The sequence below is a fragment of the Streptomyces sp. NBC_01463 genome, assembly GCA_036227345.1.
Classification (GTDB): Bacteria; Actinomycetota; Actinomycetes; order Streptomycetales; family Streptomycetaceae; genus Streptomyces.
In genome coordinates this window covers 5409714-6332459 of sequence record CP109468.1, presented here as the reverse complement: position 1 = coordinate 6332459, position 922746 = coordinate 5409714, and the positions used below count along the sequence as shown (strand labels likewise).

Here is a 922746-nt window from a genome sequence, read left to right as displayed (position 1 = left end):
CTGGACGCGGTAGGTGTCGCCCCCGCCGCGCTCCAGCAGGAAAGCGATCCGCTCCAGGGCCCGGACCGGGTCCATCGGCACCTCCTGGCGGGACGGGACGGGCTGCCCGTCCAGCTTGGCCCAGCCACGCCCGGCCCGCACACCGGCCGCCCCCGCCGCCCCTCACCCGAACGACGACCGCGCCAGCCAGAAGTCCAGCAGTTCCGCGTCGCCCAGCACCTCGACCCGGTCGCTGTCAGGGGCGAGGCGGCGGTTGAAGACCAGCATCAGGTCGGTGAGCGGGCCCCGCAGCGCCACCGTCGCCTTGCCGTGCGCGTGGCGCCAGGTGAAGCCGTCCTCGCCGAACTCGATGAGCCACTCGGCGTCCGGGACGTCGGTGGCGTGAAGGTGGATGGAGCGGCCGCCCCCGCGCAGCTCCAGCGCCTCCGGATCGCCCTCCGCCTGGGCGCCGGCGACGATGTCGAGCCATTCGTCGATCGTGTCCGCGGCCAGCTCGGGCGCCATCGTGTACGGCACCTTCGCGGTCAGGGCCGCGTCCGCCAGGTGGACGACCGTCTCCAGCGCCATGCGCCGCGCCCAGAAGCCCGCGCTCCGGTCCCGCTCGTACCAGGACCAGGCACTCACAGCCGGGCCCGCCTGCCGCAGCACCTCGGCGGTCCCGGCCGCCCCCTCCGCCAGCCAGGCGTCGAGCACTGTGGGGTCGTCGCCGTCGGGTGTGAAGTCCGGTACCTGCTCCTCACCGAGTTCCTCGGTGGCCCGGGTGCGGACGATCTCGCCGGCCCAGCGCTGGGCGCCGCCGAGGTGGACGGCCAGTTCGCGCAGCGTCCAGTCCGGGCAGGTCGGGACGTTCGCTTCGAGGTCGGCGCCGCTGATCGCGGCCCTCAACGTCTCGGTCAGCAGGACGATTTCGTCGCAGTAGCGCTCATGCGCGAGAGGGGGCATCCCCGCACCCTAGTGCGGGCACGGCCTGCCCCACATGCGGTTATCCGCCCAGCTGGGAGGTCGACGGCACCTTGTCCTTCACCTCGGCGCCCGCGCTCTTGCCGGCGTCCTTGATGCTGTTGATGACGCTCTCGAACGCGCCGACGTCGCCCGCACCCGCCTCACCCTTGCGGAGCTTGGTGGCCATGCTCTTGAGGGATTCGATGCCCGCGGTCAGCGGGGCGACGGCCTTCGACAGCAGCGGATCGCCCTTGGCGTTGACCGTGGCGGCCTTGAGCCGGTTGTAGGCGAAGCCGCCCGCGAGGCCCGCCTTGACGAGCGCGAAGGTCCGCCCGTCCGCGCCCTTCTTGAACTTCCCGGCACGGTACGGCTTGATGATCCACTGGTACGAGGCGCCCGCCGCGAGCCCCGCGTTGGCGACGAAACGCGTCTTGGCGAACTTCTGCGCCTCCGCCGACGACGTCCCGGTGGGCGACGCGGAGCTGCTCGTACCGCTGTTGTCGTCGTCGCCCCCGCACGCGGTGGTGCTCACCAGCACGGAGCAGGACAGCAACAGCGCCACGAGGAGTCGGCGGAGCGGTACGGAACGGGGCACGGCGGGCCTCCCTGACCGGGGACATCACGGCGGGTGCCGGGGGCCGGCACTCCTCCGCAAGGCTGGCTCCGCCGGGACCGCCCCGCCACCCGGGTCCGCCGTCCGGGTTTCGTACGGCGGAAAACGGCAATCCGCAGTCCATGTCTTACAGACGAGGCAACGGAAGCAGTACCGCCGCACGTGTCATAGCCGTGGTGGCCGACATCATGGCTTTCATCATCATCCTGTGGATTTTGATGTACTTGCTCGACGCCAACCGGGGCAACGACCTCGTCGAGTTCGTGCGGCAAACCGCACGCTGGCTCGCGGGCTGGTCGTATGACCTGTTCACGTTCGACAAGGCGTGGGCCAACGTGGTCGCCGGTTACGGACTCGCAGCCGTCGTGTACCTGTTCATCGGGCACGCGGTCGCAGGCCGCATCCGACGCTGAGGCCGACGGGACCCGCCGGGGCTTCCCGGCGGCACCCGCTCAGCCGCAGCAGTCGGGCTCAAGTCCCTTCGGCAGCCTCTCCCCGCTGAAGACCGCGGTGGTCGCCTCGTCCCCCCCGAGGGCGGCCACCGCGAGCAGGAGTGAACCGGCGGTCCACGCCGTGTGCTCCTCTGGCCAGAACGCCCGGTTGCCCTCGAAGACGTAGCCCGTCCAGTACATGCCGCCATCGGCCCGCAGGTGCTGGACGGACTGCAGGATCTCCAGGGCCCGGTCGGACTCGCCCATCACCCACAGCGCGAGGGCGAGTTCGCAGCTCTCGCCGCCCGTCACCCACGGGTTGGGCAGCACACAGCGCACTCCGAGGCCCGGGACGACGAAACGCTCCCAGCCCTCGTCGATCCGCTGCGTGGCCGGCGCTCCCGTGAGCGCGCCGCCGAGCACCGGGTAGTACCAGTCCATCGAGTAGTGGCTCTTGTCGAGGAAGCGCTCCGGGTGGCTGCGGATCGCGTGACCCAGCGCCCCCGTCGCCAGCTCCCAGTCGGGCTGCGGCTCCTCGCGGGACTCGGCGAGGGCCAGCGCGCAGCGCAGCGCCTGGTGGATGGAGGAGGAGCCGGTCAGCAGCGCGTCCGTCACCGGGGTGCCGTCGGCCTCCCGCTTCCAGCCGATCTGGCCGCCGGGCTGCTGGAGCTTCAGGACGAACTCGACGGCGGCGAACACCGTCGGCCACATCCGGTCGACGAACGCGTCGTCACCGGTGGCGAGGTAGTGGTGCCAGACGCCGACGGCCACGTAGGCGCAGAAGTTGGTCTCCAGGCCGCGGTCGGTCGGCTGCTTCGGGTCGCCGTCGTGGTAGGCCGCGTACCAGGAACCGTCCTCGTTCTGGTTGCGGGCGAGCCACTCGTAGGCGCGTTCGGCGGCGGCGTGCTCACCGGCCGCGTCCAGCGCCATGGCCGCCTCGGTGTGGTCCCAGGGGTCGAGGTGGTGGCCGCGGAACCACGGGATCGCACCGTCGTCGCACTGCACGGCGAGCACCGCGGCGACGGTCTCGGCGGCCTCCCCCGCGGTGAGGACTCCGGGCAGGACGAGGTGTTCGGTCCGCTCGGGAAGTGTCACGCCCCGGCCTCGGCCGTCACGGTGGAGGGCAGGTGCGGCTTGGTCGCGTACGCCACGAAGCTCTTGCCGACGACCGGGTTGAGCAGCTGCTCGGCGACCCGGGTCGCCATGGGCTTCTTCATGATGTCCCAGACGAGCAGCTTGTGGTACGCCCGCACCGGCAGGGCCTTGTCGTTGTCGACGCCGAAGGCGCACTTGAGCCACCAGTAGGGGGCGTGCAGCGCGTGCGCGTGGTGGGTGCCGTACGGCTTGAGGCCGGCGCCGCGCATCTTGCCCAGCAGTTCGTCGGCCTTGTAGATGCGGATGTGGCCGCCCTCGACCTCGTGGTACGCGTCGGAGAGCGTCCAGCAGACCTTCTCGGGGCCGTACCGCGGCACGGTGACCGCGATCCGGCCGCCGGGCTTCAGGACCCGGACCATCTCGGCGAGCACGCCCTTGTCGTCGGGGATGTGCTCCATGACCTCGGAGATGATCACGACGTCGAAGGACTCGTCGGGGAACGGCAGGTTGAGCGCGTCGCCCTCCATCGCGGTGGCGGTGGCGCCCTCGGGGGCCTCCCCCTCCTCCTTCATCGCGGCGAACCACTTCGCGACCTCGCGGATCTCCTCGCCGTTCTGGTCGAGAGCCACCACCTGGGCACCGCGCCGGTAGCACTCGAAGGCGTGGCGTCCGGCGCCGCAGCCCAGGTCGAGCACTCGGTCGCCTGCGGCGAGCGGGAAGCGGGTGAAGTCCACGGTCAGCACGAATGCCTGCTTTCGCGGTCGAGGGGTCGGAGGGTGAAGGTGCGGGTGGGACGCGGTGTCACCGTCGGCCGCCGGGGCCGGTGGCGGCGCGGGCGGCGATCGCCTCCCGGTAGAGGGCGGCGGTGCCGATCGCGGCCTGCTTCCAGGTGAACCGGGCGAGGACCCGTTCGCGTCCGGCGGCCCCGAGCCGCGCGCGCAGCTCCGGATCGCCGAGGAGCCGGCCGAGCGCGTCGGCCAGGGCGCCCGCGTCGGCGGGCGGCACGGCCAGACAGGTCTCGCCGTCCGGCCCCGCGACCTCCGGGATCGCGCCGCCGGTGGTGGCGACGAGCGGGGTGCCGGTGGCCATCGCCTCGGCGGCGGGCAGGGAGAAGCCCTCGTAGAGGGAGGGGACGCAGGCGATCTGGGCGCCGCGGACGAGGTCGACGAGTTCGGCGTCGCTGATGCCCTTGACGAACTCGACGGCGTCCCCGAGCCCGTGCCGTTCGATGGCCTGGGCGACGGGTCCGTCCTCGGCGCGGCGGCCGACGACCACGAGGTGGGCCGCGGGGTTGTCGGTGCGGAGCTTGGCGAGCGCCTCGACGAGGTGGACGAGGCCCTTGAGCGGGACGTCGGCGCTGGAGGTGGTGACGATCCGGCCGGGCACCTCTGCGACGGCGGGGTCGGGCGACCACAGGTCGGTGTCGGCGCCGATGTGCACGACGTGGACGCGGCGGGGGTCCACCCCGAGGTGGTCGACGATCTCCTGCTTGGAGGAGCCGGAGACGGTGAGCACGGACGACAGCCTGCGGGCGACGCGCTTCTGCATGCGGGTGAAGGCGTACCAGCGGCGGACGGAGGCCCGGCGGCGGCGGTTCGGGGCCGCGTCCAGGTCGAGCTTCCGGTCGACGGTGATGGGGTGGTGGATCGTGGTGACGAGGGGGGCGCCGAGGTCGGCGAGGAGCCCGTAGCCGAGCGTCTGGTTGTCGTGGATGACGTCGAACTCGCCGCTGCGGGCGGCGAGATGGCGCCGGGCCCGCAGGCTGAAGGTGAGCGGTTCGGGAAAGCCGCCGGTCCACATGGTGGCGACCTCGGTGGCGTCGATCCAGTCCCGGAACTCGCCGCGCTTCGGGGTGCGGAACGGGTCGGGCTGCCGGTAGAGGTCCAGGCTGGGCAGCTCGGTGAGCGGGACACCCTCGTCGAGCACGGGGTAGGGCTGGGCGCCGATCACCTCGACGCTGTGGCCGAGCCGGGCGAGCTCGCGGGCGAGGTGGCGTACGTAGACGCCCTGGCCGCCGCAGAAGGGGTTGCCCTTGTAGGTGAGGAGGGCGATGCGCAGGGGCCGGTCACCGGCGGCGTCGGCGCCTGTGTCCGACGTGGCGGCGCCCGCACGGGGGCCCGACTCTATGGCCTCAGCGGTCACACTCGGCCCCCTTCTCGCTGCGTGTTCGCCGGAGCGTAACCGCTCACGCTAATCTAGAACAAGTTTCAGACTGGATCGTTCAACCAGCTATGAATCTACCGGCAGGTAGCAACGGTTCCACGGCCGGATCAGGTGATTCGCGCCACGGCACACACCCTGGCATGCTGTGCGCCGCCGGACCCGGCCGCGCGCCCTCGCGGACGCGGACAGAAGCCTCGGGATGGGACACATGACAGCGGAAGCCAGACCGGCATCGCCGCCCCTGACGGAACGCCAGGAGGCACGCCGCCGCCGCATCCTGCACGCCAGCGCCCAGCTCGCCAGCAGGGGCGGCTTCGAGGCCGTGCAGATGCGCGAGGTGGCGGAGGCCGCAGGGGTGGCTCTGGGCACCCTTTACCGCTACTTCCCGTCCAAGGTCCACCTCCTGGTAGCCACCATGCAGGACCAGCTCCAGCACATGCACGGGACGCTCCGCAAGCGCCCCCCGGCCGGTGAGAACGCGGCGGACCGGGTGGCCGACACCCTGATGCGGGCCTTCCGCGCGATGCAGCGCGAACCGCATCTGGCGGACGCCATGGTGCGCGCGCTGACCTTCGCGGACCGCAGCGTGAGCCCCGAGGTGGACACCGTCTCGCGGCTCACCACGGCGATCATCCTGGACGCGATGGGGCTCGACCGTCCGACGCCCGAGCAGCTCTCGGCCGTTCGGGTCATCGAGCACACCTGGCACTCGGCCCTGATCACCTGGCTGTCGGGCCGGGCCTCGATCGCGCAGGTGAAGATAGACATCGAGACGGTGTGCCGGCTGATCGACCTGACCGCGGAGAAGCCCGCCGGCTGAGTCCCCCGGGCTCCTGCCCATGTACGGCACCCACATGGGCCCCGGGTCAGGTGGGGTGCCCTGCACCATATCGACGACGGCACGGTGTTCATACGGTTCGGCGACATCACAGGAACACGCCGAGGAGCCGGTCACCATGCGTCGCAGAGCCAGCAGATCCAGCAGATCCCGCACCCACGTCCGCACCCTCGCCGTCCTGGCCGCAGCCGGTCTGCTGCTGACCGGCTGCACCGCCGCCGGGAAGGCCGGCGAGTCCGACGAGGGCGGGTCCGGGAAGACCGGTGGGACCGCCGCCGTGAAGGTGGGCCTGGTCTACTCCCGCACCGGGCTGCTCGCGGACTACGGCAAGCAGTACCGCGACGGCTTCATGGCGGGCCTGGACTACGCGACGAAGGGCACCGGCAAGGTCGCCGGCCACCGCATCGAGGTCACCGAGCAGGACGACGCGGGCGACCCCGGCAAGGCGGTCTCCGCGGCGAAGAACCTGATCGGCAAGGGGTACAAGGTGCTGGCCGGCACCACCGACTCCGGCGTCGCGCTCCAGATGGCGCCCCTGGCCGCGCAGAACAAGGTGCTGTACGTCAGCGGCCCGGCGGCCACCGACGCGGTGACCGGCATCAACGGCTACACCTTCCGCTCGGGCCGGCAGTCCTACCAGGACATCCTCACGGCGGGCACGATGCTCGGCGACGCCGAGGGCAAGAAGGTCACGGTCCTCGCCCAGGACTCCACGTTCGGCCAGGCCAACGTCGCCGCGGTGAAGGCGGTGCTCGGCGCGAAGGGCGCGAAGGTCGGTTCCGTGCTGGCACCGCCGAGCGCGACGGACCTGACGCCGTTCGCCCGGCAGGTCAAGGCGGGCGGGCCGGACCTGGTCTTCGTCGCCTGGGCCGGTTCCACCGCCCCCGCGCTGTGGACCGCACTGGACCAGCAGGGTGTGCTGGGCGCGGCCAAGGTCGTCACCGGCCTCGCCGGAACCGCCTCGTACCCGGTCTTCGGGGCGGCCGGGTCCAAGGTGTCGTTCCTGGCGCACTACTTCCCGGGCGCGGGCGGCGGCAACGCCGTGGAGAAGGCGATGCTCGACTCGGTCACGAAGGCGGGCGGCACGCCCGACCTGTTCACCCCGGACGGCTTCACCGCGGCCCAGATGATCGTGCACGCCGTGGCCGAGGGCAGCGCCACCGACCCGGCCGCGATGGTGAAGGCCCTGGAGGGCTGGACCTTCGACGGCGTCAAGGGCAAGGCGCAGGTGCGGGCCGAGGACCATGCGCTGGTGCAGCCGATGTTCGTGGCCCGGCTGACCGGCAAGGGGGCCGCCCTGAAGCCGGAGCTGCTGGACACCGAGCCGATGGACACCGTGGCACCGCCCGTGAAGCCCTCGGCGGGCTGAACCGTGACCGCACCCCACACCCCCGGGCAGCAGAACGGTGGCCCGGCGGACCTGGCGACCCCGGTGCTCCGGCTGGACGGGCTCGGCTGGAGCGTCGGCGGCGCGACCATCGTCCAGGACATCACCCTGAGCGTCCGCGAGGGCGAGTTCCTCGCCTTCATCGGCCCCAACGGGGCAGGCAAGACGTCCCTGTTCAACCTGATCAGCGGGCTGACGCTGCCCACCGCGGGCACCGTCGCGCTGGACGGCACCGATATGACGCACCGGCCCGCGCACGTCCGGGCCCGGCGTGGCATCGGCCGCACGTTCCAGACGTCCAGCCTCTGGCCCGCGATGACCGTGGCCGACCACGTCCGGCTGGCCGCGCAGGCCGTCCGGGGCGGCTCGTACCGCATCTGGCGGCGCGCCGACCCGTACACCGCCGAGGTGGCCGGCGTCCTGGAGCGCACCGGTCTCGGCCACCGGGCCGGGGCCACGGCCGCCGAACTGTCCCACGGCGAGAAACGGAAGCTGGAGCTGGCCGTGCTGCTGGTGGGCGAGCCGCGGCTGATGCTGCTCGACGAGCCGATGGCCGGGGTGAGCGCCGAGGAGGTCCCGGCGCTGACCGGACTGATCCGCACCCTGCACCGGGAGGAGGGGCGCACGGTCCTCATGGTCGAGCACCACATGGACGTCCTGCTGGGCCTCGCGGACCGGCTCGCCGTGATGCACCACGGCCGGCTGCTCGCCCTGGACACCCCCGCGGCCGTGACCGCCGACCCGACCGTGCAGCAGGCCTACCTCGGGGAGGGGCTGTGACGACGGAACAACCCCTGCTCGCCGTGCGGGACCTGCGGGTCCTGATCGGCGGCCGGCACATCCTGCACGGCGTCGACCTGGACGTCGCCGGCCACGGCGTGACCGCGCTGCTCGGCCGCAACGGCGCCGGGAAGACCACGACCGTGCGCGGCATCCTCGGCCTCGTCCCGCGCAGCGGCAGTGTCCGCCTGGACGGCGAGGAGACCGCGGCCCTGCCGACGCACGCGCTGGTCCGGCGCGGGATCGGCTACGCCCCCGAGGACCGCGGCATCTTCGCCGGGCTGACCGTCGCGGAGAACCTGCGGCTGGCCGAGCGGCGCGGCGCGGGCGAGCCCGCGTACGCGCTGGTGCACGAGCTCTTCCCCGAACTGAAGCAGCGCGCACGGCAGTTGGCCGGGACGCTGTCCGGCGGTCAGCAGCAGATGGTCGCCATCGGCCGCACCCTGCTCAACACCAACCGGCTGATCATCGCGGACGAACCCACCAAGGGCCTGGCGCCGAAGGTGGTCACCGAGGTGGCGCAGGTGCTGGAGCGGGCCGCCGAGGCGGTGCCGGTGCTGCTCGTGGAACAGAACCTCGCCGTCGTCCGCCGGCTGGCCGGGCACTGCGTGGTGCTGGCCGACGGCCGGACCGCCCACCGGGGCCCGGCGGACGGGCTCCTGGGCGACGCGGAGGCGGCCCGCCGGCTGCTCGGTGTGGGCCACGGCCCGCTGAACCCCCAGACCGCGGAGGCGGATTCCTGATGTCCACCCTCGTCCTGCTCACCATGACCGGACTCGGTCTGGGAGCCCTCTACTTCCTCATCGCGTCCGGACTCTCGCTGATCTTCGGCCTGATGGACGTCCTCAACTTCGCGCACGGGGCGCTGCTGTCCATCGGCGCGTACGGCACCTGGTGGGCCGCGTCCGGCCATCTGCCCGGCGCGGGTCCCGGCGGCGCCGGCTTCGTCCTCGCGGTCCTGTTCGGTACGGCGGTGGGCACCGCGGCCGCCGTGCTCCTGGAACTCGCGGTCGTCCGCCCGCTCTACACCCGGCCGCGCGAGCAGGTGCTCGCCACCGTCGGGGTCGGGCTCGCCGTGCCGGCGCTGCTGTCGGGCATCTGGGGCTCGGACGCCCGGACGTTCCCCGGGCCCGATGCACTGTCCGGCACCTTCGGGCTGCTGGGCGCGCAGGTCCCGGTCAACCGCCTCGTGCTGGTCGCGGCGGCCGTCGTGGTGCTGGTGGCGCTGCGGCTGTTCCTGGGCCGGACCCGGCACGGTCTCGTCGTACGGGCCGGTGTCGAGGACCGGGCGATGGTCACCGCGCTCGGCATCGACGTCCGCAGGGCGTTCACCCTCGTCTTCGCGATCGGCGGCTGCGCGGCCGCGCTCGGCGGGGCACTCGGCGGGCTGTACTTCGGCTCGGTCGACCCGCGCCAGGGCACCTCGCTGCTCATCTTCGCGTTCGTCGTCGTGGTCACCGGCGGCATGGGTTCGGTGACCGGCGCCGCCGTGGCGTCCGTCGTCATCGGACTGGTCCAGCAGTTCGCCAACTACTACACCGCGGCGGGCCTCGGCGATCTGGCGGTCGTCGTCCTGCTCGCCGCGCTGCTGCTGATCCGCCCGCGCGGACTGACGGGGAGGCTCGCGTGAGCACCGCCACCGAGACACACGACCGCACCGAGGGCTCTCCGGCCCCGGTGCTGCCGGTCAAGTCGCCCCGGCTGCTGCGCTGGTGGCCGGCGGCCGTCCTGCTCGTCCTGGCCGTCGCACCGTTCAGCGCCGTACCCGTGCCCGGCCTGCTGGACGGTCCGCTCGGCAGCGCGGGCAGCCTGCAACTCCTCGCCACCTGCCTGCTGTTCGGCGCCCTGGCCACGGGCTACGACCTGCTGCTCGGGCGCACCGGACTGCTCTCGTTCGGCCACGCCCTGTACTTCGCGGCCGGCAGCTACGCCACCAACATGTTCCTGCTGGAGGCGGGCCTTCCCTTCGTCCTGGCCTCGACCCTCGGTCTCCTCTTCGGGATCGCGCTGGCCCTCGTCCTGGGGTCGGTGAGCCTGCGCGTCACCGGGATCGGCTTCTCCATGGTGACCCTGGCCTTCGCCCAGGCGGGCTCGATCCTGGTGTCCCGCAACCCCGGCGGGGTCACCGGTGGCGAGGAGGGCCGGGCGGCCCCGGCCGATCTCCTTCCCTCCTGGCTCGTCGGCATCGACAACACGGCGAACCTCTACTGGATCGCGCTGGCCTACCTCGTGCTCACCCTGGCCGTCGTCCACCGGTCGGTCCGCTCCCCCACCGGCCGCGTCTGGGAGGGCATCAAGGAGAACGAGCGCCGGGTGGAGGTGCTGGGCCTGAAGCCGTACGGATTCAAGCTGACGGCCTTCGTCGTCGCGGGTGCGCTCGCCGCGCTCGGCGGCATCGTCCACCTGCTCCTGACCGGCGGTTCCACCCCCCAGACGACCACGTCCGACTTCACGCTCTCGCTGCTGGTGATGGTGGTGCTGGGCGGCTCGGGCACCCGCTGGGGGCCGATGGCGGGCGGCATCCTCTACACCTGGGCGGACCACCGGCTCGGCGATCTGGCCGGTTCGGGCGCGGTCGCGGACCTGCCCGCGGTGCTCCGGGTCCCGCTCTCCCAGCCGCTGTTCCTGCTGGGCGTGCTGTTCGTGGCCGTGGTACATCTGCTGCCGGGCGGCCTGGCCCGGTTGCCGTCCAGGCTGAGGTCCGTCCCGTACCGGAAGGAGACCGGAGACCAGTGATTCCGTACGAGGAGATCGAAGTCCCGGTGAGCGGGGGAACGTTGGCCGCTCTGCGCTGGCCCGCCGCCGATCCGGAGGCGCCGGTGGTGGTGGCGCTGCACGGCATCACGGCCAACGGGCTGTCCTGGGGCGCGGTGGCCCGGCAGCTGGCCGGCCGGGTCACGCTGATCGCCCCCGATCTGCGGGGCAGGGCCGGGAGTTCAGCGCTTCCGGGCCCGTACGGCATCGCCGCGCACGCGGACGACGTCGCCGCCCTGACCGAGGCCCTGGGCCTCGGCCGGGTGGTGCTGGCGGGCCACTCGATGGGCGCGTTCGTGGCGGCGCTGGCCGCGGTGCGCCACCCGGACCGGTTCGGCCCGCTGCTGCTCGTCGACGGCGGCGTCGGCTTCCCCGCGCCCACGCATCTGACGCCCGACGAGCTGCTGACGGCGGTGATCGGTCCGGCGATGGACCGGCTGTCGATGACGTTCGCGGACCGGGCCGCCTACCGCTCCTTCTGGCAGGCACACCCGGCGTTCGCCGGTGACGCCTGGTCGGACGAGGTGGACGCGTACATCCAGCGCGATCTGGCGGGCGAGGAGCCCGCCCTGCGCTCGTCGTGCCGGATCGAGGCGATCCGTACGGACGGTGTCGGCCTGTTCGACGAGGAGGTGCTCACGGCCGTACGCAGGCTGGCCGCTGAGGCGACTCTGCTGTGGGCGGCGCGCGGTCTGATGGACGAGGAGCAGGGGCTGTACGACGAGAGCCGGCTCGCGGCGGCGGACCTGGACGGGACGCGGGTGGAGCCGGTGGCGGTGAAGGACGTGAACCACTACACGGTGCTCACGGGCGAGCGGGGCGGCCGGGAGGTCGCCGACCGGCTGGTCGCGTACGCGTACGCCTGAGGCGTGGGCCTGGCCCGGCAGTCCGTCTGCCGGGCCCGGCCCACCGCACGTGTCAACCGGTGGTGCAGCCGCTGTCCGCGATCACGAAGTAGCCCGCGGGTGACTCCTTCAGGGTGTGGGTGACGAAGACGTTGTACAGGCCCATGTTCTGGTTCGAGCCGTTGGCGTAGACGTATCCGCCGGTGGTGTGGGCCCTGCCCGCCGTGACCTGGGCGTAGTTGGTGGCGGTGAAGCACTTCGCCGGGGTGCTGCCGCCGGTGGTGGTCGCCGTCACCTGGGCCGAGGCGGTACCCGCCTTGCCCGATCCGTCGACGGCCGCCACGGTGTAGCGGTATGCGGTACCGGCGGTGAGGCCGGTGTCCGTGTGGGTGGTGGCGGTGGGCGACGCGATCTTCGTGCCGTTGCGGTAGACCGCGTACGAGGCGGCGCCCTCGACCGCGTTCCAGGACAGCGCGGCGGTGGTGTCCGTGGTGCCGGTGACCCGTACGCCCGCGGGCGCGGGGAGCTGGTCGCCGCCCCCGCCCGGGGTGCCGCCGTCCAGGCCCCAGAAGACGCCCGTGTAGTACGTCGAGCAGATGGCGTTCAGGAAGTAGGCGGCCGTCGTCCCGCACTGCTGGTCGCCCGAGCCGGGGCTGACGGGAAGGCCGTGGCCCATGCCGGCGACGGAGTACGTCTCCACGGCCGGCTTGCCGGAGGCGTCGTTGTAGACGCTGCGGGTGGTGCTGCCGGGGAGGGTGTCGGTGGACGACGGGGTCTGGCCGATGCCCCAGACGTCCGTCCACTGGTCGCGCAGCGCCGTGGCGTTGGCCGGGTAGACCGTGTAGTCCGACGTGCCCTGCCAGATCGCCACCCGGGGCCAGGGGCCGGAGTAGCCGGGGTAGGCGGCGCGGACCTTGTCGCCCCACTGGGCGGGTGTCAGCTTCTGCGGCCCCGTCTGGCAGCCCGAGGCTGCGGCCTGGCTGGTCGCGCACTGGGCGGGCAGCCCGGAGGCGACGGACCCGCCCGCGAACACGTCCGGGTAGGCGGCCAGCAGGTCCGCGGTCATGCCGCCGCCCGCCGACAGCCCGGTGACGTACACCCGGCGGCCGTCGGAGCCGTACTGCTGCTTGGCGTACTCGACCATCTGCACGATGGACGCGGCCTCGCCCTTGCCGCGGGTGTCCTCGGCCGGGTCGAACCAGCCGAAGCAGGAGAGGGAGTTGTTCGCGGACGTGGTCTGCGGGAAGACCACGGAGAAGCCCCACTTGTCGGCGAACTGCGGCCAGCCGGAGTTGGTGTAGTACGCGGAGGCCGTCTGCGTGCAGCCGTGCAGGGCGACGACCAGGGGCGCGTTCGCGGGGAGCGCGGCGGGGGTGTAGGCGTACATCTGCAGGTTGCCGGGGTTGGAGCCGAAGCCGGTGACCTGCTGGAGGCCGCCGGCAGCGGCGGCCGGCTGTGCGGCGGCCGTGGCGCCCAGCGTCGCCGCGAGCAGGCCGAGGGCGGCCGCGGACGCGACGCGGCGGAAGAGACGTCTCAGGATCGGTGGGCGCACGGGTGCCTCCCTGGTCGGTACGTGCGGGGTACGGGTTGCTGCCGGAACCTATGAGCGGCGCCCGCGCACGCCCATGTGGCAGGCGGACACCGGCGGGTGCCAGGTGTGTGCGGCCGGTCCCTTGTGCCGTCCCCGGGCCCCTCGGCGGGGCGGCCCCGCGCCGGGCGGCACCATGTACGCCGCCACCATGCGGGGGCGGGAGGGTGTGTGCACCGACGCCGTGTGACACGGGCCGCCGCGTACCTACGGTGACGGCCATGGAGACTTCCCGCAGACCGGATCACGAGCCCGCCGCCCCCTCCCCCGGCGGCGGAACCCCGCAGCCCCCCGCAGAACCGGTCCTGGCCGGGCGCACCGCGCTGGTGACCGGTGCGGCGAGCGGGATCGGGCGGGCCTGCGCGCAGGCGCTGGCCGCGGCGGGCGCCCATGTGCACGTCGTGGACCGGTCGGGCGAGGCCGCGAAGAGCCTGGCGGAGGAGATCGGCGGGACGGCCTGGGTGGTGGACCTGTCGGACCCCTCGGTCGTCGACACGCTGCCGGCCGATGTGGACGTCGTGGTCAACAACGCGGGGATCCAGCACGTCGCCCCGGTCCACGAGTTCCCGCCGGACCGGTTCGCGCTGATCCAGCGCGTGATGGTGGAGACCCCGTTCCGCGTCTTGCGCCGGACCCTGCCGGGCATGTACGAACGCGGCTGGGGGCGCGTGGTCAACATCTCGTCGGTGCACGGGCTGCGCGCGAGTCCCTACAAGTCGGCCTATGTGACGGCCAAGCACGCACTGGAGGGGCTGAGCAAGGTGGTCGCGCTCGAAGCGGCGGAGCACGGGGTGACGAGCAACTGCGTCAGCCCCGGATACGTACGCACGCCCCTGGTCGAGAACCAGATCGCCGACCAGGCACGGACGCACGGCATCTCGGAGGCGGACGTGGTGGGGCGGGTGATGCTGGAGCGCAGCGCGATCAAGCGGCTGATCGAGCCGGCGGACGTGGCCGAGGCGGTCCTGTGGCTGTGCGGGCCGCGCACCGGGCACATCACCGGCACCTCGCTCTCCATGGACGGCGGCTGGACCGCGAACTGACCTGCCTCGCCCCCCCTTTCTACGAACGCTGGATGCCATGCCTGAACCGCTCCCCTCCGCCGCACCCCACCTCCGGCGCCTGTTCGACCTGCTGGCCGACGACGCGCCCGCCGAGGCGCTGGGGGCGGTCTCCTCGCAGGCGCGGGGGGACGGTGTGCCCGCCGACGAGCTCGCCGAGGTGGAACGGGCCACGGCCACGGCGCTGCGGATCAGGGGCGCCCTGCGCCAGCACCGGCGCCGGGAGCTCCAGCTGACCGCGCTCTTCGACACGGCGGGCGATCTGGCGGCCTCCCGCGACCTGGACGACGTGCTGAAGGCGATCGTGCGCCGGGCCAGGATGCTGCTGGGCACGGACACCGCCTACCTCACGCTCCCGGACGAGGAGGCGGGCGACACCTACATGCGGGTGACGGACGGGTCGGTGTCGGTGCTCTTCCAGCGGCTGCGCCTGGAACTGGGCGAGGGGCTCGGCGGGCTGGTGGCGCAGACGGCGAGCCCGTACGCGACCCCGGACTACCGCACCGACGACCGCTTCCGCCACACCCGCAACATCAATGCCGGGGTGCTGGACGAGGGCCTCGTCGCCATCCTGGGCGTTCCCCTGCTGCTCGGCTCCAGCCGGGGCGGTACGGGGAAGGTGATCGGCGTCCTGTTCGCGGCCGACCGGGCGCCCCGGGTCTTCAGCCCCGACGAGGTGGCGCTGCTGTGCTCGCTGGCCGCGCACGCCGCGATCGCGATCGACACCGCGCGCGCACTCGCCGACACCACATCGGCCCTCGCCGAACTGGCGGAGGCGAACGCGGAGCTGGCCGAGGCCAACGCCTCCGTACGGGCGCACTCGGCGGCCATGCAGCGGGCCGAGGAGTCGCACGACCGGCTCACCGACCTGGTGCTGCGCGGCCGGGACGTCACGGACGTGGCGGCGGCCGTGGCCGGGCTCCTCGGCTCCCCCCTGACCATCCACGACCCGGGCGGCCGCCCGCTGGCCGCCGTGCGTCCGGACGGTACGGGCTTCGCCGCGGACAGCATGGACGCCGGGTGGCTGGCGGAGGCGGCCGAGGAGTCCCGGACGGGGGCGCGTGCCGTGCACCGCGACGGGCGGGTGGTCTGCGCGGTGCTGGCCGGGCAGGAGCTGCTGGCCGGCCTGGTGCTGCACCGGGGCCGGCCGCTGGACGACTCCGACCGCCGGCTGTTCGAGAGATCGGCGGTGGTCACCGGGCTCCTCCTGCTCCTGCGGCGCACGGTGGCCGAGACGGAGAACCGGATACGCGGCGAGCTGATCGCGGACCTGCTGACGGACTCCGGGCGCGACCCGGCGGGCCTGGCCGAACGGGGCCGCCGCCTGGGCATCGACCTGGACCGCCCGCATCTGCTGCTGGTGGCGGAGACCGCGGCCCGGGAGCGGCTGGCGCCGGCCGCGATGCGCTATCTGTTCGGCGGCGACATCCACGGGGTGAGCGCCGAACACGCGGGTGCGGTGGTCCTGTTGGTCGAGGCGGAAGGGCCGGCGACCGCGGGCCCCGCGGCCCGATCGGCGGCGGCCCAGCTCGGCCAGCTGGCCCAGTCCCCCGTCACCGTGGCCGCCGCCGGACCGGCCCGCGGCCCCCGGGAACTGGCCGAGGCCTACGGGGAGGCGGCGCGCTGTCTGCGGGCGATGCGGGTGCTGGGGCGGACCGGCGAGGGCGCGTGCGTGGAGGAGCTCGGTTTCCTGGGCGTGGTGCTGGGCAACGCGCAGGACGTCGACGGGTTCGTGTCGGCGGCCCTGGGACCGCTGCTGGAGTACGACGCACAGCGCGGCACCCACCTGGTGCGGACGCTCAGCGCGTACTTCGGCGCGGGCGGCAGCCTGATCCGGGCCAAGGACGAGCTGCACGTCCACGTGAACACGGTGGTGCAGCGGCTCGACCGGATCCAGGTGCTGCTGGGCCGGGACTGGAACGAGCCGGACCGGGCGCTGGAACTGCAACTTGCCCTGAGACTGCACCTTTTGTCGGGCACCCGGCCCGCCGGCACCCGCTGAGGGCCGCCCGCGTGGCGGGTGTCCTACACTCCGGTCCATGAAGATCGCGACTGCCTCCGTCACCGGGGACCTGGCACCGGCCGGCGTGCTGAGGGCCTCGGTCAACCTCGGGAACCCGGTCCTGGCCCAGGGCACGCCCGCCGATCCGGCCGGGGTCACGGTCGACCTCGCGCGGGAGATCGGCGCGCGGCTGGGCGTGCCGGTGGAGCTCCTCTGCTTCGACGCGGCCCGCAAGTCGTACGAGGCGATGGCCACCGGCCGGGCCGACATCTGCTTCCTGGCGATCGACCCGGCCCGGGAGGCCGAGGTCGCCTTCACCGCCCCCTACGTACTGATCGAGGGCGTCTACGCCGTACCGTCGGGCTCGGACTTCGCCTCCGCGGCCGACCTCGACCGGGAGGGCGTCCGGATCGGGGTGAAGCAGGGCTCCGCGTACGACCTGTTCCTGACCCGCACCCTCCGGCACGCGACGGTGGTGCGTGGTGCGGAGGGCGTCGACGTGTTCCGCGAGCAGGGCCTGGAGGCCGCGGCCGGCATCCGGCAGCCGATGACGGAGTTCGTCGCGGCCGATCCGGACGGGGTGCGGCTGATCGAGGACAGGTTCATGGAGATCCGGCAGGCGGTGGGGACGACCCGCAGTCGGAAGCCCGAGACGGTGGACTTCCTGCGGGACGTGGTCGAGGAGCTGAAGGCCACGGGTTTCGTGGCCGAGGCGCTGCGCCGCTCGCACCGGTCCGATTCCCTGGTGGCCCCGCCCGCCTGAGGGGGGCGAGGAGGTGCCGGGTCGTCGATCACCCCTTCGCCCCCGTCCCCTCAGTCCTCCGGCGGGAACACCACTTCCCCCGAGTCGGCCAGCGCGATCGTGATGGCCTCGACCGGGCAGCCCTCGGCGGCTGCGAGGACCTTTTCGTTGGCGTCGGTCTCCGGGTCGACGGGGTGCGACTGCCGGGCGGTGTCCAGCCGGAAGCCGTCCGGCGCGTGATTCACGCACATCCCCGACCCGATGCAGACACCGCGGTCCACCTCAACGCTCCACCGGTCGCCCATCAGGCCTCTCCCCCGTACCCGGCGGGCAGGTGGATCATCTTGTGCTCGAAGTACTCCCCGTACCCCTCGGGCCCGAACTCCCTTCCCACACCGGAGTTCTTGTAGCCGCCGAACGGCCCGAGCATGTCGAGGCTGAAGGTGTTCACGCTGTACGTGCCCGTCCTGACCCGGCGGGCGATGTCGATGCCGCGCTCGGTGTCGGCGGTCCAGACGCTGCCGCTGAGCCCGTACTCGGAGTCGTTGGCGATCTTCACGGCCTCGTCCTCGTCGCCGTACGGCAGCAGACAGATGACCGGCCCGAAGATCTCCTCGCGGGCGACGCGCATGGAGTTGTCGACGTCACCGAAGAGCGTCGGCTCGACGTACCAGCCGCGCTCCTGGGACGCCGGGCGCCCACCCCCGGTCAGGACCTTCGCGCCCTCCTCCTGCCCGATCCGGATGTAGTCGAGGGAGCGCTGCTGCTGGCGCTGCGCGACGAGCGGGCCGAGTTCGGTGGCGGGGTCGAGCGGGTCTCCGACCTTCAGCGCACCGGCGGCGGCGGCGAAGGCCTCGGCGGTCTCCTCGTAGCGGGACCGCGGCACCAGGATGCGGGTCTGGGCCACGCAGGCCTGCCCGTTGATCATCCAGGCGAAGGGCACGATGCCGGCGACGGCGGTGTCCAGATCGGCGTCGGGAAGGATCACGGCGGCGGACTTCCCGCCGAGTTCCAGGGTCACGCGGGTGAGGTTGCGCGAGGCGACCTCCATGACGCGCCGCCCGGCGGCGACGGACCCGGTGAACGAGACCTTGTCGACGCCCGGGTGCCCGACGAGGTACTCGCTGACCTCGCGGTCGGCGGGCAGGATCGACAGCACGCCCTCGGGCAGCCCGGCCTCGGCGACGATCTCGGCCAGGATGTAGGCGTCGAGCGGCGATTCGGGCGACACCTTGAGGACGGCCGAGCATCCGGCGAGCAGCGCGGGCGCGAGCTTGGCGGCGGCCGTGAACTGGGGGACGTTCCACGGCACGACGGCCGCGACGACCCCGACCGGCTCCCGCCGTACGAGCAGCGGCCCGAGCGCCCCGTCGCGGCGCTCCTCGTACGGGAAGGTGCGGGCGACGGTGATGGCCGCGTCCCACACCATCATCGCGGCGAGGGCCTGCACCATGACGCTGGAGGTGTACGGGGTGCCGTTCTCCGAGCTGATGACCCGGGCTATCTCCTCGTACCGCACGGCGAACGCGTCCTTGATCCGCGTGACGACGGCGATCCGCTCGTCCAGCGGCATCCGCGGCCAGGGCCCGTGGTCGAACGCCTGCCGGGCGGCGGCGACGGCCCGGTCCACGTCCCCCTCGGCGGCATGCGGCACCCGGCCGATGACCTGCTCGGTGTGCGGGGAGATGACCTCGATGACATCCCGCCCGAGCGGATCGACCAACTCCCCGCCGATGAACAGTTTTCCGTGTTCGACAAGCTCGCTCATGGCTGCTGCCTCCCGCGACGCGGCACGTGACCCGACCGACTCGATGACCGACTCGACGACGGGCTCCGCAATTGCCTGGCTTCAGATCTGACTCCGTGTCAGAACTGATACCAGTTCCAGTTCCAGGAGTCCACGGCTGGGACAGCAACCGCGGCACGACCCGGGCCGCAGACTGGCACCCATGACCGCGTCCCTGCACCACATCGTCATCGACACCCACGACCTGCCGGCCCTGGCCCGTTTCTGGGCCGCGGTACTGAAGTGGCGCATCCTGTCCGAGCGGGAGCGCGAGGTGGTGATCGGGCCGGACATCGGCTCCCCGGTCGGCATCTGCTTCATGCCGGCTCCCGAGACGAAGACCGTGAAGAACCGCCTGCACCTCGACCTGACGACGGCCCCGGGCGAGGGAGAGGCGGAGATCGAGCGCATCCTCGCGCTCGGAGCGCGCCGCGCGGAACTCGGTCAGACCGGAGACGAGTCATGGACCGTGCTCGCGGACCCGGAGGGGAACGAGTTCTGCGTCGTGCGGCCGAAGGCCACGCTGATCGGATGACGGGCCCGTGCGGCCGAGACGGATAGTCGACCGGGGCTACCACTGGAACAAGTTCTCGTTACAGTGGACGCGGCGCGTCGTGGCCGTATCCCGCACGCCGCCCAGGCCGCTCGGAGATGGGGAGCCCATGACGCAGGTGATCAACCACGGTGGCGGCGTCCACAGCATCAAGGTCCCCATCCCGGACAACCCGCTGGGCCACACCCTGGTCCATCTGCTCGACACGGACCGGGGCCCGGTCCTGATCGACACCGGCTGGGACGACCCGGAGGCCTGGGACACGCTCACCGCCGGGCTCACCGGCGTGGGCGTGGACGTCACCGACATCCACGGCGTGGTCATCACCCACCACCACCCCGACCACCACGGCCTCTCCGGCCAGGTCCGTGAGGCGTCCGGGGCCTGGATCGCGATGCACGCGGCCGACACCGCGATCGTCCGCCGCACCCGCGCGTCGGAGCCGGGCACCTGGCTGGCCTACCTCGCGGCGAAGCTGGCGACGGTCGGCGCCCCCGATGACCACATCGCCCCGCTGCTGGCCGCCCGCGAGAAGGGCGGCCGGATGCGCACCCTGCCCGGTCTGCGGGCGGCGATCCCGGACCGCGAGATCGTGCCGGGCGAACTCCTCGACCTGGCGGGCCGCACCCTGCGCGCGATCTGGACCCCGGGCCACACCCCCGGCCACGTCTGCCTGCACCTGGAGGAGGACCACCCGGCCAACCTCCCGGGCCGCGGCCGCCTCTTCTCCGGCGACCACCTGCTCCCCGGCATCAGCCCGCACGTCGGCCTCTACGAGGACCCGGACGACGCCACGGCCGCCACGGACCCGCTGGGCGACTACCTCGACTCCCTGGAACGCATCGGCCGCCTGGGCGTGGCCGAGGTCCTCCCGGCCCACCAGTACGCGTTCGCGGACGCGGCGGGCCGCGTGCGGGAACTCCTGGACCACCACGAGGAACGCCTGACGGGCCTCCTCGCCCTCCTCGCCGAACCGCTCACACCGTGGCAGCTGGCCGAACGGATGGAGTGGAACCGCCCCTGGGAGCAAATCCCCTACGGCTCCCGGAACATCGCCGTCTCGGAGGCCGAGTCGCACCTGCGCCGCCTGGTGAAGCTGGGGCGCGCGGAGGCGGTGACGGGGAGCGAGCCGGTGACGTACGTGGCGGTGTGAGACCGGGATCGACGAGCGGTCACCCGACGGCGTCGGCACCCTCCCGCGGCCCCGCCGGGGCGGTTTCGGGCGCCCGCCCGCCCGGCAGCACGGCGGGGCGGTCTTCCGGCTCACCGGCAAGGCTGTCGGCCGCCGCGCGCCGACGCGCCGCGTAGGCGGTCGCGACGAGGGTGAGGGCGACCGTCCCGGCGAGCGCGGGCCAGTACACGTAACGGTAGTTGGACTCGGGGGCCGTGGGCAGGTAGGCGAGGACGTACAGCAGTGAGCTCGCGCCGAGGAGCCGGAGTTCCCGGGTGTAGGGGCCGGGCCAGCGGCGTCGCAGCACCAGCACCAGCGAGACGGCCAGCCAGAACCAGCCCTGGAACAGCATCGGCAGGTCGCGGGCGAACCCGGTCACGTAGTTCTGCAGGGCGGACCGCAGCGTGTCGTTCAGCGGCTCCTTCCGCACGTCCGGGTGCAGCCGGGCGCCGGCGTTGACATGGGTGCCGTTCCAGAACCGCTGGTTGCTCTGGAAGAGCAGCTTGCTGAAGACCCGGCCCCGGTACTCGACGTACCCCTTCCAGTGCCGCGGCATCTGCTGCGTCCACATCCGGACGATGACGTCGGCGCGCCGGTCCAGGTACGTCACGTCGAACGGCCCGTCCTGCGGGAAGCACTGGAGGTACGCGTCGGAGGCGATCTGCCGCTTCTGGCAGTCGACGGCGGTGGCGACCAGACGGTCGCGCAAGTCGTCGCTCGCACCGGCATGTTCGGCGGCGGTGCGCACCTGGGCCGGGGTGAGCACGTGGACGAGGTCGTCCACCGGGATCACCGCGTACACCCGGGTGGTGAGCGGGGCGGTGGCCGCGGACACCCCGGCACCGGCCGCCAGCACGACCGCGACGAAGACACCGGTGGCGGCCAGCCAGCGGCGCCGGCCCGGGACGGGCCATGCGGCGAGGACCAGCAGGGCGAAGACGGGGATCGCGGCGGGGATGCCGTTCTTCCGCACGAGGGCGGCGTACACGAGGAGCAGCACACCCAGCACCAGCAGGGCCCAGCGGCTCCTGACCCGCTCCGGCGGCAGGTCGCGCACGGTGAGTGCGATCGCGAAGACGGCGAGGAGCGCGTACGCCAGGTGCACGTCCTTCCACACCACGCCGGTCAGGTTCATGATGTGCGGCGCGAAGCCGACGGCCAGCACGGCGAGGGAGAGCCCCCGGCTGCCGGTCTTCCGCCACGTCAGCCGGGCGAGGACCCAGAGCGTCCCCCACAACAGGGCGGCCTGCGCGGCGGCCATGGAGGAGAAGTCCCCCGTGATCCCGATGAGGATCCGCCAGGCGAGCGCCATCACGGGCGGATGCCAGTCGTTCACCGGTTCGTCGCCGAGCGCCTGCCACAGCTGGGTGTTGCTGTCCGCGCTGAGGTATCCGGGGTGGAAGACGGTGGCCACGGCGTATCCGCAGACCGCCGCGATGCCCCCCAGACACCACGGCCACAGCGTGCCCGTCCTCCAGCCTCTGCGCAGTGCGGTGGTCCACCGGTCGACGGTTCCGGACATGAGGGCGGGGTCCTCCCAGCCGATGATGACGGGGCGCGGTGCCGCTCAACTGCGAGCAGGGAGCAAACAGTTCACGGACAGCATGAACCGGAATCTATGCGTAACGGACGACGGAGGACAAACCGGAACTACTATTCACCCGAACGGAGAGCGGCGCGGGCCGGCGCCGCACATCACCGGGCGGGAGCCCCGCAGGTCCCTTCCGGCCCGCGGCAGGGCACAATCCGGAGCTGTGACGATCACCGTGCGCGAACTCAACCGGGCGACCCTCAGCCGCCAACTGCTCCTGGCGCGTGAGCCGCTGACCGTCGCCGACGGGGTGCGGCGGGTGGTCGCGCTCCAGGCGCAGCACCCGGCGTCCCCGTACGTCGCCCTGTGGAACCGGCTCACGGACTTCGCCCCGGCCGAGCTCGACGCCGCCTTCACCGACCGCACGGTGGTGAAGGCCACGCTGATGCGGATCACACTGCACGCCGTGCACGCCGAGGACTACCCGGCCTTCCGCGCGGCGATGCGGCCGACGCTGTACGCCTCGCGCCTGGGCGCCCGCTTCGCCGCGGCGGGGCTGACTCCGGCGGACGCCGAGGAACTGGTGCCGGAGCTGCTGGCGTTCGCCCGCCGGCCGCGGACCTCCGCGGAGATGCAGGCGTGGGCCGAGGAGCGGCTGGGCGCCGAGAAGAAGGACGGCGGGTGGTGGGGGCTGAAGGGGTACGCGCCGCTGCACCACGCCCCGACGGGCGCGCCCTGGTCCTTCGGCCACCGCCCGTCCTTCGTCGCGGCGGGCGACAGCGGACCGGAGCCCACTGGCCGCGCGGTGGACACCCAGGCCCTGCGGACCTTGATCCTGCGGTATCTGGCGGGGTTCGGGCCCGCGTCGATCGCGGACGTGGCGCAGTTCGCCATGGTGCAGCGCGCACCGGTCCGCACGGCGTTCCTCGCCATGGGCGACTCCGTCGAACAGCTCCAGGGCCCGGACGGCGAGGCCCTGTTCGACCTCCCCGGCGCATCCCGCCCGCCCGCCGGCACACCCTCCCCGCCCCGCCTGATGGCCATGTGGGACAGCGTGCTGCTGGCGTACGCGGACCGCAGCCGGGTGATACCCCCGGAGTACCGCCCCCTGGTCATCCGGCGCAACGGCGACGTCCTGCCCACCCTGCTGGTGGACGGCCGCGTCGCCGGCGTCTGGCGCCCCACGGCGGACGGCATAGAGGCCACGGCGTTCCACCCGCTCTCCCCGGCGGCCTGGGACGGGCTCGCGGCGGAGGCCGAGTCACTGACGGCCTTCCTCGGCGATCGCGAGGCGGAGGTCTACGGCCGCTACCACCACTGGTGGAGCAAGCTCCCGGAGGGCGAGGTGCGGGTGCTGTAGGGGGGCGGCTTCCGTCTCCGCGGTCAGGACTTCTTCGGCCACACGTACAGCGTGCCGCTCACCGACGCCTCGTTCGACGAGTCGTCGATGTTCTCGATCAACGCCATGGAGACCGCGCCCTGGTCCGTCACGGAGCACAGCGCCGCGCCCTCGACGAAGCCGCGCCCCTCGCGGTCGTAGCTGTCGAGCAGGGCCAGGGGTCCGAAGCCGGTCCTCGACGCCGCCTCGCAGGACTCGAAGGACTTCGGGAGTCCGTCCCGCAGGAGGCCCACGCGGGTGTTGGGCAGTGCGCGCAGCCGGTAGTTGTTGCGGTCGTTGCAGGAGTCGGGCCAGTAGAGGAGTTCTGCCCCGCCGGGGTCCTTGGCCACGCCGATCAGGTCGCCCTTGACGAGGGCTTCCACCCGGCTCATGCCGTCGTCGAGGTCCACCAGCTGCTGTTCGTCCTGGTTGCAGGGGGCGGGGGCCAGGCCCCACATCGTCTTGACCGCGTCCCCGTACCCGGCCGGTGCCGTGAGGTCGGTGTCCGCGGGGGCCGTGTCGCCCGGGCTCGGGGATGCCGAAGGCTTCGGGGTCGCGGTGGGTGATTCGGTCTCCGCCGAGGCGTGGTCCGGGCTGGACGGGGCCGAGGGCTCGGACCGCGGGCTGCTGGAGGCGGGGGCCGGGGACGCTGCGGGGGCGGGGTCGGGGTTGTTGCTGAAGATCACCGTCGCCACGATGCCGATCATGGGGATCGCGATACCGCCGACCCACCACGCCCACCTGGGCGGATCCGTGCGCGGTGGCGCCGGTGGCACGGGGGGATGGGGCGGCGGGGTGCCCGGCGGGCGGGAAGGGGGCGGGGGGAATCCCCCGGTACCTGTCGTCATGCCCGTCCGCCGCCCCTCAACCCGCCTGATTCATAAGCCGGTTGCAGTTTAACGATCACTGTTCGAAAGGGCCATGGACTATTCCGGGCGTTCCGGGCGGGCAGCCTCCGTCGCCGCGCCGCCCCCGCCTCCGGCGCCCGGGCCGGGGGCCTCAGCGGCCTCCCGGTAGAGTGGGCAGGTCGTCATCATGCCCGTTCAGGGGGAAGCCGGTGCGAATCCGGCGCTGGCTCGCAGCCGTGACCGCGTCCACGCGGAAGTCGGAATGCCCTGTCCGAGTTGTGACCGGCTCGTGCCGTCGGGAACCCCCGGCGGCCGGCACCGTCGAGGTATGCGGAGCCGGAGCTGGGTGCCTGTGTGTGCCTGTGCCCGGTTCCCCCAGGAGAGGCCCCGCCCGCCATGACCGTACGCCGCAGCGCAGCCGCGCTCGCCGCCACCGCCACCGTGCTCTGTGCGGCCGCAGCCCCGGCCGCAGTCGCCGCGCCGTCCCCCTCCCCCTCGCCGTCCGTGGCCCTGCCCTCGGGGCTGTACGGCACGAAGGACCCGACGTACGACGGGGTCTGGCGGCAGTCGCTGGCCTTCGCCTCGCAGCGCGCCGTGGGCGTCACGCCCGCCGCCAAGGCCGTCGACTGGCTGATCGGGCAGCAGTGCGACAGCGGGGCGTTCCCCGCGTACCGTCCGGACCCGTCCGTGGCCTGCGACGACAAGACCATGATCGACACCAATGCGACCGCGGCCGCCGTACAGGCGCTGCACGAGGTCCGCGGGCACGAGGACCTCGTGCACAACGGGGTGTCCTGGCTGAAGTCCGTACAGAACAAGGACGGCGGCTGGGGTTACACCGCCGGCGGCCCGAGCGACGCGAACTCCACCTCGATCGTGATCGGCGCCCTCGCCCGGGCCGGGGAGAAGCTCGGCGATGTGACGACGGACGGCGGCAAGACGCCGTACGACGCCCTGCTCACCTTCGCCATCCCCTGCGGCGGCAAGGACGGCGGCGCGTTCGCCTACCAGCCCGACAAGGCAGGCAAGCTCGTCGCCAACGGTGACGCCACCGCGGCCGCGGTCCTCGGCTCGCTCGGCAAGGGGCTCGTCGTCGGGAACAACGCCGCCGTCAAGGACCCCACCTGCACCAAGGGCGCCGTGGCCAAGCCCGAGCAGGCCGCCCAGAACGGTGCCTACTACCTCGCCGGCGCCCTCGCCGAGTCCGGTCACCTCGACTCCCCGCCGATGCCCGGCGCCGAGGACAGCGCCCCGCAGCCCGACTTCGGCAACACCGCCGACGCGGTCGTCGCGCTGTCCGCCTCCGGCCACAAGGACAAGGCCGCCGCCTCCGTGAAGTGGCTGGAGAAGAACTCCGCTGCCTGGGCGAAGGAGAACGGCCCCGCCGCGTACGCGCAGCTCGTCATGGCCGCCCACGCCACCGGCACCGACGTCCACGACTTCGGCGGCGCCGACCTCGTCGCCCAGCTGAACGCGACCGGGCCCGAGCCCGCCGCGGTCAAGAAGCCGACGGCGTCCGAGACCAAGGAGGAGGAGAAGAAGGACAGCGGCGACGGGGACGGGATCGGCGGTGTCTGGTGGTTCGTCGGGATCGGCCTCGCCGTCGGCGCCGGCGCCGGGTTCCTGATCAGCGGCCGCCGCAAGAACCAGCAGCTGTGAGCGCCACCCGGCAGCCCCCGCGGCGCGCCGGACGTGCCGCCGCGCCGCTGGTGGTCCTGCTCCTGGGCGCCTTCCTGGCCGTGCTCGGTGCGGGCACGGCCCAGGCAGCGGGCTACCGCTACTGGTCGTTCTGGGAGGGCTCCGGCACCGGGTGGGCCTACGCCACCCAGGGGCCGTCGCTGGTGCGTCCGGACGACGGTTCGGTGCAGGGCTTCCGGTTCTCCGTGAGCGCGGACTCGCAGGACGCCTCCAAGCCGCGCCGCGCCCCCGACTTCGCGAAGATCTGCGCGGACACCCCGGCCAAGGACGGCACCAAGCGGGTCGCGCTCGTCATCGACCCCGGTACGGCCGCCGACGCCCCGGACGGGGAGACTCCGCCCGCGCCGCGGAGCGTGTGCGCGCAGGTTCCCGAGGACGCGAGCAGCGCGGACGCCCTCGCCTCGGTGGCCAAGCCGCTGCGCTACGGCAGTGACGCGCTGCTCTGCGCGATCTCCGGCTACCCGGCCTCAGGCTGCGGTGAGCAGGTGTCCGGGGACGGGGCCAGTACCGGGGGCAGTAGCAAGAAGGCCTCTGCTCCCGCCGGCGACAGCGGGTCCGACGGCGGCGGCGGGCCGTCCGCCGGGGTTCTCGTCGGGATCGGCGCCGTCCTGCTCCTCGGCATCGCCGCAGTCGCGCAGGCCCGCCGCCGCCGCGGATGACCGGGCGGACGGCGGCCGGCGGCACGGGCGCCGCGGCCGGCCCGTTCCGGGCCTGGCGCGCGCCCGTCGCCACCCGGAGCAACGCGCTGCCCGCCGGGGCCTGGTGGCTGTGGGCCCTCGGGCTCGCCACCGCCGCGTCCCGGACCACCAACCCGCTGCTGCTCGGCCTGCTGGTCGGCGTGGCCGGGTACGTCGTGGCCGCGCGGCGCACCGACGCTCCGTGGGCCCGTTCGTACGGGGCGTTCATCAAGATCGGGCTGTTCGTCATCGGGGTGCGGCTGCTCTTCTCCGTCTTCCTCGGGTCCCCGATCCCGGGGACGCATGTCGTGTTCACGCTGCCCGAGGTGCCGCTGCCCGAGTGGGCGAAGGGCGTGCGGATCGGCGGCCGGGTGACCGCCGAGCAACTGCTGTTCGCGCTGTACGACGGGGCGAAGCTGGCCGCGCTGCTGATCTGTGTCGGCGCCGCGAACTCGCTGGCCAATCCGGCCCGGCTGTTGAAGTCGCTGCCCGGTGCGCTGTACGAGGCCGGGGTGGCCGTCGTCGTCGCGATGACGTTCGCGCCGAACATGGTCGCCGACGTGGTGCGGCTGCGGACCGCCCGGCGGCTGCGCGGCCGGCCGACCGGCGGGGTGCGGGCCGTGCTCCAGATCGGGCTGCCGGTGCTGGAGGGCGCGCTGGAGCGGTCGGTCGCGGTGGCGGCGTCGATGGACGCGCGCGGTTACGGGCGTACCGCCCACGTGCCGGCCGCCGTCCGGCACACCACGAACGTCCTCACGCTCGGCGGGCTGCTGGGGGTCTGCGCCGGTACGTACGGGCTGCTCGCCGCGCAGGGTGCGGTGTACGGGCTGCCGCTGCTGGCCGTCGGGCTCGTCGCCGCGATGGCCGGGCTGCGGCTCGGCGGGGCGCGGTCTGTGCGGACCCGCTACCGGCCCGACCGGTGGGGCGCGAGGGCCTGGCTGGTCGCGGGGTCCGGTGCGGCGGTCGCGGTGGCGATGATCTGGGCGGGCAGCGCGGATCCGGCGGCGCTGCACCCCGGTGTCGTACCGCTGACCGCGCCCGTGCTGCCGCTGTGGCCCGCCGCCGCGGTGCTGACCGGACTGCTGCCGGCGGTCGTCGCGCCCGTCCCGCCGTCCCCCACAGGCTCGCCCGCCGCGCCTTCCCCCACAGGCTTCGAGGAGCAGGTGTGATCCGGTTCGACGATGTTTCGGTGCAGTACGAGGGGGTCGGGCACCCGACCCTGTCGGGGGTCGATCTGACCGTTCCGGAGGGTGAGCTGGTGCTCCTCGTCGGGCCTTCGGGGGTCGGCAAGTCGACTCTGCTGGGTGCCGTGTCGGGGCTCGTACCGCACTTCACCGGTGGCCGGCTGACCGGGCGGGTCACCGTCGACGGGCGCGACACCCGCACCCACAAGCCCCGTGAGCTGGCCGATCTGGTCGGCACGGTGGGCCAGGACCCGCTCTCCCACTTCGTGACCGACACGGTCGAGGACGAGCTGGCGTACGGCATGGAGTCGCTGGGCCTCGCCCCGGACGTGATGCGGCGGCGGGTCGAGGAGACCCTCGATCTCCTGGGCCTCGCCACGCTGCGCGACCGGCCGATCGCCACGCTCTCCGGAGGCCAGCAGCAGCGGGTCGCGATCGGTTCCGTCCTGACCCCGCATCCCCGGGTCCTCGTGCTGGACGAGCCGACGTCCGCGCTGGACCCGGCGGCGGCCGAGGAGGTTCTCGCGGTCCTCCAGCGGCTCGTCCACGACCTGGGGACGACGGTCCTGATGGCGGAGCACCGGCTGGAGCGGGTGGTGCAGTACGCGGACCAGGTCGTCCTGCTGCCGTCCCGGGGCGCCGCCCCGGTGATGGGGGCGCCCGCCGATGTGATGGCGCTCTCGCCGGTGCATCCACCGGTGGTGGCGCTGGGGCGGACGGCCGGCTGGGATCCGCTGCCGTTGTCGGTCCGCGACGCCCGGCGCCGGGCCGAGGGGATGCGGGAGCGGCTGGCGGGCGTGACGCCCGGACCGGTCGGCGGCAGCGGCGAAGCCCGGCGGCTTCCCCCGCAGGTGCCCGCTCCGCACCCCGCGCCGCGGCGGTCCGCCCTGGCCCGGCTGTTCGCCCGCGCCCCGCAGCAGGAGGCCCCCGGGCCGGACGCCGACGCCACCAACCGCGTGGAGCGTCTCGCGGTGCGGCGCGGCCGTGTCGAGGCGCTGCGCCGGGTGACCCTGACCGTCGCCCCGGGCGAGACCGTCGCCCTGATGGGGCGCAACGGCGCGGGCAAGTCCACCCTGCTCGGCGCCCTCGTCGGCATGGTCGAGCCCACCTCCGGCACCGTCCTCGTCGGCGGCCGCACCCCGCACCGCACGCCGCCGCACGAGATGGTGCGCCGCGTCGGGCTCGTACCGCAGGAGCCGCGCGATCTACTGTACGCGGACACCGTCGCCGCCGAGTGCGCGGCGGCCGACGCCGACGCGGGCGCCGCGCCGGGCAGCTGCCGGGCCCTGGTCTCGGAGCTGCTGCCGGGTGTGGCGGACGCCACGCACCCCCGGGATCTGTCCGAGGGCCAGCGGCTCGCGCTGGCGCTCGCGCTCGTGCTGACCGCCCGGCCCCCGCTGCTGCTCCTGGACGAGCCGACCCGCGGTCTGGACTACGCGGCGAAGGCCCGGCTCGTCGCGGTGCTGCGCACGCTGGCGGCCGAGGGCCATGCGATCGTGCTGGCCACCCATGACGTGGAGCTGGCCGCCGAGCTGGCCCACCGGGTGGTGATCCTCGCCGACGGAGAGGTGGTGGCGGACGGTCCGACGCCGGAGGTCGTGGTGTCGTCCCCCGCGTTCGCCCCGCAGATCGCCAAGATCCTCGCCCCGCAGGAGTGGCTCACCGTGTCCCAGGTCCGGGCGGCGCTGGACGGTGACGCATGACCGGCACGAAGGTCCGGGGCGCGCGGCCGGTGCGGCTCGGGCCGCGGGCCGTCGCCGCGCTGGTGCTGATCAGCGCGATCGGGGTGGCCGCCTTCGGCTGGCCGCTGCTGGCCGGCCCGGACTCCGGGCTCGCGCATTCGCAGGACGCGCCGTGGCTGTTCGCCGCGCTGCTGCCGCTGCTGGTCGGGGTGGTGGTCGCGATGATCGCGGACGCCGGGCTCGACGCGAAGGCGGTGGCGATGCTGGGGGTGCTGGCCGCGGTCGGTGCCGCGCTGCGGCCGCTGGGGGCGGGCACGGCGGGGCTTGAGCCGATGTTCTTCCTGATGGTGCTGAGCGGGCGGGTGCTGGGGCCGGGCTTCGGCTTCGTGCTCGGCTCGGTGACGATGTTCGCCTCCGCGCTGCTGACCGGCGGAGTGGGTCCGTGGATGCCGTTCCAGATGCTGTCCATGGGCTGGTTCGCCATGGGCGCCGGGATGCTGCCGGGGCCGGACCGGCTGCGCGGGCGCGCCGAGCTGCTGATGCTCGCCGCGTACGGAGCGGTGGCGTCGTTCGCGTACGGGACGGTCATGAATCTGTACGGGTGGACGATCGTGCCGGGGCTCGGCTCGGGCATCTCCTTCCATCCCGGTGACGCGCTGGCCGACAACCTGGTGCGGTTCCTGGCGTACTGCACGGCCACCTCGCTGGGCTGGGACCTGGGGCGTGCCGTGCTCACCGTCGTCCTGACACTCACCGTCGGAACCGCGCTGCTGAAGGCGCTGCGCCGGGCCACCCGCCGCGCGGCCTTCGAGGCCCAGGTCACATTCGGGGTCCCGGAGGAGTGAGGGCACCCACAGGACCTTGGTCCTGTACGAAGCGGGTTAGGAGGCGCGAGGAGCGTCCACTGGACCCCGTTGCGCACCCTCCGACCTGCTATGACGCGGTTTGGGGCGGTTCGGGACCTTCGGCCCGGGGTGCGAGGCGGGGTCGTACCGGGGGTCGTTGCGGTCGTTGAACGGCGCGGCTAACCATGGAGATGTCGCCGAGCACCGCAGCGTCCACCGGAACGGACAGCGGTCAACGCGCAACGGTCCACGCAGGATTCGGACCGGAGCACGCGACTCCCCCGTACCCGACGTTAGGTTCCCTGTGTCGTTCGCCCGTAACATCCTCGCCCGTCGCAAGTCCGCCGTCGCCGGTGCAGCAGTGCTGCTGGGTGCCTCCGGTGTGGCTCTGGGCGTCTCCCCGGCCATGGCGGCCACCACCGCCGCGCCGACGTCCGCTGCCGCGAGTGCGCAGGACACGGCGAAGTCGATGATCGGTGACGACGCGCAGTTCCAGTGCTTCAGCAACATCGTCAGCCACGAGAGCGGCTGGAACCCGAGCGCGACCAACGCCTCCTCCGGCGCCTACGGCCTGGTCCAGGCCCTGCCCGGTTCGAAGATGGCGTCCGCCGGCTCCGACTGGCAGACCAACCCCAGCACCCAGATCAAGTGGGGCATGGACTACATGAACTCCCGCTACGGCAGCCCGTGCGGCGCCTGGTCGTTCTGGCAGGCCAACAACTGGTACTGAGTCCACCCGGACCGCAGCCAGTAGCACCGAGGCCCCCCGACCGCTTCCGCGGCCGGGGGTCCTCGGCGTTTCCCGTCATCCGCGCGCGGCCAGCGCGTCGAACCAGCGCACGATCTGCGGACCGGACTTCAGGTAGGTGCCGTTGTGGTCGGCGGCGCCCTGGTCGGTCACCGGCACCTTCGTGCCGTGCGCCGCCAGATCGGCGGCGCAGGCGCGGGCGTTGGCGATCGGGACGTCGGTGTCGCCCGACGCGGAGTAGAGGCGCACCGGCACGCCCGGCCGCCACGCGCAGTTGCCGTCCTGTGCGCGGACCGCTGCCAGCAGCGCCCCGCTCGGGTGCTGGACCTTCTCGTAGTACGCGTCGGTGAGCAGGTCCTTCAGCGTGCCGGGCAGGGCCGTGAAGATCTCCTCCTCGGTGTGGTGGGTGCCGAAGAGCTCCTCGGCGATGTCCGCGTACGGTGCGCGGAACACCTCGGCGGGGTCCTCGTACAGCGGGTGGATCCGGTTCTGTGCGGTGAGGAAGTACGTCATGTAGAAGAGGCCGCTGGTGTCGTTGACCCTGCCGTCGAAGAGTGCGGGGATCTCGGCGTGCTCGATGTCGTACGGGCCGGAGACGGGGGCCAGGGCCTTCAGGGTGAAGCGCCGGTCGGCCCCGTTCCGCAGCGCCTTGCCCAGGGCCATCGCGACCTGGCCGCCCTGCGAGAAGCCGCTCGCGTACACGTCGCCGGTCAGCGGGCGGTCCAGGCGCTGCGCGGCGGTGCGGGAGGCGCGGAGCATGTCGAGCGAGGCGCTGACGGACGAGGCGGTGTCCATGTACGGGTGGTGTCCGGGGCCCTCGCCCAGGCCCAGGTAGTCCGGGGCGGCGACCGCCCGCCCGGCCGAGGCGTGCAGATACGGGGCGTAGCGGCCGAAGTCCTCGCCGACGGAGGGCGCGTAGTCGCGGTGGACCATCGTGCCGTGGGTGTCGGAGACCAGGTCCAGCCGGTGGGCGCCGCCGTCGGGGAGCACGAACAGGCCGGTGGCGGTGGTGGGCGCGCCCTGCGGGGTGAGGGTGCGGTAGGTGAGCCGGTAGGCCCGCACGCCGTGCCGGACGGTGGCCGTGTCCATGCCCGCCGAGGCGAGGAAGTCCTTCACGCCGGCCCGGCCGACGGTGGCGACGGGCGTGATCGACAGGAGGGCTCCGCGGGCGGTGTGCCGCGCGTCGGTGGTGGTCGCGGACGGCCGCGGTGCGGAGTCCCGGCGGCCGTCCGCCGCGGCGGGCACGGTTCCCAGTGCGGCGAGGACCACCACCGTGGCGGCGGCCAGGAGTCGTCGTGCGCGGTGGGCCGGGGCGGAGTTGCTCGCGTTGTTTCCCATGACCAGGACGCTATGCAGCCGCGTACGGGGCCACCATCGGCGTGAGCCCCGGCCGGGGGTGTACCTGGGAGCACCTTCGGACCTGGGGCCCGCCACCTCGCCGTTGTCCGCTCCGTGCGCCATCCGGCGGCCTGTCCGAAAGATGTTGGGGGCCCGTTGTCGTGCCTGCGTCCCCCCATTAACGTGCGCACCGCAGAATCCAGTTCACATCTGACGCACCATCCGCGGCCCTGACCAAGGAGTGCTCGTGACGCAGCTGTCGAGACGTACGCTACTGACCTCCGCCGGAGCGGTCGGTGTGACCGCCGCCCTCGGGACGCAGATCCCGGCCGTCGCCGGTCCGGCACGTGAGGCGGGGGGCACCGCGGCCGCGCACGCGGCGCTGGAACGGCTGCTGGGCGCGCAGGCCGGGCAGTTCCGGCTCACCCTCCTCGATCCGGCGGACGGCGGCGAGCGTTTCCGGATCGGCGGCCGACGGGGCCGCGTCGAGGTCGCCGGGACCAGTCCGGCGGTGCTCCTGACCGGGGTGCACTGGTATCTGAAGTACGTGTGCGACGCGGTGATCTCGTGGGCGGGGAGCCAGCTCGACCTGCCGGCCGTGCTGCCCGCGCCCGCCCGGCCGCTGGAGCGGCGGGCGACGGTCCCGCACCGGTTCACCTTCAACGACACGTATGACGGGTACACAGCCCCGTACGCCGACTGGTCGCGCTGGGAGCGCACCATCGACGTGCTGGCCCTGCACGGCTGCAACGAGGTGTTCCTGACCGTCGGTCAGGAGGCGGTGTACCACCGGGTGATGCAGGAGTTCGGCTACAGCGACGCGGAGACCAGGGCCTGGATCCCGGCACCGACCCATCAGCCGTGGTGGCTGCTGCAGAACATGAGCGGGTACGGGGGGCCGCTCGGCCCGGAGCTCATCGCCCGGCGGGCCGCCCTGGGCCGCCGGGCCGCCGACCGGATGCGCGAGCTCGGCATGGCCCCGGTCCTGCCCGGCTACTTCGGCACGGTCCCGGGCGGCTTCGCCGACCGCAATCCCGGCGCCGCCGTCGTCCCGCAGGGCCAGTGGTCCGGATTCCGGCGCCCCGACTGGCTGGACCCGCGCACCGACACGTTCGCCCGGGTCGCCGAGTCCTTCTACCGGCATCAGCGCGTGCTGTTCGACGACGTGCCCTCGTACAAGATGGACATCCTGCACGAGGGCGGCAGCGCGGGCGGGGTGGACATCCCCGAGGCGGCGCGCGGCATCGAGCGCGCGCTGCAGACCGCCCGGCCCGGTGCCACCTGGGTGATCATGGGCTGGACCGGCAATCCGCGCCGGGAGCTGCTGGACGCGCTCGACAAGACCCATGTGCTGATCGTGGACGGCCGCTCCGAGCTGGACGAGGCCACGGACCGCGAGAAGGAGTGGGGGAACACTCCGTACGCGTTCGGCGCGATCCCGAACTTCGGCGGCCGGACCACGCTCGGCGCGATGGCCCCGGCCTGGACGCAGAAGTTCCCGGCCTGGCGCGACAAGGCGGGCAGCACCCTGTCGGGCACCGCCTATCTGCCGGAGTCCACCGACCGCGACCCGGCCGCCTTCGAGCTGTTCACCGAACTGGCCTGGCGCGAGGAGCCCGTCGACCGGGCCGCCTGGTTCACCCGGTACGCGCGGTTCCGCTACGGCGGCCGGGACGGGCACGCCGCCGAGGCCTTCGCCGCGCTGCGCGACACCGCCTACGACGTGCAGAGCAGCGACGGCCGTCCGCACGACTCGCTGTTCGCCGCCCGCCCCGACCTCGCCGCGGTCAACGCCACGTACTGGGGCACCACCCAGCTGTCGTTCGACTCGGCCGGTTTCGACCGTGCGTTCGCCGGGCTGCTGCGGATGAAGGAGTCGCTGCGCCGCTCGGAGGCGTACCGCTTCGACCTGACCGACTTCGCCCGCCAGGCGCTCGCCAACCGTTCCCGGCAGCTGCTCCCGCAACTGCACGCCGCCTATACGCGGGGGGACCGGGCCGCGTTCGCCGTCCTGTCCGGGCTGTGGCTGAAACTGATGCGGCTGAGCGACGAGATGACGGGCGGACACCGGGCGTTCATGCTCGGGCCGTGGCTGGACGAGGCGCGGCGCTCCGCCTCGTCGCCCGCCGAGGCGGCCCAGCTGGAACACAGTGCCCGTGCGCTGATCACCACCTGGGCCGACCGTCCGGCGGCCGACGGCGGTCTGCTGGCGAACTACGCCAACCGCGACTGGCAGGGCCTGATCGCCGACTTCCATCTGCCGCAGTGGCAGACCTACCTGGACGAGATGGCGGACGCGCTCGCCCACGACCGGGCGCCCGAGGTCTTCGACTGGTACGCCGTCGAGGAGCCGTGGACGCACGAGCGCAAGACCTACCCGCTGCGGGAGCTGAGCGCGCGCGCCGCGCACCGCACCGCCCGCCGGGTGTACGACACGCTCGCCGCCGCCCCCTACCAGGGCACGGTCACCGTCGCGGCCGACCGGGCCGCCGTCCCGCCGGGCGGCTCGGCCGTCGTCGAGGCCGGGTTCCGCAACGTCAACGGCCTGCGCGCGACCGGTCCGGTCCGCTTCCTCCTCGGGCTGCCCGGCCTGGAGTCCGTGGCGCAGGGGCCCGTCGAGCTGCCCGGGGTGGAGGCGGGCGGCAGCGCCCGGGCGAGCTGGCGGATCACCGCCCCGCAGGCCGCGCCGAAGGAGCCGCTGGAGCCGCATCCGTTCGAGCTGCGGACGCGGTACGGGCCGCGCGGGGAGCGGCCGGTCACGGCGGTGGTGCGGGGGCAGGTGTACGTGGCCGGGCCGCTGGAGGCGGACTGGCTGGTCCACAACGCGAACGACGCGTCGTTCGGCCGGCTGGCCGACCGCTTCGCCATCGACGGGGCGGGACGCGATCTGTGGGGGGCCACGGCCGAGTTCGGCGCGGTCTACCGGGCGGCGGCGTTCGGGGAGGGCGGATCGGTGACCGTGCGGGTGGACTCCCAGGAGAACACCGGGAACTGGGCGCGGGCCGGGCTCGTCGTCCGCAACGCGATGCCGGCGAGCGGGTCCCGGGGCTTCCTGAACCTGGCACTGACCCCGGCCAACGGGGTGGTGCTCTCGTACGACGCCAACGGTGACGGCACCCTGGAGAAGCGGGACTCGCTGCCCGGCGTGCAGGGGCCGGTGCTGCTGCGGCTGACCCGGTCCGGCGCCTCGTACACGGGCTCCTGCTCGACGGACGGCGGAGCCTCCTGGCGGGCGATGGCCGCGGTGACGGTGCCGGGTGCGGCGGCCGTCCAGGACGTCGGGTTCTTCATGACGGCGGCGAACGGCGGTTCCGGCCGGCGCGGCCGGGCGGACTTCAGCGGCTGGTCGCTGACGGGCTGAGGCGTGCGTGGCCGGGATGCGCCCCGGCCACGCGTCCGTCCGCCGGCCGGGGGCCTACAGGCGCTGGATGATCGTGCCGGTCGCCAGCGCACCGCCCGCGCACATGGTGATCAGGGCGAACTCCTTGTCCCTGCGCTCCAGTTCGTGCAGCGCGGTGGTGATCAGCCGGGCGCCGGTCGCGCCGACCGGGTGCCCGAGCGCGATCGCACCGCCGTTGACGTTCACCTTCTCCAGGTCCTGGTCGAAGACCTGCGTCCAGCTGAGCACCACGGACGCGAAGGCCTCGTTGATCTCCACGATGTCGATGTCCCTGAGCGACATCCCGGCCTTGCCGAGCACCGCGCGGGTCGCGTCGACGGGGCCGTCGAGGTGGAAGTGCGGGTCGGAGCCGACCAGCGCCTGGGCGACGATCCGGGCCCGCGGCTTGAGCTTGAGCGCGCGGGCCATCCGCTTGGACGCCCACATGATCGCGCAGGCGCCGTCGGATATCTGCGAGGAGTTGCCCGCGGTGTGGACGGCGGTGGGCATCACGGGTTTGAGCCGGGCGAGTCCCTCCATCGTGGTGTCGCGCAGCCCCTCGTCGCGGTCGACCAGCCGCCACATGCCCTGGCCGGCGGCCTGCTCCTCCTCGGTGGTGGGCACCTGGACCGCGTACGTCTCCCGTTTGAAGCGCTCCTCGGCCCAGGCGACGGCCGCCCGCTCCTGCGAGATGAGGCCGAGCGAGTCGACGTTCTCCCGGGTGAGGCCGCGTTTGCGGGCGATGCGCTCGGCGGCCTCGAACTGGTTGGGCAGGTCGACGTTCCACTCGTCGGGCCACGGCTTGCCCGGGCCGTGCTTGGAGCCGCTGCCCAGCGGTACCCGCGACATCGCCTCGACCCCGCAGCTGATGCCGACGTCGATCACCCCGGCCGCGACCATGTTGGCGACCATGTGGGAGGCCTGCTGCGAGGAGCCGCACTGACAGTCCACGGTCGTCGCGGCCGTCTCGTACGGGAGCCCCACGGTGAGCCAGGCGTTGCGTGCCGGGTTCATGGACTGTTCGCCGGCGTGGGTGACGGTGCCGCCGACGATCTGTTCGACGCAGTCGGCGTGGATGCCGGTCCGGCCGAGAAGTTCACGGTAGGTCTCACCCAGCAGATAGGCGGGGTGCAGATTGGCGAGCGCGCCTCCGCGCTTGCCGATGGGGGTGCGTACGGCTTCGACGATGACGGGTTCCGCGGCCATGAGCTCGTCCTCTCCTCGCACTTCCGCAGAGGCGTCCCGGCGCCCACGGAAGGAACTAGTACGCGTTCTAGTTCTTCTTGCAGTCTTATGAGGCTTACCCCCGGTACGCAAGGGTCTTGCACGCACCTTGCGCGGCCTTCACGGCCAGCACCCGCTTCGAACCTGGCCGGTTCACCGATGCTTCACGCAACAGATCCGGCCATGCCCCTTGTCAGTTGTAGAACTCGTTACTACCTTTCGGGCAACTTCTGATGGGTCGTCAGACATTGCTCGGACGGCTCTCGGACCGACCTGGAGTTCTTGACCTGGAGCTGCCGATGCCCTGCCCCCATCTGCCCGAAGGGTTCGACTTCACCGATCCCGACCTGCTCCAAGCCCGGGTCCCGCACCCGGAGTTCGCCATGATGCGGGAGACCGCGCCGGTCTGGTGGTGCACCCAGCCCACCGGCATCTCCGGCTTCGACGACTCGGGCTACTGGGTCGTCACGCGCCACGCGGACGTCAAGTACGTCTCGACCCACCCCGAACTCTTCTCGTCGAACACCAACACCGCGGTGATCCGCTTCAACGAGACCATCAGCCGGGACCAGATCGACGTCCAGAAGCTGATCATGCTGAACATGGACCCGCCCGAGCACACCCGGGTCCGCCAGATCGTCCAGCGCGGCTTCACCCCCCGGGCCGTCAGGTCCCTGGAGGAGGCGCTGCGCAGCCGGGCGCGGTCGATCGTCGAGACGGCGCTTGCCGCGGCCGACGAGGACGGCTCCTTCGACTTCGTCAACAACATCGCCGTGGAGCTGCCGCTCCAGGCCATCGCCGAGCTGATCGGCGTGCCGCAGGAGGACCGGGCCCGGATCTTCGACTGGTCGAACAAGATGGCCGCGTACGACGATCCGGAGTACGCGATCACCGAGGAGATCGGCGCCGAGGCGGCGATGGAGATCGTCTCCTACTCGATGAACCTCGCGGCGGCCCGCAAGGAGTGCCCGGCCAAGGACATCGTCTCCCAGCTGGTCGCGGCCGAGGGCGAGGGCAACCTCTCCTCCGACGAGTTCGGCTTCTTCGTGATCCTGCTCGCCGTGGCCGGCAACGAGACGACGCGCAACGCCATCAGCCACGGCATGCACGCCTTCCTCACCCACCCCGAGCAGTGGGAGCTCTACAAGCGCGAGCGGCCGGAGACGACCGCCGAGGAGATCGTCCGCTGGGCGACGCCCGTGGTCTCCTTCCAGCGGACCGCCACCCAGGACCTGGAACTGGGCGGGCAGCAGATCAAGAAGGGCGACCGGGTCGGGCTGTTCTACTCCTCGGCCAATAACGACCCCGAGGTGTTCGAGAACCCGGAGCGGTTCGACATCTCCCGCGACCCGAACCCGCACCTCGGCTTCGGCGGCGGCGGTCCGCACTTCTGCCTGGGCAAGTCCCTGGCCGTGATGGAGATCAACCTGATCTTCAACGCGATCGCGGACGTGCTGCCGGACCTGCGGCTGACCGGTGACCCGCGCCGGCTGCGGTCGGCCTGGCTCAACGGCATCAAACAGCTCCAGGTGAGCGCGACCGCCTGAGCCCCGGCCTCGTACCCCTGCCCGCCCCGCGTTCAGGGGTACGAGGATCATGGCGGGCATGCCCGCCCTGCTCTCCGGTTTCACCCCCATCTGGATCCTGACCGGCATCGGTTACGCGGTCGGCCGCAGTGGACTCCTCGGAGCGCAGGCGGAGTCCGTGCTCGGCCGGTTCGTCTTCCATGTCGCCATGCCCGCAGCCCTGTTCACCATGGTGTCCGGGTCGCGGCCGGGCTCGTTCGCCCATCCGTCGATGGTGGCGTTCGCGGCGGGGACGGCGCTGGTGTCCGGGCTGGGATACGCGGTGGGCCGGCGCTTCTTCGGCCGCAAGCGCGCCGACGGGGCGATCAGCAGCATGGCGTCCGGCTACGTCAACTCGGCCAATCTGGGCATCCCGGTGGCGGTGCAGGTGCTCGGGGACGCCTCGTTCGTCGCGCAGGTCATCCTGTTCCAGGTCCTGCTGGTGTCGCCGGTGATCCTGACGCTGCTCGACACCGGCACCCGGGCGAGCGGCGGACCCGGCGGCGGCCGTACCGGCGGCGGGCTGCGGCGGATGCTCACCATGCCGGTCCGCAACCCCGTCATCATGGCCTCGCTGCTCGGGGTGGCCGTCTCCGTGACCGGGCTGCGGCTGCCGGCCGCGGTGACCCATTCCTGCGACGTGCTCGGCGCCGCCGCGGTGCCCACGGCACTGATCACGCTGGGGCTGTCCCTGCACGGCGGCCCGGCCGGCGGGACCGGGCGGCTCGCGGGCCGGGCGGAGGTCGGTGTCGCGGTCCTGCTCAAGACCCTGGTGCAGCCGCTGGTGGCCTTCGCCGTCGCCGGACCGCTCCTGCACCTGCCCGACCACCAGGTGCTGGCCGTGGTCCTCTGCTCCGCGCTGCCGACCGCGCAGAACGCCTACATCTACGCCCGCGAGTACGGCCTGGACACCGGCCTCGCCCGGAACGCCGTGGTGGCCTCCACGGTCGTGTCGATGGTCACGCTGTCCTGCGCCACCTGGGCCCTGGGCCCGTCCCGCTGACCCGTTCGAGTGGCGGACCCCGTCCGGCGGGCGGATGCTGGGAACGCGACGATCCACATGCCGAAGGGGTGCCGGGCGCTTTTGCTGCCCGGCACCCCTTCGGCGGTCGTCGGTCGGCCCGGTCCCGCGTCGTCAGGCCCTCTCGGTGACACGGCCGGCAGGACTCGGTGACGTCGTCCCACCGCCGCCCGGCGGTTCCAGGCCGCCGTCCGCCCGGCCACCCTCGCTGGACCCCACCACGGGCTCCTCCAGCCGGCGCGGGCCCGACAGGGCGTAGGTGAGGCCGAAGCCGAGGGCGACCACCGTCGCGCCGCCCACCGCGTCCAGCACCCAGTGGTTGCCCGTCGCGACGATCGTGGAGAGCGTGAACAGCGGGTGCAGCAGCCCCAGCGCCTTCATCCAGATCCTCGGCGCGAGCATCACGATCACCACACCGCACCACAGGGACCAGCCGAAGTGCAGCGAGGGCATCGCCGCGTACTGGTTGGTCACCCCGGTCAGCGTGCCGTAGTCGGGCTTCGCGAAGTCCTGGACCCCGTGGACGGTGTCGATGAAGCCGAGGCCCGGCATGAGCCGCGGCGGGGCCAGCGGGTAGAGCCAGAAGCCGACCAGGGCCAGCACCGTGGCGAAGCCGATGGAGCTGCGGACCCAGCGGTAGTCCGCGGGGCGGCGCACGTACAGGACACCGAGGATGGCCAGCGGGACGATGAAGTGGAACGTCGAGTAGTAGTAGTCGAAGAAGTCCCGCAGCCAGCCGACCTTGACGACCGAGTGGTTGACCCAGTGCTCGATGTCGATGTGCAGCCACTGCTCGATCGAGTGGATCTGCCGGCCGTGGTGCTCCGCGGTGGCGCGGCCCGCCGTCGCGGCCAGCCGGACATGCTGGTACGCGGAGTAGACGACCCTGATCAGCAGGAGTTCCAGCAGCAGGTTGGGCCGGCTGAGGACGCGCCGCCAGAACGGCAGCAGCGGCACCCTGCTCCAGCGGGTGGCGACCGGGGCCGCGTAGTCGGTGGGGACGGGGTGCTGCCAGTACGGCGAGGTGCGGGGCAGGAACGGGGCGGCGCATGCGGCCCCGAGCGCGGCGATCAGCAGCACGTTGTCGCGGACCGGGAACACCGCCTCGATGTTCGGCAGCAGCATCTTGCCGGGCAGCGTGATGACGAGGATGACGACGGCCGGCCACACCAGCCGGTCGGAGGCCCGCTTGCCGACCCGGCCGACCACGGCGAGGAGCACCCACAGCAGCTGGTGCTGCCAGGCGGTCGGTGACACGGCGACGGAGACGCAGCCGGTCACGGCCACGGCGAGGAGCAGCTGCCCGTCCTGGGCGTACCGGGCGGCCCGGCGCAGGCCGAGGAAGCAGACGGCCGCGGCCAGCACCAGGAAGAGGACGATCTCCAGCGGGCCCTCCAGGCCGAGCCGGAGCAGCGCACCGTGCAGGGACTGGTTGGCGAGGCTGTCCGCGTGGTCGCCGAGGCCGGCGCCCGCGACGTGGTGCACCCAGTACGTCCACGAGTCGTGCGGCATCGCGGCCCAGGCCAGCGCGGTGCAGCCGGCGAACGCGACCCCGCCGGTGACCGCGGCGCGGCGTCTCCCGGTCAGCCAGAGCAGGGCGGCGAAGAGCAGCACGGTCGGCTGGAGCGCGGCGGCGATTCCGATGAGCACGCCGGAGGCCCGTTCGCCGCGGACCACGAAGCAGCCGACGAGGACCAGCAGGACCGGCAGGATGCTGGTCTGGCCCAGGTACAGGGCGTTGCGCACCGGCAGCGAGACCATCAGCAGGCTGATGGTGACGGGGGCGGCGAGCAGGGCGGTGCGGCGGCTGACGGGGGCGGGCAGGGCGCGGGCCGCGATGATGCCGAGCGCGGCGACGAGCAGCAGCGAGCCGAAGGTCCAGGCGACGCCGAGGCTCTGTTCGGCCGTACGGGTCAGTGGCTTCAGGACCAGTCCGGCGAAGGGCGTGCCGGTGAACCGGTCGGTGTCGTACAGCGAACCCGTCACATGAAGCACACCGTTCTCACCGATCCAGGTCTCCAGGTCGGTGAGCCGCTCGCCGGGCGGCTGCCTCAGCACCACCGCCATCTGCCGTACGGCCAGTGCGGCCACGACCAGCCAGAGCACGGCACGGGCAGCACCGGTCCTCGCTCCCGTCGCCGCATTTCCGCGCACACTGTGCTCCGCGTTCGCCACGTTGCGCCGATCCTCCCCACGTTCGTTGCCGGATCTCCATCCGGTCATGCTGTGAAACCTTCGCATTGCGCTATGAGGTAGACCCAATCAACCCCCTCTTCGCCTGACTGTCATCCGGCATTTGTCGGAAAGAATGCCCGGCCATGCTGTGTGGCGGGCCCGACTGCCGGAACCGGTGGGGCCGTGCTCACGTCTGAGCCCCTGATCGGTGACCACGGGGAGGAACGCGGGACATGCGGTGTGCGGGGCGTGGACAAGAGGTGCGGCACGGGCCGCGCGCGTGGGCGGTTCGGGCGCTTTCCCTGGTCATGGTGGTGTTCTCGCTCCAGCTCGGCTCGTTGATCGCACCGGCGTACGCCTGCGGCTGCGGGGCGATGGTGGTGGACCGGGACGCCCGGGTGTCGGTCGACCGGGAGACGTCCGTCGTCGGCTGGGACGGCACCACCGAGCAGATCGTGATGCAGCTCACCGTGCGCGGGGACGCCCCCGATGCCGCGTGGATCATGCCGGTGCCGCACCGCGCGACGGTCGGGCTGGGCGACGCCTCGGTCTTCTCCGAGCTCCGCGACCTCACCGCTCCGGTGAGCCGGACGCGCCCCTACTTCTGGCCGCGCGCGGAGGACTGGCCGTTCGGCGGCGGCAGCTCCGGGGACGGCGCCGCCGCCCCTTCGGCCGCCGCACCGGTCGAGGTGGTGGGCCGGGAGCGGCTCGGTCCCTTCGACGTGGCCCGGCTGGCCGCCACCGACCCCGCGGCACTGGAGGGCTGGCTGAAGGAGAACGGCTTCGAGCTCCCGGACCGGCTCGCGACGGCCCTGCGCCCGTACGTCGAGCAGAAGTGGGAGTACGTGGCCGTGCGCCTGGCGCCCCGCGAGTCGGGCAGCCGGCTGGCCGGCACGCTCGACCCGCTGCGGCTGCGGTTCGCCAGCGACCGGCTCGTCTATCCGATGCGTCTGTCCCGGCTCGCCACGACACCGCAGTCGCTGGGGCTGTACGTGCTCGCGGCCCACCGCATGGAGCCGCGCGGCACGATCGGCGGGCAGCGGCCCGAGGTGACGTACGCGGGCCGGCTGGACGGCGGCGCGTACGACGCGCTGGACGCGCTGACGGGCGGGAAGCCGGTGTTCGTCACGGCGATCGGCCAGTCGTTCCCGCGGCCGGAGCTGATCGACGGCGACCACGAGCTGCGGGCGGCCGCCGCCGACACCCCGTACCGGACCACGTACTACCGGGACGAACTGCTGACCGTGGGCGGCGTCCCGGCCTGGGTGCTGTCGCTGCTCGGTGCGGTGGCGGTGGCGCTCGCGGCCCTGCTGCTGGTGCTGCGGGCCCGGCGGCGGCGCCCGGTGACACCCCCGCCGCCGGTCTTCGCGCCACCGCCCCTGCGGTGAGGACGGGCGCGCACCTGCTCGTACGTACGCACGCAGGGTGACGCACGGGACCGTCGTACGCACGACACCCCCACGCCCCGCACCCGAATTCGTTTCTCCATACAGGCATGCGCGGGAAACAATGACCCGATGACGTGGACCGTGACTCCCGAGCACTTCGACTCCCCCGACGCCGCCCTGCTGCGAAGGGACTACTACGACGAGGTCGCCAGCCGCTACTGGGGGCGGCCCGCGACGGCGGAGGAGATCGACGAGGGGCTCACCGACGACGGTGCCGAACAGCTCGTCCCGCCGACCGGCGGATTCGTCGTCGGCCGGATCGGGGGCCGCGCGGCGGCCTGCGCCGGTCTGCTGGTGAAGGACGCGGACACCGCGGAGCTGACCCGGGTCTACGTACGCCCCGAGGCGCGCGGCACGGGCGGCGGCGGGCTGCTGCTCGGAGCCGTCGAGAGCCTGGCGCTGGAGCTCGGCGTACGGCAGATCCGGCTCGACACCCGCAGCGACCTGATCGAGGCGCGCGGACTGTACGCCAAGCACGGCTACGAGGAGGTCCCGGCCTTCCACCGCCGCATGTACGCGGACCACTGGTTCGCGAAGCAGCTCGACCGGCCGTAGCCGTACCCGGCGGATCCGTCAGGCGGGCGGCTGGTGCGGGCGGCCCGCCGAGTGGTCCCGCTTCGGCTCGGGGCTGTGCGGGCGTTCCTTGCTGGACCCGCTCGTCTCCGCGGTCAGTTCGGACACCAGGGCGACCAGGTCGGTCGGCCGGTCCGGCCCCCACCAGTCGCCCAGCAGCTCGGCGAGCGAGTCCTCACGGGCCTGGGCGAGCTTCACGACGGCCTCGGCGCCGGGCTCGGTGAGCACCATCTGCACGCCCACCCGGCGGGCCAGACCACGCTCCTCCAGCTGCCTGGCCGCGTCGCTGATCACCCGCAGCGGCACGGGGGCGACGTCGGCGAGCCGGGCGGGTTCGACGGTGCCGTGCCGCTTGATGCGCAGCAGCATCCAGCTGGCGGCGGGCAGCAGGTCGAAGCCGGCCCGTTCGGTGATCTTCACGTAGACCTCGCGGCGGCCCTCCCGGGTGGCGAGGACCGACAGGGCGCGTGCGCATTCGTCGTACGAGGAGCGCTCGACCGGGTTCGAGGCCAGCGTCTCGGTGACCTCGGGGGCGGTCACCGACCCGCGCAGCTTGTCCTCCTTGAGCAGCCAGGCGAAGACGAAGGCGATCAGGACGACGGGGGCCGCGTACAGGAACACGTCCGTGATCGACGTCGAGTACGCGTGGAGCACGGGTGTCCGCAGATCGGGCGGCAGCTGGCCGATGGCGCGCGGGTCGGCGGCCAGTCCGTCGGCGCTGACGCCGGGCGGCAGCGACTGGCCGGCGAGCGCCGAGCCGAGCTTGTCGGTGAGCCGGTTGGTGAAGACGGTGCCGAAGATCGCGACACCGAACGAGGCGCCGATGGACCGGAAGAAGGTCGCCCCCGACGTGGCGACGCCGAGGTCCTGGTACGTCACGGCGTTCTGCACCACCAGGACCAGGACCTGCATCACCAGGCCGAGTCCCGCGCCGAAGACGAAGAAGTAGATGCTCATCTCCCAGGTGGGGCTGGTCTCCGTCAGCCGGTGCAGGAGGAGCAGGCCGACCGCGGTGAGGCCGGTGCCGACGACCGGGAAGACCTTCCAGCGGCCCGTACGGCTGACGATCTGGCCCGACAGCGTCGAGGTGATGAGCAGGCCGAACACCATGGGGAGCATGTGCACGCCGGACATCGTCGGCGTGATGTCGTGCACCACCTGGAGGAACGTCGGCAGATAGGTCATCGCGCCGAACATCGCGAAGCCGACCACGAAGCTGATCACCGCGACCAGGCTGAACGTCCTGATCCGGAACAGCTTCAGCGGGAGCACGGGCTCGGCCGCGCGCCGCTCCACGTACACGAAGGCGATCAGCAGCACCACGCTGAGCACGGCGAGACCGATGATCTGGGCCGATGCCCAGGGCCAGGTCGTGCCGCCGAGCGAGGCGACGAGGACCAGACAGGTGGCGACCGAGGCGATGAGGAAGGTGCCGAGGTAGTCGATGGTGTGCTTCGTGCGGCGGACCGGGATGTGCAGCACTGCGGCGATCACACCGAGGGCGACGACGCCGATGGGGAGGTTGATGTAGAAGACCCAGCGCCAGCTGAGGTGCTGGGTGAAGAAGCCGCCGAGGAGCGGTCCGAGGACGCTCGTCGCGCCGAACACCGCTCCGAACAGCCCCTGGTACTTGCCGCGTTCGCGCGGGGCGACGATGTCGCCCACGATCGCCATCGACAGCACCATCAGCCCGCCGCCGCCGAGCCCCTGAAGGGCGCGGAAGCCGATCAGCTGCGGCATGTTCTGGGCGATGCCGCAGAGGGCGGAGCCGATCAGGAAGATGACGATGGCGATCTGGAAGAGCCGCTTGCGCCCGTACTGGTCGCCGAGCTTGCCCCAGAGCGGGGTCGCCGCGGTCGATGCCAGCAGATAGGCCGTGACCACCCAGGACAGGTGCTCCAGACCGCCGAGGTCGCTGACGATGGTCGGCAGTGCGGTGGAGACGATGGTCTGGTCGAGTGCGGCGAGGAGCATGCCGAGAAGCAGTGCGCCGATCGCCACCAGGACCGACCGGGTGGAGCGTTCGCCGCCGGGGGCCGGGGCCGGAGGGCTCAACTGCTGGGCCATGAAACATCTCCTCGGATCCGATACACCCCCATCCTGTCCGTTCCGTCCCGTTATGGCCTGCGGAAGGGCTCCATGATTGGGCTTCCTGGCGGCGGGCTGCATAATCGCAGGCAGTTCAAGGGGAGGGGACCCACAATGACCGGACATATATGCCCGGAGTGCGGTACGGACAACAGACCGGGCACCGGCCGGGGCTGCGCCTGCGCGGGACGCGCGGAACGCGGCGGCGCCGGACCGCAGGACAGCGCCCCCGGGCAGCAGGGCGCAGGGGGGCAGCATCACCTCGGCGACCGGGAGCGGGCAGCCGAGCAGCAGCGCATCACCGAGCGGCACCACGCCGAGCGGTCGGCGGAGATGGCGGCGGCGGAGGACTTCGATCCGCTGCGCATCCGGCCGTACGTGACGCTGGGCGGCGAGGACGCGGGGGCGGCGGCCGACGCCGGTCCGCACCAGGAGCACGCACCGGGGGACGCCGCCACGACGATGCCGCTGTTCCTGGATCCGGCGGGACCTGGTCCGGGCCCCGGCCCGCTGCCGGACGCACTGGCCCCGGAGGGCACGGCCGCCCTCCCGGCCGCCTCGCTCATCGCCTCGGGCCCGGACCCCGTGCAGCCGCGCCGCCGCAAGCCCTTCGCGGCCCTGATCGCGGGAGCGGCCGTCGTCGCGGTGGTCGGCACCGCGGCCTTCGTCGGCGGACTGTTCCACGGGGACGAGGGCAAGGAGGCCGACCTGGACCAGGCGCTGCCGTCCAGGGTGAACAGCCTTCCCGAGGAGAGCGCCGAACCGTCGGCCTCCGACACGGCGTCCGCCTCCGCGTCACCATCACGGTCTGCGGCCGGCCCGCCGTCCGCCTCCGCCTCCGCCTCCGCGTCACCCTCTCCGTCCGCGTCCGTGACGGCGTCCCGTTCCGCCCCACCGTCCCCGTCAGCGTCGGCGGTCACCTCGTCCCCGTCGGCCACGGCGGGGAGCAGCGCCCCGGCGGCGGTGGCGCCGTCCGCCCAGCCACCGGGCGGCCCGACGCTGCGGCGGGGTGATCGCGGCACGGAGGTGGCCGAACTGCAGATCCGGCTCCAGATGGTCGGGGCGTTCAACGACAGCATCGACGGCGACTACACGGACCGGGTCGAGAGGGCCGTGCACGACATCCAGACGTGGTGGGGCATCGACGGCGATCCGGACGGGGTCTACGGACCCCACACCCGGAGCACGCTGGAGCAGTACACACCCGGGGCGGGACGCCACTGACCCGCACCGGAGACCCGGCCCGGGCAGGGATTCGCTTTCCCGGGCCGGTTTTTGTATCGTGGAGGAACAAAGTGGCCTCCGCGCGCACACCCTGACCGGCGAGCGGGGGCCGCTTGTTCTCTTTCCCGCGTCTCTTCCCGCGCCTTGTTCGCCTTCCCGCGCCGCACATCTCCCCGCGGCGTTCGCTTCCCCCGTTCTGGAGCCCGCCCATGCCGGCCACCGCCCTCACCGCCCACGCACTCCTCCTCGACATGGACGGCACCCTGGTGAACTCCGACGCCGTCGTGGAGCGCTGCTGGCGGCGCTGGGCACTGCGCAACGGCCTGGACCCGGAGGCGGCGCTGAAGGTGGTCCACGGCCGCCAGGGGTACGCCACCATGGCGGTGCTCCTCCCGGACCGCCCGATTGAGCTGAACCACGCGGACAACCGGGTGATGCTCGCCGAGGAGACCGCCGACACCGACGGCGTCGTCCCGGTCGGCGGCGCCCCGGCCTTCATGGACGCGATCGCCTCCCTCCCGCACGCCCTGGTCACCTCGGCCGACCTGGCGCTGGCCCGGGCCCGGATGACCGCGGCCGGGCTGCGGATGCCGGAACTCCGCGTCACCGCCGAGAGCGTCGGCGCCAGCAAGCCGGACCCCGAGGGCTTCCTCAAGGGCGCGGCCGGACTGGGCTTCGAGCCGGCGGACTGCATCGTCTTCGAGGACTCCGAGGCGGGCATCGCGGCGGGCCGGGCGGCGGGCATGCGTGTCGTGGGCGTGGGCCCGCGCGCGGCGGCACTCTCCCCCGACGCACACGTCGACGACCTGTCGCAGATCCGGGTGGAAGCGGCGTCGGACGGCTCGATCGTGCTGCACTTCGACGCGCGGGCGTAACCGCGCAGGGCGGCGGGGCGGTCACCGCGGGGCGTCGTCTCCGAGGGTCGCCTCCGGGAGCCACACCCGTGGGCGTCACCTCCGGTCGTCACCCCCGGTCCTCACCTCCGGTCGTCAGCGCGCCGGGTCCGCCTCCCCCGTCGAGTCCCCCCTCGAATCCCCCGCCCGATCCCCCTCCGAGGGCTCCGCCGACTCGCGGTGCAGCCTCCCCCGCGCCACCAGTTCCAGTACGGTCGCGACGGCCGCCGCCTGCACGGCCATCAGGGCGACCAGCACGAACAGCTGTACGGCGCCCGCCTGTACCGGTGAGGCGCCGCCCAGCAGCATGCCCACGAAGGCCCCGGGCAGCGTGACGAGCCCCACCGTGCGCGTCTGATCGAGCCCCGGGAGCAGCGCGTCCGACGCCGCGGGCCTGGCGATCTCCAGCCGCGCGTCGCGGTCCAGGAAGCCGAGCGCCATCGCCGCCTCCACCTCGCCCCGCCGCGTCGACAGTTCGTCCAGCGCCCGCCGGCCGCCGAGCACCGTCGCGGTCAGCGCGCCCCCGATGAGGATGCCCGCGACCGGGATCAGCGCGATGCCCCGCACCGGCACCAGGCCGGTGAGCAGCAGCACGACGACGACCGGCGCGACGCCCGCCCCGATCGGCACGGCCGCCCACCACCAGGTGCGGTTTCCCGTGACCCGGCGGCCCGCCGTCCACACGGCCACGGCGTACATGAGCGCGATGAACGCGAACATCGGCGCGAGGGCGTGGACCACCCAGCCGATGAGCGAGGAGACCACGGCGAGCTGGACCGCGGCCCGCAGCCCGGCCACGACGATCTCGCGCGACCGGCCGAGCGAGGCGAACGAGGCGACGGCGGCGGCCGCCGCGAGCAGCAGCGCCAGGACGACGCCGAGTGTGATGTTGACCGGAAGCAGCACGCGGCCACCTTAAGACCGGTCGCACCCGCTCCCGCGTCGCGAACCGGAACCGCGGTGCCGGCCCGGGCCCGGCCGGCACCGGCCCCACCGCGCGCCCACCCCTCGTACCTGCCGCACCCTCAGTTCCGTACGCCCGCGCACTCAGTTGCGCACGCCCCCGCACTCCGAGCCTCTTTGTCAGACCCCTTGATGTGACGTGCCCATGTCGCCACCCTGTTACCTGGCGCCCACCCCACGGAAACCCGGCGCCGCCACGATGGCCGGGCCGTTCCGGACAGCCCGTCCGACATCCCCCCACATCAAGGGAGTTCGCATGTCAGGTGTCTACGCGCGTCGCATAGCCGTCCTCACCGCATCCGCCGCCCTCGCCGCAACCACCGGCCTGCTCACCGCCCCCAGCGCGCAGGCGGCCATGCCCACCCCGGTCGCCGCGTCCACCGCCCGTACCTACCTCGGCGAGCTCACGGTGCAGGCCGAGGGCTCGTCCACCGGATACAGCCGGGACAAGTTCCCGCACTGGATCACTCAGTCGGGTGCCTGCAACACCCGCGAGGTGGTCCTGAAGCGCGACGGCACGAACGTCTCGCAGGACTCCAGCTGCGCCGCCGTCAGCGGCAGTTGGTACTCGGAGTACGACGGCGCCACCTGGACCGCCGCAGCCGATCTGGACATCGACCACATGGTCCCGCTCGCCGAGGCCTGGCGCTCGGGAGCGTCGAGCTGGACCACCGCCCAACGACAGGCGTACGCCAACGACCTGACGCGCCCCCAGCTCATCGCCGTCACCGACAACGTCAACCAGTCCAAGGGCGACAAGGACCCCGCCTCCTGGCTCCCCTCGCTCGCCGCCTACAAGTGCACGTACGCCCGCGCCTGGGTGCACGTGAAGCACTACTACGACCTGACCGTCGACTCGGCCGAGAAGAGCGCCCTGCAGTCCGTCCTCAACGGCTGCTGACCCCCGCGACCGCGGGTCGGCCGGCCGGCTGACCGGCACACGGCGGCCGGGACGTGCCTCCTACGGCCCGGCCGCCTCCCGTCCCACCCGCTGGTACGGAGTCCCGCGTTCCGAGGGCGCTTTCCGGTCGATCGCCTCACCACCGGAATCACCCGCGGGCGCCGGGTTCCGCCGCCCGGCCGGGGACAACCCATCCAGAAACAGGAGAATCACGCGTCACACAGCTCTCCGGCCACACCGATCGGCGTGGCCGGAGACCTCAGGTAGTCCTTGTTGAGCCCGACTCCCCGTGCGATAAATCAGCCGTCTCATTGGGGGGGCTCCGGCCCGGAGACATCAGGGGTGCACGACGTACCGGCCGCAGGCACACGCCCTGCGGCCGGTACGCCTTCGCGCCTTCGACATCAACGGCTGAAGGAGTACGAAGGAATGACGCGTACAACGATCGTCGCTGCCGCACTGCTCACCCTCGCCGTCGCCGTGCCCACCGCCTCCGCGGTGGCGGCGGTGGACGCCTACGGCGGCGGTGCGCACGGGTGGTCCCCGGCTCAGAACGACAGGGGACGGGTCGCCGTCAAGGACAACAGCAGCGACGGGGACCCGGTGAAGGCCGAGTACTACCGGATCAGCAACGTGGGGGCGAAGAAGACGCTGTGGAACCACAGCGGCCCGGGCACCACCTCGTACTCGGCCGACGGGGGAGAGATCACCCAGTTCAAGGTCTGTGACGAGAACTACGGCGCACCGGACGACTGCTCGGGCTGGAAGTTCCCGTAGTCGCCGCACCTCAAGGCACCACTGCCGCACCAGGCCCACCGGGGCTGGTGCGGCACCCTCGTTTCCCAAGACAAGAGGCAAGTTCTGTGGACCGGAATGACCTGTCAGGGCTCCATGTCAGCGATCTGCGCTACCAGGTCGGCGGGCGGACCCTCCTCGACGGCGTGGAGCTGTCCGTGGCCCCGGGCGAGTCCGTCGCCGTGACCGGCCCCAGCGGGTCCGGCAAGTCGACCCTCCTGATGTGCATCCTCGGCCTGGTCAAACCGCAGACGGGCACCGTCAACGCGGCGGGACAGGACATCACCGGGCTCGGCTCCGCACGCCTCGCCCGGGCCCGCCGGGAGACGCTGAGCATGGTGTTCCAGTTCGGCGAACTCCTTCCCGAGCTCAGCCCGGTGGAGAACGTCGCCCTGCCCGTCCTGCTCGACGGGGGACGTCACAAGGAGGCGTATCTGCGGGCGGAGGAACTCCTCGCCGAGCTCGGCGTCCCCACCGGCTCCACCCCTACCGGCGCACTCTCCGGCGGCGAGCGCCAGCGGACCGCTGTCGCCCGTGCACTGATCACCGAGCCCGCCGTCCTGCTCGCCGACGAGCCCACCGGCGCACTCGATCCGGAAGCCAGGGAGTCGGTCGCCGCGCATCTGTTCACGGCCGCCCGCGACCGGGGCTGCGCCCTGCTGGTGGTCACCCATGACCTCTCGGTGGCCGACCGCGCCGACCGGCGCCACGAACTGCGCGGCGGACTGCTGGCCGAAGCGCGGGCCTTCTGATGTCGAACCGCATACGCACCGCGTCCACGCTGTTCAGGATCGGCATAGCCGCGGGCCGGGCCACGCCGGGCGACCGACTGCGCTGGTGGGGGCTGTTCGGTGCCGCGGCCGCCGTCGCCTTCGTCGTCCTCGCGACCGTGGCCACGGTCGCGACCTTCGACGGCCGGGAAGCCCGGGCGGAGGCCCGGGGACCGGTGGTCGCCTTCGGTGAGAACGCCGAGCCCCGCCTGCTCTACCGGCAGGGGGGCGACTCCGTGGGCGGCAGGCCCGTCTCCCTCGTCTTCGTCCGGCCGCTCAGCGCCGATGCGCCGGTACCCGCCGGTGTGACCCGCTGGCCGGAGCCGGGCGAGGTGCTGCTCTCTCCCGAACTCCTCCGCACCGGGGCCGGGGAGGGAATTCTGACCCGCTACGGACGGTTCGCCGGCACCATCGGCGCGGACGGCCTGGTCACTCCGTCGGAGCGGATCGCCTATGTCCGGGTAGGGGACGAGGCACCCAAGAGCGACCGAAGGTGGCTCCCTCTGGCCGCCTTCGGCAGAAACGGCGGAGCGACGGGAGAGATGGTCGACCAGCCGGCCGTCACCTCTCCCCTCCTGGCGCTGTGGGCCCTGGCCGGACTGCCCGCCCTCGCCCTTGCCGTCGTCGCCGCACGGGTCGGCTCCCGCACCCGCGACCGGCGCAGCGGTCTGCTCCAGGCGCTGGGCGGCACAGGGCGGCACCGCATGATCGTCAACATCGGGGAGGCGGCTGTCCCGGCCGTGCTGGGCACGCTCGTCGCGCTCGCCCCGTACGCCGTCGCATCCGTGCACAGCACGCGCCTGGCGCCCACCGGATACATCCTCGACCACCGCGATGTACAGGGCGCCTGGCCCATGGCCGCCGCTTCGGCCGCGGTGTCCCTGCTGGTCGTGCTCGCGCTCGTGGTGGGCACGCACCGGGTCCGCCGGGACGGCACGTCCACCCGTCCCGCCTCCTTCGGCGACCGGGTCCCCGCATGGCGTCCGGCGCTGTGCGGTGTGGGCGTCGCGCTGGTCCTGACGAGCCAGTATCTGCCCCGCAAGGCGCAGCTCCTCGTGTTCACCTCCGGAACCGTGGTGATGTGGGCCTTCCTGTCCTCCGTCGTGGCCCTGCTCACCCGTCGCCTGGGGTCCTGGGTCGCCGCGAGCGGGAGGCGGAAGGGCCATCCGGGCCGTCTGGTGGGCGGGCGCTGGACGCATGCGCACCCCGGCGTGATCGTCCGCCTCGCGCTGGCGATGGTGATCGGGATCGGCATCGTCGCCCAGATGCAGGTGTGGACCAGCAGGCTGGGAGTTCAGTCGCAGGCCGCCGTCGCGACGCATCAGCGGATCAAGGACACCGTGGTCGAGGTGACGCCGAGCAGGATGACCGCGGCTCAGACCGACCGCTTTCGTTCCTCCCTGCCGGCGGGCTCGGTGCTGCTGAGCCACGCCTTCCACGATCCCGGACCGCCGAAGGAACCGTGGATCACCGTCGGCGGAACCTGCCGCGACCTGCGCGCGTTGCGCGTGTCGTGTCACGGCGCCAAGGCGACGGCGGGTGGTAACGCCCAGGTGGCGGAGATGCGCCGCTGGTACGGCGATTTCGTCTTCGTACCGGCTTCCCGGATCGGCGTGAAGGCGGACGGCACCGAGTCCCTCATCGTCGTGACCCCCGTCGCCGGGCAGCTCGCCGCGGTGAAGCAGGCCGCCTTCACCCTCCCCAACCCCGCCGTCCAGGTGGAGGCGTTGGGGAGTGGGTGGCAGGGGTCCTCGCGGTCCCGGCTGCCGAACTGGATCCAGCTGTTCGGCATCACGGGCATCCTCTTCGTCCTCGTCGCCGGAGCGGTGAGCGCGGCGGCGGAGTTCGTCCGGATCCGCCACGCTCTCGCACCGCTGGCCGTCCTGACCGGCAGACGCGGCGTGTTCCGGTCCGTGGCCTCTTGGCACCTCACCGTGCCGCTGCTCGTCGCGACGGTGGTCACCGGGGTGGTGACCGCCTGGCACTCGGTGTTCTTCATCGCCCTGGTGAAGGAGGGCTCGGTGTCCTGGACCGTCCTGGCAGCCGGTGTCTCGGCGTGTGCCGCGGTCTCGTTGGCCGTCGGACTGCTCGGCGCACGGGCGTCCGCACGCGAGGCGGAGCGGTGGAAGCCGGCCGCTGACTGACGAAACACCTGCCCGGAACCGCCCCGCACCTCCCCGTCGTTCCGTACGGTACGAACCCGCTGTCCGCATCCGCGGTCGGCGCCCCCCACGGAATCGTCCGGACCGTCCCGTACGGAACGACGCGAGGAGCTTCACATGGCCGGCCTGCGACTGGGACCACTGCTGCGGTACGTCGACTGGGAGACCGCCACCACCGCGACCGTCTGGGTCGAGGCGGACCGGCCGTGCACGGCCGAAGTCCGCTGCGCGGACGGGGCGTCGGGCTCGTCCCGCACCTTCGCGGTCTCCGGGCACCACTACGCCCTGGTCGTCGTGACCGGACTGACGCCCGGCTCCACCACGCCGTACGAGGTCCTGCTCGACGACCGCACGGTGTGGCCGCCGGAGGACTACCGGTTCCCCGCGAGCACGATCACCACCCCGCCCATAACCGGCGCCCCCGACGGGGGCGAGGAGGGCGACGGGGCGGCCGGGCCGGGGACGGTCAGGGTCGCGTTCGGCTCCTGCCGCTGGGCCGCCCCGCCCGCCGACGGCCATCTGCCCGGCCGGGGCGATCCCGTCGGGCCGGACGCCCTGGACACCCTCGCCGCCCGGCTCGCCGCCGACCCCGATGCCGTACGCCCCGATGTCCTGCTGCTCCTGGGCGATCAGGTGTACGCGGACGAGACCTCGCAGGCGACCCGGCGCAGGCTGGCCGCCCGGCGCGACCTGGACGAGCCGCCGGGGGCCGAGGTGGCGGACTACGACGAATACACCTGTCTGTACGACGAGTCGTGGCGCGACCCCGAGGTGCGGTGGCTGCTCTCGACGGTCCCCAGCTGCATGATCTTCGACGACCACGATGTCATCGACGACTGGAACACCAGCGCCGCCTGGCTCGCCTCCATCCGCGCCACCGCCTGGTGGAACGAGCGCATCGTCAGCGGGCTGATGTCGTACTGGGTCTACCAGCACCTGGGCAACCTCTCCCCCGCCGAACTCGCCGCTGACCCGCTGTACGCGGAGGTGCACGCGACCCCGGACGCCACCGAAGCGGTCCGCGGCTTCGCCGCCGCGGCGGCCGCCGACGCCACGCGCACGAGCTGGAGCTACCGACGTGTTTTCGGCCGAGTACGGCTGCTCATGGTGGACAGCCGCGCCGCCCGGGTGCTCGGCGAGCAGGAGCGGGCGATGCTCCACCCGCGGGAGGCGGCCTGGCTGCGCGAGGAGGCGCTGGCAGCCCCCGGTTCCCGCGACCACCTCCTGATCGGCACCTCGCTGCCGTGGCTGCTGCCGCCCCTGGTCCATGACGCGGAGCAGTGGAGCGCCGCGCTGTGCCGGGGCGAGCGGGGCGGTCCCGACGGCCGCTGGGCGCGCGTCGGCGAGTACCTGCGGCAGCGCTCCGACCTGGAGCATTGGGCGGCCTTCCCGGACTCGTTCGGACAGCTGACAGAGCTGATCCGGGAGGTGGCCGACGGTCGGGACGCCCCGGCGACGGTATGCGTGCTGTCGGGCGATGTGCACCATGCGTACGTCGCGGAGCCCGACCGGCCCGCCCCGGCGCCCGGCACCGCACCGGCGACCCGCGTCCTGCAGCTGACCTGCTCTCCCGTGCACAACTCCATTCCCGCGCCCCTCAGGGCCGGGTTCCGGTTCGGCTGGAGCCGGGCCGGACGGCTGCTCGGCCGGCTGCTGGCGCGGCACGGGCGCACCGGTACGCCGTCGGTGCGATGGAGCAAGACGGACGGGCCGTGGTTCGGCAATCAGCTGATGACGCTCACCCTGAATGGCCGGAAAGCTGCGCTGTCATTGGTTCAGGCCAAGTCAAGCAGGACAGGGGCCCTGCTGGAGACGGTATTCGATCGCACACTGACCGACGAAGCCCCGTCGACTTTCAGCCAGTCGACAAAACGTTGAACTTGCAAGTATTGGTGAGGTCTACCTAATCTGTGGCGCTCAGTCGGTTCACGTCCCCACCAGACCGAAGGAGCTCTCCCCCCATGTACACACGCCTGAACCGGGCTCAGCCCTATGCCCTCGCGCTCTTCCGCATCGTCGTCGGCCTGCTCTTCGCCTGCCACGGTGCCGCCTCGCTCTTCGGCGTCCTCGGCGGCGCCATGGGCGGCGGATCGATACCCGCCGGCACCTGGCCCGGCTGGTACGCGGCGGTCATCCAGCTCGTCGGCGGCGGACTCGTGGTGCTGGGCCTCGGGACCCGTATCGCCGCGCTCGTCTCGTCCGGTTCCATGGCGTACGCGTACTTCAAGGTCCACCAGCCCGGGGCGCTCTTCCCGCTGGAGAACGGCGGCGAGCCCTCGGCCGTCTACTCCTGGGTCTTCCTGCTGCTCGTCTTCACGGGCCCCGGCGCCCTGGCCCTGGACCGGCTGTTCACGTCCCGCGCCGCCGCGACGCGGGACGACCAGGACCGGGCAGCCGAGGCGAAGTCCCCCGTCGCCGTCTGACACCCGCCGCGTTCACCGTCTCTCCCGTGCCCGTGTACACCGGGACACCGCTCCCCGGCGTACACGGGCACACGGGCACACGGGCACACAAGTGCAGCGAAAACGTGAGGGGCGGGTGTGGCTCACGTGAGATGCCCAACATCACGCATATATAGGGATCTCCCGGTGAACGGCAGGCGTACGCTGTACAGCTGGCCCTGCCGCTCCTGCCGCTCCCCTGCGACGTCGCGGCGTTGTTACGGATCGGGGAGTAGAAGGTGCTCGAGAGTGTGGGTGCGCTGACCAGCAGCCCATGGATCTACGCCGTGGTCGCCCTCTCCGTGCTGCTGGACGTCTTCCTTCCCGTGCTGCCGAGCGGCGTCCTCGTGATCACGGCCGCCACGGCCGCCGCCGCGGGCACCACCACGGTGGCCACCGGCGCCGCGGGCGCGGCCCGCCAGGTGACCGAGGTGCCCTCGCTGCTGGCCCTGATCCTCTGCGCGGCCACCGCCTCGGTGCTCGGTGACCTCGTCGCGTACAAGCTGGCATGGCGCGGTGGCGAGCGGCTGGACCGGGCCATCGCCCGTTCGCGGCGTCTCACCTCGGCGCAGGAACGTCTCGGCGCCGCCCTGAGCCGCGGCGGCGGTGTCCTCGTCGTCATCGCACGCTTCGCCCCGGCCGGCCGGTCGGTCGTCTCGCTGGGCGCGGGCGCCTCGCACCGCGCCGTGAAGGAGTTCCTGCCGTGGTCCGCCGTGGCCGGCGTGGCATGGGCCGGCTACAGCGTGGGCCTCGGCTACTTCGGCGCCCAGTGGCTCGGCGCGAGCTGGCTGGGCACGGCCATCTCGGTGCTGGCCCTGTTCGTCGCGGGGGCGTTCGCGGCACTCCTGATGAAGCGTCCCGCCGCGGCGGCCGCAGCGGCCGCGGCCGCACCGGTCTCGGTGCCTACGGCGTCCTGACACCACCCCGCACTTCCAGACCGTCCAGCAGCGCGGCCGTCGCCGCTGCGATCTCGTCGACGGCCCGGTCGAAGACCTCCTTGTTGTGCGCGGCCGGGGCGCGGAAGCCGGACACCTTGCGGACGAACTGCAGGGCGGCGGCGCGGATGTCCTCCTCGGTGGCCTCTTCGGGGAGGACGGGCGGGCGAAGGGTCTTGATACTGCGGCACATGTCTCCAGTGTGGACCGCGCCACTGACAACGTCCCGGGCTGCGGGCGCGCCACGGCCGAGCGGCCACGGCGCACCCCGGTACCCGGCCGGCCCGGTCCGTCAGCCGGCCAGCCCGCTGATCGCGTCCCCGATGTACTTGGCTCCGAGGACGACCAGCACCGTCGTCATGATCGCGGCGTTGTGCCGCCCCATCCACGCCTTCCACTCCCCCAGCACCTTCGCGGACCGCTCCCCGCCGAAGAGGTAGACGGCCAGGGGCAGCGCGGTGCAGAGCGAGGCGACGACCACCATCAGGACTCCGGCGACGGCCTTCCCGCCCCCGCTCGCCGTGCTCGACGCGATGGAGACGGCGCCGCCGACCGCAAGAACCAGGTTCTTCGGGTTGGCGACGGCCAGCGCCGCGGCCAGCCCCGCCGACTTGCCGGGCGTGAAGCCGTCGATCGCCCGCATCCACGCGGGCTGCTCGGCGTCCTGCCCCTCCTTCGGCCGCCCCTTCCACTGCTTGGCCGCCATCAGTACGAACAGCGCGCCCAGCCCCAGCTTCAGCCACAGCGTCCAGGTCGCGGGCCCGTCGTCCCCTGCGGAGGCGTCGGCCCCCGAGCCGGCGAGTACGACGACCGTGACCAGGACGGCGAGCGAAACCGTCCAGCCCAGCGCGAAGGCGATGCCGTTGGACCGGCCGCTCGGGGTGGCGAGCATGAGAATGATCGCGATCAGCGGCAGCGGGCTGATCGCGATGCCGACGGCGGACGCCAGCATCTGCCCGATCGCGTCACCCATGGCTGCCGCCGTCGATCCGCCGGACGGCGGGGATCTCGTACCGCCCGTCGAGGACGGCCGACTGCGGCATGTACAGCCTGAGCATGGGCCGGAACCCGCCCTCGGGCGCCGGCAGCCAGTTCGCCGCGGCGGCCGGGTCGGCGGGCCGCTCCCGGCTGATGCGGAGGGTCAGCGACCCGTCGTCACCGCGCACGATCCCGGGCGTACGGTCCCCGATCGAGTACCGCCCCGCCGGGTTGGCGACCAGGAAGTAGTCCGGGGTGTCGTACATCGTCACGGACCAGAACGCGTCGACCGGCGGCGGTTCCTCGAAGCGGAGCTCGTAGCGGTGCGCACCGCTGAGCGGCTCGCCCTCGGCGTCGTGGAAGGTCTGCGCGTACACCGCCTCGTAGCCGTGGTTCCCCCACAGCCCGACCCGGGCGGCGACGGCCCTGGCCAGGTAGGAGGCCTCCCGGTCCGCGATGCGCCACTGCGGCGAGTCGATGGTCCCCACACCGAAGTGGTCGAGGTTGTAGTCGAAGAGATGCGGATCGACCGTCCACCCCCCGGCGGCACCGTCCCCGGCCCCGCTCGCCGCTTCCACCCGCTCCTTGCCGAGCGCCAGCCCCTCGGTCAGGGCGCGTACGAGAGCGGCACCGGCCGGGACGTAGGGCGAAGGGCCCTCCTCCAGGAGTCCCAGCGGCTGGAACCGGTCCTGGTACGCCCGGTCGGCGGCGGACGGCGGGAAGTCGGCCATCCACACCCTGAGCTGCTCGAAGAAGCGGAGCCCCGTGGGCACACCGGCGTCGGGGGCGGGCAGACCGGTGCGGTGCTCGCCCGGTTCGAGGTGGGTGACGGTGAGCTGCTCCTGAAGCGGACGGACCCGCCGCGCCAGGTCCTCCGGGCCGTCGCAGGCGTTGCGGCCGACGACGGTGACGACCGAGGTGGGGGCGTCGATCACCCCGCGCACGTCGTCGGGCGCGGTGCCGGCCCAGCCGGGCGGTACGACGAGCCAGTCGCCCGCCTCGGTGCCGGTGGCCCGGCGGCCGACGTAGGCGAAGTTGTTGGTCCAGGCGTCGACGAACTGGAGGACGTAGTAGGCCCCGTCGGTGTCCGGGACGTGCAGCCGGACCGGGCCGCCGGAGAGGTCGAGCTGCGCGATCGAGTACACGGTGTCGTTGTTGACGGACACGAAGTGCGTGTCGGCGTCGGCGAGCCGTTCGGAGTGGGCGAACTGGTTGAAGGGCGCGGCCGCCAGGCTGCCGAACCCCTTGTGCAGGGACGTCTGGACCATCGACAGGTCGAAGACGAGCGGATAGCCGTAGACGTAGGCCTCGGCGGCCAGCTCGACGAGCTCGTTCGTGCGCTCCTCAGGCATGGAGAACCTCCCCTTCGGTGGTCGTGCACGGTGCGTTCAGAGGCCGTGCACGGCGAGCGTCGGCATGGGCCAGCCGCCGTCGAGGACGGCCGGTCCGGGCCCGTAGACACGGATCATGACGGTGAAGGGCCCGTCGGGCGCGGGCAGCCAGTTGGCCGCCCGCTTCGGGTCCTCCGGCCGGTCCCTCTGCACGTACAGGGTCAGACCGCCGTCCTCGTCGTACAGCAGGCCCGGGGTGCGGTCGCCGATCGAGTAGCGGTCGGCCGGGTTGTCGACGAGGAGCCGCTCGGGCAGCCGGTACATGGTGGCGGACCAGAAGAAGCGGGCGGGCGGGAGCTGTCCGGCGGGGAAGTGCACGGTGTAGTCGTGGGCGGAGGCGTCGGGCGGCCGGTTGCCGCGGTCGTCCTCCAGCCACCCGGCGTACCAGGCCTCGGCCGACGGCAGACCGTAGAGACCCTTGTCGGCGCCGACCGCACGGGTGAGGTAGTCGTCGCCGTGCTCGGCGCGCGTACCGAACATGCCGACGGAGACGGCGGTCGTGCTCCTGGCCTCCTCCAGGCGCGCGCGTCCGTCGGCGATCCCGAGCCGGACCGCCTCCTGGACCTCCGGCGTCAGCGCGGCGGGTTCGAACTCGCCGCTGCCGTCGACACCGAGGGCCGCGAGCCGCTCGCGCAGGTCCCGTTCCCCGTCGAGCACGGGGAAGAACTGGAGCAGGAAGTCGAGCAGGGTGAAGAACTCGGCACTGTCCAGATCCTCCTCGCGCCACACCGGCCAGACGGGCTCGCCGACGGGGTGCGGGGCGGCCGTGTCGAGGAACTCCGACAGCGGCCGCAGCCGGTACCGCTCCTGGATGTCCCGCAGCGCCGGCACGTCCTCGGGTCCCGCCAGATACGTACGCCCGAGGATTCCGACGAGGAAGGTGTCCGCGCGCAGCACACCGCTGATCCCGTCGGGCACCTGTCCCCGCCACCCGGGTCCGGCGATCAGGTGGTCCCCGGCGTCCGTCCCGGTCGTGCGGGTGCCGACGTACCCCACGTACGAGGTGTCGAGGTCGTGGAACGGCAGGACGTAGTACCGGTCGACGGCCGGCACGGACACCACCCACGGCTCGTCCCGCAGATCGAGCCACGCCCAGGAGTAGGGCGTGTCGTTGTTGGGCGTCACCACATCGGTGTTGGCCGGGGTGAACGGCTGCGGGTAGTGCCGGAACCGTCCGAAGCCACCGGCCGAACGGGGGTCGTCCGGGTCTATGGCCTGCGGGTACATCGTGCGGTAGTTCTGCAGCAGCGGATACCCCCAGATCCAGGCCTCCGCCGCTGTGGAACGCGCCGGCCCGGCGGTGGGAGCCACCGCCGGGCCGGCGCCGTCGCCGCCGCTCATCCGATGACGGACTTCGAGCGGTCCGTGCACAGGGCCCAGATCACGAAGGTGTCGATCGCGAGGGAGACGACCGCCCAGACCGGCTGGTAGGGCAGCCACATGAAGTTGGCGATCATGTTGAGCGCCGCCAGTCCCACACCGGCGCCGCGCGCCCAGACGGAGCCCTTGAGGATGCCCCAGCCGACGACGGCGATGATGACGCCGAGGATGAGGTGGATCCATCCCCAGGTCGTCACGTTGAACTCGAAGACATAGTTGTTGATGCGTGCGTAGACGTCGTCGGACGCGATGCCGGCGATGCCCTTGATCGCCCCCAGCACCCCGTCGACCATCAGCAGCACACCGGCGAACATGACTCCGCCGGCCGCCCAGGGGTCGACGCCCCCGGGAGGGGAGGAAGGTGTGGAAGAGCTGCCCGGCGTGGGCGCGGTCTGTGCCATGAGTACTCCTTGGCCGGTGGGACTGCACGTCAGACCGACCCTCATCGGCACCTTCGGGCGCGGCTACTTGGACGCGGCCGTACGGGTGACGGCGGCGGGGCACGACGGGTGCGACGCCTCGGGCTCCCGCACCGGCGGTCCCCCGCACGCCGGGCCCCGGCTACTCCAGTCCGCGCCTGCCCGGAGTCCAGAAGGGCTTCGTCAGCACCGACCGACGGTCCCAGCCGCGCTCGCGCACCAGCACGCCGCGCACCATCTGCACCGTCCGTGCCTCGCCCGCCACATAGGCGACGGCGCCGGGGGTCCGGGCCGGGTCCGGGAGCTCAAGTCCGCGGACGGCGTCCGCCAGTTCCAGGGACCCGGCGGCCGATGCGTCACCGCGCACCTGCCAGTGCAGCCGCTCCGCGTGGGCGAGCGGCAGCCGGCCGGCCGCGGTGGCCGTCTGTACGACGCCGTGGACGCCGGAGGCGTCCGGAAGGGCGGCCAGAACGGCGCCGAGGGCGACCGACGCGGTCTCCTCACCGATGACGACGTGGTGCGGGGCGCCGGGGCGCAGGACGAAGCCGCCCTCCGGCTTCCCGAAGCGGACGTCGTCCCCCACCCGCACCGACCGGCCCCAGGCCGCCCCGGGGCCCGAGCCTCCGTGGTCGTACACGCACAGGTCCAGGCTGCCCTCGGGGTCGTGGCTCCAGACCGAGTACGTACGGCGGGTGGTGAGCCCGTCCACGTGGACCCTGATCTGCTGGCCGGGCAGCACGGTGAGGCCGGCGAGTTCCGGACCCGCGAGGCGGAGCCTGCGCATCCGGTCGGCGACGGGTTCGGCCTCGGTGACCGTGCCGCGGAGGGTGAACAGGCCGAGGATGCGCTCACGCACCCCGGGACTGCGGGTGGTTCCGGAACTGCCTGGGCCGGTGCTGTTCATACCGTCTCCCGTTCGCCCTCGCGCGGATCCGCGGCCGGGGCTCCGTCGGCCGACAGGGTAGGGGCACTGCGTGGACGTCCGGAAGTGCCGAGCACGACGAAGACGGTGACGACGAGGAGCACGGCCGCGACGACACGCAGTCCTTCGGCCATCGCCGGGACGAAATCAGCGGCGTGGGCGGCCGCCGGACGGTTCGGTCCCGCCCCGGAAGCCAGCACGGTTCCGACGACGGCGACACCGAGCGCCGCCCCGATCTCGCGGGCCGCGGTGTTCAGCCCGGAGCCGAGTCCGCTCCGGTGGGCGGGCAGTTCGGAGACGACGGCGACGGTCAGGGCGGGCGCGCACAGACCCGTACCGGCGGAGATGACGAGCAGATGCACCGCGTACACGGCGTACGGCGTCCCCGCGTCCGCGGTGGAGACCAGCAGCAGCCCCACTCCGATGAGGGCGAGCCCGCCGCCCGCCACCGGCCGGATTCCGTACCGGTCCAGCCAGCGGGCCCCGAGCCTCGGCACGAGCGCCATGCCCACGGTGAGGGGGACGATCGCCACCCCGGCGAGGCCCACGGAGAAGCCCTTCACGTACTGCAGGTACTGGGAGTTGACGTAGAACAGGGCGAAGAGCCCGAAGAACCCGGCGGCGGTGCCCAGCACCCCGGCCCGCAGGCCCGGCGACGCGAAGACCCTCGGGTCGAGGAGCGGATGCGCCGCCCGCAGCCCGTGGACCACGAACACGGCCAGCAGTACGGCTCCGAGGCCGAAGGCGATCAGCACGTGCACCGAACCCCAGCCGCGCGACGGGCCCTCGATGATCCCGTACACCAGGGCGGTCAGGGACCCGGTCAGCAGCAGTGACCCGACCGGGTCCGGTGCGGCGCCGGTCTGCGCGGGGGTGCGGGGCGCGATACGGGCGACGGCCAGGGCGAGCAGCGCGGCGAGCGGCACCATCGCCCAGAACAGGGCGCGCCAGGACAGGAACTGTCCGACGAGTCCTCCGCCGACATTGCCGGCCAGACCGCCGAGCCCGACGGCGAGTGTCCAGGTGGCGAGCGCCTGCGCCCTGCGGCCGGGAGTGGCGAGGGTGACCAGGATGGACATGGTCGCGGGCATGATCAGCGCCGCCCCGGCGCCGCACACTCCGCGTCCCGCGATGAGCGCGGCGGGAGCGGTGGCGAGCGCGCTGGTGGCCGAGCCCGCGGCGAAGAGCCCCAGGCCGGCGAGGAGGACGCCCTTGCGGCCGAAGCGGTCGCCGAGGGCGCCGGCCGGGATCAGCAGTCCGGCGAAGACGATGACGTAGGCGTCGACCGCCCACAGCAGCTCGCTGGAGCTGGGACGCAGGGCGGAGGAGGCGAGTTGGGGGATGAGCAGGTTGATGGCGGCGACCATGCTCTGCGCGACGAGCACACAGGCGCAGAGCACGTACAGCGCGGAACGGGAGAGGCCCGGGGCCTTCGGGGCATACGGAGACAACGCTCCTCCTGGAGCCGTGGATGCGGGGTGTGCTCTCCACCGTAGAGTTGGCCCGACTTGCTTTCCAATGCATCTTTGGCAAGGGAACTATGCGTGTGACGCAATCCAGCCTTGACCTCAACCTTCTGGTCGCCCTGGACGTGCTGCTGGAGGAATCCAGCGTCTCGGGGGCCGCCGCCCGGCTGCATCTGTCCGAGCCGGCCATGAGCCGCACCCTGGGCCGCATCCGCAAGGCGCTGGGCGATCCGGTGCTCGTGCGGGCGGGCCGCACCATGGTCCCCACCGCGCACGCCCGGGCCATCCACGGCGAGGTGCGTGCCGTCGTGGAGCGGGCGCGCGGCGTCTTCCTCTCGGGCGGCAAGGTGGATCTGCGCGCCCTCTCGCGGACCTTCACCGTGGTGGGCCAGGACACCCTGGCCGCGACAGCCGGTGCGGCACTGTTCGCCAGGATCGCCGAGGAGGCGCCGGGCGTACGGCTGCGCTTCCTGATGGAGAGCCACGTGGACGCCCCGTTCCTGCGCGAGGGCGCGGCGGACCTGGAGGTCGGGGTCATCGACACCCGCTCCCCGGAAGTCCACCGCGAGCACCTCTTCGAGGACCACATGGTGGGCGTGGTGCGCCCGGGTCACCCGCTCCTGAGCGGGGAGCTCACGCCCGCCCGCTTCGCGGCCGCGGAACACCTGACCGTCTCGCGCCGCGGCCGCACGGAGGGCCCCGTCGACACCGCCCTCGCCGAACTCGGCCTGCGCAGAAAGGTGGTGGGGAGCGTCGGCACCTTCCCGTCCTCGCTGTTCATCCTGCTGGGGAGCGATCTGGTCGGACTGGCCAACACGCGCACCCGCACCCTGACGGACACCTTCGGCCTGCGGACGTTCGAGATCCCGCTCCCGCTCCCGCCCCTCCCCTTCGGCCTGGCCTGGCACCCGCGCGACGACGCGGACCCGGCGCATGTCTGGCTGCGGGGATGCTTCCGGGAAGTGATGACAAGGGCATAGGCGACCTTGACCGGGGCTCCGGGGACAGGGGGCGGAGTGCCGGGGAGGGGTCCTACCGCTTGAGCGCCCGGTACCGCTTCGTCAGGGCGACAATGGCGTCGCGGTTCGCGTCGCCGTTCAGCTCGCGCAGGAGATCATCGGGGCAGAGCTCGTAGTGGTCCCCCCACCATCGACGCCCACGGTTGTCCCAGATCCGGTAGCCGCCCGGGACGCCCCTGGCGACGTAACGCCTCTTGCTCACGCTGCACCTCTGCTCTCACGGCCCGGCGCACCAGCGCCCCGGGAATCGAGGGTACGGAGGGGCGGCGAGGACAGGGATAACCGCTACCTTCCCACGCGATCAAGGACTACCGTCCAGCACGCACAACCACAACCGCAACCACTTCCAGCCTCCCTCACCGTCGCATGATTTAGCAGGAGTTGGGATGCCCGGTCGCCATAGCACGCGCTGACGTCGCAGGTCGTGATCGACCCGTCATCGCGTGCTGCCTCCACGTCGCGGCACAGCGAGCCTTTCTCGCCCGATCCGGCGCACTTCCTCGTGCACCGGCCGGTGAGCGTTGTCCGCCGCAGCTCAAGAGGCCTCCATGCACCCGGTATGCCACACCCGAACATCGACCGCCTTCAAGCCGGAAGTCCCCCTCCGACGGGCCCACCGATGAAGGCGGCCGGGAGCAACGGCCGTCGGGCGGCCGGGAGCAACGGCCGTCGGGCGGCCGGGACGCCGCCGGCCCTGTGGCGGGACGCCGACTTCCGCAGGCTGTGGGTGGGCCAGGCCGCCTCCCAGTTCGGAGCGCAGGCCACGCAGGTGATCCTGCCGCTCGTCGCCGTGGTGTCCCTCGACGCGGGTGCGGGGCAGCTCGGCTTCCTGCGCGCGGTGGAGCAGGCGCCGATCCTGCTGCTCTCGCTGTTCGCGGGCGCGTGGGTGGACAGGCGCCGCACCCGTACGGTGATGGTGGCGGCGGACCTCGGCCGCGCACTGGCACTGGCGGCGATCCCCGTCACGTACGTACTGGGCCTCCTCGGCATGCCCGCGCTGCTGGTGGCCGCCCTGCTCGTCGGCGTCCTGAGCGTGTACTTCGACGTGGCGTACCAGGCGTCGCTCGTACGGCTGGTGGACCGTGACCGGCTGATGCAGGGCAACAGCGCGCTGGAGGGCAGCAGATCAGCGGCCCAGATCGGCGGCCCTGCGCTCGGCGGCATGCTGATGTCGCTGTTCTCCGGCCCGGTCGCGGTCGTCACCGGCGCGTTCTTCTTCGCGCTGTCGTCGGCTTCGATCCACCGCATCCGCGGCCACGAACGGGTACCCGAACCTGCTGCGGGCCCGGCGCGCACGGGGCCACAGATCCTCGAAGGCCTCCGCTTCGTGGCCGGCAATCCCGCGCTGAGGGCGGTGGGGGTGGCGTCGGCGCTCTTCCAGTTCTGGTTCGCCGCACTGATGACCGTGTATCTGCTCTACCTCCCGCGCGGGCTGCACCTGTCGCCCACGGCCATCGGCCTGGCGCTCGCGGCGATGGGTCCGGGCGCGGTCGTGGGATCGCTGCTGGCGGCGAGGCTGCCGGGGAGGTTGGGATACGGCAAGGTGCTGGTGTCATCGGCGGTCGTCGCGGACGGCGTGATGCTCGGCGTACCGGCCCTGCACAGCTCCTCCTTCATCACGCTCCCCGCGCTTCTCGTCATCAACTTCCTCTTCGGGACCTTCGGCCAGCTGGTCAACGTCACGGTGATGGCGGTACGGCAGGGGCTCACACCCGTACGGATACAGGGCCGGGTCGTGGCGACGATCAACTTCGCGGGCATGGGCCTGACGCCGATCGGCTCTGTGCTGGGCGGCTACCTGGCGGGCAGTTGGGGCCTGCGCACGAGCCTGCTGGCGACCGCGGTGGCACTCTCCCTGTCTCCCCTCTTCATGGCCTTCTCCCCCTTGGCAAGACTGGGGAGGCGCCTCCCGCTCCCGTACGGAACACCCCTCCAGGCTCCGCGCCGGTTCACACCCGCTGGATCCGGTACACGTCGCGCACGCACAGGTTGGCCACCGTGGCGGCGAGGATGATCGCAGCGCACACCAGCAGAATGTGCCGGCTGGTCCAGTACGCGGAGGCCCCGGCCACCAGCAGGTAGGCGAAGGGGATGGCGACACGCTCCCCCACCGCGTTGAAGGCACCGAGCCGCCCCAACTCCGCGTCCGGCAACTGCTGTTGCATGGCGGTGGACCAGGCCACGATGGCCACGTCCAGCCCGATCCCGGCAACGACGGCGGCCCCCAGCACCCAGGACAGCGAGAGTCCCGCCCCGAGAGCGGCCAGCGGCAGCATGATCGCCGAACTGGCCACCACGCAGACCAGCATCAGCCGCCGCGGCTTCCAGAGGAGGCAGACGAAGGTACCGGCCAGGAGCCCGGCGGCGAAGGCCCCCTGCACAAGCCCCCAGGAGCGGGCACCGGAGTAGCCGCGGTCGGCGACGAGCGGCCCGAGCAGTTGATATCCGGCCAGCCAGGCCGCCACGACCGCGGTCCCGGCGGCGGTGTAGCTCCAGAGCCAGTTCCGCGAACGGAATCCGGCCCATCCGGTACGGAGGTCGTCCAGGGCGCCACCGCCGGAGGGCACGGAGCCGGCGAGCCGGAGCCCGAGCAGCAGCAGTGCCGCGACGACGAAGGTCACCGCGTCCCACCCGAGCGCCCAGGCGGGCCCGGTGAACGAGACGACGAACCCGCCGACGACCGGCCCGACGACCTTGACCGCGTTCCCGGGCACCCGCACCAGGGCGTTGGCCTGCTGGAGCTGCTCCCGCGACACGAGCCGGGTCGCGATGCCCTGGGCCGCCGGCGCGATGAAGGCGGCCGCCACCCCGGATACGCAGGCACAGACGCTGATGGCGAAGGTGGACGCGGCCCCGGTGGCAACGAGGAGGGCGAGGGCCGCTTGAGCGGTCCCGGCGCCGAGGTTGCCCATGAACAGAAGGCGACTGCGGGACATCCGGTCGGCCAGCACACCGCCCATGAGGAGAAAGACCAGGGCCGGCACGGTGTTGGCGGTGAGCACGATCCCGAGCGACCAGGCTCCTCCCCCCTGCCCGATGACGGCGAACGCGAGCGCGACGGGCGCCATGGCCGACCCGGTCGCGGAAACCAGGTGAGCCAGCAGGAACCGCCGGAAGGCCGGAACACGCAACGGGGAGCCGGTCACGGAAGCGGGGACGGGCCGCGTGCGCTCGCTCTGGCCTGCGCTCACCGGCTGCCCTCACGGCTCGGAGCCGGACAGCAAGGAGCCGTCGTCCAGGTGCGGCGCTGCCGCTGGTCACGCCTTCGCCGCTGATCCATGCCGGAGAGGCTAGGGGCCCTGCCGGTACCGGGGGACGAGATTTCGCCTCGCGGGGAGACCGGGCACGAGCGGCCACAGACCGCCGTCTCGCGCCGAGCGTGGTCGTGCCGCGACCGCCCCGGACGACTGCTCCGGTCGACTGCTCCGGAGTCGCCAGGGAAAACTCGGGCGCGGACGAATTCCTGCGGAGCTAGGGTGCGGCAATGATGAACGAGGGACAGCGCTTGGGCGCGGAGGCCGCGCGTCGCCTGGCGGATACGGGCCTCTACGCATTCGAGCCGGGACTCAGCGATGCGGAGTTCGCGCGGATCGAGCGAGAGCACGGCTTCGAGTTCGCGGACGACCACCGTGCGTTCCTGGCTGCGGGCCTTCCCGTGAACGTGCCACCGGAAGAGGGCCAGACCTGGTCCAAGCCCTGGCCCGAGTGGCGCGACGCAGAACCGGACGAACTGCGCAGTCAGCTGGACTGGCCGGTCAAGGGCGTCCTCCTCAGCATCGAGCACAGCGCCTTCTGGTACGAGCCGTGGGGTGAGCGCCCGACGGATGACGCGGCCGCCCTCGCCACAGCACGGTGCCGGCTGGAGAACGTACCGATTCTGGTGCCGGTGTACGCCCACCGCTACCTTCCCGCGGGACGGGGAAGCTTCGGGCACCCCGTGCTCTCGATGTGGCAGACCGACATCATTTACTACGGGCAGGACCTGGTCGACTACATGCACCGGGAGTTCGACGACGCATGGGGCGACGTCGACGCGAGTGGGGACCCGCAGGCGAGCGTCGGGTTCTGGCAGGACCTGATCTGAACCCGAAGGGCCTTGCGATGCCGCGGAACTGGAGCGGCGGGCACACTACTCGCCGCAGCAGCTGCCGTGCCCATCGATGCCTGACGGTCACGTCAAGGACCGGAGCTGAGTAGCCGTACTCAGGCGCGACGCCTGCCACGCAAGGAGGCCGGACCACATGTGACCGACCGGATCCGGCAGACCGGAGTGTGGTGGACATGTGGCTCGCCAAGCCGTCGACCGGCCAGCAGGTCGGCCTCAGCGTGGCTCTACTGTTGATCGACCTGGTAGTGGTCGCCTATCTGGTGTTCCGCTATGGGATGACGGGATGGGCCGACGCCTATGACAGCAACAATCCGCCCGGCGCCCCAAGCGAAGCGATACGAGGGGCGTGGCTGTTGCTCGGCGGCGCGGCCGTCACAGGGGGCGGGCTGATTCTCCTGCGATGGCAGATCTCCGGCATCGTGCAACTGCTCGTACTGGGGACCGGAGCGGGGCTGCTGGCGGCCTTGGCAACCGTCAAATAGCCCACGCCCGCAGGCGGAACGACGGGGCACAGCGCCCGGCGCCCGGCGCCCGGCGCCTACGGCCATGGCTCTCTCAGGCGCGCCGCCTAAGGGTCTCGGCTGCATGCCCCACGTCATCTGAGGCCCGCCTGCGCCGGACTCGACCTCGCTAGGCCCACCTCAGATCGCCCTGCACCAGGTCGTGGTCCGAGTAGGGAGTGAGATGCACACGTTGCCTGATCGGGGCGAAGCCGCGCAGAAAGATGTAGTCGAACTTGCTGCGCCAGTCGGTGGTCGGCTTGCACGCACCGGCCGCCGAGGGACCGCACTCGGAGTCGGCGTCCGAGGCCAGGCCCCACATCCCGGTGAGTTCGGGTGTGTCCGGCACCGCGTTGAAGTCACCGAGAACGATCGTGCGGTCGTGCCGGGCAACGGCCTTCGCCAGTACGGCGGTCTGCTTCACGCGGACTGATTCCTGTCTCCGCTGGGCCAGGTGCGTGTTGAAGACCCGGACGGGCCGGCCGTCCACGAGGGTGGTGACGGCCATGTACCCACGGTCCTCGGAGCCGCCGTCGGGGTACTCCACGTTCACATGGTCGGTCATCGGAGCGGCCGAAAGAATCGCCTGGCCAAAGCCCCCAGGACGCCACGGCACTCCCCCGCAACGGCCCCAGTTCCGGAGAACCGACCCGTACTCGACGTGGTAGACGAGCCCGTACTGATACCGCAGATGCTCCCGGATCCTCTCGACATCACCCACACACGCCTCCTGCAGGCCGATGACCTGAGGCGCGTACGTGGCGATCTCCGCCGCCCGGCCGGCGTTCTGGCCGCTCCCCTTGCAGGGGTTGCAGATGTTCCAGGTCATGACCCGGTTCGGCACGACCTCCGTGGGGGCGCCGGCCGGCAGCGGCTTGGTGACGTAGGCGCCGTTCGACGCACTGGGGCCGACAAGCAGCACACAGGCCACGATCAGCGCACCCGCGAGCCATCGCGCGCCGGTTCCGGTCACGTTCGCCTCCTAAAGGTCTCCGCGCACGAGGTTATGTGACGGGCTGTATGCGGCACATGAAGTGCCTGGATCTCGCAACGCAACAGAAGCCATCGCATCCAAAGCGGCTTGTATTCCGTTCGGTGGCCGGGAAATCCGTTGGACCTGTTGGCGGGGGTGCGTCGTAGGGTGCGGGGCGCAGTGGAGCGGTCGGCGGAGAGGGAGCGGTGGATGGCGGGACTGGACGAGATCTGGCGGCGCGCGGAAGTGACGCGCAGGCTCGACGTGTTGTAGGGCTTCGTCGCGATGTGCGTGGCGGGAAACGACGACGCGCGACTCCGCCTCACCCAGGTGGCCACCGACGCGGACGAGGCCCTCTCGACCTCGCCCCCGGACCTGGTGGCCGCCTCGGGGTACCTGGACGAACTCGTCCGGTGGGCTGAAACGGAGTGGGCGGATCACCCCTACCGCCCCGTGGAACCCAGGCCTGACGAGGCCGACCGGCAGACACGTGACTACGCCAAGGATCTCCGGCACGCCGCACTCCCGGTCCACGTGCGGGACGAGATGGGCCGTATCGAACTCGCCCTGGAGGTAAGGTTCCTGGCCTTGTGCCGCCAACCGGAGTTGGACTGCCGGATCCGCCAGGACATCTTCTACGTCGCCGGGCGAGCTGCGATGGCCCTGGACCTCGGGTACTTGGAAGCGGCGGAGCGGGAGATCAGGCGCATGGAACAGGTGGGTTCCGAGAGAAGCGGCAACCCCGCGCATCAGCTCAGTCCCGCCCGCACTGGCAGTCACCCGGGTGCCAACCGACACAACTGAACGCGTCGTCGGGACAGCACGCCTCGTGGTCCCCAGCGATCCCGCCGACGCACTCTTCACGCACCGCACGATGAGCAGCGGCAGAGGACGGAGGAGGACACCCCACAACGAACTGCGACTCCTCCCATGGCCGGGCCCCGAGGCAAGTCCTGCTGCCCGAACACCGACGACAACAGCGGCCACCTGTGGCATTTGGCAGACAACATCGAAGCGGCACTACTCGACGTGACAGCCGACCTCCAGCAACGCGCGGCCGAGGTAGTCGGAGACTCGAACTGCGACTCCTGGCAAGACATCTGGCCGCAGCCGTGCACAACGACCACGCATCACGGCAGACGAGGCGGCGCCGAGCACGCTCCCCTGCGCATCTACCGCTTCCTGCGGATCTTGCTCTTCTTCGCCTTGGCTTCCTTCTCCTTGCGTTGCGCAACATCGTAGGCAGACCAGGAGCCCTGGTGCTTCGCGCAACGAGAGGTGCCGACCACTGCGAGGTTCCGGCACGCTGTGCCGGCTTTGGTGCGAGCGCCACACCTGGACTGAGATGCCATTCCATACCCCCTACGAAGAGGCCAGGTAATTCCAGACCCAGGCAAGGCTTCCGTCCCGGACTTGAACGGGGTAGGCGTATACGAGAGGCATGGGAGCACATTCAGGGCGGTACCGAAGCAGACTTGGTAGGAGCTTCAGCCGGGGGCGGTTCAGGTTGAGCGTGGGGACTCGGTCCGGGTAGCCCTGCCGTGGCGGAAGGCCGACACCCACTTCAAGAGTTGACCGACGGAGTGCCACTGCACGGTGCGGAAAAGGGTGCGGTTGTGCAGCGGGCCGCCGGGGACCGCGGTCGTGCCCCGCGGTTGACCTCAGGCAGGCCGAGGCACGATGTTCACCGCGCGGTAGTCGTACCCGTCCTGCTTGAAGCCGGGAGCTTCCCAAGTGAGTGCCACTTGCTGTCCGGGCGACAGTGTGCGGAAGCCGGTCGTCTGGATGTCGGAGTAGTGGCCAAAGCAACCGCCGGGGGTCTCGGAGGAGTCGAGCACGCCCCACCCTTCCTCGTCGTCCCACTCACGGACAGTCGCAGTCACCATGTGCAGCACCCTACGGTGTTCGTATGCGTTGGCGCGCTTGGTACCTCGCTTGGAGATCAACGCGCGTTCGGCCTGATGTGCGGTCCTGACCTGCAACAAGGAGAGTCGCGAGGGCAAGACCCTTCTCCATGGCCGTGGTTCACCGCGGATCGTTCGGAAGCACCAGAGCTTCTGCCCCCGCAATAGGCCCTTGGCCCGGCTTCTACCAGCAACTGAGGACGCTTCCGTGCATCCGGGATCAAGCCCCTACGAGCAGCGCCCTCCGGCCACACCACCTCGACCGGCAGCCCAGCCGCGCGGGCATCCTGCACGGTGTCGGCGGTGCCGCCGCCCTTTCCGGATGGGGGACTGCCGTCCCATACGGCGACGAGGACATCGGCGCGCGTCAGGAGTTCCCTGTTGGCTGCCTCGTAAGCGTCACGGTTGGCGGTCTCATTCGGCAGGGTGAGCACCTCAATGTCATCCGCGGCTCCTCACATCAGCTTGCCAGCAGGTCGCGGATACTATCCCGCGCCTCACGCACGGACCGCGGCACTATGGCCAACGGTGTACGGATACAACTGCCCAAGCTGTACGAGGTGAACCGGGCCGGGATCACTCGGGTGTTACGGCCGCAGGCCCCTGCCGTGCCCTCCACGACGGTCGATCAGTCGGCCGCGTTCCCGGATTGTCAGTGCGTGAAGTGCCGGCCCGAGGGCAAGGCTGACTCGTCGTACCGCGTGCTCCTGACCACATCACGCTCTGCCCGGCTTGTCTGGCCGGGGCACCGTATGTGACGAAGGGCGCCCTGGGCCGTGCGTGGCGTCGGGGGCGCGCATGATGTGCGACCGCTGCGACAAGCCGATGTGCCCCGAGGATTCGGTTCCGTACACCATCCCTGGGGCCACGGGTCCGGGGATCACGATCCGAGTTCACCGGATCGTCTGCGACGTCCCCAGAGCCCGGCCACGCTCGTACCCCGAGCGCTGAGGCGCCGTCCGTACCCGAGATCGGCGGCGGCCGGGATGCGGGGTGCCCGTCACTCGCACGAGATCGGCACGCCGTATGAAGAGTGTGGTTGGAGTGTTGCGACAGCCGCTAGAGCTCTGCGATGCACGGGCCACCGTTCCAGCTCCTCTATCGAATGACGAGGGCCACTCACCTTCGTGGGGATGTGGCTTCCATGTGGACTCGATCATGGAATCGGCTCCCCGGTCCGTGTGGATCGGGGGGCCGATTCAGGCTCTCACCTGACGTTTCCTACTGTGGGCGCGGACGGTTTCGAACCGCCGACATCTGCTTTGTAAGCCTGGCAGCAGTCCTTCAATCGTTTGAGCTGGTCAAGAGGCACACGACGGCACTGCGCCCGACGCGTGTGCCTGAGCCCTGACGCACTCCGATTGGCCGGGGCTGACCGCTCGTTCTGGCACGGATCTGGCACGCAGGCCTCCGCTGGCCCATGCAAGGATCGCAAGCATGCTCACCATCGACGTCAGTTCTGTGACCGACGAGCGCGGACTCCATACAGCACTCGCGCAGGCACTGCACTTCCCTGGCTTCTACGGCATGACTGGGCCGCATTCTGGGATGCGATCACCGGCCTGGTCGAGATCCCAGACCACCTGCGCTTCGTAGGCTGGGAACACCTGAGCAACCGTGTTCCGGGCGGGGCCACCATGCTGCGACAGGCAATAGACCGCTATCAGCAGCAGTACCGGCCGCAGTTCCTCGCCGAGTACACGTAGAGCACTGTAAGCCCCTCGATTCGAACCATCGGCGTGACGGTCACTGAGGTCTGTCGGCCTGTCCACGCGGGGGCTGGGGACCAGCAACGGTTGCTGATAGTCGCTGTGGTTGCGGTACTTCTCTGCTGTACTGCTGGCCGTGGGGATGGACCAATACGGGATGGTGGAACCGTGAGTGCAGGCAGCCGCGGAGTGCTTGGAGTCGTGGGCACAGCAGCCGATGGAGTCGAGCAGCTACGCACCGGACTGGTGGAACCAGCCATCGCCCTCGGCTGGCAGGTAGCCGTGACCCTGACGCCTAATGCCGGCCGATGGCTGCGGGCGAGCGGCGAGTTGGAACGCCTAGAGGGACTCACTGGCCTGCCGGTGCGGGATGCGCCTCGCTTGCCGACTGAGCCCCGCCCACACCCTGCGGCCGACGCCTACGTCGTGGCGCCGGCAAGCGCCAACTACGTCGCCAAGCTCGCAACGGGCGTCGCCGACAACCAAGCGCTGACGCAAGTGAGTGAGGCACTCGGCACCATCGGCGTTCCGGTCGTGGTGTTCCCGCGGATCAACGCGGCACATGCGCGGCACCCTGCATGGGAGGGACACATCGAGACGCTCCGAAAAGCTAGCGCGCTGTTGGTTTACGGGGATGATGTCTGGCGACTAAACGAACCAGGCGCGGTAGATCGAGGACTTCCATGGGCGGAGATCTTGGAGCTCGCCCTTCGGGCACAGGGAAACTAAGGGCTGTCGTTAGTCGCTCTACGCGCCCGAGTGGGGTGCCCACCGAAATGAACATCTCCCTGACCGAGGTTCACGACAATCACCTAAATTGAACCAGAATGGAGTAATTAGCGATGTCTTCCTTCTTGACCGGATTCGAGGGCCTGTGGCGACGACCCGCGACGGACTACGAGAACGGAGTTAAGTCGTATCTTGTAGTCATAGACACAAACGTACTGCTCGAGCTCTACCGATTCACCTCCGACGCGCGAGACGAATTGCTACAAGTCCTCGGCCGCCTTGAAGACCGCTTGTGGATCCCCCATCAGGTTGCCTCAGAGTATTACGCAAATAGAGTCGACGTCGTAAAGGATCACGTAGCCCAGTACGCTTCGGTGCGCAAGACGCTTGACGAATTCCAAAATAAGACCCTGCAAGAGTTAAGCACCTTTGCAAATAGATGTTCAATGCCGAAAGCGGAAAAGGAAAAGCTAACAGCACCAATTGAGTCAGCATTCGAAAAGGCAATCGCGCGAATAAGAGAGCATGAAAACGCCTTCGACCTCAGTAGGGAAAAGGTCGCTTCGAATGACCCCGTCCTGGCGGACCTCGCAAGGCTCTTGGACGGGAAAACCGGCACCCCATTCCCGGCCGAAGACGCCAAATCACTAATCGAACAGTATAAAACCCGCGCAGAATCAGAAATACCTCCTGGATACAAGGACGCAGGAAAGCAGGAAAACGCGCATGGTGACTTTTTCGTATGGGAGCAAATCATACGTGAAGTAAAGGAGCGGAAAATCCCCGTCCTTCTAGTGACGAATGACGCAAAGGAAGATTGGGTCAGGAAGGAGGCAGGCCTGATCATCGGCGCACGCCCGGAGCTAGTGGCAGAGATGAGACAGCGTGCCGGGGTCGACTTTCTCATAACCCAACTGGCCGGGTTTCTGAACATAGCAAAGAAGCAACTCGGAGCGTCCGTCTCAGATTCGACTGTCGCCCAAGCGGAAAACGTTCAGCCCGTGCACAGCAACGCCGATCTATTGCCACTTGAATTCCGAACTGACACTCACGAGGAGATATCCATCGCATTGACGGAACATTTGCAACGCTCAAAATTCCACAGTAGAAATATAATGGAATCAGTTAACGCGTCTGGGAATCACGAAAGACTTGAGGATCTAGGCAAAGCTGAGCACAAAGTGAAGCGAGCCGAACACCTGCTTCACGCATGGGAAACAGCGCCACTGGAAACTTTGAGCAAAACTAGATTGACACTCCGAATCAACGAGCGAGAATGGGACAGCATTCGCGCCGCCTATCACGCCTGGAAGCGATCATCAAGAAAATCCAAAAATTGGATAAGACATAGTCGAACGCTGGACACCTCGAACGAAATTGCCGCGCTAAAGAATCGGATAATTAGCCTCAAAGAAGACTATATCGATGCCATGTTGGCCGAGTCCGAGCTGGCACGTGAACTCGATGACAATGCCATGCACGGCGAGGCTTCTGACATCCCCGATGGAAGACGGCTCCTAATCAAGTCCAGGCGAGACAGGGACATTCTAGGAGCAGAAATTTCCCGACTAAATGAGAGGCTGCAAATATTAAGTCCTCAGATTGATGAATCAGAAGCCCATCTGAATCAGAGAAGACGAATCACAGAGAATCCGTGGCATGACGCCTCCGAGTGAGTAAGACGACTGGGCTCGAAAGCTAATTTCGCTGCAGACTCGCCGCGCGTTGAGGTCGGCGGAGCGGCTTTGGCCGGTGTCCTGCCCGGTTTGGGGTCGAGCATGATCAGGGGGCCGTACGCTGGCCGGCAACTCGGGCAGGCTGTGATCCTGCCCGGAATTTGAACGAGTGGCCCCCTGGTCTTGCTCGACGCGGGACACGAACCGGGGAGGTGGCTTAAAGCCGTGGAGCCGACCGCCCCAGCCACAACGGGGTTCCCCACCCCCGTGCCGGCCATTTCTCTCGGTTGGTGTCGCGCTCGGTGCGCCGCCGCCCCGGCTGGGGGCAGCCGGGGCGGAGACAGAGGCAGCCCCCGGCCGGGGGCTGCGGCGCGCGCCGCGCTTGCGCGGCGCCTTGAACCCGTAAGGAAAGTTTCTACTCATGCACGACTATGGCCCTGCCCCGTCGGTCGAGGGCGGGGCAGGCTGCTTCTCCGCGCCCCAGGGTCAGGCCTCGGGCTCCGCCCCGTGGGCTACTGCGATCTGGTCGATGCGTGCGGCCAAATCGAAGTCGGCGTCGGTCAGTTTGTAGCCCGCGTCGTGGGTGGTGATGCCGAACCGGATCCGGTCCCACCGCAGGTCGATGTCTGCGTGGTGCCCGATGAGCCGCTCGACATCGGCCACGTGCACGATCATGGCGACGCCGCCGTGATATCGGATGCCGAAGGACCGCGTGATCTCATCCCCCACCCGCGACCAGCCACGGAGCTCCAAGAGCCGCCCCTCGATCGCACTGTCCGTCAGCGGTACCGGTCCCTTGGACACACTCAGTTCCCCTCGGTCACAGGCCCCAGAATCTCTGCGAGATCCCGGCCGACCGGGGCATCCTGCCACGGCCGCATCGCACGCTCCAGAATGACCAACTCCCGGCGCATCCTGGCCGAGCGGGTCTCCGACGCGATCGGCACCACCATGCGCGCGAGCTCCACCGCCTGATCCGGCTCCCGCGCTGCTGCGGCCGCCGTCGCCTGCCTGGCCATGTACACCCCGCGGTCGCGACGGGCCGTCTCCGGTACGCCGGAGAGCACCTGTGTCCACAGCACGCCTGCCTCCACACCGAGCCCGAGACGGCCGTAGCAGGTAGCGCGCTGCACTTCGAGATATCCGGGTGTCCGCCGGCAAGCGTTACCCCACGGCAGGTCATCGTCCACCCGACGGAGCAGCCGGTCGGCCTGGTCGATGAGCAGGTCGACGAGGCCCCGTTCACCGATGAGGCTGGCACCGTGGGCATGCTGCTGCATGGCCATGATCCGCACCTTCGGAACGAGTCGATCGACATCATCAAGCGCGGCTTCGCACAGGTCGACGACCGCGTGCCCGTCACCAAGGTAGGTCCGGACCTGCGCCTGGTTCACCAGGGAGTAGCCGATGAGGTGGGGATCCCGGGACCGCATGGCGATCTCCTGTGTAATGCCCCGCCAGAACGCGGCCCCGTCCATGTCGCCGGCGTCCTGGTAGAGCCAGCCGACGAGCGCAGCGTAGGCAGCTCCGACCCGGAGAAGACCCTGGCGGGTCTCGCCCTTCGCGCAGCGCACCAGCTTGTCGATGAGTTGGTACTGCGCTGACACCGTACCGATCAGGTCGTGCGGGCCAAGAAACATGTCCGCCCGGTAATGCCCTTCCAACTGCTGCTGAAAGTAGTCGATCAGGGCAGGGTCGACATGTTGGGGCTGGACCGGTCCGGCAACGAGCGCTGGGGCGGTGACGGAGACGAACGCCTGTCGGCCCGCAGGTCCCTCTTCTTCATGGTGCTCGGGCCGGATCCAGCCCGGTGGTGTGGTGAATCCCAAGTCTTCCGGCCACCGGCCGAGCGCATCATGCAGGACGATCGCGGTCTCCTCCGCCGGCCACCCCGGGCGATCACCCTCCCAACGGCGCCACGTCCGTGCGGACACAGTGAACTGACGTTCGTCAAGGAGCTGTTGGCCATGCGCGGTGAGGGCGATGGCCGCGGTTTCGATGGTCCGCCACCCAGCTCGAAGTCTCGTGGCCCTCAGCGCGTCGTTGCGGCTCATGTGCCCAGTCTGAGGTGTCATCGTCCGCGCTCCTGGCCATGGCCGCAATGTGGCCACGCATGGCCACACAACGGCCTATCACCTACTCGATGTGCCCACACATCATCAGGGTGTGACCGCAGGTGCGCTCGGCGAACTGTCCGGATGCCCCTCAAATAGCGACGACCGGGGGCCAATTGATGATGACGATCAAGGTGTACGAGGTGAACAGAAGCGGCATGGTCCGCGTCTTGCGCCCGGAAGCCCCCGTGGCGCCGCCACGACGGTGGATCCATCGGCCGCGTTCCCGGACTGCCAGTGCCCGAAGTGCAGCGCCGAGGATCAGGCCGACACTGCGTACCGCGTTCTCCTGAGCCACACCACGTTCTGCCCCGCCTGCCTGGCCGGGGCGCCCTGCGTGACAAAGGATGCCCTGGGCCGGACGTGGCGTCGGGGGCGGTCATGAGGTGCGACCGCTGCGACGGGCCGATGCGACCTGAGGAATCCCGCCCTTACGACATTCCGGGGGCGACTGGACCAGGGATCACGATCCGCGTCCACAAAGTTGTGTGCGACATCCCGCCAACGCGACCCCGGTCGTACCCGAGTCGATGAGCCCTCTCCCCCGCGGCGTCGCCGATCCACCACCGCCGGCGAGCTATTCAGGGGCCGCCCTGGATCGCCCGATGTCCCTGCTCGATGGGCGGACGTGGACCAGTTCGTGTCGGCGTGGCCGGGGACCCAGTGCTGAGCAAACAGCGGGATCGTCGAACGATGTGGCATTTATGTGGCATCGATCATGAAAAAGGCCTCCCAGTCCGTGTGGACCAGGAGGCCAATCCAGGCTCTCACCTGCGGTTTCCTACGGTGGGCGCGGACGGTTTCGAACCGCCGACATCTGCTTTGTAAGAGCAGCGCTCTACCCCTGAGCTACGCACCCGTGGATGAGGGAACAGGTTACATGGCCCGCGGCGCCCGTAGACAATCGGTTGACCGGGCGTCCCGCACGCCCCGATGGCCGCGAGGTCGTCCCGGGCGTTCCCGAGTCCCCGCCCACCGCTTAGGGGGGATATCCCCACCCGAAGACGGTAGCCGACCGGATCGTCCCGGCGGCGGGGGCTGCATAGCGTGGAGGCACATCGGCAGCGCCAGCCAGGGGGACTCGATCTTCATGACCATCCGCACCCACACCCGTACTCGCACCCGTACCCGCGTTCTCGTCGCCGCCGGCGGCACCGTACTGCTCGTCGCCGGGCTCAGTGGGTGCGGCAGCACCGATGTGGAGGATGCTCCCGCCGAGCACAAGTCGTTCGCGTACAGCGGGAAGGCGCTCACCATCGATGCGGAGAACTCCACCGTGGAGGTGGTGCCCGCCGATGTCGAGCAGATCGAGGTGACGCGCAAGGTCGACGGGTGGGTCGTGCTCGGGAGCGGGCCGGATCCCGTCTGGAAGCTCGTGGGTGACACGTTGACTCTTCGGGTGAAGTGCGAGGCGATGATCAGTGACTGCGGGGCGCAGCACCAGGTGAAGGTGCCGCGTGGGCTCCCGTTGACCGTGGACGCGGACAACGGGAGGGTCACCGCATCCGGTTTCGGTACGCCGCTGAAGCTCTTCTCCGACAACGGCGGGGTCGTCGTGCGGGATGTCAGTGGGCCTCTGGAGCTGAAGAGCGACAACGGGGCCGTGCGCGGCGAGCGGCTCTCGGGGGCGTCCGTGATCGCACATTCGGACAACGGCTCCGTGAAGCTCGACTTCAGCCGCGTACCGGATCTGGTGGACACCGTCAGTGACAACGGGAGCGTCACCATCGACCTCCCGGCCGGCAGTACCCGGTACTCCGTGGCCGCTTCGGCCGACAACGGGAGCATCTCCGTGAAGGTGCCCCGTGGTGACGACGGGCGGCACGCGGTGAAGGCGCACAGTGACAACGGCGAAGTCACGGTGCGAAGCGCGAACTAACAGGCCCGTGTGTTCGTCCTTACCTGGTGGGAGAATGTACCGGGCAGGGCGAATCAGCACGGGAGAGGGATGTGACGGCGACACACGCGAAGCCGCAGGCGAGAGCGGGTGCGAGTTCCGCCGTCAATGATGTCCCCGTCAGTGATCTTCACGCTGGTGAGCTGCGCGTCGGTGGTGGGGCCGGGAGTGGTGTCAGTAGTGATGGCGGTCTCGTTGTTCGTCGTGCCGCTGCCAGGCGTGTTCCTTCCCGTCACGGAGGGCGCGCCCTCCGTGACGGCCTGGTTCTGATCCTGTTGCCCTTGCCCCTCTTCGCCGCCGTCCTCCCCGCCGCCTTCGCCGGTGGCGGTACGCGGCGCTGGTTCGGCGGGCGTGGCGAAGGGCAGCGGGCCGAGGCGCAGGCCGCGAAGGATGCCGCTGCCGAGGCCTTCTACGAGCTCGACACCGCCCAGCGTGATCTTCAGATCTCCATCGAGACCATCACCGCCGTGGACAGTTCGCCCGCCGCGCGCAAGGCCGTCGACGACTTCGCCGCCCTCGGGCGGCGCATCGACGAAGCCAGCCACGCCTACATCACCGCCGTCGACGCGCACGATCTCGACCGGGATGATCTCGAACCTTCGGTCGCCTCCCGGGCCCGGTCCGAGCTGTCCTCCGCCAAGGACGAGCTCGTCCGGGTCAAGGGTGAGCTCGACCGGTTCGCCGCCGGGCTCGGGCCGCTGCTCGGGACCGCCGAGACTCAGCTCGCGCGGCTCGCCCCCGCCGTGGAGCGGGCGCGTCAGGCGCTCCTCGCCGCGAGCAATGCTCTCGATGCGGTGCGGGCGTCCGGGCTGCGGGCGGATGATCTCGCCGCGCGGCTGGCCGCCCTCGCCCCCGAGCTGACCAAACTCAACCAGGGCGCCGGCCGGCACGGCGTACCCGAGACGCTGCAGCGCGCCGATCAGGTGCTGCGGGACGCCGAGGCCGTACGGGCCGAAGCCGCGCAGCTGCCCGAGCGGGCCACCGAGATCGACAAGCGGCTCGTGACGTTGCGGACGCGCGCCCAGGCCCTGACGACCCGGTCGGCCTCCGTCGAGCCGGTGCTCAGCGAGTTGCGGCGGCGGTTCTCGGCGGCCTGCTGGCAGGACCTCCAGCCGGTCCCCGAGCAGGCGGCCGTCAATGTGCGTCAGGCCGAGGAGAAGCTCAAGGAGGCTTCGAAGGCGCGCGACGAGCAACGCTGGGCGGATGCCACGTCGCGGCTGAGTACGGTACGTGCCCTGCTCAACGCCACGGACGAGGCGGTGTCCGCGGCCGGTGACCGGCTGCAACGGCTCGACGCCGTCGCCAAGGATCCGCAGCAGGAGATCCAGCGGACCCGGTTCGCGATCCGTGACGCCCAGCGGCTCGCCATGGCCGGGCGCCACACCCCCGAACCGCGCCACGCCCGGCCGCTCGACGACGCGGTGGCCCGGCTCGACCAGGCCGTCACCGCCCTCGAAGGGCGCCACCCCGACTACTGGCACTTCCTGACCGTGACGGAAGGCGTCCGGCAGACCGCATCCCGCGTCGTCTCCGACATCCGTGAGGAGCGCGGAGCCGGGACCGGGAGCGGCGGCAACTAGTACGGGGCCTGGGAGGGCCTGGGCTGCGTCTTCCGGGGTCGTGGGTGCTCTGACGTGCGGCGGTCGCGTCCGCGGGCGATCCTGGTAGTACTCGAAGGAGGCCCCCATGGCCACCCATGTACTGCGTCCCGCGCGGCAGCCTGCCGCCCATCGCAAAGCCACCCGGCTCGATGAGCAGCTGCCGGTCGACCACCGGCTCAGCCGGGTCTACCGGATCGGCGCCGGGCTGATGGGCCTGGTGCTGCTCGCCTTCGGCATCCTCGGGCTGATCGACAAGATCGGATTCTTCGACACCGGCGGCGACACCGTCGCCGGCCTGAGCACCAACGGCGCGCTCAGCGTGCTGTCGATCTGTGTCGGGCTGCTGCTGTTCATCGGGATGGTGATCGGCGGCAACGCCGCCTCGACGCTCAACATGGTTCTGGGCGTCGTCTTCATTCTCAGCGGCTTCGTCAATCTCGCCCTCCTGGACACCGGGCTCAACTTCCTCGCCTTCGAGATCCAGAACGTGCTGTTCAGCTTCGTGGTCGGGCTGTTGCTGATGATGTTCGGGATGTACGGACGCGTCAGTGGCGGGCTCCCCCACGACAATCCGTACTGGCGGGCCCGCCATCCCGAGGAGGCCGCCCGCGAGCAGCGGCTCGCCCGGCGTCGCGCGATCGAGGAGATGCCCGTCGTCCGGCCCGAAGGTTCGTAGAGCCTGCGGGCTTCGTTGAGCCCACAGCGGTGTGACCTGGGTGGGGTGGCGCGGGCGGGGACCTTCCGTCGGCCGTTCCGGCCGATAGCCTGGGGGCATGCCTCGTTACGAGTACCGCTGCCGCTCCTGCGGAGACACCTTCGAGCTCAGCCGTCCCATGGCCGAGTCCTCTTCCCCCGCCTCCTGCCCCGCCGGGCACGAGGACACCGTGAAGCTCCTCTCCGCCGTCGCCGTGGGCGGTTCGGCCGGTTCGGCCGCCGCGCCCTCGGCCGGTGGTGGCGGCGGTGGCGGGTGCTGCGGTGGCGGCTGCTGCGGCTGATCCCCCGCCGTACAGTCTGGAGCCCGGGCCCTTTCCGCCTTACCGGTCAGGAGCCCAGCCCCTTCGCCCGTACCGTCAGGGCCCCGGTCCTTCGCCGGTACCTTCCGGGCCCCGGCTCCCCCGCTACCTCTTGCGGGACAGGGTCAGGCCGTCCGACACCGTGAGCAGCACGCTGTCCATCCGCGGGTCGGCGGACACGTGGTCGTTGAACTCCTTGATGGCCGCCGCCCCGCCGGTCGCCCGCGGGTCCGTCACGCCGCCGTGGAAGAGCACGTTGTCCGTGGTGATGAGGCCGCCCTGGCGCATCCGGGGCACCAGTTCCTCCCAGTACGGGATGTAGTTGCCCTTGTCCGCGTCCAGGTAGGCGAAGTCGATGTGCGGCTCGGTGGGCATCGCGCGCAGGGTGTCGAGGGCCGGGGCGATCCGGAGTTCGATCCGGTCGGCGACGCCCGCCTTCGCCCAGGCCTCGCGGCCGTAGGCCGTCCATTCCTCCGAGACGTCGCAGGCGATCAGGCGTCCGTCGGCCGGCAGCGCCTGGGCCATCGCCAGGGCGGAGAAGCCGGTGAAGGTACCGACCTCCACGATGTGCCGCGCCCCCGTCAGCCGTACGAGGAAGGCGAGCAGCGGGCCCTGTTCCTCCGCCGACTGCATGCCCGCGTGATCGGGGAGCCGGGCGTACGTCGTCTCGACGAGTTCGCGCTGCACGGCGTCCAGCGGGGGGTTGTGCGCCAGCATGTACGCGTACAGCTCGTCCGTGATCTTGGTTTCGTTGCCCTTGGTCATCGCACCACTCCCCTGTTCGGCCACGCGCTCCCCCGACGGGCGGGAACGCGGTGACTGTAGTCGCCGTGCCGGACCGGTTCGAGCGATTTCAGCGGCGCGTCGTCAGGGAGTCGGGGACGGGGACGCCCGCGCCGGCCACCGCGTCCGTGCGCGCCGTCCGCAGGAAGCGTCGCAGGATCTCCTCGCCCGCCGCCACACCGCTCTCGGCGGTCACCTCCACGTGCGCGGCGTTCCAGCCGGCGTCGGCGAGTTCGCCGTGGCCGGGGCGCCAGCCCCGGTCGGCGGCGAGCAGCAGGTCGGCGTCGAGGAGGGAGTCGCCTGCGGCCAGGGTGAGCGTGGCGCCGGTGCGGCGGGCGACCTCGCGCATGGCCGCGCTCTTGGTGAGCGGGCGCGGCACGACGTAGATCTTGCGGCCCTGGAGCGACACGGTCCAGCCGCGCGGATCCGCCCATGCGGCGAGTTCCTTCGTCCAGTCCGGCGGGAGCTGGGTCCGGTCCACGACGAGGTAGGCGAAGAGGTCCTCGGCGACCCGTTCCTTGAGCAGCCAGGCGGGGTCCGCCGCGGCGACGAGGTGGGCGCGGACCTCGGCGAGCGAGGCGCACTCCTCGGCCAGCCGGCCGGCCACGGTCCGCTGCCAGTCCCGGTCGGACTCGCCGTCCACCAGGATGTGCCCGCCGTTGGCGCAGATCGCGAACTCGGCCGCACGGCCCGGGAGATGGATGCGGTGGTACTGCTCACGGGTGCGGGTGGTGGTCGGAACGAAGACCGTGGACGGGGCGTCCGTCAGTTCGGCGAGCAGCGCTGCGGCCGTCTCCGTCACGTACGAGAGCGGCTTTCCCTCGTACACCTCGACGCAGAGCAGCCGGGGTGCCTCGGCGTCCGGCATCGGGAGCTGGAGGGCCGCCGCCGAGTAGATGAGGGTGCGGTCGAGGTCGCTGGCGACCAGCGTCACGGGGGACGCCGGCCGGGGGGAGGGTGCGGACGCCGGATGGGTGGTCACTTGGACTCCACCGCCCTGCCGTCAGCGCCCGTCGCCCCGCGCGTGTACTTCGGGTGGATCAACCCGACGCAGGTGTACGGGAGTTCGTCGACCTCCTCGACCGGTACGCCGCGCTGCACGGCGAGCAGCCTGATGTGTTCCAGGTCCGCTCCCGCGCCCCGCTTGGCGAGGATCTTCCACGGGACGCGCCGCAGCAGGACCCGGGTCGTCTCGCCGACACCCGGCTTGACCAGATTCACGTCGTGGATGCCGTACTCCTCGCTGATGCGCTCCACCGCGGCCCAGCCCTCCCAGGTCGGGGCGCGGTCGGCCGTCAGCAGTTCCTTCACCTCGGCGTCCACGGCGTCGGCGACCTCGTCGAACCGGTCGGTGACGGTGTCGAGGAAGTGGCCGGAGACGTCCGATCCGGCCAGCTCGCGGTAGAACTTCGCACCGTGGAAGTCGTCCTGTCCGACCAGGTCGGAGCGCAGCACCGTACGGGAGATCAGTCCGGAGACCGTGGAGTTGAGGCAGGCGGACGGGATCAGGAAGTCCTCGCGGGTGCCGTACGTGCGGACGCAGCCGCCCGGGTCGGCCAGCACCGCGATCTCCGGGTTGAAGCCCTCCGTGCCGTCGGACTCCTCGAACTCGGCGATGGCCGCCGCCAGTTCGCGGGTGATGGCACCCTTGCCCGTCCAGCCGTCGACGAAGACGACATCGGCCGGGTTGTGGTGGGCGGCCAGCCAGCGCAGGGCGTTGGCGTCGATCCCGCGGCCCCGCACGATCGAGACGGCGTAGTGCGGCAGGTCGGCACCGCGCCGGAGCCGGGCCCAGCGGCGCATCAGTACGCCGACGGGGGTGCCGGCCCGGGCCAGCGAGACCAGGACGGGGCGCGGGCCGCGCTCGGCGAGGACCGTCTCGGTGACCGTGCCGACGGCGCGGGCGATGCGGGCCGCCGACAGGTCCAGGGCCGCCTTGAACAGGTCCTGGTACTGCTCGGACGGCTGGTACTCCACCGGCAGCGATTCGGCGTAGTGCGCGCCACCGCTCTGTATCGCCTCCTCGCGCTCCTCGGTGGGCGCCTCCAGCTCGGTGTCCGAGAGGTCCTGGAGCAGCCAGCCGACCTCGTCCGGCGCGTAGGAGGAGAAGGCGGGGCCGCGGAGGGGCTCGGGCAGCATGGCGGAGTCTTCCTGCCGTTCGGGGGCGTGGGCCGGGGTCGGTACCGAGGTGGAGGACTCGGCGGGTACGGCGGTCGCGGCCCCGGACGGTACGTACGAGGGGACCACCGCCAGCAGGACCGTGCCGGTGTGTGCGGCCAGCTGGTGCAGCAGGCCGCCGGGGGCGTGCAGGGCGGGGGTGTCCGCGGTGGAGTCGACGACGAGGACGACGGCGTCGAAGCCGGCGCCCGCGACGTTGTACGCGTACCGGTCGCCGGGGCCGTCGGCCGGGTCGTCGTGGGCCGGGAAGACCAGACGGGTGCGTATCGCGTAACCCGGGTCGTCCACGGCGAGGACCGGGGAGCGGGTCGTGGTGGAGTAACGGACCTCGTAGCGCGCGTCCGAGCCGGTACGGGCGTCAGCGCCGGTACGGGCATCCGCGCCGGTGCCCGTACGCGCCTCCAGGGCGGTGCCCAGGCGCAGGGGCGCGTACATCAGCTCCTCGAAGCCGAGGACCAGGATCCGGCGGGGCTGCCCTGCACCTGTCTCCTCGTCCGGTGCCTGCCCGGACGGCATCCGCTCGGCCGGCATCCGCTCGTCCAGCGCCTGCGCGATGCGGTCCGCCATGGCCGGGAGGGCGGGTTCCAGGACCGCGCGGTGTGCCGGGGTGAAGCCGTGCCGGCCGCCGTCGGGTACTCCTGCGGGCCACTGAAGGTCCACGCGCGCACAGGGGCGGAGGGTGCCGGGCAGCTTCCCGTCGCCGGGCGTCGGCGCGGGGGGCCGCAGCGCCTCCTGCTCCGCGACCAGGGCCTGCCCCTTCTCCAGGATGCCCTCCGGGAGGCCCACCGTGCCCGTGTTCCTCGCCACCAGGTCGATGCGGGCACCGATCTCCGCGGCGAACTCCGCGAGCCGCCCACGGTCGGCCGGTGAGCGCATGTCGACCAGCGCCACGATGACGTACCGGCTGCGGGGGCAGCGCTCGTGCAGGTCGCGGATGGTGTTGAGGACGGTGTTGCCGGTGGAGAACTCGTCGTCCACGAGGACGAGCGTCGCACCGGAGGAGCCCTCCTCGCCGTTCCCCAGCAGGTCCGGGTCCTCCGGCAGCAGCAGGTGCGAGGTGGCGTGCGAGTGCGCCTCCTCGAAGCCGCCCGCCCGTGCCACGCCCTCGACGGGGCGTCGCGTCGAGTGGAGGTAGGGCGCATCGCCCAGCCCGTCGGCGACCGCGTGGCCGAGGCCGGTGGCCGTCTCGGCGTAGCCCAGCACGACCGCCTCGCGCGCCCCGGCATCGCCGAGCAGGTCGCGCACCCGGCGGCCGAGCTCGAAACCGGCGCCGTACACGACCGACGGGCGCTGCGGCACGTGCTTGCCGAGCACGTTGGAAACGAGCAGATGTGCCCGCTTGGGGTTGCGCCGCAGGGCGAGGCCCAACAGCTCACGGAGCTCCCCGTCGCCCACCAGCTCGACGCCCAGCCGCTCCGCGACCCAGCTACCCGACCACACCACGTTCGTCGTCTCTTTCCGTCGGCCTGCCACGCGCCCGCCTACCGGGACCCGTCGTCCATCAAGCATCACGCGCCCGCTCACCGGACCCGCGCATCAAGCATCACGCGCCCCGCGCACCCGCACCTGCGGGCCCGTCCGGGGCCCGGGGGAACCCGCGCACCTGCTCCGCTCACTCCGCGAGGCTCGCCGCCAGCAGGTCCACGAAGCCGACGTCCTCCTTCGCCACGCCGAAGACCTCGGCCCGCCGCAGTGTGCGCTCGGCCCAGGCGCGGTGCGGCTTCACCTCGTTCATCTTGTTCGTGTACGAGGAGCGCAGCACCCCGCCGCCGCCCCGCTCCGGCCGCAGGATGTCCTGCGCGTCGCTGAACTCCTCATGGCTGACCACCGACAGCGCGTGCACGGGGGCCACGTGCGAGGGGTGGATACAGGTCTTGCCGAGCAGGCCGTTGGCCCGGTCGAGCTCGATCTCCCGCAGCAGCCCGTCCAGGTCGTGCTCGATCAGCGCGGTGCGCAGTTCCTCCGCCCGGCCCTCCAGGAAGGGACTGCGGCGCAGCTGTGGCTTGAACATGCGCTCCTGGAGTCTGAAGTACTCCCAGACGGGGCCGGTGATCGTGAAGCCCGTCCCGTCCGCCCGGCCCAGCACGTTGACCACGTCGGCGATGACGTCGCCGACGATCCGGACGTCGTACGCCGTCATGTCGGGTGCCCGGCGCAGTCCGTACGCCGAGCAGAAGTCGGTGACGCCGAGCCGCAGCGCGAGCACCCGGTCACGGTAGGTGTCGACGGTGCGGGCGATCTTGTGGAGGACTTCCCGCCTGGTCTCCAGGTGCAGCAGTTCGGGGGATTCCAGCACGGGCATGGCGAAGAGCCGCAGCCCGTCGACGCCCTCGGCCTCGGCCTTGGTGAGGGCCTCCATGAACGGCACACCACGCTCGTGCGTGAACTTGGGAAGTACGAAACCGGACAACAATCGGGCGGACTCGCCGAGCCGGCGCACCAGGTCGGTGATCTGGTGCGGTTCACGGACCCGGATGAACAGCAGCGGCAGCGCCCCGTCGCGCCCGGCCAGATCGGCGAACTGCCTGACCAGGTTCTCCTCGGCGTCGGCCACCTCGGAGTCGTCGATCGAATCCTCCAGGCACAGCACCATGGAGACGACACCGCGGGCGGCCTGCTTGATGACGTCGTCGGCGAGAGCGGGCCGCGTGGCGGGGCTGTAGAGCGTGGCGCCCAGGGCGGCCGCGAGGACGGGGGCCGGGGAGCCGGCGTCGAAGTCACACGGTTCCCGGAAGAACAGATCGCCCCTCGCAGCAGGCGCAATATGCCCGAAATGACGCATGTGATTCCCCCCGTACTCCCTGACCGACCGGACAACGTGTGGCCGGTAATAGTACGTACGGACGGGTGTCGGCAGTTCCCTGTCCGCATGAATTCCGGGTAACTCGTCCATTTCGCGATGGTTCCGAAGGGCGCGGAGGCGCCCGTTCCGACATTTCGGCGAGACACGGCTTGCGACCCCCGCGTTGTCCGCAGGGGCTGCCAGCAGGCAGGATGACCGGCATGACGCACGCGATGGTGAAAGGCTCGAACGTCCCCCTCGACGCCATGGCCGTACGGGCCGTGCTGCGCTGGACCCCGGGCTCCGGGGTGCCGGACGTCGACGCCTCGGCCCTGCTGCTCGGAGCCGGCGGCCGCGTGCGCTCCGACGAGGACTTCGTCTTCTACAACCAGCCCCGCCACCCCTCCGGCCTGGTACGACGGCTGCCGAAGCGCAGCCTGGCCGAGGGGCTGACGGACACCATCGAGGCCGACCTGAACGCACTCGACCCCTCGGTCGACCAGGTCGTCATCGCCGCGTCGTCCGACGGGGCCGCCTTCGAGCAGGTGCGCGACCTCCGCATCCTGCTCTACGACGCCGCCGCGTCGGGCGGCGAGCCGCTCGCCGTGTTCGACGTGCGGCCGGAGACGGGCGAGGAGACCGCCATCATCTGCGGCGAGCTCTACCGGCGCGGCGATGGCTGGAAATTCCGGGCCGTGGGGCAGGGCTATCCGACCGGTCTCGTCGGTCTCGCGACGGCCTTCGGGATTTCGGTGGACGAGACCGCGGCCGACCCCGGTCCGACCCCGCCGCCCGCCCCCGCCTTCCCGCCCGCACCGGCGCCCGGCCCGGACTCGCAGGCCACGGTCCAGCACCAGCAGCCCGCGTACGGCTACCCGCAGCCCGCCGCGGCTCCTGCCCAGCCCGCGCCGCAGCCCGCGTACGGCTACCCCCAGCCGTCCTCCGCACAGCCCGCCTACGGCTATCCGCAGCCCGCGGCGGCGGCCGCCCACGCGCCCGACCCGAACTTCGTCCTGCCACCGCAGGGGCCGCAGTTCATACGGCCCTGACCCGGCCCCGTCCGTACGCCTCCGGACCGGATCCGGGCCGGAGGGCGACAGGCGCGGCTACGCCCTGGTCTTGTAGCCGCGCCCCCACTGCATGCCGTAGCCGTACAGCCGGTCCAGCTCCGACTGGAAGCCGTACACGAACTTCACCTCGCGCCGCACGATCAGCTCGTCCTTGATGTTCTCCACCGTGAACACCGCGCAGGAGCGGGCCTGCGGGGCCCGTTCGTCCAGCTCGATCTCGATGCGCGGACCGTTGCCCGGGTAGAGCGTCACCTTGGCGTGGGTGCGGTCGAAGGCCGGGGTCTGGTCGTAGATGTAGACGAAGAACAGCATCCGCTTGATCTGCTCGCGCTGGTCGAGGTTGACGTAGACGGTCTCCCCGGACGGCGCCCCGAAGCGGTCGTCACCGCTGAGCCGGATGAACGGCGGGCCGTTCAGATCGCCGATCAGGTTGCCGAGCGGCTGCACCACGCCCTTCGTCCCGTCCGCCAGCTCGTACATGCAGCCGAGGTCCAGGTCGACGTTGACCACGCCCTGCGTGTGCGCCTGGACCACGTCGGGCTTGAAGAGCTTGAGCGGCCGCAGCAGCCGGCCGCTCTGCCGTGACCGGCCCTCGATGTCGGACGAACGCATCTGCCAGGAGAGGTTGACCCGCAGATTGCCGGTCAGTGCCCCTTGTTTGGTCAGCGAGACCGTGGCGTGCCTCCTGGAGAGCACGATGGAGCTCGTCGCCGAGTTGCCCGACTCGAACTGCGCTTCCCGCCCCGGCCACAGGCTGTTCCAGAACGCCATGCCAACCCCCACACCTCTCGGCCCCGCACCCGTCGCATGCGGCACACGCGACGCACGCACCACTGCGGGGCGGCTCCGGGCCGGTCATGGTGTTCCCCACAACCGTTGCCGCACGAGCCGCCCCGCAGAGAGCGTTCCTCAATCCCTACCGGGTCACACCCCGGCGGAGACTTCCGTACTGCCTTCACCGCCGTCGGCCTCGATGGCCTTGTTGCGCCGGACCGAGGACCAGAAGGACCAGGCGATCAGGACGACACCGACGAGACCGGTGATGAGCTCGTGGATCTCGTACTGGATCGTGACGAGCAGGATGATCGACAGGGCGCCGATCGCGTAGTGCGCGCCGTGCTCCAGGTAGACGTAGTCGTCCAGGGTGCCCTGGCGGACCAGGTAGACCGTGAGCGAACGGACGTACATGGCACCGATACCGAGGCCCAGCGCCATCAGCACGATCTCGTTGGTGACAGCGAAGGCGCCGATGACACCGTCGAACGAGAAGGACGCGTCGAGCACTTCCAGGTAGAGGAACATGAAGAACGCGGCCTTGCCGGAGAGGGCGACCGCGGAGATCTTCTTGCCGGTCCGCCTGGCCTCCTCCTCCGCCTCGTGCTCGCGTTCCTCCTCTTCCTCGAGCTTGTTCTCGAAGAAGCCGGAGAGACCGCCGACGATGAGGTACGTGATCAGACCGGCGATGCCGGCGAGCATGACCGTCTCGGCCTTGTCCGCGTGTCCGCCGCCGTGCTGGTGCGCCTGGGTCGCGAAGGTCATGGCCGAGATCAGGAGGACGATCAGGGCGATGCAGACCGACAGCATGTCGACCTTGCCGAGCTTGGCGAGCGGGCGCTCGATCCAGCGCAGCCACTGGATGTCACGGTCCTCGAAGATGAAGTCGAGGAAGATCATGAGCAGGAACATGCCACCGAAGGCGGCGATCGCCGGGTGGGCGTCGGTGACCAGTTCCTTGTAGCGGTCCGGGTCGTTGAAGGAAAGATCGATCGCCTCGATCGGTCCCAGTTTGGCGGTGATGGCCACGATCACGACGGGGAATACCAGCCGCATACCGAAGACCGCGATGAGCACGCCGACCGTGAGGAAGATCTTCTGCCAGAAGGCACTCATCTTCTTCAGGATTCCGGCGTTGATCACCGCGTTGTCGAAGGACAGCGAGATCTCCAGGACGGAAAGGATCGCCACCACTCCGAAGGCTTCCCACCCCCCGTAGAACCACGCTGCGACCAGACCGATCGCGGTAATCGCGAACGACCAGCCGAAGGTTTTCAGAACCACTGGCTACCCCATCATGTATGTAACGGGTCTCCCCCGAAGAGCACGGGGCTCCCCCGCGCCGTGCGCGGCTTTACGAAACGTTGACCCCGAAGTCTAGAGCGATGCCCCGCAGCCCCGACGCGTACCCCTGCCCGACTGCACGGAACTTCCACTCGCCGTTGTAGCGGTAGAGCTCGCCGAAGATCATCGCTGTCTCCGTCGAGGCGTCCTCGCTGAGGTCGTAACGCGCGAGTTCCTGGCCGTCGGCCTGGTTGACCACGCGGATGAACGCATTGCTGACCTGGCCGAATGTCTGACCGCGATTGTCGGCCTCGTGGATCGAGACCGGAAAGACGATCTTGTCGCAGTGGGCCGGCACCTGGTCGAGATGCACGATGACCGACTCGTCGTCGCCCTCGCCCTCACCCGTGAGGTTGTCACCGGTGTGCTCCACGGAGCCGTCGGGACTCGTGAGGTTGTTGTAGAACACGAACCATTCGTCGCCGAGCACCCGGCCCGACTGGCACAGCAGTGCGCTGGCGTCGAGGTCGAAGTCCGCCCCCGTCGTGGATCGTGCGTCCCAGCCGAGCCCGATCAGCACCTGGGTGAGATTGGGTGCGGCCTTGGAGAGGGAGACATTGCCTCCCTTGGCGAGCGTGACGCCCATGGTGTGTCCTCCCCGAGTCGATGAACCGTGTGTGGAACCGGCGGATCCGCCGGCCGATGCCGAGACCGGTGAATCCGTCGGCTGAGCGCGTCCGGCGCCGCACGGGGTGCGGCGCCGGACGGGACGTGCTGGTGCCGTCCGGGGCCGCGCGCACGCGGCCCCGGACGGGTCCTGCTAGACGTTGACGCCGAAGTCCTGCGCGATGCCGCGCAGACCCGAGGCGTAGCCCTGGCCGATGGCGCGGAACTTCCACTCCGCACCGTTGCGGTAGAGCTCGCCGAAGACCATCGCGGTCTCCGTCGAGGCGTCCTCGCTCAGGTCGTAGCGCGCGAGCTCGGTGTTGTCCGCCTGGTTGACCACGCGGATGTACGCGTTGCGCACCTGGCCGAAGCTCTGCTGACGGGACTCGGCCTCGTAGATCGAGACCGGGAAGACGATCTTGTCGACGTCGGCCGGGACACCGGCCAGGTTGACCTTGATGACCTCGTCGTCGCCCTCGCCCTCACCGGTGAGGTTGTCACCGGTGTGCTCGACCGAGCCGTCGGGGCTCTTGAGGTTGTTGAAGAAGACGAAGTTGCCGTCGTTGCCGACCTTGCCCTCGGCGTTCGTGAGCAGGGCGCTGGCGTCGAGGTCGAAGTCTCCGCCGGTGGTGGTACGAGCGTCCCAGCCCAGACCCACGATGACCGCGGTCAGGTTGGGCGCGGCCTTGGTCAGCGAGACGTTGCCGCCCTTGCTGAGGCTGACTCCCACGAGTCCTCCCATTGGTTTCTTTGGGGGCCGGCCGGTGCCGGCGCCTCCACGTCGTGTTGGCATCGGATCAACGAGTGGATCCTAGTGACCGGTTCCCGGCCAAAACAGGCTTTCGGCGGGGGGTCGCCCGGAGATCCACCGGATCTCGGATCAGAGCGCGCCGAGCGCCTTGACGTAGTCGTTGAGGTCGCGCGCGTCGGGCAGGCCGTTGACGACCGTCCAGCGCACCACGCCCTCCTTGTCGATGATGAAGGTGCCGCGCACCGCGCAGCCCTTGTCCTCGTCGAAGACGCCGTACGCGCGCGAGGTCGCGCCGTGCGGCCAGAAGTCCGAGACGAGCGGGTACTCGAGGCCCTCCTGCTCGGCGAAGACGCGCAGGGTGTGGATGGAGTCGTTGGAGACGGCGATCAGCTGCGTGTCGTCGTTCTCGAACGCGGGCAGTTCATCGCGGAGCGCGCAGAGCTCGCCCGTGCAGACCCCGGTGAAGGCGAACGGGTAGAACAGCAGCACCACGTTCTTCTCACCACGGAAGTCGGAGAGCTTCACGGTCCGGCCGTGGTTGTCCTTGAGCTCGAAATCCGGGGCCTGGGTGCCGACCTCGATCGCCATGAAACGCGTCCCTTCGCTACGTCGCCCGGGCTGGGCCGTCCGGGTGACTCCCACCCTACGCAGAGCCGTGCGGGGGCCGTACGGCACCCGTGGAAGCTTCCTGCGGACGGGGGAGGAAGGGGATGGGGAGGGGGACGGCGGGGAATGTACGAAGGCCCCGGACGGCGTGTCGCCGTCGGGGGCCTTCAGGGGCGAGTGCGGTTCAGCGCTTGGCCTTGGCCGCCTTCGGCGTGACCAGACGGCTGCCCGTCCAGTCCTTGCCCGCACTGATGCTCTTGGTCTGGGCGAGACCGGCTGTCTGGGCAGCCTCGTTGATGTCGCTCGGCTCGACGTATCCGTCACGGCCGGTCTTCGGCGTCATCAGCCAGACCGTACCGCCGTCCTCGAGCAGACCAATGGCATCCACCAGCGCGTCCGTAAGGTCGCCGTCCTCGTCGCGGAACCAGAGCAGGACGACGTCTGCGACGTCGTCGTACTCCTCATCGACGAGATCCTGGCCGGTAGTGGCCTCAATGCCCTCACGGAGCTCCAGCTCGACGTCGTCGTCGTAGCCGATCTCCTGGACCACCTGTCCGGGCTCGAACCCCAGGCGTGCTGCCGGGTTGGTCCGCTCCTCCGCGTGGTCCGCGGTCGCGCTCACGGGTTGCCTCCTGATCATGTTTCGGAAAATGCTTCAGCCACGCGCGTGCGCGGGGCGTTGGCCGTAGTCCACACGGGAGCGGCGGATCGCGCAAGTACCCAGCGTACGAGACCGCCTAAACGGTGACGTTTCCTGCCACGTCGCCGCCTTGTCGGCGGGTCCCCTGCGGGAGCCGGCGCTGCCGTCCACACCCTTTACGTCCTTGAACAGCTTATGCGGTATCGGTCCGGCAAACGGAGTCGAACAGCATTCGGGAACGTTTGGACCCCTTGGGCGTATGGTTGCGGTTTCGCCCGACCCATCCTGCCCGATGCCTCCCGACCGGCCGGAATCCCGCTCCGGCGCGGCCCGTGCGCCCCTCGGGGCACGGTGTCGCGAAAGCCGGTGGTTACCTCTCGGTAGAGATGACGTTTACGTCCTCGCGGTACACGATGGGATGGCGTACGCGCAGATGTCCCGGGGGCGTGACTCCCGTTACCAGGCCCCGTAGAGCAGCACCGAACAGCGAAGGAACAGCGTGGCTTCCGGATCCGATCGCAACCCGATCATCATTGGCGGCCTTCCGAGTCAGGTCCCGGATTTCGATCCCGAAGAGACCCAGGAATGGCTCGACTCCCTCGACGCCGCCGTCGACGAGCGAGGCCGTGAGCGGGCCCGCTACCTCATGCTCCGGCTCATCGAGCGCGCGCGCGAGAAGCGTGTCGCCGTGCCGGAGATGCGCAGCACGGACTACGTGAACACGATCGCCACGAAGGACGAGCCGTTCTTCCCCGGCGACGAGGAGATCGAGCGCAAGGTCCTCAACGCGACCCGCTGGAACGCGGCGGTGATGGTGTCGCGGGCGCAGCGTCCGGGGATCGGCGTGGGCGGTCACATCGCCACGTTCGCCTCGTCCGCCTCGCTGTACGACGTGGGTTTCAACCACTTCTTCCGCGGCAAGGACGACGGGCGCGGCGGCGACCAGATCTTCTTCCAGGGGCACGCCTCCCCCGGGATCTACGCCCGCGCCTTCCTGCTGGACCGGCTGAGCGAGGCGCAGCTCGACGCGTTCCGCCAGGAGAAGTCGAAGGCGCCGAACGGGCTGTCCAGCTACCCGCACCCGCGGCTGATGCCGGACTTCTGGGAGTTCCCGACCGTGTCGATGGGCCTGGGCCCGCTCGGCGCGATCTACCAGGCGCGGATGAACCGCTACATGGAGGCGCGCGGCATCGCCGACACCTCCGATTCGCACGTCTGGGCGTATCTCGGCGACGGCGAGATGGACGAGCCGGAGTCGCTGGGCCAGCTGTCCATCGCCGCCCGTGAGGGCCTGGACAACCTGACCTTCGTCGTCAACTGCAACCTGCAGCGCCTCGACGGCCCGGTGCGCGGCAACGGCAAGGTCATCCAGGAGCTGGAGTCGCAGTTCCGCGGCGCCGGGTGGAACGTCATCAAGCTGGTCTGGGACCGCTCCTGGGACCCGCTGCTGGCGCAGGACCGCACGGGCATCCTGGTCAACAAGCTGAACACCACGCCGGACGGCCAGTTCCAGACGTACGCCACCGAGACGGGTGCGTACATCCGTGATCACTTCTTCGGTGACGACCCGCGGCTGCGGGACATGGTCAAGGACATGACCGACCAGCAGATCCTGCACCTGGGGCGCGGCGGTCACGACCACAAGAAGGTCTACGCGGCGTACGCGGCGGCCAAGGCCCACAAGGGCCAGCCGACGGTGATCCTGGCGCAGACGGTCAAGGGCTGGACGCTGGGGCCGAACTTCGAGGGCCGCAACGCGACCCACCAGATGAAGAAGCTCACCGCCGAGGACCTGAAGCGTTTCCGGGACCGGCTGCACATCCCGATCGCGGACGCGCAGCTGGAGGACGGCAACCCGCCGTACTACCACCCGGGCCGCGACTCGGAGGAGATCCAGTACATGCACGACCGCCGCAAGGGTCTGGGCGGTTACGTCCCGACCCGGGTGGTGCGGGCGAAGCCGCTGGTCCTGCCCGAGGACAAGACGTACGCGACCGCGAAGAAGGGTTCGGGTCAGCAGTCGATCGCCACCACCATGGCGTTCGTCCGCATCCTGAAGGACCTCATGCGGGACAAGGAGATCGGCAAGCGTTTCGTGCTGATCGCACCCGACGAGTACCGCACCTTCGGCATGGACGCGTTCTTCCCGAGCGCGAAGATCTACAACCCGTTGGGTCAGCAGTACGAGTCGGTGGACCGCGATCTGCTGCTCGCGTACAAGGAGTCGCCGACCGGGCAGATGCTGCACGACGGCATCTCCGAGGCGGGCTGTACGGCCTCGCTGATCGCCGCGGGTTCGGCGTACGCCACGCACGGCGAGCCGCTGATCCCGGTGTACGTCTTCTACTCGATGTTCGGTTTCCAGCGCACGGGTGACCAGTTCTGGCAGATGGCCGACCAGCTCGCGCGCGGTTTCGTGCTGGGTGCGACCGCCGGCCGTACGACGCTGACGGGCGAGGGTCTGCAGCACGCGGACGGCCACTCGCAGCTGCTCGCCTCGACCAACCCGGGCTGTGTCGCGTACGACCCGGCGTTCGGGTACGAGATCGCGCACATCGTCAAGGACGGTCTGCGCCGGATGTACGGCGGGACGCCCGAGGAGAACGAGGACGTCTTCTACTACCTCACCGTGTACAACGAGCCGATCCAGCACCCGGCCGAGCCCGCGGACGTGGACGTGGAGGGCATCCTGGCGGGCGTCCACCGCTACAGCAAGGGTGAGAAGGGCGAGATCCCGGCCCAGATCATGGCGTCCGGTGTGGCGGTCCCCTGGGCGATCGAGGCGCAGCGGATCCTCGCCGACGAGTGGAACGTGAAGGCGGACGTCTGGTCGGCGACCTCCTGGAACGAGCTGCGGCGCGAGGCCGTGGACGTGGAGCGGTACAACCTGCTGCACCCGGAGGAGGAGCAGCGCGTCCCGTACGTGACGCGCAAGCTGTCCGGTGCGCAGGGTCCGTTCGTGGCGGTCTCGGACTGGATGCGGTCCGTGCCGGACCAGATCGCGCGCTGGGTGCCCGGTGCGTACCAGTCGCTGGGCGCGGACGGCTTCGGCTTCGCGGACACGCGTGGCGCGGCCCGGCGGTTCTTCCACATCGACGCGCAGTCGATCGTCCTGGCGGTGCTCACGGAGCTCGCCAAGGAGGGGAAGATCGACCGTTCGGCGCTGAAGACGGCGGTCGACCGGTACGACCTGCTGGACGTGACGGCGGCCGATCCGGGCGCGGCGGGCGGCGACGCGTAGCCACGGACGATCGAACGGCCGCGGGGCGGGCGGGAGCCGGACGGCTCCCGCCCGCCCCGCGGCCTTTTCCGTGCGGTCAGTTCTCCCAGATCTTGAAGGCCCGTACCTGGTACGGGGTGCGCGGGGCCCAGGTGCCGTCCCCCGGGTAGGTGTCGAACTCGCCGGTCTCGTCGCACTCCGCCGACTGGTAGGTGGTGACGGGCCGGCCCGTGCGGTTGGCCAGGGCCTGGACGGTGGCACCCGCCTTCAGCGGTACGCAGCTCTCGATGTCGACGGTGGAGAGTTCGTGGACCTGCCGGGCGCCGGTGAAGTCGGGTTTCGCCCAGAGACAGAGCTGGCCGCTCCCGCAGTCCCCGAGCCGGCCGGACACGGCCTGGACCGGAGCCTGCGGGATGAGTGCGGTGGCGGCCAGGGCGGCCGCGACAACGGTCGTACGCATAGGAATCAGCCCCCGTGTCGATGTGGATCTTCCGCGTTCACCCTGAGCCGCCCGGCGGCGGTACGGGAAGGGGTCCGGGGGCGGGACCACCCTGATAGGCGACAGCCCCGCCGGAACGTTCCGGCGGGGCTGTTGTACGCACTGTGTTGACGCCTGACGGCGCCGTCGGGGACCGGTCAGATGTGACCGGCGCCCACGCCCGCCTCGGCGTTCTCCCCGCGCTTGGTCAGGGTGGCGACCAGCGCGGCGATGACGGCGACGATGCCCGCGACCATGAACGCGGTGCTCATGCCCGAGACGAAGGTGTGGTGGGCGACGCCCGCGATCTTCCCGGCGATCTCCGGCGGGGTGTCCTTGGCGACGGGCGGCATACCGACCTTGACGGCGGAGGACGCCTGCTCCAGCTGGGCCGGGGAGAGCGGCGGAAGCTGGGCTTCCTTCCAGTTGCCGGCGAGGTCGGCGTCGACCCTGGCCGCCATGACCGCGCCCAGCACCGCCGTACCGAGGCTGCCGCCGACCTGCATGGCGGCCTGCTGGAGACCGCCGGCGACACCGGAGAGCTCCATCGGGGCGTTGCCGACGATGACCTCGGTGGCGCCGACCATGACCGGGGCGAGGCCGAGGCCGAGCAGACCGAACCAGATCGACATGGTCACGGTGCCGGTGCCGATGGTCAGCTGGGACATGCCGAAGCACGCGATCGCGGTGCACACCATGCCGCCGACGAGCGGGACCCGCGGGCCGAACTTGGTGATCAGGAAGCCGGCGAGCGGCGAGGCGACGATCATCATGCCGGTCAGCGGCAGCAGGTGCAGTCCGCTGTCGACGGGGCTGAGACCGTGCACGTTCTGCAGGTAGAAGGTGACGAAGAACAGGCCGCCCATGAAGGCGAACGCCATCAGCACCATCAGGACCGTGCCGGCGGAGAGCGGCACGGAGCGGAACATCGCCAGCGGGATCAGCGGTTCCCTGACGCGCTGCTGGACCAGGGCGAAGCCGATGAACAGGACGACGGCACCGACCAGGAAGCCGACGGTCCTGACGTCGCCCCAGCCCCACTCCGAGCCCTTGATGAGCGCCCAGATCAGGCAGAACATCGCCGTCGAGAGCAGCACGATGCCGGCGATGTCGAAGGAGCGCGGCGCGTTCGCGGCGCGGTGGTCCTTGAGGATCAGCGCACCCAGCACGAGGGCGATCACGCCGACCGGCACGTTGATGAAGAAGACGGACTGCCAGCTGACGTGCTCCACGAGCACGCCGCCCAGGATCGGGCCGCCCGCGGTCGAGGCGCCGATCACCATGCCCCAGATGCCGATCGCCATGTTCAGCTTCTCGGCCGGGAAGGTGGCCCGCAGCAGGCCGAGCGCGGCCGGCATCAGCAGGGCACCGAAGAGGCCCTGCAGCACCCGGAAGGTGATCACCAGGACGACGCTGTTGGAGAGGCCGATGGCCCCGGATGCCGCGGCGAAGCCCACGACGCCTATGAGGAAGGTCTGGCGGTGGCCGAACCGGTCACCGAGCTTGCCCGCGGTGATCAGGGAGACCGCGAGCGCGAGCATGTAGCCATTGGTGATCCACTGGACGTCGGCGAGCGAGGCGCCGAGGTCCTGCTGGATCGCGGGGTTGGCGATCGCGACGATCGTGCCGTCGAGCGCGACCATCATCACGCCGATGGCCACGGAGAAGAGCGTCAGCCAGGGGTGGCCGCGCAACCCCTTCGCGGGTGCGGGGGCGAGGGGTTCCTGGGGTTCCCGCGAAGCCTTCTCGAGGGTGGGCTGACTAGTCATACGCGGGAGATTAGTGTCAGCCGCTGACAGTTGACAAACCAATTCACAAGTCGGTAACTGTCACGTAGCTCACAGGTAAGGTGAGCCGGACAAAGCAGGGGAAAGAGGATCACTTCAGTGACCGAAGGGCAGCGAGCCGCAGGCCATCGGGCCGGGCTGCGCGAACGGAAGAAGCAACGCACCCGGGACGCCCTGCTCAACGCCGCCCTCGGCCTCTTCACCACCCAGGGGTACGAGGAGACCACCGTCGACGAGATCGCCGACGCCGTCGAGGTCTCCCAGCGCACCTTCTTCCGCTACTTCGCGGGCAAGGAGTCGGTCGTCTTCGCCGTGCAGGACATGGTGGAGTCGCGCTTCCTTCTCGAACTGCGTCAACGTCCCGCCGCGGAAGCCCCTTTCGAGGCCATGCGCCGCGCGGTGCTGTGCGCCTGGAACAGTATCGGCGAGGCCATCGAGGCCATCATCCCGGTCGAACTCCACATGCGGACCTATCAGATGATCGAATCGACGCCCTCGCTGCTCGCCGCGCACATGCGCCGCGGCGTCGCCCTGGAGGAACAGATCGCCGGGCTGATCGCCGACCGCGAGGGCCTGGACCTCGCGCGGGACCCGCGGCCGAGGGTCGCCGTCGCCGCGTTCTCCGGAGTGATGCGGGTGACCGGGCAGCTGTGGGGGCGGGGCTGCGACGGCAGCATGGACTCGCTGCGGGCGCTGACCGAGCAGTATCTGGACCAGCTCGGTCCGGCCCTCGCCGGTGACTGGCACGCACACCCGCCCGAGGCGGCCCCCCTCGTCCGAGGCGTGTGCCGCACGCCTCAGGCGCACACATGACCGACGTCACAACAGGCGTGCGACAGCGCCCTGCTGCGGCACTCACGCTGCGCCGAGCGCGGCGGAGCGTGGCGCAAGGCGGTACACAGCGTGAGGGAAACGGCATTCCATTCCCCGCCGGCGGGTGATGTGTGTCACCCCCTTAACAGCGCCTTACGCGCGTCTCCTAATGTGGGCCGAAGTGACTTCCTTCGACTCCTCCCCCACGCTCACCGCCTGGCGCGCTCTTCTCGCCATCGCGGTCGTGTTCGTGATGCTGGCGACCACCGGGTGGACCGCCGTGCGTCACCAACGCTCCGACGAGCCACGCACCGTCGCACTCGCCTCCTGGGCCAAGGGATCGATAGCGGGCCAGGCGCTCCCCGCGCCCGACGCGCCGCCCTACAAGCTGGCGCACTTCTTCGCCGCGCTCACGGACACCCAGCGCACCGGGCTGGCCCGCAAGTACCCGCTGGTGGTGGGGAATCTGAACGGCGCCCCGGTCACCCTGCGCTACCGGGCGAACCGGCTGGCGCTGCAACAGGCCCGCACCGCCGAGCAGACGCGGGTGCACGACCCGCGGCTCTCCCCGGACGGCCGGGCCGAGGCGGTCCGCCGGGTGGACCGCTTCCGCTCGATGCTCGCCGACGACCGGCACTTCCTCGCGTTCGACCCGTCCGGGCGGGGCCACGCCGCCGAGGTGTTCGGCGACCTCGACCGCGCGGAACGGGTCTCGGTGATCGTCCCGGGCGTCGACACCAACCTGCTCACGCTGGAGCGCACGGGGAGAAAGACCAACGCCGCCCCCGTCGGCATGGCCAAGTCGCTGTACGCGGCCGAGCACTCCGCACACCCCGGTGTGCGGACCGCGGTGATCGCCTGGGCCGACTACACCGCACCCGCGGGCATCGGCATGGACGCGGCCCTGGGCAATCTCGCCGAGCGCGGGGCGGTCCGCCTCGACGCGCTCGTCGGGGCGCTCCCGGGGACCGCGCCCGTCTCGTTGTTCTGCCACAGCTACGGCTCCGTCCTGTGCGGCGTGGCCGCGGACCGACTGCCTCCACGAGTGACGGACATCGCGGTCGCGGGCAGCCCCGGCATGCGTGCCGACAACGCCGGCGAGCTGCACACCCGGGCCAATGTGTGGGCGATGCGGGACCGCGACGACTGGATCGCGGACGTGCCGAACCTGGAGGTCGGAGGGCTGGGCCACGGGGCCGACCCGGTCGATCCGGACTTCGGCGCGCGGATCGCGTCGGCGGGTGACGCGGTCGGTCACAGCGGCTATTTCGAGCCGGGTACCGAGAGCCTCGGCAACTTCGCCGCGATCGGTACGGGCGCCTATGCCGCGGTGACGTGTGCACGGGCCGACAGCGGCTGCCACGAACAGATTTCCGGCGGCGAGACGGTCTGACGCGCGTAGAGAACCGTGCCGGACCGCGAATTGCCGGGTACTCCGAGGGGGGACGAGCGGGCAAGTGCCGCATACGATGAGGCACATGGGTGATGTGCTGGCCGGAATTCATGCCACCTGGGAGTTCGACACCGACTCCGTGCTCATCCGCTTCGAACGGGGTATCCGTACGCCGAGGCTCCTCCAGAGCCTGCGTGAGCGCCGCGTCCCGCACGCCGCGCTGTCGTCGGTGACGCTCACCCCGGGCAAGCGGGGCACGGTGGTGCTGCGTGCGGTCCCGAGACCGGGTGCCGACCCCCTGCTGGAGGCGGCGGCCGGGCAGCTGAAGGACGGCTGCGACCCGTACCGCCTGGTGCTCCCGGGCGAACGGGAGACGCTCGCCGAGTACTACGCGGACGAGCTGCGCGCCCGGCTGGGCCCCGAGGCGGGCGAGCCCGCCGACCGGTTCATGGTCGCGGCCCCCGAGGCACCGATGCACTTCAAGGCCTACGACGGCAGAGCCAGCTTCGACGGGGACCGGATCTCCTTCAGGTGGTTCTGGACGGGTGCCTCGTCCGAGAAGTGGAAGGCCGGCGACCAGACGTTTCCGGTCACGGAGCTGAGCGGCGTCGAGTGGCGTTCCCCCGAGGCCCTCGAGGGGTATCTGCGGCTGGTGCCGCGCGGGCTGGAGGGCGCGGGTCCGGTCACCGGTGCGGGCACCGGCCCGGCCGCCGGCCCGGGGTCGGGTCTGCTGACGAGCACCGCGCCGAGCGTGCCGCCGGCGGCGGCCCGTCCGGCCCGGGCCGATCAGGACCCGGCCGCGGTGATCTTCGGCCTCGGCTACGGCCCGGTGCACGAGTCGCTGCCCTTCGCCGCTGCCGTACTGGAATCCGTGCGCCGGAAGCAGACCACGCCCGTAGCGGCCGCGGCCGCCCTGGTGGGCGCGGGACGCCGGGACCCGGCGGACATCGCCGAGCGGATCCGCCACCTCGGGGAGCTGCACCAGGCGGGTCTGGTGACGGACGACGAGTTCCGCGCGAAGAAGGCACAGCTGCTCGCCGAGCTGTAGCGGCGGCGGTCCGGGGCCCCCGGCCCGCGGCCGCCCCTCGGCACCGGCGGGTGCCGCCCCCGCCTCTTCCGTACCGGCGGGGTGATACCCCCGTACGAGACGCGCGGCGGCAGACCGGGACCCCGGTATGACGCCGCCGGACGGCTTCGCTGCCTACCCTGATCAGGCCATGCCCTCATCCTCCCCGCACCCGCCCTCATCGCCGCCGACCGCTCCCCCGCACCCGCCGGCGGACGGTCTGCTGAGCGCCACCCTGCGCAATCTGCGCGAGATCGGCCATGCGCTGTCCCACCCGTCGCACCCTCCGACACCGTTCCTGGCCACCGCCCCCAAGCGGTGGCAGCGGATGCTGCCCTATGTCGTCGTCGTGGGCCTCGCCGCGGTCTTCATCCCGGTCACGATCACCGTCCTGACCGGCCAGTACGGCCTGAGCGGTGGCATCGCGGGAGGGCTCGCCGTCGCGCAGGCCGCCCCGTTCCTGATGCTGGCGCACCGCCCGCTGCAGGCCTGGTGGATCGTCTTCCCGGCCCAGATCCTGGGCGCGATCGTGCTGTTCGGGCAGGAGGGCGGGCAGAGCAACGCCTGGCCGTGGACACCGCCCGGCCTCGTCGGCTACCTCTTCCTGCTCCTGGCGCTGGCGCTGCGCGAGCGGCGGCAGGCGCTGATCGGCGTCTGGCTGGCGACCGGCATCGCGGGGCTCGTCCTGTTCCTGGTCTCCTCCCACCGCGGCACCGACAACTCGCTCCTGCTGGTCATCCTCGGCGCCGTGGTGCTGGTGATCGGCGCGACGGTACGGGAACGGGGCGACGCCCAGCGCCGCCTCGCCGAGCAGGAGACCATCAGCGAGGCCGAGCGGGCGCGGCGCACGCTGCTGGAGGAACGCACCAGGATCGCCCGCGAACTCCACGACGTGGTCGCCCACCACATGTCGGTGATCACGGTCCAGGCGGACTCCGCCCCGTACAGGCTGGAGGGGCTGTCGGAAGAGGCGCGCGAGGAGTTCGGCGCGATCGCCGCGAGCGCGCGCGAGTCCCTCGGTGAGATGCGGCGGCTGCTGGTGGTCCTGCGCAGTGAGGGCACGGAGGGCGAGCGGGCGCCCCAGCCGGGCCTCGACCGGCTCCAGCAGCTGGTGGAGGCGACGGTGCGGTCCGGGCAGCCGGTCGAACTGTCGCTGCCCGCCGGGCTGACGGGTGTGCCGCAGACGGTGGACCTGTCCGCGTACCGGATCGTGCAGGAGGCGCTGGCGAACGTGGTCCGGCACGCTTCCGGCGCCCCGGCCCGGGTGTCGGTGAGCTCGGACGGCGCCCATCTGACGGTGCTCGTCGTCAACGGGCCGCCGGAGCGCGCGGGTTCGTCCCTCGCTCCGCACACTCCGCTGGAGACGACGGGGACCGGACACGGCCTGGTCGGCATGCGCGAACGCGTACGGTTGACCGGCGGCACGCTGGACACCGGCCCGCTGCCGGACGGCGGCTTCCGGGTGGCCGCACGCCTGCCCCTGCCCCCGCCCTCACCCCCTCCCGCCTCCCCTGCCTCTTCCGCCCCTGCTGCTTCTTCCGCCCCGCCCCTGCATCCGGAGGACCCGTGACCATCCGCGTGATCATCGTCGACGACCAGGCCATGGTGCGGGCGGGATTCGCGGCGCTGCTGTCGGCACAGACCGACATCGACGTGGTCGGTGAGGCGCCCGACGGGCGCCAGGGCGTCGACGTCAGCCGCCACACCCACCCGGACGTGGTCCTGATGGACGTGCGGATGCCCGAGATGGACGGCCTCGCGGCGGCCCGCGAGCTCCTGAACCCGCCGGCCGGTGTGGTGCACGTGCCGAAGGTGCTGATGCTGACCACGTTCGACGTGGACGACTACGTGTACGAGGCGCTGCGCGCCGGGGCGTCCGGCTTCCTGCTGAAGGACGCCCCTCCGGCGGACCTGATCTCGGCGGTCCGGGTGGTGGCGTCCGGCGACGCGCTGCTGGCGCCGTCCGTGACGCGGCGTCTGATCGCGGACTTCGCCCGGCAGCGGCCGTCCGGAGCCGCGCGCGGCGGAGCGGCCCTGCGGCTGAACGGACTGACGCCGCGCGAGACCGAGGTGCTGGAGCTGATCGCCCGCGGGCTGTCGAACCAGGAGATCGCGGGGCATCTGGTGCTGGCGGAGCAGACGGTGAAGACCCACATCGGTCGTGTGCTGGCCAAGCTGGACCTGCGCGACCGCGCGCAGGCGGTGATCTTCGCGTACGAGGCGGGACTTGTGGTACCGGGCACGCCCGGCCCGTCCGGCGGCTGAGGACAGAGCGGCTGCCGCCGCCGGACGCCCCCGCGCACCCCGCACCCCGTACACCCCCTACCCGGGTATCACCCCGCAGTTGGCCCCCCGGTGTGACGCTCCCTCACCCGTCGTCTTCCTACCTTCCTCTCCGACGCGCCGAACGGCGTGCGGAAGCCGGTTCAGCCGGAGAGGGAGGGTCCGATGCGCCGCTATGCGAGGACTTTGGTCGCGGTCGCCCTGGCGACGACCGTCGTGGCCGGGACGGCCGGCTGGGCATCGGGGAACGCCCAACACGCCCTGACGGGCCCGCCGCCCGGCACCGCGGCTTGGCGTTCGGATCACGTACTGGGGCGGGAGCTGCCCGATCCGGCACGGGACACTCCCGCACAAGTGGCACTGTTCTTCCGGGGGTTGAGCGAGAAGGACCGCCGGACGCTGGCCGTCCGGCATCCGCTCGTCGTCGGAAACCTGGACGGCGCACCCCTCGAACTGCGCTACCGGGCCAACGCCCTTGCCCTGAAGGCCGATCCCGACCCCCGGTACGCGAGCCTCGCCGCCGATCCGCAGCGGCAGATCCTGGCGTTCGACCCGCGCGGTCGCGGCCAAGTGGCGGAGGTCTTCGGTGATCTGAGCACCGCGCACCGGGTGTCGGTCGTCGTGCCCGGCTCGGACATCGACGCCGGGACCTTCGACCGCACGAACGACGTGTACGGCACCCCGGCCGGCATGGCCAAGTCGCTGTACGCGCAGACCGGCCGGGACAGCGCGGTGATCGCCTGGGCCGGGTACACCACCCCCGTCGGCGTCGGGGTGGACGCCGCGACCGGCTCGCTCGCCGAGGCCGGCGCGGACCGGCTGACCCGGTTCACGGACGGGCTGGCGGCCGACGGGGTGCCCGCGCCCGTGGTGTTCTGCCACAGCTACGGCTCCGTCGTCTGCGGCCTCGCCGCGTCCCGGCTGCGCGCCACCGACCTGGTCGTGCTCGGCTCGCCCGGGATGCGCGCGGACGACGTCGGCAATCTGCACACCGATGCGCGGGTGTGGGCCGCCAAGGACCCCGACGACTGGATCGACGACGTGCCGAACGTCGAGTTCGCCGGACTGGGCCACGGCAAGGACCCGGCCTCGGCCGCGTTCGGCGCCCGCCGGGTGCCCGCCGAGGACGCCCACGGGCACACGGGCTACTTCGCCCCGGGCACCGAATCGCTCCGGGCCTTCGCCGCGATCGCGGACGGCACGTTCGCCGTGGACGGCCCGTACGCCGTGGCCTCGTACGCGGAAGGGGGCCCGCGATGAGCCTGCGAGCCCTGGCCTCCCGTATCGATGCCCGTACCCCCGCCCACCGCGACCGTGCCGTCGACGGTCTGCGCGCCCTCGCCCTGCTCGCCGTGCCCACCGGGCACTGGCTGCTCGGCGGATTCCGGCTCGACGGCGGCGGCGCGCTGCACAACGCCAGTCCGCTCTCGGCCTTCGGCGGGCTCGCCCCGTTCAGCTGGGTGCTCCAGATGCTGGGCGTCTTCTTCCTGGTCGGCGGATACGCCTCGGTGCTCTCGTACCGCCGGCGGAGGTCCACCACGGCGGTCTGGCTGCGGGGCCGGATCGCCCGGCTCGGCCGGCCGGTGCTCGGGGTGACCGCCGTGTGGGCGGTGCTGATCCCGGTGCTGTCCGCGCTGGGCGTGCCGGGCGACACGCTGCGGACCGGTTCGACGCTGGTGATCCAGCCGCTCTGGTTCGTCGGCGTGTACGCGGTGGTCACCGCGCTGACGCCGTTCTGCATCAGGGCGGCGCGCAGACTCGGCGGCTGGGCGGCCGCCCCGCTGCTCGGCGCGGTCGCCGTCGTCGACCTGCTGCGCTACGGGCCGCTCGCCGACAGCATGCCGTCCTGGCTGAGCCTGCTGAACATCCTGCCGGGCTGGCTCTTCGCGTACCAGCTCGGCGTCTCCTGGGGCGAGGGCCGGATCGGGAAGCGGGGTGCCCGGTTCCTGCTCGTCGGCGGAGGCGTCCTGTTCGCGGCGCTGCTGCTGGTCCTCCACTACCCGGCGTCGATGGTCGGGGTGCCGGGCGAGGCGCGCACCAATTCGCATCCGCCGTCGCTGCTGGTCCTGGCGCTGGCCGCCGCGCAGAGCGGCGCGGCGATCCTGGTGCGCGACCGGCTCGGCGCCCTGCTGCGCAGGCCGCTGGTGTGGGCGCCGGTCGTCGTGGTCAACCTGTCGGCGATGACGATCCTGTGCTGGCACCAGACGGCGATGCTGGCGGCGGCGGTGCCCGCGTCGTTCGCCGGTGCGGTGCCCGGGCTGACCACGGGTCCCGACACGCTCGGCTGGATCCTGGCGCGGGTCGCCTGGATGCCGGTGTTCGCGGGGCTGCTGGTGCTGATCGCGCGGTACGCGCGGAGGTTCGAGGCGCCGTGGCAGGCGGGGACCCGCGCCGCGAACGCCCGCCGCGTGCTGGCGGGGGTGTTCGCGGCGGGGTTCGCGGTCTTCGCGCTGGGGCTGGCGTGAGGCGGAGCCCCGGGGGCCGCTACTCGCGCGCGGCGGACGTCGAGCTCATGTCCGGGTAGCGGTCCCCCGCCACCTGGCCGGCGATCGGCTCCAGCAGAGCCAGTTCCTCGGCGGTCAGCGTGAGCCGGGTCGCGCCGACGTTCTCCAGCAGCCGGCTGCTCTTGCGGGTGCCGGGGATCGGGACGACGGTCAGCCCGTGCACCTGGGCGCGCTGCTGGACCCACGCGAGGGCCACCTGGGCGGCCGTCGCCCCGTGCGCGGCGGCGATCTTGTGGACGGGTTCGAGCAGCGCGGCGTTGACCTTGGCGTTGTCGCCGGTGAAGCGCGGCTGGTACTTCCGGAAGTCGTTCCCGGTCAGCTCCTTGCCCGCGTCGGCGAACGCACCGGTCAGGAAGCCCCGGCCGAGCGGCGAGTACGGCACGAAGGTCACGCCGAGCTCGACGGCGGCGGGCACGGCGCTGCGCTCCACGTCCCGGCTGAAGAGCGACCACTCGGACTGGAGGGCGGCGATCGGGTGCACGGCGTGCGCCTCGCGCAGCTCCGCACCGGTGACCTCGCTGAGCCCGAGCTGCTTGACCTTGCCCTGCGCCACCAGCTCCGCCATGGCGCCGACGGACTCCGCCAGCGGGACGGACGGGTCGCGGCGGTGCATGTAGTAGAGGTCGATGACGTCGGTGTTCAGCCGGCGCAGGCTGTTCTCGACGGCCTGCCGGATGTACGCGGGGTCGTTGCGCACGCCCCGGTAGTGCGGGTCGTCGTCGCGCCGCTCGATGGCGAACTTGGTGGCCAGGGTGATCTCGTCGCGGTGCGCGCCGACGAAGGGCGCGATGAACGTCTCGTTGGCGCCGCTGCCGTAGATGTCGGCGGTGTCGAAGAGCGTGACGCCCGCGGCGAGCGCCGTCTCCAGGGTCTCCCGGGCCGCGGACTCGTCGGTGTCCCCGTAGAACTCGCTCATGCCCATGCAGCCGAGTCCCTGGACGCCGACCTGCGGGCCGTTGCTGCCGAGCTCCACGGTGGCGATCTTGTGGTCAGTCATCAGGCACTGGGCCTTTCCGGCGCCCGCCGGGCGCCTGCGTAGAACTCGATCTTGTAGTCGAGGACGGCGAGGGTGTCCTGGAGCTCCGCGATCCGCGTCCTCACATCGCGGCGGGTCGCCTCCAGCAGCTCCTGCCGTTCCTCGAAGGTGTGGTCGCCCTCGCGCAGCAGTTCCGCGTAACGGACCATGTCGGCGACCGGCATGCCGGTCAGCCGCAGCTTGCCGACGAAGGCGAGCCAGTCCAGGTCACGATTGGTGAAGCGGCGCTGGCCGGTGTGCGACCGGTCGACGTGCGGCATCAGCCCGATCCGCTCGTACCAGCGCAGCGTGTGGGCGGTCAGCCCGGTGTGGGCGGCCACCTCGCTGATGGTGTAGCGGTCCTGGCCCTCGGGGCGCGGGTGGGCCCGGGGGCCCGCTGCGCAGGCGTCCGCGTCCGTTCCTGCCGAAGTGGTCTCCATCACCGTCATGCCTCCACGCTAGAACCTTGGAGTGCACTCGAAGCAAGTGGGCCCCTTGCGGGGCCGGGTCCTCGGTTGTCGCTTGCCCCTCGTTCGGGGCCGGGGTCTCTGTCCTCAAGCGCCGGACGGGCTTGGTGGGGGCGCCGAGCCCCGCGGGGCACCCGCACAAAGCCGGCCCGTCCGGCGTTTGAGGACGGAACCCCGGAGCCATAGGCTCCAGCACATGCAGAGCCTGGCGATGATCGATAACTGGCCCGTCCCCACCGCGGCGGCGGCCGTCGTACGAGCGGACGGAACCGTCCTCGGCAGGCACGGCCCCGCCGCGCACCGCTTCCCGCTCGCCTCCGTCACCAAGCCGCTCGCCGCCTACGCGGCACTGGTGGCGTACGAGGAGGGCGCGGTCGAGCTGGACGAGCCGGCGGGCCCCGAGGGTTCCACGGTCCGCCACCTCCTCGCCCACACCAGCGGCCTCGCGTTCGACGAGCACCGGGTGACGGCCCCGCCCGGCACCCGCCGGCTGTACTCGAACGCGGGCTTCGAGGTCCTGGGCGACCACATCGCGAAGGCGACGGAGATCCCGTTCCCGGAGTACGTGCGCCAGGCGGTCCTGGGGCCGCTGGGCATGACGGCCACCGCGCTGGACGGCTCACCCGCCCGCGACGGCGTCTCGACGGTCGACGACCTGCTGCGCTTCGCCGCGGAGGTGCAGGCCCCCCGGCTCCTGGACCCGCGCACGGTCCTGGAGGCCCAGACCGTCGTCCACCCCGGCCTGAAGGGCGTACTGCCGGGCTACGGCCACCAGAACCCCAACGACTGGGGCCTCGGCTTCGAGATCCGCGACCACAAGTCGCCGCACTGGACGGGCGCTTCGTCGTCCCCCGCGACGTTCGGCCACTTCGGCCAGTCCGGCACGTTCCTGTGGATCGACCCGACGGCGGGCGCGGCATGCGTCGCCCTCACCGACCGCGCCTTCGGCCCGTGGGCGGCCGAGGTATGGCCGCCGTTCACGGACGCGGTGCTGGCGGAGCTGCAGGCTTAGCGGGGCGGCGGCGGCCGCCCCGGGCCCCGTTCGTCGGCGTCAGGCCGTGGCCACCCGCCCCGCGTACCGCTGGGTCCATCCCGCCCCGGTGTCGGCGGTGAGCACCACGTCGTAGTAGCCGTGTTCGGTCGGCCAGTGCACGACCGTGGAGGCGCCGCCGGGGACGGTGTACTTCCGGGTGCCGCCGGCGTAGTCGTTGGCCTTGAGGGTGTAACGGACAGGACGGCGGCCGTCGTTGTGCAGGCGCAGCCTGACCGTGGCGTGCCTGTCCTTCAGCAGTTCCGCGGCCACGCGCGGAATGCCGATGTGCTTCGTGCTCACGCTCGCGGGAGTCACCTGGCCGGCGAAGGAGCGCAGGAAGCCGTCGGGGCCGTAGACCGAGAAGGCGTACTTGCCGTCGGTCTCGTCCGTGTTCCAGGTGTACGAGCGAGGGGTCGCCGTGCTCACCGTGTACGGGGTGTTGGCGAAGGCGAGGTACTGGTCGGGGAAGACCTGGAGGCTCACCGCCTTGTCCGCCGGGCCGCCGGTCAGCGTCATGGACGCGGTCACCGTGCCGGCGGAGCGGTCCTCTGTGAGCGTGGCGTGCGGGTGGAAGGAGAGGCCGCGCGGCTCCAGGCGGTCGCGCGGCGGCTTCGGCGGGGTGCCGGTGACCGGGTCGGCGATGACGACCCGGCCCGGGCGCGGGTGTGCGAAGTCGATCGCGCTGGTCAGGTCGCCGGCGATGGAGCGGCGCCACTCGGTGATGTTCGGGCAGGTGAACGGCTTGCCCAGGTGCGTGGCCCAGGTCTCCAGGAACTTGATCGTCGAGGTGTGGTCGAACACCTCCGATGCGACGTAGCCGCCCCGGGTCCACGGTGAGACCAGCAGCATCGGGACCCGGGGGCCGAAGCCGTACGGGGTGGTGCCGGAGAACTCGCCGGGGGTGCCCGCCTCGGGGCGCGGGGGCAGGACGTGGTCGAACTTTCCGTCGTTCTCGTCGTAGGTGATGATCACCAGGGTGTGGTTCCAGATGTCCTCGTTGCTCTGGAGCGTCTTGAGGACCTTGTTCATGTAGCGCTCGCCGTGCACCGTGTCGAAGCCCGGGTGCTCGCTCCACGCGGCGGGCATCACCACCCAGGAGACCTCGGGGAGCGGGTGCTCGGCGCCCGGCTCGCAGGCCGCGATCAGGTCGCGGAGCACCGCGTCGAGGTTCGCCTCGGAGTCGTCGTTGGGCGTGGTGGCGCCCTCGTAGACGAAGGAGTTGGCCTTCCAGATCCTGCCGGTGCCCGGCGCGAGGTCGGCCTCGTCCGCCGTGCGGGGGTCGAAGGCCTTGAAACTGTTGGTGACGTTGCAGCCGTACTCGCCGACGTAACCGTTCTGGAGGCTGCCGGCGACGCCGTTGCCGCTGTTGTCGGAGTAGACCCGCCAGTCGATGCCGGCCTGCTGGAGCTGCTCGGGGACCGTGGTCCAGCTGCGGGAGTAGTTGTTCTGGCCGGCGTTGGTGACCTCGCCGCCGCCCGAACCGGTCATCAGGTAGTAGCGGTTCGGGATGGTCGGCCCGTGCAGTGAGCAGAAGTTCATGTCGCAGACGGTGTACTGGGAGGCGAGCGAGTACATCCACGGCATGTAGTCGGGCGTGTAGTACCACATGCAGTGGTCGCCCTTGTCCTTCACCCAGGTGTCCCAACGCCCCTCGTTGGCACCGTAGAAGTTGTGCTTGTCGCTCCAGGTGGCCGTCGAAACGGCGGGCGTCACGATGGCGCCGGTGGCGTCGCGCTGCTGGAAGACGTCGGTGCCGTCCTGGAATCTCAGGACCTGCTTGTCGTGGTGTCCGCGCGCACCGGGCAGCTGACCGAGGTAGTGGTCGAAGGAACGGTTCTCCTGCATCAGGATCACCACGTGCTTCAGGTCCGATATGTCACCCTTGAAGCCCTTGGGCAGGTGGTATTCGGCCGCACTCGCCTGCGCCCCGCCGACCGCTTCGGCGACCGGGCCGGCCGCCAGGGCGCCGAGGGAGACGGCGGCGGTCTGGAGCATCCGGCGCCGGGTGATGCGGAACTCGCTGGTGTTCTCGCCCGCGACGCCGTTCTCGGTGTCGGGGGACGAGGGCTCGGTCGTGTGGAGAGTCATCAGGGGCACCTCTGGGGGGAGAGAGATTCGGGGGAGGAACGTCGGCGCGTGCCTGCGAAAACTAGGCCGCCGGGGCGAACGGCGGGCGAAGCGTGGACGTATTCCTGAGACACCGGCAGATGTTCTTTCGCCGTTCGGCTGCCGGGTGGGGGGCTCGCCGAGGCCAAGATGCCAACAGGGCGGGCCGGGACGGTAGTCCAAGGTCACGAATGGCCGATACTCTCCCCGGCCATGACCGACATCGTCCGCGCCACCGCCTCCGACGTCCCGGCGCTCGCCGCCGTACTCGCCAGCGCCTACGCCGAGGACCCCGTCTGGTCCTGGCTGATGCCGCACGACCGGGACCGGCGACTGCGGCTCCTGTTCACGGCGCACCTCGCCCAGCAGGTGCCCGCGGGGCGGGTGTGGACCGACCCGGACCGCACGGTCGCGGCGGTGTGGGCGGAGCCCGGTCAGTGGAAGCTGCCGGTGAGCTACCTGCTGCGCAACGCCGGCACCCTGCTACGCGCGGGCCGGACCCAACTGCCCCGGACCGGCAAGCGGTTGCTCGCGCTGGAGCATCGTCATCCGGCCACGCCCGCGCACTGGTACGTGGAGTACATCGGCACCCACGCCGACGCACGCGGCACGGGGCGTGGTTCGCGGGTGCTGAGCCGGCTGCTGGAGCAGGCGGACGCGGACGGGCGGCGGCCGGTGTTCCTGGAGTCCAGCAACCGCCGCAATCTGACGTTCTACGAGCGGCACGGATTCGTCGTGCACGAGGAGATGACCTTCCGGGCCGGGCCGCCGATGTGGTCGATGTGGCGCCGGGACAGCGATCGGTAGGGCGGGCGGCTCAGTCCGGCAGTTCCCACATCAGCACCTCGGCGGGCCCGGCCGCGACCAGTTCGAGGCCCTCCTCCGCGGTGATCCGCGCCGCGTCCCCCGCCGCCAGTTCCTCGCCGCCGAGCGCGACCCCGCCCCGCACCACGTGCACGTACACCTTCGGCGCGTCCGGCACCGCCGTGCGCTCCCCCTCGGCCAGCCGGCGCACATGGAGCATCGATCCGGCGTCCGGCAGGGCGTACGGGGTGGAGTCGGCGATGCCGGGGACGGTCGTGTACGAGGGGTCGCCGCCCGGCTCCAGGGGTGCCAGCCACATCTGGAGGAACGTCAACGGGCTCTCCCCGTCGTTGCGTTCGACGTGGCGGACGCCGGAGGCCGCACTGAGGTGCTGGACGTCGCCGGGGCGTACGACCGTGGCGTGACCGGCCGAGTCGCGGTGGGTCAGCTCGCCCTCCACCACCCAGGTCACGATCTCCGTGTGGCTGTGCGGGTGCTCCTCGAAGCCCGTGCCGGGGGCGAGGCGCTCCTCGTTGCAGGCCAGGATCGGGCCGAAGCGGAGGTTGTCGGGGTCGTAGAAGGAACCGAAGGAGAAGGAGTGCCGGGACTCGATGCCGGCCGCCCCGTCCCCGCCCCTGAAACGGTCGCCCGAGCGGCGTACGGAAATCACCCGCCCACGGTAGCCCGCCCCGGGTCCTCGTGTTCGGGCCGTCCGGATACCCGGCGGTACGACCCGCGGACCGCCCCGCCCCTTCGGGCACCCGTCCGGATAGGGCAGTCTTGTCCCCGTGCCCCGACCCGATCCTGAGCAGCCCGCTGCGAACGACGCCCATCTCCATGCCGCGACCCTGAAGCGTCTGGAGCAGTCCTCCGGCCGGCTGGCCGCGAACGCGATCGCCCGCATGGACGAGTCGCTGCCCTGGTACCGGGCGATGCCACCGGAGAACCGGTCCTGGATCGGCCTGGTGGCCCAGGCCGGCATCGCCGCGTTCACCGAGTGGTTCCGGCACCCGGAGACCCCGCAGGCGATCTCGACGGATGTGTTCGGTACGGCCCCGCGCGAGCTGACCCGGGCGATCACGCTGCGGCAGACCGTCGAGATGGTGCGGACGACGATCGAGGTCATGGAGGCCGCGATCGACGAGGTCGCAGCCCCCGGTGACGAGTCGGTGCTGCGCGAGGCGCTGCTGGTCTACGCGCGGGAGATCGCCTTCGCGACCGCGCAGGTGTACGCCCAGGCCGCCGAGGCCCGCGGGGCCTGGGACGCCCGGCTCGAATCGCTCGTGGTCAACGCGGTGCTGTCCGGCGAGGCCGACGAGGGCGCGGTGTCCCGGGCCGCCGCGCTCGGCTGGAACTCGCCCGAGCACGTGTGCGTGCTCCTCGGTACGGCCCCCGACGGGGACAGCGAACTGACCGTGGAGGCGATCCGCCGGGCCGCCCGGCACGCCAAGCTCCAGGTCCTGACCGGGGTGCTCGGCAACCGCCTGGTCGTCATCGCGGGCGGCAGCGACAACCCGCTCCAGGTCGCGAAGGCCCTGATCGGCCCGTACGCGGCGGGTCCGGTCGTCGCCGGGCCCGTGGTGCCCGACCTGCTGGCGGCCACCCGGTCCGCGCAGGCGGCCGCCGCCGGGCTCAAGGCGTGCGGTGCCTGGCAGGACGCCCCGCGCCCGGTTCTCGCGGACGATCTGCTGCCGGAACGCGCGATGGCGGGCGACCCGGCGGCACGGGATCAGTTGGTGGAGGAGATCTACAGACCGCTCGAAGAAGCGGGCTCGGCTCTCCTGGAGACCCTGAGCGTCTATCTGGAACAGGCGAGCAGCCTCGAAGGCGCGGCCCGGATGCTGTTCGTCCACCCCAATACCGTGCGCTACCGGCTCCGACGTGTGACTGACGTCACCGGCTGGTCGCCTTCCGACGTCCGCTCGGCGTTCACTCTGCGGATCGCCCTGATCCTGGGGCGTCTGGCCGACAGGGATCTGCAGTCCTAGACTTTTGTCGGACATCAACAATTCCCCCTACGGTTCTTCGTCCCTGTCCCCACGGGCGTTCCGGACCGTTCACAAGAGAGAGTGTGAGGGTGCTCGTACTCGTCGCTCCCGGCCAAGGCGCTCAGACGCCCGGCTTCCTGACTCCCTGGCTCGACCTCCCCGGTGCCACCGACCGCATCGCGGCCTGGTCCGACGCCATCGGGCTCGACCTTGCCCACTACGGCACCAAGGCCGACGCGGAGGAGATCCGTGACACCGCGGTGGCTCAGCCGCTGCTGGTCGCCGCCGGTCTGCTCTCCGCCGCCGCACTGAACGCGTCGCCGGGTGTCGTCGCAGGTCACAGCGTGGGTGAAATCACCGCGGCCGCTCTCGCCGGAGTCATCGGCGACGAGGCGGCGCTGCGTTTCGTGCGGACCCGCGGGCTCGGCATGGCCGAGGCCGCCGCGGTCACCGAGACCGGCATGGCGGCGCTGCTCGGCGGTGACCCCGAGGTCACCGTCGCGCACCTGGAGAAGCTCGGCCTGACCCCCGCGAACGTCAACGGCGCCGGCCAGATCGTCGCCGCCGGGACGGCCGGACAGATCGCCGCGCTCACCGAGGACAAGCCCGAGGGCGTGCGCCGGGTGGTCCCGCTCAAGGTCGCCGGCGCGTTCCACACGCACCACATGGCTCCCGCGGTCGAGCGGCTCCGCGAGGCCGCCACCGCCCTGGAGGTCTCCGACCCGGCCGTGACATATGTCTCCAACGCCGACGGGAAGACGGTAGCCACCGGCGCGGAGGTCATCTCCCGGCTGGTCGGCCAGGTCGCCAACCCGGTCCGCTGGGACCTGTGCATGGAGACGTTCAAGGAGCTCGGCGTGACGGCGATCGTCGAGGCCTGCCCCGGCGGCACGCTCACCGGTCTCGCCAAGCGCGCCCTGCCCGGCGTGGAGACGCTCGCGCTCAAGACCCCCGACGACCTCGACGCGGCCCGCGCGCTCATCGCTGAGCACGCGGGCGCCTAAGGAGCCCGAGAGCATGTCGAAGATCAAGCCCAGCCAGGGCGCCCCGTACGCACGGATCATGGGTGTCGGCGGCTACCGTCCGACCCGTGTCGTGCCCAACGAGGTGATCCTCGAGACGATCGACTCGTCCGACGAGTGGATCCGCTCCCGGTCCGGCATCGCCACCCGCCACTGGGCCTCCGAGCAGGAGACCGTGGCCGCGATGTCCGTCGAGGCGTCCGGCAAGGCCATCGCCGACGCCGGGATCACGCCGGAGCAGATCGGCGCGGTGGTCGTCTCCACCGTGTCGCACTTCAAGCAGACCCCGGCCATCGCCACCGAGATCGCGCACAGGATCGGTGCCGGCAAGCCCGCCGCCTTCGACATCTCGGCCGGCTGCGCGGGCTTCGGCTACGGTCTGACGCTCGCCAAGGGCATGATCGTCGAGGGCTCGGCGGAGTACGTGCTCGTCATCGGCGTGGAGCGGCTGAGCGACCTCACCGACCTGAGCGACCGCGCGACGGCGTTCCTGTTCGGTGACGGCGCCGGTGCCGTCGTCGTCGGCCCGTCCCAGGTGCCGGCCATAGGCCCGACGGTCTGGGGCTCCGAGGGCGACAAGTCCGACACGATCAAGCAGACCGTGGCGTGGGACACCTTCCACGCCGACCGTCCGGAGAAGTTCCCGGCCATCACGCAGGAGGGCCAGGCGGTCTTCCGCTGGGCCGTCTTCGAGATGGCGAAGGTCGCCCAGCAGGCGCTGGACGTGGCCGGGATCGCCCCGGAAGACCTGGACGTCTTCATCCCGCACCAGGCCAACATGCGGATCATCGACTCGATGGTGAAGACCCTGAAGCTGCCGGAGCACGTCACGGTCGCCCGTGACGTGGAGACCACCGGCAACACCTCCGCCGCCTCGATTCCGCTCGCAATGGAGCGGCTTCTGGCGACCGGTCAGGCGAAGAGCGGCGACACCGCGCTCGTCATCGGCTTCGGGGCGGGTCTCGTCTACGCCGCGACGGTCGTTACCCTCCCCTAGGCACACCGGGTCTTTTCGCCCGGACACCCGAACCCAGCAGATATACACCGAAGGAGCGCCAACATGGCCGCCACGCAGAAGGAGATCCTCGACGGTCTCGCCGAGATCGTCAACGAGATCGCCGGTATCCCGGCGGAGGACGTCCAGCTGGACAAGTCCTTCACCGACGACCTGGACGTCGACTCGCTGTCCATGGTCGAGGTCGTCGTCGCCGCCGAGGAGCGCTTCGACGTCAAGATCCCCGACGAGGACGTCAAGAACCTCAAGACGGTCGGCGACGCCACCGACTACATCCTCAAGCACCAGGGCTGATCCCAGCCCGGCTGTGTCGCCACCCGGCGGTGGCGCCGCTGATTCACGACCCTCTACACGTGGAGAAGATTTTCCAGTGAGCTCGACCAATCGCACCGTGGTCGTCACCGGTATCGGCGCAACCACTCCGCTGGGTGGCGATTCCGCATCGACCTGGGAAGGTCTGATGGCCGGCCGGTCCGGCGTCAAGCCCCTTGAGGGCGAACGTTTCGCCGAACTGCCCGTACGGATCGCGGCCCTCGCGGCCGTCGACCCGTCCGAGGTCCTGCCCCGTCCGCTCGCCCGCAAGCTGGACCGCTCGGCGCAGTTCGCGCTGATCGCGGCCCGGGAGGCGTGGGCGGACGCGGGCTTCACCGGCAAGGCCGGTGAGGACGAGAACGTCCGGCCCGAGCGGCTGGGATCGGTCATCGCCTCCGGCATCGGCGGCGTGATCACCCTGCTCGACCAGTACGACGTGCTGAAGGAGAAGGGCGTACGCCGCGTCTCCCCGCACACCGTGCCCATGCTCATGCCGAACGGCCCGGCCGCCAACGTGGGCATCGAGGTGAACGCCCAGGCGGGCGTCCACACCCCGGTCTCCGCCTGTGCGTCTGGTGCCGAGGCCATCGGCTACGCCGTCGAGATGATCCGCACCGGCCGCGCCGATGTGGTCCTCGCCGGTGGCACCGAGGCGGCGATCCACCCGCTGCCGATCGCCGCGTTCGCCAACATGATGGCGATGTCCAAGAGCAACGACGAGCCCGAGAAGGCCTCGCGTCCGTACGACACGGGCCGTGACGGCTTCGTCCTCGGCGAGGGTGCCGGAGTCGTCGTGCTGGAGTCCGCGGAGCACGCCGCCGCGCGTGGTGCCCGGGTCTACTGCGAGGTGCTGGGCCAGGGGCTGTCCGCGGACGCCCACCACATCGCCCAGCCCGAGCCGACCGGGCGCGGTATCGCCGCGGCGATGCAGAACCTGCTGGACCAGACGGACCTCAAGCCGTCCGAGGTCGTGCACCTGAACGCGCACGCGACGTCCACGCCGCAGGGTGACCTCGCGGAGCTGAAGGCCCTGAGCAAGGTCCTGGGCGACGACCTGAACCATGTCGCGATCTCGGCGACGAAGTCGATGACGGGTCATCTGCTCGGTGGCGCGGGCGGTATCGAGACCGTGGCGACGGTGCTCGCGCTGCACCACCGGATGGCTCCGCCGACCATCAACATCGAGCACCTCGACGAGGCGGTCGAGGCGGACATCGTGCGCGATGCGCCGCGTCCGCTGCCGGAGGGGCCGATCGCGGCGATCAACAACTCGTTCGGGTTCGGCGGGCACAACGTGGTCCTGGCGTTCCGCACGGTGTGATCTTCGCGCCTGTACGCATGAAGCCCGCTTCCCCTGTCCTGGGGAGGCGGGCTTCATCCGTGGCACGGTGCGTTCCGGGGCAGAGCCCCAAAATCAAGCCCCGCCGGCGCTTGAGGCGCGGGGTCCGGGGCGGGGCCTCGGTGCTCGGGCCGGCGCGGGCGGGCGTGCCCGGAAGGTCACACCACCTGGTGGAGCCACCGCACAGGCGCACCCTCGCCCGCGTGGCGGAAGGACTCCAGTTCGTCGTCCCAGGGCTTGCCCAGGAGTTTCGCGACCTCCGCCTCCAGGTCGCTCTCCCCCCGCAGCGACCGCGCCAGCGCGGCCCGCAGACGGTCCTCGGGGACCAGGATGTCGCCGTGCATGCCGGTGACGGCGTGGAAGATGCCGAGCCCGGGCGTGGAGCTGTAGCGCTCGCCCTCCGCGGTCGGCGACGGCTCCGCCGTCACCTCGAAGCGCAGCAGGTCCCAGCCGCGCAGCGCGGAGGCGAGCTGCGAGGCCGTGCCGGGGCCGGCCTGCCAGGAGAATTCGGACCGCCAGGTGCCGGGCGCGGCCGGCTGTCTGATCCAGTCGAGCTGGACCCGCACGCCGAGAACACCCGCCACCGCCCATTCGACGTGTGGGCAGAGCGCGCGCGGTGCGGAGTGAACGTACAGAACTCCACGTGTCGTCACCGGGACCTCCAGTGTGGGACGAGGTTCGCCTTCCCCAGCGGCCTCGCGCCCGTACCACCTCTTACCGGCCGGTCCCCGAGGCTGTCATCAGTAAACAGCATCGGGAGTTAATATCCGGAAAAGGGACAGTATGTGACGTGATGTGATGTTCGGAAACCACCCGAGTGGAGCCGGGTGGCCGAAAGAGCCACTGGTTCGACGGGGAAAAGCTACCGTGCGGCGGCGTCCGAGGTGTGACGTACCGTCGGTCCTGGGCCCATGATTCGCTCAGCATTCACCCGGCAGGGCGCGCGGGCCCGCCGACCGGTGCCGCACGGGTGTGCCGGCGGCATGGGACAGGAGGGGACGAGGACATGCCGGATCGCTCCGTACGGCACCGCTCGCGCACCGCACTGGCCGCGCTGGCCGCGGTGTCATGTCTGGGCACGGCCGTGCTGACGGGCTGTGACTCCGGGTCCGACGGGACGACGAAGGGCGCGGCGGCCGGAGAGGGCCGGCGGCCCGCGGCGGCGGTGCCGGTCTGGGACCGCAGTCCGCGGTCCGTCGCCGCGGTCGGGGACTCCATCACCCGTGGCTTCGACGCCTGTTCGGTGCTGGCCGACTGTCCCGAGGCCTCCTGGTCGACCGGTACGGACAGCGCGGTGCGCAGTCTCGCGGTGCGGCTGCTCGGCGCCTCGGGCGCGGCGGCCCGCAGCTGGAACCACGCCGAGACGGGGGCCAGGATCGCCCAGTTGCCGGAGCAGATGGCGCTGGCCGCGAAGGAGGACCCGGAGCTGGTGACGGTGATGATCGGCGCCAATGACGCGTGCCGGGACTCGGTGCGGGTGATGACGCCGGTGGCGGACTTCCGTGCGTCGTTCGAGGCGTCGATGCGTCAGCTGCGGAGCGCGGCGCCGAAGGCCCAGGTGTACGTGTCGAGCGTGCCGGACCTGAAGCGGCTCTGGTCGACGGGCCGGGGCAGTCAGCTGGGCAAGCAGATCTGGAAGCTGGGCATCTGCAAGTCGATGCTGGGCGACGCGGACGACATGAGCGCGTCGGCGGTGGCCCGGCGCGCGGCGGTGCAGGAGCGCGTCGTCGCGTACAACGAGGTGCTGCGCGAGGTGTGCGCGAAGGACCGGCGCTGCCGTTACGACGGCGGGGCGGTGTTCGACTACCGCTTCACCGGCAAGCAGCTCAGCCAGTGGGACTGGTTCCACCCGGGGCGGAACGGGCAGGCCAGGCTGGCCGAGATCGCCTACCGCAACGTCACGGCGGCACGGCCTCCCGCGTAGAGTTTCCGATCATGGAGACGGGTTCGGGCACGGTCACGCGTACGGAGCACTTCGGCACGCTCGGGGACGGTGCCGAGGTGCACCGCTGGACGCTGGAGCGCGGCGGTACGCGGGTGCGCGTCCTGACGTACGGCGGCGTCGTGCAGTCGGTCGAGGTGCCGGACCGGGACGGTGCGCGGGCCGGGGTGGCGCTCGGGCTGCCGGATCTCGCCTCGTACCTCCAGTACACCGGCCCGTACTTCGGCGCGCTGGTCGGGCGGTTCGCGAACCGGATCGGCGGCGCGGCGTTCACCCTCGACGGGCGGACGCACCACGTCACGCGCAACGAGGGCCGCAACCATGTGCACGGCGGGGCCCGCGGCTTCGACAAGCGTGTGTGGGAGGCCCGCGGGATCGCGGACGGCGTGGAGCTGTCCCTGGTCGCCGCGGACGGCGAGGAGGGCTTCCCGGGGCGGCTTGAGCTGTCGGTGGCGTACACCCTGGACGAGGACGGGGCGCTGCGGATCGCGTACCGGGCGACGACGGACGCGCCGACCGTGCTGAACCTGACGAACCACACGTACTGGAACCTGGCGGGCGCCGAGTCCGGCAGTGCGCTGGGTCAGCGGCTGCGGATCGCGGCCGGGCGGATCACCCCGGCGGACGCGGAGTCGCTGCCGACGGGTGAGTTCCTGCCGGTGGACGGGACCCGGTTCGACTTCCGGGAGCCGCGGCCGGTCTCCAAGGAGTACGACCACAACTTCGTGCTCGACGAGGGCGTGGCGGGTCCGGTGGCCGAGCTGTACGACGAGGTGTCGGGGCGCGTCCTGACCGTCTCGACGACGGAGCCGGGCATGCAGCTGTACACGGCGGACCACTTCGACGGGCGGCCCTTCGGTCCGTGCGCCGGGATCGCGCTGGAGACCCAGCACTTCCCGGACTCGCCGAACCGGCCGGAGTTCCCGAGCACGGTGCTGCGGCCGGGCCAGGAGTACGTGTCGACGACGGTGTACGGCTTCTCGGCGCGCTGAGGACCGGCGCCGGCAAGGCCGTTCTGACCTGCGAGAACGCCGGTATTACAAGATCGTTAAGCGGCACCTGGGAGTGATTCCGGGCGGTCTACGCGCGTTCGCGAAATGCGCCCCTTTCCGCGCCCCTCAGGGTGGCCGCATGACTTCCAAGCCCACCGGACCGACGTCCGGCCTGCCCTCACGCCGCACCATGATCGCGGGCGCCGCCGCCGGCGTCGCGGCCCTCGCCACCACCGCCGCCCGTGCGGACGCGGCCGCGTCCGGCTCTCCCGCCGCGCCCGCCCCTCTCGCGGCCCCCGGTTCCGACTGGGAGGCCTGCCTGACCGTCGCCCGCGCCGTTCTCGTACGCGACGAGCAGGACGAGTCGCTGGTGCCGCACTACCGCGACGTCCTGCTCACCAAGGGCCTGCCGCGCAGCGGCAAGGACCCGAAGAAGGTGCTGATCGTCGGCGCGGGTCCGGCCGGGCTGACCGCCGCCCATCTGCTGCGCGAGGCCGGGCACACCGTCACCGTGATCGAGGCGAACGGCAACCGGGTCGGCGGCCGGATCAAGACCTTCCGCACCGGCGGCCACGAGAACGCGAAGTCGCCCTTCACCGACCCGAAGCAGTACGCCGAGGCCGGCGCGATGCGCATCCCGGACAGCCACCCGCTCGTCACCGGGCTCATGGACAGCTTCGAGCTGAAGCGCCGCCGCTTCCATCTCGTCGACGTCGACGGCACGGGACAGCCCGTCAACCACACCTGGATCCACGTCAACGGCATCCGGGTCCGCAAGGCGGACTACGCGAAGAAGCCGCAGGCGGTCAACCGCTCCTTCGGGGTCCCCGCGGCGTTCGAGGACAAGACCGCATCGGCCATCGTGCGCGAGGCGTTCGCCCCCGTGCGCAAGGAGTTCGAGGGCAAGGAGGGCTCGGAGCTCGTCAAGGGCTGGGCCCGGGTCATCCAGAACTACGGCCACTGGTCGATGTTCCGCTTCCTCACCGAGGAGGCCGGGCTCGACGAGCGCACCATCGACCTCATCGGCACCGTCGAGAACCTCACATCGCGGCTCCCCCTCGCCTTCGTGCACAGCTTCATCGGCGCCTCCCTGATCAGCCCGGACACCGCGTTCTACGAGCTGCCCGACGGCACGGCGACGCTGGCCGACGCCATGTACGCACGCGTCGAGGACCTGGTGCACCTGGACCGCCGGGCCGCCAGGATCAGCCACGGCGATGACGGGGTCCGGGTCGAGACGGTGTCGGAGGGCCGGGACGGCACGGTGGTGCGGGAGACGTTCACCGGCGACCGGGCGATCATCACCGTGCCGTTCTCAGGTCTGCGGCACGTCCCGGTCACGCCGCCGCTCTCGTACGGCAAGCGGCGCGCGATCACCGAGGTCCACTACGACACGGCCACGAAGGTGCTGCTCGAATTCAGCCGCCGCTGGTGGGAGTTCGAGGAGAAGGACTGGAAGGAGGAGCTGGAGAGGGTCCGGCCCGGTCTGTACGACGAGTACCGGCTCGGCAGGGCGCCGGCCGACGGTTCGCTGCTGGGTGCCCACCCCTCCGTACCGTCCGGGCACATTCCGCCCAACCAGCGCGTGCACTACGCGGCGTACCGCGCGACCGCCCGCAACCAGCCCGAGGCGGCCCACGTCATCGGCGGCGGATCGGTCACCGACAACGCCAACCGCTTCATGTACCAGCCCTCGCACCCGGTCGACGGGAGCAGGGGCGGGGTGCTCCTGGCGTCGTACAGCTGGGCCGACGACGCCCTGAAGTGGGACTCGCTGGACGACGACGAGCGCTATCCGCACGCGCTGGGCGGGGTCCAGGACGTGTACGGACAGCGCATCGAGGTCTTCTACACGGGGGCGGGCGCCACCCAGTCGTGGATGCGTGACCCGTACGCGTACGGCGAGGCGGCCGTCCTGCTCCCCGGGCAGCACACCGAACTGCTCGCCGATGTGCGGTCGGTGGAGGGGCCGCTGCACTTCGCGGGCTGTCACACGTCCGTCAAGCCCGCCTGGATCGAGGGGGCGCTGGAGTCGGCGGTCCGCACGGCGCTGGAGGTGCACACGAGCTGACCGACGGCAGGAGCTCTAGTCCTCGCCCGGGCCGTCGCCGGGGCCGCCCGCGCCGTCCCCCACCAGGTCGCGCGCCAGCAGGGTCGCCCCCGCGACGGCACCCGGCATCAGGAAGACGGCGACGAACGGGATCAGGAAGGCGAGCCCCAGGGGTACGCCGAAGCCGAGGACCAGCAGCCGGCGGCCGCGCAGCAGGGCGAGCCGCTCCTTCAGCGCCATGCCGCGGCGCTGGAGGGCGACGGCGGTGAGTTCCTCGGCGAGGAAGTACCCCGTGACGCAGAAGCCGAGGACCGGGACGACGGTCTGTCCGGCGACCGGGACGAATCCGAGGGCGAAGAGCAGGATCGCGTACAGCGCGACGCGCACCAGGATGCGCACGCTGTCGCGGGCGGAGATCCACAGCTCCCGCCACAGCGGCAGCCCGGACTCGGGGACCTCCCCGCCCTCGGCCCGGTCCACCTCCTCCGACAGCGACTCGTAGAAGGGCTGTCCGACGAGCAGGGTCACGGCGGTGAAGGTGATGACGGCCAGGAAGAGGCCGAGCGCGAAGACCAGCACGGTGAGGGTGGTGCGCAGCAGGCCGAGCCAGGGCGAGGACCAGTCGTCGGCGAACGGTGTCGCCCAGTCCGCCAGGTCGTCGGCCCCGTAGCCGAGGCCGACGAGGGCGCCCGCGTACAGGAAGAGGGTGATCAGGCCGGGCAGCAGCCCTATGCCGAACCACTTGCCGTGCCGGGCGACCCAGCGCTGCCCCTTGATCAGATAGCCGAGGCCCGCCCCGAGATCACGCATGGCGTCAGCCTAACGGGACCGGGGGGCGGGCCCCTTCGCGGGAGGGGGCTGTGGTCAGGAGAGGCGGATCATGTTCCAGGACATCGGCTCCAGCACGGCCCGCAGCACTCCCCCGTCGAGTGCCGTGCCCTCGGCCGGGTGGGGAGTGACGCGGCCGGGTTCGGTGAGGGTGTTGCGGGCGTCCGGGTCGGCGTCGGCGAGGACCTGGTGCTCGGCGATCCCCGTCAGGCCGAGCCCGTGCAGGGCGACTTCGAGCGGGAGGGCCGCGGACTGGCTGCGGTTGACCGCGAAGACGGTGACCGCGCCGGTCTCCGGGTCGCGGACGGCAGTGGCGTGCAGCAGGTCCGTCTCACCGTACTTCGCGGTCGTGTACGTGGGCGAGTCCACCCGGACGTCCAGGACCTGGCCGCGGCCGTGCCGGGCGGCCTGGGCGAACGGGAAGAACGTGGTCTGGCGCCAGGCGGGTCCGCCGGGTTCGGTCATGATCGGGGCGATCACGTTGACCAGTTGTGCCAGGCAGGCCACCGTCACCCGGTCGGCGTGGCGGAGCAGGGCGATGAGCAGGGTGCCGAAGACGACGGCGTCGGTGACCGAGTAGCTGTCCTCCAGCAGGCGCGGCGCCTCGGGCCAGTCGAGGGGGTTCGCCTCGGCCTCCTGCTGACTGCGGGCCATGTACCAGACGTTCCACTCGTCGAAGGAGAGGTTGATCCTCTTCGTGGACTTCAGCCGGGCCCCGACGTGGTCGCAGGTGGCGACGACGTCCTCGATGAAGGACTCCATGTCCACGGCGGACGCCAGGAACGAGTCGCGGTCGCCGCCGAGTTCCTCGTAGTAGGCGTGCAGCGAGACGTAGTCGACGAGGTCGTAGGTCTCGGCGAGGACCGTGGCCTCCCACGCGGCGAAGGTGGGCATGGAGCGGCCGGAGGAGCCGCAGGCGACGAGTTCGACGGACGGGTCGATCTGCCGCATGGCGCGGGCCGTCTCGGCGGCGGTCCTGCCGTACTCCTCGGCGGTCTTGTGGCCGGTCTGCCAGGGGCCGTCCATCTCGTTGCCCAGGCACCACAGCCTGATGCCGAAGGGGTCCTTGTCGCCGTGCGCGATGCGGCGCTCGGAGAGTTCGGTGCCGGCCGGGTGGTTGGCGTACTCCTGGAGCTCGATGGCCTCCTGGACGCCGCGGGTGCCGAGGTTGACGGCGAGCATCGGCTCGGCCTGCGGGCCGATCTTCCTGAGGAAGGCGATGTACTCGGAGAGGCCGAAGCGGTTCGTCTCGGTGGAGCGCCAGGCGAGGTCGAGGCGGCGCGGCCGTTCGTCGGCGGGGCCGACGCTGTCCTCCCAGCGGTAGCCGGAGACGAAGTTGCCGCCGGGGTAGCGGATGGCGGTGACGCCGAGTTCGCGGATGAGTTCCAGGACGTCGGTCCGCAGGCCCGCCTCGTCGGCCGAGGGGTGGCCCGGCTCGTATATGCCGTCGTAGACGCAGCGGCCGAGGTGCTCGACGAACGAGCCGAAGAGGCGGGGGTCGACGTCGCCGACGGTGAACGCCGGGTCGAGGGTGAATCGGGCGGTGCGGGTCATGACGTCCTTCGGGGTCGGGTTGCGGATCTCGGTGCGCGTCACTGGCCGGCCAGCCCGGTGTGGGCGACGCCGCTGACGATCTGGCGCTGGAAGAAGACGAAGACGACGATGAGCGGCAGTCCGGCCATCAGCCCGCCGGCCATGAGCTGGGCCCACTGGATGCCGTAGGAGTTCATGACGGTCGCGATGCCGTTCGGCATGGTCATCAGGTCGGGGTTGTTGGTCACCATGTACGGCCAGAGGAAGTTGTTCCACGACGCGATGAAGGTGAAGATGCCGACCGCGGAGAGGGAGGGCCTGGAGAGCGGCACGATGATGGTGAAGAAGACCCGCCAGCGGCCGGCGCCGTCGATGAACGCCGCCTCCTCCAGCTCTTTCGGGATGCCCTGGAAGAACTTGTAGAGGATGTAGACCATCGCGGCGGGCGCGCACTGCGGCAGGATCATGCCCCAGTAGGTGTCGACCATGCCCATCTGCTGGACCGTGGTGAACAGCGGGACGCCGAGGACTGCGGGCGAGACCATCAGGCCCGCCATCACCGTGCCCATGAGGAACGCCTTGCCCCTGAACTCGGTGCGGGCGAAGCCGTATCCGGCGAGCGCGCTGACGAGCAGCACGACGACGGTGACGCAGATGGAGACGACGAGCGAGTTCACGAACCAGTCGGTGATGTTGCCGGTGGCGAAGAGCGCCTTCCACGCCTGGCCCGTCCAGTCCTCCGGCAGCCAGTGCGCCGGCACCTCGACGGCCTCGGTCTCCGACTTGAGCGAGGTGAACAGCGCCCAGGCGAGCGGCGCCAGGAACACGGCCGAGACGGCGACGCCGATGAGGGTGAGCACGACCTGGCTCGGTGACCAGGGCTTGCGGGTACGGGACTTGACGGGCGCCTGCGCGGTGTCGGCGGTCATCGGGCGTCCTCCTCACGGTTGCGCAGCAGCCACATCCGGGCGAGGGCGACGGCCGCGATGATGACGAAGAAGATGATGGAGATCGCGGAGGCGTAGCCCACGCGGTAGCTGGTGAAGCCCTCTTCGAGCGTGTACTGCACGAAGGTGCGGGTCGACCCCTCGGGCCCGGGGCCGAAGTCCTGCATCACGACGGCCTGGTCGAAGACCTGGAGCGAGGCGAGGATCTGCAGCGCGATCACGAGGCCGGTGATGTTGCGCAGCATGGGCAGGGTGATGTGGACCATGCGGTGCCAGACGTTCGCGCCGTCCAGTTCGGCGGCCTCGTAGAGGTGTGCGGGGATGTTCTGGAGCGCGGCGAGGTAGAGCAGGAAGCTGAAGCCGACCGTCCACCACAGGGTGGTGATGACGACGGCGAGCATCGCGTACGACGTGCCGGTCAGCCACGGCGTATCGAGGCCGAAGAGGTAGTTGACCATGCCCGTACCGGGGTTGAACAGCCACTGCCACAGGTTGCCCGCGACGGTCGACGGCAGCAGGAACGGGATGAAGAAGCACAGCCGCCACAGCCATTTTCCGCGCTCGATGTGGTGGGCGAGCAGCGCGAGGAGGAGGGCGAGGACCGTGATGCACGGCACGACGAGCAGCGTGAAGTAGGCGCTGTGGCCGAGCGCGTCCCACATCAGCTGGTCGTGCAGGGCCTCGCGGTAGTTGTCGAGGCCGACGAAGCCCGCGCCGTCGCCGGAGATGTTGGCGTCCGTGAGGCTCAGGTAGACGCCGCGCAGCAGCGGCCAGATCACGAAGAGCGCGAACAGGACGAGGAACGGGGCGACGAACCATCCGCCGTGCTGGAAGCCCTGCCTGCGGCGGGCCGTGGGGCTGTCGGCGGCGGTCCTCGCGCGGGTGGGTGCGAGGACGGCCTGGGGTGTGGTCGTCGTCATGCGGCCGCTCCTGCCTGCGCCGCGGTCCTGCCGTCCATGGGGTTCTTCATCGCGAGGAGCTCGGCGAGGGTGCTCCTCATGCGGCGGGCGGCGGCCTCGGGCCTGGCGGAGCCGAGCATGGAGGATGCGGCGATCGGTCCGACGCGCTGGGCGAGGATGCCGGTGGAGCCCGCGAACCACACCTTGGGCTCGGTGGCCTGGTGGTCCATCGCGGAGACGTACTCGTTCTGCGGTTCGAGCTTCTTGTACGCGGCCGTGGACAGCGTCGGCGTGTAGGCGGGGATGTGCCCGCCCGCGGCCCACTGCTGTGCGTGCCTGACGACGTAGGCGGCGAGTTCGTGGGCGGCCTCGTTGGCGTCGCCGCCGCGGCCTGACTGGTGCGGCAGGACGAAGGAGTGCGATTCGGCGTGGGTGGCCCGCTTGCCGAAGACGGGCGGCAGTGGCGTGGCGCCGTACTCGGTCTTCGCTCCGTCGAACACCGGCACCGACCAGTTGCCCTCCCAGCAGAACGGGGAGCCGTTGAGGAACTGTTCGGCGCCCGCGGCCCCGGCGAAGCCCGGGTCGGAGTACCCGTCGGTGATGTGCCGGCGCATGAACTCCAGGACCTGGGTGGCCTTGTCCGTGTCGAAGGTGACGTCGGAGTCGGCGGCGTCGAACCAGGTGCCGCCGAGCTGGGTGTAGAAGGCGACGAAGAACCACCACTGGAAGTTCTGGTCGTTGGCCCACAGACCGATGGTCTGCAGTCCCTTCTTCGTGGCCTTCTTCGCCTCCTTGAGCACGTCGAACCACTCCTCGGTGGACGTGACGGGCACGATCCGCCCGTCGTCGCCGAGCAGGCCGGCCTTCCTCAGCACGTCCTTGCGGTAGAAGCAGAGCTGGACGTGGATGTCGAGCGGGAGGGCGTAGAGCTTGCCGTCGACGACGGCGCGCTTCCACAGCGCGGGGTTGAAGTCGGCTTCCCTCACGCCGTACTTGGCGAGCAGGCCGACGTCCCAGGGGTCGAGCAGGCGGCCCGGTGAGAACCCGGTGACGCGGCCCAGGTGCATGACGCCGAGGTCCGGTGCGCGGTTGCCCGCCGCCGCCATGGCGAGCTTGGTGTAGAAGGGGCTGCCCCACTGGAGCGTCGAGTCCTTCACCTCGGTGCCGGGGTGCTCCCTGCGGAAGGCGTCGAGCATCGCGATCATGTTGTAGCCGTCGCCGCCGCTGAAGAGGTTCCAGTAGCGGACCCGGGTGGCCGCGTCCGACGCGAGGGCGTCCGCACCGCTTCCCAGCGCCGCGAAGCCGAAGCTGCCGGCGACGGCCGCACCGCCGAGGCCGGTGATCAGTTGCCTGCGATTCAGGCCAGGTCGTCCCATGCCCCGCCCTCACTGTTCGATATACCGGATGACGCCCGTAACTTCGAACGGACCGTAAAATCGAAGCGCTTGCGCGTCAATGGGTCGCGCAAGAATTCCGGACAATGTCCGGGGTGTCGAACAGGAGGGGCGGGCCGGGACCGGGAACGGCCGAGGGCCGCACCTGGTGGGGTGCGGCCCTCGGCTGTGTACGAGTGGTGCGAACGGTCAGACGACCGAGAGCGCCACCTTGATGTTGCCGCGCGTGGCGTTCGAGTACGGGCAGACCTGGTGGGCCTTCTCGATGAGCGCCTGCGCGGTCGCCGCGTCCACGTTCGGGATGGTCGCGGTGATCGCGACCTCCAGACCGAAGCCACCGGCCTCCGTCTTGCCGATGGAGACCGCGGCGGTCACCGTGGAGCCGGTGATGTCGGCCTTCTCCTGGCGCGCCACGACGCCGAGCGCGCCCTGGAAGCAGGCACTGTAACCGGCGGCGAAGAGCTGCTCCGGGTTGGTGCCGGCGCCGCTGCCGCCCATCTCCTTCGGCGGGTTGACGACCACGTCGAGCTTGCCGTCGTCCGAGGAGACCCTGCCGTCACGGCCGTTCTCGGCGGTGGCGACGGCGGTGTACGCGACGGTGATGTCCTGAATGGTCATGCTGGGGGATTCCTCCTGCTGATGCGCCGCGACTCGCGCCCACGATCGCGACGGCCTGGGACGAGCCTAACGGGTGCCCGGACGGGCGGTTCAGCCGAGGGAGACGATCATCTTCCCGGTGTTCTCGCCGCGGAGCAGACCGAGGAAGGCCTCGAAGCCGTTCTCGATGCCCTCGACGACGGTCTCGCGGTACTTCAGCTCGCCGGAGGCCAGCCAGCCGGCCACCTCCTGGACGAACTGCCCCTGGAGGTCGGCGTGGTCGCCGACGAGCATGCCCTGGAGGCGCAGCCGCTTGCCGATGACGAGGGCGAGGTTGCGCGGGCCGGGGGTGGGCTCGGTCGCGTTGTACTGGGCGATCATGCCGCAGATGGTCGCGCGGCCGTGCACGTTGAACGAGGAGATCGCGGCTTCGAGGTGCTCGCCGCCGACGTTGTCGAAGTAGACGTCGATGCCGTCGGGGGCGGCCTCGCGCAGCTGCTGAGCGACGGGGCCGTTCTTGTAGTTGAAGGCGGCGTCGAAGCCGTACTCCTCGACCAGGAGCTTGACCTTCTCGTCGGAGCCGGCGGAGCCGATGACCCGCGCGGCGCCCTTGATCTTCGCCATCTGGCCGACCTGGCTGCCGACCGCACCGGCGGCGCCGGAGACGAAGACCACGTCGCCCTCCTTGAAGGAGGCCACGTCGAACAGGCCGGCGTAGGCGGTGAGACCGGTCATGCCGAGCACGCCGAGGTAGGCGGAGAGCGGGGCGAGGGAGGCGTCGACCTTCACCGCGTGCTTGGCGGGGACGTCGGCGTACTCTCGCCAGCCCAGACCGTGCAGCACGTGGTCGCCGACCGCGAAGCCCTCGGCGTTCGACGCGACGATCTCGCCGACCGCGCCACCCTCCATGGGGTGGTCCAGCTTGAACGGCGGGGTGTACGACTTCACGTCGTTCATCCGGCCGCGCATGTACGGGTCGACCGAGAAGTGCAGGTTGCGGACGAGGACCCGGCCCTCGGCGGGAGCGGTGACCGGCGCCTCACGCAGTGCGAAATCCTCGGCCTTCGGCCAGCCGTGCGGACGGGCTACGAGGTGCCATTCACGGCTGGACGTGGGAAGAGTTGCAGACATGGGCTCGGGTTCTCCTCGATGACTGGGGGATGCGGAGGGGTGGAGTCACGGAAGCGGTTCGGCCGGAGCGGAAAAGCTTCATGAGGTGAAACAACCATGCGCCTGGATATTTCACCTTGTCAAGTAACCGGCTATCCTCGATGTCATGGCCACCCCGCGCACGGACCCGCTGACCCTCGAAGTCGTCGAGCTGATCGGCTCGGTCGTGGCGCGGTACTACGAGGAGTACGAGCAGGCCGCGTCCGCCCACAGCCTCACCGGCGCCCAGGCCCGCGTCCTCGGACTGCTCTCCCTGGATCCGCTGCCGATGCGCCGGATAGCCCAGAAGCTGAAGTGCGAGCCGTCGAACGTCACGGGGATCGTCGACCGTCTCGAGGCGCGCGGACTGGTGGAGCGGCGGCCCGATCCGGCCGACCGGCGGGTGAAGCTGGCCGCGCCCACGGAGGAGGGCGCCCGGACGGCCCGGAAGCTGCGCGACTCGCTCGGCTTCGCCCGCGAACCCCTGGCGGGTCTCTCGGACCAGGAGCGCGCGGTCCTGCGGGACCTGCTGCGCCGGATGCTGGGGATGGAACCGGCCGACCTCTCCTGAGCGGCGTTCCTCAGGGGCTCAGCAGAACCACGGGAACCAGCAGTCGTCGTCCGTGGGGGTCGGTGACGGGGTGGGGGTCGGCGTGGGCACGGGCTGCGTCGGGGTCGCGGACGGTGACGGTCCGCCGCCGGTGCCGCCCGGCTCCGTGGGACCACCGGTGGTGACCGACGGGGCCGCCGACGGCGGTACGGAGACCGGGGCCGGGGCCGCCGGTGCCGAGGTGACCCCGCCGGGGCGCGCCTCGGCCGTGGCCCGGTCCGGCCGGGCGGCGGCCGAGGAGTGTGCGTCGGTCGCGGGGACGACGGACGGGCTGCCCGTCGGGCTCCTGACCGGACGCGGCGGCTCGGCCGTGTCGCTCACCTCGGGATCAGGCGCCGGAGCGGTGGTGGCGGACGTCGATTCGCGTACGTAGTCCGAGGCCCCGTCGCCGCCGTCCGGCTCGGTCGCCAGCTCGGCCAGGCTCAGCGCACCGGCGGCCAGGACCACCCCCAGCAGCGCCAGCAGCGCCGTACGGCCCCGCCTGCTGCGGCCACGCCGGCCACGGCGCGGCCGCTCCTCAGGGGCAGGGCCGCCGCGGCGCGCGGCGCGTCCGCCGTGCGCGCCGCCCCGCGTCCGGGCAGCCTCGCGCTCCCGGCGGCGCCGGCCCCCGGACGGAGACGGCGCGGCCCGCTCGTCCCGGGCGTCCGGCTCGTGGCCGAAGGGCGCGGGGGCGGCGTAGCGGCTCAGCGCCTGCGCGGGGGTTCCGCATCCGGCGCAGGCCAGGGCGCCGTTGAGATGCCGCTGACAGGGCTGGCAGTAATCCATGGCGCCCGCAGATTAGATGCCCGGTGGACACCAGAGAAAGCCGCTCAGGTGAGGATCCTGTGTGGAACCGTTGGTTCCATGACCGCTCCCGCCCCGTTCGGCCCCCGTGAGTTCCAGCTCGTCCTGCTGCGCCGGATGGCCGACCACCAGCCAGGCCTCGTCGAGGACGCCCGGCACGAACTGAGCGCCACGCTCGCCGAGATGCGTGAGGCCAACCGCCGCTGGCAGGCGATGACGCGGGCCCCGCGCGGGCGGGGAGCGCTGCGCCGCTACCGTTCGGTGCTCGGCGAACCCGAGATCTCGCTGCGCCGCACGGTGGGTGATCTGGAGTGCGACGCGCTGTTCTGGCCTGTGCCGCTCTGGCCGGACCTGCGGTTCGAGGTGATGGTGGCGCCGGGCGGGGCGGTGTGGAACGAGTGGCTGGTGCGGGCGCCGGGCGCGCCGGCCCCCGAGCTCGGCCCGGCCGGGGAGCTGCGCCCCTGGTCGTGCACCGTGAACGAGGTGGCGCGGGCCTTCGCCCCGGCCCGTCCGATGGAGGGCAGCGCACCGACCCGCTGGGCCCTCTCGATCACGGACACGGCCACCGGCGTCCCGTACGTCGCCGAGTTCACCTGGGGGCTGTTCCAGCGGCTGCTTCCCGGCCCGCCGGCCCGCTGAGGCACGGACCGACGCCCCGTCAGCTGCGTACCTCCTCCGGCGTATCCCAGCGCGCACGAAGCCCCCGAACGGCGCAGGATGCGAAGAGAACCGGCTGCCCGTCGGTCCCCCCATCAGCGCTCTCGGGAGAACCTGCCGTGACCGTCAGCCTTGAGCAGTTGCGCCGTTGCCATGTCGCCGTCGACCTCGGGGCCGCCCGCACCCGGGTGTACGTCAAGGGGCTCGGGCTCGTCGTCGACGAGCCGAGTGTCGCCGCCGTCAACACCCGTACGGGCTCGCTCATCGCCGTCGGCGCGCTCGCCGAACAGATGACGGGCCGCACCCCCGACTACATCCGGGTGGCCCGCCCGGTCTCCGGCGGAACCGTCGTCGACATCGAGATGGCCCAGCGCATGCTGCGTCATCTGCTCGGCGAGAAGCTCCGCCGCCAGCTGCGCCGCAAGCCGCGGCTGCGGGCCGCCGCCTGCATCCCGCACGAGAGCGATCCGCTGGCCCAGCGCGCCGCCGTGGAGACGCTGGTCGGGCTCGGGGCGCGGCGGGTCGAGCTCGTCGACACCCTGATCGCGGCGGCCGTCGGCTGCGGACTGCCGGTCGAGCAGCCGACCGCCACCATGATCATGGTGTGCGGGGCGGCGACCACACAGATCGCGGTCCTCTCGCTCGGCTCGATCGTGACGGCGGTGCGCATCCCGATCGGCGGCGACGCGATCGACCACGCCGTCATCCAGCACCTGCGCCAGTTCCACGAGCTGATGCTGCCGAGCCAGTCCGTGCGCCCCCTGCAGCTGGCGCTCAGCGGCAACGGGCTGACGCCGTACGGCCCCTCGGTGACCGAGATCCACGGCCGGGACGTGGCGACCGGACTGGCCCGCTCCGTCCAGGTCGACACGGCGGCGGTGCGGCAGGCGATCCACCGCCCGCTGACCGCGGTCCTCGACGGTCTCGGCAAGATCCTGCGGGCTTGCCCGCCCGATCTGGTGGCCGACCTCGCCGACTGCGGGATCATGATGGTCGGCGGCAGCGCGCTGCTGCCCGGCCTCGACCAGATGCTGCGCGACGCCACGGGCATGCCGGTGCACATCGCCGAGCGGCCCGACGTCTGCTCCGTCCTGGGGCTCGGCGCCATGCTGGACGGCAAGATCAGCCCGATGGTCCTCGACCCGCTCGCCGGCTGAGTCCGGCGGATGACGGACGAACCGCCCGACGAGGCACCCAGCCACGGTGTCCCCAGGTCACCACGGCTGCCGATGCTGCTGGAAGCGGTCCTCCGGGTCGGTACCGATCTCGAACTGCGGGCGACCCTCCAGCAGATCATCGACACCGCCACCGCGCTCACCGACGCCCGCTACGGGGCGCTCGGGGTCCTGGACCCCGCGAGCGGCAGGATCGGTGAGCTGTTCGTCACCGGGCTGAGCGAGAGCGAGCGGGCGGCCGTCGGCGGCCTCCCCGACGGGCACACGGGCCTGCTCGGCGCGCTGGTCGAGGAGGGGCAGCCGCTGCGCTGCGACGACCTGACCACCGATCCGCACTCCGTCGGCGTGCCCCCCGGCCATCCCCCGATGCGCTCGTTCCTCGGCTCCCCGATCCGGGTCCACCGCAAGGTGTTCGGGAACATCTACCTCACCGAGAAGCCCGGCGGGCACTTCACCGACACCGACATGACGCTGCTGCGGGTCCTCGCCGCTCAGGCAGGCATCGCGATCGGCAACGCCCGGCTGTACGAGGGCGCCCGGCAGCGGGAGCGCTGGATCGAGGGCGCGGCCGCGGTCACCAACACCCTGCTGACCGGCGAGAACGCGTCCGACGCCCTGATGACCGTGGCCGAGCGGGCCAGGATCCTCAGCGACGCCCTGGCCGGGGTGATCCTCCAGCCGAACGAGGCGGGCGGCATGGAGATCGTCGTCGCCTCGACCCTGGAGGACCCGGCCGGTCTGGTGGGCACGGCGATCGCCCCCGGCTCCCCCGTCCTGGTCCAGCTGCTGGGCGGCGAGGCGGTGTTCATCGACGACTCGGCGACCGATCCTCGGATGACCACGCCGGTCCGGACCCGCTTCGGGCCCAGCATGATGCTGCCGCTGCAGAGCGGCGGGCGGCTCATCGGCACGCTCGCCCTGCCCCGGCGGCGCGGCGCCCGCCCCTACACGGACGTGGACCGGCTGCTGGCCGCCCAGTTCGCCTCGCAGGCCGCGCTGGCCCTGGTGCTGGCGGACTCCCAGCACGACCGCGAGCAGCTCGCGGTGTACGAGGACCGGGACCGGATCGCCCGCGATCTGCACGATCTCGTCGTCCAGCGGCTGTTCGCCACCGAGATGATGCTGGAGTCGACGCGCCGCCGGGCCGGCGCAGCGGAGACGGACGAACTGCTCGGCAGGGCCGTGGACGAGCTGGACTCCACGATCCAGGAGGTGCGGACCGCCATCTTCGCCCTCCAGCAGCCGCCCGCCGAGGCTCCCACCACCTTCCGGGGCCGGGTACTGCGGGAGACCAGCGGTGCGGCGGCCGTGCTGGGTTTCCAGCCCTCCGTGCACTTCGCCGGGGCGGTGGACGCGCTGGTGCGCGATCCGGTGGACGGTCAGCTGCTCGCCGCGCTGCGCGGAGCGCTGGCGGCCGCACACCGCCGGCTCGGGGTGTCGGCGATCGAGGTGGAGGTGGACGCGACGGCCGTCCTGCCGGACGGCCGGGCCGGGGTGCGGCTGGCGGTTGCGGACGACGGGCGCGAACCGGACGGTTCGCGCGCGCCGACAGTCATTTGGCAGGCGCCGCTCTGAGCGCGATCCTGGTGCTGGAGTGGGCGACACCGGCCTCGCGCTTCAGCCGGCGCAGCAGCCCGTCCAGCGCCGCGGTGTCGGCGGCGGTGGCCCGTACGAGATAGTCGTGCCCGCCCGTCACATGCACCACCTCGGTGATGCCGGGCAGGGTCAGCACCGCCCGCTCGAACACCTCGTTGGTGGTGTCCGTCCGCAGGGTCACGTCGATGAAGACGACGAGTCCGGTCCGGGTGTCGGCGGCGGGGTCGATGATCACGGTGAAGCCGCGGATGACGCCGTCCCGGCGCAGCCTGCGCACCCGGTCGGCCGCCGCGTTGGCGCTGAGCCCGACCCGGACGCCCAGGTCGCGGTACGAGATCCGCGCGTCCTCCTGGAGGACTCCGAGGATTTCCCTGTCGAGACGGTCCATACCGCGATTGTCGCAGCTTTCGGCCGATCGCGACTGCGCAGACGTCGGCAGCCCGTCCCGCCCGGCCGTTACCGCGCCCCCGGATGGCGCAACCCGACGGGCCCGTGGCCCGCTCCCCCCCTTGACTGACTGTGTGGACAACGCCGTCAAGCAGTCACCCGCTCCGGCCGCCGCGAAGCCCTCCGGCGCCGCCTACCGCAACCTCGTGATGGCCACGATCGGCTTCGCGCTGACCTTCTGGGCCTGGAACCTGATCGCCCCCATGTCGGCCGACTACAAGGACCGGCTCGGGCTCAGCTCGTTCCAGCAGTCCCTGCTGGTAGCGGTGCCGGTGCTGGTCGGTTCGCTGGGCCGGATCCCGGCGGGCGCGCTCACCGACAAGTACGGTGCGCGGCTGATGTTCCCGCTGACCTCGGCGCTCACCATCGTCCCGGTGCTGCTGCTGATCCCGGCGCGGGACTCCTACGGCGCGATGCTCGCCGTGGGCTTCCTGCTGGGCCTGGGCGGCACGACGTTCGCGATCGGCATCCCGCTGGTCAACTCGTGGTTCCCGCCGTCCGACCGGGGCCTGGCCCTCGGCGTGTTCGGCATGGGCATGGGCGGGGTGGCCCTGTCCGGGTACTTCACCCCCCGGATCGCCAAGCACGGCGACAACCTGCCGTTCCTCGTGGTCGCCGGGGCGCTCGTGGTGTTCGCAGCGCTGGCGGCGGTGCTGATCACCGACCGGCCCGGCCGGCAGGTGCCGACCGACACGCTGGCCCACCGGCTGGGTGCGGCGGGGCGGCTGCGCGTCACCTGGGAGCTGTCGGCGCTGTACGCGATCGGCTTCGGCGGCATCGTCGCGTTCGGCGTCTACCTGCCGACGTATCTGAAGACCTGGTACGACCTCTCGCCGACCGACGCCGGCACGAAGGCCGCCGGGTTCGCCCTGGTCACGGTCATCTTCCGGCCGATCGGCGGCTGGCTCTCGGACCGGATCCACCCGGCGCTGGTCTCCTCCGTGGCGCTCGGGGTGGCCGCCCTGATGGCGATCGTCCAGGCCTTCGACCCGAAGCTGGTCCCCGGCGGCACGATCGCGCTGCTCGTGATGGCGGCCGGTCTCGGCACCGCGAGCGGCAGCGTCTTCGCCCTGGTCTCGCAGGTGACACCGCAGGCGAAGGTGGGCAGCGTCACCGGCATCGTCGGCGCGATGGGCGGGCTCGGCGGCTTCGTCCCGCCGCTGGTGATGGGCGCGATCTACAGCTCGAAGGGCTCCTACTCGATCGGCTTCATGCTGCTGTCCGACCTGGCCCTGGCGGGCTGTGTGTACGCGTACGGGCGGATGCGGACCATCCAGCGGGACGCCTGAGACGCCCCCTCACGACGGAGAACGGCAGCGGCCCCGCCGGGACGCTGCCGTTCGTCGTGTGCCGGGTCAGTGCGGGGCGGGAGCCGCCGCGCGCTGCTGCTCGAACCGCTCGGCCCAGTAGGCCGTCCGGTCGAGATAGGCCGTCTCGGCGGCCGCCCCGGTCTTGCCGTAGGCCCCTTCGTAGGTCTGGTAGCCGTGTCCTGCGGGCGGGGTGCTCGACGCGGGTTCGATCGGGCTGCCCTCGTGCCATTCGTTGAAGGAGGTGACGGAGACCCAGGAGGGTGATCCGCCGATGGCCGGGTCGAGCGCGTTGCTCCACTCCAGGTCGTAGGAGGCGCCGTCGTCGCGGCCCAGGGTGGGGGTGGTGTTGCCGGGCACGGCACGGTCGTCGATGTAGCCGGGAGCCACCGAGGGCGCCCAGACCAGACCGTTGGCCTTCGCGTACGCCCCTGCCTGCTGCCAGCCGGGTGCGGTGGCGCCGGCGATGCCGTCGTAGGTGTAGATCCCGCCGAAGTGCGCGACCTTGGTGGTGTCGGTGGTCTGCGCGAGGACGATGGCGCTGTCCCGTACGGCGTCCAGGGCCGACCAGTCCTGGATCCTCAGGCTCTCGAAGATGTAGAACGCGGGGCGGTCGCCGTGCTCCGCGTCCCGGTAGTACGCGGGGTGGCTGCCGAACTTCCCTTCGAGGTAGGCGATGTCGTCGACCACGGAGGCCGCGGTCCGGCCGCTGTACGGCTCGATGTGCCAGGCCACCTTGATCCCGTGCCGGGCCGCGGCGTCCAGCACCTGGCCGGCCAGGGAGTCCTCGTAACCGCCCTGTCCCCACCAGCTGTAGACGAGGACGCCCGCACCCGACTGCTCGATCCACTTCATGTGCTGCTCGACGGCCCCGGCGGTGTCACCGGAGTCGTACGGGCCGAGCTTCGGGTAGAGGTCGGCGCCGATGTCGTCGGGCGGGGTGTGGCCGCCCTGTTCCCAGTGGCGCCAGCTGCCGTTCGTCTCCGGGGTGCCGTACCAGGGGTAGTAGAAGAGGTGGACGTTCGACGAGCCCGCCGCCGCGGCCGGTGTCTCCTTGGCCAGGGTGAAGCTGTCGATGTCGAAGAGCGACCCCGCTCCCCCGGTGAAGCTCAGGAACAGCGGGCCCGAACCAGACGCGGTGAGGGCGCCGGTCACCTCCGTGAAGGTCTCCCAGCCGCCGGTCGGGGCGACGGCCACCGATCCGAGTACCGGCCCGGTGGCCGATCCGGAGCGGACCTGGACGGTGCCGCCCGCCCCGGCCGAGGAGACCCTGGCGGTGAAGGAGGTCGCCCCGGCCGTGTCGACGGAGGCGTAGCCCGCCCAGTCGCCGTTGTCGATGTACCCGAGGGTGGCCCCGCCGCCGGCCCCGGCGTGCGCGGCGCTCTGCACACCGGATGAGGAGGTGTACGACTCCGCCTCGACGGCTCCGTCACCCGGTTCCGTGGTTCCGGAGCCGCAGTCGGCCTGCACCGCGCCGGCCGCGTACTGGATTCCGCCGAGCAGCAGCCGGCGGAAGTCCGGATCGCCGTACGACTCGATGGTGTGGCCGAGGCCGGTGTAGAAGGACCGGCCCTGCTGCTGCGGGTGGCACCAGGTGATCGGGTGGTCGCCGCCCATCTCCCCGCCGGTGTAGCTGCTTTCGTCCAGGGTCTGGAGCACATGGACGTCGGCGCGCGGGTTGGTGCGGTAGTTGTACAGCTCGTCGGTCCGGATCCACTCGTCGTCGAGGTGCGAGGTCGCCGGGTGGGCGTGGTCCTCGGTGAGGACCTTCGCCTGCTGGATCGCCGGATGGCTCTTGAACCAGGCGCCGACGAGGTGTTCGTAGGACGGCCAGTCGTACTCCGTGTCGGCGGCCGCGTGGACGCCGACGAATCCGCCGCCCCCGTCGACGTACGCCGACAGCGCGTCCTGCTGCGCGGAGTCCAGGACGTCACCGGTGGTGCTGAGGAAGACCACCGCCTCGTATCCGGCGAGGTTCTGCGGGGTGAAGGCGCTCGCGTCCTCGGTGGCCGTGACGGTGAAGCCGTCCGCCGTGCCGAGTTCCTGGATGGCGGTGATGCCGGCCGGGATGGAGTCGTGCCGGAATCCGGCGGTCTTGGAGAAGACCAGCACGTCGTACGGGTCGGCGGCCGCGGCCCCCGCGGGGGCGGGGGCCAGGAAGGCCGCGCCGAGGGCCAGGGCGGCGGCGCACGCGACATGCCGTGCGCGCCGGGCCAGTTGGCGTCTCATCCGTGGATCACCCTTCCGTCTCGAAGGTGAAGGCGTCGACGTCGAACAGATTCCCCTGGCCCGTGGGGCCCTTGAAGACGAGGAAGAGTTCGGTGGAGCCCGCGGGGGCGTTGCTCACATCGGCCGACACGTCCGTGAAGGTCTCCCAGCCGCCGGTGGGGGCGACGGTCAGGGTGGAGAGCAGCGTGCCCGTGGCGGAGCCGGCGCGGACCTCGATGGTGCCGCCGGGTCCCGCGGACGAGACCCTGGCCGAGACGCTGGTGGCGTTGCCCACGGCGTACGGCTCGAAGGAGATCCAGTCCCCGTTGTCGGTGAAGCCGACGGTGGCGCCGCCCTCGGCCGCGCCGTGCTGGGCGGGCTCGATGCCGGACTGGGCCGCGAAGTGCTCGGCCTGGCGGTGGCGCGGCTGCAGGATGCTGTCGCTGTGGCTGGTCAGTCCGCCTGCGTCGGTGTACTCGGCGTCGAAGACCCCGTAGATGTTGGCCGCGCTGTCGTGCTCACCGTCGACGGGGACGTCGATGGTGCCGGAGCAGCCGTTCTTCGAGGTGATCTGGTGGCGGTGGCTGTCGTGGCCGAGCAGATAGGTGACCTTCACCTTCGAGCAGTCGACCGTGCCGTCCTCCGGGTCGGTGACGGTGACGGTGAAGGGCACGGAGTCGCCGAAGGAGAAGAGCGAGCCGTCGACCGGGGTCGTCAGGGTGACGGTGGGTGCGGTGTTGCCCGCCGTCACGACGAGGCTGGCGGTGCCCGTGAGCCCGTCGGGGTCGGTGACCGTCAGGGTCGGGTGGAAGGTCCCGGCGGTGGTGTAGGTGTGCTGCGGGTTCGCCTCGGTGGAGGTGGCGCCGTCACCGAAGTCCCAGGCGTAGCTCAGCGCCCCGCCCTCGGGGTCCTCGCTGCCGGCCGCCGAGAAGGCGACGGCGAGCGGGGTGGGTCCGGAGGTGCGGTCCGCCGCGGCCTTGGCGACGGGTGAGCGGTTGCTGCCCGCCAGGTACTCGACGCGGTAGAGCGCCTGGTTGCCGGATCCGGTGCCGTAGTCCAGGACGTACAGGGCCCCGTCCGGGCCGAACGCGGAGTCCATGACCTGGGTCCCGGTCCAGGGGAAGGTGTCGATCGTCCCGGGTGAGCCGTCGGCCTTCACCTCGATCGGCTTGATCCACTTGCGGCCGTACTCGGCGGCGAAGAAACGCTTGTCGAGTGATTCGGGGAACTTCACGGCCGAGTCGAGGCCGGCGTCGTAGTGGTAGACGGGCCCGGCCATCGGGGACTCGGAGCCGCCGCCGAACTCGGGCGGGGTGCCCGCGTCACCCGCGTACCTGATCCAGGCGGGCTTCACCGCGGGCAGCTCGGGCCGGCCGGTGTTGCGGAAGGAGTTGTTGGCCGGGCCGCCCGCGCAGTCGTACTTCGCGCCGGACGGGCCGCTGGGGAAGGTGTACTCGTTGTACGTCTCCGAGGCGGTGTTGGTGCCCGTGCAGTACGGCCAGCCGAAGTTGCCGGGGCCGGTGACACGGTCGAACTCCACCTGGCCGCTGGGGCCGCGGTTGGCGTCGGTGGTGCCGGCGTCGGGTCCGTAGTCGCCGATGTAGACGGTGCCGGTCGGCTTGTCGACGGACATCCGGAACGGGTTGCGGAAGCCCATGGCGTAGATCTCGGGCCGGGTCGCGGCGGTGCCGGGGGCGAAGAGGTTGCCGGCCGGGATCGTGTAGCCGCCGTCGGCGGTGGGCTTGATCCGCAGCAGCTTGCCGCGCAGGTCGTTGGTGTTGCCCGAGGAGCGCTGGGCGTCGAACTGCGGGTTGCGGTCGGTGCGTTCGTCGATCGGCGCGTAGCCGCCCGACTCGAACGGGTTGGTGTCGTCGCCGGTGGTCAGATAGAGGTTGCCGGCCGCGTCGAAGTCGATGTCGCCGCCGACGTGGCAGCACTGGCCGCGGTCGTTGGCGACTTCGAGGAGGACCTTCTCGCTCGCGGTGTCCAGGGTGCCGTCGGTCTTCAGCGTGAACCTGGAGAGGTTGAGGTGTCCCTTCCAGGCGTCGAAGTCGGCGGCGGATCCGGTGACGGGGGCGTCGCCGCCCGGGGTGTTCAGGGCGGGCGAGTAATAGAGGTAGAGGTAGCGGTTGTTCGCGAAGTCCGGGTCGGCCGCGACGCCCTGGAGCCCTTCCTCGTCGTGCGTGTAGACATTGAGCTTGGCGGCGGTCTTCGTCGCTCCCGCGGCGTCGGTGAGCCGGACCGTGCCGTCGCGGGCGGTGTGGACGACCGAGCGGTCCGGGAGGACGGCGAGGGACATGGCCTCGCCCAGTTCGGCCGCGCCGAGGGCCAGTTGGACCTGCTGGTAGTCGGCGGCGGGTATGTCGGCACGGGCGTGGACCGCGGTGGGGGCGGCGGGTGCGGCGGCCGCGGTGCCGGCGGCGAGGCCACCGGTGGCCACCAGGGTGAGCGCGGTGACGACTCTGGACCAGAGTGGGGGAGACAGGGGCATGAACGCTTTCCTTCCTGACGGTGCGTGGGGTTGTCAGGCAAGGCGCTGTCGCGCTTTGCGACGTGCGGGTGCGGCCGGACGAGCATGGGAATGACCAGGTTTTTTTCTTCCTGATCACCTGGGAATGCTCAGCCGGAGTGAACTTTTTGCATGCTGGCAACGCAAAATTAATTTGTCAAGGTCCCAACCAAATCCCCGGCGGGTGCCCCGTACAGCCACCCGCGCCGCGGCTCGCACCGGACTCCGGGGCCGGAAGCGCTTCACCGAATTAGGCTGCGCGACGTGATGCCACTCTTGCCCGCACTCCAGGAATCGGCCGCTCCGACGGCCTCCCGCGAAGCCGTACGTTTCGGCGAACTGACACTGACCTACGCACAGTTGGGAGCGGCGGCGGATGCGCTCGCGGCCCGCATCGGCGACGCCGGGCGGGTCGCGGTCTGGGCGACCCCGGCCGCGGAGACCGTGGTCGCGGTGGTCGCCGCGCTGCGCGCGGGGGTGCCAGCCGTGCCGCTCAACCCGAAGACGGGCGAACGGGAACTGGCGCACATCGTCGCCGACAGCGCGCCCTCGGCCGTGCTGGCCGCGGCCGGTGACGTACTGCCGCCGGCGCTGGCCGGGCTGCGGCGGCTGGACGTGTCCGTGACGGCCCCGGCCACCACGGACGCCCGCTCCTTCCCCGAACCCTCCCCCGAATCCCCCGCCCTGGTCGTATACACCTCCGGCACCACCGGCCCGCCCAAGGGAGCCGTCCTGCCGCGGCGGGCGATCGCGTCCTCCCTGGACGCGCTGGAGGACGCCTGGCAGTGGACGGGCGACGACGTACTCGTCCACGCCCTGCCGCTGTTCCATGTGCACGGCCTGATCCTCGGCGTCCTCGGCCCGCTCCGGCGGGGCGGTTCGGTGCGCCATCTCGGCCGGTTCTCCGCCGAGGGCGTGGCCCGGGAGCTGGGCTCCGGCGGCACGATGCTGTTCGGTGTCCCGACGATGTACCACCGGCTGGCGGAAGCGCTTGCGGAACCGTCGGGGTCCGAGGGCCTCGCCAAGGCGCTCGCGGGGGCCCGGCTGCTCGTCTCCGGCTCGGCCGCGCTCCCGGTCCACGACCACGAACGGATCGCGGCCGCGACCGGCCGCCGGGTCATCGAGCGGTACGGCATGACGGAGACCCTGATGAACACGGGCGTACGGGCCGACGGCGAACCGCGCCCCGGCACGGTCGGCGCCCCGCTCCTGGGCGTCGAACTCCGCCTGGTCGAGGAGGACGGCGGCCCGCTCGCCGATCCCGCGTCCATCGGCGAGATCCAGGTGCGCGGCCCGAACCTGTTCACCGGCTATCTGAACCGCCCCGACGCCACCGCCGCGGCACTCACCGCCGACGGCTGGTTCCGTACGGGCGACATGGCCACCCTCGACCCCGACGGCTACGTACGGATCGTCGGCCGCAAGGCCACCGACCTGATCAAGAGCGGCGGCTACAAGATCGGCGCCGGTGAGATCGAGAACGCGCTCCTGGACCACCCGGGCGTCCGGGAGGCCGCCGTCACCGGTGAGCCCGACCCGGACCTGGGCGAGCGCGTCGTCGCCTGGGTGGTGCCGGCCGACCCCGCCGCCCCGCCCTCGGCCGCCGAACTGGCCGGCCACGTCGCGGCCCAGCTCTCCCCGCACAAGCGCCCGCGCACGGTCCGCTACCTGGACGCGCTGCCGCGCAACGACCTGGGCAAGATCATGAAGCGGTCCCTCCATGACTGACGCCCGCTCGATGTTCCGGCGCGCCGGTTCCGGTTCGGCGCGCAGGTGGGGCGAGGGATGGCTAGCGTGGCAGAGGGGCCCGTTCCCGCGTGAGGAGATGAGCGGTCATGGCCGCAGAACCACAGGGCACACCGTGCTGGGCCGACGCGACGTTCGGCGACCTGGAAGGCGCGAAGCGCTTCTACGGCGAGCTGCTGGGCTGGACGTACGGCGAGTCGCTGCCCGAGTACGGCAACTACACGCAGGCGTACGTGGACGGCAAGGCGGTCGCCGCCCTGTCCCCGCCCATGCCCGGCCAGGACGCACCCCCCGCCTGGTGTCTGTTTCTCGCCTCGCCGGACGCGGCGGCCACCGCCGCCAAGGTCCGCGAGAACGGCGGCACGGTCCTGGTGGAGCCGATGCGGGTCGGTGAGTTCGGCACGATGGTGCTGGCGAGCGACCCCGGCGGGGCAGCCTTCGGGGTGTGGCAGGCGGGCAGCCACGAGGGCTTCGAGGCGCGGGAGGTGCCCGGCGCCTACAGCTGGGCCGAGATCTACACCAGGGAGCCGGAGAAGGCGGACGCCTTCTTCCCCTCCGTCTTCGGGTACGGGGTGAAGCGGGTTGAGGCCGACGCGATCGACTTCACGCTCTACGACCTGGGCGCGGACCCCGTGCTCGGCCGGATGAGGATGACGGAGGACTTCCCGGCGGAGGTGCCGCCGCATCTGAACGTGTACTTCACGGTCGCGGACTGCGACGCGGCGGTGGAGAAGGCGCAGGCTCTCGGGGCGCAGCTCCGGTTCGGGCCGCTGACCATCCCGTTCGGCAGGTTCGCCGCGCTGACCGACCCGCAGGGCGCGCCGTTCTCGCTGATCGACGGCACGACGACCGGGGGCGAGATGCCCACGCTCACGGACGCCTCCTGACCGGTCGCCCCGCTCCGGCGCATCAGACCTCCGGTTCCCGCGTGCCGTAGCGCGCGGCCCCGGGCCGCCGTGCCGCGAACAGGGCCGCCGAGGCCTCGCACCCGCATCCGCTGCCGGTCACCGCGCGGCCCGGTTGGCCGTTCGGCGGGGGTTCGGGTGATCTCTGACCCGTAACCCTGCGCTCTGGTAAGCCAGTTGGTACGGTGCTTCTCTCCGGCGACGAGTATGGGGACCTCTCGCGGGGTGCGGCACGTTTGGGGGGCTCGATGACGACGACGCGGCCGAAGCTGCTCCTGGTGCATGGCATCGGGGGCCCGCGAGACGTGGAGGAAGAACGGCACACGTGGACGCGGGCCCTGGCCGAAGGTGCGCGAGCAGCGGGCCATGCCGATGCGATATCGGCCCTGACCATGGGCTGGTCGGTGGAAACCGACTTCGTTCACTACGCCGATCTCTTCACACGCGGCGGCGCCCAGGGTCCGAGCACCACGGAGCTCGACGACGATGTGGCCGAGCTGACCCTCGCCGTGGCCGTTGACGTGATCGACGCTCTGCTGGCCATGCCGGAGCACGCGGGCGACGCGCTGTTGCTGCGGTTGCGGGTACAGGCGGCGCCTGCTCCCGTGAACGAGGACGGCACGCCCAAGAACCCCGAGGGAACGGGCGCTCTCGTGCGCAGGGCGAGCGCTGTCTGCGCCAAACTCGCCCGGGTCCCCGGTGTTCAGCTCGCGGTGCAGCGGGTCAGTTCCGCCCAGTGCCTCGGAATGCTTTCGCAGCCTGGACGGTATCTGCGGCGCAAGGAGCACGCGGAGCTCCCGCAGGGGCGTGGCGCCTCACTGGACGAGCGGGTCCGGGCTCGCGTTCTCGACAAGCTCGACCCGGAGCGGCCCGCCATCGTCATCGGCCACTCGCTGGGATCCGTGATCGCCTGGGAGTCGCTGGCCGCGTACAGCGGCCCCGTGGCCCTGTTCGTCACCCTCGGCTCTCCCCTCGCCATGAACGCGTTGATATGGCAGCGCCTGCGTCCGCAGCCGCCGGCCGTTCCCGAAACGGTCGAGCGTTGGGTGGATGTCTGGGACGGGGACGACCCAGTGGCGCCCCGGCGCCGGTCCGCCGAGGTGGTGGCCCCCAACGCGGCGGGCGTGCGGCCCGAGCCGGTGCCCGTGGACTCACGCTTGTTGTGGACTCACTCGGCCCTTACCTACCTGCGGCGTCGCGAGGTCGCCGGACCGGTCATGGAGGCCGTCCTCCGGCTCTCCACGACGTCATGAGCGCGGTGGCGGACACCTCCCTGTCCCAGGCCCGCCACGTGCTGGTCGTCGCGACCCAGTGTCCGCAGGCCGACCAGGACCTGCCCGACCTGGCGGATGTCGCGGACCAACTGCACAGGACGCTGACCGACCCGTCATTAGGCGCGTGCCAGGACGGTGGGGTGGCCGATGCCGAATCGCTGCGGTCCGGCCGTGCGAAACGGGAGACCGTGGACACCGCCGTCCGCGAGGCCATCGTGCTGGCCGGGCAGGCACGCGCTGTTCTCGTCCTGGCCTTCCTCGGCCATGGGCAGTCCCCCAAGGGCTCGCCCCACCTGTACTACATGGCCCATGACAGCGACCTGGAGGACGCGGGCACATCGGTCGACGTGCACAGCCTGATCACGGCGGCCGTCAACCGCCGGGGCGTCGCCGGAGTCGTTGTGCTGCTCGACACCTGCCAGTCAGGGGCCGCCCTGCCATCTGCCGGAGACCTGGTCGGCGGGTTCCGGGACGGCCAGACCCGGTTCTCGGTGCTGGCCGCGGCTCCGGCCCAGGAGCCCGCGTACGACCTGGACTTCAGCCGGCAGCTGATGCGCCACATCCGCACGGGCTTCGACGAGGCGGGGGAGTTCGTGCCGATGCGGTACTACCGCGAAGCCCTCACCGCCGACCTCCCTGACCAGGATGCACTCGCCTTCGAGTACGACGGGCTGCCGAAGGTGGAGAAAGGGCTCTGGCTGTCGGTGAACACCCGTCGCAAACGCGTACGAGCCGCCCATGGCCTCGGGACGATCGGGGCAGCCGATCTCGGCCTCGCGCTGCACGCGTGGCCAGAAGGTGGTGGGGATGCCGCTGCGCGCTGCCAAGAGACCGGGGAACTGGTCGCCCTGCGCGACCGGGCCGCCGACAGCCCGGACTTCGCGGCCCTGCGTGTGTACGAGGTGGTTGACAACCTGCTCCTCGTACGGGAAGCCGAACTGTTCCTCGTCAAGTGGGCCGGACACGTACTGACGAGTTTCAGCGTGCGACGGGCCATGGCCGAACTGAACACCCTCACCAACGACTCCCGCGAGCCGATGAGAGCCGCACCCGGGCTGACCGGCAGCGAACTGCTGCGCCACTGGCTCGAACACGCGGCGCTGCGCACGACGGACAGGGACGGCCACCGCACACCGGCGGACGCGGTGGCCCGGTGTCTGGTGGCCGTCGCCCACGCCTGCGGTCTGGATCCCGCCGGCGACGAGCTCCGGGAGTGGGCCGACGTGAAGGGGCTCACCCTGGAGGTCAACGACGCGCGGGAGTGGGCACGTCAGCTCCGCTTGCAGGGCAGAGCCGGCCTGGTGGTGAGCCTGCACGCGGCCCGCTACGACTGGCCGGAATCACTGACCGTCTGGTTGCGCCAGGGCACCGAGTGCACGCATGCCGAGACCTTCGCCTGCGCACCCACGCAGGCGGGCGTCGAACAGACCCTGACGAGCGTGCTGGACTGGGCCGAGGAACGCCTTCCTCCCGACGTCCGGCTGGACCATATCGACATGGTGGTGCGGGCGGAGCTGCTGCCGACCTGGCGGCCCGAAGAGGCGGAGGTCGGCCTCTTCCTGCTGGGCGTGGACCGTTCGGTCGTCCTGCGCTGGGCCGACCGCCTCTTCGTACCGCGCTACCTGCGCAGGATGAACGAGATGGCTCGGCGGCGCCTCGAAGCCTGGCAGCACCAAGTCCTGACGACCGGTGAGGCACCGGTCGACTGGGTGAACGCCTCCAGCACCCCGGAGGTGGAGGAAGTACGCAAGGCGTTCAAGACGGGCTCCTTCCAGCGGGCAGCGGGCATCGGCCGGCGTTCGAGCGTGTTCGCCGAACTCATCCAGGTGCTGCTCCCCTACACTCCAGTGCTGCTGTGGCCCGACGAGGAGACGGGTGTCGTCAGCCGGCCTCCCGCCGTGCTGGCGAGGCTGTGGGAGCGGCTGCCCGCCGACTTCATCCGTGCGCAGCGACTGCGCTGGGCCGTGTCGGCGAACGGGGTGGCAGCCGGTCCGCCGAGCGACGAAGGCGTGGACCTGGCGGAACTGGCCCTGCTGCGGGCGGCGTGGCACGACCTGCCCTGGCTCGACTTCTGCGATTCCTTCCAGGAGAAGCCCACCCTGTCCAACGGAGGTACGTGATGGCCTGGGACACGTTCTACCGCGGTACGGGCGAACCGCACGACACGACGCTGCCCGATGCCCCTCCGTGGCGGGTGTTCCCGCGCAGCTCCGCACCTCGGACGTTCAAACCCCCCAAGGGGCTGACCGACGCCGTCAACGCTGCGGTCTTCCTCCACCGGCCCCTGTTGATCACCGGCGCGGCGGGAAGCGGTAAGTCGACCGTCATCGAGCAGGTCGCGGACGAGCTGCGGCTGGGTCCCGTACTGCGTTGGCACATCACCTCGCGAAGCACCCTGCCCGACGCCCTGTACCGCTACGACGCGCTGGGCCACATCCAGTCGCTGCGGCTGGCTCAGTCCGGTGCCCCGGTCAAGGCCGTGGACGACATCGCGGCCTTCCTCCAGCTGGGCCCGTTGGGCACGGCCCTGCTTCCGGACACCACCCGGCCCCGCGCCCTGCTCATCGACGAGATCGACAAGAGCGACCTGGACCTGCCCAGCGACCTCCTCGATGTGCTGGAGCGGGGGGTGTACGAGATTCCCGAGCTGGTGCGGCACAGCAGATCCCGGGTATCGGTACGCCGCTGGAGGGGCGACGGCGAGGACACGACGACGGAACTGCCGCCGTACGAGGTCCAGGAGGGGCGGGTGCAATGCCAACGGTTCCCGTTCATCGTGATGACGAGCAACGGCGAGCGGGAATTCCCGGCACCCTTCTTGCGGCGGTGCATCCGTTACGACATGCCTCGCCTCTCGGTGGAACTGCTGCGCGAGGCGGTGGAGGCGCACGTCGAGCAGTCCCTGCCCCCGCACGCGGCCGAACTCGTACAAGAGTTCGTCGAGAGAGTGGCCCGGGGCGAGACGCTGGCGGTCGACCAGCTCCTGAACGCGGTGAAGCTCGTCATCGACGACCACGGGCCGACAGGCGAGCAGCGTGACCGGCTGATCGGCTACCTGCTGCGGAACCTCTCCGGTGCGTGATCTCGCGGAGGTGCTCGATGCCCTCCTCGGGGTGCTGCCGCCGGATGACCATGACGCGACGCTCTTGGCCGACGCGTTATGGATCGCGGCCGCCTCCTTTGATCCGTCACCGCCGAGGGACGCTCCCCTCGGCACGTCACGGCACGGGCCCGCCGAGGCCGGGCGGCCGTCCGCCAGGAAGACGCCTGCCGCCGACAGCCGCCCCGCACCGCGTGACGCGCCGGAAGGACCGGACGACGGGCCGGACGAAGCGCCGGACGACTTGAGACACGGCCCGTACGGTCTCTACGAGCACCTCCCCGAGCCGTTGGAGGGCAACGACCTGGCCGAGGTCAGCGTCGCATCCGTCCGCGCCCTCCCCCGAGCCGTGGAACTGGGGCGCGCCCTGCGCCCGTTCATGCGCCGCTTCCCCCGCGGACGTCGTACCGGTCTGGATCTGGCGGCCACCATCGACATGTACACCCGGGAGGGAGAACTCCTGCCGGTCGTGGGGCCGTTGCCGGAGCCGTGGTTCGATGTGCTCCTCGTCATCGACACCCACCCGTCCATGCAGGTGTGGCACGACGCGATCCAGGAGTTCGCCACACTCCTGTCGAACAGTGGCGCCTTCAGGCAGGTGCGGCAGTGTTTCCTGTCGACGGAGCCTCACCCCGACATGACCGATGGACGCGGCCGCGTGGTCAACTCGCGCACCGTGGCCGTACCCGACCAGCGCAGGCTGGTGCTCGTCCTCTCCGACTGCGCGGCACCGGCCTGGTACGGCAACGAGATGTGGCAGCTCCTGCGCACCTGGGCCGCCCAAGGTTCGGTCTCCATCGTCAACCCCCTGCCATCGAGGCTGTGGCACCGGACGGCGCTCGACCTGCCCGCGGTGCGTGTACACGGTGGCCGCCCCGGGGCGAGCAACACCTTGCTGTCGGTCACCGTGCCGCCCCATCTGCGTGCCGTGCTCGGCGACGAGTCGACACACGTAGCGATTCCCACGCTCACTCTGACCACCCATTCACTCAACCGCTGGGCACGGGGGCTGGCCAGAGGTGCCCCGGAAGGGTACGAGGCGGTCCTCGTCCTGCCCTTCGGGGCACCCGAGGACCCCTTCGCGTCAACCGACTTCGTGTCGGCCGACGGGGAGACGGACCCCCGGAACCAGGACCACGCGGGGGTGGGCGAGGCGTTCATCCGCACCGCCTCACCGCCCGCCGTGAAGCTGGCCGCGCTGTGCAGCGCGATCCGGCGGTTGAGCCTGTCGCTGATCCAGCTGATCAGGCAGGAGGTGGTCCCCGAGGCCACCAGTTCCGACGTCGCCGAGCTGCTGATGAGTGATGTCCTGGACATCAGCGGCTCACGCGACGACCCGCACGTCATCACCTTCAGGGAGCAAGCACGTGCCGCGCTGTCCGGGGCCGCCGGCAGACATGACACCTGGCTGCTCCTCGACGCACTGAGCCGCTATGTCGCGAGGCAGGTGCGGCTGCCCGGCAACGGCCTCAACGCCATCGCGGCTCTCGACACGGACGAGATGACCGAGGACCTGCGCCCCTTCGCGTACGCCTCCGAAGAACTCGTGAACGCGCTGCGTATCGGCTCGTCCTCCCGCCGGTCCCACCGGATCGGCAGCGGGAGGCGCGGCCCCCGAGGTTCTGAAGGGACCTTGTCCTTCCTGCCCGACCCGTTGCACAGTGCCGCCCTCCTCATCGGCGCCATCCCGGCGGACTCCGAGAGCACCGACAGGGACGAAGTGGAAGCGGTTCTGGGGCAGATCGCGTCGCTGATGACGTCCCCGGAGGGATGGAACCTGCCGAGCGAGCGTTGTGTGCGGTTGGTCGGTGCGCAGGAGTCCCAGGTGCGACGATCCCTGAACTCGATGGCCGCAATGGCTGACGAGGCCCTGCTGGTCTGGTTCGTCGGGCGACAGGAGCGGCCCGGTGTCTGGCTGCTGGGCACCGGAAGCGAGCAGATCCATCCGCTGGAGCTGCTGTCCGGCCTCGACGTGGCCCACCTGCTGGTGGTCGCGGACACATGCCCCGCACGGCCCCCGGGTGAACCGGGTGAACCGGGCGGACTGGTTGAGAACAGGGCGCTGGTCACCGCCCAGTGGTTCACGTACGACCGTGCATCCGAAGAGAGTCCCGCTGCCTCGACCACAAATCTCTTGCGTGCAATCGAGGCAGGGGTGGCGAACGCCCCACCGCTGCTCACACTGCTGCACCTCGTCCAGGAAACCGACAGGTCGATGGCTCAGCGGAGTTCCTGGCGCTCCAGTACGTGGGAGTCCTCCGGCAGCACAGCGCCTGCCCTCGTACGCAATCGCGCGGTGACGACTCCGCCCAGGAAAACAGCCTCGGACGCATCGGTGCTCCGGCTGGTCCGCAAGGTCCTCGATGAGCTGCAACTGGCGAAGGCGTCCGAAGCGGCGGCGGCCGAGCGGGTGCTGGATGCCTTGATCAGGCTGCTCGCGGCCCGGGTCGCAAGCCCCCGCCCGGACCGAAGCCTCCCGCAGGGTGCCGATGAAGGCACATTCCGTGCGGAGCTTGAGGACTTTCTGGGCACGCGCGGACTGGACGTCCTGGCCGGCACCCACTTCTCGCTCCTGTGCCGGTTTCCGTCGGCCGACGTCGGCGGGGTGGTACCCATGGAGGTCCTCAACTTCGACGACGCCTCGCGATGGGTGAGGCCGTATCCCGACGCTTCGGCGGAGCGGTTGCGGCTCCCGTCCTTCGCCGTTCTCCTCGTGCTGGAGGGCAGTCGGGACGCCCGTCGCCAGACGCTGACCGAACGCGTGAAGGTCACGAGATCCGCAGGAGGCGGATTGGTGACGCTGCATTTCCCCACGGCGCCCCCCGCTCCCGTACGGCCCGGCACTCGCACAGAGCTGTCCCACCGGGAGATTCGGGCAGACGTTATCGACTTCTGCGCCTCCGCTGCCCGGCTCGAAACGACCGAGTCCCGGGAGGTCTTCCTCCATCTGTTGTCGGTCAGCCCGGACGCACTGCCGCGGGGCCTTTCGGACACGCAACTGCTGACCCTGCGCCCCAGCCTGGCCAAGCTGCACCTGACGTCGCAGGGCGACGTGCGGGAGCTGAGCGTGCCTACGACCGCCGAGCTGGCCGGGCTGCTGCCGACCCGGTCCCTCGGGCGGGACGTCACCGTCCTGTCGGGCACCGAGGTGGACAGCTACGCGTTCGTGAAGGTGGAGCTGCCCTTGGTGCTCGTCTTCGCCGTGCGGCCGTCGCCGACGTCCACCGTGGAGCTCCTGCGGATCGAGGCCACGGCCCGATAGCTTCCCCGGGGAGTGTGCCGGGGCGCCGAGCGTGCCGCCCACCTGCTGGAGTCCGTACCGGCGGACCCGTCTGTTCAGGCCTCCGGCGTCCGGGCGTCGTAGCGCGCGAACCCGGGCCACCGCAGCGCCAGCAGCGCCACCGCGACCACACACGCGATCCCGCCGCCGGTCACGGCGAGCCCAGGCGAGGCCAGGTCGGCGACGGACCCGGCGAGGAAGTCACCGAGCCGCGGTCCGCCCGCGACCACCACGATGAACACCCCTTGCAGCCGGCCCCGCATCGCGTCGGGGACGGCGGCCTGGAGCATCGTGTTGCGGAAGACCATGGACGTCGTGTCGGCGGCGCCCGCGAGCGCCAGGAAGACCAGCCCGAGCCAGAGCTGCCGGGTCAGCCCGAAGACGGCGACGGCGGTGCCCCAGCCGGCGACGGCGAACAGCACCGTGAGGCCCTGCCGCCTGATCCGCCCCAGCCAGCCGGAGAACACCCCGCCCAGCAGGGCCCCCAGCGCCGGGGCGGCGACCAGCAGTCCGGTGGTCTTCGCGTCACCCCCGTACCAGAGCCCGGCGACGACGGGGAACAGTGCGCGCGGCTGGGCGAGCACCATGGCGCACATGTCGGTGAAGAAGGTCATCCGCAGATTGGGCCGGGTCCCGAGGAACCGCAGCCCGTCCGCGACGGAGGCCCGTTTCCCGTCCCCGCTCTTCCCCTCGCCCCGCTCCGGCAGCATCGAGGGCAGCCGCCACATCGCGTACAGCGAGGCCGTGAAGGTGACCGCGTCGACGCCGTACGCGGCGCGGTACCCCCACCATCCGACGATGAGCCCGCCGAGCATCGGCCCGACGAGCATGCCCGTGGTGCTGGTCATCGAGCTCAGCGCGTTCGCCGCGGGCAGCTGCTCGGCGGGCAGCAGCCGGGCGATCATCGAGCTGCGGGCGGGTGAGTTGAGCGCGAAGCAGACGGCCTGGAGGGCGACCACCCCGTACAGCAGCCCGACCCGCTCCACCCCGGCCACGGTGATCGCCACCAGCCCCACCGAGAGGGCGAACGACCCGAGGGCGCTGGCGAGCCCCAGCTTGCGCCGGTCGACGGTGTCGGCGATGGCCCCGCCGTACAGCCCGAAGACGATGAGCGGCACGAGCGAGCAGAATCCGATGAGCCCGACGGAGAACGCGGAGCCGGTGAGGTCGTACACCTGGAGCGACACGGCGAGCGACGTCATGCCCTGGCCGACCCAGGAGACCGTGTTCCCGAACCAGAGCCGCCGGTAGTGGGGGGAGGTCCGCAGCGGGGTAAGGTCGGCGAATATTCGGGTGCGGGATACATCGGGTTCGGTCGTTTCGGTCACGGAAGATGGTAGCGACCGGGGCCGGGCGGAAAGCCGGCCGGTCTCCCGGGTCCGGGATCGGACCGCAGCGGGGCGCGACCGGCCCCGGAAACGCCAAAGTCGCAGGGAAGATCGTTTCTTCACCTGCGACTCGCAGTGGGGCGGGTGGGACTCGAACCCAAACCGGTGACGCGCCTCACCTGCGACTTTACCAAAGCGCCCTGCTTGTACCCTCATTTCGATGCGGTTGCGTCCTACTCGATCCGGCCCGATCGGGGGTGTTGCAGCGTTCACGGCACCACCTTCCAGTGATCCGCAGAGTTCACGGCACCGACAACTCCCCGCTCCAGCCTCGTCGAAGCGGCACTCATTCGGGCCACCGCCGCCACGCACACGATCTCGCCGTCCGTCACGGCGAGGCCCGGGGATGCCAGGTCGGCGACGGATCCGGCAAGGAAGTCCCCCAGCCGCGGGCCGCCCGCGACCACCACGACGAAGACGCCCTGGAGCCGGCCCCGCGTCTCGTCGGGTACGGCGGCCTGGAGCATGGTGTTGCGGAAGACCGTGGACGTGGTGTCGGCGGCGCCCGCGAGGGCGAGGATGACCAGCCCGAGCCAGAGCTGACGGGTCAGCCCGAACACAGCGATGGCCGTGCCCCGGCCCGCCACCGCGGACAGCACCGCGCGTCCGCGCCGGATCCGCCCGAGCCAGCCGGAGAAGACCCCGCCCAGGAGCGCCCCCAGCGCCGGGGCGGCGACCAGCAGGCCGGTGGTCTTCGCATCGCCCCGTACCAGAGCCCGGCGACGACGGGGAACAGGGCGCGGGGATGGGCGAGCACCATGGCACACAGGTCGGTGAAGAACGTCATCCGCAGATTGGGCCGGGTGCCCAGGAAGCGCAGTCCGTCCAGGACGGAGGCGCGCCCGGCGTTCCCCGGCCCTCCCTCGCCCCGGTCCGGCAGCATCGCGGGCAGCCGCCACATCGCGTAGAACGAGGCCGTGAAGGTGACCGCGTCGATGCCGTACGCGACCCGGTAGCCCCACCAGCCGACGGCCGGCCCGAGCAGCATGCCGTGGTGCTGGTCATGAAGGACAGCGCGTTGGCCGCCGGCAGCTGCTCGGGCGGCGGCAGCCGCGCGAGCAGCGAGCTGCTGGCCGGTGAGTTCAGCGCGAAGCAGACCGCTTCGAGCGCCACGCCGCGTACAGCAGCCCCAGCCGCTCCACCCCCGCCACGGTGACGGCGAACAGCCCCACCGATGGCAGAAACGATCCGACCGCGCTGTACAGCCCCAGCTTGCACCGGTCCACGGTGTCCGCGATCGCCCCGCTGTACAGCCCGAACGCCACCAGCGGCACCAGGGAGCAGAACCCGACCAGTCCACCGAGAACGCCGCCCCCGTCAGGTCGTACACCTGGAGCGACACCGTGGCCAGGTCATCCCCTGGCCCACCCACGACACCGTGTTCCCGAACCAGAGCCGCCGGTAGTCCGGCGAGCTGCGCAGGGGCGTCAGGTCGGCAAATATCCGCCGCCGGGGCGGGGCTCGTCCGCCGCTTCCGCGGGTTCGATGAGGGATTCGGTCACAGGGGAGGGTAACGGCCTGCGGCGACCCGGGCCCGGCCGGCCCGCCTCCCGCGCGGGTCAGCCCGTCGCGAGGGCGGCCGACGCGGCGATGAGTGCGTGCCGTCCCGGGCCGGGCCTCCCGGTCCGGACCTGGGCCACGAAACGGCCCAGGTCGCCGCGGACGGTGGCCGAGTCGATGCGCCTGATCACGGGCAGCGCGGCCTCAGCGATCAGACAGGCTTCGTCGATCCGGCCCGCACCGGCGAGGGCGGTCGCCCGCCGCACCGCGAAACGCGCCTGCGAGTTGCTGTCCGCCGGGGCGTCCGGCCGCCGCTCGGCAGCGAAGAGGTCGGCGGCGGGCCCGAAGCGGCGGAGGCTGAGCATGCACGACGCCTCGATGAGCAGGGGGTTGGCGTTCTCCAGGCGCGGCCCCCAGTGCGGGGCCCGTTCGCCGGCGGCCTCGGCGGCGTGGTCCCGGAACCGCTCCAGCGCCTCCCGGCACGCCGCCGCGTCGCCGAGGTGCGCGTACGCCTGGGCCGCGCGGCGGTCGGCGTGCGCGCGGATCTCCGGGGTGGCCGCCGGATGCCCGGCCGCCTGCGCGGCGAAGGAGACGGCCGCCGCGGCGTCACCCCGGTGCTGGGCGATGCACGCCTTGCGGACGAGGGCATAGGCGGCCACCGTTTCGTCACCGCCCCGAGCGCCCCAGCGAACGGCGCGCGCCGTCCAGTTCAGCGCCTCGGCGGGATTCCCCGACTCCTGCGCCATCCATCCCGTGTATTCGGCGAACCGTGAGGCCAGCAGCCATATGTCGGCGCTCCGCTCGCCCACGGCATGAGGGCCGGCCTCCGTCAGGGTCCGGGTGATCGACTTCATCGACGCGATGACGAACCTTGGTCCGCCGGATCTGCCGACGTCCTTCAATTCCCGCAGGATCTGCTCGTATCCGTCGACCAGCGGAGCGGCGTCGACGACTTCGTCGGCGCGGATGTCACGGCCGCGTGCGCGGGCCCGTTCGACGAGTTCCCCGCCGGCGCCGAAGGCCGCGTCGCACGCGGTGGCGACGGCGGGCGTCGGATTGCGCGATCCGCTCTCCAGATTGCAGATCTGGCCTTCGGACACATGGACCCGCCGGGCGGTCTCGCGCACGCTCCAGCCCCGGTGCGCCCGCAGCGCGGCCAGGACGACGCCGAAGTCGCCCGGGGGCAGCGGCAGGTCCGCCGTGCTCCCCGTCGCGCTGTCGGCCCTGTCCATACCCGTCAGGTTACGGATCCTTGCGGCCGCTATTCAATCCCCCGTGAAAAGTCACCGTGCGCGTGAACTGCCCCTAGGGTGAACACCATTCCTGACAACCGGTCCTGCCGGGAAAGGGGGCCATTGTGCCGTGCGTCTTCCTCAGCTTTCGTAAACCGGACTCCCGTTGGATGCGCGACCGCGTCGACCGTGCGCTGTCCGACCGTTTGGGCGCCGATAGGATCTTCAAGTCGGGCCGGTCGATCGCACCGGGGTCGGATTTCGCCGACGTGCTCCGGAAACAGGCCGCCTCGTGCGAACTCATGTGCGTATTGATCGGGCCGAATTGGCTCGGTCTGCGGGATGAATCAGGCGTCCGGCTCCTGGACCGGGAACACGACTGGGTCCGGGTGGAAATCGCCACGGCCCTGCGGGCGGGAAACCGCGTCGTCCCGGTCCTCCTGGGCGAAGCGACCCTGCTGCCCGACGCCTCGGCGCTGCCGGCCGAGATCGCGGACCTGGCGCGCCTGCAGTTCGTCCGCGTGCCGGAGACCCATCTGCCGGAGGGCCTGGCGCACTTGGCCGACGAGGTGGCCGAACTGCTGGCCGCCGAGGATCCGGCGGACGGCCCCGGGGACGACGGGCCGGGCGCGGGACCGGAGCCGTCCACGACGATGACGGCCCATGTGTCCGGCGGCGGCAGCGCCTACATGGCAGCCCGTGACCAGACGATCAGGCTGGCGTGAGGGGCGGACGATGGATGGTTTCGGAGAAGAAGGTGCCCGCCGCGTCGGCCCGTACACGCTGCTCAGACAGGAGCGCGTGACCGACGGGAGCGAGATCTTCACGGCCCGCGCGGACGAGGGGCCGCTGGTCACCGTCACGCTCGTGAAGGCCGGACCGGCGGCGGACCCGGGGTTCCGGGTACGCTTCCGGGCTGCGGTCACCACGGCACGGACGCTGTCCGGCGCCTTCCTCGTCCCGCTGGTGGACGCGGACGTGGACGCGCCGCTTCCGTGGGTGGCGGCCCGGTTCACCGCCGGACTGCCGCTGCGGCGGGCCGTGGACCGGCACGGACCGCTCTCTGAACCGGCGCTGCGGATGCTCGCCGACGGCCTCGGCCGGGCGCTGGCCGTCCTCCACGAGGCCGGGGCGGTCCACGGCGGGGTGAGCCCGGACTCCGTGCTGCTGACGATGGACGGGCCCCGCGTCCAGGCCCTGGGGACGGCTGCCTTCGCCGGCGGCCCGGCGGCCACACCGGCGGACGACATGTCCGCCCTCGGATCGGCCGTGCTCTTCGCGGCCTCCGGCGGCACCTCGGACACCCGCGCGCTTCCCCTGTCGCTGCGCGAAGTGATCGGCGGCTGCCTCGACCCGGTACCCCAGGACCGCCCCACCGCGCGGCAGTTCGTTACCTATCTGAGCGACCAGAACCTGCCGGTGCTCACCCGCGGATGGCTGCCGCCCGAGGTGACCGCCGACATGGCCGCCGCGAGCGCCGGGGCAGGTGGCCGAACCGCCCCGTCGGCACCACCGGCCGACGCGGGGGTCAGCCGGCGGAAGCTGCTCATGGCGCTGGCCGGAAGCACCGTCGTACTCGGCGGGACCGCTGCGGCCTTCGCGTTCTCCGGCGACTCCTCACCCACGTCCGACGGCCGGGCCGGCGGGCCCTCGCCCACCGCGCGGCCGGGCTCCGCGGCGGGGCGGCGTTCCTCGCCGGGCGCCTCCGCCTCGCCGTCCCCGTCCGGCGGGCCGAAGCGCGTCGTACTGGCCGGATCCGACGCCGTCACGCTCTGGTCCCGGTCCGGGAAGACGGCGCCGACCTGCGTCGAGGGCTCCGGCAAGGTGGTCATGCTGAGCACCGCCTCGGGCACGTCCTTCCTGGACGGCGCGACCGGGAAGTCCGTGTACCGCTCCCTGAAACCGACGGTTCCCTTCCGGGAGAGCAGCTTCCAGCACCTGACGGCGTACGCGGACGGCATGTTCTACCTGATCTGCGATACCCCGGACGTATCGAGCGTGCTGGCCTCGTTCGACTCCTCCACCGGGCGGGCGGCGTGGGCGGTCGCGCTCACCGCCTCCGACCCCGGCGGCCCCGCGCTCATCTCCCCGTACCGGGGCAACTACGTGGCGGTCGCGGGAAAGACGGTCTACGTGTGCGGGCAGGTGCGGGAGTACAAAGGGAAGTGGTCGGCCGACGACCCGGTCATCGGCTTCATCCGCGCCTTCGACGCCACGAACGGCAAGAAGCTGTGGCAGGTGAAGGGCACGGACATCAACAACGTGCTGGTGCCGCCCACCGGTTCGCATCTGCTGGCCGCCTCGGCGATTCCGGCCAAGCGCTCCGGCCGTATCCAGATGTTCGACACGGGACGGAAGGGCGGCCGCGGCTGGAAGGTGCCCGTCTCCTACAACTCGCCGTACTTCAACCTGGGCTGGCCGCTGACGTGTTACGGGGAGGGGCTGTTCCTGTTCGCCGGCGGTGAGGGCAACACGCTGTTCGCCGTCGACGCGGCCACGGGACGGGAGAAGTGGCATCAGCGCTTCGACGCGAAGAACGGGGACCAGGTCAAACTCGGCACACCGTTCACCAGCCCGGACGGCACGGTGGTCTATGTACCGGTCGGCAGGGACCTGGCCGCCCTGACCGTGGCCGACGGCACGTCCCGGTGGATCGCCGTGCTGGAGGACGCTGACGAGGACGGGGGCGCCACCCTGTTCAACGCCTCCCTCGCGATGGGCGGCAGACACGCGCAGTGCTCGGCCGACACGGTCTTCGTCACCGACAGCGGCCAGACGCTGTGGGCCATCGACGCAGCCACCGGCGCGGCCCGGTGGAAGTACCGGGACCCGGGACAGCCGGACACGGGGTTCCTGTGGACGGTCGGCGGCGACCACGTCTACATCGCCTCCAATCTGACGATGACCGCGATCTCAGCTCACGGGCGATAGGAACGGACGGCCCACGGCCGGTACGCGAAAGGACAATCATGGAGACGAGTGTGGAACTCGCCGGTCTGGCCTCGGCGGCCGCCGCGCGCCTGATCGATCTGCTGGCCACGGACGGCTGGGGCGCGGTCAGGTCCTCGGTCCTGGCGCTGTGGCGCTCGGCCCACCCGGAGCGCGTCGAGGACGAACTCGACGAAACACGCGACGAGTTGATGCGAGCCCGGCAGTCCGGCGGGGCCGAGGACCTCCAAGCCCTGCTGGTCGCCGAATGGCAGGCCCGCCTCATCCGGCTCATGGCCGCGCGGCCGGATGCCGTCGGTGAACTCCGCGCCCTGTTCGGCGGGGAGCCGCACCCCCGCCGGACGCCGGACAAGCGGATCGAGGGCCCGATGACGCTGGAGACGCATGTCTCCGGCGGCGACGCCTATGTCGCGGGCCGGGACATGACCATCACCAGGGACGGACAGGCGTGACCGACACCACCACCGCGGCTCCCCCACCCCCCGACGAGCCGCCCCGCTGGCCGCCGAAGGACATGACCGCGTACGTGAGCGGCGGCGACTCCTACATGGCCGGCCGGGACCTGCACATACGCCACGTCGACCAGGGCCGCACCACCGTGCCCGGCCCCGACGCCGACCGGGTCGAGTGCCCGTATCCGGGACTGGCCCCCTTCGACGCGGCGTACCGGCAGTGGTTCCACGGCCGGGAGCGCATGGTGCACCTGGTGTGCGAACGGCTGGACGCGCGGATGCGCGAGGGCGGCCCGCTGGTGCTGATCGGCCCCTCGGGGGCGGGGAAGTCATCCCTGCTCGCGGCCGGGCTGCTGCCGGCCCTGGACGTCGGGCGGCTGCCGGTGGCCGGGTCGAGCACCTGGCCCCGGCTGGTGCTGACCCCGACGGGGTCCCCCGCCCTGGCCATGGCGGCGGCCGCCGGGGTCGGTGCCGACGACGCCGACGCCACCGCGTCGGCCTGGCGGGCCGATTCCGGACGGTGCCTGGCCGAGGTGCGCGAACTCACCGGCGCCGGGGCGGCGGCGACCGCCCCGGGGTCGGGATCCACCGGTCTGATCGTCGTGGTCGATCAGTTCGAAGAGCTGTTCACGGCCTGCGGCGACGAGAGCGAACGGCAGTGGTTCGTCGAGGTGCTCGACCGGCTGGCCCGGCCCGGCGGCGGTGCGGCCGTGGTGCTGGGGGTGCGCGCGGACTTCTACGCCGCGTGCACGGCGCACCCGCCGCTGCGGGAGGCTCTGGGGGCCGGGCCGGTCCTGCTGGAGCCGATGTCGGAGACCGAACTCAAGAACGCGATCCGCCGGCCCGCCGCCAGTGTGGGGCTCGACGTCGACGACGGCCTGGTCGAGGTGCTGCTGACGGAGCTGGGCGCGGTCGGGGGACCCGTCGGCACCACCACGGGCCGGCTGCCGCTGCTCGCCCACGCGCTGCGCGCCACCTGGCAGCAGCGCCACGGCCACACGCTCACCGTGGACGGGTACCGCGTCACCGGGGGCATCAAAGGCGCCGTCGCCACCACGGCGGACCGGCTCTATGACACGCTGCCGCCGCGCTGCCACGAAGCGGCGCGGTGGGTATTCCTGCGGCTCGTCATCGTGGGACGCGACGCGGACGACACGCGGCGCCGCGTCCGGTACGACGATCTGCTGCGGTACGCGCCCGACCGGGAGGCGGCCGTCGACGTCGTGAAGCTCTTCACGGGCGGCAGGCTGCTGACCCTGGACCGGGACACGGTGGTGATGACGCACGAGGTGCTGATTCGCGCCTGGCCCCGGCTGCGCGACTGGATCAACCACGACCGCGACGGCAATCTGGTCCGGCAGGACCTGGAGGAGGCGGCCTCGCTCTGGGAGGAGGCCGGACAGGAGCCGGCCACGCTCTACCGGGGCAATCGGCTGGAGACCGCCCTCGCGTGGGCCGGGACGCGGACGTCGGAACTGAGCCGCTCGGCCCGGGCGTTTCTGGCGGCCGCCCACCGTCACCAGCGGCGCGGGCAGCGCCTGCGGCGCGGCGCGGTCGCCACCATCACCGTCCTGGCCGTCGCCGCCTCGCTGACTGCCGTGTTCGCGTTCCGGCAGGAGTCCAACGCCCGGGAGGCCGCCGCCCGCGCGCTGGAGGCCCGCGACCGTGCCGTCAACGCCGCCGTCACCTCCGCGTCGGTGCAGCTGGCGCCGACCGATCCCTCCCTGTCTGCCCAGCTCGCGCTGACCTCCTACCGCATGGACCCGACCAAGGAGGCGGCGTCCCGGCTGATCACGACCGAGAACACACCGCTGAGCAAACGGCTGCCCGGGCCGGGCGGCGCGGTGCGCACCGTGGCCTACAGCCCGGACGGGCACATGCTCGCGGCCGGGAACCTCCGCCAGAACCTCGTTTGGCTGTGGGACGTCTCGGACCCCGGCCGTCCCGTGCGGCTGGGCCGGCCCGTGCCCGTCGACCGCTATGTCACGTCGATCCAGTCGCTCGCGTTCAGCCCGGACGGCCGGGTCCTCGCCGTCGGCGGCCGCACCAGCCAGAACGGCGACGAGGGCACCGGCGGATTCGTCGACCTGTGGAGCCTGACCAGCCCCAGCCACCCCGTCCGGCTGGGCCGGCCCAGGAGTCCGGGCATCGAGGGCCTGGACGCGTACGGCCCCGTCAAGTCCCTGGCGTTCAGCCCCGACGGACGCACCCTCGCCGTCGGATGGCACTCCGGATGGGCCAGCCTCTGGAACGTCACCCGCCCAGACGACATCAGGCCCGCGAAGAAGCCCCTGAACCTCGCGTGCCCCCACGTCTACTCCAACCGCGTCGCGTTCAGCCCCGACGGAAAGACGCTGGCCGCCACGTGCGACGACGACGCCGGGACGGTCCGGCTGTGGGACACCACCGACCCGGACCACCCCGACCGGGGCCGTTCCGTGAAGGCCGGGGACAACGTCGGTCCGCTGGCGTTCAGCCCGGACGGCCGGACCCTGGGCGTCGGCTCCACCGACGGCACGGTCCGGCTGTGGAACCTCGCCGCCCCCTTCCGGCCCGCCCCGCTGGGCAAACCGCTGACGGGTCACGCCCAGTCCGTCATGTCGCTGGCGTTCAGCCCCGACGGCCACACCCTGGCGTCCGGCAGCGCCGACCACACCATCCGCCTGTGGAACGTCACCCACCCCCGTGCCATCGGCCCGCTGGGCCGGCCCCTGACCGGTCCCGGCGACGCGGTGGCCGCTCTGGCGTTCAGCCCCGACAGCAGCACGCTCGCCGCAGGCAACGACGACGGCAACGTGGACCTGTGGAGCCTGCCGCCGACCCGGGTCGTCGGCGCGGGTGGCAACGTCGCGTCCGTGGCGTTCAGCCCCGACGGACGCACCCTGGCCGCGGGGAACCAGAACAAGACCGTCTCCCTGTGGAACACCGCCGACCCCGATCACCCCGCCCCGCGCGGAAAGCCGCTGACCGGGCCCGGCACCCCAGTCGACTCCGTGGCGTTCAGCCCGGACGGCCGCACCCTGGCCGCGGGCGACAGCGACGGCACGGTCACCCTGTGGAACACCGCCGACCCCGACCGACCCGTCCCCCTCGCCGAGCCCCTCAAGGAAGCGCGCGGCCTCATCTTCTCCCTGGCCTTCAGCCCCGACGGCCACACCCTGGCCGCGGCCGGTGACAATCAGTCGGGCACCATCGCCCTGTGGGACGTCAGCGACCCCGCCCACCCCAGCTCCCTGCCGGGCATCTCCACCTCGAAGACGTCCTCGGTCATGTCCCTGGCGTACAGCCCCGACGGCATGGTCCTGGCGGCCGGTGGCGATGCCAGCAACGGCACCGTCGGGCTGTGGAGCACGCAGGACCCGGGGATCCGCATGGGCCAGCCGATCACCCAGCCCGTCTCCACCAGCGTCTGGGTGGCCTTCAGCCCCGAGGGCCGCACCCTCGCCACCGGGAACAGCCGGGGCACCGTCACCCTCTGGAACGCCTCCAACCCCAACCGCCTCACCCGCAGGGGCACCCCCCTCACCGTGCCCGGCGGCAGCCTGTGGTCGGTGGCGTTCAGCCCCGACGGACGCACCCTCGCGGCAGCCGGCCACACCGACAGCGGCACCATCCACCGGTGGGACGTGACCGACCCGGATCACCCCGTCCCCATCGGCCTTCCACTGACCGTGGAGACCGGGTACGTCGCCGTCCTCGCCTTCTCCCCGGACAGCCGCACCCTGGCCGCCACCACCGACGACGGCGTGGCCACGCTCTGGAACCTGAACGTGGAGTCCGCCGTCCGCCGCATCTGCGAGGCGAGCTCCAGCTCCCTGACCCGGGACCAGTGGCGCCGCTACGTAACCGAGCTGCCGTACACCCCGCCCTGCGCGGCCGCCCCGTAGCCCGTTCCTCAACCTCGGTCAGGTCAGGTCAGGTCAGGCTCGGGTCGTGCGGTGGCCGAGCTCGATGAGAGCCTGCGCAACAACGAGGCCGGAGCGGTTGCAGCCCGCGTTGCGGCCGGCTGCCGGAGGCGGTGAGGCTCTCATTCAACTTCAGGTCGCATCGGATGAGTTGCACCTCACAACAACCCGGCCGCTGTCATGATGCAGGCACAGGACAGCCGCGGATGCCGGAGGCATCAAAGGAGTTCGCGCCTGAACAGCCTGAGGCGACGCGGATCTCGATGCCGAAGTGCGGCGACGAGAGCGTTGCCTCCGTCTACGAGAGTCCCGAGAAGGGCACGCGCGTCCGTATACAGGCCAGGGTGGGAGCGGTCTACATCCACCTGATCTACGGCCCTGTGCGCGACAAGCCCGAGCGACTGGAGTACCTCCAGGTGTCGAAGAACCTGATGGGCCGGTTCTGCGGCCGGGCCCTGGAATCCCAGACACGCGGAACGTGGACGAGGACGGCCTCCACGAGACGCTCTGCCGAGCTGAAGCCCCAGGTCAGAACGATTCTGCCTGAGGATGCTGGGTGGGGCGGGTGGGACTCGAACCCAAACGAGTGACGCCTCTCACCTGCGACGATGCCGAGATGGCGGACATAGCCACCCGTTTCCATCCGGCTGCGTCCCGCTCGATCCGACTGGAACGGGTACCGGTGCAGCGAACGCTGCACCGGTACCCGGTAGCTTCTCCGCATCCTCGGACTCCGGGGAGACTCTGCCGACCAGCGTCCCGAACGCTCACACACGCTGCCAACGATCTACCGGAACGAGCCCCAGAGCCATCCTCTGCGCAGTGACGCAGCGTAGTGCCACTCCGCCACGGTGGCACCCACGCGTCGATGATCGGCGACGCTCACACGGACGAGCCACGAGCGCCCCACCCCACACCAACCGCCGGGTAGTCCAACGCGGCGAAGATCTCGGCATCTCTGCGCGCGGTGCCGCGAGGGACGCCGCGTCCACCACCCCGTCGCCGCTGTCCCAAGAGAGGACCGTAGTCGGTTGGGTTGGGCCGGCGCACGAGGCGTCATCGGCCGGACGCGGTCCGGACCGCTCACGCCACTTACGGTTCGGCTGTGACCGCGGAGAACGTCACCGGCGACTCCCAGGTGTTGGCCTTGATGTAGCCCGACTCGACGAGCTGCCACATGCCGCGGAGCACGTCCTCCTGCTCCACGGCAAAGCCCTGCCCTTCCAGCCAACTAGCGATGCGCGCCGTGGCCTTGTCTCGTGTCTTCTTGCCCTGGAGGTAAGAGAGGGCCGCCGCTTGCCACGCCGACGGGGCGCCGGCCGTGGGGGTGGCGGCAGGGCAGGACGGGGCTGCGATCGTTTCGGCGAGGTGCAGCAGCGCCGCGATGGTGCCGCGGGTATCACTGCTTCGCGTGTTCTCGTAAATCTCGATTGCCTCGGAGCGGAAGTCGGGCATGGACCCCCACGGGTGTCGGTGTCCGACCCCGCAGTCTGGGGCCGTTAGGCGCCACCCTAAGCGGTGGGCGGTCACTCGCCTGCCAATGCAGGGATTGATCCTGATCTCCGCGTCCGACGGCTGCAGCGGCGGCGAGGCAGCTCCGCCCCTTGTGCCATGCCTGGTCGAGGAGCGGCCCGGCGCCTGGGTGAGCCGGGTGTCCTTGCCTACGGAGTCGGCGGCGACCTGTTCCAGCGTGACGCCGTGCTCACGATTACGCGCGACCCGCACGACGTCCTCGCGAAACTCCTTGTGATACGACTTGGGCACTGCAACATCCTTCCAGGCCGCCTCTCAGCAAGCCAGGTCAGGTGTCACCTATCCGTGCAGCATTCCCCGATTATGCAGCAGTCCCGAGATCAAGCTACTAAAGTTGCTGCCGATCTTATCCAGCGACGCGTGCGACAGCATCGTGGCTATGGATGCTTTCAAGGTTGCGGATCCGCACCGAGTGGCGAAGGCCTCGATCCCGGCACGCAAGACTGACGTCGCGGGCCATGTCCTCGACGAATACAGGGTGGTCGTACGCCTGCATGGTGAGGACACGCTCGTCTCCGCGCTTTACCAAAGGCACTACAGGCGCCGAAGCGGAGGATGTCAACAACCTCACGGCGCTCTGGACCGTTAGGGGGTACGGGGTGTCTCCCTGGCCAGTCACGTTGAGCGTAATCCGGCTGCGCTGATTGTGCGCCCCGTAGTCGGAGATCGCCTTCGAACATGGACAGAGGCTGGTGACCTCACTGGTCACTGCTGTTGCTACTGTCACGTCACCGTTGTCCCAGTGCCCTTCGATACGGACGTCGTGAACCTGTTTCGACTCACGGCCGCTGGCCGGCGCCACAACGGTCGTGCTGATAGGCATGGCCACCGTCACAGTAACCGCGGGCGCATCCAACAGTTCTGCCCCCATCTTGAGGACCTGCGGCAACTGCCGGGGGTCAAATCTCTGGAGGTGGTCGTGCGCGAGAGCGACCATGCGGCTCATGTGCGTGCCACGGCGGTCGTGTTGGAGCCGCACGGTGATCGCGATATCCGCAATGCCGTCCTGCCGGAGGCAGCCATCCTCGAAGTACACGGGATACCGAAGGCCACTGATGCCGACCTCGTTGATCTCGATGCCCCGAGAGTCAGTCTCGCTCTGAATGTCGTGCATGCTCACTCGCCCCGATAGGTGCAACCAGATGTGCACGTCTCGCGGACGGTGAGGGCCGAGAGCACGGGCAGGGTCGGCTGCAGGCGTTCCCAGATCCAGCGGGCGAGAACCTCGCTAGTCGGGTTCTCTAGGCCCTCGATCTCATTGAGGTAGTAGTGGTCCAGTTGAGCTTCGAGCGGCTTGAAGGCTCGCTTAACGTCGCCAAAGTCCATGACCCAACCAGCCTCGGGGTCGACGGGGGCTTCTACGTGAACGATGACCTTGTAAGAGTGGCCATGCAGGCGCGCACACTTGTGGCCCTCTGGAACCTTGGGCAGGCGGTGCGCCGCTTCGAACGTGAACTCGCGAAAGATTTCCATTACTGAATTCCCAGATACTTGTGCGTCTGGAGAGAGAGGATCCAGCGCGGGTTCTTCATGCAGTAGTCGACAGTGGCCCGGGTGTTAGCTTCAACGTCGGGTCCGTCCATGGGCTGGAGACGGAAGAATTGGAAGTCGAGGTTTTCGAACTGTCCTGGGTCTCCGCCCAACTGCGGATAGACAAGCTTCAACTCGTCGCCGCTTGTGACGACCATGTCAGACCCGATCTTCGGGCTGACACAGAGCCAGTCAATGCCCGGCGGCGGTACGCGGGTGCCGTTCGTCTCCACCGCAACCTCGAAACCCCTGGCGTGCAGAGCTTTGATGGCTGCCTCGTCAAGCTGCAGAAGCGGCTCACCCCCGGTGCACACCACAAAGCGGTGTTCCACGGAGGTTGAAGGCCACGCCTCCTCGACTGCTTGGGCGAGGTCATCAGGGGACGCGAATCGGCCGCCACCTTCGCCGTCGGTTCCAACGAAATCGGTATCGCAGAACTGGCAAATCGCCCGATGCCGATCCTTCTCAAGGCCTGTCCAGAGATTGCACCGCGAGAAACGGCAGAAGACAGCGGGTCGGCCCGCATGGCTCCCTTCGCCTTGCAAGGTGTAGAAGATCTCCTTGACCAGATAGGTCATTCTCAGACGCCCTGGTACTGCACGGGGTCAGTGGTACCAGCCTCAGCGAACCCCTTTAGGCGGAGCAGGCAGGTCTCGCAACGGCCACACGCCCGACCTTGCTCGTCCGGGTCATAGCAGCTGGACGTCTGGGAGTAGTCGACACCCAGGCGCAGGCCCTCTCGAACGATGTCGGCCTTGGACATCGCAATGAGGGGGGAATGGAGCTTGAGCTCCTGAGTTCCCTCAAGGCCAGCCCTGGTCGCAAGGTTCGCCATTTTTGCGTAGGCGTCCATGTACTCAGGACGGCAGTCGGGGTAGCCGCTGTAGTCGACGGCGGTCACGCCGGTGAAGATGTCGCTCGCGCCAACGGTCTCCGCGTAGGCCAGAGCGAACGATAGGAAGATCGTGTTACGCGCCGGCACGTAGGTGATGGGCACACTGCTGTCTGCGTCACTGTTGCTGGCATCGTACAGCGAGTCGTGCTTCGGGACGTCGATATCAGCAGTAAGGGCGGAGCCACCGAAAACTCGCAGGTCGATGTCTGCAATGACGTGGCGGGCTACGCCCTGAGTCTCTGCCACGCGCTTGGCGGCTTCCAGTTCCACACTGTGCCGCTGGCCGTACCGGAAGCTGAGCGCGTACGGCGTGTAGCCCTGGTCCTTGGCGATGGCCAGAACTGTCGTCGAGTCCAGGCCTCCGCTCAGTAGAACGATCGCGGGACGTCCCATGCCTTGCTCCCTAGTTAGCTATGCGTGTACTCGTGCACCCTAGCGCCAAAACTGACGGGTAGAGTAACCGGAACAAGCTACTAGTTAAGGTCATCGGGAGTGGGACTGCGTGAGGCAACTATCGTTGGTGGTCACTTGCACGGACCGCAAGGCAGCTGTACCGGAGGCCACGCTCCATGCAAGATCGCTACCGGCCGGCAGCGTGAAGGCCCGCTCCGCAGCGTGGAGGGAGCGCGTCGAGACGGCATCGAACACGAAGCCCCTAAGCGAGCTCTACCGGGGCGACCACTGGACACAGGCCCGCCGACTAACTGCCGCGGCCGCAAAGGTCAGATTCGAAGCGGAACTCTGGGTGGCGTCGGCCGGCCTCGGCCTCCAGCCAGTATCGGCGTCGGCACCTGCCTACGCGGCGACCTTCAGTACCCGACACGCAGACTCAGTCACCGCTTCTACGGCTGACAGTGCCCAGTGGTGGGGGCACCTTCAAGAAGGAACTGGCCGCAAGACCCTAGAGGAACTCGGCCGACAGGGCCCGGTCCTCATGGTCCTGTCCGAAGTGTACGCAAATGCCATGAGGGCCGAGATCCACGCGCTGGCCAGCGTCGGGGGTGAAGTCCTGCTAGTGGGAGGCGTCGAGAAGATCCCCGGCATCCAGAGAGTCGCCTCCAACGCGGGCCTGCGACGCACACTCGGCGGCACTCTGACGAGCCTGAACGTTCGTATGGCCGCCTCATGGCTTGAACACTGTGAGGACGGCAGGCTGACCTCGACTGCTACCAGTGACTCATGGCAGCGGTGGGCTTCAGACGTAGCTGAGCCTGAGCGGTACAACCGGACGCCCATATCCGACGAGGACGTCATGGCATTCATCAAGCGTGAGACCGCGTCGCATCCTGGCATCTCGCGGTCACGACTCCTGCGTGCTCTACGTGACGGAAACCAGGCATGCGAGCAGAGCAGGTTCGCCAACTTGTACATCCGAGCCATGGGGGAACGGTGACAGACAACGTCATCAAGCGCAGAGCCCTGCGCATTGAGCAGAACCCGAATATTCCCCTGTATCTGTTTGCCCTAGAAGCACAAGAAGTCGATCTCGTAGCTGATGTTGCACGGATTTCCCGGGATGAGGCTGGCAAACTCTTCGGCTATCAACGTCCCGAAAAGAAACAGCACGTTAAGCAAATTCTGGAGTACCTCGACGGTGAAGATGTGCTGTTCCCAAATGGGCTCATCCTCGCCCTGCCCACCACGGTGCGGTTTAAAGGTAGTCGCGGCCCCAACCCGGGCGACGGACTGGCAACCATCGGAACCCTTGAGATCCCGCTACCGGAGTCGCGGGACGCGCCTCGTCCGGCTCTGATCGTTGATGGTCAACAGCGAAGCCGCGCGCTTGCGCTTACTCGGCGAACTACCCTTCCGATCACAGTGGCAGGATTTGTGGCCGAAGATCTCAACATCCAGCGCGATCAGTTCCTGCGCGTCAACACAGTGTCTCCACTTCCGAGCAATTTGGTATCCGAACTCCTCCCGGAAGTGAACACCCAGCTTCCGACCAGGCTGTCCGCCCGAAAGCTGCCCGCGATCCTCGTTAACGCACTAAACCAGGACAACGACTCACCTTTCAAGGGACTTGTTAAGCAGGCGTCGACGACCCCCGATAAGAAGTCAGACACCGTCGTCAAAGACAACAGTCTCATCACTGCGATTACGGAATCGTTGTCACCATCTGGTGTCCTTTTCTCGTACAAAAACCTAGCCAACGGGACCACCGACACAGCGAGCATTCGGAAAATTCTAGTTGTCTACTGGACGGCAGTGAAGAACACCTTCCCTGAAGCTTGGGGACTGCCTCCCGCCAAGAGCCGCCTTATGCATGGTGTCGGAATCAGATCGCTGGGCCGCCTCATGGATCGGGTAATGGAGCGAGTCTTGTTTGATGCCGATATCGACTCGCCGGATATTAGCGACAGAGTCATGGCTGAACTGGCGCTCATTAAGCCGCACTGCCATTGGACCAAGGGGCGCTGGCCGGAAATCAACACGCCTTGGAACGAGTTGCAGAACACTCCCCGGCATATCAGTATCCTGTCAAACTACCTGATTCGCGTCTATCGCGATTCGAGGATGGGTGCTTCGTGAAGTTCTACTTCCCAGATAGCCAAGATCAGATCTACCCCAGGTACGACTTCATCAATGATGAGTACCCAGACGAGCGAGTCCGCCAGAGGGATGACCTGTACGCCCATCAGGCAGTAAAGCCCGCGCCCTACGATGGGATACTGGTCAGCAAGGCCATCGTAGACGGATCGGTCAAGGGAGCCGGGAAGTACAGCGCCCCTCAGCGGGACCGTCTCTACCGCGACGGCGTGAAGACCTTTTTCGGGCTACCTGACTCGATGCAAAGTCTCGGCGACTGCGGAGCCTTCAACTACATCAACGAAGAGTACCCTCCGTACAGGATTGAGGACGTCCTCCATTACTACACGGAGTGCCGATTCAACTCAGGAATCAGTATCGACCATGTCATCTTCGGTTATCGACCCGATGCCCCTGACAAGGACGTTGACCCGGCGTGGGTAAAGCGTCGTGAGATTTCGCTCGACTTGGCAGAAAAGTTCATCAAAGCTACCGAAAGTCACAATCGCCTGGTCACGGGCAGGAAGCAGCATCTGGAACCGGTTGGCGCGGCGCAGGGGTGGAGCCCGGCCAGTTATGCGGACAGCGTCGTCCAACTTCAGAAAATGGGCTACAAGCGAATCGCCCTGGGTGGCATGGTTCCGCTGAAGACGCCGGAAATACTGGCTTGCTTGGAAGCGATCTCTGAGGTTCGCGAGAGTGGGGTCGGGTTCCACCTACTCGGAATCACCCGTATCGCCAGCATGGAACGATTCGCCAAATATCATGTCACCAGCTTCGACAGTACGTCAGCATTCCGACAAGCTTTCATGGACGAGCGAAATAATTACCACACCGCCGACCGCTCATACCTAGCGATCAGAGTTCCCCAGGTAGACGGGAACCCTACCCTAAAGAAGTTGATCTTGGCGGGCATGGTGTCGCAGTCGGCAGCCATTAAGGCCGAACGGGAATGTCTCAAATTGCTACGCCAGTATGAAGCCGACGAGAACTTTGAAGTGCAGGAGGTCATCGATGCCTTGTACGCCTATCAATCTCTCATCGGTGACGCCAAGAAGCTGAAGAAGGTTGATGACTACAGGGACACTCTTGTCGACCGCCCTTGGAATCACTGCCGATGCGAACTCTGCAAGAAGCACAAGATCGACATGGTCATCTTCCGTGGAACAGAGCGAAACAAACGTCGCGGGTTCCATAACATGACGGTACTCGAAGCCAAGATGCGCAAGCTTCCACTCACATAATCGCCTATACCGCGCATAGCACTCAAAGTAACTTAAACAGGAGATGATGTGGCCGACCGCTACGTACTGAAGGTTCCCGCCCTCAAGGTGCTCCAAGGCGACAAGGAGATCTACTGCTTCGCTGTAGACGGAAAGAAGTTGGAAGACTTTGCCGCCGTCTCGCGCATCCGCCGCGACAGCCAGAAGAAGCTGCAGGGGTACCAGCGGCCTGAGGTCCAAAGCCACATCCGCTCGATCCGTCGCTACCTTGAGTCCGAGGGGGCGATGCTCCCCAATGCCGTGGTTCTCGGTTTCGATGATCGCGTCACGTTCGAACCCGCGGTGCGCGGCGGCAGTGTGAGCTACTCCATCCCCGGCGAGCTGATCATCCCGGTCGACGAATCACTGGCTGATGAAGAGAAGCCGGCCTGGCTCGTGGACGGTCAGCAGCGCAGCGCCGCCATCAGGGACGCTGACCTTGCAGAGTTCCCCGTCGCAGCAGTGGGCTTCATTGCGTCTCAGGAAGAGCAGCGGTCGCAGTTCATCTTGGTCAACTCGACCAAGCCACTGCCCAAGGGGCTCGTGTATGAACTCCTGCCGGAGACCACCGCCAAGTTGCCGCGCTCGTACGCGCGCCGTCAACTCGCTGCGAAGATCATGGTCCTTCTGAATATGGGGGACGGTCCTTTCTGCGGAAGGATCAGCAGCCCCACATCGCCCACCGGCAACATCAAGGACAACAGCATCCTGAGGATGCTGGAGCACAGCATCTACGAGGGCTCCTTGTACCAGTACCGGAACGCTGAGGATGGTACCGGGGACGAGGAAGCGATGCTGGCGCACCTTCTGTCCTTCTGGACGGCAGTGGAGAACCTCTTCGAGGATGCGTGGAACAAGCCTCCCAAGGAGTCGAGATTGACCCATGGTGTGGGCATCCAGGCCATGGGCTATGTCATGGACCGACTCACCACAGACGTCCCGTTCGACAAGGTCAACTGGGACAAGATCCGCATCACCCTGCGCCGACTCGAGAAGCACGTGGCCTGGACTTCCGGCACGTGGAAGTTCTCGGACGGTCAGGAACGCAGTTGGAATGGGCTCCAGAACACGGCCAACGATGTGCGGCTCCTCAGCACCCACCTGCAGGCCCTAGTCAGCAAGTAGTCGAAGCTCTGCGGCCTCAACTGGTGGTCTCCCCCAGTGGATCGGGGGAGACCACCTGTGCGTCAGACGCTCTCGGCGATCGTGCGCCGTAGACCTCGCTCCGCTGCGCGCAGGAGAGACGCCGAGCCGCTGCCATTCGCGTACTCGATCGGCACGTCATTGCCAGTGTGCTGAGTGATGAAGCCGGTGGCGGCGTGCTTGGCGCAACGCGTCGCTAGAACGACCACGTCCGCTCTGCGCGCCTTCTCTCTCAGTTGCGGCGTGCCAACGTGGTCATAGGCAGTCGAGACCTTCACAGCAGGAGCGATCTTCTGCAACTCTTCCCGGCACCTGGTGAGCACCGCCTCGTCCAAGGAGTACAGGAGCAGCGTCGAAGCCGACATCGACGCCAGGGGGTCATCCTGCACACCCTCCTCTGCGGGAACGGCCCAATCGAGACCGTCCAGGCCAAGTTCATGAGTGAGCCGCTGTGCGAAGGCCAGATCAGCTTCCGCAAGGCGGTGCCGGTGAATGGACAACGGTGCGAGGAGATCGACACACAATTTCTCACGGGCATCCACGTCAGGGCACGCAGCAAGAAATAGGCGGTCAACGAAGTCCAAGGCGACCGAGGCCCGTTCGGGAGCAATCCACCGACTGCACTCCGAGCTAACGTCCTTGAGGATCTCTCCGTAGGTGTCGGCGGCGGGTGAGGCCCGAAGAGCGATGTCCATCAGAGCTTGCAGCACAGCCAGATCACCCGGGCTGTAGCGGCCGAAGGCTACGGCATTACGAATGAAGGCATGCGCGCTCTTCGGCGCCGGCTCGTCGTAGCCCACGGCATCAAGGAACGAACCGACAGCACGCCACAGTTCACCCGCCTCGCCATCGCTCAACCCGTCCAAGAACTCCGCCAGAACGTCATCGTTCTGCGCCGGGGTGGGCCACAGCGCCCACACTTCGTCTTCGACAGCCTGTTTGCCAGTTGGGCTTCCATCAGCAAGCGCAGAGAAAAACTCTGGCCAAGACTCGACGGGCACGCTTGCATCAGCGCCGGGGGATGCCTCCGAGGATGCTTCAGCCACCGCATCAGGCACCGGCTTAGCCGCCAGACGCTCAGCCTCGCTCAGAGCGAGGGCAGCGATCTGGGGCGCCTGATCCAGTTCCTCAATGGCCGCCAATGCCCGACGGGCAACTGTCACATCATCGAGAATCACGGCCGCAAGCAAGACGACGGTCATCGCCTGAGGACCATACGATCGGGGGTCGCCGACAAGCAGTTCAGGGACCACCCTGCCGTGGGCGATGAGACCCTCTTTAGCCGCGTCGAGGTCTCGCCTAGCGAGAGGTTCCTCGAGGGCCACCGTGTAAACAGCGTTGAGAATGGCGCCCTTCACCGCAGCAGGTGGATCCTGGTGCACGATGTCCGGCAGGTTCGGAAAAGCGAGAACCTTGTTGCTCACTCCGAGGCGATCCAGGCGCTTGAGCCTCAGGTGCGCCAGGTTCGTGGCGGTGAGTCCACCAGCCGCCGCCAACTGCTCCAGTAGATCTTGGGAAGCTGCTTCACCGCCCGCCGCGAGAGCAGCATCGAACTCCGCGATGAGCCGGCCGATGGGTTTGACTGCACGCCACAGGCGGGGCGGGCGTCTTATATAGGTCTTCTGCATCAGGAGCAGTGCGTCGGTGAGGCTCTGTCGGTAACGCGAGGGCTGCGCGGTTGTCAGCCTGAAGGTCACGCGCTCGCCGGCGAAGTCCAAGATGGCGCGTTCTACTGGGTCATCCGGGTTGAGCCGGGCCGGGCGCAGGCCGCCACGCTCCATGTCGCAGTAAATATACGTCGGCCCTGCGAAGGCTTCGATCAACTCAGCTGTCTTCGTCACGTCAGCCCGGTCGCGTGCGATGGCGTACATCGCGAATTGTTGGCTGTCGGCGTCCCACCGCGGCAGGACGATAGGCGCACCACCGCCGCTGAGCAGAACCTTGACGAAGGGCTCGGTGCGCTCCTTGTGAGCATAGTCCGGGCGCATGTCGGGCCATGCGTCGTTGCCTGCTCCAAAGAATGCTCTGAGGAAGGTCTGGATACGTTCCGGCGTCCAGTGTTTAGACTGAGTCATGCGGCATCTCCCCAGCGCTCGGCCAGGTCCAGGCGTGCCTGGGCAGCGGCGTCAATACCTGCCGTGTAGGTCACTCTCTCGTCGTTCTTCGACATGCCGCGAATGGTGAAGTTCATCGAGCCGCTGAGCATCCAGTCGTGGCCGCACAAGGTCTTCTCGTGGATGTTCAGCTCCCGCACCGAGTGGATACGCTCCGGTTCTGCCGCCTTCTTGAGGCGGCGCAGGAAGTCATCGTTATGCGCGTCGGGGCGTGTAACGACGTGGATCATCGCGCCACCGTGGGCGATGCGGGCGATGGCATCGGATAGGCGACAGTTCTGGGGTGGAACATCGCCAAACAGCGCATCGTACGCACCGTGGCTGTTGTCGATGATCTGGACATCGGTGATCCACGGTGACACCAGCCACACGTGATCGCTAGGCGCAATGAACTCCGCGATCAGCGCCGAAGTCAGCATGGTGTCTACGCGCACCGTGGTGTGTAGCCCGGTACGAATTGTGCGTTCCTGGGAACTCACTGGGTCGCCTCCCGCAGTTCGACACGGACCCGGAGTTCGTTCTGCTGACGGAGGACTCCGCAAACCTCTCCGTAGACGCGCAGAACGTCCCGGTCAATGTGGGTGACAGGAATCTGCTTCAAGGCTTGCGCCATTGACTCCTCCTTGCCCGCGGGACAAATGAGATCGACGGCGGAGGTCGCTGAGAGGTGCTTGCAGTACGACTCAACCCAGGCAGCCTGCGTCACATCGACTTCGGGCAGCCGGTCGTCGTGAGCGGCCTGAAACAGAAGTCGTTCCAGTACAGGTGCTTCGGCGTACGGCTGGTAATGCTTCAGGTCCTGGGTACGAGCCTGGTGACCCCGAGGCCACAGGAGGCTGAAGACCTGGTCGGCGCTGAGCGAACGGATTCCAGGCAGTTCAAGTTGCTTCGATCCCACGGCGTACGCCACGACGCGTGCATCGACTTCAATTCCCAGACGCTTTTCGAGCGCAGTCCAGGCTCTTACGAGAGCGAGAGCCGCGGCGTCGATGTCGGGCCCGGAGCCCGGGCGTAGCAAGCGTGTGGACAACGCCGCGACTGCCGCATGCCGAGGTGGGCCGTCCAATCGAGCCCATGCCTCCCGTAGATCACCGAGTGCGCCTTGGGCTTGCTGTGCCGGCGCGTTAGCGCGAAGCGTCGCCATGGCACGTGCAGCGGCACCCCCCGGTTCCTCAGTGACGTGCTCGAGGAAACGCGTCAAAGTTGCATCCACATACTCGAATTCACTGGGTGCGAGGCTGCTCGTCACAAGTCCCCAGAACTTTCGGGGATCCGCCGAGTAGTAATCGATCAGCTGCTCGATCACGCCCAGGCCTCCGACGGAGGTCTCGCTGAGCCAGATGGTCGTAAGTCCATCCGGTTCGTCGGCGAGTAGCACGTCGATGATGAGGTCGCCGTCTTGCGCGTTCGGGCATGCGCGCTGGGCGGCAGTACGGATCCCGGCGGCCATGGTGTCTCGGTAGGCACGCTGCGCCAAGTCAGCCGTGTCTGCGGACACGTCCTCGATAACGAGGAGCCGGGCTGCTCGATTGAGGACCTCGATGACGGTGCCCTGGGTGACCAGTGCTGTCAGTTCAGAAACGAGGCGGTCGTTGTCCAGGTGCTCCTCGGACAAGTCGGCATCCCGATAGAGCACCTGGAAGATCCTTGCCAGATCTCTGCTCCATCCCCCATTCGAGAGAAGCGTGCGGATCTCCGCGTTCGTGCGCTCCGCAGTCAGACCGGCCAACGCGAATGCCGTCAGGTAGATCTGAGCGAGTCGCTCGCGCTGGAAGAAGTTTGAGATATCAGCCAGTGCCGGATCTTCTTGGACTGCGTGTGCGAACGCAAGAGCACGCCATTGTGGCGAGGCCAGGTACCGGTTGACCGCCGGGTCCTCAACGTTCAAGGGACGCACCTTGAAACAGGCGGCGTCGACACCGAGGCGGAATCCGAGGGCAGCGGGCTTTCCGCGGAGTTCATAGCGGACGAACTGGTTCTCGCTTTCCTGGCGTTCACGGCGGACCGTGCATTCGGCGCCGATCGTCATGCGCCGCACCTCGACGGGGTTGCCAGCCGCGTGTGTCGCGAAGCTGACGGCGTCGATCCGCCTCTGCCATGGGGACGGTTTCGGCACCATCCCTTCATCGAATTGGACATCGTCAGGGGCAACAACCTGTGTGCCCCACACCGGGACGCCCTGCGACTGGTCAATGATGTCGCCGTCTGGCTCGACCAGCCCTATCCGCTTAGGCCTGACGACCTCGAATTCGGCCCCGCCGTGCTCGTGAGGCCGCCAAGGGCCTTCGGGCATCCCATCCCTGACGAACTGCGTGAGATTGAGGACGTCGCTGCCTTCGGCAGGCAGAGGGAGCCACGTGCGATGGTCGTCGTTCAAGTACCCGAAGCGTCGGCTAACTCGGCCGGGTACCGCCTCCGTGAGGGCTCTCCCGATCGGCATCGGTTCGACGACTCCGTCTCCGTCGTCAAAGGGGAGCTCCAGATCAACTTCTGGAAGATTCAAGGGCTCAAACAGAGTTCGAGTGATGTACTCGGGGAGCATAGCGTCGTTCACGGCGCCGGCGTCAGTCACCAGCGGTTTCCAACCGGAGTTGAGCCGTCGTAGTGCGGTGGGCGCCACGGCTAGGAGCAGAGACCGCGGCTGTTCCCACAACACGGCCTGCACTTCGTCGGCGGGGAGTTGCAGGGCCCTGGTGAGGTGCTTTGCGAACTGGTCCTGGACACGGTCGTCGTTCAGCAACTCATCCAGCACCTGTATGAGTGCCTTGTGCTCGCGTTCAAAGCGGGGGTCCACAGCTCCCGACTTCGGCGCTTTCAGGAGCTTGCGCGGGTCTGCATAGCGGAAGCCCTTGCTGCGCAGGCGACGCCCTGCCCAGTCGAGAAGGGCCTGGGCCCCTTGAATCTTGAGGACATAGCGATTCCGTAGAGGCAGTTTGATCGCCTCAACCTCTGGCGCGAAGAGCGTCTCGTAGCCCTGGTAAGCAAGACGATCACGACCGTAGTCAGAGAGAGCCACGACGGTCATCGGCCGCGTACCCCGGGCACGACCAGCACGCCCGCGACGCTGGATGAAGGAGGCAGCATTGCGAGGTGCCTTGTGCTGAAGCACGAAGCCAACACGGGGGTCGTTGAACCCCACCTCCAGGGAGGCGGTGGCGATAGTCAGCCTGGCGTTGTGGTTAACGCCAGCGTCCTGCGAAGAAGTGCGACCAATGACCAAGTGGTGCATGCGCAGATCACGAGCGAGTTCGTTGCCGATCTTCTCGACGAGATCCCACGACTGGCCGTCGTAGTACCGGGCCTCGGGCTCAGGCCGTGCGCGTGAGCGCAGTCCGGCAAGCACGTCGCCGTTTCGGCTCCTGACACCGCGGTGGTTTTGGTCGCCTTCCGCGTCACGTAGGTACTTGTAGAAGCGGTTGGTGACGTCCAGGTCGTCGGTGAACAGGAATCCGGTGGATCCGTACAGAAAGGTCTCGTCACTTGGATCGAGCACTCGGCCGAAGAGCATCGCTGTCTGGATAGATGTCGACAGCAGGCTGGCCCCTGCCACGGGATCACCGCGCAGGGCGAGCGCGTACTCGCGGCCCTCCTCAACCATGCTGTCCTCGGACGGAGCGATGGGGTCGATGTCGCTGTCGCGTAGACCGACGAGTTGTGCGAAGAACTCCTTGGCGTCGCGAAGCGTGGCACTCAGGCCAACGAACGTGACCGGCTTGCGGGCTGCTTCGCGCCACCTTCGTAGTAGGTAGGCGACTTGGGCGCCATGCACGCCGGAATAGGTATGGACCTCGTCGAGGAGCATCAACGAAGGGACCTGCCCGCCGCGCCAACCCAGAAGGCCGTCGAGGTTGCCGTCCGCACTGCAGTTGTTCAGCATCTCGGTCGTCGTGAACAACAGATCGGGTGGGCTGCTCCGCAGGGAACTACGCGTAAGGGCAAGGCGCCCTTCGGGTACCTCATACCGGCAGCGCCAGCAGACGAGGCGCTCGATGTCGGCCGCGCGGTCCGCATCGGACCACACCAACTCTCCGTTTGCACACTTGTCGTTGGGGCAAGAAAGGAAAGGGCAGATGAATCCGTCTTGGAACCGCTTCCAACGCCCCGAACCCCTGCCTTCAGTCAGCCGCCAATCGGTGGACTTGGTTGGGGTGCCTCCATAGAGCGCGCCGATGCGTAGAAAGCGCCTACCCTGTTGCGCGAGTGCCTGTTCAACCTTGCTGGCCTCCGTGAGGGCGTCCTTGAGTTGGTCGCGCAACAACTCAGTACGCGGGTACAGGGCCAGAGTGTGGACTTTACCCGGAGCGTGTGCCGCCATTGCCGCGAACGCGGGCAGGTAGAACGAGAGTGTCTTGCCACTACCCGTGCCGGCCCCGACAATGATTCCACTGGACTTGTCCTGGTGGGCGAGCGATTCAAAGACAGTTTGGGTCGCTTCCAACTGGAAGGGTGCCAGACTCCTTCCACCCAGGTAGGCCTTTGCGACGCGGTCTTGGAGGTTTCCCCAGCTAGGCGAAGTACCCAACTGTTCGAGCGCCGATGAGGCAGAGATGTCACGCTTGGGGTAGCGCCGATGCCGCGTGTGAAGCCGGTAGTCGGCAACAAGGCGCTTTCCTTGACGCCACCATCCATTCGGTGCCTCGTCTGCCCAGTCGCCCCGAGGCCGGAAGAGTTGGCGAAGCCCGGCTGTGAGGCGGAGTGACTCGGCGAATCGCGTGCGATAGCGCGCTGGCCCGTCATTCGGCCAGGGCACCCTCCAGATCAGGGCGAGGCCGCGCATCTCCTGGAGTACGTCATGAGGTGAGACGTTCTCCGGGGCTTTCGGATGGTCGCTGAGAACAGACTCGATACATTCGACCACGTCGTCTTCAGAGAGGGCACCCTCCGTCACGCCCCACGAAAGCAACGGCAGTTCGAGGTCTTCCAAGCGGTTGAGCAGTTCATTGGCGAAATCCTGGTCCATGCTGCGCTGGTTCACGAGCCCTTCCTCCTCAGGCTGATGTGGGCATCCATCCCGTATTCTCGGATGAGCGCGATCTCTTCGTCGGTGACGTCGCGTAGCGTGAGACCGGACTGCTCGCGCAGTCGATCCAGCAGAACGGCTAGTGCCTGCGGCGGGTCTTGAGCGTCCTGAAGTAGTTCAGCCAAACCAGCATGAGTGACAGCAAAGTTAGTGATGGAGTCCTGGGACGCTTTGCCCTTTGCCAGGCGCTCAAGCTCGGCATGGCGGGCGGATGCCCGCTTCTCGGCTCCTGGATCGAGAAGCATCGAGATCCGCGCTACGGGCAACTCCTCGAGTAGCTGTGCCGTCCACACGGACCAAGCGGCTTGATTTGCTTCCCCAAGACGATCAGCAACCACCTGTGCCTTCTTCTTCGCCGTGTTGAACACCTGATTGGAGGGCAGGCCGCTAGGCCCCAAGCTGCGCTCAAAGCCCGCTCTCCCGTCATCGATGCTGGACAGGTCGATGTCGAGGCCCGCGCCACGGGCCTGCAGAGCTTGGGCGACAGCCAACTGGGAGCGCAGTTGATTGAGCTGGGACCGGAGCTCCATCAACCGAGTTGAAACCCGGGTGGCCTGACGCTGGGACTCTTCGCCATCCGCGATGCGGGAGGCGTGATCTTCTAGCAGCTTTGCCTTCTCGTACACGGACATCTGGGTCACTGGCCAACAACCCCTTCGGCTACCAGAGAGCGCCATTCGGCAACGAGCTCCTGTACGCCATCGGCTGCGCTCTTGGCTGCCGAAGAACTTGCCCGCATCTCAGCACCCTTCAGGGCTTCGTCGAGCCACTCATCAGCCACATACAGCAGGTTCCGAACGACCGCGATGGAGGATCCGCGGTCCTGGGCGGCTGTGCGGATGCGTGCAGTGAGAAGGGTCGTCTCTGGACGGTCGTCGTCGTGGCAACGCTCCAGCTCATCCTCCAGCGCGGAGATCGTGGACCACTCCACGGCGCTTGCCTGCTCAAGGAGCAAATCAAGATCGCGTGCTCGCTGAGTAGACAGCGACAAGCTGACCTCCCTGGCCCGATCAACGGCAGACTTGATGCTGGCGAGGGTGTTCTTCCCCGGGGTGCTGCGCGGTTGCCGCAGTCGGATGTCGCGGAGTAGATCGTTGAGCATCGTGATCTGTCCGGCGATCAGGGCGGGCCATGACACGAACGGTTTGACTGCAGGCTTGATCCATTCCGGGACGGTGCTCACTGGTGTTTCCCATGACCAGTTGGTGGCTGCCTGCTCCAGCAGAGGGACCGCCCGGGCAGCATCGATCATGCCCACTGCTCCTCTGCTGCCCTGCGAGATGCCGACCCCGGTACGGATGCGCTTAACCAGGGCGCTGCGCGCAGCAAGGTGCTGGTTGAGTGCGACGGTCCACCGCTCAGGCCTCGGCATAGTGCCGGCGCCCTTCCAGCTCTCGCCGTCGTCGACCGCAGCTGCCAGCAACTCCTCGATGGTCATGCCAGGCCAGGCGCGGCCTGCAAGAACCGCTCCCAGAAGGGATGAGCGCAGACCGAGCACGAGGTCGTCGTCTGTGACCTCCAAGTTGCGCTGAACTCTGGTTGCCATCGCACGGGTGTGCTCTTCGGCGACGGTAGCCAGCCTCCGGACGTCCTCCCCACGGACCTGATCCAGCCCGTACTGCGCGCGGATCAAGCTTTGGAAGAATCTACTGTTCGTCGCGCTCCGCTTGAACTGAATGGGGGCGCTGTCTGCACCGCTGATGCCTGCGACCGCGGAGCCTTCGATGCTGACGACGGTGGCATTGTTCGGCCAGCCCTTGTCCTTCACACTGGCTTGCGCCTGCATGAGCGGTGTATTCCACCGGTACCGCTGGCCCACCGCGGTGGCAACGACTGTGCGGATCGTCCGAGCGTAATCCTGTTGGAGATCCTCGCCGCGGGTCACCCACTCCTCGATGTTCTGAAGGCTCCGCTGCACCGACGGGGGAAAGGTCTTGTCTTCCGTCTTGGCGGTGCTCGACGAGGTGCTGGATCGCCGGGAGGGCTCTGCAGCACGTCGCGGCTGCTCAGGGAGGACCGGAGACTCGGCCGTCATGGGGCTGAGGGCGAACGCCTCCAGCACCGTGGGGTCGATTTCGATGCCCTGAGCGGCTGCATCTTCCCAGAACTCAAGTACCCGCTTGCGCCGGTCGGCGGCAACAGGATCGCTGCGCTCGACGAGTTGCTGCACGGCTGTGCTGAGCGGCTGATCGATCTCAGCAGTGGGGAATCCCTCGGAGAAGGAAGCGTCCGGGAATTCTCCCTTCCGCAGCGAACTAGCGTGCTGAATAAGGACTGGCCGTACCACGCTTCCCAGAACGGTTCGAGGAACGAACGCCCACGGCTCGGCCTTCGAAGCAGTCGAGTGGACCGCGCGGGTAAGGGCCGACCTGTTGAAGGGGTACAGCCCGTAGCCGTCAGCGGATGCCCCGAACGCATCGTGGCAACGAGCCTGTAGCGGGCACTCGTCGCATGCGTTCGTCGGCTCTGCATCGCCTGCTTGCTCCAGTCGATCCTTGCCGACACGCACGGCGTTGAGGTAGCGGCCCACGAATGCGGCGATCGCCTCTTCGCCAGTGTCTTCCTGGCTGAACGGCACGTCTAGGTCGTAGGCGTAGCCAAGATTCGCGCGTACGCGTGTGAGGGCTGTCTCCGGCAGGTCACGGAAGTAGCCAGTAGTTACCGCCATGAGAGTGCGGATGGGGGCCAGGCGGGTGGAGCCTTCGCGGTGGGCCGCTTCGACGATGGCGTCGAGCAGGTCCTTTTGAACGCCCTGGATGAGGGCAAAGTCCTCGATGAGAAGAATGATCTCTTTGCCCTGCCGGTGGTACTCCTCCCGCACAAGGGTCATAGCTTCTAGCAGGCGCCCCATGCCCAGGTTGAAGCTCCGGTTGATCGCAGTCTCCAAGTGCTCGTTCAGAAGGTCGATCGCGATCTCCTGAAGTTCGGCCTTGGAACTGAGGACCTGAACCCACTTCTTGGCTAGGGCTGATGCCTTACTGACGCCGGTGATGTCCAGAGGGAGGTCATGAACGGTGAACTTCGGAGGGCGATCCCCTTCTCCCTTGGTACGGTCCCGCAGGAGGTAGGTGGCTAGTTGTGGAACAAACTTCTCCGGCCTGAGCATGAATTCACTGACGTGCGGATCGTCAAGGAGTGCTCCGAGTCCCTGAGGGCCGAAGAGCTGCCGAGCCGGCCCTGAAACCCCGCGCCCTGTCTCGGCTACAAGGGTCTCGTTGAGTGAATGGATGAGGCGCCGAGCGAGCACTGATGCGTCGATGTCAGCGGTGAACTTGTCGATCTCCGCCTTCAACTGCTTCAGTTCATCGCTGTCAGCCTTGGCGATCAGGCTTTGAACTACTGCCTTCAGGCTCGTCCTGTGCTTCTCAAGGTAGATGACCTCACGAGACTCAGACTGATCGTCGACCAGATCAAGATGCTCGCGCACCCACCGGACGAGGTGCGACTTTCCAGAACCAGACTCACCCACGATGGGCATGAGCAGCGCGCCGGTGCTGGACTCATGATTCAGGAAGTCATGAAGGACCGCCCGCTCATCGACCGGCTGCCCCTCGAGCACAAGTTGGCGGCCGTCGAGCCGCGCTCGTTGGATCCTCAGGGGAGCGTGCGTGGCCCGGAAGACGGCAGGAGAAGGAGAGATGGCTTCGACGCCAATGGTGTTAGCAGCAGTCGCGGGGTCCCAGCAGACCTGTCCACGGAAGTCAGGCACTTGGGACCTCCTGCATCGTGATGTCGCTTACGTAGCGCGGGCTCGAAGGCTGCTCTGGGTCGGCTACCTGGAGTACTAGAGGGGCATCGGAATCGAGCTCTAGACGCAGCCACTTCTCGTCGCTACCACGCAGCAGTGCAAAGGAGAGGGCAGCGCCCGCCACACGGTCGCCGGGGTTGTCGAGTTGAAGAGTCCGCGAGTATTCGCCGCCCGGCAGCACTGGCAAGTGCTCACGGATGCTTCGGACGGCTGCTACGGCGTTAATCTGCTGGCCAGGCGCCCACAGGCTCTGAACGACATACCTGACGGCGGCGGTGCAGTCCGGAGTCAACGGACTACTGCCTTCCCCGGAGAGGAGGGGGCGGGCAGCGAGCCCCAACGCGGGCGCCCAGTCTCCAAACGGTCGCCAACGCTCAGCGTTAACGATGGCAGGGCCGGCCTCCGGCTTCAAAGCGTTCTGCCTGAGCTTCTGCGCTTGCTCCCAAGCCACCGGAGCCTCCATAGGATCCAGGGTGAGAAACCAGGCCAGGGCCCGAGTGAGGTCGCGGGATTCCTTCTGCTCCTCGTTGTCTCCCAAACCGCTGTTGCGGTCAGGCGCGAGCACTGCGGTGCGCAGAGCAGCGGAGAAGGCATCCCAGTCGCGGCCGTCGAGAAGTGCGGCGGGTCCGACAAGCTTCAGCTCACTGGTGGAGTCGTGAACGTGAAGCAACCCGAGTTCCCGAAGGGTCTTGATGGCCTTGTTGAACATCTCCGACGCATCATCCTTCTCTGGGGAAGCTAGCGTCGGCGGACTCAACAGGGCGCGTGCGCTGTTGAGCGATACAGGCTTCTTCGAGTGGGCGAGTAGACGGACGACTGCCCACATGGGGTCAGGGCGCGAAGCGTCCACATTGATCAGGGCCATCAGAACGACTCCAACGCATTCCGGACGGGGAAGTTTTGAGGATGAAGAGCGGTGAACGGCAGGTCGGGCCGCTCTGGATGCGGCATGCCCCGTGGGTGGATCAGGTACGTCACGTCTGGTGAACCAAGTCGTGACCTGAGCACGCTGTCCACGGATGACGGATCATCGTCCAGAACCCACACGATGGGGCCGTCATAAAAGCGCAGCAGGTCCGCGTCGGTGTCGCAGATGATCGGGCGAGGCGCTACATCCTCCTGCAGGGTCTCGGCTAGGCGGGAGGCGATCCCTGGCCCACCGATCACGTTCATACCGCGAAGGGCCAACATCTCCAGAAGCCGGGGCACATTAACCTGACGCTCAGCGTCCGTCCCCCACCACAAGCTGAGGCAGGAAGCGGTGCCGCGCAAGGTTCCGAGGGGGTCGCGATTGGCCCTCGGAGGGGCAGGAACTAGCGGATGAGGGTCTCCCGCCAGCCTGTAAAAGCCGTTGTCTGTAGGAAGACCTGTCGATCTGCAACTGGGGCAGCCTCGGCAGTTGATACCCGACAGCAGCGGGGCTGCGCCTCGTTGCACCCGGTAGTAGGTGCTGAGTACCTCGCCGGTGCACCTCTCGCCGCGCAGCAAGGTTCGGAGATCAGTAAGTGCGTTCCTCTGAGCAGTGATCGAGCGCCGGCGCTCAGTTTCGAAGCGAGCCTGGAAGTGTCCTTCGTCGTTGGTCTGCGTGTCCGCGATGGAGACGTCGACATGTGTGGAAGCCAACTCGTAGAACCGGTTGAGGCGATCCTGGAAGACGGCACGCGGTTCGCCTTCGTTCCGCTGGGGTGGTTCAGGGACATGGAGCTCGATGAGCCCTGCGCGCAGCATGAGGTTCAGGGTGCGAATGTTCCAGTCCCGGTTGGCCTCGGAGATGTCATGGACGTTGTCCGGGATCGAGTCGAGGTTGATGAGATAGTGCCGCGGACGCGCATACGTCTTATCCCGGACGTCCCACATCCACCGCCATCTTGACCAGGCGGTGTCGGCCCTAATGATCGCCTGCCGGTTGATGCCCTCGGCGACGGGCAGGTCTCGGGGGGCCGATGCCAGGTAGGCCACGGACGGGCATCCGTCCCGGCCGGTCCGTCCTACCTCTTGGTAGTAGCGGTCGACGGTTTCCGGCAGGCATGCGTGCACCACGCTGCGGACGTCGGGGAGGTCGACACCCAGGCCGAAGGCTGAGGTTCCTACGACGATGTCGTATTGGATGGGGATAGGGCCTACGGCAGAGCGGCCGCCCCATCCTTCTACGGCTTGTCGACGCTCGTCGGGGCTTGAATAGCCGGCGACATCGGCGACTCGCTTGTAGCCAGCTGTGCGTAGGCGGTCTGCCCATGCCCGGGCGTCTTTCCGCTCTGTCACGTACAGAGCCAGTGGCTTCGGCAGACGGTCGACTGCACGAAGGACTGCCTCCGTGCGTTCCTCTTCTTCCGTGAAGTCGTCTATGTAGTAGCTAGGCTCGTGGCGCAGTTGGGCGCCCCAAACGATCTCAGCGGGCTTGGACCCTGCGAAGAGTTTCTCGAGCGTGGTCACTTGCTGTTCGGTCAGTGTCGCGCTCATACAGACGGTGACGGGTTCACGCCCTTTAGGGGCGGTGCTCAACCAGGTACGACGGTGGACGGACATGGTTTGGAACTCAGGTCGGAAGCCCTCGCCCCACTGCTCGACAAGATGCGCTTCGTCGACGACGAAGTACTGCAGGTGGCCGGCCTCGGCAGCGTCTTCGAGGGCGGACTTGAGGCCGGACACGAGCGATTCAGGATTCGTAAAGATCAGCCGCTGGCTGCCAGACCGGATGTCCTCTCGCAACTGCTGCTTGAGGTTCTCGTCTAGGTTGCCGATGTAGGCGTATCGGCCAGTAGGGCTTTGCCGGCCGCGGGCGCTCAGCAACTCTTGGGCGCGGCGTTCCATGTCCAAGGCGAGCACAACCGTTGGCACGACGACCAGGGTCACGCCGCTGCGCTTGCTTGAGAGGAGCGCGGGAGCCTGCACGAGTGCAGTCTTTCCGTGGCCGGTCGGAAGGCAGGCGATCACCGTGCTGCCCGGTTCTGCGAGTGCTACGGCACGTGCTGCTTGGCGCTGGCCGATCGACTTGTACTCGGCGTAGTCCTCGCCGAGAGCCTGGATCCAGAAGGGGTCGGCTGGGCCGGGCTCCAATGCCAGATGCTGATGGAGGCTCTCTCCGTGGTGAATCTGCTGGAAGTCGTGCTCAGCTGCCTCGGTGGCCTTCTGGTCTGATATGTCGGGGTGCCATGGCCGGGCTGTGACCAGGACGCGACGACCAGCCGGGAGGGCGTGGCAGTGGAGTTGTTCCCACTGCAGCCGTGTGGGCAGCGGTGCGCCGAGCGGGACTTCGAGGCCAGAGTTGTTTCCGTGGGCTTGGGCTTCAAGAAGGATTTGTCGTGTCAGGGCTGCCACGTCACGCCATGAAGACCGGCGTTCCATCAGCCCTTCGAGGGTGTCCTTGAGCCGTCGCAGAGTTCCGCGGTATTCCGTGTCCTCGGACGTCGGGGGAACCAACGGCCAGGTGTCAAAGAGTTCTTGAGCCCCGGTCCAACTGTCACTCATGACGCTGGGCTCCGTTTCCCCTGCGGACAACGCACGTAGCGGACATGAGCCGGACGTTCGGCTGCGTGAGTCCGTCGATGAGCAGACTGGCGGTGTTCACGTCGGCCAGTTGGCTCTCGGTATCGCGCAAGAGTCGTCCGGCAGCCCTGCGTGCCTCTGCCTGGGCCCGGGTCACAGCAAGTCGCCGGCGAGCCCGTTCCTGAGCTTCGGTACAGAGCGCCGCCAGGTCGGTGACGCGGAAGAGTTCGTTGCGTGCGACCTTCTCGGCGGTTTCAGCAGAGTGCTGGAACTCCGACCAGCCGCCGAAGATGCCGACAAGCTCACGAACCCGCTGGTTGTTGAAGTTTCGGCACTTCCGGTTGTCGTAAGGGCTGTTCAGCCACTCGAGCGCCGTGGCGAGCGTCAACGCCTCGGTGCTCCCTGCCCGCACCCACACTCTGCGAGTGAACGGTGGAAGAAGAAGGTCAGCCTGTCGCTGCAACGCACGGCTCACCTCTTCCGGGTTGGTCATCGTCTCTGCCGCTGCCGAAATGTCGGCCTCAACAAGGAAGTCGAAGCCGAAGTAGGGTTCTGGATCACCCGTGTGGCTGGGGTCAATGCGCTGGAAGGCAGTTGCCTGGCCACGTTCGTCGATCGCGCTCAGCGAGGAGAGCATGTCGATGAAGGGGTTGCCGATGCGAAACACCCGGGTGCCTGGGGAGCGCAGAGACTTTGACCGGTTGAACGTCCCCCGCGTCACGGCCGGAGTCAGCGCGGCAGTCTGTGCCAGGTACAGGCGCGGTGGCACATGCGGCCGGGACTCCACGAGGTCGAAGACGGTTTCGCCGACGATGTGATCGGAGCGTCGGATGTTAATGCCGCCAGATCCTTCGCTCGTGTACTGGAAGGCAGCGCGTTGGATGTCTTTCCAGTTCACTTCCAGGTCTCTGAGGGCCTTGGCTGTGTTGTCCCGGCCTTCGGCGTCAAGGTAGATGGCCTCGAGCATGTCCATCTTCTCGATCTGCTGGCGCGCTTCGAGGAGCTGATCCTTTACTCGCTGCTGCGCGGATGTGAGCCCTGCAGGACCGTCCCGCAGTGCGTCGGTCCAGATTGCGTCGAGGCCTTCCGCGATGGCGTCCTGCAGTGTCGACGCCGACTTCGAAAAGATGTTGTAACCGTCGAGCAGCAGGTCCAGCCACGCTGTGCCGAGGGCTTCGTGCTCGGCGCTTGCGCTGAGCACGTACTGGCTGGCGGCATCGGACTGGCTGACGGATTCGGTGTTGCGATAGCGGTCTACGCGTCCGATTCGTTGCTCGAGCTGGTTTGGGTTCCACGGCAGACGCACATGGACGACGGCATCTGCGACCTGAAGGTTCAGTCCGTCTTCGGCGGTGTCGTCGACGACGAGGACCGACGTGCCCGCCGCTGTGCGCCATTTTGTGACCGCTTCCTCGGAAGCTGCTGCGCCGATCTGGCGGGTGTGCTCCTCAACCTGCGCGGTTCGCGACAAACCCCCTAGGCGCGCTGCGAGTTGGTGCGCCAGTGCTCCCGGGCCGCAGAAGACGACGATCCGCCCACCGCGATTCAGGGTCGGGATGAGGGCGCTGATCGTCGCCCTCACCCGCTGGTTTCCTTGTGTCTCGTTGAGTTGCCTCTCAAGTTCGAGGAGTGCTTGCCCCTCTGCAGGGATGAGAGTGGGGGCGGCGAGCAGGGCTTGTTCTTGAGCACTGAGACCGGCTCGTTGTGCCGCTTGAGCGTCTCCGTTTACGCGCCAGCGCAAAGTGTCGGCGAAGTCATCGAAGGGCCCGCCGGCGCGGGAGGCAAGGACGCTGAGGATGCGTCCGTAGGCGCTGGTCTCGCCTTCGAGGCCGGTATCGAGCAAGTGATTTGAGACGCCGGTGCGCCACTCCGTAAGGGCAGTTTCGACGGCGTCGAAGGTAGGGGGCAGGGTGAGAACTTGCGGACGTTCCCGGCCGCGGACGGCGTAGGGCTCGCTCTCTTCGTCTTCGTCGTCTGGAAGCACCACTTGGTCGCGCCGGTGCCGGATCACCCGGCGATGGAGGCGGTACGTCTCACTGATGTGCCCTCGCAACTCCTCTACACACAGGGAAAGGTCGGCGGGTTGCACTCCGTCACGGAGGTCATCGTCCTCGGTGAGGCACTCGGCAACCCGACCCGCAAGATTCTCGAATCCGGGGTCATCGGGGAGGAGTCGCCGGATGTCGTCAAGCGTTGACCGCAGCAGGAAGGTGAAGGTGGCGTCCAGGGCATAGACGCTGTCCGCCAACTCGGCGCGTAGGGCGTAGCGGTGCTCGAAGCCTTCGCGATCGTCCCAGCTGTAGAGGTTAGGGTCGAGCAGGTGGAGCAGTCCGAGATGAGTCGTGTAGTGAGAGGTCACAGGGGTCGCGGACAGCAGTAGAAGCTTTGGGGCAGCGTGCGCCAAGGCAGCCAGTTCACGGTAGAGCGTGGGCATCTCGTCGCTGTCCTGGGCCAGCGCATGTGCTTCGTCCACGACGACTAGGGCACTGTCGTGGTATTCGGGCCACTTCTCCGGTGTCTCGTGAGACGTGATCACGATCCGCGCTGAAGGGAAGTCGTCGATGAAGAACTTGTTGCGGAGTTCCTTGTCCCACTGGCGGCGAAGCGGTTCGGGGGCGACGACAGTGACTCGCGCCCGCGGGTCATCGAGAAGGGTCTGGCGGATGACGAAGCCAGCCTCGATGGTCTTCCCCAGTCCGACCTCATCGGCGATGAGGTATCGCTGTACCGGATCGGAGAGCACCGTCATGGCTGCCCGGACCTGATGCGGAAAAATCTCGGCAGCTGAGGACAGCAGCGCCCCCATGTTCGCGCAGGCGGCTCGTTGGGCTACGAGATCTTGCAGGAAGGGCAGCCGAGCGTCGCGAAAGTAGCCCGACTCGTTGCCGCCGCTCGTAAGGACTTGGAGGGGGTTGCGGACGGGGCGGTCCCAGCGCACCCGGAGGTCGCGCTCGCTCGCCCGCTCGTTCCACTTCTTGTTGGGAACTTGGATGAAGTATTCCGGGAGGTGTTCTCCCGTCACCCGTCCCGCCAGCCAGTCTCCGGTGCTCGGTTCTCGCCAGTAGACCCTTGTCTCGGGTTCGAGCCGGGCACGCCAGCAGCTCTTGGCCGGCACATGCTGGGAGTGGACGATCTCCTCGGCTACTGATTCGAAGAAGTCGATGCGCAGCATGTCGCCGTCTATGGCCCCTACTCGGCCAACCCCCGGAGCCGCTGTGAACTCGACGAGGTGCCCTATCGCGAAGCCTGAAGACATCCTTCTTCTCGCCCCCACCTGCTCGTATACCAACGTCGACGAGCTTAGAGGGAACCGCTGACAACAAGGTCAACGAACTAAAAGCGGGATTCGCACACCCATTCGAAATGGGCGCAGAAAGTGGATCCCTGGAGCTACCGCTCGCGTGACGTACAGGGTCAATGTAAGGCAAACGCGGCACTCTTGATGTTGCCTGCACTCGTAGGCGGCGATCGAAGACGGCCGAAAGAACACCTGCCATAGATCTGGGCGGGCCAGGTGCGGGAGGCCGTCAGATTCCGACAGCCGCTCTGGCCGGTCGCCGCAGCGAGAGAGCGGAAGCCGGGTGAACTGCAATGTTTCATCAGTCTTGCCACCGTCCGCCTGCTAACGGAGGCTGAGCCGGCGGCCTACGCGGTCTGTGTGCGACCTCGGCGTGGGAGCGATTCTTGGCCAGAGTTCTGCGGGCTGGCCTCACCCCTGTTGTCAGTGGCATGGGCTGTACTGTCTGGGCGCCTGCCCCGCCGTCCGCTCACGGAGGGGATTGGGCGCAACTCGTGCTTCACCAGACAGAGAGAAGATCGTGAACGTCCCCCCTCCTGCCGGTATCGCCACGCTGATCGCCTACGTGGCCACCATTCCCGCGGCCAACCTTGCTGTTACACACTTCGGAGCCGTCCCAGTGGGTTTCGGCTACGCGGCCCCAGCCGGGGTCTACATGGTCGGACTAGCCCTCGTCCTCCGTGACCTTGCACGAGAGGCGGCCGGCCGTAGGGCGGTCCTCGCAGCGATAGCCATGGGCACCGTCCTGTCGTACTTCCTTGCTGACCCCGCGCTCGCGATGGCGTCGGCTGCGGCCTTCGTGGTCGCCGAAAGCATGGACTTCGCCGTCTATGAGCCTCTGCGGGAACGTGGCCTGCTGATCGCGATGCTCGCCTCGAACGCGGTCGGTTTGCTCTCGGACAGCTTGCTGTTCCTCAAGCTTGCCTTCGGCTCCTTCGAATACCTGCCGGGACAGATCCTTGGCAAGGCGTGGATGACCCTCGCAGCGGTAGCAGTCCTGACCCTTCTACATCGCCGAAAGCGCGCTGCGGCCGTCCTTCCTGAGGCTACGCGTCACTGACCCTGGCCAGGTCTCGAGGCGGTTCTTCCTACACCTCGGGATGGAGTATCCCGCTTCTTGCTGTACATGGGGCGCCTCCCTCGTGCATGGGTAGAAGGGACGGTGGCATGGGACGTTCCCCTCATACCCGAGGCGCGCAGCCACGGCTTCGGCCTCGACGTGGACGGGAACGCTGATGTCGTTTCTACTGCCGGCGCGAAGTTGAGCACGAACGATGCGGCGGTCCAGAGATTCGCCAGATGATCGGAGCTAGAAACAACTTGTTTGGCAGCAAAGCGATGTGACGCCCCGGCACCTGTCTGAGTCACTTGCTCTTGCCCATCCATCTCCGATAGCGTCATCGCAGCAACGAGGGCCCCACCATGCCAATGGTGGGGCCCTTTTGCGTCCTCCCGGATCCGGGAGGACTCGAGTGTCGCGCACCGCCGTCTTCAGGTTCCTAGGCCGGGGAGACGGTGGTTGCGCTTTGAAGAAGGGACATCTCGTGACTGCCTACCATGGCACACCGTCTAGCGGGGAGTCATCCCCCAGGAATCCGGCTACCAACGGTCTGATTTCGGACGTTCCGACCGGCACGGCCTCGGTCGTGCCACGCGAAGGCGTGCACATTCAGATCGGCGGACGCACCGTCTTGGCGGTGTACGTCTCGCCGGTGATCGCGGCGGGCGCATCCCTCCTGCTCGGGCTAGCGGGCTGGGGCTACTGGCCTTGGTAGCGGGATCCTGAGTCAGGATCGGATGCGGAGTAACAACCCTGGCGGCTGTGGAATGACGGCTGGACGCTATTGGCTGGTGCGGGGTGCCGTTGGCCAGTAGGCCGCGGAAGAATCACTCAACTGCCCGACTCGGCTGGCCATAACAAGGTTGTGCAGTCAGCCGCTCAGCGGCTGGCTGCACAACAGCAGTAACTCCTCATCCAAGGAGCGGGGCAAAGACCGTACGCCACCCCGGTGCGCGGGCCGTCGCGGCAACCTGTGCGTCGCGGTCGCCGTAGCACCATCGCTCCCAGAGCCGGCCTCGGGCGAATGAGGAAGCCATTCCGATGCGCGCCCGGGTGAGAACGACGGCCGGCGACTCAGGCAGCATCTCCAGGACGGTGTCCATGGCGAAGAAGAGGCTCGTCTCCTTGACCAGGCCTGGGTTGCCCGCGCAGGTCGCTGAGCGCGCACAGAAGATGGTGTCAGCCCAAGCCACTGAGCCCGGTTCCCTGAAGACTCGGCGGCACGCGGTTGCCAGGCGACAGCGAATGTTCGCGGCCGAGTTGCTGACGGAAAGGCTCGTTGTGCTGTGGCATCGTCCGATGCGCACAGCCACGGCGACTCCATGATCTACGCAGACTCACGCCCCCTGCCATCCCGCAAGCCACTTGACGCTACGCAGCGACCTGACCTGCCTGAGAAGGTGTTGCTGTTCCGGCCTTGAGGGGTGGGTGTCGAACGGGAGTCTCGTTCGGGTGACCGTGGCTGGCTGCGGGCATGAAGGCAGGGCCTCTTGGTAGCTCGGGGTTGCGAAGCCAACCGAGATCCAGGAGACCCCGTTGCCGCAGTTGTACGTGCTAGCACCGGTGGAGTTCAACTCGGCTGCTCTGTCGTGTGATTGTGTCGCTCACCGGTTCGGGAATGCCGCCGACCATCCGGAACGTGTTCGGAGATATCCCTCGGACATGACGGAAGCGGAGTGGGCCGTGGTCCGGCCGCTCCTGCCGGTGCCGGGCTGGTTGCGGGGCCGGGGCGGGCAGCCGGGGGCGTACTGCCACCGGGCGATACTGGACGCGATCCGCTATCTCGTGGACAACGGGATCAAGTGGCGGGCGATGCCGGCCGACTTCCCGCCGTGGGACCGGGTCTATGCGTTCTTCCGCCGCTGGCGCGACCACGCGCTGGTCAGGGAATTCCATGACCGGCTGCGCGGCCGGGTCCGCCAGAAGGCGGGCCGGGACGTGGAGCCGACGGCCGGTGTGATCGACTCGCAGTCCGTCAAGGCGGACGCCGTCGTCGGCGCCGACAGCCGCGGCTTCGACGGCGGCAAGCTGATCAACGGCCGCAAGCGGCACGTCGTGGTCGACACCCTCGGCCTGCTGCTGGGCGTCATGGTCACGAGCGCGGCCATCGGTGACCGCGCCGCCGCGAAGGAACTACTCGCCCAGGTGGCCGGCGCCCACCACCGGCTGGAACTCGTCTGGGCCGACGGCGGCTACACCGGCAGCCTCGTCGAGCACTGCCTGGCCGCCCTCGCGCTGGTGCTGGCGATCGTCAAGCGGAGCGACGACATGCGCGGATTCGTGGTGCTGCCGAAGCGGTGGATCGTCGAGCGTCTCTTCGCGCACCTGATGCGAAGCCGCCGCCTGGCACGCGACTTCGAACGATCCACCACCAGCTCCGAGGCGATGATCTACTGGTCGATGACCATGATCATGACCCGGCGTCTGGCCCGCTCACGCCCCGCGCGAGCGTGAACCGACCCGCCGCTGGCTCGGCCAGCCAGCCCCGCGCGACCAGGCGTTTCGCCTTCGACCGCAGCCCCTCCACCTTGGCCGGCACCACGTCCATGCCGAACGCGACGGTCATCTCCTGACAGGTCAGCGGCCCTTGACCGAGGCGGGTCCGATCCGCGAGCACGGCCAGGATGCGCTGATAGTCCGCCGACAGTGCCGTCCGAGCCAACCCCTCGCGCCAGACCGGAACCTGCGACTTCGCCTTCGCCACCACGGGCGGTGACGCCCGCACCTCGGTTTCTGTCACGGCGCCGTCTGGCCCATCAGTGACCACCGCGTCGGCTGAGTCACCGCCTGGCGCGGACAACACCACAACCACCCGCTCGCGGGCGATTGTCCACTCCAGCCACTCCTGCTCGGCCGCCGCGAGCTCGGCCTGAATGCGGTCGGCTTCCTCGCGCAGCCCGTCCACACGACGGCGGGCGGCAAGCTCGTGCTGTTCCAGCAGTCCGACAACCGACGGCATTCACGACCTCCACGGGAGCGACGAAACGACCCTCCATCGCTCCCACACGAACACCACTCCTATCCCTGACCAGCGGAAACGCAGCCGTCATGCACGGAAAGACAACAGCTTCTGAGACCACCAAGGTGACAGCCAAGGTCCTCAGCGCCGCTCAGGCCGCCAATGTCGACGCCACCCACATCACCATCATCGGCCAACTCGAAGGACTCCCCGAGACGGCCGACATCGAGGACCTGTTCTCTACAAAGGACTACCTCTGGCTCCACAACAGGGCTACCGAGGTCACCATCAACGAGACAGATCTGATCACCCCCAACAAGCCTCTGCCAATCCTCAAGCGCATCGGGATCGCCCGGGAGCAGCAGAACAAGCCCCGGGACTTCGACCATGTCGGCCCCGCACACCAGCTCACCCGCGACAAGGACGTCTTCTTCGACCAGGTCGATGACGAGACCCTCGATCGCTTCGAGACGGTCTTCAAACAACTCACGGCCTGAAGTCCCCACCCCGCGAGCCCCCGGCGGGCTGCCGCAGGCCCACCGGGGCCCTTGCCTGCACCGGCTCTTGCCTGCTGCCAGTCAGCTGGGCATGCCACCGCCCGGCTTCCATTCACACCCTGTTTTTGGTGTGGTGTGTCGCCTCGGCCTGTAGGGCACGGTCCGGTAGCGTTGATGCCTGACAGGCCAGGGACGGCCTGGAGGCGAGCGGTCCGCCCGGGCGGAGACGCAGGAGCTTCAAGGGTGGGATGCCCGGTCCTTCAAGACGCCATCCGGTATCCGTGCAGGCTCTCTTCGCCACGGCTGCCGCCCGGGGGCAGCCGGAGCAGGAACACTGTGCCGCACACGAACGACAAACGGACCCGGAAGCAGATCGGGCACCTTCTCTATCTGCCCGAGACGGGACCGCTCCAGATGGCCGGCAACCGCCCTGCCCTGGATCCCACGGACCGCGGGCAACTCGCCTTCCAGGCACTCCTCTTCGAGTGCCTGATGAGCAGCCGCGAGTATCCGCATCCCCTTGAACAGCCACGGAAGAGCGCGATGGCCAGCATCAGCGGCTACCTGAACTGCATCTGCCACCGGCCCGGCCATCTAGAAATCCACACCAACACCGCCTGCCGCATCGCAAGCCGCCTTCTGCCCTTCCGCCACGAGGACCACGGGCTGTGCGGCATTCCTGGCCTACGACTGATCGACTTCACCTGCCGACGTGTACGCCTCATCCACCTGCCCACAAGGGCACGCCTCGATCTCGTCGACTCCCACCGATGGCAAGGGAAGGACGTTGCGCAGATGGTCTTTCGACAGGAGACCAGCTGGCACGAGGACAACGGCCGCTCGCCCCTGTGGCGCCAGCCTCATCTCACCGACGAGGAAACGGCACACCACGACTGCTGGACGTACACCTCCAGTACGCCGTTGCGCAGCGCCCTTCTGATGCGTTCCATGCCGCTGTCGTACCGCTTCGACCTCACCCCCGCCTGGATCACAGGCAACGCCACCCGGCCAGACCGACTTACCTGGGATTCCCACCCCGACACCGACCACAGCCAAGTGGCCGACCTGCTGACGAGATCCGAGGCCCGTATCCCAGGAGCCCGCTATCACCCCAAGACGCCCTACTCCGGGACACTTGAACTGGGCACCGCCAGCGCGCACCTGATCAGCACCGCATAGGCGCCCATTTCGCGGCACCCCGGGCGTACTCCTCAGGTTCGAGGAACACCTCGTCATCCTCGGTGTCGTTCCCCTTGGGCAACCGGGTGTGCACGCATGGATTCGAGTCGCGCAGTGCCGGGTCAGCGTCCGCCGCCGACTGAAGAATGCTGTACAGCAGTCCGTGCAGGTTCGCGATCGTCTTCGCCGCATACGGACGGCGCGTGGTGTCCGCGGCGTGCAGCGGACCGGGCTTGCCGCCCTGAAGGTCGAGGATCCACTGGCTGATGTGGTTACGAGTGAGCCGGGGCCCCCGCTCCGAGACTGACAGCTCCCCGAACCACGGAATCATGTGGTTATCAATGAACCTGGTGTAGTTCGTCCGCGTGTGGTCGGATATGTCGGTCAGCAGACCTACGTAGGCGTGTGCGTACACCGAGAACATCTCAGCATCGGGCACCGAGGACTCGTCAGGCTCGACGAAACCCTCACCCTTGACCCACCCTGGCGGCCATTGCTGTCCGTGACCGTTGACGAGGTCGCGGAAACGTTTCGCCACCTCTTCGTCGTCGAAGGTTTCACGCTGGGTCTGCCCCGTTCGGGAGCCACCGGTCCGCCACATCACGGTGCAGGAGGGGTCGCCGCTGAGGCGTTCGTTGGTCCTGACGTAAGCCATACGAAGGAGCCTACGGCGCGTCGGTGCAGCGTTCGTGCAGCGAATGCGGTGGCCCGATAGCGTTGTAACGGCGTTTCCGCAGGTCACAACGATTCTGCGCTGGTGGGGCGGGTGGGACTCGAACCCACGGCCGACGGATTATGAGTCCGCTGCTCTAACCGGCTGAGCTACCGCCCCTTTTCGGCGTGGCGCGTACACGTGTGCGCGCCGTCTGCCGCAGCATAGCCGGTCATACGATCTCCCGCTCCGACTGCCCGGCCACTGATGACCATGAAGACCGTGCTGCTCGCTGCTCGGTTCCGGGGCACGCGAAGTTGACGCGAAAGTGTCACGCGGGCCCCACCGGCCACCGCTGCGGCGGACGCCCGCGCACCGGCCCCGGGCACACGAAAAAGGACCCCTGAGGGTCCTCTTCCGTTCCGCTCCCCCGACTGGACTCGAACCAGTAACCCTCCGGTTAACAGCCGAATGCTCTGCCAATTGAGCTACAGGGGATCGCGCTCCCCCGACTGGACTCGAACCAGTAACCTGCCGGTTAACAGCCGGCTGCTCTGCCAATTGAGCTACAGGGGATTGCTGCGTTGCCTCGAACGTACCTGCCTGGCTGCTGCCGGGCGGCGCGCGTTCGCTGCGACACATACATTAGCGCAAGCAGGGGGGTGCTTTGCCAATCGGTATCGCCCGGGGTGATCTCGGGCGTCCGCGGGTAGGCGGGCAGCACACGTCGCACGGAGCGAAGGAAGGGTGGCAGCCATGCGGTACCGGCTCACGTTCATCGCCGGAGTGGCCCTCGGTTACGTGCTCGGCACGCGTGCCGGGCGCGAGCGTTACGAGCAGCTGAAGAAGTCCGCACGCCAGTTCGCCCAGAACCCGGCCGTGCGGAACACCTGCGAGACGGCGGCCCAGAGCGGCCGTCAGTTCGCCGGCAAGGCGGCCCACGCGGTGGGCGAGAAGGTCGGCGACAAGGTGCCGGCGTCGGTGGCGGACCGGGTGCGGTCGCTGCGCGGGCGCGGGGCCAACGGCGAGGACGACTGGGGTACGACCAACACCTGAGTCCTGCTCGCCCACGTCTGCCGCACCACCGGTAAGGGAAACCGCCGGCGGTGCGGCAGAATCCTTGTATGGGCATAGTCGCCGGCTTGGACAGTTCTTCCGCCTTCACGCACATCGTGGTCTGCGATGCGGACTCGGGTGCCGTACTGCGCCAGGGATACGCCGCACATCCCGTGGACGCGAAGGCCACCGAGGTCGACCCGCAGGCGTGGCTGCTCTCACTCGGTGAGGCCGCCACCGGCGGGCTCCTCGAAGGGGTGCAGGCGATCGGTGTGTCGGCGCAGCAGCACGGGCTCGTGCCGCTGGACCGCCAGGGCAATCTCGTGCGCCCGGCGCTGCTCGGCAACGACCGGCGGGCGCAGGTCGCCGCGGCCGATCTGATCGACGGGCTCGGCGGGCGGCAGGCCTGGGCCGAGGCGGTCGGCGCGGTGCCGCAGTCCGCGCAGCCGGTGTCGAAGCTGCGCTGGCTGGCCCGGACCGAGCCGGACATGGCGGAGCGGGTCGCCGCGGTGCTGCAGCCCCACGACTGGCTGGTGTGGCAGCTGCTGGGCCGGCCCGCCCGGCGGACCACCGACCGGGGGGCCGCCTCCGGGACGGGCTACTGGTCGGCGGGCAGCGAGTCGTACCGGCCGGAGCTGGTGGAGCTCGCGCTCGGGCACCAGGCGGCGCTGCCGGAGGTGCTCGGCCCGTCCGACGCGGCCGGGACGACGCCCGAGGGGCTGCTGATCTCGGCCGGTACCGGCGAGACGATGGCGGCGGCGTTCGGGCTCGGGGTCGGGGTCGGCGACGCGGTCGTGTCGCTGGGGGCCTCGGGTTCGGTGATGGCGGTCCACCACGAGGCGCTGGCCGATCCGACCGGGATGATCACGTCCTTCGCCGATGCCACCGGAATGCATCTGCCGGTGGTCCACACGTCGAACGCGGTACGCGCCCTGCGCGGCACCGCCGAGATGCTGGGGGTGGACGGGCTGGAGGAGCTGTCGGCGCTGGCGCTGAAGTCGACGCCGGGTTCCTCGGGGCTGGTGCTCCTGCCGTATCTGGAGGGTGAGCGCACCCCGCATCTGCCGCACACCGCCGGGACGCTGAGCGGGCTGCGGCGCGAGTCGATGAAGCCGGAGCACCTGGCGCGGGCCGCCTTCGAGGGGATGCTCTGCTCGCTGGCCGACGCGCTGGACGTGCTGCGCGGGCGGGGGGTCGAGGTGCGGCGGGTGTTCCTGCTGGGCGCGGCCGCCGAGCTGCCTGCCGTACAGGGTCTCGCGCCCGCACTGCTGGGCACCCAGGTGGTCGTGCCGCAGCCCGCCCAGTACGCGGCGATCGGCGCGGCCCGGCAGGCGGCCTGGGCGCTGGGCGTCTCGCAGGGCTCGCTCGACGCGCGCACTCCCCCGGCCTGGCAGGGCGCCTCGGCGCAGGTGCTGGAGCCGGGCGAGGAGCTGCCGGTCGGCAAGGCGGTGCGCCAGCAGTACGTGGCGACGCGGGACCAGATCCACCCGGGGGCGTTCGACACCGCGCGCTGAGGCGTGCGGCGTCGCGCGGGGGCCGCGTTCGGACGGAAATTATGGACCCGGTCTGTTTTTTGACCTGGACTTGAATAAAAACGTTCGCGGTCCCGGTCGGCGGTGCCCGAAAATGGGTCGACTCCCGACCTCGCCGACTCCGAGAGACACGCGTGCTCATAAAACTCCTGCGGGCCTATCTCGGCCCGTACAAGAAGCCGATCGCGCTGCTGGTCGTCTTCCAGCTGCTGCAGACCTGCGCCACGCTCTATCTGCCCACCCTGAACGCCGACATCATTGACAACGGTGTCGTCCAGGGGGACACCAGCTACATCCTCCAGTACGGCGGCGTGATGATCGTCGTCAGCATCGCCCAGGTGGTCTGCAACATCGGGGCCGTCTACATCGGCGCCCGCACCGCGTCCGCGCTCGGCCGTGACGTCCGCGCGTCGGTCTTCGACCGGGTGCAGTCGTTCTCCTCGCGCGAGGTCGGCCGGTTCGGCGCTCCCTCGCTGATCACCCGTACGACCAATGACGTCCAGCAGGTCCAGATGCTGGCCCTGATGACGTTCACCCTGATGGTGTCGGCGCCGATCATGTGCGTCGGCGGCATCATCATGGCGCTCGGCCAGGACGTCCCGCTCTCCGCGGTGCTGCTCGCGGTGGTGCCGGTCCTCGGCATCGCGGTGAGTCTCATCGTGCGCAGGATGCGCCCGCTGTTCCGGACCATGCAGGAGCGGCTCGACACGGTGAACCGGGTGCTGCGCGAGCAGATCACCGGCAACCGGGTCATCCGCGCCTTCGTCCGCGACGGCTACGAGGAGGAGCGCTTCCGGGGCGCCAACACCGAACTGACGGACGTGGCGCTGTCCACGGGCCGGCTGATGGCACTGATGTTCCCGACCGTGATGACGGTCGTGAACGTGTCGTCGATCGCCGTCGTCTGGTTCGGCGCGCACCGCATCGAGAGCGGCGGGATGGAGATCGGCGCGCTGACGGCGTTCCTCTCCTATCTGATGCAGATCGTCATGTCGGTGATGATGGCCACCTTCATGTTCATGATGGTGCCGCGCGCCGAGGTCTGCGCGGAGCGCATCCAGGAGGTCCTGGAGACCGACTCCAGCGTGGTGCCGCCGGTGAAGCCGGTGCGGGAGCTGACCACCCACGGCCATCTGGAGGTGCGCGGCGCGGACTTCCGCTACCCCGGCGCCGAGGAGCCGGTGCTGCGCTCGGTGGACCTGGTGGCCCGGGCCGGCGAGACGACCGCGATCATCGGGTCGACGGGCAGCGGGAAGTCGACGCTGCTCGGTCTCGTACCCCGGCTGTTCGATGTGACGGACGGCCAGGTGCTGGTCGACGGGACGGACGTACGCACGCTGGATCCGGTGCTGCTGGCGAAGACCGTGAGTCTGGTCCCGCAGAAGCCGTACCTCTTCTCCGGGACGGTCGCGACGAACCTGCGGTACGGGAACCCGGACGCGACCGACGAGGAGCTGTGGCACGCGCTGGACATCGCGCAGGCCAAGGAGTTCGTCGAGGGTCTGGAGCACGGGCTCGACGCACCCATCGCGCAGGGTGGCACCAATGTCTCCGGCGGGCAGCGGCAGCGGCTCTCGATCGCCCGGACGCTGGTGCAGCGCCCGGAGATCTATCTGTTCGACGACTCCTTCTCGGCGCTGGACTACGCCACGGACGCGGCGCTGCGCGCGGCGCTGCTGCGGGAGACGTCCGGCGCGACGGTGGTGATCGTCGCCCAGCGGGTGTCCACCATCCGCGACGCCGACCGGATCCTGGTGCTGGACGAGGGCCGCGTCGTCGGCTCCGGCAGCCACCACGAGCTGATGGACGGCAATGAAACATACCGGGAGATCGTGCTCTCCCAGCTGACGGAAGCGGAGGCCGCGTAATGGCCGGGCCTGGCGGACGCATGATGGCGGGCGGGGCGCCGACCGAGCGGTCCATGGACTTCAAGGGCTCCTCGAAGCGGCTGCTGAAGCGCTTCGCGGCGGAGAAGGCCACGCTGTACGTGATGCTGGCGGCCGTCTCGCTGAGCGTGGCGCTCTCGGTGGTCGGCCCGAAGATCCTCGGCAAGGCGACCGACCTGGTGTTCGCAGGCGTCGTCGGACGGCAGATGCCGGTGGGGACGAGCAAGGAGCAGGCCATCGCGGGCCTGCACAAGTCCAACAGCGGCCTGGCCGACATGCTCTCCAAGGTGGACTTCACCCCGGGGCAGGGCATGGACTTCGACGCGATCGGCCGGGTGCTGCTGATGGCACTGGCCGTCTACGTCGGTGCCGGGCTCCTGATGCTGGTGTCGACGCGGCTGTCGATCCGGGTGATCAACCGCGTCGTCTTCCAGATGCGCGAGGACATCCAGACGAAACTGTCGCGGCTGCCCCTGTCGTACTTCGACCGGGCCAAGCGCGGCGAGGTGCTGAGCCGGGCGACCAACGACATAGACAACATCTCGCAGACGATGCAGCAGACGATGGGCCAGCTCATCAACTCGCTGCTCACCATCGTCGGCGTGCTGGTGATGATGTTCTGGATCTCGCCGCTGCTGGCGCTGGTCGCTCTGGTCACCGTGCCGCTCTCGGTGGTCGTGGCCACGAAGGTCGGCAAGCGCTCGCAGCCGCAGTTCGTCCAGCAGTGGAAGGTGACGGGCAAGCTCAACGCCCACATCGAGGAGATGTACACCGGGCACACCCTGGTGAAGGTCTTCGGCCGGCAGGAGGAGTCCGCGCGGGACTTCGCCGAGCAGAACGACGCGCTGTACGAGGCCGGGTTCAAGGCGCAGTTCAACAGCGGGATCATGCAGCCGCTGATGATGTTCGTGTCGAACCTGAACTATGTGCTGATCGCCGTCGTCGGCGGGCTGCGGGTCGCCTCCGGCGCCCTGTCGATCGGTGATGTGCAGGCCTTCATCCAGTACTCCCGGCAGTTCTCCATGCCGCTGACCCAGGTCGCCTCGATGGCGAACCTGGTGCAGTCCGGGGTGGCGTCCGCCGAGCGGATCTTCGAGCTGCTGGACGCCGAGGAGCAGGACGCCGACCCCTCGAAGGCCGAGGCCGAGTACCCCGGCGAGCTGCGCGGCAGCGTCTCGCTGGAGCACGTGTCGTTCCGCTACGCCCCGGAGAAGCCGCTCATCGAGGACCTGTCGCTGAGTGTCGAACCGGGCCACACGGTCGCGATCGTCGGCCCGACCGGCGCGGGCAAGACGACGCTGGTCAACCTGCTGATGCGCTTCTACGAGGTCACCGGGGGCCGGATCGCGCTCGACGGGACCGACATCGCGAAGATGTCGCGCGACGACCTGCGCTCGGGGATCGGCATGGTCCTCCAGGACACCTGGCTGTTCGGCGGGACCATCGCGGAGAACATCGCGTACGGCGCGTCGGGCGACGTCACCCGCGAGCAGATCGAGGAGGCGGCGCGGGCGGCCCACGCCGACCGCTTCATCCGCACCCTGCCCGACGGCTACGACACCCGGATCGACGACGAGGGCTCCGGCGTCAGCGCGGGCGAGAAGCAGCTGATCACCATCGCGCGGGCATTCCTGTCCGACCCGGTGATACTCGTGCTCGACGAGGCGACCAGCTCGGTCGACACCCGGACCGAGGTGCTGATCCAGAAGGCGATGGCGCGCCTCGCGCACGGCCGGACGAGCTTCGTCATCGCGCACCGGCTCTCCACCATCCGGGACGCCGACGTCATCCTGGTGATGGAGAACGGGTCGATCGTCGAGCAGGGCACGCACGACGAGCTGCTGAAGGCCCACGGCGCGTACGCCCGGCTGTACGCGGCCCAGTTCGCGCAGGCCGTCGCCGAGGTCGACTAGCCCCACCTCATCCGCGGCTGCCCGGACCCGCGCGCGTGCGCGTCAGTCCAGGTAGCCGCGGAGCTGGTCGGCGAAGGCGTGGTCCCGGAGCTTGCCGAGGGTCTTGGACTCGATCTGGCGGATGCGCTCACGGGTCACCCCGAAGATCCGCCCTATCTCCTCCAGCGTGCGCGGCCGCCCGTCGACCAGCCCGTACCGCAGCTGGACCACCTTGCGCTCGCGCTCGTTGAGCGTGGAGAGCACCGCCTCCAGGTGTTCGCGCAGCAGCAGGAAGGCCGCCGACTCGACCGGGGACGCGGCGTCCCCGTCCTCGATCAGGTCGCCCAGCGAGACGTCGTCCTCCTCGCCCACCGGGGCGTGCAGGGACACCGGTTCCTGGGCCAGGCGCAGCACCTCGCCGACCCGCTCCGGTGTCAGGTCGAGCTGGGCGGCGACCTCCTCGGGCGTCGGCTCGTAGCCGCGCTCCTGGAGCATCCGGCGCTGGACCCGGACGACGCGGTTGATCAGTTCGACGACGTGGACCGGGACCCGGATGGTCCGCGCCTGGTCGGCGAGGGCACGGGACATGGCCTGCCGGATCCACCACGTCGCGTACGTCGAGAACTTGTAGCCGCGGGCGTAGTCGAACTTCTCGACCGCCCGGATCAGTCCGAGGTTTCCCTCCTGGACCAGGTCCAGCATCGTCAGTCCGCGCCCGACGTAACGCTTGGCCACGGAGACGACGAGGCGCAGGTTGGCCTCGATGAGGCGGCGTTTGGCCATCCGCCCCATGACGACGAGGCGGTCCAGGTCGACGGCGAGGCGGGTGTCCGGGTCCGGGGTGCGGGCCAGGCGCTCCTCCGCGAACAGGCCGGCCTCGACCCGGCGGGCGAGCTCCACCTCGTCGGCTGCGGTGAGCAGCGGAATGCGGCCGATCTCGCGCAGGTACTGGCGGAACAGGTCGGACGACGGTCCGCCGGTCTCCGGACGGCTGCGCGGCTCCGGGGGTTCGGGGAGCTCCTGTTCCTCCATGACGGCCTCGGGCGGGTCCGGTGGCGCTTCGGCTGGTTCCTGCCGGGCGGGCAGGGGTGTCACCGGGTCCGCCGCGGCCTCCGGATGACGCACGGCCCGGGATTGCGCGGGGATTGCCGAGACACGCTCGGTTTCGGTCACGGTCCGGGTCTGCACGGGGGCGACCTCCAGGTGATCGCTGCCGGAGAGCGGGGATGGAGGACCACCGTTCGGTGGACGGGCCGCGCTCCGATGACTCAGGCACCGCCACCCAGTGTGGGGTACGACACACAGCCGCCACGAGGGGCGTGCGGGGACTTTCTGAGTTCGTTCCGTGACCGGGCGGTTACCGGAGCGGAGGACGCCGCGGCGGCGTCAGAGCGCGTCGGCGCCGTTGTTGCGCAGGGACTGGGCGTACTGCTGGAGGACCCAGACCTCGTTCTGCGCGGCGGCCAGGTGGTCCGGGGCGACATTGCTGCCGAGCCGGGCCAGGCTGCCCTGGACCTCGTTGATCCGGCGGTCCACGGCGCGCAGGCGGACGTGGACGAGCTGCTCGCCCGCGTACGCCTCGTCGATGGACTTGCCCCGGAAGACCTCGACCGCGAGCTCCGTGACCAGCTTGCGCACGGTGTCGTTGGGGGTCGCGTCGAGCACCTGGACGAGGTACTCGCGGGTCTCGGGGACGCCCAGCTCCGCGCCGCCCGCCTCCGCGATGCACTGGCGGACCGCGGCGTACGGCGGAGCGGTGAACTCGTCGACCCCGTAGGCGTCGAAGGCCGGGGAGACCAGGGCGGGCTTCTGCAGGGCGAGCTTCAGGAGCTCGCGCTCGGTGCGGTGGGCGGGGCTGCGGAGGTTGAGCGCGGGGCCCGAGGGGGCAACGGGCGCCTGGACCTCCTGGGGCCGGGAGCCGCCGCGGGCGCCCGGTGCGGGTCCCCTCTCGCCCCGGCCGCGGGCCCACTGGGCGAGCTGGTTGACCCGGTGCACGACGTACTCCTGGTCCAGGATGCCGACGAAGCCGGCGAGCTGGACGGCGACCTCCCGCTGCACGCTGCCCGTCTTGATCTTGGCCACGACCGGGGCGGCCTCGTCGAGCGCGGCGGCGCGGCCGGCCGGGGTCTCCAGGTCGTAGCGCGCGACGATCTGGCGGAGCGCGAACTCGAAGAGCGGGGTGCGGGGTTCGACCAGGTCGCAGACGGCCTGGTCGCCCTTGGCGAGACGCAGATCGCACGGGTCCATGTTGTCCGGGGCGATCGCGATGTAGGTCTCGGCGGCGAACTTCTGGTCGTCCTCGAAGGCGCGCAGGGCGGCCTTCTGGCCGGCCGCGTCACCGTCGAAGGTGAAGATCACCCGGGCGCTGCCGTTGTCCATCAGGAGGCGGCGCAGGATCTTGATGTGGTCGCCGCCGAACGCCGTGCCGCAGGTGGCGATGGCGGTGGTGATCCCGGCGAGATGGCAGGCCATCACGTCCGTGTAGCCCTCGACGACGACGGCCCGGCTGGACTTCGCGATGTCCTTCTTGGCCAGGTCGATGCCGTACAGCACCTGGGACTTCTTGTAGATCGCGGTCTCGGGGGTGTTGAGGTACTTCGGACCGTTGTCGTCGTCGCGCAGCTTGCGGGCGCCGAAGCCGACGATGTCGCCCGAGGTGTCGCTGATCGGCCACATCAGCCGGCCGCGGAAGCGGTCGATGGGGCCGCGCCTGCCGTCCTGGGAGAGGCCGGAGCCGATCAGCTCCTTGTCGCTGAAGCCCTTGCCGCGCAGATAGCGGGTCAGGTGGTCCCAGCCGGCCGGGCTGTAGCCCACCCCGAAGTGGGCGGCCGCCGCCTGGTCGAAGCCGCGCTCGGCGAGGAACTTACGGCCGATCTCGGCCTCGGGGCCGTCGAGCTGTTCGACGTAGAACTGGGCGGCCGCCTTGTGCGCCTCGACCAGCCTGATCCGCTCACCGCGCTGGTGGGACGGGTTGTACCCGCCCTCCTCGTACCGCAGGGTGATGCCGGCCTTGGCGGCGAGCCGCTCCACGACCTCGGCGAACGTCAGGTGATCGATCTTCTGCACGAAGGCGATCGTGTCGCCGCCCTCCTGGCAGCCGAAGCAGTGGAAGAGGCCCTTGCTCGGGCTGACCTGGAAGGAGGGGGACTTCTCGTCGTGGAAGGGGCAGAGGCCCTTGAGGTTTCCGCCGCCCGCGTTGCGCAGCTGGAGGTACTCGGAAACGACGGCGTCGATCGGGACCGCGTCCCGGACCGCCTTCACGTCGTCGTCATTGATCCTGCCTGCCACGCGTGAAGTCTACGGGTGAGCTACGACAACCGACGCCGGGTGCGGGGTGCGGGGTGCGGGGTGCTGTGGTGCGGGGTTCCATCCTCAATCGCCGGACGGGCTTGTTGGTGCGGGTTCCCCGCGACCCGGGGGCGCCTGCCCGGTGGGTGGGGGTCCGGTGCCCCTCCGGGGCGTCTCCTCAGACGACGAACGTTTCCAGTCCCACGCAGCGGGAGCCCGGAATCCGTTCGTCGTCCTGCGGGGACTCCCCTGCACGGCCCCGGACCCGGCCGTCCCGCGTCTGCGGCAGTCGTTTCGCCGGTGTTCAGACGCACGTGAGAGTGGGTGGGGGCGTGCAGGGGCGTCCCCGCAGAAAAATGGCGTAATACCCGGCCCCCGCTACGTCTCCGGTTGCCACGCCAGTTTTTGAGGAGACGCCCCGGAGGGCCCCCACCCCCACCCACCGGACATTCGCGCCCCGCGGGGGACCCGCACAAAAGCCCGTCCGGCGTTTGAGGACGGAACCCCCAGCCACGGACCGGCACCGTTCAGATCAGGGACTCCAGGGGGACGGACGGGTCGGCGAGGGCGTCCGGGTCTACCGGCTGGGCGGCCCGGATCAGTTCCTGCACGGTTTCCGTGACGTCCCACACGTTCACGTTCATCCCGGCGAGCACCTTGCGGTCCTTCAGCCAGAACGCGATGAACTCGCGCTTGCCCGCGTCGCCGCGGATCACGACCTGGTCGTAGCTGCCGGGCGGCGCCCAGCCCGAGTACTCGAGGCCGAGGTCGTACTGGTCGGAGAAGAAGTACGGCACCCGGTCGTAGGAGACCTCCTGGCCGAGCATGGCGCGGGCCGCCGCCGGTCCGCTGTTCAGCGCGTTGGCCCAGTGCTCCACCCGCAGCCGGGTGCCGAGCAGCGGGTGGGCCACGTTGGCCACGTCACCGGCGGCGAAGACGTGCGGGTCGCTGGTGCGCAGCGAGGCGTCCACGGCGATGCCGCCGCCCTGGGCGCGCGGGACGGTCTCCAGCCCGGCGGCCTCGGCGAGGGCGGCCCGCGGGGCGGCGCCGATCGCGGCGAGGACGTCGTGGGCGGGGTGCTCCTCGCCGTCGTCGGTGCGGACCGCGAGGACCATGCCGTCCTGGCCGACGATCTCGGTGAGCCGGCCGCCGAAGTGGAAGCGGACGCCGTGGTCGCTGTGCAGGTCGGTGAAGATCTGTCCGAGCTCGGGGCCGATGACGCGGAGCAGCGGGGTGGCCTCCGGTTCGACGACGGTGACCTCGGCGCCGTAGCCGCGGGCCGCCGCCGCGACCTCCAGGCCGATCCAGCCGGCCCCGGCGATCACCAGGTGGCCGTTGTCGCGGCCGAGCGCGGCGAGGACGTTGCGCAGCCGGTCGGCGTGGGCCAGGCGGCGCAGATGGTGGACGCCCGCCAGGCCGGTGCCGGGGATGTCGAGGCGGCGCGGTTCGGCGCCGGTCGCCAGCAGCAGCTTGTCGTAGTGGATGACCGTGCCGTCGCCGAGCTCCACGGAGCGGGCCTCACGGTTCAGTGCGGTGACGGGCTGGCCGAGGTGGAGTTCGACGTCGGCCCCCGCGTACCAGGCGGTCTCGTGGACGAAGACGCTGTCGCGGTCCTCCTTCCCGGCCAGGTATCCCTTGGACAGCGGTGGACGTTCGTACGGGTGGTCGCGTTCGTCGCCGATCAGGATGACCCGGCCGCTGAACCCCTCCGACCGGAGCGTCTCCGCTGCCTTCGCTCCGGCCAGTCCTCCGCCGACAATGACGAACGTCCGATGTGCGTCGACCACTTGATGCCTCCTCGGTGCTTGCTGCACGGCGCCAACTGCGAGCGTCCCGCACGCAGCGTGATGGCGAAAGGGGGTGTGACCCGATCAGGTCACGCCCCGTGATCATGGGCCGGTGTGCCGGCCGGGGCCCGCACACCTGGAGCAGGGGTGCCCTCAGCCGCGCGGAGCGGTGAGCGAGAGGTGCAGGGTACGGGCCGAGGCGTCGGTCAGGGCGGCGATCTGGTCGACCAGGACCCGCTTGCGGGCCCGGTCGTCGGGGGCCGCCTCGTAGAGCGCGCGCAGCTGGGGCTCCAGTCCCTCCGGTGCCCGGGCGGTCAGGGCGGCGGCCAGTTCGGCGATGATGATGCGCTGGTCGGCGCGGATCGCCTCCTGTTCGGCGCGCTGCATGACGTACCGGTCGGCGACCGCCTTGAGGACCGCGCATTCGTGGCGGGCCTCGCGGGGGACGACGAGCTCGGCCGCGTATCTGCCCAGGCGCCCGGTGCCGTGAGCCTGCCGGGTCGCGCTCTCGGCGGCGAGGCAGAAGCGGCCGATCAGCTGGCTGGTCGCGTCCTTGAGCCGGGCCTGGGCGACGGCCGATCCGTCGTAGCCGTGCGGCCACCAGTCCTGGCCGATCAGGCGGTCCAGGGCGTCGGACAGTTCCTGCGGATCGGTGTCCGCCGGGACGTACCGTCCGATGGCGACGGCCCAGATCTCCTGGCGCTCCGGTTCGGCGTCGAGGCAGTTGGGGTCGATGTGGCCGGCGTGCAGCCCGTCCTCGAAGTCGTGCACCGAGTACGCCACGTCGTCGGACCAGTCCATCACCTGGGCCTCGAAGCACTTGCGGTCCTGCGGGGCGCCCTTGCGGAACCAGTGGAAGACCGGCAGGTCGTCCTCGTACACCCCGAACTTCGGTGAGCCGGGGTCGGTGGGGTGGGCGCCCCGGGGCCAGGGGTACTTCGTGGCGGCGTCGAGCGCGGCGCGGGTGAGGTTGAGTCCGACGCTGGCCGGCTCACCGGTGCGGGTGTCGGGGACGAAGCGCTTGGGTTCGAGCCGGGTCAGCAGCCGCAGCGACTGGGCGTTGCCCTCGAATCCGCCGCAGTCGGAGGCGAAGTCGTTGAGCGCCTGTTCGCCGTTGTGCCCGAAGGGCGGGTGGCCCATGTCGTGGGAGAGGCAGGCCGTCTCGACCAGGTCGGGGTCGCAGCCGAGCGCGGCGCCGAGTTCCCGGCCGACCTGGGCGCACTCCAGCGAGTGCGTGAGCCGGGTCCGCGGGCTGGCGTCCCAGGCGTGACTGCGGGTGCCGGGGGTGACGACCTGGGTCTTCCCGGCGAGTCTGCGCAGCGCGGCGGAGTGCAGCACCCGGGCGCGGTCGCGCTGGAAGGCGGTGCGTCCCGGCCGTTTGTCCGGTTCGGTGTCCCAGCGCTCGGCGTCGGCGGCACCGTAGGGAGCCGTGCCGGGGTCCTGCGTGCCGTACGTACTGTCCGTGCCGTCGAAGCCGTCGATGCCGTCCATGGGGTCGACAGTAATCGGCCGCGCCGACAGGAAGGCTCAGGCAGAGGCCAGGAATCGTGTGTTCATCAGGCTTTCGTGTGCGGCCGCCCGTGCCTGGTCGTAGCGGTGCAGGAGCAGTCGTGCCATCGCCGGGTGGGCGCCGAGCGGGGCGGCGGCGATCCAGGGGGCGGCCCCTGCCGCGGCGGACGCGAAGCGTCCGGGGGCGGTGAAGTACGAGGCGACGGCGACCCGTCGGCGGCCTCGGGCGGCCAGGGCGCGCAGGGCGGCCGGGACGGTCGGTGTCGCCGCGGAGGCGTACGCGGGCACGACGGGCACCCCGCCGAGCCGCTCGCTGAGCAGCTGCGCCGTGCGGCGCGTGCCGGCGGCCGATTCGGGGTCCCGCGATCCGGCGGCGGCCAGCACCACGGCGCTGTCGCGGCTCCCGTCGTCCGAGGGGCGCCAGCCCGCCTCGGCGAGCCGGCCGTGTAGCGCCTCGACCAGCAGCGGGTGCGGTCCGAGGGGGCCCGCGGTGCGGGTGCGCAGGGCGGGTGCGCCGGCGACGGCCTCCGGGATGTCCTGCTTCACGTGGTAGCCGCGGCCGAGCAGCAGCGGCACGAGGACCGCCTCGCCGCTGCCCAGGGTGTGCAGGGTCTGCGGGAGGAGGGGTTCGTTGAGCTCGATGTGGCCGAGCCGGACGTCGAGCCCCGGCCGCAGCTCCCGTACCCGGTCCAGGAGTTCCGTCACCGTGTGCAGCGCCCGCGGGTCCCGGCTGCCGTGCGCGACGGCGACGAGGGCGGGGGCGGCGGGGGTCAGCGGGCTCACGTTGCGGTGCGGGGGCTGCTGCCGGGTGCGGTGCATGGGCCGTCGGGTTCCGTTCAGGGAGACGAGGCTGAGCTGGGTGCCGAGCTGTGCGGTGATGCGGGTCAACATTTGCGCCGTGCTGTCGAGAGGCGGGGACTCCTGGGGGTTTTCCGGTGCCGACTCCGTCATGGACCGATGGTGCCGGGTGCAGGTTGCCGCCTCGTTGCGCGCCGGTCACGGGCGTTTTCCGCCGCCTCACCGGCGGCTCCTGGCCGCTGTCAGGTCGCGGGTTCGGGCCGTACCCGCGAGGCGAAGAGCCGCTCGATGACGTCGGCGACCCCGTCCTCCTCGTTGGTGGCGGTGTGCACCGGCACGGCGGCGAGCACGGCCGGGTGGGCGTTGGCCATGGCGTAGCCGGTTCCGGCCCAGGCGAGGACGGTGAGGTCGTTGGGCATGTCGCCGAAGGCGATGACCTCGCCGGCTTCGATGCCCCGCCCGGCGCAGAGCGCTGCCAGGGTGCCGGCCTTGGTGACGCCCGGCGCGCTGATCTCCAGCAGGCCGCGCCCGCCCGAGTGGGTGAGCTGCACCTCGTCGCCCGCGCCCTGCCGGACGGCGGCCAGCAGGGTGTCGGCGTCGAGCCGGTCCGACCAGGCGAGCAGCTTGGTGACGGGGGCCTCGGTCAGCCACAGGTCGGCGAGGGAGGGGACGGGGAGTTCGGCGCCGACGTCCTCGGACATGCGCAGCCGGTAGGCGGGTTCGTACAGCACCTGGTTGCCGGTCTCCAGGGCGAAGCCGATCCCGGGGATCACGGCGGCGATTGCGGTGGCGACCCGCTGGGCGGTGGTGAGGGGCAGGACGCGGGAGGAGACGACGGTGCGGGTCGCGATGTCGTAGACGAGGGCGCCGTTGCTGCACACCGCGGTGCCCAGCAGGCCGGTGGCCTCGGCGAGCCGGTCGACGAAGCGGGGCGGCCTCGCGGTGACGATGACGATCTCCGCGCCGGCGTCCTCCGCCGTGCGCAGGGCTCTCAGGGTGCGCGGCGAGAGGGTGCCGTCGTTACGGAGCAGGGTGCCGTCCAGATCGGACGCGATCAGCCGGGGAAGCAACATCGGCCGATGCTACCGACAGCCCTGGCGGAGAACCGTTTCGGCCGTCTGCTCGTCAAGCGAGGGGGACGGTACGACACGACAAAAGGGATGGGGGCTCCGATGCGGCTGAGGCCACGGAGCGGAGGGGCGGTGCTGGCGCGGCTGCGGAAGGCCGCCCGGTTGCGGCCGCGGCTGCCGCGGACCCGGCGGGGGCGGCGGCGGGCCGTGCAGGGCGTGATGGCCGCCTGTGTGCTGGCGCTGGCTCCGGCCACCTGGATGCACACGGTCGCGGACGCCCGGGTCAGGACCGCGGCGGACGTGCCCGCGCAGCAGGTCGCGGTGGTGTTCGGGGCGGGGCTGTGGGACGGGAAGCCGTCCCCGTACCTCGCGAACCGGCTGCGGACCGCGGCCGGGCTCTACCGGGACGGGAAGGTGAAGGTCGTGCTGGTGACCGGTGACAACAGCCGGAAGGAGTACGACGAGCCGGACGCGATGCGCACCTTCCTCGTCGCGCACGGCGTGCCGGACACCAGGATCGTCAGCGACTTCGCCGGCTTCGACACCTGGGACTCGTGCGTGCGGGCCAGGAAGATCTTCGGGGTGGACCGGGCGGTGCTGGTGAGCCAGGGCTTCCACATCCGGCGCGCGATCGCGCTGTGCCGGGCGGCGGGCATCGACGCGTACGGCGTCGGGGTCGACGCCGTACACGATGTGACCTGGTACTACGGCGGCACCCGGGAGGTGTTCGCGGCGGGGAAGGCGGCCCTGGACGCCCTGTTCACCCCGGACCCGCACTTCCTGGGGCCGCGGGAGACGGGCGTGACGCGGGCCCTCGCCGAGGCCGCCCGGTGACCGTGCGGCCGCACCTCACCGCCGGGTGCCGGGCGGGCTGAGGTGCGCGTACCGGCGGTGTAACCGGGAGCGGGCGTCCGTGTAACACCCGGCTCGCAGGCTGGGGGCATGACCAGCACCCCGGCCGCCGCCACCGCGACCCACTGCCCGTACTGCGCGCTGCAGTGCGGCATGAACCTGCGCCCGGCCGCCGGTGACGCGGTCGTCGAGGTGGAGGAGCGCACCTCCTTCCCGGTGAACCGGGGCGCGCTCTGCGGCAAGGGCCGGTCGGCGCCCGCCGTGCTCTCCTCGGCCGTACGGCTGACCGGGCCGCTGGTACGCGATGCGGTGAGCGGGCGGCTGGAGCCGGCCGGGTGGGACGAGGCGCTGGCCCGGATCGCCGACGGGATGCGGGGGACGCGCGCACGGCACGGGGCCGACGCGGTCGGGGTGTTCGGCGGCGGCGGGCTGACCAACGAGAAGGCGTACGCACTCGGGAAGTTCGCCCGGGTGGTGCTCGGCACCTCGCAGATCGACTACAACGGACGGTTCTGCATGTCGTCGGCGGCCGCCGCGCACCAGCGGGCCTTCGGGCTCGACCGCGGGCTGCCGTTCCCGCTGGAGGACATCCCGCGCACCGGGTGCGTGATCCTGGTGGGTTCCAACCTCGCGGAGACGATGCCGCCCGCGCTGCGCTATCTGACCGAGCTGCGCGAGAACGGCGGCCGGCTGATCGTCATCGACCCGCGCCGCACCCGGACCGCCGAGCAGGCGGACCTCCATCTGGCGCCCAGGCCCGGCACCGATCTGGCGCTGGCGCTCGGCATGCTGCACCTGGTGGTGGCGCAGGGGCGGGTGGACGAGGAGTTCGTCCGGGAGCGCACCAGCGGCTGGGACGAGGCGCGGGCCGGGGTGATGGCCCACTGGCCGGAGCTGGTGGAGCGGCTGACGGGGGTTCCGGTGCCGCAGCTGCGGACGGCCGTGGAGCTGTTCTGTGACGCGCCGAGCGGCATGGTGCTGACCGCGCGCGGACCCGAGCAGCAGGCGAAGGGCACGGACACGGTCGGCGCCTGGATCAACTTCGCGCTGGCCACCGGGCGCGCGGGCCGTCCGCTGTCCGGCTACGGCTGTCTGACCGGGCAGGGCAACGGCCAGGGCGGCCGCGAGCACGGCCAGAAGGCCGATCAGCTGCCCGGCTACCGCAAGCTCACCGATCCGGCGGCGCGCCGCCATGTCGCCGGGGTGTGGGGAGTCGACCCCGACTCGCTGCCGGGGCCGGGGCGCAGCGCCTACGAGCTGCTGGACGCACTGGGCACCGATGTGCGGGCGCTGCTGGTGATGGGGTCGAACCCGGTGGTGTCGGCGCCGCACGCGGGGCATGTGGAGGAGCGGCTGCGGTCGCTGGACTTCCTCGCGGTCGCCGATGTGGTGCTGTCGGAGACGGCCGCCCTGGCCGATGTGGTGCTGCCGGTGACGCAGTGGGCCGAGGAGACCGGGACGACCACCAGTCTGGAGGGCAGGGTGCTGCTGCGCCGGCGCGCGGTCGAGGCGCCCGACGGCGTGCGCAGTGATCTGGAGGTGCTGAACGGGCTGGCCGCCCTCCTCGGCCACGGGAAGGGTTTCCCGGCCGCCCCGGAGGAGGTCTTCGACGAGCTGCGGCGGGCCTCGGCGGGCGGCCCCGCGGACTACGCGGGCATCACGTACGAGCGGATCGCGGCCGAGGACGGGGTGTTCTGGCCGTGCCCGGACACCGCGCACGCCGGTACGCCGCGGCTGTTCCTCGACCGGTTCGCGACGGACGACGGGCGGGCCCGGTTCGTTCCCGTGACGCACCGGCCGGCCGCGGAGGAGACGGACGCGGAGTACCCGGTGGTGCTGACCACGGGCCGGGTCGTCGCCCAGTACCAGTCGGGGGCGCAGACCCGCCGGGTGGCGGAGCTGAACGCCGCGGCCCCGGGCCCCTTCGTGGAGCTCCATCCGCGGCTCGCGGAGCGGATCGGGGTGGCCGAGGGCGATCCGGTCGCGGTCACCTCACGCCGGGGCCGGGCGGTGGCGCCCGCGCGGATCACCGGGACGATCCGGCAGGACACCGTGTTCATGCCGTTCCACTGGGCGGGTGAGGGCAGGGCCAACACCCTGACCAATCCGGCGCTCGACCCGGTGTCGCGGATGCCGGAGTTCAAGGTGTGCGCGGTGCGGCTGGAGGCTCTGGCCACCGCCCCCGTCACCGCCCCCGTCACCGCTCAGAGCGAGGTGACCGGGGCCGTCTCCGCCGAGACCCAGCCGAGGTAGCGGGCGCTGCCCCGGACCACCGGCAGGGCGATGATCTCCGGGGTGTCGTAGTCGTGCGTCTCCTGGAGGTAGGCCTCCAGCTCCTCGTACCGCTCGGCCGTCGTCTTGAGGAAGAGCTGCCACTCCTCGGTGGTCTCGATGGCGTTCTGCCACCGGTAGACCGAGGTGACGGGTGCGGAGATCTGCACGCAGGCGGCGAGCCTCGCCTCCACCGCGCCCTGCGCCAGCAGCTGGGCCTTCTCCTCGCTGTCCGTCGTGGTCAGCACGGTCAGCCATGCGGGCGGTGTCACCGTCGGTCTCCTCGCGGTCGTCGGGGCTCTGCCCCGATTGTCGGGCAGAGCGTCCCGATGCGCAGTCAGCCGCCGTACGGATGGACCGCCTTCGCGTCCCGCAGTGCCCGGCCCCACCAGACCAGCTGGTCGAGGAGCGTCTTCGCCGCGGCGTCGGGGCCCGCCGGGTCCTTGTGCCGGCCCTCGTCGTCGAAGAGGGCGCCGGCGTTGTGGAAGGAGACGGTGTCGCGGATCGAGACGGTGTGCAGTTCGGCGAAGACCTGCCGCAGGTGCTCGACCGCGCGCAGCCCTCCGGAGACCCCGCCGTAGGAGACGAAGGCGACGGGCTTGGCCTGCCATTCGGCGCGGTGCCAGTCGATGAGGTTCTTGAGCGGGGCCGGGTAGGAGTGGTTGTACTCCGGGGTGATGACGACGAAGGCGTCGGCGTCCGCCAGCCGTCCCGAGACCTCCGCCAGCAGGGCCTGGTCCTCGGGGCCGGGCCGGTAGGAGAGCGCGGTCGGGAGTTCGAGCGCGGCGACGTCGACCAGGTCGGTCGCGATGTCGGGACGCTCGTCGGTGCGGGAGCGGAACCAGTCGGCGACGACGGGCGCGAACCGGCCCTCGCGGTTGCTGGCGAGGATGACCGCGACCTTCAGCGGGGCGGTCGCGGACAGAGCGGTGGCCGTGGTTGCGGCAGTGGTGAGGTCCATGGCAAGAGGCTCGTACATCAACCGCGCTTGAGGTCAAGCGGCCCGCCTCGCGCGCGGGTCGGCATACGGTGGACGGCATGACGAATCCAGCAGCGGCGGCGTTCCCGTACGCCGAGTTCGACGGGCGTCCGGCCACCGAGGACGATCTGCGGACGGCCGCCCTCTTCCCCTACGGCCATTTCACGGCGATGCAGATCAGGGACGGCCGGGTGCGCGGCCTGGACCTGCATCTGGAGCGGCTCGGCTCCGCGAACCGGGAGCTCTTCGAACTCCCCCTGGACGGCGGCCCGGTGCGTGAGCTCGTCCGGCACGCGCTGCGGGGCGCGGGGGTGGCGGACGCCTCGGTGCGGGTGGTCGGGACGAGGCCGCCGGGCGCCACCGGGACGACCGTGATGGTCACGGTGCGCGAGCCGGCCCGGATGACGTCCGAGCCGCGGAGTCTGATGTCCGTCCCGTACGCGCGCACCGCGCCGCACCTCAAGCGCCCCGGGGACTTCGGGCAGATGTACTACGGGGATCTCGCCCGCCGGGCGGGTTTCGACGATGCGCTGCTGACCCTGCCGGACGGTGCGGTGACCGAGGGCTCCATCACCAACATCGGTTTCTGGGACGGCACTTCGGTGATCTGGCCGCAGGCCCCCGCACTGCTGGGCATCACCATGGCGCTGCTGGAGCGGGAGCTGCCGGGCACGGGCGTGCGCTCGCTGCGCCGGCCGGTGACGAAGGACGGACTGGCGGCCTACCGCTCGGCGTTCGTCACCAACTCGCAGGGCATGGCACCGGTCGCCCGGATCGACGACACGGTGTTCACGGTCGACGAGGAGCTGATGAAGCGGCTCGGCGCCGCGTACGAGGCCGCCCCCTGGGACACCGTCTGACCGCCCGGACACCCGGCGGGCCGCCGCGGGGGTGGACCATGGACCCATGCAGAACTCCAGCGAAGGGCCGCGCTCGCGCATGCAGATCCACATCGAGGGGGCACAACTGCCCGGGCTCGCCTGCGCTCCCGGCGGCGACTTCGCGGGCCGCGAGAACATCCACGTGGGCGTGCAGCGCAAGGACCGGCCCGGCGAACTTCTCGATCTGCGCCCCGGCGACTCCGTCACCGTCCGCTGGACCCTGGAGTGCACCGCCGTCGCGGGGGCGGACGGCGTCGAGGTGAGCGGGCCGTACGTACAGAACCGGCTCGGCGGGAGATTCGTGTACCTGTCGTGGGGCACGGTCGACGCGGACGGGCTGTTCTCCATGTTCCGGCGGGCCAAGCTGATGTTCGCCGACATCGAGGAAGCCGTTCTGGAGCGGGCCGTGCACTCGGGGCACCTCACCGCCCGGCTGCCGCTCTCGGACGACAGGGGCCTGCCGCTCTGCGGCCGGGTCAGGCCGCCCGTCATCAGCTGGTCCGCCGCTCCGGCCTGAGGGGACGCCCTCCGGCACAGGACGAACCGCCTTCACCGGACCCAGGGGGGGCGGGTCCGGTGAAGGCGGTGGCCGGGGGCGGCTGTGCGCACCGTCCCGTGGGGGGTGTGCTTCATGTGCCCGGCGATGCGCGGGTCATGCGTGTGACGTGCACCACTTTTCCCGCGGCGGTCGTCACCCGATCGGCACCGGACACCGAAGGACGGCCCCCCTCCCCCGTCACCGCCGCCGTGACCTGCGCACATGCGGTGTGGCAAGGAGGCGGCGCCGGTCCGATCGGGTGAAAGCTGACTTGGTGTCAGCAGGCATGGGTGGCGGGGCGGCCGTTAGCTCGGAACCAGGACACACCAGCCCGGCGCCATCCCCGCTCGGAGGAACCCCCATGCGCAGTCCTGCTCGCCTCGTGACCGGCACCGCCGCCGCGGCCCTCGCCGCTGCCGCGTTCGGCCTCAGTGCCGCCGCCCCGTCCGCGTACGGGGACGAAGCGGCGCCACTGGAGATCACTCCCGCGAGCGCCGCCCCGGGCGCGACGGTCACCGTGAACACCACCGCCTGCGGCGGCGACACCGGCGCCACCGGTGACGCGAGCGCCCTGGACGCCTCCGAGTTCGCGCTGGCCCCGGCCACGCTCAAGGAGGTCCTGGCCGGTTCGTTCAAGGTGCCGGGCAATGTCGAGCCGGGCCCGTACAGCATCGACGTGGCCTGCGAGAACGGCAAGCAGGCCACCGGTGAGATCGAGGTGAGGGCCGCGGGCACCACGGGCGCGGACAGCGCTCCCGGGTCCTCGGACGAGGACTCCCCGGCCGGTGCCGGTCTGCCGTCGGACCTGTACGACACCGAGGAGTACGACTCCACCGGGCTCGACGAGGCCGAGGCGTCCGGTGCGGCTCTCGTGCCGGACGCGCCCTCCCTCGCGGACGACTCCGCCCGCAGCAAGCCGCCGCGCCCCTCGGAGCGGCCGAGCGCGCCCGGGCGCACCAGCCCGCCCGACGGCTACGAGACCCCCTCCGGCCACCGCACCTCGGCCGCACCCACGGGGCACGTGAAGACCGGTGTCGGCGGCAGCGTCGGACCGGACACCACCCAGATCGCGGCGGGAGCCGGCGTTCTCGCCGCGACCGCCGTCGGCGGAGCCTGGCTCCTGCGTCGCCGGGCGAGCGGCACGCAGGACGACAGCTGACGGAGACTTCCATCTCTCCGTACCGCCTGGTTTCCGTCCCGGTGGCCCCGCGCCACCGGGACGGGACCGTTCTCGTCCGGGGCCGGTCCGTCCGGCCCCCGTCACCCGGAGGACGACCGTGTCCCAGAAGGCCAAGGGCTGGCTGCTCGTCGTCGCGGCGCTGGCCGGTCTCTGGCTGGTCCGGAACGGCGCCGACACCCGGCTGACCCCGCCGGCCCCGTCCTCCGCCGACGCCTTCGCCGCCGGGCCCGGACTGCTGTCCGGCTCCCCGGTCGCCGAGCCGCTGCGGCCATCGGCGCCCGTGCACATCAGGATTCCCAGCATCCGGGTGGACGCCCCGATGATGCGGCTGGGGCTCGGGGCGGACGGCAGCCTCGACGTACCGCCGGCCGGGAACACCGACATCGTCGGCTGGTACAAGGACGGCACCCCGCCCGGCGCCAGGGGCACGGCGATCGTGGCCGGTCATGTGGACAACGCCCAGGGCCCGTCGGTCTTCTACGACCTGGGGTCCATGAAGAAGGGCAGCACGGTCGAGGTCCTGCGACAGGACGGCCGCACCGCCGTCTTCTCGCTCGACGCGATCGAGGTCTACGACAGCGAGGACTTCCCCGACCAGCGGGTGTACGGGGCCTCGGAGCACGCCTCGCTGCGGCTGATCACCTGCGGCGGCGGATTCTCCGAGTCGACGGGGTACGAGGGCAACGTGGTGGCGTACGCCCACCTCACCGGCGTGCGCTGAGGGACCCTGCGACGCTCAGGCGTGCCACTGGTCGAAGGCGAGCTTCGCGACCAGGGAGAAGACGACCACCAGCAGCACCCCGCGGACGAACTCGCTGCCCTTGCGCAGCGCCATCCTCGCCCCGAACAGGCCGCCCGCCAGGTTGAACACCGCCATCAGCGCGGCCAGCTGCCACAGCACGTTGCCCTGGTAGGCGAACATCGCCAGGGCGCCGCCGTTGGTGCAGACGTTGACGATCTTGGCGGTGGCGGAGGCCGTCACCAGGTCGAGGTGGAGCACCGCGGTGAGCGCCAGCACGAGGAAGGTGCCGGTGCCCGGTCCGAACAGTCCGTCGTACAGGCCGATGCCGCCGCCCACCAGGACGATCGCGGTGACGGTACGGGCCCGGGTGACCCCGGGCGCCGTGCCGTCCGCGGCGGACCGGCCGAACTGGGGCCGCAGCATCACGAACGCGGCGACGGCCACCAGCACCACCATGATCACCGGGCGCAGCACCTCGCTGCTGATCCCGGCGGCGAAGAACGCGCCGGTCATCGATCCGGCCAGGGCGGCGAGCCCGATCCGTATCGCCGTGCCGACCTTCACCGGGGCCTTGCGCGCATAGGTGACGGCGGCGCCCGAGGTGCCGACGATGGCGACCGCCTTGTTGGTGCCGAGGATCTGGGCGGCCGGGAGGTGCGGCAGGCCGAGCAGCAGCGCGGGCAGCAGGAGGAGGCCGCCACCTCCGACCACGGCGTCGATCCAGCCGGCCGCGGCCGCGGCGAGGCACAGTACGACCAGGGTGGTCAGAGTGATGTCAGGCATGATCCCGACCCTAAGGAAACGGCTCGTGTCGCGTCCAACCGCTGCCGGATTCGTGAGCCAACCCTGAGCTTGCCGCCGTCGTCCCGCCCTCACAGGCGCCTTGCGCGGGCGCTGAGCGCAAGGTTCCTCCCGGGAAACAGAGGGGATCCGGACGGGTAACACCCTCCGGTCACGCTTCCTGTCATGAGGACACGGACGGAGAACACGGCGCGGGTGGTGGTGATCGGTGCCGGGATGGCGGGCGCACGGCTCGCCGCCCGGGTGCCCGATGTCACCGTCATCGGCGAGGAGTCGCACGCCCCCTACAACCGGGTGCTGCTGGCCGAGGTGCTGGCCGGGCGGTATCCGGCGGACGTCATCGCGCTTCCCCCGGCCGAGGTCAGGCGCGGGGTGCGGGTGGTGCGGATCGACCGGGCCGACCGGCTGGTGCACTGCGACGACGGAAGCGTCGTGCACTACGGCCGGCTGGTGCTCGCGACCGGTTCCAACCCGGTGCTCCCGCCGCTGCGCGGGCTCGGGAACACCATGCCGGACGGGGTGCACGCCTTTCGCACCCTGGACGACTGCCTGGCGCTGCGCGCCTCGGTGCGTCCGGGGGTGAGCGCGGTCGTCATCGGCGGCGGTCTCCTCGGTGTCTCGGCGGCCCGGGCACTGGCCGAGTGCGGCGCCCAGGTGGTGCTGGCCCAGCAGGGCGAGCACCTCATGGAACGGCAGCTGGACGCCGAGTCGGCCGGACTGCTGCGACGGCACCTGGAGTCCCTCGGCGTCGAGGTGCACACCGAGTGCCGGGTGCGCGGGCTGCGCTGCGCGGACGGCGCGGTGCGGGCCGTGGAGCTCGCCGACGGCTACGAGCTGGCGGCCGAGATCACCGTGCTGGCCTGCGGGGTGCGTCCCCGGACGGGCCTCGCGCAGGCGGCCGGTCTGGAGGTCCGCAAGGGCGTCGTCGTCGACGACGAGCTGCGCACCTCCGATCCGTACATCCACGCCGTCGGGGACTGCGCCGAGCACCGCTCCACCGTGTACGGGCTCGCGGGCCCGGCGCTGGAGCAGGCCGATGTGCTGGCCGAAGTGCTGGCCGGGCGACCCGCCCGCTACGACGGCACCCGGGCCCTGACCCGGCTGACGCTGAACGGGCCGGCCGACCCCGGCACCGGATCGCTCGACCTCGCCGCCTTCGGCGACTCCCGGCCGCTGCCCGGCGACGACGTGATCCGGCTGGCGGACGCCACCCGGGGCGCGTACCGCACGGTCGTCGTCCGCGGCGACCGGCTGGCGGGCGGTGTGCTGCTCGGCGATCTCGCCGCGGTCGGCACCCTGGCCCGCACCTGGCAGGACGACGAACCGCTCCCCGCCGAAACGTCCCTGCTCCACCTGCTCACCAACGACGGAGGCTTCTGAGATGCCGGTGTCCACGTTCCCGACCGCCCACACCTCCACCGCGGCGGCCGTGCCGACCATCGTGGTCGTCGGACACGGAATGGTCGGCCAGCGTTTCCTGGAGGCCCTCGCCGACCGCGGGCTGACGGCCACCGCGGGCACCGCCCGGGTCGTCGTCCTGTGCGAGGAGCCCCGCGCCGCCTACGACCGGGTGCAGCTGACCTCGTACTTCTCGGGGAAGACCCCCGAGGACCTGTCGCTCGTCGAGCAGGGCTTCATGGAGCGGCACGGCTTCGAGCTGCGGGTCGGCGACCCGGCCGATTCGCTGGACCGCGAGGCGCGCACGGTCACCGCGCGCTCCGGTGAGACCTTCCGTTACGACACGCTGGTGCTGGCCACCGGCTCGTACCCGTTCGTCCCGCCCGTCCCGGGCAAGGACACCGAGGGCTGCTTCGTCTACCGCACCATCGAGGACCTGCTCGCGATCGAGGAGTACGCGAAGACGGCGACGACCGGCGCGGTCGTCGGCGGCGGACTGCTCGGCCTGGAGGCGGCGGGCGCGCTCAAGGGGCTCGGACTGGACACGCACGTGGTCGAGTTCGCACCCCGGCTGATGCCCGTCCAGGTCGACGACGGCGGCGGCGCGGCGCTGCTGCGCACCATCGAGAACATGGGCCTGACCGTCCACACGGGCGTCGGCACCCAGGAGGTCACCGCGGGCGAGGACGGCTCGGTGAACGGGATGTCGCTCTCCGACGGCTCCTCGCTCGCCACGGACCTGGTGGTCTTCTCGGCCGGCGTCAGGCCCCGCGACCAGCTGGCCCGGGACTGCGGTCTGGCCGTCGGCCAGCGCGGCGGCATCATCGTCGACGACGAGTGCCGCACCTCCGACCCGGCGGTCTTCGCGATCGGCGAGTGCGCGCTCGCCTCCGACGGCCGGGTGTACGGGCTGGTGGCGCCCGGCTACGAGATGGCGCAGACGGCCGCCGAGGTGATCGCGGGCAACGAGGCGGCGTTCACCGGCGCCGACCTGTCGACGAAGCTGAAGCTCCTCGGCGTGGACGTGGCGTCCTTCGGTGACGCGCACGGCACCTCCGAGGGCTGCCTCGACGTCGTGTACGCGGACTCCCGCTCCGGCGTCTACAAGAAGCTGGTGATCGGCCGGGACGGCACACTGCTCGGCGGGGTGCTCGTCGGGGACGCCGACCAATACGGCACGCTGCGCCCGATGACGGGCACGGTCCTGCCGGTCGCCCCCGAGCAGCTGGTACTGCCGGCCGGCGCGGGCGGCCCGGTCACCCTCGGCCCGTCCTCGCTGCCCGACGAGGCGGTCATCTGCTCCTGCCACAACGTCACCAAGGGCGCGATCTGCGAGCACACCACGCTGCCCGAGGTGAAGAAGTGCACCAAGGCGGGTACCGGCTGCGGCAGTTGCGTCAAGGTCATCGGGCAGCTGCTCCCGCAGAGCCAGGACAAGGGCCTGTGCGGCTGCTTCCCGTACACCCGCAGCGAGCTGTACGAGATCGTCCGCACCCTGGAGATCACCTCCTACGCCGAGCTGCTCGACTCGCACGGCCGTGAGGCGGCGCGCGGGGGCGACGGCTGCGAGGTCTGCAAGCCGACGGTCGGCTCCGTCATCGCCTCGCTGGCGCCGACGGTCGGCGCGAGCGGCTACGTCCTGGACGGCGAGCAGGCGGCCCTCCAGGACACCAACGACCACTTCCTCGCCAACCTCCAGCGCAACGGCTCCTACTCGATCGTGCCGCGCATCCCCGGCGGCGAGATCACCCCGGAGAAGCTGATCGTGATCGGTGAGGTGGCCCGGGACTTCGGCCTCTACACCAAGATCACCGGTGGTCAGCGGATCGACCTGTTCGGTGCCCGCGTCGACCAGCTGCCGCTGATCTGGACCCGGCTGGTCGACGCGGGCTTCGAGTCGGGGCACGCGTACGGGAAGTCGCTGCGGACGGTCAAGTCCTGTGTGGGGCAGACCTGGTGCCGCTACGGCGTGCAGGACTCGGTGAAGATGGCGATCGACCTGGAGCTGCGCTACCGGGGCCTGCGCTCCCCGCACAAGCTGAAGTCGGCGGTCTCGGGCTGCGCCCGGGAGTGCGCGGAGGCCCGCGGCAAGGACTTCGGGATCATCGCCACCGCCCAGGGCTGGAACCTGTACGTGGGCGGCAACGGCGGTGCCACCCCGCGCCACGCGGACCTGCTCGCCCAGGACCTCTCGGACGCCGAACTGGTGCGGCTCATCGACCGGTTCCTGATGTTCTACATCCGCACGGCGGACCGGCTGGAGCGCACCTCGACCTGGCTGGACCGCATCGAGGGCGGCCTGGAGCACGTCCGGGACGTCGTCGTCCACGACTCGCTGGGGCTCTGCGACGAGCTGGAGCGGCTGATGGCCGACCACGTGCGCGGCTACCGCGACGAGTGGGCCGAGACCATCAACGACCCGGAGCGGCTGCGCCGCTTCGTGACCTTCGTCAACGCACCCGACGCCCCCGACCCGTCCGTGAAGTTCGTCCCGGAACGCGACCAGGTCAAGCCCGACCTGGACATCCTCGCCGGACCGGTGCTCGCCATCCGCACTCTCGAAGGGACCGCATCCTGATGACGACCCAGACGCTGAACGGGACGATGGAGACCGCGCAGGACACCCGGGTCATCCGGCTCGCCGCCGGGGACGACTGGCTCACGGTCTGCGACCGCTCCCTGCTGACGCCGGGGCGAGGCGTCGCCGCACTCCTCCCGGACGGCCGGCAGGTCGCGCTGTTCGTGGACCGGGCGGGGCGTGCGTACGCGATCGACAACCGCGACCCGTTCACCGGTGCGTACGTCCTGTCGCGCGGACTGGTCGGCTCGCAGGGCGGGCAGCCGTTCGTCGCCTCGCCCCTGCTGAAGCAGCGCTTCGACCTCGCGACGGGCGCCTGCCTCGACGACGACGAGGTCTCCGTGCCGGTCTTCGAGGTCCGCGCGGACTGACCCCGGGCCGTTCACCGACCGTTGACGCTCCGTCAACTGCGCGCCTCTACTGTCCTGACGTTCGACCCGCCGGGCCGACCGGACCGGCGGGCCCTCACGTCACCCGTGGAGTGATCGTGGAACGTCGGACCTTCTTGCGCACAGCGGTGATCGGCGGCTCGGCGGCCGCGTTCGGCGGCACCCTGTGGCGGGGTGCCGCCTTCGCCGGCCCGGCCCAGCCGGCCGCCGGCCCGTACGGCGCACTGCAGGCCGCCAACGGCAATGGCATCCTGCTGCCGAGCGGCTTCACCAGCAGAATCGTCGCCCGCTCGGGACAGACCGTCCCCGGCACCTCGTACGCCTGGCACAGCGCGCCCGACGGCGGCGCCACGTTCGCCGACGGCAGCGGCTGGATCTACGTCTCCAACGCCGAGGTCTCCTCGGGCAGTGGCGGCGGGGCGAGCGCGGTGCGCTTCGACTCCTCCGGAACCGTCACCTCCGCCTACCGGATCCTGTCCGGCACCGACAACAACTGCGCGGGCGGCCGCACCCCGTGGAACACCTGGCTGTCGTGCGAGGAGGTCAGCCGCGGCTACGTCCACGAGACGGACCCCTGGGGCGTGAACGCGGCCGTGCGGCGCCCCGCGCTGGGCCGCTTCAAGCACGAGGCGGCGGCCGCCGACCCCGACCACGGATACGTCTACCTCACCGAGGACGAGACGGACGGCCGCTTCTACCGCTTCCGCCCCACCACCTGGGGCAGCCTGTCCTCCGGCACCCTTCAGGTCCTGGTCGCCGGCACCGGCACCTCGGGCCCGGTGACCTGGACGACGGTCCCCGACCCGGACGGCTCCCCCACCCTGACCCGCTACCAGGTCTCCGGCGCCAAGGTGTTCAACGGCGGTGAGGGCTGCTTCTACGCGGCGGGCACCTGCTGGTTCACCACGAAGGGCGACAACCGGGTGTGGGCGTACGACGCGAACGCGTCCAGCATCTCGCTCGCCTACGACGACTCGCTCGTCACGGGCGGCTCGGCCCCGCTGACCGGCGTGGACAACGTCACCCGGTCCGTCTCGGGCGATCTGTACGTCGCCGAGGACGGCGGGAACATGGAGATCTGCCTGATCACCCCGGACGACACCGTCGCCCCGTTCCTGCGGATCAGCGGCCAGTCCGGCTCGGAGATCACCGGCCCGGCCTTCTCGCCGGACGGCACCCGGCTCTACTTCTCCTCGCAGCGCGGGACGAGCGGAAGCTCATCCGGCGGTATCACCTACGAGGTCACGGGACCGTTCCGCGGCTGAACCCCCGGCTGTGCGGCGCCTCACGCGGCGCCGCACGGCCGGCTCGTGGTTCATCAGCCCTGACCGCCGGCCTCGACCGCCGCCGGGTCCATCCAGATGACCTCCCAGATGTGGTGGTCGGGGTCCTGGAAGGACCGGCCGTACATGAAGCCGAGGTCCTGGGTGTCGTTGGCGGGCGATCCGCCGGAGGCGAGCGCGGCGTCCACCAGCTCGTCCACCTTCTCGCGGCTGTCGGCGCTCAGCGCCAGGATCACCTCGGTGGACTTCGAGGCGTCGGCGATCTCCTTCTTGGTGAAGTCCTTGAAGCGCGGCTCCTCCAGGAGCATCGCGAAGATCGTGTCGCTGATGACCAGACACGCGGTGCGCTCGTCGCTGAACTGCGGGTTGAAGGAGTAACCGAGCTTGCCGAAGAAGCCCTTGGTCGTCTCGATGTCCTTGACCGGCAGGTTGACGAAGATCATCTGAGGCATGGCCGTCTCTCGCTCTCTCGGTGGTGTCCCGTGTGCGTTTCCCGAACGCGTTACGACAGGTAGACGCCGGGGCCACCGGGAACTCATCGGCGCCGGACGAAAAATCCTTCCCGCGCCGCGTCCGGCGGAAAACCTCCCGGGCGGCCGCACCTCCGGGGGTCAGGACATGGCGAGCTTCGGCGCACCGCCCCTCAGCAGCGAACCGCCCAGCGGGGTGAGGGTGTGCAGCACCGAGCTGCCGTGGCGCAGGGTGTGCACGAGACCCGCCTCGCGCAGCACGCAGGCGTGCTGGCTCGCCGAGGCGAGGGAGACCCCGGCGCGGCGGGCGAGCTCGCTGGTCGTGCAGCCGTCGCCGATGACGCGCAGGACCGTCGAGCGGGTGTTCCCGAGCAGCCGGCCGAGCCAGGGGCCGGGTTCGGCGAATACCGGGGCGGCGGCGTGGGTGACCGGGTAGACGAGCACCGGCGGCAGCAGCGGGTCGCGGTAGACGACCGGGGCGCCGCGGCAGAAGAAGGACGGCTGGAGGAGCAGGCCGCGTCCGTCCAGGTGGAGTTCGCGGTCGACCGGGTAGTCCGCCTCCAGCACCGGCGCCCGCCAGCGGATCACGGGCGGCAGCGAGGCGAGCAGTTCCTCGGCGCCGCCGTCCAGTAGCGCGCGGCCGCGGACCGCCCGGTCGGCCTCGACGCTGGCCTGGACGTGCGGCCAGTACGGCTCGACGGCGGCCCGGTGGTAGGCGCGCAGGACCCCGATGAGGCGGCCCAGGGGCTCGGCGCGCCCCTCCCCCAGGGCGTCCAGCGTCACCGCCCGGGCCGTCGCGGTCCGGCCGCCGGCGGATCCCTGGGCGCCGAGCACCGCCAGCTCGGCCCGCAGCCGCTCGGGCGGGGTGTCGCGCAGGGCCTCCATTCCGGTGGCGAAGTCCATCGGTTCGGCGCCCAGCTGATAAGGCGTCAGGAAGTCCGGGAAATAGCCGCGCGGTGGAACCACGGCGGACAACAGGCGTACTTCACCATTCAACCGCGGCCTGGTTTCGGAGCGCCATTTCCCGAACACCGTGGAAGCCCGCCGGTCTCTCAGCCGGTGAAAACTGAGAATGGTCTCCCATAATGCGTCCGGCCCGGTGGCCATCCGCACCTTGGAAAGGTCCCATCCGGAGACATGGATACGCAGCACCGAACCCCCACCCCTTGCACCTGCAATTACCCCCGCGCAAGAGTATGCGAAGGGTAACTACACGTCACCACGGGGTTTCGGCCAGAGGTGAAACGTCTCGCCTCGACCTGCCGTCACCCGAAAGGCTGTACGACGTCGGGTGCGATTCCGAAGCCACCGGAAGAGCGAGTGAAGGCCGTGGGGGGTTTTGCTCGTTCGGCGGCGGTTGGCGACGGTGCGGCTCCGCACTCGACGGGGGTAAGCCGGGTGCGGCCCATGGATGGGGATCCATGGGCCGCACCCCGGTCCGTTCCGGCTCATCTCTTTGCGCATTAAACGAAGCAATGCATAACCGCCACCGAAGAAAGCGCTCACATTCCGGCACCCGGGCGGTGCGCCACACGCGCCCGCCCCGGACCCGCGCAGGACGCACCCCGGACGTGGCGAGGCGGCGGCACCCCCGCACAGGGTGCCGCCGCCTCAGGGAATTCCGCGGCTGCCGCCGGACCGATGAGGGTCGCCCGGTCCCGCGGCCGCCGGCGGAATCAGTGGTTCAGCCGGTTCAGCGGCTGTCGCTGCCCCGCGACTCCGCGGCCGCGCGGCCGGCCTCCAGGCGGGCCACCGGAATGCGGAACGGTGAGCAGGAGACGTAGTCCAGGCCCACCTCGTGGAAGAAGTGCACCGACTCCGGGTCGCCGCCGTGCTCGCCGCAGACGCCGAGCTTCAGGTCGGGGCGGGTGGCCTTGCCGGCCGCGACCGCGCTGCGGACCAGCGAGCCCACGCCGTCCCGGTCGATCGTCTCGAACGGCGACACCCCGAAGATGCCCTTCTCCAGGTACGCGGTGAAGAACGAGGCCTCCACGTCGTCGCGGGAGAATCCCCACACCGTCTGGGTCAGGTCGTTGGTGCCGAAGGAGAAGAACTCCGCCGCCTCGGCGATCTGACCGGCGGTCAGCGCGGCCCGCGGCAGCTCGATCATCGTGCCGATCTTCAGCTTGAGGTCGGTGCCCGTGGCGGCCTGGACCTCGGCGATGACGCGGTCGGCCTCCTCCCGGACGATCTCCAGCTCCTGGACCGTACCGACGAGCGGGATCATGATCTCCGCGCGCGGGTCGCCCTTGGCGTTCTTGCGCTCGGCGGCGGCCTCGGCGATCGCCCGCACCTGCATGGCGAACAGGCCGGGGATGACCAGCCCGAGGCGGACCCCGCGCAGACCGAGCATCGGGTTCTGCTCGTGCAGCTTGTGCACGGCCTGCAGCAGCCGCAGGTCGTTCTCGTTGGCGTCCTTGCGGGACTCGGCGAGTGCGACGCGGACCGAGAGCTCGGTGATGTCGGGCAGGAACTCGTGCAGCGGCGGGTCCAGCAGCCGTACGGTGACGGGCAGTCCGTCCATCGCCTCGAAGAGCTCGATGAAGTCGGCCTTCTGGAGCGGCAGCAGCTGCTCCAGGGCCGTCTCGCGCTCCTGGTCGGTGTCGGCCAGGATCAGCTTCTCGACCATCTCGCGGCGCTCGCCGAGGAACATGTGCTCGGTGCGGCACAGCCCGATGCCCTGGGCGCCGAAGCGGCGGGCCCGCAGCGCGTCCTCGGCGTTGTCCGCGTTGGCCCGCACCCGCAGCCTGCGCACCCGGTCCGCGTACGCCATGATCCGGTGCACGGCGGCGACCAGTTCGTCGGCGTCGTCGGCGCCCGCGTGCATCCGGCCCTCGAAGTACTCGACGACCGGCGACGGTACGACGGGTACCTCACCGAGGTACACCTTGCCGGTCGAGCCGTCGATGGAGACGACGTCGCCCTCCTCGATGACCCGGCCGCCCACCGTCATCCGGCGGCGCTTGGTGTCGACCTCCAGGTCCTCGGCGCCGCAGACACAGGTCTTGCCCATGCCGCGGGCGACGACGGCCGCGTGCGAGGTCTTGCCGCCGCGCGAGGTCAGGATGCCCTCGGCCGCGATCATGCCGTCGAGGTCGTCCGGGTTGGTCTCGCGGCGGATGAGGATGACCTTCTCGCCGGAGCGGGACCACTTGACCGCGGTGTACGAGTCGAAGACGGCCTTGCCGACCGCGGCGCCCGGCGACGCGGCGATGCCGCGGCCCAGCCGCTCGGTCTTCGCGTCGTCGTCGAAGCGCGGGAACATCAGCTGCGCCAGCTGCGCGCCGTTGACGCGCTGGAGCGCCTCGGCCTCGCCGATGAGCCCCTGGTCGACGAGCTGGGTGGCGATCCGGAACGCGGCACCGGCGGTGCGCTTGCCGACCCGGGTCTGGAGCATCCACAACTGGCCGCGCTCGATGGTGAACTCGATGTCGCAGAGGTCCTTGTAGTGAGTCTCCAGCGTCTCCATGATCTGCATCAGCTGGTCGTACGACTTCTTGTCGATGGACTCCAGCTCGGCGAGCGGCACGGTGTTGCGGATGCCCGCGACGACGTCCTCGCCCTGCGCGTTCTGCAGGTAGTCGCCGTAGACGCCCTGATGGCCGCTGGCGGGGTCACGGGTGAACGCGACGCCCGTACCGGAGTCCGGGCCGAGGTTGCCGAAGACCATGGAACAGATGTTGACCGCGGTGCCGAGGTCGCCGGGGATGCGCTCCTGGCGGCGGTACAGCTTGGCCCGGTCGGTGTTCCACGAGTCGAAGACGGCCTTTATGGCCAGGTCCATCTGCTCGCGCGGCTCCTGCGGGAAGTCGCGTCCGGCGTCCCGGGTGACGATCTTCTTGAACTGCCTGACCAGCTTCTTCAGGTCGGCCGCGTCGAGATCCACGTCGACGGTGACGCCCTTGGCCTGCTTCGCGGCCTCCAGCGCCTCCTCGAAGAGGTCTCCGTCGACCCCGAGGACGGTCTTGCCGAACATCTGGATGAGCCGGCGGTAGGAGTCCCAGGCGAACCGCTCGTCGCCGGACTGGGCGACGAGACCGACGACCGAGGCGTCGGAGAGACCGATGTTGAGGACCGTGTCCATCATGCCGGGCATCGAGAACTTGGCGCCGGAGCGGACGGAGACCAGCAGCGGGTCGTCGGCCTGGCCGAGCTTCTTGCCCATCCGCGCCTCAAGGGCGTCGAGGTGCGCACTCACCTCGTCGCGCAGGGCGGCCGGCTCGTCGCCACTGTCGAGGTAGACCTTGCACGCCTCGGTGGTGATGGTGAAACCCGGAGGGACGGGAAGCCCGAGGTTGGTCATCTCGGCGAGGTTGGCACCCTTCCCGCCGAGAAGGTCCTTCAGTTCCTTGTTGCCCTCGGTGAAGTCGTAGACGAACTTCTGAAGGTCTTCGTTTTCCGACACGAGTCTCGACTCCTCGACGACGCGGTGGCTGCCCTGACGGCGAGGAACATACCCAGATCGAAGGTGTCTCGGTACGTCCACTTGCCCGTCATGCGGCCTCAACCACCCGTCCGCCAGCAGATCGAAAGTGACCCATGGGCGAGCCGGTCAAGGGTTCGCGTTCAGGACTTGAACGCGTCACTACGGAACGCTCGACGACGCTGCGGTTTTCGTGACGTTCCGTAGTGAATACGTCGATCGATCAAAGTGGAGCCACCTGGCACCCAGTGCCATCATTTGAGAAGTGCATCCGCACACTTTGCGCTCATACGAGCGGCACCCCTCTCAAGGTGGCGAGAATCACGCCGGAACGGCCGCTCAGATGTCACCATCCGGACGCCCTATTGGTGGCTCCTGGTGGCCTCACGCTCACACAGGGGTAACTAGACGTGACACGCGGGCGCGCCGAGCATCACTTCTCGGCCCGATCGGCCGATTCTCGCGGGATATTGCGCTCAGATGAGCATCGAGGGAGAGAGGGCACCCGGTGCCCTCTCGGGGAGGCCGCTCAGCCGCCCGAAGTGTCCAGTTCCGCGTCCGCGCCGACGCCCGCGCAGTCGTACGGGTCCTTGAGCCAGCCGTCCGGGAGCACCACCCGGTTGTTGCCCGAGGTGCGGCCGCGCGGACCGTCGGCGCCGTCCGGCCACGGCTGGTCCAGCTCCAGCTCCTGGAGCTGCGAGCCGAGCTCCTCCAGCGACGAGGTGACCGCCAGCTTCTTGCGCATCTCGGAACCGACCGCGAAGCCCTTCAGGTACCAGGCCACGTGCTTGCGGAAGTCGATCACGCCGCGGGACTCGTCACCGATCCACTCCCCCAGCAGCGTCGCGTGCCGCAGCATGACGTCCGCGACCGTGCGCAGGGAGGGCGCCTGCCGGGTCTCCGTGCCCTCGAACGCGCTCACCAGGTCGCCGAAGAGCCAGGGGCGGCCCAGGCAGCCGCGGCCCACGACCACGCCGTCGCAGCCGGTCTCGCGCATCATCCGCAGGGCGTCGTCGGCGCACCAGATGTCGCCGTTGCCGAGGACGGGGATCTCCGGGACGTGTTCCTTGAGCCGGGCGATGGCGTCCCAGTCGGCGGTCCCGCCGTAGTGCTGCGCCGTCGTCCTGCCGTGCAGGGCGACGGCCGTGACGCCCTCCTCGACGGCGATCCGGCCGGCGTCGAGGAAGGTGAGGTGGTCGTCGTCGATGCCCTTGCGCATCTTGATGGTGACCGGCAGGTCACCGGCCTGCGAGACGGCCTGCTTGAGGATCGCGCGCAGCAGCGGCCGCTTGTACGGGAGCGCCGAGCCGCCGCCCTTGCGGGTGACCTTGGGGACCGGGCAGCCGAAGTTCAGGTCGATGTGGTCGGCGAGGTTCTCGTCGACGATCATGCGGACGGCCTTGCCGACCGTGACCGGGTCCACGCCGTACAGCTGGATCGAGCGCGGGGTCTCGCTCGCGTCGAAGTGGATGAGCTGCATGGTCTTCTCGTTGCGCTCGACCAGGGCCCGCGTGGTGATCATCTCGCTGACGAACAGCCCCTTGCCGCCCGAGAACTCCCGGCACAGGGTGCGGAAGGGTGCGTTGGTGATGCCTGCCATGGGGGCCAGGACCACCGGCGGCTGCACGGTGTGCGGGCCGATACGGAGCAGCGGGGGCGCGGGGGCGAGCGTGGTCATTCCCCCATTGTCGCGTACGCGGGGAACTGCTCGGCCGGCCGGCCGCGGGCGGCCGCGGGACCGGGCGGCGGCTCGCCGGGGCGACGGATACATGCCCCGGCCGCCGGGCCCCGCCCGTAGCGTGAGGGGGCCCGTACCGAGATCACGAACGAGGGAGACGAACATCATGAACTCCAGTCGGTCCTTAGGCCGGACGCCCGCGACACCTCCTGCCGCCGGGTCCTCCTCCGCGCCCCCCAGCCGCCGGGCCCTGCTCTCGCTGGGCGGGGCGGGCGCCGCCGGCGCGCTGCTCGTCGCCGCCGCGGGCCCCTCCCGGGCCGCCGCGCGCCCGGCCGGCTCCGGGAGCGTCACGGCCAGGCTGCGTGAGCTGGAGCGGGCGCACGGCGCCCGGGTCGGCGCCTTCGCCTACAACGTGGCCACCGGGGTCGCCGTCCGGCACCGGGCCGACGAGCGCTTCCCCATGCTCTCCACCTTCAAGACGCTCGCCGCCGCGGCGGTGCTGCGGGATCTGGACCGGAACGGCGAGGTGCTCGGCCGGCTCGTGCGCTACACGAAGGCGGACTGCGTCTCCGACTCCGTGGTCACCGACACCCCGGAATGCATCGCGAGCGGGCTGACCATCGACCAGCTCTGCGAAGCGGCGATCTGCGACAGCGACAACACGGCGGCCAATCTGCTGCTGCGCGAGCTCGGCGGCCCGCACGCCGTCACCCGCTTCAGCCGCTCCATCGGCGACCCGGTGACCCGGCTCGACCGCTGGGAGCCCGTGCTCAATTCGGCCGAACCCTGGCGGCGTACGGACACCACCACCCCGGCCGCCCTCGCGCGCTCCTACGCCCGCCTCGTGCTCGGGAACGCGCTGGAGAGCCACGACCGCGAGCGGCTGACCGGCTGGCTGCTCAACTGCCGGACCAGCGGGACCCGTTTCCGGCTCGGGCTGCCGCCGGAGTGGACGATCGCGGACAAGACCGGCGGCGGCTCGTACGCCAGCTGCAACGACGCGGGCATCGCCTGGACGCCGGACGGGGCACCGGTGGTGCTGGTCGTGCTGACGACCAAGCCGGACGGGGACGCGGACGCGACCGGCGACCATCCGCTGGTGGCCGGGGTCGCGAAGGTACTGGCAGCGGAAGTCGTTAGTTAGCCGTACTATCCATGTATGCCCGAGCTCAGCCACCGACGACGGATGCTCGTACTCGCGATCTGCTGCATCAGCCTCCTGATCGTCAGTCTCGACAACACCGTCCTCAATGTCGCCCTGCCCGCCATGCGTCAGGACCTGGACGCGAGTGTCGCGGGGATGCAGTGGACGATCGACGCGTACACGCTCGTCCTCGCCTCCCTCCTGATGCTCGCGGGGTCCACCGCCGACCGGATCGGGCGGCGCAAGGTCTTCATGGCCGGTCTCGTCCTGTTCACCCTGGGCTCGGCGCTCTGCTCGCTGGCGCCCAGCCTGGAGGCGCTCATCGCGTTCCGGATGGTGCAGGCCGTCGGTGGCTCGATGCTCAACCCGGTGGCGATGTCGATCATCACCAACACCTTCACCGACCCCCGTGAGCGCGCCCGTGCGATCGGCGTGTGGGGCGGCGTCGTCGGCGTCTCGATGGCCGCGGGTCCCGTGGTCGGCGGCGCCCTGGTCGACTCGGTCGGCTGGCGGTCGATCTTCTGGATCAACCTGCCGGTCGGCCTCGCCGCCCTGCTGCTGACCTGGCGGTACGTCCCCGAGTCCCGCGCCCCGAAGGCCCGCCGCCCGGACCCGGTGGGCCAGCTGCTGGTGATCGCGCTGCTGGGCTCGCTGACGTACGCGATCATCGAGGCGCCGCAGAAGGGCTGGACCTCGGCGGAGATCCTGCTCCTCGCCGCGCTCGCGGCGGCCTCGCTCATCGGCCTGCTGATGTACGAACCCCGGCGCACCGATCCACTGATCGACCTGCGGTTCTTCCGCAGCGTCCCGTTCAGCGGGGCCACCGTGATAGCGGTGAGCGCCTTCGCCGCCCTGGGCGGCTTCCTCTTCGTCAACACCCTCTACCTGCAGGACGTACGAGGTCTGAGCGCGCTCGACGCGGGCCTCTACACGCTGCCGATGGCGGTCGTGGTCTGCGTACTGGCGCCCCTGTCGGGCCGGGTCGTCGCCGGCCGCGGGCCGCGCATCCCGCTGCTCGTCGCCGGTGTCGCGATGGCGGTGAGCGGGCTGATGTTCGCGGCGTTCGACGCGGAGACCGGCAACGTGTCGATGTTCACCGCGTATGTGCTGTTCGGCCTGGGCTTCGGCGCGGTGAACGCGCCGATCACCAACACCGCCGTCTCCGGGATGCCGCGCTCCCAGGCGGGTGTGGCCGCCGCGGTCGCCTCGACCAGCCGCCAGATCGGGCAGACGCTGGGCGTCGCGGTGATCGGGGCGGTCCTCGCGGCGGGAGTGGCCGGCGCGGGCTCCTCGTACGGCGGCGGACCGGCCTCCGACTTCGTGTCGGCGAGCAGGCCCGCCTGGTGGATCATCACCGGCTGCGGGGTGTGCGTCCTGCTGGTCGGCGCGCTGAGCAGCGGACGCTGGGCCAGGGAGACCGCCCGCCGGACCGCGGAACGGCTGGAGGGGTCCGAGGAGGCCTCCTCGCCGTCCGCTGCCGGGGCGTCCGCGGGTCAGTCCTCGTCGGCGAGCACCAGGGCCTGAAGGCGCTCCAGGCGCTCGCGGGTCTCCTCGTCGCGCGGTGCGTAGGTGACAAGCCGCGGTCCCGCCGCAGGCCCCAGCCAGAGGTCGGTGGTCTCCAGGCGCAGCAGTCCGACGTGGGCGTTGCGGAAGACCTTGGACCGGGCGCCCGTCCCCACGACCTCGTGCCGCGCCCAGACCTCCCGGAACTCCGGGGACGCCGTCTCCAGCCGCTTGAGCAGCGCCTTCCAGGCGGGCTCGGCGAGGTGTTCGGCCATTGAGGCCCGGAACTTGGCGGTGAGGAGCCGGGTCACCTCGGCGACGTCCATGACCGAGGAGCGCCATTCCTCGTTCGTGTAGCAGAGCAGCATGATGTTGCGGTCCTCGGGAGCCACCGCGTCCATGTCGCAGAGCAGCCGGCCGTAGGTGCGGTTGTGGGCGAGGACGTCGTAGCGGCTGTTCTGCACGCAGGCCGGGATCGGCTCAAGCTGCGTCAGCATGGTGCGCAGGGCCGGGGTGATGCTCGGGCACTCCGTGCCGGGCGCCGGGTCGATGGCGGCCGCCAGGGAGAACAGGTGGGTGCGCTCGCTGCGGTCCAGGAGGAGGGCGCGGGCGAGCGCGTCGAGCACCTGGGGCGAGACCTGGATGTCACGGGCCTGTTCGAGCCAGGTGTACCAGGTGACGCCGACGGCGGAGAGCTGGGCGACCTCCTCGCGGCGCAGCCCCGGGGTCCGCCTGCGACGGCCGCGCACCAGCCCCACCTGCTCGGGGGTGATCCGCTCCCGGCGGCTGCGCAGGAAGTCCGCGAGCTCGTGACGCCGGACCTCGGTCCCGGAGGCGTCCGGGGCATCCGTCCCGCCGGCCCCCTCGGTCCGTGGGATCCGCGGCGTTTCGATGCTGCTCCGCGCTGCCGTCACCATCGTCGTCATGCCTCCAGGGTGCGGGACCGTCCGATGCCATGCCAGGTGCTACTTGTACCAGGATAAGGACACTCTGGTACCAGGCTGCGGGAAGAGCGATCGTCGATGTCGTGAGTGAATCCTCTGTACGCCCGAAGACATCCGCCGCCACCGCCCCGGTGGTGCGGCACGACCACCCGGCGCCGGTGCTCGGCGCGCTGGGTCTGTTCACCGTGCTGCTGGGCGCCGCCCTTCCGCTGATCGACTTCTTCATCGTCAACGTCGCCCTGCCCACCATCGACCACGACCTCGCGGCGGGCCCCGCCCTGCTGGAACTGGTCGTCGCGGGCTACGGCCTCTCCTACGCCGTCCTGCTCGTCCTCGGCGGCCGGCTCGGCGACATGGCCGGCCGGCGCCGGCTCTTCCTGCTGGGCATCGCCGCGTTCGGGCTCACCTCCCTGGCCTGCGGACTGGCGCCCGACGCCTGGACGCTGGTCGGGGCACGCGTGGCCCAGGGCGCGTCGGCGGCCCTGATGCTGCCGCAGGTGCTCGCCACCATCCAGGCCGCCACCTCGGGACACCGACGGGCCAGGGCGATGAGCCTGTACGGGGCCACGGCCGGTCTCTCCATGGTCGCGGGCCAGATCCTGGGCGGGGTCCTGGTCGCCGCCGCACCGCTGTCGTCGGTGTTCGGCGAGAGCGCGGGCTGGCGCTCGGTGTTCCTGGTCAACGTCCCGGTGGCGGCCGTCGGACTGGTCCTGGCGGCCCGTGCGGTGCCGGAGACCCGTTCGGAGCGGCCGGCGCCCGTCGACGTACCGGGCACGCTGCTGCTCGCCGCGTCGCTCGTGACCCTGCTGGCCCCGCTCACCGAGGGGCGGGCGGCGGGCTGGCCGCTGTGGACGTGGGTGTCGCTGGCGCTGTTCCCGTTCGCCGCGGCCGCGTTCTACCGGGTGGAGCGGCGGGCGGACCGGCGCGGACTGATCCCGCTGATCCCGCCGAGCCTGCTGCGGCTGGACTCGCTGCGGCGCGGGCTGGCGCTGGTGGTGCCGTTCTCGATCGGCTTCGGCGGCTTCATGTTCGTCATCGCGGTGGCGCTCCAGCAGGGGCTGAAGCTGGGCCCGGCGGCGTCGGGCCTGTCGATGGCCCCGATGGCGGTGGCCTTCTTCGCGGCCTCGCTGGCCGGTCCGCGGCTGGTGCGGCGCTTCGGCAGCCGGGTGGTGACGGCGGGCGGCCTGATCCAGGCGGCCGGCATCGTCGTGCTCGCCCTCACGGTGTGGCACGGCTGGTCGGGCCTGGGGCTGCCGGGCCTGATCCCGGGGATGGCGATCGCCGGCCTGGGTCAGGGGCTGCAGCTGCCCGTCCTGTTCCGCATCGTCCTGTCCGACGTACCGCCGGAGCGCGCCGGGGTGGGCGGCGGGGTCATGACGACGACCCAGCAGGCGGCGCTGGCCCTGGGCGTGGCGACGCTCGGCTCGCTGTTCCTGGCCCTGGCACCGGGCTCGGGCATGCGGGACGCGCTGATCGTGACGCTGCTGGTGCAGCTGGCGGCGGTGGCGCTGACGACCCTGCTGAGCCTGCGGCTGCCGCGCACGGTGGGGTGAGGCGCGCGGCGTCGGGGCGTCGGGGCGTCGGGGCGTCAGCCATCGGGCTTCGGAACGGGCGTGGGCCCGGAACACCTGGGGTGTTCCGGGCCCACGGTCGTGCGGGTCGCGCGGGGTGCTGCGGGTGGTGCGAGGCGTTGCTCAGCTCTGCGCCGGGGCGTCCTGCTCCGGGGCAGCCGTGGCGTCCGCGGCATCTGCGGCGTCCGACGCCTCGGTGCCGGTGGCACGCTCGCGCATCTTGCGCAGCAGCTCCTGCTTCTGCTCGGCGGCCGACTTGCGGTCGGTGTCGCGTCCGGCGGGGGCACCCTGCTGTTCGGCGCGGGTCAGCTTCCTGCGCTGTCCGCCGACGCCGAGAAGGTTGTTACGGCTCTTGGCCACGTGGTTCTCCCATTCGTGGTGAAAGTGAGGTCTGGACAGACCTGGGATCGATCCGATGGGCGACGGGTGGTGGGACCCGCCGCGCTCTCACTCGTAGATCTGGAAGAACGAAGACATGCGGCAAACCGTACCCCGCCCCGAGCGGCCCGAGCACCGGGTTTTCGGACCGGCGGGGTCACCCTGCCGGGGGAACATGGACTGACAGATATTGAGATCTGTCATCTCACATGTCATGGTCGATGTACGACGCGGAGCAGCAGCTCGCTCCACCGCTCCTCGTCCGATGACGCGTTGTTCCGTGTTTCGTGCTCCCTGCCACCTTCCGAACCCGTCCGCCTGCCAGTCCCCTCCGCCTTCCGATCCCGTCCGCCTTCCCGATCCCTTCCACCCGCCCTTTCCGGCCTGTCCGCCGTGTCCACCCACCGGGAGTTCCCCATGACCGCCCTCCACACCCGCACCCTCGGCTCCACCGGCCCGCAGGTCTCCGCGCTCGGCCTCGGCTGCATGGGCATGTCCGCGCTGTACGGCGAGAGCGACCGCTCCGAGTCGATCGCCACCATCCACGCCGCGCTCGACGCGGGCATCACCCTGCTGGACACCGGCGACTTCTACGGCATGGGCCACAACGAGCTGCTGATCAACGAGGCCCTGCGCACCGCGCCCGCCGCCGCCCGCGAACAGGCGCTGACCAGCGTGAAGTTCGGCGCGCTGCGGACCGTCGAAGGCGGCTTCACCGGCTACGACGGCCGCCCGGCGGCGGTGAAGAACTTCGCGGCCTACTCGCTCCAGCGGCTGGGCCTCGACCACATCGACATCTACCGGATCGCCCGGATCGACCCCGACGTCCCGATCGAGGAGACCGTCGGCGCCATCGCGGAACTGGTCGAGGCGGGACACGTCCGCCACATCGGCCTCTCCGAGGTCGGCGCGGAGACGATCCGCCGGGCGGCCGCCGTCGCACCGGTCTCCGACCTCCAGATCGAGTACTCGCTGATCTCCCGGTCCATCGAGGCGGAGATCCTGCCCGCCTGCCGCGAGCTCGGTATCGGCGTCACGGCCTACGGGGTGCTCTCGCGGGGTCTGATCAGCGGCCACTTCTCCCGCGACCGCCAACTGGCACCGGGCGACTTCCGGTCCATGAGCCCGCGCTTCCAGGAGGAGAACCTCCAGCACAACCTCGACCTCGTCGAGGCGCTGCGCAAGATCTCCGAGCAGAAGGGAGCCACGGTCGCGCAGACCGCCATCGCCTGGGTCCTCGCCCGGGGCACGGACATCGTGCCGCTGGTCGGCGCCCGCCGCCGCGACCGGCTCACCGAGGCCCTCGGCGCACTGGACGTCCGGCTGGACACGGCCGATCTCGCGGCGATCGAGGAGGCCGTCCCGGCCGGCGCGGCCGCGGGCAACCGCTACCCGGACAGCCAGATGGCCCACCTGGACAGCGAGCGCTGAGCTCCGGGTACGGTCGGCGGGGCGCGGGCCCGCCCGCCTGCCGCCCGGACCCCTCTCCGGGACCCCCTCGATCTCCGAGGGTCCCCGGGGATCCCCGGGCCAGACCCGCCCCGCTCTGCCCCGGACCGGGCCCGCCCCGGCCCGTTCCCGCCCGACGCTCTCGAGAGGCAGCCCACCCGCCATGACGCCGCCGCCGACCGACCCGCTGACCCCCGAGCGCATCCTCGAAGCCACCGAGGACGTGCTGCGTCGCTACGGGCCCGCGAAGGCGACCGTGGTCGATGTGGCCAGGGCGCTCGGCGTCAGCCACGGCAGCGTCTACCGCCACTTCCGCACCAAGGCCGCCCTGCGCGAGGCCGTGACCGGCCGCTGGCTGACCCGCACGGAGCAGGAGCTCACCGAGATCCTGCACGCCTCCGCCCAGACCTCGCCGGCGAAGCTCCGGCAGTGGCTGGAGACGCTGTTCGAGGCCAAGCGGCACAAGGCGGGAGGCGATCCCGAGCTGTTCGCCACGTACGAGGTGCTGGTGGGCGAGAGCTCCATCGTCGAGGCCCACATCCGCGAACTGGTGGGCCAGTTGCGGGAGATCATCGAAGAAGGCGTCCAGGAAGGAGAGTTCGCCGTGGACGACCCCGCGGCGGCCGCCCAGGCGGTCTTCGACGCGACGGCACGCTTCCACGACCCGGCGTACGCCGCGGAGTGGCGGAAGCCCGCCATCGTCGCCGAGTTCACCGCCGTCTCGGACCTGTTGCTGCGCGGCCTGCGGGCCTGAGGTCCGGGCGCACCCCCCAGGGGCGGGACTTACGTCGCCGTCGGGTCGACCGTCGCCTGGTGGGCGTCGGCGAGATGTTCCTCGGCCTTGAGCCAGGGAAGGAACTGCACCGCCTTGCGCCAGTCGCAGGTCGCGCAGCTCAACTGCCTCTGGACTCCCGACTTCTTGACGTGAACGACGTGTTCACGGCCGTGCTGGTCCCATCTGCTGACCTTGCTCGTGGTGATGGACGGCATCCGAGCCTCCTCAGGGCGAGTGTGCCCAGTGTGCACGAGGCCCCCGGTTCCGTAAGGAGAACCGGGGGCCTCGTGTGCAGCGGATGCGGCGCGCCGGCGGGTACCGGCGGCGCCGGCTCAGCGGCTGGGACGGGTCAGCAGCCGAGCAGGCGGGCGCCGAGGTACGCCTGGATCTGGTCCAGCGAGACGCGCTCCTGCTTCATGGTGTCGCGCTCGCGCACGGTCACCGCGTTGTCGTCGAGGGTGTCGAAGTCGACGGTGACGCAGAACGGCGTACCGATCTCGTCCTGGCGACGGTAGCGGCGGCCGATGGCGCCCGCGTCGTCGAACTCGATGTTCCAGTTCTGCCGCAGGTCGGCCGCGAGGCCCTTGGCCTTCGGCGAGAGCTGCGGGTTGCGGGACAGCGGCAGGACCGCGACCTTGACCGGCGCCAGGCGCGGGTCGAGGCGCATCACGGTGCGCTTCTCCATGACGCCCTTGGCGTTGGGCGCCTCGTCCTCGATGTAGGCGTCCAGCAGGAAGGCCAGCATGGAGCGGCCGACACCGGCCGCCGGCTCGATGACGTAGGGGGTCCAGCGCTCGCCGGCCTCCTGGTCGTAGAACTGGAGGTCGGTGCCCGAGGCCTTGGAGTGCGCCTTCAGGTCGTAGTCCGTGCGGTTGGCGACGCCCTCCAGCTCGCCCCACTCGCTGCCGCCGAAGCGGAAGCGGTACTCGATGTCAGCGGTGCGCTTGGAGTAGTGGGAGAGCTTCTCCGCGGGGTGCTCGAACCACCGCATGTTCTCCTCGCGCAGGCCGAGACCGGTGTACCAGTTCCAGCGCTGCTCCATCCAGTACTCCTGCCACTGCTCGTCCTCGCCCGGCTTGACGAAGAACTCCATCTCCATCTGCTCGAACTCGCGCGTGCGGAAGATGAAGTTGCCCGGAGTGATCTCGTTCCGGAAGGACTTGCCCATCTGGGCGATGCCGAACGGCGGCTTCTTGCGCGAAGCGGTCTGCACCTGGGCGAAGTTGGTGAAGATGCCCTGAGCGGTCTCGGGGCGCAGGTAGGCGACCGAACCGGAGTCCTGGGTCGGGCCGAGGTGCGTGGAGAGCAGGCCGGAGAACTGCTTGGGCTCGGTGAAGGTGCCCTTGTTGCCGCAGTTGGGGCAGTTGAGGTCGGCGAGGCCGTTGACCGGCGGCTTGCCGTGCTTCTCCTCGTACGCCTCCTCCAGGTGGTCCGCGCGGTAGCGCTTGTGACAGGAGGTGCACTCGGTCAGCGGGTCGGAGAACGTGGCGACGTGACCGGAGGCCACCCACACCTCGGGGGCCAGGATGACCGACGAGTCGAGTCCGACCACGTCCTCGCGCGAAGTGACCATGTAGCGCCACCACTGACGCTTGAGGTTCTCCTTGAGCTCAACGCCCAGCGGTCCGTAGTCCCAGGCGGCCTTCTGACCACCGTAGATCTCGCTACAGGGGAAAACGAAGCCACGGCGCTTGCTCAGGCTGACGATGGAGTCGATCTTGTCGGCGGCCACGGTGCTCTCTTCATTACGACGACGGAACTGGACAGGGGGCGGCGCGCGCGCCTCGATGGGGGGTGGTGGTCGGGAGACGGGCGGGCGAAGTCCTCAGATTACCGGCGGGCACGCCCCTTCGATCAAATCGGTATCGGAGTAGTCCGCCGGTCCGCGTGTGCGAGGTCATCTCATCGGCCTTGTTGACAATCGTTTCCACTTTTGTTGAAAATGACTGTCATGAACGTACGCCGCCTCATACCCACCGCAGCCGTCGCCGGAGCCGTCGCCCTCGGCCTCACCACCCTGTCCGCCTGCTCCACGTCCGACGCGGCCGACCGGAAGAACGGTGACAAGCTGAACGTGGTGGCGTCGTTCTACCCCATGCAGTTCCTGGCCGAGCAGATAGGCGGGAGCCACGTCTCCGTCTCCACGCTGACCAAGCCGGGTGTGGAGCCCCACGACCTGGAGCTGAGCCCGCGCGAGGTCGGCGGCCTGAGCGACGCGGACTACATCCTCTACCTCAAGGGCCTCCAGCCCGCCGTCGACGACGCGATCAAGCTCTCCGAGTCCAAGCACTCCGTCGACGCCGCGGAGCTCACCACGCTGGAGGACCACGGCGCCGAGGTCGGCGGCGAGGAGCACGCACACGAGCACGAGGGCGAGGAGCCCGGCGCCGACCCGCACATCTGGCTCGACCCGGTGAAGTACGCCCAGGTCGCCAAGGGGGTCGGGAAGTCGCTGGAGAAGACCGACCCGGACCACGCCGCGGACTACCGCAAGAACACCGCCGCCCTGGTCACCAGGCTCGACGCGCTCGACACCGCGTACGAGAAGGGGCTGAAGACCACCGCGACCAGGACGTTCATCACCACCCACTCCGCCTTCGGGTACCTCGCCGAGCGCTACGGCCTCACCCAGGAGGGCATCGCCGGCATCGACCCCGAGGCCGAGCCCAGCCCGGCCCGCATCAGCGCCCTGCACGCGATCGCCCAGGAGAAGAAGGTCACCACCGTCTTCTTCGAGACGCTCGCCAGCGACAAGACGGCGAAGACGGTCGCCCGGGACACCGGACTGAGGACGGACGTCCTGGACCCGCTGGAGGGAATCACCGGCAAGTCCAAGGGCGCTGACTACATCGAGGTCATGGAGTCCAACCTCGCCGCCCTCCAGAAGGCGCTCGGCGCGAAGTGAGCACCCCCGGCGCCTCCACGGACCCCGCAGACCCGCCAGACCCCGCAGACCCCGCAGACCCGAACCGCACGGCAGCACCGGAGGCGCTCATGCCCGAGCCCCAGAGCACCACACCGAGCACCACGCCCGAACCCGTGATCGTCGTGCGCGACGCCACGGCCACCCTCGGCGCACGCCCCGTACTGCGCGGTGTCGACCTGACCGTGCGCCGCGGTGAGGTCGTCGCCCTGCTCGGTGCCAACGGTTCCGGCAAGTCGACCGCCGTCCGCTCGGTCATCGGCCAGGTCCCGCTCACCGGCGGCACCGTCGAGCTCTTCGGCACCCCCCTGCGCCGCTTCCGCGACTGGGCCCGGGTCGGTTACGTACCGCAGCGCACCACCGCGGCCGGCGGAGTGCCCGCCACGATCCGTGAGGTCGTCTCCTCCGGGCGGCTGTCCCGCACCCGGCTCGGCCTGCCCCGCAAGGCCGACCGGGCCGCCGTGGACCGCGCCATCGCGCTCGTCGGCCTCGCCGACCGCGCCAGGGACTCGGTGGACGCCCTCTCCGGCGGTCAGCACCAGCGCGTGCTGATCGCCCGCGCGCTCGCCGCCGAACCCGAACTGCTGATCATGGACGAGCCGATGGCCGGGGTCGACCTGGCCAGCCAGGAGATCCTCGCCGAGACCCTGCGCGAACAGGTCGCGGCCGGCACCACCGTGCTCCTCGTCCTGCACGAGCTCGGCCCGCTGGAGCCCCTGATCGACCGGGCGATCGTGCTGCGCGACGGCTGCGTCATGCACGACGGACCGCCTCCGAAGGCACTCGGACAGCACGCGCTGCCCGGCCACGACCACGTACACCCCCACGCGGCCTCCGAGCCCGTCCGGACGGGACTGCTGAGCTGACCATGGAATTCCTCACCCCTCCCTTCATGCAGCGGGCCCTGATCGCCGCCGTCCTGGTCGGCGTCATCGCCCCCGCCGTCGGCATCTACCTGGTGCAGCGCCGGCAGGCCCTGATGGGCGACGGCATCGGCCACATCGCGATGACCGGCGTCGGCCTCGGCTTCCTGCTCTCCACCAGCCCCGTCTGGATGGCCACCGCCGTCGCCGTCGTGGGCGCGGTCACCATGGAGCTGATCCGCTGGTACGGCCGCACCCGCGGTGACATCGCGCTGGCGATGCTCTTCTACGGCGGCATGGCGGGCGGTGTCCTGCTGATCAACCTCTCCGACACCGGCTCCAACGCCAACCTCACCTCGTACCTCTTCGGCTCGCTGTCCACGGTCTCCTCCGAGGACATCACCGCGATCGCGCTGCTGGCGGCGTTCGTGCTGCTGGTGACGGTGGGGCTGCGCAGGCAGCTGTTCGCCGTCAGCCAGGACGAGGAGTTCGCCCGGGTCACCGGGCTGCCGGTGCGCGTGCTCAACCTGCTGATCGCGGTCACCGCCGCGGTGACCGTCACCGTCGCGATGCGGGTCGTCGGGCTGCTGCTGGTCAGCGCCCTGATGGTGGTCCCGGTCGCCGCCGCGCAGCAGATCACCCGCTCGTTCAAGGTCACGTTCGTGCTCTCGGTCGTCACCGGGGTCGCGGTGACGCTGGCCGGCACCATCACGTCGTACTACCAGGACGTCCCGCCCGGCGCGACGATCGTGCTGCTCGCCATCGGGGTGTTCATCGCCCTGACGCTGCTCGCCGCCCCGCTGGCCAGGAGCCGTGCCCGCAGGCGCGAGACGACGGACGACCGGTGCACCCTTGAGGTACCGGCCACCCGCCCGGCGGCGGACGACGTCCGCGTCTGACCGGGCGAGCGGTGCGGACTGGCACAATGGCCCGACATACGTACGGGCGACACGAGGAGGCTGCTGTGGCGACGGCGCCGATCAGTGGAACGAACGCGGCCCCGGTCCGCGGCCGGTCGACCCGCCAGCGGGCGGCCGTGGCCGCGGCGCTCGACGAGGTGGACGAGTTCCGCAGCGCCCAGGAGCTGCACGACGTGCTCAAGCACCGCGGTGACTCGGTCGGGCTGACCACGGTCTACCGCACCCTGCAGTCCCTCGCGGACGCGGGCGAGGTCGATGTGCTGCGCACCACCGAGGGCGAGTCCGTCTACCGGCGGTGTTCGACCGGTGACCACCACCACCATCTGGTGTGCCGGATGTGCGGCAAGGCCGTCGAGGTCGAGGGCCCGGCGGTGGAGACGTGGGCGGAGACCATCGCGGCGCAGCACGGTTTCGTGAACGTGGCGCACACGGTGGAGGTCTTCGGTACGTGCGCGGAGTGCGCGAGCCCGCAGGAGTGAACCGGCCGGGCCGGCGGGGGTCCGCCCCCGCCGGCCCGGCCGCTGCTCAGTTTCCGGCGGCCGCCGCTTCCTCGGCCCCGCCGAACCGCCGGTCGCGCTGGGCGAACTCCAGACAGGCGCGCCACAGGTCGCGGCGGTCGAAGTCCGGCCACAGCACGTCCTGGAAGACCATCTCGGCGTACGCGCTCTGCCAGATCAGGTAGTTCGAGGTGCGCTGTTCGCCGCTGGGGCGCACGAAGAGGTCGACGTCCGGCATGTCCGGGTAGTAGATGTACTTCGCGAACGTCTTCTCGTTGACCTTCGACGGGTCGAGCCTGCCGGCCGCGACGTCCTGGGCGATCCGCTGCGCCGCGTCCGCGATCTCGGCCCGGCCGCCGTAGTTGACGCAGAAGTACAGCGTCATCTTGTCGTTGTCCTTGGTCTGCTCCTGGGCGACCTGGAGCTCCTGGACGACGGACTTCCACAGCTTCGGCATGCGGCCGACCCAGCGGATCCGGATGCCGAGTTCGTCCATCTCGTCGCGGCGGCGGCGGATGACGTCGCGGTTGAAGTTCATGAGGAACTTCACCTCGTCCGGGGACCGCTTCCAGTTCTCGGTGGAGAACGCGTACAGCGAGAGGTTCTTGACGCCCATCTCGATGCAGCCCTTGAGCACGTCCATGACGACGGCCTCGCCGACCTTGTGGCCCTCGGTGCGCGGCAGGCCGCGCTCCTTGGCCCAGCGGCCGTTGCCGTCCATCACCACGGCGACGTGCTTGGGCACCAGCTCACCGGGGATCTTCGGAGGCACCGCACCGGACGGGTGCGGCTCCGGGGTCTTGTGGTCGCGCCGGTTACGGCCGCCGAGGATTCCGCGTACTGCCATGAGCTCTTCAGTCTCCCTGTGTCACTTTTCCACGTACCGCAGCGAACGCAGGCCGCGCTCCAGATGCCAGTGCAGATAGGCGGACACCAGCCCGCTGCCCTCCCTGACATGACGCGCCTCGCACGCGTCCGCCGTCTCCCAGTCGCCGCTGAGCAGGGCGCTCAGCAGGGTGACGGCCTCAGCCGAGGGTACGACGCTGCCGGGTACCCGGCAGTCGCCGCATATGACGCCGCCCGCCGCGACGGAGAAGAACCGGTTCGGACCGGGCATTCCGCACCGGGCGCAGTCGTCGAAGCTGGGGGCGTAGCCGTTGACGGCGAGGGAGCGCAGCAGGAAGGCGTCCAGGATGAGGTGTGGTTCGTGCTCCCCGCGGGCCAGTGTGCGCAGGCCGCCCACCAGCAGCAGGTACTGCTGGACGGCGGGCTCGCCCTCGTGGTCGGTGAAGCGTTCGGCGGTCTCCAGCATCGCGGTGCCCGCGGTGTAGCGCCCGTAGTCGGTGACGATGCCGCCGCCGTACGGGGCGATCGTCTCGCTCTGGGTGCAGAGTGGAAGTCCGCGCCCGACCAGTTCGCTGCCGCGGGCGAAGAACTGCACGTCCACGTGGGAGAACGGCTCCAGCCGGGCCCCGAACTTCGACTTCGTGCGCCGCACGCCGCGCGCGACGGCCCGTACCCGGCCGTGGCCGCGGGTCAGGATCGTGATGATCCGGTCGGCCTCGCCCAGCTTCTGCGTGCGGAGCACCACGCCGTCGTCCCGGAACAAGCTCATGGCTCCATTGTCCGGTACGCGGGCGGCCTGGCGGGCCCGCCCCCGCAACCCGGTCCGGTCAGTTCCGGTCCGCGCCGCCTCCCGCGGGCACGACGAGACCGGATTCGTAGGCGACGATCACCAGCTGGGCCCGGTCGCGGGCGCCCAGTTTGCCCATGATCCGGCTGACGTGGGTCTTGGCGGTGAGCGGGCTGAGGCCGAGGGTCTCGGCGATCTCGGTGTTGTTGAGGCCGCGTGCGACGAGGGCGAGGACCTGGCGTTCGCGGTCGGAGAGCATCCCGGGTCCGCCGGGGCCGGTGCCGGTCGGGGGCTGCGGGGCGCTGAGGACCCGGGCGATCAGCCGGGCGGTCGGGCCGGGCGAGAGCAGGGCATCGCCCGCGGCCACCGTCCTGATCGCGGCGAGCAGATCGGCGGGCCTGGTGTCCTTGACCAGGAAGCCGGAGGCGCCGGCGCGCAGGGCGTCGACGATGTGGTCGTCGGTGTCGTACGTGGTCAGGACGAGGACCTTCACGCCGGCCAGGTCCTCGTCGGCGGCGATGCGGCGGGTCGCCTCGATGCCGTCGAGCTCGGGCATCCGGATGTCCATCACGACGAGGTCGGCGCGGGCGGTGCGGGCGAGCGCGACGGCTTCGAGGCCGGTGGCGGCCTCGCCGACGACCTCCATGTCCGGCGCGGAGCCGACGAGCATCGCGAACGCCGCCCGGACGAGGGTCTGGTCGTCGGCGAGCAGGACGCGGATCATGAGGCGGTCTCCGATACCTGTCGCGGTGCTGGGTTCCGCACTTCTCCCTGCGCCTGGAACGGCAGCAGCGCCGAGACCTCGAAGCCGCCGCCGGGGCGGGGCCCGGCGGCCAGGCTGCCGCCCGTGCTGCGGGCCCTCTCCCGCATCCCGACGATGCCGAAGCCGGGCGCGGAGCCGTCGTCCACCGGGCCGGTGCCGTCGTCGGTGACGGTGACCCGCAGCGCGGCCTGGCCGGCGGGGGCGACGGCGACGGTGATGCGGACGCCGGGGCCCGCGTGCCGTACCGCGTTCGTCAGGGACTCCTGCACGATGCGGTAGGCGGCCGCTCCGGTCGCCGGGGCCAGGCGGCCCTCCGGTACGTCCACCCGGAGGTCGACCCCGGCGCCGGCCGCCTCGGCGGCCCGTACGAGGCCGGGCAGCGCGGCCAGCCCGGGCAGCGGGCCGTCCGGGTCGGTCCCGCTGCCGCCGTGCCCGGTGTCGCGCAGCACCTGGAGGGTGGTGCGGAGCTCGGCCCTGGCCTCCCGGCAGGTGTCGGCGATGTCGTCCAGCGAGGCGGCGATCGCCGTGCGGTCGAGCCGTTCCGGGTCGACGGTCAGGATGTGCGAGGCGACCGAGGTCTGCACGCCGATGAGGGTGATGCTGTGGGCCAGCAGGTCGTGCAGGTCGCGGGCGATCCGCAGCCGCTCCTCGGCGACCCGGCGCCGGGCCTCTTCGTCGCGGGTGCGTTCGGCCCGTTCTGCGCGCTCCAGCATCGAGGCGACGTACTGGCGGTAGATGCGCACGTCGACCCCGCAGAACAGGATGGCGACGATCCATCCGGAGATGCGCAGCAGTTCGAGCCCCTGGTGGGCGTCGATGCTGAGCACCACCGTCACCATCACGGACGTCACGCCGATGCCGGTGAGCAGGGTGCGCAGCGGGCGGCCGGTCACGGCCACGGTGTAGAGGGCGATCCAGGTCTGCGGCATCGGAGCCGTGTGGGCGTTGTCGAGGCCGTGGTAGAGCATCAGCATCGGGATCATGGCGAGCAGGGCGAGGACGGGGTTGCGTCGTCGCCACACGAGCGGTGCGGCGCTGGCCATGAGCAGGAGCCAGCCGAGCGCGTCGGGCGCGGCCGCGCCGTCGGCGAGCAGGGCGAGGACGGCGGAGAGCGCACCGGCGCCCACGGCTACGAGGGCGTCGGTGCGCGTCTTGTGCGGCGCGTGCATGGGGTCGCGGTTGACGACGGCCAGGATGCGCTCGCGGCGGCCTGCGGTGGTGGACACGCCGCCATCCTCCGGTACGGGCCGGACCATTGTCAGGGCGCCCCGACGAGTTCCTGCTCGCGCGGGGCGGGTGCGGCGGGGGGACGGCTGAGCGCGCCGGGCCACCACATCTTCCGTTGCAGGGCCACGCTCGCCGAGGTCACCAGGTAGGTGCGGACGAGGAAGGTGTCGAGCAGGACGCCGACGGCGATGACGAAGCCCATCTCGACGAGGGAGGTCAGCGGCATGTTCGTCAGGACGGCGAAGGTGGCGGCGAGCACCAGTCCGGCCGAGGCGATCACGCCGCCGGTGGTGCGCAGGGCGGTGAGCGCGGCCGCGGTGGGTTCGGCGCCGCGCCGGGCCTCCTCCCGGACCCGGTGCATCAGGAAGATGCCGTAGTCGACGCCGAGGGCCACCAGGAAGACGAAGGTGAGCAGCGGCAGTCCGGGGTCGGTGCCCTTGAGTCCGAGGACCGGTTCGAAGAGCAGTCCGCCGATGCCGAGCGCGGCGCCCCAGACGGCGACGACGGCGGCGACGAGCAGCAGCGGGGCGACGAGGCTGCGCAGCAGGACGATCAGGATCAGCAGGACGGAGAGCAGGACGAGCGGGACGACGATTCCGAGGTCCCGGGAGCTGGCGGTCTCCAGGTCCATCTGCTGGGCGCCGGGCCCGCCGACGTGGCTGCCGTCCAGTCCGTCGCGCAGGGCGTGGATGGTGTCCCGCTCCCCCGCGGACTCGGGCGGGTCCTCGGCGACGACGGACAGTTCGGTCCAGCCGCCGCCGCTGCGGCCTCGTTCGGCGGAGGCGACGCCCTCGGTCGTACGGGCCTTCGCCAGTGCGGCGCCGGCCCGGTCGGTCGGGGCCAGCACGGTGACCGGCTGGGCGGAGCGGCCCGGATAGGCGTCGGCGAGGGTGCTCATGGCGACGACGGATTCCGGTCTGCTGGTGAAGGAGTCCTCCTGCTTGAGGTCGCCCGGCAGGTTGAACGCCCCGAGCGACAGCGCGCCCAGCAGCACCCCGCCGGTCACCAGGACCGCGACGGGCCGGCGCCCGGCCGAGCCGCCCATGGCGGCGAACAGGGAGCGGCGCTTCCTCGGCTCGGAGCCGTACACCGGCACGAGCGGCCAGAACACCCTGCGGCCCAGCAGCACCAGCACCGCGGGAAGCAGCGTCAGCATGGCCAGGAGCGCGCACAGCACCCCGACGGCGGCGATGGGCCCCATTCCCCGGCTGCTGGTGAGATCGGCGGCCAGCAGGCACAGGAGGCCCGCCGCGACGGTGGCGGAGGAGGCGACGACGGCGGGTCCGCAGCCGCGCAGCGCCGCCGCCATGGCCTCGTGCGGCCTGGCGACGCGGGTGAGTTCCTCGCGGTAGCGGGAGACGAGCAGCAGGGCGTAGTCGGTGCCCGCGCCGAAGACGAGGATGGTCATCACCGCGGAGCTCTGGCCGGTGACGGTGACGTCGAAGCCCCGGTTGAGGCCGTAGACGACCGCCATTGACAGGGCGTCGGCGACACCCGCGACGACGAGTGGCACCAGCCACAGCAGCGGGCTGCGGTAGATGAGGATCAGCAGGATCGCGACGACGGCGACGGTCGTGTAGAGGAGCGGTCCGCCGAGGGAGCCGTAAACCTTCTGCGCGTCGGCGTTCAGCGCTCCGGGTCCGCCGACGTCGGCGCTCAGTCCGCCGTCGCCCCTCACGGTCTCGCGCACCTGGTCGACGAACGCGGTCCGCGCCTCGTCATCCTGGCCGGGCTCGGTCGTGGAGACCGGGTACATCAGGGTCGTGCCGTCCTTGGAGGGCACGGCCCGCGGCGGTGCGGTGAGGGTGTGGGCGCCGGCGACCCCGGCGGTCTGCCGGGCCGCCACGGTCCGGTCGGCGGCGGTCAGCCCGCCGTCGCGGTGGTAGACGAGCACGAGGTCGGTCGACTCGCCGCCGGGCAGTGTGTCCTGGATCCTCGCCACCTGGGTGGAGTCGGCACTCGCCGGCAGGTAATCGACGGCCCGGTTGACCTGTACGTCCCCGAGCCTGCCGGCCAGCGGTCCGGCGATCGCGATCACGGCGACCCAGAGCGCGACGATCGCCCAGGGCAGCATGCGCCACCTGTTCCGCGGTCGCGTCCGCTCGTCCTTGTCCTGTGCTGCGGCCCTCATGGGAGGCCCCCCTCTTCCGTCCGGGTGTCCGGTCCTGTCCAGACTCCCGTCGGGCCGGGGACGATTCGTCGGACCGGGGGCCGACTTCCCGGCTACTGCCGGGGAGGGCACGACGGCCCGGCTACTCCCGCGGGAGTAGCCGGGCCGTCGTGGAGAGGGCTCAGGAGGGCGTACGCGCCGCCGCGGCGAGCAGCCGGGCGGTGTCCTCGGCGCGGAGCCGCAGCGCCCCGCCGACCGTGGTCAGCACCTCGCGCTCGGCCGGGCTGTACGGGCCGTCGGCGAGGGCGATCCGGGCGCCCTGGAGCAGAATCGATTCGCGCCCGGCGGGGGCGAGGTGCGGGGCGAGGGGCTCCAGCGCCTCGTGGAGCTCGATGGCGAGGGCCGCGCCGCAGGCCTCGGCCGCGGGGTCGAAGGCGGAGCCGTGACCGATGTCGGCGGAGAGGACCTCGACGACGGTGGCGAGCTGCTCCTGCGTGCAGTCGTCCAGACCGGCGCCGCGCACCGTCTCGACCGCGGCCTCCAGAACCGCTCGGGAGGTGCTGCCGCCGGCCGCGAGGACGCCGAGGGCCACGGTGTGGACGGCGTCCCTGAGCATCGCGGAGAACCGGGTGGTGGTGGGGTGGTCGAGCGCCTCGGTGTCGAAGTGGGCGCGGCAGGCCGCGCATTCGACGACCGGTCCCACGGTGCCGCGCCGCAGCAGCGGCACGCCGAGGACGGCGAAGCGGCGGCGTCCGGTGAGGCGGCGGTAATTGCGGTCGCCTCCGCAGCCGGGGCAGAAGAACTCACCGTCGCCGACGGTGTCCCACAGCGTGCGGGTGCCGCAGATACGCAGCTTTGTGGCGCTTCGTCCCAGGGCTGACCGCACGTCGCACACCTCCGTAACGCTCCGGCAACATTGCCGTGTTGGACGTGATGTTAACCACATCCGTGAAGCGGCGTCAGCATCTCGCTCGTCACAACCGTGCGGAGATGGCCGAACCCCGCCCCCCGGGTGCGGGTGGACGGGGTTCACGGACCGTACGACTTCATGCCCTTTCGGGCGCCGGGTCAGCGGGTGGCGCGGTTGACGGCCGAGACGACCGCCTTCAGGGAGGCCCGCGTGGTGTTGGCGTCGATGCCGATGCCCCACAGGACCTTTCCGTCGATGGCGCACTCGATGTACGAGGCGGCCTGCGCGCTCGCGCCCTCGCTCATGGTGTGCTCGGTGTAGTCCAGCAGCCGGGCGTCGATGCCGATGGCCTGCAGCGCTTCGAAGAACGCGGAGATCGGACCGTTGCCGGTGCCGGTGAGCACGGTGTCCGCGCCGTCCACGGTCGCCTCGACGGTGATCGTGTCCTGGCCGTCGGAGCCGGTGGTGGTCTGGCCGGAGCGGATCTGTACGCGGCCCCACTGAGCCGCCGCGTCCTCGGGGTTGGGCAGGTACTCGTCCTGGAACGTGGTCCAGATCTGCGTCGGCGTGACCTCGCCGCCCTCGGCGTCGGTCTTGGCCTGAATGATCCGGGAGAACTCGATCTGCATCCGGCGCGGCAGGTCCAGCTTGTGGTCGTTCTTCAGGACGTACGCGATTCCGCCCTTGCCGGACTGCGAGTTGACCCGGATGACGGCCTCGTAGGAGCGGCCGACGTCCTTCGGGTCGATCGGCAGGTACGGCACCGCCCACTCGAGATCATCGACGGTGACCCCCTTGCCCCGGGCGGCCGCATCGGCCTCCATGGCGTCGAAGCCCTTCTTGATGGCGTCCTGGTGGGAGCCGGAGAAGGCGGTGTAGACCAGGTCGCCCGCGTAGGGGTGGCGCGGGTGGACCTCCATCTGGTTGCAGTACTCGCTGGTGCGGCGGATCTCGTCGATCTGCGAGAAGTCGATCTGCGGGTCGACGCCCTGCGAGAACAGGTTCATGCCCAGCGTCACCAGGTCGACGTTGCCGGTGCGCTCGCCCTGGCCGAACAGGCAGCCCTCGATCCGGTCCGCACCGGCCATCAGGGCCAGTTCGGCGGCGGCGACGGCGGTGCCGCGGTCGTTGTGCGGGTGGACGGACAGGCAGACGTGCTCGCGGCGCGACAGGTTGCGCGACATCCACTCGAACCGGTCCGCGTGCGTGGACGGCGTCGAACGCTCCACGGTGGCGGGCAGGTTGAGGATGATCTCGCGGCCCTCCTCGGGCTGCCAGACGTCACAGACCGCCTCGCAGACCTCCAGGGCGAAGTCCAGCTCGGTGTCGGTGAAGATCTCCGGGCTGTACTGGTAGCCGAAGATCGTCTCCTCGCCCAGGATCTTCTCCGCGTACTCCATGACCAGCCGGGTGCCGTCGACCGCGATCTGCTTGACCTGCTCCTTGGAGCCGCGGAAGACCACGCGGCGGAAGGTGGGGGCGGTCGCGTTGTACAGGTGCACGGTGGCGCGGCGGGCGCCGACCAGCGACTCGACGGTCCGCTCGATCAGCTCCTCGCGGGCCTGCGTCAGGACGGAGATCGTCACGTCCTCGGGGATCGCGCCCTCTTCGATGATGGAGCGGACGAACGCGAAGTCGGTCTCGCCGGAGGACGGGAAGCCGACCTCGATCTCCTTGTAGCCCATGCGCACCAGCAGGTCGAACATCTCGCGCTTGCGGGCCGGCGACATCGGGTCGATCAGGGCCTGGTTGCCGTCGCGCAGGTCGGTGGAGAGCCAGCGGGGCGCCTTGGTGATCCGCTTCTCGGGCCAGGTGCGGTCGGGGATCTCGACGGCCTCGTAGCGGCCGTACTTGTGGACCGGCATCCCGGACGGCTTCTGCAGTCCCGTGGCGTTGGTGATCGGCGTGGGACGGCCCACCGCGTTCTCGGCGGGGGTCTGCGCGGGGTTCACTGCGGTCATGGCGTAGGGCTCCTCGGGGTCCTTCATGGGGACGGCCGACGTGTTCGCTGCAACACCAGACTCCGCGGGGAGGGGGTCGGCCTACGACTACAGGCCCTCGCCGCGGCAGCTAAGAAGAAGCAGCCCGAAACGCATGATGCGTCGAGACTATCCGAGGGGCGCCCGGGACGTCGGTGCCGTATCAGTATGCGGGATCGGGTGCCGGTAACGGGTGAACAGTGATGGATCACTCTATTTCGTCAATCTAGGTAGCAACCAGTGACTTTGCGATCACACGCTGCCACAGTCGTGTGTATGCAGCCTCGATCTCAGCACGGGTTCCACCCCGTCTTCTGCACCATCGTGCCGCCCCACGTCCTCGACAAGCTGTCGCAGTCCGACGATCCCGTCCTGGCGGGCCCCGCCCGCCGCACCCTGGAGGCCGACGCCGCCCGGCGCACCCGGCGCCAGGTGACCACCGCCGTCCGGCCCCGCATCGACCCGGCGCCCGCGGGCGACCGGTCCGGCAAACCCGACCGCACGCTCTACGACTGCCGCCACGGCACGGATCTCCCCGGGACGAAGGTCCGCTCCGAGGGCGAGGAGCCCACCTCCGACGCCAGCGTCAACCGCGCGTACGCGGGCCTCGGCGCCACCTTCGAACTGCTGCTCAGCGCCTACGGCCGCCGTTCGATCGACGGCGAGGGTCTGCCGCTGATCGGCTCCGTGCACTACGACGAGAAGTACAACAACGCCTTCTTCGACGGCGAGCAGATGGTCTTCGGCGACGGGGACGGGGAGATCTTCCTGGACTTCACCGTCGCCATCGACGTGATCGCGCACGAGCTGGCGCACGGACTGACCCAGTACACCGCCAACCTGAACTACTACGGCCAGTCCGGCGCGCTCAACGAGTCGGTCTCGGACGTGTTCGGCTCCCTGGTGAAGCAGTACTCGCTGGGCCAGACCGCCGCCCAGGCCGACTGGCTGATCGGCGCGGGCCTGCTCGCGCCCCGCGTCCAGGGGGTGGCGCTGCGCTCGATGAAGGCACCCGGCACGGCGTACGACGACGACGTGCTCGGCAAGGACCCGCAGCCGGACTCCATGGACGACTACATCCACACGGGCGAGGACAACGGCGGGGTGCACCTCAACTCCGGCATCCCCAACCGCGCGTTCTACCTGCTGGCGACCGCGCTCGGCGGCAGTTCCTGGGAGCGGGCCGGGCAGCTCTGGTTCGATGTGCTCACAGGTGGTGAACTGGCGGTGGACGCGGACTTCGCGTCCTTCGCCCGGCTGACCGTGGCGGCGGCCCGCAGCCGCTTCGGCGAGGGCGACGAGGTGGAAGCGGTCCTCAAGGCCTGGTCGGAGGTGGGCGTACCGACCGCGTAACCGGAACCGGGCAGGCCCGTCCGTCGAGGAAGGACACCACATGCGGATCCAGGTGAGCAGGACCGGCGGCTTCGCCGGCATCGCACGCCACCGCGAGATCGACACCTCCGGACGGGCCGACGCCCACGAGTGGGAGGCCCTGGCCGAGTCGGCGCTCACCGGCGGCCGGGACGGCACGCCCGCGGGCGTGCCGGACGGCTTCAGCTACCGCATCACGGTCGGCGACGTGACCGTGCACTGCGCGGACCCGCGGCTGACCGACGCCCAGCGCGCCCTGGTCTCACGCGTCCTGAAGGAGGGCGCGTGAGACGGGCGGCGTACGTCTGAGCCCCACGGCCGCCCTCGCACCCTTCGGCCCCAGGGGCCTCAGCGGCTTCGCACGGCTGCGCCGGCCTCCGGCCGCCGGTCCGTGACCCCGCTCAGAACCCCAGCTTCCGCAGCTGCTTCGGGACCGATCCCCACGGCCGCCCTCACACCCTTCGGCCCCAGGGGCCTCAGCGGCTTCGCACGGCTGCGCCGGCCTCCGGCCGCCGGTCCGTGCCCCCGCTCAGAACCCCAGCTTCCGCAGCTGCTTCGGATCGCGCTGCCAGTCCTTGGCGACCTTCACGTGCAGGTCGAGGAAGACCGGTGTGCCCAGCAGCGCCTCGATGTGCTTGCGCGACTTCGTGCCGACTTCCTTCAGCCGCTTGCCCTTCGGGCCGATGATGATGCCCTTCTGGCTGGGCCGCTCGATGTAGACGTTGGCGTGGATGTCCAGCAGCGGCTTGTCCGCCGGGCGGTCCTCGCGCGGCAGCATCTCCTCGACGACGACCGCGATGGAGTGCGGCAGCTCGTCCCGTACGCCTTCGAGCGCGGCCTCGCGGATCAGCTCCGCGACCATGACCATCTCGGGCTCGTCGGTGAGGTCGCCCTCCGGGTAGAGGGGCGGGCTCTCGGGGAGCAGCGGGGCGATCAGGTCGGCGAGCAGGCCGACCTGGTTGTCCTCGACGGCCGAGACGGGGATGATCTCCGCCCACTCGAAGCCGAGCTCCTCGCCGAGGCGGGATACGGCCAGCAGCTGTTCGGCGAGCTGCTTGGACTCGACCAGGTCGGACTTGGTGATGATCGCGATCTTGGGCGTCTTCTTGATGCCCGCGAGTTCCTTGACGATGTACTTGTCGCCGGGGCCGAGCTTCTGGTCGGCGGGCAGGCAGAAGCCGATGACGTCGACCTCGGCCCAGGTGGTGCGCACGACGTCGTTGAGACGCTCGCCCAGCAGGGTGCGCGGCTTGTGGAGGCCGGGGGTGTCGACCAGGATCAGCTGCGCGTCCGGACGGTGCACGATGCCGCGCACGGTGTGCCGGGTCGTCTGGGGCCGGTTGGACGTGATCGCCACCTTCTGGCCGACCAGAGCGTTCGTAAGGGTGGACTTGCCCGCGTTGGGACGGCCCACGAAGCAGGCGAAACCGGCCCGGTGAGGGGCGGTGTTCTCAGCCTGCTGCGCAGCGGCTTCAGGGTTAGGTCGAGCGCTCATGGCGCCCATTGTCCCCGATCCCGGCGGTCGCGGGGCACCATGGCCGCCGCCGTGGCCATGGTGCCCCTCGTCTCAGGCCGTGGAACGGCGGTTGCGGCGGGCCCGTATCCAGAGCGCCGCACCACCGGCGAGGACCACCAGTAGCGCTCCGGCGACCAGCCACGGCAGGGCGAAGTAGGAGACGGCGGCGGACTCGCGGCTGTCGCGGGCGCTCGCGGTCAGCTTGATCTCACCCCACTCGACCTGCGGCGCGCCCTTCCACTCCTCGGTGAGCCGGACCTGCTGGCGGGGCAGCAGCTCGGACGGGATGCGCTTGAGGTCCCGGGCCAGCAGGGTGCGGCCGAAGAGGCCCTCGGCCTTGAGGGCGACCTTGGGGCTGAGGGTGACGTTGCCGCGGTTGTGCAGCGTGTACGAGATGACGGCGCGGGACTTCCCGGTACCCGGGACGAGCGGCTGGGTGTGCTCGACCTTGACGTCTTCGACGGAGATCGCGGGCATCGTCGGGCCGTTCACCCGCAGATAGATCCGGGCGCCGACCGCCTTGCGGATGCCGACGGCGACGGCTCCCGCGTCGGCGGGGTCGATGCGCTCGTCGAGGGCGACGAGGGCGCCTGGGTGGTCGCCCGGTTCGGCGTCCTCCGGGACCTCGATCGTGACGGACACAGTCACCGAGCCGTGCGGTTTGACGGTGACCCGGTCCCGGTCGGTCCTGGCCCAGGCGCCGACGGAGCGCTGCTTCTCGTCCAGCGCCCGGACCGCGAAACCGCCGTCGCGTGCCGTGTTGTACGCGTCGGCGGCGTACAGCCGGAAGGTCAGCGGCGTACCGGTCTTGTTGGTGACGGTCACCTTGTCGGTGAGGGTGGCGCCGGGGTCGGCGGAGAGGTAGAAGTACGGCCGCGCGCCGGAGCCGGCGGTGGCGGGGAAGACCGACCAGCTGCCGTTGTCGGCGGCGCCGGCCGTGGGCGCGCCGAGCAGGAGCAGGGCGGTGGACAGCAGGGACGACAGGAGAACGGACAGCTTGCGCACGGTGCGGGCCCCCAGGTGCACGCTCGGGCGGGGTGGGCCGGCCGGGTGCGCGCCCGGCCCACCGGTTGATCAGTGACTGCCGCCCACGCTCACGTCAGGGTGAGGGTGAGCACTCCGGCGTACGCGCCGGGGGCGGTGTACGCCGGCACGTCCAGCGACAGCTGGGCGTCGACGGTGAACTCACCGCCGGTGAACGCGCCGTCCGGGGTGGACGCCAGGGTCGCGCCGGCACTGCCGACGGTTCCCTCCGATCCGGCCGCGCAGGTGCTCGGGCTGCCGGACTTCGTCGCGCAGGCCGGGCTCCAGCCGAGTGCGGAGGCGCCGATCACCGCCCCGCCCGGGCCCTTGAAGTCGGTGACCTTGCCGGTCAGGGACCAGCCCGCGGGTCCGCCGCGGAAGTCCTGGACCGTCACGGTCTGCAGGGCGCCGGTGGAGGCACCGCCCTGCCCGAAGTCGACCGCCGACAGGGCGACCGAGTCCCCGGCCTGGGCCATGGAGAGGGTGCCCGCCCTGACGGACGAGGTCAGCCGCTGGCTGCCGTCCGGGATCTCGCCGCCGCCACCGGTGACGGTGTAGGCCTGGGGGCCCGCACCCTTGGCGGCGTCCCAGCCGGCGCCCTCGTAGGCGACGACGCCGGTGGTCGCGGGGTCGTTGACGGTGAGCTGTCCGGTGAAGGCTCCCGAACCGTCCGCCGTGACCGTCGCGGTGTCGCCGGTCTGGGCGTCCCCGGCCCGGCCGGCGAGTGTGACGGACGCGCCCGCGGTGAACTTCGACCCGGTCACGGTGACCTGGTCACCGGCCGCGCCGGAGGCGGTGCCGAGCTGGATGGCCCGTTCGTTGACCTGGCCGCCGCCGTCCGTGGCGATGATCGTCTGGGAGACGGGAGCGGGCGGATCGGTGACCGTGCAGGGCGTGTCCAGCTCCATGATGTAGCTGGTGTGGATGTTGTAGTCGCCGGGCGAGAGGGTGATCTCACCGGGCGCGGTGACGGTGAAGGTGCCGGTCATGGAGAACGACGGGAACGCGCCCTTGCCGGGCACCGGACCGTTCTTCTTCGGGCCCGCGACCGTCACGGCGGCGGTCTGCGCACCGCCGACGGTGACCTTGCCGGTCGGCGTCATGATGTCGGCGGGCAGGGCCAGGTCGACCGGGTTGCTCGCGGCCGGTTCGACGACGGTGTACGTCACCGTGACCGTGTCGCCGACCTTCGGGGCGGCGTTGTCGACGGTGATCTCGGCCGAGGTCGTCCCGTCGATGGGCGGGATGCCGGCGATGGCGGGCGGGATGCAGTGGGTCGGGAAGTCCACCGCGACCGAGGCCGTCGCGCTGGCCTGGGCGGGCCCGGCGAGCAGTCCTCCCCCGGTGACGACGAGCGCGCCGACGCCGAGCACGGCGGCCCAGCGGCGGCCGCGGTCCGGGCGGCTTCGGCGAGGGAATCCTCGGGTGCCGGATCTTCGGCTGTCGGATCTTCGGATGGCTGGACGCATGGAGCCCCCTCCTGCGGGATCCGGCACGGCGGCTCTTCCGCGCCGGCTGGGGGCCATTGATGACTGGGGCCGAAAAGAAGTCAATGGAAGCGAAATGCGCCGACTGATGGACCATCAGATGCTGTCAAGATCCATGATTCCCGCACATCCTGTGCGAACGCCCCGCACCGGTGGGGCGCGGGGCGTTCGTACACAGGGTGAGGGTGCCGCGGAGGTCAGCCCGCCGTCACCCGGAGCCGCAGCACGCCGTCGGGACCGGCGAGCAGCACGGGTGTGTCCGCCCCGCCCAGGTCCCGTACCGCGGCCCGGTCCTCGTCGGAGGGGGTCTGCGCGTCGGAGACGACCGCGGCCGCCTCCAGCGAGGTGGCGCCGCTGGCCACGGCCATGGCCACGGCCGTCTGCAACGCGCTGAGCCGCAGCGACTCGAGCGCCACGGTCCCCGCCACATACGTACGTCCGGTCTCGTCCCGTACGGCCGCGCCCTCCGGCACACCGTTGCGGGCGCGGGCGCTGCGCGCCAGCGTGACGATCTTGCGGTCCTCGGCGCCGAGGTCGGTGCTATCGCTCATGTGCCGAGCATACGAAGCGCGGCCGCGGCCGGGGCACCCGGGCGCCCCGGGCCCTCACGCCCCCACCTGCCGCATCGCACCGCGCCGGCCCTCCGGCGAGGCCAGCCAGCGCAGTTTCTCCTCCGTGCCGGTGTCCGGCCAGGGGTTGTGCAGCACGACCGCCAGATCGGGGCGGGCCGGGATGCGCAGCTGGGTGGCCTCCACGACCAGCGTGCCCACGTCCGGGTGCGAGAGCTCCTTGCGCATCTGCCCGCCCGGCGCGACGTCCCGCCGCGCCCACAGCTCGGCGAACTCGGGGCTGCGCGCGGCCGCCTCGGCCACGATCGCCCGGAACCCCTCGTCGTCGGGGCACTCCGCGCACGCGGCCCGGAACTGGGCGACGACCCGGGCGGCGGTGTCCCACCACTCCGCGTCCCCGCCCCGGTGCACGGGATCGGTGAAGAAGGCGATCACACAGTTCTGCGGCCGGTCCGGGCTCATCCCCATCACCATCGACGCCGCGTCGTTGTACAGGATGACGTTCCAGTACGCGTCCATGATGTGGGCCGGGTAGGGCATCCAGCCGTCGAGAAGCCGCTGAAGCCCCGCGCACATGTCCGTGTGCGCCGGATCGACCTCGGGGGCCGGCGGGTTGAGACCGGCGAGCACGTACAGATGACGGCGTTCGGTGCCGCTGAGCCGCAGCACCCGGGCCACGGAGTCCAGCACCTGCGGCGACACGGTGATGTCCCGGCCCTGCTCAAGCCACTGGTACCAGGAGACGCCCACACCCGCGAGGACGGCGACCTCCTCGCGGCGCAGCCCCGGCGTACGCCGTCGCGCCCCGCCGTCCGGCAGACCCGCGTCGGCCGGGCTGACCCGCGCCCGCCTGCTCCTCAGGAACTCCCGCAGTTCGCCCAGGCGGTGCGCCTTGCCGGCGTCCGCCGCGATCCGGGCCGGTGTGCCCACGTACTCCCCCTGGTGTCCGGGCCGGCGCCTGCCTGGTGGTGCGGCCAACAGGATAAGTACCCGCTCCCCATGGATATTCCGGCGGCCGCAGGCTCATGCCCATGGCGATCGACTCACCCACCCCAGCAGCTGTCACCGCTCCCGTCCCCGCACCCCCCGCCCCGGACCGGCTCTCCGGCCGGGCCCGGCTCGTCCTCCTCGTGCTGTGCGCCGCCCAGTTCATGGTGTCGCTCGACTTCTCCGTACTGAACGTGGCGCTGCCCGTCCTCGGCGACGACCTCGGCCTGAGCCGTTCGGGACTCCAGTGGGCGATCACCGCCTTCGCGCTGCCCTCCGGCGGATTCCTGCTGCTCTTCGGCCGGATCGCCGACCTCTACGGCCGCCGCAGGCTGTTCCTCACCGGCCTCGCCGTCTTCGGCGCCGCCTCCCTGCTGGCCACGCTCGCCTGGAACCCGGCCGCCTTCCTCACCGGACGCGCCCTCCAGGGGCTCGGCGCCGCGGCGATCGTCCCGACCGGTATGTCCCTGCTCACCACCACGTTCCCGGAGGGCCCGCTGCGGGACCGGGCGCTCGGCATCAGCGGCACCCTGCTCTCCCTCGGCTTCACCGTCGGCATGGTGGCGGGCGGCACCCTCACCGACACCCTGGGCTGGCGCTCCACGATGGGGCTGCTGACGCTGGCCGCCGTCGTCGTCCTCGCCACGGCCCCCGCGCTGCTCACCGAGTCCCGCACGCCCGACCGGCCGCGGCTCGACGTGCCGGGCGCCGTCACGGTCACCGGCGGCCTCCTGGCGCTGATCTACGCCCTGTCCACGGCGGCCGAGCACGGCTTCGGCCGGGTGGACGTGCAGGCCGCGCTGGCCGCCGGAGTCGTCCTGCTCGTCGCGTTCGTGGTCGTCGAGTCCCGCGCGTCGGCGCCGCTGGTCTCGCTCCCGATGCTGCGGCGGCGCACGGTGGCCTTCGGCAATCTGGGCGGGCTACTGACCTTCTCGATGATGAGCACCATCGTCTTCGTGCTGACCCTGTACCTGCAGGAGGTCCTGGACCTGTCGGCCTTCGGGACCGGCCTGGTCTTCGGGGTGCAGGGCGCCGCCTCGGTGGTCGCGGGCGTGTACGCCCCGAGGGTGATCGGCCGCATCGGCGCCCGGCGCACCCTGTCCCTCTCATTGCTGGGCCAGGGCCTGTTCATCGCGGGCCTGCTGGGCCTCGGCGCGGACTCGGGCGTCTGGCTGGCGACCGTCGCGGTCTCGCTGGCCAGCATGTGCCACCTGGGCGCGATCATCGCGTACGGCCTGGCGGTCACCTCGGGCGTGCCGAACGAGGAGCAGGGCCTGGCGACGGGCCTGGTCACCACGACCCAGCAGGTGGGACTGACGATCGGCATCCCGCTGCTCGGCGTGGTCGCGACGACCCAGACCTCACTGCTGGACGGTGTACGCACGGTGGTGGCGGTGGCAGCGGCCCTGCTGATCGCGGCAGCGGGAGTGGTGGCAGCGGGACTACGGCGCAACTGAACCCCCCAACCGGAAAATCAAGCCCCTCCGGCGATTGAGGAGCGGGGGCCCGGGGGCGGAGCCCCCGAACCCACCCGCCTACGCCCGGTCCAACCGCAACCGCTCCGCACGGGGCAACCCCGCCACCACCAGGTCGTAACTGTCCTCGATCAGCTCGCGCAGCCGCGCATCCGGCACCCCCGACACCGTCACCGTGTTCCAGTGCCGCTTGTTCATGTGCCACCCCGGCACCACCGCCTCGTACTCCTCCCGGAGCCGTACCGCCGCGTCGGGGTCGCACTTGAGGTTCACCGTCAGCGGCTGCCCGTCCAGCGCGGTCAGCGCGAACACCTTGCCGAGCACCTTGAAGACGGATGTCTCGGGCCCGAACGGGAACTCCTCGGCGCTCGCGTTGAACTCCAGGCAGAACGCCTTCAGCTCCTCGGGAGTCATCCCGCCGCCTCCTCCTCCGGAGCCACCGGCTCCGCCAGCACCGTGACGATCTTGTTCCGGCGGCCCGCCGGGGACTCCGCGGTCAGCCGCAGCCGTCGCCCGTCGGGCAGGCCGACCTCCGACGAGGCACCGGCGATCGGGACCCGGCCCAGCGCCTTCGCGAGCAGCCCGCCGACCGTCTCCACGTCCTCGTCGTCGTACTCGTCGAGCCCGAACAGCTCGCCGAGGTCGCCGATGTCCAGCCGGGCGGTCACCCGGAAGCAGCCGTCCTCCAGCTCCTGGACCGGCGGCAGTTCGCGGTCGTACTCGTCGGTGATCTCGCCGACGATCTCCTCCAGGATGTCCTCGATGGTGACGATGCCCGCGGTGCCCCCGTACTCGTCGATGACGACGGCCACGTGGCTGCGGTCCTGCTGCATCTCGCGCAGCAGGTCGCCGGCGTTCTTCGTGTCGGGCACGAAGGCCGCCGGGCGCATCGCCGTGGAGACCAGGTCGGCCTCCGACTCCCGGTTGATGTGCGTCTTGCGGACCAGGTCCTTGAGGTAGACGATCCCGACGATGTCGTCCTCGTTCTCCCCAGTGACGGGGATCCGCGAGAAGCCGGAGCGCAGGGCCAGGGTCAGCGCCTGCCGGATCGTCTTGTAGCGCTCGATGCAGACCAGGTCCGTGCGCGGCACCATCACCTCGCGCACGAGCGTGTCGCCGAGTTCGAAGACGGAGTGCACCATGCGGCGCTCCTCGTCCTCGATCAGCGACTCCTGCTCCGCGAGGTCGACCATCGCCCGCAGCTCGGCCTCGCTGGCGAACGGGCCCTTGCGGAACCCCTTGCCCGGCGTCAGCGCGTTGCCGATGAGGATCAGCAGCTGCGGGATCGGGCCCATGATCCGGGCCAGCGGCAGCAGCACGTACGACGCCGCGGTGGCCGTGTTCAGGGGATGCTGGCGGCCGATGGTGCGCGGCGAGACGCCGATGGCGACGTAGGAGACGAGGACCATCACGCCCATGGCGACGGCCAGCGCCTCCCAGGTCTCCGGGAACTCCTTCAGGCAGGCGTACGTGACGAGCACCCCGGCGGCCATCTCGCAGGCGACCCGCACCAGCAGGGCGACGTTGAGATAGCGCGTCGGGTCGGCCGCGACCTGTTCCAGCTTGTCGCTGCCGCGCCGCCCCGAGCGGACCGCCTCGGCGGCGCGGAAGCTCGACGTACGCGCGATGCCGGCCTCGGCGCAGGCCGCCAGCCAGCCGACGACGACCAGCAGGACGACGCCGAGGACGAGCGGCAGGCTCACGAGACGGTGGGTGCGGGGGACGGACCGGTGAGCCCGTGCTCGCCGCGCCAGCCGTCCACGATGGCCGCCTGGAGGCCGAACATCTCGGCCTTCTCGTCGGGCTCCTCGTGGTCGTAGCCGAGCAGGTGCAGCACCCCGTGGACGGTGAGGAGCTGGAGCTCCTCGTCCATGGAGTGCTGCGTCTCGGCGTCCTCGCCCTGCTTCTTGGCGACCTCCGGGCAGAGCACGATGTCACCGAGGAGCCCCTGCGGGGGCTCCTCGTCGTCCTTGGACGGCGGACGCAGTTCGTCCATCGGGAAGGACATGACATCCGTCGGACCCGTCAGGTCCATCCACTGGATGTGGAGCTGCTCCATGGCCTCGGTGTCCACCACGATCACGGAGAGTTCGGAGAGCGGGTGGATCCTCATCCGCGCGAGCGCGTAGCGGGCGATGTCGAGGATCGCCTGCTCGTCGACCTCGGTTCCGGACTCGTTGTTGACGTCGATCGACATGGTGCGCTGCTACTGCTTCCCGTTGTGACGGCCTCGGCCCTTGCCGGCCGGGCCGTCGTGGTCGCCCTGGTTGTCGTACTTCTCGTACGCGTCGACGATACGGCCGACCAGCTTGTGCCGGACGACATCCTGGGAGGTGAGCCGGGAGAAGTGCACGTCGTCGAGGCCCTCCAGGATGTCCTGGACCTGACGCAGACCGCTCTTGGTGCCGTTCGGCAGGTCGACCTGGGTGACGTCACCCGTGACGACGATCTTCGAGTCGAAGCCGAGCCTGGTCAGGAACATCTTCATCTGCTCGGCGCTGGTGTTCTGCGCCTCGTCGAGAATGATGAAGGCGTCATTCAGGGTCCGGCCCCTCATGTAGGCCAGCGGCGCCACCTCGATCGTGCCCGCCGCCATCAGCCGCGGGATCGAGTCCGGGTCGAGCATGTCGTGCAGGGCGTCGTAGAGCGGGCGCAGATACGGGTCGATCTTGTCGAAGAGCGTGCCGGGCAGGAAGCCGAGCCGCTCACCGGCCTCGACCGCCGGGCGGGTCAGGATGATCCGGCTGACCTGCTTGGACTGCAGGGCCTGGACCGCCTTGGCCATGGCGAGGTAGGTCTTGCCGGTACCGGCGGGGCCGATGCCGAAGACGATCGTGTGCTTGTCGATCGCGTCGACGTACCGCTTCTGGTTGAGCGTCTTGGGGCGGATCGTGCGGCCGCGGCTGGAGAGGATGTTCTGCGTGAGCACCTCGGCCGGGGTCTCGGAGCCGTCCGCCTTGCCGCTCTCGCTGGCCTTGAGCATCGCGATCGACCGTTCCACGGCGTCCTCCGTCATCGGCTGCCCGGTGCGGAGCACCAGCACCATCTCGTCGAACAGGCGCTGGATCAGGGCGATCTCCGCCGCATTGCCCGTTGCGCTGATGTCATTGCCCCGGACGTGGATGTCGGCCGCCGGGAACGCCGTTTCGATCACGCGCAGCAGCGAGTCGCCCGCTCCCAGGAGCATCACCATGGGGTGTGCGGCCGGGATGCTGATGTGGGCACGCGCCTGCGGCTGTGTGGGTGTCTGAGTCATGGGCCGGCCCTCGGGCCTGCGCATACCTCCCGTTGCACGGTTCTCGCTGCTCGAAAACCTCAGGTGTACCCAGCCTACGACTTGGTACGGACAACACCAGGGGTTTTACCTGCCGGGAGCAGCCGACCGGTTCAAGGTCGAAAGCCGATCGTGGGGACGGCGCGGCGCAGCGGCCAGGGGCGGGTGGCGGCGGGGAGCAGGTCCTGGAGGAAGGCGTAGCGCTGGAGTGCGGCCGGGTCCTGGTCGGTGACGGTGCGGATGCGCTGCCACCAGGCGGCGATCTCCGCCCAGCCGGGGGCCGAGAGCGAGCCGCCGAACTCCTGGACGGAGAGGGCGGCGGTGAGGCCGGCGAAGGCGAGGCGGTCGGCGAGCGGCCAGTTGGCGAGGGTGCCGGTGACGAAGCCTGCGACGAAGACGTCGCCGGCGCCGGTCGGGTCCAGGGCCTCGACCTCGATCGCGGGGACCTCCGCGGTGGTCCCGGTGGCCGCGTCGACCGCGTACGCGCCCTCGGCACCGAGGGTGACGACGGCGAGCGGGACCCGTTCGGCCAGCGCGTGCGCGGCGGCGCGGGGGCAGTCGGTGCGGGTGTAGCGCATGGCTTCCTCGGCGTTGGGGAGGAAGGCCCGGCAGTGCTCCAGGTCGGTGAGTCCGTCCAGGTCCCAGCGGCCGGTCTCGTCCCAGCCGACGTCGGCGAAGACCACGGCCCCGCGGCGGGCCGCCGCGGCGACCCAGGGTTCGCTGCGGCCGGGGGCGAGCGAGGCGACGGCGGCCCGGGCGCGGGGCGGGCAGCGGGGGAAGGCGGCGGGGGCTCCCGGGAGTGCGGTGGCGGGCGGGGGCGGGGCCTCGTGGCCGTGCGAGACCATCGTCCGCTCGCCCTCGTACGCCATGGAGACGGTCACCGGGGAGTGCCAGCCGCGGACGGTGTGCGACATGGACAGGTCGATGCCCTCGCCCTGTTCCAGGGCGTCCCAGCAGTACTCGCCGTAGTGGTCGTCGCCGAACGCCGCGGCGAGCGAGGTGTGGAGGCCCAGGCGGGCGAGGGCGGTGGCCATGTTGGCGACTCCGCCGGGGCTCGATCCCATGCCGCGCGCCCAGGACTCGGTGCCGCGCACGGGGGCGCTGTCGAGGCCGGTGAAGATGATGTCGAGGAAGACCGTGCCGGTGAGGAAGACGTCGCAGTCCGGGTCCTGCGGTGCGCGCAGCCCGCCCAGTGGGTCGATGCCTGGAATGTCAGCGCTCACCTTGCACTCCCCGGTCGTGGCGGTTCCGGCCAGTCTGCCTGATGAGTACCGGTGGGCGCCGGGTCCGCGCCGGGGCCGGGTCCGCGTCCCGGAGGGTCGTCGAACGCCGAGGTGACCTGCATAAACATGCGCTGTTACCCGCATAGAAACACGGCAAACGCATAAGTGACTCAGATCACACCGGGGCAGCTTTCGGCCGACCCGGCGCACTTGATACAAATTGGCCCGCGACCACCGTTGGGGATCTAACCGACGTGTGTGCCGACTCCCCGCATTTTTCGTATTTCTCGCTTTTCCGCATCACCCCCCTCTCTTCTCCGCCTCTTCTGGCATGTCTTCAGGAACGCCCATGTCCTCGCGCCCTCGCGCCGCGTGGCCTCTGGTTGCCGTGTTCACCGCCGGTTACCTCGCCGCCTATCTCCTCCCCACCATCGTGGGACGGCTCTCCGTCTATCTGGGCCTCAGCACGGCACAGGCCGGTCTGGTCGGCAGCGCGCTGCTGCTGAGTTCGGCCTCCGCCGGCTTCTGCCTGGCGGGCCGCGTCGAGACGTTCGGGCCGCGGAGACCTGCGCGGATCGGACTGGTGCTGGCCGTACTGGGGTACGGCTGCGCGGCGCTGGCGGGTTCCGTGCCGCTGGTCGTGCTGGGCGCCGTGGTCGGCGGCTTCGGTTCCGGCACCGCGACCGCGGTGGCCGCTGCGTGCATCGCCGCCCAGCGTGACCCGCACCGGACGTCGTCCCTGGGGCTGCTGAGCGTGTCCGCTACCGCGGGCGCCCTGTATCTGACGATCCCGCACCTGGGCGGCGGCCACCGGCTGCCGTTCGCCTCGATCGCCCTGGTCGCGGTGTGCGTGTGGCCGGCCACCTCGCGGCTCGGCGGTTCGGTGCCGGCCGGTCCGGCCGTCCCCGCTCCGGGACGGCTGCCGCACCGGCGCTCGGGCCTGGTGCTGGCGGGCGGCATGCTCGTCTGGTCGATGGCGCAGAACGCGCTGTGGGGCGTCAGCAGCCGCATCGGCGTGGACCAGGTCGGGCTCTCCGAGGTCACCATCGGCGCCGTGTTCGCCGCCGCGCTCGGCGCCGGTCTGCTCGGTGTCATGGGCGCCGGGGTGCTGGGTGCCCGGCTCGGGCGCGCGGTGCCGATCGGCATGGGCACCGTGGTGATCGCCGCGAGCATCGTGCTCAGCTCGTCGGCCGGGAGCGTCGGCTCGTTCGCGACCGGCGAGATCCTGTGGAACACCGTCTACCCGGTGGTCCTGTCGTATCTGATCGGTCTGGCCGCCTCCCTGGACGTGCGGGGCCGCTGGGCGGTCCTGGCGGGCTCGGCGTCCTCGGTCGGTGTGGCCTGCGGTCCGGTGCTCGGCAGTGTGCTGTCCGAGGAGGCCGGCTTCCCGGCGATGGGGCTGATCCTGGGCGCGGTGACCCTGCTGGTCGCGGTCCCGGTGACGGCCGTCGCCCTGCACACGGGCGGCCGTCCGCTGGTGCCGGGCTCGGTGCGCCGCAGGGGCGGTGCTCCGGCGGCCCTGCTCGCGGTCACCACGGGTGCGGTGCCGGGCGCCGTGCCGAAGCTGGGCGCGCCCGAGCAGGCCGTCACGGAGATCAGCCTGCCCGCGCTGCGCCGCCGGCGCCCGGTCAGGAGTGCGTTCCGGACGGCCGGCCCGTCGGGTGGCGGTCAGTCGAACGCGTACGCCTCGACCTCGGACAGGTAGCGCGCCCTGCGCTCCTCGTCGTGGTCGAGGAAGGCCGCCTCGAAGGAGTTGCGGGCCAGGGTGCGCAACTGCTCGCGCTCCAGGCCGAGCGCCTCGTGGACGGCGTGGAAGGTGTCGCCGACGTACCCGCCGAAGTAGGCGGGGTCGTCGGAGTTGACGGTGCAGAGCAGCCCGGCGTCCATCATGGCCCGCAGCGGGTGCTCCTCCAGGGTGTCGATGGCGCGCAGCCGGACGTTGGACAGCGGGCACAGGGTGAGCGGCACCCGGTCGGCGGCCAGCCGCTTCACGAGTTCCGGGTCCTCCATGCAGCGCAGTCCGTGGTCGATGCGCTCGACTCCGAGGACGTCGAGCGCCTCGGTGATGTACGCGGGCGGTCCCTCCTCGCCGGCATGGGCGACCTTGCGCAGCCCGAGCTCACCGGCCGCGGCGTACACCTCGCGGAACTTGGCGGGCGGGTGGCCGACCTCGGCGGAGTCCAGGCCGACGGCGCTGATCCGGTGCAGGTACGGCTTCGCGGCCTCCAGCGTCTCCAGTGCCGATTCGGCGGACTGGTCGCGCAGGAAGCACATGATCAGCTGGGTGGAGATGCCGTGCTTCTCCTCGCTGCGCTCCAGCGCCCGGCCGAGTCCCTCGACGACGGTGCCGATGGGGACGCCCCGGGCGGTGTGCGCCTGCGGGTCGAAGAAGATCTCCGCGTGGCGCACGCCCTGGGCCGCGGCGCGGGTCAGGTAGGCGTCGGCGAGTGCGGCGAAGTCGTCCTCGGTCCGCAGCACCGCCATCAGCGCGTAGTACAGGTCGAGGAAGGTCTGCAGGTCCTCGAAGAGGTAGGCGGTGCGCAGTTCCTCGGTGTCCGCGTAGGGCAGCGTCACGCCGTTGCGTGCGGCGAGCTCGAAGGCCAGCTCGGGTTCGAGGGTTCCTTCGATGTGGAGGTGGAGTTCTGCTTTGGGGAGGTGCACGGGTTCTTCTCGCTAACGCAGGTGGTGCGGTGATCTGTTACGGGTGGTGGCGGGTCGGTACCGGGACGCGGATCAGGTCCTGGGCGACGGTCAGTTCGCCCTCGAACCCGGCCGCCCGGGCCTGGGCTCCGAAGAGCTCCGGGTCCGGGTAGCGCTGCGAGAAGTGCGTGAGTACGAGATGCCGTACTCCCGCCTCCCGCGCGACCCGGGCCGCCTGCCCGGCGGTCAGGTGGCCGTGGTCGGTGGCCAGCCGTTCGTCCTCGTCGAGGAAGGTCGACTCGATGACCAGCATGTCGCAGCCCTCGGCGAGTGCGTACACGCCGTCGCACAGCCTGGTGTCCATGATGAACGCGAACCGCTGTCCGCGCCTGCGCTCGGAGACGTCGTCGAGGGTGACTCCGCCGAGGACGCCGTCGCGCCGGATCCGGCCGACGTCCGGTCCCGCGATGCCGTGCTCGGCGAGTCTCGCGGGCAGCATGCGCCGCCCGTCGGGCTCGACGAGCCGGTAGCCGTACGACTCGACGGGGTGCGAGAGCTTGTGGGCGTCCAGCGTGTACGCCTCCGTGGTGGCCAGCGGCCCGTCGACGGCGACCGGGGCCTCGGTCAGCTCGACGGACTCGCGGTAGGCGGTGGCGTACCGCAGCCGTTCGAAGAAGTGCTGTCCGCTCGCCGGGTAGTGCGCGGTGACGGGGTGCGGGACCTGGTCGAGGTTGATCCGCTGGATCACCCCGGCCAGGCCCAGCGAGTGGTCGCCGTGGAAGTGCGTGACGCAGATCCGGTCGATGTCGTGGGCGGCGACGCCGGCCCGCAGCATCTGGCGCTGGGTCCCCTCGCCGGGATCGAAGAGGATGCCCTCGCCGTCCCAGCGCAGCAGGTAGCCGTTGTGGTTGCGGTGCCGGGTCGGGACCTGGCTGGCGGTGCCGAGGACGACGAGTTCACGTGCGGACACGGTGTGCGGCGTTCCGTCCTAGCCGGGGGGCCACTGGAGGCCGCGGCCGCCCAGGACGTGGGCGTGCGCGTGGAAGACGGTCTGCCCGGCTCCGGCGCCGGTGTTGAACACGACGCGGTAACCGGTCCCGTCGATCTTCTCGTCGGCGGCGACGTGCCCGGCCTCGCGCAGGACGTCGGCGAGGACCTGCGGCTCGGCGGTGGCGAGCGAGGCGGCGTCCGGGTGATGGACGCGGGGGATGACGAGGACGTGGGTGGGGGCCTGGGGGTTGATGTCGCGGAAGGCGACCGTGGTGTCGGTCTCCCGGACGATGGTGGCCGGGATCTCACCGGAGACGATCTTGCAGAACAGGCAGTCGGACTGCGGTTCTCCTGCCATGGGGTGCGCTCCTCTGTCTCGGTGATCCGTTACGGGGCAGCCTAGCGGGCGGGGCCGGGACGCTGGGCCCGGACGCTTTCGGGGCACTGCCCCCGCGCCTCGATCGCCGGCGGGGCTGGATCCCTCAAGCCCCGCCGGCCCCCCTCAACTCACTCCGGCAGCTCCGGCGGCGCCTTCGCCGGCGTCCGCGTCAGCGACTCCAGCGCGAGCCGGATCGCCTCGTCCAGCTGCGGGTCCCGCCCCGCCGCATGGTCCTGCGGCGTCATGACGACCTCGACGTCGGGATCGACACCGTGGTTCTCGACGCCCCATCCGTACCCCTCCAGCCAGAAGGCGTACTTGGGCTGCGTGACCAGCGTGCCGTCGACGAGCCGGTACCGGCTGTCGATGCCCACCACACCGCCCCAGGTGCGCACGCCGACCACGGGTCCGATGTTCAGCGCCTTGATCGCCGCGTTCACGATGTCGCCGTCCGAGCCGGAGAACTCGTTGGCGACGGCCACGACGGGCCCGCGCGGCGCGTCGCCCGGATAGCTGAAGGGCCGCATGCCGCGGGGCAGGTCCCAGCCGACGATGCGGCGGGCCAGCTTCTCCACCACCAGCTGCGAGGTGTGGCCGCCGCGGTTCTCCCGTACGTCCACCACCAGACCCTGACGGGCGACCTCGGTGCGCAGGTCGCGGTGGATCTGCGCCCAGCCCGAGCCGACCATGTCCGGGACGTGGAGGTAGCCGAGGCGACCGCCCGACTTCTCGTGCACGTACGCGCGCCGGCCGGCGACCCAGTCGTGGTAGCGCAGCGCCTCCTCGTCGGCGACCGGTACGACGACGACGTGGCGCGGGTCTCCCCCGTCGACCGGCGAGACGGTCAGCTCGACGGGCTTGCCGGCCGAGCCGGTGAGCAGGGGCGCGGGGCCGGTGAGGGAGTCGACGGGGTGGCCGTCGACCGCCACGATCGCGTCACCGGGCCGGACGGCGACACCGGGCGCGGCGAGCGGCGCCCTGGCGGCGGGGTCGGAGGTCTCGGACGGCAGGATGCGGTCGATGCGCCAGCTCCCGTCGTCCGCGCGGGAGAGGTCGGCGCCGAGCAGTCCCTGCCGGGCCGAGTCGTCGCGCCAGCCGCCGGACGGGGTCACATAGGCGTGCGAGGTGCCGAGTTCTCCCTGCACCTCCCAGAGCAGGTCGATGAGGTCGTCGTGGGTGGCGACCCGCTCCAGGACGGGGCGGTAGCGGTCCAGGACGCCGTTCCAGTCGATGCCGCTCATGCCGGGGTGCCAGAAGTTGTCCCGCATGATGCGGCCGGCCTCGTCGTACATCTGACGCCATTCGGCGGCCGGGTCGAGGGTGCGGCGGACGCGGGAGAGGTCGACGGTGATGTTGCTGTCGTCGTGGTCGTCGTCGGGGCCGCCGGACACCCGGCTGTCGGACGGGACGACGCGCAGGTTCCCGTGGCTGTGCAGGACGAGGCGCTTGCCGTCGCCGCTGACGGCGAACCGGCTGATGTCGGAGGCGAGTTCCTCGCAGCGCAGCTTCTCCAGGTCGTACCGCTCCAGGACGGTCTCGGGGTGGCGCGCGGCGGGAGTGGCCGCGCTCGTGCCGAGGACACCGGTGACCGGGTGGCGCAGCCACAGCAGCCCGTCCTTGGCGGCGCGCAGCGAGGAGTAGCTGGCGGCCTCGACGGGCAGCGGCACGATCCGGTCGGCGAGCCCGTCCAGGTCGATGCGGGTGACGGGCAGAGCCGTGGGGTTGTCCTCGCCGTCGCCGCCCTTCTCCTTCTCGGTCGGGCGGCCGTGGAGCTGCGGCCCGAACGGGGAAGGGGTGGCCGCGGCGAGCGTCAGCAGGTGCGGCCGGCAGGCGCCGATGAAGGCCAGGTCGAAGACGTGGGAGTCGTAGACCGGGTCGAACGCCCGCTCCGAGAGGAACGCCAGGTGCTTTCCGTCGGCGGTGAAGGCGGGTGCGAAGTCCCGGAACCGCAGCGGGGTCGCCTCGGAGACCGACAGGTCGGCGAGGTGGGCGAGCTTGAGCTGGCTGAGCGGTTCGGGGCCGGGGTGCGACCAGGCGAGCCAGGCGGAGTCGGGCGAGAAGACGAGGCCGGAGGCGTCGCCGTTCTCGCTGCGGTCCACCTCGTGGACCTCGCCGCTCTCCCGTTCGACGACGAGGACGCGTCCGTCGTGGGCGGCGACGGCGAACCGGCTGCCGTCGGGTGCGGGGACCAGGTCCAGGACCCGGCCGATCCGGCCTGAGGCGAGGCGGCGCGGTACGGCGCCGGGCCCGGTGCCGGTGGCGGGGGCGCATTCCAGCGCGTCGTCGCCCTCGGCGTCGGTGACCCAGACGACGTGCTGGTCGCCGTCGGCCTGGAAGGTGTGGGGCAGCCTGGCCCGTACGCCGGGTTCGACGGCGAGTGCGCGGGCCGGGCCCTCGCGGTGGGTGACCCAGTGGACGGCGCCGCGGGAGCCGACGGCGCTGCCGCGGCCGGTGCGGTCGGGGGACGCGGTGTGCAGGTGGCTGCCGGCGTGCACGGGGTGCGGCTGGAGGTCGGCGCGCTGGCCGCCGAGCCTGATGTCGAGGCGGCGGGGTGCGTCGCTCTCCAGGCTGTCCAGGAGCCACAGTTCACCGGCGGAGGCGTAGGCGACGCGGGTGCCGTCGGTGGTGGCGTGCCGGGCGTAGAAGCCCTCGATGCCGGTGTGCCGGCGCAGGTCCGTGCCGTCGGGGAGGGAGGAGTAGAGCGCGCCGACGCCTTCGTGGTCGGAGAGGAAGGCGATGCGCTCGCCCACCCAGAGCGGGCACTCGATGTTGCCGTCCAGCTCCTCGTGGACGCGGACGAACTCCGCCGGGTCCCCCTCGGCCGCGATCCAGAGCTTGCCGGCCGTGCCGCCCCGGTAGCGCTTCCAGGTGGCGGCCTCGCGCCCCATGGTGGCCGAGAGCAGCAGGACCCGTCCGCCGGGTCCGTACGCGAGGGAGCCGACCGGCCCGTACGGGAGGGTCCGTGCGGGGCCGCCGTCGACCGGGACGGCCCGGGCCCAGCTGCGGCGCAGCGAGACCTGGCCCTGGGTGCTGGTGACCAGCACGTCGCCCTCGGGGGTCCAGCCGCGCACCGCGGTGCGCGCGTCGCCCCAGTGCGTCAGCCGCCGGGAGGGGCCGCCGTCGACGGGGGCGAGGTGCACCTCGGGGGCCCCGTCCCGGGTGGACGTCCAGGCGACGAGGGTGCCGTCGGGCGATATCCGCGGCTGGGTGACGGGGCGGTTGTCGGCGCTGACACGCCAGGCTCGGCCGCCGTCGAGCGGCGCGAGCCAGACATCGTCCTCGGCGGTGAAGGCGATCGAGTCGCCCTGGACATGGGGATACCGGAGGTAGGAAGGCTGTGTCACATCGATCACCCTAGGCCGCCGCCGTGCCTGGTGGAACGGGGTTGGCCGGAGTCCGACCGTCCGGCCGGGTCACTTGCCCTGGGGGTATTCGGTGACCGTGACGGTCACGGTGACGGCCGGCCGGGCCCCTCCCCCGCCGCCGCTGCCGCCGCCGTCGTCCGGGGCGGGGGTCGAGGGCGGTGCGTCGCAGTTGCCGAGCAGGGTGGCCCGGAAGACGGTCCGGCCGCCCGCCTTCGCGGTCAGGTCGCCGCGCACGCACCGGCCGTCAACTGCCTGCCGCACCTGGCCGTTGATCGTGATGTCCTGGCCGCTCTTCGTCTTGCCGTCGCAGTCGACGTCGGCGATGCGGCGGGTGGAGGCGGTGGGCGAAGCGGCCCGGGCGGAGGATTTCGCCGCGCCTTCCTCGCCGGTGCGCGCCGTGCACGTCAGCCAGCGCACGTCGACGCCTTCGTGCTCCAGGGCGCGGGTGCCGGTGCGGTCGGTGGTCACGGCGATGGACGCGGTGTTCAGCCCGTCGACGGGCTCGCAGGCGGCGAGGCCCACGACGGCGGTGGCCGCGAGGCAGAGCGCGGCCGGAAAGCGGCGGGCCGTTCGACGGCCCCATGCCCTTGATGTCCCCATACGGGCAGCTTCCCACCGCTCCTGACGGAACGGTAGACCGCTTGCGGCCACAACCGCCCCGGGTGAACGGGGTTACGACCAGCGGCCCGTGCGCCCCAGCAGCAGCGCGGTCGCCGCCGTGCCGGCGGTGGAGGTGCGCAGGACCGTCGGCCCGAGCCGGCAGGTGCGCGCCCCCGCAGCCGCGAAGACGGCCAACTCATCCGGTGAGACGCCGCCTTCGGGGCCGACGACCAGCAGGATCTCGCCCTTGTCGGGCAGGGGGACGGTGGCCAGCGGCTCGCTGTCGTGGTCGCGGTCCTCGTGCAGGACGGCCGCGAAGTCGGCTGTGGCCAGAAGTGCGGCAACCTGCTTCGTCGTGAGCGCGTCCGCCACCTCCGGGAAGCGCACCCGGCGGGACTGCTTGCCGGCCTCACGGGCCGTACTGCGCCATTTCGTCAGGGACTTGAGGCCGCGGTCGCCCTTCCACTGGGTGATGCAGCGGGCCGCCTGCCACGGCACGATCGCGTCGACGCCGGTCTCCGTCATCGTCTCGACGGCGAGCTCGCCCCGGTCGCCCTTGGGCAGCGCCTGGACGACGGTGATGCGGATGCCGGGCCGGGGCTCCTCGTGGACGGACTCCAGACCGGTGACCACCAGCCGGTCCTTGCCCTCGGCGGCGCTCACGACGCCCTCCGCCCAGTGCCCCTGGCCGTCCGTCAGGACGACGTCCTCACCGGCGCGCAGGCGTTTCACGGAGACGGCGTGCCGCCCCTCGGGCCCTTCCAGGACGAAGTCCGGCCCCTGCGGCATCCGGTCGACGACGAAGACGGGTGCCGTCACTGTGTACTCCTCGTGCTCACTGCCGTCCGTGCGGCGTCCAGTTCCTCGGCGAGCAGTCTGACCAGCCGGCCGGCGGGCAGCTCGCGCGCCATCCGGTGTCCCTGCCCCGCCCACAGTGCCATGCCCTGCGCGTCCCCGGCCTTGGCCGCCGCCTTGCGCAGCGCGGACGTCAGATGGTGCACCTGGGGGTAGGCGGCGGGGGCGTACGGCCCGTGCTCGCGTACGAAGCGGTTGACCAGGCCGCGGGCCGGGCGTCCGGAGAACGCCCGGGTCAGGGTGGTGCGGACGAACAGCGGGTTGGTCAGGGCCTGTTTGTGCAGCAGATGGGCGCCCGACTCGGGGCAGGCCAGGAAGGCGGTGCCGAGCTGGGCGGCGTCGGCGCCCGCCGCGAGCACCGCGGCGATCTGGGAGCCGCGCATCAGCCCGCCGGCGGCGATGACCGGTATCTGCACGGTCTCGCGCACCTGGGCCACCAGGCAGAGCAGCCCGGTGCCGGAGCCGTCGGTCTGCGGGTCGTCGCGGAACGTGGCCTGGTGGCCGCCCGCCTCGACGCCCTGGGCGCAGACGGCGTCGGCGCCCGCCCACTGGGCGGCCTGCGCCTCCTCGGGCGAGGTGACCGTGACGACGGTGTACGTGCCCACCGCGGCGAACGCGTCGAGGGTGTCGCGGGAGGGGCAGCCGAAGGTGAAGGAGACCACCGGGACGGGGTCCTCCAGCAGGATGGCGAGCTTGGCCTCGTAGCCGTCGTCGCCGCCGGTGTCGGTGTCGCCGAGCGGGGTCTCGTACCAGGAGGTCTCGCCCGCGAGCTGGTGCCGGTACACGTCGACCGCGGCCGGGTCGGCGAGGTTCGGCTGCGGCATGAAGAGATTGACGCCGAAGGGCTGACCGGTGAGCCCGCGCACCTGTTTGACCTCGTTGTACATGCCGTCCGTCGTCTTGTACCCGGCGGCCAGGAAGCCGAGTCCGCCGGCCTCGGCGACGGCCGCGACGAGCTGCGGACAGGAGGTTCCGCCCGCCATCGGGGCCTGCACGATCGGATACCGGCAGAGATCGGTCAACGCGGATGACATGACCGCATCGTGTCATGTCTCCCGTGTCCGGTGATGCGCACCCCACTGACACGTTTTGTCCGCAATGCGGTACGGGCCCGGAATCCGGGCCCGTACGACATCGGCGTGCGGCTCTAGCGGCCGTTGAACGCGTCCTTCAGGCGCGAGAACAGCCCCTGCTGCCCGGGCTGGAACTGGCCGGTGGGCCGCTCCTCGCCGCGCAGTTTCGACAGCTCGCGCAGCAGGCGCTCCTGCTCGGGGTCCATCTTCGTCGGGGTCATCACCTCGACGTGCACGATCAGGTCGCCGCGCCCGCCGCCGCGCAGGTGCGTGATGCCGCGCCCGTGCAGCGGGACGGACTGGCCGGACTGGGTGCCCGGCCGGATGTCGACCTCCTCCAGTCCGTCGAGCGTCTCCAGCGGCACCTTGGTGCCGAGGGCCGCCGCCGTCATGGGGATGGTGACCGTGCAGTGCAGATCGTCACCGCGCCGCTGGAACACGGCGTGCGGCAGCTCGTGGATCTCGACGTAGAGATCACCGGCCGGGCCGCCGCCGGGGCCGACCTCGCCCTCGCCCGCGAGCTGGATGCGGGTGCCGTTGTCGACACCCGCAGGGATCTTCACGGTGAGCGTGCGCCTCGACCGGATGCGGCCGTCGCCGGCGCACTCCGGGCAGGGGGTCGGCACGACCGTGCCGAAGCCCTGGCACTGCGGGCAGGGCCGCGAGGTCATGACCTGGCCGAGGAACGACCGGGTGACCTGGGAGACCTCGCCGCGGCCGCGGCACATGTCACACGTCTGGGCGGAGGTGCCGGGCGCGGCGCCCTCGCCGTTGCAGGTCGTACAGACGACGGCCGTGTCGACCTGGATGTCCTTGGTCGTGCCGAAGGCCGCCTCGGAGAGGTCGATCTCCAGCCGGATCATGGCGTCCTGGCCGCGCCGGGTGCGCGAACGGGGTCCGCGCTGCGACGCCGTGCCGAAGAACGCGTCCATGATGTCGGAGAAGTTGCCGAAGCCGCCCTGTCCGAATCCGCCCGCGCCACCTCCGCCGGAGGCGGACAGCGGGTCGCCGCCGAGGTCGTAGACCTGCTTCTTCTGGGCGTCCGACAACACCTCGTAAGCGGCGTTGATCTCCTTGAACCGCTCCTGGGTCTTCGGATCGGGGTTCACATCCGGGTGCAGCTCGCGGGCGAGCCTCCGGAAAGCCTTCTTGATCTCGTCCTGCGAAGCGTCGCGGCGCACGCCGAGTACGGCGTAGTAGTCCGTGGCCACTTACGACTCCGCCAGGATCTGTCCGACGTAACGTGCCACTGCGCGTACCGCTCCCATCGTTCCGGGGTAGTCCATGCGGGTCGGTCCGACCACGCCGAGTTTGGCGACTGCCTCGTCGCCCGAACCGTAGCCGACCGCGACGACGGACGTGGAGTTGAGCCCCTCGTGGGCGTTCTCGTGCCCGATACGTACGGTCATGCCCGAGTCCTTGGCCTCGCCGAGCAGCTTCAGCAGCACGACCTGCTCCTCCAGTGCCTCCAGCACCGGCCGGATCATCACCGGGAAGTCGTGTCCGAAGCGGGTGAGGTTGGAGGTGCCGCCGATCATCAGCCGCTCCTCCGTCTCCTCGACGAGGGTTTCGAGCAGGATCGAGAGCACGGTGGACACGGTTCCCCGGTCCTCGCTCTCGAAGGATTCCGGCAGGTCCTGCACCAGTTGCGGGACGTCGGCGAACCGGCGTCCCACCACCCGGCTGTTGAGCCGGGCCCGCAGATCGGCGACGGAGGTCTCGCCGAAGGGTGCGGGGCAGTCGACCAGCCGCTGTTCGACCCGGCCGGTGTCCGTGATCAGTACGAGCATCAGCCGGGCGGGGGCCAGGGACAGCAGTTCCACGTGCCGCACCGTCGAGCGGGTCAGCGAGGGGTACTGCACGACGGCGACCTGCCGGGTCAGCTGCGCGAGCAGCCGTACGGTCCGTCCCACGACGTCGTCGAGGTCGACCGCGCCGTCGAGGAAATTCTGAATGGCACGGCGCTCCGGCGACGACAGGGGCTTGACGCCCGCGAGCCTGTCGACGAAGAGCCGGTAACCCTTGTCCGTCGGGATGCGTCCCGCGCTGGTGTGCGGCTGGGCGATGAAGCCCTCGTCCTCCAGCACCGCCATGTCGTTGCGGACGGTGGCCGGGGAGACCCCCAGCTTGTGCCGCTCGGTGAGCGCCTTGGAGCCGACGGGCTCCTCGGTGCCGACATAGTCCTGGACGATGGCGCGCAGCACTTCGAGTCTGCGTTCGCTGAGCATCGCGCACACCTCCAGCTGTGTACCTCGGTGGTTCTCGGGCCGTTCCCGGGACCGTCCCTGGCACTCTGTGCGTACGAGTGCCAGCAATCCCCCGGTCAGTGTACGGCGACGGGGTAGCCCCCTAGCAAGGGCGACCGGCCACGCTACCGCGAGACTGCGCAGGTCGTTGCCGATAGCGTCGTCGTATGGACGCCTCTTGGGAAGAGTTCGGCTGGGAGCGACTCGGACACGGAGTGGGCCGGCGACGCCTTCCGGTGTGGGATGCAACGGTCGCACTGGTGGCCGGGACGGACGGAGTGCTGCTCTGCGACACCGGGTCGTCACTGCGTGAAGCGGTGGAGGTGCGCGGACAGGCGCAGGCACTGCTGGGCCGGAGGGTGACGCATATCGCACTCAGCCACCCCCACTTCGATCACGTACTGGGCACGGCGGCCTTCGCCGGGACACAGGTGTACGGCGCGGGGGGCACGGCGGATCTGCTGCGGCGCTCGGCGGACGAACTCCACACCGACGCGGTGCGGCAGGGCCTGCCCGAACAGGACGCGGCGGAGTCCGCCGACGTACTCGTGGCGCCCCGCCACGAGGTGATCGCCGAGTGGACGCTCGATCTGGGCGGCGGGCGCGAGGTGCTCCTGGTGAACGCGGGTCCGGCGCACAGCGGCCACGACCTGGCGGTGCTGGTCCCCGGCGGCGCCGGCTCGCCCGCGATCGTGTTCTGCGGCGACCTGGTCGAGGAGTCCGGCGAACCGCAGGCGGGCCCGGACGCGTTCCCGGCCCGCTGGCCCGCGGCACTGGACCGGCTGCTGGAGCTGGGCGGCGAGGACGCGCTGTACGTGCCGGGGCACGGGGCGGTGGTGGACGCCGCGTTCGTACGGGCCCAGCGCGAACGGCTGGCCGCGCGGTTCGGCGTGTCGTGAGCCGCTCCCGCCTTATCGTCATCCGATGCGCAGCTACCAGCCGGACCTGACCCCGCCGTGGAAGAAGTCCGCCCCCGCCCCCGAGGTGTCCGCCGAGCCCGATCTGGTCGTGGAGGACGTCGCCACCGGCTTCTGCGGTGCGGTGATCCGGTGCGAGAAGACCGCCGAGGGCCCGACGGTGACCCTGGAGGACCGCTTCGGCAAGCACCGGGTCTTCCCGATGGCACCGCGCGGCTTCCTGCTGGAGGGCCGGGTCGTCACGCTGGTACGCCCGTCGGCGGGCGGCCCCGCACGCCCCGCCCGCACGGCCTCCGGCTCGGTGGCCGTGCCCGGGGCGCGGGCCCGGGTGGCGCGGGCCGGCCGGATCTACGTGGAGGGCCGGCACGACGCCGAACTGGTGGAGCGGGTGTGGGGCGACGACCTGCGGATCGAGGGTGTTGTCGTGGAGTACCTGGAGGGCATCGACGACCTGCCCGCGATCGTGCGCGAGTTCTCACCGGGCCCGGACGCACGGCTGGGTGTGCTGGTCGACCATCTCGTCCCCGGCTCCAAGGAGTCCCGGATCGCCGCACAGATCTCGGACGGCAACGTGCTGGTGGTCGGCCACCCGTACATCGACGTATGGGAGGCGGTGAAGCCGTCGTCGGTGGGAATCCCCGGCTGGCCGGTGGTGCCGCGCGGCCAGGACTGGAAGACGGGCGTGTGCCGCTCGCTGGGCTGGCCGGAGAACACGGGGGCGGCCTGGCAGCGCATCCTGTCCACGGTCCGCTCCTACCGGGACCTGGAGCCGGAACTGCTGGGCCGGGTGGAAGAACTGATCGACTTCGTAACAGCCCCACCCATGACGGGCCCGGGCGCGTAGCCTCCCGCCCCAACTGTGCGACGGACCCGGGCGCGGGGCCTTCCTGCCTCACCTACGACGGCCCCGGGCGCGGGGCCTTCCTGCCCCACCCACGACGGGCCCTGGCGCGTAGCCTTCCCGCACGAGGCGGACCCTGGCGCGGGGCCTTCCCTGTCCCACCCACGACGGACCCCGGCGCGGGGCCTTCCCACCCCACCTGGCACCTACGCCCCACCAAGCCCCTCCGCCCTTCCAGCCCCTTCCAGCCCCGCCGGCGTTTGAGGCGCGGGGTCCGGGGCGGAGCCCCGGTTACGGGAAGGGGCGGGGAGGGGAACAGCCCCGCCGCAGGCGCACCAGCCCCGAGGGGGGGCACCCAGCAGGCGCACCAGCCCCGAGAGGGCACCCCTCAGGCGCACCCTCCCCGGGGGGCACCCCCAGGGACGCCCCGCACCCCCTCAGTCCACCAGGTCCCGCACCACCGCATCCGCCAACAACCGCCCCCGCAACGTCAGCACCGCCCGCCCCTCCCCGTACGGCCCCGGCTCGAGCAGACCGTCCGACACGGCCCGCCCCGCCGCCGCCAGCCCCGCAGGGGCGAGCAGCGACAGCGGGCAGCCGTCGACGAGCCGCAGCTCCAGCAGGATGCGCTCGACCCGCCGGTCCTCCGCGGAGAGGATCTCGCGCCCCGCACCCGGCGAGCGCCGCTCGGCGAGCGCCTGCGCGTACGCCCCGGGGTGCTTCACGTTCCACCAGCGCACGCCACCGACATGGCTGTGCGCGCCGGGCCCGGCGCCCCACCAGTCCGCCCCGCGCCAGTACAGCTCGTTGTGCAGGCAGCGGCCCTCGGGGGTCCGGGCCCAGTTCGACACCTCGTACCAGGAGAAGCCGGCCGCGGCCATCGCCTCGTCCGCGATCAGATAGCGGTCGGCGTGCGCGTCGTCGTCCGTCATCGGGATCTCGCCGCGCTTGATCCGGCGGGCCAGCTGGGTGCCCTCCTCGACGATCAGGGCGTACGCCGACACATGGTCGGGGCCGGCACCGATCGCCGCGTCGAGGGAGGCGCGCCAGTCGTCGTCGGACTCCCCCGGCGTGCCGTAGATCAGGTCGAGGTTGACGTGCTCGAAGCCGGCCGCCCTCGCCTCGGCGACGCACGCCTCGGGCCGGCCGGGGGTGTGGGTGCGGTCGAGGATCTTCAGGACGTGCTGCCGGGCGCTCTGCATCCCGAAGGAGATCCGGTTGAAGCCGCCCTCGCGCAGCTCCGCGAGATAGGCGGGTCCGACGGACTCCGGGTTCGCCTCGGTGGTGATCTCGGCGTCGTCCGCGAACCCGAACTCCTCGCGGATCGCGGCCAGCATCCGGACCAGATCGGCGGCGGCCAGCAGCGTCGGCGTACCGCCGCCGACGAAGACCGTGCGGACCTGCCGGGGGTCGTCGCCGAGGACCTTGCGGGCCTGGCGGACCTCGCCGATGAGGTGGGAGGCGTAGTTGTCGCGGGAGGCCAGCGCACCGCCGGAGCCGCGCAGCTCGGTCGCGGTGTAGGTGTTGAAGTCGCAGTAGCCGCAGCGGGTCGCGCAGTACGGCACGTGCAGATAGAAGCCGAGCGGGCGGTCGGCGGCGCCTTCCAGGGCATGGCGGGGCAGCGCCCCGTCGTCGGGCACGGGCTCACCATCGGGCAGTACGGAAGGCATACCGTCCATTGTCGCGCGCCGCCCGGCACCCGGACGCCACGCCCGGGACGGGCGCTACTGGGCCTGGAGGACCAGCAGCGCCAGGTCGTCGTCCGGCGGGCGCTCGGCGAAGGCGTGCACGGCGTGCTTGATGCGGTCCGCGATGCCTTCGGCGGTCAGCCCGGCGCAGCCGGAGAGCGCCTGTGCCAGCCCGTCCCCGTCGTCGAACATCAGCGGCCCCGAGCGCCGCTCGGTCACCCCGTCGGTGACGCACAGCAGGCTGTCGCCGGGCGCCAGGTCGAAGCTCTGGGTCTCGTAGACGGCGTCGTCCATGATGCCGAGCAGCAGCTGTGGTTCGGCGGCCGGGCGGACCGTGCCGTCGGGGCGCAGCAGCAGTGGCAGCGGGTGCCCCGCGCTGGCCAGGGTGCAGCGCGCGCCGCCGTCGGGCAGCGGCACGAGCTCCCCGTAGAGCAGGGAGAGGAACCGGGACTGCCCGCTGTCCGCCGAGTGCTGGCCGCCCGCGGCGGCGACCATGAGGGCGGCCGCCTCCGCGGCCTCCATCGCGTCGTCGAGGAGCAGCCGGTTCAGCCGGACCAGGACCTCGCCGGCCTGGAAGCCCTCGCGGGCCAGCAGCCGCAGCCAGGGGCGGGCGAGTCCGGTGACGACGGCCGCCTCGGGGCCGCTGCCCTGGACGTCGCCGAGGACGAAGCACCAGCGGTCGCCGGGGCACGGGAAGATGTCGTAGAAGTCACCCCCGACCACACCGTCGTCGCTGGGTTCGTAGACCAGGGAACTGGCGACGCCCGGTATGTCGGCGACCTTGCTGGGGAGCAGTCCGCGCTGGAGGATGCGGCTGATGGTGGCCTGCCGGGTGTAGGCGCGGGCGGCGCCGACGGCGAGTCCGACCCGGCGTACGAAGTCCTCGATGAGCGCCGTGACCTCGTCGGGGACGCGGGCGATGCCTTCGCGGCCCAGGAGTACGGCTCCGAGGGTGCGGCCGCCCGAGGTGATCCGGTAGGCGAGCGCGACGCCTTCTGCCGCTTCCTCGCCCGGCTTCTCGCCGTCCTCCGCGCTGCCGGGCCACGGTATCGAGACAGGTCCGGTCCCGACCCGCTCGGGGAGCCGGAGCGGGTCGCCCTCCAGCAGGGTGCGCAGGGTCTGGATGCGGCTCTCGTCGATGTGCCAGACCTTGGCGAGCCGGGGGACGGCCGCGCGGCCGGGGGTCTCGGGCTCCAGCCAGATGGCGCACCAGTCGGCGAGCCGGGGCACGAGTAACTGTCCGGCGAGCGCGGCGACGATGTCCTCGTCGAGCTGGCCGGCCAGCAGGTCCGAGGCCTCGGCGAGGAACGACAGCGCGCCGCGTCCGGCCCAGTCCGCGTCGTCGCGCAGGGCCCGCCGTGCGGTGGGGGCGAGCAGTTCGGCGGCGCGCAGTCCGCGCTGGAACCCGGGCTCCGGGCGGGCGTCGGGGAAGGGGTTCCAGTCGTCGACGGGGAGCCGGGCCCAGACGGTCTTGAGGCCGGTGCGGTAGGTGATGCCCCAGCGTTCGGAGAGGGTGGCGACGAGTTCCAGGCCGCGGCCGAACTCCGCGGGCTCCCCGGGGCCTTCCGCGCCCGCGAAGCCGCCCTCGGAGCCGTCGCTGCGCACGGCGCGGGCCGGGTGGTGGTCGGAGACCTCCAGGACGAGCGCGGAGACCTCGTCCTCGGTCGCCTCCTCCAGGCGGAAGAGCAGTTCGACGTTGGTCCCGGCGTGCACGACGGCGTTGGTGACGAGTTCGCTGACGACGACCGACGCGTCGTCGGACAGCCGGTCGCTGAAGCCGACGGCCGCGGGCAGCCCGAGCCCGCTCCACTCGGCGAGCGCCGCCGCGACGAACCGCCTGGCCGCCGAGGGCGCCAGCAGGTTCCCGGGCAGGCTCGTCCGGGCGACGGGCTGTCCGCCCGAGGACGAGCCGTTGGTTCCTGGACGCTGCACGATGTCCCGCTGCAAGGGAATGGACCCCACAGGGCGGCTCCTGACCTGTTCTCGCTCTGCCTGTTCTCCGTTAAGCCCCGCTGACGACACGGACAGAGTGACAGATCGGCCCTTCGCATACGCGTCGAGTTACCGAAGTGAGTAGGAGAACACGGCCCCGGACGTGCACCAGGCCCCCGCGCGGCGGGCGCGGGGGCCTGGTGATCGTCCGTTCCGGGCCGCCGACGGCCCGGTGTCCGGAACCGGCCGCCACTCGGGCGGCCGGCCGGAGCGGGCGGGCGGACGCGGGCCGCGCCCCGCCGGAGGGGCGTATGCCGGGCTACGCCTCGCGGGAGCCCGCGTACATGTCGTCGATGAGGTCCTTGTACTCACGCTCGACGACCGGCCGCTTCAGCTTGAGGCTGGGTGTGACCTCGCCGTGCTCGATGTCGAGGTCGCGCGGGAGCAGCCGGAACTTCTTGATGGTCTGCCAGCGCTGCAGACCCTCGTTGAGCCGCTTCACGTATCCGTCGATGAGCTCGACGGTCTTCGGGGCGGCCACGACGTCCGCGTAGGACTTGCCCTCCAGTCCGTTCTCGGCGGCCCAGCCTAGGATCGTGGGCTCGTCGAGGGCGATCAGCGCGGTGCAGAAGTTACGGTCCGCGCCGTGCACCAGGATGTTGGAGACGAACGGGCAGACCGCCTTGAACTGGCCCTCGACCTCGGCCGGCGCGATGTACTTGCCGCCGGACGTCTTGATCAGGTCCTTCTTGCGGTCGGTGATCCGCAGGTAGCCGTCCACGGAGAGTTCGCCGATGTCGCCGGTGTGGAACCAGCCGTCGGCCTCCAGGACCTCGGCGGTCTTGTCCGGCAGCCCCTGGTAGCCCTGCATCAGGCCGGGACCGCGCAGCAGGATCTCGCCGTCGTCGGCGATCCGGACCTCGGTGCCGGGGAGCGGCTTGCCGACGGTGCCGGTGCGGTAGGCCTCGCCCGGGTTGACGAAGGAGGCGGCGCTCGACTCGGTGAGGCCGTAGCCCTCCAGGATGTGGATCCCGGCGCCGGCGAAGAAGAAGCCGATCTCCGGGGCGAGCGCGGCGGAGCCGGAGACGCAGGCGCGGAGCCGGCCGCCGAAGGCCTCGCGGATCTTGGCGAAGACGAGGGCGTCGGCGACCTTGTGCTTGGCGCCGAGCGCGAAGGGCACGGATGCGGTGCCGGTGCGCCGGAAGTTGTCCTGGGAGACCTTCGCGTACTCGCGGGCGACGCCGGCCGCCCAGAGGAAGATCTTGTACTTGGCTCCGCCACCGGCGCGGGCCTTGGCGGCGACGCCGTTGTAGACCTTCTCGAAGATGCGGGGGACGGCGGCCATATAGGTCGGCTGGACGATCGGCAGGTTCTCGATGATCTTGTCGACCCGGCCGTCGACGGCGGTGACGTGGCCGACCTCGATCTGCCCGGAGGTGAGGACCTTGCCGAAGACGTGCGCGAGCGGCAGCCAGAGGTACTGGACGTCGTCCTTGGTGATCAGCCCGGTCGAGACGGTGGCCTTGGCCATGTACGACCAGTTGTCGTGCGGCAGCCGGACGCCCTTGGGGCGGCCTGTGGTACCCGAGGTGTAGATGAGGGTCGCGAGCTGTTCGGGGGTGATCGCGTCGACCCGGTCGGTGACCGCGGCCGGGTTCTTGGCCAGGTGCTCGTTGCCCAGGGCCTCCAGGTCGGCCAGTGTGAGCACCCAGCCCTCGGGGTCACCCTCGGCCGGTCCGGCGCCCTCGGCGTCGATGACGACGACATGGGCGAGGTTCGGCAGCTCGGCACGGCGCTCGCGGGCCTTGGCCAGCTGGGTGGCGTCCTCGGCGATCAGTACCCGGCTGTCGGAGTCGGAGAGGATGAACGCCGACTCCTCGGCGTTGGTCGAGGGGTAGATCGTGGTGGTCGCGGCGCCCGCGCACATGACGCCGAGGTCGACGAGGATCCATTCGACCCGGGTGCTCGCGGCGAGCGCGACGCGCTCCTCCGGCTGCACGCCCAGCGCGATCAGCCCGGCCGCCACGGCGTGGACCCGCTCGGCGGCCTGCGCCCAGCTGAGGGACTTCCACTCGTCGGGGCCCTGGCCGGCGGCTGCGGGGACGGGGTAGCGGTAGGCCTCCCCGTCCGGGGTGGCCGCCACCCGGTCGATGAAGAGGGTCGCCACGGAGGGCGGACGGTTCTCGATCATGGTCTGTGTGTCGCTCACGACATCCTCCGGGCCTGCGGCAGTGCTTCACGACGGGCTGCTGGTTGGGGTGTGCTCTCCGCTTACGTCTGCGTGCTTGACGATGCTTGTTTAACTGGCGAGTAACTACGAAGCCGTGATCAGAGTAAAGCGCCCGCACGCCCCGCGTAAGAGGCAACGGGACCCCGCTTCATAACGAACAGGCCCCCGCGGCGCAGCGTTCTGCGATGCGGGGACCCGTTCGTCTACCGGCCGGTAGGTGTGAGGGACGCGACTGCGTGCCGCCGCTCGCCCCACACCTCCGTACTACTTCTTGGCCTTGGTCTCCCCGGCGGACTCGTCGGTCGACAGGACGGAGATGAACGCGTCCTGCGGCACCTCCACGTTGCCGACCATCTTCATCCGCTTCTTGCCTTCCTTCTGCTTCTCCAGCAGCTTCCGCTTACGGGAGATGTCACCGCCGTAGCACTTGGCGAGGACGTCCTTGCGGATGGCACGGACGGTCTCACGGGCGATGACCCGCGAGCCGATGGCCGCCTGGATCGGCACCTCGAAGTTCTGCCGCGGGATGAGCTTCTGCAGCTTGGCGACGAGCCGGACGCCGTACGCGTACGCCTTGTCCTTGTGCGTGACCGCGGAGAAGGCGTCGACCTTGTCGCCGTGCAGCAGGATGTCGACCTTGACGAGCTGGGCGGACTGCTCGCCGGTGGGCTCGTAGTCGAGCGAGGCGTAACCCCGGGTCTTGGACTTCAGCTGGTCGAAGAAGTCGAAGACGATCTCGGCGAGCGGCAGGGTGTAGCGGATCTCGACCCGGTCCTCGGAGAGATAGTCCATGCCGAGCAGGGTGCCGCGGCGCTGCTGGCAGAGCTCCATGATCGCGCCGATGAACTCGCTGGGCGCCAGGACCGTGGCCCGGACGACCGGCTCGTGCACCTTGTCGATCTTGCCCTCGGGGAATTCACTCGGGTTGGTGACGGTGTGCTCGGTGCCGTCCTCCATCTCGACGCGGTAGACCACGTTGGGGGCGGTGGCGATGAGGTCGAGACCGAACTCGCGCTCCAGCCGCTCGCGGACCACGTCCAGGTGGAGCAGGCCGAGGAAGCCGACACGGAAGCCGAAGCCGAGCGCGGCCGAGGTCTCCGGCTCGTACACCAGGGCGGCGTCGTTGAGCTGGAGCTTGTCCAGGGCCTCGCGCAGGTCCGGGTAGTCCGATCCGTCCAGCGGGTACAGACCCGAGAACACCATCGGCTTGGGGTCCTTGTAACCGCCCAGCGCCTCGGTCGCCCCGTTGCTCAGGGAGGTGATCGTGTCACCGACCTTGGACTGCCGGACGTCCTTCACGCCGGTGATGATGTAGCCGACCTCGCCGACGCCGATGCCGTCGGACGGGGTCATCTCCGGGGAGGAGACACCGATCTCCAGCAGCTCGTGGGTGGCGCCGGTCGACATCATCCGGATGCGCTCGCGCTTGTTCAGCTGGCCGTCGACGACACGGACGTACGTGACGACACCGCGGTACGCGTCGTAGACGGAGTCGAAGATCATCGCGCGGGCCGGGGCATCCGCCTTGCCGACGGGCGCCGGGACGTCCCGGACCACCCGGTCGAGCAGCGCGTCCACGCCGACACCGGTCTTCGCGGAGACCTTGAGGACGTCCTCCGGCTGGCAGCCGATGAGGTTGGCCAGCTCCTCGGAGAACTTCTCCGGCTGGGCGGCCGGCAGGTCGATCTTGTTGAGCACCGGGACGATGGTGAGGTCGTTCTCCATCGCCAGGTAGAGGTTGGCGAGCGTCTGGGCCTCGATGCCCTGCGCCGCGTCGACCAGCAGGACCGTGCCCTCACAGGCGGCGAGCGAACGGGAGACCTCGTAGGTGAAGTCGACGTGTCCCGGGGTGTCGATCATGTTGAGGACGTGGGTGCTGCCCTGGCCCTCACCGGTGGTCGGCGCCCAGGGCAGCCGGACCGCCTGGGACTTGATGGTGATGCCACGCTCGCGCTCGATGTCCATCCGGTCGAGGTACTGAGCGCGCATCTGCCGCTGGTCGACCACACCGGTCAGCTGGAGCATCCGGTCGGCAAGGGTCGACTTGCCGTGGTCGATGTGCGCGATGATGCAGAAATTGCGGATCAGCGCCGGGTCGGTACGGCTCGGCTCGGGCACGTGGAGAGGAGTCGCGGGCACGCAGGGTCCTGATTCTTGAGACGCCGAACGCCGTGTCTCGGGTCGATGTCGGGTCGGTCGGATCTGTACGCGGATCTGTACGTAGCCCCCATCGTCCCACGCCTGCGGGGCGAAGACCGGTTTGGGCCGGTCGGAGCGCGGCTGGTACCGTGGACAGCTGTGCCCCGTGACCCTCGGGCCGCAGGACACACATCGAAGATCCAACGAACCTGAAAAGGCTCTTTCGTGGCGAACATCAAGTCCCAGATCAAGCGGAACAAGACGAACGAGAAGGCGCGCCTGCGTAACAAGGCCGTCAAGTCCTCGCTCAAGACCGCGATCCGCAAGGCCCGCGAGGCCGTCGTTGCGGGCGACGTCGAGAAGGCCACTGTGGCCGTTCGCGACGCCTCCCGTGCGCTCGACAAGGCTGTCTCGAAGGGTGTCATCCACAAGAACGCCGCCGCCAACAAGAAGTCGGCGCTGGCCACCAAGGTTGCCACCCTCCAGGGCTGAGCATTCTGATGTGATCGCCGGAACGGACCCAGCGGGCCCTCTCTCCCGCTCCTGACCGGCACCCGCGCCGCACACCGAACCTGCGTTCGCCACGCGGGTGCGGCGCACCGAGCGCACAACGAAGGCCCCCGTCGCTCCCTCCCCAGGGAGCGACGGGGGCCTTCGTCACATCCGGATTCAAGCCCGTCCGACGGCTGAGGACACCGCGAGGACACCGACACCGCGGCCGGCCCGGCGAACCGGCATCCGCTGCCGCTACCGCTACCGCCCCGTCCGTGCGGCCCGCGCCACCGCGACCACGGCCTTCTCCAGCGCGTACTCCGGATCGCCCCCGCCGCCCTTGACACCCGCATCCGCGTCCGCGACCGCCCGGAGCGCCACCGCGACCCCGTCCGGCGTCCACCCCCGCATCTGCTGACGCACCCGGTCGATCTTCCAGGGCGGCATGCCCAGCTCCCGGGCGAGGTCCGCCGGACGCCCACCGCGCGCCGACGAGAGCTTCCCGATCGCCCGGACGCCCTGGGCCAGCGCGCTGGTGATCAGCACGGGGGCCACTCCGGTCGACAGCGACCAGCGCAGGGCCTCCAGCGCCTCCGCCGCCCGCCCCTCGACCGCCCGGTCGGCGACCGTGAAGCTCGACGCCTCGGCCCGCCCCGTGTAGTAGCGCCCGACGACGGCCTCGTCGATCGTGCCCTCGACATCCGCGACGAGCTGCGAGACCGCGCTCGCCAGCTCCCGCAGATCGCTGCCGATGGAGTCGACCAGCGCCTGGCACGCCTCGGGGGTCGCGGACCGGCCCAGCGTCCGGAACTCGCCCCGCACGAAGGAGAGCCGCTCGGCGGGCTTGGTGGTCTTCGGGCAGGCGACCTCCCGCGCCCCGGCCTTGCGTGCCGCGTCGAGCAGCCCCTTGCCCTTGGCGCCGCCCGCGTGCAGCAGCATGAGGGTGATCTCCTCGACCGGGTCGTCGAGGTACTTCTTGACGTCCTTGATCGTGTCGGCGGAGAGGTCCTGCGCGTTGCGCACGATCACCACCTTGCGCTCAGCGAAGAGCGAGGGGCTCGTCAGCTCGGCGAGGGTGCCCGGCTGAAGCTGGTCGGAACTGAGGTCCCGGACGTCCGTGTCGGCGTCGGAGGCGCGGGCCGCCGCCACCACTTGCTGCACGGCACGGTCCAGGAGCAGGTCCTCCTGCCCCACGGCGAGCGTGAGGGGGGCGAGCGGGTCGTCGGTGGAATTCCTTCTGGTGGCCATCGCCGTCCAGCATCCCACGGGCCACTGACAGCCCGGCTGCGGCCGCCGCCGGGGCACGGCCGCCCATGCCCGAGAATGGGCGGGTGAGCGACGTGAGACATGTACTGGTGCTGCCCGACCGCGATGCCGCCGAGGAGGCCGCCGGAGAACTGGCCGACCGGTTCGGGGTCACCGAGGAGCCACAGCTCGTGCGCGACGCGCTGGCCGGCGAGGACGACGCCGAGGACGCCCAGTGGCTGGTGGTCGTGGAGGATCCGGACGGGCGCCTGGACTCCGCGGCGCTCGACGGATTCGCCGCGGAGTACGAGGGGTGGCTGGAGGCGCCGTAAAGGCCGCCGGAACTCCGGCCCGGGGCCGGGGCCGGGGCCGAAGCCGGATCCCGAACCGCGGCCGGATCCGAGGCCGAAGCCGGAGCCGAGGCCGAAGCCGGAGCCAAGACCGGAGCAGAGGCCGAAGCCGTCAGCTCTTCGGGACGATCTGGATGTCCATGTCGATGGAGATGCTGGAACCGACCGCCGCGATGCCACGGGCGAGCATCGTCTGCCAGGTGAGGGTGAAGTCCTCGCGGTGCAGCTCCGTGGTGGCGCGGCACGCGGCGCGGGTCTCGCCCTCCAGGCCGTTGCCGAGGCCGAGGTACTGGGTGTCCAGCATGACCGTACGGCTCACCCCGTGCAGGGTGAGCGCGCCGCTCACACCCCAGCGGGTGCCGCCCCGGTGGACGAATCGGTCGCTGTAGAACTCCAGTGTCGGATAGCGGCCGACGTCGAGGAAGTCGCCCGAACGCAGGTGGTCGTCGCGCATCTGGACGTTCGTGTCGATCGAGGCGGCGTCGACGATCACGTGCATGGCCGAGTTCTCCATGCGGTCGGCGATCCGGACCGCGCCCGCGAAGGTGTTGAACCGGCCGTGGATGCGGGCCATCCCGATGTGACGGGCCGTGAACCCGATCTGGGAGTGCATCGGCTCGATCTCCCACTCGCCCGGGTCGGGCAGCTGCGGGGGCGCGGAGACCTGGAGCATCACATCGCCCAGGCCCGCGTGACCGCCCTCGGTCACCGCGGCCGAACCGTGGAACGGGGTGAAGCCCTCCGCCGTGACGGCCACTCGGTACTCCCCCGCCGGGACGGTGGCGAGGACATGGCCGTACGGGTCCGTCTCGCCGCCGACGATCTTGCGCCCCGCAGCATCCGTGACCACGAACTCGGCTTGCTGGACAGCCTCGTTGACCGGGTCGAGCACCCGGCAGCTGAGGACACCCGCGGAGTCCGGTACGGCAAGACCGGCGAGGGCGCTGCCGCGTACCGCACCCGTCGCTCCTTTGTTTCCGAGCCAACGGCCGAACATCTTCACGCACTCCCGGGGGCGGTTTCACCTCGGGCCGGAGGGCTGGACGTCGTTGTCGGAGCAGCGGCCCGCCGACGAGCATGCATTCGATCACCCTTGTGGCGTTCGAGGCAAACAGCGCGGCTCGCAAGGGCTTGGGTGGAGGTGTTACCGAAGGTCCGAATTGATCGTTCCGTTTGTGTGTGTCACCCATTCGGTACGGAAGTACCGGCCCCCCGGTCGGGCGGAAGCCGGTCGAGACGCATCCCGAAGTGCTCGCGGTAGGCGGCGAAGACCTCTTCGTCGCTGTGCAGTTCGGTCTCGTGGCGGTCCTCGCCCACCGTCGTGAGGAGCCTGCGGCCCTTGAGCGTGATCCGCCCGGTGGCGGTGAAGCGTGAGCAGACCGGCCCCCGGGTGAAGCCGGAGTCGGGAGAGGTCCGGTGGTACCAGGAACCGGCCCGGAAGTCGGCGAGCGCCCGGGGCCGCAGGTCCAGACGGAACTGGGGCGTGCCGTCCCGCAGCACCTCCAGATCCCCGTACTCCCCGGCGCCCCCGGCTCCTTCGGGGCCGCCCGCGTCCACGATGTGCTCCGCAGGGGCCGGTGCGATCCGGAAGGTGCCGCGCGGGTCCTCCTGGTCCGTACGGTCGCCGAGCGGCAAGGGGTGCTGGGCGTGGTCGCCGAAGCCGACGTCGGCCAGCCACGGCCCGCTGCCGTCGTCCGTCTCCACCCGCAGCGCCATGTGGTCGTACGGGATGCCGAGCCGCCCCCCCGTCGCCGTGGACCCGCGCCTGGAGCAGCGTGACCCGGAACCCGAGCGACCGCAGCAGCGCGGCGAAGGCGCCGTTGAGTTCGTAGCAGAACCCGCCGCGGCGGTCCGCCACGACCTTGTCGAGGAGCGCCTCCTCCTCCAGCACGATGTCCTCGCCGAGGTGGATGGAGAGGTTCTCGAAGGGCACGGAGGTGAGGTGGCGCAGTTGCAGTTCGCGCAGCGCCGCTGCATCGGCGCGGGCGGGCCGGGCGGCGCCGATGCGCTCCAGGTAGGAGTCGGTGGTCTGCTGCGATCTGGGGTCCATGCCGTCAGTCTGTCCCGGCACGCGACGCTCTGCCATGAGCCGGTGGTCGTAGGACCGTCGGGACGCGTGCGGCGCCGTGCGCCGATGGTCCTAGGTCCGGCGGCTGAGGTGCGATGCCCCGCCCGTTCACTAGCGTGGCGGGCATGACGAATCCGGAGCCGGCGCGCAGCCGCGAACAGCGCAAGCAGGACGTGCTCGATCACCTGGAGAAGGACGAGGACGCCTGGGTGTCGACCTCCTCCGCCGACGGGGCACCGACCCTCGTTCCCCTCTCGTTCGTCTGGGACCGGGAGACCCTGCTGATGGCCACCCGGCGCACCAACCCGACGGCGGTCAACGTGACACCGGCCGGGCAGGCCAGGATCGCGCTGGGCCACACCCGCGATGTGGTCCTCATCGAGGCGACGGCGGAGGTCGTCGAGGGCGCGGACCTTCCCGTCGAGTCGGGCGACGCCTTCGCCGCCAAGCTCAACTGGGACCTGCGGGGCCGTTCCGCCTGGGTGTACCTGCGGTTCACGCCGTACGCGGTCAGGGCCTGGCGGGAGGAGAACGAGCTCGCCGGCCGTGAACTGATGGCCGAGGGCCGGTGGCTGGACTGATCGCTCCGTCATGACCGGCCCACCGCCCGCAGTCCCCGCCCGGCGCCGGTCACCGCGATCGCTCCGTCCCTGTCGGTGCGGAGCACCACCGCTCCCCCGGACCTGAGCGCCTCGACCGTCCGGGCGGCAGGGTGCCCGTACGGGTTGCCCCGGCCCACGCTCACCAGGGCCAGCCGCGGATGCGCGCTGCGCAGCAGGGCGGCGTCCTGGTGGGCGGAGCCGTGGTGGGCGACCTTGAGCACATCGACCGGCGGCAGTGCCGGGTGGCTGCGCAACAGCCCCTGCTGGGCCGGGGGTTCGAGGTCGCCGAGGAGCAGCAGGGTGAGCCCGCCGGCCCGTACGAACAGGGTGACGCTCGCGTCGTTCGGCTCGTCCGGCACGGGGCCGACGGCCGGGCCCGCAGCCGTGGTGGTCCCGTCGCCCGGTGGCCACAGCGTCTGCCAGTCGAGCGGTCCGATCCGGCGCCGCTCGCCGGGGGCGGACCGCACCATGGGGACGCCGGCCGCGGCTGCCGTTCTCCTGACGAACGCGGCCTGTTCCGGGGGTTCGTCCAGGCTCGTCGTCTGGATCGCACCCACCGCCCTGCCCCGCAGCACACCGGCCAGGCCCCGCACGTGGTCGGCGTGGAAGTGGGTGAGCAGCAGCAACGGGACACGGGTGATGCCCAGGTCGCGCAGGCACCGGTCGGCGAGCCGGGGGTCGGGTCCGGCGTCGACGACGACTCCCGAACCGGGCCCGGCCGCCAGCACCAGGGCATCCCCCTGACCGACGTCGCACATCGCGAACGCCCAGCCGGGCGGCGGCCATCCGGTGATCACCCTGGTCAGCGGCACCGGGCGGAGCACCGCGAGCACGAGCAGCAGCGCGGCCGCCGCGCAGATCCAGGGCCGGCGCCCGACCCGCCGTACGAACAGCACCAGCAGCACCGTCAGCGCGGCCAGCAGCAGCGCCCCCGGCCTGCCGTCGGGCCAGTCGGTCTCCGCCCCGGGGAGCCCCGCTCCGGTCCGGGCCACGGACGCGATCCAGCCGGCCGGCCACCCCGCCACCCGGGCGAGCAGTTCGGCCACCGGCATGGCCACCGGCGCCGTGGCCAGCGCGGCGAACCCGAGCACCGTGGCGGGCGCCACCGCGAACTCGGCCAGCAGGTTGCACGGGATCGCCACCAGGCTCACCCGGGAGGCGAGCAGCACCACGACGGGCGCGCACACCGCCTGCGCGGCCGCCGCGGCAGCCAGCGCCTCCGCGAGCCGTGGCGGCACCCGCCGGCGTTGCAGGGCTTCGCTCCATCGCGGAGCCAGCGTCAGAAGCGCCCCGGTGGCCAGAACCGACAGGACGAAGCCGTAACTGCGGGCCAGCCACGGGTCGTAGAGCACCAGCAGCAGCGCGGCGGCGGCCAGTGCGGGGATCAGCGACCTGCGCCGTCCGGTGCCGATGGCCAGCAAGGTGATCAGACCGCAGGCCGCCGCCCGCAGCACGCTCGGTTCGGGCCGGCAGACGAGCACGAAGGTGAGGGTGAGTCCGCCGCCGAGCAGAGCCGTAGCCCGCAGCGGGATCCCCAGCCGGGGTGCCAGTCCCCGGCGTTCGACGCGCAGCGCGCTGCCGGGCGGTCCGATGAGCAGGGCGAGCAGAATCGCCAGGTTCGCTCCCGAAACGGCCATCAGGTGGGTGAGGTCGGTCGCCCGGAACGCCTCGTGCAGTTCCGGCGTGACGCGCGTGGTGTCACCGACGACCAGTCCCGGCAGCAGCGCCCGCGCATCGGCGCCGAGGCCCTTGGTCGCGGCGCGCAGCCCGGCCCGCAAGCCGCCCGCCGTGCGCTGCAGACGGGTGGGTGGGCCGATGACACGCGGCGGCCCCTTTCCTCCGGGCCGCAGCACCGCGCTCGCACGTTCCCCCGCGTGCAGCGGCGGGGCGAGCCGGCCGTCGACGCGCAGCCGGGTGGACGGCAGCAACCGCTGCCACTGCGCGATCGCGTCGCCGGGTGTGACGACGACCAGTACCGGCGTGCGCAGGCGTACGGCCGTGCCGTCCCGCCCGGCCAGCCGGACGATCTCGGCGTCCAGGAGCAGGGACACCGGGGTGCTGTGGTCACCGCGTACCCGGGGTGTCGTGCGACGGGCGTCGGAGGTCAGGATGATCTCCGCCTCGATGCGCGCGAACTGCCCGGCGAGCCCGGGCACCGGCCCCTGCCGCGCACCGGCCTTGTACAGACCGGACGACGCCGCCCCCGCCGCCCCGCAGAGCAGCACCGCCGCGACAGCCGTGGTGCGCAGTCGCCACCCACCGCCGGCACCTCCCTCCGCGCGACCGTCACCACCGGCACGTGCCGCGCGTACGGCCCGGAGCGGCGCGAAGCCCGGCACGGCCACCAGGACCATGGCTGCCCCGAGGCAGAGCACCACCCCCACGGCCACCCAGCGTCCGGGCGCTCCCAGGGCGGAAGCGGCACCCACCCATGCCGCCAGCGCGGGCGGGACCAGCCGCAGATCGAGCGGGCCCTCCTGACGCGGATCGGAGAGTCCGAGCCGCCGCCCCGACGCCGCGTGGACGTCCTGGGAACTCACGGTCGCACCAGGGGCTGGAGATCCGCGAACCGGCGGTCGCCGATGCCGTTGACCTCGCGGAGTTCGTCGACGGACCGGAAACCCCCGTGCTGGGTCCGGTAGTCGATGATGTGCTGCGCCAGGACCGGGCCGACGCCCGGCAGGGTGTCGAACTGTTCCGGCGTCCCGCTGTTGAGGCTCACCGGTCCGGCGGGGGCACCGCTCGCCGCAGCCGGACCGCCGGTGCCTGCGCCCGTACCGCCCGCGGCAGCCGGGCCGGGCGGGGCACCCACGATGATCTGCTCTCCGTCCACGAGCACCCGGGCCCGGTTGAGGCCGTCGAGGTCCACGCCGGGGCGGGCCCCGCCCGCCACGCGCAGCGCGTCCGCGACCCGGGACCCGGACGGCAGCCGGTGGATCCCGGGCCTTCGCACCTTCCCGCCCACGTCCACCACGATCTGCGCGCCCGGAACGCCTGAACCGGCCGGACCGGCCGGACCCCCCGGACCGGCGGCAGGCGCCGCCCCTGGAGACGGTTCGGGCGTGACGGGCCCGCCCGCGTCCGCGTCCGCCCCCGAAGCCGCGGCCTCACCGACACGCTCCGGAGCCCGAACGGATGCGGGGCGGTCGGACCAGAAGTGCATCGCGGCGAACACCGCAGCCGCGACGAGCACGACGGTGAGGGCGGCCAGCGTCTTCGGCTCCAGCCCGCACCTGAGCTGGAGCCACACCGGCAGCCGCTCCCGCAGCGCGGGAACGGCCCGCTCCCAACGACCCGCAGAAGCCGAACCCGTGGTCGAACCCTGAACCTCTGCCGGCCCCGGCCCCGGCCCCAGCCCCGGCCCCGCCACAGCCACAGGCGGAGAAGAGGACGCGACCGCCGTGGCGATGGAGGCCTCCGCCCCCAACCCCAGCACCGGCCGTGCGACCCGCCCCCCGTATCCGCCCGCCATGAGCGCATCCGCGCGACTGCGCGAGGCCGCGGCCGCGGCAGCGGTGGCGTTGCGGCCTCGCGACTGCCGCCTACCAGGTCCTGCGGCCGAACCACCCGGACCTCCCGGACCGCCCCGGACACGTCCGTCCGAGGCCGGAACACGGCCGGGCCCGCTGCCGGCTCCACCGGCCGTACGCACGGCGGCACGAGTCGCTGCACGGGTTGTCGCGCGAGCGGTTGCACGAGTGGTTGCACGATGTGATCGGGAAGCCATGCCTCACGACGCTAGGCACTTCCGTCGGATCCCGCCGAGCACACCCAATTCCGGTGGAAAAACAGCTGGTTGTGAACAACTCCGGCACTCCGGAGAGTGACGCCACAAGTAAGGCCACCCAGCCACGCCGGAAGATCAGCCAAGCAAGATCAGCTGGGCAGGATCAGCGCGGAGAGATCACAGCTCCCAGCAGCCCCGGACCGGTATGGGCGCCGATCACCGCGCCCACCTCGCTGACATGCAGGTCGACGAGGCCGGGAACGCGCTCCGCCAGCCGCTCGGCCAGTCGCTCGGCCCGCTCCGCGGCCGCGAGGTGATGCACCGCGATGTCCACCCGCCCGCTGCCGGACCGCTCGGCGACGATCTCCTCCAGCCGGGCGATGGCCTTCGAGGCGGTCCGCACCTTCTCCAGCAGTTCGATCCGGCCGCCGTCGAGCTGGAGGATCGGCTTCACGGCAAGGGCCGAACCGAGGAGGGCCTGCGCCGCGCCGATCCGCCCGCCTCGGCGCAGATAGTCCAGGGTGTCGACGTAGAAGTAGGCCGAGGTGCCTGCCGCGCGCTTCTCGGCGGCGGTCACGGCGTCGTCCGCGCTGCCGCCCGCCTCCGCCGCCTCCGCCGCCGCCAGGGCGCAGAACCCGAGCGCCATGGCGACCATCCCGGTGTCCACCACCCGCACCGGCACCGGGGCATCCTTCGCGGCGAGGAGAGCCGCGTCGTACGTACCGGAGAACTCGGCCGACAGGTGCAACGAGACGATGGCACTCGCTCCCGCGTCGGCCGCCGCACGGTAGGCGGCGGAGAAGACCTCGGGGCTGGGCCTCGACGTCGTCACGGAGCGGCGCTTCTGCAGGGCCAGCGCGAGCGAGCGGGCGGAGATCTCGGTGCCCTCCTCCAGCGCCTGGTCGCCGAGGACGACGGTCAGCGGCACTGCGGTGATGCCATGCCGTTCCATCGCCTGGGGCGGCAGGTAGGCCGTGGAATCGGTGACGATCGCGACATGGCGGGACATGAGCGGGAGATTACCTGCCGGGGCGGGGACCCGGCAGTCCGACCCCGACCGAATGATCAGTACCGGTCGCTTCGCGCCGCATCCTGCCACGTCCGTTCAAAGCCTCGCGACACGTCCGTTCAAAAGCCTCGTGCCCCATCCACGCGCAACCTCGTGCCACGTCCACGCGAAGCCCTCTGCCCCATCCACGCGCAGCCTCGCGCCCCATATCCGCCCAGAGCCTCGCCGTCCGACCCTCAGTTGGTGGTCTCCGGCCGCGCCGTCTTCTGCCACGGATACCCGGCCCCGGTCCGCCGAAGCGGGTCCGCGCCCGCAATGGCCTGGGCGGTCCCCCCGTCGGCTCCCGGGTCCTTCACGGGCGGCTCCTGACGGCGGTCCGCGGGGCGTGCCGTCCCCGGCTCGGGGTCCTCCGTCGTCCAGTGCCGCAGCGCACCGGCCTCCACGTCGATCTGTACGTTCAGCGCCGCCAGGTCGTCGTCGGCGAACTGCCGCGCCCGGTCGCGCGCCGCCCACCGCAGCGACTCCGCGGCCCGGGTGATCCGGTCGGTGCGCTCCTTCAGCCCGGGCAGCAAGGACGCCACCGTCGCCCGGTCGGGCTCGCGCTCCAGCCGCTTCAGGTCCTCGTCCAGTTCACGGCCATGCACTCCGAGGCGCTCGAACAGTCCCAGCGACTCCGACAGCGAGGCGTCCTCGACCACACCCGTCTGCAGCGCCTCCTGCGTGGCGCGCATCGAGGTGCGCAGCGAGAGGCGGAGCTGGGCCAGCTCGCTGCCGACGCCCAGCTGTCCGTAGCTCTTGGCGCGCAGCGTGGTGTCCTCCACCGTGCGGCGGGCCTGCGTCAGCGTGCGGTCCACGCCGCGCTTCGCCGCCCCGATGACCTTGACGGTCGCGTAGACGCCGAGGGCCATGAAGGCGACGACGAGCAGCCCCAGAATCAGGATCACGGCTTCCATGAGCGCCCCTCGGATGGTGTGACGGCTTCCGGCACGGTTTCACCCGCTCCTCCACCGTAAACGGAACGGGCAGGCGGAGGGTTCCATTGGAACCCCCAACCTGCCCGTAGGGGAAAGCCCTCACACCGTCACGACGACGGGTGCCGCGGCCGCCGGCTAGGCCGGAACGATGTTCACCAGCTTCGGCGCCCGGACGATCACCTTGCGGATGCCCGCCCCGTCCAGGGCCGCGACGACCGCCGGGTCGGCCAGGGCCAGGGTCTCCAGCTCGGCGTCCGTGATCGACGGGGAGATCTCCAGGCGCGCCCGGACCTTGCCCTTGATCTGGACGACGCAGGTCACGGTCTCGTCCACGACGTACGCCGGGTCGGCGACCGGGAAGTCCTGGTGCACGACCGACTCGGTGTGGCCCAGCCGGCGCCACAGCTCCTCGGCGATGTGCGGCGCCAGCGGCGCCACCAGCAGCACCAGGGCCTCTGCGACGGAACGCGACAGCGGGCCGCCCGCCTTCGTCAGGTGGTTGTTCAGCTCGGTGACCTTGGCGATGGCCGTGTTGAAGCGCATCCCGGCCATGTCCCCGCCGACACCGTCGATCGCCTTGTGCAGCGCGCGCAGCGTGTCCTCGCCGGGCTCGGCGTCGACGACGGTGACCTCGCCGCTCTCCTCGTCGACGACGTTGCGCCACAGCCGCTGCAGCAGCCGGTACTGGCCGACGACCGCGCGGGTGTCCCAGGGGCGCGACACGTCCAGGGGACCCATGGCCATCTCGTACAGGCGCAGGGTGTCCGCGCCGTACTCGCCGCAGATCTCGTCGGGCGTCACGGCGTTCTTCAGGGACTTGCCCATCTTGCCCAGGACGCGGGAGACCTTCTCACCCTCGTAGTAGTAGGCCCCGTCACGCTCCTCGACCTCGGCCGCCGGGACCGCGATGCCGCGGCTGTCCCGGTAGACGAACGCCTGGATCATGCCCTGGTTGTACAGCTTGTGGAAGGGCTCGGCGGACGAGACGTGGCCCAGGTCGTGCAGCACCTTGGACCAGAAGCGGGCGTACAGCAGGTGCAGTACGGCGTGCTCGGCACCGCCCACGTACAGGTCGACACCACCGGTCGGCTGCCCCTCGCGCGGGCCCATCCAGTACTGCTCGATCGCCGGGTCGACCAGCTTGTCGCTGTTGTTCGGGTCCAGGTAGCGCAGCTCGTACCAGCAGGAACCGGCCCAGTTGGGCATGGTGTTGGTCTCGCGGCGGTACTTCTTCGGGCCGGCGCCGTCGCCCAGGTCCAGCGTGACGTCGACCCAGTCGGCGTTGCGCGACAGCGGGGTCTCGGGCTGGGTGTCGGCGTCGTCCGGGTCGAAGGTGCGCGGCGAGTAGTCGTCGACCTCCGGCAGCTCCAGGGGCAGCATCGACTCGGGCAGCGGGTGGGCGATGCCGTCCTCGTCGTACACGATCGGGAAGGGCTCGCCCCAGTAGCGCTGGCGGCTGAACAGCCAGTCGCGCAGCCGGAAGTTGACGGTGCCCTCACCGACGCCGTGCTCCTTCAGCCACTCGGTGATCCGGATCTTGGCGTCGACGACGCCCAGGCCGTCCAGGGAGATCTCGTCGTTGGCGGAGTTGACCAGCTTGGCGTCGTACGAGCCGAAGGCGTCCTCCCACGTCGAGGCGTCCGTGCCGCGGTCGTCCGACGGCTCGACGACGCAGCGGATCGGCAGCTCGAAGGCGCGCGCGAAGGCGAAGTCCCGGGGGTCGTGCGCCGGCACGGCCATGATCGCGCCGGTGCCGTAGCCCATCAGGACGTAGTCGGCGATGAAGACGGGGACCCGCTCGCCGCTGACCGGGTTGGTCGCGTACGCGCCGGTGAAGACGCCGGTCTTGTCCTTGGCCTCGGCCTGCCGCTCCACGTCGGACTTGGCGGCGGCCTGCTTGCGGTAGGCGGTGACGGCCTCGGCCGGGGTGGCGTGGCCGCCGGTCCAGACCGGGTGGGTGCCGTCGGGCCAGGCGGCCGGAATGATCCGCTCGACCAGCTCGTGCTCCGGCGCCAGCACCATGTAGGTGGCGCCGAACAGGGTGTCCTGGCGGGTGGTGAACACGGTGATGTCGCCGGCGCCGTCGACCGGGAAGTCGACGCGCGCGCCCTCGGAGCGGCCGATCCAGTTGCGCTGCTGCAGCTTGATGGCCTCGGGCCAGTCCAGCCCGTCCAGGTCGTTCAGCAGCCGGTCCGCGTAGGCGGTGATGCGCATGTTCCACTGGCGCAGCTTGGACTTGAAGACGGGGAAGTTGCCGCGCTCGGAGCGGCCGTCGGCCGTGACCTCCTCGTTGGCCAGCACCGTGCCCAGACCGGGCGACCAGTTGACGGGCGCGTCGGAGGCGTAGGCCAGCCGGTGATCGCTCAGGATGTCGGCGCGCTCGGCGGCGCTCAGGGCGCTCCAGTCACGGCCGTCCGGGGTCGGGCGCTCGCCGGACTCGAACTGGGCGACCAGTTCGGCGATCGGCCGGGCGCGGTCCGCGTCGGTGTCGTACCAGGAGTTGAAGATCTGCAGGAAGATCCACTGGGTCCACTTGTAGTACTCCGACTCGATCGTGGCGAACGAGCGGCGCTTGTCGTGGCCCAGGCCCAGCCGGCGCAGCTGCGCCGTCATGTTCTCGATGTTGGCCTCGGTCGAGATCCGCGGGTGCGTGCCGGTCTGTACGGCGTACTGCTCCGCGGGCAGGCCGAAGGCGTCGAAGCCCAGGGTGTGCAGGACGTTGTGGCCGGTCATCCGCTGGTGACGGGCGAAGACGTCGGTGGCGATGTAGCCCAGCGGGTGGCCGACGTGCAGGCCCGCGCCCGAGGGGTACGGGAACATGTCCATGATGAACTTCTTGGGCTTGGCGGCCTGCTCCGGATCGCCCGCCAGGTCACCGGTCGGGTTCGGCGCCTCGTAGGTGCCGTCGGCGTCCCAGAAGTCCTGCCAGCGTGCCTCGATGTCGGCGGCCATCGCTGCCGTATAGCGGTGCGGCGCAGCAACGTCGGCTGCGGAATTCGTCTCGCTCATGATCCTCAAAGCTCCATCGATCGTCATCTGCCGGCGCCCACGTCTACGGACACGCGTCTGGGGAAACGAAAAATCCCCTCGCACAGGAGGGGACGCCGCGCCGATGCCGACCAGGCGTTCTCACCGGTCGGGACTGATCAGCGCGGCTCGCTAAGCAGAAGGCGTACGGCACGCATGGCGTCAGGGTACCGCACAGGCCCGGCCCCCTTCCGGGCACCGCCGGTCCGTGGACAGGACGCGATGCGAAACGTGCGGCAGAACGTCCGGGAAGCGGCGGTTACTCCGCGTAACGCCCTCTATCGGGGCAACCACTCAAACCCCGTACCGGCCGGTACGGCCCGACTTAGCATGCGGCAACGGGACCGCTTTGCCGAGCCATTCGGAGTCGCCCCCATGAACCCTCATCGCAGGATCCGCTCATCGGCCGCCCCTCTGCGGGGGCCGGGCCGACCGGTACAGGGCGGGCTGACCGTCGCCGTGCTGGTTCTCCTCCCGCTGCTCGCCGTGGCGGGCAGCGACGGTCTGCGCGCCACGTTCGACTTCACCGCCGGTGTTCTCTCGCTGGTCTCGCTCACCGCCGCGGTGGGCTGGGGCCTGCTCGCCACCGACCGGATGTTCCTCTCCTCCCGGCAGCGGCTGATCGGCCAGGCCGTCCACCGCACCGCCGCGGCCGCCTCGCTGGGCTTCCTGCTGCTCCATGTCACGGTGAAGGTCTCGCTGGGGCATGTGGAGCTGCTCGGCGCCCTCATACCCTTCGGGCTCGGCGTCGGCGGTACGGCCGGGCTGATCGGCTTCGGTGCGCTGGCCGGGCTGCTGATGGTGGTGGCCGCCGCGACCGGCGCCCTGCGCAGCGCCTTCGCCACCCCCAGCAGGGTCGCCGGACGCTGGCGGGCCCTGCACGCGCTGTCCTACCCGGCCTGGTGCGCGGCCCTGGTGCACGGCCTGTACGCGGGCCGGCCGCCCGCGGTCTGGGTCGTCGTCATGTACGGCCTGTCCCTGGCCGCGGTGGCGGCCGCACTGGGTCTGCGGATGCTGCCGCCGCCGGTGAAGCGGCGGATCGCCGCGACGGTCACCGCACTGATCAGGCCGGAGGCACTGCCCGAACCCGAGCCGGTGATCCGCGAGGCCCCGCTGCCCGGCGCTGACACCGCGGCCCTGCCGGGGGCGTACGGCACGGGCGACGCCGGCCGGGGCGGCCTCGGCCACCAGGTGCGCGGCACCCCGCTGCCCTCCTCCTTCGAACGCCCCCGGACCACCCTCGCGCCGCCGGCGCCGCCGCTCCACGAGGCCCCGCCCCGCAGCGCGGACCGCCTCTCCATGGGCCCGCTCCCGAGCCCTCCCGGCGGCCGTACGGACCCGGGTCCCGGCATCGCCGCCGGCTACCGCGCGGTCTCCCTGGCCACCGGCCCCACCGCCCCGCAGCAGCCGTCCGCGCGCTGGCCGGCGCCGTCCCCCGCCCCGCCCGCGCAGGCACTGCGCCCGCCGCCCGCGCCCGCGGAGCCGGCGCGCGCTCCGTACGAACCCGCGCAGCCGCGGCGTGCGAAGAACGATCCGTTCGCGCCCCGCGATCCCTTCGAGCCCGGTCCGGTCTTCACCCCCGTGCAGCCCGTCGGCTCCCCCTATGTCCCCGTCCAGGAGTCCCCGTACGGCGCCGGGGCGGCAACCTCTCCACTGCCGGCCGTCGACGACACCGCGCCGCTTCCGGGGCCGTTCTATCCGCCCCCGGCCGGAGAACCCTGGACCGCACCCGCAGGAGACCGACCGTGAACATCCCCCTCCCCGACGTCCCCGAAGTCCGCGTCGTCGGCCTCCCTCAGCTGACCAGCGGCTTCGACCTGGTGGAGCGGCTCGACCTCGGCATGCACCTGAAGGTGCACGGCCCGCTGGAACCGATGACCGGCGAACGCCTGGCGGAACTCGCCGAGTCCATTTCGCTGAACGGCCGCGGCGGTGCCGGGTTCCCCTTCGGCAGGAAGCTGCGGGCCGTCGCCAAGTCGTCGATCAAGCGAGGGGTGCGGCCGGTCGTCGTGATCAACGGCAGCGAGGGCGAGCCCGCCTGCCGCAAGGACACCGTGCTGCTCAACCGCGCACCGCACCTCATCCTGGACGGCGCGCTGCTGGCCGCCGAGGCGCTCGGCGCCCGGACGCTGATCGTGGCGGTCACCCGCAACTCCACGGAGATCTCGGTGCGCTCGGCGCTCGCCGAGCGGGGGCTTTCCGACCGGCGCGGCCAGGCCCTGCGCGCCCGGGTGGTGCGGACACCGGAGCGGATGGTGTCCGGTGAGGCCTCGGCCGTCATCCGGGCGGCCTCCGGTGGCCCCGCCCTGCCGCCGGGCCGCCGCGAGCGGGCCGCCGAGTCGGGGGTCGGCGGCGCCCCCACCCTGCTGTCGAACGCGGAGACGTACGCACAGCTCGCCGTCGCCGCCCGCATCGGCGCCCGCCGCTACGGGAACACCGGCCTGCCCGACGAGCCCGGCACGGTGCTCCTCACGCTCTCCGGCGCGGTCGCGCGTCCGATGGTCATCGAGGTGCCCACCGGAGTGCCGCTGCGGTACGTGCTCCAGCTGGCCGGCGCCCCGCCGCTGCCGCAGGGCGTGCTGACGGGCGGCTACCACGGCAACTGGATCACCGCGAACGCCACGCACGACGCCGTCGTCTCCCGGGAGTCGCTGGCCGCGGCGGGCGGGGCGCTGGGCGCCGGGGCGATCCTGCCGATCGGACCGGAGACCTGCCCGCTGGGCGAGTCCCTGCGGGTGGCGAACTGGCTGGCCGCCGAGACCGCGGGCCAGTGCGGCCCGTGCAAGCTCGGACTGCCGGCCGCCGCGGGCGGCCTCTCCGACGTGCTGAACGGCGGCGGGCCCGCCGCCCTTGAGGCGCTGCGCGAGGTGACCCTCGCGGTCAAGGGACGGGGCGCCTGCAAACACCCGGACGGTTCGGCGCGCTTCCTGGGCTCCACGCTCTCCGCCTTCACGGACGACCTGGCCGCGCACGTCCTGGACGGCGGCTGCGGCCGCCCGACGCTCGGCGTCCTCCCGCTGCCCGCACCCGGCTACCAGGATCTGGAGGAGTCCATTCCGAGCGGCGAGAAGCTCGCCGTGGACTGGACGCTCTGCCGGGGCCACGGACTCTGCGCGGACATCGTCCCGGAGCTGATCAGGCTGGGCCCCGACGGATACCCGGCGCTCGCGGACGCCGCCGTCCCGATGCATCTGCGGGGGCGCGCCCAGCGTGCCGTACGCCGGTGCCCCGCCCTGGCGCTCCGGATCGAGCAGCAGGCCCCCGAACGGCCCGCGCTGCCGCCTGCCGCCGGACGGAAGGCCCTGGGCAGCGGCCGGAGTTGACCGCACGACAAAGAGCAGCGGACCATCCGGTTCGGATGGTCCGCTGCTCGATCTTCACTGTGGAGCTAAGGAGAATTGAACTCCTGACCTCCTGCATGCCATGCAGGCGCTCTACCAACTGAGCTATAGCCCCGCGTCGCGCCGCCCGGTCTCCCGTGGCGACATCGAGAACATTACCGGTCTCCCCGGCCGTCCACCAAATCGTTTCCGATCGGTCCGCCCGCGGCCCCTCCACGGGTCCCGGTCACGGGTCACCGGTCAGGCGGTGGCGAAGGAGTAGAAGCGCTTCAGCGTGCAGTGCTCCTCCAGCAGCCGGCCGTAGATCGGCTCCCCCTCCAGCTCCCGGTAGGTCTCGATGGGGTCTCCCTTTATGACCAGCGCCCGTGCACATTCCTCGCACCAGTACTGAAAATCCACGTTGACCGGGTCCATGTCCCTGACGATCGGCGTACCGCTGCCGCACCAGTCGCACTTCCGCCTGTGTGCACCCATGGATCAGCTCCGGCTGCGGCCGCGGGCCGTACACGAGTGGCGGGTTCCGGCGTCGCCGCCGGGCGTGCGGACCGCCGGGGGCGAGCTGCCGGCGCCGTCGCGGGCCCGGCGGACGAAGGGCAGGTCCGGGACCTCGTGGCGGCTCGCAGGCATCGCACACTCCATCCCGTTCGGTCCGTCTCCCCTTCCGGCGGTCCGATTCTGCCATGACCCCGCAAGGGGGTCAGCCCACCGGAGATCCCACCCTCCGCCGACGCCTCACCAGACCCGCGAGCGCACCCATGACGGCGGCCGCCGACAGGGCGAGCGCACACACCCACAACGCCTCACCCGAACCCTGCGCCCCAGGCGTATCAAGGCGGTTGAGGTAGAGCGTGCCGAACGCCGCGACGCCGATCAGCTGGCCGAGCTGGGTGACGGTCACCAGCACACCGCTGGCGTCGGCGGCGTCCTGCGGCCGTACGTTCGCCAGCGCCCCCGTCAGGGTGGGGCTGAAGCCCAGCGCCAGCCCGCAGCCCGTGGCGACGAACGCCGCGTAGAGCCCCGCCCCGCCGTCACCGCCGCTCCGCATGGCCAGGCCGACGCCCGCCGATCCGGCCGCCAGGAGGAGGAAGCCGAACGGGACCAGGACCCCCTGGAGCCGGGCCGGCCAGCGTCGCCAGGTCAGCCCCACCGCTCCGAAGACCAGGGCGGTCGGGACGAACATCAGTCCGGCGTGCAGCGGCGAGTACCCCAGACCGCCCTGGACGTGCAGCGCCATGGTGAACAGGAAGCCCGCGTTCACCGCCATCACCAGCAGGATGCGCAGAGCCGCCCGGGCGATGCCGGGGAGGCGGAGCACGCCGAGCGCGATCAGGGGTGCGCCGCCGCGCGCGGCCAGCCGTGTCTCGTACGCCGCGAACCCGGCGAGGAGCAGCACGGAGGCGAGCAGACAGATCCAGGTCCAGGCCGGCCAGCCCAGCTCCTGCCCGAGCACCAGCGGGACGGTCAGCAGGGTGACGCCCGTGGCGAGCATCAGCAGGCCGGCCACGTCGAGGCCCCGGGCGCGCGCTTCCCGCCGGGCCGCCCCGGTCCGCGGTTCGCGCGGCAGCACCCGGAAGCCGAGCACCAGCAGAACCAGCCCGATCGGCACGTTGACGAGGAACGCCGGCCGCCAGCCCGCCCCGAACAGGTCGGCGCTGACGAGCACCCCGCCGACCACCTGCCCGGCCGCCGCCCCGACGGCCAGCACGGCGCTGTAGGCACCGAGTGCCCGCATCCGCGCCGCACCGGTGAAGTTCTGCTGGATCAGGCTGAGCACCTGCGGGATCATCACCGCCGCGCCCACCCCCTGGACCACCCGGAAGGTGATCAACTGCCCGGTACCCGCCGCCAGTCCGCAGGCGAACGAGGCGGCGGTGAAGACGGCGAGCCCCGCCAGATAGGCGCGCCCGTGCCCGAACACGCCGCCGAGCCGGGCGCCGGTGATCAGCAACACCGCGTACGCGATGGTGTAGCCGGCCACGATGAGCTGCAACTGGGCGCCCGAGGCGCCCAGTTCGGCACGGATCGTCGGGGCGGCGACATTGACGATGAAGAGGTCGAGCAGCGCCATGAACTGGGCGGCCAGCACGAGCGCGAGGAGCCGTCCGGGACGGCTGTCGGTGGTGAGGTCTTTACTGGAGGAGGAACGGGGAGTTGTCTCGGAAGTCGTGGCCATGTCCTCAAGGCTGTTCGCAGCCGCATACGGGTAACGAGAGCCCGTTGATGCTGGTACTGGCAGCACCTGGCAACACCGCGGAGTAGCGCCGACGATGGGGGTGTGACGACGGTGACGACACAGCAGCGGAGATCTCAGGAACGACAGGAACAGCAGGAGCAACAGGAGCAACAGGAGCGGCAGGAGCAGCAGGAAGCGCAGGGGCGGTCCGCGCGGAAGGCACCGCAGGCACCACAAACGCTTCAGGCGCCTCAGGCACCGCAGGCACCGCAGCCGTCTCAGGCACCTCAGGCGCCCCGGACGCCGCAGGCGCGCGGCGGTTCTCAGCACGGCCGGCGGCCGGAGCTCGCCGCGTTTCTGCGCAGTCGGCGGGCACGGGTGACGCCCGCCGATGTGGGCATGGCGCCCGGCTTCCGGCGGCGCACGCCCGGACTCCGCCGCGAGGAGGTCGCCCAGCTCTCCGGGGTGGGCGTCACCTGGTACACGTGGCTGGAGCAGGGCCGCCCGATCAACGCCTCCCCGCAGGTCCTGGACGCGGTGGCCCGGACGCTCCGGCTGGACCCGCCGGAGCGCGAGCACCTCTACCACCTGGCCGAGGTGGCGTACATCCCGGGCAGACAGTCCGACACGGCCGAGGTCGGCGAGGAGGTCCAGGGCATCCTCGACGCGCTCGACCCGCGCCCGGCGGTCGTCTACAACGCGCGCTACGACCTGCTGGCGGCCAACCCCGCCTACCTCGACCTCTTCGGTGTGCCCGCGATGGCGGCGACCGGGGTGCGGAACGTGCTGTGGGCGCTGTTCACGGTGTCCGACGAGGACTGCCCGGTCGTCCACCGCTCCCAGGAGCTGCCCGTCATGGTGGCGACGCTGCGCAGCGGCTACGGCCGGCATGCGGGCGAGCCCGCCTGGGAGAGGTACATCGAGGAACTGTCGGCGGCCAGCCCCTATTTCGCCCGGCTGTGGCGCAGCGGGGACGTCACGCCGCCGGGGCCGCGGGTGAAGACGTTCCGGCACTGGGCGGCGTCATCCGAGATCCGGATGACCTCGGTCTCGCTGTCCGTCAACGGGCTGCCGGAGTGCCGGATCGTGGTGTACACGTCTGCCGACGAGGAGAGCGAGCAGCAGCTGACCGCGTTGCGCACCCGCCGGAGGGGACCCGGTGCCGCCCCGGGAACAAGCAAGGATCCCGCCCCCAGCTCGGGGACGGGATCCTGATTGTGGAGCTAAGGAGAATTGAACTCCTGACCTCCTGCATGCCATGCAGGCGCTCTACCAACTGAGCTATAGCCCCGCTGTCCGCTGTGTTTCCCTGCGTTTCCGCGCTGCGAACAAGAAGAACTTTAGCCTGTGACCAGCCGGAAAGTGAAATCCGGCCGACGCCGCCCGAGGACGCCCCGCGGGCGCCGCACCGGCACCCGGTCAGGCGTCGTCGCCGAGCACCGGTTCGGGCAGGGTGCCGGCGTTGTGCTCCAGCAGCCGCCAGCCGCGGGCGCCCTCGCCCAGCACCGACCAGCAGCAGTTGGTGAGCCCGCCGAGCCCTTCCCAGTGGTGCGCTTCCAGGCCCAGCAGCCGTCCGATGGTGGTCCGGATGGTGCCGCCGTGGCTGACGACGACGAGCGTGCCGTCGTCGGGCAGCTTGTCGGCGTGCGCGAGCACGACCGGGGCGGCCCGGTCGGCGACCTCGGTCTCCAGCTCGCCGCCGCCGCGCCGCACGGGCTCGCCGCGCTTCCACGCCGCGTACTGCTCGCCGTACAGCCCCACGATCTCCTCGTGGGTGAGCCCCTGCCAGGCCCCGGCATAGGTCTCGCGCAGTCCCGGGTCGTGCGCGATGCCGAGTCCGGTGATCGCGGCGAGCTCGGCAGCCGTGGCCGCCGCCCGCCGCAGATCGGATGCGACGATCGCGTCCGGCTTCAGGGAGGCGAGCAGCCGGGCGGCCCGGCGGGCCTGCCCGACGCCTTCCTCGGTGAGGTCGATGTCCGTGGAGCCCTGGAACCGGCGCTCCAGGTTCCACGCCGTCTGGCCGTGTCGCCAGAGGACGATCCTGCGGCCCCTGCCGCTTCCGCTGCCGTTCAGCTCTGCTCACCTTCCGTGCCGCCGGTGAGCTGTGCGTGCTCCTCGGCCTTGCCGCGGGTCTTCACGGCGTCCTCGGGAAGGGCGATCTCGGGGCAGTCCTTCCACAGGCGCTCGAGCGCGTAGAAGACGCGCTCCTCGCTGTGCTGGACGTGGATGACGATGTCGACGTAGTCGAGGAGGATCCAGCGCGCGTCGCGGTCGCCCTCACGGCGGACCGGCTTGGCGCCGAGCTCCTTCTGGAGCTTCTCCTCGATCTCGTCGACGATCGACTTGACCTGGCGGTCGTTGGGCGCCGAGGCCAGCAGGAAGGCGTCCGTGATCGACAGCACGTCGCTGACGTCGTACGCGATGATGTCGTGCGCGAGCCGGTCTGCGGCCGCCTGAGCGGCGGCGTTGATGAGCTCGATGGAGCGGTCCGTGGCGGTCACATGCAGGCTTTCGTCGGCGGTCAGATCAACCTCTAGGGTCTCACGGACCGCCGACAGCCCACGCAGTCATACGGCACGGACCGTCCTGGAGCCGCCGGACGTGGCCGGAAGGCGGCCCCGGAACCCTCCCGGAGCCGCCTCCGAGCCGTGTCCGGCCCGTGCCTGAGCTGCCTGTGCGCCGCCCCCGGACGGGACGGACCGCCCTACTCGGTCTTGTAGTCCTGGCCGATCACGACGGACACGTCCGCGTTCCCGGCCGGCGTGCCCTTCTTCACCGCGCTCGTCGGCAGGCCCAGGGTCTTCGCGACCTCGGTCGCCTTCTGCCGGTCCGCCGTGTCCTTGTAGAGGACCTGGGAGGAGGCCACCACGTCGGACTTCCCGCTGTTGACGAAGGTGTAGCCGCCGTTGACCAGCTGGACCCGGGCGGACTCGGTGCCGCTGTCCTTGCCCGTGCCGTTCTTGACGCCCACCCGAACCGCCGCGTCCGCCGCCGGAGCCTTGACGGTGCCGCCGAGGATGTCCTTGACGACGCTTTCCGTGGCCGCGTCGGTGAGGGTGCCGTCGTCCTGGACCGGCAGCAGCGCCGTCTTGTAGTCGCCGATCTTGGCGTGCTCGGCGAGCTTGGCCAGGGAGGCGCCGAGGTCCTTCTCGGGCAGCGACGGGTCGAGGATCTGGGCCAGCGTCTGGATGGTGACCGTGGCGGCCTTCGGGTCGTCCGAGATCTTCCGCAGCACTCCGCGCATGACCTGTCCGAACCGCATGAGCTGCTTGGCCTCGGCCTCACCGGGACCGCGGTAGGTGGCGTAGGCGACGGCCATCGGGCCGCTCAGCGTCTGCGCGGCACCCTTCTTCACCAGGGGCGCGGCACCCTTCTTGCTGTCGGGGACCGCGGTGTCGGTGTCGACCTCGATGTTGCCGACGAGGTCGACGAGGTTCTCCAGGTACGGGGTGTCGAGCCGCCAGGTGCCGCTGATCTCGGTGCCGAGCAGGGTGTCGATGGACTCACGGGTCCCGGAGGTTCCGTCGTCGTCGACCGACTTGCCGAGCGTGGTGGTGGAACCGTCCTCGTCGGAGACGGCCAGCGAGTTCGGGAGGAGGACCGTGGTGCCCTGCTTGGTGGTGACGTTGTCCACGAGCAGCGCCGTGGACGTGCCGCCGCCCTTGGTGTTGTGGAGGTGCACCACGATGACGTCCCGGCGCTGCGGGCCGGTCGCCGCGGTGTTCTCCTTCTCCGACGCGGAGAAGCCCGGGAGCTTGTCCGCGGACCACAGATAGCCGACGCCGCCGACCACGACGAGGGCGGCCACGACGATCAGCGCGACCATCCGGTTGTGACCGCGGCGGCGCGCCTCCTCACGGCGCTCGCTGCGGCTCTCGGTGAACTTCAGCCAGTCGATGACGTCTTCGGAGTCCTCGTCGGGCTCCTCGATGAAGGAGAACTGCTCGGTCCGGTAGTCGCGGTCACCGCGACGCGGTCCGGGGACGCCCGCCTCCGGCTCGGCGTCGGGCCGGGGACCGGGTTCCTGCGTCGGCGCGGGGGCCGCGGCGGCGGGCGGCGGGGCCTGCTGCGGGATGCTCCACTGCTGCGTGGTGTCGACCGCGGCGGGCTGCTGGCCGGTGTCGTACCCGTAGCCGTCGTAGCCGTATCCCTGCTGCGGCGCCTGGTGCTGCTGATGCTGTGGGGGCTGTTGCTGCTGGGGGGCGTACGGGTCGTACTGCTGCGGCGGCGCGACAGGCTGCTGATGCTGCTGTGGCTGCTGCTGTGCGTACGGGTCGTAGCCGTACCCCTGGCCTCCCTGCGGCGCCTGCTGCTGCGGGGGCTGCTGAGGCTGCTGGGCCTGGTGCGGCGGCTGGGTCTGCTGCGCGTACGGGTCGTACTGCTGCTGCCCGGGCTGCTGGTACACCGGCTGCCCGTACTCGTCGTAGCCGACGATCTGCGGCTGCTGGTAGTACGGGTCGTACGGATTCTGTCGGTCGTTCACCGGTGCCCCTCTCCGTGGCTCATTCGCCGCGGTACAGCTGGCGCTTGTCGATGTAGCGGACGACACCGTCCGGCACCAGGTACCAGACCGGGTCTCCCTGGGCGACCCGCACACGGCAGTCCGTGGAGGAGATCGCCAGTGCGGGGACCTCCACGAGGGAGACGCCGCCCTCCGGCAGCCCGTCGTCCGTGAGCACGTGCCCCGGCCGCGTCACACCGATGAAGTGGGACAACGAGAAGAGTTCGTCGGCATCCCGCCAGGTGAGGATCTGGGAGAGCGCGTCGGCGCCCGTGATGAAGAAGAGGTCCGCGTTGTCGTGGAGCGCGCGCAGGTCCCGCAGGGTGTCGATCGTGTACGTGGGGCCCTTGCGGTCGATGTCGCTCCGGCTGACCGAGAACTGCGGGTTGGACGCCGTCGCGATGACCGTCATCAGATAACGGTCCTCCGCCGGGGAGACCTGCTTGTGGCTCTTCTGCCACGGCTGCCCGGTCGGAACGAAGATCACCTCGTCGAGGTGGAACTGGGCGGCCACTTCACTGGCCGCCACCAGGTGTCCATGATGAATCGGGTCAAACGTCCCGCCCATCACGCCGAGTCGGCGTTTTCCGCGGCCGGTAGGCACTTCCTGCTCTCCCATGCGTGCAGAGCCTACTGGCACAGCTGTACGCCTCGGCCTCAGCGGTCGCGGTTGAAGCGCGTGGTGATCCACAGAAGGAGGAGAAGCGCGACAAACGCACCGCCACCGGTGAGGTAGGGGCTGAGACTTTCGTGGTTGCCGCCGTGCTCGCCCTCGGCGGCGACGGTGACCAGCTGGTGTGCGGTGCTCGTGAGGCTCATCTTCGGCAGGACCTATCGATCGGGAGTCGGAGGGAAGACGTCGCGGACATCGTATGCGGGTGCCCCGGGCACGCTCACGCCGACTCAGTCGTTGTTGTCGTCGTTGCGGTATCCGCGGAGCAGGAACCAGGCCAGCAGAGCGGCTCCGACGAGCGAGACGATCAGCACGATGCGGATCGTGTTGCCCGGCCCCTGGTCCTCGGATGCGGCGGCGATCAGAGCAACGGTGTGCGGCATGTCGGGCGTCTCCTCAGTTATCCACAGCCCCCCGCACACCGTAGCCCCAGCACCTACGCTGGGATTTGTCAGGGGGCGAGCGACGTCTCGTACGAACAGGGGGCCCATCCATGACCGACGGCAGCCACGAGAGCCATGAGCACGTGCCGAGCAGGCAGCGCAGGCGTTTCCCGGGAATCTCGTCCCGGGCGTACGAACACCCGGCGGACCGCTCGGCGCTGGTGGCGCTGCGCAAGCTGAGCGGTTTCGACACGGTCTTCAAGGCCCTGAGCGGACTGCTGCCGGAGCGCAGTCTGCGACTGCTCTTCCTGTCGGACTCCGTCCGGGTGAGTGATGCCCAGTTCGCCCACCTCAACGACATGCTGCGGGACGCCTGTTACATCCTGGACCTGGAGAAGGTCCCGCCGATGTACGTCAACCAGGACCCGCAGCCCAACGCGATGTGCATCGGTCTCGACGAGCCGATCATCGTGGTGACGACGGGCCTGGTGGAGCTGCTCGACGAGGAGGAGATGCGGGCGGTCGTCGGTCACGAGGTGGGGCACGCCCTCTCCGGTCACGCCGTGTACCGCACGATCCTGCTCTTCCTCACCAATCTCGCCCTCAAGGTGGCCTGGATCCCGCTCGGCAATGTCGCGATCATGGCGATCGTCACGGCGCTGCGCGAGTGGTTCCGCAAGTCGGAGCTGTCGGCGGACCGGGCCGGACTGCTGGTCGGCCAGGATCTGCAGGCCTCCATGCGCGGACTGATGAAGATCGCCGGAGGCAACCACCTCCACGAGATGAACGTGGACGCGTTCCTCGCCCAGGCCGACGAGTACGAGAAGGCCGGCGACCTGCGCGATTCCGTCCTCAAGATCCTCAACGTGCTCCCCCGTTCGCACCCGTTCACCACGGTGCGCGCGGCCGAGCTGAAGAAGTGGTCCGAGACCCGCGACTACCAGCGGATCATGGACGGCCACTACCCGCGGCGCGACGAGGACAAGGACACCTCGGTGACGGACGCCTTCAAGGAGTCCGCCTCGCACTACGCCGATTCGGTGCGCAGCAGCAAGGACCCGCTGATGAAGCTGGTCGGCGACATAGCGGGCGGCGCGGGCGATCTGGGCGGCAAGCTCCGCGACAAGTTCACCGGAGCGGGCGGCAGCGGCGGGAAGGGCACCGGGACGGCCCAGGACGGTCCTACGGACGGCTCGCAGCAGTCCCCGGGTCCTGAGGACCCTGAGGGACCGGCTGCGCCCGGGACGGCAGGGAGCTGACCTTCAGCGTTCCGCACAGCGCCGCGGTGGGCCGGCCCGTCGCGTACGGGTCGGTGCCCGCCGGGCCGCGCGAGACGGCCCGGTGGCCCGCGAGCAGTGGACGCAGGGCGCCGGTGGTGTCGGCCGAGCAGGACTGCGGACCGGCCTGGACGTAGCTGGTCCGCACCTCCAGCCGGTGCAGCCGCAGGTCGTCCCGGTCGAACCGGAAGCGCATCTCCCGCCGGACGGTGAACAGCGAGGCTCCGCCCGCCTGCTGGGGACCGGAGACGGCCGGGCGGAGCACATAGGTGAAGGTGTGGTCCGAGAGCACCTCCAGGGCGTCGGGCCCCTCCTCGGAGTACGTCAGGGCGCCCCGGACCCGGATCTCCGGGTCGGGGGTGACCTCGGCCGGGTCGAAGCGCACCAGCCAGCCGGTCGCCGCGTGCAGTCCGTCGTCGTACGGCTCGTTCATGCTCCGCTCGAACTGGTCCATCTGGTCCGGGTCGAGCAGTGACTCCACCGGGCGCAGCGCGTTCCCGCCGAGGACGTCGAGGTCGAGCGAGGAGGCCACCAGGTAGTCCTTGGCGGTGGCCAGGGCGGCGTACACCTGGCTGTCGGAGAAGTTGTCCGTCCGCCGGGTCACCGGGAGGCTGATGCCCGCGGCGCCCTTCGGGTACGGGGCGGCGGGGCTGCTCGCGAAGAGTGCGGCCGTGGTGCCCGCGGGCACGGCTCCGCGCGGCGCCAGCGGGACGACGGTCATCCGCAGCGGCTCGGCCCGCCTGGCGGCAGGGCTCTGATAGGGGTGCCGGAAGCCCATGAAGACGGCGGTGCCGAAGGCCAGGGCGATCAGCACGGCGAGGACGAGGGCGGCCCGTGAGCCGTTGCGGACGGTGCGGCCGGGCAGGCTGCGGACGGCACGGGCGTGCTCCCCCATGCGCTCCTGGGCGGAGAACTCCTGCAGCCGGGCGGCCCGGACGAAGGACTCGTCGAAGACGAGGGACCGGTACTCGTCCTCGCTGCCGCTCGCGCTGTTCTCCGACGGGCCTTCGGGTGGATCTCCGCGATCTGCCATGACTTCTCCCGACTGAGAAGCCCCCTCTACGAGCGGGTGAGGGGTCATATCTTCAGAGTAGGTCGATTACGACCCGTGTAAACGCGGTCACGGGCGGGAACTGGCGCGGAGTTCCCCGGCCGGGCGGATGCGCACCGGGGAAACGGCGGTGCCCGAAGCGGAGAGGGCGGGCGGACACACCGGTACGGCGGGGTCGGCCGTTGGAGGGAGCGCGGCGGGTGCGGCGGTGAGTGCGGCCATGATCGCGAGGCGCCCCGAAGCACTCCGGAACTCCGAAGACGCGGAACCTCCGAAGACCCCGAAGTCCCGCGGAACCCTCGGCGAGCGTCAGGGGGTGCGGGGCACCGCGGAAACCAGCGGGCGGGAGTAGCCCTCCGCGGCGGACGGGGCCGCGGTGGGGCCCGGTGCGCTGTCCACGCCGCTCGTGGCCGGGGGCGGGACCTGGTCCTGCCGGTCGCCCGAGCTGTTGCGGAAGACGGCGCTGAAGGCCAGCGCGACCATGCCGACCCCCATCAGCACGGCGAGCAGCCAGGCCACCGGCCGGTGCCAGCGGGCGGCACCCCGGTAGGGGCGCAGGGAGCCGCCGTGGCGCCCGTAGGGACCGCTGCCGTAGGTGTCGTCGTCATCCGCGTCGAGCGGGTCGCCGTAGCCGCCCGCGCGTCCGTAGCCGTCGTCGTAGGGGTCGTCGTCCAGCGGGCCGCCGGCCCGGGCCCGGAAGGCGTCGGCCTCGGCGCGCGCCTCGGCGGCCGCCAACAACCGCTCGACGGCGGTGGGTTCATGGAACTCGGCGGCCCGTACGAAGTCCTCGTCGAACACCACGGAGGCGAAGTCCTCGTCCGCGCCCCCGCGGTCGTCGTCGGGCTCCCAGCCGTTCGGGAACGGCCTGCCCCCCACGTCGTCCGGCACGGCTTCAGCCTAGACCCGCCGGATGGTTTTGGGCAGGGAGACGGAACATTCGCCGCATCCCGAGGTCACCTCACATGGCCGTCGCCGGTCACGATGTACTTCGTGGACGTCAGCTCCGGAAGCCCCATGGGGCCCCTGGCGTGCAGCTTCTGCGTGGAGATGCCGATCTCCGCGCCGAAGCCGAACTGGCTGCCGTCCGTGAAGCGCGTCGAGGCGTTCACAGCGACCGTCGTCGAGTCCACCAACTGGGTGAAACGGCGTGCCGCGGCCTGCGAGGTGGTCACGATCGCCTCGGTGTGGCCGGACGACCAGAGCCGGATGTGCGCCACGGCGGCGTCCAGCGAGTCCACGACGGCGGCGGCGATGTCGTACGAGAGGTACTCGGTCTCCCAGTCGTCCGGCGTCGCCGCCACCAGGGTGGCCTTGGACCCCTCGGCGTACTCCAGGACCCGCTCGTCGCCGTGCACGGTGACGCCCGCGTCGGCGAGGGCGTCCAGGGCCCGCGGCAGGAACGCGTCGGCGATGTCCTGGTGGACCAGGAGGGTCTCCGCGGAGTTGCAGACACTCGGGCGCTGCGCCTTGGAGTTGACCAGGATGGCGACCGCCATGTCGAGGTCGGTCTTCGCGTCCACGTACACATGGCAGTTGCCGGTGCCCGTCTCGATCACGGGGACGGTGGACCCCTCGACGACGGTGCGGATCAGCGAGGCGCCGCCGCGCGGGATGAGCACGTCGACCAGGCCGCGGGCGCGCATGAGCTCGCGTACGGAGTCACGGTTGTCGCCGGGCACCAGCTGCACCGCGTCGGCCGGCAGGCCGGAGCCGCCGACCGCGTCGCGCAGGACCCGGACCAGCGCGGCGTTCGACGAGCGGGCGGAGGACGAGCCGCGCAGCAGCACCGCGTTGCCCGACTTCAGGCAGAGCGCCGCCGCGTCCACCGTCACATTGGGCCGGGCCTCGTAGATGATCCCGACCACGCCGAGCGGCACCCGGACCTGGCGCAGGTCAATGCCGTTGGGCAGCGTCGAGCCGCGCACCACCTCGCCGACGGGGTCGGGCAGTGCCGCCACGTCCCGTACGTCGGCGGCGATGGCCCGGATCCGCTCCGGGGTGAGGGTCAGCCGGTCGACGACCGACTCGCTCGTCCCGGCCTCGCGGGCCCGCGCCACGTCCTCTGCGTTGGCCGCGAGGATGTCGTTCGTCCGCACTTCGAGCGCGTCCGCGATCGCCAGCAGCGCGTCGTCCTTCGCCGCGCGCGGAAGTGGCGCGATGTCGGCGGCGGCGGAGCGGGCCCGGTAGGCGGCCTGGGCGACCGGGGACATGTTGTCGTACGGCGAAAGCGTGGTCATGCCCGCAGAGTAGTGCGCACACTGCGGGCATCCGTCACGTATCCCGTGATGCGAGACAGCCGTCCGGGGACGGCTGCCGGGTGCCGGTTCAGTACGGGTGCACCCCGACGGGGGCCGCCGGGGGCGGCCCGTATCCCTCGGCGACGCGCTGGTGGTACGTCTCGCGGTCGATGACCTCCAGGCCGACGATCTCCCAGGGCGGCAGCCCCGCGCTGGAGCGGTGTTCGCCCCACAGCCGCAGGGCCACGGCCGCCGCGTCGTGCAGGTCGCGGGCCTCTTCCCAGTAGCGGATCTCCGCGTGGTCGTTGGCGTAGCGGCTGGTCAGCAGGAAGGGGTGGTCGTGCGCGAGCTGTTCCAGACCGCGTCTGACCTCCTTCAGCGGGATCTCGGCACCGGAGACACAGAGAGTGATGTGCCACAGCTTCGACTGGGTGCGGTCCTGGCCCGCCGTCGTCGGCTCCGGACCGGTGGTCCGCTCGTCCCTCCGGTCCGCGGGCCTGCTTCCGTCGAAGCCTGGCCCTGCTCCGACGCTGGTCAGGGCGCGACCACCCGTTCCTCGGGGCGGCGCCCCCGGGCGCGCTCGTCTCACCGGCGGCCTCCTGTGAATGTGTTGCTGTGCTGTACCCCGCTGTGTCCCTGCTACAAAGTGGACCAGTCCGCGGCCCGGCATGGGGCGGTTTTCGTGAAGGTCTCTGCCCGAAGGCTGGACTTTCAGCCGTTTCAGGGGGTGTGTCAGGTGCCGAGGACGACGAGATCGTCCCTGTGTACGACCTCGCGCTCGTAGGCGGGACCGAGTTCGCGGGCGAGGTCGCGGGTGGAGCGGCCGAGGAGCTGCGGGATCTCCTTGGCGTCGAAGTTGACGAGCCCGCGGGCGACCGGCCGGCCCCGCAGATCGCGCAGTTCCACCGGGTCGCCGGCGGTGAACTCGCCCTCGACCGAGGCGATCCCGGCCGGCAGCAGCGAACTGTGCCGTTCCACGACGGCCTGCACGGCCCCGTCGTCCAAGGTGAGCGAGCCCTGCGGGGTGGAGGCGTGGGCGAGCCACAGCAGCCGGTCCGCCGAGCGGCGGCCGGTGCGGTGGAAGTAGGTGCCCGTGTCGCGGCCCGCCAGCGCGTCGGCCGCGTGGCTGGCCGAGGTCAGGACGACCGGGACACCGGCGGCGGTGGCGATCCGGGCGGCCTCGACCTTGGTGACCATCCCGCCGGTCCCGACGCCCGCCTTGCCGGCGCTGCCGATGCTGACCCCGGCCAGGTCGGCGGGGCCGGTGACCTCGGTGATGCGGGTGGTGCCGGGGATGCTCGGATCGCCGTCGTACAGGCCGTCCACGTCCGAGAGGAGGATCAGCAGGTCGGCGCGGACCAGGTGGGCGACGAGCGCGGCGAGCCGGTCGTTGTCGCCGAAGCGGATCTCGTCGGTGGCAACGGTGTCGTTCTCGTTGACGATGGGCAGCGCGCCCATGTCCAGGAGCTGGTCCAGGGTGCGGTAGGCGTTGCGGTAGTGGGCGCGGCGGCTGGTGTCGTTGCTGGTGAGCAGGACCTGGCCGACGCGGACGCCGTAGCGGGCGAACGAGGCGGTGTAGCGGGCGACGAGCAGCCCCTGGCCGACGCTGGCGGCGGCCTGCTGCCTGGCCAGGTCCTTGGGCCTGCGGTGCAGTCCGAGCGGGGCGAGTCCGGCCGCGATGGCGCCGCTGGAAACGAGGACGACCTCGCGGTCGCCGCCGCTGCGGACCTTGGCGAGGACGTCGACGAGTGCGTCGACCCGGTCGGCGTCGAGGCCTCCCGCGGCGGTGGTGAGGGAGGAGGAACCGACCTTGACCACGATCCTGCGGGCCTCCGTGACGCCCTGCCTTGCCCCTGACACGCGCATCCCCCGTGGTTCGCCTCGCTGGACTCCGCAATCTACGCGAGCGCGGAATCCGGCGCCTTCGCGTTCCGCACCGTGGACCCGGTTTCGTCCGCATCCGTCCCGTTCCGTATCCGTTCCGTACCGCGGCTCGTTGCAGGAGACGTCGGCTCCACTGCCGGAGAACCCGGCGAATCCCAGGAACAGGACGTGATCGCATGCGCCAGCTCTCCATCCCCGGGGCCTGGGTGCACGAGCCCGAGGTCATCCCCGACAGCCGCGGCAGCTTCCACGAGTGGTTCAGGGCCGCCGACCTCGGCGAGGCCGCGGGGCACGCGCTGGGGCTCGCGCAGGCCAACTTCTCCGTCTCGCGCCGGGGCACGCTGCGCGGCATCCACTTCGCCGACGTGCCGCCGGGGCAGGCGAAGTACGTGAAGTGCGTGCGCGGCGCGGTGCTCGACGTGATCGTGGACGTCCGGGCCGGCTCACCCGCCTACGGGCGGTGGGAGGGTGTCCGGCTCGACGACACCGATCACCGTGCGGTGTACCTCGCCGAGGGGCTCGGCCACGCCTTCATGGCGCTGATGGACGACGCGAGCGTCGTCTATCTGTGCTCCGAGGGCTACGCGCCGGGTCGCGAGCACGGCATCGATCCGCTCGACCCGGAGCTGGGCATCGCCTGGCCGGCGGACATCGTGCCGCTGCTGTCGGGGAAGGACGCCGGGGCGCCCTCGCTGGCCGAGGCGGAGAACCAGGGGCTGCTTCCCTCGTACGGGGAGTGCGAGGCGTACTACGCGCGGCTGCGGACGGCCGCCCCGCCCCTGGCCGGGGTGCGGGCCGGCGGGCCCGCGCTCAGTCCGGCCGGCCGCTGACCAGGGCGGTCTCCGAGGGGCGTTCCGCGGCGAGCAGCGCCGGGAACGCCTCCTCCAGTGCCGTGCGCCAGTCCCGGACGGGTTCGATCCCGGCCGCCGCGAACCGCTCATGCGCGAGCACGCTGTACGCGGGCCGGGGGGCCGGGCGGGGGTAGGCGCCGCTGGTGGTGGGCCGGACGCGGGCCGGGTCGGCGCCCAGCAGCCGGAAGACCTCCCGGGCGAGGCCGTACCAGGTCGTCTCGCCGCCGCTGGTGCCGTGGTAGACGCCCGCCGGGGCGGTGCCCGCCAGTGCGGCCCGTCCGAGCCGGACCAGCCGGTCGGCCAGATCGACGGTCCAGGTGGGCTGCCCGCGCTGGTCGTCCACCACGTCGAGGGTGTCCTTGACGCCCTCCAGCCTGATCATCGTACGGACGAAGCTGGCGCCGCCCGCACCGTAGAGCCAGGCGGTGCGCACGACGTAGCCGGTGTCGGGCAGGGTCTCCAGCACGGCGCGTTCGCCGGCCAGTTTGGTGCGGCCGTAGGCGGTGCGCGGGGCGGTGGGGGCGTCCTCGGCGTACGGCCGGATGCCGTCCCCGGCGAAGACGTAGTCGGTGGAGACGTGGATCAGGACGGCGCCGTGCTCGCGGCAGGCCTCGGCGAGGACCGCGGGTCCGGTGCCGTTGACCCGCAGGGCGGCGTCCTCCCGGCTCTCGGCGTCGTCGACGGCGGTCCAGGCCGCGCAGTTGACGACAACCGCGGGCCGGTGGGCGGCGAACGCCTCGCGGACGCGGGCCGGGTCGGCGATGTCCAGGGCAGTGCGGTCCGCGGCGACGGCGATGACGTCCTCGTGGGCGAGGGCGGCCAGCAGGTCCTGTCCGAGCATTCCGCCGGCCCCGGTGACCAGCCAGACGGGGTTCACAGGGCGGCCCTCTCCTTGAGCGGCTCCCACCAGGAGCGGTTCTCCCGGTACCACCGCACGGTCTCGGCGAGTCCGGTGCGGAAGTCCTTGCGGGGTTCGTAGCCGAGCTCCTCGCGGATCCGGGTGCAGTCGACGGAGTAGCGCCGGTCGTGGCCCTTGCGGTCCTCGACGTGGGTGACGTCCGTGTCCCAGTCCGCGCCGCAGGCCTCCAGCAGCAGTCCGGTGAGCTCCTTGTTGGAGAGCTCGGTGCCGCCGCCGATGTTGTAGACCTGGCCGGCGCGGCCCTTGGTGCGGACGAGCTCGATGCCCTGGACGTGGTCGTCGATGTGCAGCCAGTCGCGGACATGGGCGCCGTCCCCGTACAGCGGGACCGGCCGGCCGTCGAGCAGGTTGGTGACGAAGAGCGGGATGACCTTCTCCGGGAAGTGGTGGTGCCCGTAGTTGTTGGAGCAGCGGGTCACCCGCACGTCGAGTCCGTGGGTGCGGTGGTACGAGAGGGCGATCAGGTCGCTGGAGGCCTTGGACGCGGAGTACGGGGAGTTGGGCGCGAGCGGCTCGCTCTCGGTCCAGGACCCCTCGTCGATGGATCCGTAGACCTCGTCGGTGGAGACGTGCACGAAGGTGGTGACACCGGCCCGGTGCGCGGCGTCGACGAGGGTGTGGGTGCCGACGACGTTGGTACGGACGAACTCGGCGCCGCCGTCGATGGAACGGTCCACATGCGATTCGGCGGCGAAGTGCACCACCTGGTCGTGCCCGGCCATGAGGCTGCCGACCAGTTCCGCGTCGCAGATGTCGCCCTGGACGAACGAGAAGCCGGGGTGGCCGCGGACCTCGTCGAGGTTGGCCGGGTTGCCCGCGTAGGTGAGCCGGTCGAGCACGGTGACGGCGAGGTCGCCGGGGCCGTCCGGGCCCAGCAGTGTGCGGACGTAGTGCGAGCCGATGAAGCCGGCGCCGCCGGTCACCAGGAGACGGTTCGTCATGAGGAGATCTGCACCTTGCTGTGGTCACCGAGGACGAGTCGGTGGGCGGACGGGCTCCGGGGCGCGGGCGTCACCTCGACGTCGCGGCCGATGAGGGAGGCCTCGACGCGGCGGACGCCGTCGATCGAGGCACCGCGCAGCACGATCGAGTACTCGATCTCACTGTCCTCGATCCGGCAGTCCTGGGCGACCGAGGTGAACGGCCCGACGTAGGCGTCGCCGATCACCGAACGGGCGCCGATGATGGCGGGGCCCACGATCCGGCTGCGGGTGACGCGGGCGCCGGGCTCGATCAGCACCCGGCCGATGATCTCGCTCTCGTCGTCGACGTGGGCGCCGCGGGTGCAGGGTTCGACGGTCTCCAGCACGGTCCGGTTGACCTCCAGCATGTCGGTGACGTTGCCGGTGTCCTTCCAGTACCCGCGGATCGTGGTGGAGCGGACGTCGCGCTCCTGGTCGATCAGCCACTGGATGGCGTGGGTGATCTCCAGCTCGCCGCGCCAGGACGGCCGGATGGAGCGGACGGCCTCGTGGATGGCCCGGGTGAAGAGGTAGACGCCGACGAGCGCCAGATCGCTCTTGGGCTCCTTGGGCTTCTCCTCCAGGGCCACCACCCTGCCGTCCCCGTCGAGTTCGGCGACGCCGAAGGCGGTCGGGTCGGGCACCTGGGTCAGCAGGATCTGCGCGTCGGGGCGGTCCGCGCAGAACCCCTCGACCAGGTCGGCGATCCCGCCGACGACGAAGTTGTCGCCGAGGTACATGACGAAGTCGTCGTCGCCGAGGAACCGCTGGGCGATCAGGACCGCGTGGGCGAGGCCGAGCGGCTCGGACTGCGGGATGTAGGTGACGTCGATGCCGAACCGGGAGCCGTCGCCGACCGCCGCACGGATCTCCTCCTGGGTGTCGCCCACGATGATGCCCACCTCGGTGATACCGGCTTCCGCGATGGCTTCCAGCCCGTAGAACAGCACCGGTTTGTTCGCCACCGGGACCAGTTGCTTGGCCGAGGTATGCGTAATGGGACGAAGCCGGGTGCCTGCCCCGCCGGAAAGTACGAGAGCCTTCACAGTTTCTGCCCCACGATGAGTCGGCGGTCCTGTCGCGGCTGCGACCTACCGGGGACCTTACTGAGATTCGGTGTCCCGTCCATGGTGAAACAGCCCCGCCGACCGGTTGCCGACTCGTCCGGAGGAAAAGCGGCCGTTCCCCGTAACCGATCGGGATTCGTTATCCCGCGGGGAATTCGCTATCGAGTTCGACATCAGATGATCGACATCGGGTCCGGTACGGATTTCGGGCCGCGATCGGCCGCCGTGCGACCGGCCGCTCACTTCCGGTGACCCGCCTTCCGTGCCGCAGCGGGTGAATTCACCGGCACGGGCGCGGATCCCCGATTCTCACGCCCGGCTTTCACTCCCCCGGCCGCGCCTGCCGCTCCCGGGCCCGCCGGCGAGCGCGGGGCCCTGCCGCCGGCGACGGCCGGCCGGTGCCCGTACGACGCCGTGGACACCGGAATGGCCGATGCGGGTCTGCGGCGCGGCCGCGCCCCGCGTTCCGCGCGGGTGCGGAACGCGGGGCGCATGCGGGTCCAGGAGCCCCTGGGCGTGGGATCCGGCGCCGGGAAAGCGCCGGACGCGTCCTACGGGTGGCGCAGGCGCCAGCCCTGCCAGGCGGACTCGATCATCTCGTCGATCCCGTACCGGGCCGACCAGTCCAGCTCCGCGCGGATCCGGTCCGCGCCGGCGACGACGCGGGCCGGGTCGCCCGGGCGGCGGGCGGTGACCTCGGGGGCGATGTCCCCGTGGTCCGTCGTCTTGAGGATCCGGTCGACCATCTCGCGCACCGAGCTGCCCTCGCCGCGGCCGATGTTCAGCGTGAGGTCGGTGCCGGGCTCGGCCGCCTCCAGGCGGCGGGCGGCGGCGAGGTGGGCGGAGGCGATGTCCTCCACATGGATGTAGTCGCGCACGCAGGTGCCGTCGGGGGTCGCGTAGTCGTCGCCGAAGATCCGCGGGCCCTCACCGGCCTCCAGGCGCTCGAAGACCATCGGGATGAGGTTGAACACCCCGGCGTCGGCCAGCTCGGGCGAGGCCGCACCGGCGACGTTGAAGTAGCGGAGCGAGGCGCAGCGCAGTCCGTGGGCCCGGGCGGCGGCGTGGATCAGCCATTCGCCGACGAGCTTGGTCTCCCCGTACGGGCTCATCGGCGCGCAGGGGGTGTCCTCGGTGACGAGGTCCACATCGGGCATGCCGTAGACGGCGGCCGACGAGGAGAACACCAGCCGGTCGATGCCCGCCCCCACCATGCTCTCCAGCAGCACCTCCAGACCGGTCACGTTCTCCCGGTAGTAGTAGAGGGGGCGCTCCACGGACTCGCCGACCTGCTTCTTGCCTGCGACATGCACCACACCTGTCACGGTGTGGTCACGGATCGCCGCGTCCAGGGCCTCCCGGTCCAGCACGCTCCCGGTGACCAGGGGCACCCCTTCGGGCACGTTCCCGGCGTTCCCCGTGGACAGGTCGTCGTACACGACGACCTGCAGACCGCCCGCGAGCATCGCCCGCACGACGTGCGCACCTATGTATCCGGCCCCGCCCGTAACCATCCAGGTCATTCTGTGCGTCTCTCCCTCTGCGCGTGGTCCTGCCGAGTGGCCCACTCTACGTGTGCGGAAAATCGAATCAGACAAAGAGGTATCAACAGTATTATCGTGCGACATGCAGGCTTGTGCGGGTGACGTCCGGGGAACATCACGGGTGAAGCCGGACAGCCCCGGATGAAGCCGGGGCAAACACAAGGCCGCAGCAGGCGGATGTCAATCAATTACGCTGTTCAGGTGCTCAGGCCCTCCCCCATGATTCCGCGGTGCGAATCGGTGCCTGCGCACGGACCCTGCAGACAGCTCTCTGGACTGGTGAAGGATGCCTCGACTGACACTCATCGTGCCTGCGTACAACGTGCAGGGGTATGTTCGGGAGTGCCTCGACTCCGTGCTTCAGCAGGACTTCACCGACTTCGAGGTCGTCGCCGTGGACGACTGCTCGCCGGACGCCTCCGGCGCCATCCTCGACGAGTACGCGGGGCGCGACGCCCGGGTCCGGGTGCTCCACCTCAGCGAGAACGTGGGCCTGGGCCACGCCCGTAACGCCGGAATCGAGCAGGCGACCGGTGACTACCTGCTCTTCCTCGACAGCGACGACACACTGACGCCCGGCTCGCTGAGCGCCATCGCGGGACGCCTCGACGCGACGGACGACCCCGACGTCCTGATCTACGACTACACGCGCAGCTACTGGGACGGACGGCTGCTGCCCAACCAGCGCGCCGACCTCCTCGCCCGCAGTGAGCCCGCGGTCTTCCCCCTGTCGGAGCGGCCGGAGCTGCTCGATCTGCTGCAGATCGTCTGGAACAAGGCCTACCGCCGCGATTTCGTCGAGGCGCACGGATTCCAGTTCCCGACCGGGTACTACGAGGACGCCCCCTGGACGTACTCCACCCTGATCACGGCGGAGAGCATCGCGGTGCTCGACCGCGTCTGCGTGCTCTACCGGCAGCGCCGCGAGGGCGGGAACATCCTTCGCACGGTCAGCCGCAAGCATTTCGATGTATTCGACCAGTACGACCGCGTATTCGCTTATGTGGACGAACACCCGGAACTCGATTCCTGGCGTCCCGCGCTTTTCCGTAAAATGATCGACCACTATCTCACCGTCATGGAGAAGCCGGGCCGTCTCCCGAAGGCGGCACGGTCCGAATTCTTCCATCGCGCGGCCGCGGAATACACCCGCCGGCTGCCCGAAGGATTCGAGCGTCCGGGCGGTGGGCGCGGTTATAAGTACGCACTGCTCAGCCGGGACTCCTATACGGGACTGACCGGGGTCACCCGCGCCAGCCGGGTGCGCAACCGGACGCGGGCGCGCAACATCGAGCGCATCGGCCGGGCCAAGCGCGCCGCGATGCGGATGATCTACCAGTCCCAGCTGCGGCTGCCGCTGGACGAGAACCTCGCGGTCTTCTCCGCCTACTGGAGCCGGGGCTACTCCTGCAACCCCGCGGCCATCGACGCCGAGCTGGCCCGGCTGGCCCCGCACATCCGCCGGGTCTGGGCGGTGCGCGCCGAGCACGTGAGCCGGGTGCCCAAGGGCGTCGAGGTGGTCGTCGTCGGGTCCCGCGAGTACTGGACGGCGCTGGCCCGCGGCACGTACTTCATCAACAACGTGAACTTCGCCGACGCGCTGGTCAAGCGCGAGGGCCAGATCCATCTGCAGACCCATCACGGCACCCCGCTGAAGACGATGGGCCTCGACCAGGCCAACTACCCGGCCTCCACGAACATGGACATGGAGGACCTGCTGCGGCGCTGCGACCGCTGGGACTACAGCATCTCCTCCAACCGCTTCTCGACCTCGGTGTGGGAGCGGGTCTATCCCTGCACCTACACCTCGCTGGAGACCGGGTATCCGCGCAACGACGTGCTGATCAACTCCGGTGCCCGCGAGGTCGCGCAGGCCCGCCGTGAGCTCGGCGCGGCGGACGGCTCCAAGGTCTTCCTCTACATGCCGACCCACCGTGAGTACCAGAAGGAATTCACCCCGCGGATCGACCTGGCGAAGCTGGCCGAGGAGCTGGGCCCGGAAGTCACCCTGCTGGTGCGCGGCCACTACTTCTACAAGCCCACGGGCCGGCTCGCCGAGCTCCAGGCCAGCGGCCGGGTCATCGACGTCTCCGCGCACCAGAACGTGGAGCAGCTCTACCTGGCGGCCGACGCGCTCATCACCGACTACTCCTCGGCGATGTTCGACTACGCCAACCTCGACCGGCCGATCGTGATCTACGCCGACGACTGGGACACGTACAAGGTCGTCCGGGGAAGCTACTTCGACCTGATGGCCGAGCCCCCCGGCGCCGTCGCCACCACCCAGGCGCAGCTCACCGAGATCCTCCGGTCCGGCGAGTGGCAGAGCGAGAAGTCCGCCACCTTCCGCAGCGCGTTCCGTGAGCGCTTCTGCGACTTCGACGACGGCCATGCCGCCGAGCGCGTCGTCCGCGCCGTCTTCCTGAACGAAGAGAACGTCCTTCCCGTCGTCCCGCTTGCCGCACGCAAGCCGGCACCGTCCCCTGCCCAGGCGCTCGAACTGGTCGAGCGGGTCTGACCCGAAAGGAATGCCGAAAAACATGACCCCCCGGCTCAGTGTCATCGTGCCCATGTACAACGTCGAGGCGTATCTCGAAGCCTGTCTCGACTCGGTGGAGGCGCAGACCTTCACCGATCTGGAAGTCGTCATGGTCGACGACGGTTCGACCGACGGATCGGCCGCGATAGCCGCCGCCTACGCCGAGCGCGACCCGCGCTTCCGGCTGGTGACGAAGGTGAACGGCGGCCTGGGCTCGGCCCGTAACGCGGGCCTGGCGAACATGGCGCCGGAGAGCGAGTACTTCGCCTTCCTCGACAGCGACGACGTCATCCCGCCGGACGGCTACCGCATGATGGTCGAGAGCCTCGACGAGACCGGGTCCGACTTCGCCACCGGCAACGTGTTCCACGTCAAGGGCGAGCGGTCCTGGCAGGTCCCGCTCATGAAGATGCTGGCCGGTGAGGCCCGCAAGCGGACCCACATCGCCGAGTACCCCAAGCTCGTCGCGGACCGCATCTCCTGCAACAAGGTCTGGCGCCGCACCTTCTGGGAGAAGAACGGCTTCACCTTCCCCGAGGGCGTGCTCTACGAGGACAGTGCCGTGGTGCTGCGCGCCCACTACCTGGCCGACGCCATCGACCTGATCGGCGAGCCCGTCTACTACTGGCGGCTGCGCGAGGGCGAGTCCGCCCCGTCGATCACCCAGCGCCGCACCGACCCGCAGGGTGTCCGCGACCGGGTCGCCGCCTGCGAGACGGTCACGCAGTTCCTCGCCGACCGCCCCGGCTCCAAGTGGGCCCAGTTCAAGCGGGAGTACGACGCCCGGGTGCTCCGGGACGACCTCCGCATCTTCCTGAACGTCGTGCCGGACGGGGACGAGGAGTACCGCGAGGCCTTCCTCATCGCGGCCAACCGCTACCTCGACCAGGTCGAACCGCAGGTCCTGGACGAGCTGCCCGCCGTGCTGCGCGTGCAGTACGCGCTGGTGCGCCGCGGCGCGATCTCCGAGCTGATCGACCTCCTCGCCGACCAGCGGCGCCGTGAGCCGGTCGAGGTCAGCGGCTTCCTGCGCAAGTACGCCGGGTTCAAGGCCCTGGACCGCAGCGGAGTCACGCTCTCCCGCAAGACCCTGCGCATCGACAAGGACCTGGAGCTCAGGACCCCGCTGGTCGGTGTGGAGTGGCAGAAGGGCAAGCTGCTGCTGACGGGCGACGCCTGGATAGACAAGATCGACATCCCGAACCGGCGCAGCACCGCCAAGTTCATCCAGATCAAGAAGGGCGGCTCGCGCCGCCGTCTGATCTTCCCGGCGAAGAACATCTTCCGCCCTGGCCGGACCTCCGACACCTGGCAGAAGCGCTACAACTACGACTGGTCCGGCTGGGAGTTCTCCTTCGACCCCGCCAAGCTCCGGCACAACGGGCAGTGGGAGGAGGGCATCTGGCACATCGGCGTGATCGTCATGAGCTCCGGTCTGCTGCGCCGCCGCGGTATCCAGTCCAACGGCGGCAGCGCCGCCAACTTCCCGCCCTACCAGTGGCTCGACAAGAACTACCGGATGCTCCCGAGCGTCGAGGGCGCCGCGCTCAAGCTGCGCATCGAGCGGGTCAACGCGCTGGTGACCGGCCGCGAGCTGGAGGGCGACCGGATCGTGATCCGGGGCGAGATCCGTACGCCGCTGGCGAGCGACGAGACCGTCACGCTGCAGGTCTCCAACCAGTCCAGCGGTGAGATCCGGCGCTACCCGGTCACGGTCGACGCCGAGCAGGGCGGCACCAGCGCGTTCCGCGTCGAGGTCCCGCTCGCCGATGTCGCCCTGGTCACCGCCGAGACGACCGACGGCCACGCCCAGCCCCGGGTCCGCAACTGGAGCACGGCGCTGCTGATCTCCGGTTCCGACGAGGAGGCGGCACCGCGCCGGCTGAGCACCGTCGTCCAGGAGGGTCTGGAGGACGCGCGCTTCCAGCTGCCCGCGAGCATGGGCCGGCAGGCGGGCCGTCATGAGCTGGCGGCCATCGCCGGCCACAACGGCTACCTCAAGTTCCGCGGCCAGACCGAGCGTGCCGTGATGACGCAGGTGGGCGAGCGCGACGGCAAGCTCGTCCTGTCCGGCCACGCCCCGCAGCACCTGGTCGGTTCCGAGCTGCTGCTGAAGGCCAAGGACCGGTTCGACGAGCGCACCGTCCCGATCAGCTGGACCGCCGACGGCTCGTACGAGACGGCCTTCGACCCCTCGACGCTGGGCGGTGGCTCCCAGGGCACCATCCCGCTCAAGGCCGGCCGGTGGAACTTCTTCCTCCGTCAGCCCGACGGCGCGGACGTCGAGTTCGTCATCGACCGCCTCGCATCGGAGCAGTTCCCGCTGCACGTCACGCTGAAGGGCCGCCGGTACTGGCTGGAGGCTCGCTGGCACGACTTCCCGCAGCTGAACTGCCGCTCGGAGCTGGCCGATGTGGAGCGCGGCCCGTTCCGCCAGGCCCAGCTGCGCCGCGAGGTGTACGACGCCAAGTGCCTGGAGCCGCTGCGCGACCAGGTGTTCTACCTGAGCTACAACGGCAAGCAGTACTCGGACAGCCCGCGTGCCATGCACGAGGAGCTGGTGCGCCGGGGCGCCGACCTCAAGCACCTGTGGGCGGTCCGCGACGGCCAGGTGGAGCTGCCTCCGACGGCCGAGAAGGTCCGGATGTGGGGCACGGAGTGGTTCGACGCGCTGGCCTCCAGCAAGTACATCGTGACCAACGCGCACCTTCCGGAGTGGGTCGTCCGGCGTCCCGGCCAGGTCATCGTCCAGACCTGGCACGGCACGATGCTGAAGAAGATCGGCCATGACATCGACACGCTCCACTTCGACAAGGAGTACCAGAAGCGTCTGGAGCTCGAAGCGAAGAACTGGAGCATGCTCGTCTCCTCCAACCGCTTCAGCACACCGATCCTGAAGCGGGCCTTCTCCTACGACGGGGAGATCCTGGAGGCCGGCTACCCGCGCAACGACTACCTGTACTCCGACGAGCGGGTCAAGCTCGCCGAGGAGATCAAGAAGCGCATCGGGCTGCCCGAGGGCAAGAAGGTCGTGCTCTACGCCCCGACCTGGCGCGACGACCAGTCGCACCGGGCCGGTCAGTACTCCTTCGACCTCCGGCTCGACCTGGAGGACGCCCGCCGCCGCCTCGGCGACGACCACGTCCTGCTGATCCGGCGCCACTCCAACGTCGTCGACCAGGTGCCCGGCGCCGGCAACGGCTTCGTCTGGGACGTCTCCGAGTACCCGGACATCGCCGACCTGTACCTGGCGTCCGACATCATGATCACCGACTACTCGTCCGTGATGTTCGACTACGCGCACCTCAAGCGGCCGATGCTCTTCTTCACGTACGACCTGGAGCACTACCGCGACACGCTGCGCGGGTTCTACTTCGACTTCGAGAAGGACTCGCCCGGCCCGCTGGTCCGCACCTCGTCGGAGCTGATCGACTCGATCCGCAACATCGACACGGTCTGGCCCGAGTACACCGAGCGCTTCGACCGCTTCCACCACCTGTTCTGCGACCTGGACGACGGCCGCGCCTCGCAGCGCGTCGTGGACCGCATGATCGAACAGGCGACGGAGCTCACCGAGGAGAAGTAGCCGTACGGCACGCGAAAGGGGGCGGGCCCGGAGATCTGATCTCCGGGCCCGCCCCCTTCGGCATGTGTTCGGTCCCGCTCTACGGCTCCACGTCCACCGTCTTGAAGGCGAGCTGCGACAGCGCCGTGTAGTACGGCCGGATCTCGATCTTCGTGACCGGGCGCGGCGCCGGCTTGCCGCCGTTCAGCGTGCGGGTCACCCGGCGGCCGACCTTCGCCAGCAGGGTCCTACTGGGCTCGGGCAGGATCCGGATCACCGGCCGGGGGAAGGTGAACACCCCTATGGGCGCGAGGACATCGGTGGCGAGCTTGCCGACCTGGACGCGGTCGGCGCCGGCCGCGGGGCGCAGCCACACGTCCCAGATCTGCTCGGGCCCCTCGTGCTCACGCACCAGCGCGGCGCAGTCGACCCGGGCGCTGACCCGCTGCCCTTCGAGGGCCGAGACGGGGAACGACAGCACCCGGTCCTTGTCCTTGCGGTGCACGGCCTCCAGCGCCGCGCCGGGGCCGAGCGTCACGCCCCAGCCGGCGGCGTCCAGCTCGATGGCCTCGGTGTCGACCGCGACCGCGTCGATCTCCACATGGGCGTCGCGCACCACGCTGCGGATCCGCAGGCGGTCCATCTCGCCCCGGTGCGGGAGCAGCAGCTCCAGGGCGGGGGCGCCGTTCTCCCGGGGCAGCGGCACGTTGAGCAGGTCCCGTACGTCGCAGCCGTAGCCGTCCACCGTGAGCGGCACCTCGTTGCCCTCAGGGGTGCACACGGACAGTTCCCAGGTGCCCTCGGGCAGTCCGCCGTGCCAGGGCACCACGGCGCTGCCGCCCGGGTCGATGGCGAACCGCTTCTCCGCCGGGTTGCGTCCGACCCGGCGGCAGGCGATCTCGGCGCCGTGCACCTCGGCCGGCAGTGCGCCGACCTCGATCCGGACCGAGCCCAGCGGGTCGACCTGGGCGGTGGCCGTCGTCGGCAGTGCGCGGCGGGTGAACGCGTCGTGCAGGATCGCCTCGAAGCGGGCGCAGCTGGCCGGCTCGTGGAAGCGCACCGCGTTGCGCACGGCCGCCTCGCCCATCTGCTTGCGCCGCTCGTCGTCCTCGACGAGTTCGAGGATGGCGTCGGCCATGGCGGCGGTGTCGCCGCGCGGGACGATGAGGCCGTCCTCGCCGTGCGTGATGATGTTGCGCGGGCCGTGGTCGGCGTCGGTGCTGACGACGGGCAGACCGGCCGCCATCGCCTCGACGATCACGTTGCCGAACGCCTCGCGCTTGGAGGGCAGCACGAAGATCGAGCCCTTGCTGAACTCGGGCGCGACCGGGGCGGCCGGGCCCATCAGCGTCACGGTGTTGTGCAGGCCGAGGGTCTCGATCTGCTTGCGCAGATTGGCCTTCTCGGTGCCGCCGCCGTAGATCCGCAGCCGCCAGTCGGGGCGCTTGGCCACGACGGTGGCGAAGGCGTCGACGACCGCGGCGAAGTTCTTGTTCTCCTTGAGGAGACCGGCCGCGATGACGACCTTGTTGGTGCTCTTGGACTGCACCGGGGCCGCGGGCACGCAGTTCGGCATGACGGCCAGCCGGTTGCGTACGCCCGGCACCAGCTTGCCGATGCTCTCGACCTCTTCGGGCGTCAGCGCGGTGAGCGCGTCCAGCGAGTGGTACGCCTTGAACAGCCGGCCCTGGTAGTACTTCGCGTAGATCGAGGGCATCGAGTGCTCCTGCGTGACCCGCAGGTAATCACCCTCGGCGTACGAGAGCATGATCGTGTTGCGCGGGCTGGAGCTCACCACGACGTCCGAGTCGGTCGTCGCGAGGAATTCGAGCAGTCGCAGCTCCGCGAGCCGGCTGACCACCGGCTTCTTCTCCGCCGGGTCCACCGGGTAGACCTTGGGGAAGACCGCGATCAGCGGGTCGTCCAGGTCCGATGTCGGGGAGTGCTGGCGCAGGTCGGTCAGCACACGCACGGAGACGCGCGGGTCGAGCGGGAAGTAGGACTCGTCCCGCACCTTGCGGAGTGCGACGATCTCCACGTCGTGCCGGGCCGCGAGTGCACCCGCCAGATTCTGCGTGGCACTGACAACTCCGCCCATGTGGCAGAGGTCGCGCACCAGAAATGAAATCTTCACTTGCGTCTTTCGGCTGGGCCGCGGCTCGCGGCAATCCCCGGGCAGCCTCGCGTGATGGTCACCACGCTCCCCCTACCCCATCGGCTTGCGAGGGCATGCCCTCTCCTCGCACAAGAAAGACGGACAGGCGGGTCACAGGGTTGTGCACGGAGTGAAACTTTATCGAATCTTTGAACATAGCGTACCGGGAACGGTAATCACGTACGGAATCCACCCAAACACCCGCACATTTATGCGACATGAGGGCCGAAACCGCCGCGCCGCTCCCCCCTGACCGCACAAGGGCGTGCCTCCGCACCGGAACCCGGTACGGAGGCACGCCCTCACAGCAGCACCCGTGCTTACGCGAACGGGTCGAACTCCTGGTACTCCTTGCTGACCTCGTCGCGCTCGTCCTCGCGGTCGCGACGGCGCTGAGCGGCCGGACGCGGCTCCTCCAGACGGTGGTCCTCGCCGCGGCGGCCGAGCATCTCCGCACCGGCGGTCACCGTCGGCTCCCAGTCGAAAACCACGGCGTTGTCCTCGGCGCCGATGGCCACGCCGTCGCCCGCCCGGGCACCGGCCTTGCGCAGCGCGTCCTCGACACCGAGCCGGTTCAGCCGGTCCGCGAGGTAGCCGACGGCCTCGTCGTTGTTGAAGTCGGTCTGGCGCACCCAGCGCTCCGGCTTCTCGCCGCGCACCCGGTAGATGCCGTCGTCCTCCAGCTTCACGGTGAAACCGGCGTCGTCCACGGCCTTGGGCCGGATGACGATACGGGTCGCCTCCTCCACCGGCTTGGCGGCACGCGCCTCGGCGATGACACCGGCCAGCGCGAAGGACAGCTCCTTGAGGCCGGTACGGGCGACGGCAGACGCCTCGAAGACGCGGTAGCCGCGCGCCTCCAGCTCCGGGCGGATCATGTCCGCGAGGTCCTGGCCGTCCGGAATGTCGATCTTGTTGAGGACGACGATGCGGGGCCGGTCGTCCAGACCCCCGTAGAGCTTGAGCTCCTCCTCGATCATGTCGAGGTCGGAGACGGGGTCGCGGTCGGACTCCAGCGTCGCCGTGTCCAGCACGTGCACCAGGACCGAGCAGCGCTCGACGTGGCGCAGGAACTCCAGGCCGAGGCCCTTGCCCTGGCTGGCGCCCGGGATCAGGCCCGGGACGTCGGCGATGGTGTAGACGGTGGAGCCCGCGGTGACCACGCCCAGGTTCGGGACGAGGGTCGTGAACGGGTAGTCGGCGATCTTCGGCTTGGCGGCCGACAGGACCGAGATCAGCGAGGACTTGCCCGCGCTCGGGTACCCCACCAGGGCCACATCGGCGACGGTCTTCAGCTCCAGGACGATGTCCCGGGACTCACCGGGCTCGCCGAGCAGCGCGAAGCCGGGGGCCTTGCGCCGGGCGGAGGCCAGCGCGCCGTTGCCGAGGCCGCCGCGGCCGCCCTGGCCGGCGACGAACATGGTGCCCTGGCCGACGAGGTCGGCGAGCACGTTGCCCTCGCCGTCGAGGACGACGGTGCCGTCCGGCACGGGCAGGACCAGGTCCTGGCCCTCCTTGCCGGTGCGGTTGTCGCCCGCGCCGGGCTGGCCGTTGGTGGCCTTGCGGTGGGGGTGGTGGTGATAGTCGAGGAGCGTGGTGACCGCCTGGTCGACGATCAGCGTCACATCGCCGCCACGGCCGCCGTTGCCGCCGTCCGGGCCGCCGAGCGGCTTGAACTTCTCACGGTGAACGGAGGCACAGCCGTGGCCCCCGTTACCCGCGGCGACATGCAGCTCGACGCGGTCCACGAAGGTGGTCATGGTTGGAACCTCCAGTTACATACGTGCAGAAATGTCTCGCTCGTGCTCCTGTAGGAGCAACACGCGAAAGGCGGACCCACTTCCCGTTCGGGAAGTGAGGTCCGCCTCCACGTCATACCGCTCGACGAGCGCCGAAAATCAGCCGGCGATCGGAACGATGTTCACGACCTTGCGGCCACGGTGCGTGCCGAACTCGACCGCACCGGCGGCGAGGGCGAACAGCGTGTCGTCGCCGCCACGGCCGACGCCCGTGCCCGGGTGGAAGTGGGTGCCGCGCTGGCGGACCAGGATCTCACCGGCGTTGACGGCCTGACCGCCGAAGCGCTTCACGCCGAGCCGCTGAGCATTGGAATCGCGCCCGTTCCGGGTGGACGATGCGCCCTTCTTGTGTGCCATGTGTTCTCAGTCCCTTACTTCGCAGCCGCGGGGATGCCGGTGACCTTGATCGCCGTGTACTGCTGGCGGTGACCCTGGCGACGGCGGTAACCGGTCTTGTTCTTGTAGCGAAGGATGTCGATCTTCGCGCCCTTGTGGTGGTCCACAATCTCGGCCTGGACCTTGATGCCGTCCAGCACCCACGGGTCGCTGGTCACGGCGTCGCCGTCGACAACGAGCAGGGTAGAGAGCTCTACCGTGTCGCCAACCTTGGCGGTGGGAATCTTGTCAACCTCAACGATGTCGCCGACAGCAACCTTGTGCTGGCGACCACCGCTGCGCACGATGGCGTACACGCGGATCTCACTCTCACTCGAAGCGAAAACCTCTGAAGCCAGCCGCTCACACGGGTCCGGGGACCCGTGATGATCCGGATTGGACGAGCGGCCTCTCCCGTACGAGCGGGAGGTGAGTGCTCAGAGGTGTGGCGAAACAAACGCCGACGGTCAAGATTACGGGGCCCTGGACAGCCCGGTCAAACCGGGCCCCCCTCTTCAGGCCGCCGCGGCCCTGACGTAGTCGGCGTAGGCGTCCCTGATCCCGTCCGTGGACAGGTCCAGGTGTTCCAGGATCGTGTACCGGCCCGGCCTGGTCCGGGGTGCGAAGTCGACCACCGAGACGAACTCGTCCGCGCTGAAGCCGATCTCCTCCGCGGTGACCGGCAGGCCGTGGCGCCGCAGCGCCTCGGTCATCCGGACGGACTCCCGGTGGGCGCCGCGCAGATGCATCGCGAACGCCGCGCCCAGCCCGCACTGCTCCCCGTGGCTCGCCGCACGCTGCGGGAAGAGCAGGTCGAAGGCGTGGTTGATCTCGTGGCAGGCGCCGGAGGCGGGACGGCTGTCGCCCGCCACCGACATCGAGATACCGGTCAGCACCAGCCCTTCCGCCAGCACCTGGAGGAAGGAGTCGTCGCCGAGGGCCCCGGGGTGGCGCAGCACGGCCTCACCGGCCTGCCGGGCCATCGCCGCGGCCAGTCCGTCGATGTCCTCGCCGTTGACCCGGTGGGCGAGCTCCCAGTCCGCCACGGCGGAGATGTTGGAGAGCGCGTCACCGATCCCGGACCGCACGAAGCGGTCCGGGGCCTCACGGATGATGTCGAGGTCGATGACGACGGCGATCGGGTTCGGGACACCGTACGAGCCGCGGCCCGCGTCGTTGTCCAGCGTCGCCACCGGGGAGCACAGACCGTCGTGCGACAGGTTCGTCGCCACGGCGACCAGCGGCAGCCCGATGCGCGCCGCGGCGAACTTCGCACAGTCGATGATCTTGCCGCCGCCGAGTCCCACGACGGCGTCGTACCGGCCGGACTTCATGGCCTCGGCGAGCTTGACGGCGTCGTTCAGCGTGCCGCCGCCCACCTCGAACCAGGAAGCGCCCGGCAGGCTGTCCGAGAGCCGCTCACGCAGCGCCCGGCCGGAACCCCCGCTGATCGCTATCGCCAGCTTGCCCGAGCCGGAGATCCGCTGATCGGCGAGGACGCCCGCCAGATCGGCCAGAGCGCCTGCCCGGATGTCGACGACGACCGGTGCGGGGATGAGCCGGGTCAGTACTGGCACGCGATGGTCCTGCCCTTGGCCAGGTCCTCGTGGTTGTCGATCTCGACCCACTTGACGTCGCCGATCGGCTCCACGTCGACCTTGAAGCCGCGGTTGACGAGCTCCTGGTAGCCGTCCTCGTAGTACAGGTCCGGGTCGCGCTCGAACGTGGTCTTCAGCGCGTCGGCCAGCTCCTCGGCCGCGTCGCCCTCGATGAGCGTGACGCCGATGTACTCGCCGGTGGCCTCGGACGGGTCCATCAGCTTGGTGATCCGCTGGACGCCCTTGCCGGGGTCGACGACGACCTTCATCTCCTCGTCGGCCAGCTGCTTGACCGTGTCGAGGGCGAGGATGATCTTCTTGCCCTCGCCGCGGGCGGCGAGCAGCGTCTTCTCGACGGAGACGGGGTGCACGGTGTCGCCGTTGGCGAGGATCACGCCGTCCTTGAGGGCGTCACGGCCGCACCAGAGGGAGTAGGCGTTGTTCCACTCCTCGGCCTTGTCGTTGTCGATCAGCGTGATGCTGACGCCGTACTTCGCCTCCAGGGCGGCCTTGCGCTCGTACAGGGCCTCCTTGCGGTAGCCCACGATGATCGCGACGTCGGTCAGGCCGACCTCGGCGAAGTTGCCGAGCGTCAGGTCGACGACGGTCAGGCTCTCCTCGTCGCCCTCGGGCCCGACCGGCACCAGGGCCTTGGGAAGCGTGTCGGTGTAGGGGCGCAGACGGCGGCCGGCGCCGGCCGCCAGAATCATGCCGATCATGAGGGTTCTCCTTGGTCCTTGGTGCGGGTGTCTCGGGTGGGGTGCGTGCGCCGTGCGGGCGGCTCAGAGCTCGGCGGCCACGAAGCCGCGCAGCCAGGTACGGAAGTCCGGACCCAGGTCCTCGCGCTCGCAGGCCAGTCTGACGATGGCCCGGAGGTAGTCGCCTCGGTCACCGGTGTCGTAGCGGCGGCCGCGGAAGACGACGCCGTGCACCGGACCGCCGACCTTCTCGTCGGCGGCGAGCTGCTGGAGCGCGTCCGTCAGCTGGATCTCGCCGCCCCGGCCCGGCTCCGTCTCGCGCAGCACGCCGAAGACGGCGGGGTCCAGGACGTAGCGTCCGATGACCGCCAGATTGCTGGGGGCGTCCCCGGGCTCCGGCTTCTCGACCAGTCCGGTGACGCGCACGACGTCGTCCTCCGCGGTGGCCTCCACCGCGGCGCAGCCGTACATGTGGATCTGCTCGGGCGCGACCTCCATCAGCGCGACGACGCTGCCGCCCTCGCGCTCCTGGATCTCGGTCATGCGGGCCAGCAGCGGATCGCGCGGGTCGATCAGGTCGTCACCGAGCAGCACGGCGAAGGGCTCGGCGCCCACGTGGGGCTCCGCGCACAGGACGGCGTGGCCGAGGCCCCTGGGGTCGCCCTGCCGGACGTAGTGCATGGTCGCCAGGTCACTGGACTCCTGGACCCGGACCAGCCGCTCGTCGTCGCCCTTGCGGGTCAGCGCCGACTCCAGCTCGTAGTTCCGGTCGAAGTGGTCCTCCAGCGCGCGCTTGTTGCGCCCGGTGATCATCAGGACGTCGTTCAGGCCCGCGGCGGCGGCCTCCTCCACGACGTACTGGATCGCCGGCTTGTCGACCACCGGCAGCATCTCCTTGGGAGTCGCCTTCGTCGCCGGCAGGAACCGGGTACCGAGCCCGGCAGCGGGTATGACGGCCTTCTGGATCTTGTGCATGTACGGGGACTTCCGTGTGGGGTACGGGGACGGCCGGCACCGGAAAGCAGCCGGCCGGCCCCGTGAGGGACCGGCCCGACTGCGTCGCGCGCGGTGCGAGGGTCTGTGCTGAGCCGGCCCGTGGCCGGCTCAGCACAGACCCTGGGTGACTCGAACTCAGCCCTCGTCGGCGGAGGCCGTGACGGACGGGGACTGCTGCTCGGCCGCCACCGTCTTCTTCGCCGCCTTCTTGGCCGTCGTCTTCTTGGCGACGGTCTTCTTGGCAGCCGTCTTCTTGACGGCGGCCTTCTTGGCCGTGGCCTTCTTCGCGGTCTTGCGGGCCGCCTTCTTGGCCGGTGCCGGTTCGGCGTCGGCCTCGGGGGCGGACTCCGGCTCGGCGGCCGGTCCGGAAGCCGTCACCACGACGACCGCGGTGTCCTCGGCACCTGCGGGGGAACCCGCGGGTGCGCTGACCTTGCGGGTCGCACGGCGGCGGGCACGCGGGGGCGCGGCCGGCTCCTCGGCGGGGGCCTCGGTGTGCGGGGCCTCGACGACCGGGTCCTCGGCGGCGACCGGGTCGGCGTCGGACACCGGCTCCTCGACGGCCGGGACCACGACGGGCTCGGCGGCCTGGGCGGGCGAACCCGCCGGGGCGGTCGCCTTGCGGGTCGCCCTGCGGCGTGTACGGCCCTGGGGCGCGTCGGCGACGGGCGCCTCGGCGACCGGTGCTTCAACGACCGGCTCGGGCTCCGGCTCCACGAGGGGCTCCGGTGCCGCGACCGGCTCGGCCACGGGGGCCGGGGCGGACGCCGCCTTCGGAGCACCGGCCGGGGCCGAGGCCTTCCGGGTCGCCCGACGACGGCCACGGCCGCGGCCCGCGGCCGCCTCGGCCTCGGCCGGGCTGCTGTACAGCTCCTCGTCCGGGACGAACTCCGGCTCGGGCAGCGCCAGCGGGGCGGCCACCTCAGCGGCCACCTCGGCCTCGGTCTCCACCTCGGTCTCGGCGACGTGATCGTGCTCGTGGTCCTGCTCGTGACCGTGCTCGTGCTCGTGGTCCTGGCCCGAACCGCCACGGCGCTTCTTGGAACGCTTGCCGTTGCCGCCGCCACCCACCGAGGTGGGCTGCTCCATGTGCACGATGACGCCGCGCCCGTTGCAGTGGACGCAGGTCTCGGAGAAGGACTCCAGCAGACCCTGGCCGACCCGCTTACGGGTCATCTGGACCAGGCCGAGCGAGGTGACCTCGGCGACCTGGTGCTTCGTACGGTCGCGTCCCAGGCACTCCAGGAGCCGTCGCAGCACCAGGTCCCGGTTGGACTCCAGCACCATGTCGATGAAGTCGACGACGACGATGCCGCCGAGGTCGCGCAGCCGCAGCTGACGCACGATCTCCTCGGCCGCCTCCAGGTTGTTCTTGGTGACGGTCTCTTCCAGGTTGCCGCCCTGGCCGGTGAACTTGCCGGTGTTGACGTCGACGACGACCATCGCCTCGGTCTTGTCGATCACCAGCGAGCCGCCGCTCGGCAGGTAGACCTTGCGGTCCAGCGCCTTCATGAGCTGCTCGTCGATCCGGTACGTCGCGAAGATGTCGACCTCGGAGGTCCACCGCGACAGCCGGTCCGTCAGGTCGGGCGCCACGTGCGAGACGTAGCCGTGGATGGTCTCCCACGCCTCGTCGCCGCTGACGATGACCTTGGAGAAGTCCTCGTTGAAGATGTCCCGGACGACCCGGACGGTCATGTCCGGCTCGCCGTAGAGCAGCGTCGGCGCGTTGGAGCTGCCGCTGCTCTTCGACTTCTTCTGGATCTCCTCCCACTGCTGCTGCAGACGCTCGACGTCACGGCGCAGCTCGTCCTCGCTCGCGCCCTCGGCCGCGGTGCGCACGATGACGCCGGCGTCCTCGGGGACGATCTTCTTGAGGATGGTCTTGAGCCGGGCGCGCTCGGTGTCGGGCAGCTTGCGGCTGATCCCGGTCATCGAGCCCTCGGGCACGTAGACGAGGTAGCGGCCGGGCAGCGAGACCTGACTGGTCAGGCGGGCGCCCTTGTGGCCGATCGGGTCCTTCGTCACCTGGACGAGGACGGACTGGCCGGACTTGAGCGCGGTCTCGATGCGGCGCGGCCCGTGGGCCATGCCGAGCGCCTCGAAGTTGACCTCACCGGCGTACAGGACGGCGTTGCGGCCCTTGCCGATGTCGACGAAGGCGGCCTCCATGGACGGCAGGACGTTCTGGACCTTGCCCAGGTAGACGTTGCCGACGTAGCTGGTGGCCTGCTCCTTGTTGACGTAGTGCTCGACGAGCACGTTGTCCTCGAGGACGCCGATCTGGGTGCGCTCGCCGTTCTGGCGGACGACCATGACGCGCTCGACGGCCTCGCGACGGGCGAGGAACTCCGCCTCGGTGATGATCGGAACCCGGCGGCGGCCCTGCTCGCGGCCCTCGCGGCGGCGCTGCTTCTTGGCCTCCATACGGGTCGAGCCCTTGATGGACTGGACCTCGTCGAAGCCGGTGCCGGGCTCGCGCTCGGCCTCCTTCTTGCGGGGCTCGCGGACCTTCACGACGGTGCGCTCGGGGTCGTCCGTGCCGTTCTCGGCGTCGGACGAGGCGTCACCGCTGCGACGGCGGCGGCGCCGGCGCCGACGGCTGCTGCTCGACCCGGAGGCCCCGGAGTCGTTGTCGTCCTGCTCGTCGTCGCCCTCGTCCTCGGACTCCTGAGCACCCTCGTGCTCGTCATCGGAGTGGTCGGCGGAGTCGTCGGCGTGCTGCTCGGCGGCGTCGTCCTCGGCGGACTCGCCGCGACGGCGGCGACGGCCACCACGACGGCGCCTGCGCGACGGGCGGTCGCCGTACTCGTCGGTGTCCTCCCCGTCCTGCTCGGCGTCGCTCTCGCCCGAGGGCTCGTGCTCGTCCTCGGCCTGCTCCTCCACGGGGGCGGCGGCCGGGGCGGGCGCGACGGGCTCGGCTTCGGCGGCCTCACCGCGACGGCGACGGCGGCGGCGCGAACCGCCCTGCGGCGCGGCCTCGGCGGGGGCGGCGGCCGGGGCGGCCTGGGCCTGCTCCTCGGCCGTACCGATCTCGTCCTCGGGCTCCTCGTCGTGCGCGACGGGGGGCTGCGCGGCGGCGGCAGCGGCGGCCGTCTCCGGGGTCTGGAACATCGGCTCGGCGAAGACCGGCGCCTGGAACACGGCGACGGCGGGGCGCTCGGCGCGGCGGCTGCGGCGCGCGGGCTCCTCGACCTTGCCGGTGAACTCGGGGCGGCCGGCGGCGGCGGTGGCACGGCGGCGCTGACGGCCGCGCGGGGCGGCCTCCTCGACCTCGGCGGTCTCGGCGGCCAGCTCCTCGACGGCTGCCTCGGGCAGGCTCTCGCCGCTCTGGACCTCGGTGCGCTCCTCCGCGGCCTCGGTGACCTGCGGGGCGCCCGCGGGGGAGGTCGCCTTGCGCGACGCACGGCGACGGCCGCGCGGGGCCTCGACGGGCTCGGCGGCTTCGGCGGGCCCGTCCGCCTCGATGGCCTCGGCCGGCTGCGCCGGCTCGGCGGCGGGCTCGGTCCGGGTGGCCTGGGGCGCACCGGCGGGCGCGGAGGCCCTGCGGCGGGTGCGGCCACGCGGCGCCTCGGCGACGGGCTCGGCCACGACGGGCTCGACGGCCTCGGCCGCGACGGTCTCCTCGACGATCTCGGCCACCTCGGCGGCCTGCGGTGCACCGGCGGGGGCGGTGGCCTTGCGGGAGGCACGACGACGACGCGGCGCCTCGACAGGCTCCACAGCCTCCTCCTCGACCGGCGCGGCAGCCGCCACGACCGGCTCGACGACCTCGACGGTCTCGGCGGCCTGCGGCGCACCCGCCGGGGCGGTGGCCTTGCGGGAGGCACGACGACGACGCGGCGCCTCGACCGGCTCCACAGCCTCCTCCTCGACCGGCGCGGCAGCCGCGACAACCGGCTCGACGACCTCGACGGTCTCGGCGGCCTGCGGCGCGCCGGCGGGGGCGGTGGCCTTGCGGACGGCGCGGCGGCGGGCGCGGACCGGCGGTGCGGCCTCGGCCTCGGTGGTGTTCTCGGTGCTGGTTTCCGACACTCCGGCGTCAACGGCCGGTATGGCCGGCGCCTCGGCTCCGGCAGCCTGTGCGCCCGTCGTGGGCGGGCCGGCCGGGCGGGACGCGGCGCGGCGCCTGCGGCGCGGCGGCAGCTTGTCCCCGGGGGTGTTGTTGTCTTCTGCGTTCCCGGTCGTGCCGGGTTCGGTGGGCTCGAGCATGCGGGCGGTTCTCCCGTCGCGCTCCCGGGCGCCGCGCCTGATTCCGGTCCGGCACGGTCCGCATGTGTACGCGGTACCGCCGTCCGGGGCGCGGGCGCCGCACGGGAGCTGAATGTCTGGCTCGCCGGTTCCGTACGCGTTGTGCGCACGGCCTGGCGAAAGTCTTATGGGTCAGCGCGCGGCCCGGCCCAGGTGGCTCCCGAGTCCGAGGGCTGCGCTACAACGACCGCCTTACGCGGAACCTGCACCATCCGGCGCCGTCGCGACGGCGGTCCCGGCGGCCGTGGGTAGAGCGGCCGGGGCTGCCTCGCGGTCGGGCGCGAGCGGGTCGGTCACCGTGCCGGACTCCTCGTCGAAGAGCCCCTGCGCCAGCCTGGTCACCGCTGCGGGGACCGGCGGCGCCAGGTCGGCCACAACGCGGAGACCGGACAGGACGTCGTCAGGCCGTACGGCAGGTGTCACGTGCCGAACAACCAGCCGCAGTATCGCACAGGCCTTGTCCCCGGGCCTATCAGGCTGATGATCAAGGGCCTGCAGGTCGACCACGGCGGACCGGGCGTCGAAGGTCCTCATGCCGTTCTTGGTACGGCGCTCGACCTCGACGCTCTCCGCCGCGTTGAACGCGGCGACGGCCTTCCCGGCTTCCTCCACGGTGACCCCGTCCAGCCGCAGCTCCCAGACGGAGGCGGTCAGCCGGTCGGCGAGGCCCGAGGTGCGGGCCTCGACGGCGTCGGTGATGTCGAGGCCGTCCGGCAGCGAGTCGTTGAGCAGCTCGCGCAGGACGTCCGGATCACGCGCCTCGGTGAGGGCGATCTCCAGGAACTCGGCCTCGCTGCCCGTGCCGGTGGGTGCGGCATTGGCGTACGACACCTTGGGGTGCGGGGTGAAGCCCGCCGAGTAGGCCATGGGCACCTCGGAGCGGCGCAGCGCCCGCTCGAAGGCACGCTGGAAGTCTCGATGACTGGTGAACCGGAGGCGGCCGCGCTTGGTGTAGCGCAGTCGGATGCGCTGCACTGCCGGTGCGGGCGGCGGGCCTTCGGGCTGTCGCTTGCCCAGTGGTTCTTCTCCTCGGTGCGGGGCGGACGCGGTGGCACGCCGCCCTCGAAATACGGGTGGCCCCGGGGTGTCCGGTCCGGCTCACCCCTGCGGGAAGGATTTCTCCTTGAGCAGGGAGATCTCTGGTTCGGGCGCCGCGCTGGGCACAGTCGTTGTACTACCCAGAGTACGCGCAAGAGGCCTCACCGGTTCCCGGGGCTCGACTTCCCGCGGCCCGCCGACCAGTGCCCGCCAGGCGTCCCGCCGGGCCTGGCGGACGGTTTCACGTGCCGCGTCGAGTGCCTGCCGCACCGTCCGGCCCACCGCGCGGGCGGCCCGTCCGGCCGGGGCCAGAACGTCATCGCGCAGGAAATGCCCGACCGGGGTGCATACGTTGCGATAGACCCAGCTCACCGGCGCCCCGACCAGGTGCCACGCCAGCCAGGCCAGCGCCCGCCCGACGACCCGTGAGATGTATCCGGCGACGCGCCAGGCGACGCCGACCGCGGCGGCGATCTCCCGGCAGACGGGGGTGATGATCCGCCGGTACACCCAGACCACCGGAGTGACGAGCAGCACGGTGAGCAGCCACCGGAGGGCGGCCCACAGGCCCCGGCAGCCGGCCCCGATGCCTCGGGCCAGCAGGTCGAGGGACCAGGCGATGCCGTGGCCCAGCGGGGTGAGCAGTTCCCGGTACGTCCACGCCAGCGGCAGCACGACCAGGTGCTCCGCCAGCCAGCCGGCGGCCAGCCCCAGGGGCTTCAGGACGTACCGCCACAGGAGGACCACCGGCATGACGAGGACGACGGTGAACAGCCACCCGAGCGCCTTGGCGACGCCGCGTCCGGCCGGGAGCAGCAGCGCCCGCCAGACCCACCTCAGCCCGTGCCCGGCCGGGGTGAGGACCCGTGCGTACAGCCACTCCAGCGGCACCACGATCCCGTACCGCCAGACGGGCACCGCGACATACCGCCACAGCGCCACCCACGGCCACACGAACACCGCGGCGGCCAGCCATCGCAGCCCGTGCCCGAGCGGGGTCAGCACCGACCGCCACAGCCACCGGGCCGGCACCGCCACCAGCACCTCGAAGAGCCACGCCAGCGCACGCCCCAGCGGGCGCAGCAGGATGCGGTCGGCGGCACGGGCGCCCGCGGCCAGGGCGTCCCACACCATCCGCACCGGCAGGACGAGGACGAGGACGACGATCCTCACCGGAATCCTGACGAGCGTGGTCAGACAGCCGTCACCGCCCTCGTAGTGCACGGGCGCCTGATGCTTTCCGTATTCCATGCACCTCATGACGCGAAGGCCCGTCCGGGGGTTTCCCGGACGGGCCTTCGTCATCGAGCTGTCACCCGGCCGGAGCCGGACGGTGTCATGTCACCGGCAGAACTACTTCACGACCGTCAGCGGCAGGAGCTTCTTGCCGGTCGGGCCGACCTGGATCTCCGTCTGCATCGCGGGGCACACACCGCAGTCGAAGCACGGCGTCCAGCGGCAGTCCTCGACCTCGGTCTCGTCGAGCGAGTCCTGCCAGTCCTCCCAGAGCCAGTCCTTGTCGAGACCGGAGTCGAGGTGGTCCCAGGGCAGGACCTCCTCGTACGTCCGCTCGCGCGTGGTGTACCAGTCGACGTCCACGCCGAAGGCGGGCAGCGTCTTCTCGGCGTTCCGCATCCACAGGTCGTAGCTGAAGTACTCGCGCCAGCCGTCGAACCGGCCGCCGTCCTCGTAGACGGCGCGGATGACGGAGCCGACCCGGCGGTCGCCGCGGGAGAGCAGGCCCTCGACGATGCCGGGCTTGCCGTCGTGGTAGCGGAAGCCGATCGAGCGGCCGTACTTCTTGTCGCCGCGGATCTTGTCCCGGAGCTTGGTCAGCCGGGCGTCGGTCTCCTCGGCGCTGAGCTGCGGGGCCCACTGGAAGGGGGTGTGCGGCTTGGGCACGAAGCCGCCGATGGAGACGGTGCAGCGGATGTCGTTCTGCCCGGAGACCTCGCGGCCCTTGGCGATGACGTTGACCGCCATGTCGCCGATCTGCAGGACGTCCTCGTCGGTCTCGGTGGGCAGGCCGCACATGAAGTACAGCTTCACCTGGCGCCAGCCGTTGCCGTACGCGGTGGAGACCGTGCGGATCAGGTCCTCCTCCGAGACCATCTTGTTGATGACCTTGCGCATGCGCTCGGAGCCGCCCTCGGGGGCGAAGGTGAGACCGGAGCGGCGGCCGTTGCGGGTCAGCTCGTTGGCCAGGTCCACGTTGAACGCGTCGACGCGGGTGGAGGGCAGCGAGAGGCCGACCTTGTCCTCGGTGTAGCGGTCCGCGAGGCCCTTGGCGATCTCACCGATCTCGGTGTGGTCCGCGGAGGAGAGCGAGAGCAGGCCCACTTCCTCGAAGCCGGTCGCCTTGAGGCCCTTCTCCACCATCTCGCCGATGCCGGTGATGCTTCGCTCCCGCACGGGGCGCGTGATCATGCCGGCCTGGCAGAAGCGGCAGCCGCGGGTGCAGCCGCGGAAGATCTCCACGGACATCCGCTCGTGGACGGTCTCGGCGAGCGGGACCAGGGGCTGCTTGGGGTAGGGCCACTCGTCGAGGTCCATGACCGTGTGCTTGGACACGCGCCACGGCACGCCCGACTTGTTCGGCACCATGCGGCCGATGCGGCCGTCCGGGAGGTACTCCACGTCGTAGAAGCCGGGGACGTACACCCCACCGGTCCTCGCGAGGCGGAAGAGCACCTCCTCGCGGCCGCCGGGGCGGCCCTCGGCCTTCCAGGCGCGGACGATCTCGGTGATCTCCAGGACCGCCTGCTCGCCGTCGCCGATGACCGCGCAGTCGATGAACTCCGCGATCGGCTCGGGGTTGAACGCGGCGTGGCCGCCCGCGAGCACGATCGGGTCGTCGAGGCCGCGGTCCTTGGCGGACAGCGGGATGCCGGCCAAGTCCAGGGCCGTGAGCATGTTGGTGTAGCCGAGCTCGGTGGAGAAGCTCAGCCCGAAGACGTCGAACGCCTTGACCGGCCGGTGGGCGTCCACGGTGAACTGCGGCACCTTGTGCTCACGCATCAGGGCCTCGAGGTCCGGCCAGACGCTGTAGGTGCGCTCGGCGAGGACGCCCTGGCGCTCGTTGAGTACCTCGTAAAGGATCATGACGCCCTGGTTGGGGAGTCCGACCTCGTACGCGTCGGGGTACATGAGAGCCCAGCGGACGTCGCATTCGTCCCACGGTTTGACGGTGGAGTTCAGCTCACCGCCGACGTACTGGATGGGCTTCTGCACATGCGGGAGCAGAGCTTCGAGCTGTGGGAAGACCGAATCGACAGACATCGCGAACTTTCGAGAGCTGGCAGGGGTGACCATCCAGCGTACCGCGCTGCTCAGCCTCCCGGCGCCGCACGGATCCACGCCCGGAACTACGGCCGGATCTCCGCCCGGGAGGCCTTGGCCCACACGCCGGGCAGTTCCCGCTCGCGCGCCCGGGCCGTCGCCTCCTCCCGTCCGTACAGCAGTCCCCAGGTGAACGAGGCCTCCCCCGCCGCGTGCGCCTGGACGGCGAGGACGCGCAGGGCGTCCCGGGCGACCACGCTGTCCTGGTGGTCGCCGAGCACGCTCTGGACGGCCTTCAGCCGCTTGGCGGACTTGCGGGCAGGTTTCCCGAGTGCGGGACGGGCCGCCTCCGCCGCGTACCGCGCGCGCTTCGCCGCCTTGCGCGCGTCGTGCAGGGCGAGGTCGCGGTCCGGTCCCGGCGGAAGGGCGGCTGCCCGGCCGATGCGGGCGGCCAGGCGCCGGTGGTCCTTGTGCACGGCCCGGGCGAGCACCTTGCCCGGCGGGGCGGCGGCGGCGGCCGGCAGCAGGGGCGGGTCGGCGAGGAGCGTGTCCAGGGCGTGCAGCAGCGCCAGGTAGCGGGCGCCGTCGAGCACGGCGACGGTCCGCCGGCGGGAGCCGCTGCGCCTGGCCACCGACCACACCTTCAGCCGCGCACGGACCGGGCCGAGGACCAGGGTGCGCGGCAGCGCGTCGAGCCGGGCGAGCAGCCGCGCGTCGAGGACCTCCTGGTCACGGTCGACACCGAGCTCCCCCGCGAGCCACTTCAGTTCATCGCCGACGGGTCCGGTGACGCTCCGGTCGAGGACCTTGCGGTACGTCCGCAGAGCGCTGCGCAGCCGCCGGGTGGCGACCCGCATGCGGTGCACGGAGTCGGGCAGCCCCCGGCGGACGGCCGGGTCGAGGGCGACGATCGCGGTGACCTGACGGCGTACGTAGGCGAGCACGTGGTCCCCCGCGGTGCCCGGGGGCGCGACGGGCTCGCGCCGCCGCTCCTTCTTCGGCGCGGTCTCCGCGAGGGCACGGGAGAGTTTGGAGGGGGACGCGGAGGGCCGTATCCCGGCCTTGCGCAGCCGCTTCTCGACGGCGTCGAGGAAGGCCGGGTCCCCGTCGTCGGCGAGCTCGACCTCGATCTCGGTCCAGGCGGTGCTGCGGCGGCCGCCGTGCAGCCGCTCGGCCCGCACCTCGTCCACGCTCAGTTCGGCCAGGGGCACCCCGTCCGCCCCGCTGAGCAGGTGGACGTCGCGGGCGGAGCGGAGCCGTACGACGGGGACGACGGCGGCGTCCCTGACCCGGGAGCGGATCAGCGCGGCGAGGGCGGGCGGCAGGGTGTCGGAGAGCGGGGCGCCGATCTCGTCGCGGATGCCGGAGGCCACCGGGAGCTTCAGATGCCACCCGGCGTCGTCCCCGCCGGTGCGGCGGCGCAGGGTCAGGGAGCCGGCCGCGAGCCGGAAGTCCTCGGTGTCGTAGTAGACGGCGTCGAGTTCCATGACGCCCCGGTGTTCGACGGCCGCGACCCCGGCCACCCGGCCGAGGTCGGGCAGCCGGGTGGTGCCGGTGGCTTCGTACTTACGCTCGATCTCACGCTTCGAGTCCGCCATGAATCGAATCTAGACGTGATGTCCGCGCATGGGCAGTGGGCCTGCCACGGCTCACGCCGACATCGGCCGCTGCACCCTGATCGACTGCAGCAGCCCGATCGCCACCCAGACGGCGAACATCGAGGACCCTCCGTACGAGACGAACGGCAGGGGCAGTCCGGCGACCGGCATGATGCCGAGCGTCATGCCGATGTTCTCGAAGGCCTGGAAGGCGAACCAGGCGATGATCCCGGCGGCGACGATCGTGCCGTACAGCTCGGTGGTCTCCCGGGCGATGCGGCAGGCACGCCACAGGACGACGCCGAGCAGGACGAGGATCAGTCCCGCGCCGAGGAAGCCCAGTTCCTCACCGGCGACGGTGAAGACGAAGTCGGTCTGCTGCTCGGGGACGAACTGGCCGGTGGTCTGCGTGCCCTGGAAGAGGCCGGTGCCGGAGAGGCCGCCCGAGCCGATCGCGATGCGGGCCTGGTTGGTGTTGTAGCCGACTCCGGCCGGGTCGAGCGCCGGGTTGGCGAAGGCCGCGAAGCGGGCGATCTGGTAGTCGTCGAGCAGCCCGAGCTGCCAGATGGCGACGGCTCCGGCGGCGCCCGCGCCGAGGATGCCGAAGATCCAGCGGTTCGACGCCCCGGAGGCCAGCAGTACGCCGAGCACGATGACGACCATGACCATCACGGAGCCGAGGTCCGGCATCCCCATGACGACGGCCATCGGGAGCGCCGCGAGGCCGAGGGCCTTGGCGACGGTGCGGTGGTCGGGGTGCAGCTGGTCGCCCGCGTCGACGCGTTCGGCGAGCAGCATCGCCATGCCGAGAATAATCGTGATCTTGGTGAACTCGGAGGGCTGCAGGGAGAAGCCGCCGGGCAGCAGGATCCAGGCGTGGGCGCCGTTGACGGTGGCGCCCAGCGGGGTGAGGACCGCCATCACGAGGAGGACGGACAGCCCGTAGAGGATCGGCACCGCGCCGCGCAGGGTGCGGTGGCCGAGCCAGATCGTGCCGACCATCAGGGCGAAGCCGATGCCCGTGTTGAGGGCGTGGCGGAAGAGGAAGTAGTACGGATCGCCGTGGGTGAGCGAGTCGCGTCCCCGGGTCGCCGAGTAGACGAGCAGCGAGCCGATGAACGAGAGCGCGACGGCCGAGCCGAGGAGCGGCCAGTCGAGGCGGCGCACGACGGAGTCACGGGCGGTGAGCCTGCCCCAGGCCCCGCGGTCGGGGGCGTAGCGCTGGACGGAGAAACCGGCCATCAGTCACGCCTCCCCAGCACCGCTGCCAGCGTCTGCTCGCCCGGCGGCTTCTGCGACTCGGGGTCGTAGGGCTTGACCTTCGGGGCGTCGATGGTGCCGTCCGTCTGGATCTTCGGCAGGGACTTCTGCGGCGCCGGCAGCAGGGCCTTCTTGAGGTCCTGCTTGCCCGAGGCGTCGAGGCCGTAGAGCGCGTTGTAGATGTTGCGGACGGCGGGCCCGGACGCTCCGGAACCCGTACCGCCCTGGGAGATCGTCATGACGATCGAGTAGTCCTTGGTGTACGTGGCGAACCAGGAGGTCGTCTGCTTGCCGTAGACCTCGGCCGTGCCCGTCTTGGCGTGCATCGGGATCTTGTCCTGCGGCCAGCCGCCGAATCGCCAGGCGGCGGAGCCGCGGGTCGCGACACCCGCGAGGGCTTCGTCTATTTCGTTGCGCGTCTTCTTGGTGAAGGGCAGCTTGCCGTGCGACTTCGGCTCGATCTCCTCGACCGTCCTGCCGTCGCCGCTGACGATCGCCTTGCCGACGGTGGGGTCGTAGAGCGTGCCGCCGTTGGAGATGGCCGCGTAGATGGTCGCCATCTGGATCGGGGTGACGAGGGTGTCGCCCTGGCCGATCGAGTAGTTGACGGAGTCACCGGCGCGCATCTTGTCGCCTTCGAGGCAGTTCTCGTACGCGATCTGCTCGACGTACGTGCCGCCCTTCTTGCCCTGCTTGCACCAGGCGTCGTGGTTGGCCTTGGCGAAGTTCTTCTTCCACTCACGGTCCGGGACCCGGCCGCTGACCTCGTTGGGGAGGTCGATGCCGGTCTCCTTGCCGAGACCGAACTGGTGGGCGGTCTTGTAGAACCAGTCGTTGGGCTTCTTCTTGGGGCTGTTGCCGCCGTCCTTCTGCCACTCCTTGTGCGCGATGCCGTAGTACACGGTGTCGCAGGAGACCTCCAGGGCGCGGCCGATGGTGATGTTGCCGTAGCCCTGGGACTCGAAGTTCTTGAAGGTCTGGCCGCCGATGGAGTACGAGCTGGGGCAGGGGTAGTTGCCGTCGAAGGGGTATCCGGCGTTGACCGCGGCGGTCGAGGAGATGACCTTGAAGATGGAGCCGGGGGCGGCCTGGCCCTGGATGGCCCGGTTCAGCAGCGGGAAGTTGGAGTTCTTGCCCGTCAGCTTCGCGTAGTCCTTGCCGGAGATGCCGCCGACCCAGGCGTTCGGGTCGTAGCTGGGCAGCGAGGCCATGGAGACGACCCGGCCGGTCTTGGCCTCCATGACGACGACGGCGCCGGAGTCGGCCTTGTAGTTCGTACCGGTGTTGGTGTCGAACTCCTTGCGGGCCGTCTTCATGGCCTGGTTGAGCTCGTACTCGGCGACGGCCTGCACCCGGGCGTCGATGGAGGTGACGACGCTCGCGCCGGCCTCGGCCTTGTCGTTCTTGGCCTGGCCGATGACCCGGCCGAGGTTGTCGACCTCGTAGCGGGTGACGCCCGCCTTGCCGCGCAGTTCCTTGTCGTACGTGCGCTCCAGGCCGGAGCGGCCGACCTGGTCGGAGCGCAGGTAGGGCGAGTCGCTGTCCTGGGCCTTGGTGATCTCGTCGTCCGTGACGGGCGAGAGGTAGCCGAGGACCTGGGCGGTGTTCGCCTTGCCGGGCGCGGCGTAGCGGCGGACGGCGGTGGGCTCGGCGGTGATGCCGGGGAAGTCCTCGGCGCGCTCACGGATCTGGAGGGCCTGCTGGGTGGTGGCCTCGTCGGTGACGGGGATCGGCTGGTAGGGCGAGCCGTTCCAGCAGGGCTGCGGGGTCTTCGCGTCGCAGAGCCGGACCTTGTCGATGACGTCCTTCGGCTTCATGTCGAGGACTTCGGCGAGCCGGGTCAGGACGGCCTGGCCGTCGTCGTCCATCTTCAGCAGCTCGGTGCGGCTGGCGGAGACGACGAGGCGGGTCTCGTTGTCGGCGAGCGGCACACCGCGCGCGTCGAGGATGGAGCCGCGGGCGGCGGGCTGGACGACCTGCTGGACGTGGTTGTTCTTCGCCTCGTCCGAGTACTCCTGGCCGTTGCGGATCTGGAGGTACCAGAGGCGGCCGCCGAGGGTGAGCAGCAGGGAGAAGACGAGGACCTGGATGACGATGAGGCGGATCTGGACCCGCTGGGTCCGGCCCGTCTCGGGGATGTTGCTCACGGGGCGCCCCCGGTGGTGGTCGGGCTGGGGACGCGGTGGGCGGTCCCCGGGCAATGCAGGGTCACAGTCGCTTGACTCCCTTGATCCGTCCGGCGCGTGCGGCGCGGTTGCGGGCGGCCTTGACGCGCAGTCCGCCGCGCTGGCTGCCGATCCGCAGCCCGGTGCCCGCGGCGAGCCAGCCGGCCGCGACGTCGCCCCGGCCGGAGGAGGACTCGGTGAGCGGGTCGTTCACCGTGCGTCTGGCGATCGCCATGATCAGCGGGACGGTGAACGGGGCGAGGAGCAGGTCGTAGACGGCCGCGGTGAACAGCAGGCTGCCCAGACCCACATGGCGGGCCGCCGTGTCACCGACGAGGGCGCCGACGCCCGCGTACAGCAGGGTCGAGCCGATGGCCGCGGCGACGACCACGGCCATCGGCAGGAACGCGGACTTGAGCTGGCCGTTCTCCGGCCGGGCCAGTCCGGCGAGGTAGCCGATGACGCACAGGACCAGGGCGTAGCGCCCCGCGGCGTGGTCCGCCGGGGGTGCCAGGTCGGCGAGGAGACCCGCACCGAAGCCGATGAGGGCCCCGCTGACGTGCCCGTACACGAAGGCCAGGCCGAGGACGACCATGAGCAGCAGATCGGGTACGGCGCCGGGGAGCTGGAGCCGGGCGAGGACGGAGACCTGGACGACGAGGGCGATCACGACCAGAACGATGGAGAGCAGAGTCCGGTTGACGTGCATGGGGATCAGCTCTACCTCTGTTCGTTTACCGCGTTGTCGGCGTTCGGTGTGGCGTTCCCGCTGGGGCTCGGGCTGCCGCTGGGGTCCGCGCTCTCGTGGATGTTCCCGACGACGTTGCCGTTGGTGTCGACGAGGTCGCCGTTGGGCGAGATGGTGACGGTGACGGTCGGGGTGGGCTTCGGCTTGGCCGCCTTGACGGGCTTCTTCGGCAGGACCGTGTCGCGGGGGTCCTCGCGCGGTGCCTGGACGACGATGCCGACGATGTCGAGCTTGGTGAAGCCGACGTACGGCTGGACGTAGACCGTTCGGGTCAGGTCGCCGCCGGACGGGTCGACCCGGACGACCTCGCCGACCGGGACGCCGGGCACGAACGGCTTGTCCTTGCTGGACCCGAACGTGACGAGGCGGTCGCCCTTCTTCACCTTGGCCTTGCCGTTCAGGAACTGGACGGACAGCGGGCGCGAGCCCTGGCCGGTGGCGAAGCCGAGTTCGTCGGTGGACTCCATCCGGGTGCCGACGGTGAAGTCGGGGTCGTTGGCCAGGAGCACCGTCGCGGTGTCCGGGCCGACGGTGGTGACGCGGCCGACGAGTCCGTCACCGTTGAGTACGGTCATGTCGCGCTTGAGGCCGTCCTTGGAGCCGGCGTCGATGGTGACCGTCCAGGAGAAGCCCTGGGCGGGCCCTATGGCGATGACCTCGGCGGCCTTGATGCCGTACTGGCCGGCATCGGACTTCTTGAGCATCTTGTCGAGCTCGCGGACCCGGCTGCGGTTGCGGTCGTCGCTGCCCAGCCGGGCCTTGAGCTCGGCGTTCTGCTTCTCCAGCGCGGCGATCTTGTCGTGGCGGGTGCCGGAGGCGCGTACCGCCCCTATGGCGTTGCCCACCGGGTCGACGGCTGCCGCCACGCCGTTCTCCACCGGTCCGAAGACCGTGGCGGCGGCCTGCCGGGCGCCGTCCACCGGTGACGCCTCGCCGCCGCGGATGTCCACCGTGATCAGTGCGAATGCGATGGCGATCAGCAGCACCAGGAGCAGCCGGCTCTCTCGTGTGTCCCTCACGTGCGGCGGCCGTGCCTTCCTCGTAGGAATGTTCGTGCCTGTATATCAACGATCCTCCGCGCGGAGCGGCAGCGTCCGCGCGGAGGGCCGTGGAATTTCTAGCGCCGGGGCTGGGCGTCCAGCACCTGCTGGAGCGCCTCGAACTCCTCGACGCACTTGCCGGATCCGAGTGCGACGGAGTCCAGCGGGTCCTCGGCGATGTGGATCGGCATGCCCGTCTCGTGGCGCAGCCGCTCGTCCAGGCCGCGCAGCAGCGCGCCGCCACCGGTCAGGACGATGCCGCGGTCCATGACGTCGCCGGAGAGCTCCGGCGGGCACTTGTCCAGCGTCGTCTTGACCGCGTCGACGATCGCGTTGACCGGCTCCTCGATGGCCTTGCGGACCTCGGTGGCGGAGATGACCACGGTCTTGGGCAGCCCCGAGACGAGGTCGCGGCCCCGGATCTCGGTGTGCTCGTCCTTCTCCAGCTCGAACGCCGAACCGATGGTGATCTTGATCTGTTCGGCGGTGCGCTCACCGAGCAGGAGCGAGTACTCCTTCTTGATGTGCTGGATGATCGCGTTGTCCAGTTCGTCACCGGCGACCCGGATCGACTGGGCAGTGACGATTCCGCCGAGCGAGATGACCGCGACCTCGGTGGTGCCGCCACCGATGTCGACGACCATGTTGCCGGTGGCCTCGTGGACCGGCAGGCCCGAGCCGATGGCCGCCGCCATGGGCTCCTCGATGATGTGCACCTGACGGGCGCCGGCCTGCGTCGACGCCTCGATGACGGCGCGTCGCTCGACCCCGGTGATGCCGGAGGGCACGCAGACGACGACCCGCGGGCGGGCCAGGTAGCGGCGCTTGTGGATCTTCAGGATGAAGTAGCGGAGCATCCGCTCCGTGATCTCGAAGTCGGCGATCACGCCGTCCTTCAGGGGCCGTACGGCAACGATGTTGCCCGGTGTACGGCCGATCATCTTCTTGGCCTCGGCGCCGACCGCGAGGATGCCGCCGGTGTTGGTGTTGATGGCCACGACGGACGGCTCGTTCAGAACGATGCCGCGCCCCCTGACGTACACCAGCGTGTTGGCAGTCCCGAGGTCGATAGCCATGTCACGGCCGATGAACGACATTGAGTTCCCCTTGTTCCCCATGAGGATGCGTCGGGCCTTCCCAAGCGAAAGCGGTGATGGCTTGTTTTGGTAGGCGAGGTGAGCGCTGCGGGCGTGGAAGCTTCCATCGTAGTGCCGGATACACCGACACAGCGCGAGGGTCCTTCGCCATGCTGAGCAGAACGGGTGGCCGTTCCACTCATGGTGACGTTACGTCGGGGTGATGCGTTCCCGCGATCCGGGACCCTATGCCGAAGGGCGACCGAATTACTTCGGTCGCCCCAGGTCATGAGCGCTGTTCGGCTGATCCGAGGTCAGGAAAGTCCCGGAAAGAACAGCTTCATTTCTCGCTCCGCGGACTCCTCGGAGTCCGAGGCGTGGATGAGGTTCTCCCGGGTGATGGTGCCGAAGTCGCCACGGATCGATCCGGGCGCGGCGGCGATCGGGTCGGTGGGACCCGCCAAGGCGCGGACGCCCTCGATGACCCGCTCGCCCTCGGCGACCAGCGCGACGACCGGGCCGGACTGCATGAACTCGACGAGCGGCTCGTAGAACGGGCGCCCGACGTGCTCGGCGTAGTGCTGCTCCAGGGTGGCGCGGTCGAGGGTACGCAGCTCCAGCGCCGTGATCTTCCAGCCGGCCTTGCGCTCGATGCGGCCGACGATTTCGCCGACCAGACCGCGACGGACGGCGTCGGGCTTGAGAAGAACGAGGGTGCGCTGGGTCATGTGCGGCTCCTTGCAGGCATACGGGTGCGGTGAAGCGAGGTTACAGGGGTGCGGTGACGGGCCGGCGCCCGGGTTTGGCCGCCGGGCCGGTACTCCGCATGCCGGGTGTGTCGCGGCCCGGCACCCGGATCAGCCGGCCGGTGTCTGCGCCGCCTCCTGCGCGGCCCACCGGGCCTTCACCTCGTCGATCTTGCGGCCGTAGTGCACCGAGGCCCACCACAGCCCGCCGAAGACCAGTCCGAGGATGAACATCATCGGGACCACGAAGCCGCTGACGACCAGCGCGATCTGGAGCGCCCAGCCAAGCTGTATGCCGCCGGGGCGGGTGATCATCCCGCAGAGCAGCACGGAGAGCAGCATGCCGATGCCGCAGACCGTCCAGACCGTGGCGGACGTCAGGTCGTCGGACTTCATCGCGACGAGTCCGGCGAACCCGATCACGAAGAACTCACCGATCAGCGTCGATGCGCAGAGCGTCCGCATGCCGGTCAGCCCCTTCCCAGAAGCAGCCGGGCCTCGCCGACCGTGATCACGGATCCGGTCACCAGCACCCCGGCGCCCGCGTACTCGTCCTCTTCCTCGGCGAGGGTGATCGCCGCCTCCAGCGCGTCGTCCAGACGGGGCTCCACCTGGACCCGGTCGTTGCCGAAGACCTCGACGGCGACCGCGGCGAGCTCGTCCGCGTCCATCGCGCGGCCGCTGGAGTTCTGGGTGACGACGACCTCGGCGAAGATCGGCTCGAAGGCCTCCAGGAGCCCGCGGACGTCCTTGTCGCCGCTGGCCCCGACCACACCGATCAGCCGGGAGAAGCCGAAGGCCTCGGAGAGCCCCTCGGCGGTGGCGAGGGCGCCGGCCGGGTTGTGCGCGGCGTCCAGGACGACGGTAGGGCTGGAGCGGACGACTTCGAGGCGGCCCGGCGAGATCACCGCGGCGAAGGCCTTGCGGATGATGTCGGCGTCGAGCGATCCGGTCTGCTCGGCTCCGATGCCGAAGAACGCCTCGACGGCGCAGAGCGCCACCACCGCGTTGCGTGCCTGGTGGGCGCCGTACAGCGGAAGGAAGATGTTGTCGTACTCACCGCCGAGACCGCGCAGCGTCAGCAGCTGGCCGCCGACCGCGATCTCCCGGGAGACGACGCCGAACTCCATGCCCTCGCGGGCCACGGTCGCGTCGACCTCGACGGCCTTCTTCAGCATCACCTGGGCGGCGTCGACGGGCTGCTGGGCCAGGATGACCGTCGCGCCCTGCTTGATGATCCCGGACTTCTCCACCGCGATCTCACCGGGCGTGGAGCCCAGCCGGTCGGTGTGGTCCAGGGAGATCGGCGTGACGACGGCGACCGAGGAGTCGATCACGTTGGTCGCGTCCCAGCTGCCGCCCATGCCGACCTCGACGACGGCGACATCGACCGGCGCGTCCGCGAAGGCCGCGTACGCCATGCCGGTGAGCACCTCGAAGAAGGACAGCCGGTAGGGCTGCTGCGCGTCGACCATCTCGACGTACGGCTTGATGTCCTGGTACGTCTCGACGAACCGCTCGGGGTCCATCGGGGAGCCGTCCAGGCTGATCCGCTCGGTGATCGACTGGACGTGCGGCGAGGTGTAGCGGCCGGTCCGCAGGTCGAAGGCGCCGAGCAGGGCCTCGATCATGCGGGCGGTGCTCGTCTTGCCGTTGGTCCCGGTGATGTGGATGGAGGGGTAGGCGCGCTGCGGCTCGCCGAGCACGTCCATCAGCGCGGCGATGCGCGCGACGGACGGCTCCAGCTTGGTCTCGCCCCAGCGCCCGGCGAGCTCCTGCTCCACCGCGCGCAGCGCCTTGTCCACCTCCGGATCGGCGGGGCGGGCGGGGACCTCGTCCCCCTGGGGCGGACCGGAGGCGGCGCGCAGCGTACGGCTCCCGGCCTCGATCACCGCCAGGTCGGGGTCGCGCTGGGTCGCTTCGTCGACGATCTCCGCGAAGGTCTCGTCGGAGTCGGACGCGTCGTGCCGGTCGGAAGGGCGGGGCTCACTCACGGGGCCCAGTCTACGGATGGCCACGGACATCGCGCGCAGCGCCCGGCGGCCGCGGGACACGGGGAAGCCCCCGTCCCCCTCCTGCGAGGGGGACGGGGGCTTCAGACCGGTGTCAGGACTGCGGAAGGGCTGCCAGCTGGCCGGTGATCCGCTCGATGTCGGACTCGGCCTTGGAGAGCCGGCCGCGGATCTTGTCGACCACGTTGTCCGGGGCCTTGGCCAGGAACGCCTCGTTGCCGAGCTTGCCGGTGGCCTGCGCCTTCTCCTTCTGCGCGGCCTCCAGGTCCTTCGTCAGGCGCTTGCGCTCGGCCTCGATGTCGATGGTGCCGGAGAGGTCGAGCGCGACGGTGGCACCGGCGACGGGCAGCGACGCGGTGGCGTGGAAGCCGTCCCCGGCCGGCTGCAGCCGCAGCAGCTGGCGGATGGCCGCCTCGTGCGCCGCGAGCGCGGTCCCGGTCAGGGTGAGCTCGGCCGGAACCTTCTGGCCGGGCTGCAGGCCCTGGTCGGAGCGGAAGCGGCGGACCTCGGTGACGACCTGCTGGACGAGCTCGATCTCCTTCTCGGCCGCGTCGTCACGGAAGCCGCTGTCCTTCGGCCAGTCGGCGATGACGACGGACTCGCGGCCGGTGAGCGCGGTCCACAGGGTCTCCGTGACGAACGGGACGACGGGGTGCAGCAGGCGCAGCATCACGTCGAGGACCTCGCCCAGGACCCGGCCCGAGACCTCGGCCGGACGGCCGCCGCCGAAGAACGTGGTCTTGGACAGCTCGACGTACCAGTCGAAGACCTCGTCCCAGGCGAAGTGCCGGAGCGACTCGCTGAGCTTGGAGAACTGGAAGTCGTCGTAGTACGCGTCGACTTCGGCGACCGTCTTGTTGAGGCGGGACAGGATCCAGCGGTCGGTCACCGACATCTCGGCGGCGGACGGCAGCTCGCCCTCGATCGTCGCGCCGTTCATCAGCGCGAAGCGGGTGGCGTTCCAGATCTTGTTGGAGAACTTGGCGGAACCCTGGACCCACTCCTCGCCGATCGGGACGTCGACGCCGGGGTTGGCACCGCGCGCCAGGGTGAAACGGAGCGCGTCGGAGCCGTACTTGTCCATCCAGTCCAGCGGGTTGACCACGTTGCCGAAGGACTTCGACATCTTCTTGCCGTGCTCGTCGCGGACCATGCCGTGCAGGACGATCGTCTCGAACGGCGGGACGCCGTCGTTGACGTACAGGCCGAACATCATCATCCGGGCGACCCAGAAGAAGAGGATGTCGTAGCCGGTGACCAGTACGGAGTTCGGATAGAACTTCGCGAGGCTGTCGGTCTGTTCGGGCCAGCCGAGCGTGGAGAAGGGCCAGAGGCCGGAGGAGAACCAGGTGTCCAGGACATCGCTGTCCTGGGTCCAGCCCTCGCCGGTGGGCGCCTCGTCGTCCGGTCCGACGCAGACGACCTCGCCGTTCGGGCCGTACCAGACGGGGATGCGGTGGCCCCACCAGAGCTGGCGCGAGATGCACCAGTCGTGCAGGTTGTCGACCCAGTCGAAGTACCGCTTCTCCATCTCCTGCGGGTGGATCTTGACCTTGCCGTCGCGGACGGCGTCACCGGCCGCCTTGGCGAGCGGGGCGACCTTGACCCACCACTGGAGGGAGAGCCGCGGCTCGATGGTGGTCTTGCAGCGCGAGCAGTGGCCGACGGAGTGGACGTACGGCCGCTTCTCGGCGACGATCCGGCCCTCGGCGCGCAGGGCTGCGACGATGGCGGAGCGGGCCTCCAGGCGGTCCAGGCCCTGGAAGGGGCCGGGGGCCGTGATGACGGCGCGCTCGTCGAGGACCGTGAGGAACGGCAGGTCGTGGCGCTTGCCGATCTCGAAGTCGTTCGGGTCGTGCGCCGGGGTCACCTTGACGGCGCCGGTGCCGAACTCGGGATCGACGTGGTGGTCGGCGACGACCGGGATGGTGCGGTCGGTCAGCGGCAGCTTGATCTGCTTGCCGACGAGGTGCTTGTAGCGCTCGTCGTCGGGGTGGACGGCGACGGCGGTGTCACCGAGCATCGTCTCGGCGCGGGTGGTGGCGACGACGATGGTCTCGTCGCCCTCGCCGTACTGCATGGAGACGAGCTCGCCGTCGTCCTCCTGGTACTCGACCTCGATGTCCGAGATCGCGGTGAGGCAGCGCGGGCACCAGTTGATGATGCGCTCGGCGCGGTAGATCAGCTCGTCGTCGTACATCTGCTTGAAGACGGTCTGGACGGCCTTGGACAGGCCCTCGTCCATGGTGAAGCGCTCACGGGACCAGGCGACGCCCTCGCCGAGGCGGCGCATCTGGCCGGAGATCTGGCCGCCGGACTGGTTCTTCCACTGCCAGACGCGCTCGACGAAGGCCTCGCGGCCCAGGTCGTGGCGCGACCTGCCCTCGTTGCCGAGCTCGCGCTCGACGACGTTCTGGGTGGCGATGCCGGCGTGGTCCATGCCCGGCTGGTAGAGCGCCTCGAACCCCTGCATCCGCTTGCGGCGGACGAGGGCGTCGATCAGCGTGTGCTCGAAGGCGTGTCCCAGGTGCAGGGATCCGGTGACGTTGGGCGGCGGGATGACGATGGAGTACGGCGGCTTGTCGCTGTTCTCGTCCGCCTCGAAGTAACCACGCTCTACCCAGCGCTCGTACAGCTTCCCCTCTACCTCGGCCGGCGTGTACTGGGTCGGCAGTTCGGGGATGCTGGCTGGCTGCTGCGCTGCGTTCTCGGTCACGCCGACAGTTTAGGGCCGTCACAAGCGTGCACTGAAACCGGTTTGTTCAGTAACGGTCTCCCTCCCGGTGCCCCAAGCCCGCGAGCCGTCCGTCAGGATGTTCGGAACGCATAAGAACGCATGAGCATGACGAACAGGGGACACCGCAGATGAGCTACAACCAGCCGGGCCCGTACGGTGGCCAGCAGCCGCAGGGCCAGCCCGGACCGTACGGCGGTCCGCCGCAGGGTCAGCCGGGGCCGTACGGCCAGCAGCCCGGCCCGTACGGCGGTCAGCCGCCGCAGGGCCAGCCCGGCTACGGCTACCCCCAGCAGGCTCCTCAGGGCGTCCCGCCGCAGGGCCAGCCCCAGGACCCGGCCTACGGCTACCCGCAGGCCCAGCAGCCCGGCCCGTACGGCCAGCAGCCCCCCACTCCCCCGTACGGCGGCCAGCCGGCGTACGGCCAGCAGCCGGGCTTCCCCCCGGCCCCGCCGCAGAAGAAGAAGACGGGGCTCATCATCGGGGGCGCGATCGTGGCGCTGGCGGTCATCGCGGGCGGGGTGTACTTCCTGACGTCGGACGGGGGCGCCAGCAACAGCGATGTCGCGGACTCGACGAAGGGGTACAAGCTGACGCTTCCGGCCTCGGTGGACGCGTACAAGGCGCAGACCGCCGGCGGCAAAACCGTCAGCCCGCTGACCGGTGCCGACAAGACCTCGATCGAGTCCTCGGGGATCAAGAACCCCAGCGGGGTCAGCAACAGCTACCAGGGTGGCTCGGAGAAGGATCTGAGCATGAAGATCCTCAGCTTCCAGGGCTATTGGGGCGAGGTCAGCGACCCGGCTTCGGTGATCAACAACTCGTTCGACGAAGCCAAGGCGAACATGACCAAGGGCGACAGCGCGAGCAAGGCCGAACTGGTCGGTTCACCGAAGGACGTCAGTCCTGCCGGCTTCAAGGGCGCGGTGATGCGGTGCCAGAACCTCAAGATGGAGAACCCCGACGGCGACGGAAGCGTCGACAAGGGGCCGAAGTCCTTCGAGATGCCCGTCTGCATCTGGGCCGACTACAGCACCGTCGGCATCGTCACCGGCATCGACATGGGTCTCGCCATGACCAACAAGGCCATGTCCCAGGACGATGTGGCGGCGCTCGCCGCCAAGCTCTACAACACCTCCCGCACCAAGATCTGATCGCGACAACCCGAAGGGGCGCCCCGCCAGTTCACCTGGCCGGGCGCCCCTTCGCGTGCGTACGGGACGGAACCGCGGCTACGCCGACTTCTCGTGCCGGCCGTCGTCGCCCTTCCCGATCGTCCGCGGCTCGCGCGGGACCAGGGTCGGGTTGACGTTGTTGCGGACCACGTCCGAGGTGATGACGACCCGGGCGACGTCCTTGCGGGACGGCACCTCGTACATCACCGACTGGAGGACCTCCTCCATGATCGCGCGCAGGCCGCGCGCGCCGGTCTGGCGCAGGATCGCCTGGTCGGCGATGGCCTCCAGCGCCTCGCGCTCGAACTCCAGCTCCACGCCGTCGAGTTCGAACAGCCGCTGGTACTGCTTGACCAGCGCGTTGCGCGGCTCGATGAGGATCTGGAGCAGGGCCTCGCGGTCCAGGTTGTGGACCGAGGTCAGGACCGGGAGGCGGCCGATGAACTCGGGGATCATCCCGAACTTCACCAGGTCCTCCGGCATGACCTCCTGGAACTGGTCGCTCGCCTGGATCTCCCGCTTGGAGCGGATCGTGGCGCCGAAGCCGATGCCCTTGGCGCCGGCCCGGGACTCGATGATCTTCTCCAGGCCGGAGAACGCGCCGCCCACGATGAACAGCACGTTCGTCGTGTCGATCTGGATGAACTCCTGGTGCGGGTGCTTCCGGCCGCCCTGCGGCGGTACGGAGGCGGTGGTGCCCTCAAGGATCTTGAGGAGGGCCTGCTGGACGCCCTCGCCGGAGACATCGCGGGTGATCGACGGGTTCTCGCTCTTGCGGGCGACCTTGTCGATCTCGTCGATGTAGATGATCCCGGTCTCGGCCTTCTTGACGTCGTAGTCCGCCGCCTGGATCAGCTTCAGCAGGATGTTCTCGACGTCCTCGCCGACATAGCCGGCCTCCGTCAGCGCCGTCGCGTCCGCGATGGCGAACGGGACGTTGAGCATGCGGGCGAGCGTCTGCGCGAGCAGCGTCTTGCCCGAGCCCGTGGGGCCCAGCAGCAGGATGTTGGACTTGGCGAGTTCGATCGCGTCGTCACGGCTCGCCCCGCCGCCGTTCTCCCCGGCCTGGACCCGCTTGTAGTGGTTGTACACAGCGACCGAGAGGGCCTTCTTCGCGGGCTCCTGCCCGACGACGTACCCCTCGAGGAACTCGTAGATCTCGCGGGGCTTGGGAAGTTCTTCCCAGCGCACCTCGCTCGTCTCCGCGAGTTCCTCCTCGATGATCTCGTTGCAGAGATCGATGCACTCGTCGCAGATGTACACACCGGGTCCCGCGATGAGCTTCTTCACCTGCTTCTGGCTCTTTCCGCAGAACGAGCACTTGAGCAGGTCGCCGCCATCACCGATGCGTGCCACGAGGTGCTTCCCCTTCGCCTGGGAGACGCCTGGTTCAGCGGCTCCTGGTGCCTCTATCCGACGGTACCTTGCCTGGCCCCCCGTTCGGGCCCCCCTTGGCACGGTTCACACGGCCGAGACCGGGTGACCCTGCCGTACCAAGGGGTAAAGGCCGACGTCAGGCGGCCGCTCCGGCCGCGCTCTTACGGGTCGAGACGATCTGGTCGACCAGGCCGTAGGCAAGGGCGTCCTCGGCCGTCAGGATCTTGTCGCGCTCGATGTCGTCGCGGATCTTGTCGATCGGCGTGGTGGAGTGCTTCGCCAGCATCTCCTCCAGCTGGGTCCGCATCCGCAGGATCTCGTTGGCCGCGATCTCCAGGTCGGAGAGCTGCTCACGGCCGGTCTGCGAGGACGGCTGGTGGATCAGGACGCGGGCGTTGGGCAGCGCCATGCGCTTGCCCGGCGTGCCCGCGGCCAGCAGCACGGCGGCGGCGGAGGCCGCCTGGCCCATGCAGACCGTCTGGATGTCGGGCTTCACGAACTGCATCGTGTCGTAGATCGCCGTGAGCGCGGTGAACGAGCCGCCCGGGCTGTTGATGTAGATGGAGATGTCCCGGTCCGGGTCCATCGACTCCAGGCACAGCAGCTGCGCCATCACGTCGTTGGCGGACGCGTCGTCGATCTGCACGCCGAGGAAGATCACGCGCTCCTCGAAGAGCTTCGCGTACGGGTCGTACTCACGCACGCCCTGCGAGGTGCGCTCCACGAAGCGCGGGACGATGTAGCGGTTGTCCACCTGCGGGCCGGTGTAGAGGCCGCTCGCGGAGGCGCCGGGGAAGTTGTTCATGTGGGTGTTCACCATCCTGGTGGCGTTCTGTGGCTGGGTGTCTCGGCGTACGAGAGAGAAGCGGTGCGGTACGGCGCGAATCCGGTGGGAACCGGATCAGGCGCCGGTGCCGCCGCCGCCCGGAACGCCCGACGCGATCGTGATGATCTCGTCGATGAGGCCGTACTCCTTGGCCTCCTCCGCGGTGTACCAGCGGTCGCGGTCGCCGTCGCGGATGATCGTCTCCACGGTCTGGCCGGAGTGGCGGGCGGTGATCTCCGCCATCCGCTGCTTGGTGCGCAGCAGGTACTGGGCCTGGATCTTGATGTCCGAGGCCGTACCGCCGATGCCGGCCGAACCCTGGTGCATGAGGATGTCGGTGTTCGGGAGCGCGAAGCGCTTGCCGGCGGCGCCGCCGGTGAGCAGGAACTGGCCCATCGAGGCCGCCATGCCCATACCGATGGTGACGACGTCGTTCGGGATGTACTGCATGGTGTCGTAGACCGCCATGCCGGCCGTCACCGAACCACCGGGGCTGTTGATGTAGAGGTAGATGTCCTTGTCCGGCTCGGCGGCAAGGAGAAGCAGCTGTGCGGTGATCTTGTTGGCGATGTCATCGTCGACCTGCTGACCGAGGAAGATGATGCGCTCGCCGAGCAGTCGGCTGTAGACCTGGTCACCGAGGCCTCCACCGAGGGACGGCTCTCCGGCGGCGTAGGGCATCAGATTCGTCACGTATCCACCTGCTCGTCTCTGACGGCTCCGGCCGTCTCAGCGTCTTCGTACCGGGTGGGCCGGGACTCCCCGACCCTTCCTATTCATGGACCCTAACGCGCAGGTGGGACAACGCCATCCCGCTTCCGCAACTGTTCGCTGGGAGCGCAAGGTCCGCAGTCCGCACAAGGGTTGTGGGGGGCGTCCGCCGATACGACGACGGGCTCCGGACGCGGTGCGTCCGGAGCCCGTCGTACGGGGGTTCAGCGCGAGGCTCAGGCCTCGGTCTTCGCCTCGGCGGCGTCGGTGGTGCCCTCGGCGGCCTCGACGGCCTCCTCCGCCACGTCCGCCGTGTCTTCGTCGTCTTCCAGCTCGACGACCTCACCGTTGGTGTCGACGACCTTGGCGGCCTCGACGACCACGGCCAGCGCCTTGCCGCGGGCGACCTCGCCGACGAGCATCGGCACCTGGCCGCCTTCGACGACGGCCTGGGCGAACTGGTCGGGGCTCATGCCGGAGGACTGCGCGCGCCGCATGAGGTGCTCGGTGAGCTCCTCCTGGTTGACGTTCAGCTTCTCCTTGTTGACGAGCTCGTCAAGGATGAACTGGGTCTTGATGCCCTTGACGGCCTGCTCGGACGTCTCGGCCTCGAACTCCTCGAGGGTCTTGCCCTGGATCTCCAGGTACTTCTCGAGGTCGAGACCCATCTGGCCGAGCTGGTGGTGCTCCAGGTTGTGCTTGCGGGTCTGGACCTCGTCCGCCAGCAGCTTCTCCGGGATCGGGACCTCGGCGAGCTTCAGCAGCTCCTCGAGGACGCGCTCCTGGGCCTGGGTGGCCTGCTCGTACTGCTTGGTGCTCTCGAGGCGCTTGCGGCTGTCCGCCTTGAGCTCCTCCAGCGTGTCGAACTCGCTCGCCATCTGGGCGAAGTCGTCGTCCAGCTCGGGGAGCTCGCGGGCGGCGACGGCGGTGACCTTGACGGTGACCTCGGACTCCTTGCCCTCGGCGGAGCCGCCCTTCAGCTCGGAGGTGAAGGTGGCCTCGCCACCCGCCTCCAGGCCGGTGACGGCGTCGTCGATGCCTTCGAGGAGCTCACCGGAACCGATGGTGTACGAGACACCCTCGGCCACGCCGTCCTCCAGGACCTCGCCGTCGACCTTGGCCTGCAGGTCGATCGTGACGACGTCGCCTTCGGCGGCGGCGCGCTCGACCGGGTTGGTCGAGGCGAAGCGCTCGCGGAGCTGCTCCACGGCCTTCTCGACGTCCTCGTCGCTGACCTCGAGGGCGTCGACGGTGACCTCGATGCCGGAGTAGTCCGGGATCTCGATCTCGGGGCGTACGTCAACCTCGGCGGTGAAGGCCAGCAGTTCGCCGTCCTTCAGCTCCGTGATGTCGACCTCCGGCTGGCCGAGGACGTTGAGCTCACCCTCGTTGACGGCCTCGGTGTAGAACTTCGGGAGCGCGTCGTTGACGGCCTCCTCCAGCACCGCACCACGGCCGAACCGCTGGTCGATGACCCGGTTGGGGATCTTGCCCTTGCGGAACCCCTTCACCGTGACCTGCTGGTTGATCTTCTTGTACGCCGCGTCGAGGCTGTCCTTGAGCTCCTCGAAGGGCACCTCAATGCTGAGCCGAACCCGGGTCGGGTTCAGGGTCTCCACGGCGCTCTTCACGGTTCGGTCTCCTTGGTGGCTGACTTCTTGGGGTTCTGCTCCACCGCACAGGAGGCGGCTTCGCGGACCGAGCCCGGTACATCAGACACACGGGCACGCATTTTGCATAGTAACGGCAAGGGGGAGAACTCCCACAATGCGATCTTGCCGGTGGTCGGGGTGGCCGGATTCGAACCGACGACCTTCCGCTCCCAAAGCGGACGCGCTACCAAGCTGCGCCACACCCCGTCGGTGCGACACGTAGGGTACATGCAGAGAGGCAGTGCACCGGACGTTTCGCGAGGGCCCGCCGGACTCGGCGCCGCGCGCCGCGATACGGGTGTGCGGGCAGCGCCCGCGACCCGCTACGATGCTTCTCGTGCCGCGGTCCCCGTGACCTGCGGTGCGCTGCATGCGGGCGTAGCTCAATGGTAGAGCCCTAGTCTTCCAAACTAGCTACGCGGGTTCGATTCCCGTCGCCCGCTCCATGCTTCGGGCCCGGCCCGGCGGATCCCTTCGGGGACTACCGCCGGACCGGGCCCTTCGCGTTTTCCGCGAGCGCGGGCCGGCGCGCCCCCGGGGGGACGCGCCGCGGCCTCAGAAGTTGATCTGGTTGATGGTCTCCGCTATCGAGTTCATGAACCTGTTGATCGACGGAGCCATGCCCGTCGATGCCAGGAAGAAGCCGAAGAGCACCGCGACGATCGCGGGTCCGGCCTTGATGGAGCCACCTCGGATCATGACCACGAGGATGATCGCCAAAAGAAGCACCACAGACAGTGAAATGGCCACGACTGCTCACACCCTCGGTCGGTCCGCCTTGCCGGCCCGGAGGCGTGCGGCCTCGCACTCCTCCGTTCCGTCCATCGTGCCACCAACTCCCCTGTGGTCGCTGCCAGGTGATGAATCGACCTGTCGGTATCGCGCCATCCTGCGCCCCCTGCGCCCCCCGTGCGCCGGCCGGCCGGCGGGGCCGCTCCGGGCGCCCGGATCCCTGCGGCCGCACGCCCGGCAACCGGAATGTCCCGCCGCCGCCGAGCCATAGGGCGGAATGATTGCAACGGTGATCGTTTCTGTTTCCACACAGTTTATTCACAGGCTTTTTCGGTGCCCGGCGAGACGTATTTCACTTCCTCCAACTGCCTGCCGATATGCACCATTTAAGGAGGATTAACACGGGCATAGCGGACAGATTTTGATGGTTTGGCATTTGATAGGACGGGAACACGCGATATTCGAGGGCGGATTTACGCATTGCAATCGAGACGTCTAAGGTGTTTCAGATGTTCCACGCTCCGAACGCATTCGAGAGGGCTCCGATCCCACCGGCGACCCGGGAGTCGGAGCCCAGACGCCAAGCGCCGGTGGCAACGGCCGACAGTCCTGCGCAGGTCACGGACAGGCCCGCGCAGACCACTCCGGCGAAGAAGCGTGACGCCTATTTCGACAACGCCAAGTACCTGGCCATCGTGCTCGTCGCGGTGGCCCACTCGTGGGTGCCCGTCATGGACGGGAGCCGGGCCGCCCGCGCGCTGTACATGGTGACGTACACCTTCCACATGCCCGCCTTCATCATCATCTCGGGCTATTTCTCACGCTCGTTCGACATGAGCCCCGCGAAAGTGAAGCGCCTGGTCACCGGTGTCGCCGTGCCGTACATCGTCTTCGAGACGGCGTACGCGCTGTTCTACCGGTACGCGGGCAACGCGCCGGACAGCATGATCAGCCTGACCGAGCCCTGGTACCTCACCTGGTTCCTTGCCGCCCTGTTCATCTGGCGGCTCACCACTCCGATCTGGCGCAGCCTGCGCCACCCGCTGGCCGTCTCGCTCGTCATCGCCTGCCTCGCCTCGCTGGCCCCCAGCATCGGCAACGACCTCGACCTTCCCCGCACGCTCCAGTTCCTGCCGTTCTTCGTGCTCGGCCTCCAACTCAAGCCCGAGCACTTCCAGTTGGTACGCCGCCGTGAGGTGCGCATGCTGGCCGTGCCACTGTTCGCCGTCGCGGTGCTCTTCGCCTACTGGGCGGCTCACCGGATGCAGCTGGGCTGGTTCCTGCGCGACTCCTCCGCCCAGGACATGGGCAATCCTTGGTGGACCGGCGTGGTGATGACGCTCGCGCTGTTCGGTTGCGCCACGCTGCTCACCGCCGCCTTCCTGTCGCTGGTGCCGCGGCGCCACATGTGGTTCACGGTCCTGGGCGCCGGGACCATCTGCGGCTATCTGCTGCACGGGTTCATGGTGAAGGGCGCCGAGTACGCCGGTGTCTTCGACCACAACGAGTGGCTCATCTCGCCGACCGGGCTGGTCCTGGTCACCGTCGTGGCCTCGGTCGGCGTGACGCTGATGTGCACGCCGCCGGTGCGGCGGGTCCTGCGCTGCGTGACCGAGCCGGACATGAACTGGGCGTTCCGCCGGGACGCCGCCAAGCTCTGAGCGGGGAACAGCACGACACCTGACACAGTGGAGCCCGGCCCCTGAGGGGCCGGGCTCCACTGTGTTGGCTCAATCCCGCTGTTGGGCGGGCGGTTGCGGGGCGGTGAGCCCGAGCAGTGCCCGCACCTGCGCATACTTCTCGGTCAGCCGGGTACGGGTCGCCGGCTCCAGCACCGCGAGGCGGGCCGGGTCCGCGTTGTGCGCGAGATCGGCCTCCTTGACCAGCAGCGCGCCGGGGGTGGCCAGGATGCGCCGGGCGTAGGCCGCCAGCTCCTCACCGTCCCGTTTGGTCACCGCGAGGACCATGTCCTTGACCTGCTGCGGCAGCGCCGCCCCGGCGAGCCACCGCTCCGACAGCGCGTCGTCCTCGACCGCGTCGTGCAGCCAGGCCGCGGCGATCTGTTCGTCGCTGCCGCCCCTGGCCCGTACCCCCTCGGCGACGGCCGCGAGGTGTTCGGCGTACGGCCGGCCCGCCTTGTCCCACTGGCCGGCGTGGGCCGCACGGGCCAGGGCCTCGATGTCGGTCAGGGTCAGCGGTGCGTCCGGAGCCGTCATGGGCCGACCCTATGCCCGCCTCCCGCACGCGCACAGAAGTGGGCATAGTTGCAACGTCAATCGTTCGGTAAACTAATTACTGACGATTCCTTGACGCTCTCTTGACCTACCGAAGGACCAGGCTCATCGGACACGCAGACACGCTCATCGCCATGGGCGGCGCCTTCCTCGCCGCCGCCGTCCTCGCCCGCGTCGGCAGCCGCATCGGACTGCCGACCATCCCGCTGTTCATCCTGGCCGGCATCCTGCTCGGCCCGCACACCCCCGGCATCGTTCTCGTCGCTGACCCGCACGACCTGGAGATGCTCTCCGCACTCGGTCTGGTGCTGCTCCTCTTCTATCTCGGCCTGGAGTTCCACCTCGACGACCTGAAGGCCGGCGGCCGCAAGATGGCGCTCGCCGGCGGCACCTATCTCGCCCTCAACGTCGGCGCCGGGCTCGGCTTCGGCTTCGCCCTGGGGTGGGGTACCTCGGAGGCGCTGGTCCTCGCCGGCGTGCTCGGCATCTCGTCGTCCGCCATCGTCACCAAGGTGCTGGTGGACCTCGGCCGCATCGGCAATCCGGAGACCAAGCCGATCCTCGGCATCATCGTCGTCGAGGACGTGTTCCTCGCCCTGTACCTCGCGGCCCTCCAGCCGATCCTCTCCGGCGCCGACAGCCTCGCGTCCGCAGCGGTCGACGGCGGCAAGGCCTTCGGATTCCTGCTGGTCCTCGCGCTGGCGGCGCGGTTCGGCACCAGGGTCATCGGCAAACTCATCAACACCCGGGACGACGAACTCCTCGTCATCTCCTTCCTCGGCGCCGCCGTCCTGGTGGCCGGCATCTCCGAGTGGTTCGGGGTCGCGGACGCCATCGGCGCCTTCATGGTGGGCCTGATGCTCGGCAGTACGACCTCGGGGACCCGCATCCTCAAGCTGGTCCATCCGCTGCGCGACGCCTTCGGCGCGATCTTCTTCTTCGCCTTCGGCCTCTCCATCAACCCCGGCGACCTGCCGACCGTGCTGTGGCCGGTGCTGGCCGCCGTCGCGGTGACCCTCGCCATGAACGTCCTCGCGGGCCTCGCCGCCGCCAAGGTGTACGCGTTCGGCCCGCAGGCCACCGCGAACATCTCCACCACCCTGGTGGCGCGCGGCGAGTTCGCCCTGATCCTCGCCACGATGGCGGCCGGCGCCGGGCTGGACGAGCGGCTCTCACCGTTCATCGCGGGATACGTGCTCGTGCTCGCGGTCCTGGCACCGCTGGCGGCCGGGCGCTCGCACTGGCTGGCCCGGCTGCTGCCCGGCGGGCGCGGGGCCGTTCCGCTCCCGATCCGGTGACGGGCCGAACGCCGTTGACGCCCGTCCGCTTCCGTCCGGTTGCGTACGGTTCAGGACCTGCGTGACAGCAGCAGCAGCGCCCGGTCGTCGTTGACGTCCTTGGCGCAGGCCTCGATCAGGTGCCAGGCCGCGCCCTCGAAGCCCGTGGTGACATAGCGGTCGGCCTCGCCGGTCAGCCGGTCGATGCCCTCCGCGATGTCCCGGTCGGACGCCTCCACCAGCCCGTCGGTGAACAGCATCAGGACGTCGCCGGGGGCCAGGTGGCCCTTCACCGCCTCGAACTCCGCCCCGTCGTAGACCCCGAGCAGCGGGCCCTCCGCCGCCATCTCCTCCCACTGGCCGCTGCCGGCGTGGAGCTGGAGGGCCGGCGGATGGCCCGCCGAAAGGAGCTCGTAGTCGCCCGACTCCAGGTCCAGCACCAGATGGATCGAGGTGGCGAAGCCCTCGTCCCAGTCCTGGCGCAGCAGATAGCCGTTGGCCGCCGGCAGGAAGCCGTGCGGGGGCAGCGATCCGAGGAGTCCGCCGAAGGCGCCGGACAGCAGCAGGGCCCGGGAGCCCGCGTCCATGCCCTTGCCCGAGACGTCGGTGAGTACGGCTTCGAGGGTGCGGCCGCCGTTGGTGCGGGCGGCGACGACGAAGTCCCCGGAGAAGGACTGCCCGCCCGCCGGGCGCAGCGACATCTCGCGGTGCCAGCCCTGCGGGAGGCGGGGCAGGGCGCTCTGCACCCGGATGCGTTCGCGCAGGTCGAAGAGCATGGTGCCGCCGCGCCGCCACGGGACGCCGACCCGGGCGCGGAACTGGGCGAGGATCAGGCCGAGGAACCCGCAGGCCGCGACCGTCAGCACGGTCCCGGGGGTGACCCGCGCCGGGCCGCCCTCGTACGGGCCGAGCCAGATGGACTCCACGATCAGGGCGGCGGCGGCGGTCGCGTACAGGCCGAGGAGGCTGGCGGGGCGCAGCAGCAGGCCGCCCGCGACGATCGGCAGGACGAGCACGGTCGGCGAGCACCACACCGGGTTCAGCAGGGTGCCGCAGGTGATCGCGGGGATGGTCAGCAGCAGTCCGGCCAGGGCGATCCAGTCCGAACCGTCCCCGCGGAAGTAGTCGACCCCGGACCTGCGCAGCGTGGAGCGGACCCGGTGCGCCGATTTCCGCAATCGGGCCGGGTATCTCTCTGCTCCTGCGCGTCGGGCCATTGCGGGGACCTTATCCACCCGACGGGCTCCGGTGCAGGGGGACCCCGGTGACAATGCGTTCGAAATCGGTTCGCCCGTCCGCCGTACCCCTGGTAGGCATGGCATATGACTACAGAGCTCCGTGTGTTGAAGCCGGCCGAGTGGAACGAGTGGTTCGAGAGCCTGGAGCTCGCGTTCGGCGGGGACCCGGAGGCTCCCGAGCAGCGCGAACTGGATCAGGAACTGACCGAGTGCGAGCGGTCGATCGGGATCTGGGACGGCGACGATGTCGTCGCGACGGCGGGGGCGTTCAGCTTCCGGGTGGCCGTGCCGGGCGGGGCGCTGGTACCGGCGGCGGGCGTCACGATGGTGAGCGTCGCGGCCACGCACCGCAGGCGCGGTCTGCTGACCTCGATGATGCGCCGCCAGCTCGACGACGTACGGGCGCTGGGTGAGCCGATCGCCGTGCTGACGGCGTCGGAACCCGCGATCTACGGGCGCTTCGGGTACGGGGCGGCGACCCGCCAGATGTCCCTGTCGATCGACACGGACCGGGTGCGGCTGAGCGTGCCGGAGGGCACGGAAGGGATCCGGCTGCGGTACGCGAAGAAGGACGAGGCGGTCGCGGCGTGCGAGAGCGTGTACGCGCGGCTGGTGGCGGAACGTCCCGGCACCCCGGCCCACGGTCCCGGCTGGGAGCGCAAGCCGCTGGTCGATCCGGTGAGTACGCGCCAGGGCGGCTCGGCGCTCCAGTGCCTGCTGGCGGAGCGCGACGGCGAGCTCGTGGGTTACACGAACTATCACATCAAGCCCGAATGGGACAAGGCCGGCCCCAAGGGCCGGGTCGTGGTGAGCGATCTCGCCGCGCTGGACCCGGCGGGGTACGCGGCGCTGTGGCGGTTCCTGTTCGGGATTGACCTGACGTCGACGGTCGAGGCGCGGAACCGGCCGGTGGACGACGCGGTGCTGCACCTGGTGTCGGACGTGCGGCGGTGCGACATCCGGCAGCGGGACTCGCTCCACGTGCGGCTGGTCGACGTGGGCGCCGCGCTGGAGGCGCGGACCTACCGGGGGCCGCTGGACGTGGTGCTCGATGTCGAGGACGCGTTCTGCCCCTGGAACGCGGGGCGTTGGCGGCTGACCGCCGACGCGAAGGGCGGCGCGTCGTGCAAGCGCACCGAGGAGGCTGCGGATCTGGCCCTGTCGGTACGGGAGTTGGCCTCCGCGTATCTGGGCGGCGAGGCACTGAGCGCGCTGGCGCTGGCCGGGCGGGTACGGGAGCTGCGGGCCGGGGCGGTGGCGGAGGCGTCGTCGGCGTTCCTGTCCGACGTGGCGCCGTGGCTGCCGCGGGGGTTCTAGCGGGGTGCGGGGCTGTCCGGCGACGGGCCTTGTCCTCAATCGCCGGACGGGCCTGATCTCGCGGGGCGAGAGCGTAACGGCCGGGCGCCGCAGGCTGCCGCGCAGCGCCCTCCGGGCGCTCTGTCCTCAATCGCCGGGCGGGCCTGATCTCGCCGGAATCGCCGTGATCAGCGGGACTGGCAGGTCGGGCACCAGAACAGGTTCCTGGCCGCCAGGTCCGCCGTGCGGATCTCCGTGCCGCAGATGTGGCAGGCCTGGCGGGCGCGCCGGTAGACGTACACCTCGCCGCCGTGGTCGTCCACGCGCGGCGGGCGGCCCATCGCCTCGGGCAGGTGCTCGGGGCGGACCGTGTCGATGCGGTTGTTCCGTACGCCCTCGCGCATCAGCGCGCGCAGGTCCGCCCAGATCGCGTCCCACTCGCGGCGGGTGAGGTCCCTGCCCGCCCGGTACGGGTCGATGCCGTGCCGGAACAGCACCTCCGCGCGGTACACGTTGCCCACGCCCGCGACGACCTTCTGGTCCATCAGCAGCGCCGCCACGGTGATCCGGCTGCGGGAGATCCGCTGCCGGGCCCGCTCGCCGTCGTCGCCGTCGCGCAGCGGGTCGGGGCCCAGCCGGTCGTGTATCGCGCGCTTCTCGGCGTCCGTGATCAGGGCGCAGGTGGTGGGGCCGCGCAGATCGGCGTGGTGTTCGTCGTTCAGCAGGCGCAGCCGGACCGTGTCGGTGGGCGGCGGGGCCGGGACCGTACCGAATCCGAGCTTGCCGAACAGGCCGAGGTGGATGTGCACCCAGCCGGTGCCCTCGAAGCCCAGGAAGAGGTGCTTGCCGTGGGCGTCCGTCCCCTCCAGCACCCGGCCGTCGAGCAGGTCCGCGCTGTCGGCGAACTTGCCCTGCGGGCTGCTCACCCGCACCGGCCGTCCGGCGAACCGGTCCCGGTGGTCGTCCGCGAGGCGGTGGATGGTGTGTCCCTCGGGCACGACTGGGGCTCTCCTCGGTGACATGGCTGTGCCGCCGGGGACACCGGCGGCACGGTTCAGGACATGGGGTCGGTCAGCCCTGCTGCGGGTGGTGGGCCGGGACCGGGGGGAGCTCGCCGGTGTTCTCGTACGCCGTGAGCATCTCGATGCGGCGGGTGTGCCGCTCCTCGCCCGAGTACGGGGTCGCCAGGAAGATCTCGACGAACTTGGTGGACTCCTCGGCCGTGTGCATGCGGCCGCCGATGGAGATCACGTTGGCGTCGTTGTGCTCGCGGCCCAGTGCGGCGGTCTGCTCGCTCCAGGCGAGTGCGGCGCGGACGCCCTTGACCTTGTTCGCGGCCATCTGCTCGCCGTTGCCGGATCCACCGATCACGATGCCGAGGCTGTCCGGGTCAGCGGCCGTCTTCTCGGCGGCACGCAGGCAGAACGGCGGGTAGTCGTCCTGGGCGTCATAGATGTGGGGACCGCAGTCGGTGACTTCGTGGCCCTGGGCCTTGAGCCACTCGACGAGGTGGTTCTTGAGTTCGTAACCGGCATGGTCGGATCCGAGGTACACGCGCATGGGAGGAGTGTGGCACGAGTGACGCCGGGTAGCCGACGACGGGGTGCGGTGTGGCCCCCGTGTGCGGGCCCTGTGTGCGGGATGCCACACAGGCAACGATCCGGTCAACGAATCGGAGGAATGGGTTCCGCTTTCGGGGTTCGCCGGGCTTCAATGCATCGCTTGCCGCCCCACCACCGTGGGAGCGGCCAGGACGCAACCGAGTGATCCGAAAACGTAAGGATTCGATCCATGACGTCGCAGACGACTCTGGCAGGGCCGGGCCACGAGCCCGACGGGCCGGACCGTTCGGACCGGACGGGGCCCGGGGACGGGCTCCAGGCCGGTCTCAAGAACCGTCACCTCTCGATGATCGCGATCGGCGGTGTCATCGGCGCGGGCCTGTTCGTGGGCTCCGGAGCCGGCATCGCCGCCGCCGGACCGGCCATCCTGCTGTCGTACGCACTGGTCGGCCTGATGGTCGTCTTCGTGATGCGGATGCTCGGCGAGATGGCGGCCGCCCGCCCCGCTTCGGGCTCCTTCTCCACCTACGCCGACCAGGCGCTGGGCCGCTGGGCCGGTTTCTCCATCGGCTGGCTGTACTGGTTCTTCTGGGTCGTGGTGCTCGCCGTCGAGGCCACGGCGGGCGCCAAGATCCTGGAGAGCTGGGTGCCGGGCGTGCCCCAGTGGGGCTGGGCGCTGATCGTGATGCTGGTGCTGACCGCGACGAACCTGGTCTCGGTCGGTTCGTACGGTGAGTTCGAGTTCTGGTTCGCCGGGATCAAGGTGGTCGCGATCGGCGCGTTCGTGATCGTCGGCCTGCTCGCCGTGTTCGGCGTGCTGCCCGGCTCGGACCACGCCGGGTCAGGGGTGGCCCACCTCACCGACACCGGCGGTTTCTTCCCGAAGGGTCCGGGCGCGATCCTCACCGGCGTGCTGATGGTCGTCTTCTCCTTCATGGGCAGCGAGATCGTGACGCTGGCGGCCGGTGAGTCGGAGAACCCGCAGCGCGCCGTCCAGAAGGCCACCAACAGCGTGATCTGGCGGATCGCCGTCTTCTACCTCGGCTCGATCTTCGTCGTGCTGACGCTGCTGCCGTGGAACGACCCGTCGATCCTCGACAAGGGCAGTTATGTCGCCGCGCTCGACGTCATCGGCATCCCGCACGCCGGCCAGGTGATGGACGTCATCGTGCTGACGGCCGTGCTGTCCTGCCTCAACTCGGGCCTCTACACGGCCTCCCGGATGGCCTTCTCGCTCGGCGGCCGCGGCGACGCCCCCAAGGCGTTCGCCCGCACCAACAAGCGGGGGGTGCCGCAGGCGGCGATCCTCTCCTCCGTCGTCTTCGGCTTCGTCGCCGTCTTCTTCAACTACCAGTGGCCCGACACCGTCTTCGCGTTCCTGCTGAACTCGTCCGGTGCGGTCGCCCTCTTCGTCTGGCTGGTCATCTGCTTCACCCAGCTGCGGATGCGCGGCATCATCCTGCGCGAGTCGCCGGAGAAGCTGGTCGTACGGATGTGGCTCTTCCCGTACCTGACCTGGGCGACCATCGCGATGATCTCGTTCGTGCTGGTCTACATGCTCACGGACGACGCCGGACGCGAGCAGGTGCTGCTGTCGCTGCTGGTCGCGGTGCTGGTGGTGGCCATCTCGCTGGTACGTGAGGCGCGCCGGCGCCGCAACGGCGAACCGGCCGGGAAGACCGCCGGGTGACACCGGTCCATACCTGACGGGATCTGTCAGGTATCCCGGGGAGGCTCTCCTTCGTCAGCGCACCGAGCGAGCGAAGGAGAGCCTCCGCCATGACTGCCGTCCCCACCGGATACCAGACCGGATTCGCGATCCGCCCGGACCTCGTCGTCGAGGCCGCCGGGGCCGAGGACGTACGAACCGCCGTGGCCCGGGCCGCCCGGGACGGGCTCCGGGTGGGCGTCCACGCCACCGGGCACGGCCTGGCCGGGGCCGTCGAGGGCGGCGTCCTGATCGACACCCGGCGGATGGACTCCGTCCTGGTCGATCCGGTGCGCCGCACCGCCCGGATCGGCGCGGGCGTGAACTGGGGCCGGGTGATCGAGGCGGCCGCCCCGCACGGGCTCGCCCCGCTGAACGGCTCCTCCCCCGGTGTCGGCGCCGTCTCGTACACGCTCGGCGGAGGTCTCGGCCTGCTGGCCCGGGAGTTCGGCTACGCCGCCGACCTGGTCCGCTCGTTCGACGTGGTGACCGGGGACGGGGTGCTGCGCCGGGTCACCGCGGAGGACGAGCCCGAGCTGTTCTGGGGGCTGCGCGGCGGCGGGCACCGGCTGGGCGTGGTGACCGCGATGGAGACCGGGCTGGTCCCGGTGGCCCGGCTGTACGGCGGCTCGATCGCCTTCGGCGGGGACGGGGAGGCCGGCGCTCAGGTGCTCCGGCGCTATCTGGAGTGGGCCCGGTCCGTGCCCGCGGCGCTGACCTCGTCGGTCGGCGCACTCGTCTACCCGGACCTCCCGCAGGTCCCTGCGGAACTGCGCGGCCGGTACGTGGTCTCGGTGCGGGTCGCGTACACCGGCTCCGCCGCCGAGGGCGAACGCCTCGTCGCACCGCTGCGGCAGGCCGGCCCCGTACTGGCCGACTCGCTGCGGGAGATGCCGTACACGGAGAGCCACACCATCCACAGCGATCCGCCGTTCCCGCACGCCTACTACGGGGACGGGCTGATGCTGCGCGGCATCGATGCGGAACGTGCGGCGCGGGTGCTGGAGCTGACCGGCCGGAAGGCGCCCACGATGACCGTGGTGCAGTTGAACCACCTGGGCGGCGCGCTGGCCGCCGCTCCGGAGCCGGACAGTGCGGTGCCCCACCGGGACGCCGGCTTTCTGCTGCGGCTGCTGTCACCGCTGGACGGGACGGACGTGGCGTCGGTCCGGGCGCTGTACGAGCAGGTGGCCGCGGTCCTGGGGCCGCTGGTCATTGGCCGTTCGCTGAACTTCTCCTTCGGCGGCGGGGACCGCACCGAGGACCTCCACGGCCTGCGGACGCACGAGAGGCTCGCCGGTCTGGTGTCGCGATACGACCCGGCGAGCCTCTTCGGTGGGAGCTACGGCATCAGCCGCGGCGGCCGATGAGCTTCCAGGACGCGGGCAGCGCGCCCATGGCGAGCGCGGCCTTCAGCGCGTCGCCGAGCAGGAACGGCGTCAGGCCGGCCGCGATCGCGGCGCTCGCCGACATGCCGGTGGACAGCGCCAGGTAGGGCACGCCGACCGCGTAGATGATCGCCGAGCCGAGCACCATCGTGCCCGCGGTGCGCAGCACCGAGCGGTCGCCGCCGCGGCGGGCGAGGCCGCCGACCACGGTGGCGGCGAGCAGCATGCCGAGCACGTAGCCGAAGGAGGCGCCGCCCGCGCCGGAGCTGCCGGCCGAGAACCACGGCATGCCGGCCATGCCGACGAGCGCGTACACGGCGAGGGAGAGGAAGCCGCGGCGGGCGCCGAGCGCGGTGCCGACCAGGAGCGCGGCGAAGGTCTGGCCGGTGACCGGGACCGGGGAGCCGGGGATCGGCACGGCGATCTGGGCCGCTATGCCGGTCAGCGCGGCGCCGCCGAGCACCAGGGCGGTGTCCACGGCGTAGCGGTGCCGGACGGCGGGCAGCAGATCGGCGAGGACCGCTCCGGTACGGACGGGGGCGGCGGCAGCAGTGCTCATCGGGACTCCGCGGGGTGAGGGCAGGTGGGGACAGACTGAGGCTGACGTTAGCCGACGGAGTGTCGCCGGATCACCATCAGCGGCCGACAAAGCGGCGGTTGAGGGATTGGTGGGGTTCACACAAAGGACGGCACGCAATTGCGTCGGGGCGTGACGCTCGTCACTGAGGTGAGGGCGCATTCCACCTCCGGCGGCCGGGCAGGTCTCCGCAGGGCCGACTGTGAATTCCCTCTAAAGCGCCGGTTGGTGGCGGCGAGCGGCTCGTCAGGGCCGGGTGTGCGGCGTGTGTGAGCCTGGTGCCCGTATAGCGGACAGCTGTTCCCGGTGAACGGGGTGCGTGTTCAGACTGTGTACACGTCCCCCCGTCTCACCGACCGAACAGAGTTCGTCCATGCCCCGGACCTCCGCGCCTCCCCCCACCGGCTCCCCGGCCGTCGCATCCGACGCCGGGCGCGACTCGGCCCTCACCCACGGTCTCAAGCAGCGGCACCTGTCGATGATCGCCCTCGGCGGCGTCATCGGTGCCGGGCTGTTCGTCGGATCCGGCGCGGGCATCGCCGCCGCCGGTCCGTCGATCGTCATCGCCTACGCGGTCTCCGGACTGCTGGTCATGCTCGTGATGCGCATGCTCGGCGAGATGTCCGCGGCCAACCCGGCCTCCGGTTCGTTCTCCGTCCACGCCGAGCGGGCGATCGGGCCGTGGGCCGGGTTCACGGCGGGCTGGGCGTTCTGGGTGCTGCTCTGTGTCGCGGTCGGCCTCGAAGGCATCGGCGCCGCGCAGATCGTCAGCGGCTGGCTGCCCGGGACCCCGGAGTGGGCCTGGGTGGCGCTGTTCATGGTGGTGTTCCTGGGAACGAACCTGGCCTCGGTGACGAAGTTCGGCGAGTTCGAGTTCTGGTTCGCCGCACTGAAGGTCGCCGCGATCACGCTGTTCCTGGTGCTGGGGGTGCTGGCGATCCTCGGCGTGCTCCCGGGCACGGACGCCCCCGGCACCAGCAACCTCAGCGGGGACGGCGGCTTCATGCCGAACGGCTCCGAGGGTCTGGTCATCGGGCTGCTCGCGTCCGTCTTCGCGTACGGCGGTCTGGAGACCGTCACCATCGCCGCGGCGGAGTCCGAGAACCCGGTGCAGGGCGTCGCGAAGGCCGTGCGGACGGCGATGTGGCGGATCGCGCTGTTCTACGTCGGCTCGATGGCGGTCATCGTCACGCTGGTCCCGTGGGACGACCCGAAGGTGGTGGAGGTGGGCCCGTTCTACGCGGCCCTGGACCACCTCGGCATCAGCGGCGCGGCGGAGATCATGAACGTGGTCATCCTGGTCGCCCTGCTGTCGGCGATGAACGCCAACATCTACGGCGCCTCCCGCATGGCCTGTTCGCTGGTCGCCCGCGGCCAGGGCCCGAAGCGGCTCGGCCGGGTCACCTCCGGCGTCCCGCGCACGGCGGTCCTGGTCTCGTCCGTGTTCGGCTTCCTGTGCGTGCTGCTGAGCTACTGGCGGCCGGACGACGTCTTCCCCTGGCTGCTCAACATGATCGGCGCGGTGATCCTGGTCGTCTGGATCTTCATCGCGGTCTCGCAGCTGGTCCTGCGCGCCCGGCTGGAGCGCGAGGCGCCCGAGAAGCTGGTGGTACGGATGTGGCTCTTCCCGGGCCTGACGGTGGTGGCGCTCCTCGCGATGGCCGGCATCTTCCTCCTGATGCTCCGCCAGCCCGACACCCGCGACCAGCTGCTGGCGACGGGCGCGCTGACGGCGGTCCTGATCGTGATCGGTGTCGTACGGCAGCGGCGTTCCGCGGCGGCGCCGCACGCGTAACCCCCGCAGGCGAGAACGCCGGGCGGGCCGGAGCGATCCGGCCCGCCCGGCGTTTCCGTGTGCGCCCGCACGGGTCCGCGGGGCCATGGTCCTAAGCCGAAGGGCTGATCCACTCCCGCCCCTTCCTGCTGTTAGCCTGCTCTTGCATATAGGTTGCAATAACAACAGGACAGCAGCTGGAGGGTTCGAACCATGGCCACGTACACGCTCCCGGAACTCCCGTACGACTACGCGGCGCTCGAACCGGTCATCAATCCGCAGATCATCGAGCTCCACCACGACAAGCACCACGCCGCGTACGTGAAGGGCGCCAACGACACCCTGGAGCAGCTGGAGGAGGCACGGGACAAGGAGGCGTGGGGAGCGATCAACGGTCTCCAGAAGAACCTCGCGTTCCACCTCTCCGGCCACATCCTGCACTCGATCTACTGGCACAACATGACCGGTGACGGCGGCGGTGAGCCCCTCGCGGCGGACGGCGTCGGCGACCTCGCGGACGCGATCACCGACTCCTTCGGCTCCTTCACGGGCTTCAAGTCCCAGCTGACGAAGGCCGCGGCGACCACGCAGGGCTCCGGCTGGGGCGTCCTCGCGTACGAGCCGGTCAGCGGCAGGCTGATCGTCGAGCAGGTCTACGACCACCAGGGCAACGTGGGCCAGGGCTCGGTCCCGGTCCTGGTCTTCGACGCCTGGGAGCACGCCTTCTACCTGCAGTACAAGAACCAGAAGGTCGACTTCATCGAAGCGATGTGGCGCGTCGTCAACTGGCAGGACGTGGCGAAGCGGTACGCGGCCGCCAAGGAGCGCGCGGACGTCCTGCTCCTCGCGCCCTGACGCACAGCGCCCGGAAACGTCCTGCCTCGTGATCGTCTTCTCACCTTTCACCGGGCAGGCGGATGAAGGAAGGCCCCCCGCGAGGACATGACTCGCGGGGGGCCTTCTGTGTGCGGGGGCTCACCCGCGCCCTCAGATCCGGAACACCGACCCCACGAACTCCGCGAGCAGCCGCTCCTTCAGCGGACCCGGCAGGGCGTCCAGCAGGACCAGGACCGGAGCCATCCGGGTGGGCAGGCCGCCGTCGCCGGTGAGTCCCGCGAAGGCCAGGACGGCCTCGATCTCGTCCGGGCCGAGCTTCGACGGGTCGAGCCCGGCGGCCAGTCCGGCCAGCGCGGGGTCCACCGCGACCGGGGGCAGGGCGCGGGCGGAGCCCAATGCCGCGTCCAGGTCGGTGAGCAGGGCGTCGACCTGCCCGACCGTGGCCGGGGTCAGGGTGAGATGGAGGTTGGGCGGCAGGCCGTCGAAGGAGAGCTGCGGCTGGAGGTACCAGCCGCGCTCCCGCATCTCGTCGGCCAGGTGCAGCAGCAGGCTCAGCCCCGGGGCGCCGTCCGGGCCGTCCACGACGGTGAAGGCGACGAGCCCGGCCGACGGGTCACCGAGCACCCGCACGTCCGGCATCGCACGCAGCCCCGCGAGCAGCCGGTCGGAGGCCTCGGCGACCCGCCCCGCCAGTGCGGTGTAGCCGTCCTCGCCCACGTACCGCAGCACCGCCCACGCCTGGGCCAGCAGGCCGGCGGACTTGGTGCCCTGGACGGTGGGGTTGACGACCGGGTAGCCGGGCCAGCCCGCGTGCGCGAAGTACTGGTGGCGGCGGAGTTCCGCGTCCCGGTAGAGCACCACGGAGGCGCCCTTGTCGGCGTAGCCGTACTTGTGCAGGTCCACGGAGAGCGAGGTGACGCCGGGGACGGAGAGGTCGAACGGCGGTATCTCCCTTCCCGCGCGCCGCAGATGGGGCAGGATCCAGCCGCCGATGCAGGCGTCCACATGGCACAGGACGCCCCGCTCCGCGGCGGCCGCGGCGATCTCGGGGACCGGGTCGGTCACCCCGTGCGCGTACGAGGGGGCCGAGGCGACGACGAGGGCGGTGCGTTCGGTGATCGCGGCGGCGACGGCGGCGGCGTTCGCCCGGTAGGTCACGGGGTCGACGGGCACCACGACCGGTTCCAGGCCCAGATAGGCGGCCGCCTTGTGGAAGGCCGCGTGGGCGGTGGAGGGCAGCACCAACTGAGGTTCGGTGACGCCGCGTTCGGCCTTCGCGTGGTCGCGGGCGGTCTTCACCGCGAGCAGGATCGACTCGGTGCCGCCGCTGGTGAACGTGCCCTGCGCGCCTGGCGCGCCCAGCAGCGCCGCCGCCGCGCCCACCACGTCGTTCTCCAGCCGGGCCACGCTCGGGAAGACCGTCGGGTCCAGGCCGTTGACGGTGGCGTACGCGCGGTACGCGGCGGCGGCCAGCTCGTCCAGGCCCTCCAGCCCGGCGTCGTAGACGTACGCGAAGGTCCGGCCGCCGCGGGTGGGGGCGTCGGCGCCGCGCAGGGCGGTGAGTTCGGCGAGGACGTCCGCCGCGGGGACGGCGGGGGCGGGGTCAGTCGGCATGGGCGGGCTCTTCCTGATCAGGGGCTCGGTACAGATGCAGCAGCCAGAGGCTCGCCGCGGCCAGCACGGCGGGCAGCACGCTCATGCCGAGGGTGATCCCGGTCAGCGCCGCCTCCGGCTGCGCGACCCGGTGGTCGGCGTCCGAGGACCGGAAGCCGGTCACGGCCAGCACCAGGGCGAACGCCCCGGCGCCCAGCGCGAAGGCGAGGGTCTCGGCGGCGGTCCAAAGCCCGGTGAACGTCGCGGCCCGCTGCTTCCCGGTCCTGGCCCGGTCGTCGGCGAGGGTGTCGGCCAGCAGCGTGAGCGGCAGCAACTGGAGTCCGGCGTAGGCGATCCCGATCACCGCGACCGCCGCGTAGCCGAGGGCCGGGCCGGCCTGCCGGGTGAAGGCGAGCGCGAGCGTGCCGACGAGGTAGAGGAACGAGGCGCACCACTGGGCGTACGTGGTGGAGCGGAGCCGGGCCAGCCGGTTCCACAGCGGCATGAACAGCACCAGCGGGCCGATCAGGCAGGCGAAGAGCGGGGTGACGGCGCTCGCCGAGCCCAGGGTGTACGTGGCGAAGTACTGGACGCCCGCGAGCATCACGCCGATCGCCAGGGCCTGGAGCGTCCACATGGTCACGAGGTGACGGAACGGCCTGCTGGAGCGGGCCGCGGCGAGCTGGGCGCGCAGCGAGGGTTCGGACTCGCTGCGGGCGACGGCGGGGGCTCCTCGGGTGGCGGCCCAGGCACCGAACATGCCGGCGGCGAGCAGCACGGCGACCGCGAGGCCCATCAGCCGGTAGCTCGCCGGGGTGTCGCCGTCGGCATGGGCGATGGCCGGGGCGAGCGCCCCGGACAGCAGGATGGCGACGCCGAGGAAGGCGACCCGCCAGCCGAGGATCCGGCGGCGCTCCTGCGGGTCCTCGGTCATCTCGGCGGGCATCGTCACGTACGGCACCTGGAAGACCGCGTAGGCGGTGGCGGCCAGCAGGAACAGGGCCGCCACGTATCCGGCGGCGGCCGCGCCCCGCAGCGGCGGCGCGGCGAAGAGCAGGGCGAAGAGCGGCGGCAGGGTGCACGCGCCTGTCAGCAGGAAGGGACGGCGCGGTCCGCCGCGCAGCCGGCTGCGGTCGGAGACGGCTCCGACCAGCGGATTGATCAGGACGTCCCAGGCCTTGGGCAGGAAGACCGCGGCGCCCGCGACGGCGGCGGGCACGGCCAGCACGTCGGTCAGGTAGTAGAGCAGGATCAGCCCGGGCACGGTGGCGAAGGTGCCGGTGCACAGCGAGCCGAGCCCGTACCCGATCCGGACCCGGCGCGGCAGACCCGCGGCCGGTTCCGCGTTCCGGTCCGTGCGGGCGTCGGCTGACATGCCGCAGATCATGAACGAGAGTTCGAGCCCGCGGCAAGGGTCCGGCGTGACGTGCGTGTGAACTCCGGCGGGGCCGGGTCACCGCGGGCGGGGTGCGGGGCCCGCCGTCACCGGCCGGCCCCGCGCCCCCGCTCACGCGATCAGTCGAAGACCGGGCCCTGGGTGCGGGTCCGCTTGATCTCGTAGAAGCCCGGGATGGACGCGACCAGCAGCGTGCCGTCCCACAGCTTCGCCGCGTCCTCGCCCTTCGGGGCGGGGGTGACGACCGGGCCGAAGAAGGCGATCTGCTCGCCGTCCGCGCCGGGCACCGCGATGACCGGGGTGCCGACGTCCTGGCCGACCTTGTCGATGCCCTCCTGGTGGGAGGCGCGCAGCTCGGTGTCGTACGCGTCGGAGTCGGCGTACTCCGCGAGCTCGGCCGGCAGGCCGACGTCCTTCAGCGCGGCCTCGATGGCCTCGCGGGTGGGGCCCTCGCCCTGGTTGTGGAAACGGGTGCCGAGCGCCGTGTAGAGCGGTCCGACGATGTCGTCGCCGTGCTTCTGCTGGGCGGCGGTCACCACGCGGACCGGGCCCCAGGCCTTGTTCTCCAGCAGGTCGCGGTATTCGTCGGGCAGCTCGTCCAGGCGGTTCTCGTTGAGCACGGCCAGGCTCATCACGTGCCAGCGGACCTCGACGTCGCGGACCTTCTCCACCTCCAGCATCCAGCGGGAGGTCATCCAGGCCCAGGGGCAGAGCGGGTCGAACCAGAAATCGGCGGGGGTCTTGGCGGTCACCGTGCTGTTGTCAGACATGTCTCTCCTCATGAGGACCGATCGCATCCTGTGGCCGAGAACACCGCCGGGCGCTCCCGCCATTCCCGCGTGCCGGGCCGGGAAGGGGCATGGGAGGATCAAACTATTCGAACGTGACACAAAGGAGTGTGCTCGTGCCCGGTGAGAACCTGTCCCGCGACGAGGCCCGTGAGCGGGCCGAGCTGCTGACCGTCGACGGATACGACGTCGCACTGGACGTCCGTTCCGCGATCGGTGGGCCCGACGGGGACGACGGGCAGAGTTCCGGTCCGCGGACCTTCCGCTCCGTGACGACGATCCGGTTCCGCTCGGCCCGTGCCGGTGCGACGACCTTCGCCGACCTGATCGCCCCGTCGGTGAACGCGGTGACCCTGGACGGCACCGTGCTGGACCCGGCGGCCGTCTTCGACGGCGTGCGGGTGACCCTGGCGGACCTGCCGGAGGGCGAACACGTCCTGGTGGTCGACGCGCAGTGCGCGTACAGCCGGACCGGCGAGGGCCTGCACCGCTTCGTCGACCCGGAGGACGGCGAGGTCTACCTCTACACGCAGTACGAGCCGGCGGACGCGCGTCGCGTCTTCGCCAACTTCGAGCAGCCCGACCTCAAGGCCCCCTACCGCTTCCGGGTGACCGCGCCCGCGGAGTGGACGGTCTGGAGCAACGGCGCCGAGGAGTCCCGCGAGGGCGGGGAGTGGCGGTTCGCCGAGACCGAGCCGATCTCGACGTACATCACGGCGGTCGTCGCCGGTCCGTACCACTACGTGACCGACTCGTACAGCCGTACGTTCGCCGACGGCACGACGCTGGACATCCCGCTCGGCGCGCTGTGCCGCAAGGGGCTCGCCAAGCACTTCGACGCCGACGACATCTTCCTGATCACCAAGCAGGGCCTGGACTTCTTCCACGACAACTTCGACTACCCGTACCCGTTCGGGAAGTACGACCAGGCGTTCGTGCCCGAGTACAACCTCGGCGCGATGGAGAACCCGGGCTGTGTCACGTTCCGCGAGGAGTACATCTTCCGCGGGAAGGTGACGCGGGCGTCGTACGAGAGCCGGGCCAACGTCATCCTGCACGAGATGGCGCACATGTGGTTCGGCGACCTCGTGACCATGCAGTGGTGGGACGACCTGTGGCTCAAGGAGTCGTTCGCCGACTTCATGGGCGTCTTCGCGATGGTGGAGTCGACCCGCTTCGAGGACGGCTGGATCACCTTCGCCAACAACCGCAAGTCCTGGGCCTACCGCGCCGACCAGCTGCCGTCCACCCACCCGATCACGGCCGACATCCGTGACCTGGAGGACGCCAAACTCAACTTCGACGGCATCACGTACGCCAAGGGCGCGTCGGTGCTGAAGCAGCTGGTGGCGTACGTGGGGCGGGACGCGTTCCTGGAGGGCGCGCGGCGCTACTTCAAGAAGCACGCCTACGGCAACACCCAGCTGGGCGACCTGCTGTCGGTGCTGGCCGAGACGTCCGGGCGGGACATGACCTCGTGGTCGCGCTCCTGGCTGCAGACCGCGGGCGTCAACTCGCTGACCCCGGTGGCGGTCTACGACGCCGCGGACCGCATCACCGAGCTGGCCGTCCTCCAGGAGGCGGCCGAATCGCATCCGGAGCTGCGACCCCACCGGGTCGCGGTCGGCCTGTACCGGCGCACGCCCGACGGTGACCTGGTGCGCTACGCCCGGGCCGAGGCGGACGTGGCGGGGCCGCGCACCGTGATCACGGAGCTGGCCGGGGCCGAGCGTCCCGAGCTGATCCTCGTCAACGACGACGACCTGACGTACTGCAAGGTCCGCTTCGACGAGGTGTCGCTGGCCACGCTCCGCGCCCACCTCGGCGACCTCACGGATCCGCTGGCGCGGGCGCTGTGCTGGTCCGCGCTGTGGAACCTCACCCGGGACGGGCTGATGCCGGCCCGCGACTTCGTCGCGCTGGTACTGGCCTTCTCCGGCAGGGAGACGGACATCGGCGTCCTGCAGATGCTGCACGCCTGGACCCGGACCTCGCTGGTCCACTACGCCGCCCCGGAGTGGCGCGAGGAGGGCGGCCGGGCGCTGGCCGAGGGCGCGCTGCGCGAGCTGCGGCTCGCGGTGCCGGGCAGCGAGCACCAGCTGGCCTGGGCCCGCTTCTTCGCGGCGGTCGCCGCATCGGACACCGACTTCCAGCTGCTGTCCGGGCTGCTCGACGGCACCGCCCGGATCGACGGTCTCGACGTCGACCAGGAGCTGCGCTGGGCGTTCCTGTCGCCGCTGGTCTCGCACGGCGCGGCCGACGAGGCGGCGGTCGGTGCCGAACTGGCCCGCGACGACACGGCGTCCGGCAAGCGCCACCAGGTGCGGTGCCTGGCCTCGCGCCCGTCGGCCGCGGTCAAGGCGCAGGCGTGGGCGGGTGTCGTCGAGTCGGACGCACTGTCCAACGCGCTGGTGGAGGCCACCATCCTGGGCTTCTCGCAGTCCTCGCAGCGCGCGTTGCTCGCGCCGTACGCGAGCACGTACTTCGCGGCGATCGAGCGGGTGTGGTCCGAGCGGTCGATCCAGATCGGGATGGCCGTGGTGAGGGGACTGTTCCCGGCCCTTCAGGACGATCCCGCCACGCTGGCGGCGACGGACGCGTGGCTCGACGCGCACGCGGACGCGGCCCCGGCGCTGCGGCGGCTGGTGCTGGAGGCGCGGGACGATCTGGCGCGGGCGCTGCGTGCGCAGGCGTGTGACGGCGCAGCCGTCTGACCGTGTTCCGGCCCGTCCGGTGTGACGTCCTCGTCGGGGTGCCGCGCACCTCGGCGAGGGTTCCGTCCTCACATGCCGGACGGGCTGGATGCCGCCGGGCTACGGGCCGGACCGGAGCCCCCGGGAGGCGTGCGCGTGCGGCGCGCGGGACAGCTGGTGCGCCCCCGGCGCCCGGCTCATAATCCCTGGCGGGTCAGGTCTTTTCGGCTGTCGAACGCCCGTACTTTAGGACGGCGTTGTCCGGGAATGTCGACGGGCCTGTAACAGGGGTTCAGGCCCCGGTGGCAAGCGGGATACACCGGAGCATGACCCAGAACACCCCGCTCTCCCCCTGCCACCTCCGCATCACCTCCGATGTCCGGCAACGCGTCCTTTCCACGGCCCAGTTGAAGGCCCGTGGCATCTCCCCCGCCCGGGCGGCCGAGCAGTGCCGGGCCGGCGGGCCGTGGCAGCAGCCGCTGCCCGGCGTCTTCGTGCTGCACCCGGGACCGCTCAGCGGCCGGGAGCGGCTGCGGTCGGCCCTGCTGTACGCGGGCCGGCCACCGGCCTCCGGGCGGCGGACCCCGCCCGCCCGGGCCGACGGGGCCGACCCCGGGTACGGCGAGGCGATGATCACCGGGCTGGCCGCGCTGTCGCTGTACGGCTTCTCCGCCGCACCGCCCACGGTGTCCACGGACCGCATCGACGTACTGGTGCCGCGCATCCGCCGGCTGCGGTCGGTGCGCCACGTCCGGCTGGTGCGGACCTCCGACCTGCCCCGGCCGCAGTGGCTGGACGGCATTCCGGTGGCACCGGTGGCCCGCGCCCTGGCGGACGCCGTCGCCGGGCTCGGGGACGCGCACGCGGTGCGCCGGCTGCTCACCGAGGCGGTCCGCGGCGGTCACTGCGAACCCGCGGTCGTGGTGGGTGAGCTGAACCGCGCCAAGGTGCTCGACCGGCCCCAGGTGGTGAACGCCGTGGACTCGCTGCTCGCCGAGGGCCGGGCGCTCGCGGAGGAGCGGCTGTACGACATGGTGCGGTCCCACGGGCTGCCGGAGCCGCTGTGGAACGTGGACCTGCGGCTGCCCGGCGGTCCGCATCTGGGCGCGGTCGACGCCTACTGGCCCGAGGAGGCGGTGGCGGTGGAGCTGGACACCAGGGCCCCGCGGTACAGCCGGCTCGACGACGACCGCCGCCAGGAGCAGCACGAGGCCGAGTGGTCCGCGTACGCCGCCCGGCGCGAGCACCTGGAGCGGCTCGGTGTCACGGTCGTCCACCTCACGCCGCGGAAGCTGCGTGACACCCGGGAGCAGCAGGCGACCGTGGTGCGGACGGCGTTGATGGCGGCGGCCGACCGTACGCCTGCCGCGTACGTGATGATCCTGCCCAGGTGAGGTGGACACCCGCCACGTATCGCCCGTTTCGTCCCTCGTGACGCTTTGGCCCCGGTGGCGGAAGCCCGCCATGTCCGCAACTCGCCCCCCACAACTCTCCACAAACCCCTGTCATTTACGAAAGGGTGAGCGGTCATCCGGTACCGATTTCCGGACTCTCTCTTTCACATACAGGGATGCTGATGACCTCCGAATCCCCCGGTTACATACCCGGAGCGAGACGCGTGGCCCGAGTCGCGGCCGCCGCCGGACTGGTGGCCGCGCTGGCCGCCACCGGTGCCGCCCCCGTCTTCGCCGCCGACGACCCGGCCACCGCACCCGTCAAGGCCGCCGCGAGCGACGCCCCGGCGGACAAGCTCGGCACGGCCGACGCCGATGTTCTCGCCAAGGCCGAGGCCAAGGGCGAGAAGAACATCACCATGATGGTCTCCACCGCACCCGGCGCGACCGAGCAGGTCGCCAAGCAGTTCGACGCCGTCAAGGGCTCCGTGCTGGGGCGTACGTACGACAAGCTCGGGTACGTACGGGCGACCGTGCCGACCGCGTCGGCCGAGGCCACCATCAAGGCTGCCTCCAAGCTGAGCTCCGTCCGCGGCATCGATCTCAAGCAGGAGATCATGCTGGACGACCCGACCCCCGCGGCCGACCGGGCGACCGGCAGCAGGGCCAGGGCGAAGTCGACGGGCAGCTACGCCGCCCCGGACAAGAAGACCCCGGCGAAGAACCCGTACAACCCGTCCTTCGAGACGGGCGCGGTCGACTTCGTCCAGCAGCACCCGAAGGCCGACGGCCGGGGCATCACCATCGGCGTCCTGGACGCAGGCGTCGACATCGCGCACCCCGCGCTCCAGAAGACCACCACCGGTGAGCGCAAGATCACCGACTGGGTGACGGCCACCGACCCGGTCAGTGACGGCGACGGCACCTGGCTGCGGATGACGGACGCCGTGTCCGGCCCGACGTTCACCTACAAGGGCCTGACCTACTCGGCCCCCAAGGGCTCGTACCGGATCAGCCTGTTCGCCGAGGCCGCCACCAAGGGCGGCGACATGGCGGGCGACCTGAACCGCGACGGCGACACCACCGACGTGTGGGCCGTGCTGTACGACCCGGTCACCGGCACCACCCGGGTGGACCTGAACAGCAACGCGGACTTCTCCGACGACACCGTCCTGAAGCCGTACAAGGAGAAGCACCAGGTCTCCTACTTCGGCACGGACGACCCGCGCACCGACGTCGTCGAGCGCATCCCGTTCGTCGTCGAGACCCGCAAGGGCGTCGTGTACAACGCCGCCGGGGACACCTCCGACTACGTCTCCATCGGTGTCATCGAGTCCGAGCACGGCACGCACGTCGCGGGCATCACCGCGGCGAACGGCCTGTTCGGCGGCAAGATGAACGGTGCCGCGCCCGGCGCGAAGATCGTCTCCTCGCGTGCCTGCACCTGGTCCGGCGGCTGCACCAACATCGCGCTGATGGAGGGCATGGCCGACCTCGTCATCAACCGCGGCGTCGACATCGTCAACATGTCGATCGGCGGCCTGCCGCCGCTCAACGACGGCAACAACGCCCGCGCCGATCTGTACAAGCGGCTCGTCGACATCTACGGCGTCCAGCTGGTCATCTCGGCCGGCAACGACGGACCGGGTGTCAACACCATCGGTGACCCCGGCCTCGCCGACCACGTCATCTCGGTCGGCGCGTCCATCTCCAAGGAGACCTGGGCCGCGAACTACGGCTCCGGCGTCACCAAGAAGTACGACATGATGCCGTTCTCCTCGCGCGGTCCGCGTGAGGACGGCGGCTTCACGCCGACCCTGACGGCGCCCGGCGCGTCGATCAACTCGACGCAGACCTGGCTGCCCGGCTCGCCGGTCAAGGAGGCGGGCTACTCCCTGCCCGCCGGTTACTCCATGCTCCAGGGCACGTCGATGGCCTCCCCGCAGGCCGCCGGCGCGACCGCGCTGCTGCTGTCCGCCGCGAAGCAGCAGCACATCGAGCTGCCCCCGGCCGACCTGCGCACCGCGCTGACCAGCACCGCCACCCAGATCAAGGGAGTGCCCGCGCACGCCCAGGGTGCCGGTCTGATCGACATCGTCGCCGCCTGGAAGCAGATCCAGAAGCAGGGCGCCCCGGCGCACGAGTACACGGTCAAGGCCCCGGTCGACACCGCGATCGACTTCGCGCTGAAGACCCCGGGCTTCGGCACCGGCCTGTACGACCGCGAGGGCGGCCTGAAGGCCGGCCAGAAGAAGACGTACGACGTCACGGTCACCCGCACCACGGGCCCGGACAGGAACGTCAGCCACAAGCTGTCGTGGAAGTACGACGACGGCACGTTCAAGCTGACCGGGCCGAGCACCGTCTCGCTCCCGCTCGGCACACCGGTCACGGTCAAGGTCCAGGCGAAGCCGGGCAGCGCGGGCGTGCACAGCGCGATCCTGCAGGTCGACGACGCGAAGACCTCCGGAGTGGACCAGCAGATCCTGGCCACGGTCGTCGTCTCCAAGGAGCTGACGAAGCCGGTCTACGCGTTCAAGGCGTCCGGCTCGGTGCAGCGCAACGGCACCACGTCGTACTTCGTGACCGTGCCGGAGGGCGCCAAGACCCTCGAGGTCGCGATGAGCGCCCTGCGCTCGGGCAGCCAGACCCGCTTCATCTCCATCCACCCCTACGGGGTCGCGGTGGAGGACAGCGGGACGCCGTTCTGCTACCCGAACTACGAGAACCCGGCCAACACCTGCCGCCCCGACGTGCGCTCGTACGCCGACCCGCAGGCCGGCGTCTGGGAGATCGAGGTCGAGGCCCGGCGCACGTCGCCGCTGCTGGACAACCCGTACAAGCTGGATGTCTCGCTGCTCGGCGCCACCTTCGACCCGGCGGTCCAGACCATCGCCGAGGCGAAGATCGGCACCCCGGCCGCGGTGAACTGGACGGTCACCAACAACGCCGGTGACCTGGTGGGCAAGCTCAAGGGCGGCTCGCTGGGCTCGGCGGACGTCGAGCGTCCGTCGATCTCCACGGGCGGCGAGTACGTCAAGGAGGTCACCATCGGTGAGGGCGTCGAGAAGCTCGACTTCGCCATCGGCGGCACCTCGGACGCCAACGCCGACCTGGACCTGTACGTCTACAGGGGCGCGGCCGAGGTGGGCACCTCCACCACGGCGGGCTCCGAGGAGTCCGTCAGCCTGGTGAAGCCGGCCGCCGGTACGTACACGGTCGTCATCGACGGGTACGACGTCCCCGCCGGGACCACCGAGTACGACTACCGCGACGTGTACTACGCGCCGTCGCTCGGCACGATCTCCGTCGACGAGTCGAAGGCCGTGAACCTGGCCTCCGGCGCTTCGGCCCAGGTCGGTGCCGAGGTCGCGGTCGCCGGGGCCGCTCCCGAGGGCCGGCAGTTCTTCGGCGAGGTCCAGCTGGTGAATTCCCGCGGCACCGCGGCGGGCACCGGCAGCGTCGTGATCGAGAAGGTCACGCCGTAACGGCATCGCGCTGAACATGTGATCCGTACGACAGTGGGGCGGGCGCTCAACGGGCGCCCGCCCCACTGCCCTGTGCGCGCCCTCGCGGCGGCCGTCCGCAGGTCGGACAATGGATTGGACAAGGAAGCCGTGGACATACGCATCATGGAGCGGCAACCGTGCCCTCTCGTACGTCTGAAGGAGTTCCTGTGAAGGTCGGAATCGTCGGCGCCACCGGTCAGGTCGGCACAGTCATGCGCAGCATCCTGGCCGAGCGGAAGTTCCCCGTCGCCGAACTGCGCCTCTTCGCCTCCGCACGCTCCGCGGGCTCCACGATCACCTACGAGGGCACCGACATCACCGTCGAGGACGCCTCCACGGCCGACTACACGGGCCTGGACATCGTGCTCTTCTCCGCCGGCGGCGCGACGTCGAAGGCGCTCGCCGAGAAGGTCGCCGGCCAGGGCGCCGTCGTGATCGACAACTCCTCCGCCTGGCGCAAGGACCCCGAGGTCCCGCTGGTCGTCTCCGAGGTCAACGCGCACGCGATCGCGAACCGGCCCAAGGGCATCATCGCCAACCCGAACTGCACCACGATGGCCGCCATGCCCGTGCTGCGCCCGCTGCACGACGAGGCGGGCCTGGAGGCGCTGACCGTCGCCACGTACCAGGCGGTGTCCGGCTCCGGAGTGGCCGGCGTCGCCGAGCTGCACGGCCAGGCGTCCAAGGTCGTCGCCGACGCCGACAAGCTGACCCACGACGGCGGCGCCGTCGACTTCCCCGAGCCCGGCGTCTACAAGCGCCCCATCGCCTTCAACGTGCTGCCGCTGGCCGGCTCGATCGTCGACGACGGCTCCTTCGAGACGGACGAGGAGCAGAAGCTCCGCAACGAGTCCCGCAAGATCCTGGAGATCCCGGAGCTGAAGGTGTCCGGCACCTGCGTCCGCGTCCCGGTCTTCTCCGGCCACTCGCTCCAGGTCAACGCCCGCTTCGCCCGTCCGATCGGCGTGGAGCGCGCGTACGAGCTGCTGAAGGACGCCCCCGGCGTCGAGATCTCCGAGATCCCCACCCCGCTGCAGGCCGCCGGCCAGGACGCGTCCTTCGTCGGGCGCATCCGGGTCGACGAGACCGTCGAGCACGGCCTCGCGCTCTTCGTCTCCAACGACAACCTGCGCAAGGGCGCGGCGCTGAACGCGGTGCAGATCGCGGAGCTGGTCGCGGCGGAGCTCGCGGGCTGACCGCGTTCCGCCCCACCGCGGGGGGCCGGGGCTCCGTCCCCGGGCCCCCGCTCCTCGGCCGCCGGAGGGGCCTCAGTCCGTCCGGCGTACCTCGAAGTGCCAGCAGCCGTACTCCACGGCCCTGACGTGCACCAGCGCCACCTGCGGGTCGGCGAACGCCTCGGCGAAGGCATCGTCGTACCCCCGCTCCTCGTCCGCCGGGATCTCCATCAGCCGGCCGCCCACGATGTGGCCCTCCAGGTCGTAGCGCCGGACCGTCCGCAGCGCCCCCGCCCGCGAGAACGGGTAACCCGTGCGGCCGGGCGCCGGGCCCCCGCACTCCTCCGCGTGGATGAACACCGGCCCCTGCTCGTCATAGGCCCCGGGCCGGGCCCAGCTCGCGGCCGCCCACCGGCGCAGCGGCGCGTACGAGACGAGCGCGATCCGCTCCCCCGTCTCGTTCCCCCGCAGACAGCAGCGCAGCGGGTTTCCCGCGTCCGTGGCGGTGTACGGGACGCACGGGTGTCCCGCGTCGTCCGTCTCCCGGATCTCCTTCAGCGCGGCCGGTTCGATCGCGCGTGCCTCGTATCTGGTCATGGGACGAGAATGGCCCGCCGCGCCGGGGCGGTCCGGCGGAAAACGGACATCGCCCTGGGCCCGGCTCACGTGGAAGGATGGCCGGAAACATCGCATATCAAGGAGATGACCGCGTGCCTGGCACGAATCTGACCCGCGAAGAGGCACAGGAGCGGGCGCGCCTGCTGACCGTGGACGCGTACGAGATCGATCTCGACCTCTCCGGAGCGCAGGAGGGCGGGACCTACCGGTCCGTCACCACCGTGCGCTTCGACTCCGCCGAAGCCGGCGCGGAGACCTTCATCGACCTGGTCGCCCCCGCGGTGCACGAGGTCGAGCTGAACGGCAGGGCACTGGACGTCGCGGCGGTGTTCCGCGATTCGCGCATCACGCTGCCGCACCTGGTGGCGGGCTCCAACGAGCTGAAGGTCGTCGCCGACTGCGCGTACACCAACACCGGTGAGGGTCTGCACCGCTTCGTCGACCCGGTCGACCAGCAGGCCTACCTCTACACCCAGTTCGAGGTCCCGGACGCCCGCCGCGTCTTCGCGAGCTTCGAGCAGCCCGACCTGAAGGCGACCTTCCGGTTCACCGTGAAGGCCCCGTCCGGCTGGACCGTGATCTCCAACTCGCCGACGCCGGAGCCCGCGGACGACGTCTGGTCGTTCGAGCCGACGCCGCGCATCTCCACGTACATCACGGCGCTGATCGTCGGTCCGTACCACTCGGTGCACAGCAGCTACGAGAAGGACGGCCAGTCCGTCCCGCTCGGCATCTACTGCCGTCCCTCGCTCGCCGAGTTCCTCGACGCGGACGCGATCTTCGACGTCACGCGGCTGGGCTTCGACTGGTTCCAGGAGAAGTTCGACTACGCGTACCCGTTCGCCAAGTACGACCAGCTCTTCGTGCCGGAGTTCAACGCGGGCGCGATGGAGAACGCGGGCGCGGTCACCATCCGCGACCAGTACGTCTTCCGCTCCAAGGTGACGGACGCGGCGTACGAGACGCGGGCCGAGACGATCCTGCACGAGCTGGCCCACATGTGGTTCGGCGACCTCGTGACCATGGAGTGGTGGAACGACCTGTGGCTGAACGAGTCGTTCGCCACCTACACCTCGATCGCCTGCCTCTCGTACGCCGAGGGCTCGCAGTGGCCGCACTCCTGGACGACGTTCGCCAACTCCATGAAGACGTGGGCGTACCGGCAGGACCAGCTGCCCTCGACGCACCCGATCATGGCGGACATCCGTGACCTGGACGACGTCCTGGTCAACTTCGACGGCATCACGTACGCCAAGGGCGCCTCGGTCCTGAAGCAGCTGGTGGCGTACGTCGGCACGGACGCGTTCTTCAAGGGCGTCCAGGCGTACTTCAAGGCGCACGCGTTCGGCAACACCCGGCTCTCCGACCTGCTCGGCGCGCTGGAGGAGACCTCCGGCCGCGACCTGAAGACCTGGTCGAAGGCGTGGCTGGAGACGGCCGGGATCAACATCCTGCGCCCGGAGATCGAGACGGACGCCAACGGTCACGTCACCTCGTTCACCGTCCTCCAGGAGGCGCCCGCGCTGCCCGCCGGCGCGAAGGGCGAGCCGACGCTGCGGCCGCACCGGATCGCCATCGGCTGCTACGGCCTGGACGAGACCGGCAAGCTGGTCCGTACGGACCGGATCGAGCTGGACGTGGACGGCGAGCGCACCACCGTGCCGTTCCCCGCCGGTACCGCGCGCCCCGCCGTCATCCTCCTCAACGACGACGACCTCAGCTACGCGAAGGTCCGCCTGGACGAGGAGTCGCTGCGGGTCGTCACCGGGCACCTGGGCGACTTCACCGAGTCGCTGCCGCGCGCCCTGTGCTGGTCGGCCGCCTGGGACATGACGCGGGACGGCGAACTGGCCACCCGCGACTACCTCGCGCTCGTCCTGTCCGGGGTGGGCAAGGAGACGGACATCGGCGTCGTCCAGTCGCTGCACCGTCAGGTGAAGCTGGCGCTCGACCTGTACGCGGCGCCGGAGTGGCGCGAGGCGGGTCTGACCCAGTGGACCGAGGCGACGCTCGCGCACCTGCGCGCGGCGGAGCCGGGCAGCGACCACCAGCTGGCCTGGGCGCGCGCGTTCGCGGCCACGGCCCGCAACCCCCAGCAGCTCGATCTGCTGCAGGCGCTGCTCGACGGCACCGAGGCGATCGAGGGCCTGGCCGTCGACACCGAGCTGCGCTGGGCGTTCGTCCAGCGGCTGGCCGCGACCGGGCTGCTCGACGACGAGGAGATCGACGCCGAGTACGCGCGCGACCGGACGGCGGCGGGCGAGCGGCACGCGGCGTCCGCCCGTGCGGCGCGTCCCTCCGAAGAGGCGAAGGCCGAGGCGTGGGCGTCGGTCGTCGAGTCCGACAAGCTGCCGAACTCCCTCCAGGAGGCGGTCATCAGCGGCTTCGTGCAGACCGACCAGCGCGAGCTGCTGGCGCCGTACGCGGAGAAGTTCTTCGCCGCGGTGAAGGACGTCTGGGACTCGCGGAGCCACGAGATGGCCCAGCAGGTCGCCATCGGCCTCTACCCGGCGCTGCACGTCTCGCAGGAGACCCTGGACGCCACGGACACCTGGCTGGCCTCGGCCGAGCCGGGCGCCGCACTGCGCCGGCTGATGTCGGAGTCCCGGTCCGGTGTGGAGCGGGCGCTGAAGGCCCGGGCGGCGGACGCGGCGGCCGCCACCGCGTAGCCATCGTGTGGGGAGGGGCCGGTGTCCAGGACACCGGCCCCTCCTCCGCGTTGGGGCGGAAGAGGCCCAGGTGAAGGCCGTGTGACCTTGTGGTGTAGGTTCCGGGCACGCCATGGGGGTACCTGGCGTTCCGCGGCAGCACGCGCTGCCGCCTTCATTCGGGGGGATGTTGCATGCGAAGAATCCTGGCCGTTTCGGGTTCGGTGGCGCTCCTTGCCACCGGCGCCCTCGCGGGGGCCGTGCCCGCCGCCGCGGCCGACTATTTCGCCTTCGAGATGGGGCGTGACTGGACGCTCATGCCCGGGGAGGGCCGGGCCGAGCTCGGTCCGACCGGGTGGTACGACGAGGCCGACGGAACCATGGTCTACGCCCTGAGCAAGAAGCAGCTGAACGACCCGGCCTGGGCGGCCGGGGGTGTACCGGCGGGCCTCCAGGTCTCGCTCGACACGGACTGCAGGAAGGCGACCGCGGTCGGCGTCTATCTCTGTGACGCCCACGGCGGGGTCTCCTATCCGGAGGTCTCGGCCACGGCCACGGCCGTGCACGGCACCACGGCCTATGTGGGGCTGGCGTACGCGCCGAGCGGCACGAACGTCGACAAGGCGGTCAAGGAGGCCCAGACCGCGGCGACGTTCTCCGAGGACGGTCTGCACGCCGCGCGCACCATCACGGTCAAGTCGGCCGAGCACGTCGCGCAGAACACGCTCGCGCTGAACACGCCGACGCTGAAGGCGGGTGACTCGGTCACCCAGTCGATCACCGTGCACGCGGTGGACGCGGGGCACCTCTCGATCACGTTCGCCCCCTCGGAGGGCCAGCGCGACTGGGAGGAGTCCGAGGCCGGCATCACGATCGACTCGGTCTCGCGCGGCGACAACACGACCTGCGACCACACGCTGGGATCGGTGGCCTACGGCGGTGAGGTCCGCTGCGACATCACGCCGGGCGACGTCACGATCGACTACACGCTGACCGCCGGAGCGAAGACGGCGGCGTGGAAGGTCAACGCCGCCGCGGTGTACGAGGTCTACAACTGGGGCACCCACAACCCGGAGACGTCGAGCGACTTCGCGGTCGACAGCCCGTACCCGGTCAGGCCGCACCACCTGCTCCTGACCCGTGGCAAGGACGGGATGCTCCGTTCCCACTACGGCACCGGCAGGGCCTCGGAGCCCTTCCGCGACTTCGAGGAGGTCGTCGGCCGCGGCTGGAACATCTACGACCAGCTCACCAAGCTCGCCCCGGTCACCGTGCAGGCGGGCGGCGGCGGCCTGGTCGGCCGCGACACGTCCGGCGTGCTGTGGCACTACCGCACGACCGGTGACTGGAACGTCGTCGCCGCGCGGACCAAGGTCGGCGGCGGCTGGAACGCCTACAACAAGCTGGCGGGCGTCACGGACGTGACGGCCGACGGCAGGGCCGACCTGATCGCCCGGGACACCTCCGGCGTGCTGTGGCTCTACAGCGGCACCGGCACCGACAAGGCGCCGTTCGCGGCGCGGACCAAGGTCGGCGGCGGCTGGAGCGCCTACAACGAGCTCACCGGCGCGGGCGACGTGACGGGGGACGGCAGGGCGGACCTGCTGGCCCGTGACACCTCCGGCGTGCTGTGGCTCTACAAGGGCACCGGCAAGGCGGCGACGCCGTTCGCGGCCCGGACCAAGGTCGGCGGCGGCTGGAGCGCCTACCGTTCGATGACCTCACCCGGTGACCTCACCGACGACGGCCGGGCGGACCTGGTCGTCCAGGACAAGGCCGGCGTGCTGTGGCTGTACCGGGCGACGGGCAGCGCGACGGCCCCGTACGCGGCGCGCGTCAAGGTCGCCAACGCGGGCGAGACGTCGACGATCAGCACGTACAACGCCCTGCTCTGACCGGGCGGCAGGACCGTTCGGCCCGGACCGGCATCGCCGGTCCGGGCCCTCGTGCGTGGCGGGACATCTGGTGAACCGCCCGGCCAACGGGGCACAGGGCTCAGCCGTTCGCCGGGCGGTGGTCGAAGGGGCCTTCGGATCTGCCGGCCTGTGGGCCTGTCAGGCGCCCGACTCCTCGTAGCGGCGGGCCAGTTCGGTCGCGCCGGACTCGGTCAGCGAGCCGTGCAGGCGCATCCTGGCCACGCCACCGTCGGGGAAGGCGTCGAGGCGGACGTGGGTGACGACGGCCTGGGCGCGGAGCGGGAAGCGGTGCAGGGTGTCGGGCTGGAGCCTGGTGCGCGGGATGATCTCGAACCACTCCCCCGTCTCGCCGTTGCGGCCCTGCAGGGCGATCCAGCCGGCCGCGTTCCCCTTGAGGTAGGCGGTGTCGATCTCGACCGCGCGGACCGCGCCCTGGGCGGGCAGCCGGAAGCGGACCCAGTCGTTGGTGTCGCGGACCCGGCGGCGGCGGTTCTCCCAGCCGTCGTCCATCTTGCGGGAGGTGCCGGGCAGGATGATCTGGGTCGGCGAGGAGTAGAAGCGGTCCGACGCGTCCTCGTAACTGCCGCCGTTCAGCACCGAGATCAGGTCGATCGTGCCGAGCGTGGCGAGCCAGGACGGGTCGGGGAGGACCTCGCCGTGCACGCGGAGGCGGGCGATGCCGCCGTCGGGGTGCTGGCAGAGGCGGAGGTGGGTGTAGCGGCGTCCGCCGGTGATCTCGAAGCCGTTGGCGGCGTGGCCGCGTACCGGGGTCGGCGGGACGATCTCCTCCCACTTGACGTCGTCGGCGAGGAGTTCGGCGGGGCCGGGCGAGCCCTCGACGGCGGTCGCCTGGACCGAGACGCGCTGCGGGTAGTTGCCGCGGAAGTGCGCGGTGTCGACGACGATGCCGCGGATGATGCCGGGGGCGCCGAGACGGATCAGGGCCCAGTCGTGCTCGTCCGGGGCGGGGAACGGGTGGGCGGCGTCCGCGCCGCGCCGGCGGCGGGTCTCCCAGCCGTCCATGATCTTGCCCTTGTGGCCGAAGTGCTCGGGGTCGAAGACGGCGCGCTCGCGGACCAGGAGGTTCTCGCGCTCGGCGAAGAACTCGTCGTTGGCAGCGATCACACCCGCGCCGAGGCGGCGGTCGGCGAGGTCGACCAGTTCGGTGAAGGGGAGGTCGGTGGTGCGGTAGTCGGCGTACGGGTCACCGCCGCCGTACGGTGCCGCGTCGTTGGCGTGGGGGTCCTCGTGCCGGTTCTCATTCTGTTCGAAGGTCATGCGTTCACTGTCGTACGACAGGAGCCATTAGGTCCATCGAAAGTTTCAGCATGAAACCTTAAGGCTGACTGAACGGTCTGGCGGCCGCCCGCAGCGCCGCGAGGACCCGGGCCACCGCCGGTCCCTGTTCGGCGCCCCGCCGGACGGCGGCCACCACATGGCGGCGCGGCTGGTCGGCGTCGAGGACCCGCATCACCACACCGTCCCGGCCCTGCCGTTCCGCCGACGCCATGCGCGGGATCAGCGCGACCCCCATCCCGGCCTCGACCATGGCGAGGATCGCGGTCCAGCCGGAGGCGCTGTGCGCCTGCTCCGGGACGAAGCCCGCCGCCTCGCACGCGGCCGTGGTGATCTCGGACCAGGGGCCCGAGCCGCCGAAGATCCACGGTTCGCCGGACAGGTCAGCCAGCCGCAGCCCGGGCGCGGCGGCGAGCCGGTGACCGGCCGGCAGCGCCACGTCCAGCGGGTCGACGAGCAGGGGCAGCACCGCGAACCTGGGGTCGCGGGCGGTCGGGGCGTGGGCGGCCAGGGAGAGGGCCAGATCCACCTCGCCGGCGACGAGCAGTTCGTACGCCTGCGCCGCCTCGGCCTCCCGGACCCGGATGTCCGGCCCGGGGCGCTCCTCGTCGCGCAGGGTCTGCACGGCCGGGACGACCAGGGCGGGCACGGCGGTGGCGAACGCGGCGATCCGCACCTCGCCCGCCTCGCCGCGCAGATAGCCGGTCAGTTCGGCGTCGGCGCGCTCCAGTTGGGCGAAGACCGCCTCGGCGTGACGGAGGACGAGGTGGGCGGCGTCGGTGAGGCGGACGCGCCGGCCCTGCGCCTCCAGGAGGGGCACGCCGAGCTGCCTGGCCAGGTTGGAGAGCTGCTGGGAGACGGCCGACGGGGTCATCAGCAGCGCCTCGGCGGTCGCCGTGACGGTGCCGCGGTCGCGCAGGGTGCGCAGGATGCGGAGCTTCTTGACGTCCCACTCGATCATGGCCGCAACCTACCGGCCGGCCGGGCCGCGCTCCGGGCCCGGACATGCGAATGCGCCGCACGGTAGCTCGCTACCGGCGGCGCACCCGGGAAGTCCGGGGTGTCCTGGCTGGGGACTAGGCCTGCTTCTTGGACTTGTCGAGGACCATGACCAGGCCCGCGATGACCACGAACAGGGCGATGGGCGCCACGACGAACAGACCGATCGTGTCGATCACGCTCAGGCCGGGACCCGGGTCGTCGCCGTCGTCGCGGGTGAGCGCGAGCGCGGGGGACGACATCAGCAGCATCATCAGCGTCGTTCCGGCAGCGACGGCGCCGGCGCGCATAGCGTTCTTCTTGTCCACGGTGCAAACGTAGCGAACGCCTACGAGGGGCGCGCGCCCGGGGGTGCCGTACGGGGGCCCGGGGGCTCCTGACGGGGCCTGAGGACCTCCATCAGCCGGTGCAGCCGGGGTGAGGCGGCGAGTTCCTCCAGGGTGACGGGATGCCCCTCGGCATCGGCGATGGGCAGCCGCCAGTTGGGGTACTGGTCCCAGGTGCCCGGCAGGTTCTGCGGGCGGCGGTCGCCGATGGTGTCGGGGAGCCAGACCCCGGCCATCCGGGCCGGGGTGCGCAGCAGGAAGCGGTGGACGGCGCGGACGGCGGCCTCCTCGTCGCCGCCGCCCTCGGGGAGCATCCCCAGGCGGGAGAGAAGGGCGAGCCACTCCGCGGTGTCGTTGCCGTCCTCGGTGCGCTCCTGGTCCAGCGGGCGGGTCAGCAGGCCGAGGCGGTGGCGCAGGGTCACATGGTCGCCGGTCAGCCGGGCGGCGGTGGACGGCAGATCGTGGGTGGTGGCGGTGGCCAGGCAGTCCTCGCGCCATTCCTCTGGTGGGAGCGGGCGGCCGGTGCCCGACCAGTCCCGCTCGAACCAGAGCACGGAGGTGCCGAGGACGCCGCGGCGGGCGAGCGCCTCGCGGACGCCCGGTTCCACGGTGCCGAGGTCCTCCCCTATGACGACGGTGCCGGCGCGGTGGGCCTCCAGGACGAGGACGGCGAGCATCGCCTCGGCGTCGTGGCTGACGTAGGTGCCCTCGGTGGGCGGGCGCCCCTCGGGCACCCACCAGAGCCGGAACAGACCCATGACGTGGTCGATGCGCAGGGCCCCGGCGTGGGCGAGGAGCCCGCGCAGCAGTCCTCGGTACGGGGCGTAGCCGGACGCGGCGAGCGCGTCGGGTCTCCAGGGCGGCAGTCCCCAGTCCTGGCCACGGGCGTTGAAGGCGTCGGGGGGTGCGCCGACGGACATGCCGTGGGCGAAGGCGTCCTGCTGGGCCCAGGTGTCGGCGCCGCCGGGATGCACGCCGACGGCGAGGTCGTGGACGATCCCGACGGCCATCCCGGCGTCCTGCGCGGCACGCTGGGCGGCGGCGAGCTGGGCGTCGGTCAGCCAGGCGAGCCGGCAGTGGAAGTCGACGCGGTCCAGGAGCCCGGCGCGGGCGCGGGCGGTCTCCTTGGAGCGGGGGTCGCGCAGCCCGGCCGGCCAGGTGTGCCAGTCGGAGCCGTGCACCTCGGCGAGGGCGCACCACAGGGCGTGGTCCTCCAGGGCCTGGCCCTGCTCGGCGAGGAAGTCGCAGTAGGCGGCGCGGCGGCCGGGCGTGAGCGGCACGGCGACGAGGATGTCGAGGGCCTGCCGCTTGAGGGCCCAGACGGCGTCCCGGTCGATCAGCGCGCCCTTGTTCAGCACGGCGTCGCTGAGTTCTCCCGCCCGGCGGCGCAGATCGTCGAGGGCGGCCGGGTCCGGGGCGTGCCCGTACTCCGGGACGGACTCGATGTGCAGGTGCACCGGGTCGGGGAACCGCCGCGAGGACGGGCGGTAGGGCGAGGGGTCGGTGGGGGTGCCGATGACCGCGGCGTGCAGCGGGTTGACCTGGACGAAGCCCGCCCCGAGGGAGCGCCCCGACCAGGACGCGAGATCGGCGAGGTCCCCGAGGTCGCCCATGCCCCAGGAGCGGGCGGAGAGCAGGGAGTAGAGCTGGACGAGGAAGCCGTGGCTGCGCCCGGGGGGCTGCGGGACCCGGGCCGGGGCGGCCACGAGCGTGCAGGTCTCGGCGGGCGCCCCGGGCGCCCGGACGGTCAGCCGGTGCACCCCCAGCGGCGGCTCGGCCCACCAGCCGGGACGCGACGGGGGCGGGTCCGTATGCACCCCGCCGGCTTCGCGGTCGTCACCCTGGCCGGAAACGGCCGGAATCGCACCCCCCGAGGGAACGCGCATCGGGGGCGGCGGGGCCGAACCGGCCTCCTCCGGGCGGACGGTCAGCTCCGTGCCGGGCGGCAGCGCGGTCAGGGCCGCGGGCAGCGGCTCCCCCGACCATGCCACCAGCGTGGCCGGGAGCAGCCGCGAGCCGGCCGCGGTCTCGGCGGCGGCGAGCGCTTCCCGTACCGCCTCGGGCGTGGCCGCGTCGACGCCGAGGGCGGCGAGCACGGCGACGACCGTGCCGTCGGGGACGGGCACCGTGACATCGGCGGACGGGGAGAAGGAGGTGGCGACGCCGTGCAGTGCGGCGAGCCGGGACAAGCCCATTCAGACTCCTGGGGACTCCATGCCCCGAGCGCTGCCGGAAGACGCCGGCTCGCTGGTCAGCGGGGCGAGGACGGCGAGCGGGGGTTCACTGGTCAGTGGCGTGGCGTCGGCGAGCGGGGGCTCGCTGGTCAGGGGTATGGCGTCGGCGAGCGGCGCTTCGCTGGTGAGCGGGCCGGAGCAGACGGTGGCGGGGGACGCACTGATCAGTGGGGCGGGGCCCGGTACCTGTTTGGACAGGGCGGAGAGCAGAAGCTGCGCAGCAGCGGGCATGGTGGCCTCCTGGCCGTGGAGAACAGGACACAGCAGGCCTACCCAGCGGACGCGGCCGCAGACGTAGGCGTTATGACAACGAGTTCAACGTGCTCTGGGTCACAATCCGTTCCCGGACGGTCAGTTATCCGCAAGACGTCCGCTGATTTCGGCCATTCGGCGCCGTCTTTCGCGTGGGCCGGAGCCCGCGACACACCGTCCTCCCCGTCCGCCACACCGGGCATTTGCACCACAACGACCACGCGCATTGACACCCTCGCGCGCGGGTGGTGGGCTCGGAGCCCACCGGTGGGAGCAAGGGGAGTCAGGCATGCAGCTCAGGCGCAGGAAGCACGCGACGGCCGTCGCCGTGGCCGTGCTCGGCGGGCTGCTCTCCGCGGGGGCCCCGGCCGCCGTCGCCGCCCCCTCGGCACCCGGCACCCCCGCCGTCACCACGCCCGACCGCACGGACGACACCGCACCGCCCGCGGTGTGGCCGCGCCCGCAGAGCATCAGGACGTCCGGGTCCGCGGTCCCGCTCTCCGGCGAGGTCACGCTCGTCGCCGACGACGGGGCCGACCCGTACGCGGTCGACGCGCTCCGCACGGCGCTGCGCGACGCGGGTGTGCGGACCGTCCACACGTCGCTGCCCGGGAGCGGGCCCGTCATCCGGCTCGGCGGGGACGGGGCCGTGGACGCGCTGCGCACGCTGCGTGCGCCCGACCGGGCCGATCTCCCGTCCGGCGGCTACCGGATCGCGGTCGGCCGGGTCGCGGGCCGGGACACCGTCGCCGTGGACGGCCTCGGCGACGACGGCCTGTTCCACGCCGTGCAGACGCTGCGTCAGCTGATCGGGGGCGGGCGCATCGCCGGCGTCACGGTCCGGGACTGGCCGGCCGGCGCGGTGCGCGGGATGACCGAGGGCTTCTACGGCCGGCCCTGGTCCCAGGAGGAACGTCTCGCCCAGCTCGACTTCATGGGCCGCACCAAGCAGAACCGGTACCTCTACGCGGCCGGTGACGACCCGTACCGGCAGGACCGCTGGCGGGAGCCGTATCCCGCCGACCGGCGTGCCGACTTCCGCGCGCTGGCCCGGCGCGCCGCCGCCGATCATGTGACGCTCGGCTGGGCCGTGGCCCCGGGCCAGTCCATGTGTCTGTCCTCGGAGCGCGACGTGAAGGCGCTGACGAAGAAGATCGACGCGATGTGGGCGCTGGGGGTGCGGGTCTTCCAGGTGCAGTTCCAGGACGTCAGTTACAGCGAGTGGCACTGCTCGGCCGACTCCGAGACCTTCGGCAGCGGACCCGAGGCGGCGGCCAGGGCGCAGGCCGGGGTCGTCAGCAAGGTGGCGCAGCACCTCGCCGACCGGCACCCGGGCTCGGAGCCGCTGTCGATGATGCCGACGGAGTTCTACCAGGACGGGGCGACGGCCTACCGCACGGCGCTCGCCAAGGAGCTCGACGAGCGGGTGCAGGTCGCCTGGACCGGTGTCGGCGTCGTCCCGCGCACCATCACCGGCGGCGAACTGGCCGGTGCGCGCACCACGTTCCGCCATCCGCTGGTCACGATGGACAACTACCCGGTCAACGACTACGCGCAGGACCGGATCTTCCTCGGCCCGTACACCGGCCGGGACCCGGCCGTCGCCATCGGTTCGGCGGCGCTGCTGGCCAACGCGATGGAGCAGCCGTCCGCTTCCCGCATTCCGCTGTTCACCGCCGCCGACTTCGCCTGGAACCCGAAGGGCTACCAGCCGCAGGAGTCCTGGCAGGCGGCCATAGACGATCTCGCGGGCGGCGACGCCCGCAGCCGGGACGCGCTGCGCGCGCTGGCCGGCAACAGCGCGGGCTCCGTGCTGGGCGCCGACGAGTCGGCTTATCTGCAACCGCTGTTCGCCGCGTTCTGGAACTCCCGTACGGGGGATGCCACCCCGGCCCGCGACGAGGCGGCGCGCCGGCTGCGGGCCGCGTTCACGGTGATGCGCGAGACCCCGCAGCGGCTGGCCGGGCTGGCCGACGGGCGGCTCGACGACGAGGTGCGGCCCTGGAGCAAGCAGTTGTCCCGCTACGGCAGGGCGGGCGAGCTGGCGGTCGATCTGCTCCAGGCGCAGGCGCGCGGCGACGGCGCGGCGGCCTGGCAGGCCTCACTGGCCCTGGAGCCGGCGCTCGGGGCCGTGAAGGCGGGCGGCGCGACGGTCGGCAAGGGGGTGCTCGGCCCGTTCCTGGACCGCGCCCGCAAGGAGGCCGACGCCTGGACCGGTTCGGACCGCGACAACGGCACAGTGACCGAGACCCCGGGCAGCTATACGGTGCGGCTGAGCCGGGTCCGTCCGCTGGAGGCCGTCACCGCGATGACGGCGCCCGGCGGCGACTCCACGGTGACGGGTGCGACGGTCCAGGCCCATGTGCCCGGCGAGGGCTGGCGCAGCCTCGGCACGCTGTCGGCGAGCGGCTGGACCCAGTCGCCGGGCCAGGGCCTGCGGGCCGACGCGGTACGGATCAGCTGGCCGGCCGCCACCCCGGCCGTCACCGGGGCACCGCCCCTGATCATCCCCCCGCTCGCGGGCGCGGCCCCGTCGGCAGGCACGGCTCCCCGGGTGCGTTCGCTCGTGCCGTGGTTCGGCGACGAGCCGGCGGCCCGGCTGGCCCTGGAGCGCGGCGAGACGGACGCCGAGATCGGCGGCGCCCCGCAGCGCGTCGAGGCACGGCTCTCCGCCCGCCGCCCGGCCGAGGTGCGCGGCGCGCTGAAGGCGAAGGCCCCCAAGGGCATCAAGGTGCGGGTCCCCAAGCAGACGACCGTCCCGCGCGGCTCCCGCACCGCCGTACCGGTGGAGATCAGCGTCCCCGCGGGCACCCCGGCGGGCGAGTACGAGGTGCCGTTCTCCTTCGGCGCCGAGGAGACCACCCTGACCGTCCGGGCCTTCCCCCGCACCGCGGGCGCCGACCTGCTCCGCACGGCCACCGCCTCCTCGTCGGCCGACGAGACCGCGGACTTCCCGGCCTCAGCCGCGTCCGACGGCGACCCGAAGACCCGCTGGTCCTCCCCGGCCGACGACGGCTCCTGGTGGCAGGCGGAACTGCCGGCCCCGGTCCGGCTCGGCCAGGTGGTGCTGGACTGGCAGGACGCGTACGCCTCCCGCTACCGCGTCCAGGTCTCCGCGGACGGCCGCACCTGGCGCACGGCGGCCACCGTCCGGGACGGCCGCGGCGGGCACGAGTCGCTGCGGATGGACGCGAAGGACACCCGCTTCATCAGGATCCAGGGCGACGCACGGGCCACCGAGTACGGCTACTCGCTCTGGTCGGTCCAGGCGTACGCCGTGGCCGAGTAGCCGGGCGACGGAACACCGCACACTCGCGGCGACGTTCCGTACCCCTTTCGCGGCGGCCCTCAGGACGGCAGAGGCCCGGACCGTCAGGCGGAGATGCCGTCGATCCGGGCCATCGCGTCGTCCGCGCCGAACGGTTGCAAGTAGGGCAGCCAGCGCGGGTCGCGGTGTCCCGTGCCGATGATCCGCCAGGCCAGGCCGGTCGGCGGGGCCGGCTGCTGATGGAGCCGCCAGCCGAGCTCGGGAAGGTGGCGGTCGGCCTTGACGTGGTTGCAGCGGCGGCAAGCCGCCACCACGTTGTCCCAGGCGTGCTGTCCGCCGCGGCTGCGCGGAATGACGTGGTCGACGCTGGTCGCGGCGGCGCCGCAGTACATGCAGCGCCCGCCGTCCCTGGCGAAGAGCGCCCGGCGGGTCAGCGGGACGGGCCCCCGGTAGGGAACGCGGACGAACCGCTTCAGCCGGACGACGCTGGGCGCCGGGACGGCACGGGTGGCACTGTGCATGAAGGCGCCGGACTCCTCGAGGCAGATGGCCTTGTTCTCGAGGACGAGGACGAGCGCGCGGCGGAGCGGTACGACGCCGAGCGGCTCGTACGACGCGTTGAGAACCAGGACATGCGGCACGTGGACGCCTCCTTGTACGCCGGCGGCGCGTGGCTCGCGCCGGGACGATCCGATCTCAGTCTCCCCTCCGGCCTGGTCGAAGCGCCACCACGTCCGGGTAACGGGCCGGAAGGATTTTCCTTCCGGGTCCTGCCGCCCGTACTGCGGGACACGCCGGATCAGGCGCTTCGGGGCCCTGCCGCCGCGCCCGTGCCCGGATGTGCGATCGGCCACAGGGAGGCCGCGCACCCGGTCACGGCCGGTACCGCCGGACGGGTTCTTTACCTCTTCCATATCCCCGGGTGAGACGCGTCTCTCCCCTCGATCACGGCAACGGAGCATTCCGGATGCCCCGTTAGTGTGGTTGTTCAGCGCTCGCCCAACTGGAGGTTTCGCCGTGTCCCTGTCCGCCCTGTTGGCCGCAGCACCGTCACCCGGGCCCGGTGGCTCGCTGGACGAAGCCGCGAAGCAGGCCGGCAACGCCGCGGGCTGGGTGGAGGAGAACTGGTCCACCTGGCTGAACACCGGTCTGCGGATCGTGCTCATCGCCGCCATCGCGATCGCGTTGCGCATCGCGGTCCGCCGTGCCCTGACCAAGCTGATAGAGCGCATGAACCGCAGCGCCCAGGCGGTGGAGGGCACCGCGCTCGGCGGTCTGCTGGTCAACGCGGAGCGGCGCCGGCAGCGATCGGAGGCGATCGGTTCGGTGCTCCGTTCGGTGGCCTCGTTCCTGATCCTCGGCACCGCCGCCCTGATGATCCTGGGCGCGTTCCAGATCAACCTGGCCCCTCTGCTGGCCTCCGCGGGTGTCGCCGGGGTGGCGCTCGGCTTCGGTGCGCGCAACCTGGTCACCGACTTCCTGTCCGGTGTCTTCATGATCCTGGAGGACCAGTACGGCGTCGGCGACACCATCGACGCGGGCGTCGCCTCCGGCGAGGTCATCGAGGTCGGCCTGCGCGTCACCAAGCTGCGCGGCGACAACGGCGAGATCTGGTACGTCCGCAACGGCGAGGTGAAGCGGATCGGCAACCTCAGCCAGGGCTGGTCCACCGCCGGCGTCGACGTCCAGGTCCGCCCCTCCGAGGACCTCGACCGGGTCCGTACGGTGATCACCGAGGCCGCCCAGCTGATGGCCAAGGACGACCCGTGGACCGAGCGCCTGTGGGGACCGGTGGAGATCCTGGGCCTGGACTCGGTGCTGCTGGACTCGATGACGGTCCGGGTGACCGCGAAGACGATGCCGGGCAAGGCGCTGGGCGTGGAGCGCGAGCTGCGCTGGCGCATCAAGCGCGCCTTCGACGAGGCGGGCATCCGGATGGTCGGCGGCATCCCCGCCCAGCCGGACGAGCCATCGGCCGCCGACCCGACGGCCGCGATGGCCGCTCCCTCGGCGTACGCCTCGGCCACCTCGCCCCAGTCGCTGGCGGCGACGCCGATCCCGCCGTCCACGCCGAACATCACGAAGTAGGCCCCCGCACATACGCACGGCTGAGGGGCACCCCGCGAGGTTCGCGGGGTGCCCCTCAGCCGTTTCCCGTCGGCCCGCCTCCGATGGATCCCGGCCAACTCGGTTCACCCGAAGCCCTGTTGGGAACGTATGCGCACAGGGGGTCCGGGGTGAGCCGCCGCACCGCCCCGCGCCGACGGCGCCACCCAGGTAACGCTTTGGTTGCCACCGCGGTGCGGGCCATTGACGCCCCGGTGACGTGCGCCCTACGGTCCTCTCACCGAATAGGAAAGTTTCCTAACAGAGGGCAGGTGCAGTGACCATGGCCGGAACCACGCCGGGTACCCCCCGCGTTCTGCGCGCCATGAACGACCGCGCCGCCCTCGATCTGCTGCTGGAGCACGGCCCCCTGTCGCGGACCAGGATCGGGAAGCTGACGGGGCTGTCCAAGCCCACCGCCTCCCAGTTGCTGGCCCGGCTGGAGGCGGCCGGGCTGGTCGTGGCCACCGGGACCGCGGCCGGGCGGCCGGGGCCCAACGCGCAGCTGTACGCCGTCAACGCCTCGGCCGCGCATGTCGCGGGGCTCGATGTGAACGCCCAGCGGATCGTCGCCGCCGTCGCCGATGTGACGGGCGAGACGGTCGGGGAGTTCGAGCTGCGGACCCCGGGGCGGCGCGCCGACAGCGTGGTGCGGCAGGTGGCGGACGCGCTGGACGGCGCGGTCAAGGCGGCCGGGCTGACCCGGTCCGACGTGCACCGCGTCGTCATCGGCACGCCGGGCGCCTTCGACCCGGGCACGGGCCGGCTGCGGTACGCCTCCCACCTGCCCGGCTGGCACTCCCCCACGCTGCTGGACGAGCTGGCGGCCTTCCTGCCGATGCCGGTGGAGTACGAGAACGACGTGAACCTGGTCGCGGTGGCCGAACAGCGGCTCGGCGCGGCCCGGGGACACGACGACTTCGTGCTCCTGTGGAACGAGGAGGGCCTCGGCGCCGCCCTCGTCATCAACGGCCGGCTGCACCGCGGCTTCACCGGCGGCGCCGGCGAGGTCGGCTTCCTGCCGGTGCCCGGGGCTCCGCTGGTCCGCCAGGTCACCAAGGCGAACGCGGGCGGCTTCCAGGAGCTGGCCGGCGCCCAGGTGCTCGCCCGGCTGGCCCGTGAGCTCGGCATCGACGACGAGGCGGTGCGCGGCCTGGGCACCCATCACGAGACCGCGGCCGAGCTGATCGGCCGGGCGGCCGCGGCCGCCGCGGAGGGCGAGGGCGGGCCGTACGCCCGGCTGCTCGATCTGTTCGCCACCGGTCTGGCCACCGGTCTCGCGTCCATGGTCGCCGTCCTCGACCCCGAGGTCGTCGTGCTGTCCGGCGAGCTGATCTCGCGCGGCGGGGAACCGCTGCGCGGCCGGGTGGCCGCCGAACTCGCCGAGCTGGCCGCGTCCCGGCCCCGGCTGATCACCGGCGAGGTGACCCACCGCCCCGTCCTGCGCGGCGCGCTGGAGAGCGCGCTCGCCACCACGCGCGACGAAGTGTTCGACACCTCGCGCTGATCCCGCACACCTTCCGTACGCCCCCACGCTCCACGCCCCACACCCCCTTCCCCGTCCCAACCCTTCATCGGGAGACACCACCATGTCCGGAAACCGCCGGAAGCCGGCCGTCGCGCTCGCCGCGACCGCCGCGATAGCCCTGTTCGCCTCCGCCTGTACCGGGCAGAGCAGCTCCGGTGCCAGTGATGACGCGTCCAAGGAGACGACCATCAACTTCTGGCACGGCTGGAGTGCTCCGGGTGAGGTCAAGGGCATTCAGGACACGATCGACGCCTTCCAGAAGGCGCACCCGAACATCCACGTGAAGGTCGTCGGCAACATGACCGACGACAAGATCAACCAGGCGCTGCGCGCGGGCGGTTCCAAGGCTCCGGACGTCGTGTCGTCGTTCACCACGAACAACGTGGGCAAGTTCTGCAAGTCGAAGGCCTTCGTCGACCTCAACCCCTTCCTGAAGAAGGACGGGATCGACGCGGCCGCGACCTTCCCGAAGGCCATGAACGAGTACACGCAGTTCGACGGGGTGCGCTGCACGGTGCCGCTGCTCGGCGACGCGTACGGCCTCTACTACAACAAGGACGCGTTCGAGGCCGCCGGCATCACCGCGCCGCCGAAGACCTGGACCGAGTTCGCCGCCGACGCGAAGAAGCTGACGAAGACCAAGGGCGACTCGTACGAGCAGCTCGGCTTCATGCCGAACTACCACGGCTACGAGTCGACGACCGAGCACTACCTCGGTGGCTGGAACCCGACGTACTTCGACGCGGACGGCAAGTCGAACATCGCCAAGGACCCGGCCTTCGCCGACATGCTCACCACCCAGAAGAAGATGGTGGACTCGCTCGGCGGCTACCGGAAGCTGGAGAAGTTCCGTACCGGCTTCGGTGACGAGTGGGGCGCCAAGCACCCGTTCCACACCGGCCAGGTGGCCATGCAGCTGGACGGCGAGTGGCGGCTCGGCATGGCCGAGGAGGCCAAGCCGAAGTTCGAGATCGGCGTGGCCCCGATGCCCGTCGCCGACAACGAGGCCGACACCTACGGCAAGGGCTATCTGACCGGCACCATCGCCGGCATCGCCGCCACCTCGACCAAGCAGAACGCGGCGTGGGAGCTGGTGAAGTTCATGACGACCGACACCGACGCGGTCGTGAACTTCGCCAACGCCATCCACAACGTGCCGTCCACGCTCGCCGCGCTGAAGTCGCCGAAGCTGAAGTACGACCCGCGCTTCAAGACCTTCCTGGACATCGCGGCCAACCCGCAGTCCACCACCACCCCGCCCTCGGTCAACGGCGGCGCGTACCTGACGTCCCTGCAGAACCTCGGCTTCGACGTCGAGAAGGGCACGCAGAAGGACCTCAAGGCGGGCCTGGAGAAGACCGCCAAGGAGATCGACGCGGCGATCGACCAGGCGAAGTAGAGCCGACGCGATGAGCACGTACACACTCCGTTCGAAGCGCCGCCGCTCGGCGCTCCGGACGGCGGCCTTCATGTCGCCGTGGCTGATCGGGTTCTGCGTCTTCTTCGCCTACCCGCTGATCTCCACGCTCTACTTCTCCTTCACCAGCTACGACGGCTTCTCGGCCCCCGAGTTCAGCGGGCTGAAGAACTGGTCGTTCGTCTTCAACGACTACCCGCTGTTCTGGCCCGCCCTGCGCAACACGCTGTGGCTGGTCGTGGTCATGGTGACCTGCCGGGTGGTCTTCGGACTCGGCGTCGGCCTGCTGATCACCAAGATCAAGACGGGCACCGGGGTCTTCCGGACGCTCTTCTACCTGCCGTACCTGGCCCCGCCGGTCGCCGCGACCCTGGGCTTCGTCTTCCTCCTCAACCCGGGTACCGGACCGGTCAACTCGATCCTCGGCGATCTCGGGCTGCCGACCCCGGGCTGGTTCACCGACGCCACCTGGTCCAAGCCGGCGCTGACGGCCCTCGCGGTGTGGGGGGTGGGCGACCTGATGGTGATCTTCATGGCCGCGCTCCTCGACGTACCGAAGGAGCAGTACGAGGCGGCGGAGCTGGACGGGGCGTCCGCGTACCAGCGGTTCCGCTTCGTGACGCTGCCGAACATCTCGCCGATCATCATGTTCGCCGTGGTCACCGGCATCATCCAGACGATGCAGTACTACACCCAGCCGCTCGTGGCCGGGAAGGTCGCGTCCGGTGTGATGGGCGGCTCGGGGCAGCAGTTCGAGCCCGGCTATCCCGACAAGTCGACACTGACGCTTCCGCAGCTGGTCTACAACCTCGGTTTCCAGCGCTTCGACTACGGCTCGGCCTGTGTGGTCGCGCTCGTTCTCTTCGTCCTCGCCATGGCGTTCACCGCACTGTTGATGCGGCGCCGCAGCGGACTGATCCAGGCAGGTGAGTGACGTGGCGCAGGTTCTCGACACCCCGAAGGCCGCGGGCCCGGTGAGTGACCCCGTCACCCCGGCCGAGCGCGTGGCACGCCGCAAGGCGCTGCTGCACTGGATCGGTGTGCACTCGCTCGGCGTCGCGGCCGCGCTCTTCTTCGTGCTGCCGTTCGTCTTCCTCCTCCTCACCTCGCTGATGAGCGACCAGCAGGCCCTGACCCGTGACCTGTGGCCGCACCCCTTCGAGTGGAGCAACTACAAGGAGGTGTTCGACACCCCGGGGTTCCTGACCTGGTGGCGGAACACCCTGCTGTACGCGGGCCTGGGCACCGTCCTCACGGTCGTGTCCTCGCTGCCCGTGGCGTACGCGCTCGCCAAGTTCCGCTTCCGCGGCCGGCATCTGTCGCTGATGCTCGTCATCTCGATGATGATGCTGCCGCCGCAGGTCGTCGTCATCCCGATGTACCTGTTCTGGGCCAAGCAGCTGGACATGTCCGGCACGCTGTGGCCGCTGATCATCCCGATGGCGTTCGGCGACGCGTTCTCCATCTTCCTGCTGCGGCAGTTCCTGCTGACCATCCCCAACGAGTACCTCGACGCGGCGAAGGTCGACGGCTGCGGGGAGTTCCGCACCCTGATGCGCGTCGTGATCCCGATGGCCAAGCCCGGCATCGCGGCCGTCGCCCTCTTCCAGTTCTTCTACGCCTGGAACGACTACTTCGGGCCGCAGATCTACGCCTCCGAGAACCCGGGTGCCTGGACGCTGAGTTACGGACTGGAGTCCTTCAAGGGCGCGCACCACACCGACTGGAACCTGACCATGGCCGCGACCGTTCTGGTCATGGCCCCTGTGATCGTCGTCTTCTTCTTCGCACAGAAGGCCTTTGTCGAGGGCGTCACACTGACCGGAGTAAAGGGCTGATTGATGAAGCTCGCTGTAGTGGGTGGCGGGTCCACCTACACACCTGAACTGATCGACGGATTCGCGCGGCTGCGGGACACCCTGCCGATCGAGGAGCTGGTGCTCGTCGATCCGGCGGCCGACCGGCTGGACCTGGTCGGAGGGCTCGCGCGGCGGATCTTCGCCAGGCAGGGCCACCCCGGCCGGATCGTCACCACCTCGGACGTCGACGCGGGCGTCGCGGACGCCGACGCGGTCCTGCTCCAGCTGCGCGTGGGCGGCCAGGCCGCCCGCAACCAGGACGAGACGTGGCCGCTGGAGTGCGGCTGCATCGGCCAGGAGACCACCGGCGCCGGCGGCCTCGCCAAGGCCCTGCGCACCGTCCCCGTCGTCCTGGACATCGCCGAACGCGTCCGCCGCGCCAACCCGGACGCGTGGATCATCGACTTCACCAACCCGGTCGGCATCGTCACCCGCGCCCTGCTCCAGGCCGGCCACAAGGCCGTCGGCCTGTGCAACGTGGCGATCGGCTTCCAGCGCAAGTTCGCCCGGCTGCTGGACGTCACACCGGGTGAGATCCACCTCGACCACGTCGGCCTCAACCACCTGACATGGGAACTCGGAGTGCGTCTGGGCGGCCCCGACGGCGAGAACGTCCTGCCCCGCCTGATCGCCGAACACGGCGACGCCCTCGCCGACGACCTCCACATGCCGCGGCAGATCGTCGACCGGCTCGGCGTCGTCCCGTCCTACTACCTGCGCTACTTCTACGCGCACGACGAGGTCGTGCGCGAGCTCGGCACCAAGCCCTCCCGGGCCGCCGAGGTCGCCGCGATGGAGAAGGAACTCCTCGCCATGTACGGCGACCCGGCACTGGACGAGAAACCCGCACTGCTCGCCAAGCGCGGCGGCGCCTTCTACTCCGAGGCGGCCGTCGACCTGGCGGCCTCGCTGCTGGGCGGTGCCGGCTCCACGCACCAGGTGGTCAACACGTACAACAAGGGGACGCTGCCGTTCCTGCCGGACGACGCGGTGATCGAGGTGCAGGCGAGGGTCGACGGGACCGGTGCGACGCCGCTGGCCGTGCCGGAGCTGGACCCGCTGTACGCCGGTCTGATCGCGAACGTGACGGCGTACGAGGACCTGGCGCTGGAGGCCGCGCTGCGCGGCGGCCGCGACCGGGTGTTCAAGGCGCTGCTCGCACACCCCCTGATCGGCCAGTTCGAGTACGCCGAGGCGCTCACCGACAAGCTGATCGCGCACAACCGGGAGCACCTCGCGTGGGCGTGAACGGTTCGGTCCTCGCGATAGACGCGGGGAACAGCAAGACCGATGTGGCCCTCATCGGTGAGGACGGCACCGTGCTGTCCACGGCCCGCGGCGGCGGCTTCCAGCCGCCCGTGGTCGGTGTCGGAAGGGCCGTGGACGCGCTCGGCGCCGCGGTGGAGCAGGTGCTGGAATCGGCCGGGGTGACCGCCGGATCCGTCGCCCATGTGTCGGCCTGCCTGGCCAACGCCGATCTGCCGGTCGAGGAGGAGCAGCTGACCGAGGCCCTGCGCGCCCGCGCGTGGGGCCGCACGGTGGAGGTGCGCAACGACACCTTCGCGATCCTGCGGGCCGGGATCGACGAGCCGCGCGGCGTGGCCGTCGTCTGCGGCGCGGGGATCAACTGTGTCGGCATGGTGCCGGACGGCCGGACCGCGCGCTTCCCCGCCATCGGCCGCATCTCCGGGGACTGGGGCGGTGGTTCGGGGCTCTCCGAGGAGGCGATGTGGTTCGCCGCGCGCGCCGAGGACGGCCGCGGCGAGCCGACCGCGCTGGCCCGGACGCTGCCCGCCCACTTCGGGCTCGACTCGATGTACGCCCTGATCGAGGCGCTGCACCTGGGCCGGATCGACTCCGTGCGACGGCACGAACTGGCGCCGGTGCTCTTCGCCACGGCCGCGGAAGGCGACGCGCCGGCGCTCGCCCTGGTGGACCGGCTGGCCGAGGAGGTCGTGGCGCTGGCCTCGGTCGCGCTGGCCCGGCTGGACCTGCTGGACGAGGCGGCGCCGGTGCTGCTGGGCGGCAGCGTGCTGGCAGCGCGCCATCCCCGGCTGGACGGCCGGATCGCCGAACTCCTGGCCGCACGCGCTCCCAAGGCGGTGGTGCGGGTGGTGGAGGAGTCCCCCGTGCTGGGCGCCGGGCTGCTGGGGCTCGACCACACGGCCGCGCCGCCCGAGGTGCACAAGAGGCTGCGGGCGCAGTACGCCTGAGCCGCCCGCGCCGCCAGGTGTGTCAGGGGCGTCCCGTAGCCTTCGGGTTGCGGGACGCCTCTTGCGTACGGGAACCGATCAGTTGTCCCGGACGTGTTCATCGGTGGGGAGACCGGTTACCGGGGAGATCGCTCCGCTTCGGGGAATTGCGCCGCCGATCGTCTTGATCGACGGCGTCGGCCTTGATCGAATGCTGTACGACCGCAGCTGATCACCGTCGGCTGCTTCATGGACCGGTGCAGGATCCAGGCGTTCCTGATGTGGACGCCGGTCCCTGCGGCCATACTTCTGGCCGGGTACCAGTCCCCCGATCGGCCGGGGGGCGGGCCACCGTCAGTGACCGAGGGGGAGGTCAAGTGACATACCCGCCGAATGTGCGCCCGGCGCCGCACCACGCGCCGGAGCAGCCGCCCGCGCCGGCGGCCGTACCCGTGCCTCCGCAGCACAGCGCCCGGGCCGTGGTGACCGCACGGCTGCGCGCCGCGGCCACCACCGAACCGGGCAGGCTCCAGATCATCGGGGCCGTACTGGCGCTGCTGGTCGTCGCGTTCGGGGCCGTGACGGCGTTCGAGATCAACGACCGCGCGGCGGCGGCCAACGACGTGGTGGAACGCAGCCAGCCGCTCAGCGCGACCGCGGCGAACATCTACCGCTCGCTGGCGGACGCGGACGCGGCGGCGGCGAGCGGCTTCCTGGCCGGCCCGCAGGAACCGCGCGCGGTGCACGACCAGTACGTGAAGGACATCGACGACGCCTCCCGGCTGCTGGTGGAGGCCGCGGCCAACACGGACGCCTCGACGAAGTCCGGCCACGAGATCACCACCCTCAACGAGGAACTCCCGCGCTACACGGGACTGATCGAGCGCGCCCGTGCCAACAACCGGCAGGGGCTGCCGCTGGGCGGCGCCTACCTCCGGTACGCGAACCAGAAGATGGCGAACGACCTGCTGCCGGCCGCCGAGCGGCTGTACTCGGCGGAGACCGACCGGCTGGACCAGGACTACCGTTCCGCCCGGACGTGGCCGTTCTTCTCCCTCGGCGTCGGGATCGTCGCGCTGGCCGTGCTGTTCTGGGCGCAGCGGCGCAACTACCGTCGTACGAACCGGGTGTTCAACCACGGGCTGCTCGCGGCGACCGCGGCGGCGACCGTGGTCCTGCTGTGGCTTGCGGTGGGGCACACGGTGTCCCGCTCCGACCTGGCCGAGGCGAACACGCACGGGCAGCAGTCCCTGGACGTGCTCAACCGGGCGCGCATCGACTCGCTGAAGGCCCGTGCCAACGAGAACCTCACGGTGGTCGCACGGGGTGCGGTGCTCACCGCTGACGGCAAGAGCGACAAGTACGAGACCGACTACGGCACGGGCATGAAGGCACTCGGCGAAGAGCTGAACCGGGCCAGGAAGCTCGCCGAGGACACCGAGGACGCCGAGGGCGGCAAGCCCGTGGCCGACGCCATCACGGCCGTCACCGAGTGGCAGAGCCGCCACCGGACCGCCCGCAAGACCGATGACAGCGGCGACTACGACACGGCGCTGGAGCAGATCATCGGAACGGACAACTCGACGGGGCAGTCCTTCAGCCAGGTGGACGCGGCGCTGCGGAAGGCGCTCGCCCACGAGCAGAGCCAGTTCACCCAGGCCGCCGAGGACGGGCGCGGGGCGCTGGGCGGACTGCCGATCGGCGCCGCGGCCCTGGCCGTACTGGGCGCGGTGGCGGCGATCGTCGGGGTCAACCGCAGGCTCTCGGAGTTCCGGTGACAGGGGGAGCGATGACAGGGAAGGACCCGAGGACGGGCCCCGGAGCGCAGCGCGGGTTCCGGCGGCTGCGCGGCTGGGGCGGGGTGAGCGCCATGGCCGTGGCCTGTGCGGTGACGGCGTCGCTGACCCTGCTGCCGCTCTCCCACGGCGACGACGGCTTCGGCGGTGCGGTGTCGGGACCCGGTGCGGCCCAGGCCGTCCAGACGCGGGCCGACGACTGCACGGACCCGGAGGCCAGCCTGCAGCCCTCCGGCGCCGGCGGCCCCGCCATCGACAAGATCAAGGCGCGCGGCAAGCTGATCGCCGGTGTCGACCAGAACAGCTTCCAGTGGGGCTTCCGGGACCCGGAGTCCGGGAATCTCGAAGGCTTCGACATCGATCTCGTGCGGGCCATCGCCAAGGACATCCTGGGCAGCCCGGACAAGGTGATCTTCCGGGCGATCCCCACCAACCAGCGCATCGCGGCGCTGCAGAACGACAAGGTCGACGTCGTCGTCCGGACGATGACGATCAACTGCGCCCGGCTGGAGCAGGTCGCCTTCTCCACGGCGTACTTCCAGGCCGGTCAGCAGGTCCTCGCGCCGAAGGACGGCGGGATCACCGGCTTCAACTCCTCGCTGGCCGGCAAGAGGGTCTGCACCGCCGAGGGCTCGACGGCGTACGAGGCGCTGGAGAAGGAGTCGTTCGGCTCCGTCTTCAAGGACAAGCACGACGGCACCGAGGCCGACGAGGACAAGCTGACCGTGCCCAACCAGCTGGACTGCCTGGTGCGGCTCCAGATGGGCGAGGTCGACGCGGTCGTCACGGACAACGCCCTGGCGGCCGGTCAGGCCGCCCAGGACCCGGCGGTGGAGCTCAAGGGCGACAAGCCCTTCACCACCGAGTACTACGGCGTGGCCGCGAAGAAGGGCGCAGACGACCTGGTGGCCCGGGTCAACAAGGTGCTGGTCGACTACCGCGCCGGTGGCGCGGTCAGCCCCTGGATGACGTCGTACCGCAAGTGGCTGGAGGCCGGGCTGCCCGGGATCACGGCGCCGCCGGCGCCCAAGTACCGGACCGACTAGCACCGTTCGTCCGGATCAGGCCGACCGGGCGGCACGGATACCCGGACGGCCGGTTGGCAGCACCGATCCTGCCGGGCTCGCGCCCGGCAGGGAGAGCGGAGAGGTGATCGATGGGCGTCGCGGGCCCCTTCCCCAGCTACGCGGCCCGGCCCCCGGGCCCGGTCATGGACCGGGACGAGGCCGACCGTGCGCTGGCCCGGCTCGGCGCGGAGCACGAGGCGATAGAGACCTCGCTCCTCGCTCTGCAGGACCATGCAGGCCGCCGCCTCCTGGAGGGTGCCGAGCTCACCGGTGTGACCAAGGAGCGCTGGAGCGCGACCGAGCAGTCGATCACTCTCCTGTGGACGTACTTCGACGCGTACGCGGGGGCGCTGAACGAGGCGCGCGAGGTGCGGGCCAGGCGTCGTCATCCCAACCGGGAGGACCTGCTGGCCCTCACCGAACTGCTGCGCGGCCAGGGCGTCACGGTGGCCCACGCCGCCGGCGGGCACGCCCCTTCGATCACCGGCCCGGCCCGGCTCTCCGAGCGTTTCACGCTGGAGGAGCTGGTCAACCGGATGAACGAGCTGTACGCGCGCTCGCTCGACATGGTCGTCGCCTCCGACTCCGTGTGGTCGGCGATGCCCGCCCGGATAGATCTGCTCGCGGCCGAGCTGCGCCGCACCCACTCGCTGGCGCACTCGGTGGGCGTCCGGCCCGGGGAGCATCCGGCGGGCGACGACCTGGAGTCGATCACCCAGGAGCTGACCACGCTGCGGGTGCAGGTGATCTCCGACCCGCTGGCGTTCTGGCTGCCGGGCCCCGGGAGTTCGGCGCCGGGCGGCGGACGCCCCGACACGACGCGCTACGACCGGGCGGCGAGGGCGCTGGACGAGGTGCGCCGCGAGGTCGAGGCGGTGCTCGCGGTCCGGCAGGACGCCGAGCAGCGCCTGGTCCAGCTGCGCGACGTGCTCTCCCGTGCCGACCGCACACTGTCCGAGGCCAGGTCGGCGCGCGGCGAGGTGCTGGCGAAGATCGCCGCCTCCGAGGTGCCCGCGGTCAACGGCCCGCCGACCGCGCTCCAGGAGCGGCTGGCCGCCGCGTCGGAGTACCGCAGGCATGCGCAGTGGCACCGGCTCTCGCCCCTCCTGGACACCCTGGAGCGGCAGGCCGAGGAGGAGCTGCTGCGGGCCAGGGAGCAGCTGACGGCGGTCACCGCGCCGCTGGCGGTGCGGGCGGAGTTGCGCGGCCGGCTGGACGCGTACAAGGCGAAGGTGGCCCGCAACGGGCTGGCGGAGGACCCGGTCCTCATCGAGCGCTACGACGCGGCGCGCCGGATGCTGTGGAGTGCGCCGTGCGATCTGCGGGTCGCCGCGATGGCGGTGCAGCGTTATCAGGACGCGGCGCTGGACATGCTGGCCGGGCGCAGGGGGCCCGGTCCCGAGGACCGGCGGGGGCAGCCGTGAGCCGTACGGGGAACTTGGGTCACATGGTGTGCATGACGGGTAGTGACGGAGCAACGTGGCCGCCGCGGCGGCGGGGCGAACAGGGGGAATGACCATGAGTACGCAGTGCCAGCGCCCCGCGTGCGAGGGAAGTTACGAGGACATGGGCGGCGGTGAGCTGTACTGCGACACCTGCGGTCTGGCGCCGGTCGTCTCGCCGACGGGGATGGTGAGCTCGCCGCCGACCGGCATCGCGGGCGGCGGCAGGGGCAGCAACAGCTCCTCGGCCCGCAGCAGTTCGCAGGCCTCGTCCCGGGCGTCCTCGCGGTCCTCGTCGCGGTCGTCGACCTCGCGGCGTTCGGTCTCGGGGCGGCTCTCGCGCGCGCTCTCCGGAAGTTCGACGTCGCGGTCCGTCTCGGTGCGCTCGTCGGCGAAGTCGACCGGGGCCTCGGGCCGCAACCGGCTGGGCGCCGGGCTGGTGCTCGTACCGGACGTGCCGCGTCCCGATCCGCGCACCGCGGTGATGGACAACCCGGAGGTGCCCGAGCGCAAGCGGTTCTGCTCGCGTTCGGACTGCGGGGCGCCGGTGGGCCGGTCCCGGGGCGACCGGCCGGGGCGTACGGAGGGGTTCTGCACCAAGTGCGGCCACCCGTACTCCTTCGTGCCCAAGCTCCAGGGGGGCGACATCGTCCACGGGCAGTACGAGGTCGCGGGCTGTCTGGCGCACGGCGGGCTCGGCTGGGTCTACCTCGCGGTGGACCGCGCGGTCTCCGACCGCTGGGTGGTGCTCAAGGGCCTGCTCGACACCGGTGACCAGGACGCCATGGCGGCGGCCATCTCGGAGCGCCGGTTCCTCGCCGAGATCGAGCACTCCAACATCGTCCGGATCTACAACTTCGTCGAGCACCTCGACCAGCGGACCGGTTCCCTCGACGGCTACATCGTCATGGAGTACGTGGGCGGCAAGGCGCTCAAGGAGATCGCCAACGAGCGGCGCACGCCGACCGGGAAGCGGGATCCGCTGCCGGTCGAGCAGGCCTGCGCGTTCGGCATCGAGGCGCTGGAGGCGCTGGGCCATCTGCACAGCCGCAACCTGCTGTACTGCGACTTCAAGGTCGACAACGCGATCCAGACCGAGGACCAGCTGAAGCTGATCGACATGGGCGCGGTCCGCCGGATGGACGACGACGAGTCGGCGATCTACGGCACGGTGGGCTACCAGGCGCCGGAGGTCGCGGAGGTCGGCCCCTCGGTGGCCTCCGACCTGTACACGGTCGCGCGGACCCTCGCGGTGCTCACCTTCGACTTCCAGGGGTACACGAACGTCTTCGTGGACTCGCTGCCCGACCCGGACAACATCGAGGTGTTCCGGACCTACGAGTCGTTCTACCGGCTGCTGGTTCGGGCCACCGACCCGGACCCGGCCCGGCGGTTCGCCTCCGCTTCGGAGATGGCGGAGCAGCTGACGGGTGTGCTGCGCGAGGTGGTGTCGCTGCAGACGGGGCGCCCGCGCCCGGCGCTTTCGACGCTGTTCGGCGCGGAGCTGCGGGTCACCGACACGGAGCTCTTCACCCTGCTGACCGGTGATGTGTCGCGCCTGGGGGCCAGGGCGCCGGAGTCCGGCCGTCCGGGGTTCTTCGGGCGTCGCAGGGGCGGCGCGGCCGCAGTCGCTCCGGCAGCGCCCACGCCGCCCGCGGTGGCGCCGCCCGGCGGTGTCCCGGGCGCGCTGCCCGCCGGCCCGCCGCCCGGCTTCGCCGCGGGCGCCGGCCCGGTGCCCTCCACCACGACGCACGTCAGGGGCGCCGCCCCGCTCCCGTACGCACCGTCCCGGGCAACGGTTCCGGCGCCCCGGGACCCGGTCCAGAACCCGGGCGGCGTGCCGGGGCCGTACAGCCCGAACGGACCCCGGCTGGCCGGCCTCGACGTGCGCGGGACCTCCCTCGCGCTGCCGGTCCCCCGGGTCGACGCGAACGACCCCAACGCGGGCTTCCTCGCCGGGGTGATGGCGTCGGCACCCGCCGAACTGATCGCCGCACTGCAGGCCGTGCCGGCCGCTTCCCTGGAGACGCGGCTGCGCGAGCTGCGGGCCCAGCTGGAGATGAACGACCTCGGTGCGGCGGCGCAGACGCTGACCGCGCTGGAGGCGAAGCACCCGGACGACTGGCGCGTGGTCTGGTACCGCGGCCTGACCTCCCTGGTGACCGGCGACAAGGAGAACGCGGCGCTGTCCTTCGACGCGGTCTACGACGCGTTCCCCGGGGAGCCGGCGCCCAAGCTGGCCCTCGGGATCTGCGCGGAGGTCCTGGGCCAGCTGGACAACGCCGCCGAGTACTACCGGCTGGTGTGGATGACCGACCCGAGCTTCGTGAGCGCGGCGTTCGGCCTGGCCCGGGTGCAGATAGCGGCCGGGGAGCGGGGCGGCGCGGTCAGCACGCTGGAGTCGGTGCCGGAGGCGTCGATCCACTTCACGGCGGCCCGGGTCGCCGCGGTCCGGGCGAGGCTGCGCGAACGGGGTCCGGACGAGCCGCTGATCTCGGACCTGATGGCCGCCTCGGCCCAGGTCTCGGGACTGGCCGGGCTCGGTCTGGACGCGGTGCGCCGCGAGCAGTTGTCGACCGAGGTACTGGGGACGGCACTCGACTGGGTACTCTCCGGTAGTCCCACGGCTCGGCCCTCGGACCCGAAGTCGGCGCCGTACGCCGTGGCTCAGGGGCCGAAGACGCTGCTCGGCAGTGAGTTGGACGAGCGCGGCCTGCGGTTCGGGCTGGAACGTTCGTACCGGATGCTCGCCCGGCTTGCGGAGCCCGGCGACGAGAGGATCGAACTGGTGGAGCGGGCCAACCGTTTCCGCCCCCGAACGTGGGTGTGAACATGTCGCAGAAGCCACAGGAGACTGCCTTGTCGAGGTGTCCCGGCTGCGAGGAGCCGCTGGAGCCGGGGGACCTGTTCTGCGGCGCGTGCGGGTACGACCTGTCGGCCGTGCCCGAGCCGCCGCAGGACCACCCGACGATCGCCATCGCCTCCCCGGCCGGGGAGACCGTGCCGCCGGGCTCCGTCGCCGGGGCCGCGTCCTCGGCACCGCCGCCTCCGCCGCCGGGCGCGGCCGCGCCGGAGGTCCGCTTCGACGGGCCGGACGCGTCCGGTGACTTCGAGCTGGCCGCTCCCGCCGCCGGGGCGACGCCCGATCCCCGTACCTCGCCCGACCCCGCTCCGGCCCCGCCGGCCGGCGGCAAGGTGTGTGTGGCGTGCCGGGCCGGTCATGTCGACGACGACGGCTACTGCGAGAACTGCGGCCACGCCCAGCCCCGCGAGCGCGACCACATGGAGGAGGAGCTCGGTTCGGTCGCCGCGGTCAGCGACCGCGGGCTGCGGCACCACCGCAACGAGGACTCCTTCGCCGTGTCGACCACCGCGCTGCCGGACGGCTCCCCGGCCGTCGTCGCGATCGTCTGCGACGGGGTGTCGTCGGCCAGCCGTCCCGACGAGGCCTCGGCCGCCGCCTCGTGCGCGGCCAACGAGGCGCTGCTGGAGTCGCTGCCGCGCGGCACGCATCCGCAGCAGGCGATGCATGAGGCGATCGTCGCCGCCGCGGAGTCGGTCAACCGGCTGGCACAGGACCCCGGCCAGGCCCAGGAGCTCGATCCGCACCGCCATCAGAACGCCCCGGCCTGCACCCTGGTCGGCGCGATCATGGCGAGCGGGCTGCTGGTCGTCGGCTGGGTCGGTGACAGCCGCGTGTACTGGGTGCCCGAGGACCGGTCCCATCCGCCGGCCCGGCTCACCGAGGACGACTCCTGGGCCGCGCAGATGGTCGCGGCCGGCCTGATGAACGAGGCGGAGGCGTACGCGGACGAGCGCGCCCACGCCATCACCGGCTGGCTCGGCGCGGATGCCTACGAACTGGAGCCGCACACCGCGTCGTTCAAACCGGACCGGCCGGGCCTCGTGGTGGTCTGCACGGACGGCTTGTGGAACTACGCGGAGTCCGCCGCCGAAATGGCCGCCGCGGTCCCCGCCGACGCATACGAACGGCCGCTGCACGGCGCCCAGGTGCTGGTCGGGCACGCGCTGGACGGCGGGGGCCACGACAACGTAACAGTGGCCCTGGTGCCGTTCGCCGTACCACCGCAAGGGGCAGGATCCGCCTGAGCAGCGGTTGAGCCCGTTTCCGTCCGCCCCCAGCCTTTCCGATGTCTTTGTCCGTACATCTGTCTTCATCTGACACGTGGAGCCTCAAGGAGCCGATCAGATGGCCAACTTCTCCAAGTCGAACGTGCCGCAGTTCTCCGTCGAGGTGTATCAGAACGAATATCTGCCGGAGGGCGGCCGTGAGGTCAACGGCATCATCACGGTCACGTCGACCGGGGGCGGCACCACCGGCGGGGTTCCGCTGACGAGCGCGGCACCCTCGGACCTGCCGGGGCGGGCGGCGAACGCCGCGGTGGTGATCATGGTGGACTGCTCGGGTTCGATGGACTACCCGCCGACGAAGATGCGCAACGCCCGCGACGCGACGGCGGCGGCCATCGACACCCTGCGCGACGGCACCGCCTTCGCCGTGGTCGGCGGCACGCACGTGGCCAAGGAGGTCTACCCGGGCAACGGGCGGCTCGCCACGGCCGACGCGCAGACCAGGGCGCAGGCGAAGGAGGCCCTGCGCCGGCTCGGCGCGGGCGGCGGTACGGCGATCGGCACGTGGCTGCGACTGGCCGACCGGCTGCTCGGCGCCGCCGACGTGGACATCAGGCACGGCATCCTGCTGACGGACGGGCGCAACGAGCACGAGGCCCCGGAGGATCTGCGGGCCGCGCTCGACGCGTGCGCCGGCCGGTTCACGTGTGACGCCCGCGGTGTCGGCACCGACTGGGAAGTGAAAGAGGTCACAGCGATCGCCTCCGCGCTGCTCGGCACGGCCGACATCGTCGCGGACCCGGCCGGGCTGGCCGCGGACTTCACGCAGATGATGGAGAACGCGATGGGCAAGGAGGTCGCGGACGTCGCACTGCGGCTCTGGACCCCGGTCGGCGTGGAGATCAAGTTCGTGAAGCAGGTCGCGCCGACGGTCGCCGAACTGACCGACCGCCGCACCGAGGCGGGCCCGCGCGCGGGCGACTACCCCACCGGTTCCTGGGGCGACGAGTCCCGCGACTACCACGTGTGCGTCCAGGTGCCGGAGGCCGGCATCGGGCAGGAGATGCTCGCGGCCCGGGTCTCGCTCATCCTTCCCGACCCGTCGGGCGGGACGCCGCAGACCCTTTCGCAGGGCCTGGTGCGGGCGGTGTGGACGGACGACATGGTGGCGTCGACCTCGATCAATCCGCAGGTCGCGCACTACACGGGTCAGGCGGAACTGGCACAAGTCATCCAGCAGGGTCTCGATGCACGCAAGTCGGGAGACTTCGACGGCGCGACGGCCAAACTCGGCCGTGCGGTGCAGTTGGCATCGGCGTCCGGGAACGAGGACACTGCGAAACTGCTTTCGAAGGTGGTAGACGTCGTCGACGCGGCGACCGGTACTGTGCGACTGAAGGCGAAGGTCGCGGAAGCGGACGAGATGACACTCGAAACGCGCTCCACCAAGACTGTTCGCGTCAAGAAATAACCACATATCCGCACTGATGAGCCGCCCGGCCGGACAGGTCCGCCGGGCGGCGACGCAAGACAAAATGACGGCCCCCGGGGCCGGACGAGGAGAGGGGGAAGCGCCGACATGCCGACCTGCCCGAACGGACACCAGTCGGGTTCCGAGGACTGGTGCGAGGTCTGCGGCCACCGCATGGCCGGGGCGGGCGCGCCTGCGGGCGCCGTTCCCCCGCCGCCTCCCCCGCCGCCCGCGCCCGGCTACGGATACCCGCAGGGCCCCGGCCCCGACGCGACGCAGCAGGCCGAGCTCTGCCCCCAGTGCCGCACCCCGCGGGAGCCCATGGCGCCGTTCTGCGAGGAATGCCGCTGGAACTTCCTCACGAACACCGCGACGTCGTACACCCCGCTGGCTCCGCAGCACGGTCCGGGCGGCGGCCCCGCAGGTCCGGTCCCGGGTCTCAATCTGCCGCCGGGCTTCCAGGCCCAGCAGCCGGGCCCGCCGCAGCAGCGCGATCCGTTCGACTACCAGAGTTCACGGCCCTCGCAGATGAACCGGTCGGCCGAGCCGCTCTCATCGGGCCCGGGCCAGCCCGGCCCTCCGGGACCGGGTCAGCAGCCCCCGCACCCGTTCCAGCAGCAGGGACAGCCGCAGGGTCAGCAGGGCGGCCCGCAGGGTCAGCAGGGCGGCCCGCAGGGTCCGCCGCCTCCGCCGCCGTTCCAGCAGCAGGGACAGCAGGGCGGTCCGCAGGGCTTCCCGCAGGGGCAGCAGCACGCCCAGCAGCAGAATTCGCCGCAGGGCTCGCCCCCGCCGCCGTTCCAGCAGCAGAGCGCACCGCCCTCGTTCCAGCAGACGGCTCCCCCGGTCTTCGAGCAGCCCGGACCGCCGGCCCCGCCGCAGCCCCAGGCCCCGCAGGCGCCGCAGCCCGCCGGTGACGACTGGCTGCTGTCGCCGCCCTCGCAGGCCCAGGGCCCGCAGACGCCGATGCAGCAGCAGCCGTACCCGGGCCAGAACCAGGGACCGGGCCAGGGACCGGGGCAGGGTCCGGGTCCCGGCCAGAACCAGAACCAGGCTCCGCAGTCCATGAACTGGACCGCGGTCATCGCCCCGGACCGTGAGTACTTCCTGGCGATGATGCAGCGCAGCGGCCCCGAGGCCACCGGGCTCAACCTCCCGGCGTACTCCCCCGAGCAGCAGCTGCCGCTCACCGGCAACCAGATCACCATCGGCCGCCGCCGGCACAGCACGGGCGAGTCCCCCGACATCGACCTGTCGGTGCCGCCGGAGGACCCGGGCGTCTCGCACCAGCACGCGGTGCTGGTGCAGCAGCCCGACAGCAGCTGGGCCGTTGTCGACCAGAACTCCACCAACGGCACCACGCTCAACGGCGCCGAGGACCCGATCCAGCCCTACGTCCCCGTACCGCTCCAGGACGGCGACCAGGTGCACGTCGGGGCGTGGACGACGATCACGATCCGCCGGGACTGACGGCTCGGACGCACACAGCGGCCGGTGACGGGGGAACGCCCCGTCACCGGCCGCTGTGATGTCCTCCCCGGCCAGTGTCCCGCCCGGGCCCGGCACATAGTTCGCACCACGAATATCAGTGCTCCCGGCGAGGTCCCGGCGGCACCGCCTGCCGTATTCTGGTGGAATGCGAAAGGCCGAGCGCGGACACATGGGAGTCGTCACCGCATTGGTGCGTTCCTCGTTCCTGGTGAATGCCGTGTATGCCGATTCCGGCCGCGAGCACGGCATCACCGCACAGCAGGGCCAGCTGCTGTGCGTGCTGATGGTGCAGCCGTACGGCATGAGCGACCTGGGCGCGATGCTGGGGCTGGCGAAGTCCAGCCTCACCGGTCTGGTGGACCGCAGTGTCCAGCGCGGCCTGGTGCGCCGCGAGCCCGACCCCGAGGACGGCCGCGCGGTCCGCGTCGCCCTGACCCCGGCGGGCGACGCCCTGGCCGACGCGTTCTACGCCGCGACCTGCCGGCGGGTGGAGGCACTGTCGGCGGACCTCGGCGAGGCGGACCGCGAGCAGCTCGCGAAACTGCTCGGCCGGCTGGTGCTGAACAACGAGGTGCCGGTGGTCTTCATGGAGTCGGACGAGACCGCCGCGCCCTCGCTCTGACCCGGCCGCCCCGGACGGCCGGCGCTATCCGCGCACCACTCCGAACAGCTCCGCGAACCGGCCCGTGAACAGGTCCTTCCCCTTGTACTCGCTGACCGCCGCCGCGGGCAGGATGACGGGCCCGTCCGGGGTGGGCACCTGGCCGACCCCGCCGCCGGGGCCGAGCGGCAGCAGGGCCGAGGGCACGGGCGAGGGCAGGTAGGTGGCCGTGGGCCGCTCGCCGCGGACCTGGGCGAGGACGTTCGCCGCGACCACCTCGGCGTGCTTCATGGCGTAGCCGGCCATCTTGGCCTCGGCGACGTCGGTGATGTCCCCGAGGGCGTAGATGTGGTCGTGGCCCTCGACGTTGAGGGTCTCGGTGACCGGGACCCGGCCCTGCGGGGTGCGGACGGCGACCCGGCCGTCGGCGAGGTAGTCGCCGTTGGTGCGCACGCCGTAGCAGCGGAACCAGATGTCGGCGGAGAGTTCGTCGCCGCCGGTGGTGGTCACGGTGAAGGACTTGGTCCGGCCCGGTTCGGACGGCGGCTGCTCCGTCAGGGCGGTGCCGAGCCGCAGCTCCACCCCGAGCGCGTCCAGCTGGCGGTGCAGTTCCTCTCGGAACTCCGGCAGGAAGCCGGGCACCAGCTGTTCGGCGGGGTCGGTGACGATGACGTGCTTGTCCGGCCAGACCGCCTTGATCTCGCCGGACAGTTCAAGACCGACCGGGCCGGCCCCGGCGATCAGCACCCTTTCTGCGGCGGCGAGTTCGGCGTGCGCCTCGCGGATGCGCTCCAGGGCCTCGCCGGAGAGATCGGTGTCCATCTTGGCCGGGAACGGATAGTCCGAGCCCGTGGCGAGCACCAGATAGGCGGCCGCTATCCGCTCCCCCGAGGCCAGGGTGACGCCGCCCGGGTCCACCGACACGGCCCGTTCGCGGCGTACCGTGCCCCGTCGCAGCAGCGTGTCGTAGGGGAAGAAGATCTGGTGCGCCCAGTCGGGCCGGACCAGCGCCCGGAGCGAGCCCGCCGCGTGCACGAACGCGTCCTTGGGGTCGACGAGCACGACATCGGCCTCCTCGTCGAGCGCCTTCGCGACCGCGGCGCCGCCGTATCCGCCGCCGATGACGACCACCGTGCGGTTCACGTTCCCGCCCTGCCCGTTTCCGTTCTCCGCATTCCCGTTTCCACTCTTCATGCTCTCCACTCCCGGCATCCGCATTAATCGTTCGCAACACGAACCATAGTAGTTCGCATCACGAACTGTGACGAGAGGTGTCGGCGATATCCGGCCACCGGACCCACGGCCGGGACGGCCGGTGCGACCGATGCGCCGGGGCCCCCGTGCCCGGGCGGCGCGTCTGCGACCATGGACGGGTGACTGAGAATCCGCGCGACACGCTGCAGGAGCAGACCTTCTACGAGCTGGTCGGCGGCGAGGAGACCTTCCGGCGCCTGGTCCACCGCTTCTACCAGGGCGTGGCCGGGGACCCGCTGCTGCGGCCGATGTACCCGGAGGAGGATCTGGGTCCGGCCGAGGAACGCTTCACGCTGTTCCTGATGCAGTACTGGGGCGGCCCCCGCACCTACAGCGACGAGCGCGGGCACCCGAGGCTGCGGATGCGGCACGCGCCGTTCCGGGTGGACCGCGCCGCGCACGACGCCTGGCTGAGCCATATGCGGGTGGCGCTGGACGAACTCGGCCTCGCCCCGGAGCACGAGCGGCAGCTGTGGGACTACCTCACGTACGCGGCCGCCTCCATGGTCAACACCGAAGGCTGAAACCCGATCGACGGTGTGCGGAATGCGGTACTCCACCGTCGGATATCGATCACAATCCCATCAAGGTCTACCCGTAAGCGGTTTCCAGCGGCGGCTGCCTTCTGAAAGCATCCGGCTGGGGCGTGTGTCGAAACACGCCCCACGGACGCGCCGGGGGGCGGGTGTGCGCAGTGAGCGGTGACTAGGGGGCCAGGTGACGGGGTTCGTCTTTCTGCGGGTGAGGGCCCATCGGCTCCTGCTCGCCGCGGCCGTCCTGGCCGTCCTCCTCACCACCTCGGTCCTGGCCGCCCTCACCGCCTTCTCCGGCTCCATCGGTGATGCCGCGCTGCGCCACACGCTCACCCACCGGTCGGCCGCCCCCGCCGCCCTCGTCATATCCGCGCAGGTGGAGCCCGACCGGCGGGAGGCCGCCGACGCGTCGGCGCGCAAGGCCGCCCACGACACGTTCGACGGCCTCCCCGTGACCGTACGGACGCTGGAGTCCTCCGGTCCTTACGCGCTGCCGCGCAGCCTCCAGGACCCCGCCGCCCGCCGCGGCGACCCCGATCTCACCCACTTCGCCGCCCTGGACCGCAGCCGGGTCCGGCTCACCGCGGGCCGGCCGCCGGCGGCCGGTGCGGGGAAGCCCGGCGATCCCGTGCAGGTCGCGCTCCCCGGTACCGCCGCCGACGCCCTCGGGCTGAAGCCGGGCGCCCGGCTCCGGCTCACCGACCGGCTCGGCGGCAAGCCGGTGCAGATCCTGGTCACCGGCCTCTACCAGGCCGCCGACCAGTCCGATCCGTACTGGCAGCTGGACGCACTCGGCGGGCGCGGCATCCGCAAGGTCGTCTTCACGACGTACGGCCCGCTGCTCACCGACCCGGCCGTGCTCGGCTCCGGCCGGACCAGCACCGGCGAGATGTCCTGGCTGGCGTCCGCCGACTTCCGGACCGTCACCACGGACCGGATGGACGCCCTGCACCACTCGGCGACCACCGGCCCGAAGGCCCTGCTCGCCTCGGCCGAGTTCCAGGACGGGGCGAGTGCCCAGACCTCGCTGCCCACCGTCATCGAGCAGGTCGACCGGGCCCTGCTGGTCTCCCGCTCGACGCTCACGATCGTGGCGGTGCAGCTGGTGCTGCTCGCCGGGTACGCCCTGCTGCTGGTGGCCCGGCTGCTCAGCAGCGAGCGCGGCGGGGAGACCGAACTGCTGCGGGCGCGCGGCGGATCGCGCGCCCGGATCACCTCGCTGGCCGCGATCGAGGCGCTGCTGCTCGCCCTGCCGGCCGCCGTCGTCGCCCCGTTGCTCGCCGGCCCCCTCACCCGGCTGCTCGCCGATCGCGGCGGACTCTCCCGGATCGGGCTGCGGCTCGACACCGGGGTCACCGGCCAGGTGTGGATCGTCGCGGCCGTCACCGCGCTGGCCTGTGCGCTCGCGGTCGTGGCGCCCGCGCTGGCCGCCAGCGCCGGGGGCAGGCGCTCCGCGCGCACCTCCGCGCTGCCGGCGCCGGTGCGGGCGGGTGCGGACATCGCCCTGCTGGCCATCGCGGCGGTCGCGTACTGGCAGCTGGACCGGCAGACCAAGGGCTCGGGCGGCGGTGCGCTCAGCGGGGACCGCGAGGGCGGCCTCGGCATCGATCCGCTGCTGGTGGCGGCGCCCGCGCTGGCGCTGCTCGCCGGCACCGTACTGACACTGCGTCTGCTGCCGCCGGCCGCCCGGCTCGCGGAACGCCGGGCGGCCGGCGGCCGGGGGCTGGCGACCGCGCTGGCCGGCTGGCAGTTCAGCCGCCGGCCCCTGCGCGGGGCCGGACCGGTGCTGCTGCTGGTGCTCGCGGTGGCGATGGGCATGCTGGCAGTCGGCCAGAGCGCGTCCTGGGACCGTTCGCAGAGCGACCAGGCGGACTTCAGGGCCGGTGCGTCGGTGCGCATGACCGGCGGGGTGAACGCGGACCCCGCGAAGTCCGGCGCGTACGCGACACTGCCCGGCGTACGGGACGCGGCGCCGGCCTTCCGCGCGTCGGTGGACCTCTCCGACGAGCGCACCGCCGAGGTCCTCGCCCTGGACACCGCGCACGCCGACGAGCACCTGCTGATGCGCGACGACCTCGGCGACGGTTCCGGGGACCGGCTGTTCGACTCGCTCGCCCCGCCCAGGACCGCACGCACCGGACTGCCGCTCCCGAAGAACAGCACCCGGCTCCGGTTCGACGTGCGGATCACCGCGGTCACCGCATCCGGCAGGCCCGCGCCGTCCGGCATGGCACCGCTGCTCTCCGTGGCACTGGAGGACCGCTACGGCCTGCCCTACCGGGTGGCCGTCGGTTCCGTGCCCGTCGACGGGAAGCCGCATCCCGTCTCGGTCGACGTGGCGGCCGCGGGCGAACTGGCCGTCACCGGCTTCGAGCTGGACGACAAGCAGCCCGTCGGCCGCGGGGAGTCGCACCGGCTCACCGTGAGCTCGCTGCGGGCGGCCGGTCCGGGCGGCGCCGAGCGGCCCGTCCCGGTCCCGGACGGCTTCCGCTGGCAGGCCGCCGTGTCCGCCGACGCGTTCGGCGAGGTGACCCCCGGCGGGGCCGTCACCCCGACCGCGTCGGCCGCGGCCCCGCTGGGCCTGGACTACCTCACGGGGTCCGTCACGGCCGAGGACGCGGTGTGGGCGGTTCCCACCCTCAACGTGCGGATCTCCGCGGCCCGCGCCAAGGCGCCCGCGCTCAAGGCGGTGGCCACGGACGCGTATCTGAAGGCGACCGGGGCGAAGCGGGGGCAGGACATCGACGTCACACTCGCCGGTGAGACGGTCCGGGTGAAGATCGTCAGGACCGTGCACCGGCTGCCGACCACGGGCCCCGGCTCGGGCTCCTCCCCGGCCTCCGCGGAGACCCAGCGGGCCCGGGACGGCGGCGCCCTGCTCCTCGACCTCCGGTCCCTGAGCCAGGTCTTCGCCGGACGCCCCAACGCCCGGCTGACCGCGACCGAATGGTGGCTGACCCCCGAGCAGGGCCGGACCGCGGAGGTCGCCGCCGCCCTCCGCAAGCAGCCCGACACCGACCCCGTACAGGTGCGGGTGCGCGACGAGATCGCCGAGGACCTGGTCAGCGATCCGCTGGGGGCCGGCCCGCAGTCCGCGCTGCTCGGGGTGGCCGTCATCGCCGCCGCACTGGCCGCGGTCGGCTTCGCCGTCGCCGCGGTCGGATCGCATCGGGAGCGGTCGGCCGAGTTCGCCGTGCTGCGGGCCCTGGGCACACCGCGCCGCCAGCTGGCCCGGATGACCGCTGCCGAACAAGGCGTACTGATCGCGATCGCGCTGATGGTCGGGGCCCTGCTCGGCGCCCTGCTCACCCGGGCCGTGGTGCCGCTGATCGTGCTGACCGGCCAGGCCGCGCAGCCGGTTCCCTCCGTGCTGGTGCAGCTACCGGCCGGGCAGGTGGCCGCGCTGCTGGCCGGAGTCGCCGCGCTGCCGCTGCTCATCGTCGCGGCCCTCGGCCGGGTCTGGAGTTCCCCGTCCGCGCCCCGGCGCCCGGCACGCACGCTCGCCGCACGGGGGCCCGGGACAGGTGGCTCCGCGACATGACCTGCGCCCCCGCACACCGATCTCACGCACCGACCGCCGCTGCGCCCACGCTCCGCGCGGACGCCGGGGAACTCCGGACCCGACCGGCCCTGCGCCGCGCCGACCAGGCGATAGCGCTGCGCACTCCAGGGGGACAACTGACATGAGCCCGCGTTCGAGAACCTCCCGCGCCGCGGCCGCCTGTGCCCCCTGGGTGCGCACCCGGCTGCGGACGGCCCCCGGCGCGGCCTGCGCGTTCGCCCTGCTGGTCGTGGTGACGGCGTTCCTCGCCGCCGCGTTCCCCCGGTCCGTCGACAGCTACGAGAACAAGGGGCTGCGCCACGACCTCGGCGCCGTCGACGCGACGCGCAGCGTCCTGGAGCTGAGCGGCCCCCAGCCGGGTCTGGAACTGCCCGTGAGCGCCCGCGAGTCGGCGGTGCGCGAGGCCACCCTGGCCTCCGTCCACCGGCGGATCCTGGCCGGCCTGCCCGATCCGGTGCGGGCCGACGCCTCCCAGTCCGCCTACGGGGTGCGCACCTCTGAGCCGATCGCGGCGGGCGAGCCGTGGTTCCCCCGCCCCTACGGCATCGATCCCGCCCTGACGTACGCCACCCAGTCCGCACTGCCCCAGCACTCCACCCTGCGCTCCGGGAAGTGGCCGGCCGTCCACGGCACGGTGTCCCTCACCACCAGGGAGGTCGAGGCCGCCGTCACCGAGCAGACCGCGAAGTCCCTGCGGATCAAGGCCGGTGCGACCGTCGCCGTCCCGACCCGGGGCGGCGACGCGCTGACGGTACGGATCACCGGCATCGTCACCCCGCGGGACCCCGAGGCCTCCTACTGGTCGGCCGAACCCCTGCTCCGCACCCCGTCCCTGGTCGCCAAGCCCACCAAGGAAACCCCCCGCTACTACTGGATCGCCGCCCTGCTGCTCCCGCCGGACGCCGGGCCCGCCCTGCTCGCCACCACCGGCCAGCCGGAGCTGTACTGGCGGATCGCGCCGGACGGTTCGCGGCTCACCGCGCTCGACGTGCCGGAGCTGCGCACCGCGGTGGCCTCCTTGGAGGGCGGCCCCGAGCTGCTGAAGATGCGCGGGGTGGCCGGTGACACGGTCACGGTGTCGACCGACCTGGACGAGGTCCTGACGGCGTTCGACGGGATACGGGCCGCGATCGAGCCGGTCGTCACGGTCGCCGCCGTCGGCATCGGGGCCGTCGCCGCCGTCGTGCTTCTGATGACGGGCGGTCTGCTGGCCGCCCGCCGCCACGCCGAACTGGCGCTGCTGCGGGCCCGCGGCGGTTCGCTGACCGGCATCGGGGGCCGGCTGCTCGCCGAGACCGCGGTGACGGCGGTGCCCGCGGCGGCACTGGGTCTGCTGCTCGCGGTCCTGGCCGTCGGCGAGGCCCGGCTGTGGCCCGCGGCGGTGGGCGCCGCCTCGGTCGCCGTCCTCGTCTGCGTCGCGCTCCCGCTGCGGACGACACTGCTGCACCGCACCCCGCAACTGCACGGCGGCCGCGACGACCTGGTGTCGGCCCGGCCCTCCCGGCGGCGTACCGTCGCCGAACTCACCCTGCTGGTACTGGCCGTCGGCGCCGTCGCCGCGCTGCGCCGGCGCGGCACCGACAGTGCCGGCGGCACCGACCTGCTGGTCAGCGCGGCCCCGGTACTGGTCGGGCTGATCGCGGCCGTGGTCCTCGTCCGGCTCTACCCGCTGCCGCTGCGGCTCGCCCTGCGGTCCGTGTCCCGGCTGCGCGGCGCGGTCGGCTTCCTGTCGCTGGCCCGCGCCGGACGCACCTCGGCCGCCGGCACCCTGCCGCTGCTCGCGCTGCTGGTCGCACTGACGACGGCGGCGTTCGGCGGTTCGGTCCTCGCGGGGGTCGCGGACGCCCGGGACGACGCGGCGGTCCTCGCCACCGGCGCCGACGCCCGGATCAGCGGCCAGGCCGACTCCGTCCCCCTGTCGGACGGTCTGATCCGCGCGGTGGAGAAGACGGACGGCGTACGGGACGTGGCCCGGGTCCAGATCGAGTACGGGGTCGCGCTGCCACCGCCCGAGAGCGGCTTCGAGGACGCCAAGGGGGCCACCCTGATCGGTGTCGACCCGGTCTCGTACGCCCGGCTGGCCCGCTCCACCGGCGTCGGCACCTTCGCCGCCGACCGGCTGAAGGCGACCGGCCCCACGACGCCCGAGGGCGAGCTGCCGTCGAAGGACCGGGTACTCCCGGTCCTCGTACCGCCGTCCGTCGCCGCGCGTCTGGGCGACAAGCCGCGCGATCTCCAGTCGCTGGCCGGGGACTTCAAGGTGCGGGTCGCGGGGACGGTGGCGCGGACGCCCGCCGTCAACGACAGCTCGTTCATCGTCGTGAACGCCGCCGCGCTCACCCACCGGCAGACCACCGCGCTGCTGCTCACCGGCGACCGGCTGGACACGAAGGCGCTGCGCGCGGCGGCCCGGCAGCCGGGCGAGGACTTCACCGTGCAGCTGCGCGCCGAGGAGCGTGCCACGTACGTCGACACGCCCATGCAGACGGGCGCGGAGCGGATCTACACGGCGGCGATCGCGGCCGGCGCCGGATACGCGCTGCTCGCCGTCCTGCTCTCGCTGCTCCAGACCGCCCCGGAGCGCACCACGCTGCTGGCGCGGCTGCGCACCATGGGTCTCACCTCCCGGCAGGGCGGCCGGCTCCTCGGCTTCGAGGCCATGCCGCAGGCCCTGCTGGCCGCCGGGGGCGGGCTCCTGGTGAGCTGGGCGACCATCGCCCTGCTGGCACCGGGCGTCGATCTGGTGCGCCTGGCACTCTCGTCCGGCCCCGGCTCCGGCCTGCTGGACACCGCACCGCTGCGGACCGATCCGTGGTCGCTGGTCCTGCCGGCGCTGGGCGTGATCGTGCTCGCCGCGGTGGTGGCCGGTGTGCAGGCCTGGTGGGCCGGCCGCCGTGGATCGATCACCGAACTCAGGGCAGGAGACTCCCGATGACGACGCCGTCGACCGATTCCACGCTGGCGGAGCTCGAACAGCGGGCCACCGCCCGCCGCGACCGCCCCTCCTACGGCCACGACGCGCTGATCGCCTGCGACCGGCTGGTCCGGATCTTCACCACGGACGGGGTGGAGGTGCAGGCCCTCCAGGGGCTCGATCTGCTGGTCACCGAGGGCGAGTTGCTGGCCCTGGTCGGGGCGTCCGGCAGCGGCAAGTCGACCCTGATGAACATCCTGGCGGGCCTGGACGAACCCACGGCGGGGGCGGCGAAGGTCGCGGGCTGCGATCTCCTCTCCATGGGCCAGAAGGAACGCCTCCGCTACCGCCGGGACGTCGTCGGCTTCGTCTGGCAGCAGACCTCCCGCAACCTGCTCCCCTACCTGACCGCGATCCAGAACGTCACGCTGCCGATGCAGCTGCGCGGCCGCGGCCGCAACCGCGAACGGACCGCGCGTGCCGAGTCGTTGCTGAAGATGCTGGAGGTCGCGGACTGCCGCGACCGGCGTCCGCAGCAGATGTCGGGCGGTCAGCAGCAGCGGGTGGCCATCGCGGTCTCGCTGGCCAACTCCCCCTCGGTGCTGCTCGCCGACGAGCCGACCGGTGAGCTGGACTCGGCCACCGGCGAGCAGGTCTTCGCCGCGTTCCGCCGCGCCAACGAGGAGCTCGGCACGACCATCGTGATCGTCACGCACGACCAGGCGGTCGCGAACGAGGTCCGCCGCACGGTCGCCATCCGCGACGGCCGGACCTCCTTCGAGGTGCTGCGCCGCACGGAGGTGGACGCGGCGACCGGCCAGGAGTCCCAGGTGGCGCGCGAGTACGCGATGCTCGACCGGGCGGGCCGGCTGCAACTGCCCGCGGACTACACGGAGGCGCTGGGCATGGAGCACCGCGTGATGCTGGAACTGGAGCAGGACCACATAGGCGTGTGGCCGGACGGCTCCGGACCGGAGTGAGACGGGCCCGCTGCGGGCCCCCTATAGGATCCGCGCATGACGACGACCGAACGCGAGATCACCGGCCCGGTCGACCTCTGCCTGCCCGACGGTGGTCTGAACCCGGCCGCGGTCGGCTGGTCCCGGGTGCCGCTGCACCGCGCCAATCTGCGCGGCTGGGGCCGGACGAAGCGCTGGGAGTACTGGTGCGTGACGACACCCACGCACCTGGTGGCACTGACCGTCAGTGATCTCGACTTCCTCGCCCTGAACACCGTCTACCTGCTCGAATACACACCGGGCGGGCTCGAACTGGAGCGCACCGCGATCATCCGCGGCGGCTTCGGCGCCGGACTCCCGGACACCGTGGCGGGCGCCCCCGGCTCCAGGGACGCGGTGGTGGGCCCCGAGCGTCCGTCGGGCGGCAAGGTGCGCATCGAGATCCGCGACGAGAACGCCGGCACCCGTCTGAGGGCCCGCTGCCTGACCGCGGACAAGCTGCCCGTGGAGGTCGACCTGCTGGTCGCCCGTCCCGCGGGGCACGAGTCGCTGTCGGTCGTCGTGCCGTGGAGCGGACAGCGCTTCCAGTACACCTCCAAACACACCGCGCTCCCCGCGTCGGGCCGGGTCCGGATCGGCACCGAGTTCCTGGAGTTCGACGGGGACGACACCTGGGCGGTCCTGGACCACGGCCGCGGCCGCTGGCCGCGCACGGTCGACTGGAACTGGGGCGCCGCCTCCGGACGCACCGGCGGTCACACGGTGGGCCTCCAGTTCGGCGGCCGCTGGACGGCGGGCACGGGCTCCACGGAGAACGGGCTGTGCGTGGACGGCCGGCTCACCAAGATCGGCGAGGAGCTGGACTGGCGCTGGACGCCGGCGGACCACCTCGCGCCCTGGACCATCCGTACGCCGTCGTCCGGCCAGGTGGACCTGACGTTCACCCCGTTCCACAACCGGTCGACACGCACGGAGACCGGATTGATCGCCAACCGCACGGACCAGTGCTTCGGCCACTACGACGGGCGGATCCGCACGGACGGCGGCACGGAGATCGCGGTGGAGCGGCTGCTGGGCTGGGCGGAGGACGTCCACATGCGCTGGTGAGGGAACGCACTCACCGGACGGCGCGGGCGAGAACCTACCCGCCAACGGAGAAGGCGAGGCTCCCCAGTCCACCGGCGGCGCCCGCGCGCCGCAGCGCGATCGAGCCGTACGGGGTACGGAGCCGCAGCCACGCCCCCGCAGCCAGCAGGGCCACGGGGAAATCGGGGGCGGCACGCAGAAAACCGAGCGCCTGGGCCGCGTGCACGGCACGCAGCGGAAGCTCCGTGCCACCGACGGTCCGCGACCAGATGTCGCGCCCGATGAGATCGCGCTCCGCCCGCGTGCGCCGGTCCTCCGGCAGGGCCTCGTCGCGGGCACGGAACTCGGCGACGGCATCGGTGAGAGATGCGCGCAGGGAGGGCGGGCCCGGCAGCCCGGACTGCTCCTCCCAGCCGCCGCGCGGAGGAAGGACGCCCGTCCACGGCGGACCGGTGACCGGCGCGGGGACGGCACCGGAACCGGTCGACTCCTCCAGTGATTCGAGGAGCTCACCGGCGGACACGGTGACGTCGAAGTCGTACGTGTCGGCGAGCCGCACGGCCCGGATCGCCAGCACCTCGAACGACGGCGGCCGGCCGAACACGGCGAGCGCACCGCCGCCGGCCTGCAGCCGTACGGCCGCGGCGCGGTCGTAGTGGAGCAGCCGTCCGAGGAAGGCCGCAAGATCTGCGGCCTCCCTCGCGTCGGCGAACTGCAGGGACTGCACGGGTGCGGTCATGCCGCGGCGGGCTCCTCGGCCAGGTACTTCTGGAGGAAGAGCTTCTCCTCGGCGGTGATCCGCCGGGGCCGCTCCTCGGCCAGGTCGTACGGCACGACGATGGTCGACGCCCGTACGTACACCTGCTCCGGGTCCTTGATCTCGTAGGCGATCGTCAGGGACGCGGCACCTATCTTCGTGACCCAGGACTCGACGGTCACCGGCGCGTGCCGGTGGACCAGGGGCCGCACGTAGTCGATCTCGTGCCGGGCCACGACGGAACCGCCCGAGAAGGACGGCGAGCCGTCCCCCGGCGCCAGCCGGAACATGAAGTCGATGCGCGCCTCCTCCAGGTAGCGGAGGAAGACCACGTTGTTCACGTGGCCGAAGGCATCCATGTCCGACCAGCGCAGCGGGCAGCTGTAGATGTGACGAGCCAAGACGATCAGCCTCGCGTGAGCTTCTTGTACGTGGCACGGTGCGGACGGGCCGCGTCCGCACCGAGACGCTCGATCTTGTTCTTCTCGTACGACTCGAAGTTGCCCTCGAACCAGTACCACTTGGACTCGCCCTCGTAGGCGAGGATGTGAGTGGCGACGCGGTCCAGGAACCAACGGTCGTGGGAGATGACCACGGCCGCACCGGGGAACTCCAGCAGCGCGTTCTCGAGCGAGGACAGGGTCTCGACGTCGAGGTCGTTGGTGGGCTCGTCGAGGAGCAGCAGGTTGCCGCCCTCCTTGAGCGTCAGCGCGAGGTTCAGACGGTTGCGCTCACCACCGGAGAGCACACCGGCCGGCTTCTGCTGGTCCGGCCCCTTGAAGCCGAACGCGGAGACGTAGGCCCGCGAGGGCATCTCGACCTGGCCCACGTTGATGTAGTCCAGCTCGTCCGACACGACGGCCCAGAGGGTCTTCTTCGGGTCGATGTTGGCGCGGCTCTGGTCGACGTAACTGATCTTGACCGTGTCGCCGACCTTGATGGAGCCGGCGTCCGGCGTCTCCAAGCCCTGGATCATCTTGAACAGCGTGGTCTTGCCCGCACCGTTCGGGCCGATGACGCCGACGATGCCGTTGCGCGGCAGCGTGAACGACAGGTCGTCGATGAGGACCTTGTCGCCGAAGGCCTTCGAGAGGTTCTCCACCTCGACGACGATGGAACCGAGCCGCGGGCCCGGCGGAATCTGGATCTCCTCGAAGTCCAGCTTCCGCATCTTGTCCGCCTCGGCCGCCATCTCCTCGTACCGGGCGAGACGCGCCTTGGACTTGGTCTGGCGCCCCTTGGCGTTCGACCGCACCCACTCCAGCTCTTCCTTGAGCCGCTTCTGCCGCTTCTCGTCCTTGCGGCCCTCGACCTTGAGGCGGGTGGCCTTCTTCTCCAGGTACGTGGAGTAGTTGCCCTCGTACGGAATGGCGCGGCCGCGGTCGAGCTCCAGGATCCACTCGGCGACGTTGTTCAGGAAGTACCGGTCGTGGGTGACGGCCACCACGGCGCCCGCGTACTTCGAGAGGTGCTGCTCCAGCCAGTTCACCGACTCGGCGTCGAGGTGGTTGGTGGGCTCGTCGAGCAGCAGCAGGTCCGGCGCCTCGATCAGCAGCTTGCAGAGCGCGACACGGCGCTTCTCACCACCGGAGAGGTTCGTGACGGCCCAGTCCCCGGGCGGGCACCCGAGCGCGTCCATGGCCTGCTCCAGCTGAGCATCCAGGTCCCACGCGTTGGCGTGGTCCAGGTCCTCCTGGAGCTTGCCCATCTCGTCCATGAGCGCGTCGGAGTAGTCGGTCGCCATGAGCTCGGCGACCTCGTTGAACCGCTTGAGCTTGCCCATGATCTCGGCAGCGCCGTCCTGGACGTTCTCCAGTACGGTCTTCGCCTCGTCGAGCTTGGGCTCCTGCATGAGGATGCCGACGCTGAACCCGGGCGACAGGAAGGCATCACCGTTGGACGGCTGCTCCAGGCCCGCCATGATCTTCAGCACCGTGGACTTACCGGCACCGTTGGGACCCACCACACCGATCTTCGCGCCGGGCAGGAAGCTCAGCGTCACGTCGTCAAGGATGACCTTGTCGCCGTGCGCCTTGCGTGTCTTGCGCATCGTGTAGATGTACTCAGCCAAGAGAAACCGTCCGGCAATCGATGAGTGGGCAGATACACCCCATCTTGCCTGACTGCCACCTCTTGACGGAAACCCGTATCGGTGGGTGGGCCTGACCTGGCCGTACGCCTGACTGCGGTTGTAGGCGAACTGTCACCGGCTGTCGCGTTCGGTCACGGTCGCCCGACAGTCCTCACGCGTGCCCCGGCCCGCGGGCCCCGAAGCAACGCGCTCGGAGAGCGTCGCGAGCAGCCCCGCTCACACACCAGCTACGCACGAGCCATATGCGGGCATTCAGGTACCAAACGGCTAGGGTCGAGCGGTGAGTCGAATCGAGAGGACCGCCGAGGGTGCGGGGCCGTTCACGACGCGGCTGACCTGGCGCCTCGATGACGGCGGCACTGCGGTCTGGGAGTCCCGGCGGGCGCGCAAGCGCGGGCTGCTCACCGTGCGGGGGGCCGGCGATCGCGAACCCCGCTCCCGTAGGGCGGACAGCGCGTCGGTCAGTCGTCTCCGCAGGCTGAATGCCATCGCGGCGAGTGCGTTCGCGGTGGGTGGGGGCCTCTTCGCCTTCGGGGCCGGTGTCGCACAGTTCGGCGCAGGTGATGCGACGGGAGCCTGGATCTACTTCGCCGGCGGCCTGTTCTTCAACACGGGCGGCTACGTGTCGCTTCTCCAGGCGGTCAACGCCCCTCGCCAGGACGACGGAGCCGGGGCGCTTGCCGCGCGGCGATGGAGATGGTGGAGCTACGAGCCCGGCCGGATCGACTGGCTGAGTACCTTCCTGCTGTTCGTGGGCACGCTTGTGTTCGGCATCAACTTGCTGAGCTCCCTGTTGCAGGGGCTCTCGGTGCAGCAGGTGAACCGGCTGATCTGGGCCCCTGACCTGGTCGGGTGCTCCCTGTTCCTCGTCTCGGGGCATCTGGCCCTGGTGGAGGTCTGCCACGGCCGGCCGGGAATCCGGCCCCGCGATCTCGGCTGGTGGATCGTCGCGGTCAACCAGCTCGGGTCCGTGCTCTTCATGGTCGCGGCACTGGCCGACTTCACCCGCCCTGCCACGGCGAGCGTCTTGAACGACGACATCGCCAACTGGGGCACCCTCACGGGAGCACTGTGTTTCTCCGCTGGAGGGGTGCTCCAGCATTTCGAGCGTCCGTGAACTCCCGCTCAGGACGTGCTCGACGGACTCCGGTGAAGGCCGAGGGAGTGTCCAGGAGCCGGCGCGAGTCAGGGCGGGTCCGGAGCCGGCGCCCGGTCGGCCAGAGCCGAATGCAGGGAGCACCCCCCGGGCAGGATGGCAGCGGAGGGCCGGGCCGTCTTCTGGGGGGACACCATGGGCAGCACCACGCTTGCGCTCGTCGTTGCGACAGTCGGCGTAACCGGCACCCTGCTCTCACCGCTTCTCGCACAACGAGTGGTCGCACGCGTCCAGGCGGAACAGTTCGATCGTGAGCAACGAGCGGCTCACGCCCAGTGGCTTCGCGAGCAGCAGGTTTCGGAGCTGATCCGTCGACGCGACTGCTACGTGACGGTCAACGCGGCCTTCCGTCTCTACCGGACACGTCTGATGGACTTCCTCTGGGACTTCGACAGGGGGCAGGCCACCCCGGAGGGACGAGAGGCTGTCGAGGAGGCGAGACGCGACCATCATTCGACGTTCGCCGAGGCCCAGCTGATCGTGTCCGGGACGGTACTGGTCGAGCTGGACGGTATGACCGCGGCGCTGTCGGAGGTGTACCGCCGGATCATGTCTCTGGCGGAAGGACACCCGGACGCCGATGGCTCCTTCGAGGAGATCCGGGCAACGGACTTCCCGCTGCTCTGGGAACGATGGGACCACATGCGCAATGTCATGCGAGCGGATCTGGGAGTGGGGCCGGGCCCAGAGGGTCGTCCTCCGGCCGGCTCCTAGCGACCTCGTACCGCGCGGGCCGCGGTCCCGCTCGCGCACCGCGGGATTCCGGCCCGAATACGCCACTGCCCCGGCCGGCCGAAGCCGTACGGGGCAGTGGTCAGGGCGTCGTGCCGTGCGCCTGGCGGGGGTGCTCGTTACTCGCCGGTGGACTGGTCCTTGCGGCGGCGGAGGAAGAAGACCGCGCCGCCGCCGATGACGACCAGGGCGATCGCGATGCCCGCGATGATCGGGGTGGCGTTGGAGCTTCCGGTCTCGGCCAGGTTGCCTTCGGCGCCGGCCGTGCTGCCGCCTGCCGTGGCGGTGGTCGTGACGGGCTGGTCGGCCGTCTGGACGTCGAGGCCGCCGGTGTCCGTGCCGGTCGTCTTGCAGTCCAGGACGCCCTTGAAGGTGCGGGTGAAGCCGCCCGGGCCGGTGACCGTGACGTCGTACGCCTGGTCCTCGGCCACCGGGACGGTCACCGTCTCCGACTTGCCGGGCTGCACGGTGTGCTGTGCGCCGGCCAGGTCGAAGGTGAAGGGGGCGTCGCCCTTGTTGCTCGCGGTGACGTCCACGCCGCCCTTGGCGCAGTTCTTCTTCGCGGTCACCGCGGGGATCGCGCCCTTGCCCGCCCAGGTGGCGGTGGCGGTCGCGGAGACCGTGGACTCGCTGGAGCCGGCCAGGATCTGGGTCTGGCTCTTGGTGGCGCCGGCGAAGGCCCGTCCGACGGGGACCGAGGTGGTGGCCTGGACGGTCAGGGACGCGGAACCGTCCGCCGCGTCGGCCGGCACGTCGAAGAAGAGCTGGGAGCCGTTGGCCGCCGTGGTGACGGCCTTGCCCTTCTTGTCGGTGATCTTCACGCCGCTGGCGGAGTCGGCGGGCGGGGTCACGGAGACCTGTCCGGCGTTGGTGCGGACGGTGACCGGGCCGATCCGCTCACCGGAGCGGCCGGACACCGCGCCCGGGTCCAGGGCCAGGGACGCCTTGGGTTCGGCGGTGTCGGTGGCGGACTTCTCCAGCCAGTCGGCGAGCTTCTCCGCCTGGGCGTCGGATGCCCTGACGTCGGCGTCGTCCGAGTAGCGCCAGATGGCCACCTGCGTGCCGGCCGCCGCGGTGCGCTCGGTGAGGGGGCCCGTCCCGGCCTCCTTCGCGAGTGCCTGGAGGTCGTCCGTCTGCGGGTAGGAGTGCTCCAGGATCCAGCGGATCCGGCCGGCGTTCTTGTTGGCGCCGAGCGAGGTCTGGTTCCAGGGGGTCTCCAGGTACTTGGCCTGGTCCTGGGTGGGGTTGTGGATGTCGATGCAGTAGGTCTTGAGCTTGCCGCCGCCGTCGACCGTCATCTCGAAGAGCCCGGCGGGCAGCTGCTGGTCCTTGCCGTCCGTGCGGAGGACCGCGGTGTCGAAGGTCTTCAGCCCGTCCAGGGCCGCGGTCGCGCCGCCCTGGTGCTGCGGTGCCTCGTCGGCGACGGCGCCGCCCGCGCCGGCGAGGGCGCCGGCCATGACCAGAGCGGATGCCAGCACCCCGACGGCCAGTCGGGCTGCGCCCGAGCCCCGTCGTGTGCCGGCCGTCGCCGAGGATGACGAAGCGGTCGCTGAAGAAGCAGAAAACACAGAATTCCCCTCCGGGCGAGACCCTCACGCCCGGTGCGCGTGCAGGGGAATGTCCCGCCAGCCGACTCAAGTGCCCTGTGAGTACTGAGGAATCCTAAGGACCGGGCGATGCACAGTCCCCCGTCATACCGTCCGACAACCATTCCGAATCGGAATCGTTATCCCGGGTAACGTCCCGGGTCCGGGCCCGGAACCCCTCCCGAGCCCGGAGCACGTCTCGCCCGCCAGGTGGTTCGTCAGGCGGTTTTTCAGGGGGTTCGTCAGGGGGCGGAAACCAGCTCGGGGGCAGGCTTCTGACGTGTCGTCCGGCGTCGTGTCGGCGGCCGTTCCGGCCGGCCGGCCGTTGTCGGCTCGTCCTCCGGGGCCCGTGGCGGTGCCTGAGCCGTCGTCTCCGCTGCCGCCGTCTCCGCCGGTGGCTTCGGCCTGCCCTGGCCGTCCCGTACCGCCCACTGGTCCGGCTCGCCGGTCACCGTGCGCCCGGTCCGGGCCGTCAGGCCCGGGTCGCCCCTGACCACGCGCCGGAACGCCGCCGTCCCCCGGGTCAGATCGTGTCCCACCGCCATCGCCTCGATGTCCACGAACGTCCGGCGCTGCCCCTCCCGCTCCTCCTCACGCACCTTCAGCCTGCCGTGCACCACCAGCGGTTCCCCGACGGAAACGGAACCCGACAGATTCGATGCCAGGGTGCGCCAGGCCCACACGGTGTAGAAGCTGGTGTGCCCGTCCGTCCAGAGCTCCTTCTCCCGGTCCCAGCGCCTCGGCGTCACCGCGAACCGGAATCGCGCCATTCCCCCGCTCGCGGTGTCCCGGAACTCCACACCGGTCGCCGCATTCCCCACCAGCGTCACCAAGGTCTCGTTCATGACTCCGCCTCCCCTTCGGTCCGGATTCAGTGACCGCACCCTTGCGTCCGGTCACTGATCCCATGCTGAAGGGGAGGCGGAATTCCTGCTGAGGCCTGTGGACTAACGGCCCGTTGTGGAAAACTCCGTCACCGCCACAAAGCGCTCGCGCACCTCCCGGTAGCGGACGAGTTCCGCCGACACCGGATCGAGCACCCGGGCCCGCCCGCAGGCCGCCGACGCCTCGCGCAGCCGCCGTTCGGCCTCCTGGCCGTACCGCCGCGCCGGTCCCCGGGCCGCCGCCGCGCACGACCACTCCACCAACGGGCCGCCGATGATGCCCGCGAGCATCACCAGAGCAGGCACCAGCAGTCCCGGCTCCAGTACCCCGATGATCTGGCCCGCCAGCCACAGGCCGCCGAAGATCTGCAGCAGCGTCATCGCCACCTGGGCCAGCACGGCCGCCGGCCACCAGGCCGGACGCGGGGGCTTCGTACCGCGGGCCGCGTGCGGCTGGGCCGTTGAGCCACGGTTCCCGGTGCGTGAACCGGTCGCGGTGTCCGTGGCGGTGCCAGCCGTGCCACCTGCGCCCGTGCCCGTGCCCGTACCCGTGGCGGTGGCAGCCGATCGGCCGGCCAGTTCGTCGAGTGCCTCGGGGAGTCCCTGCGCCCCGTGCACCGCGGCCTCGCGCACCGCCTGCGCCCACGGCCCGGGCAGCCCGTCCGCGGCGTCGTCCGCCACGGTGCGGACCGCCTGTTCGACCCGTTGGCGGGCGGTGAGGCGTTCCTCGGGCGGCGCGTCGAGGGCCGCCCGGTCCAGGCTTCCGGGCTGCCTGGTCGACTCGTACCAGCGCCACAGCCGCAGCCACGGCGTGCCGCACGCCCGTCCGGCGTTGCGGCGCCATTCGCGTTCGGCCGCCTGTCCGGCGGCGGCCGCGCCGACCGCCTCCGCGAGCCGGTCGGCGAACTCCTCCCGGGCCCGCTCCCCCAGTCCCGGCCGCCCCTCGGCGACGTACACGGGCCGGAGCCTGGCCGCGGCGGCGTCCACGTCCGCCGAGAGCCGGCGGGTCGCCGCCGTACGGTCCTGGACGAACCGGCCGAGCAGTTCGCGCAGTTCACCCACCCCGTCACCGGTGAGCGCGGACAGGGACAGGACGGTGGCGCCGGGTTCGCCGTGTTCGCCCAGGGCCATGCCGTCCTCGTCGAGGAGCCGGCGCAGATCGTCCAGGACGAGGTCGGCGGCCTCGCCGGGCAGCCGGTCGATCTGGTTGAGGACCACGAAGGTGACCTCCGCGTGCCCGGCGAGCGGCCGCAGATAGCGCTCGTGCAGGGCCGCGTCCGCGTACTTCTCCGGGTCCACCACCCAGATCACCGCGTCGACCAGCGCCAGCACCCGGTCCACCTGGTCGCGGTGGCCGCGTGCCGCCGAGTCGTGGTCGGGCAGGTCGACCAGGACGAGGCCCTGGAGCGCCTCGTCGGACGCGGTCGCGCCGGCCTGTGGCCTGCGCCGGAGCCGTCCGGGGATCGCGAGCCGGTCCAGCAGTCCCGCCGCCCCGTCCGTCCAGGAACAGGCCAGGGGCGAGGCGGTGGTGGGCCTGCGGAGTCCGGTCTCGGAGATCTGGGCGCCCGCGAGGGAGTTGAAGAGCGTCGACTTGCCGCTGCCGCTCGCCCCGGCGATGGCGACGACGGTGTGCCGGGAGGAGAGCCGCTGCCGGGCCGCCGCCTCGTCGAGGACCCGGCCCGCCTCGGCCAGGTCGGTCCTCTCCAGCCGGGCCCTGGACAGCCCGACGAGCTCGCGCAGGGCGTCCAGGCGGGGGCTGAGCGGGCTGCCGGAGGGAACGTACGCCTCGACCTGAGGACGTACGTCGTCCTCCTGGTCCTCCGGGGGCGCCTCGTCCGGCGCGGCCGGTGCGGACTCCTCGGTGGCGGGGGTGGCGCGGCGGGCGATGAGCCCGTCGTCCCAGCCGCCGGGCGGCCGCTCCCGGTCGGTCCCGGGGCCCCCGGCGGAGGCGGAGGCCTCCGGGGCGGCTCCGGCCGCCGGTGCCTGGGCCCGGGGGGCCCGGCCCCCGCTCTGTCCCGGACCTTCGTCAGTGACGGCAGTCATCGCTGCCACCTCTCCTTCTGCAGTACGGACAGGGCGGCGATCAGTTCGGCCTGCGGCTCGGGGGCCACGTCGAGCGCGTCCAGCGGGGCGAGCCGGCGGTCGCGTTCGCCGCCGAGCACCTGGTCGAGGTAGGTGGTGAGCAGGGCCCCGCCCTTGTCACGGAGCCGCAGGGCGCCCTGGGCTCCGATGCGTTCGGCCAGTTGCTCCCCTGCGGTGCGGGCGCGGCGTCCGCCGAGGAGGGCCGCGGCGAGGAGGGTGGCGACGGTCTCGGTGTCGGGTGCGGTGTTGCGTTCCATGAGGCGCACCTCCTCCTCGGCCAGTTCCTCCAGGACCCGGCGCCAGCGGCGTACGGTCATGTCGATCCGGCCCCGGATGTCCTCGGCGGGCCCCCAGCCACCGGCCTCGCGGCCCGACGCCTCGAAGGCGAACGCGCCGGCGGCCGGCTCCCGCCGCCATGTCGTACGGATCTGTTCGTCGGCGGCGGCCACCGCGCACTCCAGGAGCGCGGCCAGGGACTCCACGAGCGCTTCGAGCACTTCCTCGGACGTGCTGTACAGCGGGTAGCCGCGCCACCGGGTCCGGGCGTCGCCGGCCAGCGCGCCGCCGTTCTGGAGCCGCCGCCGGACGCGTGCGCCTTCCGTCCGGTACGCCTCCTCGACCACACCGGTCAGCCGTACGGCGGCCGCGTACTGGGCCGCCACGGCTCCGGCGAGCGCCGGCATCCGGACGTCGAGGGAGTCGATGACGCCGGCCGCCGTCCGGCCGACCGCCTGCTGGCGGGCCGCCGGGTCCTGCGCGCGGTGGGTGAGCCAGGCGCGGAGCGGGGCGACGGCGGTGGTGGGCAGCAGCCCGCTGCCGCCGCCCGCCGACTCCGGCAGTTCGGGGATGGTGAAGCGGGGCACCTCGCCGAGCCCGGCCTTGGTGAGCAGCGCGCCGTACTGCCGCGACACCTCGGCGATGACCTGGTGCGGCACCCGGTCGAGGACGGTGACGAGGGAGGCGTCGTACTCCTTGGCGGTGCGCAGCAGGTGCCAGGGCACGGCGTCGGCGTAGCGGGAGGCGGTGGTCACCATGACCCAGATGTCCGCCGCGCAGATGAGTTCGGCGGCCAGCACACGGTTGCGTACGACGAGGGAGTCGATGTCGGGGGCGTCCAGCAGGGCGAGTCCGCGCGGAAGTCCGGGGGCGGTCTCGACGCGCAGCGCGGTCCCTTCCTCGGCCGCGCTCCCGTCGAGGCCGTCGAGGTCGTCGCACTGGCCGGGGTCGGCCGACTCCTCGGGCGGCAGCCAGACCCGGGTGAGCTGGGGCAGCACCCGGATCCCGGCGAACCAGTGCTGGTCGTCCGGGTGGCAGACGAGCACCGGTGTCCGCGTGGTCGGCCGTAGCACGCCGGCCTCGCTGACCCGGCGTCCGACGAGGGAGTTCACGAGCGTGGACTTGCCCGCGCCGGTGGATCCGCCGATGACCGCGAGGAGGGGTGCCTCGGGGTCCTTGAGCCTGGGCAGCAGGTAGTCGTCGAGCTGGGCGAGCAGTTCGATCCTGGTCTGCCGGGCGCGTGGAGCTCCTGGGAGCGGGAGTGGAAGACGCACGGCAGCGACACGGTCGCGCAGGGCGGAAAGTGCGTCGATGAGCTGAGGCCGTACGTCCAAGGTCACCACATGCGAAGAATGCCCAATTTTGGCGCCTTTTTGAAGCGTATAGCCACCTCTGCGCGCCGGTTCCCCCGTCCGGACAGACGGGACGAGTGGGGCGCAGGCATAACGAGTGCACAACACCCGGGGCGTGAGGCGCCAAAAGCGGTGCAGGAATCGCACCTACCTGCGATTATCGTCTCGCTTCACCGAACCTCCACATCGTGCCACGCAGGTGAAGCAACCGGGACGAGTCAATCGGAGCCCTATCCTTGTCCCGGCAAGGTCACGGACCGCCCGGGTCCCAGGGGCTCCAGGCCACCGAGGCCACCACCGGCCCCCGTAGCTCAGTGGATAGAGCAGGCGCCTTCTAAGCGCTTGGCCGCAGGTTCGAGTCCTGCCGGGGGCGCACAGGTCGCACCATTTTGAGGCCCTCCACCCCGGAGGGCCTTTTCGCTGGTCAGACGCACACTAGAGCGTGGCCCGTAGAGGGCACGTAAGCGCCGGACCGGCCCCGTGAGGCTGCGAGGACGGTCCGGCACTGTCCGGCTGTCACCGGGTTTCTACGGGTGGCCACGGAGAATGCGCGGAGAAGTTCTCCGCGCCCCATCAGCCCGCGTCAGGCAGCTCGGGGAGGTCCTCCCCCGCCTCCATCCGCTTCTTCAGCTCGGAGAGCTGACCGGCCACACAGCGGGCGTAGATGGCCAGCAGGATCGGCACGCTGTTCCCTGCCCACTCCGCGACCTGTGCCGGCGGAATGCCGTCGTTGAGCCACTTGGTCAACCTCGTGTGCCGCAGGTCGTAAACCCGCTTGCCCAAAGGTGAGGCGAACTCATCAGGGGTGAGGACCTTCACACGCGCGGATCGCCAGGCGCGGCGAATGACGGACCCGGCAAGCAACTCGCCCCTCTCCCCCTGGAACAGCAGGTCGCTCGACTTCAGTTCCTCAGCCTTGATGTGCTCGCGCAGGATCCTTGTGAGGGACGGATGTCCTGGGACGACGCGGGTATCGTCCGCGGCTCGCCCCTTCAATCCGCGCTCCTCGTGGATGGCTCCGCTGTCGGTCCAGTTCTTGCCGACCTCCGGCTGAGCCGTGTGGAACAACAGCTCGCACCACTGGTCCGCAACGTCCGGGGCGGGCAGCCGGATGTCCCGCACCCGCATCGCCACTGCCTCCTCGGGGCGCGGGCCTGCGTAATAGAGCAGCGCGAAGAATGCGTGCAGCCGGGGGCCACCGCGGGAACGGCTGCGCACCCAGCCCAGCAGTCGGGCCGCCTGGCCCGTATTCAGGATTGCCCGCTTGTCCACCGCCGACGACGTCTTCGGCGCGGTTCCCCTGCCCTTCGGCAGGGGATTCGTCCGCAGAACCTTGCGCTTCACGGCGTGCTCCATGGCGACGTTGAGGACACGCCGATTTCGCTTTACGGAGCTGGCAGCGGCTCGCGTGCCGTCCAGCCGGACGTCGAACGCCCGCAAAACTCCGTCCACCTTCGCTGGGTCCTCCCAGGCCGACATGGACAGCGTGTTCCGTTCCACCCACCGGAGGATGGCCAACACCTCCGGCGGGGCCTCCTCGCGCCGCTTGGTGTTGAAGGCGAACTCACGCAGCGCTGTGCGCACGTCGACGGGCCGGAAGCCTGTCGGTGGCGTCCGCAGCAGAGCAACCGTGGTGGCCGTGAGCGCCTTGGATGTGTTCTTCCGGCTGTTGCCGGCCGTCCGATCCCATTGGAGGTCGGCGAACTGGACAGCGAAGTCGTACCAGTTCACGGCAGTGGCGCCCGTCTGATGGGAGACGGGCCGCCCCGTGCTGAAGCTGAATGCCTCACCGCGCCTGGTCGCGCTGACCAGCTCGGAGCGGAAGGCGTCCGCGAGTGCTCGTGTCGCGAACGGAGCCCGCTGCTCGTTGCCGTCCAAGGTCCATCGCACGGTGTACGTGGTGCCTCGTGCTCCCTTGTACGTCGAGATCTTCCAGACCTTGACGTTGTAGGTCGTTTCCATCAAGCGGCGTCCTCGTGGTCGTCGAGCCAGTTGTCCAAGTCGCTCCGCCGTACGCGCAGATCGCCGTTCGGGAGCTTGATGCAGCGGGGGGCGCGGCCCTTCTGGCGCCAGTCGTAGAAGGTCGATCGCGAGACGTGCAGTTCTTCGCAGACTTCGGGAAGGGTGAGCATCCTGGGGCGTGCCACGGCGTGACTCCTCTGCGAGGCGGTCGGGCTGTGAGTGGGTTGGAGCGACATTGCGTGGTCCGCGTGTGTCCTAGGTGCGGATTTCTGCGTCACAGCGTCACGAGCGTCACGCGGGCTTGTGACCTGGAGTTTTGCGTGACGCGGGGGTGTGGGGGTGCGTCATCCTGCGTCACGGGCTGCGTCACGGCGTGACGCAGGTGACGCAGGATGACGCAGAGATTTCCGTCTGCGTCACGCCTGTATCCGCAGGCCAGGGGCTGTTTTTGCCGTCCGCGTGACGCTGTGACGCAGAGCTTCCCTACTTAGGAAAAAGAAGGGGGTGTCTGTAGTAGTGCGGGTGGCGCTTCGAGCGTGAATGAGGGGCCGCTGCGCGGCGCGTCCTTCGGGCGGCGTTCCGCCGAACAGCAAGAAGAGCACCCGTCGGGGCGTGCTCTTCTTGCTTGTCCGGGTGACCGGTGGTGCGGGTCAGAACGCTGCCTGCTGCTCCTGCTGCTGGTCGGGTTCCGGGGCGGGGCGGCGGACCATTTCGAGGTAGCGGCCCTCGCGGGTCCGTCCGCTGTCGATGAGGACACCGCGTGCGGCCAGGGTGGGCTGTAGGCGCTTGAGCCGGTCGGAGAGGACTTTGCCGGTGGTCGGCCAACCCTTGGGCAGGGGGCGCAGTTCCTCGCCGCTGTAGACGGTGCTGAGGCAGTGCAGCCACTGCGTGGACGTCATGCGCTGCCCGTCGCCCGGGGCCATGGTGTCGGCGTGCGCGAGGACGGTCTGCGCGAGCAGGTCACCCTCGATCACGTCGTCGTTGAGGTCGTCCAGGCTGACGCGGTAGGCGTTGAGTGCTCCGAGGCTGTTTGCCGCGTCGACCTGGGCGCACAGGTGGGCGAAGTCGGCCATGCGTAGATCCGTGGGTGTCTCCGCTTCGGCGCCACGGACCTTGACCGTGAGGTCCAGGAGCGAGCCGAGGATGACGGGCAGGGCTTCCTCGAACTCGCGCCACAGTTCGGCCTCGGTGCGCCGGACGGTGGGCCGTTCCAGCCGCAGAGGCAGGAGGCGTTCGGCAAGGTCGGGACGGATGACGCCCACGTCGATGCCCGTCAGCAGGAGAGGCCGGCGGTAGCGGGAGCGGTGCACGTCCCCGTCGGTGAACAGGGCCCGCTTGACGCTCTCGGCCCCGGTGACGATGCAGCACATCGCGTCGGAGAGGTCAGGCGTCATGTGGGACAGGTTGTCCAGCGCGGTGACCCATCCCGCCGCGACGGCCGCGATCAGGTTCTCCTCATCCTTCGGGGCCCGGCGCAGGTCGCCGCTCATGCCCTCGATGATCCGCACGAACATCCGGCCCGTGGTGGACTTGCCCGCGCCCTGCGGGCCGGTGAGGAACGGTGCAGGGACGGGGACGGAGGGGCCGAGGCAGCCGATCAGCCATGCCATGGCCAGGCACTCGGAGTCGGCGTTGGTGAAGTTCGTCAACCGGAACAGGCGGTCGATGCCTTTGCCGTCAGTGTCCTTGGCCGGCAGCGGAAGTTCCCCGGTGAGCTGGGTGCGCCGCCAGCACACCTCACGCGGGTCAGGCACGGCGATGTCCCACCCGGTGGGGTGGATGCGGACGGACTGTCCGTCGTTGCGTCCCAGGTCCAGCCACGTCGCCCCGTCGAACCCGGGGGCGACGCGGATCTGTACGGCCTGGGTGTCCTCGGTCAGCGCCAGGGCTTCGATCAGGTCCAGGGCCTCTTTGAGGGCGGTGCCGTTGAACACGCCGACTCCGTCCTTGAACATGCCGACCATGAGTTCCTGGCGGTGGCTGCCGGTGGTGCCCTGGGAGCGGATCGGGCGGGCGACGGGGTGGCCGTTCTTCTGCGCGTAGACGGTGCCGTCGGCGGTGCGGAAGTACCTGAAATGCTGCTGTGCGTAGTCGGTGATGATCTCGCGGGCGGGGTTCTTCTCGTCGTCAGCCATGGTCACAGTCCCAACCGGGTCAGGGCGTTGGTCCACGCGTCGGTGCAATGCCGGGGGCTCTCGCCCTTGGTCTGGGCGGCGGCGAACAGCCGCGTGATGTGGGTGTCCGTGAGGCAGCCGCACCGGCCGTGAGCGGACAGCACCGCGAGGAACGTGCGGTACACGGTGGCGTGCACCGCGCACGTGGCCTCGGTGATGCGCTGCTCGGCCATGGCGATGCCACGGTCCAGGTAGGCGGGCATGCGGTGAGGACACTCCCCGCCACCGGCCGACGCGGGCACGGCGATGTGCGGCGCGGGCCGGGCCGTGGAGGGTTCCTTGACGGCCAGCGCGCGCACGGTGTCCGGAAGCTCGGTCATGGTGCCGGTGCCAGGGCCGAGCCACCGGGCGTAGGACATCAGCGACTTGATGTCCACGCCCGGCCGCACTGAGTTCGCGGACCGGATCGAACCCAGGTAGACCCAGTGCTCACCACGAGTGGTGGGGACGGTCCTGGTCGCGGGCAGCGTCTGATGAGCCCAGGCGACGGCCTGGGGATCGTCCAGGTCGACGACAGTGAGTCCAGCGCCGCCGGGGTGGTAGGCGACGGCTTGGGCCTGCTCCCACACGGACGCCCACGGGTGTCCGGTGAGAACAGCGGGATCGGTCGCGGCAGCGGCCCATCCATGGCAGACGCGGGGGCACTGGCAGGCACCAGGGGTCTTCATGTTCGGCCGGCCGCCACACGCGTTGTCCCGGCAGGCCGGGCAGTTTCCGAACGGGACTTTCCCCGCCCGCAGCGGCAGCACGGGGACGCTGCGGGCGCTCAGTGTCAGGGCGGTGTGCAGCAGGGTGTTCATGCGGCTTCGCTCCCCTCGATGGTGGGCTGGTGCCAGGTGGGGAGGCCGTTGAGAACGCGGGTGCGCCAGCGCATGGCGTAGTCGAAGCAGTTCGCGCAGTTCTTGTGTGTGTGGCCGGGCAGGGGCGGGCGCCGCCGGGCGTGATAGCTCCAGGCAGCGGAGTCCGCGGACGCGAGGAGATGACCAACCTTGGCCAGACCGAGGGTCTTGAAGCCGAAGCCGTGCAGGCGTAAGCCGTGGGCGGCCATGGCGGTGACGATGGCCGCGCCCTCGTTGGTCGACTGCAATCGGCACACCGACCCGAGTCCCACGGTGGGCTCAGCGCGCAGGTTGACGCCGGCGCTTTCGTAGAGCTCCCGGCAGTGCTCGTACTCCGGGATTGTGCGGCCCTGGAGTGTGGGGATGATCCGCAGGTCCGGTGCGAGGGAGCGCAGTTCGAGGAAGTTCTCCACCGTGCGGCGCTGGTGTTCGGCAACGCTGAGGTGGGTGCCGACGAAGTGCAGGGGGCCTGCCTGGCCTCCGTGGATGATGAGGTCTTCGCACATCCAGTCCTGTCCGGCGGCCCATTCGTAGGGGCCGACGTACTCCCAGATGCGTCGCAGATCCTGCGCGTATTGGCGGGGGGTGCGGGTCCAGCGGCCGTGGCGCTGGAGTTCCGAGAACCCGCCGGAGTCCACCGCGTACGGGCCGAGGGCTTCGGGGAGAGTCCGGGCCACCGCGAAGTGCTCGGACTTCAGGAACAGGGGCTTGTCGGTGAGCTTCACCCAATGCCGTTTGGAGGTGGTGAGGTAGAACCTCATGCCACCAGCGGGCGGCGGGAGCTCCCGGATGGGGACAGGCTGAGTCATGCTGGAGACCTCCAGAAGGTCTGTAGTGGGCTGATGGATGAGGGCGGCCCCAGGCTTTGGCGAGACGGGGGCCGCCCTCGGTGTTGTTGTGTGGGTGGTCAGGACGCCTTGGGCTTGCGGCGCGGCGGGGGGATGCTGGTCGAGGTGGAGGGGCGGGCGCCGGACTCGGGGTTCCAGCGGCCGGGCCCCTGCTCCAGCGGGGTCTTGGGGCCGGTGCGACCAGGCCCTCGGACGTCGTCGCGGCTCATGACGCCACCGCTGTACCGGTCTCAGTGCCAGGGTGGGTGAGGGTGCCGTCGGTCTGGCGGAGGAGCCGGCCGGTCTCGGTGAGGCGCTTGACGCTCTTGGACACGGCACCCTTGGACAAGCCGGTGAGCGACACCAGGTCCTTCTGTCGGACCGGCTGATCGGTGGTCTCGATGGCCTTGAGTACGCGGGCGGTCGCGCTGTCCTCGGCGGGTGCGGGTTCGGGTGCGGTGTTCTTCACGAGGGTGAGCGTCGGGGTGCCCGCGGCTTCCGAAGTCGCCGCCCCCGAACGTGACCAGGGGGTGCGGTCGGGCAGGGCGATAACGACGGCCTTGTCCATGTAGCGGACCTTGACCGGGTCGGGCTTGCGCTTCCCGTCACGGATCAAGGCCACCCCGGGGACGGGGAGTTCGTCGGCGGTCCATCCCTTGGCCTGCGCGTCCTCTCCGAGGACGACGCGGGCTTCGGCCGGCGTGCGGACGGCGAGGCAGATGGAGACGCCGATCTGTGGCGCGATCTGCTTGGGGATGCCGTCGCCGATGGTGGGCTTCTGGGTCATCCACCACAGGTCGATGCACGCCGCGCGGCCCATGCGGGCGATGGACTCCAGGGCGGGCAGCGCGGACCGGTTGGCAGTGCGGGTCTTGCCGTCGGCGGTCTCGGTTTCGTACGGGACCTTGTCGGCGGCGGTCATGACTTCGGCGCCCTCGTCGACGACGACCGTGATCCGGGGCCGGTCCGGGGTGGGGGTCCAGGTGTCCTGTCCCTTGGGCAGGACGGAGAGCCGATCCAGCATCTCGGTCTCCAGTTCGTCGGTGACGTCGATGACCTCGTGCGGGGTGGAAGCGACGCGTGCCCGGTGGTCCCACAGGCGGCCTTCTACGCGCTTGAGATCGATGATGACCAGCGCGTTGGCCGGGCCCTCGGATGCGTCGTACAGGAGCGGGCGGGAGGCGACGGACTTTCCGGCGCCCGAGCGACCGGCGATCAGCAGCCGTTCCCCGAGGGGCACGGTCACCTGCTCGCCGGTCACGGTGTCGATGCCGAGGGAGCGGCGCTCGGGAGTCCACGTCAGGTCGTCGCCGTCGGCGGCGCTGCGGGTGCGCAGGACGAGTTCGGCCCACCCGCCCTGCTTGCCCGCCTTGGTCTGGATGCGCAGGCTGGTGCGCGCTCCGAGCAGGGCACGGATGTGGTCCTCAGCGCCGCGGAGCTTGGTCGCGGTCCAGGTCCCGTCGAGGCGGACCGCGCACACGATTCCGGCGTCGGTCAGCTTCGGCCGGCCGGTGAGCGTTCCGGCGAGGCCGCGCTGTTCGGCGTGCTCCTTCCAGTACTGAGGCTGGAGGCGTTTCAGCAGCGCGGCCTCTTCGGCCGTGGGTGCGAGACCGGTGGTGTCACGCCCACGCACGGCGGTCCAGACCGTCAGCGCGGTGACGGCGGCGACCACGGCGATCGCGGACCACACCCACGCACGGACGGACACCTGCGGCAGCCACACGTACCCGGCGACCCCGAGAGCGGCGGCCGTCTTGGAGGCGAACAGCCACATCGGGTCCGGCACCCGACGCTTGGCCGTGCGCAACTCCCGCTCCGCGCGGTGGCGCAGGGAGGTGACTCCCTCGGGGTCGACGGCCTGCGCGCGTGCGAGTGCGGCGCGGGCGTCGGCCACGAGCGGCTTGCGCTGGGCGCGCAGAGCGTGGCGGCGGTCTGCTTCCTTGCGCCACCGGTCCGCGCTCCAGCGGGCGGCGGTGGCGGCGTACTGGCGGTGCGTACGCCAGACTTGAGACTGACTCACGGGATCTTCTCCAAGGGTTCTGAGTCGGTGAGGGCGGGCCCTGCACGGCCCGCCCTCACGCGGGTGTGCGTGTACGCGGAGTGAGCGTGTTTCCGGTTTCCTGGTTTCCCAGGGGGTCCCTACGCGTGCGCGCGCGAATCCGGAAACTCCGGTCACCCTGCGTCGCTACGGGGGTTGTGGCGGCCGCACACGGCCCGGGGGGTCTCGACCCACCCGGAAGGGGGTTCAGGCGCCCTGTGGGCCGCCCACGGCCTTCGGGTGTTCAGGAGGGACGGTTACCGGCGTCGCAGCGACTTGGAGGCCGCCTTGCTGCCGGTGCCGCTAACGGACTTCACGACCGTGACCACCCCCCACGCCATGACAGCGGCGAGGAATGCCAGCATCGCGAGGTTCGCGGCGATGGCGGTAAGGACACCGACCAGCAGCGGGCCGAAGTACACGCCGGCCGCGACGGCCCCGGCGCCGACGCCGGAACCGAGCGCGATGCGCTGCACGGTGCGGTCTGGCGGGGCGTGGTGGATGTGCTGGACGATCTGCTGCGGCGCCTGCTGGACGGGCAGGGACTGTGGGTCGGCGTAGGTGTAGGTGCCGTCCGGGAGTTGCACGACGGACAGCGGGCGGTGTGCGGGCAGGTTCGGGTCCATGCCGGGTCCTTCCGGGTCAGCCGTTCGGGGAGTCGTGGCAGGTCACGCACATGCCGAGCGACCGCGGGATGCAGTACCCGGCATCCCGGCGGCAGTTCGGGCAGGTACGGCGGGCCCGCATGGCCTTGGCCAGCGCAGCCGCACGGCCCGGCGTCATGGGGCGTACGGGCTTGGCGTGGTCGATGCGGTAGAGGTAGGCGAGCAGCGGGGCGCGGCGGCGGCGCGGGCGGTGGAGCACGGCGGCGACGTCCTGTCCGCCGGGTCGCAGCCCCAACGCCCGCAGCTGCCTGCGGGTCGCGTATCCGTCCGGGGCCAGGCGCCACCGGAACTCGGGCAGCGTGGCCATCACTCGATCGCCTGGCCCGTCGTGGCCGGGCAGCGGTGGGGCAGCCGGGCCAGAACGAAGTAGCGGAACACCGGGCTTTGCCGGGTGTACCAGCGGTCGCACTTCTGGACGTCCGTCAGGTACCACCTGCCGGTGCGTGCCGACCGTTTCCACGCGAGCTTGGTGTCACCACACCGCTTGCACGTCACCAAGGTGCTGACCTCGGCGGCGTTGTTGGTCGGGTGGACGCCCGCTACGAAGTGCTCCATCACGCCACCCGCTTCCATGCCGCCCGCAGTCGCACCTCGGATGCGGAGTGGCCGGCGGTCCGGAACCGGGTGGCCATCTCGCGGTACGACAGAGCGGGCGTCTCGCTGTGATGGATCTGGTCGACCAGCACGTCCAGCGCCTCGTCCGTGAGGGCGGGCACCGCTTCCAGCGCGAGCGCAGATACCGGCTCGGTGGGCCCCCAGACCGGGAGTTCCCATCGGGGTGTGACGCCGGGTGTGACGGGGGTCGTCACGCTGGTCAGTGCCCGTCCGGTGTCCTCGCCGTTGCGTGCTGTCTCCAGCGTCGACCAGGCCCGGGAGAGGGTGTCGGCGGTCTTGGCCTGGACGCGTGCGACGCGTGATCCGGCCTGTGTCACGGCCGTCAGGCGGGTCTCCTCGGTCGCGGCCTCGGCCCGCAGTCGGGCGCGGGCCACGGCTGCTTCGTCGCGGGCCTCCTGCTGGATGCCTCGGATGGAGCCCAGCGCGGTCGGGGTGAGCGCGGTCTGTTCCCACAGCCCGTGTACCAGCCACAAGGCTTTGGCCGCGACGGGGAGCCAGGCCACGGCCAGCCACGCGCTGGCGGACTCCTCGGCGGTTAGTGCGTGGGCGACCAGGACGCCGGTCGCGATGAGGCCGAACGCCCAGCCGACTGCGGTGACCGCGTTGCTGTGGTCGCCCTGAGCGGCCAGGCGGCGTTCGTAGGCGAGGGTGGCCAGCCACCCGCCGTCGATCCCGAGACCGACGACCAGGGCGACGGGCCACGGCATCGCCGTGCCCAGCCACATCATCACCACGGCCAGGGTGAGGACCATGGACACCGCCGTCATCGCGACGGCCGGCAGAACGGTCTTGGCCCTCATGCCGCACCCCCGAGGGTGATCAGAGCGGCGAGGACGAGCAGGGCACCGCCCGCGCAGGTCAGATCGACTGCGCGGCGCAGGCCGGTGAACTTGGTGACGGCCAGCCGGGACAGGCCAGCGATGTCCGCGCTGAGGTTCCCGGACAGAGTGGCGGGGATCTGCTCCGCGGTGAGCGTGGCCCACAACGGGAAGCCGTGCCGGCCGCCAAGGTTCGGGCGGACCGACCGCAGCAGCAGACCGGCCGCCGCGACCAGCAGCCCCATCCCGATCCCCCCGGCCACGTAGGCGGGCAGGTTCAGCGGCGCGTCCTTGGCGACGGTCCAGGCACCGGCCAGAAGCGCGCCGACGAACGCCAGCAGCAGACCCGTCTTGGTGTCGGTCCGCGCGATCTCGGCTTTCACCTCGGCGTGCGCGGCGATGAGAGCCTGGTGAGGAGTGAGGGTGCTCATGCCCCCACCCCCGGAACCTGCGACGCGGCGTTCGCCAGCGCACGGCGGGCGGCCAGCACCTTGCGGCCCGCCCTCCGGACCCGCCGCATGTCCAGCTCGTTCGCCGGCCGGTCAATGGTCATGATCTGCGCGTCCAGCAACTCGACTTCCGCCCGGATGAGCGGCATCTCCAGCTCGATCGCGTCCAGCTCGGCGGCCGACGGCTCGAAGTCGAGCGAGGCGGCCGTAACAGTGGCCTGAAGTGCAACGATGGTCTTCATGGGTCGTTTTCTCCTAGCGGTAGGACGGCCCAGAACAGCGGCCCCGGTGTGTCACCACCGGGGCCGCGCGCCGTCTGCGGGTGAAGCGGGAAAGGGTGTTCCGGCTCCCCTCTGCCCCGCCCGTACGACCCCGTGAGGTCGGACGGGCGGGGGAGGCAACCGGCCACTCAAGGCCAGGTCAGGCGATGACGCGAGGGGCAGGCCGCCCATGCCGGTCCAGCACGGACGCCGCCCACATACTTCGGCGACTCATCAGGACTCCTCTTCTGTCGCGGTCGGTCGGGATCAAGCACTGCAAGGGGGATCACGTCCCCACTCGCCGGCCGTTGCTCGCGGTCGCCGGGCCACCTCGCCAGTCGGGCCGAAGCCCATTGCGTCCTACCTGGCCTTTAGCGGGATTGCAGCGTCCCCGCCCTCTGCACATGCAGCACCTCTCGCCGGACCGAAATCCGGAGAGGTACATGTAGTACCTGTCCCTCATCATGCGGAGAAGGATTCGCGGCGTCAAGCCCATTCACTCTTCGGGGTTGCCGCGCCTGTCCGTCGATGTGCCTTCAGCTTGGCCGCTGCGGTAGAGACGTTGGACTCCGTACCTGTACGGCTGGTGCACGACTTGACTACGGTGAAGTCGTCCCAAGTCGTCCCACTGAGGGGAGAGCGCGGCATGGCGAATGAGCGGCTGCGCGGCGCGATCACCAAGAGCGGCTTATCGCTCGATCAAGTCGCAGAACAGCTAGGCGTGTCGGCCAAGACGGTCGAACGCTGGGTCAATGAGCCGAAACGGCAGCCGTACCACCGCTTCAAGTACGCGGCAGCCTCGCTACTGCGGTGCGAGATGTCCTACCTCTGGCCGGACGAGCGCACATCAGCGCAGGTAACAGAGGCTGGGAATGCTGAGCTGATCAAGCTCTACCCCCACCGTTCCGTGGTACCGAACCGCCTGTGGTCGCAGCTCTACGCCCGAGCCTCACGACACTTTGACTTACTCGTCTACTCGGGCTTCTGGCTCACCGAGGACGCGGCATTCCACCAGATCGTCAAGGAAAAGTCGGCGACCGGCGCCCGCATCCGATTCATGCTCGGGGACCCCGAGTCCGCGGCCGTCGCTGTGCGCGGCGAGGACGAGGGAATCGGGGGCGCGATGGGCAGCAAGATTCGCAACGCGCTGGTCAACTACGCCTCACTGTTCCAGCTCCCAGGGGTGGAGTTCCGACTCCACTCCACCACGCTCTACAACTCGATCTACCGAGCCGATGACGAGATGCTCGCCAACGGCCACCTGTACGGCGTAGGCGCGTACATGGCGCCGGTGTTGCACATCCAACGCGTCCCCGGGGGTGAGCTGTTCGACTCGTACGCCGAAAGCGTTGAACGGGTCTGGGAGACTGCGCGGCCCATCTCCTCGCCCACTGACCTAGGAGCTCCAGACACATGAGCCGAGTCGACTATTTCCGTGACCCCAACGCCCCTGCGGCCAACTCAGTGGTGCCCTCAGTCACGGCCGCCGTGCTCGACGCCGCGGGCAGGCTCCTGGTCATTCACAAGACCGACAACGATCTGTGGGCATTGCCCGGGGGCGGCCACGACATCGGCGAGCGCATCGCTGAAACGGCCGTTCGCGAGGTCAACGAGGAGACCGGAATCGAGGTCGAGGTAGACGGCATTGTCGGGCTCTACACCGACCCGGAGCACGTGCTCGCGTACACAGATGGCGAGGTGCGGCAGCAGTTCTCTATCTGCTTCCGGGCCCACCCGGTAGGCGGAGACCTCCGCACGAGCAGTGAATCCAAAGAGGTCCGCTGGGTGGACCCGGCGGACCTCGCTGAACTCAACATCCACCCATCCATGCGCCTGCGAATCCAGCACGCCCTGGACGAGTCACGTAATGAGCCCTACATCGGCTGAGTGTCGGCCGGGACAAGGGCCATCCGGCCCTCCACCCGTGCCGTGGCTGCGTGGATCTCCGGCGCCGCTCGCTGGATGAAGCGGCCAACGATGGTGTCCGGCCCGTACCGTTGCACGATCTCTTCCAGTCGGGCCGCCGGCGTCGTGTGGCCGCCGTCCGGGGTAGTGGTCATGTCCGACACGATGAGTGCATCGACCAGCTCAGGCTGCTCTAGCTCGAACTCGGTCTCCAGCTCATGCCGCAGTCCCCGTTCTTCGGCCTCCAGGAGCGCGCAGGAGTGATGCGCCACGAGCCGGACGACCCGCTCGTCGGCGCCCTCCTGGTCTCGGAGGAACCGGGCCCCGTCGAGCGGGTGGAAGCCGGTGGTGGCGATGGACGGGGAGTAACCGACATCGTGCAGAACGGCGGCGGCCTCCAGCAACTCGGCTTCGCGACCAAGGATCGGGTTGAGGGAACGTGCCCGCTTGGCGACCCCGAGGGAGTGCGCCCAGCGACGCGGCAGCGGTTCGGCCAGCATTGATTCGGAGAGCGAGTATGCCCACTCAGTAAGCCCCATGGAAGGCAAGGCTATGGCTCCTCTCGGGTGGCCGGAAGGGCGCGCACTGTCCGCCCCTTGCCGTGCACAGTGGCGAGCAGACCGGTTCCGCCCATCTGTGCAAGAGCGTGGCGCACGGCAGTCCGCGACACCCCGAAGCGCTCGCAAAGGTTCGCCTCTGACGGGTATCTGTCGCCGACTGCGAGCGAGTCCTCCGTGATGACTGCGGTCAAACGCTCGACAAGAGGCGGGATGGGGGCCCTGGACACGCGCCAGCCGGCCCCCGGCACGGACGTGATCAGCCTCTCGGACTCCAGCGTCTTGAGCGCGCGGCGGATGGTGTTGCGGGAGACATCGTGGGCCTTCATCAGAGCTGCCTCCGACGGCAGGCCGCTGCCCTTGAGTTGCCCGTGCTCGATGTCCTTCCGCAGCGCATCGGCGATGAGCAGATAGGTTCCGCGCGGACTCACTTCCGGCACGGCACCTCCTTTCACGTACTTCGGTTCTGTCAGGGTCGCACGTCACCGCGCGAGATCAGGAGCTGGCCAACGAGCCGGGGGATTAGGTGAGTCGGCATCGAGCACGCGGTCACCACCAAGGTCTCTCGCGCGTCAAGCCGCCCACTTCAGCGTAGGCACCCTCCCCCTCGGGTATCCCTGATATTGAGCACGAAGCAGAGCGCGGCACCCCTCGCCGCTAAAAGTCCGAACGAGACCGAAGGACAATGCTCTGCGGAGCTACCATCTCATTCACTTTCGATTAATCTGGGTAAAGACCAATTCACGCGCCTGTTCGGCGAACCTCCCCGCAACCCTACTGCCGCCGCACAGGCAACCGCGCATCCAGATGCTTGTCCGTTTCCTGAATAAATTTCCGTCGAGCCTCACGGAAGGAATTACGCGACCTTCCCAGAAGCCCCTCAAAGGAAGGAATCATTCGCGAGGCATTACCAACAAGGAGTGCAGCAATTTCCTCATCACTGAACTCATCACATTCCCTAAGAACTCGTTGCGCTTCATAAAATGGTACAGGGGTGTCCCTGGTCGCAGTTAGAACAAGCGATACGACCCCCCGGGCAATACGAGACAAGGGCTCACGGGCCTCCCTCCCGGCGCTTTGAATAAATGGGGACATCATCAACATGGCCGTTTCCATCAAACTATCTGACGGTGGCAACGAGGGAGCCGTGTTGCGCGCCCCCGAGAGGGCCTCCAGAGCGTGCCCGGCCCTAATCAATCGTCGGAATCGATTTGACGCATCACTCGGAACGGAAATCATCATTCCCTGTTGCGCCTCAGCTAGCAATCCGTCAAACCTATGCTGCGCATTGGCGTATGGCCTTATGAACACCGAAAGGAGTGCCCTCTCAGTCAGATCATTCACCAGACATTGCCCTATGCGCCAAATTTCTGCGGGGCCTTCAAATTCCACATCTGCTAGCTTTTCCTTGAGCTCGGCTGCGAAATTCTCCATCGGAGTGCCGCGAAGCTCCCTACCATTGACCAATCCGTCCACCGCCTCGGACACCTCGTCGACTGAGCGCACGAACGCGAGCCAAGCTGCACGACGATTATTATCGCGCCATTGCTTCTGCCCCGCTGCCGCCTGTGTGCGCGCGGCGGATATCGTCGCTGCCGCTTGATGACGCCCCACCGCGTACGCCACCCCCGAAGCCGGTAATGCCACCGCTGCACCAATTAGTGCGGAAATCACCTCAACCTGCATTTCGCTGCCCTCCGTCTCATCGCCTATCCGCCTGAGGTAATTGCGCTCACACCTCACCTCCCTAAGGCGAACTCCCGGTCAGTTCGAGCGCAAGTGGCTGACATAACAAGCCATCTAAGGGTCGTCCCGCACTCGACGGTCGGCCGAATTACATGTGCTGGTTAGCGGCCTCAATAAATTCCACTAGTTTCGCAATCTGCTTCGATAGGTGAGACCTAGCATCAGGCAACTCTTTCCACTCGCGGCATACGAAACGAGCAATCTTATTTTTATCCACAGGGAAGATCTCCCCGGATCGCTTACGCAGAAGAAGCGGGTTCGACCAGCGCTCGCCGTTCCATACCGCGGGTGGAGCACTAGGGTGCGTATCTGCCACAGCATTCGCGAGTATCCCAGGCGGCGCATAGTTTTCGATCGTGTACCCCTCCGTTACCCAGGCGCACCCAGTAGTTACTCCCTTTTCGAATTCATCAATCACTCGCTTCTTCGTGGCGGATATTCTGGCACGCGATGACGTCTTGTCACTATCAATAAGGATTGATGTATAGCGATTCAGTCGACGCAACTCGATAAAATCTGTAACCTCACGATCTTCTGCGGTGAGGTGATTCAGCAGCCTTCCCCCGTAAAACATGATCGAGTAATGCAGGCCTTCGATAAGTTCTGGCTCGACTTGCGAGATCCAATGCTGCAAATAGATTCGATCAGAGGGTCCTTCCACCCAGATAATCGCATTGGTCTGCAAGATATCGGATGGCCTGTAGCCAAGGTCCACGCAGACATCAGATAGCTCCGCTGGCGTCGCCGCTGGCGCCAGCGTACTTTTCTGGCCGTCATGAGTAACGTGAACGATCGTTGAACGCTTGTAGTCCAATAGATGAGCCGAGTGGGTCGCGATCAAGTACTGATTTGTGGTCTCACTGAACAGGTACCTGATGAGTTTCCTTTGATAGGCGGGGTGCATGTGCACCTCAGGCTCTTCAATGCAAATAACCTTGCCTTCTAGAACCGTTGCCGCGACTGCCAGAATGACCACCTGATGAATTCCTGTCCCCAGGTGCTCAAGTGGCAGCACCTTCCCGTCATGATGCACGTTGACGGTCTGAGCCCCGTATGGAACTTCGAGCCTGGCCTGGGAGTCTCCCAGAATGCTCCTGAGGAATTCATTGATCGCCAGGAATCGGGCAGAATCGGCCTTGTAAGAGGGCGCCGGAGGATTCTGCAGCTGCTGCAACCTCCCGAGCAGACCGGCCCCGTCGTACGTTCCAGCAATGTCGTCCGGGGTGATTCTTCTAAACGCTTCGATCGTGACACACGAGGGAAGATCTGATTGCTGCTCAGACAAAAGCGTGATGAACAGCTTTCGTACGTTTTCTATGGTTGAGGAGACAGGGTTTCCATGCACATAGCTGGAAGTGAGATCCATGGCCGTCTGCACCGAAGCACTATATTTGTCCGGGGTAGCAATCTCCGCAAGAAGAGAGCTGTCTAGGTTCCGATCGGCAGTGAAACGAAACCAAGTGTCGCTACTCCCGTTTGGGTGCAAGGATGGATGCCGCATTAGCTGCATGAGGAAAATCCCAGCGGCCGACTGGTCGATTCGCTCTGGCAGATTAGGGAAGGCCTTACGTATCTCCTCCGAAGTGACGTCAATTGGGGTCGAGTATGTGAAAACGTCATCGCGTGTTGCACTATCTGGAGCATCCAGGCCGCCAAAACCGATGGCACCCGAGGTATTCAGTACCTTATCCACTGCGCGCAGAAAATTGGATTTTCCAGCATTATTCTGTCCGGCTAGAAGGTTAACCTCACCAAATGGCCCGGCAACCTGCGGATTGGGACCGAAGCTTCGATAGTTGGAAAGCCCAAAACCGCGAAGAAAGACTCTGCTCACAGGCATCCGCTCTTAGGTAGAGATAGCTCATGGCCTAGCCGCACCATCATCGCCCGTCGAGGGCCTCCGTACCGCCCATTTGGCCTAAAGGAGGCAGCAGGGACGGTGGGATCTGCAGAGTGCACCGCCCTTTACCCCCTGCACCCCGGTCGGGGTGCCTGACAGTGGCCTCGCCGTCGGCGAGGCGGTGCGATGGGCGGAATCGCATCCTCCGGTGAATACACGGGGATGAAGCGGATCGGCGGACTGGGACTCACCGCTACTTCGCAGGTCAAGGCCCTGAACCAGCGTGAGAGAGACACTCTCTTCTAAGCGCTTGGCCGCAGGTTCGAGTCCTGCCGGGGGCGCACCGCCCGTACGTCGTCAGGCCCTCCTTCGGGAGGGCCTTTTTTGCAGGTCACAGCACGGTAGCGAGGTGCGTGTAGCGAGCGCGTAAGCGGCGGGCCGCGCCGCTGCCCGGCCCCGGCACGCGGATGTAGGGGCGTCATAGAGGGGCGGGGGAATCTGGCGGTGCTGCCCGGGCAACCGCCTCAAGGGAGATTCGATGAAGTGCCCGCTCCGTCCCACGACCACGGTCAAGAACACGCCACTCGACACGGCCGCCACTCCGCCCGGCACAAACGGACGAGCTGCGCCCCCTCGGGGATGACAGCGAGGACTCCCCGCACTCCCCGGACACCCCGGACACCCCGCCGGGACGGCTGGATCCGTTCCCCGAAGCGGCCGGGCAGGATCTGCCGGACCGATGGGGCGGCTACTGAACCGGCTCCACGGGCACGGCGAGTTCATCGGACCAGCACGACATCACTTGAAGGCGTTGACGCATGACAGACATTCAGGCGGTCCGGCTCGAACAGGTCAGCAGGTGCTACGGGGCCGGCACCTCCGCGGCGGTGCGTGCCCTCGACGAGATCTCCGTGGGCTTCGAACGCACCACCCTCACCGCGATCATGGGGCCGTCCGGATCGGGCAAGAGCACGCTGCTGCAGTGTGCGGCCGGACTCGACCGGCCCGACTCGGGCCGGGTGGTCGTCGACGACGTCGATCTCGGAACGCTCGGCGAGAAGGCCCTCACCGAACTGCGCAGGGACCGGATCGGTTTCATCTTCCAGGCGTTCAACCTGCTCGGCGCGCTGAGCGCCGAGCAGAACGTGGGGCTCCCCCTGCGGCTCGCGGGCCGCAGGCCCGATTCCGCGGAGGTCCGGGCCGCCCTGGCCCAGGTGGGACTCGGCGAGCGCGCCAAGCGGCTGCCCTCGCAGCTGTCCGGCGGCCAGCAGCAGCGGGTGGCCATCGCCCGCGCGCTGATCACGGCGCCCGCGGTCCTGTTCGCCGACGAGCCCACCGGTGCCCTGGACAGCAGCAGCAGCCGGACCGTGCTGAAGCTGCTGCGGTCCCTGGTGGACGACCAGGGGCAGACCACGATCATGGTGACGCACGACCCGGTCGCCGCCTCGTACGCGGACCGGGTGGTCTTCCTCGTCGACGGACGCATCACCGGTGAGATGCGGGAGCCGACCGCGCAGGGTGTCGCCGAGCACATGGCCCTGCTGGAAGCGGACACGGCGCCCGCACGTGTGGGCGGTGGCGAGTGATGGGGAAGTCCTCCCTCCTGGTTCCCGTCGCGGTGGCCACGCTGCGCAAACGGTGGACCGGCTTCGCCGGCTCGTTCGTCGCGCTCACCCTGGGCGTGGCGCTCATCGCCGCGTCGGGCCTGCTCGTCAGCACGTCGGCGGGGCTGGAGAACAACGACCCGACGGCGCCGTCCCTGAAGAAGCTCCTCACGTTCATGGCCGGGATGTCCGGCTTCGTGTCGCTGTTCGTCGTGGCGTCGACGTTCGCCTTCGCCGTCGCGGGCCGGCGCCGCGAGACGGCTCTGCTGCGGGCCGTCGGCGCCACCCCGCGGCAGATCAGGCTGCTGGTGATCGGCGAGTCGGTGTTGGTCTCGCTCGTCGCCGCGGTCGCCGGTTCGCTCCTGGGCCCGGTGCTCGCACCGCTCTTCGCCCGGTGGCTGGTCGCCCGCGGCGCCGCCCCGGAGGGCTTCACCGTGGAGTTCTCGGCCGGGCCGCTGCTGATCGCCTCGGCGGTCGAGGTGGGCGTGGCGGTGCTCGGCGCCTACGCGGCGGCCCGCCGCGCCGGCCGGGTACGCCCGGTCGAGGCGCTGAACGCGGCCGCGGTGGACGGCAGGGTGATGACGGCCGGCCGCTGGGTGTGGGCCGTCGCCTACCTGGCGCTCTTCGGCACGGTGGTGGCCCTGTTCGCCACCATGCCGCCCGGCATGCAGCAGGACCCGCAGCTGCGTGACCCGCAGAACCTGCCGGTCTGGGCGCTGTTGATCGACGTCATGGCCATCATGGGGCTCGCGCTGTTCGCCCCGGTGCTCGTCCCTCCACTGGTCCGGCTGCTGACCCTGCCGGTGCCGCTGGCGGCGGGCGCGGTCGGGATGCTGGCGCGGCAGAACGCGCTGGCCGCGGTGCGCCGGACGGTCTCCACCGCGACCCCGGTCTTCCTGGTGATCGGCCTGAGCGGCACGGTGGTGGGCTCCACGCTCGCCTTCGGCGAGGCCAGGGCCCAGCAGTCACGTGCGGCGCTCAGCGCGCAGTACGTGGTCGAACCGGAGGACGGGTCCAGGCTCTCCGACGCCGCGGTGCGGCATCTGCGGGACCTGCCCGACGGCCGGACCACCACCGTCCGCCCCACGCTCGTCTCCGACCTGGGCGGCGGCATGACCGGCGGGACCGTCGCGGCCACCGCCATCGACGGCGACGCGGCCGCGACCTGGAAGCTGAAGACGGAAGCGGGTTCGCTCGACGCGCTGAAGGGCGCGTCCGTCGCGGTCTCCAGCGACCTCGCCGCATCCCACGACTGGCGGGTCGGCGACCGCCTGGACGCCGCGATGGCCGACGGCACCCCCCTCACCGTGAAGGTGGTCGCCCTCGTCGAGACGCCGCTCAGCCTCTCCGAAGTGCTGCTCCCGTACGCCTCGGTGGCGGCGCACCTGACGGGTGACGAGCAGCCCACCGCCGCGTTCGTCTCCACCGGCTCCGGCGCCGCACCGGCACTGGCCGCCGCCGACGGGGCGAAGGTCACTCCCGCCGCGGAGTGGGGCAGCGGCGACGACGACCCGCGGGCCCGCAGCGACTGGATCACCATGATCACCATCCTGGGGCCGGCCCTGCTCTACGCGCTGATCGCCATCATCAACACGATGATGATGTCCACCGGCGACCGGCTGCGGGACTTCGCCACGCTCCGGCTGACCGGGGGCAACGACCGGCAGGTCCTGTCCATGGTCGGGGTGGAGGCGGTCCTGACCGCCGCGACCGCGACCGTGCTCGCCGTACTCGTCACCACCGGCACCCAGGCCGCGAGCCTGATGCTCATCAACCGCCGCGTCCTGGACGCCGGTTCGGCGCTCTCGCTGAGCCTGCCGTGGACGGCCATCGGTGCCAGCGCGCTGGCGGCGCTCGCCCTCGCGCTCGTCTCCAGCGTCCTCCCGGCCCGGCTGGCGCTGCGCGCCCGCGCCCTGGACCTGGCCGGCGTCCGGCAGTAGCACCCGCCGCAGAGGTCCGCCGGCGGCGTCAGCTCGCCAGCGCGGCGGGGAAGGGCCGGTGCACGACGGGTGCCTGCGCGCACAGCAGGACGAGCCGGTGGAAGCGGTACTGCAGCGGGCCGGCGCCCGTGGCGTCGGTTCCTCTCGGCGGGCGGGCGGGCTCGATGAGGGAGCTGTCGGCCAGTTCCTCCAGCAGGTCCTCGGCGCGCTGGTCCTGGAGGCCGAGGACGGTGGCCGCCGCGGCTGCGGAGAACGGTCGCTCGCCGAGGACGGACAGCTTCGACAGGACCGTGCGGCCGGCGCCGTCCGTGCGTCGGAGCCAGTCCCGCAGGGTCCGGTCGACGTCGAGGCCCCCGAAGCTCAGCTCGCTCAGCCGGGCCCCGGGGTCGGCGAGGCGCCGGGCGAGCCGGGCCGGCGACCAGTGCGGCCGGGAGACGAGCTTTGCCCCCGCGATCCGCAGGGCGAGTGGCAGCCCGGCGCAGTGGCCGACGAGCTGGGCGGCGGCCTCGGGGTCGGCGGCCACCCGTGCGGCACCGGCCAGGGCCGAGAGCAGCTCCAGCGCCGCGTCGTCGTCCATCGGCCCGACCGCGAGGGTGACAGGTCCGGTGGACACGACGAGGTGGCTGTTTCCGGTGACCAGGGTGGCGGAGTGGGCGCTGGCGGGCAGCAGCGGGTCGAGCTGGTCGCTGTCCACCGCGCCGTCGAGGATGACCAACAGCCGGCGGCCGGCCGTGCGGGTGCGGTAGATCCGGACGAGTTCGTCGAGGTCGTGGGAGACCCGCTCGGACACCTCGTGCCCGAGCGCCCGCAGCAGCCCGGCGAGAACCCGGCGCGGGTCCTCGGGTCTCCCGTCACGGCCGACGAGTTCGGCGTGGAGCTGCCCGTCGGGGAAGTGTTCCTGGGCCGCGTGGGCGGCGCGCACGGCGAGGGCGGTCTTGCCGACCCCGGCCATCCCGGTGATCAGGCAGCGCCGCGCCTTCGGAGCGTCCTGCGCGTCGCCCGGGGCGAGCAGGGCCCGCAGGACGGCCAGTTCGCGTTCCCGGCCGGTGAACGGGGCGATGTCCGGCGGCAGCATGGCGGGCGGACGGTCATCGGAGCCGGAGCGGACGACCGCGAGCCCGGCCGGAGCCGCGCCGAGCACGTGCCCAGCCGGAGCCGAGGCGAGCGCGCGTACGGCCCGTGCGACACCGACATCGGCACCGGTACCGACACCGGCACCGACGGCCGTCCCGGGCTCGGGCGCCCAGGCCAAGTTGCCGCACAGAATCCCCTGATGGGCCTCCCGCAGATCGTGGCCGGGGTCGACACCGAGTTCGTCAGCGAGCAACTCCCGGCCCTCGTCGAACACCTGGAACGCCTCGGACTGCCGGCCGCACCGGTACAGGGCCGTCATCAGTTGGGCCCGCATGCGCTCGCGCAGCGGGAATTCGACGACCAGGCGGATGAGTTCGGCGGTGATCCGCTGGTGTCCGCCGAGTGCGAGATCGGCTTCCAGCCGGTTTTCCAGCGTGGCCGCGTACTCCTCCTGCCAGTGCGGAGCCTCTTCCTCCTCAAGGAATTCGGTGACATCCGCGAGGGCGGGGCCGCGCCAGAGATCCAGCGCATTGCGCAGCAGGGTGCCGGCCGCGTCGTAACGCCCGTCCTGGAGCGCCTGCCGGCCGGACCGGTCCAGCCGTTCGTACTCCACCACGTCGAGCAGGCAGCCGGTCGTGACGATCACGTACCCCGGCGCCCGGCGCTCCAGGGACACCTCGGGTTCCAGGAGCTTGCGCAGCCGCGAGACGTACGTGTGGATCTGGGCGCTCATCGTGGCCGGTGGGTCCGCACCCCACAGCAGCGCGCTGAGCCGGGAATCCGGCACCACCCGGCCCCTGGCCAGCAGAAGCGCTGCCAGCACCGTGCGCATCTTCGTTCCCGGGACGGCGATACGCAGACCCTCACGTCTGGCCTCGACCGGCCCGAGCAAGTGGAATTCCATGGCTCCCCGTTCGGCGATGGTCGTGATCCGGCTGTGCCGGTCACCCTGCCGAACGGCTGTGTTGTCCCGATTTTGATGTGATTTCGATGCCGTGCTTGAGATATCAGTGCCCACAGACTTGCGCAGGTCCTATGCCGGAGCCACGGCCGCTCTATACGGCACGCTCTTTCGTGCGTCGAAACCCGTTGCGCAGCCGGGACACTCGATGGCCGGATACCGTCGTCGTACGGCGATGTGAGAGGTGGCCCCGCGGCAGACGTCCGATGACAATGCAGGGAAGGTGCACCGGGGGGTGCAAGGTGAGCCAGGGGGCCGTAGATGCAGCAGATCGCCTTCCGGCTTCTGGGACCGTTGGACGTACGGTTCGGCGGCAGTTCACTCGCTCTCGGGGGGCCGAGGCAACGCACCGTCCTGACGATGCTTCTGCTCGCGCCGGGCCGGGTCGTCTCGGTGGACAGCCTCATCGACACCGTGTGGCCGAACGGCGCACCGGCCACCGCGCGCAACCAGATCGCCATCTGTGTGGCCGCGCTGCGCAAGGTCCTCAGAGCGGCGACCGGCGGCAGCGACCTGATCGTGACCGCTCACCCCGGCTACACGCTCATCGCCCGCGCCCACCGCATCGACGTTGTCGACTTCGAGGAGCGGGTGGGCCGCGCCCGCGAGGCGGCCCGCGGCGGGCAGACCGCCGAGGCCTGCGACATCTTCGCGGAGGCGCTGTCCCTCTGGCGCGGCCGGGCGCTGGACGGTGTCACCGGTGTCCGGGTCGAGCAGGAGGCCGGCAGGCTGGAGGGGCTGCGACTGGACGTGCACGAGGAGTACGCCGGGCTGCGGCTCCAGCTGGGCCACCACCACGCCCTGGTTCCCGAGCTCTCCGCACTCGTCGCTGAGCACCCGCTGCGCGAACAGGCGAGGGCCCATCTGATCCTGGCCCAGTACCGTTCCGGGCGGCGGGCCGAGGCACTGGCCGCCTTCCGGGAGGGCCGGCGGTTCCTGGTGGAGGAGATGGGCATCGAGCCCGGACCGGTCCTCCAGGGGCTGCACGATCTCGTCCTGCGGGACTCGCCGGAGCTCACCCAGCCCCCGGCCGGCCCGGCTCCCGCGCCCGCGCCCGCGCCCGCGCCCGGCGTACCGTGCCAACTCCCTGTCGAGTCCGCCTCGTTCACCGGCCGGTCCCGGGAACTGGGCGCGCTGGAGCGGATGCTGGACGAACGGCTCGGCCGGTCGCCCCTGGCCATGGCGGCCATCAGCGGCATCAGTGGCGTCGGGAAGACCGCACTCGCCGTCCACTGGGCCAACCGGATCGCCGCGCGCTTCCCCGACGGGCAGCTCTTCACCGATCTGCGCGGGTACGACGAGCTGGACGATCCCGTCTCCCCCGCCACCACGCTCGACCGGTTCCTGCGCGCGCTGGGCGTGCCCGCGCCGCAGATCCCCGCCGACCCCGGCGAACGCGCCGCGCTCTACCGCAGCGTGCTGGGCGGCAAGCGGGTGCTGATCGTGCTCGACAACGCCCGTTCGCTCCAGCAGATCCGGCCGCTGCTGCCGGGCAACGGCCGCTGCTGCGTGCTGATCACGGGCCGCGACCCGATGGACGAGCTGCTCGGTGACTACGCCGTGCTGCAGATCGGGCTCAACGCGATGGCCGCGGACGAGGCGACCGCGCTGCTCGCCGGGATCGCCGGCGGCAACCGGATCGGCGTCGACCCGGCCGCCACCGCACGTCTCGGCGAACTCTGCGACCGGCTGCCGCTGGCCCTGCGGATCGCCGGCGCCCGGCTGGCCGCCAAGCCGCACTGGTCGGTACGGACGCTGGTCAGCCGGCTGGAGGACCAGCGGCGGCGGCTGGACGAGCTGAGCCCCGGAGAAGGGGGCGTGCGCGCCGGGTTCCGGCTGAGCTACCGCGATCTGCCGCCCGCCGCGCGGAAGCTGTACCGGCGGCTCGGGCTGCTGGCCGTGCCCGACTTCGCGGCCTGGGTCGGCGCGGCCCTCCTCGACACCGATCCGGTGGAGGCGGAGAACCTCATCGAGCAGTTCGTGGACGCGCAGCTCCTTGAGGTGGCGCACTCCTCCGGTCCCGGCATCCGCTACCGGTTCCAGGACCTGCTGCGGCTGTTCGCCTGGGAGCGCGCGCAGGACGAGGAGAGCGAGGAGGAACGTGGGGCCGCGCTGGAGCGGGCGTACGGCGGCTGGCTGACGCTCGCCGACTCGGCCCGCCAACGCGCCTACGGCGGCGGCCACTCGGTGGTTTACGGACCGGTGCGAAGACTTCCCCTGCCGACGGATCTGGTGGACGAGCTGCTGGACGATCCGATGATGTGGTTCGAGTCGGAGCGGACCGCGCTCGCAGATGTCATCGGCCAGGCCTCCGGCACCGACCGCTCGGCGTACGCCTGGGGCCTGACCGTCAACAGCACGACGCTCTTCGAGGCGAAGAACTACCTGGAGGACTGGCGTTCCTGTGCCGAGAACGCGCTGGCCGCCGCGGAACGCACCGGGGACCGCCTCGGGGAGGCGACGATGCTGCGCTCACTGGGGACGCTGGCGATCTACCAGCGCCGGTACGAGGAGGCGAGGTCCTGGCTGCTGCGCTCCCTGACGCTCTTCGACGCGTGCGGCGAGGTCCACGGACGGGCGGTGACACTCCGCAACCTCGCGCTGTGCGCCCGCTTCTCCGGTGAGCTGGACGAGGCCGCGCGCGGCGCGCGGGAGTCCTTGGAGGGGTTCCGTCAGGCGGGCGACACCGCGGGTGAATCCCATGTCCTGGGGCTGCTGGCCCAGCTCGAACTGGAGCGCGGAAACGTCCGTGCGGGCATGGCGCTGTGCACGGAGGCGATCGCCAAGAGCCGGGAGGCCAGCTCCGTACGGGGCGAGACGCAGAACACCTACCGGATGGCGGAGGCCCTGCTGCGGCAGGGTGATCCGGCCCGTGCCCAGGAGGTCTGCTACAAGGTGCTGGAGCTCACCCGCGAGGACGGCGACCGGCTCGGCGAGGCGCACGCCCTGCGCGGCATCGGCGAGGCGAGCTGGCGGCAGGGCCGGACGGAGGCCGCGCAGACCGTGCTGCGGGAGGCCCTCGAAGCGGCCGAGGAGGTCGAGGACCGCTTCCTTCAGGCCCGGATCGAGGCGGACGTCGGCTTCGCCCTGGCCGTGCACGGCGCCTCCGACCCGGCGAGCCGGCTGCTCGCGGCCCGCGAGGTGTTCGACGCGCTGGGCGCGCGCATCTGGCGGGACCGGATGGACCGTGCGGTCGCCCTGGTCGGCGCGCCGGACTCCGGGCCGGTCGCGGCCGAGGAGCTGGCCCTGATCCTGGAGAGCTGAGCCGCCGCGGCTGCCACCCGCTCGTCCCCCCGCCGGGCGTCTCGTCCCCCCGCCGGGGCGTCTCGTCAGCCCGCGAAGGCCAGCAGGACGAAGGCGGCCAGCGAGAGCGCGGTACGGAAGCGGTGCAGGGCATTCCAGCGGGCCTCGAAGGCGGTACGGGCGGCACTGTCGCCGCCGCCGTCCCCTGGCTCGGCGGCACTGTCGCCGCCACCGCCCCCTGGCTCACCGCCTCCTCCGGGCTCCCTCTCCGACTGCGCCAGGGCCTGGTTCAGCGGGATGTTCCCGGCGATCGTGACGAGGTGCGAGACCACGGCGCAGACCAGCGCCACGGCCACCAGCGCCCAGCCGTCCTCGCCGTACTCGGTGAAGGCCGCGACGGCCGGGAAGGCGATCACGCCGAGGAAGAGGACCAGGAAGGCGGGCCCCGGAACCTTCTCGTTGAAGCGGCGCATCGCCGCGGCGAAGGCTTCGTCGGACAGGGCGGCAAGACCGGGCATGATCGCGACGAGGAACGTCAGCATGAAGCCGGCGTAGAGGCCGGTCGTGATCACGGCGAGAGTCAGGAACAGGGAGTCCATGGGCCCATCATGGCGTGCCCGGACCGGCCGCACCGCCCGATTTCGCAGGCCTGTACGACCGGTTCGCGACGCATGACGTGAAGCTGGATGTGACCGAGGTCGCCCTGTCCGAGGTCACCGACGAGTTGGTGTGGTGCGGCGCGGCGGCGCTCAGTCCATCTCGCCCTCTCCCGTGCCGCTTCCGGTGTCGGAGCGGCCGCCCTTGAGGCGGTCCGCCCGGCCGATCGCCTCGGCCAGCTTCGCCACCGAGTCGTCCTCCGTCGTCCGGGCCAGCTCACGCGCCCTGGTGGCGAGTTCGCCGAGTCCGGGCGCGCCCGGCAGCGCGCCGCCGCGCAGGCTGTCGGCGAAGTAGGCCGCCACCGCGGTCACTTGGAGCCGGGTACTGCGGCCGCCCCACAACTCGCCGTCGATCGCGCCCGTCCCGACCGAGCCCGTCCGCTCGTGCGGGGCCCGGGTGGCGGGGTCGAGCCAGCGCACGGTCGCGGTCGCCACACGGCCCGAGGCCCCGTCCCGCAGCCGCACGGCGTAGAGCGCCGTCACCGTGTGTCCGGGGCCGATCTCGCCGCCGTCCACGCTGTCGTCGCGGAAGTCGTCGTCGGCGACCTTGCGGTCCTCGTACCCGATCAGCTTGAACTTCTCCACGGTCTTCGGGTCGAAGGCGACCTGTGCCTTGGCGTCGCGCGCCGTCAGTTCGAGGTGCGCGGGCAGCTGGTCGACGAAGACCTTGCGTGCCTGTTCCTCGTCGGCGATGTACGTGGTGTGGCCGTCGCCCTTGTTGGTGAGCTGTTCCATGAAGGCGTCGCCGTAGTCGCTGCCGACACCGACGCCGAACAGGGTGATGCCGTACTCGCGGCGGGCGGAGTCGATCCGCTCCAGGATGGCCTCGGCGTCGGTCTCGCCGGTGTTGGCCAGGGCGTCGGAGAGCAGGACGACACGGTTGTTGGCGCCCTTGCGGTGGCCGTCGACCGCCTCGTCGTAGCCGCGCCGGACACCCGCCGCCACATTGGTGGAGTCGGTGGGTTCCATGGAGTCGACGGCGTCGTGGATCTTTCCGCGGTGGTCCCGCAGCCGGGTCATCGGCAGCAGGGTCTTCGCCTCGTCGCTGAAGGTGACCAGGGAGACGGAGTCGTCGTCACGCAGTTCGTCGGTGAGGATGCCGAGCGAGGTCTTCACCAGTCCGAGGCGGTCGGGCGAGGCCATCGAGCCGGAGATGTCGACGACGAAGGTGAGGGCGGCGGGAGGCCGTTCGGCGCTGGTCGGCGCGGCCTTGGTGGCCAGGCCGACCCGCACCAGGGACCAGCCACCGCCCTCGTCCTGGCCTCCGCCGGGCCGTGCGCCGTCGACGGAGACGGTGAAGCCGTTGCCGGCCGGGCGCCGGTAGCCCTGGCGGAAGCTGTTGACGAACTCCTCGGGCCGTACGGTCTCCGGGGCCGGCAGCCTGCCGTCGTCGAGGGTGCGGCGCGCGTAGCCGTACGAGGCGGTGTCGACGTCCAGCGCGAAGGTGGAGAGGTAGTCGGGCGGGGCGGACTCTCTCAGCCGGTCGGACTTCTCCGCTCCGGACGCGTCCTTCGCCCCGTCCTCGGCCGCCCCGCCGGCCGCGGACCCGCCGGTGGCGGCCGGTGCGGGCGCGGGCGCCCGTTTGCCGCGTTCGGCGGCGCTCGTGTCGTGGGACGTCCCGCCCCCCGAGCAGCCCGTGAGCAGCACGCCCCCGGCGAGGAACAGCCCCACCGCTCCCCGGTACAGCCGTGTCCGGCGTTCCATCCCCTACCCCCAGTGTCGTCGTGTCACCACTTGTGAATGTGACGTGCGAGCGGGGGCGCCGGACTCGGCGAAGACGTTGCGGAAGGATCTCGATGCGGCAACGGAAGGCGGAGGTCCGGCGGAATGTCAAGGTCAGGACACGATGTCCTTACGGCTGAACCCACGGAAGGCGAAGGCGAACAGGATCAGGGCATACGTCACCGAGATGGCCGCGCCCTTCGCCATGCCGCCCCACTCCAGGTCGGGCTGGAGCGCGTCCGCCCACGCGAACTGCCAGTGGGCGGGCAGGAAGTCGCGCCAGGAGCCCAGCGCGGTGACGGCGTCCAGCACATTGCCGACGATGGTCAGCCCGACCGCGCCGCCCACCGCGCCCAGCGGGGCGTCCGTCTTGGTCGACAGCCAGAACGCCAGTCCCGCGGTGACGAGTTGCGACACGAAGATGAAGGCGACGACGAGCGCGATCCGGGGCACGGTGTCCCCGGTGGCGAGTGCTCCGCCGGTCGGCAGTTCGAGCGGGCCCCAGCCGTACGCGGCCGCTCCCGCAGCCAGTGCGACGAGCGGCAGCAGCACCATCGCGGCGAGGCTGAAGCCGAGCGCCACGACGAGCTTGCTCCACAGCAGTCTGGCCCGGGGCACGGGCGCCGCCAGCAGATAGCGCAGCGAGGACCAGCTCGCCTCGGAGGCCACGGTGTCGCCGCAGAACAGCGCTACCGGGACCACCAGCAGGAACCCGGCCGAGACGAACAGGCAGGTCGCCGCGAAGTTCGCCGCGGACGCCGTCGCGGTGTCCATCAGGGTGAGCCGCTCACCGCCCCCCGGCCCGCCGTCCGGGGTGCCGCCGATCGCGAACGCGATGATCAGGATGAACGGCAGCGCGGCCAGCACCCCGCCCATCAGCAGGGTGCGCCGCCTGCGCAGCTGGCGTACCGCCTCCACGCGCAGCGGGAGGGTGCGCCGGGCGCGGTATCCGGGCGCCTCGGGGGCCTCGGCGACTTCGGCTGCGGTACTCATGCGGAGCCTCCGGAGATCAGGGTGAGGAACGCGTCCTCCAGGCGGCGGTGCGGTCCGACACCGGTCAGCGGCACGTCCAGGCGCACCAGTTCGGTGACGAGCTGCGGCGAGGTGGCGCCGTCGAGCCGGACGAGCAGTCCGTGCGCGTCGTCGGTGCGGACGGCGGAGCCGATCCCGGCGAGCGCGGCGATCTTCTCGACGAGCGGTTCGGTGATCTCCTCGGCGGAGGTGACCAGCACCATGTCCCCGGATCCGGTGATCTCGGCGACGGGTCCGGCCTGGACGAGCCGGCCCCGGTCCATGACCACCAGGTGGGTGCAGGACTGCTCGACCTCGGAGAGCAGGTGGCTGGAGACGATGACCGTACGGCCGCCGGCCGCGTACCGGATCATCACGTCCCGCATCTCGCGGATCTGGGGCGGGTCGAGTCCGTTGGTCGGCTCGTCCAGGATGAGGAGGTCCGGCATGCCGAGCATGGCCTGGGCGATGGCGAGGCGCTGCCGCATGCCCTGCGAGTACGTACGGACGGCACGGGCCAGGGCGTCGCCCAGCCCGGCGATCTCCAGGGCCTCCTCGATGTGGGAGTCCCCGGCGGGCCGCCCGGTGGCCTGCCAGTAGAGCTCCAGGTTGGCGCGGCCGGACAGGTGCGGCAGGAATCCGGCGCCCTCGACGAAGGAACCGACCCGGGACAGCACGGGGGCGCCGGGCCGGATGGCCCGCCCGAAGACGCGGATCTCGCCGTCGTCGGGCGTGATGAGCCCCATCAGCATGCGCAGGGTGGTGGTCTTTCCGGCGCCGTTGGGGCCGAGGAGCCCGAGCACCTGTCCCTTCTCCACCCGGAAGGACAGCTCGCGCACCGCGTACCGGTCGGCGGACTTGGCGTACTTCTTCGACAGCCCGGTGATCTGCAGCGGTACGTCGGTGAGTGCGGGGTCGGGCGCGGGGGTGGCGGTCCGGCGCCGGGCGGTGAGCAGCAGGGCGGCGGCGATCACGACGGCGGCGGCCGGCAGCCCCCAGGTCCACCAGGGCAGGGTGGCCGACGCGGTCTTCAGGCCGGGGGCGGTGGGGATGGTCAGTGGCCCGTCGAGGGAGACGGTGTACGTGGTCGGCGCGGCCGGGGAGGCGTAGCCGAGGTCGGTGGCGGCGAGCACGAGACGCAGGCGGTGGCCGGAGTCGAGTTCGTGGTCGACGGCGGGCAGCGTCAGTTCGAGCGGCTTGCCCTGCTGCTCGGGGGTGATCCGGTAGGGGGCGACGAGCTGGGACGGGAGCACCTGCTGCTTCCCGTCCGGCGAGACGTCGTACACCTTGCCGAACAGCACCGCGTCGCCCTGCCCCGCCTTCACGTCGACCCGCACGGTGGGCGAGCCGGTGATGCGGCGGGAGGTGGTGAGAGGGGCGGAGTCGAAGGTGGCGTGCTGGCCCGGGAAGTCGATGGAGAGGCCGACGCCGAGCGTGGAGAGCTGGGCGAGACCGCCGCCGACGCCGGGAACGGCGGAGATGGCGGGCGGACTGGCCCCGGCGGGGTTGCTGAACTTCTGTGTGCCGCCGCGCAGTTCGACGGTCTCCCCGCCGCTGGTCAGCCCGGGGTAGGTGGCGCTGCTCGCGCCGCGGGTGAGGGCTGCTCCGTCGGTGGAGTCGATGCCGCCGGTCCGGGTGACGCGGAAGGCGGGTCCGGTGTCGGCGCCCTTGTCGTCCTTCAGATAGCGGTCGAACCAGGACCCGACCCGCTTCTGCACCCGGCCGGTCTCCATGTCGCCGCCGTCGTGCCCGCCGGCGATCCAGTCGACGGCGACGGGTGCGCCGTTGGCCCTGATGGCCCCGGCCATGGCGTCGGCCTGGCCGAGCGGGAAGAGGGAGTCGGTCTGTCCCTGCACGATCAGCGTGGGGACCTTGATGCGGTCGGCGACGGCGCTCGGGGAGCGTTCGGTGAGCAGCGCCCGCGCGGCGGCGTCCGGCTTCCCGCTGACGGCGACCCGTTCGTACATGTCGCAGAGCTGCTTCTCGAAGTTCGCGCAGCCGCCGCCGGAGGTGACGAAGATGCCGGCCCAGAGCTTCTTGAACACCCCGTCGGGGAAGAGTGCCCCGGCGAGGTTCCAGTAGGTGATCTCCGGGGCGATGGCGTCGACGCGCTTGTCGTACCCGGCGGCCAGGAGCGAGACGGCGCCGCCGTAGGAGGCCCCCGTCACGCCGACGCGAGGGTCGCCCTTGCGGTCGAGCTGGACCTCGGGCCGGCCGGCCAGCCAGTCGATCAGCCGGGAGACGTCCCTGACCTCGCGGTCGGGTGCGTTGAGCGAGATCTTGCCGCCGGACTTCCCGAACCCGCGGGCGGACCAGGTCATGACGGCGTACCCGTCGGCGGCCAGCTTCTCGGCCTGGGCCCGGGTCTCGGCCTTGCTGCCGCCGAAGCCGTGGCCGATGAGCACGGCGGGCCTGCGCCGCGTGCCGCCGGTGGTGAAGTACGAGGTGTCGAGGGACACCCCGTCGACGCGCATCATCCGGTCCTGCCGGTGCACGGCCGGTGCGCTGTCGTCGGCCACGGCGGTCCAGGTGCCCGCCCCGGCCAGCACGACGAGCGCGGCGATGCCCGCCGCCCACCGGCCTCGGCTGCGGGGCAGCAGGCGCCGCCACCGGGACGTACGCGCAATAGGGGTCTCCATGTGTCGACCCTAAGCGGCCCGCCGCCCCGCCTACGCTGCCGTCAGGCGGAAGTGCCCGGCCTCCTCAAGGCGTACGGCACGTCCTGCGCGTACTCCGCTCGCGGTATGCCCACCGGGCGGCCCGGCCCGACCTCCGAAAGGCCCTCCATGGACAACCCGGTGGAAATCCGGCGCGCCACGACCGTCGCCGAACTCGAAGCAGCCCAGCACCTCTACGACGGCCCGGCGCGCCCGGAGTGGGCGGCCCGCTTCCTCGCCGCGGACGGCCATCTGATGGCGATCGCCTACGTGGCCGGCGTCCCGGCCGGCTTCGTGTCCGGCATCGAGATGCTGCACCCGGACAAGGGGACGGAGATGTGCCTGTACGAGCTCTCCGTCGACGCGGCCTACCGCCGCCGGGGCATCGGCCGGGCGCTGACGCGGGCGCTGGCCGCGGTGGCCGAGGAGCGGGGCTGCTACGACATGTGGGTGGGCGTGGAGACGGACAACGAGGCGGCCCTGGCGACGTACCGCTCGGCGGGCGCGGCGGACGACGGGCGTTTCGCCATGCTGACGTGGGGGTTCGAGGCCGCGGAGTGACCGTGCGGTCTCAGCCCTTGAGGCCGGCCATGAGGTCGTGCATGTCGCTGATCATGGCCGGCTGGTAGGGCGCGAGGTCCGGCACCTCCTCGTCTCCGCCGCTCATCGGCGGGCCGTTGCCGTCGTCGTTGTACGAGGCGTAGGCGGCCAGCCGCAGGGAGAGGACGGCCCCGCCCTCCAGTACCCGCAGTTCGCAGGCGTCGTCCTCCATGGACAGCAGGTAGGCCCTGTCGCCGAGGTCCGGGACCTCCTCCACCTCGGTCTGCGGGTCGACGCCCAGTTCGGTCTCGTTCCGCCCGGCCTCGAACTCGGCGCGCGGGTCGGTCTCCTTGTGCAGGGCGATCGTGATCGCGACCGAGTAGTGGAGGGACCACCCCTCGTCCTCCTGTGCCTCTCCGCCCTCCGGCCGCAGGGAGATGAGGCAGTGGGTGCGGTCGAGTGCGGCATGGCGCAGCATTCGCGAGTCGATCGGGTCCTCCGGCTCCCTCGGCGCGATCGCCGCACCGATCGACTTCAGCCGTATGTCCGGGCAGGGGTCCCGGTCCAGCCGGTAGCCGTGCAGGTCGGGCGTCCGGTCAGCCGGTGCGTACACGACGAACGCCGTCGCCCACAGGGCCGAGGCCACCACGGCTCCGCCGAGCGCCCACAGCCCCTTCGCCCACCGCCGGGGAGTGCGCGGCGCCCGGTCCGCCGGCGTCGGGGCCGCGAGGTCCAGCACCTCCCGGTCATCCGGCGCGTCGAACCCGCCCGTCATCTCCGGCTCGGAAATCATGCTGCTCCCCCTCGGCCGCCGCCCCACGCACCCCGTGCCTCAGCACGATGATCCCACCGCCGTCCACCGGGCCGGCCGCCTTCCGGCCCGGCCCGTTCGACGTTCGCCGCGTCTTCGTGCCCACACGCTGGTCAGCGCAGAGGCTGATCCACTTCTGCGGCACGCCTCAGTAGGCGGTGCTGAGTTCCCAGAACCGGAAGACGGTCGAGCTGTCCAGGCAGTTCTGCAGGCCTCGGACGTTCTCGTGGGCGACCGCGTACTGCTTGCCCTGCCAGAGCGGCAGAATCGGCAGCTGTTGCGCCACGATGCCCTGCAGTTTCATGTACTCCTGCCGAGTGCTCGCGCGATCCGTCATGGACGAGGTCCGCGGGATGATCCGGTCGACGATCTCCTCGTTGTCGTAGTTGTTCGACAGGACGTTGCCCTCGCCGAAGAACGGCTGGGTGAAGTTGTCCGGATCGGGGTAGTCCGGCACCCAGCCCTTGACGTAGACGCCGTACTTGCCATCGGCGATCCCCTTCTCGTACTCGTCGAAGGCGACGGACTTCATCCGGGCGTCGAAGAGTCCGCTCCGGTTCAGCTGATCGGCAATGGTCTGCAATTCGTCGTCGGTGGCGGGTCCGTACCGGCTCGGGGTGGACCAGAGGGTGAGTTTCACCTTGTCCGCTATGCCCGCGTCCCGCAGCTCCGCCTTCGCCTGTTTCGGCTTCGGGCTGTCCCCGTAGGTGTCGAAGAAGGAGGTGCCGTGGCCGGTGATGCCGACCGGGATGACCGAGTAGAGCGGTTCCGCCGTGGACTGGTAGACCTCGCTGACCAGGGAGTAGCGGTCGACGAGGTGGGCGATGGCCTTCCGGACGGCGAGTTTGCCGACAACCGGGTCGTCGACGTTGAAGACCATGTGCTGGACTTCGGCGCTGTTGCCCTGGATTACCTCGATGCCCCCCTCCTCCGCGGTGGACGAGGTGTCCAGAGCGGCTATCGCCTTGGCGCTGAGGCCGCGGTAGGCGATGTCGACGTCGCCCTTCTCCAGAGCCGACCGGAGGGCCTGCTGGTCACCCCGGAAGAGCTTGAGGGTCACGCCCGAGTTCTTCACCTCGGCGGTTCCGTGATAGCCCGGGTAGACCGAGAAGACGGCTTTCCCCTTGTCGATGGAGTTCAGCCTGTAGGGACCCGAGCCAACCGCCTTGCCGCCCTGCAGCAGGCGGTCCTCGGGGTAGACCCGGCGGTCCACTATGGACCCGCCCCCCGAGGCGATCTTGCTGGGGAACGTCGCGTCGGGCACCTTGAGGCGGAAGACGACGGTCTTGTCGTCCGGGGTGCGGATCGACGAGATCGTGGAGAGCAGCGGCGCCGGGCCCGCAGGGTCGTTGATCCTGATCGTCCGGTCGAAGGAGTACTTGACGTCCGCCGACGTGAGGCGGTTGCCGTTGCTGAACTTCAGTCCGTCACGCAAGGTGCAGGTGTACGTTCTGCTGCCGTCGGAGAACTCGCACTCCTTGGCGGCCTCCGGCACGGGAGTGGACGCTCCGGGCGGAAAACTCAGCAGGGACTGGAAGACGTTGTTGAACAGCAGCCAGGACCCCGGGTCGTATCCCGAGGCCGGATCCGTGGCCAGGATGTCGTCGGACATCCCCACGACCATCCTGCTCTCGGAGCCCTGGGAGCTGCAGGCCGTTAATAAAACCGCTGCCAGTCCCCCGGCGATCAGGGTGCTCGGCCGCCTCGTACGAACCTTCACAGAATGTTCCTCATGCTCTCGGCCGGCCGCGTGGGGGGTGTCCCCGGACAACCGGATCAGGTCGGAAACGACAGCGAACACCGCGACCGTCCAGCTCTGCCGGCCCGACTCGTTCAGGACCGACGGACTGCCCGGACTCGGTGTTCGCCAGGAATTCTTCACATGATGACTGACCACCAAATGCCAGTCGGTGGACGGCAGTTGGCAAGCAGATATCAATCTCGTGGTGATGTCGGCAATCTACTTGCACCCCGTGATGCGCGCTGTCACATCGCGCGAAGAAATCTTCGTCCAACAGCCCGCGAACCCACTGGACCCGGCCCTACGACCTGAGCTGTCCGGATACCTCAGCGATTTACCCATTCAAGCCGGACGCTTCATACCTCTGTACAACCTGTCGGTGTATACGAACAGATTGAGGATCCCCGGGTGAACGCCGGACGAGCGGATATCGCAATCGAGTTGTCCGAGGGTTCCGGGTGGGAATCCCGCAACAGGCGCTCGGTTCACTCCGTCCCCGGGCATCCCGCCGGTGCCGGGTAGGGCCGCTCGTCCGGCAGCAGCCGGGTTGCCTCATCCGCCTTGCCCGCCCTCGCCAGTTCGTGGATCTCCCGGGCGAGCGGGGTGACATCGCGGATCGCCACCGTCCACTCGTCCGCGTACCGCCGCGCCGCCTCCCCCGCGAGACCGAGCTGGAGGGAGCGGTACGCGAGCCGGTTCAGGTGCAGGTCGCGCTCGGGGTCCCACTGGACGCGGGCCGGAGCGTGGCGGAGGCTGCGCTTCCAGGTGGCGAGGTCCGGGTGCACGCCCCGTTCGTAGTGCGACAGTTCGGCGTTGGCGAGCGCCCAGTCGAAGCCCTCGCGGGTGATCTCGACGGCCAGGACCGTCTCCTGGCCCTCCTTCGCCGCCCAGCCGCAGCGGTACATCATCCACAGGAAGCTCGGCTTGATCCACGTCATCCGGTCACGTTTCCAGGCGGGCGGGAAGCGGCCGTCGCGGGCGGCGGGGAGGCCGAGGGCCGGGGAGTACGCCTGGTAGACGGTGACGGTCGTGCCGGTGTGGAGCGCGCGGATCTCGTGCTGCGGCGGGGTGGGTGCGGTCATGGGGACATCCCAGCACCGGCGGGCCCACCTGGGCTAACGGGTTTCCGAAGTCGCGCCGCGGTGGGCGTTCCTGACGGTCCGGCAGGCGAGGGCGGGCGAACCCTGTCACCCGCCGGCACTGACATTAGTCACACGGAGATCAGTACACGCGGCTCTGCCGGGGGCCGGGGTCCGGCGGCCAGTCTGTACGTATCGAGAGCGGGAGCCGAAGGGGCGCCGCCGACACGGGAGGAACCCGACATGAGCAGCCCGGCCGCCGCAGTCACCGCACCTGTCGCAGACGTCACGGCCGGCACGGTTCCGTTCGCCCCGCGCAAGGCGCTTCTGGACAGCCTGACGCCGCTGCTCGTGGACGTGGGCGTGCCGCTCGTCTCCTACTACCTGCTGAAGTCGACGGGCATGGGCACGTTCGGCGCGCTGGCCTGGAGCAGTGTGCTGCCGGCGGTGCGGACGGCGTGGGGCGTGGTGCGCGACCGGCGGCTCAACGGGCTCGCGGCGCTGATGGTGACGGTCAACGCGGTGGGGCTGCTGCTGAGCCTGGTGGCCGGTGACCCGCGGCTGATGCTCCTGAAGGACAGCGGGGTCAGCAGCACGATCGGTCTGGTGGTCCTGGTGACGGCGCTGCGGGGGCGGCCGATGATGTCGGCGGGGCTGCGCCCGTGGCTGACGCGGGGCGAGGCGGCCAAGTCGGCTGCCTGGCAGCGGCTTTCGACGGAGTCGGACGCGTTCCGGCGGGCCGAGATGCGGTTCTCGGCGGTGTGGGGTGCGGCGCTGCTGACCGAGTGCGCGGTGCGGGCCGTGGGCGCGTACACCGTGCCGGTCGAGACGATGGTGTGGGCGGGCTCGGTGGTCCTGGGTGCCGCGATGGTGCTGGCGTTCCTCGTCTCGGGCCGGGTGGCCGTCGTCCCGATGGAGCGGATGATCGAGGAGGCGGCCGGTACCGGCCGCTGACCTCCGGCAATCGCCGCAGGGCCGCTCCGGGGGAGCGGCCCTGCGGTCATGTCGCGTGTCCCTGGTCAGTGGTTACGGGGGAACCCCAGGTCCACGCCGGCGGGGGCGTCGGCCGGGTCCGGCCAGCGGGTGGTGGTGACCTTGCCGCGGGTGTAGAAGTGCACGCCGTCGTTGCCGTAGATGTGGTGGTCGCCGAAGAGCGAGTCCTTCCAGCCACCGAAGGAGTGGTAGCCGACCGGCACCGGGATCGGGACGTTGATGCCGACCATGCCGGCCTCGATCTCCAGCTGGAAGCGGCGGGCGGCGCCGCCGTCGCGGGTGAAGATCGCGGTGCCGTTGCCGTACGGCGAGGCGTTCATCAGCGCCACGCCCTCCTCGTACGTGCCGACGCGCAGCACGCACAGGACCGGGCCGAAGATCTCGTCCTTGTAGGCGTCCGATTCGGTGGAGACGTGGTCGAGGAGGGAGAGGCCGATCCAGTGGCCGTCCTCGAAGCCCTCGACCGTGTGGCCGGTGCCGTCGAGGACGACGTCGGCGCCCTGGGCGGCCGCGCCGGTGACGTAGGAGGCGACCTTGTCGCGGTGGGCGGCGGTGATCAGCGGGCCCATCTCGGACGCCGGGTCGTTGCCGGGGCCGATCTTGATCTTCTCGGCGCGGTCCTTGATCCGGGCGACCAGGTCGTCGGCGACGGCGCCGACCGCGACGACCGCGGAGATCGCCATGCAGCGCTCACCGGCGGAGCCGTACGCGGCGGAGACGGCGGCGTCGGCGGCGGCGTCGAGGTCCGCGTCGGGCAGGACCAGCATGTGGTTCTTCGCGCCGCCGAGCGCCTGGACCCGCTTGCCGTTGGCGGACGCGGTGGCGTGGATGTAGCGGGCGATCGGGGTCGAGCCGACGAAGGAGACGACGGAGACGTCCGGGTGGTTGAGCAGCCCGTCGACGGCGACCTTGTCGCCGTGCAGGACGTTCAGGACGCCGTCCGGCAGACCCGCCTCGGAGGCCAGTTCCGCCAGCAGGTTGGCGGCCGACGGGTCCTTCTCGCTCGGCTTGAGGACGAAGGTGTTGCCGCAGGCGATGGCGAGCGGGAACATCCACATCGGCACCATGGCCGGGAAGTTGAACGGCGTGATGCCGGCGACTACACCGATCGACTGGCGGATCGAGGAGACGTCGACCTTGGTGGAGACCTGGGTGGACAGCTCGCCCTTGAGCTGGGTGGTGATGCCGCAGGCCAGCTCGACGATCTCCAGACCGCGGGCCACCTCGCCGAGCGCGTCGGAGTGCACCTTGCCGTGCTCGGCGGTGATCAGCGCGGCGATGTCGTCGCGGTGGGCGTCCAGCAGGGCCCGGTAGCGGAAGAGGATCGCGGTGCGGGCGGACAGCGAGGACGTGCCCCATGTCGCGTACGCGTCCTTCGCGGCGGCCACCGCGGCGTCGACCTCGTCCGGGGATGCCAGCGCGACCTGGGTGGTGACGGCACCGGTGGCCGGGTCGGTGACCGGGCCGTAGTTGCCCGACGCGCCCTCGACGGTCTTGCCACCGATCCAGTGGTTGACGGTCTTCATGCTGTGACTCCTTCAGAGGTGGCGGCGTCGGTCGGTGACGTGACGTTCGTACTCTTCCCGGGCTTTTACCGCCGACGGGCGAGTGGCCGTTTCGGCTACGGCAACATCCCACCACGCCTGTGCCGGAGGGGGGCCCGACACTGTGTCTGGCGTTTCGGTCTCGACGTAGACACAAGTGGGACGGTCGGCCGACCGGGCCTCGGCCAGGGCTTCGCGCAGTTCGCGTACGGTCCCGGCGCGCAGCACCCGCATGCCGAGGGAGGCCGCGTTGGCCGCGAGGTCGACGGGGAGCGGCGGTCCGGTGAAGCCGCCGTCCGGTGACCGGTGGCGGTAGGCCGTACCGAAGCCTTCGGCGCCGACGGACGCGGAGAGACCGCCGATCGACGCGTAGCCGTGGTTCTGCAGGATGACGAGTTTGACCGGGAGGTTCTCCTGGACGGCGGTGACGATCTCGGTGGGGTTCATCAGGTACGTGCCGTCACCGACGAGCGCCCAGACCGGGCGGCCGGGGGCGGCCAGCTGCACGCCGATGGCGGCGGGGATCTCGTATCCCATGCAGGAGTAGCCGTACTCGACGTGGTACTGGAGCGGGGACCGGGTCCGCCAGAGTTTGTGCAGGTCACCGGGGAGCGAGCCGGCGGCGTTGATCAGGATGTCGTCGCCGGTGACGAGTTCGTCGAGGAGGCCGAGGACCTGGGTCTGGGTGGGGCGGGCGTCGGGGTCCTCGGCGGCGTAGGCCGCGTCGACGCGTCCTTCCCAGCGGGTCTTGGCGTCGGTGTACTCGCTCTCGTACGCGGCGTCCGCGCGGTAGTGGTGCCCGGCCAGGGCGGCGGTGAGGTCCTCCAGTGCGGTGCGGGCGTCGGCGACGAGCGGAAGCGCGCCGAGCTTGTGGGCGTCGAAGCCGGTGAGGTTGATGTTGAGGAAGCGGACGTCCGGGCCGGCGAAGAGGGTGGCGGACGCGGTGGTGAAGTCGGAGTAGCGGGTGCCGATCCCGATGACGAGGTCGGCGGTGCGGGCCAGGTCGTCGGCGGTCGCGGTGCCCGTGTGGCCGATGCCGCCGACGTCGGCGGGGTGGTCGTGGCGCAGGGCCCCCTTGCCGGCCTGGGTGGAGGCGACGGGGATGCGGGTGGCGGCGGCGAACGCGGCCAGGGTCTCCTCCGCCGCGCTGTGCCGGACCCCGCCGCCGGCGACGATCAGCGGCCGGCGGGCGGCGCGCACCGCCCGGACCGCCCGGTCGAGCTCGTACGGGTCGGGGGCGGGCCTGCGTACGTGCCAGACGCGCGGCGCGAAGAACTCCGGCGGCCAGTCGTACGCCTCGGTCTGGACGTCCTGCGGCAGCGCGAGCGTGACCGCGCCGGTCTCCGCCGGGTCGGCGAGGACCCGCATGGCCTGCAGAGCGGCCGGGATCAGCGCTTCGGGGCGGGTGATCCGGTCGAAGTAGCGGGAGACGGGCCGCAGGCAGTCGTTGACGGACACGTCGCCCGCGGACGGCACTTCGAGCTGCTGGAGCACGGGGTCGGCGGGCCGGGTCGCGAAGGTGTCGCCGGGCAGCAGCAGGACCGGGAGGTGGTTGACGGTGGCGAGGGCGGCGCCGGTGACGAGGTTGGTGGCGCCGGGGCCGATGGAGGTGGTGACGGCGTGCGCGGACAGCCGGCCCGACTGGCGGGCGTAGCCGACGGCCGCGTGCACCATGGCCTGCTCGTTGCGGCCCTGGAGGTAGGGCATCGCGCCCCCGGTCTCCAGGAGCGCCTGGCCGACGCCCGCGACGTTGCCGTGGCCGAAGATCCCCCAGGTGGCGCCGATCAGCCGGTGCCGGCGGCCGTCGCGCTCGGTGTACTGCCGGGCGAGGAAGGCGATCAGGGCCTGGGCGGTGGTGAGGCGGCGGGTGCCGGTCCCGGTCATCCGTGGGCCTCCGTCCCGTACAGCGGGAGCCGGGGGTCCACCGGCTCCCCGGGCCAGGTGTCGCGGATCCAGGTGTGGTCGGGGTGGTCGCGGATCAGCCACTCCCGCTGCTCCCCCGGGCCCGCCATGACGTTGAGGTAGTACAGGGTGCGGCCGGGCGGCGCAATGGACGGGCCGTGCCAGCCGTCGGGGATCAGGACGGCGTCCCCGCTGCGGACCTCGGCGAGGACGTCCGTGCCGCCGGGGCGGGACGGGGAGACCCGGTGGTAGCCGAGTCCGCCGTCCGCCACCTCGAAGTAGTAGATCTCCTCCAGGACGGACTCCTCGCCGGGGTGGTGCTCGTCGTGCTTGTGCGGCGGGTAGGAGGACCAGTTGCCGCCCGGGGTGAGGACCTCGACGGCGATCAGCCGGTCGCAGTCGAAGGTGTCGGCCGCGGCGAAGTTGTTGACCTGGCGCGAGCAGGTGCCCGAGCCGCGCAGCTCGACGGGTACCTCCGGCGCGGGGCCGTAGCGAGCGGGGAGTCGTCGCTCGCACTTCGCTCCTGCCAGGGCGAAGCGGCCGCCTGCGCCGGAGGCGATCTGTGCATGGGCGTCACGCGGTACGTACGCGAAGTCGGATACCCCGCTGAACACGCTCTTCCGGCCCAGCAGTTCAAAGATCTCATCTGAGATGTGCACCGTACAGCCACCGGTCAACGGCAGTACGATCCACTCGCTCTCCCCGGTGACAAGTGTGTGAACACCTCCCGGCTCCAGCTCCAGCACCCGCAGGCCCGACCGCTCCCAGCCGGCCCGTTCCGGACCGATGTCCAGGGTGTACGGACCGCTTGCCGCGCTGCCCGCGGGCACATGGTGCCCCGGCTCTCCGTGCCTCGTCGTCCCCGGCAACGTCATGCCCCTTCCCTGCCCGTCATGTCCGGTTCGAGAGCCGCGCGGCGGTCGGCGGTGACGGCACCCGCGGCGAGGGCCGCCTCGACCTCGTGCGGGAACGGCATCGCGGAGGAGCAGGCGAGCCTCGACGCGACGATGGCGCCCGCCGCGTTGGCGTACCGCATCACGCGGGCGGTGTCCCAGCCGGCGAGGAGCCCGTGACAGAGCGCGCCGCCGAACGCGTCGCCCGCGCCGAGGCCGTTGACCACCTCGACGGGGAGCGGCGGTACGTCGGACACCGTGCCGTCTCGGTGGACCGCGAGGACCCCTGCGGGGCCCTGCTTGACGACGGCCAGTTCGACCCCGGCGGCGAGGAGGGCGCGGGCGGCGGCATACGGTTCGCGTTCGCCGGTCGCGATCTCGCACTCGTCGAGGTTGCCGACGGCGACAGTGGCGTGGGCGAGCGCCTCGCGGTAGTGCGCGCAGGCGGTGGAGCCGCTCCCGTCGCCCGTCCCTGCGTCGTCCCAGAACATCGGGCGCCAGTCGAGGTCGAAGACCGTGATGCCGCGGCGACCACGTGCCCGGAGCGCGGCGAGCGTCGCCGAGCGGCTGGGTTCGGCGCACAGTCCGGTGCCGGTCATCCAGAACACCCGGGCGGCGGCGACCGCTTCCAGGTCGAGCTCGGATGCGTACATCTCCAGGTCCGGGGCCTTGGGCCGGCGGTAGAAGTAGAGCGGGAAGTCGTCGGGCGGGAAGATCTCGCAGAAGGTGACCGGGGTGGGGTACGCCCCGACGGCCGTCACCCACCGGTCGTCCACCCCGAACTCCCGCAGCTGCCGGCGGAGGTACTCCCCGAAGGCGTCCCGCCCCGTGCGGGTCAGCACCGCGGTGCGGTGGCCGAGGCGGGCCGCCGCGACGGCGACGTTGGTCGGTGAACCACCGAGGAACTTCCCGAACGTGTCGACCCGGGCGAGCGGCACCCCCGTCTGCAGGGGATAGAGGTCGACCCCGATCCGTCCCATGGTGATCACGTCGTACGGTTCAGACATCCGCGTCCCTTCGACGGCCGGTGCGGCGGCCGGCCGGCACCGGACCGGCCCCCGGTCGACTCCTCCCCCGGAACGCCGCGAATGATGTGTCCGGACATTCGGACCATTGCTTGACACTCCTCGTCCGGGGCCGTGAGGCTTGACCGCATGACCTCCTCCGCTTCCGCCCCGGCCCGCATCCGCATCGGTTCAGCGCCCGACTCCTGGGGGGTGTGGTTCCCCGACGATCCGCGGCAGGTGCCCTGGCAGCGGTTCCTCGACGAGGTCTCCACCGCGGGTTACGAGTGGATCGAGCTCGGTCCGTACGGCTACCTCCCGACCGACCCGGCCCGCCTCGCCGACGAGACCCGCAGCCGCGGGCTCACCGTCTCGGCGGGCACCGTTTTCACCGGATTGCACCACGGTCCGGACGTCTGGGACCAGACCTGGGCGCATGTCGCGGACATCGCGGCACTCACCCGGGCGATGGGCGCCGGCCACCTCGTGGTCATCCCGTCGTTCTGGCGCGACGACAAGACGGGCGAGGTCCTGGAGGACCGCACCCTCACCGCGGAGCAGTGGCGTCATCTGACCACCCAGACGGAACGGCTGGGGCGCGAGGTGCAGGACCGCTACGGCCTGCGCATCGTCGTCCACCCGCACGCCGACACCCATATCGACAGCGAGGAGAACGTCAGCCGCTTCCTCGACGCCACCGATCCCGAGCTGGTCTCGCTCTGCCTGGACACCGGTCACTACGCCTACTGCGGCGGCGACAGCGTCAAGCTGATCGAGACCTACGGGGAGCGGATCGGCTATCTGCACCTCAAGCAGGTCGATCCGGAGATCCTGGCGCAGGTGGTGGCGGACGAGGTGCCGTTCGGCCCCGCCGTGGCGCGCGGCGTGATGTGCGAACCGCCGGGCGGGGTCCCCGATCTGGAACCCGTACTGGCCGCCGCCCGCCGCCTCGACGTGGACCTGTTCGCGATCGTCGAGCAGGACATGTACCCGTGCCCGCCGGACCGGCCGTTCCCGATCGCCCGCCGCACCCGGGAGTTCCTGCGCTCCTGCGGCGGACCGCCGGCCCGGACCGTCTGACACGCCGGGGCTCCGGCGGACGTGACGTGGGAGCGGGCGGCGGTGTTGTCCTCACGAGAGGACGGGGTGCCCGCCACCGCCGTCACCGCACCGCACGAGGAGCAGCTCACCGTGATCCGCACCATCGCACCCTTCCGCCGCGCGGCCGGGGCCCCGGCCCTGGCCGGGCTCGTCCTGGCCGCCGCACTGGCCGTGTGCTCCGGCGCCCCGGCCGCGGCCGACGGCGACAACGCACCGCCGCCCGGCTCCAGTCCCGTCTGCGCGTTCTACGACGGGGACGGCACGACCGTCTTCGGCGAACAGGGCGAGCGCGTCTCCCAGGTGCAGTGCATGCTGGCCAACCGGCGCTACCTGCCGTGGGAGGCCGTCGACGGCGTGTTCGGCACCCGGACCCTCGCCGCCGTCCAGCGCTTCCAGGCCGACCACCCGCCGCTCGTCCCGGACGGCCTCGTGGGCCCGCGCACCTGGTCGGCGCTCTGGCACGCGTAGACAACAGGGGGGTGGGCCCGCGGGCCCACCCCCTGCCGCCGCACCGACCCGCCACGGCCCGCTCCGTCCCGCCCGCATCTTTGGCCCCATGCGTTCCTTCTGTCACAGAGATGACCCCCTCGTCACACATATCTCCGTTACGCGGGTTTTCCGTCACAGGCGCACGACAGCCCCACCCCACCTCCCGCCACCCTCGTTCACCGGACACAAGGCTGAGTGATCGTCAGCGTCCGTGCCGCAGCTCCCCCGACGGCCCCCAGGCCGCCGCTGCGGTGCAGAGAGGTGGCTCTTATGACGGACAGAACGCTCTGGTCCTACAAGGACATCGCCGCGCACATCCGGGTACAGCCGGACACCGTCCGCTCCTACCGCAAACACGGTCTGCTCCCGGCACCGGACCACGTGGAGAGCGGCAAGCCGTACTGGTACGCGGACACCGTCCGCGCCTGGGTCGCCGCCCGCCCGGGCAACCGGGGCCGCCGGGACTGACCGCACCCCACCCCTGCGCTCACCCGAATGGCGGGCTGCGGCCGGAGCCGCTCGCATTCATACCCCCTAGGGGTATAGAGTGATGAGTGTGGGGACGCACCGGCCCTCCCTCAGTCCCCCTGGGCCCCTGCCGCCACATCCATTTGTGCTCGTCGAAGAGGAGAACACGATGACCGCCGAGACCCAGCTCCCCCAGGCGACCGGCTCCTGCTGCTCGCCCAGCGGCTCCTGCCACGACGGCGCGGACGCCGGGCAGGGCGGCGTGACCGCCGTCTACCAGGTGACCGGCATGACCTGCGGCCACTGCGAGGGCGCGGTCTCCGAGGAGATCTCCGGTATCGAGGGTGTCACCTCGGTGAAGGCCGTGGCGTCCACCGGCCAGGTGACGGTCGTCTCCCGCGCCGCCCTGGACGAGGAGGCCGTGCGCGCCGCGGTCGACGAGGCAGGGTACGAGCTCGCCGGCCGGGCCTGACCACCTCGGGATCCACGGCACCCGCATCACCCCTTTGCCACCGGGCCGGACCGACCAGCAGATACTGGTGGGGCACGGCCCGGTCGGCGTTTCAGGAGTTCGGACATGCACAGCGCAACAGACGTCCAGGTCCCGGCAGCGGAGGACTCGGAGGCCGAGTTCACGATCGGCGGGATGACCTGCGCGTCCTGCGCGGCCCGCGTCGAGAAGAAGCTGAACCGGATGGACGGGGTCACCGCCACCGTGAACTACGCGACCGAGAAGGCCCGGGTCGCCTTCGGTCCGGGAACCGGTATCGCGGATCTGATCGCCACGGTCGAGAGGACCGGCTACACGGCGCAGCCGGTGGAGCGCCCCGCACCGGCATCCCCGTCACCGGCGGCGGAGGTCCCGCCCACCCCGGGCGCGGACCTCGGCACCGGGCCGGACCCGGAACCGGACGCACAGCCCGGCCCCGCCCCCGACACCGCTCTCGACTCGCTGCGTCAGCGGCTCATCGTCTCGGCCGTCCTCTCCGCCCCCGTCGTGTTGCTCGCGATGGTCCCGGCCCTCCAGTTCGACAACTGGCAGTGGCTCTCCCTCACGCTCGCCGCCCCCGTCGTCGTCTGGGGCGGGCTGCCCTTCCACCGCGCCACCTGGACCAACCTCCGGCACGGCGCGGCCACCATGGACACCCTGGTCTCGGTCGGGACCCTCTCCGCCTTCGGCTGGTCGCTCTGGGCGCTGTTCCTCGGGGACGCCGGGATGCCCGGGATGCGGCACGGCTTCGACCTCACGGTCTCCCGTGCCGAGGGCTCGTCCACGATCTATCTGGAGGTCGCGGCGGGGGTCGTCACCTTCATCCTGCTGGGCCGCTATCTGGAGGCGAGGTCCAAGCGGAAGGCGGGTGCCGCCCTCCGGGCGCTGATGCACCTGGGCGCCAAGGACGTGGCGGTCCTGCGGGGCGGTACGGAGGTACGCGTCCCCGTCGGCCGGCTCGTCGTGGGCGACCGCTTCGTCGTCCGCCCCGGCGAGAAGGTCGCCACCGACGGCACGGTCGTCGAGGGCGCGTCGGCCGTGGACGCGTCGATGCTCACCGGCGAGTCCGTGCCCGTCGACGTGCGGGCCGGGGACTCCGTCACCGGCGCCACGGTGAACGTCTCCGGCCGGCTCGTCGTCGAGGCCACCCGGGTCGGCACCGACACCCAGCTGGCCCGGATGGCAAAGCTGGTCGAGGACGCGCAGAACGGCAAGGCGGAGGTGCAGCGGCTGGCCGACCGGATCTCGGCGGTGTTCGTCCCCGTCGTCCTGGTGATCGCACTGGTCACCCTGGTGTCCTGGCTGCTGGTCACGGACGACGTCACGGCCGCGTTCACGGCCGCCGTCGCCGTCCTGATCATCGCCTGCCCGTGCGCCCTCGGCCTCGCCACCCCGACCGCCCTCATGGTCGGCACGGGCCGCGGCGCCCAGCTCGGCATCCTGATCAAGGGCCCCGAGGTCCTGGAGACAACCCGCCGTATCGACACGATCGTCCTGGACAAGACCGGCACCGTCACCACCGGCCGGATGACACTCGTCGACGTCCACACCGCCGACGGCACCACCGAGGCGGACGTCCTGCGCCTCGCCGGCGCACTGGAGCACGCATCCGAGCACCCCATCGCCCAGGCCGTCGCCACCGGAGCCACCGAACGGACCGGCACCCCACTCCCCACCCCCGAGGACTTCACCAACATCCCCGGGCTCGGCGTCCAGGGCGTCGTCGAGGGCCACACCGTCCTCGTCGGCCGCGAACAGCTGCTCGCCGACGCCGGAATCGAGATCTCCGGAGTGCTTTCCGCCACAGTGACGGAGGCGGCGGCCCAGGGTCGCACCGCGGTCGCGGTCGCCTGGGACGGTGAGGCGCGCGGCGTCCTGGAGGTGGCCGACGCGGTCAAGGAGTCCAGCGCGGCGGCCGTTGCCGATCTCCGCGCACTGGGCCTGACACCGGTCCTGCTGACCGGTGACAACCGGGCCGTGGCGGAATCCGTGGCCCGCGCGGTCGGCATCGACGAGGTCCGCGCCGAGGTGCTGCCCGAGGAGAAGGCGCACGTCATCGCACGGTTGCAGGCTCAGGGACACGCGGTGGCCATGGTCGGAGACGGGGTCAACGACGCGGCCGCGCTGGCCACCGCCGACCTCGGCCTGGCCATGGGCACGGGCACCGACGCGGCGATCGAGGCGAGTGATCTGACGCTCGTTCGTGGAGATCTCAAGGTGGCCGCCGATGCCATCCGGCTCTCCAGGCGCACCCTGGCCACGATCAAGGGCAACCTTTTCTGGGCATTCGGCTATAACGTTGCTGCTCTACCCCTTGCGGCATTTGGCCTGCTCAACCCTATGATTGCGGGAGCGGCGATGGCCTTCTCCTCGGTCTTCGTCGTGACGAACAGCCTGCGCCTGCGGTCCTTCACGTAATTTCCACAAAGAGATCTAGATCACACCGGTTTCAGGGTAACCATTCGGTGGGTTCGCGAGTCTAAGAGTGCGATGCCAAGGATGTCTTGGGGGACGTCCGTCGGAGGGTCTTGGGGGACGCTCCGGGCAAGCGTTGGCCGGGGCACGTGCACCGGGGAGCTTTGAGCGGCCCTCCCGTACGTACGTACCCCGGCAGACCGCAGGCGGTAGGCAGGCGGTACGGGGAGAAGAGCACGACCAGCAGTACCGAGGAAACCCAGGAGCTTCGGCTCCCACAGAACGCCCGGCCGGATCCCGTGGGGGGAATCCGCTCCGGGATATGGGAAGCGCCTCGTTGTCGGCCCGTGGGGGGATCGACGGCGAGGCGCTTCTCGCTTTCCCGCGGGAGCGCTCCCGCAAGCGGACCCGACGCGTCCGGCACAACCGGCCGACGGACGGGCTGCGGGCGGCCAAAGGGCGGCGGCCGCCGCAGCCTACGACCCCGGCGCGGCAGCCCCCGGGCAAGCAAATCGCCCCGGACACCGCGCTCTGTGCGAAAGCGCGGCAGTCGGGGCGAAGGCAACCGGCTGTCAGGGCCGGGGTGGTGCGGGGGTGACCGGAGCTCAGCGGCCCTCGACCGGGACGAAGTCGCGCAGGACCTCGCCGGTGTAGATCTGGCGCGGGCGGCCGATGCGGGAACCCGGCTCCTTGATCATCTCGTGCCACTGGGCGATCCAGCCCGGCAGACGGCCGATCGCGAAGAGCACGGTGAACATCTCGCTCGGGAAGCCCATGGCCCGGTAGATCAGACCGGTGTAGAAGTCCACGTTGGGGTAGAGGTTGCGCGAGACGAAGTACTCGTCGGAGAGCGCGTGCTCCTCCAGCTTGAGCGCGATGTCGAGCAGCTCGTCGGACTTGCCGAGCGAGGACAGCACATCGTGGGCCGCGGCCTTGATGATCTTGGCGCGCGGGTCGAAGGACTTGTACACCCGGTGGCCGAAGCCCATCAGGCGGACGCCGTCCTCCTTGTTCTTCACCTTCTGGATGAAGGAGTCGACGTCGCCGCCGTTGGCCTGGATGCTCTCCAGCATCTCCAGCACCGACTGGTTGGCGCCACCGTGCAGGGGGCCCCACAGCGCCGAGATGCCGGCGGAGATCGAGGCGAACATGTTCGCCTGCGAGGAGCCGACCAGACGCACGGTGGAGGTCGAACAGTTCTGCTCGTGGTCCGCGTGCAGGATGAGCAGCTTCTCCAGCGCCGAGACGACGACCGGGTCCGGCACGTACTCCTGGGCGGGGACCGAGAAGGTCATCCGCAGGAAGTTCTCGACGTAGCCGAGGTCGTTGCGCGGGTAGACGAACGGGTGACCGATCGACTTCTTGTACGCGTACGCCGCGATGGTCGGCAGCTTGGCCAGCAGCCGGATCGTCGAGAGGTGACGCTGCTCCTCGTCGAACGGGTTGTGGCTGTCCTGGTAGAACGTGGACAGCGCGCTGACGACCGAGGACAGCATGGCCATCGGGTGGGCGTCGCGCGGGAAGCCGTCGAAGAACCGCTTGACGTCCTCGTGCAGCAGCGTGTGCTGGGTGATCTCGTTCTTGAAGGCCGACAGCTCGTCGACCTTCGGAAGCTCACCGTTGATGAGCGTGTACGCGACCTCAAGGAACGTCGACTGCTCGGCGAGCTGCTCGATGGGGTAGCCGCGGTACCGCAGGATGCCCTGCTCGCCATCGAGGTAGGTGATGGCCGATTTATAGGCAGCGGTGTTGCCGTATCCGCTGTCCAGCGTCACCAGGCCGGTGTTCGCCCGGAGCTTCCCGATGTCGAAGCCCTTGTCGCCGACGGTGCTGTCGATCACCGGGTAGGTGTACTCGTCATCGCCGTACCGCAGTACTACAGCGTTGTTGGTGTGCTCGCTCACGTCATCCCTCACCGACGTAGTGCCTCTTCTTCGAGGTTCCCTGACTGTCTCCACCCTCCCCCATTTGGCTCAGGAGAGTGCACTCGGGGTCGTCCATTGGACCTACTCGCGGCACTGAGTGCCGCGAACTTATTCATCCTGCCCCCTTGACTGCGGTTGCGGAAGACCTCCGTGATGTTTCCCACCGATTTGATCGATCATTTTTTCCGAGGATCCTCCTTCCGCGCCTCCTCGCAGCCGGTAATCCAGCGCCGTACAGCGTCTGCCTGCGGAAACCGTACGGACCGCCTGGCCGATCGCCTGCCGGGAGCCGACCAGTACGACGAGTTTCTTGGCCCTCGTCACGGCGGTGTACAGGAGGTTCCGCTGGAGCATCATCCAGGCGCTCTTCGTCACGGGGATGACGACGGCCGGGTACTCGCTGCCCTGGGAGCGATGGATCGTCATGGCGTACGCGTGGGACAGCTCGTCGAGCTCGTCGAAGTCGTAGGAGATCTCCTCGTCCTCGTCCGTCAGCACGCTCAGCTTCTGTTCGTCCAGGTCAAGGGCGGTGACGACACCGACGGTCCCGTTGAAGACGCCGTTCTCGCCCTTGTCGTAGTTGTTGCGGATCTGGGTGACCTTGTCGCCGACGCGGAACACCCGGCCGCCGAACCGCTTCTCCGGCAGACCGGGGCGGGCCGGGGTGATGGCCTGCTGGAGCAGCCCGTTGAGATGGCCGGCCCCGGCGGGGCCGCGGTGCATCGGGGCGAGCACCTGTACGTCCCGGCGCGGGTTCAGCCCGAACTTGGCCGGAATACGGCGGGCCGCGACGTCCACCGCGAGCACGCCCGCGTCCTCCGTCTCGTCCTCCACGAAGAGGAAGAAGTCGCTGAGCCCCTGGGTGAGGGGCGGCACGCCGGAGTTGATCCGGTGGGCGTTGGTGACGACGCCGGACTGCTGGGCCTGGCGGAAGATGGTGGTCAGCCGGACCGCGGGGACGGGGCCGCCGTCGGCGAGCAGGTCCCGCAGCACCTCGCCCGCGCCGACCGAGGGCAGCTGGTCCACATCGCCCACGAGCAGCAGGTGTGCACCGGGTGCCACGGCCTTGACCAGCTTGTTGGCGAGCAGCAGATCGAGCATGGACGCCTCGTCGACGACGACGAGATCGGCGTCGAGCGGGCGGTCCCGGTCGTACGCGGCGTCCCCGCCCGGCTTGAGTTCCAGCAGCCGGTGCACGGTGGAGGCCTCGGCCCCGGTGAGCTCGGAGAGCCGTTTCGCGGCCCGCCCGGTGGGGGCGGCCAGCACCACCTTCGCCTTCTTGGCACGGGCCAGCTCCACGATGGACCGGACGGTGAACGACTTCCCGCAGCCGGGCCCACCGGTCAGCACGGCCACCTTCCGGCTGAGCGCGAGCCGCACGGCGGCCTCCTGCTCGGGCGCCAGCTTCGCGCCCGTCCGCCCCGCGAGCCACTTCAGCGCGGCGTCCCAGTCCACGTCCCCGAAGGCCGGCATCCGCTCCTCCGGCGTCCGCAGCAGCCGCCGGACCTGGGCGGCCAGGGCGATCTCCGCCCGGTGGAAGGGCACCAGATAGACGGCCGTGACCGGCTCACCGCCCTCGGGCGAGGGCACCTTCTCCCGTACGACGCCCTCCGGCTCCGCGGCGAGCTCGGCCAGGCACTCGATGACGAGCCCGGTGTCGACCTGGAGCAGCTTCACCGCGTCCGCGATCAGCCGCTCCTCGGGCAGGAAGCAGTGCCCCTGGTCGCTGGACTGCGACAGCGCGTACTGCAGCCCGGCCTTGACCCGCTCGGGGCTGTCGTGCGGAATGCCGACGGCCTGGGCGATCCGGTCCGCGGTGAGGAAGCCGATGCCCCAGACGTCGGCGGCCAGCCGGTAGGGCTGGTTCTTCACGACGGAGATGGAGGCGTCCTCGTACTTCTTGTAGATACGGACGGCGATGGAGGTCGAGACGCCGACGCTCTGGAGGAAGATCATGACCTCCTTGATCGCCTTCTGTTCCTCCCAGGCGGCGGCGATCATCTTCGTCCGCTTCGGCCCGAGCCCCGGCACCTCGACGAGGCGCTTCGGCTCGCGCTCGATGATGTCCAGGGTGTCCACGCCGAAGTGGGTGGTGATCCGGTCGGCCATGACCGGCCCGATGCCCTTGATCAGCCCGGAGCCGAGGTAGCGGCGGATGCCCTGGATGGTGGCGGGGAGGATCGTCGTGTAGTTCTCGACGGTGAACTGCTTGCCGTACTGGGAGTGCGAGCCCCAACGCCCCTCCATCCGCAGCGACTCCCCCGGCTGCGCACCGAGCAGCGACCCCACGACGGTGAGCAGGTCATTGCTCCCGCGGCCGGTGTCGACGCGCGCGACCGTGTACCCGTTCTCCTCGTTGGCGTACGTGATGCGCTCGAGTACGCCTTCCAGGACGGCCATGTTCGGCGTGGACGATGTCGCGGAGGACGTCGTGGAGGACCTGGTGGACATGGGTGCGACGGTACCGGGCGACACCGACAGGGCGTGGGTCACCATGAAGACTCACTGGTACCATGAGTGGTACCAGTGAGTCACGGCAGGAAGAGGTTCGTCATGTCGATAACGGCCAGCGAAGCCCGGAAGCACCTCTTTCCGCTGATCGAGAAGGTCAACGAGGATCACGCCCCCGTACACATCACTTCCCGCAAGGGGAACGCGGTCCTCATGTCGGAGGAGGACTTCGCCTCCTGGCAGGAGACGATCTACCTGATGCGCTCGCCGGCCAACGCCCGCCGGCTCCTGGAGTCCATCGCAGAGGTCGAAGCCGGCCGGACGGAGCACCACGAGCTGGTGGACCTTCCGGATGGCGAGGACGCCGAGGACGCCCAATGAAGCTCACGTTCAGTTTGCGTGGGTGGGCCGACTACACCTTCTGGTCGGAGAGCGACCGCCGCATGACACGTCGCATCAACCGGCTCATCACCGACACCCTGCGCGACCCCTTCGACGGCATCGGAAAACCCGAGCCCCTGCGAGGCGACCTCAGCGGCTACTGGTCGAGGCGCATCGATGACGAACACCGCCTGGTGTACAGAGCCACCGAGTCCGAACTCGTCATCGTGCAGGCCCGATACCACTACAGCTGACCCGGGGCCTTCGATTGGGCCGGGCCGTCCCGGCCTCCCCGGACGCTGTCCCGGCGACCCCTGCGGTCAGCCCGCCACCGCGGTGAGGGAGCGGTGGTGTTTCGGGGTCTCGATCTCGTCGACCAGCGCGACCGCCAGGTCCGCGTAGGAGAAGGTCGGGGCACCGTCGGCCATCACCTGCGCGCCGCCCGTGCGGTAGTGACCGGTCCGCGGGGCCTCGTCGTCCAGCATCACGGGCGGCGGGGCGATGACGAGCCAGTCGATGTCCGTCACGCCGGCGCGGAGCACGTCGAGTTCGGCGGAGTGCCCGAGCGAGAAGGCCCGCGCCTCCGCCGGGAAGCCGGGAGCGTCGTGGACGGCCACGCCGGGCGCGGTCTCCAGTACGGACCCGATCCCGATCAGCACCAGCCGGCCGACGCCCGCCCGGGCCAGACCGTCGAGCAGGGCATGCGCCGCGCCCACGTAGAAGTCCCGCGACGGCACGTCCATCCGGCCCGCCGCACTGATCGCGGCGTCGTGCCCGGCGGCGGCCTCCGCGACACTGTCCGCCCGGGTGACGTCACCGGCGACGACGCTGACCCCGTCACCGGCCGGCCCCTTGTACGCCGCCACGTCCCGCACCACGGCCGTGACCTCGTGCCCCCGCGCGACGGCCTCCGCGACCGCCCGGCGCCCGGCCCGTCCGTTGGCTCCGAAGACGATGATCCTGCTGCTCATGGGGTTCCCCTCGCCAAGGCCCGCGGACCGCCGGCCGATGCAGCGGACGCTAGCGGCGCACCCCATGGTTTCCGCAACGATAGTTACGTACGCTCGGCAGGGTGAGCCAACCACTTGATCCCGAAATGTTCACGGGCTGCTCCCACGTCACCTCGCCGTTCCGGATCGGCGGCAAATGGACCCCGAAGATCATCAGGTGCCTGGAGACCGGCCCCCGGCGCTTCTCCGAACTGGAGGTCCCGCTGAGCGGCATCACCCCGAAGGTGCTGACCGAGACCCTCCGCTCGATGGAACGGGACGGCCTGATCACCCGCACGGTCGGCGACGGCATCCCGCCCCGGGTCGACTACGAACTGAGCGCGCTCGGAAGGACGTTGCTCGGCCCGATGGCCGCGTGCTGTGCGTGGGCGGCGACGCATCTGCCGGAGCTGGAGGGTGCGCGGGAGGCGTACGAGGGGTCGGCGTCGTGAGGGGCTGCTGCGGGGCCACGCGTTCTCACCCCCGCTTGTAGAAGTACCCGTCCCCGGCGGCGGGGCCGACGTTGTGCTGGATTCCGCTGCCGTTCAGGGTGAAGTAGGACGCGTCCAGGCTCGGGTGGCAGTAGCCGGCGTTGGCGCCCGTGAGTTTCGCCGCGCTGACGTTGATCCGGCTGCCGCCGTCGGCCTTGGAGACCACCTGGGCCACGTACGGGCAGGTGGCGTACGGGCGGTCGGACAGGCGCACCGTGCCCGTCGAGGAGATCGTGATCGTGCCCGGCTCACCGACGTTGTACGGCTCGCCGTACTTCCAGGTGCCGACGAACGAGGACGGCACCTGGCTCCCACCGGAGGAGCCGCCCGAGCCGCCCGACCCGCTCGTGGAACCTGAGGTTCCGGTGGAGCCCCCGCCTCCCGAAGCGGTCGTGGAACCCGAGGTGCCGGTTGAGCCCCCGGTGCTCGTGCCGCCGTCGGTCGACCCTCCGCCCGTCGTGCCGCCTCCCCCGGCGGACGTGCCTCCGTCGCCCGGGGAGCCTCCCGTGACCGCCGCGTCCCTGCCGTTCGAGCCGTCCTTGCCGTCCTTGCCGTCGTCGGCCCCTTCTCCGCCCGGGTCACCCGCCTCCTGGGGGCTCTTGTCGCCGTTGGGGGACGGGCTGCCCGCCGTCGACGGCGGGGGCGTCGTGGGGTGGGCCGTCGCGGAGGCGGACGGCGGCGACGCGTGAGCCCCGCTGTCGCTGCCGCCGCTGAACGGTTGCAGCACCATCACCGTGCCGCCGCCCCCGGCCAGGACGAAGACCAGCGGGACGGACACGAGCAGACGGCGGCGGCGGCGCGCCTCCCGCTGTCCCTTCGGTGGTGTCACCTCGCCGGCGGGGACGATCGCGGGCGGCTGCGCCGCCGCCGGGCGCAGGGGGACCGTGCCCCGGTCGGCGGGCTCCTGGCGTACCGGGGCCGCCTCCGCGTCCAGCAGCCGTGCCGACTGCCGCGCCAGGTGGCTCACGACTCCGGCCGGCAGCCACGACGCGCCCGCCGGAGCCGAGTCCCGCTCGGCCAGCAGGTCGTCCACGGAAGGGCGTTCGGCGGCCGACTTCGTCAGGAGGCGGGTGATCAGGGCGCGCAGGCCCTCGTGACGGATGCCCTCCAGATCGGGTTCGGCCTCGACGATGTGGTACATCACCGCGTGCTGATTGCTCACCCCGTTGCCGAACGGGAGCCGGCCGGTGGCCGCGTACGTCAGGACGCAGCCGAGGGTGAACACGTCGCTCTTCGGGACCGCGTTCTCGCCGCGTATCTGCTCCGGGGCCATGAAACCCGGGGAGCCGATGACCATGCCCGTGCTGGTGAGGGCCTCGACCGAGGTCTCGGCCGCGCGGGCGATACCGAAGTCGATGACCTTGGGGCCCTCGACCGTGACCATGACGTTCGACGGCTTGAGGTCGCGGTGGACGATGCCCGCCGAGTGGATGTCCCTGAGCGCGCGCAGCAGCCCGTCGGCGAGGGCGAGCACGGACTCGGCGGGGAGCGCACCGTGGCCGCGGACGATCTGTTCGAGGGAGAGGCCGGGCACGTAACCCGTGGCCACCCAGGGGAACTCCTCGTCCGGGGCGGCGTCCAGCACGGGCGCGGTGTAGCGCTCCCCCACCCGCCGCGCCGCGTCGACCTCGCGCCGGAAGCGGGCCCTGAACTGCGGGTCCGCCACGTGCTCCGCGTGCACCACCTTCACCGCGACCGTGCGGCCGCCCTCGGAACGGGCGAGGTAGACCCGGCCCATGCCGCCCGCCCCGAGCCTGCCGAGCAGGAGGTAGGGGCCGATGCGGGCCGGGTCGGTCGCGGCCAGCGGTTTGATGCCGCCGTCGAGGTAGTCCTCGTTCTCCCCGTCGTCGCCGTGGTCGCCGTCGTGCACGCTGGTCATGGTCGAGCGCTCCCCGTGTGTCCCGCCCCCGCGGTCGCCCGGAGAGCATGTGGTCGCCCGAACTGAGCTCGTTGGCGGGCGACTTGATGCAACGGGTGTTCAGTGTGAGGCACTGGCCACACATATTGGAACTGCTTCTGGAAAAAGTTACGGAAGTCTCTTCTACGCTGGTCCCTGCGGAGCCGACGCAGGATGATCAACCGGAGCCGGGAGCGAGGACGACATCATGAGCCCCAAGCAACAACGCGGTGAGGCCACCGCCGCCCAGGTGCTCGACTGCGCGCTCGCCATCTACGCGGCCGAGGGCGAAGCCGGCCTCACGCTGGGGGCGATCACCTCGGCCAGCGGGGTCAGCACGGGCAGCGTCTACCACCACTTCGGCAGCCTCCAGGGTGTGGTGGTCGCTCTCGGGCAGTCCTGTCTCGGGCGGCTTCTCGACGAGTTGGGGGCCGCGTTGCGGGAGGCGGGCGACGCCCGGGGCGGTGTGCTCGCCGTCGCGCGGGCCTATCTGCGCTTCGTACAGGCCAATCCCGACGCCTCACGGCTCATGCATTCCGCCACCGTGGACCGTGAGGTCACCAAGCACGTCCATCAGATCCGCCACGCCCAGGAGGCCCGCCTCGCCCCGCTCGCGGCCTGGCTGCACCACCACCAGGCAGCGGGCCGGCTCGCCGAACTGCCGCTGCCCGTGCTGGAATCCCTGATCCTCGGCCCGGTGACGGGCATCGCACGCCGCTGGCTCACCGTCGGCGACATCGACATCGAGGAGGCCGCGCGGACCGTCCCGGAGCGTGTCTGGCGCTCCGTCAGTCCGTGAGGTGGCGGCCGGTGAAAGCGAAACGGGGCCCGGTCTCCCGACCGGACCCCTCTCGCTCTCCCCCTCTGCCAGGGCTCCCCATCCCCCCGGATACCCCCCGGAAGCTCCCGACTACAGATACGACCCGGCAGAGCCCCGAAGGGTTGCGCTCCCGGGCAGACTTTTTTTGCCCCGGAGGCCACATCGGTGGATACCGCCCGGTCACGGCGTCAGCAGGCGTGCTCCGCGTACCGGGCGGCGACCTCCGCCAGGACCTCCGCGCCGTCTCGGGCCCACAGCTCCTCGTTGAAGATCTCGACCTCGATCGGACCGTCGAAGCCGGTGGCCTCGACCGCCGTGCGGAAGGCGCGGAAGTCCACGCTGCCGTCGCCGAGTTGGCCGCGTCCCAGCAGCACGCCCGCCGGGAGCGGGGTGATCCAGTCGGCGAGCTGGAAGGAGTGGATGCGGCCGGCCACGCCCGCCCGGGCGATCTGCGCGGGTGCCTGGTCGTCCCACCAGAGGTGGTACGTGTCGACGACCACGCCGACCCGCTCGGCCGGGAAGCGTTCCGCGATGTCCAGGGCCTGGGACAGGGTGGAGACCACGCAGCGGTCCGAGGCGAACATCGGGTGCAGGGGCTCGATGGCCAGGCGTACGTCGCGTTCGGCCGCGTAGGGAACCAGTTCGGCCAGCGCGTCCGCGATGCGTTCGCGGGCACCGTACAGGTCCTTGCTGCCCTCCGGCAGGCCGCCCGAGACCAGGACCAGCGTGTCCGTGGACAGGCCCGCCGCCTCGTCGAGTGCCGCACGGTTGTCGTCCAGGGCGCGGGCCCGCTCGGCCGGGTCGAGGGCCGTGAAGAAGCCGCCCCGGCACAGGCTGGTGACGGACAGGCCCGCGTCGGAGAGGAGGCGGGCCGTCGCCGCCACGCCGTACTCCTGGACCGGGGCCCGCCACAGGCCGACCTTGTCGATGCCCGCCTTCGCGCAGCCCTCGGCGAGCTCGGGCAGCGACCACTGCTTGATGGTCTCCTGGTTGACGGAGAGCCGGCCGTCGCTCATCGGGTGCCTCCGTTGACCGTGAGAAGCGCGCGCATCCGTGATTCGGCCAGTTCCGGGTCGGGGAACAGGCCCAGGCGGTCCGCCAGTTCGTACGCCTTCGCCAGGTGCGGCAGCGAGCGGGCCGACTGCAGGCCGCCCACCATCGTGAAGTGCTCCTGGTGGCCGGCCAGCCAGGCGAGGAACACCACGCCCGTCTTGTAGTAGCGCGTCGGCGCCCGGAAGAGGTGGCGGGACAACTCGACCGTCGGGTCGAGGAGTTCGCGGAAACCCTTCGTGTCGCCCGTGTCCAGCACCCGTACCGCGTGCGCGGCCAGCGGGCCGAGCGGGTCGAAGATGCCGAGCAGGGCGTGGCTGAAGCCGCGGTCGTCGCCGGCGATCAGTTCGGGGTAGTTGAAGTCGTCGCCGGTGTAGCAGCGCACCCCGCTCGGCAGACGGCGGCGGACATCGATCTCGCGCTCCGCGTCGAGGAGGGACATCTTGATGCCGTCGACCTTGTCGGGGTGTTCCGCGATGACCTGGAGGAAGGTGTCCGTCGCCGCGTCCAGGTCACTGGAGCCCCAGTAGCCCTCCAGCGCGGGGTCGAACATCGGGCCCAGCCAGTGCAGGACGACCGGTTCGGTGGCCTGGCGCAGCAGGTGGGCGTACGTCTCCAGGTAGTCCTGCGGGCCCTTCGCCGCGGCGGCGAGCGCGCGCGAGGCCATCAGGATGGCCTGGGCGCCGCTCTCCTCGACGAGGGCGAGCTGCTCCTCGTAGGCCGAGCGGACCTCGGCGAGGGTCGCCGGGCCGGCGGGGAGCTGGTCGGTGCCGACGCCGCAGGCGATCCGGCCGCCGACCGACTTCGCCTCGGCGGCCGAGCGGCGGATCAGCTCGGCGGCACCGGCCCAGTCCAGGCCCATGCCGCGCTGGGCGGTGTCCATCGCCTCGGCGACGCCCAGGCCGTGCGACCACAGGTGGCGGCGGAAGGCGAGGGTGGCGTCCCAGTCGACGGCGGCCGGGGAGTCCGGGCTGATGTCGGCGTACGGGTCCGCGACGACGTGCGCGGCGGAGAAGACCGTACGGGAGGCCAGGGGCGCCCGGCCGGGTGCGAGGTCGAGCGGGGTGCTGCGGGGCTCGTACGGGCCCTGCGGGAGGTGGATGGTCATGTGGTCAACTCCGGTGTGCCCTGCGGGAGGTGCTTCGTCATGGGGTCCGCTCCGGGGCGGCCGGGGCGGGAAGCCGCGTCACAGGGTCAGCTCCGGGACGTCGAAGCGGCGGCCCTCGGCCGAGGACCTGAGGCCGAGTTCGGCGAGCTGGACGCCGCGCGCGCCGGCCATCAGGTCCCAGGTGTACGGCTCGTCGAGCACGATGTGGCGCAGGAACAGCTCCCACTGGGCCTTGAAGCCGTTGTCGAAGTCCGTGTTGTCGGGGACCTCCTGCCACTGGTCGCGGAACGACTCGGTGACCGGGAGGTCCGGGTTCCAGACCGGCTTGGGGGTCGCCGAGCGGTGCTGGACGCGGCAGTTGCGCAGACCCGCGACGGCGGAGCCGTGGGTGCCGTCGACCTGGAACTCGACGAGCTCGTCGCGGTTGACCCGGACCGTCCAGGAGGAGTTGATCTGGGCGACCGCGCCGCCCTCCAGCTGGAAGATGCCGTACGCGGCGTCGTCCGCGGTCGCGGCGTACGGCTTGCCGTGCTCGTCCCAGCGCTCGGGAATGTGCGTCTGGACGTGCGCCTGGACGGTGGAGACCCGGCCGAACAGCTCGTGGAGCACGTACTCCCAGTGCGGGAACATGTCGACGACGATGCCGCCGCCGTCCTCGGCCCGGTAGTTCCACGAGGGGCGCTGGGCCTCCTGCCAGTCGCCCTCGAAGACCCAGTAGCCGAACTCGCCGCGCACGGAGAGGATCTCGCCGAAGAAGCCGCCGTCGATGAGGCGCTTCAGCTTCAGCAGGCCCGGCAGGAAGATCTTGTCCTGGACAACGCCGTGCTTGATGCCGGCGTCGCGGGCGAGGCGGGCCAGGTCCAGGGCGCCCTCGACGTCCGTGGCGGTGGGCTTCTCGGTGTAGATGTGCTTGCCGGCCGCGATCGCCTTCTTGATCGCCTCGACGCGGGCCGAGGTGACCTGGGCGTCGAAGTAGATGTCGATGGTGTCGTCGGCGAGGACCGCGTCGAGGTCGGTCGACCACTCCGTCAGGCCGTGCCGCTCGGCGAGCTCCTCCAGCGCGTGGGCGCGGCGGCCGACCAGGACCGGCTCGGGCCACAGCACGTCGCCGTTGCCCAGGTCGAGGCCGCCCTGCTCGCGGATCGCGAGGACCGAGCGCACCAGGTGCTGCCGGTATCCCATGCGACCCGTGACGCCGTTCATGGCGATGCGCACTGTCCTGCGTGTCACGAAAGTTCCTCCATACAGCCGTAGCAAGCGCTTTCTATGCGGTATGACGCTAGCCTGCCGACAGCGGCCTGGACAAGAGGGGGCGCGCTGATTGGTTTGGTCCACTCACGGGTCCGCTCGCGGGTCCGCCCCCGGACCACTCCCCCGGCCCGTCCCTCGGGCCACTTCCCTCATCACTTCTCGGAGGATGCGATGACAGTCACCCTGGCGGACGTGGCGGCTCGCGCCCGGGTGTCCCCGGCCACCGTTTCCCGTGTGCTGAACGGCAACTACCCGGTGGCGGCGTCCACCCGGGAGCGGGTCCTGCGTGCGGTGGACGACCTGGACTACGTGCTCAACGGGCCCGCGAGTTCGCTCGCCGCGGCCACGTCCGACCTGATCGGGATCCTGGTCAACGACATCGCCGACCCGTTCTTCGGAATCATGGCGGGGGCGGCCCAGACGGAGATCGGCGGTCCGGGCGACGGCTCGGGCCGGGCGGGCGGCGAGAAACTCGCGATCGTCTGCAACACCGGCGGCACCCCGGAGCGCGAGCTCACCTATCTGACCCTGCTCCAGCGCCAGCGCGCCGCCGCGGTCGTCCTCACCGGCGGCGCGGTCGAGGACCCGGCCCACCAGGCCGCGGTGTCCGCGAAACTGGCCAAACTCGCGGACGCGGGCACCCGGGTCGTCCTGTGCGGGCGCCCTCCGCTGCCCGACAACGCCTCCGTGGTCGCCGCGCTGGCCTTCGACAACCGGGGCGGCGGCCGGCGGCTCACCGAGCACCTGCTCTCGCTGGGCCACCGCGACATCGGCTATGTCGCGGGCCCGGTCGAACGCACCACGACCCGCCACCGGCTGGAGGGCCACCGCGACGCGATGAAGGCCGTGGGGATCGTGGGCGACGAGGAGCGGCTGACCGTGCACGGCTCCTACGACCGGCGGTCCGGCTACGACGCCACGGTCGAACTCCTGCGCCGGGAACCGGAGATCACGGCCGTCGTCGCCGCGAACGACACGGTCGCGCTGGGCGCCGCCGCGGCGATCCGCGACCGCGGGCTGCGCATCCCCGAGGACATCTCGGTGGCGGGCTTCGACGATCTGCCGTTCTCGGTGGACGTGGTCCCCGCGCTGACGACCGTACGGCTGCCGCTCGTCGAGGCGGGGGCCCGGGCGGGCCGGCTGGCCACGGGCAAGGAGGCCCCGCCGCCCGGCGGCATCGCGACGATCGCGGCCGAGCTGATGGTGCGGGGGTCGACGGCGGCGCCGCGGGGGTGACGGCCCGCCCCCGGACGTGCCGCCCCGGTGCCGTGCCGGTCCGTGCGTCGGGGCGCGAGGACCGGGTACGCGCCGGACGTGCCGCGGGCCGGTCACGCACCGGTCCTCGTATGCTGCGGCACGTACCGACGGAAGGACACGCACGTGAAGCTCGCTTTCTCCACCCTCGGGGTGCCGGGCCTGCCGATAACCGAGGTCGTCCGGCTGGCCGCCGAGCACGGCTACCAGGGGGTGGAGCTGCGCGCCCACCCCGAGGAGCCGGTGCACCCCGGCATCTCCCAGGCCGAACGGGCCGCCGTGGTCGATGAGTTCAAGCGCGGCGGGGTCGAGGTCCTGACCGTGGCCGGCTATGTCCGGGCCGCGGCCGAGGGCGACGACGAGCCCGTGCTGGAGGAGCTCGCCGGGCTGGTGAAGCTGGCCCACGACGTGGGGGCGCGCAACGTCCGGGTCTTCCCCGGCGGTGGCGACCAGGACCCCGCGACGGCCGACGCGACCGCCGCCCGCCGGCTGGCCGCCGCCGCCCCGTACGCCGCCGACATGGGGGTGCGCATCCTGCTGGAGACCCATGACTCGCACCGCGCGGGGGCGGCCGTCGCCCGGGTGGTCGGCACGGTGGGGCACGGCAGCATCGGCGCGCTGTGGGACATCATGCACACGTGGCTGTCCGGCGAGGAGCCGGTGGCCAGCCATGCGGTGCTGGCCCCGCACCTCGGATACGTACAGGTGAAGGACATCGCCTCCACCGAGGACATCACGCCGGTGGCCCTGGGCGCGGGTGTGCTGCCGCTGCGGGAGTGCCTGGACACGCTGGACGCGGACAGCTGGGTCTGCTGGGAGTACGAGAAGCGCTGGCACCCGCAGGCGGCGGAGCTGCCGGAGCTGCTGGGCGCGGGGCGCGCACACCTGCTGCGGCTGGGTGCGCCCAAGCAGTAGAGCGGCCCGGGGGCCGGCCCTCAGGCGGGGGCCGGCTCCGGGGCGGGCACGCGGGTGCGCCGCGTCCCCGCGAGCGAGGTCAGCGCGACCCCGCCGACCAGCAGCGCCGCCGCGCACCACCGGAGCGGGCTCACCGGCTCGTCCAGCAGCAGGGCCGCCGACGACATCCCGAAGACCGGGACGAGCAGGGTGAAGGGCGCCACGGACGACGCCGGGTAGCGGCTGAGCAGGAAACCCCAGGCCCCGAAGCCGAAGACCGTGACGGCCCACGCCACGTAGACGATGATTCCGACGCCGCTCCAGTCGAGCGCGGCGAGCGCCGCCCGGTCCCGGTCCCAGCCCTCGAAGAGGAGGGAGAGGCCGAGCAGGGGCAGGACGGGCACGGTCGAGACCCACACCATGAAGTTGAGGGCGTCGGGCGGGGCGGCCCGGCGGGTCAGGACGTTGGACACGCCCCAGCAGGCGGCCGCCGCGATCACCAGGACGAAGGCGAGCACCGGCCCGCTGGCACCCTCGTCGACGGCGGCCACCCCGATCCCGGCGAGCGCCACCGCCATCCCCGCCACCTTCACCCGCCCCGGGCGTTCGCCCAGCACGAGTGCGGCGAACAGTGCGGTGAAGACCGCCTGCACCTGGAGGACGAGCGACGAGAGACCGGCCCCCATCCCCCGGTCCATCCCGATGAACAGCAGCCCGAACTTCGCCACTCCCAGCGCCAGTCCCACCCCCGCGATCCACTTCCACGCGACCTTGGGCCGGCCGACGAAGAAGACCGCGGGCAGCGCCGCGACGAGGAAGCGCAGGGCCGAGAAGAGCAGCGGCGGGAAGTGGTCGAGGCCGACCTCGATGACGACGAAGTTGACACCCCAGAGGGCGGCGACCAGCGCGGCCAGGGCGATGTGGAGGGGACGCATGCACCGAGGATCGCGTGCGCGGACCATGTAGCACCAGCGCGGATTTCTTCATGGTGGAATTGAGCGACGCTAATGATTCCCAAGGCTCCCGGAGGCTCCGGTGCTCGATCTCGCCCGGCTGCGCGCCCTGCACGCCATCTCGGTCCACGGCTCGGTCGCGGGTGCCGCGGCCGCGCTCGGCTACACCCCGTCGGCGGTCTCGCAGCAGATCACCAAGCTGGAGCGGGAGACCCGCACGACGCTGCTGGAGCGCCGCGGGCGTGGGGTCGCGCTGACCGAGGAGGCCGTCCATCTGGCCACCGCGGCCCAGCAGTTGCTGGCGATCGTGGAGCACGCCGAGACCGCGCTGGAGGAGCGCAGGGGGCTGCCGACGGGGCGGCTGTCGATCGGCGCGTTCGCCTCGGCGGCGCGCGGGCTGCTGCCCGGAGTACTGGCGGAGCTGGACCGTGAACACCCGGACCTGGAGGTGCGGATGACGGAGGTCGACCCGCACCTCTCGGTCGATCTGGTCGCCAAGGGCGTGATCGACCTGGCCGTCGCCCACGACTGGGACATCGCCCCGCTGCCCGCCCCGGACGGTGTGGCGCAGGCGGTGATCGGGGAGGACCGGTGCGATCTGCTGGTGCCCGCGGACCACCGGCTGGCGGGCCGGGACGGGGTCCGGCGCGAGGAGCTGGCGAGGGAGTGGTGGATCTGCCAGCCGCCGGGGACGGTCTGCCACGACTGGCTCGTACGGACGCTGCGGACGGCGGGGTACGAGCCGGACATCCGCCACCAGGCCGAGGAGAACCACACCCAGCTCGCCCTGCTCGCCGCCGGTCTCGGGGTCGCGATGATGCCCCGGCTGGGCCGCGGACCGCTGCCGGAGGGGGTGGTGGCGGTGCGGATCGATCCCGTGCCGGTGCGGCGGCTGTACGCGCTGTGGCGGACGGAGGCGGCCCGCCGGCCGGCGATCACGGCGGCGGTCTCGGCGCTCCAGGCCCACGGGGCGGGTGCGGGGTTGCGCTAAGGGCTGTCCGCCGGTGCCGGGACGCGCGCAAAATGGTCCGCACCCTTGACCGGAAGTTATTTTCTGGATATCCGTGCTCCTTGGAAGTTTCTTTCACCACCCCCTCGTCACCGAGTACGGCCGAAGGAGCTCACGTGCACGACCGCACCTCCAGACGCACCCTCCTCACTGCCACCGCGGCCACCGCCGTCGCGGCGGCCGCGGGCATGGCAGCCGCCCCCGGCGCAGTCGCCGCCCAGAAGTCCGCACACGGCGGACACACCTCCGCCGCCACCACCAAACGGCTGAAGCGGCTCATCTCCCGGATGAGCCTGGAGGAGAAGGTCGGCCAGCTCTTCGTCATGCGGGTCTACGGGCACTCCGCCACCGAGCCCGACCAGGCGGACATCGACGCCAACCTCGCCGAGATCGGGGTGCGCACCGCCGCCGAGATGATCGCCAAGTACCACGTGGGCGGCATCATCTACTTCGCGTGGGCGCACAACACCCGTGACCCGCACCAGATCGCCGATCTCTCCAACGGCATCCAGCGGGCCGGCCTCGCGGGCCCCAGCTCCCTGCCGCTCCTGATCTCCACCGACCAGGAGCACGGCATCGTCTGCCGGGTGGGCGAGCCCGCCACGCTGATGCCGGGCGCGATGGCGCTGGGCGCGGGCGGTTCGCGTTCCGACGCCCGCCGGGCCGGGCAGATCGCGGGCGCCGAGCTGGCCGCGATCGGCATCTGCCAGAACTACGCCCCGGACGCGGACGTCAACGTCAACCCGGCCAACCCGGTGATCGGCGTGCGGTCCTTCGGCTCCGACCCGCAGTCCGTCGCCGGGATGGTCGCCGCGCAGGTCAAGGGGTACCAGAGCGCGGGGATCGCCTCCACGGCCAAGCACTTCCCGGGCCACGGCGACACCAGCACCGACAGCCACACCGGGCTGCCGGTGATCACCCACACCCGCGAGCAGTGGGCCGAGCTGGACGAGCCGCCGTTCCGGGCGGCGATCGCCGCGGGCATCGACTCGATCATGACGGCGCACATCGTGGTGCCCGCGCTCGACCCGGCCGAGGACCCGGCGACCCTGTCCAGGCCCATCCTCACCGGCATCCTGCGCGAGGAGCTCGGCTACGACGGCGTCGTGGTCACCGACTCGCTCGGCATGGAGGGGGTGCGGACGAAGTACGGCGACGAGCGCGTGCCGGTCCTGGCCCTGCAGGCGGGCGTCGACCAGCTGCTCAACCCGCCCAGCCTGGAGGTGTCCTGGAATGCCCTGCTGGCGGCCGTGAAGAGCGGTGAGGTCAGTGAGGACCGGCTCGACGAATCGATCCTGCGCATCCTGCGGCTGAAGACGAAGCTGGGGCTGTTCGACGACCCGTTCGTCAGCCACCGGGGCGTGGACCGGACCGTCGGCACCCGCTCGCACCTCGCCGAGGCCGACCGGATCGCGGAGCACACCACCACCCTGCTGGCCAACACCGGTGCGCTGCTGCCGCTGTCGCGCCGCTCGCACCGGAACCTGCTGGTGGTGGGGGCCGACCCGGCCTCCCCCTCGGGCACGACGGGGCCGCCGACCACCACACTGGCCGGGGCGTTCAACGAGCTGGGGTACGCGGCCACGGCCCTGTCCACCGGCACCACCCCGACCAAGGCGAACATCGACGCGGCGGTGGCGGCCGCGCAGGGCAGGGACGCGGTGGTCGTGGGGACGTACAACGTCACGGCGACCAGTTCGCAGCGGACCCTGGTGAGCGCGCTGGCCGCGACCGGTGTCCCGGTGATCACGGTCGCGATCCGCAATCCGTACGACATCGCCCAGCTGGCCGGGACCGGCCACGCGGCGAGCCTGGCCACGTACTCCTGGACCGATGTAGAACTGCGGGCGGCCGCCCGGGTGATCGCGGGCCGGGCCGAGCCGGAGGGCACGCTGCCGGTGCCGGTGCAGCGCGCGGACGATCCCGCGCAGGTGCTACACCCGGTGGGCTACGGGCTGACGTACTAGAGGAGGAAGGTCCGCGCCGGCGGCCGGCCCGTGGGGGCGGCCGCCGGCGCGGGACTGCCGTTACGGGCGCCTGGTGCCGAGGCGGTGCTCGGTCGTCAGGTCCTTCTTGTCGAGCCGCGCGTCGAACTTCGCGAGCGGCTTCGCCTTCGCCGGGTCCGCCTGGACGGCGGCCGGGGCGACGCCCGCCCAGCGCAGGATGGCCGCGGTGGCGGTGGCGTTCTCGGCCGGGGCCAGTCCGGCGACGTTCGAGCCGTGGTTGCCGCCCGGCACCGTGAAGACGTAGCTGTCACGGGCGCCCGCGCCGAGCCGGAAGCGCTCCGCGCCCCACGGGTCGTTCTGCCCGTAGACGTACAGCATGTGGCTGGCGTGGTGCTTCACCCAGGTGTCGACGTCACGCATCACCGAGGGCTGGAACCTCATCGGGATGGAGCGCGGCACGAAGTTGCGCGGCGGCTGGTAGCCGTACCGGCTCAGCTTGCCGAGCCAGGGCTGCTTGATGTCGGGCGAGCCGAGCTGGGTGCCCGCCTGGTAGTAGTACGGCGTGTAGTTCGCCAGGCCCTGGTCCGCGTAGGCGGAGAAGCCGGAGATCGAGTCGATCGAGTCCCAGATCGCCTGGTCGGGGGCGTTCTTGGCGTCGGCGGGGATGGAGTCGCAGTCGGCGAGCAGGCTGTACTGCCAGTACGCCCAGACGTAGTCCATGACGACGGCCTCGTAGGCCTTGTCGAGGGTGCCGACGGTGCTGAAGGTGTAGCCGTTGTCGGCGGCGTACTGCGCGTACTTCTTCTCCAGCGGCTCCCGGCGCACCAGCGCCTCGCGCTGCACGCCGTTCAGCCTGTCGCGGCACTCCTTCGTGCCGACGTTGGCGAAGAAGCGGTCGTACGCCGAATCCTCCTTGTTGACCACGTCGTTGGGCGCGACGTAGGCGACGACGCCGTCCATGTCCTTCGGGTAGAAGCGCTCGAAGTAGGTGGCCGTCATGCCGCCCTTGGAACCGCCGGTGGTCAGCCAGTTCTTGGAGTAGATCCTCTTCAGCGCGGTGAAGACCCGGTGCTGGTCACTGGCGGCCTGCCAGATGTCGAGCTTGGACCAGTCGGCGGGCGAGGGACGCGACGGGGTGAAGAACCGGTACTCCAGCGAGACCTGGTTGCCGTCGACGATCCGGGTCGGCTCCGAGCGGCTGGGGCTGGTGGAGACGTTGTAGCCGCCGGTGTAGAAGACCGTGGGGCGGGAGGTGTCCTTGTGCAGCAGGGTGATGCGCTGCTGGAACGTTCCCTTGGACGGGTGCCGGTGGTCGATCGGCTGGGTGTAGTTGAGGACGAAGTAGCGGTATCCCGCGTAGGGCTTCTCCTCGATGAGACTCATTCCCGGGATGGCCAGGATGCGGTCCTTGATGTCCGTGCTCGTACCGCTGTCGCTGACGGCGGGACGGATCGTGGCCGGCTCCGCGGCGGTGGCCGCACCGGCCGAAGCGCCCGTCGCACTCACTGTGCCGATGAGCACCGCGAGCGACAGGAACCCTCTGAGCGCCTTACGCATGCACCCTCCCCTTGATTCACAACAGACCTCGTGAACCTAGCGGGGCAACACCAGGACCACCAGACCCCGTTGCGGGGCGGGCGGGTACGTCACCCGGTCAGCACAGGATCCAGCCCGTGCTCACCGTCTTTCCCGCGATGGTGCCCGAGACCCGGACGCACCGGTTCAGCGCGTGGACGGTCACCGGTCCCGCCTGCCGGGTGAAGCTGCCGCTGTCCGCCACGGGGCGGCCGCCGCGCGGCTGGATCTGTACGGACATCCGGCGGCGCGAGCCGGGCTTGGCGGCGACGGCGGTGGCGCAGGCGTAGGAGCGGGTGCGGTAGACGCGCAGCTCCCCCGCCGCGAACTTCACCGTCTTCGCGGGCCGCCCGGCGCAGACCGACGCGGCATCGGCGCTGCCCGCCTCCACCCCGCCGACGACGAGCCCGAGGGCGGTCGTCAGCGCCAGGGCGAGCAGACGGTACGGGGCTCCGCGTCCCGTACGCCCACCGTGTCTCTCGGTCCCTCTGGTCACCGGCAACTCCATCGCCTTGTCGAACACGCGCACACCTACCCGACACATGAGCGCATACGCGCATGTGTGCCTATGACGCGGGGGCGGCCTTTGGCGGTTGCGCTTGCCCCGGACCGGGGCGGGGGTTCCGTCCTCAATCGCCGGACGGGCTCGGTGTGGGTGCGGGTTCCCCGCGGGACGCGGCGGGTGCGGGGTGGGGTGGTGCCCCTCCGGGGCGTCTCCTCAGAAAATGGCGTGGCGACCGGGCACGTTGCGGGGGCCGGGTAGTACGCCATTTCCCTGCGGGGACTCCCCTGCACGGCCCCACCCGACGCAGCCGAGCGTCTGCAGGCCGGTGGCACCACCGGTGAGAACGCGTGGGTGCGGGCGCACGACGGGCAGGGGCACCCCGCGCGTGGCGCGGCGCCCGCAGCCCCGCTCCACCGGGGTGACCCGTCATACCCCCGCGGGCTCGTCCTCTCCGATGAAGGTGCGCCACAGCGAGGCGTACTGCCCGTCCAGGGCGAGGAGTTCGTCGTGTGTGCCGTCCTCGACGACCCGGCCGTGGTCCATCACCACGACCCGGTCGGCGCGGGCGGCGGTGGTGAGCCGGTGGGCGACGACGAGGGTGGTGCGCCGGCCCGCGAGGCGGTCGGTCGCCTGGTTGACCAGGGCCTCGCTGGCGAGGTCCAGGGACGCGGTGGCCTCGTCGAGCAGCAGGATGTCCGGGTCGACGAGTTCGGCGCGGGCGAGCGCGATCAGCTGGCGCTGTCCGGCCGAGAGGTTGCGGCCCCGTTCGGCGACCTCGTGGAGGTAGCCGCCGTCCAGGGTGGCGATCATGTCGTGCGCGCCGACCGCCCGGGCCGCCCCCTCCACCTCGGCGTCGGTGGCCGCCGGCCGCCCGTAGGCGATGGCGTCGCGGACCGTGCCCGCGAAGAGGTACGCCTCCTGCGGTACGACTCCGAGCCGGTGCCGGTACGCGGTGAGGCCGAGGCTGCGCAAATCGGTGCCGTCCGCGGTGACCCGGCCGCCGGTCGGGTCGTAGAAGCGGGCGACGAGCTTGACCAGGGTGGACTTGCCCGCGCCGGTCTCGCCGACGAACGCGACCGTCTGTCCGGCCGGGATGTGCAGGTCGACGCCGGTGAGCGCGGCCTCCTCGCCGTTGTACGCGAAGGACACGTCCTCGAACGCGATCTCGCCGCGCAGCGACAGCACGTCGAGCGGCTCGTGCCGGTCGGCGGTCGACGTCGGCTCCTGGAGGAGTTCCTGGATGCGGCCGAGGGAGACGGTGGCCTGCTGGTAGCCGTCGAAGACCTGGGAGAGCTGCTGCACGGGTGCGAAGAACAGGTCGATGTAGAGCAGGTAGGCGACCAGCGCACCGGTGGTGAGAGTGCCGTTGTCGACCCGGCCCGCGCCGACGATCAGTACGGCGGCCGCGGCCACCGACGACAGCAGCTGGACGAACGGGAAGTACACCGAGATCAGCCACTGGCCGCGGACCCGGGCCTCGCGGTAGTGGTCGCTGCGTGCGGCGAACCGCTCGGCGCCGGACCGCTCGCGGCGGAAGGCCTGCACGATCCGGAGGCCGGAGACGGACTCCTGGAGGTCGGCGTTGACGACGCTGATGCGCTCACGGGCCAGTTCGTACGCCTTGACGCTCTTGCGGCGGAAGAAGAACGTGCCGATGACGAGCACCGGCAGGGTCGCGAAGACGACCAGGGCCAGTTCCACGTCGAGGACGAGGAGCGCGACCAGGATGCCGAAGAAGGTGACGACGGAGACGAAGGCCGTGACCAGGCCGGTCTGCAGGAACGTGGACAGCGCGTCCACGTCCGTCGTCATCCGGGTCATGATCCGGCCGGTGAGCTCGCGCTCGTAGTAGTCCAGGCCGAGACGCTGGAGCTGCGCGAAGATCTTCAGCCGCAGCGAGTAGAGCACCCGCTCGCCGGTGCGGCCGGTCATCCGGGTCTCGCCGATCTGGGCCGCCCACTGCACCAGGACGACGACGAGGCCGAAGGCGGAGGCCGTCCAGACCGCGCCCAGCGCGAGCTGGGTGACACCTTCGTCGATGCCGTTCCTGATCAGGACCGGCAGCAGGAGTCCCGCGCCGGCGTCCACGGCGACCAGCGCCAGGCTGACCAGCAGCGGGAGTCCGAAGCCGCGCAGCAGCCGGCGCAGCCCGTAGGACTCCTCGGCGTGCACCGCGCGGGCCTCGTCGATGTCCGGGGTGTCGGTCGCCGGGGGCAGCGCCTCGACCTGGGCGAGGAGCTCGGGGGTGGCGGGGGTGCCGGCCGCGTCGGTCTCGCGCGCCTCCTCCTTGCGGACCCACAGCTCGGGGGTGATGCCGCGCTCGGCGTCGAACTCGGCGTCGATCTCCTCCTGGAGCGCGCGGTCCTCGGCGGGGTCGGTGGTGACGGCGGCCGGTACGTGTCCCGGCGAGGTGCCGCCCAGCTCGTCCGGGTCGGTGAGCAGCCGGCGGTAGAGGGCGGAGCGGCGCTCCAGCTCCTCGTGGGTGCCGATGTCGGCGAGCCGGCCGTTCTCCAGGACGGCGATCCGGTCGGCGAGGTTGAGCGTGGAGCGGCGGTGGGCGATCAGGAGGGTCGTACGGCCGGCCATGACCTGGCGCAGCGCCTCGTGGATCTCGTGCTCGACGCGGGCGTCGACGGCGGAGGTGGCGTCGTCGAGGAGGAGGAGCCGGGGGTCGGTGAGGATGGCGCGGGCGAGCGCGACGCGCTGGCGCTGGCCGCCGGAGAGGGTGAGTCCGTGCTCACCGACCTCGGTGTCGTATCCGTCGGGCAGCTCGGCGATGAACCGGTCGGCCTGGGCGGAACGGGCGGCCCGCCGGATCTGTTCGTCGGTGGCGTCCGGGGAGCCGTAGGCGATGTTGGCGCGGATGGTGTCGGAGAACAGGAAGCTGTCCTCTGGTACGAGGCCGATGGCGGCCCGCAGCGAGTCGAGGGTCAGTTCACGGACGTCGTGTCCGCCGACCAGGACGGCGCCGTGCGTCACGTCGTAGAACCGCGGCAGGAGCAGCGAGACGGTGGACTTGCCGCTGCCGGAAGCGCCGACGACGGCGACGGTCTCGCCGGGCTCGATGGTCAGCGAGAAGCCGTCGAGGACGGGGCGGTCGGAGGCTCCGCTTCCAGGGTCTGAGTCAGGAGCGGAGGCGGAGCGCAGCGGAGCGTAGCCGAAGCGGACGTCGTCGAACTCGACGCCGGCCGGGATGCCGGCGGGGAGCTCCTTGGTGCCGTCCTGCATGGTCGGCTCGGTGTCGATGAGTTCCAGTACACGTTCCACACCTGCGCGGGCCTGCTGGCCGACGGTGAGGACCATGGCGAGCATCCGGACCGGGCCGACGAGCTGGGCGAGGTAGGTGGAGAAGGCGACGAAGGTGCCCAGCGTGATCTCGCCGCGGGTGGCGAGCCAGCCGCCGAGGGCGAGCATCGCGACCTGGCCGAGGGCGGGGACGGCCTGGAGGGCGGGGGTGTAGCGGGAGTTCAGCCGGATGGTGCGCAGCCGGCCGGCGAAGAGCCGGCGGCCGACCTCGCGCAGTTTGCCGGTCTCCTGCTCCTCCTGGCCGAAGCCCTTGACGACGCGGACGCCGGAGACGGCCCCGTCGACGACTCCGGCGACGGCGGCGGCCTGCGCCTGGGCGTACCAGGTGGCGGGGAAGAGCCGGGTGCGGGAGCGCCGGGCGATGAACCAGAGGGCGGGGGCGACGGCGACGGCGACGAGCGTGAGCAGCGGCGAGAGCCACGCCATGATCACCAGGGAGATGAGGAAGAGCAGCACGTTCCCGATGGTCATCGGGAGCATGAACAGCAGGCCCTGGATCAGCTGGAGGTCGCTGGTGGCGCGTCCGACGACCTGTCCGGTGGAGAGCTCGTCCTGGCGCCTGCCGTCGAGCCGGGTGATCGTCCCGTACATCTCGGTCCGCAGGTCGTGCTGGACGTCGAGGGCGAGCCGGCCGCCGTAGTAGCGGCGGATGTAGGTGGAGACGTAGACGAGGACGGCGGCGACGATCAGCAGGCCGGTCCACACGGCCAGGGACCGGGAGTGGCCGACGACGACGTCGTCGATGATCACCTTGGTGACCAGGGGGACGAGCGCCATCACCGCCATTCCGGCGAGCGAGGAGCCGAGCGCGAGCAGCACGTTGCGCCGGTAGCGCCATGCGTAACCGCTCAGTCTCCGCGCCCAGCCGCGTGGCTGCCGCCCGCTCTCCTGCGCCCCTGCGTCCGACACCCGGTGCCTCCCGTTCGACCTGCTCTACCGGAAGGCACCAACGCGATGGGCTGCGGATTTCATCCCGCCGCAACAAATACGGGACCTCGGACGTAGGACTGCCGGTCCAAGGACTAGTGGGGTTCCTCGGCGACGCGGGAGTTGGTGAGGCTGAGTGCGCCGCCTGCCGCGATCAGGCCGACGACGACGGCCAGCACCGCGTAGGTGATCCGCTCGCCGTGGAAGAACGAGGCCACCAGGGCGTCGCTCCAGGTGCCCGTGGGCAGCTGGGTGGTGACCAGCGCGGCGATCAGCGTGCCGACCACGGCGGTGCCGATGCTGCTCCCGACCTCCTGGGCGGTGTCGTTGAGCGCCGTGCCGATCGAGGTGCGGTTGGCCGGCATCGCGTCGACGAGCGCGATGGCGCAGATCGTCATGACGGTGCGCAGTCCGATGGTCATCACGACCATGCAGAGCGCGATGACGCCGTACCCGTGGTCGACGCCCCAGGACAGTCCGGCCAGCGAGCCGGCCAGGCAGGCCGCGCCGACCAGGCAGGCGATGCGGTGGCCGAACCGTGCCGCGAGCCATTCGGAGAGCGGGGTCGCGGCGATCATGGTCACGATGAGCGGCAGGTTGGCCAGGCCGGCCCGTACGGGACTCCATCCGTAGGCGTACTGGAAGTGGAGGATCAGGCCGAACATCACGGCGGCCATCGCGATGGCCGTGCCGATCTGTGCGATGGCGGCGCCGCGGACGGTGCCGTTGGAGAAGAGGCGCAGGTCCAGCATGGGGGCCGCCGTGCGGCGCTCGTGCCGGACGAAGGCGATGCCGGCGGCGAGGGCGCCGAGGACCGATGCGAGGGTGGCCACGGAGAGCCAGCCGTGCTCGACGCCGCTGGTCAGGGCGTAGCAGGCGAGGCCGATGGTGGCGACGCTCAGGACGGCGCCCGGCAGGTCGAGCTTGTCGCGGGTCAGGTCCTGCGGCCGGTCGGCCGGGACGCCGAGCCGGACGCCGATGGCCGCGATCAGGGCGATCGGGGCGTTGACGAGCAGGAGCCACTGCCACCGCACGTGGGCCAGGGCGGTGCCGCCCAGCAGCGGGCCGAGGACGAAGCCGGACATGCCGACGATGATCATCAGGGTCATGGCGCGCATCCGCAGCGCCTTGTCGTCGAACAGCCGGAAGACCAGCGAGTTCGTGATGGGGGCCATGGCCGCGGCGGCGATGCCGAGGCCGGCCCGCAGGGTGATGAGCTCCCCGGCGGAGGAGACCGCGGCGACGCCCAGGCTCAGCAGGCCGAACACGGCCAGTCCGACCAGCAGCACGCGCCGGCGGCCGAGCCGGTCGGCCATCGAGCCCGCTGTCAGCAGCAGGCCTCCGAAGGTCAGTGAGTAGGCGCCGGTGACCCACTGGAGCGCGGTCGTGCCGCTGCCGAGGTCCCGGCCGATCGTGGGCAGCGCGATCGAGAGCAGGGTGTTGTCGACCATTTCGACGAAGAAGGCCAGACAGAGCGCGGCCAGGGGTATCCATGCGGCGCGCAGGGACGGATAGGTGCGTGGCGCGGTGGGCGCGGTTTCGGTGGTGGTGGTCATGGCGGGCCTCCTTCCGGAACGCCGCCGACTATCGAACGACGTTCTACAATGGAACGTGGTTCGACCATAGAACGTGGTTCGATAAATGCGCAAGCTGTGATTGGATGGGGACCATGACAGGCCCGCGACCCCGACCCGCCGATCGCCCCTCCCGGGGACGTCAGCGCGGGTCGCACTCCATCGAGGCCGTTCTCACCGCGGCCGTGGCCCTGCTCGACGAAGCGGGCGCACCGGCACTGACCCTGCGCGCCCTCGCCGCCCGGCTCGGCACCGGCGTCGGCAGCATCTACTGGTACGTATCGGGCAAGGACGAACTGCTCGACCGCGCCATCGACCATGTGCTCGGCGGGGTGCTGACGGCCGTCGAGGGGCAGAAGGACAGCGGCGACCCGATCGACGACCTGCGCATGATGGCCGTCACCCTGTTCGACGCGGTCGTGGACCGGCCGTGGCTGGGGGCGCAGTTCATGCGCAACATCGACGTCGAGGGCAACACGTTGCGGATCTACGAGGAGCTCGGGCAGAAGACGGCCGGGCTCGGGCTCACGCCGCGGCAGCGGTTCCACGCCGTGTCGGCGGTCGTGGGCGTCGTCGTCGCCAACGCGGGGGACATGGGCCAGGACCCGCCGCAGGAGGTGGTCGAGGGCCTCGTGGGCCGCGAGGAGTACCTCGGCCGCTACGCCGCGACCTGGCGCACGCTCGACCCCGGGAAGTACCCGTTCCTGCACGACATCGTCGACGAGTTCGACGGGCACGACGACAAGGAGCAGTTCCTCGCCGGTCTTGATCTGACTCTGGCGGGCCTGCGCCTCCAGGCTGAGGCCGGCCGCCGCCTGCGGGCCGGGAACTGACACCGGGACAGGCACTCCCGCCCGCCACCGGCCCGCCCGCCACCGGCCCGCCGGGCGCGGACCGGTGACGGACGGTTCCGCTCGGTCAGTCGTCCGCTCAGCTCCGCGGCACGCTGAGCATCCGCCCGGCCGGCGCCTCCGGGACCGGCGGGATCGCCTCCTGCAGGGTGCCGGGCACGACCGGGTCCATGTGGTTCATGTAGCGCGGGTTCAGGTCCTTGTGCACGGCACGGGCGACGGCCTGGATGGTGTCGACGCCGGTGTTCATCGTCGCGTTGTCCTGGGTGAGCACCGTGAGGACGTAGTCGTGGCCCTCTCCCGTGAACGCGCCGATGCTGTGCACCCGCCAGCCGTGGGTGGCACGCTGCAGCCAGCCGTTCTTGACCTGGACGGTGGCCGAGCCCGGGGCCCCGGCGGGGGTGCCCCAGCGCTGCGAGGAGACGACCTTGCGCATCAGCCCGAGCTCGTAGGCGCGGGCGCCGTCGCTGAGCACGGAGTTCTTCGCGGTGAGCAGGGTCAGCAGCCGCTGCTCGTCCTGCGCGGTGATCTGGGTGAGTCCCCAGTAGCCGCCGGACCCGGGCACGGTGTGCGTCATTCCGGCGGCCTTGAGGAACGCGCTGACCTTGGTGGCGCCGAGCTGCTTCCACAGGGCGGTGGTCGCGTCGTTGTCGGACTTGGTGATCATCGCGGTGCTGAGGTCGGTCTCGCGCTGGGTGAGGTAGCGGCCCGTCTTGGCGTTGTCCCAGAGCAGCGTGGCCAGCACGGTCGCCTTCACGACGCTGGCGGAGTCGTACTTCGACGTGGCACGCAGGGTGCACGTCGTCTTCGTGGTCCGGTCGTACAGCGCCACCGCCGTGGTGGACTTGCGGCCCTTGAGCGCGGCGGTGATGTCCTTCGACAGCTTGGAGGCCAGCCCGGCCTTGCCCGAGGTGCAGCTCGTCGTCGGTGTGGCGGCCCCGGCGGGCGCCGCCCCGGCCGCCACGGGTGCGATCACGCCGACGGCGAGCGCGGCACAGAGCGCGGCCCGGGCGCGGCGGGATATGTGGGGTCTAGTCATGTGTGTGCGTTCCCGTCCCCTGAGTGTTTCCAGCGGGCGCGCCCCCGGCGCACCCCGAAGAGTTGACTCGTGGACGGCCGGAAAGTTGTACGCGGGAGTGCCCGGGACCTCGGGTCCCGGGCACTCCCGCGCGAGGCGTCTAGAGGTGCGTCGGCTCGAACATCCGGAGCAGGGCCGGGAGTACGACGACCGAGGGGCCGGGGCGCCCGAAGGCCTCGGCCAGGTCGGCGGCGAGCGTCTCGGGGCTCGTACGGACGGCCGGGACGCCGAAGGACTCGGCGAGGGCGACGAAGTCCGGGCGGGACAGCTCGGTGCCGGTGGCCTCGCCGAAGGCGTCGGTCATGTACTCGCGCAGGATGCCGTAACCGCCGTCGTCGACGATCAGCCAGGTGACCGGGAGGTCGTACTGGCGGGCCGTGGCGAGCTCCGCGATCGAGTACATCGCGCCGCCGTCGCCGGAGACCGCGAGGACGGGCCTCGTGCGGTCGGCGGCGGCCGCGCCGATCGCCGCCGGGAAGCCGTAGCCGAGACCGCCCGCGCCCTGGGCCGAGTGCATGGTGTTGGGGTGGCGGGCGTCGAAGGCGGACCAGGCCCAGTAGGCCAGGATCGTCATGTCCCAGAAGCTGGGGGACGTGTCGGGCAGGGCGGCCCGGATCTCGGCGACCAGGTGCTGTTCCAGGGTGAGTTCCTGGGCGGCGATCCGCTCCCGTACGAGACCGAGCACCTTCGCTACGCGGTCGGCGGCGGCCGGGTCCTCGCGCGGGGTGACGGCCTCCAGGAGGTCGGACAGCGCGTCGCGGGCGTCCGCATGGATGCCGAGCGCCGGGTGGTTGGACTCCAGCTTCCCGGCATCGGCCTCGATCTGCACGACCCGGCCGCGCGGCGCGAACGTGTAGTAGTTCGAGGAGAGTTCGCCGAGCCCGGAGCCGACGACCAGCAGGACGTCGGCGTCCTCCAGGAAGTCGGTGGTGTGCCGGTCCTCCAGCCAGGACTGGAGCGAGAGCGGGTGCTCCCACGGGAAGGCGCCCTTGCCGCCGAAGGTGGTGACGACCGGGGCGTCGATCTGCTCCGCGAGGGCGCGCAGCTTGCCGGACGCGTCGGAGCGTACGACTCCGCCGCCCGCGATGATCGCCGGGCGCTCCGCGTTCGACAGCAGGTGGGCGGCGACCGCGATGAGTTCGGGGCGGGCGTGCACCTCGCGCGGGGTCGCGTCCATCGCCGTGACGACGGGCAGCGTCGTCCCGGCGAGGAGCACGTCCTGCGGGATCTCGATCCAGACGGGGCCGTGCGGTGCCGTCAGCGCGGACTCCCAGGCGGCGGCGATCGCGGACGGGATCTGCGAGGCCGTACGCACGGTGTGCACCGACTTCACGATGTCGCGGAACGAGGCCTTCTGGTCGCGCAGTTCGTGCAGATAGCCGTGGCGGCCGCCGCCCAGGCCGGCGACCGGGATCTGGCTGGAGATCGCGAGCACGGGGGCGGAGGCCGCGGCCGCCTCCTGGAGCGCGGCGAGCGAGGTGAGCGCGCCGGGTCCGGTGGACAGGAGCAGCGGGGCGACCTCGCCGGTGATGCGCCCGTAGGCGTCGGCGGCGAAGCCCGCGTTGTTCTCGACGCGCAGGCCGACGTAGGTGAGAGGCGAGCGGCGCAGGGCGTCGAACATGCCCAGCGCGTGCTGTCCGGGCAGACCGAAGACGGTGGTCGCGCCGAGGCCCTGGAGGGTCTCGACGACGAGGTCGCCGCCGTTGCGTCCGGCCGGGGGGTTCAGTGCGGCGGCGACCTGCTCGGGGGTGAGCTCGGGCCGCTCGTCGTGGTGGTCGTGGCTCACTTCTGCCGGGCCTCCGCGATCTGGCGGGTCATGATCGTCGTCAGTTCGTACGCGGTGTGCGAGGCGGCGACGGAGGTGATCTCGGCGTGGTCGTACGCGGGGGCGACCTCGACCAGGTCGGCGGAGACCAGGTTGCAGGACGACAGGCCGCGCACGATCTCCAGCAGCTCGCGGGAGGTGAGGCCGCCGGCCTCGGGGGTGCCGGTGCCGGGGGCGTGCGCCGGGTCCAGCACGTCGATGTCGATGGAGATGTAGAGCGGGCGGTCGCCGATGCGCTGCCGGAGCTGGTCGGCGATCTCGTCGACCCCGCGCCGCATGACGTCGGCCGAGGTCACGATGCCGAAGCCCATCTTGGCGTCGTCGGTGAGGTCCTGCTTGCCGTACAGCGGGCCGCGGGTGCCGACGTGGGAGAGCGCGGAGGTGTCGAGGATGCCCTCCTCGACGGCCCGGCGGAACGGGGTGCCGTGGGTGTACTCGGCGCCGAAGTAGGTGTCCCACGTGTCGAGGTGCGCGTCGAAGTGGAGCAGGGCGACGGGGCCGTGCTTCTTGGCGACGGACCGCAGCAGCGGCAGCGCGATGGTGTGGTCGCCGCCGAGCGTCATCAGCCGGGCGCCGGTGGAGAGCAGGTCGTCGGCCGCGGCCTCGATCGTCTCGACGGCCTCGTTGATGTCGAACGGGTTGGCGGCGATGTCACCGGCGTCCGCGACCTGCGCGAGGGCGAACGGCGAGGCGTCCTGGGCCGGGTTGTACGGGCGGAGCAGCCGCGAGGCCTCCCGGATTGCGTTCCCGCCGAAGCGGGCGCCGGGCCGGTAGGAGACGCCCGTGTCGAAGGGCACACCGACGACGGCGACGTCCGTCGTCCCGACCTCGTCGAGGCGGGGCAGCCGGGCGAACGTCGCGGGGCCCGCGTACCGCGGGACGCGGGAGGAGTCGACGGGGCCGCGCGGCGTTTCGTTGCTGCTCATGGGGTGGGGCCTTTCTCTGTTCTGTGCGTGGTGCAAGTGTGCGGGATGCGGGGACGCGGCCGTCAGCCGGTGACCGGCTCGGCGGCCGGTTCCGCCTGTTCCGCCGGCGCCGCCGGCCCGTCACGGCCGGCCAGCCGTTCGCGCCAGGTGAGAAGGACCGCGGCGTCCGTGGGCCTCGTCGCCAGCGAGACGACGACGTACGCGACGAGGGAGGCGGGGAGTCCGTAGTAGACGGGTTCGTTGGCGAGGATCCCGTAGCCCGCCATCAGGCCGATGACCGCGACGCCGCCGACCGCCACCGCGGCCAGCGCCCCGGCCGCGGTGCCGCGGCGCCACAGCAGACCGCCGAGGATCGGCACCAGCAGTCCGCCGACCAGGAGGTTGTAGGCGACGGTCAGCGCCTCGACCACGTTGTTGAGGGCGATGGCGATGGCGATGACGACGATGCCCATGACCAGGATGAAGGCCCGGTTGCCCCGCACCTCGTCGCGTTCGGCGTCGCCGTCGCCGCGGGAGACGACGCCCCGCAGCCGGGACCAGATGTCGTTGTTGGCGACCGTGGCGCAGGCGATCAGCGCACCGGAGGACGTGGACATCACCGCGGCCAGCGCGGCGGCCAGCACGAGGCCGCGCACACCGACCGGGAGTTCGTCCTTGACGATCGTCGCGAACGCCGCGTCCGCGCTGGGCAGCTTCGGGTACATGACCTTCGCCGCCGTGCCGATGACCGCTCCGGCGACCGCGTACACCAGGCAGTAGGTGCCGGCGACGGTGCCGCCCAGGCGGGCCACGCGGTCGCTGCGGGCGGTGAACACCCGCTGCCAGATGTCCTGCCCGATCAGCATGCCGAAGGTGTAGATCAGCACGTACGTGAAGATCGTCTCGCCGCCGATGCCCAGCGGGTCGAAGTACTCGGTCGGCAGTTTGGCCCTCATCTCGCCGAAGCCGCCCGCCTTGATCACCGCGATGGGCAGCAGGAGCAGCAGCACCCCGATGGTCTTCACGACGAACTGCACCATGTCGGTGAGCGTGATCGACCACATGCCGCCGAGCGTCGAGTACGCGACGACGATGGCGCCGCCGAGGATGATCGCGACGGTCCGGTTCATGTCGAAGAGGACGTCGAAGATGGTGGCGTACGCGATGGTCGAGGTGACCGCGAGCATCAGCGTGTACGACCACATGACGACGCCCGAGATGATCCCGGCCCGGCCGCCGTAGCGCAGGTCGAGCATCTCGGAGACGGTGTAGACCTTCAGCCGGGCGATGCGCGCCGAGAAGAAGACCGACAGGGCGAGCAGGCCGAGACCGATGGTGAAGACCATCCAGGCGCCGGAGAGCCCGTACTGGTAGCCGAGGCCGACGCCGCCGATGGTGGAGGCGCCGCCGAGGACGATGGCGGCCATGGTGCCGGAGTACATCCAGGGGCCCAGGCGGCGGCCCGCCACCAGGAACTCGCTCTTGGACTTGGCGCGGCGCATGCCCCACCAGCCCATGGCGAGCATGCCGGCCAGGTAGACGACGATCACGGCGTAGTCGACAGCCATGGGCTTCCCTCCGTCTCGGTTCACAGGTTCCGGTGCATTCCGGTGCGCGCCGGATGCGCGGTTCAGGTACGCGTTCCGGTGCGCTTTCGGTCGTGCTGAAGAGACGGTAGGTGGCCGGGAAGCATCGCTGAAGTGTACGTTTCATCCATTCCAGCCCGACCGAACGGATGAACCCTCCATGCCTGAGGCTCCCGCCGGACCGCCGACCCCGCCCGTCGCACTGGCCGCGCTGCTGGCCCTGGAGGAGCTGGGGCTCCGCAGCATCGCGGGGCCGGCCGACGCCGAGCTGCTGTGGGTGCACACCTCGGAGATGGCCGACCCGTATCCGTATCTGCTCGGTGGCGAGCTGCTGCTGAGCGCCGGGGTGCTGCTCACGGACCCGGACACCTATGTGGCGCGGCTCGTGGAGGCGGGGGCCGCGGCGCTCGGATTCGGCGTGCGGCCGGTGCACGACACGGTGCCGCCCGAGCTGGTGGCGGCCTGCGAGCGGTACGGGATGCCGCTGGTCGAGGTGCCGCCCGGGACCCCGTTCACGGCGATCGCCCGGGCGGTCTGGGGGCTGATGGCCGCGGCCCGCCACCGCGAGCTGCGCCGGGTGACCCGGGCCCAGCAGGCCCTGGCGACGGCGGCGGCCCGGCCGGACCCGGTGCCGGCGGTGCTGCACCAGCTGGCCGTGCAGCTCGGCGGCCGGGCGGTCCTGCTCACGGCCGGCGGCGAGGAACTGCACGCGGCGGGACGGCCGCAGGCGCCGGAGGTGGCGGGGGCGCTCGGGCGGCTCGCCCGGGTGGTCGCGCGGGAGCGGCCGGGCTCGCCCGCATCGGCGACGGACACGCTCGGGGACACCTCCCTCCTCGCGTATCCGCTGGGCGGCGGCGAGGGCCTCGTCCTGGCGCTGGCGACCCCGCGGCGGGAGGCCGGCGACCACACGGTGGCGGGCATCGCCGTGGTCCTGCTCTCCCTCCTCGCCGCCCCCCATCAGGGCGCGGACGCGGCGGGCCGGTCGGCGGCGCTCGTCCGGATGCTGCTGGGCGCCGACCCCGGGGAGGTGGCGCCGCTGCTCGGCGAGGGCCCGTGGACCGTGGTGCACGCCCGCCGCGGCGACGGCGCGCACGCGGATCCGCTGACCGCCGGGGCGCTCGGGGCGACCCTGGGTTCGGCGCTGGTCGACACGGGACGCGGCACCGACGCCGTGCGGGTCCTGCTCCCCGGCGGCCTGGAGCCGACCCCGCAGCCGGGCTGGACGCTCGGCGCTTCGTCCCCCGGCCCCGTCACCGCGCTGTCCGGCGCCGACTCCCGGGCGGCCAGGGCCCTGAGGCACGCGGAGGCGACCCGCGCCCCGCTGGCGGCGGACGCGCCGGTCACCGGCATCGCCGCCCTCATCCCGCCCGGCCCGGCGGCGGAGCACGCCCGCGCCCTCCTCGCCCCGCTCACCGCGCCCCTGGCCGAGACCCTGCGCTGCTGGCTCTCCCTGCACGGCAGCTGGGACCGCACGGCGGTGGCCCTGTCCGTCCACCGCAACACCGTCCGCCAGCGCATCGGGCGGTGCGGGGTGCTGCTCGGGGTGGACCTGGACGACATGGACGTACGTACGGAGCTGTGGCTCGCGCTGCGGCAGGAGTGACCCCCGTGCACCCCCGCCCCCTGCCGTGCCCCGGTCACTCCTCGCGCAGGGGCACCTCCCGCATCAGCCAGGCCACCATGAAGATCACCGCGCCCAGCAGCGCGGCGCCGATCAGCACCCCGTGCAGACCGTCGGTGACCGCGGTCCGGACCGCGTCACGGACCCCGTCCGGCATCCCGCGCACCGCCTCCGGGGTCCAGGACGTGCCGCCGTCGGGCATTCCGGCCGTGTGGAGGCGGCTCGTGTAGACGGCGCCGAGCACGGCGATGCCCAGGGAGCTCCCGATCGTGCGGACGAGGGTGGCGGTTCCGGTGGCGGCGCCCATGTCGCGGGGTGTCGCGCTGTTGATGGTGATGAGCAGGGTGCTCTGCATCAGCAGGCCCATGCCGATGCCCAGCACCAGGGTCAGGGCGGAGGTCACCGCCGTGGGGGTGCCGGCGCCCGTCGCCAGCAGCAGGAGCGCGCCCACGGCCGTCAGTGCGCCGCCGAGGACCGGATAGGGGCGGTAGCGGCCGCCCTTGGAGAGGATCCGGCCGAGCAGGAGCTGTGCGCCGAACATCCCCGCCATCAGCGGGAGCAGCAGCATGCCGCTGGCCGTCGAGGACGCGCCGCGCACGAACTGCATGTACTGCGGCAGGTAGGTGGACGCACCGAGCATCGCGGCGCCCGCCAGGAACGTGAGGATCTGGGCGAGCGTGAAGTTGCGGTCGGCGAACAGCCGGGGCGGGATGATCGGTTCGGCGACGCGGCGCTCGACCCGGACGAACCAGACCAGGGCGACGGCTCCGGTCACCCCGAGGCCGATGATCTGCGGCGACGACCACCCGTACCTCGTACCGCCCCAGCTGCCCAGCAGGGTGAGCGCCAGGATGGCGGTGGTGAGCAGTCCGGCCCCCGCGTAGTCGATCCGCGGCTTGACCCGCTCGGTGTGCAGGTGCAGACGGAGGCCGATGACGAGCAGGGCGAGCGCGCCCACGGGGACGTTGACGTAGAAGACCCAGCGCCAGTTCAGCTGGTCGGTGAGGAAGCCGCCGAGCAGCGGCCCGCCGACCAGGGCGACCGGCATCATGGCGCCGATCATCGCCTGGGAGCGGCCCGCCTGCGAGGGCGGCATCATGACGCCGATGATGGACAGGGCGCCGACCATGAGACCGCCCGCGCCGAGCCCCTGGACGGCGCGGAAGGCGATGAGCTGGCCCATGTCCTGGGCGAGTCCGGAGAGCACGGACCCCGCCAGGAACACCGTGACCGACCAGACGAAGGCGCCCTTGCGCCCGTACAGGTCGCCGAGCTTGCCCCAGATGGGGGTGGAGACGGAGGCGGTCAGCAGATAGACCGTCACCACCCAGGACAGATGGTCGAGTCCGCCGAGGTCCCCGACGATCGTGGGCAGTGCGGTGCCGACGACCGTCCCGTCGAGCAGGCCGAGCACCAGGCCGAGCAGGAGAGCGAACAGGACGAGCTTCGACGGTCCGCTCCCGCCCTCGTCGCCGGGCGGCGGCCCGGCCGCTTCCGGCCCCTGCCGGGCGTGCGTGCCGTCCGTGGACTGAGTCATGGGTGCCCCCGTATCCGTATCCGTGATCCGTGTCCGTGAGGCGTTCTTCAGGCGGTGTACGGGGTGGCGGCGCGGGCGTCCCGCAGTGCGTGCGCCCACCAGGCGAGCTGGTCGAGGAGCGCCTTGGCGGCAGCGTCGACCTGGGCGTCGTCGACGGTGCCGTCCTCGGCGAACTGTCCGTAGGCGTTGTGGAAGCTGACGGTGTTGCGGATGGTCGTCGCGTTCAGCTCGGCCATCACGACGCGGAGCTGCTCCACGGCCCGCAGGCCGCCGGAGAGGCCGCCGTAGGAGACGAAGGCGACCGGCTTGGCGTGCCACTGCTGGTTGTGCCAGTCGATGGCGTTCTTCAGGGACGCCGGGAAGCTGTGGTTGTACTCCGGGGTGACGAAGACGAACGCGTCGGCCGCCGCGAGCCTCGGTGACACCAGGGCGAGGGCCTCCTCGGTACCCGGCGCCGGCGGCTCGCCGAACGCGGGCAGGACCGTGGGCAGCGGGGTCTCGGTGAGGTCGACGACATCGGTGGTCATGTCGCCGCGCTGGGCCAGGTGTCCCTTCAGCCACTGGGTGACGACGGGCGCGAAGCGGCCCTCGCGGGTGCTGCCGACGATGACGGCGACGCGGAGCTGCGGACGGGTGCTGCTGGACATGAGTCCCCCTGGTGAGCAGTGGACACGGAGGCCGTGAACACGGAGCCGTGGATGTGTACTGCGTATCTCGATGCGTACAACGTACACGTCCATGTGTACGTCGTCCACTGACGGATACGCTGTACGCTTCACGCCTATCGAGAGGAGCCCGCCCGTGACCGGCCGGAAGAAGGACAGCGGGAAGACGGCGCCGGACGAGTCGCTCTGGCAGCGCCTGGAACAGCCCGCGGCCGCACCCCGCACCTCGCTCACGCTGGAGCGCATCGGCGCCGTCGCGGTGCGGATCGCCGACGCGGAGGGCTTCGCCGCCGTCACCATGCGCAGGCTCGCCACGGAGCTGGGCGTCGCCCCCATGGCGGCCTACCGCCACGTCTCCGGCAAGGACGACCTGTGGGCGCTGATGGCCGAACGGGTGGCGGCGGAGATGCGCATCCCCGACGAGGTGACCGAGTGGCGCGAGGTGCTGCGCACCTTCGGCCTGCTGACCCGGGACACGATGCTGCGGCACCCCTGGGTGGGACAGCTGCCGACCCACCTCTTCATCCTCACGCCCGGCCGGCTGGCCGTCGCCGAACGGCAGCTGGCGGCGCTCGACGGACTGGGCCTCGACGAGGACACGATGATGGTCGCCTTCCGCACGGTCAGCGCCTTCGCCCACGGCTCGGCGCAGTCGGAGGTGGCGGTGCGGGAGTGGACGGAGTCGGCCGGCTGGTCGTCCGGCGCCGAGACGAGGCTGGGCCTGGCGCCGCAGATGATGTACCTGATGGGGACCGGCCGCTATCCCACGTACCAGCGCTACGGACTGCGGGCGACCCGCAAGGACGACGCGACCTGGGCCTTCGAGACGGGCCTCGACTGCGTCCTGGACGGGATCGCCGCCCGGCTCGGCATCTGAGGCGGCCCCGGAGCCGGCGCCCGGCGCGCTCCCCGTCGGCGTGCTCAGCATCACCCTGGACAGCTCACGTGACCGCCGGGTAACTTTTAACCAAGGCTGAGCAAGCGCTTAGCCAAGCCGAGCGAAGCCGACCAGGGAGGCACCCCGTGCGCCGTACGGTATTCAACGAGGACCACGAGGCGTTCCGGGAGACCATCCGCGCCTTCATCGCGGCCGAGGTCGTGCCGGTCTACGACGAGTGGTTCGCCGCCGGCCAGGCACCGCGCGACTTCTATCTCAAGCTCGGTGAGCTGGGCGTCTTCGGCATCAACGTGGACGAGGAGTACGACGGCGCGGGCATCGACTCGCACAAGTACGAAGCCGTCATCTACGAGGAGACCGCCCGTGCGGGCGTGTCCTTCGGCGGCTCCGGCGTGCACACGCTGCTCGGCCTGCCCTACGTCAAGATGCTCGCCACCGACGAGCAGAAGAAGCGCTGGCTGCCGAAGTTCACCACCGGCGAGGAGATGTGGGCCCTCGCGATGACCGAGCCGGGCACCGGTTCCGACGTCGCGGGCATGAAGACCTCCGCCAAGCTCTCCGAGGACGGCACGCACTACGTCCTCAACGGCGCCAAGACCTTCATCACCGGCGGCGTGCACGCCGACCGGGTCATCGTCTGCGCCCGTACCTCCGCCCCGCGCGAGGACGACCGCCGCTTCGGCATCTCCCTGTTCGCCGTCGACACCAAGTCCGCGGGCTACTCGGTCGGCCGCAAGCTCGACAAGCTGGGCCTGAAGGTCTCCGACACCGCCGAGCTGGCGTTCGTCGACGTGAAGGTCCCGGTCGAGGACCTCCTCGGCGAGGAGAACAAGGGCTTCGGCTACCTCGGCACCAACCTGGCCTCCGAGCGCTGGGGCATCGCCTTCGGCGCCTACGCGCAGGCCGCGGCCGCCGTCCGGTTCGCCAAGGAGTACGTGCAGGACCGCACGGTCTTCGGCAAGACCGTCGCCTCCTTCCAGAACACCAAGTTCGAGCTGGCCGCCTGCCAGGCCGAGGTGGACGCGGCCCAGGCCGTCGCCGACCGCGCGCTGGAGGCGCTGGACGCCGGTGAGCTGACCGCCGCCGAGGCCGCCTCCGCGAAGCTGTTCTGCACCGAGGTCGCGCACCGCGTGATCGACCGCTGCCTCCAGCTGCACGGCGGCTACGGCTTCATGAACGAGTACCCGATCGCCCGCCTGTACGCGGACAACCGGGTCAACCGCATCTACGGCGGCACCAGCGAGGTCATGAAGTCGATCATCGCCAAGTCCATGGGCCTGTAGAGCGGCTACGTTCTCCCCATGAGCTCAGCACTTGATTCCCTGCTCGATCTGCTCGACCTGGAGCAGATCGAGCAGGACATCTTCCGGGGCACCAGCCGTTCGGCGATCGTGCCCCGCGTCTTCGGCGGACAGGTCGCGGCCCAGGCGCTCGTCGCCGCGGGCCGCACCGTCCCCGCGGACCGGACCGCCCACTCCCTGCACTCCTACTTCCTGCGGATGGGGGACCCGGGAGCGCCGATCGTCTACAGCGTCGACCGCATCCGGGACGGCCGTTCCTTCACCACCCGGCGGGTCGTCGCCGTCCAGCACGGGCAGCCGATCTTCCACCTCTCGGCGTCCTTCCAGACGTACGAGGAGGGGCTGGAGCACCAGGCGGACATGCCGGCCGCGCCCGATCCGGACACGCTGCCGACGGCGGCCGAGATGCTGCCGCGGTACGCGGACCGGTTCAGCGACCCCGGAGTCGTCGACCGGCTGGTCGAGGCGCGGGCCGCGGTCGACCTGCGGTACGTGGACGCCCCGCCGTTCGGCACCGTCGGCGAGCCGCGCGAGCCCCGCTCCCAGGTGTGGTTCCGCACCAACGGCAAGCTGGCCGACGACCCGCTGCTGCACGTCTGCATGGCGACGTACGTCTCCGACATGACGCTGCTCGACTCGGTGCTCCTGGCCCACGGGCGCGGCGGCTGGGCGGTCGGCGACGTGGTGGGGGCGAGCCTGGACCACGCGATGTGGTTCCACCGGCCGTTCCGCGCCGACGAATGGCTGCTGTACGACCAGGAGTCGCCGTCCGCGTCCGGCGGGCGCGGCCTGGGCCAGGCCCGTATCTACACGCAGGACGGCCGGCTGGCGATCACCGTCATCCAGGAGGGCGTGGTCCGGGTCCCCCGGAAGGGCTGAACGGGCCTGCGGCTCGCGGCCGCGCGTCGGACATACCCGGCCCGGCTGCGGACATACTCCCCACCATGAGTGACGCACGTGCTGATGGCGGGGAGTCCGGTGCCGGAACGGATACGGCGAGCGGTGGCGAGTCCACGTTCACCGTCATCGTCGCGGCGGTGGCCAACCTCGGCATCGCCGTGGCGAAGGCCGTCGCCGGGCTGATCAGCGGATCGAGCGCGATGCTCTCCGAGGCGGCCCACTCGGTCGCCGACACGGTCACCGAGGTGCTGCTGCTCACCGCGCTCAAGCGCAGCGAGAAGCCCGCCGACGACGAACACCCGCTGGGCTACGGCCCCGAGCGGTACATCTGGGCGATGCTCGCCTCCGTCGCCACGTTCGTCGGCGGCGCGGTCTTCTCGATCTACGACGGCATCCACACCCTGGTCGCGGGCGAGGAGCTCGGCGACCCGCTCATCTCGTACCTCGTGCTCGCCGTCGCCTTCCTGCTGGAGGGCTTCTCCCTGCGCACGGGGCTGCGGCAGGTGCGCGCCGAGGCCGGCCGTCTCGGCACCCCCGCGAAGCGCTACCTCCGGCTCACCCCCGACACCGCGGTCAAGGCCGTCGTGATGGAGGACTCGGCGGCGCTCGCCGGTCTGCTGCTGGCCGCGGGCGGTCTGCTCGGCGGCCAGCTGTCGGGCTCCGGCGTCTGGGACGGTGTCGCGTCGATCCTGATCGGGGCGCTGCTCGTGTACGTGGCCTGGGTGCTCGGCCGGTCCAACGCCCAGCTGCTGATCGGCCGGCCGGTGCCGGCGGCGATGCGTGCGGGGGTGCGCGAGGAACTGCTGACGGTGCCGCACATCATCGACGTACTGGAACTGACCACGCTCATCCAGGGGCCGTCCGAGATCCTGATCGCCGCGAAGGTCGACTTCCGGGACGTGGCCAGCGCCGAGCAGGTCGAGTGGGCCTGCGAGGAGGCGGAGCAGCAGCTGCGGGAGCGGTATCCGGCGATCCGGCGGGTGTATCTGGACCCGACGCCGGGACTGGAACAGCGGCGCCGGGCCCGGGCCGCCGGAGGTGGCGCGGTGGCCGGCGACGACGAGGACAGCGGGGGCGGCGGGCTGTTCACCGACCGGACGGAAGGGCCCCGGTAACCGGGGCCGGCCGGACCGTCCGGACCGCGGCTACGCCGGCTCCAGCAGCCCCCGGAGCCGGTCCAGGTCGCCGGCGACCGTGTCGGCGTCCCGCTCGAAGTCGGCGTCGCTCATCCCGGGCCGCCGGCGAAGGGTGAACACGACCTCGCTGCCGGTGCCGTCGCCGATCACCCGGACCGGGTTGTGGACGGTCTCACCGGACGGCAGCGTGACGTCGTGGTCGAGGACGCCCAGCTCGTTGTGCGGCACGAAGTCCACCACGGCCCTTCCCATGGGCGAGGACTCGGCGACCCACCGGCCGTCGGTCTCCGTGATGGAGTCACCCAGGCCGTGGGCCCACGCGGGAAGGTTCCGCGGGTCCGACGCGAAGGCGTAGACCTCGTCGGCCGTGCGGGCGATGTGGACGCCGAGGTGGCGTGATTCCTTGGCTGCGCTGTTCATGGTCGTGACGTTAGTGCGCCACCGGTGCCGGCTTCTTGAACGAATCGGACACGCCCGGACGCCCGGTCCGGACGGTCAGAGCAGCCCGGCGGCGTCCAGGAGGTAGTCGGTCATCGGGTCGTAGAATCGCGGGTCCAGCACATGGTCGTCCAGGGGGACGGCCACCTGAAGGGTGCCCTCGGACTCCCCCAGGAACAGCGCCGGGTCGTTGCAGTCCGCGTAACCGATCGCGTCCAGACCGCGCTGCGCCGCGCATCCCGCCCAGCCGTGGTCGGCCACGACCAGGTCGGGCATCGGGCGGCCCTCGCGCTCCAGGGCGTCCAGGATGGCCGCCATCGGCGCCGGGGAATGGGTGTGCCAGAGGGTCGCGCCGCGCTCCTGCACGGCGACGTCCGCGAACTGGAAGACCATGCCCTCGTCCGCCATCAGCCCGGCCGGAATCCGCATGATCTCGCAGCCGGCCGTCCGCAGCGCCGCCGCCGTCAGCCGGTGGACGTCCAGGAGCCCGCCCGGGTGACCGGTGGCGAACAGCACCCGCTCGGAGCCGTCGGCCGCCTTCCGCAGCCGGGCCGCGGCCCGCTCCAGGGCGTCGACCGTGAGCTCCGGGTCGATGGTGTCCTGCCCGAACCGGTGCTCCGGGTCGTCGCTGACCCCGCACCGCTCGGCCATCACCGCCAGGACGTCCTGCTCGTCGCGCCACCGGTCGCCGAGCTCGAGACCCAGCCAGTAGTGGCGGTCGCCGTTGGCGAGCTTGCGGTAGTGGGCGAGGTTGTTGTCGCGCGGGGTCGCGACGTCTCCCGCGATACGCGTGCGGACGAGATGGTCGACGAGGGCGGCGCGGCTGGGTATCGGCATGAACCCATTGTGCCGTGGGGTGTGCGCAGCGTGCCGGGTGAATCGAGGGGTGGGCGGCCGGTCGCCCGGCCGCTCAGCCGGCCTCGCGCTCCCCCGCGGCGGCGAAGGCGCCCCGCGCCAGCCGGTGCAGCAGCGCCGCGGTGTCCGTGCGGCCGGGAAGGGCGCCGGGGCGGCCCAGGTGCGGGGTCGAGTTCAGCAGGCCGAAGACGGCGTGGACGGTGGCGCGGGCCTCGTGCTCGGGGAGGTCCGGGTAGAGCTCGCGGACGACGGCGACCCACACCTCGACGTACTCGCGCTGGAGCCGGCGCACCCGCTTGCGATCGGTGTCCCGCAGGCGGTCCAGCTCCCGGTCGTGCAGGGTGATCAGAGGGCGGTCGTCGAGGGCGAAGTCGATGTGGCCCTCGATGAGCGCGTCCAGGAGCGCCTCGGGGGACCTGTCACCGGAGGCGTCCTCGGAGACCCGCAGCTGCCCGCCGCTCAGCAGCCGCTCGCTGATGCCGACGAGCAGTTCGGCGAGCATCGCGTCCTTGCCGGGGAAGTGCCGGTAGAGGCCGGGGCCGCTGATGCCGACGGCGGCGCCTATCTCGTCGACGCCGACGCCGTGGAAGCCGCGCTCGGCGAAGAGGCGGGCGGCCTCCTTGAGGATCTGCTCGCGGCGGGTGGGGGCCGCGACGCGGGCGGCGGCATGGGTGCTCATGGGAAGTCATTCTAGACAGGCGCGTTAGCGGTCGTTAACCTGAAGGGGCGTTAACGCTCATTAACCACTGCGGTACGGGCAAGGGGGCTCGACAGGATGCAGCAGGCACCGGTGCTGGCGAGCGCGGCCGATCCCGCCTCGGAGGCCTGGCAGGCCAACGAGGCGGCGCATCACGCGCTCACCGACGAGCTGCGCAAGCGGCTCGCCACGGCCAGGCTCGGCGGGGGTGAGAAGGCCCGCGCCCGGCATGTGGCGCGCGGCAAGCTGTTGCCCCGGGAGCGGGTGGACACCCTCCTCGATCCGGGCTCGCCCTTCCTGGAGCTGGCCCCGCTGGCGGCCGAGGGGCTGTACGGGGGCGCGGCGCCGGCCGCCGGGGTGATCGCCGGGATCGGCCGGGTCAGCGGCCGCGAGTGCGTGATCGTCGCCAACGACGCGACCGTCAAGGGCGGCACGTACTACCCGATGACGGTGAAGAAGCACCTGCGCGCCCAGGAGGTGGCGCTGGAGAACCGGCTGCCGTGTCTCTACCTGGTGGACTCGGGCGGCGCCTTCCTGCCGATGCAGGACGAGGTGTTCCCGGACCGTGAGCACTTCGGGCGGATCTTCTACAACCAGGCCCGGATGTCCGGGGCCGGCATCCCGCAGATCGCGGCGGTGCTGGGCTCCTGCACGGCCGGCGGGGCGTACGTCCCGGCGATGAGCGACGAGGCCGTGATCGTCCGGAACCAGGGGACGATCTTCCTGGGCGGACCGCCGCTGGTGAAGGCCGCGACGGGTGAGGTCGTCACGGCCGAGGAGCTGGGCGGCGGCGAGGTCCACTCCCGTACGTCCGGGGTCACCGACCACCTCGCCGAGGACGACGCGCACGCGCTGCGGATCGTGCGGAACATCGTGGCCACCCTGCCGGACCGGGGCGCGCTGCCGTGGTCCGTGCAGCCGGCCGACGAGCCGAAGGTGGACCCCGCCGGTCTGTACGGGGCGGTCCCCGTCGACTCGCGCACGCCCTATGACGTGCGCGAGGTGATCGCCCGGGTCGTCGACGGTTCGCGGTTCGCCGAGTTCAAGGCGGAGTACGGCACGACGCTGATCACCGGCTTCGCGCACATCCACGGCCATCCGGTCGGGATCGTCGCCAACAACGGCATCCTGTTCTCCGAGTCCGCCCAGAAGGGCGCGCACTTCATCGAGCTGTGCGACCAGCGCGGCATCCCGCTGGTCTTCCTGCAGAACATCTCGGGCTTCATGGTCGGCCGCGACTACGAGGCCGGCGGCATCGCCAAGCACGGCGCGAAGATGGTCACCGCCGTCGCCTGCACCCGCGTCCCGAAGCTGACCGTGGTGGTCGGCGGTTCCTACGGCGCGGGCAACTACTCCATGTGCGGCCGGGCCTACAGCCCCCGCTTCCTGTGGATGTGGCCCAACGCGAAGATCTCCGTCATGGGCGGCGAGCAGGCCGCGTCCGTCCTCGCCACGGTCAAGCGCGACCAGCTGGGCGACGACTGGAGCGCCGAGGACGAGGAGTCCTTCAAGGCCCCGATCCGCGAGCAGTACGAGACCCAGGGCAACGCGTACTACGCCACCGCCCGGCTCTGGGACGACGGCGTGATCGATCCGCTGGAGACCCGGCAGGTGCTGGGGCTCGCCCTGACCGCGTGCGCCAACGCCCCGTTGGGCGACGCCGGCTTCGGCGTCTTCCGGATGTGAGGAACAGATGACGATGTTCGACACGGTTCTCGTCGCCAACCGCGGCGAGATCGCGGTCCGGGTCATCCGGACCCTGCGCGAGCTGGGGGTGCGCTCGGTCGCCGTCTTCAGCGACGCGGACGCGGACGCCCGGCACGTGCGGGAGGCCGACACGGCGGTACGGATCGGTCCCGCCCCGGCCGCCGAGAGCTACCTCTCGGCGGACCGGCTGCTGGAGGCGGCCCGCCGCAGCGGCGCACAGGCCGTCCACCCCGGCTACGGCTTCCTCGCGGAGAACGCGGGCTTCGCCCAGGCGTGCGCGGACGCGGGGCTGGTCTTCATCGGCCCGCCCGCCGCGGCCATCTCGCTGATGGGCGACAAGATCCGGGCCAAGGAGACGGTCTCCGCGGCCGGTGTCCCGGTGGTGCCCGGTTCCACGGGCAGCGAGCTGACCGACGGCCAGCTCGCGGACGCGGCCGACGAGATCGGCATGCCGGTGCTGCTGAAGCCCTCCGCGGGCGGCGGCGGCAAGGGCATGCGGCTGGTGCGGGACGCGGCGCTGCTCGCGGACGAGATCGCCGCCGCCCGGCGCGAGGCGCGCGCCTCCTTCGGCGACGACACGCTGCTCGTGGAGCGGTGGATCGACCGGCCGCGCCACATCGAGATCCAGGTGCTGGCCGACGGCCACGGCAACGTGGTGCACCTCGGCGAGCGCGAGTGCTCGCTGCAGCGCCGCCACCAGAAGATCATCGAGGAGGCGCCCTCGGTCCTGCTCGACGAGAAGATCCGCGCGGCGATGGGCGAGGCGGCCGTGCAGGCCGCCCGGTCCTGCGGCTATGTCGGCGCGGGCACGGTGGAGTTCATCGTCCCGGGCAACGACCCGGCTTCGTACTACTTCATGGAGATGAACACCCGTCTCCAGGTCGAGCACCCGGTGACGGAGCTGGTCACCGGCCTCGACCTGGTCGAGTGGCAGCTGCGGGTCGCATCGGGCGAACAACTCCCCTGCACCCAGGCCGGCATCACCCTCACCGGCCACGCGGTCGAGGCGCGGGTCTGCGCCGAGGACCCGGCGCGCGGCTTCCTGCCCTCGGGCGGCACCGTGCTGGCACTCCACGAGCCGCAGGGCGGCGGGGTGCGGACGGACTCGGGGCTCGCCGAGGGCGGCGAGGTCGGCAGCCTGTACGACCCGATGCTGTCCAAGGTGATCGCGTACGGCCCCGACCGGGCGACGGCGCTGCGCCGGCTGCGGGCGGCGCTCGCGGGCACGGTGGTCCTCGGCGTCCCGACCAACGCGGGCTTCCTGCGCCGGCTGCTCGGCCACCCGGCCGTGGTGGCGGGCGACCTGGACACCGGCCTGGTGGAGCGCGAGGTGGACGGGCTGGTCCCGGACGGGGTGCCGGAGGAGGTGTACGCGGCCGCGGCGCTGCTGCGGCAGCACTCCCCCGCACCGGCCCGCGCGGACGTCTGGGCCGACCCGTTCTCGGCCGGCGACGGCTGGCGCCTCGGCGGCACCCCGGCCCGGACGGTGCGGCACTTCCGCATCCCCGGTCACGACCCGGTCCAGGTGGGCCTGCGGCCGTGCGGACCGGCCGTGGAGCTGACCTTCGGCCATGTCGGCGAGGGCGCCCGGCCGCCGGTCCCCGACTCGGGCGCGTGCGGCCCGCTGGGCCCGCTGCCCGGCAGCGCTGAGACGGCCAGGACCCTGTCCGTCGCCGGCGGCCGGATCACCCTCGAACTGGCCGGCGTCACCCACACCTTCGCGTACGCCGTCTCCCCCGAGGGCCACTGGCTCGGCCGGGACGGCGACACCTGGCACGTGCGGGACCACGACCCGGTGGAGGCTTCGCTGAGCGGCGCCGCCCACTCCGGGGCGGACGCGCTCGCCGCGCCCATGCCGGGCACGGTCACCGTGGTGAAGGTGGCCGTCGGGGACGAGGTAGCGGCGGGGCAGAGCCTCCTCGTCGTGGAGGCGATGAAGATGGAGCACGTCATCTCCGCCCCGCACGCCGGCACCGTCACCGAACTCGACGTCACCGCCGGGACCACGGTGGCCATGGACCAGGTACTGGCGGTCGTGGTCCCCGCGGCCACCGCCGGGGAGGACGCATGACGACCACCGACCGCACCCTGCCGATGACCGTGGCCGCACCGGACCTGCCCGCCCGGGTCCGTATCCACGAGGTCGGCGCCCGTGACGGGCTGCAGAACGAGAAGACGGTCGTGCCGACCGGGGTGAAGGCGGAGTTCATCCGCCGCCTCGCGGTCGCCGGCCTGAGCACGATCGAGGCGACGAGCTTCGTCCACCCCAAGTGGGTGCCCCAACTGGCCGACGCCGAAGAGCTGTTCCCGATGCTCGGCGACATAGGGGACGTGGGGGACGTGGCGCTCCCGGTCCTCGTGCCGAACGAGCGGGGCCTGGACCGGGCGCTGTCCCTGGGGGCCCGCCGGATCGCGGTCTTCGGCTCGGCGACGGAGACGTTCGCGGCCCGCAATCTCAACCGGACGGTCGACGAGTCGCTCGCCATGTTCGAGCCCGTGGTGGCCCGTGCCAAGGCCGACAAGGTGCATGTGCGCGGCTATCTGTCGATGTGCTTCGGCGACCCGTGGGAGGGGGCCGTCCCCGTCCACCAGGTCGTCCGCGTCGCGAAGGCGCTGATGGACCTCGGCTGCGACGAGCTCTCGCTCGGCGACACGATCGGCGTCGCGACCCCCGGCCACGTACAGACCCTGCTGTCCCGGCTGAACGAGGAGGGAGTGCGCACCGACACGATCGGGGTGCACTTCCACGACACCTACGGACAGGCGCTGTCCAACACCCTCGCCGCGCTCCAGCACGGCGTGTCCACCGTGGACGCCTCCGCGGGCGGCCTCGGCGGCTGCCCGTACGCGAAGAGCGCGACCGGAAACCTGGCCACCGAGGACCTGGTCTGGATGCTCGACGGCCTCGGCATCGAGACCGGCGTCGACCTCGACGAGCTCACCGCCACCAGCGTGTGGCTCGCCGAACAACTGGGCCGACCCAGCCCGTCCCGCACCGTCCGCGCCCTGTCCCACAAGGAGCAGTGATTTCCCGATGTCCCTGGACCACCGGCTGACCGCCGAGCACGAGGAACTCCGACGCACCGTCGAGGAGTTCGCCCACGACGTGGTCGCGCCGAAGATCGGCGACTTCTACGAGCGCCACGAGTTCCCGTACGAGATCGTGCGCGAGATGGGGCGGATGGGCCTGTTCGGGCTGCCGTTCCCGGAGGAGTACGGCGGGATGGGCGGCGACTACCTCGCCCTCGGCATCGCCCTGGAGGAGCTGGCCCGGGTCGACTCGTCGGTGGCGATCACCCTGGAGGCCGGGGTCTCGCTCGGCGCGATGCCGGTGTTCCGCTTCGGTACGGAGGAGCAGAAGCGGCAGTGGCTGCCGAGGCTCTGCTCGGGCGAGGCGCTCGGCGCGTTCGGCCTGACGGAGCCGGACGGCGGTTCGGACGCGGGCGGCACCCGGACGACGGCGGTGCGCGACGAGGCGACGGGCGAGTGGGTGATCAACGGCTCCAAGTGCTTCATCACCAACTCGGGTACGGACATCACCGAGCTGGTGACGGTCACGGCGGTGACCGGCCGCAAGGAGAACGGCGCCCCGCGCATCTCCGCGATCATCGTGCCCTCCGGCACCCCCGGCTTCACGGTCGCCGCCCCCTACTCCAAGGTCGGCTGGAACGCCTCGGACACCCGCGAGCTCTCCTTCTCCGACGTCCGCGTCCCGCTGGAGAACCTGCTGGGCGAGGAGGGCCGCGGCTACGCGCAGTTCCTGCGGATCCTGGACGAGGGCCGGATCGCCATCTCGGCACTGTCGACGGGCCTCGCGCAGGGCTGTGTGGACGAGTCCGTGAAGTACGCCGCCGAGCGGCACGCCTTCGGCAGGCCGATCGGCGCCAACCAGGCGATCCAGTTCAAGATCGCGGACATGGAGATGCGGGCCCACATGGCCCGGATCGGCTGGCGGGACGCGGCGTCACGGCTGCTGGCGGGCGAGCCGTTCAAGAAGGAGGCGGCGATCGCCAAGCTGTACTCCTCGACGGTGGCGGTGGACAACGCCCGCGAGGCGACCCAGATCCACGGCGGCTACGGCTTCATGAACGAGTACCCGGTGGCCCGGATGTGGCGCGACTCCAAGATCCTGGAGATCGGCGAGGGCACGAGCGAGGTGCAGCGGATGCTGATCGCCCGGGAGCTGGGGCTGCCGGCCTGACCGGGAGGCGGTGCGGCGCGCGCGGACCTCAGTCCTGAGCCGCCGCGCCGCCCAGTACGGCACCGAGTGCGACGGTGGCGTCGAAGAGGGCCCGGGAGCGGAGAGCGATGTCCGCGTCCCGGGCCGCCAGTGCGGACAGGACGTCTTCCCGGCGGTGCCCCTGGCGCAGCACCGGCATGAGGGTCCGGAGGGGGTCGACACGGTATCCGGCTCCGCGCAGCTGATGGACGATCCGGGCGTCCCTGACCTGGGCGGGTGAATAGCGCCGGGTGTCCCGCGGCGGGACCCGGTCGGGCACGACGAGCCCCTCGGCGTCCCAGTGCCGCAGCGTCGAGGGCCGCACGCCGAGCGCGGCGGCCAGTGCGGAGACGCTCATCGCGTCCGAGGGGCGTGCGTCCTCGACGGGCTCGGCGGAGATCGCCTCGGCCGCCTGCTGGGCGAGCGCGAGGTCCGTACGTTCCCGGTCGAGCCGGGCGTGCGCCGCGTCGAGACGGGCGAGCACCTCCGTGACCGGACCCCGGTGGGCGGCCCGCAGCATCCGCTTGGCCTCGACCGGTCCCACCCCGGCCGCGAGGGCCCGGTAGGCGAGCGCGGAGTGCAGGTGGACCTCCCGGTAGACCCGGTAGCCGGCGGCGGTACGCGTCGCGGCCGGCAGCACGCCGTCGCGTTCGAGGTTGCGCACCTGCTGGACCGAGCAGCCGGCACGCCTCGCGACATCGACCGTGCGCAAGACCGATGATTTGAGAGTTGGCACCCGCTCTCCCCTGCCGGTCGGCTCGAAGTCTCCACAAGCACCTTAATGAAACGCTTGAGGACATGACCATCGACCAGATCATCGCCTTCATGCAGGACCTCGACGGAGTCCGGGTCCTCAGGCCGCAACCCGGCGACGGCTCGCCCGGGATCAGCTGGGGGGACACCTTCTTCTCCTACTCCCCCGACGCTGCCGCGCCGGCCACGGCTCAGCCGTTCGCGACGATCGTGACGAAGAACTACCCGGGCGACGAGAGCTCCCGCCTGGACCGCCCGGACACCTTCCGCGTCAGCATCGCCGCCGGCCGGGAAGCCTTCACCGAACGGACCGGCCACGCGCCGGACGCACCGGCCCTCGACGACGCCCCCGACACCACCGATGCTGTGAGGGCGCACCCCGTCTACGGCTCCGCCGGCTGGCTCGCGGTGGTGAATCCGGGGCCGCGGACGGAAGAGGTCACCTACGAGCTGCTCCGCGGCGCGTACGACCTCGCGCGGGCGCGTCATGAGCGACGTACCGGGTGACGGCCGGGCGGCGCTCTCGTCCGAGCGACCACACGACGGCAGATGTCCGGGAGCCCCGATGACGGTAGAGATCATCTACGAGACCCACTCCACCAGCACGGACAACGAGGCCGGCATCGCCACCGGCCCGCTCCCGGGGGAACTCTCGGACCTGGGCCGCCGCCAGGCCCGTGAACTGGGCGAGCGCCGGCCGGGCGACGGCTTCGCGGCCGTGTTCACCTCCGACCTGCGCCGGGCCGTCCAGACGGCCCGCACCGCGTACCCCGGCGGCCCGCCCCCGATCCACCAGGACGTCCGGCTGCGTGAGTGCGACTACGGCGACCTCAACGGGAGCCCTCGCCGCCACGTCGCCGCGCGCCGGCTCCAGCACATCGACGTCCCGTTTCCCGGCGGCCGGAGCTACCGCCAAGTCGTCGCGGCCACCGACGCCTTCCTCCACGACCTGGCCACCGGCTGGGACGGCAGCCGCATCCTGGTGATCGCCCACTCGGCCAACCACTGGGCACTGGAACACCTGCTGACGGGCACTCCGTTGGAGGAACTGCTCCAGGCACCGCCCGCATGGCGTCCGGGCCGGCGGTACGAACTGCCCGGCGACTGGCCGGCTCCCGCCGCCGGGTGACCTCACCACCCGCCCACCCGCCCGCACCTGCGCAATTCGTTCGACAGCGGTCGGCCGTGCCCGGCAGAGTTCCTTCATGAAGCCGCAGCACTGGCCCCTGTACGGGCTCCGCATCCGCACCCCCCGCCTGGAACTTCGCCTTCCGGATCTGGAGTTGCTGGACGAGCTCGCCTCGGTCGCCGCCGACGGGGTGCACGCCCCGGACGTCATGCCGTTCACCGTCCCCTGGACCGACTGCCCGCCCGTCGAGCGGGGGCGAGCGGTGTTCCGGCACGTGCTGAGCACCATCGCCGACTGGTCCGTGCAGGACTGGTCGTTGAGCCTCGCGGTGCTGTGCGAGGGCCGGGTGGTCGGACGGCAGGACGTGGCGGCGAAGAGCTTCGCGGTGACCGGGGAGGTGAGTACCGGCTCCTGGCTGGGGCTCGCGCACCAGGGGCGCGGCATCGGCACCGAGATGCGGGCCGCCGCCCTCCATCTCGCCTTCGCGGGTCTCGGCGCCGGCGCGGCGGTCTCGGCCGCGATGACGGACAACCCGCGCTCGCTGGGCGTCTCGCGCAGGCTCGGCTACGTCCCGGACGGGCTGGAGGTCGCCGCCCTGGGGGACGCGCGCGTCACGCTGCAGCGGCTGCGGCTGGAGCGCGACCGGTGGGAGGACCGCCGGTCGGCCGACGTCACGGTGGAGGGGCTCGACGACTGCCGGGCGATGTTCGGCGCGTGACCCTCCTGGTGCACACCTTCATCCGGGGCAGGAGCGGCAAGCGGCACTTCCTGGACGATCCGGAGTACGGCCACACCCTCGCCGGTTTCGAGAAGAGCCGGACCAAGCTGTGGGGATCGCGGCCGGCCCGCGACCTCGGTGCCCGTTTCCTCCCCCAGCTCGCCACCAGCGACCTGTACGTGGAGCCGGAGGACGTCCTGGCGTTCCTCGCCGAGTGCGAGCTGCTGGGCGACCACATCGAGGCGCTGGCCGCGCACAGCGGCTATGCCGACGACTACGTGGCGGAGCGGCTGGCCAACATCACGGCGGCCGCCGAGCGTGCCCTGGACGTGGACGGCGGAGTCATCGTCTGGTGACCGGAACGGGGGCGTCCACCGGCGCGACAGCTCGTGAGGTTAGGCTAACCTTCGCTCGAACTTGTCACCGGCCGGCCTCCGGCTCGTACGAAAGCGGATTCCGTCATGCGCACTGCCCGAGTGTCCCGTCCCACCCGCCGCGGCCTGCTGGCCATGGGCGGCGCAGTCGGCCTGGGTGCCGTGCTGGCGGCCTGCGGTGACAGCGACAGCAAGGGCTCCGGGGCCGACGGTGCCAAGAGCGCCGACGCCGGGCCCTGGAGCTTCAAGGACGACCGCGGGCAGACGGTCAAGGCCGATTCCGTGCCGAAGAACATCGTCGCCTTCACCGGTGTCGCCGCGGCCCTCCACGACTACGGCGTCGAGGTCAAGGCCGTCTTCGGCCCGACGAAGACCAAGGGCGGCAAGGCCGATGTGCAGGCAGGCGACCTGGACATCAGCAAGGTGGAGATCCTCGGCAACGTCTGGGGCGAGTTCAACGTCGAGAAGTACGCGGCGCTCGGCCCGGACCTGCTGGTCACCGCCATGTGGGAGAAGGACGCCCTCTGGTACGTGCCGGACGCGTCCAAGGACAAGATCCTGAAGCTCGCCCCGAGCGTCGCCCTGTGGGCCGCCGAGACCACGATCCCCAAGGCGATCCAGCGCCACGAGGACCTCGCCGCCTCGCTCGGTGCCGATGTGACGGCCAAGACCGTCACGGACGCGAAGGCCCGCTTCGAGAAGGCCGCGGCCCGGCTGCGCGCCGCCGCGAAGTCCAAGCCGAACATCAGGGTCCTCGTCGGCTCGGCCAGCCAGGACCTGTTCTACGTCTCGCTCGCCAAGATGTCCGCCGACACCCTGTACTTCCAGGAGCTGGGCGTGAGGTTCGTCGAGCCGAAGGTCAACGCCGCGGGCTTCTTCGAGGAGCTGAGCTGGGAGAACGTCGACAAGTACGAGGCCGACATCATCATGATGGACAACCGCTCATCGGCCCTGCAGCCCGACGCCCTGACCTCCAAGCCGACCTGGACGCAGCTGCCCGCGGTCAAGGCCGGCCAGGTCATCCCGCGCACCACCGAGCCGATCTACAGCTACGACAAGTGCGCGCCGATCCTCGAGGACCTCGCGAAGGCCATCGAGGACGCCAAGAAGGCCGCCTGACCATGGCGGCCGCCGCGACGCCGGACGTCGACCCCTTCCGGCTCTTCCGGCTGACCGTCCTGCGCACCGGGCGGCTCGGCCCCTCGATGCTCCGGGTCACGTTCGGCGGACCGGGGCTCGACGGATTCGCCTCGGGGGGCCGCGATCAGAGCCTTTCGCTGTTCCTGCCGCACCCCGGACAGCCGGAACCAGTCCTTCCGGTCGATGACGAGGGCAACTGGTTCGCCCCCTGGCGGGCCCTTCCGCCGGACGAGCGGGCCGTGCTGCGCTCGTACACCGTGCGGGCGCAACGCCGCACCGACGACGCCGCGCACGACGGTCCGGCCACCGAGATCGACATCGATTTCGCGCTCCACGAGGACGGCGGTCCGGCCTGCCGCTGGGCCGCCGCGGCCTCGCCCGGCGACGTCGTCAAGGCGCTCGGACCGGCCGTCGAGGACAACACGGCCGTCCGGTTCCGTCCGCCCGAGGACACCGACTGGGTGCTGATCTGGGCCGACGAGACGGCGCTTCCCGCGGCGGCAGCCGCCCTGGAGTGGCTGCCGGCCCGTCTGCGGGCCCGGGTCTGGCTGGAGGTCCCGCACACGGAGGACCGCCTGGCGATCACCACCGCGGCCTCGTCCCGGATCAGCTGGCTGGTGCGGGACCGGGCGGACACCCCGGATGCCGTGGCGGCCGTGCGCGCGGCGGAGCTGCCGGAGGGAACCCCGTACGTCTGGATCGCCGGCGAGGCCGCCAAGGTGCGGGCCATGCGCCGGCACCTGGTGGGCGAACGCGGCATCGACCGCAGGCGGGTGACGTTCGTCGGCTACTGGCGCCGCGGCCTGAGCGAGGAACAACTCCGCGAGGAGGCGGAAACCGCCTCGAACCCGCCCGACACCTCAAGCCCGTCCGGCGGTTGAGGACATCTTTCACAGACCGCCCGGCGGTCGATGACACTCTCGACAGGCCCGCCCGGCGGCCGGAGGCGTCCGCATCACGCCCCCGGCCGCCGGACGGACCGCCGATCACCCCGCCGCGGCCGGCTCCGCCGGCCACGGCACCTGCGGTGAGCGGTAGTAGTCGATGCCCTGCGCGGTGAACCGCGGCCCGAGCGCCGCCAGCCGCAGCTTGTACGTGTCCCAGTCGTGCGTCTCGGCCGGGGACCAGCCCAGCTCCGCCGCACCGGGCAGCCGCGGGAACGCCATCGCGTCGATGTCGTCGCTGTCGGTCAGCGTCTCGGCCCAGATCGGCGCCTCGACCCCGAGCACCGCGTCCGCCGGGGTGTCGGCGAGGTAGGTCGCCGGGTCCCAGTCGTAACTGCGCTGCACCTCGACCAGGCCGGCCCACTTGAGCCCCAGCACGGTGTCCTCGTTGTACTTCATGTCGAGGTACACCCGGTCCGCCGGGGACAGGACGAGCTTGGTGCCGTTCTTCGCCGCGTCCGCCACCTGCTGCCGGTCCGCCGCGCTCGTCTTGTCGTAGCCCCAGTACTGGGCGACCGCGCCCTTGACCGGCGAGGCCCCGGTGAGCTGGTGCCAGCCCATCACGGTCTTGCCGTGCGCGCCGACGGCGGCCTGCGCCCGCTCCATGATCTTGGCGTAGTCCTCGTGGCTGGTGGAGTGCGCCTCGTCGCCGCCGATGTGGATGTACCGGCCGGGGGTCAGCTCGGCCAGTTCACCGATGACGTCGTCGATGAACCGGTACGTCACGTCCTTGGCCGCGCACAGCGAGCTGAAGCCGACCTTGATCCCGGTGTAGAGCGGCGGCGCGACGCCGTCGCAGTTCAGCTCGGCGTACGAGGCGAGGGCCGCGTTGGTGTGGCCGGGCATGTCGATCTCCGGCACCACCTCCAGGTAGCGGGAGGCCGCGTACCGCACGATCTCCTTGTACTCGCTCTTGGTGTAGTAGCCGCCGGGCCCGCCGTCGACCTCCGTCGAGCCGCCGTACGTGGCCAGCTTCGGCCAGGAGTCGACGGCGATCCGCCAGCCCTGGTCGTCGGAGAGGTGGATGTGGAAGGTGTTCATCTTGTACTGCGCGATCTGGTCGATGTAGCGCTTCACCTCGGTGACCGAGAAGAAGTGCCGCGAGACATCGAGCATCGCGCCCCGGTAGGCGTAGCGCGGCGCGTCGGTGACCCTGCCGCCCGCGACCTTCCACGGCCCCTTCTGGCGGCTGTCGCTCTCGATCCGGGCCGGCAGCAGCTGGCGCAGGGTCTGGACGCCGTGGAAGAGCCCTGCGGGCTTGCGGGCGGTGATGGTGACGGAGCCGCGCTCGGACGTCAGGGTGTAGCCCTCGGCGCCCAGCGCGCTGTCGTGGGAGCCGAGCCGGAGCCGGATGCCGTCGGAGCCGGCCTTTCCGGTGACCGGCAGGGCGTACCCGGTGGAGGGGCGCAGCACGCCCGCCAGGTACTCGCCGATCTTCCGGACCTCACCGGACGGGCTCTCGACCCGGATCCTGGTGGCGCCGGTGAGGGAGTACGGGGATCCGCCCGGTCTCACCGAGACGGGGGCGGGCACGATCTGACCGAGGGGCCGGGGCTCCGACGCGGCGGGGCCGCTGCCGGCCGCGGACGCCGTGGGGGCCGCGCACGCGGTGGAGATGCCGGCCGCCGTGACGAGAAGCAGCGAGCCGAGAAGACGGGGTAGAGCACTGCGCCGCGCCGTGTGCAGTCTCACAGGCCGGGTCCCTTTCTACTGGTTCACACCTGGATCTCCTGACCAATCGAACCGTCGCCATGCGTACCGCGTACCCCACGGATGGTCAAGGTGTAGACCACTTCCCCGCGTTGGCGGCCCCGGAACGTGGCCGACGTTCCGGGGCATCTGGCCGAATTCATCCCGTCGGACCCGGCCCCGGCCGGCGGTACGGGCGTCGCCCGGCACCTCCGGAACGCACACCGGAAGCACACCCCACAACGCACCCGGCAGCACATCGGGAAAGTGCACCCGAAAAGTGCACCCGAATCCCTCGAATCGACAAAAAGGGACCCGCTCGACCCGATCCTTGCCCGATATCGGGCAGAATTGTTGCGTCGGAGCTCCCGCCGCCGCAATATCGACGAGTGCTCGAACGCCGCTCGTCGTACGACGACCTCATTGACCACCTGGTGCGCAGCACCGCGCTCCAGCGCGGTGAGGCCGCGCGGGTGATCCTCGACGTGCTCGCCTACTTCGACGAGACGACCGACGTCTTCGTCCGCCGCCGCCATCGCGAACTGCAGTCCGGCGGCCTGGTCAACACGGAGATCTTCGAACGGATCTCGGCCGAGCTGCCGCACCGGGCGGTCGCGCCGCCGGAGCTCTCGCTCCGCCAGCTGCGCCGCATCGTCTACGGCTGAGCCGGCCCGCGGCCGGGCACCCACTCGCTTGCTAGTACCTGTACGTCGATGGAGGGCTGAGACTCTATGTGCGGAATCGTCGGTTATATCGGAAAGCGTGACGTGGCCCCGCTGCTGCTGGAGGGCCTGCAGCGGCTGGAGTACCGGGGTTACGACTCCGCGGGCATCGTCATCACCGGCAAGCCGGCGGCCGGCAAGCCCGCCGCGCTGAAGATGGTCAAGGCCAAGGGCCGGGTCCGCGAGCTGGAGTCCCGGGTCCCCAAGCGGTTCGCCGGCACCACCGGCATCGCGCACACCCGCTGGGCCACCCACGGCGCCCCGAGCGACGAGAACGCCCACCCGCACCTGGACGCCGACAACAAGGTCGCCGTCGTCCACAACGGGATCATCGACAACGCCTCCGAGCTCCGCGCCCGGCTCGTCGCCGACGGCGTCGTCTTCCTCTCCGAGACCGACACCGAGGTGCTGGTCCACCTGATCGCCCGTTCCGAGGCGGACACCCTGGAGGAGAAGGTCCGCGAGGCGCTGAAGTCCGTCGAGGGCACGTACGGCATCGCCGTCATGCACGCCGACTTCAACGACCGCATCGTCGTCGCCCGCAACGGCTCCCCGGTCGTCCTCGGCATCGGCGAGAAGGAGATGTTCGTCGCCTCCGACGTCGCCGCCCTGGTCGCGCACACCCGCCAGATCGTCACCCTGGACGACGGCGAGATGGCCACCCTCAAGGCCGACGACTTCCGTACGTACACCACCGAGGGCTCGACCACGACGGCCACGCCCACCACGGTGGAGTGGGAGGCCGAGTCGTACGACATGGGCGGCCACGACACGTACATGCACAAGGAGATCTCCGAGCAGGCCGAAGCCGTGGACCGCGTGCTGCGCGGCCGCATCGACGACCGCTTCTCCACCGTGCACCTGGGCGGACTGAACCTGGACGCCCGCGAGGCCCGCGGGGTCCGCCGGATCAAGATCCTGGGCTGCGGCACCTCGTACCACGCGGGCATGATCGGCGCCGGTCTCATCGAGGAGCTGGCCCGGATCCCCGCGGACGCCGAGCCCGCGTCCGAGTTCCGCTACCGCAACCCGGTCGTGGACCCCGACACCCTGTACGTCGCCGTCTCCCAGTCCGGTGAGACGTACGACGTGCTGGCCGCCGTCCAGGAACTCAAGCGCAAGGGCGCCCGGGTCCTCGGTGTCGTCAACGTCGTCGGCTCGGCGATCGCCCGCGAGGCCGACGGAGGCATGTACGTCCACGCCGGCCCCGAGGTCTGCGTCGTCTCCACCAAGTGCTTCACCAACACCGTGGTCGCCTTCGCGCTGCTCGCCCTGCACCTGGGCCGCATCCGCGACCTGTCGGTCTCCGACGGCAAGCGGATCATCGAGGGCCTGCGCAAGCTGCCCGAGCAGATCGGTCAGATCCTCGAGTCGGAGGACGAGATCAAGAAGCTGGCCGAGGAGTACGCGGGCGCTCAGTCGATGATGTTCATCGGCCGCGTCAGGGGCTACCCCGTCGCCCTCGAGGCCTCCCTGAAGCTCAAGGAGATCTCGTACATCCACGCCGAGGCCTACCCCGCCTCGGAGCTGAAGCACGGTCCGCTGGCGCTCATCGAGCCGGCGCTCCCCACGGTCGCGATCGTCCCGGACGACGACCTGCTGGAGAAGAACCGCGCCGCGCTGGAGGAGATCAAGGCCCGCAGCGGCCGCATCCTCGCCGTGGCGCACCGCGAGCAGGAGAAGGCCGACCACACGATCGTCGTCCCGAAGAACGAGAACGAGCTGGACCCGATCCTGATGGGCATCCCGCTCCAGCTCCTCGCCTACCACACGGCGCTGGCCATGGGCCGTGACATCGACAAGCCGCGCAACCTGGCGAAGTCCGTCACCGTCGAGTAGGCACCACCCCCGCGGAAGGCGAAGAGCGGCCCCGCACCCACTGGAGGTGGGTGCGGGGCCGCTCTCCCGTCACGGGCCGGTGCCGCCCGGAACCGGCCCGGGTCACTGCCTCAGCCGGTGGCCGTCACACCTCGGCCGGCAGTCCGCTTCGGTACCGCCGTCGGCCAGTGGGCCAGCGCCGCTGTCGCCCCGTACCAGGCGGCGAGGCCGGCCACCACGGCGAACCAGCCGCCCGCCTTCGCCAGGAAGCCGCTGTCCGCGAACTGCCCGATGCCCAGCAGCAGCAGCCCCACGAACAGCAGCCCGTACGTCCCCTGCCCGAGCAGACCGCGCCCGGCGGCACCGAGCGTCAGCGTGAGCGCGAACAGGGCCCAGAGCAGCAGGAACAGCCCTGCCGCATGGTCGGAGACCCGGGCGTCGGCGCCGGTGCCCCAGGTGAACCAGAAGGCGCCGAGTCCGGCGAAGGCGGTACCGGCGAAGGCATCGCCCGCCCGGAACGCCAGGAGTCCGGCGACGAACAGGGCGATACCGCCGACGTACAGGGCGAGCGAGACGGCGTCCGCCGCCGTCACCCCGTCCACGGCCCCGGTGTGACCGATCCCGAATGCCAACAGCGTGACTCCCAGGGCGAGATGGCCGAGGGTGGAGGTGCTGGTGTTTCCCGCAGAGACGTCGTTGTCCACGGCGGGCTCCCTTCACATGCAATCGTGCTGTGTCCAGTGACGTTTACGTACCCTTCACAAGCGCACAATCCACCTCTACGGGTCGGTAGCTTCGCTCTTCTCCCTGTTTCCGTAGTCGAGTTGACGCCATGCCCGCCCACCTGGGCGTGAAGCAGCCGCCCCCGGCCGGAGCGGACCGGATGAGGACCGGATGAGGACCGGAAGCGGACCGCGGACGGACCGGAAGGGCACCGAAAACAAACCGACCGCCCCCGGTTGGGGCCGGGAACGGACGGAAATGGCGCCACGGAACACAGCGGAAGGAAGCCGGAAGGGAGCGCGGAGGGAGCCGAAAGGGAGCCACGGGAAGGGCGGGAGGAAGCCACGACGGAACCGCGGGAACCGCGGGCACTACGGAACCCGCGGAGCCACGGAAGCCGTACGGACCGCCCCTACGGGATGACGACGACGGGGCGCTGGGCCCGCCGGGCCAGCCGGCCCGCCACCGAGCCGAAGATCCGGCCGACGATCCCGTGCGTGGAGCCCACGACGATGGCGTCGGCGGAGTACTCGCGGCCGACCTCCTCCAGCTCGTGGCAGATGTCGCCGCCGCGCTCGACGAGGACCCACGGCACCTCGGCGAGGTAGTCCGCGCAGGCGAGCTCCAGGCCGAGGACCTCGGTGCGGTGATCGGGCACGTCCACGAAGACGGGCGGCTCGCAGCCGGCCCAGACGGTGGTCGGCAGCCGGTTGGCGACATGCACGATGATCAGGCCGGAGCCCGTTCTCCGGGCCATGCCGATGGCGTACGCGAGGGCCCGCTCACTGGAGGTCGAGCCGTCGAAGCCGACGACGACTCCGTGCCGGAAGGCGGGATCGCAGGAATGACATGCGTCTTCGGCCGTCTGCGGGTCCGACAGAGGGTCGGCTACCTGCTTGCGGTCCGCGGGTTCGGGGATTTCGTGACCGGCCATCGGTGTCTCGGCGAAGAGAGTCCTCGTGAGGAGAGCGACGTGGGAAGTTACGTCAGCGGGCGGTGTTGCGGTGTCCGGGAATCATCTTCCCAACCCCTTACCCCCAAGGGTACGGCGCCACTCCTCCACTGCCCAGATCCGCGCAAAGCGCGTGCGACGTTTCAGGGAGCATGCCCGAGACCGCCCCGTATGGCAATGCCGGATGCGCGGTACACCGAGGCGGGGCGGCCCGCGCGGGACCCGTACGCGCGCATTCGGTGACCGGCCGGGGCCCGGTCCGTTAGCCACGTGCCCGCGTCACCGCGCACCCGCCGCGCGGTCCGCCGGCCGTTCCGTACCGACCAGAGCGTCATCGAGCCGCCCCAGGGAGCACCCCGTGCCCGCACCCGTCCCGCCCGCCCATCCGGAACCCGCCGCGCAGCCGGTGACCGATGTGGTCCGCTGGGCGGTATTCGGCTGCCTGCTGGTACCGCTCGTCCTGATCGCCCACGGCGACTCCCCGACCGGGGCCGTGCTCGTCGCGCTCGGCCTGGCCGCCGTCACCGTGGCCTGCCGGATGCTGCTCCGCCGGTCCGCCCGCGCGGCCGCCCGGACCGCCCAGGGGGCGCACAGGGGCGACCGCACCTCCCGGGTAGTGCGCCGGTAGAACGACTGATTTCCGTACACGCGACCGTACGTTTTCAGCCAACTTCAGGTCCCAGTCGATTCCTTGTCGAATTGGCCGATCAACCCCCTTGCCACCAGGCAGGAAGAGACCGCGCGGTACGCTTCCACCCCATGGGGACGGGCCATGAACGCCAGGCGCACTTCCCTGCGCGACTCACGAGTGAAACGCTTCGTGATCGAATGCTTCCCGCCAGGACGCCTTGTCGACATAAAACCGGCTGGTGAACTTGTCACGGCGGCACCACGGGAAGCAGTAGATTCGATCTTGGGTGTCGAAGAGCGGGGACTCGTGCACGACCGAGGGGACATGTGCAGGTGCGACAGGCCCGTAAGGACCAGGAAGACGCGAACACCGAGGGGGGCTTAGCGTCATGAGCCAGGACTCCGCCACCGCAACGGAGGCTGTACGGAAGCTGAGCGGACGCCGACGCCGAGAGGTCGTCGCCGTACTGCTGTTCAGCGGTGGCCCCATCTTCGAGAGCTCCATCCCGCTCTCCGTGTTCGGGATCGACCGGCAGGACGCGGGAGTTCCGCGCTACCGGTTGCTCGTGTGCAGCGGCGAAGAGGGACCACTGCGCACCACGGGGGGACTCGAACTGACCGCGCCCTACGGGCTGGAGGCGATCAGCAGGGCAGGCACCGTCGTGGTGCCCGCCTGGCGCTCGATCACGTCGCCGCCGCCCATGGAGGCGCTCGACGCGCTGCGCCGCGCCCACGAGGAGGGCGCCCGCATCGTGGGGCTGTGCACGGGGGCCTTCGTACTGGCCGCCGCCGGGCTGCTGGACGGCCGCCCGGCCACCACGCACTGGATGTACGCACCGACGCTGGCCAAGCGCTACCCGTCGGTCCACGTCGATCCGCGCGAGCTCTTCGTCGACGACGGCGATGTGCTCACCTCCGCCGGTACGGCGGCGGGCATCGACCTCTGTCTGCACATAGTCCGCTCGGACCACGGCACGGAGGCCGCGGGGGCACTGGCCCGCCGGCTCGTCGTGCCGCCGAGGCGCAGTGGCGGCCAGGAGCGCTACCTCGACAGATCTTTACCGGAGGAGATCGGCTCCGACCCGCTCGCCGAGGTCGTGGCCTGGGCGCTGGAGCATCTGCACGAGCAGTTCGACGTGGAGACGCTGGCCGCGCGCGCCTACATGAGCAGGCGGACCTTCGACCGGAGGTTCCGTTCGCTCACCGGCAGCGCACCGCTCCAGTGGCTGATCACCCAGCGGGTGCTGCAGGCGCAGCGGCTGCTGGAGACGTCCGACTACTCGGTCGACGAGGTCGCGGGCCGTTGCGGCTTCCGCTCGCCGGTCGCGCTGCGCGGACACTTCCGGCGTCAGCTGGGCTCCTCCCCCGCCGCGTACCGGGCCGCCTACCGGGCCCGCCGTCCGCAGTCGGGCGGTCCGGAGCAGGTCGTCACGGTGGCCGAGCCCGTGGTGCCCGCCCAGAGCACCTCGGCGAGCCGTCGGGCCGCCGCGGCGTCCGCCGGCGCGGGTCAGTCCGGGGCGGCGGTGGCGGCCCCGGAGCAGGGCCGCGCGGAGCACGGGAAACCGGGCCCCGACGCGTACGCCGCGGGCCGCCCGGCCCTGCCGGGACAGCGGAGCGCCCCGTAGGGTGGGGCGCATGAACGACCGCATGGTGTGGATCGACTGCGAGATGACCGGGCTCTCGTTGACGGAAGACGCACTCATCGAGGTGGCCGCACTGGTCACCGACTCGGAGTTGAACGTGCTCGGCGAAGGGGTGGACATCGTGATCCGCCCGCCGGACGCGGCGCTGGAGACCATGCCCGAGGTGGTGCGGCAGATGCACACCACCTCGGGCCTGCTCGACGAGCTGGCCGGGGGTACCACCCTGGCCGACGCCGAGGAGAAGGTGCTGGCCTACATCCGCGAGCACGTGAAGGAGCCCGGCAAGGCCCCGCTCTGCGGGAACACGGTCGGCACCGACCGCGGTTTCCTGGCGCGGGACATGCCGTCGCTGGAGGGCTACCTCCACTACCGGATCGTCGACGTCTCCTCGGTCAAGGAGCTGGCCCGCCGCTGGTACCCGCGGGCGTACTTCAACAGCCCGGAGAAGAACGGCAACCACCGGGCGCTCGCCGACATCCGCGACTCCATCACGGAGATGCGGTACTACCGGGAGGCGGTCTTCGTCCCGCAGCCGGGCCCGGACTCCGAGCGCGCCAAGTCGATCGCCGCGCGCCTGTCGCGGCCCTCGGCCTAGCTCCTCGCGAAAGCCGCTGGTCACGGCCCTTTCGGGGGCCGGGACCGGCGGCAGAACAATGAGGGCGCGAGCACCCTCCCGGACCCTGTACACTTTTTCTCGGCCGGTCGGAAACGCCCGGACATGGTGGGTATAGCTCAGACGGTAGAGCACCTGGTTGTGGTCCAGGATGTCGCGGGTTCGAGTCCCGTTACTCACCCTTGATGAAGAAGGGCCGATCCGCGAAAGCGGGTCGGCCCTTCTTCATGTCCCGGAGCCCTCGCACGTCCCGGCGGGGCGGCGGACCGTCCGGCCCCGGCGGCCGGACGGGGCCGGCGCCGGGGTCCGCCCGGACTCAGGAGGAGTCCCGCACCACCAGTTCCGTCGGCAGCACGATCTGCGGGCGCTCCTTGTTCTCGCCGGCGATCTCCGCCAGGAGCACCCGGGTCATCGTGCGGCCCATCTCCTCGATCGGCTGGCGCACGCTCGTCAGTGCCGGGTCCATGTGCCGGGCCACGGCCGAGTCGTCGAAGCCGATCAGGGCCACGTCGTCCGGGATGCGGCGGCCGGCCTCGCGCAGCACCTGGCGGGCGCCGGCGGCCATGAGGTCGGAGGCGGCGAAGACCGCGTCCACGTCGGGGCGGCGGTCGAGCAGCTCGCGCATGGCACGGACGCCGCCGTCCTCGGAGAAGTCCGCGGGGGCGATCAGCCGCTCGTCCGGTTCGTGGCCTGCGTCGGCGAGGGCCTTGCGGTAGCCGTCCAGGCGCCGCTGGGCGGCGTAGACGTCCAGCCGGCCGGTGATGGTGGCGATGGAGCGGCGGCCCCGGGAGACGAGGTGCTCTACGGCTCCGCGGGCGCCCTCGAAGTTGTCCGAGTCGACCGAGGGCAGCGGCTCGGTGGCGGACCGGCGGCCGTTCATGACGGCGGGCATGCCGAGCTGTTCCAGCAGATCGGGCAGCGGGTCGTCGGCGTGCACGGAGACCAGCAGCACACCGTCCACGCGGTGCGCGGTCAGGTACTGCGCCAGCCTGCGCCGTTCACGGTCGCTGCCGACGAGGGTGAGCAGCAACTGCATCTCGGTGTCGGCCAGTGCGGCGCCCACCCCTCGGACGATGTCGGAGAAGTAGGGCTCCGTGAAGAAGCGGCTCTCCGACTCGGGTACGACGAGTGCGATGGCGTCCGTGCGGTTCCCCGCCAGCGCCCGGGCCGCGCGGTTGGGCACGTAGCCCAGTTCGGCGACGGCCGCCTCCACCGCCTCCCTGGTGTGTGCGCTGACCCGTGGTGAGCCGTTGATGACCCGCGAGGCCGTGCCGCGCCCCACCCCCGCCCGCGCCGCGACCTCTTCGAGCGTGGGCCGGCCCCCGCTCCGTACTCGCGCTGCCGTCATGGCTGCCTCCCGTTCGCGGTCAATTTCTCACAGTCGGATAACCAAACCAAGTCCTGGTGTGGGATCCCTTGACACTCGACGGGACCGGCCGACCGTCCCCGGCCGAAACCATGGGAGCGCTCCCACTCTACGCGCGTGGTGACGCGGGCCCCGCAGGCCGGGGGCCCGGGCGGCACATACCGCCGCGAACACGACTGAGACCCGGCACGGGGCCGGGTCTCAGGGGTGGTGCGCGGTCAGGCGGGAGCGTGGCGCGGGGTCAGGACAGGCCGGCCGGCGGCAGGGCGTGGCGGCGGATCACGTCGGCGTACCAGTGGGCGCTCGCCTTGGGGATGCGGCGCTGCGAGGCGTAGTCGACGTACACCGTGCCGAAGCGCTTCGAATAGCCGTACGCCCACTCGAAGTTGTCCATCAGCGACCACAGGAAGTAGCCGCGGACGTCCGCGCCGTCGGCCACCGCGCGCTGCACGGCGTCGAGGTGGCCGTGCAGATAGGCGATCCGCTCGGGGTCCTCCACCCGCCCCTCGGGCGAGACGTAGTCGTCGAAGGCGGCGCCGTTCTCGGTGACCATCAGCGGCACGCCGGGGTGCTCGCGGGTGACGTCCAGCAGCAGGTTGTAGAGCCCGTCGGGGTCGATCGCCCAGTTCATCGCGGTGCGCTCCTTCCCCTCGGCGAGATGGAAGGCGACGTGCTCGGAGCCGGGCCACGGGGAGTAGTCGCTGGCGCCGTGGCCGTCGTTGCGGGTGCTGCCCGCACCCTCCGCGGGGGTGGAGACGAGCGTCGGCGTGTAGTAGTTGACGCCCAGCACGTCGACGGGGCGCGAGATGGCGGCCAGGTCGCCGTCCTGGACCAGCGTCGACCAGTCCACCAGGTGCGCGGTGTCGGCGAGCAGGTCCTCGGGGTAGGCGCCCTTGAGCATCGGACCGGTGAAGATCCGGTTGCCGACCGCGTCGATCCGGCGGGCGGCGTCCGCGTCGGCCGCGCTCGCGGTCAGCGGGCGGACCTGGTGGAGGTTGAGGGTGACCGAGGTCTGCGCGGCAGCGGGGAGTTGACCGCGCAGAACCTCGATCGCCCGGCCGTGGGCGAGGTTGAGGTGATGGGCCGCGCGCAGCGCGGATGCGGGCTCGGTGCGGCCGGGGGCGTGCACGCCGGAGCCGTAGCCGAGGAAGGCCGAGCACCACGGCTCGTTGAAGGTGGTCCAGGTCGCGACCCGGTCGCCCAGCGCACCGGCCATGATCGCGGCGTAGTCGGCGAACCGCTCGGCGGTCACCCGCTGCGGCCAGCCGCCGGCGTCCTCCAGCTCCTGGGGCAGGTCCCAGTGGTAGAGGGTGGCGACGGGGGCGATGCCGGCTTCGAGCAGCTCGTCGACGAGCTTGCGGTAGAAGTCCAGGCCGCGTTCGACGGCGGGGCCGCGGCCGGTGGGCTGCACCCGGGACCAGGAGATGGAGAAGCGGTACGCCTTCAGCCCCAGCTGCTTCATCAGCGCCACGTCGTCGCGGAAGCGGTGGTAGTGGTCGGCGGCGATGTCTCCGGTGTCGCCGTTGTGGACCTTGCCGGGGGTGTGGCTGAAGGTGTCCCAGATGGAGGGGGTGCGGCCGTCCTCGGCAGCGGCGCCTTCGACCTGGTAGGCGGCGGTGGCCGCCCCCCAGACGAAGCCCGTCGGAAATCTCGTTGCCTCGGGCGCCTGCTTCGGGGCGATGTCAGGTCGTACAGCAGTCATGCGGGAGCGCTCCCAGGAGTGGACGGACAGGGGCGGGCGAAGAGGATGGGGCTCCGGAGCCCGTACGGCCCGCGGTCAGGTACGGGCCGTACGGGGCGTTCCGGGAAGCAATGACTGACGAGACGTCAGCCCTTGACGGCGCCGGACATGATCCCGCCGACGATCCTCTTGCCGAAGATCACGAACACCACGAGCAACGGCAGCGTGCTGATCAGCGCGCCTGCCATCACGATGCTCTGGTCGGGGGTGTAGGAGGCGCTCAGCTGGCCGAGGGCCACCTGGAGCGTGGGGTTCTGCTGGTTCAGTGCGAGGTAGGGCCAGAAGAAGTCGTTCCACGCCTGCACGAAGGTGAGCATGCCGAGCACCATCATCGCGGGACGGGCCACCGGGAGCACGATGCTCAGCACGACGCGGAAGTTGTTCGCGCCGTCGATCTTGGCGGCCTCGATGAGCTCGTACGGAAGCGCCTCGCTGAGGTACTGCCGCATGAAGAACACACCGAACGCGCTCACCAGGGTCGGGAAGATCACCGACTCCAGGTTCCCGCCCCAGCCGAGGTCGGCCATCATCATGAACAGCGGGACGACGCTGAGCTGCGGCGGGATGGTCAGGGTCGCGATGACCCCGGTCATCAGCGCGCCGCGGCCGCGGAACCGCATCTTGGCGAAGGCGTAGCCGGCCAGGGTGCAGAAGAAGAGCGTGGCCGCCGTGATGCAGGAGGAGACGATGACGCTGTTGACGATCGCCTTGCCCAGATGGGCCTGGTTCCAGGCGGCGTCGAGGTTGTGCATCAGGTGCCCGCCCGGCAGGAACGGCGGGGTGGAGGCCAGGACCTCGTCCTGGGTGTGGGACGCGGCCACCAGGGTCCAGTACAGCGGCAGCAGCGAGCCGATGCCGACGACGGCCAGCGCGATGTAGGCGAACGGTCCGCCCTGCAGCTGCTTGCCCGCGCCGGGCTTGAAGCGGCTCGCGCGCCTGGGCGCGCGGTGTGCGGAGGAGCGTGCGGGCAGGCCGAGCTCCGGAGCTTTGGTGGGGCTGGTGATGGTCATGGATATCGCTCCTGGTCAGACCGCGGATTTGCGTACGAAGCGGCCGATGAGCCAGTTGGCCGCGGCGATGATCAGCAGGAGGGCGAGCATCGCCCAGGCCACTGCGGCGGCCGGACCGAGGTGCCCCAGGTTCCAGCCGTAGTTGTAGAGGTAGACGCTGAGCGTCTCGTACTGATTCTCGTTTCCGCCGGTCGCGCCGAGCGTGCCGCCCTCCAGCAGGAGCGGTTCACCGAACAGCTGCATGGAGCCGATGGTCGAGATGACGATCGTGAACAGGATCGTGGGGCGCAGCGAGGGGATGGTCACCTTGCGGAACTGCTGCCAGCGCGAGGCGCCGTCGAGCGAGGCGGCCTCGTACAGATCGGTCGGCACGGCCTGCATCGCGGCCAGGTAGATCAGGGTGTTGTAGCCGGTCCAGCGCCAGATCACGATGACGGAGATGGCTATCTTGGACGTCCAGTGCCCGTTGACCCAGTTGGTGTCGCCGAGGCCGACGAACTGCAGGGCCCAGTTCAGCAGACCGCCGTCGGCCCGGAAGACCAGGGCGAAGACGAGCGCGGCGGAGGCCACCGAGGTGGCGTACGGGGTGAGGATGACCGTCCGCCAGAAGGTGCTGGCGCGGAGCTTGTAGTTCAGCAGATGGGCCAGGCCCAGGGCGACGAGCAGCTGCGGGACCGTCGACATGACACCGATCAGGAAGGTGTTGCTGACGGCCGTCCAGAACTCCGAGTCGTGCAGGATCCGGTCGAAGTTGCCCCAGCCGACCCACTCCATCTGGTCCAGGCCGGTCATCTCCACCCGGTGCAGGGCGATCCAGCCGGTGTAGATCAGCGGATAGAGCCCGAAGGCGCCGAAGACGAGGAAGAACGGGGCGATGTAGGCGTACGGCGACGCCTTGTCGTCGAAGCGCCAGAGCCGGCTCCGCCAGGTCTGCCGACGGGCGTTCACCGGTTTCTTCTGCTGGGAGCCGCGGGGCGGCGGGGCGTATGCATCCCGGGTGGGAGTCGAGGTGGCCACGGGCGGGAGTCCTTCCCTGGATTGCTGGTTACCCGGGTACGGGGCTGGGCTGGTGGGGCCGGGGCGTCGGCCGGAACCGCTTGCGGCGGACTTCCGCGGGGCGGCCGGGGAAGTCCGCCGCATGCGGTTCCGGCCGACGCCCCGTGGAGGTCCGGCACGGGAACGGGCCGTGCGGCCGGCGCCCCGTGCCCCGACGGGGCGGGGAAACGCAGGTGCGGGCGGCCCGGGGGCCGCCCGCTGCTGCAACCGTCAGCCGATCGCCTTGTCGATCGCGTTGGTCGCTGCCTTCCACGCGTCGTCGGGGCTGGTGCCGCGCTGCTCCATGTTGTTGATCTGGGTGGAGATGGTGTCCTTGATGATGCCGTCCTTCGGGCCGAGCACCGTCTCGGGGATGGACTTGGCCTCGTCGGCGTAGATCTGGCCGATCGGTGCGTCGTTGAAGTACGGGAGCTTGGCGTTCTTCACGTCGGGCAGCTCGTAGGCGCCCTTGTTGGACGGGAAGCTGCCGATCGCCTTGAAGACGGCGGCCTGCTGCTCGGGGGCGGTCAGCCACTTGACGAGCTTGGAGGCCTCGTCGACGTTCTTGCCGGACTTGGGAACACCGAGGAAGGAGCCACCCCAGTTGGCGGCGGTCGCGCCGGGAGCGGTGGTGATGTCCCACTTGCCCTTGTTGCCGTCACCGGCGTTGACCGAGATCTGGCCGGCCATCCAGGCGGGGCAGGCCACGGTGGCGACGGTGCCCTTGCGCAGGGCCGCCTTCCACGGGTCGTTGAACTGGGCGAGGCCCTGGGTCAGCTTCTTGTCGGCGGCCTCGGCCGCCAGGTCCCAGCCCTGCTTGACGCTGGGGCTGTCCTTGTAGATCGCCTTGCCGCTCTCGTCGTAGTACTGCTTCGCGTTCGAGCTGACGACGGCGTTGTACATGGCGCTGGCGGAGTCCATGAAGAACGTGCCCGCGGGGGCCTTCTTCTTGTACTCCTCACCGAGCTTGAGGTAGTCCTCCCAGCCGCCGGAGATCTTGGCCGCGACCTCCTTGCGGTCGGTCGGCAGGCCGGCCTTCTTGAAGAGCTCGGTGTTGTAGCAGAGGGACATCGGACCGATGTCGGTACCCGCGCCGATCACCTTGCCGTCGGACGTGGTGGCCTGCTTCTCCTTCCAGGACACCCACTCGTTGACGTCGATGACCTTGCCCAGGTCGGCGAACTGGTCCGCCTTCGTGTCGACGAGCTCCTTGATGCGCCCGACCTCGAGGCCTTGGACGTCCGCCAGGCCGCTGCCCGAGTTCAGCTGCTGGAGCAGCTTCGGGTAGTAGACCTTCTCGTCGGCGGTGGTGTCCTCCTTGACCGTGATGTTCGGGTGCAGCTCGTGGTACTTCGCGAAGAGGCCGGCCTCCTTGTAGCCGAACTGCCCGAAGTCGGCGACGGTGAGCGTGATCTTCCCGTTCGCATCGGCACCCGTGCTGTCCGATTCGTCCGAGTCGCTGCTGCAGCCGGTCAGCAACAGGGCCGTGGCTGTCAGGCCCGTGGTGGCCAGAACCGCGACTCTGCGGCTCCGACCGGCGACGGTGCGGGTGATACGCATTCCACTACTCCTTGTTCCAGGGTGGGACTGGCTCACTGCGTGGCATACGCGCTGGTGAGTGCGGGTGCCGGTTGGTTAAGGGGGGAGGACACGGGCAGTGCCGTTCGCACGAGAAATCCTCACGCGATGTGGGAGCGCTCCCATGCGTCGATGTCGGAAGGTTGCTGCCTGGGAGGGGTGGGTGTCAAGAGTTGAAGACGCTTCCGTTGCGCGAGCGTGTCCTGCAAGTCACGAGACCGTGTCCGGCCGAAGGCTTGCCAAAGCACCCGACCCAGGGAATCGGAGCGGCCCATTCCTGAATTCCCACAGGTGAGAGCCCTGTTGAGAGTGGATCTTGCGGCCGGTGTCCGGAACCGGCCCCGATCGCGCCGGATTTCCGGAAGCCCCGGGAAACCGCCCCCGTTACGCATGATCCCCCCGGCGGGCCCCGCCGGAAGGTGAACGGGGTGTCGCACCCAGGGGGCACCCGGGGGCGCTTCCGCGTTCTTTCCCCGAAGCCGAGGGCCGGGCGGTGGCCGGAACGGCAGGGCGACCGCTGACCGGATCGCCACCCCGCCGGCACGCCGACACCCCGGACGGCGTACGGCGGAGCGGGCATGCCGCACGCCCCACCCACTGTTAATTTCTCCCTTATGTACCTATTGATCTTTTCTGATGCCCGGAGTCGGTGAGGCCGGATGGGAGTAGTCCGCGACCATCCCGAACTCGCACTCTTCCTCTGCCTGTCCCTCGGGTACCTCGTGGGAAAGATCCGCGTCGGCCCCATCACCCTCGGCGGCATCTGCGGCACGCTGATCGTCTCGCTGCTGATCGGCACCCGGCACGTCAGCGTCGACGAGGACGTCAAGACGGTCTTCTTCGCGCTGTTCATCTTCTCGCTCGGCTATCTGGCCGGGCCGCAGTTCTTCGCCAACCTCAACCGCAAGAGCCTGCGCTTCTTCGCCCTCTGCCTGATCGAACTGGTCTGTGTGCTGGGCATCGCCTTCGGCCTGGCCAAGGCGTTCGACCTCGACGTCGGCACCGCTTCGGGCATCCTGGCGGGCGCCGCGACCGAGTCCGCCGTCGTCGGTACGGCGACCGAGGCCATCGGCAAGCTCGACGATCTGACCGCCGCCCAGATCACCGAGTACCAGGGGCACGTCGCCACCGCGTACACCGTCTGCTACCTCTTCGGCCTGGTCACGATCGTGCTGTACACCAGCCAGATCATGCCGATGCTGCTGCGCATCAATCTGGCGGACGCCTCGCGCGAACTCTGGGAGAAGATGCGCGGCGGCGTCCGCGGCCTGGACTCCGACGAACGCGAGGCGCTGCCGGGGACGGTGGGCCGGACCTTCCTGGTGACCCTGGCGGACGGCCGCCGGATCGGTGAGCTGGAGGCCGCGCTGGGCGGCTCCGTCACCGTGGAGGGCGTCAAGCGCGGCAGTGTGCTGCTGGACCCCTCCCCCGACCTGGAGCTGACGCTGAGCGACCTGGTCCAGCTGGTCGGGCGGCGGGCCGGGATCATCGAGGCCGGCCGGGAGATCGGCCCGGAGACCCCCGCGGTGCCCGGCCTCGACGCCCCGCTGGCCACCCGTCAGGTCGCGGTGACCGAGAAGGCCACGGCCGGCTCCACCATCGCGCAGCTGGAGCAGGACCATCCCGAGTTCCGCCGGGACGGCGTGTTCATCACCGATGTGCTGCGCAACGACCAGCATCTGCCCGCATCGGCCGAGACCACGGTGCAGCGCGGTGACGTACTCACCCTGGTCGGTGCCAGGTCGGGGCTGAACAGACTCGTGGCGAAGATCGGCGCGGTCGTGAAGAACGACGCGACGGACTTCATCTACCTGGGCCTCGGCATCGTGGCGGGCTCGCTGATCGGCCAGATCGTCGTCCGGTTCGGCGACATCCCGCTGTCGCTCGGCACCGGCGGCGGCTGTCTGGTCTCGGGGCTGCTCTTCGGCTGGTTCCGCTCCCGCAGGCAGACCTTCGGGGCGTTCCCCCCGCAGGCCGCGAACACGCTGAAGGACCTGGGACTGGCGATCTTCATCGCCTGCACCGGGCTGACCGCCGGACCGCAGGCCTGGCCGCTGCTGAAGGAGTACGGCGCGCTGCTGCCGTTCGCCGGGATCGCCATGGTGCTGATTCCCGCGACCATCTCCCTGTTCGTCGGCGTCAAGCTCCTGCACATCGAGAAGCCGCTGCTCATCGGTGCCATCGCGGGCCAGCAGTGCTCGACCCCGGCGATCACCTCCATCACCCAGGTGGCCCAGAGCTCCGTGCCGTTGCTCGGCTACACGATCACGTACGCCCTGTCGAACTTCCTGCTGCCTCTGACCGGTCCCATCCTCGTCGGCGTCCTGGGAGCCTGAATGATCGATTTCCTGAACCGCAACATCTTCACGCCCCACCCCGAACTGCTGGTCTTCCTGGTCGTCGCGCTGGGCTTCCTGCTCGGGAAGGTCCGCTACAAGGCCATCGCGCTGGGGGCGGTGACCGGCTGTCTGGTCGCCGGGCTGGTGCTGGGCGCCCAGTTCAAGGTCCAGATCGACGGCACGGTGAAGAACCTGTTCTTCATCATGTTCCTGTTCGCGCTCGGCTACCGCGTCGGTCCGCAGTTCTTCCGCGGGCTGAAGAAGGACGGGCTGCCCCAGGTCGTCAACGCGGTCGTCGTCTGTGTGACCGGGCTGCTGGTCTCCTGGCTCTTCGCCGTGCTGCTCGGGTACGGGCCCGGGCTCGGGGCCGGTCTGATGAGCGGGGCGCTCACCCAGTCCGCGGCCATCGGTGTCGCCCAGGACGCCATCGGCACCCTGCCCGGTCTCTCCGCCGCCCAGGTGAAGTCCGAACAGAACCTGGTCGCGGTCGGCTACGCCGTCACCTATCCGCTCGGCACCATCCTGTGCGCGATGCTCCTGGCCAACGTGCTGCCCCGGCTCTACCGCAGGGACCTGGCGAAGGAGAGCGCGGAGCTGGCCGCCGAACTGGACGCCCCCGACGAGAACCCGGACGAGGGCGAGGGCTACTACGAGACCGTGCTGCGCGCCTACACCGTCCGGCGCCACGACCTCGTCGGCCGCAGCATCGACGACTTCGAGAGCCAGCAGCAGGCACTCGGCCGCCGCGTCTACATCACCCAGGTCCGGCGCGAGGGAACGGTCCTTCCGCAGGCGCAGTCCCTGGTGCTGCGGGAGGGCGACACCATCGCGGTGAGCGCGCTGCGGCACGACCTGGTGGACTTCGACGCCCGTACGCATGTGGGCCCGGAGGCCGACGACGTGGCGCTGCTCGGCTACCGGACGGAGACGCTGCACGTGGTGGCGTCCGAGAAGGCCCAGCTGGGACGGACGGTCGAGGAGCTGCGCCGGGAGCCGTTCATGGCCGGTGTCTATGTCGAGAAGATCTACCGGGCCGGCGCCGAGTTCCCCTTCCGGCTCTCCACCCCGGTGGAGCGCGGCGACACCCTGGTGCTGAGCGGGCCCGAGCGGCTCGTCGGCCCGGCGGGCAAGGAGCTCGGCAAGCCGGTGCCGACGAGCTTCGCGACCGACATGGTCTGGGTGGGCCTCGGCATCTTCCTCGGCGGCTGCATCGGCATTCCGGCGCTGACCGCGGGCGGGGTGCCGATCTCGCTGTCCACCTCGGGCGGCGGGCTCATCATGGGTCTGGTCTTCGGCTGGATCCGCGGCAAGTACCCCACGTACGGGAACGTGCCGCCGGGCGCCCAGTGGTTCATGGACACCCTGGGCCTGTGCATGTTCGTCGCGGTGGTCGGCATCAACGCCGGTCCCAGCTTCACCAGCGGGCTGTCGTCGGCGGGCTGGGGGCTGCTGCTCCTGGGGGCGGTCGCCACCGTCGTCCCGCTGCTCGTCGGGTTCCTGGTGGGGCACTACATCCAGAAGATCAGGTTCCCGATCCTGATGGGGGTGCTGGCCGGCGGCCAGACCACCACGGCGGCGATCGGCGCCGTCAACGAGACGTCCAAGTCCCAGATCCCCACGCTCGGTTACACGATCCCGTACGCCGTCGGCAATGTGCTGCTGACCGTGTGGGGCGCCGTCATCGTCATCCTCAACCACTGAACCGCGGGAGCGCAGACATGCCCAAGGCCACTCTCAGCCGTGCCGAGATCCGCTCGTTCGCCCAGCTCAGCCCGTTCGAGCTGAAGGACAAGTTCATCAGCATCGCCCAGTCGGCGCAGAGCGACAAGCCCGGCCAGAAGGGGAAGACGACCCGGATCATGCTGAACGCGGGCCGCGGCAACCCGAACTGGGTCGCCACCGGTCCCCGCGAGGCCTACCACGCGCTCGGCTACTTCGCGATCGAGGAGTCCCGGCGCGTCTGGACGGCGGACAACCTGGGCGGGATGCCGGAGGAGGCCGGCTGCGCGGAGCGCTTCGCCCGCTTCGTGCGGACGCATCCGGAGCTGCCCGGGATCGAGCTGCTGCAGGCGAGCGTCGATCTGGCGGTCAAGCGGTTCGGCTTCGTGCCCGACGCGTTCGTGCACGAGCTGGCGGACTCCTCGATCGGGGACAACTACCCGGTGCCGGGGCGGATCCTGCCGCACGTCGAGCAGATCGTGCGCGGGTACGTGGCCGACGAGATGTTCGACCACCGGCCGCCGCAGGGGCAGAACCTCAGCCTGTTCGCGACCGAGGGCGGCACCGCCGCGATGTGCTACATCTTCGACTCGCTGCTGAAGAACGGGATCCTGAGGAAGGGCGACCGGATCGCCCTGTTGGTGCCGGTGTTCACCCCGTACCTGGAGATCCCCGAGCTCGACACGTACGGCTTCGACGTGGTGCACGTGGAGGCGAACCTGTTCACCGAGACCGGGGTGCGGCAGTGGCGCTACCCGCCGGAGGAGATCGCCAAGCTGGCCGACCCCTCCGTCCGGATGGTCTGCTGCGTCAACCCGAGCAATCCGCCGTCCCTGGCGCTCGCCCCGAAGGTCGCCGAGCAGATCGTGGACATCGTCGCGGAGCAGAACCCGAACCTGATCGTGGTGACGGACGACGTGTACGGGACGTTCGTCGAGGGTTTCCGCTCGCTGGCCGCCGATCTGCCGCGCAACGCGCTGCTCGTGTACTCCTACTCCAAGCACTACGGCGCCACGGGCTGGCGGCTCGGGGTGATCGGGCTGCACGACGACAACGTCATCGACGACATGCTGGCCGCGCAGAGCGCCGAGGAGAAGGCACGGCTCAGCACGCGCTACGGGACGCTCTCCCTGGAACCGGAGCGGATGCGGTTCATCGACCGGCTGGTCGCGGACTCCCGGCAGGTGGCGCTCAACCACACGGCGGGCCTGTCCCTGCCGCAGCAGATGATGATGACGCTCTTCTCCCTCTTCGACATGCTGGACGAGGGCCAGACGTACAAGGCCCGGATCCGTGCCATCGTGCAGCAGCGCCTCGAACTGCTGCTGGAGGGCGCGCACATGAAGATCTCCGAGGACCCGAAGCGGGCCGCTTACTACATCGAGCTCGATCTGCTGGCGGAGGCGGAACGCACCCTGGGCAAGGAGTTCGCCGACTATCTGGAGCAGAACTACGAGCCCGTCGACCCGCTGTTCCGGCTGGCCGAGCAGACCTCCGTGGTGCTGCTGAACGGCGGCGGTTTCGACGGTCCGCAGTGGTCGGTCCGGGTCTCGCTCGCCAACCTCGACGATCTGGACTACCTGAAGATCGGCCACCAGTTGCGGGCCATCTTCGACGAGTACGCGCAGGAGTGGCGGGCCGCGGGCGCGGGCGGCGCCTGAGGTCCGGGTCAGGCGGCGCGCAGGCGGGACAGGGTGTTCTCCAGTTCCGCCTGCGCGGCCCGGCCCGCCGACTCCGCGTCCCCCGCGACGACCGCCCTGACCAGCGCGTGGTGCTCCGCGTCGCCGTGGTCCGGGTCGTCGCGGCGCAGCCCGAGCAGCTCCACCAGGTCGATCAGCCCCTGCCGCAGCACGGGGGCGAACTCGCCGAAGAGATCGGTGAGTACGGGGTTGTGGGCGGCCGCCACCACGGTCCGGTGCAGGGCGATGTCGGCGTCCACGAAGGCGTCGTCGGGTCCGGTGCCGGCGGCCCGGCGGGCCGTGAGCGCCGCGTCCAGGGCGATCAGGTCCTCGTCGGTGCGGCGCCGGGCGGCCAGCCGGGCGGCCTGGACCTCGATCAGCATGCGCACCTCGTAGACGTCGGTGACCGCGGCCCGTCGCAGCCGGACCGGCCAGTCCTCCGTCGCGTGGTCGGCGATGACGAAGACGCCGGAGCCCTGGCGGGACTGGAGCAGGCCGAGGGTGGCGAGCGTCCGCACGGCCTCGCGCACGGTGGAGCGGCCGACGCCCAGGGTCTTGGCGAGCGTGGTCTCCCCCGGGATCTTCGTGCCGACCGGCCAGTGCCCCTCGGTGATCTGCTCGCGCAGGTGGCGCGTGGCCTGTTCGACCAGGGGGCTGGGGCTGAGCGGGCCGAGCGAGGACACGGAATTCACCTGTCAGGTTGTCTGAGGACTTGGTTTCTGGCTAGTGTACCGATCATGACGTACCGCGGTCTCCTTCTTCTCGGCTGCCGCGGCGGGGCCTGAAGCGATCGGCACCCTGCCGCGGGGTGCCGTGCTGTGCCGGTCGCATCCGGCGATGCGAGAAGAGACCCCCGCCATGTCCCACCGTCCGTCACCGATGCACAGCTTCCCCACGATCTGCACGCCCCGCGGGCCCGTTCCCGAGGCCGCGCCCCGCTGGAATCCGCAGCGCTCCAGCTCCATGCCGTCGCACCGCTACCGGTCGGCGTTCGACCGCGTCGACATCCCGCTGACCGGCCGCGGCTGGCCGCAGGCCCGGATCGGCCACGCCCCGCTCTGGGTCCCCGTCGACCTGCGGGACGGCAACCAGGCCCTCGCCGAGCCGATGGACACCCCGCGCAAGCGCCGGATGTTCGATCTGCTGGTCGCGATGGGGTTCAAGGAGATCGAGATCGGCTACCCGTCCGCGAGCCGTACCGACTTCGGTTTCGTACGGCATCTGGCGGAGAGCGGGGCGGTACCCGACGACGTGACCGTGGTCGTGTTCACCCCCGCCAGACCGGAGCTGATCGAGCGGACCTTCGAGTCCGTCGCCGGGATGGACCGGGTGGTCGTCCACCTCTACATCCCGACCGCCCCCGTCTGGCGGGACGTCGTCCTGGGACGCGGCCGGGCCGAGGTGCACGGCGTGGTGCTGGACGCCGCACGGCAGATGGACCGGCTGGCACGGAAGCGGCCCGGGGCTGACATCCGGTTCGAGTTCTCGCCCGAGGTCTTCGTCCTCACCGAGCCCGACTACGTACTGGAGATCTGCAACAGCCTGACCGAACTGTGGGACGCCTCGCCGGACCGCCCGGTGATCCACAACCTGCCGGCCACGGTGGAGATCGCGACACCGAACGTCTACGCGGACCAGATCGAGTACATGCACCGCCATCTGGACCGCCGCGACTCCGTGATCCTCTCCGTCCACCCGCACAACGACCGCGGTACGGGCGTGGCCTGCGCGGAGCTGGCCGTGCTGGCGGGGGCGCAGCGGGTGGAGGGCTGCCTGTTCGGCAACGGGGAGCGCACCGGCAACGTCGACCTGGTCAACCTGGCCCTCAATCTGCACGCCCAGGGCGTCGACCCGATGGTCGACTTCTCGGACATCGACGAGATCCGCCGCACGGTCGAGCACTGCAACCGGCTGCCGGTGCCGCCGCGCCATCCGTACGGCGGCGACCTGGTGTACACGGCGTTCTCCGGCACCCACCAGGACGCGATCAGCAAGGGCTTCGCGCACCACGCGCAGAGCGGGTCCGACCTGTGGTCGGTGCCGTACCTGCCGATCGACCCGGCGGACGTGGGCCGCAGTTACGAGGCCGTCATCCGGGTCAACAGCCAGTCCGGCAAGGGCGGCATCGCCCATCTGCTGCGGAGCAGCCACGGGGTGGATCTGCCGGCGCGGATGCGGGCGGACTTCTCCGGCGCGGTGCAGGACGCGACGGACGACAGCGGTCTGGAGGCGACGCCGAAGGATCTCTGGAATCTGTTCGATGCGACGTATCTGGTGCCCGGGCGGGAGGGCCGGGTCGCCCTGACCTCCTGGTCGGCGGACCGCGATCCGGCCGGTGACCACCGCTTCGTCTGCACGCTGCGGGTGGACGGGCGCACGGGCGACTACGAGGGCACGGGCAGCGGTGCGGTGTCGGCATTCGCCTGTGCGCTGGAGGCCGCCGGGGTGGAAGCCGTCGTTCTCGACCTCTCCGAGCACGGATGCCCCGGGGGGACGGCGACCGCGTACGCGGAGTGCCGGGTCGGCGAGCGGGTGTGCTGGGGCGCGGGCCAGGACGCGTCGGGTGTGGCCGCCTCGGTGGCGGCGGTGCTGTCGGCGGTGAACCGGGCCCGGACGTGACGCGCCACGGGTGACGCATGGGGCGCGCATCCCGGCCGGGTGGGGGGAGTGTGGGGGCCGGCCGGGATGCACGGGCGGGGGAAGGTGGCTACTTGTAGGCGCCGAACGCCTTGGTGAAGGCGAGCGGCTCCTGGGCGATCGAACTGCAGGAGGCGTCCGCGGACGGCTTGGCCCCGCCCGCGCACTCCTTGTCCCGGGTGCCCGACCACATCGCGAGCCAGCCGAGGCCCTTCTCCTTGGCGAAGGCCACCAGCTGCGTGGCGTCCTCGACCTTGAAGATCTCGGTGCTGACGTCGTTGACCCCGATCATCGGGGTGACGGCGACGGCCTGCCACGCGTCCGCGTCGGAGAGCCCCAGCACACCCTTGATCTGGGCCTGGGTGGCGGTCGCCGCCTGGATCGCGTACGTGCCCATGTCGCCGCTGTACGAGGCGCCGTAGTCCATCGCCATGACGTTGACCGCCCCGACGTCCACGCCGTTCTTCTTCGCGTCGGCGATCAGGTCCACGCCGGGCTGGGTCAGGCCCTCGGGCATCACCGGCAGGGTGAACGACACGTCGAGGCCCGGGTGGGACTTCTGCAGCTTGGCGATGGCCTGGGAGCGACGGGAGTTGGCCGCCGTGTCGGGCAGTGCGCCGCCCTCGATGTCGAAGTCGACCTTGGTCAGCTTGTACGTGTCGACGACCTTGCCGTAGGCCGCGGCCAGCTCGTCGGCCGAGGCGCAGTTCAGGGCGAGTTCGGACCCGGAGGCGCCGCCGAAGGAGACCCGGACGTCGCCGCCCGCCGCGCGCAGGGCGCCGATCTGGGAGGCGACGTGGTCGTCACCGAGGCCGGTGACGCCGCCCCAGAGCGGGGCGCAGCTGCCGCCGGAGGTGATGAAGGCGAGGTTGAACTGCTTCACGCCGGTCTTGGTGGCGGTGTCGACCAGGTCGAAGGCCGGGTAGAGCGAGGTGTCCACGTACGGGGCGAAGCCGGCCCCGCTCGCGGTGCCGCCGCCGCTGTCGGTCTCGGTGGGCTTCGGCGTGGGGGTCGGCGTCGCGGTCTCGCCGGGCTGCTGGGTGGGGGTGGCCGTGGCGGTCGGGGTGGGGGTCGCCGTCTCGGTGGGGCGGCCGCTCGGCTCCGGTGTCGCGCCGGTGTCGACGGAGCAGGTGGCGTCGTCGATGAGGCAGCCGGTGGGGTCGGCGGCCGAGCCGTCGGAGCTGGTGACGAAGCCGATGGTGACGGACTTGCCGGGAGCGAGTTCCTTGTCCCAGCTCGCGGGCGTGACCGTGACGTGGCTGCCGCTGACGGTGTGCTCGCCGTTCCAGAGGGAGCTGAGCTTCGTGCCTGCGGGCAGGTCGAATTCGAGCGTCCAGCCGGACTTGGCGGTGCCGGTGTCGTTGGTGACGACGTACTGCCCGGTGTATCCGCCGGTCCAGCCGCTGGTCCTGGTGTAGGCGGCTGCGACGGCGGCCGCCTGGGCCGTGCCGGTGAGGGCGAAGACCGTTCCGCCGATCACTGCCGCGGCGACGACCGCGCCGATCGCCTTGGTCCTGGTGCTCGCCGTGCGCCGGTGCGTGCTGGTGCCCATCGCGTTCCTGCCTCGTCATACGGAAGTGGGGGATGCGGGAGCACGCTAGCGGCACCGAATCCGGCAAAGGGCGCCAATCGGACCGGAGTTGATGTTCTTAGGGTTGTCTTAAGGAGGGCATCGGCGCTGTTTAAAGGTGCGGGCCGGAACGGAACCGGATCGAGGTGTTCCGGCGGGTGGCTCCGTGCCGCTGCCGCCCCACCCGGTGACCGCGCCCGCCCCGCCGCGGCTGCCGGTCCCCGTCCAGGCCGATCCAGATCCGCACCTCCGTACCGCCGAGCACCGAGCGCCCGATCCGCACGTCGCCGCCGGTGGACTCGGCCACCCGGCGGACGATGTCGAGGCCGAGGCCCGTCGAGCCCACCGCGCCCTTCGCGCCGCCGCGTCCGCTGCCGCCGCGGGCCAGCGCGGCCTTGGGGTCCGCGATGCCGCCGCCCGCGTCCGAGACGAGCACGATCACCGCGTCGCCGCTGTGGTGCACGTCGACGGCGAAGGCGGTGCCCTCGGCGGTGTGCCGGAACACGTTGCCGAGCAACGCGTCCAGGGCGGCCGCCATTTCGGGGCGGGCGACCGGAATGCGTACCGTACGGTCGACTCCCGCCAGGCGCACCTCGCGGCCCTCGTCCTCGGCCAGCGCCGACCAGAAGTCCATCCGTTCGCGGATCACCTCGGAGACGTCGCAGCCGGCCCCCGGCCCGCCGCCCTGCCCCTGGGTCTGCGGGCGCTGTTCGCGGGCGGTCCTGATGATCGTGTCGACCTCCCGCTCCAGCTGCTGGACGGCCGCCCGGGTCTGTTCGGCCGCGGGGCCCTCCCCGAGCGAGGCGGCGTTGAGCCGGAGCACGGTGAGCGGGGTGCGCAGCCGGTGCGAGAGGTCGGCGGCCAGTTCGCGCTCGTTGGCGAGGAGTTGGACGACCTGGTCGGCCATCGAGTTGAACGCGGTCGCGGCGGAACGGAGTTCGGTCGGGCCCTCCTCCGGGACGCGGGTCCCGAGCTGCCCCTCCCCCAGGTCGTGCGCGGCGCCGGCGAGGCGCCGGGCGGGCTCGACCATGCGGACGCCGAGCCGGTCGGCCACCGCGACCGAACCGACGATCAGCGCGATGCCGACGCCCGCGAGCATCAGCCAGGCCGTGGCGACGCCGTTGGAGACCTCCTCCTCCGGCACGAACACCTCGACGACGGCGGTGCCTCCGCCGCCCAGCGCGGTCGGCTGGAGCAGCGCGGAGCCGCCCCTCACCTCGGTGATGGAGGCGCGCCCCGACTCCTGCACGGTCTCCAGGTCCTTGCGGGTGGCGCGGCGGGTGCCGATCTCCACCGCGACGCTGTCGGCCTCGTCGGACGCGGGGACATGGACGGCCATCCGGTCGTCGGCCCCCGGTTCGGTGGTCAGGACGGCCTTCTGGAGCTCGGCGCGGTCGGCGGTGATGGAGAGGGTGGGGCCGATCATCGCGGCCTGCCGTTCGGCGTCGGAGAAGGCGCGGTCGCGGGCCATCTCCTTGATGACGAGGCCGAGGGGGACGGCGAAGGCGATGACGACCATCGCGGTGACGGCCAGGCAGACCTTGACCAGGGCCCATCTCATGCGGGCTGCTCCGGGGGCGCGGCGGGCGGCTGGAGTTTCACGCCGACGCCGCGCAGCGTGTGCAGATAGCGCGGCCGGGCGGCCGTCTCGCCCAGCTTCCGGCGCAGCCAGGAGAGATGGACGTCGATGGTCTGGTCGTCCCCGTAGGACTGCTGCCAGACCTCGGCGAGGAGTTCCTTGCGCGGGACGACGACGCCCGGCCGGCCGGCCAGGAAGGTCAGCAGGTCGAACTCGCGCCGGGTGAGGTCGAGTGCGGTGCCGTCGAGTTCGGCCCGGCGGCGCAGCGGATCGATGGAGAGTCCGCCGACCTGGATGACGCGCGGCGGCGGTGCCTCGCCGCCGGCGGCCCGCGAGCGGCGCAGCACGGCGGCCATCCGCGCCGAGAGGTGTTCCACGGAGAACGGCTTGGTGAGGTAGTCGTCGGCGCCGTCGTTGAGCAGCCGGACGATCTCGCTCTCGTCGTCGCGCGCGGTCGCGATGATGACGGGCACGTCGGTGATGCCGCGCAGCATCTTCAGCGCCTCGGCCCCGTCGAGATCGGGCAGCCCGAGGTCGAGGATGACCACGTCGAACCGGAAGTGGGCGACCTCGCGCAGCGCTTCGAGCGCGGTGCCGACACTCCGTACCGTGTGGGAGGCCTCGGTCAGGTGCCGGATGAGGGCGGAACGTACGAACTGGTCGTCCTCGACCACGAGCACACTTGGCATGGGCGGCACCGTACGCCATCGGGCCGCTCGCGGTCCGCCCGGTGGCGGCAAGGGGGCATCACCGGGACACCGCCGGGGCCCGTGGTGCAGTATGTGCCCCGATGCAACGAGGACTCGTACACGCGCTGGCGTGGTCGCTCGCCACCGGCGCAGCGGTCACGCTGTCGTGGTGGGGTGTGCACACCGTGATGGCGGGCACGGCGTACGATCCGCCGCGCGCGGTGCCGCTCGCGGCGGGCACCCGGGCGGGCCGGGACTCCTCCGAGAACCTGTCGTCCTCCACGCACCGCCCGGAACCGTCCCCGTCGGCGACACCCCGCGCCACGCCCCGTTCCACCCCGAAACCGTCCGCGAGCAGGTCCCCCGCCCCGTCGCACACCCCGGCGGGCACCCCGCGGCCGACGGCCACGCACACCGCGTCGGGCACCGCGAAGGGGTACGGCACGGACGGCGGCCGGGTCGTCTTCGAGATGGGCCCCGCCTCGGCGAAGCTGGTGTCGGCGACCCCGGACCAGGGCTGGTCGGTGCAGGTGTGGACGAACACGACCTGGATCCGGGTGGATTTCGCCAAGGTCGACGGCACGACGGTGTCGGTCTTCTGCACCTGGAACGACCATCCGCCCATGGTCGACATCGTGAAGTCGTAAGGGGACGAGGGGCGTCAGTCGAACGCGGTGGCGGGCGGCGGGGGCGAGGGGCGGGCGTCCGCGTCGTGCACCGGGGCCGCGCCGCCGGTGAAGTCGGTGAGCGCACGGCCGTGTTCGACGCGTCCGGGGTGCGGATCGGTCGCCACCTTGCGGGTCAGCTCCGCGGTCCTCGGGGCGGTGTCCGAGGCGAGCAGTACGGCGTTGCCGAAGCGGCGGCCGCGGAAGACGACCGGGTCGGCGGCGAGGGCCAGCTCGGGGAAGACGGTGGCGGCGGTGGCGATCTGGCCGCGCAGATGGGCCAGCGGCGGTCCGTCGGCGAGGTTGGCCACGTAACTCCCGCCGGGCTTCAGGACCCGGCGCACCTCGGCGAGGAACTCGGTGCTGGTGAGGTGGGCGGGGGTGCGGGCCCCGCTGAAGACGTCGGCGACGACGAGGTCCGCCCAGCCGTCCTGGATCTTCCCGAGCCCGGCGCGGGCATCGGTGGCGCGGACCCTGATCCTGGCCTGCGGGTCCAGCGGCAGTTCCCGGCGCACCAGTTGGACGAGCGCGGCGTCGACCTCGACGATCTGCTGGGTGGAGCGGGGGCGGGTGGCGGCGGTGTAGCGGGCGAGGGTGAAGGCCCCGCCGCCGAGATGCACGACGTGCAGGGGCTGTCCGGGCGGTGCGGCCAGGTCGATGATGTGGCCGATCCGGCGCTGGTACGAGAAGGAGAGGTACGTCGGGTCGTCCAGGTCCACGTGGGACTGGGGCGCGCCGTCGATCGTGAGGGTCCAGGCGCGCCGGCGCTCCCGGTCGGGGACGAGCTCGGCGATGCCGCCGTCCACCGGCTCGGTGACGTTGCCCCCGGGCCGCTCGGAACCGCGCGCCGCCTTCCGGTCGGTCCTGCGCTCGGCGCGCTGCTTGCGCTCACCCGCGCCGCCGGCCGCTCCTCGACGTGCCACTGCCCCTCGCCCCTGCTCACCGCTCGCCGTGTCCGGGACCGGTCGGAGCCGGCCGTGACGGGCCGATCAAGACACCCGCCGTCCGGCCATTATGGGCTCAGCGGCAGTTGTCGGCCGCTTCGATCAGCCGGGCGGCCTGGTCGAGGGCGGCCCGGAGCACGGCCGGGTCGGTGACCGGGGTGTCGTCGGCGGGCGGCAGCAGCCAGCCGCTGCCGGAGACCGGCGGCTCGGCGGGGATGCGCAGCCCGCGGCCGTCGGTCTGCGTACAGGCGCTGCCCGGTACGTCCCAGGCCTGTGCGGTGCCGGGCGGCACCAGGAAGCCGAGGGTGGCGCAGGCCCCGTCGTGGATGACCGGGCCGACGGCCTCCTGGTCGGCACCGCGGCGCAGGATGTCGACGGCCTCCAGGCCCTGACGGGCGGGGACGGTCACCAGGTCGCAGGGTTCGGGGGCGGCGGGCGCACCGGCCCGCGGCTCATCGGCGGATGCCGTGGTGCCGCTCGTGGCCGTCGTGGCCGCCGTCGTCGCGGTCGTCCGCGCGCCGGTCGCCGTGCCGAGGTGCAACAAGGGACCTCTCCTCTCATCGCCGGGACGGAGCCGGACTCCGTCTCCACATGGACCAACGCGCCGACCGCGTCAAGGGCTACGGTGCAGCACCGCCGCAAAGGGTGGCAGTTCATGGCGGATCGTGGGCGAGATATCCGATTTGTTGGCAAACGCAGCGTGTGCGACTTGTCACAGCAGGTACGTTCTTGCTCCGCCGGGACACCGGAAACAGGCGCCCGGCTCGCACCAGAGAGGGCTCCGCCATGGTGTCGACACGGGCAGTTCCCAACCTCGCCTTCCGGCGGCTGCGCGGACAGCGCTCCGCCGGGGAGTTCGCTGCCGCGGTACGCAGGTCCGCTCGTGAGATCGGCGAGCAGGTCGCGTGCGACGCCCGGTACATCGGACGCGTGGAGTCCGGCGAGATCCGCTGTCCCAACTACGCGTACGAGCGGGTCTTCCTGCACATGTTCCCCGGGGCGACCCTGGCGGACCTGGGCTTCTCACCGCGCGAATCGGTACGCGGCCGGGCGGCCCGGTCCACGGCGGCCGCCTCGCGCCCCCCGGCTTCCCCTTCCCCACTGCTCGTATGCGGCAGCGACATCGACGAGGAGAGCGACGTGCTGCGTCGCGCATTCATGACGAGCGGCACCACCGCGGTGGCGGCCGCCACCCTGGGCCTGGGCCTCCACGGCCCGGCCGCCGTCTCCCTGCCCGTGCAGCGCCGGGTCGGTGACGCGGAGGTGAGCGCCGTCGAGAAGGCGGTGCGGCAGATCCGGCTGCTCGACGACCGGCACGGCGGCGACGGTCTCTACCGGCGGGCCTCGCAGCCCCTGCGGGCGGCGTACGCGCTGCTCGACTCCGGCACCACGGCCCGCCGCTCCACCGCGGACCGGCTGCACGCGGGCGCCGGTGAGCTGGCCATCTCGGTGGGCTGGCTGGCCCATGACTCGGGCCGCTTCGACGACGCCCGCTCGCACTACGCGGAGGCGCTGGCCACCGCGCGGGTGGCGGGGGATCCGGCGCTGGAGGCGCACGCGTTCTGCAACGCGTCGTTCCTGGCCCGCGACACGGGACGGCCTCGCGAGTCCGTACGGGCCGCGGAGGCCGGGCAGCGGGCGGCCCGGCCGCTGGGCTCACCGCGGCTGCTGGCGCTGCTGGCCCTGCGGGAGGCGGGCGGGCGGGCCGGGCTCGGGGACCGCACCGGCTGCGAACGGGCGCTGGGGCGGGCGCACACCGCGTTCGGGAAGGGGCCGTCGGCGGCGGACCCGGAGTGGATGACGTTCTTCCGCGAGGCGGAGCTGGAGATGCTGGAGGCGCAGTGCTGGTCGGCGCTGGGCGACTGGTCGCGGGCCGCGCGGCATGCCCGGCGGGCCACCCGGCTCCAGGACCCGCACTTCACCCGGAACCTGGCGCTGTACCGGGCGGAACTGACCACGGACCTGGCCCGCGCGGGCCTCGCGGAGGAGGCGGCGGCCACGGGTCACCGGGTGATGGACCTGCTCGACCAGGTCCAGTCCTCCCGGATCCGCGCGATGCTGGCGAGCGCGGTGGCGGTCCTGCGGCCGCGGGGGCGGGGGTCGGTGGACGTACGGGACTTCCTGGACCGCCATGCGATGCCGGGCGCACACCCGAGCCCGTCCGGCACCTCCAGCCCGTCCGGCGTCTGAGGCCTGAAGCCCCGCTTCGGGAGCCGGTGCGCACCACTCAGCCCGGCCGGCGCTTGAGGGCAAGGGCCCGGACCCGGGACCGGAGCAACGGTTCCGTCCTCAAACGCCGGACGGGCTGAAAGTCACCGCTCCAGGTGCCCCGTGTCGTTCCAGCGTTCCACCGCCGGCGCCCCGTACGCCCAGCCCAGTACCGACAGGGACGTCGGGTCCAGCCGGATGCGCGCCGCGAACGACGCGTCCTCGCCCAGCCACCGCGCCCCCAGCACCCGCAGAATGTGGCCGTGGCCGAAGACCAGCACGTCGCGGTCGGCCGAGCGTGCCCACGCGACGACCTCGTCGGCCCGGGCCGACACCTCCGCCAGGGTCTCGCCCTCCGGCACCCCGTCACGCCAGATGAACCAGTCCGGGCGGACCGCCTTGATCTCGGCGGGTGTCATGCCCTCGTACGCCCCGTAGTCCCACTCCATCAGCGCGTCCCACCGCTCGGCCCGGCCGCCGAAGCCCGCGATCTCGCAGGTCTCGGACGCCCGCACCAGCGGACTGGTGCGGACCTCGAGGCCCGGCAGGTCCGCCCACGGCCCGCGGTGCAGCCGCTCGCCGAGGAGTTTGGCCCCCTCGCGCCCGGAGTCGAGCAGCGGAATGTCCGTCCTGCCGGTGTGATTCCCCTTGACGGACCATTCCGTCCGACCGTGCCGGGCCAGCAGGATGCGCGGTGCCATGTGACGGCTCTCCCTGAAAAACTGAGACCTCGGATGCGGGATCTGAGATCTTGGACATCGACGGGGACGATTCCGTCCGGGATGGAACGGGCGGAGCGACAGAAACGGATCGTCCGGATTTCCATCATCGCGCACCGATGCGCGAGGCAACCTGCGGGGCCGCGGCAGCGTCCCTCTGACCACAGACACATCCGAGCAGCTGAGGGGTGCCCAGGGCACCCCCGGGGGAATCGCGGCCGACGCGCACCGTACGGTTGAACGCCCGCAGTCGGCCGCATGAACACATGATGGAGAACTTCCGGATGCCGCATGCCACCACCGCGCCCGTGCCGCGCACCCGGCCCCGCTGGTGGACCGAGCTCCCGCTCCTGGCCCTGGTCTACGGGGCGTACTCGGGCGGCAGGCTCCTGGTCCGCGGTGACGTGTCCACCGCCGTCGACCACGGGCTGCGCATCCTGGATCTGGAGAAGGCCCTCTTCCTCAACGCCGAGCACCCGCTCAACCGGCTGTTCACCGCGCACCCCTCCATAGGCATACCCGCCGACTTCGCGTACGCCTCCCTGCACTACCTGGTCACCCCGGCCGTCCTGATCTGGATGTTCCGGCGCCACTCGGCCGCCTACCGCCGGGCCCGGACCTGGCTGATGACGTCCACCATGCTCGGTCTCATCGGCTTCACGCTGATGCCGACCTGCCCGCCGCGGCTGCTGGCCGCGGGGCACGGTTTCGTCGACACGATGGCCCAGTACAGCTCGTACGGCTGGTGGGGCGCCGAGGCGAGCGCCCCGCGCGGCATGGGCGGCATGACCAATCAGTACGCGGCGATGCCGAGCCTGCACGTGGGCTGGGCCCTGTGGTGCGGCATCCTCCTGTGGCGCCACGGCAGGCACCCGCTGCTGCGGGTCGCCGGCGTCGCCTATCCGCTGATCACGGTCTTCGTGGTGATGGGCACCGCCAACCACTACTTCCTCGACGCCGTCGCCGGCGCCGCCGTCATGGGCGTCGGGGCGCTGGTGGCCAGGCCTGTCTCGCGGTTCGCCGAGCGGGGCAAGAACGCGCTCCTGGCCCGTTTCGCACCGGTGTCCCCGGTCACGCAGTCCCCGGATGTCAGTGCCGGATGCAAGACTTCCGCGGGTGAGCGAATCCCCGGCCAGCGGACCACCTCCGCAGATCCCACCGATGCCGCAGGACCGGCCGGTCCACCTGCCCCGGCCGACGTCCCCGCCTCCGCGGGAAGAGCGGCGGGCGGTGACACTGCGGCAGCGGCTCGCTGAGCTGAGGGGCCCGGCCGTCCCACCGCGTCCGCTGGACGCCCGTGCGCTGGCCGCCCTGGCCGCGAACCCCGGCTGCAAGCGGCGCGCCCTGCTCGACGGGGCCGGGGTCGACAAGGCCGCGCTCGCCACCGCGCTCGGCGCACCGGCCCCCTTCGGCCAGTCCCAGTTCGCCTTCATGCGGGGCAACGCCTTCGAGGCCAAGGTCAAGGCCGACGGCGGTACGGAGCTGATGCGCCTGCTGCACGAGCGGTTCGGCGAGCCCGGCGAACCGCCCGTGGACGTCGCCGTGCCGGATCTCACCGCGGCCGGTCCCGAGGGCCGCGCCGCCCGCACCGCGCTCGCCCTGCGCGAGGCCACCGGGTCGGGCGGCTGGGCACTGCTCGACCACCCGATGCTGGCCCTGGAGGTGGCGGGCTCCCCCGCCTATCTGGAGCCGGACGCGGTGGTGGTCCATCCCGACGGGACCTGGACCGTCGTCGAGATCAAGTCCTTCCCCATGATCGACGGCTCGGCCGACGCGGCGAAGGTGGGTGCGGCCGCCCGTCAGTCCGCCGTGTACGTCCTGGCGCTGGAGCGGGTCGCCGCGGCGACCGAGGGCGCGTCGGTCGGCCACCGGGTGCTGCTGGTCTGCCCCAAGGACTTCTCCAACCTGCCGACGGCGTCCGCCGTGGACGTGCGCAAGCAGCGGGCGGTCACCCGCCGGCAGCTGACCCGCCTCACCCGGATCGAGGACCTCGCGGCCGCGCTGCCCGAGGGCACCACGTTCGACCCGGACAGCTCCCCCGAGACGCTGGACACGGCCGTGGAGTCCGTCGCGGCGGCGTACGCGCCGGAGTGCCTGGCCGCCTGCGAGCTCGCCTTCCACTGCCGGTCCAGGGCCCGGGCCGCCGGTGCGGTCGAGGCGCTCGGGCGCAGCGTGCGGGGAGAGCTCGGCGGACTGACCACGGTCGCCGACGTGCTGGCCGCGGCCGCGGGCAAGGAGGGCGATCCGGCGGATCCGACGGTCGCCGCCCTGCTCCGGGCGGCCGCGCTGCGCGCCGAGGCGCTGGGTCCGGTACGGAGTTCCAGCGCGGACGCCGTGACGTCGCGGGGGAACCCCGTACCGGACCTGGGGGGCACCGCATGTCGCTGATCGGCACCCTGGCCCGGCTGGAGGCCGTGGAGAGCGGCCGCGCCCGTCCGATGGCCACCGTCCGCCACCGCCACCTCACCGACCGGCCCCTCGTGCTCGTACCGCTGACCACCGCGGGTGAGGCCGGTGCCCCGCTCGGCGCGCTCGTGGGCACCGACCGGGACGCGCCCCGGCTGCTGGTCGTGGCCCAGCCGCGCGACCGGGATCTGCGGTTCGCGTTCCTGGCGGAGCTGGCCGAGTCGGTCCTGCCGTACATCGAGTCGTTCACCGAGGTGATCGAGCCGGCCGAACGGAACGAGACCGACCCGTCGACCGGCAAGAAGGTCAAGGTCGAGACGGAGCTGTGCACGGACGCGGCGCAGCTGATCGTGCCGAGCCGGGCGGGCATCGAGTTCATCCGGCTGCTCGGCCGCTCCATGCGGTTCCGGCGCACCGCGGAGGACGACCCGGACACCCCGTATCCGGCGCCCGCCCGGGTCCCGCTGCTGGGCCGCTGGCTGACGCACTACGGCGAGCGGGCCCGGGTGCCGGGCTCCTCGCTGCTGCTGGCCGGCACCGATCTCCTCAACCGGCACTGGGCGAGCGGCCAGTCCTCCCTGGAGGACCAGCACCTGGGTGCCCTGCTGGCCTGGATCGACCCGCCGGCCGGTGAGTCCGGGGCCGAGGCCGCGCTCCGCGCCGAGCTGGCCAGGGACCGGGAGGGGCAGTTGCTGTGCCCGCCCGCCGGACCGGCCACCGACCCCGACTTCGACAACCGGCTGCTGGCCCCCGCGATCGAGAAGTACGACCGGGCGCGCACCTCGCTGGCCGCCGCAGAGGACGGCATGGCGGCCGATGCCCGGCTCGCCGAGCTGACCGCGGCCGAGCGGGACATCAGACGCCTGCTGGCCGGTGTGCTGCGGCCGACCTGGGACGCGGTGTGGCACGGCCTCGACCTGATGCGGGAGCTGCCGGAGGGGTCCAGGGCCGAGGACCGCTGGACCCGCGACCGCTGGTCGTTCACCGGCCACCGCGACCGGGTGGCGGCGGGTGAACCGCCGCAGCCGCGCCGGGACGACGCGGTGACGGCGGCCCGCAAGCTGGCCGCGCGGGAGACGGCGCAGGCCCAGCTGGAGGCCCAGGAGGCGCTGGACGACCCGCTGGTGCTGGCCGGGCGCCGCCTGGCGGGCGAGGCGTTCCTCGCGGAGGTGACCGCGGTGGAGATGGCGTACAGCGAGTCCAAGCGGCCCTCGCCGCGCCCGCTGGTCACGGTCCGCACGGCGGAGCAGCCGCACCTGGGTGAGCGGGTGAAGGTCTACCGCTCACTGGACGGCAAGCCGCAGACCGCCGAGTTCGCGGGGTACGGGCCGCCGGAGGACGGTCCGGCGCCCGCGCTGGTGCTGCGGATCACCGACCGGATGGGCCGGGGCAAGGAGCCCGCGCCGGGCTCGGTGCCGGAGCCCGGTGACGTCATCGCCTGGACGCTCTTCGAGCACGACCAGCGCGGTGGCCCGCAGCTGCCGGACGCGGAGGAGACCCCGTGGACCCACGGCGGCCCGCCGGGCGGCGCGGCGGCTGCCGAGCGCCCCGACCCCGTGACCACGGAGGACCTGCTGTGACGGCCGTATTCGACCCGGGCGCGGCGGCGGGCCTGGCCACCGCCCGGATCCTGGACGACACGCTGAACGGCTCGGCGCGCGGCATCGTGGTGGACTCGCCGCCCGGCGCGGGCAAGTCGACGCTGGTGGTGCGCGCCGCGCTCGAACTCGCCGCGGCCGGACGCCCGCTGATGGTGGTCGCGCAGACGAACGCCCAGGTCGACGACCTGGTGGTCCGCCTCGCCGAGAAGGATCCGGGGCTGCCGGTCGGCCGGCTGCACAGCAACGACTCCGACCCGTACGACAAGGTGCTGGACGGCCTGGCCAACGTACGGAAGTCGGCGAAGGCGGCGGATCTGGCCGGGCTCGACGTCGTCATCTCGACGGCGGCGAAGTGGGCCCATGTGAAGAACGTCGAGCCGTGGGGCCACGCGATCGTCGACGAGGCGTACCAGATGCGTTCGGACGCGCTGCTGGCCGTGGCGGGGCTCTTCGAGCGGGCGTTGTTCGTCGGCGATCCGGGCCAGCTGGACCCGTTCTCGATCGTCGGCGCGGACCAGTGGGCGGGGCTGAGCTACGACCCGTCGGCCAGTGCGGTCTCCACGCTGCTCGCGCACAATCCGGAGCTGCCGCAGCACCGGCTGCCGGTCTCCTGGCGGCTGCCGGCCTCGGCCGCGCCGCTGGTGTCGGACGCGTTCTACCCGTACACCCCGTTCCGCAGCGGTACGGACCACGGCGACCGGCTGCTGTCCTTCGGGGTGGCGTCCGACGGCTCGGCGGCGGACCGGGTGCTGGACGAGGCCGCGGAGTCCGGCTGGGGCCTCCTGGAGCTTCCGGCCCGGCACACCCCGCGCACCGACCCCGAGGCGGTCCGGGCCGTGGCCCTGGTGGTGCGCCGGCTGCTCGACCGGGGCGGCGCGGCGACCAGCGAGCGCTCCCCCGACCCGGCGCCGGTGACGGCGGAGCGGGTCGCGGTCGGCACCGCCCACCGCGACCAGGCGGCCGCGGTGCGGGCGGCACTCGCCGAGCTGGGGGTGACGGGGGTCGCCGTCGACACCGCGAACCGGCTCCAGGGCCGCGAGTTCGACGTGACGGTGGTCCTGCACCCGCTGTCCGGCCGTCCGGACGCCACCGCGTTCCACCTGGAGACGGGCCGGCTGTGCGTGCTGGCATCCCGCCACCGGCACGCCTGCATCGTGGTGTGCCGCGAGGGGGTCGCCGACCTGCTGGACGAACACCCTTCGACGGAGCCGGTCCAGCTGGGCGTGACGGTGAAGTTCCCGGACGGCTGGGAGGCGAACCACGCGGTGCTGGCGCATCTGGCGGAACACCGGGTGCGCTGGGGGCGTTGAGGTCGGGGGCGCACGGGGGCACGGCGGATGGCCGAAGGCCCGGTGCACGCTCCCGGAAGCGCCCTTGCGGAGGGCTGGACAATGGAGGGTGGCCGTCGGGCCCACCGGAGGAGGAAGAACCACATGGCACAACCCGAGCGGAACGAGCAGCAGCGGCTGCGCCCCGCACCCCTGCTCTTCGAGCCGTCGGCGGCGGTCGCCGATCCTGAGCACTTCTTCGACCTGGAGTCGATGGACGATCCGAAGGAGCTGCTGAGCCGGGCCACCGAGCTGACGCTGGCCTTCCGCGCCGCGACGGACCGGGCGGTCGAGTTCCAGGCGATCGCGGCGGCACAGCTGGCGGATCCGCGCCGGTTCGACCGGCTGACGACCGCGGACATCGCGCGGCGGGCGGAGTGGACCGAGGACTACGCGGTGAAGATGGTCGAGTTCGGCCGCAGCCTGCTGGACGAGCCCAGGCCCTGACACCGGGGCGGCGGCCTGGGCGCCCTCCGGTACGAGCTGCCCGGCCGCCGGCCGTCCGGCGCCCGCTGCCCGCCGTACGGACGGGCTCCGGCGATGACTCCGGGTACAACCGTTGGCATATGCCAGGCGCGCAAGATACTCCCCTGCACCCCACCCTGTCCCGATTTCCGGCAACTCTCGGAATCCGGTTGATCACTCCGGGTAGACCTGTGCGTATGACCGCATGGCTGCCAGACGAAACGACCCTGCACCACGGCGACGGGCCCCGCCACCACGCCGGCGACGGCGGCGGCGACGTCTTCGCCCTCCTGCGTGAGCAGGCCGGGAACCAGACGGCTCAGGTGACGGCGTCCGGCGCCGCCTGGCTGGCCGGGGCCGCGGCGTATCCGCGCAGCACCCTGGCCCAGTGGGAGTCGCGTCCCTCCGCGCCCGGGGTACTGCCGTGCGGTTCCGCCTTCGACGTGGTGAACGTGCCGACGCTGTTCGGGCGCCGGATGCTGGAGCACCTGTGGTCCGACGGTCCGGGCTCCGGCCCGGTCGCCGCGCACCGCGGCCGGATGCTGCTGTTCGCCTCCCCCGGCACCGCCCAGCGGCTGCCCTCGCTGCTCGACTGGGAGGAGTGGGGCGGCAGCCCGCGGGACGGGTCCGGGCGGGCCCCGCTGGGGGCGGAGGGCGGCGGCCCGAAGGTGCCTCCGCTGCTCTGTCACGGCGCCGGGGACGCGGTGACGGTCCCGCCGCTGACCTGCGACCCCTCGTCCTCCGGGCCGCGCTGGCTGGTCGCGCCCGACACCCGCAACCCCTGGCTGCCGGGGCCCGACGTCCTGCTCTGGGCCTGTGTCCGGGTGGCCCGCTCGGTGCCCGCTTCGGCGCCCCGGATTTCGATTTTTCCTCCCGCCGATCAGGGTGCTAAGGTCTACGACGTCAGCAGGCGCCGCTAGCTCAGTTGGTTAGAGCAGCTGACTCTTAATCAGCGGGTCCGGGGTTCGAGTCCCTGGCGGCGCACAGACGGAAGAAGCCCCTCGCGAGAGCGAGGGGCTTCTTCGTTGTCGGCGGCCGGTTCCGGTGCTACGTCCCCGTGGTGATGCGGACCGTCCAGGCACCCGAGGGCGTCCGGTCGGCGACCTCGATCGTGGTGTGTCCGCCCGGTACGGAGTACGTCTCACCGACCCGCAGCGGCGCGTCCGCGAGCGGCGGGTAGACCGACCGGTCCCAGCAGGCGTCGGTGCCGGGGTGGGTGTCGAGGACGTCGACCGGTCCGCCGCCCGACGGCGTCTCGTTGCGGATCCGGTAGAGCAGCACGCCTTCGGTGCAGGTCCCGTCGTCGTTGCCGGTGGCGCTGCGGGCCTCGATGGCCACGGCGCTGCCCTCGCCGGTCCTGATCACGGCGAGCCGGGTCCCGAGGGACTCACCGGGCACGGGTACGGCCGCCATCGGCTCCAGGGTGACGACCCGGCTGCTCTGGATGCAGGTGACCTGCCGGTCGTCCAGCCAGCCGAGCTTCCACTTGTGCCAGCCGAAGAGGTCGGGGGCGAGGCCGAACTGGCTGCCCATGACGTCCCAGTCGCCGACGTAGGTGTCCCAGTCCCCCTTGCCGTCCGACGGCCGGTGGTAGAGGTCGGGCAGGTCGAAGACGTGTCCGGTCTCGTGGGCCAGGACGTTGTGGTCCGGGGGGTGCTGTTCGAAGACGGTGACCACGCGCCTGATGTCCGTGCCGTCGGCGTGCAGGGGCCGGTCGAAGTTGACGACCTTGGTGGCGTCGGAGTCGACGCCGGGCGCGTCCGGGTCGGCGACGAGGTAGACGATGTCGTACTTCGAGAAGTCGACCTCGGGGTCGGCCGCGTCGATCGCGTCGCGCAGGTAGGCGCTGCGCCGGTCGTCGTCCCAGTCGCGCTGTATGCCGTACCAGACCGACGGCTTGGGCATCCGGATCCACTGCCGCTGGGGGTGCGGGCGCAGGGTGAACTTTCCGTAGGAGGCGCGCTGGAAGAACTGCGTGGTGGCGGGGAAGTAGTCGGCGGTGAGGTCGGCGGGGGTGGTGACGGGGCGGGCGTCGGGGAACGAGAGGAAGACCATGACCGCGTCGAGGGCGTGGTCGGGGCGCGGATAGGCGCCGTTCCACTGGTCCAGGCCCAGCGAGTGATGGGCCTCGGTGCGGGGCAGCGCACAGGGGGCCGCCTCGCCGGTGGCGGCCACGGCGGGGCCCGCGACCAGGGAGGTGGCGGCGAGGGCGAGAAGGGAGATCAGCCCGGCGGTCACCGCGCGCGGACTCGGTCTCTCCACCCCTCCGGGCCCGTGCTGACGCGGCACTTCTACCTCCGGTGCGGGGTGCGGACTCCAGGAGGGTGTCGAAGATCCCGGCCGGCCCCGGATCCTCAGCACCTCCTGACCACCTTGTGACGCTTCGGGAGGTACGTCCTGTTGAGCTGCCCCACTCGGGTCAGCCGCCGCACCCCACTCCGCTCTCACGGACAGTCACAATCGATCACCAATACAACGGGACGGAACAGAGCCGCGCAGAAACGATCAGTCGTGGGCAAACCGGATCGCCGCGCGAATGGCCCATGGGCGGCGGACGCGGGACCCGTAACGGTCGGGGCGCTGGAACGGCCGAGGTGCCAGCCTCTATGCTTCACCTCGCTTTCCTGCGCGGTTTCCGTCCCTGACAACGGGCGCTCCACGCGGCGGGCCAGTCCGACCAGAGGTGTCCGGGACAGAACTGCACGGCGGGAGCGAACGGTGAGCGGAACCTCCGAAGGGCCCAGGCCCGCGGCAGGCACAGCGCCCTCTTCCCCACCCCCGGCGATCACGGAACGTGACGGTTCGTGGCCGTCCGCCGGTCCCGGCGCCTCCGACCTGTACGACTACCGGGCCGCCTTCCGCGCCGCCACGCTCCCGATGGCCGTCGTCGACCACGAGGGCCTGATCGTCACCGCCAACGACGCGCTGGCCGCCCTGGCCGGGGTCGGCGCGGCGACGCTGACCGCGCAGTCCGCGTCCGATCTGGTCGACCTCGCGGCGGACGGCCGCACCTGGCACGCGTACCGCGAGGTGCTGCACGGTCGGCGCTCCCGCTTCCGCTGCACCCGCCGGCTCAAGCACCCCGACGGCCGCTCGCTGTGGGCGGAGATCACCGTCGTGCCGATGTCGTCGGCCCAGGAGCAGACCGCCGGGGCGGCGCCCGGTCAGGTGCTGCTCTCCGTCGCGGACGTCAGTGACCGGCGCGAGCTCCAGAAGCGGCTGCGCCATCTCCAGATGCACGACCCGGTGACCCGGCTGCCCAACCGGACGCTGTTCTTCGAGCGGCTCTCGGCGGTCCTGGAGACCTCGCCGTACCAGGACGACAGCATCCCCGGGCGAGGCCGGATCGGGCTCGTCTACCTCGACCTCGACGGTTTCAAGGCGGTCAACGACACCCTGGGCCACCGGATCGGCGACCGGCTGCTGGCCGCCGTCGCCGCGCGGCTGACCGACTGCGCCGAGCAGGACGGCGAGCCCCGGCCCACCGGCGCGCATCTGGTGGCGCGCCTGGGCGGCGACGAGTTCGCGATCCTGGTCGAGGAGTCCACCGGTACGCAGCAGCTGACCGATCTCGCCCGCACCGTGCTCACCGCGCTCCAGCAGCCCTTCGACCTGGCCGGTCAGCGGCTCTCGGTCTCGGCGTCGATCGGGGTGGTGGAGCGGCCCGTCGCGGGTACCTCGGCCACCGGTCTGATGCAGGCCGCCGATACGACGCTGTACTGGGCGAAGGCCGACGGCAAGGCCCGCTGGACCCTCTTCGACCCCGAGCGCAACGCCCACCGGATGACCCGCCAGGCGCTCTCGTCCAATCTCCGCCCCGCGGTCGAGCGCGGCGAGTTCACCATCGAGTACCAGCCGCTGGTCGGCATGGCCGACGGTGTCGTGCGGGGTGTCGAGGCGCTGGTGCGCTGGAACCACCCGCAGTTCGGCATGCTCTCGCCGAATCGGTTCGTCGCGATCGCCGAGGAGGACGGCTCGATCGTGCAGCTCGGCCGGTGGGTGCTGCGGGCGGCCTGCCGGCAGGCCCGGCGCTGGCAGCTCGACCACCCGGCCGAGCCGCCGCTGTTCATCAGCGTCAACGTCGCGGTCCGCCAGGTCTGGGACTCCGATCTGGTCACCGATGTCGCGGAGATCCTCGCGGAGACCGGCCTGGACCCGGCCCTGCTGCAACTGGAACTGACCGAGTCCGCGGTGATGGGGTCGGCGGGCCGGCCGCTGCAGGCCCTGCAGTCCCTCAGCGACATGGGCGTCCGGATCGCCATCGACGACTTCGGCACCGGCTACTCCAACCTCGCCTATCTGAGCCGGCTGCCGGTCTCCGTGCTGAAGCTGGACGGCGCCTTCGTGCGGGGTTTCCGCTACGAGGACGGCACGCATCCCAGCCCCGCCGACGAGACGATCGTCGAGGCGATGGTCCAGCTGGCCCACCGCCTGGGCCTGACCGTCACCGCGGAGTGCGTGGAGACGGCGGGCCAGGCGGAACGGCTGCGCCGGATCGGCTGCGACACCGGACAGGGCTGGCTCTACTCCCGCGCCGTCGCCCCGGAACGCATCGGCGAACTGCTGGGCGCCCGGGCCCTGAAGGCCTGAACGCCCGCGGCGGCTCAGGCCCCCGGCAGGCCGTACGCGTCCGCGATGAGGCCGTAGCTGCGCAGCCGGGCCTCGCCGCCGTGCGCGTTGGCGGTGATCATCAGCTCGTCGGCGCCGGTGCGCTTGGCCAGGTCGTCCAGGCCGGTGCGGACCTCGTCCGCGGTGCCGTGGACGATGTTGACGAGCCAGCTGTCGACGAACTCCCGCTCCATGGGGCTGAAGGCGTACGCCTCCGCCTCCTCGGGCGTCGGGACCAGGCCGGGGCGGCCCGAGCGCAGGCGGAGCATCGACAGGGCGCCGGTCAGCACCTGGCGGCGGGCCTCGCGCTCGTCGTCGGCGGCCAGGGCGGCGACGCCGATCAGGGCGTACGGCGCGTCCAGCACCGCGGACGGCTTGAAGGACTCCCGGTACAGCTCCAAGGCCGGGATGGTGTTCTGGGCCGAGAAGTGGTGGGCGAAGGCGAAGGGCAGGCCGAGCATGCCGGCCAGCCGGGCGCTGAAGCCCGAGGAGCCGAGCAGCCACAGGGGCGGCCGGGCCGGGGACTGGACACCGCCCTCGGAGGTGGCCTGGACGGGTCCGGGGACCGCGTGGATGCGGGCGTAGGGGTGGCCGTCGGGGAAGTCGTCGTCCAGGAAGCGCGTCAGCTCCATGAGCTGCTGCGGGAAGTCGTCCGCGCCCTCGTTCAGCCGCTCGGTGCGGCGCAGGGCGGCGGCGGTGGCACCGTCGGTGCCGGGCGCGCGGCCGAGGCCGAGGTCGATGCGGCCGGGGGCCATGGCCTCCAGGGTGCCGAACTGTTCGGCGATGACGAGCGGGGCGTGGTTGGGCAGCATGACGCCGCCGGAACCGAGCCGGATGCGCTCGGTGCTGGCGGCGGTGTGGGCCAGGATCACGGCCGGCGAGGAGGAGGCGACGCCGGGCATGGAGTGGTGCTCGGCGACCCAGTAGCGGTGGAAGCCGCGGCGTTCGGCGAGCTGGGCGATCTCGACGCCCGTACGCAGGGCCTGGGTCGCGGTGCGGCCCTGGCCCACGGTCACGAGATCAAGGACCGAGAGGGGCACGGGTGCCGTTCCCTCCGCCTTGCCACGGATCTCGTCGCCTCGAATCTCGTCCACGTCCTGGCCTCTCCGGTGATGCTCGTCTGGTCGGAGCAGCACAACAGGAGGTCGACTCCGTTTATTCCTGGCGGAACTCCGCGGGCCTGGCCCCGCTCAGGGCCGCTGCCCGTGCGCGTACGACCGTCCGCTCCCCCACTCCACCGGGGCCGGGGGCTGTTCGCGGGCCGCGAAGAGCGCACCAAGCCGGGGCGCCCAGGCGGGGCGGTCGGCCAGCCGCAGGGCCTCCCGGACGGCCACCTGGTTCGCGGTGAGGACGGGTTTGCCGAGGAACTCCTCCAGTTCGGCGATATGGCCGACCGTGTGCAGGGCCGTGTCCGGCAGCAGGACGGCCTCCGCCTCGGGGCGGTCCGCGGCGACGGCCAGCTCCTTCACCCGGTCCGGCCCCCATTCCGCGACCTCGGCGGCGCCTGCCGCGCCCGCCGCGTGGGTGGCGACCACCTCCATGCCCGTGGCCCGCAGGAACGCGGTGAAGTGCGCGGCGATGTCCTCGGGGTAGGTCGCGGCGACCGCGACCCGGTTGGCACCCAGTCTCCGTACGGCGTGGACGAAGCCGACGGAGGTGCTGGAGGCGGGCACGCCCGTCTCCCGGGCCAGCGCCATCGCCTGGTCGTGGGCGCCCTGCGGCCCGTAGAGGAAGCTGCCGGCGTCGCAGGCCCAGACGACGCACTGGGCGCCGGAGCGCTGGAGCTCCTCGACACCGGCGGCGAGCCGGTCCGGGGCGCCCAGCTCGCGCAGGGCGTCCTCCCGGTAGGCGTCGTCGGGGCTCTCGGTGTGGTGGACGACGAGTCTGATGGTGCTGTCGAGCAGGATCTCCATCCGCGGGAAGTCGTCCTCCGCGAAGTGGCCCGGGTAGAGGAATCCGACGGTCGTCATGTCCACCCTTCCTGTGCTGCGTGCGGTAACGCCTGTCGTGTGTGCGGTGCACCGGCCGCGGCGGGGCGGACGGCACTGACCGGCTTCCCCGCTCACTGTCCAGTATTCCCCCATCCGCCCCGGTCACCGCTTCGGCCTGTTGACGGGGTGGGGTGCGGCTGCGAGCGTGGGGCCCCCGCCCACCTCGGCCGACGCGGAGGAACCGCCCCCATGCCGGAGCCCGTCCTGCTCGTCCTGGACGCCGATCCGCCACCCCGCCTCGGCGCGCTGACCGGGCGGGTGCGCCTGCGGCACACGGACGGCCCGGGTCTTGCCCGGGCGCTGCCCGAGGCGGACGCGCTGCTCGTCTGGGACTTCGCATCGGACGCGGTACGGGCCGCCTGGCCGGGTGACGGGCCGCGGCCGGCCTGGGTGCACACGGCGAGCGCGGGCGTGGACCGGCTGCTCTGCCCGGAGCTGGTGGCCGGCGACACCGTGGTGACCAATGCGCGGGGCATCTTCGAGCAGCCGATCGCCGAGTACGTGGCGGGGCTGGTGCTGGCCTTCGCCAAGGACCTCCCCGGCACCCTGGAGCTCCAGCGGCGCCGGCGGTGGAGCCACCGCGAGACCGCCCGGGTCGCGGGCTCCCGCGCGGTGGTCCTCGGCGCCGGTCCGGTCGGGCGCGAGATCACCCGACTGCTGATGGCGCTCGGGGTCGAGGTGGCGCTGGTGGGCCGCACGGCCCGGCGCACGATCCACGGCGCCGGGGATCTGGACCGGCTGGCCGCCCGCGCCGACTGGGTGATCTGCGCGGCGCCGCTGACCCCGCAGACGCACGGGATGTTCGACAGCCGGTTCTTCGGGCTGATGCAGCCGTCGGCCCGGTTCGTCAACGTGGGACGCGGCCCCATGGTGGTCGAGGACGACCTCCTGGACGCGCTGCGCAAGCGGTGGATCGCGGGTGCGGCGCTCGACGTCTTCGAGCGGGAGCCGCTCGGCGAGGACAGTCCCCTGTGGGACGCGCCCGGTCTCATCGTGTCGCCGCACATGAGCGGGGACGCGGTGGGCTGGCGGGACCGGCTGGGCGAGCAGTTCGTCGCGATGTACGAACGGTGGGCGTCCGGCGAGCCGTTGCCCAACGTCGTGGACAAGCGGCTCGGTTACATCCCCGGCACCGACCACGAGGCCTGACCCCAACCCGGGCCACCCACGCCCCACTTCGCCCTCGCATGACGGACATCTGGGCATAACGCCCCGTCATTCACCGCACCCGCCAACGAAATACGCGCTGCGCACGAGCCGTCGCACTCTGCCCGCAATCGGACACGGGAAGGTCACCCTCCGGCCACCGTTCGGTTACATGCGAACTCTTCCTGCATAGACGTACGGGATCGGGCAGGCGCTAACCCTGTCCGGACTGTTCGACCCCTTCAGGAGATTGCGAACCATGGCTGACTTCCCGAACCTGTCCCGCCGGGGCTTTCTCAACCGATCGGCAGCCGTGGGCGGTCTGCTCGTCGTCCCCGGCCTGCTCACCGCGTGCAGCAAGACCGGCGCCGACTCCGCGGACGGTGAGGGGGCCCTCGACAAGCTCCGCAAGCAGGGGTTCGTCCGGGTCGCGTACGCGGACGAGGCCCCGTACGGCTACATGGAGGGCAAGGAGCTGAAGGGCGAGGCGCCCGCCCTGCACCGGGAGATCTTCAAGGCGCTGGGCGTGGACGAACTGCGCCCGACCCTCTCCGAGTGGGACGGGCTGATCCCCGGTCTGCAGGCCAGCAAGTACGACGTGGTGAGCGCCGGTATGGCCATCACTCCGGAGCGCTGCTCCAACGCCCTCTTCTCGGAGCCGGAGTTCATCTCGCCGACCGCGCTGATGGTGAAGAAGGGCAACCCGAAGAAGGTCACCGACCTGGCCTCCGCGAAGGCCGCCGGGATCACCGTCGGCGTGATGGCGGGCGCGGTCGAGGGCTCGTACGCCGAGGGCGCGGGGATAGCCAAGGACAAGATCAAGTCGCTGCAGAAGCCGCAGGACGGCGCGGACGCGGTCAAGGGCGGCCGGGTCGACGCGTTCCTGCTCACCGGCATCTCGCTGCGCTGGCTGGCGAAGACCAACCCGGAGACCGAGGTCACCGAAGCCTTCCTGCCGGAGCTCGACGGCGTGAAGCAGTACAGCCCCGGCGGCGCCGTCTTCCGCAAGGGCAACGAGGAGCTGCGGGACGCCTTCAACCGCGAGCTGAAGAAGATCATCTCCGACAAGTCCCGCTATGTCGAGCTGCTCCGGGACTACGGCTTCGGTGCCACCGAGCTCCCGCCGGCCACCCTGAAGACGGCCGATCTGTGCAAGGGCTGACAGGGACGGGGCCCGCCGCATGAATGATTTCTTCTCGGCCTTCGCCGACGATCTCCCACAGCTGCGCTCAGGCCTGTGGGTGACCCTGGAAGCCACCGTACTGGGCGCCCTGCTGGCGCTGTTCCTGTCCTTCGTCCTCGGCCTGATGTCGATCAGCCGGCTGCTGCTGTCGCGCGGCGTCTCGCGCGTGGTCGTGGAGTTCTTCCGCGGCACCTCGCTGTACGTCCAGCTGTTCTGGCTCTACTACGCGATGCCGCCGCTGACGGGCTACGAACTGACGCCGCTGCTCTGCGGGGTCATCGCCTTCGGTCTCAACTACGGCGCGTACGGCGCCGAGGTGGTGCGCGGGGCGATCAACTCCGTGCCGCGGGCCCAGTACGAGGCGGCGGTCGCGCTGAACATGACGCCCCTGCACCGGATGCGGAAGGTGATCCTTCCGCAGGCCTGGGTGCAGATGATCCCGTCCCTCACCAACCTCCTGATCCAGCTGCTGAAGTGCACACCGCTGCTGTGGCTGATCTCGGCGGCCGACCTGATGACCGCGATCGAGAAGCTGCGCACCCGTACGGGTGAGACCCTCACCGCGTATGTGACCCTGCTGGCCTGCTACTTCGTACTGGCCTACGCGCTGACCCTGCTGATGAACCTGCTGGAGCGGTCCGCCAAGCGGCGGCTCGGCCTGGCGAGCGGCGGGGGCAGTCTGCTGAAGTCCCGCAGCGCCGTGACCGCCCCGGCTGCCGGAGGTGCCCGGTGAACGAAGGATTCGACTGGAACGCCGCGGGGGACGCGCTCCCCCTCCTCCTCCAGGGTTTCAAGGTCACCCTGCTGGCCACGGTGCTCGGGACGCTCGTCGCCGCGGTGCTCGGGCTGGCCATCGCGGTCGCCGGCCGGGCGCCCACCCGGTTCGTGACCGTGCCGGTGAAGGTGGTGATGGAGTTCATCCGCTCCACACCGCTGCTGGTCCAGCTGGTGGGCGCGGCCGCGCTGTTCACCTCGGTGGAGCCGCTGACCGTCGGCATCGTGGTGCTGGGCATCCACTACGCCACGTACACCTCCGAGGTGTACCGCGCCGGGATCGACGGGGTGCCGAAGGGCCAGTGGGAGGCCTGCCGGGCGCTGTCCATGTCGTCCCGGCGGACCTGGCAGGCCGTGATCCTGCCGCAGGCGGTGCGCAACGTGCTGCCCGCGCTCGGGAACTACGCGATCTCGATGTTCAAGGAGACCCCGTTCCTCGCCGTGATCACGGTGCAGGAGATGGTCTTCGAAGCCCGTAAGTACGGGGGTGACCACTTCGCGTACACCGAGGTGTTCACACTCGCCGGACTGATCTTCCTGGTCGCGAGCTACCCCACGTCACTCCTGATGCGAAAGCTGGAGAAGCGCCTTGGCCACTGAACCCTCCCCCCTGCAGAAGACCGCGGCCACGGCCCCCGAGGACGTCGTCACGGTTCCCGCGCCCCGGGACTCCGGACAGCCGCTCGTCCGCTTCGACAAGGTCGTCAAGCGGTACGGCGACCACGTGGTCCTCGACCAGCTGGACTTCACGGTCGACCGCGGCGAGCACGTCACCCTGATCGGGCCCAGCGGCTCGGGCAAGACCACGATCCTGCGGCTGCTGATGACGCTGGAGAAGGTCAGCGACGGCGTGATCCGGATCAACGGCGACCCGCTGACGCACATGCAGGCGCCGGACGGCTCGCTGAAGCCGGCCTCCGAGAAGCATCTGCGCGAGGCGCGGAAGAAGATCGGGATGGTCTTCCAGCAGTTCAACCTGTTCCCGAACATGAAGGTGCTCCAGAACATCATCGAGGCCCCCGTCAACGTCCTGGGAATGGACCGCGACAAGGCGGAGACCCGGGCCCGGGAGCTGCTCGACCTGGTCGGGCTCTCCGCGAAGGTCGACGCCCACCCCTCCCAGCTCTCCGGCGGCCAGCAGCAGCGGGTGGCGATCGCGCGGGCGCTGGCGATGGAGCCGGAGATCCTGCTCCTGGACGAGGTGACGTCGGCGCTCGACCCCGAGCTGGTGGCGGGTGTTCTGGAGCTGCTGAGCGATATCGCCCGCAACACCGACATCACCATGCTCTGCGTGACCCACGAGATGAACTTCGCCCGGGACGTGTCGGAGAAGGTACTGATGTTCGACGCCGGGCGGGTCGTGGAGTCGGGTTCGCCGGAAAAAATCTTCTCCGATCCCGCGCACGAACGTACTCGCGAATTCCTCAACGCGGTGCTGTGACCTCGGCATCCGTCGCTCGCCATTGACTCCGGCATATGCCGGACGGGTGCGCCCCAGCTGACGGGGCCGGGGCGCCCCGAAGAGTCACCAACACCCGCCCCTCAACCGGCTCTTGGCGGCTATCGTGGTGGCAGAGCTTGCGGTCACAACCTGGTAGGGGGAAACCGTGGCGTTGAAGCCCGAACCGACCGCACCGTTCCATTCGGTGCAGTACGCCCTTCGCGTTCTCGAAACGGTCTCCAAGCACGGCAACGGTGTGACGGACACCCAGATCGCCCGGGAGACGGGCCTGCCCGTCGGGCATCTGACCTCTCTGCTGCTGACACTGCGCCGCGAGGGGTACGTCGAGCAGATCGCCGACGGCGCCTATGTCATCGGCGCCTCGCTGCTGCTCCTGGGCTCCGGTGCGGCCCGCAGACAGGCTCTGGAGGCCAAGCTCCAGGAGACGCTGGTGCAGCTGCGGGACTCGGTGGGCGCCGCGGTCTACATCAGCCGGTACGTGGACGGCGAGATCCGGGTCACCCAGTACGCCGACGGCCCGCTGACGCCCGCGGTCAACGAGTGGGTGGACTTCCGCTCGACGGCGCACGCCTCGGCGATCGGCAAGTGCCTGCTGACCCAGCTCGACCAGAACGGGCGGCGCGACCATCTCTCGCGGCACAAGATCGCCCGGCTGACGTCGCGGACCATCACCAGCGAGAAGGTCCTCTTCTCCAAGCTGGACAGCCAGCCGGCGACCGTGCCGGTGCTCGACCTCCAGGAGTACGCCGTCGGCACGGTGTGCGCGGCGGTGCCGCTGACGGCGGGTTCGTCGGCGGGCTGCCTGGCGCTGTCCCTCCCGGTCGAGGACGCCCACCGCCTGCGCGCGGCAGCGGACGCGCTGAACCGCCGAGCGGCACCGGTACTCCTGTCACTGGCCCTGTAACCGGACGGGCCCGTCCCGCGTCGTCCTCAATCGCCGAAAATCAAGCCCGTCCGGCGATTGAGGACATCTTTCCGCGTCCTACAGCGACAACCACACCGCCGTGTCGCGCGGCAGCATCCCCGCCTCGTCCAGCTCCGCACTGGCCAGCAGCACCCTCGCCTCCGGCGGCAGCGTCACCGGATCGCCCAGGTTCACCAGGCAGCGGAACGAGGCGCCCCGGTCGAAGCACACCGTGTCCGGGCCCGCGTCCACCCACGTCACCTCCTCCGGGAGCGCGGTCAGCCGCTCGCGCCGCAGGGCCAGGGCGGCCCGGTAGAGGGCGAGGAAGGAGTCCGGGTCGGCATCCTGCGCCGACACGCTCAGCGCCGCCCAGTCCGCGGGCTGCGGCAGCCACGGCGCGGCCGCGCCCGCCGGGGAGAAGCCGAGCGAGGTCCCGTCGGCCGACCACGGCAGCGGGATGCGGCAGCCGTCACGGCCCCGGTCCCTGCCGCCGGACCGGACGAACGTCGGGTCCTGGATCAGCGCGTCGGGGAGGTCCTGGACCTCGGGCAGGCCCAGCTCGTCGCCCTGGTACACGTACACCCCGCCCGGCAGGGACAGCGTGAGCAGCGCCGCGGCCCGGGCCCGGCGACGGCCGAGAGCCGGGTCGCTCGGGTCGCGCAGCCGCTTGTCGCCCATGTCGAACGAGGTGTCCTCGCGTCCGTAGCGCGTGACATGACGGATGGTGTCGTGGTTGGACAGCACCCAGGTCGGCGGCGCCCCCACCGGTGCGTGCCCGGCGAACGTGGCGTCGACGACTCCGCGCAGGGCGGCCGCGTCCCACGGGCAGCACAGGAGGTCGAAGTTGAACGCCGAGTGCAGCTCGTCCGGGCGCAGGTAGCGGGCCGTCTGCTCGGCGGCCGGCAGCCAGACCTCGCCGACGAACGTCCGGTCGCCGTCGTAGGAGTCGAGGATCTTGCGCCAGGCACGGTAGATGTCGTGGACGGCGTCGCAGTCCTGGTAGGGCAGGTCGGTGATGTCGGGGTCGGGGCCGACGTCCGGGAGTCCCGGCTTCTTGGCCAGCCCGTGCGCGACGTCGATGCGGAAGCCGTCGACGCCCCGGTCGAGCCAGAACCGCAGGATGTCCTCGAACTCGGCCCGCACCTCGGGGTGCTCCCAGTTCAGATCGGGCTGCTCGGGGGCGAACATGTGCAGGTACCAGGGGCCCGCGGTGCCGTCCGCCTCGGTGACCCGCGTCCAGGCGCTGCCGCCGAAGTAGGAGATCCAGTCGTTGGGGGGCAGTTCGCCGTCCTCGCCCCGGCCGGGGACGAACCAGAAGCGCTCGCGCTCCGGCGAGCCGGGGCCCGCGGCGAGCGCGGCCCGGAACCACACGTGCTGGTCGGAGCAGTGGTTGGGAACCAGGTCGACGAGCACCCGCAGGCCGTGGCCGTGGGCCTCGGTGATCAGCTGCTCGGCCTCGGCGAGGGTGCCGAAGAGCGGGTCGATGTCGCGGTAGTCGGCCACGTCGTAGCCGCCGTCGGCCATCGGTGAGGTGTACCAGGGGTTGAACCACAGGGCGTCCACGCCGAGTTCCCGCAGGTACGGGAGCCGGTCGCGGACCCCGGCGAGGTCGCCGGTGCCGTCCCCGTCGCCGTCCGCGAAGCTGCGTACGTAGATCTGGTAGATCGCGGCGTGCCGCCACCAGTGGGTCACTGAGACTCCTTGCTCGGTCAAAGGGGTGGTGCGGGCGGCCGCCGTCAGGGGCGGGCCGCCCGCACCGGACGGGGCTACCAGCCGGTGTTGCCGGTGCCTCGGGTGATCGCGAAGCCGCCCGCGGCGGAGAGCCCGCCGTCGGTGGCGCCGCTGACGGTGACGCCGGTGAAGGTGCCGGCCCCCGCGGAGTTGATCTCGATGCCGTACGAGCCGGCCCGGTCGATCTCCAGGCCGTCGACGGTGAGGGCGCTGATGTTCTTCTGCCAGCTGATGAGCAGGCCGCTGTAGGTGCTGTCGAGGATGTCGTTGTCCTTCAGCAGGACGGGTGCGGTGATGTCGGAGGAGTCGGCGTAGATCCAGAGGGCGCCGAGCTTGCTCTGCCAGTTGGGTTCGTAACCGCCGGTCCGGGTCAGGGTGTTGCGCTGGACCGACGTGGTTCCGCTGAACGGCACGGGGGCGAACCGGCTGCTGATCGCGATGCCCGCGGAGCCGGTAACCGTGTCGGCGAGGAGGTTGTCCTCGACCCGGTTGGCGTGGCCGCCGTAGATGCCGACCGTGTTGGCGAGCAGCGGGACCTGCACGGTGTTGAAGCGGAAGACGCAGTCGGTGACCGCCTGGGACTCGGAGAACATCGCGAGCCCGTCGTCGCCGGTGTTGCGGACGCTGGACTGGGAGACCTCGCTGCCGGTGGTGCCCTTGTGGAGGTTGACGCCGTCGGCGAAGGTGTCCCGGATGCGCAGCCCGGTGGCGAGGAGGCCGGTGGTGGGGGCGTCGATCCAGAGGCCGACCTTGGTGTGCTCGATCCAGAGGTTCTGCAGGGTCGAGCCGTTGCCGAAGTCGCCCTCCACGGCCGCGTCGAAGTTGGCGTCGTCGCGGTAGGAGACGTCTCCGGCGATCATCAGGTCCTGGACGTTGCTGGTGCCGCCGCGGCCGAAGAGCCCGCCCTTGCCGTTCTTGCCGCGCAGCACGGTGTGCCACTGCCCGGCGCCGCGCAGATCGGCCCCGGTGAGGTCGATGTGGCCGGAGATGTCGTACGTCCCCGAGGGCAGCCAGAGCCCCTTGCCCTGCGAGGTGGCGGTGGCGAGCGCGGAGTTGAGGGCGGAGGTGTCGTCCGAGGAGTCGTCCGGGGTGACGCCGAGGGTGGTGGCGGAGACGAAGCCGGTGGCGGGCATGGTGAGCGCGGCCGGTGCGGTCTCGGTCTCGACGAGGTCCAGGGTGTAGGAGGCGGCGGTGTCGCCGGAGTCCTTCTGGAACTTCAGCACGGTGCCGGCCGGCAGCTCCCGGCCGAGCAGGGTGCGGGTCTCGTCGAAGAAGTGGTGGCCGGAGCCCTGGGAGGGGTCGTTGTTGTAGGGGTAGCCGCCGTACACCCAGCTGTACTTCGAGGTGAGCGGCAGGTCCTCGATCTCGGTGCCGTCGGCGTAGACGCTGAGCGTGGCGTCCGTGCCGGTGCCGGCCGCGTTGTCCGGCAGGGAGTAGCGCAGGGTCAGCGCGTTGGCGGGCTTCGTCAGGGTGAACTGCACGTAGTCGCCGCTGCTGTCGAGGACGACGGCCTTGCGGCCGGATGCCTCGGACGGCACGGAGAGGTAGGTGCGGTCGGGGCCGATGGTGGTGGCGTTGGTGCTGCCGCTCTCGGCCTCGTAGCCGGTGTACGGGAGGGTGGCGCCGCGGGTCGCGGAGGGGGTGGAGCCGGTGACCGTGATGCCGTCGAGCTGGTAGCCGCCGTTGTCGCCGGTTGCGGTGCGCAGGGCGACGGTGTTGAGGTCGGTGCGCAGCGGGACGTCGGTGTCGGCGGTCGCCCAGGCGCCGCCGGTGCCGGGCAGGGTGAGGCGGCGGACGGTCGTGCCGTTGGCCTGGAGGGTGGTGGTGGCCGCGGCGCTGTCCGTGGTGCGGTAGCGGACGGTCAGCGGGTAGGTGGCGGCCGCGGGGGCGTCGACGGAGAAGACGGCACGGGCCCCGGCGGTGGTGAGGCCGGCCAGGTAGGCGCTGCCCTCGTAGCCGGTGGCGGTGGTGGCCTTCGACGCGCCGCCGGAGACGAAGGCGTCCTCGGCCTGGTGGGTCAGGGTGGTGGGCCCCGGGTCGGTGGGGGTGGTGGGGGTGACCGGGGTGGCGTTGTCCAGGTTGACGTTGCCGCTGTCGGACGCGGTGAACGTCCAGGCGACGGTGTTGTCGCCCGCCTTGTAGGTGACCGCTTCCTCGTGGGTGGCCCAGGTGTCCCAGTTCGCGGTGGCGGGGAGCCCGGCCTGGCGGACCCGTTCGCCGTTGACGTACAGGCTGAGCGTCATCGTGGCGGTGGTGCCGTTGGCGTACCGGACGGCTATGGACCCGGCGCCGGCCGCCTCGGACCGCACGGTGAACGAGACCGAAGCGGAGCCCTTGTTGGCGTCGGTGAAGCCGCCGACGAAGCCGCCGCCCGTGTAGCCGGGGTGTTCGGTGGAGACGGCGGCGCCACCGGACAGCTGGGCGGACTCCGCTTCGAGCGTGGCGCCGGCGGCCTGCGCCGTCGCCGCCCCGTACAGCAGTACTCCGATCATCGACAGCAGGAGCGGAAGTACCGTCCGCAGGGCGTGGGAGCGCTTTCTTGGTGCAGGAGACACGGCTGTGTGTCCTTCCTGTGTGGGGGAATCCCGGGGTGGTGCCGAGGCGGCACGCGGCGGGGCCCGGCGGGTCAGCCCTTGAGGCTGCCGGCGGTGAGGCCCGCGATGATGTGGCGCTGGAAGATCAGGAAGAGGACGAGCAGGGGGACGGCCGCCATCGCCATGCCGGCCAGCAGCTGGTTGGCGGGCATGAACTCCGACAGCCGGTTCAGGGCCACGGTGATCGGCTGTCCGGCCTCGTCGGGGAGGACGAGCATCGGCCAGAGGAAGTCCTTCCAGACGCCGACGATCGCGAAGATCGAGACGACGGCGAGCACCGGCCGCGAGAGCGGCAGGACGACCGAGACCAGGACCCTGAGCGTGCCGGCGCCGTCGATCCGTGCGGAGTCGAGGAGTTCGGCGGGAATCTGGTCGAAGAACCGCTTCAGGATGAAGATGTTGAAGGCGTTGGCGGCGGCGGGCAGCCAGATCGCGAACGGGGTGTTGATCAGGTTCACGTGGAACAGCGGTACGTCGACGACGGTCAGGTACGTCGGCACGAGCAGCGCGGACACCGGCAGCATCAGGGTCGCCAGCATCATGCCGAGGACCACGTTGCCCAGCAGCGGCCGGAGCTTGGAGAGCGCGTAGGCGGCGGAGACGTCGACGAGCAGCTGGGTGAGCCAGGCGCCCAGCGCGAGGATCAGGGTGTTGAGGAAGTAGTGCCCGAGTCCGACGTTGGTCCAGGCGTCGGCGTAGCTCTCGGGGTGCCAGCTCTGCGGGAGGAACGTGGGGTCGGGGTCGGCGAGTTCGGCCGACGACTTCATCGCGCCGGTCGTCATCCAGTAGAGCGGGAAGACGAAGGTGAGGGTGAAGCCGATCAGGGTGAGGACCAGCACGAAGCGGTAGAGGAACCGGCCGGTGCGGCGGTTCATCTCGGCGGGTGCGATCAGGGTGCGTACGGGGGTTTCGGCGGCCATGGTTCCTCTCAGCCCTTGGTCCGGGTCAGGCGCAGGTAGACGCCCGCGAAGAGGCCGAGCACCACGAAGAGCAGCGTGCTCATGGCGCTGGCCAGGCCGAAGTCGTTGTAGACGAAGGCGTAGCGGTAGAGCAGCAGGAGCACGGTGACGGTGGCGTCGTCGGGTCCGCCGCCGGTGAGGACGAAGGGTTCGACGAAGACCTGCATGGTGCCGATGACCTGGAGCAGCAGCGTGATCATCAGGATGAAGCGCATCTGCGGGATCGTGACGTGCCACAGCCGCTGCCGGATCGACGCCCCGTCGAGCTCCGCCGCCTCGTAGAGCTCGCCGGGGATGCCGCCGAGGGCGGCGAGGTAGATCAGGGTGGTGGTGCCCATGTTGGCCCAGGTGGAGACGAGGACCAGGGAGACCATGGCGAGGTTCTCCGACTCCAGCCACTGCTGGGCGGGGAGGTGGAAGACCTCCAGGACGTTGTTGAACAGGCCGGGGCCCGGATCGTAGAACCAGCGCCAGAGCAGCATGGTGACGATCGGCGGCAGCATGACCGGCAGATAGACGGTCATCCGCAGGTAGGAGCGGCCGTGCCGCAGTTCGTTCAGGACGACGGCGGTGACGAAGGGGGCCGCGAAGCCGAAGACCAGGGCGAGCAGCGTGAAGTAGCCGGTGTTCTTCCAGGCGGTGAGGAAGAGCGGGTCGTCGATCAGCCGCTGGAAGTTGTCCAGGCCGACCCACTGGGCGGGCTGGGCGAAGGTGACCTGCTGGAAGCCGAGGAGCGCGCCGCGCACGATCGGGTACCAGGAGAACAGGGCGAAGCAGAGCACACCGGCGGCGAGGAAGAGGTAGGCGACCAGGTTCTCGCGGACCGTCCGGCGCAGCCGGGAGCCGGCGGGCCGGGGGGCCGCGTCGGTACGGGCCGGGGCGGGGGGCCCGGCACCGGCCGGGTCCCCCTGCTCCTGGCCGGTGCTCTTCGCCACGGCGGAGGAGAGCGGCTGCACGGTCATCGTCACTTCACCGTGGCGAGGACGGCGTCGGCCTTCTTCGCCGCGTCCTTGAGGAGCTGGTCGATGTCCGCGTCCTTCTTGGTCAGCACGGACTGCATGACACCGTCGAGGATCGTGTAGAGCTGCTGGGCGTTGGGCGGTTCGACCTTGGTCTCGACCTGGGCGTTGCGGTCGACGAAGGGCTGATAGTTCTTGACCGGGGTGTTGGCGTACTGCGCGCGGATCCGGTCGGTCTCCGCCTGGGCCGCGCCGGTGAACAGCCGGGGCTGCGGGAGGCCGATCGGCACCCCGTCCTTCTTGGCGCGCTTGCTGTCGACGGCCTCGCGCTCGGGGCCGCGCAGGTACTTCCACTGCACCCAGGTGAGGCCGGCCTTGATCTTCTCCGGGGAGGCCTTCGGGTTGAACATGAATCCGTCGCCGCCGCCGAGCGTCGCCGTGCCGGGCAGCGCGGCGAGTCCGTAGTCCTCGTAGCTGCGCTCGAACTGCTTGACGATGGTGGGGATGTTGTCGGGTCCCGCCATGTACATCCCGAGCTTGCCGGCGCCCATCATCTTCTGGACGTCGGCTATCTCCAGCAGCTGGCGGGTGCCCATGCTGTTGTCGGTCCAGCGCATGTCGTGCAGCGCCTGGAGGGCCTTGTGTCCGGCGTCGCTGTCGAACGCCGCCTTCCACGTGCCGTTCTGCTGCGTGGCGACGTCGCCGCCCATGGAGTAGATCCACGAGGTGAGGTGCCAGCCGCCCTGGTTGTTCTTGCTGTAGTCGGCGTATCCGACCGTGCCGTCGCCCAGCGCGCTGATCTTCTTGGCGGCGGTGCGGACCTCTTCCCAGCTGGTGGGCGGCTTGTCGGGGTCGAGGCCGGCCTTCTTGAACAGGGCGCGGTTGTAGAGCAGGCCGAGCGAGTAGTTGCCGGTGGGCAGGCCGTACGTCTTGCCGTCGGCGTCCTTGAAGACCTTGAGCAGCGCCGGGTCGATGTCCTTGGAGAACGGCACGTCGGCGACGTACTTGCTGATGTCGGCGGCCTGGCGGCGCTGGATCAGTCCCGCGGGGTCGGTGAAGTAGACGTAGTAGACGTCCTCCAGCTGGCCGCCGGCGAGCTTCGCGGCGAAGGTCTTCGGGTCCATCTGGCCCTCGCGGGCGTCGATCCTGATCTTCGGGTGGCTCTTCTCGAAGGCTTTGACGTCCTCCATGAAGTTCTTCCGGTCGACCGGCTGGGTCTTGGCCGGCATGCCGTTGACGCTGATCGTCACGACGCCGTTCTTGTCCACGCCGGAGGACGAGGAGGGGGAACCACCGCAGGCGGTGAGAGCGAGGGACAGGGCGACGGCTGTCGCCGAACCGAGAACCTGACGCCTGCTGATGCCGGGCAAGCCATTCATGCGAATCGTGCCTTCCTGGGTGCGGGGCTGTCGGACCCCGAGCGCTTCGAGCTGCGCTGAAGGTAGAAGCCGGTTACGCAAGAAGTCAATGCATCTACGCAAGAAAGTAATGTTGTTGACCTTGGGCGGTAACGCCGCCGTGCTCAGCGGGGGCGTGCGGCGGTCGAGCCGCGGACGATCAGTTCGGTGTCGAACATCATCAGGTCGTTTGCAGTGGCGTGGCCGTCGATCTGCGCCACGAGCGCGGCGACCGCGGCCGTCGCCATGGCCTGGATGGGCTGTCTGGCCGTGGTCAGCGGGGGCTCGGTGGCCACCATGAACGGGGAATCGTCGAAGCCGACGACCGAGAGGTCGTGCGGCACCGAGAGCCCTTGCCGGCGGGCGCCCCGGACCGCGCCGAGCGCGAGCGCGTCGCTTGCGCAAACGACCGCGGTGACCCCCTCGGCAAGCAGCCGGGGCAGCGCGGTGGCCCCGCCCTCCATGGTGAACAGCGCGTGCACCACCCGCCTGCGCCAGTCGTCCGCGGCGATCCCGCGCCGGCTGCAGAAACCCGCGAACCCGGCGAGCTTGCGCGCCGACGGGACGTGCCCGAGCGGTCCGAGGATCATCCCGATCCGCTCGTGCCCCAGCGCGGTCAGGTGGTTCAGCGCCTGCTCGGCGGCGAGCGCGTCGTCCACCCTGACCTGGGCCACTCCGAGGTTCTCGTCCGCGGCGTTGAGCAGCACCATAGGCACCTTGCGCTCCCGCAGCGCCCGGCCGTGCGCGGGGCCCGCGTCGGCGTAGCTGGCGCCGATGAAGACGATGCCGCCGATGTTCTGGTCGAGCAGCATCTCGATGTAGTGCGCCTCGGAGACGCCGTCGGCGGTGCGGGTGCACAGCACGGGTATCAGTCCGCGCTTGTTGAGCAGCCCGCACAGCGCCTCGGCGAACGCGGAGAAGATCGGGTTCTGCAGGTCGGGCACGACCAGGCCGATCAGTGCGGCGCGCGGGGCCCGGTAGCGCAGCGGCCGTTCGATGCCGCACACGTCCAGCGCGCTCAGCACCGCGTCACGGGTCGTGCTCGCCACATCGGGGCTGCCGTTGAGGACGCGGCTGACCGTCGCCTCGCTGACACCCGCGAACTCGGCCACTTGGGAGAGTCGTCGTTTCGTCACGCGCTCACCCTACAAAGGTCTACGCAAAAATAAAGATCACTTACGAAAGAAACTGACTTTCTTTGACGGTCAGGGATGACCGGCTCCCGGATCAGGCGGCGTGACAGAGCGCCGCGGGGTCGGCCGGGAGCCCGTCGGGAGCGGCGATCGCGTGGACGGAGCGGGTGTCGGCCGCCGCCGTGCGGGTCCGCGCGAAGACGACCAGCCGCAGCACCGCGAACCGTGCCACCCCGGCGAGCGCCGACGCGGACAGGTAGACGGCCTGTTCGAGCGCCGCGCCGGGCGCCTCCACGCAGCCCTGGAGGGCGAACATCGCCAGGCAGGTCACCACGTACGCGGCTGCCGCCGATCCGGCCGACTGCCCGTGCTGGCGCCAGGTGGCGCGTCCGCCGGCACCGAAGGTGAAGCGGGCGTGCAGTTCGGTGGCGAGCAGCGTGGAGGCCGCGGTGACCAGCGCGTTGGCCAGGGCCCAGGGGATCCAGGAGGCGAGGGCCGCAACGGCGAGGCTGGACGCGATACCCACTCCGCCCCCGCAGAGCACGAAGCGCGCGAAGGAGGCGAGGGCGCCGGGTGCTGCCGGCTGTCGCTCCTGTAGTGCTCCTGCTGTCTCCATGACCCATCCCCCTCGATTTCCGTGACGCCATAGTGGCACATCAATGGCGCCATAGCGAGCCAATAGTGGCGTCGCGTGCGCCATCGCTGGCGTCACTGCGCGACACCATTCATGAAGTCGCAGGTCAGGAAGGGTTTGGGTGCGTGTCATCAGCACCCCGGAGGACCAGGTATTATTTTCGAGTCAGCAAGCGCCGCTAGCTCAGTTGGTTAGAGCAGCTGACTCTTAATCAGCGGGTCCGGGGTTCGAGTCCCTGGCGGCGCACAGACAACGCACGAGGCGGTCACCGTTCCACGGTGACCGCCTCGTGCGTTTTGCGTTGCCCTCGAAGATGTACAACTGTTTTAAACGAACGTACTAGACAAGCGTTTTACACGTTCGTATAGTCCTCGGCATGACGAACTCAGCGAGCACCACCGCCTCGGCCCCCGGCGATCTCGCCGGCCGTCGGGAGTGGACCGCATTCGTGGTCCTGCTCCTGCCGCTCCTCCTGGTCTCCATGGACGTGTCCGTCCTCTTCTTCGCGATCCCGTCCATCGACCGGGACCTCGCACCCAGCGCCACCCAGCAGCTCTGGATCTTCGATGTGTACGCCTTCGCGCTGGCCGGCCTCCTCATCACGATGGGCTCGCTCGGCGACCGCATCGGGCGCCGCAAGCTGCTGCTGTTCGGGGCGGTCGCCTTCAGCGCCGCATCGGTCGGCGCCGCCTACGCCACCAGCCCCGAGATGCTCATCGCGGCCCGCGCCCTGCTCGGCATCGGCGGAGCGACACTGATGCCCTCGACCATGGGCCTGGTGCGGAACATGTTCCGCGACGAGCGGCAGCGCGGCCGGGCCATCGGGATCTGGTCCGGCGCCATGGCGGGCGGCATCGCGCTCGGCTCGGTGCTCAGCGGCATCATGCTGGAGCACTTCTGGTGGGGCTCCGTCTTCCTGATCAACGTGCCCGCGATGGTGCTGCTGCTGGTCCTGGTGCCGGTCCTGGTACCGGAGTTCAAGGACCCGGACCCGGGCCGCTTCGACTTCCTGAGCGTGCCGCTGTCGATGGGGTCCGTGCTCCCGGTCGTCTACGGGATCAAGGAGACCGCCGCCGAGGGGATGGATCTGCGCAACGCACTGGTCATCGCCGCCGGGCTGGCCGTCGGCTGGGTCTTCGTCCGGCGGCAGCGCACCCGGACCGACGCGATGGTCAGCCGGGAGCTGTTCCGCGACCGGAACTTCGCCGCCGGGATCGGGCTGAACGCGCTGGCCGCGTTCGCCATGATGGGCTCGTCCTTCTTCACCACCCAGTACCTGCAGTCGGTCCTCGGCATGAGCACGATGGAGGCCTCGCTGTGGAGCCTGGCCCCGTCATTGGCGGTGGGCGCGGCCGCTCCGGCGGCCACGGCGATCGCCCAGCGCACCGACCGTGCCCGGGTGATCTGCGCGGGCTTCGTCATCGCAGCGGCCGGCTTCGGTGTCCTGGCCCTGTCGGGTACGGACTCGCTGGCGATCCTGCTCATCGGCGCGGCCGTGATGAGCAGCGGGATCGTCACCGTGATGGCGCTCGTCTCGGACCTGGCCCTGTCCACCAGCCCGCCGGAGAAGGCGGGTTCGGCGGCCTCGCTGCTGGAGACGGGCCAGGAGTTCGGCGGGGCGCTGGGGATGGCGCTGCTGGGTGCGGTGGCGACCGCGGTCTACACGGCGGACATGCCGGACGCGGCCCCGGAGGCGGCGCGCAAGACGCTGCCGGGGGCGCTGTCCACCGGCGACGGCTCGCTCATCGCGATCGGCCGGGACGCCTTCGTGCACAGCATGCAGTACGCCTCGGTGGCCGGCGGGCTGCTGCTCCTGCTGGGAGCGGTGCTGGCGGTGACCCAGCTGCGGCGGGCGGCCCTGTCACACTCCCCCACCGTGTGAGGACAGCAGCTCATGACGTCCGTGCTCCTCGTACTCCCCCACCAGAGCGGCGAGTCGTTCTTCGCCGAACGGTACGTACGGACCGCCCTCCCCGTTCCACCACAACGGCCCCCCGGACCAGAATCCCTCGCGTCGCAGCCCGACCCGGTGGACCTTGTTCGTCGCCGTCACGGGCATCGATCCGACGACGCGCACGAACCGGGGGGCCATCTTCGTCCCCAGGTCGGGCTGGTCGCGGAGGAACGCGGCGAACGCCTCCGGATCGAAGCGGGCCCCCTCGCGCAGCGCGAGGGCCGCCATCACCTGGTCGCCCGCGACCGGGTCGGGCACCGCGTAGACGGCCACGGCGGCCGCGTCCGTCCAGCGGGCCAGGATGTTCTCGATCATCGCTGCGGCCAGGTTCTCGCTGTCGACCCGCAGCCGGTCCTCGGTGCGGCCCGCGAAGTACAGGAAGCCGTCGGCGTCGCGGAAGAACAGGTCCCCGGTCCAGTACCAGCCGTCGCGCACCCGGGCCGCGTCCGCCGCCTCGTTGCGCCAGTACCCCTCGAACGGGGTACGGCCCCGGTTGACCAACTCGCCTATCGCGCGGTCCCCGTTGAGCAGCTTCCCGCCGCTGCCGAAGACCGCGGCGGCCCGCTCCCGGCCCGTCTCCGGGTCGACGACCGCGAGGTCGTCGCGGTCCGCCGCCTGGCCGATCGCGCCGGGCGGGGTGTCCGGGGTCCGCTGGATCGCCGCGCCGCCCTCCGAGGATCCGTACCCCTCGACCAGCCGCACCCCGAAGCGCTCCCGGAAGCGGGCCGCGTCCACGGCACCGGCCTCCGTGCCGAAGCCGAGCCGCAGCGGGTGCTCGCGGTCGTCCGGGCGCTCGGGCGTGGCCAGCAGGTACTGCACGGCACGGCCGACATAGGTGAAGTACGTGGCGCCGTGCGCGCGTACGTCGGCCAGGAAGCCGGAGGCGGAGAAGCGCCGGCGCAGGGCGACGGCGGCGCCCGCGGACAGGGCGGGGGCCCAGTCGGCGATCACCGCGTTGCCGTGGAACATCGGCATGCAGATGTAGTGGACGTCCTCGCGGCCAGTCCCGAAGTGGTCGACGAGCGACTTCCCGGCAGCGGCGAGCCGCCCCTGGGTGCAGATCGCGGCCTTGGGCGCGCCGGTGGAACCCGAGGTGAAGTAGAGGAGCATCCGGGTCGCGGGCGCGGGCGTGTTCAGGACCGCGTCGCCCGGCCGGGCACCGGCGTAGGGGGCGAGGAGCGCGGCGTACGCGTCGGTGTCGGCGACCAGCACCCGTACGCCCGGCAGCGCCAGTCCGTCGAGCAGCTTCAGATGGGCGCGCTCGGTGACCAGCACCCGGCATTCCGTGTGCAGGATGTCGCGGGCCAGTTCGGGCCCGCGGCGGGTCGGGTTGATGCCGGCGACGGCGGCCCCGGCCAGGGCCGCCGCGCTCAACCACAGCGGGAATTCCGGGGTGTTGTCCAGCAGCACCCCGAGGTGCGGTTCACTGCCCGCGGGCAGCAGATCCGCCAGGAGCGCGGCCCGTGCGGCAGCGCCCGAGGCGACCTGGTGATGACTGAGGACGGTGCCCTCGTGTCTCAATCCGGGCCGGTGGTCGCCCCACTGGCGCTGTACGAGCTCCGCGACGGTGCCTGCGCTCCCCATGGCGCCGCACGGTAACTGACTACACGTCAGAACTGAACATCCGAGCACGAGTAGAAGGCGTTGGCCGTGTCGGCGATGTTCCAGACGCTCAGGATGATGTGCTTCCCGGTCTTCTGGGTGGGAATGGTGCCCTGCTGGGTCAGGGTGGCCGGGGGCTGCTGGTTGTTGTACGGCACCGTCATGAACGGCTGCGACTCCAGGTCGGAGCGCTTGAGCGGCTTGGTGGGGTCCCAGCCGTTCTTGGTGATGTAGTAGCGGAAGTCCGTCGTGGCGTGCCGGGCGGTGAACTGCCAGCGGAAGCTGAAGCCCTGGCCCGCGGTGACCTTGGTGGCGGGCCAGTTCCCGCCGCGCGGGTCGTCGAGCTGGGCGAACTCGCCGTGACCACCGGAGCAGATCGCGCCGTCGGCGGGACCGGCCGCCGGGAAGCCCTTGGGGCCCTCGACGCTCTGCGGCTCCCACTGGATGTTGCCGCAGTTGGTGACCGTGCCGTTGGCACAGAGCTTCTGACGGCTGATGGGATTGTCCGTGTAGCCGTGGCTGCTGGCGCTGCTGGTAGCGAACATCGAGACGCCCGCTACCGCGAGACCGACCAGGGCCACACCTGTCTTCTTACGCATTGCTGCCGCTCCTCGGAGACGTGGGGGAGGTTCCATGAGCACTGCTGCGCGCGGTGGTGCGGTCTAGACCAAGGCCTAGATTATTGACGCGGCATGAACATGTCCAGACCAATGAGAGCGGGATTCCGTTTGCCTCCGAGGTGCGGGCCTTACGGGCTCAGGCGCCCTCCCCACCGCTGCGGCCGGTGTAGAAGGCCACCGTCAAGTCCTTGACCAGGGACTTGCGTTCGTAGTCGTCGAGCTCCACGAGGCCACGGGCGGTCAGCCGGTTGACGGTGTCGTCCACGGCGTCCACCACCGAAGTCAGCACGCTGTCGCGGTGCTTGGCGTCGATGGCCGCGATCCGGCGCCGCTGCATGGCCGCCGCCACCTCCGGCGCGTACTCGATCCCGGTCGGCTGGGCCGAGTACACCTCGATGCCGACGGGCTCGCAGTCTGCCTTCAGCATCCGGGTCAGCGCGTCACCGACCGCCTCCGCGTTGCGCAGGGTGTGCGCGTCCTCGTGGAAGGCGTCGGCGGGCAGCTGGGACAGGACCCGCGCCATGGCCGCCTCCACCTGCTCCCGCAGGTACTCCTCGTGGTCCTCGATGCCCAGCGTCGCCCGCACGGTGTCCTTGACCCGCCACACGACGAGGACGACGACCCGCAGCGCGGTGCCGTTGGCGTCCATCGCGGGCAGCGGCTCGCTGCGCCAGTGCCGCAGGCGTACGTCGATCCGGCGGCGCAGCAGCAGCGGGCTGACCCACATCAGCCCGGTCCGCCGCACGCTGCCGCGGTACTGCCCGAAGAGCGTCAGCACCCATGCGTACCCGACCCGGCCCCGGCTCAGACCGCCGAGCGCGAAGAGCACCACGGTCGCCAGCAGCGCGAGCGCCGCCCAGGCGCCCATGCCGAGCCCGTCGTACGGGCGCGGCCCGAGACCGACCCGGGCCAGCAGCCGGGCGGGCACCGCCCCGGTCCACCACAGGACCCCGCCGGCGGCGGCGATCCCGCCGAGCCCGGTGAGGAGCGCGACCCACCCGGGCAGTGCGGGGCCTGGACGCTCGTGGAGCTTCGGGTCGGCGACCGGGGCCGGCCTGGTCGAGGGCCGCACCTGCGGTGTCCGCGGCACCGGCGGCCTCCGGACCCCGGCCTGCTCTCCCCCGACGGCCCTGCGCACGACGGTGGCGGGCAGCGCGGTGACGTCCGCGCCGGCCTCGGGCTCGTCGCGGAAGAGCAGGTGCACGGGGATGGAGGCGGTGCGTTCGTTGGCGATGACGGCCTGGTGGCGGCCGGTGTCGGTGCGGGGGTCGGTGCGGATGTCGGCACGGATCTCGGCGGTGTCCTCGCCGGTGAACACCGACAGGGACGGGGCGGACACGACGGAGGCGGACACGGGGACGGACTCGGACGCGGATGCGGGGGTCTCGGGGGCGGCCGCTCCGGCCATCACCAGCATCCCCGTCTCGGCGACGGTCGCCCGCGCCGCAGCCTCCGGGTCCAAGCCGGATTCGCCTCCGGAACCGCCGCTGGAATCAGCGCCTGCCGAGGGACCGGACTCCGGTGCGGGGGCGGGCAGCAGGCCCGAGGCGCTCGGACTGTCCTCGACGAGTGGCCCCTCGGTGCCGGATGCGTCGGCCGGGTCGTCCTCCCCGTCGGCCCGGGCAGCCGGGCCCGGGACCGACACCGAGGCCGAGGTCGCGCCGAAGCCGGAGCCCCCGCGCTCGCGTTCGCCCTCGCCCGGCACCAGGTCGAGCACGAGGTCGACGACGGAGTCCGGCCCGGCGGCCGGAGGTGCGTCGGGCTCACCCGACACGCCCGGCTCGTCCCCCACCGCCCAGCCGCCGGCCGCACCGGCCCGCTCGTCCGCCGCGGCCCAGGCGTCCGTCACCCGGCCCGCCCCGTCCGGCCCCACCCACTCCCGTACCGGGACCGCCCCGTACCTCTCCTCCCCGTCCTTCTCCTCCCGGTACTCCGGGTGGCTGTCCGGGTTCTCCGGGTTCCCGGAGCTGTCCGACACCGTGGATCGCATTCCCGCCTCCGTCATGTGCGTCGTGTCACGCGAAGAGTCGCCGCCAGGTCTCCGGGCCCGGATAGCCGTCGGCCTCCGTGCCCCGCCAGCCCTGTGCCTTCTGGAAGGCCTCGACATTGCGCCGGTCCGCCTCGGTCCACCGGGGTCCGGGGCCCGACAGGTAGTACTTGCCGTATCCCTTCTTCACCAACTGTTTGCCGAGCTTGTCGACATGGCTGTTGGACTGACCCGGCCGGAAATAGCTCCGCCCGGGAAAGGCCGGGACAGCCGTGGAGCCGCCCGAACCGCCGGCCGCCGGGATGTCGTGGCCGGTTCCGTTCACCAGCAGGCGCCAGGTGTCGGGGCCGGGGATGCCGTCGGCCTCCTTGCCCTTCCAGCCCTGGGCCTTCTGGAACGCCTGGGTCGCCTGCCGGTCGGCGCTGCTCCAGGCGGGGCCGGGCCCGACCTTGTAGAAGCGCTTGCCGCCCCGGCCGACGAGCATCTTGCCGAGCTGGGTGACGTAGGCGTTGTCCGCGCCGCCGCCGAACTTCCCGGCGCCCGGGAACGGCGTCGTCGTCGAGCCGCTGCCACCGGTCCCGGTCGTCAGCCCCTTGTAGCGGTAGGCGACATAGCTGCCCGAGTTGGACCAGTACGCCATGGGCGTCGTCTGCTTGCGGGTGTGCGGCTTCGTCTGCTCGTACGCCGTGTAGTGGGTGTGCGTGTAGTCGGTCCAGCCGCCGAAGATCGTGACGTGCGAGCCCTTCGCAGGGTCGGCCGGGTTGTGGAAGAGCAGGATGTCGCCGGGCTGGAGGTCCTCCCGGGCGATGCGCGTCCCGTACGTGGCGAGGCTGCCGGTCCACTCGTTGCCGGCCAGGTTCCAGGCCATCGAGACATAGCCGGAGCAGTCCTGGCGGTACCCGTCCGACCAGTACTTCTCCATGCTGTACGGGACCTGGGCCGCGACCCACTTCTTCGCGCGGTTGATGATGTCGGCGCGGGTGGTCTTGCGCAGGGCGGGCGCGGCCGTCTGGGAGGCCGGCGGGCCGGAGGCCCCGGCGCCCTGCAACGGACCCGGGCCGCCCTGCGGACTGTCCGGTCCGGTCCCCGGATCGGCCGTGTCCGTCGCGGGTCCGGTGTCCGCCGCGGCTCCCGGGTCCGCCACCGGGGCCGGGTCGACCGCCGCGCTCGCGCTCTCCGCGAGACCGGCGCTGAGCACCACCCCCGCTGCGGTGACCAGCACCATCGCGCGGCGGGCTCCGTGCGCGGCCGGATGTCCTCCGTGGCGCGTCGGCAGACCGGCGGCGGCGGTCCGCCGTTGGACGGCGCACCCCGCACAGGTGCAGTCAATGGCAGGTACGTACTCCTCGAAGGCCGGCACAGTCATGCGATTCCCTCCCGCACTCGTCAAGATCTTTGGGCGCATCTGCACGGGCGTCAGTGTCTCAACTCTCCTGACATATCGCATTTTGACGGACAGAAGTGAAAAAACGACCATCCGACAGGCCGTGAAGGGAGGTAATTGGTCAGGAGCACGGCCGGGAATCGGGTAGAGTTCTCCAGGTCAGCAGGCGCCGCTAGCTCAGTTGGTTAGAGCAGCTGACTCTTAATCAGCGGGTCCGGGGTTCGAGTCCCTGGCGGCGCACGCAGAGTCAAGGCCCCCTCACCACGCGTGAGGGGGCCTTGTTCGTTCCCGCACACCGGACGCGTCACGAGGTGCATCATGAGACGCGGCTCACACACAGCCGCCTCACAGGAAACGTCTCGCCCACGCACAGCTCGCCGATTCTGGCGGACAGTCACCCGACGGTCACCGGGCGGCGCGAGAGACTCTCCATACGCCCCCGCACCACCTCTCCGCAAGAGCCTCCCACTTCGCACATATGAGTGGTTAACAGTCTGTTTCACCCTTGCGGTCGTGGCCGGGGTCGGCCAACCTGTCTGGGGGCCGTCAGTGCCAACCGGACTGGAGACCCGCAGAGTTGGGGGCATTTGAGGGGGAAGTTCCGGTTGTGTGCAAGGCGGGGTGGGGGCCTCGTGCACGAACAAATGCCGAACAGGCATCATGCAACCGGAAGGGCACCGTTCCATGTCTCAGGAAGGGTGACCCGCCACTGAGCCGTCGGCCGCGTTCCAGGGGGACACGCGGTGGACGAAACGACCGAGCGACCGCGCAGCCCCGCCTGCGTGCAGGGGGATGACCCATGACGTCGACGCCGCCAGGCGCCCGGCAGGACCACGACCCGTCCCGGACCACACAGCTTCGGATACCCCCGCAGCTGCGCACCGGGGGCCACCGGCGGCGGCAGAAGAAAGCGCTGCCACGGTACGACTACGAGCACTACAGCCGGCTCGCCGGGCCTCTGACCCAGCCCGATCCGGCCAGGCCGTACACCGTGAAGTACCGCTCGCTCCTCTCCCAGGAGCCGCACCGCATCCGCGCCGCACTCCTGCTGGGGGCGGCGCCGCTCGTCTCGCTCGGTCTCTTCGCCTGGCTGATGCAGCCCGAGCACTGGACCCAGCGCGACCCGAACCTCAAGAACGACACGCTGCTGATCCTCGACATCGTGATGCTGGTGTCGATCGGTCTCATCGAGCTCTTCCGCACCCTGAACGTCCTGTCCAACGCGCACGCCACGCTGGTGGCGCGCGATCCGGTCCCGGTCGTGCCGGAGACCGGCACCCGGGTCGCCTTCCTCACCTCCTTCGTCCCGGGCAAGGAGCCCCTGGAGATGGTGACGAAGACCCTGGAGGCCGCCGTCCGCATCCGCCACCGCGGGCTGATGCACGTCTGGCTGCTCGACGAGGGCGACGACCCGGCGGTGAAGGAGGTCTGCCGGCGCCTGGGCGTGCACCACTTCTCCCGCAAGGGCGTGGCGCACTGGAACCAGGCCAAGGGCCCGCACCGGGCGAAGACCAAGCACGGCAACTACAACGCCTGGCTCGAAGCCCACGGCGACGCGTACGACTTCTTCGCATCGGTCGACACCGACCATGTCCCGATGCCCAACTACCTGGAGCGGATGCTCGGCTACTTCCGCGACCCGGACGTCGGCTTCGTCATCGGCCCGCAGGTCTACGGCAACTACGACACCTTCGTCACCAAGGCCGCCGAGTCGCAGCAGTTCCTCTTCCACGCGCTGATCCAGCGCGCGGGCAACCGCTACGGCGCCCCGATGTTCGTCGGCACCAGCAACGCGGTGCGGATCTCGGCCCTCAAGCAGATCGGCGGTCTGTACGACTCGATCACCGAGGACATGGCGACCGGCTTCGAGATGCACCGCGCCCGCAATCCGCACACCGGCCGCAAGTGGCGCTCGGTGTACACCCCGGACGTGCTGGCCGTCGGCGAGGGCCCGACCGCGTGGACGGACTTCTTCACCCAGCAGCTGCGCTGGTCGCGCGGAACGTACGAGACGATCCTCAAGCAGTACTGGAAGGGCTTCTTCTCGCTGCCCGCGGGCAAGCTCTTCAACTACACGATGATGATCATCTTCTATCCGATGTCCGCCATGAACTGGATCCTGGCGGCCCTCAGTTGCGCACTGTTCCTCGGGATGGGCGCCTCGGGTGTGCAGATCGACCCGACCGTCTGGATGATGCTGTACGGCAACGCCTCGGCGCTCCAGATCGGCCTGTACATCTGGAACCGCCGGCACAACGTCTCGCCGCACGAGCCCGAGGGCTCCGGCGGTCTCGCCGGCATGATGATGTCCGCGCTCTCCGCGCCGATCTACGCACGCTCCCTGATGGACGCCGTGCTGCGCCGCAAGAGCTCGTTCGTCGTGACGCCCAAGGGCGACTCCTCCAGCCCCGACACCCTCTTCGGGACCTTCCGCATCCACCTCTTCTTCATCCTGGTCTTCGCCGGCTCCATCGCGGCGTCCTTCGTCCTCGGCCACAGCCACCCGGCGATGCTCACCTGGGCCGCGCTGGCACTGCTGATCACCGCGGCGCCGATCTTCGGCTGGCGGTACACGATGCGGGCCGAGAAGAAGAAGCGCCGTGCGGGCCCGCCACCGCCGAGCGGGCCACCGGCCCACGCCCAGCAGGACAAGCCGCACTGGGCCGGCAACGAACAGACCATGCAGATCGCCCTTGGGGGACGTAAACCATGAAGTACCGTCCGAGCCGCCGTACCCGCCGCATGGCGATCAGTACGGCGGTGGTTCTCGCGCTCGCGGGAGCGAACGGGCCGTGGCTGTACCGCTTCAGCACCGAGCGCTACCACGATTACAAGATCAACCAGCCGGAGTACAAGGCGGCCAACGGCCACTGGGACTTCCTGGACATCCCCTCCGAGTTCCGGATCAACACGATCCACGCGGCGCTGCTGCACACCGGCAAGGTGCTGCTCGTCGCGGGCTCGGGCAACAACCAGAAGAACTTCGACGCGAAGAGCTTCCGGTCGGTGCTGTGGGACCCGAAGACCAACACCTTCAAGAACATCCCCACGCCCAAGGACATGTTCTGCGCCGGCCACACCCAACTGCCCGACGGCAAGCTCCTCATAGCCGGCGGCACCAAGCAGTACGAGAAGCTCAAGGGTGACGTCACCAAGGCCGGCGGCCTGATGATCGTGCACAACGAGGACCCGGACAAGCCGGTCACGCTGCCGGCGGGCACCCGGTTCACCGGCAAGGCCAACGGCAAGACCTTCGTCACCAAGGACCCGGTGCTGGTGGAGAAGGCCAAGAAGGTCTTCGACAAGAACACCGGCGCCTTCCTGCGCAACGACCCCGGGCTCGGCCGGATCTACGTCGAGGCGCAGAAGTCCGGCACGAAGTACGAGACGGGCGCCGAGGACAACTACCGGATAGCGGGCCTGTCCGGCTCGGACACCCGCAACGTCTACGGCATCGCGCAGAAGCTGGCCCTCGACAAGAAGGACTTCCAGGGCATCCGGGAGGCCTTCGAGTTCGACCCGGTCGCGGAGAAGTACATCACCGTCGACCCGATGAACGAGGCCCGCTGGTACCCGACGCTCACCACGCTGAAGGACGGCAAGGTCCTCGCCCTCTCCGGCCTGGACGAGATCGGGCAGATCGTCCCCGGCAAGGACGAGATCTACGACCCGGAGACCAAGAAGTGGGAGTACACCGGCATCGTCCGGAAGTTCCCCACCTATCCGGCGGTCTTCCTGCTCGACGACGGGAAGCTCTTCTACTCCGGTTCGAACGCGGGCTACGGACCCGCCACGGTGGGCCGCGCCCCCGGCGTCTGGGACCTGGCGACGAACAAGTTCACCAAGATCCCCGGCCTGAGCGACCCGGACAAGATGGAGACCTCGGCGACCGTACGGCTGCCTCCGGCGCAGGACGAGAAGTTCATGGTGATCGGCGGCGGCGGGGTCGGCGAGTCCGACAAGTCGAGCGAGAAGTCCCGGCTGGTCGATCTCAAGGACGCCGACCCGGAGTTCAAGGACGGCGCCTCCCTGGAGGAGGGCACCCGCTACCCGAGCGCCTCCCTGCTGCCCGACGACTCCCTGCTGGTCACCGGCGGCTCCAACGACTACCGCGGCCGCGGCGGCTCCGACGTGCTGCAGGCGCGGCTGTACGACGCGAAGTCCGACACCTACCAGCGGGTCGCCGACCCGGCGGTGGGGCGCAACTACCACTCGGGGTCCGTGCTGCTGCCCGACGGCCGGGTCATGATCTTCGGATCCGACTCGCTCTACTCGGACAAGGCCGACACCCGGCCCGGTGTCTTCGAGCAGCGCATCGAGATCTACACCCCGCCGTACCTCTACCGAGACTCGAAGCCCGAGCTGACCGCCGGGCCGAAGAGGATCGAGCGCGGTCGGACGGCGGTGTTCACCACCAACCAGGCAGCGTCGATCAAGTCCGCCAAGCTGATGCGGCCGAGCGCGGTCACCCATGTCACCGACACCGACCAGCGCTCGGTGGCCCTCGGCCTGAAGCAGACCGAGGGCGGGATCTCGGTGACCGTGCCGGCGAACCGGGCGCTGGTGCCGTCCGGGTGGTACATGCTGTTCGTCACCGACGACAAGGGCACACCGTCCGAGGGGACATGGGTGGAGGTGCCGTAGGCGCGCCGCCCGCGGCACCGGCCCTAGCCGGTGCTGCGGGCCAGCCCCAGCGCGTACTCCGGCCACCAGTCGCCCGCCTTCGGGCCGCCCCGGCAGTCCCCGTCGGACTCGCCCGGGCGCTTGATCCAGAGGTAGGCGTCGACCAGCTCGTCGCCGGTGGACGTCGTCGGCGTCTCGCCGAGGGCCCGTCCCGGCGGGTTGCACCAGGTCTGGGCGGGGTCGCCGCCGGTGTACGGGCCGTTGCCGTTGCGGCTGGTGTCGATCACGAACGGCTTGTTGCCGACCTTCGCCGACAGCTGCTTGCCGAAGTCCTTGCTGACCGCGGTGGTCTGGAAGTTGGAGACGTTGACCGCGAACCCGTCGGCCGCGTCGAGACCGGCCTGCCGCAGCGGCTGGAAGAGGGCGTCCGGGGTGTGCCAGCCCGCGTTGCCCGCGTCCAGGTAGACCTTGGTGCCCGGCAGCTGCTTGAGCCGCTCCACCGCACCCTTGAGCAGGTCGTAGCGCTCCTCGTGGAACTCCTGCGGTGTGCACCCGTCGACCAGGTGCAGCACCGCGTCCGGCTCCAGGATCACCGTCGCACCGCGGTCGCCGATGCCCTTGGCGACGCTCTCCAGCCAGCTGCGGTACGCGTCGCCGTCGGCGGCGCCGCCCTTGGAGAACTGCCCGCAGTCGCGGTGCGGGATGTTGTAGAGGACCAGCAGGGCCTCCCGGCCGGCCTTGTCGGCGGCCTCGGTGAAGCCCTTCGCCTCGGCCTCGGGATTGTCCGTGCCGATCCACTCGCCGACCGGCTGCCCGGCTATCCGGCGGATCAGGGCGGCGTCCTTCTTGTTGCCGTCCTCGGTGTAGTCGGCGACCTGCCGGGCGGCGTTCCCGTCGGGATTGACCCAGTACGGATCGGTGCCCTTGGGCTGCTGGCCGATCGCCGCCGGGTTCTTCCCGGCACCGGAACCGCCGTCGCCGTCGCCCGACGAGGTGCATCCCGCGAGCAGCAGTGCGGCGCCTGCCGCGACCACGCCCACCCCTCGCATACCGAACCGGCCGTTGTGGCTGCCGTACATCCACTCCCCCTCGGGCGACAGCGGCGCTGTGTCGCATCGCCGCCCATCCTGGCACAGCGGCCGGGACCGGCCCCGCCGCTCACGACATCGTCGACGAGCCGTTACGGCGGGTTCACCACACTCTGTCCGACCTGTCCGCACGCGGAGGGTGACCAGTTATCGACGTTCCGTCAGATGCGGGTTGGGTGAGTGGAGTTGGCACCCCCTACAGTGGGGCGTGCGGCGGACCCGGACGCCACCGACCTCCCGTGTCCGCGCCGGGCCACTCCCGCGGCCCGCGCCCCGCGGTCGAGGACCGGCCCGGCCGGCGCCCGGCGTACCGGGCGGCCGGCCGGGCCGGGTACCGCAGGGGTCAGGAGCCGCTCGGCGCGCCGGCGGCCTCCCCGCCCGCCTCCTCCTGGTCCTTCTTCCGTGCCTCCTCCCGCACCTTCTCCGCGGACTTCTCGCCGGTGAGATAGGCGGAGACGACCACGTTCGCGGTGTACGAGCGGGACGCACGGTCGTAGGTGCCGCCGCAGGTGATCAGCCGCAGCTCCGCCCGGCCGTCCTTGCGGGGGCCGTACGCCTTCTGGGCGTTGAAGCGTGCACGGGTGAAGACCTGGACGTCGTCGACGGTGAACTCGGCGACGGTGCCGTCGGTCCGGGTCACTTCGACCCGGGCGCCGGGGCGGGCCGCGCTGAGCCCGTAGAAGACGGCCGGTTTCGTCTCGGTGTCGACGTGGCCGACGAAGAGGGCGGGGCCCTCGGCGCCGGGCCGGGTGCCGCTGCCGTACCAGCCGACCGTCTGGGGCGTGTCGAAGGACGGCGGGGTGATCGCCCCGTCCTCGTCCAGGCCCCGGGAGACGACGGGGGCCCGGATCCCTATCGACGGGATCGCGACGCTCCGCGGCGCGACGCCCTCGATCGGGTCGTGGGGCGGGGGCAGGGGTACGCTCAGCGGCCGCCCGACCGCGGCGACGTCGCCGGTGGTCGGGGCGGAGCCGGCGCCGGAGCCGTCGGTGATGCCGCGGCCCCAGAGCCACAGACCCAGCAGGAGTACGGCCCAGGCCACTCCGGTGAGCAGCCTGCCGTGCCCCGCCGAGTGGTCCGAGGCGGACATGTCAGTCGGTGGCCGGGCGGCGGCGTCGCACGCTGCGGAAGGCGACGGCGACGGCCGCGACGGCGGCCAGGGCGAGACCGATCACCGCGTGGACGGTGCCGGGGCCGTCCTGCTGGGCGGCCTGGTCCGCGAGGACGGCGGTGCCTCCGCCGCCGGCCCGGACCGGGGCGACGGGCATGGGCCGGCTGCGGTGGGTGACGGTGAGGACGGCGGAGACCTTGGTCCGCTTGTCGTCCTTGCAGACCACCTGGACGTCGTAGTCGCCGGGCTCGGCATCCGAGCGGACCCGGGCCTCGGCGAAGAGCGTGCGGTCGCCGCCGGGCGAGAAGCGCGCCTCGGAGACGAACGCATCGGAGTTCCCCTTGGCCTCCTTGCCCTTGCAGCCGTCGACCTCCAGGTCGACCTCACCGCCCGGGGCGATGGAGGACGGGGAGACCGAGAGGGTGGCCCGGGACCGTGAGTCCTCGTGGTCCGAGTCGGAATTGGCCAGTGCGACGGAAGCGGGCATCAGGGTCGCCGCGGCCACCGCGGCGGCACAGAACGTGAGGGGTATTGAACGCATCGTGAACCTCCTTATGGCAGGTTCACGCGCACCGGGCCGATCCGCATCCGCAGGGCCCGGGCACTGGGCCGGTGGAGTGGGAGCGGCCGCCGCGCCCGGCCGCTCCCCCACCGGGTCCGGGCTCAGCCCACGTCGATGAGTTCGACCAGGTCAGCGATGGATTCGACGACCGTGGACGGCCGGAACGGGTACTTGTCGATGTCCGCCACGGTGGTGAGTCCGGTGAGCACCAGGAAGGTCTGCATGCCCGCCTCCAGACCGGCCAGCACGTCGGTGTCCATCCGGTCGCCGATCATGGCGCTGGACTCGGAGTGGGCGCCGATCGCGTTGAGCCCGGTGCGCATCATCAGCGGGTTGGGCTTGCCCGCGAAGTACGGCGCCTTGCCGGTGGCCTTGGTGATCAGGGCCGCGACGGACCCGGTGGCGGGCAGCGGGCCCTCGGCGGAAGGTCCGGTCTCGTCGGGGTTGGTGCAGATGAAGCGGGCACCGCCGTTGATCAGCCGGATCGCCTTGGTGAGCGCCTCGAACGAGTACGTGCGCGTCTCGCCGAGCACCACGTAGTCGGGCTCGTGGTCGGTGAGGACGTAGCCGATGTCGTGCAGCGCGGTGGTGAGCCCGGCCTCGCCGATGACGTACGCCGTGCCGCCGGGGCGCTGGTCGTCCAGGAACTGGGCGGTGGCGAGCGCGGACGTCCAGATGTTCTCGACGGGCACGTCGAGGCCCATCCGGTTCAGCCGGGCGTGCAGGTCGCGCGCGGTGTAGATCGAGTTGTTGGTGAGGACCAGGAAGGGCAGCCCGGATTCGCGCAGCCGCTTGATGAAGGCATCGGCGCCGGGGATCGGGGTCCCCTCGTGGATGAGGACTCCGTCCATGTCGGTGAGCCAGGACGAGATCGGCTTGCGCTCTGCCATGTGGGACTCCAGTTGCCGTACGCCAGGTGCGGGGACGCCGGCGGCACCGCGTTGTGCAGCGCCGACGCCCCCGATTTTAGAGGGTCCGCCCCGGCTCCTGATCAGCCGGACGTGATCCGCACACCGTCGACCGCCCAGAACCAGTTGTTGCCCCCGGTGTACCGGAACCGGACCTGGGCGGTGGTGGCGCCGGCGGGCACCTGGAGGCCGATCGATTCGGCCTTGGAGACGGTGTCGGCGGTGTACGTCCTCACCGTGACGGGCGTCCCTCCGTCGTAGGAGACGAGGACCTCGCCCTTCTGCGGGGCCTCCTGCCGGTAGTGGCTGGTGTAGGAGAGCGTGGCGGTGCGGCCGCCCGTGACCGGCCAGGCGGGGCTGACCAGAGTGGAGTCGAAGGTGCCCGTGTAACTCTTGTCGACCCATTCGTCGCCGTCGGCGACCGCGAAGACGTTCCGGGCCCGGACGTTGGTCTCGCGCCACTGGCCGCGCTCGGCGGCGGTCCAGAACTCGTCGGTGGTGAAGGCCCAGCCGCGCCATTCGGTGACGCCGCCGGTGCCCATCGCGCTGTTGTCGACGGTCCATCCGGCGGGCGGGGTGTGGGTGAAGCCGACGACCGCGGCCCCGGTGCCCGTCTCGTCCACGCGGGTCGCCAACTGCGGGCGCAGGGCGTCGAAGGCGTCGGGCGTGGGCTGCTGGAGCGGCCGCCCGTCGAGGCCCCAGGCCGGGTCGATGGCTATGCCCAGGTGCGCGAGGGCGGAGGCGGCGACGTCCGGCATCTTGATGTCGTACCGGGTGGAGCCCGCGGTGACGGAGCCGCCGCTCGCGATCAGGAAGGTCTGCCGCTCGGCCGCGCTGGAGCCGCCGTGGCCGCCGGCGTCGGTGTGCCCGTGGTCGGCGGTGATCATGATGAGCCAGTCCTCGGAGCCGTACGTGGACCTGCCCCGCACCGCCGCGACCAACTGGCCCACCTGGGTGTCGACGCCATGGATCGCGTCCAGGTACTGGGAGCTCGCGGCGCCGTAACTGTGCCCCGCGTGGTCGACGTTGTCGAGGTGGACGAAGACCGCGTCACGGTTGCCGCCGGCCAGTTCGGCGGCGGCCCTGCTCGTGGTGCCGGTGTCGTACTCGGCGTCCGGGGTGGAGACCCGGGTGTCGACCTTCGCGGAGAAGATCGTGTCGGTGACCGGGTTCCAGGAGGCCACCGCGTACGTGGAGAGGGAGGGCTTCGCCGTCTCGATCCGGGTGAGGAAGTCGGGGTACTGGGCGAAGGCGTTGCCGGTGAACGCGTTGTCCTTGACGTGGTGCTTGTCGGGCCAGACGCCGGTGATGATCGTGGCCCAGCCGGGGCCGGACAGCGTGGGTGCCATCGGGTCGGCGTAGAGCGGGCTGACGGAGGTGAGTCCGGCCGCCATCAGCGCGTCGAGGTGGGGTGCGTCCGCGTCCTTGATTCTGTTCATCAGGGCGCCGTCCAGGCCGATGACGAGGACCTTGGGGACACGGGCGGAAGCCGCACCGGCGACGCCCGCGGCGGCGAGCGGCGCTGCGGCGGCGAGGGCGGCCGCGCTCATGAGGAGTGTGCGGCGGGACATGCCTGAGGTCACGAGATTCTCCGTCGGAGTGGTGGGGGGCACTCGGAAGACCCGTTCAACTCCCCACCTTTCGGTGCGGAGTTGAACTTGGGCCTAGACCCGTTATCTTTTCGCGATGATCCGCCGGAGGTCCAGACCCCTGCGGTGAATGGTCCGGCAACGGTCAGCTGCCGGTGGCCGACTTCCACGCGTCCACGTACGTGTCGAGGTTGGTCCCGATGTCCGACCAGTCCGGCTCGAAGACCTCGACCCCGGTCATCAGCCTCGTCAGCGCGGCGGCGTTCGCGTCGGTCGCCTCGATGTCCTTGCGGGCGGCGAATCCGCCGCCGACCTCGCTGACGTCCTTCTGGGCCTGCTCGGCGAGCATGAAGTCGAGCAGCTTCTTGCCGTTGGCGCTGTGCGGGGCCTTGGTCACCAGCCCGGCGGCGTACGGCAGGGCGAAGGTGGTGGGCTTGCCGCCGGACCTGGCGGGGAACCAGATGCCGAGGTTCGGCATGTCCTTGGACTGGGCGTAGTTCATCTGGACGTCGCCGTTGGCGGCGAGGAGTTCGCCCTTGTCGACCTTGGGGGCGAGCTTGCCGGTGGAGGCGGAAGGGCCGACGTTGTTGGTCTGGAGCTTCTTCAGGTACGCCATCGCCGGCTCCTTGCCGCCGAAGTCGTGCATGGCCTTGATGAGCACGGCCGTGCCGTCGCCCGCGACGCCCGGGGTGGAGTACTGGACCTTCTCCTTGTACGTCCCGTCGAGCAGCTGCTCCCAGGTGGCGGGCGGGGTGGTCAGCTCCTTCTTGTTGTAGACGAAGCCGAAGTAGTTGTTGACGACCGAGGTCCACTTCCCGTCGGGCGCCTTGTCGGCGCTCTCCACCTGGTCGGAGCCGGCGGGCTCGTACGCCTGGAGGAGACCCTTGGAGTCGGCCTGCTGGATGAAGGGCGGGAGGGTGACCAGCACGTCGGCCTGGGTGTTGGTCTTCTCGCGGACGGCGCGCTGCACCATCTCGCCGGAGCCGCCCTCCACGTACTCGACCTTGATGCCGGTCTTCTTCTCGAAGTCCTTGAAGACCTTGTCGTACCAGCCGTCGCCGTTCTCGCCCTTGAGGCCGTCGGCGCTGTAGACGGTGACGACCTTCGCGTCGGACGCGGCCGACGAGCCGCCGCAGGCGGAGAGCGTGGTGGCGAGGGCGAGCGCGCCGGTGACGGCGGCTACGGTCTTGAGGTGGTTCTTGCGCATGGCAGTCGTATCTCCTGGGGAACGGGTCGGTGCGGGGGAGGTCAGCGGTAGGAGGCCCTGGTGCGGATGCGGGAGACCGCGAACAGCACGAGGAGCGTCGCCGCCATCAGGACCACCGCGACGGCCGCTCCGGTGAAGAGCGAGCCACGGTCGGTGGCCGCGAAGATCTGCACCGGAAGGGGCGTCCAGTCCGGCGGGTAGAGCATCATCGTGGCGCTCAACTCACCCATGGACAGGGCGAAGCAGAGCCCCGCCGCGGCGGTGAGCGACGGCAGCAGGAGCGGCAGCCTGATGCGCAACAGTACGTACGAGGGCCGGGCGCCGAGGCTGGCGGCGGCCTGTTCGTACATCGGGTCGAGACGTACTGTCGCGGCCGAAACCGACGAATAGGCGAACGCCGTGACAAGAACGGCGTGCGCGAGGATCACGATCCAGCGCGTCCCGTTGAGCAGCACCGGCGGCCTGCTGAACGCGACGAGCACGGCGAGGCCGACGACGACGGACGGCACCGCGACCGGCAGCATGAACAGCGCGTCCAGGAACCGCTTCCCGCGCCGGCCGAGCGAGGCGGCGGCGAGCGCGGCCCAGGAGCCGGCGACCAGCGCGAGGAGGCTGGCGGTGACGGCGGTGACGAGGCTCGTGGTGAGCGCCTGGAGGGAGTCCCCCGCGGTCGCCGCGTCGTAGTGGGCGAGGGTCGGTCCGGAGGGTAGGGCGCCGGACCAGTTCGTGGCGAACGAGGCCGCGAGGACGACCAGCAGCGGCACCGCGAACAGCGGGACGAAGAGCAGGAGAAAGACGGCCCAGGCGGCCCACTTCCCGGTACGGCTATGCACCAGCACGGCGGCTCACCGCCCGGTACAGGCTGTAGAGGCCGACGGAGATCGCGATGTTGACGACGGCGACGACGCAGGCGGCCGGGTAGTCGGACTCCAGGATCGCCTTGCTGTAGACGAGCATCGGCAGGGTGGTGACCCCTTTCGCGCCGGTGAAGAGCACGATGCCGAACTCGTTGAGGCACATCACGAGGACGAGGCTGCCGCCCGCGAGGAGCGCCGGGAGGGCCTCGGGCAGGATCACCTGCCGCACGATCCGGGCGGGCCCGGCGCCGAGCGAGGAGGCCACCTCCAGCTGTGCGGTGTCGAGCTGCGAGAACGCGGCGAGCAGCGGGCGCATCACGAACGGTGTGAAGTAGGTGATCTCTGCGAGGAGCACGCCCCACGGGGTGGTGAGGAAGTGGAAGGGCCCGTCGGCCGCCCCGGTGACGCCGGTCCACGCCCCGTTGGCCATGCCCGCGTTGCCGTAGATGAACAGCAGCGCGAGCGTGATCAGGAAGGACGGGAAGGACAGGAACACGTCGACGAACCGGGCGACGGCCTTGGCGCCGGGGAACGGCACGAAGGCGATGACCAGCGCGAGGACGAACCCGAGGACGAGACATCCCGCGGTCGAACCGGCGGCGAGCCACACGGTGGTGGTGAGCGCGGACCGGAAGGACGCGGAGGCGAAGACGTCGGCGTACGGCGAGAGCGAGGTACCGCCCTCGTCGGGGCTGAACGACTGCTGGAGGACGAGGAGGAGGGGGTAGAGGAACACGACGGCGAGGACGGCGACGGGGGGCAGGGCCCAGGCCGGACCCTTCCAGCCCGTCCGGCCCTTGCGGGCGGCCCTGCTGCCGGATGCGGCCGGGCGCACGTCCCCGGTCACCACGCTAGCCACGGGCCACTCCGCTCAGGGTCTCCTGAGTGCCCGCCCCCGCGGGCAGCAGCACCGCGTCGTCCGGCGCGAAGTGCAGCGTCACCTTGTCCCCCAGCACCGGCGTCTCCCGCAGCTCCCGGACGTCGGCCTTGATCCGGTGCCCGTCGACGTCGACGTACAGCCGGTGCGTGGAGCCGCGCCACTGGACCTCCGAGATCGTCCCGGTCAGCGCGTTGGGCCCGTCCCCGAGCCCGACCAGGTGCGGCCGGACGCAGAGCGTCGCGGTGACACCGCCGGCCACCGGCCCCGTCGGCACGGCGAGCGCGTGCCCGGCGAAGTCCACCGTGCCGGCGGGCTCCGCGACGGTGACCGGCAGCAGGTTCGCGTTGCCGACGAACGAGGCGGTGAACTCCGTACGGGGACGGCGGTACAGCTCCTGCGGGGTGCCGCAGTCCTGGAGCCGGGCCTTGTCCATGACGGCGATCCGGTCGGCGAGGGTCAGCGCCTCGACCTGGTCGTGGGTGACGTACAGGATGGAGACGTCCGGCAGTTCGCGGTGCAGCCTGGCCAGTTCGGTGAGCATGCCGGAGCGCAGCTGGGCGTCGAGCGCGGAGAGCGGTTCGTCGAGCAGCAGGACGCCGGGGCGGATGGCGAGCGCGCGGGCGATGGCGACGCGCTGCTGCTGGCCGCCGGAGAGCTCGCGCGGGTAGCGCCGGGCGAAGGCGCCCATGCCGACGAGTTCGAGCGCCTCGGCGACCCGCCCCGGGATCGCTGCCTTGTCGGCCTTCTGCGCCTTCAGGCCGAAGGCGACGTTGTCCTGGACCCGCAGGTGCGGGAAGAGCGCGTACTGCTGGACGACCATGCCGATGCCGCGCTTGTGCGGCGGCAGGGCGGTGACGTCGCGGTCGCCGATGAACACCCGCCCGGCCGCGGGCCGGACGAAACCGGCGACGGCGCGCAGGGCGGTCGTCTTGCCGGAACCGGAGGGGCCGAGGAGGGCCATGACCTCACCGGGTTCGACGGTGAGGTCGAGCCGGTCGAGGACGACGTTGCCGCCGTAGGCGACGCTGACCCCGTCGAACCTGATGCCGCTGCGGACGCTTTCGGCCCCGCCCGTCATGCCTCGGCCCGCGCGACGAGTCCGGGGAGTTCGGCGACGGAGCCGAGGACGTGGGTGGCTCCGCTGCGGGTCAGCTGGTCCTTGTCGTGGGCGCCGGTGAGGACCCCGGCGACGATGCCTGCCCCGGCGCGTACCCCGCTGAGCATGTCATACGAGGTGTCCCCGGCGACGACGGTCCGGCGGACGTCGTCCACCGCTCCGGTGCGCAGCAGCGCGGCCAGGACCATGTCCGGGTAGGGGCGGCCGCGGCCGCCGGCGTCGGCGGGGCAGAGGGTCAGGGCGACGAGGTCCTGCCAGCCGAGTGCGGCGAGGATCGCGTCCTGGGTGGTGCGGGCGAAGCCGGTGGACAGGACCACGGTCCGGCCCTCGGAGGTGAGCTGTTCGACGGCCTCGCGGGCGCCGGGGACGGGGGCGATGCGGCCGCCGTCGACGAGTTCGCCGTACGCCGCCTCGAAGGCGGTGTTGGCCCGCTGGGCCAGGGTCTCCTCGCCGAACAGGTGGCGGAAGACGGTGATCTTGGACTCGCCCATGGTGGCGCGTACGTAGTCGAGCTTCCGGGCGTGGTCGGCGGAGCCGGGCTCCACGCCGAGGCGTGCGGCCGCGGCGGAGAAGGCCTGCTCGACGAGGCCCCCGTCGGCGACGGTGGTGCCCGCCATGTCGAGGACGATCAGATTCAGCGCGGTGTCGTTGGTCAACGTCTTCACCATCCCAGTTCGTTGGCGGTCGTTTCGGCGATGGCGGGCGAGCAGGTCATGCCGCGTCCGCCGGGCCCGGTGACGAGCCAGACGCCGTCCCGCACCTGCTGGCGGTGGACGACGCGGCCGGTGTCGGTGCACTGGGCGTAGACCCCGGCCCAGCGGCGGCGGATGCGCGGCAGCGGGCGGCCGAGGAAGGACTCGACGACCGCGGTGAGGTGCTCGTAGGGCTCCTCGACGGTGTCGAAGGAGAAGGGGTGCTCGTACTCGTGGGTGTCGCCGATGGTCAGTCCGCCGTCGCGGCGCTGCACCATCAGGAGCTGCATGCGGTGTTCGGCGGCGGTGGGGGCCTGGGCCTGTCCGGCGTTGAGCGCGTCGAGCGCCTCGCCGCGGTAGGCCGGGTAGTAGCGGAAGCTGTCGGCGTCGGCGACGGACGTGGTGAGCGGTTCGCCGAGCGGGTCGGTCTGCATCATCTGGAGGCGGACCCGCCGTACGGGCAGATCCGGTCCGGCCAGTTCGCGGACGAGGCCGCCGAGCCAGGCGCCGGTGGCGAGGACGACGGCGTCGCCGGTGTGCACGTCCCCGTGGTCGTCGCGGACGGAGGCCGTGCCGACGACCTCGCGCACCTCGCGGCCGCCGAGGTAGGTGTAGCGGCCGGAGGCGAGCAGTTCCCGCTTCAGGGCGAGCTGGGCGGTGCGCGGCTCGACTGCCGCGTCCCGCTCGCACCACAGGGCGGCGGTGAAGTCGCCGCGCAGGGCCGGGTTGAGGGCGCGGGCCTCGCCCGCGGTGAGCAGCTTGTAGCCGCGGGCCGCCGCGTCGGGACGGGCCACGGCCGCCTCGGCGACGACGGTCTCCCGTGCGGTGCGCACCGGGGTGAGCGAGCCGCAGGCCCGGAAGCCGAGATCCGGCACCCGCGCGCCGATGGACTCCCAGAGTTCACGGGCGCGGAGTGCGGTCTCCAGCTCCTCGCCGCCGGCCCGGCCGCTGACCCATATCTGTCCGAAATTGCGGAGCGATGCTCCGCGTGCCTCGCTCTCGCGCTCGATCTGTACGACCTCGTGGCCGCGGTTCACTGCGTGCCAGGCGTGCATGGTTCCCACCACGCCGGCTCCTACGACGATGACTCTCACGACGGCAACGCTCCTCGGCGCGGATGGCCTGAATGGATCGGTACGGCAACGGGAGGGTGAACTGGGTCCCAAGCTTGGACTAGACCCGTTACGTTCTCGTTATCCTTGTGAGTCGATCCGTGCAGTTGATCCGCGCCTCGGCGCGTGGGGTGGGTCCGTGCCCGTGCGGGTTCAGCCGCGTCCGCTGAGGTGTGCGGTGAAGGAGAACCGGTCGCCGCGGAACAGTGTGCGCACCCGCTCCAGCGGCCGGCCGCCGGTGTCCCGGGAGATCCGGTGGATCAGCAGCATGGGCAGGGCGGGCGGGGTCCCGATGAGCAGCGCCTCGCGCGGGGTGGCGAGCACGGTCTCGATCCGCTCGTCCGCGTCACCGAAGGAGATGCCGAGCCGGTCGTGCAGATAGGCGTAGAAGGAGGAGTCGGGGTCGAACCTCTCCCTGAGGTCCGGCACCCGCTCGACGCTGACGTACGTGCTCTCCAGACCCACCCGGTCGTCATCGGCCAGCAGCACCCGCTCCAGGTGCCAGACCGGCTCCCCGCGCTCCACCCCGACCTCGGCGGCGAGCGCCTCGGGGCAGGGGAACTGCTCCAGGCCGATGAGATGGCGCCCCGGCGTACGGCCCTGGCGGCGTACGCCCTCCGTGTAGCTCGCGAGCGAGAGCGGCTGTTCGAGCTTGGGCCCGGCGACCACGGTGCCGCGGCCCTGCCGGGCCAGCCGCCCCTCCAGGAGCAGTTCGCGCAGCGCCTGGCGCACGGTCTCGCGCGACACCTCGTAGCGCAGGGCGAGATCGCGTTCCGGCGGCAGCATGCCGCCCTCGCCCAGCTCGTCGACGAGGACGGAGACTTGGGCCTTGACCGCGTAGTACTTGGGAATGCGGCCGTGCTCCGGGATGCCGGAGCGGATCGGTGCGCCAGGTGCCTGGCCGTGCGGATAGTCCACGGCCCGATGGTGGCAGACGCACATGAACACCGGTGGTCGAGCCGGTGCGCGCCGGCCGGAGGGGCTGCGGGGGGGGACGGCCCGGGTGCCGCCGCCCGGGTCCGGGGGCTACTGGCCCCGGCGCGTCCGGCGGGTCGCCAGCACGACGGCCCCGCCGCCGATCAGGAAACCCGCGACGGTGAGGGCGGACAGGGGGACCGGAACGGAGGCCCCGGTGGCGGCGAGCTCCGGAACGCCCGCGGGGTCCCGGCCGGGCGCGACCGGGCGCGGGGTGCCGGTCCCGTTCCCGGTCCCGGTGGTGGCGCGGGGGTCGGGCCGCCCGGGTTCGCGCCCGGTGGTGCCGTCGCCCTGCTTCTCCTTGCCGGTTCCGCCGCTCTTCTCGGGCTCGGCGGTCATCCCGCTGTCCGTGTCGTCCCCGCCGGTGTCCCCGCTGCTGTCACCGCTGCCGTCGTCCTCGACGACCGTGAACGGGTAGTCCTCGGACTCGCCGACCCACTCCCCGTCGGAGCCCTTCGGCGCGGCTCCCCCGTCGCCCTTGCCGCTCTCGGTGCGCTGCCGCTGGACGATCGCGGCGTTCGCGGTGATCCGGCCGGGGCTGGTGTCGGAGGTGAACGCCAGCCTGACCTGGACGGTGACGGTCCGCCCGGCCGGCACGGTGAAGCCGGCGAAGGAGCCGTCGCCCTCACCGCCGAAGACGCCGATGTGCTCGTCCCGGTCGGTGGTCTCCCAGCTGACGCGGTGCTCGACGCCGGGGTGGGCGCGCTCGGAGAACTCCAGCTGGATCTGGTCCGAGGTCAGCGCACGGTCCTCGTCGGTGAGGACCAGGACGGGGTGGATGGCGCGGCAGGACTCCGCGGTGGTGTTGGTCAGGTCGAGGAACCAGGTGCCGTATCCGCCGCCGGAGGCGTAGGTGTCCGGGCCTCCGTGGATACGCGTGTCGATCGGGAAGCCGGCGGCCTCCGGGTCGCCGCAGTCGGGCTGCTGGCCGGCACCGACGGAGCCCGCCATGGACGCCGGGGTCAGGCTGGCGGCCGGATTGCGCTGCGGGGCGGCGGTCGCGGCCGCCGCCCCGCCGAGCACGACGGCGGGCATGACACTGGCCGCGGCCAGCCCGAGCGCGAGACCGTGCCGGGGCCGCCCGCCCGCAGGGGGCGGCGGCGACGGCGGACGCGTCTGGGCAGGGGGTTCGGGGGGCTCGGCGGAGGGATTCGGCGGGGGCGGGGTGGGGGGCATGGGGGACAGCCTTCATTTCTCGCGGAAACGGTCGGCTCGCCCCGGGCCCGGAGTTCACCGGCAGGAACCGCGACGCTGTCACGCGCGTACGGACCGTCCGCCACCGACATGCCGCAGGGCCGCCCGCCCGGCTGCCGGAAACCGCTCGATCAGCCCAGTTCCGCGGGGTCGGGGGCGCGGTCGGCCGGGTCCGTCCGGGAGTCCCGTCCCGGCTCCGTACGGACAGGATCCCGATGCGCTTCCGTACCGCCGACGCGGCCGAACAGCGGGGCCAGCACCAGCTGAGCCGCCCCTTCGGCGACCGGGCGGTCCCCTCCCCCGGCGGCGACGACGGGCACCGGCACCCCGTCGGCCCCGTCGCGCCGGGCCCGTTCGTCCAGGACCGCGCGCACGCCCCGGACGTACGCGTCGGGATCGGCCGCGACGGTACGCCCCCCGAGCACGACCCGTTCGATGTCGAGCAGCCCGATCAGATTGGCGGCGCCGGTGCCGAGCACCCGCGCGGCCTCGGCGACATCGCCCCGGCGGACGGCGGCGAGACAGAGCGCCTCGATGCAGCCGCGTCCGCCGCAGCTGCACAGGACCCCGTCGAGCTGGAGGGTCTGGTGGCCGAACTCCCCCGCACCGGTGCGGGCCCCTCGGTGCAGCGCCCCGCCGAGCACCAGTCCTGAGCCGAGGCCGGTGCCCAGGTGGAGGTAGGCGAAGTCGGCGGAGTCCGGTGCCTGGAGGGCGAGCCCGAGGGCGGCGGCGTTGGTGTCCTTGTCGATGACGACGGGCAGCCCGGTCCGCTCCGCGAGGGCGTCACGGAGCGGGTAGCCGTCCCACTGCGGGAATCCGGTGACGCGGTGCAGGACCCCGCCCCGGTGGTCGAGCGGCCCCGGTACGGCGGCGCCCACCCCGAGCACCGGCCGGCCGCCGTCGCCCCGGACCGCGGCGACCGCGTCGGCCGCCGCCGCGACCACCTCGGACGCCGGGGCACCGAAGTCCAGCGGAGCCGTACGGCTCTCGGCCACCGCGCCCGCGAGGTCGACGAGCACCACGGTCAGCTCGTCGCGGTCCAGGTGCAGCCCCACCGCGTGCCCGGCGTCCGGCACCAGCCGCAGCACGGTCCGCGGCTTGCCGCCCGTCGAGGCGCGGTGGCCGGCCTCGGCGGCCAGGCCCTCGGCCCGCAGCCGGGCGGTGATCTTGCTGACGGCCTGCGGGGTGAGCCCGGTCCGCTCGGCGAGTTCGAGCCGGCTGATGCCGCTCCCGCCCGCGACCCGCAGCAGGTCCAGCACGAGCGCCGCGTTGTGGCTGCGCAGCGTCGGCAGGTTCGCGCCGCTATTGCTCCTGTTCACCGACCCATTGTGTCCTGCGCTTGCACTTTGGCAACAGCGTTGCCAAAGTGGAACGCATGACAGACCACGCGACTCACGAGACGTCCGGCACGGCCCCGGCCCCCCTGCGTGTCGGGCTCGTCGGCTACGGCCTGGCGGGTTCCGTCTTCCACGCCCCTCTGATCGCCGCGACCGACGGCCTCGTCCTGGACACGGTCGTGACGTCGAACGAGGAGCGCCGGGAGCAGGCCCGCGCCGAGTTCCCCGGGGTGCGCTTCGCCGCCTCGCCGGACGAGCTGTGGCCGCGCGCGGACGAGCTCGACCTGATCGTGATCGCGTCGCCGAACAAGACGCACGTCCCGATCGCGACGGCCGCGCTCAAGGCCGGTCTGCCGGTGGTCGTGGACAAGCCGGTGGCCGGCACGTCGGCGGAGGCCCGCGAGCTGGCGGCGCTGGCCGAGGAGCGCGGGCTGCTGCTCTCGGTCTTCCAGAACCGCCGCTGGGACAACGACTTCCTCACCCTGCGCTCGCTGATCGCGGACGGCGAGCTGGGCGAGGTGCAGCGCTTCGAGTCGCGCTTCGAGCGCTGGCGCCCGCAGCCGAAGGGCGGCTGGCGCGAGTCGGGCGACCCCCAGGAGATCGGCGGGCTGCTGTACGACCTGGGCAGCCATGTCGTCGACCAGGCGCTGGTCCTGTTCGGTCCGGCGGTGCGGGTGTACGCGGAGTCGGACGTGCGCCGGCCGGGTGCGGCGGCCGACGACGACACGTTCGTCGCGATCACCCACGCGAGCGGAGTTCGCTCGCACCTGTACGTCAGCGCGACGACGGCCCAGCTCGGCCCGCGTTTCCGGGTGCTCGGCTCGACGGCCGGCTATGTGAAGTACGGCCTCGACCCCCAGGAGGCCGCACTGCGCGAGGGTGCGCGCCCGTCGGCGGACGGGCCGTGGGGCGAGGAGAACGAGGAGCTGTGGGGCCGGCTGGGCTCGGGCGAGTCCCCGCTCACGGGCGGCGGCACCCCGGTCCGTACGCTGCCGGGCGACTACCCCGCGTACTACGCGGCGGTCGCCGGCGCGCTGCGCGGCAAGGGCGACAATCCGGTGACCGCGCTCCAGGCCGCCGCGGCGCTGGACGTCCTGGAGGCCGCCCGCCGCTCGGCCCGCGAGGGCGTCACGGTCACGCTGCCCACGCCGTCCGCGTCCACCGCCACGCACGCCACCGCTCATGCCACCGAGGAGCAGTCCGCATGAACCCCACCGCTCCGACCATCTCCGAGCTCATCGCCCAGGAGCGCCGGCTGACCCTGCCGCACTTCGGCTATGACGACGCGTACGCGCTCGGCGGTCTGCTGGTCGCCCTGGCGCGGGAGCGGCACGCCCCGGTGGCGATCGACATCCGGCGAGGCGCACAGCAGCTGTTCCACGCCGCGCTGCCGGGTTCGAGCGCGGACAACGACGCGTGGATCGACCGCAAGCGCAGGGTCGTCGAACGGTACGGCGAGAGCTCGTACCTGGTGGGGACCCGGTTCCGGGCCAAGGGGACGACGTTCGACGAGGCCTCGCGCCTGGACCCGGACAGGTACGCCGCACACGGCGGCTCGTTCCCGATCGCGGTCGAGGGCGCGGGCGTCATCGGCTCGGTCACGGTCTCGGGACTGCCGCAGGCGGAGGACCACGCACTGGTGGTCGAGGCGCTGGAACAGTTCGCGACGAAGATCAGCGACTGAGAACCCCGGACACACCCGGAGGGGTGGGGACTGCCAGTGGCAGCCCCACCCCTCCGATCTTTAGGGCCATCAGGTCCAGCTGGGAACCACCCAGCCCGGTAAAATCAAGCCCGTCCGGCGCTTGGGGACATCTCTTCAGCCCGTCCGGCGCTTGAGGGCGAAGCGACCCCGGGCGCACCCGGGACCGAGGACCGCCCCGCCCACCCCCTAAGCGCCTTTCAGCTCCTGCCGCTGCCGCCCCAGCCCCGCGACCTCGAGCTCCACGACATCCCCCGCCCGGAGGTACGGCTTCGGCTCCGGCTGCCCCATCGCGACGCCCGCAGGCGTCCCGGTGTTGATCACGTCGCCCGGGTAGAGCGTCATGAAGTGGCTGAGGTAGCGCACGACCTCGCCGACCGGGAAGATCTGGTCGGCCGTCGTGCCGTCCTGCTTCAGCTCACCGTTGACCCAGAGCTTCAGCGGCAGCGCCTGCGGGTCGGCGACCTCGTCGGCCGTCACCAGCCAGGGCCCCAGCGGGTTGAACGTCTCGCAGTTCTTGCCCTTGTCCCACGTGCCGCCGCGCTCGATCTGGAACTCGCGCTCGGAGACGTCGTGCGCCACCGCGTACCCGGCGACGTGCGCGAGCCCCTCCTCGGCCGAGTCCAGGTAACGGGCGGTGCGCCCGATGACGACGGCGAGCTCGACCTCCCAGTCGGTCTTCTCGCTGCCGCGCGGCACGAGCACCGTGTCCTCGGGACCGACGACCGTGTCCGGCGCCTTGAAGAACAGGATCGGCTCGGTCGGTATCTGGGCGCCGGTCTCCGTGGCGTGGTCGTGGTAGTTCAGCCCGATGCACACGATCTTGCCGATCCGGGCGAGCGGCGGCCCCACCCGCAGCCCCTCGGCGTCGAGCACGGGCAGCTCCCCGGGCGCGGCCGCGGCCGCCCGTACCCGGGCGAGCGCGTCCTCGTCGGCGAGCAGCGCGCTGTCGATGTCGGCGACGACTCCCGACAGGTCACGCAGGGTTCCGTCCTCGTCCAGCAGTGCCGGACGTTCCGCGCCCGCTGTACCCACACGAAGCAACTTCAACGGTCTGTCTCCCTCGGTCGAGATCGGGCCCGTCGGATGGGTTGCGGCCATCGCAGGCTTGTCCGATCCTCCAAGACATCCGATCACTCCGCAAGACCCTGTTCACACACTGGACCGGAGTGTTCGGGCGCCCGATTACGCCGCCGTGGCCATGGCGGCGCCCGCGGCCGGCATGTCGCGGTAGAGGTAGGCCCGCTCGATCGCGGTCCAGGTGGTGCTGGTGACGACGTACAGCGCGGCGGCCAGCGGCACGAAGGCGACGGTGAACAGCGTGAAGAAGGACATCAGCGGCATCACCTTCGCCATCGCGCCCATGCCCGGGACCGGCTGTCCGTCGGGGCCGGTGGCCGGCGTGACGGGGTTGGCCGCCATCTGCCGCTTCGTCCGCCCGTAGTTGAACGTGGCGACGGCGGCGACGATCACGAACAGCCCGACGTACACGAGGCCCTGCGCGCCGAACATCCCGCCGTCGGCCATCGCGTCGCGCCAGCGCTCGCCCAGCGGGGCGCCGAAGAGCTGGTGGCCGAGGAGTTCGTTGGCGTCGCCGCCGATCTTCTGGCTGGAGAAGAGGTGGTAGAGCAGGAAGAAGGCGGGCATCTGCAGGAGGCTCGGCAGGCAGCCGGAGAGCGGCGAGACCTTCTCCTCCTTGTGCAGCTCCATGAGCGCCTTCTGCATCCGCTCGGGGTTCTTCTTGTGCTTCTTGCGGAGTTCGGCGATCTGCGGCTGGAGCCGGCGCTGCGCCTTCTGTCCGCGCGCCGCGGCCCGCGACAGGGGGTGCACGGCGAGCCGTACGAGCGCGGTGAACAGGACGATCGCGGCGGCGGTGGACGCGTTCTGGAAGAGCGGGTGGAGCAGATCGGCGAAGGCGCCGACCAGGCTGGCGAATGCGGACATGAAGGCGGACATGGATGAGCCCTCCGGGGTCTCGTCGTGCCGGGAAGTGGATCAGCTTCGGCATGACGATCCGCGCGGGGCGCCCGCGTACGCGCACAGCGCGTACGTACCGGACGGAGAGAGGGAGGAGAGGGAGCCCTACGCGGCCGTCAGGAGGACACGGCCGGGGGCTCGGGGTCGCCGGCGCCCCTTGGCGTCGGGATCCCGCTGCGGGAGGAACGCGGTGCGTTTCTCCCGGTCGCGCATGGCGGTACGGACCCGGGTGCGGGGCACCGGGACGGCGCAGCGCGCGCTGATGACCGAGCAGGCCACGAGTGCGGTTCCGGCGGCCGCGGTGGCGGCGAGCGCGACCGCGGCGGAGAGGCTGCCGCCCTCGGCGAGCAGGACCTCGGTGAGGAAGAAGAGCAGCAGCCCTGCGGGGCGGAGCAGCCGGGCGAGGGCGCCGCGCATGCGGTTCATGGCACGTGCGTCCACGATCCCTCCCCCTTCCGTGCTCCTGCGGCCACGCCGTGCGGGTCGCACGGCACTTCAACCTTTAACCGTTATACACGATCGGATTTCGGGGACAGCTCCTCCTCGTCCCCGATCTCGTCCCCGATCTCGTCCCGTGCGAGGACCTCGTCGTCCGGCCGCTCGTCACGCTCGCGCGGCCCCGCGTACGTCACCACCAGCGCGACGGCCAGGTTGGCGCCGAGCGCGACGATGCCCGCGTTCACGCCCCACACCGGATCGTTCTCCGTGAACACGAACCCGCACACCACACCCACCCCGACGACCAGCCCGCTCAGCGCCCCGAGCAGCGTCAGCCGCCGCCACATCAGCCCCAGCAGCACCATGGGGAGCAGCTGTGCCATCCCCTCGTACGAGATGAGGGAGAGCCGCACGAGGGTGTTGGGCGCGGTGTACGTGAGCAGGAGGGCGAGGCTGCCCGCGATCACGACGACGACCTGGGCCGCGCCCTTCTGCCGCCGTTCCCAGCGCGGCACGAGCGCGAGCACGCTGCGCCCCCACATCGTGCCGATGACCAGCATGAAGACGGCCATGGGCACGATCGAGGAGAGCGCGGCGGCGACGCCGATGATGCCGACCGACCAGGCCGGCAGCGAGTCCACGACGAGCTTGAAGAGGGCGAGGTTGGACTCGGCCCCGACGAGCCCGGGGACGACGAAGAGGGCCGCCATCCCGAGCAGCATCGGGACGAACAGCAGGACGTTGTAGGCGGGCAGCCACATCGCGTTGCGCCGGAGCACGTCGGCGTTCCTGGCGCCGAGGTAGCCGGCGACGGTGGTCGGGAAGATCACGACGGTGAGGGAGTTCAGGAACGAGGTGGTGATGAACCAGGCCTGTCCGAGCCCGCTGTCCCCGTGGCCGGGGAAGGTCAGCCACTCGCTCTTCTCGGTGACGAGCCGGTCGAGGAAGGGCCCGTAGCCGTCGAAGTAGTGCAGCGGTACGTACACGGCGAGGAAGCCGAGCGTGGCGATGACCAGGACGTCCTTCAGGACGGACACCCACGCGCTGCCGCGCAGCCCGCTGACGACGACGAAGCCGGTGGTGACGGCGAAGGCGATGAAATAGGCCCAGTTCAGGCTGATGGCGCCGTAGGAGATCGTCGAGACGACGACGCCCATGCCGGTGATCTGGAGCTGGATGTACGGGAGCAGGAAGACGGTCGCGAGGACGGCGGTGAGCGCGCCGAGCCAGGGCCGGCCGAAGCGGTGGGCCACCATGTCGGTGATCCCGACGAGTCCGTGCCTGCGCGCGTACGCCCAGAGCATCGGCCCGACGACATAGCCGACGGCGTAACCGCAGGACATGTACGCGACCACGTACAGGACCGGCGCCCCGTAGTTGTAGCCCCAGCCGGCGGCGCCGAGGTAGCTGAAGCTGGTGTAGCCCTCGCCGGCCATCAGCACCCAGATGAAGACGGTCCCCAGGCTGCGCCCGCCCACCGACCACTCGGCGAGCCCGCCGCCCTCTCCCCCGCGTCTGCCGCGCACGGCGAACAGTCCGAGGGCGACGGTGGCGACCATGAAGACCCCGAAGACGGAGGTCGCGACGGCGGCGTTCACCGGCGGTCACCCCGCCGGGTCAGCCACACGGCGACGGGGGTCAGCACGGTCGCCCCGAGCAGCCAGAAGAAGAGGAACGGCAGTCCGAGAACGACGGGCCGGACCCGGTTCACGAACGGCAGCGCCCCCAGGTAGAGCACATAGGGGACCAGCAACCACAACAACTGCGGACGTCGTCTGAGCACGTCAGAGAACCTTACGACCTCACCCCTGCGGTCAGCGCCCGCGTACGCCGGTGAGCTTCCCCCACACCACCAGCCGGTAGCGGGAGGTGAATTCCGGCGTGCACGTAGTCAGGGTCAGATAGGACCCGGCCGCCCGGTAGCCCACGTACGGCTTCACATTGCTGCGCGGCACGGCGGCGACGACCCCGCCGTCGCCCGGCAGGGTCCGGGCGAGGGTCTTGTCGACGGTGTACGTGTAGACGGCGTCCCGGGTCTCGACGGTGATCCGGTCGCCGGAGCGCAGCCGGTTGATGTAGCGGAACGGTTCGCCGTGGGTGTTGCGGTGCCCGGCGAGCGCGAAGTTCCCGGAGCCGCCGGGCTGCGCGGTACCGGGGTAGTGGCCGGCGTACCCCTTGTCGAGGACGCCTCGCTTGCTGATGCCCTGGGCGACGGGCGCGGTCAGCCCGATGCGCGGAATCCGGATGACGGCGTACGCCTGGGACCGGCGGGGCGCGGACGCGGCGGCGTCACGCTCCCCCGCCCCCACGGCGGGGCTGTCGTCCGCGGGCTCCCGGGACGCATCCGCCCCCGCCGGGTCCGACGGGTCCGGCACCGCGGGCCCGGTATCCGTCCCCTCCCCTTCCTCCGGGTCCCCCCAGTCGCGCTGGAGGTCCTGCACGGTGTGGGCGGCTTCGGCGCGGGCCTGGCGGTTGGTCCACCACAGCTGGTGGGCGACGAGCAGCAGCAGGACGACGCCGAGGGTCACCACCAGCTCGGCGCTCGTCCACAGTCCGCGCGCGGCCAGCCGCCTCCGACGCGGGTCGCGCTGCACGACCACCGGTATCCGCTCACGCATCCGTTCACGCACGGCCCGCACGATAGGGCCAAGCCCCGTAAGTCTCCAGGGCCGGAACAGGCCTCCGTGCAACGCCCCGACGGCAGTACCGTGTGGTCCATGCGCCCCGACACGCCTGCCGACCACACCACCGAAGCCGAGCGCCTGCTGCGCACCGCGGCGCAGTACCCCGAGGACCACGAACCGCTGCTCCTCCAGGCGGCGGCCCATCTGGAACTCGCCGGCGACCGCGCCCGCGCCACGACGCTCTACGACTCCCTGCTCAGCGACCCCGACACCGAGCACCCCCACCTGGTGAAGGCGCTCAACGCCGCCAACCTGTGGGAGTACGGCCACGAGGCCGAGGCCCGCGCGATCATCGACGGCATCCGCGCGGCCGGCCCGCTGGAGGCGGCCCCCTGGGAGATCGCGGCCGAGACCCTGGAGGCCCACGACGAGCTCGAAGCGGCCCACGACTACTTCTCGACGGCCCTCACCCTGCTCATCGCCCCGGGCGAGGAGGTGCCGTACGCCACACAGTCACTGCTGACCGGCCGGCACCGCGTCCGCCGGCTGATGGGCGTCACGCACGACGCCTGGGACGAGCTGGCCGACACCCTGCACACGGCGGCGGTCCCGCTGGACGAGCTGCACGACCCGAAGCGGCTGTGGGCGCTCGGCTCCTCGGACCCGGGCGAGCTGCGGGCCGAGATCACCCGCCTCCGCGCGGAACTGGGCACGTACCGCACGGCGCTGTCCCGCCCGTTCCCGGTGGCGGTGCTGCACTGGCCGGAGAACGAACTGCGCGAACTCCTCACCGCGTACCCGGGCCTCGCCACGGAGTACACCTCCCACGCCGACCACCTGTCCCGCCTGGAGGCGGCCCTGCGCGACCTCCACGCGACGGGCACCCCGAACCTCGGCATCGTGACCGGCACGGTCCCGTCGTACGAGGCCTTCGCCGCCTCCGAGGCCGCCTCCCCATCCGACCCGGACCTGCTCCCCCAGTACGCGACGACCCTGGCGGCCCGCGGCCGCGCGGTCCCGTGGCCGCCGGCGAGGAGCGCGGCGTGCTGGTGCGGCTCGGGTCGTTCGTACCGGGACTGCCACGGGGGCGCGTAGCTGTTCGCTGTTCGCACGTAAGGGGCCGGAGCGGGCTCTGGGCGGGCTCTCTCCTGGGCCGCCCTGACGGGGTGGGCCGGGGGCCCGCCCGTCAGGGCGGCCCGGGGGTGCCTCGCGGGCGGAAATTCCCGATGCCGTCGGGCCCACCGCCCGCATACCCTGCCGCCATGCCCGAGATCCGGCTCCAACGCCTGCGCCCCGACCACGCCCCGGCCCTCCTCGCGTTCGAGCGGGAGAACCGCGCCTTCTTCGCGGCGTCGATACCGGACCGCGGCGACGACTACTTCACCCACTTCGCCGCCCGCCACGCGGCGCTCCTGGCCGAACAGGAGACGGGGGCCTGCCACTTCCACGTGCTGGTGGCGGAGGACGGCGAGGTGCTGGGCCGGTTCAACGTGGTGGACGTGGCGGACGGATCGGCCGAACTGGGCTTCCGCCTGGCCGAGAAGGCGACAGGTGGCGGCCGGGCCACGGAGTCGGTCCGCCAGATCCTCAAGGCGTGCGCGAGGATGTACGGCCTGACGACGGTGCGCGCGTCGGCCACGCTCACCAACACCGCCTCACGCGCGGTGCTGATCCGCACGGGCTTCGTCCCGACGGGCGAGGAAGTAACGCTGAACGGGAAGCCGGGACTCCGGTACGTACGGGAGCTGGCGGAAACGCCGTCACCCACATCCCCACCCGCGTGATGCGGCCGCACGTGGCCGACTTACCTCTGGCGCAACGCACGCCCTCCCCCGACCATGGCCTCCTGAAGCGTGGACCACTTCGGGGGAAGGCCACCGCATGAGCACGGACGACCCGGGCACGCCGGGCAAAAAGCCTCCACCGCAACGCCCTTGGGCCCGAGGGAACCCCGGCCCCGGTGGCCCTCCCCGCCCGCCGCACCCACCCGGCCCCGCCGGCTTCGGAGGCGGGCCGCCTCCCACCGGCAGCGAGATGCCCGCCCCGGTCAGCAGTCTGCGCGTTCTCATGATGGTCGTCGGCGGACTCCAGGCGATCCTCGGCCTGGCCCTGGTGACCAACAGCGTCGCCATTGATCCTGCCCATGCGCTCAGGTTCTGTCAGTCTCCCTTGATACAACTGCGTACATAAGTGTCGCGACGAGGGGGACTCGGCTATGGCCAGCCATGCTTCAGAGGGAGCGGCGCCCGTCGCCGGTCTGTACGAGACTCTGATCACCCGACGCCTCGAAGAACAGATGAAGCAGCTCAGCGCCGCTGGTTGGCACGCGATCGACGGCACTGTGGGCATCGAGTCGACGCCACATGTTCTGTCACGCCATATCGCCAGCACCGTGCGGCAAGTGCTTCAAGGCCTCAAACCGGCGGAACAAGTCGTGGCCGCCAATCACATCCTTGAATCTCTCAACACCATTGAAGGTGCTGCTGAGTGGGCCGATGCGGTCATCGACGGGCCGCGACAGCTTCTCGCCGTCGCAGAACAGGAAGCACCAGGCGTCTACGCCATCCGGCCCGCTACGCCTCTCTCAGAGACTGCCCTCATCACCAATTCCCCTGAAGATCCGAGCCTGGGCTTCGAGATTCGAAGGGAACTGGCAACAGCTGACCGTGTGGACCTACTCTGCGCGTTCGTTAAGTGGCACGGCCTGCGAGTGCTCGAAGAATCGCTGACATCCGCCCGGGAACGCGGCGTCCCCATCAGGGTTCTCACGACCACGTACATCGGTGCCACCGAGCGTCGCGCGCTCGACCGGCTCGTTCGCGAATTCGGCGCCGAGGTGAAGGTGAACTACGAGCTTCGCTCGACTCGCCTGCACGCCAAGGCGTGGCTCTTTCGCCGGGACAGTGGGTTCGACACCGCGTACGTCGGCAGTTCCAACCTCTCGAAGGCCGCGCTCCTCGATGGTCTCGAATGGAACGTACGGCTCTCGTCGATCGCCACCCCGTCGGTCCTGCGCAAGTTCGAGGCGACCTTCGACGCCTACTGGAGCGAGCGCTCCTTCGAGTCGTACGACCCCGACAGCGACGCGCAACGATTGGATGAGGCTCTCTCTCACGCTGGCGGCCCGGCCGGCCAGCAAGGCCGCAACGTCATCACGCTCTCCGGGCTGGAGGTGCGTCCATACCCCCACCAGCGCGACATGCTGGAACGCCTTGAGGTCGAGCGCACCGTTCACGAGCGGAAACACAATCTACTCGTCGCCGCCACGGGCACGGGCAAGACGGTGATGGCGGCGCTGGACTACAAGCACTTGAGAAAGAAGCTTGGTCGGGACCTACGTCTGCTCTTCGTGGCCCATCGGAAGGAGATCCTCGAACAATCCTTGCGTGTTTACCAGAACGTGCTGGTCGATGCGAACTTCGGTGAGCTCTTCTTCGGCGGTGAGGTGCCCGAGGACTGGAACCACGTCTTCGCAAGCGTTCAGTCACTCAACGTGCGCGCCCTGGAGCGCCTGGCTCCCGATCACTTCGATGTCATCGTGATCGATGAGTTCCATCACGGCACTTCGTTGACCTACCGGCGGCTTGTGGAGCACTTCACCCCGCAGGAACTACTGGGTCTCACTGCCACGCCAGAACGTATGGATGGGCTGAACATCCAGGATGAGTTCTTTGACGGCCGAATCGCAGCCGAGATGCGGCTCTGGGAGGCCCTTGAGAACGAGCTGCTAAGTCCGTTCCACTACTTCGGCGTCACCGACAACACTGACCTGCGCCCCCTCGCCTGGAAGCGAGGGGCATACGACACGAGTTCTCTCAGCAACCTCTTCACAGGTAACGATGCCCGGGCCAGGCTCGTCGTCAAAGCTGTTCAGGACAAGGTCACCGACCCCGGAACAATGCGGGCACTGGGCTTCTGCGTCTCGGTGACACACGCTCAGTTCATGGCCGACTACTTCAGACGCGCTGGCCTTAGCGCCGTCGCACTCTCAGGCGAGACACCGAAGCCGGAGCGCAAGGCAGCTCTCGACGATCTCCGCTCTGGAACGCTCCAAGTCATCTTCTCCGTCGACCTGTTGAACGAAGGACTCGACATCCCCGATGTCGACACCCTCCTCCTTCTGAGACCCACCTCAAGTGCCACTGTCTTTCTTCAGCAACTGGGACGTGGCCTTCGCCGTACCGACAGCAAGGCAGTGCTCACCGTCCTCGACTTCATCGGCCAACACCGCAAGGAGTTTCGATTCGAGGAGCAGTTCCGCGCCCTGACCAACCTGACACGTAACCGACTCCTCACCAACATCGAGGATGACTTTCCGCAGCTGCCCTCTGGCTGCCAGATCATCCTTGAAACGAAGGCCAAGGCCCTCATCCTCGACAACATCCGCAACCAGATCGGCGTCAACGTCACTCAACTCGCTCGCGAGGTTGCTACCTACGCGGAGCCCCGGCTCGCGGACTACCTCAGGGAGAGCGGCCGAGAACTCAAAGAGCTCTACCGAGGCAATGGAAATTCTTGGACAGGGCTTCTCCGCCGCGCCAAGCTCCTGGAACCGACGGCGCCCAGCGGTGAGGCAGCGCTCCTGAAGCGGGTACCGGCGTTTCTTCACGTCGACGATCCGACACGCGTCGCGGCGTACACCAAGTTGCTCAGCGATGACGCACCGCCGTACGACCAACTGAGCGGCCAGGAGCAGGCATACGCCCGCATGTTGTTCTTCTCGCTCTGGCCGTTGGGGGGAGAATTCACAAGTTATCAAGAGGGCTTCGATACTCTGCGCACTCAGCGTGCATTCCGAGACGAGGTCCGACAGGTTCTGGCTCACGTCCTCGACCTGGCCGCCCATCTGCCACTCCCACTACTAGGCGCACATAGCGACCTGCCCTTGGCGGTTCACGCCTCATACAGCCGTGAGGAGATCCTTCCTGCACTGGGGCAATCCACTGTGGACGGCTTCATGCCCGGACACTTCCGTGAAGGCGTGAAGTGGTGCGAAGAAATCCAAACAGATGCCCTTCTCATTACCCTAGAGAAGGATGAGAAGGATTTCTCCCCCGAAACCCGGTACAAAGACTACGCACTGAACGAGTCCGATTTCCATTGGGAGTCACAAAACCAGACATCGGAAACGTCCCCAACAGGCCTCCGCTATCAGACGCACCGAGAGAAGAACACTCACGTACTCCTCTTCGTCAGACGCTACAAGAAGACGGACATCGGAGGCCCCCAGCCCTGGATGCTGCTCGGACCGGCCGACTACGTCACCCACAAGGGGAGTAAGCCCATGGCAATTACATGGAAGCTGCACCACGAGATGACAGCAGACGTCTGGACGTACTCAGCAATCGCCGCAGGGTAGAGCTGCACCGAGAGCCCCTGCGACCGGTCCGCCCACCGACTGCGGTGGTGACGCAGACACGCAGGGTCTATTTCATGCTCGGGTAGCAACAGCGCCCTAAACACGTGCCTTGACGGGCCAGATGACTCACGCGACCTCCTCCGCCTCCGACTCGACTTCGAAGAGGAGTTGCGCACGGTCAAGCGCCTCGTCAGCGTCGAAGCCATGCGCCCTTAGCCAGAGTAGAAGGTCAGCGATCAGGCCGGTGGCTGCCTCCGCGGCTTCCTTCACGCTCAGCCGCCTCGGCTGCGAGCGCCCGAGGCGCTCCCCCAACCCACAGAGACCCAAAAGCGCTTCCGCCTTTGCCACCTGTTCACTCGCGACATGACCGTCGGCCGATTGCAGATCAGTGGTTAGCTCACACCAAGTGGTCTTGGAAACGCCACGGACGATCACACCCCACCGGGCAGCCACTCCATCCACCAGGGCCATGCCGCGCCCCCACTCCTCCAAGCCAGCAGGCCTGACGAGCGTCGGAAGCCGATGCCCGTCGGGGTCGCTCACCTCAATACGCAAGTGACTGCCGTTCATACTCACCGCCAGACAGGCCGACACCCCCACACCCACGTGCTTGATCACGTTGCTCGTGAGCTCAGTTACGCAGATCTGAGCCGCGTGAACCAGCGAGGGGAGCCCCCAGAGCCCCAACTGAAGCCGCACCACCCGACGTAGGCCAGCAAGCTCGCACTCCTCCGCCAAGAACGGAAGCTCCCACCGCTTCCGCTCGACACCAAATCGGCACCCAGTCATACCCATCACCCTTCCCAAGCCTTGGCGGTCACTACGTGCTCCCGCCTCGTCTCATAAGGTGACAGTGGAACTCTCAAAATGGAACTCTCACCACGATCTTTCGGGAGTGCACAACCTCGACGCGCGCCCCCGTCGTGCGCCACCTTGCTCGCACGGCTCGGCGCCATGCACCCTCTCGGAGACCGACTTGAAGGGCCGAAGACATGCCAGTTGGACCGACTACCCGCAGGCGTCAGCTGGGAGCAGACTTGCGCCGCCTCCGTGACGCAAAGGGCCTCACCTTGGAGGAGGCGGGTGCCCGCGTGGGTATCTCCAAGGCCACGCTGAGTCGATACGAGACGAAGGAAGGAACGGTCAAGTGGCCTGCCGTGGACGCTCTTTGCCGGGAGTACGGAGCGTCTGACCAGGAACGAGAATCGCTGGTCGATCTGGCCAAAGGAGCTCGCATCCAAGGCTGGTGGCGGTCGCTGGCCGACCCAATCCCCGAATCCATGAACCTCATGCTCACCCTCGAAGACGAGGTGGTGAGTGAGGGTCACTACGCCTGCATGTACGTTCCAGGGCTACTTCAAACTCGCGCGTACGCCGAGGCAGTTCACCGAGCGTCAGAGATGAGATGTACCGACCAAGAGATCAATCACATGGTCGACATCCGAATGAAGCGTCAGGAGCTCCTCGCGCGTGATGAGCCACCACACCTCTGGGCAGTGATCGACGAAGCAGTCATCCGACGGATGGTCGGGGGGCGATCCATCATGCGTGAACAGTTGCAGCACCTGATCGCAGCATCGGCCCAGCCCAACATCACGGTGCAGATACTGCCGTTCGAAGCGGGGGCCCATGCAGCGGCCGTGGGCAGCTTCGTCATCCTGGGTGGGTCGGCACCTGAACTCGATGTGGTCTACGTGGACATCATCGGTGGCGGGCTGTTCATGGAGAAGCCGCGGGAACTCGAACGCTATAAGTTGGCGTTCGAGTACTTGCGCGCGCAGGCGCTGGATCTCCAGTCCTCTACCGCGCTCCTGAACCAGGTTTGCGAGGAGCTGTGATGGATCACGAGGACACCCAGTGGTTCAAGTCGTCATACAGCGGGGGCAGCGGGACTGAATGCATTGAAGCGGCCTTCACCTCCGTCGGCGCATCTGTGCGCGACAGCAAGCGGCCGAGCAGCGGCCGATTCCACGTCGGCCCAGCAGCTTGGGCGGACTTCGTCGGATCGGTACGGGCAGGCGAGATTCGCTGACTGAGAGCTGCCGTTGCCGAGCAGACGCAGCCCCATAACCTCCCTGCCTTCCTATAGGAACGAGGACGCGGACGCTCACCCCGGCGCCCGCACCCCCACAAGGCTCGCACCGTGCGCGTACACCAGCCTGTTGTCCGAGAGGAAGAACGGCGGCCCACTCGTCGTTCGTCGCCAGGCGGTCCTGCCGTAGACGTCGACGGCGATGATCTCGCCCCGCCGGCCCCTCCCGGGGACGTACCAGGCGCCCTGGCCCATGTCCTGTGCGGTGGGGGTGAGTTCGGCGGGGCGGTGCAGGGAGGTGTCCGACGGGGTGGGATCGGGACCCGGATGGGGATTCGGGTCGCGGTACGTGCCGTCCGCACGGTAGGCGAGGATGCTGCTCCTGCGGGCGACCGGGTATTCGCCCGGCTTCAGGCGCAGCGGGAACGTGCCGTGGTACTCGTCCCCGATCAAGGCGCCCGCCGCATCCGGCAGGGTCAGGCGGTAGCTCATGAGGAGCGGGATCGACGGGTCCCTGCGGCAGCCTTCGCGGACGGCCGCCTGGGGCTGGTCCCAGGTGAAGGTGTGCTGCCAGGCCGGGGCGGGGGACTCGGTCGTGACGTCGTACGCCGCTGCCCGGGCCTGGCAGCCGGGGCCGTGCGGGGTGGTCAGTACGAGGGTGCGGTAGAGGGTGGGGATCACCTGGGCGATGTCGCCTCGGGGCAGTTCTACGGGCCAGGCGTGGAGCCGGTCCTCACCGCGCCGGAGCGTCATGAGCCGGCCGTCGGCGACGAAGACCAGCGGACTGCACTTCCGGCCGAGGTCCGCACTTCCCCATGCCCCGGCCCCCTCCTGGTTGCAGGGGGCGGCGAAGACCGCCGGGCCGCGGGTTCGGTGCTTCCACAGGATCCTGCCGGTGGTGGCGTCCCAGGCGGTCAGCGTGCAGGCGGCCCCGGGCAGGCACGTGGCGGCCACCGCCTGGTGGATGATTCCCGGTGTCGACGCGACGGTGACGAGCCGGAGTTGCCCCGGCGGGCGGGCCGGGGGCGCGGCCAGTCTCGTGAAGCGGCCGGTGACGGGGTCGAGTGTTGCCATGCCGGGCATCCGGCCGGACGCCGCCGCGCCCACGAGTGTCAGCGGGCCTCCGGTGGGGGTGGCGACCGCGTGTGTTCCACCCGGGCGGCCGGTGAGCGCGAACTGATCCGGCAGCGTCGTACGCCAGAGAACCTTCCCGTCCTCGTCGAACCTCGCCGCCACCGTCCCCTGCCCGATGATCCCCATGCGGCGGTTCACCAGAGCCCAACCGCCCGAGGCATCCGTCGGTACGGGCAGCGGCACCCGGAACGCGGCCTCGGGATCCTGGTCCGCCCCGATGCGCGGCGGCGACGGCGCGAAGCAGCCGGTGAGCAGCGGTAGAAGGATCAGAAGACCGAGCAGTCTGCGCATGAGAACCCCCCGCACCAGCCTGCACAGGTGCGTCTCTCGTGGGGAGCACGAATGACGACCGGTTCGGTCACGGAACGGAGAGCCCGCAAGCCGGGGCACCGAGCCGGCCGTCGCGCGAGCGCCCGTACCAGAGACACCGGCGCATCATCACGAAATATCGATACCAGCTACACACCATCCTCACAAAGTCTTAAGATCTCACCGTCCTGGCGCTCCTGGTGACTCTCACCTCGGGCGTCGGCGCGCATCCACGACACGACACGACGCGGCGCAGCAGGCGCAGTCGTGGGGCGGCAGCAACGATCGAGAACAAGAAGCAGGGGGCGGCATGTCTCTTCGGGATGCACCGAGGTCTTCGATATCCAACGGTGCCCAGGGCATGAAGTGGGGAAGGAAGAAGCCCCGACGGGCCTACGGAGCCCTGGTGGTCGGGCTCATGGCCCTCTCCGTCGGCATCTCGGCGTGCTCCGCCGGGGACCAGGACGCCGCTTCGGCCGCGGCTTCGGCGAGCACATCGACGGTGCCGTCCGCCACGGCTTCGGCCTCCCCCTCGGCCACGGTCTCCACGTCCCCGCCCGCCACCGCCTCGACGTCCCCCTCCGCGACGCCCTCGAAGAAGCCGGTCGTCCTGGAGGCGGTCGGCAACTACACGGGGTGGAACCTCCGGAAGGCCGTGGCCGACGCCCGCGGACACCACGTCAAGTCCGTGTCGTACACGGACGCGAGCGAGCTTCGGCGTTCCGTGGTGAGCACATCGAACTGGAAGGTGTGCTCGCAGAGTTCGTCCTCCGGCAGCTACAGCACCACCACCAGGCTCGCCTTCAAGATCGTGGGCGTCAACGAGTCGTGCGCGCACCCGCCGCGCTCCTCTTCCAGCGGTACGTCCGGCAGCAGCGGCGGGTCGTCCTCGCCCGGCGGCAGCGGCAGCAGTGGCGGCAGCAGCGGTGGGTCCGGCTCGGGTGGGGGTACCTCGGCGGGTGGTGGCTCCGGCAGTACGCAGGTGTGCAGCATCCGGTCCAACGCCGGTAACTGCTACCACGCCGGGCAGTTCTGCCGGAAGGCCGATGTCGGGGCGACGACCACGGACGCCGCCGGGCGAAAGATCACCTGCGGCTATCAGGCCAGTGCGAACCGGTGGCACTACTGAGGCGAGGCGCGCGCGCAATCCGCGGATCGCTCACCGCACCGACGGCCGCCGGTGCGCCGCCCAGCATGCGACTGCGGAGATGCCCGGCGGTCACATGCCGATGAAGCTCACCGTCTCCGTCATGTCCGCCCGCCCGGTACGCAGCCGTGGCACGTCCACCTTCTCGAATCCCACGGAGACACCGCAGAACAGTACGAGGCCGTCGTCGGCTCCGACCGTCTCGCCGACGGTCCTGCGGTACATGGTCCACATCACCTGGGGGCAGCTGTGCAGGCCTTCCGCCCTCAACAGCAGCATGACCGTCTGTACGTACATCCCCGCGTCGGCCCACTGCCCGGGGCCCATCGACTCGTCGACGTAGCAGAACAGGACGACCGGCGCCCCGAATGCCTGCGCGTTCAAGGTGGCGATCCGCCGAGGTCTGCCGGGGTCGTCGCGCTCGATTCCCAGAGCCTCGTACCGCTGGGCGGCCGCGGCGGAGAACCGGTCCGCGTACGGGGGCTTCAGTTCGGCCGGGTACATCGGATACTCCCGGTCGTCACCCGGGTCACCCGCCACCGCCCGGGCCGTCGCGCGCCTCTTCAGCTCGGCCAGGGGCTCACCGGCCACGACGTACATCCGCCACGGCTGGAGGTTCCCGCTCGACGGGGACCGCGTTGCCGCGGTCAGCACTCGTTCCAGCGCCTCCCTGGACACCGGTTCATTGCTGAACGCCCGCACGGCTCTGCGGCTGTCCACGGCCTCATACACGTCCACGGCTTCGGATCCTCCCTACGGTTGCTCCAGGTCCAGGTTCGACGAGTGTCGCTGCGTCTCCCCCGGCCAAGGCAACCAGGGTGCGGCCGGGAACTCCCCTCCGGTCAGGCGGGGTTGTCCCGGAGCCATCGGAGTACCTGCCGCGCGTGCTCGTTCGGCGGGAAGACCGGATAGAAGACGTGCTCGATGACGCCGTCGCGCACGACGAGCGTGATGCGCTTGTACAGGGACACCCCGCCCGCCTCGAACGTGGGCAGGCCCAGCGTCGTGGACAGGCGGAACGCGGTGTCGGAGAGCATCGGGAACGGGAGGCGCAGCCGGTCCACCACCTCCTGCTGGTAGGCCGTTCCCTGGCTGGACAGGCCGTAGACACGGGTCGCGCCGGCGGCCACGAGGTCGTCGTGGTGGTCCCGGAAGTCGCAGGCCTCGCCGGTGCATCCCCGTGCTCCGGGGATGCTGTTCCAGCCCTCGGGGAGGTCTGTGTCGGGGCGTCCGGTGAGTGGGTAGCAGTAGATGACCGACCGGCCCTCGCCCAGCGTGTGCAGCGCGACGGTGCCGCCTGTGGTGTCGGGCAGCTCGGTCTCCGGTACGGCCCGGCCCGGGAGGTGCGCGGCCGCCCCGTCGTCCTCGGGGACCGGCAGGTCCGCGGGGAGTCGGATCAGATGTGCGTTCGCGTCGATCGCGGTGGTCCCTTCGGTGTCCGGTCCGTCGGCGGGGCCGACTGCCTTCTTGTTCTCTTCGGTGTCCGGTCCGTCGGCGGGGTCGCTCGCGCTGTCCCCTTCCGTGTCCGCTCCCCCGGTTCGGCTGTTGCGATGGGCCGCCTCGTGGAGGTGACGGGCCAGTACGGAACGGCGGGCGGTGAGTTCCTCGATCCGCTCGGTCAGGTCGTCGATGGCCTCGCGGTAGCCGGCCAGCGAGGACGGGCAGTCGTCCACGTGCTCCCGGCCGCCGGCCAGGCATTCCAGGAACGGACGGGTTCGCTCGACCGGAATCCCCAGGCGGTTCAGCTCCCGGGCCTCCCGCACCAGCCTGGCCTCGTGCTCGGAGTAGTCCCGGTAGCCGTTGGCGAGCCGGGCAGGCGCGATCAGGCCCAGCGACTCGTAGTAGCGAACCGTCTTCGTCGTCACACCCGCGCGCCGCGCGACAGCACTGATCCTCATCGTGCGACGAACGTAAACCCTGCCCTCGGGGGCAACGTCAAGGGCCTGCCGGGCGAGGTCCCCGGGCCCCCGGAACCTGCGCGGCTTCCCCGCCCGCGGCCGGAACCACGCGGGCAGCCGGCGGCGTCCGTCCAGGGACTCGTACGATCACCGACACGCTTCCAGAGGATCTCGCCTCCATGACCGGAACAGCCACCCGCTACCTCTATCTCACGCGACACGGTGAGGCCTCACCGGACGAGAGTGAGCTGACGGAGAGCGGCCGACGACAAGCGGCTCTGCTGGGGCAGCGGCTCCGGGGCTGCCCGCTCTCGGCCATCCACCACGGTCCCCTTCCCCGGGCCGCGCAGACCGCTCAGCTGATCGGTGAGCAGCTCGACGGCGTTCCCCTTCAGGTGTCCGCACCCGCCGGGGACTACCTTCCGTACCTGCCCCAACGGGCCGAGCTGCCTCCGGAGTCGGCCGACGCCATGGTCGCCCGCCTGGCCCAGTTCCCGGCCCAGGAGCGCGAACAGGGGCCGGAGCTGGCCCGGGAGGCGCTCGTCCGGTTCACGGGGGCGGTGGACGGGGATGCGCCGCGCCATGAACTGCTCGTCACCCACAACTTCCTCACCGGCTGGCTCCTCCGGGATGCCCTCGACGCTCCGAAATGGCGGTGGATGGGCCTCTACCACGCCAACGCCGCACTGACCGTGATCCGGTACGAGCCCGGCCGGCCCGCCGCCGTACTCCTCTACAACGACACCGGGCATCTGCCCGTGGAGCTGCGCTCGGACTGCTTTCCGGACGACCTTCACATCTGAGGGGGCGTGGACCCCGGAACGACTGCGGTCCGCCCCCGGGATCGGGGGCGGACCGTACGGTCAGTGCCTCACTTCGTGGCAGGCCCGGGCCGCCAGGACTCGCGTCGTGGACCGGCCCGGGCCGTCAGAGGGCCTCGCCTAGCGCGCGGCGTGGCCGAACTCGTCGCCGGCTGCGGGCAGGCCGCCGGTGCCGGGCTGGTACGTGGTCACCGCGCCGTCGGTGCCGCCGGGGATGACGTTGCCGATCGGCAGGGCGTACAGCGAACCGTAGGTGCTGGGTCCGTAGGGCAGACCGGCGTAGAGGTGGGTGCCGGTGAAGTGGATGCTCTCGCCCAGACGCTGGCCCGCCTTGGAGGTGCCGGGTATGCCGTCGCCGTCTCCGGCCTCGATCCACAGGTCGTTGTCACCGGCCGAGCCCAGCATCGAGAAGGTGTGGATCGCACCGGACTGGGTCTCCGTGCCGATGGCCTCGCCCGGGGTTCCGACGGCGACCAGCAGGGTGGAGGTGGTGGCCACCGCGCGCGGCGCGGTGTTGATCGCGGTCAGGCTCTCGCCCATCCGGTCGCCGGCCTCCGAGGTACCCGAGACCGTGTCGTCCGCTTCGCCCTGACGCAGTTCGCGCAGGTAGGTCCAGGTGCTGTCGGCGTTGATACGCACCAGGACCGCTCGTCCGGCGCCCGCCTTCGCGGCGCCGGCGACCGTGGTGGTCTCGCCCGGCGAACCGATGGCCAGCATCGAGGTGTTGGCGCCCGCGGAGGCGGAGGCGCGGTACGCGGTCATGGCCAGGGCGGCACCGAACTCGTCGCCCGTCTCGGCGGCTCCGGTCACCCCGCCGCTTCCCTGGACGACGCCGCCGATGCTGGTGGGCCGGCCGTCCGCGTCCAGCGTGTGGCTGAACAGGGCGACCTGGCCGGCGTCGGCACTGGCGTCGAGGTCCTCGCCGGGTGCGCCGATGGCGAAGTAGTTCCCGTCACCGGCGACGGCGGCGCCGAACCGGTCGCCCGCCTCGGGCGCTCCGGGCACTGCGACGGGCAGGTCCTGGTGGAGGGAGCGGCTGGTGTCGCCGTAGACGTAGAAGGCCATTCCGGCCGCGGCCCCGCTGCCGACGGACTCGCTCCGCACCCCCGATGCCGAAGGGCCGACGGACTCGCCCGGCAGACCGATGAGGATCCACGGACGGCCCTCGGCCGTGGTGCCGGCCGCGAGGGCCTTGCCCATGCTGTCGCCGGCCTCGGAGGTCGAGACGGAGATCGCGCCGGTGCCCGCACCCTGTTCGAGGCCCTTGTGCTTCACCGCGCCGGTGCCCAGGCCGCTGGGGCCGCCGAAGAGTATGTCGACCATGCCCGCGTTCGCGGCGCCGTTCAGCGCTTCGCCCGGGGACCCGACCACCAGGTCGGTGTAACCGTCCTGGTTGTAGTCGACGGTGGCCAGGGTCTCGCCGAAGCCGTCGTTCGCCTCGGCCGCGCCGCCCACCCAGTCCAGGTCCTGGTCGATCTGGGCGATGCCCTTGCCGCCGCCGTACACCATCCGGACGAGGCCGGCTCCGGCCTTGCCGCCCACGGTCGCCTTGGCGTCGGCGACGGCGATGTCCTCGACGCCGTCCCCGTTGAAGTCGGTGATCGCGGGGGCGCCGACCTTGGAGTCGATCCAGGACTTCAGGTCGTCGACCCGGGCGGTGACGCCCGCGGTGCTGGTCTGGGTCTCGTCGGTGCCGAAGCAGCCGCCCTGGAAGGACTGGCTGTTCAGGGCCACCAGCTGGGCCGCGGCGCCGGTACCCCGGAGAACCGGGCCGCCGGAGTCGCCCATGCACGCGGCGGCGTCCTTGCCGGTGACGGCCGCCGTGGTGGCGGCGGCCGAGTCCACGGTGTAGGTGCCGGTGTGCAGCTTCAGCGGCGCCCACTCGTCCTTGCTGCGGCCGTATCCCGCGAACTTCAGCTCCTCGCCCGCAGCCGGGGCGGTGGTCGCCAGGGGGGCCGGGGCGACGTCGGTGACGGGCCGGTCGAGCCGGGCCAGGACGACGTCACGGTCGGCACGCGGCACCAGTTCGACGATCTTGCGCTGGGCACCGGAGGTGGAGGTGAGGTCGGTGCGGCCGATCGTCGCGGTCACGTTCGACGCCGGGACCCCGGGGGTCACGGAGAGGCTCTGCGCCGGGTCGGCGGCGAAGCAGCTCGCGGCGGTGAGAAGCCATTCGGAGTCGACCAGGACACCGGAGCAGCCACGGTCGTTCGTGCCGACGACGATCTGCGCGGTGTAGGCGTGGGTGGTGTCGGAGGCCTCAGAGGCAGGTCCGGTGACGGCGGCGGCGGGTACGGCGCAGAGCGCGAGCGGCGCGGCCACGAGGGAGGCGGCCGCGGCGAGGACGCGGGAGCGTCTGGTAAGGCGCATGGGTTTCAGGGTTCCTTGCTGAACGTGGACGAGGGATCTGCGGTGCTGAACAGGGCTGTTGCGGGACCCTGAGCGCGGCTACTTGGCCGTCCGGATCTCGACGAGCATGTGCTCCCGGCCTTCGTCGTCCACGGACTCGCCCACCGGGGTGAAGGTGTTCTTGATGATGTCGAAGCTCTTCTCCTCGTCACCGACGGTCATGTCGACGGTGGTGGAGTAGTCGTTGCCCTTGAACGAGTAGACGGCGGGGATCTCCAGGCTCAGCCAGCCCTCGTTGCCGACGACCTTGAAGCAGATCCTGGCGCCGTTGTGGCGGGCCAGGAGCTCGAGCTGCCCGGTGCCGGCCACACAGTCGGCAAGCGTGATGTGCCCGTCGCCGCGCTTCAGGACGATGTTCTTCTCCGCCAGGATCTTGTCGGCCTGCGGGTAGTCGTAGTCCTCGACGGCGTAGCCCGGGGCTCCGTCCGCGACCAGCTTGGAGGGCGACTCCTGGGCGGGCGACCCAAGGACGCCGGTGGTCATCGCGAGGATCGCGAGAGCGCCGGTCGCCACGGTGCCGAGAATCCTTACCGCGAGCCGATTTCTCCGCTGCCGCATGGTCATTGTTCCGTGTCTCCTCATTGCATTCCTCAGTTCGAAAAACGGGATCACAGGCATACGAAACAGACCCCGCATCCGAGGGCTGCTCATTCAATTCGCCTCGGGACAGCTCGCCCGACCTCGTGGCAAAGGGTCATGACGATGCGTCACTGAGGCGACCCCGTCATGCCAACACGGAGAGAAGGTTCAGTCCAAAATCGCGTTCCACTCAAAAACGGGCAATGCTCGCGCACACAGTGTGATCTTCGCCATCATTTGAAAAGGTTGTATCGGTAGTTGTGAGGGACACGTAAACATTCGCGCCGCAATCGCGCTGACTTATCCAGATACCGTCACGTAAATGCCTCCATGAAGGCCCAGTTGCCTTGCCTGAATAAGCAACTCGGCTTTTATGGCCGCGCGTTGATAGGGTCACCGGAATCCAGTGACTGCCCCGCCGCATTCCGTGGCGAGCCCTGCCCGCAAGATTGCGAGGGGCCTCACTCCACCGCCTTTGCGAGGAATTCCCCTATGCAGACGACATTTTGGAGCAGACGCCGCGTGCTCGGCGCGCTCGCCGCCGTGACCGCCGTCGCGGCCACCCCTTCGATCCTGATACCGGCCACCGCCACCGCCGCCGAAGGCACCACGCCCGAGCCGGTGCCGCTGCCCGACACCGACCGCGCCAGGGTCGTCAACGCGTGGCTGACCGGCGGCAAGAGCGTCAAGGCCGCCGCCGTCGAGGCCCTCTACGGGAGCGACGCCGGCATCCAGACCTTCCTCGCCGAGACGCTGCCGAAGCAGACCGTGGAGGACAACCGGGTCGCGATCGTCCGCAGCCTGGACCGTGCGGGCAAGGGTCTGCGCCGGGAGGCCGTCGCCGCCCTGGACAACGGCGACACCGCGATAGCCGCCTTCCTCAAGGACGGCTTCGGCCCCGCCATCGTCGAGGACCTGCAGGTCGCCACCAGCATCGTCGCGGCCACCGGCGGCAAGGCGGTGGTGCGCGAGGCCAACGCCGCCCTGACTGCCGGCACCGCGTCGCAACTCACCGCGTTCCTCGCCGACCAGCAGTACGACGCGCGCCTGGAGGACACCCTGGTCCAGGTCAGCGCCATGATGGTGAACAGTGGTCCGGAGGTGCAGAAGTACGCGGACCGCGCGCTCAGCGGCACCGCGGCCGATGCCGAGTGGTTCATGGAGACCGGCCAGCACATCGCGCGCGCCCGCGACCAGGAGTCGGCGACCATCGAGGAACTGGTGGCCGTCGTCGAGCGCGAGGGCAAGCGCGCCGAGCGCGAGACCAACCTGGCCGTGGAGGCGGGGGCCCGCGCAGAGACCGCCGCCGCGAAGGCCAAGGAAGCCGCGGAGAAGGCCGCCGCCGAGGCGTCCGCCGCCCAGAGCGATGTGCGGAAATCGGCAGCCGCGGCCCGCAAGGCGGCGAGCGCGGCGAAGGGTGCGGCGGACGCCGCACGCAACGCGATCAACGCCTCCAACGCCGCGGTGCAGGCGTCCCGCCGCGCCTCCTGGGCAGCCGTCGGCGCCGCACAGGCCGCCTCGAAGGCCGGCAGCGCCGCGTCCCGCGCCTACAACGCCGCGATCGCCGCCTCCAAGGACGCCGGTAAGACGGCGGCCGCCAAGAACGCTGCCGTCGCCGCCAAGAACGCCGCAGGCAAGGCCCGTTCGGCTGCCGCCGCCGCCCTGAAGGCCGCCCTCGCCGGCGACGCGTGCAAGGCGGCCGGCAACTCCGCCGCCTCCGCCGCGCGCAACTCGGCCGCCGCCGCCACCGCCGCCGCCCAGGCCGCCGTCGCGGCCGGTGCCTCCAAGGCGGAGGCCGACGAGGCCAAGCGCCAGGCCGCCATCGCCACCAGCGCCGCCAACCGCGCCAGCAACGCTGCCTCCACCGCCCAGGCCCTGGCGACCACCGCCGCGGCCGCGGCCCGCGCCGCGTCCGTCGCCGCCAACTCCGCCGCCGACCACGCCGAGAAGGCGGCAGCCGCCGCCGACGAGGCCGTCCTCAACGCGGGCAAGGCCATCGACTACGCCAACAAGTCGACCGCCCACGCCGCGGAGGCCGTGAAGGCCGCCAACGTCGCCACCAAGGCCATCACCGACGCCCTGGAAGTGGAGAAGAACGCCCGCGCCGCCGAGGCCCAGACCCTGCTGCAGGACAAGCAGCAGGCCATCGAGGAGGCTCAGCAGCTCGCCGCCATCGAGCAGAACGAGCTGTCCGACGTCCGCGACAAGCGGCTCATGGCGGAGCGCACCAGCCAGGAGACCAAGGACGTCATAGCCAACGCCGAAACGGCCCTGTACTCCGGCGACATGACACTCGCCGCGACCCTGGGCCGGCAGGCGGCGATCGCCCTGATCGACGCCCGCGGCGCCTACACCCGCCAAGCGGCCCAGCACGCCCTCGCCGGTTCCGACGACGACGTCTTCGCCTGGATCGACCTCGACCGGGCCCTCGCCCAGGGGCAGGACGACCGCGAGACCACCCTCCACGTGGCGACGATCGGCGCACCCATGGTCGCCGCGGCCGCCGCGGCCGCGCTGGAGAGCAACGACTCTCTCGCCGTCGGGGACTTCCTCACCAGCGGCATGAAGCGCGCCTCGGACGAGGAACTGAGCGTCGCGATCAACAAGATCCTCGGTGAGGGCGCGGGCAAGGCCGTCACGAAGGCCGCCAACGACGCACTGGAGGACAACACCACCGAGTCCCTCAACTACTTCTTCGACACCGCCTACCCCATAGCGGTCAAGGAGGACGACGGGGTCCGCACCAACGAACTCATCGCCACCGGAGGCGCGTTCACCAAGGCCTACGGCGAGGTCGCGCTGGAGGGCCCGGCCTGGATGCTGCGCAACTTCATCACCGTGATCCAGTACCGCACGGCGCAGCTCGACCACGACACCGCCACCCACGTCGCCGCGGTCCGCGGAGCCATCGCCGCGGCCGCGAAGATCGCGGAGAAGGCGCAGGAGGACGCGGCCCTCGCCTCGAAGGCCGCCGCCGACGCCCGTAACGCCGCCGACGAGGCCCAGGAGTGGGCGCAGAAGGCCCTCGACTCCGCCGCCAAGGCCGACGACTACGCCCAGGAGGCGCGGGACAACGCGAACGCCGCCGACAAGTCGGCCGCCGACGCCCAGTCCTCCGCCACCACGGCGAAGAACGCCGCCGCCACCGCCCACGGCGCAGCGCGCTCCGCCAACTACTCGGCGAACAAGGCCGTCGACTCGGCACGCGCCGCCCTCGCCTCCTCCGCCGAGGCCCAGCGGTCGGCCGCCGCCGCCCGCGCCTCCGAGCTCGCGGCCGGCGCCGACGCGAAGGCCGCCGCCGCCGCGTACTCCCAGGCCAAGCAGATCGTCGCCGACAAGAAGCGGGCCGAGGTCATCGCCAGGGCCAAGGCGGCCGCCCTCGCGGCCGAGGAACAGCGCAACAAGCACCAGAACCCGGCCGACAACGACAAGAACAACCAGGTCAACCCCAACGGCACTGCGGGCGGCGACTCCGACGAGTGGTGGAACGACGCCCAGTTCTACGCCGACGCCGCCAACATGATCAGCGTCGGCGCCGGATTCCTGGCCGCCGGCTGCGCCCTCGCCGCCTTCGTCTTCCCGCCGGCCCTCGCGGCGGCCGGCTTCTTCGCCGGCGTCTCCGCGGGCGCGGGCGCCCTGGGCACCCTCTTCACGGGCATCGAGCACGGCTTCACCAGCGGCGCCTTCTGGGAGTCCGCCGTCGGAACCGGCCTGAGCCTGGTCTCCTTCGGCGCCTACAAGTGGGTCGGCGCCGCCGACAAGGCGCTCGGCGGCGGTCTCGTCAAGCCCATCGTCGGCAAGATCACCGACACCGGCGAGGACCTGGTCTCCGGCATCACCAAGGGCCTCAGCGACATCTGGGGCCTGGCGGCCTGATCCCCTCCCGCCCAGGGGGCGCCGCAGTCATGCGGCGCCCCCTTCCCTTCCCTCCCTCCTTTCACGGAAAGTTCCTGCCTCCATGCATGCGATACGCACCGGGCGCGCCCCGAGAAGACGCGCCCGCTCAGCGGTCCTGACCGGTCTCACCGCCCTGACGCTCGTCCTCACGACAGCCGTCACGGGCCAGGCGGCCCAGCCGCAGTCGTCCACGGCGACCACGTCGTCGGCCACGAAGGCCGCCGGCACCAGCAACGGGACCGACGCGCTCGCGACCCGCTCCGGTGAGGAGTGCACCGCCACCGCGCCCGGCTCGAAGGAGCGCCGCGCGGGCGCCGTCGAATCCTGCGTGACCGTCGCTCCCGCCCCCGCGAAGGCACAGAGCCGCGTCGCCGCCACCGCCACCGCCGGCGACACCGGAAGCTGCGACATCACCAACCCCGGTATCTACAGCTACGAGCGCTTCTCGTACTGCGTGACCGGCATCGTCGTCACGTACATCCTGCGCAACAACAACGGTGTCGAGATCGGGCGCGGCACCCTGGAGGTCTCCGCCGGCGGCGACCTCTCCGCGACCGCCACGACCTGGAGCGAAACGGTCACCGTCACGATGACCGGCGCCGAGGGCGATGTCACCGCCCTGGACGCCAAGGTCCGCGCCTCCTGCGACGCCGGCTGCACGGCCACCAAGACCGCGCCCTGGTACAAGAGTGACCTCGTCGTCGGAAAGTCCCTCACCGGCACCGTCACGTACTCCTCGCCCCAGACGGCGGGCTCTTCCTCCTCCTTCCTCACGGCGTACGCGATGTACGTGACGTCCCCGGGTGCGACGGCGACCGACCCGAACGCCTCGTGGAAGAACGCGCGGCAGATCAGGTGCGACGACGCGGTCGGCGGCTCGTCGGTGGCGGGGTGCGCCGTCCCGTCGTTCATGGCCGAGCTGCCCATGAGCACACAGGGATCGGACCGGGGCGCCGCGGTGGCGGCCTATCTGTGGGCCCAGCGGAACCTCACCGACCGCTGGGGTCTCAACACCCCGATGACGCGGTCGACAAGCGGCATCGCCGACCGTAGGAGCAGCACCTGCGGAGCCGGGTCCTCGAAACCGTTCGCGGACGCGAGCGACCTCATACCGACCGACACCTGTACCCAGTTCCCGTTTGCCGAGGTCAAGGAGGGCGGGACCGACGGCGCGAAGTGCGCCGAGCTCATCCCTCACTACGGCACCGCCGGCTGGGTAATCTTCGAGCTCGGCGGCGGCGCGGACACAGACACCTCCCAGCGCTGCGTACGCGCCCATGTCGCTTCGGCCGACCAGGACTTCGCCGACGGTCAGCTCGCAGACGGCTTCGCGAGCCAGCGCGTCATCGACGCCGACCAGTTCAAGCTGGGACTCACGGCCTCGATCGACGGCTCGCACGCCGAGTGCCTGGGGATCTCACCGCAGGGTGCGCGCCCGTCCGGCAACGGATGGATCCTCAACACCACCGAAGCCGTCCCGCACGTCAGAAAGAACGACCAGACGAGCGCGGCGGGCCTCCGGCCGACCACGGCCACCGCCTGTCTGGGCAAGCAGCTCGGACCGGGCAGTCCGGCGGGCGGAGACATCACCGGCTGGCAGGACGCGGCCGACTACGCCACTACGCACAACCTCACCGAACTGCAGTCCCGCTGCCACCTCATCGCCAACATCCTCGGCGGCCGGATCTCGCAGAACCTCACTCCCTGCTGGCATGCCGGGATGAACACCGGCGCGGGAAGCATGTGGGAGCACGAGGAGCAGGTCCGGGACGAAGTGCGAGAGGCCTCGTTCAGCGAGGACGACGCGATCCTCTACCAGGTGACGCCCACCTACCTGAGCCCCGACAGCACGATTCCGGTGGGCGTTACGATGAGCGCGGAGATCCAGCGCGAGGACGGTTCGGTGGAGCAGTTGTTCCCCGCCGTCTACATCGCCAACACCCAGACCGGTGGTCAGCACAACCTCGGGAACTGATCGCCTTTCGTTCACCCTGATCACGCCCTCGGGAGCCGGCATGAGTTTCACCACCCCTCCGCGGCCTCTGGACGTCACCGCGGCAGTCCCTCAGCTGGCCCCGCTGGCGCGCACGGCGACCCGGTTGCACCCCCGGCCCGGGTCGCCGACCGTGCACGACAGCTCCGTCGGCGGGCCGCTCCTCTGGCCCGCCGACGAGCCGTGGCCGCACTGCGCGTACCCGCACGAAAGAGGCGCGACCCGCCGGGTTCTCTCCCCGGACGACATCCGCCTCCTGCGCCGCATCCACGCAGCGATCGCGAGCCGGCGGCACCTCGGCCGCCCGGCCTCACGTCCCACGCCCGAGGAACGGGCCGCCGAGAAGCAGATCCTCCAGGGCCGCCCCTGGCCCGAGGGCCCCATCCCCATGCTCCCCGTCGCACAGCTCTACGCCCGAGACGTCCTCCTGGCGGCCGGCCCTGCCGACGCCGACCTCCTCCAGGTCCTGTGGTGCCCCTTCAACCACCCGGCCCACCCCCGCACCGCCCTCTTCCGGCGCTCCGCCGCCACTGTCACCGACGTACTCGACATGCCCCCGGAACCAGCCGCAACCCAGTCCCAGGGCTATCTCCCGGAGCCGTGCTTGCTCTCACCCGAGCAGATCACGGAATATCCCCACGCCATGGAGCTGGACAAGGAGCTGCGACAGCGGCTGGGCGACCCGAGCCAGTGGCAGGACGCCGGACCGGCCCGGGACAGCTCGGACGCGGTCACCCCCCAGGATCTCTACCGCGACGAACTCTCCTACGCCCCCGGCTGGAAGGCCGGCGGCTGGTCCACCTGGGGCCTCACCGACCCGACTCCCCGCCCTTGCCCCACATGCGGCACCGCGACGCTCCCGCTCCTGACGATCGCCACCACCGAGTGGAACCACGGCAGCAGCAGCTGGGCGCCGGAGGAAGAGCGAACCGATCCCACGCCCCTCCCCTCGGGCTACCCTCCGGCGAACTTCACGATGATCGACATCGCCGGCGGCCACACCCTCCAACTGCACGCGTGTCCGGCATCCCCGGACCACCCCCACATCGAACTGGTCCAGTAACCAGTACGCCGGAAGCCGCCAGGCGTCTCATGCCCCCGCCTCGGCCGCGAGCCGCAGGCGATGCCGCTGCGCAATGTATTGACGTGCCCCTGACTAAATGGCTTCATAGGAGCGCGTAACCGTGGGAGCGCTCCCACAAGGTCATGGAACGTCTGTCGATGCTCAGCTTCCCGACTCGCCCACCCCTGGAGCCGCAGTGAGAACAGCAAGAAGCACGCAGAAGAACCCAGCGCGCAAGCATCCCGTCACCGCTCTCCTGACCGCCCTGGTCACCCTCCTCGGCCTCCTCGCCCTCGGCAGCCTCGCCCCGGCCCAGGCCGCACCAGCAACTCCCGCCGCCACCGGACTGCACATCAGCGACGGCCGCCTGCTGGAGGGCAACGGCAACGACTTCGTCATGCGCGGGGTCAACCACGCCCACACCTGGTACCCCGGCGAGACCCAGTCGCTGGCCGACATCAAGGCGACCGGCGCCAACACCGTCCGCGTCGTGCTCTCCGACGGGTTCCGCTGGAGCAGGAACAGCCCGGACGACGTGGCCGCCGTCATCGCCCAGTGCAAGGCCAACCGGCTCATCTGCGTACTGGAGGTGCACGACACCACGGGGTACGGGGAGGACGCCGCCGCCGGCACACTGGATCACGCCGCCGACTACTGGATCAGCCTGAAGGACGTCCTCGCCGGTCAGGAGGACTACGTCGTCATCAATATCGGCAACGAGCCCTGGGGCAACACCGACCCGGCCGGCTGGACCGCACCCACGACCGCCGCGATCCAGAAGCTGCGCGCCGCCGGATTCGCGCACACGATCATGGTGGACGCGCCCAACTGGGGCCAGGACTGGCAGGGCGTCATGCGGGACAACGCCCAGGCCGTCTACGACGCCGACGCCACCGGCAACCTGATCTTCTCGATCCACATGTACAGCGTCTACAACACCGCGCAGAAGGTCACCGACTACCTGAACGCGTTCGTGGACGCCGGACTGCCCCTGGTCATCGGTGAGTTCGGAGGCCCCGCCGACCAGTACGGCGACCCCGACGAGGACACCATGATGGCCACCGCCGAGCAGCTGAAGCTCGGTTACATCGCCTGGTCCTGGAGCGGCAACACGGACCCGATCCTCGACCTGACGATCGGCTTCGACCCCACGCAGCTCAGTTCCTGGGGTGAGCGCATCTTCCACGGCGCCGACGGCATCGCCCAGACCTCCCGCGAGGCCACCGTCTACGGCGGCGCCACGGAGGACACCGAGGCCCCGACCGCGCCCGGCGCCCCGACCGCCTCCGCGGTGACGGACACCTCCGCCACGCTCGGCTGGACCGCGGCCTCCGACAACGTTGCCGTCACCGGCTACGACGTCGTCCGCGTCGACGGCACCACGGAGACGGCCGTCGCCTCCTCCGCCACCACCGGCGTCACCGTCACCGGACTCGGCGCCGGCACCGCCTACACGTTCGCGGTGTACGCGCGCGACGCCGCCGGGAACCGTTCGGCGCGCTCGGCCACGGTGGGCGTCACCACGGACGAGGGCGGCAGCACGCCGGGCGCGAGCTGCTCCGTCGGCTACCGGGTCGTCGGCGAGTGGCCGGGCGGCTTCCAGGGCGAGATCACCATCCGCAACACCGGCACCACCGTCATCGACGGCTGGACGCTGGGCTTCGCCTTCGCAAACGGCCAGACCGTCAGCAACATGTGGGGCGGAATCCCCACGCAGAACGGCGGTGCGGTGAGCGTCGCGCCCGCCTCGTACACCTCGTCGATCGCCGCGAAGGGCTCGGTCACCGTCGGATTCACCGCCGGTCGCAGCGGTACGAACGCCGCGCCGAGCGCGTTCACCCTCAGCGGTGGCGCCTGCGCCGCCGCCTGAGGCCCGGCCCGGCCCGGCGGAGACCGCCGGGCCGGGCACGGCGCCCGTGACGCCGGCCGGTGTGCGTGATTCAGCGCCGCCAGAACAGGTGGTGCGTCACACCGCTCGGGCTGGGCACGACGTCCAGGTGGAACCGGTCGAGCAGATCGTCGGGCGACTCCCAGAGCCGAACCCCGGAGCCGAGCTTCACCGGTGCGACCACCACGTGCAGGGTGTCGACGAGATCGGCGTCGAGGAACTCCCGGACGGTGGTCGCCCCGCCCCCGAGCCGGACGTCCTTGCCCTGCGCCGCCTCCCGTGCCGTGGCGAGGACCGCGGCGGGCTCGTCGTCGACGAAGTGGAACGTGGTGTCGGAGAGGGTGAACGAAGGGCGCGTGTGGTGGGTCATCACGAAGACCGGGGTGTGGAACGGCGGTTCGTCGCCCCACCAGCCACGCCACTCGTGGTCCTTCCAGGCTCCGCGGTGCGGGCTGAACTTGTTGCGGCCCATGATCTCGGCGCCGATGTTGTGCGTGAAGTCCCGGGTGAAGTAGTCGTCGAGGCCGCGGCTCCCTCCGGGGTCGGTGCGGTTGGGCCAGCTCGCCGTGGCACCGGCCCAGGACATCAGGGCCCCGGGGTCGGCGTGCCCGAACGGCCGCTCCGGGCTCTGGCCCTCGCCGGCGCCGAATCCGTCGCTCGACACCGTGAAGTTCTGCACTCGCAGCAGCTGTGCCACGTGCGTCCTCCTCCTGTGGTTGTTGACCCTGATGAGACTGCTGACCCCGCTGAAAGTCATCGCCGCCACGCCGATGACCGCCCCCGGCGCCGGGCGACGGGGCCGGGCCTCAGCCGGTGCCGGTGGTACGTACCCCTCCCCGGCCTGCGGCTACGCGATCTTCCGGCGCCCCCGCGAGTGGCCGGAGCCCTGCCGGCTCTGATATCCCTGACCGACGTCAGAGGGTACGAGCACGGCAGCGAAGGGGCACCCGCCATGGGAGGCAGACCGTCGCTGGGCCGCCGGTTCGGGTGGCTGTGGGCCGCGTACTCGGTCAGCACCTTCGGCACGCGGCTCGCGTTCGACGCGTTCCCCCTGATGGCGATCCTGGTGCTCCACTCCGGGCCGACGGCGGTGTCGGTCCTGGCCGCCGCCGGGCTGGCCGTCGGCGCCGTGATCGCGATCCCGCTCGGCCCGTGGGTCGACCTCCGCCGCAAACGGCCCGTGATGATGGCGATGGACCTCATCCGCTTCGGGGCGCTGCTGACCGTCCCCGTCGCGTACGCGCTCGATCTGCTCGGCTTCGTCCAGTTGCTGGTCGTGTCCGTTGTCGTCGCGTCCGCCGACATCACCTTCGGCGCGGCCGCGGACGCGTATCTGAAATCGCTCGTGCCCTCGCGGGACCTGGTCACCGCCAACGGGCGGTTCGAGTCCACGTCCTGGACCGCCACCATGCTGGGGCCGCCGCTGGGCGGGGCCGCGATCGGCATGTTCGGGCCGGTGATCACGGTGCTGGCCGACGCGGTCAGCTATCTGCTCTCGGCCCTGGGGCTCCGGGCGATCGGCGGCAAGGAGCCACCGCCCGGCAGCGGGGAGCGGCCTCGGCTGCGGGCCGGTGATCTGCTCGACGGCTGGCGCCACATCCTCACCGACCCGGCGCTCCGCCCGCTGTTCTTCAACACGGTCCTGACCAGCGGTCTGATCATGGCGACCGCGCCGGTGCTCGCCGTCCTCATGCTGAGCGACCTCGGCTTCGCGCCCTGGCAGTACGCCCTCGGCTTCGCCGCGCCCTGCATCGGCGGCCTGATCGGCTCCCGCATGGCGGGCGGCCTGGTCACCCGGTTCGGCCGGCACCGGGTGATGCTCTTCACCGGGTGGCTGCGGGCCTGCTGGCTGGTGGGACTGGTCTTCGTCGGGCCGGGCACGGTGGGCCTGCTCACCGTCATGGTGGTCGAGCTCGGGCTGATCACGTCCATGGGCGTCTTCAACCCGGTGTTCGCCACGTACCGGCTGGAGCACACGGACACGGGCCGCGTCGCCCGCACCCTGTCCGCCTGGTCGGTCAGCAGCAAGGCGACCGTCGCCCTCCTGACCGCGCTCTGGGGGCCGCTGGCCGCGCTCACCGGCCCGCGCACGGCGATCGGCGTCGCCGGCCTGCTCATGCTGGCGACCCCGCTGCTCCTGCCGCGCCGGGAGCCGGCGGAGGGCAAGGGCGTACCGGACGGGGGCGGCACCGAGGCCGAGGCCGATACCGGCCGGAGCCGTACGACCTGACGTCCACGGCCGGGGACACGGTGCCGAGCCCCTTCGGGTCAGTTCAGGGCTGGTCGCTGCGGGCCGTCGTCCCGGCGTCCAGCGCCGGGGCGATCACCTCGAAGGCCTGGTCGAGCAGGGCGGCCGGTGACTCGGCACCGTTGCCGGTGCTCCAGCGGTGCAGTACGGCGTCGAACGCGTTCAGCGCCATGCCCGCCGCCATCCTGGGATAGAAGTCCGCGCCGGCGTCGAGCCCCAGCCGCTGCGCCACCTCCTGCGCCAGGTCGTCGCGCCACTGCGCCTGGCGTTCCAGGAAGCGCGCGAGCAGGGCGGGGGTCCGCAGGATCAGCCGGACCACGCGCAGCGCCCGGTCCCCGTGGTCGGCGCATTCACCGAGGGGCACCCACACCGCCCGCAGCAGCGCGACGGAGGGCGGTTCCGCGGCGGGGCGCGTCGCGAGCTCGGCGCGGATGCCGGTGCCCATGTCGGCCAGGAACTGGACGACCACGTCCTCCTTGGACGCGAAGTAGCGGAAGAACGTCCGCTTGGAGACGCCGGCGGCGACCACGATCTCGTCGACCGTGACGGCGTCGAACCCCTTCCGGGCCAGCAGTTGGAGGGCCGCTTCCGTCAGTTCGTCGGAGACGAGCCGGCGCTTGCGCTGGGCCATGGTCATGTCGGGGCGGCTGCTCACCACCCCAGGGTATTGCATGCCTTTAATGACACCAAGTGCCACGTTGACACTTGATGCCGTCAGAGGCAGCCTGTGTCGTATGACACCGCAGCAACGCTGGACTTCCGAGCAGATCCCGGACCAGACCGGGCGCGTGATCGTCGTCACCGGGGCCAACAGCGGCCTCGGGCTGGCCACCACCCGGGCCCTCGCCCGGCGCGGCGGGCATGTGATCCTCGCCGTGCGCGACGAGGAGAAGGGCCGCCGCGCGGTCGCGGACCTCACCGCCGGGCAGCCGGACGCGCGTCTTGAGGTGCGCCGGCTCGACCTGGCCGACCTCGACTCCGTACGGTCCTTCGCCGACCGGCTGCACGCCGACCGCGGGCGGCTGGACGTGCTCGTCAACAACGCCGGAGTGATGGCGCCGCCCCGGACCCTGAGCCCCCAGGGCCACGAGGTGCAGTTCGCGTCCAACCACCTCGGCCACTTCGCCCTCACCGGGCTGCTGCTCGACCTGCTGGGCGCCGGGAGCGATCCCCGTGTCGTCACGGTGAGTTCGGCCAATCACCGCAAGGCCCGGATCCACTTCGACGACCTCACGGGCGAGCGCCGGTACACGCCGATGGGTTTCTACAACCAGTCCAAGCTCGCCAACGCCGTCTTCGGCCACGAACTCCACCGTCGGCTGACCGCGGCCGGCAGCCCGGTGCGCAGCCTGCTCGCCCACCCCGGTTACGCCGCCACCGGGCTGCAGACCGAGGGGCCCGTCGCCCTGGTGAAGCTGCTGTTCGGCCGCGTCCTCACACCGCTCGCCCAGAGCCCGGACCGGGGCGCCCTGTCCCAGCTGTACGCGGCGACGGATCCGAGTGCGCGGGGCGGCGAGTTCATCGGGCCGGACGGGATGGGCGAACTGCGGGGCGGGCCGACCCGGGTGGAGCTGTCCGCCGGGGCGGCGGACGCCGCGACCGGTCAGCGGCTGTGGGAACTGTCGGAGCGGGCGACGGGCGTGCGGTTCGCGTTCCCCGCATCCGTCTGAACGGTTCGGCTGCCCGCGCCCTCCCCCATGGCGGTGCGGGCGGTCAGCCCGTCGGGCCCCGGGCAGGCAGATGCACGGCGGTCAGTCCGTCCGGACCCGGGCGTGCAGATGCACGTCGTGGCGGCCGTCCGCCTGCAGCCACGCCGAGCGCCGGACGCCCTCCACGGCGAAGCCCGCCTTCTCCGCCACCCGGCACGACGCGTGGTTGGCGGTGGCGTGCTCCAGGGCGATCCGGTGGAAGCCCCACGCGTCCATCGCCCACTGCGTCACCACCGTGACCGCGCTCGGGCACAGCCCCCGGCCGCGCGCCAACGGCACGGTCCAGTAGGCGATTTCGGCCGTGCCGTCCTGGAGGTCGAAGGCCTTCAGGGCGACCCGGCCCAGCAGTGTGCCGCCGTCCGCCGCATCGACGAGCGCCCAGTGGGCGCCGGTCCCGGCCGTCCACTCCGCCTGCCAGGCAGCGATCCACTCCTCCGCCTCGGCCACGGAATCCGCTCTGCGCACATGCCGGCGCTGGATCGCCGGATCACGGAAGGCCTCCAGGACCGCCGCGGCATCGGTGCGGAGCCATGGGCGCAGCAGCGCCTCCTCCCCTACGGGCAGGGCGGGATGGCCGGTGGCGGCCGGTGTGCCGGCAGGGATCGAGGGGCCAACCAGGGACGGCATGACGGGCATTCTCACAGACGCCCGCCGGGGAGGGGCCGGACGGGCCGGACGGGCGGAGGGAGGTCCGGCACGCGCGCGCCGCGCCCCTCCCGTGCGCCCGCCCGCATGCGCGCCCCCATGCTCGTCCTCCGCCCCGCCGGATTTGGATAAGGTGCCGTTTCGACAGCAGCGTTCTTCGGGGGAGACACGAGTTCATGAGCGGTCAGCAGCCAAACCGGGGCGGCGCCTCGCAGGTCTTCCAGCCACTGGCGGCGGACGACCCGGCCACCATCGCCGGATACCGTCTCGCCGCCAAGCTCGGCGCGGGCGGTATGGGCAAGGTGTACCTGTCGTACACCCCCGGCGGACGGCCCGTCGCCATCAAGGTGATCCGGCCCGAGTTCGGCGAGGACCCCGAGTTCCGGCGGCGGTTCGCGCAGGAGGTGCAGTCCGCGCAGCGCGTGCAGGGGCTGTTCACCGCGCCGGTCATCGACGCCGACACCAACGGTGCGCAGCCGTGGCTCGCCACCGCGTACGTGCCGGGGCCCTCGCTCGCCGACGCGGTCGCCGCGCACGGGGCGCTGCCGGTCGAGGCGGTGCTGCTGCTGATCGCCGGCATGGCGGAGGCGCTGCACGTCATCCACGGCGCGGGCATCGTGCACCGCGACCTCAAGCCGTCGAACGTGCTCCTCGCAGCGGACGGGCCGCGCGTCATCGACTTCGGCATCGCGTACGCGGCCGACGCGACGTCGCTCACCGGCAGCGGCGTCACCATCGGCACCCCGTCGTTCATGGCGCCGGAGCAGGCCGCGGGGCGCCGGGTCACCCCGGCCACCGACATCTTCGCGCTCGGCCAGGTCGCGGCCTACGCGGCCACGGGCTCACCGGCCTTCGGCGAGGGGACCTCGCACGGGGTGCTCTACCGGATCGTCCACGAGGAGCCGGACCTCAGCGGCGTCCCGGAACGGCTGATGGAGCTCGTCGGCCGGTGCCTGTCCAAGGACCCGGAGGCCAGGCCCTCGGTCGCCGAGGTCATCACGCTGTGCCAGACCGCGAACGCGGAAACGGTGCTGCGCCGCCCGGAGGACTGGCTGCCGAGCCCGGTCGCCGCCGACATCACGGTCCGCGCGGCCGCGCCCGCCCCGGTGCAGACCCCGCCGCCCCCGGCCGCCGCCCCGGCGGCGTACTCGCCCACGACTCCGGTGGCCCCGAGCACGCCGCCCCCGGGGTACGGCCCGCCGGTCACGCCCCCGCCCGTCCAGAGCCAGGCGGCGCATCCCACGCAGCCCGCTCACCCCGCTCACCACCCCGCCCAGCCGTACCAGCCGGTCTCCCAGGCGCAGGTCCACGCCCCGACGCAGTTCCCCACCGGGTACCCGGCGCAGGACCAGACGTACCCCGGTCACCGCCCGCCCCAGGGGCCGGGCCCGACGCCGCAGCCCGCGAAGGGCCGCGGCGGCCGGATCGCCGCCATCGTCATCGCCGCCGCGCTCGTCCTCGGCATCGCGGGCGGCGGGACGGCGTACTTCCTGCTCAAGGACGACGGGAAGAAGTCGCAGAGCAACGAGTCGCCCAAGGACAACAGCACACCCAAGGAAGGCAGTTCGTCACCGGGTGCGGATGACGAGAGCACGGACACCGCGACCGACCCGAAGCCCTCCGCCAAGGCCGATCCGAAGCCGGCCGACTACCCGGGCATCAATCTCACCGCCGGCTACCACCTGACCCTCGGGGACGAGGACGTCCGCCCGCAGGACGGCGAGGACAGTGGGTACGAACTGTCCTACGACACCGGCGGCTACCTCGACGCCGAGGCGGAGGGCGGGCGCCTCGTCCTGCTCGACCCGGGCCAGGAGGGATCGTTGGAGACCTGCCGCTCGGACACCCGGTTCACCAGCAACATCTACGTGGACAAGCTCTCCAAGGGACGGCAGGTCTGCATCACGACCGGCACGGGGCACCTGGCGCTCCTCACGTACCAGGGCCACTCCCCCGAGGACTCGCCCAGTGACTACATGACGATCGACCTGACCGTCTGGCGCAACGCGACTGGCTGAGACTGGAGTTGCCGTGCGGCGGCCTGCCCTGCGGCGGGCCGCCGCAAGGGCCGGGTGGTGGAATGCGGTTGCGGTTCCCGGCCTGCCGGAAGGCAGCTTGCGGGAATGTCCTCATCGTCCCCATCGCTCCGGCTCGTGCCGGTCACGTCCGACAACGTCGAGGCGGCCTGCGCACTCACCGTCCGGCCCGATCAGAACGGACTCGTGAAGCCCGCCGCCTGGTCGCTGGCCCAGGCCTGCACCAGCCCCGACACGGTGAGACGCTCGTCGGCTTCGTCATGGCCTTCCTCGGCGTGCGCTTCGCCCCGGACCGGCCCGGCGACCCGCTGCGGTCCGGACTCTGGCGGCTGAACATCGCCGCCGCGCAACAGGGGCGCGGATACGGGCGGTTCGCCGTCGGGGCCGTGAACGACGAGCTGCGCCGGCGCGGGACACCGCGGACGACCGTCACCTACGTCCCCGGAGCGCACGGGCCCGAGGAGTTCTACCGGAAACTCGGCTTCCGTACGACCGGTGAGACGAGCGGCGACCAGGTCGTCGCGGAGCTGGAGCTCGGCACGGCGACTGCGGGGGACACCCGTCAGCGGTAGTCCTCCGGGTGGCCCTGCATCCAGGTGTTGATGCGGTCCCGCGTGCCGGTCAGGTCGTCGAAGTGCTTCTCCAGGTTGGCGGTCGAGATGTCACCCGCCAGCCCGGTCCACAGCGTGCTCAGCCACCCCAGGGGCTCCTTGAAGTGGTTCGGGCGCCCGTCGTCCACCTTCATCGCCCGGTCCAGGCCGGTCAGTTCCTCGTGCACCCGGCCCAGGAAGTAGGCGCAGTCCCCCGCGCCCGGGGTGCAGGTGTCGTCGAGCGTGGCCTGCAGTCCGGCGAAGGCGTCGCGCACCTCCTCCGGCCGCTTGGCGGCCGTCTCCAGGTCCGCCTGCGCCTCGACCGCCTCCGAGGCCGCCGCCGACGCCTTCGCATCGGCCTCGGCACGCTCGATCGCGTCGTTCGCCGCCGAGGCGTCCGTCGACGGGGCCACGTACGGCACATCGCCCCCGGGCCCGTCCGAAGTGGCCGCCTGCGAACAGGCGCTCAGGGACGCCACCAGCGCGGCCGCCACCGCCAGCACGGCAGCATTCCTCCGGGCGCGCGTGCGGATACGGACAGACATGTGAGGCCCCCCTCGTCGGCTGGCCCAGACCATATCGCGCGCCGTCACGGCGGCGAGCGGAAGACCGGCCAGAGGTCAGCCGGTGATCAGCTTCTGGAGCGCGGGCGCGTACAGGTCGGCGATGCGCTCCGGGGTGGCCTGGGCACCCGCGCCCTCGCGGTGGAGGCCGAGGGTCGCGCCGAGGCCCAGGAGGTGGCCGGCCAGGAGTTCGGCGCGCAGGGCGCGGTCGTGGCCGGGGAGCCGGGCGGTCAGGGCGTCGGTGACCTGTTCGTGGAACCGGTCGCGCAGCAGCGAGCGTTCGTCCTGGTTGCCGAGGGAGAACACGACGCGCAGCAGCGGGTCGGACTGGCGCTCGCGGCGGTGGGTCACCAGCGTGACGACCATGTGGCGGCCCAGGACGTCGAGCGGGGCGTCGAAGAGCTCCGCGGCGGCCGGGCCGAAGTCGGCCACCGTGTTGAAGAGTTCCTCCTTGCGGCCGAAGTGCTTGACCACCAGGGACGGGCTCACCCCCGCGTCGGCCGCGATGCTGCGGATCGTCACCTCGGCGTACGGGCGCTGGGTGAACGCCCGGCGCGCCGCGCGCAGGATCGCGGACCGGCCGGTGCCGCCCGCCGCCGCGGGGTCGGGGGCCGTCGCGATGGCCTGGCCGCCGGTCATGCGCCCTCCTGGATTCCTGCCGCCCGCACACCCGCCTCGCGGGTCGCCGGTGCCTTGCGGTTCTCTCCGACCGTACCCGCCCCGGCGGGCTTGTGGCCCGGCAGGAACAGCGTGACGACGAGGGCCGCGAGGGCCGCGCCCGCCGCGATCACGAAGACCAGCTGGTACGCGTGGAGCGTCGGGGCGGTCCTGCCGCCCGCCTGGAAGGTGATGTTGGCCAGCACCGCGGCGACGGTCGCGCTGCAGAAGGCCTGCCCGATGGAGCGCATGAGGGTGTTCAGGCCGTTGGCCGCCCCGGTCTCGCTGACCGGGACGCCCCGCATCACGAGCGCGGGCAGCGCCGAGTAGGCGATAGCCGTGCCGGAGGCGACGACCGTGGCGCCCGCGACGATCAGCCACAGGCTGTGGCTGGTGAAGTACCGCACCCCGTAGCCGACGGCGATGATCCCGGCCGCGAGCGCGAGGCTCACCTTGGGACCGTGCTTGGCCGAGATCCGGGCCGAGACGGGCGACAGCGCCACCATCGCCAGGCCGCCGGGCAGCAGGCACAGTCCGCTGACGACGAGGGAGGCGCCGAGCCCGTACCCCGTGGCCTTCGGCTCCTGCACCATCTGGGCGGTGACCAGCGAGTTCGCGTAGAACGCGAAGCCGATCAGCAGGGCCGCGACGTTGGTGAGCAGGACGGCCGGGCGCGCCGAGACCCGCAGGTCGACCATGGGGGTGCTCACGCGGAGCTCGTACGCGCCCCAGAGCAGTGCCACCACCACCGCGGTCACGAGCAGGCCGACCGTGCGGCTCGATCCCCAGCCCCAGTCGGCGCCCTGGGTGACGGCGAGCAGGAGGCAGACGAGGGCGACCGACAGGCCCAGGGCCCCGATCGCGTCGAAGCGGCCGCGGCTGCGCAGCGGGGACTCCGGTACGCACGCCAGCACCAGCACGATGTCGACGATGCCGATCACTCCGGAGACCCAGAACATCGTGTGCCAGTCGAAGTTCTCCACGACGAGCGCCGCGACCGGCAGGCCGATGGCGGCGCCGATCCCGAGCGTCGAGCTCATCAGGGCGACGGCCGACAGCACCCGCTCGGGCGGCAGTTCGTCGCGCAGGATGCTGATGCCCAGGGGCACGACGGCGATCGCGGCGCCCTGAAGGGCGCGGCCGGTGATCAGCACCCCGATGTGGGAGCTGACCGCGCAGAGCACGGAGCCCACGACCAGCACCCCGAGCGAGGCCACGAGCACCCGGCGCTTGCCGTACATGTCGCCGACCCGGCCGAGGACCGGGGTGAAGACCGCGCCGGTGAGGAGGGTGACGGTGACCAGCCAGCTCGCGGCCGCGGGGGTGGCGCCGGTCAGCTCGGGGATGTGCGGCAGCAGCGGGACGACGATCGTCTGCATGACGGCGACCACGACCCCGCAGAAGGCCAGCACGCCGACGGCGAAGCGGGGGTGCGGGGCCCGGACCTCGGGGGCCGCTGGGGTGGCTGGGACCGGTATGTCCGCGGGCATGGTTCTCCGTACGGTGCTCGGCGGCGACGGGGTGCACGCCGACAAGGGGTGCACGTCTGTTCACCCCCAGGGTAAACGCTTGTGCACCCCCTCGGCGACGTGTCGTCGAAAGGCCGCGTTAGCCTCGGATCCGAGGGCCGGTACGGGCGATGCGCCGCGCGTACGGCGATATCCACGAGAAAGCTGAGGTGGCTGCGATGGCGAAGGTTCCGGCAGCGGCGGTGGCGGCGGGCGGACTGGTCGGCGGCTACGCCGTCGCACGGTGGACCAGGAAGCGTCCGCTGGGCGGGGTCGCTCTCGCCGCCGCGGGCGGTGTCGCGGCGTACGAGTGGAACCGGCAGGCCGGACCGCGTGCCGCCGTCGCCCTGACCACCGCGTACGTGGCCGCCTTCGCGGGCTCGCACCCGCTGGCGAAGAAGGTCGGCGCCTGGCCCGCCGTCTTCACCGTGGCCGGCACCGTGGCCGCCGCGTCCTGGGCGGTCACCCGCCGCGCCGCCTGAACGGGAGCTCCGTCCGCCGCGCCGCCCCGGCCGCCCGGCGGAAGTTTCTTCCCCCCGCGGTGAACGCGGGCGGGGCAGGCCCCGTATGGATGGGTACTCCCCCGCGTAACCCGGGTGCGTGTCCGAACGAATCGACAGGGCGGACACGCACCCGGCCCCCTACGCCCCGAACGCCCGCGACACCGAGTAGATCAGCAGACCGGCCAGCGCGCCGACCACCGTGCCGTTGATCCGGATGAACTGCAGGTCACGGCCGATGTGCGCCTCGATCTTCTTCGACGTCTGGTCCGCGTCCCAGCCGGCCACCGTGTCGCTGATCAACGACGTGATCTCCGCCCGGTACGTCGTGACGACGTAGACGGCCGCGTCCTCCAGCCAGCCCTCCAGCTTCGCCTGGAGCCGCCCGTCCGTCGCCAGCCGGGCACCCAGCGCCATCAGAGAGGCACGGGCGCGCAGCCGCAGCTCGCTCCGCTCGTCCTCCGCCGCCGCGATCACCATCTGCCGCACCGACGACCACGCGGACGCGATCACGTCCTGGACCTCGCCGCGCCCCAGGATCTCCGACTTCAGCCGCTCCACCCGGGCCCGGGTCTCCGAGTCCGTCTGGAGATCGGCCGCGAAGTCCGTCAGGAACGTGTCGATCGAGCCGCGCGCCGGATGGCCCGGCATGTCGCGCATCTCGGTGACGAACCGCAGCAGCTCCTTGTAGACCCGCTCGCCCACCCGCTTGTCGACGAACCGCGGGGTCCAGCCCGGCGCCCCGCCCTGCACCGCGTCCATCACCGAGTCGTTGTGCTCCACCAGCCAGTCGTGGGCCCGGGCGCAGACCAGGTCCACCACCTTGCGGTGGCCGCCGTCCGCGACGACCTTCTCCAGCATCTTCCCGAGACCGGGGCCGACCTCCGCCGCGTTCGCCCGCCGGGTGATCGCCTCACCGACCACGGCCTGCACGTCGGAGTCGCGCAGGACGGTCAGCGCGCCACGCAGCGCGGTCGACAGCTCCGCCGTCACCCGGTCCGCGTGTTCCGGCTCCGCGAGCCACGCGCCGAGCCGGCCGCCGATGGCCAGGGAGTGGATGCGGTCGCGGACGACATCGCCCGACAGAAAGTTCTCCCCGACGAAGGAACCGAGGGAGGCCCCCAGCTGGTCCTTCTTGGTGGGAATGATGGCGGTGTGCGGAATCGGCAGGCCGAGCGGACGCTTGAAGAGGGCAGTGACGGCGAACCAGTCGGCCAGCGCACCCACCATTCCCGCCTCGGCGGCCGCCGCGACGAAGCCCGGCCAGCCGCTCACCCCCTCGTTCTTCGCCCAGGTGGCGAGGACGTACACCAGCGCGACCAGCAGAAGGAGGCCGGTGGCCGTGGTCTTCATACGGCGTACGCCACGACGCTTCTCCTCGTCCGCCGCCGTGTACGCGAACGAGGCGAGGGAGGCGCCCGGGCGCCGGACACCCGCCACCGGGCTCCCACGCCCGCCCGCACCCCCGCCCGGGGGCGCGCCCGTGCCGGCGCTCCGCTCGTCCGGTCCGGTGCCTTCGATCCGTTCCATCCGCTCCACCCGTCCGCGTGCCCAGCGCCCCCGGCGCCCCGTACGCATTGTCCCTGCCTGACCTACTCCCGGGCCGCACGTCGAGTTCCCCGCGCCCTGCCGCATCATGGGAACCGGTCCACGAACGAACGAACGAGGAGACACACCGTCCATGCCCAGGCGCCAGGGGTACACCCTGCTCATAGCCCTCGTGGCGGGCACCGCCGCGCTCGCCGCCGTCGTGGCGTTCGCGGGCTCGCTGCTGTTCTCCGGGCCCCGGGCGAAGGCGGCTGCCACCACCGCCCCGCAGGGCGTGGCCCGGACGCCCGCAGCGCCCGCCCACTCCACCGGTCTCTGGCTCGCCACCTGGGCCGCGGCACCCGTCCGCGGGGAACTCGACCCGGACCGGGGCACCGACCCGAGCCTGCGCACCATCCGTAACGTCGTGCACACCAGCATCGGCGGCACCGAGGCCCGGATCACCCTCTCCAACCTCTTCGGTACGCATCCGCTCCTCATCGACCACGCCACCGTGAACACCCGCCCGGTGACGTTCCGCGGCGCCCCCTCCGTCACCGTCGCCGCCGGCCGGCAGATCGTCAGCGACCCCGTCGTCGTCCCGGTCGTCGCCGACGCCGATCTCGTCGTCACCCTGCGCACCCCCACCGCCCGGGGCCCCGTCACCCTCCACCCCGGCAGCCACCAGACCTCGTACACCGAGGACCCGGACGGCACCTGGAGCACCGCCGACTGGCGCTACCTCACCGCCGTGGACGTGCGGGGCGAGACCTCCACCGGAACCCTCGTCGCGATCGGCGACTCCCTCACCGCGGGCAGCGGCTCCACCACCGACGCGAACAGCCGCTGGCCCGACGTCCTCGCCGACCGGCTGCACGGCCGGTACGCGGTCGTGAACCAGGGCATCGCCGGCAACCGCATCCTGCGCGACGGCATCGGCCCGCGCGCCCTCAGCCGCTTCGACCGCGACGTCCTGGGCGTCACCGGGGTGAAGACCGTCGTCATCGCCCTCGGCATCAACGACGTCCAGGCCTCCCCCCAGGAGACGGACCCGGCCAGGATCACGGACGCCCTGCGCGCCCTGACCCAGCGCGCGCACGCCCGCGGGCTGCGGGTCATCGGCGCGACCCTGATGCCGTACGAGGGCCATCGCAACTGGACCCCCGCCCGGAACGCCGTACGCACCGCGGTCAACGAGACGATCCGGGCGGGCGGTGTCTTCGACCAGGTCCTCGACTTCGACCGCGCGGTCCGCGACCCGTCCCTGCCGGACCGGCTGCTGCCCGCCTACGACTCGGGCGACCACCTGCACCTGACCGACGCCGGCTACCAGCGCCTGGGCTCCCTGCCCGACGTGGCCGACCTGCTGCGCGCCCAGCCGTCGTCGGACGCGCTGTGAGCGGGGGCGGCGAGCGGGAGCGAAGGCCCTAACGGTCGCCGTCGCCCTTCTCCAGCCGCGGACGCTCACGCTCCGCGTCCCGCAGCCGCTGCTTCTCGGCCTTGCTCCGCTTCTGCCACACACCGACACCGCCCATCAGCGCGAAGCCGGTGATCCGCACCCGGGGAGCATCCGGTGCGGGAACCCCGGCGTCCTTCGAGTGCTCGCCGAAGCCGCCCATGATGCCGAAGCCACGCACGTCCACGTTCAGGTCCGGGGGGACCGTCACATGAATGCCACCCATGATCGTGAAGCAGCGGATGACCACCTCACCGGACTCGAAATTCGCCTCGCGCAGATCGATGTTGCCGCCGCCCCACATCGCGAACGCGGTGAACACCCGGCCGATGGTCCAGTTCCCCTGACGCCGGAACCCGCCCCAGAGCGCGAAGCCGCCCTTCGACGTGGCCGGCTTGCCGATCCGGTCCGGCCAGCGGGCCATCGACCCCGTCCGGGGCTGCCCCGCGACGACCGGGGCCACCGGGGCACCACCGGGGGCGGGCAGATCGCGGACCAGCGGTTCGAGCTCACCGTGCGTACGGGCCTTGTAGGCCGCGTCGAGCCGCGTCTCGAACTCCTCCATCCGCAGCCGGCCCTCGGCCACCGCCTCGCGCAGGACCTCGGCGATCCGTTCACGTTCGGCATCGGAGGCGCGCATATCCGGAAGTTCGCTTGTCATACCGTGCAGCCTATTGAACGCGTCCGCTCCCGTCACCGATTCAAAGACCGGTGGCCGACGCGTACATCTTCGCGATGACCGCCTCGATGTCCGGCTCCCGCACCGACAGATCCACCAGCGGGTAGTCCGCGGCGATCCGGGCCACCAGCGGGGCCGCCGAAGCCGACGCCGGGAACGCCAGCCACTGCCGCACCCCCTCCACCTTCACCGTGCGCACCGAGGACTCCGACTCCAGCCGGATCGGCGGGAGTTCACGCTCCAGATCCACCACGAGCATCCGCTCGCTCTCGCCCACCTCATGCAGCCCCGCGAGCGCACCGTCGTACATCAGACGGCCGTGGTCGATCACCATCACCCGCTTGCACAGCTGCTCGATGTCGGTCAGGTCGTGCGTGGTGAGCAGCACCGTCGTACCGCGCTCCGCGTTCAAGTCCCGCAGGAATCCACGGACCTTGGCCTTGGACACCACATCGAGGCCGATCGTCGGCTCGTCCAGGTACAGCACCTCCGGATCGTGCAGCAGCGCCGCCGCGATGTCGCCACGCATCCGCTGCCCGAGCGACAGCTGCCGCACCGGCACGTCCAACAGCTCCGCCAGGTCCAGGAGTTCGATGCAGCGGTCCATGTTGGCGCGGAAGCGGGCATCGGGAATCCGGTACATCCGGTGGACCAGCCGGTACGAGTCACGCAGCGGCAGGTCCCACCACAGCGTGGTGCGCTGCCCGAAGACCACCCCGATCCGCTGCGCCAGCCTCGTACGCTCCCGGGACGGATCGATGCCCGCCACCCGCAGCGAACCGCCGCTCGGCGTGAGAATGCCGGTCAGCATCTTGATCGTCGTCGACTTCCCCGCCCCGTTCGGGCCGATGTAGCCGACCATCTCACCGCGTGCCACCCGGAAACTGATCCCGTCGACAGCCCGCACCTCGCGGCGTTCGCTGCGCAGGAAACCCGTCCTGCGGCGGACGTCGAAGACCTTCTCGACACCGTCGAGCTCGATGAAGTCCGTATCCATACCCTTCACACCCCTTCACGCCCCTTCTCGCCCGTCACTCCGTCAACTTCCCGTGCTCCGGTACGCCCTCAGCCCCGCCCGCCACGCCAGACCGGCACCCACCCAGCACACGCCCGCCACCAGCGGCGACAGGAACGCCACCCAGTCCGGCAGCCCCAACGGATAGTCCCGGCCCAGCACATACAGACAAGGCAGCCAGTTCACGAAAGCCAGCGGCACGACGAACGTCACCCCGCGCACCAGATCCGTCGCGAAAACCGACGGCGGGTACTGGAGCAGCGTCGCCCCTCCGTACGTAAAGGAGTTCTGCACCTGCGAGGCATCCTGCGCGACGAACTGGAACGCCCCGCCGGCCACGAACACCGCCGAGAAGATCGCCGCCCCGCTCAGCACCATCAGCGGCACCAGCACCACCTTCGCCACGGTCCACTCGATGTCCAGCGTCACCAGCGCATAGCCGAACACCAGCAGCCCCTGGGACACCCGCCCCAGCCTGCGCAGCGCGAACCGGTCCGCCGCCACCTGCGCGATCACCGGGACCGGCCGCACCAGCAACGTGTCCAGCGTGCCGTCCCGCACCCGCTGGCCCAGCCGGTCCATCGACCCCATCAGCAGATCCGCCAGCCCGAACGCCGTACCCGCCGACCCGTACAACAGGGCGATCTCCGGCAGCGTGAACCCGCCCAGCACATCCACGTGCGAGAACATCAGCACGATCGTGACGAAGTCGAACGCCGTCGCCGCGAAGTTCCCGAGCGCCATCATCACGAACGAAGCCCGGTACGCCATCGTCGAGCGCAGCCACATCGCGACGATCAGCCCGTACGCCCGGACCCCCTCGACCACCCGCGACCGGGGAACGAACACCGCATCGGGCGCGTCCCCCACGACCGCGTCCACCACCTCAGCCACCCTGGACCACCACCCTCCGCGTCGCCACCGACTGCACCAACCGCCCCGCCAGCAGCAGCACCAGCGCCCAGCCCGCCTGGAACGCGTACACCCGCACCAGGCCCCAGCCCGTGTGCTTGCCGAGGAACACATCGGCCGGCACCTGGAGCAGCGCCGACCACGGCAGCGCCCGCGCCACCTCACCCAGCAGCCCCGGGAACAGATTCAGCGGCAGCAGCATCCCCGAGAAGAACATCCCCGCCAGGAACGACATCTGCGCCACTCCCGCCCCGTCCATCAGCCAGAACGCCGACAGCGCGACCAGATAGCGGAGCGCGAAACTCACCACGACACCCAGCGCCACCGCGACCAGGAACGCCACCCAGGTCCCCGGCGACGCGGGCATCACCAGATCGAACGCGAGCGAACCGAGGACCATCGGCACGATGCCGCGCCCCAGCAGATGAAACGCCGCCCGACCCAAGTCACCCGCCAGCCACCACAGTTGAAGGTCAACAGGCCGGTAGAGATCGACCGCGATATCACCCGTACGGATCCGCTCGATCAGCTCGTTCTCGAAACCGCCGCCCATCATCACGCACGTCATCAGAAGCGCCTGGCCCAGCCACACATACGTGAGCGCCTGCGACATGTCGTATCCGCCGAGCTGCGGACGCTCGTCCCACAGCGCCGCATACGTGTACGCCAGGATGAAGCCGAAGACGGTGTTGGTGAACACCCCCGCGGCCGTCTCGATCCGGTACGTGGCATAGCGCCGGAACCCGCCCGCCGCCACCACCGCGTAGAGCCGCACAGCAACCACCCCCCGCAATCGGGGTGCCCCACCACGCGTGGACACCAAAGCGCAGGAGCCTAGCCCAGCCGGGGCAACCGCCGCGACCGCTTTACGAAGGTCGATCCGATGGTTATTCCGCAGAAAAGTGCACTATGGGGGAACTGACCGCGGCCGAGGAGTCTGCACCGACATGAGCGACGAGCCACAGCAGCAGAACGGGGACCCCGCCCCCCGCGGCTGGACCCCCAGAGACCTGCCTGCCGACGCTGCCGCCCCCGCGAAGCAGGGCACCCCGGCCCCGGACGCCACCGGCGCGGACAAACAGAAGAAGCAGAAGAAGCCCAAGCGCCCCAAACGCACCGGCTGGCGCCGCGCGATGCCCACCTGGCGCATGGTCCTCGGCGGCATCCTGCTCATCGCCCTGGTCCTGATCGGCGGCTTCATCGCCGGCTACCAGCTCGTCGACATCCCGCCCGCCAACGCCAGCGCCACCGCCCAGTCCAACGTGTACCTCTACAAGGACGGCAGCGTCATCGCCCGCGACGGCGAGGTGAACAGGGAGAACATCAAACTCGCCCAAGTCCCCCGCACCGTCCAGCACGCCGTCCTCGCCGCCGAGGACCGCGACTTCTACTCCGAACGCGCCGTCGACATCAAGGCGATGTTCCGGGCCGGCTGGAACACCCTCACCGGCAAGGGCAAACAGGGCGGCTCGACCATCACCCAGCAGTACGTCAAGAACTACTACCTGGGCCAGGAACAGACCGTCGGACGCAAGATCAAGGAATTCTTCATCGCGATCAAGCTCAACCGCGAGGAGTCCAAGGACCAGATCTTCGAGGGCTACCTCAACACCAGCTACTTCGGCCGCAACGCCTACGGCATCCAGGCCGCCGCCCAGGCCTACTACAGCAAGGACATCGGCGACATCACCACCGCCGAAGGCGCCTACCTCGCCTCCCTGCTCAACGCCCCGAGCGCCTACGACGTCATCACTCACCCCGAGAACAAATCCGCGGCCCTCGCCCGCTGGAACTACGTACTCGACGGCATGGTGAAGGAGGAATGGCTCGACGCCGGCGAACGCGCCCGCCTCACCTTCCCCCTGCCCGGCCCGGTCAAGCCCGCCAACAGCCTCTCCGGACAGCGCGGCTACCTCGTCCAGGCCGTCGAGGACTACCTCGTCCAGAACGACATCCTCGACGAGAAGACCCTCGCCACCCGCGGCTACCGCATCACCACCACGCTGGAGAAGAAGAAGCAGGACGCCCTCGTCAAGGCCGTCGACGACAACGTCATGTCCAAGACCAGCAAGAAGAACAAGGCCGACCGCAACGTCCGCGTCGGCGGCGCCTCCATCGACCCCGCCACCGGCAACGTCCTCGCCCTGTACGGCGGCATCGACTACACCAAGCAGTACGTCAACAACGCGACCCGCCGCGACTACCAGGTCGGCTCCACCTTCAAACCGTTCGTCTTCACCTCCGCCGTCGCCAACGACTCCACCACCCAGGACGGCCGCCGCATCACGCCCAGCACCGTCTACGACGGCACCAACAAACGCATGGTCCAGGGCCCCGACGGACCCACCGGATACGACCCCGCCAACGAGGACGACGTCAGCTACGGCCCCATCACCGTCCGCACCGCCACCGACAAGTCCGTCAACGCCGTCTACGCCCAGATGGCCGAGGACGTCGGCCCGGAGAAGGTCCGCAGCACCGCCATCGACCTCGGCATCCCCAAGAACACCCCCGACCTCACCGCCTCCCCGTCGATCGCCCTCGGCCCCGCCACCGCCAGCGTCCTCGACATGACCGAGGCCTACGCCACCCTCGCCAACCACGGCAAGCACGGCGCCCACGTCCTCGTCGGCAAGGTCACCAAGGACGGCGAGAGCGTCAAACTCCCCGACCGCACGACCAAGCAGACCGTCACCCGCGAGGCCGCCGACACCACCACCTCGATCCTGCGGAGCGTCGTCGACGGCGGCACCGGCACCGCCGCCCAGGCCGCGGGCCGCCCCGCCGCCGGAAAGACCGGCACCGCCGAGGAGGACAAGGCCGCCTGGTTCGCCGGCTACACCCCCGGCCTCGCCACCGTCATCTCCGTCATGGGCCAGGACCCCGACACCGGCGCCCAGAAACCCCTCTACGGAGCACTCGGCCTGCCCCGCATCAACGGCGGCGGCGCACCCGCCCAGACCTGGGCCCAGTACACCGGCGCCGCACTGCGCGGCACCACCGTCGAGGAGTTCGACCTCGACCTGGAGAGCGGCACCGACGAGACGGACCTGCCCACCGACGAGGACACGGCGACCGGCGACACCGGACAGCCCTCCCGGGCCCCCTCCAGCACACCCCCGAACACCCCGTCCAGCACACCGCCCACCACCCCGTCCACCCCGCAGACCACCCCCGGCACCACCGACACCCCCATCGGCGGCACCGACACCGGCGGAGCGACGGACGGCGGCGGCACCGGAGGCGGAGACGACGGAGGCGGCACGGGCGGCGACGGCACGGGCGGCCAGGACAACGGCGGCGGGGACAACGGAGGCGGCGGCTTCCTCGAAGGCGCCCGCGGCACCCGCGCCCCGGCACTCCCGTAGGCCACCCCGAGGCACGGACCAGCGCGGGTCAGTGCCCCGAGGTCGCCTTCAGCCCCACCACAGCCACCAACAGCAGACACACGAAGAAGATCCGGGCCGCGGTCACCGGCTCATGCAGCACCACCATGCCCAGCACCGCCGCACCCGCCGCACCGATACCGACCCACACCCCGTACGCCGTACCGATCGGCAGCGTCCGCGCCGCATGCGACAGCAACAGCATGCTCGCGACGATCCCCAGACCGGTGAACACACTCGGCCACAGCCGGGTGAACCCCTCGGTGTACTTCATCCCGATCGACCAGGCCACTTCCAGCAGACCAGCGACCACCAGCAGAACCCACGCCATGACGGCACCTCCGACGACAGAACACGCGAACAACACGGTGCGTCGTCTTTGCAAAAAGCCCGGTACGGCGCGTCTCGTCGGGGTCCCACCACCGTAGCAAAGAACAGGCAAAAGGCCTGGTGACAACCGTCACCAGGCCCCGCACAGCACGATCCGGAGCTACAGATACAGCCCGGTCGAATCCACCGAACCCTCGAACCGGTCCGCCGCCACCGCATGCAGATCCCGCTCCCGCATCAGCACGTACGCCACACCCCGCACCTCGACCTCGGCACGGTCCTCGGGGTCGTACAGCACCCGGTCCCCCGGCTCGACCGTCCGCACGTTCTGCCCCACCGCGACCACCACGGCCCAGCCCAGCCGGCGGCCGACCGCGGCCGTCGCCGGAATCAGGATGCCGCCGCCGGAACGCCGCTCACCCTCAGGCGAATCGGACCGGACCAGCACACGGTCGTGCAGCATCCGGATGGGCAGCTTGTCGTCGGTGTTCTCGCTCACGCCCCGCAACCTACCCGGCCCCGACACCACCTGGCGCCCTCGGGGCTCAACGCTTCTTCCGCTGCGCGGACACAGTGAGCAGACCCACCACACCCACCGCGAGCAACGCCACCGGAATCACCCGCTCCAGACGCGGCGAACCCTCCTCCGAAACGAACTGCGCCTTCACGTCCGACACCGTCCGGTTCACCGCGACGAACGCCCGCCCGGCCGTCCGGTCCACCGCCCCGGCCGCCTTCGCCTTCACGTCACCGATGATCGTCTTCGGGTGCACCCGCACCCCGATCTCATCGAGCACCACCGCGAGCTGCTCGCGCCTGCTGATGATGTCCGCCTCGATCTGCGCAGGGGTCCTGGCATCCGACACTGCGCCGCCTCCGTGGTCCTCGTCCGGTAAACCTTCATCGACAGTCTGTCAGCTCGACCGCCCCCGCACCCGGCGGCACCCCTATTACGCTCGGTCCCGTACACCCCGCGCACCAAAGAGGAGAACCATGAGCGAGCGACTCAAGACCGGCGACACCGCCCCCGCCTTCACCCTCCCCGACGCCGACGGCAACGACGTATCGCTCGCCGACCACAAGGGCCGCAAGGTCATCGTCTACTTCTACCCGGCCGCCCTCACCCCCGGCTGCACCAAGCAGGCCTGCGACTTCACCGACAACCTCGACCTCCTGGCCGGCGCCGGATACGACGTCATCGGCGTCTCCCCCGACAAGCCCGAGAAGCTCGCCAAGTTCCGCGAGAAGGAGAACCTCAAGGTCACCCTGGTCGGCGACCCCGCCAAGGAGACCCTGGAGGCCTACGCCGCCTTCGGCGAGAAGAAGCTCTACGGCAAAACGGTGACGGGCGTCATCCGGTCGACGATCGTCGTCGACGAGGACGGCAAGGTCGAACACGCCTTCTACAACGTCAAGGCCACCGGCCACGTCGCCAAGATCATCAAGGACCTGGGCATCTGACCCGACCGGCAGGAAAACGGCGGAAACACACCCCTGGATTGGGCCGAACGGCCGAAAACATGTGATGGACATCCCAATCCACCGCCGAATCGGTTTGCAACCGCCATGTCCGCGCAGAAGCCTTTCCTGAAACACCCACCGAGGAAAGGACCCGGCCATGGCGGCCTCCGACCCCCAGCAGGCGGCCGACCCCGAAGCGGTCAAACGCCACCCCGCCCTCTTCCGTGCCATCCGAAAGCGCCAGAACCCCAAGCTGCGCAGGACGGACATCACCGTCACGGACGACCAGGCGGTGAAGCGCGCGGTCAAGGCGGCCTCACTCGGTAACGCCATGGAGTGGTTCGACTTCGGCATCTACTCCTACCTGGCGGCGACCCTGGGCCATGTCTTCTTCCCGTCCGGGAACGACACAACCCAGCTCCTCTCCTCCTTCGCCACCTTCGCCGTCGCCTTCCTCGTACGACCGCTCGGCGGCATGTTCTTCGGCCCCATGGGCGACAAGATCGGCCGCAAGAAGGTCCTCGCCCTCACCATGATCCTCATGGCGGTCGGCACCTTCGCCATCGGCGTCATCCCCTCCCACGACACCATCGGCGTCGGGGCCCCCATCCTCCTCATCCTCTTCCGGATGCTCCAGGGCTTCTCCACCGGCGGCGAGTACGGCGGCGCCTCCACCTTCATCGCCGAGTACGCCCCCGACAAACGACGCGGCTACTTCGGCAGCTTCCTCGAATTCGGCACCCTGGCCGGCTACGTCGGAGCGGCCGGCCTGGTCACCGCGCTCTACGCACTCCTCAACGACACCCAGATGGAAGCCTGGGGCTGGCGCGTCCCCTTCCTCGTCGCCGGCCCGCTCGGCCTCGTCGGCCTCTACCTGCGACTGCGCCTCGACGAGACCCCCGCCTTCCAGAAGCTGGAGGGCGGCACCGCCCACGCCACGGAGGCCGCGGACGGCGTCGAGACGACCGCCAAGGGCGACCTCGCCAAGATCTTCCGCGACTACTGGCCGACGCTGATCCTCTGCATCTGCCTGGTCGGCGCATACAACATCACCGACTACATGCTGCTGTCGTACATGCCGACGTACCTCTCCGACGAGCTCGGCTACAGCGAGACCCACGGCCTGCTGATCCTGCTCGGCGTCATGGTGTTCCTGATGCTGATCATCAGCCAGGTGGGCAAGCTCTCCGACCACTTCGGCCGCAAGCCCCTGCTCATGACGGGGATGCTCGGCTTCCTGATCTTCTCCCTGCCGGCCTTCCTCCTGATCCGCCAGGGCAGCATCCCGGCGATCACGATCGGCATGCTGATGCTGGGCCTCTCCCTGGTCTGCATGCTCGGCACGATGTCCGCCGCCCTCCCGGCCCTGTTCCCCACGCAGGTCCGCTACGGCTCCCTGTCGGTGGGCTACAACCTCTCCGCGTCGATCTTCGGCGGTACGACCCCGCTGGTCATCACGGCCCTGATCAGCTGGTCGGGCACCAACCTGATGCCGGCGTACTACGCGATGGCGGCGGCGCTGGTCGGCGTGATCGCGGTGGCCTGCATGAAGGAGACCGCGAACAAGCCGCTGGCGGGTTCGCCCCCGTCGGTGGAGACGAGCGAGGAGGCGGAGGAACTGGTCCAGGCGCAGACGCCGGACCCGAAGTTCTGACCCGTCCCGTCCTGCATGGGAATGGCCTGCGCCGCTTCGGTTGTCGCCGAAGCGGCGCAGGCCATTCCGCATCTTGTCGGATATCGGACGTGACTCTCCGATAAACGGTTCGTTACTCCGTACGAGGCCGCGAACGGGCGGCCGGATGCGGAGGGGGAATGTCCGAGGTGTACGACCCAGCAAGACTCGCACTGGCTGTGGAAGCCGCAAGCAACTGGACCGATCTCATGCGCCGACTGGGCCTGAAGGAGAGCGGCGGAAGGCACCGCACACTCAAGGCGAAGGTCACGGAACTCGGACTCGACACAACTCACTTCAAGCAGCGCAGTCCGTGGCGCAAATACCCTGATGCGGCCATCGCCGCCGCAGCGACGTCGTCATCATCCCTGCGCGAGGTCGTCCTCAAACTGGGCGCCACTCCGGCCACGGGCACCCTGTCTCACATAGCCCGTCGCATCGCGGCTGCGGGGATCGACGTCAGCCACTTCCCTGGAATGAATCGCCCCCAGTTGGACCTCCTGTTCAGTGCCGAGGAACTGCAGGCTGCCGCCGACTCCAGCCAGTCCGTCCGCGGGGTGGCGCGAGCTCTTGGCGTCCCGGATGACGGCCGATCACGCGCCGCAGTGGCTGCAATGCTTCGCAGGAGGAGCATCAACACCTGCCACTTCCGCAACGCCCGCGTCTACATCCCAGAGGAAGGCCTGAGTACTGCAGTACGGAAGGCTTTCAGTTACGTCGAGGTCGTTCAGGCGCTCGGCCTTGAGGTGACCGATTCCAACCACCGGCGGGTACGACGCAAGATCCTGCAGATGGAACTGGATACAAGCCACTTCAAACGCCGCTCGTGGGCATCTGTACAAGTTCCGAAGCAGAAGCAGATTGCACCAACAGCACTCGTGATCATGCCGCAGGGATCGACTCGAGCGAACCGAACACGCCTTCACCGGGCGCTCCAGGAGCTCGGCGTAACGTACCGCTGCACGTCCTGTGGCAACACTGGCGAGTGGCTGGGTCGATCGATCACGCTCCAGATCGACCACGTCAACGGCAACTGGCTGGACAACCGGGCCGAGAACCTGCGCTATTTGTGCCCGAATTGCCACGCACTCACAGAGACCTGGTGCCGGAAGAAGACAGCCGTTTCGGAGTCCGCGAGCGGTGACCTGTCTGCCCCGAAGACCATCCCGCCCGCTACGATGGACCCAAGTATGCGGCCGTAGCCAAACTGGTATCGGCGGGTGTTTTAGGGGCATCTGGGAGCAATCCTGTGTGGGTTCGAATCCCACCGGCCGCACCACAGATGGGCCGTCCCACAGGGGCGGCCCATCGCGTCGTTCACCCCACCAACTCCCGCACCACCGGCACCAGCGCCCGGAACGCCTTCCCCCGGTGGCTGATCGCGTTCTTCTCCGCCGGGGTCAGTTCCGCGCAGGTCCGGGTCTCGCCCTCCGGCTGGAGGATCGGGTCGTAGCCGAAGCCGCCCGTGCCGGACGGGGTGTGGCGCAGGGTGCCGGGCAGGCGGCCCTCGACCACGCGTTCCGTGCCGTCCGGGAGTGCGAGGGCGGCGGCGCAGGCGAAGTGGGCGGCGCGGTGCGGGGCGTCGATGTCGGAGAGCTGGGCCAGGAGCAGGTCGAGGTTGGCCTGGTCGTTGCCGTGGGTGCCGGCCCAGCGGGCGGAGAAGATGCCGGGGGCGCCGTTCAGTACGTCGACGCAGAGGCCGGAGTCGTCGGCGATGGCCGGGTGGCCGGTGGCCTGGGCGAGGGCGTGGGCCTTGAGGAGGGCGTTCTCGGCGAAGGTGACGCCGGTTTCCTTGACGTCGGGGATCTCCGGGTACGCGTCCGCGCCGACGAGTTCGTAGGTGAGGCCTGCGTCGGCGAGGATCGCGTGGAGTTCGGTGATCTTCCCGGCGTTGCGGGTGGCGAGGATGAGGCGGGTCATGTCCCGATTATCGCCGCCGGGGTGGCTGCGCCTTACGGGGTGCAGACCTTGGCGATCTCCGCGGCGGCGTCGGTGACGGGGGTGATGTCGGGGGTGGCGTCGCCCTTGTCGATGGAGCCGCGGACGTTGGCGACGCCGGTCTGGAGGTCGTCGACGGCCTTGCTGAGGTCGGCGTTGTCGGTCTTGTCGCCGAGGTTGCCGAGTTCCTTCTCGATCTCGTCGAGTGACTCGGAGGCCTGGGTGGGGTCGTTGGAGGCGTTGGCGACGGCCTGCTGGAGGTTGTCGACGCTGGTGGCGATGGCGTCGGCGGTGCGGACGCAGTCGAGTGTCTTGTCGAGGGCGCCGCAGCCGGCCGCCGCGGTGACGGTGAGCAGTGCGGCGGTGATGGCCAGGGCGGTGCGGCGGTGGCGTCGGTGGCGCGTGGCCATGGTGGGTCCCTCCCCGGGTGCGGATACGCGGACGGGCGCACGGTTCGACCCGTGCGCCCGTATTCGTATCGACGCTGTGGAGTGGGACTTGGTTGCTTCTTTACCCGGGCCTGTCCTCGTCGTTACTCGCCGAGGGTGCGGGCGAGGGCGTCGTTCTGGAGCTGGGTGAGGTCGACGCAGCCGGCGGTGGCGAGGTCGAGGAGGGCGTTCAGTTCCTTGCGGTCGAAGGGCTCGGCCTCGGCGGTGCCCTGGATCTCGACGAAGCGGCCGTCGCCGGTGCAGACGACGTTCATGTCGGTCTCGGCGCGGACGTCTTCCTCGTAGCAGAGGTCGAGGAGGGGGGTGCCGTCGACGATGCCGACGCTGATCGCGGAGACGGTGCCGGTGAGCGGCTTGCGGCCGTGCTTGATGATCTTCTTGCCCTGGGCCCAGGTGATGGCGTCGGCGAGGGCGACGTAGGCGCCGGTGATGGCGGCGGTGCGGGTGCCTCCGTCGGCCTGGAGGACGTCGCAGTCCAGGACGACGGTGTTCTCGCCGAGGGCCTTGTAGTCGATCACGGCGCGCAGGGAGCGGCCGATGAGGCGGCTGATCTCGTGGGTGCGGCCGCCGATCTTGCCGCGTACGGATTCGCGGTCGCCGCGGGTGTTGGTGGAGCGGGGCAGCATCGAGTATTCGGCGGTGACCCAGCCTTCGCCGCTGCCCTTGCGCCAGCGCGGGACGCCTTCGGTGACGGAGGCGGTGCAGAAGACTTTGGTGTCGCCGAAGGAGATGAGTACGGATCCTTCGGCGTGCTTGCTCCATCCGCGTTCGATGGTGACGGGGCGGAGCTGGTCGGGGGTGCGGCCGTCGATACGAGACATGGGCGGAAGCCTATCCGGCGGGTGGGGGGACTTTTGGCCCGCTGTTCGGGGACGTTCAGCCTTTCCTTCTTTACTGTGATCCTGCTTAAGCTTTTAGTATCTAAGTCTCCACTCACAGGAAGATCTTGATGTCCCTCCCTTCGAGCCGGACAATCCGGCCGCAGCCTGCCGCACCGCGTCTGCCCCTGTCGGACCACCTCGCGTCCGTCCAGGTCCTGGAGGGTGCGCCGCATGGGATCGTCATCGCTTCCGCCGAGCAGGGGGCGACGACGGTGTACTCGAACGGGCGGCTGGCGGAGCTGTTCGGGGCGCAGGTGCCGCAGGAGCCGGGCGGGCTGGCCCGGGCCGCCACGTCCTTCAGCGACCGCAACGGCGAGCCGTTGCGGTTCGCCGAGTCGCCGCTCGGGGTGGCGCTGGGGCTGCGTCGTCCGGCGCGGGCCGAGGTGCGGTACATGCCGCAGGGCGAGCGGGCGCTGTGGCTGGACATCAGTGCTGTTCCGCTGGACTTCGGTCCCGGTGAGCTGCCGCTGGCGGTGGCGTTCCTCCATGACGTGTCCCAGCAGCGGCGGTCGGCCGATGATCTGGACGAGGTGAACCGCAGGCTGGCCGAGCAGTTGGAGGATGCGACCTGGGTGCACGGTCTGTCGGAGCGGCTGACGGATCACGACAGTGTGGACGGCACGCTGCATCAGGTGCTGGGCGAGGGTGCCCGGCTGTTGCGGGCGGACATGGGTGTGGCGCGGCTGCGGGACGAGGACGGTGCCGTGATGCGGACGCGTGCGCTGTACGGGATGCCGGCGGATGTGCGGTCGGTGCGTGAGGCGGTGGAGGCGTTGCCGCCGGGGCGGTTCCTGGTGGACGAGGCGGAGGCTGCGGGCGGTGCGCTGATCGTGGAGGACGTGGAGACGGATCCGTCGTGTTCGCCGCGTGTGCGTGAGCTGGGGCGTGCGGCGGGGTTCCGCCGGGTGTACGCGCTGGCGCTGAGCACCACGTCGGGCCGGCGGCTGGGTGTGGTGGCCTGGGCGTGGCGGGAGCCGGGGCGGCCGACGCTGCGGCAGCGGCAGCTGGTGGGGACGTACTGCCGGTTCGCCGGGCAGATGGTCGAGAACAATCTTCTGTACGAGCGTGAGCGGCGGATCGCCGGGACGCTTCAGCAGTCGATGCTGGCGCAGACGCTGCCCGAGATCGCCGGGGTGCAGGTCGCGGCGTGCAGTCTGCCGGGGGCGCGGGGGATGCAGGCCGGGGGTGACTGGTACGACGTGATGGCGTTGCCGGGCGGGAAGGCGGGGCTGGCGCTGGGTGACGTGATGGGCAAGGGGTTGCGGGCGGCGACGGCGATGGGTCAGCTGCGGACGGCGTTGCGCAGTTACGCGTTGGTGGAGGGGGAGGATCCGGTGGCGGTGCTGTCGGATCTGAACGCGTTGAGTCAGGACATGGCGCTGACGGATCTGGCGACGGTGCTGTACATGACGGTCGATCCGCAGGAGCGGCGTGCGGTGGTGGCGTCGGCCGGTCATTGTCCGCCGTTGCTGGTGGACCATTCGGGGGCTCGGTTCCTGCGTGCGGGGCAGGGGGTTCCGCTGGGTGTGGTGGACGAGTGGGATGCGGAGGCGGACGAGTTCGAGCTGCCGGCGGGGGCGTTGCTGGTGCTGTACACGGACGGTCTGGTGGAGCGGCGCGGGGAGGAGCTGGGGGTGGGGCTGGAGCGGCTGCGTGCGGCGGCGCTGGCGGCGCCCGCGGATGTGGGTGATCTGTGCGGGCATCTGGTGGAGGCGTGCCTGGATGACGGTGAGAGTTCGGACGACGTGGCGATTCTGGCGGTGCGGGTGCGCTGATCGGGGGGCGGCGCCCGGGGGCGGGGGTGCCGGGGGGTGTGCCGTGTACGCCGCAGGCCCCGTCCGGGTGGACGGGGCCTGCGGCGTGCCGGGGGTTGGCCCGGTCGGGTTCAGCGGTGGGTCACATCATGTCTTCGATGTCGGCGGCGATGGGGTCGGCGTCGGTGCCGATGACGACCTGGATCGCGGTGCCCATCTTGACGACGCCGTGGGCGCCGGCGGCCTTGAGCGCGGCTTCGTCGACCTTGCTCGCGTCCTTGACCTCGGTGCGGAGGCGGGTGATGCAGCCCTCGACCTCTTCGATGTTCTCGATTCCGCCGAGCCCGGCGACGATCTTCTCAGCCTTGCTGGCCATGGCCTTCTCCCTGGTTTTTCACGAACATGCGACGGCCCACCATGGGTCCGTTTCGTCACGGTAACGCACGGTTGGCCCAACTTCGCGAGCGAGTAGCCGAACCATCACCAATGATGACGATCACCGGCGCCCTGTCTTCCGGGCGGGCTCCGCACCGTACCGCAACTGGTCTACACCAGTCTGCAACGACCGCCAAATGTGACTGGTTCCGGGAGGATGCCGATGAGCTCGACGAGCAGCGCCGCGATCCCACAGAAGAAGTGGTGGAACGGCCTCTTCCAAGGCCTCCAGAAGATGGGGCGCAGCCTTCAGCTCCCGATCGCCGTCCTTCCGGCGGCAGGCATCCTGAACCGGCTCGGCCAGCCGGATGTGTTCGGTGACGAGGGTCTGGGCTGGGACAACCTCGCCAAGGTGTTCGCGGCGGCCGGTGGTGCGCTGCTGGACTCGGGTCTCGGTCTTCCGCTGCTGTTCTGCGTGGGTGTCGCGATCGGCATGGCGAAGAAGTCGGACGGGTCGACGGCGCTGGCCGCCGTGACGGGCTTCCTCGTCTACTACGCGGTGCTGCACGCGTTCCCGGTGGACTGCGACAGCGGTTCGACGTTCGTCTCGGGCGGCACCTGGTTCGGTACGTGCGTGACGGACGACGCGCAGGTGACGGCGGCCGAGTACCAGAACCCGGGGGTGTTCGGCGGCATCGTGATGGGCCTGATGTCGGCCTGGTTCTGGCAGCGGTACCACCGGGTGAAGCTGGTGGACTGGCTGGGCTTCTTCAACGGCCGCCGGCTCGTCCCGATCATCATGGCGTTCGTGGGTCTGCTCTTCGCGGCGCTCTGCGCCTGGCTGTGGCAGCCGGTCGGTGACGCGTTGACCAGCTTCTCGGAGTGGCTGGTGGATCTGAACTGGCTGGGCTCCGGCATCTTCGGCATCGCGAACCGCGCCCTGCTCGTCTTCGGGCTGCACCAGTTCCTGAACACGTTCGTCTGGTTCCAGTTCGGTGACTACACCAAACCGGACGGGACGATGGTGCACGGTGACATCAACCGGTTCCTGGCCGGTGACCCGACGGCCGGTCAGTTCACGACGGGCTTCTTCCCGATCATGATGTTCGCACTGCCCGCGGCGGCGCTGGCGATCTATCACTGTGCGAAGCCGCATCGCCGCAAGGCGGTCGGCGGCATGATGATCTCGGTCGGTCTGACGTCGTTCGTGACGGGAATCACGGAGCCGATCGAGTACTCGTTCCTCTTCGTCGCGCCTCTGCTGTACGCGATCCACGCGGTGCTCACGGGTGTGTCGATGGCGGTGACGTGGGCGCTCGGGGTGAAGGACGGCTTCAGCTTCTCGGCGGGCCTGATCGACTACGTCATCAACTGGAGTCTGGCGACGAAACCCTGGCTGATCATCCCGATCGGTCTGGCCTTCGCCGTCGTGTATTACGTGATCTTCCGGTTCGCGATCACCAGATTCAACCTCCAGACGCCGGGCCGCGAGCCCGACGAGGTGGAGGAGGAACTGGAGAAGGACCTCACGAAGTAGCTGCTCACGGGGCGAACGCCCTGTTCGGCCAAGGCCCTCGGACCCACCGGTCCGGGGGCCTTCGGCATGTCACTGTGCGTGGGTGATGGCTACTGCGAAGTAGTCGGAAATTGCAGGTTCCTTATCTAACCCTCACCGTGCTACAACTGGTCTACACCACTCAGTGGTCCAGACCACGCGCCGCTTCTGCGGCGCGTTTCTCGAGTCGTCGCCCACCCAAACACCCTGTCCCTGGCGGCGCCTTGCCTACTGGAGGAAGTTGATGAGTACGGCCACCGCCACGGCGGCCCCCGCGAAGAAGCGGGGCTCCGGCCTGTTCCAGGGCCTGCAGAAGGTGGGACGCAGCCTCCAGCTGCCGATCGCCGTGCTGCCGGCCGCGGGCATTCTGCTCCGTCTCGGCCAGCCCGACGTCTTCGGTGACGACGGCCTCGGCTGGCACAAGGTCGCCTCCGTGTTCGCCACCGCGGGCGGCGCGGTCTTCGACAACCTTCCGATGCTCTTCTGCATCGGTGTCGCCATCGGGTTCGCCAAGAAGTCGGACGGCTCCACGGCACTGGCCGCGCTCGTCGGCTTCCTGGTCTACAGCAACGTCCTCAAGGCCTTCCCGGTCACCGAAGCGGTGATCCAGAAGGGCGCGGACACCGCGGCGACGTACAACAACCCCGGTGTCCTGGGCGGCATCCTGATGGGTCTCGTCACGGCGATCCTGTGGCAGAAGTTCCACCGCACCAAGCTGGTCGACTGGCTCGGCTTCTTCAACGGCCGCCGTCTCGTCCCGATCATCATGGCCTTCGTCGGTGTGATCTTCGGTGTCTTCTTCGGCCTGGTCTGGGAGCCCATCGGTGAGGGCATATCCAACTTCGGCGAGTGGATGACCGGCCTCGGTTCCTTCGGTGCCGGCCTCTTCGGCCTGATCAACCGCGCGCTGCTGCCCGTCGGCATGCACCAGTTCGTCAACACGGTCTCGTGGTTCCAGCTGGGTGACTTCACGGACGCGACGGGCGCCGTCGTGCACGGTGACCTGAACCGCTTCTTCGCCGGTGACCCGACCTCGGGCCAGTTCATGTCGGGCTTCTTCCCGATCATGATGTTCGGCCTCCCGGCCGCCGCCATCGCCATCGCCCACGCCGCTCGCCCCGAGCGCCGCAAGGCCGTGATGGGCATGATGATCTCCCTCGCGCTGACCTCGTTCGTCACCGGTGTGACCGAGCCGATCGAGTTCTCGTTCATGTTCATCGCGCCGCTGCTCTACGCGATCCACGCGGTCCTGACCGCCCTCTCGATGGCCGTCACCTGGGCGCTCGGCGTGCACGCCGGATTCACCTTCTCGGCGGGCTTCATCGACTACGCACTGAACTGGAACCTGGCCACCAAGCCGTGGCTGATCATCCCGATCGGTCTCGTCTTCGGAGCCATCTACTACGTGCTCTTCCGCTTCGCGATCACCAAGTTCAACCTCACCACCCCGGGCCGCGAGCCCGAGGAAGAGGTCGAGGACCTGACCAAGGCGTAAGCCCCGTCGGCCCCGCGACAGCTCGAAGCCCTCACCTTCCCGGCGGAAGGTGAGGGCTTCGTCGTACGCGGGACCGGACCCTAGATCTCGTACACCGCGCCCGGCACCGCCAGCTCGGTCGGTCCGGCGAAGACCTCGCGGGCGTCGGACAGGTTGCGGTCGGCGTCGGTCCACGGCGGGATGTGGGTGAGGACCAGGCGCCCCACCCGCGCCCGGGCGGCGAGCTCACCCGCCTCGCGGCCGTTGAGGTGGAGGTCCGGGATGTCCTCCTTGCCGTGCACGAACGACGCCTCGCAGAGGAACAGGTCGGCGCCCTGCGCCAGCTCGTCCAGGGCCTCGCAGGTGCCGGTGTCGCCGGAGTACGTGAGCGAGCTGCCGCCGTGCTCGATGCGGATGCCGAACGTGTCGACGGGGTGGCAGAGCTTCTCCGTACGCACCGAGAAGGGGCCGATCTCGAACGAGCCGGGCTTCAGCGTGTGGAAGTCGAAGACCTCGCTCATCGCGTGGTCGGACGGGGTGTCGGCGTGGGCGGTGGTGAGCCGCTGCTCCGTGCCGTCGGGACCGTAGACCGGGATGCGGGCCGGGCGTCCACCGTCGTGCGGGTAGTAGCGGACGACGAAGTACGCGCACATGTCGATGCAGTGATCGGCATGGAGATGACTGAGGAAGATGGCGTCGAGGTCGTACAGACCGACATGGCGCTGCAGCTCGCCGAGGGCGCCGTTGCCCATGTCGAGGAGCAGCCGGAAGCCGTCGGCCTCTACGAGGTAGCTCGAGCATGCCGATCCCGTGGACGGGAACGAGCCGGAGCATCCGACGACGGTGAGCTTCATGGAGCGTGAACCTCCGAGACGTGGGAACGGGGAGGGTTCGTGCGGATCGTTGAGCGTTTGTTGAGCGTAAGGCGCGAAAGAGCCGGTCGCTCCTTCGGGGCGTGCCGTTGTGGGGGAACTCACCTGTGCTGTCACCGGTTCGATGGAAGCGAGGCGTCCCCGGGGGGTGCGCCCGGGGCGGGTGCGCCTGCGGCGGGCTGGTTCCCCGCCCCGCCCCTTCCCGTATCCGGGGCTCCGCCCCGGACCCCGCGCCTCGAACGCCGGCGAGGCTGACTTTCGCGGCTGCGATTCGCCCTGCGGCGGCAAGATCAAGCCCCTCCGGCGGTTGCGGAGCGGGGGTACGGGGGCAGCGCCCCCGCAGAACGGCGGACGCCGGGGGTCCCGGACCGGTGTGGTCCGAGGCCCCCGGCGTCCGGGTGGGCGAAAGGCGCGGGCGGCTACGCCCAGAGCTGGCCCTGGAGCGTCTCGATCGCCGCTTCCGTCGTGGGCGCGGTGTAGACGCCCGTCGACAGGTACTTCCAGCCGCCGTCCGCGACGACGAAGGCGATGTCGGCCGGCTGCCCGGCCTTGACCGCCTTGTTGCCGACACCGATCGCGGCGTGGAGCGCGGCGCCGGTGGAGACGCCCGCGAAGATGCCCTCCTGCTGGAGGAGTTCGCGGGTGCGGGTGACGGCGTCGGCGGAGCCGACGGAGAAGCGGGTGGTGAGGACCGAGGCGTCGTAGAGCTCGGGGACGAAGCCCTCGTCGAGGTTGCGCAGGCCGTAGACGAGGTCGTCGTAGCGCGGCTCGGCCGCGACGATCTGGATGCCTTCGACGTGTTCGCGCAGGTAGCGGCCGACGCCCATGAGGGTGCCCGTGGTGCCGAGGCCGGCCACGAAGTGGGTGATGGAGGGGAGGTCGGCGAGGATCTCGGGGCCGGTGGTGGCGTAGTGGGCGCCCGCGTTGTCCGGGTTGCCGTACTGGTAGAGCATCACCCAGTCGGGGTGCTCGGCCGCGAGCTCCTTGGCGACGCGGACGGCGGTGTTGGAGCCGCCCGCCGCCGGGGAGGGGATGATCTCGGCGCCCCACATGGCGAGCAGGTCGCGCCGCTCCTGGGAGGTGTTCTCCGGCATCACGCAGACGATGCGGTAGCCCTTGAGCTTGGCCGCCATGGCGAGCGAGATGCCGGTGTTGCCGCTGGTGGGTTCCAGGATGGTGCAGCCGGGGGTGAGCCGGCCGTCCTTCTCCGCCTGCTCGACCATGTGGAGCGCGGGGCGGTCCTTGATCGAGCCGGTCGGGTTGCGGTCCTCCAGCTTGGCCCAGATGCGGACGTCGTCCGACGGTGACAGCCGCGGCAGGCGGACGAGCGGGGTGTTGCCCACTGCGGCGAGCGGGCTGTCATAGCGCATCAGTTCATGCCGCCGGCGACGGCCGGGAGGATGGTGATGTTGTCGCCGTCGCTGAGCTTGGTGGAGATGCCGTCGAGGAAGCGGACGTCCTCGTCGTTGAGGTAGACGTTCACGAAGCGGCGCAGCTGGTCTCCGTCGACGATGCGCTCACGGATGCCGGTGTGGCGGCTCTCCAGGTCCGTGAAGAGGTCGGCGAGGGTGTCCCCGTTGCCCTCGACGGCCTTGGCGCCGTCGGTGTAGGTGCGGAGGATGGTCGGGATGCGGACCTCGATGGCCATGGCGTGGGCTCCTGTCGAAGCGGAGTGGTGGCGGTGGGCGTGGGGCGCGCGGCTCTGCCCCCGCGCAGGGGGTGGTGCGTGAAGGGTGGCGTCCGGTGGGGCGGCGCCGGGCCCCGGCCCTGCTCAGGCCTCGGGGCGGGCGGTCCGGTGGTTCGTACAGATCGCGCTGGCGAGCCGGCACAGGTCGACGTGCAGGCGCGCCACGAGCAGCATGCCCGGCGTCTTGTCGCTCACGTCATGGGGAACCATGCGCTCATCGTATCGATTCCCGGTCCGGGATCCGGAATGTGATCTCACCTGGTGGATGGTTGGCGTTCAACAGGTGGACAGGGCCGGGCCGGCGGCCCTGTCCGGGCGTCGCGGGTGCCGTGGTCAGGGGGCGGGGTACGCCTCGACCACCTCGACGTCCTCCTCCGTGATCTCGCCGTCCACGATGCGGTACGAGCGGAACTGGAAGGGCCCGGACCCGTCCGTGTCGGCGGTCGAGACGAGGACGTAGTGGGCGCCGGGCTCGTTGGCGTACGTGACGTCGGTGCGGGAGGGGTAGGCCTCGGTCGCCGTGTGCGAGTGGTAGACGATCACGGGCTCCTCGTCGCGGTCGTCCATGTCGCGGTAGAGCTTGAGGAGGTCGGCCGAGTCGAATTCGTAGAACGTGGGCGAGCGGGCCGCGTTGAGCATGGGGATGAAGCGTTCGGCGCGGCCGGTTCCGGCGGGCCCGGCGACCACGCCGCACGCCTCGTCGGGGTGGTCCTCGCGGGAGTGCGCGACGATCTGGTCGTACAGAGCCTGGGTGATGGTCAGCATGGCGCCAGGATAGGACGACGGGCCCTCACGTACCGAGGAGTGGTACGTGAGGGCCCGCATCGTGGAATCGCCCTGGTGGGGGCCTTCGGCTCAGCGGCCGGCGAAGGCCTTGTTCCCGGGGTTGCGGGCCTTGAGGACCAGGTAGGAGACGCCGAGGATCAGGGCCCACAGCGGGGCGCAGTAGAGCGAGATCCGGGTGTCCTTGTCGATGCCCATCATGACGATGACGACGCCGATGAAGGCGAGGGCGAAGACGCTGGTGTACGGGGCGCCGGGGGCCCGGAAGGTGGACTGCGGGAGCTCTCCGCGGTCGGCGAGGCGGCGGTAGCGGATCTGGCTGATCAGGATCATGATCCAGGCCCACATGCCGGAGATGGTGGCGAAGGAGACGACGTAGGTGAAGGCGTCACCGGGCCACTGGTAGTTGATCCAGACGCCGACGAGCATGAGGGCGGCCGAGACGGTGGTGCCGACGAGGGGGGTGCCGCTCCTGGTCAGGCGGGTGAAGACCTTCGGGCCCTGGCCGTTGAGCGCGAGGTCGCGGAGCATGCGGCCGGTGGAGTACATCCCGGAGTTGCAGGAGGAGAGCGCGGCGGTCAGGACGACGAAGTTGACGATGCCCGCGCCGAGCCCGAGGCCCATCTTCTCGAAGGCTTCGACGAACGGGGAGACGTCCGGCGAGAACTCGGTCCAGGGGACCACCGAGAGGATCATGATGAGGGCGCCGACGTAGAAGACGGCGATGCGCCACGGCACGGTGTTGATGGCCTTGGGCAGGACGGTCTTGGGGTCCTTGGACTCGCCCGCGGTGACGCCGACGAGTTCGACGGCGAGGAAGGCGAACATCACGATCTGCAGGGTCATCAGGGTGCCCTTGATGCCGTGCGGGAAGAAGCCGCCGTCGGCCCAGAGGTGGGTGACGGACGCGGTGTCGCCGGCGTCGGAGAAGCCGAGGGTGAGAATTCCGGCGCAGATGAGGATCATGCCGACGATGGCGGTGACCTTCACCATCGAGAACCAGAACTCGAGTTCACCGAACAGTTTCACGGAGATCAGGTTCACGCCGTACAGGATGATCGTGAAGATCAGTGCGGACACCCATTGTGGAATGTCGAACCAGAACGTCATGTACTGGGCCGCGGCGGTGACTTCGGTGATTCCGGTGACGACCCAGAACAGCCAGTAGGTCCAGCCGGTGACGAAGCCGGCGAAGGGGCCGATGAATTCCCGGGCGTATTCCGAGAAGGAGCCCGAGACCGGGCGGTACATGAGGAGTTCGCCCAGGGCCCGCATGATGAAGAAGATCACCAGGCCCGCGATGGCGTACGCCAGGATGAGGCTGGGTCCGGCCTTGGCGATGGCTTTGCCCGCGCCGAGGAAGAGGCCGGTGCCGATGGCACCGCCGATCGCGATCATCTGGATCTGGCGGGCGCCGAGAGCGCGCTGGTAGCCCTCGGCGGACGTGGTGGCATCCGCGGCTGCGGCGTGCGGGCCGTCCGGTCCCTTGTCGTCGATCTGCGCCGATGTCATGTGTGCGCCTTTCTCCACGCTGATCCGAGCCTTTGCGGCTGCGGATCAGGTCCTGATCCCCCCGGATATGGATGGAGTGCTGCCGGTGGTTGCCGGACTCGTCGCGCCTACCCGGGAACAGGGGTGGCGTCCCCGAGTGGTCGTGAAGATTTATCACGGGTCCCTCGGCGATCCACCGGACATTATGTGGCGCACGCCACAGGAAAAAGCGGACAACGGTGTTCAGGCGCTGCAAAAAAGACCGATCAGGTGACGCGATCGTTATTCGGATTTGAGGGTCCGTTGAGCGAACGCGGCCCGCTCCGGACGCGCTAGGGCATCAGCGTTTCGACGAGGGTTTCCTGGAGCGCTCCGAGCCAGAGGTAGGCCATGACCATGGGCTTGCGCGGATCGCTGTCGGGCAGCCGGTAGAGGGAGCCGTCCTCGCCGCCGTCCTCGTCGGAGACCTCCAGCCGGGTGCCGATGGTGAGCCTGAGGTCGTTGAGGGAGCCCAGCCAGCTGCGGCACTCGTCGGGGCCGAGGCTGAGCACGGCGGCGCCGTCCCCGGCGGGTGTGAGCGCGTCGAGGGTGCGGACGACGAGGAGTGCGTCGTCGCGCTTGCGGGTGCGCAGGTCGTTCTCGGTGAAGCGGCGGAACTCGGAGGAGGCGGCGCGCAGTTCGCTGTCGTCGTCGCCGTAGGCCTCGGGGAAGAGGCGGGCCAGGGCGGGGTCGGACGGCGGTTCGCTGGGGCCTTCGGCGAAGAGGGCGGCGAGCGGGTCCTCGCCCTCGGCGGGTTCGTCGCCGGGGCCGATGAGTTCGAGCAGCTGCACGGCGAGGGAGCGCAGGATCGCGATCTCCACCTCGTCGAGCGCGACGGCCGCGCCGCCGCCGGGGGTGGCCTCGAAGTGGCCGGCCATGGGTTCTCTCCGATGGTGGTCGGGCGGGGCGGGGGCGGAGCGTGCGGGTGCCGGGAGGGGCACTAGTTGCGGTCCTGGGTGAGGGTGGCCCACAGTCCGTAGCCGTGCATGGCCTGGACGTCGCGTTCCATCTCTTCGCGGCTGCCGCTGGAGACGACGGCGCGGCCCTTCTGGTGGACGTCGAGCATCAGCTTGTGGGCCTTGTCCTTGGAGTAGCCGAAGTAGGCCTGGAAGACATAGGTCACATAGCTCATGAGGTTGACCGGGTCGTTGTGGACCAGCGTCACCCAGGGGACGTCGGGCTCGGGGACAACGAGGTTCTCCTCGGCCGATTCGGGACGTTCGATCTCTACGGGGGCGACGCTCACCTACCCCATGCTGCCACTCGGGAGGGGGCATCGCACAAACGGCCCCGGCAGCGCGCCGGGCGCGGCGCCTACATCTCGTCACTTTGACGAAATAGGGGTAGCATCCCCGGCATGAACTCAGCGGACCTTGGGCGACGGGTCGGTGTGCCGTCGACCGCGCTCTTCACCGACCAGTACGAGCTCACGATGGTGCAGGCCGCACTGAAGGCCGGCACCGCCGGCCGGCGCTCGGTCTTCGAGGCGTTCACCCGCCGGCTGCCCGAGGGGCGGCGCTACGGCGTCGTCGCGGGCATCGGACGGGTGCTGGACGCGGTGGAGAACTTCCACTTCGACGACGAGATGCTCGCCTTCCTGCGCGACCAGCACATCGTCGACGGGCCGACGCTCGACTATCTGGCGGACTACCGCTTCAGCGGCGACATCTGGGGCTACCCGGAGGGCGAGGTGTACTTCCCGGGCTCGCCGATCCTGCGGGCCGAGGGCTCCTTCGCCGAGTGCGTGCTGCTGGAGACGGTGATCCTTTCGATCCTCAACCACGACTCGGCGATCGCCGCGGCGGCCTCCCGGATGTCGGCGGCGGCGGGCGGCCGCAGGCTGATCGAGATGGGCGCCCGGCGCACGCACGAGCTGTCGGCGGTCGCCTCGGCCCGTGCCGCGTACATCGGCGGCTTCGACACCACGTCCGACCTGGCCGCGGGCTTCCGCTACAACATCCCGACCGTCGGGACGAGTGCTCACGCCTTCACCCTGCTGCACGACTCCGAGCGGGACGCGTTCCGGGCCCAGGTCGACTCGCTGGGGCGGGACACGACGCTGCTGGTCGACACGTACGACGTCACCGCGGCGGTCCGTACGGCTGTCGAGGTGGCCGGTCCGGAGCTGGGAGCGGTCCGGATCGACTCCGGTGACCTGCTCCTGGTCGCGCACCGGGTGCGCCAGCAGCTGGACGAGCTGGGCGCGACGGGCACGAAGATCGTGGTGACCTCGGACCTGGACGAGTACGCCATCGCCTCGCTGGCCGCGGCGCCGGTGGACGCGTACGGGGTGGGCACGCAGCTGGTCACCGGCAGCGGGCAGCCCACCTGCTCGATGGTCTACAAGCTGGTGGCCCGCGCCTCGTCGGCCGATCCGGCGGACGAGCTGCTGCCGGTGGCGAAGAAGTCGATGGGCGCGAAGTCCTCGATCGGCGGCCGCAAGTGGGCGGCGCGCCGGCTGGACGAGGACGGGGTGGCCGAGGCCGAGGTGATCGGGACCGGTCCGGTGCCGCCGGAGCTGGCCGGCCGGCAGCTGCTGGTGGAGCTGGTCAGGGGCGGCGAGGTGGTCGCCCGGGAGCCGCTGGACGCGGCGCGGGAGCGGCACATCGCGGCGCGGGCGGGGCTGCCGATGTCGGCGATGCAGCTGTCGCGGGGCGAGCCGGTGCTGCCCACGGAGTACGTGTGAGCGCGGCGTGGGGTTCGGCGCGGGGTGCCGGGGCGCCCGTTGATCGCTTTGTCCTCAATTGCCGGACGGGCTTGATTGTGCCGTCCGATTCCCTAGGCTCGATGCCACCCCCGTGACCGCCTCTCCCCCACCGAAGGACACCCGCCATGCACCGCGCCTTGATCGTCGTGGACGTTCAGAACGACTTCTGTGAGGGCGGGAGCCTCGCGGTGGCGGGGGGTGCCGATGTCGCCGCCGCCATCACCGACCTGATCGGTGAGGCCCAGCCCGGCTACCGGCACGTGGTGGCCACCCGTGACCACCACATCGATCCCGGTGACCACTTCTCGCAGGCGCCGGACTTCGAGCACTCCTGGCCCGCGCACTGCGTCGCCGGTACGGAAGGGGTGGGCTTCCACCCCAATTTCGCCCCGGCGGTCGCCTCCGGCGCGATCGACACGGTCTTCGACAAGGGTGCCTACGCGGCCGCGTACAGCGGCTTCGAGGGCCAGGACGAGAACGGTGTGGGGCTGGCCGAGTGGCTGCGCGACCGCGGGATCACCGAGGTCGACGTGGTCGGCATCGCGACCGACCACTGCGTGCGGGCCACCGCCCTGGACGCCGTCCGTGAGGGCTTCGCCACGCACGTACTGCTGGATCTGACGGCCGGCGTCGCCGAGGCCACGACGGACCGGGCGCTGGCCGAGCTGCGGGACGCGGGCGTGGTGCTCTCGGGCAAGCCGGTGGTCTGAGCCCCGGCCCGCCCGGCTGTCCGGTTCAGCTCTGCCGGGCCGGCAGGGCGGGCCGCAGCAGGGCCCGGATCGGGTGCCAGAGCTCCTGGGCCCGCTCGGGTCTCGCGCGCCACAGGACGCCGTCGGGGTGGTGCAGGACGGCGGTGATCTCGTCCGGGGTGGGCGGCTCGGCGTTGCCGCGGAGGTAGACGGCGCGCAGGCCCAGGTTCCGCAGCCGGGTGAGGGCCCTGGCCCGGTTGGCCGCGTGCACCAGGACGCGGACCGGGGTGCCCGGTCCCACGCCCTCCGCCGGGCTCGGCAGCGTGATCGCGACGACCACACTGCCGTTCGGCAATTTGCTGAATCCTCCGCCTGCCATGCTCCGCGCTCCCCCGTGAGACGTCGTGTCAATAAGAAACCGAATAAGAGGCACCTAAACACGATCGGCCGCCGCCCGCTAGAGGGCGACGGCCGATCATGCTCTGACCTGCGGTGTTACCGGATTACTTGTGCGAGGGACCCACCTGGACGGTCATCGTGGAGCCGCTGAGCGGCTCGCTGATGATCGAGATCCGGGTGTTGGTGTCAGTAACCTGCACGCTTCCGGTCTTGTTCTCCTTGTACCAGTAGGTGCCCTTGTGGTCGTCGAAGACCGGAACGCCGAGCTGCGGCTTGATCTTCGTGGCCACGTCACCGTTGTGCAGCGTGAAGCCGTCGGTGGGGTACCAGCTGAACGGGGCGTCGAAGGGCTGGATCTTGTTGCGAAGGATCGTGCCGTCCGACCACTTGAGCGGCTTGGCGTGCGCGTCGATCGGCAGGATCAGGCCCTGACCCGGGTGGGTCGAGACGTTGTTGTCCTTCTGCGAACCGTCCCACAGCCAGATGAGCAGGCCGTTCTGGTACGGGTAGTGCTCCACCCAGTCCGGACGGGTGTTGGCGAAACCGAAGTTGTACGGGCCGACCTTGAGGGTCGTGTCGTACGAGACGTACTGGCGGTTCTCCGCGATGTAGCGCTGCGGGTAGTCCTTGGTGAAGGACGCACCCACCCGGGAGAAGCCCTTGACGGTCCAGCCGTTGTCGTCGCCCTCGGCGTTGTCCGTGAAGAGCGCGGCACCGTCGGCGTTGACCGCGATGGTGTCGGCCGCGAAGCCGACGCCGCCCGCGCCGCCGTCGGTGGCGTAGCGGAAGCGGATGTCGATCTTCTTGCCCGCGTAGGCGTCCAGCGAGTACGAGAGCTTCTGGTACTTGCCGGAGACGTCGGTCAGGGCCGGCTTGTCACTGGCGTCGCGCGGGATGGCCTTGCCGTCGGCGGTGCCGTCGATCGCGGTCCAGCTGGTGCCGCCGTTGTCCGACACCTCGGTGTAGAGGTAGTCGTAGTCCTTCTCGATGTCCCACCAGCCCGAAAGGTCCAGGGACGCCTTGGACTTGCCGGTCAGGTCGACCGGACGGGACAGGGTGTTGTTGAGGTTGTCGCCCGCGTCGCTCCACCACTGCTTGGCGCCCTCGGCGGGCGTCGTGACGGCGGTGGTGACCGCCTTGTCGGGCAGTTCGACGACGAGCGCCTGCTTGTTGCTGGTGTTGTACTCGGACACCCCCAGCTTGTGGGTGGACTTCGTCGCGGCCTTGGCCACGTCGTAGTCCAGCCAGCCCAGCTGGAACTTGTCCCAGGCGGTCATGTCGCCGGGCAGGTCACCGATGCTGTTCTTACCGGTGCCGAGCCAGGAACCGGCCGACATCAGCGACCAGAAACCGACCGAGTTCTCGGCGGTGTTGGTCGTGTCGTACAGGTCCGGCAGACCGAGGTCGTGGCCGTACTCGTGGGCGAAGACGCCCAGGCCGCCGTTCTCGGGCTGCGCGGTGTAGTCACCGACCCAGATGCCGGTGTCACCGATCTGGGTGCCGCCGGCCTTGTTGTCGGCCGGGCCGGTGGCGCCGGCGTTGGTGCCGTACGCGTACCAGCGGTGCGCCCAGATGGCGTTGGTGCCCTCGGCACCGCCGCCCGCGGACTCGTCCTCGCCGGCGTGCACGATCTGGAAGTGATCGATGTAGCCGTCGGGCTCGTTGAAGTTGCCGTCACCGTCGAAGTCGTAACGGTCCCACTGGTCGTACTGGGCGAGATCCGCCTTGATCTGCTCGGGCGTACGGCCCTTGGCCTTCTGGTCCGCGGCCCAGGCGTTGACGCCGTCCTTGATCATGTCCCAGGCATTGGCGCAGTTGGTCGAACCGCAGTAGTTCGAGCCGTAGCGTGCCTCGTTGTACGGGACCTTGACCCAGTCGGAGACCTCGCCCTCGACCGAGTAGCGCCCGGAGGACGTCTTCTCGTAGTACGTCTTGAGCGAGTTCTTGCCGGCACCCTCGCCGAAGTACAGGTCCTGGAAGTGGGCCTGGTTGTAATCGGCCTGCCAGGCGGTGCTGTTGTCCTTCTTGGGGTCCGGCTTGGCTATCTTGTTGTGCGCCGGGCCCGGCGTGCCGCCGTACTTCGGGACGGCGGGCTTGGGGCCGTCGCCGTCCGGGTCGAACATGGTCGTGTTGTCGACCTGGTTGCCGAACTCCACCAGCACGGTGAAGATCTTGTCGGTCTTCTCGCGGCCGAGCTCGACGTACTTGTTGTCGTCGAGCTTGACGACCTTGGAACCGCTGCGCGCAGTCACCTTCTTGTCGCCGGATATGACCTGTTCCAGGGCGGCCTGACGCTGGGCGTCCTGCTGCTTGCTGAACGGGCCGTCCAGGTTGTGCGCGTCGCCCTTGGCCGACCCCGGGTCCCGGCGGTCGATGGCGGAGGCGGCGGTACCTGACGCCTGGTCATCTGCCTGAGCTGTGGCGAAGGCCGATGCGGTGGCGGCGGTCGCGGCCATGGCCACGACAACCGCTCCGGTGCGAAGCGCCCGTCTCTTAATGATCACGTGATGCAGTCCTCCCCGGCGCCCGCGGCTACGGCCTGGGAGTGTGAAGGGGCCGCGCGCGGAAACGCGTCACAAGTGACGACATTCGACCGGAGTTACGGAAGAAAAGACAGACCTTGACTTGAACAGACCAAGTGCACTATGCAGGAGCACATTTCCGCTATCCGGACGACTCCGACACCCCCAACCGGCGCGCTGAATCGGCCGATCGGCGCGCGGCATGACTCCGTGCGCCCCCCGTGCACCGGTACCGTGGGTTAGGTGACGCTTACTACCCGTTCCGCTCGGGCATCCACCGTCGTAGAGTCACTCGACAGCGAGACCGTGTCGAGAGACCGCCCATCCGACGTCCCGAGGACGGATACCGCCATGCCGCGTCCCACTGCTGCACAGCTCTCCTACGGTTCGGTGACCGTCGTCTTCTCGACCCTCGCCATGCTGCTGCTGTCCCGTACCGAATCGGGCATCGGCATCTCCGTCATCGGCACGGCCGCGCTCGCGCTCGGCCTGCTGGTGGCCGTCACCGTTCCCCGGCCCGCCCGAGGGAACACAGCGAAAGCGGCGAGGACGACCGCCACGGTGTCCGCACACCGTGACGCCGTCCCCGCCGATGCCGGGACCGAGGGCCGCACCCTCGACCCCGTACAGAGCAGGATCCCGGCCGCGCGCACCGCTTCGGAGCGCGTCGGCGAGCACTCGCTGCGGCGCTGACCGCCACCGCCGGAGGGGTGCCGACACACCCTTCCGGCCGGTCCGTCAGTTGGTGACCACCACCACCGTCTTGGCCGCCTTGTCCTGCAGTCCCTGCTTGTAGGGCTTGTCCGTGAACATCAGCACGATGTTGATCAGCCACCACAGGCACGGGCAGCACAGCAGCGCCGGCAGCCACAGCACCACGGCCCGCAGGAACGCGCTGCCGGTGTCCGGCACCCTGCCGTCGTTGAGCATCGCGACCCGCAGCTTCAGCAGCCGCTTGCCCAGGGTGCGGCCGTCCTTGTGCGTGAAGTACGTGTCGTAGGCGACGTAGACCACCAGGGCGATCAGCGACCAGAGCAGCTGATGCCCGCTGTAGGTCTGGGCGAAGATGTCGCCGACGTCGTCGTCGTTGTTGTTGTCCGACATCTCGACCGCGCCGCCCCAGGGCAGCGAGATCAGGTACAGCGGGATCGAGATGATCAGGAAGTCGATCAGCCGGGCCAGGATCCGCTTGCCGGGTTCGGCCAGCGGCGGCATGCCCGCCAGCGGATCGGTCCCGCCGGCTCCCCCGCCGCCGTAGGGGCCGGGATCGTACGGCGGCGGCGGCGGAGGGGGCGGGGGCGGCGCACTGCCGTAGGGCGAGCCGGATGACGGCGGCTGGGGCTCCTGCGGCCTCTTGAGGAACGGGTCGTCCTCGGGCGGCTGACCGGACGTCGGCTGATCGTTGCTCATGGGGGCAGTGCACCCCGCCGCACGGGCCCCCGCAACGGCTCAGGTGCGTTCGGGGGAACGGGATCCGTCCGACGGCCCTCACCCGAAGGGCCGTCAGCCGTGCGGGTCGCTCCCGCGCCGCTCCGGAACGCGGGCGCCCCGCTCAGCCGGCGACGAAGGTGCGCGCCGCCTTGTCGTGCCAGCACTGCCGCCACGGCCGGTCGAACAGGCACCACGCCACGTTGGCCACGCCGATCACCAGGAGGCCCAGCACCCCGTAGACCAGCCAGCGGCGCAGGGCGGCGCCGAAGCCCGGTGCGTCGTGGGACTCGATGTCCCGGACGTCGAGCCCGCAGAGCTTCTTGCCGAGCGTACGGCCCCACTTCGCGGTCGGCAGCACCTCCAGGAGGACGCCGAGCACCAGGAAGACGCCGAGGACGACGCCCGCCAGACCCGCGGTGGTGGAGTCCAGCAGCCAGACGGTGACCGTCTCGCCGGACAGCTTGGCCGCGTCGATCTTCTCGTTGACATGGTCCGCCGCCCGCGTCGCGAGCGGCACCGAGACGGCGCCGACGAGGGCGCCGAGCACCACCGTGTCGATGAGCCGGGCGGCGAACCGCTTGCCGAGTGCGGCCGGCCGGGCCGATGTCCGGGCCGCCGCGAGCTGCTGGAAGTGGTCGTTGACCGGGGGCTTCCAGGGCACGACGGGCTGGTCGGGCTGCGGGGACTGCTGCGACTGCTGCGGGAAAGGCGGCTGTTGCTGCTGCGCGGGCGCCTGCGGCTGCGGCCCGGCGGGCTGTTCGGGCCGGGCCAGCTGATGGACCTGCTGCGCCCAGGAGGCGGAGCCGCCGCCGGGGCCGGGCGTGAGCGGGCTGTTGAGCTCTCCGGGGACGGCCGGGGGCGCGGACTGCCGGGGCGGTGCCGGGGTGGGCACAGCGGGCTGCGCGGAGGGCGTGGAGGGCTGCGGGGCGGCGGGCGCGGCCGGGGCGTTTCCGGGTGCGATCGCCCGGATCGACATCGTGCCCTCGGTGGACGGCTGCTGAGCGTCGCGCGGGCCCGGCGCGCTGCCGGCCGGGCCCACGGCCCGGATGGTGACGGTGCCGTCGGCGGGCGGGCGCCCGGTTTCACCGGTTCCGCCGCCGGGGCGGGCGGGGCGGCCGACCCGGATGGCGACGGTGTTCTCCGGGGTCTGGCCGCCGCCGTCGCGCATGCCGGGCAGCGCGCCGCCGGTGGGGTCCGCGGGGGCGGGCCGGCGCGGGTCGGCGGGGGCCCGGTCCGCCGGGGCGGCGTCGGCCGGGGTGCGGGCTTCGGGCGAACCGCCCGCGGGCGTCCGCGGATCGGCGGTCTGCGCGGCCCGGGGCTCGGGGTTCCCGCCCCAGGAGACCCGCCGGTCGCGCTCGCCGCCGAAGCCGTTCTGCCGGGAGACGTCGGCCTGCCAGGCGGTGGCCGGTTCCGGGCGGTTGCCCTCGTACGGCTCCTCGTCGAAGAAGACCGGACCGGTCTCGTCCACCGCGGCGGGGGCCGGCGGTGCCGTCTCGTCCTCCGGGGGTGCGGCGGGCATCGGTTCGCCCTGCTGCGGGGCGGGCCGGCTGGTGCCGGGCACCCAGGAAGCGCCGTTCCAGTACCGGACGTATCCGGGAATGGACGGGTCGGGGTAGTACCCCTCGCGGGGTCGGTCGTCACCGGGTGCCGGGGTTGGGGCGCTCATCACCGTGGTCCCGTATCTCTTCGAGGCCTTGGACCGGCCGGCAATCGGGGGGCGGTCCTCATACAAGAGTCCACATCTATCAGACACCCGCCTGTCACCGGGCCGGTCCTGGTGTTTGGGCCACTTTCCGGTCACCGCGAAATATTTTTCCCCAAGTCGCGTAATGGATGGCGGGGAGGGCGCTCTCTCCCTGTGCGGCCGGTCGTGGGACCGGCCCACAGGCACCGAAAGGACGCACCTCATGGACACCGTCGTGGAACGCGAGCTGGAGCTCAAGCTGGTCCTGTCGCCCGAGCGCAGCATCCCCGTGCCCGCCCGGCTGACGTATCGCACCGACGACCCCTACGCCGTGCACATCACCTTCCACATCGGCTCCGACGTCCCCGTGCACTGGACGTTCGCCCGCGATCTGCTGGTCGAGGGCGTGTTCCGGCCGTGCGGGCACGGGGACGTACGGATCTGGCCGACCAAGATCGACCGGCGCAGCGTCATCTGCGTGGCGCTGACCTCGCCCGACGGCAACGCCCTGCTGGAGGTGCCGTCGGTGGCGGTGGCCACCTGGGTGGAGCGGACGCTGCGCGCGGTTCCGCCGGGTACGGAGACCGAGCGGCTCGGCATCGACGAGGCGCTGGCCGAGCTGCTCGCTCCGCTGCCGGCCGACGACCTGTGGCTCAGTGACCCCTGGCCGTCGGACGAGTCGCAGGACGGGGAGAGTTGAGAGGGCGGCCGGGGCGCCGGACGGGCCCGGCCCGGAGCCGGGGGTCAGAAGACCTTGCCCGGGTTGAGGAGCCCCAGCGGGTCGAAGGCCTGCTTGATGCCCCGGTGCAGTTCCACGCTCACCTCGCCGAGTTCCCTGGCGAGCCACTCCTTCTTGAGCACGCCCACACCGTGTTCGCCGGTGATCGTGCCGCCGAGTTCGAGGCCGAGCGCCATGATCTCGTCGAAGGACTCGCGGGCCCGCCGGGACTCGTCGGCGTCGGTGTGGTCGAAGCAGACGACGGGGTGGGTGTTGCCGTCGCCCGCGTGCGCGCAGACGCCGATGGTGAGGTCGTACTTCTCGGCGACGGCGGCGGTGCCTTCGAGCATGGCGCCGAGCTGCGAGCGCGGTACGCACACGTCGTCGATCATCGTCGCCGACTTGACGGTCTCCAGGGCGGTGAGCGACATCCGCCGGGCCTGGAGCAGGAGGTCGGACTCGGCCGCGTCCTCGGCCGGGACGACCTCGGTGGCACCGGCGGCGGTGCACAGCTCGGCGACGGCGGCGAGGTCGGCCGAGGGGTCGGGGGTGTCGAAGGCGGCGAGCAGGAGTGCCTCGGTGGACTCGGGGAGGCCCATGTTCGCCATCTTGTTGACCGCGTGGACCGTCGTACGGTCCATCAGTTCGAGGAGTGACGGTGTGTGACCACGTTCCATGATCCGGCAGATGGCGTCGCAGGCGCTCGCGGCGCTGGGGAACTCGGCGGCGAGGACGAGCTGCTGGGGAGGCTGCGGCTTGAGCGCGAGCACGGCCTTGACAACGATGCCGAGGCTGCCCTCGGAGCCGACGAAGAGCCGGGTGAGGTCGTATCCGGCGACGCCCTTCGCGGTGCGGCGGCCGGTGCTGAGCAGGCGCCCGTCCGCGAGGACGATGTCGAGCCCGAGGACGTATTCGGCGGTGACCCCGTACTTCACGCAGCACAGGCCGCCGGACGCGGTGCCGATGTTGCCGCCGATGGTGCACGTCTCCCAGCTGGAGGGGTCCGGCGGGTAGTACAGCCCGTGTTCGTTGACCGCCCGGGAGAGCACCGCGTTGACGACGCCCGGCTCCACCACGGCGATGCGGTCGACGGGGCTGATCTCCAGGATCCGGTCCATCTTCACCAGGGAGAGCACGATGCAGCCGTCGGAGGCGTTGGCAGCGCCGGACAGGCCCGTGCGGGCGCCCTGGGGGACGACCGGGACGCGCAGCGCGGTGGCCGTGCGCATGATGTGCTGGACCTGCTCGACCGTGCGGGGCAGCGTGACGACGGCCGGTGTGCCCGCCTCGCAGAAGCTCGCCATGTCGTTGGCGTAGGAGGCGGTGATGTCCGGGTCGGTGATGAGGGCTTCGGCCGGCAGGCCCGCGCGCAGTAGTGCGAGAAGATCGTCCATGATCCAAGACTGACACCCGGGCCCATTGGTGTGAACCCGTATGCGGCAGCGTTCGTAAGACGCGGTGTGCTCTTCGTACTGACGCAGAGTGATCGGCATGGACGTCACGCCACAGCAGCCGCCGGCCGATCGCCCCGTACCGGGCCCGGACCACTCCGCCGACACCGCCTACGCCCCGCCCTGCGAGTCCCCTCCCGCCCTGCCGCCGGACGCCGCGTCCCTGGCCGAACCGCCGCCCGCCTCGCTGCGCACGACCCTGCGCCGGGCCGCGTTCGGTGTGGTGGCGGGGGCGGTGCTGGTGACGGGTGCGGTCGTCGCGGTGCCCGATGGCGACGAGGACGCGGCGCCGCCCGTACCGGGTCCGGTCTCGCGGGCGATGGCCGCGACGGCGGCCGGCTCCCCCGCCTCGCTCTCCGATCTGACGGCGCTCATCGGGGACCGGCAGAAGTGGGTGGGCACGCATCCCTCGGACGCGCGGTCGTGGGCGGTGCTCGGGTCGGCGTACGTGGAGTGGGGGCGCCGGGCCTCGGACGCGGCGTACTACACCCGGGCCGAGCAGGCGCTGAAGCGGTCCCTGAACGTGGAGCCTGGCGAGCGCGGCAACGAGGCGGCCTGGGTGGGGCTGGCCTCCCTGGCCAACGCCCGGCACGACTTCGTCACGGCGAAGAAGTGGGGCGAGACGGTACGGTCCCGGCAGCCCAAGCAGTGGACGGTGTACCCGGAACTGGTCGACGCGTACAACGGCCTGGGCGACTACAAGTCGGCGACGACGGCGGTCGAGAAGTACGCCGCGCTGCGCTCGGGCGTGCCCGCGCTCGGGATGACGGCGGACATGTACCGGGACCGGGGCTGGCGCGAGGACGCGCTGGCCACCGCGCAGGACGCGGTGAACCGGGCCAAGACCCCCGCGGAGAAGGCGGCCTGTCTGTCCCGGCTGGGCGAGCTGGCCTGGGAGCGGGGTGAGCCGCAGGAGGCGGTCGCCCAGTACGGGGCCGCGCTGCGCACCGACCCCGCCCACCACCCGTCCCTGGCCGGCCGGGCGCGTGCGCTGGCGGCCCTGGGGCGTACCGACGAGGCCCAGCGGGACTACCAGGCGGCGCTGACGAAGTCGCCGCGCCCGGCGTACATGCTGGAGCTGGGCGAGCTGTACGAGTCGCTCGGCCTGGACGGCGACTCGGTCAACCAGTACACGCAGTTGCGCAGGGCGCTGGCGCGGACGAAGGCGCAGGGGGTGGACGACTCGCTGCTGCTGGGCCGGTTCGAGGCGGCGCACGGTGACGCGAACGCGGCCGTCGAGCTGCTGCGGGCGGAGTGGGGCCGCGGGCACCACAGCGCGGCGGTGGCCGATGCGCTGGGCTGGGCGCTGCACCGTTCGGGCGATCCGGACTCGGCGCTGGAGTACGCGGAGCAGGCGGTCGACTCGGGCGGTCAGAACGCGGGGTACGCGTATCACCTGGGCATGGTGCAGCGGGCGTTGCAGGACTTCGGTCCGGCCCGCCGCCATTTGGAGGAGGCGCTGCGCACCAATCCGCAGTTCTCGCCGCTGGACGCGCCGCGGGCGCAGGAGGCACTGGACACGATGGGGCTGCCGCCGGCCGGCGGTCCGCAGGACATGCAGCCGGCCGCACCGCCCGCCCCGCAGCCGCCGCAGGAGCCGTCGCCCGTCCCCGAGCCGGAGTCCGGCCCCGCGGAGCCCGCGGCGCCGCCCGGGGAGCCCGGTGACGCCCCGGCCCCGGCGGCGGGCCCGCCGGGACAGAAGGCGAAGCCGGCCGCGCCGAAGGCCGCACCCGAAAAGGCCGGCGGCGCGACGCACACTCCCACCCGCACCCCGCCGAAGCCGCCGGCGCCGCACGCGTCCCCCGGGCACTGACGCGGGGCGCCGCCCCCGCACGCCGCGACGGGCGGGCCGGAGTTCCGGCCCGCCCGTCGCGGTGTTCCCCCGTCGTGGGTGGATCAGTGGTGGCCCTGGACCGGAAAGGGCCGTGGATCAGAGGTTGCCGCGCTTCTCCTGCTCGCGCTCGATCGCCTCGAAGAGGGCCTTGAAGTTGCCCTTGCCGAAGCCCATCGAGCCGTGGCGCTCGATCATCTCGAAGAAGACGGTCGGCCGGTCCTGGACCGGCTTGGTGAAGATCTGCAGCAGATAGCCGTCCTCGTCGCGGTCGACGAGGATCTTCAGCTCGCGCAGGGTCTCCACGGGCACCCGGGTCTCGCCCGCCCACTCGCCCAGCGTGTCGTAGTACGAGTCGGGAGTGTCGAGGAACTGGACACCGGCCGCGCGCATCGCCTTCACCGAGGCGACGATGTCGTTCGTGGCGAGCGCGATGTGCTGGACGCCCGCGCCGCCGTAGAACTCCAGGTACTCGTCGATCTGGGACTTCTTCTTGGCGACGGCCGGCTCGTTGATCGGGAACTTGACCTTGAGCGTGCCGTCGGCGACGACCTTGGACATGAGCGCGGAGTACTCGGTGGCGATGTCGTCGCCCACGAACTCCTTCATGTTGGTGAAGCCCATGACCTTGTTGTAGAAGCCGACCCACTCGTTCATCCGGCCGAGCTCGACGTTGCCGACGCAGTGGTCGACGGCCTGGAAGAAGCGCTTGGCGGGCGGCTCGACGATCGGGTCGGCCGCGGCGTAGCCGGGGAGGTAGGGGCCCTCGTAGCCGGTGCGCTCGACGAGGGTGTGGCGGGTCTGGCCGTACGTGGCGATGGCGGCCAGGACGACGGTGCCGTGCTCGTCCTTCACCTCGTGCGGCTCGGTCAGTCCGAGTGCGCCGTGCTCGACCGCGTAGGCGTACGCGGCGCGGGCGTCGGGGACCTCGATGGCCAGGTCGACGACTCCGTCGCCGTGCTCGGCGACGTGCTCGGCGAGGAAGCGGCCGTGGTCCGTGGACGCCCTGATGACGGAGGTGAAGACGAAGCGGGCGGAGCCGTTGGTGAGGACGTAACTGGCGGTCTCGCGGCTGCCGTTCTCCGGTCCGGAGTAGGCCACGAGCTTCATGCCGAAGGCGGTCGCGTAGTAGTGCGCGGCCTGCTTGGCGTTGCCGACGGCGAAGACGACCGCGTCCATTCCCTTGACCGGGAAGGGATCGGCCTGCCGCGCTGTCCCGGGAGTGCTGTGCATCGTCTCTGTCATGCCCGAAGCGTCGCGCCACTTCGCAAGGTGCGCAACAGTTCGTGAAATCGCTGGGCAGTTTGCACAGCGCTTCGCCATGATGGGCGGGCTATCTGTACATGGTGACCATCACAGTGACCCTCCGGAGGCCGGCCGTGGCGATCGATCATCTCGACGGGCGTCTCATCGTCCTGCTGGCGCGCGAGCCGCGGATCGGGGTCCTGGAGGCGTCGCGCCGGCTCGGTGTGGCGCGCGGGACGGTCCAGGCGCGCCTGGACCGTCTTCAGTCGAATGGCGTCATCCGCGGCTTCGGTCCGGACGTGGACCCGGCCGCCCTCGGTTATCCCGTCACCGCCTTCGCCACGCTGGAGATCAAACAGGGCCAAGGCGCCGACGTGCGGGCCCACTTGGGCGGCGTACCGGAGGTGCTGGAGCTGCACACCACCACCGGGCACGGCGACATGCTGTGCCGGCTGGTGGCCCGTTCCAACGCCGATCTCCAGCGGGTGATCGACCGGGTTGTCGGATTTGATGGCATTGTCCGGGCCTCCACGGCCATCGTCATGGAGAACCCCGTACCCCTGCGCATCATCCCGCTCGTCGAACAGGCGGCGCAGGACACCGACTGAGCCGAGGAGTGACGTGTGAGCTTCTGGGAGTACCTGGGAAATCGTCACCAGCAGTTGCTCACCGACGCGTTCCAGCACGTGAGCGCCGTCTTCCAGTGCATGGTGATCGCGACCGTGCTGGGCGTCCTGATCGGGGTGGTCAGCTATCGCAGCGGCTGGGGGTCCTCGGTGGCGATCACCTCCACGGCGACCGTCCTGACCATCCCGTCGCTCGCCGCGATCGGTCTGCTGATCCCGCTGGTGGGGCTCGGGGTGGCGCCGACCGTGATCACCCTGACGCTGTACGGGCTGCTGCCCATCGTCCGCAACTCCATCGTCGGGCTGCGCGGGGTCGACCCGGCGCTCGTGGACGCGGCGAAGGGCATCGGGATGTCCCGGCTCGCCCGGCTCACCAAGGTGGAACTGCCGCTCGCCTGGCCGCCGATCCTCACCGGCATCCGGGTCTCCACCCAGATGCTCATGGGGATCGCCGCCATCGCCGCGTACGCCTCCGGGCCCGGTCTCGGCAACGAGATCTTCCGCGGCATCGCCTCGCTGGGCAGTGCCAACGCGATCAATTCGGTGCTCGCGGGCACGCTCGGCATCGTCATCCTCGCCCTGCTCTTCGACGCCGCGTACGTGCTGCTGGGGCGGCTCACCATCCCGAGGGGGATCCGTGTCTGAGTCCGCCGCAGAGACCGGGCCGGAGCCGGTCGTCAACGCCACCTCCGGGGCGACCATCCAGCTGGAGAACCTGACCAAGCTCTATCCGGGCAATCCCAGCCCGGCCGTGGACAACGTCTCGATGGACATCAAGGCCGGCGAGACCGTGATCTTCGTCGGGCCGTCCGGCTGCGGGAAGTCGACCACCCTGAAGATGATCAACCGGCTGATCGAGCCGACCTCGGGCCGGATCAGGATCGACGACGAGGACGTCACGGACATCGACCCGGTGAAGCTGCGCCGGAAGATCGGTTACGCGATCCAGTCGTCCGGGCTCTTCCCGCACATGACGGTCGCCGAGAACATCGCCCTCGTACCGAAGATGGTGGGCTGGTCGAAGTCGAAGGTGAAGGACCGGGTCGAGGAGATGCTCGATCTGGTCGGCCTGGACCCGCGCGAGTTCCACGGCCGCTATCCGCGGGCGCTCTCCGGCGGTCAGCAGCAGCGCGTCGGCGTGGCACGGGCGCTGGCCGCCGATCCGCCCGTGCTGCTGATGGACGAGCCGTTCGGCGCGGTCGACCCGATCACCCGTGACCACCTCCAGGACGAGCTGATCCGGCTCCAGCACGAGCTCCACAAGACGATCGTCTTCGTCACCCACGACTTCGACGAGGCGATCAAGCTCGGCGACCGGATCGCCGTACTGCGGGAGCACTCGCACATCGCCCAGTTCGACACCCCGGAGGCCATCCTCACCAACCCGACGGACGACTTCGTCTCCGGTTTCGTCGGGGCGGGCGCGGCGCTGAAGCGGCTCAACCTCACCCGCGTACGGGACGTGGAGATCGCGGAGTTCCCGACGGTGACGGTCGACGACCCGCTCCAGTCCATCTTCAACAAGCTGCGCAGCGGCCCGCACAACGAGCTGCTGATGCTGGACCGCCGCAACCGCCCGTACAAGTGGCTGCGCCGCGGCGACCTGATGCGGGCCCGCGGTTCGCTGGCGCGGGCCGGGCAGCTGGTGCACGACACGGTGACCAGGGACGCGACGCTGCACGACGCGCTGGAGGCGGTGCTGACCGACAGCGGCGGCCGGGTCGCGGTGACCGGACGGCGGGGCGAGTTCATCGGCGTCGTCGACATGCACACGCTGATGAACTCGGTGCACGAACTCCTGGAGGCCGACCGGCTCACCGCCATCGAGCACCAGCACGAGCTGGAGGAGCTGCGCACCCATCAGACCGTCCAGGAGCTGGAGGGCGGTGCGGGCACATGAGCAACGACTCCCCGTCCGGCCCCCGCTCCTCCGGGCCGGTCCCCGCGTCCGACCGGGACCGCCCGCCGGGCGAACACGACGTCAAGGGCCACGCCTTCCGCGACGAGGAGGCGGAACCGTCGCCTTCGCCGGCCGGACCACCCCGCCGCATCACCTGGCGCAAGCTGGTGCTGGTGCCGGCGGCGCTCGCGGTGGTGCTGGTCATCACGTACGTGTGGATCACCAACGTCGACCTGGACTCGATCGCGGAGAACTCCCTGGCGGGCGACACGGTGCAGCTGCGGTGGTGGCAGCACGTCAGGCTGACCGCGATCTCGACGTTCTGGGTGCTGATCATCGCCATTCCGCTGGGCATCGCGCTGACCCGGCGCGGACTGAGCAAGGCGGCGCCGGTGGTCACGGCGATCGCCAACATCGGGCAGGCGACCCCGGCGATCGGTCTGCTGGCCCTGCTGGTGATCTGGCTGGGCATCGGCCCGTCGACGGCGATCACCGGCATGGTGATCTACGCGGTGCTGCCGGTGCTCTCCAACACGGTCGCCGGTCTGAAGGCGATCGAACCGACGCTGGTGGAGGCCTCGCGCGGCATCGGGATGTCGGCGATGGGCACGCTCCGGAAGGTCGAACTCCCGCTCGCCGTCCCGCTGATCCTGGCGGGTGTACGGACCGCGCTGGTGCTCAACGTGGGCACGGCGACGCTGGCCACGTTCGGCGGCGGTGGCGGTCTCGGCGACCTGATCACCTCGGGCATCCAGACCCAGCGCATGCCGGTGCTGGTGCTCGGTTCCGTGCTGACGGTGGTGCTGGCACTGCTGGTGGACTGGCTGGCCTCGCTCGTCGAGGTGGCGCTGACACCGCGCGGACTGGAGGTGGAGCGATGAGGAGGCGACGGGTGCGCGCGGGCCTGGCGGGGGCGGCCGCGCTGGCGCTGGTGCTGGCGGGGTGCGGGCTGAAGAGCGGTTCCCCGATGGTGGACGACGTGGAGCCGGGCTCGGTCGGGCAGGGGCAGCCGCTGGACGGCGCCTCGCTGACCGTCACCTCGAAGAACTTCAGCGAGAACATCATCCTGGGCCAGATGGTCGGCCTGATCTTCAAGGCGGCCGGGGCGGAGGTCCTGGACCGGACGAACCTGCCCGGCTCGATCAGCGCCCGGGAGGCGATCGTCCAGGGCGACGCCGACGCGATGTACGAGTACACGGGCACCGGCTGGATCACCTATCTGGGCCACGCCAAGCCGATCACCGACCCGCTGAAGCAGTGGGAGGCGGTCCGCGCGGAGGACCGGGGGAACGGGGTGACCTGGCTGCCGCAGTCCACGCTGAACAACACCTACGCGCTCGCGATCAGCAAGAAGAACAACGCGAAGTACCACCTGAAGACGCTCTCCGACGTCGCCGCGCTGGCGAAGAAGAACCCTTCGGCGGTGACGATCTGCGTGGAGAACGAGTTCGCCTCCCGCAACGACGGACTGCCCGGCATGGAGAAGGCGTACGGGATGTCGCTGCCGGCCGCCAACATCAAGAAGATGGACGCGGGCATCGTCTACACCCAGGTGTCGAAGTCCAACTCCTGCCTGCTGGGCGAGGTGTTCACCACGGACGGCCGCATCAAGGCGATGGACCTCGACGTGCTGGCGGACAACAAGCACTTCTTCCCCAACTACAACGCGGCGCCCGTCATCCACACCGCGACCTTCGAGAAGTACCCGGTGATCGCGGCCCTGCTCGACCCGCTCAGCGCACGGCTGACCACGCAGGTCGCGCAGGAGCTGAACGCCAAGGTGGACGTCGAGGGCGAGGACCCGCACGAGGTGGCGAAGGACTGGCTGGTCGACGAGGGGTTCATCAAGGCGGGGTGACAGCCGGCCCTCCCGGGGCGGCCGGACAGCCGCCTCGGGAGGGCCGGACAGAGTTACAAAGAAGATGTTGCAAAGACCTGTTGCAAAGCTGTCTTTGCAACTCTATGGTTGAGGCATGCCAACCACAGAGCCCGACGACAGGGCCGCGAACGCCGCGGACCCGAAGGTCCTCAGCATCGACGCCCGCACCCTGCGCGGACTCGCCCACCCCCTGCGCATCAGGCTGCTCAACACCCTCCGGGAGTTCGGGCCCGCCACCGCCTCCGGTCTCGCCGAGCGGCTCGGCGAATCCAGCGGAGCCACCAGCTACCACCTGCGCCAGCTCGCCGCGTACGGCTTCGTCGAGGACGACCCGACGCGCGGCAAGGGACGCGAGCGCTGGTGGCGGGCCGTGCACGCCGGCGCCTCCTTCGGCCCCGAGTTCCTGTACGACCCCGACCCCGAGGTGCGCGGCGCGATGGGCCTCGTCCTCCACGAGGTCGCGTCGACGCACGCACAGGAGCTGAACACCTGGCTCGGCACGATGCACGAGTGGCCCCAGGAGTGGTACGAGGGCTCGGACCTCAGCGACTTCAAGGTGCGGCTCACCCCGGAGCTGGCCAGTGAACTCTCCGAGAAGGTGCACGAACTGATCAACAGTTACCGCGGCCGCATCCCCGAGGACACCGAGGGATCCGCCGTCGTCCGCACCCATCTGCACGTCTTCCCGCGCCCCACCGACTGAAGGGCCACCACGCCATGCATCCCGACACGCACCTCGCCCTGCACCGCATACGCTCCGCCGAACTGCGCGCCCGGGCCGACGACTTCCGCCTCACCCACCGCCGAGCCCCGCGCGGGCAGCTGCGGACCAAGCTGGCCTGGACCCTGGTCGAGACGGGTCTGCGCCTCCTGCCGGAGCGGACCGTCGTGCCGTACCGCGCGCCCCGCACGGCGTAGCCCGTGGACGGGGGGAGGAACAGGTCCGACCGCAAACCGCTCGTCGCCGTCCTGGCGGCCAACTCCATATCCACCGCAGGTACTTCACTCACCCTGATCGGCGTGCCGTGGTTCGTCCTCGAAACCACCGGAAGCGCCGGACGGGCCGGAGTCGTCGCCTTCTGCGCGACGCTGCCGATCGTCGTCTCCGCCCTGATCGGCGGGCCCGTCATCGACCGGACCGGCCGCCGCCGGGTCTCCATCGCCTCCGACACCGTGTGCGGACTCGCCGTCGCCGCCGTGCCGTTGCTGTACTACGCCGACGCACTCTCCTTCTGGGTGCTGTGCGTCCTGATGGCGCTCAACGGACTCGTCCACACCCCGGGCAACACCGCGCGCTACGTCCTCGTGCCCGACCTGGCCGAGCACGCCGGCACCACGCTCGCCCGCGCCGCCAGCCTCTTCGACGCGGTCTCGCGCGGGGCCCGGATGGTCGGGGCCGCGCTGGCCGGGGTACTGATCGCGCTGGTCGGCGCGGAGACGGTGCTGCTGCTGGACGCGGCGAGCTTCCTGACCTCGGCCGCGCTGATCGCGGCGGGGTTGCGGGGCATCCGCGCGGCGGAGCCGGTCAAGAACGCCGCGCCGGTCTCCCTGCGCACCTACCGGCGCGAACTGGGCGAGGGGTACGCCTACTTGTTCGGCAACCGGCTGCTGCTCGGCGTCGTCCTGATGGTCCTGTTCATGAACGGCACCGACCAGGGCTGGATCGCCGTCCTGCTCCCGGTGCACGCCTCGGCCGAACTCGGCGGGGCGCGCGATCTCGGGCTGCTCACCGCGCTGTTCGGGGCGGGCGGCCTGACCGGGGCGCTGCTGTACGGGGCGGTGGGGCACCGCTTCTCGCGGTGGGCCGTGTTCACCGTGTGCGTGCTGCTGTGCGGGGCGCCGAGGTACCTGGTCGCCGCGCTGACCGGTACGACGCCGCCGCTCGCGGTGACGATGGTGCTGAGCGGGATCGCGGGAGGGGTCCTGAACCCGATCCTGACGACGGTGATCTACGGGAGCGTGCCCGACGCCCTGCGCAGCCGGGTCTCCGGGGCCATCACCGCGGGGTGCGAACTGGCCCTGCCGGTGGGCGGGCTGGCCGCCGGCCTGCTGGTGGAGAGCGCGGGGGCCACGGGGGCGCTGCTGGTGATGGGGGCGGTGTACCTGACCGCGACGCTGAGCCCGCTGGTCTTCCCGTCCTGGCGGACGATGGACGGCCTCCCGACCGGGGAGCCGGGTGACCGTACGGCGGACGGGGTCAGCAGCTCGGGATCTTCCCCCCGTGGTCCAGCGCCCTCAGCGAGGACACCGCGCCCTTCAGAGTCGTGACCGGGATCAGCCGGAGCCCCTTCGGCAGTTCGGACTCCGCCTCCTTGCACTCGGCCTTCGGCACCAGGAAGACGGTGGCGCCGTCGCGCCGGGCCGCCTGGGTCTTGAGCGAGACGCCGCCGACCGCGCCGACGTCCCCGTCCGCCTCGATGGTGCCCGTGCCGGCGATGCTGCGGCCGCCGGTGAGATCGCCGCCGGAGCCGTCGCCGTCGAGCTTGTCGACGATGCCGAGCGCGAAGAACAGGCCGGCGCTGGGGCCGCCCACGTCGGCGAGGTGCAGGGTCACGTCGACGGAGCCGGGCTTCCTGCCGAGGTAGTTCAGGGCGGCGTCGACCGCGGAGTCCTGGGACTCCGCCATGTCGTCGAGGTTGTGCTTCTCGATCTCCTTCTCGGAGCCGCCGGAGGGGTAGACGGAGTCACGGGGCATGACCGCCCGGTCCGTACGGAACCAGCTGTCGATCACATCGCCGATCCCGACATCGGCGGTGGGCCCGGTCGCCACGATCGTGGTCATCCTCAGCTCGCCCTTGGTGGGCCGGGTGGGGGTGCCCTCGATACTGATCACCGGGGTGCCGTGGTCGTCGCCGAGCACGTTCGCCGTCGTGCCCGGCTGCGCCAGCGTGAACGGCAGCGGCGCGAAGGCCGCGACGCCGAACAGGGCGAGGACCGGGAGGGCGCACAGGGCGAGGGTGCGGGGGCGCGAGCGACGTGTGAACACCCACCCAATCTAACGGTCCGCACTCCGCCGCCGTTCGCCGGACGGGCCGGGTTCGCCTCTGTCCGGTGGGTGGGGGTGGGGGCCCTCCGGGGCGTCTCCTCAAAAACTGGCGTGGCAACCGGAGACGTAGCGGGGGCCGGGTATTACGCCATTTTTCTGCGGGGACGCCCCTGCACGCCCCCACCCAGCATCACTCGCGTCTGAACACCGGCGACACGAACGCCGCAGACGCGAGGCGGCCGGGTCCGGGGCCGTGCAGGGGAGTCCCCGCAGGACGACGAACGGATTCCGGGCTCCCGCTGCGTGGGGCTGGAAACGTTCGTCGTCTGAGGAGACGCCCCGGAGGGGCACCGGACCCCCACCCACCGGGCCACGGCGCACCCCGCGGGGAACCCGCACCAACAAGCCCGTCCGGCGATTGAGGACGGAACCCCGCACCAAGGACCGGCGCAACGCAAACGCGCCGCCGCCCGCCCAAGGGCTACGCCCTAGCGAAGCGCGTCCGCGACCTCGCGTGCGGCGTCGACCACCCGCGGTCCCACCCGCTCCGGCACCGCGTCGGCGAGCATCACCACTCCGACGCTGCCCTCGACCCCGGTCACCCCCATCAGCGCGGCGGCGGCGCCGCTGGCGCCCGCCTCCAGCTCGCCGTGGGTGAGCGTGAACGCCGTCTCGCCCACCGGCTTCTGCCGGGCGGCGAGGATCGCCCGTCCCGCGGCACCCCGGTCCAGCGGGTGGCGGAAGCCGGCCCGGTAGGCGACGTGGTAGTCCGTCCAGGTCGGTTCGACGACCGCGACCGCCAGCGCGTCCGAGCCGTCGACCAGCGTGAGGTGGGCGGTCGCCCCGATGTCCTCGGCCAGGGAGCGCAGCGCGGGCAGCGCCGCCTCCCGGACGAGCGGGTGGACCTGGCGGCCCAGGCGCAGCACGCCCAGTCCCACTCGGGCGCGGCCGCCCAGGTCGCGGCGGATCAGGGTGTGCTGTTCCAGGGTGGCGAGCAGACGGTAGACCACCGTGCGATTGACACCGAGTTTGTTGGACAACTCGGTGACCGTCAGGCCGTGGTCGGTGTCGGCGAGCAGCTTGAGGACACGCAGTCCTCGGTCGAGCGTCTGGGAGGTCTCCGCGGTCACGACGCCCTCTCCTCTTTGGTGAGCGGCGGCGGCTGTTCTCACGGATTGTGCGTCACCGGTCCCAGCGGCGACGCACGGAGAGGCCGCCGGCCTGGCCAAGGCACCGGCTGCGCTCCGCGGCGGCGTTGCCACGGGGCGTTCACATTTTTGGGACAGTAGCGAGCCAGTCCGCTCAGCGGAAGACCTCGTCCAGAATCCGGGCGCTTGTGGAAAAGCGGTTGTGCCGCCGGAGCATAAGTGCCGGTCAGCGGGGCGCCGGCCGAACGGCGCGGATCTACGCGCGTCCATGTCGGCCGACTCCCCCGCGACGCTCCGTACACCGGACGTGAACCGGCGTTAACTCACTGTGAACAATTGCTGGACAGTTTTTCCGTTCACGAGTACTTCGCAGGCCCTGATCGCCTTCGTGGCCGGGTCCCGGACGGTGAAGTTGAGGGCGAAGGTGCCGTCGAGTCCGACGATCCGGGTGACGTAGGAGTCGGAGGTCTGCTTCCCGTCGGCGGTGCGTCCGGTGACGGCGACCGTGGCGACGGGTGCGAAGCCCCGGCCGGTCACCTGGACGACCGTGCCGGGCGGGCCTTCGGGCGGGGAGAGCGCGAAGGAGGCTCCGGACGGGACGGTCCCGTCCTGGACGGTGAAGGCGGCAGTCTCGGTGCGCGGGTTGATGAGGACCTCGCGGACCCGGAGGGCGACGGTGTCGGCGGCGTTGACGGTGAAGGTCTGCGAGAACGCCCCGTCGAGGCCGACGACCTTGGTGCGTACCGGGTCGGAGGTCTGCGATCCGTTCGCCCGCAGCCCGACGATCGACACGGTCGCGACCTTCGCGAAGCCCTGGCCGAGGACGGTGACCGCGGTGCCTCTCGGTCCGGCCGCCGGGGTGAGGACGACGAAGGTCGGGGAGACCGTCAGCTGGGTGAGGGCCTGTGCGCCGCCCGCCGTGACCTGGAGGGCGTAGACGCCGCGGGGGGTGGATGCCGCGACGGTGACCGTACCCGCGAGGGTGCCGTCGGCGGTGACGCGCAGGGTGGAGCCGCTGATCCGGGCGGCGTCGCAGCCGGTGCCGTCGGTCGCGCACAGGGCGGGGGCCGGGGTGGCGCCGGAGGGCCAGCCGTCACCCGAGACGCTGATCGTCCCGCCGGGTTTGACCTTGGCGGCGCCCGCGGAGAGCGTCGCGGTCGCCTCGGTCACGGTGAACGGCGCGGTCAGTACGGTCGCCGGGTCGTTGCCCTCGTCGACCTGGACCGCCGCGATCGCCGGGTCGGAGACGGTGAAGTCCACGGAGAAGGTGCCGTCGGGGCCGCTCTTCACATAGACGGCCGTGTCGTCGAGGGTCGCGCCGCTCGCGTCGAGGCCGATGGTGTTGATCCACCGGTCCTGGAGGTAGTCGCTGCCGGTGACGGTGATGACGCTGCCGACCGGCCCGCTGCTGCGGGACAGCGCGACGGCGCGTGGCCCGTCGGGCACGAAGGCCTTGACGGTCAGGGGCGCGGTGGCCTCCTTCGTACCGTCGCCGACCTTCACGAGGTACGAGCCGTCCGGCACCGCGCCCGCCGCCGCGAGCACGGCGCTGCCGGTCAGCTGACCGGAGCCGTTGATGGCGAGGGTGCCGCCGGCGAACTTCGCGGCGTCGCAGCCGCCGCCGTCCGCGGCGCAGAGCTGCGGTACGGGGGTGGCTCCGGCGGTCCAGCGGCTGCCCGACAGGGTGACGGCGGTGGAGGGCCGGACCGGGGCGGTGGGGGCGATGAGCGTGGCCGGCTGCCCGGCGCTGCCCTCCGCCGTCACGGTGCCGATGGAACCACCGCCGGCGGTGACGACGCACGCGGTCTCGTAGGTGGAGCCGAGCACCTTGGTGCGGGTGAGGTTGCGCAGCGGGGTGAAGCTGATCGGTCCGCTCGCGCCGGCGGGCAGCAGGAAGTCCCCTTCGTACGGCGGGATCTCGATCGGCTGTCCGGACGGGATGTCGAGCGGGATCTCGGGTCCGGTGACGGTGACCGTGCCGGTGGCTCCGCCGGACATCGCGAGGTCGAGGCTCGGGGTGGTGGGCACGTCGTTGAGGCTGAGGCCGCTGGTGGCCGGGGAGGGGCCGAGCGTCACCTTGGCGTGGACCCTGCCGCCGGGGTCGACGGTGTCGGGCGTCAGCTCCACGCCGAACTGCTGCGGTCCGTCCGCCTGGCCCTGTCCGGCGGGCAGGGTGCAGTGGACGGTCGGGGTGACGGTGCCGGCGTGGGCGAGGGGGGCGAGGGCGACGGTGCCCCCGGTCCAGACGAGTACGGCTCCGGCGCCGAGTGCGACGGCCCGGCGTAATGCCGGGCGGCCCGGTCCGCCGGTGGGTCTGCGGTGCGCGAACATACGGCTCCTCCAAAGGAAAGGAAATGCGGGTGATCCGAATGCGGAATGGACGACGCCCGCCTGTTCCATTGCCGTACGGAACAGGCGGGCGTCAGCGGGGATTTCCCCTGATCCCTTTACAGCAGGGTCAGGGTCAGGGTGGCGCTGTAATCTCCGGGCCTGGTGAATTCGGGAACGGTGAGGGCGAGACCCGCCTCGGCGTCGAACTTCCCGCCGGTGAACGGACGCGATCCGTCCGGATTCATCCGGCAGAGGCTCGCCGCCTCGCTCCCGAGCACGGTGGGCGATCCGGCGACCGGCGCCCCCACGCTCCCGTCCTGTGCCGTGCAGGCCGGCGCCCACCGCACCGCACCGGCCGGGATGGTGCCCCCGTCGGCGCTCGTGAAGCCGGTGAGGGTGGCGGTCAGGGACCAGCCGCTGTTGACGCCGCGGGCGTCCTGCACCTCCACCCGGTTGAGGTGGGCCCGCTGCACACCGCTGTCCGCGCCCAGGACCGTCGTACCGAAGTCGACGGTGTCCCCGTCCTGGGTCATGGTCAGCGTCCCGGCCCTGACCCGCGTGGTCAGCTGCTGCTCGGCCGTGGCACCGTCCCCGCCGCCGGTGGTGACGGTGAAGGGCGCGGTGCGTACGGTCGCCGGGTCGTTGCCCTCGTCGGCCTGGACGGCGGCGACGGCGTCGGAGATGACGGTGAACTCGACGGCGAAGGTGCCGTCCGCGCCGCTCTTCACGTAGACCGCGCTGTCGTCGAGCCCGGTGCCGGAGGCGTCGAGGCCGATGACGTTGATCCAGCGGTCCGGGTTGTAGTTCCGGCCGCTGACGGTGATCACGCTGCCGACCGGGCCGCTGTCGGACGACAGCGTGATCTCCCGGTTGCCGGCCGCGACGGCCTCGACGGTGAGGGGGGCGGTGGCCTCCTTGGTGCCGTCGTTGACCTTGACCTCGTAGTCGCCGTCGGGCACCGCTCCGGCCTCGCCGAGGGTGGCGGTGCCGGTGAGCGTGCCGGCGGAGTCGGTCCGCAGGGTGTGGGCGGTGAACTTCAGCGGATCGCAGCCACCGCCGCCGACCGCGCAGAGCGACGGCACGGGGGACGCGTCCGGGGTCCAGCCCGATCCGCCCAGTCGCACCTCGGTGTGCGGGCGCACCGGGCCGGCGGGGGCGGTCAGCACGGCGGGTTCGGACCCGGTGCCCTCCGCGGTGACGGTGCCGACCGGGCCGCCGCCGTCGACGACGTCGCAGGGCGTCTCGAAGACCGATCCGAACACCTTGGTCTGGGTGAGCGTACGGATCGGGGCGAGCGAGATCTCGCCCGAGGCGTCCGCGGGGACCAGGAAGTCGCCTTCGTACGCGGGGATCTCGATGGCCGCCCCGGCGGGGATGTCCATGGTGAACTCGGCGCCCCGCACGGTGACGGTGCCGGTGGCCCCGCCGGACATCGCGAGGTCGAGGCTCGGGATGGTCGGCACGTCGTCGAGGGCGATGGCGCTGGTGGCCGGGGACGGGCCCAGCGTCACCTTCGCGTGCACCTTGCCACCCGGTTCGACGACGGCGGGCGACAGCTCCACGGTCATCTGCTGCGGCCCGGTCGCCTCGCCCTGGCCCGCGGGCAGGAGGCAGTGGACGGTCGGGGTCACCGTCCCGGCCGCGTCCGCGGCCGCGCGGGCGGGGGAAGCGGACGGTGCGGCCGTGGCCCCGACGCAGCCCAGTGACAGCACGAAGCAGGCCGCGAGCAGACCGGTCACACCGGGTCTTCGTCGTCGGATCACCTGACACCCTTTCATGGACCATTGATTGCGCACATTGAGGAGGTCACGTGCAGAGAAGTCAAGAGAGACCCAATTGATCCTTTCGGAAATGCCCGAAAAGCATTTCTCCAGGCGTTTCCTGCGCACCTGTTGACTTCTTTGAAGATCACCGTTTCACTGCACCCGACATGCCGGGCCCGGCACGCAGATCCGTACGTACAGCAAATGCACGGAGTGCAGCGAGTCGTCGAATCTGCGGAATTCGAACCGGAAGGAGTTCCACCCCGTCATGTCGATCTCTTCAGGCACATCGCCGGACCGAAGACGCTTACCGCTGGTCCTGGCGGCGGCGTGTTCGGCCGGCGCCCTGCTCGCCCTGTCGTCCCCGACGGCCTCGGCGGTGACCCCGCTCATCGCGACGGCCAGTTACAACTGCGGCTCGTGGGGCAGCGGCACCGCCACCCTGACCGCCGCCGACAACGGCACGACCAAGTCCATCAAGATCACGTCGTCGGACATCAGGATGCCGGCCGGCACGAGCGCCGACCCGAACAGCATCACGACGACGCTCAAGCTCACCAAGACCGTGGGCGGAGTCACCAGTCAGGTCCAGTTCTCCGCCACGGCCAACCCGGGCATGAGCGGCGGGAACCCGATCACCCTGGGCCCCCTGAAGCTCACCTCCGGCACGCTCGCGGCCGGCAACAGCACGAATTCCGTGGTGCTGGCCACTCCCCCGAGCTCCACCAACTGGTCACTGCAGATCGTGGCCTCGTCCCCGACGTCCGCCACCGTGCCGTGCGTGGCGACGTCCGTCCAGTCCGCGTCGCACGTCTGGTGACGGTCCGGGCATGACGCCGGCCCGGGGCGGAACCAGCTGTCCGAACGCCCCGGGCCGGTGCCCGCGTCCTCGTGCTCCCGCGGGACTCACGTCATGCGGGTGGCCCACTCCTGGACCTTCTTGATCCGCTGCTCGATCTGCCCGGCGGTGGCCTCCGCGCTCGGCGGACCGCCGCACACCCGGCGCAGTTCGGTGTGGATGACGCCGTGCGGCTTGCCGCTCTGGTGCGTGTAGGCCGACACCATGGTGTTCAGCTGCTTGCGCAGGCTCAGCAGCTGCTTGTGCGTGACCACCGGCCGGTCCTCGGCGGGCTTCTCCAGCAGGTCCGCCTCCGAGGCCGGTTTCTGCCGGCTGTGCGCGATCTGCCGGGTCTGCCGCTTCTGGAGCAGCAGCTGCACCTGGTCGGGTTCGAGCAGCCCCGGGATGCCGAGGTAGTCCTGCTCCTCCTCGCTGCCCGGGTGCGCCTGCATGCCGAACTCGGCGCCGTCGTACAGCACCCGGTCGAAGACGGCGTCGGACTCCAGCGCCTCGAACGGCAGCTGCTCCTCGGTCTCCTCGTCCTCCAGCTTCTCGGCGTCGGCCAGGAGCTTGTCCTCCTCGGAGAACGGGTTCTCCTCGTCGCTGCCCTTCTTGGGCTTGTCGAGGACGTGGTCCCGTTCGACCTCCATCTCGTTGGCGAAGTCGAGGAGCATCGGGATCGTCGGCACGAAGACCGAAGCGGTCTCGCCGCGCCTGCGGGAGCGCACGAAGCGGCCGACGGCCTGGGCGAAGAAGAGCGGCGTCGAGATGGTGGTGGCGTACACGCCGACGGCCAGCCGCGGCACGTCGACGCCCTCCGACACCATGCGGACGGCGACCATCCAGCGCGAGCCGTCCTCGGTGAACGCGTCGATCTTCTTCGACGCGGCCTTCTCGTCGGAGAGGACGACGGTGGGCTTCTCGCCGGTCACCTTCTTGAGGATCTTGGCGTACTCGCGCGCCGACTCCTGGTCGGTGGCGATGACGAGCCCGCCCGCGTCCGGGATGCCCTTGCGGACCTCGGTGAGCCGCTTGTCGGCGGCGCTCAGCACGTTGGGGATCCAGTCGCCGGTGGGCGCGAGCGCGGTGCGCCAGGCCTGCCCGATGGCGTCCTTGGTCATCGGCTCGCCGAGCCGGGCGGCGATCTCGTCCCCTGCCTTGGTGCGCCAGCGCATGTTGCCGCTGTAGCTGAGGAAGATGACCGGGCGCACGACGCCGTCGGCGAGCGCGTTGCCGTACCCGTAGGTGTAGTCGGCGGACGACCGCCGGATTCCGTCGTTGCCCTCCTCGTACGCGACGAAGGGGATCGGGTTGGTGTCGGAGCGGAACGGCGTGCCGGTGAGCGCGAGCCGGCGGGTCGCCGGGTCGAACGCCTCCTGGCAGGCCTCGCCCCAGGACTTGGAGTCACCGGCGTGGTGGATCTCGTCGAGGATCACCAGGGTCTTGCGCTGCTCGCACCGGTTGCGGTGCAGCATGGGGCGGACTCCGACGCCCGCGTACGTGACGGCGACCCCGTGGTACTCCTTGCTCACGGGGCCCGCGCTGTAGTCGGGATCGAGCTTGATCCCTATCCGGGCGGCCGCCTCCGCCCACTGCTTCTTCAGGTGCTCGGTGGGCGCGACGACGGTGATCTGCTGCACGACGTGGTGGTGGAGCAGCCATGAGGCGAGGGTCAGCGCGAAGGTGGTCTTCCCGGCGCCGGGGGTCGCGACCGCGAGGAAGTCGCGCGGCTGCTCCTGGACGTACCTCTCGAGGGCGCCCTGCTGCCAGGCTCGCAGCTTGCCGGCCGTACCCCAGGGGGCGCGGCCGGGAAAGGCGGGTGAGAGGTGGTGGGAGGCGGTAGTAGTCACGGTCTCCGGTTCGGGTCTCTCGGGTACGTGTGGTGCTGTCCGCACGGACCGGGACGGGCCCGCACGCGATACGACAACCGGGCCACCTTACCGGGGGGCGGGGCGCGATCCGCCTCGGACTGCGCCGCCCCGAAGGTAATTGCGACGGCTCTCACACCTCGTCCGCGACGTCGCGAAGGTGCGGGTTCATGCCCGCACGGGAACGGTGTCGCTCATCGCTCCCGCACCCGCGTGGCCACCCACGCCCCCACCAGCGCCACCCCCGCCATCGGCAGGAACACCACCGCGAACGCCCCCGGGTGCGAGCCCGACGCGCCCGCCTCCAGCGCCTCGTGCACCACACCCACCGCTCCCCCGCCGAGCGCCGCGAACGCCGCGCCGCCCGCCGCGAGCAGGAGGACGTTCGAGAGGCCGTCGGAGATCTGCAGGGCCGCGGAGTTCGCCCCGGCCTCCGCCGGCGCGGACAGCTTCAGCAGCAGCACGCTGGTCGATGCGATCACCATGCCCATGCCGAAGCAGCCGAGGGCCCAGGCGACGGCGACCGTCCAGACCGGCACCCCGTCGATCAGCACGGCGGGCGCGGCCGCGATCGCCGCGGCGACCAGCACCATGCCGCCGGCCATCAGCCGCTCGCGGTGCGGTTCCAGGCGTGGCCGGGACTGTACGTACGAGCCCAGGGCCCAGGTCCCGCCGCCGGCGGCCAGCGAGAGACCGGCCATCGTCGGGGACATGCCGCGCTGGGTGACCAGCATCAGCGGGACGAACGACTCGGCGGCGACGAACGACCCGGCCGCCACCCCGCGCAGCAGCACCACCGCGGGCAGCCCGCGGGCGGCGCGGGCGGTGCCCGGGGGCAGCAGGCCGCGGATCGCGGGGACGAGCAGCGCCACACCGGCGGCGGCCGGCAGCAGGGAGAACCAGTTCCGCTCCTGCCCGGCGTACTGGAGCAGTCCGGCGCCCAGCGAGATGCCCAGCGCGAGCGCGATGCGCCGGCGGTCGTACGGCTCGACGGGAGCCGTCGGGTCGGCCGGTCCCGAGGCCGTCCGCCGGATCGCGGGCAGCGCGAGGACCAGCGGGAAGACCACCAGGACCGGAATCCCGACGAAGACCCAGCGCCAGCCCAGGTGCTCGGTCACGCTCCCGGAGGCCAGCGGCCCCACGACGGACGGAATCACCCAGCTCGCGGCGAACGCGGCCAGGATCGCCGGGCGCAGGTGCTCCGGGTAGGCCCGGCTGATCACCACGTACAGCGCGACGATCACCAGCCCGCCGCCGAGCCCCTGCACGGCCCGGCCCGCGATGAACATCCACATGGTGCCCGCGGTCCCGGACAGCAGCAGCCCCGCCCCGAAGGCGGTGATCCCGGTGGCGAGCGGCGCGAGCGGGCCTCGCCGGTCGGCCCACTGGCCGGACAGCACCATGGCGAACAGGCTGGTGGTGAAGTACGCCGAGAAGGCGAACGCGTACAGCGGGATGCCGTGCAGCTCACGGGCGGCGACCGGCATCGCGGTCCCCACGGCGGTCGCCTCGAAGGCGATCAGGAACACGACGGAGACGATGCCGATGCTGAGCGCCCGGTAGGTCCGTCCCAGAACGCCTGTCCCGCGGGGGAGGTCGATGTCTTCGATGCGGGGCGAGACGTCGGCGTCACGCGGTTCCAGGACGGTCATGAGCCCAAGAGTAAGGGGCAAAAACCGGGATGAACCCTGTCGAGAGTCGCTCCTGCTCTCGTCCCTTGGTCGTAGGACCGGCCCGGCGAGCGTGAACGCGGTGTGGCAGTCGCGTTGCACGGCGGCCCGCGCCCTTGAACACCCGGCCGCCGCGGCCATACGGTCGAGTCATCGCAGCAACGCACGACCGTGTGCCCGAGAGGCTCAGGGGCTCGACTGCAACTCGAGTTACACCGGTTCGAATCCGGTCACGGTCTCCACGCACCACCGCCCGCCCCTCGCTCGGAGGGGCGGGCGGTGGCATGCGTGGCCCCCGCGCCCCGCCCGCGAACACGCCGGTCCTGATCCCTGAGTAGGCTGCCTCCGTTCCGATGACGTCCGGGGGGATATCCGTTCATGCAGTTGCCGCACCTCGCTCCGTCCCGGCAGATCGGCCCCTACCTCGTCGTCGCACGGCTGGACCAGACTGGATACGGCGCCGCCGCCGTTCCCGAGCACCGGTTCATCGCCCGCACCCCGGACGGCGAGCGGACCGTGGTGGTGAGTACGCCCCTCGACTCCACCGATCCGGGCCGGTTCCGCACCGAGGCGCAGGCCGCCCGGTTCCTCATCGGCCCGTGGGCCGCCCCCGTCACCGAGTACGCGGAGCCCGGCGCGGCCGTTTGGTGCGCGCGCCCGTACGTCCCCGCGCTCCCCCTGCCCACGGCCCTGGCCGTCAACGGCGGACCGCTGCCCGATGAGACGCTGCGAGTCCTGGGCCGCTGCCTCGCCGAGACGCTGGCCGCCGCCCACGCGGCCGGGGTGACCCACGCGGGGGTGTCGCCCGCGGCCGTACTGCTGGCCGGGGACGGACCACGGCTCACCTGCTTCGGCGCCGCGCGCACCGCCGCCGAGGACGGCATCGCCCGGTCGGGGCTGCCGGGCCTCGACCCCGGCAGCCTCGCGCCCGAGCAGGCCGCGGGCGGGCGCCCGCGTCCCCCCGGCGACCTCTACGCGCTGGGCGCGGTCCTCGCGTACGCGGCCACCGGCCACACCGTCCCCGACAAGGACGAACTCCCACTCCTGCTGCGCCCGCTCGTCACCGCCTGCCTCTCCCGCGACCCCGCGGCCCGCCCCCGGGCGACCGACGTGATCGACGCCCTCGCACCGCCGGCAGCCGCCGGCCCGGTCGCCACCGTCCTGGAGCCCGGGGCCGGGGCGGGCGCGCTGCGGCTGCCCGGCCGGGTGGTCGCGGCCATCGCCCGGCAGTCCGCGGAGATACTCGCCGCCGACGTACGCCCGTCCCCCGGAGCCTGACCATGATCAAACCCCTGCTCCACGACGACCCGTCGCACATCGGCCCCTACCGGCTGGCCGCCCGGCTCGGCAGTGGCGGCATGGGCACGGTCTACCTGGCCCGTACGCCCGGCGGCGCGACCCTCGCCCTCAAGACGGTGCACGCGCACATCGCGGCCGACGCCGCCTTCCGCACCCGGTTCCGGCTGGAGGCCGACGCGGCCCGCGTGATCGGCGGCCTGCACGGCGCCCAGGTCGTCGACGCCGATCCGGTCGCCGAGGTGCCCTGGCTGGCGACCGAGTACGTCCTCGGCCCGCCGCTGGACGACGCGGTGACCGTGAGCGGCCCCCTTCCCGAGTCCGCCGTACGGGCCGTGGGCGCGGCGCTGTGCGGTGCGCTCGGGCAACTGCACCGCTCCGACGTGGTGCACCGCGACCTGAAGCCGTCCAACGTCATGATCACCGCGTACGGACCGAAGGTCATCGACTTCGGCATCGCCCGCGCCCTCGGCGACGAACGCCTCACCCGGGTGGGCGCGGCCGCCGGAACACCTGCGTTCATGTCCCCGGAGCAGGCCACCGGACAGGAGCACACCCCGGCCGGTGACGTCTTCGCACTCGCCGGTGTCCTCGTGTTCGCCGCCACCGGCCACGGCCCCTTCGGCAGCGGGCAGCCCGCCGATCTGCTCTACCGCGTCCGGTACGCGGACCCGGACCTGAGCGGCGTACCGGCGGCGCTCGCCCCGGTGCTCGCGCGGTGTCTGGCCAAGGACCCGGCGCTGCGCCCGGCCACCGACGAGCTGGCCGCGGTGCTCCACGACGGGCACGGCGAGTTCGCCGACCACCTTCCCCACCCGCTCCTCTCGGAGATCTCCCGTCGCGCGGCGGAGGTCTGGCAGGAGTGTCCGGAACGGAGCCCGGCCCCCGAGGAGCCGGCCGTCGCCGCCGCACCGGCACCCCGGCGCGCGGTCTTTTCCCGTCGTGGGCTCCTGGCCCTGGGCGGCGCGGCGGTGGCCGGGGTGGCCGCGGGTGGCGGGCTGTGGCTGCGGTCCGGCCGGTCCGACGCGAAGGACTCCCCGGGGCCGGCCGCGTCCGGCCCGCCGGCGGGGTCGGGTTCCGTGCTGTGGACCAGCGACCAAAGGCTGGCCGACGAAGCGAGTCCGCCCCTTTTCGTGGGCAAGCGCATCGTGGTGGCCGCCAAGGGGGGCGAGCTGCGCAGCATCGACCCGGCCGACGGCAGCGAACTCTGGATGTTCTCCCAGGGACTGTTCGAGGGCCGGCCCGTCACCGACGGCACCGTGCTCTACTGGACGACCGGCGTCGGTACCGACAGCCACGCGGTCATCACGGTCGACACGGAGACCGGTGAGGCGGACCGTACGGTGACCACGCTGTCGGACCTGAAGCTGCCGACGACCGCGAGCGCCGAACTCCTCTGCGCCACCGCCGACACCGTGTACCTGACAGCGGGGGCCACCGACACGACGGAGTTCGACCGCCACCTGTACGCGGTGAACGCGCGGACGGGAGAGCTGCGCTGGCGCACCGCTCTCCGGAGCCGCAACGGCGCCGCGTACACCGGGGCGTTCGGCAAGGTCTTCGGGGACCGGATCGTACTGGGGCAGATCACGTACGACCTCGTGCTCAGCGCGTTCGACACCGACTCGGGCAAGGAACTGTGGAGCACGCCCCTGACGGCGGCGGCCGACTTCCACTCCACGCTGGTGAGCAGCGGGGCGCAGCTCGCGGACGACGGCAGGCATCTCTACATCGGATCGACCGTGCTCCGGTCGATCGGTCTCTCCAACGGTGCTGTGGTGTGGGAGTTCGGCCGCGACCGCGGCTTCGGCACGTCGGGGGACGGCAGCGACCACTACGGGCCGCCGGCCGTGCGGGACGGTGTGGTGTACGCGGCCGAGGGCAGCCGGGGCGTCGTCGCGGTGGAGACGGCACGCGGCGAACTCATCTGGGAGGTCCAGGTGCCCGAGAGCAGCCAGACCACCCGGGTGGCGCCGCCCGTCGTCTCCGGCAAGCACCTCTACTACGGGGACCGGCCGGGGCTGGGGGTGATCGGGCTGACCCGCCACACGTACGTACGCTCGCTGGAGAGCACGGTCAGTGACTTCGCGCTCAGGCCCGGCACGGACACGCTGGTCGGCAACGGCGCCCAGGGCCAGGTGGAGGCCGTACGCCTGGGCAGCTGACCCCGGGTGCTCCGCAGGCCCGTGCATCTCTTTCCCGACCTCTCCGAGAAGGACCCGCCATGAAACCGCTCGGCCCAGGAGACCCGCTCCGGCTCGGCCCGTACCGTCTGCTCGGAGTCCTCGGCGCGGGCGGGATGGGCAAGGTCTACTTCGGCCTGGACGGCGACGGCAACCGGGCCGCGGTGAAGTCGCTGCGGCCCGAACTCGCCCACGACGAAGGGCTGGTGCGGCGCTTCGTCCGCGAGGCACACACGGCACGGTCCGTCACAGGTCCGGGCGTGGCCCGGGTGCTGGACGCGCAGGTGGAGGGCGGGCGGCCGTGGATCGCGGCCGAGTTCCTGGCCGGCCCCGACCTGGAGCGGGCCGTCGCCGACCACGGGCCGCTGGACGCCGCCACGGTGCACGTCCTGGCCTCGGCCCTGGCCCGCGCCCTGCGGGAGATCCACGCTGCCGGACTCGTGCACCGCGACCTCAAGCCCGCGAACATCGTGCTGACGTCGGACGGTCCCCGCATCATCGACTTCGGCATCGCCCGCCCGGAACACGGCCTCACCCTCACGACCACGGGCCAGATCCCCGTCACACCCGGCTACGGCGCCCCGGAACAGGTCCTCGGCCACCGGGTGGGCCCGGCCGCCGACGTCTTCTCACTGGGCGCGGTGCTGGTGTACGCGGCGGGCGGTCAACGTGCCTTCACTGGCGGCCATGTCGCCGCGGTGCAGTACGAAGTCGTGCACGGGCAGCCGCAGTTGTCGTATGTCCCCGAGCCGTTGCTGCCGCTCGTCGAGCCCTGCCTCGCCAAGGAGCCGGGCGCGCGTCCGGGACCGGAGCAGATCGCCCACGCGTTCGCTCCCCCGCGGCGGGCCGAGAGGGTCTGGCGGCAGGGGGAGCTGGCGGCGCTGATCGGCCGGTACGAGTCCGAGGCGGCCCGCCTGGTGCCGGCGGGCGCCGCGCCGATGGACCGGGGCCGGCGCGGGTTCCTGACCGCGCTGGCCGGCGGCGGGGCCGTCCTCGCCGTGGGCGGCGGCGCGGCGGCGTGGCGGCTCAAGGACGACTGAGTGCGGCGGCCCGGACGCGCCGGCGGTCCGCCAGCAGCTGCGGCGCCGCGCAGCCGACGCAGAGGAGTCCGGCGGCGCACACGGCGACCGCTGTCCAGAAGGCGCCGCTGTGGCCGCCGCCCTGCGTTGCGGCGGCCGGTGCGCCCGCCGCCGGTCCGGCGGGCACCTGCGTCACCGGTGCTCCCGCGGGCCGCGACTCCGACGGCGCGGGGGACGCGGTGCGGTAGTCGGGTATGGGGTCCCGGTCGGCCGCCCCCGGGTCTCCCGGGGTCTTGAGCGCGATGCGGGGACGCACGGTCCCGTACCCGACGTAGTCGCTGCGCACGGCACCGTTGTTCGGGCCGGCAGCCGTGCCGATCATGACCCGCAGGACCTGGTTGGCCGTCCATCCGGGGTGCGCCGCCCAGATGAGCGCGGCGGATGCGGAGGCGATGGCGGTGGCCACCGCGGTGCCCTTGGTCCTGCACAGGCCCGTTCCGCCACCCGCGCAGGCGCTGACGATGTCCTCGCCGGGGGCGCTGAGGTCCACGCCGAGTCCCGCGCCCGCCTTCTTGAGGCTGGTCGCTTCCTTGTCGACGGCAGTGACGCCGACGACCCCGGGTGTCGCGGCCGGATAGCCCACCAGCGGGTGGTCGATCGTGCTCTCCCCGACGGCCGCGAAGATCAGCTTGCCCCTGCTCCGGGCGTACTCCACCGCGGACCGGACCGCCTCGTCGTCATCGGACGCGGACAGCGACACGCTGATGATCTTCGCTTCGGAGTCGGCCGCGTAGCGGAGGGCCGGGGCGAGTCCGGCGTTGATCGCGTCGTCCTGCGCGGCGAGGGTACCGGCGTCCGTGTCCTGGCCGTCGGAGACCTCCAGCGGGAGCACCTTCGCCCCGGGCGCGAGCCCGTACGCGCTGTCCCGGCCGCCGGCGCCCTTGCCCGTACCGGCGATCACGGCGGCGTCGGTGGTGCCGAAGTCGTTGCGCGTGCCGGCGGCGCCCTGCCGGAAGTCCTTGCCGGGCAGCAGCCGGCCGGAGAGCTCGGGGACCGCGCGCACCCGGGTGCCGATGAGCGCGACCGTGACGCCCTTCCCGGTGCTGGTCCGCCACATCTCCTGGGCCTTCATCCGGGTGAGGTGCCACTGGTCGGAGAGCACCGTGTCCGCGTGTGCCGGCGCCGTGCCCGCCCCCAGCGCCAGCAGGACGAGCGCGACGGGAAACGCCCTGCGGATCAGGCCCGTTCGTACGCGGGCGGGCGTCGTCGGCCTCCTCGCCCCCGGATCGCTCGGCAGCACAGCACCCTCCCCCGTCGAAGCTCCGGGGATCACCTTAGCCAGCGGCGAAGCCCCGCGTTCTCCGGGCGACGGGCAACGGCCGGCGGGCGGCCCGGAGAACAACAGCGGTGCCTCGTTCAGGGCTTGGCGACGGCGACGGCCGCCTGGGGCCTGATCGGGAGCCGGTTGACCGGGCGGCCGGTGGCCGAGCGGACCGCCGCGGCCACGGCGGCCGGAGAGGTCACCACCGGGATCGCGGAGGCGGGCTTGGCGCCGAAGGGTGCCACCACATCGCGTTCCTCGACGAGCTTGACGATCCGGATGTCCGGGGCGTCCAGCGCCGTCGGCAGGGCGTAGCCCGTCAGATCGGGGTGCCGGATCAGACCGCGGGCGGTGCGGAGGTTCTCGGTCAGGGCGGCCCCGATGCCCTGGGTGATGCCCGCCTCGATCCGGGTCGCCAGCTGGGACGGGTTGAGGACCCGGCCGACGTCCTGGGCGATCGCCATCTCGACGACGCGGACGGAGCCGAGCTCGATGTCCACGTCCACCACCGCGCGGATCGCGCAGAACGCGAGGCCGACGAAGGCGTCGCCCTGGCCGGACTCGTCGAGCGGCTCGGTGGGGTGCGGGCGGCACTGGGCGGTGGCCCAGAGTTCCTTGCCGTCCATCGCCTCGGTGACGGTCGTGGAGAGCACCCCGTCGTAACTGGTGATCTTGCCGTCGGCGATCTGGAGCAGTTCGGTGGACATGCCGAACTTGTGGGCCAGCGGCTGGAGCAGCTGGGTGCGGACCATCTTCGCGGCGCGTTCGACCGCTCCGGCGGAGACCCAGGTGTGGCGGCCGTGCGTGGCGGGACCGGCGGGGGGCTGGTCGGTGTCGACGGAGGCCACGTGGACCTCCTCGATGCCCAGGGTCTCCTGGACGACCTGGCGGGCCAGCGTCGAGAAGCCCTGGCCGGTCTCGACGGCGGCGCAGATGACGGTGGCGACGCCGTCGTGGACGCGGACGGTGGCCGTGGAGACCTCGTCGGTGCCCTCGGCTCCGAGCATGTGGACCATGCCGAGTGCGTAGCCGACCCCGCGCCGCACCGCTCCGGGCTCGCCAGCGCCCTCGGGGCCGCCCGGGAGCAGCCAGTCGTCCTCCGGGGAGTCCTTGGGCAGCGAGGGCAGCGGGAAGTCGCGTACCGACCGCAGGAGTTCGGCGACGGGTGCCGGGCAGGTCACGGTCTGGCCGGTGGGCAGGATGTCGCCGGTGGACAGGGCGTTGCGCAGCCGCAGTTCGGCCGGCTCGATCCCGAGCTTGGCGGCCAGCTTGTCCATCTGGCCCTCGTAGGCGGCGCAGACCTGCATCGCGCCCTCGCCCCGGACGTGGCCGGACGGCGGGTTGTTCGTACGGACCGCCCAGCCCTCGATGAAGGCGTGCGGGACGACGTACGGACCGCAGGCGAACGCGACGGCGGCGGCCAGCGACTCCGACGAGGAGTCGGCGTACGCGCCGGAGTCCAGCAGGATCTGGGCCTCGACCTTCACCAGACGGCCCTCGGCGTCCGCGTGGTGGCGGTAGCGCAGCAGCGTCGGGTGGCGGTGGGCGTGGCCGAGGAAGGACTCCTCGCGGGTGGCGGCCAGCTTCACCGGGCAGCCGGTGCGCAGGGCGAGCAGGCCGAGCGGGAGCTGGAAGCCGGGGTCCTCGCGGTCGCCGGTCGCGCCGGGCACCCCGGTGACGACGACCTTCACCCGGTCGGGTTCGAGGCCGAAGCAGGCGGCGGCGAGGTCGCGGTCGGTGTGCGGGTCGGTGGACGCGGTGTAGATCTCCACGCCGCCGTCGGGGCGGGGCACGGCGAGACCGGCCTCGGCGCCGATCGGGGCCGGGTCCTGACGGCCGATGCGGTACAGCCCCTCGACGACCACGTCACCGGTGATCTCCGGGTCGCCGTAGCGCAGCGGGATGTGGCGGATCAGATTGCCGTCGGGGTGCAGCGGCTCGGCGGCGAAGGCCTTCTCCGGGTCGGTGACCGGTTCCAGCACCTCGTACTCGACGGCGATCGCGGCGGCGGCCAGCCGGGCGGTGTCCGGGTGGTCGGCGGCGACCGCGGCGATCGGCTCGCCGTGGTGGCGGACCAGGTCGGAGGCGAAGACGGGGCGGTCGACGACGCGGCGCCCGTAGGAGCCCTCGCCGGGCACGTCCTCGTGGGTGACGACCGCGCGGACGCCGGGCATCCCGACGGCGGCCGAGGTGTCGATGGACAGGATGCGGGCGTGCGGGTGCGGGGAGCGGAGCACGGCCGCCCAGAGCAGTCCCTCGGCCCACAGGTCGGCGGCGTACGGGAAGGTGCCCTCGGTCTTGGCGCGTGCGTCGGCCGGCGGCAGGGAGGAGCCGAGGCCGAGCAGCGGCTGCTCGGTGTCGGGGCCGCCGGGGCCGTCCAGCGACGGGATGCTGATCGCCGTGTGGGTCGCGCCCGCCGCGGTGGCTGCGTCGTTGCTCACGCCATGCCTCCGTCCTGCAGATGGGCCTGCACACTACCCGCGCCCGGCGCCGCCTGGTGCGGAATGCGGGCCTCGTCGGGGTCCGCGGATTCCTGCGCCGCATCGGCGGCGGCCTCGCGGCCCGCGATGACCTCGTTCACGGCGTCGAGCACGCCCCGGTAGCCGGAGCAGCGGCAGAGGTTGCCGCAGAGCGCCTGGCGGGTCTCCAGCTCGCTGGGGGCGTGATTGCCCTCCAGCAGGTCGTGGACCGTCATGGCCATGCCGGGGATGCAGAAGCCGCACTGGACGGCGCCGCACTCGGCCAGGGCCCGCTGGACGTCGGACGGCTCCCCGTCGACGGCCAGACCCTCGACCGTACGGACCTCGCTGCCCGCCGCCGTGGCCGCGGGGACCAGACAGGAGGCGACGAGACGGCCGTCCACCTGGACGTTGCAGGCACCGCATTCGCCCTGCGAGCAGCCGTCCTTGGCACCGGCCAGGCCGAGCCGCTCGCGCAGCACGTAGAGCAGGGACTCGCCGATCCAGGCGTCGGTGACGGGCCGGTCGGCGCCGTTCACGTGCAGCACGTAGGAGGCGGCGGGGTGCTCGCTGGGCAGGTCGAGGGGGGCTGCGGGCGCCTCGTCCGGCGCCGCGGCGTCCATGGCCACGTCGTCCGCCACCGCGTCGTCCGGCGCCGGGGCGTCGTCCGTGTCCGGGGCGGGCTGCTCCGGCGCGGACTGCTGTGCGTCCTCGGGGGCGGCGTCCGGTGACGCCTCGTCCGACAGGACGTGGTGCTCCGGGTCCTCCGCCTCGGCCACCTCGGCGGCTGCGTCGTCGGCAGCCGGGTCCGGGCCGGGCTCCCGCGCGTCGGCGGGCGCGTGGTCGGGCATGCCGCCCAGGTCGGTCCCGAGCGCCGGGGTGTCGCCGGCCGCGGGCTCCTGCGTCGCCCACGGTGCGGGCGCGCCGCCCGGCAGCGTGGCCGGCGGGGTGCGGTCCGCGTACCAGCCGGCGGCCAGCGCGGAGGCCGAGAACTCCCCGGACTCCTCCGGGAGCTCGCCGTCGGCGACCGGGATCGTCCACTGGCCGGTGTGGCCGGGCGCCTCGGCGGGGCCGCCGGACTCCGCGAAGTTCCACTGGCCGGTGGCGGCCGAGGTCCCGCGGTACTGGCCGGGGTACTCCTGCGACGGCTGCGGTTCGGGCTGCGGGTATCCGTACGGCGTCTGCTGCTGGTTGGGGTCCGGCCAGTGCACCGGCGCGGGCGCGGGCTCCGTGCCGGGGCCCTGCTGGTCCCGCTGCTCCGCGGGCTCGTGCTGTTCGGGCCGGCCCTGCTCGTCCTGCTGGTTCTGCGCCTGGACGACCCAGCTGCCGGTGGCCGCCGGGTCGAGGCCGGCCGCGGGGGTCAGCGGCAGGATCATCGGCGGCACGTAGCCCTGGCCGGGCGCGGCCAGCGGCACGTTCGCCAGGTCCTCGGGCGGCAGGTGGACGAAGGCGGTCGCCTCGGCGTCGTACTCGCCGCCCTGCGGGGTCGGCTCCCAGCCCCCGTGCTGATCGGCGTGGTCCTCGTTGCTCACGACAGTGCCCTCCCCAGCGCGCGTCGGGCCAGTGCGGCGACGGTGCGCCGCAGGTGCAGTACGGCGGGGGGCAGCGGTGGCGCCTCTCCCCCGTCGGCGGGCGGTGCCTGGTCCGGGATGCAGGCCGCGGCGACGTACTCGCCGAAGGCGGCCAGCGCGTCGGGGGCCAGGCCCCGTTCGCCGTCCCAGTCGATCAGCGAGGCGATCCAGCGTTCGGCCTCCAGCGGCCGCAGCGGCATCGGCGCGATGGCGCCGACCGCGCAGCGCACTCCGCGCCGGGCCGGGTCGAGCACGATCGCGACGGAGGCGGTGGCCCGGCCGGGGCCGGTGCGTCCGGTCGCCTTGAGGAAGACCTGCGGGGCGTGCAGCAGCGGGACGCGGACGAAGCCGATCAGCTCGGCGGGCTCCAGCATCTCGCGGCCGGCCAGCAGGTGCGAGACCGGGATCTCGCGGCGTGCGCCGCCGGGGCCCGCGATGACGAGTTCGGCCTCCAGCGCGGCGAGGACCGGCAGGGCGTCGCCGGTCGGTGCGGCGGTGGCGATGTTGCCGCCGAGCGTGCCCGCGTTGCGGATCTGCGGCGGGCCCGCCGCGCGCGCGGACGCCGCGAGTGCGGGGATGAGGGCGGCGAAGTCCGGCCGCCCCATGCGTGCGTGGGTGAGGCCGGCGCCCAGCAGGGCGTGGCCGTCCTGGTAGTGCCAGCCGCGGAGCTCGCTGATCCGGCCGAGGCCGACCAGCCCGGAGGGGCGCAGGAGCCCCTTGTTGACGGCCGCCATCAGATCCGTGCCGCCTGCCACGGGTACGGCGGCGGGCATGGCGCCGAGTGCCGCCACGGCCTCGTCCAGCGAGGCGGGCAGCGTGACGGACTGCGTCGCCTGCGGTGCGTGCATGGTCAACCCAGCTGCCCCTTCCCGGTGTCCCGGCTGTCCCGCCTGTTTCGCCGTACGGTACGTGCTCGAAGCCCGGACGTGGCAACTCTGGCACATCTTCGGACCGGCCCGACGCGAGGGTCCGCGAAGGGAGTATCCGTACCCGGTCAGGGGGATGCTCCCGTTTCGCCCCTCTTCGGCCCGGAGTGCCGATTGCCGCTCTTCGGGGTGGTTGTGCGACTTGTTCCGTTCCGGCGGGTGGCGGCTCCGGGGCGGATTCCCGCGCCGGGAACGGCGCCGCCACCACGGTCCCGGGGACGGTGGTGGCGGCAACCGGAAGGTGTCCGGACTCACACGTTCGGGGGTGCTCCCTCGATCGGGCGGCCGAGGACTCCGGGGCGCCGCTGCCACGGCAACGGGCCGCCCGGCGGCCGGTAGTCGACGCCGAGCGCGTCAAGTCGCCCGTAGTGGGTGGCCATTCGGCCCTCGAACTCCGCGAAGTCCCGGTCCGCCGCGGCCGGCAGCGCCGACCAGGCGACCTCGGCGAAGGCCGCCAGGCGGGGGAAGACCTGGTAGTCGACGCGGGAGCGGTTCTGCATGACCTCGGTCCACACGTTGGCCTGGGCGCCGAGTACGTGCCGCGCCGCCTCCTCGCCGAGGGCCGGCGGCACGGGTTCGAAGCGGTAGACGTCCTCCAGGGTGCGGACGTATCCGATGGGCATCGGCTCGTCGGGGCCGCCGTGCTGACGGTGGTCCAGATACACCTGCTGCTCCGGGCACATCACGACGTCGTGCCCGGCCTCGGCGGCCGCGATGCCGCCCGCGTAGCCGCGCCACGAGGAGACCGCGGCGCCGTCGGCGAGACCGCCCTCCAGGATCTCGTCCCAGCCGATGAGGCGACGGCCGCGCGCGGTGAGCCAGTTGTCGAAGTGGCGGATGAACCAGGACTGGAGCTCGTCCTCGCCGGCCAGGCCGAGTTCCTTGATGCGGGCCTGCGCGGCCGGCGACTGCTTCCACTGGTCCTTGGGGCACTCGTCGCCGCCGATGTGGACGAACGGCGAGGTGGCGGCGGGGAAGAGCTCCAGGATCTCCTCGAAGACGCCCTCGAAGAAGCGCAGGGTGTGGTCGGTGGGGGCGAGCACGTTCGGGTTGACGCCCCAGGTGTCCCAGACGGTCAGGGCGGCGGTGTCGACGACGTCGGTGTTGCCCAGCTCCGGGTAGGCGCTGATGGCGGCCTGCGAGTGGCCCGGGATGTCGATCTCGGGGACGACCCGGATGTGCCGCTCGGCGGCGTACGCGACGATCTCGCGGATGTCGTCCTGGGTGTAGTAGCCGCCGTGCGGGGTCTCGTCCCAGAGCTCGGACGCCCGGTGGCCGTACTTGGTGCGCGAGCGCCAGGCACCGACCTCGGTCAGCCGCGGGTAGCGCTTGATCTCGACGCGCCAGCCCTGGTCGTCGGTGAGGTGGAAGTGGAAGACGTTCAGCTTGTGGGCGGCGAGGAGGTCGAGGTAGCGCAGGACGTCGGCCTTCGGCAGGAAGTGCCGGGAGACGTCGAGCATCATGCCGCGCCAGCCGAAGCGGGGGCGGTCCTCGATGTCGGTGAACCCGAGCGCGGCCGGGGCGGCCCCGCCGGCCGGTGCCCGGCGGAACGCCTGCGGCCCCAGCAGCTGACGCAACGTCTGGGCGCCCCAGAAGACCCCGGCGGGGCTGCCGCCGGTGATCACGACGCTGTTGCCGGGCAGGGTGGTCAGGCGGTACTCCTCCGGCTCCAGGGCCGGATCGATGAGCAGCCGGACAGAGTGCTCGGCGCCCTCGCCGCCCGGTGCGAGCGGCACGCCGAAGGCGGCGCCGAGCGTCTCGCGCAGCCAGCGCTCGGTGGTCCCGGTGCCGGGGGCCGCCGCGAGCGTGGTGGACGCGTCCAGCAGGAACCCGCACCGCCCCTGGTCACCGGCGCGCACGGGCGCCGGGATCAGATCGATGTTCATGACGTCAGTCCTTAACCGCTCCGCCCAGTCCCGAGACCAGGCGTCGCTGCACGAGTACGAAGAAGACCAGCACGGGGACGGTCATCACCGTCGAGGCTGCCATGATCCCGCCCCAGTCGTTCTCATCGGGTTTGAAGAAGACCAGCAGCGCCATCGGGAGCGTCGACTGGGAGGTGTCGCTGATCAGGAAGGACTTCGCGAACAGGAAGTCGTTCCAGGTCGAGATGAACGAGAAGACGCTGGTCGCCACGAGGCCCGGGAAGACCAGCGGGAAGAGGATCTGCCACAGGAAGCGGGCCCGGCTCGCCCCGTCGATGTACGCGGCCTCCTCCAGGGCGTCCGGGACGGCCCTGACGAAGCCGCGCAGCATCCAGATCGCGAACGGCAGCGAGAACGCGAGGTGCGGCAGGATCAGCGAACCGAGCGTGTTCAGCTGGCCGAAGTCCCGCATCAGGAAGAACAGCGGGATCGTCAGCGCCTCGACCGGCACCATCTGCGCGACCAGGAACATGATCAACAGCGTGGTGCGGAAGCGGAATCTGAACCGGGTCACCGCCGTCGCCGCCAGGAAGGCAATCAGCGCGGAGACGATCACGACCGTCCCGGCGACGATCAGGCTGTTGAGGAAGTAGCGCCCGAAGTCCTGCTGCTGGAAGACCCGGCGGAAGGAGTCCAGGGACGGCGACAGGGTCCACGGCCGCGGGTGCGCGGACTGGATCTCGCCCGCCGGTTTGATGGCGGAGAGCACCATCCAGTAGAGCGGGAAGGCGACGGCGGCGGCGATCAGCAGCGCCGCGGCCTCGGCGGCGAGCCGGCCGGGCCGGCGGACGCGCAACAGGGACGGCAGGCTCACAGTTCCTCCCCCTGGCGCCGCACGAGGCGCAGATAGACGAGCGTGACGGCCAGCAGGATCACCAGCATCACGACGCCGATGGCCGAGCCGAGGCTGTACTGCGAGGACGCGAACGCCTTCTGGTAGGCGTACACGTTGAGCACCAGGTTCTGGCCGGCGATGCCGCCGCCGTTGGTCATGACGTAGATCTGGGTGAAGACCTTGAAGTCCCAGATCACCGACTGGATGGTGACGACGACCAGGATCGGGCGCAGCATCGGCGCCATGACCGACCGCCAGATCCGCCACTGCGAGGCGCCGTCCAGCGCGGCCGCCTCCAGCACCTCGGTGGGGATGGCGCGGATGCCGGCGTACACCGTGACCATCACGAACGGGAACGAGCACCACAGGACTTCGAGGAGCACCAGGGCGAAGGCGCTGTAGCGCCCGTACGTCCAGGAGAAGTCACCGAGCCCCAGGACCCGGTTGACCGGTCCGAAGTCCGCGTCGAAGAGGAAGACCCAGACGGTCGAACCGGTGATCGCGGGGGTCGCCCAGGCGCCGAGCGCGGCCATCATCAGCGCGAGCCGCGGCACGGCCCGCACCCGGGTCAGCAGGACGGCCAGCGCGCAGCCGGTGAACAGGGTGGCCAGCACACAGGCCGCCGCGAAGACGACGGTGGCCAGCAGCACCTGCCAGAACTGGCTGTCGCCGAAGAGCGTGGCGTAGTTGCCGAAGCCCTGGAAGGTGGCGGGTTCACCGCCGCTGACCTGGGCCTGGGTGTACTCCAGGAAGGAGATCAGGCCCAGTTGGTAGATCGGGTAGACGAGCAGCCCGCCGAGCAGGACGAGGGCGGGCAGCAGATAGAGCCAGGGGGTCCAGCCGGGCCGCCCGGCCGGTGAGGCCGGGCGGCGGCGGGGCGGGCGGAGAGGGGGGCCGTCCGTCCCGGGCGCGGGGGGCGCTTTGTACGCCGTGCTGTTCGCCGTCATCGTCAGCCCGCGTCGGCGAACGCCGCGTCCATCTTCTTCGCGGCGTCGTCCGAGGCCTTCGCCACGTTCTTACGGCCGCTGACGATCTCCTGGAACATCGTCGGCAGGATCAGCGAGGAGTCGATCTGTCCCCAGGCCGGCGATGCGGGGACGAACCTGGTGCCCGCGCCGAGCGTGGCGACGAAGGGGGCGACGAACGGCTCGCGCTTCGCCGCTTCGGCCCGTACGTCCTTGTACGTCGGCAGGAAGCCCATCGCGTCGAACATCTTCGCCTGGGTGGCCTTGCCGGTGAGTTCCTTCATCAGGCCGACGGCCAGGGTGCGGTGCTTGGTGCTCTTCAGCACGCCGATGTTGTTCCCGCCCGCGAACGCGGGGGCGACGGAGCCCTCGGCGAGTCCGGGCAGCGGGACGACGGCGTACTTGCCCTTGACCGTGCCGGCTTCGACGGCGGCGTGGCTGAAGTCGCCGCCGATGGCCATGGCGGCCTTGCCTGAGGCGAAGGCCGTGACGGTCGCGTTGCCGCCCATGGCGGCGCACTTGGCGGCCGGGCAGTTGGCGGCGCCGAACAGGGAGGTGTAGGCCTCGATGCCCTTGCGGGCCTTGTCGCTGTTGATGGCGGCCTTGTACGCGCTGCCGCTCCCGTCGGCGAGTTCGCCGCCGTTGGCCCAGATGAAGGGCATCGCACCGTAGGTGTACGCGCCGCCGACGGCGAGTCCGTACAGGTCCGGCTGCTCCTTGTGGATCTTCTTCGCGGTGGAGATCAGCTCGGCCTGGGACTTGGGCGCCTCGATGCCCATCCGGGAGAACACGTCGGTGCGGTAGTAGAGCGCGCGGACGCCGACGAAGAGCGGGGCCCCGTAGACCTTGCCGCCGACCGTCACCGACTCCTTGGCCGTCGGGTCGGTGTCCTTGGCGTCGTCCCAGGCGGCGAACTCCGCGCTGACATCGGCGAGTCCGCCGTCCTTGACGTAGCCGGCGGTGTCCGTGTTGCCGTACTCGATGAGGTCGGGGGCGCTGTCGGGGTCGTTGAACGCGGCCTTGACGCGCTGGGCGCGGGTCTCGACCGGTATGTACTCGATCTCGACCTTCGCGCCCTCGTGGGCCTTGCGGAAGGCGGCGGTCGCGGCGTCGACGACCTTCTCCTTGGGCTTGTTGCCGACCTCCTGGAACAGCCAGACGCGGAGCGTGCCGGTCTTGTCGTCCTCCTTGGAGCCGGTGTCGGAGGTCTGCGGCGCGCAGGCGGTGGCGGTGAGGCCGGCCAGCACAAGCGCCGCGGCCGGAACGGCAATTCGGGCAGAAAACATCATCCGGAACCCCTACCGGTAGGCGTTGCATCATGCGCAACGCTCGTTTCGTTCTGCACAACTTGCAGGAGAGTAGGTCCGGACCAGGACGCCGACAAGTGGTCTCCACCACTCTGTGACCCTCGGAAGCAGCCCGTGCAACGCCGGCGGCCCCCGCACGGCGAAGAGCCCCCGGGGCACGCGACTGCGTGCCCCGGGGGCTCTCCCGGGCTCTTCGTGGTGCGGTGGGACTACTGCTTGTCCTTGCCGCCCTTGCCCTTGTCCTTGTCGCCGCCGGCGCCCATGGACTCGTAGATCTCCTTGCACATGGGGCACACCGGGTACTTCTTGGGGTCACGCCCCGGCACCCAGACCTTGCCGCACAGTGCGACCACGGGGGTGCCCTCCAGGGCACTCGCCATGATCTTGTCCTTCTGAACGTAATGGGCGTAGCGCTCGTGGTCGCCGTCGCCGTTCGACACCTGCGGCGTCGGCTCCACGAGGGTTCCGGTACCTGCCCCGCGCTCGGGCTCAAGAGTGCTCATAACCGCCAAGCGTACTGAAAGCCCGGGCATCAGTTCAGCGAAGGGTCGTCCGGATACGTGGCGATCATGGCCAGTTCGCTGCGCTGGCGGCGCAGTACCGCCCGCCAGAGACCTTCCGGGCTGGGCGAGGACACGTCACCCGGTTCCGATTCGACGACGTACCAGGCGCCCTCGGACAGCTCCGTGTCCAGCTGACCGGGCCCCCAGCCGGCGTACCCGGCGAAGATCCGCAGCGAGCCGAGCGCCGCGGCCAGCAGCTCCGGGGGCGCCTCCAGGTCCACCAGGCCGATCGCCCCGTGGACCCGGCGCCAGCCCAGGGGACCCTCGTCGCCGGGGATCACCGCGACACCGAGCGCCGAGTCGAGGGAGACGGGCCCGCCCTGGAAGACGACGTCCGGCTCACCGGTCAGTCCGGCCCAGGACGCGAGGATGTCACCGACGCCGACGGGGGTCGGGCGGTTCAGGACCACGCCGAGCGAGCCCTCCTCGTCGTGGTCGAGGAGCAGCACCACCGCACGGTCGAAATTCGGGTCCGCCAGGGCGGGTGTGGCCACGAGCAGCCGCCCTGTGAGCGAGGACACCTCGGTCATGGCAGAAATGATCCCGCATCTTCGGCGTTCGCGGGGGTCAAGTGACCTGTTGGTCGCCCTGGGTGCCCGAGCGCAGCTCAGGGCGCACGGATGCACGAGGAGCGCACGCCGCGACCGCCCATCCGGACGGTAACCCTCCGCAAGATGGGGGGAGCAGAGCGTGTTGTGGCGGATTCATGACGTTCGCACACCCCCCGTTCTCTTACGGAAGGGGGGTGCCTGGCCATTACCCTTTCGGTTGGCCCCCTGCCCGACCACTCCGGAACGCGAGATTCATGACCGGCACAGACGATGTCCTGCTTGTCCACGGCGGAACCCCGCTGGAGGGTGAGATCCGCGTCCGAGGCGCCAAGAACCTGGTGCCGAAGGCAATGGTCGCCGCGCTGCTCGGCAGCGGGCCCAGCCGGCTGCGCAACGTGCCGGACATCCGCGATGTCCGGGTGGTGCGCGGGCTGCTGCAACTGCACGGCGTGACGGTCCGTCCGGGTGACGAACCGGGTGAGCTGCTCCTCGACCCGACCCATGTCGAGAGCGCGAACGTCGCCGACATCGACGCCCACGCGGGCTCGTCGCGCATCCCGATCCTCTTCTGCGGCCCGCTGCTGCACCGGCTGGGCCACGCGTTCATCCCGGGCCTCGGCGGCTGCGACATCGGCGGCCGGCCGATCGACTTCCACTTCGACGTGCTGCGCCAGTTCGGCGCGACGATCGAGAAGCGGGCGGACGGCCAGTACCTGGAGGCCCCGCAGCGGCTGCGCGGCACCAAGATCCGGCTGCCGTACCCCTCGGTCGGCTCCACCGAGCAGGTGCTGCTGACCGCGGTGCTCGCCGAGGGTGTCACCGAGCTGTCCAACGCGGCCGTGGAGCCGGAGATCGAGGACCTCATCTGCGTACTGCAGAAGATGGGCGCGATCATCTCCATGGACACCGACCGGACCATCCGGATCACCGGTGTGGACCGGCTCGACGGTTATACGCACCGGGCCATCCCGGACCGCCTGGAGGCCGCCTCCTGGGCGTCCGCGGCGCTGGCGACCGAGGGCAACATCTACGTCCGCGGCGCCCAGCAGCGCTCGATGATGACGTTCCTGAACACCTTCCGCCGGGTCGGCGGCGCCTTCGAGATCGACGACGAGGGCATCCGCTTCTGGCACCCGGGCGGCGCGCTGAACGCCATCGCGCTGGAGACGGACGTGCACCCCGGCTTCCAGACCGACTGGCAGCAGCCGCTGGTCGTGGCGCTGACGCAGGCCGCCGGCCTGTCGATCGTGCACGAGACGGTGTACGAGTCCCGGCTCGGCTTCACCTCGGCGCTCAACCAGATGGGCGCGCACATCCAGCTCTACCGCGAGTGCCTGGGCGGCAGCGACTGCCGCTTCGGCCAGCGCAACTTCCTGCACTCCGCGGTCGTCTCCGGGCCGACGAAGCTGCAGGGCGCGGATCTGGTCATCCCGGACCTGCGCGGCGGTTTCTCGTACCTGATCGCCGCCCTGGCGGCCCAGGGGACGTCCCGGGTCCACGGGATCGACCTGATCAACCGCGGCTACGAGAACTTCATGGAGAAGCTGGAGAAGCTCGGCGCGAAGGTCGAGCTGCCCGGCGGTTCACTGGTCTGACGACGGGTTCCCGGGGGCCGGGCCCCCGGGAACGCGCCTGCGGGGCGTGGAGCGGCCCTCTGCGGCCCGTACGCCGAAGGGCGGCCACCCTGGTCGGGGTGACCGCCCTTCGTCGTACTCAGGGGTGTTACTTGCCCTTGGCGGCTTCCTTGAGCTTCGAGCCCGCGGAGACCTTCACGCTGTAGCCGGCCGGGATGTTGATCGGGTCGCCGGTCTGCGGGTTACGAGCGGTGCGAGCGGCACGGTGGGTGCGCTCGAAGGTCAGGAAACCGGGGATGGTGACCTTCTCGTCGCCCTTGGCGACGATCTCACCGACGGTCTCGGCGAGCGCGGCCAGCACGGCGTCGGCGTCCTTGCGAGTCACCTCGGCGCGGTCGGCCAGGGCGGCCACCAGCTCACTGCGGTTCATGTTGTTACTCCCGTGTTCTTCTTGCCTGTGAGGCGTGAGATCGAAGCCGATGCTGCCAGGGCCCTCGGACAGTGCCCGGACCCGGGTCCGTTTTTGAGACCTTCGCGCCCCGTGGGGTCTCCCCCGGACGAAGTCCTTGGGAAAGCATCCTGCCCCCACCTGCGGCGGGAAAGCCAATCCGGCACCCTCCGGAGTCACACGAAAAGCACCACTGCCTCGTCGTGGTGACGTTCCGTCGACTCCCCAAAAGCGGTCCGCACCTGATGCGGGGCTCTGTGGGACGCGTCGCCCGCCCACCCTAAAGGGGCGTTTGGGGCGCCGCGAGCCGCGACGCGCCGGACATCAGACGGACGTGGGGCCCGTCACAGCCGCGCCGGCCGCCTTGGCGGCGTCCCGGACGGCTCCCGCGACCGCTCCGGCGACCTTGTCGTTGAAGACCGACGGGATGATGTAGTTCGCGTTCACCTCGTCCTCGGCGACGACATCGGCGAGGGCGCCCGCGGCGGCGAGCATCATCTCCGTGTTGACGGTGCGGGACTGGGCGTCCAGGAGGCCGCGGAAGACTCCGGGGAAGACCAGGACGTTGTTGATCTGGTTGGGGAAGTCCGAACGACCGGTGGCCACGACCGCGGCCGTCCGGCGGGCGATCGCGGGGTCGACCTCGGGGTCCGGGTTCGCAAGCGCGAACACGATCGCACCGTCCGCCATGGCCGCGACATCGTCGCCGTCCAGCACGTTCGGGGCCGAGACACCGATGAAGACGTCGGCGCCCACGACGGCCTCCTTGAGGGTGCCGGTGACGGACTCCGGGTTGGTGTTGTCGGCGATCCAGCGCAGCGGCGAGCCGGCGGCGGCGGAGACCAGGTCCTCGCGGCCGGCGTGCACCACACCGTGGATGTCGGCGACGACGGTGTGCTTGACGCCCGCGGCGATGAGCAGCTTCAGGATGGCCGTACCGGCCGCTCCGGCGCCGGACATGACGACCCGTACGTCCCCGATGCCCTTGCCCACCACGCGCAGGGCGTTGGTCAGCGCGGCCAGGACGACGATGGCGGTGCCGTGCTGGTCGTCGTGGAAGACGGGGATGTCCAGGGCCTCGCGCAGCCGGGCCTCGATCTCGAAGCAGCGCGGCGCCGAGATGTCCTCCAGGTTGATGCCCGCGAAGCCGGGGGCGATCGCCTTGACGATCTCGACGATGGCGTCGGTGTCCTGGGTGTCCAGGCAGATCGGCCAGGCGTCGATGCCCGCGAAGCGCTTGAAGAGGGCCGCCTTGCCCTCCATCACCGGGAGGGCGGCCATCGGGCCGATGTTGCCGAGGCCGAGCACCGCGGAGCCGTCCGTCACGACTGCGACGGAGTTGCGCTTGATGGTGAGGCGCCGGGCGTCCTCGGGGTTCTCGGCGATCGCCATGCAGACCCGGGCCACGCCCGGGGTGTAGATCATCGAGAGGTCGTCACGGTTGCGGATGGGGTGCTTGGACGCCATCTCGATCTTGCCGCCGAGGTGCATCAGGAACGTACGGTCGGAGACCTTGCCGAGGACGACGCCCTCGATGTCGCGCAGACCTTCGACGATCTCGTCGGCGTGCGAGGTGGAGGAGGCGGCGATCGTGACGTCGATCCGCAGCTTCTCGTGGCCGGAAGCGGTCACGTCGAGGCCGGTGACCGAGCCACCGGAGGACTCCACGGCCGTGGTGAGCTGGGAGACCGCTGTGCCGCTCGCGGGCACCTCCAGCCTGACCGTCATCGAGTACGAGACGCTGGGCGCCGTTGCCATGGCCGAGTCCTTCGCTTTCCTTAGCTTCATTGCTATGCGTGACCGGAGCGGAAACCACCTCTCTCCGGACACGCCTTCCGATATTCGCACCTACCGACGAGTAGCCGGTAATGACTGCCACACTTCGGAAAGTGTTTTCCACCATACGAGATATGAGGCTTCCAGCGGAACCCCCACCGGCCCCGCAAACGAAAACAGACCCGCGCCACCGGAAGGTGACGCGGGTCTGTCTTCTGCAGTTGTACGACACCGGCCCGCCATGCTCGCCTCGCGGCAAGTGGTCGCTCGAAGCGACGAAGGTTGGGCCCGGGGGCTTGGATCGAGCCGGTGTCGACTCCAGGCTAACAAACACCCCGGAGAAGTGATTCCCGTGGCGCAGGTTGACCGAAAAAAGGCTCCCGCACCCGGCCCCCCGGTCAGTCCCTGAGCAGGTCCGGCACCCCGTCCTCGTCGGGCAGGTCCCGCTCCCCGGAGACGACCGTCAGCTGCTGCGTCGCGCGCGTCAGCGCCACGTACAGCACCCGCAGCCCCGCCGGGGACTCGTCCGCGATCTCCGCGGGCGAGACGACCACCGTGGCGTCGTACTCCAGACCCTTCGCCTCCAGGCTGCCCAGCGCCACCACGCGCTCGCCGAGCTCCGCGAGCCAGCCACGGGCCTGCGCCCGCCGGTTCATCGCGACGACGACACCCACCGTGCCGTCCACCTCGCCGAGCAGCCGCCGCGCCTCCTCGCGCACCGTCCCGGCCAGATCGCCGTCCCGCACGGTCTCGAAGCGCGGCTTCACGCCCGTGGAGCGGACCGCGGCCGGGGACTCCATGCCCGGCATCGCGAGCGCCAGGACCTTGGCCGCCAGCTCGGCGATCTCCGCCGGGTTGCGGTAGTTGACGGTCAGCGTGAAGTTCCGGCGCGGACGGCTGCCCAGCGCCTCGTCACGCGCCGCCGACGCCTCGTCCGGATCGGACCAGGAGGACTGCGCCGGGTCGCCGACGATCGTCCAGGTGGCGTGCCGGCCGCGGCGGCCGACCATCCGCCACTGCATCGGCGTGAGGTCCTGCGCCTCGTCGACGATGACGTGCGCGTACTCCGTGCGCTCCGCCGCGAGCCGCTCGGCCCGCTCCCACTGGGTCTCCTCGCGCTGCGGCATCAGCTCCTCAAGACCCGTGAGCTGGTCCAGCGGATCGAACTCGCGCTTGCGCTTGGGCCGGTGCGGGGTGCCGAGCAGCGTCTGCAGCTCGTCGAGGATCGCCACGTCGTGGACGGACAGCGGGCCGCGGCCCTCCGCGTCCAGCCGCTTCAGGGAGCGCGCGAGCCGGCGCACCTCGCCCTGGTTGAGGGTCCGGCGCGCCCACCGGGCGAGCCGCTTCTCGTCGGCCATCGCCGCGAGCACCCCGCGCGGGGTGAGCTCGGGCCACCAGGCGTTCAGGAACTCGATGAACGGCGTCTCCGTGGAGACGTCCTCGTCGAACGACGAGCGCAGTTCGGCCGCGAGCTCCTGGTCGGTGTAGCGGCCGCGGCCCGACGACCGGTTCCACAGCGCGTCGAGCAGCAGCTTGCGGGCGCGCGGGCGCAGCAGGTTGACCGGCGCGGTGCCGGACAGGACGTTGTTGCGGATGCGCCGGAGCTCGTCCTCGTGGAGTTCCACGCGGGCGCCGAAGGCCACCACCCTGAGCCGGGTGGGCGTGGCCGCCTCCTGGGGCGCCTCCTCGGCCTCCCCGAAGGCCAGCTGGCCCTCCTGGGCCGCCGGGCGGGCCGCGGGCTGCTCCAGCGCCCCGCGGGCCGCCTTGCGCAGCACGTGGAGCATCCGGGAGGAGCCCTTGATGCGCGCCACGGCCGGTTCGTCGTAGGTGGTGGCGCCCTCGGTGCCCGCCGCCTCGTCGGACAGCGAGCCGACGGCGCGGATCGCGACCTGGCCCTCCTCGCCGAGCGAGGGCAGCACCCCTTCGGTGTACGCGACCAGCAGCGGCGTCGGCGAGACGACGAGGATGCCGCCCGCGTACCGCCGCCGGTCCTGGTAGAGCAGGTAGGCGGCCCGGTGCAGCGCGACCGCGGTCTTGCCGGTGCCGGGACCGCCGGAGACCTCGGTGACCGAGGCGGCGGGCGCCCGGATCACCAGGTCCTGCTCGGCCTGGATGGAGGAGACGATGTCCCGCATGGTGTGGCTGCGGGCCTGGCCGAGTGCGGCCATCAGTGCGCCGTCGCCGATCACGGGGAGCTTGTCGCCCTCCAGGAACGCGGTCAGCTCGGGCCGCATCAGGTCGTCCTCGACCCCGAGGACCCGGCGGCCCTTGGAGCGGATGACCCGGCGGCGTACCACCCGGCCCGGTTCCTTGGGCGTCGAACGGTAGAACGGGGCGGCCGCCGGGGCCCGCCAGTCGATGACCAGCGGCGCGTAGTCGGAGTCGAGGACCCCGATCCGGCCGATGTGCAGCGTCTCGGCGATATCGGCGGTGCCGTCCTCCCGTACGACGTCGTCGGCGGGTTCGACGGAGGTGAACGCGCCGTCCGGGCCGCGTTCACCGTCCTTGCCGAGCAGCAGGTCGATCCTCCCGAAGAGGAAGTCCTCGAACTCGCTGTTCAGCCGGTTGAGGTGGATTCCGGCGCGGAACACCTGGGCGTCCCGTTCGGCGAGCGCTCCCGGTGTACCCACCTGGCCGCGCTTGACGGCGTCATTCATGAGAAATTCCGCCTCGTGGATCTTCTCCTCGAGGCGGTGGTAAACACGGTCGAGATGTTCCTGCTCGACACCGATTTCCCGGTCCCGCAACGAATCGACAGCGGCATCCTGCGCGGCCACCGAGGCCCCCTTCTGACGTGCATTGGGCAGCCGTCAACCCTATGCGAAGGGGGGCCTTCGCGCACCTGCCGCAGGCATCGATCTCGCGCGCCGGGATATCGATTGCGTTTCGGGGACCCGCCGGGGGCCGCCCAGCAGCTCAGGCGTCGACGCTCACCAGCCGTTCGCCGTCGAACGTACGGACCTCGAAGTGGTCGATGTCGGCCCGCTCCATGGCCGCCCCGCCGTGGACGTAGAGCGGATATCTGGCGGCCGGATGCGTGGAGTCCGTGATGCCGTAGCCCCACTTCGGCACGGACCAGGAGGTGACGACCTCCTCCTCGCCGGTCTTGGAGACGGCGACCAGCCGGCACTTCTGCGGGCCCTTCACGTTCTTCAGCTCCAGCACGGTGTGCGTGCCCCAGGCCTTCGGCTCCATGCCGACCGTGGCGTCGACCGCGGTCACGGGGTCGGTCGCCTCCACCTTCTCCTTCATGTGGTGGAAGAAGGCGTCCTCGGCGGGGCTGGTGGGGTGCGGGTCGGCCGCCTCGACGGTGCCGCTGCCGCTGTCGGTCGCCGTCACCGCGATCACCGGGCCCCCGATGATCAGCGCCGCTGCCGCCGCCACCAGGTATCTCCCGCGCCGGGTGCGCCGGGCGCGTTTGGCGGCGACCTCGTCGACCAGGGTGTCGAGCACCCGGGGCGCGGGCGGCGCCGGGACGTGCGGGACCGGCCGGGCGCCCGGCACGGCGGCCGGGGCCTCGGCGAGCATCGCGAGCATCGGCTCAAGACCGGCGAACTCGTCGAGATGGGCGGCGCAGCGGGCGCAGCCGGCCAGGTGCTCCTCGAAGGCGGCGGCCTCGGCGGGGTCCAGGATGCCGAGGACGTACGCGCCCGCCGCGTCGTGTCCCGCCTCGTCGACGGGTCCGGCGGCCGGGCCCGGGACGAAGGGCCCGGCGGGGCCGGAGGGACCGGCCGGGCGGGGCCCGAAGGGCTCCCAGTCGTGGTCGCTCATGCCGTGATCCCCCTCTCCTCCAGTGCGAGCTTCATCGACCTCAGTGCGTAGAAGACCCGGGACCGCACCGTGCCACTGGGGATGCCGAGGACCTCGGCCGCCTCGTTGACCGTACGGCCCTTGAAGTAGGTCTCGACCAATGCTTCCCGGTGGGCGGGGGTCAAATCGTCGAGCGCGTCCGAGAGCGTCATCAGCCACAGCGCCTTGTCAATCTCGTCCTCCGCGGGAATGACCTCCAGCGGTGACGGGTCGACCTCGTGCGGCCGGGCCTGCCGACTGCGGTGGCCATCGATGACGATGCGCCGGGCGACCGTCACCAGCCAGGGCCGGACGGAACCGGTGGCCCTGTTGAGCGAACCGGCGTTCTTCCAGGCACGGATGAGCGTCTCCTGCACCACGTCCTCGGCCCGCTGCCGGTCACCGGCGACGAGGCGGAGCACGTACGCGAGCAGGGGTCCGGCGTGTTCGCGGTAGAGCGCCCGCATCAGCTCCTCGTCAGGGACGGCGGAGGGTGACGGGGGCGGCCCACTGCGATGCCGGGCCCGGTGCGGACGGTCATCGGCCACGGCCGCATCCTTGCGCACCCGAACCTCCCGGTCGAGACCCTGTTGAGCTCCTTGGCCATCGATACGGGGCGGCGCGGCGATCCATTCAATCCGCGTCCAAGATTCTTTACGGCTCCGGTGCCGCCCGGTCCCGGAGGGCGCCTGCCGGGTCCGCGTTGCGGCGCCGGTGCCGGGCGACCCGTTCGCGGTTGCCGCAGACCTCGCTGGAGCACCAGCGGCGGCGCCGGCCGCGCGAGGTGTCCAGGTAGACGCGCCGGCAGTGGTCGCCCTCGCAGCGGCGCAGCCCGTCCAGCGCGACCGGGTCGGTGAGGAGCTCGACGGCGTCGCGCGCCACGGCGGCCAGCAGGGCCGCGCAGTCGGGTTCGGTGCTCAGGCCGCGCACCAGCGCGCCGTCACCGGCGCGCACGGCGCACAGGACCGGCGGGGAGCCGGCGGCGAGCGCGTTGACGCGCTCCAGGGCGCCGTCGGCGCCGCGCCCGCCGAGCTGTGCGGTCAGCAGCCGGTCCAGGGCGGTCCGCAACTGCCGGAAGCGCACGAGCCAGTGGTCGTCCACGCCCTGGAGCAGGGTGCCCCGCGGGACGGCTCCGGCGGCCGTCAGCCAGTCGGCGAGCCGTTCGGGCCGGTCCAGCGGATCGGCGGTGCCCGGGCTCCCGGTCCCCGTCGCGACCAGGTCCAGGCAGAGCCGCCCGGAGTCGAACCGCCAGTCGCACGAGCCCCTGCGCGTCGCCATGCGCATGCCACCGCCTCGGGTCCGGTAGACGTCCCCACCAGAGTGCCCCTCGCGGCCCCCGCCCGTAACCCCTGCCACCACCCCGGGCCGCGGCAACTCCCCTCGTACGATGACCGGATGAACGACGACCTGCGCACCGACCGCATCCTGGACGGCTCCCTGGTGCTCCGCCCCTGGCTGCCGGGCGACCTCGGGGTCCTCCTGGACGCCTACCGCGACCCGGCGATCCAGGCCGGATCCCGCGCCCCGGTGGCGGACGAGGAGGCGGCGGCGGACTGGCTGCGGGCCCAGGACGAGGGCCGGGCGTCCGGGCTGCGCCACAGCTTCGCCGTCGTGGACACGGCGCTCGGGGACGGGCCGGTCGGGAACGTCGTCCTGGTGCGCCCCTCGCCCGGCTCGGACGCGGCCGAGGTCGGCTACTGGACGGCGGCGCCCGCCCGCGGCCGCGGCATCGCCCCGCGGGCCCTGGAAGCGCTCACCGGCTGGGCGTTCACCTCACCGGCAGGGGACGGGCTGGTCCGGCTCGACCTGCTGCACCAGGAGGACAACGAGGCGTCGTGCCGGGTGGCCGAGAAGGCCGGATACGCCTTCGCGGAGGTGCTGCCCGCGCACCCGCCGTGGCCGCTGGCCGGCCACCGCCACGAGCGCCGGGCGGCGGGCCGCTGAACCCGCCGGACCGGGTGCGCTCAGGCGCCGGGGGCGGCCGGTGCCCCGGTCAACGGGCCGTCGTGCAGGATGCGCTGGAAGAGCCGGTGGTCGCGCCATTCGCCGTCGATGTGCAGATAGCGCGGGGCCATGCCGAACTCCTCGAAGCCGCACTTGGCGAGCACCCGCTGCGACGCCGTGTTGTCCACCACCGTGCCGGCCTCGATCCGGTGCAGCCGCAGTTCGTCCCTGGCCAGTTCGCAGATCAGCCGCACGGCGGCGGTGGCCAGTCCGCGGCCCGCGAACGCCACGTCCACCCAGTAGCCCAGGGTGGCGCTGCGGAACGGCCCGAGGACCAGGGCGTTGAGGCTGAACCCGCCGATCGCGCGGTCCTGCGCGTCGGCGAGGGTCCACGTCATCGCGCGCCCCGCCTCGCGGTCCGCCAAGGCGTCGGCGAGCCGCTCGCGCTGCCCCTGCTCGGTGTAGAAGGCCTCGGGCCGCACGGGCTCCCAGGGCCGCATGTACGTACGGCTGCGGGTCAGGGACTCCGCGCGGGGGCCGGCGTCGGCCAGGGTCAGGGGGCGGAGCCGTACCTCCGCGTCGATCAGGTGGATGTCATCGGTCATCCCCGCACGCTACCCGGGCGCGGCACGGTGCCCGTGCGGCGGCTGGACGCCCGCGAAGGGAACTGCGCGCCTGAGCCATGGAGCGGCCCCGGCGCCGCCACTTGACTGGACGCATGACAACCAGCGGGCCCGACCGGCCGACCTCAGCCCTCCACCACCTCGTCATCGGCGGTGCCGCCGTCACCACCGGACTGATGGCGGGCACCTTCTACGCCTTCTCGTGCGCGGTCATGCCCGCGCTCGGCCGCAGCGACGACCGGACCTTCATCGAGGTGATGCGGAACATCAACGACGTCATCGAGAACCCGGTCTTCTTCGCCGGCTTCTTCGGCGCGCTGATCCTCACCGCGGCCGCCGCCTGGCAGCAGCGCCGCTCCCCCGGCCCCCGCCGGTGGCTCCTCGCGGCGCTCGCGGTGTACGCCGTGGCGTTCCTGCTCACCTCGGGCGTCAACGTCCCGCTGAACAACGCCCTCGCGGACGCCGGTGACCCCGCGCGGATCGCCGACCCCGCCGCCGTACGGGACAGGTTCGAGGACGCCTGGGTCGCCTGGAACGCCGTGCGGGCGGTGCTGTGCACCGCCGCGCTCGCCCTCCTGCTGCGGGCCCGGGTCCTCGTCGCGCCGCCCGGCGCGCGCCGGCTCCCTCAGGAGTCGGCGTACTTGGCGTCGGACGCCGGGTCCAGGGCCAGCCGGTAGCCGCGCTTGACGACCGTCTGGATCAGCCGGGGAGCCCCGAGTGCGGTGCGCAGCCGGGCCATCGCCGTCTCCACCGCGTGCTCGTCCGTACCGCTGCCCGGCAGGGCGCGCAGCAGGTCGGCGCGGGCCACCACCCAGCCCGGCCGGCGGGCCAGGGTGTGCAGCAGGGCCATGCCGGCGGGCGGCACCGCGCGCAGTTCGTCGTCGACCAGGACGGCGTGGCCGCGGATCTCGACCCGGTGCCCGGCGACGGGCAGGGTCCGGGCCCGGGCGGGCAGTTCCCGGCAGATCAGCTGGACGAGCGGGCCGAGCCGGAAGCGCTCGGGCTGGACGGTGTCGACGCCGCGGGCCTGCAACGGCAGTGCGGTGACCGGCCCGACGCAGGCGGACAGGACCTCCCCCTGCAGCACGCCCATCAGTTCGGGCAGCAGCCCGCGCTCCTCCGCCCGGCGCAGCACGGAGACCGCCGCCGGAGCGCTGGTGAAGGTGAGCGCGTCCAGGCCGCGGGCGAGGGTGATGTCGATGAGCCGGTCGAGCGGGGCGATGTCCTCGGGCGGCATCCAGCGGTAGACCGGGACCCCGACGACCTCGCCGCCGGCCGCGCGCAGCGACTCCACGAAACCGGGGAGGGGTTCGCCGTGCAGCTGGAGGGCGATGCGCCGCCCCTCGACGCCCTCCTCCAGCAGCCGTTCGAGGACCTCCGCCATGGATTCGGACGCCGGCGACCAGGCCTCGGTCAGTCCGGCGGCACGGACCGCGCCCTTGACCTTGGGCCCGCGGGCCAGCAGTTCGACCCCGCGCAGCGTGTCCAGCAGCTGCTCGCCGATGCCCCAGCCGTCGGCGGCCTCGATCCAGCCGCGGAAGCCGATCGCCGTGGTCGCGACGACCACGTCGGGGACGGCGTCGACGAGTTCCTTGGTGGCGGCGAGCAGTTCGCTGTCGTCGGCGAGCGGCACGATCCGCAGAGCGGGGGCGTGCACCACGGTGGCGCCCCGCCGCCGCAGCAGGGTGCCGAGTTCGTCCGCCCGGCGTGCGGCGGTGACACCGACCGTGAAGCCCGCGAGGGGCCCGTGCTGTTCGTCGTCGTGCATATGGTCTACCCGGCTCTCGTCCCGCTGCTGCTCAATGGTGCGGAGGGCCGAGCCTGCCAACGAAGCGTGACAGGCTCGGTTCGCCCGTATTTCCCGCCCGTTACGTCACCCGGCATCGCCGGTTCATCATCACACCTCTGCATAGCTGAGCTGGGGCTTCGCCGGGGCTGCCACGGTGCGGCGAAGGTATACCGCCCAGGTGAGCAGGAAGCACACACCGTAGAAGGCCAGGAAGGACCAGAAGGCCGCCGTTCCGGTGCCCGAGGTCTGGAAGGACTGCCGGAAGGCGAGGTTGATGGCGAGCCCGCCGAGCGCGCCGACCGCGCCGATGAGTCCCATCGCCGCCCCGGACAGCCGCCGCCCCTGGGCCGCCGCCTCCTCGCCGCGCAGCCCCTGGGCGATCGCCTTGGCGTGGAAGATGCCCGGGATCATCTTGAACGTCGATCCGTTGCCGAGCCCCGTCAGGACGAACAGGGCCGTGAAGCCGATGAGGAACACGGTGAGCGATTCGATGCCGGATGCGTAGACGACGACTCCGGTCGCCACGGCCATGGCGGCGTAGTTGGCCAGGGTGATCCGGGCGCCGCCGTACCGGTCGGCCAGCCAGCCGCCGACGGGCCTGATGAGCGAGCCCAGCAGCGGGCCGACGAAGGTGAGCGATGCGGCCTGCAGCGGGGTGCGGCCGAACTGCGTCTGCAGGACGAGCCCGAAGGCGAAGCTGTAGCCGATGAACGAGCCGAAGGTGCCGATGTAGAGCACCGCCATGATCCAGGTGTGCGGGTCGCGCACGGCGTCCTTCGCGGCCCCGGTGTCGTTCTGCACGGGCGCCAGGTTGTCCATGAAGCGCGCGGCGCACAGACCGGCGACGACGATCAGCGGGATGTACACGCCGAGCACGATCCGCGGGTGCATGGCGCCCGCGGTCCCGATCACCAGCAGCCCGACGAGCTGCACGACGGGCACCCCGATGTTGCCGCCGCCCGCGTTGAGCCCCAGCGCCCAGCCCTTCTTTCGCAGCGGGAAGAAGGCGTTGATGTTCGTCATCGAGGAGGCGAAGTTGCCGCCGCCGATACCGGTCAGCGCCGCCACGGCGACGAGCGTGGGGTACGAGGTCCCGGGCTCCATCACGACGAAGGCGGCCACCGTCGGAACCAGCAGGGTGAACGCGCTGAACACGGTCCAGTTCCGGCCGCCGAACCGGGCCACGGCGAAGGTGTACGGCACCCGCACGAGGGCGCCGACCAGCGTCGCGGTGGAGATCAGGAAGAACTTCCCGGCCGGGTCCACCCCGTACTCCGGTCCCATGAACAGGACCATCACCGACCACAGGGTCCAGATGGAGAACCCGATGTGCTCGGACAGGACGGAGAACCACAGGTTCCGGCGGGCGATCCGCTCGCCCTTCTCCCGCCAGAAGGTCTCGTCCTCGGGTTCCCACTGCTCGATCCAACGGCCAGCCATCACGCGCCTCCACGGGTGGTCGGGGTGTTGTCCCCGACGCTAGGGAGCGCGCGTTTCGGTGCGGTGCCGTGAGGTGACCGGTGCGCAACCTTGCTCTCACCGGGCCGGGGCCGGCCCGGTGAGGGCGGCGGTCAGCGCCGGCGCGTGCCGCCCGCCGGCGAGGGCTCGGGCGCGGGCCGTTCACGGGTCTTGCGCACGCCGTTCGGCCACAGCCTCGGCCGGCGCTTGGCGGCGACGTCCTCCAGCCAGCCGACCGCCACGATCATGATCCCTATCAGCGGCCAGACCAGGAGGAACATCAGGACGGTGTACACGGCCTCTATCTCCGACCCCAGATGGGCGTCGACGAACGGTATGGCCCAGAGCTCGTCCAGTATCGGTATCGTCGCCATGATCAGCAGGTTGTGCCAGAGGTAGATCGTCACCGCCCGGTTGTTGGCGAGCGTCACCAACGGGTCCCAGGCGGCCAGCCGGCCCGGCAGCTGCTGCCACGACGGCGCGTACTGGAGCAGGATCACGCAGAAGCCGAACGACCAGGTGGCCTGGGCGAGCGGGATGTCGTTGAGGTCCCAGCCGTCCGCCGTGAGATGTCCCGAGGCCCACCACAGGCCGAACGCCATGACGAGCGCCGAGAGCGACACCACCAGATAGCGCGGGACCTTCTCGAACAGCCCGTCGTTGTGGGCGAAGCCGAGGATCCAGCAGGAGCCGAACATCCCGAAGTCGACGAGGGCGTTGCCCGTCTCGCCGGGGATCGTGACCAGGCCCGAACCGATGACGGCGGTGAGCCCGATGGGCGCGAGCATCGTGGCCCACGGCAGCCTGCGGAACGCCTTCAGCAGCAGCGGCGACGCCAGGACGAACCAGAGGTAGGCGCGGATGTACCAGAGCGGACCGGCCGCCTGCACCGCCCAGGTGTCCTCCAGGAGCCCGGCCTTGTCACCGCTGAGCCAGGGGTACGGCGGCGCGCCGACCGGGAAGATGTAGCAGCCCAGCTTCAGGAACCACCAGATCCCCTCCTCCCGCACCGGCTTCCAGGTGAGGAGGAACATCATCGGCAGGACGACGGCCGAGAACGCCCACATGGGGGGCAGCAGCCGACGGATGCGGCCGCGGATGACGCCCCATGCCGGACGGGCCAGCGAGCGGGCCATGAGCGAACCCGCCAGGGCGAACATGACTCCCATGGAGGGGAACAGCACCGTCAGCCAGGCCCAGCCGAAGATGTGGTAGACGACGACCCGGACCAGCGCGATCGAGCGCAGCAGGTCGAGGTAGCGGTCCCGGCCCGGCTTCTTCGCGGCTGCCGGAGCGGGCTCCGCCACCGGCGGGACTGCCTCGGGGGCCGGCTCCCACTGCGTCCGGCCGTACGGCGCCGCCATGTCCTGCTGCACCGGGAACGGCACCGTGTGCGGCTCCCGGGGCGGCTGCTGCGGGTACGCCGAAGGGTGGCTCGGGTGGGTCATGCGACGGGCCTCCGGTCGTTGCTGCGCCCGCGCTGGCCGCCGGGCACGGCACCGGGGGCCTCCACGGCCCCCGTGCGGCGCAGCTTCTGCCAGCGGAGCCGGCCGCCGGTGAGGGCGGTGATCCAGGACTGCAGCAGCACCACGTACATGAGCTGCCGGTAGAGGACCTGCTGGAGGGGCAGCGAGATCAGATGGGTCATGCGCTCCCGGTCGAGCCGGAAGGCGTACGCGGCGCAGACGGCCTGCACCGCGAGGACGCCGAGCCAGGCGACGACCGTCTTCTCCGTGGGGCCGAAGACGAGTCCGTACAGCAGGAAGACGTCGATGAGGGGGGCGAGCAGCGGGGCGACGACCATGAACAGGGCGACGAACGGCAGCCCGACCCGTCCGAAACGGCCGGACGGTCCGCGCTCGATGACCGCGCGGCGGTGCTTCCAGATGGCCTGCATCGTGCCGTACGACCAGCGGTAGCGCTGCGACCAGAGCTGCTGCACGGACTCCGGCGCCTCGGTCCAGGCCCGGGCGTTCTCCGCGTACACGACGCGCCAGCCGTCCCGGTGCAGGGCCATCGTGACGTCGGTGTCCTCGGCGAGGGTGTCCTCGCTCATGCCGCCGATCCGGTTCAGCGCGTCGCGGCGGAACGCCCCGACCGCGCCGGGGATGGTCGGCATGCAGCGCAGCATGTCGTACATCCGGCGGTCGAGGTTGAAGCCCATCACGTACTCGATGTGCTGCCAGGCGCCGATCAGCGAGTCGCGGTTGCCGACCTTGGCGTTGCCCGCGACGGCCCCGACCCGCGGGTCGGCGAAGGGCTGGACCAGCTCGCGGACGGTGGACGGCTCGAAGACCGTGTCGCCGTCCATCATCACGATGATGTCGTGACGGGCATGCGCGATGCCGTTGTTCAGGGCGGCGGGCTTCCCTGCGTTGCGCTGGCGCACCACCCGGACGCCCGGCAGCCGCATCGCGTCGACGAGGTCGGCGGTGCCGTCCGTGGAACCGTCGTCGATGACGATGACCTCCAGCGGATAGTCGCTGGCGACCAGTGAACGCACCGTGTTGGCGATGCACTTGCTCTCGTTGTACGCGGGCACCAGGACGGACACCGGGCGGGTGAGCGGCTCGCCCCAGCTGAAGCCCTTGCGGCGGACCCGGCGGGCGTGCGCGAAGGACAGCAGCAGCATCAGGCCGAAGCGGGCCAGGACCAGCACCCCGATGACGGCGAGGCCCACCACCAGCACATCGGTGATGTGCTCGGAGACGTCGACGGCGGAGACGAACGCCTTGCCCTTCCAGAGCGCGAACCCGGTGACCGGGGTGTGCGCGCTGGGGGCGCCGAGCGCGTCGGTGAGGTTGGCGAACTCGTAGCCCCGCTCCTGCATCTTCGGCAGGAACCTGCCGAGAGCGGTGACGGTCTGGGACCGGTCGCCTCCGGAGTCGTGCATGAGGATGACGGCGCCCTTGCCGTGCTTGGGCGTGGCCCGCTCGATGATCGCCCGGACGCCCGGCCGCTTCCAGTCCTCGCTGTCGGTGTTGTTCACGACGGTGAGGTAGCCGCGGCTGCCGACGTACTGGGTGACCGGCCAGGACTTGTCGTCCATGGCGTCGGCGAACGAGGAGTAGGGCGGCCGGAACAGCGAGGTGCGGATGCCGGCGGCGCCGGCCAGCACCAGCTGGTTCTGGGAGAGCTCCCAGTCGATGCGGCCGGTGGACTGGTAGGAGAGGTCGGGGTGGTTGAAGGTGTGCAGACCGACCTCGTGCCCCTCCCTGACCATGCGCTCCACCAGCTCCGGGTAGCGCGAGGCCATGGTGCCGGTGACGAAGAAGACGCCGTGCGCGTGGTACTTCTTCAGCTCGTCCAGGACCCGCGGGGTCCAGACCGGGTCGGGGCCGTCGTCGAAGGTCAGCACGATCCGGTGATCGGGGATCCGCAGCGTCTTGGCCGGCTCGGTGGTGGAGCGGGCGTCGATGACCGGGCCGCCTTCGAGCACCTGCTCGGGCACCCGGTCGGTGGCCGCCGGTGGCTGGATCCGGTGGTCGGCGAGGATTTCGCTGTGCACGTAGCCGCGCAGCATCAACATGGCGAGCAGGGCAACGAGGAAGAGGAACGGCAGCATGTAGCGCATGGGAAGTCTGCGCCGCCGGGTCTGCTTCTTGCGGTTGTGCCTGACCCGCGGGGCGGGTGTGGTCATCTAGCTGGCGCCTTCTTGCTCTTGCACAGGAGGATCCGGTGTTCCGGCGGGAGTGGTCGCGGGGTCGGAGGGCGTTTCCACCGGGTCCGCCGTCGGCGTCCCGGGGTCGACGGCCGGGGTCGTGGCGGTGGTCTCACCGACCGGCTTGCCGCCGCCCGTGGCCTGGCCGGCGCGGGTGTGCCCCGCGGACGGTACGACGGGTGCCGAGGCCGAGGACCCGGCTCCTGCCCCGGTCGCCGGGGAGCTTCCGTCACCGGTGGCCTCGCCCCCGGTCGCGGCGGCGCTCTCCCCGGTCTGCGGAGCCGACGGCGAGGAACTGGGCAGCGCCCCGGGCGACACCTGGGCCCCCGAGCTCGTCCCCGGGGTGACCGGCGTCTGCACCTCTTCGGCCTTCCGGTGCTCCTCCTGGCCGGAGAGCGGCAGGAAGGGTGCGCTGGAGTTGCCTCCGAGCAGGGCGACGACCAGCGTCACCGCGTAACCGACACAGATCGCGGCCAGGACCCAGCCGAGCCGCCGGAGCGACTTGCTGCGCCGGCCGCTCTCGTCGACGAAGACCGGGCCGTCGGAGCCTTCCGGAGCGCCTGGTTCCGGGAGCAGCTCGGAGAGCTGCCGTCCCAGTCCGTCGAGCTGGATGGTGACTTCGTTGGGCTCGTGGGTGTGTCCCGCACGGGCACCTTCACGCCAAGTTTCCACAGTTGTACGCACTTCCCCCACTCAGGATCGGGTGCGCGCAACTGACCTTCTGTGCGTCGTCGGACCGGGCCCCCACCCCGTCCACGCGCCCCCTACCACAGTGCACCCGGGCCATGAATGTAGCGCACGCCGGCGACAGTCCGAGCCCACGGACAGGTGTTGTTCATCATGAGAGATACATCTGTTTTCGAACCGTGGTGCGGACGCTGCCCCGGCCGGGTCCGTCCCGGGCGCGCGGCACGGGCATGCACGCCGGGGGCGCACGCCCCCGCACACCGACCGGCTGCCGGCCCGTGCGCGGGGACAAAAAACGAGGACCCCGCTGCCGGTGGCAGCGGGGTCCTCGTTCACATGGGAATTGTGGAGATGGCGGGAATCGAACCCGCGTCCAACGGTGCGGAACCAGGGCTTCTCCGAGTGCAGTTCGCTACGCTTTTCTCGGCCCCGGAGGTCACGCGAACAAGCCTCCGACAGGCCCAGCCACTGTTTGATTTCCTTCCAGGCCCCGTGACCGGGCCTAGAAGTTTAGATCCCTTAGTGATGCCAGGATCCGGGTCGGGATCACCCCCGGGCTGACACTCCGCAGAGTCTTCGCTTAGCTGCTAATTAGGCAGCGAGGGCGAAGGCGGAGGAATCGCGCTTGGAATTGGCGATTATTGTTTGCGACATATGGTTTACGAGATCATTGCCGCTTCCTCGACTCGCTTCCCCTGCTTCGACATCCGCTGTCGAAACCGATCATCCCCATGTTGATTTTTCAAAGGTGGTACACACCCCGTGGGGTGCAGTGCCATCGTACGTGACCAACGCACGACGATGCCAGCGTATTCCTGCCGCACCGGCCGGCAGCCACTGGCGCGGTGCGCTCAGGCGCTCCGCTGACGGCGGCGGGCCGCCGAGATCGCCCGGTTCGTCTCCCTCGTGTCCTGCTTCTCGCGCAGCGTCTGCCGCTTGTCGTACTCCTTCTTGCCCTTCGCCAGCGCGATCTCGACCTTGACCCGGCCGCCCGTGAAGTACAGGGCGAGCGGCACGATCGTGTGGCCGGTCTCCTGGGACTTCGACTCCAGCTTGTCGATCTCGGCCCGGTGCATCAGCAGCTTGCGCTTGCGCTTGGCGGAATGGTTGGTCCAGGTGCCCTGGACGTACTCCGGGACATGGATGTTGTGCAGCCACGCCTCGCCGCCGTCGATCTGCACGAAGCCGTCCACCAGGGAGGCCCGTCCCATACGCAGCGATTTGACCTCGGTGCCCATGAGCACGAGGCCGCACTCGTAGGTGTCGAGGATGGTGTAGTCGTGGCGCGCCTTCTTGTTCTGCGCGACCATCTTGCGCCCGGTGTCTTTTTCCTTAGCCATAGTGCGGCCATTTTCGCACTACGACCCACCCCCGAGGCCACTCAATACCGTCTCGGCCCGCTCCTGGGCCCGCGCGCTCACCGCCAGGTCCGGGGTGATGCCCCGGCCGTCGACGCCGTGGCCCGCCGGCGTGCGGTAGTGGCCCACGGTCAGCTCGGCCACGGAACCGCCCGCGAGCCTGCTGGGCATCTGGACGGAGCCCTTGCCGAAGGTCCGCGAGCCGACCGTGACGGCCCGGCCGCGGTCCTGGAGGGCGCCGGTCAGCAGCTCGGCCGCGCTCATGGTCCCGCCGTCGACGAGGACGACGACGGGGCGCTCGGTGTCGCCGCCCGCCTCCGCGTACAGGGCCCGCTGCTCGCCGTGCACGTCGTACGTGGCGACCAGGCCGCCGTCCAGGAAGGCGGAGGCCGCGGTGACGGCCTCGGTGACCAGCCCGCCGGAGTTGCCGCGCAGGTCCAGCAGCACCCCGGCGCCCGCCGGGGCCTTCCGGACCGCGTCGCGGACCGCGTCGCCCGATCCCTTGGTGAACGAGTCGACCTCGATCAGCACGGCCGCGGCGGCATCGGCCGGGTACGGTCCGAGCCGCCGCACGGAGACCGTCTTGTTGGTGAGCCGGGCCCGCCGCAGCGTCTCGGTCCGGGTGACGGAGCCGCGCTGGACGCCCAGGACGACGGTGGTCCCCGCCGCCGCTCCGGTGCCGTCGCCGCGCAGCATCGCCACGACGTCGGAGACCGGGCGCTTGTCGACCCGGCGGCCGTCGACCGTGCGGAGCAGATCGCCGGCCCGGATGCCGGCCCGGTCGGCGGGGCCGCCCGGCTGGACCCGGGTCACCGCGACCAGCCCGTCGGCGGACCGCCGGGCGGCGAGCCCGACGCCCGTGTACGAGCCGTCGAGGGCCCGCTCGAACTCCTGGTACTCCCGCTCGTCGTAGACGGCGCCCCAGCGGTCCCCGCTGCGGCTGACGGCCTCCTCGGCCGCCTCCGTACCCGACTTGCCGTCGGCCACGGCCTCGGCGGCGGCGTCGGCGACCGCGTCACGGTCGGCGGACGCGGCGACGGACCTGGTCTCTATCTCGGCACCCTGCCCGTCCCCGCGCGGCAGCGAACCGGTGGCGGCGGCGGTGGCCAGCACACTCGCGAAGACCAATGTCAGGGCCGCCCCGCAGCGTAGGCCGCGGGGCCCGAAACGGTTCTCAGGGCCCGGCATGGCGCCGAGTCTAGGACAACGCCCCGCCGGCGCACGGCCCGTTGGCCGCGCGCCGCACGGGGCGCACGTCACACCTTGAGGTACTTGCGGAGCGCGAAGAGAGCGGCAACGGCGGGCATCAGCAGGCCGATCGCCAGGACCAGTGGGAGCTTGGTGAGGACGGCGTCCCAGCCGATGAAGTCGATCAGGTTCAGCTTGTCCTGGAGGGCGAGACCGCCGTCGATCAGGAAGTAGCGCCCGGCCAGCAGCATCACGCAGGCCAGCACACCCCCGATCAGCCCGGCGAACGCGGCCTCCATGATGAACGGCATCTGGATGTAGAAGCCGGAGGCACCGACGAGCCGCATGATGCCCGTCTCCCGCCGTCGGCTGAACGCGGACACCCGCACGGTGTTCACGATCAGCATCAGCGCGATGACGAGCATCAGCGCCATCACGAACAGCGCGGCGACGTTCATGCCGTTCATCAGACCGAAGAGGTTGTCCAGGATGCTTCTCTGGTCCTGGACCGACTGCACCCCGTCACGCCCGGCGAAGGCCGTGGCGACGACCTTGTACTTGGTGGGGTCGTGCAGCTTGACGCGGAACGACTCCGGCATCTGGTCGGGCGTGATGTTGCCCGCCATCGGGGAGTCGCCGAACTCCTCCTGGTAGTGCTTGTAGGCCTCGTCGGACGACTCGTACGTCACCTTCTCGACGACGTCCATCTTGTTGAGATCGCCCTCGATCTCCTTCTTCTGGGGCTCGGTGACCGCACCCTTGGCGCACTGGACCACCGTCTCCGCATCCCCCTTGCCGCAGAGGTAGATGGAGACGTTGACCTTGTCGTACCAGTAGTCCTTCATCGTGCTGACCTGCTCGCGCATGAGCAGCGCGCCGCCGAACAGGGCAAGCGAGAGGGCGACGGAGACGACGACGGCGAAGGTCATCGTGAGGTTGCGACGGAGGCCGACGCCGATCTCCGACAGGACGAACTGGGCGCGCATGGCGTCCTTTCAGTGCTGGGTGCTCAGTGCTGGTAGCCGTAGACGCCGCGCGCCTGGTCGCGTACGAGACGGCCCTGCTCGAGCTCGATGACGCGTTTGCGCATCTGGTCGACGATGTTCTGGTCGTGGGTCGCCATGATCACGGTGGTGCCGGTCCGGTTGATCCGGTCCAGCAGCTTCATGATGCCGACCGAGGTCTGCGGGTCGAGGTTGCCGGTCGGCTCGTCCGCGATCAGCAGCATGGGCCGGTTGACGAAGGCCCGCGCGATCGCCACGCGCTGCTGCTCACCACCGGAGAGCTCACCGGGCATCCGGTCCTCCTTGCCGCCGAGACCGACGAGGTCGAGGACCTGCGGGACCGCCTTGCGGATCTCACCGCGCGGCTTGCCGATCACTTCCTGGGCGAACGCCACGTTCTCCGCGACGGTCTTGTTGGGAAGGAGGCGGAAGTCCTGGAAGACCGTGCCCAGCTGGCGGCGCATGTGCGGCACCTTCCAGTTGGACATGCGCGCGAGGTCCTTGCCGAGGACGTGGACCATGCCCTGGCTGGCGCGCTCCTCGCGGAGGATGAGACGCATGAAGGTGGACTTGCCGGAGCCGGAGGAGCCCACCAGGAAGACGAACTCGCCCTTCTCGATATCGAGAGACACATCCCGTAGAGCGGGACGGCTCTGCTTCGGGTAGGTCTTGGAGACGTTGTCGAATCGGATCACGGATGCACCACGGTCGGCCGGGAGTAGGTGTGCGTGACCATACGCGAACCGGGCTGACGCGTGCAGGCGCGCGTACCGGGATGGGTGTTTTACGGTGAAACGGCACCGCTCCGGGCTGCGCCGTAAGGGGAACGGACCTGGAGGTATCCGGCGGGCCGAGCCGAAACCCGTGCGAGCTGGCACAGTGGTAGGGGGAACGGTTGCGTTTCCGTGAGCGTTGTGCGGAGAGAAAGCTTGTGCGGCTCCGCCGCGCGGGAGGAGGAAAGCGCATGACCTATGACCGACTGGTGTGCGCAAACTGCGCGGCGCCCGTGAACGAGGGGCGCTGCCCCGTATGCCGGGCGAGCCGTGCGCGGCTGGAGCAGCAGGAACAGGAGCAGGGACCGTTCGCGGGGCTCAATCCGGCGATGCTGATCGCGCTCATGGTGGTGCTCCTGGCGGCGCTGGCCCTGCTGGCGCACCAGACCGTCTAGCGCCCGCCTGCCCGCGCACCCGCCCTCGTCAGGGCCGGTGAAACGTTCGTCCTCGTACGCGCTGGTGCATGCACAGGGGCCCGGATGCCGATATCGGCGTCCGGGCCCCTGTGTCTGTCCGTGTGCGTCTGTGTACCGCTGTCGCCGTCAGGCGGCCGTGCGGCCGTTCACCAGGCGCGGCAGGATCCGGAAGCCGATGCCTCCGGCGATCATCGTCGCGGCGCCGACCAGCAGGAACGTGGTCTCGGCCGCACCGGTCTCGGCCAGCTCGTCCTTGCCCTTGCCCTGCTCGGCCGGCTGGTTGCCGACCGAGTCGGTGTCGGTGTTGTCGGCGCACTCGGCGCCGTCGAGGTCGACGGTGCAGGTGCCGGTGTCGCCGGTGCTGCCACCGTTGCTCCCGGAACCGCCACCGGCCGCCGCGCTGCCACCGCCACCAGCGGCAGCGTCACCGCCACCGGCCGCCGCATCGCCACCACCAGCAGCAGCGTCACCGCCACCAGCCGCCGCATCGCCACCACCAGCAGCAGCGTCACCGCCACCAGCCGCCGCATCGCCACCACCAGCAGCAGCGTCACCGCCACCGGCCGCCGCATCGCCACCACCAGCAGCAGCGTCACCGCCACCAGCGGCCGCATCGCCACCACCAGCAGCAGCGTCACCGCCACCAGCGGCCGCATCGCCACCACCAGCAGCAGCATCGCCGCCACCGGCCGCCGCATCGCCACCACCAGCAGCAGCGTCACCGCCACCAGCGGCCGCATCGCCACCACCAGCAGCAGCATCGCCGCCACCGGCGACATCGGCGCCACCGGCAGCGTCGCCGCCACCGGCGACATCGGCGCCACCCGCGGCGTCGCCGCCACCGGCCGCAGCGTCGCCGCCACCGGCCGCAGCGTCGCCGCCGCCGGCCGCGTCGTCCTCGCCGTTGATGCCGATGTTCACGCCGTCGTTGTCGACCGAGGCGTTGACACCGATACCGGCGACATCGACGCCGATCCCGACGGCCTGGGCCGCACCTGCGGCGGTGAGCGAGGCGCCTGCGGCGATCACGGCACCCGCGGCTATCCGCGCGACGCGTACACGCGTCTTCTTCGTCATTCCTGCTACCCCCAGTAGCTGTTCTCGTCATGGAGCAGCCATATGCGGGTCCACGGTCCTGCCGGGGTTGCGCCCGCAGCAGGGCCACGTCGCGCCGTGGTCATCCCGCCCCCGATCACACCTGTCCCAGACATACGCATGCTGCTCCAGCACCCTGTCCAGAGTTAAGGACTACGTCAAGGCCGTTCCGTGCAATGTGACCCGTTTTCAGAGCAGTTGACCCTCATTCAGGGGCACGACTGTGACGCACTCACCACGCCTTCTACGCAACTCGCAACGCCAACTCCCTTTCGCCCCAGGCCCGTTTCGGACGCTTCCCGGCCGCACCGCGGCCATGTCCGGTTCATCCGGAAGGATCATGATGCGGGCATCCGACCGATCCGACTCGCCCCGAACCCCGGTGAACCCATGCAGAAACGAACCGTCGCCCTCTCCCTGACGCTCACGGTCTCCGCGCTCCTGACGGCCGCGATACCCGCGCAGGCCTCCTCCGCGGGTTCCTCCGGCTTCTACGCCACCAAGACCCCGTACGCGCCGCAGCAGAACATGCGGTCGTACCAGCAGGCACCCAAGGGGTTCGTCCCGGTCTTCACCGAGAACGTCTCCCGCCACGGCTCGCGCGCCGCCTCGGACAGCGAGGACGGCGACCTGATCCTGGCCCTGTGGGAGAAGGCGAGGAGCGAGGGGCAGCTCACCCGCACCGGCGAGCGGTTCGGCGGCGAGACGAAGGCGCTGCTCGCCGCCATGGACGGGATCGGTTACGGACAGCTCAGCGGACGGGGCGTGCGCGAGATCCAGGACACCGCCGCCCGGCTGGAGAAGCGGCTGCCCGGACTCTTCCGGCAGATCGTCAGGGACTCCGAGCAGATCAACGTCGTCAGCTCCGGCAAGGACCGCGCGGTCGACAGCGGGAACCTGTTCGCCGAGGCCCTCGCCGAGAACGAACCGGCCCTGGCGCCGCTCATCACCCCGGCCACGACCGATCCCGACCTGCTGTACTTCCACAAGTCGGCCGGCGGCGCGGAGTACCGGGACTACGTCGACAACGACGAGCGGCTCGCCGCCACCCTCGACGGCATCACCGACCAGCCGGCCTCGCACGCCGCCGCCCGCAACGTACTGGGGAAGATCTTCGAGCCTGCCTTCGTCCGGCGGGTCTCGGCGGGCGAGTTCGACTCGATCGGCACCGAGGTGGAGTTCGCGCAGGCGGTCTACGCCCTCTACAGCATCGCCCCGGCCATGGCCGACGAGGGCGACTGGGACATGAAGCGCTACATCGCGCCCCGGGACGCCCGGTGGTTCGCCTACCTCAGCGACGCCGAGGACTTCTACGAGAAGGGGCCGGGCTTCGACGACAGCGACATCACGTACCGGATGGCGAACGTCCTGCTCGACGACTTCTTCACGAAGATCGACGCCAAGCGCGCCGGAACGAGCGACGCGGGCGCCGAGCTGCGCTTCACGCACGCGGAGGAGATCATCCCGCTGGCCGCGCTCATGGGACTGCCCGGCAGCACGGAGGCCGTGTCGCCGCGGAAGCCGTACACGTACGCCGACAACCCGTGGCGCGGCGCATCGGTGGCGTCCATGGCCACGAACATCCAGTGGGACCTGTTCCGGAAGGGGAACAAGTACCTGGTGCGGATGCTCTACAACGAGAAGCAGACCGCCTTCAGGAAGGGCTGCGAGCCGGTGGTGAAGGGCAGCTACTTCTACGACGTCGACGAGCTGAAGCAGTGCCTGGGCCGCGGCGCGTCCTGACCGCTACGGTCACGGATACGGCGACGGGCGTGAGAGCCGCGGCTCTCACGCCCGTCGCCGTACATGCCGTCCCGGCGGGACTACTTCTCGCTCTGCTTGCGCCAGCGGATGCCGGCCTCGATGAAGCCGTCGATCTCGCCGTTGAAGACCGCTTCCGGGTTGCCCATCTCGAACTCCGTCCGCAGGTCCTTGACCATCTGGTACGGGTGCAGGACGTACGAACGCATCTGGTTGCCCCAGGAGTTGCCGCCGTCGCCCTTGAGCGCGTTCATCTTCGCCTGCTCCTCCTGGCGGCGGCGCTCGAGGAGCTTGGCCTGGAGGACGTTCATCGCGGACGCCTTGTTCTGGATCTGCGAGCGCTCGTTCTGGCAGGAGACGACGATGCCGGTGGGCAGGTGGGTCAGGCGCACCGCGGAGTCCGTGGTGTTGACGCCCTGGCCGCCGGGGCCCGAGGAGCGGTACACGTCGACGCGGAGCTCGGACTCGTCGATCTCGACGTGGTCGGTCTGCTCGACCACGGGCAGCACCTCGACGCCCGCGAAGGACGTCTGGCGGCGGCCCTGGTTGTCGAAGGGGGAGATCCGGACGAGCCGGTGGGTGCCCTGCTCGACGGAGAGCGTGCCGTAGGCGTACGGCACCTCGACGGCGAAGGTGGTCGACTTGATGCCGGCCTCTTCGGCGTACGCCGTCTCGTAGACCTCGGTCTTGTAGTTGTGCCGCTCGGCCCAGCGGAGGTACATGCGCTGGAGCTTCTCGGCGAAGTCGGCCGCGTCCACGCCACCGGCCTCGGCGCGGATGGTGACGAGCGCCTCGCGGGCGTCGTACTCGCCGGACAGGAGGGTACGGACCTCCATCTCGTCCAGCGCCTTGCGGACGGACTCCAGCTCGGTCTCGGCCTCCGCGAGGGCGTCCGCGTCGCCCTCGTCCTCGGCGAGCTCGAAGAGCACTTCGAGATCGTCGATCCGGCCGCGCAGGGTCTCGGTCTTGCGGACCTCGGCCTGGAGGTGCGAAAGCTTGCTGGTGATCTTCTGCGCCGCCTCCGGGTCGTCCCACAGGGACGGAGCGGCAGCCTGCTCCTCGAGCACGGCGATGTCACCCCTCAGCGCATCCAGGTCCAGGACGGCCTCGATCGACCCCATGGTCGAGGAGAGGGACTTCAGCTCTTCGGAAATATCGACGACTGCCACGGGTCCAGCCTAACGGCTGTCGGCGCGGACGTTCCTCGGGCCGCGTGATCGCCGTCCTCGCCGCCCGCACCGGCGGTCCGGGTCAGGGGACGGCGGGGGCCGAATTCTTGGTGTCCCGGGTGTCCTGGGGCGTCGCTCCCGCGTCGTCCCCGCCCAGGGCCAGCCAGCCGCCCACCCCGGCCGCCGCGACCAGGACGAGCGCGGCCGCGCCCAGGGTGAGGCGGCGCTTGCGGATGGCCGCCGACTTGTTGCGGGCCGAGCCGGGGCGGGGCCGGCCGGGCGCGCGCGGGGCGCGGGCGGTGCCGCGGGGGCCGCCGGAGAGCTCGTCGGGGGCCGGGACGCGCATGCTCGTGTGGGTGTCCCGGTTGGAGTCGGGCGACGAGCCGGGGACCAGCGGGACCGCGCCGCGGCGGCGGGGCTCCTCGGCGGCCGGGGTGTACTGCTGCTCGTCGTAGGCCTGGCCGTGCGGATCGGCCTCGGGCTCGTCGTCCGGTTCGTCGACGTCCAGGGGCGGGATGCCCGCCAGGTGCGGGAGCTGCTCGCGCAGCCGGGCCGCCAGCTCGGAGGCGCGCAGCCGGGAGGCCGGGGCCTTGGCCAGGCACTGGACGAGCAGCTGCCAGAGCTCGTCGGGGATGCCGGGGAGCGGGACGACGGTCTCGGTGACATGGCGGCGCAGGACGGCGCCGGGGTGGCCGCCGCCGAAGGGCGTGAAGCCCGCGAGGAGCTCGTACAGCACCGTCGCGAGGGCGTAGATGTCGACGGCGGCGCGCGGCGGGAGGCCCTCCACGATCTCGGGGGCCAGATAGTCCGGCGTCCCGATGATCTTGGTGGCCTTGGTGCGGCGCGGGGTGTCGATCAGCTTGGCCACACCGAAGTCGGTGAGCAGCGCGGGGTGGGAGTTGCCGGGGCCGAGCGGGCCCTCCATGTCGAGCAGGATGTTCTCCGGCTTGACGTCGCGGTGGACCACCCCGGCGGCGTGCGCGGCGGCGAGGGCGTCGGCGACGTCCGCGACGATCGCGACGGCGGCCTCGGGGGCCAGCCGGCGCTCGCGGTCGAGCCGGGTGCGCAGGTCCGTACCGCGGACCAGGTTCATCACCAGTGCCAGGTCGTTGCCGTCGACCACGAGGTCGCGGACGGCGACGACGTGGGGATGGTCGAGCCCGAGCAGGGCGGTGCGCTCCTGGACGAAGCGGCCGACGAGCTCCTGGTCGGACGCGAGGTCCTCGCGGAGCAGCTTGATGGCGACGGGCCCCTCGGGGCCGTCACCGAGCCACACCGTGCCGGCGCTGCCGCGCCCCAGAATCTGGTGGGCGGTGTACCGGCTGCCGATATTCCGTGCCAAGACTGCTCCCTCAGCGGCTGGCGATGGACCGTCGCTCAACAACCCCCGGTCGACAAAGTTACGCGGCGATCGGGGGGTTGCGTGCCCTGGATGGCGCCAACCTTCACTTCTACGGGCGAATTGCCTCGGAATTGGTCCGCGGAAGTCGATATAGCTACAGCGGACGCGGTCAGTTGCCGCTTCCGCCGCTGTCGCCGCCCAGCTTCGAGACCCAGTCGGTGACGGTGTCGAAGGCGTCGGTCATCGCGTGCCAGTAGCTCTGGCCCTGGCCGATCCAGTCCTTCAGCGGGGTGAGCTCCCAGATCAGCCAGCTCGCGACGAAGAGCAGCACCAGCGTGAAGAGGCAGCCCTTGAGGCAGCCGAGGCCGGGGATCTTCATCGGGTTGGCGCTGCGCTGCCTCGGCTCGCGGGGCGGGCGCTGGGCCGGCTGCTGGGGCTGCTGCGGCGGCGCGTACTGCTGGCGCTGCTGCTGCGGCTGGTACTGCTGTTGCTGGGGCTGGTACTGCTGCTGGGGCTGCTGGCGGTACTGCGGCTGCTGTTGCTGCTGCGGGTACTGCTGCTGTTGCCGTCGCGGCTGCTGCTGTGGCTGGGGCTGCTGGCGCTGCGGCCGGCGGCGGAGCGGGTCCTCGCTCGGGTCGAGGTACTGGACCTGCGTCTGCTCGTTGCGGTCGCGGGCGGCCTGGAGCTGGGACTGCCAGGGGTGCGGCCCGTCGGACTGCGGGGTCCCCTCGGGGCGCGGCGGGACGGGCGGCATGACCGCGGTCGGGTCGGCGTGCGGGCCGCCGGGTCCGGCGTTGTGCTGCATGACGCTGGTGGCGGCGTTGGGGTCGTACGAACCGGCGTTGCTCGGCAGCACCTGCGTCGGGTCGGCGGCTCCCGGCGTCTCGGGGACGGCGGTGGGCGCCGGGTCGGGCGCGAGCAGCGCGGCCACGCCGTCGGCTGCCGCGATCTGCGCGGAGTTCGCGTGCACGCCGATGCCGGCGGCGACGGTCCGCAGGGCGCGGGCGAGGTTCTCGGCGCTGGGCCGGCGGTCCGGGTCCTTGCTCAGGCAGCGCTCTATCACCGTCCACAGCGGGGCGGGGACGGTGCTGGGGCGGCGGGGCTCCTCGCTGAGGTGCCGGTGCAGGACCTCGAGCGCGGTGCCACCGGCGAACGGCGGACGGCCGGTGAGCAGCTCGTACAGCAGGATTCCGGCGCCGTAGATGTCGACGGCGGAGGTCTGCGGGCGGCCCTCCGCCGACTCGGGCGCCACATAGGCGGGCGTCCCGACGAATTCATGGGTCCGGGTCAGGCCCGGGGAGTCGGCGAGCCGGGCGATGCCGAAGTCGGTGAGCATCGGGTGCATCTGGCCGTCGCGCTCGTCGAGCAGCACGTTGGCGGGCTTCAGATCGCGGTGGACGACGCCGTCGGCGTGGCTGGCGGCGAGCGCGTCCGCGATCTGCGCGGTGAGCAGCGAGGCGCCGACCGGGGTGAGCGGGCCGTTGTCGCGGAGGTAGCGGTGCAGGTCGGGGCCGTCGATCAGGTCCATGACGAGGGCGAGGAGATCGCCCTCCACGACCAGGTCGCGGGTGCGCACGATGTTCTCGTGCCGCAGCCGCAGCAGGACGGAACGCTCGCGCAGGAACCGCATCACGACGTCCGCGTCGTTGGCGAGCTCCTCCTTGAGGACCTTGATCGCCACCGTCTCGCCGGGCTGGCCGGCGACGGCCGCCTCGGCGCCCGCGGTCTCACGCTGGCGGGCGCGCCAGACGGTGCCCGTGGCGCCGCGTCCCAGCGGCTCCTCGAGCAGGTACTTGCTGCCTACCGGCCGCACGTCATGCGCTCCCTGCTGGTCGTGGTGCTTGCGGTCCCCCGGATCCGTCCGGAGTTTCCGGCCCACTCTAGTGGGGCGGGCGGAGTGGACGGCCGGGTCGGGAAGGTTACCTTTTTGTCTGCATTACCCGTAATTCCCCATAGGCGCGGTCTCCCGCGCCCCCGGAGGCGCACCCGTTGCGGAGGAAGACGCTCACACCGGAGGGATGGTTGCCGCACACAGGTGCGACGGACGATCCCCGGGGACCGTTCCGGAACCCGCTGTTCCCGCACAAAGCTCCCCGCGCTCCCGCACAGAGTGCCCCGTGAGCTCGCCCAGGAACCGTTCAAGGCGGCACTTTTGGGCGCACAGCAGACGTTTCAAGATCACTTAGTGGTGACCCCCGGGCGTGTTGTCAGTGGCAGGTGCGAGGATGCCTGCAGCACGGAACCGTGGGGTCGGGAGTCCTGCGGTACGTGACGAACCTGTACCGGACGAGGCGTCCGTGCCGGGTGGGGGGAATCACAGCGTCTCCCCTGCCGGCACCGCGCGCAGAAGGGACCGCTGACGGCGATGCAGATCCGGCTGACCGTCCTCGCGCCGCGCAGCGGCCAGACCCCGGCGCGCGCCTGCGATGTGCTGGTCACCGCCCCCGCGGGCACGGCGCTGGCCACGGTGGCCTCCGGCCTGGCCGCATCCGTCTCCGGGCCCGAGGGCTCCCTCGGCAGCGGCGCGGTGGTGCTGTTCGCCGGACGGGAGCGGCTCGACGCGCAGCGGTGCGCGCTCGGTGAACCGCCCCTGGTCGACGGGGCGGTGCTCTCGCTCCAGGTCCCGGGCGAGGACGAGACGCCGGACGACGCGGTCCCGGCCCAGCTGCACGTGATCGCCGGGCCGGACGCGGGCGGGGTCCACCTGCTGCACGGCGGGCAGATCCGGATCGGCCGCTCGGCCGACGCCGATGTCCCGCTCGACGACCCCGATGTGTCCCGGCTGCACTGCGCGGTGACCGTCTCCGCGGACGGCCGGGTCTCGGTCGCCGACCTCGGATCCACCAACGGCACCTCGCTGGACGGCACGGAGGTCCGCGACCGTCCGGTCCGGCTGAACCCCGGCGCGCTGCTGCGGCTCGGCGAATCCACGCTCCGCCTCACCTCGGGGGTGCGGACTCCGGCCCTGGACACGGCGCCGGACGGCGAGGGACATCTGCGCGTGGCCGTGGCACCGGCCGCCGCCGCGCCCCCGGACCACGGCTACGGGCCGGTCCACGGCGGGCCGGAGGAGCACGAAGGACCGGACACCGCCCATGAACACGAGCGCGCGGCCGACGGGCGGTCCCCGGCGCGATCGCACTCCGGGTCCGCGCGGACCGGCCGCGTCGCGGACGACGAGGCGCGCCGGCGCGGGGGCATAGGCGCCTGGGCCCGCCGGCTGGCGGGCGGCAGGGGCGAGCCCGCGCCCGAGAGCGTGCCCGACGAGGCCGGACCGCCGGCTCCCACCGAGACGTTCACCGCGCTGCCCACGGTCCCCGCCGGCACCTGGCCGGATCCGGCCGCCGTGCTGCTGACCGCGCTCGGCCCGGGCCCCCGGCTCTGGGAGCGCGACACGGCGCACCCGGAGGCGCTGGTGGTCAGGCTGGGCACGACCGACCGGGCCGACCTGCCCGCCGTGCCGGTGACGGTGGGGCTGCGGGAGGCCGGTTCGCTGGGGCTCGCCGGGCCGCGGGAGCGGCTGGCGGGGCTCGCCCGCTCCGCCGTGGCCCAGCTCGCCGCGCTGCACTCCCCCGCCGATCTGGAGATCGTGCTGATCAGCACGGACCGGGCGCGCGGCACGGACGAGCGCCGGCGCGAATGGGCCTGGCTCGGCTGGCTGCCGCATCTGCGGCCGATGCACGGCCAGGACTGCCGGCTGCTGCTGGCGTACGACCGTGACCAGGCCGTCGCGCGGACGACGGAGCTGGTGCGCCGGCTGGACGACGGCCCGCTCGGTCCCGGCTGGGCGAGTCTCGATCCCGGTACGGTCGCCGAGGCCGCCCGGCACTACGAGGGACCCTTCACCGTCGTGATCGTCGACGGCGACCCCGGCTCCGCGGTCCTGCGCGAGAACACCGCCCGGCTGGCCGCGGCGGGGGCGGCGGCGGGCATCCACCTGATCTGTCTGGCCGAGACCCCGGCCGCGACCCCCACCTCCCCGGTCGCGGCGACCTACGAGGCGGCCTGCCACGCCTCGATCCCCTTCCGCGAGTGCGGGGCCGTAGCCATGCTCAGCGGCGATGTGGCGACCGCGCTGCGGCTGCTGCGCACGGCCGGCGGCCGGGCGGCGGGCCACGGCACGGTGGCCGCGGTGGACGCGGTGTCGGCGCACTGGGCGGAGCGGTTCGGGCGGGCCCTGGCCCCGTTGCGCGCGGAGGGTTCGGCCGCGCTGCCGGGGCACCGCGCTGCGGTGGCCCTCCCGCCGTCGGCCCGCCTCCTGGACGAGCTGGGCCTGGCCCGCGCCACGCCCGCCTCGCTGATGGCCCGCTGGGCCTCGGCGGCGGACGAGCAGCCGGGGGCGACGGTCCGCGGCTCGGGCGGCTGGACGGGCGGTCCGGGACCGGCGGGCGACAGCGACCGCGGCTCGGCCCGCACCGACCGGCAGGGCGGCCAGGCCCCCCGGGTGGGCGCCCAGCGCACGGCCGGCGACCCACCGCGCACGACGGCGCCGCACGGCGCGACGGACGACGGACACACCACGCCCTCCGGCCGCACGCCGTACCCGGGCAACGCGGAAGGGGCCGGCTCGGGCCGCACCCCGTATCCCCAGTCCCCCGGCTCGGGCCGCACCCCGTATCCGGGCACGGACGACCGCGGCTCCGGCCGCACGCCGTACCCCCACGGCGCCGCCGACGGGCGCGGCGGTGCGAACGACACCCACGCGGGGGTGCAGCGCCGCGCACCCGGTCGCGGCGACGCCCACGACGACCGCGGCTCCGGCCGCACGCCCTACCCGCGGGTGGGCGAGCAGCGCCATGAAGGAGGGCCCGGGGACACCCCGAGTTCGCGCACCCTGCCGGGCTCCGACACCCGGGCCTGGAGCGGGTCCGGGGACGTGCCGGGCGCCGACAGCCTGCGTACCGCCGGATCGGGCCGCTCGAACCGGGTGAGCGGCCCCCGGCACGGCGACGCGCCCCAGGTCGCCGCGCGCGGCGCCGAGTCCGGGCGGGCGCCCTCGTCCACGGCCGCCGGAACCCCGGCCGGGGCGGCCGGGCGGCCCGTCGTGGTGCTCGGGGCGGGACCCCGGGGCCCGGTGAGCGTCGATCTCTCGGAAGAGGGGCCGCACCTGCTCATCGAGGGGCCCGGCGGCAGCGGGCGTACCGAACTGCTGCGCGCGGTCGCCGCTTCGTTGGCCGCCGCCGACCGGCCCGACCGGCTCGGCATCCTGCTGGTCGACGGGGCGGGCGGCGAGCGCGGCGAGAGCCTGCGCCCCTGCACCGAGCTCCCGCACGCGTTCACGCACCTGGTGGCCTCCGATCCGGTCAGGATGCGGGAGTTCGCCCAGGCGCTGGGCGGCGAGGTGAAGCGGCGGGCCGAGCTTCTCGGCGGGCTCGACTTCGCCGAGTGGCACAGCCGGCACGAGGTGGCGCAGCGGATGGTCGGACAGCGGTCCCCCGGCCCGGCCGAACAGCGTGGTGACGTCGAGTCCCCGATGAGCGGCACCCTGCGGCTGCGGCCCGCATCGGCCCGGGGCACGGACCCGGGGCCCTCGCCGCTGCCCCGGCTCGTCGTGCTCGTCGACGACTACGACGCGCTGATCGCCCCGGCGCTCGGCAGTCCGGGCCGGCCGGCCGCGGGCTCGGTCGTCCGGGCGCTGGAGGCGGTGGCCCGGGAGGGCGGCCGGCTCGGCATGCATCTGGTCGCGACGTCCGCCCGCCCGGACCGCACGGAGGACAGCGAGCTGGCCCGGGGGGCTCGGCTGCGTGTGGTGCTCGATCCGCCCGTCGTGCCGCCGTCGCCGGACGAACCGGCGCCGGGCCGCGGGCGGCTGGGCCATCCCGACGGCCGGGTGACGCCGTTCCAGGGCGGCCGCGTGACGGGGCGCATCCCGCGTACCGCGACGCTGCGGCCGACGGTCGTGCCGCTGGAGTGGGAGCGGATGGGCGACCCGCCGACCCGCCGCCCGGTCCGTGAACTGGGCAACGGGCCGACGGACCTGGCGCTGCTCGCCAGTGCGCTGGAGCGGGCGGCCCGTTCGGTCAACGCCGAGCCGCTGGCTCCGCTGGCGCCCGCGCACCCCTGAGCGGCGAAGGACCCACCGGGCGGGCCCACCTGATGGGCCTACGCGGTGGGCCCGCCCGGTGGCCCCACCGTCCCCAATCGCCTCATACCGCACCGACTTCACGTCACGAGCCCATCACATCAGGGATCATCGGGGAGTTGGGCCCGATGGCGGTATTGCGGCGCCCCGGTGCCGGGCGTAGGACTGTTGCGCACAGGACGACGTGATAAACGAGCGGCGCCGCCGGCAGTCCGCCGGTGCCGCTCCGTGTACGCGCACAGGAGAGACGGGGCAGGGATGCGCACAACGCTTCGGATTCGCAGGGCCGCCATGGTGTTCACCGCCATCGGCGCGCTGGCCCTCACGGGCTGCGGCGATGACGGTGACGGCGGAAAGGACGCGAAGGACGGGGGTGGCTCGTCCAAGGGCGCGGACAATCCGCAGAGCGTCGTATTACCGAAACTGGACGGCGAGAAGATCTCGGTCGCGGCGGTCTGGACCGGACCCGAGCAGGCCAACTTCGTGAAGGTCCTCAAGGAGTTCGAGAAGCGCACGGGCGCGAAGGTGACCTTCGTCCCGGCGCAGGACCCGATCGTCAACTTCCTCGGTACGAAGATCGCGGGCGGCCAGCCGCCGGACGTCGCGATGATCCCGCAGGTCGGCGCGATCCAGCAGGCGGTCGCGAAGAAGTGGGCGAAGCCCGCCGGGCCCGAGGCCAAGGCGCAGCTGGCCAAGAACTACTCCAAGGTCTGGCAGGACCTCGGCGCGGTGGACGGCACCCAGTACGGCGTGTACTTCAAGGCCGCCAACAAGTCCCTGATCTGGTACAACACCAAGGCGTTCGAGAACGCGGGTGCGAGCGAGCCGAAGACCTGGAAGGACTTCCTGGCGACCGCCGAGACGGTGTCCGCCTCCGGTGTCACCCCGGTGTCGGTCGGCGGCGCGGACGGCTGGACGCTCACCGACTGGTTCGAGAACATCTACCTCTCCCAGGCGGGCCCGGAGAAGTACGACCAGCTGGCCCAGCACAAGATCAAGTGGACGGACCCGTCCGTGAAGGACGCCCTGACCTCGCTGGCGCAGCTCTTCGGGAAGCCCTCCCTGATCGCCGGCGGCGCCGACGGCGCGCTGCAGACGGAGTTCCCGGCCTCGGTCACCCAGACCTTCACCGGTGGTGACCAGCCCAAGGGCGCGATGGTCTTCGAGGGTGACTTCGTCGGCATCAACATCGCGCAGACGAAGGCCAAGATCGGTACGGACGCCAAGGTGTTCCCGTTCCCCGCGGTCGGCGCCGAGTCGCCCGTGGTGACCGGTGGCGACGCGGCGGTGGCGCTGAAGGACGGCAAGGGCGCCCAGGCCCTGCTGACCTGGCTGGCCTCCACCGACGCGGCGAAGATCTGGGCCGAGCAGGGCGGGTTCATCTCGCCGAACAAGGCCCTGGACGCCGCCGCGTACCCGAACGAGGTGCAGCGCACGATGGCGAAGGCGCTGATCGCGGCCGGCGACGCCGTCCGGTTCGACATGTCCGACCAGGCCCCGCAGTCGTTCGGCGGAACGCCCGGCAAGGGCGAGTGGAAGACCCTCCAGGACTTCCTGAAGAACCCGAAGGACATCGCGGGGACCCAGGCGAAACTGGAGTCCGACGCGGCCAAGGCGTACAAGAGCTGACGCGATGACGACAGCCGCCGCGGGGGGCGCCGACGAGGCGCCCCCCGCCGACAAGCAACCGTCCGGCGGGACTTCGGTACCCGCACCCAGGGAGCCCGTGTCCGGGAAGCCGTCCGGTCCGCCGGGCGCCGGGCAGGGCCGCACCCGCAGGAGCGTGACCGGCACCCGCAGGGCTGTCGCGGCACTGTTCCTGCTGCCCGCGCTGGTGCTGCTCGGCGCGCTGGTGGTGTATCCGATCGTGTACTCCGTCTACCGGTCGTTCTTCGACCAGGCGGGGACCGGTTTCGCCGGCCTGGACAACTACAAGGCGCTGTTCACGGACGACACCATCCGTACGGCGGTCAAGAACAACGCGATCTGGGTGGTCTTCGCCCCGACCGTCGCCACCGCACTCGGTCTGATCTTCGCGGTGCTCACCGAACGGATCCGCTGGGGTACGGCGTTCAAGCTGGTCGTCTTCATGCCGATGGCGATCTCGATGCTCGCCGCGGGCATCATCTTCCGGCTGGTGTACGACCAGGCGCCGGAGCGCGGCGTCGCCAACGCCGTCTGGGTGGGCGTGCACGACACGTTCGCCGAGTCGGCGGGCTTCCCCAAGGCGCACCCGCTGCCCGTCCATCCGCTGAAGGCGGCGGGCGGCGGTGCCTTCGTGACGAAGGTGCCGGTACGGGCCGGGGAGCCGGTCCAGCTGCCGCTGGTCGGGGTGCTGCCCGCGAAGATGCCCGGTGACGCGAAGCCCGCGAAGGCTCCCGCACCGGCGGACGGCGGGCGGATCACCGGCACGGCCTGGCTGGACTTCACCAAGGGCGGCGGCGGCAAGCCCAACGTCATCGACGCCAGGGAACTCGGGCTCAAGGGCATCAAGGTGGAGGCCGTCAGGGACGGCGAGGTGGTCGCGTCGGCCACCGCGGGCGCCGACGGGGTCTTCACCCTGCCCGCATCGGCGGACGGCGCCGAACTCCGCCTCCCGGCATCCAACTTCAAGGAGCCGTACAACGGGGTCGACTGGCTCGGCCCGTCGTTCGTGACACCCGGCATCATCGGGAGTTACGTCTGGATGTGGGCGGGCTTCGCGATGGTGCTGATCGCGGCCGGACTTGCGGGTCTGCCGCGGGAACTCCTGGAGGCGGCCCGGGTGGACGGGGCCAACGAGTGGCAGGTCTTCCGCCGGATCACGGTGCCGATGCTCGCCCCGGTCCTCGCGGTGGTGCTGGTGACGCTGATGATCAACGTACTGAAGGTCTTCGACCTGGTCTTCATCATCGCGCCGGGCTCCTCGCAGGACGACGCGAACGTACTGGCGCTCCAGCTCTACCGGTCCTCGTTCGGCACGGACGCGGACCTGGGGATCGGCAGCGCCATCGCCGTGCTCCTGCTGCTGCTGGTGGTCCCGGTGATGCTCTTCAACATCAGGCGGATACGGAAGGAGGGGCGCCGATGACGACACCCTCGGCCACGGCCGCCCCCGCCGGACCGGGCGACGCCCCGGCCACCGGCGCGGAGAAGCCCGGGCGCTCGTTCGGCGCACGGCTCGCCACCCGCGCCGGCGGCGGTGTCATGCGGGTCGTCCTGATCCTGGTGGCCCTGTTCTGGCTGATGCCGACCATCGGACTGTTCCTGTCCTCGCTGCGCAGCGCGGACAAGATCGCGGCGACCGGCTGGTGGAAGGTCTTCACCGTCCCGTCCGAGATGACCTTCGACAACTACACCCGGCTGCTGGACAATCCGACGATCACCGATTCGCTGCTCAGCACGGTCCTGATCACCGTCCCGTCGACGGCCCTGGTCGTGGTGATCGGCTCGTTCGCCGGATACGCCTTCGCCTGGATGGAGTTCCCGGGCCGCGACTGGTGGTTCCTGGTGGTCGTGGGACTGCTGGTGGTCCCGGTGCAGGTCGCCCTGATCCCGGTCTCCAAGCTCTTCGGCGAGGTCGGGATCTTCGAGACGACGCTCGGCGTGATCCTGTTCCACACGGCCTTCGGCCTGCCGTTCGCGATCTTCCTGTTGCGCAACTTCTTCGCGGAGATCCCGCGGGAGCTGCTGGAGGCGGCGCGGCTGGACGGGGCGGGCGAGATCCGGCTCTTCACCCGGGTCGTGATGCCGCTGGGCGGACCGGCGATCGCCTCGCTCGGGATCTTCCAGTTCCTCTGGGTGTGGAACGACATGCTGGTCGCGCTGATCTTCGCGGACTCCGACTCCCCGCCGATCACGGTGGCGCTCCAGCAGCAGGTACGGCAGTTCGGCAACAACATCGACGTGCTGGCGCCCGGCGCCTTCGTGTCGATGGTGATCCCGCTCGTGGTGTTCTTCGCCTTCCAGCGCCAGTTCGTCTCCGGCGTGATGGCGGGCGCGGTCAAGTAGCCGCACCACCACCCGTATCGCAGCACCGCATCGCACATCCGTACGTCAATCAGGGGCGGTTCCGCTTACTCCGGCGGGGCCGCCCCTGCCTGCCGTTTCGCACGGCTGCCGGGGTCCGGCGTAACCCCGTCACTCCATCGGGCGTTTACGGAGTACCCGCCCCCACCGTCGGCGCGCGCGCCTCGGTGCACCGCGCCCCGGTCCTCGCTGCCCCGCACGCCCGTGTCCGAGAAAGAGTCCGTATGCCCCGCCTGAGTCTCATCATCCCCGTCCGCCGCGCCCGGGGAAGCCTGCGCGCCTGTCTGGAGTCGGTGCTCTCTCAGTCGTTCACGGACATCGAGGTGATCGGTGTCGACGACCGGGCGCCGGACGGCTCGGGGCTGCTGCTCGACGAGTTCGCCGACCGGGACAGCCGGGTGCAGGCCATCCATCTCCCGGCCGGCGCGGGTCCGGACGGGTGCCGCAACGCCGGGGCCGAGCGGGCCGTCGGGGACTATCTGATGTACCTGGAGGCGCATTTCGTCCTCCTGCCGGACGCGCTGCGGGCGATCGCCGACCGGATCGGGGCCGCGGGCGAGCCCGATCTGCTGCTGTTCGGGCACCACAAGCGGCCGTTCCGCGGGCGCCCCCGGCCCAGCAGGTCGCTGGAGCTGCTGGGCGGGCTCTCCGACGGCCCGCTGGCCGCGCCCGGACAGTCCGCGCTCCTGGACATCGCCCCGGTCTCCTGGAACCGGGCCGTGCGCCGCACGCTGCACGAGGGCGAGAAGCTGGAGTTCGGTCCGGGGCAGCACGGGGAGCGGATCTACGCCCTCCAGACGCTCGCCGCGGCCGAGTCCGTCGCCGTCCTGTCCACCGCCTGTGTCGAGCACCGCCAGCAGCGCTATCTGCCGGCCCTCGACGACGAGGCGCCGGCGGGTGCGGCCCCGGCCGGACTCGTCGAGGCGTACGCCGGGCTGATGGACTTCGTCCGCGAGCGCCCCCGGCTCGAACCCGTACATCCGCTGCTCTTCGAACGGGCGGTGCAGGAGCTGCTGTCCGGCTATCCGGCGGTGACGCGCCGGCGCAGGCGGTACGTGCGCTCCGTCGCCGCCTTCCACCGCACCTACCGGCCGGCCGGGCACCGCTTCCCGGGCGGCGCGCGGGGGCTGCGGCCCCGGCTGATCGGTGGCGGCCGGTTCGCCGTGCTCGGCGGCCTGGACACGGCACTGGCGCTGCGCCGCGGGCTGCGGGCCGCGCCCGACGCCGTGCGGGGACGGGCCAAGCGCAGTCTGAGCCGGCGCTACTACTGGTGGCAGCGCAAACTCCCGCTGGACCGCGGGCTCGCTGTCTACGCCGCGTACTGGAACCGCGGGGTGAGCTGCAATCCGGAGGCCGTCTTCCGCAAGGCCCGGGAGCTGGCCCCCGGGGTGCGCGGGGTGTGGGTGGTCTCGAAGAACCAGGTGGACGCGCTGCCCGAGGGCATCGACCACGTGGTGCCCGGCACCCGCCGCTACTGGGCGACGATGGCCCGGGCCACGTACTTCTTCAACAACGTCAACTTCCCCGACCACGTGGTCAAGCGCCCCGGCCAGGTCCATGTGATGACGCACCACGGCACCCCGCTGAAGATCATGGGGCTTGACCAGCAGGACTATCCGGCGGCGGCCCAGGGGCTCAACTTCGACCGGCTGCTGAAGCGGGTCGACCGGTGGGACTGGAGCGTCTCCGCCAACCCGCACTCCACCGAGGTGTGGACCCGCGCCTATCCGGGCGCGGCGCGCGCCCTGGAGACGGGGTACCCGCGCAACGACGTCCTGACGTCGGCGACCGCCGAACAGATCCTGACGATCCGTGAGGGCCTCGGCATCCGCCCCGGGCAGCGCGTCCTGCTCTACGCGCCCACCCACCGCGACTACGAGTCCGGTTTCACCAGCCGCCTCGACCTGGAGCGGTTCTGCGCGGCGACCGGCCCGGACACCGTCGTCCTGGTGCGCGCGCACTACTTCTACGGGGACCCGGAGCTGCCCCGGCACCCGTCGGTCATCGACGTCAGCGACCACCCGCGGATCGAGGACCTCTGCCTGGCGGCGGACGCGCTGGTCACGGACTACTCGTCGGTGATGTTCGACTACGCCCACCTGAACCGCCCGATCGTGGTGCACGCCCCGGACTGGGAGACGTACCGCACGGTCCGCGGCGTCGTCTTCGACCTGCTGTCCGGCCGGCCCGGTGAGACCCCGGGCGCGGTCGCGACGACCACGGACGAGCTGGCGCGGATCTTCACCGACGGCAGCTGGGACGGCCCCGGGAGCAGGGAGCTCCTGGCGGCGTTCCGTGCCCGGTTCTGCCCGTACGACGACGGCCGCGCCGCCGAGCGTGTGGTGCGCCGGGTGCTGCTGGGCGAGGAGCCCACGGCGTCCGGCACGGTCTGACGGGGCAGGGAGCACAGGGCGAAGGGCCCGCCGCCGGAGATCCGGTGGCGGGCCCTTCGCCCTGTGCGGGTGCGTGGACGTGCGGGCTCAGCGTTGCTGGCCCGCCATGACCGTGGCGAGGCCGACCACCACGAGCAGCGAGCCGCCCCAGGTCCACATCGAGGTCCGCTCGTGCAGCACCGTCGCCCCGGCGCCCACGATCAGCAGGTAGCCCAGCGCGTTGAACGGGTACGCGATGGAGAGCGGCACCTTGGCCAGCGTCGACATCCACGCCAGCGCGGACACCGCGAAGACCACCAGGCCGAGCACGACCCAGGGGCTGGTGGCGGCGCGCAGGGCGACCGAGCCGCCGTCCCGGCCTGCGGTGGCCGCTGCGCCCTTCATCCCGTGCTTGAGCATGATCTGGCCGCCCGCCGAGGAGAACACGGCGAACAGCAGCAGAATCAGACTGGGGAGGGTCAAGGCCTTGCTCCTGACTGCGGCGGCCCGGGACTCGGATGCCGGGGCGGAGGTGGGTTCGGGGATGGTCGCCTCAGACGCCGACCCGGTCTGCGGGGACGTACTGTCGGTTGAGGATGTCCTGTACATCGACGTGCTCTCCAGCGATGATCGTCTCGGCCGCGTGCGGGGTGAGCGTGGCGACGTGCTGATAGCCGAACAGCGTCGGCCGGATCCGGGTCAGCAGCCTCGACAGCCCGCCGAGTACCGCGGCGAGCGGGCCGCGGCCCAGGAGCGACCAGAACGGCGCCCCGGTCGAGGCGATGTCCAGCACGTCGTAGCCTGCGGCGCGCACGGTCCGGCGCAGGCTGGCCCGGGTGAAGAAGCGCAGATGCGTTTCGTCGAGGATGCCGCGGCGGTCGTAGTCGAAGGCTCCGAGCGCGACGCGCAGCCGTGAGTACCAGTGGCTGAAGTTCGGTACGGACAGCAGCACCTCGCCGCCGGGCCGCAGGACGGTGGCGACCTCGGCGAGTACCCGCTCCGGGCGGGAGAGGTGCTCGATGACGTCCCCGGCCACCACGTAGTCGAAGCCGGTGCCGATCTCCGCCGGCAGCCCCTCCTCCAGGTTGGCGAGGTGGAAGTGGCTGCACTTCTCGCGGACGCCGGGCACCTCGACGTAGTCCACGCCGGTCACCTCGTGGCCCAGGGACTCCAGGCGCTGCGCGAACAGTCCGCCGGAACAGCCGAGGTCCAGGACCCGGCCGGGCGGCAGCTTCCGCATCTTCTCCAGGATGACCGCGTGCGAGGAGCCGTCGCCCTCCTTGAAGGCGTACTCGACGGGCTTGGGGATCCAGGCGCAGGTGCCGAAGCCCTTGACGGCCAGACGGTATTCGAGGACGTCCTTGATGACGTCCTTCGCGTACTTCATGCCGTTGACGTAGCAGATCTCGTCGCCGTAGTACGTGGGCACGGGGATCTCGTTGATCCGCATTCCCGCGTTCAGCAGCTGGACGATGATCTGGGTGTCGAAGTCGAACGCGTCCGTGTTCCGGTCGATGGGCAGCTTCTTCAGCGCCTCGACGCTGTAGGCGCGGTAGCCCGAGTGGAATTCGGTGAGCTTCGAGCCGAGCAGCCCGTTCTCCAGCCGGGTGAGAATGCGGTTGCCCAGCCACTTGTACATCGGCATTCCGCCCTTGAGGGCACCGCCGGATTTCATCATCCGCGATCCGAACACGGCTTCAAATTCGCCGCGTTCGATCGGGGCGACCATCTCGGGGAGCAATTCGGGGGCGTACTGCCCGTCGCCGTGCAGCAGCACGATGATATCGAGTCCGTGCGCGGCCGCCAGTGCGTATCCGGCTTTCTGGTTCCCGCCGTATCCGAGGTTCTTGGTGTGCCTCATCACGACGGTCCGCGGCATTCCCTCGGCCTGCGACCAGCGGCAGCCCGCGGTGAAGGTCGCGTCATGACTCGCGTCGTCGAGAATGAGAATCTCGTCGACCCGGGACCGGAAATCCTCCGGAATCCGGTCGAGGGTCTTCTCCAGCGTTGTCTCCGCGTTGTACGCGACCACCAGGATGCCGATCCTGGGACTCGGGCTTTCCTTCACGGGGCGTTCTCCAGTTGCGCTCGATGCTCGGTGCGGTATCAGGGACGGGGCGGTGGTGGGTGCCGCTCGGGCACCGCGGTCAGGTGACGGCGGAACCGGAGGGCTGCGAGGTGCGGGGTACGGCGAGCGGCGCAGGTCCGGGGCGGCCGGGCGGGCCCGTGTCCGGCGGGGTGGCGAGGAGGCGTCGCACGCCGGTGACCAGTCCGACGGCGAGGACGATCCAGCCGGCGGCGCCCAGCAGCAGCACCGGCTCGCTCCAGCGCACGGCGGAGCGTCCGCCGTAGCCGAGGACGGCCGTCAGCCCGGCCACGCAGTTGTACGCGAGGCCCTCCCGGAACCCGAGGACGAACAGCGCGGCGGCCGCCCAGGTCAGGTACTGCAGTCCGGAGGCGGTGGACAGCAGGAGCAGCAGGCCCAGCGCGACGGCGACGGCACCCGGCAGCTGCGCGGGCCGCCGCCACGCGATCCAGGCACCGGCGGCCACGCAGGGCAGCACGAAGAGGAAGTGGCCGCCGCCCTGCATGAAGGTGACGACGGACTCCGGCAGACCGAACACGTCGGCGAACCGGACCAGCCCCCACAGGTGGTAGCTGCCGCCCGCGTACTCCAGCACGTTCTCCTTGAGCTGCCGCGGCACGGCCACCAGGACCGGGCCCCAGACCAGCGCGAACACGGCGGCGAACCCGGCGGCGAAGCGGGCCGCCACCGGCCGGCCGCCTCGCAGCGCGGCGATGAACAGCGCCGGGAGCGCCACGACCGGAATGAACTTGACGCTGATCGAGAGGGCCGCCGCCACCCCCGCCGCGAGCGGAGCCTTACGGTCGGCCAGCAGATGGGCGGCGGCCAGGGCGAACACGATGGCGACCGCGTCGGTGTTGCCGTGGTAGCCGGACGTCGCGATCAGCACCGGGCTGAGGGCCACGCCGATCCCGCACGCCACGGCGGTCCGCAGGGCCGCACGGCGGCGGACGATTTCGAGGACGAGCAGCGCGCAGCAGAAATCGGCGATCGACGCGGGAAATCTGATCAGCGCACCGAACGACATTCCGAATTCGGCGAGATCGTTCAGTCCGAGCAGCATCCAGCCCGCCAGGGGCGGGTGGTTGTAGACGGGCAGGCCGGGCAGTGGCTGCTCGTAGATCCGAATGGGTCCGTGCACCCCGATGGCCTTCGCGAATCCCTCGAAGAAGCGCACGTCGGTAGGGCCCGGCGTATTCGCCGCGATGATCATGCGAGTGAGAAGACCGACGGCCGAGACGGCGAGTACGACCGCTCTCGCCCGTCGCACGTCCCAGGTTTCGCACCACATTCGGATACCCATGAAAGCAGAACGTAGCAACCCGTCGACGCTATGCGACGCACCTATGAACACATTATTCCGGCCCACGGCTCGGATTCCCTGCGCATCCGTGCAAACGCCACATTCCTCGAATCACTCGAACGGTTTACGCAGTTCGGACAGCCCGTGCGTCAATTCGTGTTCACCACCGCATCACCCCGCAGTTCACCCCGCGTGGGCACCCGTGCGGAGCAACGGGGGCACCGGGGTGAGCCCTAAAGCATCCGGTCGGCCACCCGGGCGGCTGCCCGGCCGTCGTCGAGGTCGCAGAAGTCCCGCCGGAATGCCTCGTACGCCCCCGCGTGTCCCGCGACGGCCCCGGCCGGGTCGCGCAGCGCCTCGACGAGGGCGGCGGAGTCCGGGATCAGCGGGCCGGGGGCCCGCGCCTCGAAGTCGAAGCTGAATCCGCGCAGGGTGTCGCGGTAGTGCTCCAGGTCGTAGGTGTGGAAGAGCATCGGGCGGCCGGTCTGCGCGAAGTCGAACATCAGCGAGGAGTAGTCGGTGACCAGGGCGTCGCTGATCAGCATCAGCTCGCCGACGTCCGGGTAGCGCGAGACGTCGCGGACGAACCCCGTGCCGCTGTCCGGGAGCCGGTCGGTCACCAGGTAGTGCCGGCGCACCAGCAGGACGGTGTCCGCGCCCAGTTCGCGCTCGGCCGCGGCCAGGTCGAGCCGCAGGTCCATCGTGTAGCGGCCGCCGTTCCTCGGCTGGTCCTCGCGCCAGGTCGGCGCGTACAGCACGGCCCGCTTGCCGTCGGGGATCCCGAGGGACTCCCGTACCGCGGCGGCGACCTTGGTCCGGTCCGGGGCGTGGAAGAGGTCGTTGCGGGGGTAGCCGCACTCCAGGACCTCGCCCTCGAAGCCGAACGAGCGGCGCAGCACGGGGGTGGAGTAGGTGTTCGGCGAGACGAGGAAGCTCCACTGCCCGGCCCGCTGCCCGAGGGTGGCGATGTAGGAGGCGTTGGCCTGGGCGGTGCCGGCGAGTTCGAGGCCGATGCGCTTGAGCGGGGTGCCGTGCCAGGTCTGGACGACGGTCTGGCCCTCGCGGCGTTCGAACCATTCGGGCAGCTGGGTGTTGGTGACGATGTACCGGCTGCGGGCGAGCGCCTCGTGCCAGGCCGCCGAACCGTGCTCCACGGCGGTGGCACCGGCCGGGATGCGCGCCTGACCGTCGCGGACGACCCACAGGTGTTCCAGGCCGGTCGTCCGGCGGGTCAGTTCCTCGTGGACGGCGCGCGGTGAGTCCGAGTACTGACGGCCGTCGAAGCTGCTGAACAGGACGGCCGGGCGCAGCGCCGCGGTGCGCTGCGCCGCATGGGCGGCGCCCAGCAGCCGCCGGGCTCGGGGCCCGCGCTCCGTTGCGGCGAGCGGGGGCGCGCAGCTCAGCAGCAGCTGGTCGTGGAAGCGCCGCTCGATGACGTACGCGCGGCCCGCCAGGGTGCGGGCGGCGGGCAGGGTGTGATGGACGGCTGCCGGGAGGCGCAGCGCGGTGTCGCGGCTCTCGCCGCCGGCGGCGCCCCTCTCGCGGAGGAAGAAGTACCAGTTGCCCTCGCCCAGCGGCAGGGTGCCGCCGCCGCACGCCTCGACGGCGTCGGGCCGCAGCGTGGCCGTGAACCGCCGCTCGCCCTCCGGTCCGGTGAACGTGACGGGGAAGACGGCCTCCTCGTGGTGGCCGCTGTGCCGGGCCACGAGGGCGGCGGGGCGCCCCGGGTCGTCCGGGAAGGTGCCCTCCAGGAGCAGGGCCCCGTCCTGCGTCCAGGAGGCCGCTTCGACGGCAGGCTGCACGGGACGGTCGCTGATCAGCAGGTTGCCGCGGGCGCTCACGGTGAGGCCCAGTTCGCGGGGCTCGTCCCCGGCCGGTGCGAGCGGGTAGCGGCCCGGGGGCACGGGCCCCGGCACGTCCACCGGCGTCCGGCGGCCGCCGGGCCCGACGAGGTGGACGCTGTAGGGAATGCTCGCCGGCGCGGGCCCGGCCTCCTCCCGGGCGCCCAGGACCGCGGCGAGCGGGATCTCGGCGGTGAAGCGCCGCCAGCCGGCCGCCGAGGACACCGCGCCCTCGTGAACGGTGACGGGGCAGTCGAGCGCGGCCCCGGAGGCGCGGTGGCCGAGGCCGAGCCGCAGCCCCTCGGCACCGAGCCGGTCCCGGACCATGCCGTCCACGACGACGGTGGGCCGCCCGTCGCCGGCCGTGCCCGCGCGGTGCGTCTCGAAGCGGGCGTCGATCCGCTCGGCGTGCAGGACCAGCCGGTCGGCGTCGAAGACCGGCACGATCCGGTGGTCGCCGTCCGGCCGGTGTACGGGCGGCGCCACGGGGGCCTCCGCGGTGCTGGGTGCGGAGCGCCGCAGCAGACCGTTCCGTGCGGCGCCCAGCTCCAGCCGCCAGCTGACGCGGTCGGCCGGCCCGTCCGCCGCGATGCGGATCCTGGCGGGGTCGACAACCGTCTCGAACCCCGACCGGTCGTAGTCGTGCAGGCTCTGCCGGGAGCGCGCGGTGGCCTCCTGGTCGGCGGTCCGGCGCAGCCGCAGCGGAACGACCTGCCGCCGCCCGCCCGCCCGCAGCCAGCCGGCCCGGAGTTCGGCGCGGCCCGGACCCGCGGGCAGGTTCCGGATGTACGCGTACCCCTTCAGGTGCAGCCGGCCGTCCTGCCAGCGGACCTCCCGCAGCCGGGCGACCAGCGGCAGGTCCCCGTCGCCGACGCGCAGCACCCGGGCCGGCACCGGCCGGGTCAGCGGCGGATAGCCGGCCCGCCGGCGGCGCACCCCGCGTACGGCGAACGCGCCGGGCTCACGCTTGTCGAGGGCGATCAGGGCCAGCAGTTCCTCCGTGCGGCGCTCCCGCACGAGGTGCCACATCAGCCGCAGCCGCAGCGGCAGCCCGTCGAGCACCGCGGGGTCGACCTGGTCGATGAACGCGTTGGTGTGCGTCAGGAAGGCGGCGCGGTACTCCTCGTCGCCCTCGGGCAGCACCTCCATGAAGTACCAGAGGTCGTTGGCGAGGGCGTGGGCCTCGTAGTGGTTCTTGTCGGCGGCCGTGCGGTTCTCCGCCAGGAAGGCGGAGACGCCCTGCACATGGGCGACCCGGTCGCGGATGCCGCGGACGACGGCCCGGCCGGAGGTGATCGAGCCGGGGCGGTCGCGCCAGTGGTAGACGGGGTCCTTCAGGATGTCGACCGAGGCGGCCAGGAAGTGGGCGGGCAGCACGACGGGGATGTCCTCGTAGAGCGCGCCGACGGGGAAGGCGAACGCGTGCTCGTCCCAGAAGGAGCGGCGGAAGACCTTGTTGCACGCGATCCGGTCGCCGGCGAGCTCCCGGTCGCGGGAGATGTGGGTGCGCATCCGCGTCGTCGCCATGGGCCCCCGGAACATGGGCGACTGCACGAGCCGGCCGCCGGCCCGCAGCCGCAGCACGTTGCCGGACGCGAGGTCCGATCCGGTCTTCTCCAGGGAGCCGACGAGCAGTTCGTACGCGCGCGGCGGGACGATGTCGTCGCTGTCGACGAAGGCCAGGTAGCGGCTCCCGGGATCGCAGTTGCGGACACCGGTGTTACGGGCGTGGCCCAGCCCGCCGTTCTCCTGGCTGACCAGCCGGAAGCGGTCGTCCTGCGCGGCGAACCCGGCGGCGACGGCCGCGCTGCCGTCGGTGGACCCGTCGTCGACCATCACCACTTCGAGATCGGTGACGGTCTGCTCCGCGAGGGACTTCAGGCAGTCCGACAGGAAGGGTTCCACGTTGTAGACGGGGACAACGACACTGAGCCGTGGCGGCATGGTGAGCACGTCCGTTCATGGGGAGCCTGGCGATCCGTATGGCTCAACCCCGTGAACGGCCGGGGGTCACCGGTTACGGGCCCCAACGAGTGATGTCACGTGCACACGTGCTGACGCGGGTACCCGGGTCACCGGCCCGCGCGCCCGGCGGGCTCAGTCGGCTCAGCGGGTCAGGGCCGCCACGGCCGAGGCCGCCAGATCGTCCAGGTACCCCGCGGGCAGCTCGCCCCTGACGACCGCGAGCCGCCAGTAGAGCGGGCCGACGATCAGGTCGAGGGCGCGGTCCGGATCGCTGTCCGGCGGGAGCTCCCCGCGCGCCACGGCGTCGCGTACGACCACGGCGGCGATGCCCTGCTGCGGGTCGAGCAGGGCGGCCTTGATGGTGTCGGAGATCTCCGGGTTGCGGGCCGCCTCGACCAGCAGGTCCGGGATGACCTGGGAGGCGAGCGGGTGGCGCAGCGCGTACGCGGCCAGTTCGAGCACCGCGCGGACGTCCCCGTACAGCGAACCGGTGGCCGGGGCGGGCATGCCCTGCACCGCGACGGCGGAGACCAGGTCCAGGACGAGGTGCAGCTTGGACTTCCAGCGGCGGTAGACGGCGGTCTTGCCGACGCCCGCCCGCCGGGCGATGCCCTCGATGGACATCCGGGCGAAGCCGACCGCGGCCAGCTCCTCGAACACCGCGGTACGGATCGCGTCGGTCACGTCCTCGCGCAGCACGGCGGCTCCGGCGGGGACACGGCGGCGGCTTCCCGGGTCGGTGGTCATGGCCGAATCATAGTCCGCGACGACGAAACGGTTGCGTTGCGACGTCAGTACGTCCTACCCTCGGCGTTACGACGATACGGTCCCGTCCCGTCGTTAACCGCGCGTTTCCCTCCCCTCCACCTCCCCTCCTTCTCCCCCCCTCCCGCCCCTCCCGCCCTTCCCGCCTTCCCGTCGAAAGCGATCGTGGTGAGTCAGACAACAGCCCCGGCACCGGCGGACACCCCGCCGCCCGCCGCCCCGCCCGCAGACAAGCCTGTCGACACATCCGCGGCCGCCCCCGTGTACGCCCCGGGCGAGCTGGCGGCCCTGGCCGCCCGGCACGGGCTGAGCGTGAGCGGAGCCCGCCCGGCCCTGCCGGCGTACGTCCGGCAGCTGTGGGGGCGGCGGCACTTCATCACGGCCTTCGCCACCGCCAAACTCACCGCCCAGTACAGCCAGGCGAAACTCGGCCAGATCTGGCAGATCATGACCCCGCTGCTCAACGCGACGGTCTACTACTTCATCTTCGGCGTCCTGATGAAGACCAAGCAGGGCGTCACCGACTTCGTCCCGTTCCTGGTCACCGGCGTCTTCATCTGGACCTTCACCAGCAACTCGATCACCGCGGGCACCCGCGCCATCAGCGGCAACATCGGCCTCGTCCGGGCCCTGCACTTCCCCCGGGCCTCCCTGCCGATCGCCCTGGCCCTGCAACAGCTCCAGCAGCTGCTCTTCTCACTGGGCGCGCTGGTGCTGATCCTGCTGGTGTTCGGCCAGTACCCGCAGCCCGCCTGGCTGCTGGCGGTCCCGGCCCTGGCGCTGCAGGCCCTGTTCAACACCGGCGTCTCGATGGTCATCGCCCGGCTGGCCGCCCGGACCCCCGACATCGCCCAGCTGATGCCGTTCATCCTGCGCACCTGGATGTACGCATCGGGCGTCATGTGGAGCATCGACACGAGCCTGTCGGGCGACCGGGTCCCGTACCTGGCGAAGCTGGCGCTGGAGGTCAATCCGGCCGCCGTCTTCATCGACCTGATGCGATTCGCGCTGATCGACAGCTTCCACGCCTCGCAGCTGCCCCCGCACGTGTGGGCCGTGGCCGCGGGCTGGGCGCTGGTGTGCGGCGTGGGCGGATTCCTCTACTTCTGGCAGGCCGAGGAGAGTTACGGACGTGGCTGACACCCTGGATCCCGCGGTACCGACGGTCGTCGTGGACGACGTCCACATCACGTACAAGGTCAACGGCGCCCGCACCGGCAAGGGCAGCGCCACCTCCGCCCTGAGCCGGATCACCTCCCGCCGGGCGGCCCCCGGCGTGCGCGAGGTGCACGCCGTGAGGGGGGTCAGCTTCGCCGCGTACAAGGGCGAGGCGATCGGCCTGATCGGCTCCAACGGCTCGGGGAAGTCGACCCTGCTGAAGGCCGTCGCCGGCCTGCTGCCCGCCACGAAGGGCCGCGTCCACACCCAGGGCCAGCCCTCACTGCTCGGCGTGAACGCGGCCCTGATGAGCGATCTGACCGGCGAGCGCAACGTCGTGCTCGGCGGCCTCGCGATGGGCATGAGCCGCGAGGAGATCCGCGAACGCTACGACGGCATCGTCGACTTCTCCGGCATCAACGAGAAGGGCGACTTCATCACCCTTCCGATGCGCACGTACTCCTCCGGCATGGGCGCCCGCCTGCGCTTCTCGATCGCCGCCGCGAAGGACCACGACGTCCTGCTGATCGACGAGGCCCTGTCCACGGGCGACGCGAGGTTCCAGCGGCGCAGCAAGGACCGGATCATCGAACTGCGCCGCAAGGCCGGCACGGTCTTCCTGGTCAGCCACCACAACAAGTCGATCACCGAGACGTGCGACCGGGCGATCTGGCTGGAGGCGGGGACGCTGCGGATGGACGGTCCGGCGAAGGAGGTCGTCGCGGCGTACGAGGAGTTCACCTCGGGCCGCGGGAAGGGAAAGTGACCGACTCATGCCGTCCGGTGAACCGGTTTCCCGGCGGACCGTCGCGCTGGAGGTGATCCACGGCGCGTTCGGGGGGCGTTCCCGAGTCACCCCGTGGCGGCAGTGACCGGCGCACCACCGCCACGGCCCCACAGCCGCAGCAGCACCCGCTCCTCCGGCTCCCCCCGCGCCAGCAGTGCCGCCGCCCGTGACCAGGTGGCCGGGGGCAGCCCGTAGCCGGTGATCAGCCGGTGCAGTACGGGGGCGGGGCCCGGCAGCATCAGGAGCTCGCCGAGCAGGCGGGCGTCGGCGGGGGGTGCGTCGGTGGCGAGGACCAGGCCGAGCGCGTCCGAGCCGAAGCGCTCCACCAGCGCGAGCCCGTCCTCGCCCGCGGCCAGCAGCCAGGGGGAGAGCCGTCCGCTCTGCCCGCCGTGCTGTTCCCGCTGCTCCACCAGCAGCCGCAGCACCCGTTGCCCGGCGGCGCCGGCGAGCAGCGGCAGCCAGCGCGGGCCCCACACGGTCAGGGAGTCCGCGACGCCGGGCAGCCGCTGCTCGACGACCGCCGCGCTCACGGCGACCCGCGGCCCGAAGCGGACGCCGACGGTCAGCACCGCCTCCAGCGAGGGCGGGGCCAGCACCTCGGTGAGCGGGGCGAGCCCGGCCAGCGAGCGGCGCTGTTCGGGGCTGAGCCGGAGCCGGTCGGCGAACTGCTGGGCGATCACCCCGAGCCCTTCGCGCAGCAGTACCCGCAGGGCGGCCGCCGGGTCCGGGGCGGCGAGCACGATCGGCAGCTCCCGGCGGGCGCGGGGATCGAGCACGGCCTGCGGCTCCTCGGCGTACAGGGCCAGCAGCGCGGCGCGCTGGCGTGGGGTGCCGAGGCCGGCGAGGAGCGGCAGCAGCGCGGGAGCGGAGCGCAGCGTGTCCGGCACGGACGCGGCGTCACCCGCCTCCCGTTCCCCGAGCACCGCTTCGGTGACGCGGCGCGCCAGTCCGGTGCCGTCCACGGCCCAGTCGCGGATCCTGCGCGGGCGCTCCACCACGTTGCCGACGATCCAGCCGAGCGCCTTGCCCCGGTCCCGCTGCATCCGGGACCACTCGACGGCGGCCGCGGTGGCGAAGGGGGCGGCCTGGCCGCTCTCGTACCCCCGTTCCTGGAAGGCGACCAGCACCTCGTCGAGGGGGTGGGCCAGGGCGCGCGCGTAGCCGCCGAGAACGCTCATCGCCTGCTGGTCGAGGCCGAGTTCATGGGCGTGCCGCAGTCCATCGGTGCCGATCTCGGCGAGCGCCGCCTCCGGGTCGGGGAAGGCCGCGACGATCTCGGCGAGGTCGAGGTCCCCCTGCTCGGCGAGCCAGCGAGCGGCGAGCACCGGATGGGCGCAGACGGTGGGCCAGTGCTCGGGCCCGGTGCCGAGCAGGGCGCGTACGGCGTCCGGTCTCGGGACCCCGGCATCGGCCGCGATCCGCAGCAGGACCCGGGCGTCGACGTCACCGGCCGTGTCCTGGACGGCGATCTGGACCCAGCCGAGACCGAGGGAGCCCAGGTGCTCGGGCTGGCGCAGTCCGTCGAGCAGCGTCCGCCACATCTGCGGGGTGTAGCGGGTGAGCAGGTCGAGGTCGTCGCCCTGCAGCAGCGGGCGCAGGAGCTCGAAGAGTTCGGGGTCCTCCAGCCGTCCGGCGAGGAACTGGAGGCTGGGCGCGGGGATCTCGCAGAGCGCGCCGACGAGCGTGTCGTCCATGGAGGCGACGGCCGCCGCCAGCCTGGCGGGGTCGACCCCGGTGACGGCGGTGCACAGCCGCCCGTACAGACCGACCCGGCGGATGCCGGCCCGCTCGCGCAGGGCGTCCTCCATCGGCAGGTCCTCGGTTCCGACCGGACGGTCGGGGTCGAAGACCGCCGCGAGCCGGGTGGCCACCGGCAGCAGCCTGCGGGCGGACTCGTCGTAGAGGTCCTCGGCCGCCGGGCCCAGCAGGGCGGACATCAGGCAGTCGCGGAAGACCGAACCCGGCACGCCGGACAGCGCGGCGACCAGCCGCCGCATGCGGGCCTCGTCGAGCAGCCGGTTCTGTTTGCGCATGCCGGGGGCGTTCTGCCGGGCGCGCACGGCGACGAGCAGTTCGGTGTTGGTGCCGAAGCAGTCGGTCATCTGGTCCAGGAGCTTGCCGCGCTGGCGGGACTGCAACTGGTCGGCGGCGCCGCCGAGTGCCAGGGTCCAGCCCGCCGCGAAGGTGCGCCTGCGCATCGCCTGGCCGCCGACGCCCCCGAGGAGGTCGGCGGAGTAGGCGTCCATGTCGCGGTCGGTGAGGTACGGCAGCTGATCGGCGGGGCGGCCCGCGATGCGCGGTACGGCGCCCGAGAGGTCGTCCGGATTGACGCGCTCGGCGCGCCCGCCGCGTACCGCCTCGATCCGCCGCTGGTCCTCGGGGTCCAGCCGGCCGGCGACGACCAGCCTGGCCCGGGGGGCCGCCGACGCGGCCCGGCAGACCTGGGCGGCGAAGTCCTTCGGGCTGAGCAGCACCCAGCCGGCGCCGGAGAGCAGGGTGGCGGTCCGGGTGCCCAGGCGCCGCTGTTCGAACGCGGCCAGTGCGATCACCTTGGCCCCGTGGTCGTGAAGCAGGCCCAGGCGCAGCACCTCGGGGTTGATGTCGAGACGGCCGCCGCCGGAGCCCTGCGCCGCGTCGTCGTAGACGAGCAGCGCCTCGGCCTCGGCGAAGTCCCGCAGGGCGCGGGCCTCTTCCTCCTGCCCGGCGGCCCGGGCCAGGGTGTCGGCGAGCTGGCCGGGGCGCAGCGCGGGCACCCGCTGGAAGCCGGCCGCCTCCAGGTAGCCGCCGAGGTCGGCGGGGCCGTGCACCGGGCCCCAGGCCGCCGGTGGCAGTCCGCAGGCCATCCAGCCGGCCAGCCGGGTCAGGGCGCGCACCTGGACCTCCCGCCAGCGCACGGCCGTGTCGTGGCTGCCGCCCGCGGGCGGCAGGTCCTCGCCGAGGAGGAGCGCGCTGGGCAGTGACATGCCCTGCGGGCCGGGCATCCGGCCCTCGGAGGGGATGTAGCCGTGCCGGCCGAGACCGACGAAGGCGAGGGAACCGGAGTTGAGGACGAGGTGGTCCGGGGAGAGCTCCAGCGGGGTGAAACCCGCGCGCGCCATGTCGTCCAGAGCCCGGCCCAGCGGCACCAGGGTGTGCAGCGCCCCGGCGGGGCTCCAGCGGTGGCCGGCGGCAAGCATCGTGTCGAGGTCGTCGCGTTCGCGCAGCGCGTGCAGCGGTGTGGAGGAGGCTCCGGGCGACCAGGCGGTGACGAGGGCGGGCGGCAGCCCCGGATGGTCGACGATGTCCAGGAGCGCGGGCATGACGGGGTTGCCGGCCGCGAGCAGCGCGGCGGCCCGGCCCCGCTGCCTGCGGTTCGGGAAGACCCGCAGCGCCCCGTACGCGTCGGCGTCCTCGTCCTTCACCAGCCGGGTCGCGCGGACGGCCGCCGCACCCGACGAGCGCAGATGTCCGGGGCGCAGCTGCACCGTGTGGGGTTCCCAGATGCGGCCGGAGCGGCCGGGGATGCGGGTCAGCAGCCCGCTGAGCGTGGCATTGGCCCTGCCGCGGCCGCTCATCGCGGGTCCGGTCGGTTCATCGGGGCTCTCCCAGGGTGCGGAGCGCGGACTGCAGGGCGGTGGCGCTGCGGGCACGGGCGAGGTCGGTCCTGACCCGGTCGACCGTGGCCAGCCGGAACTTCTTCGCCGACAGACAGGTCGTGAGCGCGTTGGTGAGGATCGGCCCGTAGCGCAGACTGGCGACGAACCGGCGGGCCGGGGCGCTGACGTCGAAGTCCTCCGCGTACAGCTCGCGGGCCTGCCGGTCGGTGATCCTGCGCAGCGCGGCGGCGTGGGCGAGCGTGGCGCCCAGCATGTAGATGTCGAACCGCTCCGATGCCGGGGCGAGTTCGGAGGGCTCGTCGGTGCCTTCGGCGGACGGCGGGGCGTAGGCCCGGGTGGTGGTGCGGATGCGTTCGCCGATCTGTACGGCGGCGTCGTAGTCGATGAGCACGTACCGGGCGGGCGGCCCGAGGACGAGGATGTTCTCCGGCTTGATGTCGGCGTGGATCCAGCCCTTGGAGTGCTCGTCCCCGAAGTGCCGGTCGGCGTGCAGCGCGGCCAGGGTGTTGCACAACTGCTCCGCCAGGTCGAGCAGTTGGTCCGGCTTGAAGCGACGGTGCGACGCGGCCCGTTCGTCGATCTCCTCCTGCAGGGTGCGCGAGACGCCGCCGTGGTGACCGATGAACTGCTGGACGATGAAGCTCTCGTACGGCACGCCGCCCGCGCCCGGCTGCCCGCCGTGCCGGCCGTCCGCGACCAGGGACGGGGAGGGCTGGGACTCGACGCTGATCACGACGGGGCACTGCTGGGTGAGCTGCGCGGCCTGGCGTGCCGCCCGCAGCCCCTGGTCACGCTGCTTCTTCTGCTCGGCCAGCTCACCGTGGACGTTGCGCGGGTTGTCCAGCGCCGCCTGCGACCACCACATGCCCTTGATCACCACGTCGCCGCCGGACCAGCGGTCCTCGGCGAGCACGGCGTACCCCTGTCCGGCCGCGGCGAGGAGCCTCTTGGTGCGGAACCGGCCGTCCTCGCCGTAGCTCTCCGGGAGCCAGGCCAGCCGCGGCGAGTCGAGGGAGTCGGGGTGGTCGGCGTGTACCCAGCCCGGTGCGAACGGGGTCACGCGGTGTACCCGCCTTCGGGCTCGGCCCCGTTGCTGATCCGCAGCCGTACGGTGCCGGGGCCCAGGTGGAGTTCGTCGCCGTCCTCCAGCGCGTAGGGCGTTGCGGCGGCCAGCCGGGAGGTGCGCGGGACGCCGTCGAAGCCCAGCTCCGGGTTGAGGAAGGAGGCGTTGTTCTCCGGCAGGTGCTCGGCGATGGGGCGGCCGTCGTCGTCGAGGAAGATCCGCAGATGGGAGCGGCTGATGCCGGCGGCCCGGTCCGCGTCGAGCCCTTCGGTGACGTCGGTGGTCCCCGGGCGGCTGCGCGACGCCCTGCCCAGCGTGAGTCCCTCCGCCGGCACGGGCACGGTCCTGGTGACCGTGTAGCCGTGCTGCACGGTCACCAGGACCGGTCCCGCCTCCAGCACGTCGGGCAGCGGCGGCTCGACGACGACCTCGACGGCCTCGTAGCCGCAGGACCGGCAGTACCAGCGGTTGGCGTCCTTGTTGACCTGCCGCGGCAGCAGCACCACGCCCCTGCGCAGACACGACCCGGCCGGATCGGTGCAGCGGAAGCGTTCCTCGGCGTCCTCCCGCAGCAGCCCGGCCTTGTCGAGCTTGTGGAGCCGGTCGCGCTCGATCTCCGCGTCGGTGGCGATCCCCAGGTGGCGCAGGCTGAAGATGACTTTCCCCTCGACCCTGCGGACCGACCACACCCGGGAGTTGTTGCCCTGGAGCCAGGCGTGCTCCCGGCGGGCGAAGCGGAAGTTGTCGCTGGAGACGACGGCGGCCCCGAACTGCGCGGCGAGCGCCAGGATCCGGTCGTCCGCGTCGCCCTGGTGCACCTCCAGCCACTGCTCGCGCTCCGCCTGCCTGACCAGGTGCTGTTCGTCCAGGAAGGGCCGGACGGTGGCGTCGAGCACCGCGATGGCCTGGGCGCCCGGGTACTTGCTCAGCCACGCGTCCCGCACCCCGACGACCCGGGAGAAGGGCCAGGGCCGCTTCCGGGTCGCCGCCACGTTCGAGGCGTCGATGATGACGCCGGGCACGCTCACCGCGGCCCCCGGCCGGGCGGCGGTTCGGTGGTCCCGCCGGGCAGGGCGGGCGGGCCGCCGTACCCCGTTCCTCCGCTCCCGTACGCGCCACTGCCGTACGTACCGCTGCCACTGCCGTACGTACCGCTGCCGCCCCCGTAGGCCGGGGCGTCGGTCCCGTACTCGCCGTACTCGTCGTCGTCATCGTCGTCGAGGCTCTGGCGCCTGCGCCGCGCCCTGATCTCGTCCGGCGACTCCACCGGGATCTGCTGGAACCAGTCCCGCTTGGACTTGGTGGAGCTGCGGCTGGACGCCGCCCGCGCCTCGTTCGCCACGTCCTTGGGGTCGAGGCCCTCCCGCAGGCCCCCGCCGGCCCGCTGGTAGGCGGCGGCCAGGTCCGGGTCGGGGATGCTCCGGGCGCGCTCCACGCCCTCCTGGTAGATCCGCTCCCGTTCGGCCTTCGAGCCGGCGGCGGCGATCCGGCCCGTGATCTCCCGGTCCAGCTCGATGGCGTCGATCTGCCGGCTGAGGTCGGGCTGCAGGATCGGCGACAAGGGGTTGTCGACCGTACGCAGCGCGATCTGGGCGGGGGTGAGCGGCCGGGCGTCCGCTCCCGTCCCGATGGATCCGGTGGCCTTCAGTACGGGGATCGGCCCGGCGCTGATCCGCTCGGGCGCCCGCAGCCGCAGCGCGTACAGCGGCTGCCCCTCCTCACCCGAGCCGATCGCGCCGAGCTTCAGCCGCACCTGGCTGGGCCGCCGCCCGCCGCCCTCGGAGACCGCACCCTCGATCCGGCGCCGGGTCGGATCCAGCTGGTAGACGCCGAGCACCTGGAAGCTCGGGTTGATCTCCACCGCCAGCTCGCCGCTGCCCGCGACCACGTCCCTGCCGTAGGCCGCGAACCTGGCGGTGATCTGCTTCATCGCCTCGGCCGCGCCCGTGCGCGAGGCGACGTGCTCGGGCAGACCCGTCGGGGCGAGCCGTTCGAGGAGACCGAAGTCGGCGCCCGCGCCGATCCCGATCACGTCGGTGTGCAGCTCACGGCCGGCGGCGTCGGCGGCGAGTGCGGCGAGCCGGCCGGGGTCGGTCTCGCCGAAGTTGGGAATGCCGTCGCTGAAGAGGACGACGCGGCGCGAGGCGGCCCGCTGCCCGGCGAGCCGTTCGTACGCGCGCCGCAGCGCGCCCTCGATGTTGGTCCACCGGCGTTCCTCGTCGATGTTCCCGTTCCATCTGCCGCGGCGCCGCAGCTCCCCCGCGGTGCCGGAGAAGCGGACTCCGGCGTTCTGGGCGAACGTCAGCACGTCCACGTGCGCGCCGTGGGGCAGTGCGGCCACGAGCTCCCGCACCCCCGCCTCGGCGACCTGCTTGCGGCTCGGGTCGTCGGGGTCGGCCGGGTCCGCGAACTCGTCGGAGCTCGAATCGGCCCTGATCTCCATGGAGTAGCTGTCGTCGACGGCGATGACATAGGCGACCCCCTCGGCGACGCGGTCGCCTCGGCCCAGCTCACGCGGGGCGATCAGCAGCGTGAACACCTCGCCGAGGTGCACCTCCTGACGGTCCGCCGTGATCTTGATGTCCTCGGTCATCGGTCCTGCGCCTCCCCCATCGCGCACACCAGCGCGGTCGCGTTGTCCCAGCCGCCCAGAGCCTCGGCGCGTTGCACCAGCGCGGCGGCCAGTGCGGGCGCGGTCGGCCGTCCGGACACGTCGAGCTGTGCCGTCAGATCCGCGAGCACGGAGCCAAACCACCGGTCCCGCTCCGCCTCGGTCGCACCGTCCGAGGCGAGCAGCAGCAGGTCCCCCGGAGCCACCCGGAACGTGCGGTGCGCCCAGCGGGCCGCGCCGCCGCCGAGGAAGGAGACGAGCTGCGACTCCTCGCCCTCGGCATCCGCCGTCACCCTGAGCCGTTCCGCGAAACCGGTGTGGGCGGGCGTCAGCTTCCATGCCGCGTACGGGTTCTCTGCGGCGGACGGGCGCAGGGGCCGGATCAGCCACGCCTCGGCGTCGCCCACCGAGACGACGGAGGCCGTGCCGTCGGGGTGCACGGTGGCCAGGACGGCGGCCGCGCTGCCGACCCCGGTGGCCCGGCCCACGGCCGCGTCCAGTTCGGCGATCAGCTCGCCGGGCCCGAGCGGGACCTCGCCACCGCCGCCGCCCGGCTCACCGCCCGGTCCGGGTCGCCCCGCCACCAGCGCGGGCCCTGCCCCGGCGGACCACTGCGCGTCCTCCCGCGCCGCGGACTCCGCCCCGCCGGAATGCGGCCAACCGGACGCCCCTGGCCCCCCACCGGACGGCCACTCGTCCGGATCATCCGCCCCCGCAGACACGGATCCGCCCGCGCGCGGCCACTCCTCACGGCTCTCCGCCACCGGACTGGGATGCCATTCGGAACCCTCCCGCGCAGACTCCGCGTCATCCGCGCGCGGCCACTCCTCACGGCCCTCCGCCGCCGGACCAGGACGCCACTCGGAACTCTCCCGCGCCGACCCCGCCCCGCCGAAAGGCCGCCCACCAGCCGTTCGCGGTTCCCCGGCGTGCGACCACCCCTCACGGCCCTCCACCGCAGACCCCGCCTCATCCGCGCGCGGCCACTCCTCCGTGCTCCCCGCCACCGGAGCCGAACGCCACTCGGAACTCTCCCGTCCCGCAAGCCCTGCCCCGCCGCCAAACCGTCCCTCGGTCGCCTCCGCTACGGAAGGCCGCCTCGACTCTTCCTCCAGCCGCCACCGCCGCAGCACTTGGTCCAGCGCGGCCCGCGCCGCGATGCCGCCCGAGCCGTCGCCGTCACCGGTCACACCGTCGAAGACCGCACACCGCATGATCCCGCTCGGCCCGGTCCACGCCCCGGCGGTGTCCTCGTTGTCGGTGGCCGGATCGCCCTTCGCCTTGCGCGAGCCGACCGCGCTCTCCCGGAAGCAGAGCGCGGACACCCCCTCGGGCGCCCTCCGGCCCAGTGCCTCGTGCAACGGGGCGAGGCCTGCCGCGACCCCCTGTCTCAGCTCGTGCCCGAGCAGCCGGCGGCACACCGCGTCCAGCCCGAGCGGGAAGGTGCCGGCGAACACGTCGAGCATCTGGAGCGCGTCCCTGAGGTCCAGGCAGGGCCGCTCGGCGACAGCTCCCACCAGCGCCCTGACCAGCGCCCGGCGGTCCCTGAGCTGCGGCGCCCCGTGCTGCGGGGTGTCCCGCCGCTCGCGCGGCCGGACCTTCCCGTCGAGGTCGTACCGCGGGAGCGCCGCCACCTGCCAGCCCTCGTACGCGTCATGGCGTACGGATTCGGCGACCAGGCTCCCGGGCCCTGTCAGGTCCAGCGCCGCGTCCACGACCGGCCAGAGCCCGGGCAGGGCGTCGACGAGGCCGGCCCCCTCCAGGCTCTGGGCCTCGACGACGCTGTCGCGCAACGTCGGCGCCAGCCCCTGCGGCCATTCCACGGCTATCTCCGGCAGCGCGACGGCGCCGTACTCCGGCGCTCCCGCACCCGGCTGCACAGTCATATGTCCCTCAAGCCCCTTGGTCACGGCCACCACCGGCCCGGCGACGGCGGTCCAGCACATGCCTCAGAACCCCCGCCTGCTCCGCCCGCGCCAGCTCCCCCGTCAGCCTGGCGATCTCGGCCTCGGCCCGCTGCGCACGGTCCTGCAACTGCCAGACGATCCGGGCGGCGTCGTCACGCGCGGCCGCGATCTGCTGCTCGGCGTACTCCTGGGCGCGCCGCGCGGCCTCCTGCGCCCGTTGTTCGCGCTGCTCGGCCCGGGACTCCGCGGCCTGCGCCTGGTCCTTTAACTCGCCCTTGAGCCGGGCGAGTTCCTGTTCGGCGCGGCGCGCCTCCGCCTCGGCATCGGCCCGGGCGCGGGCCCGCTCCTCCGACAGCACCCGGTTCAGCAGTTCGTCGAGGTCGGGACCCTGCCCGGTCGGGAACGGCCCGGCCCTGCCCGGAGCGGGGGCGGTGTACGGCTCGGGGTCCGCGTACAGCTCGGCCACCGGGGTCGCGACGCCGACCGGCGGTTCCGACAGCGCCAGCGGTACGAGTCTCACCGTGAGCGCGGCCGGGTCGACCACCGTCACCGGGCGCCAGCCGCTGAAGCCGTCCGCCACGGCGTTCCCGTCCTCGTCCGGCACGACGCCGACCCGGCACCCCGAACCGAGCACGGCCTGCGCCCCGTCCACCTGCGCCCACAGGGTTTCCCCGGCGCTCAGCAGGGAGGCCGCGACCTCGGGGGAAGGAACGGGGACGCCGTGCCCGCGCACGAATCCCTGCGGGGGTCCGGGCGGCGGTGGCGGCGACGCCGCGGCGTCCGCCGCCGGCGCCTCGTCGGCGAAACTCCCCCAGCCGTCGGCCTCGGCAGCCGCGGGGGCGGCGGGCTGCGCACGGGGCGGTGGCGGAGCCGACGACGACTCGTCCATGAACGAACCCCACTCCGACACGCAAACGCCCCCACGTTCTCGTCTCCGCCAAGCCGCGACCGTCCCGCGGCGCCAGATGTCCGCACCGGAACTGCGAGCTTGTCGTGGACGTCAATATAGTTGCTGTGCACCGGAATTCACATGCAGTCAGATAACGCATCGAGACTTCGAGGAAGGCGATCTCCTTGGAGAACCACCTCACCACGGACTTCAGCGAAGCCTGCTTCCTGGTGGACCTGTCCAACGTCGTGCGCAACCGCGGACTCGGTGAACCGGGGCTGCGCTCCCTGCGCAGGCTGCAGCTCGTACTGGACGCGGCGAAGGAGCTCGCCCGCGACCCCGACATCCGGCTGTACCTCGTCGCCGATGCCAGCCTGCGGCTCGGCGGACGCCGCGAGTTCACCGATCCGGCCGACATCCGGCTGCTCGGCCGATGGGTCCGCGAGGGCCTGGTGGAGGAGCTGCCGGACGCGGACGAGCGGCTGCTTGAACTGTGCGAGTACACCGGCATCCCGGTCATCACCGGCGACCGCTTCCGGGGCGAACGCCTCGACCGCCCCTGGCTCCAGGGCAACACGGACGACTTCCTGGAACCGGTCCCCGCCCGCGACGGCACGGTGCGGCTGGTCCCCGTCGACATGGGGGTGGCCAGTGCGCTGGACATCTCCATGAAGATGGAGGAGGACGCGCTCAAGAAGATGGGACTACTGAAGGGGCGCAGCCCCCGCTTCGACGTGGTGAACCGCAACTGGCGTTGCGATGATCGGCGTTGCTCGCTGTACGACACCCGCAAGGGATCCGCGGCCCTGCTGCCGCGCATGATCGCCGGCGTGCCCCACTGCCAGAGTCACGGCGGCCGCCTGCTCGACGACGGCCCCCGCACCGCGACGGTCCAGCTGAAGCTGCTGGTGGAGGGGGACGTGAAGGCCCGGTTCACGCTGGAGGACGGCTCGACGGTGGCGGTCGGCCGGGCACCGGGCGAAGGCGGAATCGGCCTGCTCGGTCTGCTCCCGGAGCAGCGCACGGCCGGCTTGAGCCGCATCCATGTGGAGCTCCGGGTGAATGGCGGAATCGTCCAGGCACGCGACCGCAGCACCTACGGCACGCGGTGGCGGTCGACGGCCGGGAAGTCGGGGCCCGGCCCGTGGCACCCGCTCGGTACGGCGGAACGCCCGTACCGCGGCGGGGACGAACTCCTGCTCGTCGAGGGCGTGGTCCTGTCCCGGAGCGGCCGCCGCTTCCCGACCGAGCTGGCCAACGAGTGGCGGCGCAGACAGCCGCCTCCGCCGGCCGACGCCGGCGAAACCCGTATGTACTGAGATCCGCATGCACTGACATCCGTACGTACTGGGATCCGTACGTAATGAGATCCGTACGTAGTGGGATCCGTATGCGCCGGGACCCGGAAGTACCGCGACCCGTATGGGCCGAGGCCCCGGGCCGTCGGCGCCCGGGTCCCGTCCGCAGAACGGGAAGGGGCGGCTGCCAGGAGCATCCGAGCTCCTGGCAGCCGCCCCTTCGCCGTTACGTCAGACGTGCGTACGCAGCAACGTCCGCATCGTCCGCATGGCCACGGACAGATTCGCCAGGTCGAACGCGTCCGACCCCTGGATCTCCTCCAGCGTGGACCGCGACCGGGTCAGGATCGCCGCGTTCTTCTCCTCCCACGCGTGGAACCGCTCCTCCGGCGAGGACGCCCCGTTGCCCACGCTCAGCACGTCACCCGTGAGCGCCGCGTGCGCGGCGTACAGGTCCTCGCGGATGGAGGCACGGGCCATCGACTGCCAGCGGTCGGCCCGCGGCAGCTCGATGATCCGGTCCATCAGCTGGGTGATGCCCAGCCGGTCCGCGAGGTCGTAGTAGACCTCGGCGACGGCCAGCGGGTCCTTGCCCGTGCGGTCGGCGATCGCCACGATGTCGAGCGCCGGGAAGGCCGACGAGAATCCGGCCACCCGCTGCGCCAGCTCGTCCGGGACGCCCGCCTCGGTGAGCTCGTCCAGGATGCTCTGGTACCACTCCTGGTCGGCGCCCATCAGCATCTTGGGCAGCTCGGCCCAGACCTGCTCGACCCCGTTGCGGAAGAAGTCGATCGTCTCGGCGATCTCCAGCGGCTGCGGCCGGTTGCCCAGCAGCCAGCGCGAACCGCGCTCGACGAGCCGGCGCGAGTGCAGCCGGATGCGGGTCTGCACATCTGCGGCGACCTTGTTGTCGAGCGCCTCGACGGCGTCCCACACCTTGCCGAGGCCGAAGATCTCCCGGGCCGCGAACTGCGCCCGCACGATCTCCTCGATCGAGGCGCCCGTCTCTTCCCGCAGCCGGTGCAGGAAGGTCGAACCACCGCTGTTGACCGTGTCGTTCACCAGGACCGTGGTGATGATCTCGCGCCGCAGCGCGTGTCCGTCGACCGCCTCCGGGAACCGCTCGCGCAGCTGCTGCGGGAAGTAGGCGTGCAGCAGCTTCTGCAGATGCGCGTCGTCCGGGAGGCTGGTCCCGATCAGCTCCTGCGCCGCCGTGATCTTCGTGTACGCGAGCAGCACGGCCAGTTCGGGCTGGCTGAGCCCCTTGCCCGCGTTCAGCAGTTCGCGGATCTGCCGGTCGGTGGGCAGGAACTCCAGGGCCCGGTCGAGGTGCCCGTCCCGTCCCAGCCGGCGCATGAAGCGCTGGTGGGCGTGGAGCAGGGAGGGCGCCTGGGCGCAGGCGTTGGCGAGCGCGGTGTTCTGCGCGTAGTTGTTGCGCAGCACCAGGTGGCCGATCTCGTCGGTCATCTCGGCGAGCAGCTTGTTGCGCTGCTTGACGGTCATGTCGCCGTCCCGCACCAGGCCGTTGAGCAGGATCTTGATGTTCACCTCGTGGTCGGAGGTGTCCACGCCGGCGCTGTTGTCGATCGCGTCGGTGTTGATCCGGCCGCCGTTGCGGGCGAACTCGATCCGGCCGAGCTGGGTGGCGCCGAGGTTGCCGCCCTCGCCGACGACCTTGGCCCGCAGGTCCTCGCCGTTGACGCGGATCGCGTCGTTGGCCTTGTCGCCGACGTCCGCGTTCGACTCGGCGGAGGACTTGATGTACGTCCCGATGCCGCCGTTCCACGCGAGGTCGACGGGGGCCTTGAGGATGGTCTGCATCAGGTCGGCGGGCGTCATCTTGGTGACGCCGGACTCGATGCCGAGCGCCTCGCGGATGTGCGCGTTGACCGGAATGGACTTGGCGCTGCGCGGGTGGATGCCACCGCCCGCGGAGATCAGCCCCTTGTCGTAGTCGGCCCAGGAGCTGCGCGGCAGGTCGAACAGGCGGCGCCGCTCGGCGTACGAGGTCGCCGCGTCCGGATTCGGGTCGATGAAGATGTGCCGGTGGTCGAAGGCCGCGACGAGCCGGATGTGCTCGGAGAGCAGCATCCCGTTGCCGAACACGTCACCCGACATGTCGCCGACGCCGACGACGGTGAAGTCCTCGGTCTGCGTGTCGTGGCCGAGCTCCCGGAAGTGCCGCTTGACGGACTCCCAGGCACCGCGGGCGGTGATGCCCATGCCCTTGTGGTCGTAGCCGGCCGAGCCGCCGGAGGCGAACGCGTCACCCAGCCAGAAGCCGTACGCGACGGCGACCTCGTTGGCGATGTCGGAGAACTTCGCGGTGCCCTTGTCGGCCGCGACGACGAGGTAGGTGTCGTCCTCGTCGTGCCGGACGACGCCCTTGGGGTGCACGACCTCGCCGGCCACCATGTTGTCGGTGATGTCGAGCAGCGCCGAGATGAAGGTGCGGTACGAGGCGATGCCCTCGGCCATCCAGGCGTCACGGTCGACGGCCGGGTCGGGGAGCTGCTTGGCGACGAAGCCGCCCTTGGCGCCGACCGGGACGATCACGGTGTTCTTCACCATCTGAGCCTTGACCAGGCCGAGGATCTCCGTACGGAAGTCCTCGCGCCGGTCGGACCAGCGCAGACCACCGCGGGCGACCTTGCCGAAGCGCAGGTGGACGCCCTCGACGCGCGGCGAATAGACCCAGATCTCGAACGCCGGGCGGGGCGCCGGGAGGTCCGGGATCGACTGCGGGTCGAACTTCATCGACACGTAGCCGTGCGGCTCGCCGCTGTCCGCGCGCTGGAAGAAGTTGGTGCGCAGGGTGGCCTTGATAACGGTGAGGAAGGACCGCAGGATCCGGTCCTCGTCGAGCGAGGCGACCTGGTCGAGGGCCCCGTCGAGCTCTTCGAGGAGCCCGTCGGTCAGCTCGGTGCCGGCGCTCTGGCGGTCCGGCGACATCCGGGCCTCGAAGAGCGAGACCAGCAGCCGGGTGGTGTGGACGTTGTTCTGGAGGGTGCTCTCCATGTAGTCCTGGCTGAACGTCGATCCGGCCTGGCGCAGGTACTTGGCGTAGGCGCGCAGCACCATGGCCTGGCGCCAGTTCAGACCGGCGCTCAGCACCAGCGCGTTGAATCCGTCGTTCTCCGCCTCGCCGGTCCAGACGGCGGCGAAGGCGTCCTGGAACCGTTCCCTGGCGTCGTCGGCCAGGTAGCTGCCGTTGCCCGTGGCCTGCGGCATCCGCAGCCCGAAGTCGTAGATCCAGGCGTGCGTGCGGTCGGCGCAGCGCAGCTCGTACGGGCGCTCGTCGACGACCTCGACACCGAGCCGCTGGAGCGCCGGGAGGACGGCGGACAGGGAGACCTGCTCACCGGTCCGGTAGATCTTGAACCGGCGCTCGCCGGGGGCGGCGCCGACCGGCTCGTACAGGCTGAGGGCGAAGTTCCGCTCGTCCTCCTTGAGGGCTTCGAGGTGGACCAGGTCGGCCACGGCGGAGCGCGGCGAGTGGTCGGCCTTGTAGCCCTCGGGGAAGGAGTGCCCGTAGTGGCGCAGCAGCTCGGCGGCGCGCTCCTCGCCGCATTCGGCGCCCAGTGCCTCCTGGAAGCCGTCGGCCCAGGAGCGGGCGGCCTCGACCAGGCGGGCCTCGATGCGGTCGGCCTCGGCGTCGGTGAGCGCGGTCAGCTCGCTGCCGGGGGCGACCCGGACGACGAAGTGCAGCCGGGACAGGATCGACTCGGTGTTCCAGGCGGTGAAGTCGACGCTGGTGCCGTTCAGCTCCTCCTTGAGGATGTCGATCAGCCGCAGGCGCACACCGGTGGTGTAGCGGTCGCGCGGCAGGTAGACGATCGCGGAGTAGTAGCGCCCGTACTCGTCCTGGCGCAGGTAGAGCCGGAGCCGGCGCCGCTCCTGGAGGTAGAGCACCGAGGTGACGATGGAGCGCAGCTGGTCGGGCGGCGTCTGGAACAGCTCGTCGCGGGGGTACGTCTCCAGGATCTGCAGCAGGTCGCGGCCGTCGTGGCTGTTGTACGAGAAGCCCGCGCCCTCCAGCACCTCGGCGACCTTGCGGCGGACGACGGGCACCCGGCGCACGGACTCGGTGTAGGCGGCGGACGAGAACAGTCCGAGGAAGCGGCGCTCACCGATGACGTTGCCCTCGGCGTCGAACTTCTTCACGCCGACGTAGTCGAGGTAGCTGGGGCGGTGCACGGTCGCCCGGCTGTTGGCCTTGGTCAGGATGAGGAGCTTGTGCTCGCGGGCCTTGGCCCGGGCGTCGGCGGGCAGCCGGTCGAAGGAGGGGCTGACCGGGTGCGCCTCGTCCTCGGTGTGCTGCGGGTCGGAGCGCAGGATGCCGAGGCCGGTGCCGGGCACGGCGGCCAGGGCGTCGGTGTCCGTCAGCTCGTACTCGCGGTAGCCGAGGAAGGTGAAGTGGTCGGCGGCGAGCCAGCGCAGCAGTTCGCGGGCCTCGTTCACCTCGTCGTCGGCTAGGTCGTCGAGCGGCTCGCCGGGCAGGTCGTCGGCGATGCGCAGCGCGGCGTCGCGCATCTTCTCCCAGTCCTCGACGGTCTCCCGTACGTCGGACAGGACGCGCAGCAGGTCCGCCTGGATCTGCTTGAGGTCGGCGCGGTCGGTCTCGCGGTCGATCTCGACGTGGATCCAGGACTCGACGAGTGCGTCGTGCGGCAGCTCGGCCTTGGCGTCCTTCGCACCCTTGGCGTTCTTCCGGCCGGCCTGCGGGCCGGTCGAGATGCCGACGCCGTCGGTGAGGACCTCGATCAGCTTGCCGGTCACATCGCGCCGGACGATGACCTGCGGGTGGATCACGACATGGATGCCGCGGCCCTGACGGGACAGCTCGTTGGTGACGGAGTCGACCAGGAACGGCATGTCGTCGGTGACGACCTCCACGACGGAGTGGCTGCAGGTCCAGCCGTTCTCCTCGACCGTGGGGGTGTGCACCCGGACGTTGGCCGTGCCCTGCGGGCGGTTCTCGGCGAGCCGGTAGTGGGAGGACGCGGCACCGAAGACGTCGACCGGGTCCCGGCCGGCGATGTCCTCCGGAGCGGTGTGGAGGTAGTAGCGCTGGAGATAGGCGAGCAGTACGTCCTGGTCCGGACGCTCCTGCCCGGCCCCCGTGCCGTTGTCGGCCCCGGTGGCCGCAACGCGCACCCGGGTGTTACCGCCCGGGCCGCCGGCACCACCGCCCGGGCTGTTGTCAGCTACCTTGGCGGCCCGTGCGAGCAGCTCGGCCTTGGCTTCGTCCAGCTTGGTCTGCATGTCCTCTGGCTCCTGTCGCGCGCCGTTGCGTGACGTAGGTGAAAAAGACGACGTACCGCCACGACACGGGGTTACCGGTCGGAGTCGACGCTATGCCGCAATGAGAGACGCCCGGGACCTTATTGGCCATTTTTGGCGGTCGGGCCGGGCTGAGGGGATCAGTCATGGCCCGGGCACTGTGGCACTCCGGGCGCAGGCCGGGGGCTTCGCTGCCCCCGAGGCGTATCGCGCTGATCACGGGGTCCAGGCTATCTCCCCCGCCCGGGTCGCCGTCACGAGCCGTATGTGTACAAAAGAAAGCCCCGGACTTTGACAGTCTGGACAGCGCACCGGCCCGCGCTGCCGCACTCTGGTACCGGAAACCGGAACAGGCCGACGCACCGTGGGGAGCCCCGCCATGGCACCGAAGATCCTGATCGTCACCGGCGACGCCGCCGAGTCCCTCGAAGTCCTCTACCCGTACCAACGACTGCTCGAAGAGGGTTACGAGGTCCATATCGCCGCTCCTTCCCGCAAGACGCTCCGCTTCGTGGTCCACGACTTCGAGCCCGGCTTCGACACCTACACCGAGAAGCCCGGCTACACCTGGCCCGCCGACCTGGCCTTCTCGGAGGTGGACCCGGACGACTACGTGGCCCTCGTCGTCCCGGGCGGGCGCGCGCCCGAGTACCTGCGCAACGACGCCGACCTGCGCACGATCCTGTCGGCGTTCTTCGACACGGACCGTCCGGTGGCCCAGATCTGCCACGGCCCGCTGATGTCGGCGGCGGTCGGCGCGCTGAAGAACCGCCGGGTGACGGCCTATCCCGCACTGGAACCGGACATGGGGACCGCCGGGGCCACCTTCCAGGACACCGAGGTCGTGGTGGACGGCACCCTGGTCTCGTCCCGCGCCTGGCCGGACCACTCGGCCTGGATGCGTGAATTCCTGACCGTGCTCCGTACCAAGGCCCCGGTCGCCTGAGCCCGTACCCGGACGGGGCCGTCGCCCGCTCTCCTACTCGCCCATCTGCTGGGCGAGGGCCGCGGCCTCGGCCAGGGTGTCCACGACGGGCACCCCGGCGGCCTCGAGACTGGCCCGGCTGTGCGAACCTCCGGTGAAGAGGACCGCTCGCGCGCCGACGTGGGCGGCCGCCACCGCGTCGTCCACGGCGTCACCTATGACCACCGTGGACGCCGGGGATATCCCGTCCAGCGCCGCGAAATGCCGCTCCATGTGCTGCGCCTTGCTGCCGCCGGACGGCCCGGTACGCCCGTCGACGCGCACGAAGTGCCGCTCGATGCCGTATCCGCGCACGACCGGGACCAGCTGGTCGTGTCCGTACATGCTGAGCAGGGACTGGCTCCGTCCGGCCAGCTGCCACTGCGCGAGCAGCTCGGCGGCTCCCTCGGTCAGCCCGCAGGCGGCCCGCTGCTCGGTGTAGTGGCGGTGGAAGATCCCGTCCATCCGCTCCCACTCGGCCTCGGTGGGCAGCCGGCCCATCAGCCGCTCGTAGAAGCGGGGTATCGGGATGCAGTACATCTCCCGGTACTGGTCCAGCGTGATCGGCTCCAGGCCGACCTCACCGAACGCGGCGTTCGTCGCGCCGACGACCGCGGTGTTGTCGTCGAGCAGAGTGCCGTTCCAGTCCCAGACCAGATGTGTGCGGTGCTTCCCGTACGTCCCCATGAGGAAAAAAATACCCGCTGCCACTGACAACGGTAGAACACCCCTGCGAACACGCCGACGAACAGCCGGTGGCGGAGACCGCTCGGCCTCTCAGCCGATCAGATTCGGGATCTCCTGGACACCGAACCACAGGAGCTCGTGGTCCTCGGCGCCGTCGACGGTGAACTGGGCGTCGTCGTCACCGAGGTCCGCCGCCCCCAGCGCGGCCGCGGCGGCGGTGACGTCCTTGTCCGCCTCGTCCGAGTCGACGTGCACGGCGGCGGCCTCGGCCAGCCCGACCGCGGAGGCGATGGTGACCTCGCCGAGCGAGGAGGACTCCAGCATGTGGTCCGGGTCGGCGACCGCGGCCCCGTCCGGCACGTCCACGGCGACGACGACCCGGCGACGGGCGGCAGCGGGGTCCCCGGCGATCAGCCGCAGCGACGCGGACGCGGCCCGGTTGAGCGCCGCGTACTCCAGCTCCTCGATGTCGTCCGAGACGTACCACTCCCGCAGCGCCGGCGTCACCGCGTACGCGGTCAGCGGGGCGGAGCCGACCTCGCCGGCCCGGTGCGCCGCTGCGAGCCCGGAGAGGGTCAGGGGGACGTACACGCGCATGGCTGGGCCGCTTTCGTAGTCGGAACGCCCTCAGGATACGTGGGGCGTCCCCCTTTGGGGTTACGTGTCCCGCCCTCGCCCCGTCCACCCGGTAACCGCCCCTCACCCTGCCCGGCCCGCCCAGGGCACCTTCCCCGGACCGGGTCGACCACCCGGATAGGTGAATCCCGCGTCCCCCACCGCCGGCCCATCGACGCTTGCGGCCGCCTCCACGACCCCCGTAGAAGATCCACAGCAGAAGTTACCGCCCGGTACTGATCCGGGCCTCTGAAGCACGGGGGCGACAGCGATGAGCACGAACAGGACCCGGCCCGCCGCACGGCACGACGCACGCAGGCCCGAAGCCGTACCCGTACAGCGCCGCCGGACTCCCCAGCGGATCCGGCCCCACCAGTGGTTCGCGGAACGCCTCCTGGCGGTCCTCAGCGGCCAGCGCCCCGTCCACTGGATGCTCGGCCACACGATCGGCGATGCCTACGACCAGCTCGCCGAACTGGCCCCCGCCACCCCGCTCCGGAGCCGCGGCGCCCGCCCGGTCATCCGCATGTGCCGAGGCGCCCAGCCGGCCCCGGGCGTCGTGGAGGCCTGCGCGAGCATCGCGGCAGGCGAACAGGTCCGCGCCATGGCCTTCCGCCTGGAACAGGGCCCCGACCTCCGCTGGCGCTGCGCCGCGGTAGAACTCGGCAACACCCCGGTACGCAACCGTTGACGGGGACCCACACCCCACGGGGGCCGCCGCTCTGGGTGCCTCTCCGAGGGCGGCGCCAACCAGCCCCTCCGGGGCGACCTCTCGGGCCCCTCCGGACCACCTCTCCAGTCCCTCCGGCGCTTGAGGAGCGGGGCTCAGGGGCAGAGCCCCTCCCGGCCACCTCTCCAGCCCCTCCGGCGCTTGAGGAGCGGGGGCCCGGGGGCAGAGCCCCCGGTTACGGGAAGGGGCGGGGCGGGGAACAGGCCCGCCGCAGGCGCACCCACCCCACCCGCGCCCACCCACACCCGCACCCGCACCCGCACCCGCACGCACAACGGCCGGGCCCGGACACCCCAAGGTGCCCGGCCCCGGCCGCAGAACAGCAGTCAGCGCACGCTACTTCTTGCGGCGCCGCCCACCACCGCCACCACTCTTCTGCGCCTTGCGCCGCTCGGCCCGGGTGAGCCCGTCCGACTCCGAGGAGCCACCGGCATCCGCGTTGGAGAAGTCGCCCTCGACGACACCGCCCTCCCCGTCCACCGTGGGAGCGGAGAAGTGCAGCCGGTCCGGACGCTGCGGAGCGTCGAGCCCCTTGGCCCGGATCTCCGGACGCGCGGCCGGCACCGCGTCCTCCTTGGTCAGCGACGTCGCCGCGTCCTGCACCGGAACCTCCTCGACCTGCTGCTCGACCTGGACCTCCAGGTTGAACAGGTAGCCGACGGACTCCTCCTTGATGCCCTCCATCATGGCGTTGAACATGTCGAAGCCCTCGCGCTGGTACTCGACCAGCGGGTCCTTCTGCGCCATGGCCCGCAGGCCGATGCCCTCCTGGAGATAGTCCATCTCGTAGAGGTGCTCACGCCACTTGCGGTCCAGGACGGACAGCACCACGCGCCGCTCCAGCTCACGCATGATGTCGGAGCCGAGCGTCTTCTCACGCTCGTCGTACTGCTCGTGGATGTCGTCCTTGACGGACTCGGCGATGAACTCGGCGGTGACACCCGCGAGGTCCCCGGCCGCGTCCTCCAGCTCGGCGACCGTGACCTTCACCGGGTAGAGCTGCTTGAAGGCGCCCCACAGCCGGTCCAGGTCCCACTCCTCGGCGAACCCCTCCGCCGTCTCCTGGCGGATGTAGTCGTCGATCGTGTCGTCCATGAAGTGACGGATCTGGTCCTGGAGGTCCTCGCCCTCCAGCACCCGGCGCCGCTCGCCGTAGATGACCTCACGCTGCCGGTTGAGCACCTCGTCGTACTTCAGGACGTTCTTACGCGTCTCGAAGTTCTGCTGCTCGACCTGCGACTGCGCCGACGCGATCGCCCGCGTCACCATCTTGTTCTCGATCGGCACGTCGTCCGGCACGTTGGCCATCGACATGACGCGCTCGACCATCTGCGCCTTGAACAGACGCATCAGGTCGTCGCCGAGCGAGAGGTAGAAGCGGGACTCGCCCGGGTCGCCCTGACGGCCGGAACGACCGCGCAGCTGGTTGTCGATGCGGCGCGACTCGTGCCGCTCGGTGCCCAGGACGTACAGCCCGCCGAGGTCCTTGACCTCGTCGTGCTCGGCCTTCACGGCCTGCTCGGCCTTCTCCAGGGCCGCGGGCAGCGCGGCCGCCCACTCCTCGACGTGCTCGACGGGGTCGAGTCCGCGCTGACGCAGATCGGCCTCGGCCAGGTCGTCGGGGTTGCCGCCCAGCTTGATGTCCGTACCGCGGCCCGCCATGTTCGTCGCGACCGTGACGGCACCCTTGCGGCCGGCCTGCGCGATGATCGGCGCTTCCCGGTCGTGCTGCTTGGCGTTGAGGACCTCGTGCTGGACACCGCGCTTGGAGAGCTGCTGCGAGAGGTACTCGGACTTCTCGACCGAGGTGGTGCCGACCAGGATCGGCTGGCCCTTCTCGTGCTTCTCGGCGATGTCGTCGACGACGGCGGCGAACTTCGCGACCTCGGTGCGGTAGATCAGGTCCGACTGGTCGGCCCGGACCATCGGCCGGTTGGTCGGGATCGGCACCACGCCGAGCTTGTAGATCTGGTGGAACTCGGCGGCCTCGGTCATCGCCGTACCGGTCATGCCGGAGAGCTTGCCGTAGAGGCGGAAGAAGTTCTGCAGGGTGATCGTGGCGAGCGTCTGGTTCTCGTCCTTGATGTCCACCCCTTCCTTCGCCTCGATCGCCTGGTGCATGCCCTCGTTGTAGCGGCGGCCGGCGAGGATACGGCCGGTGTGCTCGTCGACGATCATGACTTCGCCGTCGATGACGACGTAGTCCTTGTCCTTCTTGAAGAGTTCCTTGGCCTTGATGGCGTTGTTGAGGTACCCGACGAGGGGGGTGTTCACCGACTCGTAGAGGTTCTCGATGCCGAGCCAGTCCTCGACCTTCGCGACACCGGGCTCGTGGATCGCGACGGTCCGCTTCTTCTCGTCGACCTCGTAGTCGCCGGTCTCCTCGATGCCCTTCAGCGGGTTGCCCGCCTCGCCCTTCGCCAGGCGGGTGACCAGCTTGGCGAAGTCGCCGTACCACTTGGTCGCCTGGTCGGCGGGGCCGGAGATGATCAACGGCGTACGGGCCTCGTCGACCAGGATCGAGTCGACCTCGTCGACGATCGCGAAGTTGTGGCCGCGCTGGACGAGCTCGTCCTGCGCCCACGCCATGTTGTCGCGGAGGTAGTCGAAACCGAACTCGTTGTTCGTTCCGTACGTGATGTCGCAGCCGTACTGCTCACGGCGCTGGGCCGGAGTCATGTTGGCGATGATGCAGCCGACGCTCAGTCCGAGGAACTTGTGGACCCGGCCCATCAGCTCCGAGTCACGCTCGGCCAGATAGTCGTTGACCGTGATCAGGTGCACTCCCTTGCCCGAGAGCGCGTTGAGATACGCGGGCAGGGTGCCGACGAGGGTCTTGCCCTCGCCGGTCTTCATCTCGGCCACGTAACCGAGGTGCAGGGCGGCGCCGCCCATCATCTGGACGTCGTAGTGGCGCTGTCCGAGGACCCGCTTGGCGGCCTCACGGACGGTCGCGAATGCCTCGGGAAGCAGGTCGTCCAGGCTCTCGCCGTCCGCGTACCGTTCCTTGTACTCGTCGGTGAGCGCCCGCAGCTCGGCGTCGGAGAGGTTGACGAAGTCCTCTTCGATGGAGCTGACCTGGTCCGCGATGCGGTGCAGTTTGCGCAGGATCTTGCCTTCGCCTGCACGCATGAGCTTGTTGAAGACGGACACTGAGGCTGGTCTCCTTGCCGGTCGGGCCTGGCACTGGGTCGTGTTATGGACTCTGGCGCGGGCACGGCAGGTGGGCCCCACCGCAACGGCCATCGTAAGCGAGGACCCCGCCGCGCCGGGAGGGCTGCCACTGCGTTGACCCCGCAGTGCCCTTCCGAATCAACGGACGAAGGGCGCCGAAGGTGCCGGGAAGCCCGAAAAGTACTCGCAGGGCGGCCGGTCCCTCAGCAGAATCCGTACATGGAGCCGATCACTCTCACCACCGACCGCCTGCTGCTGCGCCCCTTCGCCCCCGGCGACGTGGACGAGGTGCACGCAGCCTGTCAGGACCCCGACATCCAGCGCTGGACGGTGGTCCCCTCGCCGTACGGCCGCGCCGACGCGGAACTCTTCGTCCGGCAGCTCTCGCCCGCGGGCTGGCAGGACGACTCCATGTACAACTTCGCCGTGGTGCTGCGCGACGGCGGGGCCCTGACCGGTGCGCTCGGCGTCAACCGGCGCAGCGGCCCCGGCACGTACGAGATCGGGTTCTGGAGCGCCCGGGAGCACCGCGGTCTCGGCCACATGACGGAGGCGGTCCTGTGCGCCGCCCGCTGGACCTTCGTCTCGCTGGGCGGGGACCGGCTGGAATGGCGGGCGGAGACCGGCAACGTCCCCTCGCGGGCCGTCGCGCTGCGGGCCGGCTTCCGCATGGAGGGCGACCAGCGCTCGGGGCTGCTCAACAAGGGAGTGCGACGCGATACGTGGACGGGCGCACTGCTCCCCTGCGACCTCGGCCTGCCCGGCACCCACGCCTATCTTCCGGCGGCCGACCCCGCCCGTCCGTGAGCGGGCCGCTTCCCCGCCCGGATGTCAGTGCCGCCCTCTAGGGTTCCTGGCATGACGTCTGTGCAGCCTCCCGCAGCCGAACTCTCCGCCGACCAGGCCCGCAGGATCGCTCTGCGCGCCCAGGGCTTCCTCGGCGCCCCGGACCGGCGGGGCGGGGTGCCCGGCGTCCTGCGGCACCTCGGCGCCGTACAGCTCGACACGATCTCGGTGCTCGCGCGCTCGCACGAACTGATCCCTTACGCGCGCCTGGGCGCGGTCGGCCGGCGCCCGGTCGAGGATGCGTACTGGTCGGGCGGCCGGGCCTTCGAGTACTGGTCGCACGCGGCGTGCATCCTGCCGGTCGAGGAGTGGCCGCATTTCGCCTTCCGCCGCCGCGCCTACCGCGCGCGCCCGCAGTGGCACCACGACCTGCCGGACGGCGTCTACGACACCGTCATCAAGCAGTTGCGCGCCGAGGGCCCGCTGACGGCGACGGAGCTGGGCGGCGCGAAGAACGGCGGCGAGTGGTGGGACTGGTCCGCCTCGAAGGTCGCCGTCGAGCGGGCCCTGATGTACGGCGAGGTGGTGTGCACCGAGCGACGCGGCTGGAAGCGGGTCTACGACCTCGCGGAGCGCGCCCTGCCCGCCGCGGTGCTGCACGACGATCTGGACGACGCCGAGTGCCTGCGCAGGCTGGTGGCGCTGGCGGGGCAGTCGCTGGGGGTCGGCACCCGTGCGGACATCGCCGACTACCACCGGCTCAAGGGCGAGCAGTTCGACGCGGTGGTGGCGGACTCCGGGCTGGTGCCGGTGACGGTGCGTGGCTGGGCGAAGCCGGCCTGGGCGGATCCGGCCGCGCTGGCCGCCGAGCCGCGCGGACGCCACCGCACGACACTGCTGTCGCCGTTCGACTCACTGGTCTGGGAGCGGGCCCGGACCGAGCGGATCTTCGGCTTCACCCACCGGCTCGAGGCCTACGTCCCCAAGCCGAAGCGGATCCATGGCTATTTCGCGATGCCGCTGCTGGCGGGCGGCATGCTGCAGGGGCGGGTCGACCCGGCCCGTGAGGGCACGACCCTGGTCGCCCGGCAGGTGTCCCTGGCGGGCGCGAAGGCCGTGGCACCGATGGCCGAGGCTCTGGTGGAGGCCGCCTCCTGGGTCGGCTGCACGGATGTCCGGCTGGAGCGGGTGGACGCGCCGGAGCTGCGCGGACCGCTCACCCGGGAAATCGCCCGCGTCCTGGCGTGACCGCACATTCCCGGGGCTTTACCCCCGGCCGTCTCACCTGATCTCGAGGATCTTCTCCCGCATCGCGTAGACCACGGCTTCCATCCGGGAGTGCAGCTGCAGCTTCTCCAGAATGTTGCGGACGTGGTTCTTCACGGTGTTCTCGGAAATGAAGAGTTCCTTCGCGATATCCCGATTGTTCATGCCCGTGGCAACCAGTTTGAGGACTTCGAGCTCACGCTCGGTGAGCCGGGGCGCCGGGACCAGCCGGCGCTCGTCGGTCCGCTGGATCATCGACTTGAACTCGGTGAGCAGTTTGGACGCCATCGACGGGCTGATCTGGGACTGCCCGTCCGCGACCGCGCGAATCGCGGTGGCGACCTCGTCCGTGGAGATCTCCTTGAGGAGATAGCCGGTGGCGCCCGCCTTGATCGCGTCGTAGAGGTCCGCCTCCTCGTCGCTGATCGTCAGCATGATGATCTTCGCGCTGGGCGCCACCTCCTTGATGGAGGTGCACGCCTCGATGCCGCCGCGCTTGGGCATCCGCACGTCCATCAGGACGATGTCGGGCAGCAGGTCGGCCGCCTTGTCGACCGCCTCCGCCCCGTCGCCCGCCTCGCCTACGACCTGGATGTCCTCCTCCTGCGCGAGGACGATCTCCAGACCTCTGCGGAACAGGGCGTGGTCGTCGACCACGAGGACCCGGATCGGCTCCTTGCGGGAACCGCTGTCGTCCGCCGCACCGGTATGTACACCGGCAGCATCGTCGGCATCATTCGCATCGCGCACGGGCCCGAAGGTGTCCGCCATCGTTCCTCCCCCTGAAGGCCACGGCCTGAAGTTCACAACTGTCCGCCAACGGCAGTTCACAGAGCACCGATTGGCTTGGGCCGCCATGATTTCATGCCTGGACGTCAGAGCGGTGATCCTGTGGTCGCACGCGGGTGCCCCTGGGGGCGCACGGGGCGCTCCAGGGGCACCACAGAAGTGGTGGCGTCAGCCGCCGAGCGCACCGCCCGCGCCGCCCGCCTCGTCGGCGGCCAGGGGGTCGGTCCTCAGGTGGATGACACCGTAGTCGTAGGCGTGCCGCCGGTAGACGACACTGGGTTCCTTCGTTTCCGAGTCGACGAACAGATAGAAGTCGTGACCGACCAGCTCCATCTCGTAGAGCGCCTGGTCGAGCGACATGGGCGCCGCCACATGCGTCTTCTCACGCATCACCAGCGGTCCTTCGCCCTGTACCTCGAGCGAGCCGATCCTGGTGGTGGGTACGGGCTGTGCCGCTTCGTCGACGATCAGTTCGCCGTCGCCGTTGAACGACGCGGCGTCCGGAACCATCTCACCGACCTCCGCAGCGGAGATACGGCCTGTGCCACGGCGGCTGTAGCGCTTGTCGTGCTGCTTGCGCAGCCGCGCCTCCAGCTTGCCTGTGGCCAGGTCCAGCGCTGCGTACGGGTCGCCTGCGGCCGCTTCTGCCCTGATGACCGGTCCACGCGAGCGGAGCGTGATCTCCACCCGGTCGGAACGGTCTGCCTGACGAGGATTCGGCTCCTTGGACACCTCCACGTCGAGGCTGATCACCTTGCCGTCGAACTTCTGGATCTTGTCCAGCTTCAGCTTCTCGGCCACGTGCTTGCGGAACCGCTCGGGCACCTCGGTCTTGCGGCCCTTGACGACGATGTCCACGCAGAACTCCGTTCCCGGATCGCTCCGCTCAGCGGCGGAGCGTCTCCCTTTTGCACCAGGCTCCGGTGATGGCCGGAGCCGCGGACTCGGTGACTTCCACCTCCTCCTCCCCCGTCGGCAAGGTCTCCACCCCACCGAATTTCCGGTTTCTGTACTGCCGGTGGGTCGCCTGCCCGAAACCTGGTGGTGCATTCGCCGAGGCCTGGCATTCACCATTCCTCACAACCGAACATAGCCTGCCCGGCCGGATGTCGGCACCCGCTACTCGCACGTACCTCCGTTCAGGTCTTTTTGCCCACTCACTACCTGCAACGATGCAACTTCAGTTCCAGTTCCGGTTTATTTCGAAGGCGGACGGAGAGGCTGCGACGACGGCCGCGTGACGCACCCCCGGAGCCGTGCTCCGCCACCCTCCGGCGCCGTCGATCACGCGTGCCGCCTCGGCCAGCGAGGCACCCGTCGTCAACAGGTCGTCCACCAGCACCACCCGTCCGGCGGCGAGCAGCCGCTCACCCCCGGCGACTACGCCCAGCGCCCCCGTCAGATTCGCCCGGCGCTCCCGGGCTCCGAGCCCCGACTGGTCGGCCACCGGACGCCGCTGCCGCAGCACACCGGCGACCCGGGCGGGCATACCCGCACGCCGCAGCTCCGCCGCGGCTGCCAGGGCGATGCGGCGGGCCGGATCGTGCCCGCGCGCGGCGACGGCGCGGCGTGCGGACGGTACGGGCACGAGCAGCAGCGGTCCCGGACCCGGCGACAGCCCCGCACCGGCTCTCACGGCACCCGCCAGCGCCCTGCCGGCCGCTCCGGCGAGCCCGAGTACACCTCGCTCCTTGTGGGCCAGCAGCACCGCCCGTACCGCGTTCTCGTAACCGGCGGCCGCATGCACCACGGGCAGCCCGGGAGGCTCCGGATCGGGGCTCACCCGGCGCGGCGCCCCGCCGTACAGCTGCGCGCCGCACTCCGCGCACAGCTCGGTCCGTGGTCTGCCGCAGCCGCCGCAGGCCACCGGCAGGACCAGTCCGGCGATCTCCCGCCACCACCCGCGCATGACTCCACTGTGCCCGCGCCGGGGCAGCCCGACCACCCCTGTGGACAACGCCCGGGCGCACCGCCTCCGCGGGCGTCAGCCCGGGTAGACCAGCGCCGACCCCTCCTTGAGGACCGACTGCCAGTTGTCGCCGGGCAGCAGCTTGAATATCCCTTCGCCGACCGTGTCCGCCATCAGCGGAAGCTGCTCGTCGTCCGCGGCGGCGATGGCCCGCACCTGGTTCACCCCGGGCAGCACGCCCGAGGACGGGGTCGAGCCGTCCGCCTGCACATAGCGGACCTGCTGCACCCCGCCCTGCTCCTTGCCGACCACCACAAGCCGGCTGCCACCCGACCACGACATCGCGGTCACGTCCACCAGCTGCGGCGCGGCCTGCCGCAGGTCCACCACGGAGGCCTTCTCCTTGCCCTGCGGCCCGTGCCGCTCGATCCGGCCGATCTTCAGCGTCGTCCCGTCGCCGTTCGTCAGCAGGAGCGCGATGCGCACCCCGTCCGACGACAGGCGCAGCGCAGTGATCCGGCTGCCGTCCAGACTCGGCACGGTGACCTCCTGGGGCTTGCCCGTGCCACCGGCGAGCCGCAGCAGCCGCGAGTTGCCGGGGTCCCGGTCGGCGACCCAGAGATCGCCCCGGCCGTCCCAGCTGGGCGCCGTCAGCCGGTTCTCCTCGCGTCCGGCCTTGCTGGTCACCGCCGGGACGGGAAGCTCTCCGTCCGCGGCGATGGAGGACACGTAGAGCGCGTCCGCGTGCTGCGAGAGCGCGGCAGCCGTCTGCTCGTCCCGGGCGACGCCGACGGCGCTCACCTTCAGCGAACCGGCGCCGAAGGGGCCGGCGACCCGCTCCGGCTCACCGCTGCCCCTGGTACTGCCGGGGATGCGCTCCACATGCCCCTTGGCGTCGACGAAGTACTGGCTGTCGGGCCCGCCCGACGAACCGTCGGGGGCGTACTCCTCGGCCTGGTCCGCATCGAGCACGCACAGGGCCGAGCCGTCGGACCGCTGCAGCTCCACCTGCTCGACGCGTGCCGATGTCAGGTCCCGGAGGGTGAAGAGCACCTGCGAGGCCATCATCCGGCAGGAGCGCTGCCCGGTGCCGTCCGCCTTCTTGTCGAGCGGGACCTTCAGCACGTTGCGGTCGTCGGGGGTCAGCGACGTGACACCCTTGCGCAGACCGGTTCCTGCCGGAAAACGCGAGGCGACCACCGGCCGCAGCCAGTCGGTGGGCCCCCTCAGGAGGCTGCGGACCGCCTGCGTCACCGTGTCCATTCCGGTCGCCGGATCGGTCCGGTTCCGGATGTAGACGGGGTCGGCGACCAGCGTGGACTGCGCCTCGCTCCGCCCGGTGGCGAAGTAGAACTTGTTGACGGAACGGTAGAGCCGCTTGAAGTCGGACTGCCCGAGCACCAGTCCGTCCGGCACCAGGTCGATGCGCCATTCCTTGCCGTCCGGACCGTTCTGCCGCACCAGTTGCAGGGTGCGGGAGTAGTCCGTCGGCGTGAGCGGCTGGTAGGCGTTCTGGTCGTCGACCGTCGCCACCTTCTCGCCGGTCAGGGTGTAGCTGACCTCGTTGGTGCTGCGGTCGCTCTCGTGGATCGGCCGGTCGCTGCGATTCGGCGCCTTGGCCAGCACCGTGGTGACGGCCCCCGGCTTCCAGTTGTTCGACGCCCTCTTCGTGAGGTACTGCCGCGTCGTCCGGAAGTCGGAGTCGTCGCTGGTCATCGACTCCAGGAAGCCGTCGACGACCTCGTTCGGAGTGGCGCCGTCACGCGGCGCGACCGCGTACACCTGCACCTGTGAGTCACCGGGCTGCGAGGCGTCCACCGCCTTGACGTCCCCCGTGACGGGCATCGAGCCGCACGCGGACAGCAGCACGGCACCACAGCCGAGCAGCACGGTGGCCCCCACCGCACGTCCACGGCCGCCCTGACGACGGTCAGTGCCCACGAGTCGTGTCCTCCCGCCCCGGATCCTGCCCCGGAGAGTCGTTGTGACCGGCCCGCCGCTCCTCGGCGGGACGCGGCACCACACGTGCGCCGTTGCCCGGCAGGGCTGCCGGATGCACCGAGGCCGGTGCGGTCCGGGCCGGCACGGGGTCGCGGGACGGTACGGGCAGGGGTGCCCGGTCCGCGCCTGCCGGCTGGGCGGGCACCGCGACCCGCCGGTTTCCGCCGGCCGGAGCGGGCGCGGCCGCTTCGCGGTCCCGGTTCTCCCGGTTGCGCCGCGAGTCCTCGGGCTCCAGCGGTATCGGCGAGCCGCGCAGCGGTTCGTCCGCCGTACGCGGCAGCGTCAGCCGGAACTGCGAACCCCCACCGGGCTCGCCCCAGGCCTGCAGCCAGCCGCCGTGCAGCCGTGCGTCCTCGACGGCGATGGACAGCCCCAGTCCGGTGCCGCCCGTCGTCCGGGCACGGGCCGGGTCGGCCCGCCAGAAGCGGTTGAACACCCGGGTCGCCTCGCCGGGCTTCAGCCCCACGCCGTAGTCCCGGACCGCCACGGCCACCGCTCCGCCGGCCACGCCCATCCGCACCACGACATCGCGTCCCTCGCCGTGCTCGACGGCGTTGACGACCAGATTGCGCAGGACCCGCTCGACCCGCCGCGCGTCGGCCTCCGCGATCACCGGCTGCTCGTCGCCGACCACCCGGATCCGGGTGCCCTTGCGCTCGGCCAGCGGCTCGGCGCCGCCGATCACACGTCGCACGACCTGCCTCAGGTCTATCGGCTCCGCCTCCAGCGCCGCGGCGCCCGCGTCGAACCGGCTGATCTCCAGCAGATCGGAGAGCAGCGACTCGAACCGGTCGAGCTGGTCCCCCAGCAGTTCCGCGGAGCGTGCCGTGACCGGGTCGAAGTCGACCCGTGCCTCATGGATGACGTCGGCGGCCATTCGCACGGTCGTCAGCGGGGTCCGCAGCTCGTGCGAGACGTCCGAGACGAAGCGCCGTTGCATCCGGGAGAGCTCCTCCAACTGCTGGATCTTCAGCTGGAGGCTCTGCGCCATTTTGTTGAAGGCTTCACCGAGGCGGGCGATGTCGTCCTCGCCGGTGACCTTCATCCGTTCCTGGAGCCGGCCCGCCGAGAGCCGTTCGGCGATCCCCGCCGCCATGCGTACGGGTGTGACGACCTGCCGCACCACGAACCAGGCGATGGCCCCGAGCAGGACGACCACGAACAGACCGGCGGTCGCCAACGTGCCCTTGACGAGCGTCAGGGACTTCTCCTCCTGCGTCAGCGGGAAGACGTAGTACAGCTGGTACGGATTGCGGTCGATGTCGTAGAGCCGCTTGCCCACGACGAGGCCGGGCTGCGACTCCTGCCCGTTCGCGTACTTGATCTGCGAGTAGGTCTGGAACGCTCCCGGGCCCTTGTTCACCGAATCGCGAAGCTTCTGCGGAATGCTCGCGGCCTCGACGCTGCCCGAGCCACGTGGCGCACGCGAGCCCTCGTCGGCGCTGAGCGCCACCACGTTGAAGGCGTTCTTCCCGCCGCTGGCGAGCTGGTCGACGAGCTCGGTCCGCCAGGAGTTGTTGCCCGTCGTCCCGTCCGCGGCGTCATTGCCCTGCCCACCGGGGGTGAGCGGCGCGTTCGCCTTCTCCTGGGCGGCCGCGAACCCGCCTGCGGCCTGAGTCTGGGCGGCCTTGCCCTTCGCGTCCAGCAGGCCGTTGCGCACCTGTCCGATCACGACGAGGCCGAGCAGCAGCACCACACCGAGCGACATCAGCAGCGTGCCGGCGACGACCCGCAGCTGGAGGTTGCGCCGCCACAGCCGAACGGCCGGGAGCAGCGGACGCCGCACCCAGCGCATCAGCAGCCGCGGCACCGGCCCGCCGGGCGCCCGGTCCTGGAACAACCGGCCGCCCTGCAGAAAGCGCCCGACCGGAGATGACGTGTGCCCTGAACCGGCAGCCCGCTCCGTACGGACTCCCGGCTCCCCGGGCTTCGGAGCAGTGCTACCCAGGGACATGTCAGCTCGGTCCGGCCTTGTAACCGACACCTCGGACGGTCACCACGATCTCCGGCCGCTCCGGGTCCTTCTCGACCTTGGAGCGGAGCCGCTGCACGTGGACGTTCACCAGACGCGTGTCAGCGGCGTGACGGTATCCCCAGACCTGCTCGAGGAGTACCTCACGAGTGAAGACCTGCCACGGCTTGCGGGCGAGCGCGACCAGCAGGTCGAACTCCAGCGGGGTCAGGGCGATGGACTGCCCGTCCCGCTTCACCGAGTGCCCGGCCACGTCTATGACCAGGTCACCGATGGTGAGCTGTTCCGGTGCCGGTTCCTCGGACCTGCGCAAACGTGCCCTGATCCGGGCAACCAACTCCTTAGGTTTGAACGGCTTGACGATGTAGTCGTCGGCCCCGGACTCCAGGCCCACCACCACGTCAACCGTGTCGCTCTTGGCAGTGAGCATGACGATCGGCACGCCTGACTCGGCCCTGATCAGCCTGCAGACCTCGATGCCGTCCCTACCGGGCAGCATGAGATCCAGCAGGACCAGGTCCGGCTTTGCCTCACGAAATGCAGCAAGTGCCTTGTCGCCGTCCGCTACGAACGACGGCTCGAACCCCTCACCACGCAGCACAATCCCGAGCATCTCGGCCAGTGCGGTGTCGTCGTCGACGACAAGGACGCGTCCCTTCATAAACGACATCATCCCATTAGCTAATCGTTACCTGCGATGATCTGGCACACAGCTCTGCCAGTCCGACTCCCGTGACCGGGGAGATTACGCCCTCCTCCGTCACGATCGCCGTGACCAGCTCCGGCGGTGTGATGTCGAAGGCGGGGTTGTACGCCGGGGTTCCCACCGGCGCCACGGGCACTGCGCCCGCTTCCCGCCCGTCGGCCCCCCATTGCGGCGATGTGAGCTCCGTCACTTCCCGCCCGGGGCGCTGCTCCACCGTGATGGACGCACCGTCCGCGGTGTGCAGATCCACGGTCGTGACCGGCGCCACCACGATGAACGGTACGTGGTGATACTTCGCGAGCACCGCCAGCGGATAGCTCCCCACCTTGTTCGCCACCGATCCGTCCGCGGCGATCCGGTCCGCCCCGATGAGCACCGCGTCCACCTCGCCCGCGGCGAACAGGGACCCGGCGGCGTTGTCGGTGAGCAGGCTGTACGGCATGCCGTTGCGCGCCGCCTCGTACGCGGTCAGCCGGGCCCCCTGCAGCAGCGGGCGGGTCTCGTCCACCCACAGCCGCCGGAGCCGGCCCGCCCGGTGTGCCGCGAGCGCCACCGCGAAGGCCGTGCCCTCGCCACCGGAGACGAGGGCCCCGGTATTGCAGTGGGTCAGCAGCCGGTGACCGCCGCCGGGCAGCAGCTCGTCCAGCAGGGCGAGCCCGAACCGCGCCATGTGCCCGCTGGCCACCGCGTCCTCTCGGTGCAGCGCCCGGGCCTCGTCCAGCGCCACCGCAGCGGCCTGCTCCGGAGCGGCCCCCTTGTCGACGGCCGCCCAGTACGCCCCGGCGGCACGCCGGACGCCGTAGCCGAGGTTCACGGCGGTGGGCCGCGCCTGCTCCAGCAGTCCTGCGGCCTCTGCCACGTCGTAGCCCCGCACGGCGGCCAGTGCCACCCCGTAGGCCCCGGCGATACCCAGCAGCGGCGCCCCTCGCACCGACAGTGTCCGGATCGCCTCCACCAGCGCGGGAACATCCGTACACACCAGCTCGGCCTCCTCCGCGGGCAGCCGTGTCTGGTCCAGAAGCACCAGCACGGGGCCGTCCGGAGGCTCGTCCCAGCGGAGTACGGGAAGCGCGGCGGGCTCGCTGCCCACCGGCGATTGCGCGTCCTGATCAGCCATCCGTCCAGTCTGCCCCGTAACCCGCCCGCACATGAAGGAACGAACGAGATACAGCGCCAGGCCCGGACGGGTGCCACGCGTGGCACGATGGCTGCCAACCTGACGCCCCGGTGAGCGGACAGGACCGTGAAGGAGCGAGAATGAACGACACTCCGGGCTGGGCCTCGCCCGGATCTGCCCCCTCCGACGGCCAGGAGGCGGGCGTTCCCCGTCCCTCCGAGCCGGTCGACGGCAGCGGACCTGCGGGAAACTGGTCTTCCACGCAGCCGCCCGCAGGGCAGTGGTCCCCGCCGAGCCATACCGGAACCGGCCCCGGCACACCGCCTCCCCACCCGGGCTGGGGCGTTCCGCCGCAGGGTCCGGGCTGGGGCCGGCCGCCGGCGGCCAAGCCCGGCGTCATCCCCCTCCGGCCGCTGGGCGTCGGCGAGATCCTGGACGGTGCCGTCTCCACCATGCGCGCGCACTGGCGCACGGTTCTCGGCATCACCCTCGCCGTCTCCGTGGTCGCCCAGACCGCCATCCTGCTCGTGCAGGAGTACCTGCTGCCCGAGCCGCCCTCGCTCGACCGGAACGCGACCGGCTCGGAGGCGCTCCGGCAGGCCACCGACTCGCTCCGCTCCAGCCTGCTCAACAGCGCCCCGCCGCTGCTCATCTCGATGCTCGCCACGATCTTCACCACGGCGGTGCTGACCGTGGTGATCAGCCGCTCGGTGCTGGGCCGTCCCGTGACGCTCTCCGACGCCTGGGCCGAGGCACGGCCCCGGCTGCTCCCGCTGCTGGGCCTGACCCTCCTGCTGGCCGTGATGGCCGGAGTCATCATGACCGCGGGAATCCTCCCGGGCTTTCTGATCGGTGACACCGCGGGTGTCGGTCTCGCCTTCCTCGGACTGCTCGCCGCAGGCGGCGTGTTCCTCTGGCTGATGGTCCGCTTCTGCCTCGCCTCCCCGGCCCTGATGCTGGAACGGCAGTCGATCACCGCATCCCTGAAGCGCTCGGCCAAACTGGTCCGCGGCGCCTGGTGGCGGACGTTCGGCATCCTCGCGCTCACCTGGCTGCTGACGATCATCGTGATGGTGGTGATCGGCATCCCGTTCGGCCTCATCGCGGTGGCCGTGGACGACGGCAGCCTGAGCTCCTTCCTCACCGACGGCGCCACCAGCTTCGGCTGGCCGTTCCTGATCGTCTCCGCCGTCGGCGACGTGGTCATCGCGACGATCACCTATCCGCTCTCCGCCGGAGTCATGGCCCTGCTCTACGTGGACCAGCGCATCCGGCGCGAAGCACTCGACCTCGACCTCGCCCGGGCAGCCGGTCTGCCGGGCTACGACAACAGGAGCTGACACCGTGTCGGGGGCGGGCGGCACCACACCAGCACGACTGCTGATCCGGGCCAGCGGCGACATACCCGTGGACACCCCACGGGTACCCGCCCGCGAGGCGGCACGCCATGAGCTGTCCAAGCCGATGTACCACGAGAACGATCCGAACCCGTTCCAGCGCGCCCTGGACCATGTGTGGACCTGGATAGGCGATCTCCTCTCCTCCGCCTCCGGTGCCGCCCCGGGCGGACCCGCCGGGCTGATCGTGCTCGTACTGATCGTCATCGCACTCATCGCCGCGCTCCTGTGGCGCCTGGGCACCCCGCAACGTGGCCAGCGAACAGCGGACGCCCTCTTCGAGAACGGTCCCCGCAGCGCGCCGGAGCACCGGGCCGCCGCCGAGGCCCACGCCGCGGCCGGCCGCTGGAACCAGGCGGTCCAGGAGCGGATGCGTGCCATCGTCCGGTCCCTGGAGGAACGCACCCTGCTCGACCCCCGCCCCGGACGCACGGCCGACGAGGCCGCCGTGGAAGCAGGCCGCACACTGCCCGCGCACGCCGCACGGCTCCGGGCGGCGGCCCGGGAGTTCGACGACGTCACATACGGCGGCCGCTCCGCCGGCCAACAGGCATACCTGACCGTGCGCGCCCTGGACCTCGACCTGGAGTCCGCCACCCCGGAACTGACCGGCGCACTCCGAGGAGCCGCCGAATGACCACGGTCGGCCCCCCTCCCACCCCCATCTCCCCCTCCACCTCTGCCTCCCTCACCCCGCACCAGGTCTGGACCCGCACCCGCGGACTGCTGCTCGCCGTCCTCGTGCTCGTCGCCGCCGGCATCGCGCTCGCGGCCACCCGGTCCGGAGAGCAGCACGGCCGGCTCGACCCCCGCTCCGCAGACCGCTACGGCAGCCGGGCCGTCGCCGAACTCCTCAAGGACCAAGGGGTCTCCGTCCAGGTCGTCACCACGTTGCATGCCGCCGCGTCCGCGGCAGGCCCCGACTCCACGCTGCTCGTCGCCGGCCCCAATCTGCTGACGCCGTCCCAGCAGAGCGTGCTTCGCACCACGACCACCGGCCGAGGCGGCCGGACGGTGCTCCTCGCCGCGGGGCCGCCCTCGGTGGGCAGACTGGCTCCCGGCGTCCGCGCGAAATCCTCCGTCCCGGTCTCCGCACGCTCCCCGCAGTGTTCCGACACGGCCGCCCGCCGGGCCGGTGACGCCGAGACGGGCGGCTTCCGCTACACGTCGGACGGCTCCGCCTCGGACGGCCTCGACACCCTCGCCTGTTACCCGGCCGACGGCCTGCCGTCGGTGCTCTTCCTGAAGCACCCCGCATCGGGTGACACCGTCCTGCTCGGATCCCCCGATCTGCTCTACAACGACCGCCTGGACAACGAGGGCAACGCCTCCTTGGCCCTTCAACTCCTCGGCTCCCGACCGCATCTCGTCTGGTACCTCCCCTCACTCAGTGATCCCTCCGCCGCGGACAGCAGCGGAGGCCAGGACAACGGCACGGACGGCGACAGCGCGGAAGGCGAAAGCGGCTTCCTCGACCTGATCCCGTCCGGCTGGCTCTGGGGCACCCTGCAACTCGCTCTCGCCGCAGTGCTGGCCGCCATCTGGCGGGCACGACGCCTGGGCCCCGTGGTCACTGAACGGCTCCCCGTGGCCATCCGCGCCTCGGAATCCACCGAAGGCCGCGCCCGCCTCCAGCGCAAGGCGAACGCCCGCGACCGGGCCGCTGCCTCACTGCGTCATGCCACCCGCGCCCGCCTCGCCCCCCTCGTCGGGGTCTCTCCGCGCGACGCCCACTCCCCCGAGACGCTCCTCCCCGCTGTGTCCGTACGGCTCAGCCCGGCCGACAGCGACCCGCGCGAGTCGCTCTTCGGCCCGCCCCCCTCCGACGACGCCGCACTCGTCCACCTGGCAGCCCAACTCGACACCCTCGAAAGAGAGGTCCGTACCTCATGAGCGCCCCGCCCCCTATCCCTACCGGGACAACCGGGACCGTCAGCAGCGACGACACGGCCCGTGCCTCCCTGGAAGCGTTGCGCTCCGAGATCGCCAAAGCCGTGGTCGGCCAGGACCCTGCGGTCACCGGACTGGTTGTCGCCCTGCTCTGCCGAGGCCACGTCCTGCTCGAAGGAGTCCCCGGTGTGGCCAAGACCCTCTTGGTGAGGGCCCTCGCGGCATCACTCGAACTCGACACCAAACGCGTCCAGTTCACCCCCGACCTGATGCCCAGCGACGTCACCGGGTCACTCATCTATGACGCACGCACCGCCGAGTTCTCCTTCCAGCCAGGACCGGTCTTCACCAACCTGCTGCTCGCTGACGAGATCAACCGGACCCCTCCCAAGACGCAGTCCTCCCTTCTGGAGGCAATGGAGGAACGCCAGGTCACGGTCGACGGAACGCCCCGTCCTCTGCCCGACCCCTTCCTCGTCGCCGCCACGCAGAATCCGGTCGAGTACGAGGGCACGTATCCTCTGCCGGAAGCCCAACTGGACCGATTCCTGCTCAAGCTGACGGTCCCGCTGCCTTCTCGCGAGGACGAGATCAGCGTCCTGACCCGTCACGCCGATGGCTTCAATCCCCGCGATTTGCAGGCGGCGGGGATACGCCCGGTCGCGGGCCCGGCCGACCTGGCAGCCGCACGCACCGCCGTCGCCAAGACCACGGTCTCTCCGGAGATCGCCGGCTATGTCGTCGATATCTGTCGTGCCACGCGTGAATCCCCCTCGTTGTCTCTCGGAGTCTCCCCCCGAGGTGCCACTGCTCTGCTCTCCACGGCGCGCGCCTGGGCCTGGCTGACCGGCCGCGACTACGTAACCCCTGACGACGTGAAAGCCCTGGCCCTTCCCACGCTCCGGCACCGCATTCAGCTGCGGCCCGAGGCGGAGATGGAGGGAGTCACCCCCGACTCCGTCATCACCGCTGTTCTCGCCCACGTCCCCGTACCCCGTTGAGGCGGTGAATGGTGGCTCTCACCGGACGCACCGCCCTGCTCGCCGCTCTGGGGTCACTCCCTGTAGGCATCCTGGCCCCGAGCTGGACGGGCATGCTCGCGGTCAATGCCCCGCTCTCTCTAGCAATTCTGTGCGACTACGCCCTGGCAGCGCCAGTACGTACGCTTCGGTTCACCCGATCTGGCGATACAAGCGTTCGACTCGGTGACAGCGCGAAAGTGCAACTCACCGTAGTCAATCCTTCCCGCCGCCTCCTGCGGGCACACCTCCGCGACGCCTGGCCTCCCAGCAGTTGGCTGCCGGGTGCGGATGCGACCGCGTCCCGCCACAAACTGCGAATCCCTCCGGGCGAGCGTCGCCGTGTCACCACGCTGCTGCGACCGACCCGCCGCGGGGACCGCCAGGCCGAACGGATCACCCTCCGCTCCTACGGACCGCTGGGTCTCGCCTCGCGCCAGGGGACCCATCGCGTTCCGTGGACGGTACGTGTCCTCCCGCCGTTCACCAGCCGCAAGCACCTTCCGTCCCGCCTGGCCCGACTGCGCGAACTCGACGGGCGAACAAGCGTCCTCACCCGGGGTGAGGGCACTGAATTCGACAGCCTGCGCGCCTACGTCCCCGGCGACGACACCCGCTCGATCGACTGGCGGGCCACTGCCCGTCAGTCCGCTGTCGCGGTACGGACCTGGCGCCCCGAACGCGACCGTCATGTCCTCATCGTTCTCGATACCGGCCGCACGTCGGCGGGGCGGGTCGGTGACATCCCGCGCCTCGATGCATCGATGGACGCGACGCTGCTCCTCACGGCTCTCGCCACCCGCGCGGGGGACCGTGTGGACTTGCTCGCCTACGACCGGCGGGTACGCGCCCAGGTGCGGGGCCGGGCAGCCGGCGAGGTGCTTTCCGCCATGGTCGATGCCCTGGCGCCGCTGGAGCCGGAACTCGTGGAGACCGACGCGCGGGGTCTCAGCGTCGCCGCTCTGACGAACGCCCCGCGGCGCTCCTTGATCGTGCTGCTGACCGGTCTGGACGCCGCCCCCGTGGAGGAGGGCCTGTTGCCCGTCCTGCCTCGTCTCACCCAGCGCCATACCGTGCTGGTGGCGTCGGTGAGGGATCCGCACATCGAGGAGATGGCCGGCGCGAGAGGCACAGTGGACGCGATCTACGAAGCCGCTGCCGGGGCCGAGGCTCAGGAGCGACGGCGACGGACGGCGGCCCAGCTCCAGCGTCACGGTGTGGTGGTCGTCGATGCCACTCCGGACAGCCTGGCACCGGCTCTCGCCGATGCCTACCTGGCTCTCAAGGCGGCGGGCCGGCTGTAGCAGCCGTCCCGGACCCGCAATGGTCCGGGACGGGGTCCGTTCCGGAATTATGGCCCGTAAACGCGGAAAAGCCCCGTGCCACAAGGGCACGGGGCTCAACCATTCTAAAAGGAGTTCGGCGGCGTCCTACTCTCCCACAGGGTCCCCCCTGCAGTACCATCGGCGCTGAAAGGCTTAGCTTCCGGGTTCGGAATGTAACCGGGCGTTTCCCTAACGCAATGACCACCGAAACACTATGAAATTAACCAACACCGGAACAAAACACGGCCGTTCGTTATTTCAGAACTAACACAGTGGACGCGAGCAACTGAGGACAAGCCCTCGGCCTATTAGTACCAGTCAGCTCCACCCGTTACCGGGCTTCCACATCTGGCCTATCAACCCAGTCGTCTACTGGGAGCCTTAACCAATCAAGTTGGTGGGAATACTCATCTCGAAGCAGGCTTCCCGCTTAGATGCTTTCAGCGGTTATCCTTTCCGAACGTAGCCAACCAGCCATGCCCTTGGCAGGACAACTGGCACACCAGAGGTTCGTCCGTCCCGGTCCTCTCGTACTAGGGACAGCCCTTCTCAATATTCCTACGCGCACAGCGGATAGGGACCGAACTGTCTCACGACGTTCTAAACCCAGCTCGCGTACCGCTTTAATGGGCGAACAGCCCAACCCTTGGGACCGACTCCAGCCCCAGGATGCGACGAGCCGACATCGAGGTGCCAAACCATCCCGTCGATATGGACTCTTGGGGAAGATCAGCCTGTTATCCCCGGGGTACCTTTTATCCGTTGAGCGACAGCGCTTCCACAAGCCACTGCCGGATCACTAGTCCCGACTTTCGTCCCTGCTCGACCCGTCGGTCTCACAGTCAAGCTCCCTTGTGCACTTACACTCAACACCTGATTGCCAACCAGGCTGAGGGAACCTTTGGGCGCCTCCGTTACTCTTTAGGAGGCAACCGCCCCAGTTAAACTACCCATCAGACACTGTCCCTGATCCGGATCACGGACCCAGGTTAGACATCCAGCACGACCAGAGTGGTATTTCAACGACGACTCCACAACCACTGGCGTGGCCGCTTCAAAGTCTCCCACCTATCCTACACAAGCCGAACCGAACACCAATATCAAACTATAGTAAAGGTCCCGGGGTCTTTCCGTCCTGCTGCGCGAAACGAGCATCTTTACTCGTAGTGCAATTTCACCGGGCCTATGGTTGAGACAGTCGAGAAGTCGTTACGCCATTCGTGCAGGTCGGAACTTACCCGACAAGGAATTTCGCTACCTTAGGATGGTTATAGTTACCACCGCCGTTTACTGGCGCTTAAGTTCTCAGCTTCGCCGACCCGAAAGTCAGCTAACCGGTCCCCTTAACGTTCCAGCACCGGGCAGGCGTCAGTCCGTATACATCGCCTTACGGCTTCGCACGGACCTGTGTTTTTAGTAAACAGTCGCTTCTCGCTGGTCTCTGCGGCCACCCCCAGCTCAGGAAGCAAGTTCCCTCACCAGTGATGGCCCCCCTTCTCCCGAAGTTACGGGGGCATTTTGCCGAGTTCCTTAACCATAGTTCACCCGAACGCCTCGGTATTCTCTACCTGACTACCTGAGTCGGTTTAGGGTACGGGCCGCCATGAAACTCGCTAGAGGCTTTTCTCGACAGCATAGGATCATCCACTTCACCACAATCGGCTCGGCATCAGGTCTCAGCCTTAATGTGTGACGGATTTACCTACCACACGGCCTACACCCTTACCCCGGGACTACCACCGCCCGGGCTGGACTACCTTCCTGCGTCACCCCATCGCTTACCTAGTACAAGTCTGGTTCGTCGGCTCCACCACTACCCTCAACTCCGAAGAGATCGGGCCGGCTTCACGGACTTAGCATCGCCTGATTCAGTATTGGGCGTTTCAAAGCGGGTACCGGAATATCAACCGGTTGTCCATCGACTACGCCTGTCGGCCTCGCCTTAGGTCCCGACTTACCCTGGGCAGATCAGCTTGACCCAGGAACCCTTAGTCAATCGGCGCACACGTTTCTCACGTGTGTATCGCTACTCATGCCTGCATTCTCACTCGTGAACCGTCCACAACTCGCTTCCGCGGCTGCTTCACCCGGCACACGACGCTCCCCTACCCATCCACACAGGCGTTGGCCCTATATATGTGAATGACACGACTTCGGCGGTACGCTTGAGCCCCGCTACATTGTCGGCGCGGAATCACTTGACCAGTGAGCTATTACGCACTCTTTCAAGGGTGGCTGCTTCTAAGCCAACCTCCTGGTTGTCTCTGCGACTCCACATCCTTTCCCACTTAGCGTACGCTTAGGGGCCTTAGTCGATGCTCTGGGCTGTTTCCCTCTCGACCATGGAGCTTATCCCCCACAGTCTCACTGCCGTGCTCTCACTTACCGGCATTCGGAGTTTGGCTAAGGTCAGTAACCCGGTAGGGCCCATCGCCTATCCAGTGCTCTACCTCCGGCAAGAAACACACGACGCTGCACCTAAATGCATTTCGGGGAGAACCAGCTATCACGGAGTTTGATTGGCCTTTCACCCCTAACCACAGGTCATCCCCCAGGTTTTCAACCCTGGTGGGTTCGGTCCTCCACGAAGTCTTACCTCCGCTTCAACCTGCCCATGGCTAGATCACTCCGCTTCGGGTCTTGAGCGCGCTACTAAATCGCCCTATTCGGACTCGCTTTCGCTACGGCTTCCCCACACGGGTTAACCTCGCAACACACCGCAAACTCGCAGGCTCATTCTTCAAAAGGCACGCAGTCACGACGCACCGAGTAAACTCGATGCGCGACGCTCCCACGGCTTGTAGGCACACGGTTTCAGGTACTATTTCACTCCGCTCCCGCGGTACTTTTCACCATTCCCTCACGGTACTATCCGCTATCGGTCACCAGGGAATATTTAGGCTTAACGGGTGGTCCCGCCAGATTCACACGGGATTTCTCGGGCCCCGTGCTACTTGGGTGTCTCTTAAACGAGCCGTTAATGTTTCAGCTACGGGGGTCTTACCCTCTACGCCGGACCTTTCGCATGTCCTTCGCCTACATCAACGGTTTCTGACTCGTCTCACAGCCGGCAGACTATGAAAAAGAGATCCCACAACCCCGCATGCGCAACCCCTGCCGGGTATCACACGCATACGGTTTGGCCTGATCCAGTTTCGCTCGCCACTACTCCCGGAATCACGGTTGTTTTCTCTTCCTGAGGGTACTGAGATGTTTCACTTCCCCTCGTTCCCTCCACACTGCCTATGTGTTCAGCAGCGGGTGACAGCCCATGACGACTGCCGGGTTTCCCCATTCGGACACCCCCGGATCAAAGCTTGGTTGACAGCTCCCCGGGGCCTATCGTGGCCTCCCACGTCCTTCATCGGTTCCTGGTGCCAAGGCATCCACCGTGCGCCCTTAAAAACTTGGCCACAGATGCTCGCGTCCACTGTGCAGTTCTCAAACAACGACCAGCCACCCATCACCCCACCCTTACAGGCGAGTTCACTGGGGCCGGCAACCGAAGGACGACCTTTACGGCCGTACCTTCAGATACCCAACAGCGTGCCCGACCCGACCGATCACCCTCACGTTCCACGCCGAAGCAGTACTAGTGAAAACAACCTGTCGTGCCGAATAGTCAACGTTCCACCCATGAGCAACCAGCACCGAACATTCGCCGGTGTACTGGCCTCTGACCGAACCGAAGTTCGGTAAGAAGTGCTCCTTAGAAAGGAGGTGATCCAGCCGCACCTTCCGGTACGGCTACCTTGTTACGACTTCGTCCCAATCGCCAGTCCCACCTTCGACAGCTCCCTCCCACAAGGGGTTGGGCCACCGGCTTCGGGTGTTACCGACTTTCGTGACGTGACGGGCGGTGTGTACAAGGCCCGGGAACGTATTCACCGCAGCAATGCTGATCTGCGATTACTAGCAACTCCGACTTCATGGGGTCGAGTTGCAGACCCCAATCCGAACTGAGACCGGCTTTTTGAGATTCGCTCCGCCTCGCGGCATCGCAGCTCATTGTACCGGCCATTGTAGCACGTGTGCAGCCCAAGACATAAGGGGCATGATGACTTGACGTCGTCCCCACCTTCCTCCGAGTTGACCCCGGCAGTCTCCTGTGAGTCCCCATCACCCCGAAGGGCATGCTGGCAACACAGAACAAGGGTTGCGCTCGTTGCGGGACTTAACCCAACATCTCACGACACGAGCTGACGACAGCCATGCACCACCTGTCACCCGACCACAAGGGGGGCCGTATCTCTACGGCTTTCCGGGCGATGTCAAGCCTTGGTAAGGTTCTTCGCGTTGCGTCGAATTAAGCCACATGCTCCGCTGCTTGTGCGGGCCCCCGTCAATTCCTTTGAGTTTTAGCCTTGCGGCCGTACTCCCCAGGCGGGGAACTTAATGCGTTAGCTGCGGCACCGACGACGTGGAATGTCGCCAACACCTAGTTCCCAACGTTTACGGCGTGGACTACCAGGGTATCTAATCCTGTTCGCTCCCCACGCTTTCGCTCCTCAGCGTCAGTAATGGCCCAGAGATCCGCCTTCGCCACCGGTGTTCCTCCTGATATCTGCGCATTTCACCGCTACACCAGGAATTCCGATCTCCCCTACCACACTCTAGCCTGCCCGTATCGACTGCAGACCCGGGGTTAAGCCCCGGGCTTTCACAACCGACGCAACAAGCCGCCTACGAGCTCTTTACGCCCAATAATTCCGGACAACGCTTGCGCCCTACGTATTACCGCGGCTGCTGGCACGTAGTTAGCCGGCGCTTCTTCTGCAGGTACCGTCACTTTCGCTTCTTCCCTGCTGAAAGAGGTTTACAACCCGAAGGCCGTCATCCCTCACGCGGCGTCGCTGCATCAGGCTTTCGCCCATTGTGCAATATTCCCCACTGCTGCCTCCCGTAGGAGTCTGGGCCGTGTCTCAGTCCCAGTGTGGCCGGTCGCCCTCTCAGGCCGGCTACCCGTCGTCGCCTTGGTAGGCCATTACCCCACCAACTAGCTGATAGGCCGCGGGCTCATCCTTCACCGCCGGAGCTTTTAACCTTCCCCCATGAGAGAGAAAGTATTATCCGGTATTAGACCCCGTTTCCAGGGCTTGTCCCAGAGTGAAGGGCAGATTGCCCACGTGTTACTCACCCGTTCGCCACTAATCCACCCCGAAAGGCTTCATCGTTCGACTTGCATGTGTTAAGCACGCCGCCAGCGTTCGTCCTGAGCCAGGATCAAACTCTCCGTGAATGTTTTCCCGTAATCGGGTAGACACACACGAGAGCGGAACGGTCAGGTCGGAATAAGACCGACCGTTCACTGTGTCCTCGCTGTGTTCATTGCCTACCAGGCCGGTAAAGGCCTGCTAGGACTTTCAAAGGAACCTCGAACCTGCTGAAGCAGGTCGGGGTATCAACATATCTGGCGTTGACTTTTGGCACGCTGTTGAGTTCTCAAGGAACGGACGCTTCCTTTGTACTCACCCTCTCGGGCTTTCCTCCGGGCGCTTCCCTTCGGTCTTTCGTGTCCGACTCTATCAGACTCTTTCGTGTCCGATTCCCGGTCGAAGCGGGCCTCGCATTTTCCGCTTTCCAGTTCTTCGCTTTCGCGTTTCCCTTTCCGGCGGTTCCAACCTTACCAGACTCATTTCGTTCCGTTTCCGGTTCGAATTTGAATTCTGGTGGCCGTTGAAGTGGCCTTGCCTTTCGGCTGATTCGACTTTATCAGAAGCATTTCGGCCGAACTAATCGGCTTCATGTTCCAGAGAGTGGGAATCAACGGCTCTGCGGAAATCCAATTTCCGGTAAGAGCGAAGCAAATCTAACCTGCTGGGCCCGAACTTGTCCAGTTCGAGGCAACCGTTTGAATCTACCTCCCCCAGTCCTCCGTGTCAACGGTTTTTTGGGGCGAGGAGGAGACTAGCAGCTCAGCAGGGGCGTACGCACATCAGGTGGCGACCGGCAGCTCGGCACTTCGTTCGGCTGCTGCGAGGTCGCCCGCGTCACCGGCTCGGGCCGCTCGGCCGCCCAGGATGTAGACGTAGGCGAGGAAGGCCAGCTCGGCCGCGATACCGATGGCGATACGAGCCCAGGTCGGGAGGCCCGAGGGGGTGACGAAGCCTTCGATGACGCCCGAGACGAACAGGACGACGGCCAGTCCGATGGCCATACCGATGGCTGCTCGTCCTTGTACTGCCAGGGCCGTACGCCGGGTGTGGGGTCCGGGGTCGATGACCGTCCAGCCCAGGCGGAGGCCCGTACCCGCCGCGACGAAGACCGCCGTGAGCTCGAGCAGTCCGTGCGGCAGGATCAGGCCGAGGAACGTGTCGAGCCGCCCCGCCGACGACATCAGACCGATGCCCACGGCCAGGTTGAGCACGTTGACGAAGAGGATCCAGATCACCGGGACGCAGAGGAACGCGCCCAGGACCAGGCACATGGCGGCGGCCTGGGCGTTGTTCGTCCAGACCTGGGCGGCGAACGAGGCCGCCGGGTGGCTGGAGTAGTACGTCTCGTACTCCCCTCCCGGACTGGTGAGCCGGCGAAGGTCCTCCGGGGCGGCGATGGCCGACTGGACTTCCGGATGGGTTCCGATCCACCAGCCCATCAGCGCGGCCAGCAGGGCGGAGAGGACGGCCGTGGGTATCCACCAGTGCCGGGATCGGTAGACCGCTGCGGGGAATCCCGCCGTGAGGAAGTGCGCGGCATCGCGCCAGGAGGCGCGGCGGGTTCCCGTCACCGTGGAGCGGGCCCGGGCCACCAGTTGCGTGAGACGCGCGGTGAGCAGCGGGTCGGGGGCGCTGGACTGGATCAGGGAGAGATGGGTGGCCGTGCGCTGGTAGAGGTCGACGAGTTCGTCGGCTTCCGCGCCGGTGAGCCTGCGGCCGCGGTGCAGGAGGTGGTCCAGACGGTCCCACTCGATGCGGTGGGTGTTGACGAAGACGTCGAGGTCCATGGGCGGCTGCTGCTCCAGGCATGGGTGCGTACGGGTCCGTACAACTGCGGCGCGTTGCGGGTCAGCTTGGCAGACTGTGGGCGCGAGGGGCAGGGATGGTCGGCGAAGGGTGGGCGGCGATGAGTGAGCTGGTGACCGGGGACGCGGTCGTGCTGGGGTTGCGGCCGGCGAAGTTGCCGAGCCGGGCGCTGGCTCTGGTCATCGATCTGGCGGTGGTGGGGACGGTCTTCGTCATGGTGTCGATCGGACTGGCCATCGCGACGGCCACGCTCGACGACGCCGCGGTGGCCGCGGTGTCCGTCGCGACGTTCCTGCTGGTTCTGGTCGGGGGCCCGATCGCGGTGGAGACGCTCAGCCACGGCCGTTCACTGGGGAAGCTCGCCTGCGGGCTCCGGGTGGTGCGGGACGACGGGGGGCCCATCCGGTTCCGGCATGCGCTGGTGCGCGGGGCGATGGGCGTCGTGGAGATCCTCGCGACGCTCGGTGTGATCGCCTCCGTCGCGTCCCTCGTTTCGGCGCGCGGGCGGCGGATCGGGGATGTGTTCGCGGGGACGCTCGTCGTACGGGAGCGGGTGCCGGCGGGCAGGGCGGCTGCCGTGCCGCCTCCCCCTCCCTGGCTGGTCGGGCGGTTCGCCGGACTGGACCTGTCGGCGGTGCCCGATGATCTGTGGCTGGCGGTACGGCAGTACCTGACGCGGATGCACCAGCTGGACGCCACCGTGGGACGGGCCATGGCCGAACGGCTGGCCGGGGAGGTCGCGGCACGGACCGGGGTTCCGGCGCCGGAGGGTGTACCCGCCGCCGCGTTCCTGGCCGCTGTGGTGAACGAGCGGCAGGTGCGCGATGCGCGCCGGACGTTCGCCGCGGTCCGTGGGCCTGGAGCGGGTTCCGTCGGAGGTCCTGTGGGGGGTTCTGCGGGGGTTCCTGTCGGGCCTGTCGATGTATCCGGAGGGCCGGTCAGTGTGCCCGGAGGGCCGGTCGGTACGGAGTCCCTGCCGCTGCCCCTGTCTCAGCCGCATTCTCGACCGCAGTCTCAGCCTCAGCCAGGGAAGACGGCTGCTTCCGGTGCGGAGGTCCGGCCCGCGGCCACCGGATTCGCCCCGCCCGCCTGAGCGATGGGCCTCAGCGGTCCGAGGGCGGGGACTCCAGCTCTTCGAGCTCGATGCCGGGGGCCGACAGGACCACGTCGCCGGCGATGTGGACGCTGTGCTGCTCACCGGTGTCCAGGGCGCTGACCTGGTATTCGTCCACGGTCAGGGGGCCGTTGTCAGTGGGGTGCGCTTCACTGTTCACCAGGGCCCAGGACTGGTCGACGGTACGAGGGGCGAGGACCGGGTCCGTGAAGGTGACGACGCGGAGTCGGGTCGAGGGGGAAGCGGGGGTGAGGCGGAGCAGCCGTGCGGTGGCGACGAGGAATGCGGGGGACGTGCCGGCGAAGGCATGGGCGCGGACATTGCCTTCGGTGGCATGGGTGCCGGTCGGGTCGGTGCGTACCCAGGTGACGCCTTCGAGGGCGGCGCCTCGGACCTGCCAGCTCGCGGCATGGAGTTCGAGACGGATGGGGCGGCCGAGTTCGTCGAGTGTGAGATCCACGGATCCGAGGTGATCGCCGGACGGGGCGGTCGTCTGGGAGACGTAGCGCCAGCCGGAGGGGCCGGGCGCGCAGTGGAAGTGTTCTTCGCCGAGGGGGGTGTGGTCGTGGAGATCGTGGAGCGAATATCGGCCGCGGGGCATGGGGTCCTTCGGGTTCCTCGGGCTGTGCGGGTGCGGTACGGCGCAGGCCCCCGACACGGGGGTGCGGGGGCCTGCGTGCGTAGCTGCTGCTGAGTCACCGGTCCTGCGGACGCGCGCGCGTCCGCAGGCACTGCGGGGGCTGCCGGTGGCCGGTCGTCACTGACCGGTGGTGAAGTGACGGGTCACCGGCAGGCCGTCGCAGGTGGTGAAGGTGTCAGTAGCGGTAGTGGTCCGACTTGTACGGGCCCTCGACCTCGACGCCGATGTACGCGGCCTGCTCGGGGCGCAGCGTCGTCAGCTTCACGCCGAGGGCGGCGAGGTGGAGACGGGCGACCTTCTCGTCGAGGTGCTTGGGCAGCACGTAGACGTCGGTCGGGTACTCCTCGGGCTTCGTGAACAGCTCGATCTGGGCCAGGGTCTGGTCCGCGAACGAGTTGGACATGACGAACGAGGGGTGGCCGGTGGCGTTGCCCAGGTTCAGCAGGCGGCCCTCGGAGAGCACGATGAGGACCTTGCCGTCGGCGAACGTCCAGGTGTGGACCTGCGGCTTGACCTCGTCCTTGACGATCCCGTCGATCTTCGCGAGGCCGGCCATGTCGATCTCGTTGTCGAAGTGGCCGATGTTCCCGACGATGGCCTGGTGCTTCATCCGGGCCATGTCGGCGGCCATGATGATGTCCTTGTTGCCCGTCGTCGTGACGAAGATGTCGGCCTGCTCCACGACGTCGTCGAGGGTGGCGACCTGGTAGCCGTCCATCGCCGCCTGCAGCGCGCAGATCGGGTCGATCTCCGTGATGATCACGCGGGCGCCCTGGCCCCGCAGGGACTCCGCGCAGCCCTTGCCCACGTCGCCGTAGCCGCAGACGACGGCGGTCTTGCCGCCGATGAGGACGTCGGTGGCGCGGTTGATGCCGTCGATCAGGGAGTGGCGGCAGCCGTACTTGTTGTCGAACTTCGACTTGGTGACCGCGTCGTTGACGTTGATCGCCGGGAACAGGAGGGTGCCGTCACGGTGCATCTCGTACAGCCGGTGCACGCCGGTCGTGGTCTCCTCCGTGACACCACGGATCTCGGAGGCCAGCTGGGTCCACTTCTGCGGGGACTCACCGAGGGTGCGGTTCAGCAGGGTGAGGATGTACGCGTACTCCTCGCTGTCCGCGGTCGACGGGTCCGGAGCGGCGCCCGCCTTCTCGAACTCGACGCCCTTGTGGACGAGGAGGGTGGCGTCACCACCGTCGTCGAGGATCATGTTCGGACCACCGGTGGGGGTGTTCGGCCAGGTCAGGGCCTGCTCCGTGCACCACCAGTACTCCTCCAGGCTCTCGCCCTTCCAGGCGAAGACCGGGACGCCGGCGGGGGCGTCCGGGGTGCCGTTCGGACCCACGGCGATGGCCGCGGCTGCGTGGTCCTGGGTGGAGAAGATGTTGCAGGAGGCCCAGCGGACCTCGGCGCCGAGGGCGACCAGGGTCTCGATCAGCACGGCGGTCTGCACGGTCATGTGCAGCGAACCGGTGATGCGGGCGCCGGCCAGCGGCTGCGCGGCGGCGTACTCCTTGCGGATCGACATCAGGCCGGGCATCTCGTGCTCGGCGAGGGTGATCTCCTTGCGGCCGAAGGCTGCGAGGGAGAGGTCGGCGACCTTGAAGTCCTGTCGATTGGCGACCGTCGTCATAACGGGGCTGCTCCTCGTGATGGGTTCGAGGGTGGGTAGGGCGGCTCTGCGGCGGCGGGCACACGAATGCCCGAGCGCTCGCAGCGCAGTCCGTCGGAGGCCCTCTCTCCCTCGGCCGGTCCGGCGTACGGACCGATCGACCGCCATCAGCAGCGACGTCTGACACTGCGGTCGAATCTACACCGAACGGCCCAGCCGCTCCCAGCCCACCGGGTCCAGGAGCGGCCTCATCGGGGTATCGGGTGCGGTCAGTGGCCGGAATCCGTCGGTTCTGCCGGGGTGTCGGGGGCGGCGGATGCGTCCGGGGTGCCGGATGCGTCCGGGGTCTGGTCGGACGAGGGGACGGCCGGGGAGGACCCGCCCGGCTCCTTGGCCGGGTTGGTGCCGGCCCTGGCCGCCGCCTCGTTGTAGATGTCCGGCTCCAGGTAGATGACCCGGGCGATCGGCACGGCCTCGCGGATACGGGACTCCGCGGCGTTGATGGCGTTGGCGACCTCGGTGGCGGTGTCGTCGTGCTGGACCGCGATCTTGGCTGCGACCAGCAGTTCTTCCGGACCGAGGTGGAGCGTACGCATGTGGATGATGCCGGTGACGGTGTCGCCGTCGACGACCGCGGCCTTGATCTTCTCGACCTGGTCGGTGCCGGCGGCCTCACCGAGCAGCAGGGACTTCGTCTCGGCCGCCAGGACGATCGCGATGACGATCAGCAGGATGCCGATGCAGAGGGTGCCGATGCCGTCCCACACGCCGTCGCCGGTTCCGAGCGCCAGGCCGACGCCGGCGAGGGCCAGGACCAGGCCGATCAGCGCGCCGAAGTCCTCCAGCAGCACGACGGGAAGCTCCGGTGCCTTCGCCCGGCGGACGAACTGGGTCCAGGTGAGGGCGCCGCGGGTCTCGTTCGACTCCTTGATCGCCGTACGGAACGAGAAGCTCTCGGCGATGATCGCGAAGACCAGAACGCCGACCGGCCAGTACCAGGCCTCGATCGCGTGCGGGTGCTTGATCTTCTCGTAGCCCTCGTACACCGCGAACATGCCACCGACCGAGAACAGGACGATGGAGACGAGGAAGGCGTAGATGTAGCGCTCGCGCCCGTAGCCGAAGGGGTGCTGGGGGGTGGCCTCGCGCTTGGCCTTCTTGCCGCCGAGCAGCAGCAGGCCCTGGTTGCCCGAGTCGGCCAGCGAGTGAACGCTCTCCGCGAGCATCGACGACGAGCCACTGAACAGGAACGCCACGAATTTGGCCACTGCGATCGCGAGGTTGGCGCCGAGTGCCGCCACGATCGCCTTGGTTCCGCCTGACGCACTCATGGGTGCCTGGTGTCCCTTCGTTCGGTGCTGCGGCTCCGGCGGCCGCGGTACGGCCGGACATTGTTGCAGTCCATGGTGCGGACGGTACGTCAGGCCACCACAGTGGCGCGGAACAGTGTGCCCGTACCGGACACTTCGGCCTTCTCGCCGGCCGGTACGAACACCGAGTCGCCCGGTACGAGGCCGAGCTCGCCGGCCTTGGGCGTGCCCGCCGTGCAGAGCAGGATCTGGGGCGTGGCCGCGGTCAGGTCGACCGGGGCGGCGCCGGGTGAGAGGTCGAAACGCGAGAGCCGGAACTCGTCGACCGGCGTCTCGTACAGCTCCTCGCCGGACGGGGACGCCTCGGGCCGCAGGATTCCCGGATCGGTCGCCTCGAAGCGGACGATGCGCAGGAGTTCGGGTACGTCGATGTGCTTGGGCGTCAGCCCGCAGCGCAGCACATTGTCCGAGTTCGCCATGATTTCGACACCGAGGCCGCCGAAGTAGGCGTGCGGGACGCCGGCGTCGAGGAACAGGGCCTCTCCGGGCTGGAGTTGTACGTAGTTCAGCAGCAGGGCCGCGACGACGCCGGCGTCGCCCGGGAAGTGGTGCGCGGCGCGTGCGTACGGGGCGTAGCTGCCACCGATCCGTTCGGCGGCGGCCGCCACGGCCGTCACCGTCTCCGCCATCTGTGCCGGGTCCGCGGTGAGGATCGCCGTGAGGACCTCCCGCAGGGCCGCCTCTTCGGGGTGGGCGCGGAGCAGATCGGCGTACGGCTTGAGGGAGTCGACGCCCAGCGCCTCCATCGCCTCGGCCGCCTCGACGGGCCGGCGGAAGCCGCACAGGCCGTCGAAGGGGGTGAGCGCGCAGATCAGTTCGGGCTTGTGGTTGGCGTCCTTGTACACGCGGTGGGGGGCGTCGATCGGGACGGACCGGCGCTCCTCGTCCGCGTATCCCTCCTGTGCCTGGGCGAGGTCGGGGTGGACCTGGAGGGAGAGCGGGGCACCGGCGGCGAGGAGCTTGAGGAGGAAGGGCAGCCGGGGGCCGAACTTCTCGACGGCGGGCCGGCCGAGTTCGCGTGCCGGGTCGGCGGCGATGACGTCGGTGAGGGCCTGCTCGGCGGGAGCGGTGTCTGTGCCGGTGCGGGTTATCCGGGAGGGGGCTCCCGGGTGCGCGCCCATCCACATTTCCGCCTGGGGTTCGCCGGTGGGGGCGACGCCGAGCAGGTTCGGGATGGCCGTGGTGGAGCCCCAGGCGTACGGGCGCACGGTGTTGGAGAGCCGGTCCATGGAAATCGTCCTCGTGCCTTGTGAGATGCGTGGCGGTGTTGTGCTGCGTAGCGGTGTGTTGCGCGTGAGGGGGGTGGTGCGTGTGTGGGGTGGTGCTGTGGTTCAGGCGCGGGCTGCCGAGGCGAGGGCCAGGTAGACGGCGGCGAAGTCGGTGACCGCGAGGAGCTCCGCGAGGGCTTCGAGCTTGGTGCCCTCCTCCGGTTCCAGCTCGCTGATCGCGGTGTCGTGGCCCAGGGCCAGCTCCCGGGCCGCGGGGGCCGCGCTCAGGCCGCCGGTGGGACGGTCGCGGAGCAGGACGACGCGGGCGTGGAGGGGTTCGGACTCCTCGACCCGGTCGCGGAAGAAGTCGTCGGGGTCGGCCCCGGCGGCGAACGCGCCCGCCAGCAGGGCCCCGTGGGCGGGAAGCGCCTCGGGGAGTTCGGCGGCGAGGGCCGGGCGGCCGGACAGCTCGGCCAGCACCGCGGCGAACCGTCGCCCGACCGGGCCGGCGGCGTCGCCCTCCGTCCAGATGAGGGGCAGGCTGTCCGCGAGTTCGGCGGCGAGGGTCTTGGCCGGGTTGCTGTACGTGGCGATCGCCGGTCCGCAGCGCTCCGCCGTGCGGTCCAGGCGGTCGGCGACGCCCTGCAGCGCATCGGCGGGGGCGGTGACCAGGCCGACGCGGTCGAGGAGCGCGAGCAGCGGGGTGAACAGGGCCCAGAGCGTGCCGGGGCCGGCCGCCGAGGTCTCGGCGTCGTACTCGCCGTGCGGGGCGGAGGCCATCGGTACGACGAGGCCGTGCACCCCGTCGACCGCCTCGCGCAGCGGTGACTGCCGGGGCGCGACGGCGACGACGGTGCAGCCGCGGCGGTACGCCTGCTCGGCGAGGAGGGCGAGGCCCGGTTCGGAACCGTCGGCCGTGACGACGAGGAGCAGATCGACGGAGCCGGCCCAGCCGGGCAGCGTCCATCGCATCGCGCCGGCGGCCGGGGCGACGCCGGTCGGGTGGATGCGTGTGACCGGGGCGGAGGCGCCGGCCAGGGCCGCGATCAGGTCGGCGACGCCGGTCGCGGCGGTGCCGGAGCCCGCGACGAGGACGGCGCGGGGGCGGCCCTCCGGGTTCAGCGCGCTGATGCCGGCCTCCGTCGCGTGCCGGGCGGCGGTGCGGACCCGGGCCCCGGACTCGGCGGCGCCGCGGAGCAGACCGCGGCGGTCGGCTCGGGCCAGGGCTTCCGGGGCGTCGAGCAACGACTCGTCGAGCATGGGGACGGTCCTCCGATCACGTGCCGATCACCGTGCGGGGTGTGGGCGTGGGCCCGGTTACGCGGGGCGGCGGGCCTCGTCGACGAGGAGGACGGGGATGCCGTCCCGTACCGGGTAGGCCAGGCCGCAGTCATTTCCGGTGCAGATCAGTTCCGGGCTGTCGGCTGCCGACCGGTCGTCGAGCGGGGAGTGGCAGGCCGGGCAGGCCAGGATCTCCAGGAGGCCGGCTTCGAGCGGCATGGGGTGGGTCCCTTCGGGCGGTCGGGCGTTGGGGGCGGAGTGGGTGGTGCGGTGTGTTCTTCGGCTGTGCGGTTGATCTTGTTCTGCCCTTGTGGATCGGGCGAGGTCAGCCTACCGCCGGGGTGGCGGGGGCGCGGCCTGGCCCGGCCGGGGGGTGGGGGCGGTGGGTGGGGGCGGTGGGTGGGGGCGGTGCGAGGGGGTGGGGGGGGCGGGTGGGAACGGGCGGGTGGGGTGCGCCTGCGGCGGGCCTTTTCCCCTGCCCGCCCCTTCCCGTGACCGGGGCTCCGCCCCGGGCCCCGCTCCTCAAACGCCGGAGGGGCTGAAATGTGCCGGTGGGGCGCAGGTGACGGGGTGCCGCGCCCCCGTCCGGCTCCTCAGTCGTTGGTCCGTGTGCGGATCAGGTTCAGGACCTCGTCGCGTACCGCTTCCATCGTCTCCTCGTCGTCCGCCTCGACGTTCAGGCGCAGCAGGGGTTCCGTGTTGGAGGGGCGGAGGTTGAACCACCAGTCCGGGGCGGTGACCGTGAGGCCGTCCAGGTCGTCCGTGGTCACGTTCTCGCGGGTGCCGAAGGCTGTGCGTACGTCCTCCGTGCGGGCCTGCTGGTCGTCGACCGTGGAGTTGATCTCGCCCGAGCCGGTGTAACGGTCGTACTGGGCGACCAGGGCCGAGAGGGTTCCCTCCTGGCCTCCCAGGGCGGCCAGGACGTGGAGGGCGGCGAGCATGCCCGTATCGGCGTTCCAGAAGTCGCGGAAGTAGTAGTGCGCGGAGTGCTCGCCGCCGAAGATCGCGCCGTGCGTGGCCATCTCCGCCTTGATGAACGAGTGGCCGACCCGGGTGCGGACCGGGGTGCCGCCGTGTTCGCGTACGACCTCCGGGACCGAGCGAGAGGAGATCAGGTTGTGGATGATCGTGCCCCGGCCGCCGTTGCGGGCCAGTTCGCGGGCCGCGACCAGGGCGGTGATCGCGGACGGGGAGACGCCGGCGCCCCGCTCGTCCACGACGAAGCAGCGGTCGGCGTCGCCGTCGAAGGCCAGGCCGAGGTCGGCGCCCTCGGCCAGTACCCGGGCCTGGAGGTCGACGATGTTCTTCGGGTCGAGCGGGTTGGCCTCGTGGTTCGGGAAGGTTCCGTCCAGCTCGAAGTACATCGGTACGAGGTCCAGCGGCAGGCCGGCGAGGACCGTCGGGACCGTGTGGCCGCCCATGCCGTTGCCCGCGTCCACGACCACCTTCAGGGGGCGGATCGCGGACAGGTCGACCAGGGACAGCAGGTGGGCGGCGTAGTCCGTGAGCGTGTCGCGTCCGGTGACCGTGCCGGGGGTGGCGGCCGGCTGCGGTGCGCCGGACTCCGACCACTTCTCGACGAGGGTGCGGATCTCGGCGAGACCGGTGTCCTGGCCCACCGGGGCCGCGCCCGCCCGGCACATCTTGATGCCGTTGTACCGCGCCGGGTTGTGCGAGGCCGTGAACATCGCGCCCGGCAGGTCCAGGGCTCCCGACGCGTAGTACAGCTGGTCGGTCGAGCAGAGGCCGATCAGGGTGACGTCGGCTCCGCGGGCCGCCGCGCCCCGGGCGAAGGCTCCCGACAGCCCGGGGGACGTAGGGCGCATGTCGTGGCCGACGACGATCGCGTCCGCCGCAGTCACCTCGACGAACGCCGCCCCGAACAGCTCGGCCATCGCCTCGTCCCACTGGTCGGGCACGACTCCGCGCACGTCGTACGCCTTCACGAGCTGCGACAGATCTGCGGTCACGGGCCGGTCCTCCTGAGGTTTCTTCGGACCGCCAAACTACCCGGCGGTCCGGAACGCCTCATGCGCCGGATACTCCGGGCCACGGCTCCAGGTTCAGGACTCGGGTGAGCGGAGCACGCGCAGGTGGCCCCGGCGGCCGACCTCCATCGGGTCCGCGGTGCGCGGACCGCCGCCCCTGGTCCCGTCCGCGCGGTCCTGCGGACGCGCGGCTTCCCGCACGGCGTTGGCCAGGGCTTCGAGGTCGTCACCGCTGGGGCGGGTGGGTGCGGAGGGGTCGGAGAGCCGGACGACCTCCCAGCCGCGGGGCGCGGTCAGGCGCTCGCTGTGCTCGGCACAGAGGTCGTAGCAGTGGGGCTCGGCGTAGGTGGCGAGCGGGCCGAGGACCGCAGTCGAGTCGGCATAGACGTACGTCAGTGTCGCGACGGCAGGGCGGCCGCACGCGGTGCGCGAACAGCGACGTACAAGGCTCACGATGTTGGACGGTACCGCACTCTTGAGCGGGCTGCGACGACTCTCCCTCAGGTCACCCCACCGTGTCGCCCTGTGATGCCGGGCACACCCGCTTCCCGGGCAACTCCCCTGACCTGCACGGGGGGAGAGGGACGCGGACGGCGTCGACAACGATTCCGGTCACCACTCGGCGCAAAACCTGACAAACAGTGGTCGGCCGACGGTCGGGAGCAGGGCCTGAAACGGGTCACGGCGTGGCCGGAACGTTCAGAAACGGACAGGTGGGTTCCCCGCCGGACAGCGGCGGGCCCGTCACCCGGCGGAGGGTTACGCTGCGTCAGTGATGGACAGTCCCGTACCGCCCCTCCCGTCCGAGCCGCGACCGCGGCGCCGAGACCGACACGGCCGCGGCATGCGCGGGCCCGTCGCACCTCCGCAGGTGCCGCTGTCGGCCAGCAGGGCGGACAGTTTCCGTGATCTGGTGCAGGACTCGGTGGAACGGCTGGAGCGGCGCTGGCCGCAGCTGGCCGAGGTCGACTTCGTCGTCCTCGACGTGCCGGGGACCGCGGAGGAGACCGTGCCGCTGGGCGTCGCGCTCCCCGCGCAGAAGGAACGGCCCGCGCAGATCGTCGTCTACCGGCGCCCCGTCGAGATCCGCACCAAGAACCGCGACGAGCGGGCGATGCTGGTGCACGAGGTCGTGGTGGAGCAGGTCGCGGAGCTGCTCGGCCTCTCGCCGGAGTCGGTCGATCCCCGGTACGGGCAGGAGTAGCCGTCCCGTACGGCCACGCCCGCCCGTCCCCTCCGCGTCAGTCGTCCAGGACCGACAGGTCCTGTTCGGCGGCCGGGACCTCGACCGTTCCGCCGTCGTCCGGCAGCGTCTGCACCGTGAACATCGGGATGCCGTCCAGCGGGACCGTCAGCGTGCGGGCGGCGTGGACCGGGCCGCCCGACTGCGTCTCGACGGTCAGCGCGTACGTGCCCTTGAGGCCGGCCGGTACGGGCGGCGTGACCGCGAGGGTCGTACCGGCGCCGACCTGGTACGTCTTGCTGACCGGGGTGCCGCCCTTGCTGCCCGCGGACGCCGTGACCTTCACACTGCCGGCGGCGCCGGGTGCGGTGAGCGAGAGGACCGAACCCTTTGCCCGGTTGTCGGCGGCGGTCGCCTGCGCGCCCACCGGGCCGGTCGCCGGGATGTAGCCGACCTCCTGCTTGTCGCCCTTGCCGCGGACCACGCGCAGCGCGGCCACCACCGGAGTGGTCTTGCCCTCGGCGGGCTTCAGCAGCAGGGAACCCGCCTCGCCCCTCGTCAGGTTCTTCAGGTCGACGCCGGCGGTCATCCGCGACTTGACGTGCAGGTCCTCGTGGCCCGCCGGTGAGATCGCCCCGGTCTTGCCGAGCAGCTTCAGTTCGAGGTCGGCGTCGTCCTCGCCGGGGACGAAGGCGACCAGCCGTACGGAGGTGGCGTCCGCCGGGATGCCGGGCAGGACCAGGGTGCTCGCCGGGTCGGCGGAGGCCGTGAGCCAGTCGCTGCCGTTCTCGCTGTCCGCGGCCCTGACGACCGCGCCGACGCGTCCGGTGCGCGTGGTGACGTGGACGGTCACATCGTCGGCGGCCTTGCTGGTCAGCGTCGAGATGAGGACCCGGACGCCGGACCTGGCGGGGACGGTGATGCCCTCGCCGACGTCGGACTTGAGCGTGCCGTCCGGGCCGTACAGCTCGATGTCGGCGACGGCGGCGGTGTCGTCCGGGTTGGTCAGGTGGACGTAGTCCTCGCGGGACTTCGCCGTGCTCGCGGCCGGGAACCAGAAGTCGGTGTCGGGCGCGGTGCAGCTGACGCCGAGCAGGCCGCGGGAGTCGCCCGCCTCGACGGTGGTGGTCTGCTGGGCGGTCCAGCCGGGGGCCAGCCGGCCCGTGGCGGTGCCGACGAGTGCGGGGGCGTCCCCGCCGGACGCCTCGGCGGTGGCCGGTTTCCCGGGTTCCTTGAGGGAGACGACCGGCTTGTCCGCGTCCGCCTTCTTGGTCTTCTTGTCCTTGTCGTCCTTGTCCTTCTTGGTGTCGGCGTCCTTGACGGCCGTGGACCCGAGTTCGGCCGCCCCGGCCGTTCCGTCCGCGCCGCCGCTCTTCGCGAGCGGGGTGAAGGAGGTGTACGTCGTCTCCGCGAGATCGGACAGGCCGGGGGCCGGGCAGAGCAGGCTGGACCGCTCCACGGGCAGCCGCTCGGCCGCCCTCGCCTGCGTCGTGCCCCCGTCGCCCGGTGCGGTGACCGCGGCGAATCCGGTGACGGCGGCGAGGGCGACGGCCCCGGCGATGAGGGACAGGCTGGTGGACTTCACTCGGACTCGCCTCGCGATGTGTTGCCGGTCGGCCACGGGTTCTGGCCCGGGGCGGGGTTGTCGTCGGGGTTCTCTTCGGGACTGTGCGGCTGGTTCCGCGGGTCGTACGGGGCCTGGCCGCCGTACGCGCCCTGGTCGCCCCCGTACTGGCCCTGGTCGTCGTACTGGCCCGCGCCGTACTGGCCGGTCCCGTACGGGTCACCGGTGCCGTAGGGGGCGGCGTTGCCGTACGGGTTGTCGGGGTCGTACGTCCCGCTGTTGTCCTGCGGGGCGTTGCCGTACTGGGCCGGGTCGTACGGGGCGTACTCGCCCTGCTGCTGGGGATAGCCGAACGCGTCGTAGCCACCGGTGCCGTCAGGCTGCTGCTGCGGCTGTTGCTGCTGCTGCCCGGCCGCGTACTGGCCTTCCTGGTACTGGCCCTCCTGGTACTGCGGGTAGCCGGCGCCCTGGTACTGCTGGGCGTCCCACTCGCCGTACTGCTGCTGCGGCACCGCCGCGTACTGGCCGGTGTCGCCTTCGGACTGCTGGGGGACGAAGACGTGTCCGTCGTCGTCGGCATCCCGCGACGGTTCCGGGACGGTGGCCTGCGGGCCGGTCTGCTGGTCGGGGACGTACCCCGCCTGCTCCCCCGCACCCGGGGTGTCGCCGTCCTCACCCTGCGCCTCGCCCTCGGCCAGCGCGGCCGCGCGGAGCCTGCGGGCACGGCGGCCGTCGCCGGACAGCGCCTCGGCGGGGACCGCCACGGCCTCCTCGGGCAGGTCGTCGTCGATCTCGCGGCGACGGCCCGGCAGGGCCAGGACCAGCAGGACCACGGCGAACGCGGCCTGGGCCCAGATCCATACGGAGTGGGTGAACGGCGTCTCGTACGTGAGGTCCAGCGTGCCGCCCTCGGTGGGCAGCTCGAAACCCTGCGCCCAGCCGTCGACGGTCTTGCGGGTCAGCGCCCGGCCGTCGAGCGTGGCCTGCCAGCCGGGGTCGGCGGCGTCGGCGATCCGCAGGACCCGGCCCGCGGCGCCCTCCGGGATCTTGGTGTGCGCCTCGACGGGGGCGGACCCCACCGGCAGCGACTCGTCACCCGCGGCCGACGGGACGATCATGATCCGGGCGACCTGACGGTCGACCCGCCACAGCGCGCTGCCGTCGAGCTGGCTGAGCCGGCTGAGTCCCGGCGTCGCGTCGAGCACCCGGCTCATCTGCTTCGGCGCCCCGTCCCGGACGAGGACGTAACGGATCGCGAAGCCGCTGAGCTGGCTGCCCTGGTCGGCGCCGGAGCCCGCCACGAGGTTGGCGACGACCTTGTCGAGGTGGCTGTTGCCGCCACCGGCCGCGGCCAGTTCGGCGTCGCCCAGCCGCGCGCCGGAGCCGCGGACCAGGGTGTACGCGACGGAGGTGGGCGAGGTGCCGCCGAGCACCAGGGTGCGCGGCTGGTCGCGGGTACCGCTCTCCTCGGCGACGAACGCGGGCACCTGCACCGGGTCGCGGCGCTCCAGGGGGCCCGCGGCGCCGCCGATCATCCAGCCGACGGCGGCCAGCAGGGGGGCGATCCCGGCGGCGAGCGCGATCAGGACGGCGACCGGCTGGCGCCAGCCGAAGCTGAGCTCGGCGACGCGGATCCGGGCGCCGTCCGCGCCGACCAGCGCGGCGGCGATGAGCGCGGCGCCGTAGACGAGGGTGGCCGGTCCGGCCCAGCCGGAGCCGTTGGCGAGCCCGGCGAAGGCCAGGGCCACCAGGGCGACGACCCAGGCGGTCCGGGCCGCGAACTGACGCTCCCCGCGCAGCAGCGCGGCCAGGGCCGCGAGCACGATGCCGAGGAGCAGGACGCCGCCCGCCGCCTTGGGCCCGCCGGGGCTGATCCCGAGCAGGTCCAGTGCGGAGGCCGAGCCCGAGCCGGTGTCCAGGCCCGCTTCGTCCAGGAAGCGCGACGGGCTGGTCAGCAGGGACAGCGACCAGGGCGCGAGAACGAGCAGCGGGGTGCCGATCGCGGCGAGGAAGCGCAGGCCGTAGGCCGTGATGTCGTTGCGGCGCAGCGCCAGCACACCGACGCCGAGGACCACGGCGAGCGGCCACACGACGGGGGTGAACGCCATCGCGAGGGTGAGCAGCAGTGTGTACGCCCAGGTGGCGCGCCAGCTGCCGCGTACGTCGCCGCCGCCGCCGCTGCGCAAGCCGTACGCGGAGACGGCCGTGCGCGCGATCAGCGGGAGCAGGACGGCGAGGACCGCGGTGCCGAGGCGGCCGGTCGCCAGGGCGCCGGTCGCGGCGGGCAGGAAGGCGTACGCGACGCTCGCCCAGGCCCGCAGCAGCCGCGAGGGCAGCAGCGGGCGCGAGACGAAGTACGCGGTGAGTCCGGCGAGCGGGACCGAGCAGACCAGCAGCAGGGTGAGCGCGAAGCCGGTGGAGCCGAGGAACAGCGCGGACAGCGCCGAGATCACGGCCAGGTAGGGCGGGGCGGTCTGGGTGCCGCCGGTGCCGACGGTGTGCCAGCCGTCCGCGTAACGGCCCCACAGGTCGGAGACGTCACCGGGTGCGGGCAGCAGGGCGCCGCCGGCCAGTGCGCCGCCGCCGAGGAGGCTGCGGCAGGCGACGAGTGAGACGAGGAGCAGAACGGCGAAGAGCACCGGGCCGGGCTTGCGGCCGACGCGCTTGAGGCGGGCGAACTGGTCGATCTCCAGGAAGTCGGCGTCGTCGCCGCCCGGACCGGACTCGACGGCGCCGTGCCGCGAGCCGCTCGCCTCGGCCTCCGCGCCGCCGCCGAAGTTCCCGGCGACCTGTTCCACGGTCGCGCGGACGGTGGCGCCGGGTGCGGGGAAGAGGCCGCGCAGCTCGGCCGGGTCGACGGCCCCCTTGCCTCGCCGGCTTCGTGCGCTGAGGATGCGGCCGGGGCGCAGCAGGGTGCCGAGGAGGCCGGTGACCTCGTCGAGTGCCTGGCCCGGCACCTTGCCGACGAGATAGGCGAGCGTCCGCAGCAGGGTGCCGAGCACGAGCCGCAGCAGCACCCAGGGCAGTCGCTTGCCGGGGGCGTTGACGAGCATGGTGTAGACGGCGCCGGCCTTGTCGACGCGGTGCGGGCTGGAGACGGAGCGCCCGGCGCAGTCGATGGGGCGGCGCTCGCGGGCGGACGCCTCGGCGTGCCGCAGGACGGCGTCGGGGGCGACCAGCACCCGGTGGCCCGCCATGTGGGCGCGCCAGCACAGGTCGACGTCGTCACGCATCAGGGGCAGCCTGCGGTCGAAGCCGCCGAGCTCCTCCCAGACGTCCCGGCGGATCAGCATGCCGGCGGTGGAGACGGACAGGACGGTACGGACCTGGTCGTGCTGGCCCTGGTCCTGTTCGCGCCGGTCGAGTCCGGTCCAGCGGCGCCCGCTGTTGGCGATGGAGACGCCGACTTCGAGGAGCTGGCGGCGGTCGTACCAGCCGCGGAGCTTGGGTCCGACGATCGCGGCGTGCTGGTCGTTGTCGACGACGCGGAGCATCTCGGCGAGGGCGTCGGGTTCGGGTGCGCAGTCGTCGTGGAGCAGCCAGAGCCACTGCACCGGCTCGCCGTGCGGCAGTTCGGGCAGGTCGTAGGCGTCGTCGCGCCAGGACCTGGTGACCGGGTCCCAGCCGCTGGGGCGCTTGAGGTACGGCAGGTCGTCCGGGGTCAGGACACCGGCGGTGCGGCTCGCCTCGTCGACCGCGGTGCCGAAGCTCGTACGCCTTGCGAGGTGCAGGACACGGTCGGCGCCGAGCGCCTCGGTGACCAGTCGCGCGGAGTCGTCGGCGCTGCCGGTGTCGGCGGCGACGACGTTCTGTACGGGGCGTTCCTGCCCGAGCAGCCCGGAGAGCGCGTCGGGCAGCCAGCGTGCGCCGTCGTGGGAGACGAGCACGGCGGTGACGACGTGCCGGGGGAACTCTGGGGCGGCGGCGGCCGCGTACGGCGCCGTTGCTTGGCTGTGCACGGACATCGAGGTACGGGCCCTCCGGCCGGGTCCGGGGGACGTCCCCCGGGGGCTGCATCGGTGTACACGCGCGCCCTGTCGGGTCGTTGGCGCGTCTCGGACGGGGCCCCACACTAACGGTACGGATAACCGGGGTGGCGCGGACCGGTTGATCGGGGGCGGGGGCGCAGCGGCGGAGGGCGGCCGAAGTCCGGGCCCGGTAAGGCGGATGAGGGGTTCGTACGTCTCCCGGCCCGGGTACGCCGATGGCCCGCCGCCTGCGGGCAGGGTGCAGGCGGCGGGCCATCGGCGGTGCATGCCATGGAGCGGTGGCCGGCCCGGGAGAGGTCAGCTCCGCGGGTCCCTTCGCCGGGTTCCCTGGTCGGGCTCCCCGCTCCGGTTCCCTGCTCGGTCCGGCTCCGGATGTCCTCCGTGTTCTCCGGTGGGAGCGGTCAGACCGCGGCCTTCTTCAGACGCCGTCGCTCACGCTCGGAGAGACCGCCCCAGATACCGAAGCGTTCGTCGTTGGAGAGGGCGTACTCCAGGCATTCGGACCGGACTTCACAGGCGAGACAGACCTTCTTCGCCTCGCGGGTGGATCCGCCCTTCTCGGGAAAGAAGGACTCGGGATCGGTCTGCGCGCACAGTGCGCGCTCCTGCCAGCCGAGTTCCTCGTCCGCGTCCTCGACCAGCAGTTGCTGGAACAGCTCGGTCATGTGCGCCCCTCGTCTGTCTCTTGCGTCCCCGTGATGCGGCCGTTATCGAATCGGCCGAACGACACGAGTGAAATTACAAGTGTGTAGCTTCGGGCCAGTCAAGCGCAGATCTGCTATTGGGCCCGGTATTCACTCTGCGGAACCAAGCGTATGCGTAAAGTGTTCAAATCACCAAAAACCTGACATATGCCATCGGCTCCGTCACCCCCGCGTCCGTCACTCACAGGAACGCCCCGGAGGGCGGACACGTTGCGATTCGATCACCGAAGCGATCAAGATCACAGTCGGGTCACGGGGCCGCGACCGCGTTTATCTCCGCAGCTGTTGCGCCACATCTCCGGCATCGGGGCTGCATAAACCTTTCTCCGGGTGGAGTAACCGGATGAGGTGAAACATTACCGCCAAATCGGGCATTGGGTTGACAGTCGGAGGTTCTCCGGTTCTCCTTGATGTCATGCCAGTGACCTCAGCGATGCGCGCCACCCACATCCGTGGGTTCCGCAGCGCTGTCCAGGCTCGCTGTTGCTGTTCCAGCTGTCTCGGTTGTTGAAGCCCCCGCGCTCCAGCCACACAGCTCCTACCGGACCTCCGGACCTCCCCACGCGGCTCCACGCCCTGCGGTCACCGGTCCCAGCGGTCCTCGCGACACCCCCATCAGCACTGCACCAGCACCACTGCACCCTGCCGAGGAACCACCGCACCCATGAACAGCGACAGCGACCTCCAGATCGCCGGCGACCTCCTCGAGGTCCCGCACCTGCTGCGCCCCGCGCGCGAGCACCCCGCCACGGTGGCCGAATTCGTCGGGCTCGCCCGCGCCGTCGCCGCCGACCGCTCCCAGTGGGCCCACCTCGTCCAGTACGACGCGGCCACCCGCTGGTACCACCGCCTGCGCACGGTCCCCGCTCTCGGCTCCGCCCGGGCAGGAGAGACCCCGCTCGGCTACGAGATCTGGCTGCTCAGCTGGGTCCCGGGCCAGGGCAGCGGGCTGCACGACCACGGCCCGTCCTCCGGTGTACTCACCGTCCTGGACGGCGAACTGACCGAGCGTACGGACCGCGGACAGCGGACCCTCGGCTCCGGCGCCCAGCGCGTCTTCGCCCCCGGCTACGTCCACGAGGTCGTCAACGACTCCCTCGAACCGGCCGTCAGCCTGCACATCTACTACCCGGGCCTGACCGACATGCCGATGCACGCCACACAGTGCACGGCGGCCGTCCCGGCCGTCTGATCGGCCCGCCTCCAACCACCCCGACAATGATCAGGCTCCGCCTGACAGTCCCACCCGTCTCCCCACCACCACCACCCCGACAATGATCAGGCTGCGCCTGACAGACTGTTTGCATGCGCATTGTGGTTCTGGCCGGCGGTATCGGTGGTGCTCGTTTCCTGCGTGGCCTCAAGGAGGCCGCGCCCGACGCGGACATCACGGTCATCGGCAACACGGGTGACGACATCCATCTGTTCGGACTCAAGGTCTGCCCCGACCTCGACACCGTGATGTACACCCTCGGCGGTGGCATCAACGAGGAGCAGGGCTGGGGCCGTACCGACGAGACCTTCCACGTCAAGGAGGAACTCGCGGCGTACGGCGTCGGCCCCGAGTGGTTCGGGCTCGGCGACCGCGACTTCGCCACCCACATCGTCCGTACGCAGATGCTCGGCGCGGGCTACCCGCTGAGCGCCGTCACCGAGGCGCTCTGTGCGCGCTGGAAGCCAGGGGTCCGGCTGCTGCCGATGTCCGACGACCGGATCGAGACGCATGTGGCCGTCGACGTCGACGGTGAGAGCAGGGCCATCCACTTCCAGGAGTACTGGGTGAAGCTGCGCGCCTCCGTCCCGGCGCAGGCGATCGTGCCCGTCGGTGCCGAGCAGGCCAAGCCGGCTCCGGGCGTCCTGGAGGCGATCGCCGGGGCCGACGTCATCCTCTTCCCGCCGTCGAACCCCGTGGTGTCCGTCGGGACCATCCTCGCCGTGCCCGGGATCCGGGAGGCCATCGCCGAGGCCGGGGTGCCGGTCGTCGGCCTCTCCCCCATCGTCGGTGACGCACCGGTGCGCGGGATGGCCGACAAGGTGCTCGCCGCGGTGGGCGTCGAGTCGACGGCCGCGGCGGTCGCCCGGCACTACGGCTCCGGGCTGCTCGACGGCTGGCTCGTCGACACCGTGGACGCGGGCGCGGTGGACGAGGTGGAGTCCGCGGGCATCCGCTGCCGTTCCGTGCCGCTGATGATGACCGATGTCGCCGCGACCGCCGAGATGGCGCGGCAGGCGCTGACCCTCGCGGAAGAGGTACGCGCATGAGTGCCGCCGCTCCGGACGCCGCGCCCTCCTTCCGGGTGTGGGCGCTGCCCGGGATGCCCGAGGTGCGGGCCGGGGACGACCTCGCGAAGCTGATCGCCGCCACCGAGCCGGGTCTCGTCGACGGCGACGTGCTGCTCGTCACCTCGAAGATCGTCTCCAAGGCGGAGGGCCGGATCGTCGAGGCCACCGACCGGGAGGCGGCGATCGACGCCGAGACGGTACGGGTGGTGGCGCGGCGCGGCACGCTGCGGATCGTCGAGAACCGGCAGGGCCTCGTCATGGCCGCCGCAGGGGTCGACGCGTCGAACACCCCCGCCGGGACGGTCCTGTTGCTGCCCGAGGACCCGGACGCCTCGGCGCGGGCGATCAGGGCGGGGCTGCGGGACACCCTCGGCGTCGAGGTCGGCGTCGTCGTCACGGACACCTTCGGGCGGCCGTGGCGCAACGGACTGACCGATGTCGCGATCGGGGCGGCCGGGGTGCGGGTGCTGGACGATCTGCGGGGCGGCAGCGACGCGTACGGCAATCCGCTCAGCGCGACCGTGGTCGCCACCGCCGACGAGCTGGCCTCGGCCGGTGATCTGGTCAAGGGCAAGGCGGACGGCCTGCCGGTCGCGGTCGTGCGGGGGCTGGGCCACGTCCTGGACCCGGCCGACGCCGCCGGGGCCCGGGCGATGGTGCGGGTCGCGGCCGACGACATGTTCCGGCTCGGGACGTCCGAGGCGGTCCGGGAGGCGGTGACCCAGCGGCGCACGGTCCGCGAGTTCACCGACGAGCCGGTGGACCCCGGGGCGGTGCGGCGTGCGGTGGCCGCGGCGGTGACGGCGCCCGCGCCCCATCACACGACGCCCTGGCGGTTCGTGCTGCTGGAGTCGCCGGAGTCCCGGAGCCGGCTGCTGGACGCGATGCGGGACGCGTGGATCGCGGATCTGCGGCGGGACGGCAAGAGCGAGGAGTCGATCGCGCGGCGGGTGAAGCGGGGCGATGTGCTGCGCCGGGCGCCGTATCTGGTGGTGCCGTGCATGGTGATGGACGGCTCCCACACGTACGGGGACGCGCGGCGGGACGGGGCGGAGCGCGAGATGTTCGTGGTCGCCGCGGGAGCCGGGATCCAGAACTTCCTGGTGGCGCTGGCGGGCGAGCGGCTGGGGTCGGCGTGGGTGTCCTCGACGATGTTCTGCCGTGATGTCGTGCGGGAGGTGCTGGAGTTGCCTGCGTCGTGGGATCCGTTGGGGGCGGTGGCCGTGGGACGGGCCGTGGACGCGCCGGCGCCGCGGGTGGGGCGCGATGCGGAGGGGTTCGTCGCTGTGCGGTGAGGCGGTGGCCGGTGGTGGGTGGTTTTCGGGGCGCTGCCCCGGACCCCGGTCCTCAATCGCCGGACGGGCTTGAAAGGGACGCTCCGGTGCGCGATGGGAGCCGGACGGGCTTGAATGGGCCGCCTCGACGCGCTCCCCGGTGCGCGGCCAGGGCCTGTGCCTCGCTACAGCCTGGCGATGTCGCCTCTTGTCATTCTTGGGGCGTGGCGTGGCGGCGTGTTGCCCGAGAGCAGGATCAGGCGGGTCGCCCGGTGGCGTTGGCCCTCGTACGGGGCCAGCAGGGCCAGCATTTCCTCGTCGTCGGCGTTGCGGTTGCCGGCCAGGGCGTGGCCGACGATGCCGGGCAGGTGGAGGTCGCCGACCGTCACCGCGTCCGCCGCGCCGTTCGCCCGCTGCAGGGTCTCGGCGGCCGTCCAGGGGCCGATGCCCGGGATGACCTGGAGGCGGGTCATCGCATCGGTCAGTTCCATGGCGGCCGCCTCCTCCATGCGGCGGGCCACCCGGACCGCACGCAGGATCGTCGCCGAGCGCTTGCTGTCGACGCCCGCGCGGTGCCATTCCCAGGACGGGATCAGCGACCAGGTGCGGGCGTCCGGCATGACGTAGAGGCCGTACTCCTGCGGGCCGGGTGCCGGCTCCCCGTACTTGCGGACCAGGAGGCGCCAGGCGCGGTACGCCTCGTCCGTGGTGACCTTCTGCTCCAGGACCGACGGGATCAGGGACTCCAGCACCAGGCCGGTGCGCAGCAGTCGCAGGCCCGGTCTGCGGTGGTGGGTCGTGGCGAGCAGGCGGTGGCGCGGGGTGAAGGCGTCGGGGTCGTCCGCCGCGCCCAGCAGCACCGGCAGCTGGTCCAGCAGCCAGGCCGCGCCCGGCCCCCAGGCCGCGGCCTCGATCCGGCCGTCGCGGGCGACGACGTGGAGCGTGCCGGGACCCGCGGGGGTGCGGCTGGCCCGGCGGACGGAGCCGTCGGCGGACATCCGGAACGTGGGGTCGGCGGGGCCGCGGCGCAGCGGACCGAGGACGAGCCGCAGGTCGAGCGGGCCCGGTGGGGTCCAGTCGCGGGTCAGCGCCGCCGGTACGGGTGTCGCCGTCTGGCGCGGGACGGCCGCGCGCGGGGCGCTGCGGGGTGCGAATCGTCCTGCCACGGATGAGGTCCTCGGTAGTCGGGGCTGCCTGTCGAGGGTACGGCTGATTCCGGCCAGTCGGGTGTCCTGCGGGAGGCGGAACGTCCCGGTCATTCGTCCGAGGAGAAGCGCACCGAAGCGGCGGGCAGATGGGCCCCGCACCAGATGCGGACGCCGTCGAGCAGTTCGTTGTCGGCGCCGACCTTGGCCCCGTCGCCGATGACCGCGCCGCTCAGGACCGTACGGCTGCCGATCCTGGCACCCGCTCCGACCAGCGAGTCCGTGATCACGGCGCCGGGGTCGACGACGGCGCCCGCCAGCACGGTGGAGCCCTCGATCCGGGCGCCCGCGCCGATCACCGCGTCGGCGCCGATGACCGTACCGCCGGAGAGCTTCGCGTCGGGGGCGACGGAGGCGGTCGGCAGGACGAGGCGGTCGCCGCACCGGCCGGGGACGGCCGGGGAGGGTGCGCGGCCGAGGACGAGGTCGGCGGAGCCGCGTATGAACGCCTGCGGGGTGCCGAGATCCAGCCAGTAGGTGGAGTCGACCATGCCCTGCAGATGGGCGCCGTCGGCGAGCAGGCCGGGGAAGGTCTCGCGCTCCACGGAGACCGGCCGGCCGGCCGGAATGGTGTCGATGACCGACCGGCGGAAGATGTACGCCCCCGCGTTGACCTGGTCGGTGACGATCTCCTCGGGCGTCTGGGGCTTCTCCAGGAACGCGGTGACCCGGCCGGTGCCGTCCGTCGGCACGAGACCGAAGGCGCGCGGGTCGTCGACCCGGGTGAGGTGGAGCGAGACGTCCGCTCCGGAGTCGGAGTGCGAGGTGACCAGGGCCCGGATGTCGAGGCCGGTGAGGATGTCGCCGTTGAAGATGAGGACCGGTTCGTCCGGGCCCGAGGTGAGCCGGTGCGCGACGTTGCGGATGGCGCCGCCGGTACCGAGCGGCTCGCGCTCGGTGACGTACTCGATGTGGAGGCCGAGCGAGGAGCCGTCGCCGAAGTACGGCTCGAAGACCTCCGCGAGGTACGACGTCGCGAGGACGATGTGCTCGACCCCGGCGGCCCGGGCACGCGCCAGCTGGTGCGTGAGGAAGGGGACGCCTGCCGCCGGAACCATGGGCTTCGGGGTGTGCACCGTGAGGGGGCGCAGCCGGGTTCCCTTGCCTCCGACCAGGAGAATCGCTTCTTTTGCCTCTGTCACAGCACTGTCTCTGCTTCCTGCTGGGGCCGGGCCGGTAAGAAGCTGTTGTCCGATCTCCGCTGGATCGGCGTCCCGCGCCCAGGGGAGATCGGACAACAGCTTCTTCGGCTGGCCAGTGTATGCAGCCCGGAGGGGGGTCCTTCGGTCAGCAGCCCGCAGCAGGCCTCCGGCGCGCACGGCGCCGGTTCACGGCTCCTTTCGCGTCAGCGGCCCTGCAGACGGGCCGAACCGGTCCGGGCCGTGCCGAGCTTCTTGTAGAGACGCGCTCCGGGGCATTCGGTTGCGAAGCCGTCGCGATGGCCCGAGATCACGTTGAGTTTGACCTTCTTGCCCTTCTTGTACTTGTTGCTGCCGCCCGAGGTCAGGGTCACCTTGCCCTTCGGGTTGGCGCCGAACAGGCCGAGCTTCCAGGCGGTGAGCTTGGAGACGGCGGTGACGGCCGCGGCGGGCGGGTTCGACTTGCTGAAGGTCCCGAGCACGGCGATGCCCATGGTGTTGGTGTTGAACCCGAGGGTGTGGGCGCCCATGACGGCCTTCGTCACGCCGCCGGCCCGGCCCTCGTAGATGTTTCCGCACTTGTCGACGGCGAAGTTGTACCCGATGTCACGCCAGCCGCTGCTCTTGACGTGGTAGCGGTAGATGCCGCGCAGGACCGAGGGCGCCTGGGAGCACTTGTAGTTGTTGCCGGTGGCGCTGTGGTGGATGAAGGCCGCCTTGACGGTCTTCGTGTAGGCGAAGCCGCTCTCGCGGAGCTTCTCGTCGGCGCCCCAGCCCTTGCGGGTGACGATGCGCGGGCGGGGCCCGATGAACGGCTTGGCGCCGGGCGCGAGGCCGGCGGCCTCCTCGGTCGCGGTCCTGCTCAGGGCGGGGAGCGCGGTGGCGCCGAGCGGGGCGGTGCGGTCGGCGCCCGCCGCTCCGGTGGCGGTGGTCTCCTGCGGGTCCCTGCCGGGGTCGACGAGTTCGAGGTGCAGCCCGGCGGGCAGCGGTACGGGGGTCGCCGAGGCGTCCCTGGTGTCCGGGGTCTCGGGGCGCACCCGGACCTCGACGCCGTCGGAGTCGCCGACCCAGAGCGGGGCGGTGGAGCCGCGGGCGGCGCCCGAGTCGCGTTCGGCGGTGCCGGCGTCGGCGGAGTGTTCGGCGTTGTGCGTCTCCAGGTCCTGCCAGTCGGACCACCGGCCGGTGCCGGTGGCCCGGGTGCGGACCTGGGCGGTGCCGTGGAGTTCGGTGTTCACGTCGTCCCAGACGACGCCGACCATGGAGAACGGCCGGACGTCACGCTCGGGCAGCCCCTGCTCGGCGGCCGCCGCCGCGGGTGCTCCGGTGGCGCGTACGGACGGGGAGGCCAGCGGGTCCAGGGCCAGGGACTGCGTCGAACCGGGCACTTCGGCGGGGCCGGACGCCTCGGCGGGACGGGATCCCGCGGTGGTCGGGTGGGCGGGGGTGTCGGGGGCGGCGCCGGCGGGCGCGGCGAGCGGCAGTACGAGAGCTGCCGCGCAGGTGACACCAATGGAGGATGCAATGAAGGCACGCATACAAATGATCCTGGGCACAACCGGACAACTCCGGCGACCGGGGTTTCGCCGGGTAATTGACGGGCCGTCTGCCGAACCGGTGTACCGGACACCCGCCGCGCCCCGCCCCCTCCGTCACCGGCGCGTACCCTTCTGCGCATGAACGCCAGCGACCGCACCCCTGCCGACCTGCTGCGTTCCGCGCTCGCCGCGGACCCGGCCCGCCCCATGGTCACTTTCTACGACGACGCCACCGGAGAGCGTGTCGAACTGTCGGTGGCCACCTTCGCCAATTGGGTGGCCAAGACCGCGAACCTGCTGCAGGGCGACCTCGCCGCGGAGCCGGGTGACCGGGTCGCGCTGCTGCTGCCCGCGCACTGGCAGTCCGCGGTCTGGCTGCTGGCCTGCGCCTCGGTCGGCGTGGTCGCCGAGGTGCAGGGCGATCCGGGCGCCGCCGATCTCGTCGTCTCCGGGCCGGACAGCCTGGAGGCCGCGCGGGCCTGCCGCGGTGAGCGGATCGCCCTGGCGCTGCGCCCGCTGGGCGGCAGGTTCCCGCAGGCCCCCGAGGGCTTCGCGGACTACGCCGTCGAGGTGCCGGGCCAGGGCGACCGCTTCGCCCCGTTCGCGCCGGTGGACCCGGACGCCCCGGCCCTGACGGTCGGCGGTGCCGGGTTCACCGGGGCGGAGCTGGTCGCCCGGGCCCGCGAGGACGGTGCCGCGCTCGGTCTGGACGCCGGGTCACGGCTGCTGTCGGGGCGTACGTACGACACCTGGGACGGTCTGAGCGCCGGGCTCTTCGCACCGCTGGCCACCGGCGGTTCCGTGGTCCTGTGCCGGCACCTCGGACAGCTGGGCGCGGACGCGCTGGCCCAGCGGGTGGAGAGCGAGCGGGTCACCCGGACCGTCTGACGGAGACGCGGGGACGCGAGGGGTACGGAGCAGCGGGGGTGCGCCGTACCAACACCGCGGTATGACAAGCGGTCTGAGGGCCACCCGTCCGGCCCAGCGTGGGCCGAGCCCTCCCGCCGATGCGTCAACTCCGGTACATGATCTGCGGTACAGACCACTCGAGGCACAACCAAGCGTGAGGTTCAGCCGTCTACTTGTGCGACCGGCGGCCCAGCGCGCTGCCGAACGTGAAGGATGGACGCAGACGTGACCGAAAGTGCCGGCACGCCGGCCGACCCCGACGACTCGGCCACGGGTGAGAACCAGCAGCCGGACAGCTCGGCCGCGGACCAGGAACGGACACCGGACGGATCGTCCGGCAAGGAACCCGGCGGGAAGGGCGCCCCGGAGGGCGGCCCGGGCGGTGAGACACGCAGCGGGTCGGGCAGCGGCCCGTCGTCGCACGAACCGTCGCCGTCCGGGGGTTCCGCGCCCGGTCCCACCCTCGACATCGTCGTCAAGCGCAAGCGGCACTGGCTGCGTTGGACCGCGCTGGGCGCCTCGTTCGTCGTGCTCGTCGCCGCGGGCGCCGGCTGGTGGCTGTACAAGAAGCTGGACGGCAACATCCGCACGGACACCTCCGCGGCCGCCGAACTCAAGGCGTACGAGAAGGAGCGTCCCGCGTCCGTCGTCCATGACGCGGAGAACATCCTGCTCATCGGCTCCGACAGCCGGGCCGGGGACAACCGCAAGTACGGCCGCGACGACGGCGGCAGCCAGCGCTCGGACACCACGATCCTGTTGCACCTGGCCGCGAACCGGAAGAGCGCCACGGCCATGTCCATTCCGCGCGATCTGATGGTGAACATCCCGGAGTGCCACAAGCCGGACAAGACCGTGAGCAAGCCGCAGTTCTCCCAGTTCAACTGGGCCTTCGAGTTCGGCGGCACCGCCTGCACCATCCGTACCGTCGAGAAGATGACCGGCATCCGCGTCGACCACCACATGGTCGTCGACTTCAACGGTTTCAAGAGCATGGTCAACGCGGTGGACGGGGTCGAGATCTGCCTCAAGAAGCCGATCGACGACAGCGACGCGCACCTCAGGCTGCCGGCGGGCCGCCACAAGCTCAACGGCGAGCAGGCCCTCGGATACGTACGGGCCCGCAAGTCCATCGGCAACGGCAGCGACACGGAACGCATGGACCGCCAGCAGCAGTTCCTGGGCGCGCTGGTGAACAAGGTGCAGAGCAACGGCGTCCTGCTCAACCCGACCCGGCTCTACCCGGTCCTGGACGCGGCCACCAAGGCACTGACCACCGATCCGGGGCTCGACAGCCTGAAGGACCTGTACGACCTGGTGCGCGGCATGCGCAACGTACCGACCGAGAAGGTGCAGTTCCTGACCGTCCCGCGGCAGGCGTACTCCGCCAACGCGAACCGGGACGAACTGGTACAGCCCGATGCGGACAAGCTCTTCAAGCAGTTGCGTGACGACGAGCCCGTCGCCGTGGTGCCCGCGGATCAGCTGAAGGATGACGACGGGAAAAACGCTGACGCGGACGACGCCTCCGGGCCGACTCCCACACCCACCTATTCGGGGAACAATGCGGCGACCGACCTGTGCAAGCAGTAAAGCAATGGCCAAGCGGACATCTACGTTCGGCGTGCAATGGGAAGAATGCCCTGTTGTAAGGGCCGTGGAATGTGTCACGCCCGTCGCTGGACGGCGAACGGGACGGATAGTGTGACGCGATCCGGTGCTACCGGCCATACGGCCGCGCACTTCCGGAGCGAAGAATGAGCGCCTTATCGGGGGAGGCGCCTCGCGTGGCACCGACGGAGGACTCAAGCGACCGTGGATGCAAAAGGCCGTGGGCGGGCGGAAGAAATCGACCCCGCAGACCAGTGGGTTCTCAACCCGGACACCGGCGACTACGAACTGCGACTGAATCAATCCGGAGGGGATTCGGGCAGAGCGTCGGGCGGTTCGGCCCCCCGGAGTTCCGGGCGCAGAAGTGCCGTACGTGACGGCGACGGCGCACGTCGCCCGGCGGGCGAGGGATCGCGTCGCGGGCGTGAGGTGCCGCGCCAGGGTGGCCGCCGTTCGGGCTCCGGCCCGCGCGGCCAGGAGGCTGCCGGCTCCGCGGAGAACAGCGCGGGCCGGCGCAAGCGCAAGGCCCCGAAGGCCCGTCGCAAGAAGGCGCTGCTCTGGACGGGCGGGGTGATGGCCTTCCTGCTGGTCGGCGTCTCGGCCGGCGGGTACTGGCTGTACCAGCACTTCAACGGCAACCTGAGCTCCGTCGACATCGGCGACCGCGGCAACAAGGACGTCGTCACGGCCAACGCACCCCTCAACATATTGGTCATCGGTACGGACAAGCGGACCGGCGCGGGCAACGAGGGCTACGGCGACGCGGGCAGCGTCGGGCACGCGGACACGAACATCCTGTTCCACGTGTCCAAGGACCGCACCAACGCCACCGCGGTGAGCATCCCCCGTGACCTCATGACGAACATCCCGGACTGCAAGGCCAAGCAGGAGGACGGTTCCGAGAAGACCATCCCGGGCACGCAGAACGTCCGGTTCAACACGAGCCTCGGCCAGGACGGCCGCGACCCGGGCTGCACGATGGACACCGTCAAGGAGCTCACCGGTCTGAAGGTCGACCACTTCATGATGGTCGACTTCAACGCGGTCAAGACCCTGTCCACGGCGGTAGGCGGCGTCGACATCTGCCTGGCCCACGCGGTCAAGGACGACAAGTCGCACCTCAACCTGTCGGCGGGCCCGCACAACGTGCAGGGCGAGCAGGCACTGGCGTTCGTACGGACCCGGCACGCCTACGCCAACGGCAGCGACCTCGACCGGATCAAGGGCCAGCAGCAGTTCCTCGGCTCGATGGTCCGGGAGATGAAGTCGGACGACACGCTGACGAGCCCGAAGAAGCTGTTCAAGCTGGCGGACGCGGCGACGAAGGCGCTGACGGTCGACTCGGCCATCGACTCGGTGCCGAAGCTGACCACGCTGGCCAAGGAACTCACCAAGATCGACACGAAGAACATCACGTTCGTCACGCTGCCGGTCATCGACAACCCGGCGGAGCCCACACCGGTCACCGTGGTCGTGGACCCGGTCAAGGCGCCCCAGCTGTTGTCGATGATGCAGGAAGACACCTCGCTGACCGAGGTGGCCGCGCAGAAGAAGGCCGCCAAGAGCAAGCAGGACGCGCTCCTCAAGGGAACCAAGGCGGCGGCGGCCGACGTCCGCGTCGATGTGTACAACGGTGGCGGGATCTCCGGCGCCGCCCAGCAGACCGTCACCTGGCTGCAGAACGAAAAGGGCGTTCTGAAGTCGACGAACAAGGCCAACGCCCCGGCGAAGGCCGCGAAGACGACGCTCGAGTACGCGCCGAACCAGGCCGACCAGGCCCGGGCGCTCGCCGAGATGATGGGGCTTCCCGCCACGGCGCTGAAGCCGGGCACCAAGGATGCCGTGGGACTGCAGGCGATGGTGCTGACACTGGGGGCTGACTTCAAGGGCGCGGGCACCCCCATCGCCGGGCCGGCCAAGATCGACATTCCGAAGGCCAGCGCCGACAAGGAAGTGTGCGCCAAGTGACACCGGGTCACCGCGCGATACCGCGAGTCTGAAGCAGCAGGGGGGTCCTGGTGGGACGAAGCAGCACGCCCGGGGAGGGGACGCGACCACGCGTCCGGCATGCCGGCCAGCTCGGCTGGGACGACGGCCTCTACGCGGAGGACGGCCCGGGCCCGCTCGCTGCGGAGGGCGAAGGCGGCGAAGACGGAGGCGGGCGTGCGAGCCACCGGCGCGGCAGACCGCGGAAACGGGCGGCCGCGAAGTCCCGCAAGCGCCGCGTGTTCCGGTGGGCGGCCATCACACTGGCCCTGCTGATATTCGGGACGGCCACGGCCGGGTACCTCTACTACCGGCATCTCAACAACAACATCCGCAGCAGTGCCCGCAGCGGCGGCGAGAGCGGTGTGAAGAAGGCCGCGCCCAACGCCGCGGGCGACACCCCGCTCAACATCCTGCTGATCGGCTCGGACAGCCGGAACAGCGCGGAGAACGTGAAGCTGGGCGGCAGCAGGGACACGGTCGGGGACAAGCCGCGGGCCGACGTCCAGATGCTGCTGCACATCTCGGCGGACCGGAAGAACTCCTCGCTGGTCAGCATTCCCCGCGACACGATCCTCCACATCCCCGATTGCACGGACTCCAAGACCGGTCAGAAGTACCCCGCGACGGACAACAGTCCGATCAACGAGTCCCTTCAGCGCGGTGGCCCCGGCTGCACGCTGACCACCTGGGAAAAGCTGACCGGCGTCTACATCGATCACTGGATCATGCTCGACTTCGCGGGCGTGGTGGCCATGGCCGACGCGATCGGCGGCGTGGAGGTCTGCGTGAAGACGGGTGTGTGGGACAAACCCACCCGCCTCGTCCGCGGCGGCTCCGGCCTCAAGCTGCCGGCGGGCCCCAACACCGTGCAGGGCAAGCAGGCTCTTCAGTGGTTGCGTACGCGGCACGCGTTCGGCAACGACCAGAACCGCGCCAAGGCCCAGCACATGTACATGAACTCCATGCTGCGCACGCTCAAGAAGCAGAATCTCTGGTCGGACGCGGGGCGGCTGACGAACCTCGCGGAGACGGCGACCAAGGCGCTCCAGGTGTCCGACGAGATCCGTTCGGTCAAGAAGCTCTACGACCTGTCGATGCAGCTCAAGAGCGTGCCGATCGACCGCATCACCATGGCGACCATGCCCACGGCCGAGTGGTCCCAGGACAGGAACAAGCTCGTCCCCGTCGAGAAGTCCGCGGACTCCCTGTGGCGGCTGCTCCGCGACGACGTGGCGTTCGACAAGAACGGCAAGGCCAAGACGAAGCCGAAGGCGAAGCCCTCGGGTCCCCCCGCGGCGGCCCCGGCCACCCTCGGTGTCTCGGTGGTGAACGGCACCGGTGTCGGCCAGGCGCCCAAGGACGGGCGGGCCGCCGAGGTCGCCGGCATCCTGCACGGCAAGGGCTTCGCCCAGGCCGATACGGAGAACGCCGAGCCGAGCAAGGACACGGAGGTCCGGTACCCGAAGGAGGACGGGGACCAGGGCAACGCGGACGCGCAGTCCGTCGCCAAGGCGCTGGGCCTGCCGACCACCGCGGTCAAGGCGGACCCGAAGGCCGGCGAGCTGACCGTCGTCGTCGGCGCGGACTGGCGCGACGGAACCGTGTACAAGGCCCCGAAGGTCGAGGCGGGTGATCTTCCGGACGGCGCGGACGATATCAACGCCGCGGACAAGAGCCAGTGCATGGACATCTACTCCGTCTACCGGTGGGACGGAAAGAGCTGACAGGCGGTACGCGAGAGGGGGCGCCCGGTCCGGCCGGGCGCCCCCTCTCGTCGTCTCTGCCGGTCAGGCCACCGGCGCGCCCGGCGCGGCGATCGCCGGCCGCCGGCTCGCGATGACCCGCTTCGCCAGCGAGCGCGGGCTCGTCAGGAAGCCGTAGCCCCACGACATGTGCATGGTCGCCAGCGCCACCGGGATCTGCGCCCGCGCCTTCAGCGGCAGGCCCTTGCCCGCCGGGAGGGAGCCCGCGACGATCGCCGCGACGTAACCGGCCGGGACGACCAGCGCCCACGGGGTGACGGCGGCGCCCACCACGAGGCCCGCCGCGATGGCGACGACGGCGGTCGGCGGGGCGAGGTAGCGCAGGTTGATCGAGCCGGGGTGGTAGCGGGCGACGACGTGGCGCCAGCGGCCGTAGTCCTTGTACTGCTTGGCCAGGGCCCGGACGGAGGGGCGCGGCCGGTACTGCACGCGCAGCTCGGGCGAGAACCAGATCAGCCCGCCGGCCTCGCGGATGCGGAAGTTCAGCTCCCAGTCCTGGGCGCGGATGAACTCGATGTTGTAGCCGTCGGCCTTCTCCAGGGCCTCCCGGCGGAAGACGCCCAGGAAGACGGTCTCGGCCGGTCCGGCCTCGCCGCCCGTGTGGAAGGCGGCGTTGCCGACGCCGATCTTCGACGTCATGGCCGCGGCGACGGCGTCCTCCCAGGCGTTCTCGCCCTCCGCGTGCATGATGCCGCCGACGTTCTGCGCGCCCGTCTCCTCCAGGAGCCGGACGGCGGTCGCGATGTAGTTCGGCGAGAGCATGCCGTGGCCGTCGACGCGCACCACTACGGGGTGGCTGGAGGCCTTGATCGCGGCGTTGAGCGCGGCGGGGGTGCGGCCGGTGGGGTTCGGCACGGTCTGGACCCGGGGGTCCTCCGCGACCAGCTCGGCGGCGATCTCGTCGGTACGGTCCGTGGACGGGCCGAGCGCGATCACCACCTCCATCTCGCCCGCGTACTCCTGTTCCAGGATGTGCCGGACGGAGTTCCGGAGGTGCCGCTCCTCGTTGAGAACCGGCATGATCACGGAGACGGCGGGGTGCTGCGCGGCAGACATGTGGTCCTCGGGGGGTCCTCGGGGGCGCCGGGGGTTCGCACCCCTCCAGGCGGCGGTATTCGGCCGCCACGTTACCGCGAATGGGGGACAGGGGCGCGCGCCGCCGGTCTGCTTCCCGGGATGCAGATCGTATGGGCCTACCGTGCGACAGATCCCCTTGCACCGCGGAGGTGTCCCCCCGTGCCCACGCCGCACCGCTCCCCCCGTCCGCCGCGGCCCCGTGCCGCTCCCCCGCAGCGCAGGCGGCCCAGAAAGCAGGACGAGAGACCGCGCTGGGGCATGCGGGTGGCGACCGGGCTCTCCGTTCTGGTGCTCGGCGCCGGCGGTATCGGCCATGCCGTGGTGACCAACCTGGAGACGGGCATCGACCGGATCGACCCGTTCAAGGACATGAAGAACCGGCCCCGGGCCGGCAACGGCATGAATCTGCTGCTCGTCGGCACCGACGGCCGCGACAAGATCACGGCGGCGGAGAAGAAGAAGTACCGGCTGGGCGGTGCGCCCTGCCACTGCACCGACACGATCATGCTGGTGCACCTGTCCGCGGACAAGGAGCGCGCCAGCATCGTCAGCCTGCCGCGCGACAGTTACGCCGAGATCCCCGCGCACCGGGACCGGACCACCGGCAAGGAGCACGCGGCCCACCCGGTGAAGCTGAACGCCGCCTACGCCGAGGGCGGCCCGAATCTGACCGTGCGGACCGTCGAGCACATGACGGGCGTCAAGGTCGACCACTACCTGGAGGTCGACTTCACCAGCTTCATGACGACGGTGGACACGCTCGGCAAGGTGAAGATCTGCACCACCCGGCCGATGAAGGACTCGTACACCGGACTCGACCTCGCGGCCGGCACCCATGAGCTGGACGGCGGCCAGGCACTCCAGTACGTCCGCTCCCGGCACATCGACGGCGCCGCCGACCTGGGCCGGATGCAGCGCCAGCAGAAGTTCATGGCCTCGCTGATCAAGCAGGCGACCAGCAGCGGTGTGCTGCTCAACCCGGTGAAGTTCCGCGAGGTCGCCTCGACGATGCTGAGGTCGGTCCGGGCCGACAAGGGCTTCGGTACGGAGCAGATGCTGGACCTCGGGCAGGCGATGCGGGGCTTCTCCGCCGCCTCGTCCGAATTCACCTCGGTGCCGATGGGGAACGTCGCGTACCAGGTCAAGGGCATCGGCTCGACGGTCAAATGGGACCCGAAGAAGTCGAAGCAGCTGTTCCAGGCGCTGCGGGACGACAAACCGCTGACCGTCGCCCGGCCCAAGCAGGCGCCGGCGAAGAAGGTCGACGTCGCCCCGCAGCAGATCCGGGTGCAGGTCTACAACGGCACCCCGAAGGACGGCCTGGGCTCCACGGTCGACGCGGCGCTGCACGCCACCGGCTTCAACACCACCCGCGCCCCGCTCACCGCGCCGCAGCGCGACCTCAAGCACACCCTGATCACGTACGACCCGCGCTGGGACCGGTCCGCGAAATCCCTGTCCGCCGCGCTGCCGGGTGCCGAGCTGAAGGCCGTGAAGGGGCAGGGCGGCACGATGAAGGTGACCGCGGGCGCGGACTACCGCGCGGTGGAGCGGGTCCGGGCCGAGGAGCCCGATCCGGGCAGGTTCGGCGCGGTGAAGGGCGACGAGGTGGTCTGCCCGTAAGGACCCGAGGCTTGCGGGGTCCTCGCGGGGCCCTCAGTCCTCGATGCCGTCGGCCGCGCGCTTCTCGCGCAGCTCCTTGATCGCGCGGCGGCGGGCCAGCCGGTGGGTACGGCGGATCTGCGCCTCCTGGTAGCGCCGGTTGTCGCGTTCCGTCTCCGGGACGACCGGCGGCACCCGGCGCGGCCTGCCGTCCGCGTCGACCGCCGCGAACACCAGGTACGCGCTGCCGACCTGCTGGGCGGGGGTCGACTCGTTCCACCGCTCGGCCATGACCCGGACGCCGACCTCCATGGAGGAGCGGCCGGTCCAGTTCACCTGGGCGCGGACGTGAACAAGGTCACCGACGCGGACCGGCTCCAGGAAGACCATCTCGTCCATCGAGGCCGTCACCGCGGGGCCGCCGGAGTGCCGGCCGGCCACCGCGCCCGCCGCGTCGTCGACCAGCTTCATGATCACGCCGCCGTGCACCGTACCCAGCAGGTTCGTGTCGCTGCCGGTCATGATGTGGCTGAGGGTGGTCCGGGACGCCGCGGTCGGCTTGCCCGGAATGTCACCCTCCGGGTGCGGGGCCTGATCTGTCATGCCCTCCACCTTATGCGGGGGCCACGAGTGCGTCGCAATGCATCAGCTTGGCAACAGCCCTGGTCCGATTTCCCTCACACCCTGTAATAGCAGTGGCCCGGACCTGCACACTGGATCGCATGAACGATAGGCCCGAGGGCTGGAACGGCGACAACCGCAGCGGAAACCGCTACGGGCAGGGAAGCGCGAGCGACCGGCCCGAGAGCGCCCGCTCGATGCCGCACGTCCAGCGGCGCCCCGCCCCGCCCCAGCAGCGCCCGGCGCCGCCGAGGCAGCCGCAGTTGCCGCAGCAGCCCGGCGGCTACGGCGACTCCCCGGAGTACGACAGCGGCTACAACACGGGCCAGGTCTACGGCGGCGGCAACGGCGGCCGCGGTGGTGGGCACGGGAGCGGGCCGGGCGACAGCGGCTATGTCCAGGGCCGGCCGGGGGCCGCGCCGAACTGGGGCCGCCGGATCAAGATCGGCGTGCTGAGCCTCGTGGTCGTGGTGCTCGCCGTCTCCGTCGGCACGTACTTCTGGGCCGACTCCAAGCTGAAGCGCGACGTCGACCTCTCCAAGGTCATCGAGCGGCCGAAGAGCGGCGACGGCACGAACTATCTGATCGTCGGGTCCGACAGCCGCGAGGGCATGACGTCCGAGGACAAGAAGAAGCTCCACACGGGCTCCGCCGAGGGCAAGCGGACCGACTCGATGATGATCCTGCACGACGGCTCGAACGGCCCGACGCTGGTCTCGCTGCCCCGTGACTCGAACGTCGAGATCCCCTCGTTCGTCGGCTCCGAATCGGGCAAGCGGTTCGAGGGCAAGGGCCGCACCACCAAGCTGAACGCCGCGTACGCCGAGGACGGACCCGAACTCCTGGTCCGTACGGTCGAGTTCAACACCGGGCTGCACATCGACCACTACGTCGAGATCGGCTTCGGCGGCTTCGCCAAGATCGTGGACGCGATCGGCGGCGTGGAGCTGGACATCCCCAAGGCGTTCAAGGACAAGTACTCCGGCGCCGACTTCCAGGCCGGCAAGCAGACCCTCGACGGCCAGCAGGCACTCGCCTTCGTGCGGACCCGGCACGCCTTCACCTCCGACCTGGACCGTACGAAGAACCAGCAGAAGTTCCTCGCGGCGCTGGCGAGCCAGACGGCCACGGCGTCGACGATCCTCAACCCGTTCAAGCTGTACCCGACGATGGGCGCCGGTCTCGACACCCTCGTCGTCGACAAGGACATGTCGCTCTGGTCCCTGGGCCAGATGTTCTTCGCCATGAAGGGCGTCACCGGCGGCGACGGCGCCTCGCTCAACATGCCGATCTCCGGCTCCACGGGCGGCAACCTGGTCTGGGACAAGGCCAAGGTCAAGCAGCTGGTCGAGCAGCTGAACAACGACGAGAAGGTCACGGTCACCGGCAGCTGACCGCGGGCGGACATCGGCGGGGGCCCGGACGGCGGAAGCGTCCGGGCCCTTCGCTGTGCGGCTACACCCTCCCGTGGGCGAGCACCGCCACGTGCGGAAGCGTCAACAGCCCGTCCTCACCCTCGAACTCCCGGCACATGACGTCGTACTCCCGCTTGGCGGCGGCCACCCCCTGCGGCCCCCGGCTGTTGACCAGCTGCCCGATCGCGGCCACGCCGGACGCGGGTCCGGCCCACCACTCGTCCGCACCGCTCCGGTGGTCCCAGGACAGCGACGTGCCGCGTACGTCCCCGAGTCCGGCCGCCGTCAGCAGGGCGCCCAGACCGTCCGGGGTGCGCGGGAAGTTGTGCTCCTCGTCGACCGTGGCCAGCCAGTCGGGCCGGGTCAGTCCTGCGGCCTGCGCGGCGCGGCCGATCAGCGCCTGGCCCGGGGCGTTCGGCACCTGCCAGACCGTGACGGCGATCCGGCCGCCGGGGCGGGTGATGCGGCGCATCTCGACGAGCGCGTCCAGCGGCCGGCCGACGTGGTTGAGCACGAAGTTGGCCACGACGGCGTCGAACTCACCGTCCGGGTAGGGAAGCTGGGGCAGCGAGCCGGAGCGGACCTCGGCCCCGGGGGCCGCCCGCCTGGTCGCCGCCACCATGCCCGGTTCGGCGTCCACGGCCCGTACGACGGCACCGCGCCCGGCGGCGGCCACCGTCACGCTGCCGCTGCCGCACCCCACGTCGAGCAGGCGCGTCCCGGCGCCGGTGTCCGCGGCGTCCAGCAGGGCGGGCACCGTGTGGGCGCAGAGGCGGGCGAAGGTGCGGGCGTAGCTCTCGGCGTGACCGTCCCAGATCCGCCGCTCGCTCACGTCGAACGCGGTCACGAGGCACCTCCCGCCGGGCCCTGCGGCTCCGCCTCGTCCAGGTCCTCGTGGAGCGCGTCCAGGATCCGGCCCGTCGGCCGGCCCTCCGGTGACAGTTCCGCCAGGCACCAGCCGGGCAGTTCCGCCTCGGTCTCCGGCGGGAGATCGCCGTCGGCGGGTTCGGCCAGCCCGTAGAGGAGACCGAACGCGGTCTCCTTGGCCACCTCGCGCGCTATCTCCCCCAGTTCACCGGCCGTCAGCCCGAGCCGCACCGCACGCTCCACGGCCCCGCCCGCCAGGCCTTCCTTCCGGTAGGCCCCGACCCAGTCGGGGGCCGCCGTGCTCCACGCGTCGATGTCCTGCCAGACCATGCGCAGGAACCGGTACCGGGCCAGCTGAGGAAGGTTCTCCTCGGCCTCCGACTCGGCCCAGCCCGGGGCGTCTTCGGCCCCCAGCGCCTCGAACAGGCCGGTCAGTCTGTCGATGTCCGTCATGCACAGGGAAGGTACGCCACCGGGCGCGGCTCATGAAGGCGCGCCGCTCATCCGAACATCGATGCGGCGATCAGCCCGACGACCACGGCGGCGCAGACCAGCACGGTCGTGCCCCGCCCGCTCCTGCCCCGCCGGAAGCCTTTCCGCGAACCGTTCCGGGAGCCGTTCCGGGACCGTCCGCCGCGTGCCGGGGCGGGCGCCTGAGTCCCCGGCGTCCCCGCGTCGGCCGTCTCGGCCAGCAGGGCGCGGCAGCAGGCCGCGAGACGGGCGATGTCGCCGTCCAGGGGGACGGTGGTCTCCGCGCGGGCCGGGGCGGTGGTGCCGCCGTCCAGGATGCGGCCGGTGCGGACGCGAACCCGGCCCACCCCGTGGGCCGTCAGGCTGATCCACCGGCCGGCGTCCTCGCCGCGGATCACCACGGTGCCGCCGCGCTCGCGGTAGACGGTGTGCTGCCGCCAGAGCAGTCTGGCGAGCGGCGCGGGAAGGTCGGACACCGCCGCCGCCTGCCGTCTCTCGTCGCTCAGTGACATCGGCCCGCCCGTCGGCTCATGGAGTGCGGACGGGTACGGGCCCGGGGTCTGCGCCCCGGTATGTGCGTGGACAACGTGTCGGTCCTTTCGGGCACGCCGGTCGGCGTGATCACCGCAGGATTGTAGGCGGGAAGCAACGCCCCTTGTGCGCAAGGGGACTTACCGCGCATGCATGCTCCGTCACGGTTGCCTGGACCAACCGACGGGCCGCGGCGTCCGCGACTGTCCGAAGACGGCCGCTACGGCGTCCAGCCCGTCGCCCGCGCCCAGGGCTCCGCCACGGTGACCACCAGGTCCACCACCGGGTCCTTGACGTCCGCGTACGTCCCGGTGTCCGGGACCGACGCGGCGAGGGTCCGCTTGAACGCCGCATAGGCGGGCACGGCCTCCGGGTGGGCCCGGAACCAGTCGCGGAACAGCAGCGCGAGGCGCTCGTTGGGCGAACCGGCCACCCGCACATGCAGGTTGACGTCCTCGGCCGCCGCACCGGAACCACCCCGGCGCACCCAGAGACGCTTGGCCCAGCGCGCCGGATCGTCGCCGGAGCCCGCGGGGACGTGGTCGCGTTCGTACGGGGAACGGCCGAAGCCCAGCCGGGCCAGCGGGAGTTCGAAGGCGAGGGCCGCCGCCCCGAGGTCCGCGACGCTGGCCTGGAGGTCGAAGACCGGCTTGGCCGCCATGCCGGGAATCGCGGTGGAGCCGATGTGCTCGACGCGCAGCGCGGCCGGGCCCATCTCCGCGCGCAGCCGGTCGGCCAGGGCCCGGCCGCGCTGCTCCCACGCGGGGTCGGCGGGGACGACGACAGGGCGGTCGGAGGCGGTGCCGTGGGTCATCCGGCCGATTCCAGAAGCCCCCGCGGTGCCGCCCGTGCCGTCCTCAGCCACGGAAGTTGCGGGAGAGCCAGGGGCTGAGCATGGTGCGCGGTACGAGTTCCCTGTAGGTCTCGTCGCCGGGCAGCGGGACGACGAGCCACTGGCCGGGCGGGAAGAACTTCCCCTTCACGAAGGCCGTCCCGCCGTACACGGAGCGCAGGAACGCCGGCACGGAGTCGCGGGGAAGGTCCGCGAACTCCACCCCGTCGACGGTGATCTTCGCGTCGTCCTCGGGAAAGACCTGGACGGTGACGGCGGGTGCGCCGCCCAGCTCGATGAACGCCTCGTGCGGGAGCGACCCGTCCGTGTCCAGCACCGCGAAGGCGCCCGCCGAGGTGCGCCGGGAGGTCTGGTCGGCCCCGATGTCGTCGGTGACGGTCAGCTCCAGGTTGTACGTGCGCGCGACCTCACGGACTGCGGTGACGGCGGCTTCGGTGGTCGGCAGATGAGGGTGTCCCATGCCCATGATCATGCCTCAGCGGGTCCTGGCCGGGCCCTCGGGCCCGGCCTTCGCCGCACGTCATGCCCGGGGCTGCCGCAGGTCCGCGAGGAGGCCGTCGAGGGTGCTGCCGAGCGCCTCGGCGTTGGCCGGGCCGAACCACGTGGTGCGGACGCGTTCGTTGTTCCCGCCGGGGGTCTCGTGGTCGGCGGCGAGCTGCCGCAGGGAGCGGGTGTCGTCGCTCAGGGTGCGGCCGACGCCCCGGAAGAGTCCGCGGACGTAGCGGTCGGCGTCGGCGGAGGCGATGCCGTGGTCCGCGGCCCACGTCGTGAGCGTGGCGAGGTACGCGTAGTGGGCGGTCAGCGTCCCCGTGAGCGCGGAGAAGACGTCGAAGGCCGCCTCGTCCGCGACGGGGAGGGCCCCGCCCAGCTCGTCGAAGAGGGCGTCCGCCACCGGGTGCGACGGGTGGACGACCGTGACGGAGCGGCGTTCGCGTACGGCGGGCAGCGGGATCGCCCGGACGAGCGCGGCGCCGGTGTCCAGGATCCGGCGCAGTTCCTCGGTGGCCACGCCGGCCATCACGTTGATCACGGTCGTGCCGTCGGCCACCCGCAGGCCCGCGAGCGCCTCGTGCCGGTCCCGGCGGCGTACGGCGATGACCAGCACCTCCGCGCGGTCCGCCACCTCCTGGTTGTCCGCGCAGACCCGTACGTCGGGGTGGCGCGCGGCCAGCTCAGCGGCCGTACCGGCCCCGCGTGGGGAGAGGAACACCTGCGGCGGCTTCTCGACGCCGTCGCAGAGCCCCGCCACGAGGGCGCGGCCGATCTCGCCCACCCCGATGATCCCGATGCGCTTCAGCACTGTCTCTTCCTCCGTGGTGCGTGGTGGCCGGCGGTGAACCATGAGGTGATGCCCTCAGCCCCGGCCCGGAACCCGCGGCCGCCGCCACAGCAGCGCGACCGCCAGGAGTGCGGCCAGGCAGGGCGCCATCCCGGCCCAGCCCAGTTCCGGCGGCAGGCCGGTCTCGCCCGAGGTGTCCCTGGTGAGCAGTCCGGTCAGGCCGGTGCCGACGCCCAGGACGAGCAGCACGGTCGCGGCCGGCCGGGCCCACCGTTTGTCCGCCCTGACGGCCCAGGCCGTCCAGATCCAGGCCGCGACGCCCAGGGCCCCGATGACGGACAGCAGGACCAGCCAGGTGGTGACGGCCGAATCGACCCGCGTCCGGGTGTACGAGGGATAGCCGGCCCGGATGTGGTCGGCGAGCCGATGGGTGGTGGCGCGGTCGACGTACGGGAGGACGGTCGCCGCGACGGTGAGCCCGAGGCCCGCGTACATCGCGCCGGCCGCCCCTCGCGCGGAGCGTGTCTTCGTCATCGGAGTGCTTCCTTTCCGGTCACGTGGTCGTTGCGGTCGTGCGGCTCCTCCGGTCACCCGGCGAGGGCTGCGCGGAGGAAGCCGAGGATCTCCGCCCGTGCGGCCTCGGCCTGGGGTTCCACGCCCGGCAGGGTGAGGAAGGCGTGCCGGGCGCCCGAGTACTCGGTGAGCCGGGCCGGGGTCCCGGCCTCCCGCAGGCGTTCGGCGTAGCGGCGGCCGTGATCGGCCACCGCGTCCTGGGTCGGCACCACCACGAGGGCGGGGGCCAGCCCGCTCAGGCTGTCGGCGTACAGCGGCGAGAGCGCGCGTGCGTCGGTGCCCGGCGGGGCGGAGAGCTGCCGGAAGAAGCGCAGCAGCGGTGCGGCGCGCGTCGGGCTCTCCGCGTACTCGGTCATCGAGGCGTAGTCGAACATCGTCCCGGTCACATCGACGGCGGGGTTGACCAGCACCTGCGCCCGGAGCTCCAGCCCGGACTCCCTCGCACGGATCGCCGTCAGGGCGCTGATCAACGCACCGCAGCTCTCGCCGAACACGGCCGTGCGCGCGGGGTCGACGCCCCACTCCGCCGCATGCCGCAGCACGTGCCGGAGCACGTCCCAGCCGTCGTCGGCGGCCGCCGACAGCGGGGTCCCCGGGGCGAGGAGGCGGTGCTCGACCGAGACGACGACCGCGGGCAGACGGGCGGCGAGGTGGCTGTTGGCCCAGTCGCACTGCGCCGCCGTCCCCACGAAACTGCCTCCGTGCACATGGAGCACCAGCGGCAGCCCTGCCCCCTCGGCGCCTTCGCCGTCGCGCGCGGGGGCCGGCCGGTACACCCGGACCGGGAGCGCGCGGCCGGGCAGCGCCACCTCCTGCCAGCCGATCCCGGCACCGGGATCCGGCTCGCCGAGGAACGCCCGGGCCGCGCCGGACGCCCGCCAGCGGTTCTCCGCGTCGCGGTAGGCGATCAGCTCCCCGGCCGTCACCGCCTCCCAGTCGGGCTCCGGCGGCCGCTCGACGGCAGTGGTCTCAGTCATGGCTCCTCCTTCGTCGGACTCATGGACCGGCGCTTAAAACCTACGCCGTAGGTTTGCGATCCGCACGGTAGTTTCTACGGTGTAGGTTTGGCAAGGAAAGGGAGTGGCCGTGGCCGGACGAACCCAGGGGACCTCGGCGGGACTCGACCGCGGGCGCATCGCCCGCGCCTCCGTCGCGCTGGTCGACCGCGACGGGCTGGAGCGCTTCGGCGTGCGGCGGCTCGCTCAGGAGCTCGGGGTCGACCCGATGTCGATCTACCACCACATCAAGGGCAAGGCGGCCCTCCTGGACGCGGCGTCCGAGGCGGTGCTCGACGAGGTGGCGGCCGCCACGGACGAGGACACGGCCGGCGAGTGGGAGGACGTCGCCCGCCGGACGGCGCACGCCTACCGCGACATGGCCTACCGGCACCCCCGGGTGTTCCCGCTGCTGGTGACGCGCGCCCAGACCTCACCGGTCGCCATCACCGCCCTGGAGCGGCTGGTCACCGCGATGCGTGCGGCCGGCCTGCCCGACCGGGTGGTCGCGGACGCGCCGATGGTGCTGTTCAGCTTCCTCAACGGGCACCTACTGGCGCGCACCGGCGACGGGCCCGAGGGCCCGGCTCCGGTGCCCGCGTTCGACGCCGGGGCCCATCCGTCCCTGGCCGCCCTCGCCCCCTTCATGGACGGCTTCGGGTCCGTGACGGAGTTCGACCGGATGCTCGACACCGTGCTCGGCGGGATCAGGGGCCGGGCCGCGGGCTAGGACGCGGACCACCGGCACGGCAGAGCGCCCCGCCCCGGGAATCCGGGTGCGGGGCGCTCTGCGATGCCGGTGCGCGGGAGCGTTACGGCAGGTTGCGGGCCATCACGATCCGCTGGACCTGGTTCGTGCCCTCGTAGATCTGGGTGATCTTCGCGTCGCGCATCATCCGCTCCACGGGGTAGTCCCGCGTGTAGCCGTAGCCGCCCAGCAGCTGGACCGCGTCCGTGGTGACCTCCATCGCGACGTCGGAGGCGAAGCACTTGGCCGCGGCACCGAAGAAGGTGAGGTCGCCGTCGAGGCGCTCGGACTTGGCGGCGGCCGAGTAGGTGAGCTGGCGGGCCGCCTCCAGCTTCATGGCCATGTCGGCGAGCATGAACTGCACGCCCTGGAAGTCGCCGATCGGCTTGCCGAACTGCTTGCGCTCCTGGACGTAGCCCTTGGCGTAGTCGAGGGCGCCCTGCGCGACGCCGAGTGCCTGGGCCGCGATCGTGATGCGGGTGTGGTCCAGGGTCTTCATCGCGGTGGCGAAGCCCGTGCCCTCCTCGCCGATCATGCGGTCGGCGGGGATACGGACGTTGTCGAAGTAGACCTCGCGGGTCGGGGAGCCCTTGATGCCGAGCTTCTTCTCCGGGGCGCCGAAGGAGACGCCCTCGTCGGACTTCTCGACGACGAAGGCCGAGATGCCCTTGGAGCGCTTGGTCGGATCGGTGACCGCCATGACCGTGTAGTACTCGGAGACGCCCGCGTTGGTGATCCAGCGCTTCACGCCGTTGAGGACCCAGAAGTCGCCGTCGCGTACGGCCTTCGTCTTCATGCCGGCGGCGTCGGAGCCCGCGTCCGGCTCGGAGAGGGCGTACGAGAACATCGCGTCGCCCTTGGCGAGCGGGCCAAGGTACTTCTTCTTCAGGTCCTCCGAGCCGGAGAGGATCACCGGGAGCGAGCCGAGCTTGTTCACGGCGGGGATCAGGGAGGAGGAGACGCAGGCGCGGGCCACCTCCTCGATCACGATGACCGTGGCGAGCGCGTCGGCGCCGGCGCCGCCGTACTCCTCGGGTACGTGGACCGCGTGCAGGTCGGCGGCGGTGAGGGCGTCCAGCGCCTCCTGCGGGAAGCGGGCCTCCTCGTCGACCGCGGCGGCGAACGGGGCGATCTTCGCCTCGGCGAGCGCACGCACCGTCTCCCGGAGCATGTCGTGCTCCTCGGCCGGACGGTACAGGTCGAAATCGGTCGAACCCGCCAAGACGCTCACTCCCCAAGATGCTAACTACCGTTAAGTAACCCAATTTTAGGCGCCGCACCCCGCCCAGGCATACGCGCGCGGGCCGTGAGCTTCACGACAGCCGGAATGGGACGTTTCAGAGGCAGGACTATGCTCGTTCACCGCACGTCTGTCCGCATCTCACAGGAGCACTACATGGCCCTCAGGATCACTGTGATCGGCACCGGCTATCTCGGCGCCACCCACGCCGCGGCCATGGCGGAACTGGGCTTCGAGGTCCTGGGGCTCGACGTCGTGCCCGAGAAGATCGAGATGCTGTCCGCCGGCCGGGTCCCGATGTACGAGCCGGGGCTCGAGGAGATCCTGAAGAAGCACGTCGCGGGCATCGAGGGCGCCACCGGGCGGCTGCGCTTCACCACCTCGTGGGAAGAGGTCGCCGAATTCGGCGATGTGCATTTCGTCTGCACCAATACGCCGCAGAAGCACGGCGAGTACGCCTGCGACATGAGCTACGTCGACAGCGCCTTCGACTCGCTGGCCCCCCTGCTGACCAGGCCCGCCCTCGTCGTCGGCAAGTCAACCGTGCCGGTCGGCTCCGCGGCCCGGCTCGCGGCCCGGCTCGTCGAGCTCGCCCCCGTGGGCGAGGGCGCCGAGCTGGCCTGGAACCCGGAGTTCCTCCGCGAGGGCTTCGCCGTCAACGACACCCTGCACCCCGACCGGATCGTGGTCGGCGTGGAGAGCGAGCGGGCCGAGAAGCTGCTGCGCGAGGTGTACGCCGCGCCGGTCGCGGAGGGGTCACCGTTCGTGGTGACGGACTTCCCGACCGCCGAGCTGGTGAAGACCTCCGCCAACTCCTTCCTCGCCACCAAGATCTCGTTCATCAACGCCATGGCGGAGGTCTGCGAGGCCGCCGACGGAGACGTGGTGAAGCTGGCCGAGGCGATCGGCCACGACGAACGCATCGGGAAGAAGTTCCTGCGCGCCGGCATCGGCTTCGGCGGCGGCTGCCTCCCCAAGGACATCCGCGCCTTCATGGCGCGCGCCGGTGAGCTGGGCGCCGACCAGGCGCTGACCTTCCTCCGCGAGGTCGACTCCATCAACATGCGCCGCCGCGGCCACATGGTCGAGCTGGCCCGGGAGGCCGTCGGCGGCGACTCGTTCCTCGGCAAGCGCGTGGCCGTGCTCGGCGCGACGTTCAAGCCGGACTCGGACGACGTACGGGACTCGCCGGCGCTGAACGTCGCCGGACAGATCCACCTCCAGGGCGGCCAGGTCACGGTCTTCGACCCGAAGGGCATGGACAACGCACGGCGGCTCTTCCCCACCCTCGGCTACGCCGACACCGCCCTGGACGCCGTGCGCGGCGCGGATGTCGTGCTGCACCTCACCGAGTGGCGCGAGTTCCGCGAGCTGGACCCGGAGGCGCTGGGCGAGGTCACCGGCCACCGCATCATCCTCGACGGGCGCAACGCCCTGGACCCGGCCGTGTGGCGCGAGGCCGGCTGGACCTACCGGGCGATGGGACGGCCGAAGGCCTGACCCGCACCGCCGCCGTCTCCGCCTCTCCGCCGACCGATCAGATCCGCCCAAGGAGGAAACGTCATGGCCATCGCCACACTGGGTGCCGTCGTCCTGGACTGTCCGGACCCCCTGGCCCTCGCCGGCTTCTACGCCGGGCTGCTGGGCGGCAAGGTCACCGTGATGGAGGACAACGACGACAGGTGGGTCGACCTCACCGGCGACTTCGGCACGCCGCTGGCCTTCCAGGCCGCGCCCGGCTTCGTACCGCCGCGGTGGCCGAGTGCGGACGGCTCGCAGCAGTCGCACCTCGACCTGAAGGTGCCGGATCTGGACGCTGCGGAGCGGGAGGCGCTGGCGCTGGGTGCGACGGTGCTCGACGCGGCGGACCGGGAGCGGACGTTCCGGGTGTACGCCGATCCGGCCGGGCACCCGTTCTGTCTCTGCGCCTGCTGAGAACCGGCCGGCCGACGCCCCGGGGGTTCAGGCCTCGGGGGCGTCCAGCTGCTCGATCGTCGCGTGGGAGGGGCCGCGGCGGGTCCGCAGGTCCCGGGCCACGTCCTCGGCGGCGCGCAGCACCCGTACGGCGTTCTGCCAGGTGAGCTTCGCCAGGTCGGATGCGGACCAGCCGCGGCCGAGCAGCTCCGCGATCAGGTTCGGGTAGCCCGCGACGTCCTGGAGGCCCTGCGGGAGGAACGCGGTGCCGTCGTAGTCGCCGCCGATGCCTACGTGGTCGATCCCGGCGGCCTCGCGCATGTGGTCGAGGTGGTCGGCGATGGTGGCCACCGTCGCCATCGGGCGGGGGTTCGCCGCCTCGAACGCGGCGTGGACCTTCATCCCGCGCTCGGTGGTGTCCAGGTGGTGCAGTCCCTGGGCGCGCATGTTCTCGTCGGCGGAGATCGTCCAGGCGACGGCCTCCGGCAGCACGAACTTCGGCACGAAGGTCGCCATCGCGATGCCGCCGTTGGCCGGGAGCTTGGCCAGGACGTCGTCGGGGATGTTGCGCGGATGGTCGCAGACCGCCCGCGCCGAGGAGTGCGAGAACATCACCGGTGCGGCGGAGGTGGCGAGCGCGTCGCGCATCGTCGTCGCAGCGACGTGCGAGAGGTCCACCAGCATGCCGGTGCGGTTCATCTCCCGTACGACCTCGTGGCCGAACGGGGAGAGTCCGCCGACGCCCGGGGCGTCCGTCGCCGAGTCCGCCCACGCGATGTTGTCGTTGTGGGTGAGCGTCATGTAGCGGACACCGAGGGTGTGCAGGGCGCGCAGGGTGCCCAGCGAGTTGTGGATGGAGTGGCCGCCCTCGGCCCCCATCAGGGAGGCGATCCGGCCCTCGGCGCGGGCCGTCTCCATGTCGTCGGCCGTCAGCGCGCGGCGCAGGTCGGCGGGGTACCGCTCCAGCAGCTCGGCGACCACGTCGATCTGTTCCAGGGTGGCGGCGACGGCGTCGTCGCCCGCCATGTCGGACCGTACGTAGACGGACCAGAACTGGGCCCCGACTCCCCCGGCACGCAGCCGGGGGATGTCGGTGTGCAGATGGGCCGACTGGTCGGTGGCGATGTCGCGGGCGGCCAGGTCGTAGCCGACCTGTTCGCGCAGCGCCCACGGCAGGTCGTTGTGCCCGTCGACGACCGGGTACTCCGCGAGGAGTTCCCGGGCGTGCTCCAGCCGGTCCGTCACGGTGCCTACTTCCCGAAGCCGAAGGAGTCGGGGTTCCCGACCTTGTTGCGCAGCCGCTTGCCCTTCTCGGTGGCCTGGTCGTTCAGGTCCGAGAGGAACTCCGTCATGCGGGTCCGCAGCTCGCCGTCGTGTGCGGCGAGGATACGGACGGCCAGCAGGCCCGCGTTGCGCGCGCCCGCGATGGAGACGGTGGCGACCGGGATGCCGGCGGGCATCTGCACGATGGACATGAGGCTGTCCATGCCGTCCAGGTACTTCAGCGGGACCGGCACGCCGATGACCGGCAGCGGGGTGACGGAGGCGAGCATGCCGGGCAGGTGGGCGGCGCCGCCCGCACCCGCGATGACCGCCTTCAGGCCGCGGCCCGCGGCGTTCTCGCCGTACGCGATCATCTCGCGCGGCATGCGGTGGGCGGAGACGACGTCGACCTCGTAGGGGATCTCGAACTCGTCGAGGGCCTTGGCCGCCGCTTCCATGACGGGCCAGTCGGAGTCCGAGCCCATGACGATGCCGACGACCGGCGCGGTGGAGGCGGGGGAAGTCATTCGGTGATCGTTCCTCGCAGGTAGTCGGCCGCGTGCCGGGCGCGCTCGCGCACGTCCGCCAGATCGTCGCCGTAGGTGTTGACGTGGCCGACCTTGCGGCCGGGCTTCACGTCCTTGCCGTACATGTGGATCTTGAGCTGCGGGTCGCGGGCCATGCAGTGCAGGTAGGCCTGGTACATGTCCGGGAAGTCGCCGCCCAGCACGTTGGACATGACCGTCCAGGTGGCGCGCGGGCGCGGGTCGCCGAGCGGGAGGTCCAGGACGGCCCGGACGTGGTTGGCGAACTGCGAGGTGATCGCGCCGTCCTGGGTCCAGTGCCCGGAGTTGTGCGGGCGCATCGCCAGTTCGTTGACGAGGATCTGCCCGTCGCGGGTCTCGAAGAGCTCGACGGCCAGGTGGCCGACGACACCGAGCTCCGCCGCGATCCGCAGGGCGAGCTGCTGTGCCTCGCCCGCGAGCCGCTCGTCCAGCTCGGGGGCCGGGGCGATGACCGTGTCGCAGACGCCGTCGACCTGGATGGACTCGACGACCGGGTAGGCGACGGCCTGGCCGTGCGGCGAGCGGACGATGTTGGCCGCCAGCTCCCGTACGAAGTCGACCTTCTCCTCGGCGAGGACCGGGACACCGGCCCGGAAGGGGTCGGCCGCGTCCGCCTCGGAGCGGACCACCCAGACGCCCTTGCCGTCGTAGCCGCCGCGCACGGTCTTGAGGATGACCGGGAAGCCGCCCGCCTCCTCGGCGAAGGCCGCGGCGTCGGCCGGGTCCTTCACGATGCGGTGGCGGGGGCAGGGCGCGCCGATCTCGGTGAGTTTCGCGCGCATCACCCCCTTGTCCTGGGCGTGCACCAGGGCGTCGGGGCCGGGGCGCACGGGGATGCCGTCCGCCTCCAGGGCCCGCAGGTGCTCGGTGGGCACGTGCTCGTGATCGAAGGTGATCACGTCACAGCCGCGCGCGAAGGCGCGCAGCGTCTCCAGGTCGCGATAGTCGCCCACGACGACTTCGCTCACCACCTGGGCCGCCGAGTCCTGCGCGGTGTCACTGAGGAGCTTGAACTTGATGCCGAGGGGGATGCCCGCCTCGTGGGTCATACGGGCGAGCTGACCGCCACCGACCATGCCGACTACCGGGAACGTCACTCCTCCAGGGTATCCGCACCCTCCGGGACCGTCCGACGATGCCCCGGGGCCCGGGGAGCGGGCACCCGGCCGGGTGGCGGGTGTCACAGCCTCGCCACACCTCCACCGGTACTCACGGGCAGCCGACGGGCGGCCTGGTTAGCATGGCTGGGTTGACGGAACCTGGAGCCGAACCGACAGACGGGCTAGCGATCACCATGAGCGAACGGGGCGCACTGCGGGCCCGGCTGGATCTGCTGGCCCGGGAGGTCGCCAAGTTCGGCGTCGTCGGCGCGATCGGCCTGGTCGTCAATATCGCCGTATCCAACCTGCTGTGGCGGTACACGGACATTCCGACGGTGCGGGCGGGTCTGCTGGCGACGTTCGTCGCGATCCTCTGCAACTACGTCGGCTTCCGCTACTGGACGTACCGGGACCGCGACAAGAGCGGCCGGACCCGGGAGCTGACGCTGTTCCTGCTGTTCAGCGCGGTGGGTGCGGTCATCGAGACCGGTGTGCTGTACGCGGCGACCTACGGCTTCGGCTGGAACAGCCCGGTGCAGAGCAATGTCTTCAAGATCATCGGCATCGGCATCGCGACGCTGTTCCGCTTCTGGTCCTACCGGACGTGGGTCTTCCGGGCGCTGCCTGACAAAGAGCCGGTGCTGAGCCCGGACGACTTCGTGCAGCAGGGGCGGGGCACGACCGTTCCCGCGCCCGCGGTCCGAGTCGAGGCCGCCGATCCGGCCCGGCGCTAGGACTTCCCCACCGGACTGCCCCCGGTCACCTCACCGGGCGTTCCGGTTCTTTTCTGTTCTGGGCCACCTGGCTGCTGAGGAACAGCGCGAAGACCGGCGGCTGCTGCTGGAGCAGTTCGAGGCGGCCGCCGTCCGCCTCCGCCAGGTCGCGGGCGACCGCGAGGCCGATGCCCGTCGAGTTGCGGCCGCTGATGGTCCGCTCGAAGATCCGCGCGCCCAGGTCCGCGGGGACCCCGGGGCCCTCGTCCGTCACCTCGATGACCGCCTGGTTCCCGGTGACCCGGGTGCGCAGCGCGACCGTGCCGCCGCCGTGCATGAGTGAGTTCTCGATCAGCGCGGCCAGCACCTGCGCGACCGCGCCGGGCGTGCCGACGGCGCTCAGTCCGTGCTTGCCGGAGCAGACGATGGCCCGTCCCTCGCTCCGGTAGGCCGGGCGCCACTCCTCGATCTGCTGCTTGACGATCTCGTCGAGGTCGAAGACGACGGCGGAGCCGGTCCGCGGGTCCCGGGCGTTGGTCAGCAGCCGCTGGACCACGTCCGTGAGGCGCTCGACCTGGGTGAGGGCGATGTTCGCCTCCTCCTTCACCGTCTCCGGGTCGTCGGTCACCGAGATCTCCTCGATGCGCATGGAGAGGGCGGTGAGCGGCGTACGGAGCTGGTGGGAGGCGTCGGCGGCGAGCCGGCGCTCCGCGGTCAGCATCCGGGCGATCCGTTCGGCGGAGGAGTCCAGGACGTCGGCGACCCGGTCCAGCTCCGGCACCCCGTACCGCTTGTGGCGCGGGCGCGGGTCGCCCGAGCCCAGGCGTTCCGCGGTCTCGGCGAGGTCGGTGAGCGGGGAGGCCAGCTTGTTGGCCTGGCGTACGGCGAGGAGCACGGCGGAGACGATGGCCAGCAGCGCCACCGCGCCGATGATCATCAGGGTGCGGCCGACCTCACGGGTGACGGCGGAGCGGGACTCCTCGACGGTGACCTTCTCGCCGTGCTCGCCCTCCTCCGTGGCGCTGATCACACTGCCGCCCGGGCGGTCGCCGACCTCGATGGGGGCGCGGCCGGGCATCTTGACCAGGGCGTAGCGCTTGTCGTCGATCTGTTCGGCCAGCACTCCGGGGTTGATCCGCTCGGCACCCAGGAGGCGGCTCTCGATGACACTGATCAGCCGCAGCGCCTCGGAGTCGACGCTCTCCTGGGCGCTGCTGCTGATGGTGCGGGTCTCCACGATGACGAGGGAGACGCCGAAGACGGCGATCACCACGAGCACCACGGCGAGGGTGGAGTTGATCAGTCTTCGGCGCATGACTGCTTCTGTACGTCAGCTCTTCTCGAAGCGGAAGCCGACGCCCCGGACCGTGGCGATGTAGCGGGGATTGGCGGCGTCGTCCCCGAGCTTCTTGCGGAGCCAGGAGATGTGCATGTCGAGGGTCTTGGTGGAGGACCACCAGGTGGTGTCCCAGACCTCGCGCATCAGCTGGTCGCGGGTGACGACCCGGCCGGCGTCCCGGACCAGGACCCGCAGCAGGTCGAACTCCTTGGCGGTGAGCTGGAGTTCCTCGTCGCCCATCCAGGCGCGGTGCGACTCGACGTCGATCCTGACGCCGTGGGTGGCGGGCTGCGGGGCGGGCTCGGTGGCGCCGCGGCGCAGCAGGGCCCGGACCCGGGCCAGGAGCTCGGCCAGCCGGAAGGGCTTGGTGACGTAGTCGTCGGCGCCGGCGTCGAGGCCGACGACCGTGTCCACCTCGTCGGCGCGGGCGGTCAGCACCAGGACCGGCACGGTGTGGCCCTCGGCACGGAGCCTGCGGGCGACTTCGAGGCCGTCCATCCCGGGCAGCCCCAGGTCCAGCACGACCAGGTCGATGCCGCCCTGGAGGCCGGCGTCGAGCGCGGTCGGACCGTCTTCGCGGACCTCGACCTCGTAACCCTCCCGACGCAGGGCACGAGCCAGTGGCTCCGAGATGGATGCGTCGTCCTCGGCGAGCAGTACACGGGTCATGCAGTGATGGTAGTCCGCGTGGACGACAACGAGTGAGGTGATCCAGAAGCCCTGCGGGTCTGCGCCCCGCTCGCACCCGGACCTTCGAATGTGGGAGTGTGTCCGCTCCTGGACCTGTGATCCATGTCTCAAGTCCTTTCATATCCCGCTCAGTCGTGTCGTATGGTGTTTCAACGCCTGTTGCACTACTCAAGGACCCTTGGGCAGCTCTTAACGCCGAGGGTCTCTTCTGTGTGCGGGGCCGGTACCCGCCGGCCCGGAAGTCCAGTGAATGACCTGTGGGCCGGGCCCGTACGCCGACGAGGGCGGAACGGGTGTGGATCCCGACGTGGTGGGCGTACCCGCGTCGGTGCCGGCCTCCCCCCACCGGGCGCGTACCGCTCACGAGGCGACGCGTCCCGACCAAGCAAGGATCGATCATGGCGTCCAGCCTGACGAAGGACCCGGCGAGCACCGCGGGCGGCGAGAAGACGTTCTTCGGCCACCCCCGCGGCCTGGCCACGCTCTTCATGACCGAGATGTGGGAGCGGTACAGCTTCTACGGCATGAAGGCGCTGCTCCCGCTCTACCTGATCGCGCCCGGTGGCATGCACATGAGCGCCACCACCGCGACGGCGATCTACTCCGTCTACATGGCGATGGTCTACCTGCTCGCCATGCCCGGCGGCTGGATGGCCGACCGCTTCTGGGGGCCGCGCAAGACGGTCGCCATCGGCGGCGGCGTGGTCATCCTGGGCCACATCACGCTCGCCGTGCCCAATTCCGCGACGTTCTTCGCGGGGCTCGTGCTCGTCGCGCTCGGTTCCGGCCTGCTGAAGGCCAACATCTCCACGATGGTCGGCCACCTCTACAAGGGCCCGGAGGATCCGCGCCGTGACGGCGGCTTCACGCTCTTCTACATCGGCATCAACATCGGCGCCTTCCTCGCCCCGCTGACCATCGGCACCGTCGGCGAGAACGTGAACTGGCACTTCGGCTTCGCGCTCGCCGCGATCGGCATGGCGCTGGGCCTCGCCCAGTTCATGCTCGGCACCCGCCACCTGAGCCCGGAGAGCGATGTCGTCTCCACCCCGGCGACGGAGCAGGAGAAGCGCTCCGTCCTGCGCAAGGGTCTGGTCTGGCTGATCGTCGCGGGCGTCTTCTACACCCTGCTCGCCGTCACCGGTAACTTCGCCGACTGGGCGCTGCTGCCGATCACCGTCGCCGGCCTGATCATCCCGGTCGCCGTGCTGGTGCGCATGAAGCGCGACAAGGAACTGACGACCACCGAGCAGTCCAAGCTGTCGGGCTACATCTGGTTCTTCGTGGTCGCCGCCGTCTTCTGGATGATCTACGACCAGAACGGCTCGACCCTGTCGATCTTCGGCGAGAACTCGACGACGAACACCCTGTTCGGCTTCGACTTCCCGACGTCCTGGTACCAGTCGCTGAACCCGGTCTTCATCATGGCGATCGCCCCCGTGGTCGCCTCGGGCTGGCTGTGGCTGAACAAGCGCGGCAAGGAGCCGAGCACCGCCGTCAAGTTCGCCTCCAGCCTCGTGCTGATCGGCATCTCGTTCGTGGTCTTCATGATCCCGCTGATCGACACCGCCGCCAACGGCGGCCGGGTCAGCCCGATGTGGCTGGTCGCGATCTACTTCATCCAGACGGTCGCCGAGCTCTGCCTCTCCCCGGTCGGCCTGTCGGTCACCACGAAGATGGCTCCGGCGAAGTACAGCTCCCAGATGATGGGTGTCTGGTTCCTCGCGGTCACCGCGGGCGACTCGGTGACCGGTCTGCTCACCTCCCCGCAGCTCGGCGTCGACCTGAACACCACGGGGGCGGTCGCCTTCGAGGCGGTCCTCGCGGTCATCGCCGGTGTCGGCATCTGGATGTACCGCAGGAAGGTCACCCAGCACATGAGCGACGCGGGCTGACCCTCCCGTTCCGCGCACAGGGGCCGCCGCACCGTCTCCACGGTGCGGCGGCCCCTTCCGTGTGCGTACGCGCCTCAGCTCAGCGGCCGGTGCGCAGCCTGCGCCACGGGGTGAACGTGAACACGGCGCCGCCCAGCAGGATCGCCGTGCCGGCGACCAGGCCGAGTGCGCGCAGGGACCCGTTGTCCTCGGCCCCGGTGGCCGCGAGCCCGCCGGAGGCCGTGCCGCCGCCCGCCGCCGCCGCTCCGCCGGAGCCCGCGGTGTCACCGCCCGACGCGCCGCCCTGCTGGGCGGTGGTGTCGAGTTCGAGGGACGCCTTCGTGGCGCCCTTGACCGTGCACGGGATGTTGATCTTCGAGGCGCCCAGCGTGACGTCGATCGTCAGGGTGCCGGGAGTCAGGGTCGACTTGCCGGAGGCGCCCGGCTTGTACGTCCCGGTCATGTCGGGCAGGTCGACGGGCTTGCCCGTCTTCAGGGGCTCCGGGTTGCCGGGCCCGGTGACCTTCACCGAACCCTTGTCGGCGCCGCCGACCACGATCTGCATGGACGGCTTGAGCGCACCGGCCGGCAGGTCCGCGGGGCTGTTCATGACGCCCTTGGCGGTCTTGACCGTGAGCCCGTAGCTGCCGCCGCTCTTCTTCGCGTTGATCGTCACCTTGCCCGCGATGTCCGGCGGACCCGGCGACTTGCAGGTGAAGTTGACGGCGACCTCCTTGCCCGGGAAGTCGGTGGCGCCGCCGCTGCCGCCGGAGGCCGTACCGCCTGAGGTGGTGCCACCGGCCGTCGTACCGCCCGAGGTGGTGCCGCCCGAGGTGGTGGTGCCGCCCGCGGTGGTTCCGCCGGCCGTCGTGCCACCGGCCGTGGTGCCGCCCGCCGTGGTGCCGCCCGCGGTCGTTCCCCCGGCCGTCGTGCCGCCGGTGGTGCCGCCGCCGTCCGTGACCTTGATCGTCGCGCCCGGCTGGACCGTCTCCTTCGGGGAGCACTTGGTGTCGGTGGAGATCGGCTTGGAGACGTTGATGGTGTACCCGTCGGGCGTCAGCGTCAGATCACCCGCCTTCTCCAGCTTCAGCGAGCCCTTCATGTCCGGCAGGATCATCGGGCTGTTCTTGGGGATCGCCGGGTTCTGCCGCGGGCCCTCCATCTTCAGGTCGCCGGTGGCGGCGCCGCCCAGCTTGATGGTGCCGGTCGGCTTGACGGTGTCCTTGTCGAGGTCGAGGACGTCGGGGTTGTTGGAGGCGGCCTGGACCGTCTTCCACACGACCTCGACGGTGTCCCCGACCTTCGCCTCGGCGGGCGCGGTCAGCTGCACCTTGGTGGTGCCCTGTACGGCCGGCAGTCCGGAGATGGCCGGGGGTATGCACTCCGTCTTGTACGAGATGTCGGCGGCCTGGGCCGGGCTCGCGGCCAGCAGCATGCCCGCCCCGCCGATCATCATCGCGACTCCCGCCGCGACCGTCCTGCGTTGCGTACTCACGAATGTCCCTTCGTCGTCGGGCTGTGCTCTGACGGTGCGGAATCAGGGGTGAACCACGGCAGTGCGGCCGTGGTGGTATCGGGGCCCGTGGCGGGCGCGGGACCGGTGGCCTGCGCCGGTGCGCGCCGCAGCTTCGGGAGTCTCACGCTCACGCCGGCGCGTGGGGACGGCCCCCGCCTGCGCCGGCCCGCCGCGTGCGCGGTGCGCGGCCGTACCTTGTCGACGACCGCCATGCCGATGCGGAAGACGGCCGCGGGCACGACGAGGCAGAGCAGGATCCAGAAGAGCGTCACGCCCCAGGGGCGGCCGACTCCCCACGGCTGCTCGGCCAGCACCTTCGTGCCGTACTTCAGTGAGATCTGGTAGTCGCCGTGGGCGCCGGCCGTCAGCTCGACGGGCAGTTCGATACGCGCCTTGCGGCCGGGCTCGACGGTCCCGCGCCACTGCCGTTCCTCCCACTGCGCGGCGAAGACGCCGTGTGCGGTCCCGACCTGGAAGACCGGGTCCTTGACCGGGGCGGAGCCCAGATTGCCGACCGTGAAGACGAGCCGGCGGGACGGCGGGGCGCCGAACCAGGTGAGGATGGAGCTGTCGCCCTCCAGGCGGGTGGCGGCGAGGACGGCGAGCTTCCCGTCGCCCGTCTGCTTCGGCAGGGCGGCGACCGGATGGCCCGCGACCACGAACACCGCGTCCGCGAGGGACTGTTCGCCGGTGACCGTGGCGACGTGGACCACGCAGGGGCACGGCACCGGTGGCTCGGCGACCGGCAGCTTCTTGGCGAAGGCGCCCTTCTTGTCGGTGGTGACGGCGCGGCCGTCCGCGTTGGCGCAGGAGTTGGTGCCGCCGATCACGCCGCGCGCGGGGGTGGACTGCCCGCAGACCAGCATCATGAGCAGGGTGCCGGGCCGCCAGCCCGTGCCCCGGACGGTGACCTCGCCGCCCTTGCCCGCCTGCTTCTGCGAGAGCGTGACCACCGGTTTCGGGTCGGCCGCGCTCCGGGCCGCCGCCCCGGCCCCGGTCGCGGTCAGCAGCAGGGCGGGCAGGAGCGCGGCCAGCAGGACGGCGCCCAGGACGGCCGCCCTGCCCCGGCCGTCGTTCCTGGATGGAGCAGGTCCGGTCCGTCGAGTCACGCTTCCCGTCCGTCCTGTCACGATTCCGCTCCCGCCTTCACCAAGTGCCTCTCGTCGGAGTGCTGTCGAAGTTCCGTGGCCGGGGCCGCCCCGTCGTCGCCGGGTGCGCCGCGCCGGGCGGCCCGCCTGCGCCGGATGCCGTACACGGCCGCGGCGCCGGCCACCAGGAGCAGGAGCGCGCCGCCGGTCACGGGCGCCCAGGGGACGAAGGCCGCCGACGCGGTCGCCTCGGCGTGCGCCCCGCCCGCCGACGTGACGCTCAGCCGTACGGTGACGGAGTCCAGGGCCGGGGCGTCCCGCCACGGCTCGGTGAGCCTCACCCGCTGACCGGGCAGCAGCTCCACCGGCAGGGTGCGGGCGTCGCGCCTGAACAGGGCGCCGAACAGCCCGTCCGCGCTGACGGACAGGCGGGGCACGAGGACCGCGTTGCCCCGGTTGACCAGCGTGTAGTGGATGGTCCGGCCGGACACCGCCACGTCCTCCACCGTGAGCGCCGCCAGCGTCGGACCGCCGACCCGCAGCTGGACCCGTACGCCCACCGAGCGGCCGCCGCTCTCGGCGACGATCGCGCCGGGGTGGTCGCCGGGCACCGCGTCCTGGGGCACGGTGAAGGAGACGGGCACGTCGGCACGGGTCCGGCCGGGCACGGTCACCTCGGTGCTCGCCGTCCGGAGCCAGGCCCCGGTCCCGGTGGAGCCGTGTGCGCCGCGCACCGCGAATCCGCCGCTCCCCGTGTTGTACGCGTCGGCGCCGCGCAGCCGTACCGTGACCGGCTTCGGCCCCGGATTGCTGAGCGAGAGCCGGTCCTGGAGGACGCTGCCGGGCAGGCCCTCCAGGTAGAAGTACGGTCTGCCCTCGTCCCGGCCCGGGCCGTTCGCCGCGGGCTGCGCCGTCCACGCCGGACCGGTGGGGTGCTCGGTGGCCCCGGCCGCCGGCGCCGTGGCGGCGGTGCACCACAGGACGGCGAGCAGGGTCAGGACGAGCACCGGGCGCCGCACGGCGGACGGCGGTCCGACGGCGGGCCCCGGGGAGGGGCGGATGGCGTGACCGGTCAACGGCGGCATGGGCGGCTCCCTGGTGCGTGACGGCGGCTGCGGCTCTCGCGGGGTCAGCCCGTGGCCCGCTGCCCGCGCCTGGTCAGCCACAGCACTCCGGCCGCACCGGTCAGCAGCACCGTGCCGCCGAGGGTGCCGAGCGCCACCGCCGAGTCCAGCGGTCCGGTCTTGGGCAGCGAGTCGTTGGTGTCCGGCGCGCTCGCGGCGCCGCCGGCCGCGGTGACGTCGAGGGAGAGCGAGGGCCCCGGATTGTTCGACGGGGTGCAGGTCGTCGTCGTACCGAGCGCCTTGATGGTGAGCACTCCGGCGGTGAAGTCGACCTTGCCGCTCTCCTTCGGGGTGTACGTCCCCGAAAGGTCGTTGATCTTGATGGGGCTGTTGGCGGGGATCGCCGTGGAGTTGGCCGGTCCGGAGACGCTGACCTGTCCCGGGTCGGCGCCGCCCACCTTGATCACCGCACTGGGGTTCATCGCTCCCTTGCCCAGCTCGACCGGGCTGGAGGAGACACCCTTCTGGAAGGACATGGTGAGCTTGTAGCCGCTGCCGCTCTTCACGCTCTTGATGTCGATCGGCGACACGGCGGCCTTGTCGCCGATCGGGGTCTTGCACTGGTAGTTGACGTCGACGACCGTCGCGTGGGCGGCGGGCGCGGCCATCAGCACCACCGCACCCGCAAGCCCGGACGCCAGCGCGAGAGCTGTTCGCTTCTGGTACGACACCTCGAGTTCCCCTCATGCCGGGAGTCGCCGCGCGCCGCTTCGTGCGGCACAAATAACTGACGACACATCAGATTGGGCGCTCAAGGTACGCCCGGGGCCTTGTGGAGGGAAGACAAAGAGCGCGCCGGATCGGCGCGCTCTTCAAGGGGCGTACAGGCCCGGGGGGACGAGCAGGGGAAACCCGCCCGGGGGCTACACGGGGGCGGCCAGTTCCGCCCAGACGGTCTTGCCGGGCTCGCCGGGCACCCGGACGACTCCCCAGTCCAGGCAGAGCCGCTGCACGATGAACATGCCGTGGCCGCCGGGCCGGCCGGCCCGGTGCGGGGTGCGGGGCGCGGGCTGGCCCGCTCCGCCGTCGGCGACCTCCACCCGCAGCGCCTTCGACGAGCGGGCGATGCGCAGCTCGTCGGGACCGTCCGCGTGCAGACACGCGTTGGTGACCAGCTCGGAGACGACCAGCAGGACGTCCTCGGCGGCGGCGCGGCGGTCGGCGGAGGCGGCGGGCAGCCAGCCCCAGTCGTGGAGCGCCTGGCGGGCGAAATCGCGGGCCGTCGGCACGATGCCGCTGACCTGCCGCAGGGACAGCGTGCGCCACTGCCGCTCCGCGGACTCCACCTGCCCGGAGGAGGGAGCGCCGACGCCCGCGTCCGCGCGGATGCCCGCATCGGCGCGTGCGCCAACCCCAGCGCCCTCCGGCTCGCGGCCGAGGTCGCCCGGCGGATGCTGCCGGGTGGTGCCCATCAGCGCTTCACCTCACCGATTCACCATGTCGCCATTGAACAGATACAGATACGAATACTGGTACGGAAACCGATACGGATACCGGAGGGACACGACGTGCGCCGGTCGCCGGGGCTCGCCGGGGTGTCTCCTGCCCGGCCGAATCGTGACAACACCCACTTCGGCTACGCGGATCGCGTGACACGGGCAACAGCTGGGGCGCCCGGGGCGTCGAAACGCGTCACGATCAGGTGTCCAGGGCCTCTTCGAGGGAGTCGTGGACGGTGAATACCGCCTCGGCCCCGGTGATCTCGAAGACCCGCGCCACCACCGGCAGCATTCCGGCCAAATGGACCCCTCCCCCGGCCGCCTCCGCCTTGAGGCGGGCACCGAGCAGCACGTTCAGCCCGGTGGAATCACAGAATTCGAGTTGCGAGCAGTCGACGACCAGGCGCACGCGCCCCTGCTCGACCGCGTGCTCCAAGGGCTCGCGCAGGAGGTCCGCCGTGTGGTGATCGAGCTCACCCACAGGCGTCACCACCTCACTGCGCCCCTCTGTCCGGGCCCCGACCTGAAGCCGGCCCCGGTTCGCACTGCCGACCGTCCCGCGGTCCATGCCCGATCCCTCTTCGCTCGTCACTGTCCGCATCAATGTGCATGCAGATGCGTTGCAGCTGTCGCTGACGTCTCTAAAACAGTACGCGTTCTGTGCGCCACGCGGTAGCCGAAGACCTCAACAAAGCGGACATATGGCGTCAATTGGCGCTTGTAACGACCCGCACGGACCGGGTAAGGGTAGGGGGACACCCAAAACACGGCCGGCTTCGGAGGCGCCGCTTCACCGCAGGAACACGTATGGGCATCGGCAGCCATATGCCGAGAACGATGGAGGAGACCATGTCACCCCGGCTCGACGAACCGCGTACCCACAACGCGACGTCGGCATGTCCTCAGGGACTGACCGAATCAGACTCCCCTGCTGCGGCCGTCCTGGACGGCACGCGCAACAGCACCACCAGCAGTGGCAGTGACACCAGCAGTACCGAAGACGACCACGGCGTGACCGACGGCCTCGAGGGACTCCCCGAGATCCCGCCCTACGCCGAAGTGGGCCCGCTGGACGCCAGGGCCCTGTCGAAGACGCTCTTCGCCCGGCTCGAATCCCTCGAAGAGGGCACGTACGAGTACTCCTACGTACGGAACACGCTCGTCGAGCTGAACCTGGCCCTGGTCAAGTTCGCCGCCTCCCGGTTCCGCTCGCGCAGCGAGCCGATGGAGGACATCATCCAGGTCGGCACCATCGGCCTGATCAAGGCGATCGACCGCTTCGAGCTCAGCCGGGGCGTCGAGTTCCCGACCTTCGCCATGCCGACCATCATCGGCGAGATCAAGCGCTTCTTCCGCGACACCAGCTGGTCCGTGCGCGTCCCGCGCCGCCTGCAGGAGCTGCGGCTCGACCTGGCCAAGGCGGGCGACGAGCTCGCCCAGCAGCTGGACCGCGCGCCCACCGTGGGCGAGCTCGCCGACCGCCTGGGCATCAGCCACGACGAGGTCGTCGAGGGCATGGCCGCGAGCAACGCGTACACCGCGAGCTCGCTGGACGCCAAGCCCGAGGAGGACGAGAACGAGGGCGCGCTGGCCGACCGGATCGGCTACGAGGACCACGGTCTCGAAGGCATCGAGTACGTCGAGTCCCTGAAGCCGCTGATCGCCGCGCTGCCGGGACGCGACCGCACGATCCTCTCGCTCCGGTTCGTCGCCAACATGACGCAGTCGGAGATCGGTGAGGAGCTCGGCATCTCGCAGATGCACGTGTCGCGGCTGCTCTCCCGCACCCTGGTCAAGCTCCGCAAGGGACTGACCCTGGACGAATGAGCGGGCACCCGCAACCCGCTTGCGAGGACTGCCGGATCAAGGACCTGCCCCGTCGAGGGGCAGGTCCTTCCGCGTTCAGCGGGCCCGGTCAGCCGCTGTGCGGTGCCACGGCGCGCTCGCCGCGCCGCCAGACCTCGTGGACCAGCGGTACGCCCGGCCGGTAGGCGAGGTGGACATGGCTGGGGGCGTCGAGGACCACCAGGTCGGCGCGGGCACCGGGGGCGATCCGGCCGATGTCGTCGCGGCGCAGGGCGGCCGCGCCGCCGGCCGTGGCGGACCAGAGCGCCTCGTCGGGGGTCATCCCCATGTCGCGGACGGCGAGGGCGATGCAGAAGGGCATCGACGAGGTGAACGACGAGCCCGGGTTGCAGTCCGTGGAGAGCGCGACGGTGGCGCCCGCGCCGAGGAGGCGGCGGGCGTCGGGCCAGACGGCCCGGGTGGAGAACTCGGCGCCGGGGAGCAGGGTCGCGACGGTCCGCGACTGGGCCAGCGCGTCGACGTCGGCGTCGGTGAGGTGCGTGCAGTGGTCGGCGGACGCGGCATCGAGCTCGACGGCGAGCTGGACACCGGGACCGTGCCCGAGCTGGTTGGCGTGCACCCGGGGGTGCAGCCCCTTGGCGCGGCCCGCGGTCAGGATCGCCCGCGCCTGGTCGCCGTCGAAGGCGCCCTTCTCGCAGAACACGTCGATCCAACGGGCGTACGGGGCACAGGCGTCGAGCATCGGTCCGGTGACCAGGCCGACGTATCCGGCCGGGTCGTCGGCGTAGTCCGGGGAGACGATGTGGGCGCCGAGGAAGGTGACCTCGTCGGTGTGGCGGGCCGCGATGCGCAGCGCGCGGGCCTCGTCCTCGACGGTGAGGCCGTAGCCGGACTTGGTCTCGAAGGTCGTGGTGCCCTGGCGCAGCGCCTCGGCGAGGTAGCGCGCGACGTTGGCGGAGAGCTCGTCGTCGGTGGCGGCGCGGGTGGCGGCGACGGTGGTCCTGATCCCGCCGGCGCTGTAGGCGCGGCCGGACATGCGGGCGTTGAACTCCTGGGTGCGGTCGCCCGCGAAGACGAGGTGGGAGTGGGAGTCGACGAAACCGGGGATCACGGCCCGGCCGCCCGCGTCGACGGCGTTGTCAGTGGCGGGTGCTTTGCTTGATTCACCGGTCCAGACGACCCGGTCGCCCTCGATGACGACGGCCGCGTCCTGGATCAGTCCGAGGGGGGAACCGTCACCGAGGGAGGGGTCGTTGGTGACCAGTGCGGAGATGTGGGTGAGGGCGGTCGTCGTCATCGGGGGGCTGCTCTCCTTGCGGGTGGGCGGTGCGGGGGTCTGCGTCCCGCTGCTCAGCGGTGCAGGGCCGCGACGGCTGTGGCGAGCGCCCGGGGGACGTCGGCGACCAGCTCGTGATGTCCGTCGCGCACGATGTGCCGGCCCGCGACCACCGTGTGGCGCACATCGGCCGCGGAAGCGGCGAATACGGCGGTCTCCGCTGCCAGCCTGGGCACCGGCCCCGCGGTCCTGACGGAGTCCAGGGCGATCGTCACCAGGTCGGCGGGGGCGCCGGGTTCGAGCGTGCCCGCCTCCGGCCGGCCGAGCGCGGCGTGGCCGTCGGCGGAGGCGGCGCGCAGCAGTGCGGCGGCCGTCCAGTGGCCGCGGGTCCGGGTGCGCAGGCGTTCGTTGAGCTCCATCGCGCGCGCCTCCTCGAAGAGGTCGATCACGGCGTGGCTGTCGCTGCCCAGCGAGAGCGGCGAGCCGGCCCGCTGGAGGGCGACGGCGGGGCCGATGCCGTCGGCCAGGTCGCGTTCGGTGGTGGGGCACATGCAGGTGCCGGTGGCCGTCGAGCCGATGAGCTCGATGTCCTCGGCGGTGAGGTGCGTGTTGTGGACGCCGGTGGTGCGCGGTCCGAGGACCCCGTGGTCGGCGAGGAGCCGGGTGGGGGTGCGGCCGTGGGCGGCGAGACAGGCGTCGTTCTCCGCGGTCTGTTCGGAGAGGTGGACATGGAGCGGTGCCTGCCGCTGGTCGGCCCACTGGGCGACGGTGGCGAGCTGGTCGGCGGGGACGGCCCGCACCGAGTGGATCGCGGCGCCGATCAGGGTGTGCTCGTCGCCCTTGAGGAGGGAGGCGCGCTCGGCCCAGGCGTCGGCGGTGGTGTCCGAGAAGCGCTGCTGGTGCCGGTCGGGCGCCTGGTACTGGGAGGGCCGGCGGCCGAACCCGGCGGCGAGGTAGGCGGTGTCCAGCAGGGTGATCCGGATGCCGGCCTCGCGGGCGGCCGCGATCAGGGCCTCCCCCATCGCGTTCGGGTTGTCGTAGGGGACGCCGCCCGGCGCGTGGTGCAGATAGTGGAACTCACCGACCGCGGTGATGCCCGCCAGTGCCATCTCGGCGTACACGGCACGGGCCAGTTCGTAGTACGTGTCGGGGGTGAGCCGGGACGCGACCTGGTACATGATCTCGCGCCAGGTCCAGAAGGTGCCGGAGCCGACCTGGACGGTGGAGCGCAGGGCGCGGTGGAAGGCGTGCGAGTGGGCGTTGGCGAGCCCGGGCAGGGTGAGCCCGCGCAGCACGGTCGCGCCCGGCGGCGGCGCCTCGACGCCGGTCCGCACCCCGGCGATCCGTCCGCCGGCCACCTCCAGGACGACACCCGGCTCGACATGGGTGCCGAGCCAGGCATGGGCCAGCCAGTACGTCACGGCACCGGGCCTGCCCATGGGCTCCGTCGTCAGCTCCGTCGTCAGCGGCACGCGAGACCTTCCAGTACGTCGGCGAGTGCGATCACCCCGGCCACGCAGTCGTCCTCGGCGGCGTGTTCGGCCGGCGAGTGCGAGATCCCGGTGGGGTTCCGTACGAACAGCATGGCGGTTGGCACCGAAGCGGACAAAATACCCGCGTCGTGTCCCGCTCCGGTGCCGAGCACGGGCACGTCGCGCCCGGTGTCCCGGACGGCGGAGCCCTTCAGGAGCGCCCCCAGCTCGTCGCGCAGGGCGTGCTGGAACTCCACGACGGGCGTGAACGACTCCCGTACGACGTCGAGGCCGATGCCGGCCCGCTCCGCGTGGTCCCGGGCGGCGCGTTCGATGCCGGCGACGACGGTGTCCAGGGTGTCCTGGTCGGCGGCGCGGGAGTCGAGCCAGCCGCGCACGAGGGAGGGGATCGCGTTGACCCCGTTCGGCTCGACGGCGATCTTGCCGAAGGTGGCCAGGGCGCCTGCCAGTTCCGCCTCCCGGCGGGCGGCGAGCACGGTCTCGGCGTACGTGAGCATCGGGTCGCGGCGGTCGGCGAGCCGGGTGGTGCCCGCGTGGTTGGCCTCGCCGCGGAAGTCGAACCGCCAGCGTCCGTGCGGCCAGATCGCGGAGGCGATGCCGACCGGGTCCCCGGACAGGTCTAGCGCGCGCCCCTGCTCGACATGGAGCTCGACGAACGCGCCGATACGGGCGAGCCGCGCGGGGTCGGGTCCGATGGCGTCGGGGTCGTACCCGGCCGCCTCCATGGCCTGCGGCAGGGTGACACCGTCGCCGTCGCGCAGCCGGTGCGCGGCCTCGACGGTCAGCTGCCCGGCGGCGAGCCGGGAGCCGACACAGGCCAGACCGAAGCGCGCGCCTTCCTCGTCACCGAAGTTGGTGATGGCCAGCGGCCGGGCGAACTCCACTCCCCTGCGGCGGAGTTCATCGAGCGCGGCGAAGGAGGAGACGACGCCGAGCGGCCCGTCGAAGGCCCCGCCGTCCGGGACGGAGTCGAGGTGCGAGCCGGTGACGACGGCGTCCCCGGCCAGCGGGTCGCCGAGCCAGGCCCACTGGTTGCCGTTGCGGTCGGTCTCCAGGACCAGCCCGCGCGCCTCGGCCTGCGCCCGGAACCAGGCGCGGCAGTCGGCGTCGGCGGCGGTCCAGGCGTAGCGCCGGTACCCGCCGCTTTCCGGGTGCCGCCCGAGCGGCGCCAGCTCCCGCCACATGTCCTGGAACGAGGGCTGCGGGCCGCCGCCCGGCCGTCCGCCCGCCGCCGCGGAGCCCGGAGCCGTCACGCCTCGCCCTCCGCCATCGGCACCCGGACACCCTTGTCGGCCGCCACGGAGTCCGCGATGTCGTACCCGGCGTCCACATGCCGGATGACGCCCATGCCCGGGTCGTTGGTCAGCACCCGGCGGATCTTCTCGCCCGCCAGCTTCGTACCGTCGGCGACGGTCACCTGGCCGGCGTGCAGGGAGCGGCCCATGCCGACCCCGCCGCCGTGGTGGATGGAGACCCAGGAGGCTCCCGAGGCGACGTTGACCATCGCGTTCAGCAGCGGCCAGTCGGCGATCGCGTCGGAGCCGTCGAGCATGGCCTCGGTCTCGCGGTACGGGGAGGCCACGGAACCGCAGTCCAGGTGGTCGCGCCCGATCGCCAGCGGCGCGGCGAGCTCGCCGCTCGCCACCATGTCGTTGAACCGCTCGCCGGCCCGGTCCCGCTCGCCGTAGCCGAGCCAGCAGATGCGGGCGGGCAGTCCCTGGAAGTGGACGCGCTCGCCGGCCATCTTGATCCAGCGGTGCAGCGACTCGTTCTCCGGGAAGAGCTCCAGCATCGCCTTGTCGGTCTTGTGGATGTCGGACGCCTCACCCGACAGGGCGGCCCAGCGGAACGGGCCCTTCCCCTCGCAGAACAGCGGCCGGATGTACGCGGGCACGAAGCCGGGGAAGTCGAAGGCCCGCTCGTAACCGGCGAGTTGAGCCTCGCCGCGGATCGAGTTGCCGTAGTCGAAGACCTCCGCGCCCGCGTCCATGAAGCCGACCATCGCCTCGACGTGCCGGGCCATCGACTCGCGGGCGCGCTGGGTGAAGTCTGCGGGCTTCTCGGTGGCGTAGTCGGCCATGTCGTCGAAGTCGACCCCGAGCGGGAGGTAGGCCAGCGGGTCGTGCGCGCTCGTCTGGTCGGTGACGATGTCGACCGGGGCGCCCTCGGCGAGCATCCGGGGCAGCAGCTCCGCCGCATTGCCGAGCAGCCCGATCGACAGAGGCCTGCGCGCGTCCCGCGCCTCGGTGGCAAGCTGGAGGGCGTGCTCCAGGTTGTCGGCCTTCACATCCAGGAAGCGGTGCTCGATACGGCGCTCGATGGCGCGCGGGTCGCAGTCGATACAGATCGCGACGCCGTCGTTCATCGTGACGGCGAGCGGCTGGGCGCCGCCCATGCCGCCGAGCCCGGCGGTCAGCGTGATCGTCCCGGCCAGCGTGCCGCCGAACTTCTTCGCGGCGACCGCGGCGAACGTCTCGTACGTGCCCTGGAGGATGCCCTGGGTACCGATGTAGATCCACGATCCGGCGGTCATCTGGCCGTACATGGTGAGCCCGAGCGCCTCCAGGCGGCGGAACTCCTCCCAGTTCGCCCAGTCGCCGACCAGGTTGGAGTTGGCGATCAGGACCCGGGGAGCCCACTCGTGCGTCTGCATGACGCCGACCGGCCGCCCCGACTGGACGAGCATCGTCTCGTCCTGCTTGAGCGTCTGCAGCGTGCGGACCATCGCGTCGAACGAGCGCCAGTCGCGGGCCGCCTTGCCCGTGCCGCCGTAGACGACGAGCTTGTCGGGGTGCTCGGCGACCTCGGGGTCGAGGTTGTTCTGCAGCATGCGCAGGGCGGCTTCCTGCTGCCATCCCAGGGTGCTCAGTCCGGTACCGCGCGGTGCCCGTACGGGGCGGGGTCCTGACATGCCAGATGCCTCCTCGCGACTGTGAATTTTCTATTCACATCTTGGTTGTCTGAATAGCTTCAGTCAACAGGGCGGGACGGGAGACCTCCGGACCGGCCACCTCCGGTTCCGTGGCGGGGCATTCTCCCCAACCTCGCGCATGTACCAATGGAAAATGCCAGAACCTCCACCTGGCGTGAGCACGTTGCGTAACCTCGGGGTCACAGCCGCACGCACCGTCGGAGGGGAGTCCGCGTGCCCGGAATCGACGAGTGCCTGCTCGATGTCATGAGACTGCCCGGTGCCCGTGGTGCCGCCGTGGTCGACTGGACGAGCGGTCTCGCCCTCGGCACCATCGGCGACTCGCCCAACGGCGATCACGAGGCCACCGCGGCGGAGACGGCGGAGGTGGCCCGCATGGCCGCCGAGCAGCCCGCCTTCGCGTCCGCCTCGCCCGAGCCCTCAGGCACCGAAGCCGAGGCGATACCTGCCCCGGTCGAGGACGTCATCGTCACCACCCGCGCCGGTTACCACATCCTCCGGTTCGTCGAGACGGACTTCGACAGCAGCGTCTTCCTCCACCTGTGGCTGGACCGCGCGGAGGGAAACCTGGCCCTGGCCCGGATACGGCTGGGCGAGATGGCCGAGCGGCTGGTCCTGGCATGAGTGCGGCAGCCCCCTCGACCGCCCCCGGCCCGGCAGGTGTCCTCTCACCCATGCTCCAGCGCCTCGCCTCCGAACGCGCCACCGGCGCCCTGATGCGCGACCGCGGCACCCTCTACCTCGCCGACGGCAAGGTGGTGCACGCCGAGAGCCCGGCCACCCCCGGCATCGACGTCCTGCTCACCCGGGGCGGTGCGCTCCGCCGCGAGGGCTGGTGGGACGCGGTCGCCCAGGCCGGTGCCGGGCAGCGGGTCGGCCGCTACCTCGTCGACAGCGGCCGGGTGCCCGGCGGCGCGCTGGAACTGTGCCATCTGGGCGCCCTGTACGACGCGGCGTTCTTCGCCCTCGCCCCGACCCGGACCCCGGCCCGCTTCCGCTACGGGGTCGCGCACTGGATCGGCCCGGTCCGCCCCGTCCCCGTGGACGCCGTGCAGCGCGAGACGCTCCGGCGCCGGGAGTTACTGGACCGGATCTGGCCCGAAGCGGTCACCGACAGCGCCCCGCTGGTGCGGACCGGCCAGGCGGCCGACTCCCCCGTGCCGCCGCGCCAGCGCCGCGTGCTGGAGCGCGTGAACGGGGTGCGTACGGCCACGGACATCGCGCAGGAGCTGGGCAGGTCCGCGTTCCACACCCTGGTCGACCTGCGCCGGCTGGCAGCCGCCGGACTGGTCGCGGCGGTACGCGAGGCGACGGACACCGCCGCCACCGCCGCCGGCCGGATCACGCTCCCCGAGGTCACGGCCGACCCCGACGTCGCCCTGTTGCGCCGGCTCCGAGACGCATTGGAGGCCCTGTGATACGCGCGCTCAGACAGCGTGCCGGGAGGAGACAGCTGATGGTGCCCGAGGCCGAAGTGCAGGATGTCCTGGCCGAGCTCCAGCGGTTACGGGCACGGGTTCCGCTCCTCTCCGGCGCCCTGGCGGCCAGCACCGACGGCCTCGTCCTGGCCCACGACACCCCGGGCGTCGAGGCGGAGGGCGTCGCCGCCCTGACCGCGGCCGCGCTCGGCGTCGCGATCCGGATGACGGACGCGACCGGCCGGGGCGGCTTCCGCGAACTCCTCGTCCGCGGCGAGTCCGGCTACATCGCGACGTACGCGGCAGGCTCCTCGGCCGTCCTGACCCTCCTCGCCGAGGACCGGATCAACGTCGGCCGGCTCCATCTGGAGGGCCGCAGGTCCGGCTCCCGGATCGGCGAGCTCGTCGACACCGCCCTGGAACGCGCCCCGCAGCCGGCTCCCGGCCCGCGCGCCCCGGCGCCACGCACCCCCCAACAGCCGGGACCGCTCCCGCACCGCACGACATGACCCCGCACGAACCCGGCACCACCCAGAAACGGAACCGGTCCACCCGACCGGTCAGGGAAAGGAAACGAGCACTCATGGCGAACACCGAAGCGTCACTGAAGGAAGCGATGTCGTCCATCGAGGGCACCACCGGTGTCGCCCTCGTGGACTACACGAGCGGCATGGCCCTGGGCACCCTCGGCGGCGGCAAGGAATTCAACCTGGAGGTCGCGGCCGCGGGCAACACCGACGTCGTACGCGCCAAGCTCCGCACCATGGAGCACCTCGGGATCCAGGACGAGATCGAGGACATCCTGATCACCCTGGGCAGCCAGTACCACCTGATCCGGCTCCTCAAGACCGCCCGTGGCAGCAACGGCCTGTTCCTCTACCTCGTCCTGGACGCGAGCCGCGCCAACCTGGCCATGGCCCGCCACCAGCTGAAGAAGATCGAGGCGGACCTGGACGTCTGAGCGGGGTCCTTGTGGTGCGGGGTTCCGTCCTCAATCGCCGGACGGGCTTGTGTGCGGGTCCCCCGCCGGTTCGCCCTTGTCCGGTGGGTGGGGGTGGGGGCCCTCCGGGGCGTCTCCTCAAAAACTGGCGTGGCAACCCGACACGTTGCAGGGGCCGGGTAGTACGCCATTTTTCTGCGGGGACGCCCCTGCACGCCCCCACCCACTCTCACGTGCGTCTGAACACCGGCGATACGAACGCCGCAGACGCAAGGCGGCCGGGTCCGGGGCCGTGCAGGGGAGTCCCCGCAGGACGACGAACGGATACCGGGGTTCGTTCGCGTGGGACTGGAAACGTTCGTCGTTTGAGGAGACGCCCCGGAGGGGCACCGGACCCCCACCCACCGGGCCACGGCGCACCCCGCGGGGAACCCGCACCAACAAGCCCGTCGAGGGGGTCCCCCCATGCCCTTAAGGCTATGGGGGAGATTGAGGACGGAACCCCGCACCAAGGACCGGCGCAACGTCACTCGATGAACAGGCCCCGGGCCACCGCCCCCGCGTCGAACTCCTCCAGGCGGGCCTGCGCTTCGGGGAGGCTGTCGCACATGGCCTCCAGCAGGACCCGGCCGAGGAGCATCGGCGCACACGCGGTGTCGAAGGCGAGCCCGGTCCCTACGGCGGCCGGGATCAGCAGGTCGCTGTGGCGGGCCACGGGGGCGAAGGCGGAGTCGGCGACCGACACGACGGTCAGCCCCTGGTTCCGCGCGTAGCCGAGGGCGTCCACGACCTCGCGGGGGTGGCGCGGCAGCGCGAAGCAGATCAGGGCCGTGGCCCCGGCACGCCGGGCCGCGTCGATCCGGTCGTGCAGCATGCTGCCGCCCTCGTCGAGCACCCGGACGTCGGGGTGCACCTTGGCGGCGAAGTAGCCGAAGCCCCGCGCCTGCGACGACGCGGCGCGCAGCCCGAGCACGGGCAGCGGGCGTGAGGCGGCGAGCAGCCGGCCGGCCCGTTCGACGGGGCCCGGGTCGGCGAGCAGTTCGGCGAGGTGGCGCAGGTTCTCGATCTCGCCGAGTACGGCCTGCTGGTACTCGTTGTACGTGTCCTCCGCTGCGCCGTCGGCCGCTCCGGCCGGGGCGACCTCGCGCAGGTGCTTGCGCAGTGCGGGGTAGCCGTCGAACCCGAGGGCGACGGCGAAGCGGGTGACGGAGGGCTGGCTGACCCCGGCCAGTTCGGCCAGTTCGACGCTGGAGAGGAACGGCGCGTCGCCGGCCCTGCGCACCATCGAGTGCGCGATGCGGCGCTGGGTGGGTGTGAGCCTGCGCCCCTCGAACAGCTGTTGCAACCGCGCGGCCGGGCTGCTCCCGCTCATCCTGTCCCCTCGGTAGACCGTGCGCGCCGAGACCGGCACCGACGGATCCATTCAGCCAGCAAGGCGTCTGCATGTCCATATGCAGACGCCTGTCGCGCAGCTATCCGGGCAGACCGGCCCGTTCGGCGAGCACGGCGAGGGTCTCGCGCAGCCGGTCCCGGAAGGCGTCGTCGAGGCCGGCCGTCAGCTCCTCGTCGATGGCGCTCGCCGTCGACGTGCAGATGCCGAGCAGTTCACGGCCCCGGTCGGTGAGGGTGAGGATCTGGCGGCGCCGGTCGCCGGGGTCGCGCTCCCGGCCGACCGCGCCGAGTTCCTCCAGGTGATCGGCGAGGCCCACGACCAGGCTGGGGGTGACCCGCATGGTGCGGGCGATCTCCTGCTGCGAGGCGGCGGCGCCACTGGCCAGCAGGGCCATCAGCCCGGCGTGCTTGGGCTTGAGCCCGTGCGCGGCGATCCGTTCGGCGAACAGCTCGGCGGTGATCGCGCCGACCGTGCCGAGCCGGAAGCTCACGGTGTCGGTCAGCTTGTCCCGCTTGACATCCTTCACGCGTCGCACCATATCATCGGGTAATCATTCAGAGTCTTAATGATTCACGAGGTGACGAGATGCGACGTTCCCTGACCGTCCTCAACGCGGCCATGGCGGCCGGTTCGGCGGCCGCGGCCGTGATCGGAGTGGTGCGCCCCGCGCTCCTGCTCCCGCCCGGCACCGAGCCGACGGCCGGGCTGCGGGTCTACGCGGAGGCGTACGCGGTCCGCGCCGTCCCGCTCGCCGCCGCACTGGGGTACCTGCTGCGCGGGGAGCGACGCGGGCTCGTCCCGGTCCTCGCGGTGGCGGGCGCGGCGCAGCTCGGCGACGCGTGCATCGGGATCACCCGGGGGATCCCCGGCATGGCGGTCGGCGGGACGCTCTCGGCGGGCGTCCACCTCGCCTCCGCCTGGTGGCTGACCCGCCGTACCCGGGCAGCCGCCCTGGGGAGCGCGGCATGAAGTCGCTCAACCTGCTGATCGTCTTCCTGTCGGAGCTGGCCGTCATCGGGTCCGTCGCCACCTGGGGCTTCACTCTCGGCACGGGGTGGATACCGCGGCTGATCGCCGGCATCGGCGGGCCGGTCCTGATGATCGCGCTGTGGTGGCTGTTCGGCGCACCCGACGCACCCCACAAGGTGCACGGCGCGGCGCGGGTGCTCTTCGAGACCGGCTGGTTCGGCGCGGGTGCCGTGGCCCTGGCGCTGGCCGGGTACGCCGTTCCGGCCCTGGTCCTCGCCCTCGTCATGGCCGCCTCCAAGGGCCTCGCCGTGGCCTGGCACCAGTAGGCCCCCGAAAACCGGGGGGTTAGCCCCACTGACCCGGCCGCCCCCGGTTCGTACCGTAGGACCATGGACGCACCCGACACCGAGCTCAAGAAGGAGCTCAACGCCACCCTCCAGGCCCGCGGCGAGCTGGGGTCCGAGTACGAGTCCGCGCTCGTCGAGTCGTTTCTGGAGAAGGTCGAGCAGCGGCTCGACAGCACGCTGGACCGGCGGGTCCGGCGCCATCTCGCCGAACAACAGATCGTCGTCGCCCGTGGGGCGCGCTCCCCGGAGCCGGCGATGGGGCATTTCGGTGAGCGCTTCGGATTCGCGATCATCTCGCTGGTCCTGGCGATCCCGCTGTCCGCCATCGGGGTGGCGAACGCGGGGCTCGCGGGGCTCGTCGTGGCGTGGCTCGGCATCGTCGGGGTCAACGCCTTCCAGGCGGGCCACGCAGGTCGGCTGTTCCGGCGGCGCGAACAGCGGCGTACGGAATCCGACTGGGAGGACTGAGCGGGTCCGTACGGCGGGGCTCATGCCTGACGGGTCGGCAGGACGACCATCTGGCGCAGGTTGATGTGGCGTGCCCGGCTGGTCGTGTAGGCGATCAGATCGGCGATCTCGTCGCTCGACAGCCCGCCGAGCGCGTCGAACATGCCGTCGAGCTGGCCGCTCAGTTCGGCGTTGTCGACGTGGCCGGCCAGTTCCGAGTCCGTGAGGCCCGGCTCGATGTTCGTCACCCGGACGTCGCGCGGGCCCAGTTCGGTGCGCAGTGACGCCGAGAGGTAGCTGAGCGCGGCCTTCGTCGCGCCGTACACCGCGTAGTTGGGGAACGTGATGTGCGCGCCGATCGACGAGATGTTGACCAGGTCGGCGGTGCGTCCCTCGGCGGCGGCCGCCACCAGGTCGGCGGTGAAGGCCCGGATGACGCGCAGGGCGCCCGCCACGTTGGTGTCGAGCATCCGCTGCCACTCGTCGGTGCGGCCCGCGTCCACGGGGTTGGGCAGCATCACACCGGCCGCGTTGACCACCAGGTCCACCCGGCCGAACTCCGCGTGGATCCGCTCGGCGGCGGCGTCCACGGATGCCTGGTCGGTGACGTCGGTGACCACGGCGAGCGCCCGGCCGCCGTCGGCGGTGATCTTGCCGGCCAGTTCCTCCAGCCGCTCCGCGCGGCGGGCCAGCAGCGCCACGCTGACGCCCTGGGCGGCGAGCAGCCGGGCGGTGGCGTTCCCCATGCCGCTGGCGGCTCCGGTGATGACGGCGGTGCGGCCTGCGAGCGTTCCGTACGACATGTGCGTGCTCCTCGGTGTGCGGTGCCGCCGGGACGACCGCCCGGCGTTGACCCCACTGTGCGGCGGCGCGCGACGGCTACCCAGGGGGGCGTCCTTCCTGGGTCCGGCAGTACCAGGCTGGGCGGCGGCGGGTCTTCTACGATCGGCGGCATGGACGGCGACCTCGGAGACTTCCTCCGCTCACGACGCGCACGTATCCAGCCCGAGGACGTGGGGCTCAACTCCTACGGGCGCAGGCGCGTCCCCGGGCTCAGGCGCGAGGAGGTCGCGCAACTCGCGGGCGTCAGCGTCGACTACTACATCCGGCTGGAACAGGGGCGCGGCCCCAGCGTCTCGGACGCCGTGCTCGACGCGATAGCCCGGGTGCTCCGGCTGGACGGGACGGAGCACGCCTACCTGCGCACGGTGGCCCGCCCCGCGGCGCGCAAGGCGGCGCCTTCCGCCGCGCAGCGGGTGCGGCCGGGGCTGCGGCTGCTCCTGGACACGCTCGACCGGGCGCCCGCCTTCGTGCTGGGCCGCCGGATGGACGTACTGGCGTGGAACGCGCTGGCCGACGCGCTCGTCGGCTTCTCCCGGATGGCCGCCGGTGAGCGCAACATGCCGCGCCAGACGTTCCTGGAGCCGGCGGCGCGGGAGCTGTACCCGGACTGGCCGGCGGTGGCGGCGGAGACGGTCGCGTATCTGCGGCTGGACGCCGGACTGCACCCCGACGACAAGCAGCTCGCCACCCTGGTCGGGGAGTTGTCGATGAAGAGCGAGGAGTTCCGCCGGCTGTGGGCGGACCACCAGGTGAAGGCGAAGACGTACGGCGTGAAGCGGATCGACCACCCGGTCGTGGGCGGGCTGACGCTCCCGTACGAGACGCTCGGGGTGCCGGGTGATCCGGGCCAGTCGCTGGTGGTCTACACCCCGGAGCCCGGTTCGGAGACCGCCGAGCGGGTCGCGCTGCTGGCGAGCTGGGCGGCCGCGCCGCGGGCGGACGACGGGGAGGAGAGGGCCGGGGACACCCCGGGTCTCCGCGCATAGATGTATCGCGGGGACCGCCGCACCCCCGGTTTCCCAGGGGGCGGGACGACGGCGGTCCCCGCGAGGGACGCGGTCCGGGTCAGGGCCGGTCTCCGCATCCGGGCGACGGTGGAGGTCCGGGAGCCGCTCCGTAGTCCGTGTCGCCGTACTCGGTGCCGGCGGGTTTCCCTGCCGACACCCACTAATCTGCCCGAGCCGTGTTAAGCCGGTGCTGCGGGTACGTGTCGCGCTCGTACCGTTTTCGCGAAGCCCGCGCTCCCGCCCTACGGCGTGACGGTGGCGGCCGTCGCGTCCTTGGCGAGGAACGCCAGCAGGTCCTGGCGGCTGACAACGCCCTTGGGCTTGCCCTCCACCAGCACGATCGCCGCGTCCGCGGCCCCCGTACCGCCGAGCACGGCCATCAGGTCCTCGACCGGTTCGCCGGAGCCGACCTGCGGCAGCGGCGGGGACATGTGCTTCTCCAGCGGGTCGGAGAGCGAGGCGCGCTGGGCGAAGAGCGCGTTGAGCAGTTCGCGCTCGACGACCGAGCCGATGACCTCGGCGGCCATCACGTCCGGGTGGCCCGCGCCGGGCTTCACGATCGGCATCTGGGAGACGCCGTACTCGCGGAGCACGTCGATCGCCTCGCCGACGGTCTCCTCCGGGTGCATGTGGACGAGCGTCGGGATCGGGCCCGCCTTGTAGTCGAGGACGTCCGCGACCCGGGCGGAGGGGCCGGTGTCCTCCAGGAAGCCGTAGTCGGCCATCCACTCGTCGTTGAAGATCTTCGACAGGTAGCCGCGGCCGCTGTCCGGCAGCAGGACGACGACCACGTCGTCGGGTCCGAGCCGCTTCGCGACCTCCAGGGCGCCCACGACCGCCATACCGCAGGAACCGCCGACGAGCAGCCCCTCCTCCTTGGCGAGCCTGCGGGTCATCTGGAAGGAGTCCTTGTCGGACACGGCGACGATCTCGTCCGTGACCGTCCGGTCGTACGCCGACGGCCAGAAGTCCTCACCGACGCCCTCGACCAGATACGGCCGGCCGGAGCCGCCGGAGTAGACCGAGCCCTCCGGGTCCGCGCCGATCACCTGGACGGCGCCGCCGCTGGCCTCCTTCAGATAGCGGCCGGTGCCGCTGATGGTGCCGCCGGTGCCGACCCCCGCGACGAAGTGGGTGATCTTCCCCTCCGTCTGCTCCCACAGCTCGGGACCGGTGGTCTCGTAGTGCGAGCGCGGGTTGTTGGGGTTCGAGTACTGGTCGGGCTTCCAGGCGCCCGGCGTCTCACGGACCAGCCGGTCCGAGACGTTGTAGTACGAGTCCGGATGCTCGGGGTCGACGGCCGTCGGGCAGACGACGACCTCGGCACCGTAGGCGCGCAGTACGTTGATCTTGTCCGTGGACACCTTGTCCGGGCAGACGAAGATGCACTTGTAGCCCTTCTGCTGCGCGACGATCGCCAGGCCGACGCCCGTGTTGCCGCTGGTCGGCTCGACGATCGTGCCGC

General features: G+C 71.0%; 752 protein-coding genes, 15 tRNA genes, 3 rRNA genes, 1 other RNA gene, 6 pseudogenes and 2 riboswitches (2 of these 779 running past the window's edge). Of the genes and pseudogenes, 327 read left to right on the top strand and 450 right to left on the bottom strand.

Translation table 11 applies throughout. The annotated features are described in order from the left end of the window. The 3 genes from OG521_27920 to OG521_27910 all read right to left on the bottom strand — a co-directional run. On the bottom strand, window positions 1-75 hold the beginning of the coding sequence (locus tag OG521_27920) for a PHP domain-containing protein (GenBank protein WUW26818.1). 972 nt of this gene lie to the left of the window's left edge; only the first 75 of its 1047 coding nucleotides appear in the window; its start codon is at window positions 73-75; the stop codon falls past the left edge of the window. An 87-nt stretch (window positions 76-162) separates the two neighbouring features. After that, window positions 163-942 (bottom strand): maleylpyruvate isomerase family mycothiol-dependent enzyme, encoded by a 780-nt coding sequence (locus OG521_27915; GenBank protein WUW24387.1) that lies wholly within the window; start codon window positions 940-942, stop codon window positions 163-165. A gap of 40 nt (window positions 943-982) precedes the next feature. Beyond that, complete coding sequence (locus OG521_27910; protein ID WUW24386.1) at window positions 983-1537, bottom strand: hypothetical protein; 555 nt, start codon at window positions 1535-1537, stop codon at window positions 983-985. A gap of 140 nt (window positions 1538-1677) precedes the next feature. Here OG521_27910 and OG521_27905 point away from each other — a divergent pair, with 140 nt between their 5' ends. Next, entirely contained in the window at window positions 1678-1968 is a 291-nt protein-coding gene (locus tag OG521_27905; protein ID WUW24385.1) for a hypothetical protein, read from the top strand. 39 nt (window positions 1969-2007) lie between these two features. On the opposite strand, the gene OG521_27900 is transcribed toward OG521_27905, so the two are convergent. Genes OG521_27900 through OG521_27890 form a run of 3 tightly spaced genes read right to left on the bottom strand, consistent with a single transcriptional unit; the run spans window position 2008 to window position 5223 of the window. Further along, entirely contained in the window at window positions 2008-3081 is a 1074-nt protein-coding gene (locus OG521_27900) for a prenyltransferase (protein WUW24384.1), read from the bottom strand. Next, window positions 3078-3824 (bottom strand): class I SAM-dependent methyltransferase, encoded by a 747-nt coding sequence (locus OG521_27895; GenBank protein ID WUW24383.1) that lies wholly within the window; start codon window positions 3822-3824, stop codon window positions 3078-3080. Before OG521_27895 ends, OG521_27900 begins: the two co-directional genes overlap by 4 nt. A gap of 58 nt (window positions 3825-3882) precedes the next feature. Then, entirely contained in the window at window positions 3883-5223 is a 1341-nt protein-coding gene (locus OG521_27890; protein ID WUW24382.1) for a glycosyltransferase family 4 protein, read from the bottom strand. A 229-nt stretch (window positions 5224-5452) separates the two neighbouring features. On the opposite strand from OG521_27890, the gene OG521_27885 reads away from it, so the two are divergent. The 7 genes from OG521_27885 (at window position 5453) to OG521_27855 (ending at window position 11869) form a co-directional block, all read left to right on the top strand. Beyond that, window positions 5453-6064 (top strand): TetR family transcriptional regulator, encoded by a 612-nt coding sequence (locus tag OG521_27885; GenBank protein ID WUW24381.1) that lies wholly within the window; start codon window positions 5453-5455, stop codon window positions 6062-6064. Window positions 6065-6200: 136 nt separating this feature from the next. Then, window positions 6201-7451, top strand: coding sequence for a substrate-binding domain-containing protein (locus OG521_27880; protein WUW24380.1), 1251 nt, complete (start codon window positions 6201-6203; stop codon window positions 7449-7451). A gap of 3 nt (window positions 7452-7454) precedes the next feature. Continuing rightward, window positions 7455-8249 carry an ABC transporter ATP-binding protein gene (locus OG521_27875; protein WUW24379.1) on the top strand — a complete coding sequence of 265 codons (795 nt, stop codon included), beginning with the start codon at window positions 7455-7457 and terminating at the stop codon, window positions 8247-8249. Beyond that, complete coding sequence (locus OG521_27870; protein WUW24378.1) at window positions 8246-8992, top strand: ABC transporter ATP-binding protein; 747 nt, start codon at window positions 8246-8248, stop codon at window positions 8990-8992. The genes OG521_27875 and OG521_27870 overlap by 4 nt, the downstream gene beginning before the upstream one ends. After that, on the top strand, window positions 8992-9879 hold the full coding sequence (locus tag OG521_27865) for a branched-chain amino acid ABC transporter permease (GenBank protein ID WUW24377.1): 888 nt from the start codon (window positions 8992-8994) through the stop codon (window positions 9877-9879). Before OG521_27870 ends, OG521_27865 begins: the two co-directional genes overlap by 1 nt. Next, complete coding sequence (locus OG521_27860; GenBank protein WUW24376.1) at window positions 9876-10985, top strand: branched-chain amino acid ABC transporter permease; 1110 nt, start codon at window positions 9876-9878, stop codon at window positions 10983-10985. Before OG521_27865 ends, OG521_27860 begins: the two co-directional genes overlap by 4 nt. After that, window positions 10982-11869, top strand: coding sequence for an alpha/beta hydrolase (locus OG521_27855; GenBank protein ID WUW24375.1), 888 nt, complete (start codon window positions 10982-10984; stop codon window positions 11867-11869). The genes OG521_27860 and OG521_27855 overlap by 4 nt, the downstream gene beginning before the upstream one ends. A gap of 52 nt (window positions 11870-11921) precedes the next feature. On the opposite strand, the gene OG521_27850 is transcribed toward OG521_27855, so the two are convergent. Beyond that, window positions 11922-13400, bottom strand: coding sequence for a PHB depolymerase family esterase (locus tag OG521_27850; protein ID WUW24374.1), 1479 nt, complete (start codon window positions 13398-13400; stop codon window positions 11922-11924). A gap of 257 nt (window positions 13401-13657) precedes the next feature. On the opposite strand from OG521_27850, the gene OG521_27845 reads away from it, so the two are divergent. Genes OG521_27845 through OG521_27835 form a run of 3 tightly spaced genes read left to right on the top strand, consistent with a single transcriptional unit; the run spans window position 13658 to window position 17262 of the window. Then, a complete protein-coding gene (locus OG521_27845; GenBank protein WUW24373.1) occupies window positions 13658-14479 on the top strand; it encodes a 3-hydroxybutyrate dehydrogenase in 822 nt (273 codons plus the stop codon). Window positions 14480-14516: 37 nt separating this feature from the next. Beyond that, a complete protein-coding gene (locus tag OG521_27840; GenBank protein ID WUW24372.1) occupies window positions 14517-16499 on the top strand; it encodes a helix-turn-helix domain-containing protein in 1983 nt (660 codons plus the stop codon). Window positions 16500-16536: 37 nt separating this feature from the next. Then, complete coding sequence (locus tag OG521_27835; GenBank protein WUW24371.1) at window positions 16537-17262, top strand: transporter substrate-binding domain-containing protein; 726 nt, start codon at window positions 16537-16539, stop codon at window positions 17260-17262. Between the two features lie 50 nt (window positions 17263-17312). Here OG521_27835 and OG521_27830 read toward each other — a convergent pair whose 3' ends face one another. Next, window positions 17313-17546, bottom strand: coding sequence for a ferredoxin (locus tag OG521_27830; protein WUW24370.1), 234 nt, complete (start codon window positions 17544-17546; stop codon window positions 17313-17315). After that, window positions 17546-19009 (bottom strand): aldehyde dehydrogenase, encoded by a 1464-nt coding sequence (locus OG521_27825; protein WUW24369.1) that lies wholly within the window; start codon window positions 19007-19009, stop codon window positions 17546-17548. The genes OG521_27830 and OG521_27825 overlap by 1 nt, the downstream gene beginning before the upstream one ends. Window positions 19010-19190: 181 nt before the next feature. On the opposite strand from OG521_27825, the gene OG521_27820 reads away from it, so the two are divergent. Both OG521_27820 and OG521_27815 read left to right on the top strand, forming a co-directional pair. After that, window positions 19191-19562 carry a VOC family protein gene (locus OG521_27820; protein ID WUW24368.1) on the top strand — a complete coding sequence of 124 codons (372 nt, stop codon included), beginning with the start codon at window positions 19191-19193 and terminating at the stop codon, window positions 19560-19562. A gap of 127 nt (window positions 19563-19689) precedes the next feature. Continuing rightward, a complete protein-coding gene (locus OG521_27815; GenBank protein WUW24367.1) occupies window positions 19690-20733 on the top strand; it encodes an MBL fold metallo-hydrolase in 1044 nt (347 codons plus the stop codon). A 19-nt stretch (window positions 20734-20752) separates the two neighbouring features. On the opposite strand, the gene OG521_27810 is transcribed toward OG521_27815, so the two are convergent. After that, entirely contained in the window at window positions 20753-22273 is a 1521-nt protein-coding gene (locus OG521_27810; GenBank protein WUW24366.1) for a hypothetical protein, read from the bottom strand. A gap of 232 nt (window positions 22274-22505) precedes the next feature. Here OG521_27810 and OG521_27805 point away from each other — a divergent pair, with 232 nt between their 5' ends. After that, window positions 22506-23642 carry a winged helix DNA-binding domain-containing protein gene (locus tag OG521_27805; GenBank protein WUW24365.1) on the top strand — a complete coding sequence of 379 codons (1137 nt, stop codon included), beginning with the start codon at window positions 22506-22508 and terminating at the stop codon, window positions 23640-23642. Between the two features lie 23 nt (window positions 23643-23665). Here OG521_27805 and OG521_27800 read toward each other — a convergent pair whose 3' ends face one another. Continuing rightward, on the bottom strand, window positions 23666-24367 hold the full coding sequence (locus OG521_27800) for a hypothetical protein (protein ID WUW24364.1): 702 nt from the start codon (window positions 24365-24367) through the stop codon (window positions 23666-23668). Window positions 24368-24705: 338 nt separating this feature from the next. Beyond that, window positions 24706-24776: riboswitch (cobalamin riboswitch) on the top strand. 128 nt (window positions 24777-24904) lie between these two features. On the opposite strand from OG521_27800, the gene OG521_27795 reads away from it, so the two are divergent. From OG521_27795 to OG521_27770, 6 genes are all read left to right on the top strand, one after another. Then, window positions 24905-26167, top strand: coding sequence for a terpene cyclase/mutase family protein (locus OG521_27795; protein WUW24363.1), 1263 nt, complete (start codon window positions 24905-24907; stop codon window positions 26165-26167). A 47-nt stretch (window positions 26168-26214) separates the two neighbouring features. Then, complete coding sequence (locus tag OG521_27790) at window positions 26215-26865, top strand: SCO2322 family protein (GenBank protein ID WUW26817.1); 651 nt, start codon at window positions 26215-26217, stop codon at window positions 26863-26865. Next, window positions 26862-28052 carry an energy-coupling factor transporter transmembrane protein EcfT gene (locus OG521_27785; GenBank protein WUW24362.1) on the top strand — a complete coding sequence of 397 codons (1191 nt, stop codon included), beginning with the start codon at window positions 26862-26864 and terminating at the stop codon, window positions 28050-28052. The genes OG521_27790 and OG521_27785 overlap by 4 nt, the downstream gene beginning before the upstream one ends. Further along, window positions 28049-29770, top strand: coding sequence for an ATP-binding cassette domain-containing protein (locus OG521_27780; protein ID WUW24361.1), 1722 nt, complete (start codon window positions 28049-28051; stop codon window positions 29768-29770). Before OG521_27785 ends, OG521_27780 begins: the two co-directional genes overlap by 4 nt. Then, a complete protein-coding gene (locus OG521_27775; protein ID WUW24360.1) occupies window positions 29767-30594 on the top strand; it encodes an ECF transporter S component in 828 nt (275 codons plus the stop codon). The genes OG521_27780 and OG521_27775 overlap by 4 nt, the downstream gene beginning before the upstream one ends. A gap of 304 nt (window positions 30595-30898) precedes the next feature. Then, window positions 30899-31324 carry a lytic transglycosylase domain-containing protein gene (locus tag OG521_27770; protein ID WUW24359.1) on the top strand — a complete coding sequence of 142 codons (426 nt, stop codon included), beginning with the start codon at window positions 30899-30901 and terminating at the stop codon, window positions 31322-31324. Window positions 31325-31399: 75 nt separating this feature from the next. On the opposite strand, the gene OG521_27765 is transcribed toward OG521_27770, so the two are convergent. Beyond that, a complete protein-coding gene (locus OG521_27765; protein ID WUW26816.1) occupies window positions 31400-32686 on the bottom strand; it encodes an alpha/beta hydrolase in 1287 nt (428 codons plus the stop codon). Between the two features lie 241 nt (window positions 32687-32927). Here OG521_27765 and OG521_27760 point away from each other — a divergent pair, with 241 nt between their 5' ends. Continuing rightward, window positions 32928-36041, top strand: a complete 3114-nt coding sequence (locus OG521_27760; protein ID WUW24358.1) for an alpha-N-acetylglucosaminidase — start codon at window positions 32928-32930, stop codon at window positions 36039-36041. Between the two features lie 54 nt (window positions 36042-36095). Here the strand turns inward: OG521_27760 and OG521_27755 are convergent, their stop codons facing one another. Continuing rightward, on the bottom strand, window positions 36096-37265 hold the full coding sequence (locus OG521_27755) for a steroid 3-ketoacyl-CoA thiolase (protein ID WUW24357.1): 1170 nt from the start codon (window positions 37263-37265) through the stop codon (window positions 36096-36098). A gap of 317 nt (window positions 37266-37582) precedes the next feature. Between OG521_27755 and OG521_27750 the strand changes: the two genes are divergently transcribed. Further along, entirely contained in the window at window positions 37583-38830 is a 1248-nt protein-coding gene (locus OG521_27750) for a cytochrome P450 (protein WUW24356.1), read from the top strand. A 58-nt stretch (window positions 38831-38888) separates the two neighbouring features. Beyond that, window positions 38889-39851 (top strand): AEC family transporter, encoded by a 963-nt coding sequence (locus OG521_27745; GenBank protein WUW24355.1) that lies wholly within the window; start codon window positions 38889-38891, stop codon window positions 39849-39851. A 132-nt stretch (window positions 39852-39983) separates the two neighbouring features. Here OG521_27745 and OG521_27740 read toward each other — a convergent pair whose 3' ends face one another. After that, window positions 39984-42092: a phosphatase PAP2 family protein gene (locus OG521_27740; protein ID WUW24354.1), complete on the bottom strand. Its 2109-nt coding sequence runs from the start codon at window positions 42090-42092 to the stop codon at window positions 39984-39986. A gap of 260 nt (window positions 42093-42352) precedes the next feature. On the opposite strand from OG521_27740, the gene OG521_27735 reads away from it, so the two are divergent. Both OG521_27735 and OG521_27730 read left to right on the top strand, forming a co-directional pair. Next, window positions 42353-43432 carry a DUF2330 domain-containing protein gene (locus tag OG521_27735; GenBank protein ID WUW24353.1) on the top strand — a complete coding sequence of 360 codons (1080 nt, stop codon included), beginning with the start codon at window positions 42353-42355 and terminating at the stop codon, window positions 43430-43432. Between the two features lie 129 nt (window positions 43433-43561). Next, window positions 43562-44047, top strand: a complete 486-nt coding sequence (locus OG521_27730; protein WUW24352.1) for a GNAT family N-acetyltransferase — start codon at window positions 43562-43564, stop codon at window positions 44045-44047. A gap of 18 nt (window positions 44048-44065) precedes the next feature. On the opposite strand, the gene OG521_27725 is transcribed toward OG521_27730, so the two are convergent. After that, window positions 44066-46132, bottom strand: a complete 2067-nt coding sequence (locus OG521_27725) for an MFS transporter (protein WUW24351.1) — start codon at window positions 46130-46132, stop codon at window positions 44066-44068. A 135-nt stretch (window positions 46133-46267) separates the two neighbouring features. Between OG521_27725 and OG521_27720 the strand changes: the two genes are divergently transcribed. Further along, the gene (locus tag OG521_27720) at window positions 46268-47377 is read left to right on the top strand and encodes a peptidoglycan-binding protein (GenBank protein ID WUW24350.1); all 1110 of its coding nucleotides are present in this window, start codon (window positions 46268-46270) and stop codon (window positions 47375-47377) included. Window positions 47378-47586: 209 nt separating this feature from the next. Continuing rightward, entirely contained in the window at window positions 47587-48252 is a 666-nt protein-coding gene (locus OG521_27715) for an HAD-IA family hydrolase (GenBank protein ID WUW24349.1), read from the top strand. A 114-nt stretch (window positions 48253-48366) separates the two neighbouring features. On the opposite strand, the gene OG521_27710 is transcribed toward OG521_27715, so the two are convergent. Further along, entirely contained in the window at window positions 48367-49176 is an 810-nt protein-coding gene (locus OG521_27710) for an ABC transporter permease (GenBank protein ID WUW24348.1), read from the bottom strand. Window positions 49177-49489: 313 nt separating this feature from the next. Here OG521_27710 and OG521_27705 point away from each other — a divergent pair, with 313 nt between their 5' ends. From OG521_27705 to OG521_27675, 7 genes are all read left to right on the top strand, one after another. Continuing rightward, entirely contained in the window at window positions 49490-50134 is a 645-nt protein-coding gene (locus tag OG521_27705) for an HNH endonuclease family protein (protein ID WUW24347.1), read from the top strand. 429 nt (window positions 50135-50563) lie between these two features. Continuing rightward, the gene (locus OG521_27700) at window positions 50564-50911 is read left to right on the top strand and encodes a hypothetical protein (protein WUW24346.1); all 348 of its coding nucleotides are present in this window, start codon (window positions 50564-50566) and stop codon (window positions 50909-50911) included. An 86-nt stretch (window positions 50912-50997) separates the two neighbouring features. Beyond that, complete coding sequence (locus OG521_27695) at window positions 50998-51681, top strand: ABC transporter ATP-binding protein (GenBank protein ID WUW24345.1); 684 nt, start codon at window positions 50998-51000, stop codon at window positions 51679-51681. Further along, a complete protein-coding gene (locus OG521_27690) occupies window positions 51681-53843 on the top strand; it encodes a permease (protein ID WUW24344.1) in 2163 nt (720 codons plus the stop codon). Before OG521_27695 ends, OG521_27690 begins: the two co-directional genes overlap by 1 nt. 135 nt (window positions 53844-53978) lie before the next feature. After that, window positions 53979-55739 carry an alkaline phosphatase family protein gene (locus tag OG521_27685; protein WUW24343.1) on the top strand — a complete coding sequence of 587 codons (1761 nt, stop codon included), beginning with the start codon at window positions 53979-53981 and terminating at the stop codon, window positions 55737-55739. 83 nt (window positions 55740-55822) lie between these two features. Beyond that, on the top strand, window positions 55823-56284 hold the full coding sequence (locus tag OG521_27680) for a DoxX family protein (protein WUW24342.1): 462 nt from the start codon (window positions 55823-55825) through the stop codon (window positions 56282-56284). 257 nt (window positions 56285-56541) lie between these two features. Continuing rightward, window positions 56542-57219: a VTT domain-containing protein gene (locus OG521_27675; protein ID WUW24341.1), complete on the top strand. Its 678-nt coding sequence runs from the start codon at window positions 56542-56544 to the stop codon at window positions 57217-57219. Here the strand turns inward: OG521_27675 and OG521_27670 are convergent. The 7 genes from OG521_27670 to OG521_27640 form a co-directional block, all read right to left on the bottom strand. Continuing rightward, window positions 57206-57430 (bottom strand): DUF2277 domain-containing protein, encoded by a 225-nt coding sequence (locus OG521_27670; protein WUW24340.1) that lies wholly within the window; start codon window positions 57428-57430, stop codon window positions 57206-57208. The two genes, OG521_27675 and OG521_27670, sit on opposite strands and share 14 nt — an antisense overlap. Before the next feature lie 99 nt (window positions 57431-57529). After that, complete coding sequence (locus OG521_27665; protein WUW24339.1) at window positions 57530-58210, bottom strand: GAP family protein; 681 nt, start codon at window positions 58208-58210, stop codon at window positions 57530-57532. Continuing rightward, complete coding sequence (locus OG521_27660; protein ID WUW24338.1) at window positions 58203-59567, bottom strand: DUF1254 domain-containing protein; 1365 nt, start codon at window positions 59565-59567, stop codon at window positions 58203-58205. Before OG521_27660 ends, OG521_27665 begins: the two co-directional genes overlap by 8 nt. A gap of 36 nt (window positions 59568-59603) precedes the next feature. After that, window positions 59604-60947, bottom strand: coding sequence for a DUF1254 domain-containing protein (locus tag OG521_27655; protein WUW24337.1), 1344 nt, complete (start codon window positions 60945-60947; stop codon window positions 59604-59606). Continuing rightward, complete coding sequence (locus OG521_27650; GenBank protein WUW24336.1) at window positions 60944-61387, bottom strand: hypothetical protein; 444 nt, start codon at window positions 61385-61387, stop codon at window positions 60944-60946. Before OG521_27650 ends, OG521_27655 begins: the two co-directional genes overlap by 4 nt. Window positions 61388-61547: 160 nt before the next feature. Next, window positions 61548-62309 carry a siderophore-interacting protein gene (locus OG521_27645; GenBank protein WUW24335.1) on the bottom strand — a complete coding sequence of 254 codons (762 nt, stop codon included), beginning with the start codon at window positions 62307-62309 and terminating at the stop codon, window positions 61548-61550. Beyond that, window positions 62306-63778 carry an MFS transporter gene (locus tag OG521_27640; protein ID WUW24334.1) on the bottom strand — a complete coding sequence of 491 codons (1473 nt, stop codon included), beginning with the start codon at window positions 63776-63778 and terminating at the stop codon, window positions 62306-62308. The genes OG521_27645 and OG521_27640 overlap by 4 nt, the downstream gene beginning before the upstream one ends. Window positions 63779-63867: 89 nt before the next feature. Here OG521_27640 and OG521_27635 point away from each other — a divergent pair, with 89 nt between their 5' ends. Then, on the top strand, window positions 63868-64773 hold the full coding sequence (locus OG521_27635; protein WUW24333.1) for a LysR family transcriptional regulator: 906 nt from the start codon (window positions 63868-63870) through the stop codon (window positions 64771-64773). Window positions 64774-64825: 52 nt separating this feature from the next. Here the strand turns inward: OG521_27635 and OG521_27630 are convergent, their stop codons facing one another. Next, window positions 64826-65014 carry a hypothetical protein gene (locus tag OG521_27630; GenBank protein WUW24332.1) on the bottom strand — a complete coding sequence of 63 codons (189 nt, stop codon included), beginning with the start codon at window positions 65012-65014 and terminating at the stop codon, window positions 64826-64828. 417 nt (window positions 65015-65431) lie between these two features. Between OG521_27630 and OG521_27625 the strand changes: the two genes are divergently transcribed. Continuing rightward, complete coding sequence (locus tag OG521_27625; GenBank protein WUW24331.1) at window positions 65432-66826, top strand: MFS transporter; 1395 nt, start codon at window positions 65432-65434, stop codon at window positions 66824-66826. On the opposite strand, the gene OG521_27620 is transcribed toward OG521_27625, so the two are convergent. Further along, on the bottom strand, window positions 66762-67943 hold the full coding sequence (locus OG521_27620) for an MFS transporter (protein WUW26815.1): 1182 nt from the start codon (window positions 67941-67943) through the stop codon (window positions 66762-66764). The two genes, OG521_27625 and OG521_27620, sit on opposite strands and share 65 nt — an antisense overlap. Window positions 67944-68296: 353 nt before the next feature. Between OG521_27620 and OG521_27615 the strand changes: the two genes are divergently transcribed. Together OG521_27615 and OG521_27610 are read left to right on the top strand one after the other, a co-directional pair. Further along, window positions 68297-68896, top strand: coding sequence for a hypothetical protein (locus OG521_27615; GenBank protein WUW24330.1), 600 nt, complete (start codon window positions 68297-68299; stop codon window positions 68894-68896). A 197-nt stretch (window positions 68897-69093) separates the two neighbouring features. Continuing rightward, window positions 69094-69402 (top strand): DUF6234 family protein, encoded by a 309-nt coding sequence (locus OG521_27610; protein ID WUW24329.1) that lies wholly within the window; start codon window positions 69094-69096, stop codon window positions 69400-69402. Window positions 69403-69550: 148 nt separating this feature from the next. Here the strand turns inward: OG521_27610 and OG521_27605 are convergent, their stop codons facing one another. Continuing rightward, a complete protein-coding gene (locus OG521_27605) occupies window positions 69551-70393 on the bottom strand; it encodes an endonuclease/exonuclease/phosphatase family protein (GenBank protein WUW24328.1) in 843 nt (280 codons plus the stop codon). Window positions 70394-70723: 330 nt separating this feature from the next. Here OG521_27605 and OG521_27600 point away from each other — a divergent pair, with 330 nt between their 5' ends. Next, complete coding sequence (locus tag OG521_27600) at window positions 70724-71197, top strand: hypothetical protein (GenBank protein WUW24327.1); 474 nt, start codon at window positions 70724-70726, stop codon at window positions 71195-71197. A gap of 857 nt (window positions 71198-72054) precedes the next feature. On the opposite strand, the gene OG521_27595 is transcribed toward OG521_27600, so the two are convergent. Together OG521_27595 and OG521_27590 are read right to left on the bottom strand one after the other, a co-directional pair. Further along, window positions 72055-72279, bottom strand: a complete 225-nt coding sequence (locus OG521_27595; protein WUW24326.1) for a cold shock domain-containing protein — start codon at window positions 72277-72279, stop codon at window positions 72055-72057. A gap of 242 nt (window positions 72280-72521) precedes the next feature. Beyond that, window positions 72522-72734, bottom strand: a pseudogene (locus OG521_27590) (hypothetical protein). 1000 nt (window positions 72735-73734) lie between these two features. On the opposite strand from OG521_27590, the gene OG521_27585 reads away from it, so the two are divergent. The 3 genes from OG521_27585 (at window position 73735) to OG521_27575 (ending at window position 76411) form a co-directional block, all read left to right on the top strand. After that, window positions 73735-73893, top strand: coding sequence for a barstar family protein (locus OG521_27585; GenBank protein ID WUW24325.1), 159 nt, complete (start codon window positions 73735-73737; stop codon window positions 73891-73893). 314 nt (window positions 73894-74207) lie between these two features. Beyond that, window positions 74208-74735: a flavoprotein gene (locus OG521_27580; protein WUW24324.1), complete on the top strand. Its 528-nt coding sequence runs from the start codon at window positions 74208-74210 to the stop codon at window positions 74733-74735. 113 nt (window positions 74736-74848) lie between these two features. Further along, a complete protein-coding gene (locus OG521_27575; GenBank protein WUW24323.1) occupies window positions 74849-76411 on the top strand; it encodes a PIN domain-containing protein in 1563 nt (520 codons plus the stop codon). Window positions 76412-76897: 486 nt separating this feature from the next. Here the strand turns inward: OG521_27575 and OG521_27570 are convergent, their stop codons facing one another. From OG521_27570 to OG521_27560, 3 genes are all read right to left on the bottom strand, one after another. Then, window positions 76898-77194, bottom strand: a complete 297-nt coding sequence (locus OG521_27570; GenBank protein WUW26814.1) for a 4a-hydroxytetrahydrobiopterin dehydratase — start codon at window positions 77192-77194, stop codon at window positions 76898-76900. Between the two features lie 23 nt (window positions 77195-77217). After that, window positions 77218-78465, bottom strand: a complete 1248-nt coding sequence (locus OG521_27565) for a Twin-arginine translocation pathway signal (protein WUW24322.1) — start codon at window positions 78463-78465, stop codon at window positions 77218-77220. A gap of 847 nt (window positions 78466-79312) precedes the next feature. After that, window positions 79313-79384, bottom strand: a tRNA-Val gene (locus tag OG521_27560). 231 nt (window positions 79385-79615) lie between these two features. On the opposite strand from OG521_27560, the gene OG521_27555 reads away from it, so the two are divergent. From OG521_27555 to OG521_27540, 4 genes are all read left to right on the top strand, one after another. Then, window positions 79616-80404 carry a DUF4097 domain-containing protein gene (locus tag OG521_27555; protein ID WUW24321.1) on the top strand — a complete coding sequence of 263 codons (789 nt, stop codon included), beginning with the start codon at window positions 79616-79618 and terminating at the stop codon, window positions 80402-80404. 71 nt (window positions 80405-80475) lie between these two features. Further along, a complete protein-coding gene (locus OG521_27550) occupies window positions 80476-82002 on the top strand; it encodes a hypothetical protein (protein WUW24320.1) in 1527 nt (508 codons plus the stop codon). A gap of 106 nt (window positions 82003-82108) precedes the next feature. Beyond that, window positions 82109-82699 carry a DUF4383 domain-containing protein gene (locus OG521_27545; protein ID WUW24319.1) on the top strand — a complete coding sequence of 197 codons (591 nt, stop codon included), beginning with the start codon at window positions 82109-82111 and terminating at the stop codon, window positions 82697-82699. 97 nt (window positions 82700-82796) lie between these two features. After that, entirely contained in the window at window positions 82797-83018 is a 222-nt protein-coding gene (locus OG521_27540) for a zinc ribbon domain-containing protein (GenBank protein WUW24318.1), read from the top strand. A 123-nt stretch (window positions 83019-83141) separates the two neighbouring features. Here the strand turns inward: OG521_27540 and OG521_27535 are convergent, their stop codons facing one another. The 4 genes from OG521_27535 to OG521_27520 form a co-directional block, all read right to left on the bottom strand. After that, the gene (locus tag OG521_27535) at window positions 83142-83801 is read right to left on the bottom strand and encodes an O-methyltransferase (GenBank protein WUW24317.1); all 660 of its coding nucleotides are present in this window, start codon (window positions 83799-83801) and stop codon (window positions 83142-83144) included. Window positions 83802-83889: 88 nt separating this feature from the next. Then, complete coding sequence (locus OG521_27530) at window positions 83890-84801, bottom strand: HAD family hydrolase (GenBank protein ID WUW24316.1); 912 nt, start codon at window positions 84799-84801, stop codon at window positions 83890-83892. Further along, the gene (locus OG521_27525; GenBank protein WUW24315.1) at window positions 84798-87470 is read right to left on the bottom strand and encodes a phosphoribosyltransferase; all 2673 of its coding nucleotides are present in this window, start codon (window positions 87468-87470) and stop codon (window positions 84798-84800) included. The genes OG521_27530 and OG521_27525 overlap by 4 nt, the downstream gene beginning before the upstream one ends. A gap of 139 nt (window positions 87471-87609) precedes the next feature. After that, window positions 87610-88779, bottom strand: a complete 1170-nt coding sequence (locus tag OG521_27520) for an HpcH/HpaI aldolase/citrate lyase family protein (GenBank protein ID WUW24314.1) — start codon at window positions 88777-88779, stop codon at window positions 87610-87612. A gap of 221 nt (window positions 88780-89000) precedes the next feature. Here OG521_27520 and OG521_27515 point away from each other — a divergent pair, with 221 nt between their 5' ends. After that, window positions 89001-89828, top strand: a complete 828-nt coding sequence (locus OG521_27515; GenBank protein WUW24313.1) for a TerD family protein — start codon at window positions 89001-89003, stop codon at window positions 89826-89828. 57 nt (window positions 89829-89885) lie between these two features. Here OG521_27515 and OG521_27510 read toward each other — a convergent pair whose 3' ends face one another. From OG521_27510 to OG521_27485, 6 genes are all read right to left on the bottom strand, one after another. Then, the gene (locus OG521_27510; protein WUW24312.1) at window positions 89886-90620 is read right to left on the bottom strand and encodes a Tellurium resistance; all 735 of its coding nucleotides are present in this window, start codon (window positions 90618-90620) and stop codon (window positions 89886-89888) included. Window positions 90621-90773: 153 nt separating this feature from the next. Then, window positions 90774-91907: a DUF475 domain-containing protein gene (locus OG521_27505; protein ID WUW24311.1), complete on the bottom strand. Its 1134-nt coding sequence runs from the start codon at window positions 91905-91907 to the stop codon at window positions 90774-90776. 70 nt (window positions 91908-91977) lie between these two features. Next, on the bottom strand, window positions 91978-92553 hold the full coding sequence (locus tag OG521_27500; protein ID WUW24310.1) for a TerD family protein: 576 nt from the start codon (window positions 92551-92553) through the stop codon (window positions 91978-91980). A 174-nt stretch (window positions 92554-92727) separates the two neighbouring features. Next, entirely contained in the window at window positions 92728-93303 is a 576-nt protein-coding gene (locus tag OG521_27495; GenBank protein WUW24309.1) for a TerD family protein, read from the bottom strand. Between the two features lie 150 nt (window positions 93304-93453). Beyond that, window positions 93454-93912 carry a peroxiredoxin gene (locus OG521_27490; GenBank protein WUW24308.1) on the bottom strand — a complete coding sequence of 153 codons (459 nt, stop codon included), beginning with the start codon at window positions 93910-93912 and terminating at the stop codon, window positions 93454-93456. A gap of 202 nt (window positions 93913-94114) precedes the next feature. Further along, window positions 94115-94552, bottom strand: a complete 438-nt coding sequence (locus tag OG521_27485; GenBank protein WUW24307.1) for a DUF3052 domain-containing protein — start codon at window positions 94550-94552, stop codon at window positions 94115-94117. 517 nt (window positions 94553-95069) lie between these two features. On the opposite strand from OG521_27485, the gene aceE reads away from it, so the two are divergent. Then, complete coding sequence (gene aceE / locus OG521_27480) at window positions 95070-97811, top strand: pyruvate dehydrogenase (acetyl-transferring), homodimeric type (GenBank protein ID WUW24306.1); 2742 nt, start codon at window positions 95070-95072, stop codon at window positions 97809-97811. A 76-nt stretch (window positions 97812-97887) separates the two neighbouring features. Here aceE and OG521_27475 read toward each other — a convergent pair whose 3' ends face one another. Both OG521_27475 and OG521_27470 read right to left on the bottom strand, forming a co-directional pair. Further along, on the bottom strand, window positions 97888-98250 hold the full coding sequence (locus tag OG521_27475) for a peptidase inhibitor family I36 protein (protein WUW24305.1): 363 nt from the start codon (window positions 98248-98250) through the stop codon (window positions 97888-97890). A 176-nt stretch (window positions 98251-98426) separates the two neighbouring features. Continuing rightward, complete coding sequence (locus tag OG521_27470) at window positions 98427-100037, bottom strand: MFS transporter (GenBank protein ID WUW24304.1); 1611 nt, start codon at window positions 100035-100037, stop codon at window positions 98427-98429. Window positions 100038-100154: 117 nt separating this feature from the next. On the opposite strand from OG521_27470, the gene OG521_27465 reads away from it, so the two are divergent. The 7 genes from OG521_27465 to OG521_27435 all read left to right on the top strand — a co-directional run bounded on the left by OG521_27465 (window position 100155) and on the right by OG521_27435 (window position 108075). Continuing rightward, window positions 100155-100868: a TetR family transcriptional regulator gene (locus OG521_27465; GenBank protein WUW24303.1), complete on the top strand. Its 714-nt coding sequence runs from the start codon at window positions 100155-100157 to the stop codon at window positions 100866-100868. 181 nt (window positions 100869-101049) lie between these two features. Further along, complete coding sequence (locus tag OG521_27460) at window positions 101050-102261, top strand: alpha/beta hydrolase family protein (protein WUW24302.1); 1212 nt, start codon at window positions 101050-101052, stop codon at window positions 102259-102261. Window positions 102262-102346: 85 nt separating this feature from the next. Beyond that, the gene (locus OG521_27455; GenBank protein ID WUW24301.1) at window positions 102347-103309 is read left to right on the top strand and encodes a DUF4429 domain-containing protein; all 963 of its coding nucleotides are present in this window, start codon (window positions 102347-102349) and stop codon (window positions 103307-103309) included. Window positions 103310-103478: 169 nt separating this feature from the next. Next, complete coding sequence (locus OG521_27450) at window positions 103479-104897, top strand: sensor histidine kinase (GenBank protein ID WUW24300.1); 1419 nt, start codon at window positions 103479-103481, stop codon at window positions 104895-104897. Continuing rightward, the gene (locus OG521_27445) at window positions 104894-105592 is read left to right on the top strand and encodes a response regulator transcription factor (protein ID WUW24299.1); all 699 of its coding nucleotides are present in this window, start codon (window positions 104894-104896) and stop codon (window positions 105590-105592) included. The genes OG521_27450 and OG521_27445 overlap by 4 nt, the downstream gene beginning before the upstream one ends. A gap of 183 nt (window positions 105593-105775) precedes the next feature. Continuing rightward, window positions 105776-106870, top strand: coding sequence for an alpha/beta hydrolase family protein (locus OG521_27440; protein WUW24298.1), 1095 nt, complete (start codon window positions 105776-105778; stop codon window positions 106868-106870). Then, window positions 106867-108075, top strand: coding sequence for an acyltransferase (locus tag OG521_27435; protein ID WUW24297.1), 1209 nt, complete (start codon window positions 106867-106869; stop codon window positions 108073-108075). The genes OG521_27440 and OG521_27435 overlap by 4 nt, the downstream gene beginning before the upstream one ends. Window positions 108076-108094: 19 nt before the next feature. On the opposite strand, the gene OG521_27430 is transcribed toward OG521_27435, so the two are convergent. Both OG521_27430 and OG521_27425 read right to left on the bottom strand, forming a co-directional pair. Then, a complete protein-coding gene (locus OG521_27430; protein WUW24296.1) occupies window positions 108095-109111 on the bottom strand; it encodes an aldo/keto reductase in 1017 nt (338 codons plus the stop codon). Next, window positions 109111-109578: a MerR family transcriptional regulator gene (locus OG521_27425; protein ID WUW24295.1), complete on the bottom strand. Its 468-nt coding sequence runs from the start codon at window positions 109576-109578 to the stop codon at window positions 109111-109113. The genes OG521_27430 and OG521_27425 overlap by 1 nt, the downstream gene beginning before the upstream one ends. A gap of 214 nt (window positions 109579-109792) precedes the next feature. Between OG521_27425 and OG521_27420 the strand changes: the two genes are divergently transcribed. After that, entirely contained in the window at window positions 109793-110608 is an 816-nt protein-coding gene (locus OG521_27420) for a beta-lactamase family protein (GenBank protein WUW24294.1), read from the top strand. 39 nt (window positions 110609-110647) lie between these two features. Here the strand turns inward: OG521_27420 and OG521_27415 are convergent, their stop codons facing one another. After that, window positions 110648-112717 (bottom strand): DUF756 domain-containing protein, encoded by a 2070-nt coding sequence (locus OG521_27415; GenBank protein ID WUW24293.1) that lies wholly within the window; start codon window positions 112715-112717, stop codon window positions 110648-110650. 231 nt (window positions 112718-112948) lie between these two features. On the opposite strand from OG521_27415, the gene OG521_27410 reads away from it, so the two are divergent. After that, complete coding sequence (locus OG521_27410) at window positions 112949-113542, top strand: GNAT family N-acetyltransferase (GenBank protein WUW24292.1); 594 nt, start codon at window positions 112949-112951, stop codon at window positions 113540-113542. Between the two features lie 10 nt (window positions 113543-113552). Here the strand turns inward: OG521_27410 and OG521_27405 are convergent, their stop codons facing one another. Continuing rightward, window positions 113553-114209, bottom strand: coding sequence for a pirin family protein (locus tag OG521_27405; protein WUW24291.1), 657 nt, complete (start codon window positions 114207-114209; stop codon window positions 113553-113555). A gap of 118 nt (window positions 114210-114327) precedes the next feature. Here OG521_27405 and OG521_27400 point away from each other — a divergent pair, with 118 nt between their 5' ends. The 5 genes from OG521_27400 to fabF all read left to right on the top strand — a co-directional run bounded on the left by OG521_27400 (window position 114328) and on the right by fabF (window position 119197). Then, window positions 114328-115527 (top strand): helix-turn-helix domain-containing protein, encoded by a 1200-nt coding sequence (locus OG521_27400; protein ID WUW24290.1) that lies wholly within the window; start codon window positions 114328-114330, stop codon window positions 115525-115527. An 89-nt stretch (window positions 115528-115616) separates the two neighbouring features. Beyond that, complete coding sequence (locus tag OG521_27395) at window positions 115617-116531, top strand: ACP S-malonyltransferase (protein ID WUW24289.1); 915 nt, start codon at window positions 115617-115619, stop codon at window positions 116529-116531. Between the two features lie 13 nt (window positions 116532-116544). Then, window positions 116545-117546 (top strand): ketoacyl-ACP synthase III, encoded by a 1002-nt coding sequence (locus OG521_27390; protein WUW24288.1) that lies wholly within the window; start codon window positions 116545-116547, stop codon window positions 117544-117546. Window positions 117547-117609: 63 nt separating this feature from the next. Then, complete coding sequence (locus tag OG521_27385; GenBank protein ID WUW24287.1) at window positions 117610-117858, top strand: acyl carrier protein; 249 nt, start codon at window positions 117610-117612, stop codon at window positions 117856-117858. A gap of 76 nt (window positions 117859-117934) precedes the next feature. Further along, window positions 117935-119197, top strand: coding sequence for a beta-ketoacyl-ACP synthase II (gene fabF, locus OG521_27380; GenBank protein ID WUW24286.1), 1263 nt, complete (start codon window positions 117935-117937; stop codon window positions 119195-119197). Between the two features lie 176 nt (window positions 119198-119373). Here fabF and OG521_27375 read toward each other — a convergent pair whose 3' ends face one another. Then, a complete protein-coding gene (locus tag OG521_27375; GenBank protein WUW24285.1) occupies window positions 119374-119868 on the bottom strand; it encodes a DUF3145 domain-containing protein in 495 nt (164 codons plus the stop codon). Between the two features lie 353 nt (window positions 119869-120221). Between OG521_27375 and OG521_27370 the strand changes: the two genes are divergently transcribed. The 3 genes from OG521_27370 to OG521_27360 all read left to right on the top strand — a co-directional run bounded on the left by OG521_27370 (window position 120222) and on the right by OG521_27360 (window position 124220). Beyond that, window positions 120222-121139: an SGNH/GDSL hydrolase family protein gene (locus OG521_27370; GenBank protein WUW24284.1), complete on the top strand. Its 918-nt coding sequence runs from the start codon at window positions 120222-120224 to the stop codon at window positions 121137-121139. Window positions 121140-121150: 11 nt separating this feature from the next. Further along, window positions 121151-122149, top strand: coding sequence for a galactose mutarotase (locus OG521_27365; GenBank protein WUW24283.1), 999 nt, complete (start codon window positions 121151-121153; stop codon window positions 122147-122149). Window positions 122150-122288: 139 nt separating this feature from the next. Continuing rightward, window positions 122289-124220: an FAD-dependent oxidoreductase gene (locus tag OG521_27360; GenBank protein WUW24282.1), complete on the top strand. Its 1932-nt coding sequence runs from the start codon at window positions 122289-122291 to the stop codon at window positions 124218-124220. Window positions 124221-124235: 15 nt separating this feature from the next. Here OG521_27360 and OG521_27355 read toward each other — a convergent pair whose 3' ends face one another. The 7 genes from OG521_27355 to OG521_27325 form a co-directional block, all read right to left on the bottom strand. Then, complete coding sequence (locus OG521_27355; protein WUW24281.1) at window positions 124236-125009, bottom strand: EI24 domain-containing protein; 774 nt, start codon at window positions 125007-125009, stop codon at window positions 124236-124238. Between the two features lie 54 nt (window positions 125010-125063). Then, window positions 125064-126581, bottom strand: coding sequence for an alpha-N-arabinofuranosidase (locus OG521_27350; GenBank protein ID WUW24280.1), 1518 nt, complete (start codon window positions 126579-126581; stop codon window positions 125064-125066). Between the two features lie 38 nt (window positions 126582-126619). Continuing rightward, complete coding sequence (locus OG521_27345) at window positions 126620-127489, bottom strand: carbohydrate ABC transporter permease (GenBank protein WUW24279.1); 870 nt, start codon at window positions 127487-127489, stop codon at window positions 126620-126622. Next, window positions 127486-128427 carry a sugar ABC transporter permease gene (locus tag OG521_27340; protein ID WUW24278.1) on the bottom strand — a complete coding sequence of 314 codons (942 nt, stop codon included), beginning with the start codon at window positions 128425-128427 and terminating at the stop codon, window positions 127486-127488. The genes OG521_27345 and OG521_27340 overlap by 4 nt, the downstream gene beginning before the upstream one ends. Next, a complete protein-coding gene (locus tag OG521_27335) occupies window positions 128424-129782 on the bottom strand; it encodes an extracellular solute-binding protein (GenBank protein ID WUW24277.1) in 1359 nt (452 codons plus the stop codon). Before OG521_27335 ends, OG521_27340 begins: the two co-directional genes overlap by 4 nt. Window positions 129783-129989: 207 nt before the next feature. Beyond that, a complete protein-coding gene (locus tag OG521_27330) occupies window positions 129990-130418 on the bottom strand; it encodes an organic hydroperoxide resistance protein (GenBank protein ID WUW24276.1) in 429 nt (142 codons plus the stop codon). Window positions 130419-130508: 90 nt separating this feature from the next. Continuing rightward, a complete protein-coding gene (locus OG521_27325; GenBank protein WUW24275.1) occupies window positions 130509-131528 on the bottom strand; it encodes an NADP-dependent oxidoreductase in 1020 nt (339 codons plus the stop codon). Window positions 131529-131673: 145 nt separating this feature from the next. On the opposite strand from OG521_27325, the gene OG521_27320 reads away from it, so the two are divergent. Beyond that, window positions 131674-132117, top strand: a complete 444-nt coding sequence (locus tag OG521_27320) for a MarR family transcriptional regulator (GenBank protein ID WUW24274.1) — start codon at window positions 131674-131676, stop codon at window positions 132115-132117. Between the two features lie 18 nt (window positions 132118-132135). Here the strand turns inward: OG521_27320 and OG521_27315 are convergent, their stop codons facing one another. Next, window positions 132136-132921 (bottom strand): hypothetical protein, encoded by a 786-nt coding sequence (locus tag OG521_27315; GenBank protein WUW24273.1) that lies wholly within the window; start codon window positions 132919-132921, stop codon window positions 132136-132138. A gap of 78 nt (window positions 132922-132999) precedes the next feature. On the opposite strand from OG521_27315, the gene OG521_27310 reads away from it, so the two are divergent. The 3 genes from OG521_27310 to OG521_27300 all read left to right on the top strand — a co-directional run bounded on the left by OG521_27310 (window position 133000) and on the right by OG521_27300 (window position 136346). Continuing rightward, window positions 133000-133578 (top strand): hypothetical protein, encoded by a 579-nt coding sequence (locus OG521_27310; GenBank protein ID WUW24272.1) that lies wholly within the window; start codon window positions 133000-133002, stop codon window positions 133576-133578. A 137-nt stretch (window positions 133579-133715) separates the two neighbouring features. Next, a complete protein-coding gene (locus OG521_27305) occupies window positions 133716-134753 on the top strand; it encodes a rod shape-determining protein (GenBank protein WUW24271.1) in 1038 nt (345 codons plus the stop codon). 9 nt (window positions 134754-134762) lie between these two features. Continuing rightward, entirely contained in the window at window positions 134763-136346 is a 1584-nt protein-coding gene (locus tag OG521_27300) for a GAF domain-containing protein (protein ID WUW24270.1), read from the top strand. Here the strand turns inward: OG521_27300 and OG521_27295 are convergent. Continuing rightward, on the bottom strand, window positions 136324-136755 hold the full coding sequence (locus OG521_27295; GenBank protein WUW24269.1) for an Lrp/AsnC family transcriptional regulator: 432 nt from the start codon (window positions 136753-136755) through the stop codon (window positions 136324-136326). The two genes, OG521_27300 and OG521_27295, sit on opposite strands and share 23 nt — an antisense overlap. Before the next feature lie 133 nt (window positions 136756-136888). Between OG521_27295 and OG521_27290 the strand changes: the two genes are divergently transcribed. Then, window positions 136889-138103, top strand: coding sequence for an MFS transporter (locus tag OG521_27290; GenBank protein ID WUW24268.1), 1215 nt, complete (start codon window positions 136889-136891; stop codon window positions 138101-138103). 66 nt (window positions 138104-138169) lie between these two features. On the opposite strand, the gene OG521_27285 is transcribed toward OG521_27290, so the two are convergent. Together OG521_27285 and OG521_27280 are read right to left on the bottom strand one after the other, a co-directional pair. Then, window positions 138170-140350 (bottom strand): ThuA domain-containing protein, encoded by a 2181-nt coding sequence (locus tag OG521_27285; GenBank protein WUW24267.1) that lies wholly within the window; start codon window positions 140348-140350, stop codon window positions 138170-138172. Between the two features lie 7 nt (window positions 140351-140357). Next, window positions 140358-142820: a PQQ-dependent sugar dehydrogenase gene (locus OG521_27280; protein ID WUW24266.1), complete on the bottom strand. Its 2463-nt coding sequence runs from the start codon at window positions 142818-142820 to the stop codon at window positions 140358-140360. A 285-nt stretch (window positions 142821-143105) separates the two neighbouring features. On the opposite strand from OG521_27280, the gene OG521_27275 reads away from it, so the two are divergent. The 6 genes from OG521_27275 to OG521_27250 all read left to right on the top strand — a co-directional run bounded on the left by OG521_27275 (window position 143106) and on the right by OG521_27250 (window position 153125). Continuing rightward, a complete protein-coding gene (locus OG521_27275; protein ID WUW26813.1) occupies window positions 143106-144566 on the top strand; it encodes an acyl-CoA synthetase in 1461 nt (486 codons plus the stop codon). A gap of 107 nt (window positions 144567-144673) precedes the next feature. Then, complete coding sequence (locus OG521_27270; GenBank protein WUW24265.1) at window positions 144674-145471, top strand: VOC family protein; 798 nt, start codon at window positions 144674-144676, stop codon at window positions 145469-145471. Window positions 145472-145737: 266 nt separating this feature from the next. Continuing rightward, window positions 145738-146742, top strand: a complete 1005-nt coding sequence (locus tag OG521_27265; protein ID WUW24264.1) for an alpha/beta hydrolase — start codon at window positions 145738-145740, stop codon at window positions 146740-146742. After that, window positions 146739-148883: a hypothetical protein gene (locus tag OG521_27260; GenBank protein WUW24263.1), complete on the top strand. Its 2145-nt coding sequence runs from the start codon at window positions 146739-146741 to the stop codon at window positions 148881-148883. Before OG521_27265 ends, OG521_27260 begins: the two co-directional genes overlap by 4 nt. Beyond that, complete coding sequence (locus OG521_27255) at window positions 148883-149845, top strand: ATPase (protein ID WUW24262.1); 963 nt, start codon at window positions 148883-148885, stop codon at window positions 149843-149845. The genes OG521_27260 and OG521_27255 overlap by 1 nt, the downstream gene beginning before the upstream one ends. Then, window positions 149838-153125 carry an SAV_2336 family protein gene (locus OG521_27250; protein WUW24261.1) on the top strand — a complete coding sequence of 1096 codons (3288 nt, stop codon included), beginning with the start codon at window positions 149838-149840 and terminating at the stop codon, window positions 153123-153125. Before OG521_27255 ends, OG521_27250 begins: the two co-directional genes overlap by 8 nt. 74 nt (window positions 153126-153199) lie before the next feature. Here the strand turns inward: OG521_27250 and OG521_27245 are convergent, their stop codons facing one another. The 3 genes and pseudogenes from OG521_27245 to OG521_27235 all read right to left on the bottom strand — a co-directional run bounded on the left by OG521_27245 (window position 153200) and on the right by OG521_27235 (window position 157263). Then, window positions 153200-154471 carry an MFS transporter gene (locus tag OG521_27245; GenBank protein ID WUW24260.1) on the bottom strand — a complete coding sequence of 424 codons (1272 nt, stop codon included), beginning with the start codon at window positions 154469-154471 and terminating at the stop codon, window positions 153200-153202. A gap of 269 nt (window positions 154472-154740) precedes the next feature. Further along, window positions 154741-155887: pseudogene (locus OG521_27240) on the bottom strand (MFS transporter). Window positions 155888-156090: 203 nt separating this feature from the next. Continuing rightward, complete coding sequence (locus OG521_27235) at window positions 156091-157263, bottom strand: helix-turn-helix domain-containing protein (GenBank protein WUW24259.1); 1173 nt, start codon at window positions 157261-157263, stop codon at window positions 156091-156093. A gap of 125 nt (window positions 157264-157388) precedes the next feature. Between OG521_27235 and OG521_27230 the strand changes: the two genes are divergently transcribed. The 5 genes from OG521_27230 (at window position 157389) to OG521_27210 (ending at window position 165159) form a co-directional block, all read left to right on the top strand. Beyond that, window positions 157389-157988 (top strand): toll/interleukin-1 receptor domain-containing protein, encoded by a 600-nt coding sequence (locus tag OG521_27230; protein WUW24258.1) that lies wholly within the window; start codon window positions 157389-157391, stop codon window positions 157986-157988. A 10-nt stretch (window positions 157989-157998) separates the two neighbouring features. Continuing rightward, window positions 157999-160194 carry a PQQ-binding-like beta-propeller repeat protein gene (locus OG521_27225; protein ID WUW24257.1) on the top strand — a complete coding sequence of 732 codons (2196 nt, stop codon included), beginning with the start codon at window positions 157999-158001 and terminating at the stop codon, window positions 160192-160194. Window positions 160195-160232: 38 nt separating this feature from the next. Then, a complete protein-coding gene (locus OG521_27220) occupies window positions 160233-160664 on the top strand; it encodes a hypothetical protein (GenBank protein WUW24256.1) in 432 nt (143 codons plus the stop codon). Then, complete coding sequence (locus OG521_27215; GenBank protein WUW24255.1) at window positions 160661-164551, top strand: WD40 repeat domain-containing protein; 3891 nt, start codon at window positions 160661-160663, stop codon at window positions 164549-164551. Before OG521_27220 ends, OG521_27215 begins: the two co-directional genes overlap by 4 nt. Before the next feature lie 224 nt (window positions 164552-164775). Then, a complete protein-coding gene (locus OG521_27210) occupies window positions 164776-165159 on the top strand; it encodes a hypothetical protein (protein ID WUW24254.1) in 384 nt (127 codons plus the stop codon). A gap of 502 nt (window positions 165160-165661) precedes the next feature. On the opposite strand, the gene OG521_27205 is transcribed toward OG521_27210, so the two are convergent. The 5 genes from OG521_27205 to queC all read right to left on the bottom strand — a co-directional run bounded on the left by OG521_27205 (window position 165662) and on the right by queC (window position 168920). Then, window positions 165662-166333, bottom strand: coding sequence for a hypothetical protein (locus OG521_27205; GenBank protein ID WUW24253.1), 672 nt, complete (start codon window positions 166331-166333; stop codon window positions 165662-165664). Between the two features lie 115 nt (window positions 166334-166448). Further along, window positions 166449-167216 (bottom strand): GTP cyclohydrolase I FolE2, encoded by a 768-nt coding sequence (locus tag OG521_27200; GenBank protein ID WUW24252.1) that lies wholly within the window; start codon window positions 167214-167216, stop codon window positions 166449-166451. Window positions 167217-167218: 2 nt separating this feature from the next. After that, window positions 167219-167575, bottom strand: a complete 357-nt coding sequence (gene queD, locus OG521_27195) for a 6-carboxytetrahydropterin synthase QueD (protein ID WUW24251.1) — start codon at window positions 167573-167575, stop codon at window positions 167219-167221. Further along, the gene (gene queE / locus OG521_27190; GenBank protein WUW24250.1) at window positions 167575-168210 is read right to left on the bottom strand and encodes a 7-carboxy-7-deazaguanine synthase; all 636 of its coding nucleotides are present in this window, start codon (window positions 168208-168210) and stop codon (window positions 167575-167577) included. The genes queD and queE overlap by 1 nt, the downstream gene beginning before the upstream one ends. 2 nt (window positions 168211-168212) lie before the next feature. After that, window positions 168213-168920, bottom strand: a complete 708-nt coding sequence (gene queC, locus OG521_27185; GenBank protein WUW24249.1) for a 7-cyano-7-deazaguanine synthase QueC — start codon at window positions 168918-168920, stop codon at window positions 168213-168215. Window positions 168921-169491: 571 nt separating this feature from the next. Here queC and OG521_27180 point away from each other — a divergent pair. From OG521_27180 to dbpB (OG521_27165), 4 genes are read left to right on the top strand one after another with little or no spacing between them, the layout of a single operon-like run. Next, the gene (locus tag OG521_27180; GenBank protein ID WUW24248.1) at window positions 169492-169920 is read left to right on the top strand and encodes a hypothetical protein; all 429 of its coding nucleotides are present in this window, start codon (window positions 169492-169494) and stop codon (window positions 169918-169920) included. Beyond that, window positions 169917-171059: a DGQHR domain-containing protein DpdB gene (gene dbpB, locus OG521_27175; protein ID WUW24247.1), complete on the top strand. Its 1143-nt coding sequence runs from the start codon at window positions 169917-169919 to the stop codon at window positions 171057-171059. Before OG521_27180 ends, dbpB (OG521_27175) begins: the two co-directional genes overlap by 4 nt. Beyond that, window positions 171056-172300 carry a tRNA-guanine transglycosylase DpdA gene (dpdA, locus tag OG521_27170; GenBank protein ID WUW24246.1) on the top strand — a complete coding sequence of 415 codons (1245 nt, stop codon included), beginning with the start codon at window positions 171056-171058 and terminating at the stop codon, window positions 172298-172300. Before dbpB (OG521_27175) ends, dpdA begins: the two co-directional genes overlap by 4 nt. A 48-nt stretch (window positions 172301-172348) precedes the next feature. Further along, window positions 172349-173443, top strand: a complete 1095-nt coding sequence (gene dbpB / locus OG521_27165; protein WUW24245.1) for a DGQHR domain-containing protein DpdB — start codon at window positions 172349-172351, stop codon at window positions 173441-173443. Window positions 173444-173505: 62 nt separating this feature from the next. Here the strand turns inward: dbpB (OG521_27165) and dpdD are convergent, their stop codons facing one another. From dpdD to dpdE, 8 genes are read right to left on the bottom strand one after another with little or no spacing between them, the layout of a single operon-like run. Next, on the bottom strand, window positions 173506-175536 hold the full coding sequence (gene dpdD / locus OG521_27160) for a protein DpdD (protein ID WUW24244.1): 2031 nt from the start codon (window positions 175534-175536) through the stop codon (window positions 173506-173508). After that, complete coding sequence (dpdK, locus tag OG521_27155) at window positions 175533-176054, bottom strand: phospholipase D-like domain-containing protein DpdK (GenBank protein WUW24243.1); 522 nt, start codon at window positions 176052-176054, stop codon at window positions 175533-175535. Before dpdK ends, dpdD begins: the two co-directional genes overlap by 4 nt. Beyond that, entirely contained in the window at window positions 176051-180550 is a 4500-nt protein-coding gene (dpdJ, locus tag OG521_27150) for a protein DpdJ (protein WUW24242.1), read from the bottom strand. Before dpdJ ends, dpdK begins: the two co-directional genes overlap by 4 nt. Further along, the gene (locus OG521_27145; protein WUW24241.1) at window positions 180547-181221 is read right to left on the bottom strand and encodes a hypothetical protein; all 675 of its coding nucleotides are present in this window, start codon (window positions 181219-181221) and stop codon (window positions 180547-180549) included. Before OG521_27145 ends, dpdJ begins: the two co-directional genes overlap by 4 nt. Before the next feature lie 11 nt (window positions 181222-181232). Continuing rightward, on the bottom strand, window positions 181233-184304 hold the full coding sequence (gene dpdH / locus OG521_27140; GenBank protein WUW24240.1) for a protein DpdH: 3072 nt from the start codon (window positions 184302-184304) through the stop codon (window positions 181233-181235). Next, window positions 184297-185208: a protein DpdG gene (gene dpdG, locus OG521_27135; protein ID WUW24239.1), complete on the bottom strand. Its 912-nt coding sequence runs from the start codon at window positions 185206-185208 to the stop codon at window positions 184297-184299. Before dpdG ends, dpdH begins: the two co-directional genes overlap by 8 nt. Further along, complete coding sequence (gene dpdF, locus OG521_27130; GenBank protein ID WUW24238.1) at window positions 185208-187811, bottom strand: protein DpdF; 2604 nt, start codon at window positions 187809-187811, stop codon at window positions 185208-185210. Before dpdF ends, dpdG begins: the two co-directional genes overlap by 1 nt. Then, a complete protein-coding gene (dpdE, locus tag OG521_27125; protein ID WUW24237.1) occupies window positions 187804-191085 on the bottom strand; it encodes a protein DpdE in 3282 nt (1093 codons plus the stop codon). Before dpdE ends, dpdF begins: the two co-directional genes overlap by 8 nt. 562 nt (window positions 191086-191647) lie before the next feature. Here dpdE and OG521_27120 point away from each other — a divergent pair. Both OG521_27120 and OG521_27115 read left to right on the top strand, forming a co-directional pair. Then, window positions 191648-192187, top strand: coding sequence for a VUT family protein (locus tag OG521_27120; GenBank protein WUW24236.1), 540 nt, complete (start codon window positions 191648-191650; stop codon window positions 192185-192187). A gap of 1662 nt (window positions 192188-193849) precedes the next feature. Further along, window positions 193850-194641 (top strand): IS5 family transposase, encoded by a 792-nt coding sequence (locus OG521_27115; GenBank protein ID WUW24235.1) that lies wholly within the window; start codon window positions 193850-193852, stop codon window positions 194639-194641. On the opposite strand, the gene OG521_27110 is transcribed toward OG521_27115, so the two are convergent. Next, the gene (locus OG521_27110) at window positions 194598-195146 is read right to left on the bottom strand and encodes a hypothetical protein (protein WUW24234.1); all 549 of its coding nucleotides are present in this window, start codon (window positions 195144-195146) and stop codon (window positions 194598-194600) included. The two genes, OG521_27115 and OG521_27110, sit on opposite strands and share 44 nt — an antisense overlap. Window positions 195147-195271: 125 nt before the next feature. Here OG521_27110 and OG521_27105 point away from each other — a divergent pair, with 125 nt between their 5' ends. Both OG521_27105 and OG521_27100 read left to right on the top strand, forming a co-directional pair. Next, window positions 195272-195643 carry a hypothetical protein gene (locus tag OG521_27105; GenBank protein WUW24233.1) on the top strand — a complete coding sequence of 124 codons (372 nt, stop codon included), beginning with the start codon at window positions 195272-195274 and terminating at the stop codon, window positions 195641-195643. 336 nt (window positions 195644-195979) lie between these two features. Next, entirely contained in the window at window positions 195980-196822 is an 843-nt protein-coding gene (locus OG521_27100; GenBank protein ID WUW24232.1) for a hypothetical protein, read from the top strand. On the opposite strand, the gene OG521_27095 is transcribed toward OG521_27100, so the two are convergent. From OG521_27095 to OG521_27080, 4 genes are all read right to left on the bottom strand, one after another. Continuing rightward, window positions 196809-197477, bottom strand: coding sequence for an N-terminal phage integrase SAM-like domain-containing protein (locus OG521_27095; protein ID WUW24231.1), 669 nt, complete (start codon window positions 197475-197477; stop codon window positions 196809-196811). The two genes, OG521_27100 and OG521_27095, sit on opposite strands and share 14 nt — an antisense overlap. Window positions 197478-197577: 100 nt before the next feature. Beyond that, window positions 197578-197654: transfer RNA gene (locus OG521_27090), tRNA-Ile, on the bottom strand. A 245-nt stretch (window positions 197655-197899) separates the two neighbouring features. Continuing rightward, a tRNA-Asn gene (locus OG521_27085) sits at window positions 197900-197972 on the bottom strand. Window positions 197973-197977: 5 nt separating this feature from the next. Beyond that, a tRNA-Asn gene (locus tag OG521_27080) sits at window positions 197978-198050 on the bottom strand. A gap of 180 nt (window positions 198051-198230) precedes the next feature. Here OG521_27080 and OG521_27075 point away from each other — a divergent pair. From OG521_27075 to OG521_27060, 4 genes are all read left to right on the top strand, one after another. Next, complete coding sequence (locus OG521_27075) at window positions 198231-198530, top strand: YtxH domain-containing protein (GenBank protein ID WUW26812.1); 300 nt, start codon at window positions 198231-198233, stop codon at window positions 198528-198530. Between the two features lie 68 nt (window positions 198531-198598). Continuing rightward, the gene (locus OG521_27070; protein WUW24230.1) at window positions 198599-200044 is read left to right on the top strand and encodes an FGGY family carbohydrate kinase; all 1446 of its coding nucleotides are present in this window, start codon (window positions 198599-198601) and stop codon (window positions 200042-200044) included. Window positions 200045-200196: 152 nt separating this feature from the next. Beyond that, a complete protein-coding gene (locus tag OG521_27065) occupies window positions 200197-201930 on the top strand; it encodes an ABC transporter ATP-binding protein/permease (protein WUW24229.1) in 1734 nt (577 codons plus the stop codon). Continuing rightward, a complete protein-coding gene (locus OG521_27060; GenBank protein ID WUW24228.1) occupies window positions 201930-203861 on the top strand; it encodes an ABC transporter ATP-binding protein/permease in 1932 nt (643 codons plus the stop codon). Before OG521_27065 ends, OG521_27060 begins: the two co-directional genes overlap by 1 nt. A gap of 42 nt (window positions 203862-203903) precedes the next feature. Here OG521_27060 and OG521_27055 read toward each other — a convergent pair whose 3' ends face one another. The 6 genes from OG521_27055 to OG521_27030 form a co-directional block, all read right to left on the bottom strand. Then, window positions 203904-205043 carry an RNA polymerase sigma factor gene (locus tag OG521_27055; protein ID WUW26811.1) on the bottom strand — a complete coding sequence of 380 codons (1140 nt, stop codon included), beginning with the start codon at window positions 205041-205043 and terminating at the stop codon, window positions 203904-203906. 183 nt (window positions 205044-205226) lie between these two features. Next, window positions 205227-207128, bottom strand: a complete 1902-nt coding sequence (dnaG, locus tag OG521_27050) for a DNA primase (GenBank protein WUW24227.1) — start codon at window positions 207126-207128, stop codon at window positions 205227-205229. A 527-nt stretch (window positions 207129-207655) separates the two neighbouring features. Beyond that, a complete protein-coding gene (locus OG521_27045; GenBank protein WUW24226.1) occupies window positions 207656-208915 on the bottom strand; it encodes an FAD-dependent oxidoreductase in 1260 nt (419 codons plus the stop codon). A 153-nt stretch (window positions 208916-209068) separates the two neighbouring features. Next, window positions 209069-210406 (bottom strand): deoxyguanosinetriphosphate triphosphohydrolase, encoded by a 1338-nt coding sequence (locus OG521_27040; GenBank protein ID WUW24225.1) that lies wholly within the window; start codon window positions 210404-210406, stop codon window positions 209069-209071. Between the two features lie 36 nt (window positions 210407-210442). Continuing rightward, window positions 210443-211375, bottom strand: a complete 933-nt coding sequence (locus OG521_27035; GenBank protein ID WUW24224.1) for a sirohydrochlorin chelatase — start codon at window positions 211373-211375, stop codon at window positions 210443-210445. Between the two features lie 89 nt (window positions 211376-211464). Further along, entirely contained in the window at window positions 211465-212280 is an 816-nt protein-coding gene (locus OG521_27030; GenBank protein ID WUW26810.1) for a Cof-type HAD-IIB family hydrolase, read from the bottom strand. Window positions 212281-212394: 114 nt separating this feature from the next. Between OG521_27030 and OG521_27025 the strand changes: the two genes are divergently transcribed. Next, entirely contained in the window at window positions 212395-213126 is a 732-nt protein-coding gene (locus OG521_27025; GenBank protein WUW24223.1) for a YdcF family protein, read from the top strand. Window positions 213127-213234: 108 nt separating this feature from the next. Next, window positions 213235-215397 (top strand): molybdopterin oxidoreductase family protein, encoded by a 2163-nt coding sequence (locus tag OG521_27020; GenBank protein ID WUW24222.1) that lies wholly within the window; start codon window positions 213235-213237, stop codon window positions 215395-215397. Here OG521_27020 and OG521_27015 read toward each other — a convergent pair. Both OG521_27015 and OG521_27010 read right to left on the bottom strand, forming a co-directional pair. Beyond that, a complete protein-coding gene (locus tag OG521_27015; GenBank protein WUW24221.1) occupies window positions 215349-215687 on the bottom strand; it encodes a divalent-cation tolerance protein CutA in 339 nt (112 codons plus the stop codon). The genes OG521_27020 and OG521_27015 overlap by 49 nt on opposite strands. 65 nt (window positions 215688-215752) lie before the next feature. Next, complete coding sequence (locus OG521_27010; GenBank protein WUW24220.1) at window positions 215753-216376, bottom strand: NAD(P)H-dependent oxidoreductase; 624 nt, start codon at window positions 216374-216376, stop codon at window positions 215753-215755. A gap of 77 nt (window positions 216377-216453) precedes the next feature. Here OG521_27010 and OG521_27005 point away from each other — a divergent pair, with 77 nt between their 5' ends. The 4 genes from OG521_27005 to OG521_26990 all read left to right on the top strand — a co-directional run bounded on the left by OG521_27005 (window position 216454) and on the right by OG521_26990 (window position 219714). Beyond that, a complete protein-coding gene (locus tag OG521_27005; GenBank protein ID WUW24219.1) occupies window positions 216454-217254 on the top strand; it encodes an aminotransferase class IV family protein in 801 nt (266 codons plus the stop codon). A gap of 79 nt (window positions 217255-217333) precedes the next feature. Continuing rightward, complete coding sequence (locus tag OG521_27000) at window positions 217334-217792, top strand: DUF5990 family protein (protein ID WUW26809.1); 459 nt, start codon at window positions 217334-217336, stop codon at window positions 217790-217792. 382 nt (window positions 217793-218174) lie between these two features. Beyond that, window positions 218175-218972, top strand: a complete 798-nt coding sequence (locus tag OG521_26995; GenBank protein ID WUW26953.1) for a hypothetical protein — start codon at window positions 218175-218177, stop codon at window positions 218970-218972. Between the two features lie 118 nt (window positions 218973-219090). Further along, window positions 219091-219714 carry a class F sortase gene (locus tag OG521_26990; protein WUW24218.1) on the top strand — a complete coding sequence of 208 codons (624 nt, stop codon included), beginning with the start codon at window positions 219091-219093 and terminating at the stop codon, window positions 219712-219714. Window positions 219715-219729: 15 nt separating this feature from the next. Here OG521_26990 and OG521_26985 read toward each other — a convergent pair whose 3' ends face one another. Further along, window positions 219730-220518: a TSUP family transporter gene (locus tag OG521_26985; GenBank protein ID WUW24217.1), complete on the bottom strand. Its 789-nt coding sequence runs from the start codon at window positions 220516-220518 to the stop codon at window positions 219730-219732. A 183-nt stretch (window positions 220519-220701) separates the two neighbouring features. Between OG521_26985 and OG521_26980 the strand changes: the two genes are divergently transcribed. From OG521_26980 to OG521_26965, 4 genes are all read left to right on the top strand, one after another. Then, complete coding sequence (locus OG521_26980; GenBank protein WUW24216.1) at window positions 220702-221916, top strand: FAD-dependent oxidoreductase; 1215 nt, start codon at window positions 220702-220704, stop codon at window positions 221914-221916. 1 nt (window position 221917) lies between these two features. Further along, the gene (gene nirB / locus OG521_26975; GenBank protein WUW24215.1) at window positions 221918-224512 is read left to right on the top strand and encodes a nitrite reductase large subunit NirB; all 2595 of its coding nucleotides are present in this window, start codon (window positions 221918-221920) and stop codon (window positions 224510-224512) included. After that, on the top strand, window positions 224512-224883 hold the full coding sequence (gene nirD, locus OG521_26970; protein WUW24214.1) for a nitrite reductase small subunit NirD: 372 nt from the start codon (window positions 224512-224514) through the stop codon (window positions 224881-224883). The genes nirB and nirD overlap by 1 nt, the downstream gene beginning before the upstream one ends. A gap of 116 nt (window positions 224884-224999) precedes the next feature. Continuing rightward, window positions 225000-226166: a PhoX family protein gene (locus OG521_26965; GenBank protein WUW24213.1), complete on the top strand. Its 1167-nt coding sequence runs from the start codon at window positions 225000-225002 to the stop codon at window positions 226164-226166. Between the two features lie 53 nt (window positions 226167-226219). Here OG521_26965 and OG521_26960 read toward each other — a convergent pair whose 3' ends face one another. The 4 genes from OG521_26960 to dusB form a co-directional block, all read right to left on the bottom strand. Then, window positions 226220-226636: a VOC family protein gene (locus tag OG521_26960; GenBank protein WUW24212.1), complete on the bottom strand. Its 417-nt coding sequence runs from the start codon at window positions 226634-226636 to the stop codon at window positions 226220-226222. A gap of 159 nt (window positions 226637-226795) precedes the next feature. Then, window positions 226796-227806: a helix-turn-helix domain-containing protein gene (locus OG521_26955; GenBank protein WUW24211.1), complete on the bottom strand. Its 1011-nt coding sequence runs from the start codon at window positions 227804-227806 to the stop codon at window positions 226796-226798. A gap of 541 nt (window positions 227807-228347) precedes the next feature. Beyond that, window positions 228348-231059: a pyruvate, phosphate dikinase gene (ppdK, locus tag OG521_26950; protein ID WUW24210.1), complete on the bottom strand. Its 2712-nt coding sequence runs from the start codon at window positions 231057-231059 to the stop codon at window positions 228348-228350. A 547-nt stretch (window positions 231060-231606) separates the two neighbouring features. Continuing rightward, entirely contained in the window at window positions 231607-232755 is a 1149-nt protein-coding gene (gene dusB / locus OG521_26945; GenBank protein ID WUW24209.1) for a tRNA dihydrouridine synthase DusB, read from the bottom strand. Between the two features lie 166 nt (window positions 232756-232921). Between dusB and bla the strand changes: the two genes are divergently transcribed. Continuing rightward, window positions 232922-233899 (top strand): class A beta-lactamase, encoded by a 978-nt coding sequence (gene bla, locus OG521_26940; GenBank protein WUW24208.1) that lies wholly within the window; start codon window positions 232922-232924, stop codon window positions 233897-233899. A gap of 15 nt (window positions 233900-233914) precedes the next feature. Next, window positions 233915-235423, top strand: coding sequence for an MFS transporter (locus OG521_26935; protein WUW24207.1), 1509 nt, complete (start codon window positions 233915-233917; stop codon window positions 235421-235423). Here the strand turns inward: OG521_26935 and OG521_26930 are convergent. Then, window positions 235393-236328 carry a helix-turn-helix domain-containing protein gene (locus tag OG521_26930; GenBank protein ID WUW24206.1) on the bottom strand — a complete coding sequence of 312 codons (936 nt, stop codon included), beginning with the start codon at window positions 236326-236328 and terminating at the stop codon, window positions 235393-235395. The genes OG521_26935 and OG521_26930 overlap by 31 nt on opposite strands. 101 nt (window positions 236329-236429) lie before the next feature. Here OG521_26930 and OG521_26925 point away from each other — a divergent pair, with 101 nt between their 5' ends. Continuing rightward, window positions 236430-237899, top strand: a complete 1470-nt coding sequence (locus OG521_26925) for an MFS transporter (GenBank protein WUW24205.1) — start codon at window positions 236430-236432, stop codon at window positions 237897-237899. A 141-nt stretch (window positions 237900-238040) separates the two neighbouring features. On the opposite strand, the gene OG521_26920 is transcribed toward OG521_26925, so the two are convergent. Then, window positions 238041-238277, bottom strand: coding sequence for a DUF6243 family protein (locus tag OG521_26920; protein ID WUW24204.1), 237 nt, complete (start codon window positions 238275-238277; stop codon window positions 238041-238043). Between the two features lie 435 nt (window positions 238278-238712). Here OG521_26920 and OG521_26915 point away from each other — a divergent pair, with 435 nt between their 5' ends. Then, on the top strand, window positions 238713-239726 hold the full coding sequence (locus OG521_26915; protein ID WUW24203.1) for an aldo/keto reductase: 1014 nt from the start codon (window positions 238713-238715) through the stop codon (window positions 239724-239726). Window positions 239727-239907: 181 nt separating this feature from the next. Then, a complete protein-coding gene (locus OG521_26910; GenBank protein WUW24202.1) occupies window positions 239908-240498 on the top strand; it encodes a TetR family transcriptional regulator in 591 nt (196 codons plus the stop codon). 29 nt (window positions 240499-240527) lie between these two features. On the opposite strand, the gene OG521_26905 is transcribed toward OG521_26910, so the two are convergent. Both OG521_26905 and OG521_26900 read right to left on the bottom strand, forming a co-directional pair. Beyond that, window positions 240528-240734, bottom strand: a complete 207-nt coding sequence (locus OG521_26905) for a hypothetical protein (protein ID WUW24201.1) — start codon at window positions 240732-240734, stop codon at window positions 240528-240530. Window positions 240735-240868: 134 nt separating this feature from the next. Beyond that, a complete protein-coding gene (locus tag OG521_26900; protein WUW24200.1) occupies window positions 240869-242251 on the bottom strand; it encodes a glycine--tRNA ligase in 1383 nt (460 codons plus the stop codon). A 219-nt stretch (window positions 242252-242470) separates the two neighbouring features. Between OG521_26900 and OG521_26895 the strand changes: the two genes are divergently transcribed. The 4 genes from OG521_26895 to OG521_26880 all read left to right on the top strand — a co-directional run bounded on the left by OG521_26895 (window position 242471) and on the right by OG521_26880 (window position 245704). Beyond that, complete coding sequence (locus tag OG521_26895) at window positions 242471-243424, top strand: metal ABC transporter substrate-binding protein (GenBank protein WUW24199.1); 954 nt, start codon at window positions 242471-242473, stop codon at window positions 243422-243424. Between the two features lie 89 nt (window positions 243425-243513). Beyond that, window positions 243514-244308 carry a metal ABC transporter ATP-binding protein gene (locus OG521_26890; GenBank protein ID WUW24198.1) on the top strand — a complete coding sequence of 265 codons (795 nt, stop codon included), beginning with the start codon at window positions 243514-243516 and terminating at the stop codon, window positions 244306-244308. Window positions 244309-244310: 2 nt separating this feature from the next. Next, on the top strand, window positions 244311-245204 hold the full coding sequence (locus OG521_26885) for a metal ABC transporter permease (protein ID WUW24197.1): 894 nt from the start codon (window positions 244311-244313) through the stop codon (window positions 245202-245204). 65 nt (window positions 245205-245269) lie between these two features. Continuing rightward, the gene (locus OG521_26880) at window positions 245270-245704 is read left to right on the top strand and encodes a transcriptional repressor (protein WUW24196.1); all 435 of its coding nucleotides are present in this window, start codon (window positions 245270-245272) and stop codon (window positions 245702-245704) included. 46 nt (window positions 245705-245750) lie between these two features. On the opposite strand, the gene OG521_26875 is transcribed toward OG521_26880, so the two are convergent. From OG521_26875 to leuA, 7 genes are all read right to left on the bottom strand, one after another. Continuing rightward, window positions 245751-246569, bottom strand: coding sequence for an isoprenyl transferase (locus tag OG521_26875; GenBank protein WUW24195.1), 819 nt, complete (start codon window positions 246567-246569; stop codon window positions 245751-245753). 21 nt (window positions 246570-246590) lie between these two features. Next, window positions 246591-247337 carry a DNA repair protein RecO gene (recO, locus tag OG521_26870; GenBank protein ID WUW24194.1) on the bottom strand — a complete coding sequence of 249 codons (747 nt, stop codon included), beginning with the start codon at window positions 247335-247337 and terminating at the stop codon, window positions 246591-246593. A gap of 58 nt (window positions 247338-247395) precedes the next feature. Further along, window positions 247396-248079 (bottom strand): response regulator transcription factor, encoded by a 684-nt coding sequence (locus OG521_26865; protein WUW24193.1) that lies wholly within the window; start codon window positions 248077-248079, stop codon window positions 247396-247398. Further along, window positions 248076-249374, bottom strand: a complete 1299-nt coding sequence (locus OG521_26860) for a histidine kinase (GenBank protein ID WUW24192.1) — start codon at window positions 249372-249374, stop codon at window positions 248076-248078. Before OG521_26860 ends, OG521_26865 begins: the two co-directional genes overlap by 4 nt. 2 nt (window positions 249375-249376) lie before the next feature. Next, entirely contained in the window at window positions 249377-251476 is a 2100-nt protein-coding gene (locus OG521_26855; protein WUW24191.1) for an MMPL family transporter, read from the bottom strand. Between the two features lie 160 nt (window positions 251477-251636). Continuing rightward, window positions 251637-252341: a TerB family tellurite resistance protein gene (locus OG521_26850; protein WUW24190.1), complete on the bottom strand. Its 705-nt coding sequence runs from the start codon at window positions 252339-252341 to the stop codon at window positions 251637-251639. A 182-nt stretch (window positions 252342-252523) separates the two neighbouring features. Further along, on the bottom strand, window positions 252524-254326 hold the full coding sequence (gene leuA / locus OG521_26845; GenBank protein WUW24189.1) for a 2-isopropylmalate synthase: 1803 nt from the start codon (window positions 254324-254326) through the stop codon (window positions 252524-252526). A gap of 294 nt (window positions 254327-254620) precedes the next feature. Here leuA and OG521_26840 point away from each other — a divergent pair, with 294 nt between their 5' ends. Beyond that, window positions 254621-255697: a M4 family metallopeptidase gene (locus tag OG521_26840; GenBank protein WUW24188.1), complete on the top strand. Its 1077-nt coding sequence runs from the start codon at window positions 254621-254623 to the stop codon at window positions 255695-255697. 40 nt (window positions 255698-255737) lie between these two features. Further along, entirely contained in the window at window positions 255738-256004 is a 267-nt protein-coding gene (locus OG521_26835) for a hypothetical protein (GenBank protein ID WUW24187.1), read from the top strand. Between the two features lie 240 nt (window positions 256005-256244). On the opposite strand, the gene era is transcribed toward OG521_26835, so the two are convergent. The 5 genes from era to OG521_26810 form a co-directional block, all read right to left on the bottom strand. Continuing rightward, window positions 256245-257219, bottom strand: a complete 975-nt coding sequence (era, locus tag OG521_26830; GenBank protein WUW24186.1) for a GTPase Era — start codon at window positions 257217-257219, stop codon at window positions 256245-256247. A 63-nt stretch (window positions 257220-257282) separates the two neighbouring features. Then, window positions 257283-258236 (bottom strand): DUF916 domain-containing protein, encoded by a 954-nt coding sequence (locus OG521_26825; GenBank protein ID WUW24185.1) that lies wholly within the window; start codon window positions 258234-258236, stop codon window positions 257283-257285. Between the two features lie 89 nt (window positions 258237-258325). Then, window positions 258326-259723 (bottom strand): WxL domain-containing protein, encoded by a 1398-nt coding sequence (locus OG521_26820; GenBank protein WUW24184.1) that lies wholly within the window; start codon window positions 259721-259723, stop codon window positions 258326-258328. Window positions 259724-259938: 215 nt separating this feature from the next. Beyond that, on the bottom strand, window positions 259939-260292 hold the full coding sequence (locus tag OG521_26815) for a cytidine deaminase (GenBank protein WUW24183.1): 354 nt from the start codon (window positions 260290-260292) through the stop codon (window positions 259939-259941). Window positions 260293-260346: 54 nt separating this feature from the next. Next, window positions 260347-261240, bottom strand: a complete 894-nt coding sequence (locus tag OG521_26810; GenBank protein WUW24182.1) for a helix-turn-helix transcriptional regulator — start codon at window positions 261238-261240, stop codon at window positions 260347-260349. Between the two features lie 101 nt (window positions 261241-261341). Here OG521_26810 and OG521_26805 point away from each other — a divergent pair, with 101 nt between their 5' ends. Then, window positions 261342-262754 (top strand): MFS transporter, encoded by a 1413-nt coding sequence (locus OG521_26805; protein WUW24181.1) that lies wholly within the window; start codon window positions 261342-261344, stop codon window positions 262752-262754. A gap of 78 nt (window positions 262755-262832) precedes the next feature. Here the strand turns inward: OG521_26805 and OG521_26800 are convergent, their stop codons facing one another. From OG521_26800 to OG521_26780, 5 genes are all read right to left on the bottom strand, one after another. Further along, window positions 262833-263186, bottom strand: coding sequence for an MmcQ/YjbR family DNA-binding protein (locus OG521_26800; protein WUW24180.1), 354 nt, complete (start codon window positions 263184-263186; stop codon window positions 262833-262835). Further along, on the bottom strand, window positions 263183-264475 hold the full coding sequence (locus tag OG521_26795; protein WUW24179.1) for a hemolysin family protein: 1293 nt from the start codon (window positions 264473-264475) through the stop codon (window positions 263183-263185). The genes OG521_26800 and OG521_26795 overlap by 4 nt, the downstream gene beginning before the upstream one ends. Beyond that, window positions 264472-264969, bottom strand: a complete 498-nt coding sequence (ybeY, locus tag OG521_26790) for an rRNA maturation RNase YbeY (GenBank protein WUW24178.1) — start codon at window positions 264967-264969, stop codon at window positions 264472-264474. Before ybeY ends, OG521_26795 begins: the two co-directional genes overlap by 4 nt. Window positions 264970-264978: 9 nt before the next feature. Further along, on the bottom strand, window positions 264979-266028 hold the full coding sequence (locus tag OG521_26785) for a PhoH family protein (protein ID WUW24177.1): 1050 nt from the start codon (window positions 266026-266028) through the stop codon (window positions 264979-264981). A gap of 131 nt (window positions 266029-266159) precedes the next feature. Then, entirely contained in the window at window positions 266160-267269 is a 1110-nt protein-coding gene (locus OG521_26780) for a PfkB family carbohydrate kinase (GenBank protein WUW24176.1), read from the bottom strand. Window positions 267270-267618: 349 nt separating this feature from the next. Here OG521_26780 and OG521_26775 point away from each other — a divergent pair, with 349 nt between their 5' ends. Continuing rightward, entirely contained in the window at window positions 267619-268974 is a 1356-nt protein-coding gene (locus OG521_26775) for an MFS transporter (GenBank protein ID WUW24175.1), read from the top strand. Here the strand turns inward: OG521_26775 and OG521_26770 are convergent. The 9 genes from OG521_26770 to hrcA all read right to left on the bottom strand — a co-directional run bounded on the left by OG521_26770 (window position 268938) and on the right by hrcA (window position 279399). Beyond that, complete coding sequence (locus tag OG521_26770; GenBank protein ID WUW24174.1) at window positions 268938-269930, bottom strand: adenosine deaminase; 993 nt, start codon at window positions 269928-269930, stop codon at window positions 268938-268940. The two genes, OG521_26775 and OG521_26770, sit on opposite strands and share 37 nt — an antisense overlap. A gap of 37 nt (window positions 269931-269967) precedes the next feature. Beyond that, window positions 269968-270879, bottom strand: a complete 912-nt coding sequence (locus OG521_26765) for a ribonuclease Z (GenBank protein ID WUW24173.1) — start codon at window positions 270877-270879, stop codon at window positions 269968-269970. An 18-nt stretch (window positions 270880-270897) separates the two neighbouring features. Then, window positions 270898-271257 (bottom strand): histidine triad nucleotide-binding protein, encoded by a 360-nt coding sequence (locus tag OG521_26760; GenBank protein WUW24172.1) that lies wholly within the window; start codon window positions 271255-271257, stop codon window positions 270898-270900. Between the two features lie 149 nt (window positions 271258-271406). Next, entirely contained in the window at window positions 271407-274622 is a 3216-nt protein-coding gene (locus OG521_26755; GenBank protein ID WUW24171.1) for a PDZ domain-containing protein, read from the bottom strand. 69 nt (window positions 274623-274691) lie between these two features. Further along, on the bottom strand, window positions 274692-275243 hold the full coding sequence (locus OG521_26750; GenBank protein WUW24170.1) for a hypothetical protein: 552 nt from the start codon (window positions 275241-275243) through the stop codon (window positions 274692-274694). Between the two features lie 72 nt (window positions 275244-275315). Further along, a complete protein-coding gene (locus OG521_26745) occupies window positions 275316-276062 on the bottom strand; it encodes a 16S rRNA (uracil(1498)-N(3))-methyltransferase (protein ID WUW24169.1) in 747 nt (248 codons plus the stop codon). After that, window positions 276059-277132: a nitronate monooxygenase gene (locus tag OG521_26740; protein ID WUW24168.1), complete on the bottom strand. Its 1074-nt coding sequence runs from the start codon at window positions 277130-277132 to the stop codon at window positions 276059-276061. Before OG521_26740 ends, OG521_26745 begins: the two co-directional genes overlap by 4 nt. A gap of 113 nt (window positions 277133-277245) precedes the next feature. Continuing rightward, window positions 277246-278382, bottom strand: coding sequence for a molecular chaperone DnaJ (gene dnaJ / locus OG521_26735; protein ID WUW24167.1), 1137 nt, complete (start codon window positions 278380-278382; stop codon window positions 277246-277248). Then, window positions 278383-279399, bottom strand: a complete 1017-nt coding sequence (hrcA, locus tag OG521_26730) for a heat-inducible transcriptional repressor HrcA (protein ID WUW24166.1) — start codon at window positions 279397-279399, stop codon at window positions 278383-278385. A 185-nt stretch (window positions 279400-279584) separates the two neighbouring features. Here hrcA and OG521_26725 point away from each other — a divergent pair, with 185 nt between their 5' ends. Beyond that, entirely contained in the window at window positions 279585-280316 is a 732-nt protein-coding gene (locus OG521_26725; GenBank protein WUW24165.1) for an MBL fold metallo-hydrolase, read from the top strand. Window positions 280317-280341: 25 nt separating this feature from the next. Next, entirely contained in the window at window positions 280342-281178 is an 837-nt protein-coding gene (locus OG521_26720) for a DUF3097 domain-containing protein (protein WUW24164.1), read from the top strand. Between the two features lie 434 nt (window positions 281179-281612). Here the strand turns inward: OG521_26720 and hemW are convergent, their stop codons facing one another. From hemW to lepA, 4 genes are all read right to left on the bottom strand, one after another. Further along, window positions 281613-282845, bottom strand: a complete 1233-nt coding sequence (hemW, locus tag OG521_26715) for a radical SAM family heme chaperone HemW (GenBank protein ID WUW24163.1) — start codon at window positions 282843-282845, stop codon at window positions 281613-281615. A 54-nt stretch (window positions 282846-282899) separates the two neighbouring features. Next, window positions 282900-284810 carry a SpoIIE family protein phosphatase gene (locus tag OG521_26710; GenBank protein ID WUW26808.1) on the bottom strand — a complete coding sequence of 637 codons (1911 nt, stop codon included), beginning with the start codon at window positions 284808-284810 and terminating at the stop codon, window positions 282900-282902. A 304-nt stretch (window positions 284811-285114) separates the two neighbouring features. Then, window positions 285115-287004: a long-chain fatty acid--CoA ligase gene (locus OG521_26705; protein ID WUW24162.1), complete on the bottom strand. Its 1890-nt coding sequence runs from the start codon at window positions 287002-287004 to the stop codon at window positions 285115-285117. A 285-nt stretch (window positions 287005-287289) separates the two neighbouring features. Continuing rightward, entirely contained in the window at window positions 287290-289164 is a 1875-nt protein-coding gene (lepA, locus tag OG521_26700; protein ID WUW24161.1) for a translation elongation factor 4, read from the bottom strand. A 225-nt stretch (window positions 289165-289389) separates the two neighbouring features. Here lepA and rpsT point away from each other — a divergent pair, with 225 nt between their 5' ends. Then, window positions 289390-289656 (top strand): 30S ribosomal protein S20, encoded by a 267-nt coding sequence (gene rpsT, locus OG521_26695; GenBank protein WUW24160.1) that lies wholly within the window; start codon window positions 289390-289392, stop codon window positions 289654-289656. A 261-nt stretch (window positions 289657-289917) separates the two neighbouring features. Here the strand turns inward: rpsT and holA are convergent, their stop codons facing one another. Next, window positions 289918-290904 carry a DNA polymerase III subunit delta gene (gene holA / locus OG521_26690; protein ID WUW24159.1) on the bottom strand — a complete coding sequence of 329 codons (987 nt, stop codon included), beginning with the start codon at window positions 290902-290904 and terminating at the stop codon, window positions 289918-289920. Window positions 290905-290969: 65 nt separating this feature from the next. Here holA and OG521_26685 point away from each other — a divergent pair, with 65 nt between their 5' ends. Beyond that, window positions 290970-291233, top strand: coding sequence for a hypothetical protein (locus tag OG521_26685; protein ID WUW24158.1), 264 nt, complete (start codon window positions 290970-290972; stop codon window positions 291231-291233). A gap of 130 nt (window positions 291234-291363) precedes the next feature. On the opposite strand, the gene OG521_26680 is transcribed toward OG521_26685, so the two are convergent. Together OG521_26680 and OG521_26675 are read right to left on the bottom strand one after the other, a co-directional pair. Continuing rightward, on the bottom strand, window positions 291364-292248 hold the full coding sequence (locus tag OG521_26680) for a YceI family protein (GenBank protein ID WUW24157.1): 885 nt from the start codon (window positions 292246-292248) through the stop codon (window positions 291364-291366). Window positions 292249-292433: 185 nt separating this feature from the next. Next, a pseudogene (locus OG521_26675) lies at window positions 292434-293301 on the bottom strand (arylamine N-acetyltransferase). A 143-nt stretch (window positions 293302-293444) separates the two neighbouring features. On the opposite strand from OG521_26675, the gene OG521_26670 reads away from it, so the two are divergent. Further along, complete coding sequence (locus OG521_26670) at window positions 293445-293900, top strand: pyridoxamine 5'-phosphate oxidase family protein (GenBank protein ID WUW24156.1); 456 nt, start codon at window positions 293445-293447, stop codon at window positions 293898-293900. Between the two features lie 8 nt (window positions 293901-293908). Here the strand turns inward: OG521_26670 and OG521_26665 are convergent, their stop codons facing one another. The 5 genes from OG521_26665 to leuS all read right to left on the bottom strand — a co-directional run bounded on the left by OG521_26665 (window position 293909) and on the right by leuS (window position 302640). Then, window positions 293909-296461: a ComEC/Rec2 family competence protein gene (locus tag OG521_26665; GenBank protein ID WUW24155.1), complete on the bottom strand. Its 2553-nt coding sequence runs from the start codon at window positions 296459-296461 to the stop codon at window positions 293909-293911. Next, window positions 296458-297648, bottom strand: a complete 1191-nt coding sequence (locus tag OG521_26660) for a ComEA family DNA-binding protein (GenBank protein ID WUW24154.1) — start codon at window positions 297646-297648, stop codon at window positions 296458-296460. The genes OG521_26665 and OG521_26660 overlap by 4 nt, the downstream gene beginning before the upstream one ends. A gap of 163 nt (window positions 297649-297811) precedes the next feature. Continuing rightward, a complete protein-coding gene (locus OG521_26655; GenBank protein WUW24153.1) occupies window positions 297812-298657 on the bottom strand; it encodes a DegV family protein in 846 nt (281 codons plus the stop codon). A gap of 236 nt (window positions 298658-298893) precedes the next feature. Beyond that, the gene (locus OG521_26650; protein ID WUW24152.1) at window positions 298894-299610 is read right to left on the bottom strand and encodes a hypothetical protein; all 717 of its coding nucleotides are present in this window, start codon (window positions 299608-299610) and stop codon (window positions 298894-298896) included. A gap of 156 nt (window positions 299611-299766) precedes the next feature. After that, the gene (gene leuS / locus OG521_26645; GenBank protein ID WUW24151.1) at window positions 299767-302640 is read right to left on the bottom strand and encodes a leucine--tRNA ligase; all 2874 of its coding nucleotides are present in this window, start codon (window positions 302638-302640) and stop codon (window positions 299767-299769) included. A gap of 393 nt (window positions 302641-303033) precedes the next feature. On the opposite strand from leuS, the gene OG521_26640 reads away from it, so the two are divergent. Both OG521_26640 and OG521_26635 read left to right on the top strand, forming a co-directional pair. After that, window positions 303034-304407, top strand: a complete 1374-nt coding sequence (locus OG521_26640) for a hypothetical protein (protein ID WUW24150.1) — start codon at window positions 303034-303036, stop codon at window positions 304405-304407. Beyond that, complete coding sequence (locus OG521_26635) at window positions 304404-305981, top strand: ferredoxin (GenBank protein ID WUW24149.1); 1578 nt, start codon at window positions 304404-304406, stop codon at window positions 305979-305981. Before OG521_26640 ends, OG521_26635 begins: the two co-directional genes overlap by 4 nt. Window positions 305982-306041: 60 nt before the next feature. Here the strand turns inward: OG521_26635 and OG521_26630 are convergent. From OG521_26630 to OG521_26615, 4 genes are all read right to left on the bottom strand, one after another. Next, window positions 306042-306114, bottom strand: a tRNA-Ala gene (locus tag OG521_26630). A gap of 125 nt (window positions 306115-306239) precedes the next feature. Continuing rightward, complete coding sequence (locus OG521_26625; GenBank protein WUW24148.1) at window positions 306240-306473, bottom strand: hypothetical protein; 234 nt, start codon at window positions 306471-306473, stop codon at window positions 306240-306242. 3 nt (window positions 306474-306476) lie between these two features. After that, a complete protein-coding gene (locus OG521_26620; GenBank protein ID WUW24147.1) occupies window positions 306477-306626 on the bottom strand; it encodes a hypothetical protein in 150 nt (49 codons plus the stop codon). 70 nt (window positions 306627-306696) lie between these two features. After that, the gene (locus OG521_26615; GenBank protein ID WUW24146.1) at window positions 306697-308172 is read right to left on the bottom strand and encodes an MFS transporter; all 1476 of its coding nucleotides are present in this window, start codon (window positions 308170-308172) and stop codon (window positions 306697-306699) included. Between the two features lie 357 nt (window positions 308173-308529). Between OG521_26615 and OG521_26610 the strand changes: the two genes are divergently transcribed. Beyond that, a complete protein-coding gene (locus OG521_26610) occupies window positions 308530-309387 on the top strand; it encodes a helix-turn-helix transcriptional regulator (GenBank protein WUW26807.1) in 858 nt (285 codons plus the stop codon). 3 nt (window positions 309388-309390) lie between these two features. On the opposite strand, the gene OG521_26605 is transcribed toward OG521_26610, so the two are convergent. The 7 genes from OG521_26605 to OG521_26575 all read right to left on the bottom strand — a co-directional run bounded on the left by OG521_26605 (window position 309391) and on the right by OG521_26575 (window position 313729). Next, window positions 309391-309463 (bottom strand) — tRNA-Ala (locus tag OG521_26605). A 128-nt stretch (window positions 309464-309591) separates the two neighbouring features. Next, on the bottom strand, window positions 309592-310245 hold the full coding sequence (locus OG521_26600; protein ID WUW26806.1) for a histidine phosphatase family protein: 654 nt from the start codon (window positions 310243-310245) through the stop codon (window positions 309592-309594). Continuing rightward, window positions 310242-310673: a ribosome silencing factor gene (gene rsfS, locus OG521_26595; GenBank protein ID WUW24145.1), complete on the bottom strand. Its 432-nt coding sequence runs from the start codon at window positions 310671-310673 to the stop codon at window positions 310242-310244. The genes OG521_26600 and rsfS overlap by 4 nt, the downstream gene beginning before the upstream one ends. Before the next feature lie 203 nt (window positions 310674-310876). After that, window positions 310877-312655 (bottom strand): LCP family protein, encoded by a 1779-nt coding sequence (locus OG521_26590; GenBank protein ID WUW24144.1) that lies wholly within the window; start codon window positions 312653-312655, stop codon window positions 310877-310879. A 19-nt stretch (window positions 312656-312674) separates the two neighbouring features. Further along, window positions 312675-313292 (bottom strand): nicotinate-nucleotide adenylyltransferase, encoded by a 618-nt coding sequence (gene nadD / locus OG521_26585; protein ID WUW24143.1) that lies wholly within the window; start codon window positions 313290-313292, stop codon window positions 312675-312677. A 38-nt stretch (window positions 313293-313330) separates the two neighbouring features. After that, on the bottom strand, window positions 313331-313492 hold the full coding sequence (locus OG521_26580; protein WUW24142.1) for a hypothetical protein: 162 nt from the start codon (window positions 313490-313492) through the stop codon (window positions 313331-313333). 84 nt (window positions 313493-313576) lie between these two features. Beyond that, complete coding sequence (locus OG521_26575; GenBank protein WUW24141.1) at window positions 313577-313729, bottom strand: hypothetical protein; 153 nt, start codon at window positions 313727-313729, stop codon at window positions 313577-313579. Between the two features lie 110 nt (window positions 313730-313839). Here OG521_26575 and OG521_26570 point away from each other — a divergent pair, with 110 nt between their 5' ends. Continuing rightward, a complete protein-coding gene (locus tag OG521_26570; GenBank protein WUW24140.1) occupies window positions 313840-314988 on the top strand; it encodes a M48 family metallopeptidase in 1149 nt (382 codons plus the stop codon). Here the strand turns inward: OG521_26570 and OG521_26565 are convergent. The 5 genes from OG521_26565 to proB form a co-directional block, all read right to left on the bottom strand. After that, entirely contained in the window at window positions 314912-316039 is a 1128-nt protein-coding gene (locus OG521_26565) for a hypothetical protein (GenBank protein WUW24139.1), read from the bottom strand. The two genes, OG521_26570 and OG521_26565, sit on opposite strands and share 77 nt — an antisense overlap. 327 nt (window positions 316040-316366) lie before the next feature. Continuing rightward, a complete protein-coding gene (locus OG521_26560) occupies window positions 316367-316945 on the bottom strand; it encodes a hypothetical protein (protein ID WUW24138.1) in 579 nt (192 codons plus the stop codon). Between the two features lie 65 nt (window positions 316946-317010). Then, window positions 317011-318294 carry a glutamate-5-semialdehyde dehydrogenase gene (locus tag OG521_26555; GenBank protein ID WUW24137.1) on the bottom strand — a complete coding sequence of 428 codons (1284 nt, stop codon included), beginning with the start codon at window positions 318292-318294 and terminating at the stop codon, window positions 317011-317013. 88 nt (window positions 318295-318382) lie between these two features. Next, a complete protein-coding gene (locus OG521_26550) occupies window positions 318383-318883 on the bottom strand; it encodes a hypothetical protein (protein ID WUW24136.1) in 501 nt (166 codons plus the stop codon). Between the two features lie 143 nt (window positions 318884-319026). Next, window positions 319027-320112: a glutamate 5-kinase gene (gene proB, locus OG521_26545; GenBank protein WUW26805.1), complete on the bottom strand. Its 1086-nt coding sequence runs from the start codon at window positions 320110-320112 to the stop codon at window positions 319027-319029. A gap of 242 nt (window positions 320113-320354) precedes the next feature. Between proB and OG521_26540 the strand changes: the two genes are divergently transcribed. Next, window positions 320355-321008: a dTDP-4-dehydrorhamnose 3,5-epimerase gene (locus OG521_26540; protein WUW24135.1), complete on the top strand. Its 654-nt coding sequence runs from the start codon at window positions 320355-320357 to the stop codon at window positions 321006-321008. On the opposite strand, the gene rfbD is transcribed toward OG521_26540, so the two are convergent. The 4 genes from rfbD to galE form a co-directional block, all read right to left on the bottom strand. Further along, window positions 320989-321870, bottom strand: coding sequence for a dTDP-4-dehydrorhamnose reductase (gene rfbD, locus OG521_26535; protein WUW26804.1), 882 nt, complete (start codon window positions 321868-321870; stop codon window positions 320989-320991). The genes OG521_26540 and rfbD overlap by 20 nt on opposite strands. Window positions 321871-321902: 32 nt before the next feature. Then, window positions 321903-322889 carry a dTDP-glucose 4,6-dehydratase gene (gene rfbB / locus OG521_26530; protein WUW24134.1) on the bottom strand — a complete coding sequence of 329 codons (987 nt, stop codon included), beginning with the start codon at window positions 322887-322889 and terminating at the stop codon, window positions 321903-321905. Then, on the bottom strand, window positions 322886-323956 hold the full coding sequence (locus OG521_26525) for a glucose-1-phosphate thymidylyltransferase (protein ID WUW24133.1): 1071 nt from the start codon (window positions 323954-323956) through the stop codon (window positions 322886-322888). The genes rfbB and OG521_26525 overlap by 4 nt, the downstream gene beginning before the upstream one ends. A 572-nt stretch (window positions 323957-324528) precedes the next feature. Beyond that, window positions 324529-325500 carry a UDP-glucose 4-epimerase GalE gene (gene galE, locus OG521_26520; GenBank protein ID WUW24132.1) on the bottom strand — a complete coding sequence of 324 codons (972 nt, stop codon included), beginning with the start codon at window positions 325498-325500 and terminating at the stop codon, window positions 324529-324531. Window positions 325501-325807: 307 nt separating this feature from the next. On the opposite strand from galE, the gene OG521_26515 reads away from it, so the two are divergent. Both OG521_26515 and OG521_26510 read left to right on the top strand, forming a co-directional pair. Then, the gene (locus tag OG521_26515; protein ID WUW24131.1) at window positions 325808-328039 is read left to right on the top strand and encodes a bifunctional glycosyltransferase family 2 protein/CDP-glycerol:glycerophosphate glycerophosphotransferase; all 2232 of its coding nucleotides are present in this window, start codon (window positions 325808-325810) and stop codon (window positions 328037-328039) included. A gap of 22 nt (window positions 328040-328061) precedes the next feature. Next, window positions 328062-331646: a CDP-glycerol glycerophosphotransferase family protein gene (locus tag OG521_26510; GenBank protein WUW24130.1), complete on the top strand. Its 3585-nt coding sequence runs from the start codon at window positions 328062-328064 to the stop codon at window positions 331644-331646. Between the two features lie 79 nt (window positions 331647-331725). On the opposite strand, the gene OG521_26505 is transcribed toward OG521_26510, so the two are convergent. The 21 genes from OG521_26505 to OG521_26405 all read right to left on the bottom strand — a co-directional run bounded on the left by OG521_26505 (window position 331726) and on the right by OG521_26405 (window position 361175). Continuing rightward, window positions 331726-333759 (bottom strand): glycosyltransferase, encoded by a 2034-nt coding sequence (locus tag OG521_26505; GenBank protein WUW24129.1) that lies wholly within the window; start codon window positions 333757-333759, stop codon window positions 331726-331728. Window positions 333760-334100: 341 nt separating this feature from the next. Continuing rightward, a complete protein-coding gene (gene obgE / locus OG521_26500; GenBank protein ID WUW24128.1) occupies window positions 334101-335540 on the bottom strand; it encodes a GTPase ObgE in 1440 nt (479 codons plus the stop codon). A gap of 138 nt (window positions 335541-335678) precedes the next feature. Next, window positions 335679-335936, bottom strand: a complete 258-nt coding sequence (gene rpmA, locus OG521_26495; GenBank protein WUW24127.1) for a 50S ribosomal protein L27 — start codon at window positions 335934-335936, stop codon at window positions 335679-335681. Between the two features lie 14 nt (window positions 335937-335950). Then, window positions 335951-336271 (bottom strand): 50S ribosomal protein L21, encoded by a 321-nt coding sequence (rplU, locus tag OG521_26490; protein WUW24126.1) that lies wholly within the window; start codon window positions 336269-336271, stop codon window positions 335951-335953. Between the two features lie 198 nt (window positions 336272-336469). Continuing rightward, window positions 336470-337531: an iron-containing alcohol dehydrogenase family protein gene (locus tag OG521_26485; GenBank protein WUW24125.1), complete on the bottom strand. Its 1062-nt coding sequence runs from the start codon at window positions 337529-337531 to the stop codon at window positions 336470-336472. Next, window positions 337519-338271: a phosphocholine cytidylyltransferase family protein gene (locus OG521_26480; protein ID WUW24124.1), complete on the bottom strand. Its 753-nt coding sequence runs from the start codon at window positions 338269-338271 to the stop codon at window positions 337519-337521. Before OG521_26480 ends, OG521_26485 begins: the two co-directional genes overlap by 13 nt. 63 nt (window positions 338272-338334) lie before the next feature. After that, window positions 338335-339225, bottom strand: coding sequence for a UTP--glucose-1-phosphate uridylyltransferase GalU (gene galU / locus OG521_26475; GenBank protein WUW24123.1), 891 nt, complete (start codon window positions 339223-339225; stop codon window positions 338335-338337). 156 nt (window positions 339226-339381) lie between these two features. Continuing rightward, on the bottom strand, window positions 339382-343458 hold the full coding sequence (locus OG521_26470) for an Rne/Rng family ribonuclease (GenBank protein WUW24122.1): 4077 nt from the start codon (window positions 343456-343458) through the stop codon (window positions 339382-339384). A gap of 231 nt (window positions 343459-343689) precedes the next feature. Continuing rightward, entirely contained in the window at window positions 343690-344472 is a 783-nt protein-coding gene (locus tag OG521_26465; protein ID WUW24121.1) for a TIGR03936 family radical SAM-associated protein, read from the bottom strand. A gap of 123 nt (window positions 344473-344595) precedes the next feature. Continuing rightward, on the bottom strand, window positions 344596-345786 hold the full coding sequence (locus tag OG521_26460; protein ID WUW24120.1) for a hypothetical protein: 1191 nt from the start codon (window positions 345784-345786) through the stop codon (window positions 344596-344598). Window positions 345787-345888: 102 nt separating this feature from the next. Next, window positions 345889-347814, bottom strand: a complete 1926-nt coding sequence (locus OG521_26455; GenBank protein ID WUW24119.1) for a TIGR03960 family B12-binding radical SAM protein — start codon at window positions 347812-347814, stop codon at window positions 345889-345891. An 86-nt stretch (window positions 347815-347900) separates the two neighbouring features. After that, window positions 347901-349412: a CYTH and CHAD domain-containing protein gene (locus OG521_26450; GenBank protein WUW24118.1), complete on the bottom strand. Its 1512-nt coding sequence runs from the start codon at window positions 349410-349412 to the stop codon at window positions 347901-347903. A gap of 51 nt (window positions 349413-349463) precedes the next feature. Beyond that, the gene (gene rodA, locus OG521_26445; GenBank protein ID WUW24117.1) at window positions 349464-350654 is read right to left on the bottom strand and encodes a rod shape-determining protein RodA; all 1191 of its coding nucleotides are present in this window, start codon (window positions 350652-350654) and stop codon (window positions 349464-349466) included. Next, window positions 350654-352819, bottom strand: a complete 2166-nt coding sequence (gene mrdA, locus OG521_26440) for a penicillin-binding protein 2 (protein WUW24116.1) — start codon at window positions 352817-352819, stop codon at window positions 350654-350656. The genes rodA and mrdA overlap by 1 nt, the downstream gene beginning before the upstream one ends. A 61-nt stretch (window positions 352820-352880) precedes the next feature. Continuing rightward, the gene (gene mreD / locus OG521_26435) at window positions 352881-353546 is read right to left on the bottom strand and encodes a rod shape-determining protein MreD (protein ID WUW24115.1); all 666 of its coding nucleotides are present in this window, start codon (window positions 353544-353546) and stop codon (window positions 352881-352883) included. Window positions 353547-353557: 11 nt separating this feature from the next. Further along, on the bottom strand, window positions 353558-354604 hold the full coding sequence (gene mreC / locus OG521_26430) for a rod shape-determining protein MreC (protein ID WUW24114.1): 1047 nt from the start codon (window positions 354602-354604) through the stop codon (window positions 353558-353560). A 98-nt stretch (window positions 354605-354702) separates the two neighbouring features. Beyond that, on the bottom strand, window positions 354703-355722 hold the full coding sequence (locus OG521_26425) for a rod shape-determining protein (GenBank protein WUW24113.1): 1020 nt from the start codon (window positions 355720-355722) through the stop codon (window positions 354703-354705). 293 nt (window positions 355723-356015) lie between these two features. Further along, on the bottom strand, window positions 356016-356429 hold the full coding sequence (gene ndk, locus OG521_26420) for a nucleoside-diphosphate kinase (GenBank protein WUW24112.1): 414 nt from the start codon (window positions 356427-356429) through the stop codon (window positions 356016-356018). A gap of 129 nt (window positions 356430-356558) precedes the next feature. Continuing rightward, a complete protein-coding gene (locus OG521_26415; GenBank protein WUW24111.1) occupies window positions 356559-356912 on the bottom strand; it encodes a DUF4233 domain-containing protein in 354 nt (117 codons plus the stop codon). Window positions 356913-356917: 5 nt separating this feature from the next. After that, on the bottom strand, window positions 356918-358441 hold the full coding sequence (locus OG521_26410; GenBank protein WUW24110.1) for a bifunctional folylpolyglutamate synthase/dihydrofolate synthase: 1524 nt from the start codon (window positions 358439-358441) through the stop codon (window positions 356918-356920). A gap of 112 nt (window positions 358442-358553) precedes the next feature. After that, on the bottom strand, window positions 358554-361175 hold the full coding sequence (locus OG521_26405) for a valine--tRNA ligase (protein WUW24109.1): 2622 nt from the start codon (window positions 361173-361175) through the stop codon (window positions 358554-358556). Window positions 361176-361324: 149 nt separating this feature from the next. Here OG521_26405 and OG521_26400 point away from each other — a divergent pair, with 149 nt between their 5' ends. After that, a complete protein-coding gene (locus OG521_26400) occupies window positions 361325-362347 on the top strand; it encodes a DUF2076 domain-containing protein (protein WUW24108.1) in 1023 nt (340 codons plus the stop codon). A 78-nt stretch (window positions 362348-362425) separates the two neighbouring features. On the opposite strand, the gene clpX is transcribed toward OG521_26400, so the two are convergent. The 5 genes from clpX to OG521_26375 all read right to left on the bottom strand — a co-directional run bounded on the left by clpX (window position 362426) and on the right by OG521_26375 (window position 367141). Next, window positions 362426-363724, bottom strand: coding sequence for an ATP-dependent Clp protease ATP-binding subunit ClpX (gene clpX / locus OG521_26395; GenBank protein WUW24107.1), 1299 nt, complete (start codon window positions 363722-363724; stop codon window positions 362426-362428). A 157-nt stretch (window positions 363725-363881) separates the two neighbouring features. Further along, window positions 363882-364550 (bottom strand): ATP-dependent Clp protease proteolytic subunit, encoded by a 669-nt coding sequence (locus OG521_26390; protein ID WUW24106.1) that lies wholly within the window; start codon window positions 364548-364550, stop codon window positions 363882-363884. Between the two features lie 96 nt (window positions 364551-364646). After that, window positions 364647-365252 (bottom strand): ATP-dependent Clp protease proteolytic subunit, encoded by a 606-nt coding sequence (locus tag OG521_26385; GenBank protein WUW26803.1) that lies wholly within the window; start codon window positions 365250-365252, stop codon window positions 364647-364649. A gap of 266 nt (window positions 365253-365518) precedes the next feature. Next, window positions 365519-366913 carry a trigger factor gene (gene tig, locus OG521_26380; GenBank protein WUW24105.1) on the bottom strand — a complete coding sequence of 465 codons (1395 nt, stop codon included), beginning with the start codon at window positions 366911-366913 and terminating at the stop codon, window positions 365519-365521. Window positions 366914-367064: 151 nt separating this feature from the next. Then, a tRNA-Pro gene (locus tag OG521_26375) sits at window positions 367065-367141 on the bottom strand. Between the two features lie 165 nt (window positions 367142-367306). Between OG521_26375 and OG521_26370 the strand changes: the two genes are divergently transcribed. Next, window positions 367307-367380: transfer RNA gene (locus OG521_26370), tRNA-Gly, on the top strand. Between the two features lie 109 nt (window positions 367381-367489). Here OG521_26370 and OG521_26365 read toward each other — a convergent pair. Next, window positions 367490-367684 carry a hypothetical protein gene (locus OG521_26365; GenBank protein ID WUW24104.1) on the bottom strand — a complete coding sequence of 65 codons (195 nt, stop codon included), beginning with the start codon at window positions 367682-367684 and terminating at the stop codon, window positions 367490-367492. Between the two features lie 491 nt (window positions 367685-368175). On the opposite strand from OG521_26365, the gene OG521_26360 reads away from it, so the two are divergent. After that, complete coding sequence (locus tag OG521_26360) at window positions 368176-369327, top strand: acyltransferase family protein (GenBank protein WUW24103.1); 1152 nt, start codon at window positions 368176-368178, stop codon at window positions 369325-369327. Between the two features lie 69 nt (window positions 369328-369396). On the opposite strand, the gene OG521_26355 is transcribed toward OG521_26360, so the two are convergent. Next, entirely contained in the window at window positions 369397-369882 is a 486-nt protein-coding gene (locus OG521_26355) for an HD domain-containing protein (protein WUW24102.1), read from the bottom strand. Window positions 369883-370034: 152 nt separating this feature from the next. Here OG521_26355 and OG521_26350 point away from each other — a divergent pair, with 152 nt between their 5' ends. Then, window positions 370035-371198 (top strand): cation:proton antiporter, encoded by a 1164-nt coding sequence (locus OG521_26350; GenBank protein ID WUW24101.1) that lies wholly within the window; start codon window positions 370035-370037, stop codon window positions 371196-371198. Between the two features lie 50 nt (window positions 371199-371248). On the opposite strand, the gene OG521_26345 is transcribed toward OG521_26350, so the two are convergent. Beyond that, complete coding sequence (locus OG521_26345; protein WUW24100.1) at window positions 371249-372394, bottom strand: serine/threonine-protein phosphatase; 1146 nt, start codon at window positions 372392-372394, stop codon at window positions 371249-371251. Window positions 372395-372499: 105 nt separating this feature from the next. Between OG521_26345 and OG521_26340 the strand changes: the two genes are divergently transcribed. Next, window positions 372500-373732: a GNAT family N-acetyltransferase gene (locus tag OG521_26340; GenBank protein ID WUW24099.1), complete on the top strand. Its 1233-nt coding sequence runs from the start codon at window positions 372500-372502 to the stop codon at window positions 373730-373732. Between the two features lie 167 nt (window positions 373733-373899). Here OG521_26340 and OG521_26335 read toward each other — a convergent pair whose 3' ends face one another. Together OG521_26335 and OG521_26330 are read right to left on the bottom strand one after the other, a co-directional pair. Continuing rightward, entirely contained in the window at window positions 373900-374709 is an 810-nt protein-coding gene (locus OG521_26335) for an Fpg/Nei family DNA glycosylase (GenBank protein ID WUW24098.1), read from the bottom strand. Between the two features lie 73 nt (window positions 374710-374782). Beyond that, on the bottom strand, window positions 374783-375271 hold the full coding sequence (locus OG521_26330) for a ribose-5-phosphate isomerase (GenBank protein WUW24097.1): 489 nt from the start codon (window positions 375269-375271) through the stop codon (window positions 374783-374785). A 231-nt stretch (window positions 375272-375502) separates the two neighbouring features. Between OG521_26330 and OG521_26325 the strand changes: the two genes are divergently transcribed. Beyond that, a complete protein-coding gene (locus OG521_26325; protein ID WUW24096.1) occupies window positions 375503-376963 on the top strand; it encodes an amino acid permease in 1461 nt (486 codons plus the stop codon). Window positions 376964-377052: 89 nt separating this feature from the next. Further along, a complete protein-coding gene (locus OG521_26320; GenBank protein WUW24095.1) occupies window positions 377053-378351 on the top strand; it encodes an FAD-binding protein in 1299 nt (432 codons plus the stop codon). Here OG521_26320 and OG521_26315 read toward each other — a convergent pair. Then, complete coding sequence (locus tag OG521_26315) at window positions 378332-378928, bottom strand: biotin transporter BioY (GenBank protein WUW24094.1); 597 nt, start codon at window positions 378926-378928, stop codon at window positions 378332-378334. The two genes, OG521_26320 and OG521_26315, sit on opposite strands and share 20 nt — an antisense overlap. Window positions 378929-379319: 391 nt before the next feature. Here OG521_26315 and OG521_26310 point away from each other — a divergent pair, with 391 nt between their 5' ends. Together OG521_26310 and OG521_26305 are read left to right on the top strand one after the other, a co-directional pair. Beyond that, window positions 379320-380741 carry an amino acid permease gene (locus OG521_26310; protein ID WUW24093.1) on the top strand — a complete coding sequence of 474 codons (1422 nt, stop codon included), beginning with the start codon at window positions 379320-379322 and terminating at the stop codon, window positions 380739-380741. Between the two features lie 192 nt (window positions 380742-380933). Then, the gene (locus OG521_26305) at window positions 380934-381575 is read left to right on the top strand and encodes a superoxide dismutase (protein ID WUW24092.1); all 642 of its coding nucleotides are present in this window, start codon (window positions 380934-380936) and stop codon (window positions 381573-381575) included. Window positions 381576-381707: 132 nt separating this feature from the next. Here OG521_26305 and OG521_26300 read toward each other — a convergent pair whose 3' ends face one another. The 3 genes from OG521_26300 to OG521_26290 all read right to left on the bottom strand — a co-directional run bounded on the left by OG521_26300 (window position 381708) and on the right by OG521_26290 (window position 385316). Then, window positions 381708-383171: an aminotransferase class V-fold PLP-dependent enzyme gene (locus tag OG521_26300; protein WUW24091.1), complete on the bottom strand. Its 1464-nt coding sequence runs from the start codon at window positions 383169-383171 to the stop codon at window positions 381708-381710. Continuing rightward, complete coding sequence (locus tag OG521_26295) at window positions 383161-384525, bottom strand: MFS transporter (protein ID WUW24090.1); 1365 nt, start codon at window positions 384523-384525, stop codon at window positions 383161-383163. Before OG521_26295 ends, OG521_26300 begins: the two co-directional genes overlap by 11 nt. Before the next feature lie 140 nt (window positions 384526-384665). After that, the gene (locus OG521_26290; GenBank protein ID WUW24089.1) at window positions 384666-385316 is read right to left on the bottom strand and encodes a DsbA family protein; all 651 of its coding nucleotides are present in this window, start codon (window positions 385314-385316) and stop codon (window positions 384666-384668) included. 134 nt (window positions 385317-385450) lie between these two features. Here OG521_26290 and pepN (OG521_26285) point away from each other — a divergent pair, with 134 nt between their 5' ends. The 4 genes from pepN (OG521_26285) to OG521_26270 all read left to right on the top strand — a co-directional run bounded on the left by pepN (OG521_26285) (window position 385451) and on the right by OG521_26270 (window position 394126). Beyond that, window positions 385451-388048 (top strand): aminopeptidase N, encoded by a 2598-nt coding sequence (pepN, locus tag OG521_26285; GenBank protein ID WUW24088.1) that lies wholly within the window; start codon window positions 385451-385453, stop codon window positions 388046-388048. Between the two features lie 305 nt (window positions 388049-388353). Then, window positions 388354-389421, top strand: coding sequence for a hypothetical protein (locus tag OG521_26280; GenBank protein WUW24087.1), 1068 nt, complete (start codon window positions 388354-388356; stop codon window positions 389419-389421). A gap of 176 nt (window positions 389422-389597) precedes the next feature. Beyond that, complete coding sequence (locus OG521_26275; protein WUW24086.1) at window positions 389598-392909, top strand: S8 family serine peptidase; 3312 nt, start codon at window positions 389598-389600, stop codon at window positions 392907-392909. A gap of 188 nt (window positions 392910-393097) precedes the next feature. Next, entirely contained in the window at window positions 393098-394126 is a 1029-nt protein-coding gene (locus OG521_26270; protein WUW24085.1) for an aspartate-semialdehyde dehydrogenase, read from the top strand. A 72-nt stretch (window positions 394127-394198) separates the two neighbouring features. On the opposite strand, the gene OG521_26265 is transcribed toward OG521_26270, so the two are convergent. Continuing rightward, window positions 394199-394702, bottom strand: coding sequence for a DUF1203 domain-containing protein (locus OG521_26265; protein WUW24084.1), 504 nt, complete (start codon window positions 394700-394702; stop codon window positions 394199-394201). A gap of 113 nt (window positions 394703-394815) precedes the next feature. Between OG521_26265 and pepN (OG521_26260) the strand changes: the two genes are divergently transcribed. Both pepN (OG521_26260) and OG521_26255 read left to right on the top strand, forming a co-directional pair. Beyond that, the gene (gene pepN, locus OG521_26260; GenBank protein ID WUW24083.1) at window positions 394816-397392 is read left to right on the top strand and encodes an aminopeptidase N; all 2577 of its coding nucleotides are present in this window, start codon (window positions 394816-394818) and stop codon (window positions 397390-397392) included. 173 nt (window positions 397393-397565) lie between these two features. After that, on the top strand, window positions 397566-399266 hold the full coding sequence (locus tag OG521_26255) for a VCBS repeat-containing protein (GenBank protein ID WUW24082.1): 1701 nt from the start codon (window positions 397566-397568) through the stop codon (window positions 399264-399266). A 159-nt stretch (window positions 399267-399425) separates the two neighbouring features. On the opposite strand, the gene alc is transcribed toward OG521_26255, so the two are convergent. From alc to OG521_26230, 5 genes are all read right to left on the bottom strand, one after another. Then, window positions 399426-400565 carry an allantoicase gene (alc, locus tag OG521_26250; protein WUW24081.1) on the bottom strand — a complete coding sequence of 380 codons (1140 nt, stop codon included), beginning with the start codon at window positions 400563-400565 and terminating at the stop codon, window positions 399426-399428. A 58-nt stretch (window positions 400566-400623) separates the two neighbouring features. Then, complete coding sequence (locus OG521_26245) at window positions 400624-401544, bottom strand: LysR substrate-binding domain-containing protein (GenBank protein ID WUW24080.1); 921 nt, start codon at window positions 401542-401544, stop codon at window positions 400624-400626. A 115-nt stretch (window positions 401545-401659) separates the two neighbouring features. Then, window positions 401660-401890: a hypothetical protein gene (locus tag OG521_26240; GenBank protein ID WUW24079.1), complete on the bottom strand. Its 231-nt coding sequence runs from the start codon at window positions 401888-401890 to the stop codon at window positions 401660-401662. Window positions 401891-401910: 20 nt separating this feature from the next. Continuing rightward, window positions 401911-404103 carry a 4-alpha-glucanotransferase gene (gene malQ / locus OG521_26235; GenBank protein ID WUW24078.1) on the bottom strand — a complete coding sequence of 731 codons (2193 nt, stop codon included), beginning with the start codon at window positions 404101-404103 and terminating at the stop codon, window positions 401911-401913. Next, window positions 404104-404373, bottom strand: a complete 270-nt coding sequence (locus OG521_26230) for a hypothetical protein (GenBank protein ID WUW24077.1) — start codon at window positions 404371-404373, stop codon at window positions 404104-404106. 310 nt (window positions 404374-404683) lie between these two features. Between OG521_26230 and OG521_26225 the strand changes: the two genes are divergently transcribed. Next, on the top strand, window positions 404684-407683 hold the full coding sequence (locus OG521_26225) for a beta-N-acetylglucosaminidase domain-containing protein (protein WUW24076.1): 3000 nt from the start codon (window positions 404684-404686) through the stop codon (window positions 407681-407683). 83 nt (window positions 407684-407766) lie between these two features. Here the strand turns inward: OG521_26225 and OG521_26220 are convergent, their stop codons facing one another. Next, on the bottom strand, window positions 407767-408303 hold the full coding sequence (locus OG521_26220) for an HNH endonuclease (protein WUW24075.1): 537 nt from the start codon (window positions 408301-408303) through the stop codon (window positions 407767-407769). A 376-nt stretch (window positions 408304-408679) separates the two neighbouring features. Here OG521_26220 and OG521_26215 point away from each other — a divergent pair, with 376 nt between their 5' ends. From OG521_26215 to OG521_26145, 15 genes are all read left to right on the top strand, one after another. Beyond that, window positions 408680-409750, top strand: a complete 1071-nt coding sequence (locus OG521_26215; protein WUW24074.1) for a mechanosensitive ion channel family protein — start codon at window positions 408680-408682, stop codon at window positions 409748-409750. Between the two features lie 301 nt (window positions 409751-410051). Next, complete coding sequence (locus tag OG521_26210; GenBank protein WUW24073.1) at window positions 410052-411275, top strand: ROK family transcriptional regulator; 1224 nt, start codon at window positions 410052-410054, stop codon at window positions 411273-411275. An 82-nt stretch (window positions 411276-411357) separates the two neighbouring features. After that, on the top strand, window positions 411358-412695 hold the full coding sequence (locus tag OG521_26205) for an ABC transporter substrate-binding protein (protein ID WUW24072.1): 1338 nt from the start codon (window positions 411358-411360) through the stop codon (window positions 412693-412695). A 10-nt stretch (window positions 412696-412705) separates the two neighbouring features. Beyond that, window positions 412706-413647 carry a sugar ABC transporter permease gene (locus OG521_26200; protein WUW24071.1) on the top strand — a complete coding sequence of 314 codons (942 nt, stop codon included), beginning with the start codon at window positions 412706-412708 and terminating at the stop codon, window positions 413645-413647. A gap of 1 nt (window position 413648) precedes the next feature. Beyond that, window positions 413649-414551 carry a carbohydrate ABC transporter permease gene (locus OG521_26195; protein WUW24070.1) on the top strand — a complete coding sequence of 301 codons (903 nt, stop codon included), beginning with the start codon at window positions 413649-413651 and terminating at the stop codon, window positions 414549-414551. 3 nt (window positions 414552-414554) lie between these two features. Next, entirely contained in the window at window positions 414555-415820 is a 1266-nt protein-coding gene (locus OG521_26190; GenBank protein ID WUW24069.1) for a 6-phospho-beta-glucosidase, read from the top strand. Then, window positions 415811-416785: an ATPase gene (locus OG521_26185; protein ID WUW24068.1), complete on the top strand. Its 975-nt coding sequence runs from the start codon at window positions 415811-415813 to the stop codon at window positions 416783-416785. Before OG521_26190 ends, OG521_26185 begins: the two co-directional genes overlap by 10 nt. A gap of 431 nt (window positions 416786-417216) precedes the next feature. Further along, on the top strand, window positions 417217-418542 hold the full coding sequence (locus tag OG521_26180; GenBank protein WUW26802.1) for a hypothetical protein: 1326 nt from the start codon (window positions 417217-417219) through the stop codon (window positions 418540-418542). A gap of 92 nt (window positions 418543-418634) precedes the next feature. Continuing rightward, window positions 418635-419606 (top strand): glutamate ABC transporter substrate-binding protein, encoded by a 972-nt coding sequence (locus OG521_26175; protein ID WUW26801.1) that lies wholly within the window; start codon window positions 418635-418637, stop codon window positions 419604-419606. Between the two features lie 110 nt (window positions 419607-419716). Next, on the top strand, window positions 419717-421051 hold the full coding sequence (locus tag OG521_26170) for a hypothetical protein (protein WUW24067.1): 1335 nt from the start codon (window positions 419717-419719) through the stop codon (window positions 421049-421051). A gap of 94 nt (window positions 421052-421145) precedes the next feature. Then, a complete protein-coding gene (locus OG521_26165; protein WUW24066.1) occupies window positions 421146-423899 on the top strand; it encodes a serine/threonine-protein kinase PknG in 2754 nt (917 codons plus the stop codon). Beyond that, window positions 423896-425179, top strand: coding sequence for a protein phosphatase 2C domain-containing protein (locus OG521_26160; protein ID WUW24065.1), 1284 nt, complete (start codon window positions 423896-423898; stop codon window positions 425177-425179). Before OG521_26165 ends, OG521_26160 begins: the two co-directional genes overlap by 4 nt. 100 nt (window positions 425180-425279) lie before the next feature. Further along, entirely contained in the window at window positions 425280-426632 is a 1353-nt protein-coding gene (locus tag OG521_26155; GenBank protein WUW24064.1) for a VWA domain-containing protein, read from the top strand. A 108-nt stretch (window positions 426633-426740) separates the two neighbouring features. Further along, window positions 426741-428099 carry an FHA domain-containing protein gene (locus tag OG521_26150; protein ID WUW24063.1) on the top strand — a complete coding sequence of 453 codons (1359 nt, stop codon included), beginning with the start codon at window positions 426741-426743 and terminating at the stop codon, window positions 428097-428099. 190 nt (window positions 428100-428289) lie between these two features. Continuing rightward, complete coding sequence (locus OG521_26145) at window positions 428290-428742, top strand: MarR family transcriptional regulator (protein ID WUW26800.1); 453 nt, start codon at window positions 428290-428292, stop codon at window positions 428740-428742. A gap of 24 nt (window positions 428743-428766) precedes the next feature. Here the strand turns inward: OG521_26145 and OG521_26140 are convergent, their stop codons facing one another. Continuing rightward, window positions 428767-429915, bottom strand: coding sequence for an FAD-dependent oxidoreductase (locus OG521_26140; GenBank protein ID WUW24062.1), 1149 nt, complete (start codon window positions 429913-429915; stop codon window positions 428767-428769). Window positions 429916-430094: 179 nt separating this feature from the next. Here OG521_26140 and OG521_26135 point away from each other — a divergent pair, with 179 nt between their 5' ends. From OG521_26135 to OG521_26115, 5 genes are all read left to right on the top strand, one after another. Continuing rightward, window positions 430095-430499 (top strand): globin, encoded by a 405-nt coding sequence (locus OG521_26135; protein WUW24061.1) that lies wholly within the window; start codon window positions 430095-430097, stop codon window positions 430497-430499. 193 nt (window positions 430500-430692) lie between these two features. Further along, a complete protein-coding gene (locus OG521_26130) occupies window positions 430693-434049 on the top strand; it encodes an ABC transporter permease (GenBank protein ID WUW24060.1) in 3357 nt (1118 codons plus the stop codon). A gap of 142 nt (window positions 434050-434191) precedes the next feature. After that, on the top strand, window positions 434192-437005 hold the full coding sequence (locus tag OG521_26125) for an ABC transporter permease (protein WUW24059.1): 2814 nt from the start codon (window positions 434192-434194) through the stop codon (window positions 437003-437005). Beyond that, complete coding sequence (locus OG521_26120) at window positions 437002-437964, top strand: ABC transporter ATP-binding protein (protein ID WUW24058.1); 963 nt, start codon at window positions 437002-437004, stop codon at window positions 437962-437964. The genes OG521_26125 and OG521_26120 overlap by 4 nt, the downstream gene beginning before the upstream one ends. Window positions 437965-438000: 36 nt before the next feature. Further along, window positions 438001-439050 carry a DUF2804 domain-containing protein gene (locus OG521_26115; GenBank protein WUW24057.1) on the top strand — a complete coding sequence of 350 codons (1050 nt, stop codon included), beginning with the start codon at window positions 438001-438003 and terminating at the stop codon, window positions 439048-439050. A 34-nt stretch (window positions 439051-439084) separates the two neighbouring features. Here OG521_26115 and OG521_26110 read toward each other — a convergent pair whose 3' ends face one another. Genes OG521_26110 through ettA form a run of 3 tightly spaced genes read right to left on the bottom strand, consistent with a single transcriptional unit; the run spans window position 439085 to window position 441857 of the window. After that, window positions 439085-439768 (bottom strand): hypothetical protein, encoded by a 684-nt coding sequence (locus OG521_26110; GenBank protein WUW24056.1) that lies wholly within the window; start codon window positions 439766-439768, stop codon window positions 439085-439087. Beyond that, on the bottom strand, window positions 439765-440187 hold the full coding sequence (locus tag OG521_26105; protein ID WUW24055.1) for an acyl-CoA thioesterase: 423 nt from the start codon (window positions 440185-440187) through the stop codon (window positions 439765-439767). The genes OG521_26110 and OG521_26105 overlap by 4 nt, the downstream gene beginning before the upstream one ends. A 5-nt stretch (window positions 440188-440192) precedes the next feature. Beyond that, window positions 440193-441857, bottom strand: coding sequence for an energy-dependent translational throttle protein EttA (ettA, locus tag OG521_26100; GenBank protein ID WUW24054.1), 1665 nt, complete (start codon window positions 441855-441857; stop codon window positions 440193-440195). 301 nt (window positions 441858-442158) lie between these two features. Here ettA and OG521_26095 point away from each other — a divergent pair, with 301 nt between their 5' ends. Both OG521_26095 and OG521_26090 read left to right on the top strand, forming a co-directional pair. Continuing rightward, complete coding sequence (locus OG521_26095) at window positions 442159-442995, top strand: hypothetical protein (protein WUW24053.1); 837 nt, start codon at window positions 442159-442161, stop codon at window positions 442993-442995. 174 nt (window positions 442996-443169) lie between these two features. Next, on the top strand, window positions 443170-443748 hold the full coding sequence (locus OG521_26090; GenBank protein WUW24052.1) for a hypothetical protein: 579 nt from the start codon (window positions 443170-443172) through the stop codon (window positions 443746-443748). Window positions 443749-443885: 137 nt separating this feature from the next. Here the strand turns inward: OG521_26090 and OG521_26085 are convergent, their stop codons facing one another. From OG521_26085 to OG521_26070, 4 genes are all read right to left on the bottom strand, one after another. Next, window positions 443886-445334, bottom strand: coding sequence for a Cys-Gln thioester bond-forming surface protein (locus OG521_26085; protein ID WUW24051.1), 1449 nt, complete (start codon window positions 445332-445334; stop codon window positions 443886-443888). A 260-nt stretch (window positions 445335-445594) separates the two neighbouring features. Beyond that, window positions 445595-446197: a single-stranded DNA-binding protein gene (locus OG521_26080; GenBank protein ID WUW24050.1), complete on the bottom strand. Its 603-nt coding sequence runs from the start codon at window positions 446195-446197 to the stop codon at window positions 445595-445597. 102 nt (window positions 446198-446299) lie between these two features. Continuing rightward, entirely contained in the window at window positions 446300-448279 is a 1980-nt protein-coding gene (locus OG521_26075; protein WUW24049.1) for a 50S ribosome-binding GTPase, read from the bottom strand. After that, window positions 448276-449928 (bottom strand): dynamin family protein, encoded by a 1653-nt coding sequence (locus tag OG521_26070; GenBank protein ID WUW26799.1) that lies wholly within the window; start codon window positions 449926-449928, stop codon window positions 448276-448278. The genes OG521_26075 and OG521_26070 overlap by 4 nt, the downstream gene beginning before the upstream one ends. Window positions 449929-450246: 318 nt before the next feature. Here OG521_26070 and OG521_26065 point away from each other — a divergent pair. Further along, a tRNA-Arg gene (locus OG521_26065) sits at window positions 450247-450319 on the top strand. Between the two features lie 200 nt (window positions 450320-450519). Here the strand turns inward: OG521_26065 and OG521_26060 are convergent. From OG521_26060 to OG521_26000, 13 genes are all read right to left on the bottom strand, one after another. Continuing rightward, entirely contained in the window at window positions 450520-451908 is a 1389-nt protein-coding gene (locus OG521_26060; GenBank protein WUW24048.1) for a tyrosine-type recombinase/integrase, read from the bottom strand. Beyond that, window positions 451908-452144 (bottom strand): helix-turn-helix domain-containing protein, encoded by a 237-nt coding sequence (locus OG521_26055; GenBank protein ID WUW24047.1) that lies wholly within the window; start codon window positions 452142-452144, stop codon window positions 451908-451910. Before OG521_26055 ends, OG521_26060 begins: the two co-directional genes overlap by 1 nt. Window positions 452145-452558: 414 nt before the next feature. Then, window positions 452559-454043 (bottom strand): ATP-binding protein, encoded by a 1485-nt coding sequence (locus OG521_26050; protein ID WUW24046.1) that lies wholly within the window; start codon window positions 454041-454043, stop codon window positions 452559-452561. A 2-nt stretch (window positions 454044-454045) separates the two neighbouring features. Continuing rightward, on the bottom strand, window positions 454046-454882 hold the full coding sequence (locus OG521_26045) for a DNA primase (GenBank protein ID WUW24045.1): 837 nt from the start codon (window positions 454880-454882) through the stop codon (window positions 454046-454048). Then, window positions 454879-455730: a hypothetical protein gene (locus tag OG521_26040; GenBank protein ID WUW24044.1), complete on the bottom strand. Its 852-nt coding sequence runs from the start codon at window positions 455728-455730 to the stop codon at window positions 454879-454881. The genes OG521_26045 and OG521_26040 overlap by 4 nt, the downstream gene beginning before the upstream one ends. Before the next feature lie 98 nt (window positions 455731-455828). Then, a complete protein-coding gene (locus OG521_26035) occupies window positions 455829-455978 on the bottom strand; it encodes a hypothetical protein (protein WUW24043.1) in 150 nt (49 codons plus the stop codon). Further along, window positions 455975-457768, bottom strand: coding sequence for a MarR family transcriptional regulator (locus OG521_26030; protein WUW24042.1), 1794 nt, complete (start codon window positions 457766-457768; stop codon window positions 455975-455977). Before OG521_26030 ends, OG521_26035 begins: the two co-directional genes overlap by 4 nt. Before the next feature lie 275 nt (window positions 457769-458043). Next, the gene (locus OG521_26025; protein ID WUW24041.1) at window positions 458044-458412 is read right to left on the bottom strand and encodes a DUF6251 family protein; all 369 of its coding nucleotides are present in this window, start codon (window positions 458410-458412) and stop codon (window positions 458044-458046) included. A 16-nt stretch (window positions 458413-458428) separates the two neighbouring features. Then, window positions 458429-458758, bottom strand: coding sequence for a hypothetical protein (locus OG521_26020; GenBank protein ID WUW24040.1), 330 nt, complete (start codon window positions 458756-458758; stop codon window positions 458429-458431). Next, the gene (locus tag OG521_26015; GenBank protein ID WUW24039.1) at window positions 458758-459006 is read right to left on the bottom strand and encodes a hypothetical protein; all 249 of its coding nucleotides are present in this window, start codon (window positions 459004-459006) and stop codon (window positions 458758-458760) included. Before OG521_26015 ends, OG521_26020 begins: the two co-directional genes overlap by 1 nt. Beyond that, window positions 459006-459866 (bottom strand): protein spdB, encoded by an 861-nt coding sequence (locus OG521_26010; GenBank protein ID WUW24038.1) that lies wholly within the window; start codon window positions 459864-459866, stop codon window positions 459006-459008. Before OG521_26010 ends, OG521_26015 begins: the two co-directional genes overlap by 1 nt. Then, the gene (locus tag OG521_26005) at window positions 459863-460315 is read right to left on the bottom strand and encodes a DUF5706 domain-containing protein (GenBank protein WUW24037.1); all 453 of its coding nucleotides are present in this window, start codon (window positions 460313-460315) and stop codon (window positions 459863-459865) included. Before OG521_26005 ends, OG521_26010 begins: the two co-directional genes overlap by 4 nt. After that, window positions 460312-460575 carry a DUF6284 family protein gene (locus OG521_26000; GenBank protein WUW24036.1) on the bottom strand — a complete coding sequence of 88 codons (264 nt, stop codon included), beginning with the start codon at window positions 460573-460575 and terminating at the stop codon, window positions 460312-460314. Before OG521_26000 ends, OG521_26005 begins: the two co-directional genes overlap by 4 nt. Before the next feature lie 664 nt (window positions 460576-461239). Between OG521_26000 and OG521_25995 the strand changes: the two genes are divergently transcribed. Beyond that, complete coding sequence (locus OG521_25995; protein WUW24035.1) at window positions 461240-462010, top strand: helix-turn-helix domain-containing protein; 771 nt, start codon at window positions 461240-461242, stop codon at window positions 462008-462010. Then, the gene (locus tag OG521_25990) at window positions 462007-462480 is read left to right on the top strand and encodes an NUDIX domain-containing protein (protein ID WUW24034.1); all 474 of its coding nucleotides are present in this window, start codon (window positions 462007-462009) and stop codon (window positions 462478-462480) included. Before OG521_25995 ends, OG521_25990 begins: the two co-directional genes overlap by 4 nt. On the opposite strand, the gene OG521_25985 is transcribed toward OG521_25990, so the two are convergent. The 4 genes from OG521_25985 to OG521_25970 all read right to left on the bottom strand — a co-directional run bounded on the left by OG521_25985 (window position 462468) and on the right by OG521_25970 (window position 466641). Next, the gene (locus OG521_25985) at window positions 462468-463037 is read right to left on the bottom strand and encodes an HD domain-containing protein (GenBank protein WUW24033.1); all 570 of its coding nucleotides are present in this window, start codon (window positions 463035-463037) and stop codon (window positions 462468-462470) included. The genes OG521_25990 and OG521_25985 overlap by 13 nt on opposite strands. Before the next feature lie 11 nt (window positions 463038-463048). Beyond that, complete coding sequence (locus tag OG521_25980) at window positions 463049-463495, bottom strand: winged helix-turn-helix domain-containing protein (protein WUW24032.1); 447 nt, start codon at window positions 463493-463495, stop codon at window positions 463049-463051. Between the two features lie 334 nt (window positions 463496-463829). After that, on the bottom strand, window positions 463830-464741 hold the full coding sequence (locus OG521_25975) for a hypothetical protein (protein WUW24031.1): 912 nt from the start codon (window positions 464739-464741) through the stop codon (window positions 463830-463832). 148 nt (window positions 464742-464889) lie between these two features. Further along, a complete protein-coding gene (locus OG521_25970) occupies window positions 464890-466641 on the bottom strand; it encodes an AAA family ATPase (protein WUW24030.1) in 1752 nt (583 codons plus the stop codon). Window positions 466642-467459: 818 nt separating this feature from the next. Here OG521_25970 and OG521_25965 point away from each other — a divergent pair. Together OG521_25965 and OG521_25960 are read left to right on the top strand one after the other, a co-directional pair. Further along, a complete protein-coding gene (locus OG521_25965; protein WUW24029.1) occupies window positions 467460-468227 on the top strand; it encodes an ABC transporter ATP-binding protein in 768 nt (255 codons plus the stop codon). Then, window positions 468227-470185, top strand: a complete 1959-nt coding sequence (locus OG521_25960; protein ID WUW24028.1) for an ABC transporter permease — start codon at window positions 468227-468229, stop codon at window positions 470183-470185. Before OG521_25965 ends, OG521_25960 begins: the two co-directional genes overlap by 1 nt. Before the next feature lie 28 nt (window positions 470186-470213). Here OG521_25960 and OG521_25955 read toward each other — a convergent pair whose 3' ends face one another. Beyond that, window positions 470214-472163 carry an AfsR/SARP family transcriptional regulator gene (locus OG521_25955; GenBank protein ID WUW24027.1) on the bottom strand — a complete coding sequence of 650 codons (1950 nt, stop codon included), beginning with the start codon at window positions 472161-472163 and terminating at the stop codon, window positions 470214-470216. Window positions 472164-472481: 318 nt separating this feature from the next. Here OG521_25955 and OG521_25950 point away from each other — a divergent pair, with 318 nt between their 5' ends. Further along, on the top strand, window positions 472482-475484 hold the full coding sequence (locus OG521_25950; protein WUW24026.1) for a tetratricopeptide repeat protein: 3003 nt from the start codon (window positions 472482-472484) through the stop codon (window positions 475482-475484). Window positions 475485-475549: 65 nt separating this feature from the next. Here the strand turns inward: OG521_25950 and OG521_25945 are convergent, their stop codons facing one another. The 4 genes from OG521_25945 to OG521_25930 all read right to left on the bottom strand — a co-directional run bounded on the left by OG521_25945 (window position 475550) and on the right by OG521_25930 (window position 481491). Next, window positions 475550-476062, bottom strand: a complete 513-nt coding sequence (locus OG521_25945) for a DUF1772 domain-containing protein (GenBank protein ID WUW24025.1) — start codon at window positions 476060-476062, stop codon at window positions 475550-475552. Window positions 476063-476212: 150 nt separating this feature from the next. Next, the gene (locus tag OG521_25940; GenBank protein WUW24024.1) at window positions 476213-477823 is read right to left on the bottom strand and encodes a von Willebrand factor type A domain-containing protein; all 1611 of its coding nucleotides are present in this window, start codon (window positions 477821-477823) and stop codon (window positions 476213-476215) included. 132 nt (window positions 477824-477955) lie between these two features. Next, entirely contained in the window at window positions 477956-478834 is an 879-nt protein-coding gene (locus OG521_25935; protein WUW24023.1) for an ABC transporter permease subunit, read from the bottom strand. Beyond that, complete coding sequence (locus OG521_25930; GenBank protein ID WUW24022.1) at window positions 478831-481491, bottom strand: alpha/beta fold hydrolase; 2661 nt, start codon at window positions 481489-481491, stop codon at window positions 478831-478833. The genes OG521_25935 and OG521_25930 overlap by 4 nt, the downstream gene beginning before the upstream one ends. A gap of 159 nt (window positions 481492-481650) precedes the next feature. On the opposite strand from OG521_25930, the gene OG521_25925 reads away from it, so the two are divergent. Next, window positions 481651-482070, top strand: a complete 420-nt coding sequence (locus OG521_25925; protein ID WUW24021.1) for a GNAT family N-acetyltransferase — start codon at window positions 481651-481653, stop codon at window positions 482068-482070. Window positions 482071-482080: 10 nt separating this feature from the next. On the opposite strand, the gene OG521_25920 is transcribed toward OG521_25925, so the two are convergent. The 3 genes from OG521_25920 to OG521_25910 all read right to left on the bottom strand — a co-directional run bounded on the left by OG521_25920 (window position 482081) and on the right by OG521_25910 (window position 485683). Further along, entirely contained in the window at window positions 482081-482842 is a 762-nt protein-coding gene (locus OG521_25920; GenBank protein ID WUW24020.1) for a hypothetical protein, read from the bottom strand. A gap of 166 nt (window positions 482843-483008) precedes the next feature. Next, window positions 483009-484580, bottom strand: a complete 1572-nt coding sequence (locus tag OG521_25915) for an ABC transporter substrate-binding protein (protein ID WUW24019.1) — start codon at window positions 484578-484580, stop codon at window positions 483009-483011. A 506-nt stretch (window positions 484581-485086) separates the two neighbouring features. After that, on the bottom strand, window positions 485087-485683 hold the full coding sequence (locus OG521_25910) for a DUF4291 domain-containing protein (GenBank protein WUW24018.1): 597 nt from the start codon (window positions 485681-485683) through the stop codon (window positions 485087-485089). 240 nt (window positions 485684-485923) lie between these two features. Here OG521_25910 and OG521_25905 point away from each other — a divergent pair, with 240 nt between their 5' ends. After that, entirely contained in the window at window positions 485924-486634 is a 711-nt protein-coding gene (locus OG521_25905; protein WUW24017.1) for a hypothetical protein, read from the top strand. 65 nt (window positions 486635-486699) lie between these two features. On the opposite strand, the gene OG521_25900 is transcribed toward OG521_25905, so the two are convergent. Genes OG521_25900 through iolC form a run of 4 tightly spaced genes read right to left on the bottom strand, consistent with a single transcriptional unit; the run spans window position 486700 to window position 492019 of the window. Next, a complete protein-coding gene (locus tag OG521_25900; protein WUW24016.1) occupies window positions 486700-488199 on the bottom strand; it encodes a CoA-acylating methylmalonate-semialdehyde dehydrogenase in 1500 nt (499 codons plus the stop codon). Window positions 488200-488211: 12 nt separating this feature from the next. After that, the gene (gene iolD / locus OG521_25895) at window positions 488212-490101 is read right to left on the bottom strand and encodes a 3D-(3,5/4)-trihydroxycyclohexane-1,2-dione acylhydrolase (decyclizing) (GenBank protein ID WUW24015.1); all 1890 of its coding nucleotides are present in this window, start codon (window positions 490099-490101) and stop codon (window positions 488212-488214) included. Beyond that, window positions 490098-490994: a 5-deoxy-glucuronate isomerase gene (iolB, locus tag OG521_25890; GenBank protein ID WUW24014.1), complete on the bottom strand. Its 897-nt coding sequence runs from the start codon at window positions 490992-490994 to the stop codon at window positions 490098-490100. The genes iolD and iolB overlap by 4 nt, the downstream gene beginning before the upstream one ends. Next, window positions 490991-492019, bottom strand: a complete 1029-nt coding sequence (iolC, locus tag OG521_25885; protein ID WUW24013.1) for a 5-dehydro-2-deoxygluconokinase — start codon at window positions 492017-492019, stop codon at window positions 490991-490993. The genes iolB and iolC overlap by 4 nt, the downstream gene beginning before the upstream one ends. A gap of 147 nt (window positions 492020-492166) precedes the next feature. Between iolC and OG521_25880 the strand changes: the two genes are divergently transcribed. The 5 genes from OG521_25880 (at window position 492167) to OG521_25860 (ending at window position 496982) form a co-directional block, all read left to right on the top strand. Next, window positions 492167-493096, top strand: coding sequence for a sugar phosphate isomerase/epimerase (locus tag OG521_25880; protein ID WUW24012.1), 930 nt, complete (start codon window positions 492167-492169; stop codon window positions 493094-493096). A 42-nt stretch (window positions 493097-493138) separates the two neighbouring features. Next, complete coding sequence (locus OG521_25875) at window positions 493139-493585, top strand: peptidoglycan-binding protein (protein WUW24011.1); 447 nt, start codon at window positions 493139-493141, stop codon at window positions 493583-493585. A gap of 291 nt (window positions 493586-493876) precedes the next feature. After that, the gene (locus OG521_25870) at window positions 493877-494074 is read left to right on the top strand and encodes a MarR family transcriptional regulator (GenBank protein ID WUW24010.1); all 198 of its coding nucleotides are present in this window, start codon (window positions 493877-493879) and stop codon (window positions 494072-494074) included. A gap of 169 nt (window positions 494075-494243) precedes the next feature. Continuing rightward, a complete protein-coding gene (locus OG521_25865; GenBank protein WUW24009.1) occupies window positions 494244-494546 on the top strand; it encodes a heavy-metal-associated domain-containing protein in 303 nt (100 codons plus the stop codon). A 105-nt stretch (window positions 494547-494651) separates the two neighbouring features. After that, entirely contained in the window at window positions 494652-496982 is a 2331-nt protein-coding gene (locus OG521_25860) for a heavy metal translocating P-type ATPase (GenBank protein WUW24008.1), read from the top strand. Between the two features lie 602 nt (window positions 496983-497584). Here OG521_25860 and OG521_25855 read toward each other — a convergent pair. Further along, the gene (locus tag OG521_25855) at window positions 497585-498883 is read right to left on the bottom strand and encodes a citrate synthase (GenBank protein WUW24007.1); all 1299 of its coding nucleotides are present in this window, start codon (window positions 498881-498883) and stop codon (window positions 497585-497587) included. A gap of 129 nt (window positions 498884-499012) precedes the next feature. Then, complete coding sequence (locus OG521_25850; GenBank protein WUW24006.1) at window positions 499013-501355, bottom strand: ATP-dependent RecD-like DNA helicase; 2343 nt, start codon at window positions 501353-501355, stop codon at window positions 499013-499015. A 102-nt stretch (window positions 501356-501457) separates the two neighbouring features. Here OG521_25850 and OG521_25845 point away from each other — a divergent pair, with 102 nt between their 5' ends. Next, complete coding sequence (locus OG521_25845; GenBank protein ID WUW24005.1) at window positions 501458-501736, top strand: type II toxin-antitoxin system prevent-host-death family antitoxin; 279 nt, start codon at window positions 501458-501460, stop codon at window positions 501734-501736. Next, window positions 501733-501990, top strand: a complete 258-nt coding sequence (locus OG521_25840) for a Txe/YoeB family addiction module toxin (protein WUW24004.1) — start codon at window positions 501733-501735, stop codon at window positions 501988-501990. Before OG521_25845 ends, OG521_25840 begins: the two co-directional genes overlap by 4 nt. 66 nt (window positions 501991-502056) lie before the next feature. Here OG521_25840 and OG521_25835 read toward each other — a convergent pair whose 3' ends face one another. Continuing rightward, on the bottom strand, window positions 502057-502707 hold the full coding sequence (locus OG521_25835; GenBank protein ID WUW24003.1) for an NAD(P)H-binding protein: 651 nt from the start codon (window positions 502705-502707) through the stop codon (window positions 502057-502059). 125 nt (window positions 502708-502832) lie between these two features. Here OG521_25835 and OG521_25830 point away from each other — a divergent pair, with 125 nt between their 5' ends. Beyond that, complete coding sequence (locus tag OG521_25830) at window positions 502833-503177, top strand: helix-turn-helix transcriptional regulator (GenBank protein WUW26798.1); 345 nt, start codon at window positions 502833-502835, stop codon at window positions 503175-503177. Window positions 503178-503202: 25 nt separating this feature from the next. Here OG521_25830 and OG521_25825 read toward each other — a convergent pair whose 3' ends face one another. Further along, a complete protein-coding gene (locus OG521_25825; protein WUW24002.1) occupies window positions 503203-505095 on the bottom strand; it encodes a protein kinase in 1893 nt (630 codons plus the stop codon). A gap of 226 nt (window positions 505096-505321) precedes the next feature. On the opposite strand from OG521_25825, the gene OG521_25820 reads away from it, so the two are divergent. After that, window positions 505322-505912: a TetR/AcrR family transcriptional regulator gene (locus OG521_25820; GenBank protein WUW24001.1), complete on the top strand. Its 591-nt coding sequence runs from the start codon at window positions 505322-505324 to the stop codon at window positions 505910-505912. A 209-nt stretch (window positions 505913-506121) separates the two neighbouring features. Here OG521_25820 and OG521_25815 read toward each other — a convergent pair whose 3' ends face one another. The 3 genes from OG521_25815 to OG521_25805 form a co-directional block, all read right to left on the bottom strand. Then, the gene (locus tag OG521_25815; protein WUW24000.1) at window positions 506122-506949 is read right to left on the bottom strand and encodes a sugar phosphate isomerase/epimerase; all 828 of its coding nucleotides are present in this window, start codon (window positions 506947-506949) and stop codon (window positions 506122-506124) included. Beyond that, on the bottom strand, window positions 506946-508091 hold the full coding sequence (locus tag OG521_25810) for a dihydrodipicolinate synthase family protein (GenBank protein ID WUW23999.1): 1146 nt from the start codon (window positions 508089-508091) through the stop codon (window positions 506946-506948). The genes OG521_25815 and OG521_25810 overlap by 4 nt, the downstream gene beginning before the upstream one ends. 78 nt (window positions 508092-508169) lie before the next feature. Further along, window positions 508170-509321: a Gfo/Idh/MocA family oxidoreductase gene (locus OG521_25805; GenBank protein WUW23998.1), complete on the bottom strand. Its 1152-nt coding sequence runs from the start codon at window positions 509319-509321 to the stop codon at window positions 508170-508172. A 192-nt stretch (window positions 509322-509513) separates the two neighbouring features. Here OG521_25805 and OG521_25800 point away from each other — a divergent pair, with 192 nt between their 5' ends. Both OG521_25800 and OG521_25795 read left to right on the top strand, forming a co-directional pair. Continuing rightward, window positions 509514-510578 carry a LacI family transcriptional regulator gene (locus OG521_25800; GenBank protein ID WUW23997.1) on the top strand — a complete coding sequence of 355 codons (1065 nt, stop codon included), beginning with the start codon at window positions 509514-509516 and terminating at the stop codon, window positions 510576-510578. A gap of 144 nt (window positions 510579-510722) precedes the next feature. Next, window positions 510723-511511: a sugar phosphate isomerase/epimerase gene (locus tag OG521_25795; GenBank protein ID WUW23996.1), complete on the top strand. Its 789-nt coding sequence runs from the start codon at window positions 510723-510725 to the stop codon at window positions 511509-511511. 20 nt (window positions 511512-511531) lie between these two features. On the opposite strand, the gene OG521_25790 is transcribed toward OG521_25795, so the two are convergent. Continuing rightward, window positions 511532-512425 carry an EamA family transporter gene (locus tag OG521_25790; GenBank protein WUW23995.1) on the bottom strand — a complete coding sequence of 298 codons (894 nt, stop codon included), beginning with the start codon at window positions 512423-512425 and terminating at the stop codon, window positions 511532-511534. Between the two features lie 100 nt (window positions 512426-512525). Here OG521_25790 and OG521_25785 point away from each other — a divergent pair, with 100 nt between their 5' ends. After that, complete coding sequence (locus OG521_25785; GenBank protein ID WUW23994.1) at window positions 512526-513434, top strand: LysR family transcriptional regulator; 909 nt, start codon at window positions 512526-512528, stop codon at window positions 513432-513434. Window positions 513435-513568: 134 nt separating this feature from the next. Continuing rightward, entirely contained in the window at window positions 513569-515419 is a 1851-nt protein-coding gene (locus OG521_25780) for a glycoside hydrolase family 3 protein (GenBank protein ID WUW23993.1), read from the top strand. Between the two features lie 60 nt (window positions 515420-515479). Here OG521_25780 and OG521_25775 read toward each other — a convergent pair whose 3' ends face one another. The 4 genes from OG521_25775 to OG521_25760 all read right to left on the bottom strand — a co-directional run bounded on the left by OG521_25775 (window position 515480) and on the right by OG521_25760 (window position 523267). Further along, window positions 515480-516955, bottom strand: a complete 1476-nt coding sequence (locus tag OG521_25775; GenBank protein ID WUW23992.1) for an aminopeptidase — start codon at window positions 516953-516955, stop codon at window positions 515480-515482. A 97-nt stretch (window positions 516956-517052) separates the two neighbouring features. Next, window positions 517053-517469, bottom strand: a complete 417-nt coding sequence (locus tag OG521_25770; protein ID WUW23991.1) for a hypothetical protein — start codon at window positions 517467-517469, stop codon at window positions 517053-517055. Window positions 517470-517904: 435 nt separating this feature from the next. Next, window positions 517905-521693, bottom strand: a complete 3789-nt coding sequence (locus OG521_25765) for an ABC transporter ATP-binding protein/permease (GenBank protein ID WUW23990.1) — start codon at window positions 521691-521693, stop codon at window positions 517905-517907. A gap of 113 nt (window positions 521694-521806) precedes the next feature. Next, window positions 521807-523267 carry an MFS transporter gene (locus tag OG521_25760; GenBank protein WUW23989.1) on the bottom strand — a complete coding sequence of 487 codons (1461 nt, stop codon included), beginning with the start codon at window positions 523265-523267 and terminating at the stop codon, window positions 521807-521809. Window positions 523268-523446: 179 nt separating this feature from the next. Here OG521_25760 and OG521_25755 point away from each other — a divergent pair, with 179 nt between their 5' ends. Continuing rightward, a complete protein-coding gene (locus OG521_25755) occupies window positions 523447-524118 on the top strand; it encodes a TetR/AcrR family transcriptional regulator (GenBank protein WUW26797.1) in 672 nt (223 codons plus the stop codon). A gap of 97 nt (window positions 524119-524215) precedes the next feature. Here OG521_25755 and OG521_25750 read toward each other — a convergent pair whose 3' ends face one another. The 4 genes from OG521_25750 to OG521_25735 all read right to left on the bottom strand — a co-directional run bounded on the left by OG521_25750 (window position 524216) and on the right by OG521_25735 (window position 529512). Next, window positions 524216-525175, bottom strand: a complete 960-nt coding sequence (locus OG521_25750; protein ID WUW23988.1) for a class A beta-lactamase-related serine hydrolase — start codon at window positions 525173-525175, stop codon at window positions 524216-524218. 139 nt (window positions 525176-525314) lie between these two features. After that, entirely contained in the window at window positions 525315-527000 is a 1686-nt protein-coding gene (locus tag OG521_25745) for a thiamine pyrophosphate-binding protein (protein ID WUW23987.1), read from the bottom strand. Continuing rightward, window positions 526997-527965 carry an agmatinase gene (speB, locus tag OG521_25740; GenBank protein WUW23986.1) on the bottom strand — a complete coding sequence of 323 codons (969 nt, stop codon included), beginning with the start codon at window positions 527963-527965 and terminating at the stop codon, window positions 526997-526999. Before speB ends, OG521_25745 begins: the two co-directional genes overlap by 4 nt. Window positions 527966-528027: 62 nt before the next feature. Further along, complete coding sequence (locus tag OG521_25735) at window positions 528028-529512, bottom strand: sodium:solute symporter (GenBank protein WUW23985.1); 1485 nt, start codon at window positions 529510-529512, stop codon at window positions 528028-528030. Between the two features lie 178 nt (window positions 529513-529690). Between OG521_25735 and OG521_25730 the strand changes: the two genes are divergently transcribed. Beyond that, on the top strand, window positions 529691-531133 hold the full coding sequence (locus tag OG521_25730; GenBank protein WUW23984.1) for a PucR family transcriptional regulator: 1443 nt from the start codon (window positions 529691-529693) through the stop codon (window positions 531131-531133). Between the two features lie 34 nt (window positions 531134-531167). Here the strand turns inward: OG521_25730 and OG521_25725 are convergent, their stop codons facing one another. Both OG521_25725 and OG521_25720 read right to left on the bottom strand, forming a co-directional pair. Next, window positions 531168-532688 carry a DHA2 family efflux MFS transporter permease subunit gene (locus tag OG521_25725; protein WUW23983.1) on the bottom strand — a complete coding sequence of 507 codons (1521 nt, stop codon included), beginning with the start codon at window positions 532686-532688 and terminating at the stop codon, window positions 531168-531170. Window positions 532689-532735: 47 nt separating this feature from the next. Then, window positions 532736-533335 carry an NAD(P)H-dependent oxidoreductase gene (locus OG521_25720; GenBank protein WUW23982.1) on the bottom strand — a complete coding sequence of 200 codons (600 nt, stop codon included), beginning with the start codon at window positions 533333-533335 and terminating at the stop codon, window positions 532736-532738. 154 nt (window positions 533336-533489) lie between these two features. Between OG521_25720 and OG521_25715 the strand changes: the two genes are divergently transcribed. The 4 genes from OG521_25715 (at window position 533490) to OG521_25700 (ending at window position 537567) form a co-directional block, all read left to right on the top strand. Continuing rightward, the gene (locus tag OG521_25715) at window positions 533490-534230 is read left to right on the top strand and encodes a TetR/AcrR family transcriptional regulator (GenBank protein ID WUW23981.1); all 741 of its coding nucleotides are present in this window, start codon (window positions 533490-533492) and stop codon (window positions 534228-534230) included. Between the two features lie 146 nt (window positions 534231-534376). Continuing rightward, complete coding sequence (locus OG521_25710) at window positions 534377-535534, top strand: acyl-CoA dehydrogenase family protein (protein ID WUW23980.1); 1158 nt, start codon at window positions 534377-534379, stop codon at window positions 535532-535534. A gap of 18 nt (window positions 535535-535552) precedes the next feature. Continuing rightward, window positions 535553-536431, top strand: coding sequence for an acyl-CoA thioesterase II (tesB, locus tag OG521_25705; GenBank protein WUW23979.1), 879 nt, complete (start codon window positions 535553-535555; stop codon window positions 536429-536431). A 65-nt stretch (window positions 536432-536496) separates the two neighbouring features. Beyond that, a complete protein-coding gene (locus OG521_25700; protein ID WUW23978.1) occupies window positions 536497-537567 on the top strand; it encodes a cation diffusion facilitator family transporter in 1071 nt (356 codons plus the stop codon). A 30-nt stretch (window positions 537568-537597) separates the two neighbouring features. Here the strand turns inward: OG521_25700 and OG521_25695 are convergent, their stop codons facing one another. The 3 genes from OG521_25695 to OG521_25685 form a co-directional block, all read right to left on the bottom strand. Beyond that, complete coding sequence (locus tag OG521_25695; protein ID WUW23977.1) at window positions 537598-538008, bottom strand: SRPBCC family protein; 411 nt, start codon at window positions 538006-538008, stop codon at window positions 537598-537600. A gap of 75 nt (window positions 538009-538083) precedes the next feature. After that, the gene (locus OG521_25690) at window positions 538084-538863 is read right to left on the bottom strand and encodes a phosphatase (GenBank protein WUW23976.1); all 780 of its coding nucleotides are present in this window, start codon (window positions 538861-538863) and stop codon (window positions 538084-538086) included. Window positions 538864-538936: 73 nt separating this feature from the next. After that, window positions 538937-539560: a TetR/AcrR family transcriptional regulator gene (locus tag OG521_25685; GenBank protein WUW23975.1), complete on the bottom strand. Its 624-nt coding sequence runs from the start codon at window positions 539558-539560 to the stop codon at window positions 538937-538939. A 96-nt stretch (window positions 539561-539656) separates the two neighbouring features. On the opposite strand from OG521_25685, the gene OG521_25680 reads away from it, so the two are divergent. The 4 genes from OG521_25680 to OG521_25665 are packed head-to-tail and all read left to right on the top strand — an operon-like array spanning window position 539657 to window position 545486. Then, window positions 539657-541264, top strand: coding sequence for a methylcrotonoyl-CoA carboxylase (locus tag OG521_25680; GenBank protein WUW23974.1), 1608 nt, complete (start codon window positions 539657-539659; stop codon window positions 541262-541264). A gap of 13 nt (window positions 541265-541277) precedes the next feature. Next, window positions 541278-543356 carry an ATP-grasp domain-containing protein gene (locus OG521_25675; GenBank protein ID WUW26796.1) on the top strand — a complete coding sequence of 693 codons (2079 nt, stop codon included), beginning with the start codon at window positions 541278-541280 and terminating at the stop codon, window positions 543354-543356. Next, entirely contained in the window at window positions 543353-544312 is a 960-nt protein-coding gene (locus tag OG521_25670; protein ID WUW23973.1) for a hydroxymethylglutaryl-CoA lyase, read from the top strand. The genes OG521_25675 and OG521_25670 overlap by 4 nt, the downstream gene beginning before the upstream one ends. A 7-nt stretch (window positions 544313-544319) precedes the next feature. Continuing rightward, the gene (locus OG521_25665; GenBank protein ID WUW23972.1) at window positions 544320-545486 is read left to right on the top strand and encodes an acyl-CoA dehydrogenase family protein; all 1167 of its coding nucleotides are present in this window, start codon (window positions 544320-544322) and stop codon (window positions 545484-545486) included. Window positions 545487-545514: 28 nt separating this feature from the next. Here the strand turns inward: OG521_25665 and OG521_25660 are convergent, their stop codons facing one another. After that, a complete protein-coding gene (locus OG521_25660) occupies window positions 545515-546216 on the bottom strand; it encodes a MerR family transcriptional regulator (GenBank protein ID WUW23971.1) in 702 nt (233 codons plus the stop codon). An 86-nt stretch (window positions 546217-546302) separates the two neighbouring features. Here OG521_25660 and OG521_25655 point away from each other — a divergent pair, with 86 nt between their 5' ends. From OG521_25655 to OG521_25630, 6 genes are all read left to right on the top strand, one after another. Continuing rightward, a complete protein-coding gene (locus OG521_25655) occupies window positions 546303-546764 on the top strand; it encodes a DUF6194 family protein (protein ID WUW23970.1) in 462 nt (153 codons plus the stop codon). Between the two features lie 58 nt (window positions 546765-546822). Beyond that, a complete protein-coding gene (locus OG521_25650) occupies window positions 546823-547386 on the top strand; it encodes a histidine phosphatase family protein (GenBank protein ID WUW23969.1) in 564 nt (187 codons plus the stop codon). Between the two features lie 76 nt (window positions 547387-547462). Next, window positions 547463-548104 (top strand): GNAT family N-acetyltransferase, encoded by a 642-nt coding sequence (locus tag OG521_25645; protein WUW23968.1) that lies wholly within the window; start codon window positions 547463-547465, stop codon window positions 548102-548104. Further along, entirely contained in the window at window positions 548101-548460 is a 360-nt protein-coding gene (locus OG521_25640; GenBank protein ID WUW23967.1) for a hypothetical protein, read from the top strand. The genes OG521_25645 and OG521_25640 overlap by 4 nt, the downstream gene beginning before the upstream one ends. A 105-nt stretch (window positions 548461-548565) precedes the next feature. Continuing rightward, window positions 548566-549597, top strand: coding sequence for an ABC transporter substrate-binding protein (locus tag OG521_25635; protein WUW23966.1), 1032 nt, complete (start codon window positions 548566-548568; stop codon window positions 549595-549597). Between the two features lie 2 nt (window positions 549598-549599). Then, on the top strand, window positions 549600-550499 hold the full coding sequence (locus OG521_25630; GenBank protein WUW23965.1) for a siderophore-interacting protein: 900 nt from the start codon (window positions 549600-549602) through the stop codon (window positions 550497-550499). Window positions 550500-550604: 105 nt separating this feature from the next. Here OG521_25630 and OG521_25625 read toward each other — a convergent pair whose 3' ends face one another. Next, window positions 550605-552254 carry a beta-N-acetylhexosaminidase gene (locus tag OG521_25625; GenBank protein ID WUW23964.1) on the bottom strand — a complete coding sequence of 550 codons (1650 nt, stop codon included), beginning with the start codon at window positions 552252-552254 and terminating at the stop codon, window positions 550605-550607. 386 nt (window positions 552255-552640) lie between these two features. On the opposite strand from OG521_25625, the gene OG521_25620 reads away from it, so the two are divergent. Then, on the top strand, window positions 552641-552916 hold the full coding sequence (locus OG521_25620) for a hypothetical protein (protein WUW23963.1): 276 nt from the start codon (window positions 552641-552643) through the stop codon (window positions 552914-552916). Window positions 552917-552982: 66 nt separating this feature from the next. Continuing rightward, window positions 552983-554812, top strand: a complete 1830-nt coding sequence (glmS, locus tag OG521_25615) for a glutamine--fructose-6-phosphate transaminase (isomerizing) (GenBank protein WUW23962.1) — start codon at window positions 552983-552985, stop codon at window positions 554810-554812. 110 nt (window positions 554813-554922) lie between these two features. Here the strand turns inward: glmS and OG521_25610 are convergent, their stop codons facing one another. Then, window positions 554923-555495, bottom strand: a complete 573-nt coding sequence (locus OG521_25610) for an acetate uptake transporter (GenBank protein ID WUW23961.1) — start codon at window positions 555493-555495, stop codon at window positions 554923-554925. 431 nt (window positions 555496-555926) lie between these two features. Continuing rightward, the gene (locus OG521_25605) at window positions 555927-556448 is read right to left on the bottom strand and encodes a universal stress protein (GenBank protein WUW23960.1); all 522 of its coding nucleotides are present in this window, start codon (window positions 556446-556448) and stop codon (window positions 555927-555929) included. A gap of 376 nt (window positions 556449-556824) precedes the next feature. On the opposite strand from OG521_25605, the pseudogene OG521_25600 reads away from it, so the two are divergent. The 4 genes and pseudogenes from OG521_25600 to OG521_25585 all read left to right on the top strand — a co-directional run bounded on the left by OG521_25600 (window position 556825) and on the right by OG521_25585 (window position 559533). Beyond that, window positions 556825-557037, top strand: a pseudogene (locus OG521_25600) (hypothetical protein). Between the two features lie 448 nt (window positions 557038-557485). Beyond that, the gene (locus tag OG521_25595; protein ID WUW23959.1) at window positions 557486-558721 is read left to right on the top strand and encodes a helix-turn-helix domain-containing protein; all 1236 of its coding nucleotides are present in this window, start codon (window positions 557486-557488) and stop codon (window positions 558719-558721) included. A 10-nt stretch (window positions 558722-558731) separates the two neighbouring features. After that, window positions 558732-559334 (top strand): oligoribonuclease, encoded by a 603-nt coding sequence (gene orn, locus OG521_25590; GenBank protein WUW23958.1) that lies wholly within the window; start codon window positions 558732-558734, stop codon window positions 559332-559334. Between the two features lie 126 nt (window positions 559335-559460). Continuing rightward, window positions 559461-559533, top strand: a tRNA-His gene (locus tag OG521_25585). A 135-nt stretch (window positions 559534-559668) separates the two neighbouring features. Here the strand turns inward: OG521_25585 and OG521_25580 are convergent. The 5 genes from OG521_25580 to OG521_25560 form a co-directional block, all read right to left on the bottom strand. Then, a complete protein-coding gene (locus OG521_25580) occupies window positions 559669-560700 on the bottom strand; it encodes a LacI family transcriptional regulator (protein WUW23957.1) in 1032 nt (343 codons plus the stop codon). Between the two features lie 259 nt (window positions 560701-560959). Next, window positions 560960-562420, bottom strand: a complete 1461-nt coding sequence (locus OG521_25575) for a GH1 family beta-glucosidase (protein WUW23956.1) — start codon at window positions 562418-562420, stop codon at window positions 560960-560962. Between the two features lie 125 nt (window positions 562421-562545). Further along, window positions 562546-563469, bottom strand: a complete 924-nt coding sequence (locus OG521_25570) for a carbohydrate ABC transporter permease (GenBank protein ID WUW23955.1) — start codon at window positions 563467-563469, stop codon at window positions 562546-562548. Window positions 563470-563484: 15 nt separating this feature from the next. Then, entirely contained in the window at window positions 563485-564486 is a 1002-nt protein-coding gene (locus OG521_25565) for a sugar ABC transporter permease (protein ID WUW23954.1), read from the bottom strand. 249 nt (window positions 564487-564735) lie between these two features. Continuing rightward, window positions 564736-566064, bottom strand: a complete 1329-nt coding sequence (locus tag OG521_25560) for an extracellular solute-binding protein (GenBank protein WUW23953.1) — start codon at window positions 566062-566064, stop codon at window positions 564736-564738. Window positions 566065-566741: 677 nt separating this feature from the next. Between OG521_25560 and aspT (OG521_25555) the strand changes: the two genes are divergently transcribed. From aspT (OG521_25555) to OG521_25545, 3 genes are read left to right on the top strand one after another with little or no spacing between them, the layout of a single operon-like run. Next, on the top strand, window positions 566742-568418 hold the full coding sequence (gene aspT, locus OG521_25555) for an aspartate-alanine antiporter (GenBank protein WUW23952.1): 1677 nt from the start codon (window positions 566742-566744) through the stop codon (window positions 568416-568418). Continuing rightward, the gene (gene aspT, locus OG521_25550; GenBank protein ID WUW23951.1) at window positions 568419-570122 is read left to right on the top strand and encodes an aspartate-alanine antiporter; all 1704 of its coding nucleotides are present in this window, start codon (window positions 568419-568421) and stop codon (window positions 570120-570122) included. It abuts the gene before it with no gap. Between the two features lie 17 nt (window positions 570123-570139). Continuing rightward, the gene (locus OG521_25545) at window positions 570140-571801 is read left to right on the top strand and encodes a bifunctional aspartate transaminase/aspartate 4-decarboxylase (protein ID WUW23950.1); all 1662 of its coding nucleotides are present in this window, start codon (window positions 570140-570142) and stop codon (window positions 571799-571801) included. 8 nt (window positions 571802-571809) lie between these two features. On the opposite strand, the gene OG521_25540 is transcribed toward OG521_25545, so the two are convergent. Next, window positions 571810-572502 (bottom strand): FadR family transcriptional regulator, encoded by a 693-nt coding sequence (locus OG521_25540; protein ID WUW23949.1) that lies wholly within the window; start codon window positions 572500-572502, stop codon window positions 571810-571812. 175 nt (window positions 572503-572677) lie between these two features. Here OG521_25540 and OG521_25535 point away from each other — a divergent pair, with 175 nt between their 5' ends. Beyond that, a complete protein-coding gene (locus OG521_25535) occupies window positions 572678-574438 on the top strand; it encodes a 2-isopropylmalate synthase (protein WUW23948.1) in 1761 nt (586 codons plus the stop codon). An 88-nt stretch (window positions 574439-574526) separates the two neighbouring features. On the opposite strand, the gene OG521_25530 is transcribed toward OG521_25535, so the two are convergent. From OG521_25530 to OG521_25520, 3 genes are all read right to left on the bottom strand, one after another. Then, a complete protein-coding gene (locus OG521_25530) occupies window positions 574527-576008 on the bottom strand; it encodes a cellulose binding domain-containing protein (GenBank protein WUW23947.1) in 1482 nt (493 codons plus the stop codon). A gap of 130 nt (window positions 576009-576138) precedes the next feature. Further along, window positions 576139-577587 (bottom strand): HAMP domain-containing histidine kinase, encoded by a 1449-nt coding sequence (locus OG521_25525; GenBank protein ID WUW23946.1) that lies wholly within the window; start codon window positions 577585-577587, stop codon window positions 576139-576141. Continuing rightward, window positions 577584-578294 (bottom strand): response regulator transcription factor, encoded by a 711-nt coding sequence (locus OG521_25520; protein WUW23945.1) that lies wholly within the window; start codon window positions 578292-578294, stop codon window positions 577584-577586. Before OG521_25520 ends, OG521_25525 begins: the two co-directional genes overlap by 4 nt. Before the next feature lie 101 nt (window positions 578295-578395). On the opposite strand from OG521_25520, the gene OG521_25515 reads away from it, so the two are divergent. Continuing rightward, window positions 578396-578941, top strand: coding sequence for a hypothetical protein (locus OG521_25515; protein ID WUW23944.1), 546 nt, complete (start codon window positions 578396-578398; stop codon window positions 578939-578941). A gap of 14 nt (window positions 578942-578955) precedes the next feature. Here the strand turns inward: OG521_25515 and OG521_25510 are convergent, their stop codons facing one another. Together OG521_25510 and OG521_25505 are read right to left on the bottom strand one after the other, a co-directional pair. After that, window positions 578956-579882 carry a fused MFS/spermidine synthase gene (locus OG521_25510; GenBank protein ID WUW23943.1) on the bottom strand — a complete coding sequence of 309 codons (927 nt, stop codon included), beginning with the start codon at window positions 579880-579882 and terminating at the stop codon, window positions 578956-578958. A gap of 97 nt (window positions 579883-579979) precedes the next feature. After that, complete coding sequence (locus tag OG521_25505; GenBank protein WUW23942.1) at window positions 579980-580447, bottom strand: hypothetical protein; 468 nt, start codon at window positions 580445-580447, stop codon at window positions 579980-579982. Between the two features lie 242 nt (window positions 580448-580689). Here OG521_25505 and OG521_25500 point away from each other — a divergent pair, with 242 nt between their 5' ends. Continuing rightward, entirely contained in the window at window positions 580690-582093 is a 1404-nt protein-coding gene (locus tag OG521_25500) for a tetratricopeptide repeat protein (protein ID WUW23941.1), read from the top strand. A gap of 122 nt (window positions 582094-582215) precedes the next feature. Here the strand turns inward: OG521_25500 and OG521_25495 are convergent, their stop codons facing one another. Continuing rightward, entirely contained in the window at window positions 582216-582812 is a 597-nt protein-coding gene (locus OG521_25495; GenBank protein ID WUW23940.1) for a histidine phosphatase family protein, read from the bottom strand. A 302-nt stretch (window positions 582813-583114) separates the two neighbouring features. Between OG521_25495 and OG521_25490 the strand changes: the two genes are divergently transcribed. The 7 genes from OG521_25490 (at window position 583115) to OG521_25460 (ending at window position 589614) form a co-directional block, all read left to right on the top strand. Then, window positions 583115-584086, top strand: a complete 972-nt coding sequence (locus OG521_25490) for a phosphatase PAP2 family protein (GenBank protein ID WUW23939.1) — start codon at window positions 583115-583117, stop codon at window positions 584084-584086. Next, the gene (locus tag OG521_25485; GenBank protein WUW23938.1) at window positions 583992-585218 is read left to right on the top strand and encodes a hypothetical protein; all 1227 of its coding nucleotides are present in this window, start codon (window positions 583992-583994) and stop codon (window positions 585216-585218) included. The genes OG521_25490 and OG521_25485 overlap by 95 nt, the downstream gene beginning before the upstream one ends. Beyond that, complete coding sequence (locus OG521_25480; protein ID WUW23937.1) at window positions 585209-586816, top strand: hypothetical protein; 1608 nt, start codon at window positions 585209-585211, stop codon at window positions 586814-586816. Before OG521_25485 ends, OG521_25480 begins: the two co-directional genes overlap by 10 nt. Further along, window positions 586813-588147 carry an AAA family ATPase gene (locus tag OG521_25475; GenBank protein WUW23936.1) on the top strand — a complete coding sequence of 445 codons (1335 nt, stop codon included), beginning with the start codon at window positions 586813-586815 and terminating at the stop codon, window positions 588145-588147. The genes OG521_25480 and OG521_25475 overlap by 4 nt, the downstream gene beginning before the upstream one ends. Before the next feature lie 123 nt (window positions 588148-588270). Then, a complete protein-coding gene (locus OG521_25470) occupies window positions 588271-588612 on the top strand; it encodes a hypothetical protein (protein WUW23935.1) in 342 nt (113 codons plus the stop codon). A gap of 215 nt (window positions 588613-588827) precedes the next feature. After that, complete coding sequence (locus OG521_25465; GenBank protein WUW23934.1) at window positions 588828-589550, top strand: hypothetical protein; 723 nt, start codon at window positions 588828-588830, stop codon at window positions 589548-589550. Continuing rightward, window positions 589541-589614, top strand: a tRNA-Lys gene (locus OG521_25460). Before OG521_25465 ends, OG521_25460 begins: the two co-directional genes overlap by 10 nt. Window positions 589615-589677: 63 nt before the next feature. On the opposite strand, the gene OG521_25455 is transcribed toward OG521_25460, so the two are convergent. Continuing rightward, on the bottom strand, window positions 589678-590892 hold the full coding sequence (locus OG521_25455) for a M6 family metalloprotease domain-containing protein (protein WUW23933.1): 1215 nt from the start codon (window positions 590890-590892) through the stop codon (window positions 589678-589680). A 456-nt stretch (window positions 590893-591348) separates the two neighbouring features. Between OG521_25455 and OG521_25450 the strand changes: the two genes are divergently transcribed. Next, window positions 591349-593220, top strand: coding sequence for an EAL domain-containing protein (locus OG521_25450; GenBank protein ID WUW23932.1), 1872 nt, complete (start codon window positions 591349-591351; stop codon window positions 593218-593220). 14 nt (window positions 593221-593234) lie between these two features. Here the strand turns inward: OG521_25450 and OG521_25445 are convergent, their stop codons facing one another. Together OG521_25445 and OG521_25440 are read right to left on the bottom strand one after the other, a co-directional pair. Continuing rightward, window positions 593235-594332, bottom strand: a complete 1098-nt coding sequence (locus OG521_25445) for an LLM class flavin-dependent oxidoreductase (GenBank protein WUW23931.1) — start codon at window positions 594330-594332, stop codon at window positions 593235-593237. 96 nt (window positions 594333-594428) lie between these two features. Continuing rightward, entirely contained in the window at window positions 594429-595208 is a 780-nt protein-coding gene (locus tag OG521_25440; GenBank protein WUW23930.1) for a decarboxylase, read from the bottom strand. A 210-nt stretch (window positions 595209-595418) separates the two neighbouring features. Here OG521_25440 and OG521_25435 point away from each other — a divergent pair, with 210 nt between their 5' ends. From OG521_25435 to OG521_25410, 6 genes are all read left to right on the top strand, one after another. Further along, the gene (locus OG521_25435; GenBank protein WUW23929.1) at window positions 595419-596378 is read left to right on the top strand and encodes a D-2-hydroxyacid dehydrogenase; all 960 of its coding nucleotides are present in this window, start codon (window positions 595419-595421) and stop codon (window positions 596376-596378) included. 256 nt (window positions 596379-596634) lie between these two features. Next, window positions 596635-597537 (top strand): ectoine/hydroxyectoine ABC transporter substrate-binding protein EhuB, encoded by a 903-nt coding sequence (ehuB, locus tag OG521_25430; protein WUW23928.1) that lies wholly within the window; start codon window positions 596635-596637, stop codon window positions 597535-597537. A gap of 19 nt (window positions 597538-597556) precedes the next feature. Beyond that, window positions 597557-598291 carry an ectoine/hydroxyectoine ABC transporter permease subunit EhuC gene (ehuC, locus tag OG521_25425; protein WUW23927.1) on the top strand — a complete coding sequence of 245 codons (735 nt, stop codon included), beginning with the start codon at window positions 597557-597559 and terminating at the stop codon, window positions 598289-598291. Further along, the gene (gene ehuD, locus OG521_25420) at window positions 598288-598932 is read left to right on the top strand and encodes an ectoine/hydroxyectoine ABC transporter permease subunit EhuD (protein WUW23926.1); all 645 of its coding nucleotides are present in this window, start codon (window positions 598288-598290) and stop codon (window positions 598930-598932) included. Before ehuC ends, ehuD begins: the two co-directional genes overlap by 4 nt. Further along, a complete protein-coding gene (gene ehuA, locus OG521_25415) occupies window positions 598922-599773 on the top strand; it encodes an ectoine/hydroxyectoine ABC transporter ATP-binding protein EhuA (protein WUW23925.1) in 852 nt (283 codons plus the stop codon). Before ehuD ends, ehuA begins: the two co-directional genes overlap by 11 nt. Before the next feature lie 166 nt (window positions 599774-599939). Next, window positions 599940-600698 (top strand): helix-turn-helix domain-containing protein, encoded by a 759-nt coding sequence (locus OG521_25410; GenBank protein ID WUW23924.1) that lies wholly within the window; start codon window positions 599940-599942, stop codon window positions 600696-600698. Window positions 600699-600776: 78 nt separating this feature from the next. Here the strand turns inward: OG521_25410 and OG521_25405 are convergent, their stop codons facing one another. The 7 genes from OG521_25405 to OG521_25375 form a co-directional block, all read right to left on the bottom strand. Continuing rightward, a complete protein-coding gene (locus OG521_25405; protein ID WUW23923.1) occupies window positions 600777-602390 on the bottom strand; it encodes a glycoside hydrolase family 13 protein in 1614 nt (537 codons plus the stop codon). Between the two features lie 74 nt (window positions 602391-602464). After that, on the bottom strand, window positions 602465-604984 hold the full coding sequence (locus OG521_25400) for a carbohydrate-binding protein (protein ID WUW23922.1): 2520 nt from the start codon (window positions 604982-604984) through the stop codon (window positions 602465-602467). A 71-nt stretch (window positions 604985-605055) separates the two neighbouring features. Beyond that, window positions 605056-605943 (bottom strand): carbohydrate ABC transporter permease, encoded by an 888-nt coding sequence (locus OG521_25395; protein ID WUW23921.1) that lies wholly within the window; start codon window positions 605941-605943, stop codon window positions 605056-605058. An 8-nt stretch (window positions 605944-605951) separates the two neighbouring features. After that, window positions 605952-606944: a sugar ABC transporter permease gene (locus OG521_25390; GenBank protein WUW23920.1), complete on the bottom strand. Its 993-nt coding sequence runs from the start codon at window positions 606942-606944 to the stop codon at window positions 605952-605954. Window positions 606945-606946: 2 nt separating this feature from the next. Further along, window positions 606947-608320: an extracellular solute-binding protein gene (locus tag OG521_25385; protein ID WUW23919.1), complete on the bottom strand. Its 1374-nt coding sequence runs from the start codon at window positions 608318-608320 to the stop codon at window positions 606947-606949. 143 nt (window positions 608321-608463) lie between these two features. Continuing rightward, window positions 608464-609474 (bottom strand): LacI family transcriptional regulator, encoded by a 1011-nt coding sequence (locus OG521_25380; GenBank protein WUW23918.1) that lies wholly within the window; start codon window positions 609472-609474, stop codon window positions 608464-608466. A gap of 91 nt (window positions 609475-609565) precedes the next feature. After that, entirely contained in the window at window positions 609566-610087 is a 522-nt protein-coding gene (locus tag OG521_25375; protein ID WUW23917.1) for a hypothetical protein, read from the bottom strand. Between the two features lie 190 nt (window positions 610088-610277). Here OG521_25375 and OG521_25370 point away from each other — a divergent pair. Continuing rightward, window positions 610278-610351 (top strand) — tRNA-Lys (locus tag OG521_25370). 130 nt (window positions 610352-610481) lie between these two features. After that, window positions 610482-611987, top strand: a complete 1506-nt coding sequence (locus OG521_25365; protein WUW23916.1) for an MFS transporter — start codon at window positions 610482-610484, stop codon at window positions 611985-611987. Here OG521_25365 and OG521_25360 read toward each other — a convergent pair. The 4 genes from OG521_25360 to OG521_25345 all read right to left on the bottom strand — a co-directional run bounded on the left by OG521_25360 (window position 611967) and on the right by OG521_25345 (window position 617634). Beyond that, window positions 611967-613643: an AMP-binding protein gene (locus OG521_25360; protein ID WUW23915.1), complete on the bottom strand. Its 1677-nt coding sequence runs from the start codon at window positions 613641-613643 to the stop codon at window positions 611967-611969. The two genes, OG521_25365 and OG521_25360, sit on opposite strands and share 21 nt — an antisense overlap. 26 nt (window positions 613644-613669) lie before the next feature. Then, on the bottom strand, window positions 613670-614260 hold the full coding sequence (locus tag OG521_25355; protein ID WUW23914.1) for a lytic polysaccharide monooxygenase: 591 nt from the start codon (window positions 614258-614260) through the stop codon (window positions 613670-613672). Window positions 614261-614417: 157 nt separating this feature from the next. Next, on the bottom strand, window positions 614418-616271 hold the full coding sequence (locus OG521_25350) for an SPFH domain-containing protein (protein WUW23913.1): 1854 nt from the start codon (window positions 616269-616271) through the stop codon (window positions 614418-614420). 25 nt (window positions 616272-616296) lie between these two features. Continuing rightward, on the bottom strand, window positions 616297-617634 hold the full coding sequence (locus OG521_25345) for a peptidoglycan-binding protein (protein WUW23912.1): 1338 nt from the start codon (window positions 617632-617634) through the stop codon (window positions 616297-616299). A 184-nt stretch (window positions 617635-617818) separates the two neighbouring features. Between OG521_25345 and OG521_25340 the strand changes: the two genes are divergently transcribed. The 3 genes from OG521_25340 (at window position 617819) to OG521_25330 (ending at window position 622296) form a co-directional block, all read left to right on the top strand. Further along, a tRNA-Lys gene (locus OG521_25340) sits at window positions 617819-617892 on the top strand. 559 nt (window positions 617893-618451) lie between these two features. Next, window positions 618452-620365, top strand: coding sequence for a glycosyltransferase (locus OG521_25335; GenBank protein WUW23911.1), 1914 nt, complete (start codon window positions 618452-618454; stop codon window positions 620363-620365). Next, window positions 620362-622296, top strand: a complete 1935-nt coding sequence (locus OG521_25330) for a DUF1929 domain-containing protein (protein WUW23910.1) — start codon at window positions 620362-620364, stop codon at window positions 622294-622296. The genes OG521_25335 and OG521_25330 overlap by 4 nt, the downstream gene beginning before the upstream one ends. 23 nt (window positions 622297-622319) lie before the next feature. Here OG521_25330 and OG521_25325 read toward each other — a convergent pair whose 3' ends face one another. The 14 genes from OG521_25325 to OG521_25260 all read right to left on the bottom strand — a co-directional run bounded on the left by OG521_25325 (window position 622320) and on the right by OG521_25260 (window position 636886). After that, complete coding sequence (locus OG521_25325; protein ID WUW23909.1) at window positions 622320-623354, bottom strand: glycoside hydrolase family 6 protein; 1035 nt, start codon at window positions 623352-623354, stop codon at window positions 622320-622322. Between the two features lie 352 nt (window positions 623355-623706). Then, window positions 623707-624453: a class F sortase gene (locus OG521_25320; protein ID WUW23908.1), complete on the bottom strand. Its 747-nt coding sequence runs from the start codon at window positions 624451-624453 to the stop codon at window positions 623707-623709. Between the two features lies 1 nt (window position 624454). After that, window positions 624455-625015 (bottom strand): hypothetical protein, encoded by a 561-nt coding sequence (locus tag OG521_25315; protein ID WUW23907.1) that lies wholly within the window; start codon window positions 625013-625015, stop codon window positions 624455-624457. Between the two features lie 122 nt (window positions 625016-625137). Beyond that, the gene (locus tag OG521_25310; protein ID WUW23906.1) at window positions 625138-625926 is read right to left on the bottom strand and encodes an HAD-IIA family hydrolase; all 789 of its coding nucleotides are present in this window, start codon (window positions 625924-625926) and stop codon (window positions 625138-625140) included. A 101-nt stretch (window positions 625927-626027) separates the two neighbouring features. Then, window positions 626028-627515, bottom strand: coding sequence for an alkaline phosphatase family protein (locus OG521_25305; GenBank protein ID WUW26795.1), 1488 nt, complete (start codon window positions 627513-627515; stop codon window positions 626028-626030). Between the two features lie 163 nt (window positions 627516-627678). Continuing rightward, on the bottom strand, window positions 627679-628740 hold the full coding sequence (locus OG521_25300; GenBank protein ID WUW23905.1) for a 2-aminoethylphosphonate ABC transporter substrate-binding protein: 1062 nt from the start codon (window positions 628738-628740) through the stop codon (window positions 627679-627681). Between the two features lie 41 nt (window positions 628741-628781). Beyond that, window positions 628782-629579, bottom strand: coding sequence for an ABC transporter permease subunit (locus OG521_25295; GenBank protein ID WUW23904.1), 798 nt, complete (start codon window positions 629577-629579; stop codon window positions 628782-628784). Further along, entirely contained in the window at window positions 629566-630456 is an 891-nt protein-coding gene (locus tag OG521_25290) for a 2-aminoethylphosphonate ABC transporter permease subunit (GenBank protein ID WUW23903.1), read from the bottom strand. Before OG521_25290 ends, OG521_25295 begins: the two co-directional genes overlap by 14 nt. After that, on the bottom strand, window positions 630449-631555 hold the full coding sequence (locus tag OG521_25285; protein ID WUW23902.1) for an ABC transporter ATP-binding protein: 1107 nt from the start codon (window positions 631553-631555) through the stop codon (window positions 630449-630451). Before OG521_25285 ends, OG521_25290 begins: the two co-directional genes overlap by 8 nt. Next, entirely contained in the window at window positions 631552-632262 is a 711-nt protein-coding gene (locus OG521_25280) for a phosphonatase-like hydrolase (GenBank protein ID WUW23901.1), read from the bottom strand. Before OG521_25280 ends, OG521_25285 begins: the two co-directional genes overlap by 4 nt. After that, window positions 632256-633380, bottom strand: a complete 1125-nt coding sequence (locus tag OG521_25275; GenBank protein ID WUW23900.1) for a TIGR03364 family FAD-dependent oxidoreductase — start codon at window positions 633378-633380, stop codon at window positions 632256-632258. The genes OG521_25280 and OG521_25275 overlap by 7 nt, the downstream gene beginning before the upstream one ends. Before the next feature lie 171 nt (window positions 633381-633551). Then, window positions 633552-634316 (bottom strand): GntR family transcriptional regulator, encoded by a 765-nt coding sequence (locus OG521_25270; GenBank protein ID WUW23899.1) that lies wholly within the window; start codon window positions 634314-634316, stop codon window positions 633552-633554. 108 nt (window positions 634317-634424) lie between these two features. Beyond that, complete coding sequence (locus OG521_25265; protein WUW23898.1) at window positions 634425-635549, bottom strand: hypothetical protein; 1125 nt, start codon at window positions 635547-635549, stop codon at window positions 634425-634427. A 149-nt stretch (window positions 635550-635698) separates the two neighbouring features. Beyond that, entirely contained in the window at window positions 635699-636886 is a 1188-nt protein-coding gene (locus tag OG521_25260; protein ID WUW23897.1) for an ROK family transcriptional regulator, read from the bottom strand. Window positions 636887-636942: 56 nt separating this feature from the next. On the opposite strand from OG521_25260, the gene OG521_25255 reads away from it, so the two are divergent. Both OG521_25255 and OG521_25250 read left to right on the top strand, forming a co-directional pair. Continuing rightward, window positions 636943-638112, top strand: a complete 1170-nt coding sequence (locus OG521_25255; GenBank protein ID WUW23896.1) for a Gfo/Idh/MocA family oxidoreductase — start codon at window positions 636943-636945, stop codon at window positions 638110-638112. Next, window positions 638109-638588: a heme-degrading domain-containing protein gene (locus tag OG521_25250; GenBank protein ID WUW23895.1), complete on the top strand. Its 480-nt coding sequence runs from the start codon at window positions 638109-638111 to the stop codon at window positions 638586-638588. Before OG521_25255 ends, OG521_25250 begins: the two co-directional genes overlap by 4 nt. Window positions 638589-638795: 207 nt before the next feature. On the opposite strand, the gene OG521_25245 is transcribed toward OG521_25250, so the two are convergent. The 6 genes from OG521_25245 to OG521_25220 all read right to left on the bottom strand — a co-directional run bounded on the left by OG521_25245 (window position 638796) and on the right by OG521_25220 (window position 643639). After that, complete coding sequence (locus tag OG521_25245) at window positions 638796-639656, bottom strand: fumarylacetoacetate hydrolase family protein (protein WUW23894.1); 861 nt, start codon at window positions 639654-639656, stop codon at window positions 638796-638798. Between the two features lie 135 nt (window positions 639657-639791). Beyond that, window positions 639792-640562 (bottom strand): YidC/Oxa1 family membrane protein insertase, encoded by a 771-nt coding sequence (locus tag OG521_25240; GenBank protein ID WUW23893.1) that lies wholly within the window; start codon window positions 640560-640562, stop codon window positions 639792-639794. Between the two features lie 126 nt (window positions 640563-640688). Further along, window positions 640689-641009 carry a DUF6412 domain-containing protein gene (locus OG521_25235; protein WUW26794.1) on the bottom strand — a complete coding sequence of 107 codons (321 nt, stop codon included), beginning with the start codon at window positions 641007-641009 and terminating at the stop codon, window positions 640689-640691. A gap of 83 nt (window positions 641010-641092) precedes the next feature. Next, the gene (locus OG521_25230; protein WUW23892.1) at window positions 641093-642619 is read right to left on the bottom strand and encodes a sodium:solute symporter family protein; all 1527 of its coding nucleotides are present in this window, start codon (window positions 642617-642619) and stop codon (window positions 641093-641095) included. Then, entirely contained in the window at window positions 642616-642804 is a 189-nt protein-coding gene (locus OG521_25225; protein ID WUW23891.1) for a DUF3311 domain-containing protein, read from the bottom strand. The genes OG521_25230 and OG521_25225 overlap by 4 nt, the downstream gene beginning before the upstream one ends. 31 nt (window positions 642805-642835) lie before the next feature. Further along, window positions 642836-643639 (bottom strand): class E sortase, encoded by an 804-nt coding sequence (locus tag OG521_25220; GenBank protein ID WUW26793.1) that lies wholly within the window; start codon window positions 643637-643639, stop codon window positions 642836-642838. 99 nt (window positions 643640-643738) lie between these two features. Here OG521_25220 and OG521_25215 point away from each other — a divergent pair, with 99 nt between their 5' ends. The 3 genes from OG521_25215 (at window position 643739) to OG521_25205 (ending at window position 649004) form a co-directional block, all read left to right on the top strand. Beyond that, the gene (locus OG521_25215) at window positions 643739-644740 is read left to right on the top strand and encodes an SEC-C domain-containing protein (protein ID WUW23890.1); all 1002 of its coding nucleotides are present in this window, start codon (window positions 643739-643741) and stop codon (window positions 644738-644740) included. Between the two features lie 167 nt (window positions 644741-644907). Continuing rightward, on the top strand, window positions 644908-645429 hold the full coding sequence (locus OG521_25210; protein ID WUW23889.1) for a GNAT family N-acetyltransferase: 522 nt from the start codon (window positions 644908-644910) through the stop codon (window positions 645427-645429). Window positions 645430-645860: 431 nt separating this feature from the next. Then, on the top strand, window positions 645861-649004 hold the full coding sequence (locus tag OG521_25205) for a DUF3427 domain-containing protein (GenBank protein WUW23888.1): 3144 nt from the start codon (window positions 645861-645863) through the stop codon (window positions 649002-649004). Window positions 649005-649130: 126 nt separating this feature from the next. Here OG521_25205 and OG521_25200 read toward each other — a convergent pair whose 3' ends face one another. Next, the gene (locus OG521_25200; protein ID WUW23887.1) at window positions 649131-649793 is read right to left on the bottom strand and encodes an ATP-binding protein; all 663 of its coding nucleotides are present in this window, start codon (window positions 649791-649793) and stop codon (window positions 649131-649133) included. Between the two features lie 203 nt (window positions 649794-649996). Here OG521_25200 and OG521_25195 point away from each other — a divergent pair, with 203 nt between their 5' ends. Both OG521_25195 and OG521_25190 read left to right on the top strand, forming a co-directional pair. Beyond that, window positions 649997-650842 (top strand): helix-turn-helix domain-containing protein, encoded by an 846-nt coding sequence (locus OG521_25195; protein ID WUW23886.1) that lies wholly within the window; start codon window positions 649997-649999, stop codon window positions 650840-650842. Further along, window positions 650842-651036 (top strand): DUF397 domain-containing protein, encoded by a 195-nt coding sequence (locus OG521_25190; protein ID WUW23885.1) that lies wholly within the window; start codon window positions 650842-650844, stop codon window positions 651034-651036. The genes OG521_25195 and OG521_25190 overlap by 1 nt, the downstream gene beginning before the upstream one ends. Window positions 651037-651111: 75 nt before the next feature. On the opposite strand, the gene OG521_25185 is transcribed toward OG521_25190, so the two are convergent. Beyond that, window positions 651112-652461: a hypothetical protein gene (locus OG521_25185; GenBank protein ID WUW23884.1), complete on the bottom strand. Its 1350-nt coding sequence runs from the start codon at window positions 652459-652461 to the stop codon at window positions 651112-651114. 379 nt (window positions 652462-652840) lie between these two features. On the opposite strand from OG521_25185, the gene OG521_25180 reads away from it, so the two are divergent. Next, the gene (locus tag OG521_25180) at window positions 652841-653608 is read left to right on the top strand and encodes a hypothetical protein (protein WUW23883.1); all 768 of its coding nucleotides are present in this window, start codon (window positions 652841-652843) and stop codon (window positions 653606-653608) included. 90 nt (window positions 653609-653698) lie between these two features. Here OG521_25180 and OG521_25175 read toward each other — a convergent pair whose 3' ends face one another. Next, the gene (locus OG521_25175) at window positions 653699-654364 is read right to left on the bottom strand and encodes a nitroreductase (protein ID WUW23882.1); all 666 of its coding nucleotides are present in this window, start codon (window positions 654362-654364) and stop codon (window positions 653699-653701) included. A gap of 104 nt (window positions 654365-654468) precedes the next feature. Continuing rightward, on the bottom strand, window positions 654469-655524 hold the full coding sequence (locus OG521_25170; protein WUW23881.1) for a redoxin family protein: 1056 nt from the start codon (window positions 655522-655524) through the stop codon (window positions 654469-654471). 179 nt (window positions 655525-655703) lie between these two features. On the opposite strand from OG521_25170, the gene OG521_25165 reads away from it, so the two are divergent. Further along, window positions 655704-656327: a histidine phosphatase family protein gene (locus OG521_25165; GenBank protein ID WUW23880.1), complete on the top strand. Its 624-nt coding sequence runs from the start codon at window positions 655704-655706 to the stop codon at window positions 656325-656327. A 138-nt stretch (window positions 656328-656465) separates the two neighbouring features. On the opposite strand, the gene OG521_25160 is transcribed toward OG521_25165, so the two are convergent. Both OG521_25160 and OG521_25155 read right to left on the bottom strand, forming a co-directional pair. Next, window positions 656466-658715 carry a trypsin-like serine protease gene (locus OG521_25160; GenBank protein ID WUW23879.1) on the bottom strand — a complete coding sequence of 750 codons (2250 nt, stop codon included), beginning with the start codon at window positions 658713-658715 and terminating at the stop codon, window positions 656466-656468. A 78-nt stretch (window positions 658716-658793) separates the two neighbouring features. Then, entirely contained in the window at window positions 658794-659237 is a 444-nt protein-coding gene (locus tag OG521_25155) for a hypothetical protein (protein WUW26792.1), read from the bottom strand. 588 nt (window positions 659238-659825) lie between these two features. Between OG521_25155 and OG521_25150 the strand changes: the two genes are divergently transcribed. From OG521_25150 to OG521_25135, 4 genes are all read left to right on the top strand, one after another. After that, a complete protein-coding gene (locus OG521_25150; protein ID WUW23878.1) occupies window positions 659826-663209 on the top strand; it encodes an ALF repeat-containing protein in 3384 nt (1127 codons plus the stop codon). Between the two features lie 82 nt (window positions 663210-663291). Continuing rightward, a complete protein-coding gene (locus OG521_25145) occupies window positions 663292-665205 on the top strand; it encodes a DNA/RNA non-specific endonuclease (protein ID WUW23877.1) in 1914 nt (637 codons plus the stop codon). A 40-nt stretch (window positions 665206-665245) separates the two neighbouring features. Next, a complete protein-coding gene (locus OG521_25140; protein ID WUW23876.1) occupies window positions 665246-666286 on the top strand; it encodes a hypothetical protein in 1041 nt (346 codons plus the stop codon). 196 nt (window positions 666287-666482) lie between these two features. After that, window positions 666483-668156, top strand: a complete 1674-nt coding sequence (locus OG521_25135) for a cellulase family glycosylhydrolase (GenBank protein WUW23875.1) — start codon at window positions 666483-666485, stop codon at window positions 668154-668156. 70 nt (window positions 668157-668226) lie between these two features. Here OG521_25135 and OG521_25130 read toward each other — a convergent pair whose 3' ends face one another. Continuing rightward, a complete protein-coding gene (locus OG521_25130; GenBank protein WUW23874.1) occupies window positions 668227-668871 on the bottom strand; it encodes a dihydrofolate reductase family protein in 645 nt (214 codons plus the stop codon). Window positions 668872-668902: 31 nt separating this feature from the next. Between OG521_25130 and OG521_25125 the strand changes: the two genes are divergently transcribed. Both OG521_25125 and OG521_25120 read left to right on the top strand, forming a co-directional pair. Next, window positions 668903-669073: a hypothetical protein gene (locus OG521_25125; protein ID WUW23873.1), complete on the top strand. Its 171-nt coding sequence runs from the start codon at window positions 668903-668905 to the stop codon at window positions 669071-669073. Window positions 669074-669126: 53 nt separating this feature from the next. Continuing rightward, the gene (locus OG521_25120) at window positions 669127-670404 is read left to right on the top strand and encodes an MFS transporter (protein ID WUW23872.1); all 1278 of its coding nucleotides are present in this window, start codon (window positions 669127-669129) and stop codon (window positions 670402-670404) included. A 43-nt stretch (window positions 670405-670447) separates the two neighbouring features. Here OG521_25120 and OG521_25115 read toward each other — a convergent pair whose 3' ends face one another. After that, window positions 670448-671059, bottom strand: coding sequence for a TetR family transcriptional regulator (locus OG521_25115; protein WUW26791.1), 612 nt, complete (start codon window positions 671057-671059; stop codon window positions 670448-670450). A gap of 97 nt (window positions 671060-671156) precedes the next feature. On the opposite strand from OG521_25115, the gene OG521_25110 reads away from it, so the two are divergent. Next, window positions 671157-672092 carry an oxidoreductase gene (locus OG521_25110; protein ID WUW23871.1) on the top strand — a complete coding sequence of 312 codons (936 nt, stop codon included), beginning with the start codon at window positions 671157-671159 and terminating at the stop codon, window positions 672090-672092. A gap of 81 nt (window positions 672093-672173) precedes the next feature. Here OG521_25110 and OG521_25105 read toward each other — a convergent pair whose 3' ends face one another. Further along, window positions 672174-672758: a GNAT family N-acetyltransferase gene (locus tag OG521_25105; protein WUW23870.1), complete on the bottom strand. Its 585-nt coding sequence runs from the start codon at window positions 672756-672758 to the stop codon at window positions 672174-672176. A 194-nt stretch (window positions 672759-672952) separates the two neighbouring features. Here OG521_25105 and OG521_25100 point away from each other — a divergent pair, with 194 nt between their 5' ends. Next, entirely contained in the window at window positions 672953-674794 is a 1842-nt protein-coding gene (locus OG521_25100; GenBank protein ID WUW23869.1) for a protein kinase, read from the top strand. A gap of 105 nt (window positions 674795-674899) precedes the next feature. Continuing rightward, window positions 674900-675384: pseudogene (locus tag OG521_25095) on the top strand (GNAT family N-acetyltransferase). On the opposite strand, the gene OG521_25090 reads toward OG521_25095, so the two are convergent. The 3 genes from OG521_25090 to OG521_25080 form a co-directional block, all read right to left on the bottom strand. After that, on the bottom strand, window positions 675375-675947 hold the full coding sequence (locus tag OG521_25090; GenBank protein ID WUW23868.1) for a hypothetical protein: 573 nt from the start codon (window positions 675945-675947) through the stop codon (window positions 675375-675377). The pseudogene OG521_25095 and the gene OG521_25090 sit on opposite strands and share 10 nt — an antisense overlap. 75 nt (window positions 675948-676022) lie before the next feature. Further along, the gene (locus OG521_25085) at window positions 676023-676604 is read right to left on the bottom strand and encodes a TetR family transcriptional regulator (GenBank protein WUW23867.1); all 582 of its coding nucleotides are present in this window, start codon (window positions 676602-676604) and stop codon (window positions 676023-676025) included. Beyond that, the gene (locus OG521_25080) at window positions 676601-678112 is read right to left on the bottom strand and encodes an MFS transporter (GenBank protein ID WUW23866.1); all 1512 of its coding nucleotides are present in this window, start codon (window positions 678110-678112) and stop codon (window positions 676601-676603) included. Before OG521_25080 ends, OG521_25085 begins: the two co-directional genes overlap by 4 nt. 197 nt (window positions 678113-678309) lie before the next feature. Between OG521_25080 and OG521_25075 the strand changes: the two genes are divergently transcribed. Continuing rightward, a complete protein-coding gene (locus tag OG521_25075; protein ID WUW23865.1) occupies window positions 678310-678612 on the top strand; it encodes a hypothetical protein in 303 nt (100 codons plus the stop codon). Between the two features lie 159 nt (window positions 678613-678771). On the opposite strand, the gene OG521_25070 is transcribed toward OG521_25075, so the two are convergent. Then, window positions 678772-680208, bottom strand: coding sequence for a DUF445 domain-containing protein (locus OG521_25070; protein WUW23864.1), 1437 nt, complete (start codon window positions 680206-680208; stop codon window positions 678772-678774). Window positions 680209-680311: 103 nt separating this feature from the next. On the opposite strand from OG521_25070, the gene OG521_25065 reads away from it, so the two are divergent. Next, window positions 680312-681556: an SGNH/GDSL hydrolase family protein gene (locus OG521_25065; protein ID WUW23863.1), complete on the top strand. Its 1245-nt coding sequence runs from the start codon at window positions 680312-680314 to the stop codon at window positions 681554-681556. A gap of 28 nt (window positions 681557-681584) precedes the next feature. Here OG521_25065 and OG521_25060 read toward each other — a convergent pair whose 3' ends face one another. The 4 genes from OG521_25060 to OG521_25045 form a co-directional block, all read right to left on the bottom strand. Next, on the bottom strand, window positions 681585-682253 hold the full coding sequence (locus OG521_25060; GenBank protein WUW26790.1) for a DUF1707 domain-containing protein: 669 nt from the start codon (window positions 682251-682253) through the stop codon (window positions 681585-681587). A 61-nt stretch (window positions 682254-682314) separates the two neighbouring features. After that, window positions 682315-683289 carry an ATP-binding cassette domain-containing protein gene (locus OG521_25055; protein ID WUW23862.1) on the bottom strand — a complete coding sequence of 325 codons (975 nt, stop codon included), beginning with the start codon at window positions 683287-683289 and terminating at the stop codon, window positions 682315-682317. 42 nt (window positions 683290-683331) lie between these two features. Continuing rightward, the gene (locus OG521_25050) at window positions 683332-684201 is read right to left on the bottom strand and encodes an ABC transporter permease (GenBank protein WUW23861.1); all 870 of its coding nucleotides are present in this window, start codon (window positions 684199-684201) and stop codon (window positions 683332-683334) included. After that, entirely contained in the window at window positions 684194-684994 is an 801-nt protein-coding gene (locus OG521_25045) for an ABC-2 family transporter protein (GenBank protein ID WUW23860.1), read from the bottom strand. The genes OG521_25050 and OG521_25045 overlap by 8 nt, the downstream gene beginning before the upstream one ends. A 172-nt stretch (window positions 684995-685166) precedes the next feature. Between OG521_25045 and OG521_25040 the strand changes: the two genes are divergently transcribed. Next, window positions 685167-687587 carry a penicillin-binding protein gene (locus tag OG521_25040; protein WUW23859.1) on the top strand — a complete coding sequence of 807 codons (2421 nt, stop codon included), beginning with the start codon at window positions 685167-685169 and terminating at the stop codon, window positions 687585-687587. Window positions 687588-687615: 28 nt separating this feature from the next. Here the strand turns inward: OG521_25040 and OG521_25035 are convergent, their stop codons facing one another. From OG521_25035 to OG521_25025, 3 genes are all read right to left on the bottom strand, one after another. Further along, on the bottom strand, window positions 687616-687936 hold the full coding sequence (locus OG521_25035; GenBank protein ID WUW23858.1) for a multidrug efflux SMR transporter: 321 nt from the start codon (window positions 687934-687936) through the stop codon (window positions 687616-687618). Window positions 687937-687972: 36 nt separating this feature from the next. Then, window positions 687973-688039: riboswitch (guanidine-III (ykkC-III) riboswitch) on the bottom strand. Between the two features lie 56 nt (window positions 688040-688095). Further along, window positions 688096-688434: a co-chaperone GroES gene (locus OG521_25030; protein ID WUW23857.1), complete on the bottom strand. Its 339-nt coding sequence runs from the start codon at window positions 688432-688434 to the stop codon at window positions 688096-688098. A gap of 46 nt (window positions 688435-688480) precedes the next feature. Then, window positions 688481-688801, bottom strand: a complete 321-nt coding sequence (locus tag OG521_25025) for a DUF3618 domain-containing protein (GenBank protein WUW23856.1) — start codon at window positions 688799-688801, stop codon at window positions 688481-688483. 127 nt (window positions 688802-688928) lie between these two features. Between OG521_25025 and bcp the strand changes: the two genes are divergently transcribed. The 4 genes from bcp (at window position 688929) to OG521_25005 (ending at window position 692347) form a co-directional block, all read left to right on the top strand. Continuing rightward, entirely contained in the window at window positions 688929-689396 is a 468-nt protein-coding gene (bcp, locus tag OG521_25020) for a thioredoxin-dependent thiol peroxidase (GenBank protein ID WUW23855.1), read from the top strand. 157 nt (window positions 689397-689553) lie between these two features. Then, window positions 689554-691050: a glycine betaine/L-proline transporter ProP gene (gene proP, locus OG521_25015; GenBank protein ID WUW23854.1), complete on the top strand. Its 1497-nt coding sequence runs from the start codon at window positions 689554-689556 to the stop codon at window positions 691048-691050. A gap of 158 nt (window positions 691051-691208) precedes the next feature. Continuing rightward, a complete protein-coding gene (locus OG521_25010; GenBank protein WUW23853.1) occupies window positions 691209-692270 on the top strand; it encodes an HNH endonuclease in 1062 nt (353 codons plus the stop codon). After that, window positions 692261-692347 (top strand) — tRNA-Leu (locus OG521_25005). Before OG521_25010 ends, OG521_25005 begins: the two co-directional genes overlap by 10 nt. A gap of 38 nt (window positions 692348-692385) precedes the next feature. Here OG521_25005 and rdgB read toward each other — a convergent pair. The 3 genes from rdgB to rph form a co-directional block, all read right to left on the bottom strand. Then, a complete protein-coding gene (gene rdgB / locus OG521_25000) occupies window positions 692386-692988 on the bottom strand; it encodes an RdgB/HAM1 family non-canonical purine NTP pyrophosphatase (GenBank protein ID WUW23852.1) in 603 nt (200 codons plus the stop codon). A gap of 32 nt (window positions 692989-693020) precedes the next feature. Beyond that, window positions 693021-693416, bottom strand: a complete 396-nt coding sequence (locus OG521_24995; GenBank protein WUW23851.1) for a hypothetical protein — start codon at window positions 693414-693416, stop codon at window positions 693021-693023. A gap of 122 nt (window positions 693417-693538) precedes the next feature. Beyond that, a complete protein-coding gene (gene rph, locus OG521_24990) occupies window positions 693539-694276 on the bottom strand; it encodes a ribonuclease PH (protein ID WUW23850.1) in 738 nt (245 codons plus the stop codon). A 128-nt stretch (window positions 694277-694404) separates the two neighbouring features. Here rph and OG521_24985 point away from each other — a divergent pair, with 128 nt between their 5' ends. Further along, the gene (locus OG521_24985; GenBank protein ID WUW23849.1) at window positions 694405-696111 is read left to right on the top strand and encodes a SpoIIE family protein phosphatase; all 1707 of its coding nucleotides are present in this window, start codon (window positions 694405-694407) and stop codon (window positions 696109-696111) included. A 121-nt stretch (window positions 696112-696232) separates the two neighbouring features. Here the strand turns inward: OG521_24985 and OG521_24980 are convergent, their stop codons facing one another. Continuing rightward, window positions 696233-696466: a PTS glucose/sucrose transporter subunit IIB gene (locus OG521_24980; protein WUW23848.1), complete on the bottom strand. Its 234-nt coding sequence runs from the start codon at window positions 696464-696466 to the stop codon at window positions 696233-696235. Window positions 696467-696688: 222 nt separating this feature from the next. Here OG521_24980 and OG521_24975 point away from each other — a divergent pair, with 222 nt between their 5' ends. Together OG521_24975 and OG521_24970 are read left to right on the top strand one after the other, a co-directional pair. Continuing rightward, a complete protein-coding gene (locus OG521_24975) occupies window positions 696689-698002 on the top strand; it encodes a PTS transporter subunit EIIC (protein WUW23847.1) in 1314 nt (437 codons plus the stop codon). A 262-nt stretch (window positions 698003-698264) separates the two neighbouring features. Continuing rightward, window positions 698265-699515 carry a PTS transporter subunit EIIC gene (locus OG521_24970; protein ID WUW23846.1) on the top strand — a complete coding sequence of 417 codons (1251 nt, stop codon included), beginning with the start codon at window positions 698265-698267 and terminating at the stop codon, window positions 699513-699515. 80 nt (window positions 699516-699595) lie between these two features. Here OG521_24970 and OG521_24965 read toward each other — a convergent pair whose 3' ends face one another. The 8 genes from OG521_24965 to clpS form a co-directional block, all read right to left on the bottom strand. Beyond that, complete coding sequence (locus OG521_24965) at window positions 699596-700348, bottom strand: MBL fold metallo-hydrolase (protein WUW23845.1); 753 nt, start codon at window positions 700346-700348, stop codon at window positions 699596-699598. 437 nt (window positions 700349-700785) lie between these two features. Then, window positions 700786-701736, bottom strand: coding sequence for a cysteine synthase (locus OG521_24960; GenBank protein ID WUW23844.1), 951 nt, complete (start codon window positions 701734-701736; stop codon window positions 700786-700788). Next, window positions 701736-702014 (bottom strand): MoaD/ThiS family protein, encoded by a 279-nt coding sequence (locus OG521_24955; GenBank protein ID WUW23843.1) that lies wholly within the window; start codon window positions 702012-702014, stop codon window positions 701736-701738. Before OG521_24955 ends, OG521_24960 begins: the two co-directional genes overlap by 1 nt. A gap of 123 nt (window positions 702015-702137) precedes the next feature. After that, window positions 702138-702263: a hypothetical protein gene (locus OG521_24950; protein ID WUW26952.1), complete on the bottom strand. Its 126-nt coding sequence runs from the start codon at window positions 702261-702263 to the stop codon at window positions 702138-702140. Window positions 702264-702386: 123 nt separating this feature from the next. After that, window positions 702387-702818, bottom strand: a complete 432-nt coding sequence (locus OG521_24945; protein ID WUW23842.1) for a M67 family metallopeptidase — start codon at window positions 702816-702818, stop codon at window positions 702387-702389. Between the two features lie 90 nt (window positions 702819-702908). Beyond that, window positions 702909-704348 carry an amino acid permease gene (locus tag OG521_24940; protein ID WUW23841.1) on the bottom strand — a complete coding sequence of 480 codons (1440 nt, stop codon included), beginning with the start codon at window positions 704346-704348 and terminating at the stop codon, window positions 702909-702911. 311 nt (window positions 704349-704659) lie between these two features. Beyond that, window positions 704660-705244, bottom strand: coding sequence for a DUF2017 domain-containing protein (locus OG521_24935; protein WUW23840.1), 585 nt, complete (start codon window positions 705242-705244; stop codon window positions 704660-704662). Between the two features lie 62 nt (window positions 705245-705306). Continuing rightward, a complete protein-coding gene (clpS, locus tag OG521_24930) occupies window positions 705307-705612 on the bottom strand; it encodes an ATP-dependent Clp protease adapter ClpS (protein ID WUW23839.1) in 306 nt (101 codons plus the stop codon). Between the two features lie 111 nt (window positions 705613-705723). Here clpS and OG521_24925 point away from each other — a divergent pair, with 111 nt between their 5' ends. Continuing rightward, window positions 705724-707052 carry a nicotinate phosphoribosyltransferase gene (locus OG521_24925; protein ID WUW23838.1) on the top strand — a complete coding sequence of 443 codons (1329 nt, stop codon included), beginning with the start codon at window positions 705724-705726 and terminating at the stop codon, window positions 707050-707052. Window positions 707053-707198: 146 nt separating this feature from the next. Continuing rightward, window positions 707199-707783 carry an isochorismatase family protein gene (locus OG521_24920; protein ID WUW23837.1) on the top strand — a complete coding sequence of 195 codons (585 nt, stop codon included), beginning with the start codon at window positions 707199-707201 and terminating at the stop codon, window positions 707781-707783. A 25-nt stretch (window positions 707784-707808) separates the two neighbouring features. Here the strand turns inward: OG521_24920 and OG521_24915 are convergent, their stop codons facing one another. After that, window positions 707809-708141 (bottom strand): hypothetical protein, encoded by a 333-nt coding sequence (locus OG521_24915; GenBank protein ID WUW23836.1) that lies wholly within the window; start codon window positions 708139-708141, stop codon window positions 707809-707811. A 124-nt stretch (window positions 708142-708265) separates the two neighbouring features. Next, window positions 708266-710665 carry an immune inhibitor A gene (locus tag OG521_24910; GenBank protein ID WUW23835.1) on the bottom strand — a complete coding sequence of 800 codons (2400 nt, stop codon included), beginning with the start codon at window positions 710663-710665 and terminating at the stop codon, window positions 708266-708268. Window positions 710666-711034: 369 nt separating this feature from the next. Between OG521_24910 and OG521_24905 the strand changes: the two genes are divergently transcribed. Then, on the top strand, window positions 711035-711376 hold the full coding sequence (locus OG521_24905; protein WUW23834.1) for a hypothetical protein: 342 nt from the start codon (window positions 711035-711037) through the stop codon (window positions 711374-711376). A 45-nt stretch (window positions 711377-711421) separates the two neighbouring features. Here the strand turns inward: OG521_24905 and OG521_24900 are convergent, their stop codons facing one another. Continuing rightward, a complete protein-coding gene (locus tag OG521_24900) occupies window positions 711422-712093 on the bottom strand; it encodes an RDD family protein (GenBank protein WUW23833.1) in 672 nt (223 codons plus the stop codon). A gap of 142 nt (window positions 712094-712235) precedes the next feature. Next, window positions 712236-713780: an RDD family protein gene (locus OG521_24895; GenBank protein WUW23832.1), complete on the bottom strand. Its 1545-nt coding sequence runs from the start codon at window positions 713778-713780 to the stop codon at window positions 712236-712238. A 241-nt stretch (window positions 713781-714021) separates the two neighbouring features. Between OG521_24895 and OG521_24890 the strand changes: the two genes are divergently transcribed. Next, window positions 714022-714498 (top strand): SsgA family sporulation/cell division regulator, encoded by a 477-nt coding sequence (locus OG521_24890; protein WUW23831.1) that lies wholly within the window; start codon window positions 714022-714024, stop codon window positions 714496-714498. A gap of 44 nt (window positions 714499-714542) precedes the next feature. On the opposite strand, the gene OG521_24885 is transcribed toward OG521_24890, so the two are convergent. Next, the gene (locus tag OG521_24885) at window positions 714543-715910 is read right to left on the bottom strand and encodes an FAD-binding protein (protein ID WUW23830.1); all 1368 of its coding nucleotides are present in this window, start codon (window positions 715908-715910) and stop codon (window positions 714543-714545) included. Window positions 715911-716007: 97 nt separating this feature from the next. Here OG521_24885 and OG521_24880 point away from each other — a divergent pair, with 97 nt between their 5' ends. After that, a complete protein-coding gene (locus OG521_24880; GenBank protein ID WUW23829.1) occupies window positions 716008-717780 on the top strand; it encodes a tetratricopeptide repeat protein in 1773 nt (590 codons plus the stop codon). A gap of 117 nt (window positions 717781-717897) precedes the next feature. Here OG521_24880 and hppD read toward each other — a convergent pair whose 3' ends face one another. Continuing rightward, window positions 717898-719043, bottom strand: coding sequence for a 4-hydroxyphenylpyruvate dioxygenase (gene hppD / locus OG521_24875; GenBank protein ID WUW23828.1), 1146 nt, complete (start codon window positions 719041-719043; stop codon window positions 717898-717900). 134 nt (window positions 719044-719177) lie between these two features. Here hppD and OG521_24870 point away from each other — a divergent pair, with 134 nt between their 5' ends. The 8 genes from OG521_24870 (at window position 719178) to OG521_24835 (ending at window position 725716) form a co-directional block, all read left to right on the top strand. Continuing rightward, complete coding sequence (locus OG521_24870; protein ID WUW23827.1) at window positions 719178-719651, top strand: Lrp/AsnC family transcriptional regulator; 474 nt, start codon at window positions 719178-719180, stop codon at window positions 719649-719651. A 15-nt stretch (window positions 719652-719666) separates the two neighbouring features. Then, a complete protein-coding gene (locus OG521_24865) occupies window positions 719667-720314 on the top strand; it encodes an ABC transporter permease (GenBank protein ID WUW23826.1) in 648 nt (215 codons plus the stop codon). Next, complete coding sequence (locus tag OG521_24860; protein WUW23825.1) at window positions 720307-721569, top strand: betaine/proline/choline family ABC transporter ATP-binding protein; 1263 nt, start codon at window positions 720307-720309, stop codon at window positions 721567-721569. Before OG521_24865 ends, OG521_24860 begins: the two co-directional genes overlap by 8 nt. Continuing rightward, window positions 721566-722450, top strand: a complete 885-nt coding sequence (locus OG521_24855; GenBank protein ID WUW23824.1) for an ABC transporter permease — start codon at window positions 721566-721568, stop codon at window positions 722448-722450. The genes OG521_24860 and OG521_24855 overlap by 4 nt, the downstream gene beginning before the upstream one ends. Continuing rightward, window positions 722447-723427, top strand: coding sequence for a glycine betaine ABC transporter substrate-binding protein (locus OG521_24850; GenBank protein WUW23823.1), 981 nt, complete (start codon window positions 722447-722449; stop codon window positions 723425-723427). The genes OG521_24855 and OG521_24850 overlap by 4 nt, the downstream gene beginning before the upstream one ends. A 115-nt stretch (window positions 723428-723542) precedes the next feature. After that, the gene (locus OG521_24845; protein ID WUW23822.1) at window positions 723543-724151 is read left to right on the top strand and encodes a helix-turn-helix domain-containing protein; all 609 of its coding nucleotides are present in this window, start codon (window positions 723543-723545) and stop codon (window positions 724149-724151) included. A 14-nt stretch (window positions 724152-724165) separates the two neighbouring features. Continuing rightward, window positions 724166-724366, top strand: a complete 201-nt coding sequence (locus OG521_24840; GenBank protein ID WUW23821.1) for a hypothetical protein — start codon at window positions 724166-724168, stop codon at window positions 724364-724366. A gap of 3 nt (window positions 724367-724369) precedes the next feature. Further along, the gene (locus OG521_24835; GenBank protein ID WUW23820.1) at window positions 724370-725716 is read left to right on the top strand and encodes an MFS transporter; all 1347 of its coding nucleotides are present in this window, start codon (window positions 724370-724372) and stop codon (window positions 725714-725716) included. Here OG521_24835 and OG521_24830 read toward each other — a convergent pair. The 4 genes from OG521_24830 to OG521_24815 all read right to left on the bottom strand — a co-directional run bounded on the left by OG521_24830 (window position 725646) and on the right by OG521_24815 (window position 731652). Beyond that, entirely contained in the window at window positions 725646-726434 is a 789-nt protein-coding gene (locus OG521_24830; GenBank protein WUW23819.1) for a hypothetical protein, read from the bottom strand. The genes OG521_24835 and OG521_24830 overlap by 71 nt on opposite strands. Before the next feature lie 488 nt (window positions 726435-726922). Continuing rightward, window positions 726923-727564 carry a helix-turn-helix domain-containing protein gene (locus OG521_24825; protein WUW23818.1) on the bottom strand — a complete coding sequence of 214 codons (642 nt, stop codon included), beginning with the start codon at window positions 727562-727564 and terminating at the stop codon, window positions 726923-726925. 336 nt (window positions 727565-727900) lie between these two features. After that, entirely contained in the window at window positions 727901-729913 is a 2013-nt protein-coding gene (locus tag OG521_24820) for a hypothetical protein (protein ID WUW23817.1), read from the bottom strand. 116 nt (window positions 729914-730029) lie between these two features. Continuing rightward, entirely contained in the window at window positions 730030-731652 is a 1623-nt protein-coding gene (locus OG521_24815) for a WxL domain-containing protein (GenBank protein WUW23816.1), read from the bottom strand. 292 nt (window positions 731653-731944) lie between these two features. On the opposite strand from OG521_24815, the gene OG521_24810 reads away from it, so the two are divergent. After that, complete coding sequence (locus tag OG521_24810) at window positions 731945-732496, top strand: hypothetical protein (GenBank protein WUW23815.1); 552 nt, start codon at window positions 731945-731947, stop codon at window positions 732494-732496. An 86-nt stretch (window positions 732497-732582) separates the two neighbouring features. Here OG521_24810 and OG521_24805 read toward each other — a convergent pair whose 3' ends face one another. After that, window positions 732583-734364: a DEAD/DEAH box helicase gene (locus tag OG521_24805; protein ID WUW23814.1), complete on the bottom strand. Its 1782-nt coding sequence runs from the start codon at window positions 734362-734364 to the stop codon at window positions 732583-732585. Window positions 734365-734576: 212 nt separating this feature from the next. Beyond that, a complete protein-coding gene (locus OG521_24800; GenBank protein ID WUW23813.1) occupies window positions 734577-736034 on the bottom strand; it encodes an MFS transporter in 1458 nt (485 codons plus the stop codon). 185 nt (window positions 736035-736219) lie between these two features. Between OG521_24800 and OG521_24795 the strand changes: the two genes are divergently transcribed. The 4 genes and pseudogenes from OG521_24795 to OG521_24780 all read left to right on the top strand — a co-directional run bounded on the left by OG521_24795 (window position 736220) and on the right by OG521_24780 (window position 740553). Beyond that, a tRNA-Cys gene (locus OG521_24795) sits at window positions 736220-736294 on the top strand. A gap of 136 nt (window positions 736295-736430) precedes the next feature. Beyond that, window positions 736431-737330, top strand: coding sequence for a serine/threonine protein kinase (locus tag OG521_24790; GenBank protein ID WUW23812.1), 900 nt, complete (start codon window positions 736431-736433; stop codon window positions 737328-737330). 2 nt (window positions 737331-737332) lie between these two features. Next, window positions 737333-739513, top strand: coding sequence for a serine/threonine-protein kinase (locus OG521_24785; GenBank protein ID WUW23811.1), 2181 nt, complete (start codon window positions 737333-737335; stop codon window positions 739511-739513). Between the two features lie 59 nt (window positions 739514-739572). Continuing rightward, window positions 739573-740553 (top strand): annotated as a pseudogene (locus OG521_24780) (serine/threonine protein kinase). 4 nt (window positions 740554-740557) lie between these two features. Here OG521_24780 and OG521_24775 read toward each other — a convergent pair. From OG521_24775 to OG521_24730, 10 genes are all read right to left on the bottom strand, one after another. Beyond that, window positions 740558-741850 (bottom strand): S8 family serine peptidase, encoded by a 1293-nt coding sequence (locus OG521_24775; GenBank protein WUW23810.1) that lies wholly within the window; start codon window positions 741848-741850, stop codon window positions 740558-740560. Between the two features lie 116 nt (window positions 741851-741966). Continuing rightward, a complete protein-coding gene (locus OG521_24770) occupies window positions 741967-744312 on the bottom strand; it encodes a molybdopterin-dependent oxidoreductase (protein ID WUW23809.1) in 2346 nt (781 codons plus the stop codon). Then, complete coding sequence (locus OG521_24765; protein ID WUW23808.1) at window positions 744309-745862, bottom strand: 2Fe-2S iron-sulfur cluster-binding protein; 1554 nt, start codon at window positions 745860-745862, stop codon at window positions 744309-744311. Before OG521_24765 ends, OG521_24770 begins: the two co-directional genes overlap by 4 nt. Then, window positions 745859-746755, bottom strand: a complete 897-nt coding sequence (locus tag OG521_24760; GenBank protein ID WUW23807.1) for an FAD binding domain-containing protein — start codon at window positions 746753-746755, stop codon at window positions 745859-745861. The genes OG521_24765 and OG521_24760 overlap by 4 nt, the downstream gene beginning before the upstream one ends. A 323-nt stretch (window positions 746756-747078) precedes the next feature. Continuing rightward, window positions 747079-748713: a beta-N-acetylhexosaminidase gene (locus OG521_24755; GenBank protein WUW23806.1), complete on the bottom strand. Its 1635-nt coding sequence runs from the start codon at window positions 748711-748713 to the stop codon at window positions 747079-747081. Window positions 748714-748717: 4 nt separating this feature from the next. Further along, window positions 748718-749566 carry a carbohydrate ABC transporter permease gene (locus tag OG521_24750; protein ID WUW23805.1) on the bottom strand — a complete coding sequence of 283 codons (849 nt, stop codon included), beginning with the start codon at window positions 749564-749566 and terminating at the stop codon, window positions 748718-748720. Next, entirely contained in the window at window positions 749563-750534 is a 972-nt protein-coding gene (locus OG521_24745) for a sugar ABC transporter permease (GenBank protein WUW23804.1), read from the bottom strand. The genes OG521_24750 and OG521_24745 overlap by 4 nt, the downstream gene beginning before the upstream one ends. A gap of 2 nt (window positions 750535-750536) precedes the next feature. Beyond that, window positions 750537-751841, bottom strand: a complete 1305-nt coding sequence (locus tag OG521_24740; protein ID WUW23803.1) for an extracellular solute-binding protein — start codon at window positions 751839-751841, stop codon at window positions 750537-750539. A 227-nt stretch (window positions 751842-752068) separates the two neighbouring features. Next, entirely contained in the window at window positions 752069-752362 is a 294-nt protein-coding gene (locus OG521_24735; GenBank protein WUW23802.1) for a DUF3039 domain-containing protein, read from the bottom strand. A 29-nt stretch (window positions 752363-752391) separates the two neighbouring features. After that, on the bottom strand, window positions 752392-752952 hold the full coding sequence (locus OG521_24730; GenBank protein ID WUW23801.1) for a YqgE/AlgH family protein: 561 nt from the start codon (window positions 752950-752952) through the stop codon (window positions 752392-752394). Window positions 752953-753227: 275 nt separating this feature from the next. Between OG521_24730 and murA the strand changes: the two genes are divergently transcribed. Further along, window positions 753228-754568: a UDP-N-acetylglucosamine 1-carboxyvinyltransferase gene (gene murA, locus OG521_24725; protein ID WUW23800.1), complete on the top strand. Its 1341-nt coding sequence runs from the start codon at window positions 753228-753230 to the stop codon at window positions 754566-754568. A 127-nt stretch (window positions 754569-754695) separates the two neighbouring features. Here murA and OG521_24720 read toward each other — a convergent pair whose 3' ends face one another. The 6 genes from OG521_24720 to OG521_24695 form a co-directional block, all read right to left on the bottom strand. Further along, window positions 754696-754977, bottom strand: coding sequence for an HU family DNA-binding protein (locus tag OG521_24720; GenBank protein ID WUW23799.1), 282 nt, complete (start codon window positions 754975-754977; stop codon window positions 754696-754698). Window positions 754978-755319: 342 nt separating this feature from the next. Next, window positions 755320-756753, bottom strand: coding sequence for an NAD-dependent malic enzyme (locus OG521_24715; protein ID WUW23798.1), 1434 nt, complete (start codon window positions 756751-756753; stop codon window positions 755320-755322). A gap of 416 nt (window positions 756754-757169) precedes the next feature. Next, the gene (locus OG521_24710; GenBank protein ID WUW23797.1) at window positions 757170-759548 is read right to left on the bottom strand and encodes an AAA family ATPase; all 2379 of its coding nucleotides are present in this window, start codon (window positions 759546-759548) and stop codon (window positions 757170-757172) included. A gap of 139 nt (window positions 759549-759687) precedes the next feature. Then, window positions 759688-760542, bottom strand: coding sequence for a zf-HC2 domain-containing protein (locus OG521_24705; protein WUW23796.1), 855 nt, complete (start codon window positions 760540-760542; stop codon window positions 759688-759690). Beyond that, the gene (locus tag OG521_24700) at window positions 760539-761126 is read right to left on the bottom strand and encodes a sigma-70 family RNA polymerase sigma factor (protein WUW23795.1); all 588 of its coding nucleotides are present in this window, start codon (window positions 761124-761126) and stop codon (window positions 760539-760541) included. The genes OG521_24705 and OG521_24700 overlap by 4 nt, the downstream gene beginning before the upstream one ends. 88 nt (window positions 761127-761214) lie before the next feature. Then, on the bottom strand, window positions 761215-761838 hold the full coding sequence (locus OG521_24695; protein WUW23794.1) for an ABATE domain-containing protein: 624 nt from the start codon (window positions 761836-761838) through the stop codon (window positions 761215-761217). A gap of 117 nt (window positions 761839-761955) precedes the next feature. Here OG521_24695 and OG521_24690 point away from each other — a divergent pair, with 117 nt between their 5' ends. Then, the gene (locus tag OG521_24690; protein WUW23793.1) at window positions 761956-762504 is read left to right on the top strand and encodes a GNAT family N-acetyltransferase; all 549 of its coding nucleotides are present in this window, start codon (window positions 761956-761958) and stop codon (window positions 762502-762504) included. Window positions 762505-762524: 20 nt separating this feature from the next. On the opposite strand, the gene OG521_24685 is transcribed toward OG521_24690, so the two are convergent. Next, the gene (locus OG521_24685; GenBank protein WUW23792.1) at window positions 762525-763109 is read right to left on the bottom strand and encodes a GNAT family N-acetyltransferase; all 585 of its coding nucleotides are present in this window, start codon (window positions 763107-763109) and stop codon (window positions 762525-762527) included. Between the two features lie 113 nt (window positions 763110-763222). Between OG521_24685 and OG521_24680 the strand changes: the two genes are divergently transcribed. Continuing rightward, window positions 763223-763804 (top strand): DUF1772 domain-containing protein, encoded by a 582-nt coding sequence (locus tag OG521_24680; protein WUW23791.1) that lies wholly within the window; start codon window positions 763223-763225, stop codon window positions 763802-763804. On the opposite strand, the gene OG521_24675 is transcribed toward OG521_24680, so the two are convergent. The 10 genes from OG521_24675 to ftsE form a co-directional block, all read right to left on the bottom strand. Beyond that, entirely contained in the window at window positions 763753-764895 is a 1143-nt protein-coding gene (locus OG521_24675) for a uroporphyrinogen-III synthase (GenBank protein WUW23790.1), read from the bottom strand. The two genes, OG521_24680 and OG521_24675, sit on opposite strands and share 52 nt — an antisense overlap. Window positions 764896-765024: 129 nt before the next feature. Then, entirely contained in the window at window positions 765025-766356 is a 1332-nt protein-coding gene (locus OG521_24670; protein ID WUW23789.1) for a NarK/NasA family nitrate transporter, read from the bottom strand. 131 nt (window positions 766357-766487) lie between these two features. Then, window positions 766488-767822, bottom strand: coding sequence for an acyltransferase (locus OG521_24665; protein WUW23788.1), 1335 nt, complete (start codon window positions 767820-767822; stop codon window positions 766488-766490). Continuing rightward, window positions 767819-770014 carry a glycosyltransferase gene (locus OG521_24660; protein ID WUW23787.1) on the bottom strand — a complete coding sequence of 732 codons (2196 nt, stop codon included), beginning with the start codon at window positions 770012-770014 and terminating at the stop codon, window positions 767819-767821. Before OG521_24660 ends, OG521_24665 begins: the two co-directional genes overlap by 4 nt. Then, the gene (locus OG521_24655; protein WUW23786.1) at window positions 770015-770707 is read right to left on the bottom strand and encodes a hypothetical protein; all 693 of its coding nucleotides are present in this window, start codon (window positions 770705-770707) and stop codon (window positions 770015-770017) included. Between the two features lie 358 nt (window positions 770708-771065). Beyond that, window positions 771066-771453: a transfer-messenger RNA gene (gene ssrA / locus OG521_24650) on the bottom strand. Between the two features lie 120 nt (window positions 771454-771573). After that, window positions 771574-772062, bottom strand: coding sequence for an SsrA-binding protein SmpB (smpB, locus tag OG521_24645; GenBank protein ID WUW23785.1), 489 nt, complete (start codon window positions 772060-772062; stop codon window positions 771574-771576). A gap of 18 nt (window positions 772063-772080) precedes the next feature. Next, a complete protein-coding gene (locus OG521_24640) occupies window positions 772081-773268 on the bottom strand; it encodes a S41 family peptidase (GenBank protein WUW23784.1) in 1188 nt (395 codons plus the stop codon). Window positions 773269-773336: 68 nt separating this feature from the next. Then, window positions 773337-774254: a permease-like cell division protein FtsX gene (ftsX, locus tag OG521_24635; protein ID WUW23783.1), complete on the bottom strand. Its 918-nt coding sequence runs from the start codon at window positions 774252-774254 to the stop codon at window positions 773337-773339. A 23-nt stretch (window positions 774255-774277) separates the two neighbouring features. Next, a complete protein-coding gene (gene ftsE, locus OG521_24630; protein WUW23782.1) occupies window positions 774278-774967 on the bottom strand; it encodes a cell division ATP-binding protein FtsE in 690 nt (229 codons plus the stop codon). 269 nt (window positions 774968-775236) lie between these two features. Between ftsE and OG521_24625 the strand changes: the two genes are divergently transcribed. Beyond that, a complete protein-coding gene (locus OG521_24625; GenBank protein ID WUW23781.1) occupies window positions 775237-775440 on the top strand; it encodes a hypothetical protein in 204 nt (67 codons plus the stop codon). Between the two features lie 147 nt (window positions 775441-775587). On the opposite strand, the gene OG521_24620 is transcribed toward OG521_24625, so the two are convergent. Further along, window positions 775588-776538 (bottom strand): hypothetical protein, encoded by a 951-nt coding sequence (locus OG521_24620; GenBank protein WUW23780.1) that lies wholly within the window; start codon window positions 776536-776538, stop codon window positions 775588-775590. Window positions 776539-776946: 408 nt separating this feature from the next. Here OG521_24620 and OG521_24615 point away from each other — a divergent pair, with 408 nt between their 5' ends. Next, on the top strand, window positions 776947-778299 hold the full coding sequence (locus OG521_24615; protein ID WUW23779.1) for a histidine phosphatase family protein: 1353 nt from the start codon (window positions 776947-776949) through the stop codon (window positions 778297-778299). 80 nt (window positions 778300-778379) lie between these two features. Here the strand turns inward: OG521_24615 and prfB are convergent, their stop codons facing one another. The 3 genes from prfB to OG521_24600 form a co-directional block, all read right to left on the bottom strand. Further along, a complete protein-coding gene (gene prfB / locus OG521_24610) occupies window positions 778380-779486 on the bottom strand; it encodes a peptide chain release factor 2 (protein WUW23778.1) in 1107 nt (368 codons plus the stop codon). Between the two features lie 82 nt (window positions 779487-779568). Then, a complete protein-coding gene (locus OG521_24605) occupies window positions 779569-780828 on the bottom strand; it encodes a serine/threonine protein kinase (GenBank protein WUW23777.1) in 1260 nt (419 codons plus the stop codon). A 169-nt stretch (window positions 780829-780997) separates the two neighbouring features. Continuing rightward, window positions 780998-782641 (bottom strand): protein kinase, encoded by a 1644-nt coding sequence (locus OG521_24600; GenBank protein WUW23776.1) that lies wholly within the window; start codon window positions 782639-782641, stop codon window positions 780998-781000. Window positions 782642-783193: 552 nt separating this feature from the next. On the opposite strand from OG521_24600, the gene OG521_24595 reads away from it, so the two are divergent. The 5 genes from OG521_24595 to OG521_24575 all read left to right on the top strand — a co-directional run bounded on the left by OG521_24595 (window position 783194) and on the right by OG521_24575 (window position 793311). Then, complete coding sequence (locus tag OG521_24595) at window positions 783194-786892, top strand: FHA domain-containing protein (protein WUW23775.1); 3699 nt, start codon at window positions 783194-783196, stop codon at window positions 786890-786892. A 276-nt stretch (window positions 786893-787168) separates the two neighbouring features. Next, the gene (locus OG521_24590; GenBank protein ID WUW23774.1) at window positions 787169-788539 is read left to right on the top strand and encodes an ABC transporter substrate-binding protein; all 1371 of its coding nucleotides are present in this window, start codon (window positions 787169-787171) and stop codon (window positions 788537-788539) included. A 4-nt stretch (window positions 788540-788543) separates the two neighbouring features. Continuing rightward, window positions 788544-789980, top strand: coding sequence for a sugar ABC transporter permease (locus tag OG521_24585; GenBank protein ID WUW23773.1), 1437 nt, complete (start codon window positions 788544-788546; stop codon window positions 789978-789980). After that, window positions 789977-790900 (top strand): carbohydrate ABC transporter permease, encoded by a 924-nt coding sequence (locus OG521_24580; GenBank protein WUW23772.1) that lies wholly within the window; start codon window positions 789977-789979, stop codon window positions 790898-790900. Before OG521_24585 ends, OG521_24580 begins: the two co-directional genes overlap by 4 nt. A gap of 242 nt (window positions 790901-791142) precedes the next feature. After that, on the top strand, window positions 791143-793311 hold the full coding sequence (locus tag OG521_24575) for a bifunctional glycosyltransferase family 2 protein/CDP-glycerol:glycerophosphate glycerophosphotransferase (protein WUW23771.1): 2169 nt from the start codon (window positions 791143-791145) through the stop codon (window positions 793309-793311). Window positions 793312-793398: 87 nt separating this feature from the next. On the opposite strand, the gene OG521_24570 is transcribed toward OG521_24575, so the two are convergent. The 5 genes from OG521_24570 to OG521_24550 all read right to left on the bottom strand — a co-directional run bounded on the left by OG521_24570 (window position 793399) and on the right by OG521_24550 (window position 801232). Further along, window positions 793399-793773, bottom strand: a complete 375-nt coding sequence (locus OG521_24570; GenBank protein ID WUW23770.1) for a hypothetical protein — start codon at window positions 793771-793773, stop codon at window positions 793399-793401. A gap of 70 nt (window positions 793774-793843) precedes the next feature. Next, the gene (locus OG521_24565) at window positions 793844-795358 is read right to left on the bottom strand and encodes a bifunctional glycosyltransferase/class I SAM-dependent methyltransferase (GenBank protein ID WUW23769.1); all 1515 of its coding nucleotides are present in this window, start codon (window positions 795356-795358) and stop codon (window positions 793844-793846) included. A gap of 79 nt (window positions 795359-795437) precedes the next feature. Continuing rightward, on the bottom strand, window positions 795438-796589 hold the full coding sequence (locus OG521_24560) for a hypothetical protein (GenBank protein WUW23768.1): 1152 nt from the start codon (window positions 796587-796589) through the stop codon (window positions 795438-795440). Window positions 796590-796912: 323 nt separating this feature from the next. Continuing rightward, the gene (locus OG521_24555; protein ID WUW23767.1) at window positions 796913-800464 is read right to left on the bottom strand and encodes a bifunctional glycosyltransferase family 2 protein/CDP-glycerol:glycerophosphate glycerophosphotransferase; all 3552 of its coding nucleotides are present in this window, start codon (window positions 800462-800464) and stop codon (window positions 796913-796915) included. A 162-nt stretch (window positions 800465-800626) separates the two neighbouring features. Continuing rightward, entirely contained in the window at window positions 800627-801232 is a 606-nt protein-coding gene (locus tag OG521_24550; GenBank protein ID WUW23766.1) for a TetR/AcrR family transcriptional regulator, read from the bottom strand. A 279-nt stretch (window positions 801233-801511) separates the two neighbouring features. Between OG521_24550 and OG521_24545 the strand changes: the two genes are divergently transcribed. Together OG521_24545 and OG521_24540 are read left to right on the top strand one after the other, a co-directional pair. After that, window positions 801512-802390 carry an ABC transporter permease gene (locus tag OG521_24545; protein WUW26789.1) on the top strand — a complete coding sequence of 293 codons (879 nt, stop codon included), beginning with the start codon at window positions 801512-801514 and terminating at the stop codon, window positions 802388-802390. Then, window positions 802383-803174: an ABC transporter ATP-binding protein gene (locus OG521_24540; GenBank protein WUW23765.1), complete on the top strand. Its 792-nt coding sequence runs from the start codon at window positions 802383-802385 to the stop codon at window positions 803172-803174. The genes OG521_24545 and OG521_24540 overlap by 8 nt, the downstream gene beginning before the upstream one ends. A gap of 86 nt (window positions 803175-803260) precedes the next feature. Here OG521_24540 and OG521_24535 read toward each other — a convergent pair whose 3' ends face one another. From OG521_24535 to OG521_24510, 6 genes are read right to left on the bottom strand one after another with little or no spacing between them, the layout of a single operon-like run. Further along, window positions 803261-806749: a hypothetical protein gene (locus OG521_24535; GenBank protein ID WUW23764.1), complete on the bottom strand. Its 3489-nt coding sequence runs from the start codon at window positions 806747-806749 to the stop codon at window positions 803261-803263. A 16-nt stretch (window positions 806750-806765) separates the two neighbouring features. Further along, window positions 806766-807851 carry a hypothetical protein gene (locus tag OG521_24530; protein ID WUW23763.1) on the bottom strand — a complete coding sequence of 362 codons (1086 nt, stop codon included), beginning with the start codon at window positions 807849-807851 and terminating at the stop codon, window positions 806766-806768. Then, window positions 807848-808882 (bottom strand): hypothetical protein, encoded by a 1035-nt coding sequence (locus tag OG521_24525; GenBank protein ID WUW23762.1) that lies wholly within the window; start codon window positions 808880-808882, stop codon window positions 807848-807850. Before OG521_24525 ends, OG521_24530 begins: the two co-directional genes overlap by 4 nt. Next, the gene (locus OG521_24520) at window positions 808879-810447 is read right to left on the bottom strand and encodes a VWA domain-containing protein (GenBank protein ID WUW23761.1); all 1569 of its coding nucleotides are present in this window, start codon (window positions 810445-810447) and stop codon (window positions 808879-808881) included. The genes OG521_24525 and OG521_24520 overlap by 4 nt, the downstream gene beginning before the upstream one ends. After that, window positions 810444-812351 carry a SpoIIE family protein phosphatase gene (locus tag OG521_24515; GenBank protein ID WUW23760.1) on the bottom strand — a complete coding sequence of 636 codons (1908 nt, stop codon included), beginning with the start codon at window positions 812349-812351 and terminating at the stop codon, window positions 810444-810446. The genes OG521_24520 and OG521_24515 overlap by 4 nt, the downstream gene beginning before the upstream one ends. 7 nt (window positions 812352-812358) lie before the next feature. Continuing rightward, complete coding sequence (locus OG521_24510; protein ID WUW23759.1) at window positions 812359-813261, bottom strand: hypothetical protein; 903 nt, start codon at window positions 813259-813261, stop codon at window positions 812359-812361. Window positions 813262-813446: 185 nt separating this feature from the next. On the opposite strand from OG521_24510, the gene OG521_24505 reads away from it, so the two are divergent. Then, a complete protein-coding gene (locus OG521_24505; GenBank protein ID WUW23758.1) occupies window positions 813447-814580 on the top strand; it encodes an FHA domain-containing protein in 1134 nt (377 codons plus the stop codon). A 210-nt stretch (window positions 814581-814790) separates the two neighbouring features. On the opposite strand, the gene OG521_24500 is transcribed toward OG521_24505, so the two are convergent. Continuing rightward, window positions 814791-819824: an NAD-glutamate dehydrogenase gene (locus OG521_24500; GenBank protein ID WUW23757.1), complete on the bottom strand. Its 5034-nt coding sequence runs from the start codon at window positions 819822-819824 to the stop codon at window positions 814791-814793. Between the two features lie 397 nt (window positions 819825-820221). Between OG521_24500 and OG521_24495 the strand changes: the two genes are divergently transcribed. Then, entirely contained in the window at window positions 820222-820788 is a 567-nt protein-coding gene (locus OG521_24495; protein ID WUW23756.1) for a DJ-1/PfpI family protein, read from the top strand. Between the two features lie 33 nt (window positions 820789-820821). Here the strand turns inward: OG521_24495 and OG521_24490 are convergent, their stop codons facing one another. Together OG521_24490 and OG521_24485 are read right to left on the bottom strand one after the other, a co-directional pair. Then, complete coding sequence (locus tag OG521_24490; GenBank protein WUW23755.1) at window positions 820822-821493, bottom strand: haloacid dehalogenase-like hydrolase; 672 nt, start codon at window positions 821491-821493, stop codon at window positions 820822-820824. A gap of 90 nt (window positions 821494-821583) precedes the next feature. Further along, a complete protein-coding gene (locus OG521_24485; protein WUW23754.1) occupies window positions 821584-822090 on the bottom strand; it encodes a hypothetical protein in 507 nt (168 codons plus the stop codon). Between the two features lie 289 nt (window positions 822091-822379). Between OG521_24485 and OG521_24480 the strand changes: the two genes are divergently transcribed. Continuing rightward, window positions 822380-822799: an Rv3235 family protein gene (locus OG521_24480; protein WUW23753.1), complete on the top strand. Its 420-nt coding sequence runs from the start codon at window positions 822380-822382 to the stop codon at window positions 822797-822799. Window positions 822800-823174: 375 nt separating this feature from the next. Here OG521_24480 and secA read toward each other — a convergent pair whose 3' ends face one another. Next, on the bottom strand, window positions 823175-825991 hold the full coding sequence (secA, locus tag OG521_24475) for a preprotein translocase subunit SecA (GenBank protein WUW23752.1): 2817 nt from the start codon (window positions 825989-825991) through the stop codon (window positions 823175-823177). A 240-nt stretch (window positions 825992-826231) separates the two neighbouring features. Between secA and OG521_24470 the strand changes: the two genes are divergently transcribed. Both OG521_24470 and OG521_24465 read left to right on the top strand, forming a co-directional pair. After that, window positions 826232-826819, top strand: coding sequence for a GNAT family N-acetyltransferase (locus OG521_24470; protein WUW23751.1), 588 nt, complete (start codon window positions 826232-826234; stop codon window positions 826817-826819). Window positions 826820-826870: 51 nt separating this feature from the next. Further along, window positions 826871-828046, top strand: coding sequence for a winged helix DNA-binding domain-containing protein (locus OG521_24465; GenBank protein WUW23750.1), 1176 nt, complete (start codon window positions 826871-826873; stop codon window positions 828044-828046). Window positions 828047-828079: 33 nt separating this feature from the next. Here the strand turns inward: OG521_24465 and OG521_24460 are convergent, their stop codons facing one another. The 7 genes from OG521_24460 to mtnA all read right to left on the bottom strand — a co-directional run bounded on the left by OG521_24460 (window position 828080) and on the right by mtnA (window position 836558). Beyond that, window positions 828080-828835, bottom strand: a complete 756-nt coding sequence (locus OG521_24460) for a response regulator transcription factor (protein WUW23749.1) — start codon at window positions 828833-828835, stop codon at window positions 828080-828082. Between the two features lie 186 nt (window positions 828836-829021). Further along, window positions 829022-829711 (bottom strand): ribosome-associated translation inhibitor RaiA, encoded by a 690-nt coding sequence (gene raiA, locus OG521_24455; GenBank protein ID WUW23748.1) that lies wholly within the window; start codon window positions 829709-829711, stop codon window positions 829022-829024. 322 nt (window positions 829712-830033) lie between these two features. Next, the gene (locus tag OG521_24450) at window positions 830034-830762 is read right to left on the bottom strand and encodes a ComF family protein (protein WUW23747.1); all 729 of its coding nucleotides are present in this window, start codon (window positions 830760-830762) and stop codon (window positions 830034-830036) included. 75 nt (window positions 830763-830837) lie between these two features. Then, window positions 830838-832607 carry an LpqB family beta-propeller domain-containing protein gene (locus tag OG521_24445; protein ID WUW26788.1) on the bottom strand — a complete coding sequence of 590 codons (1770 nt, stop codon included), beginning with the start codon at window positions 832605-832607 and terminating at the stop codon, window positions 830838-830840. Between the two features lie 85 nt (window positions 832608-832692). Beyond that, entirely contained in the window at window positions 832693-834558 is a 1866-nt protein-coding gene (gene mtrB, locus OG521_24440; GenBank protein ID WUW26787.1) for an MtrAB system histidine kinase MtrB, read from the bottom strand. A gap of 160 nt (window positions 834559-834718) precedes the next feature. Beyond that, window positions 834719-835396 (bottom strand): two-component system response regulator MtrA, encoded by a 678-nt coding sequence (gene mtrA / locus OG521_24435; GenBank protein WUW23746.1) that lies wholly within the window; start codon window positions 835394-835396, stop codon window positions 834719-834721. Window positions 835397-835412: 16 nt separating this feature from the next. Beyond that, a complete protein-coding gene (gene mtnA / locus OG521_24430) occupies window positions 835413-836558 on the bottom strand; it encodes an S-methyl-5-thioribose-1-phosphate isomerase (GenBank protein ID WUW23745.1) in 1146 nt (381 codons plus the stop codon). Between the two features lie 140 nt (window positions 836559-836698). Between mtnA and OG521_24425 the strand changes: the two genes are divergently transcribed. The 5 genes from OG521_24425 to OG521_24405 are packed head-to-tail and all read left to right on the top strand — an operon-like array spanning window position 836699 to window position 842168. Next, on the top strand, window positions 836699-837898 hold the full coding sequence (locus OG521_24425) for a glycerophosphoryl diester phosphodiesterase membrane domain-containing protein (protein ID WUW23744.1): 1200 nt from the start codon (window positions 836699-836701) through the stop codon (window positions 837896-837898). 4 nt (window positions 837899-837902) lie between these two features. Beyond that, a complete protein-coding gene (locus OG521_24420; protein ID WUW23743.1) occupies window positions 837903-838592 on the top strand; it encodes a DUF4129 domain-containing protein in 690 nt (229 codons plus the stop codon). Continuing rightward, complete coding sequence (locus OG521_24415; GenBank protein WUW23742.1) at window positions 838589-839848, top strand: DUF4350 domain-containing protein; 1260 nt, start codon at window positions 838589-838591, stop codon at window positions 839846-839848. The genes OG521_24420 and OG521_24415 overlap by 4 nt, the downstream gene beginning before the upstream one ends. Further along, on the top strand, window positions 839845-840846 hold the full coding sequence (locus tag OG521_24410; protein ID WUW23741.1) for a MoxR family ATPase: 1002 nt from the start codon (window positions 839845-839847) through the stop codon (window positions 840844-840846). Before OG521_24415 ends, OG521_24410 begins: the two co-directional genes overlap by 4 nt. An 11-nt stretch (window positions 840847-840857) precedes the next feature. Continuing rightward, window positions 840858-842168 (top strand): DUF58 domain-containing protein, encoded by a 1311-nt coding sequence (locus OG521_24405; protein WUW26786.1) that lies wholly within the window; start codon window positions 840858-840860, stop codon window positions 842166-842168. Between the two features lie 113 nt (window positions 842169-842281). Here the strand turns inward: OG521_24405 and rrf are convergent. The 4 genes from rrf to OG521_24385 all read right to left on the bottom strand — a co-directional run bounded on the left by rrf (window position 842282) and on the right by OG521_24385 (window position 849132). Next, window positions 842282-842398 (bottom strand): 5S ribosomal RNA (gene rrf / locus OG521_24400). Between the two features lie 79 nt (window positions 842399-842477). Beyond that, window positions 842478-845602, bottom strand: a 23S ribosomal RNA gene (locus OG521_24395). Window positions 845603-845902: 300 nt separating this feature from the next. Beyond that, a 16S ribosomal RNA gene (locus tag OG521_24390) occupies window positions 845903-847428 on the bottom strand. Together the 16S, 23S and 5S rRNA genes form the textbook arrangement of a ribosomal RNA operon. A gap of 696 nt (window positions 847429-848124) precedes the next feature. Beyond that, window positions 848125-849132, bottom strand: coding sequence for a stage II sporulation protein M (locus OG521_24385; GenBank protein ID WUW23740.1), 1008 nt, complete (start codon window positions 849130-849132; stop codon window positions 848125-848127). A gap of 119 nt (window positions 849133-849251) precedes the next feature. Between OG521_24385 and OG521_24380 the strand changes: the two genes are divergently transcribed. Beyond that, on the top strand, window positions 849252-850244 hold the full coding sequence (locus OG521_24380; protein ID WUW23739.1) for an RDD family protein: 993 nt from the start codon (window positions 849252-849254) through the stop codon (window positions 850242-850244). A gap of 10 nt (window positions 850245-850254) precedes the next feature. Here the strand turns inward: OG521_24380 and OG521_24375 are convergent, their stop codons facing one another. From OG521_24375 to OG521_24340, 8 genes are all read right to left on the bottom strand, one after another. Further along, window positions 850255-850866 carry a hypothetical protein gene (locus tag OG521_24375; protein WUW23738.1) on the bottom strand — a complete coding sequence of 204 codons (612 nt, stop codon included), beginning with the start codon at window positions 850864-850866 and terminating at the stop codon, window positions 850255-850257. Window positions 850867-851080: 214 nt separating this feature from the next. Further along, window positions 851081-852538 (bottom strand): adenosylhomocysteinase, encoded by a 1458-nt coding sequence (ahcY, locus tag OG521_24370; protein ID WUW23737.1) that lies wholly within the window; start codon window positions 852536-852538, stop codon window positions 851081-851083. Between the two features lie 248 nt (window positions 852539-852786). Next, window positions 852787-853848, bottom strand: a complete 1062-nt coding sequence (locus OG521_24365; GenBank protein ID WUW23736.1) for a cation diffusion facilitator family transporter — start codon at window positions 853846-853848, stop codon at window positions 852787-852789. An 89-nt stretch (window positions 853849-853937) separates the two neighbouring features. After that, complete coding sequence (gene manA, locus OG521_24360) at window positions 853938-855116, bottom strand: mannose-6-phosphate isomerase, class I (protein WUW23735.1); 1179 nt, start codon at window positions 855114-855116, stop codon at window positions 853938-853940. Window positions 855117-855218: 102 nt separating this feature from the next. After that, a complete protein-coding gene (locus tag OG521_24355) occupies window positions 855219-856355 on the bottom strand; it encodes a mannose-6-phosphate isomerase (GenBank protein ID WUW23734.1) in 1137 nt (378 codons plus the stop codon). Between the two features lie 57 nt (window positions 856356-856412). Next, window positions 856413-856595 (bottom strand): Trm112 family protein, encoded by a 183-nt coding sequence (locus tag OG521_24350; protein ID WUW23733.1) that lies wholly within the window; start codon window positions 856593-856595, stop codon window positions 856413-856415. Between the two features lie 374 nt (window positions 856596-856969). Next, entirely contained in the window at window positions 856970-858346 is a 1377-nt protein-coding gene (locus tag OG521_24345) for a phosphomannomutase/phosphoglucomutase (protein ID WUW23732.1), read from the bottom strand. Window positions 858347-858439: 93 nt separating this feature from the next. Continuing rightward, complete coding sequence (locus tag OG521_24340) at window positions 858440-858817, bottom strand: DUF3499 domain-containing protein (protein WUW23731.1); 378 nt, start codon at window positions 858815-858817, stop codon at window positions 858440-858442. A gap of 322 nt (window positions 858818-859139) precedes the next feature. Here OG521_24340 and OG521_24335 point away from each other — a divergent pair, with 322 nt between their 5' ends. Next, the gene (locus tag OG521_24335) at window positions 859140-859568 is read left to right on the top strand and encodes a metallopeptidase family protein (protein ID WUW23730.1); all 429 of its coding nucleotides are present in this window, start codon (window positions 859140-859142) and stop codon (window positions 859566-859568) included. A 37-nt stretch (window positions 859569-859605) separates the two neighbouring features. Here the strand turns inward: OG521_24335 and OG521_24330 are convergent, their stop codons facing one another. From OG521_24330 to OG521_24320, 3 genes are all read right to left on the bottom strand, one after another. Further along, window positions 859606-861132, bottom strand: a complete 1527-nt coding sequence (locus tag OG521_24330) for a DUF5719 family protein (protein WUW23729.1) — start codon at window positions 861130-861132, stop codon at window positions 859606-859608. Further along, entirely contained in the window at window positions 861129-865076 is a 3948-nt protein-coding gene (locus OG521_24325) for a glycosyltransferase (GenBank protein WUW23728.1), read from the bottom strand. Before OG521_24325 ends, OG521_24330 begins: the two co-directional genes overlap by 4 nt. Before the next feature lie 425 nt (window positions 865077-865501). Next, the gene (locus tag OG521_24320) at window positions 865502-865765 is read right to left on the bottom strand and encodes a WhiB family transcriptional regulator (GenBank protein ID WUW23727.1); all 264 of its coding nucleotides are present in this window, start codon (window positions 865763-865765) and stop codon (window positions 865502-865504) included. A gap of 703 nt (window positions 865766-866468) precedes the next feature. On the opposite strand from OG521_24320, the gene OG521_24315 reads away from it, so the two are divergent. From OG521_24315 to OG521_24305, 3 genes are all read left to right on the top strand, one after another. Next, the gene (locus OG521_24315; protein ID WUW23726.1) at window positions 866469-866996 is read left to right on the top strand and encodes a cysteine dioxygenase family protein; all 528 of its coding nucleotides are present in this window, start codon (window positions 866469-866471) and stop codon (window positions 866994-866996) included. 113 nt (window positions 866997-867109) lie between these two features. Further along, window positions 867110-868066, top strand: a complete 957-nt coding sequence (gene cofD / locus OG521_24310; protein WUW23725.1) for a 2-phospho-L-lactate transferase — start codon at window positions 867110-867112, stop codon at window positions 868064-868066. Beyond that, a complete protein-coding gene (locus OG521_24305; GenBank protein WUW23724.1) occupies window positions 868063-869382 on the top strand; it encodes a coenzyme F420-0:L-glutamate ligase in 1320 nt (439 codons plus the stop codon). The genes cofD and OG521_24305 overlap by 4 nt, the downstream gene beginning before the upstream one ends. A 164-nt stretch (window positions 869383-869546) precedes the next feature. Here OG521_24305 and OG521_24300 read toward each other — a convergent pair whose 3' ends face one another. From OG521_24300 to OG521_24290, 3 genes are all read right to left on the bottom strand, one after another. Next, on the bottom strand, window positions 869547-870527 hold the full coding sequence (locus OG521_24300) for a DNA-3-methyladenine glycosylase 2 family protein (GenBank protein ID WUW23723.1): 981 nt from the start codon (window positions 870525-870527) through the stop codon (window positions 869547-869549). Between the two features lie 89 nt (window positions 870528-870616). Then, entirely contained in the window at window positions 870617-871708 is a 1092-nt protein-coding gene (locus OG521_24295) for an NDP-sugar synthase (protein WUW23722.1), read from the bottom strand. Window positions 871709-871911: 203 nt separating this feature from the next. Continuing rightward, window positions 871912-873240: an N-acetylmuramoyl-L-alanine amidase gene (locus OG521_24290; GenBank protein ID WUW23721.1), complete on the bottom strand. Its 1329-nt coding sequence runs from the start codon at window positions 873238-873240 to the stop codon at window positions 871912-871914. Window positions 873241-873378: 138 nt separating this feature from the next. Here OG521_24290 and OG521_24285 point away from each other — a divergent pair, with 138 nt between their 5' ends. The 4 genes from OG521_24285 to OG521_24270 all read left to right on the top strand — a co-directional run bounded on the left by OG521_24285 (window position 873379) and on the right by OG521_24270 (window position 879473). Further along, the gene (locus OG521_24285) at window positions 873379-874128 is read left to right on the top strand and encodes a TIGR03089 family protein (GenBank protein ID WUW23720.1); all 750 of its coding nucleotides are present in this window, start codon (window positions 873379-873381) and stop codon (window positions 874126-874128) included. 234 nt (window positions 874129-874362) lie between these two features. Continuing rightward, window positions 874363-875742 carry an LCP family protein gene (locus tag OG521_24280; GenBank protein WUW23719.1) on the top strand — a complete coding sequence of 460 codons (1380 nt, stop codon included), beginning with the start codon at window positions 874363-874365 and terminating at the stop codon, window positions 875740-875742. Between the two features lie 447 nt (window positions 875743-876189). Beyond that, window positions 876190-877728 carry an LCP family protein gene (locus OG521_24275; GenBank protein ID WUW23718.1) on the top strand — a complete coding sequence of 513 codons (1539 nt, stop codon included), beginning with the start codon at window positions 876190-876192 and terminating at the stop codon, window positions 877726-877728. A 50-nt stretch (window positions 877729-877778) separates the two neighbouring features. Next, complete coding sequence (locus tag OG521_24270) at window positions 877779-879473, top strand: LCP family protein (protein ID WUW23717.1); 1695 nt, start codon at window positions 877779-877781, stop codon at window positions 879471-879473. A gap of 63 nt (window positions 879474-879536) precedes the next feature. Here the strand turns inward: OG521_24270 and OG521_24265 are convergent, their stop codons facing one another. Continuing rightward, entirely contained in the window at window positions 879537-880568 is a 1032-nt protein-coding gene (locus OG521_24265; protein WUW23716.1) for a glycosyltransferase family 2 protein, read from the bottom strand. Between the two features lie 279 nt (window positions 880569-880847). Between OG521_24265 and OG521_24260 the strand changes: the two genes are divergently transcribed. After that, the gene (locus tag OG521_24260; protein WUW23715.1) at window positions 880848-882212 is read left to right on the top strand and encodes an LCP family protein; all 1365 of its coding nucleotides are present in this window, start codon (window positions 880848-880850) and stop codon (window positions 882210-882212) included. A 33-nt stretch (window positions 882213-882245) separates the two neighbouring features. Here OG521_24260 and OG521_24255 read toward each other — a convergent pair whose 3' ends face one another. Further along, window positions 882246-882794, bottom strand: a complete 549-nt coding sequence (locus tag OG521_24255) for an acyl-CoA thioesterase (GenBank protein WUW23714.1) — start codon at window positions 882792-882794, stop codon at window positions 882246-882248. Between the two features lie 119 nt (window positions 882795-882913). On the opposite strand from OG521_24255, the gene OG521_24250 reads away from it, so the two are divergent. Continuing rightward, window positions 882914-884206, top strand: coding sequence for an LCP family protein (locus OG521_24250; protein WUW23713.1), 1293 nt, complete (start codon window positions 882914-882916; stop codon window positions 884204-884206). A 61-nt stretch (window positions 884207-884267) separates the two neighbouring features. Here the strand turns inward: OG521_24250 and OG521_24245 are convergent, their stop codons facing one another. From OG521_24245 to OG521_24210, 8 genes are all read right to left on the bottom strand, one after another. Next, window positions 884268-885074 (bottom strand): class I SAM-dependent methyltransferase, encoded by an 807-nt coding sequence (locus OG521_24245; GenBank protein ID WUW23712.1) that lies wholly within the window; start codon window positions 885072-885074, stop codon window positions 884268-884270. Continuing rightward, window positions 885071-885547, bottom strand: a complete 477-nt coding sequence (locus OG521_24240; GenBank protein WUW23711.1) for a hypothetical protein — start codon at window positions 885545-885547, stop codon at window positions 885071-885073. Before OG521_24240 ends, OG521_24245 begins: the two co-directional genes overlap by 4 nt. Before the next feature lie 47 nt (window positions 885548-885594). Beyond that, window positions 885595-886041 (bottom strand): hypothetical protein, encoded by a 447-nt coding sequence (locus OG521_24235; protein ID WUW23710.1) that lies wholly within the window; start codon window positions 886039-886041, stop codon window positions 885595-885597. A 275-nt stretch (window positions 886042-886316) separates the two neighbouring features. Next, window positions 886317-886910 (bottom strand): GrpB family protein, encoded by a 594-nt coding sequence (locus OG521_24230; GenBank protein WUW23709.1) that lies wholly within the window; start codon window positions 886908-886910, stop codon window positions 886317-886319. A gap of 43 nt (window positions 886911-886953) precedes the next feature. Further along, window positions 886954-887409 carry a hypothetical protein gene (locus OG521_24225; protein WUW23708.1) on the bottom strand — a complete coding sequence of 152 codons (456 nt, stop codon included), beginning with the start codon at window positions 887407-887409 and terminating at the stop codon, window positions 886954-886956. Window positions 887410-887469: 60 nt separating this feature from the next. Then, a complete protein-coding gene (locus tag OG521_24220) occupies window positions 887470-888246 on the bottom strand; it encodes an NAD(P)-binding domain-containing protein (GenBank protein WUW26785.1) in 777 nt (258 codons plus the stop codon). A gap of 57 nt (window positions 888247-888303) precedes the next feature. Beyond that, on the bottom strand, window positions 888304-888762 hold the full coding sequence (locus OG521_24215; protein WUW23707.1) for a hypothetical protein: 459 nt from the start codon (window positions 888760-888762) through the stop codon (window positions 888304-888306). A 53-nt stretch (window positions 888763-888815) separates the two neighbouring features. Next, entirely contained in the window at window positions 888816-889778 is a 963-nt protein-coding gene (locus tag OG521_24210; protein ID WUW23706.1) for an alpha/beta hydrolase, read from the bottom strand. Between the two features lie 109 nt (window positions 889779-889887). Here OG521_24210 and OG521_24205 point away from each other — a divergent pair, with 109 nt between their 5' ends. Next, the gene (locus OG521_24205; GenBank protein ID WUW23705.1) at window positions 889888-890526 is read left to right on the top strand and encodes a TetR/AcrR family transcriptional regulator C-terminal domain-containing protein; all 639 of its coding nucleotides are present in this window, start codon (window positions 889888-889890) and stop codon (window positions 890524-890526) included. Between the two features lie 82 nt (window positions 890527-890608). Here the strand turns inward: OG521_24205 and OG521_24200 are convergent, their stop codons facing one another. Next, window positions 890609-891766, bottom strand: coding sequence for an acyl-CoA dehydrogenase family protein (locus tag OG521_24200; GenBank protein WUW26784.1), 1158 nt, complete (start codon window positions 891764-891766; stop codon window positions 890609-890611). 174 nt (window positions 891767-891940) lie between these two features. Between OG521_24200 and OG521_24195 the strand changes: the two genes are divergently transcribed. Beyond that, window positions 891941-893284 (top strand): UDP-glucose/GDP-mannose dehydrogenase family protein, encoded by a 1344-nt coding sequence (locus OG521_24195; GenBank protein WUW23704.1) that lies wholly within the window; start codon window positions 891941-891943, stop codon window positions 893282-893284. A gap of 63 nt (window positions 893285-893347) precedes the next feature. Beyond that, window positions 893348-893719 carry a VOC family protein gene (locus OG521_24190; GenBank protein WUW23703.1) on the top strand — a complete coding sequence of 124 codons (372 nt, stop codon included), beginning with the start codon at window positions 893348-893350 and terminating at the stop codon, window positions 893717-893719. Between the two features lie 27 nt (window positions 893720-893746). Here the strand turns inward: OG521_24190 and OG521_24185 are convergent, their stop codons facing one another. The 3 genes from OG521_24185 to OG521_24175 are packed head-to-tail and all read right to left on the bottom strand — an operon-like array spanning window position 893747 to window position 896624. Further along, window positions 893747-894943, bottom strand: coding sequence for a dipeptidase (locus OG521_24185; GenBank protein WUW23702.1), 1197 nt, complete (start codon window positions 894941-894943; stop codon window positions 893747-893749). 5 nt (window positions 894944-894948) lie between these two features. Next, complete coding sequence (gene purE, locus OG521_24180; GenBank protein ID WUW23701.1) at window positions 894949-895488, bottom strand: 5-(carboxyamino)imidazole ribonucleotide mutase; 540 nt, start codon at window positions 895486-895488, stop codon at window positions 894949-894951. Continuing rightward, window positions 895485-896624, bottom strand: a complete 1140-nt coding sequence (locus OG521_24175) for a 5-(carboxyamino)imidazole ribonucleotide synthase (protein ID WUW23700.1) — start codon at window positions 896622-896624, stop codon at window positions 895485-895487. The genes purE and OG521_24175 overlap by 4 nt, the downstream gene beginning before the upstream one ends. A gap of 197 nt (window positions 896625-896821) precedes the next feature. Here OG521_24175 and OG521_24170 point away from each other — a divergent pair, with 197 nt between their 5' ends. Then, on the top strand, window positions 896822-897361 hold the full coding sequence (locus OG521_24170; protein ID WUW23699.1) for a GtrA family protein: 540 nt from the start codon (window positions 896822-896824) through the stop codon (window positions 897359-897361). 25 nt (window positions 897362-897386) lie between these two features. Here OG521_24170 and OG521_24165 read toward each other — a convergent pair whose 3' ends face one another. After that, complete coding sequence (locus OG521_24165) at window positions 897387-898655, bottom strand: ATP-binding protein (GenBank protein WUW23698.1); 1269 nt, start codon at window positions 898653-898655, stop codon at window positions 897387-897389. Window positions 898656-898670: 15 nt separating this feature from the next. After that, a complete protein-coding gene (locus tag OG521_24160; protein WUW23697.1) occupies window positions 898671-899348 on the bottom strand; it encodes a response regulator transcription factor in 678 nt (225 codons plus the stop codon). 419 nt (window positions 899349-899767) lie between these two features. Between OG521_24160 and OG521_24155 the strand changes: the two genes are divergently transcribed. Further along, the gene (locus OG521_24155; protein WUW23696.1) at window positions 899768-901264 is read left to right on the top strand and encodes an oligopeptide:H+ symporter; all 1497 of its coding nucleotides are present in this window, start codon (window positions 899768-899770) and stop codon (window positions 901262-901264) included. 79 nt (window positions 901265-901343) lie between these two features. Here the strand turns inward: OG521_24155 and OG521_24150 are convergent, their stop codons facing one another. From OG521_24150 to OG521_24125, 6 genes are all read right to left on the bottom strand, one after another. Next, on the bottom strand, window positions 901344-902696 hold the full coding sequence (locus tag OG521_24150; protein ID WUW26783.1) for a hypothetical protein: 1353 nt from the start codon (window positions 902694-902696) through the stop codon (window positions 901344-901346). Window positions 902697-902734: 38 nt separating this feature from the next. Then, window positions 902735-903868 carry a hypothetical protein gene (locus OG521_24145; protein ID WUW23695.1) on the bottom strand — a complete coding sequence of 378 codons (1134 nt, stop codon included), beginning with the start codon at window positions 903866-903868 and terminating at the stop codon, window positions 902735-902737. A 17-nt stretch (window positions 903869-903885) separates the two neighbouring features. Further along, complete coding sequence (locus tag OG521_24140; protein ID WUW23694.1) at window positions 903886-904932, bottom strand: hypothetical protein; 1047 nt, start codon at window positions 904930-904932, stop codon at window positions 903886-903888. A 44-nt stretch (window positions 904933-904976) separates the two neighbouring features. Beyond that, window positions 904977-905642 (bottom strand): peptidase, encoded by a 666-nt coding sequence (locus OG521_24135; protein WUW23693.1) that lies wholly within the window; start codon window positions 905640-905642, stop codon window positions 904977-904979. 192 nt (window positions 905643-905834) lie between these two features. After that, entirely contained in the window at window positions 905835-906383 is a 549-nt protein-coding gene (locus tag OG521_24130; GenBank protein ID WUW23692.1) for an ATP-binding protein, read from the bottom strand. A gap of 226 nt (window positions 906384-906609) precedes the next feature. Continuing rightward, a complete protein-coding gene (locus OG521_24125) occupies window positions 906610-906978 on the bottom strand; it encodes an STAS domain-containing protein (protein ID WUW23691.1) in 369 nt (122 codons plus the stop codon). A 281-nt stretch (window positions 906979-907259) separates the two neighbouring features. Here OG521_24125 and OG521_24120 point away from each other — a divergent pair, with 281 nt between their 5' ends. Continuing rightward, entirely contained in the window at window positions 907260-908237 is a 978-nt protein-coding gene (locus OG521_24120; GenBank protein WUW26782.1) for an RNA polymerase sigma factor SigF, read from the top strand. Window positions 908238-908325: 88 nt separating this feature from the next. On the opposite strand, the gene hutI is transcribed toward OG521_24120, so the two are convergent. The 4 genes from hutI to hutU all read right to left on the bottom strand — a co-directional run bounded on the left by hutI (window position 908326) and on the right by hutU (window position 913896). Next, window positions 908326-909513: an imidazolonepropionase gene (gene hutI / locus OG521_24115; GenBank protein WUW23690.1), complete on the bottom strand. Its 1188-nt coding sequence runs from the start codon at window positions 909511-909513 to the stop codon at window positions 908326-908328. A 53-nt stretch (window positions 909514-909566) separates the two neighbouring features. Further along, window positions 909567-910931 carry a formimidoylglutamate deiminase gene (locus OG521_24110; protein ID WUW26781.1) on the bottom strand — a complete coding sequence of 455 codons (1365 nt, stop codon included), beginning with the start codon at window positions 910929-910931 and terminating at the stop codon, window positions 909567-909569. 23 nt (window positions 910932-910954) lie between these two features. Further along, on the bottom strand, window positions 910955-912169 hold the full coding sequence (locus tag OG521_24105; GenBank protein ID WUW26780.1) for an allantoate amidohydrolase: 1215 nt from the start codon (window positions 912167-912169) through the stop codon (window positions 910955-910957). Window positions 912170-912234: 65 nt separating this feature from the next. After that, window positions 912235-913896 carry a urocanate hydratase gene (gene hutU, locus OG521_24100; GenBank protein WUW23689.1) on the bottom strand — a complete coding sequence of 554 codons (1662 nt, stop codon included), beginning with the start codon at window positions 913894-913896 and terminating at the stop codon, window positions 912235-912237. 234 nt (window positions 913897-914130) lie between these two features. Here hutU and OG521_24095 point away from each other — a divergent pair, with 234 nt between their 5' ends. The 4 genes from OG521_24095 to OG521_24080 all read left to right on the top strand — a co-directional run bounded on the left by OG521_24095 (window position 914131) and on the right by OG521_24080 (window position 916296). After that, entirely contained in the window at window positions 914131-914541 is a 411-nt protein-coding gene (locus OG521_24095) for a hypothetical protein (protein WUW23688.1), read from the top strand. Further along, window positions 914538-915335, top strand: coding sequence for a transcriptional regulator (locus OG521_24090; GenBank protein ID WUW23687.1), 798 nt, complete (start codon window positions 914538-914540; stop codon window positions 915333-915335). The genes OG521_24095 and OG521_24090 overlap by 4 nt, the downstream gene beginning before the upstream one ends. 38 nt (window positions 915336-915373) lie before the next feature. Next, window positions 915374-915844 (top strand): roadblock/LC7 domain-containing protein, encoded by a 471-nt coding sequence (locus tag OG521_24085; GenBank protein ID WUW23686.1) that lies wholly within the window; start codon window positions 915374-915376, stop codon window positions 915842-915844. Window positions 915845-915918: 74 nt separating this feature from the next. Beyond that, complete coding sequence (locus OG521_24080; GenBank protein ID WUW23685.1) at window positions 915919-916296, top strand: hypothetical protein; 378 nt, start codon at window positions 915919-915921, stop codon at window positions 916294-916296. A 505-nt stretch (window positions 916297-916801) separates the two neighbouring features. On the opposite strand, the gene OG521_24075 is transcribed toward OG521_24080, so the two are convergent. Beyond that, window positions 916802-917647: a MurR/RpiR family transcriptional regulator gene (locus OG521_24075; protein ID WUW23684.1), complete on the bottom strand. Its 846-nt coding sequence runs from the start codon at window positions 917645-917647 to the stop codon at window positions 916802-916804. A 100-nt stretch (window positions 917648-917747) separates the two neighbouring features. Further along, entirely contained in the window at window positions 917748-918194 is a 447-nt protein-coding gene (locus tag OG521_24070; protein ID WUW23683.1) for a MarR family winged helix-turn-helix transcriptional regulator, read from the bottom strand. Between the two features lie 59 nt (window positions 918195-918253). On the opposite strand from OG521_24070, the gene OG521_24065 reads away from it, so the two are divergent. From OG521_24065 to OG521_24055, 3 genes are all read left to right on the top strand, one after another. Continuing rightward, complete coding sequence (locus OG521_24065) at window positions 918254-918637, top strand: hypothetical protein (protein WUW23682.1); 384 nt, start codon at window positions 918254-918256, stop codon at window positions 918635-918637. Further along, window positions 918634-918963 carry a YrdB family protein gene (locus tag OG521_24060; protein ID WUW23681.1) on the top strand — a complete coding sequence of 110 codons (330 nt, stop codon included), beginning with the start codon at window positions 918634-918636 and terminating at the stop codon, window positions 918961-918963. The genes OG521_24065 and OG521_24060 overlap by 4 nt, the downstream gene beginning before the upstream one ends. Before the next feature lie 63 nt (window positions 918964-919026). Further along, on the top strand, window positions 919027-919452 hold the full coding sequence (locus OG521_24055) for a hypothetical protein (GenBank protein WUW23680.1): 426 nt from the start codon (window positions 919027-919029) through the stop codon (window positions 919450-919452). 20 nt (window positions 919453-919472) lie between these two features. Here the strand turns inward: OG521_24055 and OG521_24050 are convergent, their stop codons facing one another. Next, window positions 919473-920234, bottom strand: coding sequence for an SDR family oxidoreductase (locus tag OG521_24050; protein WUW23679.1), 762 nt, complete (start codon window positions 920232-920234; stop codon window positions 919473-919475). A gap of 150 nt (window positions 920235-920384) precedes the next feature. On the opposite strand from OG521_24050, the gene OG521_24045 reads away from it, so the two are divergent. Beyond that, entirely contained in the window at window positions 920385-921260 is an 876-nt protein-coding gene (locus OG521_24045) for a helix-turn-helix transcriptional regulator (protein ID WUW23678.1), read from the top strand. Between the two features lie 263 nt (window positions 921261-921523). Here OG521_24045 and OG521_24040 read toward each other — a convergent pair whose 3' ends face one another. Further along, window positions 921524-922746 carry the 3' portion of a cystathionine beta-synthase gene (locus tag OG521_24040; protein ID WUW23677.1) on the bottom strand. The gene runs 190 nt beyond the window's last position, so the window shows 1223 of its 1413 coding nt (coding positions 191-1413); the start codon falls outside the window, past its right edge; its stop codon occupies window positions 921524-921526.

Excerpts from the sequence above, each read along its gene's own strand:
- OG521_27510 (WUW24312.1), bottom strand. The coding sequence starts at position 90,620 with ATGGCGTTCTGGAACAGCCTGTGGCCGGGGCGGGAAGCGCAGTTCGAG.
- holA (WUW24159.1), bottom strand. The coding sequence starts at position 290,904 with ATGGCCACCAGAAGGAATTCCACCGACGACCCGCTCGCCCCCCTCACG.
- OG521_24915 (WUW23836.1), bottom strand. The coding sequence starts at position 708,141 with ATGGCAGGCGGAGGATTCAGCAAATTGCCGAACGGCAGTGTGGTCGTC.
- OG521_26300 (WUW24091.1), bottom strand. The coding sequence starts at position 383,171 with ATGCCGACTGACCCCGCCCCCGCCGTCCCCGCGGCGGACGTCCTCGCC.
- OG521_26895 (WUW24199.1), top strand. The coding sequence starts at position 242,471 with ATGAACGTACGCCGCCTCATACCCACCGCAGCCGTCGCCGGAGCCGTC.
- OG521_24260 (WUW23715.1), top strand. The coding sequence starts at position 880,848 with ATGCGGGTGGCGACCGGGCTCTCCGTTCTGGTGCTCGGCGCCGGCGGT.
- OG521_26800 (WUW24180.1), bottom strand. The coding sequence starts at position 263,186 with ATGACTCCCGAGGAGCTGAAGGCGTTCTGCCTGGAGTTCAACGCGAGC.
- OG521_26290 (WUW24089.1), bottom strand. The coding sequence starts at position 385,316 with ATGTCTGACAACAGCACGGTGACCGCCAAGACCCCCGCCGATTTCTGG.
- OG521_25965 (WUW24029.1), top strand. The coding sequence starts at position 467,460 with ATGACAGACATTCAGGCGGTCCGGCTCGAACAGGTCAGCAGGTGCTAC.
- OG521_27355 (WUW24281.1), bottom strand. The coding sequence starts at position 125,009 with ATGCGTGATCTCGGGGCGGGCCTCGGCTATCTGATCAAGGGGCAGCGC.
- OG521_24500 (WUW23757.1), bottom strand. The coding sequence starts at position 819,824 with ATGCAGACCAAGCTGGACGAAGCCAAGGCCGAGCTGCTCGCACGGGCC.
- OG521_26720 (WUW24164.1), top strand. The coding sequence starts at position 280,342 with ATGCGCAGCTACCAGCCGGACCTGACCCCGCCGTGGAAGAAGTCCGCC.
- OG521_24120 (WUW26782.1), top strand. The coding sequence starts at position 907,260 with ATGTCACCCCGGCTCGACGAACCGCGTACCCACAACGCGACGTCGGCA.
- ybeY (WUW24178.1), bottom strand. The coding sequence starts at position 264,969 with ATGTCGATCGACGTCAACAACGAGTCCGGAACCGAGGTCGACGAGCAG.
- OG521_26115 (WUW24057.1), top strand. The coding sequence starts at position 438,001 with ATGACGACGACCGAACGCGAGATCACCGGCCCGGTCGACCTCTGCCTG.
- nirD (WUW24214.1), top strand. The coding sequence starts at position 224,512 with ATGACGACCCAGACGCTGAACGGGACGATGGAGACCGCGCAGGACACC.
- OG521_27545 (WUW24319.1), top strand. The coding sequence starts at position 82,109 with ATGGCCACCCATGTACTGCGTCCCGCGCGGCAGCCTGCCGCCCATCGC.
- OG521_27210 (WUW24254.1), top strand. The coding sequence starts at position 164,776 with ATGCCGGAGGCATCAAAGGAGTTCGCGCCTGAACAGCCTGAGGCGACG.
- OG521_25945 (WUW24025.1), bottom strand. The coding sequence starts at position 476,062 with ATGGACTCCCTGTTCCTGACTCTCGCCGTGATCACGACCGGCCTCTAC.
- OG521_27720 (WUW24350.1), top strand. The coding sequence starts at position 46,268 with ATGACCGGACATATATGCCCGGAGTGCGGTACGGACAACAGACCGGGC.
- OG521_25215 (WUW23890.1), top strand. The coding sequence starts at position 643,739 with ATGCGCCCCGACACGCCTGCCGACCACACCACCGAAGCCGAGCGCCTG.
- OG521_27320 (WUW24274.1), top strand. The coding sequence starts at position 131,674 with ATGGCCACCCCGCGCACGGACCCGCTGACCCTCGAAGTCGTCGAGCTG.
- OG521_25760 (WUW23989.1), bottom strand. The coding sequence starts at position 523,267 with ATGACCACCACCACCGAAACCGCGCCCACCGCGCCACGCACCTATCCG.
- mtnA (WUW23745.1), bottom strand. The coding sequence starts at position 836,558 with ATGGCTGATCAGGACGCGCAATCGCCGGTGGGCAGCGAGCCCGCCGCG.
- OG521_26580 (WUW24142.1), bottom strand. The coding sequence starts at position 313,492 with ATGAGCCTCACGAGCACCGCACACCAGCTGGTCACCGTCGCCGCCGAG.
- OG521_25110 (WUW23871.1), top strand. The coding sequence starts at position 671,157 with ATGACACCGCAGCAACGCTGGACTTCCGAGCAGATCCCGGACCAGACC.
- era (WUW24186.1), bottom strand. The coding sequence starts at position 257,219 with ATGGGCGCCATGAGCGCTCGACCTAACCCTGAAGCCGCTGCGCAGCAG.
- OG521_25725 (WUW23983.1), bottom strand. The coding sequence starts at position 532,688 with ATGACTCAGTCCACGGACGGCACGCACGCCCGGCAGGGGCCGGAAGCG.
- OG521_25325 (WUW23909.1), bottom strand. The coding sequence starts at position 623,354 with ATGTACGGCAGCCACAACGGCCGGTTCGGTATGCGAGGGGTGGGCGTG.
- OG521_25950 (WUW24026.1), top strand. The coding sequence starts at position 472,482 with ATGCAGCAGATCGCCTTCCGGCTTCTGGGACCGTTGGACGTACGGTTC.
- OG521_26015 (WUW24039.1), bottom strand. The coding sequence starts at position 459,006 with ATGGAGCACTTCGTAGCGGGCGTCCACCCGACCAACAACGCCGCCGAG.
- OG521_27420 (WUW24294.1), top strand. The coding sequence starts at position 109,793 with ATGCAGAGCCTGGCGATGATCGATAACTGGCCCGTCCCCACCGCGGCG.
- OG521_24715 (WUW23798.1), bottom strand. The coding sequence starts at position 756,753 with ATGGCAACGGCGCCCAGCGTCTCGTACTCGATGACGGTCAGGCTGGAG.
- OG521_25435 (WUW23929.1), top strand. The coding sequence starts at position 595,419 with ATGCCGGAGCCCGTCCTGCTCGTCCTGGACGCCGATCCGCCACCCCGC.
- OG521_24110 (WUW26781.1), bottom strand. The coding sequence starts at position 910,931 with ATGGGCAGGCCCGGTGCCGTGACGTACTGGCTGGCCCATGCCTGGCTC.
- OG521_26835 (WUW24187.1), top strand. The coding sequence starts at position 255,738 with ATGCGGATCCAGGTGAGCAGGACCGGCGGCTTCGCCGGCATCGCACGC.
- OG521_25675 (WUW26796.1), top strand. The coding sequence starts at position 541,278 with ATGTTCGACACGGTTCTCGTCGCCAACCGCGGCGAGATCGCGGTCCGG.
- OG521_26640 (WUW24150.1), top strand. The coding sequence starts at position 303,034 with ATGAACCCTCATCGCAGGATCCGCTCATCGGCCGCCCCTCTGCGGGGG.
- OG521_27490 (WUW24308.1), bottom strand. The coding sequence starts at position 93,912 with ATGGCGATCGAGGTCGGCACCCAGGCCCCGGATTTCGAGCTCAAGGAC.
- OG521_25655 (WUW23970.1), top strand. The coding sequence starts at position 546,303 with ATGACCATCGACCAGATCATCGCCTTCATGCAGGACCTCGACGGAGTC.
- OG521_26140 (WUW24062.1), bottom strand. The coding sequence starts at position 429,915 with ATGAAGAGTGGAAACGGGAATGCGGAGAACGGAAACGGGCAGGGCGGG.
- OG521_25190 (WUW23885.1), top strand. The coding sequence starts at position 650,842 with ATGGATCACGAGGACACCCAGTGGTTCAAGTCGTCATACAGCGGGGGC.
- OG521_27310 (WUW24272.1), top strand. The coding sequence starts at position 133,000 with ATGACCGCTCCCGCCCCGTTCGGCCCCCGTGAGTTCCAGCTCGTCCTG.
- OG521_24520 (WUW23761.1), bottom strand. The coding sequence starts at position 810,447 with ATGACCGAGGACATCAAGATCACGGCGGACCGTCAGGAGGTGCACCTC.
- OG521_24720 (WUW23799.1), bottom strand. The coding sequence starts at position 754,977 with ATGAACCGCAGTGAGCTGGTGGCCGCCCTGGCCGACCGCGCCGAGGTG.
- OG521_24160 (WUW23697.1), bottom strand. The coding sequence starts at position 899,348 with ATGACCCGTGTACTGCTCGCCGAGGACGACGCATCCATCTCGGAGCCA.
- OG521_26310 (WUW24093.1), top strand. The coding sequence starts at position 379,320 with ATGCCCCGGACCTCCGCGCCTCCCCCCACCGGCTCCCCGGCCGTCGCA.
- OG521_27655 (WUW24337.1), bottom strand. The coding sequence starts at position 60,947 with ATGAGCGGCGGCGACGGCGCCGGCCCGGCGGTGGCTCCCACCGCCGGG.
- OG521_25635 (WUW23966.1), top strand. The coding sequence starts at position 548,566 with ATGCGCACTGCCCGAGTGTCCCGTCCCACCCGCCGCGGCCTGCTGGCC.
- OG521_27755 (WUW24357.1), bottom strand. The coding sequence starts at position 37,265 with ATGGCCGCGGAACCCGTCATCGTCGAAGCCGTACGCACCCCCATCGGC.
- OG521_25365 (WUW23916.1), top strand. The coding sequence starts at position 610,482 with ATGACGAACTCAGCGAGCACCACCGCCTCGGCCCCCGGCGATCTCGCC.
- OG521_26650 (WUW24152.1), bottom strand. The coding sequence starts at position 299,610 with ATGGAAGCCGTGATCCTGATTCTGGGGCTGCTCGTCGTCGCCTTCATG.
- OG521_25375 (WUW23917.1), bottom strand. The coding sequence starts at position 610,087 with ATGGAGACAGCAGGAGCACTACAGGAGCGACAGCCGGCAGCACCCGGC.
- OG521_27255 (WUW24262.1), top strand. The coding sequence starts at position 148,883 with ATGGCCTGGGACACGTTCTACCGCGGTACGGGCGAACCGCACGACACG.
- dusB (WUW24209.1), bottom strand. The coding sequence starts at position 232,755 with ATGACCACGCTCGCCCCCGCGCCCCCGCTGCTCCGTATCGGCCCGCAC.
- OG521_24705 (WUW23796.1), bottom strand. The coding sequence starts at position 760,542 with ATGAGCGACCACGACTGGGAGCCCTTCGGGCCCCGCCCGGCCGGTCCC.
- OG521_24305 (WUW23724.1), top strand. The coding sequence starts at position 868,063 with ATGAGTGCCGCCGCTCCGGACGCCGCGCCCTCCTTCCGGGTGTGGGCG.
- OG521_27575 (WUW24323.1), top strand. The coding sequence starts at position 74,849 with ATGTCTTCCTTCTTGACCGGATTCGAGGGCCTGTGGCGACGACCCGCG.
- OG521_25810 (WUW23999.1), bottom strand. The coding sequence starts at position 508,091 with ATGACCATCCACCTCCCGCAGGGCCCGTACGAGCCCCGCAGCACCCCG.
- OG521_25210 (WUW23889.1), top strand. The coding sequence starts at position 644,908 with ATGCCCGAGATCCGGCTCCAACGCCTGCGCCCCGACCACGCCCCGGCC.
- OG521_27610 (WUW24329.1), top strand. The coding sequence starts at position 69,094 with ATGTGGCTCGCCAAGCCGTCGACCGGCCAGCAGGTCGGCCTCAGCGTG.
- OG521_24280 (WUW23719.1), top strand. The coding sequence starts at position 874,363 with ATGGACGCAGACGTGACCGAAAGTGCCGGCACGCCGGCCGACCCCGAC.
- OG521_25185 (WUW23884.1), bottom strand. The coding sequence starts at position 652,461 with ATGCGCAGACTGCTCGGTCTTCTGATCCTTCTACCGCTGCTCACCGGC.
- OG521_24625 (WUW23781.1), top strand. The coding sequence starts at position 775,237 with ATGACCTATGACCGACTGGTGTGCGCAAACTGCGCGGCGCCCGTGAAC.
- OG521_25220 (WUW26793.1), bottom strand. The coding sequence starts at position 643,639 with ATGCGTGAGCGGATACCGGTGGTCGTGCAGCGCGACCCGCGTCGGAGG.
- OG521_25870 (WUW24010.1), top strand. The coding sequence starts at position 493,877 with ATGACGGACAGAACGCTCTGGTCCTACAAGGACATCGCCGCGCACATC.
- OG521_25115 (WUW26791.1), bottom strand. The coding sequence starts at position 671,059 with ATGACCATGGCCCAGCGCAAGCGCCGGCTCGTCTCCGACGAACTGACG.
- OG521_26205 (WUW24072.1), top strand. The coding sequence starts at position 411,358 with ATGTCCGGAAACCGCCGGAAGCCGGCCGTCGCGCTCGCCGCGACCGCC.
- OG521_24355 (WUW23734.1), bottom strand. The coding sequence starts at position 856,355 with ATGCTCGACGAGTCGTTGCTCGACGCCCCGGAAGCCCTGGCCCGAGCC.
- OG521_26515 (WUW24131.1), top strand. The coding sequence starts at position 325,808 with ATGCCTCGACTGACACTCATCGTGCCTGCGTACAACGTGCAGGGGTAT.
- mtrA (WUW23746.1), bottom strand. The coding sequence starts at position 835,396 with ATGAAGGGACGCGTCCTTGTCGTCGACGACGACACCGCACTGGCCGAG.
- OG521_27835 (WUW24371.1), top strand. The coding sequence starts at position 16,537 with ATGAAGATCGCGACTGCCTCCGTCACCGGGGACCTGGCACCGGCCGGC.
- OG521_25195 (WUW23886.1), top strand. The coding sequence starts at position 649,997 with ATGCCAGTTGGACCGACTACCCGCAGGCGTCAGCTGGGAGCAGACTTG.
- orn (WUW23958.1), top strand. The coding sequence starts at position 558,732 with ATGAACGACCGCATGGTGTGGATCGACTGCGAGATGACCGGGCTCTCG.
- OG521_26930 (WUW24206.1), bottom strand. The coding sequence starts at position 236,328 with ATGACGACGATGGTGACGGCAGCGCGGAGCAGCATCGAAACGCCGCGG.
- OG521_24535 (WUW23764.1), bottom strand. The coding sequence starts at position 806,749 with ATGAGCGGCCGCGGCAGGGCCAATGCCACGCTCAGCGGGCTGCTGACC.
- OG521_26615 (WUW24146.1), bottom strand. The coding sequence starts at position 308,172 with ATGGCCACGACTTCCGAGACAACTCCCCGTTCCTCCTCCAGTAAAGAC.
- OG521_26350 (WUW24101.1), top strand. The coding sequence starts at position 370,035 with ATGGGCGGCGCCTTCCTCGCCGCCGCCGTCCTCGCCCGCGTCGGCAGC.
- OG521_25350 (WUW23913.1), bottom strand. The coding sequence starts at position 616,271 with ATGCGATCCACGGTGTCGGACAGCTCCGGGAACCCGGAGAACCCGGAC.
- OG521_26510 (WUW24130.1), top strand. The coding sequence starts at position 328,062 with ATGACCCCCCGGCTCAGTGTCATCGTGCCCATGTACAACGTCGAGGCG.
- OG521_27435 (WUW24297.1), top strand. The coding sequence starts at position 106,867 with ATGAGCCTGCGAGCCCTGGCCTCCCGTATCGATGCCCGTACCCCCGCC.
- OG521_27730 (WUW24352.1), top strand. The coding sequence starts at position 43,562 with ATGACGTGGACCGTGACTCCCGAGCACTTCGACTCCCCCGACGCCGCC.
- galE (WUW24132.1), bottom strand. The coding sequence starts at position 325,500 with ATGACCTGGATGGTTACGGGCGGGGCCGGATACATAGGTGCGCACGTC.
- OG521_27705 (WUW24347.1), top strand. The coding sequence starts at position 49,490 with ATGTCAGGTGTCTACGCGCGTCGCATAGCCGTCCTCACCGCATCCGCC.
- OG521_24730 (WUW23801.1), bottom strand. The coding sequence starts at position 752,952 with ATGACCGAGGTGTCCTCGCTCACAGGGCGGCTGCTCGTGGCCACACCC.
- OG521_24080 (WUW23685.1), top strand. The coding sequence starts at position 915,919 with ATGGCGAACACCGAAGCGTCACTGAAGGAAGCGATGTCGTCCATCGAG.
- OG521_27520 (WUW24314.1), bottom strand. The coding sequence starts at position 88,779 with ATGCGTCATTTCGGGCATATTGCGCCTGCTGCGAGGGGCGATCTGTTC.
- OG521_24380 (WUW23739.1), top strand. The coding sequence starts at position 849,252 with ATGAGTGAGCTGGTGACCGGGGACGCGGTCGTGCTGGGGTTGCGGCCG.
- OG521_25280 (WUW23901.1), bottom strand. The coding sequence starts at position 632,262 with ATGGTGAAGACGTTGACCAACGACACCGCGCTGAATCTGATCGTCCTC.
- OG521_24350 (WUW23733.1), bottom strand. The coding sequence starts at position 856,595 with ATGCCGCTCGAAGCCGGCCTCCTGGAGATCCTGGCCTGCCCGGCCTGC.
- OG521_24075 (WUW23684.1), bottom strand. The coding sequence starts at position 917,647 with ATGAGCGGGAGCAGCCCGGCCGCGCGGTTGCAACAGCTGTTCGAGGGG.
- OG521_25940 (WUW24024.1), bottom strand. The coding sequence starts at position 477,823 with ATGGAACGCCGGACACGGCTGTACCGGGGAGCGGTGGGGCTGTTCCTC.
- OG521_24855 (WUW23824.1), top strand. The coding sequence starts at position 721,566 with ATGAGCAACGACTCCCCGTCCGGCCCCCGCTCCTCCGGGCCGGTCCCC.
- OG521_24055 (WUW23680.1), top strand. The coding sequence starts at position 919,027 with ATGGACGCACCCGACACCGAGCTCAAGAAGGAGCTCAACGCCACCCTC.
- OG521_24840 (WUW23821.1), top strand. The coding sequence starts at position 724,166 with ATGCATCCCGACACGCACCTCGCCCTGCACCGCATACGCTCCGCCGAA.
- OG521_24620 (WUW23780.1), bottom strand. The coding sequence starts at position 776,538 with ATGACGAAGAAGACGCGTGTACGCGTCGCGCGGATAGCCGCGGGTGCC.
- OG521_27095 (WUW24231.1), bottom strand. The coding sequence starts at position 197,477 with ATGGCTTACGTCAGGACCAACGAACGCCTCAGCGGCGACCCCTCCTGC.
- OG521_24060 (WUW23681.1), top strand. The coding sequence starts at position 918,634 with ATGAAGTCGCTCAACCTGCTGATCGTCTTCCTGTCGGAGCTGGCCGTC.
- OG521_27750 (WUW24356.1), top strand. The coding sequence starts at position 37,583 with ATGCCCTGCCCCCATCTGCCCGAAGGGTTCGACTTCACCGATCCCGAC.
- OG521_26985 (WUW24217.1), bottom strand. The coding sequence starts at position 220,518 with ATGCCTGACATCACTCTGACCACCCTGGTCGTACTGTGCCTCGCCGCG.
- OG521_27540 (WUW24318.1), top strand. The coding sequence starts at position 82,797 with ATGCCTCGTTACGAGTACCGCTGCCGCTCCTGCGGAGACACCTTCGAG.
- OG521_24955 (WUW23843.1), bottom strand. The coding sequence starts at position 702,014 with ATGGCCATCGAGGTCCGCATCCCGACCATCCTCCGCACCTACACCGAC.
- OG521_24085 (WUW23686.1), top strand. The coding sequence starts at position 915,374 with ATGGTGCCCGAGGCCGAAGTGCAGGATGTCCTGGCCGAGCTCCAGCGG.
- hutI (WUW23690.1), bottom strand. The coding sequence starts at position 909,513 with ATGACGACGACCGCCCTCACCCACATCTCCGCACTGGTCACCAACGAC.
- OG521_27670 (WUW24340.1), bottom strand. The coding sequence starts at position 57,430 with ATGTGCCGCAGTATCAAGACCCTTCGCCCGCCCGTCCTCCCCGAAGAG.
- OG521_27785 (WUW24362.1), top strand. The coding sequence starts at position 26,862 with ATGACCGGGCGGACGGCGGCCGGCGGCACGGGCGCCGCGGCCGGCCCG.
- OG521_27800 (WUW24364.1), bottom strand. The coding sequence starts at position 24,367 with ATGATCGGCATCGTGGCGACGGTGATCTTCAGCAACAACCCCGACCCC.
- OG521_24560 (WUW23768.1), bottom strand. The coding sequence starts at position 796,589 with ATGATCATCGCGGCGAATACGCCGGGCCCTACCGACGTGCGCTTCTTC.
- leuS (WUW24151.1), bottom strand. The coding sequence starts at position 302,640 with ATGAGCGAGACGAATTCCGCAGCCGACGTTGCTGCGCCGCACCGCTAT.
- OG521_27000 (WUW26809.1), top strand. The coding sequence starts at position 217,334 with ATGCAGATCCACATCGAGGGGGCACAACTGCCCGGGCTCGCCTGCGCT.
- OG521_26170 (WUW24067.1), top strand. The coding sequence starts at position 419,717 with ATGGGCGTCGCGGGCCCCTTCCCCAGCTACGCGGCCCGGCCCCCGGGC.
- OG521_24945 (WUW23842.1), bottom strand. The coding sequence starts at position 702,818 with ATGCTGACCATCACCCAGGCTCTGTACGACCAGATCGTCGCGCACTCC.
- hppD (WUW23828.1), bottom strand. The coding sequence starts at position 719,043 with ATGACAGAGACGATGCACAGCACTCCCGGGACAGCGCGGCAGGCCGAT.
- OG521_25820 (WUW24001.1), top strand. The coding sequence starts at position 505,322 with ATGAGCCCCAAGCAACAACGCGGTGAGGCCACCGCCGCCCAGGTGCTC.
- OG521_25345 (WUW23912.1), bottom strand. The coding sequence starts at position 617,634 with ATGACTGTGCCGGCCTTCGAGGAGTACGTACCTGCCATTGACTGCACC.
- OG521_25155 (WUW26792.1), bottom strand. The coding sequence starts at position 659,237 with ATGACCACCGGCGTCCTTGGGTCGCCCGCCCAGGAGTCGCCCTCCAAG.
- OG521_26225 (WUW24076.1), top strand. The coding sequence starts at position 404,684 with ATGCAGCTCAGGCGCAGGAAGCACGCGACGGCCGTCGCCGTGGCCGTG.
- rodA (WUW24117.1), bottom strand. The coding sequence starts at position 350,654 with ATGGCCGGTTTCTCCGTCCAGCGCTACGCCCCCGACCGCGGGGCCTGG.
- OG521_25205 (WUW23888.1), top strand. The coding sequence starts at position 645,861 with ATGGCCAGCCATGCTTCAGAGGGAGCGGCGCCCGTCGCCGGTCTGTAC.
- OG521_25105 (WUW23870.1), bottom strand. The coding sequence starts at position 672,758 with ATGCCGTCCCTGGTTGGCCCCTCGATCCCTGCCGGCACACCGGCCGCC.
- OG521_27345 (WUW24279.1), bottom strand. The coding sequence starts at position 127,489 with ATGACCGCCGACACCGCGCAGGCGCCCGTCAAGTCCCGTACCCGCAAG.
- OG521_24960 (WUW23844.1), bottom strand. The coding sequence starts at position 701,736 with ATGCGCTATGACAGCCCGCTCGCCGCAGTGGGCAACACCCCGCTCGTC.
- OG521_25465 (WUW23934.1), top strand. The coding sequence starts at position 588,828 with ATGACCGCATGGCTGCCAGACGAAACGACCCTGCACCACGGCGACGGG.
- OG521_24415 (WUW23742.1), top strand. The coding sequence starts at position 838,589 with ATGACCACGGTCGGCCCCCCTCCCACCCCCATCTCCCCCTCCACCTCT.
- OG521_25490 (WUW23939.1), top strand. The coding sequence starts at position 583,115 with ATGCCGCATGCCACCACCGCGCCCGTGCCGCGCACCCGGCCCCGCTGG.
- ftsX (WUW23783.1), bottom strand. The coding sequence starts at position 774,254 with ATGCGCGCCCAGTTCGTCCTGTCGGAGATCGGCGTCGGCCTCCGTCGC.
- OG521_25150 (WUW23878.1), top strand. The coding sequence starts at position 659,826 with ATGCAGACGACATTTTGGAGCAGACGCCGCGTGCTCGGCGCGCTCGCC.
- OG521_27200 (WUW24252.1), bottom strand. The coding sequence starts at position 167,216 with ATGCACGACATTCAGAGCGAGACTGACTCTCGGGGCATCGAGATCAAC.
- OG521_25845 (WUW24005.1), top strand. The coding sequence starts at position 501,458 with ATGTCGATAACGGCCAGCGAAGCCCGGAAGCACCTCTTTCCGCTGATC.
- OG521_24150 (WUW26783.1), bottom strand. The coding sequence starts at position 902,696 with ATGATCGGCGGGGCGGGCATGCTGCTGGCCGCGAGCCCGGCCCAGGCC.
- OG521_25775 (WUW23992.1), bottom strand. The coding sequence starts at position 516,955 with ATGCGTAAGGCGCTCAGAGGGTTCCTGTCGCTCGCGGTGCTCATCGGC.
- OG521_26415 (WUW24111.1), bottom strand. The coding sequence starts at position 356,912 with ATGCGGACGCTCTGCGCATCGACGCTGATCGGTGAGTTCTTCGTGATC.
- OG521_24985 (WUW23849.1), top strand. The coding sequence starts at position 694,405 with ATGTCCCTCCCTTCGAGCCGGACAATCCGGCCGCAGCCTGCCGCACCG.
- OG521_24230 (WUW23709.1), bottom strand. The coding sequence starts at position 886,910 with ATGACCCACGGCACCGCCTCCGACCGCCCTGTCGTCGTCCCCGCCGAC.
- OG521_27690 (WUW24344.1), top strand. The coding sequence starts at position 51,681 with ATGTCGAACCGCATACGCACCGCGTCCACGCTGTTCAGGATCGGCATA.
- obgE (WUW24128.1), bottom strand. The coding sequence starts at position 335,540 with ATGACCACCTTCGTGGACCGCGTCGAGCTGCATGTCGCCGCGGGTAAC.
- OG521_25500 (WUW23941.1), top strand. The coding sequence starts at position 580,690 with ATGGTGTCGACACGGGCAGTTCCCAACCTCGCCTTCCGGCGGCTGCGC.
- OG521_27880 (WUW24380.1), top strand. The coding sequence starts at position 6,201 with ATGCGTCGCAGAGCCAGCAGATCCAGCAGATCCCGCACCCACGTCCGC.
- OG521_24225 (WUW23708.1), bottom strand. The coding sequence starts at position 887,409 with ATGGGACACCCTCATCTGCCGACCACCGAAGCCGCCGTCACCGCAGTC.
- OG521_24880 (WUW23829.1), top strand. The coding sequence starts at position 716,008 with ATGGACGTCACGCCACAGCAGCCGCCGGCCGATCGCCCCGTACCGGGC.
- OG521_24935 (WUW23840.1), bottom strand. The coding sequence starts at position 705,244 with ATGGCCGGCCACTTCGAGGCCACCCCCGGCGGCGGCGCGGCCGTCGCG.
- OG521_25830 (WUW26798.1), top strand. The coding sequence starts at position 502,833 with ATGTTCACGGGCTGCTCCCACGTCACCTCGCCGTTCCGGATCGGCGGC.
- OG521_25360 (WUW23915.1), bottom strand. The coding sequence starts at position 613,643 with ATGGGGAGCGCAGGCACCGTCGCGGAGCTCGTACAGCGCCAGTGGGGC.
- OG521_24640 (WUW23784.1), bottom strand. The coding sequence starts at position 773,268 with ATGCCGGGCCCTGAGAACCGTTTCGGGCCCCGCGGCCTACGCTGCGGG.
- OG521_24900 (WUW23833.1), bottom strand. The coding sequence starts at position 712,093 with ATGAGCAACGATCAGCCGACGTCCGGTCAGCCGCCCGAGGACGACCCG.
- OG521_27005 (WUW24219.1), top strand. The coding sequence starts at position 216,454 with ATGACGAATCCAGCAGCGGCGGCGTTCCCGTACGCCGAGTTCGACGGG.
- OG521_27625 (WUW24331.1), top strand. The coding sequence starts at position 65,432 with ATGAAGGCGGCCGGGAGCAACGGCCGTCGGGCGGCCGGGAGCAACGGC.
- OG521_27535 (WUW24317.1), bottom strand. The coding sequence starts at position 83,801 with ATGACCAAGGGCAACGAAACCAAGATCACGGACGAGCTGTACGCGTAC.
- ehuC (WUW23927.1), top strand. The coding sequence starts at position 597,557 with ATGAATGATTTCTTCTCGGCCTTCGCCGACGATCTCCCACAGCTGCGC.
- OG521_25060 (WUW26790.1), bottom strand. The coding sequence starts at position 682,253 with ATGCGCGCCTCCGATGCCGAACGTGAACGGATCGCCGAGGTCCTGCGC.
- OG521_26455 (WUW24119.1), bottom strand. The coding sequence starts at position 347,814 with ATGTCTGTCGATTCGGTCTTCCCACAGCTCGAAGCTCTGCTCCCGCAT.
- OG521_26245 (WUW24080.1), bottom strand. The coding sequence starts at position 401,544 with ATGATCGAGTGGGACGTCAAGAAGCTCCGCATCCTGCGCACCCTGCGC.
- OG521_25440 (WUW23930.1), bottom strand. The coding sequence starts at position 595,208 with ATGACGACCGTCGGATTCCTCTACCCGGGCCACTTCGCGGAGGACGAC.
- OG521_24090 (WUW23687.1), top strand. The coding sequence starts at position 914,538 with ATGAGTGCGGCAGCCCCCTCGACCGCCCCCGGCCCGGCAGGTGTCCTC.
- OG521_25315 (WUW23907.1), bottom strand. The coding sequence starts at position 625,015 with ATGCGTTCAATACCCCTCACGTTCTGTGCCGCCGCGGTGGCCGCGGCG.
- OG521_27595 (WUW24326.1), bottom strand. The coding sequence starts at position 72,279 with ATGGTGACTGCGACTGTCCGTGAGTGGGACGACGAGGAAGGGTGGGGC.
- OG521_27035 (WUW24224.1), bottom strand. The coding sequence starts at position 211,375 with ATGACGGAGTCGGCACCGGAAAACCCCCAGGAGTCCCCGCCTCTCGAC.
- queC (WUW24249.1), bottom strand. The coding sequence starts at position 168,920 with ATGGGACGTCCCGCGATCGTTCTACTGAGCGGAGGCCTGGACTCGACG.
- OG521_25690 (WUW23976.1), bottom strand. The coding sequence starts at position 538,863 with ATGCCGATACCCAGCCGCGCCGCCCTCGTCGACCATCTCGTCCGCACG.
- OG521_25535 (WUW23948.1), top strand. The coding sequence starts at position 572,678 with ATGTCCCACCGTCCGTCACCGATGCACAGCTTCCCCACGATCTGCACG.
- OG521_24265 (WUW23716.1), bottom strand. The coding sequence starts at position 880,568 with ATGTCTGCCGCGCAGCACCCCGCCGTCTCCGTGATCATGCCGGTTCTC.
- OG521_27840 (WUW24372.1), top strand. The coding sequence starts at position 14,517 with ATGCCTGAACCGCTCCCCTCCGCCGCACCCCACCTCCGGCGCCTGTTC.
- OG521_27270 (WUW24265.1), top strand. The coding sequence starts at position 144,674 with ATGGCCGCAGAACCACAGGGCACACCGTGCTGGGCCGACGCGACGTTC.
- OG521_26885 (WUW24197.1), top strand. The coding sequence starts at position 244,311 with ATGGAATTCCTCACCCCTCCCTTCATGCAGCGGGCCCTGATCGCCGCC.
- OG521_25250 (WUW23895.1), top strand. The coding sequence starts at position 638,109 with ATGAACCCCACCGCTCCGACCATCTCCGAGCTCATCGCCCAGGAGCGC.
- OG521_24820 (WUW23817.1), bottom strand. The coding sequence starts at position 729,913 with ATGTTCGCGCACCGCAGACCCACCGGCGGACCGGGCCGCCCGGCATTA.
- OG521_27585 (WUW24325.1), top strand. The coding sequence starts at position 73,735 with ATGCTCACCATCGACGTCAGTTCTGTGACCGACGAGCGCGGACTCCAT.
- rfbB (WUW24134.1), bottom strand. The coding sequence starts at position 322,889 with ATGACGAACCGTCTCCTGGTGACCGGCGGCGCCGGCTTCATCGGCTCG.
- OG521_26910 (WUW24202.1), top strand. The coding sequence starts at position 239,908 with ATGACGCCGCCGCCGACCGACCCGCTGACCCCCGAGCGCATCCTCGAA.
- OG521_24510 (WUW23759.1), bottom strand. The coding sequence starts at position 813,261 with ATGGACGAGTCGTCGTCGGCTCCGCCACCGCCCCGTGCGCAGCCCGCC.
- OG521_25695 (WUW23977.1), bottom strand. The coding sequence starts at position 538,008 with ATGAACAGCGCAGCCAAGGAATCACGCCACCTCGGCGTCCACATCGCC.
- OG521_26200 (WUW24071.1), top strand. The coding sequence starts at position 412,706 with ATGAGCACGTACACACTCCGTTCGAAGCGCCGCCGCTCGGCGCTCCGG.
- OG521_25905 (WUW24017.1), top strand. The coding sequence starts at position 485,924 with ATGAGCAGCCCGGCCGCCGCAGTCACCGCACCTGTCGCAGACGTCACG.
- OG521_24210 (WUW23706.1), bottom strand. The coding sequence starts at position 889,778 with ATGACTGAGACCACTGCCGTCGAGCGGCCGCCGGAGCCCGACTGGGAG.
- OG521_26915 (WUW24203.1), top strand. The coding sequence starts at position 238,713 with ATGACCGCCCTCCACACCCGCACCCTCGGCTCCACCGGCCCGCAGGTC.
- OG521_27370 (WUW24284.1), top strand. The coding sequence starts at position 120,222 with ATGCCGGATCGCTCCGTACGGCACCGCTCGCGCACCGCACTGGCCGCG.
- OG521_27715 (WUW24349.1), top strand. The coding sequence starts at position 47,587 with ATGCCGGCCACCGCCCTCACCGCCCACGCACTCCTCCTCGACATGGAC.
- proP (WUW23854.1), top strand. The coding sequence starts at position 689,554 with ATGGCGGCCTCCGACCCCCAGCAGGCGGCCGACCCCGAAGCGGTCAAA.
- OG521_24890 (WUW23831.1), top strand. The coding sequence starts at position 714,022 with ATGGACACCGTCGTGGAACGCGAGCTGGAGCTCAAGCTGGTCCTGTCG.
- murA (WUW23800.1), top strand. The coding sequence starts at position 753,228 with ATGACCGGCACAGACGATGTCCTGCTTGTCCACGGCGGAACCCCGCTG.
- OG521_25530 (WUW23947.1), bottom strand. The coding sequence starts at position 576,008 with ATGGGCACCAGCACGCACCGGCGCACGGCGAGCACCAGGACCAAGGCG.
- OG521_25735 (WUW23985.1), bottom strand. The coding sequence starts at position 529,512 with ATGGCTGTCGACTACGCCGTGATCGTCGTCTACCTGGCCGGCATGCTC.
- OG521_27500 (WUW24310.1), bottom strand. The coding sequence starts at position 92,553 with ATGGGCGTCACGCTCGCCAAGGGAGGCAATGTCTCCCTCTCCAAGGCC.
- OG521_26570 (WUW24140.1), top strand. The coding sequence starts at position 313,840 with ATGACCGACGGCAGCCACGAGAGCCATGAGCACGTGCCGAGCAGGCAG.
- bcp (WUW23855.1), top strand. The coding sequence starts at position 688,929 with ATGAGCGAGCGACTCAAGACCGGCGACACCGCCCCCGCCTTCACCCTC.
- nirB (WUW24215.1), top strand. The coding sequence starts at position 221,918 with ATGCCGGTGTCCACGTTCCCGACCGCCCACACCTCCACCGCGGCGGCC.
- glmS (WUW23962.1), top strand. The coding sequence starts at position 552,983 with ATGTGCGGAATCGTCGGTTATATCGGAAAGCGTGACGTGGCCCCGCTG.
- OG521_25575 (WUW23956.1), bottom strand. The coding sequence starts at position 562,420 with ATGACTGCTGTACGACCTGACATCGCCCCGAAGCAGGCGCCCGAGGCA.
- OG521_27220 (WUW24256.1), top strand. The coding sequence starts at position 160,233 with ATGGAGACGAGTGTGGAACTCGCCGGTCTGGCCTCGGCGGCCGCCGCG.
- OG521_26010 (WUW24038.1), bottom strand. The coding sequence starts at position 459,866 with ATGAGGGCCAAGACCGTTCTGCCGGCCGTCGCGATGACGGCGGTGTCC.
- OG521_26280 (WUW24087.1), top strand. The coding sequence starts at position 388,354 with ATGACCCAGAACACCCCGCTCTCCCCCTGCCACCTCCGCATCACCTCC.
- OG521_24755 (WUW23806.1), bottom strand. The coding sequence starts at position 748,713 with ATGAACATCGATCTGATCCCGGCGCCCGTGCGCGCCGGTGACCAGGGG.
- OG521_25955 (WUW24027.1), bottom strand. The coding sequence starts at position 472,163 with ATGGAATTCCACTTGCTCGGGCCGGTCGAGGCCAGACGTGAGGGTCTG.
- OG521_24140 (WUW23694.1), bottom strand. The coding sequence starts at position 904,932 with ATGCCGCCGTTGACCGGTCACGCCATCCGCCCCTCCCCGGGGCCCGCC.
- OG521_25355 (WUW23914.1), bottom strand. The coding sequence starts at position 614,260 with ATGCGTAAGAAGACAGGTGTGGCCCTGGTCGGTCTCGCGGTAGCGGGC.
- OG521_24155 (WUW23696.1), top strand. The coding sequence starts at position 899,768 with ATGGCGTCCAGCCTGACGAAGGACCCGGCGAGCACCGCGGGCGGCGAG.
- OG521_26840 (WUW24188.1), top strand. The coding sequence starts at position 254,621 with ATGCAGCCTCGATCTCAGCACGGGTTCCACCCCGTCTTCTGCACCATC.
- OG521_24165 (WUW23698.1), bottom strand. The coding sequence starts at position 898,655 with ATGCGCCGAAGACTGATCAACTCCACCCTCGCCGTGGTGCTCGTGGTG.
- OG521_24735 (WUW23802.1), bottom strand. The coding sequence starts at position 752,362 with ATGAGCACTCTTGAGCCCGAGCGCGGGGCAGGTACCGGAACCCTCGTG.
- OG521_26175 (WUW26801.1), top strand. The coding sequence starts at position 418,635 with ATGGCCGTGGCCTGTGCGGTGACGGCGTCGCTGACCCTGCTGCCGCTC.
- OG521_27180 (WUW24248.1), top strand. The coding sequence starts at position 169,492 with ATGAGGGCCGAGATCCACGCGCTGGCCAGCGTCGGGGGTGAAGTCCTG.
- OG521_27280 (WUW24266.1), bottom strand. The coding sequence starts at position 142,820 with ATGCCCCTGTCTCCCCCACTCTGGTCCAGAGTCGTCACCGCGCTCACC.
- OG521_24465 (WUW23750.1), top strand. The coding sequence starts at position 826,871 with ATGACGTCTGTGCAGCCTCCCGCAGCCGAACTCTCCGCCGACCAGGCC.
- OG521_26935 (WUW24207.1), top strand. The coding sequence starts at position 233,915 with ATGCCCGAGCTCAGCCACCGACGACGGATGCTCGTACTCGCGATCTGC.
- OG521_25075 (WUW23865.1), top strand. The coding sequence starts at position 678,310 with ATGGCGAAGGTTCCGGCAGCGGCGGTGGCGGCGGGCGGACTGGTCGGC.
- OG521_27915 (WUW24387.1), bottom strand. The coding sequence starts at position 942 with ATGCCCCCTCTCGCGCATGAGCGCTACTGCGACGAAATCGTCCTGCTG.
- OG521_26540 (WUW24135.1), top strand. The coding sequence starts at position 320,355 with ATGCGCCAGCTCTCCATCCCCGGGGCCTGGGTGCACGAGCCCGAGGTC.
- OG521_26815 (WUW24183.1), bottom strand. The coding sequence starts at position 260,292 with ATGAGCGATAGCACCGACCTCGGCGCCGAGGACCGCAAGATCGTCACG.
- OG521_25120 (WUW23872.1), top strand. The coding sequence starts at position 669,127 with ATGGGAGGCAGACCGTCGCTGGGCCGCCGGTTCGGGTGGCTGTGGGCC.
- OG521_24495 (WUW23756.1), top strand. The coding sequence starts at position 820,222 with ATGGCACCGAAGATCCTGATCGTCACCGGCGACGCCGCCGAGTCCCTC.
- OG521_26265 (WUW24084.1), bottom strand. The coding sequence starts at position 394,702 with ATGACCAGATACGAGGCACGCGCGATCGAACCGGCCGCGCTGAAGGAG.
- OG521_24550 (WUW23766.1), bottom strand. The coding sequence starts at position 801,232 with ATGACCACCGACCCGGGAAGCCGCCGCCGTGTCCCCGCCGGAGCCGCC.
- OG521_25515 (WUW23944.1), top strand. The coding sequence starts at position 578,396 with ATGCAACGAGGACTCGTACACGCGCTGGCGTGGTCGCTCGCCACCGGC.
- dpdE (WUW24237.1), bottom strand. The coding sequence starts at position 191,085 with ATGTCTTCAGGCTTCGCGATAGGGCACCTCGTCGAGTTCACAGCGGCT.
- OG521_27260 (WUW24263.1), top strand. The coding sequence starts at position 146,739 with ATGAGCGCGGTGGCGGACACCTCCCTGTCCCAGGCCCGCCACGTGCTG.
- OG521_26660 (WUW24154.1), bottom strand. The coding sequence starts at position 297,648 with ATGGCTTCCCGATCACATCGTGCAACCACTCGTGCAACCGCTCGCGCG.
- OG521_25920 (WUW24020.1), bottom strand. The coding sequence starts at position 482,842 with ATGATTTCCGAGCCGGAGATGACGGGCGGGTTCGACGCGCCGGATGAC.
- hrcA (WUW24166.1), bottom strand. The coding sequence starts at position 279,399 with ATGCTCAGCGAACGCAGACTCGAAGTGCTGCGCGCCATCGTCCAGGAC.
- manA (WUW23735.1), bottom strand. The coding sequence starts at position 855,116 with ATGGACCGGCTCTCCAACACCGTGCGCCCGTACGCCTGGGGCTCCACC.
- OG521_25985 (WUW24033.1), bottom strand. The coding sequence starts at position 463,037 with ATGGGGCTTACTGAGTGGGCATACTCGCTCTCCGAATCAATGCTGGCC.
- OG521_27555 (WUW24321.1), top strand. The coding sequence starts at position 79,616 with ATGACCATCCGCACCCACACCCGTACTCGCACCCGTACCCGCGTTCTC.
- OG521_26890 (WUW24198.1), top strand. The coding sequence starts at position 243,514 with ATGCCCGAGCCCCAGAGCACCACACCGAGCACCACGCCCGAACCCGTG.
- OG521_25750 (WUW23988.1), bottom strand. The coding sequence starts at position 525,175 with ATGACTAGACCCCACATATCCCGCCGCGCCCGGGCCGCGCTCTGTGCC.
- OG521_27700 (WUW24346.1), top strand. The coding sequence starts at position 50,564 with ATGACGCGTACAACGATCGTCGCTGCCGCACTGCTCACCCTCGCCGTC.
- OG521_27415 (WUW24293.1), bottom strand. The coding sequence starts at position 112,717 with ATGACTCTCCACACGACCGAGCCCTCGTCCCCCGACACCGAGAACGGC.
- OG521_26740 (WUW24168.1), bottom strand. The coding sequence starts at position 277,132 with ATGTCATCCGCGTTGACCGATCTCTGCCGGTATCCGATCGTGCAGGCC.
- OG521_24065 (WUW23682.1), top strand. The coding sequence starts at position 918,254 with ATGCGACGTTCCCTGACCGTCCTCAACGCGGCCATGGCGGCCGGTTCG.
- OG521_25700 (WUW23978.1), top strand. The coding sequence starts at position 536,497 with ATGAGTGACGCACGTGCTGATGGCGGGGAGTCCGGTGCCGGAACGGAT.
- ahcY (WUW23737.1), bottom strand. The coding sequence starts at position 852,538 with ATGACGACGGTCGCCAATCGACAGGACTTCAAGGTCGCCGACCTCTCC.
- galU (WUW24123.1), bottom strand. The coding sequence starts at position 339,225 with ATGCACAAGATCCAGAAGGCCGTCATACCCGCTGCCGGGCTCGGTACC.
- OG521_27470 (WUW24304.1), bottom strand. The coding sequence starts at position 100,037 with ATGACTAGTCAGCCCACCCTCGAGAAGGCTTCGCGGGAACCCCAGGAA.
- OG521_25200 (WUW23887.1), bottom strand. The coding sequence starts at position 649,793 with ATGACTGGGTGCCGATTTGGTGTCGAGCGGAAGCGGTGGGAGCTTCCG.
- OG521_26875 (WUW24195.1), bottom strand. The coding sequence starts at position 246,569 with ATGGCAGTACGCGGAATCCTCGGCGGCCGTAACCGGCGCGACCACAAG.
- OG521_27295 (WUW24269.1), bottom strand. The coding sequence starts at position 136,755 with ATGGACCGTCTCGACAGGGAAATCCTCGGAGTCCTCCAGGAGGACGCG.
- OG521_25990 (WUW24034.1), top strand. The coding sequence starts at position 462,007 with ATGAGCCGAGTCGACTATTTCCGTGACCCCAACGCCCCTGCGGCCAAC.
- OG521_27825 (WUW24369.1), bottom strand. The coding sequence starts at position 19,009 with ATGAGCGAGCTTGTCGAACACGGAAAACTGTTCATCGGCGGGGAGTTG.
- mtrB (WUW26787.1), bottom strand. The coding sequence starts at position 834,558 with ATGCGCTGGGTGCGGCGTCCGCTGCTCCCGGCCGTTCGGCTGTGGCGG.
- OG521_24375 (WUW23738.1), bottom strand. The coding sequence starts at position 850,866 with ATGCCCCGCGGCCGATATTCGCTCCACGATCTCCACGACCACACCCCC.
- OG521_26750 (WUW24170.1), bottom strand. The coding sequence starts at position 275,243 with ATGGGGACATCAAGGGCATGGGGCCGTCGAACGGCCCGCCGCTTTCCG.
- OG521_26210 (WUW24073.1), top strand. The coding sequence starts at position 410,052 with ATGGCCGGAACCACGCCGGGTACCCCCCGCGTTCTGCGCGCCATGAAC.
- OG521_26035 (WUW24043.1), bottom strand. The coding sequence starts at position 455,978 with ATGAGCCGCGACGACGTCCGAGGGCCTGGTCGCACCGGCCCCAAGACC.
- OG521_24555 (WUW23767.1), bottom strand. The coding sequence starts at position 800,464 with ATGCCGCCACGGCTCAGTGTCGTTGTCCCCGTCTACAACGTGGAACCC.
- OG521_24580 (WUW23772.1), top strand. The coding sequence starts at position 789,977 with ATGACGACACCCTCGGCCACGGCCGCCCCCGCCGGACCGGGCGACGCC.
- OG521_24850 (WUW23823.1), top strand. The coding sequence starts at position 722,447 with ATGAGGAGGCGACGGGTGCGCGCGGGCCTGGCGGGGGCGGCCGCGCTG.
- cofD (WUW23725.1), top strand. The coding sequence starts at position 867,110 with ATGCGCATTGTGGTTCTGGCCGGCGGTATCGGTGGTGCTCGTTTCCTG.
- OG521_25970 (WUW24030.1), bottom strand. The coding sequence starts at position 466,641 with ATGCCTGTGAGCAGAGTCTTTCTTCGCGGTTTTGGGCTTTCCAACTAT.
- OG521_27410 (WUW24292.1), top strand. The coding sequence starts at position 112,949 with ATGACCGACATCGTCCGCGCCACCGCCTCCGACGTCCCGGCGCTCGCC.
- OG521_25100 (WUW23869.1), top strand. The coding sequence starts at position 672,953 with ATGAGCGGTCAGCAGCCAAACCGGGGCGGCGCCTCGCAGGTCTTCCAG.
- OG521_27360 (WUW24282.1), top strand. The coding sequence starts at position 122,289 with ATGACTTCCAAGCCCACCGGACCGACGTCCGGCCTGCCCTCACGCCGC.
- OG521_25160 (WUW23879.1), bottom strand. The coding sequence starts at position 658,715 with ATGCGCCTTACCAGACGCTCCCGCGTCCTCGCCGCGGCCGCCTCCCTC.
- OG521_25240 (WUW23893.1), bottom strand. The coding sequence starts at position 640,562 with ATGTCCGCCTTCATGTCCGCATTCGCCAGCCTGGTCGGCGCCTTCGCC.
- OG521_26980 (WUW24216.1), top strand. The coding sequence starts at position 220,702 with ATGAGGACACGGACGGAGAACACGGCGCGGGTGGTGGTGATCGGTGCC.
- OG521_24325 (WUW23728.1), bottom strand. The coding sequence starts at position 865,076 with ATGTCCGTGCACAGCCAAGCAACGGCGCCGTACGCGGCCGCCGCCGCC.
- OG521_27660 (WUW24338.1), bottom strand. The coding sequence starts at position 59,567 with ATGCCTGAGGAGCGCACGAACGAGCTCGTCGAGCTGGCCGCCGAGGCC.
- OG521_24745 (WUW23804.1), bottom strand. The coding sequence starts at position 750,534 with ATGACGGCGAACAGCACGGCGTACAAAGCGCCCCCCGCGCCCGGGACG.
- OG521_24965 (WUW23845.1), bottom strand. The coding sequence starts at position 700,348 with ATGAAGCTCACCGTCGTCGGATGCTCCGGCTCGTTCCCGTCCACGGGA.
- OG521_26725 (WUW24165.1), top strand. The coding sequence starts at position 279,585 with ATGGACGCCTCTTGGGAAGAGTTCGGCTGGGAGCGACTCGGACACGGA.
- OG521_27430 (WUW24296.1), bottom strand. The coding sequence starts at position 109,111 with ATGACTGACCACAAGATCGCCACCGTGGAGCTCGGCAGCAACGGCCCG.
- OG521_26345 (WUW24100.1), bottom strand. The coding sequence starts at position 372,394 with ATGGCCCGACGCGCAGGAGCAGAGAGATACCCGGCCCGATTGCGGAAA.
- bla (WUW24208.1), top strand. The coding sequence starts at position 232,922 with ATGAACTCCAGTCGGTCCTTAGGCCGGACGCCCGCGACACCTCCTGCC.
- OG521_24685 (WUW23792.1), bottom strand. The coding sequence starts at position 763,109 with ATGACCGATGACATCCACCTGATCGACGCGGAGGTACGGCTCCGCCCC.
- OG521_24385 (WUW23740.1), bottom strand. The coding sequence starts at position 849,132 with ATGGACCTCGACGTCTTCGTCAACACCCACCGCATCGAGTGGGACCGT.
- OG521_25145 (WUW23877.1), top strand. The coding sequence starts at position 663,292 with ATGCATGCGATACGCACCGGGCGCGCCCCGAGAAGACGCGCCCGCTCA.
- OG521_26145 (WUW26800.1), top strand. The coding sequence starts at position 428,290 with ATGGGAGTCGTCACCGCATTGGTGCGTTCCTCGTTCCTGGTGAATGCC.
- OG521_27745 (WUW24355.1), top strand. The coding sequence starts at position 38,889 with ATGCCCGCCCTGCTCTCCGGTTTCACCCCCATCTGGATCCTGACCGGC.
- OG521_24575 (WUW23771.1), top strand. The coding sequence starts at position 791,143 with ATGCCCCGCCTGAGTCTCATCATCCCCGTCCGCCGCGCCCGGGGAAGC.
- OG521_25935 (WUW24023.1), bottom strand. The coding sequence starts at position 478,834 with ATGAGTACCGCAGCCGAAGTCGCCGAGGCCCCCGAGGCGCCCGGATAC.
- OG521_26655 (WUW24153.1), bottom strand. The coding sequence starts at position 298,657 with ATGTCCCGCCATGTCGCGATCGTCACCGATTCCACGGCCTACCTGCCG.
- OG521_25300 (WUW23905.1), bottom strand. The coding sequence starts at position 628,740 with ATGCGCAAGAACCACCTCAAGACCGTAGCCGCCGTCACCGGCGCGCTC.
- OG521_26315 (WUW24094.1), bottom strand. The coding sequence starts at position 378,928 with ATGAGCACTGCTGCCGCCGCCCCCGTCCGTACCGGAGCGGTCCTCGCC.
- OG521_26575 (WUW24141.1), bottom strand. The coding sequence starts at position 313,729 with ATGCCGCACACCGTTGCTCTGATCGCCGCCGCATCCGAGGACCAGGGG.
- OG521_25180 (WUW23883.1), top strand. The coding sequence starts at position 652,841 with ATGAAGTGGGGAAGGAAGAAGCCCCGACGGGCCTACGGAGCCCTGGTG.
- OG521_26190 (WUW24069.1), top strand. The coding sequence starts at position 414,555 with ATGAAGCTCGCTGTAGTGGGTGGCGGGTCCACCTACACACCTGAACTG.
- OG521_26820 (WUW24184.1), bottom strand. The coding sequence starts at position 259,723 with ATGCGTCCAGCCATCCGAAGATCCGACAGCCGAAGATCCGGCACCCGA.
- OG521_27115 (WUW24235.1), top strand. The coding sequence starts at position 193,850 with ATGACGGAAGCGGAGTGGGCCGTGGTCCGGCCGCTCCTGCCGGTGCCG.
- OG521_27225 (WUW24257.1), top strand. The coding sequence starts at position 157,999 with ATGGATGGTTTCGGAGAAGAAGGTGCCCGCCGCGTCGGCCCGTACACG.
- OG521_27635 (WUW24333.1), top strand. The coding sequence starts at position 63,868 with ATGCGTGTGACGCAATCCAGCCTTGACCTCAACCTTCTGGTCGCCCTG.
- OG521_26685 (WUW24158.1), top strand. The coding sequence starts at position 290,970 with ATGCCCGAGAATGGGCGGGTGAGCGACGTGAGACATGTACTGGTGCTG.
- queD (WUW24251.1), bottom strand. The coding sequence starts at position 167,575 with ATGGAAATCTTTCGCGAGTTCACGTTCGAAGCGGCGCACCGCCTGCCC.
- OG521_26005 (WUW24037.1), bottom strand. The coding sequence starts at position 460,315 with ATGAGCACCCTCACTCCTCACCAGGCTCTCATCGCCGCGCACGCCGAG.
- OG521_24845 (WUW23822.1), top strand. The coding sequence starts at position 723,543 with ATGCCAACCACAGAGCCCGACGACAGGGCCGCGAACGCCGCGGACCCG.
- OG521_24675 (WUW23790.1), bottom strand. The coding sequence starts at position 764,895 with ATGCACGACGACGAACAGCACGGGCCCCTCGCGGGCTTCACGGTCGGT.
- OG521_24515 (WUW23760.1), bottom strand. The coding sequence starts at position 812,351 with ATGACTGTGCAGCCGGGTGCGGGAGCGCCGGAGTACGGCGCCGTCGCG.
- OG521_24460 (WUW23749.1), bottom strand. The coding sequence starts at position 828,835 with ATGGCGGACACCTTCGGGCCCGTGCGCGATGCGAATGATGCCGACGAT.
- OG521_24975 (WUW23847.1), top strand. The coding sequence starts at position 696,689 with ATGAGCTCGACGAGCAGCGCCGCGATCCCACAGAAGAAGTGGTGGAAC.
- OG521_25235 (WUW26794.1), bottom strand. The coding sequence starts at position 641,009 with ATGAACCGCATGCGCGGCGCCCTCGCCCGGCTGCTCCGCCCCGCAGGG.
- OG521_26080 (WUW24050.1), bottom strand. The coding sequence starts at position 446,197 with ATGAACGAGACCTTGGTGACGCTGGTGGGGAATGCGGCGACCGGTGTG.
- OG521_26000 (WUW24036.1), bottom strand. The coding sequence starts at position 460,575 with ATGAAGACCATCGTTGCACTTCAGGCCACTGTTACGGCCGCCTCGCTC.
- OG521_24195 (WUW23704.1), top strand. The coding sequence starts at position 891,941 with ATGGCCCTCAGGATCACTGTGATCGGCACCGGCTATCTCGGCGCCACC.
- OG521_24800 (WUW23813.1), bottom strand. The coding sequence starts at position 736,034 with ATGACCGTCCTGGAACCGCGTGACGCCGACGTCTCGCCCCGCATCGAA.
- OG521_24980 (WUW23848.1), bottom strand. The coding sequence starts at position 696,466 with ATGGCCAGCAAGGCTGAGAAGATCGTCGCCGGGCTCGGCGGAATCGAG.
- hemW (WUW24163.1), bottom strand. The coding sequence starts at position 282,845 with ATGCCTTCCGTACTGCCCGATGGTGAGCCCGTGCCCGACGACGGGGCG.
- OG521_25880 (WUW24012.1), top strand. The coding sequence starts at position 492,167 with ATGACCTCCTCCGCTTCCGCCCCGGCCCGCATCCGCATCGGTTCAGCG.
- OG521_25395 (WUW23921.1), bottom strand. The coding sequence starts at position 605,943 with ATGGCCGCCGAAACCCCCGTACGCACCCTGATCGCACCCGCCGAGATG.
- OG521_26355 (WUW24102.1), bottom strand. The coding sequence starts at position 369,882 with ATGACGGCTCCGGACGCACCGCTGACCCTGACCGACATCGAGGCCCTG.
- OG521_25580 (WUW23957.1), bottom strand. The coding sequence starts at position 560,700 with ATGACGGCAGCGCGAGTACGGAGCGGGGGCCGGCCCACGCTCGAAGAG.
- OG521_24320 (WUW23727.1), bottom strand. The coding sequence starts at position 865,765 with ATGACCGAGCTGTTCCAGCAACTGCTGGTCGAGGACGCGGACGAGGAA.
- OG521_26020 (WUW24040.1), bottom strand. The coding sequence starts at position 458,758 with ATGGCCACGCTGCCCGAGTTCCGGTGGCGCCTGGCCCCGGACGGATAC.
- OG521_25010 (WUW23853.1), top strand. The coding sequence starts at position 691,209 with ATGTCCGAGGTGTACGACCCAGCAAGACTCGCACTGGCTGTGGAAGCC.
- OG521_24790 (WUW23812.1), top strand. The coding sequence starts at position 736,431 with ATGCAGTTGCCGCACCTCGCTCCGTCCCGGCAGATCGGCCCCTACCTC.
- OG521_27475 (WUW24305.1), bottom strand. The coding sequence starts at position 98,250 with ATGCGTACGACCGTTGTCGCGGCCGCCCTGGCCGCCACCGCACTCATC.
- OG521_24315 (WUW23726.1), top strand. The coding sequence starts at position 866,469 with ATGAACAGCGACAGCGACCTCCAGATCGCCGGCGACCTCCTCGAGGTC.
- OG521_24940 (WUW23841.1), bottom strand. The coding sequence starts at position 704,348 with ATGACATCGGCGCAGATCGACGACAAGGGACCGGACGGCCCGCACGCC.
- hutU (WUW23689.1), bottom strand. The coding sequence starts at position 913,896 with ATGTCAGGACCCCGCCCCGTACGGGCACCGCGCGGTACCGGACTGAGC.
- OG521_26805 (WUW24181.1), top strand. The coding sequence starts at position 261,342 with ATGGCGATCGACTCACCCACCCCAGCAGCTGTCACCGCTCCCGTCCCC.
- OG521_26960 (WUW24212.1), bottom strand. The coding sequence starts at position 226,636 with ATGCCTCAGATGATCTTCGTCAACCTGCCGGTCAAGGACATCGAGACG.
- OG521_25630 (WUW23965.1), top strand. The coding sequence starts at position 549,600 with ATGGCGGCCGCCGCGACGCCGGACGTCGACCCCTTCCGGCTCTTCCGG.
- OG521_26275 (WUW24086.1), top strand. The coding sequence starts at position 389,598 with ATGCTGATGACCTCCGAATCCCCCGGTTACATACCCGGAGCGAGACGC.
- OG521_27425 (WUW24295.1), bottom strand. The coding sequence starts at position 109,578 with ATGACGGTGATGGAGACCACTTCGGCAGGAACGGACGCGGACGCCTGC.
- OG521_26330 (WUW24097.1), bottom strand. The coding sequence starts at position 375,271 with ATGCGCGTGTACCTCGGATCCGACCATGCCGGTTACGAACTCAAGAAC.
- OG521_27450 (WUW24300.1), top strand. The coding sequence starts at position 103,479 with ATGCCCTCATCCTCCCCGCACCCGCCCTCATCGCCGCCGACCGCTCCC.
- OG521_24970 (WUW23846.1), top strand. The coding sequence starts at position 698,265 with ATGAGTACGGCCACCGCCACGGCGGCCCCCGCGAAGAAGCGGGGCTCC.
- OG521_25840 (WUW24004.1), top strand. The coding sequence starts at position 501,733 with ATGAAGCTCACGTTCAGTTTGCGTGGGTGGGCCGACTACACCTTCTGG.
- queE (WUW24250.1), bottom strand. The coding sequence starts at position 168,210 with ATGACCTATCTGGTCAAGGAGATCTTCTACACCTTGCAAGGCGAAGGG.
- OG521_24365 (WUW23736.1), bottom strand. The coding sequence starts at position 853,848 with ATGAGTGCGTCAGGCGGAACCAAGGCGATCGTGGCGGCACTCGGCGCC.
- OG521_27025 (WUW24223.1), top strand. The coding sequence starts at position 212,395 with ATGCGGCTGAGGCCACGGAGCGGAGGGGCGGTGCTGGCGCGGCTGCGG.
- OG521_25605 (WUW23960.1), bottom strand. The coding sequence starts at position 556,448 with ATGGCCGGTCACGAAATCCCCGAACCCGCGGACCGCAAGCAGGTAGCC.
- OG521_26905 (WUW24201.1), bottom strand. The coding sequence starts at position 240,734 with ATGCCGTCCATCACCACGAGCAAGGTCAGCAGATGGGACCAGCACGGC.
- OG521_26620 (WUW24147.1), bottom strand. The coding sequence starts at position 306,626 with ATGCCTGCGAGCCGCCACGAGGTCCCGGACCTGCCCTTCGTCCGCCGG.
- OG521_24480 (WUW23753.1), top strand. The coding sequence starts at position 822,380 with ATGAGCACGAACAGGACCCGGCCCGCCGCACGGCACGACGCACGCAGG.
- OG521_25825 (WUW24002.1), bottom strand. The coding sequence starts at position 505,095 with ATGACCAGCGTGCACGACGGCGACCACGGCGACGACGGGGAGAACGAG.
- OG521_24450 (WUW23747.1), bottom strand. The coding sequence starts at position 830,762 with ATGCGCGGGTGGTGGCGGGAGATCGCCGGACTGGTCCTGCCGGTGGCC.
- OG521_24810 (WUW23815.1), top strand. The coding sequence starts at position 731,945 with ATGTCGATCTCTTCAGGCACATCGCCGGACCGAAGACGCTTACCGCTG.
- OG521_27070 (WUW24230.1), top strand. The coding sequence starts at position 198,599 with ATGGGCATAGTCGCCGGCTTGGACAGTTCTTCCGCCTTCACGCACATC.
- OG521_25385 (WUW23919.1), bottom strand. The coding sequence starts at position 608,320 with ATGAATGGCTTGCCCGGCATCAGCAGGCGTCAGGTTCTCGGTTCGGCG.
- OG521_26025 (WUW24041.1), bottom strand. The coding sequence starts at position 458,412 with ATGGACCCGAACCTGCCCGCACACCGCCCGCTGTCCGTCGTGCAACTC.
- OG521_25305 (WUW26795.1), bottom strand. The coding sequence starts at position 627,515 with ATGTCCCGCCGCACACTCCTCATGAGCGCGGCCGCCCTCGCCGCCGCA.
- OG521_27340 (WUW24278.1), bottom strand. The coding sequence starts at position 128,427 with ATGACGACGACCACACCCCAGGCCGTCCTCGCACCCACCCGCGCGAGG.
- OG521_24255 (WUW23714.1), bottom strand. The coding sequence starts at position 882,794 with ATGACAGATCAGGCCCCGCACCCGGAGGGTGACATTCCGGGCAAGCCG.
- OG521_25070 (WUW23864.1), bottom strand. The coding sequence starts at position 680,208 with ATGCGTACGGGGCGCCGGGGGCGCTGGGCACGCGGACGGGTGGAGCGG.
- OG521_25835 (WUW24003.1), bottom strand. The coding sequence starts at position 502,707 with ATGAGCAGCAGGATCATCGTCTTCGGAGCCAACGGACGGGCCGGGCGC.
- iolD (WUW24015.1), bottom strand. The coding sequence starts at position 490,101 with ATGACCGGGACCGGCACCCGCCGCCTCACCACCGCCCAGGCCCTGATC.
- OG521_26460 (WUW24120.1), bottom strand. The coding sequence starts at position 345,786 with ATGGAATACGGAAAGCATCAGGCGCCCGTGCACTACGAGGGCGGTGAC.
- OG521_25650 (WUW23969.1), top strand. The coding sequence starts at position 546,823 with ATGACGGTAGAGATCATCTACGAGACCCACTCCACCAGCACGGACAAC.
- OG521_27075 (WUW26812.1), top strand. The coding sequence starts at position 198,231 with ATGCGGTACCGGCTCACGTTCATCGCCGGAGTGGCCCTCGGTTACGTG.
- OG521_26425 (WUW24113.1), bottom strand. The coding sequence starts at position 355,722 with ATGTCGTTCATCGGCCGTGACATGGCTATCGACCTCGGGACTGCCAAC.
- tesB (WUW23979.1), top strand. The coding sequence starts at position 535,553 with ATGAGCTCAGCACTTGATTCCCTGCTCGATCTGCTCGACCTGGAGCAG.
- OG521_24660 (WUW23787.1), bottom strand. The coding sequence starts at position 770,014 with ATGACCACACCCGCCCCGCGGGTCAGGCACAACCGCAAGAAGCAGACC.
- OG521_25495 (WUW23940.1), bottom strand. The coding sequence starts at position 582,812 with ATGGCACCGCGCATCCTGCTGGCCCGGCACGGTCGGACGGAATGGTCC.
- OG521_27725 (WUW24351.1), bottom strand. The coding sequence starts at position 46,132 with ATGGCCCAGCAGTTGAGCCCTCCGGCCCCGGCCCCCGGCGGCGAACGC.
- OG521_26565 (WUW24139.1), bottom strand. The coding sequence starts at position 316,039 with ATGGCAGATCGCGGAGATCCACCCGAAGGCCCGTCGGAGAACAGCGCG.
- OG521_25645 (WUW23968.1), top strand. The coding sequence starts at position 547,463 with ATGAAGCCGCAGCACTGGCCCCTGTACGGGCTCCGCATCCGCACCCCC.
- OG521_27330 (WUW24276.1), bottom strand. The coding sequence starts at position 130,418 with ATGACCATTCAGGACATCACCGTCGCGTACACCGCCGTCGCCACCGCC.
- OG521_25680 (WUW23974.1), top strand. The coding sequence starts at position 539,657 with ATGCAGCAGGCACCGGTGCTGGCGAGCGCGGCCGATCCCGCCTCGGAG.
- OG521_26860 (WUW24192.1), bottom strand. The coding sequence starts at position 249,374 with ATGGTCCGGCCCGTACCGGAGGATGGCGGCGTGTCCACCACCGCAGGC.
- OG521_25265 (WUW23898.1), bottom strand. The coding sequence starts at position 635,549 with ATGCCCCCCACCCCGCCCCCGCCGAATCCCTCCGCCGAGCCCCCCGAA.
- OG521_27335 (WUW24277.1), bottom strand. The coding sequence starts at position 129,782 with ATGGGACGACCTGGCCTGAATCGCAGGCAACTGATCACCGGCCTCGGC.
- OG521_25035 (WUW23858.1), bottom strand. The coding sequence starts at position 687,936 with ATGGCGTGGGTTCTGCTGGTGGTCGCTGGTCTGCTGGAAGTGGCCTGG.
- OG521_24925 (WUW23838.1), top strand. The coding sequence starts at position 705,724 with ATGAACTCAGCGGACCTTGGGCGACGGGTCGGTGTGCCGTCGACCGCG.
- OG521_27325 (WUW24275.1), bottom strand. The coding sequence starts at position 131,528 with ATGTCTGCAACTCTTCCCACGTCCAGCCGTGAATGGCACCTCGTAGCC.
- OG521_24680 (WUW23791.1), top strand. The coding sequence starts at position 763,223 with ATGACAACCAGCGGGCCCGACCGGCCGACCTCAGCCCTCCACCACCTC.
- OG521_26040 (WUW24044.1), bottom strand. The coding sequence starts at position 455,730 with ATGACTCAGCCTGTCCCCATCCGGGAGCTCCCGCCGCCCGCTGGTGGC.
- OG521_27275 (WUW26813.1), top strand. The coding sequence starts at position 143,106 with ATGCCACTCTTGCCCGCACTCCAGGAATCGGCCGCTCCGACGGCCTCC.
- OG521_27440 (WUW24298.1), top strand. The coding sequence starts at position 105,776 with ATGCGCCGCTATGCGAGGACTTTGGTCGCGGTCGCCCTGGCGACGACC.
- iolC (WUW24013.1), bottom strand. The coding sequence starts at position 492,019 with ATGTCTGAACCGTACGACGTGATCACCATGGGACGGATCGGGGTCGAC.
- OG521_25910 (WUW24018.1), bottom strand. The coding sequence starts at position 485,683 with ATGACCGCACCCACCCCGCCGCAGCACGAGATCCGCGCGCTCCACACC.
- OG521_27350 (WUW24280.1), bottom strand. The coding sequence starts at position 126,581 with ATGACCCGCACCGCCCGATTCACCCTCGACCCGGCGTTCACCGTCGGC.
- rdgB (WUW23852.1), bottom strand. The coding sequence starts at position 692,988 with ATGACCCGCCTCATCCTCGCCACCCGCAACGCCGGGAAGATCACCGAA.
- OG521_27615 (WUW24330.1), top strand. The coding sequence starts at position 68,297 with ATGATGAACGAGGGACAGCGCTTGGGCGCGGAGGCCGCGCGTCGCCTG.
- OG521_27385 (WUW24287.1), top strand. The coding sequence starts at position 117,610 with ATGGCCGCCACGCAGAAGGAGATCCTCGACGGTCTCGCCGAGATCGTC.
- OG521_25520 (WUW23945.1), bottom strand. The coding sequence starts at position 578,294 with ATGCCAAGTGTGCTCGTGGTCGAGGACGACCAGTTCGTACGTTCCGCC.
- OG521_25800 (WUW23997.1), top strand. The coding sequence starts at position 509,514 with ATGACAGTCACCCTGGCGGACGTGGCGGCTCGCGCCCGGGTGTCCCCG.
- OG521_24665 (WUW23788.1), bottom strand. The coding sequence starts at position 767,822 with ATGACCCACCCGAGCCACCCTTCGGCGTACCCGCAGCAGCCGCCCCGG.
- OG521_24690 (WUW23793.1), top strand. The coding sequence starts at position 761,956 with ATGAACGACGACCTGCGCACCGACCGCATCCTGGACGGCTCCCTGGTG.
- OG521_25685 (WUW23975.1), bottom strand. The coding sequence starts at position 539,560 with ATGAGCACCCATGCCGCCGCCCGCGTCGCGGCCCCCACCCGCCGCGAG.
- speB (WUW23986.1), bottom strand. The coding sequence starts at position 527,965 with ATGAGCAGCAACGAAACGCCGCGCGGCCCCGTCGACTCCTCCCGCGTC.
- purE (WUW23701.1), bottom strand. The coding sequence starts at position 895,488 with ATGACTTCCCCCGCCTCCACCGCGCCGGTCGTCGGCATCGTCATGGGC.
- OG521_25485 (WUW23938.1), top strand. The coding sequence starts at position 583,992 with ATGCCGCAGGACCGGCCGGTCCACCTGCCCCGGCCGACGTCCCCGCCT.
- OG521_25125 (WUW23873.1), top strand. The coding sequence starts at position 668,903 with ATGAGACTGCTGACCCCGCTGAAAGTCATCGCCGCCACGCCGATGACC.
- OG521_25335 (WUW23911.1), top strand. The coding sequence starts at position 618,452 with ATGACGTCGACGCCGCCAGGCGCCCGGCAGGACCACGACCCGTCCCGG.
- OG521_24335 (WUW23730.1), top strand. The coding sequence starts at position 859,140 with ATGGACAGTCCCGTACCGCCCCTCCCGTCCGAGCCGCGACCGCGGCGC.
- OG521_27390 (WUW24288.1), top strand. The coding sequence starts at position 116,545 with ATGTCGAAGATCAAGCCCAGCCAGGGCGCCCCGTACGCACGGATCATG.
- OG521_26760 (WUW24172.1), bottom strand. The coding sequence starts at position 271,257 with ATGGCAGGAGAACCGCAGTCCGACTGCCTGTTCTGCAAGATCGTCTCC.
- OG521_26400 (WUW24108.1), top strand. The coding sequence starts at position 361,325 with ATGAGCTACAACCAGCCGGGCCCGTACGGTGGCCAGCAGCCGCAGGGC.
- OG521_25310 (WUW23906.1), bottom strand. The coding sequence starts at position 625,926 with ATGGCAGAGCGCAAGCCGATCTCGTCCTGGCTCACCGACATGGACGGA.
- OG521_26305 (WUW24092.1), top strand. The coding sequence starts at position 380,934 with ATGGCCACGTACACGCTCCCGGAACTCCCGTACGACTACGCGGCGCTC.
- OG521_26390 (WUW24106.1), bottom strand. The coding sequence starts at position 364,550 with ATGAACAACTTCCCCGGCGCCTCCGCGAGCGGCCTCTACACCGGCCCG.
- OG521_25900 (WUW24016.1), bottom strand. The coding sequence starts at position 488,199 with ATGAAGACCGTCAACCACTGGATCGGTGGCAAGACCGTCGAGGGCGCG.
- OG521_26855 (WUW24191.1), bottom strand. The coding sequence starts at position 251,476 with ATGAGGGCCGCAGCACAGGACAAGGACGAGCGGACGCGACCGCGGAAC.
- OG521_24585 (WUW23773.1), top strand. The coding sequence starts at position 788,544 with ATGACGACAGCCGCCGCGGGGGGCGCCGACGAGGCGCCCCCCGCCGAC.
- OG521_27685 (WUW24343.1), top strand. The coding sequence starts at position 53,979 with ATGGCCGGCCTGCGACTGGGACCACTGCTGCGGTACGTCGACTGGGAG.
- OG521_27865 (WUW24377.1), top strand. The coding sequence starts at position 8,992 with ATGTCCACCCTCGTCCTGCTCACCATGACCGGACTCGGTCTGGGAGCC.
- OG521_25595 (WUW23959.1), top strand. The coding sequence starts at position 557,486 with ATGAGCCAGGACTCCGCCACCGCAACGGAGGCTGTACGGAAGCTGAGC.
- OG521_27010 (WUW24220.1), bottom strand. The coding sequence starts at position 216,376 with ATGGACCTCACCACTGCCGCAACCACGGCCACCGCTCTGTCCGCGACC.
- iolB (WUW24014.1), bottom strand. The coding sequence starts at position 490,994 with ATGACGTTGCCGGGGACGACGAGGCACGGAGAGCCGGGGCACCATGTG.
- OG521_27285 (WUW24267.1), bottom strand. The coding sequence starts at position 140,350 with ATGAGACGCCAACTGGCCCGGCGCGCACGGCATGTCGCGTGCGCCGCC.
- OG521_25960 (WUW24028.1), top strand. The coding sequence starts at position 468,227 with ATGGGGAAGTCCTCCCTCCTGGTTCCCGTCGCGGTGGCCACGCTGCGC.
- OG521_24050 (WUW23679.1), bottom strand. The coding sequence starts at position 920,234 with ATGTCGTACGGAACGCTCGCAGGCCGCACCGCCGTCATCACCGGAGCC.
- OG521_24740 (WUW23803.1), bottom strand. The coding sequence starts at position 751,841 with ATGATGTTTTCTGCCCGAATTGCCGTTCCGGCCGCGGCGCTTGTGCTG.
- OG521_25790 (WUW23995.1), bottom strand. The coding sequence starts at position 512,425 with ATGCGTCCCCTCCACATCGCCCTGGCCGCGCTGGTCGCCGCCCTCTGG.
- OG521_25040 (WUW23859.1), top strand. The coding sequence starts at position 685,167 with ATGAGCGACGAGCCACAGCAGCAGAACGGGGACCCCGCCCCCCGCGGC.
- OG521_24425 (WUW23744.1), top strand. The coding sequence starts at position 836,699 with ATGAACGACACTCCGGGCTGGGCCTCGCCCGGATCTGCCCCCTCCGAC.
- OG521_24190 (WUW23703.1), top strand. The coding sequence starts at position 893,348 with ATGGCCATCGCCACACTGGGTGCCGTCGTCCTGGACTGTCCGGACCCC.
- OG521_25865 (WUW24009.1), top strand. The coding sequence starts at position 494,244 with ATGACCGCCGAGACCCAGCTCCCCCAGGCGACCGGCTCCTGCTGCTCG.
- OG521_24045 (WUW23678.1), top strand. The coding sequence starts at position 920,385 with ATGGACGGCGACCTCGGAGACTTCCTCCGCTCACGACGCGCACGTATC.
- OG521_25090 (WUW23868.1), bottom strand. The coding sequence starts at position 675,947 with ATGTCTGTCCGTATCCGCACGCGCGCCCGGAGGAATGCTGCCGTGCTG.
- OG521_26680 (WUW24157.1), bottom strand. The coding sequence starts at position 292,248 with ATGTTCGGCCGTTGGCTCGGAAACAAAGGAGCGACGGGTGCGGTACGC.
- OG521_24485 (WUW23754.1), bottom strand. The coding sequence starts at position 822,090 with ATGCGCGTGTACGTCCCCCTGACCCTCTCCGGGCTCGCAGCGGCGCAC.
- OG521_27040 (WUW24225.1), bottom strand. The coding sequence starts at position 210,406 with ATGGACGGCATCGACGGCTTCGACGGCACGGACAGTACGTACGGCACG.
- OG521_24215 (WUW23707.1), bottom strand. The coding sequence starts at position 888,762 with ATGACGAAGACACGCTCCGCGCGAGGGGCGGCCGGCGCGATGTACGCG.
- OG521_24670 (WUW23789.1), bottom strand. The coding sequence starts at position 766,356 with ATGGCTGGCCGTTGGATCGAGCAGTGGGAACCCGAGGACGAGACCTTC.
- OG521_24905 (WUW23834.1), top strand. The coding sequence starts at position 711,035 with ATGCCGCGTCCCACTGCTGCACAGCTCTCCTACGGTTCGGTGACCGTC.
- OG521_25470 (WUW23935.1), top strand. The coding sequence starts at position 588,271 with ATGGCACAACCCGAGCGGAACGAGCAGCAGCGGCTGCGCCCCGCACCC.
- OG521_25670 (WUW23973.1), top strand. The coding sequence starts at position 543,353 with ATGACGACCACCGACCGCACCCTGCCGATGACCGTGGCCGCACCGGAC.
- OG521_25165 (WUW23880.1), top strand. The coding sequence starts at position 655,704 with ATGACCGGAACAGCCACCCGCTACCTCTATCTCACGCGACACGGTGAG.
- OG521_27110 (WUW24234.1), bottom strand. The coding sequence starts at position 195,146 with ATGCCGTCGGTTGTCGGACTGCTGGAACAGCACGAGCTTGCCGCCCGC.
- OG521_27060 (WUW24228.1), top strand. The coding sequence starts at position 201,930 with ATGGCCGGGCCTGGCGGACGCATGATGGCGGGCGGGGCGCCGACCGAG.
- OG521_27775 (WUW24360.1), top strand. The coding sequence starts at position 29,767 with ATGACCGGCACGAAGGTCCGGGGCGCGCGGCCGGTGCGGCTCGGGCCG.
- OG521_26360 (WUW24103.1), top strand. The coding sequence starts at position 368,176 with ATGTTCCACGCTCCGAACGCATTCGAGAGGGCTCCGATCCCACCGGCG.
- rpmA (WUW24127.1), bottom strand. The coding sequence starts at position 335,936 with ATGGCACACAAGAAGGGCGCATCGTCCACCCGGAACGGGCGCGATTCC.
- OG521_26045 (WUW24045.1), bottom strand. The coding sequence starts at position 454,882 with ATGAACACCCTGCTGCACACCGCCCTGACACTGAGCGCCCGCAGCGTC.
- OG521_27680 (WUW24342.1), top strand. The coding sequence starts at position 55,823 with ATGTACACACGCCTGAACCGGGCTCAGCCCTATGCCCTCGCGCTCTTC.
- OG521_26050 (WUW24046.1), bottom strand. The coding sequence starts at position 454,043 with ATGGCTGACGACGAGAAGAACCCCGCCCGCGAGATCATCACCGACTAC.
- OG521_26385 (WUW26803.1), bottom strand. The coding sequence starts at position 365,252 with ATGCCCTACGCCGCCGGAGAGCCGTCCCTCGGTGGAGGCCTCGGTGAC.
- OG521_27265 (WUW24264.1), top strand. The coding sequence starts at position 145,738 with ATGACGACGACGCGGCCGAAGCTGCTCCTGGTGCATGGCATCGGGGGC.
- OG521_25665 (WUW23972.1), top strand. The coding sequence starts at position 544,320 with ATGTCCCTGGACCACCGGCTGACCGCCGAGCACGAGGAACTCCGACGC.
- OG521_26320 (WUW24095.1), top strand. The coding sequence starts at position 377,053 with ATGACTGCCGTCCCCACCGGATACCAGACCGGATTCGCGATCCGCCCG.
- OG521_26255 (WUW24082.1), top strand. The coding sequence starts at position 397,566 with ATGCGAAGAATCCTGGCCGTTTCGGGTTCGGTGGCGCTCCTTGCCACC.
- OG521_27905 (WUW24385.1), top strand. The coding sequence starts at position 1,678 with ATGTCTTACAGACGAGGCAACGGAAGCAGTACCGCCGCACGTGTCATA.
- dpdD (WUW24244.1), bottom strand. The coding sequence starts at position 175,536 with ATGACTCAGTCTAAACACTGGACGCCGGAACGTATCCAGACCTTCCTC.
- aspT (WUW23951.1), top strand. The coding sequence starts at position 568,419 with ATGATCGATTTCCTGAACCGCAACATCTTCACGCCCCACCCCGAACTG.
- OG521_24695 (WUW23794.1), bottom strand. The coding sequence starts at position 761,838 with ATGGCGACGCGCAGGGGCTCGTGCGACTGGCGGTTCGACTCCGGGCGG.
- OG521_25085 (WUW23867.1), bottom strand. The coding sequence starts at position 676,604 with ATGACCGGCGGCCAGGCCATCGCGACGGCCCCCGACCCCGCGGCGGCG.
- OG521_25930 (WUW24022.1), bottom strand. The coding sequence starts at position 481,491 with ATGGAGACCCCTATTGCGCGTACGTCCCGGTGGCGGCGCCTGCTGCCC.
- rfbD (WUW26804.1), bottom strand. The coding sequence starts at position 321,870 with ATGCTCGGACAGGACCTGCTGGCCGCCCTCGCCCACGAGGACGTCATC.
- OG521_25815 (WUW24000.1), bottom strand. The coding sequence starts at position 506,949 with ATGAGCGACGGCCGGCTCTCCGTCAACCAGGAGACCATCAAGCAGTGG.
- OG521_27815 (WUW24367.1), top strand. The coding sequence starts at position 19,690 with ATGACGCAGGTGATCAACCACGGTGGCGGCGTCCACAGCATCAAGGTC.
- OG521_25720 (WUW23982.1), bottom strand. The coding sequence starts at position 533,335 with ATGTCCAGCAGCACCCGTCCGCAGCTCCGCGTCGCCGTCATCGTCGGC.
- OG521_26555 (WUW24137.1), bottom strand. The coding sequence starts at position 318,294 with ATGACCACGCTTTCGCCGTACGACAACATGTCCCCGGTCGCCCAGGCC.
- ehuB (WUW23928.1), top strand. The coding sequence starts at position 596,635 with ATGGCTGACTTCCCGAACCTGTCCCGCCGGGGCTTTCTCAACCGATCG.
- OG521_24410 (WUW23741.1), top strand. The coding sequence starts at position 839,845 with ATGAGCGCCCCGCCCCCTATCCCTACCGGGACAACCGGGACCGTCAGC.
- OG521_25255 (WUW23896.1), top strand. The coding sequence starts at position 636,943 with ATGACAGACCACGCGACTCACGAGACGTCCGGCACGGCCCCGGCCCCC.
- OG521_25390 (WUW23920.1), bottom strand. The coding sequence starts at position 606,944 with ATGACCGTGCAGCCGCTCTCCTCCGCCGTGGCGAAGAGCACCGGCCAG.
- OG521_24105 (WUW26780.1), bottom strand. The coding sequence starts at position 912,169 with ATGTGGCGGGAGCTGGCGCCGCTCGGGCGGCACCCGGAAAGCGGCGGG.
- OG521_24125 (WUW23691.1), bottom strand. The coding sequence starts at position 906,978 with ATGGACCGCGGGACGGTCGGCAGTGCGAACCGGGGCCGGCTTCAGGTC.
- OG521_26120 (WUW24058.1), top strand. The coding sequence starts at position 437,002 with ATGACGACGCCGTCGACCGATTCCACGCTGGCGGAGCTCGAACAGCGG.
- ndk (WUW24112.1), bottom strand. The coding sequence starts at position 356,429 with ATGACCCAGCGCACCCTCGTTCTTCTCAAGCCCGACGCCGTCCGTCGC.
- OG521_26155 (WUW24064.1), top strand. The coding sequence starts at position 425,280 with ATGGCCAACTTCTCCAAGTCGAACGTGCCGCAGTTCTCCGTCGAGGTG.
- OG521_25055 (WUW23862.1), bottom strand. The coding sequence starts at position 683,289 with ATGGATACGGACTTCATCGAGCTCGACGGTGTCGAGAAGGTCTTCGAC.
- OG521_27565 (WUW24322.1), bottom strand. The coding sequence starts at position 78,465 with ATGAGCCGCAACGACGCGCTGAGGGCCACGAGACTTCGAGCTGGGTGG.
- OG521_25065 (WUW23863.1), top strand. The coding sequence starts at position 680,312 with ATGCCCAGGCGCCAGGGGTACACCCTGCTCATAGCCCTCGTGGCGGGC.
- OG521_25330 (WUW23910.1), top strand. The coding sequence starts at position 620,362 with ATGAAGTACCGTCCGAGCCGCCGTACCCGCCGCATGGCGATCAGTACG.
- OG521_26295 (WUW24090.1), bottom strand. The coding sequence starts at position 384,525 with ATGTCAGCCGACGCCCGCACGGACCGGAACGCGGAACCGGCCGCGGGT.
- OG521_26450 (WUW24118.1), bottom strand. The coding sequence starts at position 349,412 with ATGGCGGACTCGAAGCGTGAGATCGAGCGTAAGTACGAAGCCACCGGC.
- OG521_24285 (WUW23720.1), top strand. The coding sequence starts at position 873,379 with ATGAACGCCAGCGACCGCACCCCTGCCGACCTGCTGCGTTCCGCGCTC.
- OG521_26340 (WUW24099.1), top strand. The coding sequence starts at position 372,500 with ATGACTACAGAGCTCCGTGTGTTGAAGCCGGCCGAGTGGAACGAGTGG.
- OG521_27650 (WUW24336.1), bottom strand. The coding sequence starts at position 61,387 with ATGGCACAGACCGCGCCCACGCCGGGCAGCTCTTCCACACCTTCCTCC.
- OG521_25320 (WUW23908.1), bottom strand. The coding sequence starts at position 624,453 with ATGTCCGCCTCGGACCACTCGGCGGGGCACGGCAGGCTGCTCACCGGA.
- OG521_24615 (WUW23779.1), top strand. The coding sequence starts at position 776,947 with ATGCAGAAACGAACCGTCGCCCTCTCCCTGACGCTCACGGTCTCCGCG.
- OG521_27455 (WUW24301.1), top strand. The coding sequence starts at position 102,347 with ATGGGTGATGTGCTGGCCGGAATTCATGCCACCTGGGAGTTCGACACC.
- OG521_26470 (WUW24122.1), bottom strand. The coding sequence starts at position 343,458 with ATGCTCGAGCCCACCGAACCCGGCACGACCGGGAACGCAGAAGACAAC.
- OG521_25545 (WUW23950.1), top strand. The coding sequence starts at position 570,140 with ATGCCCAAGGCCACTCTCAGCCGTGCCGAGATCCGCTCGTTCGCCCAG.
- OG521_27020 (WUW24222.1), top strand. The coding sequence starts at position 213,235 with ATGACCAGCACCCCGGCCGCCGCCACCGCGACCCACTGCCCGTACTGC.
- OG521_24785 (WUW23811.1), top strand. The coding sequence starts at position 737,333 with ATGATCAAACCCCTGCTCCACGACGACCCGTCGCACATCGGCCCCTAC.
- OG521_26060 (WUW24048.1), bottom strand. The coding sequence starts at position 451,908 with ATGGAAACGACCTACAACGTCAAGGTCTGGAAGATCTCGACGTACAAG.
- OG521_26165 (WUW24066.1), top strand. The coding sequence starts at position 421,146 with ATGAGTACGCAGTGCCAGCGCCCCGCGTGCGAGGGAAGTTACGAGGAC.
- OG521_24130 (WUW23692.1), bottom strand. The coding sequence starts at position 906,383 with ATGGGCACCACCCGGCAGCATCCGCCGGGCGACCTCGGCCGCGAGCCG.
- OG521_25975 (WUW24031.1), bottom strand. The coding sequence starts at position 464,741 with ATGCAGGTTGAGGTGATTTCCGCACTAATTGGTGCAGCGGTGGCATTA.
- OG521_24490 (WUW23755.1), bottom strand. The coding sequence starts at position 821,493 with ATGGGGACGTACGGGAAGCACCGCACACATCTGGTCTGGGACTGGAAC.
- OG521_25730 (WUW23984.1), top strand. The coding sequence starts at position 529,691 with ATGCCTGAGGCTCCCGCCGGACCGCCGACCCCGCCCGTCGCACTGGCC.
- OG521_25860 (WUW24008.1), top strand. The coding sequence starts at position 494,652 with ATGCACAGCGCAACAGACGTCCAGGTCCCGGCAGCGGAGGACTCGGAG.
- OG521_25525 (WUW23946.1), bottom strand. The coding sequence starts at position 577,587 with ATGAGATGGGCCCTGGTCAAGGTCTGCCTGGCCGTCACCGCGATGGTC.
- OG521_27795 (WUW24363.1), top strand. The coding sequence starts at position 24,905 with ATGACCGTACGCCGCAGCGCAGCCGCGCTCGCCGCCACCGCCACCGTG.
- rph (WUW23850.1), bottom strand. The coding sequence starts at position 694,276 with ATGTCTCGTATCGACGGCCGCACCCCCGACCAGCTCCGCCCCGTCACC.
- OG521_27885 (WUW24381.1), top strand. The coding sequence starts at position 5,453 with ATGACAGCGGAAGCCAGACCGGCATCGCCGCCCCTGACGGAACGCCAG.
- alc (WUW24081.1), bottom strand. The coding sequence starts at position 400,565 with ATGACCTTCGAACAGAATGAGAACCGGCACGAGGACCCCCACGCCAAC.
- OG521_24950 (WUW26952.1), bottom strand. The coding sequence starts at position 702,263 with ATGGTTCCCCATGACGTGAGCGACAAGACGCCGGGCATGCTGCTCGTG.
- OG521_27845 (WUW24373.1), top strand. The coding sequence starts at position 13,658 with ATGGAGACTTCCCGCAGACCGGATCACGAGCCCGCCGCCCCCTCCCCC.
- OG521_25140 (WUW23876.1), top strand. The coding sequence starts at position 665,246 with ATGAGTTTCACCACCCCTCCGCGGCCTCTGGACGTCACCGCGGCAGTC.
- OG521_26125 (WUW24059.1), top strand. The coding sequence starts at position 434,192 with ATGAGCCCGCGTTCGAGAACCTCCCGCGCCGCGGCCGCCTGTGCCCCC.
- OG521_26150 (WUW24063.1), top strand. The coding sequence starts at position 426,741 with ATGCCGACCTGCCCGAACGGACACCAGTCGGGTTCCGAGGACTGGTGC.
- OG521_25560 (WUW23953.1), bottom strand. The coding sequence starts at position 566,064 with ATGCGTATCACCCGCACCGTCGCCGGTCGGAGCCGCAGAGTCGCGGTT.
- OG521_25850 (WUW24006.1), bottom strand. The coding sequence starts at position 501,355 with ATGTCCACCAGGTCCTCCACGACGTCCTCCGCGACATCGTCCACGCCG.
- OG521_27740 (WUW24354.1), bottom strand. The coding sequence starts at position 42,092 with ATGACCGGATGGAGATCCGGCAACGAACGTGGGGAGGATCGGCGCAAC.
- OG521_26785 (WUW24177.1), bottom strand. The coding sequence starts at position 266,028 with ATGACTCAGACACCCACACAGCCGCAGGCGCGTGCCCACATCAGCATC.
- recO (WUW24194.1), bottom strand. The coding sequence starts at position 247,337 with ATGAGCTTGTTCCGGGACGACGGCGTGGTGCTCCGCACGCAGAAGCTG.
- OG521_25080 (WUW23866.1), bottom strand. The coding sequence starts at position 678,112 with ATGCCCGCGGACATACCGGTCCCAGCCACCCCAGCGGCCCCCGAGGTC.
- OG521_24240 (WUW23711.1), bottom strand. The coding sequence starts at position 885,547 with ATGACGGACATCGACAGACTGACCGGCCTGTTCGAGGCGCTGGGGGCC.
- OG521_26230 (WUW24077.1), bottom strand. The coding sequence starts at position 404,373 with ATGCCCGCTGCTGCGCAGCTTCTGCTCTCCGCCCTGTCCAAACAGGTA.
- OG521_25995 (WUW24035.1), top strand. The coding sequence starts at position 461,240 with ATGGCGAATGAGCGGCTGCGCGGCGCGATCACCAAGAGCGGCTTATCG.
- OG521_26865 (WUW24193.1), bottom strand. The coding sequence starts at position 248,079 with ATGATCCGCGTCCTGCTCGCCGACGACCAGACCCTCGTCCGGGCGGCG.
- OG521_27300 (WUW24270.1), top strand. The coding sequence starts at position 134,763 with ATGACGGACGAACCGCCCGACGAGGCACCCAGCCACGGTGTCCCCAGG.
- OG521_27830 (WUW24370.1), bottom strand. The coding sequence starts at position 17,546 with ATGGGCGACCGGTGGAGCGTTGAGGTGGACCGCGGTGTCTGCATCGGG.
- OG521_27235 (WUW24259.1), bottom strand. The coding sequence starts at position 157,263 with ATGGACAGGGCCGACAGCGCGACGGGGAGCACGGCGGACCTGCCGCTG.
- leuA (WUW24189.1), bottom strand. The coding sequence starts at position 254,326 with ATGACCGCAGTGAACCCCGCGCAGACCCCCGCCGAGAACGCGGTGGGC.
- OG521_24290 (WUW23721.1), bottom strand. The coding sequence starts at position 873,240 with ATGCGTGCCTTCATTGCATCCTCCATTGGTGTCACCTGCGCGGCAGCT.
- nadD (WUW24143.1), bottom strand. The coding sequence starts at position 313,292 with ATGGGAGAGCAGGAAGTGCCTACCGGCCGCGGAAAACGCCGACTCGGC.
- OG521_24920 (WUW23837.1), top strand. The coding sequence starts at position 707,199 with ATGCACCGCGCCTTGATCGTCGTGGACGTTCAGAACGACTTCTGTGAG.
- OG521_25570 (WUW23955.1), bottom strand. The coding sequence starts at position 563,469 with ATGACCATCACCAGCCCCACCAAAGCTCCGGAGCTCGGCCTGCCCGCA.
- OG521_26055 (WUW24047.1), bottom strand. The coding sequence starts at position 452,144 with ATGTCGCTCCAACCCACTCACAGCCCGACCGCCTCGCAGAGGAGTCAC.
- OG521_24885 (WUW23830.1), bottom strand. The coding sequence starts at position 715,910 with ATGGACGATCTTCTCGCACTACTGCGCGCGGGCCTGCCGGCCGAAGCC.
- OG521_24895 (WUW23832.1), bottom strand. The coding sequence starts at position 713,780 with ATGAGCGCCCCAACCCCGGCACCCGGTGACGACCGACCCCGCGAGGGG.
- OG521_26480 (WUW24124.1), bottom strand. The coding sequence starts at position 338,271 with ATGATCGGCATGATTCTGGCGGCCGGCGCCGGCCGCCGTCTGCGCCCC.
- OG521_24170 (WUW23699.1), top strand. The coding sequence starts at position 896,822 with ATGAGCGAACGGGGCGCACTGCGGGCCCGGCTGGATCTGCTGGCCCGG.
- OG521_27810 (WUW24366.1), bottom strand. The coding sequence starts at position 22,273 with ATGTCCGGAACCGTCGACCGGTGGACCACCGCACTGCGCAGAGGCTGG.
- OG521_26325 (WUW24096.1), top strand. The coding sequence starts at position 375,503 with ATGACGTCGCAGACGACTCTGGCAGGGCCGGGCCACGAGCCCGACGGG.
- OG521_27665 (WUW24339.1), bottom strand. The coding sequence starts at position 58,210 with ATGGGTGACGCGATCGGGCAGATGCTGGCGTCCGCCGTCGGCATCGCG.
- OG521_25285 (WUW23902.1), bottom strand. The coding sequence starts at position 631,555 with ATGACGGGCGGGGCCGAAAGCGTCCGCAGCGGCATCAGGTTCGACGGG.
- OG521_24445 (WUW26788.1), bottom strand. The coding sequence starts at position 832,607 with ATGCCCGTCACGGGGGACGTCAAGGCGGTGGACGCCTCGCAGCCCGGT.
- OG521_27645 (WUW24335.1), bottom strand. The coding sequence starts at position 62,309 with ATGAACAGCACCGGCCCAGGCAGTTCCGGAACCACCCGCAGTCCCGGG.
- OG521_26075 (WUW24049.1), bottom strand. The coding sequence starts at position 448,279 with ATGACTGCCGTCACTGACGAAGGTCCGGGACAGAGCGGGGGCCGGGCC.
- OG521_25480 (WUW23937.1), top strand. The coding sequence starts at position 585,209 with ATGTCGCTGATCGGCACCCTGGCCCGGCTGGAGGCCGTGGAGAGCGGC.
- OG521_26670 (WUW24156.1), top strand. The coding sequence starts at position 293,445 with ATGACGAATCCGGAGCCGGCGCGCAGCCGCGAACAGCGCAAGCAGGAC.
- dpdG (WUW24239.1), bottom strand. The coding sequence starts at position 185,208 with ATGGCCCTGATCAATGTGGACGCTTCGCGCCCTGACCCCATGTGGGCA.
- mreD (WUW24115.1), bottom strand. The coding sequence starts at position 353,546 with ATGCACGTCAACCGGACTCTGCTCTCCATCGTTCTGGTCGTGATCGCC.
- OG521_27735 (WUW24353.1), top strand. The coding sequence starts at position 42,353 with ATGGTGGTGTTCTCGCTCCAGCTCGGCTCGTTGATCGCACCGGCGTAC.
- OG521_24250 (WUW23713.1), top strand. The coding sequence starts at position 882,914 with ATGAACGATAGGCCCGAGGGCTGGAACGGCGACAACCGCAGCGGAAAC.
- OG521_27820 (WUW24368.1), top strand. The coding sequence starts at position 19,191 with ATGACCGCGTCCCTGCACCACATCGTCATCGACACCCACGACCTGCCG.
- aspT (WUW23952.1), top strand. The coding sequence starts at position 566,742 with ATGGGAGTAGTCCGCGACCATCCCGAACTCGCACTCTTCCTCTGCCTG.
- OG521_26090 (WUW24052.1), top strand. The coding sequence starts at position 443,170 with ATGGGCAGCACCACGCTTGCGCTCGTCGTTGCGACAGTCGGCGTAACC.
- OG521_27515 (WUW24313.1), top strand. The coding sequence starts at position 89,001 with ATGACGCACGCGATGGTGAAAGGCTCGAACGTCCCCCTCGACGCCATG.
- OG521_24590 (WUW23774.1), top strand. The coding sequence starts at position 787,169 with ATGCGCACAACGCTTCGGATTCGCAGGGCCGCCATGGTGTTCACCGCC.
- dpdF (WUW24238.1), bottom strand. The coding sequence starts at position 187,811 with ATGAGTGACAGTTGGACCGGGGCTCAAGAACTCTTTGACACCTGGCCG.
- OG521_26625 (WUW24148.1), bottom strand. The coding sequence starts at position 306,473 with ATGGGTGCACACAGGCGGAAGTGCGACTGGTGCGGCAGCGGTACGCCG.
- OG521_27365 (WUW24283.1), top strand. The coding sequence starts at position 121,151 with ATGGAGACGGGTTCGGGCACGGTCACGCGTACGGAGCACTTCGGCACG.
- smpB (WUW23785.1), bottom strand. The coding sequence starts at position 772,062 with ATGGCTAAGGAAAAAGACACCGGGCGCAAGATGGTCGCGCAGAACAAG.
- OG521_26775 (WUW24175.1), top strand. The coding sequence starts at position 267,619 with ATGTCCTCGCGCCCTCGCGCCGCGTGGCCTCTGGTTGCCGTGTTCACC.
- OG521_24470 (WUW23751.1), top strand. The coding sequence starts at position 826,232 with ATGGAGCCGATCACTCTCACCACCGACCGCCTGCTGCTGCGCCCCTTC.
- OG521_24995 (WUW23851.1), bottom strand. The coding sequence starts at position 693,416 with ATGGCCACGCGCCACCGACGCCACCGCCGCACCGCCCTGGCCATCACC.
- malQ (WUW24078.1), bottom strand. The coding sequence starts at position 404,103 with ATGGGCTTGTCCCGGCTCGCCGCACTGCACGGCGTCGCCACCTCCTTC.
- OG521_27315 (WUW24273.1), bottom strand. The coding sequence starts at position 132,921 with ATGGATTACTGCCAGCCCTGTCAGCGGCATCTCAACGGCGCCCTGGCC.
- OG521_25170 (WUW23881.1), bottom strand. The coding sequence starts at position 655,524 with ATGAGGATCAGTGCTGTCGCGCGGCGCGCGGGTGTGACGACGAAGACG.
- OG521_24595 (WUW23775.1), top strand. The coding sequence starts at position 783,194 with ATGCAGATCCGGCTGACCGTCCTCGCGCCGCGCAGCGGCCAGACCCCG.
- OG521_26110 (WUW24056.1), bottom strand. The coding sequence starts at position 439,768 with ATGACCGCACCCGTGCAGTCCCTGCAGTTCGCCGACGCGAGGGAGGCC.
- OG521_26995 (WUW26953.1), top strand. The coding sequence starts at position 218,175 with ATGCGCAGTCCTGCTCGCCTCGTGACCGGCACCGCCGCCGCGGCCCTC.